The organism is Clostridium kluyveri DSM 555 (assembly GCF_000016505.1).
Classification (GTDB): Bacteria; Bacillota; Clostridia; order Clostridiales; family Clostridiaceae; genus Clostridium_B; species Clostridium_B kluyveri.
Map to the genome: position 1 here is coordinate 3,225,613 of NC_009706.1, position 739,006 is coordinate 3,964,618.

General features: G+C 32.6%; 740 protein-coding genes, 26 tRNA genes, 6 rRNA genes, 1 other RNA gene, 12 pseudogenes, 1 CRISPR repeat array, 10 riboswitches and 11 other annotated features (1 of these 807 cut by a window edge). Of the genes and pseudogenes, 167 read left to right on the top strand and 618 right to left on the bottom strand.

Annotated features, from left to right (window positions below):
- The 19 genes from CKL_RS15390 to CKL_RS15480 all read right to left on the bottom strand — a co-directional run.
- On the bottom strand, positions 1–261 hold the 5' end (the start) of the coding sequence (locus CKL_RS15390; RefSeq protein WP_242649432.1) for an acyltransferase. It extends 714 nt beyond the left edge of the window; the window shows 261 of its 975 coding nt (coding positions 1–261); its start codon is at positions 259–261; the stop codon falls past the left edge of the window.
- 49 nt (positions 262–310) lie between these two features.
- Positions 311–1,861 carry a murein biosynthesis integral membrane protein MurJ gene (murJ, locus tag CKL_RS15395; protein ID WP_012103506.1) on the bottom strand — a complete coding sequence of 517 codons (1,551 nt, stop codon included), beginning with the start codon at positions 1,859–1,861 and terminating at the stop codon, positions 311–313.
- 14 nt (positions 1,862–1,875) lie between these two features.
- Entirely contained in the window at positions 1,876–2,988 is a 1,113-nt protein-coding gene (locus CKL_RS15400) for a glycosyltransferase family 4 protein (protein WP_012103507.1), read from the bottom strand.
- A gap of 8 nt (positions 2,989–2,996) precedes the next feature.
- The gene (locus CKL_RS15405; RefSeq protein ID WP_242649433.1) at positions 2,997–4,256 is read right to left on the bottom strand and encodes an O-antigen ligase family protein; all 1,260 of its coding nucleotides are present in this window, start codon (positions 4,254–4,256) and stop codon (positions 2,997–2,999) included.
- 42 nt (positions 4,257–4,298) lie between these two features.
- Positions 4,299–5,351, bottom strand: a complete 1,053-nt coding sequence (gene wecB, locus CKL_RS15410) for a non-hydrolyzing UDP-N-acetylglucosamine 2-epimerase (protein WP_012103509.1) — start codon at positions 5,349–5,351, stop codon at positions 4,299–4,301.
- A 20-nt stretch (positions 5,352–5,371) separates the two neighbouring features.
- Positions 5,372–6,121 carry an N-acetyltransferase gene (locus tag CKL_RS15415; RefSeq protein ID WP_012103510.1) on the bottom strand — a complete coding sequence of 250 codons (750 nt, stop codon included), beginning with the start codon at positions 6,119–6,121 and terminating at the stop codon, positions 5,372–5,374.
- 52 nt (positions 6,122–6,173) lie between these two features.
- Positions 6,174–7,274: a Gfo/Idh/MocA family protein gene (locus CKL_RS15420; protein WP_012103511.1), complete on the bottom strand. Its 1,101-nt coding sequence runs from the start codon at positions 7,272–7,274 to the stop codon at positions 6,174–6,176.
- Between the two features lie 52 nt (positions 7,275–7,326).
- Positions 7,327–8,643, bottom strand: a complete 1,317-nt coding sequence (locus CKL_RS15425; protein WP_012103512.1) for a nucleotide sugar dehydrogenase — start codon at positions 8,641–8,643, stop codon at positions 7,327–7,329.
- A 41-nt stretch (positions 8,644–8,684) separates the two neighbouring features.
- Complete coding sequence (locus CKL_RS15430; protein WP_012620875.1) at positions 8,685–9,923, bottom strand: sugar ABC transporter substrate-binding protein; 1,239 nt, start codon at positions 9,921–9,923, stop codon at positions 8,685–8,687.
- On the bottom strand, positions 9,916–11,469 hold the full coding sequence (murJ, locus tag CKL_RS15435) for a murein biosynthesis integral membrane protein MurJ (protein ID WP_012103514.1): 1,554 nt from the start codon (positions 11,467–11,469) through the stop codon (positions 9,916–9,918). The genes CKL_RS15430 and murJ (CKL_RS15435) overlap by 8 nt, the downstream gene beginning before the upstream one ends.
- Before the next feature lie 154 nt (positions 11,470–11,623).
- Positions 11,624–12,610, bottom strand: coding sequence for an acyltransferase family protein (locus CKL_RS15440; protein WP_012103515.1), 987 nt, complete (start codon positions 12,608–12,610; stop codon positions 11,624–11,626).
- Positions 12,611–12,667: 57 nt separating this feature from the next.
- Entirely contained in the window at positions 12,668–13,957 is a 1,290-nt protein-coding gene (locus CKL_RS15445) for an O-antigen polymerase (RefSeq protein ID WP_012103516.1), read from the bottom strand.
- A gap of 36 nt (positions 13,958–13,993) precedes the next feature.
- The gene (locus CKL_RS15450) at positions 13,994–14,989 is read right to left on the bottom strand and encodes a glycosyltransferase family 2 protein (protein WP_012103517.1); all 996 of its coding nucleotides are present in this window, start codon (positions 14,987–14,989) and stop codon (positions 13,994–13,996) included.
- Positions 14,990–15,056: 67 nt separating this feature from the next.
- Entirely contained in the window at positions 15,057–16,178 is a 1,122-nt protein-coding gene (locus tag CKL_RS15455) for a glycosyltransferase (protein ID WP_012103518.1), read from the bottom strand.
- Positions 16,179–16,183: 5 nt separating this feature from the next.
- The gene (locus CKL_RS15460; protein ID WP_012103519.1) at positions 16,184–17,365 is read right to left on the bottom strand and encodes a glycosyltransferase; all 1,182 of its coding nucleotides are present in this window, start codon (positions 17,363–17,365) and stop codon (positions 16,184–16,186) included.
- A gap of 19 nt (positions 17,366–17,384) precedes the next feature.
- On the bottom strand, positions 17,385–19,223 hold the full coding sequence (locus CKL_RS15465) for a polysaccharide biosynthesis protein (protein ID WP_012103520.1): 1,839 nt from the start codon (positions 19,221–19,223) through the stop codon (positions 17,385–17,387).
- A gap of 178 nt (positions 19,224–19,401) precedes the next feature.
- The gene (gene galU, locus CKL_RS15470) at positions 19,402–20,328 is read right to left on the bottom strand and encodes a UTP--glucose-1-phosphate uridylyltransferase GalU (protein WP_012103522.1); all 927 of its coding nucleotides are present in this window, start codon (positions 20,326–20,328) and stop codon (positions 19,402–19,404) included.
- A gap of 24 nt (positions 20,329–20,352) precedes the next feature.
- Positions 20,353–21,438 carry a tetratricopeptide repeat protein gene (locus CKL_RS15475; protein ID WP_012103523.1) on the bottom strand — a complete coding sequence of 362 codons (1,086 nt, stop codon included), beginning with the start codon at positions 21,436–21,438 and terminating at the stop codon, positions 20,353–20,355.
- 27 nt (positions 21,439–21,465) lie between these two features.
- Complete coding sequence (locus CKL_RS15480; protein WP_012103525.1) at positions 21,466–23,193, bottom strand: phospho-sugar mutase; 1,728 nt, start codon at positions 23,191–23,193, stop codon at positions 21,466–21,468.
- Positions 23,194–23,464: 271 nt separating this feature from the next.
- Here CKL_RS15480 and CKL_RS15485 point away from each other — a divergent pair, with 271 nt between their 5' ends.
- Positions 23,465–24,925 carry an aminotransferase class I/II-fold pyridoxal phosphate-dependent enzyme gene (locus tag CKL_RS15485; protein ID WP_012103526.1) on the top strand — a complete coding sequence of 487 codons (1,461 nt, stop codon included), beginning with the start codon at positions 23,465–23,467 and terminating at the stop codon, positions 24,923–24,925.
- Between the two features lie 173 nt (positions 24,926–25,098).
- On the opposite strand, the gene CKL_RS15490 is transcribed toward CKL_RS15485, so the two are convergent.
- Genes CKL_RS15490 through CKL_RS15500 form a run of 3 tightly spaced genes read right to left on the bottom strand, consistent with a single transcriptional unit; the run spans position 25,099 to position 30,334 of the window.
- Entirely contained in the window at positions 25,099–25,560 is a 462-nt protein-coding gene (locus CKL_RS15490; protein WP_012103527.1) for a 2-thiouracil desulfurase family protein, read from the bottom strand.
- 19 nt (positions 25,561–25,579) lie between these two features.
- On the bottom strand, positions 25,580–27,940 hold the full coding sequence (locus tag CKL_RS15495; protein ID WP_012103528.1) for an endonuclease MutS2: 2,361 nt from the start codon (positions 27,938–27,940) through the stop codon (positions 25,580–25,582).
- Between the two features lie 36 nt (positions 27,941–27,976).
- Entirely contained in the window at positions 27,977–30,334 is a 2,358-nt protein-coding gene (locus CKL_RS15500; protein ID WP_012103529.1) for a U32 family peptidase, read from the bottom strand.
- A gap of 355 nt (positions 30,335–30,689) precedes the next feature.
- Between CKL_RS15500 and CKL_RS15505 the strand changes: the two genes are divergently transcribed.
- Positions 30,690–31,487: a CsxC family protein gene (locus tag CKL_RS15505; RefSeq protein WP_012103530.1), complete on the top strand. Its 798-nt coding sequence runs from the start codon at positions 30,690–30,692 to the stop codon at positions 31,485–31,487.
- 316 nt (positions 31,488–31,803) lie between these two features.
- Complete coding sequence (locus tag CKL_RS15510) at positions 31,804–32,652, top strand: hypothetical protein (RefSeq protein ID WP_012103531.1); 849 nt, start codon at positions 31,804–31,806, stop codon at positions 32,650–32,652.
- Positions 32,653–32,872: 220 nt separating this feature from the next.
- On the opposite strand, the gene CKL_RS15515 is transcribed toward CKL_RS15510, so the two are convergent.
- Positions 32,873–34,342: a hypothetical protein gene (locus CKL_RS15515; RefSeq protein ID WP_012103532.1), complete on the bottom strand. Its 1,470-nt coding sequence runs from the start codon at positions 34,340–34,342 to the stop codon at positions 32,873–32,875.
- A 146-nt stretch (positions 34,343–34,488) separates the two neighbouring features.
- Here CKL_RS15515 and CKL_RS15520 point away from each other — a divergent pair, with 146 nt between their 5' ends.
- Both CKL_RS15520 and CKL_RS15525 read left to right on the top strand, forming a co-directional pair.
- Positions 34,489–35,265 (top strand): hypothetical protein, encoded by a 777-nt coding sequence (locus CKL_RS15520; RefSeq protein ID WP_012103533.1) that lies wholly within the window; start codon positions 34,489–34,491, stop codon positions 35,263–35,265.
- Between the two features lie 140 nt (positions 35,266–35,405).
- Positions 35,406–35,957, top strand: coding sequence for a DUF4489 domain-containing protein (locus tag CKL_RS15525; protein ID WP_012103534.1), 552 nt, complete (start codon positions 35,406–35,408; stop codon positions 35,955–35,957).
- Positions 35,958–36,007: 50 nt separating this feature from the next.
- Here CKL_RS15525 and CKL_RS15530 read toward each other — a convergent pair whose 3' ends face one another.
- The 8 genes from CKL_RS15530 to ytxC form a co-directional block, all read right to left on the bottom strand.
- Entirely contained in the window at positions 36,008–36,610 is a 603-nt protein-coding gene (locus CKL_RS15530) for a cell division protein ZapA (protein ID WP_012103535.1), read from the bottom strand.
- A gap of 195 nt (positions 36,611–36,805) precedes the next feature.
- Positions 36,806–39,184: a phenylalanine--tRNA ligase subunit beta gene (gene pheT, locus CKL_RS15535; protein ID WP_012103536.1), complete on the bottom strand. Its 2,379-nt coding sequence runs from the start codon at positions 39,182–39,184 to the stop codon at positions 36,806–36,808.
- Positions 39,185–39,236: 52 nt separating this feature from the next.
- Entirely contained in the window at positions 39,237–40,256 is a 1,020-nt protein-coding gene (pheS, locus tag CKL_RS15540) for a phenylalanine--tRNA ligase subunit alpha (RefSeq protein WP_012103537.1), read from the bottom strand.
- A 59-nt stretch (positions 40,257–40,315) separates the two neighbouring features.
- Positions 40,316–40,569 (bottom strand) — a binding site (T-box leader).
- Positions 40,570–40,618: 49 nt separating this feature from the next.
- Entirely contained in the window at positions 40,619–41,419 is an 801-nt protein-coding gene (locus CKL_RS15545; RefSeq protein ID WP_012103538.1) for a TrmH family RNA methyltransferase, read from the bottom strand.
- A gap of 136 nt (positions 41,420–41,555) precedes the next feature.
- Positions 41,556–41,915, bottom strand: a complete 360-nt coding sequence (rplT, locus tag CKL_RS15550) for a 50S ribosomal protein L20 (protein ID WP_012103539.1) — start codon at positions 41,913–41,915, stop codon at positions 41,556–41,558.
- A gap of 29 nt (positions 41,916–41,944) precedes the next feature.
- Positions 41,945–42,142: a 50S ribosomal protein L35 gene (gene rpmI, locus CKL_RS15555; RefSeq protein WP_012103540.1), complete on the bottom strand. Its 198-nt coding sequence runs from the start codon at positions 42,140–42,142 to the stop codon at positions 41,945–41,947.
- Between the two features lie 53 nt (positions 42,143–42,195).
- Positions 42,196–42,331: a sequence feature (ribosomal protein L20 leader region), on the bottom strand.
- A gap of 66 nt (positions 42,332–42,397) precedes the next feature.
- Positions 42,398–44,311 carry a threonine--tRNA ligase gene (thrS, locus tag CKL_RS15560; protein WP_012103541.1) on the bottom strand — a complete coding sequence of 638 codons (1,914 nt, stop codon included), beginning with the start codon at positions 44,309–44,311 and terminating at the stop codon, positions 42,398–42,400.
- 293 nt (positions 44,312–44,604) lie between these two features.
- Positions 44,605–44,842, bottom strand: a binding site (T-box leader).
- 67 nt (positions 44,843–44,909) lie between these two features.
- Positions 44,910–45,809, bottom strand: coding sequence for a putative sporulation protein YtxC (gene ytxC / locus CKL_RS15565; protein ID WP_012103542.1), 900 nt, complete (start codon positions 45,807–45,809; stop codon positions 44,910–44,912).
- 258 nt (positions 45,810–46,067) lie between these two features.
- Between ytxC and CKL_RS15570 the strand changes: the two genes are divergently transcribed.
- The 5 genes from CKL_RS15570 (at position 46,068) to CKL_RS15590 (ending at position 46,464) form a co-directional block, all read left to right on the top strand.
- A tRNA-Val gene (locus CKL_RS15570) sits at positions 46,068–46,143 on the top strand.
- Between the two features lie 4 nt (positions 46,144–46,147).
- Positions 46,148–46,224 (top strand) — tRNA-Asp (locus tag CKL_RS15575).
- 3 nt (positions 46,225–46,227) lie between these two features.
- A tRNA-Phe gene (locus CKL_RS15580) sits at positions 46,228–46,303 on the top strand.
- 5 nt (positions 46,304–46,308) lie between these two features.
- Positions 46,309–46,383 (top strand) — tRNA-Gly (locus tag CKL_RS15585).
- A gap of 7 nt (positions 46,384–46,390) precedes the next feature.
- Positions 46,391–46,464: transfer RNA gene (locus CKL_RS15590), tRNA-Cys, on the top strand.
- A gap of 424 nt (positions 46,465–46,888) precedes the next feature.
- Here CKL_RS15590 and CKL_RS15595 read toward each other — a convergent pair.
- Complete coding sequence (locus tag CKL_RS15595; protein WP_012103543.1) at positions 46,889–49,126, bottom strand: MASE3 domain-containing protein; 2,238 nt, start codon at positions 49,124–49,126, stop codon at positions 46,889–46,891.
- A gap of 479 nt (positions 49,127–49,605) precedes the next feature.
- On the opposite strand from CKL_RS15595, the gene CKL_RS15600 reads away from it, so the two are divergent.
- Positions 49,606–50,766, top strand: a complete 1,161-nt coding sequence (locus CKL_RS15600) for a pyridoxal phosphate-dependent aminotransferase (RefSeq protein WP_012103544.1) — start codon at positions 49,606–49,608, stop codon at positions 50,764–50,766.
- 80 nt (positions 50,767–50,846) lie between these two features.
- Here CKL_RS15600 and dapB read toward each other — a convergent pair whose 3' ends face one another.
- The 3 genes from dapB to CKL_RS15615 form a co-directional block, all read right to left on the bottom strand.
- Positions 50,847–51,599 (bottom strand): 4-hydroxy-tetrahydrodipicolinate reductase, encoded by a 753-nt coding sequence (gene dapB, locus CKL_RS15605; protein WP_012103545.1) that lies wholly within the window; start codon positions 51,597–51,599, stop codon positions 50,847–50,849.
- 144 nt (positions 51,600–51,743) lie between these two features.
- Complete coding sequence (gene dapA / locus CKL_RS15610; RefSeq protein ID WP_012103546.1) at positions 51,744–52,625, bottom strand: 4-hydroxy-tetrahydrodipicolinate synthase; 882 nt, start codon at positions 52,623–52,625, stop codon at positions 51,744–51,746.
- A 55-nt stretch (positions 52,626–52,680) separates the two neighbouring features.
- Entirely contained in the window at positions 52,681–53,667 is a 987-nt protein-coding gene (locus tag CKL_RS15615; protein WP_012103547.1) for an aspartate-semialdehyde dehydrogenase, read from the bottom strand.
- Positions 53,668–53,971: 304 nt separating this feature from the next.
- Here CKL_RS15615 and CKL_RS15620 point away from each other — a divergent pair, with 304 nt between their 5' ends.
- From CKL_RS15620 to dapD, 4 genes are all read left to right on the top strand, one after another.
- Entirely contained in the window at positions 53,972–54,241 is a 270-nt protein-coding gene (locus CKL_RS15620; protein WP_012103548.1) for an alpha/beta-type small acid-soluble spore protein, read from the top strand.
- 136 nt (positions 54,242–54,377) lie between these two features.
- Positions 54,378–55,121 carry a class I SAM-dependent DNA methyltransferase gene (locus tag CKL_RS15625; protein ID WP_012103549.1) on the top strand — a complete coding sequence of 248 codons (744 nt, stop codon included), beginning with the start codon at positions 54,378–54,380 and terminating at the stop codon, positions 55,119–55,121.
- A 91-nt stretch (positions 55,122–55,212) separates the two neighbouring features.
- On the top strand, positions 55,213–56,100 hold the full coding sequence (hslO, locus tag CKL_RS15630) for an Hsp33 family molecular chaperone HslO (protein ID WP_041701000.1): 888 nt from the start codon (positions 55,213–55,215) through the stop codon (positions 56,098–56,100).
- 117 nt (positions 56,101–56,217) lie between these two features.
- Positions 56,218–56,934: a 2,3,4,5-tetrahydropyridine-2,6-dicarboxylate N-acetyltransferase gene (gene dapD, locus CKL_RS15635; RefSeq protein WP_012103551.1), complete on the top strand. Its 717-nt coding sequence runs from the start codon at positions 56,218–56,220 to the stop codon at positions 56,932–56,934.
- Between the two features lie 53 nt (positions 56,935–56,987).
- Here the strand turns inward: dapD and CKL_RS15640 are convergent, their stop codons facing one another.
- The 3 genes from CKL_RS15640 to pdaB form a co-directional block, all read right to left on the bottom strand.
- Complete coding sequence (locus tag CKL_RS15640; RefSeq protein ID WP_012103552.1) at positions 56,988–57,731, bottom strand: single-stranded DNA-binding protein; 744 nt, start codon at positions 57,729–57,731, stop codon at positions 56,988–56,990.
- 97 nt (positions 57,732–57,828) lie between these two features.
- Complete coding sequence (locus tag CKL_RS15645; protein WP_012103553.1) at positions 57,829–58,317, bottom strand: hypothetical protein; 489 nt, start codon at positions 58,315–58,317, stop codon at positions 57,829–57,831.
- Between the two features lie 206 nt (positions 58,318–58,523).
- Complete coding sequence (gene pdaB, locus CKL_RS15650; protein ID WP_012103554.1) at positions 58,524–59,276, bottom strand: polysaccharide deacetylase family sporulation protein PdaB; 753 nt, start codon at positions 59,274–59,276, stop codon at positions 58,524–58,526.
- Between the two features lie 170 nt (positions 59,277–59,446).
- Here pdaB and CKL_RS15655 point away from each other — a divergent pair, with 170 nt between their 5' ends.
- Positions 59,447–59,971, top strand: coding sequence for a DUF4364 family protein (locus CKL_RS15655; protein WP_012103555.1), 525 nt, complete (start codon positions 59,447–59,449; stop codon positions 59,969–59,971).
- Positions 59,972–59,976: 5 nt separating this feature from the next.
- On the opposite strand, the gene CKL_RS15660 is transcribed toward CKL_RS15655, so the two are convergent.
- Positions 59,977–60,870: a YncE family protein gene (locus CKL_RS15660; RefSeq protein WP_423200906.1), complete on the bottom strand. Its 894-nt coding sequence runs from the start codon at positions 60,868–60,870 to the stop codon at positions 59,977–59,979.
- Between the two features lie 165 nt (positions 60,871–61,035).
- On the opposite strand from CKL_RS15660, the gene CKL_RS15665 reads away from it, so the two are divergent.
- Positions 61,036–61,284: a TIGR03905 family TSCPD domain-containing protein gene (locus CKL_RS15665; RefSeq protein WP_012103557.1), complete on the top strand. Its 249-nt coding sequence runs from the start codon at positions 61,036–61,038 to the stop codon at positions 61,282–61,284.
- Positions 61,285–61,371: 87 nt separating this feature from the next.
- Here CKL_RS15665 and CKL_RS15670 read toward each other — a convergent pair whose 3' ends face one another.
- From CKL_RS15670 to CKL_RS20975, 4 genes are all read right to left on the bottom strand, one after another.
- Entirely contained in the window at positions 61,372–62,724 is a 1,353-nt protein-coding gene (locus CKL_RS15670) for a bifunctional folylpolyglutamate synthase/dihydrofolate synthase (protein WP_012103558.1), read from the bottom strand.
- 18 nt (positions 62,725–62,742) lie between these two features.
- A complete protein-coding gene (locus CKL_RS15675) occupies positions 62,743–65,391 on the bottom strand; it encodes a valine--tRNA ligase (RefSeq protein ID WP_012103559.1) in 2,649 nt (882 codons plus the stop codon).
- A gap of 52 nt (positions 65,392–65,443) precedes the next feature.
- Positions 65,444–65,658 (bottom strand) — a binding site (T-box leader).
- Between the two features lie 59 nt (positions 65,659–65,717).
- A complete protein-coding gene (locus CKL_RS15680) occupies positions 65,718–66,500 on the bottom strand; it encodes an ABC transporter substrate-binding protein (protein ID WP_012103560.1) in 783 nt (260 codons plus the stop codon).
- A 46-nt stretch (positions 66,501–66,546) separates the two neighbouring features.
- Entirely contained in the window at positions 66,547–66,690 is a 144-nt protein-coding gene (locus CKL_RS20975) for a hypothetical protein (protein ID WP_155814039.1), read from the bottom strand.
- Positions 66,691–67,007: 317 nt separating this feature from the next.
- Between CKL_RS20975 and CKL_RS21860 the strand changes: the two genes are divergently transcribed.
- The 3 genes from CKL_RS21860 to CKL_RS20980 all read left to right on the top strand — a co-directional run bounded on the left by CKL_RS21860 (position 67,008) and on the right by CKL_RS20980 (position 67,967).
- On the top strand, positions 67,008–67,193 hold the full coding sequence (locus tag CKL_RS21860; protein WP_423200921.1) for a helix-turn-helix domain-containing protein: 186 nt from the start codon (positions 67,008–67,010) through the stop codon (positions 67,191–67,193).
- Between the two features lie 210 nt (positions 67,194–67,403).
- Positions 67,404–67,760 carry a helix-turn-helix domain-containing protein gene (locus tag CKL_RS15690; protein ID WP_012103562.1) on the top strand — a complete coding sequence of 119 codons (357 nt, stop codon included), beginning with the start codon at positions 67,404–67,406 and terminating at the stop codon, positions 67,758–67,760.
- A gap of 54 nt (positions 67,761–67,814) precedes the next feature.
- The gene (locus CKL_RS20980) at positions 67,815–67,967 is read left to right on the top strand and encodes a hypothetical protein (RefSeq protein ID WP_012103563.1); all 153 of its coding nucleotides are present in this window, start codon (positions 67,815–67,817) and stop codon (positions 67,965–67,967) included.
- Positions 67,968–67,988: 21 nt separating this feature from the next.
- On the opposite strand, the gene CKL_RS15695 is transcribed toward CKL_RS20980, so the two are convergent.
- Positions 67,989–68,384 (bottom strand): hypothetical protein, encoded by a 396-nt coding sequence (locus CKL_RS15695; protein ID WP_012103564.1) that lies wholly within the window; start codon positions 68,382–68,384, stop codon positions 67,989–67,991.
- 178 nt (positions 68,385–68,562) lie between these two features.
- Between CKL_RS15695 and CKL_RS20985 the strand changes: the two genes are divergently transcribed.
- Entirely contained in the window at positions 68,563–68,727 is a 165-nt protein-coding gene (locus CKL_RS20985; RefSeq protein ID WP_187147904.1) for a hypothetical protein, read from the top strand.
- Positions 68,728–69,447: 720 nt separating this feature from the next.
- Here the strand turns inward: CKL_RS20985 and CKL_RS15705 are convergent.
- The 10 genes from CKL_RS15705 to CKL_RS15750 form a co-directional block, all read right to left on the bottom strand.
- Positions 69,448–70,632: a poly(ADP-ribose) polymerase family protein gene (locus CKL_RS15705; protein ID WP_012103566.1), complete on the bottom strand. Its 1,185-nt coding sequence runs from the start codon at positions 70,630–70,632 to the stop codon at positions 69,448–69,450.
- A gap of 544 nt (positions 70,633–71,176) precedes the next feature.
- The gene (locus tag CKL_RS15710; protein ID WP_012102314.1) at positions 71,177–71,761 is read right to left on the bottom strand and encodes a DUF2335 domain-containing protein; all 585 of its coding nucleotides are present in this window, start codon (positions 71,759–71,761) and stop codon (positions 71,177–71,179) included.
- Positions 71,716–71,922, bottom strand: a complete 207-nt coding sequence (locus CKL_RS15715; protein WP_012103567.1) for a hypothetical protein — start codon at positions 71,920–71,922, stop codon at positions 71,716–71,718. The genes CKL_RS15710 and CKL_RS15715 overlap by 46 nt, the downstream gene beginning before the upstream one ends.
- Before the next feature lie 102 nt (positions 71,923–72,024).
- On the bottom strand, positions 72,025–72,444 hold the full coding sequence (locus tag CKL_RS15720; RefSeq protein ID WP_012103568.1) for a hypothetical protein: 420 nt from the start codon (positions 72,442–72,444) through the stop codon (positions 72,025–72,027).
- Positions 72,445–72,464: 20 nt separating this feature from the next.
- Entirely contained in the window at positions 72,465–72,839 is a 375-nt protein-coding gene (locus CKL_RS15725; protein ID WP_012103569.1) for an Acb2/Tad1 domain-containing protein, read from the bottom strand.
- Positions 72,840–72,955: 116 nt separating this feature from the next.
- Positions 72,956–73,189, bottom strand: a complete 234-nt coding sequence (locus tag CKL_RS15730) for a hypothetical protein (RefSeq protein WP_012102220.1) — start codon at positions 73,187–73,189, stop codon at positions 72,956–72,958.
- A gap of 122 nt (positions 73,190–73,311) precedes the next feature.
- Positions 73,312–74,964, bottom strand: a complete 1,653-nt coding sequence (locus CKL_RS15735; protein WP_012103570.1) for a recombinase family protein — start codon at positions 74,962–74,964, stop codon at positions 73,312–73,314.
- A 57-nt stretch (positions 74,965–75,021) separates the two neighbouring features.
- The gene (locus CKL_RS15740; protein ID WP_012103571.1) at positions 75,022–75,225 is read right to left on the bottom strand and encodes a transposon-encoded TnpW family protein; all 204 of its coding nucleotides are present in this window, start codon (positions 75,223–75,225) and stop codon (positions 75,022–75,024) included.
- A 75-nt stretch (positions 75,226–75,300) separates the two neighbouring features.
- Positions 75,301–76,200 carry a phage major capsid protein gene (locus CKL_RS15745; protein WP_012103572.1) on the bottom strand — a complete coding sequence of 300 codons (900 nt, stop codon included), beginning with the start codon at positions 76,198–76,200 and terminating at the stop codon, positions 75,301–75,303.
- A gap of 273 nt (positions 76,201–76,473) precedes the next feature.
- Positions 76,474–78,783 (bottom strand): phage/plasmid primase, P4 family, encoded by a 2,310-nt coding sequence (locus tag CKL_RS15750; RefSeq protein ID WP_012103574.1) that lies wholly within the window; start codon positions 78,781–78,783, stop codon positions 76,474–76,476.
- Between the two features lie 640 nt (positions 78,784–79,423).
- On the opposite strand from CKL_RS15750, the gene CKL_RS15755 reads away from it, so the two are divergent.
- Genes CKL_RS15755 through CKL_RS15770 form a run of 4 tightly spaced genes read left to right on the top strand, consistent with a single transcriptional unit; the run spans position 79,424 to position 86,243 of the window.
- A complete protein-coding gene (locus CKL_RS15755; RefSeq protein ID WP_012103576.1) occupies positions 79,424–79,663 on the top strand; it encodes a helix-turn-helix domain-containing protein in 240 nt (79 codons plus the stop codon).
- On the top strand, positions 79,656–81,626 hold the full coding sequence (locus CKL_RS15760) for a site-specific DNA-methyltransferase (protein WP_012103577.1): 1,971 nt from the start codon (positions 79,656–79,658) through the stop codon (positions 81,624–81,626). Before CKL_RS15755 ends, CKL_RS15760 begins: the two co-directional genes overlap by 8 nt.
- 14 nt (positions 81,627–81,640) lie before the next feature.
- Positions 81,641–84,601, top strand: a complete 2,961-nt coding sequence (locus CKL_RS15765) for a type III restriction-modification system endonuclease (RefSeq protein WP_012103578.1) — start codon at positions 81,641–81,643, stop codon at positions 84,599–84,601.
- Between the two features lie 22 nt (positions 84,602–84,623).
- Positions 84,624–86,243, top strand: a complete 1,620-nt coding sequence (locus CKL_RS15770; protein WP_012103579.1) for an ATP-dependent nuclease — start codon at positions 84,624–84,626, stop codon at positions 86,241–86,243.
- Between the two features lie 124 nt (positions 86,244–86,367).
- Here the strand turns inward: CKL_RS15770 and CKL_RS15775 are convergent, their stop codons facing one another.
- The 13 genes from CKL_RS15775 to CKL_RS15830 all read right to left on the bottom strand — a co-directional run bounded on the left by CKL_RS15775 (position 86,368) and on the right by CKL_RS15830 (position 96,415).
- Positions 86,368–86,619: a hypothetical protein gene (locus CKL_RS15775; RefSeq protein WP_012103580.1), complete on the bottom strand. Its 252-nt coding sequence runs from the start codon at positions 86,617–86,619 to the stop codon at positions 86,368–86,370.
- Positions 86,620–86,704: 85 nt separating this feature from the next.
- Entirely contained in the window at positions 86,705–87,625 is a 921-nt protein-coding gene (locus tag CKL_RS15780) for a glycoside hydrolase family 25 protein (protein ID WP_012103581.1), read from the bottom strand.
- Positions 87,626–87,637: 12 nt separating this feature from the next.
- A complete protein-coding gene (locus tag CKL_RS15785; protein ID WP_011930397.1) occupies positions 87,638–88,030 on the bottom strand; it encodes a phage holin family protein in 393 nt (130 codons plus the stop codon).
- 256 nt (positions 88,031–88,286) lie between these two features.
- Positions 88,287–88,427 (bottom strand): XkdX family protein, encoded by a 141-nt coding sequence (locus CKL_RS20045; RefSeq protein ID WP_081428000.1) that lies wholly within the window; start codon positions 88,425–88,427, stop codon positions 88,287–88,289.
- 15 nt (positions 88,428–88,442) lie between these two features.
- Complete coding sequence (locus CKL_RS15790; RefSeq protein ID WP_012103582.1) at positions 88,443–88,787, bottom strand: hypothetical protein; 345 nt, start codon at positions 88,785–88,787, stop codon at positions 88,443–88,445.
- Positions 88,788–88,802: 15 nt separating this feature from the next.
- Positions 88,803–90,488: a hypothetical protein gene (locus tag CKL_RS15795; RefSeq protein ID WP_012103583.1), complete on the bottom strand. Its 1,686-nt coding sequence runs from the start codon at positions 90,486–90,488 to the stop codon at positions 88,803–88,805.
- An 11-nt stretch (positions 90,489–90,499) separates the two neighbouring features.
- Positions 90,500–91,120 (bottom strand): YmfQ family protein, encoded by a 621-nt coding sequence (locus CKL_RS15800; RefSeq protein WP_012103584.1) that lies wholly within the window; start codon positions 91,118–91,120, stop codon positions 90,500–90,502.
- A 3-nt stretch (positions 91,121–91,123) separates the two neighbouring features.
- Complete coding sequence (locus CKL_RS15805) at positions 91,124–92,764, bottom strand: hypothetical protein (protein ID WP_012103585.1); 1,641 nt, start codon at positions 92,762–92,764, stop codon at positions 91,124–91,126.
- Between the two features lie 3 nt (positions 92,765–92,767).
- Positions 92,768–93,895: a baseplate J/gp47 family protein gene (locus CKL_RS15810; protein ID WP_012103586.1), complete on the bottom strand. Its 1,128-nt coding sequence runs from the start codon at positions 93,893–93,895 to the stop codon at positions 92,768–92,770.
- A gap of 4 nt (positions 93,896–93,899) precedes the next feature.
- A complete protein-coding gene (locus CKL_RS15815; RefSeq protein WP_012103587.1) occupies positions 93,900–94,358 on the bottom strand; it encodes a DUF2634 domain-containing protein in 459 nt (152 codons plus the stop codon).
- Positions 94,359–94,688: a hypothetical protein gene (locus CKL_RS15820; protein WP_012103588.1), complete on the bottom strand. Its 330-nt coding sequence runs from the start codon at positions 94,686–94,688 to the stop codon at positions 94,359–94,361.
- The gene (locus CKL_RS15825) at positions 94,663–95,649 is read right to left on the bottom strand and encodes an XkdQ/YqbQ family protein (protein WP_012103589.1); all 987 of its coding nucleotides are present in this window, start codon (positions 95,647–95,649) and stop codon (positions 94,663–94,665) included. Before CKL_RS15825 ends, CKL_RS15820 begins: the two co-directional genes overlap by 26 nt.
- A 10-nt stretch (positions 95,650–95,659) precedes the next feature.
- Positions 95,660–96,415, bottom strand: coding sequence for an SH3 domain-containing protein (locus CKL_RS15830; protein ID WP_012103590.1), 756 nt, complete (start codon positions 96,413–96,415; stop codon positions 95,660–95,662).
- 81 nt (positions 96,416–96,496) lie between these two features.
- On the opposite strand from CKL_RS15830, the gene CKL_RS15835 reads away from it, so the two are divergent.
- The gene (locus tag CKL_RS15835; protein ID WP_041700796.1) at positions 96,497–96,721 is read left to right on the top strand and encodes a hypothetical protein; all 225 of its coding nucleotides are present in this window, start codon (positions 96,497–96,499) and stop codon (positions 96,719–96,721) included.
- On the opposite strand, the gene CKL_RS15840 is transcribed toward CKL_RS15835, so the two are convergent.
- The 30 genes from CKL_RS15840 to CKL_RS20995 all read right to left on the bottom strand — a co-directional run bounded on the left by CKL_RS15840 (position 96,691) and on the right by CKL_RS20995 (position 118,380).
- Positions 96,691–97,185 (bottom strand): hypothetical protein, encoded by a 495-nt coding sequence (locus CKL_RS15840; protein WP_242652498.1) that lies wholly within the window; start codon positions 97,183–97,185, stop codon positions 96,691–96,693. The two genes, CKL_RS15835 and CKL_RS15840, sit on opposite strands and share 31 nt — an antisense overlap.
- Positions 97,186–97,215: 30 nt before the next feature.
- Entirely contained in the window at positions 97,216–101,043 is a 3,828-nt protein-coding gene (locus CKL_RS15845) for a phage tail tape measure protein (RefSeq protein ID WP_012103592.1), read from the bottom strand.
- 6 nt (positions 101,044–101,049) lie between these two features.
- Entirely contained in the window at positions 101,050–101,217 is a 168-nt protein-coding gene (locus CKL_RS20990) for a hypothetical protein (protein ID WP_155814040.1), read from the bottom strand.
- A 2-nt stretch (positions 101,218–101,219) separates the two neighbouring features.
- Positions 101,220–101,657, bottom strand: coding sequence for a phage tail assembly chaperone (locus CKL_RS15850; protein ID WP_012103593.1), 438 nt, complete (start codon positions 101,655–101,657; stop codon positions 101,220–101,222).
- A gap of 158 nt (positions 101,658–101,815) precedes the next feature.
- Positions 101,816–101,995 carry a hypothetical protein gene (locus tag CKL_RS15855; protein ID WP_012103594.1) on the bottom strand — a complete coding sequence of 60 codons (180 nt, stop codon included), beginning with the start codon at positions 101,993–101,995 and terminating at the stop codon, positions 101,816–101,818.
- Complete coding sequence (locus tag CKL_RS15860) at positions 101,995–102,801, bottom strand: ORF6N domain-containing protein (protein WP_012103595.1); 807 nt, start codon at positions 102,799–102,801, stop codon at positions 101,995–101,997. Before CKL_RS15860 ends, CKL_RS15855 begins: the two co-directional genes overlap by 1 nt.
- A gap of 576 nt (positions 102,802–103,377) precedes the next feature.
- Complete coding sequence (locus CKL_RS15865) at positions 103,378–104,214, bottom strand: hypothetical protein (RefSeq protein WP_012103597.1); 837 nt, start codon at positions 104,212–104,214, stop codon at positions 103,378–103,380.
- Between the two features lie 74 nt (positions 104,215–104,288).
- Entirely contained in the window at positions 104,289–104,699 is a 411-nt protein-coding gene (locus CKL_RS15870) for a phage tail tube protein (protein ID WP_012103598.1), read from the bottom strand.
- 10 nt (positions 104,700–104,709) lie between these two features.
- The gene (locus CKL_RS15875; RefSeq protein ID WP_012103599.1) at positions 104,710–106,137 is read right to left on the bottom strand and encodes a phage tail sheath family protein; all 1,428 of its coding nucleotides are present in this window, start codon (positions 106,135–106,137) and stop codon (positions 104,710–104,712) included.
- A 1-nt stretch (position 106,138) separates the two neighbouring features.
- The gene (locus CKL_RS15880; protein WP_012103600.1) at positions 106,139–106,450 is read right to left on the bottom strand and encodes a YqzN/YkzM domain-containing protein; all 312 of its coding nucleotides are present in this window, start codon (positions 106,448–106,450) and stop codon (positions 106,139–106,141) included.
- Positions 106,451–106,476: 26 nt separating this feature from the next.
- A complete protein-coding gene (locus CKL_RS15885) occupies positions 106,477–107,292 on the bottom strand; it encodes a hypothetical protein (protein ID WP_012103601.1) in 816 nt (271 codons plus the stop codon).
- A complete protein-coding gene (locus tag CKL_RS15890; RefSeq protein ID WP_012103602.1) occupies positions 107,277–107,519 on the bottom strand; it encodes a hypothetical protein in 243 nt (80 codons plus the stop codon). The genes CKL_RS15885 and CKL_RS15890 overlap by 16 nt, the downstream gene beginning before the upstream one ends.
- Positions 107,520–107,539: 20 nt before the next feature.
- The gene (locus tag CKL_RS15895; RefSeq protein ID WP_012103603.1) at positions 107,540–107,965 is read right to left on the bottom strand and encodes a hypothetical protein; all 426 of its coding nucleotides are present in this window, start codon (positions 107,963–107,965) and stop codon (positions 107,540–107,542) included.
- Between the two features lie 13 nt (positions 107,966–107,978).
- Entirely contained in the window at positions 107,979–108,371 is a 393-nt protein-coding gene (locus tag CKL_RS15900) for a hypothetical protein (protein WP_012103604.1), read from the bottom strand.
- A complete protein-coding gene (locus CKL_RS15905) occupies positions 108,371–108,691 on the bottom strand; it encodes a hypothetical protein (RefSeq protein WP_012103605.1) in 321 nt (106 codons plus the stop codon). Before CKL_RS15905 ends, CKL_RS15900 begins: the two co-directional genes overlap by 1 nt.
- A gap of 2 nt (positions 108,692–108,693) precedes the next feature.
- Complete coding sequence (locus CKL_RS15910; protein WP_012103606.1) at positions 108,694–108,927, bottom strand: DUF7210 family protein; 234 nt, start codon at positions 108,925–108,927, stop codon at positions 108,694–108,696.
- Between the two features lie 59 nt (positions 108,928–108,986).
- Positions 108,987–110,036: a major capsid protein gene (locus CKL_RS15915; RefSeq protein WP_012103607.1), complete on the bottom strand. Its 1,050-nt coding sequence runs from the start codon at positions 110,034–110,036 to the stop codon at positions 108,987–108,989.
- Between the two features lie 17 nt (positions 110,037–110,053).
- Positions 110,054–110,446 (bottom strand): hypothetical protein, encoded by a 393-nt coding sequence (locus CKL_RS15920; protein ID WP_012103608.1) that lies wholly within the window; start codon positions 110,444–110,446, stop codon positions 110,054–110,056.
- A 22-nt stretch (positions 110,447–110,468) separates the two neighbouring features.
- Positions 110,469–111,074, bottom strand: coding sequence for a phage scaffolding protein (locus CKL_RS15925; RefSeq protein ID WP_012103609.1), 606 nt, complete (start codon positions 111,072–111,074; stop codon positions 110,469–110,471).
- A gap of 49 nt (positions 111,075–111,123) precedes the next feature.
- Positions 111,124–111,303 carry a hypothetical protein gene (locus CKL_RS15930; protein ID WP_012103610.1) on the bottom strand — a complete coding sequence of 60 codons (180 nt, stop codon included), beginning with the start codon at positions 111,301–111,303 and terminating at the stop codon, positions 111,124–111,126.
- A gap of 58 nt (positions 111,304–111,361) precedes the next feature.
- Positions 111,362–111,628, bottom strand: a complete 267-nt coding sequence (locus CKL_RS15935) for a hypothetical protein (RefSeq protein WP_012103611.1) — start codon at positions 111,626–111,628, stop codon at positions 111,362–111,364.
- 9 nt (positions 111,629–111,637) lie between these two features.
- Positions 111,638–112,054 (bottom strand): hypothetical protein, encoded by a 417-nt coding sequence (locus CKL_RS15940; RefSeq protein ID WP_012103612.1) that lies wholly within the window; start codon positions 112,052–112,054, stop codon positions 111,638–111,640.
- A gap of 76 nt (positions 112,055–112,130) precedes the next feature.
- Positions 112,131–112,340: a hypothetical protein gene (locus tag CKL_RS15945; RefSeq protein WP_012103613.1), complete on the bottom strand. Its 210-nt coding sequence runs from the start codon at positions 112,338–112,340 to the stop codon at positions 112,131–112,133.
- A gap of 64 nt (positions 112,341–112,404) precedes the next feature.
- Positions 112,405–112,707, bottom strand: a complete 303-nt coding sequence (locus CKL_RS15950; RefSeq protein ID WP_012103614.1) for a hypothetical protein — start codon at positions 112,705–112,707, stop codon at positions 112,405–112,407.
- Complete coding sequence (locus CKL_RS15955) at positions 112,697–114,112, bottom strand: hypothetical protein (protein ID WP_012103615.1); 1,416 nt, start codon at positions 114,110–114,112, stop codon at positions 112,697–112,699. The genes CKL_RS15950 and CKL_RS15955 overlap by 11 nt, the downstream gene beginning before the upstream one ends.
- A 2-nt stretch (positions 114,113–114,114) precedes the next feature.
- Positions 114,115–115,638, bottom strand: coding sequence for a phage portal protein (locus tag CKL_RS15960; protein WP_012103616.1), 1,524 nt, complete (start codon positions 115,636–115,638; stop codon positions 114,115–114,117).
- Positions 115,638–116,990: a PBSX family phage terminase large subunit gene (locus tag CKL_RS15965; protein ID WP_012103617.1), complete on the bottom strand. Its 1,353-nt coding sequence runs from the start codon at positions 116,988–116,990 to the stop codon at positions 115,638–115,640. The genes CKL_RS15960 and CKL_RS15965 overlap by 1 nt, the downstream gene beginning before the upstream one ends.
- Positions 116,990–117,844 (bottom strand): DUF1804 family protein, encoded by an 855-nt coding sequence (locus CKL_RS15970; protein WP_012103618.1) that lies wholly within the window; start codon positions 117,842–117,844, stop codon positions 116,990–116,992. Before CKL_RS15970 ends, CKL_RS15965 begins: the two co-directional genes overlap by 1 nt.
- A gap of 42 nt (positions 117,845–117,886) precedes the next feature.
- Positions 117,887–118,012, bottom strand: a complete 126-nt coding sequence (locus CKL_RS21645; RefSeq protein ID WP_278184174.1) for a hypothetical protein — start codon at positions 118,010–118,012, stop codon at positions 117,887–117,889.
- A 206-nt stretch (positions 118,013–118,218) separates the two neighbouring features.
- Entirely contained in the window at positions 118,219–118,380 is a 162-nt protein-coding gene (locus CKL_RS20995) for a hypothetical protein (protein ID WP_172634774.1), read from the bottom strand.
- Positions 118,381–118,500: 120 nt separating this feature from the next.
- On the opposite strand from CKL_RS20995, the gene CKL_RS15980 reads away from it, so the two are divergent.
- Complete coding sequence (locus tag CKL_RS15980; protein WP_012103621.1) at positions 118,501–118,692, top strand: type II toxin-antitoxin system HicA family toxin; 192 nt, start codon at positions 118,501–118,503, stop codon at positions 118,690–118,692.
- Positions 118,693–118,746: 54 nt separating this feature from the next.
- Complete coding sequence (locus CKL_RS15985; RefSeq protein WP_012103622.1) at positions 118,747–119,151, top strand: type II toxin-antitoxin system HicB family antitoxin; 405 nt, start codon at positions 118,747–118,749, stop codon at positions 119,149–119,151.
- 677 nt (positions 119,152–119,828) lie between these two features.
- On the opposite strand, the gene CKL_RS15990 is transcribed toward CKL_RS15985, so the two are convergent.
- The 29 genes from CKL_RS15990 to CKL_RS16105 form a co-directional block, all read right to left on the bottom strand.
- Positions 119,829–120,125, bottom strand: coding sequence for a hypothetical protein (locus CKL_RS15990; protein ID WP_041700857.1), 297 nt, complete (start codon positions 120,123–120,125; stop codon positions 119,829–119,831).
- Positions 120,126–120,231: 106 nt separating this feature from the next.
- Positions 120,232–120,678: a helix-turn-helix transcriptional regulator gene (locus CKL_RS15995; RefSeq protein ID WP_012620539.1), complete on the bottom strand. Its 447-nt coding sequence runs from the start codon at positions 120,676–120,678 to the stop codon at positions 120,232–120,234.
- Between the two features lie 130 nt (positions 120,679–120,808).
- Positions 120,809–121,264 carry a hypothetical protein gene (locus CKL_RS16000; RefSeq protein WP_012103624.1) on the bottom strand — a complete coding sequence of 152 codons (456 nt, stop codon included), beginning with the start codon at positions 121,262–121,264 and terminating at the stop codon, positions 120,809–120,811.
- A gap of 100 nt (positions 121,265–121,364) precedes the next feature.
- Positions 121,365–121,547 (bottom strand): DUF6877 family protein, encoded by a 183-nt coding sequence (locus CKL_RS16005; RefSeq protein ID WP_012103625.1) that lies wholly within the window; start codon positions 121,545–121,547, stop codon positions 121,365–121,367.
- Positions 121,544–122,023, bottom strand: coding sequence for a hypothetical protein (locus CKL_RS16010; protein ID WP_012103626.1), 480 nt, complete (start codon positions 122,021–122,023; stop codon positions 121,544–121,546). The genes CKL_RS16005 and CKL_RS16010 overlap by 4 nt, the downstream gene beginning before the upstream one ends.
- A 268-nt stretch (positions 122,024–122,291) precedes the next feature.
- Entirely contained in the window at positions 122,292–122,510 is a 219-nt protein-coding gene (locus tag CKL_RS16015; RefSeq protein ID WP_012103627.1) for a double zinc ribbon domain-containing protein, read from the bottom strand.
- Positions 122,507–123,382: a DNA cytosine methyltransferase gene (locus CKL_RS16020; protein ID WP_041701003.1), complete on the bottom strand. Its 876-nt coding sequence runs from the start codon at positions 123,380–123,382 to the stop codon at positions 122,507–122,509. The genes CKL_RS16015 and CKL_RS16020 overlap by 4 nt, the downstream gene beginning before the upstream one ends.
- Before the next feature lie 78 nt (positions 123,383–123,460).
- Positions 123,461–123,781, bottom strand: coding sequence for a hypothetical protein (locus tag CKL_RS16025; RefSeq protein ID WP_012103629.1), 321 nt, complete (start codon positions 123,779–123,781; stop codon positions 123,461–123,463).
- 5 nt (positions 123,782–123,786) lie between these two features.
- A complete protein-coding gene (locus tag CKL_RS16030; RefSeq protein WP_012103630.1) occupies positions 123,787–124,620 on the bottom strand; it encodes a DNA adenine methylase in 834 nt (277 codons plus the stop codon).
- Between the two features lie 65 nt (positions 124,621–124,685).
- Positions 124,686–124,853 (bottom strand): hypothetical protein, encoded by a 168-nt coding sequence (locus CKL_RS21000; protein WP_172634775.1) that lies wholly within the window; start codon positions 124,851–124,853, stop codon positions 124,686–124,688.
- A 3-nt stretch (positions 124,854–124,856) separates the two neighbouring features.
- Positions 124,857–126,191 (bottom strand): replicative DNA helicase, encoded by a 1,335-nt coding sequence (gene dnaB / locus CKL_RS16035; protein ID WP_242649492.1) that lies wholly within the window; start codon positions 126,189–126,191, stop codon positions 124,857–124,859.
- Between the two features lie 12 nt (positions 126,192–126,203).
- Positions 126,204–127,142, bottom strand: a complete 939-nt coding sequence (locus CKL_RS16040; RefSeq protein WP_012103631.1) for a phage replisome organizer N-terminal domain-containing protein — start codon at positions 127,140–127,142, stop codon at positions 126,204–126,206.
- A gap of 115 nt (positions 127,143–127,257) precedes the next feature.
- The gene (locus CKL_RS16045) at positions 127,258–128,130 is read right to left on the bottom strand and encodes an exodeoxyribonuclease X C-terminal domain-containing protein (RefSeq protein ID WP_012103632.1); all 873 of its coding nucleotides are present in this window, start codon (positions 128,128–128,130) and stop codon (positions 127,258–127,260) included.
- A 15-nt stretch (positions 128,131–128,145) separates the two neighbouring features.
- The gene (locus CKL_RS16050; RefSeq protein WP_012103633.1) at positions 128,146–128,634 is read right to left on the bottom strand and encodes a siphovirus Gp157 family protein; all 489 of its coding nucleotides are present in this window, start codon (positions 128,632–128,634) and stop codon (positions 128,146–128,148) included.
- Between the two features lie 3 nt (positions 128,635–128,637).
- Positions 128,638–128,880, bottom strand: a complete 243-nt coding sequence (locus CKL_RS16055) for a hypothetical protein (RefSeq protein ID WP_012103634.1) — start codon at positions 128,878–128,880, stop codon at positions 128,638–128,640.
- Between the two features lie 190 nt (positions 128,881–129,070).
- On the bottom strand, positions 129,071–129,370 hold the full coding sequence (locus CKL_RS16060; protein WP_012103635.1) for a hypothetical protein: 300 nt from the start codon (positions 129,368–129,370) through the stop codon (positions 129,071–129,073).
- Positions 129,371–129,373: 3 nt separating this feature from the next.
- Positions 129,374–129,514 (bottom strand): hypothetical protein, encoded by a 141-nt coding sequence (locus CKL_RS21005; RefSeq protein WP_012103636.1) that lies wholly within the window; start codon positions 129,512–129,514, stop codon positions 129,374–129,376.
- A 1-nt stretch (position 129,515) separates the two neighbouring features.
- Complete coding sequence (locus CKL_RS16065) at positions 129,516–129,935, bottom strand: YopX family protein (RefSeq protein WP_012103637.1); 420 nt, start codon at positions 129,933–129,935, stop codon at positions 129,516–129,518.
- Between the two features lie 12 nt (positions 129,936–129,947).
- Complete coding sequence (locus CKL_RS21010) at positions 129,948–130,097, bottom strand: hypothetical protein (RefSeq protein WP_012103638.1); 150 nt, start codon at positions 130,095–130,097, stop codon at positions 129,948–129,950.
- 15 nt (positions 130,098–130,112) lie between these two features.
- Positions 130,113–130,433 (bottom strand): hypothetical protein, encoded by a 321-nt coding sequence (locus tag CKL_RS16070; protein ID WP_012103639.1) that lies wholly within the window; start codon positions 130,431–130,433, stop codon positions 130,113–130,115.
- A 12-nt stretch (positions 130,434–130,445) separates the two neighbouring features.
- On the bottom strand, positions 130,446–130,610 hold the full coding sequence (locus CKL_RS21015) for a hypothetical protein (protein ID WP_012102296.1): 165 nt from the start codon (positions 130,608–130,610) through the stop codon (positions 130,446–130,448).
- On the bottom strand, positions 130,573–130,758 hold the full coding sequence (locus CKL_RS16075; protein ID WP_012103640.1) for an aspartyl-phosphate phosphatase Spo0E family protein: 186 nt from the start codon (positions 130,756–130,758) through the stop codon (positions 130,573–130,575). The genes CKL_RS21015 and CKL_RS16075 overlap by 38 nt, the downstream gene beginning before the upstream one ends.
- Positions 130,755–130,952 (bottom strand): hypothetical protein, encoded by a 198-nt coding sequence (locus tag CKL_RS16080; protein ID WP_012103641.1) that lies wholly within the window; start codon positions 130,950–130,952, stop codon positions 130,755–130,757. The genes CKL_RS16075 and CKL_RS16080 overlap by 4 nt, the downstream gene beginning before the upstream one ends.
- Before the next feature lie 30 nt (positions 130,953–130,982).
- Positions 130,983–131,195, bottom strand: coding sequence for a hypothetical protein (locus tag CKL_RS16085; protein WP_012103642.1), 213 nt, complete (start codon positions 131,193–131,195; stop codon positions 130,983–130,985).
- Positions 131,188–131,406: a hypothetical protein gene (locus CKL_RS16090; protein ID WP_012103643.1), complete on the bottom strand. Its 219-nt coding sequence runs from the start codon at positions 131,404–131,406 to the stop codon at positions 131,188–131,190. The genes CKL_RS16085 and CKL_RS16090 overlap by 8 nt, the downstream gene beginning before the upstream one ends.
- Positions 131,407–132,174, bottom strand: a complete 768-nt coding sequence (locus CKL_RS16095; RefSeq protein ID WP_012103644.1) for an ORF6C domain-containing protein — start codon at positions 132,172–132,174, stop codon at positions 131,407–131,409. It lies immediately after the preceding gene.
- 21 nt (positions 132,175–132,195) lie between these two features.
- A complete protein-coding gene (locus CKL_RS16100) occupies positions 132,196–132,669 on the bottom strand; it encodes a hypothetical protein (RefSeq protein WP_012103645.1) in 474 nt (157 codons plus the stop codon).
- A 185-nt stretch (positions 132,670–132,854) separates the two neighbouring features.
- The gene (locus CKL_RS20480) at positions 132,855–133,037 is read right to left on the bottom strand and encodes a hypothetical protein (protein WP_148204860.1); all 183 of its coding nucleotides are present in this window, start codon (positions 133,035–133,037) and stop codon (positions 132,855–132,857) included.
- A gap of 49 nt (positions 133,038–133,086) precedes the next feature.
- Complete coding sequence (locus CKL_RS16105) at positions 133,087–133,329, bottom strand: helix-turn-helix domain-containing protein (RefSeq protein WP_012103647.1); 243 nt, start codon at positions 133,327–133,329, stop codon at positions 133,087–133,089.
- Positions 133,330–133,478: 149 nt separating this feature from the next.
- Here CKL_RS16105 and CKL_RS16110 point away from each other — a divergent pair, with 149 nt between their 5' ends.
- Entirely contained in the window at positions 133,479–133,793 is a 315-nt protein-coding gene (locus CKL_RS16110) for a helix-turn-helix domain-containing protein (RefSeq protein WP_012103648.1), read from the top strand.
- 20 nt (positions 133,794–133,813) lie between these two features.
- Complete coding sequence (locus CKL_RS16115; RefSeq protein ID WP_012103649.1) at positions 133,814–134,113, top strand: hypothetical protein; 300 nt, start codon at positions 133,814–133,816, stop codon at positions 134,111–134,113.
- A gap of 65 nt (positions 134,114–134,178) precedes the next feature.
- On the opposite strand, the gene CKL_RS16120 is transcribed toward CKL_RS16115, so the two are convergent.
- Positions 134,179–134,430: a helix-turn-helix transcriptional regulator gene (locus CKL_RS16120; protein WP_012103650.1), complete on the bottom strand. Its 252-nt coding sequence runs from the start codon at positions 134,428–134,430 to the stop codon at positions 134,179–134,181.
- Between the two features lie 157 nt (positions 134,431–134,587).
- Here CKL_RS16120 and CKL_RS16125 point away from each other — a divergent pair, with 157 nt between their 5' ends.
- The 5 genes from CKL_RS16125 (at position 134,588) to CKL_RS16140 (ending at position 139,086) form a co-directional block, all read left to right on the top strand.
- Entirely contained in the window at positions 134,588–135,190 is a 603-nt protein-coding gene (locus CKL_RS16125; protein ID WP_012103651.1) for a helix-turn-helix domain-containing protein, read from the top strand.
- 171 nt (positions 135,191–135,361) lie between these two features.
- A complete protein-coding gene (locus CKL_RS20050) occupies positions 135,362–135,505 on the top strand; it encodes a cyclic lactone autoinducer peptide (RefSeq protein ID WP_081428001.1) in 144 nt (47 codons plus the stop codon).
- Between the two features lie 176 nt (positions 135,506–135,681).
- Positions 135,682–136,941 carry a sensor histidine kinase gene (locus CKL_RS16130; RefSeq protein ID WP_012103652.1) on the top strand — a complete coding sequence of 420 codons (1,260 nt, stop codon included), beginning with the start codon at positions 135,682–135,684 and terminating at the stop codon, positions 136,939–136,941.
- A gap of 150 nt (positions 136,942–137,091) precedes the next feature.
- Entirely contained in the window at positions 137,092–137,277 is a 186-nt protein-coding gene (locus CKL_RS16135) for a hypothetical protein (protein WP_012102358.1), read from the top strand.
- A 168-nt stretch (positions 137,278–137,445) separates the two neighbouring features.
- Complete coding sequence (locus tag CKL_RS16140) at positions 137,446–139,086, top strand: recombinase family protein (RefSeq protein WP_012103654.1); 1,641 nt, start codon at positions 137,446–137,448, stop codon at positions 139,084–139,086.
- Here the strand turns inward: CKL_RS16140 and CKL_RS16145 are convergent.
- Positions 139,033–139,350, bottom strand: coding sequence for an ABC transporter substrate-binding protein (locus tag CKL_RS16145; protein WP_041700859.1), 318 nt, complete (start codon positions 139,348–139,350; stop codon positions 139,033–139,035). The two genes, CKL_RS16140 and CKL_RS16145, sit on opposite strands and share 54 nt — an antisense overlap.
- A 175-nt stretch (positions 139,351–139,525) precedes the next feature.
- On the opposite strand from CKL_RS16145, the gene CKL_RS16150 reads away from it, so the two are divergent.
- Positions 139,526–140,872, top strand: coding sequence for an oxygen-binding di-iron domain-containing protein (locus CKL_RS16150; RefSeq protein ID WP_012103655.1), 1,347 nt, complete (start codon positions 139,526–139,528; stop codon positions 140,870–140,872).
- Between the two features lie 51 nt (positions 140,873–140,923).
- Here CKL_RS16150 and CKL_RS16155 read toward each other — a convergent pair whose 3' ends face one another.
- Together CKL_RS16155 and CKL_RS16160 are read right to left on the bottom strand one after the other, a co-directional pair.
- Entirely contained in the window at positions 140,924–141,832 is a 909-nt protein-coding gene (locus CKL_RS16155; RefSeq protein WP_012103656.1) for an MBL fold metallo-hydrolase, read from the bottom strand.
- 128 nt (positions 141,833–141,960) lie between these two features.
- Positions 141,961–146,256 carry a 2-hydroxyacyl-CoA dehydratase gene (locus CKL_RS16160; protein ID WP_012103657.1) on the bottom strand — a complete coding sequence of 1,432 codons (4,296 nt, stop codon included), beginning with the start codon at positions 146,254–146,256 and terminating at the stop codon, positions 141,961–141,963.
- Between the two features lie 427 nt (positions 146,257–146,683).
- Between CKL_RS16160 and CKL_RS16165 the strand changes: the two genes are divergently transcribed.
- From CKL_RS16165 to CKL_RS16175, 3 genes are all read left to right on the top strand, one after another.
- Complete coding sequence (locus tag CKL_RS16165) at positions 146,684–147,442, top strand: ABC transporter ATP-binding protein (RefSeq protein WP_012103658.1); 759 nt, start codon at positions 146,684–146,686, stop codon at positions 147,440–147,442.
- Positions 147,442–148,245, top strand: a complete 804-nt coding sequence (locus CKL_RS16170; protein ID WP_012103659.1) for an ABC transporter permease — start codon at positions 147,442–147,444, stop codon at positions 148,243–148,245. The genes CKL_RS16165 and CKL_RS16170 overlap by 1 nt, the downstream gene beginning before the upstream one ends.
- A 195-nt stretch (positions 148,246–148,440) precedes the next feature.
- On the top strand, positions 148,441–148,800 hold the full coding sequence (locus tag CKL_RS16175; protein ID WP_012103660.1) for a tetratricopeptide repeat protein: 360 nt from the start codon (positions 148,441–148,443) through the stop codon (positions 148,798–148,800).
- A 30-nt stretch (positions 148,801–148,830) separates the two neighbouring features.
- Here CKL_RS16175 and CKL_RS16180 read toward each other — a convergent pair whose 3' ends face one another.
- Positions 148,831–150,006: a transglutaminase domain-containing protein gene (locus CKL_RS16180; protein WP_012103661.1), complete on the bottom strand. Its 1,176-nt coding sequence runs from the start codon at positions 150,004–150,006 to the stop codon at positions 148,831–148,833.
- 260 nt (positions 150,007–150,266) lie between these two features.
- Between CKL_RS16180 and CKL_RS16185 the strand changes: the two genes are divergently transcribed.
- Positions 150,267–151,445 carry an IS110 family RNA-guided transposase gene (locus CKL_RS16185; protein WP_012103314.1) on the top strand — a complete coding sequence of 393 codons (1,179 nt, stop codon included), beginning with the start codon at positions 150,267–150,269 and terminating at the stop codon, positions 151,443–151,445.
- A 221-nt stretch (positions 151,446–151,666) separates the two neighbouring features.
- Here the strand turns inward: CKL_RS16185 and recX are convergent, their stop codons facing one another.
- Together recX and CKL_RS16195 are read right to left on the bottom strand one after the other, a co-directional pair.
- Entirely contained in the window at positions 151,667–152,491 is an 825-nt protein-coding gene (gene recX / locus CKL_RS16190) for a recombination regulator RecX (protein WP_012103662.1), read from the bottom strand.
- 24 nt (positions 152,492–152,515) lie between these two features.
- Positions 152,516–153,745, bottom strand: a complete 1,230-nt coding sequence (locus tag CKL_RS16195) for a M16 family metallopeptidase (RefSeq protein ID WP_012103663.1) — start codon at positions 153,743–153,745, stop codon at positions 152,516–152,518.
- A gap of 161 nt (positions 153,746–153,906) precedes the next feature.
- On the opposite strand from CKL_RS16195, the gene CKL_RS16200 reads away from it, so the two are divergent.
- Positions 153,907–155,481 carry a DEAD/DEAH box helicase gene (locus CKL_RS16200; RefSeq protein WP_012103664.1) on the top strand — a complete coding sequence of 525 codons (1,575 nt, stop codon included), beginning with the start codon at positions 153,907–153,909 and terminating at the stop codon, positions 155,479–155,481.
- Positions 155,482–155,600: 119 nt separating this feature from the next.
- Here CKL_RS16200 and CKL_RS16205 read toward each other — a convergent pair whose 3' ends face one another.
- The 4 genes from CKL_RS16205 to greA all read right to left on the bottom strand — a co-directional run bounded on the left by CKL_RS16205 (position 155,601) and on the right by greA (position 159,178).
- A complete protein-coding gene (locus CKL_RS16205; protein WP_012103665.1) occupies positions 155,601–157,187 on the bottom strand; it encodes a glycoside hydrolase family 57 protein in 1,587 nt (528 codons plus the stop codon).
- A gap of 111 nt (positions 157,188–157,298) precedes the next feature.
- Positions 157,299–157,751 carry a DUF4912 domain-containing protein gene (locus CKL_RS16210; RefSeq protein ID WP_423200907.1) on the bottom strand — a complete coding sequence of 151 codons (453 nt, stop codon included), beginning with the start codon at positions 157,749–157,751 and terminating at the stop codon, positions 157,299–157,301.
- A gap of 136 nt (positions 157,752–157,887) precedes the next feature.
- The gene (locus CKL_RS16215; protein ID WP_012103667.1) at positions 157,888–158,364 is read right to left on the bottom strand and encodes a YbaK/EbsC family protein; all 477 of its coding nucleotides are present in this window, start codon (positions 158,362–158,364) and stop codon (positions 157,888–157,890) included.
- A gap of 109 nt (positions 158,365–158,473) precedes the next feature.
- Positions 158,474–158,570, bottom strand: a riboswitch (SAM riboswitch).
- A gap of 143 nt (positions 158,571–158,713) precedes the next feature.
- On the bottom strand, positions 158,714–159,178 hold the full coding sequence (greA, locus tag CKL_RS16220; protein ID WP_012103668.1) for a transcription elongation factor GreA: 465 nt from the start codon (positions 159,176–159,178) through the stop codon (positions 158,714–158,716).
- A gap of 421 nt (positions 159,179–159,599) precedes the next feature.
- Here greA and CKL_RS16225 point away from each other — a divergent pair, with 421 nt between their 5' ends.
- Positions 159,600–160,244 carry an undecaprenyl diphosphate synthase family protein gene (locus CKL_RS16225; RefSeq protein WP_012103669.1) on the top strand — a complete coding sequence of 215 codons (645 nt, stop codon included), beginning with the start codon at positions 159,600–159,602 and terminating at the stop codon, positions 160,242–160,244.
- A 121-nt stretch (positions 160,245–160,365) separates the two neighbouring features.
- Positions 160,366–160,527: a CDIF630_02480 family spore surface protein gene (locus tag CKL_RS20055; protein WP_070104655.1), complete on the top strand. Its 162-nt coding sequence runs from the start codon at positions 160,366–160,368 to the stop codon at positions 160,525–160,527.
- Positions 160,528–160,563: 36 nt separating this feature from the next.
- Here the strand turns inward: CKL_RS20055 and nifJ are convergent, their stop codons facing one another.
- Entirely contained in the window at positions 160,564–164,082 is a 3,519-nt protein-coding gene (nifJ, locus tag CKL_RS16230; protein WP_012103670.1) for a pyruvate:ferredoxin (flavodoxin) oxidoreductase, read from the bottom strand.
- 304 nt (positions 164,083–164,386) lie between these two features.
- Here nifJ and CKL_RS16235 point away from each other — a divergent pair, with 304 nt between their 5' ends.
- Positions 164,387–165,310 (top strand): cation diffusion facilitator family transporter, encoded by a 924-nt coding sequence (locus tag CKL_RS16235; protein ID WP_012103671.1) that lies wholly within the window; start codon positions 164,387–164,389, stop codon positions 165,308–165,310.
- Between the two features lie 209 nt (positions 165,311–165,519).
- Here the strand turns inward: CKL_RS16235 and CKL_RS16240 are convergent, their stop codons facing one another.
- The 3 genes from CKL_RS16240 to cobS form a co-directional block, all read right to left on the bottom strand.
- On the bottom strand, positions 165,520–165,717 hold the full coding sequence (locus tag CKL_RS16240) for a DUF1858 domain-containing protein (RefSeq protein ID WP_012103672.1): 198 nt from the start codon (positions 165,715–165,717) through the stop codon (positions 165,520–165,522).
- Positions 165,718–165,846: 129 nt separating this feature from the next.
- Positions 165,847–166,899, bottom strand: coding sequence for an FAD:protein FMN transferase (locus CKL_RS16245; RefSeq protein WP_012103673.1), 1,053 nt, complete (start codon positions 166,897–166,899; stop codon positions 165,847–165,849).
- Positions 166,900–166,942: 43 nt separating this feature from the next.
- Positions 166,943–167,701, bottom strand: coding sequence for an adenosylcobinamide-GDP ribazoletransferase (gene cobS / locus CKL_RS16250; protein ID WP_012103674.1), 759 nt, complete (start codon positions 167,699–167,701; stop codon positions 166,943–166,945).
- 211 nt (positions 167,702–167,912) lie between these two features.
- On the opposite strand from cobS, the gene perR reads away from it, so the two are divergent.
- Positions 167,913–168,335, top strand: a complete 423-nt coding sequence (gene perR / locus CKL_RS16255; RefSeq protein ID WP_012103675.1) for a transcriptional regulator PerR — start codon at positions 167,913–167,915, stop codon at positions 168,333–168,335.
- Positions 168,336–168,470: 135 nt separating this feature from the next.
- On the opposite strand, the gene CKL_RS16260 is transcribed toward perR, so the two are convergent.
- Positions 168,471–169,697: an ABC transporter substrate-binding protein gene (locus CKL_RS16260; RefSeq protein WP_012103676.1), complete on the bottom strand. Its 1,227-nt coding sequence runs from the start codon at positions 169,695–169,697 to the stop codon at positions 168,471–168,473.
- Between the two features lie 125 nt (positions 169,698–169,822).
- Between CKL_RS16260 and CKL_RS16265 the strand changes: the two genes are divergently transcribed.
- A complete protein-coding gene (locus CKL_RS16265) occupies positions 169,823–170,761 on the top strand; it encodes an FG-GAP repeat domain-containing protein (protein ID WP_012103677.1) in 939 nt (312 codons plus the stop codon).
- A 145-nt stretch (positions 170,762–170,906) separates the two neighbouring features.
- On the opposite strand, the gene CKL_RS16270 is transcribed toward CKL_RS16265, so the two are convergent.
- Complete coding sequence (locus CKL_RS16270; RefSeq protein WP_012103678.1) at positions 170,907–171,869, bottom strand: helix-turn-helix transcriptional regulator; 963 nt, start codon at positions 171,867–171,869, stop codon at positions 170,907–170,909.
- A gap of 261 nt (positions 171,870–172,130) precedes the next feature.
- Between CKL_RS16270 and CKL_RS16275 the strand changes: the two genes are divergently transcribed.
- Positions 172,131–172,511 (top strand): hypothetical protein, encoded by a 381-nt coding sequence (locus CKL_RS16275; RefSeq protein WP_012103679.1) that lies wholly within the window; start codon positions 172,131–172,133, stop codon positions 172,509–172,511.
- 100 nt (positions 172,512–172,611) lie between these two features.
- Here the strand turns inward: CKL_RS16275 and CKL_RS16280 are convergent, their stop codons facing one another.
- The 15 genes from CKL_RS16280 to pyrB all read right to left on the bottom strand — a co-directional run bounded on the left by CKL_RS16280 (position 172,612) and on the right by pyrB (position 188,213).
- Positions 172,612–173,313 carry a CPBP family intramembrane glutamic endopeptidase gene (locus CKL_RS16280; RefSeq protein ID WP_242649434.1) on the bottom strand — a complete coding sequence of 234 codons (702 nt, stop codon included), beginning with the start codon at positions 173,311–173,313 and terminating at the stop codon, positions 172,612–172,614.
- 77 nt (positions 173,314–173,390) lie between these two features.
- Positions 173,391–173,984: a ribosome biogenesis GTP-binding protein YihA/YsxC gene (gene yihA / locus CKL_RS16285; RefSeq protein WP_012103681.1), complete on the bottom strand. Its 594-nt coding sequence runs from the start codon at positions 173,982–173,984 to the stop codon at positions 173,391–173,393.
- Positions 173,985–173,996: 12 nt separating this feature from the next.
- Complete coding sequence (gene lon / locus CKL_RS16290; protein WP_012103682.1) at positions 173,997–176,321, bottom strand: endopeptidase La; 2,325 nt, start codon at positions 176,319–176,321, stop codon at positions 173,997–173,999.
- A gap of 115 nt (positions 176,322–176,436) precedes the next feature.
- Positions 176,437–177,729: an ATP-dependent Clp protease ATP-binding subunit ClpX gene (clpX, locus tag CKL_RS16295; RefSeq protein WP_012103683.1), complete on the bottom strand. Its 1,293-nt coding sequence runs from the start codon at positions 177,727–177,729 to the stop codon at positions 176,437–176,439.
- A 19-nt stretch (positions 177,730–177,748) separates the two neighbouring features.
- A complete protein-coding gene (gene clpP / locus CKL_RS16300) occupies positions 177,749–178,333 on the bottom strand; it encodes an ATP-dependent Clp endopeptidase proteolytic subunit ClpP (RefSeq protein ID WP_012103684.1) in 585 nt (194 codons plus the stop codon).
- A gap of 147 nt (positions 178,334–178,480) precedes the next feature.
- Positions 178,481–179,773: a trigger factor gene (tig, locus tag CKL_RS16305; RefSeq protein ID WP_012103685.1), complete on the bottom strand. Its 1,293-nt coding sequence runs from the start codon at positions 179,771–179,773 to the stop codon at positions 178,481–178,483.
- 429 nt (positions 179,774–180,202) lie between these two features.
- Positions 180,203–180,991: a sugar phosphate isomerase/epimerase family protein gene (locus CKL_RS16310; RefSeq protein ID WP_012103686.1), complete on the bottom strand. Its 789-nt coding sequence runs from the start codon at positions 180,989–180,991 to the stop codon at positions 180,203–180,205.
- 70 nt (positions 180,992–181,061) lie between these two features.
- A complete protein-coding gene (locus tag CKL_RS16315; RefSeq protein ID WP_012103687.1) occupies positions 181,062–181,850 on the bottom strand; it encodes a hypothetical protein in 789 nt (262 codons plus the stop codon).
- A gap of 563 nt (positions 181,851–182,413) precedes the next feature.
- Positions 182,414–182,986 carry an orotate phosphoribosyltransferase gene (gene pyrE / locus CKL_RS16320; RefSeq protein ID WP_012103688.1) on the bottom strand — a complete coding sequence of 191 codons (573 nt, stop codon included), beginning with the start codon at positions 182,984–182,986 and terminating at the stop codon, positions 182,414–182,416.
- Positions 182,987–182,996: 10 nt separating this feature from the next.
- Complete coding sequence (locus CKL_RS16325; RefSeq protein WP_012103689.1) at positions 182,997–183,887, bottom strand: dihydroorotate dehydrogenase; 891 nt, start codon at positions 183,885–183,887, stop codon at positions 182,997–182,999.
- A gap of 35 nt (positions 183,888–183,922) precedes the next feature.
- The gene (locus CKL_RS16330) at positions 183,923–184,699 is read right to left on the bottom strand and encodes a dihydroorotate dehydrogenase electron transfer subunit (protein WP_012103690.1); all 777 of its coding nucleotides are present in this window, start codon (positions 184,697–184,699) and stop codon (positions 183,923–183,925) included.
- Between the two features lie 34 nt (positions 184,700–184,733).
- Positions 184,734–185,609, bottom strand: coding sequence for an orotidine-5'-phosphate decarboxylase (gene pyrF / locus CKL_RS16335; RefSeq protein ID WP_012103691.1), 876 nt, complete (start codon positions 185,607–185,609; stop codon positions 184,734–184,736).
- 25 nt (positions 185,610–185,634) lie between these two features.
- Positions 185,635–186,816 (bottom strand): dihydroorotase, encoded by a 1,182-nt coding sequence (locus CKL_RS16340; protein WP_012103692.1) that lies wholly within the window; start codon positions 186,814–186,816, stop codon positions 185,635–185,637.
- Positions 186,817–186,847: 31 nt separating this feature from the next.
- Positions 186,848–187,279 (bottom strand): aspartate carbamoyltransferase regulatory subunit, encoded by a 432-nt coding sequence (locus CKL_RS16345; RefSeq protein WP_012103693.1) that lies wholly within the window; start codon positions 187,277–187,279, stop codon positions 186,848–186,850.
- Between the two features lie 13 nt (positions 187,280–187,292).
- Positions 187,293–188,213, bottom strand: coding sequence for an aspartate carbamoyltransferase (gene pyrB, locus CKL_RS16350; RefSeq protein ID WP_012103694.1), 921 nt, complete (start codon positions 188,211–188,213; stop codon positions 187,293–187,295).
- A gap of 284 nt (positions 188,214–188,497) precedes the next feature.
- Between pyrB and mntR the strand changes: the two genes are divergently transcribed.
- Positions 188,498–188,986: a transcriptional regulator MntR gene (mntR, locus tag CKL_RS16355; RefSeq protein WP_012103695.1), complete on the top strand. Its 489-nt coding sequence runs from the start codon at positions 188,498–188,500 to the stop codon at positions 188,984–188,986.
- Between the two features lie 156 nt (positions 188,987–189,142).
- Positions 189,143–190,024, top strand: coding sequence for a UTP--glucose-1-phosphate uridylyltransferase GalU (galU, locus tag CKL_RS16360; RefSeq protein WP_012103696.1), 882 nt, complete (start codon positions 189,143–189,145; stop codon positions 190,022–190,024).
- A 31-nt stretch (positions 190,025–190,055) separates the two neighbouring features.
- On the opposite strand, the gene CKL_RS16365 is transcribed toward galU (CKL_RS16360), so the two are convergent.
- Both CKL_RS16365 and CKL_RS16370 read right to left on the bottom strand, forming a co-directional pair.
- Positions 190,056–190,238, bottom strand: a complete 183-nt coding sequence (locus CKL_RS16365; RefSeq protein ID WP_012103697.1) for an aspartyl-phosphate phosphatase Spo0E family protein — start codon at positions 190,236–190,238, stop codon at positions 190,056–190,058.
- A gap of 184 nt (positions 190,239–190,422) precedes the next feature.
- On the bottom strand, positions 190,423–190,782 hold the full coding sequence (locus CKL_RS16370; RefSeq protein WP_012103698.1) for a DUF4064 domain-containing protein: 360 nt from the start codon (positions 190,780–190,782) through the stop codon (positions 190,423–190,425).
- Positions 190,783–191,018: 236 nt separating this feature from the next.
- On the opposite strand from CKL_RS16370, the gene CKL_RS16375 reads away from it, so the two are divergent.
- Positions 191,019–191,645, top strand: coding sequence for a flavodoxin family protein (locus tag CKL_RS16375; RefSeq protein ID WP_012103699.1), 627 nt, complete (start codon positions 191,019–191,021; stop codon positions 191,643–191,645).
- A 116-nt stretch (positions 191,646–191,761) separates the two neighbouring features.
- Here the strand turns inward: CKL_RS16375 and CKL_RS16380 are convergent, their stop codons facing one another.
- The 7 genes from CKL_RS16380 to CKL_RS16405 form a co-directional block, all read right to left on the bottom strand.
- Positions 191,762–192,328 (bottom strand): accessory gene regulator ArgB-like protein, encoded by a 567-nt coding sequence (locus tag CKL_RS16380; protein WP_012103700.1) that lies wholly within the window; start codon positions 192,326–192,328, stop codon positions 191,762–191,764.
- 4 nt (positions 192,329–192,332) lie between these two features.
- Entirely contained in the window at positions 192,333–193,649 is a 1,317-nt protein-coding gene (locus CKL_RS16385; RefSeq protein ID WP_012103701.1) for a sensor histidine kinase, read from the bottom strand.
- A gap of 68 nt (positions 193,650–193,717) precedes the next feature.
- Positions 193,718–193,861, bottom strand: a complete 144-nt coding sequence (locus CKL_RS20060) for a cyclic lactone autoinducer peptide (protein WP_012103702.1) — start codon at positions 193,859–193,861, stop codon at positions 193,718–193,720.
- A 214-nt stretch (positions 193,862–194,075) separates the two neighbouring features.
- A complete protein-coding gene (locus CKL_RS16390) occupies positions 194,076–194,444 on the bottom strand; it encodes a hypothetical protein (protein ID WP_012103703.1) in 369 nt (122 codons plus the stop codon).
- 102 nt (positions 194,445–194,546) lie between these two features.
- Complete coding sequence (locus CKL_RS16395; RefSeq protein WP_012103704.1) at positions 194,547–194,915, bottom strand: P-II family nitrogen regulator; 369 nt, start codon at positions 194,913–194,915, stop codon at positions 194,547–194,549.
- A gap of 251 nt (positions 194,916–195,166) precedes the next feature.
- The gene (locus CKL_RS16400) at positions 195,167–196,396 is read right to left on the bottom strand and encodes an ammonium transporter (RefSeq protein ID WP_012103705.1); all 1,230 of its coding nucleotides are present in this window, start codon (positions 196,394–196,396) and stop codon (positions 195,167–195,169) included.
- A 299-nt stretch (positions 196,397–196,695) separates the two neighbouring features.
- Positions 196,696–197,943: an APC family permease gene (locus tag CKL_RS16405; RefSeq protein ID WP_012103706.1), complete on the bottom strand. Its 1,248-nt coding sequence runs from the start codon at positions 197,941–197,943 to the stop codon at positions 196,696–196,698.
- Between the two features lie 128 nt (positions 197,944–198,071).
- On the opposite strand from CKL_RS16405, the gene CKL_RS16410 reads away from it, so the two are divergent.
- Entirely contained in the window at positions 198,072–198,968 is an 897-nt protein-coding gene (locus CKL_RS16410) for a LysR family transcriptional regulator (RefSeq protein ID WP_012103707.1), read from the top strand.
- 53 nt (positions 198,969–199,021) lie between these two features.
- Here CKL_RS16410 and smpB read toward each other — a convergent pair whose 3' ends face one another.
- The 13 genes from smpB to CKL_RS16475 form a co-directional block, all read right to left on the bottom strand.
- Positions 199,022–199,495 carry an SsrA-binding protein SmpB gene (smpB, locus tag CKL_RS16415; RefSeq protein ID WP_012103708.1) on the bottom strand — a complete coding sequence of 158 codons (474 nt, stop codon included), beginning with the start codon at positions 199,493–199,495 and terminating at the stop codon, positions 199,022–199,024.
- A 46-nt stretch (positions 199,496–199,541) separates the two neighbouring features.
- The gene (rnr, locus tag CKL_RS16420; protein ID WP_012103709.1) at positions 199,542–201,671 is read right to left on the bottom strand and encodes a ribonuclease R; all 2,130 of its coding nucleotides are present in this window, start codon (positions 201,669–201,671) and stop codon (positions 199,542–199,544) included.
- 250 nt (positions 201,672–201,921) lie between these two features.
- Entirely contained in the window at positions 201,922–202,155 is a 234-nt protein-coding gene (gene secG / locus CKL_RS16425; RefSeq protein ID WP_012103710.1) for a preprotein translocase subunit SecG, read from the bottom strand.
- A 199-nt stretch (positions 202,156–202,354) separates the two neighbouring features.
- Entirely contained in the window at positions 202,355–203,647 is a 1,293-nt protein-coding gene (gene eno, locus CKL_RS16430; protein ID WP_012103711.1) for a phosphopyruvate hydratase, read from the bottom strand.
- A gap of 99 nt (positions 203,648–203,746) precedes the next feature.
- Positions 203,747–205,276: a 2,3-bisphosphoglycerate-independent phosphoglycerate mutase gene (gene gpmI / locus CKL_RS16435; protein WP_012103712.1), complete on the bottom strand. Its 1,530-nt coding sequence runs from the start codon at positions 205,274–205,276 to the stop codon at positions 203,747–203,749.
- Between the two features lie 18 nt (positions 205,277–205,294).
- Positions 205,295–206,041 carry a triose-phosphate isomerase gene (tpiA, locus tag CKL_RS16440; RefSeq protein ID WP_012103713.1) on the bottom strand — a complete coding sequence of 249 codons (747 nt, stop codon included), beginning with the start codon at positions 206,039–206,041 and terminating at the stop codon, positions 205,295–205,297.
- Between the two features lie 21 nt (positions 206,042–206,062).
- Positions 206,063–207,259, bottom strand: coding sequence for a phosphoglycerate kinase (locus CKL_RS16445; protein WP_012103714.1), 1,197 nt, complete (start codon positions 207,257–207,259; stop codon positions 206,063–206,065).
- A gap of 120 nt (positions 207,260–207,379) precedes the next feature.
- Positions 207,380–208,387, bottom strand: coding sequence for a type I glyceraldehyde-3-phosphate dehydrogenase (gap, locus tag CKL_RS16450; protein ID WP_012103715.1), 1,008 nt, complete (start codon positions 208,385–208,387; stop codon positions 207,380–207,382).
- A gap of 180 nt (positions 208,388–208,567) precedes the next feature.
- Positions 208,568–209,407 (bottom strand): DegV family protein, encoded by an 840-nt coding sequence (locus CKL_RS16455; RefSeq protein WP_012103716.1) that lies wholly within the window; start codon positions 209,405–209,407, stop codon positions 208,568–208,570.
- A 54-nt stretch (positions 209,408–209,461) separates the two neighbouring features.
- A complete protein-coding gene (locus tag CKL_RS16460) occupies positions 209,462–209,929 on the bottom strand; it encodes a tRNA (cytidine(34)-2'-O)-methyltransferase (RefSeq protein ID WP_012103717.1) in 468 nt (155 codons plus the stop codon).
- Positions 209,930–210,045: 116 nt separating this feature from the next.
- Positions 210,046–211,074: a spore photoproduct lyase gene (gene splB, locus CKL_RS16465; RefSeq protein ID WP_012620926.1), complete on the bottom strand. Its 1,029-nt coding sequence runs from the start codon at positions 211,072–211,074 to the stop codon at positions 210,046–210,048.
- 218 nt (positions 211,075–211,292) lie between these two features.
- Positions 211,293–212,021: an N-acetylmuramoyl-L-alanine amidase family protein gene (locus tag CKL_RS16470; protein WP_012103719.1), complete on the bottom strand. Its 729-nt coding sequence runs from the start codon at positions 212,019–212,021 to the stop codon at positions 211,293–211,295.
- A 148-nt stretch (positions 212,022–212,169) separates the two neighbouring features.
- A complete protein-coding gene (locus CKL_RS16475; protein WP_041700860.1) occupies positions 212,170–212,433 on the bottom strand; it encodes a BMC domain-containing protein in 264 nt (87 codons plus the stop codon).
- A 200-nt stretch (positions 212,434–212,633) separates the two neighbouring features.
- Here CKL_RS16475 and CKL_RS16480 point away from each other — a divergent pair, with 200 nt between their 5' ends.
- Positions 212,634–213,215, top strand: coding sequence for a 5' nucleotidase, NT5C type (locus CKL_RS16480; RefSeq protein ID WP_012103721.1), 582 nt, complete (start codon positions 212,634–212,636; stop codon positions 213,213–213,215).
- 22 nt (positions 213,216–213,237) lie between these two features.
- Here the strand turns inward: CKL_RS16480 and CKL_RS16485 are convergent, their stop codons facing one another.
- From CKL_RS16485 to CKL_RS21020, 7 genes are all read right to left on the bottom strand, one after another.
- Positions 213,238–214,125: a DMT family transporter gene (locus CKL_RS16485; protein WP_012103722.1), complete on the bottom strand. Its 888-nt coding sequence runs from the start codon at positions 214,123–214,125 to the stop codon at positions 213,238–213,240.
- Between the two features lie 352 nt (positions 214,126–214,477).
- Complete coding sequence (locus CKL_RS16490; protein WP_012103723.1) at positions 214,478–214,876, bottom strand: hypothetical protein; 399 nt, start codon at positions 214,874–214,876, stop codon at positions 214,478–214,480.
- A gap of 252 nt (positions 214,877–215,128) precedes the next feature.
- Positions 215,129–217,621, bottom strand: a complete 2,493-nt coding sequence (locus CKL_RS16495) for an ABC transporter permease (RefSeq protein ID WP_012103724.1) — start codon at positions 217,619–217,621, stop codon at positions 215,129–215,131.
- A gap of 12 nt (positions 217,622–217,633) precedes the next feature.
- Positions 217,634–218,299 carry an ABC transporter ATP-binding protein gene (locus CKL_RS16500; RefSeq protein ID WP_012103725.1) on the bottom strand — a complete coding sequence of 222 codons (666 nt, stop codon included), beginning with the start codon at positions 218,297–218,299 and terminating at the stop codon, positions 217,634–217,636.
- Between the two features lie 145 nt (positions 218,300–218,444).
- Positions 218,445–219,485 carry a sensor histidine kinase gene (locus CKL_RS16505; RefSeq protein WP_012103726.1) on the bottom strand — a complete coding sequence of 347 codons (1,041 nt, stop codon included), beginning with the start codon at positions 219,483–219,485 and terminating at the stop codon, positions 218,445–218,447.
- A complete protein-coding gene (locus CKL_RS16510) occupies positions 219,479–220,159 on the bottom strand; it encodes a response regulator transcription factor (RefSeq protein WP_012103727.1) in 681 nt (226 codons plus the stop codon). Before CKL_RS16510 ends, CKL_RS16505 begins: the two co-directional genes overlap by 7 nt.
- A 146-nt stretch (positions 220,160–220,305) precedes the next feature.
- Positions 220,306–220,446, bottom strand: a complete 141-nt coding sequence (locus tag CKL_RS21020; protein ID WP_155814042.1) for a hypothetical protein — start codon at positions 220,444–220,446, stop codon at positions 220,306–220,308.
- A 257-nt stretch (positions 220,447–220,703) separates the two neighbouring features.
- Here CKL_RS21020 and CKL_RS16515 point away from each other — a divergent pair, with 257 nt between their 5' ends.
- Positions 220,704–221,882 carry an IS110 family RNA-guided transposase gene (locus CKL_RS16515; RefSeq protein ID WP_012103314.1) on the top strand — a complete coding sequence of 393 codons (1,179 nt, stop codon included), beginning with the start codon at positions 220,704–220,706 and terminating at the stop codon, positions 221,880–221,882.
- Between the two features lie 168 nt (positions 221,883–222,050).
- On the opposite strand, the gene CKL_RS20485 is transcribed toward CKL_RS16515, so the two are convergent.
- Positions 222,051–222,236 (bottom strand): hypothetical protein, encoded by a 186-nt coding sequence (locus CKL_RS20485; protein WP_148204861.1) that lies wholly within the window; start codon positions 222,234–222,236, stop codon positions 222,051–222,053.
- 118 nt (positions 222,237–222,354) lie between these two features.
- Between CKL_RS20485 and CKL_RS16520 the strand changes: the two genes are divergently transcribed.
- The 4 genes from CKL_RS16520 (at position 222,355) to CKL_RS16535 (ending at position 225,028) form a co-directional block, all read left to right on the top strand.
- Complete coding sequence (locus tag CKL_RS16520) at positions 222,355–222,849, top strand: DUF2975 domain-containing protein (protein WP_012103729.1); 495 nt, start codon at positions 222,355–222,357, stop codon at positions 222,847–222,849.
- Between the two features lie 19 nt (positions 222,850–222,868).
- A complete protein-coding gene (locus tag CKL_RS16525) occupies positions 222,869–223,075 on the top strand; it encodes a helix-turn-helix domain-containing protein (protein WP_012103730.1) in 207 nt (68 codons plus the stop codon).
- 14 nt (positions 223,076–223,089) lie between these two features.
- A complete protein-coding gene (locus tag CKL_RS16530) occupies positions 223,090–224,571 on the top strand; it encodes a DUF4153 domain-containing protein (RefSeq protein ID WP_012103731.1) in 1,482 nt (493 codons plus the stop codon).
- Between the two features lie 184 nt (positions 224,572–224,755).
- Positions 224,756–225,028: a DUF1294 domain-containing protein gene (locus CKL_RS16535; protein WP_012103732.1), complete on the top strand. Its 273-nt coding sequence runs from the start codon at positions 224,756–224,758 to the stop codon at positions 225,026–225,028.
- A gap of 7 nt (positions 225,029–225,035) precedes the next feature.
- On the opposite strand, the gene CKL_RS16540 is transcribed toward CKL_RS16535, so the two are convergent.
- Complete coding sequence (locus CKL_RS16540; RefSeq protein ID WP_012103733.1) at positions 225,036–225,479, bottom strand: MarR family winged helix-turn-helix transcriptional regulator; 444 nt, start codon at positions 225,477–225,479, stop codon at positions 225,036–225,038.
- 225 nt (positions 225,480–225,704) lie between these two features.
- Between CKL_RS16540 and CKL_RS16545 the strand changes: the two genes are divergently transcribed.
- Positions 225,705–226,973: a multidrug effflux MFS transporter gene (locus CKL_RS16545; RefSeq protein WP_012103734.1), complete on the top strand. Its 1,269-nt coding sequence runs from the start codon at positions 225,705–225,707 to the stop codon at positions 226,971–226,973.
- A 164-nt stretch (positions 226,974–227,137) separates the two neighbouring features.
- Positions 227,138–227,713, top strand: a complete 576-nt coding sequence (locus CKL_RS16550; protein ID WP_012103735.1) for a phosphatase PAP2 family protein — start codon at positions 227,138–227,140, stop codon at positions 227,711–227,713.
- Positions 227,714–227,802: 89 nt separating this feature from the next.
- On the opposite strand, the gene CKL_RS16555 is transcribed toward CKL_RS16550, so the two are convergent.
- The 6 genes from CKL_RS16555 to CKL_RS16580 all read right to left on the bottom strand — a co-directional run bounded on the left by CKL_RS16555 (position 227,803) and on the right by CKL_RS16580 (position 233,035).
- Positions 227,803–229,167 carry an APC family permease gene (locus tag CKL_RS16555; RefSeq protein WP_012103736.1) on the bottom strand — a complete coding sequence of 455 codons (1,365 nt, stop codon included), beginning with the start codon at positions 229,165–229,167 and terminating at the stop codon, positions 227,803–227,805.
- 512 nt (positions 229,168–229,679) lie between these two features.
- Entirely contained in the window at positions 229,680–230,255 is a 576-nt protein-coding gene (locus CKL_RS16560) for an IS3 family transposase (protein WP_081428002.1), read from the bottom strand.
- Positions 230,242–231,198 (bottom strand): hypothetical protein, encoded by a 957-nt coding sequence (locus tag CKL_RS16565; RefSeq protein WP_012103738.1) that lies wholly within the window; start codon positions 231,196–231,198, stop codon positions 230,242–230,244. Before CKL_RS16565 ends, CKL_RS16560 begins: the two co-directional genes overlap by 14 nt.
- A 213-nt stretch (positions 231,199–231,411) precedes the next feature.
- Positions 231,412–231,606, bottom strand: a complete 195-nt coding sequence (locus tag CKL_RS16570; RefSeq protein WP_041700861.1) for a hypothetical protein — start codon at positions 231,604–231,606, stop codon at positions 231,412–231,414.
- Between the two features lie 77 nt (positions 231,607–231,683).
- Positions 231,684–231,770 (bottom strand) — tRNA-Leu (locus CKL_RS16575).
- A 107-nt stretch (positions 231,771–231,877) separates the two neighbouring features.
- Positions 231,878–233,035, bottom strand: a complete 1,158-nt coding sequence (locus CKL_RS16580; protein WP_012103739.1) for a VanW family protein — start codon at positions 233,033–233,035, stop codon at positions 231,878–231,880.
- 181 nt (positions 233,036–233,216) lie between these two features.
- Between CKL_RS16580 and CKL_RS16585 the strand changes: the two genes are divergently transcribed.
- The gene (locus CKL_RS16585; RefSeq protein ID WP_012103740.1) at positions 233,217–234,449 is read left to right on the top strand and encodes a competence/damage-inducible protein A; all 1,233 of its coding nucleotides are present in this window, start codon (positions 233,217–233,219) and stop codon (positions 234,447–234,449) included.
- A gap of 47 nt (positions 234,450–234,496) precedes the next feature.
- On the opposite strand, the gene nth is transcribed toward CKL_RS16585, so the two are convergent.
- The 5 genes from nth to CKL_RS16610 all read right to left on the bottom strand — a co-directional run bounded on the left by nth (position 234,497) and on the right by CKL_RS16610 (position 238,995).
- Positions 234,497–235,156, bottom strand: coding sequence for an endonuclease III (gene nth, locus CKL_RS16590; protein WP_012103741.1), 660 nt, complete (start codon positions 235,154–235,156; stop codon positions 234,497–234,499).
- A complete protein-coding gene (locus tag CKL_RS16595) occupies positions 235,153–235,872 on the bottom strand; it encodes a lysophospholipid acyltransferase family protein (RefSeq protein WP_012103742.1) in 720 nt (239 codons plus the stop codon). Before CKL_RS16595 ends, nth begins: the two co-directional genes overlap by 4 nt.
- A gap of 171 nt (positions 235,873–236,043) precedes the next feature.
- Positions 236,044–236,637 carry a serine O-acetyltransferase EpsC gene (epsC, locus tag CKL_RS16600; protein ID WP_012620934.1) on the bottom strand — a complete coding sequence of 198 codons (594 nt, stop codon included), beginning with the start codon at positions 236,635–236,637 and terminating at the stop codon, positions 236,044–236,046.
- Positions 236,638–236,692: 55 nt separating this feature from the next.
- Entirely contained in the window at positions 236,693–237,604 is a 912-nt protein-coding gene (cysK, locus tag CKL_RS16605; protein ID WP_012103744.1) for a cysteine synthase A, read from the bottom strand.
- 94 nt (positions 237,605–237,698) lie between these two features.
- Positions 237,699–237,933 (bottom strand) — a binding site (T-box leader).
- Positions 237,934–238,167: 234 nt separating this feature from the next.
- Positions 238,168–238,995, bottom strand: coding sequence for a YihY/virulence factor BrkB family protein (locus tag CKL_RS16610; protein WP_012103745.1), 828 nt, complete (start codon positions 238,993–238,995; stop codon positions 238,168–238,170).
- 209 nt (positions 238,996–239,204) lie between these two features.
- On the opposite strand from CKL_RS16610, the gene CKL_RS16615 reads away from it, so the two are divergent.
- Positions 239,205–240,569, top strand: a complete 1,365-nt coding sequence (locus tag CKL_RS16615; RefSeq protein ID WP_012103746.1) for an Ig-like domain-containing protein — start codon at positions 239,205–239,207, stop codon at positions 240,567–240,569.
- Between the two features lie 289 nt (positions 240,570–240,858).
- Here the strand turns inward: CKL_RS16615 and CKL_RS16620 are convergent, their stop codons facing one another.
- From CKL_RS16620 to CKL_RS16640, 5 genes are all read right to left on the bottom strand, one after another.
- On the bottom strand, positions 240,859–241,329 hold the full coding sequence (locus tag CKL_RS16620; RefSeq protein ID WP_012103747.1) for a EutP/PduV family microcompartment system protein: 471 nt from the start codon (positions 241,327–241,329) through the stop codon (positions 240,859–240,861).
- 10 nt (positions 241,330–241,339) lie between these two features.
- Positions 241,340–241,717: a BMC domain-containing protein gene (locus tag CKL_RS16625; protein WP_012103748.1), complete on the bottom strand. Its 378-nt coding sequence runs from the start codon at positions 241,715–241,717 to the stop codon at positions 241,340–241,342.
- A 350-nt stretch (positions 241,718–242,067) separates the two neighbouring features.
- Positions 242,068–242,616 (bottom strand): NADH peroxidase, encoded by a 549-nt coding sequence (locus tag CKL_RS16630; protein WP_012103749.1) that lies wholly within the window; start codon positions 242,614–242,616, stop codon positions 242,068–242,070.
- 103 nt (positions 242,617–242,719) lie between these two features.
- Entirely contained in the window at positions 242,720–243,706 is a 987-nt protein-coding gene (locus tag CKL_RS16635) for a type I phosphomannose isomerase catalytic subunit (protein ID WP_012103750.1), read from the bottom strand.
- Between the two features lie 190 nt (positions 243,707–243,896).
- The gene (locus tag CKL_RS16640) at positions 243,897–244,343 is read right to left on the bottom strand and encodes a EutP/PduV family microcompartment system protein (protein ID WP_012103751.1); all 447 of its coding nucleotides are present in this window, start codon (positions 244,341–244,343) and stop codon (positions 243,897–243,899) included.
- A 336-nt stretch (positions 244,344–244,679) separates the two neighbouring features.
- Here CKL_RS16640 and CKL_RS16645 point away from each other — a divergent pair, with 336 nt between their 5' ends.
- Positions 244,680–245,114: a hypothetical protein gene (locus CKL_RS16645; protein WP_012103752.1), complete on the top strand. Its 435-nt coding sequence runs from the start codon at positions 244,680–244,682 to the stop codon at positions 245,112–245,114.
- 145 nt (positions 245,115–245,259) lie between these two features.
- Here CKL_RS16645 and CKL_RS16650 read toward each other — a convergent pair whose 3' ends face one another.
- From CKL_RS16650 to CKL_RS16660, 3 genes are all read right to left on the bottom strand, one after another.
- The gene (locus CKL_RS16650; RefSeq protein WP_012620935.1) at positions 245,260–245,997 is read right to left on the bottom strand and encodes a YczE/YyaS/YitT family protein; all 738 of its coding nucleotides are present in this window, start codon (positions 245,995–245,997) and stop codon (positions 245,260–245,262) included.
- A gap of 117 nt (positions 245,998–246,114) precedes the next feature.
- Positions 246,115–246,777 (bottom strand): TMEM165/GDT1 family protein, encoded by a 663-nt coding sequence (locus CKL_RS16655; protein ID WP_012103754.1) that lies wholly within the window; start codon positions 246,775–246,777, stop codon positions 246,115–246,117.
- Between the two features lie 315 nt (positions 246,778–247,092).
- Positions 247,093–248,001 carry a DMT family transporter gene (locus CKL_RS16660; protein ID WP_012103755.1) on the bottom strand — a complete coding sequence of 303 codons (909 nt, stop codon included), beginning with the start codon at positions 247,999–248,001 and terminating at the stop codon, positions 247,093–247,095.
- 353 nt (positions 248,002–248,354) lie between these two features.
- Between CKL_RS16660 and CKL_RS16665 the strand changes: the two genes are divergently transcribed.
- The gene (locus CKL_RS16665; protein WP_012103756.1) at positions 248,355–249,527 is read left to right on the top strand and encodes an iron-containing alcohol dehydrogenase; all 1,173 of its coding nucleotides are present in this window, start codon (positions 248,355–248,357) and stop codon (positions 249,525–249,527) included.
- Between the two features lie 79 nt (positions 249,528–249,606).
- Here CKL_RS16665 and CKL_RS16670 read toward each other — a convergent pair whose 3' ends face one another.
- From CKL_RS16670 to CKL_RS16685, 4 genes are read right to left on the bottom strand one after another with little or no spacing between them, the layout of a single operon-like run.
- Positions 249,607–250,440: an energy-coupling factor ABC transporter ATP-binding protein gene (locus CKL_RS16670; RefSeq protein ID WP_012103757.1), complete on the bottom strand. Its 834-nt coding sequence runs from the start codon at positions 250,438–250,440 to the stop codon at positions 249,607–249,609.
- Positions 250,437–251,225, bottom strand: coding sequence for a cobalt ECF transporter T component CbiQ (cbiQ, locus tag CKL_RS16675; RefSeq protein ID WP_012103758.1), 789 nt, complete (start codon positions 251,223–251,225; stop codon positions 250,437–250,439). The genes CKL_RS16670 and cbiQ overlap by 4 nt, the downstream gene beginning before the upstream one ends.
- The gene (locus CKL_RS16680) at positions 251,222–251,539 is read right to left on the bottom strand and encodes an energy-coupling factor ABC transporter substrate-binding protein (RefSeq protein ID WP_012103759.1); all 318 of its coding nucleotides are present in this window, start codon (positions 251,537–251,539) and stop codon (positions 251,222–251,224) included. Before CKL_RS16680 ends, cbiQ begins: the two co-directional genes overlap by 4 nt.
- A 4-nt stretch (positions 251,540–251,543) precedes the next feature.
- A complete protein-coding gene (locus CKL_RS16685; protein ID WP_012103760.1) occupies positions 251,544–252,284 on the bottom strand; it encodes an energy-coupling factor ABC transporter permease in 741 nt (246 codons plus the stop codon).
- Between the two features lie 157 nt (positions 252,285–252,441).
- Positions 252,442–252,628: riboswitch (cobalamin riboswitch) on the bottom strand.
- 381 nt (positions 252,629–253,009) lie between these two features.
- On the opposite strand from CKL_RS16685, the gene CKL_RS16690 reads away from it, so the two are divergent.
- Complete coding sequence (locus tag CKL_RS16690; protein ID WP_012103761.1) at positions 253,010–254,227, top strand: EAL and HDOD domain-containing protein; 1,218 nt, start codon at positions 253,010–253,012, stop codon at positions 254,225–254,227.
- Between the two features lie 195 nt (positions 254,228–254,422).
- Positions 254,423–255,466, top strand: coding sequence for a PocR ligand-binding domain-containing protein (locus CKL_RS16695; protein ID WP_012103762.1), 1,044 nt, complete (start codon positions 254,423–254,425; stop codon positions 255,464–255,466).
- A 126-nt stretch (positions 255,467–255,592) separates the two neighbouring features.
- Here CKL_RS16695 and CKL_RS21750 read toward each other — a convergent pair whose 3' ends face one another.
- From CKL_RS21750 to CKL_RS16735, 9 genes are all read right to left on the bottom strand, one after another.
- Positions 255,593–255,682, bottom strand: coding sequence for a hypothetical protein (locus CKL_RS21750; RefSeq protein ID WP_341271427.1), 90 nt, complete (start codon positions 255,680–255,682; stop codon positions 255,593–255,595).
- Positions 255,683–255,867: 185 nt separating this feature from the next.
- Positions 255,868–256,461, bottom strand: coding sequence for a superoxide dismutase (locus CKL_RS16700; RefSeq protein WP_012103763.1), 594 nt, complete (start codon positions 256,459–256,461; stop codon positions 255,868–255,870).
- A gap of 252 nt (positions 256,462–256,713) precedes the next feature.
- Positions 256,714–256,911, bottom strand: coding sequence for an alpha/beta-type small acid-soluble spore protein (locus CKL_RS16705; protein WP_012103764.1), 198 nt, complete (start codon positions 256,909–256,911; stop codon positions 256,714–256,716).
- Positions 256,912–257,068: 157 nt separating this feature from the next.
- Positions 257,069–257,524, bottom strand: a complete 456-nt coding sequence (locus tag CKL_RS16710; RefSeq protein ID WP_012103765.1) for a Fur family transcriptional regulator — start codon at positions 257,522–257,524, stop codon at positions 257,069–257,071.
- Positions 257,525–257,651: 127 nt separating this feature from the next.
- Positions 257,652–259,361 (bottom strand): methyl-accepting chemotaxis protein, encoded by a 1,710-nt coding sequence (locus CKL_RS16715; protein WP_012103766.1) that lies wholly within the window; start codon positions 259,359–259,361, stop codon positions 257,652–257,654.
- Positions 259,362–259,641: 280 nt separating this feature from the next.
- Positions 259,642–260,787: an iron-containing alcohol dehydrogenase gene (locus CKL_RS16720; protein WP_012103767.1), complete on the bottom strand. Its 1,146-nt coding sequence runs from the start codon at positions 260,785–260,787 to the stop codon at positions 259,642–259,644.
- A gap of 20 nt (positions 260,788–260,807) precedes the next feature.
- Entirely contained in the window at positions 260,808–262,775 is a 1,968-nt protein-coding gene (locus tag CKL_RS16725) for an oxidoreductase (RefSeq protein ID WP_012103768.1), read from the bottom strand.
- A gap of 366 nt (positions 262,776–263,141) precedes the next feature.
- Positions 263,142–265,121, bottom strand: a complete 1,980-nt coding sequence (locus tag CKL_RS16730; protein WP_012103769.1) for a sigma-54-dependent Fis family transcriptional regulator — start codon at positions 265,119–265,121, stop codon at positions 263,142–263,144.
- 173 nt (positions 265,122–265,294) lie between these two features.
- On the bottom strand, positions 265,295–266,497 hold the full coding sequence (locus CKL_RS16735) for a DNA polymerase IV (RefSeq protein ID WP_012103770.1): 1,203 nt from the start codon (positions 266,495–266,497) through the stop codon (positions 265,295–265,297).
- Between the two features lie 413 nt (positions 266,498–266,910).
- On the opposite strand from CKL_RS16735, the gene CKL_RS21025 reads away from it, so the two are divergent.
- The 7 genes from CKL_RS21025 to CKL_RS16765 all read left to right on the top strand — a co-directional run bounded on the left by CKL_RS21025 (position 266,911) and on the right by CKL_RS16765 (position 273,654).
- Positions 266,911–267,087, top strand: a complete 177-nt coding sequence (locus CKL_RS21025; protein WP_012103771.1) for a hypothetical protein — start codon at positions 266,911–266,913, stop codon at positions 267,085–267,087.
- A gap of 285 nt (positions 267,088–267,372) precedes the next feature.
- A complete protein-coding gene (locus CKL_RS16740) occupies positions 267,373–268,224 on the top strand; it encodes a HAMP domain-containing protein (RefSeq protein ID WP_012103772.1) in 852 nt (283 codons plus the stop codon).
- Positions 268,225–268,418: 194 nt separating this feature from the next.
- Entirely contained in the window at positions 268,419–269,120 is a 702-nt protein-coding gene (locus CKL_RS16745; RefSeq protein ID WP_012103773.1) for a methyl-accepting chemotaxis protein, read from the top strand.
- 2,030 nt (positions 269,121–271,150) lie between these two features.
- Positions 271,151–271,846: a flavodoxin family protein gene (locus tag CKL_RS16750; RefSeq protein WP_012103774.1), complete on the top strand. Its 696-nt coding sequence runs from the start codon at positions 271,151–271,153 to the stop codon at positions 271,844–271,846.
- Between the two features lie 184 nt (positions 271,847–272,030).
- Positions 272,031–272,234 (top strand): hypothetical protein, encoded by a 204-nt coding sequence (locus tag CKL_RS16755; RefSeq protein ID WP_049759135.1) that lies wholly within the window; start codon positions 272,031–272,033, stop codon positions 272,232–272,234.
- Positions 272,204–273,076 carry an IS3 family transposase gene (locus CKL_RS16760; RefSeq protein ID WP_242649506.1) on the top strand — a complete coding sequence of 291 codons (873 nt, stop codon included), beginning with the start codon at positions 272,204–272,206 and terminating at the stop codon, positions 273,074–273,076. Before CKL_RS16755 ends, CKL_RS16760 begins: the two co-directional genes overlap by 31 nt.
- A 191-nt stretch (positions 273,077–273,267) precedes the next feature.
- Positions 273,268–273,654, top strand: coding sequence for a hypothetical protein (locus CKL_RS16765; protein WP_012103777.1), 387 nt, complete (start codon positions 273,268–273,270; stop codon positions 273,652–273,654).
- A gap of 102 nt (positions 273,655–273,756) precedes the next feature.
- Here the strand turns inward: CKL_RS16765 and CKL_RS16770 are convergent, their stop codons facing one another.
- The 4 genes from CKL_RS16770 to CKL_RS16785 form a co-directional block, all read right to left on the bottom strand.
- Positions 273,757–273,954, bottom strand: coding sequence for an alpha/beta-type small acid-soluble spore protein (locus CKL_RS16770; RefSeq protein WP_012103778.1), 198 nt, complete (start codon positions 273,952–273,954; stop codon positions 273,757–273,759).
- Positions 273,955–274,242: 288 nt separating this feature from the next.
- Positions 274,243–274,437, bottom strand: a complete 195-nt coding sequence (locus tag CKL_RS16775) for a hypothetical protein (protein WP_012103779.1) — start codon at positions 274,435–274,437, stop codon at positions 274,243–274,245.
- A 408-nt stretch (positions 274,438–274,845) separates the two neighbouring features.
- On the bottom strand, positions 274,846–275,202 hold the full coding sequence (locus CKL_RS16780) for a hypothetical protein (protein WP_012103780.1): 357 nt from the start codon (positions 275,200–275,202) through the stop codon (positions 274,846–274,848).
- A 321-nt stretch (positions 275,203–275,523) separates the two neighbouring features.
- Entirely contained in the window at positions 275,524–275,805 is a 282-nt protein-coding gene (locus CKL_RS16785; protein WP_012103781.1) for a hypothetical protein, read from the bottom strand.
- Positions 275,806–276,059: 254 nt separating this feature from the next.
- Between CKL_RS16785 and CKL_RS21650 the strand changes: the two genes are divergently transcribed.
- Positions 276,060–276,185 (top strand): hypothetical protein, encoded by a 126-nt coding sequence (locus CKL_RS21650; protein ID WP_278184429.1) that lies wholly within the window; start codon positions 276,060–276,062, stop codon positions 276,183–276,185.
- An 87-nt stretch (positions 276,186–276,272) separates the two neighbouring features.
- Here CKL_RS21650 and CKL_RS16790 read toward each other — a convergent pair.
- The 15 genes from CKL_RS16790 to CKL_RS16860 form a co-directional block, all read right to left on the bottom strand.
- Positions 276,273–276,349: transfer RNA gene (locus tag CKL_RS16790), tRNA-Arg, on the bottom strand.
- Between the two features lie 27 nt (positions 276,350–276,376).
- Positions 276,377–276,450, bottom strand: a tRNA-Gly gene (locus CKL_RS16795).
- Positions 276,451–276,468: 18 nt separating this feature from the next.
- Positions 276,469–276,543 (bottom strand) — tRNA-Gly (locus tag CKL_RS16800).
- 69 nt (positions 276,544–276,612) lie between these two features.
- Positions 276,613–276,696: transfer RNA gene (locus tag CKL_RS16805), tRNA-Leu, on the bottom strand.
- Between the two features lie 40 nt (positions 276,697–276,736).
- Positions 276,737–276,812 (bottom strand) — tRNA-Lys (locus CKL_RS16810).
- A gap of 2 nt (positions 276,813–276,814) precedes the next feature.
- A tRNA-Gln gene (locus CKL_RS16815) sits at positions 276,815–276,889 on the bottom strand.
- Between the two features lie 6 nt (positions 276,890–276,895).
- Positions 276,896–276,971: transfer RNA gene (locus CKL_RS16820), tRNA-His, on the bottom strand.
- A gap of 10 nt (positions 276,972–276,981) precedes the next feature.
- Positions 276,982–277,057, bottom strand: a tRNA-Lys gene (locus tag CKL_RS16825).
- Between the two features lie 7 nt (positions 277,058–277,064).
- Positions 277,065–277,141, bottom strand: a tRNA-Arg gene (locus CKL_RS16830).
- Positions 277,142–277,146: 5 nt separating this feature from the next.
- A tRNA-Gly gene (locus tag CKL_RS16835) sits at positions 277,147–277,220 on the bottom strand.
- 51 nt (positions 277,221–277,271) lie between these two features.
- Positions 277,272–277,347, bottom strand: a tRNA-Pro gene (locus CKL_RS16840).
- A gap of 127 nt (positions 277,348–277,474) precedes the next feature.
- Positions 277,475–277,945, bottom strand: a complete 471-nt coding sequence (locus CKL_RS16845; RefSeq protein WP_012103783.1) for a metallophosphoesterase — start codon at positions 277,943–277,945, stop codon at positions 277,475–277,477.
- A gap of 2 nt (positions 277,946–277,947) precedes the next feature.
- Entirely contained in the window at positions 277,948–278,556 is a 609-nt protein-coding gene (locus tag CKL_RS16850; RefSeq protein WP_012103785.1) for an XTP/dITP diphosphatase, read from the bottom strand.
- A complete protein-coding gene (gene rph / locus CKL_RS16855) occupies positions 278,556–279,302 on the bottom strand; it encodes a ribonuclease PH (RefSeq protein WP_012103786.1) in 747 nt (248 codons plus the stop codon). The genes CKL_RS16850 and rph overlap by 1 nt, the downstream gene beginning before the upstream one ends.
- 45 nt (positions 279,303–279,347) lie before the next feature.
- Entirely contained in the window at positions 279,348–280,337 is a 990-nt protein-coding gene (locus CKL_RS16860) for an AIR synthase family protein (protein ID WP_012103787.1), read from the bottom strand.
- A 93-nt stretch (positions 280,338–280,430) separates the two neighbouring features.
- Here CKL_RS16860 and CKL_RS16865 point away from each other — a divergent pair, with 93 nt between their 5' ends.
- Positions 280,431–281,840 carry a hypothetical protein gene (locus CKL_RS16865; RefSeq protein ID WP_012103788.1) on the top strand — a complete coding sequence of 470 codons (1,410 nt, stop codon included), beginning with the start codon at positions 280,431–280,433 and terminating at the stop codon, positions 281,838–281,840.
- Positions 281,841–282,003: 163 nt separating this feature from the next.
- Positions 282,004–282,162: a hypothetical protein gene (locus tag CKL_RS16870; RefSeq protein ID WP_012103789.1), complete on the top strand. Its 159-nt coding sequence runs from the start codon at positions 282,004–282,006 to the stop codon at positions 282,160–282,162.
- A 298-nt stretch (positions 282,163–282,460) separates the two neighbouring features.
- On the opposite strand, the gene CKL_RS16875 is transcribed toward CKL_RS16870, so the two are convergent.
- The gene (locus CKL_RS16875; RefSeq protein ID WP_012103790.1) at positions 282,461–284,077 is read right to left on the bottom strand and encodes a peptide ABC transporter substrate-binding protein; all 1,617 of its coding nucleotides are present in this window, start codon (positions 284,075–284,077) and stop codon (positions 282,461–282,463) included.
- Positions 284,078–284,233: 156 nt separating this feature from the next.
- On the opposite strand from CKL_RS16875, the gene CKL_RS16880 reads away from it, so the two are divergent.
- Complete coding sequence (locus tag CKL_RS16880) at positions 284,234–284,473, top strand: hypothetical protein (protein ID WP_012620943.1); 240 nt, start codon at positions 284,234–284,236, stop codon at positions 284,471–284,473.
- Between the two features lie 154 nt (positions 284,474–284,627).
- Here CKL_RS16880 and gatB read toward each other — a convergent pair whose 3' ends face one another.
- The 19 genes from gatB to CKL_RS16975 all read right to left on the bottom strand — a co-directional run bounded on the left by gatB (position 284,628) and on the right by CKL_RS16975 (position 305,872).
- Positions 284,628–286,058: an Asp-tRNA(Asn)/Glu-tRNA(Gln) amidotransferase subunit GatB gene (gatB, locus tag CKL_RS16885; RefSeq protein WP_012103792.1), complete on the bottom strand. Its 1,431-nt coding sequence runs from the start codon at positions 286,056–286,058 to the stop codon at positions 284,628–284,630.
- Positions 286,048–287,523, bottom strand: a complete 1,476-nt coding sequence (gatA, locus tag CKL_RS16890) for an Asp-tRNA(Asn)/Glu-tRNA(Gln) amidotransferase subunit GatA (protein ID WP_012103793.1) — start codon at positions 287,521–287,523, stop codon at positions 286,048–286,050. Before gatA ends, gatB begins: the two co-directional genes overlap by 11 nt.
- A gap of 63 nt (positions 287,524–287,586) precedes the next feature.
- Complete coding sequence (gene gatC, locus CKL_RS16895; protein WP_012103794.1) at positions 287,587–287,874, bottom strand: Asp-tRNA(Asn)/Glu-tRNA(Gln) amidotransferase subunit GatC; 288 nt, start codon at positions 287,872–287,874, stop codon at positions 287,587–287,589.
- A gap of 249 nt (positions 287,875–288,123) precedes the next feature.
- Entirely contained in the window at positions 288,124–288,393 is a 270-nt protein-coding gene (locus tag CKL_RS16900) for a hypothetical protein (RefSeq protein ID WP_012103795.1), read from the bottom strand.
- Positions 288,394–288,720: 327 nt separating this feature from the next.
- Positions 288,721–289,929 carry a patatin-like phospholipase family protein gene (locus CKL_RS16905; RefSeq protein WP_012103796.1) on the bottom strand — a complete coding sequence of 403 codons (1,209 nt, stop codon included), beginning with the start codon at positions 289,927–289,929 and terminating at the stop codon, positions 288,721–288,723.
- A 111-nt stretch (positions 289,930–290,040) separates the two neighbouring features.
- Positions 290,041–291,429: a radical SAM protein gene (locus CKL_RS16910; protein WP_012103797.1), complete on the bottom strand. Its 1,389-nt coding sequence runs from the start codon at positions 291,427–291,429 to the stop codon at positions 290,041–290,043.
- Positions 291,430–291,492: 63 nt separating this feature from the next.
- The gene (locus tag CKL_RS16915) at positions 291,493–292,386 is read right to left on the bottom strand and encodes a YidC/Oxa1 family membrane protein insertase (RefSeq protein ID WP_012103798.1); all 894 of its coding nucleotides are present in this window, start codon (positions 292,384–292,386) and stop codon (positions 291,493–291,495) included.
- A gap of 41 nt (positions 292,387–292,427) precedes the next feature.
- A complete protein-coding gene (locus tag CKL_RS16920; protein ID WP_012103799.1) occupies positions 292,428–292,961 on the bottom strand; it encodes an HD domain-containing protein in 534 nt (177 codons plus the stop codon).
- Entirely contained in the window at positions 292,912–293,634 is a 723-nt protein-coding gene (locus tag CKL_RS16925) for a putative ABC transporter permease (protein WP_012103800.1), read from the bottom strand. The genes CKL_RS16920 and CKL_RS16925 overlap by 50 nt, the downstream gene beginning before the upstream one ends.
- A gap of 31 nt (positions 293,635–293,665) precedes the next feature.
- A complete protein-coding gene (locus tag CKL_RS16930) occupies positions 293,666–295,354 on the bottom strand; it encodes an ABC1 kinase family protein (protein WP_012103801.1) in 1,689 nt (562 codons plus the stop codon).
- 113 nt (positions 295,355–295,467) lie between these two features.
- Complete coding sequence (locus CKL_RS16935; RefSeq protein WP_012103802.1) at positions 295,468–295,806, bottom strand: phasin family protein; 339 nt, start codon at positions 295,804–295,806, stop codon at positions 295,468–295,470.
- 229 nt (positions 295,807–296,035) lie between these two features.
- A complete protein-coding gene (locus CKL_RS16940) occupies positions 296,036–296,614 on the bottom strand; it encodes a TetR/AcrR family transcriptional regulator (protein ID WP_012103803.1) in 579 nt (192 codons plus the stop codon).
- A 218-nt stretch (positions 296,615–296,832) separates the two neighbouring features.
- Positions 296,833–298,824 (bottom strand): NAD-dependent DNA ligase LigA, encoded by a 1,992-nt coding sequence (gene ligA / locus CKL_RS16945; RefSeq protein ID WP_012103804.1) that lies wholly within the window; start codon positions 298,822–298,824, stop codon positions 296,833–296,835.
- Entirely contained in the window at positions 298,824–299,006 is a 183-nt protein-coding gene (locus CKL_RS16950) for a DNA ligase LigA-related protein (RefSeq protein WP_012103805.1), read from the bottom strand. The genes ligA and CKL_RS16950 overlap by 1 nt, the downstream gene beginning before the upstream one ends.
- Before the next feature lie 71 nt (positions 299,007–299,077).
- On the bottom strand, positions 299,078–301,315 hold the full coding sequence (pcrA, locus tag CKL_RS16955) for a DNA helicase PcrA (protein ID WP_012103806.1): 2,238 nt from the start codon (positions 301,313–301,315) through the stop codon (positions 299,078–299,080).
- A gap of 186 nt (positions 301,316–301,501) precedes the next feature.
- Entirely contained in the window at positions 301,502–301,804 is a 303-nt protein-coding gene (locus CKL_RS16960) for a YerC/YecD family TrpR-related protein (RefSeq protein WP_012103807.1), read from the bottom strand.
- Between the two features lie 384 nt (positions 301,805–302,188).
- Complete coding sequence (locus CKL_RS16965) at positions 302,189–302,905, bottom strand: pseudouridine synthase (RefSeq protein ID WP_012103808.1); 717 nt, start codon at positions 302,903–302,905, stop codon at positions 302,189–302,191.
- A gap of 203 nt (positions 302,906–303,108) precedes the next feature.
- Positions 303,109–303,795, bottom strand: a complete 687-nt coding sequence (locus tag CKL_RS16970) for a lytic transglycosylase domain-containing protein (protein ID WP_012103809.1) — start codon at positions 303,793–303,795, stop codon at positions 303,109–303,111.
- A 70-nt stretch (positions 303,796–303,865) separates the two neighbouring features.
- The gene (locus tag CKL_RS16975) at positions 303,866–305,872 is read right to left on the bottom strand and encodes a triple tyrosine motif-containing protein (protein WP_012103810.1); all 2,007 of its coding nucleotides are present in this window, start codon (positions 305,870–305,872) and stop codon (positions 303,866–303,868) included.
- A 137-nt stretch (positions 305,873–306,009) separates the two neighbouring features.
- On the opposite strand from CKL_RS16975, the gene pulA reads away from it, so the two are divergent.
- The gene (pulA, locus tag CKL_RS16980) at positions 306,010–308,124 is read left to right on the top strand and encodes a type I pullulanase (protein ID WP_012103811.1); all 2,115 of its coding nucleotides are present in this window, start codon (positions 306,010–306,012) and stop codon (positions 308,122–308,124) included.
- Positions 308,125–308,131: 7 nt separating this feature from the next.
- Here pulA and CKL_RS16985 read toward each other — a convergent pair whose 3' ends face one another.
- Positions 308,132–308,590: a YaiI/YqxD family protein gene (locus CKL_RS16985; protein WP_012103812.1), complete on the bottom strand. Its 459-nt coding sequence runs from the start codon at positions 308,588–308,590 to the stop codon at positions 308,132–308,134.
- Positions 308,591–308,927: 337 nt separating this feature from the next.
- Complete coding sequence (locus CKL_RS16990) at positions 308,928–310,277, bottom strand: glucose-6-phosphate isomerase (RefSeq protein ID WP_012103813.1); 1,350 nt, start codon at positions 310,275–310,277, stop codon at positions 308,928–308,930.
- A gap of 482 nt (positions 310,278–310,759) precedes the next feature.
- Here CKL_RS16990 and CKL_RS16995 point away from each other — a divergent pair, with 482 nt between their 5' ends.
- Positions 310,760–311,365 carry a MerR family transcriptional regulator gene (locus CKL_RS16995; protein WP_012103814.1) on the top strand — a complete coding sequence of 202 codons (606 nt, stop codon included), beginning with the start codon at positions 310,760–310,762 and terminating at the stop codon, positions 311,363–311,365.
- 114 nt (positions 311,366–311,479) lie between these two features.
- Here the strand turns inward: CKL_RS16995 and glgD are convergent, their stop codons facing one another.
- From glgD to CKL_RS17035, 8 genes are all read right to left on the bottom strand, one after another.
- Positions 311,480–312,592, bottom strand: a complete 1,113-nt coding sequence (glgD, locus tag CKL_RS17000; protein WP_012103815.1) for a glucose-1-phosphate adenylyltransferase subunit GlgD — start codon at positions 312,590–312,592, stop codon at positions 311,480–311,482.
- 49 nt (positions 312,593–312,641) lie between these two features.
- On the bottom strand, positions 312,642–313,793 hold the full coding sequence (locus CKL_RS17005; RefSeq protein WP_012103816.1) for a glucose-1-phosphate adenylyltransferase: 1,152 nt from the start codon (positions 313,791–313,793) through the stop codon (positions 312,642–312,644).
- A 40-nt stretch (positions 313,794–313,833) separates the two neighbouring features.
- Positions 313,834–315,624 (bottom strand): glycoside hydrolase family 13 protein, encoded by a 1,791-nt coding sequence (locus CKL_RS17010; protein WP_012103817.1) that lies wholly within the window; start codon positions 315,622–315,624, stop codon positions 313,834–313,836.
- A 57-nt stretch (positions 315,625–315,681) separates the two neighbouring features.
- A complete protein-coding gene (locus CKL_RS17015) occupies positions 315,682–318,120 on the bottom strand; it encodes a glycogen/starch/alpha-glucan phosphorylase (protein ID WP_012103818.1) in 2,439 nt (812 codons plus the stop codon).
- A gap of 34 nt (positions 318,121–318,154) precedes the next feature.
- A complete protein-coding gene (gene glgA / locus CKL_RS17020) occupies positions 318,155–319,582 on the bottom strand; it encodes a glycogen synthase GlgA (RefSeq protein WP_012103819.1) in 1,428 nt (475 codons plus the stop codon).
- A gap of 53 nt (positions 319,583–319,635) precedes the next feature.
- On the bottom strand, positions 319,636–321,624 hold the full coding sequence (gene glgB / locus CKL_RS17025; protein ID WP_012620949.1) for a 1,4-alpha-glucan branching protein GlgB: 1,989 nt from the start codon (positions 321,622–321,624) through the stop codon (positions 319,636–319,638).
- 330 nt (positions 321,625–321,954) lie between these two features.
- The gene (locus CKL_RS17030; RefSeq protein WP_012103821.1) at positions 321,955–322,596 is read right to left on the bottom strand and encodes a YidC/Oxa1 family membrane protein insertase; all 642 of its coding nucleotides are present in this window, start codon (positions 322,594–322,596) and stop codon (positions 321,955–321,957) included.
- A gap of 42 nt (positions 322,597–322,638) precedes the next feature.
- A complete protein-coding gene (locus CKL_RS17035) occupies positions 322,639–322,875 on the bottom strand; it encodes a hypothetical protein (protein ID WP_012103822.1) in 237 nt (78 codons plus the stop codon).
- A gap of 186 nt (positions 322,876–323,061) precedes the next feature.
- Between CKL_RS17035 and CKL_RS17040 the strand changes: the two genes are divergently transcribed.
- Positions 323,062–323,424 carry a BlaI/MecI/CopY family transcriptional regulator gene (locus tag CKL_RS17040; protein WP_012103823.1) on the top strand — a complete coding sequence of 121 codons (363 nt, stop codon included), beginning with the start codon at positions 323,062–323,064 and terminating at the stop codon, positions 323,422–323,424.
- A 2-nt stretch (positions 323,425–323,426) separates the two neighbouring features.
- On the top strand, positions 323,427–325,517 hold the full coding sequence (locus CKL_RS17045; protein WP_012103824.1) for a DUF5301 domain-containing protein: 2,091 nt from the start codon (positions 323,427–323,429) through the stop codon (positions 325,515–325,517).
- A gap of 58 nt (positions 325,518–325,575) precedes the next feature.
- Here CKL_RS17045 and CKL_RS17050 read toward each other — a convergent pair whose 3' ends face one another.
- Positions 325,576–326,937 (bottom strand): MATE family efflux transporter, encoded by a 1,362-nt coding sequence (locus tag CKL_RS17050; protein ID WP_012103825.1) that lies wholly within the window; start codon positions 326,935–326,937, stop codon positions 325,576–325,578.
- A 107-nt stretch (positions 326,938–327,044) separates the two neighbouring features.
- Positions 327,045–327,482, bottom strand: a complete 438-nt coding sequence (locus CKL_RS17055) for a MarR family winged helix-turn-helix transcriptional regulator (protein ID WP_012103826.1) — start codon at positions 327,480–327,482, stop codon at positions 327,045–327,047.
- Positions 327,483–327,735: 253 nt separating this feature from the next.
- On the opposite strand from CKL_RS17055, the gene CKL_RS17060 reads away from it, so the two are divergent.
- The 3 genes from CKL_RS17060 (at position 327,736) to CKL_RS17070 (ending at position 329,841) form a co-directional block, all read left to right on the top strand.
- The gene (locus CKL_RS17060; RefSeq protein ID WP_012103827.1) at positions 327,736–328,446 is read left to right on the top strand and encodes a lanthionine synthetase C family protein; all 711 of its coding nucleotides are present in this window, start codon (positions 327,736–327,738) and stop codon (positions 328,444–328,446) included.
- Positions 328,447–328,564: 118 nt separating this feature from the next.
- Positions 328,565–329,095 carry a CPBP family glutamic-type intramembrane protease gene (locus CKL_RS17065; RefSeq protein ID WP_012103828.1) on the top strand — a complete coding sequence of 177 codons (531 nt, stop codon included), beginning with the start codon at positions 328,565–328,567 and terminating at the stop codon, positions 329,093–329,095.
- 215 nt (positions 329,096–329,310) lie between these two features.
- Entirely contained in the window at positions 329,311–329,841 is a 531-nt protein-coding gene (locus CKL_RS17070) for a CPBP family glutamic-type intramembrane protease (protein WP_012103829.1), read from the top strand.
- 416 nt (positions 329,842–330,257) lie between these two features.
- Here the strand turns inward: CKL_RS17070 and CKL_RS17075 are convergent, their stop codons facing one another.
- Entirely contained in the window at positions 330,258–331,238 is a 981-nt protein-coding gene (locus CKL_RS17075) for an MFS transporter (protein ID WP_012620953.1), read from the bottom strand.
- 21 nt (positions 331,239–331,259) lie between these two features.
- Between CKL_RS17075 and CKL_RS17080 the strand changes: the two genes are divergently transcribed.
- Genes CKL_RS17080 through CKL_RS17095 form a run of 4 tightly spaced genes read left to right on the top strand, consistent with a single transcriptional unit; the run spans position 331,260 to position 335,014 of the window.
- The gene (locus CKL_RS17080) at positions 331,260–331,937 is read left to right on the top strand and encodes a TetR/AcrR family transcriptional regulator (RefSeq protein ID WP_012103831.1); all 678 of its coding nucleotides are present in this window, start codon (positions 331,260–331,262) and stop codon (positions 331,935–331,937) included.
- A gap of 18 nt (positions 331,938–331,955) precedes the next feature.
- A complete protein-coding gene (locus tag CKL_RS17085) occupies positions 331,956–333,074 on the top strand; it encodes an HlyD family secretion protein (RefSeq protein WP_012103832.1) in 1,119 nt (372 codons plus the stop codon).
- Positions 333,075–333,086: 12 nt separating this feature from the next.
- Complete coding sequence (locus CKL_RS17090) at positions 333,087–333,884, top strand: ABC transporter ATP-binding protein (RefSeq protein ID WP_012103833.1); 798 nt, start codon at positions 333,087–333,089, stop codon at positions 333,882–333,884.
- On the top strand, positions 333,881–335,014 hold the full coding sequence (locus CKL_RS17095; RefSeq protein WP_012103834.1) for an ABC transporter permease: 1,134 nt from the start codon (positions 333,881–333,883) through the stop codon (positions 335,012–335,014). The genes CKL_RS17090 and CKL_RS17095 overlap by 4 nt, the downstream gene beginning before the upstream one ends.
- A 142-nt stretch (positions 335,015–335,156) precedes the next feature.
- On the opposite strand, the gene CKL_RS17100 is transcribed toward CKL_RS17095, so the two are convergent.
- From CKL_RS17100 to CKL_RS17140, 9 genes are all read right to left on the bottom strand, one after another.
- Complete coding sequence (locus tag CKL_RS17100) at positions 335,157–336,143, bottom strand: ketoacyl-ACP synthase III (protein ID WP_012103835.1); 987 nt, start codon at positions 336,141–336,143, stop codon at positions 335,157–335,159.
- 69 nt (positions 336,144–336,212) lie between these two features.
- Positions 336,213–336,545: a hypothetical protein gene (locus tag CKL_RS17105; RefSeq protein ID WP_012103836.1), complete on the bottom strand. Its 333-nt coding sequence runs from the start codon at positions 336,543–336,545 to the stop codon at positions 336,213–336,215.
- A 151-nt stretch (positions 336,546–336,696) separates the two neighbouring features.
- Positions 336,697–336,786: riboswitch (cyclic di-GMP riboswitch) on the bottom strand.
- 110 nt (positions 336,787–336,896) lie between these two features.
- Positions 336,897–338,303 carry an FAD-binding oxidoreductase gene (locus CKL_RS17110; RefSeq protein ID WP_012103837.1) on the bottom strand — a complete coding sequence of 469 codons (1,407 nt, stop codon included), beginning with the start codon at positions 338,301–338,303 and terminating at the stop codon, positions 336,897–336,899.
- A 23-nt stretch (positions 338,304–338,326) separates the two neighbouring features.
- The gene (locus CKL_RS17115) at positions 338,327–339,325 is read right to left on the bottom strand and encodes an electron transfer flavoprotein subunit alpha/FixB family protein (protein WP_012103838.1); all 999 of its coding nucleotides are present in this window, start codon (positions 339,323–339,325) and stop codon (positions 338,327–338,329) included.
- Between the two features lie 2 nt (positions 339,326–339,327).
- Positions 339,328–340,155 carry an electron transfer flavoprotein subunit beta/FixA family protein gene (locus tag CKL_RS17120; RefSeq protein WP_242652501.1) on the bottom strand — a complete coding sequence of 276 codons (828 nt, stop codon included), beginning with the start codon at positions 340,153–340,155 and terminating at the stop codon, positions 339,328–339,330.
- A 31-nt stretch (positions 340,156–340,186) separates the two neighbouring features.
- Positions 340,187–340,387 (bottom strand) — a binding site (T-box leader).
- A 49-nt stretch (positions 340,388–340,436) separates the two neighbouring features.
- On the bottom strand, positions 340,437–341,723 hold the full coding sequence (locus CKL_RS17125) for a hemolysin family protein (RefSeq protein WP_012103840.1): 1,287 nt from the start codon (positions 341,721–341,723) through the stop codon (positions 340,437–340,439).
- 180 nt (positions 341,724–341,903) lie between these two features.
- A complete protein-coding gene (locus tag CKL_RS17130; protein ID WP_012103841.1) occupies positions 341,904–342,785 on the bottom strand; it encodes an ABC transporter permease subunit in 882 nt (293 codons plus the stop codon).
- A 9-nt stretch (positions 342,786–342,794) separates the two neighbouring features.
- Positions 342,795–343,082, bottom strand: coding sequence for a hypothetical protein (locus CKL_RS17135; protein ID WP_012103842.1), 288 nt, complete (start codon positions 343,080–343,082; stop codon positions 342,795–342,797).
- On the bottom strand, positions 343,063–343,782 hold the full coding sequence (locus CKL_RS17140) for an ABC transporter ATP-binding protein (protein ID WP_242649507.1): 720 nt from the start codon (positions 343,780–343,782) through the stop codon (positions 343,063–343,065). Before CKL_RS17140 ends, CKL_RS17135 begins: the two co-directional genes overlap by 20 nt.
- Positions 343,783–343,957: 175 nt before the next feature.
- On the opposite strand from CKL_RS17140, the gene CKL_RS17145 reads away from it, so the two are divergent.
- Positions 343,958–344,581 (top strand): response regulator transcription factor, encoded by a 624-nt coding sequence (locus CKL_RS17145; protein WP_012103844.1) that lies wholly within the window; start codon positions 343,958–343,960, stop codon positions 344,579–344,581.
- A gap of 161 nt (positions 344,582–344,742) precedes the next feature.
- Here the strand turns inward: CKL_RS17145 and CKL_RS17150 are convergent, their stop codons facing one another.
- Positions 344,743–345,399, bottom strand: a complete 657-nt coding sequence (locus tag CKL_RS17150; protein ID WP_012103845.1) for a Crp/Fnr family transcriptional regulator — start codon at positions 345,397–345,399, stop codon at positions 344,743–344,745.
- A gap of 136 nt (positions 345,400–345,535) precedes the next feature.
- On the opposite strand from CKL_RS17150, the gene CKL_RS17155 reads away from it, so the two are divergent.
- The gene (locus tag CKL_RS17155) at positions 345,536–346,207 is read left to right on the top strand and encodes a lactate utilization protein (protein WP_012103846.1); all 672 of its coding nucleotides are present in this window, start codon (positions 345,536–345,538) and stop codon (positions 346,205–346,207) included.
- A gap of 249 nt (positions 346,208–346,456) precedes the next feature.
- Here the strand turns inward: CKL_RS17155 and CKL_RS17160 are convergent, their stop codons facing one another.
- Together CKL_RS17160 and CKL_RS17165 are read right to left on the bottom strand one after the other, a co-directional pair.
- Positions 346,457–346,873, bottom strand: a complete 417-nt coding sequence (locus tag CKL_RS17160) for a YjdF family protein (RefSeq protein WP_012103847.1) — start codon at positions 346,871–346,873, stop codon at positions 346,457–346,459.
- Positions 346,874–347,043: 170 nt separating this feature from the next.
- Entirely contained in the window at positions 347,044–348,405 is a 1,362-nt protein-coding gene (locus CKL_RS17165) for an amino acid permease (protein ID WP_012103848.1), read from the bottom strand.
- 292 nt (positions 348,406–348,697) lie between these two features.
- Positions 348,698–348,784: riboswitch (glycine riboswitch) on the bottom strand.
- A gap of 516 nt (positions 348,785–349,300) precedes the next feature.
- On the opposite strand from CKL_RS17165, the gene tyrS reads away from it, so the two are divergent.
- Positions 349,301–350,509 carry a tyrosine--tRNA ligase gene (gene tyrS / locus CKL_RS17170; RefSeq protein ID WP_012103849.1) on the top strand — a complete coding sequence of 403 codons (1,209 nt, stop codon included), beginning with the start codon at positions 349,301–349,303 and terminating at the stop codon, positions 350,507–350,509.
- Positions 350,510–350,799: 290 nt separating this feature from the next.
- Here the strand turns inward: tyrS and CKL_RS21415 are convergent, their stop codons facing one another.
- Positions 350,800–350,943, bottom strand: a complete 144-nt coding sequence (locus CKL_RS21415; RefSeq protein ID WP_242652503.1) for a hypothetical protein — start codon at positions 350,941–350,943, stop codon at positions 350,800–350,802.
- A gap of 231 nt (positions 350,944–351,174) precedes the next feature.
- Here CKL_RS21415 and CKL_RS17175 point away from each other — a divergent pair, with 231 nt between their 5' ends.
- Complete coding sequence (locus tag CKL_RS17175; RefSeq protein WP_012103850.1) at positions 351,175–351,537, top strand: TSUP family transporter; 363 nt, start codon at positions 351,175–351,177, stop codon at positions 351,535–351,537.
- 271 nt (positions 351,538–351,808) lie between these two features.
- Here the strand turns inward: CKL_RS17175 and CKL_RS17180 are convergent, their stop codons facing one another.
- The 4 genes and pseudogenes from CKL_RS17180 to CKL_RS20075 all read right to left on the bottom strand — a co-directional run.
- On the bottom strand, positions 351,809–352,003 hold the full coding sequence (locus tag CKL_RS17180) for an alpha/beta-type small acid-soluble spore protein (protein WP_012103851.1): 195 nt from the start codon (positions 352,001–352,003) through the stop codon (positions 351,809–351,811).
- A gap of 122 nt (positions 352,004–352,125) precedes the next feature.
- The gene (locus CKL_RS17185; protein ID WP_012103852.1) at positions 352,126–352,494 is read right to left on the bottom strand and encodes a hypothetical protein; all 369 of its coding nucleotides are present in this window, start codon (positions 352,492–352,494) and stop codon (positions 352,126–352,128) included.
- A 534-nt stretch (positions 352,495–353,028) separates the two neighbouring features.
- A CRISPR array of direct repeats spans positions 353,029–354,244; the repeat unit is 30 nt; unit sequence ATTTAAATACAAATCTTGTTAAGTTTCAAC.
- 965 nt (positions 354,245–355,209) lie between these two features.
- Positions 355,210–355,530: a hypothetical protein gene (locus tag CKL_RS20070; protein ID WP_012103853.1), complete on the bottom strand. Its 321-nt coding sequence runs from the start codon at positions 355,528–355,530 to the stop codon at positions 355,210–355,212.
- A 160-nt stretch (positions 355,531–355,690) separates the two neighbouring features.
- A pseudogene (locus CKL_RS20075) lies at positions 355,691–355,993 on the bottom strand (PEP-utilizing enzyme); the annotation flags it as partial.
- 346 nt (positions 355,994–356,339) lie between these two features.
- On the opposite strand from CKL_RS20075, the pseudogene CKL_RS17195 reads away from it, so the two are divergent.
- Positions 356,340–356,780: pseudogene (locus CKL_RS17195) on the top strand (recombinase family protein); the annotation flags it as partial.
- A 289-nt stretch (positions 356,781–357,069) separates the two neighbouring features.
- On the opposite strand, the pseudogene CKL_RS20085 reads toward CKL_RS17195, so the two are convergent.
- The 20 genes and pseudogenes from CKL_RS20085 to CKL_RS21655 all read right to left on the bottom strand — a co-directional run.
- Positions 357,070–357,171: pseudogene (locus tag CKL_RS20085) on the bottom strand (8-oxo-dGTP diphosphatase MutT); the annotation flags it as partial.
- A gap of 358 nt (positions 357,172–357,529) precedes the next feature.
- On the bottom strand, positions 357,530–358,300 hold the full coding sequence (locus CKL_RS17200; RefSeq protein WP_012103855.1) for an ABC transporter permease: 771 nt from the start codon (positions 358,298–358,300) through the stop codon (positions 357,530–357,532).
- Complete coding sequence (locus CKL_RS17205; protein WP_012103856.1) at positions 358,301–359,059, bottom strand: ABC transporter ATP-binding protein; 759 nt, start codon at positions 359,057–359,059, stop codon at positions 358,301–358,303.
- Between the two features lie 18 nt (positions 359,060–359,077).
- Positions 359,078–359,425 (bottom strand): annotated as a pseudogene (locus CKL_RS17210) (DUF1048 domain-containing protein); the annotation flags it as partial.
- Positions 359,426–359,434: 9 nt separating this feature from the next.
- Positions 359,435–359,782: a DUF1048 domain-containing protein gene (locus tag CKL_RS17215; RefSeq protein ID WP_012103858.1), complete on the bottom strand. Its 348-nt coding sequence runs from the start codon at positions 359,780–359,782 to the stop codon at positions 359,435–359,437.
- Positions 359,782–360,087: pseudogene (locus CKL_RS20090) on the bottom strand (PadR family transcriptional regulator). The gene CKL_RS17215 and the pseudogene CKL_RS20090 overlap by 1 nt, the downstream one beginning before the upstream one ends.
- A gap of 149 nt (positions 360,088–360,236) precedes the next feature.
- On the bottom strand, positions 360,237–360,380 hold the full coding sequence (locus tag CKL_RS21030) for a hypothetical protein (RefSeq protein ID WP_155814044.1): 144 nt from the start codon (positions 360,378–360,380) through the stop codon (positions 360,237–360,239).
- Positions 360,381–360,392: 12 nt separating this feature from the next.
- Positions 360,393–360,710, bottom strand: a pseudogene (locus CKL_RS20095) (ATP-binding cassette domain-containing protein); the annotation flags it as partial.
- A complete protein-coding gene (locus CKL_RS17225) occupies positions 360,707–361,060 on the bottom strand; it encodes a DUF1048 domain-containing protein (RefSeq protein WP_012103861.1) in 354 nt (117 codons plus the stop codon). The gene CKL_RS17225 and the pseudogene CKL_RS20095, both read right to left, overlap by 4 nt.
- Before the next feature lie 2 nt (positions 361,061–361,062).
- A complete protein-coding gene (locus tag CKL_RS17230; RefSeq protein ID WP_012103862.1) occupies positions 361,063–361,389 on the bottom strand; it encodes a PadR family transcriptional regulator in 327 nt (108 codons plus the stop codon).
- Between the two features lie 280 nt (positions 361,390–361,669).
- Positions 361,670–363,766: an ABC transporter permease gene (locus CKL_RS17235; RefSeq protein WP_012103863.1), complete on the bottom strand. Its 2,097-nt coding sequence runs from the start codon at positions 363,764–363,766 to the stop codon at positions 361,670–361,672.
- Complete coding sequence (locus CKL_RS17240; protein WP_012620961.1) at positions 363,763–364,524, bottom strand: ABC transporter ATP-binding protein; 762 nt, start codon at positions 364,522–364,524, stop codon at positions 363,763–363,765. Before CKL_RS17240 ends, CKL_RS17235 begins: the two co-directional genes overlap by 4 nt.
- 53 nt (positions 364,525–364,577) lie before the next feature.
- A complete protein-coding gene (locus CKL_RS17245) occupies positions 364,578–365,588 on the bottom strand; it encodes a sensor histidine kinase (protein ID WP_012103865.1) in 1,011 nt (336 codons plus the stop codon).
- Positions 365,554–366,240, bottom strand: coding sequence for a response regulator transcription factor (locus tag CKL_RS17250; protein ID WP_012103866.1), 687 nt, complete (start codon positions 366,238–366,240; stop codon positions 365,554–365,556). The genes CKL_RS17245 and CKL_RS17250 overlap by 35 nt, the downstream gene beginning before the upstream one ends.
- 383 nt (positions 366,241–366,623) lie before the next feature.
- Positions 366,624–367,025, bottom strand: a pseudogene (locus CKL_RS17260) (radical SAM protein); the annotation flags it as partial.
- A gap of 413 nt (positions 367,026–367,438) precedes the next feature.
- Positions 367,439–367,765 (bottom strand): annotated as a pseudogene (locus CKL_RS20100) (DUF4085 family protein); the annotation flags it as partial.
- Positions 367,766–367,792: 27 nt separating this feature from the next.
- Positions 367,793–368,086, bottom strand: a complete 294-nt coding sequence (locus CKL_RS17270; RefSeq protein WP_012103870.1) for a hypothetical protein — start codon at positions 368,084–368,086, stop codon at positions 367,793–367,795.
- Positions 368,087–368,161: 75 nt separating this feature from the next.
- Positions 368,162–368,335 (bottom strand): hypothetical protein, encoded by a 174-nt coding sequence (locus CKL_RS21035; protein ID WP_155814045.1) that lies wholly within the window; start codon positions 368,333–368,335, stop codon positions 368,162–368,164.
- A gap of 232 nt (positions 368,336–368,567) precedes the next feature.
- The gene (locus CKL_RS17275; RefSeq protein ID WP_012103871.1) at positions 368,568–368,747 is read right to left on the bottom strand and encodes a hypothetical protein; all 180 of its coding nucleotides are present in this window, start codon (positions 368,745–368,747) and stop codon (positions 368,568–368,570) included.
- Positions 368,748–369,113: 366 nt separating this feature from the next.
- On the bottom strand, positions 369,114–369,242 hold the full coding sequence (locus CKL_RS21655) for a hypothetical protein (protein ID WP_278184430.1): 129 nt from the start codon (positions 369,240–369,242) through the stop codon (positions 369,114–369,116).
- A 244-nt stretch (positions 369,243–369,486) separates the two neighbouring features.
- On the opposite strand from CKL_RS21655, the pseudogene CKL_RS21865 reads away from it, so the two are divergent.
- Positions 369,487–369,953: pseudogene (locus CKL_RS21865) on the top strand (IS3 family transposase); the annotation flags it as partial.
- Positions 369,954–370,536: 583 nt separating this feature from the next.
- Here CKL_RS21865 and CKL_RS17285 read toward each other — a convergent pair.
- From CKL_RS17285 to CKL_RS17490, 42 genes and pseudogenes are all read right to left on the bottom strand, one after another.
- The gene (locus CKL_RS17285; RefSeq protein ID WP_012103873.1) at positions 370,537–372,339 is read right to left on the bottom strand and encodes an ABC transporter permease; all 1,803 of its coding nucleotides are present in this window, start codon (positions 372,337–372,339) and stop codon (positions 370,537–370,539) included.
- Positions 372,336–373,019 (bottom strand): ABC transporter ATP-binding protein, encoded by a 684-nt coding sequence (locus CKL_RS17290; RefSeq protein WP_012103874.1) that lies wholly within the window; start codon positions 373,017–373,019, stop codon positions 372,336–372,338. Before CKL_RS17290 ends, CKL_RS17285 begins: the two co-directional genes overlap by 4 nt.
- Positions 373,020–373,091: 72 nt before the next feature.
- Positions 373,092–374,129 (bottom strand): sensor histidine kinase, encoded by a 1,038-nt coding sequence (locus tag CKL_RS17295; RefSeq protein WP_012103875.1) that lies wholly within the window; start codon positions 374,127–374,129, stop codon positions 373,092–373,094.
- The gene (locus CKL_RS17300) at positions 374,126–374,824 is read right to left on the bottom strand and encodes a response regulator transcription factor (protein WP_012103876.1); all 699 of its coding nucleotides are present in this window, start codon (positions 374,822–374,824) and stop codon (positions 374,126–374,128) included. Before CKL_RS17300 ends, CKL_RS17295 begins: the two co-directional genes overlap by 4 nt.
- On the bottom strand, positions 374,821–375,015 hold the full coding sequence (locus CKL_RS17305) for a helix-turn-helix domain-containing protein (protein ID WP_012103877.1): 195 nt from the start codon (positions 375,013–375,015) through the stop codon (positions 374,821–374,823). Before CKL_RS17305 ends, CKL_RS17300 begins: the two co-directional genes overlap by 4 nt.
- 182 nt (positions 375,016–375,197) lie before the next feature.
- A pseudogene (locus tag CKL_RS17310) lies at positions 375,198–375,434 on the bottom strand (transposase); the annotation flags it as partial.
- A gap of 359 nt (positions 375,435–375,793) precedes the next feature.
- Complete coding sequence (rlmD, locus tag CKL_RS17315; protein WP_012103879.1) at positions 375,794–377,203, bottom strand: 23S rRNA (uracil(1939)-C(5))-methyltransferase RlmD; 1,410 nt, start codon at positions 377,201–377,203, stop codon at positions 375,794–375,796.
- Positions 377,204–377,345: 142 nt separating this feature from the next.
- Positions 377,346–379,103: a pyruvate kinase gene (gene pyk / locus CKL_RS17320; protein ID WP_012103880.1), complete on the bottom strand. Its 1,758-nt coding sequence runs from the start codon at positions 379,101–379,103 to the stop codon at positions 377,346–377,348.
- Between the two features lie 54 nt (positions 379,104–379,157).
- Positions 379,158–380,114 carry a 6-phosphofructokinase gene (gene pfkA / locus CKL_RS17325; RefSeq protein WP_012103881.1) on the bottom strand — a complete coding sequence of 319 codons (957 nt, stop codon included), beginning with the start codon at positions 380,112–380,114 and terminating at the stop codon, positions 379,158–379,160.
- A gap of 202 nt (positions 380,115–380,316) precedes the next feature.
- Positions 380,317–383,793, bottom strand: coding sequence for a DNA polymerase III subunit alpha (locus CKL_RS17330; protein WP_012103882.1), 3,477 nt, complete (start codon positions 383,791–383,793; stop codon positions 380,317–380,319).
- Positions 383,794–383,919: 126 nt separating this feature from the next.
- Positions 383,920–385,224: a DRTGG domain-containing protein gene (locus tag CKL_RS17335; RefSeq protein WP_012103884.1), complete on the bottom strand. Its 1,305-nt coding sequence runs from the start codon at positions 385,222–385,224 to the stop codon at positions 383,920–383,922.
- Positions 385,225–385,235: 11 nt separating this feature from the next.
- Entirely contained in the window at positions 385,236–386,186 is a 951-nt protein-coding gene (whiA, locus tag CKL_RS17340) for a DNA-binding protein WhiA (protein ID WP_012103885.1), read from the bottom strand.
- 13 nt (positions 386,187–386,199) lie between these two features.
- Positions 386,200–387,528, bottom strand: a complete 1,329-nt coding sequence (locus CKL_RS17345) for a gluconeogenesis factor YvcK family protein (protein WP_012103886.1) — start codon at positions 387,526–387,528, stop codon at positions 386,200–386,202.
- Positions 387,525–388,406, bottom strand: coding sequence for an RNase adapter RapZ (gene rapZ / locus CKL_RS17350; RefSeq protein WP_012103887.1), 882 nt, complete (start codon positions 388,404–388,406; stop codon positions 387,525–387,527). The genes CKL_RS17345 and rapZ overlap by 4 nt, the downstream gene beginning before the upstream one ends.
- A 169-nt stretch (positions 388,407–388,575) precedes the next feature.
- Positions 388,576–389,490, bottom strand: coding sequence for a UDP-N-acetylmuramate dehydrogenase (murB, locus tag CKL_RS17355; protein WP_012103888.1), 915 nt, complete (start codon positions 389,488–389,490; stop codon positions 388,576–388,578).
- A gap of 210 nt (positions 389,491–389,700) precedes the next feature.
- Complete coding sequence (gene uvrC, locus CKL_RS17360) at positions 389,701–391,569, bottom strand: excinuclease ABC subunit UvrC (RefSeq protein ID WP_012103889.1); 1,869 nt, start codon at positions 391,567–391,569, stop codon at positions 389,701–389,703.
- Between the two features lie 17 nt (positions 391,570–391,586).
- Positions 391,587–392,192 carry a metal-dependent hydrolase gene (locus tag CKL_RS17365; RefSeq protein ID WP_012103890.1) on the bottom strand — a complete coding sequence of 202 codons (606 nt, stop codon included), beginning with the start codon at positions 392,190–392,192 and terminating at the stop codon, positions 391,587–391,589.
- 133 nt (positions 392,193–392,325) lie between these two features.
- Positions 392,326–393,753 (bottom strand): peptidoglycan D,D-transpeptidase FtsI family protein, encoded by a 1,428-nt coding sequence (locus CKL_RS17370; RefSeq protein ID WP_012103891.1) that lies wholly within the window; start codon positions 393,751–393,753, stop codon positions 392,326–392,328.
- A gap of 4 nt (positions 393,754–393,757) precedes the next feature.
- Positions 393,758–394,972, bottom strand: a complete 1,215-nt coding sequence (locus CKL_RS17375; RefSeq protein ID WP_012103892.1) for an FtsW/RodA/SpoVE family cell cycle protein — start codon at positions 394,970–394,972, stop codon at positions 393,758–393,760.
- Between the two features lie 59 nt (positions 394,973–395,031).
- Entirely contained in the window at positions 395,032–395,472 is a 441-nt protein-coding gene (locus tag CKL_RS17380; RefSeq protein WP_012103893.1) for an FHA domain-containing protein, read from the bottom strand.
- Positions 395,473–395,541: 69 nt separating this feature from the next.
- On the bottom strand, positions 395,542–398,364 hold the full coding sequence (gene uvrA, locus CKL_RS17385; protein WP_012103894.1) for an excinuclease ABC subunit UvrA: 2,823 nt from the start codon (positions 398,362–398,364) through the stop codon (positions 395,542–395,544).
- A 25-nt stretch (positions 398,365–398,389) separates the two neighbouring features.
- Positions 398,390–400,384: an excinuclease ABC subunit UvrB gene (gene uvrB / locus CKL_RS17390; RefSeq protein ID WP_012103895.1), complete on the bottom strand. Its 1,995-nt coding sequence runs from the start codon at positions 400,382–400,384 to the stop codon at positions 398,390–398,392.
- Between the two features lie 3 nt (positions 400,385–400,387).
- Positions 400,388–401,677, bottom strand: a complete 1,290-nt coding sequence (locus CKL_RS17395) for a PDZ domain-containing protein (RefSeq protein WP_012103896.1) — start codon at positions 401,675–401,677, stop codon at positions 400,388–400,390.
- A 175-nt stretch (positions 401,678–401,852) separates the two neighbouring features.
- A complete protein-coding gene (locus tag CKL_RS17400; RefSeq protein ID WP_012103897.1) occupies positions 401,853–403,028 on the bottom strand; it encodes a S41 family peptidase in 1,176 nt (391 codons plus the stop codon).
- Between the two features lie 200 nt (positions 403,029–403,228).
- Positions 403,229–404,119: a permease-like cell division protein FtsX gene (gene ftsX / locus CKL_RS17405; RefSeq protein WP_012103898.1), complete on the bottom strand. Its 891-nt coding sequence runs from the start codon at positions 404,117–404,119 to the stop codon at positions 403,229–403,231.
- Positions 404,109–404,795 carry a cell division ATP-binding protein FtsE gene (gene ftsE, locus CKL_RS17410; protein WP_012103899.1) on the bottom strand — a complete coding sequence of 229 codons (687 nt, stop codon included), beginning with the start codon at positions 404,793–404,795 and terminating at the stop codon, positions 404,109–404,111. Before ftsE ends, ftsX begins: the two co-directional genes overlap by 11 nt.
- A gap of 200 nt (positions 404,796–404,995) precedes the next feature.
- The gene (locus tag CKL_RS17415) at positions 404,996–405,937 is read right to left on the bottom strand and encodes a transketolase family protein (protein ID WP_012103900.1); all 942 of its coding nucleotides are present in this window, start codon (positions 405,935–405,937) and stop codon (positions 404,996–404,998) included.
- Positions 405,937–406,761, bottom strand: coding sequence for a transketolase (locus CKL_RS17420; RefSeq protein ID WP_012103901.1), 825 nt, complete (start codon positions 406,759–406,761; stop codon positions 405,937–405,939). Before CKL_RS17420 ends, CKL_RS17415 begins: the two co-directional genes overlap by 1 nt.
- A 176-nt stretch (positions 406,762–406,937) precedes the next feature.
- A complete protein-coding gene (locus CKL_RS17425; protein ID WP_012103902.1) occupies positions 406,938–407,288 on the bottom strand; it encodes a type II toxin-antitoxin system PemK/MazF family toxin in 351 nt (116 codons plus the stop codon).
- Positions 407,248–407,568, bottom strand: a complete 321-nt coding sequence (locus CKL_RS17430) for a CopG family ribbon-helix-helix protein (protein WP_041701016.1) — start codon at positions 407,566–407,568, stop codon at positions 407,248–407,250. Before CKL_RS17430 ends, CKL_RS17425 begins: the two co-directional genes overlap by 41 nt.
- Before the next feature lie 554 nt (positions 407,569–408,122).
- Entirely contained in the window at positions 408,123–409,298 is a 1,176-nt protein-coding gene (gene alr, locus CKL_RS17435) for an alanine racemase (RefSeq protein ID WP_012103904.1), read from the bottom strand.
- Positions 409,299–409,449: 151 nt separating this feature from the next.
- Positions 409,450–410,055 carry a germination lipoprotein GerS-related protein gene (locus CKL_RS17440; RefSeq protein WP_012103905.1) on the bottom strand — a complete coding sequence of 202 codons (606 nt, stop codon included), beginning with the start codon at positions 410,053–410,055 and terminating at the stop codon, positions 409,450–409,452.
- A 91-nt stretch (positions 410,056–410,146) separates the two neighbouring features.
- Positions 410,147–411,646, bottom strand: coding sequence for a bifunctional ADP-dependent NAD(P)H-hydrate dehydratase/NAD(P)H-hydrate epimerase (locus CKL_RS17445; protein ID WP_012103906.1), 1,500 nt, complete (start codon positions 411,644–411,646; stop codon positions 410,147–410,149).
- The gene (gene acpS, locus CKL_RS17450; protein WP_012103907.1) at positions 411,618–412,022 is read right to left on the bottom strand and encodes a holo-ACP synthase; all 405 of its coding nucleotides are present in this window, start codon (positions 412,020–412,022) and stop codon (positions 411,618–411,620) included. Before acpS ends, CKL_RS17445 begins: the two co-directional genes overlap by 29 nt.
- A 167-nt stretch (positions 412,023–412,189) precedes the next feature.
- The gene (locus CKL_RS17455) at positions 412,190–412,540 is read right to left on the bottom strand and encodes a DUF6514 family protein (RefSeq protein ID WP_012103908.1); all 351 of its coding nucleotides are present in this window, start codon (positions 412,538–412,540) and stop codon (positions 412,190–412,192) included.
- A 278-nt stretch (positions 412,541–412,818) separates the two neighbouring features.
- Positions 412,819–413,298 carry a PTS sugar transporter subunit IIA gene (locus CKL_RS17460; RefSeq protein ID WP_012103909.1) on the bottom strand — a complete coding sequence of 160 codons (480 nt, stop codon included), beginning with the start codon at positions 413,296–413,298 and terminating at the stop codon, positions 412,819–412,821.
- 104 nt (positions 413,299–413,402) lie between these two features.
- A complete protein-coding gene (sleB, locus tag CKL_RS17465; RefSeq protein ID WP_012103910.1) occupies positions 413,403–414,095 on the bottom strand; it encodes a spore cortex-lytic enzyme in 693 nt (230 codons plus the stop codon).
- Between the two features lie 144 nt (positions 414,096–414,239).
- Positions 414,240–415,502 carry a magnesium transporter gene (locus tag CKL_RS17470; protein ID WP_012103911.1) on the bottom strand — a complete coding sequence of 421 codons (1,263 nt, stop codon included), beginning with the start codon at positions 415,500–415,502 and terminating at the stop codon, positions 414,240–414,242.
- Positions 415,503–415,717: 215 nt separating this feature from the next.
- A riboswitch (M-box (ykoK) riboswitch) is annotated at positions 415,718–415,887 on the bottom strand.
- 168 nt (positions 415,888–416,055) lie between these two features.
- The gene (locus tag CKL_RS17475; protein WP_012103912.1) at positions 416,056–416,706 is read right to left on the bottom strand and encodes a hypothetical protein; all 651 of its coding nucleotides are present in this window, start codon (positions 416,704–416,706) and stop codon (positions 416,056–416,058) included.
- Positions 416,707–416,795: 89 nt separating this feature from the next.
- Positions 416,796–417,686: a YegS/Rv2252/BmrU family lipid kinase gene (locus tag CKL_RS17480; protein WP_012103913.1), complete on the bottom strand. Its 891-nt coding sequence runs from the start codon at positions 417,684–417,686 to the stop codon at positions 416,796–416,798.
- Between the two features lie 213 nt (positions 417,687–417,899).
- Positions 417,900–418,325, bottom strand: coding sequence for a CBS domain-containing protein (locus CKL_RS17485; protein ID WP_012103914.1), 426 nt, complete (start codon positions 418,323–418,325; stop codon positions 417,900–417,902).
- Positions 418,326–418,386: 61 nt separating this feature from the next.
- Positions 418,387–419,055, bottom strand: a complete 669-nt coding sequence (locus CKL_RS17490; protein WP_012103915.1) for a TVP38/TMEM64 family protein — start codon at positions 419,053–419,055, stop codon at positions 418,387–418,389.
- A gap of 209 nt (positions 419,056–419,264) precedes the next feature.
- Between CKL_RS17490 and pssA the strand changes: the two genes are divergently transcribed.
- Complete coding sequence (pssA, locus tag CKL_RS17495) at positions 419,265–419,786, top strand: CDP-diacylglycerol--serine O-phosphatidyltransferase (RefSeq protein ID WP_012103916.1); 522 nt, start codon at positions 419,265–419,267, stop codon at positions 419,784–419,786.
- Between the two features lie 63 nt (positions 419,787–419,849).
- On the opposite strand, the gene CKL_RS17500 is transcribed toward pssA, so the two are convergent.
- The 3 genes from CKL_RS17500 to CKL_RS17510 form a co-directional block, all read right to left on the bottom strand.
- Positions 419,850–420,227: a hypothetical protein gene (locus tag CKL_RS17500; RefSeq protein WP_012103917.1), complete on the bottom strand. Its 378-nt coding sequence runs from the start codon at positions 420,225–420,227 to the stop codon at positions 419,850–419,852.
- Positions 420,228–420,458: 231 nt separating this feature from the next.
- Positions 420,459–421,772 (bottom strand): acetyl-CoA hydrolase/transferase family protein, encoded by a 1,314-nt coding sequence (locus CKL_RS17505; RefSeq protein ID WP_012103918.1) that lies wholly within the window; start codon positions 421,770–421,772, stop codon positions 420,459–420,461.
- 351 nt (positions 421,773–422,123) lie between these two features.
- Positions 422,124–423,770, bottom strand: a complete 1,647-nt coding sequence (locus CKL_RS17510; protein ID WP_172634802.1) for a nucleoside kinase — start codon at positions 423,768–423,770, stop codon at positions 422,124–422,126.
- 195 nt (positions 423,771–423,965) lie between these two features.
- Between CKL_RS17510 and CKL_RS17515 the strand changes: the two genes are divergently transcribed.
- From CKL_RS17515 to leuS, 9 genes are all read left to right on the top strand, one after another.
- The gene (locus tag CKL_RS17515; RefSeq protein ID WP_012103920.1) at positions 423,966–424,646 is read left to right on the top strand and encodes a DUF421 domain-containing protein; all 681 of its coding nucleotides are present in this window, start codon (positions 423,966–423,968) and stop codon (positions 424,644–424,646) included.
- An 11-nt stretch (positions 424,647–424,657) separates the two neighbouring features.
- Positions 424,658–425,038 (top strand): DUF4363 family protein, encoded by a 381-nt coding sequence (locus tag CKL_RS17520; RefSeq protein ID WP_012103921.1) that lies wholly within the window; start codon positions 424,658–424,660, stop codon positions 425,036–425,038.
- Positions 425,039–425,425: 387 nt separating this feature from the next.
- Complete coding sequence (gene fba, locus CKL_RS17525; protein WP_012103922.1) at positions 425,426–426,367, top strand: class II fructose-1,6-bisphosphate aldolase; 942 nt, start codon at positions 425,426–425,428, stop codon at positions 426,365–426,367.
- Between the two features lie 216 nt (positions 426,368–426,583).
- Positions 426,584–427,123 (top strand): class IV adenylate cyclase, encoded by a 540-nt coding sequence (locus CKL_RS17530; RefSeq protein WP_012103923.1) that lies wholly within the window; start codon positions 426,584–426,586, stop codon positions 427,121–427,123.
- A gap of 9 nt (positions 427,124–427,132) precedes the next feature.
- Complete coding sequence (locus tag CKL_RS17535) at positions 427,133–428,014, top strand: DUF5685 family protein (protein WP_012103924.1); 882 nt, start codon at positions 427,133–427,135, stop codon at positions 428,012–428,014.
- Entirely contained in the window at positions 427,998–428,585 is a 588-nt protein-coding gene (locus CKL_RS17540) for a J domain-containing protein (RefSeq protein ID WP_012103925.1), read from the top strand. Before CKL_RS17535 ends, CKL_RS17540 begins: the two co-directional genes overlap by 17 nt.
- Positions 428,586–428,611: 26 nt before the next feature.
- Positions 428,612–429,130, top strand: a complete 519-nt coding sequence (locus tag CKL_RS17545; RefSeq protein ID WP_012103926.1) for a hypothetical protein — start codon at positions 428,612–428,614, stop codon at positions 429,128–429,130.
- A gap of 79 nt (positions 429,131–429,209) precedes the next feature.
- A tRNA-Gln gene (locus tag CKL_RS17550) sits at positions 429,210–429,284 on the top strand.
- 119 nt (positions 429,285–429,403) lie between these two features.
- Positions 429,404–429,613 (top strand) — a binding site (T-box leader).
- A gap of 162 nt (positions 429,614–429,775) precedes the next feature.
- Positions 429,776–432,211 carry a leucine--tRNA ligase gene (gene leuS, locus CKL_RS17555; protein WP_012103927.1) on the top strand — a complete coding sequence of 812 codons (2,436 nt, stop codon included), beginning with the start codon at positions 429,776–429,778 and terminating at the stop codon, positions 432,209–432,211.
- A 31-nt stretch (positions 432,212–432,242) separates the two neighbouring features.
- Here the strand turns inward: leuS and yjbM are convergent, their stop codons facing one another.
- Positions 432,243–433,034: a GTP diphosphokinase gene (yjbM, locus tag CKL_RS17560; RefSeq protein ID WP_012103928.1), complete on the bottom strand. Its 792-nt coding sequence runs from the start codon at positions 433,032–433,034 to the stop codon at positions 432,243–432,245.
- 119 nt (positions 433,035–433,153) lie between these two features.
- Between yjbM and CKL_RS17565 the strand changes: the two genes are divergently transcribed.
- Positions 433,154–433,966, top strand: a complete 813-nt coding sequence (locus CKL_RS17565) for a DUF2225 domain-containing protein (RefSeq protein ID WP_012103929.1) — start codon at positions 433,154–433,156, stop codon at positions 433,964–433,966.
- Between the two features lie 80 nt (positions 433,967–434,046).
- On the opposite strand, the gene CKL_RS17570 is transcribed toward CKL_RS17565, so the two are convergent.
- From CKL_RS17570 to CKL_RS17630, 13 genes are all read right to left on the bottom strand, one after another.
- Complete coding sequence (locus tag CKL_RS17570; protein ID WP_012103930.1) at positions 434,047–434,733, bottom strand: metallophosphoesterase; 687 nt, start codon at positions 434,731–434,733, stop codon at positions 434,047–434,049.
- A gap of 4 nt (positions 434,734–434,737) precedes the next feature.
- Entirely contained in the window at positions 434,738–435,004 is a 267-nt protein-coding gene (locus tag CKL_RS17575; protein ID WP_012103931.1) for an EscU/YscU/HrcU family type III secretion system export apparatus switch protein, read from the bottom strand.
- A gap of 43 nt (positions 435,005–435,047) precedes the next feature.
- Entirely contained in the window at positions 435,048–436,727 is a 1,680-nt protein-coding gene (locus tag CKL_RS17580) for a hypothetical protein (protein ID WP_012620986.1), read from the bottom strand.
- A 123-nt stretch (positions 436,728–436,850) separates the two neighbouring features.
- Positions 436,851–437,477 carry an ECF transporter S component gene (locus CKL_RS17585; protein ID WP_012103933.1) on the bottom strand — a complete coding sequence of 209 codons (627 nt, stop codon included), beginning with the start codon at positions 437,475–437,477 and terminating at the stop codon, positions 436,851–436,853.
- Positions 437,478–437,716: 239 nt separating this feature from the next.
- Positions 437,717–437,835, bottom strand: a riboswitch (FMN riboswitch).
- A gap of 123 nt (positions 437,836–437,958) precedes the next feature.
- On the bottom strand, positions 437,959–440,112 hold the full coding sequence (locus CKL_RS17590) for a Tex family protein (protein ID WP_012103934.1): 2,154 nt from the start codon (positions 440,110–440,112) through the stop codon (positions 437,959–437,961).
- A gap of 411 nt (positions 440,113–440,523) precedes the next feature.
- Positions 440,524–441,708 (bottom strand): ABC transporter permease, encoded by a 1,185-nt coding sequence (locus CKL_RS17595; RefSeq protein ID WP_012103935.1) that lies wholly within the window; start codon positions 441,706–441,708, stop codon positions 440,524–440,526.
- Positions 441,705–442,394 carry an ABC transporter ATP-binding protein gene (locus CKL_RS17600; protein ID WP_012103936.1) on the bottom strand — a complete coding sequence of 230 codons (690 nt, stop codon included), beginning with the start codon at positions 442,392–442,394 and terminating at the stop codon, positions 441,705–441,707. The genes CKL_RS17595 and CKL_RS17600 overlap by 4 nt, the downstream gene beginning before the upstream one ends.
- Positions 442,369–443,430 carry an efflux RND transporter periplasmic adaptor subunit gene (locus CKL_RS17605; RefSeq protein WP_012103937.1) on the bottom strand — a complete coding sequence of 354 codons (1,062 nt, stop codon included), beginning with the start codon at positions 443,428–443,430 and terminating at the stop codon, positions 442,369–442,371. Before CKL_RS17605 ends, CKL_RS17600 begins: the two co-directional genes overlap by 26 nt.
- A 57-nt stretch (positions 443,431–443,487) precedes the next feature.
- Positions 443,488–444,165: a Yip1 family protein gene (locus CKL_RS17610; protein ID WP_012103938.1), complete on the bottom strand. Its 678-nt coding sequence runs from the start codon at positions 444,163–444,165 to the stop codon at positions 443,488–443,490.
- Positions 444,166–444,305: 140 nt separating this feature from the next.
- Positions 444,306–445,416 (bottom strand): peptide chain release factor 2 gene (gene prfB, locus CKL_RS17615; protein ID WP_148204862.1). Its coding sequence is split into 2 segments (ribosomal slippage): positions 444,306–445,337 and positions 445,339–445,416, totalling 1,110 coding nucleotides; the frame shifts between segments, so codons are not numbered across the junction.
- A gap of 17 nt (positions 445,417–445,433) precedes the next feature.
- Positions 445,434–447,938, bottom strand: a complete 2,505-nt coding sequence (secA, locus tag CKL_RS17620; protein ID WP_012103940.1) for a preprotein translocase subunit SecA — start codon at positions 447,936–447,938, stop codon at positions 445,434–445,436.
- A gap of 163 nt (positions 447,939–448,101) precedes the next feature.
- Positions 448,102–448,629, bottom strand: a complete 528-nt coding sequence (gene hpf, locus CKL_RS17625; protein ID WP_012103941.1) for a ribosome hibernation-promoting factor, HPF/YfiA family — start codon at positions 448,627–448,629, stop codon at positions 448,102–448,104.
- A gap of 414 nt (positions 448,630–449,043) precedes the next feature.
- Entirely contained in the window at positions 449,044–450,078 is a 1,035-nt protein-coding gene (locus CKL_RS17630) for a branched-chain amino acid aminotransferase (protein WP_012103942.1), read from the bottom strand.
- A gap of 315 nt (positions 450,079–450,393) precedes the next feature.
- Here CKL_RS17630 and CKL_RS17635 point away from each other — a divergent pair, with 315 nt between their 5' ends.
- Together CKL_RS17635 and CKL_RS17640 are read left to right on the top strand one after the other, a co-directional pair.
- Positions 450,394–450,993, top strand: a complete 600-nt coding sequence (locus tag CKL_RS17635) for a tyrosine-type recombinase/integrase (RefSeq protein ID WP_012103943.1) — start codon at positions 450,394–450,396, stop codon at positions 450,991–450,993.
- Between the two features lie 253 nt (positions 450,994–451,246).
- The gene (locus CKL_RS17640; protein ID WP_012620990.1) at positions 451,247–452,353 is read left to right on the top strand and encodes an acyltransferase family protein; all 1,107 of its coding nucleotides are present in this window, start codon (positions 451,247–451,249) and stop codon (positions 452,351–452,353) included.
- Between the two features lie 156 nt (positions 452,354–452,509).
- On the opposite strand, the gene CKL_RS17645 is transcribed toward CKL_RS17640, so the two are convergent.
- Positions 452,510–452,704, bottom strand: coding sequence for a hypothetical protein (locus tag CKL_RS17645; RefSeq protein ID WP_012103945.1), 195 nt, complete (start codon positions 452,702–452,704; stop codon positions 452,510–452,512).
- A gap of 162 nt (positions 452,705–452,866) precedes the next feature.
- The gene (locus CKL_RS17650) at positions 452,867–453,064 is read right to left on the bottom strand and encodes an alpha/beta-type small acid-soluble spore protein (protein ID WP_012103946.1); all 198 of its coding nucleotides are present in this window, start codon (positions 453,062–453,064) and stop codon (positions 452,867–452,869) included.
- Between the two features lie 247 nt (positions 453,065–453,311).
- On the opposite strand from CKL_RS17650, the gene glf reads away from it, so the two are divergent.
- Entirely contained in the window at positions 453,312–454,433 is a 1,122-nt protein-coding gene (gene glf, locus CKL_RS17655; RefSeq protein WP_012103947.1) for a UDP-galactopyranose mutase, read from the top strand.
- Between the two features lie 79 nt (positions 454,434–454,512).
- Here the strand turns inward: glf and CKL_RS17660 are convergent, their stop codons facing one another.
- From CKL_RS17660 to CKL_RS17675, 4 genes are all read right to left on the bottom strand, one after another.
- The gene (locus CKL_RS17660) at positions 454,513–455,529 is read right to left on the bottom strand and encodes a glycosyltransferase (RefSeq protein ID WP_012103948.1); all 1,017 of its coding nucleotides are present in this window, start codon (positions 455,527–455,529) and stop codon (positions 454,513–454,515) included.
- A complete protein-coding gene (locus tag CKL_RS17665) occupies positions 455,530–456,189 on the bottom strand; it encodes a phosphatase PAP2 family protein (RefSeq protein WP_012103949.1) in 660 nt (219 codons plus the stop codon).
- A 493-nt stretch (positions 456,190–456,682) separates the two neighbouring features.
- On the bottom strand, positions 456,683–457,033 hold the full coding sequence (locus tag CKL_RS17670; RefSeq protein ID WP_012103950.1) for a GIY-YIG nuclease family protein: 351 nt from the start codon (positions 457,031–457,033) through the stop codon (positions 456,683–456,685).
- A gap of 60 nt (positions 457,034–457,093) precedes the next feature.
- Positions 457,094–457,324, bottom strand: a complete 231-nt coding sequence (locus CKL_RS17675; RefSeq protein ID WP_012103951.1) for a helix-turn-helix domain-containing protein — start codon at positions 457,322–457,324, stop codon at positions 457,094–457,096.
- Between the two features lie 146 nt (positions 457,325–457,470).
- Here CKL_RS17675 and CKL_RS20110 point away from each other — a divergent pair, with 146 nt between their 5' ends.
- The 4 genes from CKL_RS20110 (at position 457,471) to CKL_RS21435 (ending at position 459,340) form a co-directional block, all read left to right on the top strand.
- Entirely contained in the window at positions 457,471–457,596 is a 126-nt protein-coding gene (locus CKL_RS20110) for a Spo0E family sporulation regulatory protein-aspartic acid phosphatase (protein WP_197530246.1), read from the top strand.
- Positions 457,597–458,293: 697 nt separating this feature from the next.
- Entirely contained in the window at positions 458,294–458,401 is a 108-nt protein-coding gene (locus CKL_RS21755; RefSeq protein WP_341271444.1) for a helix-turn-helix domain-containing protein, read from the top strand.
- A gap of 351 nt (positions 458,402–458,752) precedes the next feature.
- Entirely contained in the window at positions 458,753–458,908 is a 156-nt protein-coding gene (locus CKL_RS21430) for a hypothetical protein (RefSeq protein WP_242649438.1), read from the top strand.
- A 30-nt stretch (positions 458,909–458,938) separates the two neighbouring features.
- Positions 458,939–459,340, top strand: coding sequence for a transposase (locus CKL_RS21435; RefSeq protein WP_012103953.1), 402 nt, complete (start codon positions 458,939–458,941; stop codon positions 459,338–459,340).
- Between the two features lie 416 nt (positions 459,341–459,756).
- On the opposite strand, the gene CKL_RS17690 is transcribed toward CKL_RS21435, so the two are convergent.
- The 5 genes from CKL_RS17690 to CKL_RS17710 form a co-directional block, all read right to left on the bottom strand.
- Positions 459,757–460,404 carry a 4Fe-4S binding protein gene (locus CKL_RS17690; protein ID WP_041700866.1) on the bottom strand — a complete coding sequence of 216 codons (648 nt, stop codon included), beginning with the start codon at positions 460,402–460,404 and terminating at the stop codon, positions 459,757–459,759.
- 234 nt (positions 460,405–460,638) lie between these two features.
- Positions 460,639–461,607, bottom strand: coding sequence for a permease (locus CKL_RS17695; RefSeq protein WP_012103955.1), 969 nt, complete (start codon positions 461,605–461,607; stop codon positions 460,639–460,641).
- Positions 461,608–461,722: 115 nt separating this feature from the next.
- Positions 461,723–461,962, bottom strand: coding sequence for a thioredoxin family protein (locus CKL_RS17700; RefSeq protein WP_012103956.1), 240 nt, complete (start codon positions 461,960–461,962; stop codon positions 461,723–461,725).
- A gap of 38 nt (positions 461,963–462,000) precedes the next feature.
- Positions 462,001–462,294: an ArsR/SmtB family transcription factor gene (locus tag CKL_RS17705; RefSeq protein ID WP_012103957.1), complete on the bottom strand. Its 294-nt coding sequence runs from the start codon at positions 462,292–462,294 to the stop codon at positions 462,001–462,003.
- Between the two features lie 176 nt (positions 462,295–462,470).
- Positions 462,471–462,914 carry a hypothetical protein gene (locus tag CKL_RS17710; protein ID WP_012103958.1) on the bottom strand — a complete coding sequence of 148 codons (444 nt, stop codon included), beginning with the start codon at positions 462,912–462,914 and terminating at the stop codon, positions 462,471–462,473.
- A gap of 196 nt (positions 462,915–463,110) precedes the next feature.
- Between CKL_RS17710 and CKL_RS17715 the strand changes: the two genes are divergently transcribed.
- Genes CKL_RS17715 through CKL_RS21040 form a run of 5 tightly spaced genes read left to right on the top strand, consistent with a single transcriptional unit; the run spans position 463,111 to position 466,146 of the window.
- A complete protein-coding gene (locus CKL_RS17715) occupies positions 463,111–463,803 on the top strand; it encodes a response regulator transcription factor (RefSeq protein ID WP_012103959.1) in 693 nt (230 codons plus the stop codon).
- The gene (locus CKL_RS17720; protein ID WP_012103960.1) at positions 463,796–464,659 is read left to right on the top strand and encodes a HAMP domain-containing protein; all 864 of its coding nucleotides are present in this window, start codon (positions 463,796–463,798) and stop codon (positions 464,657–464,659) included. Before CKL_RS17715 ends, CKL_RS17720 begins: the two co-directional genes overlap by 8 nt.
- 50 nt (positions 464,660–464,709) lie before the next feature.
- Positions 464,710–465,582, top strand: coding sequence for a sensor histidine kinase (locus CKL_RS17725; protein ID WP_012103962.1), 873 nt, complete (start codon positions 464,710–464,712; stop codon positions 465,580–465,582).
- 5 nt (positions 465,583–465,587) lie between these two features.
- On the top strand, positions 465,588–466,010 hold the full coding sequence (locus CKL_RS17730) for an SHOCT domain-containing protein (protein ID WP_012103963.1): 423 nt from the start codon (positions 465,588–465,590) through the stop codon (positions 466,008–466,010).
- A complete protein-coding gene (locus CKL_RS21040) occupies positions 466,000–466,146 on the top strand; it encodes a hypothetical protein (protein WP_155814046.1) in 147 nt (48 codons plus the stop codon). Before CKL_RS17730 ends, CKL_RS21040 begins: the two co-directional genes overlap by 11 nt.
- A gap of 133 nt (positions 466,147–466,279) precedes the next feature.
- On the opposite strand, the gene CKL_RS17735 is transcribed toward CKL_RS21040, so the two are convergent.
- From CKL_RS17735 to CKL_RS17785, 11 genes are all read right to left on the bottom strand, one after another.
- Positions 466,280–467,158, bottom strand: a complete 879-nt coding sequence (locus tag CKL_RS17735) for an MBL fold metallo-hydrolase (RefSeq protein WP_012103964.1) — start codon at positions 467,156–467,158, stop codon at positions 466,280–466,282.
- A 119-nt stretch (positions 467,159–467,277) separates the two neighbouring features.
- The gene (gene modD, locus CKL_RS17740) at positions 467,278–468,120 is read right to left on the bottom strand and encodes a ModD protein (RefSeq protein WP_012103965.1); all 843 of its coding nucleotides are present in this window, start codon (positions 468,118–468,120) and stop codon (positions 467,278–467,280) included.
- Positions 468,121–468,266: 146 nt separating this feature from the next.
- Positions 468,267–468,656: an iron-sulfur cluster assembly scaffold protein gene (locus CKL_RS17745; RefSeq protein WP_012103966.1), complete on the bottom strand. Its 390-nt coding sequence runs from the start codon at positions 468,654–468,656 to the stop codon at positions 468,267–468,269.
- A 19-nt stretch (positions 468,657–468,675) separates the two neighbouring features.
- On the bottom strand, positions 468,676–469,134 hold the full coding sequence (locus CKL_RS17750; protein WP_012103967.1) for a DUF134 domain-containing protein: 459 nt from the start codon (positions 469,132–469,134) through the stop codon (positions 468,676–468,678).
- On the bottom strand, positions 469,104–469,577 hold the full coding sequence (locus CKL_RS17755) for a Fur family transcriptional regulator (RefSeq protein ID WP_012103968.1): 474 nt from the start codon (positions 469,575–469,577) through the stop codon (positions 469,104–469,106). Before CKL_RS17755 ends, CKL_RS17750 begins: the two co-directional genes overlap by 31 nt.
- A gap of 16 nt (positions 469,578–469,593) precedes the next feature.
- Positions 469,594–469,950, bottom strand: a complete 357-nt coding sequence (locus CKL_RS17760; RefSeq protein WP_012103969.1) for a NifB/NifX family molybdenum-iron cluster-binding protein — start codon at positions 469,948–469,950, stop codon at positions 469,594–469,596.
- 46 nt (positions 469,951–469,996) lie between these two features.
- A complete protein-coding gene (locus CKL_RS17765) occupies positions 469,997–470,356 on the bottom strand; it encodes a C-GCAxxG-C-C family (seleno)protein (RefSeq protein WP_012103970.1) in 360 nt (119 codons plus the stop codon).
- 46 nt (positions 470,357–470,402) lie between these two features.
- Positions 470,403–471,251, bottom strand: a complete 849-nt coding sequence (locus CKL_RS17770; protein WP_012103971.1) for an ATP-binding protein — start codon at positions 471,249–471,251, stop codon at positions 470,403–470,405.
- Positions 471,242–472,072, bottom strand: coding sequence for an ATP-binding protein (locus CKL_RS17775; RefSeq protein ID WP_012103972.1), 831 nt, complete (start codon positions 472,070–472,072; stop codon positions 471,242–471,244). Before CKL_RS17775 ends, CKL_RS17770 begins: the two co-directional genes overlap by 10 nt.
- A gap of 25 nt (positions 472,073–472,097) precedes the next feature.
- Complete coding sequence (locus tag CKL_RS17780) at positions 472,098–472,457, bottom strand: NifB/NifX family molybdenum-iron cluster-binding protein (protein WP_012103973.1); 360 nt, start codon at positions 472,455–472,457, stop codon at positions 472,098–472,100.
- On the bottom strand, positions 472,454–473,290 hold the full coding sequence (locus CKL_RS17785) for an Mrp/NBP35 family ATP-binding protein (RefSeq protein WP_012103974.1): 837 nt from the start codon (positions 473,288–473,290) through the stop codon (positions 472,454–472,456). Before CKL_RS17785 ends, CKL_RS17780 begins: the two co-directional genes overlap by 4 nt.
- 507 nt (positions 473,291–473,797) lie before the next feature.
- Between CKL_RS17785 and CKL_RS17790 the strand changes: the two genes are divergently transcribed.
- On the top strand, positions 473,798–474,145 hold the full coding sequence (locus CKL_RS17790) for a sulfite exporter TauE/SafE family protein (RefSeq protein ID WP_012620996.1): 348 nt from the start codon (positions 473,798–473,800) through the stop codon (positions 474,143–474,145).
- 397 nt (positions 474,146–474,542) lie between these two features.
- Positions 474,543–474,680, top strand: a complete 138-nt coding sequence (locus CKL_RS21045) for a hypothetical protein (RefSeq protein ID WP_012103977.1) — start codon at positions 474,543–474,545, stop codon at positions 474,678–474,680.
- A gap of 164 nt (positions 474,681–474,844) precedes the next feature.
- Here the strand turns inward: CKL_RS21045 and CKL_RS17800 are convergent, their stop codons facing one another.
- The 6 genes from CKL_RS17800 to CKL_RS20120 form a co-directional block, all read right to left on the bottom strand.
- Positions 474,845–475,618: a DMT family transporter gene (locus tag CKL_RS17800; RefSeq protein WP_012103978.1), complete on the bottom strand. Its 774-nt coding sequence runs from the start codon at positions 475,616–475,618 to the stop codon at positions 474,845–474,847.
- Positions 475,578–475,784: a hypothetical protein gene (locus tag CKL_RS21050; protein ID WP_012103979.1), complete on the bottom strand. Its 207-nt coding sequence runs from the start codon at positions 475,782–475,784 to the stop codon at positions 475,578–475,580. The genes CKL_RS17800 and CKL_RS21050 overlap by 41 nt, the downstream gene beginning before the upstream one ends.
- Before the next feature lie 74 nt (positions 475,785–475,858).
- Entirely contained in the window at positions 475,859–476,767 is a 909-nt protein-coding gene (locus CKL_RS17805) for a LysR family transcriptional regulator (RefSeq protein ID WP_012103980.1), read from the bottom strand.
- 1,475 nt (positions 476,768–478,242) lie between these two features.
- Positions 478,243–478,818: a hypothetical protein gene (locus CKL_RS17810; protein WP_012620997.1), complete on the bottom strand. Its 576-nt coding sequence runs from the start codon at positions 478,816–478,818 to the stop codon at positions 478,243–478,245.
- An 8-nt stretch (positions 478,819–478,826) separates the two neighbouring features.
- Positions 478,827–479,699, bottom strand: coding sequence for a transcriptional regulator (locus CKL_RS17815; protein ID WP_012103982.1), 873 nt, complete (start codon positions 479,697–479,699; stop codon positions 478,827–478,829).
- A 425-nt stretch (positions 479,700–480,124) separates the two neighbouring features.
- Positions 480,125–480,301 (bottom strand): Spo0E family sporulation regulatory protein-aspartic acid phosphatase, encoded by a 177-nt coding sequence (locus CKL_RS20120; protein ID WP_012103983.1) that lies wholly within the window; start codon positions 480,299–480,301, stop codon positions 480,125–480,127.
- 104 nt (positions 480,302–480,405) lie between these two features.
- Between CKL_RS20120 and CKL_RS17820 the strand changes: the two genes are divergently transcribed.
- Entirely contained in the window at positions 480,406–480,651 is a 246-nt protein-coding gene (locus CKL_RS17820; protein ID WP_012103984.1) for a helix-turn-helix domain-containing protein, read from the top strand.
- A 494-nt stretch (positions 480,652–481,145) separates the two neighbouring features.
- Here CKL_RS17820 and CKL_RS17825 read toward each other — a convergent pair whose 3' ends face one another.
- From CKL_RS17825 to recD2, 7 genes are all read right to left on the bottom strand, one after another.
- Positions 481,146–481,610: a GNAT family N-acetyltransferase gene (locus tag CKL_RS17825; RefSeq protein ID WP_012103986.1), complete on the bottom strand. Its 465-nt coding sequence runs from the start codon at positions 481,608–481,610 to the stop codon at positions 481,146–481,148.
- A 109-nt stretch (positions 481,611–481,719) separates the two neighbouring features.
- Positions 481,720–482,166 (bottom strand): YbaK/EbsC family protein, encoded by a 447-nt coding sequence (locus CKL_RS17830; RefSeq protein ID WP_012103987.1) that lies wholly within the window; start codon positions 482,164–482,166, stop codon positions 481,720–481,722.
- Positions 482,167–482,370: 204 nt separating this feature from the next.
- Positions 482,371–483,060, bottom strand: a complete 690-nt coding sequence (locus tag CKL_RS17835) for a hypothetical protein (RefSeq protein ID WP_012103988.1) — start codon at positions 483,058–483,060, stop codon at positions 482,371–482,373.
- Positions 483,061–483,076: 16 nt separating this feature from the next.
- Positions 483,077–483,238, bottom strand: a complete 162-nt coding sequence (locus CKL_RS20125; RefSeq protein ID WP_012103989.1) for a tautomerase family protein — start codon at positions 483,236–483,238, stop codon at positions 483,077–483,079.
- A gap of 912 nt (positions 483,239–484,150) precedes the next feature.
- Positions 484,151–484,831, bottom strand: coding sequence for a ComF family protein (locus tag CKL_RS17845; protein WP_012103991.1), 681 nt, complete (start codon positions 484,829–484,831; stop codon positions 484,151–484,153).
- Positions 484,804–485,832: a hypothetical protein gene (locus CKL_RS17850; protein ID WP_012103992.1), complete on the bottom strand. Its 1,029-nt coding sequence runs from the start codon at positions 485,830–485,832 to the stop codon at positions 484,804–484,806. Before CKL_RS17850 ends, CKL_RS17845 begins: the two co-directional genes overlap by 28 nt.
- Positions 485,801–488,053 carry an SF1B family DNA helicase RecD2 gene (recD2, locus tag CKL_RS17855; protein ID WP_012103993.1) on the bottom strand — a complete coding sequence of 751 codons (2,253 nt, stop codon included), beginning with the start codon at positions 488,051–488,053 and terminating at the stop codon, positions 485,801–485,803. Before recD2 ends, CKL_RS17850 begins: the two co-directional genes overlap by 32 nt.
- Before the next feature lie 472 nt (positions 488,054–488,525).
- Between recD2 and CKL_RS17860 the strand changes: the two genes are divergently transcribed.
- The 3 genes from CKL_RS17860 to CKL_RS17870 are packed head-to-tail and all read left to right on the top strand — an operon-like array spanning position 488,526 to position 492,307.
- On the top strand, positions 488,526–489,839 hold the full coding sequence (locus CKL_RS17860) for a nitrogenase component 1 (RefSeq protein WP_012103994.1): 1,314 nt from the start codon (positions 488,526–488,528) through the stop codon (positions 489,837–489,839).
- Positions 489,840–489,845: 6 nt separating this feature from the next.
- A complete protein-coding gene (locus CKL_RS17865; protein ID WP_012103995.1) occupies positions 489,846–491,162 on the top strand; it encodes a nitrogenase component 1 in 1,317 nt (438 codons plus the stop codon).
- A 41-nt stretch (positions 491,163–491,203) separates the two neighbouring features.
- On the top strand, positions 491,204–492,307 hold the full coding sequence (locus CKL_RS17870) for an ABC transporter substrate-binding protein (RefSeq protein ID WP_012103996.1): 1,104 nt from the start codon (positions 491,204–491,206) through the stop codon (positions 492,305–492,307).
- 75 nt (positions 492,308–492,382) lie between these two features.
- Here the strand turns inward: CKL_RS17870 and metK are convergent, their stop codons facing one another.
- From metK to CKL_RS17900, 6 genes are all read right to left on the bottom strand, one after another.
- Positions 492,383–493,558 carry a methionine adenosyltransferase gene (gene metK / locus CKL_RS17875; protein ID WP_012103997.1) on the bottom strand — a complete coding sequence of 392 codons (1,176 nt, stop codon included), beginning with the start codon at positions 493,556–493,558 and terminating at the stop codon, positions 492,383–492,385.
- A gap of 68 nt (positions 493,559–493,626) precedes the next feature.
- A riboswitch (SAM riboswitch) is annotated at positions 493,627–493,732 on the bottom strand.
- Positions 493,733–493,807: 75 nt separating this feature from the next.
- Positions 493,808–493,892 (bottom strand) — tRNA-Tyr (locus tag CKL_RS17880).
- Positions 493,893–493,897: 5 nt separating this feature from the next.
- Positions 493,898–493,973 (bottom strand) — tRNA-Thr (locus CKL_RS17885).
- Positions 493,974–493,993: 20 nt separating this feature from the next.
- Positions 493,994–494,069, bottom strand: a tRNA-Val gene (locus tag CKL_RS17890).
- 9 nt (positions 494,070–494,078) lie between these two features.
- A tRNA-Tyr gene (locus tag CKL_RS17895) sits at positions 494,079–494,163 on the bottom strand.
- A 5-nt stretch (positions 494,164–494,168) separates the two neighbouring features.
- Positions 494,169–494,244: transfer RNA gene (locus tag CKL_RS17900), tRNA-Thr, on the bottom strand.
- A 409-nt stretch (positions 494,245–494,653) separates the two neighbouring features.
- On the opposite strand from CKL_RS17900, the gene yyaC (CKL_RS17905) reads away from it, so the two are divergent.
- Entirely contained in the window at positions 494,654–495,193 is a 540-nt protein-coding gene (gene yyaC / locus CKL_RS17905) for a spore protease YyaC (RefSeq protein ID WP_012103998.1), read from the top strand.
- Positions 495,194–495,292: 99 nt separating this feature from the next.
- Here the strand turns inward: yyaC (CKL_RS17905) and mreB are convergent, their stop codons facing one another.
- The 30 genes from mreB to CKL_RS18055 all read right to left on the bottom strand — a co-directional run bounded on the left by mreB (position 495,293) and on the right by CKL_RS18055 (position 524,796).
- Complete coding sequence (mreB, locus tag CKL_RS17910) at positions 495,293–496,324, bottom strand: rod shape-determining protein (protein WP_012103999.1); 1,032 nt, start codon at positions 496,322–496,324, stop codon at positions 495,293–495,295.
- A gap of 97 nt (positions 496,325–496,421) precedes the next feature.
- Positions 496,422–496,676, bottom strand: a complete 255-nt coding sequence (spoIIID, locus tag CKL_RS17915) for a sporulation transcriptional regulator SpoIIID (protein WP_012104000.1) — start codon at positions 496,674–496,676, stop codon at positions 496,422–496,424.
- A 344-nt stretch (positions 496,677–497,020) separates the two neighbouring features.
- Entirely contained in the window at positions 497,021–497,752 is a 732-nt protein-coding gene (locus CKL_RS17920; protein ID WP_012104001.1) for a M23 family metallopeptidase, read from the bottom strand.
- Between the two features lie 146 nt (positions 497,753–497,898).
- A complete protein-coding gene (gene spoIID / locus CKL_RS17925) occupies positions 497,899–498,939 on the bottom strand; it encodes a stage II sporulation protein D (RefSeq protein WP_012104002.1) in 1,041 nt (346 codons plus the stop codon).
- Between the two features lie 136 nt (positions 498,940–499,075).
- Positions 499,076–500,335: a UDP-N-acetylglucosamine 1-carboxyvinyltransferase gene (murA, locus tag CKL_RS17930; RefSeq protein WP_012104003.1), complete on the bottom strand. Its 1,260-nt coding sequence runs from the start codon at positions 500,333–500,335 to the stop codon at positions 499,076–499,078.
- A 392-nt stretch (positions 500,336–500,727) separates the two neighbouring features.
- Entirely contained in the window at positions 500,728–501,465 is a 738-nt protein-coding gene (locus CKL_RS17935) for a hypothetical protein (protein ID WP_012104004.1), read from the bottom strand.
- Between the two features lie 309 nt (positions 501,466–501,774).
- Positions 501,775–502,173 carry a F0F1 ATP synthase subunit epsilon gene (locus tag CKL_RS17940; RefSeq protein WP_012104005.1) on the bottom strand — a complete coding sequence of 133 codons (399 nt, stop codon included), beginning with the start codon at positions 502,171–502,173 and terminating at the stop codon, positions 501,775–501,777.
- 50 nt (positions 502,174–502,223) lie between these two features.
- On the bottom strand, positions 502,224–503,618 hold the full coding sequence (gene atpD, locus CKL_RS17945; RefSeq protein ID WP_012104006.1) for a F0F1 ATP synthase subunit beta: 1,395 nt from the start codon (positions 503,616–503,618) through the stop codon (positions 502,224–502,226).
- Positions 503,619–503,630: 12 nt separating this feature from the next.
- Positions 503,631–504,482, bottom strand: coding sequence for an ATP synthase F1 subunit gamma (gene atpG / locus CKL_RS17950; RefSeq protein ID WP_012104007.1), 852 nt, complete (start codon positions 504,480–504,482; stop codon positions 503,631–503,633).
- Positions 504,483–504,508: 26 nt separating this feature from the next.
- Positions 504,509–506,023 carry a F0F1 ATP synthase subunit alpha gene (gene atpA / locus CKL_RS17955; RefSeq protein WP_012104008.1) on the bottom strand — a complete coding sequence of 505 codons (1,515 nt, stop codon included), beginning with the start codon at positions 506,021–506,023 and terminating at the stop codon, positions 504,509–504,511.
- Between the two features lie 4 nt (positions 506,024–506,027).
- Positions 506,028–506,573 (bottom strand): F0F1 ATP synthase subunit delta, encoded by a 546-nt coding sequence (locus tag CKL_RS17960; protein WP_012104009.1) that lies wholly within the window; start codon positions 506,571–506,573, stop codon positions 506,028–506,030.
- A 4-nt stretch (positions 506,574–506,577) separates the two neighbouring features.
- Positions 506,578–507,057 (bottom strand): F0F1 ATP synthase subunit B, encoded by a 480-nt coding sequence (locus CKL_RS17965; RefSeq protein ID WP_012104010.1) that lies wholly within the window; start codon positions 507,055–507,057, stop codon positions 506,578–506,580.
- 61 nt (positions 507,058–507,118) lie between these two features.
- The gene (gene atpE / locus CKL_RS17970) at positions 507,119–507,364 is read right to left on the bottom strand and encodes an ATP synthase F0 subunit C (RefSeq protein ID WP_012104011.1); all 246 of its coding nucleotides are present in this window, start codon (positions 507,362–507,364) and stop codon (positions 507,119–507,121) included.
- A gap of 49 nt (positions 507,365–507,413) precedes the next feature.
- Positions 507,414–508,097, bottom strand: a complete 684-nt coding sequence (locus tag CKL_RS17975) for a F0F1 ATP synthase subunit A (RefSeq protein ID WP_012104012.1) — start codon at positions 508,095–508,097, stop codon at positions 507,414–507,416.
- A 33-nt stretch (positions 508,098–508,130) separates the two neighbouring features.
- The gene (locus CKL_RS17980) at positions 508,131–508,499 is read right to left on the bottom strand and encodes an ATP synthase subunit I (protein ID WP_012104013.1); all 369 of its coding nucleotides are present in this window, start codon (positions 508,497–508,499) and stop codon (positions 508,131–508,133) included.
- Positions 508,500–508,911: 412 nt separating this feature from the next.
- A complete protein-coding gene (locus tag CKL_RS17985; RefSeq protein WP_012104014.1) occupies positions 508,912–510,093 on the bottom strand; it encodes an acetyl-CoA C-acetyltransferase in 1,182 nt (393 codons plus the stop codon).
- Positions 510,094–510,973: 880 nt separating this feature from the next.
- Complete coding sequence (locus CKL_RS17990) at positions 510,974–512,149, bottom strand: acetyl-CoA C-acetyltransferase (protein ID WP_012104015.1); 1,176 nt, start codon at positions 512,147–512,149, stop codon at positions 510,974–510,976.
- A gap of 796 nt (positions 512,150–512,945) precedes the next feature.
- Positions 512,946–514,121, bottom strand: coding sequence for an acetyl-CoA C-acetyltransferase (locus CKL_RS17995; protein WP_012104016.1), 1,176 nt, complete (start codon positions 514,119–514,121; stop codon positions 512,946–512,948).
- Between the two features lie 182 nt (positions 514,122–514,303).
- Entirely contained in the window at positions 514,304–515,452 is a 1,149-nt protein-coding gene (gene wecB, locus CKL_RS18000) for a non-hydrolyzing UDP-N-acetylglucosamine 2-epimerase (protein ID WP_012104017.1), read from the bottom strand.
- Between the two features lie 52 nt (positions 515,453–515,504).
- The gene (locus tag CKL_RS18005; protein WP_012104018.1) at positions 515,505–516,533 is read right to left on the bottom strand and encodes an MraY family glycosyltransferase; all 1,029 of its coding nucleotides are present in this window, start codon (positions 516,531–516,533) and stop codon (positions 515,505–515,507) included.
- 312 nt (positions 516,534–516,845) lie between these two features.
- Positions 516,846–517,262, bottom strand: coding sequence for a deoxycytidylate deaminase (locus CKL_RS18010; RefSeq protein WP_041700868.1), 417 nt, complete (start codon positions 517,260–517,262; stop codon positions 516,846–516,848).
- Positions 517,263–517,461: 199 nt separating this feature from the next.
- On the bottom strand, positions 517,462–518,091 hold the full coding sequence (gene upp, locus CKL_RS18015; RefSeq protein WP_012104020.1) for a uracil phosphoribosyltransferase: 630 nt from the start codon (positions 518,089–518,091) through the stop codon (positions 517,462–517,464).
- A 75-nt stretch (positions 518,092–518,166) separates the two neighbouring features.
- Positions 518,167–518,616: a ribose 5-phosphate isomerase B gene (gene rpiB, locus CKL_RS18020; protein WP_012104021.1), complete on the bottom strand. Its 450-nt coding sequence runs from the start codon at positions 518,614–518,616 to the stop codon at positions 518,167–518,169.
- 97 nt (positions 518,617–518,713) lie between these two features.
- Complete coding sequence (locus CKL_RS18025) at positions 518,714–519,172, bottom strand: low molecular weight protein arginine phosphatase (protein ID WP_012104023.1); 459 nt, start codon at positions 519,170–519,172, stop codon at positions 518,714–518,716.
- 21 nt (positions 519,173–519,193) lie between these two features.
- Positions 519,194–520,246 carry an L-threonylcarbamoyladenylate synthase gene (locus CKL_RS18030; protein ID WP_012104024.1) on the bottom strand — a complete coding sequence of 351 codons (1,053 nt, stop codon included), beginning with the start codon at positions 520,244–520,246 and terminating at the stop codon, positions 519,194–519,196.
- A gap of 66 nt (positions 520,247–520,312) precedes the next feature.
- Positions 520,313–521,023 (bottom strand): ZIP family metal transporter, encoded by a 711-nt coding sequence (locus CKL_RS18035; RefSeq protein WP_242652505.1) that lies wholly within the window; start codon positions 521,021–521,023, stop codon positions 520,313–520,315.
- 84 nt (positions 521,024–521,107) lie between these two features.
- A complete protein-coding gene (locus tag CKL_RS18040; RefSeq protein WP_012104026.1) occupies positions 521,108–521,743 on the bottom strand; it encodes a hypothetical protein in 636 nt (211 codons plus the stop codon).
- Positions 521,744–521,803: 60 nt separating this feature from the next.
- A complete protein-coding gene (gene prfA / locus CKL_RS18045; protein WP_012104027.1) occupies positions 521,804–522,877 on the bottom strand; it encodes a peptide chain release factor 1 in 1,074 nt (357 codons plus the stop codon).
- Between the two features lie 117 nt (positions 522,878–522,994).
- Entirely contained in the window at positions 522,995–523,861 is an 867-nt protein-coding gene (prmC, locus tag CKL_RS18050; RefSeq protein WP_012104028.1) for a peptide chain release factor N(5)-glutamine methyltransferase, read from the bottom strand.
- Positions 523,861–524,796: a DUF1385 domain-containing protein gene (locus CKL_RS18055; protein ID WP_041701022.1), complete on the bottom strand. Its 936-nt coding sequence runs from the start codon at positions 524,794–524,796 to the stop codon at positions 523,861–523,863. The genes prmC and CKL_RS18055 overlap by 1 nt, the downstream gene beginning before the upstream one ends.
- A 266-nt stretch (positions 524,797–525,062) precedes the next feature.
- On the opposite strand from CKL_RS18055, the gene CKL_RS18060 reads away from it, so the two are divergent.
- On the top strand, positions 525,063–525,413 hold the full coding sequence (locus CKL_RS18060; protein ID WP_012104030.1) for a hypothetical protein: 351 nt from the start codon (positions 525,063–525,065) through the stop codon (positions 525,411–525,413).
- A gap of 126 nt (positions 525,414–525,539) precedes the next feature.
- Complete coding sequence (rpmE, locus tag CKL_RS18065; protein WP_012104031.1) at positions 525,540–525,752, top strand: 50S ribosomal protein L31; 213 nt, start codon at positions 525,540–525,542, stop codon at positions 525,750–525,752.
- Between the two features lie 55 nt (positions 525,753–525,807).
- Here rpmE and rho read toward each other — a convergent pair whose 3' ends face one another.
- The 6 genes from rho to ypeB all read right to left on the bottom strand — a co-directional run bounded on the left by rho (position 525,808) and on the right by ypeB (position 532,550).
- Positions 525,808–527,238, bottom strand: a complete 1,431-nt coding sequence (rho, locus tag CKL_RS18070; RefSeq protein ID WP_423200922.1) for a transcription termination factor Rho — start codon at positions 527,236–527,238, stop codon at positions 525,808–525,810.
- A 219-nt stretch (positions 527,239–527,457) separates the two neighbouring features.
- Positions 527,458–527,802: a hypothetical protein gene (locus CKL_RS18075; RefSeq protein WP_012104033.1), complete on the bottom strand. Its 345-nt coding sequence runs from the start codon at positions 527,800–527,802 to the stop codon at positions 527,458–527,460.
- Positions 527,803–528,086: 284 nt separating this feature from the next.
- Complete coding sequence (locus CKL_RS18080; protein ID WP_012104034.1) at positions 528,087–529,700, bottom strand: CTP synthase; 1,614 nt, start codon at positions 529,698–529,700, stop codon at positions 528,087–528,089.
- A 255-nt stretch (positions 529,701–529,955) separates the two neighbouring features.
- Positions 529,956–530,264, bottom strand: coding sequence for a hypothetical protein (locus CKL_RS18085; RefSeq protein WP_012104035.1), 309 nt, complete (start codon positions 530,262–530,264; stop codon positions 529,956–529,958).
- A gap of 219 nt (positions 530,265–530,483) precedes the next feature.
- A complete protein-coding gene (locus tag CKL_RS18090) occupies positions 530,484–530,897 on the bottom strand; it encodes a YwiB family protein (RefSeq protein ID WP_012104036.1) in 414 nt (137 codons plus the stop codon).
- 282 nt (positions 530,898–531,179) lie between these two features.
- A complete protein-coding gene (gene ypeB / locus CKL_RS18095; protein WP_012104037.1) occupies positions 531,180–532,550 on the bottom strand; it encodes a germination protein YpeB in 1,371 nt (456 codons plus the stop codon).
- Positions 532,551–532,826: 276 nt separating this feature from the next.
- Between ypeB and CKL_RS18100 the strand changes: the two genes are divergently transcribed.
- Positions 532,827–534,035: an MGDG synthase family glycosyltransferase gene (locus tag CKL_RS18100; protein WP_012104038.1), complete on the top strand. Its 1,209-nt coding sequence runs from the start codon at positions 532,827–532,829 to the stop codon at positions 534,033–534,035.
- A gap of 180 nt (positions 534,036–534,215) precedes the next feature.
- Here CKL_RS18100 and spoIIR read toward each other — a convergent pair whose 3' ends face one another.
- From spoIIR to CKL_RS18155, 11 genes are all read right to left on the bottom strand, one after another.
- Positions 534,216–534,851 (bottom strand): stage II sporulation protein R, encoded by a 636-nt coding sequence (spoIIR, locus tag CKL_RS18105; protein WP_012104039.1) that lies wholly within the window; start codon positions 534,849–534,851, stop codon positions 534,216–534,218.
- Positions 534,852–534,927: 76 nt separating this feature from the next.
- Positions 534,928–537,171 carry a Ger(x)C family spore germination protein gene (locus CKL_RS18110; RefSeq protein WP_012104040.1) on the bottom strand — a complete coding sequence of 748 codons (2,244 nt, stop codon included), beginning with the start codon at positions 537,169–537,171 and terminating at the stop codon, positions 534,928–534,930.
- A 52-nt stretch (positions 537,172–537,223) separates the two neighbouring features.
- Positions 537,224–538,681, bottom strand: a complete 1,458-nt coding sequence (locus CKL_RS18115; protein WP_012104041.1) for a spore germination protein — start codon at positions 538,679–538,681, stop codon at positions 537,224–537,226.
- 15 nt (positions 538,682–538,696) lie between these two features.
- Positions 538,697–538,891: a CLC_0170 family protein gene (locus CKL_RS21760; protein ID WP_012104042.1), complete on the bottom strand. Its 195-nt coding sequence runs from the start codon at positions 538,889–538,891 to the stop codon at positions 538,697–538,699.
- A 144-nt stretch (positions 538,892–539,035) separates the two neighbouring features.
- Positions 539,036–539,878: a 4-(cytidine 5'-diphospho)-2-C-methyl-D-erythritol kinase gene (gene ispE / locus CKL_RS18125; RefSeq protein WP_012104043.1), complete on the bottom strand. Its 843-nt coding sequence runs from the start codon at positions 539,876–539,878 to the stop codon at positions 539,036–539,038.
- Positions 539,879–540,000: 122 nt separating this feature from the next.
- Positions 540,001–542,625, bottom strand: a complete 2,625-nt coding sequence (gene cphA / locus CKL_RS18130) for a cyanophycin synthetase (RefSeq protein ID WP_012104044.1) — start codon at positions 542,623–542,625, stop codon at positions 540,001–540,003.
- A 287-nt stretch (positions 542,626–542,912) separates the two neighbouring features.
- Positions 542,913–543,713 (bottom strand): cyanophycinase, encoded by an 801-nt coding sequence (locus CKL_RS18135; RefSeq protein WP_012621020.1) that lies wholly within the window; start codon positions 543,711–543,713, stop codon positions 542,913–542,915.
- 227 nt (positions 543,714–543,940) lie between these two features.
- A complete protein-coding gene (locus tag CKL_RS18140) occupies positions 543,941–545,494 on the bottom strand; it encodes a DUF3794 and LysM peptidoglycan-binding domain-containing protein (protein WP_012104046.1) in 1,554 nt (517 codons plus the stop codon).
- Positions 545,495–545,983: 489 nt separating this feature from the next.
- Entirely contained in the window at positions 545,984–546,220 is a 237-nt protein-coding gene (locus CKL_RS18145; RefSeq protein WP_012104047.1) for a Veg family protein, read from the bottom strand.
- Positions 546,221–546,424: 204 nt separating this feature from the next.
- Positions 546,425–547,312 carry a sporulation peptidase YabG gene (gene yabG, locus CKL_RS18150; RefSeq protein WP_012104048.1) on the bottom strand — a complete coding sequence of 296 codons (888 nt, stop codon included), beginning with the start codon at positions 547,310–547,312 and terminating at the stop codon, positions 546,425–546,427.
- Between the two features lie 124 nt (positions 547,313–547,436).
- The gene (locus CKL_RS18155) at positions 547,437–548,444 is read right to left on the bottom strand and encodes a CotS family spore coat protein (RefSeq protein ID WP_012104049.1); all 1,008 of its coding nucleotides are present in this window, start codon (positions 548,442–548,444) and stop codon (positions 547,437–547,439) included.
- A gap of 113 nt (positions 548,445–548,557) precedes the next feature.
- Here CKL_RS18155 and CKL_RS18160 point away from each other — a divergent pair, with 113 nt between their 5' ends.
- The 6 genes from CKL_RS18160 to CKL_RS18185 all read left to right on the top strand — a co-directional run bounded on the left by CKL_RS18160 (position 548,558) and on the right by CKL_RS18185 (position 557,548).
- Positions 548,558–549,685 carry a glycosyltransferase family 4 protein gene (locus tag CKL_RS18160; RefSeq protein WP_012104050.1) on the top strand — a complete coding sequence of 376 codons (1,128 nt, stop codon included), beginning with the start codon at positions 548,558–548,560 and terminating at the stop codon, positions 549,683–549,685.
- A 288-nt stretch (positions 549,686–549,973) separates the two neighbouring features.
- Positions 549,974–550,342, top strand: coding sequence for an ArsR/SmtB family transcription factor (locus tag CKL_RS18165; RefSeq protein WP_012104051.1), 369 nt, complete (start codon positions 549,974–549,976; stop codon positions 550,340–550,342).
- Positions 550,343–550,371: 29 nt separating this feature from the next.
- Positions 550,372–551,415 (top strand): helix-turn-helix transcriptional regulator, encoded by a 1,044-nt coding sequence (locus tag CKL_RS18170; protein WP_012104052.1) that lies wholly within the window; start codon positions 550,372–550,374, stop codon positions 551,413–551,415.
- A gap of 305 nt (positions 551,416–551,720) precedes the next feature.
- Positions 551,721–553,514, top strand: a complete 1,794-nt coding sequence (locus tag CKL_RS18175; protein WP_012104053.1) for an ABC transporter ATP-binding protein — start codon at positions 551,721–551,723, stop codon at positions 553,512–553,514.
- On the top strand, positions 553,511–555,253 hold the full coding sequence (locus CKL_RS18180) for an ABC transporter ATP-binding protein (RefSeq protein ID WP_012104054.1): 1,743 nt from the start codon (positions 553,511–553,513) through the stop codon (positions 555,251–555,253). Before CKL_RS18175 ends, CKL_RS18180 begins: the two co-directional genes overlap by 4 nt.
- A 135-nt stretch (positions 555,254–555,388) precedes the next feature.
- The gene (locus CKL_RS18185) at positions 555,389–557,548 is read left to right on the top strand and encodes a cell wall-binding repeat-containing protein (RefSeq protein WP_012104055.1); all 2,160 of its coding nucleotides are present in this window, start codon (positions 555,389–555,391) and stop codon (positions 557,546–557,548) included.
- 98 nt (positions 557,549–557,646) lie between these two features.
- Here CKL_RS18185 and CKL_RS18190 read toward each other — a convergent pair whose 3' ends face one another.
- From CKL_RS18190 to CKL_RS18205, 4 genes are read right to left on the bottom strand one after another with little or no spacing between them, the layout of a single operon-like run.
- A complete protein-coding gene (locus tag CKL_RS18190) occupies positions 557,647–558,669 on the bottom strand; it encodes a CotS family spore coat protein (protein ID WP_012104056.1) in 1,023 nt (340 codons plus the stop codon).
- A gap of 26 nt (positions 558,670–558,695) precedes the next feature.
- On the bottom strand, positions 558,696–559,457 hold the full coding sequence (locus CKL_RS18195; RefSeq protein ID WP_012104057.1) for a spore coat protein: 762 nt from the start codon (positions 559,455–559,457) through the stop codon (positions 558,696–558,698).
- A gap of 34 nt (positions 559,458–559,491) precedes the next feature.
- The gene (locus CKL_RS18200; protein ID WP_012104058.1) at positions 559,492–559,689 is read right to left on the bottom strand and encodes a hypothetical protein; all 198 of its coding nucleotides are present in this window, start codon (positions 559,687–559,689) and stop codon (positions 559,492–559,494) included.
- A gap of 22 nt (positions 559,690–559,711) precedes the next feature.
- Positions 559,712–560,719: a CotS family spore coat protein gene (locus CKL_RS18205; RefSeq protein ID WP_012104059.1), complete on the bottom strand. Its 1,008-nt coding sequence runs from the start codon at positions 560,717–560,719 to the stop codon at positions 559,712–559,714.
- A gap of 182 nt (positions 560,720–560,901) precedes the next feature.
- On the opposite strand from CKL_RS18205, the gene CKL_RS18210 reads away from it, so the two are divergent.
- On the top strand, positions 560,902–562,020 hold the full coding sequence (locus CKL_RS18210) for a glycosyltransferase family 4 protein (RefSeq protein ID WP_012104060.1): 1,119 nt from the start codon (positions 560,902–560,904) through the stop codon (positions 562,018–562,020).
- Between the two features lie 237 nt (positions 562,021–562,257).
- Here CKL_RS18210 and CKL_RS18215 read toward each other — a convergent pair whose 3' ends face one another.
- Positions 562,258–563,523, bottom strand: coding sequence for an ABC transporter substrate-binding protein (locus CKL_RS18215; RefSeq protein ID WP_012104061.1), 1,266 nt, complete (start codon positions 563,521–563,523; stop codon positions 562,258–562,260).
- A gap of 103 nt (positions 563,524–563,626) precedes the next feature.
- Positions 563,627–565,009, bottom strand: a complete 1,383-nt coding sequence (locus CKL_RS18220) for a radical SAM/SPASM domain-containing protein (protein WP_012104062.1) — start codon at positions 565,007–565,009, stop codon at positions 563,627–563,629.
- A gap of 208 nt (positions 565,010–565,217) precedes the next feature.
- On the opposite strand from CKL_RS18220, the gene CKL_RS18225 reads away from it, so the two are divergent.
- On the top strand, positions 565,218–565,829 hold the full coding sequence (locus tag CKL_RS18225) for a DNA-3-methyladenine glycosylase (protein ID WP_041700869.1): 612 nt from the start codon (positions 565,218–565,220) through the stop codon (positions 565,827–565,829).
- Between the two features lie 21 nt (positions 565,830–565,850).
- Positions 565,851–566,126 (top strand): GIY-YIG nuclease family protein, encoded by a 276-nt coding sequence (locus CKL_RS18230; RefSeq protein WP_012104064.1) that lies wholly within the window; start codon positions 565,851–565,853, stop codon positions 566,124–566,126.
- A gap of 41 nt (positions 566,127–566,167) precedes the next feature.
- Here CKL_RS18230 and CKL_RS18235 read toward each other — a convergent pair whose 3' ends face one another.
- Both CKL_RS18235 and CKL_RS18240 read right to left on the bottom strand, forming a co-directional pair.
- On the bottom strand, positions 566,168–567,235 hold the full coding sequence (locus CKL_RS18235; RefSeq protein ID WP_012104065.1) for a mannose-1-phosphate guanylyltransferase: 1,068 nt from the start codon (positions 567,233–567,235) through the stop codon (positions 566,168–566,170).
- A gap of 203 nt (positions 567,236–567,438) precedes the next feature.
- Positions 567,439–571,497 (bottom strand): AAA domain-containing protein, encoded by a 4,059-nt coding sequence (locus CKL_RS18240; RefSeq protein WP_012104066.1) that lies wholly within the window; start codon positions 571,495–571,497, stop codon positions 567,439–567,441.
- Positions 571,498–571,778: 281 nt separating this feature from the next.
- Between CKL_RS18240 and CKL_RS18245 the strand changes: the two genes are divergently transcribed.
- On the top strand, positions 571,779–572,393 hold the full coding sequence (locus tag CKL_RS18245) for a TetR/AcrR family transcriptional regulator (protein WP_012104067.1): 615 nt from the start codon (positions 571,779–571,781) through the stop codon (positions 572,391–572,393).
- Positions 572,390–575,014, top strand: a complete 2,625-nt coding sequence (gene ppsA, locus CKL_RS18250; protein ID WP_012104068.1) for a phosphoenolpyruvate synthase — start codon at positions 572,390–572,392, stop codon at positions 575,012–575,014. Before CKL_RS18245 ends, ppsA begins: the two co-directional genes overlap by 4 nt.
- 176 nt (positions 575,015–575,190) lie before the next feature.
- Here ppsA and CKL_RS18255 read toward each other — a convergent pair whose 3' ends face one another.
- From CKL_RS18255 to CKL_RS18270, 4 genes are all read right to left on the bottom strand, one after another.
- Positions 575,191–575,799: a DedA family protein gene (locus tag CKL_RS18255; protein ID WP_012104069.1), complete on the bottom strand. Its 609-nt coding sequence runs from the start codon at positions 575,797–575,799 to the stop codon at positions 575,191–575,193.
- A gap of 138 nt (positions 575,800–575,937) precedes the next feature.
- Positions 575,938–576,936: a LacI family DNA-binding transcriptional regulator gene (locus CKL_RS18260; RefSeq protein ID WP_012104070.1), complete on the bottom strand. Its 999-nt coding sequence runs from the start codon at positions 576,934–576,936 to the stop codon at positions 575,938–575,940.
- Between the two features lie 66 nt (positions 576,937–577,002).
- A complete protein-coding gene (gene ileS / locus CKL_RS18265) occupies positions 577,003–580,107 on the bottom strand; it encodes an isoleucine--tRNA ligase (protein WP_012104071.1) in 3,105 nt (1,034 codons plus the stop codon).
- Positions 580,108–580,254: 147 nt separating this feature from the next.
- Positions 580,255–580,478 (bottom strand) — a binding site (T-box leader).
- Between the two features lie 83 nt (positions 580,479–580,561).
- A complete protein-coding gene (locus tag CKL_RS18270) occupies positions 580,562–582,361 on the bottom strand; it encodes an N-acetylmuramoyl-L-alanine amidase (protein WP_012104072.1) in 1,800 nt (599 codons plus the stop codon).
- 226 nt (positions 582,362–582,587) lie between these two features.
- On the opposite strand from CKL_RS18270, the gene CKL_RS18275 reads away from it, so the two are divergent.
- Positions 582,588–583,220, top strand: a complete 633-nt coding sequence (locus CKL_RS18275) for an MBL fold metallo-hydrolase (RefSeq protein ID WP_012104073.1) — start codon at positions 582,588–582,590, stop codon at positions 583,218–583,220.
- Positions 583,221–583,286: 66 nt separating this feature from the next.
- Here the strand turns inward: CKL_RS18275 and CKL_RS18280 are convergent, their stop codons facing one another.
- The 3 genes from CKL_RS18280 to CKL_RS18290 form a co-directional block, all read right to left on the bottom strand.
- Entirely contained in the window at positions 583,287–583,652 is a 366-nt protein-coding gene (locus CKL_RS18280; RefSeq protein WP_012104074.1) for an ArsR/SmtB family transcription factor, read from the bottom strand.
- Between the two features lie 34 nt (positions 583,653–583,686).
- Positions 583,687–584,211 carry an anaerobic ribonucleoside-triphosphate reductase activating protein gene (nrdG, locus tag CKL_RS18285; protein WP_012104075.1) on the bottom strand — a complete coding sequence of 175 codons (525 nt, stop codon included), beginning with the start codon at positions 584,209–584,211 and terminating at the stop codon, positions 583,687–583,689.
- Between the two features lie 152 nt (positions 584,212–584,363).
- Positions 584,364–586,469 (bottom strand): anaerobic ribonucleoside triphosphate reductase, encoded by a 2,106-nt coding sequence (locus CKL_RS18290; RefSeq protein WP_012104076.1) that lies wholly within the window; start codon positions 586,467–586,469, stop codon positions 584,364–584,366.
- A gap of 264 nt (positions 586,470–586,733) precedes the next feature.
- Between CKL_RS18290 and CKL_RS18295 the strand changes: the two genes are divergently transcribed.
- Positions 586,734–586,925, top strand: coding sequence for a hypothetical protein (locus CKL_RS18295; RefSeq protein ID WP_041700871.1), 192 nt, complete (start codon positions 586,734–586,736; stop codon positions 586,923–586,925).
- 105 nt (positions 586,926–587,030) lie between these two features.
- Here the strand turns inward: CKL_RS18295 and CKL_RS18300 are convergent, their stop codons facing one another.
- From CKL_RS18300 to CKL_RS18355, 12 genes are all read right to left on the bottom strand, one after another.
- A complete protein-coding gene (locus CKL_RS18300; protein ID WP_012104077.1) occupies positions 587,031–587,219 on the bottom strand; it encodes a ferredoxin in 189 nt (62 codons plus the stop codon).
- Between the two features lie 160 nt (positions 587,220–587,379).
- Positions 587,380–588,219, bottom strand: a complete 840-nt coding sequence (locus tag CKL_RS18305) for a YhfM domain-containing protein (protein ID WP_012104078.1) — start codon at positions 588,217–588,219, stop codon at positions 587,380–587,382.
- A gap of 293 nt (positions 588,220–588,512) precedes the next feature.
- The gene (locus CKL_RS18310) at positions 588,513–589,037 is read right to left on the bottom strand and encodes a hypothetical protein (protein ID WP_242652507.1); all 525 of its coding nucleotides are present in this window, start codon (positions 589,035–589,037) and stop codon (positions 588,513–588,515) included.
- A gap of 76 nt (positions 589,038–589,113) precedes the next feature.
- Entirely contained in the window at positions 589,114–590,421 is a 1,308-nt protein-coding gene (locus CKL_RS18315) for a DUF7922 domain-containing protein (RefSeq protein WP_012104080.1), read from the bottom strand.
- A gap of 91 nt (positions 590,422–590,512) precedes the next feature.
- Positions 590,513–591,358: a 16S rRNA (adenine(1518)-N(6)/adenine(1519)-N(6))-dimethyltransferase RsmA gene (rsmA, locus tag CKL_RS18320; RefSeq protein ID WP_012104081.1), complete on the bottom strand. Its 846-nt coding sequence runs from the start codon at positions 591,356–591,358 to the stop codon at positions 590,513–590,515.
- On the bottom strand, positions 591,351–591,911 hold the full coding sequence (gene rnmV / locus CKL_RS18325) for a ribonuclease M5 (RefSeq protein WP_012104082.1): 561 nt from the start codon (positions 591,909–591,911) through the stop codon (positions 591,351–591,353). The genes rsmA and rnmV overlap by 8 nt, the downstream gene beginning before the upstream one ends.
- Before the next feature lie 58 nt (positions 591,912–591,969).
- Positions 591,970–593,025: a 3D domain-containing protein gene (locus CKL_RS18330; protein ID WP_041700872.1), complete on the bottom strand. Its 1,056-nt coding sequence runs from the start codon at positions 593,023–593,025 to the stop codon at positions 591,970–591,972.
- Positions 593,026–593,391: 366 nt separating this feature from the next.
- Positions 593,392–594,159: a TatD family hydrolase gene (locus CKL_RS18335; RefSeq protein WP_012104084.1), complete on the bottom strand. Its 768-nt coding sequence runs from the start codon at positions 594,157–594,159 to the stop codon at positions 593,392–593,394.
- A 141-nt stretch (positions 594,160–594,300) separates the two neighbouring features.
- Entirely contained in the window at positions 594,301–596,265 is a 1,965-nt protein-coding gene (metG, locus tag CKL_RS18340) for a methionine--tRNA ligase (RefSeq protein WP_278184209.1), read from the bottom strand.
- A gap of 38 nt (positions 596,266–596,303) precedes the next feature.
- Positions 596,304–596,550 (bottom strand) — a binding site (T-box leader).
- 22 nt (positions 596,551–596,572) lie between these two features.
- Positions 596,573–597,151, bottom strand: coding sequence for a uracil-DNA glycosylase (locus tag CKL_RS18345; RefSeq protein ID WP_012104086.1), 579 nt, complete (start codon positions 597,149–597,151; stop codon positions 596,573–596,575).
- An 88-nt stretch (positions 597,152–597,239) separates the two neighbouring features.
- The gene (locus CKL_RS18350; RefSeq protein ID WP_012104087.1) at positions 597,240–597,758 is read right to left on the bottom strand and encodes a spore maturation protein; all 519 of its coding nucleotides are present in this window, start codon (positions 597,756–597,758) and stop codon (positions 597,240–597,242) included.
- Positions 597,759–597,778: 20 nt separating this feature from the next.
- Positions 597,779–598,354 carry a nucleoside recognition domain-containing protein gene (locus CKL_RS18355; RefSeq protein WP_012104088.1) on the bottom strand — a complete coding sequence of 192 codons (576 nt, stop codon included), beginning with the start codon at positions 598,352–598,354 and terminating at the stop codon, positions 597,779–597,781.
- 284 nt (positions 598,355–598,638) lie between these two features.
- Between CKL_RS18355 and CKL_RS18360 the strand changes: the two genes are divergently transcribed.
- Positions 598,639–598,881, top strand: coding sequence for a hypothetical protein (locus CKL_RS18360; RefSeq protein WP_012104089.1), 243 nt, complete (start codon positions 598,639–598,641; stop codon positions 598,879–598,881).
- Between the two features lie 77 nt (positions 598,882–598,958).
- Here the strand turns inward: CKL_RS18360 and CKL_RS18365 are convergent, their stop codons facing one another.
- Together CKL_RS18365 and CKL_RS18370 are read right to left on the bottom strand one after the other, a co-directional pair.
- Positions 598,959–600,452, bottom strand: coding sequence for an N-acetylglucosaminidase (locus CKL_RS18365; protein WP_012104090.1), 1,494 nt, complete (start codon positions 600,450–600,452; stop codon positions 598,959–598,961).
- A 35-nt stretch (positions 600,453–600,487) separates the two neighbouring features.
- Positions 600,488–601,315: a polysaccharide deacetylase family protein gene (locus CKL_RS18370; RefSeq protein WP_012104091.1), complete on the bottom strand. Its 828-nt coding sequence runs from the start codon at positions 601,313–601,315 to the stop codon at positions 600,488–600,490.
- Between the two features lie 650 nt (positions 601,316–601,965).
- Here CKL_RS18370 and CKL_RS21055 point away from each other — a divergent pair.
- Together CKL_RS21055 and ispF are read left to right on the top strand one after the other, a co-directional pair.
- Positions 601,966–602,127 carry a hypothetical protein gene (locus CKL_RS21055; protein ID WP_012104092.1) on the top strand — a complete coding sequence of 54 codons (162 nt, stop codon included), beginning with the start codon at positions 601,966–601,968 and terminating at the stop codon, positions 602,125–602,127.
- A 63-nt stretch (positions 602,128–602,190) separates the two neighbouring features.
- Complete coding sequence (gene ispF, locus CKL_RS18375) at positions 602,191–602,685, top strand: 2-C-methyl-D-erythritol 2,4-cyclodiphosphate synthase (RefSeq protein WP_012104093.1); 495 nt, start codon at positions 602,191–602,193, stop codon at positions 602,683–602,685.
- 81 nt (positions 602,686–602,766) lie between these two features.
- On the opposite strand, the gene CKL_RS18380 is transcribed toward ispF, so the two are convergent.
- Together CKL_RS18380 and CKL_RS21060 are read right to left on the bottom strand one after the other, a co-directional pair.
- On the bottom strand, positions 602,767–603,363 hold the full coding sequence (locus CKL_RS18380; RefSeq protein WP_012104094.1) for a DUF1836 domain-containing protein: 597 nt from the start codon (positions 603,361–603,363) through the stop codon (positions 602,767–602,769).
- Between the two features lie 292 nt (positions 603,364–603,655).
- The gene (locus CKL_RS21060; RefSeq protein WP_041700873.1) at positions 603,656–604,177 is read right to left on the bottom strand and encodes a hypothetical protein; all 522 of its coding nucleotides are present in this window, start codon (positions 604,175–604,177) and stop codon (positions 603,656–603,658) included.
- A gap of 168 nt (positions 604,178–604,345) precedes the next feature.
- Between CKL_RS21060 and CKL_RS18390 the strand changes: the two genes are divergently transcribed.
- On the top strand, positions 604,346–604,996 hold the full coding sequence (locus tag CKL_RS18390; RefSeq protein ID WP_012104096.1) for a PspA/IM30 family protein: 651 nt from the start codon (positions 604,346–604,348) through the stop codon (positions 604,994–604,996).
- An 8-nt stretch (positions 604,997–605,004) separates the two neighbouring features.
- Positions 605,005–605,658 (top strand): hypothetical protein, encoded by a 654-nt coding sequence (locus tag CKL_RS18395; protein WP_012104097.1) that lies wholly within the window; start codon positions 605,005–605,007, stop codon positions 605,656–605,658.
- Between the two features lie 650 nt (positions 605,659–606,308).
- Here CKL_RS18395 and CKL_RS18400 read toward each other — a convergent pair.
- Positions 606,309–606,956: pseudogene (locus tag CKL_RS18400) on the bottom strand (transposase); the annotation flags it as partial.
- 483 nt (positions 606,957–607,439) lie between these two features.
- Here CKL_RS18400 and CKL_RS18405 point away from each other — a divergent pair.
- From CKL_RS18405 to rbr, 3 genes are all read left to right on the top strand, one after another.
- A complete protein-coding gene (locus CKL_RS18405) occupies positions 607,440–607,580 on the top strand; it encodes a zinc ribbon-containing protein (protein WP_012104099.1) in 141 nt (46 codons plus the stop codon).
- 73 nt (positions 607,581–607,653) lie between these two features.
- Positions 607,654–608,028 (top strand): desulfoferrodoxin, encoded by a 375-nt coding sequence (locus tag CKL_RS18410; RefSeq protein ID WP_012104100.1) that lies wholly within the window; start codon positions 607,654–607,656, stop codon positions 608,026–608,028.
- A 21-nt stretch (positions 608,029–608,049) separates the two neighbouring features.
- Positions 608,050–608,634 (top strand): rubrerythrin, encoded by a 585-nt coding sequence (gene rbr, locus CKL_RS18415; RefSeq protein ID WP_012104101.1) that lies wholly within the window; start codon positions 608,050–608,052, stop codon positions 608,632–608,634.
- A 110-nt stretch (positions 608,635–608,744) separates the two neighbouring features.
- Here rbr and CKL_RS18420 read toward each other — a convergent pair whose 3' ends face one another.
- Positions 608,745–610,145 carry a tRNA nucleotidyltransferase/poly(A) polymerase-related protein gene (locus CKL_RS18420; protein WP_242649439.1) on the bottom strand — a complete coding sequence of 467 codons (1,401 nt, stop codon included), beginning with the start codon at positions 610,143–610,145 and terminating at the stop codon, positions 608,745–608,747.
- Positions 610,146–610,528: 383 nt separating this feature from the next.
- On the opposite strand from CKL_RS18420, the gene CKL_RS18425 reads away from it, so the two are divergent.
- The gene (locus CKL_RS18425) at positions 610,529–610,774 is read left to right on the top strand and encodes an AbrB/MazE/SpoVT family DNA-binding domain-containing protein (protein WP_012104103.1); all 246 of its coding nucleotides are present in this window, start codon (positions 610,529–610,531) and stop codon (positions 610,772–610,774) included.
- 164 nt (positions 610,775–610,938) lie between these two features.
- On the opposite strand, the gene CKL_RS18430 is transcribed toward CKL_RS18425, so the two are convergent.
- From CKL_RS18430 to CKL_RS18490, 13 genes are all read right to left on the bottom strand, one after another.
- Complete coding sequence (locus CKL_RS18430; RefSeq protein WP_012104104.1) at positions 610,939–612,027, bottom strand: C40 family peptidase; 1,089 nt, start codon at positions 612,025–612,027, stop codon at positions 610,939–610,941.
- 348 nt (positions 612,028–612,375) lie between these two features.
- Positions 612,376–613,215 carry a 16S rRNA (cytidine(1402)-2'-O)-methyltransferase gene (gene rsmI / locus CKL_RS18435; protein WP_012104105.1) on the bottom strand — a complete coding sequence of 280 codons (840 nt, stop codon included), beginning with the start codon at positions 613,213–613,215 and terminating at the stop codon, positions 612,376–612,378.
- 15 nt (positions 613,216–613,230) lie between these two features.
- Complete coding sequence (locus CKL_RS18440) at positions 613,231–613,971, bottom strand: tRNA1(Val) (adenine(37)-N6)-methyltransferase (protein WP_012104106.1); 741 nt, start codon at positions 613,969–613,971, stop codon at positions 613,231–613,233.
- A 128-nt stretch (positions 613,972–614,099) separates the two neighbouring features.
- A complete protein-coding gene (locus CKL_RS18445) occupies positions 614,100–614,864 on the bottom strand; it encodes an OmpA/MotB family protein (RefSeq protein ID WP_012104107.1) in 765 nt (254 codons plus the stop codon).
- Positions 614,861–615,655 (bottom strand): flagellar motor protein, encoded by a 795-nt coding sequence (locus tag CKL_RS18450; RefSeq protein WP_012104108.1) that lies wholly within the window; start codon positions 615,653–615,655, stop codon positions 614,861–614,863. Before CKL_RS18450 ends, CKL_RS18445 begins: the two co-directional genes overlap by 4 nt.
- 258 nt (positions 615,656–615,913) lie before the next feature.
- Complete coding sequence (locus CKL_RS18455) at positions 615,914–616,087, bottom strand: DUF362 domain-containing protein (protein ID WP_012104109.1); 174 nt, start codon at positions 616,085–616,087, stop codon at positions 615,914–615,916.
- An 89-nt stretch (positions 616,088–616,176) separates the two neighbouring features.
- Positions 616,177–616,380 carry a heavy-metal-associated domain-containing protein gene (locus CKL_RS18460; RefSeq protein ID WP_012104110.1) on the bottom strand — a complete coding sequence of 68 codons (204 nt, stop codon included), beginning with the start codon at positions 616,378–616,380 and terminating at the stop codon, positions 616,177–616,179.
- A gap of 11 nt (positions 616,381–616,391) precedes the next feature.
- Positions 616,392–617,297, bottom strand: coding sequence for a PSP1 domain-containing protein (locus CKL_RS18465; RefSeq protein ID WP_012104111.1), 906 nt, complete (start codon positions 617,295–617,297; stop codon positions 616,392–616,394).
- 7 nt (positions 617,298–617,304) lie between these two features.
- Positions 617,305–618,249: a DNA polymerase III subunit delta' gene (locus CKL_RS18470; protein WP_012104112.1), complete on the bottom strand. Its 945-nt coding sequence runs from the start codon at positions 618,247–618,249 to the stop codon at positions 617,305–617,307.
- 15 nt (positions 618,250–618,264) lie between these two features.
- Positions 618,265–618,594 carry a cyclic-di-AMP receptor gene (locus tag CKL_RS18475; RefSeq protein ID WP_012104113.1) on the bottom strand — a complete coding sequence of 110 codons (330 nt, stop codon included), beginning with the start codon at positions 618,592–618,594 and terminating at the stop codon, positions 618,265–618,267.
- Positions 618,595–618,720: 126 nt separating this feature from the next.
- The gene (locus CKL_RS18480; RefSeq protein WP_012104114.1) at positions 618,721–619,407 is read right to left on the bottom strand and encodes a dTMP kinase; all 687 of its coding nucleotides are present in this window, start codon (positions 619,405–619,407) and stop codon (positions 618,721–618,723) included.
- Between the two features lie 19 nt (positions 619,408–619,426).
- Positions 619,427–620,866, bottom strand: a complete 1,440-nt coding sequence (locus CKL_RS18485; protein WP_012104115.1) for an aminotransferase class I/II-fold pyridoxal phosphate-dependent enzyme — start codon at positions 620,864–620,866, stop codon at positions 619,427–619,429.
- Positions 620,845–621,057: a sigma factor G inhibitor Gin gene (locus tag CKL_RS18490; RefSeq protein ID WP_012104116.1), complete on the bottom strand. Its 213-nt coding sequence runs from the start codon at positions 621,055–621,057 to the stop codon at positions 620,845–620,847. The genes CKL_RS18485 and CKL_RS18490 overlap by 22 nt, the downstream gene beginning before the upstream one ends.
- Before the next feature lie 312 nt (positions 621,058–621,369).
- Between CKL_RS18490 and CKL_RS18495 the strand changes: the two genes are divergently transcribed.
- The 4 genes from CKL_RS18495 (at position 621,370) to CKL_RS18510 (ending at position 625,106) form a co-directional block, all read left to right on the top strand.
- Positions 621,370–622,311, top strand: coding sequence for a magnesium transporter CorA family protein (locus CKL_RS18495; protein WP_012104117.1), 942 nt, complete (start codon positions 621,370–621,372; stop codon positions 622,309–622,311).
- Positions 622,312–622,329: 18 nt separating this feature from the next.
- Positions 622,330–623,244 (top strand): S66 peptidase family protein, encoded by a 915-nt coding sequence (locus CKL_RS18500; RefSeq protein WP_012104118.1) that lies wholly within the window; start codon positions 622,330–622,332, stop codon positions 623,242–623,244.
- A gap of 162 nt (positions 623,245–623,406) precedes the next feature.
- A complete protein-coding gene (locus tag CKL_RS18505) occupies positions 623,407–624,150 on the top strand; it encodes a peptidylprolyl isomerase (protein WP_012104119.1) in 744 nt (247 codons plus the stop codon).
- Between the two features lie 230 nt (positions 624,151–624,380).
- A complete protein-coding gene (locus tag CKL_RS18510) occupies positions 624,381–625,106 on the top strand; it encodes an NAD-dependent protein deacylase (protein ID WP_012104120.1) in 726 nt (241 codons plus the stop codon).
- Positions 625,107–625,176: 70 nt separating this feature from the next.
- Here CKL_RS18510 and rrf (CKL_RS18515) read toward each other — a convergent pair.
- The 4 genes from rrf (CKL_RS18515) to CKL_RS18530 form a co-directional block, all read right to left on the bottom strand.
- Positions 625,177–625,293 (bottom strand): 5S ribosomal RNA (gene rrf, locus CKL_RS18515).
- Positions 625,294–625,349: 56 nt separating this feature from the next.
- Positions 625,350–628,246, bottom strand: a 23S ribosomal RNA gene (locus tag CKL_RS18520).
- Positions 628,247–628,801: 555 nt separating this feature from the next.
- Positions 628,802–630,312: ribosomal RNA gene (locus CKL_RS18525) — 16S ribosomal RNA — on the bottom strand.
- Together the 16S, 23S and 5S rRNA genes form the textbook arrangement of a ribosomal RNA operon.
- 787 nt (positions 630,313–631,099) lie before the next feature.
- On the bottom strand, positions 631,100–632,248 hold the full coding sequence (locus CKL_RS18530) for a pyridoxal-phosphate-dependent aminotransferase family protein (RefSeq protein WP_012104121.1): 1,149 nt from the start codon (positions 632,246–632,248) through the stop codon (positions 631,100–631,102).
- A 156-nt stretch (positions 632,249–632,404) separates the two neighbouring features.
- Here CKL_RS18530 and CKL_RS18535 point away from each other — a divergent pair, with 156 nt between their 5' ends.
- Entirely contained in the window at positions 632,405–633,001 is a 597-nt protein-coding gene (locus CKL_RS18535) for a uracil-DNA glycosylase (protein ID WP_012104122.1), read from the top strand.
- Here CKL_RS18535 and CKL_RS18540 read toward each other — a convergent pair.
- The 25 genes from CKL_RS18540 to CKL_RS21870 form a co-directional block, all read right to left on the bottom strand.
- On the bottom strand, positions 632,998–633,435 hold the full coding sequence (locus CKL_RS18540) for a VanZ family protein (protein ID WP_012104123.1): 438 nt from the start codon (positions 633,433–633,435) through the stop codon (positions 632,998–633,000). The two genes, CKL_RS18535 and CKL_RS18540, sit on opposite strands and share 4 nt — an antisense overlap.
- 11 nt (positions 633,436–633,446) lie before the next feature.
- Positions 633,447–634,400 carry a hydrolase gene (locus CKL_RS18545; RefSeq protein ID WP_012104124.1) on the bottom strand — a complete coding sequence of 318 codons (954 nt, stop codon included), beginning with the start codon at positions 634,398–634,400 and terminating at the stop codon, positions 633,447–633,449.
- A gap of 22 nt (positions 634,401–634,422) precedes the next feature.
- On the bottom strand, positions 634,423–635,442 hold the full coding sequence (locus CKL_RS18550) for a M42 family metallopeptidase (protein WP_012104125.1): 1,020 nt from the start codon (positions 635,440–635,442) through the stop codon (positions 634,423–634,425).
- Positions 635,433–636,464 carry a zinc-binding metallopeptidase family protein gene (locus CKL_RS18555; RefSeq protein WP_012104126.1) on the bottom strand — a complete coding sequence of 344 codons (1,032 nt, stop codon included), beginning with the start codon at positions 636,462–636,464 and terminating at the stop codon, positions 635,433–635,435. The genes CKL_RS18550 and CKL_RS18555 overlap by 10 nt, the downstream gene beginning before the upstream one ends.
- 193 nt (positions 636,465–636,657) lie before the next feature.
- Positions 636,658–636,733 (bottom strand) — tRNA-Lys (locus CKL_RS18560).
- A gap of 7 nt (positions 636,734–636,740) precedes the next feature.
- Positions 636,741–636,857: ribosomal RNA gene (gene rrf, locus CKL_RS18565) — 5S ribosomal RNA — on the bottom strand.
- 56 nt (positions 636,858–636,913) lie between these two features.
- Positions 636,914–639,810 (bottom strand): 23S ribosomal RNA (locus CKL_RS18570).
- Between the two features lie 555 nt (positions 639,811–640,365).
- A 16S ribosomal RNA gene (locus CKL_RS18575) occupies positions 640,366–641,876 on the bottom strand.
- A gap of 727 nt (positions 641,877–642,603) precedes the next feature.
- Complete coding sequence (locus tag CKL_RS18580) at positions 642,604–643,851, bottom strand: DUF1015 domain-containing protein (protein WP_012104128.1); 1,248 nt, start codon at positions 643,849–643,851, stop codon at positions 642,604–642,606.
- A 22-nt stretch (positions 643,852–643,873) separates the two neighbouring features.
- On the bottom strand, positions 643,874–644,806 hold the full coding sequence (locus tag CKL_RS18585) for a D-2-hydroxyacid dehydrogenase (protein WP_012104129.1): 933 nt from the start codon (positions 644,804–644,806) through the stop codon (positions 643,874–643,876).
- Positions 644,807–644,825: 19 nt separating this feature from the next.
- Positions 644,826–645,896 carry a pyridoxal-phosphate-dependent aminotransferase family protein gene (locus tag CKL_RS18590; protein ID WP_012104130.1) on the bottom strand — a complete coding sequence of 357 codons (1,071 nt, stop codon included), beginning with the start codon at positions 645,894–645,896 and terminating at the stop codon, positions 644,826–644,828.
- A 96-nt stretch (positions 645,897–645,992) separates the two neighbouring features.
- Positions 645,993–646,194: a binding site (T-box leader), on the bottom strand.
- A 34-nt stretch (positions 646,195–646,228) separates the two neighbouring features.
- Positions 646,229–646,427: a binding site (T-box leader), on the bottom strand.
- A 344-nt stretch (positions 646,428–646,771) separates the two neighbouring features.
- Complete coding sequence (locus CKL_RS18600; RefSeq protein WP_012104132.1) at positions 646,772–647,554, bottom strand: EFR1 family ferrodoxin; 783 nt, start codon at positions 647,552–647,554, stop codon at positions 646,772–646,774.
- 100 nt (positions 647,555–647,654) lie between these two features.
- Positions 647,655–648,338 (bottom strand): beta/alpha barrel domain-containing protein, encoded by a 684-nt coding sequence (locus CKL_RS18605; RefSeq protein WP_012104133.1) that lies wholly within the window; start codon positions 648,336–648,338, stop codon positions 647,655–647,657.
- 56 nt (positions 648,339–648,394) lie between these two features.
- Entirely contained in the window at positions 648,395–648,913 is a 519-nt protein-coding gene (locus CKL_RS18610; protein WP_012104134.1) for an NAD(+) diphosphatase, read from the bottom strand.
- Between the two features lie 143 nt (positions 648,914–649,056).
- Positions 649,057–649,749: a DNA/RNA nuclease SfsA gene (gene sfsA / locus CKL_RS18615; protein WP_012104135.1), complete on the bottom strand. Its 693-nt coding sequence runs from the start codon at positions 649,747–649,749 to the stop codon at positions 649,057–649,059.
- Positions 649,750–650,034: 285 nt separating this feature from the next.
- Positions 650,035–650,292 carry a pro-sigmaK processing inhibitor BofA family protein gene (locus CKL_RS18620; RefSeq protein ID WP_012104136.1) on the bottom strand — a complete coding sequence of 86 codons (258 nt, stop codon included), beginning with the start codon at positions 650,290–650,292 and terminating at the stop codon, positions 650,035–650,037.
- A 129-nt stretch (positions 650,293–650,421) separates the two neighbouring features.
- Positions 650,422–650,709 (bottom strand): DUF2508 family protein, encoded by a 288-nt coding sequence (locus CKL_RS18625; RefSeq protein WP_012104137.1) that lies wholly within the window; start codon positions 650,707–650,709, stop codon positions 650,422–650,424.
- Between the two features lie 75 nt (positions 650,710–650,784).
- On the bottom strand, positions 650,785–651,381 hold the full coding sequence (gene recR, locus CKL_RS18630; protein ID WP_012104138.1) for a recombination mediator RecR: 597 nt from the start codon (positions 651,379–651,381) through the stop codon (positions 650,785–650,787).
- A gap of 49 nt (positions 651,382–651,430) precedes the next feature.
- Positions 651,431–651,775: a YbaB/EbfC family nucleoid-associated protein gene (locus CKL_RS18635; protein WP_012104139.1), complete on the bottom strand. Its 345-nt coding sequence runs from the start codon at positions 651,773–651,775 to the stop codon at positions 651,431–651,433.
- A gap of 80 nt (positions 651,776–651,855) precedes the next feature.
- Complete coding sequence (dnaX, locus tag CKL_RS18640) at positions 651,856–653,517, bottom strand: DNA polymerase III subunit gamma/tau (protein WP_012104140.1); 1,662 nt, start codon at positions 653,515–653,517, stop codon at positions 651,856–651,858.
- 99 nt (positions 653,518–653,616) lie between these two features.
- An RNA gene (ffs, locus tag CKL_RS20140) (signal recognition particle sRNA large type) lies at positions 653,617–653,882 on the bottom strand.
- Positions 653,883–653,893: 11 nt separating this feature from the next.
- Positions 653,894–653,983: transfer RNA gene (locus CKL_RS18645), tRNA-Ser, on the bottom strand.
- Between the two features lie 218 nt (positions 653,984–654,201).
- The gene (gene hydG / locus CKL_RS18650; RefSeq protein ID WP_012104141.1) at positions 654,202–655,629 is read right to left on the bottom strand and encodes a [FeFe] hydrogenase H-cluster radical SAM maturase HydG; all 1,428 of its coding nucleotides are present in this window, start codon (positions 655,627–655,629) and stop codon (positions 654,202–654,204) included.
- A 496-nt stretch (positions 655,630–656,125) separates the two neighbouring features.
- A complete protein-coding gene (locus tag CKL_RS18655; RefSeq protein WP_012104142.1) occupies positions 656,126–656,740 on the bottom strand; it encodes a class I SAM-dependent methyltransferase in 615 nt (204 codons plus the stop codon).
- A gap of 495 nt (positions 656,741–657,235) precedes the next feature.
- Positions 657,236–657,388 (bottom strand): DUF4368 domain-containing protein, encoded by a 153-nt coding sequence (locus CKL_RS21870; protein ID WP_081428007.1) that lies wholly within the window; start codon positions 657,386–657,388, stop codon positions 657,236–657,238.
- Between the two features lie 323 nt (positions 657,389–657,711).
- Between CKL_RS21870 and CKL_RS21140 the strand changes: the two genes are divergently transcribed.
- From CKL_RS21140 to CKL_RS18665, 3 genes are read left to right on the top strand one after another with little or no spacing between them, the layout of a single operon-like run.
- Positions 657,712–658,296 (top strand): recombinase family protein, encoded by a 585-nt coding sequence (locus CKL_RS21140; protein WP_081428008.1) that lies wholly within the window; start codon positions 657,712–657,714, stop codon positions 658,294–658,296.
- Positions 658,271–658,735 carry a recombinase family protein gene (locus tag CKL_RS21145; protein ID WP_081428196.1) on the top strand — a complete coding sequence of 155 codons (465 nt, stop codon included), beginning with the start codon at positions 658,271–658,273 and terminating at the stop codon, positions 658,733–658,735. The genes CKL_RS21140 and CKL_RS21145 overlap by 26 nt, the downstream gene beginning before the upstream one ends.
- Positions 658,728–659,183 carry a hypothetical protein gene (locus CKL_RS18665; protein ID WP_012104145.1) on the top strand — a complete coding sequence of 152 codons (456 nt, stop codon included), beginning with the start codon at positions 658,728–658,730 and terminating at the stop codon, positions 659,181–659,183. The genes CKL_RS21145 and CKL_RS18665 overlap by 8 nt, the downstream gene beginning before the upstream one ends.
- Positions 659,184–659,392: 209 nt before the next feature.
- Here the strand turns inward: CKL_RS18665 and CKL_RS18670 are convergent, their stop codons facing one another.
- Entirely contained in the window at positions 659,393–660,523 is a 1,131-nt protein-coding gene (locus CKL_RS18670) for an AAA family ATPase (protein WP_012104147.1), read from the bottom strand.
- Positions 660,520–661,266, bottom strand: a complete 747-nt coding sequence (locus CKL_RS18675) for a DUF6414 family protein (protein WP_012104148.1) — start codon at positions 661,264–661,266, stop codon at positions 660,520–660,522. Before CKL_RS18675 ends, CKL_RS18670 begins: the two co-directional genes overlap by 4 nt.
- Positions 661,267–661,575: 309 nt before the next feature.
- Between CKL_RS18675 and CKL_RS18680 the strand changes: the two genes are divergently transcribed.
- Positions 661,576–662,814: an IS110 family RNA-guided transposase gene (locus tag CKL_RS18680; protein WP_012104149.1), complete on the top strand. Its 1,239-nt coding sequence runs from the start codon at positions 661,576–661,578 to the stop codon at positions 662,812–662,814.
- Between the two features lie 73 nt (positions 662,815–662,887).
- Here the strand turns inward: CKL_RS18680 and CKL_RS18685 are convergent, their stop codons facing one another.
- The 20 genes from CKL_RS18685 to CKL_RS18775 all read right to left on the bottom strand — a co-directional run bounded on the left by CKL_RS18685 (position 662,888) and on the right by CKL_RS18775 (position 677,921).
- Complete coding sequence (locus CKL_RS18685) at positions 662,888–664,315, bottom strand: FRG domain-containing protein (protein WP_012104150.1); 1,428 nt, start codon at positions 664,313–664,315, stop codon at positions 662,888–662,890.
- Between the two features lie 18 nt (positions 664,316–664,333).
- Positions 664,334–664,516, bottom strand: coding sequence for a MerR family transcriptional regulator (locus CKL_RS18690; protein ID WP_012104151.1), 183 nt, complete (start codon positions 664,514–664,516; stop codon positions 664,334–664,336).
- Between the two features lie 183 nt (positions 664,517–664,699).
- Positions 664,700–666,349, bottom strand: coding sequence for a recombinase family protein (locus CKL_RS18695; protein ID WP_012104152.1), 1,650 nt, complete (start codon positions 666,347–666,349; stop codon positions 664,700–664,702).
- Between the two features lie 4 nt (positions 666,350–666,353).
- Entirely contained in the window at positions 666,354–667,205 is an 852-nt protein-coding gene (locus CKL_RS18700) for a recombinase family protein (RefSeq protein WP_012104153.1), read from the bottom strand.
- Positions 667,202–668,776 (bottom strand): recombinase family protein, encoded by a 1,575-nt coding sequence (locus tag CKL_RS18705; RefSeq protein WP_012104154.1) that lies wholly within the window; start codon positions 668,774–668,776, stop codon positions 667,202–667,204. The genes CKL_RS18700 and CKL_RS18705 overlap by 4 nt, the downstream gene beginning before the upstream one ends.
- The gene (locus CKL_RS21065; protein WP_155814047.1) at positions 668,746–668,910 is read right to left on the bottom strand and encodes a hypothetical protein; all 165 of its coding nucleotides are present in this window, start codon (positions 668,908–668,910) and stop codon (positions 668,746–668,748) included. Before CKL_RS21065 ends, CKL_RS18705 begins: the two co-directional genes overlap by 31 nt.
- A gap of 91 nt (positions 668,911–669,001) precedes the next feature.
- The gene (locus CKL_RS21070; protein ID WP_172634777.1) at positions 669,002–669,157 is read right to left on the bottom strand and encodes an SHOCT domain-containing protein; all 156 of its coding nucleotides are present in this window, start codon (positions 669,155–669,157) and stop codon (positions 669,002–669,004) included.
- An 11-nt stretch (positions 669,158–669,168) separates the two neighbouring features.
- A complete protein-coding gene (locus tag CKL_RS18710) occupies positions 669,169–669,540 on the bottom strand; it encodes a recombinase family protein (RefSeq protein WP_012104155.1) in 372 nt (123 codons plus the stop codon).
- A 16-nt stretch (positions 669,541–669,556) separates the two neighbouring features.
- Positions 669,557–669,937, bottom strand: a complete 381-nt coding sequence (locus CKL_RS18715) for a type II toxin-antitoxin system PemK/MazF family toxin (protein ID WP_012104156.1) — start codon at positions 669,935–669,937, stop codon at positions 669,557–669,559.
- 639 nt (positions 669,938–670,576) lie between these two features.
- Positions 670,577–670,990, bottom strand: a complete 414-nt coding sequence (locus CKL_RS18725) for a sigma-70 family RNA polymerase sigma factor (RefSeq protein WP_012104157.1) — start codon at positions 670,988–670,990, stop codon at positions 670,577–670,579.
- Positions 670,991–671,472: 482 nt separating this feature from the next.
- Positions 671,473–671,559: riboswitch (cyclic di-GMP riboswitch) on the bottom strand.
- Positions 671,529–671,942, bottom strand: a complete 414-nt coding sequence (locus tag CKL_RS20510) for a GntR family transcriptional regulator (protein WP_012104158.1) — start codon at positions 671,940–671,942, stop codon at positions 671,529–671,531. It overlaps the preceding riboswitch by 31 nt.
- Positions 671,926–672,546 carry a P-loop NTPase family protein gene (locus tag CKL_RS18735; protein WP_242649440.1) on the bottom strand — a complete coding sequence of 207 codons (621 nt, stop codon included), beginning with the start codon at positions 672,544–672,546 and terminating at the stop codon, positions 671,926–671,928. Before CKL_RS18735 ends, CKL_RS20510 begins: the two co-directional genes overlap by 17 nt.
- 131 nt (positions 672,547–672,677) lie before the next feature.
- The gene (locus tag CKL_RS18740) at positions 672,678–672,941 is read right to left on the bottom strand and encodes a hypothetical protein (RefSeq protein ID WP_012104160.1); all 264 of its coding nucleotides are present in this window, start codon (positions 672,939–672,941) and stop codon (positions 672,678–672,680) included.
- A 16-nt stretch (positions 672,942–672,957) separates the two neighbouring features.
- A complete protein-coding gene (locus tag CKL_RS18745; RefSeq protein WP_012104161.1) occupies positions 672,958–673,419 on the bottom strand; it encodes a hypothetical protein in 462 nt (153 codons plus the stop codon).
- Positions 673,416–674,240 carry an ABC transporter permease gene (locus CKL_RS18750; protein WP_012104162.1) on the bottom strand — a complete coding sequence of 275 codons (825 nt, stop codon included), beginning with the start codon at positions 674,238–674,240 and terminating at the stop codon, positions 673,416–673,418. Before CKL_RS18750 ends, CKL_RS18745 begins: the two co-directional genes overlap by 4 nt.
- A 15-nt stretch (positions 674,241–674,255) precedes the next feature.
- Positions 674,256–675,050, bottom strand: coding sequence for an ABC transporter permease (locus CKL_RS18755; protein WP_012104163.1), 795 nt, complete (start codon positions 675,048–675,050; stop codon positions 674,256–674,258).
- The gene (locus CKL_RS18760; protein ID WP_012104164.1) at positions 675,034–675,969 is read right to left on the bottom strand and encodes an ABC transporter ATP-binding protein; all 936 of its coding nucleotides are present in this window, start codon (positions 675,967–675,969) and stop codon (positions 675,034–675,036) included. Before CKL_RS18760 ends, CKL_RS18755 begins: the two co-directional genes overlap by 17 nt.
- 127 nt (positions 675,970–676,096) lie before the next feature.
- Complete coding sequence (locus CKL_RS18765; RefSeq protein WP_012104165.1) at positions 676,097–677,020, bottom strand: sensor histidine kinase; 924 nt, start codon at positions 677,018–677,020, stop codon at positions 676,097–676,099.
- A 3-nt stretch (positions 677,021–677,023) separates the two neighbouring features.
- Positions 677,024–677,719 carry a response regulator transcription factor gene (locus tag CKL_RS18770; protein WP_012104166.1) on the bottom strand — a complete coding sequence of 232 codons (696 nt, stop codon included), beginning with the start codon at positions 677,717–677,719 and terminating at the stop codon, positions 677,024–677,026.
- Between the two features lie 22 nt (positions 677,720–677,741).
- A complete protein-coding gene (locus tag CKL_RS18775; protein ID WP_012104167.1) occupies positions 677,742–677,921 on the bottom strand; it encodes an excisionase family DNA-binding protein in 180 nt (59 codons plus the stop codon).
- Positions 677,922–678,169: 248 nt separating this feature from the next.
- Positions 678,170–678,250, top strand: a riboswitch (ZMP/ZTP riboswitch).
- 66 nt (positions 678,251–678,316) lie between these two features.
- Positions 678,317–678,432: riboswitch (THF riboswitch) on the top strand.
- A 147-nt stretch (positions 678,433–678,579) separates the two neighbouring features.
- Here CKL_RS18775 and CKL_RS18780 point away from each other — a divergent pair.
- The 4 genes from CKL_RS18780 to CKL_RS18795 all read left to right on the top strand — a co-directional run bounded on the left by CKL_RS18780 (position 678,580) and on the right by CKL_RS18795 (position 681,538).
- Complete coding sequence (locus tag CKL_RS18780; protein WP_012104168.1) at positions 678,580–679,482, top strand: ECF transporter S component; 903 nt, start codon at positions 678,580–678,582, stop codon at positions 679,480–679,482.
- A 34-nt stretch (positions 679,483–679,516) separates the two neighbouring features.
- The gene (locus tag CKL_RS18785) at positions 679,517–680,323 is read left to right on the top strand and encodes an N-formylglutamate amidohydrolase (protein ID WP_012104169.1); all 807 of its coding nucleotides are present in this window, start codon (positions 679,517–679,519) and stop codon (positions 680,321–680,323) included.
- Positions 680,324–680,414: 91 nt separating this feature from the next.
- Positions 680,415–681,050 (top strand): class I SAM-dependent methyltransferase, encoded by a 636-nt coding sequence (locus tag CKL_RS18790; RefSeq protein ID WP_012104170.1) that lies wholly within the window; start codon positions 680,415–680,417, stop codon positions 681,048–681,050.
- A 164-nt stretch (positions 681,051–681,214) separates the two neighbouring features.
- The gene (locus CKL_RS18795; protein WP_012104171.1) at positions 681,215–681,538 is read left to right on the top strand and encodes a helix-turn-helix domain-containing protein; all 324 of its coding nucleotides are present in this window, start codon (positions 681,215–681,217) and stop codon (positions 681,536–681,538) included.
- A gap of 178 nt (positions 681,539–681,716) precedes the next feature.
- On the opposite strand, the gene CKL_RS18800 is transcribed toward CKL_RS18795, so the two are convergent.
- Positions 681,717–681,971 (bottom strand): helix-turn-helix domain-containing protein, encoded by a 255-nt coding sequence (locus tag CKL_RS18800; RefSeq protein WP_012104172.1) that lies wholly within the window; start codon positions 681,969–681,971, stop codon positions 681,717–681,719.
- Between the two features lie 14 nt (positions 681,972–681,985).
- Entirely contained in the window at positions 681,986–683,788 is a 1,803-nt protein-coding gene (locus tag CKL_RS18805; protein ID WP_012104173.1) for a VirD4-like conjugal transfer protein, CD1115 family, read from the bottom strand.
- Between the two features lie 147 nt (positions 683,789–683,935).
- Here CKL_RS18805 and CKL_RS18810 point away from each other — a divergent pair, with 147 nt between their 5' ends.
- Complete coding sequence (locus CKL_RS18810) at positions 683,936–684,475, top strand: DUF1697 domain-containing protein (protein ID WP_012104174.1); 540 nt, start codon at positions 683,936–683,938, stop codon at positions 684,473–684,475.
- Between the two features lie 86 nt (positions 684,476–684,561).
- On the opposite strand, the gene CKL_RS18815 is transcribed toward CKL_RS18810, so the two are convergent.
- From CKL_RS18815 to CKL_RS20170, 14 genes are all read right to left on the bottom strand, one after another.
- Positions 684,562–685,494, bottom strand: coding sequence for a DUF3991 and toprim domain-containing protein (locus tag CKL_RS18815; protein ID WP_012104175.1), 933 nt, complete (start codon positions 685,492–685,494; stop codon positions 684,562–684,564).
- A 15-nt stretch (positions 685,495–685,509) separates the two neighbouring features.
- Entirely contained in the window at positions 685,510–688,308 is a 2,799-nt protein-coding gene (mobP3, locus tag CKL_RS18820) for a MobP3 family relaxase (RefSeq protein ID WP_012104176.1), read from the bottom strand.
- A gap of 95 nt (positions 688,309–688,403) precedes the next feature.
- The gene (locus CKL_RS18825; RefSeq protein ID WP_012104177.1) at positions 688,404–689,288 is read right to left on the bottom strand and encodes a MerR family transcriptional regulator; all 885 of its coding nucleotides are present in this window, start codon (positions 689,286–689,288) and stop codon (positions 688,404–688,406) included.
- Between the two features lie 261 nt (positions 689,289–689,549).
- A complete protein-coding gene (locus tag CKL_RS18830; RefSeq protein ID WP_012104179.1) occupies positions 689,550–689,840 on the bottom strand; it encodes a hypothetical protein in 291 nt (96 codons plus the stop codon).
- Positions 689,841–689,918: 78 nt separating this feature from the next.
- On the bottom strand, positions 689,919–690,248 hold the full coding sequence (locus tag CKL_RS18835; RefSeq protein WP_012104180.1) for a GNAT family N-acetyltransferase: 330 nt from the start codon (positions 690,246–690,248) through the stop codon (positions 689,919–689,921).
- Between the two features lie 122 nt (positions 690,249–690,370).
- On the bottom strand, positions 690,371–690,814 hold the full coding sequence (locus CKL_RS18840; protein ID WP_172634779.1) for a GNAT family N-acetyltransferase: 444 nt from the start codon (positions 690,812–690,814) through the stop codon (positions 690,371–690,373).
- A gap of 154 nt (positions 690,815–690,968) precedes the next feature.
- Complete coding sequence (locus CKL_RS18845) at positions 690,969–691,256, bottom strand: hypothetical protein (RefSeq protein ID WP_012104183.1); 288 nt, start codon at positions 691,254–691,256, stop codon at positions 690,969–690,971.
- A gap of 104 nt (positions 691,257–691,360) precedes the next feature.
- A complete protein-coding gene (locus CKL_RS18850; protein WP_172634804.1) occupies positions 691,361–691,774 on the bottom strand; it encodes a ribbon-helix-helix domain-containing protein in 414 nt (137 codons plus the stop codon).
- Positions 691,775–692,141: 367 nt separating this feature from the next.
- Entirely contained in the window at positions 692,142–692,420 is a 279-nt protein-coding gene (locus CKL_RS18855; RefSeq protein WP_041700875.1) for a DUF6103 family protein, read from the bottom strand.
- Between the two features lie 16 nt (positions 692,421–692,436).
- Complete coding sequence (locus CKL_RS18860; protein ID WP_012104186.1) at positions 692,437–693,063, bottom strand: DUF6329 domain-containing protein; 627 nt, start codon at positions 693,061–693,063, stop codon at positions 692,437–692,439.
- A 15-nt stretch (positions 693,064–693,078) separates the two neighbouring features.
- A complete protein-coding gene (locus CKL_RS18865) occupies positions 693,079–694,170 on the bottom strand; it encodes a M23 family metallopeptidase (RefSeq protein WP_012104187.1) in 1,092 nt (363 codons plus the stop codon).
- 6 nt (positions 694,171–694,176) lie between these two features.
- Positions 694,177–694,680 (bottom strand): gamma-glutamylcyclotransferase family protein, encoded by a 504-nt coding sequence (locus CKL_RS18870; protein ID WP_012104188.1) that lies wholly within the window; start codon positions 694,678–694,680, stop codon positions 694,177–694,179.
- 10 nt (positions 694,681–694,690) lie between these two features.
- On the bottom strand, positions 694,691–695,734 hold the full coding sequence (locus CKL_RS18875; RefSeq protein WP_012104189.1) for an amidoligase family protein: 1,044 nt from the start codon (positions 695,732–695,734) through the stop codon (positions 694,691–694,693).
- 18 nt (positions 695,735–695,752) lie between these two features.
- Positions 695,753–697,582, bottom strand: coding sequence for a VirB4 family type IV secretion system protein (locus CKL_RS20170; protein ID WP_012104190.1), 1,830 nt, complete (start codon positions 697,580–697,582; stop codon positions 695,753–695,755).
- Positions 697,583–697,731: 149 nt separating this feature from the next.
- Between CKL_RS20170 and CKL_RS18895 the strand changes: the two genes are divergently transcribed.
- On the top strand, positions 697,732–698,151 hold the full coding sequence (locus CKL_RS18895; RefSeq protein WP_172634805.1) for a nuclear transport factor 2 family protein: 420 nt from the start codon (positions 697,732–697,734) through the stop codon (positions 698,149–698,151).
- Positions 698,152–698,231: 80 nt separating this feature from the next.
- On the opposite strand, the gene CKL_RS18900 is transcribed toward CKL_RS18895, so the two are convergent.
- The 4 genes from CKL_RS18900 to CKL_RS18915 are packed head-to-tail and all read right to left on the bottom strand — an operon-like array spanning position 698,232 to position 700,562.
- Complete coding sequence (locus tag CKL_RS18900) at positions 698,232–698,822, bottom strand: hypothetical protein (RefSeq protein ID WP_012104192.1); 591 nt, start codon at positions 698,820–698,822, stop codon at positions 698,232–698,234.
- Positions 698,809–699,084 (bottom strand): hypothetical protein, encoded by a 276-nt coding sequence (locus tag CKL_RS18905; RefSeq protein WP_012104193.1) that lies wholly within the window; start codon positions 699,082–699,084, stop codon positions 698,809–698,811. The genes CKL_RS18900 and CKL_RS18905 overlap by 14 nt, the downstream gene beginning before the upstream one ends.
- Positions 699,085–699,096: 12 nt before the next feature.
- Positions 699,097–699,663: a DUF7768 domain-containing protein gene (locus CKL_RS18910; protein WP_012104194.1), complete on the bottom strand. Its 567-nt coding sequence runs from the start codon at positions 699,661–699,663 to the stop codon at positions 699,097–699,099.
- The gene (locus CKL_RS18915; protein WP_041700880.1) at positions 699,660–700,562 is read right to left on the bottom strand and encodes a conjugal transfer protein TrbL family protein; all 903 of its coding nucleotides are present in this window, start codon (positions 700,560–700,562) and stop codon (positions 699,660–699,662) included. Before CKL_RS18915 ends, CKL_RS18910 begins: the two co-directional genes overlap by 4 nt.
- A gap of 147 nt (positions 700,563–700,709) precedes the next feature.
- Between CKL_RS18915 and CKL_RS21075 the strand changes: the two genes are divergently transcribed.
- Positions 700,710–700,880: a hypothetical protein gene (locus CKL_RS21075; protein WP_172634780.1), complete on the top strand. Its 171-nt coding sequence runs from the start codon at positions 700,710–700,712 to the stop codon at positions 700,878–700,880.
- 17 nt (positions 700,881–700,897) lie between these two features.
- On the opposite strand, the gene CKL_RS18920 is transcribed toward CKL_RS21075, so the two are convergent.
- The 21 genes from CKL_RS18920 to CKL_RS19025 form a co-directional block, all read right to left on the bottom strand.
- Positions 700,898–701,236 (bottom strand): DUF3852 domain-containing protein, encoded by a 339-nt coding sequence (locus CKL_RS18920; protein ID WP_012104196.1) that lies wholly within the window; start codon positions 701,234–701,236, stop codon positions 700,898–700,900.
- Positions 701,237–701,318: 82 nt separating this feature from the next.
- Entirely contained in the window at positions 701,319–703,049 is a 1,731-nt protein-coding gene (locus CKL_RS18925; RefSeq protein ID WP_172634781.1) for a DUF8193 domain-containing protein, read from the bottom strand.
- 64 nt (positions 703,050–703,113) lie between these two features.
- Positions 703,114–703,629 carry a DUF6550 family protein gene (locus CKL_RS18930; protein WP_012104198.1) on the bottom strand — a complete coding sequence of 172 codons (516 nt, stop codon included), beginning with the start codon at positions 703,627–703,629 and terminating at the stop codon, positions 703,114–703,116.
- A gap of 101 nt (positions 703,630–703,730) precedes the next feature.
- Positions 703,731–704,291, bottom strand: a complete 561-nt coding sequence (locus CKL_RS18935) for a hypothetical protein (RefSeq protein ID WP_041700881.1) — start codon at positions 704,289–704,291, stop codon at positions 703,731–703,733.
- On the bottom strand, positions 704,288–704,683 hold the full coding sequence (locus CKL_RS18940; protein WP_041700882.1) for a DUF4320 family protein: 396 nt from the start codon (positions 704,681–704,683) through the stop codon (positions 704,288–704,290). The genes CKL_RS18935 and CKL_RS18940 overlap by 4 nt, the downstream gene beginning before the upstream one ends.
- Before the next feature lie 12 nt (positions 704,684–704,695).
- Positions 704,696–705,565 (bottom strand): hypothetical protein, encoded by an 870-nt coding sequence (locus CKL_RS18945; RefSeq protein ID WP_012104200.1) that lies wholly within the window; start codon positions 705,563–705,565, stop codon positions 704,696–704,698.
- Positions 705,566–705,711: 146 nt separating this feature from the next.
- On the bottom strand, positions 705,712–706,641 hold the full coding sequence (locus CKL_RS20175; RefSeq protein ID WP_012104201.1) for a type II secretion system F family protein: 930 nt from the start codon (positions 706,639–706,641) through the stop codon (positions 705,712–705,714).
- A complete protein-coding gene (locus tag CKL_RS20180) occupies positions 706,638–707,990 on the bottom strand; it encodes a CpaF/VirB11 family protein (RefSeq protein WP_012104202.1) in 1,353 nt (450 codons plus the stop codon). Before CKL_RS20180 ends, CKL_RS20175 begins: the two co-directional genes overlap by 4 nt.
- A complete protein-coding gene (locus tag CKL_RS18965) occupies positions 707,987–708,802 on the bottom strand; it encodes a CpaE/TadZ family protein (protein WP_012104203.1) in 816 nt (271 codons plus the stop codon). The genes CKL_RS20180 and CKL_RS18965 overlap by 4 nt, the downstream gene beginning before the upstream one ends.
- On the bottom strand, positions 708,803–709,633 hold the full coding sequence (gene cpaB / locus CKL_RS18970) for a Flp pilus assembly protein CpaB (RefSeq protein WP_012104204.1): 831 nt from the start codon (positions 709,631–709,633) through the stop codon (positions 708,803–708,805).
- A 15-nt stretch (positions 709,634–709,648) separates the two neighbouring features.
- Entirely contained in the window at positions 709,649–710,068 is a 420-nt protein-coding gene (locus CKL_RS18975) for a prepilin peptidase (RefSeq protein WP_012104205.1), read from the bottom strand.
- Positions 710,058–710,264: a DUF6133 family protein gene (locus tag CKL_RS18980; protein ID WP_423200923.1), complete on the bottom strand. Its 207-nt coding sequence runs from the start codon at positions 710,262–710,264 to the stop codon at positions 710,058–710,060. Before CKL_RS18980 ends, CKL_RS18975 begins: the two co-directional genes overlap by 11 nt.
- Positions 710,265–710,310: 46 nt before the next feature.
- On the bottom strand, positions 710,311–710,673 hold the full coding sequence (locus CKL_RS18985) for a SpoVG family protein (RefSeq protein WP_172634782.1): 363 nt from the start codon (positions 710,671–710,673) through the stop codon (positions 710,311–710,313).
- Positions 710,674–710,696: 23 nt separating this feature from the next.
- Complete coding sequence (locus CKL_RS18990; RefSeq protein WP_012104207.1) at positions 710,697–711,245, bottom strand: YodL domain-containing protein; 549 nt, start codon at positions 711,243–711,245, stop codon at positions 710,697–710,699.
- Positions 711,246–711,258: 13 nt separating this feature from the next.
- The gene (locus CKL_RS18995; protein WP_012104208.1) at positions 711,259–711,816 is read right to left on the bottom strand and encodes a hypothetical protein; all 558 of its coding nucleotides are present in this window, start codon (positions 711,814–711,816) and stop codon (positions 711,259–711,261) included.
- Positions 711,817–711,819: 3 nt separating this feature from the next.
- Positions 711,820–712,104 (bottom strand): division/cell wall cluster transcriptional repressor MraZ, encoded by a 285-nt coding sequence (locus tag CKL_RS19000; RefSeq protein WP_012104209.1) that lies wholly within the window; start codon positions 712,102–712,104, stop codon positions 711,820–711,822.
- Complete coding sequence (locus CKL_RS19005; protein ID WP_012104210.1) at positions 712,094–712,525, bottom strand: hypothetical protein; 432 nt, start codon at positions 712,523–712,525, stop codon at positions 712,094–712,096. The genes CKL_RS19000 and CKL_RS19005 overlap by 11 nt, the downstream gene beginning before the upstream one ends.
- Before the next feature lie 22 nt (positions 712,526–712,547).
- Positions 712,548–713,504, bottom strand: coding sequence for a DNA adenine methylase (locus CKL_RS19010; RefSeq protein ID WP_049759149.1), 957 nt, complete (start codon positions 713,502–713,504; stop codon positions 712,548–712,550).
- Between the two features lie 42 nt (positions 713,505–713,546).
- Positions 713,547–714,137 carry a DUF1281 family ferredoxin-like fold protein gene (locus CKL_RS19015; RefSeq protein WP_012104212.1) on the bottom strand — a complete coding sequence of 197 codons (591 nt, stop codon included), beginning with the start codon at positions 714,135–714,137 and terminating at the stop codon, positions 713,547–713,549.
- The gene (locus tag CKL_RS19020; RefSeq protein WP_012104213.1) at positions 714,137–714,655 is read right to left on the bottom strand and encodes a hypothetical protein; all 519 of its coding nucleotides are present in this window, start codon (positions 714,653–714,655) and stop codon (positions 714,137–714,139) included. The genes CKL_RS19015 and CKL_RS19020 overlap by 1 nt, the downstream gene beginning before the upstream one ends.
- A 280-nt stretch (positions 714,656–714,935) precedes the next feature.
- Positions 714,936–715,011: transfer RNA gene (locus CKL_RS19025), tRNA-Thr, on the bottom strand.
- Positions 715,012–715,402: 391 nt separating this feature from the next.
- Between CKL_RS19025 and hsp18 the strand changes: the two genes are divergently transcribed.
- Positions 715,403–715,849, top strand: a complete 447-nt coding sequence (gene hsp18, locus CKL_RS19030) for a heat shock protein Hsp18 (RefSeq protein WP_012104214.1) — start codon at positions 715,403–715,405, stop codon at positions 715,847–715,849.
- Positions 715,850–715,918: 69 nt separating this feature from the next.
- On the opposite strand, the gene CKL_RS19035 is transcribed toward hsp18, so the two are convergent.
- The 11 genes from CKL_RS19035 to CKL_RS19085 form a co-directional block, all read right to left on the bottom strand.
- A complete protein-coding gene (locus CKL_RS19035; RefSeq protein WP_012104215.1) occupies positions 715,919–717,253 on the bottom strand; it encodes a replicative DNA helicase in 1,335 nt (444 codons plus the stop codon).
- A gap of 49 nt (positions 717,254–717,302) precedes the next feature.
- Positions 717,303–719,162: a Lon family ATP-dependent protease gene (gene lonC / locus CKL_RS19040; protein ID WP_172634806.1), complete on the bottom strand. Its 1,860-nt coding sequence runs from the start codon at positions 719,160–719,162 to the stop codon at positions 717,303–717,305.
- Between the two features lie 48 nt (positions 719,163–719,210).
- A complete protein-coding gene (rplI, locus tag CKL_RS19045; protein ID WP_012104217.1) occupies positions 719,211–719,654 on the bottom strand; it encodes a 50S ribosomal protein L9 in 444 nt (147 codons plus the stop codon).
- Positions 719,654–721,639 (bottom strand): DHH family phosphoesterase, encoded by a 1,986-nt coding sequence (locus CKL_RS19050; protein ID WP_012104218.1) that lies wholly within the window; start codon positions 721,637–721,639, stop codon positions 719,654–719,656. The genes rplI and CKL_RS19050 overlap by 1 nt, the downstream gene beginning before the upstream one ends.
- Before the next feature lie 18 nt (positions 721,640–721,657).
- Complete coding sequence (locus tag CKL_RS19055) at positions 721,658–722,644, bottom strand: YybS family protein (protein ID WP_012104219.1); 987 nt, start codon at positions 722,642–722,644, stop codon at positions 721,658–721,660.
- Positions 722,645–722,655: 11 nt separating this feature from the next.
- Complete coding sequence (locus CKL_RS19060) at positions 722,656–722,973, bottom strand: MazG-like family protein (RefSeq protein ID WP_012104220.1); 318 nt, start codon at positions 722,971–722,973, stop codon at positions 722,656–722,658.
- 143 nt (positions 722,974–723,116) lie between these two features.
- A complete protein-coding gene (gene rpsR, locus CKL_RS19065) occupies positions 723,117–723,371 on the bottom strand; it encodes a 30S ribosomal protein S18 (RefSeq protein WP_012104221.1) in 255 nt (84 codons plus the stop codon).
- Between the two features lie 21 nt (positions 723,372–723,392).
- On the bottom strand, positions 723,393–723,833 hold the full coding sequence (locus tag CKL_RS19070; protein WP_012104222.1) for a single-stranded DNA-binding protein: 441 nt from the start codon (positions 723,831–723,833) through the stop codon (positions 723,393–723,395).
- A gap of 12 nt (positions 723,834–723,845) precedes the next feature.
- Positions 723,846–724,133, bottom strand: a complete 288-nt coding sequence (gene rpsF, locus CKL_RS19075) for a 30S ribosomal protein S6 (RefSeq protein WP_012104223.1) — start codon at positions 724,131–724,133, stop codon at positions 723,846–723,848.
- Between the two features lie 130 nt (positions 724,134–724,263).
- Positions 724,264–724,473, bottom strand: coding sequence for a DUF951 domain-containing protein (locus CKL_RS19080; RefSeq protein ID WP_012104224.1), 210 nt, complete (start codon positions 724,471–724,473; stop codon positions 724,264–724,266).
- A gap of 4 nt (positions 724,474–724,477) precedes the next feature.
- Complete coding sequence (locus tag CKL_RS19085; protein WP_012104225.1) at positions 724,478–725,332, bottom strand: mechanosensitive ion channel family protein; 855 nt, start codon at positions 725,330–725,332, stop codon at positions 724,478–724,480.
- Positions 725,333–725,706: 374 nt separating this feature from the next.
- Between CKL_RS19085 and ytvI the strand changes: the two genes are divergently transcribed.
- Positions 725,707–726,762 carry a sporulation integral membrane protein YtvI gene (ytvI, locus tag CKL_RS19090; RefSeq protein ID WP_012104226.1) on the top strand — a complete coding sequence of 352 codons (1,056 nt, stop codon included), beginning with the start codon at positions 725,707–725,709 and terminating at the stop codon, positions 726,760–726,762.
- Positions 726,763–726,838: 76 nt separating this feature from the next.
- Positions 726,839–727,426 (top strand): spore protease YyaC, encoded by a 588-nt coding sequence (gene yyaC, locus CKL_RS19095; protein ID WP_012104227.1) that lies wholly within the window; start codon positions 726,839–726,841, stop codon positions 727,424–727,426.
- Positions 727,427–727,610: 184 nt separating this feature from the next.
- On the opposite strand, the gene CKL_RS19100 is transcribed toward yyaC (CKL_RS19095), so the two are convergent.
- The 12 genes and pseudogenes from CKL_RS19100 to rpmH form a co-directional block, all read right to left on the bottom strand.
- Complete coding sequence (locus tag CKL_RS19100; RefSeq protein ID WP_012104228.1) at positions 727,611–728,114, bottom strand: DUF4446 family protein; 504 nt, start codon at positions 728,112–728,114, stop codon at positions 727,611–727,613.
- A 121-nt stretch (positions 728,115–728,235) separates the two neighbouring features.
- A complete protein-coding gene (locus tag CKL_RS19105) occupies positions 728,236–729,096 on the bottom strand; it encodes a ParB/RepB/Spo0J family partition protein (RefSeq protein WP_012104229.1) in 861 nt (286 codons plus the stop codon).
- A 7-nt stretch (positions 729,097–729,103) separates the two neighbouring features.
- Positions 729,104–729,829, bottom strand: a pseudogene (locus CKL_RS19110) (ParA family protein); the annotation flags it as partial.
- 154 nt (positions 729,830–729,983) lie between these two features.
- Positions 729,984–731,372: a reverse transcriptase/maturase family protein gene (locus CKL_RS19115; protein WP_012104231.1), complete on the bottom strand. Its 1,389-nt coding sequence runs from the start codon at positions 731,370–731,372 to the stop codon at positions 729,984–729,986.
- Positions 731,373–732,249: 877 nt separating this feature from the next.
- The gene (gene rsmG, locus CKL_RS19120) at positions 732,250–732,963 is read right to left on the bottom strand and encodes a 16S rRNA (guanine(527)-N(7))-methyltransferase RsmG (RefSeq protein ID WP_012104232.1); all 714 of its coding nucleotides are present in this window, start codon (positions 732,961–732,963) and stop codon (positions 732,250–732,252) included.
- Positions 732,964–732,987: 24 nt separating this feature from the next.
- A complete protein-coding gene (mnmG, locus tag CKL_RS19125; RefSeq protein ID WP_012104233.1) occupies positions 732,988–734,874 on the bottom strand; it encodes a tRNA uridine-5-carboxymethylaminomethyl(34) synthesis enzyme MnmG in 1,887 nt (628 codons plus the stop codon).
- 10 nt (positions 734,875–734,884) lie between these two features.
- Complete coding sequence (mnmE, locus tag CKL_RS19130) at positions 734,885–736,264, bottom strand: tRNA uridine-5-carboxymethylaminomethyl(34) synthesis GTPase MnmE (protein WP_012104234.1); 1,380 nt, start codon at positions 736,262–736,264, stop codon at positions 734,885–734,887.
- Positions 736,265–736,334: 70 nt separating this feature from the next.
- Complete coding sequence (jag, locus tag CKL_RS19135) at positions 736,335–736,961, bottom strand: RNA-binding cell elongation regulator Jag/EloR (protein WP_012104235.1); 627 nt, start codon at positions 736,959–736,961, stop codon at positions 736,335–736,337.
- A 16-nt stretch (positions 736,962–736,977) separates the two neighbouring features.
- Positions 736,978–737,643: a membrane protein insertase YidC gene (locus CKL_RS19140; RefSeq protein WP_012104236.1), complete on the bottom strand. Its 666-nt coding sequence runs from the start codon at positions 737,641–737,643 to the stop codon at positions 736,978–736,980.
- Positions 737,644–737,663: 20 nt separating this feature from the next.
- Positions 737,664–737,873 (bottom strand): membrane protein insertion efficiency factor YidD, encoded by a 210-nt coding sequence (gene yidD / locus CKL_RS19145; protein ID WP_012104237.1) that lies wholly within the window; start codon positions 737,871–737,873, stop codon positions 737,664–737,666.
- Positions 737,870–738,208 carry a ribonuclease P protein component gene (gene rnpA, locus CKL_RS19150; RefSeq protein WP_012104238.1) on the bottom strand — a complete coding sequence of 113 codons (339 nt, stop codon included), beginning with the start codon at positions 738,206–738,208 and terminating at the stop codon, positions 737,870–737,872. The genes yidD and rnpA overlap by 4 nt, the downstream gene beginning before the upstream one ends.
- A 50-nt stretch (positions 738,209–738,258) precedes the next feature.
- The gene (gene rpmH / locus CKL_RS19155; RefSeq protein ID WP_012104240.1) at positions 738,259–738,393 is read right to left on the bottom strand and encodes a 50S ribosomal protein L34; all 135 of its coding nucleotides are present in this window, start codon (positions 738,391–738,393) and stop codon (positions 738,259–738,261) included.
- Between the last annotated feature and the right edge of the window lie 613 nt (positions 738,394–739,006).

Below are 739,006 nucleotides of genomic sequence, written 5' to 3' on the forward strand. Positions count from 1 at the left end.
AATACACCACAATACATACTGGGGTACAATTTTCAAAAATCTTTTAACTATGAATTCCGAATAGCTGGAATCCTTTTTATAATTTATAGTCAATCCCATTCCTGAAACAACTATAAAGGCAGGAACAGAAAATCTTGAGAGCTGATTTAAAAAAAATGTTATATCATAAGTAGTAGAATAGGGCCTGCATCTGTAAAGCACAGTAGCAGAAACATGTAATACTATTACTGCCACTATAGAAGCTGCCCTGATTACATCCATTTCCAAAACACGTTTTTTGATAATCCCCACCGCCTTCTTTACATAATAATTATTTTGAAATTTTCATCTTAAGTTCATCAACTAAATATGTAAATCCTTCAACCTTGAAAAAATATAAACATATAAAATAAATTACAATCCCAAATATAAAACACATCCCTATGGAAATTAGATTTCCTATTATAATAGAAGAAATTATACTCCTGCATATATTGTTTATAATATATATGGTTATACCCATTACAATTGATGAGAGAGTTATCTTGGAAAAACCAACAAATATTCTGCCAAGTTCTATGCCTTTCAATTTTTTATTTAAATTCCACATCATAAGCAAAGTAGTTATAGTGGCAGATATAGATGTAGCTAGTGCCAGTCCTGATACTCCCATATATTTTATTATAAAAAAATTTATAATTATATTTAAAACTATTCCTATAAAACTATTTATCATGGGAGTTTTTACATCTTTAATAGAATAAAAGGCCTTATTGAAAATATCCCTTAATCCATAAGCTACCATGGCAGGGCAATAAAAAAGCAGTGTACTGGAAGTTAAATTAGCAGCCTGCAAAGTAAAAGCCCCCCTTTTGAAAATTATATCTATAAGGGGATGTCTCAATATCCCTATGGCAACTGCCGCAGGTACCATTATTATCATTATAGCATTTATAGAAGTTGCAAGAGCTTTTTTATATTCTGCAGTATTGTTTTTAGCTGCCAATTCAGATAGAGTCGGATATACTATCATAGCTATTCCAATGGCAAAAACCTCATAGGCCAAAGTATTAACTTTGTTTGCATAATCTAAGATTGTAACGGCTCCAAAATATATATTGGTTGCAAAAGATCTATTTACAAACACATTTAGTTGAATCAATGAAGTACTTACAATCACAGGTATCATCATCTTAAACATCTGAACTGCATATTTATCTTTAAAATCCAGCATAAATTTGTAACCATAGCCTAACTTTCTATACCTTGGTATATTTATTGCAAATTGAATGAAAAATCCCATCACTGTTGCTATTGCAAAGCCCTTCATTCCATATTTAGAGGTTAAAAATATAAGATATATTATATATACCAAATTAGACATCAGTGCCATAGCTGCAGGTTCATAAAAATTTTTATGGGATTGAAGTACTCCCGTAACCACACTTTGAAGAGTTACAAATATCAAAGATATGAGTAATATCCTGACTATTTCAACGGATTCATTAAATATTAAATTACTTGATGTAAATCCATGAGCAAAAATATATATTATTTGTTTGGAAAATACTATAAGCAGCACAGTTAGGATTATAGTAAAAAGAGAAGATATGTTTATTATATTATTTACAAAATTGTTTCTTTCTTTTTTGTTACCTTTTTGCATATGTTCCCAATGGAGTGGTATGAAAGTAGTGGTAAGTCCATAGCTTACCGTAGTGAGTAAATACACTATCCCAAGGGCAAAATTATATATATCTGTAGTATAGGTTGCCCCAAACTTTGCAGCTATAAGGGCATCTCTTATTAGTGCTAAAATTTTTCCTATGATTATCAAAAGCATAACTACAGCGGAACCTTTTATTACTTTTTTTCCTGTCATTATTTTCACTCCAACTATCTTTCTGAAAGTATTGTATTATATGCTTCTAGGTATTGCCTGCAAAAATTATCTATGGAAAACCTATCTATGATATTATTGTATAAATTTTGCCCCATAAGAGCAATTTGGTCTCTTTTATCATAAGCTGATTCCATTTTTTCATATATATCTTCTATAGATGAGGGTTTTACTAAATAAATTAAATCTCTGCCTACCATTTCTCCTATGCTTCCTACATCTGGAGCTATAAAAAATTTTTTTACTGCGGCACTTTCAAGTAAAACCATAGGAGGGGCTCCCCCTTCACTGAAAGAAGTTAAAACTCCTACTTCTCCTGCATTTATAAAATCTATACCATTTTCTTTATATCCTGTGAGTATTACTTTATGCTGTAAATTTAACTGCAGTATTTCTTTTTTCAATTTCTCCTCCATAGAACCATTTCCAACTATAACAAGCTTTACATTTTCTCTGCGTTCTTCAAGCAGACTAAAAGCCTTTATAAGAGATAATTGGTTTTTTACAGGATGCATCCTGGCTACATTTACATATACAAAATCATTTTCTGAAATTCCATATTTTCTTCTTATATTTTCCCTTGAACAGCTTATATTTATATGGTTAAAATCCATTCCATTACTTACTATGAATTTTTTCCCTATAAAATTATTTTTCTGAAGTAAATTTTTAAGGTAACTGGAAACACATATATAGTTTTTAAAACTTTTTAATCCTATGAAACTTAAAGGGGTGAAAAATAAATGCTTCATTTTATTATTCAAAAAGTCTTTTCTATAATCACTGTGTAGTGTGGCAACTGTAGGTATTTTTACGTTATTTTTCAAAAAATAATGTAGGAAGAAAGGCTTTGCCCCGTGAAAATTTACAATATGGATATCATTTTGTACTATATAATCCATTATATCTTTTCCATGGGTTGGATTTTTTTCAAACTTTACTGTATCTATTTTTAAGCTTTTACTTCTTTTATAAAGTTCTCCTCCTCCCAAAGTTCCAATAATACAATGAAACATGTCCTTTGAGTAAAGGGCCAAATTCAATACATGCATTCCTCCCCCACCAGTATCATTTGAAGATATAATCTGTAGTACTCTAATATTTTCCACCCCCACTATTAAAATAGCTTTACAAAAATACTACTGTTCTTTTCTCTGTACATCATTCCCTGGGATACAGCTAATAATATCCAAAAATATGTAGTAGTTTTAGGTACAAAAAACAAGTTGTCAAATAAATTCATAACATAAAATGCTATCATGGAAGCCAGAAATCCTGTATAAAAATACTTATAGAAATTACTTTTTACAGTATTTATAAATATCTTAACCTGAATTAAAGAGGAAACAAGTACTGCCGCAAAGGATATGCCTCCTATAATTCCAAGTTCACTTTCAATTTTCAAGTAAGAATTATGACACGGATATCTGCTGTATCCATAAAATTTATATTGTGGGTATATTTCCACATATTTATCATATAGGCTTACATAGTTTCCATTCCCCACTCCAAATATAGGATGATCCACTATCATCTTTTTTGCAATACTCCAAAGATATATTCTGGATTGATTCTGCACAGGATCACTTATAGCAAAAATTCTATCCTTTATGCCTGGAACAAACAATGCTATAATTCCTACTACAAAAAGAGGTATAATTAATTTGAAACTATATAAAACAATCAATACTACCATTCCCACTACTATTCCAATAATAGCATTTCTTGAACCTGTAAATGCTATGTTAAAAAGCATTAGAATTGTCAATAAAATGTATAACAGCTTTTTTATTCTCTCCTTTTCATATATACTCAGCATAACTAAAGGAAAGATAGCCAATATTAAAAAAGCTGCCAAATTATTTGGATTATCCATAGTGGCCATTATTTTAAATCTGGCATAGCCATAATTTTCGAATTTTCCACTCAATCCAAATCCTGTAAAATGCTGATAAATACCATACAAACATAATACAGCACTTGTAACTATATAAGAACCCAGTATTCCATTTAAAAATTCCTTTTTATTATATTCATATTTAATTATAAAAAACAATATTATATAGGATATAAATCTAAAACTTTCACTTAAAGCTATCGTTTTTTCACCTGCATAGCTTATAGAAACAATCATCATAATAGCCAGTATACTCATAAATATAGTCAAATAACTGGTGAAAAAATCCTTCATACCAGAAAAAAATCTTTTTCTGCATTCTTTAGAAACTATAAATTTCACTATATAAACAAGTATAATTAAAGCAAGTATACAATCTGCAGGAGGAATATGAACTCTCATTATAGATACTTTACTACTGCTTAATAAAGGTAATAATATTACATAGGCACACATAAATAAATACAATAATCTATCCAAAAACAAAATCTCACCTCTTCCTTAAAATATCTTCTGTAAGAATCATTTGTTTAGTACTTCGAGTATTTTAATGGCAGCATCTCCTTTTCCAAATATATTTTTTTGGGTTTTATCTGGTATAAAATTCATTATGCCATCTAATATTTTATTTTTATCTGTGCCTACTACTATGTTCCATCCATTCTCTACAGTTTCCACCCATTCTGTCTCATCTCTCATAGTTATGCATGGCTTTTTCATAAAGAAAGCCTCTTTTTGAACTCCTCCGCTGTCTGTAACTATCTTTTGTGAATTCATTTCCAGGTTTATCATTTCCAAATAACCTATAGGTTCTATAACTTTTATATTATCATTAAATTTCAATCCATAATCTGTCATGTATTTTTTGGTTCTAGGGTGAAGAGGCAGAACTACGGGTTTGCCACATTCATTTAAAGCTTCTACTATATTTTTCAGCCTCTCTATATAATTTGTATTCTCTGCTCTGTGTATAGTGGTAAGTATATACTCCTTGTCTTGTAAAGCAAGCTCTTTAATGATCTCATTTTTATTTTCTGCCAGTTTTTTAAAATTTAAAATTGCATCAAACATTACGTCCCCTACATTATATATGCCTTCTTTAATACCCTCTCTTTTTAAATTTTCAACAGCAGAATCTGTAGGAACAAATAAAATATTAGACAACCTATCTGTAATTACCCTGTTTTGTTCCTCAGGCATTTTCCTGTTAAAGCTTCTAAGACCGGCCTCCACATGGGCTAGGGGAATTAAAAGCTTACTTGCACAGAGAGCACCTGCTAAAGTTGAATTAGTATCTCCATAAACAAGTACAAAATCCGGTTTTTCCTTTATATATATCTCTTCCAGCTTTATAAGCATGGTTCCCGTTTGTTTTCCATGATTTCCCGATCCCACTTCCAAGTTATAATCTGGTCTTGGTATATTTAGTTCTTCAAAAAATACCTGGGACATATTTTCATCATAATGCTGCCCTGTATGAACCAATATTTCTTTATGGCACTTTCTTATTACATTAGATACTGCAGAGGCTTTAATAAATTGAGGTCTAGCCCCTACAACCGTTAATATTTTCATTTATTTCCTCCCTATTAAATTCACTGCTGATTTTTAAGAAGTTGATCTTCTGGAACCTTTTTTAATTTTCTAGCTGGATTCCCTGCAACTATATTTTCGCTTTTTACATTTTTTGTAACTACGCTTCCTGCTGCCACAAATCCATCTTCTTCTATAATTTTTCCTGGAAGAATAGTAGCCTGCGCTCCTATTCTTCCGCCTCTTTTAACGGTAACTCCTTTAAAATGCTTATATCTCTCCTTAGATCTGGCAGCAAAATTATCATTTGAAGTTACAACTCCCGGGGCAATAAACACATTATCTTCAATTTGTGAATAGGCGGTGATATATACGTTAGTTTCAATCTTACAACTAGAACCTATTTTACAGAAATTCTCAACAGCTGCTCCTCTGCCTATTATTGTTTTACTACCTACTGTAACATTTTCCCTAACTGTAGCTAAATCTGCAATTAGTGTATGCTGTCCTATGCTGCATCCACAATATATTATAACTCCTGCACCTATTAAACAGCTGTCATCTACCACAGCAGGTGGAAACTTATCTTCATCTTTAAATATACTGTTTATGCTTCTCATAGGCTGTTTTCCAATTACAGTGTTGTCATCTATTCTTACATTTTTTCCAATTTCACTTCCTCTATGTATTATCACATTATGACCTATGATACAGTTATCTCCTATAACCACTTCATCTTCAATAACTGAAAATTTTCCTATAGTTACATTACGTCCAATTTGGGAAGTATTAGATATATAATTTTCACACATGGGTTCTACCCTCCTAAATTACTGCATACTTTAAAAGTATCTAAAATATACTTTACTTATTCTTAATTGAAACCATATCCATAGTAGAAAAATCTTCCACAGGAAATTTTACAGGCATTCCTGCAGCTCTTGATTTATATGCAGCCAAAATTATATCCAATGCTTTTTTACCCTGCTTTCCATCTACAAGAGGATTTCCATTAAGGTTTACAGCATCTATCATATCTTTGAAAAGTGGTATATGTCCAAATCCATAAACAGTATCTGGATCACCCTGCTGAGATTTTAATATTTCATCATCTATATCCTTATGATCTTCAAATTTCCAGGTTTCAATTTTATTTACCGCAAGGCCACCTATGCACACTGTACCCTTTTCTCCAAATATACTTAGAGTTTCTTCTAAATTTCTTGGATAAACACAAGCACTTCCTTCAACTATTCCTATGGCTCCATTTTTAAATCTTATTATAACAGCCCCGAAATCTTCTCCTTCTATATCTCTTAAAAAAGTATCACACTGGGAATATACCGTATCCACTTCTCCACCCATCATCCATTGAAGCAGATCAATATTATGTATACATTGATTCATAAGAGTTCCCCCGTCAAGCTTCCAGGTGCCTCTCCATGGTGCCTGTTTATAATAATCCATATTCCTATTCCATAGTATTCTGGCAGTTCCGTTTATTAGCTTTCCAAATCTATTACCTTCAATTGCCTCTCTAAGCTGTCTAATTGGCTTATTAAATCTATTTTGATGACTTACGCACAGCTTAACATTGTTTCTTTCACTGCAATTTATCATTTTCTCTGCATCTTTCGAAGAAAGTGCCATAGGTTTTTCGCATATAACATGTTTCTTATTATCCATACAATATGTGGCTATTTCAAAATGATATCCACTTTCAGTGGCTATAGTCACCACATCTATATCTTCTAATTGCAGCATCTCCTTATAATCTGTATAAAGAGCCACTTTTTCGTCCTTTTTCAATTTTTCTACGTATTCACTTTTTAACTTTTCAGTTTTTTCTTCTACTATATCACACAAGGCTACTAAAACAGCTTCTTCATAATTAGCCCTTAAAGCCTCCACATGTTTATAGGAAATTCTGCCGCAGCCTATGATAGCAAACTTTAATTTTTTCATTAAAAACACCTCTTAAAAATAATTAATTAGTATATTGAATTATAACTATTAACTATAGCTTATGTATTTTATTCCTGTTGTTTTTTACATCTTTAGTGGCATTTCTTGTATCATAAACTATTTTAGCTCTCTCTGCTATACCTTCATAATCATAACAGCTGTGATCTGTGGTTATAATTACTATATCTGATCCATCTATTACTTCTTCCCAATCTACTGTATGGTATAACTTGCCTTTGTGTTTAAACTCAGAAATATAAGGATCATTTATGATAACCTCTGCTCCATTTTTCTCCAGATGATCTATTACTTTAAGGGACGGTGATTCTCTTAAATCGTCTATATCCTTTTTATAGGACATTCCCATAATAAGTACCTTTGCACCATTCATTGCTTTCTTATGGTCATTTAAAAGCTTCATGGCATTATCCACAACAAATTCCGGCATTAGGTCATTTATCTCCCCAGAGGTTTCTATCAACTTGGTATGATAATCATATTCTTTAGCTTTCCAGGATAAATATGATGGATCAAGAGGTATACAATGCCCTCCAAGACCTGGCCCCGGATAAAACGGCATAAATCCATAGGGTTTAGTTTTAGCTGCATCTATAACTTCCCATACATCTATGCCCATTCTCTTACATAGTATTGCCATTTCATTGGCAAGACCTATATTGATATTCCTAAATACATTTTCAAGTATCTTCTCCATTTCTGCTACAGCTGGCGAAGATACAGTATATATTTCACTTTCCAATATATTTCTATATAAAGTTGCTGCCACTTCCGTGCACTCTTTAGTACATCCTCCTACCACCTTTGGAGTATTCTTAGTCTTAAATTTCTTATTGCCGGGATCTACTCTTTCCGGTGAAAAAGCTAGAAAAAAATCCTCTCCACATTTTAATCCACCTTCTTCAAGTATGGGTTTTAACACTTCTTCTGTAGTACCGGGATAGGTGGTACTCTCAAGAACTACAAGCATTCCCCTATGCAAATACCTTGCAATGCTTTTTCCAGAATTCACTACATAAGATATATCTGGCTGTTTATATTTATCCAAAGGGGTTGGAACACACACAGAGACCACATCCACATCTTCTACAAAACTAAAATCTGTAGTGGCTTTAAGAGAACCTGACTCAACCAATTTTTCAAGATCTGAATCTACTATATCTCCAATATAATTGTGTCCTTCATTTACAAGCTTTACTTTCTTACTCTGAACATCAAAGCCAATAACTTTATATCCAGCTTTGGCCTTCTCCACCGCCAGTGGAAGCCCTACATAACCTAACCCCACTACCCCTAATTTAGCTTTTTTATCTTCTATCTTTTTTACCAGTTCTTTTTTTAACCGTGACATTACCCTAACCTCCTCATTTAAGCTAGTTCATGAATCTTTTCTTACTTTTGTTTTTCTTTCACAATAAAGTCCAGTATATTTTGTTCTATTTTTTTACCGCATTCCTCTGGAGTTATTTTACCTGCAGTTAGCTCCATCATTATCTTATTGGCATCCTGAAGTGCCTGAATTTCAGATACATTAGGCAGTACTTCCCCATATTGTGACTGCTCTATAAAGGTTTTTAACTTTTCACTATCTTTAACTTCTTTTATATTATAATCTATTTTAAAAGGAGGAATTCTGCCTGTTATATCAAATAATTTTCCCTTGGAATTATTAATAAGATAGTTTACAAGCTCCCAATCTTTTTCTTTATAGTTTGACTTTGAACTTACATAGACCACCTGTGATGTAATAAAAGACATCATCTGTTTTCCATTATATTTTGGAAAGGCTGCCACCCCATAGTTCAGTCCTGATTTATTTAACTCTTCCAAATCCCAGGAACCACTTATATAAAAGCTGGTCTCTCCATTTTTGAAACTATTTCTGGCAGTTATGCTTTCTATATTTTCAGGCATTAATTTATATTTTCGAACCATATCTCTAATCATGGTATATCCCTTAATTGCCCCTTCATTATTTAGTCCTATATCTTTTACATTGTAACTTCCATTTTGTTTTTTAAATATGTATGCCCCATTGGCCTGTAATATAGGAAAGCTTAAATAAAAGTTATTTATATCATATTGGAATCCCAGTTTCTCCCCTTGGGAAATCAATTCCTCTAAAGTTTCAGGCACCTTCTTAACCTTGTTTTTATTATAATAAAGTCCATAGGTTTCTATAGATATAGGTATTCCATACATTTTATTTCCAAAGGTAACAGTCTCAAGGGAGGAAGATACATACTTGTTCTTATCTATTAAATTGTCAGGAACCTGGGCTAATAACTTTTCACTATTTAGTTTTTCCATTCTATCATGGGATACACCGAACTCTATATCTGGCTCTATGCCACGCTTTGCCGCTTCTATATAAGCTCTGTTATCTCCTTTATCAGAATGAATTTTAACCTTATAACCAGAAGTTTCAGACCATTTGTCTGCCAAAATTCTAAGTTCTGCTATTTCAGCATCTGTGAGATGTGACCAGATAACTATTTCTTTTTTGTCCCCCTGGGTATTGGTACATCCCCCTAGGAAAAGTATACATATTAATAAAGTACAGAGATATTTGCAAAATCTTCTCATAGGAACTTTCTTCTCCTTTTCACTTACATTTTGTATGTTAAACACATTTTGTTCTTTTAAATTTTCTCTTAATTAAGTCTATTATAGTGTTAAGTTCATTTACCTTTAAAAGCAGCAGCATCGCTGCATATACTAAAACACCAACTACAATTGAAATCAATATTATTATCATTTGACCTTTAAATCCTATCAAAAGTTGTGTTAAATAATCATTTATAAAAAATATAACTACACCCATGGTTAATCCTGAAGTCAATATTTTAATTCCACATTTAAGCATATTAACACCATTAATATTTCCAATTTTCTTTCTTAAATCCTTCACAAGAAGTACACAGCTTACAAGAGCAGAAATTGTAGTGGCTAATGTGAGTCCCCCTATTCCCATCTTTTTAACCAGTACTATACTCATGATTATATTTACCCCTACACCTATAGCTCCATTTATCATAGGAGTAGTAGTATCCTGAATAGCGTAAAAAGATCTATTAAATATATCTCTTATGCCCCAAAATACCAAACCGGATATTAGAAAAAAAAGGGCTTCTGCAGTCATGTTAACTGCCTTTTCATCAAAAGCACCGTGCATAAAAAGTACGCTTATTATAGGAATTCTAAGTATCAAAAGCCCTATTATGGCTGGAATCACTATAATATTGATATTATTTACTGCACTACTTACATGCTCTTTAAATTCATCATATTTTTTCAGATTTCCACTTCTAGATAGAGAAGGAAATATTACTGTAACTATGGCAGATGCAAAAGTAAAATACACAAGCATATTCAATTTATTGGCATAATCCAGGGCTACTATACTTCCCACTGCAAGACCGGAAGCCATTCTCTTTTGAACTACTTCATTTACCTGATTAACTCCCGTTCCTATAATGACCGGTGCAATAAGCATAAGCATTTTTTTTATCTTTGTATCTTTAAAATCTATTTTAAAACTATATTTATATTTATTTCTTATAAGCCAGGGAATTTGTATTACTATCTGAAGTCCATTTCCAAGCATTGTAGCTGCAGTAAGTCCTACAATTCCATGGTGATTTCCAATTAATATGTAAGTTATTATAGGTATATTCATCACTATGCCAACCAGTGCCGGTGCCACAAAATCATCTAGTGTTTGAAGCACTGCAGTATAGCCGCTGTTTAAACTCAAAAACAATATATTTATCATACTTATTTTTGTTAAGAATATAACTAAAGAATATCTTTCTCCTGTAAAGCCCGGTGCAATAACAGCTACTATTTCTTTGGTAAATATCCACCCCAGCACACATAGAACAATTGAGATCAGCATGAGAATATTCATTATTGAATTAGCAAATTTGAACATTCCCTCCTTGCCCTCTCTATTATAACTTTCACTAAGTAGAGGAATAAAAGTAGTAGTAATGGCAAGCCCAAATAAATTAAACAGAAGATTTGGTATTGTAAGTGACATAAAATATGCATCTGAACTATTAGATGCACCAAAGGCACTGGCAATAAGTACATCTCTCACAAACCCCATTACTCTGCTTGCCATTGAAATCACCATTACTACTCCAGCAGCTTTAACAAGTTTATCTTTTTTCATGTTTTCCTCCAAATAATCTTTCAGCAACAATTTAATAGTATTTTTATATATTTAAAAACAATAGATTCTATCTTTAAGTATTTTATCACTAATTAATTTCATATACAATGAGTTAATAATTCTAGTATTTAGCCAACAATTGATAACTCATTTTTCATTTATGTCCTAAAAATATTTTGCTAAGCAGCTGATTTTTATTGAAAATATACATAGACACCATTATAGGCAAAAATCCTGCCAGTAACATTATGAGAATTACTATATTGTAATTAAAGCCCATCACTTGATAAGTTACTACTCTAACTCCTGTTTGAAAAAACCAGGATAATAGATAAATATCATAACTATATTTTCCTATATTTTTAAATAACCTTCCTACAGAACCATTCACTATTAAATTTGACAGCATTAAAAATATACTGCTTCCCAAAAGAGAAGTAATCAGATTATGATAAGGATACATTACCTTTGTAGGCTGGAAGGAATTTAAATTTAAGATTACAATGACTATGGAAAATGCTGCAATTATTATCTGTTTGTTCTTAATATTTGACCATGTTTTATATGTACTATGCAAGTAAATTCCAAAGAAGAAATAAAATAAATAGTGGACTATCCCATAAACATACATAAATCCTATTTGTCTTGTAAATAGTAAATTTAATATTAAAGTTACTAAAAGAGCTATGTTTAAAGGAAGTTTTTTAAATAGTGGTGCTACTGCAAATATAAAAAACAAAGTGTATATAAACCAAAAATATTGTATAGGAATATCTAAAGGATAAAATATTATATTCATTATTAAATCATTTAATTTTATAGGCCTTACAGCATAGTTATTCATATACAGCTTTATAGGTACTGCAATTAAAGATACGGAAATATAGGGAATCATAAGTCTTTTAAATTTGCCATAAACAAATCTGCCATAACTTTTTAAAGTACTTATTTCATATATCTTATAGGCAAAAAAACCTGATATAACAAAAAACAAGGGCATGTGGAATGAATATATAAGTCTATATATGTAAGCATAGAAAACACTTCCATTAAATTGTGCATCGGGAAAAGAATGTCCAAGAACCACTAAAAATATACCTATTCCCCTGGCTATATCCATATCTTTATAATATTTTTTCATAATAAATTACCACCCTCTATTACAATTCACAATTCACGGTTCACAATCGAAGAGCAATTATATTTTTTCGGGCATCAGGTATGCCAGAAGTAATCCAAGTCCCAGTCCATTGGTAAGCAGAGTAGTCAATATAGGTCCATTAAATAATGCCATTACACCTCCAAAGAGCAGTGCAGATACTAAAAATATATTTTTATTTTCTACAGACTTTATGACTATCATTATAAAATACAAAAGTACGGCAAATAGAATTACTCCTATAATACCAAAATTCATATATGCATCTCCATACCAGGTTACATTTAATCTCATATCAGATCTTCCATAATATACTGTTCCCATATAAAAATTAGGATCCATATTGTATATATTTTTGAAGAAGTGTCCAAATATACTGTGCGATAATAACATCTTAGGATACATCCAGAAAAAATCATAATACTCCAGGGCTATTAATGGAGGAAATAAAAATATTCTTATAATTATGAGAAGATATATGGATAATTTTTTAAAATAAAATGCAACAAGACCTACTACTATAGATAAAAGCATCATTTTTTCTATAAAGCTTCTCTTTATTCCTCCTTTTAAAATCACAGCAAAAAATGGAGCCAAAAGTAAAACAGCAAACTGACTCTTATAGGCTGCATATCCATATAGAACCAATTGAAGTATAAATGGTATAAATATAAGCTTATATTTTTTCTTATATATTAAAAATGTAAGTATAAAAGGATTTATTACATTGCCAAGCCATTGTATAAAATAATCGTCAAATCTTCCTGCTGTGTCTCTATAATTTAATCTTACACCATATACATCTTTAAAAGCTTCTATTATGTTAGTAGGAAGCCCTAAGGTATACACCAGATATGAATATCCAATTACCATGAAAGCTATGATACCTATCCAGAATACTTTAGGGGTGATTTTAATTTGTGGAATTTTAAAATCCGGTTTACTTACGAGTAATATACCTATTACAGCAATAAAGGTTATTAGATATATATATATTTCTGAATTTTTACTCTCTGCCAGTCCACTCATAATATATACTATTAAAAGAGGTATTATATTTAAAGTTAAAAATAAAAACCAGTATAGACTTGACAGTTTATCAATTTTTGAAGGTACTAAAAATATTAAGGTGTAAACTATAATTACAAATAAAGGTGCCATAACAAATACTCTTTTTAAAATACCTGCATTTATTATGAAATTAAAGGATTTATAATATGTAATGGATCCAATGTATCCTATTGTTAATCCGGCTATCATAACTATGTATAAAATGAATGAGGTTATCTTACTGTTTTCATTTCCTCTATTACAGATTTTATGTATCATTTTGGAATATCCTTCCTTTCACTGGTTATTTGTTTTCTAATATGCTTTTTTTAAGCCAGTAAAAAAGCCAACTACAGTCCCTAAGCCATACATAATGTGAAGTAAAAAAAATAGTATAAACATTAAAGGTATATATTCCACCCCGTTTTTTACACCTATTTTTATACATTCTACCATATCTACAATAAAATAGCTTCCTAAAGCCGCAATCTCTATTATTTTACTTGCCAAAAAAAGTTTATAGCTTAATCCAAATATTATTATAGTGAGAAAAAATATTAAGGGTACAAGATGTCTCATTCTCACTATATCTCTGTTATTAATAAGGGATTCACCTATTGCCCTGCCATTGCCATAATTTTGAGATAATATCTTCTTTATACTGCTTCTAGGTTTATAGTAGGCTATTATATTTTTATTTTGATATATTTTATATCCTCTTTTTAATATTCTATTGTTTAAATCGTTATCTTCACTTCTTGTAAAATTTTCATTATAAAAACCAATTTCATCAAATATCCACCTGTAGAAAGCTCCATTCCAAACTGTATCTACAAAGCCATCATAATCCTTCTGTCTAAATTTGGCTACACCTATCCCAAATTTGCTTTCATGAAGAAAAACAATACAGTTTTCCACATAGGATTTTGAAGTAAGCAAATAAGTAGGTCCTCCCACATTTACCACACTATCCTCTTTAAATTTATTTAATGTATTTACACATTCCCTTACATAATTTTTATCATATAATGCATGGGCATCGACTCTAACCACTATATCTCCTTTTGACATTTTTATTCCCTTGTTTAAAGCCGCAGATTGAATTTTCTTTTCATTATCTATTAAAGCTATTTTTTCATTTTCAAAACTTTTCAATATATCTCTTGTAGAGTCCGTGGACATACCATCTATTACTAATATTTCAATAATATTTTCATAAGTTTGATCAATTATAGATTTTAAACATTTCTCTATATAAAGTTCTTCATTATACACAGGAATTATTATTGAAACCGTATGTTCTTTATACATATGAATCTCCTTTAATCAATTTTCTGTTTCAAAGCCGAAAATAATCACTGCAATTGTGCACTGTGAATCATGAATTGCAAATTGTATATATAGCATTTAATTTTGATTCATTGCTTTCCCAGAAATAATTATTTTTTGCCTTTCTCATATTTTCTATTATACTATTTTTTTCCGCCGGATCTTTTAGAAGTTTCTCTATAATATGTTCTATTTCTTCTTTAAGATTTTTTCCTTCTATTCCATAGCCAAAATTATTTTTCCAAACCTCATGCCCAAACTCCGTAACTTTATTGGCAATAATAGGTGTCTCTGTTATTATGCTTTCATAAAACTTATTGGGCATTGATATGGTAGCCGTATCTCCTGGATAAAAGGCATAAGTTATATCTATATTTTTATACAGTTCTTCAAGTTCACTTATATTGTAAGCACCTTTTATTTCTACATTTGAAAATTTTTTAGAATACCCTGCAAGTTGTTCTGCATATATCCCCCACCCGCAAATTATCACCTTTACAGCTTTATCATATTTCTGAGCCGCATCAATTAGTGCCTTTATCTCATCATAATATCTAACAGAACCTATAAATCCAATCCTAAGTAGATTATCTGAAGTTTTTTCTATATGATTAAATAAACTTTTATAAGGTGCATTATTTACTATGTAAATATTTTTACTTATCTTTTTATAAGCTTCCTTCATCTTAGGAGTAACTACTATATGGGTATCCGCCTTTTTTACCATGTGTCTTTCCAGTAAAATAATAAAATGGTATATAATTTTATTTAGAAGTCCCTTTCTGTTGTAAAAATACATGTAAAACAAATCATGTTCATCATATGTAAGCTTTAATTTAAGCCTTTTATTTATATTATAGCCTATAAAAAGTCCGTCAAAATCATGACAGTGCAGCGCCTGAAAATCTTTATCTTTTAAATACTTGTATACATCCTCTTTGAAATTTAAAAATTTAAAAATTTGCTTATATCCTGTACCATATTCTGCATTTCCAAAAAATCTTACTATATGTATTCCATCTAAATCCTCTTCCGGTTTATCTATGTAAGTTCCCTCTCTATCCCAGCATAAAATAGTTATTTTGTGGCCAAGTTTTCTCAGTGACTTTGCCTCTTTATATACTCTAGGATCCGGATCAAATCCATTGGTCAATATCATTGCAATATTCACTTTCTTCACCTCATAATTTCATTGTATATATCAATAGTTTTTTGTGCATTTCTAAGCCAGGTAAATTCTTTTAATACAGTATTTTTACCATTTTGTCCTATAATTCTGGCTTCAGACTTATGACTTAATATATAATCTATGGTAAAAACCAAATCTTCCACCTGATGGGGTTCAACTAAAAATCCATTCTTTTTATCTTCAATAACATCTTCTATCCCCTGACCCCTGACCCCTATAACCGGTATTCCACTATTCATAGCTTCTATATATACTATTCCAAATCCTTCTTGCCAGCTGGGAAGTGAAAAAACATCACATTTTGAAGACATATATTTTATTACCTTAGAATGAGGCAATCTACCTAAAAAAACCACATTTCTATTTAGATTCAGATCATTTACCAGTTTTCTTAAATTTCTATTTTCTTCTCCATCCCCAATTATATAATATACTAAATCTGGATATGTTTTTATAAGTTCCGATACTGCTTTTATATTTAAATCTATACCTTTGGTTTTTATTAAGGCAGACACACTTAGCATTATGTGACTTCCTTTTAATTTAACTTGTTCATTTATTACATATTCCTCAGGGTTTATCCCATTATTTATAACTACGGTTTTATTTAAAATATGCTTTTCTGTTATAACATTTTTTAATTTATTACTGACAGTTATTATTTTGTCTGCATCTTTTAAAACTTTAAATACACTTTTTCTACACATACTATTCTTTTTTATTGTATACTGAAAATCCTGACCATGAATGGTTACCACAAAGGGTACATTGTATTTTTTACTTAAAAAAATACTGGCAAAACCCACGGGTATAGCAGTATGTGCATGTATGACATTGAACTTAAATCTATTATATAATTCATTTATAGTTCTTTTTATGCCAAGATACATAAAAATTCCAGAATATTGCAAAAACACTCCCCGTGGGAACTCTATGTATCTCGGATAAAAAACTTCCACCCCATCAAGAAATATTTTAGCGGGAATATCAATATAAGCTTTATATTTTTTTATTATACCTAAAAAAGATGGTACGTAGGGTACCGGACATATTACCTTAACTTTACAGCCCTCATTTATAAGCTTCTGCACCTGTTTATGGACAAAAATACCCAAAACACTATTTGAAGGTGAGGGATACATATGGGAAATAATTAGTATATTCTTCATGGGCTTATTCATCCTTTTGTTATTTTTTTCTCTTATAAGTAGGAACTTTTTTTTCTATAAGCTGAATTATCTGCTCTTTATCCTGATCTAACACTTCTTTAAATTCACCAATAGATTTTTCTATAAAATTCATATCTATCTTAGCAGGTTTTTCTATAAATATTTTATCATGCTCTGTAGAAGTCAATGCTACTTCATTCATAAGTAATTCTTCATACAGCTTCTCCCCCGGTCTCAGACCTGTATATTCTATTTTTATGTCCATATCCGGTTCATATCCTGACAAAGTTATAAGATCTCTAGCTAAGTCCACTATTTTTACAGGTTTTCCCATATCAAGTACAAAAATTTCTCCTCCGGCAGCTATAGCACCTGCCTGAATTACCAATTGAGCCGCTTCTGGAATTGTCATAAAAAATCTATTTATTTCAGGATGAGTTACTGTAACAGGTCCTCCATGGGCTATTTGCCTTTTAAATAATGGGATTACAGAACCATTACTCCCCAGTACATTCCCAAATCTCACAGCCACATATTCAGTTTTACTGACTTCATTAAAAGCCTGCACCATTATTTCACAAAACCTTTTTGTAGCCCCCATAACATTAGTAGGATTCACTGCTTTATCCGTACTTATCTGTACAAATTTCTCTACTTTAAATTCATCACAGCATTTTAAAACCTCATAAGTCCCAATTATATTGTTCTTTACTGCTTCTTGAGGATTACCTTCCATAAGAGGAACATGCTTATGAGCGGCTGCATGAAAAACCACCTGGGGGGTATATTTCCTAAATACATCTTTTAATCTGCCGCCGTCTCTTATAGATGCGATAATTATTTTCTTATTTAAATCAATATAATTATAGTTTAATTCCATCTCAAGATCATATACATTATTTTCATATATATCTAATATAAGTAATTGTTTCGGCTGAAATTTGGCTATCTGTCTGCACAATTCAGATCCTATAGAGCCGCCTCCCCCTGTAACCATTATAATTTTATTTTTTATATATTTGCTTATATTCTGAGTATTTAATTTAACCTCTTCTCTTCCAAGCAAATCTTCTATATTTACATCTCTAAGTTTTGTAATATTTATATTTCCATCTATCATTTCATATATACCCGGTAAGGTTTTTAGCTTGCACTTTGTATTTTTACATATGTTTATGATTTCTCTTTTTGTATGGAGTTCAGCAGAAGGCATTGCAATTATTATCTCTTCTATTTGCCTATTTTTACATACTTCTATTATTTCATTTCTTCCCCCTAAAACTTCTATACCCTTTATAAGTTTTCCCCTTTTAGATTTGTCATCATCTATGAGACCTATTATATTATAATTGAAATTTGTATGTTTTTTTATTTCTTTTATAAGCATGGCAGCGGCATCTCCTGCTCCAATTATGAGGAGATTTTTATGCCTTCTTTTTGTACAATTTTCTTCCTTTTTATCTCCAGAAAGTCTATATGTAAATCTTATTCCGCCCAATGCCAATACAGACAGTATCCAGAGAATTATATGTACTGTATAGGGAAATCTATAATACCTATTTTCCAGAATCTTATAATTCACGAAGTAACTGTAAATTATGAAAATAATGTTAGATAGAGATACAGAATACACTATAGAAATTAACTCTTCCACAGATGCATATTTCCATATATTGTTATATAGATTAAAAAATTTATTGCAAATCAAGGTCACTATGACCACAGGAACAACAGACAATTTAAAAAATATCATATATTCCGATGGTACATTAAATTCAAACCTAAGTAACAAAGCAAAATATAAAGAAGCTATGAGAAAAAATATGTCATACACTATAAGTTTTTTGTCTTTCTGCATTTAAACACTTCCTAAATTTATTGATTATATAAACTCTCCTTATCTATTTTACATCATAAAGAAAATTAATCAACATATTTTTGCCATCCAGTAATTATACCTATAAGCTTAACATTGCCATAATCATTTTTGCTGTAATTTAACATATAGTTAAATTACAGCAAAATCAAATGTTACCTTATTGCAGTTGTTTCTCTTTTACCTTATCGGTTACTTCATCCTTAACTTCTTTAAATACAGTCTGTTCTTTCAACCCTAAAAGATATTTCATAAAAGGTTTTTTTAGTTCTTCTTTCTTTAATGCAAATTCCACTGTGGCCTGAAGAAATCCAAGCTTATCACCCACATCATATCTTCTTCCTTGAAAAGTATAAGCGTACATAGCTTCATTTTTGGCCAGAGTTCTAAGGGCATCTGTAAGCTGTATTTCTCCTCCTTTTCCTGGAGTAGTATTTTGTAGTATTTCAAATATAGAAGGAGTTATTATATATCTTCCTAGTATAGCCATATTTGAAGGAGCTTCTTTTACTTTGGGTTTTTCTATTAAATCTTTAACCTTATATACATTATTTTCTATGTACATACCTTTCACTATGCCATATTTGTATACTTCTTCTTTAGGTACTTCCTGTACTCCTATAATTGAAGTTTTATATTCATTATAACAATCTATAAGCTGCTTTAGACAAGGGATTTCATTATCTACCACATCATCTCCAAGCATTACCGCAAAGGGTTGATTTCCTACGAAAGTTCTGGCACAGCCTATGGCGTGGCCAAGACCTTTGGGTTCTTTTTGTCTTATATAGTAAATATCTGATATGCTGGATATATCTCTTACTATTTTTAGAAGATCTTCTTTCCCTTTTTTTTCTAGTTCCCTTTCTAATTCTATAGATTTATCAAAATGATCTTCTATAGCCCTTTTATTTCTTCCTGTTATTATCAATATTTCTTCTATTCCAGAGGCTACAGCTTCTTCTATAATATATTGTATAGTGGGCTTATCTACTATGGGAAGCATTTCTTTAGGTTGGGCTTTAGTAGCAGGTAAAAACCGTGTGCCAAGTCCTGCAGCAGGTATTATAGCCTTTTTTACATTCATAATAAATCTCCTTTCAATTAATCTTTAATTTCTATCTACCGTTTTATTGATTATGCCCTCTAATTCCACTACCACCTGATCTTTTGGTTCTAGTTTCTTTGCAATTTCCAGATGAATTTTAGCATCTTTTAGATTTCCTGAATTTAAATAACATAATATGAGATTTGTACATATCTCCACTGATCTAGTGGCTTCAAAAGCCTTTCTTAAATAAGCTATAGCCCCTTCATAATTTCCTAAAGATGCATAATTTATTCCCATTTCATTTACCACTTCCACTAAACTGCTGTCTATATTTAAAGCTTCATTCAAATAATAAATTGCTTTTTCGTGATTATTAACCATCCTGTATCCCACAGCTATATAGTAATAAATAGAAGCATTGTTACCTAAAACATCTATGAGGGGAATTAAATACTTTAAAGCCTCCAGAGGATTACTTTCTAAAAGTTCCTTTCCTCTATCATAATTTACACAAGACTTTAGCCACTGCTTCATATCTGTTACCTCCAGGGTTTCTTCTCCACCTTTTACTATGTAGTTATTTATACAAAACAGTGCTCTTTCATAGTCCCTTTCTTCTTTCTTTATAATTGCCTCATATAAATAAGGCAGAGCATAATTATCTTTAAGTTTAGCCTTTTGTAATATATTTAATTCCTCTTCTTTAAATATAATATTTTTTTTCCTAATTTCATCTGCCATAATTATAAGTTTATCATATATCTCTAAAGTATCTTCTATCTGTGATAAACCCTTCAAAATTATATAGGCTTCTTCATAATTTTTGCTTTTAACATTTTTTCCAATTATACTTTTTATAAACTTATTATTATTTTTATCCTTAAAAATTATCTTTTTATAATATTTGTTGAATCTAAACTGCTCATCTGCTCCCAGCACATAAAACATGCCTTCTATAAAATATGTCATGGGTATTTTATCCAGATTATCCTGTAGTTTAATGCTGTCTACTATATATTTGGAATTTATAGGTATATATATATCTTCTTTTAATAAAACATTAAATATCTTTCTAATATTTTCTTTTTTTATTTCTAAAAATAATAATTTAGACAATTTCTCTGCAAAATAAGATTTTATATTCATAAGTTCTGCCACCTGCACATTTTATTATTAACACTTTGCATCCTTGATTATAGTCATTACATTTTGTTTTAATATTTCCATTTTTTCTTCAGAATCTTTAAAACTATTTCCTATTACTGAAAAATAAAGTTTTATCTTCGGTTCTGTTCCTGAAGGTCTTACTACAAACCAACTCTTATCTTCCATAACAAATTTAAGCACATTTGACTTTGGAAGCTGTATTACATTTTCAGTTATATTTACAAGATCTTTTTCAATACTTAATTTATAGTCTAGTTTTTTGACTATTTTTACTCCTCCCAGCGTTCTTTTCATAGAATGTCTCAAATATTCAAGTATTGTGTCCATTTCTTCACAGCCTTCTTTCCCTTTAAGTTCTATAGAAATTATATTTTCCTTATAAAATCCATATTTGTTGTAAAGATTAATTAAGGCCTCGTAGATATTTATTCCTTTCATTTTATAATATAAAGCCATTTCACATATTAAAGTAGACGCAATCACAGCATCTTTATCCCTTACAAAATCTCCTGCTAAATAACCATAACTTTCTTCAAATCCAAATATAAACTTCTTATCTTGCCACTGTTCAAATTCCTTTATTTTTTCCCCTATATATTTAAATCCCGTCAATACATCTATAAGTCCTACATTATAATCTTTTGCTATATCTCTTACCATTTCCGTGGTTACTATTGTCTTTATTATAACACCATTTTCAGGTAATCTATTTAACTCTTTAAGTGAGGATAAAATATATTCTGTCAAAAGAATTCCCACCTGATTTCCGGTGAGTGTTCTATAATTATTGTCATCATATTTTACTATGATTCCTATCCTGTCACAATCAGGGTCTGTTCCAAATATTATATCTGGTTTTAATTCTTTGGCAAGCTCTAAAGCCAATTGAAATACCTTGGGATCTTCTGGATTAGGACATACTGCTGTAGGAAAATTTCCATCTGGATATTCCTGTTCTTTTACTATAAATACATTTTCATATCCCAGTTCTTTTAGAGCTCTCCTTACGGGTATATTCCCAGTTCCATGAAGAGGTGTGTATATTACATTTAAATTTTTTCCACAGGAGGATACCATATCTTTTCTTATAACCATCTGTTTTACTTTTTCTATATAAGGCTTATCTATATCTTCTCCTATTATGTTCAAAATTTTTCTATTCTCTGCTTCTTTTATATCCATACGCTTTATTTCAGAAAAATCATTCACATTGTTTATATAGCTAAGTATTTTATTTGCAATTTTATCTGTTACCTGTCCCCCATCTTCTCCATAAACCTTATATCCGTTATAATTTTTAGGATTATGGGATGCGGTTATAACAATACCTGCTTTGCATTTAAGCTCTCTTACCGCATAAGAAAGCATTGGAGTAGGATGAAGTGTACCAAAAAGATTTACTATTATACCATTTGCACATAAATTGCTTGCAGCCGCTTTTGCAAATTCTTCAGACATTATTCTACAATCATAGGCTATAGCTACAGAGATATTACTGCCATATGCCTCTATAAGGTATCTTGACAAGCCCTCAGTGGTTTTTCCAATAGTATGTATGTTCAATCTATTAGTTCCAACGCCTATTATTCCCCTAAGACCTCCCGTACCAAATTCCAAATCTTTATAAAATCTATCTTCTATTTCCTTTTCATCCTTTATATTTTTTAATTCTAATTTTTCCTCATCATCTAAATAAGATGAATTTAACCAGAATTCATACTTTTCTCTATACATATTTTTACCTCCTACATGCAATATTTAGCATTTACTATTATACTATAAATTTTATAATCAAAAATACCTATAATATTATATTTTACTTTATGTACATAATTTATAAATATGTTATTAATACATTCTATTATTTATGTAAAAATTAGCTGCATATTATTGAATTTATAGATCAATTAACATATAATGATATTAGTTTTTATTAAACGTGTAGCCAACCCTTTAATTTTTAAAGTTAAAGGGATATTTTTATGAAAGAAGGTGCTTTATCAAGGTGTATAGATTAGATCAAAGTGAAACTCCACTATTTGATGCATTAATGGAATATGTAAACAGGGACACCATACCTTTTCATGTGCCAGGACATAAAAAAGGTGTGGGAATGGATAATGAATTTAAACAATTTATAGGAGAAAACCCCTTTAAAATTGACGTTACTGTATTTAAACTAGTGGATAGCCTTCACCATCCTACAGGTCCAATAAAAAGAGCTCAGCAATTGGCTGCAGATGCCTACGGTTCTGATGCTGCTTTTTTTTCCATTCACGGTACATCAGGAGCTATACAGTCAATGATTATGTCCGTAGTAAATTCCGGTGACAAATTAATAATTCCAAGAAATGTGCATAAATCTGTTACTGCAGGAATTATACTAAGCGGTGCAATACCTGTATATATGCAGCCGGCCCTGAATAAAAGGGTAGGAATTGCACAAGGTGTTACTCCCGAAACTGTAGAGGATACTCTAAAGAAGCATCCTGATGCCAAAGCTGTCTTAATAATAAATCCTACCTACTATGGAGTAGCTACAGATATAAAAAAAATTTCAGATATTGTGCACAGTTATGATATTCCTTTAATTGTAGATGAAGCTCACGGACCACACCTTGGTTTTAATGATAATCTGCCCATGTCTGCTATAGAAGCCGGTGCCGATATGTGTGCCCAGAGTACTCATAAAATAATCGGTGCCTTAACCCAATGCTCCCTACTTCATGTCTGTTCAGAGCGAATTGACATAAATAGAGTGCATCAGGTCTTATCTCTACTGCAGACAACTTCTCCCTCTTATATTTTAATGGCTTCACTTGATTGTGCCCGAAGACAAATAGCCCTCTGGGGCAAAGAACTTTTGGATAAATCCATTGAACTTGCAAATTATGTACGATATGAAATAAATAATATTAAAGGATTTTACTGTTTTGGAGAAGAAATAGTAGGAAATGAGGGTGTCACAGCCCTTGATCCTACTAAAATAACTATAAACTGTAGAGAACTTGGAATCACAGGATATGACTTAGATATGATCTTATCCAATAAATATCATATTCAAATGGAGCTTTCAGATTTATATAATGTTTTAGCAGTAGGTTCTTTTGGAGATACCAAAGAAGCCATGGACACCCTTTTGCATGCATTAAAAGAAATAAGTACGGAATATTATGTTAAGGAAAATAAAAAATCCGATTTTTTAGATATTCCTGATATACCAAAACAAATAAAAATTCCAAGAGATGCATTTAATTCTCCTAAAAAACCACTTCTCCTAAAAAACAGCATAGGAATGATAAGTGGGGAGTTCTTAATGGCATATCCTCCCGGAATACCAATACTTTGTCCTGGAGAAGAGATAACAAAAGAAATTGTAGATTATGTACAAAAACTAAAGAACACTGGATTATATGTTCAAGGCACTGAGGACCCTGAAGTAGAATATATAAAAGTAGTATTATAAATCAACACTTACTAGAAAGTTAAAGCTTCTTCAAAGTGGGGTGTTGTAAGCATTGCTGCATCCCCTTTATAAGTTCTTCCTCTAAAGGATAACGTATTCTAAGTGCTAAACACACTAAGAATACTGTTAATAAGGTTCAGATGGAGAAAGTACTACTTATGAGTAAACTCCATCTAAACCTTAGAACCACTTGATATATCTTCTTCTGTATATATCTTTACTCCGTTTTTAATAAGCAGTTCTGTTGTAACTCCATTTCCTTTTATAATATTTCTCTTAAAACTACCATCATAGATTTTATTATAGCCACAGGAAGGACTTTTAGATTTTAATATGGCCTTTCTTATATTGAATGCTTTAGCTAGATTTAAAGTTTCATAGGCACCTCTCAAAAAATTATCTGTAACATTTTTTCCATCTGAAGTTATTACAATAGCTTTTCTATCCAACACGTCGCCTCCTGTACCTCCACATATTTCACAGGGTTTTCTTGGAGTGGTAAGTCCCCCCAGCTGTTCTGGACATATAGGTATCATTTTCTCTTTCCTTATAAGTTTTAATACCCCCTGAGAAAGATTATTTTCTCCATTATATTTAGTATTAATTCCACACAAACATGCACTAACCAATATCATTTTTTCCTCCTAGTCAACTCTATTTCAATTCTACTATTGTAACTCCAGTGCCACCTTCACCATACTCACCAATTCTATAGTTTTTTACATGGGAATGAGATTTTAACATATTTGTTATAGAACTTCTTAATATCCCCGTACCTTTTCCATGTATTATAGTTACTTCTTTAAGTCCTGCTACATATGCATCATCTAAATACTTATCTGTAATATAAGCTGCCTCTATAGAATCCATTCCCCTTAAATCCACTGACGTAGCAACACTTCTTAAATTTAAATTAGCTTCTCTTTTCAATTTTTTATCTGTGTTTTTGGTGCTTCCCTTAGGTGCCCTTAATTCTTTTAAATTGACACTTATTTTCATAATACCTGCCTGAACTTGTACTTCTCCTTTATTATCGGGCTTTGATAATACCAACACCTTTTGATTCAGTGATGGAATAAATACTTCTTCGCCTTCTTTCACAGATTTAAGCCGCTGACCATCTTCACTTTTAGCTTTATATAAATTTTCTTCAACATTTTCCAGCTTATCTTTAAGCATTTTTCTACGTTCTTCTAATTCATGTTTTACAGAAGAACTATATCCCATCTTTTCTAATTCCCTTATGTCCTTCAGAATTCTATCTGCCTCTTCTTTGGATTCTCTTATTATTTCTCTGGCTTTTCTATGGGCTTCTGTAATGGATTTATCCCTTACCTCTTGCAATCTAATAGCTTTCTGTTCATATTTTTCTTTTATTTTAGCTGCTTCTCTTTTTAAAATCTCTGCTTCTCTAAAATAATTTTCAGCCTTTATCCTTTTTTCCTGAAGACTTTGAATCAAATCTTCAAACTTTAAAGCTTCACTGGCTATATTCTCTCTTGCAGCTTTTATTATAAATTCAGGCAATCCAAGTCTTTTTGATATTTCAAAGGCATTTGATTTTCCAGGTATCCCTATCATAAGTTTATATGTAGGTTTTAAAGTATCCACATCAAATTCTACTGAAGCATTTTCTACTCCATTACTTTTTAAGGCATAAGCTTTCAATTCACTGTAATGAGTTGTAGCAACTATCATAGAACCTCTATCTTTCAAATTTTCCAGTATGGATACCGCAAGTGCCGCTCCTTCTGTAGGGTCGGTACCAGCCCCCAATTCATCAAATAATATTAAAGACTTTTCATCAGAATTATTTATTATATTAATTATGTTGGTCATATGAGAAGAAAAAGTAGATAAGTTCTGCTCTATACTCTGTTCATCCCCAATATCTGCAAATATCTCTGTAAAAAATCCTACAGTTGAATTTTCCCTGGCAGGTATCATAAGCCCACTTAGAGCCATAATGTGTAAAAGTCCCATAGTTTTAAGGGCTACAGTTTTTCCTCCAGTATTGGGGCCTGTTATAACAAGACAAGTAAAATCCTTACCCATATATACATCCATAGGTACTACTGTTTTTCTATCTATAAGAGGATGTCTTCCCTCTACTATATCTATTATACAATTATCATTCACTATAGGGATGTTACCATTTAATTCACTTCCAAATTTAGCTTTAGCAAATATAAAATCCAACTCCCATATTATATCTGCATTGTTTTTAATCACAACTATATTGTCATGTATTTCCTTGGATAGTTCATATAATATTCTATCTATCTCAGCTTTCTCTTTTAACTTCAATTCTTTTATTTCATTATTTAAATTCACAAGAGCCATAGGTTCTATATACAGCGTTGAACCACTGGAACTTTGATCGTGAACAAGCCCCGGTACTAAAGCCTTATTTTCTGCCCTTACCGGCAGTACATATCTATCTCCTCTTATAGTATACAAATTATCCTGTAAATAAGAAGAATAATTCCTTATAAGTGAGTTTACCTTATCTCTTACAGAAGCATTTTTATCCCTAATGCTCTTTCTGATGTTATACAGAAGAGAACTAGCCCTGTCTGATATTTCATCTTCACTTTCTATGGAGATAAAAATTTTATCTTCTAAACCCTTTAATAAAACAATGCCCTGACAAATATCTTCTATAATTCTGAAACCTTCACCTTCCCCCTTTGCCTTTATATATTTTTCAAATCTCCTGGAAGCTTTTAAAATAGCTCCTATTCTAAAAATTTGTGCTGGCATAAGTATAGAACCTTTTTGTGCCATTTTTACACCCTGTCTCACATCGTAAACTCCATCAAAGGGAGGATTTCCCCTGGATATAATGAGTTTTAATGCCTCTTCAGTCTCTTCCAAATGTTCTCTTACATCATGTATATTATCATAGGGCTTTAAATTATCCACCAAATCCTTAGCTGCATTAGTATTTGTATACTTCTTTAATTCATCTTTTACTTTATAAAATTCTAAAATCCTTAGTGATTTTTCATTCATTTAAATTTATCCTTCCTTTCAAGGCTAAAGTTATATCTATTCTACTCCATTTCTATAATGTGATCTTGTAAATTTACTAAAATCGCCTTTAAACTGTTCTTCTTTAAAATATTTTAGTATTTCCTTTGTCCTTTTATAATTTTCGTCAATAAAATCGACTCTAAAAGAATTGATACCCATATTTCTTAAATCTTTTATATTTGAAATTAAATTAACAGGTACTGTATTGTATATGTAACTTCTGCAGAATTTATCTGTTTTTACTGTAAATCCTTTTTTCTTCCTGTCTACAAGTAAGAAGTCTCCTTCTTCACAGACTTTATTACAATTTTTACAACTAGATTTGCCTCCAAAAATACTTCCTATAGCGCAGTATTCACTAACCATAGCCTCTATTTTTCCATATACTAGTATCTGGCTTCTAAAATTACTATTTGAAATAAATTTTTTTATCTCATTTCTATTTAATTCCACACTCAAGCAATTTCCATTGGTAAACGTGTTATAAACCTCCAAAGCATAATTATTTGTTATATTCAATTTATAATCGCCAAAAATCTGTATTTTATTAGAAAATTTACTTATTATACCTAGATTCCCTGTAACTATTCCCCGTATTCTACTTAAATTTTTATTTATAAATTCTTCTATATAATCAAATTCCATTCTTATTATATTAGGTATTTTAATATATATTTTATCAACTTTAATACTTCCTAAATTAATGTCTTCATTTCTTTGAAATGGATTTATGCATATATGATTAAACTCCATTTCAAGGGCGGCTTCTAGCTGCTCACTGCTATTTACAACTACCATTTTTTCAGGAAGACAAATTTCATTAAATTTTCTTTTTAAAAATATACTATTTAAGCCATTATTTTTTCTATCTATACTTAATATATATTTTTCAATCTGATTTAAAAGTTTTCTTCTAATTTGATTTATATCCGATATAGGTAAAAACCCTTCCTCAAAACTTTCAAATTCTATATTATCAAATTGAAATATGTTATCTCCTGTTTTATTTATACTTTTACATATTCTATCTTTACTCAGAGGTTGTTTTAGTGCTTCTAAAACCTTTTCTCCCTCTACTTTAAAATCTTTGCCCTTAAAATTAGTACAGAGTACAATAGGTTTTCCCTTCTGAAATTCTACTTTCAAATTCAGACCAAATTTTTTCCCATAGGGATTATTATATATATTTTGTAATTGTGTTAGCTGTTCAAAATCGGAAGTTTTATATATTATACTTCCACTATTATATTTAGCCGGTATAATTTTTACCCTTTCCCCTTTATAAGCTCTATTTACTTCCTGCTCATGTTTAATTATCTTGGAAACAGTAAAACCTTCATTTCCAGCTCTCACTCCATCATTTAAAGATATATCTTCACATAAAAAAATAGTTTTATCATTTTCTGCCCTTCCTATTTTAATTCCAGTATTTTTAGGAAAGGAATATGCCATCATGTCTTTTCCCGTATTCCCATATAGATAAGCCTTGGAAAAACCTTCTCTATTGAATAATTGTAAAAGTTTTTTTTGTGTATCCCTGTTTATACATATATCATTACGCAGGGAAGAAAAATTATCATAAAAATTTTCAATTGCATTTTTATATTCTGTCACAACTCCAGCTACATATTCAGGCCTTTTCATTCTTCCTTCAATTTTTAAGGAGGATGCACCACTTTCTATTATTTCATGCATATCTTCAATAGTACACATATCCTTGGGACTTAAAAGATATCCACTTTTTTCAGTACTTTCTTTTTTATTTACTATTTTATAGGGAAGTCTACAGGGTTGGGCACACCTTCCTCTATTTCCGCTTCTTCCACCAATAACACTACTCATAAGACACTGTCCTGAATAACATACACAAAGGGCACCGTGTATAAATATTTCCGTCTCTATTCCAAGTTCTTTAGATATATGTCTTATCTCCTTTAAAGAGAGTTCTCTTGAAAGCACTATTCTCTTAAATCCCATATTACTTAAAAAAAGTGCAGCCTCTCCATTATGTACTGTCATCTGAGTAGAAGCATGGATTTCAAAGTCCGGTATATTCTCCTTCAGTATATGAAAAAAGCCAATATCCTGTATTATAAGAGCATCTACTCCTATATCATATAAAAATTTTGCATACTCACAAGCTTTGTTCAATTCTTCTTCTTTCATTATGGTGTTCATGGTTACATAGATTTTTACATTATATAGATGACAATATTTCACTGCACCTCTCATAGAATCATCATCAAAATTATGAGCATAAGCCCTGGCAGAAAATCTATCTCCCCCTAAATAAACTGCATTTGCTCCTGCTTGAACCGCAGCATATAAGCTTTCTATATTTCCCGCAGGAGCTAACAACTCTATTTTTTTCATAAATCTATCTCCCTATATATTAATTCATAATTCACGATTTACAGTTCACAATTTATGATTGTGGTAATTATTATATTCTTTAAAGAAGCTGAAGCACTAGCTAATTGCGGCTTCAGATCAGGTAATTCCTAGATCCAAGTGGAGTTTACTCATAAAGTCGGATAAATTCTTATTTATAGTACCACAAAATAATGGCATCACACAATAAACTTACATACTGAATCAGATAAATATGACATCCTCTAAATATAATTTGTGGATTTTATGTGTACATTTTTTTTATTTTAGAATAGTATGTACTAGGATATAAAACAACATTATTATCCTTAACTTTTTTAAAAAAGGAGATAATAAAATGGAAAACACTAACTTTTCTTGTGATTCTACCTGTAATGCTAGAATTATAAATGCAGATACACTTGTGCCTGCTACTAATTATCCATGGCCACAAGGAGAATACAAAGTTCCAAAAGTTCTTGCAGAACTTGTGATTCAAATAGATTCAGAGTCAAAAATAAGACTAAATGAGCCTTCTTATGAAATAAAGAGAATAGAAAAGCAGATATTCTTAACTCAATGCAGATATATTGCACCAACTAATAAAGTATTTATCGAAGGTTATATAAGAAAAAATATAGAATATGCTGTAAGAGAATGTACTACTGAATCAGGAATAGGGGGAAGTATTAAAGATACTACTGTTCACGTTCCATTCAAAGCTTATACTGAAGTGAAATTTGAAAATTTCCCAAAGGTTTCTCCAAACCTTCCTCCTAGAGTAGCTAGGTATTTTGATAATAAAAGAAAAGGAAAAAATATAAGAGAAGCAGATAGATCCAATATTGAAATTTTTAATGAACCTATTTTTTGTGAACTAGAATGGTCTGCAGTTTTTGATGCAGATATTGATGACAGAGGTATTCCAATTGAAGGATTTATCAATGAAGAGGAATTTGAAGAATTTACTGACAAATCAGTTGTATATTTATGCTTGAAACTATTACAGAAACAACAAGTTTCATACTTGGATGGTTCTAACAACTGTGCTAGAAATACTTCCAAGCAGGGTGTTAAAAGACAAGTTAGAAAATCATACCCTACATTGGATTCAGACTGGAATTTTCCAATTGATGAATTAAAGCAAAAAAAATAATGTTTATAAAAATAGGGGCTAGTTTTTAAAACTAGCTCTTATTGAAGTTAACAAAATATACTATTAATGCATATTATAATATTAAGGTGATTCTTACTTCTAAATCACTTGATAATTACATACACAAAGGATAGTGATGTGGGTAATATATTAAAAAATAAAATTCAAGGCTAATTATTTTTCGAATAAATTCTATTTAATAGGGAAGTAAATACCTTATTGTTGAATCATTATTTATTATAAAAAAATCACACCTATGATTTTTAAGCATAATATATAATGTAAATATTGTATACTTCTTAAAAGGAGGAAAACTATGTCAATAAACTTTAATAATTTCACACCACGTCCTGGACTTGTAAATAAGCAAGGCTGCCTGCCGGACCCATCAGAATTAGTTTGTATTGAGGTGCCTAAAGTTTTTGACCAGTGTTTAATTAAAAGATGCCTTTTTTATAATGAAGGTCCTGATACAGACACCTCAGACTGTGAATTAAGGAGTAATCCCTTAGATGAACCAAAAATATTTGCAGGCTGCAGAGATTTCAAAATTACATTAAAATCCGTAGAACAAATCCCTATTATAGGGAAAACTGGATTTAAAAAAATAATTATTTGTTACGTTATATCCTTTTATGCAGACTATATTGACTGTAATGCAGTAAACAGATGCGAGCTTTTCGAAATTAATAGAAAAGATATAATTGGAAGCTTCTACTGTCCTGACTCATTGTCTAAAGCATCTAACAGCTCTGTTAATTCCAATAACTTAAATGACTGTGATACAAACATCATAAAACTTGAAATGGTAGCAGAAGCACTTCAGGGAGTATTAACTGAATGCAATGACAGAAAATATCTAGATATCACCTTAGGTTATTATATTATAGTTAAGTGTCAAATAGTAGTACAGCTGTTAATACCTGCTTATAGTTACTGTCCAGTGCCTAAGGAGCCATGTGCACCTGAACCTGAAGAAAATTTATGTGATAAATTTATTAAAGCCCCAGTACCTAAATTTTATCCAGATCAAAACTTAAAACCATTATTTCCTGACAGAGCTCCAGGCTCAGGAATAGACGAAGAGGAAGAGGAATATGAAGATGAATACCCAGAGGAATATGAAGATGAATATCTAGAAGATAATGGAGAAGAATATAAATGAATTACTCTTAAAGATAAAATGATTCCTGTATCTTTGCCCACATATTTCCATAATTACACAATCTCTAAAAATATGTAGACTTAAAAGTAAAAGCCCTATATACAATATGTATTTATAAATTATCAAGTATACTTGTAGACATATAAACCAAAACCCTCTATACCAAAGTTATTACCTAATCCTATAAATATGACATAATCTAAAGAAGGAGCACATTAAATTACTCCTTCTTTCTAAATAATTTTGTCACTAAGGATTGACTTCTCTCAAAATCCAATTCTTCTTTAAGTCTAGCATTCTCTTCTATTAAAGAATCTATTTTTTCCTTAAGAAGTTTATTATCTTTACTTTTTTTATTTAGATCATTTTTAATATTATTATTAAACATTCTCTGCTTTTCCAATTCATTTTTTGTTTCATCCAATTCCTTTTGAACATTTTGTTTAACTTCCATAAAAAAATTACAATGTTCCTTCAATTTCTTTTTTTCTTCAAGTATTCTATTGATTTTATCTTCATATTCCTGTACAATAAATTTTTTCTTTTTCATATTAACACTAAATGAATCAATTTTTTCTTTAAGAAGACTATTTTCATAACATATTCTTTTAAACTTATCTTTTATTTCTTCAATACCTTTATCTTCAGCCCCAACACTAGAGTCACTTGATAATTTTTCTTCTTCTACTGCGGATATATAATTTTCAACTAACTCTTCAAAGGTAAAAACACATAAATCTATATCTTCTGTACCATAAACTATATGTGATCCACTTGTATTTCCCATATTTAAAAAATTATATGACTTAATGGGTTCTCTTAAATTTTTATTAAATTTAACTGGAACTTCCCATTTGCCAAACTTATATTCAGAACAAAAAATACGACCTCCTTCATGCCAGCAAGTAAACATCTTCTCATCTATATAAAACATAATCGGTTCAACAGGTTCTATACTGCCCTTGTAAATTTGATATTTTTTCATACTGACATTTTCTTCAATACGGACATGTTCCAGAGAATATATGGCTCCCTCTTTAATTTTATTAACTATATTATAAGCATAATTTGTATTTAATACTTTAAATATTATATTATCACATTGAACTCCATAGAGCCTTTTAGCTTCAGTCCAAGAATGTTTGTAAGTACAATAATTTAAGGATAATTCATCACCTCTATTTGAAATAAAAAACACATCGATGTAACTTTTTTTATTTAATTGTATTTCATAATATCTATTAACTTTATCTGATAAAACTATATATTGAATAGTATACAGTTTTATTTTCTTGCCATCCCAAAGACAGTGCTTTAAAATTCCCCGTTTACTTCCATCTACTGCAGCCAATAAATAAAATAAATGCATTTTGCCTTGTAAAATCACAGCTTTCAAATCCTGCACTTGAAAATTATCTTTTCTTATGCTATAAACTCTTTCTCCAATCCACTTTTCCTCTTTTCTCCTGCAGTATTTTACTTCATTTCTTTTATTGACATATAATATATGAATTAATTCATCTTCTACACATATTGCGAATTCAATTATTCCTGTATCAATAACTTTTTCTTCAGTCCATTTTTCTTTTTCATACATTATTTTATACATTAATTCACCATTACTATTCAAATAGAATTTCCATACTTCCTTCTTATTATTTATAAATATCCATGGGTATTTATTTATCATAATATTTTTCACCTCCCCCTATTTATATTTTATAAAATCTTTATAAAATGTATTACTAAAATCACAACTATAAATAATGAAGCATACTATATCAGTGTAGGATTGCATATTTTTTTGAAAATAAATATTTAAAAGGAGGAGAATTTATGTCCATCAACTTTAATAAATTTGTACCGCGTCCTGGTCTTGTAAACAAACAAGGACGTTTACCTGATCCTTCTGAGTTGGTTTGTATTGAGGTACCTAAAGTATTTGATCAATGCCTAATTAAAAGATGTCTTGTATATAATGAAGGACCTGATACAAATAAAACAGATTGTGAATTGAGAAGTAATGCTCTTGCTGATCCTAAGAGATATCTTGGAAGTAGAGATTTTAATATAAAGTTAATTTCTGTAGATAGGATTCCAATTAAAAGGAATGAAGGTTTCAAAAAAGTTATTATTTCTTATGTTATTTCTTTCTACGCGGATTACATTGATTGTAATAATGTAAATAAAACCGAATTTTATGAAATCAATAGAACAGATGTAATTGGAAAGTTTTACTGTCCAGATTCAATAGCCGAGACTTCCGGTAACTTTACACCTGCTGCTTACCCTAAAGATATGGATTCAAATATTATCAAACTGGAAATGGTTGCAGATGCTTTGGATGGTGAATTAGTAGAAGATTCTTCAGGAAATTTTGTTTTGGATATTACCTTAGGGTACTACATTATTGTAAAGTGTGAACTTATTGTGCAATTGCTCATTCCAGCTTACAGCTACTGTCCAATTCCAGATGAGCCATGTGAAGAATCCGAAGAAAATCCATGCGAAATATTCGAAAGGACTCCTGTTCCTAAATTTTATCCTGATCAAAACTTAGAACCATTATTCCCTTACTATGATAGCGATGAGGATTCCACTGAAATACTTTAAGTTTTTTTATATGTGATCACCTTTTTTTCTGGAAATCATATATTATAGTAGAGACTAATGACAAAATTATCAATATATACTCGTAAGCCATTTTTGCTCTAATATATTTTAACTTTAATATAAAAAGGAGGATTTCTTTTATGAACTCTATGTCAAGATATTATGATTGTGATCCTTGTAACAGAGGTCAATATGACCCTTGTGGCAAAGGTCAATATGATCCTTGCAATAAAAAACAAGAACATGAGTGTCAAACTATTGTAAAATGCGGTTGTCCTAATTCAATTACACTACCTGCAGCTACTGTCCTGGGTACTACTTTTACCCTTGCTACACTAACATTAAATACCTGCAAGTTAAAAGATCCTTGCATCAAGCTTGAATTTGCAAGTAATCTTGTAGCAGCTGTTGCTTTTACCGGTTCTTTAAACATTCAAGTATTTAAACAGTGCGGTAATCAAATTACACCTACCCCTGTAGGACCTGCATTTGCATTTAACTTAGTAGCATTGCTAACTAGCCAGACATTCTCATTTTTCGTATGTGACTGCAATGATACCTGCTGCAATGATTGCTGCTGTACCTATACTGTAGTTGCCACTGTTACCAGCGCAGTTACCGTTGGTACCCTTGCTATCAACAATGCAACTCTAGGAGCAGTAGCTACATGTGGATCCAGTTCATGCTGTTAATTTGTGCATATTAAATTATTATAACTCAAGGTAACGAGCCTTGAGTTTTTTTATTTTACTCCATCATTATTTAAAAGAGGGTTTTTCTGTTTTTTTTCCTTTACCAGACTTATTTCATTTTCTATTAATTTATGTTGAAGATCTATTACCTTATATTTTTCCGATTGTACTTGAAATTTCAATTCTTTGTTTTGTGACATAAGTTTTCTATTTTCATTGATATATTTTTGAGTTGATTCTTTCGCAACCTTCAGTTCTTCCTGCAATTTGTTAATCTGACGTTCTTTCTTATTTATGCTCTTGCTGTCACTACTATTTTCAAGTTTAATTTTAAACTCCATGTTAATTTCCTCTAAAGAACTAAGCTCTTCTTTTAAAAAATCAATCTGTTCCCTGTTGGATTTCTCAATTTCCCTCATTTTATCCAATTCTTTCAACAACTCATGATTGATCTTTTGCGTTTTTAACATATCATCTGCTACGTTAATTGCAGATAAAACAGCAGCTGAGGAAGTGCTTAACTTACTATTATTTCTCAATACATCCTTTATTTTTTTGTCTACATAACTGGCAACCTTATGTAAATATTCCTCTTGTTCGTCTCCCTTTAAATTATATTCAATTCCATTTATAAAAACTGTCACTACATTCATTTAAACACCCTCTCAGATCATGATGTTTTCTAAACCCATAGGGATATTTTATCATAAATCCATTACATATTAAATATATTATTTAAAAATTCCATATATTTCTATATAGATTATACCATAATATACAATAAAAAGCATGTTTTAAGGCCTAGAAAAAGAAAAATATTAATTTCAATCTAAGCCATAAAAATCACCTTATCTAAGCTGTGCTCCCAGTTTGTATTCTAGGGCTTTCAATATTTTATCGTGGACTTTGTTAACTTCAGCATCAGTAAGTGTTTTATTTGAAAGTCTATAAGATATGGAGTAGGCTATGCTCTTTTTACCCGCCTCTATTTGTTTTCCTTTATAAATATCAAAGAATTTTATTTTTTCTACCATATTTCCGCCTTGTTTTTTTATAATATCCTCTATATCCTGTACCAATATATCATCATCTACCAACACTGCCAAATCCCTGGTAACCGATGGAAATTTAGGAAGAGGAGTGTATTTATTATAGGAATTGGCATACCTATATAGTATATCTAAATTAAGTTCTGCTATGTAACATCTTTCTTCAACCTCATAATTTTCACAGACCTTGGGATGTATTTCTCCTAATATTCCCACTAAGTCTTTTTTTATATAGAGCAGTGCAGTTCTTCCCGGATGAAAACTTGGATTTTCACTCTCTCTTTGAAAAGAAAATCTCTCTATTTTTAAAATTTCCAGTATATTTTCTACAGCCCCTTTTAAATTAAAATAATCTGAACTGCCATACATGCCTATGGTTATGATATTCTTTTCCTTAGGAAGTTTATCCGTATCTTCATGAGGAATATATACTTTTCCTATTTCAAATAATCTTACCATTTCATTTTTTCTAGAGTAATTTCTGCTCAGACATTCCATCATTGAAGATAATGTGGTAGTCCTCATTATACTATAATCTTCTCCCAGAGGATTTTTTATAATTACTGCATTTCTAAGAGAACTATCTTCTGTTAAAAGTATTTTATCAAATACTTTTCTACTAATGAAAGAATAGTTTATAGATTGACTGAATCCACTTGAAATCATTGTTTCTATCACTTTATCATCTAATTTTTGTTTTTCATTTTTTCCTCCTTTTGTACTTGCACTTTTTATTATAGTGGAAGGTATATTGTCATAGCCATATATTCTTGCTATTTCCTCCGCCACATCTTCTTTTATATTTATATCTCCACGAAAAGTTGGAACCTCTATTTTTAAAGTATCCTCATCTATTTCTGTCCTCAATGCCAGCCTATTTAAATATTCCACCATATTTTCCTTCGGTATGTTGGTTCCAAGGAATTTGTTTATCCAATTACAATCAACCTCTAAACTATGAGGATAAACTTTTTCATTATATACATCTATGGTACCTTCCATTACCCTTCCGCAGCCAAGCATTTCTATTAAATAGCAGGCTCTATCCATAGCCATTTCAGCCAAATTAGGATCCAAATCTTTTTCAAACCTGGAGGAAGCTTCTGTTCTAAGGGCTAATTTTTGAGAAGAAATTCTTATGTTAGTTCCGTTAAAATTAGCACACTCAAAAACAACTGAAGAAGTATCCTCTCTGATTTCAGAATTAAGTCCTCCCATTATTCCTGCAATTCCTATAGTTCTATTCCCATCTTTTATAGTAAGTATGTCTTTATCCAATATTCTCTCTTCACTATCAAGCGTAATAAATTTTTCTCCTTCTCCTGCCCTTTCAACCACTATACTTCCTGAAGTTATTTCCCTTATATCATAGGCATGCATAGGTATGCCCATTTCCAACATCACAAAGTTTGTTATATCTACTATGTTATTTATAGGTCTTACTCCTGCCTCTAGTAGTCTTTCTTCCATCCATGAAGGAGAAGGCTTTATTTTTACATCTTCTATTCCTCTTGCTATATATCTTCTACAAAGTCCATCTTTTATTTCAACTTTTAATTTGTCTTGTATATTTCCATCAGAAGAAGAGCTATATTTAAATTCAGGCAATCTATAGGTTTCATTTAAAGTTGCCGCAGTTTCCCTGACTATTCCCAAAATACTTAAGCAATCGGGCCTATTGGAAGTTATTTCAAGATCCAATATGGAACTTGTCATGTTTAATACCTCTTTTATGTCTTTTCCAATAGGAGTATCCCCCGGTAAAATCATAAGTCCCTCAATCTGTTTATCTCCTGCTATTCCAAGCTCCTCCTCAGAACAGAACATACCGTTTGATACAAGTCCTCTAAGCTTTCCCTTTTTTATTTTTACTCCTCCATAAATGATGGAATCATGTAATGCTACGGGAATTACATCTTTTTCTTTCATATTCTTAGCCGCCGTTATAATTTGCAGTGGCTCTTCCTTTCCTACATCCACCTGACATACAAACAAATTATCTGCTCCGGGGTGATTTTCTATTTTTATTAATTTACCTGTAACTACATTTTTTATGTCTTCTCCTGTTGTAACTACCTCTTCTACCTTTGAACCGCTTAAAGTCAGTCTATCCCCCAACTCCTTACCTGTAATATTTATATCTACATAATCTTTTAACCATGTTACTGGAACTTTCATAATAAAAATCTCCTCTCTAAAGTATAATTACTCCTTACTATTAATCTACATGTTAAAATTGATTTAGAAACCTCATATCACTTTCATACATATTTCTTATATCATCTATTCCATACTTCAACATAACCATTCTATCTACCCCCATACCAAAGGCAAATCCACTATATACTTCAGGATCTATGTTACAATTTCTTAAAACCTGAGGATGAACCATACCACAACCCAAAAGCTCTATCCACCCTTCTCCCTTACATACTCTGCAACCTTCTCCATTACATACAAAGCAGGTAGCGTCCATTTCTGCAGAGGGTTCTGTAAAAGGAAAATGATGTGGTCTGAACTTTGTTTTCATTTCATCTCCAAACATTTTTCTGGCAAATAGTTCAAGGGTACCTTTTAAATCTGCAAAAGTTATACCTTTGTCAACTACAAGTCCCTCCATCTGATAAAATATGGGAGAATGAGTGGCATCTACCGAATCCGAACGGTAAACCTTCCCTGGAGATATCATTTTTATTGGTGGTTTTTGTTTTTCCATAGTTCTTATCTGTGTAGGAGAAGTTTGAGTTCTTAAAACTAAATTATCATTTATATAGAAAGTGTCCTGCTCTCCTCTGGCTGGATGATTCTTAGGTATATTAAGAGCCTCAAAATTATAATAGTCCAGCTCTACTTCAGGCCCTTCTTCTATGGTAAATCCCATGGAAACAAATATTTCCTTCATATCCTCAAGAACTTGTTCTAAAGGATGACGTCTTCCTATATTCTGCTTTATTCCCGGCATAGTAATATCAATAGTTTCACCTTTAACTCTTGATTCTCTTTCACTAGATTTTATTCTTTGGGAAGCTTCCTCTATTGCATTTTCAAGAGCAGTTCTAATATCATTAGCAAGTTTTCCTATAATTGGTCTTTCCTCTTTGGAAAGTTCTTTCATGCCTCTCAATATATGAGTCAGTTCACCTTTTTTACCTAAATATTTGATTCTTATACTTTCTATATCTAAATCTTTTCTCTTATCTTGTAATTCTTTAAATGCATTTTCCTTTATCTGTTCTAATTTTTTTCTCATCTTAAATACTCCTCCTTCTAAAAATAATAACAAATTTAAAAATAAAAAAAGCCCCTCCCCTAAGGGACGAACTAATCCGCGTTACCACCCAAATTGACATTAAAAATAATATCCTCTTTGTATATTTATCGGTATTTCCCGCTTAGCTGCTACTTGATATCTTTAGCTTATTATTGATTGAAAGATACTTTAATTTCACAGCAAGTACTCCAGAGCGAACTTCAATATACTTCCATTTTAAAAAAGCTCTCAGCCATAACTTTTTCTCTCTAAAAAACTTTCGTATATCTACTCTCTCTTTCACAGTATTCTAAAATATGATATTTAATTTCTACTTATACCTTTAAATTTTACATACACATTTACATATTGTCAACATGTGAATTCAACTTTTGCCTAACTACTTCAAACATCATTATGGAAGCTGCCACAGCTGCATTTAAGGATTCAGCATTCCCAGGCATGGGAATGTTCACTTCTATATCTGAAATTTTCTTCACATCTTGTAAAAGTCCATTACCTTCATTTCCTATTGCAATTATAATTTTCCCCCTTAAGTCCATATCATAAAAATTAATATCTGAATCAAGAGAACTGGATATTAACTTAAAACCCATTTGCCTTAAAGTGCTTACCTTCTCAAGATTTTCATCCTGAATTATAGGTATATAAAATATAGATCCCATGGTGGCCCTCAGGGTTTTTTCATTATATACATCTACTGTTCCTTTAGTAGTTATAATACCCAGCGCTCCTGAAGCGTGGGCACTTCTTATTATAGTCCCCATATTTCCTGGATCTTGTATTCTATCTGCCAAAATATAAAATCCCTGCTCATCTTTAATATTTAACTCTTTGTTTTTTACCACGGCGATTATTCCCTGGGGATTTTCTGTACAACTTATGCTTCTCAGTATCTCATCTGTAACAAAATATATAGGACATTTCACTTTATTATTTCTTTCCAGAAAAAATCTTTCTTCTCTATTTGTAAAATACTCACTTAAAAATATTTGAGATATATAAAATTCAGAATTAATAGCTTCCTTTACAAACCTAAAACCTTCTATTATGAATTCTTTCCTTCGAATTCTATATTTTTTTTCTTTTAATTTTTTGGCTTCTTTTATATGCAAATTATCCTTACTTCTAATTATATCCATATGACCCTCTCCATATTATTAAATAACCCTTAAATTCAGTTGAATTTGCTATAGAGACATATTCTCCATATAAGACTTGTGGGATAAAAATAAGTGCAGCAAAACCTTGCTCCACTTATTTTACGTGATTCTAAATTTATACATTTAACTGTGCTTTGGCTACTTGAACTAATTCAGTAAATGTTTTAGGATCATTTATAGCTATTTCTGAAAGCATTTTTCTATTTATATTAATACCTGCAGTTTTTATTCCGTTCATAAATTTAGAATAAGACAACCCATTTATTCTAGCTGCAGCATTTATTCTTACTATCCAAAGTTTTCTAAAATCCCTTTTCTTTAGCTTTCTTCCCACATAAGCATTTCTTAAAGCCCTTATAACACTTTCGTTAGCAGTTTTAAATAATTTACTCTTACCGCCATAATAGCCCTTTGCAAGTTTTAATATTTTTCTATGATGTTTACGGGCATTTACCGCCCTTTTTACTCTTGCCATAATAAAAACCTCCTTTTAGAATTATTCAGTTACACATAAGGTAATAGTTTTTTCATTACTTTCTCCTGAGTCTCTGAAACATATGCTGTTTTTCTAAGATTTCTTTTAGTCTTTCTACTCTTCTTTGTCAATATATGACTTTTAAAAGCTTGTGCTCTCTTTAATTTACCTGTTCCCGTAAGTTTAAATCTTTTAGCCACACTTTTTTTAGTCTTCATTTTTGGCATAATAAATTCCTCCTCTCAATGATGCTTTTCCTACTTATAAATAAACTTATTGTTACACATAAAAAAAGCGGCCTAAAGCCGCTCTTAAATACATCCCATAGCAAAGAATCTTTATAATAAAAAATTCTTATAAACACAACCTTACTAGCTTTGCTGTAAGGTGAGAAACGGCTGTTTCTTCTTAACGTTTTACATTATACTATTTTTATCGACTGCAGTCAATGTATAATTTTTGGCATTTTCTAAAAAATCCAATTATACATGACTTATTTTTTTATCTATTTCTTCTTTAAGCTTTAATATAAAATCTTCCAAGGACATAGCTCCTATATCCCCTTCTTTTCTACTTCTTACAGATATATTTTTATCTTTCATTTCCTTATCCCCTAAAATAATCATGTAAGGAACCTTATGCATCTGTGCTTCTCTTATTTTATATCCTATTTTTTCATTTCTAATATCACATTCCACTCGTATATTATTTTCTTTCAACGTCTTAGCTACTTCTGCCACATAATCTGCCTGGGCATCGGTAATATTCATAACCTGAACCTGCACAGGAGCAATCCATGCAGGGAATGCTCCTGCATAATGTTCTATGAGAATACCTATAAATCTTTCTATAGATCCAAATACTACCCTGTGTATCATAACAGGCCTGTGCTTTTCCCCATCTGCCCCTATATAATTTAGATCAAATTTTTCAGGCATCTGAAAATCCAACTGCACAGTTCCACACTGCCAGGTTCTTCCTATGCAATCCTTTAAGTGAAAATCTATTTTAGGACCATAAAAAGCTCCATCTCCCTCATTAATCTTATAGTCAAGTCCTACCATTTTCAATGCATTTTTCAATCCCTCTGTTGCAGCTTCCCAATCTTCATCACTTCCCATAGAATCCTCAGGCCTTGTGGAAAGTTCAACAAAATACTCAAAACCAAATATTTTATAAAAATTATCTATAAGATCTATTACCTTTATTATTTCATCTGCAATATCATCCTTAGTAACAAATATATGAGCATCATCCTGAGTAAAACATCGTACTCTCATAAGACCATGTAGTGCACCGGATTTCTCATGTCTGTGAACTACACCCATTTCAGCATATCTTTTAGGAAGATCCCTATAGGATCTTATATCATTTTTGTACACAAGTATTGACCCTGGACAATTCATAGGTTTTATAGCATAATTTCCATCATCTATTTTAGTAAAATACATATTTTCCTTATAATGATCCCAGTGTCCTGATCTATGCCATAATTCCTCATTTAATATGATGGGAGTCATTATTTCGCTGTAATCTGCCTTGTAGTGCATTTCTCTCCAAAAATTTTGCAGGGTATTTCTAATTACCATTCCCTTTGGATGAAAGAACGGAAATCCTGGTCCTTCTTCATGTATACTGAATAAATCCAATTCTTTGCCTAATTTTCTATGATCCCTTTTTTTCGCCTCTTCCATTAATTTAAGATAATCCTGAAGATCACTTTTCTTTTCAAATACAGTACCATATATTCTTTGAAGCATTTTATTATTTTCATTTCCCCTCCAGTAAGCCCCTGCTATAGAAAGGAGCTTTACAGCTTTAGCTCTTCCTGTAGAAGGTACATGAGGACCTGCACAGAGATCTACAAAATCACCCTGTTTATAGAAAGATATTATTGAATCCTCTGGTAAATCTTTTATTAATTCCACTTTGTAGGGTTCATTCTTCTCTTCCATAAACTTTATAGCTTCTTCTCTTGGAAGTTCAAATCTTTCCAATTTTATATTTTCCTTAATTATTTCATTCATTTTACCTTCGATTTTTTCAAGCAATTCAGGAGTAAAGGAAAATTCAGCATCCACATCGTAATAAAATCCTGAATCTATGGCTGGTCCTATAGCAAGCTTAACTTCTGGATATAATCTCTTTATGGCTTGGGCAAGTATATGAGAAGCTGTATGTCTCAATATCTTCTTTCCTTCCTCATCCTCAAAGGTTAAGATTTCAACTTTACAATCTTTATTAATTTTATAATTGAGTTCTACAACTTTACCATCTACTACAGCTCCCAATGCCTTTTTGGATAAAGAAATACTTAGTTTTGCTGCAATATCAATTACTTTTAGTCCTTTTTCCACTTCTATTTCTTTACCATTTTTTAAACTTATTTTTATCACACTTATTCCTCCTTCAAACAGCCCTTTTGTATTTTAACTTTTGAATAAATTATTATATCAAGTGATTCTTAGGTTTAGGTGGAGTTTGCTTGTAAGGAATGCCTTTCTCCATCTGAACTTTATTAACAGTATTCTTAGTGTTTTTAGAACTTAGAATACGTTATCCTTTAGGGGAAGAACTTATCCAGGGGCGTAGCAGTGCTTATCCCCCACTTTAAAGAAGATGGGGGTGTTAGCTAATTGCAGCCTTCGGATAAATAAAATTGAGCAAATAAAAAAACTCTTCCCTAAAACAATGGGACGAGTTTTACCGTGGTTCCACCCAAATTAATAGCACCACACTTTATATAAAGTATATCTTAAATGCTACCATCTCTATATCCTTAACGCAGGCTAACGGAAATACTTACTAAATTTCAGTATACAACTCCAAGGTGGTCTTTAATAAATTTTACTTGAAGGATATTTCAGCTTACAATCCTTCTCTCTTAAAGCAAATAATCTATCTACTTTCCTCTTCATAGTCTTTATTTCTATTTTCAATCATTATATTATTCTAAAATTATTATGTCAATATAAAAATAGAAGTTTTTATATTCTATACCCTGTTTAAATTATTTTTTATAAGCCTGCAAGTTTTGCAATCATCACAAAATTTAACCCTATGTGTAAAAACATTTTTTATAGTATCTATTAATTCTTTGTTCTTACAATTATGGGCACAATGTATTACTATATTTTCAGGTGAATTCGTTATAAGTGCACTTATTAGAATATCATCTAAATCGGTATTGTCATTATATTTTAATTCCGTTAAGTCTTTAAAAAAACTATCTGTTATATCCTCTTCCTGCTCATTATTTATAATGTATTTTCCATCATTTGAGATAATTATATTCAAATAGTTCATTTTGCTTTCCTGAATTTCTACAAAATATTTTAAAAGCTTTATAAACTCATTATATTCTTTTTCGGCCATGTATTTTTCTACTACCCGATCAATAATTGTTTCTAAATCCTCTAGAAGTTCTTTCATTCTAAAGGTTATAAATCCCTCTATATTTATTTCCCTATTTTCATTTATACATCCGCATATTTTATCTATTATATCATTTTTTTTATTTATATAATAAATAGAATCTTCATCTTTGATTTCCATTTCTCCCCTCAATACTTTTAAACCCTCTTTTTTAATTCCTTCTAATTCTTCATATCTCAAAAAAAAGTATGCGTCAGATAAAAAGGCTGCCATATCCTTTTTACAAAATTCATCTATTATTATGTTATATATAATAGTGGCAGCATGTATATCAAATATATTGTTAAGTTTATTGTTAATTTCTCTATCACAAAATATTTTAAGGAAGTGAGTATTACACTCAATACTTTCATATATTCCAATAAGTATATCTTTGTGTTTAAAATATTCTTTTATCTCTCTTATTCCCTGCATTATACGATCTCTTTCTTTGTTATATACTATGGTTAACAACAGCATTTATTCACACTCCCTTCCAAAGTAGTATATGTCTAAACAAAATCTCTATTCAATTTTCTGCTGTCAAATATCGACAGTAATAATTTTTAAGATTAAATCATATTATATTAAGAGATTGCCTAACTTTCATAGATGAAATTCATCCAATTTTTTAATATAACTTCTGATTTTAGTAATATATTAAAAAATTATAATAAAGTATTGACAATATGTAGATGTGAATATATAATATTATTTGTCACGTAACAAAAGTTTTACGGGCGCATAGCTCAGCTGGGAGAGCATCTGCCTTACAAGCAGAGGGTCACAGGTTCGAGCCCTGTTGTGCCCACCATTACGGCCCAGTGGCTCAGCTGGTTAGAGTGCCGGCCTGTCACGCCGGAGGTCGAGGGTTCAAGTCCCTTCTGGGTCGCCATTTGGCCAGATAGCTCAGTCGGTAGAGCAGAGGACTGAAAATCCTCGTGTCCCTGGTTCGATTCCTGGTCTGGCCACCAGTTTTGCGGGAGTGGCTCAGTGGTAGAGCGTCACCTTGCCAAGGTGAACGTCGCGGGTTCAAATCCCGTCTTCCGCTCCAACAATATGGCGCTATAGCCAAGTGGTAAGGCAGAGGTCTGCAAAACCTTTATCCCCAGTTCAAATCTGGGTGGCGCCTCCAATTATATAACAATGGTTTAAAAAGCAGCCTATATAATAACTTCTTACAAGTTAGTCATATAGGCTGCTTTTATTTGGTTCTAAAACCTTTAATTTTCCTCATCATTTACTACTTCAATAATTGTGTTATTTCCAATTATATAATCACTTTTTATATTATGCACATGGCAATTTTCCTTTATTGTATTTTTTATATGTTTTTCTCCACTTCATGGTCTCATAATATCTCGTATTTTCATTTTTATCTTCCTTTCACTTGATAAGCACAATTTTTGCCTCATTATTGCATTATTGAAATAATATTTTCCTTAATTTTCTCCATTGATGTTACTCTATAAAAATTTTCTTGTTATAAATAAAGACTTCCTATGATTCTTATTTTATCATAGAAAACCTTAGGTTTTTTATTTAAGTAATCTCTTTACTCACACTAATTCTTCTTCCTCATCCTCAAACATACAAGGTAAAATTATAGTAAAAGTTGTCCCAACATTTAATTCACTTTTTATCTCAATCCTTCCTTTATGTTCACTGATTATTTGAAAACAAGAACTCAGCCCTAAGCCAGTTCCATTCTTTTTGGTAGTGAAAAACGGAGTTCCAAGCTTAGAAATAATTTCTTTGGGTATACCTGCTCCATTGTCAGTTATTCCTACATATATTTCATTAGTGAACTCATCGATATCAGTTTGAATCTTTAAAACTGGCTGTTCTACATTCTCCATTGCTTCAATTGCATTTTTACATATATTTAAAATTACTTGCCTAATTCTCACTTGGTCACACATTAAATACCGTTCATCATGATTAAATTTAAATTCAATATTTATTCCTTTTATCAATGATGAGGTCTGAAGCAAATTCTTAACTGAACTCAGCAAATCATATACTGACACTTCCTCAACAGCAATATTGGCTGGTTTTGCTAAAGTTAAAAAATCGCTCATAATTCTATTGATCTCATCAGTATCCATTTTGATTCTTTTAGCACATTCATTTATTTTCACATCATCTGAGTAAAGCTCAATTAACTGACAAGAACCATTTATTGTAGTTAAAAAATTTCTCGTATCATGAACTATACTGGCCCCCATTTGCCCCAACAATGCCAGTTTTTCTTGATTTATTAATCTCTCTTGATTATTCTTCAGTTCAGTAACATCCTGCATTACAGATATTATTCCAATCTTCTTATTTTCAACATTATATATAGGCGATACCTGTCCAGTTATCTTCCTTTTGATACCTTTTATTGAAACTAATGAGGCCTCATAGTATTCATTATACAAATTGCCCCCAAAAAATTTATTTACTATTTCTTCATTATCAAAATTTATCATTTTATTTATCTTAACAAGAGAACTCCCTATAATATCATCCTTATCTAAGTCTATTAGATTTTGAAATGATACATTACAAGCAGTTATAGTACCGTGATTATTTAGTATCATTGCTGGATATAACATAGAATTTAAAATAGTCTCCGTTTGCAAATTTAAATTTTCAATAGCTTGCTCACAGGCAGCTTCTTTTGATATAAACATAACACCATTTTCTATCTTGTGAATATTAACAAGGAGTTTAACTGAATTGCCCTCTAGTGTTTTATATGTTCTAACAATATTATCCATACTTATACCTTTTTCTATTAAACTAATCGGAAACTCATTCTCATCTTCTCTATCAATTTTTTCAATTTTATTTAAAAATTCAGTCATGGTTAACCCTGCTATATCAGCTGACTTACACTGAAGTAACTCTTCAAATTTCTTGTTTGCAAAAGTTATCCTTAGATCCTCATCATATGTATGGATTGCCAGTGGAATGGCATTTAGTATATCTCTTAATTGTTTGTTCATTTCATCCAGCTTTAAGTAGGGATAATCCATCTCTGTTTTTACTATACCTTTAAATAGACATATATAATATGTTACCTTTAAAACATGTCCATAAGCCATCACAAAGTCTGTGAACGTTTTATACGTGGTAAAGCAAATTTCAGCAGATATAAATAACAGAATTGTAATGGCAATGTATTTGTATGTAAATGTATCCTTATTACTCATTTTGCCTTTTAAATTCCATGCTGCAGCAATTAATATAAATATTATACAGTATTCAAATAATATTTTAATATTAGTTACCCCATTTGAAGTATATAGTATTGGAAAAAGATTTTTATGAAAAAATATGATATATGATATACCAATGGAATAAATAAGTGAACCAGATAGTCCTATCCATTTGTTTATTTTTATTTTAGATAAATTAGTGGTAATAATTAAAAGTAAAATTGCTTCGGTAATTCTGCTAACAATCCAAAACCTAAGTGATAAATCAAAGTAATTCTTTGGTAAAAATCCTAAAGCGTTAAAATAGAAAGTGTGCAAAACATCAAAAATTGCTATTGCTAGGAAACCCAATGCTATAATTTGATTTTTAACAGAATTGCTATAGTATCTACACCATACTACCAGAAATAAATTAGCCGCTATAATTATACACACTAGTTCCATAGATGAATGAAAAATCCCATTATATTGTTGCCACGTTGGAAACACAAGATGTGTAACTACATTAGAAAAAAGCAAAATAGTAATTGATTGGATTAAAACAACAGAAAACTGTTTCTCTTTTAGTTTTTCTAACATTATTCTAATCATCGTTATTTATCTCCCATCCTATAACATTGTCTTACATAATTATACCACCATATGAACATTGTGGGAATATGTATACAATTTAGGATAACAACTTGGAATATGTTACTTGTTTACTCCTATTTTTAACTATGTTATAATTTTAACATGATACTATACTACAAAATGGCTGAAAATAAATATTATCAACCTTTTTAGCAAGATATACAACTTATAGAACCTTTATCTCCAGTTCAAATCTGGATAAGATCTCCTTTAATGAGCAAGATTCTAAAATGATTTTTAGAATCTTGCTTATTATTTCGCTGCCATGTAAATTTAAGAATCACTTCACTCTTCAAAACAAATATTTGAGAATAAACAATCCGTAAAATATGCCATAAATTATAAATTACTAGTTTATTTTATGGAACTTAAAATATATAATATAAACTAGTAATAATCAGTAAATTAATTTAATTATATAGATTGGACGTGAGAAATTGAATACCCTTTTAAAAAATTCCATATCAGAAAATGTTAAAAATATAGAAATATCAGGCATTAGAAAATTTTATAATAAAGTTGCCCTTTACCCAGGGGCCATATCTTTAACTTTAGGCCAACCTGATTTTAATGTACCTGAAAAAATTAAGATTGCCATGATAAAAGCTATTGAACAAAATAAAACCACATACACACAAAATGCAGGAATATTGGAACTTAGAAGAGAAATATCCAATTATCTTGAAAATTTAAACATATTTTATGATCCAGAAGAAATATGCATCACTGTAGGTGGCAGTGAAGCACTTATGGATACCTTTACTGCTCTTATAAATCCCGGAGACAAGGTATTGATACCCACACCTGCCTATCCTGCTTATGAAAGCTGTGTAAGTATTTTAGGAGGTACTGTAATAAATCATAACTTAAAAGAAGACTTTTCCATAAATTTTGATGAACTAAAAAAAATACTAGAAAATGAAAAACCTAAAATGATAGTTTTATCTTATCCTTCTAATCCTACTGGTGCTGTACTGTCTGAAGAAGATAATAAAAAACTTTTTAATTTATTATGTAAACATGATATCATTGTTGTAAGTGATGAAATGTATGCCTGCCTGTGTTTTAAAGAAAATTATTATTCCATTGCTCAATATGAAAAGATACGAAATAAAGTTATATTAATAGGCGGGTTTTCTAAAATGTTTTCCATGACGGGACTTAGAGTAGGATATGTATGTGCCCACCCATCAATTATGGATGAGATAATGAAAGTACATCAATATAATGTGTCCTGTGCTCCTTCTGTGGCCCAATGGGGTGCCTATGAGGGACTTGTAAACTGTATGGAAGATGTAATCTACATGAAAGATCAATTCATAAAAAGAAGGGATTATGTTTATACCAAATTAAAATCCCTAGGTTTTGATACAAATTTACCTGAAGGGGCTTTCTACATATTCCCCTCTATAAAGACCTTTTCTATGCGCAGTGAAGAATTTTGTGAAAAACTTTTAAAGGAGGCCGGTGTTGCCATTGTTCCTGGCTCTGCTTTTGGCTCAGGTGGAGAAGGACATGTTAGAATATCCTATGCATACAGCATGAATAAACTCAAGTTATGTATGGAAAAGCTAGACAACTGGATAAACTCTTTTTAATGGTTAAGAGTTAAGAGCAGTGAGTTAAGAATTGCGGAAGAAAATCATCCACAACTCTTAACTATTAACTTTAAATCTTATTATTTACCACCAATTACATCGTCCATTGAATAGAAACCCTTTTCTCTATTAAACATAAACTCACATGCTTTCAGGGCCCCTACTGCAAAAACTTCCCTAGAAATAGCAGTATGCTTGATTTCTATGGTTTCTCCCTGTCCTGCAAATATAACATCATGTTCTCCTACTATGCTTCCTCCTCTTATAGCATGTATACCTATCTCATTATGGGTTCTCTTCTTAATACCCTCTCTTCCATTTACAAAATCTAATTTTTCCTCAATAGAATCTTTTATGGTATTTCCAAGAAGCAGTGCAGTTCCGCTTGGAGAATCCACTTTTTGATTATGGTGTTTTTCTATTATCTCTATATCAAAATTTTTATATAAAACTGCACTCATGTTTTTTAATATCTTATTTACCATATTTACACCTATGGACATATTAGCTGACCTGAACATAGGAATGTATTTGGAAGCTTCATTAATTTTTTCAAGCTGTTCTTCACTATATCCTGTAGTGCACAGTATAACTCCTATATTCTTTTCTTTAGCATATTTTAAAATGGAATCCAAAGCCTCAGGCCTTGAAAAGTCCAATATCACATCTCCTTCTATATTACACTTAGTTATATCTGAAAATACAGGAAATTTAGATTTCACACAGTTTTTATCCACTCCAGCTACTATAGCTAAGCTAGAATAGCTTTCAGCTAAATTAGTTACTACTTTTCCCATTTTGCCATTGCATCCACTTAATATAATTCTAATCATTTATAAACTCCCCTTAAAAATTATTTGATACACTTTAAATTTAATAATTTCATAACTTCAACGTGAAAGAAATCAATCTTTCACGTTAAAATTTAAAAAATAATCTTCCGTTTTTATAATAATCTAAATAAATAAAATTTTATTTTATTTTAAAAGACCATAATTTTTAAGTTCTGTTTTTAAAACTTCTAAATTTGCCTGTGACATATCACAGAGTGGAAGTCTGAGTTTTCCTGCATTCATTCCTAAAATATTCATGGCAGTTTTTACAGGTATAGGATTTGTTTCTATAAACATGGCTTTATTCAATGCAAAAGAATCCAATTGTATTTTCAATGCTTCCTCTGTCTTGCCTTCTAAAAATAATTTGCACATATTATGCATATCCTTTGGAATAATATTTGCAAGTACCGATATAACACCTATTCCTCCTACCGAAAGTATAGGAATTACTTGATCGTCATTTCCAGAATATATATCAATCCTATCCCTGCATAAGGCTTTCATCTGGGCAATCTGACTTATATCTCCGCTGGCCTCTTTAATAGCAGCAATATTTTCTATCTCACATAATTCTTTAAGGGTCTTAGGCTGTACATTCATGCCTGTTCTTCCCGGAACATTGTATACTACTATAGGAACCTTTACTCCAGAAGCCACTGCTTTAAAATGTTCTATCAATCCTTTTTGAGTAGTTTTGTTATAGTATGGAGTAATTACCAACAGTCCATCTACTCCTACACTTTCTGCCCATTTACTCATATCTACAGATGATTGAGTGCAATTATTACCTGTTCCTGCAATAACTGGTATTCGGTTTTTCACTACGTCTACAGTGAGTTTTATAGCATCTTTCCTCTCCTGTTCTGTCATTGTGGAAGCTTCTCCAGTAGTCCCACAAATTATTATAGCATCTGTCCCTGATTCAATATGCCACTCTAATAATTCTTCAAGTTTTTTTAAGTCCACACCCTTATCATTAAATGGAGTAACTATGGCAACTCCTGAACCCTTGAATAAACTCATAAAAACACCTCATTTTTTTATTTTAAAATATTTATAAAAATATTTATTTCTTATATTATTTAATTAAACATTCTGCTATTTGAACCGCATTAGTAGCAGCGCCTTTTCTTATATTATCTGCTACAACCCATAAATTTAATCCAGAATCCAAACTAAAGTCTCTTCTTATTCTTCCTACGTACACTTCATTATTACCCGCTGCATCTATAGGCATTGGGTACTCACCATTTTGCACGTCATCCTTTAATACAATTCCTTTACATTCTTTATATAAGTTGAATATATCTTCTAATTCAAAATCTTTTTTAAGTTCTATATTTATACTCTCACTGTGTCCGTACACTACTGGAACTCTAACTGTAGTAGCAGTGATCTTTAGAGTATCATCATGTAATATTTTTTTAGTTTCATTTATCATTTTCATTTCTTCTTTTGTATAACCATTTTCTAAAAAAGTATCTATGTGCGGAATTACATTACCTGCTATAGGAAAAGGAAACTTTTTAGGTGGATTCCCTTTGTATCCTTCTATTAAATCATTATATCCTCCTACTCCGGCACCAGATACAGCCTGATATGTAGAGTATATAATCCTTTTTATACCATATTTATCATAAAGGGGTTTAATTGGCACTAAAGCTTGTATTGTAGAACAATTAGGATTTGCGATTATTCCCTTATTCCATTTTATATCTTCTGGATTTACTTCTGGAACAACTAAAGGTATATCCTTATCCATTCTCCATGCACTACTATTATCTACAACCACTGCTCCATACTTTGAGAACACGGGAGCAAATTCAAGACTTGTACTTCCACCTGCGGAAAAAAGAGCAATATCTATTTTTTTGTTTTTAATATTATCTTCTTTCAATTCCTCTACCACATAATCTTTACCGCTAAACTTCAATACTTTCCCATCAGATTTAGCTGATGCATATAAATATAAATTTTTTACAGGGAAATTTCGCTCTTCCAGCACTTCAAGAAACTTTCTTCCCACCATTCCAGTACATCCAACTACCGCTAAATTGCAACTCATGTTAATTCCTCCTAAAAACTTTATATGATGTTATTACCATTAAAATAAATTTTAAATATTTATATCTTATATAACATTTTACACTAAACTCTTGAAATATGTTAATAAAAATAAATATTATTTAGAATAAAAAATAACACATATTCAATATAATTTCTATAATATATGTCATATAATATTCATATGTGTTTATCTATTGAAAGAAAATAATCTAAAATCTTTCATAAAGCTCTCTAGCTCTTATGTATAAATCTCACTTTTGAGGTAAAAATAATTTATAGTAAAAGTGGGGGAGGATATAAAAATGGCAAAAACACCGCTTAAAAAAATTATAAAAGCTAAACTAAAATCACATAAAGAACTTAGTGAAATAGAAAAATTAAGGGAACAATTAAAATACGAAATAGCAGAAGAATTGGGATTAAAAGAAAAAATCGATACCTATGGATGGAGTGGTTTAACTTCGGAAGAAACAGGAAGAATTGGCGGTATAATGACAAAGAAGAAAAAAGAACTTAATATCCCAAAGAATGAAGTTCTGCTAAATGGCAAAGATAACTTTAAAGATTTATAGTAAAAAATATTACCTTGTATTAAAATATATACTATAATAATATTCATATGTGAAAATTAATTCATTAAAATTTTTATATAAAACACCTTAAAGAAAGGAGTAAAACCTCATCTTACAGGTTTACCATAAGACATAGATGAAATGTTACGAAAAATTTGCCCATATATATGATGATCTAATAAATACTGATATAGATTATAATGTATGGTATGAGAAAATTATAAATTTATGTAAAGAATTAAATATACCCCGAAGAGATTACCTTGATTTAGCCTGTGGAACAGGTAATTTGACAGAAAAATTAGCCCCGCATTTTCAAACTGCCTGGGGCGTAGATTTATCCTACGAAATGCTTACAGAGGCAGATAAAAAACTAAGAAGCAAAGGATTAAAAGTAAATTTGATACGCCAGGATATAAGTGGACTTAACCTAAATAAAAAATTTGCTCTTATAACCTGTTGCCTTGACTCTACAAATTATATACTAGATGAATTAAATCTTAAAAATTACTTTAAAAGTGTATTCAATCATCTAGATTCCAATGGAATGTTCATATTTGATGTAAATTCCCATTATAAAATTACCAATATATTAGGAAATAACACCTATACTTATGATAGTGAAGAGATAACTTATATATGGGAAAATTTTTTAGAAAATGAAATTGTGGACATGTATCTTACTTTTTTTATAAAGGATAAAGAACTATATAGACGATTTGACGAGCACCATAGAGAAAGGGCCTATACCTGTGATTATATCGAAAAAATTCTCACAGATTGTAATTTACATATTATAACTAAACTGGATAATTACCAGGATAAACCCCCTGCCCCTACTTCTTTAAGAATAGTCTATGCAGTAAAAAAGAACATATAGCTGTACTTTTAATCATAAGGAGGTGAAAAGTGGCAATCTCTCCTTCTCACAGAAGAAGGGGCATATTTGCCACGAATTGATGAGATATAAAATACAAGATAAGCTGATACGAGCTACAGCTAAGGACGATAATATTAGAATAATAGCAGCTTCAACTACAAACTTAGTAAATGAAGCTGTTAGAATTCACAACTGTGCTCCTACCGCAGCTGCTGCTTTTGGAAGAATGCTTACCGCAGGCAGTATCATGGGTGCAATGCTAAAGTCTCCCCGAGATAGTTTAACCGTAAAAATATCAGGAAATGGCATAGCTGGAGGCATACTTGTAACTTCCTATGCTGATGCCCATGTAAAAGGATATATTAGAAATCCTTCTGCAGATTTACCTTCAAATGATAAGGGTAAACTGGATGTAGGAGGAATTATAGGTATAGATGGAAATCTCACTGTAATACGAGACATGGGACTGAAAGAACCTTATTCCAGTCAAGTTCCCATACAAACTGGAGAAATAGGAGATGACCTGGCCTACTACTTTACGGTTTCAGAACAAACTCCTTCTGCAGTAGCTCTTGGAGTCTTAGTGGATACAGATTTAACTATCAAGGGTTCAGGAGGTTTTATAATTCAGATGATGCCAGGTGCTGATAATCTATTATCGGATTTGGTGACTTATAGATTACAGGAACTGCCTTCCATATCCCATATGATAGGAGACGGACTAACTATAATTGAAATATTAAACACTGTATTTAAAGATATGGATTTAAGAATATTAGATACACTAAATCCCATCTATAAATGTGATTGTTCCAGAGAGAGGGTGGAAAAAGCACTTATAAGTATAGGTATACAGGATTTAGAAGAAATTTATAAAGATAAAAAGTCTGAAGAATTAAAGTGCAACTTTTGTAATAAATCCTATAAATTTACCAATCAGGAGATAGGAAGCCTCCTTAAAAGTTTGAAAAAAATCTAATCCACTACATTTTTATGGATTAAAAAATATTTATATGTTATAATTTGCTTAAAAAACTGAAAATGCATTAATTCCTATGAAAATTTGATAGATTAAAAATGAAAGGATGATTAATTCATGGAAACAAAATACGATCTTACAGATCCTTACCAGATAGCTAAATACATAAAAGAAGCAAAAAAGTCTACTCCCCTTAAGGTTTACCTCCAAGGCAGCATATCAAGTTGTAATCTAAAAAACATAGAATGTTATGGCAGTAATAATTTTTATGTTCTTTTTGGAGAAAGTGCAGACATATGTAAATTTCTAGATGAAAATAAAAATAAGATTGAACAATTTAGAATAGAACAGGATAGAAGAAATTCTGCTATTCCTCTTATAGATTTAATAAACATAGATGCCAGAATAGAACCTGGTGCTATAATACGGGATAAAGTAAAAATAGGTAAAAATGCCGTTATTATGATGGGAGCGGTAATAAACATAGGTGCAGAAATAGGGGAAGGTACCATGATAGATATGAATGCCGTTGTAGGTGCCAGAGGAAAATTGGGCAAAAATGTTCATCTAGGTGCAGGTGCTGTGGTGGCAGGAGTTCTTGAACCACCTAGCAAGTCACCTTGTGAAATAGGTGATGATGTACTTATAGGCGCTAATTCCGTTATTCTAGAGGGAGTTAAGGTTGGAAAAGGCTCCGTGATTGCCGCAGGCTCAATAGTAATAGAAGATGTACCAGAAGGAGTTGTAGCCGGAGGTACTCCTGCAAGAATACTAAAATCTGTGGATGATATGACAAAGGATAAGACTAAAATTTTAGCGGACTTAAGAAAATAAATATTTAAACAGGGATGAAGTTTTCATCCCTTGAACCATCTTTCAAGTAAATTTTAACATATGCGTTTATCTTCTATATTTTCACTTAAACATTCTTCCCCTTCCCCGTTTTTTTCATAATTTTCTTCATCTTCATGAGAAAAACTCGTTCTTTCTTCCACAGTTTCATGATCTTTATCCTTGTTTACTTTTTCCATCTTGGATATAGAAACTTCATAGGCTATTTTTCTTATAGTTTCTGTATCGGATATCTTTTTCTGATATTCCCTACTCTGCAATCTTCCCCATATTCTTATATTATCACTAACCTTTAAAGATTTACAAAACCTAGAATTTCTTCCCCATGCAATAGTAGGTATGTAATCAGATTTATTATAGGCTCTATTTACAGCTAATAACATATCTGAAATTTCCCTACCAAAAGGAGTTGTCCTATAAACCGGCTCTTTGCATATAAATCCATCAAGAAAAATTTGATTTGGGTTTTTACTTCTTTCAACGCATAACTCTATATTTCTGGCGAATACAGTTAATATTAATCTATTTCCCCCATCTACAAATTTATTGTAGGATCTCAATTGTCCCTCTACTATAATTTCTGTGCCTATCTTTATATCCATTCCTCCTATAAGCCTTTCTGAAATAGTGATAAATAATATATCCTTACTTTCACTTAGCCTTGGAACTTCAATATTAAAAGTATAGAAACCTTCTCCATACATTTCATGACTAAATTGCAGCTCCGAAATCACCTTGCCTTCAAGATAAATCTTATTATTTAACATTAAATTGTCCATCATAAACCCCTCTTTCCCTTAGTTTTAAATATATCATTACCATATAAGTATTCATTAAAAAACAAAAATATACTTTAAATACTTAAAATATTTAAATTTAAACATTAAGTATTCTATTTTTAAATAAAGAATTATTACAGGAGCTTTCCATAAGACCCATAGTTATAGCTATCATAGAGGCATAAAGTTCTTCTATGTCCTTCAAAGCAATATTTACTGGAATTTCCTGCGCCTCCACAACTTTTCCTCTGCACATAATATCTCTTTGAAGACAGTACACAAAACCACTATTGTAATTCAAACTGGATATAGTGACTGTATTTTTACTTCCCAATCCGTAAGTTATAATATATCCACATATATCTACATTGCTTTTTTGTCCATTTATCAAATCCATATTTACAAAACAATATTCGCTATTTAAAATCTTAAATTCTTCATCTATGGAATTTAAAATTACATACTCTACTTTTTTGGTATCGCCATCATTTATAAAAATATTATAGCTTACACTGATCTTATCAAATAGGTTCATTAAATGAGTTGTGAATTTACAGCTGCTCCCTATAATTTTTACAGATTTCATATTTATTGCCTCCTGTCAAAATATATACTGGTTTAAAATTATTTTAAACAGGATATACTTTTTTATACTCAAGCATGGAAAAATACATGCCTTAGAAAACATTAGAAACCTGTTTTACTTAATGTTTTATATTCATTGATTTTCCTCATTGCCATTATAATACATATTTATTCTATTTTTCAATAACAGTTATAATATAAATTGAACTAATCACTTATTTGTTTTCCTTCATTATCCAATGTATAATTACTTTTATAAATTAAATCTCCCACTTTAACAAATTTATATCCCTCTGCACTCAACTTTTTTATTATCTTAGGTAAATTTTCAGGGGTATACTTAGCTGTATTATGAAATAACATTATAGAACCAGGTTTTATGTTCTTGATTACTCTATTATATTCAATATCTGCCCCCTGTTCTTTCCAATCTATGCTGTCTACATCCCATTGAATACAATAATATCCTGACTTTTCCACAGTATTTATAACTCTGTCATTATATGCCCCTTCAGGACACCTGAATAATTTTGTTCCAGAAGCTGTAATATTTCTTATTTTGGCTTCATTTATGTTTATATCTTCTATGATTTTTTCCTGTGATATTTTGGTCATATTGGGATGCCTGTCAGAATGATTACCTATTTCATGTCCTCTTTCATATATCTGCTTTAATTTATCAGGATTTCTATCTATCCAGTCACCTACTATAAAAAATGTAGCTTTAATATTATATTTATCCAATACATTCAGTATCTCTCCAATATACTCATCTCCTAAACTCACATCAAAAGTTATGGCAACCTTTTTTTCTTTTGTATCAACACAGTAAATGGGAATCCTTCTATTTGTATTTATAAAGGTTCCCTTATATCTATAATTTGTAAATACAGATATTAAAGTAGCTACAAGCAGCAATAGAGTTATCATAAATATTTTTTTTATTAATCTTACCTTCAATTTTTTCCTCCCATATATATTTATTTTCATAACTTTATATAGTATTCTACCTTAACAAATATTACAGGAATATAAAAATTTATTGTTAAACATATTAATTATGTTGAAATACTTTATGTTATAATATATATAATTATAGTATTTCGAATTTATATGGAGAGGATTTTATAATGTTTGAAGATACTTTGGAACTTGCAGAAAATAAATTATTATTACTTTATATATTTAAAAAAATCAAATTCCCTATTTCAGATAATGCCATAACTGAAATTATACTAGAGAATGATTTTATAAATTATTTTACTATGAAACAATATTTAAATGAACTTTTGTCTTCTAATTTTATCACTCAGATAGATAAAGCTAATAATCATAATCTAATAATTACCGAGAAGGGGTTAAAAGTATTATGCTTATTTAAAAATAGAATTTCAAAAGACAAACTAGATATCATAGACCATTATTTAGAAAAACAAAGCAAAAACATAAAAGAACACCTTTCAATAAATACTCATGTTTTAAAAGACAAAAATAATTTTATTGTAGATTTAAAGATATCAGAGAATGATTCTATATTAATGGAAATAAAATTAAATGTAGATTCTGATAAAAAGGCAAAAAAATTGTGTAAAAAATGGGAAAAAAATTTTTCAGAACTTTATCAGAAAATTGTGGAATCTCTCATGGAAAATTAAAAACTTCAATTTATAATCATACCTGTAGGTTCCCCTCCTATAGGTATATATTTTTTACTTTCATTTTTTATATTTAATTTTATAAGTAAATTATTATAGTTATCACCTATATATAAATTATCTTTATACTTTATTACATTTCTTGGCATACCCCCTACAATTATTCTCTTTTTTTCTTTATAATTATTTATATCTAGAATACTTATGGTTCCATCACCAAAATTAGCTACGAAACCATATCTGCTATTACAATATATATCCATAGGAGAATTTCCTACAATAATTCTATTTATGATTTTATAGTTTTTCAAAGACAAAATAGCTATACTTCCCTTAAATTCCGATCCTATATTACTCTCACATATTAATACATGTTTTCCATCTACCGTAAATACAGCTTTAGTGGGATAGCAGCCCACTCTTACATTTTTTACATATTCTCTATTTTCACAATCTATTAAAGTTATACTGTCATCTTTCATGTTGGCTATTAATAATAATTTTCTTTCCTTATTTAGGCATATACTATAGGGAAGATTTCCACAGGGTATGCGTTCAACTACTCTCTTCAATTTTAAATCAAATATTAATACACTATTTAAATCTCCACATATTATATAAACATTATTGCCATAAACCACTGCATCATTGCAGCATTCTCCTATATAATAACTTTCTTCTTGAACTTCATTTTTCTTATCTATTATAGTTATGGCATTATTATATCTATTGGCAGTTATAATCTTATCATTACCCACACATATGCCTTGAGGTCCAACTCTATAAATTATATCATCAGACTTTAAATGTATTTTCTTTTCTTCATGAAAATCATCCAAGTTAACCTTTGATACAAGATCAGAAGAAGTGCTACATACATAAAGATAGTCCAATACCATCACCCCCTACAAATATAATATGAGTATGTATCAAAATGGGTAATAACAATACCAAATTATTTTCTTGTATAAGTGATTTATATTCTATATAATTATTTTATAAAATGATTCTTAGGTTCAAACTTGAGATAAAATAAATTTATTTTTATAGAATAAGGTGATGAAATGTATAGTTATATAACAAAAGGAGTATGTTCAAGACAAATAAATTTTGATATATCTGACAATAAGATTAAAAATGTAAATTTTATAGGAGGATGTAATGGCAACCTTCAGGGGATATCCCGATTAGTGGAGGGAATGGATTTAAATGAAGCCATAAAAAAACTGCAGGGTATTTCCTGCAATGGAAAAGGTACCTCCTGTCCTGATCAACTGGCAACTGCTCTCAAAGAATTTGCTGCAAAGAATTAAAACATAAAGAACATATTTTTAAAGGTAAAATATGTTCTTTATCGGAACGCTGGAATTAACTAATACCACCAGTTGGAAATAACTACTTTAATTATCTGATACATCACCATGTCTTTTTATAATCTTCCTCATATCTCCTACCATATACAGCGAACCACACACTAAAATTAAGTCCTCTTTACTACAATAAGAAAGTGCTTTTCTATATGCTTTTTCATAATCATTAAAATCTTCACAATTAGAGTTATACTTTCCTATTATAGTTTTCAGTCTACCTGCTATTTGCCCTCTTTTATCTTTGGGGGTAACTGCCATAACCCTTTTTGCGAGAGGCACAATGGTCTTTACCATCTTCTCTACTTCTTTATCTGCCAGTATACCAAGTATTAAAATCATATCATTATATTGAAAATACCTACATATATTTTCTTTAAGCATTGAAATTCCCTGTATATTATGAGCTCCATCTATCACTACCAATGGATTTCTGCCCATGACTTCAAGCCTTCCCTTCCAGCTTACATTACCTAACGCTCTTGATATTACAGACTTATCCACCAAAATATCATATCTGGATAATTGTTCTAAAGTAAATAAAGCTGCGGCACAATTTAAAAGCTGATGTTTACCCAAAAGAGATAGTTTAATGTCATAATCGGCTTCTTTGGTAGCTATTTTTACCTGCTGTACATATTCTCTGCTTCCGCTGTCAATCTTATTTCCACCTATAAGATTAGAAGAATTTACAGGAACCTTTAGAAGTTCACTGCCCTTTTCCTCACATACTTTTTCTATGACCTTCTCAACGGATTCCGACTGAGGATAAAGTATTACGGGAATACCTTTTTTGATTATTCCTGCCTTTTCATAGGCTATTTTCTCTAAAGTATCACCCAATATGTTCATGTGATCATAACTTATGGAGGCAATTACACTTGCCATAACTCCCCCTTCACACTCTTTGGCAAAGGAAACCATGACATTGGTAGAATCAAATCTTCCTCCAAGTCCTACTTCAATTACCGCTATTTCTACTTTTTTTTCCCAGAAATAATAGAACATAGCACAGGTGATTACTTCAAACTCCGTTGGATTATCATAGCCCAGTTGTAAAACTTTATCTACCGCCTTCGATACCTTAGTAACTACTCTGCTTAAATCATCATGGGATATATTTTTCCCATTTATTTGAATTCTCTCTTCAAATTTCTCTAAATAAGGAGAAGTATACATGCCCACTTTAAATCCGGCCTCCATTAATACCCTACTTATCATCACAGTAATAGAACCTTTTCCATTAGTTCCTGCAACATGTACAGCTTTTATTTTTTTATGTGGATTCCCTAAAAGCTCTAATATTTTTTCCGTTCTTTCAAGACCTAAGTTCACTCCAAATTTAGCAATATTGTTTATATACTGCAATGTATCCTTATAATTCATAATGCCTCATCCCATATTTTATTTTAGACTTTCCAATCTCTCAATTACAGTTTCAAGCATTTCTCTATACTTATCCCCTTTTTCTCTCTCTCCATCCACAACAGACTTTGGCGCTTTTGAGAGGAATTTCTCATTTGAAAGTTTACTATCTACTCTTTTTATTTCCTTTTCTAATTTCTCTTTTTCCTTACTGAGTCTTTCAATTTCCTTGTCTTTATCTACAATCTCCAGAAGAGGAATAAATAATTCAGCTCCTGTAGTTACTGCAGATACCGCATTTTCTGAAACCTTACTCTTATCATCTAAAAATTCAATTTCACTGGCAGAAGCCAACTTCTTAAAATATTCTTCCCCATTTTTAAAAGTATCCAATGCATTTTTCTCCGTTATATATATTAATAATTTTGCCTTTTTTGAAAATGGTACATTCATTTCTGCCCTTACATTTCTGATTGCTTTAATGGCCTCTATAATATATTCCATATCTTTTTCTACTTTTGAATCCTTAAACTTTTCATTATATTCTGGCCAGGATGAAACAGTTATGGATTCACAATCCGTATAAAGATGAGAGTATATTTCCTCCGTTATAAATGGCATTATAGGATGGAACAGTTGAAGCGAAGTAACAAGTACATTGTTCAACACATTGTATGCAACTCCCTTCTCTTTTTCACTTCCACCGTACATAACTGGCTTTACAAGTTCTATATACCAGTCACAGAATTCACCCCAGATGAAATCGTACATTTTTTGCGCGGCTATTCCAAGTTCAAACTTCTCTATATTATCCGTTACTTCCTTTGCCAAAGTATTTAACCTTGAAAGTATCCATTTATCTGCATCACTATACTCCCTGCATGCTTTGTACTTATCCATTATATTTTCATCTAAATTCATAAGTACAAATCTTGAAGCATTCCATATTTTATTGGCAAAATTTCTAGCAGACTCTACCCTTTCTGGATAATATCTTATATCATTTCCCGGTGCATTTCCTGTAATAAGTGCAAATCTAAGTGCATCTGCCCCATATTCACCTATTACTTCTATTGGATCAACACCATTTCCAAGGGATTTAGACATTTTTCTTCCTTCTGAATCTCTCACAATTCCATGTATCAATACATTTTCAAAAGGAATATCATCCATACAATATAATCCAGAAAATATCATACGTGCTACCCAGAAAAATATTATATCGTACCCTGTAACTAAGGTATTATTAGGATAAAAGCACTTTAAATCCTCTGTATTTTCAGGCCAGCCCAATGTGGAAAAAGGCCATAGGGCAGAACTAAACCAGGTATCCAGTACATCTTTATCCTGCTCTATATTGCTAGAATTACACTTGCTGCACTTTGAAGGATCCCTATCACTTACTATAACTTCTCCACAGTCTTTGCAATACCACACTGGAATTCTATGTCCCCACCACAGCTGTCTGGATATACACCAATCTTGAATATTTTCCATCCAGTTAAAATAAGTTTTTTCAAATCTTTCCGGTATAAATTTAACTTTTTTATTTTTTACTACATCTACAGCGGGCTTTGCAAGGGACTCCATCTTTACAAACCACTGCTTTGAGAGCATAGGTTCAATAGTAGTCTCACATCTGTCATGACAACCTACGTTATGTACATGTTCCTTTACTTTTACCAAAAATCCCTGCTCTTCTAAATCCTTTACCAATAATTTTCTAGCTTCATATCTGTCAAGTCCATCATATTTGGTTCCTGGAAGTTTTACAGTCCCATTTTCATTTAATACTATGATTTCAGGTAAATTATGTCTTTTACCTACATAATAGTCATTAGGGTCATGAGCTGGAGTTATTTTTACTGCTCCTGTACCAAATTCCATATCTACGTAGTCATCAGAAACTATTGGTATCTCCCTATTTAAGATTGGAAGCAGTGCAGTTTTTCCTATCAGATGTTTATATCTCTCATCCTCAGGGTTCACTGCAATAGCTGTATCTCCAAACATAGTCTCCGGTCTTGTAGTTGCTATTTCCAGATACTCATCACTGTCAATTACTTTATATTTTATATGCCAAAAATGGCCCTGCTGCTCACCGTACTCAATTTCCGCATCGGATATGGCAGTATGGCACTTAGGACACCAGTTTATTATTCTATTTCCCTGATATATAAATCCTTCTTCATATAATTTTACAAAAAACTTTCTAACGGCCTTATTCAGCCCCTCATCCATAGTGAATCTTTCCCGTGTGAAATCCACAGAACAGCCTAATTTTTTTATCTGCTCCCTTATCCTGGCCCTATATTCATCAGTCCATTCCCAGGTTCTCTTAAGAAAAGCCTCTCTTCCTATCTCCTTCTTTACAACTCCATCTTTTAAAAGTTCCTTTTCTACTTTAACTTCTGTGGCTATACTGGCATGATCTTCTCCCGGCACCCATAATGTATTGTACCCTTGCATCCTCTTGGTTCTTATTATTATATCTTGAATGGTATCATCCAGTGCATGACCTAAATGCAGCTTTCCTGTGATATTTGGAGGGGGGATCACTATAGTATAGGACTTTTTTGTGTGATCTGCTTTAGGTGTAAAATAGCCTTTTTCCTGCCAAATATTATAAAGCCTTTCTTCAAATGCTTTTGGATTATAAGTAGTTGCCATTTCTTTTTTTTCTGACATTAAAATTCCTCCTCTTACAAATATAATTTCATTATAAAAAGCCTCCATCCCAATAAAGGACGGAGGCCCGCGTTACCACCTTTTTTCCTGTAAAATCACAGACTCTTAAAAAAATAACGATTAAGAAACCGTCTTTACCTACTGAATATTTCAGTAAAGAAACTCTAAAGCTACCTTGGAGATAACTTATATAGAAAACCTCTCAACTAATAAGTTTTCCTCTCTTTATACTCTATTACCTCTACTCCTCTTTTTCACAGTGATTACACTTAATTTAATTTTATATATTTTTATTATAACCTTAATTTTTAGGCTGTCAAGAAATTTTATTTAATAGCTTCTTTTGCAAAAGAATTATTGACTATCTTATTAAAAGGGGGCCTTTCAGGTATTAAATCAGCTTTATAGGACTGTATTATATCCATAAGCCTGTTTAAATCTTCTTCTTGTATAACAGGTGTATCTGCATAGGCATCTATATCTCTATAATTTTTCACTACAGACTTTAATATGTCTTCACTAGTTCCAGGGAAAAATGATTTGATAGATTGGGCTACTTCCTCATCGCTGTGTTCTTTAACCCACATTTGGCCTTCATAAATAGCCTTAGTAAACCTTTGTATAATTTCAGGATTCTTTGATATATAGGATTTTGTAGCAAAATAACAGGTATATGGAATGTTACCTGCAGATTTACCTATTGAGGCTGCTATATAACCATTTTTATCTTTTTGGAGCATACTGGCTGTTGGTTCAAAAAGAGCCACATAATCTCCCGTACTAGCTTTAAATGCACCGGCTGTAGCAGTATAGGCTAGATTTGTTATTATATTTACATCTCTGCCAGGTTGTATGCCGTGATTTTTAAGTACATATTCCAGTGTCATCTCTGGAACTCCCCCAGGTCTCCCTCCAATTATAGTTTTTCCTTTTACAGATTCCCACTTAAAATCTTCTTCTTTATTTCTTCCCACCAAGAAAGAACCATCTGTAGAAGTTAATTGTGCAAAAATCACAGGAAAATCCTCTCGTTTCTGATTATATATATATATGGTTTGTTCAGGACCACAAAATCCTATATCGCAGCTTCCGCTAAGTACCTGCTGCATAGTTTTATCTGCTACCCAAACAAAAACACAAATTATAAGTAACCCCCTAATTGGGGCTGTCCTTCGAATTTAAATCCAATATAAAATCATATATCTTCTGTAGAAAAGTATCTTTATTATACTCTATAGAAAGTTCAAGCTCTAGTTTTTCTGCTTCAAATTGAATTTGCTGTAAAGAAAGTAAGTTCATTTAAAATCCCCCTCTAACTACATCTCTTTTACAGAACATCTGTTCTAATCAACTACTATAATAATACCATAAAATTACTAACATATCCACATCATTCTAGTGCATTCTTTTTTCCTAATATTTTATTTAACATCTAAGAATCCCCCCTATCCTTGATATTTAAACGGTGCACCTTTTATTGCCTATAATGATACCACAAATAATATTCCTGGGCGGAATATCATATTGCAAAATTAGACATTCCATTATTTTCTTGTATAAAATACAAATATTGTGTCGTAAAATGTAGGTTGAGGTGGTTTTTCTTGTTTAAAAATATGCGAAAAAAATTAGGATTTACGCAAAATCAAATGGCTAGAAAGCTTGGTATAAGCCAAGGCACATTAAGTAAGTTAGAAAACAATTCTGTTTATAAAATCAATATTATAAAGATTGCCTTTATAAGGAAGGTGTGCGATATTTTTTTTGTTATGCCCCATAATATTATTTCTATATTTTTATGATGGGCAACCCTATTGTCCTTTTTATTCCTTGGAAAATAAATGTACATATTGCAACTATAAGAATTGTTATAAAACAAAAAAATAACTTTACTATTTTATGTCGTTATACGGACATTTATTTTATATATAGTCTATATAACGACATTTCATTGATATACGCTCATTTTATGGTAGGATATCCCTGATATATGTTTAGATGGGAGAATTTACATGGGATTAAAAAAGTCTTTTGGAGATAAAATCTATGATTTGCGCATGGGGCTTGAGTTAACTCAAGAAGAATTTATCGCTCGACTTAGGCCACCGTTTTCCAGAACAACTTTAAGTTACATAGAAAATGGTATATCTATGCCTAGCGCGGAGTTTATAAAAGCTATATGTGAAGCATATAATGTATCTGCCGATTGGCTTTTAGATATAAATGATACAATAGCATTAACGATAAAAGAAAAACAACTTCTGGACAAATATAATAAATTGTGTGAAAAGAACAAGCAACTTGTTTTCAACTTATTGGATGCCCTTAATTATAAAATTGATAAAGATGAACAGAAAGGCTCTAGCTAAAATAAAGCTAGAGTTTTATTATTCCATTCTATAAATACGGATTGAGTGTTGTTTATGAATGAAAAAACTACTATATATTTAGAACCTGATTTAAAAAAGGCTGTTAGAATAGAACTTGTCAGAGATGGAGAAAATCAAAGTTTGAGCAATTTAATAAATCAGTTATTATACAAATGGCTGTCTGAAAAAGAAAAAGAGGGGCACTAAGCTCCTTCTTTAATATCCTATTTATCTTACACGTATGAACTTTTTAAGGCTGGTAAATAATTTACTATCTAATTTTATTATCTTCTCAATTAGCTCATCCCCTGTGTCTGTTATTTGATAGATAGTAACTTCTCTAATACTATCTTTTGAAAATGCGGTTATCACCACATTTCCATCAGATGTAATAGAAAATTCTGCATGTATTTTTAAATCTGGATTTATAATATTCTCAAGTCTTTTCTTTAATTTTTCTTTGGAATTTTTTATTGCATTAATATTTTCTTTAGACCATCCTGTAAAATGACTTTTAACACTACCCTTATATCCTTTTATATCCATAATTTCACTGCAATCATTACAAGGATATTCACCCCCATCTATATCCTTGAATATACACTCTTTACATCTTATAGCCATGACTCTATCCCCTCCCCGAAGTATTACTAAGGTAAATTCTAGCATAGGAGTTGTAGAAATTACAGATATTATAGGGAATTGGTTTGGTTTACACATTGTGGAGGTATTTGGTTTAGGTGGGTTTTACAAGGCTTCTAGAAAAGGTATAATGGAATAAAAGGGGGATGGTTATATGGTAATGTCTAATAGGGAATTATTTGCTTTAATGTACAATAAAGTATTTGAAATTGCTAATAACTATAAGTCTGATTGTATATATGATGAGAAAGTTAAGGAAGAGGTGGCAAGACACTTCGGTAAAGAAAAAACTGATTGGTTCTATCATACGTGGAAGAAGATTTGAGGGCTTGAGGCTCTCTTTTTTTATGATTAAGCCCTCCAGCTGATTAGGCGGAGGGCTTTTGTTTGTTACCAGTTTTGGTTTGATTATCATTTCTATATGGAAAAGACGGTACTAATGGCACCAATGGAAAATTAAAATACAACTCTTGTTAAGGTTCAACAAACAACCAAAATTATGTATTAGTACATGCAGGTAATTTAAATACATCTCATATTAAGGTTCATATTATAATCATAATATCACAAAAGCTTTAGGAAATAAATATAAAATGTTTAAAATTGGGTATAATGGTTAATGTCATAAGAATACTTTAAAATCACTCATTATTGTTCTAATTGGTGAAAGCCCTGGGGTTTGGTCCTGGGGCTTTTGTGGACTCTTTTTGAATTATACTTAAAGATTTTAATGTAAATCCATGCTTTATTTAGTATATTTGTACTTATATATAAAATTAATGCATTGATTTTTTTGATTATTGATAATATACTTAGAATAAGGAGGACGTTAAAATGAAAAAATATATAAGAAAAATATATATAATATTTTCATATATAATTACATTTTTAATGCTTTTATCCTTAAGTACTTTTCTTATAGTTCACTTATTAAAAATTTTTTTTAATAAGTTTTATATTATGTTTTATGGATATATCAACATGTTTTTATTGGCTTCTAATATTTTGTTAGCAATATATATTACTACAAAATATTACGTTCCTTCTACTTATCATGTTTTTCATGACGATATTTATTAAAATCAATAACATTATTAACATCATCTTTATTCACTTCTAGATTAGAGGATGCTATATTTATTTCTTTACATAATTCTAGCAATTTAATCTTTTCTTGTTTAAGTTTTAAATCTTCTTCCTCAATTTGTTTTTCTTTTAGTTCTTTATTTAAATATTCATTTTTCATTTTAATCCTATGTTCTTTATACTTTATAAATAAATCCATAGCATTAGGAAGTTGTATGGGCCCAATTTTACCTCCTCCTATGGCTATCCAAACACATATAATACCAAACAACACTTTTGTGGAACTTATTACGTTTATTACATTATTACAATTATTTTGTATTTGTTGCACTATAAAAACAACGTCTCCCGGTGAATTTAAATTCATCTTTGTGGAAACATTTATACTATTATCCATGCTATAAAAAAACTGTGAAATATTATACATGAATTTTGAAAAATCAATAGCTCCTATCTCTTTTTCCTTTTCGATATTAAACACTATATTAATTTTATTATTTCTATAATATATATTATATATAGAACTTAATATAAAATCTGAATAATCATTTATATCGCTTAACCCATGATATGATGCTAATGCTTTATACAAATTAATGTTGATTCTTTCGCTATCTATAGTCTTTAAAATAGTTATTTTTCTACGCTTTTTATATGGACAAATTTCTTCTATTCCATAACTTTCTTTAGAATCTATTCTATTTATTATTTCTAATTCTTTCTCATAGGTACAATTAATATCTTCATAGTATTCTCCTACCCTGGCGAAACAAATTGAATTATTCCCATGACTTGGTATCATAACTATATCTCCATCTTTCATTTCATAGAAAAATCGAACACATTTATTGAAATTTTTAATGGCCTGTTTAGTTTTTATAGTTATAGGATATTTTCTTTCTATATACTTTTTTATTTCTAATTTTTTCTGCTTTAATTCCTTTTTATTCTCTTCATTTACTACGTTCAAAATTTTATCTTTTGTAATAGCATTCCAACCTAATGCTATAAACTTTTCTCGAATAAATTCATCATAAAAAAATCCCTTTTTGGTTCTTACCATCCAAAAGTTAACACTACTGTCTATAACTTTTATATTCAAGCATTTAATCAAGTCAAGTAAGTTATTTTGCTCTATATCCATAAGTTATTCTCCCCATCACACTAGCATTCCAAAGAATATATGGTATAATAGAGGTATATTCAATGAAATACGTTTTGTTTTAAGAAACCATTAAGATTGGTAGTCGTCATGGTTTCTTTTTTATTGTATAGCTTTTTACCAAAAAGGACAAGTCTTGACAATAAAAATAAACCCTGCCAGAAAATCCAGCAGGTTTGGAAAATGTATTTGGAGTGTTGATTTAAAAAAATTAAACTTATTTTAGGTTGTGAAAAATTAATTAAGGGGGTTAGCCTTATAAGTATATGATATATGATTTTACAAGGCGTGTAAATGGTTTCAAGGCATAAAGCTTTCTTTTGTTTTGAATTTATTGAATTTGGATATAATAATTAATGCTTACAAAACTACTATGTTATCTCTTTAATATCGTTTCAATATGTTTTAATCTATAAAAGCCCTGGAGTTCACCAGGGCTTTTGCTATGTAAAACAAAGATAACCTTAAAAATAATTTTGAACATATACTACCACTCATTAATTAGTTTAATATACATTTACTTTAATCATTTATTTTTGTTATGTTCGATATCCGCATTATCATCTACTTCAACATCTTTATCATATTTTTCATTTTTCATTTTTGTATTTCTAAGAAAGGTCGTTACAATAGTTGCTATTCCCATTCCTCCAAATATAGTTCCCGATATAGAGTAACCCTTTACTATGCATACCCCTCCAACAACAATCACAGTAATTGACACAATAAGTGCAGATATTATTCCTACGATACTATTCCTCGAACTTGAATCTAAAAACTTTTCCTCTAAACTATGTCTATGGTTCATTTGTTTTTCCGCCATACATATTATTCTATCAGCTGCACCAGGACATACTTTTTCGTATTTCTCAAAAATTTCTGGAGGCGGAAGGGGGCCTGTAAAAATTGATCCTCTAAATACTTTTCTTTTTAAAGTTCTGTTTTCTTTTTTTAAGTCTTCTTTGTTTAGTATTTCAGAAGCTTCTACTTTTTCTTGTGGAATCCCTTCCGCTTCTTTAGGTAAAATCTCTTCTCCATTTTCTTCTTTTGAAGTTTCTTCTGGCTTTATTTCACCATCTTGTAGTCCTCCTGATATCTTTTTATTGCCCACTTTAAATCTCCTCCAACTTTATCCCAGTCATTTTTCATCTTATCAATATCTGACGTGCTAATTCCTATTAATGGCTGCTTGTCCCAATATGCTTTCTTTAATTCATTTAAATTTACAATTGTCTTTTTATTTAATTTTAGCTTTTGGTAAATTAATTTCATACAATCATCCCTCCCACTAATATATAATACTATGTAAATATATAATAACATTTTGCTATAAAAAAGTACACCCTAGGCCAAATTAATGACCTAGGGTTAAAATTATTGAGCTGGTTGTACTGGAACTGTTGCACCATCTGTATTTTCTGCAGTCCCTTCCTTCACCTGAATAGGTGTCAATATCCCTTCCCCTATCTTGATAACCCCATTACATACCTCTTTATTTATAGCATCCAATTCATTCTGTGTAAGCCCTGGTATTATCTGCAGTAATCTCTTTTCCATTTCTGCTCTCTTGGCATCTCCGGCTTTGGCCAAAGATTTAAATTCATCTTCCAACACATAATACAGCCCCTTTGCAACACTAAGAGCACGATTGTAATTATCTGCTCCTTTTTTTGCCGCAAGAGCCTGTTTCTGCACCTCTACTGCATCTGCGACCTTCTTTAACACAAAAGTACCTATAATCCCAACCACTCCTATAATAAACTGTACTCCCATGCTTAATATTTGTTCTTTCATTTGTATTACCTCCTAAAATTTTATTTTTCATTTTTCCCAAGCACATTTCTCTCAATTCTATCCTCAACACGTCTGTTCATCCACATAAGAGCTTCTTCGATATGCGTTAAAGCACATGCATTTTCTCTGCTTGAAAATGATCCACTCTGGAAACTCTTTAATCTATCTCTTACTATTTCAAGTAAATCCGTATCAATTACACCCGGGGTAGACCCTTCCTCTTTCCTCGGCCCCTTCTGGAACTGTATTTCTGTAGCAACTAACGGTTCTTGAGTTTTAAAATCCAATTCATTACTCATCACTAAATAATTATGGTGTGCTCCACCTGGTCCTACTTCATCCTTTGAAAACACCTGATTTAAATTTTCTCTTTTTTGTATTGTTGATAATTTCATTTTCTCATTCCTCCATAATTTTTATAATTTGATAATTTAAAAAATGGCTATTTTACTAGCCTTACATAAGAAAATTCTCACTCCATCAGAGAAAAGATAGAATGAGAATTTAAATACTACCCTAGATAAACTTTATTGTCCTTTTCTCTGATGTCACAGAGTCTTAAAATAATAGGCATACAATTGCCCCCAATCAGAACTTTTTTATTTGGATCTAGCGTTTTCAGGTAATCAACTAGCTTTCCAATAGTATCTAACTCTTTTAAGTTTTCCTGCAATTCTTCTACATCTTTTTTTACATCTTCTGCATTACCTTCTTTTACATCCTTTAAAAACTTTTCATAATCCATTTTACATTCCTCCATAATCTTTATAATTTAAAAAGGAGCCTTTTAGGAGCGGTCAGATAGGGATTATTAATTCCTGAAAAATTCGGCATAGTCGTTGATATTCGGCTATGCCGTTTTTTCGTTTAGTTTGGTAAGTCGATAGCGCCAATGCAGTTATAGAAAATTTGAATCCGCTGGGTTCTGCGGCCATCTACTTTTTCAGCCTTAAATACAATAATTTTGTCAATGAACTCTCGGATAATCTCTGCATCCAATTCTGTAATTTCTGTGTACTTTTTAACTAGTGCTAAAAAGCGGTCGGTATTGAGGGACTGTTCATTTGCTGTATCAATGGTATGTTTTAATTCAGTTATCTTTTCTTCCAGAGCCTTCTGCTCGGCTTCATATTCAGCTGACATCTTGTAAAAACGCTCTTCGGGAATTTTGCCCATCACATTATCCTCATATAGCTTTCGAATGATTTTGTCTATGTCAGCAATGCGAGTCTGTGCTTGTTCATACTCCTTTTGACTTTGGCGGAGTTCTTTGGCAAGTTCCTTTTCTGAATTATTCATAACTATACGGATGAATTCCTGTTCATGGTCTTTGGCAAAGGAGGTTACACGTCTTAAGTCTTCTAGCAAAAGCTGTTCCACTACAACATTACGTATCTGATGTGAACTGCACATACCCTTTTTCTTGCGGTAAGTAGCACAAACGAAATATTCCTTATCGTGTGTCCATCCCTTGCCTCTAACCTGATACAGCTTTGCCCCACAGTCGGCACAAAACATCATGCCAGAAAGCATTCCCATTTCACCTAATCGTGATGGTCTTCGCTTGCCATCTCTGATTTTCTGCACTGTTTCCCAAGTGCCCTCATCGATAATTGCTTCATGGGTATTTTTGAAAACCAGCCATTCTTCTGGATTGTTCATTATCTTGACTTTGCTCTTGTAGGACTTTTTAGAAGTCTTGAAATTCACTGTGTGACCTAGATATTCCATTTTAGCCAGAATATCTGCTACGGTACGAGCCGACCAAGCATATGGGTTTTCAGGCGGTCTTGCTGGAGTGTTAATACCCATTTTGCGAAGATGCACCGTAGGTGTATCAATGCATCGCTTTTCAAGTTGCTTTGCTATCTGCGTAGGTCCAAAGCCAGCCATGCACAGTCGGAAAATATCTCTGACCACCTCGGCGGCTTTCTCATCTATAATCCAGTGCAACTTATCCTCAGGGTCTTTAATATAACCGTAAGGCGGATTGGTGCAGAGTGGCTTACCGGACTGTCCCTTGGATTTGAACACAGCACGGATTTTCTTGCTAGTATCCTTAGCGTACCATTCATTAATAATGTTAAGAAACGGTGTAAAGTCACTGTCTGCTTGGTTTGCACTATCAATACCGTTGTTAATAGCAATGAATCGTACATCTGCTTCAGGAAACATAATCTCGGTATAATATCCTACTTTAAGGTAATCCCTGCCGAATCGGGACATATCCTTGATGATAATCGTTCCAATTCTACCGGACTCTACATCTGCAATCATGCGGTTAAAGTCTGGTCTATCAAAAGTTGTACCGCTGACCCCATCATCCACATAAAATTCGATGTTACGAAAACCGTTGTCCTCAGCATATTTTTTTAGAATTGCCTTCTGGTTTACTATACTGTTGCTGTCTCCTGCAAGCTCATCATCACGGGAAAGCCTGCAGTAAAGAGCAGTAATTTTCGCTTCTTCAAATGCTAATGTTGATTTACGTATAGTGCTAAATGTTGACTGTCTATTCATTTTTCTCCTCCATTTCCGACAGTCTTCAAGCGGTTTAGCACTATGTATATTACCGTACTACCTTGAAGAAGTCGAGTTGATTTCCGTGGGTTTATTTGAACTATTTGATAACTTTGAAAGGCTTTTTGCGTTGACCGTAATCAGTCGTTTCAGCTTGGAATATGCACTTTCCTTTGCTGAATCACTTACTCGTGATTCCACCACATAGACCGTACCTCCGATATCGGATTTGGTTGTGCGGCTGTTACTTTGATTCTCCATATCGTGACCTCCTGTCCGATGTTTTGAAGGGACTGGCACTGAGCCGAATTGATTACCCAGTGCCTAATCCATTATTTAAGCTTTTATTTGTAATATTTTCAGAGCATCCGGTTGAATTAGCTTGCCATCCAATCTCTCGTAAGCAGAAAATCCAATTTGCCCCTGCAATGCATATAACTCACTTAATTTTTTTATCGTTATTGGTTGACGTTCAATCAGCCAGTAGTATGATAAATCTCCAAATACAATGCTTTTCGCTCCTGCTGATACTGTAGGCATATATGGAGAGGTAACTACAGGCTTTCCGAAGATGGTGTTGTCTGAAGAATTCCACAGATAACTGCCGCTTGTATCCTTAAGGGTTCTAAGAAGCATGGCTGTATTATCGTGCATAATAAACACAGCGTTATTGCGATATTCATCTTTTAATGAAAAATACAGAGAGATAATCTCATCAAAAGAGATGGTACTATTGTCTGCTGTAGTTACATCTGCGTCTGCCGTAAGTATACCTGTTGGCTGAGTTGTGCCATTTCCATTAAGCAATGCATTTTCCTCAGCCTTGCCAAAACGCTTCGCAAAATCACCCATCAGATATTTTTCAAGATTAAAGTTCATATCGGTGACGAATGAGCGGTTTAGCTTGACAAGAGATGCCAGCTTGTATGATTTCACCAGAAACTGTGTAAATGTATCGGCACTTTCGGGGATTGGATCTCCGTCTTCAACCCAATCTGCTGTCCCTGTTGAGGATACCGCTTGAATTTTACCTTCTGCAGAAGATAGATTGATAACAGTAGCAAATCTGCGGAGTATATTCTCCTTTGCCAAAGCAGTGTTAAAGCCTTCTCGGAACTCGTCTGGTGCGACATAGGCTCCTGCATTATCAAAACCCTCTCTTAGATTTTGATTATTTTCTTCTTTTCCTTTCATAACATTCCAAAACGCTCTATTATAAGTTGTTGATGTTGCCATAATCGTTTACCTCCTAAATTAAAATTGATTGTGGGGTATATACCCCGTTTGAAACCGCGTTTTTTTACGCGTTGCCCCACGCCCGTTGTCCAGATGAAAAAGTGTGGAGATTTGACCTCCCCTAGGGGCAGGTATTAACACATGGAGTTGTATCCATTGTTTTCACTGGTTTTAAGCTTTGTAGCAAGATGTAGCAGGTAAAAACTAAACTCTCTATACGAGAGCGATTTTTTATATAACCTGTTTTTCTTGCTACAAGCTGCTACACTGTGTTTAAATAAGAAAAAATTCTTCTTCTGTCAGCTTATATCCGATAAGCATTGTGGTCATCCCACCACCAGAACGTGGTCGTTTCCGTTCTACACGGGCGATAGCTGTTAATGCTTGTTTGAAGTTTCTTGCATTCTCCGAATAACATCCATTGGCACTGCACCAACGCTGATACCGGGCATACACTTCGGATGTCCGCACCTCACTATTAGGACTTTCCTCCAAGGCATCCTCGAAAAATAATGCTATTTTGTCGCTGTCACGTTTATAAGCCTCCGTTGCTGTCTTAACGGAATCAGGTAAAGTCAAGCCTTCTTTCTTTAACAGCTGATAGCCTTCAATTAGCCAGTTGAGGATAGCACTTTGATTCTTTGGTTTGGCGAATTCACGTTTTAAGTTTTTATCCTGCTCGCTTTCATCAAAGTGTCGTTCAAAAGGGATGATTACCACTCTGCCACTGGAAAACAGTGTCATATCCGTAATAACGGGCAGATAATTGGTGTTGATATACAGCTTAAACTTTGGCGAAAAATCAAAGGAATTCTCATGTAGAAACCTTGCGTTAATGGTGTCACCACCCGTCATGCTTTTTACCTGTGCAGCATTTAGGACAAGTCCTCTGCTAGGTTCGGAGATATTCACAAAGCGTACTCCTGCAAGCCGGGCAATATCTTCACTTGGACTTGAACTGTTATTGTTCTTTTTCAGACTGATAGTCTCCGGCCTTGCGGTACAGCCATAACTGCCTAATACCTTAAGAATGCTCTCACATAGCGTACCTTTACCGTTTCGAGTTGTAGCACCATAGAGAACAAACAGGCATTCATACCGAGTGTCTCCGCTGATACTGTAACCAAAGGCCTTTTGGAGGAATTTTGCCTTTTCCTCATCTCCGCTCATAATCTCATAAATAAATCTATCCCATCGCTCACTTTTTGCTTCTGGATCATATTTAACGCCAGATATCTTTGTAAGTCTGTCCTCGCTGTTGTGGGGATGAAAATCCATGGATGTTAAAAACAATGTTCCATTGGCACAGTTGAGTACCTGCGGGTCTTGGTCGAATTCAGCCATTGATATGGGATATACACTCTGTGCATCTTTAAGTACCGTTTCTCGGTATCTTCTTGACTGCCACTTTCGGCAATAGTCAATGTATGCCTTTCTTTGATGTTCATCTTGAATAGTCAAAGCATAGGTTAGCAGTTGATTAGCCAATGATTTACACATTTCCATCACTTTGAGATTACCAATATCGGGAGTCCATATGCCGTTTTCATAGCAAAACCACATCTTCCTTTCGGGAACATAGCGGGCAAAAGATTTATAATAATCAGCAAACAGCCTGCTTGCCCCAATATCTGTCCAAGGGTAACGCTCATTGTTTTCAGTCTTTAAATTAGCAAGGGAATATTCCCCCTGTAAAAAATCTTCTGTGGCTGAGGAACGCTTGCCGCCCGGTTTGTATACCTCAGTGACACTTGCGATAGCTTTTTGTATGGTTATCATTCCATAAGTACTGCCGGACTGCGGTCTATTCCATTTATCCCGCATTAGTCCACTTTTCCGAAAAAGTCTGTCCATCTGTCCAATATCCCTGCCACACCAAAATGCCAGCATACCACAAAGTGCCAAATCAGCTTCACTGGCAGAAGCATAGCCTGATGTATCACCCTGCCACAATGCTTTGAACCTTTCTCCGTTTACTGATTTAAAAGCCTTCTCAATAACAGACTTGTCAGACAGATAGGATTGGCTTTCTATATCTACTAGTTGCTTCACAGGGGTAGGACGCAGCATATACTTGTCTAGTATCATCTGTAGTTCATTCGATTTCTCCGGTATATCACCATTTGCATACACATTGCCTGTTACGGTAACAAAGCGGTTTGTTGCTCCAGCCACATAGACCTCAACTCCCAGCTTTCTGTTGTTGATATAATATTTTGTTTTGTCAAAGTCATAGCCAGTGGCCTTAAAGAAAATATGCAACCCTTTCCCAGATGGACTGTGTTCCATATAGCAACCACTAAAAGCCTCTACAACACTTTGGGCAATAGGTTTAAGCTTACCGCTGCTATCAAAGCAATCATCTAAGTCGATAACACATATGTCATTACCCACCAAAAATCCGATACCATCATAATCACTTATAGCAGCTACCGCCGAACTAAAATCTTTAAATGTACCACGTTGATTTGGTTTTGCCCTTTTTCTCGTTACTGGGTTATAGGGAACTTTGGTTTTTCTACCACTTCGCTCTTCATATTTCCAACAGCAAAACTGTGGCTTAATTTTGAGTATCTGTGGCAAGTTATCATATTGTGGTTTCAGTTATTTCACCTCCTTGCCTGTTAAAAATGACCCGAAACGCTACTGTTCCAGAGGGTTTGCCTTGTTTGACACAACCTCGTTATCTTTCAAGGAATACGCTCGGAATTATCGTCATGGCATATTCACCTTGAAGTATCTCTTGCATTTCGGGGTATTCAGTTGTCAAGGAGCAGTGAGAGAAAAACTATGCTTTCATTGGGGGATTATTTTTCCTCTCACCTTATAGCCACGGTAGGGCACATTAGTTGAGGATTTTCTAAAAATAATTTTCTTCCTCATCTATAAGCGAAGAATTCTATTGATTCGAACCCCTTAAAATAAAAAAACAGCCTGTCTTTTTTCTAAGGTAAAGACGACTGTAATGATTGTGTTTTTGCTCAAATTTGAGCGAAAGTGGTATTGAATTTAAGAAGTCTGAATGTTTTAACTTTGCCTTTGGTTTTACAAATAGACTTACAGACATTTTTGTCTAAAAGCTTTAATTCGAACATCTTAAGATAAATGCGTAAATAGAAAATTGTGATTGAAATAGACGAAAAATAATGTGAGATTAAAAATTTATACTGTTTATAGCGTGTTTTTGTGATATAATTATTAATATTTGTAGGAGGTGCAAAAAATGGCAATACATTATAACAAGCTATGGAAGCTGCTAATTGATAAGAATATGAAAAAGAAAGATTTGCAACGCCTTTCCGGTGTTAGCTCGGCAACTATCACAAAGCTTGGCAGAAACGAAAATGTAAATACAGAAATACTTCAAAAAATATGCACAGCTTTAGAATGTGATATTTGTGATATTTTAGAGTTTGTACCTGATAAAATTGAGAAAGGCAAGGTGAATGATAACAATGATTAAGGATATTATGAATGCCAATGATAGTGCAACACCGAACAGTCGAGAAATGGCTGTATTAAAAGAAAATTTCCCCTCATGTTTTAGGGCAGATGGATCCTTTGATATTGAGCGGTTTAAGGAATTTTTAAGTGATAAGATTGCTGTAACGGGAGAGGGTTATGAACTTAAGTTTTTGGGTAAAAACTATGCCCGATTGCTGGCTTCAATTGATACTACAACAGTTGTTGTGCCAGACGAGGAACATAACTCAAAACCTGAAAATATGAACAGTGAAAATATCTACATAAGTGGCGACAACCTTGATGGATTAAAGCATCTCTTGAAGTCCTATTCAGGTCAAGTTAAATGTATTTATATTGATCCTCCTTATAACACTGGAACAGATGGATTTGTGTATAATGACCAGTTCAATTTTACTGTGGAAGAGCTTTCGGAAAAACTAAGTATTAGCGAAGAACAGGCACAACGCATTTTAGACTTAACAAAGAGAGGTTCGGCATCGCATTCAGCATGGTTGATGTTTATGTACTCACGCCTCTTACTTGCTAGGGATTTACTTACAGATGATGGCGTAATCTTCATTAGTATTGATGATAATGAATGCCATAATTTAAAATTATTATGTGATGATGTTTTTGGCGAAGAAAATTTTATTGCTGAGTTTCCTAGAATAACTAAGCGTGGTGGAAAATCATCAGAAATAATTGCTAAAAATCATGATTATGTTCTTATGTATTCAAAAACGAATGCACCACTTCTGTTTCCAATAGCCCATAATGACAGTGCCTTTAAACACAAAGATGAGTTTTTTGAGGAACGAGGTTACTACAAATTAAATCAAACTCTTGACTATGATAGTTTACAATATAGTAAGAGTTTAGATTATCCAATTGAGATAGATGGAGAAGTATTTTATCCTGGTTCATCATTAGAATTATATAATGAACGACAATCTGGAATTCATGACACAGCTGACTGGGCGTGGCGCTGGAGTAAAGCAAAGTTTGAATTTGGATACAAAAATGGATTTATTGTTGTAAAGCGCAGTAAAAATGGTAGTAGGCTTTATACCAAAACTTATCAAAAAGCTACTATTGAAGAAAATGATGACGGATACTACATCGAATATGGTGATCGTACTAAGTGTTTATCGACCTTAGAGACGACAGATAATATGTATTCCAATGATAATGCAACAAAAGATGTTGCTTTAACTATTGGGAAAAAAATATTTAATCATACAAAGCCATTAGCACTAATGACTTTACTAGCAAAGCTTAGTACTCAGGATTCCGATATTATTTTGGATTTCTTTTCAGGTTCAGCCGCAACTGCAGAAGCTATTATGAAATTGAATTGCGATGAAAACACTCGAAGAAAATATATCATGGTGCAACTTCCTGAAAAATGTAAAGAAACAAGTTCAGCCTATAAAAATGGTTATAGGACTATATGCGATATTGGTATTGATCGCATAAAAAAAGCCGCTACTTTACTAAAGGAAGAATATCCAGATACAACAGTTGACCTAGGCTTTAAGCACTATACATTGGTTGAGCCTGAGCAAAACACTCTAGACAAACTTGAAAAGTTTGACCCTAACGAGAATAAATTATTTGCTAATAAAGACATTCTTAGTGATTTTGGAAAACCTACCGTCCTTGCAACGTGGCTTGTTAGAGATGGATATGGACTTACAGCAGATGCTGAGGAGTTAAATTTTGCTGGATACAATGGCTATTATATAGGAAAACATCTTTACCTAATTGACCCGGAATTGTCTAATAAGGCGATTGAAGCCATTGTAGTAAAATATGAAACTGACGGTAGCTTTAATCCTGAGAACGTGGTGTTATTTGGTTATAGTTTTACATGGACGGAAATGGAAGCTTTAAAAATTAATTTGAAACGGTTGAAGGATACAGAGAAAAACTTGCGTATCAACTTCGATATCCGTTATTGATTGGAGGGTATGTTATGGAACTTATCCTACAACGAGGATTACCACACCAACAAAAAGCTGTAGATGCAGTAAGTGCTGCTTTGAATGGGGTACAGATAGCTTCTCCTGTACAATTTTATGAAAATCCAAGTATTTCTCTTTCTGACCCTAAACTAGCTGCAAATATTAGAGAAATTCAAAAAAATATACCTGCAGAATATCGAAGCAGTATGCCTATTAGTGACTGCTTGAATATTGATATTAAAATGGAAACTGGTACAGGAAAGACTTACGTTTATACTCATACTATATATGAGCTTCATAAACGTTACGGACTTAATAAGTTTATTATCGCTGTACCTTCACTTGCGATTAAAGCAGGAACCGCACAGTTTTTGCGTGATGAATATGTAAAGCGACATTTTTCCGATGTTTGTGGTTATGGTACAGAAATTGAGGTTGGAGTACTAGAAACACCAAAAAACAAGAAAAAGGGGCGCTCCTATTTCCCGAGTGTTGTGAGCGACTTTGTAAAAGGTTCTTGCCAGAACACGAAGAAGATTTATGTATTATTAGTTAATATGCAACTACTTGTTGTCCGATCAAATGGTATGCTTAGCCGTGACGACTATGATTATGGAGTAGAAGGTTTTTATAGACCACTTGATGCTATTCGTGCAACAAACCCTGTTGTTATTATTGATGAGCCACACAGATTTTCTCGTGACCAGAAGGCATTTAAGGTTATCGTTGATGAAATAAAACCACAGTGTATTATACGCTTTGGTGCTACCTTCCCTGAAACTACAAGTGGACGTGGAAAAAACAAAATAACCGTAAAAGACTACCAAAACCTGCTCTATGATTTAAATGCCTGTGAATCTTTTAATCAAAATTTGATAAAGGGAGTAACGAAGGAGCATTTTGAACCGGTATCCAAGCGTGAAGAAAAGGTGAAAATCACTTCCATCACAAGCAAGGATTCTGTTACCTTTCAGTATAAAAAGCGTGATGAATCGACTAAAACATTTACTCTTAAAACTGGAGATTCACTATCTATCATTAATGAAGCTTTTGAGGGAATTACGGTTCATGCTATTGGTAAATCAACAGTTGAGTTTTCTAATGGTATTCAAAAGTCAACTGGTGAGGAATTGGATGTGGATATCTATATGACCTCTTATCAAGAGCAGATGATGCGTCTTGCCCTTGAGCGTCATTTTGAAACAGAAAAAACAAACTTCTGTGGTCGCAATTTCAAGATCAAGACATTGGCATTATTTTTTATCGATGATATATCATCATATCGACCAAACGAGGAAGGTAAAACCCCTTATCTATTGCAAGCTTTTGAGAGATTGCTTAAGGAACGGATAGAATCGGTGCTATCTACCCTCAGTGAGCATGATACAGAATATCGGGCATATCTGGAAGCAAGTCTTGCAGATATTTCTGCTTGCCATGCAGGCTATTTTTCACAGGACAATAGCGATTCGGATGAAGATATAGCAAAAGAAGTAGAAACCATCCTTCATGGAAAAAAACATCTTCTCTCTTTCAAGAATAAAGACGGTAGCTATAACACTTTACGTTTTCTATTTTCAAAATGGACACTTAAAGAGGGCTGGGATAACCCTAATGTATTTACGATAGCTAAACTTCGTTCTAGCGGAAGTGAAAATAGTAAACTGCAAGAGGTTGGACGAGGTTTACGTCTACCTGTAGATGAGAATGGTAATAGAATCTCCAATGAAGAATTCCAGCTTAATTATATTGTTGACTTCACAGAGGCAGACTTTGCTAAACGATTAATAGACCAAATAAACGGAGAAATTCCACAAGCTTCTTCTATTAGCGAAGAAAGATTGGAACAAGTGGCCAAGAAGCTTGGCATGACTTCAGATGAACTTTTTGATGCACTATATGATAAACATTACATAGACAGGCGATTAAATATAAAACCCGATACAAGGGACGCTTTCTTTGCAGAATACCCGGACTTTGCTACAGGATTGTCTTCAGGTAAGGTAAAAGACCGAAATGTAGCAAAACCAAGACCTGTAAAAATCCGCAAAGCTGTTTACAGTGAAATACGCGAATTATGGGAAGCAATCAATCAACGATACCTACTTTTCTATGATGATGATCTGGATGCTGATATGGCTAAAGTTGTTTTATCTTTGCTGGAAAAACCCGGTGTTTTTACAGACATTGTCATGACTAGCTCCAGAGATATCGTTAAGAGCGATGGCTCACAGATGATGATTGTTTCAGATACAGGCGCTCAATATATAGTATCCAAACCTATTCCCTACAATGAATTTCTTAAGAGGATCACAAATGCTACAAACATTCCAATTAAAATATTGCATGAAGCATTGTGTGAGTATGTTAAGAGGAATGGAACTATTAATCCAGAACATATTAATGAAAATTCTGTCAGCATGTTTATCCAACAATTTCATGACTGGAGAAGCAATAATTTGCAAGGTCGATTCCATTATGCAAAAAGCAATACACCTGTTGGTGCAACAGCACTCACCTATTCAGACGGTTCTCCACGTGAAGATATCGCACAGGGACGTATCGGCACAAAGATAGCTCCGGGAACACCAAGCGAGAAGTATTTATATGATGCTTTCGCTTATGACTCACCGTTGGAACAAAAAAATATTATGTCGGACATCGAAGAAGTCATTGTATATGGAAAAATTCCACGTAGCAGCATTGCCATACCAACTATTACCGGTGGAATGTACAGTCCAGACTTCATGTATGTTGTAAGAAAGGCTTCCGGTGAGAAAGAGCTTAACATTGTAGTCGAAACAAAAGACGTAGAAAATAAATCCGACTTACGTGGTACAGAAAAAGCAAAAATTGATTGTGCTCGTGTTTTCTTTGATATGCTCTCGAAAGATGGGTACACTGTTTATTTCCGTGATCAGTTAAACAACAAACAGATGGCTCAGATTATTAAAGAAGTATTGGCAGAGTAATTTAATTTAGGGGGATGAAAGGTTGAGGTTAGAAGCAATTGTAATTAAACATTATCGATCGATAGAAAGAGTGGCTCTTAAACTTCCTCCAAATAAGCCACTTGTCCTATTCGGACCGAATAACGCAGGAAAATCTAATATATTATCAGCTATAAATAGAATACTTGGTGAAAGATATCCAACTTATATTGAGATGTTGGAAAGTGATTACTTTAAACGTAATCAAAATGAATATCCTACCGCACATATTACCGCTAAATTTACTAAGCCTTTATATTATGATAATAAAGGAAATGGATATGACGTTATAGCTGTAAGTTATGGTTATAATGGACAGGCTAATAATAATCTTTTGCACGATGGCAGTGGAAATAAAATATATCCCACAAACGAACAGCGTTCTGCCTGTCAGTCCTATTTGATTGATGCTGAAAGAAATATCCAGAGTGCTTTTAATTATAGTAGTAGCTACTCTCTGTTAAGTAAGTTTTCAAAGAAGATACATGAAGCCTTAAGTACAGAGCATAAAGATGAATTATCACAAGCCTTTAATCAAATTACAGCATCCTTTGAACAGACTGATGAATTCTCTGGTTTTTTTAATCGATTTTCTGAAGCTCTAAAGGGGGCGGTAAAAGGATTTGTTCATTCATTGGCTGTGGATTTTTCAGCCTATGATCCAAACAATTATGCAAAGTCACTTCGGATCTATGCAAAAGAGGGAGATAATATTCGTGGATTTGAAGAATTCGGCACTGGTGAACAGCAAGTCTTATTAATGGCTTTTGTTAAAGCATATATGGAAGTATTCACTGGTGAAAACTTTGTGTTGATTATTGAAGAACCAGAAGCCCATCTCCATCCCTTAGCTCAAAGATGGTTAAAGGAATATGTTGTAGATATGTGTTCATGTGGCATTCAAGTAATCATTTCAACACATTCCGCAGAATTCATAGATGCAGAATACTTAGATGGACTTGTACGAGTACATAAAGAAGGTGGAGTTACTAAAGCAATACAACTATCCGCTCAACAACTTTGCGATTTTTGTATAGGGTCAGGTGTTCCAGAGAATTGTGTGTCACCAGAAAACATAATTGATTTTTACTCAACAAAACTATTTTCAGACCAGTTAAAAGGAATGTTTGCAGAAACAATCATATTAGTGGAGGGAGCTACTGAATATTTTGCTCTGCCAGTATATTTAAAACGTAGTGGGTATTCTTTAGCTGAACATGGAACCGAAATTGTTAATTGTCGTGGTAAGGAGGCAATCCCTTTGTACTGGAGGTTATTTAAAGCATACGGTTACAATTGTTATGCCATATTTGATTGTGACAGGAATGCATCAAAGACTAGGGATGTGTTTAATGGCATCTTTTGCGAAGAAGAATGGGATACAGAAACTGAAAATTGTATTGTTAGAGCCGATTATGCATACTTCGGTAAAGACTTTGAATCCTATTTGCGTACAGCAATAGATGACTATACTTCAATGGAACAAACCATTTCTGAAAAATATCATATTTCTTCAAAACCAGGAAAAGCTAAAGCTATAGCACAACATATAGAGGAAATTCCTCATTTTATTAAGGATATTGCAGATAAACTATTAATTATAGAACTTTTGGGACAAAATTAGCTGAATGTAAAAAAAGACCACACAGGAGTAAAAAACTCTTATGTGGTCTTTTTTGCCCCGCTTGAAGCTGTTCATTTAAGTTTTTCTTCAATCCCTAAGTGAACGCTCCATTAAGCTCCCTTTTTTATTCATCTACTTTCTCATAGGTCTTTTCAAATATATTAGGCTTACATGGATAGAATTCTCCATTTATGCCCTTTATAATATAATCGCCTATACTAGCTTTCATTCTTCCTTCTAGCGTATTAATATATAAAACACCTTTTTTATATTGATATCCCCTGCCATTTCCTATAAACTCATCAATAGAATTTATATTATGCCCATTATATTTTTTAGCTTCAATTACAACAGGTTTCTTTCTATACTTAGCCATTGTTTATCATTCCTTTATCACTTTCTTATCTAATAAATATGCAGATTTTTATTTATAGGCAATAAAATATAAAAATTATTTTAAATTAGTTATTCAAAAATATATTCCAGGTTTCTATTTTCAAAACTCCATCCGTAGGTCTTTCCCAGTTCTTCTGGAGTTCGGTTACAGCTTGGAAAGTTGGTTCGTCATACAACATTTGGGTGTAGGAATTTTCCTTTAAATATTCATATTGTTCTAGTTTCTGTTGAATCCATAGGACTACATGAGACTTGTGGCCTTTTACAATGATATCCTGAATTCCTTTTAATGCTGCCATAGTAGCCGGACCTGCTATTCCATCTATAACTAACCCTGCATTATAATCAATGTTCAAGTTATATTGGAGTGCTTTAATTTGCTCTACAAGTGGGTTTGGTTTTACTGGTTCACCTGTAGAAATGCTATTATAAAATGCTTCAGACATATAGTTTAAATCCAGGTACCCACTTATTCCTGGTATCTGCCCTTTTTCTGTATACTGCCACATTGCATAATCAGGCCATAATACAGTACTTGGACTGCTTACTCCATAATGAGCTACCCATAGAGGATACTTTGTTATACTGCTGTTTAAATATGCCTTTATATAACTTGGATTACAATAAATAAGTGCAGGTGCTATAGAAGATACTATTTCTAGGAAAGCCAAACACGCTTCTGTCATGTCCCCGGAACACTGCTGCTCAAAGTCCAATATTACAAAGTCTGGCTTGACTCCTGCTGCAATCTGTTTAAAAAAGTTTGCCTCCTGAATAGCCTTTGCTATGGTTGTAAATCTGGCAAAATGATAAGCCCCGGTTATAAATCCCAGGGCTTTAGCTTTAGCAATATTGGCATTATAAAATTTATCTATAAAGGTACTTCCCTCTGTGGCCTTGGCTATTAAAAAGTTGTGGCCAGCATTTTTAATTTTGTTTATATCTATAGAACCATTTAAATTACTTATATCTACTCCTTTAATCATACGATTTTCCTCCTATTTATTTTTTAATTGTTCTAAAGCTTCTACTATTTTTTTCGGGAGTGGAAGTCCACTCTTCCCGCAATTTTCAAAGATAGAGATTCCTTCGTTTGCAATGTAATAGTAGCAAACCACTGTTCTAAATATCCATGTACCCTCATTTAAGAGCCTGTCAAGTAAAGTACCTACAGCTAGAACCACAAAAATTTCAGATTTTCTTAATATACCTTTAAAGCCTGTTTGAGAATTTACCTTGCCTGTTATATAGGCACTAAATACTCCGGTACCATAATCTAAAACCATAAAAGCAGCTAACACATATAGGCAAATGTCCCAACCTCCAAAAATAAACGTCATAATTCCCCCAAAGGTACTTATAGATAGGTTAAAAACTCTTTGATGATCCACTTTAAACCTCCTATCTAGTTATTTTTAAGCATTAAAAAAAGCCTTAGACCTTCTAAAACTCCTTATATTCTCTTTATTGGTTCAGCATCATCATTCATTTGGGTTGCTTCTCCAGTTCCCCAGTTCGCTGTAACTTTAACCTCAACTGCTCCTGTTTCAATTATGTTTGCCTTTTTTCCCATGTTCTCACTCCTTTCTATAAGTATTTCAAGGTAAAATAAAAAAGCTATCTCTAGCTCCTATTTTGCCTTGTGGTTTATTCTGTATAATCCTGGCCGGTTATGGTTTTAAATTCATCTGTAGTTATAATACTTTTACTTGTTGCCTGTTTTACCATATCTAAATTTACCCAACTATTCTTATAAACCATGCTCCAAAAATTAAAATATTTACTCATTTATATCATCCTTTCTTATCCTAATTGCATTTGTGCAATTGTTTGACTTAGTGTTTCGACCTGGCTTGCCAGATCTGCATTTTGGAGAGTTAAATTTGCTACGGTTTGGGCTAAAACTTCATTTTGACTAGGCTGTTGATTTATATTCTGTATATTTTGAGTCTCTATTTTATATTGTTCTTCTGTAATTTCTTCTACATCTATTAGTAATGATGTTAATTCCTCATTTGTTGCACATACAGAGTATGTTATAAATAAATTGCACCTTTGACTTCCGGCTATAAATTTATCTATATCTAACCCTTTATAATCTGGTTGATTAAATTGATTCCAAAAATTATTTATTTTTATATATTTCATTTACTTCTCACCTTCCTAAATTAATGCATTTAATAGCACGCCATATACTTTATTTTCTTTACTATCGGTTTTAGTGAGGGTTCGTGTAGTAACAGTACCTACAGTGGAAATCGTAGATATAGAAGTATTTTCACCATTATCAAATAGTAATATTGCTCCACCTTTACAAGGTATTAATAAATTAGCACTATAACCAGTGCTAATATTAGGAACTGTAACGCTATAAAGTAATGTTCCACTTAAATTATAAATATCGCAAGTAGCAGGGTGGATAAAGAAAATTAAACTATGATATTCATTTATACATCCCAAAAGTCCTGTTCCATAATAAGTAGTCGATATTGTTGTTATAACCGTTCCTGATTTATTGGTTATTTCTATAGTTTTAGCAGGATATGTTTGTCTCATAATATAGTTTTTAGATGCATGAAAGAACATGCCATTGCCACCTATAGTAAGTGTTTTTGTAACAGTTCCACTTGAATTAAGCAGTATAGCTGTTCCATCATTGCCTGTTCCTTGCATAAACCACATACCTTCTCCTTCTACAAAACCAATAGGAGTTAATTTATTATAAGAAGATCCTGAAGGTATATTTAACAAATAATTGAATATATCTTGTTTTTCTTTTAATGCTCCTATTATACCAAATTCACTAATTCCTTCTTTAATATTCTCAGGTTTCAAATTTGGCTCACCTTTAACTTTACCACTACCATTATGATATCCTGCCGAAATAATTTGATCGGCTGTTCCTGGTGTAAGTGTCACTGCCCCTCTATTCGGCATGGTCCCGGTCTGTCCTGCAATAGTTGTTCCAGATAAAACATTGGCTACAGGAACCGTAACTGCACTTACTTTTCCACTACCATTATGATATCCTGCAGGTATAGTTTGTGCTGAACCGGAAGGTGTTATAGTTACAGCTCCTTTATTTGGCATAGTTCCTGTTCTAAGTTGTCCATCTGAATTGCTGAACTTTATTCCACTAAGTACCTGACTTTCCACAGCATTTCCTTGTCCTCTGGCTATCGCATTTATAGCAGCTATAATATCATCCCATGTGGCATCACTGCCTAAACTGCCTCCTTTACTGTTAACGGCACTAATCGCATCAGCTTTTACGTTAGTGCCAGACTGAAAAACCTCGTTTATCATCTTAATAATATCAGTTTTCTCTGTAGTTGCAGGTGTACCATTTGCTGTATGATTATTTACCGTTGTTGAATTTCCTCCGTTTGCAGGTAATGAACTTGGGAAATCGGTTATCTGTGATTTTGTATGAGTATGAGCCTTTGGTGCCTGTGCATTTACCCCACTTGCATCTAAAGTTGCTACTCCACTGGCAGTCCCCATCTCTGTTCTTTTTACCTGTGCATCATTTGTTACATTTCCCAATCCTACATCACTCTTTGTCGTTCCATGAGGATTGGTACCACTTCCAGGGTGAGTGTAAACTGTTTTTTCTGTTCCATTTATTTTTATGTTTCCATTAGTACTAGACTGCTCTACTTTATTTGCTCCTGCACTTATGCCATCAAGTTTTACTTTATCCTCTTTTGCCATTCTTCCGTCTTGTGTAGAAGATGCTTTTTTTACTATTTCAGTATCTGCTATATCCGCATTATAGTTTAAATCGTCTATATTTACTACGTCCGTACCTTCAGGCTTTTTAAATCCTAAATTCGCTGTTGTCTTCATTTAGTTCCCTCCTATCCATCATAAACTTTTAGATCATTCCATGTCTTAGGTTTGGCCTGATTCCACGTAAGGTTTTTGTCCTTTAAGAAATTCCAAACTGTATAAGTATATTTGAGATAATAGCCTAAATGAGCAGGCTTGATATCTTCAAGCATCTGTTTAAAATCTTCAAGATTCTTAGGTATCCCTTTAATCCCTATAAATTGAACTGTAAAGCTGTAGTCCTCTGGATGCATTATTACATCACACTCGCCGCCACTGAAAGCTTCTGCGGTGTTTTTTATCATCTGTCTTGTAGTAGTGCCTGAACCTCTTAGTTTTGCTTTTATGACTGCTCTTCTGTCTTCATAAGATTTATTCAGGTCAGTGGGAATGCTAAATATACTCTCCCAAAATACAAGTCCCCAGGTTGCAGTATCTATAAAACACTGGTTTAGAATATCTTCTTCCTGCCAGGCAGAAAGTCCAAGTTCATAACTTGATACATCACCCCAGGACTTAAATTCTGGAATCTCCTTTAGATGAGGAGGCAGCCTGTATAATAAATCAGGCTTGTAAGATTTAATTTCTTCATCAGATATCTGTTGTTCTTGTGAATATCCGGTTGTCCCATATTTTTCAGTACCATACATTCACTACACCCCCTTGAGGTCGTTCCATGTACAACCTTTAGGAACTACATCTTTTTGTAATGCAATTTTATCGTTGTTATATAATAAGTTAGGCAGTTTGTTTATTGTGGTATCAAAATTCAATGAGTTATCTACTTCTTCATTAAGGGGTACATTATTTTGGGTATCATAATAATCTAGTCCAAATATGTTAAAAGTTGAAGAACCATTAAATTCTACCTGGTTAGATTCAGCGTTTGAAAACTTAAATTCTATTCCGCCATATACATTTCCGTTATAGGTAAAAGTGCAGGGACGTATTAAATCAGGACTTCTCCCTAGTCCTAAACCAAAATAATGCATAGTAGAAGAATTATATAGTTTCTCGGCTCCTACATATAAAGAGGTTAATTCTGTAATACCATTACCTCTTTTAAAGCTGATAATACCTGTACTGTATGAATTTAATCTAGGATTTGTATTAGTAAGTTCGCATAGAGCGATAACAGATCGTCTATAACTGGTTTTTTGCAATTGCCCCGTTAAAATAACTCTTTTTGTAAAATCATTTACACTTTTACCCCCAACTGTATTACTGTCCTCTGCCTTATCCACAATGCCATTGCCATTAGTATCATATACACTTTTTAACATATCTCCGTATCCTGCATTAGATATTTCATCTTTGGTAGCAAATTTATTGTTACTTTCAGTTTCAGTATAATATCTATCATCATGGGTATGCCCTACATCTGACTTATCACTTACAGTATTCCAGGCATTTATTAAAGCTTGAGTTATAGTCTGTAATAATTCCAAATTATTATGAACATGTTTTTTGCTGTTTGCATCATTCCAGTTAGTTTTTTCAGTATCTGTACTCCATCTATGGGTACCATCTTCTGTTATCATGCTTCCCGGGTGAGTAGTGGGATGAACATATTTATTTGCATTGTCCTCAATACCTGCAAGCTTATCCTTTTCTTCGCTTGTGTAGTCCTCTGCAGAAAGCTGTTTTCCATCTACCTTGTCTACTTTTTTAGAAAGTGCAGTTGTAATTGTGGCAGCAAAATCAGGATCGTTATTCAGAGAATCTGCAATTTCCTTCAAGGTATCCAGCGCTTCGGGGGCTGCATCCACCACCATTTGGATCCTCTGGTCTGTCTCAGTCTTGGTATAAGTTTCAGATTTCAGGTATCTCTTGTTAAGTTCGGTATCAACATAAGTCTTTTCAGCTTTGTTATTCTCAACAGTTGAAATCCTATTTTCGGCATCAGTAACCCTATTGTCATTGGAAGATTTATACCTGTCAACTTCCTTTTGAGTATTTACAATGCTGTCCTGAACCTTGTTTATATCCTCTGCCTCAACCGTATCACCCTGTGTCTGATAGGATATATAAACAGGTGATACACTTGAGAATATCTTAATTGTCTTTTTCCAAGGTGTAAGGCTTGGAGTTGACACTATAACATTTTCTATCTTGGTTCCTGTTAATTTACTTCCGGTATACACATTAATAGAAGGCAAACTTACATTGTCATGCTGGAGTTCACCTTCATATACACCATCTGTAACTTGTATTTCTTCCTCAATTACATAGGTGTTATTATCAAGTTTATTTAATTTCTCTGTAAATTTATCTATACTTTCTGGATATGCCATTTATCACACCCCTAAACTTATAGTCCCTACCACTGGTATCTCTTCATCTGCTAAAGCTATATTAGAAGTTCCATTGTTTAAAGTTAAACTGTCACTATCATAATCAACTATTCCATCTGTGCTTAATAGAATACCTCCGACTTTTGCATAACTTATATAGGTAGAATTAAAGGCCAGGTCACTAAGATATTTCTGTATGGCTTCATTAAAATTATCCTGCACCTGCTGCAAAGTATATCCATTTGCAAGAACTACTGTGGCTGTTATATTCATTGCTTTTTCTACTGCAGATACCACCGTACAAACTGCACCTATAGGAGCCTGGCCTTCTCCCTTTCCTTCTGGTTCCGGATCTATATAGTCTTTTACTTTCTGTACTAACTCACTATCTGCTGCCTTTTTATTACTATTTATAATTGTAACTTTTACTGTACCATTTCCATTCCAAAGTGGAGTTACTTTTGCATCTCCTACCCCTGTTACTTCTTTTGCCCAATTCTTATACTGTGCTTTATTTCCACTTGTCTCCGGTTTCTGCAATTTTTCCAAGATCCTCCTTTTATAATCATCATTACTTTCAACATCAGTACCACTTGTGAAATCATGGTCATTAACTATACTTTGTACTCCATTTATAGGAGTTGTAAGTATAGTTATGGTGTTTGCCTTTACATTTCCTACAATTCCTGCTTGAGTACATTGAACTTGAACTTCTGCTATTCCGGTATCATCTATGGTTTTAGTTTCAATAAATTCAAACTCAATACTCCGGTTATCTTCTGTTGAAACTGTACTGGCTATTTTACCACTTTGAATGACTGTACCAGATACTCCCTTGATTTTTATTGTATCCTTCGTTTTGGTAGCATCTTTTCTTATGACTCCTATAGCAGCACCTACAAGGTCTAAATATCCATCATAGCTAGTTCCCAAATACACTAACTTTATAAAAGCCATCATAAGCTGCCTGTGTTTGTATTCTTCCTCTGCCACCGGCCTTGTAATGCTCCAGAAAAAATCTCCTTCCATTGTACTTACATCAGAAGGAGCTTTAGAGAGCATTCTTGCATGTATAGTATCTGTATCTTCCTTTAAAAAATCAGGTACTGCAGGCATTGTAACATCTGCCATATTATCACCCCACATTCACAGAATTGTTTAATCCAACTTCATTACCATCCACTGTAACTACTGTGTATTCATAATACAATTCCCCGTTATTCTGCCACGTAAAAGTAAAGTTTATAACATCTTTAGTTCTTGGATGCACCATTAAAGCCTCCACTGTCATTCTTTTTACTTCAAGCTCTATGGCATCCCTTGAGTACTGTCTATCTTGTAAATCAGAGAATTCCTGGCCAAATAAGTTGCTATATATATACTTATACCTATCTGTTAAAAGTGCCATCTGGCACCACTGCGAATAAGCTTCCAGATCATCACACTTTTTTACAGTACCATCAGGATTTTTCACAAACTCACCCTTGTTAAAGTCAAATTTATAAGAGCCTTTATACTCAATACCATTATTAGTGTTAGTTGTACTACTTCCAGTATCATCCGTATAATAACTATCAGGGAATAGATTAGGCATTTATCTCACCCTCCCTATAACTATAAATTCATTTCCTACCTGGGCAACCAATACCCTGTCACCACTTTTCAGAGGTTTCAATCCATCTGGTGTTACTACTTTATGTGAATGACTATCTTCCCCTGCACTATTAGTATTAGTGAAATAATCCTTATCCATGGTCAAATAGTCCAGCATCTTATAATCAGTTATTTCATGCTTAAAATTATCTAATTGCAACCCTGTTTCTGTTATGCTTCCAAACTCAACACCAATTCCAGATACAGCACTATTTATAGAACCATTAGTTTTATCTTCCATCACTCTAACTAGTTCCTGTATCTCCCGCATAAAATTTCCTCCTTATATAATCCATTGTTCCAACAGTCAGTTCCATTTTTCCACTGCTTCCAAGGGTATGTGTAACACTTGCCACATATAGTTCAACACCATCAAGGCTTACCTTATCCCCTGCCCTTATAGTATTTATATCAACACCACAGCTTATATTTATATAGTCTTCACCAGTACTAAATATAGAATCTGCTTTTTTCTTTGCTGCATCTGCATTTGTCACTTTATCATCCTGGACTATCTTTCTCAAAGTTCCATATCCCCTGGTTTCTTTTTCATAGATACCAATAACAGGACTTAAACTTTCATCTGATTGAGTCCCAAGAACTTTTACCTGGGTTACAGCACCCTCAAGAGAACTGTATTCCTCTATTTCCTCTGCTATAGATTCTAATTTCCATACGGTAGTATTTGTACCTATCTCCACTAGGTCCAATTTATCTTCCTGCATTCTGACCTTGTAGAGTTTACCGCCTTTTTGGGCTGTCTCCTTCAGGTCTTTGAATATCATATCTAATATGGTGTCGCCGCCTCTATATATGTTTTTGGCAAGACCTATACCTGTATCTGCAAAGTTCCCTATAGGTATATTCCAGTCATTGGCATACTTTGTTATCCTCTGGGTAGCAGTCTGTCCTTCTGGATGTAAATATTCATCTTCTGAATTTTCAAGATAGACTGTTCTCTCCTTACACTCAAGATTGAGGTAATGCTCTTTCCTGTTTCGCTCCCTTTCCCATACAACACCTTTAAACACCTTTACATCACTGGTTCCATTAAAGGGAGTGTCCCATATTTCAATGCCATTACCTTTAACAAACTGGATACTTTGAAGTTGTTCAGTTTCAAGGAGCTTGACTGTGGCCACATATGCTATAGAATCTATGCTTTCCTGCAGAGTAATGCCTTCATTTAAATTGCCAATTTTATAATTATCCTTTGCAATTATACTTATCAATCATAAACACCTACCTAACATAATCAGTATTAATCCAACCGCCATGGTTTGACCAGTATATATCTGCCCAATTACCCTGTATGCTTCCAATCTTATAGCACTCATCTTTTTTTACTGTTCCCCTTATTCCATAGCTTTCACCAGGTCCATCACGTACATTTAAAACATCTGCGGTAACTATTATCCATTCTCCTTCTCTGTGTGAATACTTTGCACCACTACTTTCTGTAGTTTGTCTATTATCTTGAAGAGTGGAATCAACCTGACTTATTTTAAGATCCCTATGTGTCCTGAATGTAAATGTGAAATACCTGTTATTATTAAGTCCTTCTGGTCTTATCTCCTCATTCATGACAGCTAGATTCACAAGACTGTTAAAGCCTATTACAGTTATGATAAGCCTCAAAGGTTCTTCTTGATCCTTCCACTTTTCAAGTTTTTCAACGGTTTCTTTGGAATCCGGTATATCTGTATACCTGCAATAAGGTTCATAGACATCTGGAATTAAGGTTTCCATACTTATTTCCTTTATTTTAGTACCCTTGTCACTTATATCTATTTCTCCTATGTCTACAATATCCGCAGTATTGTATTTCTTCTCCCTGTTTATCGTAAGACTTAGAGGATTCACTGGAAAGTGGAAAGTTTCACTATCCTTTGTATTTGTCAGGTATACATCAAAGTTGCTGTTGGCAACCCTGTCAAGTGCATTTAGTACAGATTTAGATGCATCCTGTATAACATCAACTATATTGCTAAAGTCCAAAAAATCACTCCCTTGTCCCATTATTTTCCAAAGGTTTTGATATTATTTTGTAGAATTATCACCTAAAAGGAGGTGATGAACATGCAAATAACATTAACCTATAATTTTAGTTCTGAGTGTCCTTATTTAAATGAACCCCATTGTATATCCATTGACTATATAAAATTTGATATGACTGGCACTGGAATGCCCGGATATAAAAAAGGTTCTTATTTCTGCAATAAAGTAAAAAACTGTCCATATCCTTCAAAAGATAGATGGGGACGCTGTCCTGTTTACTTAGATGCTCCTTGTCCACCTGAGTAAGATGTATCAATTAAATTAGACAGTTTATAAAATGCCGGCCATGGATTGAGGGTTTGCTTGTTTTCGCTGCAATAGTGGCCGCATCCAACACATGCATCAGGTACATTCTTTTTCTTATCCCAGCAAGTAAAAATAAACATTTTTAAGTGACGATAAATACATTCAAGCTCGCCTTTATTGAGTTGTTCCTGTTGCTCCAGTTTTGTATTCATAACTCGTGCCCAAATAAGATAATCCAGACCTGTTATATGAACTAATTTATACATTACATCTGAATAAATAAAATCACTTTTAAAGCAATCTCTAACAAACTTGCATGTATTACATGGATTATAATCTTCAAGTTTATTTTCCACTCGATCTATATACATTTGTAAATGACTTGCTAAACAGAATATTTCATGTTCAGTAAATTGGAACTGCTTCTGAGCTGGTACTTCAGAAGCAGTCGTTTCTTTATTCACATCTTGTAATTTTTCATTACTCATCTATCCTCACCTCTTCAAATTTTGTAACGTCTTTCTAAATTCTGTAGCAAATTTCTTTGTGGCTTGTATTACTATGGTGTCAATGTCCTGGTCATTACCTACATTTACATTAATATCACCGAAACTTAGTCCTCCAACTGCAGCAACTTGAACTTTCTGTTGAGGTTTAATAAGTTGATATTGTACCTTACTCGGTTGGCTGGCCATTTTTTGATTAACTTGCCTTGAAACTTCTTTTTTCATATCCTGCACCGACTGCATATGATTGAGTATTTTAGTTCCTCTTGACATATAGGCTAGTGGATCACCGTTATAATTTCCTAGAACCGGTACAGATTTATTTTGTGAAAGTTCCCATCCCCTTTCATCTACAGTTGAAAAACCTCCCGAAAAATAACTAGTACCATTAGCTTTTTGATCTGGATTCTCACCAGAACCAATAATCTTTTGAAAAATACTTACTGTTGCTGTCCACACTTTACTTCCCAATGATCTTAAACTACCCAGCAAACCGTCAACAGGGGCTTTTGCTTCAGTGGCATTTGTACTTACAGTTACATTTTTAGAAGGTGGAATATTTTGAACTGCATTTCCTACTTCTGTTATACTTGTAATCTGCCCTTCTGCATTTGAAGTAATCTGAACAGGGGTTCCATTTAAATTTAATATTCCTGTTCTAGTTCCATCAGCTGCAACGCTTACATTTTGTAGTTGACCTATTGCTTGACCTGAAAAACTAACGACCTTATTGCTTACTAAATCATACGAAGCCTGCATATCAGTTAAATATTTTATAGCACCTCCTACCGTACTCTGATGAACGTTCCCTAATTCTTTAACTTTCGATTTAATATCAGTAGTATAAGCACCAATTTCTTGTGTAGTAACATTCCATGCCCCCACAATATCTCCACTACTTTTCTCTACCGAAACATACATAGCATTCATTTCACCTGTGGCTGAATTTCTGATACCGTAAAATCCACTTTTAGTGATATTCTTCAACTCTGAATATTTGTTTTTCATTTTGTCAAGGCTATTCTGTGCTGTTATATCACCGCCCGACAACATATCACCATCATATTCGTTGATTTGACCTTTTGCTTTTGGATAATATTTGTATACAGTTTCTATATCTGATTTCCAGCCTTCATCTATCTTTTGTAAAGTATTGTCTCTTGCAGTAGTAGTTTCCTTTAATCCAGACTCTAATTTGGTTTTAGTTTCTGATGATATTTTTGGGCTACTTAATAAATATTTGGTTGTCGCTATAGTTTTATCGTAATTAGCCTCTACTTCTTCTCTCTGCGACTGGTATTCTTTTGCCCTATCCTGAAGCAGTTGACTTGCATCTTTAATTCCTGCTACTGTACCAGCAGTACTTTCAGCCTTATCTTTGACCTTGCTTGTAAATTTACTACTAGCATAAGCTCGTTCTCCAGCACTTTCAGCATTAGCATATTCCAATTGAAGTGCTTTTAATTCTGCTAATTTATCTTTTATTTGTTTTATATCAGAATCTAATATTGCACCATGATCCTTTATTGCCTTATCACCAATACTGTAAATTTCATCTCTGATGGCAAGTTCTTTATTAACACCTTCTTGAAAATAACTACTTAAATAATCCATAACGTTTTGTTCTGCATCACTTGTTACGCCATCAAGACTAAAAGTTTTCTGGAACTCACTCTGAATTTCAGACTGCTTTTGTCTTATAGCTTCAATGGCCTCATTGGTAAACTTATCTACCCATCCTTTGAGCTGTGTGTTATCTGCATCATCTATTGAACCATCACGAACTAATCTTTGTATATTCATTTCTATTTCCAATAAACTCTTGGATGCATCTCGTGCAGCAGCTTTAAAGCTATCGGATACACCACTTCCAAAATCATCATAAACAAGTCCCAATTGGGTCATTTCCTTTTTGGATTTATAAATAGAACCATTTAATTTATTCATTATTTTTTCAGTTGTACTTAATTCCTCTGTGGTAGTAGAAAGACTTTTCTTCATCAAATTAGCATTAGCTGTTATTGCAGTTCCAGCTACCACAGCAGTTCCGGCTATAGCAAGTCCCACAGGATTCAATATTAAAGGTAATAATCTGCCTACAACGCCTATACTCCTAAGCCCCCCGGCTACTTTAACAGTTTCCTCTGCTACTTTGCCGCCTTTTAGCACACTTGCCAATCCTTTAATTCCTGTAATAGTATTTCCTATTTTTCCTACTGCTGAAAATCCTGCAAAAGCTGCACTTAATCCCACTACAGTTGCAGCTAAAGTTTTTATAGTAGTGGTATTCTTGCTTATATAATCAACAAATTTTACTACACTATCAGTTATCTCTGGCATCTTACCTGTAAGCCAGGTTACGAACTCTTTAGCATAGGGTGCCAGTCTTTCACCCAATTCAATCTGTGCGGTTTCCACTGCCCCTGTAAGTTGTTCCCATTGTCCTGCTAAATTATCAAGCTTTGTTTCTGCCATTTTATCAGCAGAACCTTTGGCATCTTTAAGCTTCTGACTTAAACTACTTAAACTTTCTCCGCCTTGATTCATTAATGCAAGTATACCTGACATGCTTTCCGTACCAAATATTGTACTTATAGCATCTGCCCTTTGCTGACTTGTTAATTTACCAAGAGAGGTATTTAAATTGTCTACAACCCCACTTAAAGGTTTCATATTCCCCTGGGCATCAAATGCATTAATACCATACTCTTTCATTACGTCTGCTGCTTGCTCTGTGGGACTTGCAAGCCTTGCCATTGCCTGTCTGAGTATGGTACCCGCCTGACTGCCTTTTATATTTTGATTACTTAATAGTCCAGCAGCTGCAGCAGTATCTTCTAAACTTATTCCCAAAGATGCACTTACCGGTGCAACATATTTCATTGTCTCGCCAAGATCTGTTACATCACTATTTGTGGCACTTGCACTCAATGCCAGTACATCTGCCACATGTGCTGAATCACTTGCATTTAAACTAAACGATCTTAAAGTACCACTTGCTATATCTGTTGCAGATGCTAAATCTAAGCTCCCGGCACTTGCCAAACTTAACAACCCTGGTAATGCAGTTATGGTTTCTTGAACACTAAAGCCTGCCTGACCCAAAAGCTCCTCTGCTTCAGTTACTTGTACGGCCGACCAAGCAGTTGAAGCCCCTAAACTTTTGGCAGTATCACCTAACTGTTTCATCTGTTTATCTGTGGCCTCTGTAACTGCCTTTACATTAGATAAACCCTGCTCATACTGTGAAAAAGTTTTTATGCTAGTCCCAAGACCAATTCCACCTGTGGCTAATACTCCGGCTATTCCTACAGATATTATCTTTTTGGCACCGGTTTTAATCCATCCATTTATTTTACTTTCCACATTATTAATGGTTTTGGTAGCTTCATCTTGTGCTTTTATTTTGACAGTTGCCTTTTTATTATCTAACTTTTCAGCCTTAGTTTCAGTTTCCTCAATTATTTTACTTGCCTTATTATCTGCATCTATTTTAGGCTTAACACTTTTACTATTTAATTTTTCTGCTTTGTTTTCTATCTTATCTATAACTTTGCTAGCCCCATCCTCTGCCTTTACTTTGGCTTGAGCAGTGGTAGCATTTAATTTATCTGTCCTAGATTTTATTTTATCAATAGTTGTTGATGCATCATCCTTCAATTTAGCACTGGGGCTGGCTTTTATCTTATCCAGAGCCTTCAACTTATTTTTTGTTTGTTCTGCCATTTTTTCCATAGCAGAAAGCTTCCCCTGGGTTTCAGAATCTCCACTAACCCCTATTGCGATATCAATTCTATAAATCTCTTTATTGGCCATTAATATTCACTTCCTGACCTCTTCAATAGCTTTATTATGCTGTTCCACTTCATAATTAGAAAAGGCAAGAATCAATTTCCTTGCCATATCATTTCTTTCTACTCCATAAAAAGAGTCGGGAGGTATATTATGCATTGCAAATAGATTATATAATGCAGTAATTTTCCCTCCCAACTCTATGAGTTTTTTATATCTTCCATCTCTTCTAATTCATTATTAAATCCACTTAATTCTAATATTTTATCTGTCAATGCGGATATTTCTCCAGCCAGAAGCTTTTTTCTAATGAACTGTTTTCCATCACTTGCCTTAGCTGAATCAAGTAATTTAGAATCATTCCAATTAAAATTAGTAGTGGCAGCAACAATTAAACCTGCATCAAATTCATTTCCATCAAGTTTATCCTCTGATTTACCACCTCTGGATTTTCTGTTATAAGTACATTCCTTTCTAATTTTACTTATTTCTTTTTCGCTTAATCCTTTTAGCGTTAAAGGAATCCCCATTCTTTCTATAAAAACTGTAGCAGTTGGAACTTCATAAGTCCCCATAAGTTTAGCTAAAATATCCTCTTCTTTCATAGATAATATCTGTTCATCTGTCATTTTTTTCATTTTAAATTCCTCCTAAATAATTTATTTTTATCTCTGATATTTCAAAACACTATAATTTGGCACTCACCCCCTTTCAGGCACAATAAAAGCACCTGCCATTACAGCAAGTGCTTGTCTAATATTCTAAATTGGTTCTATATTTTCTTTTAAAGCTTTATTTATATTCCAAACAAATCAGATATAAAAGTATACATTTCTGATACAAAAAGCTCTTTGTTACAATCTGTAATGTGTTCTAAGTCTATTTTCTCTGCTAGGTTTTTTGATTTTAATGTTATTCTATCCAGATAATCTCCTGTAAATCCCACAAACTGCTCCCTAACTTCTACTGCTGTCATTATATCACTTCCTTTAAGGGAGCCAATATGTTTACCAATTCTATAAAAGTATCTTCGTAATATAATGGCTGACTTTGACTAGCACTGCCCTTTGTACTTACTTCATTCTTGCCATACTTTAAACCTTTGTCCATTATATGATTATAGCTTTTAAATTTCCTCTTACCTGTAGACGGTCTGGTTCTTTTCTCTAAGAATCCATGTTCTATCATAAGAGTATTGAATTGCCTTACATTCATAGGAACATTAAATTTTTGCAATAATGCTGTAGCAGAAAATCCAACCTTATCATCCACATAATCGGGAAGATATGCGGTGCTTAAACCTTGTGAATTGTTAAAATCCTTCAACATTCTTACTGTAGATGCTTTGCTAGGTTTTAATAAATCTACTGCAAGTTTTAAGCCTTGTTGTTCTAACTGTAGGTTTTCTAACTTGTTATCAAAGTTTTGAATTTGTATTTTACTTTCCTTAACCCTAAAATAAGTTTCTTCTAAATGGTCAAATTGCTCCCATGCTTTGTCATTATCAAGTATTTTGCAATGTCTATCAGCCCCACGTTCTGTCCATAAATATAACTTATTTACATTGGATTTCACAATCCTTCTAATTGAAGGTTCGCTTTTGAAAGCTTTTAATTTCTCTCCTTCTAACTTAAAATAATGTTTACCTTCTATAAATCTATTACTATTCCTAGAAAAGTTTTGATTTATTATATCTGTAGAAGTTTCATAAACTTGTGCAAGCTGTTTAGTCGTTAAAATTCTTTCATTATTATAAGTTACTGGAACTAATTCATTGCTCATATCATATACACCCTTTCAAATTTTGATTTCTTGAAAGAGACTATTCCCTATGATATAATATTTCACAGAGAGCAGTCTCTGCGTAAAACGCTCGTGTATTCTTTGGTCGGAAGAACGGGCGTTTTTTACTTTGAGTTTTTTTCATTAAATCGCAAGTCATTCTTTACTAATTTAATAATATAGTCTTGTATCGTAATTTGTTCTTTTACTGTTTTTAATTTCATGGCTGTATGCAATTCATCTGAAAATCTTATAGTAACACCTTTCGTAGATACCACCTCCTAACATTTATAGCATACAATCAAACTATCAAAATGTCAAGGAGGGGTATTAGAAAATTATTCTAAGTTATTAAGGAGGATTAGCTTTTAAATTTCCCAATCCTCTTTTAATTTATTAATTAACTGCATCATTTCATTATTACCTTCGTCCATATCAGGGTGAAATTTTAACGCAAGAACTTTATATATAGTTTTAAGCTTTATTTTTTCCTCTTCTGTGTAGTTACTATGTTTATTTTCAAAGTAACTACTGCTATTGTCCCTATTGCTATTATTATTTTATTTTTCAGAAAAGTTAATCAACTAGAACTATAGTAGGGTTATCTGAAAGTGTAATGCTTGTTCCTCTATCTTCTTTTATTTCTTTAATATACCCTTTAACAGTAACTTTAGCCCCTTTTATCCACGTTTTGTAATTAATTTTATCTTTAGGATATATCATTGTTACAATTACATCCGTATTGTTAATTTTTATTGCAATCGCCTCAATATTACTTTCTCTATATAGCTTAAGTAATTCTTCATCATTAGATTGATCTATTCCCATGTCAGTTGCAATAGTTCCAGTAAACTCTAGTAGCTTTCCTATATATTTATCGGGTGTAGCATACATCAATTCTAATTCTTTATCAGAATAATTACAGTCGATTTTGTTCGATTTACTAATTGACCGATTGTCCTTTGTGGATGATTTTTCTTTACTAAAACCTAATCGTTCTAATTCATTATTTAATTGTGCTACATTTTCATTTGACTTCTTAGAAAATTCAGAAAATGTATATATATCTCCATCTTTAAAAGCATTTAATGATTTCTTATGATTTTCAACTGCACTAATAGAATTATCCATTATAGATTTCAAGCTTTCATCAGATATATTCCCTGAAGAATTTTCTTCATGTAATTCTTCAAGTATTTTATCACATTCCTTAATTTCTTCGTCAATTACATTTTCATTATTAATATCATATAGTTGTCGCAAATCATCCATTCTTTTTACAATATTAGCTATTTGATGTGCTTCATTTTCTCTTTTAACATATTTATATGCTTTATAAAACATTGTTGCAAACACTACGACAATTATTAAAACAACTCCAATTCCTATTTTTAAAATCTTCTTTTTCTGCACTTCCCATCTCCCCTTATTAACAAAATATTAATAAAATTATAGCATATTTTGCTAATAAGGGGAATTTATATACATTAATCTGCCTCAATAGCATCCGTTAATTCATAACCTTCAAATGTAAAAGGACTTTCTTCCATTACTAAATCCCCAACCTTTAAATCAATAAGGTTAACTTCATCAGCCATACAGTTCAACAATCTTATGCTCTCATATCCATACGATTCTGGATCTTCAAGTCCTACGATAAGTTCAAATCGCTTAAAATCTCTCTTTATCATATCTGACGTTACATGATATCCAGTAAAGCTACCAGTACCTTTTTTAGTACCTCTCTTATACCTAGTCCACTCATCTCCAACTACATTTATTTCTTTTTTATCAAGTGCGACTTTTGCAGTACACTCACTTACATTTGTCTGTTCAACCCCATCCATAAGTATTTTTCCATATCTACTGTGAATAGTTCTGCTTGAATCTAAAGGCATATTATCCCTCCTATCTTATATATCCTGTACCATAAATTCTTTTCATCACATTTATATATTTAGCATCCCACATCCAGAAGAACTCATCATTTTTAGCATTCGCTTGAAGTTCTTCATCTATTTCCACAGTAAAATTACTATCTATTAGACCAGAATCATTCAAAGTTTCAAAGTACTGTTTCAAAGATGCCAATACAGCAACCTGTCCTGTTCTATCATTGCCTATCTTTCCTATATATTTCTGATTACCTGTAGAGCTAGTATCTTCATCTACTGCATCTATAAATTTAATAGCTCGTAAATATCCTAAAGTTTCACTTTGGTCTGTTCCATAAGACTTTAAGGTATTTACATCATCTTCTACTACAACTTCGCCATTATCGTATCTTAGAATCATAGTACCTGCCTGTAATGAACTTTTAATTTCCTCATCAGTTAAGTTTTTAGTCACATTATTAAATATGGTTTTAGCATTACACAAGCTTTCTTTAAGACTTTGACCTTCTCCAAGTGCTGCTATATAACATGCTGTTTCTGCCGGAGTATATGTTATTCCATCCAATACTCCTCCAACTGCACCAATATAACAGAATCCCTCATAATTGAAACTTCGTGATTTAGCATTAGCCTCATTTATTGTCTCATCTAACCCACCACCGGCATATGCTCTTATTTTCTTTCCATTCTTCCTGTTTTTCTCAACCCATGATTTAACACTTGTTTGAAGGGCTGAATCTATTATTCCATCCAATACAAATCCATTAAATTTTACACCTTCAAATGCTGCCATAGCGTCAATATATTTATCATTTGTTATTGCTGCTGCACCATCATTGCCACCTGTTAATGGCTGATTTAATATACTTGCCAAAGTACCGTTGCCATCTGCAATTTTTTCAGCATTAATCCACAGATTCTCTTCATTGCTATTTATTGATTCAACCATTTCCTGTATTGTTCCAGAAAGTGCTGTAAAAGAATATATTTGAGTCGCCTCATCATAGAGGATTATATCTTTCTTAGATGAATCTACAATATTATCTCTCACAGTAACGTTGAATTTTCTTGTAGTAGGATATTTCGTATTGATTTTTAATACATCTCCAGAAGGTTCAGCTGTATCTTTTAATGTTATTGTAGATACCTTTTCATTTCCATCCGCAAGTCTATACAAAAGAAGTTCTTTAGGCTGCCCTAATAATACCAACCTTCCAAGTCTGTATGCAGTATAGCTGACATCATCCCCGAAACTTGTAATTAATTCTTTTTCAGATGTTATTGATATTACCGTTCCAACTGGTCCCCAATTGGCTTTTACAGGCATTGCAATAATACCCCTTTTGCCTTGCTGTATACGTGATAAAGCTATAGCTTTAAACCTATTATAAAATCCCGGTCTTATTGGTTTATCTGTCTCGCTCCAATATCCAGATGCCATACTATTCTACCTTCTTTCCTAAGAATTTTTTAATTCTTTCTTTAAGCTCTGTTTTAGTCATCTTTGTTTTTTCACAATTAAATAAAGCACCTGAGATTACTTCTTTCCTGTAACCAAGTGCCTTACAATTATTTATAAAATCTTGTATGTCATATGCTTCTTCTTTTAACGCCAATTTTTCCTCTTGATTAGCCTTAACTTCTTCTACTTCTATAACTGTAGTTTCCTCCAAACCTTCCCTAGTAGATAAATTCTCTGGTTCCATCTTTTCATCAGTCGGAATGTATTCTTTTTGTATTGTATTATCTTCCAAATCTATCCCTCCTTAATTAACCTACTTTATTTTCTCCTTCCATAAATTTTATTTATAGTTGGTGTATTTTTCTCTATCATCTTCCTCCTAAAAAAAGTAACAGTTAGCTGGCCTACACCTAACATATCTGCTTCCCTATCTTCACTAATACTTTCTACAGTAAGGTATCGCCTATCTAACAAATCCAAAGGTATTTTAAAATCATCAATAAGATTATGTTCTATATCATCTAATAATTTATTAACTTGATTTTTATTATTACTGACAATGTGGCATACAAGAGTTTTAGTCTCTTTTACAAGAGCGTAATTTTCTCTTTCCTTCTTTTGATTCTTTACCCTCCATAAAATAGAAGGCACTTGAAAATTCTTTTTCCAATTATTAAGATATACTGTATAGTCTGTAATAGTTTTTGTATAGTCATATAATGCATCAAGCCATGTATCGGTATTGACTTCATCCTCCTCATGTAGAGCTATGACATTAAACCGAAGTCCTCTTGCTATGGCCTGCCATTCCACATCTGCAACATCCTGTCCTATGGTACCATTAAAAATACAGGTAAAAGTTTCATTTGCTTTTGTATCTTCTATTACCTGCATATTAAGAGCCTTGATTACTTTGTCCCCCAGTGAATCCAGATTTTTAAAGGTAGTTCTTTTCTCATATATCCATATTTCTATAGTTCTTTTAAATCCAACTACCTCTCCACTGTCGGTATCATTACCCTGGAGAACTACTGCATAAGGTTTCGGGGTATCTCTTGTGGGAATATTAGGTTCACAACATTTTTTAAGCTCTGGAATACTGTCAGTAAGTTTTTTTCTTATTCCGTCACGCATTGTTTTTCTACCTTTGCATTAGCTTTTATTTTTAAATGTTCTGCGTAGAATTCAACTTTCACCACAGGTATATTTCGTGCGTCCATTGAAAAATCAACGCTTTTTACTTTTTTTGAATGATCAATTCCATCTATAATTATTTTCCCTAATAATTTATCAATGTCATATTCTATTTCTATATCAGCTAATTTTAATTCTTCTTCATTTTTAATCTGATTTTCACTCATATTATCAATCCTCCCATAATTTATTCACTCCAATATTCAATTATTTTATTTGCTATATTGTCCTTATTATTTTTAAGTGTATCTTTTATAATAGGCATAGGTTTTATTCCTTTTACCAACTTGGCAAAATGTCTGTTTCCATCTTCATCAACCCAACTTAATATTTTCTTATTTACAGGTACTATAGGCTTTCCTGCGGGTCCGTATATTCCAGTACCTTCTTCCAGCCATTCTCCATATTCTTCACTTGGAATCAAAGACAAAGTATATTTTCGTCCTGAACCTTCTACACTGCCTTTTATACCCCTTCTTGCATCTCCACTTCTGTCTTTCCAGTAGGCGTTGGACTTGACCTCATTAACCAGCATGGGTTTTATTTTATTGTCAAGCAGCCCATACATTCCATTTAGTTTATTTTCTATGAAATCATTAACTTTAAATCCCATATAACCACACCTTTTAATCTATACGTTCCAAATCACACTCATAGCCACAGATTATATCACTGATTATTATAGGATATGCAGCCTTTACATTGAATTTATCGCCATTACTTGTAAATTCAATAGATTGTTTAGGCGTAACATCCAATTCTGCATCCTTGTCAGCAATCATTTTGTATCTGCTTATATAAGAAGTTCCCTGAGTTCCTGAATTTATATTGATGTTTACCGAATTACTATTTGTCCCAATATAAATTAATACCGTTATAGTTTTCTTAACTGGTTCATTGTCTACAAATGCACCATCAACCTCTTCGTTAATAGTCTTAGTATAAGTTATAATAGTTGGGTTCACTGATATGGCCTTATTGATTGCATTTATAATCTTATTTGGATTTATTTTCGGCATTATGCACCATCACTTCTTCTCATGGAAGTTTTATAGCCTCTTACTACGGTTGGATTTAATGCAGCCTGTTCTGATAAATAATCAGCCTGATATATGGAAGCTAGGTTATTCCAATAGTCGGGATCCGCATTTTCTATTGTTACAGGTCCCACCACTATTTTACTCTCCATATTTGCTTTCATTAAACAACCTCTCCAGCTGGCTTTAAGGACATTATTGTCATTTACTTCAAGTAAATTTTGCAGTTCTTCATCTGTAAATACTGGATACTGACTCTCATTAAGATTTACCTTCAATATCTCTAAAGGTGTAAATGTCATAACTATACACCTGCCTGACTTCCTGCCTTTTCCCCTTCTCCATTAGGTGGAGTAGCCGGAGGAGTTTCAGCTTCTTTTGGGATTTCTATATCTGCATATTTACTTAATTCTTCTACATCTGATTCCTTTACTTCAAATTCCTGATCTTCCTTCAAATGTTCCCCACCATATTTAATGAACTGTCTTGCTTTTGCCTTAAATGTTCTTTCTGTTGTATTTGCATCTTTCTTAGCCATTTTTAAACCATCCTTTCTTAAATAAAAATTAAAGAGCAGCTCTTTTTGAACTACTCCAATTAATATACTGTTGCAAAGAATACTTCATCTGCCCTGTCAAAGCTAACTATAGGCATTACAGATACCTTGGTGTCCACAGTTACCGGGTCTTCTTTAACCATTGTAGTAACTGCAATTCCTGTATCAACTATATAAGTATCAAGTTTGCTTGATCCACTTTGCTTGTCAAATTCCTCTGGTGTTGTACCGTAGACAGTATTTCCAAGAGTTGTACCACTCATGAGGGTAATTTTACCGTCTGTATAGTATGGGATTGCCTCCGCCCCTTCTTCTGGAATGTAGGTAGTGTCTTCCAAGAAAATCACTGTCAATCCCAGTCTCTCTTTAGCAAAATTAATATAATCTTGCTGAGATAAAATCAAAGAAGTATTTAAGTTGCTATTCTTAATATGATTAGTAATTACATTATTAACCAAAAATGTACTATCAAATGTCTTTTCGGTTAACAAAAGTACTGTTGGTTTTGCATAATGATCATCCGTTATGGCCTTTTGAAATCTTCTCACATCTCCTACTATATCAGCATCAGGATTTGTCCATTTATCATCAGCAGTTAATACTTCTCTATGATTTTCAGGAACTCCATAGTCAACTACAATATCACCATTTTTAGAGATAAAATTCAATACCCCATTTTGAATCACGCTGGCTCTCATTTTCTTGGCATTTATGTTTGCTCCATCTACTAAGTTAGCATAGTTTTCAAATACCTGGTCTAACAAAGCATTTACAAAGTTTTCGTTATTGGCACCAATTGCATTTTGTAAGTCTCTTCTTGTTGTCTCGTCAATTCCCATACCCTCTTTAAAGAAAGGTATTTCTCTTGACTTTACTGTCAAGTCTGCACTTAATGCCCTCATTTTTGTAGCAGCATCAAAAGTACTCATCCTTAAAGCAACTGCTTTTTTCTTAGCACCTTTGGCCATCTCAAGTTTAGTTCCAGTAACTTTCTTTGCCGGAAACAATACTTTATCAACTGTAGCTTCTGCAGGCAGTTCTTTAACATAAAGGGCAATGTTTTTTGAGTTTATATAATCACTTAAGTTCATGTCCTAAATTCCTCCTTCTATTCTCCAAAGATAATTAGTTTTAATGCAGCTTTTTCTACAGCCTTAATGGCATCATCTGCATTAAATTTAACTGCTGATTCATATAGAGCTCCATGCACAAATATCGGTACTACTTCTGTAGCATCATCTGCGTTTGCTGTAGGTGACATAGAGCCTTTAAAGCTGACATCCTGATACACCACTCCCCATGCATCTGTAGTTGTGGTAGTTGAAGTTACCGGCTTTCCATCTTCAGTTATTAGAGTTCCAGCTAATAGTACCTCATTGGAATCTAATAATGTTTTCACATCACCTTTTCTTATTTTTAATGGAAGCGATATAAAATGATCCCCTGCAATTAATCTTAACTTGTTTTGTTTTGCACCTAATGTATAACTTGATTGCCTCATTATATTTCACATCTCCTTTTTATTATTTAGCAAAATCTTGTAATCCCTTTGCCTTTAAAATCTCTGCTTTTCTTTTGCCCAACTCTGTTGCAAAATTGGTTACATCACCTGGTTTCGAATCTCCACCTCCAGTGTCAAAAGAACTGGTACCATTAATTTGTTTCTCAAATAAATACTCATGGGACTTCTGAAGTGGTTCTATCTGTTCCTTAATGCCTATGATGTTATCTCCATCAACCTTAAGCTTGTCTTTATCAATAAGTGCCATAACTAACTTCTTATCTTTAACGCTATAGGTATCCAAGCTTTTCTCCAAAGCATTATTAAAAATTGTATCTGCCAGTTGTTTCTCAAGGGTTTCCTTCTGAGTTTTATTAATAGCTTCCAATTCAGTAACCTTGGCTTCTAACCCATCAACATTTTTGTACTGTTCCTTTAGGTCTGAAATTTGCTTATCTCTCTCTCCTACCTGTTTCTTATATTCTTTAGCCTGACTATCCACTTGGTCAAACTTAGATTTTGGCACATAGTCAGTACTATCTACCAAATCTATGTCTTTGTATTTTTTCTGGAGATCTTCTGGTATTTGTGTAAATGAATCTCCTAATATTTCACTTAATTTTGGCATTATTTTAATCCTCCTTGTTTTTCTCTATTAAATGAGTAACTTTACCCATTTAAACTTTCCACTTAATTTTTAGTAAATCAAATTTTAATTTATATAGTCCAGCAACTATATTTAAATATTCAATTGGCTTTATGTCCTCATTATCCAGATATTCATCTGCCAACGATTTTAAATATGCCAGGTTTTCTATTTGTTGATCTAACTCGGTATTTATTTTATCTTTGTCCATTAGTTCCACTCCTTACTGTTTGCAAAATAAAAAAGCCTTGATTAAGACTCATGTTTTCTCAATTTTGGTTTTCAAATAATTCTACAAGATCTCTTCCATCCATTATCAATGAAGTATACAAATAAAAAGCACCTATGAATATATGAAGTATAGGTACTGCTCCCATAAGTATGAATCTAATGATATTATATTTCCACTCTTTATTAGATTCATTATTTTTAGTATTGTTCTTTACAATTTTATCTTCAATAATTAAACACCTTACAACTGTTAATATCATGCTCAAGTAACAAATTAACGCTATAATTACATATATCTTAAACACTTATCTCACCTACTTTTTAATATCTTGTAGTGTCTTTCTAAACTCTGTAACAAATTTATTAGTAGCTTTATCGACTAAATCATCTACTGCTATATCATCATCTATTTTTATACCAATACCTATAGTATTCTGAATTGACTTTTCATTGAATACATTTGGGTTATCTTTAATGAAGGCATAAATTCCTGCTTCTAAATCATAAATCTGCTTATGTTCTAAATTAATCATGTATACATCATTTAATTGTTCTATTATCTCATGTATAAAAGTAGATTCTTTTACAGGCCGAGGTAAAGATTTTTCCAATGTAATTGTTAAATCATTATTGCAACTTTCTCCTTGATTTCTCCTGTCACGACATAAATTTTCTATTTCTAAAACCTCGTATATAAATCCTCCAATTTTAACTTTACCAGGTATATTCAAAAACAATCCCTCCTTATTTTAAACATAATAAAAAGCCTTATTTCTAAGACTTAAATCCTACTTGTTTATTTTCACCTCACTTACTAATGAATATAGCTTCAATTCTATTCAGATTTAAAAACACAGCTCCTTCATTATCTCTAAATGAATGGATTCTATCTCTATTGAATATCCTTATTTTATTCCTAGTATATAAAAAATCACATTCCAGTGTTCTCAAAGTACTCTCATTAGCAATTCCTCGTATGGTTTCACCACTTTTTAACCAAATTATATAATTTTTCATTTTCATCCTCCCTTAATTTTAAGCACAATAAAAGCACCTACTATTTTCACTTAGTAAGTGCTTTTTAAATCGTAACAATTACTTCTGTATTAAATTCTTTTTCCAATTGTTTTAACCTACTTAGAAATTCGTCTTTATAAAAATATATGTTATAGTAATAATAGCCAATATAATCATCTGTATCTTCTTCATTAAGAAGTCCAGTATACTCGAAAACAATGGATTGCTTATCTCTTTTTAACCAGTCATTGACTTCATTAACTATTAACACATCTTTAGTCTCAACTTTTAATATTTTTACTGCTGCTCTTATCAATTCATCATCTGCTAATTTTCTTTTACTAAAAAGTTCTCTACTATCCATCATTCCCTTCACCTGCCTTCAAAATGTTTGATATTTTTTGGATTATTTCTTCTGTGGTCCCCATTCTCATTAAAAATTCTCTAAGTCTCGGGTTTTTACTTTCAGTTTTCATCTTAATTAATATTTTATATTCATTCCTGTCTAATGTTATGAAACCATCACCACTTATAGGATAAAATCTATCACCATGATAGCCATATACTCTTCCGTTAACTTCAAAGGTATCATTTACTTTATTATACAGTCCTTTCTTTATATCTTCAATATCTTTATTGTAATCAACATATGGAAGTATTATTGTGGTCTTATCCTTTGGATTAGAATTTCTACCTATTGATTGAAGTCTGTGTCTCTTAGCCAGTGGAGGTTTATAATTTTGTATTTTCTCCAGTTCGTCAGAATCAACAGTGGACTTTCCTTCCCTAACTTCTATATCAATTGTTCCGGTATCAGTATTATAATTACTCTTGGTTTGAATACCAGGATACTTTTTACTATCAACCCATTCATCTATATTAGATTTAATTTCAGGACTAACTTTATCTTTACTCCAGTCTTTCATAGTTTCAATACATTTGTCTATTTCCTCAATAACTTCCGTCATATAACATAAACAATTTGGGTGCTGTAGTGGTAGATTCTCAGGTTTAAATACTTTGCCATCATAAAAGTCACATATATCGGTTTTTCCATGCATACGTAAAAAATGACTGGCACTCAAATTCCACTTAAGCCCCTTGCAGAATGGATTCTTTATTGCATTTTGTATTAATGTCTCTGTTTGTGCATGTGTAATTGAGGTTCTGGCCAACCTTTGAGCCTGGTAAGATATTTTATTTGTTATTCCAGCTTTAAAACTTTTAGCTGTAATCCTATTTTTAGGATTAACATATTTATCTAACTCTGCAGCAAGCTCCTTAACATTTGCACCTTTGGCTATATTGGCCTTTATAATCATGTCAACCTTACTGCCATTGTCACCAGTTATATTCCATAATCTTCTACTTAATGTCTTACCATCTTTATAATAATTTCCTGCTATAAGCTGCCTTACAGTATCACTTGACACCTTGGTTATAGTCCTCTTTAAAGCTTTATTTGTGGCTTCATCAGGTGAAATCATATCTACAAAGCTAAGCTGTACGCCTTTTTGTATGTCAGAACTTTTTCGGATATTATTTTCAATTGTTTTACTGAGCTTATAATAAAGCTCTGCCCTGTACTCATTAATTATTTTATATTGTTCTGTTTTATGATTTCTAGTCCTGGAATCTGGCATGCTTAAGATTTCATCTATAAGTTTATCCCCTGCATTTTTATAAATATTAAAAAGTTCTTTTTCCTGCTGAAAATTCAGGGCAATAAATTCTTTTCTTGCATGGAGAACTCTTTTTTCATATTCATTCATAACTATTCACCAGTGTTTAAATTATTATCAACATTATTATTCAATTCATTATTCAATCCTTCAGTAAATGAATCCTCTGCATTACTCAACTGTGTTTTCTCCTCAAGTATCTCACTAAAAGCTTTTTCATCATCTTCCTCGTCACTGAATTCCTTAATATATGATTTCCTCGACCTTACGTCAGCTTCAACCTCTGAAATGGCAGTCTTTTTCTTTTCATCATCATCAGAAGGGAGAGGGTAATTATGCTTGAAGATGGTTGTATACTTTATACTCAACCATTCAAAGTTAAATATGCCCTTATAACATACTGGAGCTACTTCAATAATAAAATTGATTAATGCTAATAAGGGCCTTTCCCAGTCATTCCATTTTTCCTCACACCTAGCTATCAAATCATTGTAAAGATAAATCATAGCCTTAGCAGAGGGAATATTGTTTAAATCCGATAATTTAGGCATATCCAGTGCAAAATTCATATCCCTTTCTGTCCTGTCCAGGTAAGCTTCTATTGCATCAGAATTTCCTATATTGTATTCCATTCTTTGAACTGCAGCTTGTTTTCCACTTTCTAAGAGTTCATCTCTGGTTTTTACTGCATGGAGTGCATTAGGAGCTATAGTAAATTTATTTACATCATCTTCATCACCATCAATCACAACCTCCGAACCAAATAGTTGAAACCTCAATGCATCTGCAAAATCAGATATTCTCCTATTATATTGGTTCTGGGCATCTTCTAGTTCAGTAACATCACTTTCACCAAAGGAATCATTGAGTTCTCCACCATTTTTAATAAGCCAACAGGGTATAGCAGTAAATCCAGTGTCAATATCTATTGTAAGTCCTTCCTGCAGGTCTGTATTTTTATAGGTTTCTTTCTTATACCACGCCTGCCTTTCTTTTGAATTTTCATTGACTTTATAGTAATAAGTATGAAGGTAGTAAATCTTATCTGCATCAGCTTCCCTGTATACATTAAGTTCATCCTCTTCAAAGAACACAACCTTTAATAAAACTCCATTCTTTTCTTTATAATAAAAATTTTCTATAGTTTCATACTTAAGTACTAAAGGTTGTCCAGGGTTGGCTTCTGCTCTAAGCAGTACCCTCTTTTTTACGGTAGATTCTAAAAAAGCCTTTCTTGTATTATTCCAAAAATTATTACTTTCAAAAATATCCTCTACAAATTTTCTTAAATCCTCACACTTATCCTTGTCTTTAAAGTCATCTGGTTTAAATATTAGGGTAGGCTCCTTCCCAAACATCCACCTTGCCTGTTTTTTAAGAAGAGGCTTAACCTTATTTCTTATATCTTGAGTAGGTTTATAATCGCAATTATCATCTGTCGGCCAGTTCTGACCATATAATATAGGATCATTCTTAGCTCTCTCAAAATCTATAGATTTTCCTTTATAAAAGATATAATCTCTTCTTACTTTCCTTCTCTCTTCTATTTCATTGTCGGGCAGATTTAGCAAAGTATCTCTTATTGTCCTTGCTTGTCTTTCTTCGCTGCTTTCCACTAAAATACCGAACCTCCTTTCCTATTGTAAGGGTCTGTGGATGTATTTTTAATAACACCTTTTCCTTTTTCATAAACACTATTTGCATATTTTTGTTCTTTAATATCAGCAACCTCATATCCATCAAGGCCATACCAAATAGCACTAAAAGTATGAGGATCTATGTTAAATTCATCTTCTATAATTTCACCATTTTTATCTACTGCATAAGTCAAATCCTTTAATTCATCTACGGTATTAATACAATCCTCTGAACATATAATTTTCTTGAATCTTTTAACCTTCTTGGTATTCTGCAGCCTTGACCCTGGAAACTTTTTAGCTCTTCTAATGTTGAACCCTTGTTGATTGAAATACTTGATTGTTTTAGGTTCTGCACCATCAGCACGAATAAGTTCTTGAGTACTTTTAAATTCAGCTATTTCAATGGCAGTTCTATCGTCTGTCATTTGATTTTTGTAATATTCCCAATAGATATAAAGTATCTTTTCTTTATCATCTACAGCTAGCCTTAATAGAGCATTATAAGAATCTTCAAAACCAAAGTCGAACCCAACTCTTTTAATCGGATTCTTTATATTCCCTATAGCTTGAAGCACCTCATAGTGTGGCCTAGCTTCAAACTGAGGGAGTACCCTCCTACCATTTATACCGAATCTGCCTTTTCTGGCTATCCTATATAAATCAATATCATAAGTTTTTAATTCTTCTAACTGCTCTATATAACTTTTGGGCAAAAATAAATTATCATCTGCCAGTGAGTGATGATAATAAGTGTTATTTCTTACAACTATTCTTTTTTTGTAAAGCTCCTCATCATCAAGTATGAATGTTTTTTTCTTTTCATTTTTAAAGAAGTGCTTGTATGTCCAGTTATCCTTACTTACAGGATTAGTTGAAAGTATCATATGCAATGATAAGCTTGGATGTCTTAAACGTCCTAAAAGTTCTTTGAATCCTTCATATTTCACCTCTGAACATTCCTCAATCCATACTATAGAAACATTGTTTATAGACTTTAGCTTTGAAGGTTTATCCATACCTTTAAATATTATTTTGGAGCCATTAGGAAACCTAACCTGCATTGGTGAAGCTGTAAATTTAATTCTAGTGTCAAGTCCCATGTCTATTACTATTTCCTCTAAAAGTGAATAGCAGCTATCCCTTATAGTATCAAATACTTCTCTAACTACTAAGGCAGTTCTTTTTTCCTGTAATAATTTAAGGATTAGCTTTAAGGCCACATGATAACTCTTGGAACTTCCATACCCTCCAACTAAAAAGTAGAATTTATGGTCCCAATCAAAAATAAAATCTTCAAAACTGGGATTTACCTCTTTTTCTATAAGCATTATTCATCACTTTTTCTTTTTATCATTATTTCTATAGGTTTGTTATCGTCAGGACTTTTAACCTTCTCAATCTCAGCTCTAAGTTTTTCCATCCTCAACCTCTGTTCTTCAGTAGCCATATCCATATGCTTTGACAGCCAGTCAAGGGCTTTCATGGCATCATGGAGTTTTATACTTACGCCATCCTTGCCCTGCTTAACTTCACTTATTAAGGAGCCATCTACCTCACTGGATTCTTTGAAATCAACATAACTGTATTGATATTCTATTTTATTGCCTTCATTATCCAATAGAGGCTCTCCTGTTTTTTTATCTCTTATAGTCATAGTTTTTTGTCCAAATGAAACATAGTCGGTCATATTACTAAAAGCTATATCCATATACTTCTGGAATATATCATCTGGACTTAGCATTGCTCTGTTAAGTTTGCCTTGTTTTAACTTTTGTATTTCTTCTTTTATACAAGCATTTACAAGCAATCGAGGTCCATTGGTATTAGCTGTTATATAATCACATCCATATGCTTTCTGATAGGCTTTAGTGGCATTAAATCGCTTGGAATAATAAATACAAAAAAGCCTTTGTTTATCAGTAAGTTCAGGATTATTTAATACCTCCTCAACTTCCTCAAACATAGGCTCAACTTTCTTCTCTGCAACTTCTTTTTTGGTTGCAACCTTTTTATTTTGGTTTTTTGTTTTGGTTGCAACCTTTTTCCATGGTTGCCCATTATCTTTATCTCTTTTAGCCCAACTTTTTATGGTTCCCTGGCTTATATTAAATTTATCTGCCAGCTGCTTAAAAGTATGCTTTCCAGTTTCATACTCTTTTCTTACGACTTCCTTATCTGCCATCTCTACATTGTCACCACCTGCCTATTCGTTTTGTTTTGGGGATTATTTAATGTGTTGGCCTAACCACATACCAAATTTAGCAATACATGATACCGTTATAATTATTATACCTATAAAAAACTTCCCATCCGGAAATGGAAAATAACTACCTTCTAGTTTACTGTTCATTATCAATATACCTCCTATAATTAATAACCCTAAAAATATTATAGTTGACAAAGCAATATGCATCACAAATACTCCTCTCCATCTTTCAATTCTTCCAAAATTTCTCTAAGCAAATCATTGTTTTCATTTTTTATCTTTAAACATTAATTTTTGTACAATTAGCGTTGTTACAATGCTAATAAAAATAACTTGCAATATCTCCATTCTCACCTCACCCTCCTAACAGCACCCTTAACTCTCCTGTAACACTCATGCCGCATCAATTTTTCAATATCAGAAAAGGAGAGGTATTCACCTCTCTCTGGTTTATCTTTATTTAGTTTTTTATCCTGATTAAGCTTTTCTTTTAAGATTTCTCTTATCTTCATACCTCTCACTTCCTTTGACCTGTAAACTAAATTTTTATTCCATTTTTTCAATTATTTATATCTTTTCCCTTGACACGTCTAATAAGACGTGTTATACTATAATTGTAGGGAGGGAAATAAATGAAATCTTACTCATCAAGGGAAGTAATCAAGATACTTGAATCACATGGATGGTATTTAAAAAGAGTTGTTGGCGACCATCACCAATATACAGACGGTCACAAACTAGCAACAGTAAGGCATCCAGTTAAAGACTTAGGAATTAAAAACATAAAGAGTATTGAAAAGCAAACAGGGATTAAATTTTCTTAATCCCTCCCTTTTCCCTTGAAAGTTTAATATATAAAATTTCCATAGGAGGTTGCCATGAAAAAAGATATTTATATTTATCCATCTATAATAACTCAATACAAAGATAATGTAGGTATTACATTTCCTGATTTACCAGGTTGTGTATCTAATGCACGTACTATAGATGAAGCTATCAAAAATGCTAAAGAAGTTTTAGCTCTGCACTTATTCGGTATGGAGGAAGATGATATAGAAATCCCTTCTCCTTCACCAATCAATAAAATTAAGCTTGATAAGAATGAAATACTTTTATTGGTTGATGTTTATATGCCACTATATCGTGAAGCCATACAAAATACTTCTGTTAAAACAACTGTTACTATGCCACAATGGTTAAAATCTTTAGCTGAAAAGAATAATATTAACTTCTCTCAAGTCATACAGACTGCAATTAAAGAGAAACTTAATATTAATAGTTGAATTTAAGAGATGTGTAAAAACCTACGCATCTCTTTTCAATAAATCAAAAGTAAGCACCCAGGTGACGAGTACTTACTTCTGATAATATTGTTAATCATTATCCAAAAGGAGATTAATTTAACATATAAACTTCTGTCAGTTGCATTTGAGTTTAACGTGCCCCGCAACTATAAGGCACTGGCTTAAACGCGCATAAGTGGGAACTTAATTCATAAGCCATTCACAATACTTATTATACATAGTATTTGTTACAATCCAATGTCCTATGTAATAACTATTTGTAAATAATACAAAAATAAGCACCCTAAATAACGAGTGCCTACTTTTATAATATTATTTTTTAAGGATGCGATTTTGATATATCAACTCGTGGCAGTTGCATTTTGGTTTTAAGTGCCCTGCAACCACAGACACTATTTTAAATTTACATTTGGGGCATTGCTCACAATCTATTTAATACTAAAGTTTATTTACTAAAGACACTTATAATTATAGGTAGTATTTGTTACAACTTAATGGCATAATGATTAACTATTTGTGAACAGGTTTTATTATTCTATGAAAATAAGCACCAGTTTCCTAGTGCCTACCTCTGACATACACATATATAGTTTTATTTTATTTGCGGTTTCCCGCATTGGTAGCTATACTTTAGGCTATAGCCAAACCTGTATAATTTAAGAAAGAACAATTCTATACTTCGTGCCATCGTTAAAATTAAGAATTAGTTCTTTATTGCCGGAACTAACCTTTAAAACATCCTCCTCTGATATCGCAACCATGGGAGCAATAGATTCCACCCCAACATCACGCCCACACTCGAAAAGTGTAATCGTTGATTCTGCTACACCTTTACTTTTGGGTTTTCCCCAATCTTCTTCCTTGAAATCTTCTATGCAGAATACTCTCTCTATTTTATTATTATCTATGATATTACATGCTTTCTCAAAAGAAATGTCCATATTTTCCCCCATACATCCTCTTTAATATTATCCTAATATATAGTACTATTTCCTTTGAGTAAAAGCAAGGCCCCATTTAACCCTGGAGCCAGAGGTTTATTTTAAGAGGGTATTAAAATTAAAATTTAACTTTATTTTCATTTGCCAATCTTCTCGGAGTGTCCCATGTAACTACAGGAGCAACCTCTTTATTTATTACTATATCCCCGTCAGGATTCGTTTTATATATAGACCTATTCTTTTTTACAAACGCACTATCACCTATATATTTATTTGCTTCATAGTTAACTGCCTTTACCACCTCTCGTCTACATGTTAAGGCAACCCTATGTTCACATTTTAAATTACTAAAATTTCTTTGGATGCATTTTTCTACAGTATCTTTTTTAATATTTAATTTTCTAGCAATCTCAGGGGCTGTTAACCCATCTAAATACAAAATCTTAACTTCTTCTTTATTTAACACAGCTCTCAAATCATCAGCTCCTAAAAAAGAATATAGTTCACCCAAACCATAAAAGTGGACATGTTTTATTTTTACCAAATTGAATTCTTTGAATTTCATTTATATTATATACTATTTCTTAATGTATTTTGTCCCAACTTTGTCCTATTTTTGTCTCAAATTTGTCTCATTTTTGTCCTATTTTTGTCTCAAGATTTTTTAAGATTAAAAAAGGCAACAGCATTATTTTTCAGCTATTACCATACACCCCTTCCCACTTAACAATATCCTCCAGTATATCTTCTCGCCACCTGTAGGCAGTACTTCTTACGCCACCATACATTTCATTTGCTATCCATCCAACACCCTTATTTAGCTTATATTTGTAAGTAATAAATTGCATAATTTCTTCTGATAGTGGAGGGACTGTCAGGACTTTCTTCAACAGAGCTGTATTTCTTTTTAACTGCCTTATCCTGGACATATTCTTACGGAATTTTCTATTTACATATTTTAGTTCACTCTTAAGCTCCTTAATTTCTTTTGCATCTTCCTTTTCACTCGAGTGCTTTATATCCCACTGGATACTTTCCTCCTGATCCTGCAGGTCTTTACATTCCAATTCCAAAGCTTCCATCTCTTTCAAATCCCTAAAATAGCCATACAGCTTACCTTCTGTTCTTTTAAATGTTTCTTTGTCCAACATACAGTTCCCTCCCATGTACTTATTTAATTATGTCTAATTTCTAACCCCTCACTTACCCACAACCATTGATTTTTTAGCATTATATTTACTTCTCATGCCATCACCTTCTATTCACCAGATTTTCCGCATATCTAAGCTGCTGCTTAATGTATGGATCATCAATGCTACTTCCTTCTCCACTCATCCAATCGGTAATTCTTTTATTTATATCCTCTATAGCTTGAATTGGCAACTTGTTTAAATTTCTATTCAAATCTTCCATGGATTTAATTTCTATCCTCACATAACCACTTCCTTAAGCTCCATAAATTCCTGAATTTCTGCAATTATATCTTTTAAATCTTCTATTTTTACATCTATACTTTTGGACTGTGGCGTATACAAAGTAACATATTTGCCTTCTATAGAAAAACTTAACTTTTCGCCTTCCAATCTAACTATTTTCAATCTTTTCTTAGAATCTTTCGCCGGTCCTTCGCAGTCCTTCGCCGATTTATCAGCTGGCTTCGCTGGCTTATTATTCACAGCAGCAGTCTCTTTTTCAAACTTAGTATTTTCACACAACTCATTTGTTTCATCCTTGCCAAAAATATTTTCCACTGCTTCTTCCACATCTTTTTCCTCTTCCCACTTGGAATAATAATTCTCTGCTGTCAACCTAGTTATTCCAAATTTACTAACTGCACCTTTTAATAAATCTTCTTTCCCTTGTTCCTTGTTACTGCTAAAATATTCAAAGCACTTTTCTTTATAGCTCATTAATATTCACTCCTTTTTATTTAACAATGCAATATTCACCGCATATCAAACATCTTTTAATAATTCCACCCGACCTAGTTTTGCCAACACTTTTCCAGTAATGATTGCACATCTTAGGACTTTTCTTTTTCATCTTTCTCACCTACTACACTAATATTCTAAAACTCTAATACAGTCCTTTTAAACCTATCCTAATTTCAAGACGATTAATTATACTACTTGTCCCCTTCTCTTTGGAATTTTCTATGCCTATGGCTTGAATTGGCTGTTATTTATACAATCCTTTAGGACTAAACTTATTTACATTGCATTCATCACAACTTTGAGCAGTACTTTTAATGATTTTCTTACTACTCCTCCAGCAGTGCAGACATTTATTTTTAATTAACTTCTTTCCACATTTTGCACAAAAGTTGCATGGCATTTTATTTTTATGGCCACAATGAGGGCATTCAAACATTGTGGAATATTTGGATTTATAAATCATGTTTCACCACACCTTTCTATATCTGCAATAGCTTTCAGTATGGGATATACCTGCTGTGGTACTACTGCGTTACCTAAGGCTATACTTCTGTCCACCCTATCGGAAATCCCATCATCCACTCCAAGAACTGGGGATTCGGATATCTCCCAATAAGTTCTGGATGTTTCTCTCCTATGCTTCCTGGAAGTACCTTGCCATGAGTTCCGTTCCTCTCTGACGGTGTCAACGCCCGAATAGGCTTGAAGTTTTGGGATGCTGTAGGAGTCGCATAAAAGTGTCTTACAAAATCCCTCAAATTGTTTCTTGCTGTTCTTCCTGCTTTCCTTGATGCTTCTGGAGTTCTTCCCCCTTTGTTGTCTGCTGCTGTCGGAGTAGGCAACAATGAATATCCTTTCCCTTTTGTGCGGAGCTCCAACTCTGTTTGCTCCATAGCAGCACCATCCGACACTGTACCCCATCTTGGCCAGGTCCCTGAGAATTCCTCCAAAGAACCGTCCATTTTCACTTGATAATATCCCTGGTACATTTTCACCCAAAAACCATCTTGGCTTAAGAATGCGAATTCTCTCTGCTGTTTCCGGCCACAAGTCACGTTCATCATTAGACGCCTTACGTTCTCCTGCAACGCTGTGAGGCTGGCATGGAAATCCTGCCGATAAAACTGTGACTTCTTGAATTCCTCTTTCTCTAACAGATTCAACTGTAATACTTCTAACATCTTTCCACCTCTCTACATCCGGCCAATGTTTTTCAAGTACCCTTGTGGGGTAATCTGCAAACTCACACTGTCCTACTGTTTTGAATCCTGCCCATTCAGCAGCAAGATCAATTCCTCCTATTCCGGTAAACAAACTGAAATGTGTTAAATCCATATCTACACCCCCACAACCTGCAAAACTCATCATACCTAAAACTTTCCCTTAGTTCGTTTTCATGCTTCTTCCATTTAACTAGCACAAGGTAATCTGTCCCGTCGGCCACAACCCCTTTATGACTTTATATTTTCCACGACTGCGTTGCACCTTTAGAGTTATTTTCTCCCCTAGACTAAAATCCTTCTTCATCCTGCGAATACTTTCCGTACGGTAAAATGAATCTTTGGGAAGCGTAGGTAATTTACGCTGGATGGGCAAGCCCAGTTCGCCCCCTATCACACTCACAAGAGAAGTACTGCACCCTAATTTCTTCGCCATATACTTTTTAGGCATGATTTCCCAGTTGTCTCTTACAAAGTTCAGGTTTTCTTTTGTTCTTTTGAACGCAACTGCCATTTTTATCACCCCTCACACATTTTTAACTGCTCATTCACCCTCGGTCTATAATTCATCAAAATCAATTCTGTTCTCACAGGGCATTTATCTCCGTCAGCCCTATTTTTTATTTGGCTGGCCGTATGATATTCGTTTCGGTACCACCCCGAATACAAATTATCTATAAGTGGATCCGGATAATAACAAACCATAGCTTTGCCTTTTATCCCTTCAAGCACTTTCCTGAGCCTTATATGGTCCTTCTCTTGAAATCCTCCAAAGTACATGTCCTCATGCCCAAAATACGGTGGGTCTAAAAAAAATAGTGTATCTCTGGAATCATAAAACTTTATTACTTCTTCAAAGTCCCGACAAAGTATATTCCAGTTCTTTATTAATTCAGCCATCTTTGGGATTAACTCTGTAGCTGACATCAACTGTTTAGCTTTATTTGTTGTCTTTGAAAGACTCATTCCACTCTTGTATTTGCGTCCTCCTCCGCCGAAGCAAACCCTCATGAGGTAATAAAACCTGACTGCCGATTGGAGCTTATCCTCCGGCCATGGTTCCCATTTCCATTTCTCATACAGACTTTCCGAAAACGGAAGGGAGCTGCACTCTTTATAAAGGCTTTCTGGATTACCTTTTAGCATCATCATGTAATTTATCAATCTGTCGTTTATGTCATTCACTACTGTCATATTCGCAGGATTTACCGTTTCTTTGTAAAAAGTAACTGCTCCGGATCCAAAGAAAACATCCGCAAATATTTTATGTCTAGGCATAAGCTCCAGGTACCGTTCTTCCTTTCCATGCTTGCCACCAATCCACTTTATGTTGGTTAAATTCTTAAGTTTCACTATCCACCATCCTCACTTTCTAACAAATTCTCGCATCCTGTAATTATGCTCGGCGCCTTTAAAAACTATCTCATTGTTCTCTCTTTTTCCTCACGCATTATTAAACGCTTGTATAATATAAACTCTATTAAGCCTTCCCTAAGTTCTTCTACTGGAGCCCTTTCTATGTCTTTCACGCTTATTTCATTGCTTCCACCCTTCAGGTAATTATAAATCTGCCACCTATTTACCATTTACTATTCCCCTCTTCCAAATATTTCAGGGTTATAACTCCCCTCATGAACATAGTCCAGTTCTCTAATCCTCTGGGTATTGCCATCCCAATACAATTTAACAGTTCCTGTCTTTCCATCCCTGCTCTTAGTTACAATAGCTTCCATGATATTTTTTTCCTCTGTTTCTGCGTTATAGTATTCATCCCTGTACAGCATAATAACTATATCTGCATCCTGTTCTATTGACCCTGATTCTCTTAGATCCGAAAGCATAGGTCTATGGTCCGATCTGGCCTCCGGTGCACGAGATAACTGGCATAAAACTACAATTGGTATTTTTAGTTCTTTAGCCAGATTCTTTAGTGCATCTGATATCCTGCTTAATTCCTGATTCCTGTTTTCACCCTGTCCCTGTATTTTCCCAATGTAGTCTATTACGATTAAATCCAGGTCATATTGCAGCTTGGCTTTTCGGGATTTGGAACGTATTTCATTTACCGTCTGGCCACCTTTATCGTCAAAGTATAATTTCTGCTGGCATATGAAATTGGCAGCACTAGCAAGTTTATTCCACTCAGGTGAAGTCAATTCTCCGGTCTTTATTCTCTCAAGTGGTATTTTTGTTAAACTTGAAAACAACCTGTTCATCAGCTTTTCTTTGGTCATTTCAAGACTAAATACCAACACTGACTTACCCTGTTTTGCCACGTTTTCAGATATTTCAAGCATCATGGCACTTTTACCCATGCTGGGTCTTGCCGCAAGTATCACGTAGTCCCCTGGTTCCAGTCCTCCAGTCATGTTATCTATGGACTTTATGCCAGTTGCCAGGCCTGCCAATCCTCCGCCCTTATTGTAATTTTCTTCTATTTTTTCATAGGCATTCATAGCAACTGTCTTGGCCGTGACTATCTCTGAATCCTTATAGCTGTTTATATCCAGAATCTTACTTTCTGCTTTATTTAAAATATCATCCACACTAGAGTTATTGCAGGCATCCAGCATCATTTCATTGGCTATTTTTATTATTTTTCTTTTATTGCTTTTGTCTTTTACTATCAAGGCGTACTCTTTTACGTTTGAAGTCGGAGTGTAGGCTCCCATAAGCTGTGACAGGTAAGTAATTCCCCCGATTTCTTTCAGCCCGTCTTTCAGCTGCTCACTCACTGTTAACAGGTCCATAGCTGCATTTTTTTCATGCAAATTCACTAGAGCTTTAAATATCACCTTGTGATTTTCTCTGTAAAAATCTTCAGGCGTAATTAATTCCAGAGCTATGTCCATGGCCTGATTATTGTTTAGTATAGTGCCTATAACTCCCCTTTCGGCCTCAATACTACTTGGCAAAGCTGTCACGTTATTCAATTTCTAACCTCCCCTGCACTTAGGACATTCCACCCATTCATTGTTTTGTCTCACCACTCCTTTACCTCCACAAACAGGGCAACACCCTTGATTTACAACCTTGTAAGATGGCGGTTTAGGAGCATTCTTTTCTTTCTTGGAAGTTCCACATTCCTCACTTTTTCCTTCCACAAGCCAATTTTTTAAAATTTTCTCCATGTAGCTTAAAATAAATTTATTTTTGTTCTTGACCATAATCTGCATTGCTTCTTTGCACCAGTCATAGCCATAAGTGTTTATAAATATCTTTAAAGCTGCCAAGTGTGCAGTTATATTTTCACCTGGTTTCAGAACTTCCCAATATTTACAAAGTTCTAAAGCGTTATTATCGAGAGAGAGATCTTTTTTCTCTCTTCTCTCTCTCTTATTATCTAGATCTAGATCTTCTTCTCTCTCTCTCTCTCTTATAGCGTGACTGTCACGTGACATTTCGTGACTATCTTGTGACATCACAATTTCCTCTCCTTCTGTCACGTTTTCTTCACTGTTTTTTGGCTCTTCCAGTAACTCCTGCTGTTTTTCTTTTTCCCTTTGCCTTCGTTTTCTAAGTCTATTTCCTTCTCTGATTTTATCCATACTTTCCACATTTTGATGTTTGTCCCAATTAGTTATTTTTAAATCGTTGTTTTCGGACCTTTGAATCATTCCGAATTTTTTCAAAGTATCCAAGGCAAGTCTTACAGTATTAAGAGGTCTATTAAAGATTGCCGATAACATCTCATCAGTGTAGGGTATATCCTCTGTAAGGAATATATACCCTCCTGCATTTGTCTTGCCTGCCTGTACTAAAAGACGCATCCAAATGTAAAATATAGTGTCACGTTCAGGCATTGCATCTATTAATTTAATTTTTTCATCATCAAACATTGTTGTTGTTATCTTGATCCACTTAATTTCTGCCATAATCTCACCTTTTCTACTAAAATAAATTTATCTCTAACCCTATTGGACATATTGGAATTTTAAGCAGTCTGCCAGATCGGTACCGGCAGTCCTGCTTTGCAATCCCTAAAGTATTCTAAACTTCCATATCTTCAGCAAATGGTGTGCCTTCATATATATCCTTATTATCTGATTCAACAAAATCATCATTCTTGTTGTCTTCATCCTTTGTGTTCAAAAGCATTGAGCATGCTTTTCTCATAGCAGGATCTTTTCCATTTTGAGCTAACCATTTTATATAATCTGGTGCAATCTTCATTATCTGGCCTAAAGTCTTACCTTTGTGTTTTCCGAATCTAACCTGAATATTAACTACTTCATCGGCTTTCATATTTTCAATATTTTCTCTTTCCTGGAACTGAGCCATATCTTCAATATCTTGAGTGAATATTTCCGAAAGACTTGCAACGGTCAAAGTTGCATCTACCTGAGCTCTTTTCTTTGCCATCTTTAAAATGGTATTTGCCTGACTGCATATATCGTCATTTTCAACTTTATATTTCGTATGTCCGTAGTTATCCACTTTACTTTTAACCGCATCTTTATCTATTCCCATAGGTAAATCATCTTCCTTTACCCATCTCCACCTATATTTATCTTCCTTGGAATTACAGCTCCCGACTCCCTCAGTTATTTTCTGACCATTTTTTCTTAAGATGCACTTTATGGTATATGCAAATATTCCTTTATCATAATCCTCTATTTTTTCAATTATGTTATATTCACTCGTCAATCCCATAAGCATAAGTATTTTTTCTGCACCTGGTTTGAGGAGGGTGGGTTTTGTAACCCCTCCTATCTCCCCATAGTCATGTCCGTTCTTTAATGTTTTTTGTATTATTGATTGGAACTGTGCTATCTTTCCTAGCGTATTCCTTACTTCCCCAATTTCCATGCTGTCCAGTAGATTTAAAGCATGGTCCTGTCTTACCATCATTGTACTTTCCATAATAAAATCTCCCTTCTATCTAATTCTTAAACTTGTACCCTGCTTTATCTCTACACCATCTATCTTTATATCCTGCTTAAGAGCTTCTAATATAGCCTTTTTATCGAGCTTATAAGGTTGAGGTACTTTATATTGTTCTGGAACAACATCTTCATTTATTACATTCACACTAGGAGCATTTTTTTGAATCGCCAATGTAAACAATATGCCTTTTATCTTCTTCTTGCCTGTTGACTGCATTTGCTCATAAATATAGGTTTTTAAACCTTTCACTCTGTTTTCTACAACTCTTTTCCTCTCCTGAAGCCTTTCAATCTCCTTTTTAATTCCGTCCGCATCTGAATTCATGGAACTTATAACCTTGGCCACATTTTCTGCTTTGGTATCAAATTCCTCCCCTATATTATCAAGAGCTTTTTTTATTTCCTCATTGGGCAGCTCTGGATTATCCAAGAGCACCTGAATATTTTTATATCTTTCACTTATCTCATATAGCTTTGACATTATCTATTTAACCTCCATTTCCTTTAAAAAATTATCTATAAGTCTGTTTTGAATTTCTGCTACATCTCTAAAACCTTTGTAATATCCTCTTTTATAGTCATCATCATTCTTACTGACATCTTCTGCATAGGATTTAATATGAATACTATTGTCGTTCCTGATACTCTTTAAAAATCCTATAAGCATATATTTGTCGGTGGCATCTTTATCATAAATTTCTAATTCTTCAGGATACAATTTCTCCAATTTCTACCCCTCCACAACTATTTACTTTTTCTATAGAAGCAATAAATCCTACTCACATAAATTACACTGCTACATAATATATAAAGAAATCGCTTATCATGCTCTCCTCTAATATTTGATTTTTCCCCCATTCTGCGATAGAATGGGGATAAGTTTAATTACTTTTGGACCCTCTGCAAAGGGTTCGTTTTTATTTTTGTGGCATTTCAAGTACTGGTTTATAGGTGATTTGTCTATTGCCTTGAAAACTTGCTGATATAAATGGTTTAGTATCTTTTCCTTCTGTACAATGTAAAATTTGATTCTGTATATCATCTAATATTTCGATAGCCCTTTCTTTAGATTCATATTCCCCTAGAATGTCATAGTCATCTGATACATCACCCATGTATAAGACCTGATTAATAATTCTAAACTTGCCTTGGTTTTTACATATATTAAGTCTTTTAGGTTCTACCAAACTCATTCTATCCTGTGCTCTTATCCACATCTCCTATCCCTCCACAAATATTTTTACTTCCTCAACTGTCAGTGCATCAATATCTTTAAAAGTCTCCCCAGATGCCGGATCATAAAGTTCTCCGTTATTATCCAGTTTACACTCTCTAAGTTTCTTTACTGTAAGTGCATCCATGTTATTCACCTTCTTTCAAAAGCTCTGGATTAGAATAAATGTTGCCTATAACTTCAAATGTTGTATTTGTGAAACCATTAAGTTTTATAAAATCCCTATGATATCCCCAAATAACTCCAAAACAACATTCTTGATATTCTACCACTTCATTTCCACTTGCAATAATATCTCCTTTTATATGCCAGTTTTCAATTTCAATATGAAGAATATCTCCTTCATAAATCTCTACACCATTCTTATCCTTTAATCCTGTATATTGCATTAATTTATAATCTGCTCCACCATTCCATTCACAATCATCTATCTTTTCATAAAAGCATATTGAATCGTCGCCATTATCCTTATCAAATTTCAATTCTTCCCAATTAATAATTCTTCTTGCCTGTTCATCCCATGCACGAAACTTAATTTCTCTTCGCATCTGCTATGCCTCCTAACTCTTCTTAATCTCTAACTGCTTGTACACATCCTCCTGACACTTAACCTTTTCCACGCAAATTTCCGCAAGTTGAATACCTTCTCTTAAAAGCTCCCTAAGCCTCTTGTTTCCCCTCTGCAGCTTTACAAACTCCTTATCTCGCATTTAATCCCCTTCTTTCTAATCCATCATGTCAAAATGCAATACATGATATCCTTTTTCACTTAAAGCTTTTGAAAATTCATCCCTTATTCTAGTTCTGTTATTTGCTTGTCCACCGCCAGTATTGATCATGTATCCTTCACCAATCCATTTAGTTTTACTTCTACAATAAAGGCCTGCTTTCTCTATAGCTTCGAGTACTTTTCTTTCCTGCCATCTCTTTAATATCAAAAATGTACTATCAAAATTGCAGGTACCGCCATCATCATTTGTTCTAACTTCTAACGCCTTTGAATAAGCTTCTTTCAAATCCTCTGTTAACTGTTCGTATCTGTTCATTCTTCTCTCCTTTCAAATAACATTTGCCAAGAATATAATTACAGGTATTAGAACAACTATAGTTAATTGATTCTCTGTGTCATCTTCTCTTTTAAATCTGATTGTGTGATATATAGCTAGTGCAATAACTGCCATAAGGCTATAAACTCCTAATACTTGAACTCCTAGCTGTGTCATACTTTCCCTTCTCCCCCTCCATCATTTTTCTCATTTCTGCATTTACAAGCTCGTCCATTTCTTGACTAGCCTCTAAAGTTCTAATATCTGATAAGTCATATAAATCCATACATTCATGTAACTTATCTCTAGCAGCTTCTATGGTCATGACTGCACCTGCTTTCCAAACGCTATACCCCATCTAGGAGCTTTATGTCTTTTAATCTCAACTCCATTTTCAATCAGGATATTTTTTAAAGTTGTTGGAGCACAGTCTACACTTAAAGCTGCCCTATTTAAAGATCCATATTTGTTGTATAGTTCAATGGCTCTATTTACATCTATTGCCTTTGCTCTACGCATCTACTCTGTTCCTCCTCTCTTTTTCCCTATCTAATACCACTCACAATCCTTAGTAATGTGCAACCATACACCATCATTCAATGTAACTTTCAGATGCTTTTCATTCATCCTAGATATCTTTACCGGTTTATGCTTATCTGGGAATTCCCATGCATTATAAAACTTTTCACAGAACTTTTTGAAAAGCTCCTTGTCAGCATTACTTAATTTGTTAAATCCTTTTACTTCGGTAGCATTAAACATTTACTTTCCTCCTTTTCCTCCTGTATGGTCGTTCCATACTCTCCAATTCCTCGGAATATTCATCTAAAGGTAAACTTTCTAAAGAATTGGTGTAGTAATCAATGTTTTCATGAGGGTAATATAGTTCTTGAATAATAGTTTGAGCCAACTCTCTACGTGTTACCTGTGCTCCTGAAAATACACCTATTTTAATTTTTACTGAGTTGGTCATTTATATTGCCTTCTCACCCAGAGTTGCTCGATTAGCTTCCTGAACTTCCCTGAGCAAAGCTCCTTGTAATGTAATGGCATTTATATATTTCAATGCTGAGCTATAATCTTTCCTTAAAATATTGTGATATACTGTAACATTTAAATAATCTTTTAAGGTTCTCCAGATATAGCTGTAAACTTTTTTCCTTATAGATGTATTCATATAAGCACTGCTTTCATCTCCATAGCATAAAGCTTTAACTCTCTTGTTAACTAATTTTTGAATTGTTTTAGCCTGTCCATCACTTATATTCATTGTCAAAGCCAAACTCTCAACTTTAATATCAAGTTCATTAATTTTTTCTTCATGTTGTTCTATAACCTGATACTGGAGCCTTAATTGTTCCATTGGTGAAAGCTGCTTTTGTTCCTTACCTCTAAAATAACTATTTACTAATTCCCTTTGAACCTTCCATGCTAAATCATCTGTAAAAGACTTTACTAACATAAGATATCCACTTTCTGTTATTAGAGTTAATCCTCTGTTTGGAATTTCTAAAGTACGAATTTCGTCCTTTTCAGATGTGGTTACTATAAAGTAATCTACCCCATTTATAAATCTCTCTGTTTTCCTATCATCCTCATATTTATTTTCATTGAAGTTTCTTTTAGCAGTACCTTCAATTCTTTCATGCAGCATATCAATATCTTTAAAAGTTACTACTCTTTGTCCTTTAAATTCTTTAACTGATAAATCCTTATTTTGGATTTTTACTAAATTACTCAATATTTGTTCTCTCCTTTCTACTTATTTCAGATTCTTCTTTGCCCAAAGTTCTAAGGACTGTACCTTTTCAGAAAACTCTATCAAACCTTTAACTATATTTATAAAATCCTGTTTTTCATTTTTATCAACAGCTCCATCCTGCAAAATTTCCATTAGCCTCTCTACAAAAGTTTCTGGATTTTTTGATAAAACCGATAGTTGAATTGCAAGACAAGATATTTCTTTAAGTTCTACATTAGGAGCGATACACTTTCCTATAGGACACTCATTATTGCAGTAATGGTACATAAGTTCTGGAGCATTATAGGTATCTGCCATTCTTACAACCATGTCTACTGGTATCTGTTTACACAAATCATTTTCATAATTTGCCATTGAACGATCGCTTACTCCAAACATTTTTCCTGCACCCTCTCTACTTTTAAGCCTGTCATTATATTCTGCTGCTCTTAATCGTGCTCTCATATAGACATTGTTAGTGTTTTCCATTTTCATATATCTCACCTCTTTTCTCTAATGAAAATTCATATTGTTGTGAAGAAGATACCGTCAAGTTACACACTATAGATGCTTCTCTTATGGTAAAATTTTAGTAGCAAAAACTTTGAAAATTTCATAGCATATATTGAGGATGTGTTTGCTTTTGATTGAAAGTGAAATTTTAAAATAGGCATTTCGGCCTATAATCTTTTGCTTTCAATTCTTTGCATTAACACATCTAGTCCTCTGGCTCCTGAACCTTCCTCTTTAAATAATTTTTCAAGGACTATTAATGTTGCTCTTGCTTGACTTTCGTGAAGTTGTCGCATTGCTTCTGGATCATCCAATGGCCAATTAGCTATAACTTTTATTGCCATGCCCATACCCCTTTTACTTACTTTTTACTATAGTATTCAGATTGAAGCTGTATTGCTACACAACCTCCTTTGTTCCTTCTGAATTTATATTAAAAGACTTTATTTCTGTATCTTTTATTAGTTCAGATGGTGTTGTATTTAATGCTTCCGCAATCTTATATAATGTCGGCATTGATGGATTAGCTTTATTGTTTTCAATTTTTGATATAGTAGCAAGTTCAACCCCTACTTTTTCAGCTAATGAAGTTGCTGTCATGCCAAGGCTTTTGCGGTATTCTCTAATTTTGGTTCCAAGCATTTTGATTGCCTCCTTCCAATCTATAGTTATATTATATTAGATTTAATCTAATATATCAATAAAAAAATTAGAAATAATCTAATATTTTTATAAAGTTTTATTTATGTTATGATCATATATATTGAATTAAATCTAAGGTGGTATACATTATGATTGATATAGGTAACAGAGTTATCAAATTACGAAAATTACATAAAATATCTCAAAATAAATTAGCTATTAGTTTAAATGTAGCTGCTGCCACAATAAATAAAATTGAAAAAGGTACTGCAAAACCATCAATTGATTTACTAATAAAAATATGTGAGTTTTTCTCTATAACTCTTTCTGAATTCTTTAACAATGGCAACAATTCAGAACCTGTTATACTTAATCCTCAGCTTAAAGAACTATTGGATAATGCTAAAGATTTAACCCCCGAACAGCTTGAATTACTTTCAAAATTCATAAAATCTATAAAATAAACTGAAAGGATATGATATAAATGTCTTCTGCCGAAAAACTATTGCAACAAATACTTGATTCTCAAAATAAAACTAATGAACGTCTTGATAAACTTGAAGCTCAAACATCTGAAAACACCCAAATACTTAAAGCTCTTGAACATAAAGTTGACATTGTAAAAGCCGAGCAAGAAAACATGAAGCATAATTTAGCCAATATTTCCGGCGACATACAATCAATAAAAAAAGATGTTAATATACTATCAAAAGATGTAGCTTTCATTGAAACTGCAACTGGTAAAAACATAATGGATATAGCCTACCTTAAATCTGCCAAATAGATCGAGCTATATCTTTAATATTCAGATCGAAGTTAAGTGGTTACTGCTTGTTCTAATTTTGCTAATTACACTACTTCTTTTTGTTTTTCAGCCTGTATTGGTTTATTTATACACTTTTCGTGTAGTTGGCTTTTAAAAAAAATTTCATCTACATTTACATTAAACTTTTTTTTCACCTTTTTAATAAAATTGAAGCTTGGATTTCTCTCCCCTGATTCAATTTTAATGTAAAAAGATGATGATATTCCTAGAGCTAATGCCATATCTTTCTGGCTCATATTTAAAGATTCTCTGAATTCTATTAAGTTTGAATTCATAATAAATATAAACCTCCTTTCGTTTAATACACGTTATGTGTTGTTTGTATTTTTATATTATCACACGATATGTGTTGAGTCAATATTTTTTACACTTTTTGTGTGAAATATTTTAAATAACACAATATGTGTTAAAATATAATTATGAGGTGATTATATGTTTGGAGAAAAATTAAAAAAACTAAGAATGGATAAGAACATGACCCAACAGGAGCTTGCAAAAATTTTAAAAATTTCTTCAAGCACTATTGGGATGTATGAACAGAATCGAAGATCGCCAGATATAGAAACACTGAAATTAATAGCTGACTATTTTCAATGCTCTACTGATTATTTACTAGGAAAAAATGATATTGAAAATATGAATCGCTTATCTTTACTAAGAAAAAGCCATAATATGAGTCAAGCTGAATTGGCTGAAAAACTTGGTGTAACTCAACAAACCATAAGTAAATATGAAAATGGTAGTCGTGAACCTGATACAGAAACATTAAAATTACTATCATCTATATTTAATGTTTCTATAGACTACTTATTGGGTGCAACAAATATACGAAATCATGATACTACATATATAACACCCAAAGAACATGAAGATATAGAAGAAGTTGTGGAAGAACTAAGAGAACGATTACTAAATACAGAAAATTTTAAGATAGAAGGTGAGCCTACCACCAAAGAAGATATTGAAACAATTTTAGATTCTGTTAAAGTAGGTATAGAAATGGCTAAGATTAAAAAACGTAGAAATCAAGAATAAATAAAAATTCTCATTCTAAAATAGTTTGAGAATTTTTTTTATAGAATTTTCCGGGTCTTTCAGGAAATAAAGTTTAATTTTATTAACTTTTATTTTTTGTAAAATATAGCAGGAAAATCGAATATATTGTAGAACTTATACATTAAAACGTTTTAAGGAGGTATATGGAAAATGAAATCTTTAAAAGAAAAGCTATTAAAGAAAAGTATGAAAATGGTGGGTTCATTATCTTTGTTTTTTGCAGCAATGGTTCTAGTTTCAACATCTCTAATAGGTGGTCACCAACCAAAGTGTCCTGATGATTTGTTAAAGTAGTATTTACTTGAATTCTTTATAAATGTTGTAGTTAAAAATTTCATAGAAAACACAAAAACAGTGATTTTTAGTCTACAACATTTATAAAAAATTAATTTTAGGAACAAGGGAGGTATTATATGTCCATTATAATAAGAGAAATAGTATAAGATACTATAGAAGCATTACTTCTTTTAATGGTTTTTGAATCATTATATAATGAAAAAAAATTCATACTACAGAATAAAATTAAAACAGTCTTATTTTTTATATTATATATTTCTGTAACTTCTTGGTGTTCATTCCATATTCTAATACCCTATCATACACTGTTACTTGTAGCACTTAACATTTTATTGCTTGCCTGTATTACAAAAATAAAAATTTTTCATTCTATGGTTATAGTTTCTTTATTTGTTACAATAATTTTGATTACAGAAACTTTTATTCAGCTTATTGAAATGCTTATATTTAACATAAATTTAAATCAAATCTTTTTGAATTCCAAGTATTTTAATATTTTTATAATAGTATCTAAAATATCGCAAATACTTATTGCGGTATTAACCTTTAAGTTTAACTCATATTTTACTAAACTTAAATTATTTGAAAAAGAAGGATCTATCTTCGCTAATTTAATAATAGAATTAGGTGTGTTTACTCTTTTTATAGTTTGTATTAACTATGGTATTTTTCATATAAAAAATGTTCAAACCTATAACATTATTATTTTTATTATTTACTTTATATTTTTGATAGCAAAATTCAGAAGCTTAAAAGAAAAGCAACTAGCTGTAAATATAAATATCAATTATAAAATTCAAGAACAGCAAATTAAAAATATGGAGGAAATAATAAGTATAATCAGACAAGAAAAGCACGATTTTGCCAATCATATAAATGTTATACAAGGGCTATGTTTATTAAACAAGCCTGATACTGTCGAAAAAATAGATAGTTATGTACGAAAAATTTCAGGCACAATACATGCCTCTTTTAGGTATTTGAACACAGGGAATGATTACATAGACGGTATGTTATCCATAAAAAACAACTATGCAGTAAAAAACAATATTAATTTTGAAGTTATAATTGATGAACCTTTCAGCTCAATAAAAATTAGAGAAGATGAATTAATAAGTATTATGAGCAATCTTATAGACAATGCATTTGAAGCATTCACTAAATCAGATGTGAGAAATAAGGAAATATCCATTACCACCTTTAAGGAAGACAGAAACTTTTGTATCGAGATAGCTGATAATGGAGATGTTATCCCTGGAAATATAATAGAAAAAATTTTCAATAGAGGTTTTTCTACAAAAGTTAAACAAAATGATCTTCATGGATTCGGACTGTATATTACTAAACAATTAGTTGAGAAAAATAATGGGACTATATCTGTAGAAAGTATTACAGAAAAAACTAAATTTTTGATAAAGTTTAGAATGGATTAAATAGATAAAGCTCTTACATAGAAAAGTAACTAAAATATGGTATAATATTAATTAAGAGAATAAAAATGTTTTTTAGTTGGCCATCTCCCAGTGTTTTATCTCTCACAAAAGAGGTCGTTGCGGTTAATAGACAACAGAGGAGGTGGCAGTGTGGGTGGATATATTGTTATTGCAGCTATGGTATGCGTTACCATAATTGGCATAGTAGGTATTTTTGCTATGCTTGCATACTTAAAAGAAAAAGCTATTCTTAAATATAAGAACAGCTCTAAAGTTGGCGATAATGAAATTTCAATTACCGTTGACGATAACAAAGATAAAAACTCAAAAAACTAAAATGCACCCTGCGAATAAGTGCATTTTAGTTAATAATTAAAAACCTTATAAAACATAAACCGTAACGGCTTCTTTTAAATATATTATACCACAATTAGATTAATTTTAAACTTATTTAATTATAAAAATAATCTATCGGATTTTATTGCTAAAATGAGGTGTATTTTTATGATAGCAGCCATATACTCTCGTAAATCCAAATTCTCTGAAAAAGGAGAATCCGTTGAAAATCAAATTGAAATGTGCAAAGAGTATCTTAGAAGAAACTACAGCAAAGTTGAAGATATAAGAATATATGAAGATGAAGGATTCAGTGGAGGAAATATAAATAGACCCGAATTTAAAAAACTTTTAATTGATGCTAAAAAAAATAAATTCAATGTTCTCATATGCTACAGGCTTGATAGAATCTCCCGTAATGTCGCTGACTTTTCCAATACCATTGAGGAACTTCAGAAGCACAATATAGACTTTGTGAGCATAAAGGAACAGTTTGACACTAGTTCTCCAATGGGACGTGCCATGATGAATATAGCTGCCGTATTCGCTCAGTTGGAAAGGGAGACCATAGCAGAACGTATAAAGGACAACATGCTTGAGCTTGCAAAAACCGGTCGGTGGCTTGGAGGCACTCCTCCATTAGGCTATAAATCGGAGGCAGTAGAATACTCTAATCAATATGGTAAAGATAAAAAAATGTTCAAGTTGAGCATAGTTCCTGAAGAAATAGAAACGGTAAAATTAATCTATAAATTATACTTAGAGAAAAGGGGTTTTGCGTCAGTAGCTACCCATATGTGTAAGAATAAATACAAGGGTAAAAATGGCGGGGAATTTTCAAGAGCTACAGTAGAACAAATTATAATCAATCCAGTATACTGTATAAGTGATGAAAATATATTTAAATGGTTTAAGGAACAGGATACTACGACATATGGTGTTCCAGACGGAATGCATGGACTAATGGTATATAATAAAAGAAAAGAAAGTGGTAAAAAACCAAATTCCATAGACCAATGGATCGTTTCAATAGGCAGGCATGAAGGAATTATACCCTCTGATATGTGGATAAAATGCCAAGATATATTAAGAGAAAACAAGGCAAAAACCTCTCCTCGTTCTGGGACAGGCAACAAATTTCTTCTATCCGGTATGGTAGTATGCGGTGAATGTGGTTCTGGAATGGCTTCATGGTCCCATTATAATCAAAAAAGAAACTTTATGGAGAGATATTACAGGTGCAACCTTAAGAACAGAGCCAGCAACAGATGCAGTAATAAAATGCTTAACGCATATAAGGCGGAGGAATATATAGAAAATTACCTGCTTGGATTAGATATAGGAAGCTTAATCTCAACGTATAACGAAAAAGATAAACCTAAAGCAGATAAAGATTCTATAGTAAAAAAGCTTTCCAAATTAAAAAAACAGGTTGATGATAATAACAAAATAATTAAAGGTTTGGTAAGAAAACTAGCCTTAGAAGAAAACATTGAATTAATCCAAACATTAAAAGAAGAAATAGGCGATACAAAAATAGAAAACAATGAGTTGCAAAAGCAAATAACAGAACTAACAAATTCTATAGAAGATTATGAAGTCAAAGAGGACTTTGTAAAAATGATAGAGGAGGCTTTAGTGAACTTTAAGAAGTTCTATAAATTAGTAGATGTAGACAGCAAAAGAATATTAATAAAATCTTTAGTTAAAAACATTATATGGCATGGGGAAAATGAAACCTTAGAAATAAATCCATTAATAAGTAATAAATCGACCCCTCAGGGTATTGTAAGAAGGCGTAACTACTAGTGTTGTGCCTTCTTGTGTTTTTGTAGTGGTTGCATCTGCGCCCTGTCCTGTTGTAAGTTCTATATCTATACCTTGTTCTTTAAAAAACCCCTGATTTATTGCCACATACATAGGTGCATAAAAGGTAGATCTGGCTACCTCATTCAATTTTATAGTAACTGTGGAATTACTATTTTCTTTACTTTGACTGCACCCAGTAAAAGCAGCCGTTATAAATATAAGACACAATAAAATAGAACCAAGATACAGTTTTTTCTTTATCATATATCCTCCAACACAATTTTAATATTAATTCATAATATGTAGGTTATTATAATTATGTTAAAATAATTTTTTACAAGCAATTATTGTATTTTAGTTGATTTTAACAAAAATATGTACTATAATAGGATTATACAAATAATAATTATTTATTAATAATAAATAGGGGGTAAATAGTATGAATGCTTTAGAAATTAAAAAAGATATTTATTGGGTGGGAGCATTAGATCCAGATCTCCGAATATTTGATATAATAATGAACACTCCTTATGGAACTACTTATAATTCTTATGTTATAAAAGGAAGCGAAAAAACTGCTGTATTTGAAACTGCCAAAGAAAGATTTTTTGATGAATTTCTAGAAAGATTGAACTCTGCAAATGTAGATATAAAAAATATAGATTACATAGTAGTAGATCACACAGAACCGGATCATTCAGGCTCTATAGCAAAATTACTAGATCTTTCACCTAACGCAAAACTTGTAGGTTCTGCTGCTGCTATTAGATTTATGAAAGCCATATCAAATAAAAAATTTGATTCCATTGTGGTAAAAGATGGAGATACTTTGGACCTTGGAAATAAAACCCTGCAGTTTATTTCTGCACCATTTCTTCACTGGCCTGACTCCATATATACTTATGTTCCAGAAGATAATATATTAATTACCTGTGATTCTTTTGGAGCACACTATTGTAGTTCAAAGGTATTTAACGATTTAAATACGGATGAAACAGGTTATATGGATGCTTTAAAGTATTATTTTGATGGCATAATGGGTCCTTTTAAACCCTATGTACTTGAAGCAATTGATAAAATTAAAGATTTAAAGATTGATATCATATGTCCGGGTCATGGTCCTGTTTTAAGAAAAGATCCTTTAAGAATAGTAAATTTATATAAGCAGTGGAGTACACCTGCAAAGCCAGGTAGTAAAAAATATATAGTAATACCTTATGTATCTGCTTATGGATACACTGAATCTCTGGCAAACAGAATAATTGAAGGAATAAGGGCTTATGGAGATTTTGAAATAAAATCTTATAATGTAATTTATAGTGATATGAATGAAATACTTGAAAATATTGGAAAAGCAAATGGAATACTCTTTGGTTCTCCAACTATTAACGGGGATGCTTTAAAGCCAATCCTTGACATATTGATTTCTTTAAACCCTATAGTACATGGCGGTAAAGTAGCTGCTGCCTTTGGCTCTTATGGCTGGAGCGGTGAAGCTGTAAAAAATATTGAAGCCAGGTTACAGCAGTTAAAGATGAATTTATTAACTCCTGGACTTAGAATAAACTTCAAACCATCTGAAGATGAGTTAAATTCTGCTTATGAATTTGGAAAAAGTTTTGCTGAAAAAGTTTCTAAAAATTCAAGTGAAGTATCGGAGACTCCACCAGCCAAATCTACAAAGAAATGGAAATGTACTGTCTGCGGTTTCGTAGCTGAAGGTGATACTCCTCCTGCAAACTGCCCTGTATGTCATGTGGATGCAAGTAAATTTGTGGAAGTATAATATATATCAATTAAGAACTGTATGTGTGTACAGTTCTTAATTGATTAAACACTATGGAACTTTAGAATATTTCAAAAATCCATCCTTTATTTCCATTTTTACCATTCTTATTTCACAAAAATATTCAATATAAAGCCTCAGTACCTTATCTACCATTATATATTTAAGAGTATTATTGACACAAATATTAAAGCTCTCTATGGCATTTTTAATGATATGTTCCATTGTCATGGTACCCTCTATAATATTATATAGCCTTGCTGCTATATTTCTATATAAATTTATATTATCCTCTATAAGTTTTGTAATGTCTTGATAAATACCTTTATGTGCTACTATGTATTTTTCACATTTCAAATTATAAAGACTTGCCTTGCTTTTTAAGTCTTCACTCAAATTATATGTATAGGGCATTTTAGCATTTTTAATAACTTCATGACTTATTAGAGCATCACCTAAATATGCCACATTATCAGGGGTCACAATACATATATGACCAGGACTATGTCCTGCTGTATGAATAATTCCAAATTTGATACCACATAACTCTACACAATGCTGCTCTTCTCCGATTATAATATCTGTTTCACAAACCATATATTCCAAATGATCTCTAATATCATATGTAGTATAGGTATTATATTGGTTATTATAATAAAATTTTAGATTACTTTCCGAATTACAGATAAAGGCTTCACACTCTGACATGGCAATAATACAATCATATTTTTTTTTAAGATACATATTATTTCCTGCATGATCTGCATGAGCATGGCTGCATATTATTCCCACAGGTTGAAGGTCATTTGAGTCCAGAACATTCTGTATTTTTTCCCTATCTATCTTATTAAACCCTGAATCCAACATAATAATTCTTTTATTGTCAATTTTATAAAAGGGTATGTTAGTTTTCCCCATATCAATATAAAATGTATTTCCCTTTATTTTTTTTAGTAACATATAACATATTTAGCAACCTATTTCAAATGCAAAGTTACTAAATCCTCCCCTCCCTTCATTGGATTATATGAAGAGTGAAGAAAAATTTTTCTTCACTCTTATCATTAAAAGCTACACATTCAAATATATTATTTATTAGTATTTTCTGCAAGCACTGCTTTTGGAACAATTTTTTCTTTGCAACTTTCTAATTCAACTTCATTTTCTATGGATTTAAAAGCCACGGATAACATAAGTTTTAATCTATTTAACTGGTTCACTTCACTTGCTCCCGGATCATAGTCTATTGCTGCAATATTACTGCCTGGATATATTCTTTTCAGTTCTTTTATCATACCTTTGCCCGTTACATGATTAGGTAGACACGCAAAAGGCTGCATACATACAATATTTTTAGTGCCACTTTTTATAAGCTCTATCATTTCTGCAGTTAAGAACCATCCTTCTCCAGTCTGGTTTCCAATAGACAATATTCTTGAGGCATCCTCTGCCAACTTCCTAATATCAGAAGTTTCACTAAACCGCTGGCTATTTTTTAATGCAGCTTTCATATGTCTTCTAAAATATTCAATAAACTTTATAGCACCATCTTTTATAATTTTATTAAAGTAACTTCCAGACAGATACTTATATTTAAATCCGGCATCGTAGGCACAGTACAAGAAAAAATCCATTAAATCAGGAACTACCACTTCTACTCCTTCACTTTCTAAAATATCCACAATATTATTATTGGCCGTAGGATGAAATTTCACCAATATTTCTCCTACTACCCCTACCCGTGGCTTAACTATAGATTTTATTTCTAAATTGTCAAAATCCTCCACTATATTATAAATATTTTCTTTAAATTCCCTGTGATTTCCATTTACTACATTCTTTTTACATTCTTTTACCCATTCTTCATATAAGAGATTTGCAGAACCTTTTATTTTTTCATAAGGCCTTACTCTATATAAAACTCTCATAAAAAGATCTCCATATAGAAGTGCCATCATGGATTTATTCACAAGTCCCGCAGTAATTTTAAACCCGGGATTTTTCTCTAAGCCAGCCACATTTAAAGATATAACTGGTATTTTCTCCATGCCTGCTTCCTTTAAAGCTTTCCTCAAAAATCCTATATAATTTGTAGCTCTGCATCCTCCCCCCGTTTGAGACATTATAACAGACGTATTTTCCATGTCATATTTACCTGATTTTAAAGCTTCTATCAACTGTCCTGTTACTATTATGGAAGGATAACATGCATCATTATTTACGTACCTTAGGCCTTCCTCTACAGCTTTTTTATCTACAGAAGGTAATATCTCCAAATTATAACCAGACTCTTTAAATGCCTCCTGTAAAAATTGAAAATGTATTGGTGACATCTGAGGACATAATATGGTATGAGTTTTTTTCATTTCTTTTGTAAAAACTACCTTTTTATAGTCCTCCTGAACCTTATGAGGCTTAAAGGCATACTTCTCTCTTTCTTCAATAGCAGCCTTTAGAGAACGTATTCTTATTTTAACCGCCCCTAAATTACTTCCCTCGTCAATTTTTAATACTGTATATATTTTTTCATATTTATTAAGTATTTCTTGAACCTGATCTGTAGTGACTGCGTCTAAACCACATCCAAAAGAATTCAACTGTATCAATTCTAAATTTTCCTGAGTTGCCACAAAACTTGCTGCAGCATAAAGCCTGGAATGATACACCCATTGATCCACTACCCTAAGTGGCCTATCTACCACTCCTAAATGAGCCACAGAGTCTTCTGTCAATACTGCCATATCATAGGAAGTTATTATATTTGATATTCCATGGTTTATTTCAGGATCCACATGGTAGGGTCTTCCTGCAAGCACTATACCCTTTTTCCCCGTATCTTTAAGATACTTTATTGTCTCTTCTCCTTTTGTTCTTATGTCCTCTTTCATCTTTTTCTGTTCTTCAAAAGCTTTTTCCAGGGCACTTGATATTTCTTTCCTAGATATATTAAATTCTTGTAATTCATCTCTAAGTCTTTTTGCAAGTCTTGTCTTATTATCCAGAGGCAAGAAAGGATTCTTAAAATTGATATTTTTCTCTCTTATTACATCCATGTTATTTTTTATAACCTCAGGATAAGAAGTTACCATAGGACAATTATAATTATTATCTGCTCCCTGCTGTTCTTTTTGCTCATAAGGTATACAAGGATAAAATATAAAATCTATCTTCCTGTCTACCAAATCCATTATATGTCCATGAACTATTTTTGCAGGATAACAAGCTGACTCAGAAGGTATTGTTTCTATGCCCATTTCATAAATATGTTTTGAAGAACGGGAAGACAATTCCACCCTGAAACCAAGCTCTGTAAAGAAGGTAAACCAAAATGGATAATTCTCATATAAATTTAAAACCCTAGGTATACCCACTTGTCCTCTTTTAGCTTCACTTTTTTTAATAGGAACATAGTCAAATGCCCTATGATACCTGTAATCAAAAAGATTTGGCGCCTTTAAGATATTATTCTCTAAGCCAGCACCTCTTTCGCATCTGTTTCCTGATATAAATTCCTTTCCATCTGAAAACTTATTTATAGTAAGAAGACAATTATTTGAACATTTACCACACCTTCTCATATTTACTTCTGTAGTAAAATTATTTAATTCTTTTTCATTTAACAAAGTACTTGTATGAACTCCATCATACCTTTCTTTTGCAATGAGTGCAGCTCCAAAGGCTCCCATAAGACCTGCTATGTCAGGTCTCACTGCTTCCCTCTCAGATATTATTTCAAAAGCCCTCAATATGGCATCATTATAGAAAGTTCCCCCTTGAACTATTATTTTTTCTCCTAAATTCTTAGGATTTGTTATTTTTATCACTTTAAATAAAGCATTTTTTATAACTGAATAGGAAAGTCCTGCGGATATATCTCCTACAGAAGCTCCTTCCTTCTGTGCTTGTTTAACTCTGGAATTCATGAACACAGTACATCTAGAACCTAAATCTACTGGTTTTTTAGAATCTTGTGCAGAAACTGCAAAATCCTTCACATTCATATTCAATGATTTAGCAAAAGTTTCTATAAAGGATCCACATCCCGATGAGCAAGCTTCATTTAACATTATACTATCGATTATTCCATTTTTGACTTTAAGACATTTCATATCCTGTCCACCAATATCCAATATAAATTCCACTCCAGGCTGAAAGAATTCTGCGGCCTTATAATGAGCAACAGTTTCCACCTCTCCTATATCTATAGATAGTGCAGCTTTGGTAAGGCTTTCCCCATAGCCTGTAACTGCAGAATTTACTATATTGGCACCTTTAGGCAACTTTTTATATAAATCTTTTAATATATTCAGGGCAGATTTTAATGGATTTCCATTATTACTTCCATAAAAAGAATATAATAAATTGCCCATTTCATCTATAAGAGATGCTTTAGTAGTGGTAGATCCCACATCTATTCCTAAATAACAATCTCCTCTGAAACTTTCTAAATCTTTTCTTTTTATTTTACTTTTGTCATGCCTTGCCTTAAACTGGCTAAATTCTTCTTTATCTTTAAAAAGAGGCCTTAGTATCTGAATTTCATCTTTTAAGGATTTATTTAAATCCGGTAATCTATCTATTAAATTCTTAAAAGAAATAATTTCTTCATTCTTTGAAGATAGGGCAGCTCCCATTGCCACAAAAATCTGAGAATTTTTAGGAAAAATCACCTCACTTTCACTGAGCTTTAAAGTTTCTATAAATCTCTTTCTAAGCTCCGATAGAAAATATAAAGGTCCTCCCAAAAAAGCAACATTTCCTTTTATAGATTTACCACAAGCAAGTCCACTTATAGTCTGATTTACTACAGATTGAAATATAGATACTGCAATGTCTTCTTTTTTTGCTCCTTCATTTAAAAGAGGTTGAATATCGGTTTTGGCAAATACTCCACATCTGGCAGCTATAGGATAAATAACTTTATACTCCTTAGCCAATTCATTTAACCCTTTTGCATCTGTTTCAAGAAGAGATGCCATCTGATCGATAAATGCTCCTGTACCACCTGCACAAGTCCCATTCATTCTCTGATCAATTCCTCCGTCAAAAAAAGTTATCTTGGCATCTTCACCTCCAAGTTCTATAGCTACATCAGTATCCGGAATAAATTTTTCTATGGTATTAGTACATGCTACTACTTCCTGAATAAATGGTATATCAAGCCACTTGGATACAGATAATCCTCCAGAACCCGTAACCATGACAGTTATATTAGCATCTTTTAACTTTTCATAGGCATCTTTGATAACCTTAGCTATAGTACTTTTTATATCAGAAAAGTGTCTTTGATATTTACTATAGATTATACTGTCCTTTATATCTGAAACAACTATCTTTACCGTAGTGGAGCCTACATCTAAACCTACACGAAATAAATTTTTCATACTTAATCACCTTTTAAAATTAATAATTTAAACTGAATTTATAATCTTTAAAATACCAGGTATTTAAAAATACCTTAATTTGGAATAACCTATTCTTGGATGTTAATATTCTCATTATGTACTATATAGTCCTAATGAAAAAAAATAACCCTATTCTTGTATACGGTTAAATTATCAATACTAATACTCTGATTTATGTAATAAAAAATACTTTCATTTATATTATAACATATGTGCGTATATGTGCAATTCCAATATATCCTAATGATCATATTTGAGATAACGCTGTAAAGTTCATAATATGCCAGAAGACCTTTAACACTATATTATATCTATTCATATACTGAATTATATATTAATTTTTAACTAAACTTAAAATTATAAACTCTATAAGCTGTAATTACAGCTGATGTAAGGAGATGATATTTTGGACAAATTAACCCTTAACAATATCTATATGAACTATCATTCATTGAAAAATTCAACTAAAGCATTAGAAGATATAAGCTTTACTATAGAAAAAGGAGAATTTTTAAGTATAGTAGGCCCCTCCGGATGTGGTAAAACTACACTTTTAAATATAATAGCCGGTCTTATAAAACCCTCTTCTGGAGAAATATATATAGACAATGAAAAAATAACTTCATTTTCTCATAAAATGGGCTATATGTTTCAAAAAGACCAATTATTTGAATGGCTAAATATTTGGAATAATATATTGATTGGTATTAAAATACAGCGTAAATCCATAAATGCCTATAAGACTAAATTAGAAACTTTATTGAAAAACTATGGATTGTGGGATTTTAGATATCATTATCCTCAGGAATTATCCGGAGGTATGAGGCAGAAAGTAGCTCTAATAAGAACCCTTGCCCTTGACCCTGAAGTATTGCTTCTTGATGAGCCTTTTTCTTCTTTAGATTATCAAACTCGATTAAATATAAGTGATGAAATATTTAAAATAATAAAGAATGAAGGTAAAACTGCCATAATGGTAACTCATGATATCTCAGAGGCTGTATCCATGTCAAACAGAATTATAGTCTTATCTAAAAGACCGGCTAGAATAAAAAAAATATTCAATATAGTCTTTAAAGAACACCATGATTCTCCTTTAAAATCCAGAGAAGATCCAGAATTTAGAATTTACTTTAACCACATATGGAAGGAGTTGAACTATTAATGGTGGACGACAGACAAGAACATGAACTCTATATAAAAAACATAAATAGAAGAAAGAAAAAAATTACACTATGCCGAATAATAATTTTAATAGCTTTTTTTGTTTTATGGGAAATTGCAGGAGATTTGGGATGGATAGATCCTTTTTTAACCAGCACTCCCTCTAGAATGTACAAAAATCTTATAGCCCTTTATCTTGAAGGAACTTTATTTACACATATTGGAATTACCTGTTTTGAAACAATATTAGGCTTTTTATTAAGTACCGCTCTTGGAACTTTAATTGCTATAATTCTTTGGTGGTCTGAATTTATTTCAGATATATTGGATCCATATATAGTAGTATTAAATGCTCTTCCAAAAGTTGCTCTGGCTCCTATAATAATATTTTGGGTAGGTAACGGAATTTCTGCTATTATTTTAGTTACAGTATTAATTTCCATAATTGTAACTATATTAACCGTATTAAATGGTTTTAAAGAAGTAGATAAGGACAAAATCACCCTTCTTAAAACTTTTGGTTCTTCAAAACTTCAGATCTTAACCAATCTTATAATACCTTCTTCAGTTCCTACTCTAATCTCCTCATTAAAAATAAATGTAGGACTCTCCTGGGTAGGAGTAATAATGGGAGAATTTCTGGTGGCAAAGGAAGGTTTGGGGTTCTTAATAATATATGGTGGACAAATATCTCAACTGGATACAGTCATGGTCAGCATAATTATACTTTCAATATTAGCTTATGCCATGTATGCATCTATATCCTTTGCTGAAAAAAAACTTAGAAAATTAATATTTCATTAGTGCAAAATTGAAGTTTTAAAGAGAGCCCATAACTCTCTTTAAAACTTATATACCCCATAATTTTTTTACTTTCCTCCATACTGCGAACTTCATAAAATCATTGGTATATTTTTTTAAAAAATGGATATAAATTTACTAAAGGACTATATAATTCCATATGAGACTTTTATTTCATTAAACTTAAGGAGGATTAAAATGAATTACTTTCAAAAGGCCAATGAATATTATAATACCAAAAACTATAAAAAAGCTATTGACCTGTATGAAAAGGCCATACAGATAAAGGATAATGAAGCATCTTCTCTATATAACTCTGCAGTATGTTTTATAAAATTAAAAAAATATGAAAAAGCTATAGAACTGTTAAATTCCGCTATAAAATTAAGGAAAGAGAGCAAATATTTTTTTAATCTGGGATACTGTTATGTAATGTTACATAATACCAAAAAAGCCCTTATATACTTTAATAACGCCTGGTGTCTCAATAATGATGATACAGATTGTGAAAAAGCCATAAATACCATATTAAAAAATTACATAACAAAAACCAAATGAAACTAACTTATAATAAAAGAGTGGTTTGATCTACCACTCTCCTGCTATTTGCGAATCTCTATGATCAAGTTGAAATCTTTTGCTATTAAAGTAATCTCCTCCCTTATAAAAAGTTGTATCTACATTTATCCATTGATTACCTTCTGGAATATAAACCTGATTCCAAGCATGGCTCACCCAATTTATGCCATTAAATCCTTCCCCCGTTATAAGCCTCACTTTCATATTATTAGCTCTTGCCATAGCTACATAAAGACAAGCATAGTCAAAACAAATTCCCTTTTTAGAAGAAAAAGTAGGAATTGCCCCAGATTGTACATCAAAATCATTACTTAATACTTTAGTTGCTTTTTCATGATCATAACTTATATTGGTACCTATCCAATTATAAAGTATTTCTGACCTTTCAGTAGTATTGCTTCCTTCTGTACCAAGGGCTTTAGCAAAAGTATTAATTTCCTGATTAGATTTTATGCCTTCTTCTATGGTAACGCCATTATAGTATATAATACTACCTTCGTCATTTTTAAATCTACTTAAATCATTTACATTCTGTGTATCTTTTGAATTCGATTGTTTTATTACTATTTTAAAAGAATTGTTAATTATATTAGGCAGCTGCTTTGCAATATTAGAGTTAGTCACCGGGATTATTATTTCCCTGCATATAGAGTTGTAGGGTCTTGAACTTTCTAGGTATGTATTTAATTTGGAATTTATATTAAACATAGAAATTATATTTAATATAAAGGAAATTAAAAGTACATAACATATTGATCGAGGTAATTGAAAAATCATCCCCAGTATCCTTTTAAAAATATTACTTTTGAATTTCAAAAATCCGTCTATACTATCAATCAAAGGATATAGGGTTAAATAATTCATTAAATTTAATAGAAGTTTTATAATTCTGTAAACTATAAATATAAATACAGGAATTACAATTGCATATACCAAAAAACTATTATTCTCAAAATAGTTTCCAATATATTCAGGCAAAATATTGTATAAGTTATAGCTGTGCTGTATAAATATCTTTCGCCAGAAATATATTCCGGTTATCAAAGCTATTATAAAAGAAATATTTCTATTTACATCGTCTATATCCAATTTTAAATCCTTAGAAGAAAACTTAAATAAAAAACCTTTTATAAGAGGATATAAAAATACCAATCCTATCAATATAGTTACGGGACTCGTGTTCAATAAAATCACCTTGTATAATGAACATATAGTAAAAATTCATTATACTTTTCCTTTCTTAGAGATTTTTACTATAATTATCATAAGACGCTGTGGATTAGTTTTATCACCTATAGCTGGACTATTTTAATTGAGGATCTAACCACTGTCTTATGCTTATCTGTTAATTAGTTAGATAACGCATGACGTTTTATATATAGCAAGGATACATTTGCATGAGATTTGTGGAACATAGCGTATAATACTATAAAGGAGTTGTTCTTATGATTTATATTGGTATAGATATAGCAAAAAACAAACATGATTGCTGTATTATAGATTCAGATGGTGTTGTTTATAATGATTCTTTACGTATATCCAATTCCCGTCAAGGCTTTGAATTACTTTATTCTTCAATACTTTCCATTCTGCCTGACAAGGATATTTCCAACGTAAAAATAGGACTTGAATCAACAGGTCATTACAGCACCAATCTCCAAAACTTTTTGTATGCTAAAGGCTTCAAGCTCTCCATTCTCAACCCTTTAGCTACAAATCTCTTCCGTAAAGCCCAGTCTCTTAGAAAAACTAAGACTGATAAAACGGATGCATTGGTTATTGCTAAAATGCTCTTTTCTGATGATACAAAATCCTATTCTCCTGTATCATACCAGATTCAAGAGCTAAAGTCATTAACCAGGCATAGATATCGCTTAATTGGATATAGGTCTAAGTTGAAAACATCTGTCAATAGATTGGTAGATATTATGTTCCCCGAGCTGCCCGATCTTTTTTGGTCAATTCATCAATCTTCTTCCTATGCCCTTTTATCCATACTTCCAAGCCCAAAAGATATAGCTGCCTGCCACCTGACCAAGCTAACAAACATACTAAATACAGCTTCCAAGGGCAAGTATGGAAAAGATAAAGCTATTTCTCTAAAGGAGTCTGCTGCAAATTCTATTGGCACTAACTCAAGGTCTCTAAGTTTTGAACTCAAGCAAACCATTAGGTTAATACAGTCAGTACAACACGAGATTGATTCCTTAGAGCTTCTCATAAAAGAAATCGTTGTTGAGATCAATTCCCCACTTATTAGTATTCCAGGAATTTCATATACCCTGGCTGCTATAATATTGGCAGAAATCGGCGATGTTAAAAGATTCACCACTCCCTGTAAACTCCTGGCCTTTGCCGGATTAGATCCCTCCACCTATCAATCTGGAAAGTACACTGCATCCCATACACCCATGGTCAAACGGGGTTCTGCCTACCTTAGATGGGCCATACTTATGGCTGGGAGAACTGTTTCAATGAGAGATGCCACTTTCTCTGCATATTTGTCGAAGAAACGCTCTGAAGGCAAGCACTATTATGTTGCCATGAGCCATGTTGCTAAAAAATTGATACGTATAATATTTCATCTTCTAAAGACCAATGCAACTTTTGCTCCACAAATATAAACTTATCCATAAAAATTAATATTTTTCAAAAAGCAATTTTCCATTGCTCTTTTTGTCATGCTTTCTTTTTTCAATTAAATAACTATAAAAATCTTTTGATTTTTAACTTGACTTCATATAGTTAGTCTCTAAACATCAAAAATTTCAAATTCACACTAAATTCCTATACATAAAAATTAAGTTATTTTTGTAAGATTGCAAAAGACCTAATTTACTAAATTCTATATTAATTCTTTTAAAACGCTTCTTATATTTTCCCATAAATATCCTCTTCTTAAAAGATATGTCCCTAATTTTTTATATATTTTCATTGGGTCATCTTCAGATTTTATTATTATATCATATCTTTTCTTTGCAATATTATATAATTCATCTCTATTGTCTTCTTGAATATTATTTTTTTCCTCGCTGCAATTATGCTCTTTTATAATTTTTTTTAGTATATACCTTGCCAGATCAAAGTCATATCCATTTTTTACCATATAATTACCCAGTTTATTATATACCTTATTTATATTATTTTCACTTTTAATAATAAGATAATATTTCCTCTTTGCCATGTCAAAGGCAATTTTTTCTTCTAAAGAATTATCTATACTGCATAATTTTTCATCTATAATACTTTCTTTTATCCCTTTTTCAATTAAAGAATATTTAATTTTATTTCTTCCCTGAGAATGAATCTTCTGATTTACATACATTTCTGCAAATTTATTATCATCTATAAAATTATATTCTTTTAAAAATCTTATACACTCTTTAACTACACCCTCATCAAAATTTTTAATTAATTTATCATACATTTGCTTTTCTGTTTTATATGACTTTTCTATTATATAAAGGGCACTACGCTTACACCTTATGTAATTATCCTTATAAATTATATCTTTTAAATAATCTACGTCCAGCATTTTACCTTTACATATGTTATGTTTATAAACAAGTTCTGCACTACAGGAAAAAGCAAACTCTTCATTTAAATATATATTAACCCTTTTATTGTTTCTCTTTTGTATCTCAACTTTAGTCACTACATATTCATTCAAAAAAGAATACCTCCTTATAGTAAACTACCCTCTCTTAAGAATGTGGATGGTAGGATTATTAAATACAATTTTAGCTACTTCATATATATCTTCTTTTTTTATAGTTTCAATCTTTTCTATATCATTAATAAGTTTGTATATATCTTCTCCCTTTATGGATTGATGTAAAACATAATTTCCCATGTCCGTGGGATCTTCAAGAGTAAAAACTACCGCCGTTTTTAATACTTTTTTCATTAAACCAACCATATCATCCTTAAAAATTATATCTCCATTTTTAACCTTATCAATACAATCTTCAATAACGTCAACAGCAGTTTTTAAATTTTCCTCTCCTACAGAGGTATACACATACAAGGTTTTTACACCCTCATCCAAATCCAAATCTGTATAAACATCATAAGCAAGTCCTCTTTCTTCTCTTAATTTTGTAAACAATATAGAATTATTACTACCCCCAAATTTATGATTTAATATTCTAAGAGCCAACTCCTGCTTTTCACTTAACCCGTTAAATGTAAAGAGATACAAAATGGTACTTTGCTCTATATCCTTTTTAGAAGAAATTTTTTTGCGAGGTGTATTATATTCAAATATTATATTATTATGTTTAACCTCTTTACTTTTCCATTTATTAAAATACTTATAGATTAACTGATAGACTTTTTCATGTCCATAAGATGAAACTATTGATATATAACAATTGTTAGGTACATAATATTTACTATAGAATTCAACTAAATCTTCTCTTGTAAACTTGCTTATATCTTTCTCATTTCCAGCCACATTGTATCTAAGTGCACTTTTCTTAAAAGCTATTTTATTTATTCTATCGAAACTATAATCTTCTATATCATCTTTACTACTTCTTATCTCTGATAATATAACTTCCCTTTCCTTTTCAATTTCTTCTTGGGGAAATGTAGAATTCATGAGCATATCAGAAATAATATCTACAGACTTTTCTAATTCTTCCCTTAGGGATGTGGCACTATACACCGTGGAAGTATTATCTGTATAAGCATTATATTCTCCCCCTAGGGTTTCCAAATCTATATTCAATTTCTTATTGTTCCTAGACACAGTACCCTTGAAAAGCATATGTTCTATAAAATGAGATATACCTCTTTCATTGTTACTTTCATACAGAGCCCCTATATTAACTGCTGCATGAAAAGCCGCTAGCTTAGTATCTTTTTTTATTGTAATGAGTTTTATTCCATTTGGTAAAACTCTTTGTCTAGCATCAAACATATTAATTCTCCTTTTAAGATATAAAGTTTTAGTACATTCTATTATAAATTATATCGCTACAGATAAAAAGTATTTAAAAATTAAATTAAAATTTGATAATATGTATATACTATGATATGATAAACTTTGCTTTGTAATATAAAAAAGAAAGAGGAATATTAATGAAAAATATTAGTTTTAACGATTTAAATTTACATCCTAAGGTTTTTGAGGCCATAGATAATATGGGATTTGAAGAACCATCACAAATTCAAGCAGAATCTATTCCTGTAATATTGGAAGGAAATGATATTATAGGTCAAGCACAAACAGGTACTGGGAAAACTTTAGCTTTTGGAGCACCAATGTTAAGCAAAATAACTCCTAAAAACAAACATATTTCTGCCCTTATACTCACTCCTACAAGAGAACTAGCTATTCAAGTCAATGATGAATTATCTAGAATCGCTAAATTTATGAAAATATTATTACTCCCTATATACGGTGGTCAACCCATAGAAAGACAAATAAAATCCTTAAAAAGAGGTATAAACATAGTAGTAGGTACCCCTGGAAGAATACTAGATCACCTTCACAGAAAAACCCTTGATTTAAGTAACATAGAATTTTTAACAATAGATGAAGCAGATGAAATGCTGGATATGGGATTTATAGAAGATATAGAAGAAATAATAAAAGCCTCAAACCCAAACAGACAGACTCTACTCTTTTCCGCCACTATGCCAGATCAAGTTAAAAGATTAGCTTCCAAGTATATGAGTTCAAATACAAAATATATAACAATAGCTAAAAATACACTAACTGTAGAGAAAACAAAACAATATTACTATGAAATAAAACACAAGGACAGATTTGAATCTTTGTGTAGAATTTTAGACGTAGATGAACCTTCAAGTGCTATAATATTTTGTAAAACCAAACGTGGTGTGGATGAATTAGTGGAAAGTATGCAGGCCAGAGGATATAACGTAGAAGGCATGCACGGCGACATGGGGCAAAATCAGAGACTAAATACTCTCAGAAAATTCAAAGAAGGTTCTTTGGACTTTTTAGTAGCTACAGATGTGGCTGCAAGAGGTATAGATGTAGAAAATGTTTCCCATGTTATAAATTACGATCTTCCACAAGATACGGAATCCTATGTACATAGAATAGGTAGAACAGGAAGAGCCAATAAAGAAGGTATTGCTTATTCTCTGGTAACCCCTAGAGAGTATATATTATTAAAGCAGATAGAAAAGTTCACTAAAAGTAAAATAAAAAGAAAAGACATACCTACTATAGATGAAATATTTGAAGCCAAATATAAAAACATAGAAGAAAAAATCAAAAAAGTTATATCAGAAAACAATTATAAAAACTTTATTCCTATAGCTACAGAACTAGATGAAGAGTATAACCTGGTAGATGTAGCGGCCTCTCTCATGAAAATAATTTTTGACAAGGAGTTAAGTTTTGATTATAAAGAAAATTCCATAGGTATAGAAGATAATAATGTAAGATTATTCTTCTCCATAGGAAGAATGGATAATATAACTCCGAGAAAATTGATAAAATTTATAAATGAAACTTCTTCAGTAGAAGCATATGAAATAGGTGATATAGATATATTAAACAAATTTACTTTTATAAATGTTCCTGAAAGGGTGGCATCTATTATATTAAAGAAATCCAATGGTAAAAAACTTCAAAGCAGAAGAGTTTCTGTAGAACTTGCAAAAAGCAAGAAAAATTAATATATATGCATAATTCGCCTACTTTTAGGGACATAATAGTGCCTTTAAGTATATAAAGTAATTAACTAAGCCCTATGTACCAAAATTTAATTTTAAAGGTTTTAGGGCTTTTGTAATGCTTATTTGGATTCCTGGTAAATTTTATAATCAATACTTTCAAAAATGTTGTCTAATGCTTCTAACTGTGACAAATACTTTAAATCAATTGCATTTTTAGTTATACTATCATAAAGCTTATTGAATCTATCTACATGATTATTTATTCTTTTAACGGCATATTCTACAGCAGTATTATTTTTTATAATAAAAGGCCAATCTGAGGATTCTGCAAGCATTAATTCACGAGCTGCCTGATTCAAAGCCCTCCTTTGTAAGTCTGTAGAATTTGTATAGGTATTAGAAAGTCTCACCATCTGTTCCCCGCATTTATGTATTTCTCTATATATCCACTGATTATGTGGATTTATCCACACGGAAAAGTCTCCATTTTCTCCCCAACTAGAAGGACAGGGACTTGAACATTGAACTATAGGATATTTTTTTAAATAGTCCATGGGAGAAATTAATTTGTAATTACAATTATTTTGCATGGTTTTTCTTATGAATTCATCTATAAAATCAGGTCCTTCAAACCACCAATGTCCAAATAGTTCTGTATCATAAGGACATACTATTATAGGAGGCTGATCCATATGTTCACTAAGTTTATCGATTTGTTCCACCCTGCATTTAAAAAAATGTTCTCCATGCTCTTTTATCTTTTCTAAAGCTCTTTTCCTATTGTAATATTCCTTGTTATCTGTATTACCAGTTATTCTGTAGTATTTTATTCCAGTGTCAATTCTAATCTTATTCTCATTTATATAAGGTTCTATATACTCTAAAGGGAGTTCATATCCTATATCCCTATAAAATTCCCTATAATTAAAATCTCCGGGATAACCCATAAAGTCACTCCACACCTGATAAGATGATTCCACATCCCTTCCAAATACAGAAATTCCATTTGGAAGGGCAATAGGTGCATAAACGCCATATCTGGACTTAGGAGAGGCATTTACAAGTGCTTTATTCTCTGCTATAAAATATTTAATTCCAAATTCCTTAAGTACATAATCCAATGAATAGGTATAGGCGCATTCAGGAAGCCATATTCCATCTGGAACATGACCCATGTGCTCCAGATAACATTGAACCCCCACCCCTATTTGTGCCTTAACCGATTCTGGATTTATGGCAAGCAAAGGTAAAAGTCCATGGGTAGCAGAGCTGGCTAACACTTCTAAGTACCCCAGTCTATGAAACTTTCTAAAGGCATTCATTATATTGTAATCATAATTTTTGTAAACACCTAATATTTTACAAAATCTTTCATTATAAAACTTGGCAAGTACAGCAAGTTCTTTATTATATTTTGTTCTCTTTATCTCCTTTTCAGAGAGCTCTATAGATTTTTTTAAATACTGTAAATATCTTTTATTTAAATATTCATCTTCTAACATAGTCATTAAAGTAGGTGTTATAGACATAGTTATCTTAAAATCTACATGATCTTTTATAAGCTTATCATATATACTTATAAGTGGTATATAACATTCACTGATACCTTCAAATAACCATCTTTCCTCTAGTGGATCTTTTAAATCTGGATGTCTTATAAAAGGCATATGACTGTGAAGTATAATTGAAATATATCCTTTAGTCATTTTAGCCCTCCTCTAGAAGAAGTTAAACTATATTTATTCTCTAACTCTTCCATATATTTATCTATAAATTTATTGTATCCACCTTCATCCTTGAATATTAATTCTGGATATTTAATTTTTTTTTCCTCTCGTAAAGTTATTAGAAAACTCTTTCTTTAGATTGGATATATCAGTTTGAGAAACATCCAGAAAATAAAGAGAATTATCTAAAGACTTGCTGTTCCTTGGAGTTGTTACTGTATTTGAAACTGCAAATTCAACAAATTTGTTACCTGATATAATTCTGCCCAGCTTTACAAAAAGATCCATATCATCCTTTTCAATATCTATATACCAGCTATCTGCAAAGGGGTCTACCAATATTGTCTTTATATTCTTACCTATTCCATTTTCTACAGAATAAACCTTTATAACTGGTTTTGAGTTTATCCATAGTGCTTCTCCATATCTATCTTCAAATTCTTTTACTGTCATAGATGATACATTATAATAACAAAATATTCTATGAGAATTTTGAACCATAAGCACTAAAGAAGTTTTTTCATCACCTCTCAATGAATTCACTCCCTTCATTAATAATAATTACATTATACCTATAAATTCCAAATATGTCACTTATAAATTAAAATATATGTCCTAAAATTTTATAATTCTTTTAACATTCATATGAAAAAAGCATGTTACAAGCAAATTCCTGGATCTAAGAATCCCTTGCTTCATCTTCACATACATCAATCCATTGTCCATCTACTAGTTCTTTAATTTGTTGTGGATTTATCTTAAGAGCAAATTCCTTTGAGCCAGCTGCAGGATATACATATGGAAAATTCTCTACAGAAATATCTATGTAAACTTTTAAAGATTTCTTTAAGCCAAAAGGACATAGTCCCCCTACAGGGTGACCTGTATTCTCTAAAACTTCATCATGATTTAACATTTTAGCTTTAGTTTTAAAAATCTTTTTAAATTTTTTATTGCTAACTCTTAAATCTCCTCTCATAACTATAAGTATATCTTCATCCTTAATCTTAAAGGCCAAGGTTTTTGCTATATATTTGGGGTCTGTATGTATAGTCTCCGCTGCCTGCTGTACAGTGGCGCCACTGTCTGGAAGCTTAAATACAGGATTCTCCAAATTTCTATTTAAAAAGTAGTTAACGACATTTTCTACACTCATCTTTAATTCCTCCAATTTTATTAAAATTTCTTATTATAAGCTTTAAAAATTAAAATTTTAAAAGCCCCCTGCAGATAAGCTACAAGAGGTTTTACATACTTCTTCATTTTTCTTATCTCTCAGGTAATACCTGCTGGAATTAGCACCTTAAATATTCAGGTTGCCGGACATCATAGGGCCAGTCCCTCCGTCTCTCAAAATAAGAATTTTACTATTTAATTTCATACATGATAACAAAACAACAAATATTTGTCAACATCAATGCTGCTAATTCGCACAAAAAAGGAGCTCTATATAAACTCCCACAACTTATGTAGTAATAAAAATATTCCGCTATTAAATATATTCATTATAATAACTTTTCTACCTCTACGTCATAGTTTCCATCAGGTGATATAACTGTTGCCTTATCTCCCACCTTTAATCTAAAAAGAGCTTTTCCCAAAGGGGATTCTATACTTATCCTCATATTTTTAACATCTGATTCCACAGAACTTACCAGTGTTACTTCTTCAACTTCGTCTACATCATAAAATTTTACTAAAGCAGTCCTATTTATATCAAACACATCTGTTTCCAATGAGCTCTCTATTATTACAGCATTTTTAAGTTGATATTCAAGTTCTTGTATTCTAGTTTCAGTCATAGATTGATCCTCTTTAGCTGCACTGTAATCAGCATTTTCACTAAGGTCTCCCTGTGCCCTAGCAGCTTTTAATGCAGCTTTTATTTCTACTCTTTTCACCGTTTTTAAATACTCTAATTCTTCTTCCAGTTTTTTCTTACCAGCTTCCGTCAAAATTACATCTTGCATAAAACTCACCTACATTCCAAATTTTATAAGTTTCTATTCTATAAATCATGAAACTTCTACAAACTTAAAAACCTTTATACAGTTATTTACTTTACTATTTTATTATAAGATATATAAAAATAAATAACAAGTGAAAGGCAAATAAAGTAGGAATAGTTTAATTCCTGCTTTACCTTACAATTATGGATTATTTTAATATGCTCTTTAAATTTTACTCTGCAGTAGAGATAGGCTTAATTGAAAATTTATCTAAAATAATTTCATTTTATCAACCTACATGCTTATAGTGGGTAACCTATATTGTAGAATAGAATTAAAATTATATCTTTTTAGAATAATCTACTAATGTATTGGCAATAATTTAAAGTATTATTTTAAAGATATACTTTATGCATCTTTAAATAAAAAGGAGGATTAAAAAATGTCAATGCCAGCTCACATAGGCATAATTCCAGATGGAAATAGAAGATGGGCACTGAAAAATGGTATGGCAAAGGAAAATGGTTATAATTTTGGTTTAAAACCTGGTATAGAGTTATTTAAATTATGTGAAAAATTAGGCATAAAAGAATTAACTTATTATGGGTTTACTACAGATAATACGAAACGTCCTGCCCCTCAAACCAAAGCATTTACTAGGGCCTGTATAGAAGCTGTAAAAATTTTATCTAAAGAAAATGCTTCTCTTTTAGTAGTAGGCAATTCAGATTCTCCTATGTTCCCTAAATCACTTCTTCCTTATACAGTCAGAAAAAAGTTTGGAACAGGAGGAATAAAAATTAATTTTTTAGTAAACTATGGTTGGGAATGGGATTTAAGTAGTGTAAAAAATCTTGGAACTACAAACAGAACTTCCATAATGTGTAATCTTAATTCCAGTGATATAACTAGAATAGATTTAATTATACGCTGGGGAGGACGAAGAAGACTCAGCGGATTTCTTCCTGTTCAATCAGTATACTCAGATTTTTATATGATAGAGGACTACTGGCCAGATTTTAAACCTGAACATTTAATGCAAGCTCTTAAATGGTATAGGCATCAGGATATAACTTTGGGAGGATAGATATCCGAAAAGATCAATTTTTAAGAAGGCGGGGATATTGGCTGATTCTATCATTTGAATAAATTTTTCCACTTATATGTTATGATTTTTTGAAGATACTATATATGAGGTGATAAAAATCATGCCAAAGAATAAAGAAAAAATTAAGCAGCCAATTGTAGAAAATCACCAAACAGCCTCCTGGGCAAATATATATAAAACCAAGCCAACTTCAGAAGTACCCCTACCAAATAAAGTAGAAGTTGAAAATGCTAAAGAATGGGTAGACAGTAATGAAAAATAGATTAAAGGCCGTATTAAAGCGGCCTTTAATCTATTTTTACATTTCAGATAATTTTTTATATATTCCATATCTATCTGCAGCATTTCTTTCTGCAAGGCTGAAAAGACCTTCCGCCCTTTCTGGAAAAATATTTTTCAATGAAGAAAATCTCACTTCTCCATCTATATATTCTTTGAAAGAAGCTTTTGGTTCTTTAGAATCTAAAACAAAAGGATTTTTACCTTCCATTTTTAGAGCAGGGTTAAATCTATATAAGTGCCAGTATCCACACTCCACTGCTTTTTTCTCTTCAGCCATGCTAGTTCCCATCCCTGTCTTTATACCATGATTTATACATGGTGAATAAGCTATTATAAGAGATGGTCCTTTATAATTTTCAGCTTCTACTATTGTCTTTATAGTATGATTCATATTAGCGCCCATGGAAATCTGAGCTACATATACATATCCATAACTCATTGCCATAAGTCCTAAATCTTTCTTTTTGGTCACTTTACCTGAAGCTGCAAATTTTGCTACAGCACCAGTCTGAGTTGCTTTAGAAGACTGACCTCCTGTATTTGAATAAACCTCCGTATCCATTACAAATAAATTCACATCTTCTCCTGAAGCCAATACATGATCTACACCCCCAAATCCAATATCATAAGCCCATCCATCTCCTCCCACTATCCAATGGGACTTTTTAGCCAAATAATCCTTCTTGTCAATTATTTCTTTTAATATAGGATCTTTTGAATGATCATAATTTTCAATGGCCTTTACTACTTTATCTGAAGCTATTTTGGATAAGCCACCCTCTTCCATGGTACTTACCCATTCATTAAAGGCCCCTTTTATATCATCATATTTACAATCTCTTAAGTAAGAAGTCATGAGAAACTTCAGTCTCTCCCTCATTTGTTTTACTGCCAAAAACATACCATAGCCATATTCTGCATTATCTTCAAACAGTGAATTTCCCCAGGAAGGTCCCTTTCCCTTTGAATTTTTAGTGTAAGCTATAGAAGGTGTACTAGCTCCCCATATGGAAGAACAGCCTGTAGCATTTGCAATCATCATTCTTTCACCGAACAACTGTGTAAGTAGTTTTATATAAGGAGTTTCTCCGCACCCAGGGCAAGCTCCATTAAATTCTAGAAGAGGTTTTATAAATTGGCTGCCCTTTAATGTATTTCTACTTATTAAATCTTCCTTTGGAGTTATTTTTAATGCATAGTCCCAATTCTCTGATTCAACGTCGACTTTCTCCTCTAAAGGCTTCATAACAAGTGCTTTTCCAGGTGCAGGACATATATCCGCACAATTTCCACATCCTGTACAATCCATAGGACTTACCTGTATTTTAAAATTCAATCCATCCAATCCGCTGCCCAGAGCTTTTTTGCTTTGGAATCCCTGTGGTGAATTTTTTACTTCTTCTTCATTTAAAAGAAAAGATCTTATGGTGGCATGAGGGCAAACCATTGCACACTGATTACACTGGATGCACTTATCAATTTGCCATTCTGGTATCATTACAGCTATACCTCTTTTTTCATAGGCCGTTGTTCCAAGAGGATATACTCCATCTGCTCTATCTAAAAATGCACTTACAGGTAAATCGTCTCCTTCATTCCTTGCCATTGGTTTTTGAATATCTTTAATAAAATCTGGAGCATCACAGGTTTCACTTTCATAATCCCTTGCATTTATCCAATCTACAGGTACAGCTACCTTTTTCAGAGCTTCTATGGCCCTATCCACGGCCATTTTATTCATTTCTACTATATTTTTACCTTTTCTTCCATAGGTCTTTTCCACAGATTCTTTCAAATACTTGAGGGCCTCATCTATAGGTATTACCTTAGCCAATTTGAAAAAAGCCGCCTGCATTACCATATTTATTCTTCCTCCAAGACCGATTTCCCTTGCAATTTTAACAGCATCTATAATATAGAATTCTATGTTGTTTTGAAAAATATATTTTTTCATATATGCCGGAAGTTTTTCTTCCAATTCTCTTTCCTCCCAAGGACAATTAAGCACAAAAGTGCCATTCTTTTTCAATCCTTTTAATATATTATAATTATATATAAAAGATTTATTATGGCATGCTACGTAGTCTGCGCTGTGCACAAGATAAGGAGATTTTATAAATTTTTTACCAAACCTCAAATGGGACACAGTAGTTCCTCCAGATTTTTTACTGTCATAAGAAAAATAAGCCTGAACATAAAGATCCGTATTATCTCCTATTATTTTTATAGCAGATTTATTGGCTCCTACAGTACCATCTGAACCTAGCCCCCAGAATTTACAGCTTATAGTTCCCTCTGGAGTGGTCTCTACTACCTTCTTCTCTTCCAGGGAAGTGTGGGTTACATCATCTATTATTCCAATAGTAAATCTATTTTTAGGTTCATTACTTACCATATTTTCAAATACGGCTAATATTTGAGAAGGGGTGGTATCTTTAGAGCCAAGTCCATATCTTCCACCTAATATAAAAGGTCTGTTATCTCTTTCATAAAATACTTTGCATACATCTAAATATAAAGGTTCGCCAATGGATCCTGGTTCCTTCGTCCTGTCCAGCACTGAAATAACTTTAACACTTGAAGGCAGTACCTTTAAAAAATGAACTGGTGAAAAAGGTCTGTAAAGATGCACTTTTATACACCCTACTTTCTTACCCTTTCCCATCAAATAATCTATAGTTTCTTCTATAGTATCACATACAGAACCCATAGCTATAATTATATGTTCAGCCTCCTCGTGTCCGTAATATTCAAAGGGTTTATAATTTTTCCCTGTTATTTTATTTATATCCTCCATATATCTTTCTACAATTTCAGGTACTTTATCATAAAACTTGTTTGAGACCTCTCTGCTTTGAAAATATATATCTGGATTTTGAGCTGTACCTCTTACTGTAGGATGCTCTGGATTTAAGGACCTATCTCTAAACTCCTGTATGGCATCATAATCTACCAGAGGCCTGATATCTTCATAATCTATAACTTTTATTTTTTGATACTCATGAGAAGTTCTAAATCCATCAAAAAAATGCAAAAACGGTACTTTGGATTTTATAGCACTTAGATGGGCCACAAAAGCTAAATCCATGGCCTCCTGAACGTTAGAAGATGCCAGGAGTGCAAATCCAGTCTGTCTGCAGGCCATAACATCCTGATGATCCCCAAAGATTGAAAGTGCATGAGCTGCAACTGCACGGGCACTTACATGAAATACTGCAGGCAGATGCTCTCCTGTCATTTTATACATATTGGGAATCATAAGTAAAAGTCCTTGTGAAGCTGTATATGTAGTAGTTAATGCACCTGCTATTAAAGAGCCATGTACTGCTCCCGCAGCTCCTGCCTCTGATTGCATTTCAGCTACTTTTACAGTCTGACCAAAAATATTCTTTTTTCCATGAGCCGCCCATTCATCTACCCCTTCAGCCATAGGCGTAGATGGTGTAATTGGATATATGGCAGCCACATCTGTAAAGGCATAAGAAGCATACGCTGCTGCTTCATTTCCATCCATAGTCTTGGTAATTTTATGCATAATTTATTACCCTCCTTTAGTATATATTCTTTTATCTATTATTTGAAATATAGAGATTCTCATGCATATAAACTATAAAAACATTTTATTTTCAAATAACTTAATCAAAACCAACTATTTCACATATACTATATACGTAGCTAATTTTTCTTATTGGGAGGCAGCATTTAAACTAATTTTAATTATCAATTGATAAAACATATCGCAGTGCTTATCTATTGACTTATTGGTGTTTTTGCTCTATTATAATAGGTATCTACATTTATCATTTGATAATTGTTGAACTTAAAAGGAGATGTTTTAAGTGAAAGAAAAGGTAAAAGTGGCTAAGCTTTCTATTTTATCTAATACCGGATTAATCGGCATTAAACTGGCAGCAGGATTGTCCACTGGCTCAGTTAGCATTATATCAGAAGCCATACACTCTACTATGGATCTAGCTGCATCCATAATAACATTTTTTTCTGTGAAAATATCATCTAAACCTGCAGATAAGCAGCATCCTTACGGACACGGTAAATTTGAGAATGTATCTGGTGTATTAGAGGCAGTATTGATCTTCATAGCATCCTTATGGATAATAATAGAGTCTGCCAAAAAATTAATAAATGGTCAGGAAGTTACTTCATCAAATATAGGTTTTATAGTTATGTTCTTATCTGCAGGCGTAAACTACCTGGTATCTAAAAAACTATATGACACATCAAAAAAAGTGGATTCCATAGCCCTGGAGGCAGATGCTCTTCACCTTAAGACTGATGTATATACTTCTTTGGGAGTAGGCGCTGGTTTATTTCTTATATGGATTACAGATCTCCATTTTTTAGATCCTATAATAGCCATATTTGTAGCTTTATTTATTTTAAAAGAAGCTTTCACTTTGTTGAAAGTTGCATTTGCCCCCTTGGTGGATGTAAAATTATGTGACAAGGAAATTGAACTCATAACTTCAATTTTAAATAGATACAACTTTAGATACTGTGACTTTCATAAGTTAAGGACTAGAAAATCAGGAGATAAGCGATATGTAGATCTTCATCTGGTATTTCCACAAGATATGTCTGTAAAAAATGCCCATGACATTTGTGATAAAATAGAAACAGAGATAGAACATTCTCTTAAAAATACAGAATGTATGATTCACTTAGAATCTTGTGATAACAATTGCAGGAACTGTCCCTTTCATACTGAATATACCTCAGCCAATACTTCAAGAGATGGGCATTGATGCACCCTTATCAAGTGATTCTTAGGTTCAGGTAGAGTTTGCTTATGAGAACTGCTTTTCTCCAGCTGAACTTTAGAAGAACTTATCCAGACGCATAGCAGTGCTTATCCCTCACTTTGATAGAAGATGGGGGTGTTAGCAGTGGTAGCGATCGGATAAAAATATAAAACAGATAGGAATTAATATCCTATCTGCTTTTAATGTCTTGTTTAGTTTTTATCTTCACTTAATGCTTTAATTAATCTATCAAGGTCTATTCCATGCACCAAGGAAGCTTCTCTTAATGTCTCAGATTGTGCAGAAGGGCATCCTACGCACCCCATTCCAAAATTCATAAGTTTCTGAGCATTTGCAGGATTCATTCTTATTACTTCTCCTACAGTAGTATCCTTATTAATTTTATCCATAATATTAACCTCTCTTTAATAGTTTTTTACTAAGTATATAGTTGTCTTTTTAATTATAATTATTATCTATTTTAATACTAAAATCACATCATATCAAGATTAAAATAATTTTTCTAATGAAAAAGATTATTATTTGCCATCCATCAATGTAAAACTGGAATTATCAACATGAAAATTGCTCTTTAATCCTTCTGTAATATATACTTCTTTATTCTTAGTTACAAATATGGCATCCAATCCCTTTATTGTTTTTACATACTTCATTCCTTTATCTACCCCCAAATAAAATATGTTTTTGGTCATAGCATCTGCATCTATGGAAACATTAGTAACTAAAGTAACGCTGGCCAGATTGTTATTCATAGGATACCCTGTAAATGGGTTTAATATGTGATGATATTTTTTACCGTTTTTTTCTAAATACCTTTCATATATACCCGAAGTAACTATAGTTTTATTAGTAACTTCTATAGTTCCCATTTCTTCTCCAGTGTCTTCAAAAGGATTCTGTATTCCTATCTTCCAGGGATTGCCATTCACATTATTATTTATGACAATTACATTTCCCCCTAAATTTATAATAGCATGTTTAACTCCTTCTTCTTTTAATATTCTGGCAGCTTCATCTGCTGAATATCCTTTAGCTATTCCCCCTAAATCTAAAGACATGCCTGGTCTAGCCAGCATTACTTTATGGCTTTTTTCATCTAATATAAGCTCCTTATAGTTTACTAATGCTTTTTTTTCATTAATTTCCTGCTGAGAGGGAACTTTGGCATGCTCTGTACCTATTCCCCAAAGTTTTACCAGAGGCCCAATAGTTATGTCAAAAGCTCCTGATGATTTCTCTGAATAGTACTTCCCTTTTTCTAGAACATAAAAAGTATCCTCTGATACTTTAACAAAATTTTTCCCTGCTGAATCTGCTACTGCATCTAATTCCGTACCAGATTTATTCACACTCATCTTATTCTCAATTTCTTTAATTCTATTAAAAGCTTTATCTATAACTGTATCCTTTTTATCATCATAGACAGTTATAGTACATATAGTACCCAACATGTATTCGGTTTTTGAAATAGGATCCACAGAAGAATAATTATTTACACATGAGCATAAAAAAATTACACAGACCACTATAATTGCAGTAAGAGCCATATATTTATTTCTTTTATAGGTCATCTTTATTTATCTCCCTTTAATTATCATTTAATGAATTCATAATCTACTTTGTAATTATAACACATAACATAACCATAGTAAGTATTTCTACTATTTCATTATTTGCTCCCAGTAAGTCTCCAGTGAGTCCTCCTGCTTTTCTATTACAGAATACATTAAACAAAAATGACATAAATAGCCCTGCAAATATTAATATAATCACATATATAAAATTCATATTCATTAAAAAAAACAAAGTAATTACCGTTATAAAAGCAGCCCAGAAAAGTTGCCACTTACCTATATTCTCTACGAATAAATTTCCAGAACCGGTGCTTTTAGCTGGTTTTCCTATAAAGGCTATAAAGACTATTGAAAATCTGGACATAACAGGTGCAATTATTATTATCAAAGAAAAGGAGGGTACTATAGAACAAAAAAAACTATATTTTAAAAGTATATCTATTATGATAGCCAAACAAGCATAGGTTCCTATTCTACTATCTTTCATAATTTCTATTATTTTGCCCTTCTCCTTAAAAGAAAAAAAACCATCACACATATCCCCCAGGCCATCTACATGCAGTGCACCCGTGAGTACTATACCCGCTAAAATTACAATAACAATAGAAACATTCAGTGAAAATATAATTATACACAATTTATATATAATCCACTGTATTCCCCCAACTATTACTCCTACAAGGGGCATAAAGCTAGCTCCCCTCCTGAAATTTTCTCTACGACAAAGCAAATTTCTATTAACTGGAATTCTAGTTAATAGTTGAAGTATTAAAAAGAAATCATTTAAAAGTTCTTTCATAATAATTTACCTTTCCATAATTAATCAAATACTGATATTATTTATTATATTATAACAATGTAGTATATACAAATTTACATATGCTTAAAATATTTGTGACAAATTATATGATAATTTTACAATTTTGAAAATCATTACTTATGGATTATTTTTGACAAACAATAATTTTTATTATATAATTATAATTAATATCAGAATGAAGGTGGTGCATATGAATAACTTAACTTCTATATTTAAAGAAAAAAAATTGAAACTTACTCCTCAGAGAATTGCAGTATATAAGTACCTACAATCTACCAAGGAACATCCTTCTGCTGAAACTATATATAAGACCCTGCAAGTAGATTATCCTACTATGAGCCTGGCAACTATATATAAAGCGTTAAAAACATTAGTTGAAGTAAATTTAATCCAGGAAATCAATGTAGGTGAAGGGAACTTCAGATATGATGGAAATACTTCCCCTCACTCGCATATACAGTGCTTACACTGCGGAAAAGTCAATGATGTAGAAGGAGTTTGCTTTACAAGCTTAAATGACAAAATTAAGGACTGTGTTGATTATGAGGTAATAAGCAACCAAGTTTATTTTTATGGAATATGTAAAGATTGCCTCAAAAATAAAACCCATTAATAAGTTGGTTGAGATTGCTAAAGGCAGTTACTGTTTTAAACGAATACAAGTAACTGCCTACCTTTATTTTAGAACTCTATTTCAATCCCCCTCTTAAAGTGGAGATAATAATTGTTCTGCCTTTTTTCATAACTTCTAATAAGATTCATCCACTACCTCATTCCATTCATTATCAGTATATTTTCCTGAAAGCATACTATCTATTTTAGAAGATATATTATTTGTGAAATTTTCCGGTATATTATATATAAAACTAATATTATCTTCTGTACTATTTTGTAAATGCCCTATTACAGTCTTTTTAATTCCTTCCTTAGAAGTATTGGCATTTTTATTAGCTGTTACAAATCCTTTTTTAGATAACTTTTTTTGCACATCATCACTAAATATATACTTTACAAATTCATCTGTTATATCTCTATTTTCACTATTCATAGGAATACTTATTATAGCATCTGACATAACGGGAACTTTTAATCTATTCTTGCCTTCTAAATCATAAGACTTCAAACATTCTATATTGGAATTGTCAAACTTATTTGCATAATAAGAAGAAGTAATAAGCATAGGAATATTATTTCTGTTAATTTTTTCTATGGTACTCTCATTTCCTATTTCAAAAGTATCTTTATTTACGTATCCACCTTTTACTAAATTCTCTAAAATATCAAAACTCTTCTGAACCTGATTTAATTGTTTATATTCCGAAGCACTACTATCATATATATTTTCAAGCTTTCTCATTGGAATCATGTTATTCAATATTATAGAAAATATGATATTATTTATATCCATTCCTTCATTTAATACCACAGGTACTCTCTGGGATGAAGAATTAAGAACTTTTAAAATCCCCTCCACCTCACTTATTGTACTTGGTACCTTTAAATTTAATTTATTAAGTGCTTCTTTATTAAATATTATTTCTATTGTATAGGGAATCATAGAAATTCCATAATATCTATCATTAAATCGACCATAGGATTTTGCCACAGTATAATACCTACCACTTAAATTATTTTCTTCATATAAATCCCGCATATCAGCTAAAAGGCTTTTTCTAACTAGTTTCAACATATCATTTCTAGAAGTAAATACAACATCTATATCTTTACTTTCATTTATATCCTCTTCTATTTTACTGCCTATGGCATTATTTATATTAAGTTGAACTTTAGGATTTTCCTTCTTATATTCATCTGTTAAGAATTTTATTATATTTAAGGATTCCTTATCTTTTACACCTATATATAAATTTATCTGCTTATTTTTTAAAGATTCTTCTTTTCTACCACAGGCATATAAATTAAATGCACATATTATAATTAATAGAATTGCTATACTCTTACTCTTATAAACCATATCTTCCCTCATCTCACTTTTTAATAAGATACAGATCAAATTAAACATTAATATTCTACAAATTTATTTTATACATAATAATTAAATATATAATACATTCATATAATTAAATGGAGGTGAAATTCATGAAATTCAGGGTACTATTTCTAAAAAAGACACATATATATCTTGTAATATTAATATTGTTACTTATAATATTATTTATACTTTTTATAACATCCAAAGCCTCTCCTACATCCAACACTATTTCCAATAATAAAAATATAAAGGCTGATTTTAATGGAGACGGAAAGGAAGATATATTGTCTGTTACCCGAGTAGATGACAATTACTTAATGGAAGTAACAATTAACAATAAAACCTTTAGTTTTAAAACAGATGAAAATTCTCCTATAATTGAAACTTATTCTCCCTATTGGCCCATAAGAGTTACTCTTATGGACATATCCAGAAATAAGGTTCCAGAAATATTTATACAAGGTTCCAAAAACAACAAGCCACTGCAGCGTGTTTTTGTATTCCATAATAATAACTTTGACAATATTCTTTCTAATTCTAATGACATATTGGGATTTATAGATTGTAAAAATAATAAAACCCCAAAAGTTATATCCGGTAAAATTCAAGGAAATAACATAGCCTTTTCAAATTATATTTTTTTAAATTATAAATTTACAAATTATAGTTATGATACCAACAAAACATTTATAGGCAAAGATACTATATATGCATTCATAAAACTTATTGAAGGTCTTCCAGAAAGCGAGTATTATAAGCCAAATAGTATATTTTCATCCGATATATCTAAAGAGGACATGTCTTTAATAGGAAGGCTTTCTGGAGAAGATAATTCCTATGTATTTCAAGACGCTTTATTTAAGGAAAATAAATGTGATAATAAAGGGGACATATCAGAAATCTGTTGGACACTAAATTTCAGGGGTATATCCAATGCAGATAATAGTATAGTAAAGAATTACACATTGGATTTAATACTAACCCCAGATAAAAATAGCAAAGATAATTATTACTTTAAAATTGCTTCCATATGCAAACAAAGGTAAAAAATAAAAGGGACCGTTTAACGCGGTCCCAAGGGGGATGGGGGGTTATTACATCAAATAAAACTTGTTATCTGATGTAAAGGAGAATTATATCTCCAATTACATTTATTATAATATCCAAATAGGAATAAAGTATTCACATAAATTAAAAATTATAATATTTTTTATACAATTCTTCTACTTCTAATTTAATATTTTCTCTTAGTACCTTAGGCTCAATTACCTCTGCATTTTTTCCGAAACCCAGTATCCACTGTTTTACATCTTTAATATCATCTACGTATAAGCTAAAGAGTATACTTCCTCCCTGTAATTCATCTATAATCTGATTTGCATGCCATTTGGTATGTTGAATAAAACTGGCTATTTCCTTATCAAATCTTATTACTATTTTTATTTTATCTCCAACAAATAATCCCCAATGATTATCTAAATAATCTTTTAAAGAAAAAGTACGCGGCCTCATATAAATATTATTGCTTACTTTCAAACTTTTTATCCTATTCAGTTGAAAATTCTCCACATTATCCTTCATATGGCAATATCCTATTATATGCCAGGCACCTTCTTTAAATATTAAATCATAAGGATCCACTTTTCTCATAGTCAGGTCATTTTTATTTATAGAAAAATAATTTATATTTAAACTTCGTCCCCTACTCATAGAAAAATTGATTTCATATATCTTATGCTCTAAATTTTCCACATTACCTATGGAATCTATGGAAAAGCCTCCTGTATTATCTATTCTATCTAAATTCATATTTTTATTTATATGTAAACTCTTTATTTTGTGAACGGCACTTTTTAAATCCTTTTCATATATAAACCCTATTTTCTCGGTAAAGGTTTGAGAAGCCATAAGTAGAGCTTTAAGTTCTTCCTCGTTTAAATCTGCAGATTTCATATAAAAACTCTTATCTATGTAAAATCCTCCATACCTCCCTTTCCTGGTATGAACCGGTATATTAGCTTTATTCAAACTATTTATATATCTATATATAGTTTTCTTATCCACCTTTAACATTTCAGATAATTCTGAGGCTGTAGTTAATTCTTTATACTGTAATATTATTATCATTTCTAATAAGTTAGAAATTTTAGACATGCATTTTACCTCCAGTGTAAATATCATAATACCTAATATATATCGTCATTTTCTATATTTTTTTTAGTGTATTTTTATATAAAATTAAAATTTGTATTATTTAAAACAATTTATTTAGATATCTATAATTTTAGTACATACCTTACTTTCTGTATCAAATTTTCCGCTTAGGAATAGTATATAGTATAATTAAGTCTACATTGTCTAATATCTTCTTAATAAATTTTATTAAATTTCTACTTAGAATAAGGGGTGAATGTAATGTCAAAACACCGTCGCAAAAATTATGATACAGGCTTTAATTTAGGTGATATTTTAAGAAATATAGATATTACTCAACTTATGTCCATATTATCCGTTTTAGGCGGGGGTAACAATAATTTATCTAAAGATAAATTGAGTTCAATGCTGAATAATTTGGATCTAGGAGATATATCTAATGCAGCTAGTAAATCTGGATTTAACGAATCTAATATAAAGTCTCAACTTGCTGCACTTGAAAATAGATTATCTAAAATAGAAAATGGAAGTTCTACAAAAGAACAATTGCTAAATACGATAAAAGAACTCCAGAACTCTCCTAACGCAGCAAAAATGTTAAATGATCTTATGAATTCCAACTTTAAAAATTCTGATCAATAAATTTTTAATTAAAGGTAAATTAAAAATGAATTAAATAAAAAATACTATCAAGATTAATTAATAAGTCCTGATAGTATTTTTATTCTAACAATAGTGTAAATTACATAAATTTTAGTTTTTCTGTCAAAAGTGCCGCTATGGTTATAGAATTAAATACAAAGTGATTAAATACTGCGTACCAGTATCCTTTTTTATTCATTAAATAACAATTATACAAACCAACCCACAGTATTACTGCAAATGCATTTAAACTGAAGTGAATTAACGCAAATATGGCACTGCTTAAAAATGCAGCCAAATACACTCCCATTCTCCCAGAAAATATCTTTTTAAACAAAAACCATCGAAATACGAATTCTTCAAGTACAGGTGCGAAAATTATAACTATAGGTATCATTATTAAAAATTTTTTCAGCGGCATATTTACCATATTAGTTACTATTTCCTGATGCTTTAACTCAACTTTAAAATTAGAAAGTATAATAGTTTGAACTGTAGATACACCAATACTTACTATATAAAATATAATTGTCAAATTTAATGCCTTAATAAATTTGAAATTTTTTATATCAAATTCATTAAATTCACCAGTATATTTTATATACCTTATATTTAAAAGTACAAATATGAAAGGAATAAAATTTTCCACAAATATGGAACTAACTATATATAATATTCCAATTAATGCAAGAAGTAAATTACTTCTCCTTCTTTCCCTCCAAAACTTTGCAAATATCAGAAGTGGCGGTATATATACAATTATAAATACAAGGATATTCTTTATAATCTCTAATCCAAACATGGTTATTTCTCCTTGTGCTATTATTTTAGGCATTTAATAATACCTTGATAACCCATACTTAAATTCATATTAAATATTTAGGAATAAAAATCTATTACAGATTCCAATACTTTCAAGAACTCTTCCTTTCCCTGTTTATTAAGGGATGAAAAAGTTAAAATTTCATCTCCAGTTTCCGGTTTTAAAGTATCCTTTATAATCTTTAAATTTTTGAATAACTGGCTCTTGGATACTTTATCAACCTTAGTAGCAACAATAATGGTATTATAGTTATAATACTTTAACCACTTATACATAGTTATGTCATCATTTGTTGGTTTATGCCTACAATCTAAAAGTAGTATTACTCTTTTTAATTCTTCCCTGCCTCTAAGATAATCCTCTACTACTTTACCCCAACTCTTTTTCTCTGTTTTAGAAATTTTAGCATATCCATATCCGGGTAAATCTACAAAATAAAATTCATTATTTATTAAAAAGAAGTTAATCAATCTGGTTTTACCTGGTGTACCACTTACTTTAACCAATTTTTTCCTATTTGTGAGGGCATTTATAAGAGAAGATTTCCCTACATTTGACCTTCCCACAAATGCTATTTCTATCCTTTTATCTTTAGGATATTGGGATGGATGCACTGCAGAAATTATAAACTCTGCTTGTTTTATTTCCATGAATACTCCCACCTAACTATAATTTGAAATTGAATTTTCTAGTACTACATCTATGTTGTCCGCAAGGATATAATTTAATTTATTCTTAACTGTATTTGGTATTTTCAATAGATGTTTTTCATTATCTTTGGGTATTATAACCGTATCTATACCTGCCCTATATGCAGCAAGACTTTTTTCTTTAAGTCCCCCTATAGGAAGTACCCTTCCTGTCAATGTTATTTCTCCTGTCATAGCTACATTGTGCTTAACTTTCTTTTTGCTCAGGGCAGATATCATTGCCGTTACCATGGCTACTCCTGCAGAAGGTCCATCTTTTGGTACTGCTCCCTCTGGTACATGTATGTGTAAATCATATTTTTTATAAAAGTCACTCTCCACCCCATATTTATCAGCATTTGCTCTTATATAGCTATATCCCGCTTTAGCAGACTCCTTCATTACAGCCCCAAGCTGACCTGTCAATTCCAACTTTCCATTTCCTGACATAGCTGTTGCTTCTATAGGCAGTGTGTCTCCCCCATATCCTGTCCATGCCATTCCCATTACCACACCAATTTTATCCTCTTTGTCAATTTTATCATATGTATATATTTCAGCTCCAAAATAAGACTTTATTTTAGTCAAAGTAATATTAACTTTTTTCTTATCCTTTTCCATCATCTCAGCTACTGCCTTTCTTATAACAGAGGCAATCCTTCTCTCAAGACTTCTAACTCCAGATTCTCTGGTATAATTATCTATCAGCTTATATATAGATGAATCCGATATTATAATTTCATTATTCTTTATACCATTTTCCTCCAATTGTTTAGGTATTAAATATTCCCTACATATATGAAATTTTTCCTCGCTGGTATATCCAGATACCTCTATAACTTCCATTCTGTCAAAAAGTGGCCTAGGTATGTTACCTATGCTATTTGCTGTAGTTATAAACATAACATTTGACAAGTCAAAATCCAGTTCCATATAATGGTCCCTAAAGGAATTATTTTGTTCACTGTCCAATACTTCTAAAAGTGCATCTGCAGGATCTCCTCTAAAATCATTGCTCATTTTATCTATTTCATCCAGTAAAAACAGAGGATTTTTAGATTTTGCCTGTTTCATACCATATATTATTCTTCCTGGAATAGCTCCCACATAAGTCTTTCTATGCCCCCTTATCTCGGCTTCATCTCTTACTCCTCCAAGAGACATTCTAACAAAATTTCTATTTAAAGCATGTGCTATAGATTTAGCTATGGACGTTTTACCTACTCCCGGAGGCCCCATAAGACAAAGTATAGGCCCTTTAAGAGATTTACTCATCTTTTTAACCGATAAATATTCAATTATCCTATCTTTTACATCCTTTAGACCATAATGCTCTTTTTCAAGTATCTCCCTAGCAGACTTTATATCTAAATTATCTTTAGTCTGAGTGTTCCATGGAAGTTCTAATATCCAATCCAAGTATGTCCTTATCACCCCTCCCTCTGCGGAATATGACCCTGTATTTTTTAATCTGTCCAATTCATAAAGTGCTTTATCTTTAACTGCTTTAGGAAGTTTAGCCTTACTTATCTTATTTTTATATCTTTTCATTTCTTTTTTATTGTCATCATCTTCCCCTAACTCTTCCTGTATTGCCTTTAACTGCTCTCTTAAGTAATAATCTTTTTGCACCTTATCTATTTTATTTTTTACTTTAACTCCTATTTTTCTTTCCAATTTCAAAATTTCTATTTCATTTGCCAGCACTGCAAGTACTTTTTGAAGCCTTTCTTCTATTTCATAACATTCAAGGAGCTCCTGTTTCTTTTCTTGTTTTAACATTAAGTAAGAACTAATAGTATCTGCCAATCTTCCATGATTATCTATCTCATCTAATGTTATTATAGTTTCTGCAGGTATATTACCTGATAACTTTACATATTCATTAAAATTCTTTTTTATAGCACGTACAAGTGCTTCACAGTCTTTATTTTCATCATAGTTTTCTTCATCTTCTAAAACTTCAACTTTAACCTTGAAAAAAGGTTCTTCACTAATATATTCCTTAAGTAAGGCTCTGGTTTCACCTTCCACCAATACTCTTACTGTATCACCTGGAAGTTTTAATATTTGCTTTATATTGCAAATAGTACCTGTCTTAAAGATATCCTCCCTACCTGGTTCCTCGGTCTTTGCCTGCCTCTGTGCAGTCAAAAACACTTTCTGTTCTTCAAGCATGGCTTTTTCTAAAGCAAGTATTGATTTTTCCCTACCTACGTCAAAATGCAAAACCATATATGGAAATATAGTAATACCTCTTAATGGGATCAGAGGAAGTTCTCTAAAGTCTCTATCCATATCTCTCTCTCCTTTAATATTTTCTTAGATAATTTAACAATACAAAGAGAATTTACTTATAAGCAGCAACTTATTTAAAAAAGAGTACCGACACCAGTACTCTTTTTAAATAAGATTATGCAGTTTCAGGACCCTTTCGTGTTCTTGATTTTTTCAATTTAATAGGAGTCCTTTTCCCATTTTCAGCCTCTATAAGTTCTGGCATCTTTGTACTCACCGCATCCTTATTAATTATAACTTTAGCTATCTCTTCTTTTGAAGGGATATCAAACATTACATCCTTCATAGTTTCCTCTATAATAGCCCTGAGGCCCCTAGCACCAGTATTTCTCTTTAAAGCTTCATCTGCTATTGCTTCTAAGGCCTCATCTTTAAATTCAAGTTCTACATCGTCTAGTTCAAAAAGTTTTTTATATTGTTTAACAAGTGCATTTTTAGGCTCTTTTAATATACTTATTAATGCTGCCCTGTCTAGTGCCTCTAAAGTAACTATAATAGGAATTCTTCCTACAAATTCTGGTATAAGTCCGAATTTTAACAGATCTCCCGGCATTATTTGCTTTAAAAGTTTTCCTATATCTTTATCCTTTTTAGATTGTATTTCTGCTCCAAATCCTAAAGTACTAACCCTGGTTCTGCGTTCTATTATACTGTCTATACCGTCAAAAGCTCCTCCACAAATAAATAATATATTAGTGGTATTTATTTGAATAAACTCCTGATGAGGATGTTTTCTCCCTCCCTGTGGAGGAACTGAAGCCACTGTACCCTCCAATATTTTCAAAAGTGCCTGCTGTACCCCTTCTCCTGATACATCTCTGGTTATAGATGGATTCTCTGATTTTCTTGCTATCTTATCTATTTCATCTATATAAACTATTCCATGTTCTGCTCTTTCTATATCATAATCTGCATTTTGTATTAATTTAAGCAGTATATTCTCTACATCTTCACCTACATAACCAGCCTCTGTCAGAGTAGTAGCATCTGCAATTGCAAAAGGCACATTTAGAAATCTTGCCAGAGTCTGAGCTAAAAGAGTTTTTCCGGAACCTGTGGGTCCCAGTAAAAGTATGTTGCTTTTTTGCAGTTCTACATCATCATTTGAATTGTTATTGGAATTTATTCTTTTATAATGATTATATACTGCTACTGAAAGTGATTTTTTTGAATCTTCCTGACCTATTACATACTGATCAAGATAGTTCTTTATCTCCACAGGTTTGGGAATAGAAGTCATATCTATCTGAATATCTTCTTCAAACTCATCACTTATTATTTCAGAGCAAAGTTCTATACATTCATCACAAATATATACTCCCGGACCTGCAATTAATCTTCTTACCTGATCCTGCGTCTTACCGCAGAACGAACATTTAAGCTGTTTCTTATCATCATTTTTGGCCATTTTCACACCTCACTAAAGGTTATTTCTTTTTTGTAAAAACCTCATCTATCAATCCATATTCCTTAGCTTCTTCTGCCGTCATAAAATTGTCTCTTTCTGTATCTTTTTCAACTTTTTCAATTGATTGACCTGTTCTTTCACTTATTATAGCATTTAATTTCTTCTTTATTCTAAGTATCCTATCCGCATGAATTCCAATATCAGTTGCCTGACCCTGAAATCCTCCAAGAGGCTGATGTATCATTATTTCAGAGTTTGGAAGGGCAAATCTCTTACCTTTTTCGCCAGCTGCAAGTAAAAATGCACCCATAGAAGCTGCCATTCCTATACATATAGTGGATACGTCTGATTTTATATATTGCATTGTATCATAAATTGCCATGCCTGCTGTTATTGAACCTCCTGGACTATTTATGTAAAAGTATATATCTTTATCAGGATTCTCTGCTTCTAAAAACAACAGCTGTGCTACTATGAGACTTGCAGTAACATCATTTACCTCCTCACTTAACATTACTATTCTATCTTTTAAAAGTCTAGAATAAATATCATAAGATCTTTCCCCTCTGTTAGTCTGTTCTACAACTACTGGTACTAAACTCATAAAACTTTCCTCCTTTTACATAATAATTTTTATAGAACCTTGCAAAATTTCAGTAATTAAAGCTTTAATACTATGGTGCAATTATCTATATATTTGAAATTAATTGCCAGAAAGCCTTCTGACAATTAATCTTTATACTTTATAATATTATGCTATTATTTTGCTGCTGTCTACTAGCATTTTCATCACTTTTTCATTAACTATCTGCATTTTCAAATATTCTTTCTGTCCATCTAAAATTATTTTTGCCATTTTTTCTACATCATCGCTGCCATACTGCTTAGCTATTTCAGTAGCCTTTTCCTTAATTTCCTCATCACTTGCTTCTACTTTTTCTACCTTTGCTATTTCTGTAATTACAAGATCTGCCTTTACCTTTTTCTCTGAGGTTTCTCTCATGTACTCCCTAACTTTTTGTTCGTCATTATTAGTATACTTATAATATGTTTCAAGATCTAGTCCTTGATATTTTAACCTAGTTTCTAAATCTCTAATCATATTATCAACTTCTTTTTCCACCATTACTTCAGGAATATTTATTTCTGTATTTGAACAAACTGCTTCTAAAACTGCTTCTTCAAATTCTCTTTCCTCTCTCAGCTTGTTTGCTTCTTGTTTCTTATTTCTTATATCTTCTTTAACCTCATCCAATGTATCGAATTCTGATACCTCTTTTGCAAATTCATCGTCCAATTCAGGAATTTCTTTAACTTTTATTTCCTTGACTGTTACCTTAAATACAGCTTCTTTTCCATTCAAATCATCTATTCCATACTCTTCAGGAAATTTTACATTAACCTCCTTTGAGTCACCTGCATTTAATCCTATTAATTGTTCTTCAAAATTATCTATAAAAGTGCCAGAACCAATTTCCAACTGATAATCCTGTCCTTCTCCACCTTCAAATTCCTTGCCATCTACAAAGCCTTTGAAATCTATTATAGCTATATTCCCATTTTCTATACTTCCATTTTCTTTTGTTTCTATTCTGGCATCCTTTTGCTGCATGTTTTTTAATTCCTGCTCTATGTCTTCTTCCTTAACGTCATATGTATTCTTCTTTACTTCAACGCCTTTATATTCTCCCAATTTAACCTCTGGGAATACAGTCACTTCTGCTGTATATATAAATTCTTTTCCCTCCCCAATTTGAACTACCTCAATTTTAGGGTAGTCTACTGGATTTACGTTGTTTTCTTTTAAGGCATCTGGATATGTACTTTCACAACAAAAACTCATTGCATCTTCGTAAAATACGCCTTCACCATAATATTTTTTTATTATATTCATAGGCGCTTTACCTTTTCTAAAGCCTGGTATATTAAATTTCTTTGCATTTTTAGCAAAGGCTTTTTTCATAGATTCATTAAATTTGTCTGCTTCTACAGTTATCTCTAATTTTACAACATTCTCTTCTATTTTTTCCATTTTAACATTCATTATAAAATTCCTCCTACTAACTAGTTACTCTACACTCTTATATTCAACTATGCCATTATACCATATATTTATAAACATTCCTATATACCTAGTATATTACTTATCTTACGGTTTATTTGATATCAAGTGATTCTTAAGTTCAATTGAAATTTGCTATAGAAAGACGCTTCTCTCCACCTGAATTTTAGAAGAACTTATCCAGGTACATTAGCCATTTTTATCTTCCAATTTGAAGAAGATGGCAATATTAGCTAATTACCGCCTTCGGATAAACACTTAATTTATATATAATTACAGTCTAAGACTCTTTTAACAATATATTCTGTGAACAATGCTAGCCACAAATTTAAATTACATATTTCTGACATAATACTAAAAAACAGTAGTATTATAATTATATATCAAAAAACACAACTTTTATAGTTTTTTTTAATATGTAAAGCAACTTTTAATATAATCTCCGGCAATACTTAATTCCTCATAGTCTTTATAATTATCTCTATATACTTCAATTATTCCTATCTTATTATACCCCATTTCCTTTAATTTACAAAATATTTTTTTAAAGTTTACATCTCCCTTTCCAGGAAGCAAACAAGAATTTTCACGGTTTCTATCATTTATATGTAGATTTTCTATGGAATTTTTCATAACTCCTATGTATTCTTCAGGTGTCCTCCCTGCTCTATATGCCTGCTTTATGTCCAAGGTAAAGTATATTGAGTTTTCATACCTTTCCTTCAGCATATATAAAAAATCAATATTACCCGACATGCACCAAAATACATTTTCCTGACAAAGCTTTATGCCCTGTTCTTCTGATATATATAATAACTTATTATATATATCAAATACAAATTCTTTTGAAACTTCATTTAACCTTTTATTTCTCATTCCATGAAAAGTGTAGCAATCAGCTCCTACAATTTTGGCGAATTTACATATTTTTTGAAACTGCAAGAAGGAATCATCTCTTCTTCTCTTATATTTATCAAATAAATAGGGTTCAAAAGAAGAAGAAAACCCATGTACAGAATTGATCTTAAAATTATTCTCCAGACTTTGTTCTAAAATTATATTTGCAAAATCTTCTTCATATTCACTAATACTATTTAAAAATACTTCCCCAGAATCAAATCCCAGATTCTTCATTAAAGCTATACTGTTCTCTGTATTTACATATGGATAAAAACTGGCGGAAGACAATCCTACATTCATAATTCCTCCAAAAATATTATCTGCTTTAAAATACTCATCTATTAAAATTTAAGTCAAAGTAAAGTACCTTCTACTGACTTACAGAACCAGATGCTGTCATATAAAAAGTGGTTCCGTCTGCAATCACCGTAAGTCCTTTTTCTGTGAGTTCCCCTAATTGTATATTTTCCCCCTGTACACTTTGCACCATGACATGACTTTTATCTTGAATATTTTCTATCCAAACATACTTGGCGGTTTTCCCAATCCAAGGTAACTGGCTTATGTATGCAATATTGCCATCATCCAAAAACTTTGGAGAAGAACACCATATATAGGATGGATTACTTGCTATTTGAGAACTCTTCTGTATAACCTCTCCTGAAGTGGAAACATACTGTTGATTTGTTATATCCTGCTTGTTACCCTCTATATCAATCAATAGTATACTCTGAGCTGCATTATCAAATAAAATCACATTCTTGTGTGATGGATTAATATCATAAGCCACATCGCCAGACGCTGCAGCAACGCTTTTAAATACTTTATTACTACTATCCCCCTCATAAGTTAATGTGATATCTCTGCCATCACTTAATTGTATTTTATAGGAATTTTCTTTTTTTGTGTCTTTTTCCTTAGTTTCAGCTTTATTACTGGATTGAGATGCATTTTTATTGTTATCCGTAGTCTGTTTATCTACAGCTGAATTATTAACCTTTGCATTCTTTGTATTTACCACATCTTTAAATGCTCCTCTTATATAAATTACACATAAAGTTATAACTAGTAAACATGCTACAACCAATATAATTACATTTCTTCTGCGTTGTCTCATTTTTTTTCCATAATCTTTACTAAAAATACTTGGTTTACCCACTAAAAAACTCCTCCTATACTCCGTATTAATGGAAACAGAAATCAAAAATATATAATATCAAGCTCATATTCCCAAAGAAATTATTGAAATTCTCCATGTATATAATAACATACTATGTTAAAAATTATTACTTATTATACCTCAAAAGTGAGATAAATAGTAATAATTTTTTATGAACCTATTAAAATTGCCAAACCCAAAATTTTCACAGTACAAATATAATACTTTAAAAGGCAAACTTAAGTTTCTGCACCAAAAATTAAATTCATTTCTAAAATTCAATTAATTATAATATAAAATATTTTAAATTTTACAAATAATCAATTTACTATAAAGAAATGAATTCAATATCAAGTGATTCTTAGGTTCAGGTGGAGTTTGCTTGTAAGGTATAGCTTTCTCCATCTAAACTTTAGAAGAACTTATCCAGGGGCGTAGCAGTGCTTATCCCCCACTTTAAAGAAGATGGGGGTATTAGCAATGGTAGCCTTCGGATAAATTTTTTATAAACTTATTTTTAAATCATGCTTAACTGCATATTGTGAATTGTGCATTGTGAATTGTTACTTAAACACCCTGCTTCCCGGCTTTACATATTCTAGTCCTTCTCTGCACATAGGACAATCTTTTTTATCATAAGTATTTATATTCAATTTTGCTGCACTATAAATAGGATAAGGTATATTAACATCTCTTGATCTCCTATCTATTATACAACATATACCTATAACTTCCCCACCCAATCCTTCTATTACTTTGGCAACTTCTAAAGAAGATTTCCCTGTGGTTACCACATCCTCCGATATTATTATTTTCTCCCCTTTATTTATTTCAAATCCTCTTTTTACAATCATGTTTCCATCCTGTCTTTCTGCAAATATGCCAGGTTTTCCTGTTTGTCTTGCAAGTTCATAAGAAACCAAAATCCCTCCCATGGCAGGACCTACTATTTTGTCAAAATCTACATTTTTCAATTTATCCACAATAACTCTTATTACCTTCTCTGCCCTAGAGGGATATTGTAAAAGTTTTGCACACTGACAATATTTATCACTATGTTTTCCCGAAGAAAGCAAAAAATGTCCTTCTAAAAGTGCATCTACTTCTTTTAACTCCTTTATAACTAAATTATCCATAATCCACCCCTTATATTATTCCTCTTATTTCATCCAAACTTTTAATTTTCTCTTTTTCCATATATTCTTCTATACCTTTTATTATGTCCAAACAAATATCAGGTTTTATAAAATTGGCTGTTCCAACCTGTATTGCACTAGCTCCTGCCATTATAAATTCTAGGGCATCCTGCCAGCTGCATATTCCGCCTATTCCCACTACAGGAATATCCACGACTTTTGAAACTTCATATACCATTCTGAGAGCTATAGGCTTTATTGCAGGTCCTGAAAGTCCTGCGGTTATATTGTCAAATACAGCTTTCCTATTTTCTATATCCACAGCCATAGCTTTAAATGTATTTACAAGAGAAAGTGCGTCTGCCCCTGCCTGACAGCATGTATAGGCCATATCTACAATATCCTCTGCATTAGGAGAAAGTTTTACCATAAGAGGTTTTCTGCATACTCTCTTTACAGAATCCACAACTTTACCAGCCACTTCAGACTTTATTCCAAAAGCCATACCTCCACTTTTTACATTAGGACAAGATATATTAAGCTCTATAATATCCACTATAGAGTCATTTAATTTTTCTACTCCCTTTATGTATTCCTCCTCAGTGTTTCCCCCTAAATTAGCTATAGTAACTGTATTGAATTTTTTCATGGCTTGAAGTTCCACTTTTATAAAATGTTCTACTCCAGGATTTTGAAGCCCTACACTATTTAACATACCTGACCTGGTTTCAAGGCTCCTTATGCCAAGGTTACCTTCTTTTCTCTCCAATGTAAGCCCTTTAGAACATATGCCTCCCAATTTTGACACATCATAAATTTCATTGTACTCTGTTCCAAAGGCAAAAGTTCCAGAAGCGGCAATTACAGGGTTTTTAAACTTTACACCACATATATCTATCAATATAATTAATCTTCCCTTCCTTTAAATATGCCTTATTATATTACCACATCAGTTCCTAAAAAAATCGGTCCATCTTTACATACTCTTTTATTTCCACCAATGGTATTACAGGTACATACCAGACAAGCCCCAATTCCACAAGCCATGCGGTTTTCCATAGACACATATAGGGTTATCTGTTTTTCTCTGCACATATTTATTATCTGTTTCATCATTATCTGTGGCCCACAGCATAATACCACATCATATTTTTCCGGTTCAAAAATATCTGTTATGTATCCCTTTTTACCCTCTACTCCTGTTTCCGTGGAAACATAAACATTGTCCACCAGAGGCTTAAATTTCTCCATACAATATGTATTATCTTTAAACCCGGCATATAAATCCAATTTATAATCCTTATACGAAAGCTTATCTTTTTTAATTGTCTCCCTTATATTTTCTACTGCATAAAACATAGGTGCAATCCCTATTCCTCCTGCTATCACAGCAGTATTTTTTCTTATTATATCTTCTATACAAAAGCCATTTCCAAGAGGTCCTAAAATTTTAATTTCATCTCCTGATTTTAAACTGCCGAGCTTTTTAGTTCCTCTGCCCGCTACATGATATAGAAAAATTATTCTTTTTCTATCCAGATAGTGTATACTTATAGGTCTCCAAAGTACAGGCTCCATATCCCAACATCTCAGCATGTAAAACTGTCCAGGTATTCCCTTGAAATTACCTTGTATTTCAAGTTCATATAAATTTTCAGCTATTTTCCTATTTTCAAATACTTCTTCAACAGTATAATCCAATTCACTTTTCAATGTAATTTTTTCTCCATTCTAAAATATTCTAACTTTAAGAATTCTTATTCTGTGATATTTTTAAAATATCATCTCTTATTTTAACACACTCCTGCCTTGCACACTCTCCATACTTTTTAAATCCATCCTCTTCCTTCTTATAAGCAAGTAGTATGCCCCTTGAAGAGTTTACCACTCCTCCATTTCCTCTTTTAAGATAGGCCGAGATATCCTCTGCAGTACCTCCCTGTGCTCCATATCCAGGTATTAAGAAAAATATATTTTTCAATTTTTTTCTAAGCTTTATACCCTCTTCCTGGTGAGTACAACCCATTACTCCTCCAAGAGAACTATAACCGCAATTTCCCATATATTTCTCTCCAAGGGAACTCACTTTTTTTCCTACAATATTATATAATTTTGTATTTTTTCTTGTGCTTATATATTGGAGATCCTTGGCTCCTTTGTTGGAAGTCCTTATCAATATGAATAATCCTTTGTTATTATTTTTTACATAAGGCAAATAAGGCTCTATAGTATCAAATCCCATGTATGGATTCAATGTTACAAAATCGCTTTCAAATTCCCCCTCAAAATGGGCTTTTGCGTACATCTCAGCTGTTTTTGCTATATCTCCCCTTTTAATATCTGCAATGGAAAGAGCCTTTTTATCCTTTATATATTTTAAAGTTTTACTGTAAGCTCTAAGTCCCTCAATGCCAAGGGCTTCATAATATGCAATCTGAACTTTATAGCAGGCAGCTGCATCCAAAGTACTATCTATTATTGTTCTGTTAAATTCAAATATACAATCTTCTACATTTTCATGACTCTCTCTCATACTTTCAGGTATGTAAGAAAGTGCCGTATCCAAACCTACACATACATTTCCCTTTTTATTTACAGTTTCATACAGCTCATCTATAATCATAAACTTCAACTCCAATCAGACGGACTTATTTTTCAAATACAACCTTTCCCGCCTTTATTGTTTTAACTATATCACCAAACACCATATATCCTTCAAAAGGAGTATTTTTGCCCTTAGATAAAAATTCCTCTCTTTGTATTTTATATTCCTTATTTAAATCAAGTAAAACTAAATCCCCTTCATAACCAGGAGTTATCCTGCCTTTTTTTATACCTAATATATCAGAAGGATTTTTAGACATCAACCCTGAAAGTTTGTTTAAAGTTATATGTCCACCTTTCACAAGATTTGTATAGCATAAACTAAATGCAGTTTCTATTCCAGATATACCTGGTGCCCCCTGCATTTTATCTTCACTGGTATGAGGAGCATGATCCGTACTTATGGTATCCACCCATCCATCCTTAATTGATTTTATTAAAAAATCCCTATCCTCTTTTGTTCTAATGGGTGGGTTTACCCTATAGTCATTTTCATAAAGTACTATATGATGTGGTGCGACTTCACAGGTTATATTCGCCCCTTTAATTTTGCCTTCCATTATATACTCCATGGATTCTTTTGTACTTACATGTGCTATATGCACGGCACACCCTGTGAATTCAGACAGGGTAATATTTCTCCAAGTCATTATATTTTCAGCCAATCTCATATCTATATTTGAAAGGGAGTGATCCTCTGAATGACACATAACTATCCTCCTTGACTTTTTGGCCTTTACCATAGCTTCAAGCATAACACTGCTGTCCGTGACATCTTTTCCATCTTCAGATATTATTTTCACCCTGTCATCCAATTTATCCAAATGACTTGTATCTTTTCCTTCAAAATTGTCAGTTATGGACACACACTGATGTACATCTAAAATTCCCACCTGCTTTGCTCTGTTTAAAACATAGTTTACAGTATCCATACTGCTGCATACGGGGTCCGTATTTGCCATAAGATTAACCATGGTATATCCACCCTTAGCTGCAGCCCTGCTTCCACTTTCTATATCCTCTTTTCTAGTAAAACCAGGTTCTCTAAAATGTACATGGAGATCCACAAAAGAGGGCATGACGACTAGTCCTTCTCCATCTATTTTAAGGCATTTTTCATTTAAGTTTACTCCTATTTTATTTATAATTCCATCATTTATATAAATATCTCCTGTAAAGTTCTGATAATAATCAACTATTCTAGCCTTTTTTATTAGAAGTTCCATATTTCAATCCTCTCCTAATCTCTAAAACATTTTATAATGATAAATTCTCATATATCTGGTCACAGTACTCGCATCTATATTCCCCTGTATTCTCATCTACTAATTTGAAAATGTGAGGTATGTTTTTTTCTACAGAAGTAACACACCTTGGATTTTTACAGGCTATAATATTTTCCACTCTATCTGGCAGTTTTAGCTTTATCTTTTTATATATGGTTTCATCTTTTATAATATCAATTGTTATATTAGGGTCTATAAATCCAAGTACAGCCAAATCCAATTCTATATTATTTTCTATTTTGATTATATCTTTCTTCTTCAGTTTTTTACTTTCTGCATTCATTATGAGGGCCACAGAATAATCAGCCTTATCCAAATCCAGATACTTGTATATTTTCATTCCATATCCTGCTTTTATATGATCAATTACAATTCCATTTTTTATACTATTAATTGTAAGCATTATATAATCCCTCCTATTGAATTCCCAGTAACTTTATCATTAAAGCCATTCTTACATACATACCGTATTTAGCCTGTTTAAAGTAATAAGCTCTAGGATCCTTGTCTATTTCATAGGAAATTTCATTAACCCTAGGCAGGGGATGAAGAACTATCATATCTTTTGCCGCCCTGGATATTTTTCCTTTATCAAGTATATAACTGTCCTTGAGTCTTATATAGTCCTCTTCATTGAAAAATCTTTCTCTCTGCACCCTGGTCATATATAATATATCTAAAGATTCTATGGAATCTTCCAGATTTTTAGTTTCTTCATATTTAACATTTTTACTGTTTAATTCTTTTTTCAAATAATTAGGAATCTTTAATTCTTCTGGAGATATTAGTGTAAAACTATTGTTTTCATACCTAGACATGGCTTTGATAAGTGAATGCACTGTTCTTCCAAATTTTAAATCACCACAACAGCCTATTTTTAGATTAGATAATCTTCCTTTTATGGACTTAACGGTTAAAAGATCTGTAAGAGTTTGGGTAGGATGCTGGTGTCCCCCATCTCCTGCATTTATAACAGGTATATTAGAATACATGGCTGCAATCTTTGGAGCTCCTTCTTTAGGATGCCTCATGGCAGCTATATCTGCATAACAGCTAATTACTCTTATGGTATCTGCTATACTCTCACCTTTTGAGGCTGAACTTGACCCTGGTTCTGAAAATCCCATCACTTTTCCACCCAGCCTCAACATGGCAGATTCAAAACTTAGCCTGGTTCTAGTACTTGGTTCATAAAATAAGGTAGCCAGAAGCTTTCCCTCACAAATATGTGAAAATTCTTTTTCTCTTGAGATTATTTCATTGGAAAGTTTAAATATTTCCTCTAATTCCTCTATTGAGAAATCCATTGCGTCAATTAAATGTCTTCCTTTTAACATTTCATTCCTCCTTGTCAGCATCTCTGTGCTAAATTTAAAGGCTTAAAAAAATGCCTCCCTGTTTGGAAGGCATTATTATACCATAAATATAATAACATCATAATTTTTACCATGCCTTCCTAGCTTCACGGAACTAGTCTTAAAGGTTCAGTACTAAATTTTATCTTGCCCATATTATCATAAATTGAATTTAAAGTCAATACCCACATTAAAAGTAATTATACGTAACTACTTAACATATACCTTTAAAAGAACACCAAGTTTATATTTAGGAAGTGTTGTTTATGGATAACAATCAATCCTTCCATACTGTCAGGGGATATGAAATTTTGGAAAAAGAAAAAAATAGTTTGACTCACAGTATGGAAGATTATCTGGAAATGATCTACAGATGCTATATAGAGGAAGGTTATGCCCGCATAAACAGCTTGTCAGAATTATTAAATGTAAAAGCTTCCTCTGCAACTAAAATGGTTCAAAAATTAACTAAATTGGGATTTGTGAATTATGAAAAGTACGGAATTATACAACTTACAGAGAAAGGAATAGCCGTAGGTGTATTTCTTTTAAATCGTCACATTATAATTGAACAATTTTTAAACATAATAGGAGTTCAAAAAGATATATTGATAAATGTAGAACTTATGGAACATAATATAACTTCAAATGCATTAACAAGAATTGAAACGCTAAATAATTTTTTTAAAAACAATCCAGATATACTAAAAAAATTTACTCAATACCAGAAATCAACTTTGCCAGAGAAAACATAAGAAATAACTATTATAATCACATAGATTTCACACAAATTTTTGATATTTATGCAACAAAGGGCAGGTATAATTTTATATAACATTAAAGAGAGAATTCAAGAATGGATTAATATTCTCCATACTAAATAATTCAATTAGAAAAGGTGGTAAGCTATTATGAGTATAAAAAAAGCAGTAATTCCCGCTGCTGGTTTAGGAACAAGATTTTTGCCTGCTACAAAAGCACAACCTAAAGAAATGTTACCAATAGTAGATAAGCCTACAATTCAATATGTGGTAGAAGAGGCCGTTAACTCTGGTATTGAAGAAATATTGATAATCTTAGGTAAGAATAAAAAATCTATTGAAGATCATTTTGATAAATCCGTAGAACTTGAGGATGAATTAAAAAGCAGCCATAAAGATGGTTTGCTCGAATTGATTCAAAATATAAGTAATATGGTAAATATATATTATGTACGTCAAAAAGAACCAAAAGGATTGGGTCATGCCATAAGCCTTGCAAAGGCCTTTGTAGGTAATGAAGCTTTTGCTGTTATATTGGGAGATGATATAGTAGATAGTGAAGTGCCCTGCTTGAAGCAGCTAATTAACTGCTATAACAAGTATAATACTTCAATTATAGGAGTACAGCCTGTTAACAGAAAAGATGTATCCAAATATGGAATTATTGACGGTATACAAATAGATGATAAAGTTCATAAGATAAAAAATATGGTAGAAAAGCCTGGAAAAGAAGAAGCTCCATCCAATATTGCCATACTGGGGAGATATATAATAACACCAGAAATATTTGATATACTGGAGAGAACTAAACCTGGAAAGGGTAATGAAATTCAACTTACAGATGCATTAAAAGAATTATTAAAGCAGGAGGCAATATACTCTTATTGTTTTGAAGGTAAGCGATATGATATAGGTGACAAGCTAGGATTCATTGAGGCTAATATAGAATATGCCTTAAAACGTACAGATTTAAGAGAAAATCTTATTTCTTATATTTCAGACATCAATAAAAAATTAGAACTAAATTTTTAAACTACGAGAGAGGCCAAAGCCTCTCTTTTTCTTAGTCTTTTACATTTTGCATTTTTTGCTCAATCATCTTGTTATACTCATTTAAAATCAAATCTAATTTTTGACTTTCTCTGACTATATCTGGATCAAGCAAATTTTTCTTGTTCTCAATGGCTTCTACTAATTCGACTCTTAATGCTTCTATTTCCCTTAATATGTCTTCAATTTTGACCATAAAAAAACACCTCCTTCCAAAATCAGTATAAACTATGATAAAAAGAATGCGTTTTTTTATTTATATTAAATTATATTAACATAAAATACAAAAAATAGGTTTCAATCCCTACTTAAATGCAAAAAAAATAAAAACCTTGACTTAAAGATCAAGTCAAGGTTTACATATGTGTTAAAGAATACTATTATACAGCTGCTTTAGGTTTACTTTCATCTTTTTTCTTAATAATACTCATTAAGCCGGGAATTATTAAAAGTATGCCTGATGGAATATAAAAATAAGTTATACATACAAGGCCTCCTAAAGCTGCAATAATCATAAATATTCCCCCAAGTTTTGTTTTATTCTTCACTATTAAGGCACCAATGATACCTAGTATGGATAAAATTATTGCCCCTATTCCAAAATTATTTACTGTGACTGCCCTATCAACATGAAATACAGATGCCAGCCCTCCAATGTTCATTGAATAAATACCTGCTATAATTCCTAAAATACCTCCAATAAGTCCCAGAACTAATTCCACTGTCTTTTTGTTTTCCATAACAACTCTCCTTTATATATTTATTTTATTACATTATATCAAATAATTTACTGTTTGTCTATTTTATCCACAAAAACATATATATTCTAAATAAAATAATACTATCCTAGTATCCTGACTCTCTTAATACATAGAATTTACTTTAAAAACACTGTAAAAAGAATTTTTGTCATTTAACCACATTACTAAATTATATGGTAATATTATTAATAATAAATTAAAATGAGGTGTTAATTATGAAAGTATTACTTATCAATGGAAGTCCAAAAGCCAGAGGATGTACTTATACTGCTTTGTGCGAAATAGCAAAAGAACTGGAAAAAGAAAAGATTGAAGCAGAAATTTTCCACATAGGAAATAAACCTATTATAGGTTGTACAGCCTGTAACAATTGCTTTAAAACTAAATCCGGTAAGTGCGTATTTGATGATGATACTGTAAATGTAGCCTTAGAAAAGGCTGAAGAAGCAGATGGCTTTATATTTGGTTCTCCTGTACATTATGCATCTGCATCTGGTCTTATAACATCTTTCCTCGACAGATTTTTCTATGCAGGGGATTGTTTTCAATATAAGCCGGGAGCTGCAATTGTGAGCTGCAGAAGGGGAGGTGCAACAGCTGCCTTTGAACAGTTGAATAAATATTTTACCATTTCAAATATGCCTGTGGTATCCTCTCAATATTGGAACATGGTTCATGGAAATACTCCAGAAGAGGTAAAACAGGATTTGGAAGGAATGCAGACAATGAGAACACTCGGCAAAAATATGGCCTGGCTTTTAAAATGTATCCAGGCAGGAAAAAAGGCGGGAATTTTATTACCTGAAAAAGAACCGATGGCAGTTACTAATTTTATAAGATAATCGCATACCAAATATTTCACATAATACCTGGCTGACAAAACTATTTAATAAGCAAAACTTATGATGGCGAAAAATTGTCCCTTGTGTTATGTGATATAACCATATACTCATTTATATTAAGATATTTTTAAATCTATTATCTTACCCAGCACCATAAGTGCTACTGAAAAAGTAATGGAAATTACAGCAGTATTTAAAAATGCCTGAGGCAAAAAATAACAGAATACACTTAAACAAAAAGTAATAACCATAGAAATATGTTTTACTTTTCTCCTCCACTGCTCACTTTTTATCCTCTTATTAACGTTATCTACAGGAGCAAAAATCCATACAAATATAAAGGATATGATGAGCAAAGCTATTAAAATAATATTGTTGATTAAAATATATTTACCCATAAAAATTATAGCTGTAAATGTGATAAAAGTAATAAAAAAACATCCCCAGTAGGTTTTGGCATGGTATCCTCCTGTAAACAATCTAATAGGACAAAAAAATACGAGAATAACCAAATAGTATTTATAAAGAGAAAACATCCAGAATATTATAAAATAGGGAATAATTTTTGTTATCTCATCAAGAATGCACTCTAGTCCATAGGCTATTTTTTTCAATTCCAAATCTGAAAACTGGGGGTTAGTTTCAGAAATTTTGCTTACCACACAGCTTATAAGTCTATTCATTTAGTCAATCCTCCATTTTAAATTTCACTGTAAATTTGGTTCTTTTGGGAGTACTCTCTAAAAGTATACTGCCATTATTTTTTTCAACCAACTGTTTGATAATGTATAATCCAAAACCATGTCCATCTTTTTGTTCTTTTTTTGTAGAAAAACCCTTTTCAAAAATCTTTGTCTTTATACCTTCTGGAATTTCATCTCCATTATCAGCTATTTCAATACAAAAATTCATACCTTCCTTAAAAGTGATAATGGATATTTCTTTATTTTCCACATCCGATTTATTAAAGGCTTCAAAGGCATTATCTACAAGATTGCTTATAATACTTATTAATTCGTCCTCTCTAATTTTTATTAGACTAAAAGGTTCATCAATTATAACTTTAAAATCAATATTGTTTTTCATAGCATAGTTATTTTTTATGGATAACATGCCATCTATGTAATCGTTCCCCGTATCTAGATATCTAAAAGAAGAATGTATTGTACCTGATATTTTCTTCACATAATTGTTTATTCTTTCCACGGTATTTGGTTTGTTTAACAAGCATAGTCCCTGTATAACATTAATGTGGTTGGCAAAATCATGTTTTTCCTGCCTTATTATGCTTATTATTTCCTCCATATTCTTGATTTGCTGTTTTTGTACTTTGTAAGTGTTATTTATATTTACAAGCATTTCTTTTTCTCTTAAGCTTCTAAATTTTACCATTAAAAATGTGAAGTATAGTATAAATATAAAAATATTATAGATTTGAATACTTTTTATATTAAAAATACTAAAATTAGCACAAAACATGAAGATGCTAAAGACTCCCAATTCAATTATTAAATTAGCAAAAATTCTTCCCTCTTTTTCAAATAATTTAAGTTTAACAAAATAGGAATTAAACTTAAAAATCAATATTACACTAATTATTTGTAATGTTTTAGCAGATATTATAACTATCCAAAAATATCGAGAACTCAAAAAAATTTTATCTAAATTTATATTAAACACAAACATTTCAATAACTTCAACAAAATTTTCTGTAATAAACACAATTGTAAAAAATAAGCAAATCACTATTGAAGAATTAAATATTTTTGTTCCTATAATCCACGTCATTAATAAAATACTACTAATGAAAACAACTGGTGTATGAGAAGCCATAGACATATTAAATGTACTCCAATAGGTTACACAAATATAAAATACAGAAAATAATACTGTTCTAATTTTATTTTTTATTATAAATCTTTTGTCATTATATAATGCTTGAAAAATTCCCAAAATGATCATAGCCTCTATAAGATCTAATACTATTTCTCTTATACTCTCCATAGTTGTCCTCCTTTGTTTCTGGAGATTCTTACAAAATATGTTTTATAAAAATCTCCCTAATTTTTTTATTATCTTAAAAGTTCTCTAGGACACTTAGGCTGATGTGTTCCTCCTCCTGATGTCACCACTACAACTACTGCCGACAAAAATAAAGACACATTTCCTAGCACTTTCAAACCATTTCTCAATAATTTCCCTTTTAAAGATTTCATTTTTATATTCCTCCTTAACCAATTTGTAATTTAATCAATTTTAAGCAGTTTATTGTATACATTCTACAATATTTTATTTTTTCCTCCTTAATTATTAAAAAAAAATTAAAATTATTCAAATTAAATAAATAATGCCAAATTCTGTTCATTTATTGAATATACTGGTTTATATTTAAATAATTCATTATGTTGATACTGTATAATTAAACATATGTTATGCAAATTTATTTTTTTTAGCTAAAATTCTCCATTTTTGTCCATTATAAAATGTAACTTCTCCTTCCATTAAATCTTCCTTTGGAATCTCAATCCATCCATTGCCATTTACCATTTTAACTTTATCCATTCCAAGCCATCTAAACATGAACTTTTTATTAATACCCTGCTCTATAATTTCCCCTGTCAAATCCCCGGTAATGGCTCCAAATTGAAACTGTCCTCTTCCACCCTCATTAATTTTTATAAAAGATTGCATTTCCACATTTATGAAATCGCCGCTAATTATTTTTATTTCATAAATATCCCACAGCCCTTTAAATTCCATGTATTCATCTCCTTTTATTATCTCTCTAAATAACTTCAAGAAAAGGAGATACCTTCATTAAAGTATCCCCTTTTTATATACTATAAAAATAACTTCATTCCTTAATGTGACCCTATGGCAAATGGTGTCTAAACTATTTTTCTAAGACCTAGTATTATATTGCAGAGCCGCTCTACCTTCATCTCCAGTACTTATGCGTATAACATTTTCTACATTATAAATAAATATTTTTCCGTCTCCCATTTCTCCTGTGTGAAGAACTTTTCTGGCAGTTTCAACAACAAGTTCCACAGGCACTTCACAAACCACAACTTCTACCTTTACTTTCGGAAGTAGATTAATATCCATGGTCAATCCTCTATAATACTCTTTATGACCTTTCTGTATTCCACATCCTAAAACATTTGTAACAGTCATACCTGCAATACCAATTTCATTCAATGCCTCTTTCAATTCATCTAACCTAGCTTTAGAAGTAATAATATCTATTTTTGTAAGTTTGTCAGCCATTGTTTTACCTCCCTTTTAAATATATATTTCAGTTTTTTATAATTTAAAATAATAGTATATAAGTAACATATGCCACATTTAAGAATATAGTCCTTTATAATTATAATCAAGTGAGCAATATTCTAAAAATTATCAATATTCTTAACTTTAATGTGAACATTAGCTGAAGATATATATTTATATTCTATATATAGATTTTATACTATTTTATAAAAGCTTTTCAACCATATTTGCACATTTAAATTATTTTTTTATACGCCAAGTCCGCCATAGGCCTCTTCTCCATGCTCTGTTACATCAAGACCCGTCTGTTCATTTTTATCAGTGGCTCTCATGGCACTTAAAGCATTAATTATTTTAATTACTATAAATGTGCCTACAGCTGAATATGCAATACTCGATAAAATAGCTATAAGCTGAATCCCTATCAATCTTGGATTTCCATGTATCAATCCATTGGCACCCGCTGGATTTATGGATTTCCATGCAAATATTCCTGTGGCTATTCCGCCCCATATTCCCCCTATGCCATGGCATCCAAATACATCCAGTGCATCATCATATCCAAGTTTAGACTTGACAAATGTAATAGCTACATAGCATACAGTTCCTGCCACTAGCCCAATAACTACTGAAGCCATAGGACTTACAAAACCCGCTGCCGGAGTTATGGCTACAAGACCTGCCACTATACCGCTGACAACACCAAGAGAGGTTACTTTTCTTCTATATATGTACTCGCAAATACTCCAACTTACAACAGAAGTTGCAGCAGAGGTATTGGTAGTTATAAAAGCATTTAGCGCTACACCGTTTACAGCCAGTGCACTTCCTGCATTAAATCCATACCACCCAAACCAAAGTAATCCAGCTCCTAAACAGGTTAATGGAAGACTGCTGGGTTTACCTACATTCTTCCTTTTTCCAAGCATCAATGCTGCAATAAGCCCTGATATACCTGAACTTATTTCCACCACATTTCCCCCTGCAAAATCCAAAGCTCCAAGATTTCTAAGCCAACCTCCCGCTCCCCATACCCAATGAGCAATAGGATCATAAACTAGTGTTGTCCAAAGAAAAAGGAATAAAATCCAGTGAATAAATTTCATTCTCTCTGCAATAGAACCTGAAATAACAGCTGAAGTTATTATTGCAAACATAAGCTGAAACATCATAAATGCCTGCTGTGGAATTGTACTTGAATAATCTGCATTTGGTGCAATTCCAACTCCTTTCAAACCTGCAAAATTGAAACCTCCTATTAATCCACCAATATCTGTTCCAAAACACAATGTATATCCTATAAATATCCATTGAACGGATATTACTGCCAGAGCTGAATAACTATGAAGAGTACTGTTTAACGTATTCTTCCCCCTAACCATACCTCCATAAAACAAGGCTAGTCCCGGAGTCATAATCATTACCAGAACTGTACTCATAATTACAAATACAGTATCTGCTGCATTCACTCCACTCATAAAAATACCTCCTAAAAATAAATAAAAAATAAAGTATTATATTAAATAGTTTTTAAAGGCCTTTTAAAAAACTATTTATATAATACTAATTTTTGTACAAATTATCTATAGTTATATTGAAATTTTTATTGATTCATTAATTATTTTTTGCTTTTATTGATAATTGCAAAATTATATGCATATATAATTTTAAAAAGAAATCTAATATTCAATATTTCTCAATTTTATGCCTATAATTTTATTATTTTTTAATTCTATAAGTGCAATTTTTTCAATTACATCAGTAATATCTAAAATTTTTACAATACAGTTTTTTCAGAAATATTAATTACACTTGATTTTTTATTATTATATAAGGATAAGAGAATAACTATCACTAAAAGTAAAATACTCCACAAATTTGATTTAAATAAAAGTAAAGTAAAAGCTATGATAAGTATGCCAATTGCAATTCTTATTTTTGTGCTATGAAGTAATCGAAATCCAGCAACTAATCCAATTATTGCATTACATAGAAAAAATACATTTGCGCAGGTTACAACACTATCAAGACTTAAAATTCCCATACCTGTGAGAAGCATCACTAAGGAATGTATAATGACAAAAGTTATAACGGCATTAACTGGACTTTGATTTCTATTTAGGTATGAAAGATATCCTGGCAATCTATTTTGTGCTGCACGAAGGGCACTCATTCGTGAAACTGCCCCAACTACCATAAGGTATGTACACATACAAAGACCTATTGCAATAATTCCTATTATCGGTAAAGCAAATATACCAAATAAAGGAGTCATAATTGCTATAATATCATGTTTACCTCCTAGTACACTTTGTATGGAAAGTGCTGCGGCTAAATACAAAACTGCAATAATCACAAGACTTATTGTCATAGCTTTCATAAGAGTTTTTTTAGGATTTTCTATATCTTCAATATAGTTACCAATGACCTCCCACCCCACTATTGCCCAAAATAAAATTAGCAGTGTATATCCAAATTTAGATAGAGAAAATGCTGTATTAGGCAATCCTATGTGGGAATTAAAAATCAAAGCATAGATACTTCCACACAATAATAATACTGCTGTAAATGCAGTTAACATGAAAGTTACCCTTCCTAGAGTTTTGACACCTGAAATAATTATACAGACACAAATAATTTCTATTCCAAAGGCTATGATTTCAATCTTTACATTTGAAAAAACACCAAAGTTTTTCAAGAAACCTGCTGCAGTGATTAAAACCGCTACAGGACCAAAACAAACGGCAGCTGTGAGAAAATTTTCAGTAAGTTCACGCCAAAAAACTCCGAGGGTATTACCCACTGCAATTGCAATTCCTTCATTCCCTGGACTTTTTAAGCTTAAAAATACAAAAACATAAGCAAATACAATTCCCAGTGCCATTATTACAATCCATGCCAATATAGCCCATTGACCAATGACCTCATAAGCTATTGGAGGCAATAATACTATTCCTGATCCTAAAACAGGTCCAACTATAAGGCCACAAAGTGTAACAACTCCAATATTTCTATTTTTATCCATACTCTCCCCACTTTTCCTGAAAATAACTTGAATTTTTATCAATATTATATTAACATAGAATCAATTATTAATAAAATTGAATTATTTGAAACTATAATTCAATTTTATTGAAGTTAGGAGAAAATACCATGGAACTTAGAAATCTAATAACATTTTGTAAAATCACCCATTTGAAAAGCTATTCTAAAGCCGCAAAAGAACTTGGATATGCTCAATCTACAATTACAACCCAAATTCAACTTCTAGAACAAGAACTTAATATAAAGCTATTTGAAAGAATCGGACGAAGTATAAAGTTGACTTCTAAAGGTCTAATCTTTCTTAAATATGCGCAAAATATAGTGAATCTTGCACATGAAGCTAAAGAAGCAATAAATGACACAGATATTCCTACTGGAACTTTAAGAATTGGTACCGTTGAATCTCTTTGCACGATGAAACTTCCTGAGCTTCTCAGAAATTACCACAAAAAATATCCCGATGTGGAAATTATAATTAAATTAGGTATATGCTCCGATTTAAGAGATATGCTTAAAAATAATATAGTGGATTTAATATTTATATTAGATGATCCAGTTATGGATTCAGATTTAATATCATGCATGTCCTATAATGAACCTATGGCAGTTCTGGCTTCACCATTAAATAAATTAGCATATAAAAATAATCTAACCATAGAAGATATTAAAGATGAGCCATTAATTCTTACAGAAAGTGGCTGCAGCTATAGAAATGCCTTTGAAAAAATATTTCATGAATCGGGTCTAAGTCCACATTTATCACTGGAGGTAGGAAATGTTGAGGCTATCAAGAATTTTACTATGAGTAACCTTGGAATTACTTTATTGCCTGTGATGACTGTAAAAAAAGAACTGGCTAAAAAGAATTTAATATTATTGGATTTAGAAGGATGTGAATTTAATATGATGACACAGATGCTCTATCATAAGAATAAATGGATAACAGCGGCAATGAAAACTTTTATACAAATGGCCTCCACTATGCCTGTCACCCCAACTTCTTGAAAGTGAGGTAACACCGCTGTATCCTTTTACGAACTTCTTTAATTTTTATATGACTACCTAAATCTCTCTTTCATTTGTCTCTCTATATCTCTTTTAGCAGCTTTCTCCAGCATGGAATCCCTTTTATCATAGTTTTTCTTTCCTTTGGCTACTGCTAGATTTACTTTCACCCTGCCATTTTTAAGATAAAGAGATAATGGCACAATAGTATATCCCTGCTGTGCAGTATATCCAAGCAGTCTTGCTATTTCCTTCTTATGGAGAAGTAACTTTCTGTCCCTTAGAGGATCTCTATTAAATATATTTCCTTTTTCATAGGGACTTATATGCATATTACGTATAAAAATTTCTCCATTTATTATTTCACCATAGCTATCTTTTAAATTGGATTTTCCCGCCCTTATAGATTTAACCTCGGTTCCAACCAATTGTATTCCCGCTTCCATTGATTCTTCAATGAAATAATCATGTCTTGCCTTTCTATTTTCCGCAAGAGTTTTATTATTGGATTTATTTTTAGCCGACATGGTTTTATCCCCCCCTTACAACTTTCATGGACTATTTTAAACAAGTCTATTCCTCTTTATCATCTTTTTCTTTTACTACTTCAAAATATATCTCATGAGCAGCCAGGTCAACCTTTGATACATAAATTCTAACTTCATCACCTAATTTGTAGATATTTTTGGTTCTTTCGCCTATAAGACTTAAGTGTTTTTCATCATATACATAATAATCATCTTCCAAAGTACTTATGTGAACTAATCCTTCTATAGTATTTGGAATTTCTACAAACATTCCAAAATTAGTAACCGAAGATATTATACCATTAAATTCTTCCCCTATTCTTGTACTCATATATTCCGCCTTTTTCAAGTCATCTACTTCTCTTTCTGCTTCCTGAGCCAATCTTTCCATATCAGAAGATTGCCTAGCTGCATAATCCACTTCCTTTACCAATCTTTTTATCCTATTATCAGTTAACTGACCATTTATAAATTCTTTAATTATTCTATGGATAATAAGATCAGGATACCTTCTTATGGGAGATGTAAAATGGCAATAATACTTGGCTGCCAATCCAAAGTGTCCTATACATTCAGGAGAATATCTGGCCTGCTTCATAGAACGAAGCATTAACGTACTTACAACAGTTTCCTCCTTTTTTCCCTTTACCTTATCTATTATATCCTGAAGTGTTTTTGGATGAACATCTTTTCCCCATCTCACCACATATCCTAGATTATGAATAAATTCATTAAAATGCATCAATTTTTCTTCATCAGGATTTTCATGTACTCTAAATACAAAAGGTAGAGTAGTCCAGAACATATGCTCTGCTATGGTTTCATTGCACACCAGCATAAATTCCTCTATTATCCTATTTGATATTCCCCTTTCATAGGGTTCAATCTTTATAGGCACACCCAATTCGTTAAGAGTTATCTTACATTCCTCAAAGTCAAAATCTATAGCCCCCCGCATCATTCTTTTTTTATTTAAAATTCTGCAAAGTTCCTCCATAAGCTTAAATGTATCCACAAGATTACCGTACTTTTCTATGGTTTCCGTATCCCCTTTAAGTATCTTTGTAACATCTGTGTAAGTCATTCTTTCATTGCTTCTTATTACACTTTCTACAATATTATGTTCTATAACTTTTCCATTTCCATCTATTTTCATAAAACAACTTAGGGTTAGTCTATCTATATTGGGATTCAAGCTGCAAATTCCATTAGATAACTTTTTAGGAAGCATGGGTATAACCCTGTCTATGAGATATACTGATGTTCCCCTTTTTAATGCTTCTTTATCCAGCGGATTTTTTTCTTTTACATAATAAGATACATCTGCTATATGTACTCCTAAATAGTAGCTTCCATCAGGAAGTTTTTCCAGGGACACCGCATCGTCTAAATCCTTGGCATCTTCTCCATCTATTGTGACAGTGAGAATATTCCTTAAATCCATTCTTCTTTCATACTCTTTATCCGGTATTTTTTCCGGTATATTCTCCGCATAGGATTCAACCTTCTGTGGAAATTCCTCGGGAAGATTATTCTTTTTTATTATAGTCAATATATCTATGCCCTTTTCTCCTTTTTTGCCCAGTATATCAACTATTTTACCTTCCGGATTTCTCCTCTTGTCAGGCCACTGAGTGATTTCTGCAATTACAATATCACCTGTCTCAGCTTCCTTTTTACAGTTTTTAGGTATGAATATATCCTGATATATGCGTTTTTCTTCCGGTACAACAAATCCAAAATTTCTGCTGTTTTCAAAGGTCCCTATAACTTTACTGTTTGCTCTTTCAAGTACCCTTATTATTTCTCCTTCACATTTCTTTTCCGTATTTGCTTGTTTGGTTATTTTTACTACTACCCTATCCCCGTTCATGGCTCCATTTAATGCTGAGGATGGGACAAATATATCCTTTCCCTCATCATAAGGTATTACAAAACCATATCCTTTCTGATGTCCTTGAAATTTTCCAGTTACGAGACCCATTCTATCCGGTATTCCATACCTATTAGTACGGGTCTTAACTATGGCACCTTCTCTTTCTATCTCATCTACTATTTTTTTAAAATTTTTCACATCTGCTTTTTTTACAGAAAACACTCTTTCCAATTCTTTTATATTCATAGGCTTATAAGCCTGTTCTTTCATAAAATCTACAATAGCTTCTTTTATATTCATTTTTTCACCACCTTCTATATATATTGATATTAGTAATAAAACAATATTCCATATTATAAAAACATTTTTACTTTAAATAAATACCTTTACTTACTTCCTGTATTTTATATATCCTAATGATATATTATGTCCATGTTATAAGTCAATATATTCCCTCAATTGTAAAATATTTTATAAAATATTTCTCACCGCATATTAAAAAAATAAATAGAGTATAAATCTACTCTATTTATGTAAACCATTATTCAAATTATTTTATCATAGTCTGTACTATACATATAGCTGCAAATAATATAGCTAACACAACAGTTATTCTGGATAACATTGCTTCTGAAGTTCTGGATTTATTTTTTGAATAAAAACTTTCAGAAGGCCCTCCTGATATAAATCCACTTAAACCATTGGTCTTTCCTGGCTGCATCAATATAACACATATAAGCATAACTCCTATTACAAGTTGTGCAATTATTAAAAAAATATGCATGGATTCCACCTCCTGCCATTACATAGGAAATAATTAACTTAAAACAAATTTACACACGCATTGAACATATTCTCATTACATTCCTTTTTAGCTATCTTATTGTAGCATATATATATTGGAATTGCAATTTTTAAAGGCCTTCAAAAACAGGCCTTTAAAAATCATGATTGTAAATGGTAAATTTCTATTGTTTCAAAGATTACTTGATATTGTAGAAGGTATTTAATCCTCTATACTCAGCCGTTTCACCAAGTTCCTCTTCTATTCTTAAAAGTTGATTATATTTTGCCACTCTCTCACTTCTAGCCGGAGCACCAGTTTTTATCTGTCCTGCATTTACTGCTACAACCAAATCAGCTATAGTGGTATCTTCCGTCTCTCCAGATCTATGGGACACTACTGCAGTATATCCGGCTCTTTCCGCCATTTCTATAGCATTTAATGTTTCTGTAAGAGTTCCTATCTGATTTAATTTTATAAGTATGGAATTTGCCACTTTTTTATCTATGCCTTTTTTTAATCTTTCCGTGTTGGTAACAAACAAGTCATCTCCTACAAGCTGCACCTTATCTCCCAGCTTTTCAGTGAGTATGCTCCATCCTTCCCAATCCTCTTCTGCCATGGCATCCTCTATAGAAATTATAGGATATTTATTCACAAGAGTCACATAGTAATCTACCATTTCTTCTGAACTTAAAACTTTTCCTTCACTCTTCAAATTATATTTTCCATCTTCATATATTTCCGTAGAAGCAGGATCTAAAGCTATAAATATATCTTTTCCAGGAACATATCCAGCTTTTTCTACAGCTTCAACTATTATTTGTATTGCCTCTTCATTGGAATTTAAATTTGGAGCAAAACCGCCTTCATCACCTACACCTGTATCCTGTCCTTTAGATTTTAAAAGTGATTTTAATGTATGGTAAACTTCCGAGCTCATTCTAAGTGCTTCTGTAAAGCTTGGAGCTCCCACAGGCATTATCATAAATTCCTGAAGATCTACATTATTATCTGCATGTTTTCCTCCATTTACTATGTTCATCATAGGAACAGGCAGAACTTTGGCATTTACCCCACCTATATATTGGTATAAGCTGAGCCCCAGATATTTAGCTGCAGCTCTTGCACAAGCAAGAGATACCCCTAAAGTGGCATTAGCCCCCAATTTGCCTTTATTGTGAGTACCATCAAGTTCCAACATGGTTTTATCTATCAATACCTGATCAAATACATTCATTCCGATAAGTTCTTCTGCAATATAATTATTTACATTTTCTACAGCCTTTAAAACGCCCTTTCCCATATATTTTTCCTTGTCTTCATCTCTTAGCTCCACAGCTTCAAATGCACCGGTAGATGCACCAGAAGGCACTGCTGCCCTTCCTTCTGTACCATCTTCTAGTATTACTTCCACCTCCACAGTTGGATTTGCCCTGGAATCAAGAATTTGTCTTGCTGTTACATCTACTATCTCTACATAATTTCTCATGAATATTCACCGCCACATAGACTTATGACGACTTTTTTCAACTCCTCTCAATACTTTATTTTGATAATGTTCCTAGAAATTAATCAATGCAAAATTTTACTATTTAATAAGACTTTTTCCTGTCATTTCTTTAGGTTTTTCAAGTCCCATAACCTGGAGTATAGTGGGAGAAATATCTGCTAATATGCCATCTTTTCTTAATTCAGTGGAATTTTTTGATACGTACAAAAATGGCACTGAATTCGTAGTATGAGCTGTCATAGGATTTCCTGTAGAATAATCTACCATCTGCTCGGAATTTCCATGGTCTGCAGTTATAAATACTGTACCATTTTTTTCTAATATCTTGCTTACAATCCTGCCTAAGCACTCATCCACCACTTCTATTGCCTTTTTAGCAGCCTGAAATATTCCTGTATGCCCTACCATATCCGGATTTGCAAAATTTAATATTATCATATCATATTTATCCTGATCTAATCTATCTAAAACAGTAGAGGTTACCTCTCTTGCACTCATTTCAGGCTTTAAATCGTAAGTTGCCACCTTTGGAGATGGAATAAGCTCCCTGTCTTCATTTCTATTTGGTGCCTCAACTCCTCCATTGAAGAAAAAAGTTACATGGGCATATTTTTCTGTTTCTGCTATTCTCAATTGACTTTTCTCCATCTTACTTACATATTCTCCTAAAGTATTTTTGTACACTTCATTGTTAAAGGCAACATATACATTTTCAAGGGTTGCGTCATATTCAGTCATGGTTACAAACTTCAAATCAAGCTTCTCCCTTTTAAAACCTTTGAATATATTATCATTTAAAGCCCTTGTAAGCTGCCTTGCCCTATCTGGTCTGAAATTAAAAAATATTACAGAATCTCCGTTCTTTATGGTTGTCACAGGCTTATTGTCTTCTTCAATTACTGTTGGAACTATGAACTCATCCGTTTTTCCATTGTCATAAGAATTTGTCACTGCCTCGGAAGCACTGGCTGCCTTATTCCCCCTGCCATAAACCAAAGCATTATATGCAAGTTCCACTCTCTCCCATCTTTTATCTCTATCCATGGCATAATATCTTCCCGACACCGTTGCTATTTTTCCTATTCCAATTTTTTGTATGTATTTTTCCATATCATCTATATACATATAGGCAGAGCTTGGAGGAACATCTCTCCCATCCGTAAAGGCATGGATATACACCCTGCTTGCTCCTTTTTGTTTAGCCAACTGCAAAAGTCCCTTTAAGTGATTCGTATGAGAGTGTACTCCCCCAGGAGATACAAGTCCTAAAAGGTGCAGATCCGAATTATTTTTAACAGCATTATCTACAGCACTATTTAAAACTTCATTTTTAAAAAATTGTCCCTCATTTATAGACTTTGTAATTCTAGTGAGGGCTTGATACACTATTCTCCCTGCCCCTATATTTAAATGTCCAACCTCTGAATTACCCATTTGACCTTCTGGTAATCCTACACTCAGACCACTAGCTCCAAGTTCAGTATGGGGATACTTTTTAAAATATTTATCTAAGTTAGGTTTATACGCTGCCTTCACAGCATTTCCATTATCTATTTTTGAAATTCCAAAACCATCTAGTATCATAAGCATTACTGGCTTTTTTCCCATGTCTTCCTCCAAAAAAATTTAATAATTTACTATAGCCGCAAAATCTTGTGGCTTTAAGCTGGCTCCTCCAACTAATGCTCCATCTATATGCGGTTGTTCCATCTGGGCTTTAATTGTAGCAGGTTTTACAGAGCCTCCATATTGAATTCTTACTACTTCTGCTGCATTTTCTCCATACATTTTTGAAACTACACCTCTTATATGAGCTATTGTATCATTTGCCTGTTTATCTGTGGCAGTTTTACCTGTTCCTATAGCCCATATGGGTTCATAAGCTATAACAATCTTTTCCACCTGTTCCTTTCTGAGATCCTTAAGTGCCAGTTTTATCTGCCTGCCCAGTACTTCTTCTGTTATACCATTTTCTCTCTCCAAAAGACTTTCCCCGCAGCAAACTATAGGGATTATATCATGCTCAAAGGCTTTTTTTATCTTTTTATTTATTGTCTCATCTTTTTCGTTAAAATACTGTCTTCTTTCACTGTGTCCGATTATAACATAATCTACTTTAAGGGACTTTAACATCCCTGGAGAAATTTCCCCTGTGTAGGCACCACTTTCTTCATAATGCATATTCTGTGCTCCAACTTTTATATTGGTTCCACCTACCGATTTAACCACTGCATCAAGACAAACATAAGGCGGACATAAAACTACATCACACTTTGCACCCCTTACAAGAGGCTTCAATTCTTCAACCAGTTCCAAAGCATCCTCTAGATTTTTATTCATTTTCCAATTTCCCGCTATTATTGCTTTTCTCATAAATAATTCCCCCTATTAAAGTTATTTATTATTTAAAGCAGATATCCCCGGTAACTCTTCCCCTCCTAAAAATTCAAGAGAAGCTCCTCCACCTGTGGATATATGAGTCATTTTATCTCCAAAACCCAGCTGATTTATAGCTGCTGCACTATCTCCTCCCCCTATGATAGTAATGGCACCTGATTCAGCCATAGCTTTAGCCACTGCAAAAGTTCCCTTTGCAAAATTCTTAAATTCAAACACTCCCATGGGACCATTCCAAATTATAGTTTTGGAATCCTTTATGGCATCTGCATATACTTTGGCCGTTTTAGGTCCAATATCCATACCCATATAACCATCCTTTATATTTTTGTCATCCTCTAATATAGGCTCTGCACTTTCATCAAATTTATCCGTAACTACTCTATCTATAGGCAGCAATAACTTTATACCCTTTTCTTTTGCCTTATCTATCATTTCTTTTGCATATTCTATTTTATCTTCTTCCACTACGGAGGTTCCTATGGTGTACCCTTGTGCTCTTGCAAAAGTATAACTCATTCCTCCTCCAATTATTAAAGTGTCTACCTTTTCCAATAAATTATTTATTACATTTATCTTATCGGAAACCTTTACTCCACCAAGTATGGCTGTAAAAGGTCTGGATGGATTTTCTATGGCATTTCCTAAAAATTCAAGTTCTTTTTGTATTAAATACCCGCATACAGCTGTAGGCAGAAATTTAGTGACTCCTACAGTGGAACAATGTGCTCTATGAGCGGTACCAAAAGCATCATTCACAAAAATTTCTCCAAGGGATGCCAGTTCTTTTGAAAAGTTATCCTGATTTTTAGTTTCCTCTATCCTATATCTTGTATTCTGAAGCAGTATTACATCTCCATCTTTCATATTTTTGACTGCAGCTTTTGCATTTTCTCCTACCACATTATCATCTGCTGCAAATACTACTTCTTTTTTTAAAAGTTCTGAAAGCCTTTTTGCAACAGGAAGTAGTGACATTTCTGGCTTTACTTCCCCTTTTGGTTTTCCAAGATGTGAACAGAGTATAACTTTAGCATTGTTCTCCATTAAATACTTTATAGTAGGAAGAGAGCCTATAAGTCTATTCTCATCTGTAATCTTCCCTTCTTGTAGAGGCACATTAAAATCACATCTCACGAGCACCCTTTTTCCTTTCACGTCTACATCTTCAATTGTCTTTTTATTAAAAACCATCTATCTTTTCATCTCCTTTATAAACACTCTATTTAATATTATACAACTGATTTAGAAAATATTATAGTAAAAAATCCCTGTCTTATAGCAAAAACTACAAAATCAGGAACCTTGTACTGCCTATAGTCTATCAGCAATATATTTAGTTAAATCCGCGAGTCTGTTGGAGTATCCGAACTCATTGTCATACCAGGCGATGACCTTTATCATATTTCCTCCTATAGCCATGGTTGAAAGGGCATCTATTATACAGGATCTATCATCTCCCCTGTAATCTATGGACACCAAAGGTTCTTCACTATATCCAAGTATCCCCTTCATATCAGTTTCTGCAGACTTTTTAAATGCTTTATTTACCTCATCTGCCGTAATATCTTTTGAAAGCTCTGCAACTAGATCCGTACAAGACACCGTAGGAGTGGGGACTCTTAGGGAAAATCCGTTTAATTTTCCTTTTAACTCTGGAAGTACCAATGCAACAGCTCTTGCAGCTCCCGTAGTAGTCGGTACCATGGACTCTATTGCAGCTCTAGCTCTCCTCATGTCCTTATGTGGAGCATCAAGCAACCTCTGATCTCCTGTATAAGAATGAACCGTAGTAATCAATCCTTTTACTATGCCAAATTCTCTATGAAGCACTTTGGCAAAAGGTGCAAGACAATTTGTGGTACAAGACGCATTTGAAATTATATTGTGCTTAGAAGAATCATAACTTTCTTCATTAACTCCCATGACTATGGTAATGTCCTCATTTTTAGCCGGAGCGGATATTAAGATTTTTTTTACCTGCCCCCCCATATGTGCACTGGCCTTTGTGGCATCTGTGAATAATCCTGTACACTCTATAACTATTTCTACACCCAAAGAACTCCAATCTATATTTTTAGGATCTCTTTCTGCAAATATTTTTACCTTTTTTCCATTTACAATTATTGAATCTTCCTTTACTTCCAAGCTTCCCTGAAATTTTCCATACAATGAATCATATTTTAACAAATGAGCCAGGGTATTTGCATCAGTCAAATCGTTAATACCCACAACTTCCAGATTATCACCATAATTTTTTATCAATGCCTTAAATACATTTCTTCCTATCCTGCCAAAACCATTAATACCAACTTTAGTCACTTCCAATTCCCTCCTAATATTAAAATATCTATCCTATTACTGCCGCTACTAATTTATATTTTATCGCAGTTCATATAAAAATATTCATAAATATAAAGCATATAAGAAAATACCTGGTAAAAATATCTGGTATTTTCTTATATGCTTAAAATTAAGTGTTTCTTATATGCAAATTCCATCCTAATAATTTTCTATAAAAAATAATCCGCAAGCTCTAGAACCCGAATGTACTCCTACTGTGCAGCCCACTTCACATTCTATAAACTCTATTTTCTTTTCCTCTAAATTCTTCCTAAGTACGTCCAATATATCCGATTCTCCTACATGAAGCAATATAGATACTTCCCCTTCTTTTATCCCCTTTTTATCAATATAATCCACCATATTTCTGAGAGTTCTTTTACTTCCCCTTACCTTATCAATTACTGTCATTTCACCATTTTCTACTGCCACTATTATTTTTATCCCCAGGATGTTCCCTATAACGCCAGCCGTTTTAGAAAGACGCCCTCCCTTCACAAGGTTGTCTAAACTATTAAAAGCAAGTGTACTCTTTATATGAGGGGAAATTTCTTTTATTTTATCCTCTATCTCTTTTATCTTAAGACCTTCTTCCTTTAATTTCGCAGCCTTAATAACCTGAAGTCCCAATCCTGAAGTTACATTCATGCCATCTATTACAATTATATCCTCTGTTTGAAGCATTTCTTTTGCAATACATGCCGATTGATATGTACCACTCATTTTGGATGAAAGATGAATAGACACTATTTTATATCCTTGTTTTATATAGGAATCATAACATTCTAAGAATATTTGGGGATTTACCTGTGTGGTAGATGGGAATACATCACTTTTATCCATTTTATGCAAAAGAGTATGAATATCTATATCAATTCCATCTTTATAAGAGTCTTTTCCAAAATTAATAAGAAGAGGCAGTACCTCTATATTATATTTTTTCAATATACTGTCTGGCAAATCTGCAGTACTGTCTGTTATTATTTTTATTTTCTCCATTTTAAGATAGCTCCTCCCTTAGGTATGTAAATATACATATCAAGCCGGAATTTCTTATTTCATATTTGGAAAGTCCAGCTGTCTCAAGGCTTCATAAACAACTATTGCTACAGCATTGGATAAGTTCAAAGAACGGGTAGTTGTTTTTATCATAGGTAACCTTATATTTTTCTCCGGATTACTATCTCTTATTTTATCAGGTAATCCACAGCTTTCTTTTCCAAAAACTATAAAATCTTCATCTTTAAATTTTGCATGTTGATAAAAATTTTTTCCATGGGTAGTAGAGAAATAGAAAGTACCATTTTTATATCTTTCTCTAAGTTCCTCATAACAATCATATAAAGTTAAATCCAAGTATTTCCAATAATCAAGGCCTGCTCTTCTTAAATGCTTTTCATCTAAACTAAAACCTAAAGGCTTTATAAGATGAAGTCTTGAACCTGTAAGCACACAAGTCCTGGCAATATTACCGGTATTTTGAGGTATTTCAGGTTCAAACAGAACTATATTCAAGCTCAATATCATTTCCTCCTCTAAACATATCTGTACGACAAAAAAATTGACTCATTAGTTCAAAAGTCCTAATAAATATATTACTCCATAATAATACTACAGTAAAGGGCAGGTGCTATAAATTATATAATATAATTTATAGCACCTGCTCCAAAATTTATTCCTATATTTTTTTCAAAAAACTCTTTCATATCCTCTAATTCCTCTCGTTTATATATGTATTTCCCATAACCAAATTGACCATATTTAAATTTTCTCCCTTCCTCCTCCATAGGAAGACTGGTGCTGGAATATACTTTTAAAATATTTTCTTTGGCTCTTTTAGTGAATCTATGAGATATTACCTCAAAAGAAATTTCCTCTCCTTGAAAAATATTATTTATCTTTTCTAGAAGAACCTTATACTCTTCTTTCCAATTGGAGTATAAAAAAACAGGAGCAATTATGAACCCAAGTTTATACCCAGCTTTTATCACTTTAAAAGCTGCTCTTAATCTTTCTTCCACCTTTGGAGTTCTATGCTCAAACTGAGTTATTATTTTATCTGTATTGATACTGAACCTGATGGTGGTTTTACCATTATGCTCTAAATTAAGCAGACTATTTATATCTGTAAATTTTGTAACAAATCTAAAATAAGAATTATCCCTTGAGCCAAAAAATTCTATAGCCTTCTTTAAAGCTCCTGTATAAAATTCTACAGGAATAGGATCTGAAGTTGCAGCTCCTTCAAATATAGTACTATTCGGGTATCTTTCTATCTCATATTTCTCAGCTTTATTTAATATTTCATCCAAATTAACATATACTTTCATATAAGGTCTTTTACCCATCTGAGTGTTTAAATAACAATATTCACACATTCCCATACACCCACTACATAAGGGAAGTTGATAATGGGCAGAAGGCCTGCAGGATTGAAAACTGGAACTCTTTCTTATACCCACTACTAAAGTATTTTTGCCTTGAAGATACATTTCTTCTGGATTTTTACCAGGTATTCCAACTATTCTTCCACTTTTAGAATACAGTATCTCCACATTATTTTTATGCTTAAAGTAATCTAAAATATTATTCCCCAAATTATATTCTAAAGCTTTTTCTTCAAATACCACTCTCTTTGGCACGAACACACAAATCACCTCATACATTCATTAAAATTTGTTCTCTTTTCAATAAACCATTATCAACAAAATAATTTAATAACTGAACTTTCCTACTGATAGTATGAGTTTTTTGCCTTTAAACAATACCGACTTGTGCATTTTTATACAAAGCCTAAAATTAGCTGATACTCTTATCTCCTTCAAAATAGGATATAACCTTTATAAGTTCTTTTCTTTTAAAAAACTTTAAATGGAAAATTATTTTACTTCTCACTTTCATCCAAATAATTAATTATTCCATTTGAAATATTCTCCGCCAATTTTTTTAATACTTTTTCATTGGATAATCTCTTTCTATCTTCTTCATTAGTTATGAATCCGCACTCTACCAATACCCCGGGTATCTTGCTATATCTTAATACCGCCAGATTCTGCCTCCTTATACCCCTACTTTCCCATCCATCATTTTTAACACACTCTTTTTCTATGGAATTAGCCAGTTTTACTCTTTCCTCTTTCTGGTATCCATTTAAATCATAATATAAAGTAGTTATTCCTTTAAAATCTTTGTCATTTAAAGAATTCACATGTATGGAAACAAAAGCATCTGCATAAGAGGAATTCACTATATCTCCTATCTCATCAAGTGCTAATAGCTTGTCCTCTTCTCGTGTAAGAAATACCACATTTCCCTTACCATTTAAATAGGTCTTAGCATACTTTGCTATCTTTAGAGTTATATTCTTCTCTTCCATATTTCCATAGCTAGTACCTTTATCTATGCCTCCGTGTCCTGGATCAAGAACTATGTAGTATTTTTTTGATGAAACATCCTTACCAGTAGGTTTATTTACTATATTTTCCAAAGGAGCTGCAGTTATATTAATTGAATTTTTTCCATTGAGCAGGCTAATATTTTTGGCAAAAATCAACATAACCAGAGTGAAAAAAACACAAGAAAACATGACTTTTTTCTTGCTATTAAATAACATACTATCACTACTCTCTTTTTCATTTTTGTATTTTATAGTAAGTATACCATTTATTTACTTAAATTTCCATATGAATTTAAGTTTTATTTAGTTAAATTCAGGGTGGAGAAAAATATTTCTCATATCAAACTCCACCTCAATCTAAGAATCACTTAATTTTATCCACATCTATCTTAGGTGCGGGAATTACATGTACAGCTAATAACTGTCCTACTCTCTTGGCAGCTTCCGCGCCTGCCTGGGTAGCTACCTTTACTGCTCCCACATCTCCTTTTATCTTTACTGTTATAAGTCCTGCACTTACTTTTTCATATCCTAGTAATTTGACATCACCATTTTTCAACATCTCATCTGCTGCTTCCATAGCTCCTATTAAACCTTTTGCCTCCACCATTCCCAAAGCTTCTCCCATCGCTACCATCTCCTTTTCCTTTCCATTATAATATACATTATTTCTTCTCCTCTTCATATTTAATATCTAACTTTTATATTCTATAGCACTACTTGATTTAATATTACAATTCCATCATACTTTCAGTAAATTATATTTTATCTGATTTTAATATGTTATTAACATTTATATACTAATATAATTATGAAGGAGTTGATAAGATGAAATGCTTCAATATATGTATAGATATTGACGGAACAATCACAGACCCCTACTGTTGGTTGGATATGGCCAACAAATACTTTAAAAAAAATATATCAATTGAGGAAATCACCCAGTACAGGGTAGATGAAGTTATGGGAGTAACCAGAAGTGAATATGTGGATTTTTATAATAAAAACAAATTTGAACTCCACAGCGGAAAAGAACCTATAAGAAAAGATGTAAAAAAAACTATTCAGAAGCTTATAAAGACAAATAACATTTACTTTGTAACTGCCAGGGAAAAAGATCTTGAAATTCTCACTTATCACTATTTAAACAAACACAACATACCCTATGACGGAGTCTTTATGCTCGGTACTTCCTACAAGGTGGATACTGCCATAGACTTAAAATGTGATGTATTTATAGAAGATTGTTATGAAAATGCTCTGCAGTTATCCACGAGTGGATTTAAAACATTATTAATAGATACTAACTATAACCGCTTTCCATTAAATGAGAAAATCACAAGAGTATTTAACTGGACTGACATATACAATATTTTAGAAAAAATGCTATTACAGAAAAAAGTCATATAATAGCATTTTTAAAAACAAAACCTTATTGTGCTTCATCCTTTGAAGCTATAAACACCGCAATTATTATTAATATTCCACCTATAAAAAAACCGGTGTTCAATTGCTCTCCAAGACAAAGCCAGCCTAAGATGGAACCTGTGACAGGCTGAAAAAACAAAAATAAGGATCCCATTCCTGCATCCATTAATTCAATACCTTTATTCCAGAGAAAAAATGCTGCTGCAGTAGATATAACTCCAAGATACAATATTCCAAGCAAAAACTGCCTGTTATATAATATAAAAGAAATATTTTCATGCTGCAAAAGCATTAATGGAGTAGTAAATATTAACGCGAACAACATTGCATAGGTGGTTATAATTAAAGAATCAAAACGCTTTGATGCCACCTTAACGTAAACAGATAAAAGTGCCCAGGTTACAGCTGCCCCAACCAACACTATATTGCCTAAAAAATGCTTTAAAAACATTGTATCAAGGCCTATAACTATAACAACACCTAATGTAGCCAGTACTAGGGAGATCATTTTCTTTCTGGTAAAGGCCTCCTTCAATATAAATCTGGCAAACAAAACAACAAAAACCGGTGTAGATGCTGTAATTAAAGCCCCTGTATGTGCATCGGACAGTTGTGTTCCTAAAAACTGCATAAATATGGATATAAAATATCCTATAAAACCTATCCAGGCTATGAGGAGCCAGTCCCCTTTTTTTATAACCACTTTACGCCTTTTTTTATGTTGAAAAGCCCTAAGTATCACAAATAGCACTACGAAGGCAATAGCATACCTAACCCAAAGTAGTGTAATAGGAGATACAAATTCTAAAATATATTTACTAAGTACATACATTGATCCCCATATAGAAGCTGCAAGAAATAAACATAAAGATCCAATCAATTTTTCCTTCATTTTAAATATCCTCCGTCTTTTCATTTAATGGTATTTAATATCTAAAATGAGGTGCCCCGTCGTAATAACTGTCCATCCTCATCCCAGATTAAGAATAGACGGATGGTTGATCATTTTCAAACAAATTTAAATAATACATATTAAAAGCCCCCTTGAAATCAGATTGTTAAATCATTAGATTTTTAATTATATTTTTATTATTTATATAATAATATTGCCTTAAACAAATAAAAGTCAAGCCTTTTAGAAATTTTCTTCGGATAAAAAAAGAACTTATATTTCTATAAGCTCTCTATATGATAAATTATAAGTTTTTAGGCGTATAATAAAGTATGGGCATTTAATCTATGCTTTAAATTCTTCTTATGTCAATGCCTTTTTTAAATCCTTTTTTTACATTAAGATAAATAATGGTTATTCCATCCTGTGCTCTGTAGTCTATACTTTCAATTCTATCTCTCATTTTTAAACCTATAGGTAAATTGCAACTAACAGAATAATCATGAGCATCTACAACACTCTTGCCACTTACTTGTACATAATCATTCTTTAAGACAACGTTAACATCTTCAGGTCTTATTCCTACAGTTCTGCAAACAGCTTTATAACCATTTGGGGCTTCTTCCCAACGACTAGGAAAGATATCTTTATTTTTGCAATCATCCATCAAATTGTGCGGCTTATCGAACCATTTCCCTAAAATTTCATCTACTGTATCAAAATCCTTGTACCTTGTTAAAGAATTACCCATAAAAATTCCCTCCTCATTAAAATTTATCCTTGATAAATTATTTCTTTTATATTTTTTAATATTCTTACTTTTGGCAGTTCGTGAGTTTGTTAAATTATTATCATTGTTTAATTTAATTATACTACTATAATATGCATATGTCTATATAATTTATAATTTTTTTATAAATTTTCGTTAAAAAATACACATATTTTAATGCAATAATTTCTTCATCAAAACATGTGTATTTAATAAATGCTGCAAGATCCATCATTACTCTATTTCTCTAAGCCTCTCTACAACACTGGATCTGGTAGATACCCTATATTGAATTTCAGGAGTAATAACACATATAAAAAATATTATTATAATGCTGCACAACAACTGTAGATAGGGATACGAGAAAACTGCATAATCTGCCTGCTGCTGAAATAATTTAAATAAGCCAAAGGTAATAGCACTTCCAAATATCCCAACTGAAACTGTGGTGATACCCGCATATACTATTCCTTCAAACCTCAACATTTTTCTCATCTGTTTTTTAGTCATACCCATGCTTTCCATTATGGCAAATTCATGCCTGCGCACCATAATACCAGTTGACATAACATTGACAAAATTAAGCACTCCAATAAGTGCCAGTATTAAAGCTACTCCCCCTCCTAAAATATACATGGTTATCTTAGCATCATGCATCATTTCCTGCTGCTCTATTTTAGAAATACGGGTAATTTCATGGTCATTATCTGTAAGAGACTTTATTTTCTCCAGAGCCTGTTTTTCAAGATTCTCCTCCACATCAATGTTTACTTTATATACAAAAGGATTATCTACTAATTTTTCAAGAGCTTTATTTGACATATAAATATTAGGAGCCATTCCTCCCCCTGCATACTGAAACCCCCAAGGGATAAATCCTCCCAAGGGTATTTTTAAACTGGTCTTTGTAGATTCAATAGTAACATCCATTTTATCCACATTTGAATAATTTTCCGGATTATCTGTTCCAATCAGTGCCAATTCTCCTTTTTCAAATGCTTCAACATCTATAGGCTTTTTTCTGCTTTTATTAAATTCTTCAATATAACTGCTGTCAATTCCTATGATATATCCAAAAAATGCCTGTTGTATATTCTTTTCTGTCATACTCTCTTTAATATTAAACCTCTTCATGAACCATTTTACATGTTTTTCAAACTGCTCTGGACTATATTTCATATGCATTCCTTCAAGAGAGGTGGTATGCAAAGCAGTTATTCCCTCTATGGATTTGATTTTTTTCAGGAAATCTTCATTGAATTTTTGCTTCTTTTCACCAGTAGTACCAATACTTAAGGTATTATTTTCAAGAGTAAAATCATTTTCCACATAAGATGCAATAAAATTATCCATATTCATGCTGGAGATCAAACATGTAACTGTCATGAAAGTAGTGATGCCTAAAAATAGTGATATAAACACTATAAGAGCACGCTTTCTACTACGAAAGATATTACGCCATGCCATTTTGTATAATTTCCCTCCATTTACAGAACGCTTTATCCTTCCCTTTAAATTTATCCCGGTATAGTTCATAGATTCAATGGGAGTTATTTTTCCTGCTACTTTTGCAGGCTTATATGCTCCAATCAGTGTAGTAATCAGTGCAAAAAATGCTCCTCCTATAAAAATTAAAGGATTAAAAGATATTTCAACTCCTGTATCCAAATTAACTGTACTTAAGGCCATGGGAACTGCCAGAAAAGATAGAATAGCTCCAAATATAAGTCCTAAAGGAATTCCTACTGCAGATAATCTAAATGCCTGACCTTTTACTATATTGCTTAATTGTCTAGGGGTAGTGCCAATGGTTTTTAGAAGTCCATAAAATCTGGTGTCCTTTGAAATTGAGATATAGAGCACATTGTAAATAAGCAAATAACCAGTAAACATAATAAAACATATAATAATTCCAAATGCAAGTAAAGTGTAAGGTAAATCCTCATTATTTGTTTCATCATATATAGGTGAGGTCTTAATTTTTTGATTTCCAGTAATAGATAAATCTTTAGCCAGCTGTTTATTGTATTTATTAATATTTTTACTGTCTTTATAAATTACAGATGCAGCACCATTTTTTTTAACTGACATTCCACTTTTTTCTGCAAATTCCTTAGATACAAGCATTACATCCGTATTTCCTGAACGAATATTTACATAGTCTTTAAAGTACCCGGACAATACAAAAATCTGACTTTTCAATTTGTTATTACCTTCAGTTTCTATGAAAAAATCAAGTGGAATCTTCATTCCTACTGCAGGATTTTTAACACCCATATTTTCAAGCATCCACAGTGGAACCATGATTTCATTGTACTTTTTAGGATAATTTCCTACCACATTGGTATTTGTAGGGACTCTAAACTGTTCCCACTCAGTTTTGTCATACCAGTATAGGCTGACAGACATATTTTTCATTTTAGAGGTATTTTTCACTCCTGCCACATAGCTCTGAAGTCCTACAATTTTTACATAGTCTAAAGATTTTAATTTTTTGATCTGGTCATTAGTGACCCTTGTGACTGCAGCATGGGCTTTAGTACCTATAAGCCGTACCTGTTGAATCTTATAGGATTTTAAAAAACTCATGCCTATACTAAATACAAAAGTAATCAAAAGTGCAGTAAGGGTAATTGCAGCAATTACATAGATATTTCGGGACTTATTTGTGTGCACCATTCTTTTGATAAGTTTTTTTACCACTGCATTGTTATTATTTTGAAACAAATTCTCCCCTCCCTACCCTACAATTCTGCCATCTTCAATATGAATAATTTTATCTGACAGCTGTGCTATTTCTTCATTATGGGTAATCATTACTATGGTTTGATGAAATTCCATGCTTGTGGCTTTTAAGAGTCCAATTACATCCTGACTTGTTTTGCTGTCTAAATTTCCTGTAGGTTCGTCTGCCAGTATGATAGCAGGCTTTGCAGCCAATGCCCTTGCAATAGCTACCCGCTGCTGCTGTCCACCGGACAGATTGTTTGGCAGTACACTAAGTTTCTCCTCCAGTTTTAACATCTTCACAATTTTATCCACAAAATTTTCATCCACTTTGTTGCCATCGAGCTCAATGGGAAGAACAATATTTTCATAAACATTCAATATAGGCACCAGATTATAATTTTGAAAGACAAATCCAATATTTCTGCGCCTAAAGACAGTAAGTGATTCATCATCCATAAGAGATAACTCTTTTCCATCTACTATTACACTTCCGGAAGTAGGCTTATCCAGTCCTCCAAGCATATGCAACAATGTGGATTTTCCACTGCCGGAGGTGCCTACAATAGCAACAAACTGGCCATCTTCTACAGTTATGCTCACTCCATCTAAAGCTTTTACAATAGTATCTCCCGAGCCATAATATTTTTTCAGTTCATTTGTTTTTAATATATTCATATTTCCTCCTTCCAAAATACAATTAAGTTCAATATTTTTAGCAGTATTATACTTATATATTACAGTGGGAATATCTCATAAATCTCTCAATTTTAAAATAAAATATCACAGTATTGAGATATTTGTAAAAAGAAAAAAGCAGCTCTTAAAGCTGCCCTTCATTAGGAAGAAATACAGAAAAAGTTGAACCTTTTCCTACATCAGAATTCACCTTGATATATCCTCTCTGTTGTGAAATAATCTGGCGGGAAAGGTAAAGCCCTATACCAACTCCATATATATGGTGGACTTCCTCTTCACGGTAAAACCTCTTAAATATATGAGTTATATGCTGCTTCTCAATGCCTTTTCCTGTATCACTAATATCAATTTTTGTATACATCTCCCACTGAGTTACTTCAACAGAAATTTTCCCTCCTTTTTCTGTATACTTTACTGCATTGTCTAAAATATTAAAGAGAGCTTCAGCTGTCCACTTTCTATCATGAAATACTTTAATATGAGGATTACATTTTACTGTTACTTCAATATTTTTCTTTTCTGCTGGAAGAACAATACTGCTTAAAGCCAGAGCCATGGTATCATACAAAGGCATACATTTAATATAAAGCGTGATAGCTCCCGTTTCCAATCTAGACATTTTCACTAAAGACTGCATTAAAAAATCCAACTTATTAATTTGGGTTTCCATAACCAACAAAAATTTCCTTTGCTTCTCAGCGGGAAGCTGTGACTGAAGCAAGGTGGAATTATACATTTTAAGGTTTGACACAGGAGTTTTTACCTGATGTGAAATATCTGAAACCATTTCCTGTATGGCTTGTTTTTCATTTTTATTCCTACTGCTGTTTTCCCTCATAATCTTATAAAGGCGTCTCAACTTTATATGAATTTTAGCAATTAAATCTTCAGATTCCATATGGAAGGCAATTTCGTCTTTTCCATTCATTATATCCTCAATACACTGACTTATTGAATCAGAAAAATCAACTACTTTTTTTCTCACAAGTAAAATAAATATAAAAGCCAATGTAACAAAGGCTATGATAAATAAAAATGCAATAGCCCTTGTAATCCAGTTCTGAAAATAGAAAAATACAGCTGTAATAAAACATATTCCCAGTATAAAAAATGAAATGCCAATTCCCCTATAGATATTACCTATAGACACTTTCTCTTTCACCATTTTTCGTTTATCCACATATACCCCATGCCATAAACTGTTTTTATGTATTTTCTATTTTCACTTTCAATTTTCCCTCGTAGGCGATTAATATTAACAGTAAGGGCATGCTCATCAACAAAATTTCCATGACAGTCCCATAACTTTTCAAGCAGTGCCTGCCTTGTAAGTACCTTATTAGGATTTTCCGTAAATATCTTCAACATCTTATATTCCGTAGGAGTCAATGTAATCTGTTCTCCTTCCAGGGTTGCTGTAAATCTATTAAAATCCACAATAAAACTGCCCTGTGTATAGATATTTTCTCCCCATTGTTTATCACACCTCCTTAAAATGGCTCCTACTTTTTTTCTGAAGATATTGATATTAAAAGGCTTTGTAATATAATCCTCAGCACCTAGTTCGAAACCCTTCATAACATCTTCTTCCATATCACAGGCAGTTAAAAATATTACAGGAACATCTCTCCGAGATTTTATTTTTTTGCAAAAATCAAAGCCACTTCCTTCAGGTAAATTTATATCTAATACAATTAGATCAAAATCCATATCTCTTATATTCTCCTCTGCAGAGGGCATATTATATGCAGGAATGGCTTCATAGTTATCTAATTGAAGGTTATAACACAGCCCGGAATTTAGCATAATATCATCTTCAACAACAAGGATTCGCTTCACTAAAATCACTCCTCCTGGATAAATCTTTTAAACACATAGTACCCTTAATTAATTTTACTGTCAAACCACAAAAAATATATGTGTAAAAATATAGATAAATTATTAATAAATTTACTCTATAGATAAAGAAAGAACCTCATATTACATTAAGGCTCTCTTCTTACTGATTTATATTTTGATTTATCTCTATCTTCTGCATCTATATACTGAAAATCTCCATTTGAGTTTTTCTTTATGCCTAACTTTTCATATTGTTTATTTTTTACTTTACGCTTATTAACCATCATTATCACCTTGTATAATGAACATATAGTAAAAATTCATTATACTTTTCCTTTCTTAGAGATTTTTACTATAATTATCATAAGACGCTGTGGATTAGTTTTATCACCTATAGCTGGACTATTTTAATTGAGGATCTAACCACTGTCTTATGCTTATCTGTTAATTAGTTAGATAACGCATGACGTTTTATATATAGCAAGGATACATTTGCATGAGATTTGTGGAACATAGCGTATAATACTATAAAGGAGTTGTTCTTATGATTTATATTGGTATAGATATAGCAAAAAACAAACATGATTGCTGTATTATAGATTCAGATGGTGTTGTTTATAATGATTCTTTACGTATATCCAATTCCCGTCAAGGCTTTGAATTACTTTATTCTTCAATACTTTCCATTCTGCCTGACAAGGATATTTCCAACGTAAAAATAGGACTTGAATCAACAGGTCATTACAGCACCAATCTCCAAAACTTTTTGTATGCTAAAGGCTTCAAGCTCTCCATTCTCAACCCTTTAGCTACAAATCTCTTCCGTAAAGCCCAGTCTCTTAGAAAAACTAAGACTGATAAAACGGATGCATTGGTTATTGCTAAAATGCTCTTTTCTGATGATACAAAATCCTATTCTCCTGTATCATACCAGATTCAAGAGCTAAAGTCATTAACCAGGCATAGATATCGCTTAATTGGATATAGGTCTAAGTTGAAAACATCTGTCAATAGATTGGTAGATATTATGTTCCCCGAGCTGCCCGATCTTTTTTGGTCAATTCATCAATCTTCTTCCTATGCCCTTTTATCCATACTTCCAAGCCCAAAAGATATAGCTGCCTGCCACCTGACCAAGCTAACAAACATACTAAATACAGCTTCCAAGGGCAAGTATGGAAAAGATAAAGCTATTTCTCTAAAGGAGTCTGCTGCAAATTCTATTGGCACTAACTCAAGGTCTCTAAGTTTTGAACTCAAGCAAACCATTAGGTTAATACAGTCAGTACAACACGAGATTGATTCCTTAGAGCTTCTCATAAAAGAAATCGTTGTTGAGATCAATTCCCCACTTATTAGTATTCCAGGAATTTCATATACCCTGGCTGCTATAATATTGGCAGAAATCGGCGATGTTAAAAGATTCACCACTCCCTGTAAACTCCTGGCCTTTGCCGGATTAGATCCCTCCACCTATCAATCTGGAAAGTACACTGCATCCCATACACCCATGGTCAAACGGGGTTCTGCCTACCTTAGATGGGCCATACTTATGGCTGGGAGAACTGTTTCAATGAGAGATGCCACTTTCTCTGCATATTTGTCGAAGAAACGCTCTGAAGGCAAGCACTATTATGTTGCCATGAGCCATGTTGCTAAAAAATTGATACGTATAATATTTCATCTTCTAAAGACCAATGCAACTTTTGCTCCACAAATATAAACTTATCCATAAAAATTAATATTTTTCAAAAAGCAATTTTCCATTGCTCTTTTTGTCATGCTTTCTTTTTTCAATTAAATAACTATAAAAATCTTTTGATTTTTAACTTGACTTCATATAGTTAGTCTCTAAATTAGTATGTATACTAATTTATTGTTTTATACTCCTTTAGTTACCTTTTCTCCACTGATAAGAGGTATACCCATACATTGAATGTCCTCTTTTTGATGTTTCTATTGCAGTTGTCAGACCGCAAATATATTCTACATTAAAAGAAGTTTCTATGTCATGATTCAATGCTAAAAGCTTTTTGAACCCCAAGTCTAACACAGTTTCTCTAATATAAAAAGTCAATGAGGTTTTCTTTGTAAATTTCAATAATTATTTATTGAAAAACAATAAATAATTATTGAAATCATTGAGAGGATGTAGTATGATGAAATTACAAAATTGTAAATGGAGGCAGTGATTTATGAACGAGAACAAATATAATTCTATGGCCAGATTTTTGATAATTGTATTAAATGTACTTATTGTCTTTGGGATATTAACCTTTATAAGTTTAATTATAAGTACATTAACTTCAGTGGATACTGGAGCAGCAAATAGGAAATATATCGTAAACTGTATATTATTTTTCATTGGAACTTCTTCTTTGGTATTTATTCTTTACTGTCTTAGAAAGATTTTAAAATCTGTTATAAAGGCAGGCCCCTTTAATATGAGTATTGTGAAAAGTCTAAAGAATATAGCTTTAAGCTGCTTTACTATAACTATATGCTATTTAATAAATTTCTTTTATAATAATCAACTTAAAAACTTCAGATTAATAGAAATAAATCCGAAGGGCATACACACAGATACGGAGTTCTTGATATTCTTCTTTGCAGGGTGCTTTGTTTTGATACTGGCTCAAATATACAAACAGGCCGTAGAAGTAAAAGAAGAAAATGATTTCACGATTTAGACACTGAAGGAGGCTTATTATGGCTATAATTGTAAACCTTGACGTAATGATGGCAAAGCGGAAAATCTCTCTTAATGAACTGGCTGAAAAGGTTGGAATAACAAATGCCAATTTATCCATATTAAAAACTGGAAAGGCCAAGGCTGTGAGGTTTTCTACCCTGGAGGCTATATGCAGGGAACTTAAATGTCAGCCGGGAGATATTTTAGAGTTTAGAGAGGAATAAAAGGAGGAGGCAAAATGGAAGTTAATAAAACTTTAGAAACTAGAACTAAGGATGGGCTATACTGTATACTATTTTCACTGCTGCTTGGAATTATATTTGACAGATTATTTTTCGACAAGGCCCCTGGCATATCCTACTCCATATTCATAGGACTGTGTATTGGATTTTTCCTATGGTCCATAAGAGATAGGATAAGAATGGAAAAAAGCTTTGGCTGGTTTTTACTTATACCAATAGCCCTGCTATCCCTCAGCTTTGCAGTTCATACAGAGAACATATTTTATTTATTAAATTTTTTAGCAGTTCCAATTCTTATGATTGCAAGCTCCATTTTAATAGTGAATTCAAGCCTTAAATGGGATAAATCCAGCTTTATATCTGAAATGTTAAGAAAAGGAATAGCAAATGTGCTTAATAATATCACTAAACCTTTTAGAATTTTAAAGGCTTCAATAAAAATAGAAAGAACTGTTCAAATGGAGGAAGGAAAAAAGCAGATATTAATTGGCATACTTGTTTCCTTGCCTTTGCTTGCGATCTTAATAATACTTTTAAGCTCTGCAGATATGATTTTTGGTTACTACCTTGCTAATCTGACAAAGATTTTTAATAATATAAATATAGAAGAGTTTGTACCACATACCATAATCACTTTAGTTATATCCTTCTATTTATTTGGTTATGTTTGGGGCTTTAAAAGTGAGGAAAAAACAATTGGAAAAGTCTTGGATGCCCCTGCTGTGAGCTGGGAGACCGTTACAATAATAACTGTATTGGCTGCTTTAAATATACTGTATCTGATTTTTACAATAATTCAATTTTCTTATCTTTATGGTGGAAATAATATAGCACTGCCAGCTGATTTTACCTATGCGGAATATGCTAGAAAAGGCTTCTTTGAGCTGACCGCAGCTACCTTCATCAATTTTATAATAGTGTTAAGCTGCTTGAAGTATATAAAAAAAGATAATAAGAGACTTTTAAAGATAGCAAATCTTCTTTTAACTGTGCTTGTGGCATTTACCTTAAATATGCTTTTTTCTGCTAATTTTAAGCTTACTTTGTATGAAGCTGCCTTTGGATATACTTTTTTAAGGGTATCAGTGCATTTATTTATGCTGCTGCTTTTCATACTTTATCTAGTTGTGGCTGCTGGCATTTGGTACAGAAAAATCCCTATAGTGAAAAGCATAATTGTGATAACAATAATTATGTATACAATAATAAACTATCTTAATATAGATGGGTTTATAGCCAGAAAAAATATAGAGCGATATAATGAAACTGGCAAGCTAGATGCTTATTATTTGACGACCTTGTCTTTTGAAGCCGTTCCTTACTTGATTAAACTGAGGGATAAGAGCGACAGCCATGTAAAAATGGTGATTGATAAAAATTTGAAATATAGAAAAGAAGTGCTTGATAAGCAAAATTCATGGACTGAATTTAATTTCAGCAAAAACAGAACTAGAAAATTATTAAACCAGGGTAGCTAAAGCCCTGGTTTTTTTATATATTATGGATGGAAAACATTAACTTCACACTTTCTGATTCATTTTACTATTATATCTCATTCTTGACTCCCCTATGAGCACTTGATAAAATAATGTCATAACTTAAAAAATAGATTATATACTATTTACAAGTATAATCTATTAGAAAAAAGAGGACTTTCAACCTATGAAAATATTTTTATATTATATTCTACTTGTAAATATATACGGTTTTATATTAATGTATATTGATAAAAACAAATCTAAAAAAGGCAAATGGAGAATATCTGAAAACAAGCTCTTTATTACAGCTATTTTATTTGGAAGCTTGGGCATATTTTTAGGTATGTATACTTTAAGACACAAAACCAAGCATCCAAAGTTTGTCATAGGCATTCCTGCTATTATTATATTACAGTTATTTATATATTTTAAATTTCTAAACAATCTGCTGCCATAAATAATTACTAGAAAATCTTATTTATTACTGTATAAAGCTGATTTAGGGCCTTATCTAAGAGAAACAGATCTTCTTTATCAAGGCCTTCTATCTTTGTTTTAATGCTGCTGATTATATCTTTTTGCAGATTATCAAGAAGCTCAATACCAGAGGAAGTGATTTTTATCTTTACTATTCTTCTGTCTTTACAATCCTGTTCCCTACAGACCCAGTTACTGGCAATAAGCTTATCAATAATAGGTGTTAACTGGGGTTTTGCAATTTTAATTTCCTCCGCAAGTTCTGTCATTGTAAATGAATGTTTTTCAGATAAAATAGACATGACATGAATTGCTAGAGGACTTACTAAATGTCGTGCTTGCTGTTCAAAGGGTCTTATAAGTTTTCTGTCAAGGGTAGGCAATAAAGTAGATAAATTTTTTGCCACCTGATTTATATTAACTTTTTTCATTTAAATAGCCTCCTAAATATCTATAATCATTGACAATTCCTATATAAGTCAGTATAATAAAATAGTTAATATCTATTAAATATATATATATATTAATAATTTATAAACTATAAATAATTAATACACCAACTAGTATATCACAGACCCTTTTCAATATCTATAAAGGGTCTGAAGTGTATTTATACACATTTAAATGTTATTTAAAATATTATCAGGAGGGAAAAAATGAGTGAAAAAGGGTATGAAAATACAAACCAGACAAATAATCAAAAGTATTTAGGAAAAAAAGGTCTTATTGCCTTTATAGCATTAATGAATATGTTTATTCCTCTCTCTACGGATTTATATCTGCCTGCTTTACCTAAAATGAGTTCATATTTTGGAAGCAGTATTTCGGTAACTAATTTGACACTAACTGCTTTTTTCTTCTTTTATGCACTGGGCATTTTAATCTGGGGTCCTATAAGTAATAAGTATGGTCGCAAGCCCGTTCTTATAGTGGGAAGTATTATATACATTATAAGCAGCAGTTTTTGTGCCCTATCTTCAAATGTTTATTTTCTTATTTTTTCGAGAATTGCACAAGGCATAGGAGCAGGAGGCATAACTTCAGTTTCTATTGCCATAATTAAAGACTATTTTTCAGGAAAAGAGCGAGAATCCATTCTGGCAATAGTACAATCACTATCAGGTATAGCACCTATGGTGGCGCCAATTATAGGTGCCTGGATTTTAAAGATTTCTACCTGGAGGGGTTCCTTCTGGATTCTAACTATAATTAGTATTTTAAATTTATTACTGACTTTTTTATATGAAGAAACTCTGAAAGACAATGAAAGATACAGGGGAACATTGGCAAAATCCATAAAGCGTTTATTAGTAGTAGGAAAAAATAAAGGGTTTTTAATCCCGGCCATTATATTCTCACTAAGTGCACTGCCATTTATGGGGTATATAGCTATTTCATCTTATATTTATGTTGATTATTTTGGTCTCAGCGAACAAGTTTACAGCTATTTTTTTGCAGCTAATGCATTAATATCCATTGCAGGTCCAATTATATATGTAAAATATTTAAGTACCATTGATAAAAAAATTTTTGCTTCAGGCTGTTTTGGATTAAGTGTTCTAAGCGGTATTTTAATAATAACTGTAGGAAAACTATCCCCTGTATTTTTCCTTCTATCTTTTATGATTATATCTTTAATAGGTACTGCTATTCGTCCCTTCAGTACCAACATTTTATTGGAACAGCAGAATGGAGATACAGGATCTGCCTCTTCACTAATCAACACTTTGTTTACTGTACTTGGCAGTGTAGGAATGTTATTAGCTTCTATTCCCTATAAAAATATAGTTGTGGGATTAGGAGGTTTGGTTACATTATTTTCAGCCACAGCACTCATAGGCTGGTATGGATTTATAAAATCAAACGTTCCTTGTATAGGGTTAAAACAGCCAAATTATGAATTAAACAAAGATACTGTGAATTAAATTTTTATACTATGAAAAACTGGGAATTAGATTAAATTCTATTCCCAGTTTAATTTTTTACATAATTATAAAAGCTTCTTAATCCAATTCTAATGTTTAAATGTCCAATATATGATAGGATAATAATGAGAATTTAATTAACTTTTACAAAGGGGTATCTTTCTATGGGTTTCAACATATTAAAAGCAATATATACATTTGATAATTATATTTTATTTCTTATAAAAAAATATACGCAGAATAAATATTTAGGTGCTGTAATGCGTGTGATAACTACTGCAGGCAATTTAGGTACAATTTGGATAATAATGGCCCTTTTATTGATAATAAATAGACCTTACAGGGAAATTGGGATTTTAGTACTATTAACTCTAATTGCAAGTACTATCTTAGGAGAAGGGATTATAAAAAATATAGTAAAACGAAACAGACCCTTTTACAGGAGACCTAATTTAAACTTGCTCATAACAAAACCTAAATCTTATTCTTTTCCTTCAGGACACACTTTATCATCTTTTGCTGCAGCACATACCCTGTCTGCATATTTTCTGCAGTATAAATTTATATTTATTGCAATAGCACTTTTGATAGCCTTGTCAAGAGTATATCTATATGTTCATTATCCTACAGACATTATATCAGGAACCATACTTGGTATACTATGCTCTAAATTAGTACTTATTGTTTTTAAAAAAGAATATATTGCAGACATTATAGGTATCTGCCAGAGTATATTTTAAAGATAGCAGAGGGTAAATATTGAAAATCAAATTTTTACTCCCTGCTATTTTAAAATCCCTATATATTGATCTACCAAATTTAAATCCTGCTATGCCAATTCATTTTTAGATCTTTTTTCTAAAAAAACACTTCCTATAATCATGATAACTGCAAAAATAATAAGATAATATACCACAGACATGCCATGGGCCAGATAAGCTGCAACAACCATAAATACACAGCCTATAATAGAAAGTGTAGGCATTATAAACCGCTTAAATGTACTTAAATCTCTTTCTTTCTTCATTAGCATAATAAAGATTGGAATGTATGCCGCATAAAGAGTTATTATAGGTAGTTCCGATGTATCAAAACAAAATACTCCAAACCAGGGTGAAGTAAGATTTGCTCCATAAAAGTAAAGCAGCCAAAATCCACAGAGGAGTAATCCAAAAACAGAGGAGTTAGTTGGCATATCAGTAATTGAATCCACCTGTTTAAAAATATCAGGCCTTGGACCTGCGTTTCTAATAGCCAGTGAATACAATCCCCTGCTGCACCCCAGCATAAGCCCATTTAACGTGCCAAGACAGGATATAATAACAAATACAAAAACTAAAGCTCCCCCTGCTGAACCAAAAATATTCTGAAAAGCTAGTTTTGCACCTGCTTCACCACTTTTCATCAGTGTTTCTGTAGTAACCACACCCGCAAGTCCTATATAATAGAAGATATACACCGCCACCACTATAAAGGCTCCTATCATAAGTGCCTTTGGCAAATTTTTTTTAGAATCTTTAATCTCCGAATTTATTGAAGTGGCAATAATCCATCCTTCGTAGGCAAAAGCAACTGCCACCACAGAAGCAAATAAGCCTCCTCCTACACTGATACTGGAATCCACTGTATGAGAAAAATTATTTATGGTCATACCATTTGATAATCCAATTATAGTACCTATCACCGCCATCAGTAAAAGAGGTATAAGTTTAATAACCGTAGTAGCCACCTGAAATTTTCCCGCAACAACAGGAGAAAGTGAATTTATTGCAAAACTGGCAACAAGATAAAAACATGCAATAGTCATGCAGGCTCCTCCCGTGATATCCCATCCAATAAGTACACAGGTATATCGTGCAGATACCCAAGCCAATACAGATGTAATAGTGGGCTGATAGATAACTGCTATAAACCATCCTACATAATATCCATATTTTTTACCTACGGACACTTCAGCATAATCCACTATACCGTTAACCTTTTCATATTTTGTAGCCATTGTAGCAAAAGAATAGGAACATATAATCATAATTAGACCTACAATACCCCATGCAGCAATTCCAAGGGGCATATTTCCTCCGGTAGCTTTAAGTACAGCCTCTGCCTTAAAAAAAACTCCACTTCCTATAACGATACCTACCACCATGGCAACCGCTGTAAATAGCCCATATTTCTTTTTCAATCCCATTTCCATTTTTTCAACCTCCTTTATAACTTTCTTTTGATTGTTATCAATAATTCACCACCTATAAAGGGAGAATTTGTGGTTCTACTTCTGCCTTAAAAGTGATAATATCCATACTGTCAATGAATAAATATCCATTAAAATTGAAGCTCAAGTTTAGCTTTGTTATACTTGTCCCCAAAATATCCTTAGCTTAATGAGCATTTCAGACAAAAAATAGAATACCTTTACATTATTTCGACAAAAATTAGTATATCATTTCTTTGTTGAGTTTACAACCAAAAACCATATTGTGACTATTTTTACCTACATAAACTTAAAGGTAAATAAAATAAGGTTCAGATAGAGTATGACAAACTCCACCTGAACCCTAAAATCATTTGATTCCAGCACCATCCAAATAACTTTTATCTAACAAGTCACTTACCTTTACATCTTTTCTAACTGTATTCTTTTCTAACTGTATTCTTTTTGGTACTATGTCAAGAAAAAGTACAAATTAAAATGAGAAAATTCCAATTTTAACTTGCCGTGGACATACTGATCCTTTTGAATTTTTCATATGCTTTTTCAAATTCATTTGGTGACATATAATTACAATGACTATGAATTCTTATGGTATTATAAAATGTTCCAATGTACTCAAATACAAGAATATAAGCATGACGGTAATTCTTAATTCTAAAACGATTTATCCATTCACGTTTAATAATTGCATGGAAAGATTCAATACAGGCATTATCCCATGGATAAGCTTTCTTTGAATAACTAAGTACCATTTTCGAAGTAGCCTTTTTATATTCTTTTGACACATACTGACTGCCCCTGTCACTATGTATAATAACAGGACTAACAAGTTCTCTATGTTTCTTAGCTTTATTAATTGTATCAATGACGCAAGAGACATTTAAAGTTTCTGAAAGAGTCCATGCTATAATTTTTCGAGAGTATAAATCCATGATGCTTGTAAGGTATACAAAGCCCTCATTAGTCCACAGATATGTAATATCTGTACACCATGCTGCATTTGGTGCAGTGGGATTAAATTGTTTGTTTAAGATATTTTCAAGTTTACTGCTGAAATCAGAATCCCTTATCGTTAGATCTTTGTTTTACATATTCATTTAATGTATTTTCATTATATTCTGAAACTGTCGAATATTTACCATTCGTAGAATCAGCATACATTTGAATCATCTGTTCAGTTTTATATCTATCTGCTCCAGTTAAATTAGTTGCTCCATTTAATAGATTAGATGGTATAACTCCACCTAAAGAAATATCACCCTTTTTAGGTGCCAAATCAGTATCTACATACTTATATCCATCCGTTCCTAATATAGCTTTTGCATTTTCTAAATCCACTCCAGTACCATATACAGTTTTTACATCATTAGACGTAGTTATCTTGGTCGCATCTAAAGTTCCAGATTCATTTAATAAATTTTGAACTTCTTTTAACTGATCTATTAATTCCGTCTTTATTTTATTTCCTATAGCTGTTAAACCTTCACCAAATCTATCTTCAAAATTAAGTAATGCTGTCTCTAAATCTATTTTATTTCCTTCAGAATCTACTAAATAACCATTTATTAATGCCTGTGAAGCTTGTTTATTTATTACTTCATCTGTGTTGGATGCATCTATAGATTCATTATAAGATTCTACCAACTTTTCATAATCAGATTTAGCTTTATTTAGGGCATCTTTTCTAGCTTCTATATTCTGGTTTTGAGTACCTTCCCTTAATTTTTTATTTGCTTCATCTAATTCTTTTTGTATTTCTGCTTTTTTTGCTTTTGCTTCATCATCAACCCTTAAATCTAAAGCATTTAATTGTTTCTGTAATTCAACAACGTTTGAAATATTCTCCTGATTAGTTTCATTATTCTGTAATTTCTTTTGTGCTTCATCTAATTTTTCAATTTCATCATCTATAGCATCAGTAAATAATTTTTTATTCTTTTCTAATTCTTCCTTATATATCTCATTATTCTTTTGAATAACCTGCTTTATTTTATCCGTTATTGTATTTGCCAATTCAGAAATTGAATTTTTAGTATCAACTACATTTTTTTCTAACTCACTTAAAGTTGTTTTTAATTCATCTAAATTACTATTTAATTCTTTAATTTTTTCACTAGATGTAGTATCACCAGAAGTAATAGAGAATCACTCTTATACCTCTTAGAACAGAGTTTATAGTTACATCATTCTCTTTTGTCCTTGTTTGTAAAAATATCACAAAATTATTCACAGTTTTTTAGTGATATCTTTAATAGGTGTTTTACGATCACAAAATTTATACCAAATATTAACTATATCATTATAATATTTTAAAGTAGTTGGTCTTAGATTTCTTACTTTACAATAAAGAATAAATTCCTCAGAACCTTTTTCAAAAGTTTTATCAACACAATTATTTTTCAAATCAATTTTATTTCGCATATTTTCACCTTTTTACTTTTAAATTTACAAATATACAAAATAAAAACCTCGTGAAGTGTTGAATTCACAAAGTTTTATGGTGCGGATAACAGGACTTGAACCTGCATGAAGTTACCCTCACTAGAACCTGAATCTAGCGCGTCTGCCAATTCCGCCATATCCGCAAAATACTTGATTATTATATCATACTTTTCTAATTAAGTTAATATATAAAATTTTATTTTTATCAAAATATATAAATCCATTTGTCAATCTACGTAAAACTTTTTATCTAATTGACTACAGCAGAATTTGAATATAAATTAAATACCACACTTCCTCCTGATGTATATCCCTCTATATATATAGGATATTTAAAATCATTTCTAAATTTATAGTCTATATTTCCATAATCTACAGTAGCATCCATACCTTCTTGCACATAATGTACCGGAAGAGTGTGGTGAGATCTCTCAACAGATGGCAGGCCTGCTTTATTCACTGCATTGTAAAGAGTGGTAGATACCTGACATATTCCCCCTCCCAATCCATCCTCCAGCTTATCTCCAATAATAACAGGAGCTGCTTGATACCCTTTGGCTGCAGTTCTCTCTCCTACAACTCCATTAAAACTAAAGGTATCACCAGGCATTACTATATATCCATTTATGCTTCCTGTAGCAAGCTTTATGTTATTTGCCCTCTGAGATGAAGATATACTCCCATAGTTTGTACTAAAACTGGATATTAATGTATCTACAACTTTTAATTCTTCTGCCTTTATTGCAGCTTCTACAGACTGAAGTTCTGCCTTTATACTTAAATCTTTACCTACACTGCCATCTATTTTAGAAGCTAACTCTTTTTTTAGTGCATTTTTATTTAATTTAACTCCACTTTGTTCAGATATTACTGTAAAACCCAATCCTTCCATTTTCAAAGATGCATTTATAGGATCTAAATTAACCTGTTTTTCAATATCATCTATAAATGTTTCTACAGTTTTTTCATCATAAGTAAATTTTAATGTGTAATTTACAGCCTTAGGGGAATTTAGAATTTTATATTTTTTAAATATGTTACTATCCTTTCCGTAGGAATAGGCCTGATTTACCACTTCGCTCACATTATACTTAGGACTGAGATTTGAATAAGACAGTTCATACTCCTTATCTCCTGCAGTTACAATAATTTTCTTGTTTTTTATTTCATCTGAATAGGCGGCTTTTACCATACTTTCAGCTTCTGTCTTGGTTTTTCCAGAAAGATCTATATTGTTTATAGACACTTTAGGATAAATTAAATTATCCCAGTATTTTATGTCATTATAATGATACACTATAAATCCACAACTTATACTTATAAAGACGGCTAAAGCACATACAATTGCTACTGATAACCTTTTTCTTAATAATCGTTTTGATTCCTGCGATTTATCTCTTCTACTCATTTTGACCACCTCTTTATTTCTACATAATTATTATACTATACAGTTATAACTTTGGGTATGTAAAAAATATTATTTAAATTATATTGTTCCCTAAAAATAAACATAATTTTATGATATTATAAAATCATAATAATTCAATAAAAAATCATTCAAATACTTAAAATACGGAGGTAGTTAAGCCATGAAATCTGAAATATTATGTGTAGGTACCGAAATCTTATTAGGAGATATAGTAAATACTAACTCTCAATTCATTTCTAAAGAACTGGCAAATTTAGGCATAGAAGTATACCATCAATCTGTAGTAGGCGATAATCCCCAAAGGCTTTTAGATGAACTGAAGCTTGGATTTGAAAGATCTGACATTATAATTACCACAGGAGGACTTGGCCCTACCCAGGACGATTTAACTAAAGAAACCGGTGCTAAATTTTTTAACAGAGAACTTGTACTAGACAAAAAGTCTTTGAAGGAACTAAAAGAACACTTTAATAGAATGGGAAAGTCCTATTCAGACGGAAATAATATAAAGCAGGCTTATTTTCCAAAAGGTTCTACAATATTTCCCAATCCTTACGGCACAGCTCCGGGATGTGCTATTGAAGATAAAGGTAAGATTTTAATAGTTCTCCCAGGTCCCCCAAGAGAAACAAAACCCATGTTTAAAAACTACGTAATACCACTTCTCAAAAAATATAGTAATGGTATAATAAAATCCAAAACACTTAGAATATATGGACTTGGAGAAAGTGCCATGGCAGAAAGAGTATCACCTTTTATAGAAAACAGCACAAATCCTACTGTAGCCCCCTACGCTAAAGAAGAGGACATAATACTTAGAATTACTGCAAGGGCAGCAGAGGAAAAGGAAGCTTTAAGTCTCATAGAACCTGTAGAAATTGAACTTAGGAAAATTCTTGGAGTCAACGTATATGGAGAAGATGATGTAAAAATGGAAGAAGTGCTAGGCAGACTACTTATAGATAAGGGATATACACTGTCTTGTGCAGAATCCTGTACCGGTGGATTAATTGCCTCAAAACTTATAAACTATCCTGGTATATCCAAAGCATTTAAGGAAGGAGTGGTAGCTTATAGTAATGAGGCTAAAATTAAGAGACTTGGGGTAAAAAAAGATACCCTAGACAAATATGGTGCTGTAAGCCCTGAAGTTGCAAAAGAAATGGCTATCGGCATAGCTGAAACTTCCAATACGGACATAGGCATATCTACTACAGGAATTGCAGGCCCTGATGGTGGAACCCCCGAAAAGCCTATAGGTCTTGTGTACCTGGGTCTTTACAACAGAGGTGAAATCAAGGTAAAAGAACTCCGCCATGCGGGAACAAGAGACATGATAAGAAAAAGAGCTACCATGAATGCTCTTGACTGGATAAGACGACAAATACTATAGATATATTTCAGATTTTAGGCATCTGAAAATAAATAATAGAAACCCGATTATTTATTTTTAGATACCTTTTCATATTTCTCAGGATAATTAAAATATTGGCACCAGGGTACTAAAGGACAGTTTTCACAGTCTGGCTTTCTAGACTTACATATAAGCCGTCCATGCCATATCAGGTAGTGGTGGGTATCACTCCACATGGATTCAGGTATATTTTTCATAAGTTCTTTTTCCACCTTGTCTGGTGTATTACCTATTGCAATACCAAGCCTGTTAGATACTCTAAAAACATGGGTATCCACAGCAATGGCCGGTATGCCAAAGGCATTTGATAAAACTACATTTGCAGTTTTTCTTCCCACTCCTGATAATTTAGTCAGCTCTTCCATGGTTTTTGGAACTTCACCTTTGTGACTCTCCAAAATTACTCTGCTGGCTTCTAATATATGTTTGCTCTTACTTCTAAAAAAACCACAACTTTTTATTTTTTCTCCCAATTCTTCCTCAGTTAGAGAAAGCATCTTTTCAGGAGTGTTATATTCCTTATAAAGTTCACGTGTAACCTTATTTACCCTAACATCTGTACATTGAGCTGATAATATGGTTGATACCAAAAGTTCATAGGGAGAGCCAAAATTCAATGCACATTTTGCCTGGGGATATGTCTCACTTAATGTTTTTAGTATATTATCTATATTTTCTCTATTCAAATTTTATCACCTTCATCCAAACTATAAACTCCTCTATATTTTTCAGGCAGTAATTCAGATATTTTAAACATAAAAAAATCTGCCGTCCTATCCTCATAATCATGTTTATTTTCGCCTTTTTCCCTAATGGGAATATCCACTTGTGATCCTATATTTACATAAACCTGTGCATTATGAAAATCTTCTAATGCCATATCTTTGCCGCTTATAGGTAAAAGCTTTTCAGTACCGTAAATGCCAATAGGTACAATTGAAGCTTTAGTCAATTTTTGTATTAAAACCACACCCTTTCTAGCCCTTCCCATAGCTCCTGTTCTGCTTCTCGTCCCTTCTGGAAATATAAGTATGCTTTCTCCTGCTTTTAAAGTCTTTACAATTTTAGATATAGCCTCCTTATCTGCACTGTTAGGTTTTATGGTTATAGTTTTGGTCATACTCATCCCCAATTGAGTCAAAGGATTTTGGTTAAGTTTTGCTCCTGCTACAAAAGTTAAATTTTCCGATTTAAGTACACTACTTAATACAAGTGCATCTGAATTACTGAGATGATTACAAATAAATATTGCAGGTTTTTCCACCTTGTTTAAATTCTCAATACCTTTTACCTTTATATCTGCATATTTTTCTAAATAACCAAATAATATTTTGTTTGAAATATAACTTACATATTTTTTAGGAAGATATCCTATCAATTTAGCTACCCATGGAGAAATCATATATAAAGTCACCTTTCCTTTCACATTACCTTATGTTTTAAAATTAAATGCTGCTATAATAGATTATAATTTTAAAAGCTGGAAAAGTCTATCATTATAATAATTTTTAAAAATTAAGAAAAGACAATAATGCCATTGTCTTTTCTGTATCTATGGAATTATAATTAAAAATTATATAACCATTTCATTATATATCTTTCTTCTTTTACCTGCATAGTCTTTTATTTCTATAACCTGGGCGATGGGCTTATATATAGTTCTTGTTGGTACTCCTACTGCTGTAGAATTTGAAGGTACATCTTTCAATACAACTGCATTCGCACCTATTTTCACATTATCTCCCACAACTATTGGCCCAAGCAATTTAGCTCCACTGCCTATAAATACATTGTTTCCAACAGTAGGATGCCTTTTACCTGTATCCTTACCAGTTCCTCCCAACGTCACCCCATGATATAGAGTCACATTATCCCCTACTTCCGCAGTTTCACCTATTACAACTCCCATTCCATGATCTATAAATAATCCTTTACCTATTTGGGCTCCCGGATGTATTTCTATACCAGTTAAAGCTCTAGCCGCCTGTGATATAAAACGTGCAATAAAAAAACATTTCTTCTTGTAAAAAAAGTGAGCTATTCTATACCATATCAATGCGTGTATAAAAGGATACAGTAAAAATACTTCCAATGGATTTCTAGCAGCGGGATCATTTTTCATGGCATTTTTAATATCGTAAGCCAATAATTTAAATGGATTCTTCATCACTATCTCCCCTCTTAAGTTTTTTAGATTAAATCCTTTTTTACCCTGTTGTAAGCTAATCATATAGTCCCATAGACAAATATTTTTCTCCTCCGTCTGGTGCTACTGTTACCACTTTTTTACCCTTTCCAAGCTCTTCAGCCACTTGTATTGCTGCAGCTATATTTGCGCCTGAAGATATTCCAACTAATATTCCTTCTTCTTTTCCCATAAGCCTAGCATATTTAAAGGCTGTCTCATCTGTTATGGTAATTATTTTATCTACCAACTCTGGTATATATATATCCGGTACAAATCCTGCACCTATGCCTTGTATTTTATGTGCTCCAGTTTGACCTCCCGATAAAACTGGTGAAGATGCTGGCTCTACTGCAATAATTTTTACATTTTTATCGCGTCCCTTTAAATTTTCTCCTACCCCTGCAAGTGTTCCAGCTGTGCCAACCCCTGCTACAAATGCATCTACATGCTGTAAATCCTCTAATATTTCTTCTGCAGTGGTTTCATAATGTTTTTTAGGATTTGCTTTATTTATAAACTGCTGTGGTATATAATATCCTCTTTTATTTTTAGCAATTTCATAAGCTTTTTCTATAGCACCCTTCATACCTTTAGTACCATCTGTTAAAACCAATTCTGCTCCATAGGCCTTTATCATATTTCTTCTCTCTACACTCATGGTCTCAGGCATAACGATTATAACTTTATAGCCTTTCAATTTTCCTATCATGGCAAGGGCTATCCCTGTATTACCACTGGTAGGCTCAACTATGGTTCCTCCTTTTTCTATAAGGCCATCTTTTTCTGCTTTTTCAATCATTCCAAGGGCAGCTCTATCTTTAATACTTCCACCTGGATTATATTTTTCAAGCTTAACGTATATTTCAGCTGAATCTTTATTTTTAAAATTATCTAATTTAAATAAAGGTGTAGCTCCTATCATATCTATGGCATTATTAAATATCATTTCTTATTCCTCCTAATAATTCTTAATAATTTCATATTCTAGTAAAATATTTTAAATTTCAACGTAAAAAAAACTCCCTCTCTATACTTTACTTTATAGAGACGAAGTACTACTCCGTGGTTCCACTCTTTTTAGATCTTTTGACCTCACTCATCAAACACAACACTATGTTCTATCACTATAACGGGTGAACCCGATACAACCTACTATCAGTTCGGCCAATAACTCCAAAGAGCACTTCATTTAAATTCCATTTAGAAGCCTTTCAGCCTACAGCTTCCTCTCTGTGAAACTTTATTTAAACTACTTTTCTTTTTCAAAGTATTTCTGACTATTTTACTATAATTTATATATTTATATTATACAACTACCTAAGTTTTTGTCAACGTTTTTTTATATTTTATTGTAAAATTTAAAAATATATTTCATAATATATCCTGTTTCAAACCTATGGATAAAATCAAGCCATTTTATCCAAGCACTGGGATTAGCTAATACTCATATCTTATCCAAAGTATGGGATAGTACATTTGCCATAAACAAATTCCACCTGAACCTTTGAATCACTTGCTTTTATGTATGAATAATACAGAATTGATTTCTCCTCCCAAAATAGTTATGACAGATAGTATAAAAAGCCATGTCATAAGCATTATAGCTGCCCCTATACTTCCATATATTATAGAATAACTAGCAAAATTATTTACATAAAATGCAAAACCCATAGATGCTATTACAATACCAACAGTAGAAAAAAACGCTCCAGGCATTACTTCCCTCCATCTAAGCTTTACATTAGGAGTATAACGATATACTGCTGAAAAAATAAATATAGTTGAAAAAAGAATCATTAAATACCTGAATATATTCCACATAAAATTAAATTCTTTAGAAAATCCTAAATTAAATGCTAGGAAACTACCTATAATTTGCCCAAATACCAGCAGCAATATAGTAATTATTATTATAACCGTTATTCCCAGCGTACATACCATGGATATGGCATAAATTTTTAGTACAGATCGGCTTTCTTTTTTATTATAGGCCTTATTAAGCCCCTTTATCACTGAATGAAATCCTCCTGATGAAGACCATATGGTAAGAGCTAAACTACTAAATAATAATTTTATATCTCTCGTATCAGTTATTCTTATTATGGTAGTTTTTATCAACTGTAATATATTTTCAGGCAATATATAACTTAGACTACTGAGTATATTACTACTGCTTATATCACTATACCCTATGATACTTATAATAAATATTAAAAAGGGGAAAAAAGAAAATATTAAGCTATAAGCCAATTGGGAGGCTAGTGCCAATACATCATCCTCTATAAATCTAAAGATAAAGGCCCTTAGTCCATTAAATGATAATGAATTTTTTTTCACATATACACCTCCACCAATTTATCAGATTTACTTGGTTCAAATTTAAGATTTGATATTTTAAAATTATATTTATATTATATTATATTATCATTATATTATTATAATTTTTTATTTTAGTATGTTAAATTATAAATAAATGTATTGAATATGCTTTTTAAAACAATTAAACTTAACTATGGAGATATTTTTATAAAGAAAGGAGGGTAAAAGTGAAAAAATTTATCAAAAGTTTTGTAATATTGTGTATAGTTTATGTAATTACTCAGGGTTTTTGTCATAAAATTGTACTTGCATCAGATAACGAAAACGACCCTTCCTCAATTACTTACAGTATTCCTAATGAAACCACTTTGGAACAAGATAAAAATTTGGATGATTTATCGGAAAATAGCGCTGTAGATACTCAGAATCAAAATAATATTGATTTAAATAAAGAGAATTCAACCCAGGATACTAAATCCAAAACCGACACATATTATGATGAAGATTCATCAACCAGTGATACATATAGCGAAAGTATTGCCAAAAAAACTACTACATTAGATAATGAAAACGAAGATGTACAGTATAATACATTGGTTAAATACGATGTGTCTTTAACCAAAAAATGGAAGATAATGTTTAATCAGCCAGTGGATCTGAACTCTTTAGAAAAGAACATAAAATTAGTTGATAAAAATAATACAGAAGTTCCTATAACTTTATCCCTAGAAGATAATGGCACATCCGTTATTGTAACTCCCCAAAATACCTATGATGCCGAATCAGAATATATACTGACTGTGGGAAAAGATATAGTATCCATGTATAATAAAAAACTTAAAAATCCAACTACAGTAGAATTCAAAACATCCCCTGCCATAGCATCTATTGATGACATAAATGTAACTATAGATCAGGAAGCTTGCTATAGCCTTCCAACAGAAGTAGAAGCTAAACTATCAAATAATTCAACTACTTCCGTAGGTGTATGCTGGGATAAATCTGTAGATAGGACAAGTATTCCCGGCAATTATACTTACACAGGTACAGTAGAGGGCTATGACAAATCAGTAACTCTAAATTTAACCATAAAGCCCTTTGAGCCTGTAGAATCTATTTCAAATGAATATAGAACCCAATCTACAATTGGGACAAACCTCTATAATTATTTTATGAACTATGATAATAGACAATCTGTTTTAAACAGAGCTATTGAACTTCACAGCGGAATCACCAGTAATAACTGTGTATATTTTGCTAGTGAAGGACTCCGCAGGGCAGGATTAACTGATCTTCCAAATTACGTGGCAAATACTGTTACACTCACATCCCAACTGGAGAGCAGAGGATGGAATAGTTCTACAGATTTCTCCATACTTCTGCCTGGAGATATATGTTTTACAACTTCCTATGGAAGTGGTCCAACTCATGCCTATACATTTATGGGATGGGTTAGTGAAGGTAGTTATGACTACGCTTATGTCTGTGATAATCAGGGTTATGATTATGGATATAATGACTACCACATAAGAAATGTAAGTATTGCTACACCAACTAAAGACGCTACATGGTATTTTATGTACACGGTTTAAAACATAAGAAGAACTTAAATAATTGGATTTTCATACTGCTGACAGTTACATTTGTCAGCGGTTTTTGTTCTTTACAAAATAAATTAGCCCATATGTCTTTTAAAACACATGGGCTTGTAATCAATCATTAAAAACCTATTATTTCAATATAAAATCAAATGACACTAAAACTTTTTCAAAAGAGATAATTGCACTACGTCCATGAATAAAACAATTGTGATTTAAGCTGTAGACGTTGTCATTAAAGCATAAATTCGGCACTTTAACTACCATCACACAGCATCCACTATCAGTTACTCAATGTACCATTATCATCCCAACACACATTATCTCCATCTTCTCTAAGGTGATTTAAAACCTTGCCTATTCCCTCTCTAGTATAGGAACTTACTCGGAAAATTGTTTTACAGCCTGCAAGCTTCAACCAATATTCAGCTTGGTTAGCATTAGCATCAGACCTGTCTATCTGTGTTACTATACCTACAACCTCTCTGTTTACACAAGGTGCAATATTAGGTGGAAATATAGAATAAGGTTCTATGGCACTAAGTAAAAGCCCTACTACATCTGCCTCATAGGAATATATAGCAAGTGCACTTCCCAGGGACCTATTTTCTGCATATTCCCCTGGAGTATCAATAACTGCATCATAGTGATTGATATACTGAGTCTTATGATAAACTATATCCTGTCCTCTTAATGCCTGAGTCAAAGTAGTTTTTCCACATCCACTTCTACCAAATAATATTATTTTCCTCATACAATCTCACCTACGTTCTTGTTATTTCACATACTGTAAAAAAAAGCTTGTCCCTGCAATAATTTGCAACTGCTTTCATAGCAGACTCAACTTCTGCAACTCCTCCTGTTATAATAAGCGTTCCACTGAATCTATCTACAAAGCCAATGTCTATGTTAGCTGCTTTAGAAGCAATGTCTCCTGTAATGATTGCAGTTTCGCTGGGGCTCATACATACAATTCCAATAGCTGCCTTGCCATAATCAATGGTAGGATTTAATCCTAGTTTTTTATATATAATATCATCAGGACTGGCAATTATGTGTGCAATTGTGATTTGCTTACCTGGAACAGTTTCCTGAATAATTCTCACTTTACCTTCTTGTGCCAGTATATTTTGTAAATCCATGTCACAATCTCCTTTTCGACTTTTTCGATATTAGTTAAGTTAATAATACGCCACTAATGCGTATTTGTCAACTACGGAGAGGAAGTTATACCAGGATAAATAGGTGAAAATTTATAGCTCTATAAACAAAATTAGGTTTCATAAAATTTCTATATATTTTAATTTACCTATAAAATTTTATATATCAATATCCTTATAATAGTATTTAGAAAAATATACTATATATAAGGGAAAATACATATTCCATGCCACATAGTGAAAGAACCTGGATACCCAAGTTCTTTTACCATATTTTTAAGAGGAGTAACTTTGTTATGTTACTTTAGTATTTATCAATAATTTGTTAATGACTATTTAAAATATCTATTTAACAATCCCTGGAATGCACTTCCGTGTCTTGCTTCATCTTTACACATTTCATGCACTGTATCATGAATTGCATCATAGTTTAATTGTTTAGCAAGAGTTGCTAAATCCTTTTTCCCCTTACAGGCTCCTTCTTCTGCATCTACTCTCATCTGTAAATTTTTCTTTGTATCTGCCACTACAACTTCTCCTAGTAATTCAGCAAATTTAGCAGCATGTTCTGCTTCTTCAAAAGCTATTCTCTTATATGCTTCTGCAACTTCTGGATATCCTTCTCTATCTGCCTGACGGCTCATAGCTAAATACATTCCAACCTCTGAACATTCTCCTGTAAAGTTAGCTCTTAATTCTTCTACTACTTTTGGATCCACATCTTTTGCAACACCTATTACATGCTCATCTGCCCAACTGATTGCTCCAGCTTCTTTCTTTTCCATGAACTTTTCTGCTGGTGCACCACAAACAGGACATTTTGCTGGAGGTGTATCCCCCTCATGAACATAACCACATACTGTACAAACAAATTTTTTCATTATAAATTCCTCCCTATATATATTTATATTATATAATTATTTTTATAAGTTTCTCTTAACAATTATTATTATATAATATATATTATTATATTGCAAGAGGTTTTTAAAATTTTTTTATTTCTTTTAATATTTCTTTTTCTACTTTGTTGCAATCAGGTACATAGCTTTTTAATATATCCATATCTCCTCTTAATATATATCTCCCCAAAAACGCGGGAACAAGCACACTGTCTCCTGTAAATACAGGAAGCACTCCTCCTTTATATATTAAGTTTCCATAACCCCGAACACATGTAAATATATAAAATCTCTCCTCATCACTTTCCTCTGCCACCTCTGTATGAATATTATATAATTCTAAGGAAAATTCCCTACAAAGACATAAATAAGTTTTTTCACAGCCTTTTCTTTTCAGCGTAACCCCCATGCTTTTTTCTCCTTTTAAGTTAAAGTCTATTACATGTAGAGCTTTTTCGATATGGAGCTCCCTTTCTCTTCCATAATCATAAATTCTATAGGTTATATCACTATTTTGCTGAATTTCTGCTACAATTACTCCTGCCCCTATAGCATGAACAAGTCCACTTTTTATAAAATATACATCTCCTCTATTTACAAGCACCTTATTTAAATGTTTTTCTAGAATTCCCCGTGTAATGGCACCTTTAAGTTCATCTCCATTTGTTATATTTTTAGTACCTAGTATCAAGCTGGCTCCTTCAGCTGCCTCCATTACATACCAGACTTCCGATTTTCCCCAATCCTTTTCCACATTATTGGCGTATATATTATCAGGATGAACTTGTATAGAAAGTTTATCTCTGGCATTAATGAGTTTTACTAGAAGTGGAAATCTATCCAATTTAATTTTTCTTCCTAAAAACCTCTCTCCTCCCTTTAAAATAAGCTCATCAAACCTAGCACCCTTTAACTTTCCATTTGCTACTATTCCCATACCATTTTTGTGACATGCTATATCCCAGCTTTCCCCTATTTTTCCCTCCGGCAGATTACTTCTAAAGAGTTCCAGATCTCTTCCTCCCCAAATTTTACTGTAATATAAGTTTTCGAACTTAATTGGATATAACATAATTCATCTCCTTATATTTAAGATTTAATGATTATGTTATATACTTATAAAAGCTAAAACATTATTATTACATAATATAAAATTAGATAATATCATATACCAAAAAATAAAAAAACCTTCTGACAGTTAACTTGCCAGGAGATCTCTTATAATGAAATTTTCTTAAAACAATAATTTCAAAATACCCCAATTAATTTTTAATATATTTTTTTATTTCTTCAAAACCAACTTTGCTTAAACTACTAACTTTAAATATAGTCTCTGCTCCTGCCATGCTTAACATTTCTTCTACCATTTTAACACTATCCATATCCTCACAAAGATCCATCTTAGTTATTATACCTATAACAGGTTTAGCAAATATGCCGGCAAAGCTTGGAGGAAATACACTTTCCATACTTGTACAATCCTGACAAATAGCCATAATATCACAATCCGCTGAAATAATTGTAAGTGATCCATACCACTTGTTTTCTATATATTGTCCCGGTGTATCTATAAATGTACCATTTATAATATCTGTAGTTTGAGTACTTCTATAGCTCATTTCTTCAATACTTACATCCTGTCCACTTATAGCCTTACATAAAGTGGTTTTTCCCGAGCCTGTTTTCCCTATTACCATTACAATTTTCATGATAACTCCCCTATTGGCTATATTTAGTAAAATATTCCAAATATCTTATTCAATATCCTCTTTAATAAGTCATCTTATCTAAACTACCCCATTTTCAATTTTATGCTTGAAATAAATATTTGTCAATACTAACGTTTCAAGTTTATCCAAAGGCTGTAATTTAACTCTCCTCTATTCCAAAGCGGAACATAATAACTGCTGCTCACTTAGATAAGTTTTTCTAAAGCTCAGATGGGAAAATCATTATTTACTCAAAGCTTATTTTACATAACTTGTAACTATATACTTCATAAATACATATAATTTAATTAACAGTAAAAAATAGGAGTTGTATATATGTACGATTATGACTACTTGAGATTTGAAGACGACCCCATGTACGATGAAGTTAACTATGAAGATACTACTTATGATGACATACCCCAAATGTTAGATCCCGTAAATCAATTTTATTGCCCTTATCTTCAGTTTTATGCATTTCACCCACCTATGTATATGCCTAATATGCCTAGGCAGCAAAGTCCTCACAGACTTCCACCAGGACCTCCTCCAGCTCATACTCCTTCGAAAAAAAATGCCAGTACAACAAAGTCATCCTTAAGACCATGCTTATTTAAATATACTCACATATGGCCAAAAAGAGGTAACCCATTTTGGGCATGGATTACCCATGTAGACAGAAACAGTATTTCTGGTTATAGGTGGTACAGAAATAGATGGACCTATTTTGGTATGAGCATAAGACAAATAGAAGGTTTTATATGTCAATAATCATTCAGGGACGCTTCAGTCCCTGTTAATTTCCCTGCTTATACGAAGTCTGCCGCTGCTAATACCCAAATACCCCAGTATTAACAATGCTATGCCCCTGGATAAGTCCTTCTACGGTTCAAATGGAGAAAAGTAAAAACTCCATCTAAACCTCTGAATCCCTTGATTTTAAATAAGTTTTACTATTTTCTTCCGATAAACACTCCTTTTTCGGGCAAAAATCTCTGTACAAATCCATCAAACTTACGTGTTTTACACTTTCAGAACTATATCTTCCTATTTTAAATGCCAATTGTATAGAAAATCCCAAGGTTAATGCAATTATAAGAGTTCCTATGCCAACAGGTCCTCCTAAAAAATACCCTACAATCAATACACTTCCTTCTATAAACGTTCTTATCATCCATACAGGCTTATCTGTTTTTTTCACTAGGCCCTCCATTAAACTGTCTCTGGGGCCTGCACCTAGATTGACTTTTAAGTAAAAATATGTTGCCCACCCTATTACCAAGACACCTATACCCAGCATAAGTATTCGTGCTATCAATGCATCTGCTGTCTTTATAATATTAAATTTTTCAATTATATCAATAAAAAATCCTATAAATATCATATTAAATACACTGGCCAATCCCAAAGGTACACCCATAAAGTAGCATATCGCCAATATTAAAATTCCTACTAACTGTGATACCTGCCCTAATGTAAAGATACTATGTTTTACTATACCTACATGTAATACATCCCAGGGACCCATTCCTAAATTACAGTGCAAAGTCAATAATATTCCTATAGAATATAGAATCAGCCCAAAGAATAAAGAAGGCATTTTTTTTATGAGCTGAATCATTATGTATTTTTTGTTTTCCCTAGTATTATTCATTTTAAGTTCTCCTACTAATATATTAATATATGCTGCATTTTATGTTAACATCTTAATTTAATAATTTCAATAAATTCATTATTAAATATATAACTTGTACACTAAATATTTTATTGATTACGAACTTTTATTGCTATATGAAAATTTCACACCTAATAAATATATAAATATACTAAGTACTATTATGTACATTATAATATATATTGGATGAAGCATCCATGAAGAACTGGTATTATAAATAGAAAAAGTTCCAAAAAATATGAATATACCTCCTGCTGCCCACTTTATATATTTATCTGGAATATGCTTATATATCCAGGCTCCACCTATAATCCCTATACCATCTGCAATAATCATTCCCAGTGTTGTCCCTATAAATGTTAATATAGGCTCATTTCCTTTTGCAGATATGGTTATTGTCATAAGTTGAGTTTTATCTCCCATTTCTGCTAAAAAGAAAGCTATAATAACTGTAACAATCGGTCCAAATCTGCTCCTATTACTATTTTCTCCATCAATCTTATCTCCCCTTAAAGTCCAGAGGCCAAAAATCAAAAAAGATATTGCAGCTGCTATATTTACTATTTTCATAGATATGAGAGAACTCAAATAACTTCCTACTGCCACTGCTAGTCCATGGTTAAAAATAGTAGCTATAAGTACTCCTGATAACACCTCCTTTATTTTGTACTTACTTGCCATGGCCATAGCAAGCAACTGAGTTTTATCTCCCATTTCTGCAATAACCACAAGTAACAGTGCTTGTATAAATGTATCCATTAAATCTACCTCCTAAAATATAAAAGAGACTTTTAGCACAATGAAATTTATTATATTTAAAATTTTTCAACATAAATCATTTATGCTGAAAAATTTTAAATACATAAGTAACATTGTGTTAAAAGTCTCACTTGACTGATATCAGCCATGATAAAGCCAGACCAAAAATAAAGGTCAGTATGTTGACTTTATCTCCACCATAGGGTAGTTACTCCCCTTTAACATCTGAATTTATAATATTTTCTTTAATGATTTTATCATAGTTTTTAAACTTAGTAAAATATATTTTAGATATTGATTTTTAAGGAATTTTTCCTATGTTTTTTCACCAGATAAAATAACCACTGTTGTTATAATACATATTGCTCCTATCCATTCCATTATTCCAAAGCTTATATGGAGCCACAACACAGATAAAAACACTGAGGATAAAGGTTCAACACAGGCCAACACATTTGTCTCTGAAGGTTTTATATGATTTGTGCTTTCCATATAACACCAAAAAGGAATTAACGTTCCAAATATCACCACAAAAATAACTCCAGATATGGAAGCTCCAGACCATTGTCCTGTAAAATCCCAGGGGTGATAAAATAAACTAAATGTTAGTCCTCCAATAAGCATACCCCATCCAACTACAACAACAGAATCCCATTTACTCAAAAGAGAACAAGGTTGTAATGTATAAAAAGCTAATGCGAAAGCAGAACTAAGACCCCAAAATAACCCCAGTTTAGAAATAGACAAGGCATGAACATTTCCATGGGTAATTATAAAAAAAGTACCTACTATAGCTAAAATAATAGCCACTGCTTGTCTCAAACCTGGAATCTTTTTTAAAAATACAGCTAGATAACAAGTAATTATAACCATTGATAAGTACTGAAGTATAGTTGCTGTAGCAGCATTTGAATATTTAATAGCAGCAAAATATGTATATTGTACTCCTAGCATACCTATGATACTAAATAAGATAAGGTTGAATCTGTGATGTCTATATTTCCATATGTCCCATATATCTTTCTTTAATTTGAAAAAAGCATAGCATAATAAAATTACTCCTGATAATAATAATCTAATTACCACAAGCCATTCTGGAGTAAATTTTTTTTGGAATAGATACTGGGCAACGGTACCCGATACTCCCCACAGCACAGCTGCAAATATTACAAGTACTATTCCTTTTGTTCGCGATTGAACCTTTACTGCACCCTCAACAAGCATATATCCTTACCTACTTTCTTTATAACAATTATCCTTTATATCCAATCTTATATTATTGGATAATCCTGGATAAAAAACAACTAAATTGGCTTCTTTTTCAGAAAAAAGCAGCAGCCACGCATATCCCATTGGTATTATATCATAATTAAATCACACATGGTGGTTATTTATATAAAATTCCCCTTCAACTGTAGCCCATTTATGCTACTAATAAGATTATACCTATAATTACCAAGTTTTGGTTTTTGATTCACAGGTTAGTTTTTCCACATATATAATTTATATTTTATACATAAGTGCAATTGCAAACAGAAAAAATAATCATATATATTTAGAATTTGGAGGGATTTATATTGGAAAATACACATGATTTTCATTCACCCGCAACAAATCTCATTGGGATTGGAGCCATTAAAGATTTACCATTAGAATTGATGCCTTATAAATTGAGCAAGGCTTTAATTGTTACGGACAAGAATATAATAAAACTTGGTTATGTTGAAACAGTAGAAAAAATATTAAAAAGTTTATTTATCTCTTACGATATATTTGATGGTATTTTGCATCCAGATTGTACTATTTCATTTGTGGAAGATGCCCTTACCTATTTTAAAAAGAGATTGAATATATTAAAACGAAGCTACCATATTATAATATCCATAGGAGGTGGAACTAACCATGATTGTGCAAAGGCTGTAGCTATTATAGCAACAAATGGTGGCTCCATAGAGGATTACGAAGGATATGAAAAAATGAAAAATCCTGCTCTGCCAGTAATATCAATAAACACCACCTCTGGTTCAGGATCTGAAATATCCAATTTTGCAATTATAGAGGATGAAAGTAGAAAGGTAAAAATGACTATAGGAGATTCTAAAATGATGCCTATTATATCTGTAAATGATCCTATGTTTATGCAAACTATGCCTCCAGATGTGACTGCAAGCTCAGGTATTGACGTCCTAACTCATTCAATAGAAGGATTTGTATCTACTGAGGCTTCACCCATTACAGATAGCCTGGCATTGAAATCTATTAAATTAGTTTTTAAGTATTTAAAAAGAGCCTACGAAAATGGAAATGATCTAGAAGCTAGAGAACAAATGATGTTTGCTAGTGTCATGGCGGGAATGGTTTTTAATAATGCAGGACTTGGATATGTTCATTCCATGTCCCATCAATTAGGAGCACTTTATAATGAAATTCACGGAACTTGTAATGGAATTTTGCTGCCTCATGTATTTGAATTTAATTCTCCATCAATACCTGATGAAAGAATCTTTAATATCAATGAGATTATAGGGTTAGAAGCAGAAACAAAAAAAGATGCAGTTAACAATATTAAGCATAGTATTCAAAATCTCTGTGAAGATATTAAGCTTCCAGATCACCTAAGCTCTATTGGATTTAATGAAAATGATTTAGAATTCATGTCCAAAAATGCCCTAAAAGATATATGTTCCATTACAAATCCAAGAAAAGGAACTCTTACAGATATAATGGATATTTTTAAGGCTGCTATTTAAAACTAATAAAAAGCTCAAACATAGATACCCTATAAGAAAAAGGGCGTTTTTAGCCCTAATTCTTTTACCTTAATTCAAATCATTTCCTTAAAATTTTAAAAAGTTCCTCTTTATTTTTAGGTATACTATTATTCCACGATATTTTTTTACTCTCATTTAAAGCCTCAAAAACTTCCAAAATAAGAGGCTTTTGGAGGTAACATTCTTCTATCAATTTATTGTCTGAAAAAATCTCATAAGGTGTCCCCTCTTTAGCTATTTCTCCATTTTTCATAACAAAAATATAATCTGACCAAGAATATGCCAATTCCACATCATGAGTTGACAATATAACAGTAATACCCTTTTCATTAATATCATTGAATATGTTAATAATCTGTCTGGCATGCTTAGGATCAAGACTTGAAGTAGGTTCATCAAAAACTATTATTTCCGGATTCATAACAAGTATATCTGCAATTGAAACTCTCTTTTTCTGTCCATAACTCAAAAAATGTACAGCTTTTTCCCTGTAGTCATACATGCCTATATTTTTCAAGGCAGTTTCCACTCTTGTTCTCACTTCAATTTCATCAAGCTTTAAATTCATAGCTCCAAAAGAAACCTCTTGATATACACTTGCTGAGAACAATTGATTTTCTGGATCTTGAAAAACAATTCCAATATTTTTTCTCAATTGTAATAAAGATTTTTGATTATATTTTACTTCATTTCCTTTATATATCAAATTGCCTTTGGTAGGTCTTAAGACTCCATTGAAATTCAAAAATAGTGTAGACTTTCCAGAGCCATTGACACCAATAAAAGATATTTTTTTCCCCTTTTCTATTTTTAGATTTATATTATTCAAAGCTTTAGTACCATCTGGATACTGAAAACTTAAATTCTTCGTTTCCAGTATATATTCACTCATATAATCCCTCCAAAAATATCTTTATTAAAACTTATACATATGGCTATAATTTCTATAATAATCATTATTAACATATTCTTATATGAAATTTTATAACTATTTTCTATTAAATTTATCTCCCCGTCATAACATCTTGATTCCATTGCAGTATAAATATCCTGTGAACGTTTATAAGAACTTATAAATAAACAACTAATCAATTTTCCAAGAGAATTATAGCTGGCCTTTATTGTTGAATACCCCAGTCTTGAATTTTGTGAAATGAAAATCATATTGGCTGTATCTAGCAATACAAAAATAAATCTATATATAAGTCCCATTAATTCAACAAATAATTTAGGTACCTTTAGTCGTCTAAGTACCATCAACACTTCAAAAATAGGAGTTGACAGGGCAAGAAAATATAAGCATGAAACCGCAGCAAGAGCCTTAAAAAATATTTTTGAAGACATTTCAACACTTTCTCTTGTACATCCGAGCTTAATATTTAATATGGTAAAACTAAATAATACATCTTTGCTACTTCCAACTACATTTATGGCAATGGTAACAACCCCAATAATCAGAAAAACCATAGGAATCAACATTAATTCCATATATGATCTAATCGGTATTTTTCCCTTAAAAATAGCTACAACGCCCATAAATACTGTAATTATCACTGAATACACTATATTATTTAATAATACACATAATACCATAGTGAAAATACTAAATATAAACTTTTCCATGGGGTTACTACTTCTTAATTGAGATGTATAGGCTAGCTTGTCTATGGAAATCATAATTTGTCTTTTTCCACTCTCTTAGACTTGCCTTTTGAATATCCCAGATAATAACACACTACTCCTGAACCAATAGCCGCCTGCAATGCAAATAAAAGGCTTTCTATTTCACCACTTGGAGGCTCCCACACTGAAGAAAACCAAGGCTTGTAGCTTTTATCAATTTGAGTGATTGCCTTTTCTGCTTTATCATCTGAACCTGCAAATTCAGCATTTTTCATAAATACTAACGGGATAACTGCTATTAATATCACAAGAAAAGCCAATAATAAATTTTTCTTAAATATATTATTAGTTTTATTTTCTACACTCATTTTATTATACCTCCTCTGATATAACTTTTAGCTGTACAAGTTCTTCCTTATTATAATTATTTAAAATGTTAAAAACTATAACAGTTAATATTCCTTCACTTATTGCAAGGGGAATTTGAGTTACAGCAAATATGCCCATGAACTTAGTCATAGAAACCAATACTCCTCCCGTTGCATCAGGAAATGCCAGCGCAAGCTGAATTGAGGTTGTAACATAAGTCATTAAATCTCCCAGCATGGCAGCTACAAACACAGCTACTGAGGATGATACATTCATTTTTTTCAGTAACTTATACAAAAAATAAGATACCAATGGTCCAACCACAGCCATGGAAAAAGTATTAGCTCCAAGGGTAGTCAATCCTCCATGTGCAAGAAGCAGTGCTTGAAATATAAGAACTATAACACCCAAAACACTCATAACTGCAGGCCCAAAAAGTATAGCTCCAAGTCCTACCCCTGTTGGATGAGAACAACTTCCTGTAACTGATGGAATTTTCAGTGCAGACAAAACAAATGCAAACGCACCTGCCATAGCTATTAACATTTTTATTTTAGGATTCACTCTTATCTTTTGTTTTATAGAAAATAATCCTACCACAACAAAAGGTATGCATATAACACCCCATGCTACACACCACTTTGCAGGAAGAAAGCCTTCCATAATGTGCATGGCATACACACTTTCAGGTATAAATAGTAATGCAAGAAAAATTCCCAATGAAATTTGATACTTTTTTGACATAGATGAAATCCTCCTAATTCTAGAATTTAATATTATTGCACAAAATAAATAATCCTTCTAACAAAAGCATTAAAAGGACAAGACAAAAACTATATTCATTCATAAGGAACTTAATAAGTACATCGCATTTTTTGACACCCCCTATCACTCGTAGAGACCATAGTCAAAAATATAGGCAGGTCTTCTGACTCAAGAATCATCACTTAAATACCCCTTCCCTGTTTCCAAGTGGTTTCTAATGTATTTAAATTCATCTAATACAGCTACGGGATAGTCCAGGAATTTCACCTGATTCCCTTTTAATTAATCAATTAATTGATTAAACCTATATTTTATTATTAAATTTTACTATTATTGTATATACTACACTATAAGCATATCATTATTAGTCCGTAAAATCAACGAATATAATTATACACAAAATACTCCATAAAAAATTTTTAGTGGATATTTAGATAAAATAATACATATTAATAATACAAAACAAATATTTTGTTCTATTTTATTATAATACATTTTGTAAAAACATGCAAACATTACATAAAATATTTGTAATATTAAACCTATATGTAGATTTTTTATATTAATATAACATAGTCATTGTATAAATATCATCATTAAGTTTAATTATATTAAAGATATATTGCCATAATAATACAAAATATTTGTTTTGTTCTAATAAAATATGATAATAGTTAAAACATAAATTTTATTATGGAGGTTTTATGAATATATTTATAGCTAGACAACCTATCTTGGATAAATACAATAGAATTTATGGATATGAACTTTTATTTAGAAATGACATAAAAAAAAATAAATATGGTGAAAATGATGGGGATAAGGCCACTATGGAAATTATAATAAATAGTTTCTTCTATATGGATATAAATAAAATAGCTCAAAATAAGATGGCTTTCATCAATTTTACTGAGAATATTTTAACTTCACAAATATTTCAAATAATTTCACCTAAAACTATTGTAATTGAAATTTTGGAAAATATAAAACCATCCAATAAAATAATAAATGCATGCAAAATTTTAAAACAATATGGTTTTACATTGGCTTTAGACGACTTTAGCTTTAGTTATGAATATGAACAACTTATTAAATTAGTAGACATAATAAAGGTAGATTTTAATATAACTAAGGGTTATGAACGAAAAAATATAGTTAAATTAATTAATACTATAAAGCCTAAAAATATAAAATTTCTTGCAGAAAAAATTGAAACAATTGATGACTTTAATGAAGCTATAGAATACGGCTATACATATTTTCAAGGATATTATTTCAGCAAACCCATAATTATATCAGGTAAAAAAATACCTGAAAATGAACTTATATATGTAAAGATATTGAATGAAGTAAATTCAGAGGAAATCTCTATAACTAATATTGAAAGCTTAATTAAAAATGATGTTTCACTTTCATATAACTTATTAAAGATAATAAACTCAGCTAAGTTCTGCTTAAAAACTAGAATAGAATCAGTTAAGCAGGCCCTTATTTATTTTGGTGAAGACAGAATAAAAAAATGGATAAATCTAACCTGCTTAAAATTAATTTCTCATGATAAACCTGAAATATTCATGATCAATACGCTAGTTAGAGCCCATTTTGCTGAATTAATATTTATTAAATTGGGATTAGCAAAAGACTCCTTCAATGCATTTTTAGCAGGAATGCTATCCTTAATAGATATAATACTTGAAAGACCTTTAAAGGAAATATTAGAAGAATTGAACATATCAGATGAAGTTAAAGGTGCCTTACTGGGAGAAAAAAATAATTATTATAAAATATTAAAACTAATTATTGCATACGAAAATGAACAATGGGATAAGGTAAGATTGCTAAACTTATATTTTGGACTAAATGATACAGATTTAATAAATGCCTATTTTGAATCCATATATCAGGTAAATTTATATTTATAATTTATCTTATCCCTTTATTCTTTTTAGTTAACTACAAAAATCATATAAGAACTTATCCAAGGGCATAGAACAACAGTACCTATTCCCCACCTTTGAAAAATCGGGAGTACTAGCTAATTGCAATCTTCAGATAAAAAATTGCATCATTAGTTTACTTCTAATTATATTTAAATTCATTGGAGGTATTATAAAAACATGGCTAAAAATACTAGCAGCAATCATATTCATGATGATATAAGTTCACTTAAAATAGAGGATGTCATAGATATCAACCTACTTCAAAAATTTCAGGATAACTTTGCAGAAAGCCTGAATATTGCCAGTGTAACTGTAGATATGGACGGAAACCCTGTAACAAATCCAAGTTCTTACACAAATTTTTGTTTAAACCTTACTCAGTCTACTGACATTGGTAACAAACGGTGTGCTGAATCTCATAGAAAGGGAGGTATAGAAGCGGCAAAAATGGGAAAACCTTATGTCTATACTTGCCATGCAGGATTAATAGATTTTGCTGTTCCTATATTAATCGAGGGTATACAGATAGGTTCTATTTTAGGAGGTCAGATTTTGACTTCTCCTCCAAAAGAATCAATATATAAAAATACTGCAAAAGAAATAGGAGTTGATGAAACCAGGTATTTACAAGCTGTGAATGAAGTAAATATTATTACTGAAAAAAATATACAGGCAGCTGCAGAGGTACTATATGTTATTTCAAATGCACTATCTAAAATTGGTTATCAGGAGTTAAGACTTAAAAATACCTCTGAAATACTTTTTGACAATTTAAATCAGGTTTCTGCAATTATGGAAGAGTTATCTGCATCTTCAATCAATGTTACAGATAATCAACATGTATTAAATAAAGAAATTATTAATATTAAAGATATATCCTCGGAAATAAACTCTATATTGGATGGAATAAAATCCATAGCTGATCAGACTAAAATGCTTGGATTAAATGCTGCAATAGAAGCAGCAAGAGCAGGTGATTCTGGAAGAGGTTTTGGAGTAGTTGCCACAGAAATAAGAAAGTTATCTCAAAATTCAAAAGATACAGCTATAAAAATATCAGAACTTACTAAAAAGATTCAAGACTCTGTAGAAAAAACCGTAGAATCATCAAATTCTACCTTACATACTACACAGCAGCAGACCTCCGCTATCCAGGAAACCAATGCAAATCTACAGGAGATTACATCCATTGCAGATCACTTGAATAAATTAACATCTTAATCCATAAAAACCTTTGAGTACTCAAAGCAGAGAAACTCCCTTTGAACTATATAAAATAGCACCAAAATCTTCTTATTATTATAAAAATAGCTTTAAAAAAGGAGCTCTGCTTTGAGCTCCTATAATTCAATCTTCTATGTCAACTTCAAGTATTTCACCATTATTAGCATTTATCTTAACTTCATATATTAAGCCACTATCAGATTTAATACCCATTTCATAAGTTAAAAACTGCACTTTATTATATTCATAAACGGATGTTGATGTATTTTAATATTCATATACCCCATACAAGATAACCTGCAAATATTTAATTTACACCAACGTGACTACATCTAAAATACTTTTGCATTATAATTTCCACCTCTAAAATTTAGTTTTCAACATATTTTTCTAGACTTTTATTTAACTTCTGATAATTTCTTATTTACATCTTCCCAATTAATTAAATTCCACCAATTGTTAACGAAATCTGCTCTCTTATTTTGATACTTCAAATAATATGCATGCTCCCATACATCAACTACAAGTATAGGTGTACTGCCCCATTGAGTTAAATTTTGATGTTTTTCAATTTGTAATATTTCTAGTTTATTAAATATATTATTCCATACAAGAGCACACCATCCTGAACCTTCTACTGCAATAGCTGCCTTTGTAAATTGATCTTTAAATGCTTCAAAACTTCCAAAAAATTCATTGATTTTTTCAGATACTTCACCTGAAGGAGCGCCTCCACCATTTGGCTTCATATTTTCCCAAAAAATTTTATGTAGTATGTGACCACTGCCGTGAAAAGCCAATTCTTTTTCCCAATGCTTAACAAGTGAGTAATCTCCACTTTCTCTTGCTTCTTTAAGCTTAGTCTCAGCTGTATTCAGACCATCTACATATCCTTTATGATGTATATCATGATGTAACTTCACAGTCTGCTCATCGTAATATGGTTCCAATGCATTATAATCATAAGGTAGTTCTGGTAAAACGTGACTCATTTCAATTTCCCCTTTCTATGTTAAAGTATTATTTTATAATAATATTTTATACCAACTAAAGATTATTGTCAACGCTATATACATAATTAGCCAAAACAAATATATAAAATTCATATGTTCCTAATTTAAAATACTTTTAAAATTTAATGAATATATATCAAAACTCCAGCTTAAAATCTAAGCTGGAGTTTCTATTATCAATAATAGTTTTTATGATCTTCCAAATAAAATATGAATCTTAAAGATCTCATATTATTTTAAACCCTGTTCATAAGCTTCAACCATTTTCTTAACCATATTTCCACCTATGGAGCCCGCTTCTCTTGAAGTAAGATCTCCATTGTAACCATTCTTTAAATTTACTCCTACTTCCTTGGCTGATTCCATTTTAAACTGATTTAAAGCTTCTCTTGCTTCTGGTACTACTAATTTATTACTGTTATATGCCACAACAAACACTCCTTTTTATAGTAATATTTACTGCTTACATTTAAAGTTTGTACATTTCTACAAAAAATACTCTAGGTAATTGGATGAATATTTGGAACAGTCAGGATTACGTACCATATTGCAAGATTGATGGACATGCATATTGTTTACCGAACCTCTATTTATCTTCTAATTGTCCTCTACATTTTTTACATTTCCCATAGAATTTGAAGCACCGATTCTTTACATGAAAATCATGTTTACTACAAATTTCATTTTCTAGATCTTCTAACAAATTGCTATGAAGATCTATCACACTTCCACATTGAGAGCATATTAAGTGATGATGTACTCGGTCTTCATGACTACATATTTCATATCTCGTATAACCCTCACTTAAATCTACTTTTCTAATTGCCTGTATTCTCTCTAACATTACCAGAGTTCTATAAACTGTAGATTGAGCTATATTCAATCCTTTTTCCCTTAGAAATTCATATATATCATCACTACTTAAATGCAATTGCCAGTGTTGTAATATAACCTCCATAACTTGTTGACGCTGTTCTGTATACTTATATCCATAACCGCGGAATTTTTCTTTTAAATTTATATGTTGAACTTCATCTTTCATAAAAGCAACTCTCCTAAAAAAACACAATCGATATTGCATATCATTATCAATTATACTTTAAGACTTTACATAAGTCAACATTCTATACTTTAAAATGCTTCTTATAGAAATAATTTTATATATTATATCAAATCTTAAATTTATTTACTTTTAACAAGGTATTTTCTAGAACTTCAGTTAACAGTTCAGCACTAGTGGCTACACCATTAGAAGAAGTGCTCATTTCATCACTGGAAATTGCTATTTGTTCTGCAAAAATTCTATTTTCTTCAGATATATCAAAAGCATTTTTTACCTTCTCTGTTATATTTCCTTTTTCTTTATCTATACTCGTTATTAACTTATTTATGTTGTCTATAAGAGGTATAATTTTGTCTACAGTTCCAATTATGCCTTTAAAAGAACTCATAGAATTTTCAACTATGTTTTCCTGATCCTTGAAAGCTTCACTAACCTTAGATGTACTATTTGTTACTTTTTTTGTTTCGCTTGATATAATACTTAATATATCTGTTATATCACTAGAAGAATTTTTACTTTGCTCTGCAAGTTTTCCTATTTCTTCTGCTACTACAGCAAAACCTTTACCCGCTTCACCCACTCTTGATGCTTCTATAGCTGCATTTAATGAAAGTAAGTTTGTCTGATCTGCTATGTCATTTATAATATTGATAATTTTATTTACACTATTTATACTATTTTCTAATTCGTTCGTAGAAGAAACCACACTTTCAAAATCCTTCTGAATTTCACTCAATGAATTTAGAAGTCTACTAAGTTCTAAATTACTATCACTTGACATAACATTTACACTATTTGATTCATCCGCAACTTCCTTTACTGCAGAGACTATAGTATCTATTGAATTACCAAATTCGCCTACGTAATTTTTAATTTCCATTAATTCATAAGCTTGTTTTTGAGATCCTTTTGAAACTTGTTGTATATCTTCTCTTACTTGGGAAGCTAAGGAAGACATTTCTTCTGATGCTGATGCCAGAGATACCGTTTCTTTATTAATCTGAAGAGTATTATTTTTTACATCTCTTATCATATAAGTTATAGATTCTAATGTAATGGCTAATTCTCTTTTCATCTCTCCAAATTCATTATTAGAATTTTTATCTATATGTATAGTAAAATCTCCATCTTCCAATCTCTTTAATATACTAGAAAAATTAATTATGGATCTTTTAATAAATATTTTTGTAAATATTGAAATAAAAATAATTGCTGACATACTGACTATAGTCACAACCATGAGAATTAGAATAGAACTATTAAAATGTTTATTTGAAGAGATATATGTATTTTTTACCGTTTTTAAGATTTCATCATTTAACTGGGTCAATGTACTTGACATACTAGCTCCAATTTTTCCATATTCATCTGTAAATTTAGTATCTAAAATTTCTCCCCTGCTTCTCCTATCTATTATTTGCTGACCGCCTTCTATATACTCATTATAATTTTCTTTAGCTTTATTAAGTAAATTTTTCTCCTTTTCAGAAAGTTTTATACTAGATAAATCATTTATAGTATTTTGTATTTCTTTGTCTTTACTATTAAATAGATCTACATTATTTTGATCGTAGGGCCTGTCTATAATTTTAGTTAAGGCATTTCTAAGTTGTCCTAATTCTCCATTTATATAACCTGCTCCTTTTACCTTATATAACTGATTATTATATAGATTTTCTATATCGCTATTTAAGTTATGCATGTTAAAATAAGCTATAAAACCTATAAACAGATTTGTCAATAATGCTATTATACTTAACAAAGTAAACATATGAATTATTTTTAAGTTGTTTTCATTGAATTTTAGAAATTTCATATTTATATACTCTCCTTATGATAAATTAAAATCTTCTAGGAATACTTCCCGTATTAACCTTTATCGACTAAAATAGAAATAATCCGACAAAAACTTACTTTATACTATATAATAACACTATAGATTGTGCCCATGCAAGACTTCCATGCACAGTTAACTTATAAATAACTTAAATAAATTTTCTCTAATAATTTTGATACTTTAGTACTTAAAAATTAAAACTCCAACTTAAAATCCAAGCTGGAGTCTTAATTATTAATAATGTTTTCAAAACTTATATTTACTTATAATTGTCAAATATATTGGCAAGTATTTTTTCCGCCTCTTTTTCTGTGATTGGTTCTGGAGCAAATCCAATAGTTACATCATTTATTACCATATTTGCGATGCCTACCAGTTCACCTTTTTTAATTCCTAGTTCCTCTATAGATTTAACTCCAACTTTTTTGGAAAATTCCCTTATCCTAGAAGCTACTTTTTCTCCTATTTCTTCATCTGTTTCTCCACCTGAAAACTTCAATCCCATAGCTTCTCCTACTATTTTAACTCTATCTGATTCAAACTTTGAAGCATATTTCATTACTTCCGGTTCTGCTAACGCACAAGCAACTCCATGTACTACATGAAATTTTGCACCAATAGAATGGGCAATAGAATGTCCCAAGTGAACCAAAGCATCGTTAAAAGCAATTCCCGCAAAATTGCTTGCTATAAGAAGATCGCTCCTTGCATCTAAATCATTGCCATCTTCCACACAGACAAGTAGACTTTTTACAATTTTTTTAATTGCAGCAATAGCCAAAACATCTGAATGAGGATTTGTTTCTTTTGCAGTAAGTGCTTCCACTGCATGAGAAAATACATCCATTCCAGTTGCCATAGTATATTCCCTTGGCACTGTAAGTGTAAGCTCTGGATCTAAAATTGCAAGGGTTTGTGTTGCAATAACAGAATTCTTATTATTGTTTTCCGTATCTGTAATAACACCTATAGATGTATTTTCACTTCCTGTACCAGCAGTGGTTACTACCATTACAAGAGGAAGTCCCTTATTATAAAATGGATTACCATAATATTTTGAAACAGGAAGCTCATTATTAAACAGTACGTTAATTCCTTTAGCTGCATCCATGGAACTTCCACCGCCTACAGCTATAATACCATCTATCTGTTCGTCCTTAGCCAATTGTCCTCCTTCATTAACTATATAGTCCGGTGGATCTTCTATTATCTTATCGTATACAATATATTCAATATTTGAAGCCTTGAGAATTTTCTTTATTTTATCCAAAATGCCTGCCTTAGAAACTCCTTCATCTGTCACAACCATAACTTTTTTACACCCGAGTTCACTAATTTCTTCTCCTAAACTATTTACTGCTCCTACCCCATAAATTACTGGATTTGTTATTGAATATTTACCCATTTATATTTCCTCCCTAATTTTTATAGATTATACGCTGCTAAAAATCCAGTTTCTACAGCTTTTCTAATTCTTCCAGGTTTTTTTGAATCCCCCAGAAGCTCCACAATTTCAAAGTTTGTGCTCAATTCATCTTTTAAATAAGTATTAGATTGTGTTCCCAGAGAAATTACTATATAATCAAAGTCATATTTTTTAATTGAACCTTCATTTATAACTTCAAATTCTGCAGTATTTTCAAAAATTCTTGATAACTTATGATTTGTGTATTGTTTTGTATTGAATTTCATAAGTTTTTCTTGAATATCTATAAGATTCTGAAAAAATAGCCCTGGTCCAATATCCTCTGCCATTTCAAATATTGTTATTTCATTTCCCATAGAAGCTAACAGATGTGCTGTCTCTAATCCTGTCATTCCTGAGCCAACCACACTTACTTTCTTATTATAGATTTTTACACTACCTGTTAATATTTCTGTGGTGGAAAATACATTTTTACCATCAATGCCTTTGATGGATTTTGGCATTATTGGATTAGAACCTTCTGCTATAAATACTGCGTATGGATTCAACTCTTTTATTTCATCTATTGTTGGTTTTTTATTTAATCTTATTTCTATAGCTAACTCATTGCACTGATCTTTATAATAATCTATAAGCCACGTAATTTTATCTTTTTCAGGGGGTTTATTGGCATACTCCAATTGCCCTCCAATTTGACTTTTCTGTTCAAACAGGACTGGTCTAAATTTTCTAAGAGCAAGCACCCTGGCAGCTTCAAGCCCTGAAGGTCCTGCGCCTATAATAACAACAGTTCTTCCATCTCCATCTTCTTTGAAATCTGAATATTTAAGTTCTTCCCCCGCCTGTACGTTAACAGCACAATGCATAGGTACTCCTGTTATGTCTGCTGACATAAGTGATTCCATACAAGTCAGACATGATATGCATTTTCTTATTTTATCCGTATTACCTTGTCTTGTTTTATTAGCCCATTCAGGGTCTGCCACATGCTGCCTTGCAGATCCTACAAAATCACATATACCTTCTGCAATCATATTATCCGCATAGGCTGGATCCCTTATAACTGCTGTAGAAAATACGGGGATATTCACTTCTTCTTTTACTGATGCAGCCAGGTTTTTCTTCCACCCTTGTTCAAAGGAAGATGGCTCCCATGCTGTATTCATAGTTTCATATATACCAGCACTGACATCAATGGCATCTATTCCTAATTTTTCTAGATATTTAACGATTTCAACCCCATCTTTCAATTCTATTCCTTTTTCTTCAATATTGGCAAACCTTAAGAACTCATCCACAGATAAACGAACGATTAAAGGATATTCCTTTCCGCATTTTTCTCTTATCCCCAGTATTATTTCTTCAAGAAATCTAATTCTATTTTCAAAACTTCCTCCATACTTGTCACTTCTCTTATTTGTATACGGACTTAAAAACTGATTTATTAGATACCCATGAGCAGCATGAAGTTCGACACCATCAATTCCAGCTTTTTTTGCTCTTACTGCAGCATTTATAAAATCCTGTACTAATTCTTCCGCTTCTTCCGTGGTCATAGCTCTTACCGGCTGATGAGCACATTTACATTCAATAGCACTTGGTGCCAACATAGGTTTATTACCATTTACTGCTGAAATTCCCTGTCTTCCCGGATGATAGATTTCTACAAAAATCTTTGAATCATACTTATGAATTTCTTCCACTAATTTTTTATATCCAGGTATGTGCATATCTTTTGAAAGAAATAAATTATGACTATTTGCTCTGCCATTTTCACCATTTACACTCACAACTTCGGTAATTATAAGGCCTACTCCACCCTTTGCCCTCTCTCCATAAAAAGCAATATCTTTTTCGGACACGGTTCCATCTTCATTGGCATAAAAATTCCCCATAGGCTCCATGACAATTCTATTTTTTATTTCTAGAGAACCGATTTTCCCTATTTTAAATAAATTTTCATACATGACAATTTCCTCCTCGTTAGATATTTATCTTATATGCTATATGTTAAAGCAAAATATATGCCAATAAATATTAACTTACATTTACAAAATATATAATATAACTTATTATTTGGATGTATATAATAAAAAAACTTGTGATTTTAAACACAAGTTTTCCATTAATTATTAATATTTTATTTTTTATTGGTTAATATGTATCATTACAAAATACATTTAATTAATATAATACATTTAGTTGTATTATATTAATACAACTTTTAATATATATTGGCATGATGTATTAATATGATACATTTTTCATATTAAGTTATTTTTAGATTAATGTGAAACTCACCTATAAGCACTGATTTTCTCCATATAAACTAACTAAATTTTTATTTTGTATTTATCAATTTTTCTATATAATGTAGCTCTAGTTATACCAAGTGATTTTGCTGATTTTGAGATATTATTATTACACCTTTTTAAAGTTTGTTCTATATTAATCATCTCTGTACTATCTAAAGATTTTAAATACATGCCATCATTTTCTGGCTTAGTATTACCTTCTACTTTAATACACTTTAATATTTTAGCTGGAAGATCTTCTACACCTATGCAGGAGTCTTCTAAATTATTTAATATTGATATGACCATATTTTCTAATTCTCTCACGTTACCAGGCCATTTATATTCACATAAGGCCCGTATAAATTCATCAGTGACTTTTATATTTTTATATTCACAAACATCAGATGCATATTTATCCAAAAACTTATAAAATAACTCTTCTACATCTTTTCCCCTTTCTCTTAAAGGGGGAACATCAATATTAATACCAGATATTCTATAATATAAATCTTCTCTGAAATTACCTTTCTCTACCTCTAATAACAAATCTTTATTAGTTGCTGTAATAATACGCACATCTAATTCTATGATTTCATTACTGCCCAGAGGAGTAACTGTCTTTTCCTGGAGCACCCTCAATAAATTTGCCTGTAATTCCATAGGCATGTCTCCTATTTCATCAAGAAAAAGAGTACCTTTTTGAGCCAATTGAAACTTACCAGGCTGTCCTTCTTTTTTTGCTCCAGTAAAAGCACCTTTTTCATAACCAAAAAGCTCACTTTGAATAAGCTCTCTTGGCAGTGCACCACAATTAACTGCTATAAATGGACCATTACATCGTTTTCCATAATTATGAATTGCCTGTGCAAAAAGTTCTTTTCCAGTGCCACTTTCCCCATTAATGAAAACTACCATATCATTATAAGCAGCTCTCTTAGCCTTTTTAATTTCTTTATCCATTTTACTACAATTATATTTTATATCTTCAAAGCTATATTTAGCCTTATGATGATTTCCACTGTTTTTTACAGGTTGTTCAATAATACCCACATAACCCAGATGATACTTATCTGATGACAAAATTTTACTCAATTTAAGATATGTTTTATTTCTATTTCTATCCTCAAGTATAATGTTTTTTACATTACTTCCTACATCCATTTTGTCGTTTTTAATATACTTCTTGTCAAATACTTCGGAAAGATGTCTGCCTATACTTTCCTTTGTGGATACGCCCAACATTTCAACTGCATTTTCATTGATATGATTGATACACCCATTATTATCCAAAAACAGTAATGCTCGAGGATTTTTTTTCATAGATTCTTTTAAAAACCAATAATTTTGATTATATATATCATTGGCATCATACAATTTAAATTTCATTTCAATTAATCTTGCAGTAGAAGCTATTAAGCTGATTAGCAGAGGTGTATGCTTGCTTGTATCCATGTTAGATACATTAATTACTGCTATCATATTACCCTCTTTATTAAAAATAGGAACTGATGAACAGCACCAATTATGCATATTGGCCTTATAATGTTCATAATAAGTAACCTGAGCAACTCGCTTTTCAACAGAACATATGCTGGCAGCATTCGTACCAATATACTTTTCTTCAAATGAGGCTCCTTTTACCGCATTGATCTTTTCAGCAATAGACATCATTTTTTTGTTGCCACCCATATCAATGTTTATACCATCTTCATTTCCCAACATAGCAATAAACCCCAGGGGTTTTATAACTTCATATAAATTTTTCATAAATGGTTCTGCAATCTTAAAAAGCAAATTATTTTTTTCCTGTTCCAACATATCCCTCAAGTCATAAATTATATTACCACTATTCCTTTTCAAAGGATCAACTTGAGAATTTATACATCGTTCCCAGGAAGCAGCAATGTCATTTCTCAATACATCTCTATCAACTATCTTATTTTCTACTAGATTAAACCATACCTTTTCATTCTTATATAATGTATTGTTATCAAATGAAGTAATATAATTATCCATAAGGAATTCTCCTTTCATGAAATAATTTTTCTACCACAATAAAAAATTCACAATGCCATAGTTTTCTCAAAGTATAACATTGCAAATTTTTTATGTCAATTATATGATTTATATATTCACAAAGCAAATTTTTATACTTTGAAAATACTTATTTATATTTTACTTAATTAAAATTAATTCTTACTTTTTTTTATCAATGATCCTGACTTAATTATGGAATCACCATATTTTTTACGTATGCTATCAATAGCAGCCTCTATTTTGTCTATCTTGCGTACACTGCTTTTTTCATTATCAATTTCCAGCATATTAAACATAGATATCTGTTCATCTTCATTATATTTTGAAAATCCACTAAGGCTTATACCCAGTAGCCGTACCGGTAGTCGTTCATTCCAGTTTTTCTCCAGCATTTCAATTCCTGCAGAATAAATTTCTTTTACCAGATAAGTTTCCGTTATAGTTCTTTGCCTGGTAATGGATTGAAAATTGGAATATTTAATATTAATTTGTACTGTATGCCCTTTTTTATTATATTTACGAGCAGTCATTCCAACTTTATCTGAAAGTTCCATAAGAATAACTTTTGCACTTTCTATATCTGAAATATCATGAGCCAATGTGATTGATTTGCCAATAGACTTTACATCCTTATGTGAATGAGGTGTTACTGGTGAAACATCAATTCCATTGGCAAATTGATGAATCTCAGCCCCTACTTTACCTAATTTTTTTATAAGATATCTTCTGTCAAAGTTGGCAAGTTCTCCAATAGTTTTAATTTTCATTTCTCGGAGCTTTCGTGCAGTTTGCTTCCCTATACCATTCATAAATTCAACTGGCAGCGGCCATAATTTAAGTTCAATATCCTTTTTCCAAAGTTTCGTAATCCCCAGAGGTTTTTTCATTTGAGAGGCCATCTTTGCCAGGAATTTATTTTCAGATATGCCTATAGAACAATCCAATCCCAGCTCACTATTAATATGTTTCATAATACATTCTGCTGTTTGATAGGATCTTCCAAAGATTCTTTCACAGCCCGTCATATCAAGCCATGCTTCATCAATACTATTTTTTTCAATAACAGGAGTGTATTTAGAAAGTATTCCCATAACTTCTTTGGACTTCTGCTTATAAAAACAATGATCAGGAGGAATAATTATTATATTAGGACAAAGTTTTAATACTTTATGTAAAACCATAGTTGTTTTAACTCCAAACTTTCGTGCTTCATAATTTGCAGTTAGAATAATACCTGACCGATTCTTGGGATCCCCTGCTACAGCAGCAGGTTTGCCAATAATTTCAGGATGTCTTGTTGATTCACAACTTATAAAAAAAGCATTCATATCTACAAGAAAAATTACCCTATGCACAGTTACACCTACTTATTTTAAAATTAATTTTTATATGGTTATTCTAAATCATTGTAATTATCCTAATTTGTCACCCTTTTCAACAGTCTGCTTATGTAACAACATTCTAATTACAATTTTAATAGTTTAGCACACATTTTTCAATATAGTTACTTCCTTACTTACAAGCTATAAATTTACGGTTCATTCAAATGACTTTAACTTTTGAGAAATATTTATAAACAATTTAAAGAATATTCACAAAATAACGATAATTTCATATTATATTATATGAAGAATTTAGTAAACTACTTTAAGTTCTTACTAAAATACGAAAATACGAACACCAGTGTAAACGTATGCTTAAATACTGAAATTGCTAAAGCGAGACTTTTATCTAGATATGAAATCATCATAAAGGGGGCTATATATTTATGACAAACTTAGATCCTCTGGAAGAAAAATCAACAGAAAATAATCATAGCATAGTACAACCAACTGAAGAGTTAGATAAAATTACTGACCCTGTACCAGAAGATGACATATCACCTATAGTATTAGTTTTATGTACAGCTATTCCTATGATTATATTAATTATATTATTTCTATAGAACCTTAGCAGGTTCTTTTTTCATGGATTCCAGACTGTCATTTGTTTTCGCCGCAAATAGCAGAACCTTAAAATACATTTTCTAGTATTCTATCTATTTTCATAGTGACCACACGCCTTTTCATTTACTAGACCTATTTAAAATAAATATATACTTATTTTACAATATAAAATTTTGTGACATAACTATTGGAATATGCAATGATAACGTTACAAATCTGTATTATTATAATATAATGGGTAAGGAAATAAAGCATTAATTATTTTTAGACAGGAGTAGATTAAGATGAAAGACAGTAAAAAAATAAGCGTAAGACTATATGCATTAATAGGATTTATTATAGCATTTACACTGATTATCAGCAGTTTGTCATGGATTACCTTTAAAAACTTTAATGAAAGACATAAAAATAGGTTACAAGTAACTGCTGAATATATCAATATGGTTGATATAGCAAGACAGGCTCAAGTTGATTTCAAAAAACAGGTACAAGAATGGAAAGATATCTTACTAAGAGGTTACGACCCTGAATCTTTCAAGAAGTATTACTCTCAGTTTTCACAGGAAAATGATAATGTTCAGTCACAGCTATTAAAACTTAAAGAAGATATGACAAAACAAGGTATGGATACTTCTTCAGTTAGTACATTATTAAACAATCATAAAGAACTCTATGATAAATATAATAAGGCAATTCAAAGCTATGACCAAAATAGTATAGAAAGCTACCGGATAGTAGATGGATTGGTAAAAGGTATTGATAGAAAATCTACTGATGATATGGATTTATTAGTAAAACAAATACAAGATAAATCAAAGCTGGAAACGGAAAAAATGATGAAACAGTCTGATACTGATACAAGTAACTTTAGTAGAAATTTGATTTCTATTTCAATTCTTGGCATCATTTTAATTATTTTCTTTACTATTTTGATTATTTTTACATATAAAGATATTACAAAGTTTATAGAACAATTTAAGATATTAATGGAACAAGCAGAAAATGGAGACCTTACCATTAGGGGTGAAATATATAAAAAAGATGAATTAGATCAACTTACTGAAAGGTTTAATAGATTTATTGACAGAATTAGAAACTTGATTCATAAAGCTAAAGAGACAAGTATACAAGTATAATTGTAGCATCTTCCTCTGACGTAATAACGAAAAGCACAGATGATGTTAGCAAAACAGCTATAGAAATTTCAGACAATATTACCAACTTAGCTGAAAGTGTCTCAAAACAAACTGACTTAGCTGAACAAAGCAATAAATCTGTCAATGGTGTCGTAGAAGGGTTAAATCGTATAACTGAAAATACAATATGTATTATGGAACTTGTAAATAATGCAATAGAAACTGTAACCAATGGGACTGCAAATTTGAAACATCAAAGTGATAGAATGTCCAATACTGAAAAAGCATCACAAAATGTAACAGATGTAATCTCTGGCCTATCTGCAAAATCAAGTGAAATTGGAACGGTTGTGGAATTCATTAATAATATTGCAGAGGAGATAAATCTATTATCTTTAAATGCCTCCATAGAGGCGGTCAGGGCTGGTGAAGCTGGTAGGGGCTTTACTGTAGTAGCCAATGAAGTAAAAAATTTGGCAGAACTCTCAAAAGAGTCTGCACAAAAAATAAATAATTTAATATCAGAAGTACAAACAGATATTAAAAAAGCTGTTGATGAAGCAATTAATACAAAGGTTTCAATAGAAGAACAGGCAATTTCACTTAAACTTACAGAGGATTCGTTTAACCTCATAGAACACTCTGTTTTTGAAATGACTAATAAAATAAAAGAAATGACCAATGAAACAAGAGAAATTAATGCAAATGCAACATTCGTGGAGAAGTCTGTAAAAAATATAGTAACATTAATAGTACAAAATGCCGCTCATACGCAAGAAGTTGCTTCTGCAACTGAAGAACAGACAGCTTCTGTTGAAGAGGTGGCATCCTCTATTAATCATCTTGCGGAGATGTCAAATAGTTTACATAAGTCACTAAATAAATTTAAAGTATGATTAATAATTGTGTAATCTTGTTTGGGGCACAACATTTAGATAAGTTGAAGCAGGTGTATATGCATAAAAAGAGAGGTATTCGCCTCTCCCCTATTTATCTCTATTTAGTTTTTCTTTCATAATTTTCCTTATCTTCATACCTCTTACTTCCCTATTAATCCACAAGTTATCAACAACTTATCCACAGGTTATTCACATTATCCACAATACTCCATTAATTGAACCTTCAAAATGAAAATGAGCACCTAATAATGATAAGTGCTTATTTTCAATATTCTTTTATTTTAAGGGTGCAGTAATTTATATAAACCTATGATGGTTGCATTTAAACTTATAGTGTCCTGCAACCACAGACACTGGTCTAAATATTTTCAATGCTTTGGATATTATATACTTTACTATGTATTATATTTGCTAATTGTTATGATATCATTATGCGTATGTTAAAAGATATAAAAATAAGCACCTAAATGACGGTGCCTATTTTTAATAACATTATTTTAAAGGAGTCTAAACTTATACTATCCTGTGGCAGTTGCATTTGAGTTTTAAGTGCCCTGCAACTACAGACACCAGTTTATATTTACGCTTAAGGGGGCATACTTTATAAACTACTTATTCAACATTGGTACTTGTCCACTGAATGTACTTATGATTATAAGTAGTATTTGTTACAACTTAATGGCATAATGATTAACTATTTGTGAACAAAAAGAAGCTGTTTAAAATTAATATATACTTATTTTAAAATCATTGATTTTTTTCAATCCATAAATCATAAACAAAACTCCTAAAAAACTAATATAATTGCATAAATAAATATGCCAATATGACATCTCAAAAAAATTTTACACCAGAAATCCTATCATTATTACTTTATTCGCTTTAATCAATACGATTCTTTATATTTGAAGTTATTCATAGCCCTATACTCAATGTCCCCAGCCTTAGTCCCTGTGACATTAAGCATTTCCTCTACTTTTTCCTAAGACATACATTTATTATTATCGTATCTATAAGTAAAATATTGTTCTTATTATATAATTATGTTAAGCCAGCGGTGTAGAATTCGATTAGTTTACATATGGGCAACTGATATCGCTATCCCTTTAAGAAGGGAGATGATACAATACGCACTATTAAAGTCAATACATAATGCCAAAATAGATAAAGTACAGATTGTGTACTGTTATAAATTCAATATTTAAGGCATACTTCCGCTACTAAGTTATTTGAATTAGGATAAGAACCAAAGACAGTTCAGTAACCACTCGGCCATAGTAATATATCTACCACCCTAAATATATACTCATGTATTAGGAAGGTATGAAGAAAAAATCAGCATCAAAATTAGATGATTCACATGAAAATATGAAGATAAAATAATACTCCTTTTCTTTTATAAAAATCTATAAGGGTAAAAAGAGGGGTAAATTTTTATTTAGGGTAAAATAAAAAACACCGAAATTCAGTGTTATCAATACTTTATGGCGCACCCAGCAAGGCTCGAACCTGCAGCCTCTGGATTCGTATTTTTAATAACTATAATTTTATATATTTATTCACATCTCTCGATAATACTTAATTTAACACATTTATTTTACTATAAAGTATGATAAATATTGATACGTATATATACCTAGTGTGTTAAAAATGTGCTAAATAAAATTAGTACTATTCATAGATAACTCAACGGTTTTTAAGACATTTCTCTTGTTAATTTTAACTTAGAGTTTTTAATTAAACTTCCCTTATATTTTACAATATTTATGCATATATTTCTTTTCCGTTACATGATAGGATATTTTTAAGGAAAAATATAAATGCTAGTTTAATCACTATCGTACGTCTTATAAATATGAAGAGAGGAATATTAAACTCCCCTCTTTAACTATATTTTTCAATTTGCATCATAGTTGTAAATCAATGCGACTTATGAAAGATATAAAATAACTGAATAAATAGTAATTTTATATACAGGTTATTTTTATAACAGGAAAATAAATTATATTTTAAGGAAGTTGAATAATATGAAGATTACTGTGATAAATGGAACCGAAATAAAAGGTTGTACCTACCATATAAAAGAAAGTTTTTTAGAGATTTTGCGTGATGGAAATGAAATAACAGAATTTTATTTACCAAAAGATTTGCCTCATTTTTGTTGTGGATGTAAAAAATGTTTTTTTAAAAGTGAACAATTTTGCCCTCACGTAGAGTATGTTATGCCTATATGGAGTTCTATTTTGAATGCTGATTTGCTTATATTTGCATCTCCTGTTTATGCACTAAGAACTACTGCACAGATGAAAACTTTGCTTGATCATTTGTGTGTACATTGGATAGTACATAGGCCCGATGAAAGAATGTTTAATAAAAGAGCTGTAATTTTGACAAATGCTATCGGTGTATTTAACGGTGAAGCACAAAAAGACATTGCAACAAGTCTATCTTGGCTCGGTATCTCTGACATTAAAAAGTTGGGCATAGGATTGCTTGAAGGTGTTATTTGGAATGAGCTATCCGATAAGCGTAAAAATATTATTATCAGAAAAACTAAAAAGATTGCCGAAAAATATAAAGAAACACGTACAGCACATAAGGGAATAAAAGTAAGCATGAAGTTCATCATAAGTAAAATGATGCATCAGGCTGTTGCAAAAAAAGAAAAAACATTATCGGTTGATAACCAGTATTGGGTTGATAAGGGCTGGATAAAGGTATAAATGATCGTTTTTATATTGATTATAACCAAATCTTTGCTCGTAAAATTTCAATTTGTAGAGTTGAGGTAACATAATTTTAGCTTCAGTTCTATCGTATCTCTCATTAATAAGCAAGTGGGTAAATGATTACGGAATAGCTGGTTCTGATGCCTTGAAACCCAAAATGAAAGGGCGGCGACCACAAGTGGCACAACCGAAAGATATTAGTTCTGATAAGAGTAGAAAAATAAATACAGATGCAGAATACCTTAAACAACTTGAAGAAGAAAATCTTAAACTACGAATCGAGAATGCCTATTTAAAAGAACCGAGGAGGCTGCGTTTAGAGGGAATACCTCAGAACAAAAAGCGAGAATCATCCACAGCCTCCGAGGAGAATTCAAATTAAAAGATATTCTCGCAATTACATGTTATCCGAAAGCCACATATATGTACTGGCAACAAAGATTTAATCGTAAAAATCCAGATGAGGAACTAGAACAGTTAATTCTTCAGATTCGTAAAGAACATAAAGATTTTGGATATAGACGAATTTATGGTAAATTGCAGAAACAAGGGATAGCTGTGAATCACAAGAAAGTACAACGGATTGTTCAGAAATTGGGAGTTCAGGTAACTTCATTTACCCGAAAGAGCAGAAAATATAGCTCATATAAAGGTAAGGTGGGTAAGGTCACACCAAACAGGCTTCGTCGTCGATTTGGCACGAGTATTCCATATCAAAAGATCACTACAGATACTTCTGAATTTAAGTATTACGAGGTTGATGAAAAAGGAAGAATGGCAATAAAGAAACTTTATCTTGACCCATTTATGGACTTGTATAATCGAGAGATCATAAGTTATGGAATTTCACAGAATCCTTCCGCAGTAAATATAATGAATGCTTTAAATAAAGCCATAGAAATAACTGCTGACTGCAAGTATCGCAGAACCTTTCATTCTGACCAAGGTTGGACTTATCAGATGAAGGCATATGCACACGCTTTAGAAGCAAACAGAATATATCAAAGTATGTCACGTAAAGGGAATTGCCATGACAATTCAGTAATGGAAAACTTCTTTGGGATTATGAAACAAGAAATGTATTATGGTGTTGTTTATTATAGTTACGATGAGTTGAAATCTGCTATTGAAGAATATATACGATATTATAATGAACGAAGAATTAAGCAATCATTAAACTGGATGAGTCCTGTAGAATATAGGATCTGGCTTAATATTGCATAAACAAATTGCGTACCAGTAAAAACTGATACGCAATAAAGTCTAACTTTAAGGGGTCACCTCAGTAGCCTAGGGCTTTTTAGTAATTATTTCACTAATTCTTATTACCAAACTTTATTAATAATCAATTCCCAAAAATATTATACTAACATAACATAAATATTGAAATAATAAATATAAGGAGAAAATGAACATTGAAAAATTATTATTGTCCTTTTGATTACTATGACGACTACTATGATGATTATGGTAACTATTTTAGAAAATCAAATGTTAGTCCTGAAGCAGTACAAAAGCATATTGGCCGAATTGTACTTATCCGCCTTAAATGGCATGGCACAATCACAGCTTGTATAGATAGTCATGACGGGCTTACAGGTGTAGTAACTTTAACTGTATTCACACACTTTGGTCAGGCACAACTTCGTATTCACTATAGCGCAATATTAGGTATCACTCCTATTCACGTAAGCCCTAATCAGGGTAAAATGCCATCTAATGAAAATCCGTCTCATGGTGTTCAGCCCAATGAAAACCTCACTCATAGTGGATGGCAGGGTTCAAATAAAGACTTGAAGTAGTTATTTCAATTCCTTCTTTTACTTGAACGTGTAATTTATTAAACATCAAAATTTAAAAAGCCTAGTAGGATCTTTTTCCCACTAGGCTCTTATTATCATACTTTATCTTAAACCCTGCTCATAAGCTTCAACCATTTTCTTAACCATGTTTCCACCTATAGAGCCGGCTTCTCTTGAAGTAAGATCTCCATTATATCCATTTTGTAGATTTACTCCTACCTCTCTAGCTGATTCCATCTTAAATCTATTTAAAGCTTCTCTAGCCTGTGGAACTACCAAATTATTACTGCTACGTGTCATAATCAACACTCCTTTACATAGTAATCTTTACTTCTTATACTTAAAGTTTGTACATTTCTATAAAAAAATACTCTAGGTAATTGAATGATCTTTTAACAATATTTATTAAAATAAATTAAGCAATAACAATTAAACTAATAAAAAATATCATAAATAAGTATATTTTTTACTTCAATTATAATATAATAATAAGGTATGTAGGTGAGTGATTACAGAGAAACTGTAAATTTATAAAATCATGTTATACGAGAAAGAACCTATATATGAACAAGTGACTTCTCCCAAAAGTTACTTGTTATTTTCTTTCTTTAGTTTATCTATTTTAACTTTAATACCCGTCAAAATATTATTTTTCGAAATACTGTTCTTACTTTCAAAAAACATTTTAAGTTTATCTTGTTTATAGCAGAAAACTGAAATAATACATAAACTCAATATCTCTGTAATTGAAAGCACTACAATGCACAAAAAGAAAAAGTTCATTCACATTACCCCCTTTCATTGTGCCAACTTATTATCCCTGTAATCACTCATACAGTAATGATAAAAAGGGGGAATTCTATATAACATGAATCATTACTATTAAATACATTATAGCATAATAATGGTAATATCTTAAAGATAATAAATTTATGTATTTTTTATATTTGTATAAACAAATTTTTAATTGCCTCTCTAAAATTATTTAACATAATTATTTCAACAAACAAAACAATATATTACAAATATTCTATTAATTAACATCACCTTTCAATTTTCTCAATCCTTTTATACAGTCTTTATAAAGTATACCCTTAAGCTTTTTATGTAAAATAGAAATTCCAATTTAAAATTAACTTATAGTTTCTAAAAATATTTTTGATAAATTGGATAAAATAAACGACTCCAAAATTAACAATTTATAATACCAATATTATCAGTAATAAAAGCCTCAGCCGGATTTGCAAGATTGTAATTTACCCGCACCGTACTTCCTTCTGATATTTCTGGTATAACAGGATACTTTTTTTGGCCTACCGGAATAATACCCCACCTTATTATTTTGCTTTTCAGCTTTAAGCTTTCACTTATTTGGTAAGTAACAGAATCAACTATATAGCAAACGGTTATTATTGTAGAAAAGTCCAGTCCTTTATTTTTAACTTTCGTAACAATGCCATTCGTCACCTGAGTGCATAATGCTCTCTTTTTTTCCTCATAATATTCAATCCACCTTTTAAAATTCCCAATCGACTTCACCCATTTCATAGAAATTTCAATCTATGTTCAATCCCTTATTTTTCGAAAATATAGTATTATATCCTAATAAAGAATACTTAAGGATATTAACCTTATAAAAATAAAATATACTATTTTATAATATATGTAAATAAATTTAAGATATAGTTCTCTTTTGTTTTAAATATAGTAAGTTGAGTATAATGCTTAATACCATAAAGATACTTTAAAGTCACTTATTGTTGTTCTAATTGGTGAAAGCCCTAGGATTACCCCTGGGGCTTTCTAAATCCTTAATTTGACATAATACTATATTTCCAAGTATTATGCTATTTGTAACAACAATATATTCTACATCTGGTTAAACAACTTATCAAATAGTATTTTATTTCTCTTCTGTGGATCTTGAATTAGTTTGTTATAAGGGATGATTTCCATATATGCTTTATATGAATCTATATATTTATAATACCCCATACTATCTGGAGTTTTCTTCAAATCTTCAAGTTTTGCATATCTTCTCATTTTGCTGTCAATGTTACATAAAATATAGCAAAAAAATCTAACGTTTTCGGTATCGCTTAAGAATTCTCCATCTTTACTTTTAATTTTCCCCTCTATAATATCATTCATATATTCCTTAACTTGCCTAATTGGATTCTCTTCATCAGTATAGTTTTCTCTTCCAGGTCTTTTAAATTCAATTATAGTTATATTTCTATATGGTTGCGTATTCTCGTCTGTAAAAGCAAATGACCCTACTCCAATTTGATAGACACTAAGAATCCCTATATAATAAAAATAAGAACCTTCTAGAAACTATAAAGATAATTCATAACAAGAGTCATAGAATCACCTGATGCAAAAGTGAAAGAGGGGGTGTGATTTTGAAAAGTAAATCCTTAATAATTAGATTCATATATAATAACGACAATTATAACGATTATATTAACTATATACTTTTTATAGGTGACATTCAGAACAATAAATTAATACCTGATAATCTCATATAGGGTATTTATCTTTCTTTATTATTATGTTACTGGTTGTGTTATTTTGCATTAAAAAAGACCCTTACATATAAGCAAAAGCCTTGATATTGGCGCACCCAGCAGGGCTCGAACCTGCGGCCTCTGGATTCGAAGTCCATCACTCTATCCAACTGAGCTATGGGTGCTTATTAATTTTATTCTAAAAATACAAATGGAGCGGGTGAAGGGAATCGAACCCTCATAACTAGCTTGGAAGGCTAGCACTCTACCATTGAGTTACACCCGCATAGAATTCTTCTTTATTTGGAGCGGAAGACGGGATTCGAACCCGCGACGTTCACCTTGGCAAGGTGACGCTCTACCACTGAGCCACTCCCGCAATATATATAAACGTATACTTTCCACACTATCTTAACCAGCTATAATAAAAACACATTATTGATAAAATTGGTGCAGGTGAAGGGAGTCGAACCCCCACGCCATAGGCGCTAGATCCTAAGTCTAGTGCGTCTGCCAATTCCGCCACACCTGCATTTAAAACAAACATAGGTCAAATACTTTAAGATACCAACTGGTGGCTTACCGGGGAATCGAACCCCGGACACCATGATTAAAAGTCATGTGCTCTACCAACTGAGCTAGTAAACCATTGGCTGGGATGGCAGGATTTGAACCTACGAATGGTGGAGTCAAAGTCCACTGCCTTACCACTTGGCTACATCCCATTAAACTGGGGTGAGCGATGGGACTCGAACCCACGACAACCAGAACCACAATCTGGCGCTCTACCAACTGAACTACGCTCACCGTATTATTTTGGTACGCCATCGGGGGCTCGAACCCCGGGCAACCTGATTAAGAGTCAGATGCTCTACCAACTGAGCTAATGGCGCATATCTATGGTGCGTCTTAAGGGATTCGAACCCCTGGCCCACGGCTTAGAAGGCCGTTGCTCTATCCAACTGAGCTAAAGACGCACGCCTGGAGCGGGTGAAGGGAATCGAACCCTCATAACTAGCTTGGAAGGCTAGCACTCTGCCATTGAGTTACACCCGCACAAATCGCTTCATAAGCAAACTAAATCTGGACAGTTTACTTAGAATCAAATGGTCGGGGTGACAGGGATTGAACCTGCGACCTCATGGTCCCAAACCACGCGCGCTCCCATCTGCGCCACACCCCGACGTTAAAAGTACTAAAAGTATTAATACCTTAAACTAAAAATTACCTACAACTCTTGACGACATTAATTATTCTACACGATATATATTAATTCGTCAATACCTATTTTCTAGTTTTTTTATTTTTCTTTAAATTCCTTTAATATCTGGACTTACAATTCCTTTCTGCATATCTATAGTTACAACACTATTGAACCCATCCCTAGGTACAGAGGGACTTCCTGGATTAATAAACCATATTCCCTCTTCATAAACTATTTGTGATATATGAGTATGTCCAAATAAAACTATATCAGCTTTCCGTTCCAAGGCTCTGCATTTTAGCCTAGATAAACTATATTTAACATCATATCTATGTCCGTGAGTTATAAAGAACCTTTTGCCACTTATGATTTCTAATCTCTCAACAGGAGCATCTACATTAAAATCACAGTTACCACTTACATTAATAATAGAGCCTGTATAAATCTTTTTTATTTCATTAACATCCTGAACATTATCTCCTAAATGAATAATTAGTTCTGTGTTATACAGTACATCCACAACTTTATTTATGAACTTTTTATACCTATGAGTATCACTTACTACCCCTATATGCAAACTTATACCTCCTTCATAAGGTACCTCATTTCCTTTTCCAACTCTTTTAACGCCATAGCTCTATGACTTATACAATTTTTAAGTATAGAATCCATTTCCCCAAAGGTCATGTTATATTCCGGTATATAAAATAATGGATCATATCCAAATCTATTGGTTCCTCTTTCTTCTTCACATATTATACCCGCTATTTCTCCCTGGACCTCTAGAGCTTTACTGTCATTTATTATTAATGTAATTGCACATACAAATTTAGCCTTTCTATCCTCATAGCCTTTATATTCCAAAAGTTTTAAAAGTTTTTCATTATTTTTTTTATCATTTCCATGTTCCCCTGCAAATCTTGCAGAATATACCCCCGGCTTTCCATCTAGCCCCCTTACCACAAGACCTGAATCATCTGCCAGTACCATACACTTAATTTTCAGCAAGTCATATATAGTTTTAGCTTTTTTATAAGCATTTTCTTGAAATGTAGTTCCATCCTCTACAATATCAATATCTATGTTAGCCTCTTTCATAGATATAACTTCTATTGGATATTTAGAAAGTATTTGTTTTATTTCCTTTATCTTATTAACATTATTGCTTGCTACTATTAATTTTTTCATTACTCCCCACCTGTTCCTATCCATAGAGAATCCATTTTTAAACTATCCTTTTGTGCACTAATCATACTTTTTATTCCTTTTTCTGCTAAAGCTAAAAGTTCTTTTAAATCTTCCCTGGTAAAAGGATTTTGTTCTCCTGTGCCTTGTATTTCAACAAATTCTCCTGAATCTGTCATCACTACATTCATGTCTACTTTAGCCCTAGAATCTTCCAAATAACATAAATCCAACATTCTTGTATCATTTACTATTCCCACACTTACAGCGCTTACAAAATCTCTTATAGGATATATAGTAAAAGGATTTTGTTTGTGAAGTTTATTCACAGCATCAACCAAAGCTACAAAAGCACCGGATATAGATGCAGTTCTGGTACCTCCATCTGCCTGGATCACATCACAATCAACCCATATAGTTTTTTCTCCTATGGCCCTTAAATCTACCACGGACCTAAGAGCCCTGCCTATTATTCTTTGAATCTCCATAGTTCTCCCGTCAATTCTACCTCTATTTATATCTCTAGCCTTTCTTACTTGGGTAGCTCTAGGAATCATATTATACTCACAGGTAATCCAACCTTCTCCTCTCCCTTTTAAAAAAGGCGGTACTTTATCCTCTATAGAAGCGGTACATATTACCTTTGTATCTCCATTTTCTATTAATACAGAGCCCTCTGCATATTTTGTATAATTTCTGGTTATCTTTACAGGTCTAATTTGGTTACATTTTCTACCATCGACTCTCATATTCTACCTCCACAATTAAAACTATATTCTTCAATTATACCCTAATTATTTTAATTTTTCTTCTAATATAAATAATTCATCTCTTCCAGGAGCATCTATTTCCTCTTCCTCGCCATTGCAAATTAGCTTATATCCACCTTTAGTAATTTCTCCCACAACACAAGCTTTAATACCTTCATTCTCCAACATGCGAACTAATTCTTCACCTTTTGGAGTTGTAATAAGCATACTTCCCGATGAAATTAACTTTAAGGGATCTATTAAATAATGACCGCATATTTTTTCTGTTATCTTAGTTATTGGTAACTTATCTTTGTAAACTTTAAAACCAACTCTACTGGCCTCGGCAATTTCCCATAGAGCCCCTAGTATTCCTCCTTCTGTTATATCATGCATAGAATTAACTCCAAATCCTCCTGATAATATTCCCTCTTTAACCACACTTATTTGTTTTATATAATTCTTAGCTTCATTTATCTCTTCTTTAGTAAGTAAACCAATCAATTTATCTTCATAGTCATTCACTATAATACTAGTACCTTCCAAGCATAAACATTTCGTTGCCACTATATCATCTTTTTCTTTTGCTCCTGACGTAGATACTGCTTTTCCCTTATCACCTTTTCCTATGGCAGTACAGGATATTACTATTTTATTCACTGCACTGGTTACTTCAGTATGTCCTCCTAAAATTTCCACATTTAACTTCTTAGCTTCGTCACTAATTTCTCCCATAAGTCTATTTATATCCTCTAAAGAAGCTCCTTCAGGCAAAAGTATTGTAACCAAAAGGCCTACCGGCTCAATCCCACAAGATGCTATATCATTACAGTTTATATGTACTGCAAGTCTTCCACTATTTATATTGGCTCCAGTAATAGGATCCGTGGAAACAACACACTCTTTATCCCCAAAATTTATTACACTGCAATCCTCTCCTATTCCACTTCTTACTCTAACATCATTTCTTTCAACAGATCTATTTTTATCTATTATACTTTTTAAATCTTTCCAGTCTAGCTTTCCAGCTTTCATAAAATTTCTTCCTTTCTAAAATAAATAAGAACTATTTTTCATCCTACTTCATATTATTTATATAAGGATTAATTTATGGTAGGTGTAAATATTTTGAAATATATAGGACCTTTTTTGAGAATTAATAAGATAAACCCCTATAATATTAAACATCAATTATTTTATTTCTCAAAAGAATCTTTAAAAGAAATTGTATTACATTCAAAGTGTGGAATTTTTACCCCAATCAAAGAACTAAACACAAAAAATATATCTAACTTTGATATTACCACATTTAAAGATGTTTCTCCACTTCTATGTATATATAGAAAAGCAAATCCTATCCTTATAAACATGGATAACAAACTTTGTTGGAATGAGGATAAATTTAAAAAAGAAATAAACATAGATAGCAATGCATTTATGACCTTGTGCTTGCTGGAACTTTCAGACTACTATACCTCTTTTTATAACATAGATAAGAATAAATACAATTTAAAACCACTTTACAATTTAATATGTAAAAATCAACTGGAATTTTATGCTTTACATTTTAGAAACGTACAAGGTATTTTTATTGACAAAAAACATGAAAGCAATTCTGCTCCTGAGGATTTAAAATTCATAGAAAAAAACAAAAAATTCAAATTCTCATCTCAAGCTCTTTTGATGGCTGCTTATTACAAATGCAGTCTCCTTCTTGAAAATGAAGAAAAAGAAGAATTTAAAAACTTTTCTTTTGACATTTTAAATATGCTTATTAATTCAAAAGAAGAACTATACGATTTATCTTTTGAAGAACTTACAAAATTATGCTTTGGTTTAAATATATTTTATAATTATTCAAAAGACAATCAATGTAAAGACTTAATATTAGACATATCCGAACTTTTATTTGAAAAGTATTATAAAGAAAACTCCCAATCCAGTATATTAAAAAACATAGATGTGGAAAATGATGCATTAAACTATATAAACTATACTTTAATATATAGAAACACAAATATTATGAAATCCAAAGATAATGCAAAATTTATATCTGAAAGACTTTTAAAACTCTATGATGCAGAGAAAGGATTGTTTATAAAAAATACATCCAAAAAAAATATAGAATTTACATCTCTTGAAATTATGCTTTATCTTATGGTTTTTATGATAGATACAGCTTTATATAGAGATGAAAATAAAAATAATTTAGTAGTGCTAGATATTTTTAAACGTCAACTAATCGATTCAGGTATAATTTTAAGTTGGCCTGAAACCCCTAATTTAAATGATGTAGAAAGATATAGGAGTTTTTCCCTTAAATCAGAAGATTTATTGGAAGAACAAAATTTCAGACCATCTTCGATTCCTTCGCCAGAATCCTGCGAAGTAGCCCCTGTTTTTGCTAAATATGTAACTTACAGTAGAAAAAAAGAAAATTTTAAATCTATAAAGGCTTCTTTCGATACCTATAAAAATATGTTCATATTTTTCCTTGTAATACATTTTTTTAAGCCAGAATCGCCTTTAAATGTATAGATTAAATATATTTTTAGAAATAAATTTTATAATTTTAGGACATAATAATATAACCTAAAGTACAAGCACCTTAAGTATATAAGAATAATCAACAAAAAACCATTTTTAAAATATTTTATAATCCCTTAAATTCATCCAGCTTCTATAAGGAGGGTGATACCTAATGATGGATATTAATTGTTCTGAAAATTGTGTTCATGAAAAAAACGGAAAATGTACTTTAAACTACGTTACTCCTATTACGAGCCTTTCCTCTTTAGAAACGAACTGCATATATTTTACTCCTAAAAAGAAATCCAATAATGAATCTACTCATCTTTAAAATATGGGGGATAAGTTATTTAAAATTGATCTACATTTCTAATTTGACATAAGATCTCATCAAGTGATTCTTGGGTTCAGATGGAGTTTGATATAGGGAAATACTTATCTCCATCTGAACCTTATTAACAGTATTCTTAGTGTCTTTAGCACTTAGAATACGTTATCCTTTAGGGGAAGAACTTACCCAGATGCGTTAGAAATGCTTATCTCCCACTTTGAAGAAGGTAGGAATATTAGGGCTGGCAGCATTCAGATAAATATAAAATAAGATCCTTTTTAAAAATACTTTACATAATTTAATTTTTCCACAAATAAGCCTTATCCAATTTTATATTGCCCATTTTATTAGTATATACATCTTTTACATAATTTCTTGTAACAATAACCGTTTTATTAAAATATATAGGTACTATTGGCATATCTTCGAGCAATAAGTTTTCCATGTCTTTAAACATTTCCACCTTTTTATTTACATCTTTTTCAAAAACTGTACCAGTGAACTTATTATCAAATTCTATATTACTATATCCATATAAATTATATGTAGAAGAAGATTGCCATATTTGAAAAAAGGGTAGAGGATAATTATAATATCCTTCATAATATATTTCTGCCATATCGTAATTGCCATTTTTTATTTCATTATTAAACGAGTTTAAATCATATCCTACACATTTCACATTTATTTTTATATACTTTTTTAGATTTTTTGCTATCTCATCACATACCTTTTTATTTTCAACTGAATTTACATATATAAGTTTTAAAGATTTCTTTTCGTCATTATAATCTAAATTTTTCATAACCTCTAAAGCTGCCTCTTCATTGGCACTTTCTGAGAAAAAAGATTTATTTATGAAATTACTCTCTAATCCATTGTCCACACAACCAGGTATATATGAATTTGCCAGTGTTACCGTATCTTTCAATATATTTTTAACTATGTTATTCCTATCAATAGAAAGGGATACTGCCTTTCTAAAATTAACATTACTTACAATACCCTTCCCTTTTAAATTAAAAACTATTCCCGTACCCTTTAATTCAGTGTCAGTTATATATTTGTCTTTTTTCTCAATGTTTTCAATTTCTCCTAAAGGAGGGTCTGTAAATATATTTATCCTGTAATTGTCAAATCCCGCCAGTGCACTTTCACTGGTTTTTAAAGAAGTTACTACTATGGTATTACTTTTTACTTTACTGGCATTCCAATACTTAGAATTTTTCTTTAAAGTTATTTCCTGCTCATCGGACACATTAGATATAGTAAAACTCCCTGAATACAATATGGAATTATAATATTTTTTCCAATTTATAATCTTGTAATCAATAATTCTAAGTGAATATATAGGTTGAGCAAGTATATTCAAAAAATAATTACAAGGATAATTTAACCTTATAGATAAAGTATCTTTATCTATAGCAGTAACAGCTACATTTTTAAAATCACATTTACCCTTTCTATAATCTTCCGCACCAAAAATGCAATCTAATTGAGCCCCATATATATTTTTTACATTTACACTTAATATATGAGAGAAGAAATCCACAAAATTATATGAAGTTATATCAGTTCCATTACTCCATTTTGCATTTTTTCTTATTTTAAAAGTGTAGCTGGTTCCTTCATCGCTTACACTCCAGCTTTCTGCCAGAGACGGAATTATCTTTCCATTAGCATCACTACTTACCAAACCTTCAAATGCATTGGCAAGTATATCCTTTTGCCGTACATTATCTGAATCCAACATTATTAAATCATCCGGTAATTCTCCTAAATTATATACTAAACTATTTTTATAGCTGTTAGTCTGAATTTCCTTAGTTTTTTTCTCCAGTGCCCCTCCGCTTAAAGTTATAGAAATCACACCAATCACTGATACAATTATTATCACGTAAATAAGTTTTTTCATAATTTTCTCCTCATCTTATCTATGGGATACTAATTAAATTATTGTCACTTAACCATAAAAATAAACAAATTGTATTATAATATTTTTAATATCTTTTTTTTATGATATAATGTTCACGTATATTTAAGCGGCGATATTGTCCTTAAAATTAATATTATGGAGGAATATAAAATGATACTTGCTATAGAGATATTTGGTATTTTAACTATGTGCACTATAATATTCGTGTTAATTTGGGGACTTATAATAATTAAACAGACACTATCTCAAATAAAGTATAAAAATTATCTTTTGGAAAAAATAACTCAATATATGCATATGCTTATAAAGAAAGATATTAACATAATAGAGCAAGAAGAAGAAATAAGAGACCTTAAAGAATCAAGTGATTCTTAGGTTCAGATGGAGTTTGCTATAGAGAAATGCTTATCTCCATCTGAACCTTAGAAAAGCTTATCCAGGCGCGTAGCAGTGCTTATCTACCACTTTGAAGAAGATGGGAGTATTAGCTAATTCCAGCGTTCGGATAAGTCTCTTATTCTTATGAAATTTAATATTTACCTATTTCTTCTTCCACTAATTTATTTACAAGCATAGGATTGGCATTACCCTTGGTCTTTTTCATGACCATACCTATCATAAATTTCACTGCTTTTTTCTTGCCCTTTTTATAATCTTCAATGGACTTTGGGTTTTCTTCCATAACCTCTTTTACAACTTTTAAAATTTTCTCTTTACTGCTATTTTGAACAAATCCCTTTTCGTGTATTATTTGTCTGGGACTTTTGCCTTTATAAAACATTTCCTCAATGACCTTCTTACCTATATTATTGGAAATAACACCGCAATTTATAAATTCAATCAACTCCGCTAAATCTCTTTCTGTAAAATTTAAGTTATTTAAAGGAATTCCTGTTTCCTTCGCAAGCCTTGATATATCCCCTGTAATCCAGTTGGAAACGGACTTTGGATCTCCACTTAATTTAGCTGCATTTTCAAAAAAATCTCCTATTTCCATATTTAAAATTAAAATTTCTATTTCCTTTCTAGAAATTTTAAATTCTTCAACAAATCTGTCTATCTTTTTATCCGGAAGTTCTGGAATAGTTTTTCTTATGTTATCTATATAATTATCTGAAATGTTTATGGCCGTCAAATCCCCTTCCGGAAAATACCTATAGTCATTAGCATATTCTTTGCTTCTCATAACTTCAGTTACATTTTTGGCATCATTCCATCTTCTAGTTTCCTGCCTTACCTTTTCTCCTGATTCTATTAAATCACTTTGTCTTTTATACTCATACTGGATGGCCTTCTCAAGCGCCTTGAAAGAATTCATATTCTTTATTTCAGTTTTTACTCCCAATTTCAGATTATGCTTGGGTCTTATGGATATATTGCAATCACATCTGAGGGAACCCTGTTCCATCTTACAATCTGATACTCCTATAAATTTAAGTATATTTCTTAAATCTTCAAGATATGAAACTGCCTCCTTTGAAGTCCTAATATCTGGTTTTGACACTATCTCTATAAGGGGTATTCCCGCTCTGTTATAATCGATCAATGTACCTTCATCTGTATGTATAAGTTTTCCTGCGTCCTCTTCCATGTGTATTCTTTCAATACCTATTCTCTTCTTTTCACCCAAGTGATTTCTTATCTCAATAAAACCTTCCCTGCAAATAGGTATTTCCTGCTGAGTTATCTGATAATTTTTAGGGCAATCGGCATAGAAATAATTTTTTCTATCCATTCTACTCTTATTATTTATAGAACAATTAAGAGCAAGTCCTGCTTTTATAGCATATTCCACTACTTTTTTGTTTAGCCTTGGAAGGGAGCCTGGGAGCCCAAGGCATACAGGACAAACATGTTTATTGGGTTCACTTCCAAATGCAGTGCTGCATCCACAATATATTTTAGTCTCTGTTAAAAGTTCTACATGGACTTCAAGACCAATAACAGCTTCAAATTCCATAGTTTCTATCCTCCTTTTGTATATCTGGAGTAATACTATGCCATTTAGTGGATTGTTCAAAACTATAGGCTACATTAAAAAGTATGTTCTCCCTAAAATAACCAGACATAATCTGAAGTCCTACTGGAAGACCATCTACCATGCCACAGGGAATAGATATAGCAGGTATACCTGTTATATTGGCCGGTACAGTATAAATATCCGACAAATACATTGCCATCACATCTTCTTTTTTTTCATCTATTTTAAAAGCTGTAGTGGGACACGTGGGAGAGATAATTGCATGAAATTCCTTCATTATATCTTCAAATTGATTTCTTATAAGTTTTCTAACCTTTAGAGCTTTTTTATAATAATCATCATAATATCCTTCAGAAAGTACATAAGTTCCAAGAACTATTCTTCTTTTTACTTCACTGCCCAATCCTTCGCTTCTGGATTTAAAATATATGTCCACTGCATCTTTAAAGTTTTTCGATCTATAACCATATCTTATTCCATCAAATCTGGCAAGATTAGAAGAAGCCTCAGCACTTGCAATTATATAATAAGCTGCCAGTGCATATTCTGATAATGGAATTGAACATTCTTTAATCTGTGCTCCATTTTCTTTAAGTACCAAAATTGCTTCTTCTACAGATTTCCTAACCTTATCATTCAATCCTTCTCCAAAATATTCTTTAGGTATCCCTATCCTCATTCCCTTAATATCTTTGCTCAAGCTTTTACTGTATTTGGGTACTTCCATATCTGCTGTAGTAAAATCCCTTTTATCCATTCCAGATATACACTCAGTTAAAAGTGCACAATCTTCTACATCTGCTGCTATAGTTCCTATTTGATCTAGGGTGGAACCAAATGCAACCGCCCCATATCTTGAAATTCTACCATAGGTTGGTTTTAAACCCACTACTCCGCAAAAAGATGCAGGCTGTCTTATAGAACCTCCTGTATCGGTACCAATGGATAGTGCAGCTTCTCCTGCTGCCACTGAGATTGCAGAACCTCCTGAAGACCCTCCTGGCACCCTATTCAGATCCCACGGATTCCTAGAGAGTTTTATAGAACTATTTTCCGTAGAAGAACCCATGGCAAATTCATCCATATTAGTTTTACCTATAATTATTCCCTGATGAAACTTTATTTTTTCTACGACATGTGCATCATAAGGTGATATATATCCTGTTAACATTCTAGAAGCACAGGTATTTTGCATATTTTCTACACTTATATTATCTTTCACAGAAATAGGTATACCAAAAAGCTTTCCTAAAATTTCACCTCTGCTTATTTTTTTATCTAATTCCTTTGCCTTTTGCAATAAACCTTCTGATGCTACATATAAATAAGCTCCTAACTTACCATCTACTTCATCTACTCTATCTAGATAGGTCCTTGCAATTTCTTCTACACTTATTTCTCTATTTTTTATCATATCTTTTAATTTATGTGCAGTTATTGTCATATAATTCAATCACCCCTATCTCATATCAAGTGATTCTTAGATTCAACATATCTTATTTTGGAATTATTTTACCACCTTAGGCACTACTATATATTCCTGAAAGTTACCAGGAGAATTATCTAGTACCCACTGTATATCCAAAGAAGATTCTAAAATATCTTCCCTGAATTTATTTTCCATATAATAAGGATTTACAATTATATTCTCTTCTTCTGTATAAAGCTCATCCAACTTTTCCATATACTCTAATATTTTATTTAAATCTTTTACAAGTTTTACTTTTTCTTTTTCCTCAAATTCCAATCTGGCCAGATTTGATACATACTCCACATCTTTTATTGTAATGGTCATAAAATCCTCCTTTCACATCAAGTGATTCTTAGGTCAGATGAAGTTTGCATATAAGGAATGCTCTTCTCCATCTGAATCTTATTAACAGTATTTTTAGTGTCTTTAGCACTTAGAATACGTTATCCTTTAAAGGAAGAACTCATCCATAGGTCAGCGTACTTATCATCACTTTCGAGAAGCTAGGATATTAGCTAATTCCAGCCTTCGGATAAAAAATGAGACAATCTTTCTTTAGATTGTCTCTTAGTTTTAGTAAACTTTCATATACATAAAAAACATAGTTACACAAGCTATTAATACACATGTCAAGGGATATATTACATTTTTAAAACTTGTTCTAGAAACTATCATGTTTATAGCCCATATTATCATTGTAGTAAATATACTCCATTGCAGTGTATAATAGTCGCTAAAATATTTTACATAAGTAAACTGATATGTAGTAAGGAGCGTTAATATTAGTGCAAGAATAGTAAATATAACCCCTATCCATCCTAATAAATTTATTGTATTTTTCATATCTCTCCTCCAAAGTCTTATACCAAAGTTTAACTGTAAATTAAAAATTAAACTATTTTTATAATAATCCTTTTTTATTGTTTTGTAAATATTTATATATAGTTTTAAAAATTTATTATTAATATTAATTACTAATTTTGTATGCCTGAAAATTATTTGATTAAATCTTTTACAATAGTATTCCCAAAATCTTTTAAATAATTAAATTATCATATTTATTATTTGCAATAAATATATTAAAAAATTGTTTTGACAAAAAAGCGCACTTTATTAAAAACTTTGACATGGAATCTTCTCATATTTTGGTCTATAAATCAAAATTTTAACTTATTCAAAAACCCCCAATAATTCATTTCCTATTTGTTCTAATATAATTTCCTTAGGATATGTTGTTGATGTTAGTTTTATCTTTTTTATAATATCTAAAGTTAATTTATTTGAATCGCTTACTTTCTGTAAGTTAACATTTTTAATAACTTTTATGAAATCATCCAAAGTATAAACTTTATATCTTTCTATTTGTCTTTTTTCTGCCATATATTCTAAAATTCCTATTACAATATCTTCATAGCTAGCTAAAGCCTGGATATTGATAATTTTAGATATATCTGGAAGTATTCTTTCAAATAATAGTTTCAATGGATCCATTGAAGGCAATTTCATAATTATACTTAAATTATCTATCGTATTCTTAGACATAGATGATAATTTGTAAAAGAATGTTTTTTCAGTATATATAGATTCAATATAATATTTCCTTCCTTTAAGTTTTTTAATAAAGCGCATAGCATCACAGTATCCCATTTTTAAATTCGTTTGAATAAGATCATTATCAAAATTTAAAACTCTGCCTAAACTTTCAGAAGGAATAATATTCACTATTTTTACATTTTTATTTTTAACTTTTTGTACAGGACCTATACCCAAAGTTCTTATAGCTATTATTTCTGTATACTTTTTTTTTACAAGAAGATTAATAGGACAGTTATCATAAAAACCGCCATCTATATAATATCTATCATCCAAAGGTTCTATTCTAAATATAGGAAAATTGGCGCTTGCCATCAAATAATTTATCATCTTGCCGTTTGGTATATCCTCTTTGTAAAGATTTAATGGTTTAAAATCTGATATAGAAACTGTAACCATTCCAAAATCAATTTTTGATTTTCTTAATTTATCTTCATCAATAATATTATTTAATATTTCTCTCATTTTTTTTGTATCGATACCTCTATTTTCTATTATATTTTTCATTGCTGATAATATATAGATTAAGGTTTCTTTATCTATATTTCTATTCATGAATTTTTGCATATGAATCTTTTCCAGATTAAATATTGTAGATATATCTATTTTAGTCCACCAATTATATCCCTTTTCAAAATCACCTTGAGCAATAACTGCACCATTAATTGCTCCAATTGACGTACCTACTATACCATGAAATTTGTATCCCTCTTCAATAAATGCCTTTGTGGCTCCCATATGAAAAGCCCCTTTTGCACCTCCACCTTCTAAAGCTAATCCAATCATTATAACAGCATCCTTCCCATGAAATAATTTAAAAATAAGAGGACAAATTAATTATTTATAATAATATTAGTATTTGAATATTGTAACATTATTATGTGATAAAAATATCATCTAACCCTTTGACATGCGGTAATTACCAGTATTATCAAAATCTTCTGCAAATGCTTGTTCTGCAGCAGGTTTAAATTCTTCCGCCAATTTATCCAACTTATTCATAAAATTTTCATCTGTAACCATTAATTCTGCGCTGGAATGAGTAGCATACGCTCCCGTTTCTTTTACAATATTTCTAATTTCCTGGGGATTATCAATCATAGGACATGGCATTAACAAATTTTTATTGTATGGCTGCCTACTTCTTAAGAGCCTAAAATATGGTGATTTGAAAGCTTCAATTAAAGGTTTATCTTTTACGTTTGTTGTTGCAAAATGAGAAAAAATACAAGGTTCCACATCTTGTTTTGAATTAATATGACAATAGTATTTACCCGAGATACAGCCTCCAACATAAGGAGCATCATTAAAAAAATCAATTGTAAATATTTTCTTTGTAGATCTAATTTTTCTGTTTTTCCTTCCAAGATATATTCTTTCTTTTGGAGAAAGCATATAATCCATTGTTTCTATTGGATTATCTCCAACAGGCATAAATATGAAATACCAAAGCATTCTAGCTCCCTTTTTAATCAACATTTCTATAAACTCATCTGAAGTAACAACGTCTAGATTGGTATTAGATACTGCTGTTGAAGCACCAAAGGGCATTCCTCTTTCTTTTAATAACTCCATTGCTTTTATGACTGAATTAAAAACTCCACTCCCTCTTCTTTTATCTGTTTCTTTCTCCCATCCTTCAATCGAAAACATCGGCATTACATTGCCTAAATCAACTAGTTTATCAGCTAATTTTTCATCAAACAATGTACCATTGGTAAAAGGCATAAAATACATGTCATTATATTTCTTATAAATATCCAACATATATTTATTAATGAATGTTTCTCCCCCTAAAACAACTATATAGTATATTCCCATATCTTTGGCCTCTCTTATGAGCCTATCTATATCTTTATTAGGAATATCGTCTTTCTTAGAATAATTTGCAGCATAACATCCAGTACATCTCAGATTACATCTCATTGATGGACTGATAAGTAAGGCAAATGGAATTTTTGTATCATTTTCTTCACCAACCTTTTTTCTTCTTGATTTTCCATACCATACTCCATTGCTCCAAAAATTAGAGTAAATTTTTTTCAAGCAGTTTTTGTCTGTATTTTTTAGTATGTCTTCAACATATTCCCTTGTTGATGGATTTTCATTATAGTATTTTTCAATTTTTGTAATTATGTTTTTTGTATCATCATTTTTAATTGCTTTTTTCATAATGCCAAATAATTTGTTAACATTTTTTTCTGGATCTTTATTTATCAAATGAAATATAGAATTAGTAACTATTTCCTTTGTATTTTTTTCTAAATTATTAAATTTATGTTTCATAAATATCTTCCTTTCCTCAATAGCTTATATTAATCTTCAATTAAACTAACTGAAACATTAAAATCAATTTGACCGTAATCTTTTTTTACCCTTTTTATTATTATTTAAAGATTTTTTTATTACAAACTTATTCATAAACATTTGTTGAAATATCTGATATATATTCCCTGTTATCCAATAGATTCCCATGCCAGCTGGTAAAGTAAAAGCCATAAATCCTGTTACTACTGACGCAATCAAATTCATATTTCCCTGCATAGAATCTGCAATCTGCTTATCACTTGTTTGTGAAACTGTTTGATTTGTTGAATACTTCGTTGATATATAGGTAGTAGCTGCAGCTAAAAGTGGAATTAGTAAAATAAGCAAGTTATTAGTGTCTATATGATTAAAATGCAAGTTTGGCACCGAACCTAAATTCATCCCTAAAAAATTCATATTTAGTAAATCATCTTTTTCTAGCATTCCTTTAACATCTGATAACTTATCAAGGTGTTTGCTAAAATAATTTATTATACTTAAATCATGCATATTAGTTATTCTATCTGAACCTTGTGGAATCATTTCAAACAATTGCTGAATGGCCGCCGGAGATTTACCAGTCATGTATTTTAAAGGTTGTGACACAACATAATATAGAGAAAAAAGTATTGGCATTTGAAATAATAAAGGCAAACATCCACTTGCAGGATTTACATTATTTTCTTTATATAGTTTCATTATTTCTTGATTTAGTTTTTCCTTATTATTTTTATGTTTTTTTTGAATTTCCTGCACCTTATATTGAATGTTACTAATTCCTGATGCTGCATGATACTGTTTAATATATAATGGTAGTAATAAAGTTTTAATAATAACTGTTAGCTCAATAATAGCAACTCCGTAATTATTAAATGCTATGTGTTCATATATAAATTTTAAAAGGTGTCCTATAGGGAACGCTATAAAATCAATCATTGTTATAAGTTCCTTCCTTAAACTTTTGTAATAAACTTACTTTATGGATTATCCGAGTCAATTAAGCACTCTTTTATACAGCTCAATTTTTCTCTATGTTTTGACCCAATCAATTCCATAAATGCACAATATTTGTCTACAAAAGATACTATGAAAGCTTCTTTATATTTTGGTAATTCCAAGGTTAAAGGCCACATATGTTTTTCTATAATATCATTTTCAATATCATTTAAAATAAAATATTTATTTGAATTTTTCAGTGCTGTAGCTGGATGGGTAAACCCATGCATTCCATTTTGCGGTTTTGAAATATGCCAATCATATAGAAAGAAATCATGAAGCAGTCCACCTCTTGCGGCTGCCATATAGTCAAACCCTAAAAATTTACAAATTATATAACTGTAATATGATACATTAACACAATGTGAAAGACATGATATGTCACCATGTTGTATGAACTTTTCCATTGAACGTACAACAGGGGTATTTACTAAATCAATAACAACTTCCTTGTATTCGTTATAACTACTGTAGTCTATTTTTAAGTTCCATTTTGATTTTATCAATTCTATCATTTAAAATACTCCTAATATCACGATTTATTATGCCGGCATTTAAAATCATTAATCGAGGATATGCTCTAAATATTCTTTGATATTTTAATATTTTTTGATAATATTTATTTATAGTAAAATTGGAATAATTGAAAATAACTTTTTTCAAGTCTAATGCATCAATTATTGACTTAATTGTATCCATTATAAAATACGAAATTAAAATTAAAGAATAATATAATTTTATCTGAACTGGAATATTAATAACTTCCTGTAAAATTAAAGGATGTATTACCTGTATCAATATAAATCCAAGTAATCCCCAAAGAAGTGAATATTTCAAACAAATATAGCCATGGAGATTTGCAAAGTTATCACTGTAATCCCACCATTTACAATTAAAAATCAATTCCAGAACAAATCCAGTTAAATATTCCAATGCAGAAACCAGAATAATTGAAAGTAAAATACTTACAAATGTGGATAAATAGTAATTTTTCATGTTCATAGTTATTAATGAAGAGAATTTAATAATTAATATGGCTGCGAATCCATATATTGGACAAAAACAAGCTGTCAGAAAACCTCTGTTAATAAGCTTTCTCTCCTTTATACTCACAAAAGCCGTTTCAAGAACCCATCCCAAAAAAGAATAAATTACAAAATATAAAAACAAATTAGTGAATTCTATCATAAAAATGAAACCTCCTTCTATTCTATTTTTACTATTTAAATCCATTTGACCTAAACATAGATATGATCAGTCCTAAAATGATAATTCCTGCAATGATTAGTCCAATTTTAAGTACCATAATATTTAAAATATACATTTCAGCTCCGTTTTTTGAACTTAATCCTGAACCAATGATAATCCCTGCAATAATTATACTTACTGAAAGTAATACAATACTGAAAGAAATTCTATTAATATTCCTGTCAAACTTTTTTTGAATATTATCAATATTTTTCACTTCAAATTTGGGAATAAAATCGTCTTCCTCCATTTTACTTAGAAAATCTAATACAACCAATGGTAATTCTACTAATACCTCCTTGTAATCCAGAAGACTTTTACCTATATCACAGCTGATCTGCTTTGCAAAAAAGGATTGTTTAATCATTTTCTTTGCTATTGGTTTAGCTATAACAAAACCATTCAAATCAGGTGCTAGTCTTTTTAATAAATCCTGAAGTAATATGAATGTCTTGGAAATTGATACAAATTCATGAGGTAATTTAATATCATTTAAGAATGCAATACTAAAAATATCATGAAAAATTTCACTAATTTTTATATCATTCCAAGACAATGTCATATATTTATCAATTATTTCTCCTAGCTCTATTTCAAATTTTTTAAAATTCTGTCTGCTTCTAACTGTACCCATATCAATAAATGATTTAATAATCTTTCTTTTATCTTTCAGGGCAATACCCACAAAGAAATCGGCCATTATCCTTTTTCTCTCTTCTCCCAGTCTACATACAATGCCAAAATCTAAAAATACTATCCTTCCATCTGATAAAACAAGAAGATTTCCCGGGTGGGGATCTCCATGGAAAAATCCATCCCGGAATATCTGATTACATATTGATTCAGAAATCTTTTTAGCTAACATTTTTTTATCTAGCCCAGCTTTATCTAACTCATCAAATTTGTCTATTTTTATACCGTCAACGTATTCCATCGTAAGTACACGCTTTGATGTATAAATCCACTTAATTTCTGGAGCCTTTATACTTTTATCTTGTTTACAATTATTTCTAAATATTTCAGTATTTTCACCCTCTTTTATAAAATCAAGTTCACCTTTAATGTTATTCTCAAATTCAAGGGCCATACTTTTAAAGTCATATAATTTACCATACTTTGTATAGTGATTAATGAAATTAGATATATCTTTTAAAATTTTCAAATCAAGAGAAATATCCTTCTCTATCTTAGGCCGTTGAATCTTAACAGCTACGTCTTTTCCGGAGTTTAATCTGGCACGATGCACTTGAGATATAGATGCAGCAGCTAAAGGATTTTTATCAAATTCTTTATATATATTTTCAATCTTTTCATTAAATTCTGTTTCAATCATTAGTTTTACATCTGAAAAAGAAAAAGGCTTCACAGAATCTTGAAGTTTTTTAAGTTCTTCGATAATATCCTTTGGAAAAATGTCTTCTCTGGTACTTAGAAACTGTCCTAATTTTATAAATACAGGTCCAAGTTCTTCAAATGCTAACCTTAGTCTTTCACCTCTAGAAAATTTAATATTGACCATTTTATCATTTGAAGCGGTTTTTTTTATATTTAGATGCTTTAATATTCCAATTTTTTCCATAATTAATCCAAAACCATATTTCAGAAGAATGTTTACAATTTGTTTATACCTTTTAACAGCTTTATTAGAGTTTATTTTCATATAATATCAATCCCAAATCATATAGCATAATTGTCTTTGTTAAATAAACTTTTTAAAATTGTGTTTCTAAATCAAACGTCCGTATTAATAATTTTAAATGGAAAATTGGATCATTATTCAACTTTATTCTCATCCATTGCCTTAAGATCATTAAATGCTATTTTTAGTTGTTCTTTTATAATATCCTTTATTTCATCTTTTGAAACTATGTCTTCTTTTCTGGCAATATTCATACTGTTTAACACTTCAGCAACTTCATCTTTAACAATACTTTTTATCTGAGCCCTTTGTTCCTCACCTTTTTTTACCAAATCATAGGTAAATTGATGTGCATCTTTTTTTGCTATTTCTCCTTTGTTAACAAGCTTATCAACCATTTCTTCGATTTTTTCTCTTGAATATATAAGCGTACCTATTCCTAAATCAATTGATTTTTCAAATATATTGGCCATAAATGCCTCCTTTTAGTATTTTACTAAAATCTACGTATTAAAAACTCATTTATTTTTTGAATTTATAAATTGCTTATTTTGCCTTACTATTCTATTCCAAAATTAATTCGGACGATTGATTTAAAAGAATTCTATCACACCATCTTTACTTTGTCAACACTGTTGATACTGACTAAAAAAGTATTTCAATTTAACATTAAATTTTACTAAACCGATTTATATAAATTTTTTATTCAAAGATTATTTTTATTGCATTTAATGATTCATCCATACTTTCTTCTGGATTAAGAACACTTTGAATGGCAGTGCCAATTAATGTTCCTAAAATCATTTTAGACAAGGCCTCTAAAGAATATCTTTTTTTATTATTTTCTCCAAAATAGTCCCTTACAATATATTTCTCAATCATATCCGATAAATTTATATACAAATTTTTAACTAATGTTATAAATGTTGAAGACCATAAAGCCATACCAGTTATATCATAAAGCACTTTAAATAGCTCTGGTTGCTCGGCTAATATCTTGCGAAAATAATTAATTATGTTTGTAAGCTTCTCTACAGCAGTATTACCTTTTATTAATTCTTGTTCTATTTCAGTTAAATATTTTTTAGATAAAACCTTAATTATTTCTGTAAATAATCCCTCTTTATTCTTATAATAGTAATTTAACTGACTCAAAACTACTCCTGCCTCGTCTGCTATATCTCTTAAAGATACATTTGCATAACCCTTTAAAGCTATACAGTTAAATGCTGCATTAAGTATCCTTTGTGATTGACTTACATTTTCCACTTCATTTGTCATTCTTATATCCCCCCACTTTATATTAGTTTATTAAACATATTATAAACTATGTTTGATTGATAAATCAATTTCTTCAAATATTATGTTTCACAATCTTTTATTTTCTAATTTAATTTCATATATTAATTCATAAGGAAATAGATTTGGGGAAAAGGTCAAACATCTTGACCTTTTGTTTAAAAGCCTATCTGGCATCCAAGTTGAAACCCATATTGAATTTATTTAATCATATCCTTTAAGTCTTCTTCTGTAATTATGGATATTCCTAATTGTTGCGCCTTTGTTAGCTTGCTTCCAGCTTCTTCTCCTGCCAAAACAAAGGATGTCCTTTTTGAAACACTTCCAGATACCTTGCCACCAAATGATTGTATTATTTCAGCAGCTTCGTCCCTCTTCATAGTTGGTAATGTTCCCGTTATTACAAATGTTTTACCTAAAAATCTATTATCTATCTTTTTTTGTAATGTCTTAGATATAGTATTTACACCTGCCTCTTTCAGCTTTTTAATAAGTTCAATGTAGGCATTACTATTAAAAAATTCAAGTATATCAGGTACTGTTGTTGGCCCAAAATCCTCCAGTTCGATTAATTGTTCATATGCTGCACCAGCAAGCTCATCCATACTTTTGAAATTGCCAGCTAATATTTTTGCCGATTGCTTACCTACATTCCTTATACCAAGACCTGTAATTAATCTGTCAATATCATTATCTTTAGATAACTCTATTGCATTTAAAAGATTATTAACTGATTTTTCTTTTCCTATTATACCCTTTTCTATTAATGCATCTTTATAATTCTTAAGGATATATATATCTGAAATTTTCTTTATATAACCATCTTTCATCAAGGCTTCTACTGTATTTTGACCAAATCCAACTATATTCATTGCATCCTTGGATACAAAATATCCTATCTTCCTAAATGATTGCGCTTCACAATCTGGATTACTACATCGTGTATCAACGCCATCTGGTTCCCTTATTGTCTTTGAATTACATACAGGACACACATCAGGTATTATGTATTTTTTAGCCCAATCGGGTCTTTTTTCAGGAATACTTCTTATTATTTCAGGTATAATATCTCCAGCTTTTTGAATTATTACAGTATCTCCAATCCTAATATCCTTTGAATCTATGAAATCTTGATTATGTAATGTAGCCTTTGATATTGTGGTATTAGCTAATATAACAGGCCTTAATAGTGCAAGTGGATTCAGCCTTCCTGTACGGCTTACTTGAACTATTATATCCTCAATGACAGTTTCCTTTTGTTCTGGAGGATATTTAAATGCCACTGTCCATTTAGGAACCTTGCTTGTCATTCCCAAAGATATTCTGTCATTTAAATTGTCTACCTTTACTACGGCTCCGTCAATAGAGTACCCTAAATCCCATCTACTTTCTTCAATATCTAAAATAGCGTTCCAAACCTCATCTGCAGTTTCACATATTTTAAAATTTGGACTAACATCAAACCCTTGGTTAGATAACCACTCTAAGGTTTCTGAATGTGTCTCAAATTTCTTTCCCTCTGAAATCTCCAGATTAAAAATAAATATATCTAAATTTCTGTCCTTCACAATACTGGTATCTAACTGCCTGATAGTTCCAGCAGCTAAATTTCTCGGATTTTTAAATATCTTCCCCCCTATTTCTTCCTGTTTCTCATTAACTTTTATGAAATTTTCATTAGTCATATATATCTCGCCGCGAATTTCTAAATAGTTCAACTTGCTTGGAATATGTTTTGGTATAGATTTTACTTGTAGAATATTTTCAAACACAGATTCCCCAATTGAGCCATCGCCCCTTGTTATAGCTTCCTTAAGTTCTCCATTATAATATCTCAATACAACTGTTAATCCATCAATTTTTTTCTCTACAACAAATTTAGGGTATGTAACTTCTGATGTTATCTTTTCAACAAAACTATATACTTCTTCTTTTGAAAATACATCTTGCAAACTTACTACAGGAATATCATGTTTAACTTTTCTTAACTCCCTTTTTACTGTACCGCCAACCTTCTGAGTTGGTGAACTCTGAATTTTATACTCTGGATGACTATTTTCTAAATTTCTTAATTCAACGTATAATTTATCATATTCATAATCAGTTATTTCTGGATCATCCTGATTGTAGTATTTGTCGTTATGATATTCTATTATTTTTCTAAGCTCATCTATTCTCTTCTTAATATCCACTAAATACTACCCCCTACTTTTTGTGTAGGTGAATCTTTACGTGCATATTCTGGATACTCTTTTTCGAGTTTTCTTAGTTTAAGAGATAGCTTGTCATATTCATGGTCTGTAATTTCTGATTCATCCTTATTGTAATATTCTATTAGTTTGCTCAATCCTTCCACTTTATTTTTAATATCCACAAATGCTCTCCCTTCTCAGCTTGATCATCCTTTAAAGGAACTAAATTAAAGTTCTATACATTCTGTATATTTTATACCGCCTCCAGTGGAACTACACCGTACATTAAATTTTTTATTCCCATATTGTCAAAAACTATGGTAAGCTTTATATCCTCATCCTTCTTGGATATACTCACAATAGTACCTACTCCAAATTTTTTGTGTTTTACTTTTATTCCTTCTTTTATATTTTCTGGTTTTAAATAATTACCTTGAGGAATATTATCTACAGATAAACTTTCTCTTTTAGGAGGTATATTATTTAAGATTCCTTTTTTCCCATATGAAAATATATTTTTACTTAAAGATCTATTTACAAAATTATTAATATCTGATTTTCTGAAATTATCATATTCTTTTAATTCATCAGATATTTCATCTATAAAGTCAGACTGTTTATAAGATACCATCTTGCCAAATACTCTTCTTGTATCAGCAAATGTCATATAAACATTTTCTTTTGCCCTTGTTATCCCCACATAACAAAGTCTTCTTGACTCTTCCATCTCCTTAGGATTATCTAAGGACTGTATTCCTGGAAATATTCCATTTTCCATTCCAACCATGAAGACTACAGGAAATTCCAAACCTTTTGCACTATGTACTGTCATAAGTACCACTGAATCTGCATTATTATCAAAATTATCTATATCGGAAACCAGTGTTACCTTTTCTAAAAATGCAGAAAGAGACGTATCTTCCGAAGTAACTTCAAATTCCACAGCTGCAGATACCAATTCTTTAAGATTTTCTATCCTACTTATACTGTCTGGCTCTTTTGAGTGTTTCAATTCTTCCAAATACCCTGTAGTATTCAATATCTCTTTTATTAGTTCAGATACAGAAATTTTATCCCTGCTTTTTATAAAACTATTTATAAGACTCACAAATTTTTTTATGGAATTAATACTTCTTTGTGTCAAATTCATGCTTTTATCAATATCTAAAAGGGCATTGTATATTGATTCATCCATAGAATCTGCAAAGCTTTGTATTTTTTGTATTGTAGCCTCTCCGATATTTCTCTTAGGTACATTTATTATTCTTCTCAAACTTACATTATCTAAAGGATTATTTATAAACTTCAAATAAGCCAAAATATCTTTTATTTCTTTTCTGTCATAAAATTTCAATCCTCCAATAATTCTATAAGGTATATTAGATTTCATAAAAACATCTTCAAATATACGGGATTGAACATTTTTTCTATAAAGCACTGCAAAATCCCTATAATGTTTATCTTTATCTATATTTAAAATTTCCTTAATCCGGGATGCTATATATCTCCCTTCATCTATATCTGTGGTAGCTCTATATAATTTTATTTTATCCCCACTGTCATTTGCAGTTTTAAGTACTTTCTGCTTTCTATGAAAATTATTACTTATCACATCATTAGCGGCCTTTAATATATTGGCTTTTGATCTATAGTTTTGTTCCAACTTTATAACCTTGGAATTTATATAATCATTCTCAAAATTTAAAATATTTTCTACATCCGCACCTCTCCATGCATAAATACACTGATCGTCATCCCCTACTACGCATATATTTTTCTCTACCTGGGCTAATAATCTTATAAACTCATATTGTGACTTATTGGTGTCTTGATATTCATCTACCATTATATATTTAAATTTTCTCTGATAAAATTCAAGTACATCTGGATGTTCTTTAAAAAGCTGTACCGTTTTAAATATAAGATCGTCAAAATCTAAAGCATTGTTTTCTTTAAGCTTCTTTTGATACATTACATATACATCTGCTATTTTATTCATTCTAAAATTGCCTTCATTTTCCTTTTTGAACCTATCTTGTGATATAAGATTATCCTTTTGCCTACTAATCCTATTTATTATTTCCTTATCAGTTATACTATCATCCATATTTAATTCCTTCATACACTGCTTTATGAGTACTTTTTGATCATAGCTGTCATATATGGCGAAATTCCTATTGTATCCAAGCTTATCTATTTCTCTTCTCAATATTCTCACACAGCTTGAATGAAATGTGGATACCCACATGCTGTCCACTTCATCCCCTACCAGTTTTCTTATTCTATCTTTCATTTCTCCCGCAGCCTTATTTGTAAAAGTTATGGCCAATATTTTAGAGGGATATATATTTAAATCTTTAATCATATGAGCTATTCTATAAGTTAAAACTCTAGTCTTGCCAGAACCTGCTCCAGCTAAAATCAATAATGGACCTTCTACAGTTGTCACCGCTTCATATTGCTCTTTATTTAAAAGATTCTTTAAATCCATAAAAACCCACTCCTGTTTTATATACACTTTTATTATTAAAATTTTTTCACGTTCCGTTTATAGTATGTAAAAATCAATCATACAAGTGAAATTATATTTAATATTATATCATTTTAATGATTATTTAATCATATAATTAAACTTTGGTCATAAAAAATGTGCTGACATTTATCAACACATTTAAAATTAAATATTACTATTTAATCTCTCCAATACAATTCTATATCCGTCACTTCCATAATTTAAGCATCTATTTACTCTACTTATAGTGGCAGTACTTGCACCAGTTGCAGATGCGATATCTAAATATGTTTTTTTGTTCTTCAACATCTTGGCTACCTGAAGTCTTTGTTCTAATGCTTTTATTTCATTTATAGTACATATGTCATCGAAAAATCTATAACACTCTTCCTTTGTTTTTAGAGACAATACTGCCTCACACAGATAATCCATTGCCTTACTTTTTAACTTAGATTCATAATCTCCCATGAACGCCACTCCTTATTCATGTACATTTTTTCTTTAATTTTATCATGTATTAAAACATTAATCTATAAAATCATAAATAATTTTGTGATATATCCTCATATATACAGATTTCCTACTTAAAAGAATATATTCTGATCATATATTACATTAAATTTATTCTTTCATTAGTATAAAAATTAAAAAATAAAAAACAGCCCATTTGGGGTATAGGCTGTTTAGTAATAAATAAAAAGGGGGCTATTATTCCTTTATATTTATTTCTATATTTTAATTATAATAAAGCAAAGCAAAAATATCAAGCCTATACACTTATAATTTACTAATTTTACATATAATGCATGATATTTAACTTGCAGCACATATTATAATATGATTTTAATACATTCATATATTCTTTAACAGTTCAATCTCTTCCCCATATAACTCTCTGTATTCCCCTTCCTGAAGATTATCATCCAAACTTAAGGGTCCAAATTTTATTCTCTCTAGGTAAATTACATTTTTTCCCAAAGAATTAAACATTCTTTTAATCTGATGGAATTTTCCCTCTTGAACAGTTACCTCTACCCTGGCACCATTTTCATCAGATTCTATAATTTTTAGTTCTGCCGGCATACAAGTATATTCATCTTTTAATACTATACCCATTTTAAATTTTCTAATGTCGTCCATATCTACTTTCTTATCTATTTCTGCATAGTAAACTTTATCTACATGATTTTTGGGAGATATCAATCTGTGATTTAACTCTCCATCATTGGTAATAAGAAGTAATCCCTTAGTATCCTTATCCAGTCTTCCTACAGGGAAAGGTTTAAATGCCTGATATTTAGGTTCTAAAATATCTATAACAGTTTCCTGATAATTGTCAAATGTTGCACATACTACTCCTTCAGGTTTATTCATCAGTATATATATGTTCTTTTTATATTCCACAACAGTTTCCTCTACCTCTATTTTGCACTCATCGGGATCTATCTTCATAGAGTTATCTTTTACCACTAAACCATCTATTTTTACTGCTCCACTTTTAACTATAGCTTTTACTTCTTTTCTAGTCCCATATCCCAAATTTGCTAATACCTTGTCTAATCTATCCACAAAATCCTCTCCTTTTCATCTGAACACTAAAAACAGCTAATACTCCCATCCTCTTCAAAATGGGAGATAAACACTGCTGCGCACCTGGATAAGTTCCTTCCTAAAGGATAACAACGTATTCTAAGTGCTAAAGGCACTAAGAATGCTGTTAATAAGGTTCAGATGAATAAAATTGGTATCTTAGAAGTAGACCTCACCTAAATCTAGGAATTACTTGATTTTCCATAGTAATTCATAACTTTTTGCACATAATTTCTAGTCTCATAAGATAAATTTGAAATATCCGAACTATTTTTTACCCCTTTATATTGCAAGGTTCCAGGCCCAGCATTATAGGCAGCCAGGGCCAGTTCTTTAGAATTTCCATACATATTCAACATATTCCTTAAATACTCAGTGCCCGCATCCACATTTTGATCTACATTATAAGCATCTGTCACTCCTAATTCACTGGCCGTTCCCGGCATAAGCTGCATAAGCCCCATAGCTCCCGCAGAAGAAGTAGCTGTTGGATTAAAATCAGATTCTTGTTTTATAACTGCCATTATCAAATCCTTATCCACACCATACTTTTTAGATGCCTTTTCCACTGCTTCATCTATATCTGAAACACCACTTTTCAAATAATCTTTTACACTATTATAAGCAATATTCAGCCGCTGTCCTCCCCCATATCCTAGTTTGCTTAAATCTTCCTCTCCTAATGCAGCAAGCTTAGATATATCTATATTTCCATTACTATCAGATGCCGCCTTTAACAGACTTTCCATCATAATCTGAAAGGAATCCGAATCTCCAAAGGCCTGCTCAAATATCTGGGTCATCATCTGAAACTGTAATACCTTCTGTAAAGTTTTATCCTGATTATTATTTGTAACATTTATACTCATTTTCTCACCTACCCAAAAATACACTATGACTTTTATCGTACAGAAATATCTATACTTGAGCAAGTTAACTTTACTGTGCCTTAAATAAAAATATATTATAATCTTCATAGAAGTCTTTATTATACTGACTTTTACACAAAACCAACACTTTATATTCATCTTTATGGAAAGGGATAAAAGTATAATAATTTTTTTTACTATAGCCTTGAACTAAATTCCAATCTCCCTTTTCCATTATATAGAACTCATATACTACATCTTTTCCCCCTTCACTATGAACAGTAAAAATAACTGGTTCATTGCAAAAGAAATTTGCATTATCACAGGTGATTCTGGTATTTGTCACAGGTAATGCTTCGTTGATTTCAATAGCTACTTCCCTCTTACAATCAAATTTTTTACTGCTTTTAATATTTCTTGCTAAAATCTCCACCTTATAAATGCCACTATATTTAGGTACAAAAGCATAGGATTTCCCTGTAACAAACTCTGTTTCTTCCACTTTACGGTTATTTATACTCAATATATATTTCATAATGACATTTTTAGTATCTTGAGTTATACAGTTTATAACAACTCTTTCACCTACTAGATGATACTCTCTCACAGGGTAAAGTATGTAATCAATAACTGCCGGCATATAGTCAAATACATCTATTTTTACTATGGAATGACAATCGTATTCTCTATCAGAATATTTATCCCTTACCCTAACTTCTAATTCATAATTCCCATTCTCTTCTGGAATAAATCTCATAAAACTGTTTTTATTATATTTCATTGTTTTTATTTCTGTCCCATTCCTTTTTATAATAAAAGAATATCTTAGTTCCACTCCTCCTGAAGCATTTACTTTTACGTTGATATTTTGATTTTTTAGTATACCCTTATTTTTATCTAATATAACACTCTGGATCTTAACAGGTTCCCTACTTTTCTCATCTATAATATAATCTAAATGTTCTATGGCTTCATAATCTCCTGAAAAAGATTTATCTTTAACCATCAAAGTTATGGTATAATTTCCCGCCATTTTACTCTCCCATACATAGCTATTACAAATAGTATACCCTGAATCCTCTCTACTATAGCTTCCCTGAATTATATATCTATACAAAAGCTCCCTTCCCCCTATGGTATCCGCCATCAAAGTAACTTTTGTTCCACATAACTGAGGATAGTTAATATCTGTGGTAAAATTTTTTATATAAATTTGGCTATATTTTTTTACACTAAAATTCAACACTGCTCTATCGTCAAATTTATTAATAGAATACATATCCTTAGCCATACATAAAAGCTTATAATCTCCGCTTTTAGCTTCAACATAACTAACTATTTTCTGAGTAGAATAGTTCTGTACACATTCTACTTCTCTATTAGAATTAACTTTAAAAAATTTATAAAGAATAGTTCTATCCTTATCATGCTCAGAATTCACTTGAAAAACCAACTCGGAATTTTCTAAAAGTTCTGAAGTTAAACATTTAAAATCTGTTATTTTTACTTCTTTCAACGGTATCACCTGAAACCCTACATTTTTAAAATCATCAAAATCGTTCTTTGAATCAATATTTTTACACTCTACTAATATCTCACCTTTTCCTTCAGTTTTCACTACCCAGGAAAGCATGTTATCTACTGAATAGTCTTTTATCATTTCCCATTGATTATCTATTTTTATCCAATATCTAAACATAAGTGGGAATTTAATAGTATCTACTGTTATGGTTAATTTATCACCTAATACCAATTTATCTTTATCTATATAAATATTACTTATCAATTTTTCTTCCACTTTTCCTATTACATAATCCATTCTAGATACATAATCAAAACTTTTACTGCTATCTGGTTTCTTAGCTTGTACCATCAATACATACTTTCCATCCTGCATTGGAGCCCACTCAATTTCTTCTTTCTCCGTAAAATCTTTTATAGTGTTCCATATCCCATTATATCCTACCATATACTTATATAAAAGTTTTTCTTTTAAATTATTATTTATATTTATAATAATTTTTGTCTTCTTTTCCTGTGGACTTTTCACATCACAGCTCATAGCCAGTTCATTCATTTACATCATCCCCCATGTAAAAATCTTATAAATACTATATTCCTTAAAATATATTATACTATAATACCATATTTTGTAATAGTATTTTTTGTATATTTATATTATATTTTACTATACTAATAAGTAGGTGAATATATATGAAAATAATAAATGTTTACACTGACTCTTTTAACAAAGTAACTTTAATATCAGATGAAATATCTCAATTTAAATCCTATAAGTTAAATGTAGAAAATGGCAGAGAAAAAATATCTGTAATTAGTTATTCCATAGTTGACAATACTATAATTTTGAATTTAAGCAGAGAGCTAAATATAAAATACTATTGTTTCATAGAATATGAGAATGTACTTTATAAAGTATGGTACTATCCTTTGTATTCCACAGAAGAATTCAATAAAAAATTTTTTCACAATACCTCCTTAGGTGCCATATATACCAAAGAAAAGACTACCTTTAAACTCTGGTCGCCTCCAGCCTCTTCTGTAAAGCTTGCAATATATGAAAAAATTTCTCCTGACAGCTTCAATATTAAATATATGATAGATATGAAAGAATATAGAGGACTTTGGTATACTTCCATAAAAGGAGATTTGCATGAAACCTACTATAACTATCATGTAACCCTATATAATAATTCAAATATAGTAGTGGACCCTTATGCTGTCTCAGTAAATATAAATGGCTTAATAGGAGTTGTATTAGATTTAAAAGGAACAGATCCCCCTATGTGGCATGATGATACTTATATTGATGTTAAAAAATATACTGATTCCATAATATATGAAGTCAGCCTAAGAGATTTATCTTCCCATGCCAGCAGCGGAGTTTCAAACAGTAAAAAATTTTTATCCTTGACAGAAAAAAACACAAAATCTCCACAGGGCCTTAGTACCTGTTTAGATCATATACTGGAACTTGGTATTACCCACCTTCAGTTAATGCCTATATTCGATTTTAGTTATGAAAGTGTGGATGAAAGATACAGTGATAAAGATTATAATTGGGGATATGATCCCCAAAATTACAATGTTCCTGAAGGGAGCTATGCTTCAGATGCCTACCAGCCTCTGTGCAGAATAATAGAACTTAAAAAAATGATTTACTGCCTTCATAAAAACAATATAGGAATAAATATGGATGTAGTTTATAATCATGTATATCATGGTTGGGCAGATAATTTCCAAAATATATTCCCTGACTACTATTTTAGATTTTCACAGAAAAAGATACCTTGCTCTGGGAGTGGATGCGGAAATGATCTGGCTTCTGAGCATTTAATGGTAAGAAAATTCATAACAGACTCTGTAACATTTTGGGCCAGGGAATATCATATAGATGGATTCAGATTTGATCTTATGGGACTTATAGACATAGATACCATGAAATTAATAGAAAATAAACTTCATAAGATAAATAGATCTGTAATGATCTATGGTGAAGGTTGGACCCTAAATACCTCCCTTGCAGAGCAAAATAAGTCTACTTTTAATAATGCAAAATCTTTAGACAACATAGCCTTCTTCAACGATAGAATAAGAGACTGCTTAAAAGGTAATGTATTTGATTTGAAGGACAGAGGTTTTATAATGGGAGATGCCTCTAAAGGTAAGATATTGAGAGAATGTATAATGTCACAATATATTTCTCCTGAACAATCTGTAAATTACTCAAGCTGTCATGACAACCATACTTTATGGGATAGAATAAGTTTGAGCTGTACCCATGAAACCATAGAAGAAAAAAAGAAAATGGTAAAATTATGTTCAACTATAATTTTAACTTGTCCTGGTATCCCCTTTATATACTCTGGAGAAGAATTTTGCAGAAGCAAACAAGGAGAACATAACAGCTTCAACAGTCCAGATTATATAAATTGCATTGAATGGAATAAAAAGTATGAGTTTATGGATGTGTTTAATCACTACAAAAAATTAATTCATATAAGAAAGTCTCACTCTCTATTTAGACTTTATTCCAGAGACACCTTACTAAATAATTTAATTTTTATAGAAAATATACCAGAAGACATTCTTGCTTTCACAATAAAAGATTATACTGGCAGAGACAACTGGAAACATGCTCTTATAGCAGTAAATGTAGGAAGAAAAGACAGACATATAGACATTCCTAACATGAAATGGAAAGTGGCGTTAGACAGTAACAACATTAAAATTGAAAATATTATTTTAAAAAAACCGTTCATATTACAAAGTCTATCTTCCTATATATTGTACACAGAAGAGGATTAACAAAATACTACCAATCCTCTCCTTTGTATACTTTACCATTTAAAATTAACTGAAATAAATTCTCTCTAAGTCTCTTATCATCTTCCTTTGTCCTCTTTTTGGGATTTGAAGTCCTTCCCCCTGTTCTCCTAACTTTTGAAGATATATACCTTTCAAATAGAAGTTTATCCATGTTACCCTCATGATATATATAACCTTTAGGATTTATAGCATAGGCTTTTTTCCCTAATACCATAGCAGCAACACCATAATCCTGACTCACCACTATATCTCCACTTCTAACTTTGTTTACAATAACCATATCCACACTCTGAAAACCACTGTCAACAGTAACTACAGTACTATAATTACTTTTTAAGATATGATTTGTATCACAATATATTATAACTTCTATGTCATTTTCTCTTGCTATATTCTCTATTATATATTTTCCTGGACAAGCATCCCCATCTATTAATATTCTCATTTTAATCCCATAATGTAAAATCTCATGTTAAATATTAAAATTTTACTTATTTATTCCTCCACTCATTAATTAATCTTCTTACTTGTAATCTTTTGTAAATATTCTATTTAAATTATACACTACTATAATAAAATTATCATCTGTCAGTTTTTAGTGAACAGCTTATGGAGTAATTGAGAGGTTCGGATGGAGTTCACCTATGAAAAATGCTTATCTCATACTTTAAATAATATGGTATTATTAGATAATTTTAGACTTAGGATAAAATAAAACTCCACAATAGACATGCTATCATAGAGTTTTACTGTATTATATCCAAACTATATTTGGGCAAATTTTATATTTTTTGCTTTAATTTTAAACTCATATCATACTCAGGGTTTTTAAGTAGTGCAAACATATTATTTTTATAGGCTTCAACTCCAGGTTGATCAAAAGGATTTATTCCCATTAAATATCCACTCATTGCACAAGCTTTTTCAAAGAAATATACCATATGTCCAAAGTAATAGGGTGTTAACTCAGGTACATTTAAAATCATTACAGGAACCTTCCCATCACTGTGGGCCAGCACTGTTCCCCTTAAAATCTGATGGTTTACAAAACTTATTGATTTATCTGCAATGAAATTTAATCCATCTAAATTATCCTTATCCTCTCCTATAATTATATCCTTTGGAGACTTTTCTACATTTATAAAAGTTTCAAATAATATTCTAAGTCCCTGTTGTATATACTGTCCCATAGAGTGCAAATCTGTTGAAAAATCTCCGCAGGCAGGAAATATACCTTTATTTTCTTTTCCTTCACTTTCTCCAAAAAGTTGTTTCCACCATTCTCCAAAATAATGAAGACATGGCTCGAAATTCACCATCATTTCAGTAGTTTTTCTTCTTTTAAACAGTATATTTCTAACTGATGCATATCTATAAGCAGCATTTTTATCTAAATCTTCACTACTATAAGCTTCTCTAGCATCCGCTGCCCCCTTCATAACATCTTCTATATTAATTCCCGCCACTGCCATTGGAAGTAATCCTACCGCAGTTAACACAGAATACCTTCCTCCTATATTATCTGGGATAACATAGGTTTCATATCCCTCTATATCTGCCAAGGCCTTCAAAGCCCCTCTTTTCTTGTCTGTAGTAACATATATCCTATGTCCTGCTTCTTCTTTTCCATATTTTTTTTCTAGCAAACCTTTTAACAATCTAAATGCAACAGCAGGTTCCGTAGTGGTTCCTGATTTGGAAATAACATTCAAAGATATATCCATACCTTCTACAGCCTGGAGCAAGTCCTTCATATAAGCCGCACTCATATTATTTCCTGCATAAAGTATTATAGGAGCTTTTCTTTTATCTTTAGGCAGTATATTATTGAATGTATTTGAAAACATTTCAATAGCAGCCCTAGCCCCTAAATAAGACCCTCCTATACCTATAACTATAAATACATCTGAAGTATTCCTAATCTTTCTAGCCGCTATTTTTATCCTATTAAATTCTTCTTTGTCATAACTCGCCGGTAGGTTAACCCATCCCAGGAAATTATCCCCTTTACCTGTTCCATTTTCTAACATATGGTGGGCACTAGATACAAAAGGCTGCAGACTATCCATATCACTTTTGCTCACATAAGAATAAACTTTACTTAAATCCAAACTTATACCTTTTTCTAACATGACTTTACTTGCACCTCCAACACTTTATTTATATTAAAATTACATTAATTTCCATTACATTCCATATAAGAAGTCTAACAATTTTTATGCCAAGTTTACATTTCTAAAATCCTAAGCTTTTTAAAATAAGTGACAAGCGCTGATGTGATCTCCCCAATAAATTAATCTAGCCTTCGGATAAATATCATCTATTAAACAAATTTAAAAAATCACTTCATTGATATTTTAGTTATATTATTTATATATTCATTTTATTCTTCACATTTTCCTATTAATTTTATTCATTATTACTGCCCATATCAATTTAACAGTAATAACTTCTATAAGCTAAAAATATATATTATCCACAATTATATGACTTATTTGTTGTCCAAATATCAAAAATTTATGTGAAATTTATGTGATTATGACTACTTATATATTATAAATTATATTGATATTTTTTCCAATTAATTGTATAATATTTCAAGGAGGTGCTAACTATGGAAAATAATGCAATTAACATAAGTGATTTTAAAAATGTTACCTATAAAATTAGAGAAGTTGCCAAAATGTTAAATACCAATACTCAAACAATCAAGAATTACTGTTCAACTTTTAGAACTATCCTAAATAGAAGCAATATTTCCGGTAGAAAGGGAGATTTTACTGGAGATGATATCAACAAGTTAAAGATGATTCAATATTTATCAAAACAAAAACATTATAAACCTCAACAAATTATAGATTACTTTTCATATAACGATTCTCTGGGAAGTAAAAAGGAATTAGAATTCATAGCAGAAACAATATATACTTTAATTAAACCTGAAATAGAAAATACTATTAAAGATTCTATTGATACTACTATACAGGAACATAGTACCAATATAAGAAACGATATTAAAATTAATGGTAAAGAGATAACTGGACGTATAAATAAGGTATTAAGTAGTAATAACTCTTTAATCAGCTCTATGACAGAAACCAAAAATTTAATTAAAAGTATCGAAGATAATCAAAATCAATACCTGAGCAGAATAGAACGGAGAAAGCATAAGAATAAATGGTATAATAATTTATTTAAAATATCCAACAAAAATAAATAATAATATCCCCTCCAAGAAGATATATTAGAGTCAAAAAACAGTACAGGCTTTAAAACTATACTGTTTTTTGATTTTTAATCCAATTTGCCAAAGTTATAGAACCCATAGGCAGACTTAATATATCCTTTCGTAATTTTGCATTACAATTGGTGCATCCTTATCTCCTTTTAATTCTTTATCTGTTTTTATATGAACATTTTTATCTAAAATTGTATATTCTAATTTTACATTGTTATCTACTATACAATTTTGAAGAACTATACAGTTTTTAAGGATTGAACCTTTTGATATAGTTACTCTTCTGAATATTATGCTGTTTTCTATAGTTCCATATATAGAACACCCATCTCCTATTATAGAATTAATAACGTTACTGGACTGAAAATACCTGCATGGCATGTCATCATTTGTTTTAGTATATATAGGTTTATACTTTGAAAATAGTTCACCCATTATCTTATGATCTAAAAGTTCCATGCTTGTCCTGTAATATGATTTAATAGAATTTACACAACTTAAATATCCCTTGAATTCAAATACTCCTACATTCAGATATTTTAGGCATTTATATATGTTATGTTTTACCTTTCTATAATTTCCTGTTGATATGCATTCATTAACTATATTCATAAACATTTTCTTTTTAAGCATATATATTTCCATACTTATATTAGCTTTCTCATTTATTCCTATATTCCTTCCTACACTTATAACTCTTCCTTCATGGTTTATATTTAATGTGTCACAGTGGATAAATCTTGAATCTGCATCTTCAACTTTTTTATATATTATTGTAATATCATTTTTAGATTTTATATGAAACTCCATGGCTTCTTTTAAATCAATATTACAAATCATATAAGAAGACGCCATAACTACGTATTCTTCTCTACTTCTTTTAAAATAAAGTATATTTTTAGAAAAATTTTGTACATCATCTAAATTTAAATTTTTCTCCGTATAATTAAATACCCTAAGCCCTTTTATTTTTCTATTTAAATCCCAGGGACGACCATTACTTAAATGATCTATTAAAGATCTTGATTCCATTTTTGTAAATATTCCTATATTTTCTATTCCACTGTTAGTCATATTAGACAATATAAAATCAATGATTCTGTATCTACCTGCAATAGGTATGGCTGCTAAAGTTCTATTCTTGGAAAGTTCTTTTATATTATCGTCATTTTCATCTAAATTTATAATACCCATAAAATTTTCATTCATAATATCTACCCACCCAATAAATATTTTTTAAATTTTAAGTAAAAGATATCTATGAACTTACAAGTAAGGATTCTGCTTTTATATCTTTATTTGATCCTATCACTGTAATTTCTCTTCCATCACCTATAATGCTGTTCTTTCTGACAACTACATTGCTGCCTACCAATGCTTTATTAATTATTACATTATCTCCTATTTTACTGTATGGCATTATAACTGAATCTATTATTTTTGAATTTTTCCCTATGATACTTCCTGAAGATATGATAGAATTTTTTACCTCTCCATATATTTCACATCCATTCACTGCAATGGATGATTTAATATTAGCCTTTGGTCCAATGTACTGTGCTGGTTCCACATGGTTTACGGAATATATTCTCCAGTTTAGATCTCCTAAATTAAGTTCATTATCCTCTTTTAAAAGATCCATATTTGCTTCCCATAGACTTTGTATGGTACCTACATCCTTCCAGTATCCCCTAAAAGGATAAGCATACATTTTTATTCCGCTATTTAGCATATTAGGTATAATGTTTTTTCCAAAATCATTAGAAGAATTTTTATCACTTTGATCCGCTTTTAAAAATCTTTTTAGTAATGTCCATTTAAATATATAAACACCCATGGACGCCTTTGTACTTTTAGCTTTCATTGGTTTCTCCTGGAATTCATATATTTCCATATCAGATTTGGTATTTACTATTCCAAATCTATAAGTTTCTTCTATGGGGACTTCAATAACTGCAATGGTTACATCAGCTTTTTTTTCTTTATGGAATTTAAGCATATTAGCATAGTTCATTTTATAAATATGATCTCCTGAGAGGATAATAACATATTCTGGATTATAATTATCCACAAAAGATATATTCTGATATATAGCATCTGCTGTTCCTTTATACCAATTACCACCACTTTCTTCCTGATAAGGGGGCAATACATATACTCCTCCGTCTCTTCTATCTAAATCCCAGGGGGTGCCTATCCCTATATGAGAATTTAATTCTAATGGTTTATACTGTGTTAATACCCCTACTGTATAAATTCCTGAATTAGAACAATTACTTAAAACAAAATCTATTATTCTGTATTTTCCTCCGAATGGCACTGCAGGCTTTGCTAATTTTTTAGTCAATATACCAAGCCTTGACCCTTGTCCCCCTGCGAGTATCATTGATATCATTTCTTTTCTATCCATAACATCATTCTCCATTCTTAATTAAAAGTAATTTTGTACTCTATAACTCTATCTGGTTGGATAAAATTTTTATTTCTAATGCTGATATCTCTTGGTCTATTTCATCAGCTATTATGTGAAAAGATTTATGCTCACTTCTATTTATTACAATTAAAATATTCTCCTTATTAATTGTTCTCTTATAACACAATACATCTTTATCTATATGATAAAATTCTATGCCTCCTTTTTTTAATGAATCATATCTATTTCTAAGTGCTGTGATATGTCTATAAAAATCCAGTATCACTTTATTTTCGTTTCCCCAGGGGTAGGTCTTTCTGTTTAAAGGGTCTTTTCCTCCTAAGACTCCTGCTTCATCGCCATAGTATATAAGCGGAACCCCAGGCATAGTCATTTGAATTGTAACAGCCATTTTTAAAAATTGTATTTTATTTTCTCCTTTTTTGTCTAATACAGTGAGAATTCTTTCAGTATCATGAGTTCCAAGTATATTTAAATTAGAGAAAAATATTTCCGGTGGATAATTCTCATATAGACTTAAAATTTTTCTTTCAAATGTATATGAATCTATATCCTCTGTTAAAAATTCTATTACAGCATTTCTAAAAGGATAATTAGTTACAGAATCGAGTTCTCTGCCTAAAACATATCTTCTTCTATTTGAGTAACTAATTTTATTTGATGCATCTTCCCAAACCTCACCTATAAGTATAGATTCATTATTAATACTCTTTATTTTATTTCGTATTTTTTCTATAAAATCATCAGGAAGCTCGTCTGCTACATCAAGTCTCCAGCCGTATGCACCAAGTTTCATCCACTTTTCCAATACTGAATTTTTTCCCTCTATAATAAAATTCACATAATCGGGATTCATTTCATTTATAGAAGGCATACTGTCTATCCCCCACCAACTGTCATATTTATCTGGATGTTCTATAAATGTATACCAGTTATAATATGGAGAATCTTTGGATTGATATGCACCTTCCGAATCATAATTTCCATACTTATTAAAATAAACACTATCATCTCCAGTATGGTTAAATACTCCATCTAAAATAATTTTTATATCTAATTTATCTGCCTCTTCACATAATTTTTTAAATATTTTTTCATCCCCATACATGCTGTCTATAGATTTGTAATCCCCCGTATCATATTTATGATTACTTATAGATTTAAATATAGGATTAAGATATATTGCACTAATCCCTAAACTCTTTATATAACAGAGTTTTTCAATTACCCCTTTTAAATTCCCTCCAAAAAAGTCCCATCTTATTACTTTACCCTGGTTATCCCTTATATACATGGGTTCATCCTGCCAATTTCCGTATATAAAACTATTATGTTTGGGATTAGTTATTTCTCCATTGCTATTGCCATTTTTAAATCTATCCACAAATATTTGGTATATCATACCTTGCTTGAACCATTTTGGCACCTTTAAAGGCTCATATACAGTTATCTGATAAGGTATAGGCATGCTGTTATATATCTGTCCTTGTCCACCTAACCCGTCAGAATTGTTTCCGTAGTGAACATACCCTCCATCCTCAGTTTTTATTCTAAAAAAATAATTGATAAGTCCCACATAATCTTTATCTAAATATATATAATGGTAATACACATATTTATTATAATTTTCAATTCTAACACTCATCTTTACTATTTTTTCCGTATAATCAAAATAGATGATATTTAAATATATTTCCAAAAATCTATCCGTAACTGCACAAATATATACTTTTTTCCCTTTGGGCACTGCACCAAACGGATTTCTATAATAAATATCTCTTGAATCATGTTTTATATGAAAATTCATGCTTTACCCCTTTTCACCCAGACTTTACTTTTCTAAACTCCTTTATTCAAAGTACCTTTATTCTAAATTCTTATATAGGCATTTAGAACCCCATATACCTGTAGCATATTCTTTTATAGTTCTGTCACTGGAAAATATTCCAGAATGGGCTATATTTATGGCACACATTTTTTGCCATTTTGACTTATCCTTATACAATTCATCTACTTTTTTCTGCGCTTCCAAATAAGAATAAAAATCTTTTATTACAAAAAATTCGTCATTATAAGTAACTAAATTATCGTATATACTCTTAAATCTATTTTTGTCTTTAGAATATGTGCCATCTATTAGAGAATCAATAACTCTCTTTAATCTTGTATCACCAGATATAATCTGCTGCGAATTATATCCACCATTTTTATAATAATTCAATACTTCATTTTCTGTAATCCCAAATATCACTATATTATCATTTCCAACCTCATCTCTTATTTCCACATTGGCGCCATCTAAAGTAGCTATTGTAACTGCTCCATTCATCATAAACTTCATATTGCTAGTCCCCGAAGCTTCCTTGGTTGTGGTGGAAATTTGTTCACTTAAATCCGCTGCGGGTATTATAGCTTCTGCAAGAGACACCCTGTAATTTTCCATAAATACAACTTTAATTTTTTTATTTACTCTATCATCTCTATTTATTTTATCAGCCAATACATTTATTAATGTAATCATATCCTTTGCCATATAATATCCAGGTGCCGACTTACCTGCAAATATAAATGTCCTTGGTATTATATCTAAACTTGGATTTTCCACAAGTTCATCATATAAATCCATTATTCTAAGACAATTCAAGGTCTGTCTTTTATAGGCGTGAATTCTTTTTATTTGGACATCAAACATAGAGTTTATATCTACTTCTATTCCATTAGTTCTATATATAAGATCTGCTAATTTCCTTTTATTTTCAAACTTTATTTTTTCAAGCTGAGCTTGTACATTCTTATCTTCTGCAAACTTTTCAAAATTTATCATGTCTGTAGGGTGAGCTATAAAGCTATCTCCTATTGTGCTTTTTAAAAGAAGTGCTAATTTAGGATTTGAACTTATAAGCCACCTTCTATGACTTATACCATTGGTTTTATTGTTGAATCTATTTGGATAATAATAATAGAAATCTGCCATATTCTGCTTCTTGAGTATTTCAGTATGGAGCTTTGCCACACCATTTACACTGTGACTTCCCACTATAGCAAGATGGGCCATATTTATATAGCCATCATTTATTATGGACATTCTTTTTATTTTATCCCACTGATTGTAGTATTTATTTTGTAGTTCTTCACAAAATCTTTTATCTATTTCCTCTACTATCATAAATATCCGGGGCAGTAAAGTTTTAAACATATCTACAGGCCACCTCTCAAGTGCCTCTGCCATTATAGTATGATTGGTATATGATATAATATTATTAGTCATTCTCCATGCGTTATCCCAGCCAATGTCTTCCTCATCTATAAATATTCTCATAAGTTCTGGTATAGCCAGAGTTGGGTGGGTATCATTTATGTGTATTGCTATTTTTTCATCTAATTCATTTATATTGACTTGTGAACTTTTAAAATGATATATAATACTTTGAATACCCGCAGATACAAAAAAGTACTGCTGTTTCAATCTTAAAAGTTTGCCTTCATAAAAACTATCATCAGGATATAATATTTTGGATATAGCCTCCACAGAATCCTTATATTCCATGGCCTTTCTAAAATCTCCCCTATTAAATAATGAAAAATCAAACTCATTGGACAAAGGCTCTGCACTCCACAATCTCAATGTATTTACTACATTGTTTTTATATCCTACTATTGGTATATCGTAAGGTACTGCCAAGACCTCCTCATAGTTTATATGATTAAACCTTAAATATCCATATATATAATCTACTTTTACTTCTCCTCCAAATTTGACTACTCTTGCCTTGTCGGATTTTTTTATCTCCCATACATTACCATTCTTAAGCCAATTATCCGGTACCTCCACCTGAGAATCATTTATAATCTTCTGGTTGAAAAAACCATATTTATATCTTATTCCACACCCATGTCCTGGTATACTTAAGGATGCCATAGAATCTAAAAAACAAGCAGCCAGTCTTCCAAGTCCTCCATTTCCAAGTCCCTGATCCTCTTCAAGCTCTTCCAATTTATTTAAATTTATTCCCATTCCATCTAAGGCCTCTTTACATATGTTCCTTATTCCTAAATTTAATAGAGTATTTCCAAGGAGTCTTCCAAGTAAAAACTCCATAGAAAAATAATACACTTGCTTTTTGCCATTTTGGTTATATTTTTTATTGGTATCTATCCACATTTTAGCTACATAATCTCTTACAAGACTTCCCAGAGCCTCATATTTGTTATAATCAGTTCCCTCCTCAATATCCTTGCCATGGATAGCTATAAACTTTTCTCTATAGTCCTTTTTAAAAGTTTCCTTATTTATATGCAGCATAGAATTCCCCCTAGCTAAACTAATTTACAGATATTTATAACAAACTTTCATACAATGATTTATAAGGCTTTGCAGAATTATCCCAGCTATTATTACTCTCCATAGCATGAGTTACTATATTATTCCATATATCCTTTTCCTCGAAATAATCTACTGCATCATTTATAATACGTAAAAGATCATCCCCATCAAAATTTGCAAAACTAAATCCATTACCTTCCCCTGTATATTTGTTATAAGGAATGATTGTATCTTTAAGACCTCCTGTTTCCCTAACTATAGGAATAGTCCCATATCTAAGGGCTATTAATTGGCCTAACCCACAAGGTTCAAATAGAGAGGGCATTAAAAACATATCTGATGCAGCATAAATTTTATGTGCCAATACATCATCAAAATATATATTTGTGGATACATTTCTTGGATACTTTGAACTAAGATACCTAAAATATTCCTCATATTCATTATATCCTGTTCCAAGCACTATAAGCTGAACATGTTTTGACACAAGCCTTTCTCCTATAGTTTTTATAATGTCCATTCCTTTTTGAGGTGTAAATCTTGATATTATAGCCAAAACAGGTACATTTTCATTTATATCCAGATTAAGATCATTTTGAATTTTTAATTTATTTATCATTTTATTTCTTAAATTATTTTTATTATAGTTTCTAAATATCATATTATCTTTTTCAGGGTTATAAATATCATAATCTATTCCATTTACTATTCCCCAAAGATCACTGCTTCTACTTCTCAGAAGACCATCAAGATTTTCTCCATATTCTGGACTCTGTATTTCAAAAGCGTAGGAACGACTTACTGTAGATATCTTATCACTATAATTTATACCGCTCTTCATAAAACTTACAGCTCCGTTTAATTCTACACTTCCATTTTCATACAGACTCCCGTCAAGATTAAATAATTCCCCTAAAATATTTTTATCAAAGTTTCCTTGAAAGAGAAGATTATGTATACTGAATACAAATTTAACTCCTCTATAGAAACTGCTCTGTTTATATTGAATTTTATATAGTACAGGAATCATTCCCGTATGCCAATCATTACAATGTATTATGTCTGGCTTATAGTTAATTTGCCATAACATGTCAAGCACAGCTCTATCGAAAAAGGCAAATCTTTCACCATCGTCATAATAACCATATAATTCATCCCTGAAAAAATAATATTCATTGTCTATCAGGTAATAAATCACCCCCATATATTCACATTGAAATATTCCACAGTATTTATTCCTCCAACCTACGGGTACATAAAAATACTTAATAAAATTGAATTCACTTGCTAAATGGGATTTTATTGCACTGTATTTTGGTATAACTACTCTTACATCAACCCCTATTTTTTTTAAATATCGGGGGAGTGTGCCTATTACATCTGCAAGTCCTCCTGTTTTAACAAAGGGATGTGATTCAGAAGCAGCAAATAGCACTTTCATATAAATTCCTCCTTAATTTAATTTTTATCAAGTTTTTATTTTTTCAATGGTTATTATTTTTGTTTTTTTAATGACATTTTATCTTTACTTTCATCTTTGGAACTTATAATCAACTTTTGTTCTATAGTATTAGGATATATTTTTTTGGGTTTTAATATAATAGCAGCCATAGGAGGTATTTTAACAGTTAGACAAAATTTTTGATTATGATATTCTTTATTTTTAGAATACACTATGTCATTAGCTATTTCTCCAGACCCTCCAAATTCTTTTTCATCTGTATTAAATACTTCCTGGTATTCTCCGAAATATGGAACTCCTATATTGTAATTAGAATAAACTTCTAATTTAAAATTGCAGATTATTATTAAAATATTATTCTCCTGGCTGGACTTTCTCATAAACACTAATATACTTTGATTTGAATTATCTGCATCTATCCATTCAAATCCCTTCTCAATATGGTCAAGTTCCCATAATGGCTTTTCACTTATATAAAATTTATTTATTTTTTCAAAGAAACCTAGAGTTTTCTTATGCATAGGAAACTTGTCTATAAGCTCCCAATCCAATTGACCTGAACTCCTCCATTCTGAAAACTGTGCAAACTCCGTTCCCATAAATATATGTTTTTTACCAGGATGAGTATACATATAGGTAATAAACACTCTAAGCCCTGCAAATTTATCAAAATAATCTCCCCACATTTTATCTACAAGAGAACATTTACCATGGACCACTTCGTCATGAGATATAGGAAGAATAAAATTTTCAGAATAATTATACATAATTGAAAAAGTAAGTAATCTATGATTATATGTTCTCTCTTTAGGACTCATTTTAATATATTTTAATACATCATTCATCCAACCCATGTTCCATTTAAAATTAAATCCTAATCCTCCACAATATGAAGGTGCTGTGACCATTGGCCATGCAGTAGATTCTTCTGCAATCATAATTAAATTTGGAAATTCCTTAAAAAGTGCAGTATTTAATTCCCTATAAAATTTAACGGCACTTAAATTTTCATTTCCGCCATATTCATTGGCTGTCCATTGACCTGGACCCTTATCATAATCTAGATAAAGTGTATTTGCAACGGCATCCACCCTAAGTCCATCTATGTGAAATTCTCTTAACCAAAATAAGGCATTTGATATTAAAAAACTCTTAATTTCTGGTTTCCCCAAATCAAAATTTCCCGCTCCCCAAGATTTATTTTCAGATTGCTTTTCATCTTCATATTCATAAGTTGGTGTACCGTCAAACTTATATAATCCATGTTCATCTTTACAAAAGTGGCCTGGTACCCAATCCAATATCACTCCAATATCCTCTATATGGCACATATTTATAAAGTATTTAAAGTCCTCGATGCTGCCATACCTGCTAGTTACAGAATAATATCCCGTAATTTGATATCCCCAAGAGTCATCTAATGGATGTTCCATTATAGGAAGTATTTCCACATAATTATAATTCATAGTCTTTAAATATTTTACAAGTTGTTTTGCTATATCTCTATAATTCAAAAAGTTGCCGTTTTCATCCTTTTTCCACGAACCAAGATGTACTTCATATATATTTATAGGACTTTTATATACATTTTGTGTTTTCCTTTTGGATATCCATTTACTATCTTCCCACTTGAAAGTTTTCTTTCCAATTATTTTAGATGCATTTCTCGGTCGTTTTTCAGAATATCTAGCATAAGGATCTGATTTCAAAACAGATTTGCCATTTTTATCTATAATTTCATATTTGTATATAGATTCCTTTTTTACCCCTATAATGAAGCCGCTCCACAAATCTTTTCCCCATATTCTTTCCAAGTTATCCCCATCTCTAGGATTCCAATTATTAAAATCTCCTAGTACTCTTACTGCAACAGCCTTAGGTGCCCATACAGTGAACCTAGTTCCAAATTTACCTCTTTCCTTAGTAAAATGTGATCCCATAAATTTATAACTATTATAACTTTCTCCTTTGTAGAAAAGATTTATATCCTTATTAGGCACTCTTAATATCACCTCCCACATATAATCAGTATCTGTACAAAAGTAAAATTTATGTTCTTAATCTCATAACAATATATGATTTTCAAGGTTCGCTTAACAACCTTCCATTTAATTACAAATAACTGGCTAATTATGTTCTTTTTCAAAATTTTTCAGCTTTCTAATATATTATAATTATTTCTACACTCCGCCTGTATTTACCTCCTAAATAAATAATTATCTGAAATTTAATAATTCCATATAAAAAATGCCTTCTTTAGATAAACAGTTCTGTCATTTTAACTGTCTGCTCCAAAGAAAGCATGGATAATTAGTGGAAATTAACTCTTCCTTAATATTGTAAAGAACTTTTTAATTCAAACATCTATTTTTCATATATAATCTATATATTACTTCTTCAAATAATGAAAATACTCCTGTAGTAATCAAGTAAATTCCTATAGTTATTGGTGCTTTAAATGTTATTAACATGCTTATAATACTTGTAACAACAAGATTTATTTTCTGTACCTGTACTTCTTTAACTATTTTTAAAAATGGTATATATGATATAAAATTTGGACTTAAAGAAACTAAAGTATAAATAATTGGAATAATAAAATAATTATCTGGCATCTTCATATTTACTATCCAAGGAACAATAACAGTTCCAATCTGTGCCGGCATTTTATTGAAAACAATAAACAATGAAGATATTACAGGTAACTGCAGTAAAGTAACAAGACATCCAAACATGTTTTTAGTATTTTGCTTATAATATTTTTCCATTTCCCTTTGAAGCTTATCTTTATTATGTTTATATTTTATTCTAAGCTCCTCCATCTTTTTAGATAAAACCTGCTGATGATGAATACTTTTTCTCTGTTTCAGAGACATCGGCAGCAAAATAGTTCTCACTATCAGAGTAAGCAAAATTATACTTATACCGTAATCTCCTGTTATACTAAATAAATAACCTAATACAGTATTTAGTACATTTAAAATAATGTTCATATAAATCCTCTCCTTATTCAATATTTAGATTTACTTTAAACATCATCTTATTTTAAAATATACAAAATACCACCATATTCTATATTTTTCATAGACCAAATAGTCTTTAGGATACAATTTTTTCATATACTGCAGTACTTGTATCAAAATACATTTTCCATATTCATCATAAAAATAACTTATAGTCTGTCTATAGATGGTGCTAACATAAAGCAGTATACTTAAAGCACACAAGAAAACTATAATAATTTGCATTATTAATAGAGTATCTATTTTCATTTAACTACCTCTTAACACAGATCCCTTCATTATTTGCATATCGTATGGAATACCATCATTTTAACACAAGTACATTTTCATTTACAGATTATTTTATCAAAATTTTTCAACTTGACATGTATAGTCTATAATGATAGACTAAAAATACAATCAGTCTATTATTATAGACCCACAAGGAGAGATAATATGAAACAACTAAAACTCTGTGAAAGTGAATATCATCTTGCAAGTATTGTCTGGGAAAATGAACCTCTTGGCTCTGGAGAACTTGTAAAGCTTTGTCAAAAAGTTCTAGGATGGAAAAAATCCACCACATATACCGTTTTAAAAAAATTATGCCAGAGGGAAATATTAAAAAATGAGAATACAACAGTAACTTCCCTCATAAAACGAGAACAAGTACAGAAATTTAAAAGTGAGGAATTTATAAACAGCACCTTCAATGGCTCCCTACCTAAATTTATAACAGCATTTATGAATAATAAAAAATTAAGCACAAAAGAAGCGGAAGAACTTAAAAATCTTATTGATAGCTATAAGGAGAAATAAAAATGAACCTTTTCTTACAAAATTTATTTATTGATATATTAAATATGAGCCTTACGGCAAGCTATGTGATTTTATTTGTTCTAGCTTGCAGACTGCTTTTAAAAAAAGCTCCTAAAATTTTTTCCTACAGCTTATGGTCTGTTGTACTATTTAGACTTATCTGTCCATTTTCTTTTTCCTCTGCTTTCAGCTTTTTAAAAATACCTAGCTCATACTCAAACAAAATTGAATACATACCCTCCAGTGTAAAACTAATATCACAACCTGAAGTCAACACTGGAATAAATGATGTTAACTCATCTATAAATACTTCACTGCTGGGTTTAACAACTCACGCTGGTAATAACTCAATATATGGCATTTTATCTACAATTTGGGTTTTGGGATTCATTTCACTGATAGTTTACAGCATCCTATCCTATTTAATCTTAAAACATAAAGTTTGTACTTCTGTAATTGTAAAAGATAATATTTTTCAGTGTGAAAATATCTCTTCTCCCTTTGTACTAGGATTTGTAAGACCTAAAATTTATCTTCCCATAGGCCTTGAAAAAACAGAACAGAATTACATTTTAAAGCATGAGCAAGTCCATGTAAAACGATTTGATTATCTTATAAAACCCATTGCATTTTTGGCTTTATGCCTCCACTGGTTCAATCCTCTTGTATGGATTAGTTTCATGCTTATGAACAAGGATATGGAAATGTCCTGTGATGAAAGAGTATTGAAAGAATTTGGAACACACATAAAAAAGGACTACAGTACCTCTTTATTATTACTTTCAGTAAACAAAAATACCATAAAGGGGAACCCTCTAGCCTTTGGGGAAAATAATACAAAGACAAGAATTAAAAATATACTTAATTATAAAAAACCTGTTTTTTGGGTAATGGCATCCTCTATAATAGCTGTTATATTTATTAGCATTGGACTTATTACTAACCCCTTAGGTTCCTTAAAACCAGAAGAAAACGACTTTACAGAAAAAATATACAAATATAGAACTCCCTATGTAGGGGATAACAGCAAGGTACTTAATATAATAAATTCTCTTCCTGTACCAGAAACCCTACATCATAGAAAGATACAACTTTTTACTGATAAAAAACCCTATGGAATTCAAATAACTTATGAAACCACCAATGATGTTAAAGAATCCTTCTTAAGAAAAGAAAATCAACTGATTTTTGATGAAAATGCCGCCATAATATTTTCTCTGGTAGGTAATGCCGACTACATTGATTTTGTGCTAAAAACAGAAGGTCAATTTGATAGAACAATTAAAATAGACAGGACCTGGTTAAACAATTCTCTGGACAAAAATTTATGGCAAAGTTCCATTAGTTTTCAAGGATTTAATACAATATATAAAGAAATTATGACTAAATTTGTAACCACTTACTCCCTTCCTATATTATTTGAAGAAGGTAAAAAAACTAATATTCAAAGTGTAAATGATGTACCTTTAGCAGCTAATTACGATAAGATAAAAAATAATAATAAAACCTATTATATATATGAAAAGAATAGAAAATATTATATAGAAAGCCCCTATGAGTTTATCCATGAAATCACAAAAGAAACCTATGAAAAGCTTCACACACTGATTGTATCCGAAAATTACTATGAAAATATAAAAGATCAACTATCATTGGATTCAAAAAAATATTTTTTACAAAATACCATTGACAATTCCTGTATTTTAGACGGGGATGGCTTAATAAACAAAGGTTGTGAATTGGCAAACAAATTTATATCTGACACTGAGAAAGGGAAAAAATCCTCCATCAAGATTATTCACCAAATGCCAGATAGTTATTCGAAAGGGATTCTTGATATAACAGAGGTAATGTATGACGGGAAAAACTATTATGGGGTTAAATATATTCCAACAGCTTATTATTCAGGAACTCCTGGTTTTTATTATAAATTTAGATTTAAATATATTAAAACCTTTGATATATCAACATACAGATTTGTGTATTTATTAGAAGATAACAAAGTAAACTCTAATGATATAGATAAAAGCATGCTGTCTAAAGACCATAAAGACTGGGTAGACTATCATTTTCTCTATTCTATTGAAAAATAAACCACAATTATTTTGCCCCATATCTTACATCTTATAAATATCAACCTCAATTAAGATTTTAAAAGGCTTCCTTCACTTTTAAATCTTTAATTTTACTATTAAAATGAATATAAAATATGCCTCCTATTACGCAGGTAATTATTTCTGTAACAGTCATGGACCATATAACTCCATGCAGGCCAAATAAATTATGGAGTACTATTATAACCGGAATATAAAGAATACCCTGTGTAACGGACATAATAGTGGTTGGTATCCCCTGGCCTGAGGCCTGGAAAATGCCTGTAAACAGTCCAGTAAATCCATTAAATAGGGCAGATATGAACATAGCTGTCATAATATATGTTCCAATACTAATCACTGAAGAATCATTGGAAAACAACTGGATAATTGGCATTGTAAAAATATACACCACCCCGATAAAAATTATGGACAATACAGCGATACATAAAGCTGATTGTCTTATTCCATTTTTTAATCTTTCAAAGTTCCTATTGGAAAAATTATATGCAATGAGGGGTATAATTCCTAGGTATAACCCCATTGAAAGAAATTCTGGAACCTGTACAATCCTTAGAGCTATACCAAAACCAGCTACTACATTATCTCCATATGCAATTGAAAAATTATTTAAAAGAAGAGTTGTGATAATAAGAAATACAGTCATTAATAATTCAGAAACCCCAATTTTATATATTTCCATTTTATCTTGAAAAGAGATTTTGAAACAATGGATAAATCCTTTTAAATGTTCACTTTTTATCTCCAAGTAATAAATATAATAAATAGATGACCCTAAATTGGCCAAAATCATTGCAAGTGCCGCACCTACAACATTCATATTCAGTAATAGTATAAACAAAGGATCAAAAATAAAATTTAGTATTGTACTTATAATCATGCCATACATGGATTCCTTCGAAGCCCCTTCAGCTCGTACTATTTGCTGCAAAGCAAAATTTAATACAGTAGCAAATCCACCAAAGAACATAGTTAAAGAGTAACTTTTTGTGTAAGCAATAGTAGACGTATCTGCTCCTAAAATTTTAACAAGAGGATTAATTATAAATAAAGCAATAATGGCAATGCAAGTTGATGCTATTATACTGCTGTAGAAAATATATCCAGCTATATGTTTTGCTTTTTCTATTTCCTTTTTTGCAACAAGTCTGGTAACAAATGTCCCCCCTCCTACTCCAAACATATTTCCAAAAGCCATTAATATAGTAAAAATCGGCAGTCCCAAAGTAACAGCTGTAAGCATTTCCGTATTGTGCATTAATCCGATAAAAAAAGCATTGATTATATTATATATTGTACCCACAGACATTCCAATCATCATAGGAATTGACAGATGTGCAATTGACTTTAAAATTGGGGCACTTTCCAGGTAATATTGATTCGTTAAATTATTTTCCATTTTTTACACCCCTTTATCCAAAATATCATTAGACTTGATATTATTATATATCTAATAATTAAAATTCTAACTATATAGGTATAAACTACTGTAGATTTTTATAAGCATTATAAATTTTTATTTACCTTTATCAGTAAAGACAGCAGACATTCTTTTTCACCATCGGTTAAATTCTCAGTAATACTTTTTTCAACTTGAAAGAATATCCTGTTAAATTCTTCTATTAGCTCTGCACCTTTTTGAAGTACATAAATATTTTTCTGTCTTTCATCATCTTTAGGAATACTCCTTTGAATATACCCTTTTCTCTCCAATCCTTGAAGCATACTGGTAATACTTGCCCCTCTGCGCTGAAAAACATCTGCCAGGTCCTTTTGAATTATCCCCTCATCCTGATGCTCATATATATAACTTATCATACGCCCCTGCTGGGAGTTCAACCCCAACTTGTTTATATTTTCATCAGATTTGAATTTTATTTTTAAAGCAATTCTTCTTATCAAATCCGAATAAGGACTTTCAAATGAAAATCTAGGCTTATTCATACTCATGCCTCCTACAGCTTACCTAATTAGAACTCTAACTATATTAAATTATATTAGTTAGAGTTCTAATTGTCAATAATTATTTTCATGGTTCAGAAGTTTAACATATAGGGGAAAGAACTTATCTAGGGGCGTTAGATCTGCTTATTCTACACTTTGAAGAAGATGGGTGTGTGAAAAATGGCAGCCTTCAGATAAAAAATTAAAAATCAAAAGAGGTTTTTTTGTTTTTTTTGTTGAATATTAACACATTATGAAAATATGCGTAGGAAGTCACATTATTAATTTAGGATTATCTCACGGAATAACAGGACCCTTAGCTGCTTTAACAATCGCATTAAAAGAAGGTATTGAAATAAAGGGACAATATGAAAGCATAAAGAAAATATTGAAAAATCTAAAAATGTTTAGTTTTATGGATGATAAGAAGAATATATACTGGTTAGGGCGAGTTAGATTTGAAGAATATATAGGATTAGAACAAAGTAATAATTATAAGAGTAGAGCAAGTTGGTGTTACGGTGCACCCGGAATAGCAAGAGTAATATATTTGGCAGGCGAAACTATTAATGACAAAGATAGTACTCTAATTGCCATAAAATCCCTGGAGGCAATTTGTAAAATGGATGAAAATGAATGGAAATTAGAGAGTCCTACTTTTTGTCATGGTTATTCTGGTTTATTAGCAATTATTCAAGCAATGTATATAGATACAAATAATAATATATTTGATAACACAAGAAAAAAGATACTAGATAAAATTATAAGTTTGTATAATAAAAATGCCCTCTTAGGATTTTATAATATTGATGTTGACGAAAAAAATTATCTTAAGAAAGAGTACCAATTAGTAAAATCTAATAATATATTTTTATTATCAGGTTCTATTGGAGTTATACTAACTCTATTATCACTTATAAAACCAATAAAAACAAATTGGATGAGGCATTTTTTAATAAGATAACAACTTGGTAATTTAGTTAAAATATTAGGAGCGAACAGAAATGCTGATCCTTGTAATATATAAAAATCAAGTTCTTTGAGTTTTCAAGAGGATTCTCATCACAGATAGGGGATGTTTTGTGATAAAAAAATTGCATAATTACTTAATAAATATATCTATGTTTAAATTTATTTTAATTACTTCAATAGTGCCCTGCTTTATATCATACATTATTCTTTTCTTAATAAAAAACTTTATAAGACAACTTCCTAATGATATTATTGAAATTAACAATTTATTAATAACAAATGTACCATTTGCTATTAATGGTATTTTGTTTGCGCCATTAATTGAAACATTAATATTTCAGGTTATAATAATAGGTATATTTTTATATTATTCATATTCTAAAACCATACAAATAATTGCAGTAATTGTATCCTCAATATGCTTTGCAATCCCTCACTTTTTTAATACCAATGATGTGATCTGGGGATTACTTTGGGCAGTACAAGCTGGAGTTAAAGGATTGATTTTTGGATATGCATTTATTGTATATTTTTTCAAATCAAAAAGAATTGATATAGCTGGTTTTGTAGTATTTTCAGAACATTCAATTAATAATTTGTTAGGTATAGTAATAACTCTTATATTTTACAAATTACTTTAATATAGGATGACCTAAAGTAGACCCCTTTGTCAAAACAAATTTTTAACATACTTATGTTAGGCTATGATTAAAATATATTTCAGCAAATTCAAAATTATAATTTTTCTTCATAATTCTTGGGTCCATTATAAGAGCCCACTTTAGGTTTCAACAATATAAAAATCAAGTCCTTTGATTTTTCAAGAGGATTCTCATGACAGATGGGGGGATGTTTTGTGATAAAAAAATTGCATAATTACTTAACAAATATATCTATGCTTAAATTTATTTTAATTACTTCAATAGTACCATATTTTATATCGTATATTGCTTTTTTCCTAATAGAATACTTTGTAAAACCGCTTCCTAATGATATTATTAAAATTAATAATTTACTAATAACAAATATATCATCTACTATTAACGGTATCTTATTTGCGCCACTGGGTGAAACATTAATATGTCAGGTTATAATAATAGGTATATTCTTATATTATTCATATTCTAAAACCATACAAATAATTGCAGTAATTGTATCCTCAATATGTTTTGGAATCCCTCACTTTTTTAATACCAACGATGTGATCTGGGGATCATTTTGGGCAATACAGGCTGGAGTTAAAGGACTGATTTGGGGATATGCATTCATTGTATATTTTTTTAAATCAAAAAGAATTGATGTAGCCGGTTTTGTAGTATTTTCAGAACATTCAATTAACAATTTGTTAGGTATAGTAATAACTTTTATAATTTATAAATTACTTTAATATGGGGTAATATCAGCAGCTTTATCATATACTGAAGAGCATACATATACTCTATAAAGAAATTGAGAGTCTAATTTGTCATTTAATTTCAAAGCAGGTTCTTATATTTTAAAAGGATTATTTATAAGCTTTGCTCTATTTTCAACATCAGAATGCTTTTCTTCAACTCCAAGTTGAGGTGCTGTATCATATCAAAATAAAGAATAGCAATATTCTGAGCAATAAGGCATATGACACAAAGGAAATACGAAATATATCTCATCTAAAGAGGTCCTACACAATTCCTATAACCTATGCAAAAATTAGAATTTATGATCCTTATGCCATATATCAATAATCCTTTATAGATCAGCAGACTTCCCTCTTAAAAATTTTTTGAATGCTAAACTTTCGTTTATGGTTTCAACAATATAAAGCTAAACAAACGCTTTCAACTTTCTATATGCAGCCTTATATACCCAAAAAGCATTTGTCAAAAGTAAACTTCCTGTAACAATAAATACACTGCGAATTCCAAACATTGCTGCTATCTGACCACCCAGTATTGAACCACTAAAAGTGCCAAGATACTGTGCAGATATACTAAATCCAAATATTCTTCCTATCAAATGCTCCGGGCTAACCTTTCTAACTATTACATTAACTGACGGAGTTAACCCTGCAGTTGCTAGTCCTAAAATAAATCTAAGCAGCATAAGCTGCCATGGATTTTTTACAAAAGCTTGAGGTATAGATACAATTCCTGCTGCAATAAGTGCCATAAGAATAACTTTTCTAGCTCCAATTCTATCTGAAAGTTTTCCAAGTTTAGGTGCAGCTATTATGCTGGCTAATCCTGATGCTGAAAATGTAAGCCCTGAAATTAGTGCAACATGTAACGAAGAATGGGCTAGTTCAGTAACATATACCGTTACAATAGGTTCTATAGAATAAAAAGCAAGTTGTAAAATAAAAGATGTTACAAACATAATTACTATCAAATTATGATTTGGTATTACATTCCACACTTCTTTAATGTTAAGTACCCTTTTTTTTGAAGGTACAAAATTCTCTTTAACAAATATAGCTGTAGTTATAAATACAATCATCATAAGAGTTCCAGTTACAAAAAATACACTTTGCAGTTCCAGAATCTCTTCTAGATATCCTCCAATGGTAGGTCCTATAAGTGACCCCGATATAGAAGCTGTGGAAAGTGTTCCAAGGGCAAATCCCACATGTTTCCTTTCAGTCTGGGTAGCAATTAATGTAATACAAGCTGTACTATACCCTGTAATAACCCCCTGAAGCAGCCTTAACACTATAGGTTGATACACATTATGTGAAAATCCCATGCAAAATATTACAATTGACAACAATATTAAAAAGTAGTACATTGTAAGTGAGTACTTACTCATTTATTTACACGGAGGTATAATATGAATTTCTCAGATGAAAATTATGAAAAACTTTTTGAAAATTTTTTAAATGATAATAATTTGAGTGATAAAGAGTTCACAGAAAGACAATGGCAAATTCTCAATGCTGCTATTAAAGTATTTTCTCAAAATGGCTATGGAAACAGCAGAACCAGTGAGATTGCAAAAGAGGCATCTGTAGCTGAAGGAACAATATTTAGATATTACAAGACAAAAAAAGATCTGCTTATGGGACTTATAATTCCCTTTGCCACAAAATTCATGAAACCACTTGTGCTGGAATCTGCAATAAAAATAATGGAAAGCAGTGAGGATAAACCCATAGATGAAGTTTTAAAAGAACTTATGGCAGATAGAATAAAACTTGTTAAAAAAAATCTTCCACTTATTAAAACTGTTCTAGTGGAGGCATCCTATCATCCGGAACTTTTAACTGTACTTAAAGAACAAATAATATCTAAAGCTTTTCCTGTAACTGAAAAATTTATAAATGAGCATATGGATAAAAATGAATTGCGTAATATTGAACCCTACTCTATATTGAGAAGCACAGTAAGCATTATAGGAGGTTACATATTTTTAAGCAGTATTTTTCCTGAATATTTTGCAGGAGAAGGAGACAAGAAAGAAATCGGTAAATTAACGGATATTTTACTCAATGGTATTAGACAAAAATAAAAAAGAGGAGGAAGATCCATGAAAAATAAACTAAAAAATATGAAACCAGTTATTATTTTTACTGTAATTTTAATAGGTCTATCTATATTTTTTGTTATTAAAAATACTATGGATAAAAGCTCCAATGAATTTCAGTTTTCAGGTACTGTAGAAGCAGATGAATTAAATGCCAGCAGTGAACTATCAGGAAAAATAAAGGATATCAAAGTGGAAGAAGGTACTAAAGTTAAATCCGGAGATATAATAGCAGTACTGGATTCAGATGAAAATACAATTAATGTGAATCAGGCTAATATTTCACTTCAAAACGCAGAAAATGAACTGGGGAAAATCAATGACGGCACCAGAATTGAAGAGATAAATGCACAAAAAGAACTGGTAAAACAAAGTGAATCTCTGGTAACACAAGGGGAAGCTGCCCTTGAAACTTCCCAGAATAATCTTAATAGCGCCCAAACTAATTATGATTATAAGAAAAAAATATATGATGACCATTTAACTCTTAATGAAAAAGGATATGAATCCAATGAAAATTTAGATAAATACAAAAATGATTTGGATAATGCCCAAACAGCCCTAAATAATACAAAAAGTGCCCTATCGTCTGCAAATGCCCAGCTTGAAAGCTATAAAGCCCAACTGGCAGCTGCTACTGATAAACTTGATCTTTTAGTTAATAGTGCTACAGCCAGAGATGAAGCCACAGCCAAGTATGGCATTGATCAAGCCCAGCAGAATATAGCACTATCTAAAATTGCTCTGGAAAAAAGTAATATAAAAGCTTCATCAGATGGAATTGTGGAAACAGTTAATTTTAAAAAAGGAGAATATGTATCTTTAGGTTCCCCAATCATTACCCTTCTTGACAGCAATAATATGTATATAAAAATATATGTTCCTGAAAAAATACTTCCATATGTAAAACTTAACAAAGAAGTTACTATGAAAAGTGACTTTATAAAAGATAAAGTTATAAAGGGAAAAGTATGCTATATATCCAAAGAAGCAGAATTTACACCTATGAATATCGTAACCAAAGAAGATAGAATGAAACTTGTATATGAAGTAAAAATAAAAATATCAGATAATCTTGAGACTGTGAAATCAGGCATGCTTTTAGATGTTACTCTGAAATAAAGGAGAATTACTATGGATTATGCAATTTCTATCAGCAATCTTACAAAAAAATTTGGAAATTTTACAGCTGTGGATAATCTGTCTTTTTCTATTCCAAAGGGAAAAATATTTGGTCTTTTAGGGCCAAATGGTTCTGGAAAATCCACAACTATAAGGATGATATGCGGGGTTTTAAAACCTACTTCAGGGGAAGGTTCAGTTTTAGGATATGATCTTATTAAAGATTCTGAAAAGATAAAACAAAATATAGGATATATGTCTCAAAAGTTCAGCCTTTATGAAGATCTTACTGTAGAGGAAAACTTAGATTTTTATGGGAATATATATATGATCCCCAGAGAAAAACTCGATATAAGAAAAAAAGAACTTATCCACATGGCAAATCTCACAGGAAAAGAAAAAAATCTGGCAAAAACACTCTCCGGGGGATGGAAACAGAGACTGGCACTTGGATGCTCTTTAATACATAATCCAAGCCTCCTGATTTTAGATGAACCTACTGCAGGAGTGGACCCGGTTTCAAGAAGAGAATTCTGGTATACAATAAGTAATCTGGTATCAGATGGAATCACCGTACTAGTAACTACCCATTACATGGATGAAGCCTCTATTTGCGATATAATAGGTTTTATATTTAACAGCAGACTTATAACCATAGATACCCCTGAAAATTTATACAAAAAAAATAATATAGAAAACTTAGAGGATATATTTATTAAATACGTTAAAGAACTTTCAAATAGAGAAATAGTGTCCTCCTTTACCCAATTGAAACAAATAAAAAATGAAAAAGGAGGGCATAAAAATTGAAACTCAAAAGACTAATCACAGTTACAAAAAAGGAATTTATCCATATAAAAAGAGATAAGCCAAGCCTTATTATAGCTCTTATAATGCCAATAATGATGCTGCTTTTATTTGGATTTGCAGCAAATACAGATGTAAATAATGTAAATCTCATAATATATGACGGCAGCAAAACTTTAGAAAGCAGGCAACTTGTAAATGCATTTATAAATTCATACTATTTCAAGCTCTATGGTTCCGCAGATTCATACAATGAGGTGGAAAAATATATTGACATGGGAAAAGTAAAAGTAGGAATTGTAATACCCCCTGACTATTCCAAGAAATTAAATAGAAATGAAACAGCCAGTGTTCAAGTGTTGGTAGATGGCTCTGACCCCACTATAGCAAGAACTGCCATGTCATATTCCATACTTATAGGAAATAACTATTCCACTAAAATGAAGAAAGTAGAGTTTAAAAAATCTGCAAGTAATATACCAACAAGCGCAGGAATAAATATAAGACCTCTACTACTTTATAACCCTACCCTGGAAAGCAGTAAATTCAATGTACCTGGTGTTATGGGACTAATTCTTCAAAACATTACTGTTATATTAACTTCCTTTGCAATGGTACGTGAACGGGAAAAAGGTACTATTGAACAGCTTATTATGACACCTATTACTCCCTTTGAACTCATAATGGGGAAATTGGTGCCATACACAATAATTGGCTTTTTAAATATGGTGACTGTATTGATTTTAGGTAATTTACTGTTTGGCATAGTCATAAAAGGAAGTGTGACACTATTTATGATACTTGGAACCTTATTTTTAATATGTTCTCTAGCCATAGGTATGTTTATTTCCACTGTTGCCAAAACTCAACTACAGGCAATGCAGGCTTCTTTGGCACTTTTACTTCCCAGCGTACTGCTGTCAGGGTTTATGTTTCCAAGAGAAGCTATGCCCAAGATAATCTATCTCATAAGCTGTGTTCTGCCACTAACTTATTTTCTTCAAATTTTAAGGGCTATAATAGTAAAAGGAGTAAATTTGTCATATATTATAGGTCCCATATTATCTTTAAGTCTGTTAATCATTATCATTATAGGTTTAACAGTGATTAAATTCAATAAGACATTGGAATAATATTACATCATTTTTATATTCTTCAAAGTTATGATACTCATATTGCTGCATTCCTTTAAAATTGTTCTAAGATTCAGATAAAAACCATTCTCTATAGCAAACTTACCTGAATCCTAGAAGAATTTAATAAATTTATATATTTTTAATATTTGTAAAGCATAACTATACTTTGAGAACCGCTGCCAATAGTCCAGAACACTACATAATCTCCTCTTTTAACCTTTCCTTGTTCTATAGCTTCATATAATGCTATAAAGGGACTGCTTGTACTAGTATATCCATATCTGTCCCCTACATAGACACTCTTGTCTTCATCTATATTCATAAGCTCTCTTATATGTTCTATATTTGAAAATGCAAACTGTGAAAAACAAAACATACTGATATCTTCTTGAGTTAATCCTTTTTTCTTTAACATTCTAGTCATAATTTCAGCTGCAGGGTAAACGCAAGCTCCTCCATCAAAGGGAAGCCATTTGAAAGAAAACTCATCTACATTTTTTGATTTAAAAAAACTGGAAAATCCATTCCGTGGACACATAATATTTTCACTTTCTTCTGTATTTATATAATACTCCTCATCAAGTATTCCACAATTCTCATTTACTTTTTCTAGAACTATCGCACAAGCAGCATGTCCATAATTGCCATAACAAAGTTCATTATTAGGATCAATCAAGGAATGCATATCATCACAACCCACAATCAAGGCCTTTTTTGCTCTATTTGAGGATATTAAATAATTTGATGCAAGCTCTAGGGCAACCGTCATACCAGCACAATTGGCATTCATATCAAAACACATTACATTTCTTCCTGCATTTAACTCTTTATGTAATAAAATTGACATTGAAGGTGCAATATATTCCGATAATATAGAAGAACATATTATCATATCTATGTCATTACCGGTCAAGTCCGCCTTCACTAGTACAGATTTGGATACTTTTAAAGCTGAAGATAAGGTTGTTTCATCATCATCAAACATAAATCTTTTATCTCTACCCATTATATCCTCTAACAAATGATTTACATGCTTACCTTGCTTCTCAAAGTGCTTTAAATAAAAGTCATTTGAAACAACTTTAGAACCATGACAGATATCAATACAACTCAATTTTACACCCATATTAGCCCTCCTTAAATAACAAAAATATATAAGTTTATAAAATTCACCCTGTATTTTCTCTACACATTATTACATTATTTTTGCATCAAGTCCTGCATTTCTAGCTATTCTTGTGAACTGCATCTTTAGAGTTGCATTATTGCCCGCATTTATAATAACTTTGTTGAAATTTAAATCCTTATACATTTTAAAGCAGCCTTCCAGCATTGGCACCATATCTCGGGTAGAAACCTTTAATTCTTTGCAATCAAAAGATAATGTATACTCCGAAGGTTGTATAGCAGATGCTGTTTTTTGGAATTCCTCTATGAAGCTTTTAGCATCTTTCTCTTCATACATACCCCATACTTTTACACCCAATTCTTTTTTTCCCTTGTCCAAATTAATTTCATGTTTTTTCATAATTTAATACACCTGTCCTTTCATTTATTTAAATCTATTATTATAATATATTAATAATAATTATCATCCTGAACAAAAATTAAAAGGTGCCTATATATCATAGGCACCAAAAAAAGTATAAATACACATATTAAAGTCTTATAATTATAATTTTGGCAACCTGGCAATCATAGAAAAATAACTTTTCTTTAGACCCATAGCTTTGCGACCTTATTTTTCAATAAGTGTGCTATTATCAATATATATTCATAATTTTACATGTAATTTTTAGAATTTTCAAGAATAATATCTAAACTTTACCTTAATTTTTTATTTTTTAAAAGATTATTCATTATTTAATTAAACTTTTCTTCAATCTACCATATCTCCTTGATTTAAAATGCCATTTGGATCAAATACTTTCTTAATTCCTTCCATAATTTCAATTTCCCTTTTACTGAATTGAAGAGGCATATGTTTTTTTCTCAGTTTTCCAGTTCCATGTTCTGCAGTTATCGTTCCTCCATATTTTATAGCAGTTTTATATATGGCTTCTTTAAGCTCTTCATAATTAGCAGGTAGTTTCCCATTATCACCCATAATAAAATTGTGAATATTTCCATCTCCTATATGTCCGAGAGAAACAATTTTATTGTCATATTCTTTAGTCAACCTCTTTACATCATCAAAAAAATCAGGTACAGAGGAAGGTGGTACAGCTACATCCATAATATCCGCTATATTATTTTTGTAAGGACCATATGCATTACTTCTTATCTCCAAGAGATGCCTTTGTTCTTTTTCAGTTTCTGCTATAATGCTGTCTACAGAATTGTGTCTCTCACATATTTCTACTAATTTTTCACTATTTGAATATAGATCCTCTTCGCTGGCATAGTCAAGTATAAACATCAAGTCCACGGATCCTTTAACTGCAGGCCACTTAGTTCCAAGCTGCTTGGCTGATTCTTCACATATAACCCTATCCATATACTCAATGGCAAGAGGTGTAATTCCCTCCTGTAGTATTTCAGGTACTGCATCACAAGCTTCTCTCTGGCTATTGAATGAAACCAGTAATGTTCCATTATATTTACTTGCAGCATATAATCTCAATGTAACTTTTGTAATAACTCCAAGGGTTCCTTCTCCGCCTATCATAAGTTGAAGCAGATCATAACCCATATTATTCTTTAATAACTTTCCACCCAGTGTAACGATTTCTCCTGTAGCAAGAACCACTTCCAATGCCTTAACATGATTTCTCATAATTCCATGTTTTACTGCCCTGGTACCTCCAGCATTTGCTGCCACCATCCCTCCAACTTGTGCTCCTTCATCTCCCGGATGAACTGGAAAAAACAGCTTACCATTTTTGCTTAATACTTCTAATAATTGTGCTAGTGTTGCTCCAGCTTCCATGGTAATCATAATATTCTTTTCATCAAATTCCACAACTTTGTTTAATCTTTCTATGGATAAAATAATACTTGGCTGTGTGGGTATGGCTCCTGCAACTACTCCTGTTCCACCCCCTCTAACTACTACAGGCAACAATTCCTTGTTTGCATATTTTAATATTTTTGATATTTCCTCTGGGGACGCCGGTTTTACCACCACACAATCTTTACATGCTTCAGGACGAAGTAAAGATTCAGTTTCATCATAAAGATACCTCTGCATCTTAGATAAATCACTTGTAACCCAATCTTCTCCTACAATTGCTTTTAAATTTTCAACTACCTTCTCGGGTGAATTTTTAATTAAATCTGTATTCATTTTTATCCCTTCTTCTTTATTATTTAACAATTTATAGTTTCTAAACTGCTTTCTTTTATCTTAGTTATCAAATCAGGTATTACCTTATACATATCATCAACTATTCCGTAGTCTGCTATATTAAATATAGGAGCTGAAGGATCTGTATTGATTGCAACAATAAACCCCGATTCTTTCATTCCTGCAAGGTGCTGCGGTGCTCCTGAAATTCCACAAGCTATATATAATTTAGGTTTTACCCTGTTGCCGCTGTATCCTACTTGAAAGTCCTTGGATATAAACCCTTCTTCAACTATTTCCCTGCTGGCTCCAACTACACCTCCCAGCAAATCCGCTAACTCCTTTAACATAGCCATATCTTCTGCCTTTTTCAATCCTTTACCCGCTGCCACTACTACATTTGCATCAGATATATTAATTTCCTGGGATCTAAGTTGTGTTATCACTTTTACCAGTTCATTTTCGAGTCTTAAAGCCTCTACCTTTAAAATATCTCCCTGCCTTTTAGCATCTCTTGTGCCCTCGTCAAATTCTTTATATCTCACTGTAGCCATCTGGGGATATGTGTATGTTTTTATATGAGCCAGTATATTTTCGCTAAAAGCCGGTCTTATCTGAACCAATTTTCTATCTTCATCGATTTCAAGACCTGTACAATCTGCTGTAAGTCCCGTATTTAAGGACGCTGCCAGCCTAGGTGCCAATGATCTTCCCAGGGTAGTGGCACCAATCAAAAAAATTTCAGGTTTGATATCTTTAATTAAATTCTTCAGGTTAATTGTATAGGTTACTTCTTCTGGTAGATTAAACATATCATCCTGTATATAAAATACCTTATCTGCTCCCCTATATATAAGTTCTTCGGCCTCTATACCATCTGCTCCTAACACAACACTGTACACCGGAGCATTTAATTTATCAGAAAGCTGCCTTGCTTTTCCCAGAAGTTCATAACTGACTTTATGAATTTGTCCATTTTTTTGTTCTGCAAATACCAATATACCACTATATTCCTTACCCACTACTACACCTCCAAAACCTTAATCTTTTTAAATATATTAATTAATTCATTCTCTGCCTCAACAGTATCTGACTCCCTATAAATTTTTCCCTGTCTTTTTTCTATTTGGGGAATTTCTATTTTCTTTACTTTTGTAGGTGAACCCTTAAAGCCAACATTATCCTCATTCAAAAATTCTTCTAAATCCTCAAGCTTTAATATCTTAATCTCTGCTTTTCTGGCTTTCATCTTATTTTTAAAAGAAGGCAATCTTGGATGATTGATATCCTTTGTAACTGTAATAAGACATGGAAATTTTATACTTTTTAAATAAGTTCCTTCCCAGATTTCAGAATGTACCTCCATGCTGTCCTTATTCATTTCTGTAATTTTACTTACATAACTTGCATGAGGTATATTTAAAAATTCTGCAACTTCGGGACCAACCTGTCCTGTATCTCCATCTACAGTCTTTTCTCCAGCGATTACCAGATCATAGGCTCCCAACTTTTTAATGGCACTGGCAAGTATTTTAGAAGTCGCCTTTGTATCTGAACCTCCAAATTTTCTATCACTTACAAGCACTCCTTCATGAGCACCCCTTGCAATACATTCTTTTAACGCACTTTCTGTATTTGGAGGCCCCATACTTACAGCAGTAACTCTGGCATCGATATTTTCAGCTATTTGAACTGCTGTTTCCAGTGCATTTAAATCAAAAGGATTGATTTCTGCACTGGCAGATGTTCTATCTACTACTCCCTTTTCTCTGTCAAATTTTACTTTTTCCATATCCGGAACTTGTTTAACTAAAACTATAATATCCATTAAAGCTTCTTTCCTTTCTCTCAAACAAATGGCAAATAAAAAGACAGACCTATTTCGCTGGGGCGAAATGTCTGCCGCGGTACCACCCATTTTTTTACTTGATTTAAATAACGATTTACATAACCGGATCAGCTTACTTGAATTTCAGCCTACAGCTTCAAGATGATTTTCGAAATGCGTATTTATGGGTTCACATCTTTATCCCACTCTCTTTGAAATACTTGACATATCTACTTTATCTTATCATCGCCTTTATCTATTTGAAAAACAGTCTACTATAAATTTAATCTTATGTCAATAAAAATTTATTTGAGTTTTTCAATTAAAATCTTGCCTATCCTCTTCTTATTACACTTTAACACAGTGAATTCATAATTTTCATAGTTAACCTTATCATTGACCTTTGGATATGAATTTAACTTGGAATAAATCCATCCCCCCAAGGTGTCAACATTTTCAGACTTGATATCAATTTGAAGAAGATCATTTACATCTTCAAGAATAAGTTTTCCATCTACAACATACTTGTTGTCTTCAGTTTTATTGATTTCTGTTCCTTCTTCATCAAATTCATCTTGAATCTCACCTACAATTTCCTCCAGGATATCTTCAATTGTAACTAGCCCAAGTGTTCCTCCATATTCATCAATAATTATGGCTATCTGGGATTTTTCTTTTTTAAACACCTTCAGCAGATCGCTTATAGGCATCCACTTTGGAATAAATTTAACCTTCCGAATAATATCTTTTATATTTTTATCTCCCTGAATCTGCTGTTTATACAGATCTTTAATATGTATAAATCCAATAACATTATCCTTGTTATATGTACAAATAGGATACCTAGTGTGCTGTCTATCCATCACAACTTTTATAATATCTTCTAGGGAATCCTCTGAAAAAATACAGGTCATGTCAGTACGCGGTACCATAATATCTTTTACAGTCTTCTCGGAAAAATCAAATATATTATCCACAAAGGTTAATTCTGTCTTATCTATCAATCCACTTTTATAACTTTCTTCAAGTAATAGTTTTATTTCATCGTCAGTGTAGGCTGTCTCATGCTCATCCCACTGTGAAATTCCAAATATCTTCAGCACTAAATCAGTACTGTGATTAAAGGCCCACATTATAGGATAGGTTGCCTTGTAAAATATAATAAGAGGCAGGGATGTATACATGGCTATTTTTTCTGTATTTATAATAGCTAGTGATTTAGGAGTCAATTCACCAAGTACTATATGAAAAGCAGTTATAATTGAAAAACCAATAACAAGAGAAATAGAATGCACTACCCCTTCTGAAAAATGAAATAAATTAAATAAAGGCATAAGTACATTGGCAACTGCGGGCTCTCCTACCCACCCTAACCCTAAAGAGGCTAAAGTTATTCCCAATTGGCATGCAGACAAATATGAATTTAAATCTTTAATGACTTTTAAAGTAAATTTTGCATTTCTGCTTCCTTCAGCCACCAGGGTTTCTATTCTGGATTTTCTGACTTTTACTACTGCAAATTCCGCAGCAACAAAAAAAGCATTCATGAATATGAGTAAAAACACAATAATCATATTTATTAAAAAAACCATATAAATATAACTCCCTTTCTAAAGTAACCCAAGTAGATAGTCTATGACCAATACTATCATATTTTTGTTTCTTTAACAATATAAAACAAATGAAAGGTACTTTGTGTTTTATATAAATTAAGATATATTTTCCTGCTTTCCCACTTCATATTGATTTATTCATCTTATCATAAAAAAGTTTTAAATATACTCTTCTCTTTTTTCAGCTGCAATTATGCTCCATGCTAAAAAGAATATAGTCCATGCAATCATTATCAAACTGGCAGATAAGGTATTTATGTAGTATGCACCTGTATCTTGTACAATTTGCCTTGTTATTATAGTTCTGGGGCTGCCAAGCGCTATAAAAAATGCTGGCTTAATATATGACATATCAGATAATGCAGAGATATTTGAAAATATTATGTAAACTACTCCAAATAGTATAGCTATAGATGCTGCTGCTGCATTACTTTTAATTATGGTAGATACTAAAATACAAAAACTTGTAGCTGCAATTATAAAAATTATCTGTAAAATCATAAATTCAATTAAAAATTTATAAAGAGGTATAATGCCTGATGTACCTGGAATGACAGATATAAATTTATGTAAATCCACATTTTGTATACTGCTGTGTTTAAAGGCGGGTCCTATGGGAACTGGATACTTGAAGCTGTCAAAGCCATATACAAATTCTCCAAATAAAAAGATTAGAAGATTAAAAATAGCTACAAGTGCGGAAGTTGAAATAGTACAAGCTAAAAATTTTCCAAGTATAAGTTTTGACTTTGTAATAGGTCTTAAAAGCAGAAGCTTTAACGTAGGAGGTGTATATTCACTGGAAACGCTATCTATTGACATAAAAACTACTGCTAAAAATATGACTATCATACCATATTCCAAAATCATAATGTAATTACTAAATAATATATATCCTGTGGCCTCAAGTTCACTAATTGGCTTTATATTATTATCTAATAGATATTTTTTATAGGCAATTTCTTCTTTTCTCTGCTCTTTTATGACAGCTTCCATTTTACTGTCATCAACACTTTCCATAAGTTTTACATCTTTTTTCAAAGTATCTTTTCAGGCCAGAGGATGGCTTTTTTCAAATTCATAGTCTTTTATCATATTGTCAATGCCATCTATATGTTCCTGAATTTCAGCAATCTTTGCCTTATCTTTTACTGATTTTTTTTGCTCCTTATAGTATTGTTGTACATTCTTTGCTTTTTCAAGTCCCCTTTCTCCATTTCCATTATTTACAATCAATACTGAAAATGCCGCTGTAATCAACAATATAATAGCACATATTAAAAATTTTTTTCTGTAAAATATTTTAATAATTTCATTTTTAATTATTGCAGAAATCATCTTTTTCTCCCCCCACAACTTCCACATATCTTTTTTCAAGATTTCCCTTCATATTATTTATCTCTTCTATTCCCTTAATCTCACCTTCATTTAAAAAGGCCACCCTATCACACATGGATTCCATTTCACCAAGTATATGGGATGATATAAATATAGTAACTTTCTTCTCCCTGGAATATTTTTTAAATATATTCCTAAAATGAATCATTCCACTTGGATCAAGCCCATTGGTAGGTTCATCTAATATCCACACCCTTTTATTTCCCATGAGAACCTGTGCAACCCCAAGTCTCTGTTTCATTCCGAGGGAATACTTTTTGAATTTATCATCTATCCTGTCCCCCAGCCCCACTAACTTTACGGCCTCCTCTATGTCTGATTGAGCAATATTTCTATCCATCCTTGCCAGCTGCTTTAAATTTTCAATTCCAGTTAAATAGGGATACATATCCGGTGTCTCCACCACAGCCGCTATATTACTTATAAAGCTTATCCTATTATTTTTAATACTTTTTCCATATACATAAATTTCGCCTCTGGTAGGTTTTAAAAATCCCACAATCATCTTTATAGTTGTGGTCTTTCCTGCCCCATTTAGTCCTAAAAATCCGAAGATCTCACCTTCATTTACAGTTAAATTCAAATTTTTTACAATTTCTCTTTTTCCTATACTCTTTGACACATTTTCCAATTTTAGCACTTCCAAAAAGTTCACATCCTTATTTATATAATTACTTCATTATAATGTATTCATATTACAGAACCGGTATATTTTTTATTACAAAATTGATGCTACTTATTAAGATTTTATTACAATTACCCAAAAGAGGGAAAAAAGTGTATATAATATGATGTAGATACAATAGAATTTCCACATGGACAAAAATGTAGTTTTAATTGTAGATGATGATGAAAATATACGTGAACTTCTGACCATAATGCTAAAAAATCAAAATATAGATTATCTCTGTGCAAAAGATGGAGTAGAGGCACTTGAAATTTTAAAAACCAATAAAATAGATCTGATACTTTTAGATATTATGATGCCGAGAATGGATGGCATGATGGCATGTATGAAAATAAGAGAAGACTTGAATCTGCCTATAATAATACTATCTGCAAAAATTGATGATGCAGATAAGATAATGGGACTTACCATTGGGGCAGATGACTATATTTCAAAACCTTTTAACCCAATGTTGTTAATTGCAAAGGTAAAATCCCATTTAAGGAGATATAAGGACTTCAATTTAAATTTTCATGGCAATTCAAATTTCATTAAAATACAGGACATGCTTATAGATACAGATAAACATATTGTGAAAATAGATAATAATGAAATAAATTTGACTCCACATGAATTTGAGATTTTAGCTTTTCTTGCAAAGAACAAAAACAATGTATTGAGTATAAAACAAATATATGAAAATGTATGGAAGGAACCTTATATGGAACTTAACAGAACCGTTACAGTACATATAAGGAGAAAGTATAGTTGAAAGGCATGGTGGAAACATATGTGCAAATTGTGAAAAAGATATGATTACTTTTACAATATCAATACCTCTAAACTAAACCGTAAAAATAATTATGTTTATTCATTTAGGAAATCTAAAAATATTTATTCTTAGCTGCCATATACCGATTATGTGAATGAATACTACAATAGTTCAAACTTATTTTTATAAAAATCAATCAGTCCATCTCGTTTCATTTGTGCAAGTTCCCTAGACAGAGCACTGCGATCTACATTCAAGTAACCAGCCATAGCTTCTCTATTAAATGGGATTCTAACAATCCGTGCTTTGGATTCATGGCAAACCTTAGTTAAGTAAGTTAAAACTTTATCGCGAATGGTTGGCATAATTAGACAATCGTTACGATCATGTAACTCCAATGCCCTTTCCGCAATACTGTCAAAAAAGTTGAGGAGCAATTGCTCATGAGCTATACAAAGTTTTTTGCAACGACTCAACACATTTCTGACAGGAATAAAAAGCACAGCAAGGGACTCCAGTGCCTGTACCGACATAGGACACTTCCGTTTACCACTGGCAGCTGTTAAGATGGCAGTATAACCACCTGGATAATGTAGTGAAACAATAATTTGTTTACCTGTGATACTCAATTTAGTGCTTCGGGCACTACCCTTCAGTATAATGCCAATATCATTAACAGAGTCCCCTTCGCAGACAACCATTTCACCTTTTTCATATTCTTTGCGCATCGCAGATAAACATATGAGCATTTTTTCAATATCATTCGGTTCAATACCGGAAAACAAATGTGATTGCACCAAAATATCTAAATCATCCATAAGAACACCTCATTTTCCGTTGCATGTGCAACATACTTTCTATTTGTATAATACTATACTTATAAAAAACAGGGAAGTATATAATAAGAAATACTCCTATAAAAACATTTTTATCAACCAAAATGGAGGAACAAATATGGAAGAAAAAAATAGTGCTATAAAAACAAGAAATGAACTTCTAGCCACTAAACTAATTAAAAATCTACAAAGCAGGAAATTTGAGGCATATTACTGTGATAATGCCATAGATGCTGCCGAAAAAGCATTATCACTTATACCGGAATCTTCATCCGTATCATGGGGAGGGTCGGTTACACTTGAAGAGATTGGGCTGATTGAGCGAATATATCAAGGCAATTTTATTATAATTGATCGTGACAAAGCCCAAACAATGGATGAACGATATGATTTAATGCGCCAATCATTGTTGTGTGATACCTATTTAACAAGTTTCAATGCAATTAGTGAAGACGGTGTATTAATCAATATAGACAGTGTGGGTAATCGAGTGGCAGCGATTACTTTTGGTCCCAAAAATGTCATAGCTGTCATTGGAATGAATAAGGTTTGCAAAACTGTTGAGGATGCAGTAGCAAGGGCTAGAACATATGCAGCTCCTATCAATGCACAACGCTGTTCATCAAATCCATTTCTACATCCTCCAAAAAAGACACCTTGTGTTATAAATGGAGCTTGTGGAAATTGTAAGGCAGAGGATTGTATTTGCTCTTACGTTATTGAAACGAGAATGTGCAAAACTCCTGGAAGAATAAAAATTATTCTTGTTGGTGAATCTCTGGGATTTTAAATTTGGGATATCCAAATAAGCTGTTGAGATTAGCTAACGTAAATTACCACCTTGATTATGATTACTAAAATATGTAGATTTTTTTAAACCTATTTTTATTAGACACCTTTAGGGGGATTCCCCAAAGGTGCACTTTAAGTCTTATTAAATTCGCATATGCTTTATTGCTTTTAGAAAAATGCCAGTTGTTTAAGGATAACCTATTACTGATATTCAAGTTTTTTATTATCTTAATATAAAAATTATAGATTAATGTCCTTTATGTTTTTCTTTCTTTTTGCGTTGGTATAATTGAAATTTCCATTCTTTTTCTTTATGGCTTTTTTCTTTCAAATCTTTTCTTTTTTCTGATTTGTTTCGTTCATATTGTAATTTCATAGCAAGTTGTGCTTTTGTTCCTATACCATTAGTTCTTGTTTGTTTTTTGATTTCTCTTTGAACTCTTTTAGGATTTACCTTTTTGTACTTTAATTCACTTGTTGATAAAGAATTACTAAATTTCAAATCACAAAAGTGCTTTAATATAAAATCATATATCTCATAATCTTTTGGTTCAGAACCAAATACAACTTTTGAAACTTCATATTTATTGAAGTATATCCTCTCAAAAACACCTACCCAGAATATATCTTCAAAAAATACAGTAAACTTAATACTTACTTTCATTTCAATTTTCCTCCTGTAAAATAAAATTTGACATAGAGAAGGGACGACCCCAGGAGGGAAGGTTACTTCCATCTATAAGAATATAGACAGGTTTGGACTACCAACCAAAACTGTGTTTTTATCTCTAATTTATTAATAATATCCATAAATATTATACCATAAATTACTATTTACTTTTCTTTTTTAACTCTTGATTTAAGTATTTTATAAATTATACCAAGCATTATAAACCACACAGGTGTTACAAATAGAGCCACACGAGTTTCCTTATTAAGCGCCAAAACAGCTAAGACAAAAACAATAAATGCCAAAACTATGTAATTAGTAATTGGATAAAGCGGCATTTTAAATTTGCTTTTTGAAGCAAGTTTAGGATTAGTTTTACGATATTTTAAATGACAGACCACCATAATTCCCCAAATGAAGATGAAACAAAATGTTGATATACTTGTAATAAGCACAAATACTCCTTCTGGCATAATATAGCTTAAAATAACTGAAATTAAAATAACAGCTGCTGAAAACATCAAAGCATTAGAAGGTACTTTATTAGAAGTTAACCTTTTCATTGAATTAGGGGCATTATTTTCTTTAGCAAGAGAATAGACCATACGGCTTGTACTAAATATTCCGCTATTGCAAGCAGATGCCGCTGACGTTAACACAACAAAATTTACAATACTTGCTGCTGCTGCGATTCCCACTGCTGCAAATACCTGTACAAATGGACTTTTATCTGCATTAATTGAATTCCAAGGGTATATACTCATAATAACAGTAAGTGCTCCAATGTAAAAAATAATAATTCTAATTGGAATATTGTTAATAGCCTTTGGAATGACATACTCTGGATTTTCAGTTTCACCCGCTGTCAAGCCAACCAATTCAATTCCTGTAAAAGCAAATACGACCATTTGAAAGGAAAGAATAAAACCACTTGTCCCATTTGGAAACCATCCTCCGTGATTCCAAAGATTCGTAAAGCTAGATGCGCCAACATTTGTAGAAAATCCTTTAATAATCATAAATGTACCAATTATAATTAGTGCTAAAATTGCAACAATTTTAATTAAAGCAAACCAGAATTCCATTTCCCCGAACAACTTTACTGTAGTGAGGTTCATAATTAATAAAATTATAAGAACTACAAGACTCGGAACCCATTGAGCTATATTAGGCAGCCAATATTGTATATAAAGTCCTGATGCAGTTAAATCAGCCATAGCAAGTGAGATCCAACAAAACCAATAAGTCCATCCAGTAATAAATGCTGCTCCATTTCCCATATACTCCTGTACAAAGTCTACAAAAGAATGATAGTTTAAATTAGAGAGCAATAATTCCCCAAGAGCACGCATGATAAGAAAACAAACTACCCCTGTTATGGTATATGCAAATAAAATAGATGGCCCTGCCAAATGAATTGATCTGCCTGAACCAAGGAATAATCCGGTACCAATTGCACCTCCAATTGCAAGTAGTTGAACATGCCGATTTTTTAATCCTCGTGATAAGTTTTCATTTTCTGACATATATATTCCGCCTTTCTAATACTGCTGTTTTAAAATTCATTTTAAAATATTATTGATACGAGCACTGTCATAAGAAATCATTACAAAATATGATATCACTAATACAGTACTTAATGTGATTAAACTAATAATGTTCCTTTGTGAATTGCTCCATTTTATCCCTCCATTTTAGCAAAAGGCATCTCCCAAAGATGCCTTTTGCTATGTAAATATTTTTTGATTAGAGATACAAATGGGAATAGATAAGCTTTGAATGAAGTAATCAATTATGTATTACCATTATAAGACATGCTACCTTTTCCCTGTCCTTTTACCTGAGAGTTTCGCCCTTCGACTTTCTCCTTCGGTGCTCATTAAGAGTCTCTCCAAGGATTCATCCAATAGCGGTCATCTCTAAATTAAATAGGTACCTGAAAGATTTACTTCTTCGGTGAATGGCTATTGCCATAACTCTCCCACTATTTTCATCTGAAATATTCAATTTACCGTTATATATTAATATATTTTTAATAAAATTGCAATGATTTCTTCATTTTTGAGTGTATATAGCCTCCTCATCTCTAAAACCTTGAATGTAAAAAAAGCCTATATCGTTAGATAAGGGCTTTTAGTCCTTAGATTACAACCGTACACCAAAATTTAAAGACAATATTACCATGATTTGTAAGTTTAAATAACATAAGCGAATCTGGCATTATTATTTTAATTACTAATATAAAAAAAGGAATTAGGCATAAAGTAGTAGTGCCGGTAATTGTAGACCACATTTGTGATGTGATTTCACTATTTTCTTTCAAAAATCGTGCGTTGAAAATTGCATACCATGTCCAAAGACATAATGCAGATTAACCGCCTCGCTTTAGAATGAATATTTAATATTCAAGGAGAGATGAAAATGAAAACTGTCGAGGAACAACTGCGTATTATAGCAAAGGGCGTTAGCATACTGGTAGATGAGGATGAACTACGAAACAAGCTGACGGAATTCATTCAAAACAATCGGCCCCTGATTATCAAATTGGGACTGGATCCAAGTGCGCCGGATATCCACCTAGGGCATGCCGTTGTACTGCGAAAAATCAAGCAGATGCAGGACTTAGGGCATGAAGCGGTGATTATCATCGGTGATTTCACCGGAAAAATCGGTGACCCATCAGGCAAATCAAAGGGCCGTAATGCTTTGACCGACGAGCAGGTAAGGGAAAATGCCCGGACGTATTTCGAACAGATATTCAAGGTGCTGGACAAGAAAAAAACAACGGTTCGTTACAACAGCGAATGGTTGAGCAAGCTGAATTTTGAGGACGTTCTCAGGCTGGCTGCCACGACTACAGTGGCCAGAATGATGGAACGGGACGATTTTCAAAATCGGTTTACCAACAACATCCCCATCGGAATCCATGAGTTCTTTTACCCGTTGATGCAGGCTTACGATTCCATCGAGCTGAACGCAGATATTGAGCTGGGGGGGACAGATCAGACATTCAATATCCTAATGGGCCGAACCTTACAGAAAACTATGGGACAGTCCCAGCAGGTCGCCATGTTTATGCCGTTGCTGGAGGGATTGGACGGCGTAGAGAAAATGAGCAAGAGCCTTGAAAATTATATCGGTGTATATGAATCTGCCAAAGTGATGTTTAAAAAGGTCATGGAGGTTCCCGACGAGCTGATTTTGAAATACTTTGAGTTGGCGACAGATGAGCATCCAGACCGTATAGAAGCTATCAGGCAGGAGCTGGTACAGGGTAAAAACCCCCGGGATATCAAATATGCCTTGGCTGAAATCATTACCAGCCTGTACCATACGGAGCAGGAAGTTATAGAGGCAAAGGAATACTATGATAAGGCCTTCATCAAAAAAGCGATTCCTGATCAAATACCGGAGCTTGCAGTAAAAGCACAAAGCCATTTAGTTGAAATCATCCCCCTGCTTGTGGAGAATGGATTCATAAAGAGCAATAGCGAGTTTCGAAGGCTGGTTCAGCAAAATGGCGTACAGCTCAATCAGCATAAGCTGAAACATATTGACTCCATCCTGTTGTATGGTGACGTATTAAAAATCGGTAAAAAGCGCTTTGTAAAGATTATTTGGGAAGGGTAGTATCAAAAGGAGAAGCAGGAATTGCTTCTCCCTAGAACATAAACAAATAGCAGAATTTATTTTATTTAATTTACACTAAACTCCTAATATATTTTCAATTACCTTAGCTATCCCTTATAAGTTTATTCCATCTTTATTCTATGTATATATAGACTATTACCTATTGAAGATTCACGAAATAAAGCATTCTTATATCTAAGTTCATCGGTGAATATCCTGTTTGATTTTATACTCAAGTTCTCTCAAACTAAAAATACTATTTTTTACTCCATATATCATGCAACTATCTGCTAGTCAGAATATTTTTTTGGTCTGCCTTTAGTTTTAGATCTTTCAATTTCAAACTTAGAAAATGCAATTTCAACTGCTTTATAAATTTTATAATAAGTATTTTCGCTGTCAATATTTAATGTTATAATCATAACTGAAGTCATTCTTTACTGATATTTTTCTATTTTTTAGCGAAAACATTATATCATAAAGTGATGACTTATTTAATTTTATAATTACTGTTATTCAACAAGCTAAATTATTATATAAATGGCTGTCAGAGAAAGAAAGAAGAGAATATTAAATTCTCCTTTTTACTGCATTTTTCTTAACTTGCGTTATAAGTGTAAGTTATTATGTAGTAACTTTTTCAGTAATAATTAAAGGAGGAACTTATGTTAGACGTGATGATTTTTATTACAATAGGTATTGCTGCGGGTATCCTAAGTGGATTATTTGGTGTTGGCGGTGGAATAATTATAATTCCGGCCTTAATGTTTTTCAAGGGATTTTCTCAATTAAAAGCTCAAGGAACTTCTCTGATTGCTATGCTTCCCCCTGTTGGCATACTTGCATTTATTGAGTACTATAAAAAAGGGAACACTGATTTAGTGGGCGGTATAATTATTTGTAGTGCAATGTTATTAAGTGCTAAATTCGGTGGTCAATTAGCAAATATGCTTCCTATGAATGTGATGAAAAGGGCTTTTGGAATATTTGTTATTTTAGTTGGGATAAAAACTTTTTTCGGGAAATGATTAATATAAATATTGTTTAAATTAATACATAATTTCCTTTGGATTTCCTAATACAGTTAAAGCAGATTGGAAATATTGGGCATTAGTACAACCAGAAAAGACTATTGGACAAATGAATTTGAAAAAAAGGACAAGTTTTGTTACTGGTGGAGGAATTGTAGTTAAAGTGTTTAGTGATCCTAATGAACCAATGAAGTGGTTAGAAAATCAATAAGTTATATTTACGGACTAAAGCCTGCACCTTGAGAGGTACAGGCTTATCATCACTTTATTATTTTAAGTCTTCTTCATAGGCTTTAATCATTTTCTTAACCATATTTCCACCTACTGCTCCAGCTTCTCTGGCAGTTAAATCTCCATTGTAGCCATCTTTTAAATTTACTCCAACCTCTCTGGCTGACTCCATCTTAAACCTATTCAAGGCTTCTCTGGCTTCTGGGACTACTAACTTATTGTTACGTGTCATAATAAACACCTCTCTAAATAGTAATCTTTGATGCTACATTTAAAGTTTGTGCATTTCTATGAAAAATACTCTAGGTAATTTGATGGAAATTTGGAAAACAACTATAGAAAACAAGTTCAAACTTATAAAATTGCAGGCGATTTTAATAAGCTTTCATAAGATTTTATTGGAGTGATCTTACTGAATATATCATTTTTCACTACCCGTTTTGCCTGTAATTCAGCAATAATGCTTTTAGGTGCAATATTATAACGTTCCTTAAAAGGTGTTTTAACGAGCAATTCTATGGTACTCTTTATATTATCAGTGGAATCTTGCGTGGAAACTTTAAGTTCCCGTGTATCAACCACCAAATTGTATTTAGATGTATCAAAAGTTTTTAGCTCCCTTAATAATTCTGATAAAAATTCCTCACCTTCTTTTTTTGATAATAATCCCTTGAAAGTTATTAAAAATATGTTTTTCTCTGGTTTGATTTCTAATTTATACATGCAAATTCCTCCCATTGAAACTCTCTATATTTATTTTAAATTTCTAATTATACTTATATACACTACAAACTATTCTATATTTGAATATCTCTATATCTCACTTAACCTAATCTCTAAAAAAATTATAAGTATTAATTGTAGTTACATTATGTAATAACAATGTGAACTTTATGTGATTTATAATTAGGGATTGTTTACATTTTAAAAAATATCATATTAGAAAAAAGAGTAACTCTATGAGTCAATTTCATATTTTTGATAAAGAATTATTTAGCAGATATATGATACAGCATTTCAAGAGATGAAGAAAAATTATAGATAGCTTGAAATTTATGTGGAATTATTAGCCAATTTAGGAAAGTAAAATTATACTGGTTTCTAGATATGTGGAAAGAATTTGAAAACGTAAAGCTCTCTTTTTTACGATTAAATCCTCGTTAATTTTAATATGGAAGGTTTTTAGGTTAGTAACCATTTTGAGGGTGACTATAGCTTTCTTATATATATTGGAATAAAATCAAATATTTGTATAACATTTTAATACAGCCCTTATTAAGGTTCAACAGATGTTAAATTCGAATATGAAACTTTTGTAGAAGAATTTAAATACAAATCTTATTAAGGTTCAACGCAAAACTAAGAAGGTACAGTATGGAAAATGAAATATTTAAATACAAATCTTGTTAAGGTTCAACTGCTACCAAAGATGAAATATCTAATGCTGGTTATGGATTTAAATACAAATCTTGTTAAGGTTCAACGGATGTTGACATAAAAAACCTTCAAACTTCTACAGGGATTTAAATACAAATCTTGTTAAGGTTCAACTGGAGACTTGATGTGTTCAATTCTCATGGAAAGATATAATTTAAATACAAATCTTGTTAAGGTTCAACTAGACTTATTTATACCTAAAGACATTGCTAAATCACATTTAAATACAAATCTTGTTAAGGTTCAACAGAAATTGGCTTAATACTATAGATTATAAAGTATAATTTAAATACAAATCTTGTTAAGGTTCAACAAGAATACTGATACTTCTGCTAATCAATTTTACATCTAATTTAAATACAAATCTTGTTAAGGTTCAACTAAAAAGCTTTTTTACTTTACCAATAACTTTAGGTAATTTAAATACAAATCTTGTTAAGTTTCAACATAGATGATTTTATTAATTCTCAAGGTTTTATTTAATTTAAATACAAATCTTGTTAAGTTTCAACAATGCAACAACATCTGTAATGGTCTTTCTTTGCCATATTTAAATACAAATCTTGTTAAGTTTCAACGGTAATTCAGTTTCTACAACTCCACATTCTTTTATAATTTAAATACAAATCTTGTTAAGTTTCAACTTAAAGTTAAGCACAAGAGAACTTGCAAAAAAAGCATTTAAATACAAATCTTGTTAAGTTTCAACGTGCATCAAACTTATTATCAGGTATCCATAGGTCAATTTAAATACAAATCTTGTTAAGTTTCAACATGGCTTTCCATGGGACTCCAAACAGTTTTGCTGTTATTTAAATACAAATCTTGTTAAGTTTCAACAAGCCTACAAGAAAAGAAAGACGATACCCCACAAGAATTTAAATACAAATCTTGTTAAGTTTCAACTTTGGAAATTATATAATTTAGGGAGGAAATTAAAATTTAAATACAAATCTTGTTAAGTTTCAACATGAAAATGCTCATAAGATTAGTTGTACCAACAGTTATTTAAATACAAATCTTGTTAAGTTTCAACTAATGTAAAATAGCCATTTCTTATTTTCATTATATCTCTTTAAGTATTGAAAATAAAGGATTTTATAAAAATTTTTCCAGGCAATTTTATTTTCTGTATTTATAAGAATAAAATCGCCTTGGAAGCATTGTATATCAACAGTTTATATAAGATTTTTACTTGTCTAAGGTTGGAAAAATACTAACGGGGATTTTAAAAATAAATATAAAATGCGATAAATTGAACATAATGGTTAATGTCTATAAGAATACTTATATTGGTTCCTTAATATCATCTCAATTTTAATAATAGATAACTATGCTATTAATGGGTACAACCCTGTAACATTTCCTGCTCTAAATGAATATAATTCATTCAATTATGTCGACTTACTAAAAACAATTCCAGATCAATCAAACGGTAAATAGAAAAATTACTGCTATTATTTCAATGGGCTTTGAGGGAATTAATTTGGAATTAAAACATTCGTAATATGTAATATATGGTTATAGTGAAAACACCTGGGACTACTAGTAGTAACTCATAGTAAATCTGTCAATATGCCTGTGGTTCCAGGGTTAAATGGGGCTACAACATAGGAAACCGTAAATGAAATAAAACTATACGTGTATATGTTAAAGATAGACACTGTTTGAGCAGTGTCCATTTTTATTTTGTTCACAAATAGTTAATCATTATGCCATTAAGTTGTAACAAATACTACTTATAATTATAAGTACATTCAGTGGACAAGTACCAATGTTGAATAAGTAGTTTATAAAGTATGCCCCCTTAAGCGTAAATATAAACTGGTGTCTGTAGTTGCAGGGCACTTAAAACTCAAATGCAACTGCCACAGGATAGTATAAGTTTAGACTCCTTTAAAAATAATATTGCATAAAAATAAGCACTCGTCATTTAGGGTGCTTATTTTACATAATGGCTAGATCAGCTATATTTATGAAGTTGTGAAGCATTCTCCATTATTAATACCAATACCAGTCGTCATAGTCATAGAATAATGGAAAAAGAGGAAATTCACATATATCCCGTCTACATCTGCGCCTATGTCTACGTCTTCTACGTCTTCTTCTACGTCTTCTATGCCCTCTATGTCTATATTCAGGATTGAAGTCATAATCAAAATTCTCATCAAAGTCTTCATCATAAGGATCTACATACGTATATTCATTTTGAATTGGTCTATTATAAGGCATTAAGCAATATGGGCAATACATAGGAGCTTCAAAGTCATAAGAATTTTCAACCTTTTCATTTGAGTTGTCATTAGAAGCATTGATACTCATAGGTACCTCCGTAAATTTGTTTACAATGCCATACTATGAGTAAAATATCAAATCCGTGAATAAGAGTTAAGAATCATTAGAAGGCGTACAAATATTAAAGTTAGAGCATATATAAGTATAACTAAGCTTCAAATGGTTACTTGCTAAGAGTACATCTGTTTAATATATCTCCATCTTCTAGATCAGCATCTTCTATGTTTAAGATGACACGTGCTCTTCTTCCCTCTATGACTCCAGAAGAAACAGGTAGACCCACAATAGCACCCGCTGGGAGATTTTCTCGTTTATACTCACCTGCAATGATTTCACCATCAGTCGTGATAACACGTGGGAGAGTTAGTTTTTTATATAATTTGTACTCGTCTTGACATTTGCCGATGATCTGATAATCCAGTTTATTTGTGCATACGACTTCGCGAAGTTCTTCAAAAGTGAGATAGTATATATCTTCTTTTTCATTTATAGATTTGAGTGCAATGTCAGCACTGGTTCACTTGTTGCTAATATCACTTTAGCATGTGTTTTATTGATTGTTGGTGTACTTGTATATAAAGAAAAGTATTTCATCAGACTTTAGGAATGGTTTTGTGTACTATTGATCTCTTGCTAGTAACCAAATAACCTGTACCAGTAAATACCTATTCATTCAACAAATTGTTAGGTATTTACTGGTATGTTTTTCCTAATGGGAATTATAATAAGTCTAATAGCACCAATCTATTTATTTTTCTGTTGCGAATTTGTTAAATTATTACTTTTATTGACAATATTATGTCTATTGTTCAACTTAGTTTTTATCATATTAACCTCTAAATAATATACTAGATAAATTAAGAAAAAGTGATGTTATATTAGTAACTGATCTCACCAGATTAAGCAGGAGCACAAAGGATTTATTTAGTTTAGTAGATCATATTGAAAAAAAGGGTGCTAATATTAAAAGTTTGAAGGAAAGTTGGCTGGATACTACAACCCCTCAAGGAAAATTAATGTTTACTTTTATGGCTGGAATAAGTCAATTTGAAAGAGATCTAATAAGTCAAAGGACAAAAGAAGGTCTTGCTGCAGCAAGAGCACGTGGTAGAAAAGGTGGCAGAAAACCAAAGCTTGACGATAACAAAAAGAAAGCAATATATGAATTATATCAGCAGAAAAAAACAACAGTAAAAAATCTGTGCAGTATGTTTAATATAAGCAAACCTACTCTATACAAGGTTATAGGAGAAATCAGTAAAAGCCAGGTATTATAGTGATATTTTAAAGTTATAGCTAATACGTAGTTGTAATTTTTAGCGAATTAAAAAGGAGAAATAATTTATATGGTAAAAGTAAATTTTTATAAATTGAATACAATACTATGAAATAAATGAAATTAAATTATTCGATAATATACCAAATGATTTAACTTATCCTTCCATCCAACCATTTTTACATTATAAAGTAATAGAATTTCTTAAAAAAGTATAGTTATAGGTTAATTCACAAGCTTGTTACAGTGTTCATCATCAAAAAAGCAGTACTGCCTTTTTATTTGCATTCTGGAAATTCCCACATATTTTTAAACTCACCATAACCACGACACGTGGTAAATATTTCATTACCGTGCTTTATAATTGCAGCTACTACTTCTACTGTTTTCATTTATATAATCACCTCATATCATATGATAATTATACTATAATTTGACATACAAATACAGTTTGTACCTTTGACGTTAAAAATACTTCTAAATTATTAATTACAGAACTATTATATTCTCTTTATTTTGCTTTCTTCAGTTGCATCTGTGAAATCATCCTTTAGTTTTTCAGAAATATCTGAGACTGCAACTGACTTTCATAGTATATTCAACATAACCATGTTCTCCTTTTTTATAAGTTTTTTATTGATTCAACTTATATTTTAGAACTTGGCTATGTTTTTTCTATACTCTTTTATCGGTAATTTAACCCTTGGTCAACATGCCCTTTTCACTGTCCAGAGGTCAGGCCCGCAAACATTAAGCTGCTTTCCGTTTGTATACGCGTATCGCAAATAGATATGCGACGATCAGTATCCCTAAGCACCATGCAAGCGCAACCCAAATATCATTTCCGACAGGTTGCCCCGCCAGGAGCGCGCGGATAGCTTCCACTATTGAAGTCACTGGCTGGTTTTCGGCAAAAGCACGGACGACTGACGGCATCGATTCGGTGGGTACAAACGCCGAACTGATAAATGGAAGGAAGATAAGCGGGTAGGAAAAAGCACCTGCACCGTCCACTGATTTTGCTGACAGTCCAGCAATCACCGCAATCCATGTCAAGGCCAGCGTAAACAGCATGAGTATACCGGCCACGGCAAGCCATGACAATACTCCTGCCGACGAGCGGAAACCCATAATGAGCGCTACGAGAATGATTACGACAACCGAAATCGCATTGGATACCAGTGAGGTCAGCACATGCCCCCACAGCGTGGCGGAACGCGCGATCGGCATAGAGTGGAACCGTTCGAAGATGCCTCTTTGCATATCCATAAACAAACGGTAAGCCGTATAGGCGATACCGCTTGCAATAGCAATCAACAGGACGCCGGGCAGCAGGTAATTCACATAGTTATCCGTGCCGGTTTGAATCGCACCGCCAAACACATAGACGAACAGCAGCATAAATGCAATCGGCATGATGGTGACTGTGATGATGGTGTCCATGCTTCGGGTAACATGGCGCATGGAACGTCCAAGCATGACGCCCATATCGCTGAAAAAGTGTTTCTTTACGGTTTCCATTTATTTTTCCTCCTTCTTGCCGATGATTGCGAGGAATATCTCCTCCAATGTCGGTTGCTTTTCTACATATTCCACTTTTGCGGGCGGGAACAGTCTTTTCAGTTCATCAAGGGTGCCATTCGCGATAATTTTCCCTTCATGCAGAATGGCGATTCGGTCCGCAAGCTGCTCGGCCTCCTCCAGATACTGCGTGGTCAGGAACACCGTGGTGCCGCCCTCGGCAAGCTCCTTGACCGTCTTCCAAACCTTGATACGTGCCTCGGGGTCAAGGCCGGTGGTCGGCTCGTCGAGGAAAATGAGCTGCGGATTTCCGATCAGGCTCATGGCGATGTCAAGCCTGCGGTGCATACCGCCCGAATAGGTGGAAACCCTGCGGTCGCCGGCGTCGATCAGGCCGAAGCGTTTGAGCAAATCGTCCGCAATCTGACGTGGATTTGCAAGGTGCCGCAGCTTGGCGATCATGATGAGATTTTCCCGCCCGGTCAATATCTCGTCCACGGCGGCAAATTGCCCTGTCAGACTGATGGACTGGCGCACATAGTCGGGCCTCGCCGCAACGTCGAATCCATTGACGGTAGCAGCTCCACTATCCTGTTTAAGCAGCGTGGTGAGAATTTTGACAATCGTAGTCTTGCCCGCACCATTGGAGCCCAGCAGGGCGAAAATACTGCCTTTTTCCACCTCAAAATCCACGCCCTTTAGAACATGAAATTTCTTGTAGGACTTTTGCAGCCCTTTCACTTGGATTGCTTTTTCCATCCCGATATCCCCCTTTTACTTTGTTTTATCCGTAACCTTTTTCACGGCCTTATTAACTTCTTGGTCAACAGATTCTTGATAGATGTCAGCGTAAGTTTTTGAACCTTTGATTAGATCGTCGCAGAAAGCCGCTACGTCACTGCCCGTCACTTCGAGCACACTTTTCCCCAAGGCCGCGCCCTCTTCAAAAAGATCGATAATCCCCGAGAGCAAACCCGTCCCGTCGGTTAGTTCAACAGGACCGACCTTAAAGATATATTTTTGAATCTCTTTATAAACAATCTGATAATCTTGCGGGAGTGCTTTGACACGCACCATGTGCGCTCGCCACTCTTTTTTGCCTTCGATGATATCTTGTATGCTCATTTTATCCTCCTATTTACCTAATTTTTTAGCGACATTATTGTTGAGTTGTTCGCGCCACTTGTCGCGAAAAGACTTTGCCCCTTCTTCACCGGCCAGCGCTGAACAGAAGCCTTTGATATCGTCACCCAAAGCCTCTTGGACACTCTGACCATCCGCCGCTGCTTCTTCGAGTAGGCCAAGCACACCGTCAAGAATTGGCATAAGGTTGCGACCGGTGAAATCTGAGTGCGGTAAAAGATTGGCAAAAATTTTTCCCCATGCCACTTGATAATCAGCAGGCAGCTTTTTGGCTCGCGATTCAAAAATTTTTAATTCTTTAGTCATGTCGCTGCCTGTGATCTTTTCCCAAAGATTCATTATTTTCTCTCCTTTAACTCGTTAATTTTTGACGCGATAAACTCCCATTTTCCCCAGAACCTCCGCAATTCCTCGCGCCCCGTATCGTTGAGCGCGAAAAACTTTCGCGGCGATCCCACGTCGGAGGGCTTCTTGGTAATTTATACCAGATTGCTTTTTTCAAGCCGTATCAGGATAGTGTATACCGTTCCATCCACAACGTCTGTGAAGCCGAGGGCATTCAGCCGCCGCATGATTTCGTAACCGTAGGTTTCTTTGCGACTTATAATTTCAAGGACGCAGCCCCCCAGCACGCCTTTGAGCATTTCCGTTAGGTCTTTTCAACACAATTACCCCTTGCTATTCTGTATGACTTATATTAAGTATCACTTACTACTGCTATATAGTATCACATAATAGTTGGTCTGTCAATAGCGGCTATTATGATAATGAATTTCAACTAAAACGCAAGATGCTATCCGGCAAGCAGGTCAACTGTGACCACAATTGCATATTTTTTTGTAGCCCCTATAATTTTGCTTTTCTTATTTTTAGAACAATCCGCTCCTGATATTATCATCCATGTATATGCTATACTTAAGCATGAATATATGATCAAATATTATAATTACTTTATTGCTATTGCCATTTTAAGATTTTCACGACCGGTCAGAACTTTGTCCACTACGGTAAACTGCCTGGTAAGACTAATGCTCTCGCGGACTTTTTCCGGTTGCCGAAAGACATCAAAGCCGCATACGCTTGCACTACCGCTATTTGCTCTGAGGATTGTAGAAGTATTTTGACAATCGTCGTTTTCCCCGCGCCATTCGAGCCAAGCAATGCGAAAACCTCACCACGTTGCACATCGAAAGTCGACGCCTTTCAGGACTTCTGTTTTTTTATAGGATTTTTTCAATCCCTTTATGGTTATGGCAAAATCAGTCATTTGGAATCATTCCCTTTTCCGAATTTTTTTATTATGTCGTGGTTAAGCTTCTCGCGCCAGTTTTCCGTATACGTTTTGGCATTGAGCAGAAGTTCGTCGCAGAATGCCGCCACGTCCTCGCCCGTGATTTCCAAAACTTGTCTGCCTTCCACCACGCCAGCTTCGAACAAATCTATCAATTCATATTGAATCTTCAACATATCATAGCCGTCTCCTGCAGCAAAATTCCACATGTATCTTTGAATTTTTTCAAATACGAACTGATAGTCTTCAGGTAGTGCTTTTACCCTTGCCATCTGTTGCTTATACTCTTTTTTATCCCCGACCACTTTTTTGAAAAACTCCAGCATAGTTACTGTCCCTCCTTTAATTGGTTGATTTTCGACGCAACAAATTCCCATTTTTCCCAGAACCTCCGCAGTTCCTCACGCCCCGCGTCGTTGAGCGTGAAAAACTTTCGCGGCGGTCCCATGTCAGAGGGCTTCTTGGTGATCTCCACCAACTTGTTTTTTTCAAGCCGTATCAGGATGGTGTACACCGTTCCCACCACAACATCTGTGAAACCGAGAGCGTTCAGCCGCCGCGTGATTTCGTAGCCGTAGGTTTCTTTGCGGCTTATAATTTCAAGGACGCAGCCTTCAAGCACGCCTTTGAGCATTTCCGTTAGGTTTTCCAGCATAATCACCCCTTGCTATTATGTATGACTCATATTAAGTATTGCTTACTACCGCTATATAGTACCACGTAATAGTTGGCTTGTCAATAGCGGTTGCTCTGATAATGAATTTCAACTTAAATGCAAGATGCTAACCGGCAAGCAGGTCAACTGTGACCACAGTTGACCTGCTTATAGATTTTACCATTCTTATAAATATATGTTTTAACCATTCTTCTTGTGCCGCTTCAAAATTGTTGAGATTTTTATAAGAAAATACTTTATTATAAAGAGAAATTTCTTATCAAACTTCAACACCTCTAAAAAATCCTTTTCTAAGGGTCAGGTAAAGAAGCACATCCAAAATCGCCACTACCCCTATTATTATCAATATGAAACTCATCATATAATCCACATAAGGGCTAAACACAAGTTCCGCATGCATGTATACCGTTCCTAGAATGGCACCTATGATAAGAGGGGTAAAAAAAAGGATTGCTAAATGCGTTGTCAGGTATCTCCTGCACTCTTTGCTGTTTAGCCCTATTCTTTTTAGCATTACAATCTGTTCTTTTTCTTCATCAATATCGGTGACAATTTTGTAATACAATACAATGCCTGATGACAGTAAGAATAAAAATCCTATGAAGCTAAACGCAAAGAACGTAAACCCACCAATACCAAACGCCATATCAAAGCGTTCTTGCTTGTAAATTGGCCGCAAATTGGTTATGTCGTCCTTTGCACCGAATACTAAGCTGGAGCTTTTCCATAAGTTTTCATCGGCACCATTTATCTTGCGCAGCCCGTCAAGTATGGCATTAAAAACCTTTTTGCCATCGCCTGATTTTAAATTAAACAAATAGGCGGTTTCTGTCTTGGCTTTAAGCTCTGAATACACCTTGTCGTCAACTACATCTGCCAAAACACCTGCATACTCGATATTTCCATAGGAATCAATGAAAGGAGCATACATACTTTTTGTTTTTTCTCCGCTATATACTAAATGCTTTGTATTTCCCAATTTGCGGACAAAAGTATCCATATCCGTAGAATTTCCACCAAATGCTTCTGCATGGGTTACACCTTCCCGCCAGGGCTCAATTGTGATAACCGTATCAAAGTCAATGGGTTCTTGTGCTTTTGCACTGGAATTATAGACAAGCAGTAATTCGTCAGGCTTAACATCAATATGTAGCCCCATATGCCTGTTAAACTCGCTTTCGCTGATGAACATACTATCCTTATAGTTTTCTAAATAATAATTGACAAACCCTTCCTTGGTATTCCTGTAGTTTTGGCAGCTTGCAAATTTCAAAGTGGAGAAAGTATCTAAAACACCGTCTGCACCCCCCACAAGCTCCTTAATCTCATCTGGGCTTATATTATTTATATTGCCGCTTGTTTCTATCATAAAATCGTAGGGAACAAATTCCTCAATGGTTTTATTATTATAGGTATAGATTGATATGCCCATACCCATAAAATAGATGGCCACAAAAATTAATAGCGAAACGATATACAATGTTACTTTATAGGAAAAAAATCGGTGACTGAGGCTTCCAAAAGTCAAAATGTTTCTGTTATAAAATGCAGGAAATTGCTTACTAAAATATCTCACGATATCAATACCAAAAGCTATGACAAAATACAGTGATACTATGACAACTGCGAATGTTAAGAGTGGGATCAGTACAGGACAATTGGTTGTAATGCCCCTTGCCCACTCACTTCTAGCTAAAAACTCATGTAGAAAAAAGGTGGAAAAAACACATGCAGCGGTGGCAACTGCACCAACAACCGGACGTGACTTGGAAACACCTTTAGTGCTGGAGGACTTCATCATCTGTACTATAGAGAGTCTGCGAATAAAGATGTTGGTAAAAAGCATGTTAAGAAAGAAGACAAGGATAAAGACACCAAAGCTCAGCAAAAAGGTTCTGTAGTCGATATAGTAAATATCGTTATAGCTAAACCCGGTGAAGCCTAATATTCTGCCAAGTATCATATAAAACAATTTTGACAGCAAAAGCCCGGAAAGCATGCCAAAAACCATAGACCCGGCAACAATGGCAAGGCTCTCTATGTGAATCATTCTAATTAAATCTCTGTCAGTCATGCCTAAAGTGAGATACAGTGCAAATTCCCGACTTCTTGATTTCACAAAATATATACCTGTGTACGCTACAAAAACGATGGAAAACAAAAGGATGGCATACGCCGCCGCTTGAATATACGCAGACGCTGCCCGAAAAGAGCCATTCCGGGCTAAAATTTCATTAAACAACAGACTGCCGTACAAAAATAAAACCGCAACAACAAAGCTGTTTACGAAAAGATAGGAGAGAAAATGTCCAAAATTATATTTTAGGTTTTTGCCCACAATATGCCAAAATGTCATTCCTTATCGCCTCCCACTATGCTCAAGGTCTCCAGTATTTTATCAAAGAAAGCCTTTCTATCACCCGAGCTTTGTATTTGCACGTTGATTTTACCGTCTTTGATAAAGATAATCTTTTGGCAGTAGGATGCGGCAAAGGCATCGTGGGTAACCATCAATATGGTACAGTGTTTTTGGGTATTCATACGTGTCATCATTTCCATGATATTGGCCGACGATTTCGAGTCAAGATTACCGGTTGGTTCGTCAGCAAAGCACACCGCCGGATCGGTGGAAAGTGCCCTTGCAGCCGCAGCGCGCTGTTTTTCACCGCCGGAGGCATGGTATTGATATTTTTCGGCAAGGTCGCTTATGCCGAAGAAGCTCATCAGTTCATTCACGCGGTCTTCAATTTTTTGCGGCGGTACTTTATCCAAAATAAGCGGCAAAGCAATATTTTCTTTCAGGGTCAGGCTTTCAAGAAGATTGAAGTCCTGAAAGACATATCCGATTCTTTGCCGGCGAAGCAGCGCCAACTCATCTTTTTTAAGCCTGTCAATGGGCTTGCCGTCTATAATTACTTTGCCTGATGTTGCAGTATCAATGCCGGACAATATATTGAGAAGCGTTGTTTTTCCGCTGCCGCTTGGTCCCATAATCCCGATAAACTCGCCCTTAGAAACGGTGAGATTCACATCTTGTAAAGCCTGAACCTCCTTGGCTCCCTTAAATGAGCGATATACTTTTGTTAGATTTTCTACCTTGATGATGTCATCCATAAATTCATCTCCTTGCATTAATGTAATTATAGTATAGTGAAAAAGGCCCATGGTTAAAATCGACTTAGCTTACAATAACCTTGCAATTTTGAAAGAAAAGATAGTCTAACACTTGTTCCTTCACCTACGGCGGATGTCAGAGTTACCTGAATATCAAGTTGCTTTGCAATATGTTTAACCATAAAAAGACCTATTCCTGTGGCAGCTTTATGGTTTCGCCCGTTTTTGCCCGTAAAGAACAAATCGAAAACTCTTGGAACATCTTCAGCTTCGATACCTATGCCCTCATCACGTATTGTAAGTACAGTGTGTTTTTCACCTGGATTTATTTCCATATAAATATTTTTACCTGAAGTACTGTATTTAATTGCATTTGAAATGATTTGTTCTAATATATAAGCACACCACTTTTTATCAGTATAGACATAGGTAGCTTCACCATAAAGTTTAGGAAACACGCCTGCATATATAAAGTCACGCTTCTTTTCATTGATAACCATATTAACCAATCCGTGAAGATCAACACGCTCCGGCACATAATCATTTGAAAACTCATCAAGCCGCAGAATGTTCAGAGCTTGCTCCAAATTTCTTTTCAGCTTTTCATTTTCCAGTGAAATATCGCCAAGTGCGTCTGAAGATGGATTGGCACAAGCAAGTTCAATAACGGCCAAAGAGGATTTCATATTATGGATAAAACTAGAAAACATGGAATTGCGCCCTGCCAACTTATCATTCATGGTGGTGATTTTTCCATTGTAATTCTTATGTATTTCCTCTATAATCTCAAAAACGTAGGTCTCTTTACAAGTTTCGGGATTGGATTTGTAGCCTTTGCTGTGCTTTGCACTGTCCAAGCTGGTTAAAAAGCCGTGCATACTCACAGCTTTAACAATCAGATAAACAATTAAAATCGTCAGGCTAATCAAAGTGGGATAGGCTATAACAGTTTGAGTGAAAGTTAGATTAAAAATCAAAAGCATTATAGCAGTGTTGGCCAGATAGAAAACAATAGCTTTCCTTTCACTATCAATTGTTTTGCACAGAAGTCGGATCAAATACATAGCCAACACCTCTTTTCGTGCTGATACAATTTTGAAGGCCAAGCTCCATGAGCTTCTTTTTCACGCGGGTAATATTTACAGTTAAGGTATTATCATCAACAAAGCTCACATCATCCCAAAGCTCTTCCAAAAGCTGTTCACGGCTCACGATTTGCCCTGCATTTTTCATCAAAAGTCGAAGAACACGATATTCATTTTTTGAAAGCTCCGTCCCTACCTCCTTATACGATATACGCATAGTATCTTCGTTCAAGCAGAGCGTGCCGATAGAAACACCGCCTTTTTGGTACTCTGCCTTCCTGCGCAACATAGCGTTTATTTTGGCAAGCAATACACCAATGGAAAAAGGTTTTGTAATATAGTCGTCTGCTCCGTTTTCAATGCCTCGTATTTGGTCGCTGTCCTCACTTCGAGCAGAAATAATTATGACAGGGATTGAATATTGTTTCCTAATCAGTTTTAGGTAGTAGAATCCATCAAACTTAGGTAATGTAACATCTAAGAGAATGAGCTTGGGTGATACTGCGCTAATTGTTTTATAAAGCGTATCGTAGTCATTTAGTACATGTACTTCAAAACCATAAGCGTTCAGGTATTCCCGAATATATTTTTGTAAACTTTCGTTATCCTCAATCAGTAGGATAGTACTCATATGCCGTCGCCGTCCTTTGTCTTATTCTTTTTGTAACGTCCATCAACAGGCTTTTCCGCATCAACCGGAACAATCGGTTGCCTTTTTTAATGGTGCCCTTTATTCGTCTGGCCGCACAACAATATGTTACTATCCCACCAGTAATGGTCCACTTTTCTCTCGCTTCTTTTACAGTCAAATATTCCATAAATATTATCACCTCGCTAAAATTCTATGTGTATTATATTTGAAAAACTTGAGATATGCAAATAAATCAGAATATTAAGGTGCATAGTAATCTTTTATCTGAATTAGTGCTTCTATTTTGATAACAACATTTGGTGTCTGACCTCTCATAAGAGTGTTTCTAACTTTTTTAAGGGAAAACAAAATGACAGGACCCTCTAAGAAATCATCTCTCCTGGCTTATAACCGTCAGGCAATTCTTCTTCACTTAAAAATTTGAAATTATCATCACGTAGTATTGGTAAAAACACTTCGTATGGAATCCGTGAAAACTCGCAGGCGTAATTACTGGCTCCGAACCACTTACCCTCCTTGCTGCTCAAATTTAAATCTCTGGCAAATTTTGTATGGTTTGAGCAATCATGAACTACTAAATCCCACTTTTCTTCATCGGCTATTTTAATGAATTTCAGAGTTAATTCCCTACTCCAAATTGGAGATATGTAGCCATGTCTGGAAATATACATGTTTTCTCCATAATAATTGTCTATGTTATTCTCATTTAAATGTAATTCTGCACAATTGATAAAATCAACCTTTGTCTCTATGATATGGGTTTTTAGTCATATATTATTGTTAAAGTAATCTATTTTTTAAAGGCACTTTGTAACCTTGCAAAAACACCTAAAATTATTACAGCTATGATATCTACGATAGCAATTATAGGCATTGTTATCGCCATAATTAATGAATCTAATTTTAAATAAGCAGCCAAAAATAAATAATATTTAAACCAATAACTATGTTATTGGATATAGTTTGCCTTTTTCTGGATAAACTATCATTACGAATAGTAAATTTATTAATTTTATACTTACTATATTTATTTACTATTAGCTTTATTAGAATAAATATAATTATAAAATTAATTATAAATAATAAAACTGTAAGCATATTATCACACACTTATTCCAAGTTACACGTATTTAATGACTCTAATAAATTCTTCAATAGAGTTTGCCATATAATTAAACTAATATTTCTTACTCTTAACTAATACACCATCTGCTGTAATTTTCATTTCATTAAATGTAGAAGAATCCTCTGCATCAGATAGATGTATCTCACTATAAATCCACCAACTACCTATAAAATCATCAGACATCTCTATTAACTTTACACCATTAAATATCAATGTATATAATCCTTCGTCCATAAAGCCTTCACTACACTGGAGGTCAATTTCTAATATATTAACCACAAAATTTTTAGCCGCTAATAACTTTGTATCATGAAAATTGTATTGCTTATTTAATTCAATAACATTTTTAAGTAAAAATTTTTCTATAAATTTATAATGTTCTTCATATTGACGGAATGTTTCTTCCTAGGTATTTTTTACACTTAATTTCCACTTATCTATTTCACTTAAAAGATTACGAGAAGATATTTTGGATGGTATTATACTTTCATCATTGGCAGCACTTTTTAGTGAATCTGGTAAATATTCTAGCATTAGTGGTTTATAGTGTATAAAATTTAATTTTTCTACTGCATCATAATCCTTACCTATAGATTTAAAATTTTCTTTAGCTCTATTTAAACTTTGTTCATCTTCATGATAAGAAAGGTATCCACTAATTCCTAACATTCTAATTTTATCAACCGTAAAAAACTTCATCTGCTTATCCCCTCTCATATATCTAACTTTATGAAGCCGTTAAAAATAATTATACTGACACCTTTTTATACAATATTATAAGATATAAATAAACATTTCCCTGTATATAATCGCCATCTGTGTATTTATAATATCTCCATATTCTACAACTAACCCCTGTAATTCTTCATCAGCCTTATTTATAAATTTATCCTGTCTCTCCAGCAATGCCATTTCTAATTTCTGATAGTTATCATCTTTCTTATCCAAACCAAGTGAAATATTACTAAGCCTTTTATCAATAAAAAATCAGTAAACTCTTGAAATTCTTCCAGCATATCCATACCTCCAATTCTTATGTTTGTGGTATGTTAACTCTTAATTGATATGCTTTCAAGTTATATTTCTAAATGTAAATATGATAAACGACACATATGGTATCAATATTTAAAGTTTACGAATTGTCTATAATAAAAACACTTACATACTCAAATTATTAGCATCAATTATCTTCTTTATTTTCTAACTTGTCTAAAATAACATCTATCTTTTCATTCATTTCTTTATTTTTATTAATAAAATTTTTAAATCCTCGCATTGATTTATATACGACTATTATAATTGAAAATAATACAATAAAATTAATAATTGTAACAACAATAGTTACATAGTCAATCTCCATATAACTCCCTCTTTTCTGATATTAAATATTGTTATAATAATCCTACTTTTCGCTTCCAGCTCACAGACCCACATAAAGTCTATACTGGCAAGATGAAAGTTAAACGGACAAGCTGTAAAGCCTTTAGATAAGCTAATTTCCATTTTGGGAAGCGAAAAATAGGAATACTATTTCTACAATTCACTCATAGCTAATTCTAGTATATCATGAAATTTGAGGGAATTTAAATCACTCGAAAAATTTTTAAACTAATTCCTCTTCTACACAGTATTATAATTGACCCTTATCTCCTTTAATCTTAAAACATCTGTACTTACTATGAAAACTACAATTCCACTACCTGCATTATCTAAGCTTATTACTGCATTAACTATATCTATATATTTCGGTAAATAAAATATCTTCTTTCATTTTCACAATTACAGGCATTGTCTTAATTGTTTGAGTCACTACAGATGCTGGTATTTCAGCTAGTAGTGACCATATTTTTAACACTGGTGAGGAGGCTATAAGTCCTGTCCTTTCTTTATGGTAATTGTCATCACCATAGCTTTGAAATCTATCTGCGGTCAGTGGAAGTTATGAAACTTTAACATAACTTAAAGACACTGTGTCCCAATGTCTAATATCATTTCCATCTGCCATGAGGTATTTAATATTTGGCTATATAGAAGCCTTCCTGAACAATATATGCCTTTCCTTACTCCTGAGTTTGTTCCCGTATTAAGTATCAGCTCAATATATAGGTACTGATGAAGGATGGCTTTATATAGCCACTGTCGTGGATTTGTTTAATAAGGAAGTGGATGATGGATTCCACTATGACTAGAAAACTCGTTATAGATGCATTTAATGCTGCTGTAGATAAAGAAAATCCGGAGGATGGGCTAATCTTTCATTCAGATAGAGGTGTACAGTATACTTCTCGTATGACTATCAGAATTTATTAAGAGAAAAAGGCTTTCTCCAAAGTATGAGTGCCAAAGGCTGTTGTTATGACAATGTTTGTGCTGAGACGTTTTTTGCATCGTTAAAAAAGATAAGCTATATGGACGAAGATTTAAAACCAGAGATTAAGCTAGAATGGTTATTGTTAAATATATAGAGCTATTCTATAATGTAAAGAGGTTACATTCAACCTTGGGATATAATTCACCAAAAGAATATAAAAAGGATTATTACCTTAAATTAAAATTAGCCGCTTAATCAGTCGTATATTGGGTAGGGCGACTATCTGCTATAACTTACTAATATCTGAATCAATTACAATATAAGACATAGAAATATTTAATCTTAAAATATTAAGAAAGCGAAAGAAAGTCGTACATTTCATGTGTCTATTTTATTCAGAACACTCCAGGAGCACAGCTTGCTTAACTCAAACCTTGAATGAAAGGACAGCCCGCATGAGCTTTGACCGTAAGCAGTCGCGTGCGTCGTTTTGGGTGTTACCAATCGTTTCAATCATAGGCGCGTTCCTCCAAATAGCGTTTTAATAGCTCAAAAGAGCTTGTCCGTCTGTACTGTACGGTGCTGCGCGGAATTGCCACTGGGTACGAACAGGTTCATTCATGGTATTCACCTCCTTGATACCGCTGTGTCCGTGTAAGTTGTCATAGATTTTTGTAAACGTAAAGAAACGTCGGCTCTGAAAATCAAAGCCACCGTTTCTTTGGCTCATGAAGATATGTCTGCTGTACGACGGCTTTTTTTCTTTTGCCGTCGTCCGGCAGATAGTAGAGTATTCAGTCTGGTTTAATCTTTTTTTCTGTTCTCATAAATAGCACCCTTACAGTTCATTGATTACATCAGTTACTGCCATATTCCTAATCCGTTTTGACGGAGCATAAACCGCAGCGCTGGCCGTAATCGCAACAACCAAAAGCACAATAATTATAGGCATAATAGGAATACTCCAAGTAGCGTAGCTAAAATGAGCAGTAATAAGATTGTCGTATAGGAACTTGCTAATAAACAGACCAACTACAACTCCGACAATACAACCGGATATAGAATAGGTAAACGCTTCGGCGGCTATCATTTTGGTAATCTGATGTTCGTCCATACCGACCGCACGCATGGCTCCATATTGCTTTATTCTTGCGGATACACTCATGGAAATACTGTTCATAATATTTAATACAGTAACCAAGGTGATAATTGCTAAAAATCCATATACAAACAACATAAAAGCCATATATGTGCTTGTAGTCCGTTGGTCGCGTCGGTCGCTAAACTTGTACTTTTCGCCTACTACATTACGGATGGCTTCAACATTTCCGTCCGTCGCGTCTTTTGTTGTCTGTATTAGAATAAGTGAATAGTCAGTTACTCCGGTAAGGCGAGTAAAAGTTTCCCCAGAAGTAATGAGTATTATTTTCCCACTTGGAGTGCCATCATCGCTAAAAGGGTCACATTTTAACAGCCCTGCTATTTCCAGTTCCTTATTGTCTACTTGTATTTTATCGCCCATCTCTAAAGGACTGTCCTTATCCCAGATTGTAAGTACGTAATTACTGTCCCCATACACTTTTGAAATATCGCTGCCTTTTCTAAGTTGCTTATCTTTTGTAAGACAGTCCAAATCATAATCACCATAGGAAATTATATCAATCGTGTTTGTTTGAGAATTTACTTCTGCCGGAACATCAAAACGGCTTCTTCGGCCAAAAACATGTTTTACGCCTGACATACCACTTATTTTATCAAGCAGTACACTGTCTATCGAATTTGAACTGTCATTACTCGAAATATTGATGTCAGAAGTATTCGACGATTGGGGTATAAGGTAGCCGATAAACTCTATTAAGACTGAAAAGCTCAAAAACAGGATAATGCTAAGAGCAAATGAGCTTGTCATAAGTATTAAGTTTTTCTTTCCCGATACTGCATGATGAATACCGAGGGCAGTTTCAATTTTTAAAAAACGTGTATTTAACGCATGGGTTGTATTTTTTGTGTTTTCCGAATTGCCCGATACTGCTGTTATAGGCGATACCTTTGCAGCTCGTTTTGCCGGAGACCTAGCGGCAATGAGTACTGTAACAACTCCCACAATTATTCCGCTGATAATGCCGGTTGGACTGACTCCCCAAAGGGTTATATCGGAGAACTCTCCACCGACAAGAAACCGTAACGCAGCACATAATCCCCATGTGACTACAATCCCAAGTATCACACCTATTGGAACCGCAGTTTTGCACCAATTGAGGGCTTCCAGTTTGACAAAACGGATAATCTGTTGTCTGCTCATTCCAATGCAACGCATCATTCCGAAAAACTTTGTCCTTTGGGCAACATTACTATTTATACTGCTTGAAATCATCAGTACCCCTGCAATCAGTATAAGCACAAACAGTACAGCCGCTGTAGAGTATAGAGTTTGCGCCGCTACACTTCTACCAAGTTCTTGTAGTGCCTGACTGCCATGCTTATTCAGTAATCTTGTTGCCTCCATTCTAACACCCATATCTGCCATACTAAAAACAGCAGTTACCAAAAATACGGCAAATATAATACACAGAAGCGTCATGTAGTTCTGCCGTCTGTGTACTTTTGCAGAAATCGGAATTAGGCTAAGATAGCTTTTCATTCGCGGCACCTCCCTAAATCGGTCAGTATGCCATCGGACACTTGCAGTATCCGGTCTGCGGTCTGTGCGATACTTCGGCTATGGGTAATCATAACAATGGTCTGCTGATACTTTCTTGCAGCTTCTTTTAGCAAAGTAATCACTTCACTGCTGTTTTGCGTGTCCAGATTACCCGTCGGCTCGTCGGCAAGGATAAGCGACGGTTGCGTAATTAGTGCACGTCCTATTGCTACACGCTGTTGCTGTCCACCTGATAATTGACTGGGTAAATGATGGCGGCGTTCTTTCAAATTAAGCACCGTAAGTAGTTCCTCAAGATACTTTTTATCGGGCTTTTGATAATCAAGCAGTACGGGAAATATGATGTTTTGCTCAACATTCAATTCTGGAATCAGATTAAAACTCTGAAAAATAAATCCAATATTTCTGCGCCGAAAAATTGTCAAGCTGCTATCCTTCATGGAAAAAATATCTTTACCATCGATAAATACCTTGCCGGAAGTAGGCGTATCAAGCGCACCTACCATATTCAGAAGTGTACTCTTGCCGGAGCCGGATTCTCCAACTATTGTGACAAATTCACCTTTCGGAACGGAAAAGCTGATATCTTTTAATGCATGTACGGCAGCTTCACCGCTGCCATAGGTTTTAGAAATTGATTTAACTTCCAATAAATTCATAGGTTATCCACCTCTTTCTGCCTTGATATTGAAAGATTATCATGTCAATCTTACTGTTATATGACACTTGCCCTACAATTTTGTAGGAATTAAAAAATTGATTGTAAAAATAGTGCCAATTCCCAATTCGCTATCAACCTCGATTGTTCCACTGTGTGCTTCAACAATAGCTTTCGCAAGCGGTAACCCAAGTCCGATACCTTGCGTGTCTTTAGAAAAACGACTGCGATAAAATCTTTTGAAAATATGGTGTAAATCCTCTGGGTGAATACCGCCTCCGTTGTCTTTTATTATGACTTGAATAACAGACGCAAATTGTTTCCATTCAATATGAATAGTATTTCCTTTTTGCGTATGGTCAAAAGCGTTTTTAACAATATTACTGATTGCTTCAATCAGCCAATTACGGTCACATAATAAAGTAACGTCATCATCGCCAGACAGATATATTTCCTTTTCCTCCTGCTTGGCACGAAATAGAAAGTGCCTTTCTATACTACTCATCATTTCAGATACATTTTCTACAGCTTTCTCAATCATGACTGTTCCGGCATCAAGTTTTGTAATTTTCAAGAGGTTTTGCACCAGTGTTTCTATTCTGTCAAGCTCCTGCTCTGAAAGAACAGTAAACTCCTTGATTGTAGGTAAACTCTTTGCTTCTTCTTGCATAATGCCATTATAGATATTAAGGGCAGCAAGCGGAGTTTTTAACTGGTGGGAAATATCGGAAATGGTATCTTTTAAAAATTTTTTTGCTTTCCCTTCATTTTCAGCGTGGGCATTCAAAATAGAAACTAAGGAATTTACTTCATGAAATAGTCTGTATAGCTCGCCTTCATCATCACATTCAATACGTGCATTTTGATTTCCAGAAATATATTCTTTGATTTGCGTTACCGCATTTTCCATGATTATATTTTGTTCCTTGAAATACCTATAACCTATTGCCAATATAGAAATACTCATGCACAAGGAACATACCAATATACACAATGCTACATTTTCAAATTTCAAACCTATGAAAGCAGCAGAAATCAAGGTAAATGCTACTATAAGCAGCAATACCAAACGAAAAAATTCTTTGATTTTCCTGTTTACCAGTATTTTCATCGTACACCCCAATTATCAGTATTCCATTTATACCCCATACGCCGAACCGTCACTATTTTTTGAGGTTTGCCCGGATCGTCCTCGATTTTTGTACGCAATCTGCGTATATATACGGTAAGAGTATTGTTATCTATATAGTTTTCGTTACAATCCCATAGTTTGCTTAAAATCTGTTCTGACGAAAGAACAATATCAGGATTTTCCATAAACAGGCATAACAATTTATACTCACTTGCTGTTAAGTCAAGTTGTTCTCCATTTTTATAAACTTCTCCTTTTAACAATTGTACTTTTATGTCATTAGAATTTAATTCGGTATCTGCTTGATTAAAATTGTCACTTCTACGAAGCAAAGCATTTATTCTCGACATAAACACTGCCAGTTTGAACGGCTTTGTTATGTAATCGTCGCCGCCAATATCAAGCCCCATTATGATATTCGTTTCTTCATCAGCAGCAGTAAGAAACATAATTGGTACCTTTGATGTTTTACGAATTTTTTTGCATAAATCATAGCCGGAACCATCGGGAAGCGACACGTCCAGAATCACCAAATCATATTTCCCATTTGTCCATAGTGATTCTGCTTCAAGACTTGTACGGGCAACGTCTATTTCATATCCTTGCTTTTTCATAGCAAAAGATAAACCACTAATTAAACTGAAATCATCTTCAACAAAGAAAATACGTTTCATTTATTTTCACCGTCCTTTATTTTTCTGCGGGTATGTCGTCCATCAACGGGCTTTTCCGCGTCCTTTGGTATCAGCCACATACGGCTGAAATGGGTAACGCCTGGTATTCTATTTTCCTCACAGAGTTTTTGTACTCGTCGTTCTGAAATACCCCACATTTTAGCTACTTCCGGGGCAGATATATAATCCATACGCTGCCGTCCTTTCGCCATTTTTATCTATTAATTATATACGGCCTGCCGAATAATATCAATAAGCAAACATAGGAAGCGGGTACTCACTTCCGTATTTTGCCCTGCAAAATGCTTGTTGGGAAGTGTCCCAACCCCTCTAACGGAAAGGAGCGCAAAGCATGAACGGGCGAAAAAGAACTAGTCTGTCTCATGGAAGGTATTCTGAAGATATACTGGATGAGTACTATCTTTATCAGAACCACAGGATCAATACTGGGTCTTCCAAAATTAGAATATAGTTCTGCTACTTCATCATATATATAATCAAAATTTATGGCTTTATCTATTTTCCTCAGCAAATGATCTTTAGGTACTAGATCTTCAAGGCTGTTTAATTCAACTTGTGTCCTTATCTCTTTTCCTCGTTTTGCTAACATTTTTTCATCACCATTTATTATTTTACAATAAAAATAAATGAGTGTTGACACTTTGAATCTTTCACTCTTTCGAGTGGAAGATTTATTTTTTACTAAAAAGCTGCCCCATTAAATTTTTTAGTGCGACAGCCCCTTTTCTCATACAAAAAATAGACGCTCATCTCTGAATGTCTAAATAGAAAAAAGGGTACTGCTTCCACAATACCCTTTAATCATACAATATTAATTTCTTGTGTTCCCACACCCTACATCTATTACTACTTTTACGGTAACATGGTCTTTGATGTATTTATTCCTGCACATTTCGCCCTCGCTAGTAAACACGATATGCTTCGCAAAGTGCCTAAATTCAAGGATTTCTACAAGTTCTCTCTTTGTAGCGAAACTATTGTCTCCACATGACTCGTTTGCGGAAACATATCCACAGGCTGTACCTTTTCAACCCTATACCCAAAATCTCTTAAAATAGCTAAATCTCTTGCAAGAGTTGCAGGATCACAGGATACATACACTATTGTCCTTGGCCTCATATCCGCAATTGAGTGAAGAAGTGCTTCCTCACATCCTTTCCTAGGAGGATCTACCACTACCACATCTGCTCTTACTCCCTTTTTTATAAGTTCTGGTATTACCTTTTCTGATTTTCCGGTTATAAATTCCACATTATCTATACCATTCTCCGCGGCATTCATATTGGCATTTTCTATGGCCTGGGGAATTATTTCTACTCCATAAACTTTTTTAGCTTTCTGTGACAAAAATAGAGATATAGTTCCAGTTCCACAATATGCGTCAAATATAACTTCATTTCCGGTTAAACCAGCATACTCCAATACCTTGTTGTAAAGTACCTCTGTCTGCACAGGATTTACTTGAAAAAATGACAATGGGGATATGCTAAATTTAAATTTTCCAATATAATCATTTATGGTGTCTCGTCCCCAAAGAATTATACACTCTTTTCCCATTATTACATTAGTTCTATCCCTGTTTATATTTTGTACTATGCTTTTTATGACAGGTACATTTCTAGTTATTATTTCTATAAATTCTTTCTTATAAGGTAAATGAGACACAGCTGTTACTATTACCACCATAATTTCAGCTGTAGTAAAAGCTTCTCTTATCATTATATGTCTTATAATTCCCTTACCATTTTTTTCATTATAGGGCTCAATATTATATTTTTCAATCCACTGTCTAATTAGTTTAACTATTTTGTCGGAAGTTTCGCTTTGGATAAAACAACTGGTCATATTGATTATCTCATGACTTTTCTTTGCATAAAATCCTATATTTATGCCATTCTTTGAGCTGCCTACCGGCAATTGTACCTTATTTCTGTACCTATAAGGATTTTCCATACCTATGGTATGATATAACTTTGTCACAGAACCATGTTGATGAATACTTTGTTCTCCTGAAATCACTTGAAGCTTACCTATTCTCTCCAAACAATCCTTAACTCTGTTTTCTTTAAAGGATAGTTGTCCATCATAGGACAAGTGCTGAAGCTGACACCCGCCGCATCTTTTATATATGCTGCAGGTAGGAGTTATCCTGTACTTAGAAGCTTCAATTACTTCCATTAATTTGGCAAAAGCAAAATTTTTATTTACTTTTACAGCTTTTACTCTGACTTTTTCCCCTTGGATGGCTCCCGGTACAAAAATTGTAAAGCCCTCTATTTTTCCTACTCCCTCTCCTTGATACCCCATTCCATCTATATTTAAAACATATTCTTTATTCTTATCTATTTTATTTGCCATAAATTCACCTACTAAAAAAAATTGCACCTGTAAAGGTGCTTAAATATGGAATCAGTTGTCTCTTAATTTCCCATCATATAATTTTAACCATATATTTCTGTAATATACAATAAATTTATGTAAATTTTTAATGAACATTCTTTTACATTATATTGGCTCTGCCATTATACACTATTCCTCTTATAATATCCATAGTTATAAATGTACCTGTTTTCAATATTTCAGTGGCTCCTCCAGCTCCACAGATAATAGGTATTTCCCTTGTAAGGCATTCAATAGCAAGATGGGATGTTAATCCTCCATTTTCCGCTACAATTCCTGAAACTCTATCCAATACATCCATATATTCTATATCTAGATCTTTAACTACTAAAATATCCCCATCTTCTATTATCTCCCGGGCATCCTTAGGATTATAAACTATTTTTGCATTTCCATAACCGGGTCTAACTCCTGCCCCTCTCCCCTGAACTAATATATCTCCAACTATATGAACCTTTAACATATTAGTAGTGCCAGAATAACTAACCGGTATGCCTGCTGCTATAATTACCAGATCTCCTTTTTTAACATAGCCACTTTTTAATGCTATCTTAACTGAATCTTCTATTAATTCATCCGTAGAATCCACCCTTTTAGTAAGTATGGGAAATACCCCCCAATTTAATGCAAGCCTTCTTGCCACTTTACCACTTGGAGTTACAGCTATAATATGACATTGTGGTCTATACTTTGAAACCATTCTAGCTGTGTGTCCACTCTGTGTAGCAGTTATTATAGCAGAAGCTTTTAATTCTGAAGCAGTGCTGCAGGTAGCAAGACTTATGGCATTTGGTACATTTTGTATATGAACTTCCCTTCTTTTTTTTAATAAGGAATCGTAGTCGATTTTTTCTTCTGCTGCCTGGGCTATTCTTGACATAGTCCGTGCTGCTTCTACAGGATATTTTCCATTGGCAGTTTCACCACTTAACATTATGGCATCTGTTCCATCAAATATGGCATTGGCTATATCTGATGCTTCAGCCCTGGTAGGTCTTGGATTCCTTATCATAGAATCAAGCATCTGAGTTGCAGTTATAACAGGTTTACCTGCTTTATTACACTTTTGTATTATAGTTTTTTGTATTAAAGGTACTTGTTCTATGAGAATTTCCACTCCCATATCTCCTCTTGCCACCATTATTCCATCAGAAAACTTTATTATTTCATCTATATTGTCAACCCCTTCTTGATTTTCAATCTTAGAGAATATCTGTATATCTTGTCCTCCATTTGCCTCCAGTACCTTTCTTATGGTAAGTATATCAGCAGCTTTTCTTATAAAAGAAGCAGCTACCATATCTACGCCAATCTTGCATCCAAATATCAAATCCCCTTTATCCTTTTCTGTTAATGCTGGCAGCGAAGTAGAAACTCCTGGTACATTTACCCCTTTATGATTACTGATTGTTCCATTATTTTTAACTATGCAGTATATTTTATTATTTTCAATATCATCCACTTCCAAAGCAACTAATCCATCATCAATTAATATACTGTCTCCTTTTTTCAAGTCACTGCTTAACCCGTCATAGGTTATGGAGCATCTAGTATTATCCCCTATGATATTATCTCTACAGTAGATAGTAAATTTATCTCCCTCTTTTAACTGAGCTTTATCATTTTCAAAATTTCCCGTTCTTATTTCAGGCCCTTTAGTATCCAGCATAATTGCTATAGGTTTACTGTACTTTTCTCTGAGTTTCTTCACTGTATTTATTCTCTTTTCATGACTTGGATAGTCTCCATGAGAAAAATTATGTCTAGTTACATTCATGCCAGCTTCAATAAGTTTTGACAAAACTTCTTCTGAATCACTTGTGGGTCCAATTGTAAAAATCATTTTAGTTTTTTGCATAATTCCCATACTCTCCTTATACAAAATTTATTTTTTGTCACTATCATGATGCCATCATGCTAATGCTTCTGCTATTTCATATAGTTTCTCATCAAATTTTCTTGGCGTATTTAAGGCCTCATCTATGTTTAAATCAATAATCTTTTCCTCTTTAATACCAATAACTCGTGAAGTTTTTCCCTCTTCCAATAGCTCAACTGCTCTATATCCAAACCTTGAAGCCAATATTCTATCCCTGCAAGTAGGACTGCCTCCTCGCTGAATATGTCCTAATTTTGTAGCTCTAGCTTCTATTCCAGTAACATACTGTATCTTTTTCGCTAAAGCCTCACCCCCTCCTATACCTTCTGCTAACACTATCAAATTATGCACTTTGCCATTTAGCTTTGCCTCCAATACATTTTTACACAATTCTTCTTCTTCATATCCTTTTTCCGGTATAATTATATTTTCAGCCCCACCGGCAAGTCCTGCATAAAGAGCTATATCTCCACAGTTTCTTCCCATAACTTCTACAATACTTACCCTTTGATGGGCTGTAGAAGTATCTCTTAACTTATTAATTGCATCTAAAACTGTATTTGTTGCCGTATCAAATCCTATGGTAAAGTCCGTATACGCTAGGTCATTATCTATAGTTCCAGGTATGCCAATGGTAGCTATGCCTAATTTGGATAATTCCTGAGCTCCCTTGAAGGAGCCATCTCCACCTATTACTATCAATCCGTCTACTTGAAACTTTTCCAGTATACCTACAGCTATTTTTTTACCTTTATCTGTTTTAAACTCTTCCGATCTGGCAGTCTTTAATATAGTACCTCCCCGCTGTATAATATCTGCCACACTTTCTCTTTCCATAGGTACTACTTCTCCATTCATGAGTCCCCTATATCCTCTTTCTATCCCCAGTATATTGAAATTCTTATCCAAGGCAGTCCTTACCACTGCTCTTATGGCAGCATTCATACCTGGTGCATCTCCCCCACTAGTTAACACAGCTATTTTTTTCATACACAAACCTCCCATAATTACAGGGAACCAAATATCCCCGCCAACTTAAAGCAAATTTCTATCTAACCTGTTAATTTTATTTATACCACACTTATGTATTTTTTACCATAAAATAATCAGCTCTATTCAATTTACACTTATACAGTAAAAAAGTTTTCTTTAATATTTTGTTTACTTTACAATAAAATATACAAATTTCATCTTATATAATTTTTACATTGCTATCTCCAAATCTTTTTTTCAATATACCCATAAGATCTGGATCGGATTTTACCCACAGATCTCTATCCAATCTGAATTTTTTTCTCTCCTTTTGCGTACATAAATACACCGGAACACTTCCACTAAAATTTATAAGTAAAGGTTTCACTTCTTTCAATGTATTTCTTATATCCTGCTGTTCTTTAATTAATATATAAAGTTTTTCCGTATCTATTCTCATAAGAGGTTCTATAATTTCACAAATCAATTTAGGCTGTTCCTCTTCTCTAATGCTTATTCTGCCCTTTACTAAAACCATGGAATCATCATAAATTAGACTTTTAAATCTCTGAAAATTTTTAGAGAATATTATTATTTCCATGATCCCATATAAATCTTCTAATCTGGCAAAAGCCATCATGTCATTATTCTTGGTAATCTTTCTAGATACCTGTGATAATATTCCTCCAATTATAACCTTATCCCCATCTCTTACTCTTGATTCTTCTATGAAACTTTCTTCTAATGTCTCCCGGGTTATTATGTCTGATATTTTAGTATCTGTCTGCAATTTTAAAGTTTTCTCATACTCATCTAAAGGATGACCTGAAAGATACAAACCCGTCATTTCCTTTTCCATGGACAGCATATCTCTTTTCATAAATTCTTTTATAGAAGGGTATTGTATTTCTATACTGCTGTCTTCTATCTGAGAAAAAAGACTTATCTGTCCTTTTATATTTTTTTTCCTTGAATTTATGACACTGTCAATTATTTTTTCATATACTAAACTCAATTGTGAACGATATTTTCCAAAGCAATCAAAAGCTCCTGCCTTAATTAAGCTTTCCACCACTCTTTTATTTATTGATTGTATCTCTATATTACTACAAAAATCCACTAAATCTTTAAATTTACCATGTTTTAATCTAGATTTAACTATACTGTCTATTATATTTTCTCCAACATTTTTTACAGCAGACAATCCAAATCTTATTCTGCCATCTTCTACTGTAAATTTTGCATAACTTTCATTAATACTAGGAGGTAGTACTTCTATTCCAATGCCTTTTGCAAATCTTATATAATACGCCACCTTTTCACTATCGCCTTTTACACTGTTTAGCATTGCCGCTGTAAATTCTGTAGGATAATAATGCATTAGATATGCTGTCTGGAATGCCACTACAGCATAAGCAGCAGCATGTGATTTGTTAAATGCATAGGATGCAAAATCTATCATGGAATCAAATATATCATTGGCAGCCTTTTCAGATATGCCGTTTCTTATACATCCAGGTACTTCTACTTTTCCATTTTCATCTACTATTCCATATATAAAGTTACGCCTTTCCTCTTCCATAACATGGTGCTTTTTCTTAGACATTGCACGCCTTACCAGATCACTTCTTCCCATGGAGTAACCTGCCAGATCTCTTACAATCTGCATTACCTGTTCTTGATACACCATGCACCCATAAGTAACAGATAGTATATGTTCAAGCTGGGGGGTTACATAATTAATTTCATGAACACTATTTTTATTTTTAATATATTTTGGTATTTCAGCTATAGGTCCCGGTCTATAAAGGCTGATTCCGGCTATTATATCCTCCAGAGAATCTGGTTTCAATTCTTTCATGAAAGAGGTCATTCCCGGAGATTCAAGTTGAAAAACTCCTACAGTTTTTCCCTGTCCTATCATATCATACACTGCTTTATCATCATAATCTATGTTATCTAAATCAATGCTTTTTCCCTTATTTTCTTTAATCATGGTTAGAGCATCCCTTAAAACTGTCAAGGTTCTAAGTCCTAAAAAGTCCATTTTTAAGAGACCAAGTTCCTCTAATGTATTCATAGTGAATTGAGTTACTATATTACCTTCATTTTTCTGGAGGGGTACATAATTTACTAAAGGTTTTGAAGCTATAACCACTCCTGCCGCATGGGTAGACGTATGTCTTGGAAGTCCTTCAAGCGCTCTTGCTACATCTATTAACTCTTTAGTTCTAAGCTCCTCTTCATAGGCTCCTTTAAGTTCAGGATTAATTTCAAGGGCCTTATCTATAGTTATATTTAAGATTGTAGGAATCATTTTAGCTATTCTATCTACTTCTCCATAAGGGTAATTCATTGCCCTTCCCACATCTCTTATACATGCTCTGGCGGCCATGGTTCCAAAAGTTACAATTTGTGATACATTGTTTTTACCGTACTTTCCCACTACATAATCTATGACTTCCCCTCTTCTCTCATAACAAAAGTCACTATCAATATCCGGCATGGATATTCTCTCTGGATTCAAGAAACGTTCAAATATGAGGTTATATTTTATGGGATCTACTTTAGTAATTCCAAGGGTATATGCAACTATTGAGCCAGCTCCGCTGCCCCTGCCCGGTCCTGTCATAATTCCATTTTGCACGGCAAAACTTATAAAATCCCAAACTATTAAAAAATAATCTACATATCCCATTTTCTTTATTATATCTAACTCATATTCCAGTCTATTTATTAAATTGTCATCTATATTCTTATATCTTTTTTTAAGCCCCTTATAACACAGTTCTTTCATATACTCATAAGGGTCTATACCTTCTTTAAGAGGAAATTTAGGTAGTTTTGAATTGTGAAACTCATAGTCAAAACTGCACTGGTCTGCTATTTTAACTGTATTTTCCAGAGCCTCTGGCACATGAGAAAACATTTCATACATTTGTTCTGGAGATTTTAAATAAAATTCATCTGAAGGATATCTCATCCTCTGTTCTTCGTCCACAGTTTTCCCTGTCTGTATACAAAGCAAAACATCATGAGACCTATAATCCTCTTTTCTTATATAGTGTACATCATTTGTTGCAACTAAAGGAATATTAAGTTCTTTTGACATGGATATCAGTTCCTGGTTTATTTTCAGTTGTTCTTCTATACCATGATATTGAAGTTCAAGGTAAAATCCTTCTTTAAATATCTTTTGGTAAAAAAGAGCTATTTCCTTAGCTGTCTTTATATTATCTTTCAGTATATTCGCCTGTACTTCACCACTCATGCAGGCACTTAATGCTATTAACCCTTCACTATGTTCCCTTAGATAGTCATGGTCTACTCTTGGTTTATAATAAAATCCTTCAATAGAAGCTGTAGAAACTATTTTCATCAAATTTTTATATCCTTCTTTATTTTTTACCAAGAGTACTAAGTGATAGTTCCCATTTTCCCCATTATTTTGTTTTACATACATAGACTTTTGGGATACATATATTTCACACCCTATTATAGGTTTAATTCCCTGTGCTTTAGCTTCTTTATAGAACTCCACACAACCATACATACTCCCATGATCTGTTATAGCAATGCTGTCCATCTCTAATTCCTTAGCTCTGGCTATAAGTTCTGAAATTTTGGCTGAAGAATCTAAGAGAGAGTATTCTGTATGCTGGTGCAGGCTTACCCATTTATATTTTTTATCACCCATTTAAAACATTCTTCCTCCTTCTTTATAAAATCATTTGTGAATTATGACATTTTCCCTACAGTCTTCAGATAAAAAATAACCGGCCATCACGCCAGTCTACCTCACATCAAAGCTTTATAAAATATATTATTTTCTTATTATCCTTGCAGACAAAATAGATTTTCCGGCTATATTCTTATTATTAAACATATTTACCTCTACCTTGCAGTGATTTATTCCAAGGTCTATTACATCAATATATATTTCAATCTGATTATCTATTTGTACAGGTTTTATAAAATATGTGCTTATACTGTCCACTACCAGCATATTGGCATTACTTTTCTGTCTTAAAGTCACAATGGCCATAGTAGACAAAATCATATTTAAAGAACTCCATGAAGCTGTCCCTATATCATTTAACATCTCTGGAGTTATCTTTCCTATAAAACAAAACTTGTTATCCCTTACCTGCCACTGAAATTTCTTCAATATCAGATCTTCTAATGTCTCTCCTACTTGAGGCTGTCTTGCCATATAATGAAGTGCTTTTATTATATCTCTTTTAGTTATAATTCCTATGAGTTTTTTATGATTTACCACTGGAAATACTTCCAGTCCTTTTAAATCCATCATATGGGCTGCATAAGCCACTGTAGTTTTGGGTTTTACTACAATAGGATCTTTATTCATTATCTTACTTAAAGGTTCATTATCTGAATTACAATTTGACAGATCCTCTGAAGATACAATTCCTACTACTCTTTTTTTGTTGTCTATCACAGGATATATTTTATAATTAACTTTTTCCATGACTTTTTTCCATACATGCACCGTATCTGTATCCTTAAGATAACAAGGATCATTTTGCATTATATCTTCCACAAGAACTATTTCTTTTTTTATCAAATTTTCTGAAAGTGCTCTATTTATCATACTTGCCACTGTAAAGGTATCATAATTTGCAGATATTATTGGAAGACATTTCCTATTTGCCAATTCCTTTATTTCACTGCTGCATTTAAAGCCTCCTGTTATAAGAACTCCTGCCCCATTTAAAAGAGCAAGTTTTTGAACGTCCTCTCTGTTACCTGTTATAACCAGACAGTCTTTTTCTATATACTGCTTCATAGTGTCTATGGTCATGGCTCCTATTATAAAGTTATGTAATATCTTATATATCCCCTCTTTTCCCCCAAGCAAATTTCCATCCATAATATTTATAACATCCCCATAAGTTAATTTTTCTATATTTTTCTTTTCAACCTTTTCTATCCTTACGGTTCCTACTCTAGGAATGGTAGTAACTATGCCAAGATCAGCAGAATGTTTTATGGCTCTATATACAGTCCCATGACTAACACCCAATTCACTGGCTACACTCCTAACTGAAATTCTAGTCCCAGCCTTTAATGAAAGTATATATTTCATTAGCTTTTCATGTTTTGACATTCAACAAGTTCCTACCTTTCTTTTCTTAGTTCCTCCGCTATTTTTTCAATTCTTCTCAATCTATGATTTACCCCTGATTTACCTACTTTTGGGGTCAGCATTTCACCTAACTCCTTTAGGGATTCATCTGGATATTTTAATCTTAACTGTGCAATTTCTTTTAAATTAGTAGGAAGTCTATTTAACCCTATTTCTCGTTGTATAAGTTTTATACTTTCAGATTGTCTTACAGATGCATTTACAGTTTTACTTAAATTTGCAGTTTCACAATTTACAAGCCTATTAACATTATTTCTCATTTCCTTTATTATTCTTATGTTCTCCAATTCAAGAAGAGAAGAATGAGCCCCTATTATATTTAATAGATCTACTATTTGTTCTCCCTCTTTAATGTAAATTATAAAACTATTTTTTCTCTGTATTACTTTAGAATTTAACCCATATCCATTTATAAGTCTACTCAATTCTTTAGCATATTCATTGTTATGGGTAACAAATTCAAGATGATAGGTTTTTTCCGGGTTGCTGATACTACCTCCTCCTAAAAAAGCCCCTTTAATATAGGCTCTTTTAAGCTGTTCACTTTCCATGATATTTTTAGGTATACTGTAATCTAAAGAGAAAACTCCCTCTTCTTCTTTTAAAATCCCCACTTTTTTAAGTAATGATTTTACATCCATATTTTCCGTCATCATTATCATATAAACATTATTTTTCTTAAAGGAATTGTTCTTTTTAACAAGTATTTTGGTATGTATGTTAAATTTATCCTTTAATATTCTAAATATAAGTCTAGCGGTAGCAGCATTTTCAGTAATTATTTTAAAATTAAACTGTTTATTTGCTCCTAAAAGCAAGGTTCCGCTCACTTTCATTATTGCAGATAATTCTGCCACCGCTTCTTTTTCACTAATAATTTTATATCTACAAATTTCATTTTTTACTCTCAATGAAAATGACATATCTCTCTCCCACTTACTTTTTATTTTCTTTTAACCTCTCTGACAAATAGAAATATTCTATTCTCTTCTTTCTATCATATAAAAGCTTTTTATCCATAATAGTTTCTATTAATATGGATGCTAATTTTTCAGAGTTATGCCTTATTAAGCCATTTTTAATACTTATAAAATCTCCTTCAATAACTTTTACGCCTAAAGAAGATACCTTATCATCATTTATCTTTACCAAATGGGATTCTTCTTCTTTGTATTTCCCTTCTAATTCTACATCTATTTTTCCCACATTGACGATAACATAATCCATTATATCATTTCCTACATGCTTAAAAATAGTACTTATATGATCCTCCACGGAAAATCCATCTGTTTCTCCCGGCTGGGTCATTATATTTGAAACATACAGCCTTATAGCCGGGGTTTTTCTTACTGCATTTGCTATATCTTTTACCAAAAGATTCGGAATTACACTGGTATAAAGACTTCCTGGTCCCAATATTATGGCATCTGCTTCTAATATGGCATCCACTGCTTCCCTTAAAGCCCTAGCATTTTCAGGTTCTATGAATATTTTATCTATACAGGTATTTTGAACAGTAGCCTGATAGGGAATATTGGATTCTCCAGATACTACAGTGCCATTCTTTAATCTTGCCTTTAAGACCAAATTATCTAAGGTAACTGGCATTACCCTTCCTGTTACCGCAAGCACAGAACTCATTTTATGAACAGCCTCTTCAAAGTTTCCTGATATGCCATCCATAGCTGCTAGAAATAAATTGCCAAAACTCTGATTCTTCAGCCTTCCATCTTTAAATCTATATTGTAAAAGTTCTTCCATAAGAGGCTCCGTATCTGCAAGGGCCATTATACAGTTTCTTATATCTCCAGGGGGAAGCATTCCAAGATCCTCTCTAAGATCTCCAGAACCCCCTCCATCATCTGCCACGGTAACTATAGCTGTTATATTTGAAGTATAATACTTAAGACCTCTAAGCATAGTAGAAAGGCCAGTGCCTCCCCCTATAGCAACAATTTTAGGCCCCTTGACTAATAAACGTTTCTCATATATTAAGTTTTCTAACTTCTTAGAATCTAAAGATACACTCAAATATCCCTTATTTATAAGGGCTATTATAGATCTCATTCCCTGAGTTACAGAAATATATACTACAAAAATTCCTGATACCATCAAGAATATATAAAAAGATATATAATAAAAACTATAGAATCTTCTATTTATAAACTCAATTACCCCAAATATTATAAAAAGTACTCCCATAGCCCCCAGCATAACCCATCTTTTAACCTTAATGCCAGGTCTAAACCAATCTATAATCTTCATAGCTTTTTACCACCTTTAATATCTTCTTCTATATCCCTGTGGTCTATATTCACTCTATGGCCATTATCTTTTAATCTGTTATAAATCGTATTTGCAATAGTCACAGAACGGTGTCTCCCCCCTGTACATCCTATAGATACAATAAGCTGTCTTTTACCTTCCTTCAAATAATTTGGTATTAGAAATTCAAGCATATCCTCCAATTTATCTATAAACTTAACAGTTTCCTTAAAGTCCATTATATAGTCAACTACGATTTTATCTCTGCCGGAATGATTTTTAAGTTCAGGAATATAGAAAGGATTAGGTAAAAATCTCACATCAAATACCAAATCCGAATCAACAGGTATACCATATTTAAATCCAAAAGAAAGCACAGTAACTATCAATTGAGTCTCCATTTGGCCTTCTTCGGAATATATCCTCGTTATCTCTTCTCTGAGTTCTCTTGTTGCCAGTTTAGATGTATCTATTATGTTATCTGATCTATCTTTTATTTCTCTAAGTCTACTTCTTTCCATAAGTATTCCATTTAAGATTCTGCCATCAGGTGCCAGAGGGTGTTTTCTTCTAGATTCCTTAAATCTTTTAATCAGTACTTCATCTGAAGCATCTAAAAATAATATTTCATATTTATATCCTTGTTTTTGTAGATAATTTAAGCTTTCAAATATATCATCAAAAAACTGTCCTCCCCTTATATCTATAACAAGAGCTATCTTGTCAATTTTTCCATCAGTTTGATAACAGGCCTCTGCAAATTTAGGTATTAGTGTAGGGGGTAAATTATCTACACAAAAAAATCCTAAATCTTCTAAATTTCTTATAGCTTGAGTTTTCCCTGCTCCAGACAATCCTGTTACTATAACAAATCTCACAGTTACATCCCTCCATGAGCAATATTTTATTTAGTCATATCAAATTCACAATTATAGTACGTATTTATTTCTTAATTATAACATACCAATCTACTACAATAAATATAACTAAAAAGGAGAATCCAGTGCAATATACACTAATCCTCCAGCTTTAATGTCTTACCTCTACCTAGTCTTCCCCTATAATTCTAACTTCAGTATATAAATCTATATCAAAGTTTTGCCTTACCCTATCCTGTACAATAGATATTAAAGTCAAAATATCTTTTGCAGTAGCATTTCCTTTGTTTATTATAAAACCTGAGTGTTTTTCAGATACCTGTGCATCTCCTACACTTTCTCCTTTTAAGCCACTGTCTTCTATGAGCTTTGCAGCAAAATGTCCCTGGGGTCTTTTAAAGGTGCTTCCTGCTGAAGCATACTCCAAAGGTTGTTTTTCATTTCTTCTTCTGCTTAAGTCTTCTATACGATTCATTATATTTTCTTTATTGCCTTTTTCCAGATTAAATGTAACTTCCAAAATGGTATATCCATTTTTTAATATAGAACTCATTCTATACCCAAGTTCCATTTCTTCTCTATTAAGTACTATAATTTCTCCACTATTACATATAACTTTAGCACTTTCTATTACATTTGAAATTTCTCCATTATAGGCGCCTGCGTTCATAGTAACTGCACCACCCACACTTCCTGGTATTCCACAGGCAAACTCAAATCCTGTTAAACAGTTTTCTAATGCTGTGGTTGAAATATCCTTTAATGATACACCACTTTCTGTAATGATTTTATTTCCTTTAACCTGAATTTTGTTTAACTTTACGAGCTTGATCATTACTCCCCTTATACCACCATCTTTTACCAGTAAATTAGAGCCATTTCCCATTATATAATAAGGTATATTTTCTTTTTTACATAATTTCACCACATCTACTACCTGGTTGAAATGTTTAGGGGTAAGTAATATATCTACAGGTCCTCCTACTTTAAATGAAGTATGTTCTTTCATAGGCTCATCTATTTTTATGTCCTCTATATCCAATATCTCTCTTAACTTTATAGCAAAATCTTCAAACTTATTCATCGTAAATATTCTCCTCGAAAATTAAAATTATGTACTATACTCAGTATAATGTATGTATAATTCTTAATCAATATTTAGATATACTCCTCCTAAAATCAGCAATACAATAACTGCTGCATTATTTAATCTACAATTTTCATATTTATTTAATACAGTTAATTATAATATATTATATTATAAAAATATATTGCCATATAAAACTAAATTTATTTAGCTTTTATATCCTCTAAAATAAGAAATTATGCTTTCTGCCGTACGCATATCTATAGAGGGGGTACTTATAAGCTCCTCCATACTTGCTTTTTTTATATTTTCTACACTTAAAAATCTCTTTAAAAGCTCTTTTCTTCTTTTAACCCCTACATTGGGTATATCCTCTAATACAGAATGAAGTACCCTCTTACTTCTAAGACTTCTATGATAAGTCACAGCAAATCTGTGAACTTCATCCTGTATTCGGGTAATGAGTTTAATTATATTAGAGTTCCTATTTAATGGCATTTCTTCGTTTCTATAAATAAGTCCTCTAGTTCTATGCTTGTCGTCCTTTACCATGCCACATACAGTTATATCTATGTTAAATTCTTTTAATACTTCAAGAGCTGCACTTACTTGAATTTTTCCTCCATCCATAAGAATCAAATCAGGAAAAAAGCTAAATTTTCCTGCACTAAACTCTAATTTTCTTTCTTTTATTCTCTTTATTTCTTCCATGCCATTTTGGAACCTTCTTCTTAGGATCTCTTTCATGCTTTCATAATCATTGGCTCCCTTTACCTCATTGATTTTGAATCTCCTATAATCGTTATGCTTTGGCCTTCCATTTTCAAAGACCACCATGGTACCTACAGAATCTACCCCCTGAATATTAGATACATCATAGGCTTCTATCCTATGCGGTATATCATCCAGATTAAGTATTTCCATAAGTTCTTCCAGGGATGTTTCATACATTTTTTTATCTTGAATGAATTTCAATTTAAAGTTTTGTAAAGTGGTCCTGGCATTTTTTTCTACTAAATTTAAAATTGCCTTTTTATCACCTTTTTGGGGTATTTTAATATATACCTTAGAATCCTTTTTAATACTAAGCCAATCTTCCAATAATTGAACATCATAAATTTCCGGTACATATATGGTTTTTGCTATATATGCTGTACCTCCATAAAATTCCTTGATAAAGTTTGCTACTATTTCCCCCTTAGGAAGATCCTGTGTATCCTCTATAATGAAATGTTCCCTTCCTATTATTTTTCCCGTCCTTGAGAAAAACACTTGAATACAGCTATCTTTTTCATCAGAGTGTATATTTATAAAATCTTCATCTTCAAAACCGCCAGTGGTTATTTTTTGTTTTTCAATAATCTTTTCTAATGCAAAAATCTTGTCTCTCAGTTCCGCTGCCTTCTCAAATTCCATATTTTCAGATAAAGTATCCATATCTTCTTTTAGTTTTCTAATTATATCTTTGTTCTTTCCTGATAAAAAATCCATAACTCCAGATATAATTTTCCCATATTCTTCTTTGCTGATATGGCCAGTACAAGGTGCCTTGCACAATCCTATATGATAATTTAGACAAGGCCTAACTTTTACATTTCCTTTTTTTATGTTAAGCTTGCAGTCCCTTATAGGAAATATTTTCTTTATAACCTCCATGGTTTCATAAACTGCCCCCGTACTTATATAGGGTCCAAAATATTTTGCCCCGTCTTTTATCTTATTTCTGGCACATATTATCCTTGGAAAATCTTCATTTAAAGTTATCTTTATAAGTGGATATATTTTATCATCTTTTAACAATATATTGTACCTAGGTCTGTATTTTTTTATTAAATTACACTCTAATACAAGAGCTTCCATCTCAGAATCTGTAACTATATACTCAAACTCTGAAATATGTTTAACCATTGTTCTTACTTTTTCAGAATGATTTTTAGACTTCTGAAAATATTGTCTAACCCTATTTTTTAAAATCTTTGCCTTTCCTACATATATTACTTCTCCTAAAGAATTTTTCATTAAATATACTCCAGGTTTATCCGGCAATATTTTTAACTGCTGCTCAAAATCAAACACTAAATTCACTCCTAAGATTATTTATATATAACTGGAAGTTTATATATAGTAAATAAAAGCCCGAATATCATTAAAAGTTCTTCTATAGTACAGCCAATTTTAGAATTAGTCTTGTAAGTTAAAGGCATCTTGACTTTTTTATTTTTAAAAGGATAAAATAATGGTACTCCTCTATCTGTAATCATATCACATAATAGGTGCATTCCATAACCTATAATAAAATAATATACTAAATAATGTAAATTATACATATTCCCTAAATATCCTATAATAAAGGAAAACATTATCATGCCCGTTAAACTATGAGTTAATCCATTTCTGTGAGTAGATAAAGCTATTATAAAAAATGATATGCCAACAGCCTTAATTACAGGTTCCCCTTTATATAAATAATCGTACCAAAGCAATATTGTTCCTAAACAACTATAAAAAACAATTTTAGTAAGCTTATTTCTAAAAGGAAGTATATATTTATTTATTATACTTTTTGGATGATCTATATCTGGGAGTATGGATGCAAATATCACTACAAGTATACCAATATAGTTAAACTTTCCGGGAAGCATATCATAAGCAGATAAAAAAGTAACTACTCCAACACCTGCATGAGTTTTACCTTTCATATTTTCTCCTTTAAAAACAATTATAATATCAAATTTCCATTTAACGACTTTTTAAATACCTATATTATAACATTAAATTTAGAGAAACTTTATCTTTTACTATGAAATTTCCCGATAAAAATTTAAATTTTAACTATTTTCGAAGTGCAATCCTTATCACCTCTGATGCTATGAAAGCAGCTAGTTTTCCTCCTTGTCCTCCATTCTCTACAATTACCGCCACTGCTACCTGTGGATCCTCATAGGGTGCAAATCCTATAAACCAGGCATGGGGAGCGGAATTTCTCCCTTGTGATTCATTATCTGCTGTTCCAGTCTTTCCTGCCACTTCCACACCTTCTACAGAAGCATTAGTTCCCGTTCCTGATTCTACTACAGATCTCATTAAATCCTTCATTGTAGAAGCTACATCTGAAGAAATTATCTGACCTACTTGTTCCGGTTGTATATTCTTTACTTCTTCTCCCTGACTATTTGTCACATCACTTACCAGATGAGGTTTCATCAAGACTCCGCCATTCGCTATAACACTTGTAACCACTGCCATTTGAAGAGGACTTGCCAAATCGCTGCTCTGTCCTATGGCACTCTGGGCTATACTTCCTTTTTCATAAGATTTTAATTCAGGAAATTTACTAGGTTCTACTGGTATACCATCTGCAGGAATTTCCTTATTAAAGAAAAATTTTTCTGCAGTTTGTTTTAATTTTTCATTCCCAAGTTCAAGACCTAGAGAGCCAAAATATACATTACTAGAATGAGTATAGGCATCTTTAAAATTAATACTCCCTAAAACTTCTCCTTGAAAATTATGAAGAGTATAATCTCCTCCTATATATAACTCTCCGGTATCCTGAAAATATCTTCCCTGAATTCCACTTATATTCTCTAAGGCACTTATGGCAGTTATGGTTTTAAAAGTAGATCCTGGTGGATAAAGTCCTGCTGTAGCCCTATTTATGAGAGGTCTATTTTCGTCTTTATTCAACTGCTCCCAAGTAGTTCCTAAATCATTTGGATCAAAAGATGGTTTTGATACCATAGCTATTACTTCTCCAGTTTTAGGATTTAGTGCTACTACAGCGCCCTTGTTGTCTCCCAATAAATCATAAGCTGCTTTCTGTGTCTCTAGATCCAAAGTTGTTTTTAAATTATTACCAACTTTTTTTTGAGTTTTTCCTTTATTCTCAATAAGGCTTTTTATACTATCCTTAATATTTGTAGACATTAATTCCTCATCATACTTTCTTTCAAGTCCTGTAATTCCATACTTGATGTCTACATAGCCTAGTGCATGGGCAAACATTGCACCTCCGGTGTATTCTCTTTTTTGATTTTCTTGATCTATAGGTTCACTTTTAGTAAGAGCATTCCCATTCCTATCATATATAGTTCCTCTAAGCACTTCATTCCTCTTTATCCACAATCTTCTGTTATAAGCATTATTCACTATATTAGGTCCAATAGCCATCTCAAAATAAGTCATATAAGAAATGAGTGCTATGAAACATATTAAAAAAACCATCATTACCTTTTTTATATTATTCAATATGTCATTCATCTTACTACCTACCTTCTTCCGATATCTTCTGTATTATGCCTAAAGAAAAAAATGTTATAAGCATTGAACTACCTCCCCTACTCACCAGTGGAAGAGTTATACCTGTAAGAGGAATTGCATTCATAACTCCTCCCACTATAACTAAAACCTGAGATGCTATCATTGCACTATAACCTACCGCAAGAAGTCTGGAAAACTCATCATTGCCATATACTGCAGCCCTCATGCACCTATAAAATAATAAAAAATACAATATTATTATAGAAAAACCTATTAATATTCCTAATTCCTCACAGAGCACCGCAAATATAAAATCCGTAGTATTAATAGGGACATATTCTGGATGTCCAAGCCCTAAGCCTGTACCTGTAAGACCTCCAGAGGCTATAGAAAACATAGATTGTACAATTTGATAACTTTCATTGGTGGCATAGGGCCAGGGATCCTTCCATATCATAATTCTAGTTCTAACATGATTAAATAGCTTATAACTGAGGAAAGCTCCTCCAGATGAAAGTAAAAAACAAATTAGTACATACCTGAATTTAGAAGTAGCTATATAAAGCATGGTTACAGCTATTCCAAAAAATATAAGGGCAGAACCCAAATCCTTCTGAAGTACCATAAAAGCCAAAGATATCATTACTACTATACCTGGTACTATTAGATTTTTAAAATTTTTATAGTTTTTTAAATCTGATGCCAAATATGCCACTAAAAACAGTTTTGCAAATTCCGAAGGCTGAAATTGAATTCCCGCTAAACTCACCCAGTTTTTAGCACCATTTATTTCATTTCCTGTAGCACTACCCACAACTGTACCCATTCCCATAAATATCAATGTGCATATTAAATATATGTATTTATACTTGCTAAATCTGCTGGTATCCGGCATTAAAACTACAATAAGTATAAAGCCTGTTACCCCGATTGCAAACCATATTATCTGTTTAATGGCAACTGTCATATCTATTCTATACAACATCACCATACCTATAACTGATAATATGCTTGAAAAAATAAATATGTATTTATCTCCATCAGAAAAAAACTTTCTTATTACAAAATAAGAATATCCTATTAATAAGCAGACCACAACTGCCATTACCATGGCTCCTTTATCGAAAGGCTGCTTTATTATTGCTAAGTTCAAGAAACAGATAAAACATAACAAATATGTATATCTTAGTAGTTTCTTCTCGTCTCTAGTAGTATCCAATATATCCACCACCTATAAATATTATAGTAAAATTTCTATTTCAACAGTGTTTAATCAAACTATCCTATAACTTTAAAAGCTGTATTTCCAATTTTAATTTCATCACCAGGAGCTAGATAATGCTTTCCTCTTAATTTTTTGCCATTCAAAAGAGTTCCATTGGTACTTCCAAGATCTTCTAATACGCAATCTTTCGCATTTTTTATATAAATTCTGGCATGGTGACCTGATGTATACGGATCTTCCAATATAAGCTGATTATCATTTTTCCTTCCTATAGTCACTTCTCTTCTTACAGGAATTACAGCACCTCTTCTAAGATTTGAGTTTTTACCTGGATTAACTACTTCAAGTCCAAAGGATTTTCTAACTAGTTTTCTATTTCTCTTACCTCCATTTTTTATATCTTTATACATTATTCTTAATGCCCAAAATATTATAATATAAACTATACCTATAATCACGATTTTAAAAATCATACTTAATTTACTTAGATCCATTTAAAAATATCCTCCCTTAACACCTGTAAAGACTAGCATCATCAGTACAGCAGCTAGTCTTTACGTAAATTATAACATCTTTTTTAGATATTGTCCTGTATAGGAGTCTTTATTTTCAGCTACCTGCTGCGGGGTACCTGTACAGAGAATAGTTCCACCCTTATCTCCTCCTTCAGGTCCAAGATCAATGATGTAATCTGCACACTTTATAACATCTAAATTATGCTCTATGACAACTACTGTATTTCCTGCATTTACAATTCTCTGAAGTATATTTATAAGTTTACTTACATCATCTATATGAAGTCCTGTAGTAGGTTCATCCAATATATATATGGTTTTTCCCGTACTTCTCTTAGATAGTTCATAAGCTAATTTAATTCTCTGAGCTTCCCCTCCAGATAACTGTGTTGATGGTTGACCTAATTTAATGTATCCAAGCCCTACATCCATTAAAGTCTGTAATTTATTTTTTATTCTCGGTATATTTTCAAAAAACTTCAGCGATTCTTCTACAGTCATATTAAGTATCTGATCGATATTTTTATCCTTATATTTAACTTCTAGTGTTTCTCTATTATATCTTTTACCTTTACATACTTCACAGGGAACATATACATCTGACAAAAACTGCATTTCTATTTTTATTATTCCATCGCCACTGCAAGCTTCACATCTTCCCCCTTTTACATTAAAACTAAATCGCCCTGGTTTATATCCTCTCATTTTAGCCTCATTAGTATTCGAAAACACCTGTCTTATTATATCAAATACCCCTGTATAAGTTGCAGGATTTGACCTTGGAGTTCTTCCTATGGGACTTTGATCTATATTTATTACCTTATCTATATTTTCCATCCCTAAAATATCTTCATGCTTTCCAGGATTATGCCTTGAATTGTTTAATTTTTTATGTAGTGCCTTATATAATACTTCATTTACTAAAGTACTCTTTCCAGAACCAGATACTCCAGTAACACAATTAAATACCCCAAGCGGAAATTCCACACTTACATTTTTCAAATTATTTTCTCTGGCTCCTATTACCTTTATAAATTTACCATTTCCTTCTCTCCTGTACTCTGGTGCCTCTATTTTTTTCTTACCGCTTAAGTACTGACCTGTTATAGAAGCATCACATTCTATAATATCTAAAACACTTCCACAAGCAACAACTTCCCCTCCATGTTCCCCTGCTCCTGGTCCTATATCTACTATGAAATCCGATTCTCTTATAGTATCTTCATCATGTTCTACAACTATAACTGTATTTCCAAGGTCTCTTAAATGTTTCAAAGTGGAAATTAGTCTGTCATTATCTCTCTGATGAAGTCCTATACTTGGCTCATCTAGTATATAGAGCACTCCTACCAAACTAGATCCTATTTGTGTAGCAAGTCTTATTCTCTGAGCTTCTCCACCTGATAAAGTTCCTGCTGTTCTAGATAAAGTTAAATAATCCAGTCCCACATCTATTAAAAATTCCAGCCTAGAATTTATTTCTTTCAATATCTGCTCACTTATAATAGTATCTTTCTCAGATAATTTTATTTCTTTAAAAAATCTTAACTCATCTTTTATAGACATACTGCATAATTCAAAGATATTCTTTTCTCCTACTGTAATTGCAAGGACTTCAGGTTTCAGCCTTGCTCCTTTACATTTGGGACATGGATTATGGCTCATATAATTTTCTATTTCTCTTTTTATATAATCTGAATTTGTTTCCATATACCTTCTCTTTAAATTATTTACTATTCCTTCAAAAGAATGATTAAACTCTACCACTCTGTTTTCTTTCTTATATTTGACTCTTATCTTCTCTCCCTTTAACCCATGAAGTAATATATCTAAAATATTAGAATCCAATTTTTCCACAGGAGTATCTAACTTAAAATTATATTTACCAGATAAAGCTTTCAATATACTAAAAGTCCAGGAGTCTTCTTTTAGACTTCCTTCTCCCCAGCACATTACGGCTCCCTCTAATATACTCTTCTTCCTATTAGGTATTATGAGATTATCATCTATTTCAAGTAATGTGCCAAGTCCATCACAGGTATCACACTTGCCAAAAGGAGCATTGAAGGAAAAAGTTCTTGGAGTAATTTCTCCCAGGCTTATTCCACAATCTGGGCATGCAAATTTATCACTAAATAAAATATCTTCCCCTGCAATGATATTTATAATAACTGTTCCCTCCGACAGTTTCAGTGCCATCTCTATAGAATCTGCCAGTCTGCTTCTTATTTCTTCTTTTATTACAATCCTATCTACTATTACTTCAATAACATGCTTTTTGTTTTTTTCAAGCTTTACTTCTTCATCTTGAAGGTCTACTATATTTCCATCAATTCTGGCCCTTACAAATCCACTTCTAATTATGTTCTCCAGAATTTTTACATGCTCTCCTTTACGCCCTCTTACCATAGGAGAAAGAACTTGTATCTTAGTTCCCACGTCCATAGCCATAACCCTGTCTACCATTTGATCTATGGTCTGCTGTGTTATTTTCCTACCGCATTTGGGGCAGTGTGGCACTCCTATACGAGCATACAATAATCTTAAATAATCATATATTTCAGTAACGGTTCCTACAGTAGAACGAGGATTTCTACTGGTTGTCTTCTGATCTATAGATATGGCTGGTGACAATCCTTGTATATATTCAACTTCTGGTTTATTCATTTGTCCTAAAAATTGCCTCGCATATGCAGATAAAGATTCCACATATCTTCTCTGCCCTTCTGCATATAATGTATCAAAAGCTAAAGAAGACTTTCCCGAACCTGAAAGTCCAGTGAACACTATGAATTTATCTCTAGGTAATGTCAAATCTACATTTTTTAAATTGTGAACTTTAGCACCTTTTATCACTATGCTATTTTTCATTAATTTTACTCCTTAGATAATTTAGTTATTTATAGATATTTTGTTTTTTCTGTTTTTTTAACTTTGCAATCTTATCTCTTAATTTAGCTGCTTCCTCAAACCTCAATTCCTTAGCCGCTGCAGCCATTTGCTTTTCATACTCTTTAATAAGTTCCTCCACTTTTTTATGGTCTGCCTTTACAGCTTCTTCTAAAGTATTATATGTCTCTTCTTCTTCTAAAATCATAGTAGACTCTATTATTTCTCTAATGGCCTTATTAATAGTTCTAGGCTTTATGCCGTTCTTTTTATTATACTCTATTTGTATCTGTCTTCTTCTTTTAGTTTCACTTATAGCTTTATCCATAGAATTTGTAATGGTATCTGCATACATTATAACCTTACTTTCAGAATTTCTCGCTGCTCTTCCTATGGTCTGTATAAGAGATTTCTCTGACCTTAAAAATCCTTCCTTATCCGCATCTAAAATTGCAACTAGTGCAACTTCCGGTATATCAAGTCCTTCCCGCAGTAAGTTAATTCCTACTAATACATCAAATTCTCCTTTTCTCAAATCCCTTATTATTTTCATTCTATCTATAGTAGTTATACTGGAATGGAGATATCTGGTCTTTACATCCATATCTTTAAAATACTCTGTTAAATCTTCTGCCATTTTCTTAGTAAGAGTAGTAACAAGCACTCTATATCCTCTATGTATAGTTTCTTGTATATTATTATAGAGATCATCAATTTGACCTTTAATGGGTTTTACTAAAATTTCAGGATCCAATAATCCTGTAGGTCTTAATATTTGTTCCGCTATATTTTCAGAATTGTTCAATTCATATTCTGCAGGAGTTGCACTTACAAACACTACTTGATTTAATTTTTTCTCAAATTCCTGAAATTTTAAAGGCCTATTGTCAAAAGCAGAAGGCAATCTAAAACCATACTCTACTAAAGATTCCTTTCTAGACCTATCTCCTGCATACATAGCTTTTACTTGAGGAAGGGTAACATGACTTTCATCTATGAATAATAGAAAATCTTTTGGGAAATAGTCTATGAGAGTTTGAGGAGGACTTCCTTTTGATCTTCCATCTAATATTCTGGAATAATTCTCAATACCACTGCAATAGCCTATTTCCCTCATCATCTCTATATCAAAATTAGTTCTCTGTTTTAACCTCTGGGCTTCCAGTAATTTATCTTCAGCTATAAGTTTTTTAAGTGTTTCCTCTAATTCTGCCTCTATTTTTCCTATGGATATCTCCAATTTTTCTCGTGAAGTGGCAAAGTGGGATGCAGGGAATATGGAAACATGTTTTCTTATTCCAAGGGTTGATCCTGTTAACACATCAAATTCCCGTATTTTATCAATTTCGTCTCCAAAGAACTCTACACGTATACCACGTTCTGCAGAAGAAGCAGGAAATATATCTACAGTATCTCCTTTTACCCTGAAAGTACCTCTTATAAAGTTTAAATCATTTCTCTCATATTGTATCTCTACTAATTTTTTAAGTACTTCATCTCTATTCTTTATCATTCCCTGTCTTAAAGATAAAGTCAATTTTTTATACTCCTCTGGATTTCCTAACCCGTAGATACAGGATACAGAGGCAACTACTATTACATCCCTTCTTTCCAGCAGTGCAGAAGTAGCAGAATGCCTTAATTTGTCAATTTCATCATTTATAGATGCATCTTTTTCTATATAAGTATCTGTTTGAGCTATATATGCTTCTGGTTGATAGTAATCATAATAAGATACAAAATACTCCACACAATTCTCTGGAAAAAACTCTTTAAATTCTGAACAAAGCTGTGCCGCCAGAGTTTTATTATGAGCAAGTACCAGTGTGGGTTTTTGCACTTTTTCTATTATATTTGCCATAGTAAATGTTTTGCCAGAGCCAGTAACTCCAAGCAATGTTTGAAATTTATCTCCTTTAAAAATACGGCTGGATATACTTTCTATGGCCTGTGGTTGATCTCCCGTAGGGCTAAATTGAGAATGCACTTTAAATTTTCCCATTTATTAATCATCCTTATCCTTGTTTTTTATTTTATTTAATATTTCTGAAAACCTATTTTTATCTAGCTTTACTACCATGCTATTTTTAGGAATATTCCTAGGAACAAAAACTATTCCAAGTCTTTTGTTTTTATTCATTCTATTGTAACTAACTTGTTCAAAATTTCCAGCTACCCTTTTTACTTTAAACCATATAAAATTTGAACATTCTTTTATTATCTCCATTATTCTGTCTTCACTTTCGATTTTCTCACTATTTATTTCCACTAACAGATCTCCACTTTTAATTCCCATTTCATTAGCAGGAGAGTTAGGTGCTACAGCTAATACCATAATCCCTTCATTGCTGCTTATATATTTAGGTTTACCTTTCATTTCAAGATTTCTCTGAAGCAGCATAATTCCTTCATGGGCCAACGGTGCAAATACCAATGCCAAAAATTTAAGCCATATATTGAAAACAGCAGCCTGTGCTATTCCAAATAAAGCTAAACTATACAAAATTATAAGTCCTCCTGACATAGCTGTTTTTTGTTTAACATCCCGGGTAAATGTTACACTATTATATCCCATTACTGCATAGAATGGTATTAACACCATAACTGCATTTTGTAAAATACTATGTGGTATAGAATTATTTATTAAGGGCCACCAATCCTGAACAGATATCTGTGAAAAGCTGCCTATCATAGACTTTGGATGAAGCATAAAAATTATAGCCATAGGAATAGCCCAATACCTCTGAAGTGCAAATCCGCCTATTATATTCCCATCCTTGCTGGTAAAAACAGGAATAGCCCCCCTTTTGCCATCTATAATGATTAAGATTCCCTCTACTAAATGTAATATAGCTACCATACTCATAAGTGAAACCACATCTATTTTTAAGAAATTCAAACTAGCTATATTAAGCTCCTGTGACAACACACTCAATATAATACTTATGAATCCCAATATTGCACCTGAATAAGAAAAACATATAAATCTAGGATTAAAAAACATAAAAATTATTGATGCTAAAAATATCAAATCTATAGCTGAATTTTCATCAAAAATCACCCCAAGATAAGACATAATAACACTTACAAGAATTCCACCGAAAATTCCTATTACAATTTGGGATATTGTGAGTTCAAAAGGAGAATTAATTTTTTCTCCAATTATCATTTGCTGCATTATGACTGTCTGTTTATTTTTTCTATACAATGTAAATGCTAATATAGCCAAAAGAAGCACCAAATATGGTTCTGTAAGTGCAAAAGCTACAGATTTTAATGTGTACAGTAGTATCATTAAAATTAATTCCCCTCTCCATAAACAAAATTCTTAAATTTAAAATTCTCTAATATTTTAAAATCTTTCTAGTTTTAAACCCATGAGTACAATAGTTAAATAAATTAAATTAGACAGAGTTTGTCTGCCTAACTTAAAAATCCCAAACATATTTACAATTAAATCCAAAATCCAATTATTTTACTTTATTTTTTGCTATTTCATAGGCCTTATTAAACTGTGGATCTTTATTCCTATCATAACTGGACTCTTTAAGCTCATCTGGATATTCCACTTCTACATCAGGATTTATTCCTTTTTTATTTATATCACTGCCACTTGGGGTATAGTACTTTGATATAGTAACTTTGAGTGCAGTGCTATCTCCAGTATCCAATATAGTCTGAACTACCCCTTTCCCATAAGTCTTTTTTCCAACTATAGTAGCAAGCTTATAGTCTTTTAATGCCCCTGAAAATATTTCTGAAGCACTAGCTGTATTTTCATTGGTAAGTATGGTCACAGGTAGATTATTAAAATCTCCTCCCTTTGACTTATATTCCTTTTTATTTTTATATTTATCTATAGTTGAAACTATCACCTTATCCTTTGGAACAAAATTAGAAACCATATCCACACACTGATCTAGCATACCTCCTGGATCATCTCTTAAATCCACAATTAGAGATTTCATTCCCTGGGAACTTAATTTCTTTAATTCATTTTTAAAACTTTCTGCTGTATTCTCATCAAACATATCTATTTGGATATAGGCCACATTATCTTTTAGCATTTCACCTTTTACAGTATTAATATCTATTTTTTTTCTTTTAACCTTTACATCAAAACTGCCTTTACTTTCTCTATATAATGCAAGGGTAACTTCTGTATTCTCTTTTCCTTTTATAAGAGATACGGCCTTATCTAAATTTTTCCCAGTTACAGTAGTACCATCCACTTTTTGTATTATATCACCAGAAGTTATTCCTTGTTGTTTTGCAGGAGAATTATCAAACACATCCACTACAACAATATTATTTTCTTTCGTCATAACCTGGATTCCAATTCCATAATAATTCCCCTCAGTTTGAGCACTAAAACTTTCAAACTCCTTCTTATTCATAAATACAGTATATGGATCATTTAAAGATTCTGTCATACCTTTAATAGCTCCTTCAACTAATACGCTGTCATCTATAGAACCATAGTAATATTTATATAATTGATTTCTCACTTCAAACAACTTTTCAAATTTACCCACTGCATTTCCCTGAGCGTTTTTTATAAAACTAACTGTACCAAACATGGTAAGAACATTTGTTATAATTACAATAACCACAGTATATGCTATCCATTTCCTTTTAATCCTCAATCTATTAACACCTCGTTTTCTGAAACATTCACTATATATAGTATTTATGTAAATCTTAAATAATTATAACACTAAAAAAAATAAATTTGCACCACTATTATTAATACTTCGTCAATAGAATATATAAAATCAGCATGCAGAAATTAAAATATTCTACATGCTCCACTTATGTATTTACCATAGATAAATTTTTTTAAAAACTAAACTGCAAGAAATTTTCTGATAGATAGTACACTGCCTACCGCACCTATAATTATACCTGCCAGGGCAAATACACCCAAAATATTGGTAATTATATATTGCGGATTAACCATTTGAATCATTATAAAAACATTAGCTGCTTTATTATATACTATCTTATATAAATAATATAATATTATGTTTGAAACCAACGCTCCTATCAAGCCTATTATAATACCTTCTATAATAAAAGGCCATCTTATAAACCAGTCTGTGGCTCCAATATACTTCATTATTCCTATTTCTTTTCTCCTGGAATATAATGTTATTCTTATAGTATTTCCTATTAAGAATAAACAAACTCCAATCAGTATTATAAGTATAATGCTTCCTGCCCATTTTATAGTTCTGCTTATAGCTATAATCTTATCTACAATACCCCTTCCATCTTGAATACTCTCTATACCAGGCATATCCTCTATATTTTCAACTACTGTAGAAACAAATTCAGGCTCTTTAACCTTAATTATAAACGCACTAGGAATAGGGTTGTCCTTGTCTAACCCTTCTACAAGAGACTTATTTTGTTCTCCTAACTGGCTTTTAAATTTATTCAATGCTTCAGATTTTGTCTCATAAGTCAACTTGACTACACCATCTATAGAATTGACCTTTTTTTCAATATTCGATCTTTGAGATTTAGTTATATTGTCTTCAAGATAAACCTTTACCTCTACTTTGGATTGAACTTCCATTATACCCTGCTTGATATTAAGCATTGCAAGTATAGCTATACCAAATATAAACAACGTAGCTGCTACTGTGGCCGCTGCTGCTATGCTTATAGTCTTATTTCTATTTAAACTTCTAAAAGCATCTTTTATAAAAAAACTTATGGTACTAATCCTCATAATCGTATGCACCCCTTTGCTCATCTCTTACAATTATACCATTTTCTATTTCTATAACTCTTTTCCTCATGGAATTAACTATACTACTTGCATGGGTTGCCATTAATACTGTAGTTCCTGCATGATTTATATCATTTATGGTATCCATTATATCCATGGAAGTATCCGGATCTAAATTTCCCGTGGGTTCATCTGCTATTAATATAGAAGGGTTGTTTACTATAGCCCTTGCCAAAGAAACTCTTTGCTGTTCACCACCAGAGAGTTCATGAGGAAATGATTTATACTTGCTGGATAACCCCACTAAAGACAATACTACAGGTACTTTTTTTCTTATTTCCTTTAAAGGAGCTTCTATAACCCTCATTGCAAAAGCTACATTTTCATACACATTGAGTGTAGGTATTAACCTAAAGTCTTGAAAAACTACTCCTAACTTTCTTCTATAAAAAGGTATTTGCCTTCTCTTTAAACTTGTGACATTTATATTATTAACTATAATATCACCAGTTGTAGGTTGAATTTCTTTCAAAAGTGCCTTTACGAAAGTAGTTTTTCCCGCTCCGCTGGAGCCTACCAAAAAAACAAATTCACCTTTTTCTATTTCTAAATTTATATTAGACAATGCAAATATGTTATTATTATAAACCATACTTACGTTTTTAAACTCTATCATGTAAACCTCCTCATACTTAATACATTTTCAAAAATTGTCACATTATAAAGTTTATTATATCATAAAGGCTGAAAAACCAAAATTGTAAAATTATTAACATTAAATAAACTATTAAAATGAAATTTACATTATATTTTGCTTTAAGATACTCAATTAAAAAACGATGTTATAAAATTATATAGCATCGTTTTTATAATAATTTATTTTAATGTCAATCCCTTTTTCACTGCTTTAACTATATCTTCTGCCGTTAATCCATAAGCCTTCAAAAGCTCAGCAGGCTTACCACTTTCCCCAAAAGTATCTTTTATTCCCACTCTTACCACAGGGGTAGGTAAATTTTCACTTAAAACTTCACACACTGCAGAACCAAGTCCTCCAATGATGCTGTGCTCTTCTGCAGTTATAACAACGCCTGTTCCTCTGGCTTCCTTTATTATCTCATCTTTGTCTATAGGTTTTATTGTATGTATATTTAAAACTGATACCTTTATACCTTCCTCAGCCAATATATTATAAGCCTCCAGTGCTGCATCTACCATTATACCGGTAGCTATAATCACTGCATCCTTACCTTCCCGCAGTTTTACTGATTTTCCAATTTCAAATTTGTAATCTTTATTATCATTTATAACAGGCACTCCGGATCTTCCAAGCCTTACATAACAGGGACCCTTTTTCTCCACTATAGCTTTAATAGTCTCTTCTGTTTCTACCGCATCACTTGGACATATAACTGTCATGTTAGGTATACTCCTCATAAGGGATATATCCTCCACAGACTGGTGAGATGCTCCATCTTCGCCTACAGTAATTCCTGCATGAGTAGCACATATTTTAACATTTAAATTAGGATAACATATTGAATTTCTTACTTGTTCAAAAGCCCTTCCCGTAGCAAATATAGCAAAGGTACTTACAAAAGGTATTTTATCACAGGTAGAAATTCCTGCTGCTACTGCCATCATATTAGATTCAGCTATACCCATATCCATAAATCTTTCAGGATATGCTTTCCCAAAATTACATGTTTTAGTGGATTTGGAGAGATCTGCATCAAAAACCACTATTTTTTCATTTTTTTCTCCTAATTCTAATAATATTTTTCCATAAGCTTCTCTAGTTGCTATTTTATTTGACATTACTCTTCACCTCCTATTTCACTTAAAGCTTTCTCACATTGTTCTATATTAGGTGCTGTCCCATGCCATCCCACCTGATTTTCCATAAAAGAAACCCCTTTGCCCTTGATAGTACTACAAATTATTACAGTAGGTCTATCTTTAACTGATTTGGCTTCTTCAACTGCATCTATCAGTTCTTTCAAGTTGTGACCATCTGCTTCTATAACATTCCACTTAAATGCTTTAAATTTATCTGAAATAGGATATGCAGACATGACTTCCTCACAAGGTCCATCTATCTGAAGCCCATTAGCATCTACAAAAGCAATTAGATTATCTAATTTATAATGTGCTGCAGCCATAGCAGCTTCCCATACTTCTCCTTCTTCAAGCTCTCCATCTCCAAGTATGGCATACACTCTATAATCCTTATTGTCAATTTTGCCGCCTAATGCCATTCCCACTGCTGCAGATACCCCTTGACCTAAAGAGCCTGTGGACATGTCTATCCCAGGTACATCATTCATGTTAGGATGACCTTGAAGCATAGAACCTAACTTTCTAAGGGATTGAAGTTCATCCGCATTAAAATATCCCCTTTCAGCGAGGGTACTGTAAAGTGCAGGAGCAGCATGGCCTTTTGACAGTACAAATCTATCCCTATTTAAATCCCTAAAATTCTGTGGATTGATATTCATTTCATAAAAATACAAAACAGTCAAAATTTCCACTATGGACAAAGAACCTCCTGGATGTCCTGATCCAGCTTTAGTTAGCATTTTTATTATATTTTTTCTTATAGACACTGCAATCTTCTCAAGTTTTTCTATATTTTTTTCCACAAACTTAACCTCCTAATAAGCTAAAAACTTTTTATAGTTATTTTAACATAAAATTTTATTTTTATATACAAAAACCACACAAAACTTTACCCCTGTGGTTTAACACAGGGGTTTATATCGGTAAAGTTATTTATAAAATTAAAATTATTGGCACACAATTAATTATATATGAATATTTATTGAAGTCCAACACTTACTAAAAGTGCTCCATCTACTTTTTCCATGTCAACATCTGTCATATGGCCAATCTTTTCCTTCAATCTTCTTTTGTCTAAAGTTCTTATTTGTTCAAGCAATACTACTGAATCTTTGTTAAGTCCATAGGCTTCTGATGATATTTCTACATGTGTTGGAAGTTTTGCCTTATTTATCTGAGAGGTAATCGCTGCAACAATTACTGTAGGACTGTATTTATTGCCTACATCATTTTGTATTATTATAACAGGCCTTACCCCTCCCTGTTCAGATCCAACCACTGGACTTAGATCAGCATAAAATATATCTCCTCTTTTCACTATTGTTGTCATCTTGCAAATCACTCTCCGAAAGCTTCGCTTCATATTCTTTAAATTCTTTCATGTCACTTGCAAAGCCCATTTCTGCGAATTCAAGATTAAGCTGCGCCATTTCCCTATACCCTTTTTCCATTTCTGATATTTTATTTAACCTTTTTTTCTCACTAATATATAATATGATAACTTCCCTAATAAATTCACTTCTTTTTTTGCAATCTTCTTTGAGTGCCTTGTTGAATTCATTATATAGTGTTTCTGAGAGGTTTATTACTAATCTTTTTGAAGTTGACATATACAAATTAATACCTCCTATTACCCTAAGCGAAAGATATATACAAACCAATTATATTACCAAATCTATAATTGTGTCAAAGAAATTATCTATAATTTCATCATTTTTCTACTTGTAATTTTTTACATAGGGCTTTTTATCTTCATAAATATTTAATATAATCCTTTATACGTCTCTATTTAAGCATATTATAATTTATTATGTAAAATTTTAGATATTAATTTATGTATATATGTATTTACTTTCAAATTATAAAAATACACATCTTCCTAGTATAAAATAAAGTGTAATAAAACTTATACTACATAAAAATTTGTATTTATATATTCCAGATAAATTTTTTATTCTACTAATTAATTATTATATTATATATTATACCAACTTTCAAATTTATATTCACAACTCTACAATATACACTTCAAGCTACTTTAATTCTGCTAAAGGAAATGATACAGTTTCTTGACACGTAAAACGTAATTATTTCAATAATTATATTTCACAAAACAATTGTTTTAAAGACTATATGCAAGTATTATTATCTTCAGTGACATAACCTAAGAATCACTTGATATTACATAATTTTTAATCTTAACTACCTCCCCTCCCTTTATATATAACTTTGGAACTCTTCTACCTATCATGCAAAGCACTTCATAACTTATGGTTCCAGTGATTTCAGCTATATCATCTGCATTAAATTTTAATCCATCTTTTTCACCTATAAGTACAACTTCATCTCCTATATTAACCTCACCTACATCCGTTACATCTACCATGCATTGATCCATGCATATATTCCCCACTACTGGAGCAAATTTTCCATTGATTATGACCTTTGCTTTGCCAAATAACCTTCTAGTGTATCCATCTGCATACCCTAAAGGTAATGTAGCTATTACACTTTTTCTATTACATTTAAACTTTCTTCCATATCCAATATAACTTCCTGATTCTAGTACTTTTACATAAACTACATTAGCTTTTAAAGTCATTATGGGTTTTATACTCAAATTATTCTTGTCTACTTCCGTAGATGGATAATACCCATACATTATTATGCCAGGTCTAACTAAATCACAGTAAGTATCAGGCAATTCCATTATAGCTGCACTATTTGATATAGTTCTCATGTTTATTTTCACATTTTTCTTTACTAATTCCTCATATAATAATTTATACTTTTTAAATTGTTCACAGCTATATGCCTTATCTGTTTCATCTGCTGTAGAAAAATGTGAAAATAAACTCTGTATTTCTATATTGGGCAATTTACTTATTTTACCTATTTCTTCTACACTGTTTGGGTCTATGGAAAATCCTATTCTACCCATTCCCGTATCTAGTGCAATATGTACTTTTATTTTTTTATCCTTACTTTCAGCTAATTTAGATAACTTACTAGCATAACTATAAGAAGGTACTATAGGTTCTATATCATAATTCATTATTTCATCTAAAAATGCATGTGGTATTATACCAAGAACCATTATAGGAACTTTAATTTTATTTTTTCTAAGCTCTATTGCCTCATCTAAAATCGCTACAGCAAGTCTACTTACTCCATTTTCTAGTAACACTTTTGCAATTTCTACAGCTCCATGACCATAGGCATCAGCCTTAATAACACCTATTAATTCCTTATTTCCTATTTTAGATTTTATTTGACCTATATTATATACAAGGTTATCTAAGTTAATCTCTTCCCATACAGGTCTATACTTTTGAAACATAATATACCATCCCATCCCATCCATTATAATTTTATTTAGTAGATTAATAAGAAACAGCTTTTATTAAAAAATAAAAACATACTAAAATTATATACCTTTTTTATTATGAATGTGAATATATTATGGGAATTAAAAAATGCCTAAATAAAAACTAATTTATATTGAACACATCTTCTCCCAATTCTGGATTAGCTTTAAAATCAGTATAATGTACTTTTATTCTCTCCTTTCCATCAGAATCATATATTATCAAATATGTGGGAGTATTGTGTTTTACATTTACATATAATTCTGCCTTATTTATATTTTTATTATTTCCTGGTATATCCAAATGTATAACTTGATACTGCTGATTACTTATATTTTGAAATGAATTTTCAATTTTTTCATTAGTATAGAGCAATGATATATATTGATCTATAAAGCAAAATTTGAACAGGCTATCAAAATTTTTATTATAATTATATATGTTTCCGCTTCCAATACGTTTTGCAACTATCTTATTTTGTTTATAAAAAATTATTTCATCTTTTCCAAGATCCAATCTATCACCATATTTAACATGATAAAACTGTTTTCCACTATAATTTATTTCTTCTTTAGAATTTTTTATGGACATATTTACATTACAGCTATAACTGTTTAAATCCTTTAAATAATATATTATTTCTTCTGTATTTCTGGTATTTTTATTACAAGATGAAAAAAATATAATTAAAGCAAAAGACATAATTCCTAGGACTAGCTTTTTTCTCACTTTGCACCTCCACATTTCACAGTTTTTCACTACTAATCTATTCTATTATGTCTCCCTATATTACTTTTTTCATATAATGCTTTAGTTTAAATTAGTCTATTAATTCCTTTATAGAAAACGGCAATTCTTCTAAAATATGACTTGCATTTACACAAAACATACTTTGGGATAATTTGTCTCCACAATATCCATGTACAAATGCTGCAGCACATACTGCTTGAAAAAGACTATACCTTTGAGCTATAAAAGAAGCTATTATTCCTGTTAAACAGTCTCCCATACCTCCCGAAGCCATTGATGAATTTCCTGTAGAATTCACAGCTACCACATTCCCATCTGTAACAACTGTATTGTATCCTTTTAAAAGTAATATTACATTTTTTTCTTTCGCAAACTTTTTTGCCACCTCAATTCTATTTTCTTTTATATATTCAATATCTAAGCCAGTAATTCTGGACATTTCTCCCAGGTGAGGAGTTAAGATTACAGAACATTTTTTGCTTTCTAAAATATGGAGATTTCCGCTTAAAACATTAATTCCATCTGCATCTATTATTACGGTTTTTGTAAAATTTTTTATAATTTTTTCTAATAGATTTAATGTATCCTTATTCGTTCCCATACCAGGACCTATTGCAATAACATCACTTTTTTCTATAGTTTTTTCTAAGCTTGTGGTTTCACTCAAATCCACAGTCATGCCTTCCATAAGTTTTGAGCTAAGTATTGATCTAATATCTTCATAACAGCCTAATGTAACAAGTCCTGCTCCACTTTTTATAGCCCCTTCTGTACATATATAGGCAGCACCCGTAAATCCCATAGAACCCGCTATGATAAATACTCTTCCGTAATCTCCTTTATGGGCAAATTTATTTCTTTCTTTTAAAATTTTCTTAATAAAATCTCTATCAATAATAAAATAATTCAGACTAAATTTTTCAACAACTGCTTTAGGGATTCCTATATCCTCAACTAATATTTTCCCGGTAAATTCATGACTTCCATATGTTAGAAATCCTTTTTTATATAATTGAAAAGTTACAGTTACATCAGCTCTTACACAATTTCCCAAAACTTTTCCCGTGTCTCCATTAAGTCCTGAAGGAATATCTATAGAAATTATATATTTGCTATTTTCATTTATCAAAGATATAACAGAACTTTGTATTCCTACTATTTCTCTGGAAATTCCTGTTCCAAACAATGCATCAATTGTAACATCACTTTTTTGTATACATTTTTTAAGAGTATCAATTTCTTCCTGAGAATTCAATTTATATATGTTCAATCCCAGGTTCTTTAAAATAGTATAATTAACTTTACAGTCTTCACTCATGCCCTCTTCTTTCCCTACTAAAAACACTTGTACTTTTTTATTTAAACTGTAAAGATGCCTTGCTACAGCAAATCCATCTCCGCCATTATTACCCCGGGTACATATTACACAGAAAGAATTGCAATTTGTTAAATCTATATTTTTAATTACCTTAATTGCTGCATTTTCCATCAAAACAATACCAGGTATTTTAAATTGATTTATAGCATAATTATCTATATCTCTAGATATCCTTACAGTCGCTATCTTCAATTTTATCAACCTCCATTATGGCATAAGCTATAGCATTATCTACTCCATGAGATATGCTTAAATGGATTTTATAATTTCCATACTTATTTGCCATTAATTTAGCTTTTCCTTTCAACACTACCGTTGGCCTTCCAGAAGCAGTTCTGTCTATTTCTATATCTTTAAAGTCAAAGCCCCTAAATCCACTACCCAATGATTTTACAACAGCTTCCTTTGCTGCAAATCTACCTGCAACAAATTCAGGTCTTAGATTTCTATTTTTAAGATATTCTATTTCATTTTTGCTAAAAATCCTATCTATAAAAGTATTATGTTTTTCAATAGCCTCTTTAATTCTCCTAATTTCAACTATATCTACTCCAACACCAAATATCAAATACAATACACCCCCAGAGCAATTTTAAAATTATACTATTATATCTTATATTACATTTATTTATCGATACAGTAAATACTAAATTAGGTTCAATTGAAACTAAATTATATCAAAATTTCATGTTTTTACATAATTAAAAAAGAGGATTTCTCCTCTTTTTATTAAATTTAATATGCTGCTATATATTTTACTTCTCTTTCAAAATCTAAGATATATCTATCTACATAATCACCTGCTATATCAATTAAATGTAATGGTGATACCTTATTCTCATATAATAATCTTATTAGATTATGTACTTTATGCCTGTATGGACTTATATGTTCTATGCAATCTCTCTGTACATTCACTAATTCTTCATTTAATATATCCTGTCTCTCTACCTCTATGCCATAGGACTGAACTTCTATTGACTCTTTTTCATAAGTGATAACTGTCTTTCCCTTAAGTAATCTATAAAAATATACATATTTTGTATTTTCTACTACCTCAGTGGAAATAAAATTCTCTACTACCATAAACCAATACCTCCCCATAATTATTTACAGCAATGATATTATTAAAATTATATTAACATATACTATAAAAAAAATGTGTCAGTTCATAGATTAATACAATTATAAATTATCCCTTATATATGACAATAAAAATCTTGTACCTACGGTTATATAAGAATATATATACTTATATACAACTTATTAACAATTTTTATTAAACAATATTGTCGAAAATTTAATTATTTTGACTTTCTATTTTTTATAAATTTAAAGCAATATTATTATTAGACTGACTACTTTTACTTTAACTTATACATAATTAACTGATTTTTTCCAGCCTTAACCATTTTACCTTCATTATATTTTATATCCTTAATGATTTCTGAATTTGTTATAATGATTGAGGTTATAAGAGAATATCCCTTTTCTTCTATAAATTTTCTATCTAATTTTATTATAGGATCTCCCACTTTTACACACGTACCTTCTTCTACTAGCCTTTCTAACCCTTCTCCATTTAATTCCACAGTATCAACACCCACATGTACTAATATTTCAGTTCCATTTTTTAAAACCATTCCAAAGGCATGATCTGTCTTAAGTATAAGAATTACAGTTCCATCTGCAGGAGCCAAAACTATATCCCCAGTAGTATCAATTGCAACACCATCCCCCGCCATTTTTCCTGAAAATATTTGATCTGGCACTTGTGATAAATCTATTATTTTTCCATCAATTGGGGCAGTTAATTCAAAATTTTTCTTTAGAAAATGAAACATGCTTTAATCACTCCCAATATATTATTTTTACAATTTCATAATTTTATTATACTCAATTATAATACATATTAATATACCGTGAGGATTAAAATTAAAATATATTTTTATCTACAGAATCTATGTTTACCTATAATTTTAATAAGAGGTCTTGACCATATCCATGAACTAGTAGCAGTGGAAGGATTAAAATAATATATTGCTCCCTCTGAAGGATCCCATCCATTTAAAGCGTCTCTGGCAGCATTTATGGAATTTTGCTCCATATTAGCATGTACCTGGCCATCCACCACAGCAGTAAATGCTCCCGGTTGATAGATTACTCCTGCCAAGGTAGATGGAAATCTAGGATCTCTAGTTCTATTTAAAATTACGGCTCCAACCGCAACTTGCCCCTCATAAGGTTCTCCTCTAGCCTCACCATTTATCAATCGTGCCAGCAGCATTACATCCTGATTATTACTTCCGGATGATCCACCACTTACATTTATAGCTAATGCCGACAAAGTAGCATCTCCTACTACTCCATCCACATTTAATCCATTTTTAGATTGAAAATACCTCACAGCAGTATAAGTTTGATATCCATATATTCCATCTACGCTTCCATTATAATATCCCCAATCTCTAAGCTTTGTCTGTATTTTTATAACTACGTCTCCCCTTGAACCATAATAATAAGCTATGGCTTTTACTGCATTTCCATAGGGGAGTAAAAACAAAGAAGTAGATATATATGTAAATATTATAATGAATACTAATATTAATTGTATTTTAAACCTCATAATTTTCTTGCCCATACAACCATCTCTCCTTTTGAAATTTTATTATGTAAGTTTAGTTTGCTCACATGTATAGTAAAAAATACATAAAAAAATACTATTAATTTCACTATTCTAGTGATCATTAATAGTATTTTTTAAAAATTTGAATAATAATATTGATTACCCTACCTTTCTCAACCTCTTCTTCCAATTAGGTATTAGTATATCCTCTACTATATCATTCATTATTACTATGCCACAGAGCTTTCCCTCATCATCTAATACTGGTAATGAAAAAAGATTATATTTTGAGCAAATTTCTATCGCCTTATCTATATTTTCATTATGATTTATGGCAGATACACTACATTCCATTATATCCTTCAAGCTATCTTCAAAGTTTGATAATATCAAATCCTTAAGTGATACCACCCCTTGAAGTTTTTGTTTATCATCAATAATGTATATATAGTATGATACCTCATCTTCCGGTTTAATTTCCTTCAAAAGTTCAATGGTTTCCTTAACTGTTATATTTATATTAAAAGAAATGAAATCTTTGTTCATTATACTTCCCACAGTCTCTTTTTTATAACCCATAAGTTCCTTTACTTCTTCTGAGTCTTCTTTTTTCATATTGATAAGTATCTTTTCAACAGTTTCCTCATCAGCTTCCTCTAAGATGTCTGCTATTTCATCATTGGGCATATTATACAGTACTTCATCCCTTTTAGATTGACTTAAATTTTCAAGAATATCTACTTGTATTTCAGGAGCTATTTCTTCTAAAGTATCTGCAGCTAAATTTTCATCTAAGCTTTCAAAAACTCTTTTCCTGTAGTTTATATCCATATCTTCTAATATATCTGCCAAATCTGCCGGATGAAGTTTAGATAATTTCTTATAAGGTATACACAACTTAAGATTATTATCTATAACCTCTAAAGACTCCACATTATTCCATATTATTAAGCTGTCTTCAGGTTTTTTACCAAATAAGTCATAACACTTTTTTACAAGCTTCTCAATGCCAAATCTTCTGCCTAAAGCTAAAACTCCCGTATCCACAGCTACAACTCTATACTCTCCTGCTATTTCTGTAATTCTGATATCATTTACCTTTACAAGTTTTTTGCCATTAATATCTACTATCTGTTTATCCAGTAAGTGCTTTGACAAAAGGTAAGAATACTTCTGAAGTATTATTTCTCTTATTCCTTCTCCTTTTATTATTACCTTGTCATTATCTTCATAAAAATTTATATTCTTACACTCACAATTATATACTTCTGACTTTTTTTTTATCTTATAACCTATAGCCCTTGGTATTCCATCGTCAACGGATACATAGATATCACATAGCCTTCCTACATATTCATTAAATTCGTCATAGATCTTCCTGTAGAGAATCTTACTCAAAAAGAAGCTAGATAATTTTTTCATAAATATTCCTCCTCCAATATACAGAGAAATATTTCATATAAATTAACATAACTACTTATTTAAAATAATTCTCTATATATTTTTAAATTTTTGTTTTAAGATACACCGACCTCCATAAGGTCCGTTTTCCATTTAACACACCACCTAAATTAAAAAATTTAAATATATGCAAATAAAATAAATTAAAAAAAGCCCTAGAGGGCCTTATTAAACTAAAACTTTTAAATCGTCTGAGTTTTAGCACTATATAGCTTTAGACTAAATTTTGTCCAGCTACATTAAGTAAAACCTTAATTCGGTAATACCTGTTGACCCATTGGCATCTCTCGATGTTTCCGGGCAGTAGCATATATCTATATAGGAGCCTCACCTAACATAACAAAAATATATAATTTTATTCTATACTATAATTATATTACAAATTCATTGAAATGCAACAGTAAATATAAAATTTATTTATATTTACCTATTACAGAAATTTATTTTAAATTTACTCATTATAATGGCATATATCATAATATAACTTCAATTATCTTAAAAAACAAATATTAATTTAATTAAGTATTGCATTCTTCTTAACTTTATTCAATGCATAAATTAATGCTAGAATCCAAAATATATCTCCAACTATATTTTCTGCTAAAATTCTTACGCCTACAATCCATAATATAGATTCTATTACAGTTACAGAAGCTGCTGTCAATACCAAATATATGCCTAATCCACTGCTGTTTTTCTTATTAACAAACCCTATAACAAAGAATATTATTAAAGTATTAAATACTATGTATGTCCAATATATATATATATGCTGTGAAAAAACTAACGTGTATACAGATTCTTCTACACTCTGTAATACAGTATTACAATTATACATAATAAAAGCATACATCAAAGTCAAAACTATGGATATTATAAATATATAATAAAATTTAATATTATTTTTTCTTATAAAAATATATAATATAGTGAACGCCATTATAGGAATTGCAATCAAATTTAAAAAAAAAGGAATTTTAAGCACATATAAATATTCCATATTGGTAGCAAAAAGCATAATGAATATTGAAATATATCTAAATATCATAGCTGTAATAACAATAAAACTTATTGCTTTTATTTTATAAGGCAAGAACTTAATCCAGGTCAATCCCTGAATTAGCAATAAAAATATAATAGGTAATAGAAAAATATAAATTGCCATGGGTCCTCCTTGTTCTTAGTAGTATCCTAAATTATATTTATTATTATTACCCTATTCATATTACTATTTTAAGTAAAAACTTATTCAAATTATAATTTCTCCTGTATTCCCAAAACTTCTAATCCACCTTTTATACACTCTACCATAAGTGGAAAATCCGGTCCCCTTTCTCCATCTATATCCGTTACTATACCTTCATCACAATATATTTCTATTTTATTTGACTTAAAATATAAAAGACCTGATGTATTTTCCAGATGATCTCCTCTCAACATTTTTATAAAGAGGGCAATAGTATCTTTTATCATTCCTGCCTTTATTATAATTATGTCTAAAAGTCCATCATCTATTTCAGCTTTATATGCAAATTTAAGATTACCTGCTGTCTGACCATTAAATATGAGCATCAGATACATATTCCCATCAAAAACCGCATTCTCAGATTTTACTCTTACTTTCAATTTTCTAAGATTAGTAAGCTGTTCTAATCCCTTTACGTAATAGGCCAGCTTTCCAATTGTATTTTTTAAATTTACATCTGTTTTTTGAGATACATCTGTAAACAAACCTGTACTAGCTACATTTATAAAATACTTATCATTTACTTTTCCTAAATCCAACTTTTTAGGAATGCTATTTACTATTTGTTCACAGGCCTCTTCAATATTTTCTGACATACCTATAAATTTAGCAAAATCATTAGCGGTGCCCACAGGAAGTATAGCTATAGGTATATTTATATTTAATCTTTTCATGTGGTTTACAGCGGTATCTACTGTTCCATCTCCTCCAGCCACCAATATATATTTATAGCTTTTATCTATGTCTTTAAAAGCTTCTTTCATATCAAATTCAAAACTAACTCTAAAAGGTATTATTTGATATCCATATTTTTGATGTATTCTAATAACGTTTTCTATATTATATACTATAGTTTTTTCGCCAGAATACGGATTATAAATAAATTTTACTTTATTCATATTGAACTCTCCTAAATGATCAAGTTTCTAACTAAATTTCAAAATTATAATTATTATTTCTAGAACTCTAGTCTAAATATTAAAATTTAGGCTCTATAACTAAAATAAAACTTTATTGTTAAATATATGACGTAACATAATTATATCACCATGAATAATAAATCCACAAGATTAGTTGTAATTCTTGTGGATTTATTTACAAATTGTTAATCTCTAAAATTGTGAATTATCTGGCTGAGATATACTGCTTAAAGCATCTCCAGCCTGACTATTAGATTTAGGATTTACTGCCAGATCACCTAGAGATACTATACCAACCACATTATTATTTTCTACTACCGGAACCCTTCTTATCTGCCTTTCACTCATTATCCTAGAAACATCTTTAACATCCATATCTGGGGATGCTGTTACTGGATTTGACGACATAATATCCCTTACTGTTTTAGAATTAGAAGCTTTATTTCCCATGGCTCTTATAGATATATCTCTATCTGTTAAAATTCCTATAATTTTTCCTTGTTGACATACTGGCAGAGAACCTATATTGTTCTCCATCATAACTTGTGCTGCCTTGTCTATAGTATCATCAGGATTTAAACTAGCTACCGACTTAGTCATTACATTTTCAACCTTCATTATAACACCTCTTTAAATTTTGGATTTCAAAAATTATTATTTCCTAATTTAAAGAGCTATATTACTTATAAATACTGGTACTTTTATGCTTTTTGTATATGTAAATTGAGCTGAAAGCTATAATAAACAAAATTATTACAGGTATTATAAATTTAAGGGAAAAAGGACTTTCCAGATGTTTTCCCATTAAAGAATAAGCTATAATTTCCGGGAAAACTCCTATTAAAGTTCCTAAAATAAAATCTTTATATTTAATTTTTGTAAGTCCTGCACTATAACTTAAAGGATCATATGGAAATATAAAACACAGTCTCATCATAGTCATAATTTTAAAACCATATTTCTCTATATTTTTATTTAACTTTAAAGCCTTTCCTTTCAAATACTTGTCTACAAATGAACGTCCTAGAAACCTAGCTAAAAAGAAAGCTATTGTGGCAGAACCAAAACACCCAATCATACTCAATAACACGGCTACATAATAATTAAAAATATTCCCTGCAATAATGGACATTAAAGATGCAGGTATTACAAATACTACAGGCCTTAACATATAAATCAAAAGAAAAATTAAAACCGAGAGCCTTCCATAACTTTGTATATAAATTTTAATATTTTCTATATTTACACAATGCAAATGCTTTTTATATTTGAATATCACAACTGTAATTAATATAATTAACAAAATATTTACTGTATATTTTAAAATACTTTTTTTATTATATATCATAAATTTTTAACTATCCTTCTAACAAAAATTAATCTTAATGGAACTGCATTATTTTTGTAAATAATGTCAATATGTATGTATATAAATATACTATATATTATATTTTACTTAACTAATTTATTAAAATGGGTTATAATTAGCTTATGTAATTATATACTTTTTACTCATTTAAAACAATAAAATATTTTTTATTTTAAGGAGTGATTACAATGGCTAAAATAGCCAAAAGTTCTGTGCCTAATGTATTCACATTTACTAATCTTAGTTGTGGTGTAATGTCTTTAATGATGTCTTTTGAAGAAAATTATATATGGGCTGGTGTATTTATATTACTTGCATGTTTAGCCGATAGATACGATGGACGAATTGCCCGATTTTTGAAGGTTTCTAGTAATTTAGGTAAAGAATTAGATTCTCTTGCGGATCTGGTTTCATTCGGTGTGGCCCCTTCAGTACTGGTTTTTAATATTTACAATTTTTCACAATTGGGACTAATAGGGTATTTATTAGTGCTATTGTTACCAATATCTGGTGCTTATAGATTGGCAAGATTTAATGTTACTGATTTTGATGGGGAATTTTTAGGTATTCCTATAACTTTTACAGGTATGTTTATATCCCTCTATTGTCTACTTACTTTAAATCACCCTCTCCCTTCTGAAATTACAATTTTACTTATTGTAGCACTTTCTTACCTTATGATATCCAATTATAAATTTAAAAAAGTTTAATATCATAAAAAGATATATACCTTATATTATTCTATATAAAAGATTAGGCGAAACACTCTATGCCTAATCTTCCTTTATATCATCACCATCGTCACTATCTTCCAAATCATCTAAGCTATTCAAAAACAGCTCCTCATTTATTTCAGTTTCTATGTACTCAACCATCATCTTTCCCTTCATAATTTCATCTCTCATTTTACAATACTCCACATATCCTCCTGTAGATTTTTCCAATGTATTTAACACTTTATCAATTATATCACCCACCTTATTTGCTCTATGCAGTGCATCTTTAATATCTTTTTTATGAGATACCGCCATAGAATTCATCTCTCCAGCACCTCCTATAAGCAGTCTATAGTTATTTGATAATTTAGATAATAAATCTGTCAGATTATTTATATCACAATAATACTCCTCCATTAATTTTCTATGAGACACATTTATCACCCTATCTTAAATTTATCATATAATAATTTATCCAAGCATTGTAATTAACTTATATTTTCTAATGTATATCATCTATATTACTATATTACTATTTAATAAAAATCATGCTAACAAAGGGAGAAATTTTCAATACTATATAACAAAATAAAAAACACATTAAACTATTAAATATAAAATTCCATAATTTAATGTGTTTTATAATAATATTATTTTTAATAAATCTTAAAGCTTACAACTGAATCTTTTTTCAAATTGAGCTGTTAATTCTTCCCTAAATTTAGGATGTGCAATTTTTATAAGCTCCTTAGCTCTTTCTCTTATGGATTTGCCCTTGAGAAGTGCAATACCATATTCTGTAACAACATATTGAACATCATATCTTGAAGTAGTAACCCCCGCTCCTTCAGTTAAAATAGGAACTATTCTTGAAATTTTGCCGCCAGCTGCAGTAGATGGTATAGCAAGAATTGATTTTCCTCCATCAGCCATGCTAGCTCCTCTCATGTAATCAACTTGTCCACCTACACCGCTTATTTGTTTAAATCCTACACTTTCAGCACACACTTGTCCTGTGAAATCCACTTCTACACAGGAGTTTATACATACCATCTTAGAATTTTGCATAATAACCTTAGGATCATTTACATAATCTACAGGGTATCCTTCTACCATAGGATTATCATTTATGAAATCATATAATTTCTTAGTTCCCATTAAGAATGTAATAATTATTTTTCCTGGATGAAGGGACTTTTTCTTATTTGTAATTACCCCTGCTTCAACTAATTCAACAACACCATCGGATATCATTTCTGAATGTATACCCAAATCCTTTTTATCCTTCAAGAATAAAAGTACTGCATCTGGAATAGCTCCTATTCCAAGCTGAAGTGTAGAACCATCTTCTACAAGAGATGCACAGTATTTTCCTATTGTCTTCTCTACTTCTCCTATTTTAGGAGGAGTCAATTCTAGAATTGGACGTGAACTTTCTACTATGTAATCCATATCAGAAATGTGTATAAAATTGTCTCCTAAAACTCTTGGCATCTGATCGTTTACTTCTGCAATTATAAGCTTTGCAGACTGTACCATTGCCTGTGAATAATCGGTTGATACTCCAAAGCTACAGTATCCATGGCTATCAGGCTTACTTACTTGAATAAAAGCTACATCTGCATTTATATACTTTTGTTTTAATAATTTTGGTATTTCATAAAAAAAGCATGGAGTATAATCTGTTCTATTACAATTAACTGCTTCCTTTGTACCTCCACTTACAAAGAAAGTATTTCCATGAATATACTTTTCTGATTCCGGATCAGTATATATATCATTTTTATAATTAAGTATAAGATTGTGTATCTTTACACTCTTATACTTTTCCTTATTTGCAGCCAAGGCATCTAAAAGTGTAAGAGATGCTCCACAAGCATTGCCTAAAATTATGCTATCTCCACAGCTTACTTTAGATACAGCTTCGTCTGCACTAACAATTTTACTTTTATAAAGATCCTGCCAATTTTTAAAAACCATTCTAAAAACCACCTTTCAAAATTTTTATTAATTAATTTTTAAATAAAAACACCTTCCTCATTTTATGGGCAGGTGAGAACATGGATATAATTACTTGTTAAAATAATAACAACACCTTGCAAAAAAATACCTGTTGAATTTTATAAAAATACATCATAAAGTGCCTATTATCTTATCATGAGTATAATATACATATTCTTAAAAGTCAATATATTTTTTATTTACTTAATTTATGACATATTGCAACCCACACAACTGTAAAAATGCATTTATTTCATAATTTAATTCTACAAAGTACTTATTTAAATTATACCACAATATGGACTAATTGTTACTATAAATTATACATTATTAACTATAAAAACAACTACCTCCTATAAATTCTCTTAAAATAGAATTGTCAGGAACAAATTTTAAATCTACAGATTTAAAAAAGTGCAAAAAACTTTTAAGTCTTAATGCCTCATAATATACAGGGCTGGAACTTTTTATTTTTGTTAATTCTTTCAATGCATAATTTTTCAATACACAGAGTTCATACACTAGCGTGGAATTAAACATAATATCCGCATTTTCCTGAAATACAAATATATTTTTTTCTTCTCCTCTTTTTATAGAGGACCACATTTTCAAAGTATCTTCTCCACTAAATGATCTATAAAAAGAATCCCTTACTATTCTTCTTATTATCCTCACGTCCGTAGTAGCTATTCTATTGTGATTGTCCACATTCAATTGTGTAAGAGCGCTTATATATATTTTAAACTTATTTTTTGCAGCTATTGAAGAAGTTAATATTTCATTCAGCCCATGTATTCCTTCAATTACAATCACGCCATTTTGTGGAAGTACTATTTGTTTTCCATTCCATACCCTTTTACCTTCTTTAAAATCAAAGGAGGGAATTTCAATTTCCTTACCCTTCATAAGAAATTCCAAGTGTTCATTAAAGAGTTTCAAGTCCAGAGCATATATGGATTCAAAATCATAATTACCATTTTCATCTTTAGGAGTATACTTTCTGTCTACAAAATAGTCATCCAAAGAAATTGGAACCGGTTTAATTCCATTTACTCTCAGCTGTATAGAAAGTCTTTTTGCAAAGGTAGTTTTCCCAGAGGAGCTTGGACCTGCAATTAATACAACCTTTATTTCACTTCTATCACATATCATATCTGCTATATATGCAATTTTTTTCTCATGGAGTGCTTCAGCTACCCTTATCATATCTATAATTTCATTGCTTTCTACTTTATCATTTAGAGAACCTACATTCCCTACATCTAGTATATTATCCCACTGCTTGGTTTCATAAAATATATTACTCAATTTTTTATATTCCAAAAATTCAGGCAGATTATAGGGATCTGACTCCACAGGATATCTAAGTATAAATCCTGGCTCATAATACATAATATCATATAGTTTTAATACACCTGTAGAAAATGCCATGGAACCATAAAAATAATCGTACCTTCCATCCAATTCATATAATTTTACTTTTTCTGCATTTATATGCTTTAAAAGCGTTATTTTATCTTCCATATGGTAACTTCTGAAAATTTCTATGGCTTCCTCTTTTTTCATCTCCACTTTTTTTATATACATATCTTTTTTTATTATTTCATCCATTTTATCCTTTATAAGTTTTATATCTTCCCTGGAAAGTGGTGTATTTTTATGAATCTCTCCAAATATGCCCTTACTTAGTGAATGCTCTATAACTACCCTAGCTTCCGGAAATAAATCGTATACAGCTTTAATAAGCACAAACTGAAGTGTCCTTATATAGGTCTTGTTACCCAATGGATCCTTTATATCCACAGTTTCAAATATCCCAGATTCCTGCAAGGAATTAGTAAATTCATAATACTTTCCATTTACTTTAGCTAATACTATAGGTATATGACAGATATCATAATTATCTTTAAATATTTTATATAGACTAGTTCCAAATGGAACTGATATATCTTTACCATTCAATTTTAATTTCAACATATCATTCTGTTCCCTGTGTAAAAAGGGTTTGATACATTTATCTTTTAATTGAATATCTTTATTACCCATATAAACTTCAACTCCTTAGTAATATATTATACTTCATATTTAATTATAATTGTGTTAATTTTACTTATAATTTTCTATATTAAATGTAAAAATATAATTAACTATAAATTTTAGAAGGTGATTTTTATGTTTACAATACTTTTTAGAACTATTGTCTTGTATTTACTGGTGGTTATATCCATGCGTCTCATGGGTAAAAAACAAATAGGTGAAATGGAACCTTTTGAACTGGCTATAGCAATAATGATATCAGAATTGGCCTCTCTTCCAATGCAAGATACCAGAGTTTCCATAATCCACGGAGTAATACCCATAATAACGCTTTTAATGATGCAGACTTTAATGGGCTTATGTCAGTTAAAAAGTGAAAAAATGAGATTACTTTTTAATGGAAGGCCCAGTATATTAATTGAAAAGGGAGAGTTAAATTTAAAAGAATTAAAAAATGAAAAATTTAATATGAATGATTTGATAGAAGAGCTTAGAATGCAAGGATATTATAATTTAGCTGATGTGGAATATGCCATACTTGAAACCAGCGGACAACTCTCAGTTATACCTAAAACAGAATCTGCTCCTGTAACTCGGGCAGATTTAAAGATAAAATCTACCCAGGATACCTTACCTATAACTTTGGTATTAGACGGAAAAGTAAATTCGAAAAACTTGATCAAAGCGGAAAAGACTGAGGATTGGCTATATAATATGCTGAAAAAAAATAGTATATCTTCTACAAAAGATATACTAATAGCTATTCTAGATGCAAAGGGAAAATTTTATTATCAATTAAAAGAAAAAAGTAACTAGGATGTGATTAAATGAAAAGCACAATAGTATCTTTCTCTATATTTATTTTAATGTTGTTTTCTATAATATTCTCCATAAAATATTTAAATACCGTCTGTATGAAATTACAAAATTTGAATACTAAAATAGAACAAACTCTTCAATCAAATAACTGGGAAGAATCCTATAGAAATTCTGAACATTTTATGTCAGAATGGAAAAAGTATTCATCTAAATTATCCATATTTTCAAACTATAATGAAATAGAGGATATCAATAATGAATTGTGGAAACTTATTCACCATATAACATACAAAAATAAGGAAGAGGCTTTAATCTCTGTAGATATAATAAAAAATTCAATTTACAGTATACTTCATATGCAGCAATTAAATATAGAGAATTTATTCTAGTAAATATATAATATTGATATTGTAGTAAAAATAAATTATTTATGATATACTATAATTGTATATGTTATATATTTATAGTATATTGTTTAATATATAGCATATACTTAATATCATGATAACCATAAATATCAAATTAAAAAAATTTTAAAGATTAGATTATGGAAAATACTAAATATTAATGTATAATGGAAATTAGTTGTTAACAGTATTAGCATTTAAAATAACATTAAGAATATATATTTTAAAAAAGGCATCTTGAAACAAATAAATAGTTGATATGAGAATCTATTTTACACAATAATGTTTAAAAATAGACTTATTATCTTGCAATTATTATTTACTCTCAGATACCTAAAATATTTTATTATTGAAAGGGTGGAATAAGAAATGGCATTAGTTACTACTAAAAAAATGTTTGAAAAGGCTTACAAAGGACATTACTCAATAGGTGCATTTAACATCAACAATATGGAAATAATTCAAGGGGTGGTAAATGGGGCTAAAGCTAAAAATTCTGCTGTTATCCTGCAATGTTCAGCAAGTGCAATGAAATATGCAGGACCAAAATATTTAAAGGCTATGGTAGATGCTGCTGTAGAGGATACTGGAATAGATATTGCCCTCCATTTAGATCATGGTCCAGATTTTGAAGCTGTAAAATTGTGTATAGAAACAGGCTTTACCTCTGTTATGTTTGATGGTTCACATTTAGATTATGAAGACAACGTATCTCAAACCAAACAAGTAGTAGAATATTCTCATTCTCACGGGGTAGTAGTAGAAGCAGAACTTGGTGTACTTGCAGGAATTGAAGATGAAGTATCTGCTTCAGATCATATATATACAGATCCAGAACAAGCTGTAGACTTTGTAAATAGAACAGGTGTAGATTCTCTAGCTATAGCCATAGGAACATCCCATGGAGCTTTTAAGTTTCCTCCAAACTTCAAACCTAAATTAAGATTTGATATATTAGAAAAAATACAGGAAAACCTTCCAAACTTTCCTATAGTTCTCCATGGAGCTTCAGCTGTAGATCCTAAAGCTGTGGAAACTTGTAATAAATATGGTGGAAACATAGCTGATGCCAAAGGAATCCCTATAGATATGCTTAGAAAAGCTTCCAGTATGGCTGTATGTAAAATAAATATGGATACAGACCTTAGGTTGAGCATGACTGCTGCTATAAGGAAAACTTTTGGAGATAGTCCAAAGGTTTTCGATCCAAGAAAGTATTTAGGTGCCGGAAGAGATGCTATTCAAAAAGTTGTTGAAGATAAAATAGACAATGTTTTAGGCTCATCCAATTCCTTAGAAGAACTTATCTAGGCACGTTAGCCACGCTTATCCCCCCACTTTGAAGAAGATGGGAATATTAGCTGATTGCCGCGTTTGGATAAAAATTATATTATGGAACTTTCCTAAATTGAGGAAAGTTCTTTATTTTTATTCGAACACTATCATTTTATTTTATTAAATTAATTATGCTAACTCACTTTTATGGTATAATGCAAAATAAGTAGTTTTGTAAATGGAGTGAATTTTATGAAGGAGTATGAAACACGAATAATACAAATAGACCCTGAGGATATACGAAATAAATTAAAAGCAGTTAATGCTTTAAAGGTTAAAATGGAGAATCAGATAAATGAAATATATGATTTTGAAAATGGGTTTTTAATAAAGAATAAAGGATATGCTAGAATAAGAGTTATAGAAGATTTAATACATAATTCTACTCATTGTTATATGACTACTAAAATACTTTTGAGCCAGGGAAAATATAAAGTAATGGAAGAAAATGAAACAGAAATATTGAATAGGGAAGCAGGAAAAAATATTTTTCAAACACTGGGATTAAAATTATTGCAATCTATAAAAAAATACAGAGAAAGTTACAAATACAAACATAGTTTAATTGAAATAGATATAAATGAAAAATCTTTTTGTCCATTTCCCTATTTAGAGATAGAATCAACAAATGACCAGGAACTCTATGAAATAGTAAATTTACTTGGCTATTCTTTAGGGGACACCACCTCTGAAACCATATATGAAATATTGGGCAGAAATAAAAAAAGATAGGAAAATTATATGTTTGGTTATGTAACCCCATGCAAAATGGAACTTAAAATGAAAGATTATGAAAAATTCAAAGCCTATTATTGTGGGCTATGTATATCCATAAAAAACAATATAGGAAATATACCTAGGGTTTCTTTGAACTATGATATGACTTTTTTAGCTCTACTTTTAGATTCATTAGAATGTGACAATCAAGTTTATATGAAAAAACGCTGTTTATTCCATCCTGCAAATAAAAAAATTATTCTAAAAGATAACGCTCCTTTAAAATATGCAGCTTTTTGTAATATATCTCTAAGCTATTTTAAAGTTCTAGATGATGTTTATGATGAGAATTCTTTAAAGGGCAGAATAATGTATTTATGCTTAAAAAGGTATTTAAGTAATATGCCTGACAACTTTAAAAGTATTTTTGAAAATATAAAAAATAAACTTGAAAACTTATATACACTAGAAAAAAGTTCCCAAAGTATGTCCATAGATGCTTTATCCCATCCTTTTGGAGACCTTACAGGATTTATACTAAAATCTTATAACAATTATAATGCTTCCGTTGGAGACTTGTATTTACTTGGATATAATCTAGGAAAATGGATATATATTATAGATGCATTTGATGATTTAAAAAAGGATATGCAGAAAAATAAATTTAATGCCATAAATGTCTGCTTTAATGATAAAGATCTTTGTTATGAAAATTTTATAATAGAAATAATGCCTAGAATAGATTTTATTTTAGGAACTTGTGCAGCACAATGCACAAATATTTTTAACAGGCTTCCCATAAAAAAAAATAAAGAATTAATTTATAATATACTACAATATGGACTTTTAGATAAAATGGATAGAGTATTTAAAAGGGGTGTTTACAAAAATGAAAAATCCATATGAAATACTAGAAATAAATGAAAATGCTTCACAAGAGGAAATAAAAAAAGCCTATAGAACTCTTGCAAAAAGATATCATCCTGATCAATATGGCAATAATCCACTTAAAGATTTAGCAGAAGATAAAATGAGAGAAATAAATGAGGCTTACGATTATTTAATGAAGAACCCATCAAAAGGTACATATGATAGCAGGAGTGATAATGCTTACAGCGGCTCTAACTCTTCGATTTATCAATCTGTAGAAAATGATATTTATAATGGTAATATTAGAAATGCGGAATCAGTACTTATGGGAATCAAGACAAGAGATGCTCAGTGGCATTATCTTATGGGAATTTTAAATATGAGAAGAGCCTGGTATAATGATGCTTATAATAATTTGACTACGGCTTGTAGTCTTGATCCCAACAACTTTAAATATCAAAATGCGCTCAACAAGCTCAGAGGAATGAATAATTCCTATAGACAGCCTTATTACGATACTAGAAGAAGAGATGATATATGCAATATTTGTGCTACCTTATATTGTCTTGACTGTCTTTGTGATTGTGGTGATTGCGGGGGCTGTTAATATTTAAAGAAAGGATGGATTTTAGTATGGCTAAAATTTCTAGTAATTCCTCTTATATTGCCAAGGGAGGCCTATTGACTGCCATAGGCGTTATTTTAGTGTACTTAAGTGGGATAGTTCCTTTAAATAAAACTTATTTACTGAGCCTGTCTTCACTTGTTATCCCCTTAGCTGTAATAATTACAAATGAAAAAATTGCCTTTACAATTTATATTTCAACTGCCTTATTATCTCTCTTAATATGTGGATTAAAGGGAACAGTATTATCCTATGTGGTATTTTTCGGTCTTTATGGACTTATTAAATACTATATAGAAAAAATAAGAAAACTACCTATTGAAATCATATTAAAACTATTATTTTTTAATTTATGTTTATTAATACTATTCTTGTTATATAGTTTGTTTTTTCCTGAACTTTTAAAAATAAAATTTAATTTATATTTAATTATAGTAGGAATACAAATAGTATTTTTAATATACGATTATTTATTAACATTGTTTATAAATTACACTAATAAATATATACTAAAAGCCCTAAAATAAATTGTACTTTATTAAAATGAAACTATTGACATATAAATTTAGGATGATATAATATTTAGTGTTGAGATTCACATAATATTGCCCATTCGCCAAATGGTAAGGCACCTGTCTCTGGAACAGGCATCTGTTGGTTCGAATCCAGCATGGGCAGCCAAAGAGAACTCTTGTTTTACGGGTTCTCTTTTAAAATAATTTTAAAATTATAATTTACTTTATTTAAGGGTAGCTCTTGACAAAAAGTCAATTACTATTATAAAATGTAAAATAATTCAATACTTAGCTTTGAAGAAGGAATAGTAGTATTTATATCACCAAAGAGAACTGTTGCAGGGTGAAAAACAGCGTGAATAGAATATGAACTCACCTTAAGAGCTTTATCTGAAAAAATCAGATACGGTAAAAACCGTTATTTATTTTGAGTGAAATCAATTTTATTGATTTAATTAGAGTGGTACCGCGGAAAGTAGTCTTTTCGTCTCTTACAATACTAAGAGATGAAAAGCTTTTTTTATATTCTAAAACTATACTGAAATAAAAAAATGTGGAAGTCTAAATTAAAATTATTTAAAACTTACTGTTTCTTATCTGATTTAATTTATCAGATCTCTTTAATCTATAAAAACATAAGTAAAAGGAGAAGATATTATGTACAGTACTAAAACAGATAAAAAATGGCAACAAAAATGGGATCAAACAAATATTTATACATTTGACGAAAAAAAATCAAGCAAAAAATTATATACTCTAGAGATGTTCTCTTATCCTTCCGGCAGTAATTTACATGCAGGTCACTGGTTTAACTATGCACCTGTAGATTCTTGGGCCAGAATGAAAAGAATGCAAGGATATAATGTATTCCAGCCCATGGGATTTGATGCTTTCGGTCTTCCTGCTGAAAACTATGCCATAAAGACTGGAATTCATCCAAAAGATTCTACTGAAAAGAATATTGATACCATGGAAAAACAGCTTAAATCCATGGGAGCTATGTTCAATTGGGAGAATGAGGTAGTTACCTGCCGCCCTGATTACTATAAATGGAATCAATGGCTATTTCTCCAATTATATAAACACGACTTGGCCTATAGGAAAAATGCCCCTGTAAATTGGTGTCCCAGCTGTAATACAGTACTTGCCAATGAACAAGTAAAAGAAGGTGAATGTGAACGCTGTGGTACGGAAGTTACAAAAAAGGATCTAACACAATGGTTTTTTAAAATAACAGATTACACTGAAGAATTGCTTAAAGACCTTGATAATATAGATTGGCCGGAAAAGACAAAAGCTATGCAAAGACACTGGATGGGTAAATCCACAGGTACAGATGTAACTTTTAAAGTAGCGGATTCTGATATAAAATTCAATGTATTTACCACTCGAGTGGATACATTGTTTGGTGTTACCTATGTAGTCATATCCCCTGAAAATGATTTAGTGGATAGTGTCACTAAAGAAGAATATAAAGAAGAAATTGAAAAATATAGAGAAGCTGCTAAAAAGCAGACCGACATTGAAAGACAATCAATTACCAGAGAAAAAACAGGTGTATCTACGGGTTCCTACGCTATAAATCCTATAAACGGAAGAAAAGTACCTATATGGATAGGAGATTATGTATTAAACACCTACGGTACAGGTGCTGTAATGGCAGTTCCTGCTCATGACGAAAGGGATTTTGAATTTGCCACAAAATACAAATTACCTATTGAAAGAGTTATAGAAGGAGGTTCTTCCTTACCTTATGTAGAATACGGAAAGATGATAAATAGTGATAAATTCAATGGATTATATACTCCAGAAGGTAAAGAAGCTGTGACCAAGGAACTAGAAAACATTGGATTAGGTTCTGGAAAAACAAATTATAGATTAAGAGACTGGCTTGTATCAAGACAAAGATACTGGGGAACACCTATACCTATAATATACTGTAAAAAATGCGGTACAGTCCCAGTACCAGAAAGTGATTTACCAGTTGAACTTCCTTATAATGTACAATTTTCTCCTGATGGAAAATCTCCCCTTCTAAAATCAGAAGAGTTTATGAATACTACGTGCCCTATTTGCGGTGAACCTGCCAAAAGAGAGGCTGATACATTAGATACATTTGTGTGTTCCTCCTGGTATTACTTAAGATATGCCGATAATAAGAATACAGAAAAAGCCTTTGACAAGGATAAGATAAATAAACTACTTCCTGTAGATATGTATGTAGGTGGTCCTGAACACGCATGTATGCACCTTTTGTATGCTAGATTTATCACTAAAGCACTTAGAGACATGGGTTTTTTAAATTTCGATGAACCTTTTCTATCTTTAAGACATCAAGGACTGATACTTGGACCTGATGGTCAAAAAATGAGCAAGTCCAAAGGCAATACCATATCTCCAGATGACTGCATACAAAAATATGGTTCAGATGTATTTAGAATGTACTTAATGTTCGGATTTGACTATGCCGAGGGTGGTGCCTGGAACGATGACGGTATTAAATCCATGAGTAAATTTGTAGATAGAATTGAAAGAATTGTAGGAAATATAAAAGAACTTATAAATAGTGGTAAGAACTTTAAAAATTCAATGGATGCTGCAGAAAAAGAATTAAATTACTCAAGAAATTATTCAATAAAATCCGTATCAGAAGATGCAGGAAAATTTCAATTCAACACAGCTATTGCTAGAATTATGGAATTTACAAATTCACTTTATAAATATATTCAGGAGGATACTAAAAATATATCCCTTTTAAAAGATACTATACTTGATTTTATAAAGATAATAGCTCCTTTTGCACCTCACTTTGCAGAGGAACAATGGGAGGTATTAGGACAAAAATATTCTATATTTAATGAGAAATGGCCTGAATTTGACCCTAAGGCTTTAGTAAAAGAAGAAGTAGAAATAGCCATTCAAATAAACGGTAAAATTAAGGCTAAAATAAATATACCTACAAATTTAAGTGATGAACAAATAAAAGAGTTATCCATATCCAATGATAATATTAAACCTTTATTAGAGGGAAAAAATATAAAGAAAGTTATAGTAGTAAAAGGAAGACTTGTAAATATAGTAGTTAAACCTTAACCACCAGTTCACTGGTGGTTTTCTTATTAATCTATTGTTTATAAATTTTAAGTAACTTTTCTGTAGCTCTTAACAAATTCACTAACTCAAATACTTCTCCCTCTTCAATTAATTTATTTAACTGTCCCTGATACCTTGTTGCTTCAACTAGCTTACCCATGGATGACAATGTCAATATATTATTCATTATATCAGAGACTAGATTGGATTTCACTTCAAATAATTTTTGGGCATCCTTTATCTCGTCTTTGATTTGAAGCATTTGCTCATCCAGCTGAAATGCAGCATCCGCGGCATTTTTAAGTTTTAATTTAATATGATCGGGAATGTCCTGCTTATATTTATAATTTAAGGAATGTTCTATAGTAGCCCAAAAATTCATGGCAAGTGTTCTTATCTGAAATTCTGCCAGTATTTCCATTTCTCCCTCTGCCATATTAACGGGATACTTAATTATTACATGATAACTTCTATAACCGCTTTCTTTTACATTATCTATATAATCTTTTTCATACATTATATTCATATCTTTTCTATTTCTTACTATCTTAACTACTTTATCTATGTCATCTACAAACTGACACATAATCCTTATACCTGCTATATCTTCTATTTCATATCTTATTCTATCAAGTGGTATATTGAACTTATTAGCTTTCTCTAATATACTCGATATCTCTTTTACCCTGCCTGTAACAAATTCTATTGGCGAATATTCATTCCTTCTTCTATATTCTTTTCGTATGCTTCTAAATTTCACTTTTAATTCTTCTACAGCTTGGTCATATGGTATTAAAAATGTTTTCCATTCCCCTATAGCCATATAAATCACCTCCAACAGAAAAGTATATAATAACATTATATCAAATATACCAAAAATATATGATTTTAATCCCCATGTTTGATATAATAATTATACTAATTAGTGGAGGTGATACAGACATGCTTGATAACACATTTTCAACTTCAGACACTTCAGAGAACAAGAATCAACTATATGATGAAGATAAGCAAAAGTTAATGCTTTATAATAAAAAGATAACTTGTCCTGTTTGTAGTACGGTATTTAATGCTAGAGCTATAAAAAAATCCTCATATAGAATATTAAAAAAAGATTCTGATTTTTTCATAAGATATTCAATTATAAATCCGTATTTTTATGATGTATGGGTATGTAATAGATGTGGCTATGCATCTATAAAAAACGACTTTGAACGTTTAAGTGATTTCGATGCAAACATAATAAGGATTGAAATTTCACCTAAATGGCACAGTAAAAATTACCCTGAAGTATATAATTTAAATTTAGCAATACAAAGATACAAACTATCCCTATTAAATTATGATATTATTAAAGCCAGATCCAGCAAAAAAGCAAATAATCTTATAAAACTGGCCTGGATGTTCCGCTTAAAAGAAGATAAAAAAAGTGAACTGGAGTATTTAAACTATGCCCTTGAAAACTTCAAAAACGCCTACTATAATGAGAATTTTCCCATATCTGGTATGGATATATTTACTACCATGTACCTCATAGGAGAACTCTGCAGACGTACCGGTAAAGAAGAGGAATCTTTAATATGGTTTGGACAAGTAATAACAGCTCCTACAGCACCACAAAAAATTAAAAATATGGCCCGAGATCAAAAGGATTTAATAAAACTCAATATAAAAGACACAAAATCTCAAGATAATTTAGGAGATGATTTAAAAGACAATAAAAAACAAAGTATTTTTTCTAAATTTCACAAATAACATTTAAATCTTACAGGTTAAATGCAAATTAAATTTGTTTTAAAAACATTTTAAGCTTGCAATATAGCCTGTAATTTACTTCATAGTACCCTTATTGGATTAAAATTTATATAATCCGCAGAAGTCAATATATACTCCACTCCATTTATAACTCCAGTTATGGATTTTGAAAGAGATTCTCCATGAAGGTGTCCATATATAACTTTTTCCACACCATACTTTTCAAACATACATTTAAAATCAGAATGCATAAACTTTTCTCCTATAGGGGGATAATGAATCATAGCTATAAATTTACTATATCCAGCTTTCACTGCGGAATTCAAAGAATTTTTCATTCTCAAAAGTTCTCTATTATATATTTTGTTATCATGAGTTGAAAAATTTTCACTTCCTGGACAAATCCATCCCCTAGTGCCACATATGGCATAATCTTCATACACAAAGAAATTATTTTGTATGAAATTCATATCTTTATACAAATTGTTTAATTTGGTAATACTGCTCCACCAATAATCATGATTTCCTTTTACTAGAATCTTTCTTCCAGTCAGATTATGAATCCACTCTAAATCACCAAATCCTGATTTTATATTCATAGACCAGGATATATCTCCAGCTACAAGTATTGTATCCTCCCCACTTATATTATCAATCCAATTTTTTTTTATTTTTACATCATGTTCTATCCAATTATATCCAAAAATACCCATGGGTTTATTTCCAGTTATATCTAAATGCAAGTCTGATATTGCAAATAGCGCCACATAATCACCCTCTATTTATATTTTCATCTATATCTATTACATAAGCTATTACTTTTGCCACTACATCATACAATTCAACAGGTATACTATCTCCTACATCTACATTACTTAGAAGATTAGTAAGTTCCCTGTCGTAAACTATAGGTACATTGCTCTCCCTTGCTTTATTCAATATGTTGTCTGCTATTTGTCCAATACCTGCTGCAGTAACCATAGGTGCTTCATATGTTGGCTCATACTTTAAAGCTACTGCTTTTTTCCTGTTTTTCATAACATTCTCCCTATTTATTTCTCAGATATTTTTGTCTCTTTCATCATGCCCTGGTATTTAACATTCCTATATCATTATCATCAAAAAATTCTCTACAAGTAGATATGGTCATCTCTTCTTTTTTTTCGTGAAATTCAATATCTATATTATACCCTATGTTTGATAAACTCTCTAGTATTGTTTCATATCCCTGTTTCATTAAGCTTACCCACTCCTTATTGCATTTAATATCTATATTCATATTGATATTATTCACCGTTAGATATGCATCCACTATTCCCATATTTTCAGTACTTATAGATGTTATTATCTTCACATTAGTTGCATCTATTTTTTTCCCTTTTTTTCTATCATCTTTAATCATAAGCTTGCACTGATAATCCATATCATTTAAATTTATAGGCAAATCCATATAATAATAAGAATTAGATATGGTGTTAAATAACTTAAAATCATTTACGCTGCTATTTAATTGAGAAATTATATTTTTAGAAAATTTATTTTCACTATCATTATTTTGTTCTAAAAATGTTCTTATTATATCTTTCATTTCATCTGTTTTCATATTTATCTGCTCTTTTATATGATTTACCATTTCATCCATATTACCTGCAATCACATTTAAATCTTTAGAAGTTCGAGACGTTGTTCCTTTTCCCTTCTCAAAATAGTTAAGTATATTATCTAATTTCCCTTTAATCACCTCTTCCTGTATATCTTTAGGACTAATATTTTTATTTATATCTAACGATTGGTTATTTTTAGTCTGTGATTTATCTTCACCATTGATACTTTTTATCTCCTCTGAGAATTCACTTGGTTTATCTATATTTTCTCTCATTATACTAGATTTTAAATCTGTATTTGTTTTTTCTCCATTTACATAAGTAACTTTTCCATCTGTATTTAAATTACCTACTATATTGTCTTGCTGTTTTTTATATATACCAGATTCTTTTGCATTTTCAGTATTTTCTATGCTCTTATAAGTTAATTCATCAGCTTTTAAAATACCCCCTAAATATTTTACTTCATTATATATAGTACCTTCATGTTTAAACACTTTATTAAAGCTTTTTATATTATCTTCATTTAATTCTATATTGTTTTCTAGTAGAATAAATAAATCTTCTTTACTTATATTTTTTAGTTCGCTAAAAAAATTTTTAAGGGTATCTTTTATAAAGTTTCCTTTTTGGCTGCCAGGATCTACATTTTTACTAAGCAAATAATTTTTTATGAATGTATCTTCCTCTGCAGAGTTTTCTTTTATTTTATTTATAAAATCTATAGTGGTTTTTATATTAGAAATATTCTCCTTGGTAAGCGGTATTCCACTTTTTACCATTTTCTCTATGATATCATAATCCTCACTGTTTAAGTTAAGGGAATTTTCTTTAATAAAAAGTCTTATGGAATCTTTACTTTGATTTTGCCCTTTTTCTTCTGCCGTGACAATTTTTAGTTTTAATTTATCATTTTCAAATCCTTCTACCTGAAGCCTTATAAGCTTATTTTCTACGATACTTTCAGGATTATCTATTTGGGCTGAAAATTTCCACCCATCTAAGAGTTTCAAAAGTATTTCTCCTGTATATTTATTTAAATTTAATACTCTAGCAGAAAATTTTTCTCCTATTTCAAAAGACAACTTTGCAGATATTTGTTTACTATTCATGTTATATACACTATTTACATTCCATATTCCCGCCAACTTAATCACCCTTTATAATTTATTAAAAATATCTCTTAATTGAAATTATCGTATACAATTACTGTTTTATAAAGTGAAAATACAATAAAAAAATCTGGAGACATGTCCCAGATTTTTAGTTACTATTTTATGCTAAATTTTTACTTTTTCAGAGTTCTTTATTTTATTATGTTCCTGCTTTAACAGAGGTGAAACACTCTTGTAAAGAACTAGTGTTAAAATGGTAAGAGCTATACCTTTTAACAAGTTAAATGGAACAATAGCCAGTAATACAAATGTATTCAAATCCGTTATGCTGCTATTTATTTTCGCTGCCATATCCACCATTGCACTTATAGGAAAATTAAGTGCTCTTTCATAAAGTGGAAGCAATATGAAATAATTCAAAAGTCCCGCTGCTATTGACATTGCGATAGTGGCTGCCCCTAAACTTATCACTGCCACCTTTCTGGTCTTATGCCTGTTATATATATACCCCGCTGTAAAAACTAAAACAGAACCTACTGCAAAGTTTGCAAGTTCTCCTACAAATGCAGTTTTTCCATTGAATATTCCATGAAGTACATTTTTCAAAAACTCTATGGCAATTCCAGCTCCAGGTCCTAATGCAAAAGTTCCAATTAAAGCCGGCAAATCGCTTATATCCATTTTTAAAAATGTCGGAAATATAGGAATTGCAACTTCTATGAACATAAATAAAAATCCTATTACACCTAACAATGATACCTTCACTAATCTGTTTAATTTACTACTGTTCATTTTAAATACCCTCCTAAAATATTAAGTATAATCTCCTAGGTGAATAATCAAGTGATTCTTAGGTTCAGATGGAGTTTGCTCATGAGTAATACTTTTTCTCCATCTGAAGCTTAGAAGAACTTATCCAGGGGCGTAACAATGCTTATCCCTCACTTTGAAGAAGATGGGGTGTTAGCAATGATAGCCTTCGGATAAAATAAAAAAACCCGGCAAAAACACCAGGGCTAATAAACATATTATTCTATCTTCTCCCATCCAGACTTTACTGTCGGCTTCAGAATTTCACTGAATCATGCTGAACACGCAGCTCGCGGGCTATACCGCCGGTGGGGAATTTCACCCCGCCCTGAAGATTATATTTTAATTTTTATAGGTTCATTATAATACTTTTAACGACAAAATTCAATACATTGTTAAAATAATTTTTATTCATTAATAAATATTTATTGCTAATTATGCTAATTTCATATTCATTTTTCTGCTATTTCATGCTAAGTGCAATTCTTTTTCTTTTTTCATCTACTTCAAGTACAGTTACATTTACAATATCTCCTACCTTAACCACATCTAGTGGATGTTTTACAAATTTATCAGACAACTGGCTTATATGCACTAAACCATCCTGATGAACACCTATATCTACAAAAGCACCAAAGTCTGCTACATTCCTAACTGTACCTGTAAGTGTCATTCCCGGCTTGAGTTGATTCATATCAACTATTCCCGTTTTCAATATAGGCTTTGGCAGCTCTTCTCTTGGATCTCTTCCTGGTTTTTTTATTTCTTTCATTATATCCTTTAAGGTAGGAATTCCTATATTAAGTCCTTTTAACACATTATCTATGCCAATCTTTTCAACCCTGTTTTCTATATCTACAAGGCCATTATTTTTTAAGTCTTCATCACTATACCCAAGGGTCTTCAAAAGTTTTTTGGCATCACTATAGGACTCCGGATGCACCGAGGTATTATCAAGTGGTTCATTACTTTCCATAACCCTTAAAAATCCTGCACATTGTTCAAAAGCTTTTGCTCCCAGTCTTTTAACCTTCAAAAGCTCTTTTCTATTTTTAAACTTACCATTTTCTTCTCTATAAGCTACAATATTTGCGGCTATAGATGAATTTATTCCAGATATATAAGATAGTAAAGAAGCCGTTGCCATATTCAAATCTACTCCTACACTATTTACACAATCTTCTACAATACCCTCTAGAGACTCATCTAATTTTTTTGGGGAAACATCATGTTGATATTGACCTACCCCTATGGATTTAGGATCTATTTTCACAAGTTCCGCCAGAGGATCCTGAAGTCTTCTTCCTATGGATATAGCTCCTCTTAGTGATACATTTATATCGGGATATTCTTTTGCAGCCAGTTCCGAAGCAGAATATACAGAAGCTCCGGCTTCTGATACCATTACATAATAAACATCCTTATTTTTTTCCTTTTTTACTTCTTTTATAAGTCTGCCAATTACTTCTTCTGATTCTCTACTTGCTGTACCATTTCCAAGAGATATCACACTAACATCATATCTATACACTAAATTCTTTAATATCTTCAGAGAACCTTCTACATCATTTTGAGGCGCCGTAGCATAAACTGTAGCAGTATCTAAAAGTTTTCCCGTATCATCTAAAACTGCTATTTTACATCCCGTTCTAAATCCAGGATCATATCCAATCACATTTTTTCCTTTTATAGGTGGCTGCATTAGAAGAGCCTTTAGATTGGCCTTGAATATCTTTATGGCACCTTCTTCCCCCATATCTGTGAGTTCAGATCTTATTTCCCTTTCAATAGAAGGATATATAAGTCTTTTTAAAGAATCCTCTACACTTCTTTCTATGTAACTATCAGTTACTTTATTTCCCTTTAGGCACTCTCCTTTTAAGTATTCTTTTATCTTATTCATATCACAGGTTATCTTTACAGACAAAATTTTTTCTTTTTCTCCTCTATTTATAGCAAGTATTCTGTGAGGAGGGATAGATTTTATCGCCTCATGATAATCATAATACATTTCATAGGGAGTTGGTTCCTTATTTTCTCCTTTTGTTTCAATGCTTCCGTTATCTTGAACAAATTTCCTTATCCACTTTCTATATTTGGCCTCGTCAGATATAATCTCGCTTATTATATCCATAGCTCCTGAAAGAGCATCTTCTATAGAATTTACTTCCTTTTCTTCATTTACAAATTTTTTTGTATATTCTTCTATATTATCTTTAAAATTGCCATTTAATATTATCTTTGAAAGTGGTTCTAATCCTCTTTCCTTTGCAATAATAGCTCTTGTTCTCTTCTTTGGTTTATATGGTCTATATATATCTTCAACTTCTGTTAGGGTAATGCAACTTTCTACAGATTTTTTTAATTCCTCTGTAAGCTTACCCTGTTCTTCTATTATTCTTATTACGTCCTCTTTTCTAGCTTTAAGATTTCTAAGATATACAAGTCTTTCTGCCAGTTTTCTTAAAGTGACGTCACTCATACTTCCCGTTAATTCTTTTCTATACCTGGCTATAAAGGGAACTGTATTGCCAGAGTCTAATAATTCTATTACATTATTTATATATTTTTCATTTACGTCTAACTCTCTAACTAGTATGTCTATTATATCGTTCATTTTAACCTCCCGATGAATCCTATTGATTATGTTTAATTTACTTAAATATGTAAATAATTAATTTTTCAGTTAATTTAAAGTAAAAGCTTTATAAATTTATGTTAAACTAGCTAAAAACATATTACAACAGTTGAATGGACTTTGGCAAATTAATATATTCAAGAATCATTAATTTGAAGTAAAAAATATAAACTACTGGGCCTTATAAGAATATAAACGAGATTATCTTTATAATGTTCGAATACTACTCTGCCTCCCAAATTCCCTGTTGCATAAATTTTGACGCTTTCTCCTGAGCCTTTTTTACGATATTATGATTATATCCTAAAATACCTAGAAGTTTTATGGCATTCTGCGTTGTGGTCCTGCCATTTTATTTTTTCTCCTTATCATGATTTTAAGGTCTAAATATTACTTATAAATAGCCTTAATAGGATCTAAATTTGCTGCCCTATATGCAGGAATTATTCCAAAAATTATTCCCACAGTAATAGATGTAATAGACGCTCCTATTAATATTCCTATAGTTACAACAGGTTTAAACGGCAAAAAGGCTCCTGAAATCAAAGATATCAGATATCCCATAACTATTCCAACAATTCCACCTATACCTGTAATAAATATTGATTCTATCAAGAACTGTAGTAAAATTGTGCTTGGTTTTGCACCTATGGCTCTTCTAATACCTATTTCACGACGGCGTTCTGTTACAGATACATACATTATATTCATTACTCCAATTCCACCTACAAACAGAGATATTCCTGATACAACAGCTATAAAAATAGTTATACCGCTTATTATCTTTTCAAAAGCTTTAGAGACAGCTTTAGGATCCCCTTTGGTATAGCTTCCTTTTACATCAGGGTGAAGAACATTTAGTTCTTTTTTTACTTCTTTGAATACGGAGTCAGAATCAAATCCCTGCTTAATTTTAACATCAATTGAAGAAATAGATACATCATCTTCTAAAAGCTTCTTGGCAAACTTAGGCACATAATCATATTGCATAGACAATAAACCTGAACTCCCATTTTCAATTCCAACAACTTCAAAAAACTCATCCTTTATTTTAATTCCCTTTCCAATTCCCTTATTTATCTCTTCCCCAAATAACTCTTTGGCGTGATCTTTTGAAAGCACCACCACATAATGTTTAAAATCATTATCTTCCTGGGTTATACCTCTTCCTGCCACGATATTTGAACTCTTATCATAATTGTTTATCATAAGATAAGACTGTTTATCAAAAAAAGTTGCATTTTCAATAACTCCTACCAGACCTTCCAGTCCGCTGCTGCTCTTAGCAACACTTTCTACACCATCAACATTTTTAAGAGATTGAAAATCCTTATGTTCAAATGGTGTATCTACAGTTGTAGAATTTAAATCTGAAGGTTCAAAATTAACGGTAATGGTATTCGCTCCCACATCACTAGTGGATTCATTCACCTGTGCTTTTAACCCCTCTCCAATAGAAAGAATAATAACCACAGAACTTATTCCAATAATTATTCCTATCATAGTTAAAAAAACTCTAAGCTTATGTGTACGTAAACTTAAAACTGCACTATGTATAAGTTCCCACAAATTCATATATTATCCTCCTCAGAAAAAATGCCGTCTTTGAGAAAAACACAATGAGTAGCGTATTTTTTAAGATCACTATCATGAGTTACCATTATAATAGTTTTATTTTGTTTATTAAGTTTAACCAATATATCAATAATTTTCAGGCCGGTTTTCCAGTCCAGTGCACCTGTAGGCTCATCTGCCAAAATAACATCAGGCTCATTAACAAGCGCTCTTGCAATTGAAATACGCTGTTGTTGCCCCCCAGATAACTCATTTGGATAACTTTTAAATTTTTCCTCAAGTTCAACATCTTGAAGACTTTTTTTTACCATGTCAATTCTTTGCTCGCTGCTATATCCCCCATGATACAATAGTGGAAGTTCAATGTTTTGAGCTACTGTTAAAGATTCAATTAAATAAAACTGTTGAAATATAAAACCAATATGATTATTTCTAAAAGAACAACGCTGGTTTTCTGTCATTTTTGTAACATCCTGACCATTAAATACATAACTTCCCTCATTGAAATTATCAAGAAGTCCCAGAATATTCAACAAAGTGGTCTTTCCACTGCCTGACTTGCCCATTACAACCACAAATGAGCCTTGCTCCACCTTAAAATCAAGATTTTTTAAAACAAGATAGCGATTTTTATCCTGCTCATACCATTTACATAAGTCTTTAACTTCCAGAAGATGCTTTGTCAATGCTGTCCCCTTCTTTCATTTCACTAGATGGATTTTTAATAATTTTATCATTAAAGTCTAAACCGCTTTTCACTTTAACATATGTATTATTATATTTTTCAACCCTTACACGCACTCTTCTTAATTTTTTATTTTTTATAAGCCATACTGATTTATGTCCATTATCATTAAAAACTGAGGATACTGGAATTTTAGGCAGTTCACTTTCATCCACTGCAGTTCCCTGAATATGAAAACCTGCATATATGCCCTGTTGATTGTTTATATCAATATATACAGGATAATAAGACACACTGCTTCCTGTAGTTTGTGTTAAGTTTGAGGCTGAAGCGCCTTGAATAGCCTGTGCCTGTGATGGTTCAGTGCTAATGGAACTAATAGTGCCCTTAAATTCTTCACTTGTACCATACACAGTAATCTTTATTTTTTGATTTTCTTTAAGCTTTAACACATCTTTTTCACTAACACTAGCTACTACCTGCATTTTAGGGTCAATCAATGTCAAAATAATTTTATTAGTACTCTCTTCATTATCTGATGTTATTGAAACAATACCATCAAAAGGAGCTGAAATTGTGGTATATCGTTTATCTTTAATATTGTTTAACTGCTGTTTTAAACTTGTTTTCTGACTATTGATTTCAGAAATTTGAGCACTATTTTGTACATTTGCCATGGATTTTGCTTGAGTTTCAATACTGTTAAGCTGCTGGGTGAGAGTGTCATACTGCTCTATCATCTGGTCATTCTTATAAGTAAATAAAGTTTGTCCTTTTTCTACCTGTTCTTTATCTTCTACACTTATTTTATCAACGGTTCCCTTAGTTGTATCTTCAGTAAAATTTAATTTCCTGGAATATTGAACCTCTCCGTCTAAAAATATATTCTGCTGTGCTGGAATAGTATATATATCAAATAATGAATCACTTTTATGTGCATTTCGTTTATTATAATTTAAAAAAAGTGTTACAACAAATAATATAATAATTACGCCAACAGCAGAACCAATAATTAATATTTTTTTTCTATCTTTCATAAGTCCATCCCTTTCTCTGCATTCAAATCATCAAAATTGCCGTATATTAAAATTATTTTAGAGCTTTAAATAAGAGTGTAAAGATATAATCATGACAAGTACACAGGAAATTGCAACAATAGCAAAACTTTTCTTTTTCGAAATCTTTCCAACTATGGATATACCTATAGTCAATAATACTATCTGCCATACATTGAATATATCAAAGTTATCTAAAAATCCATTTAGTAATGTAGGTTTAGTTAATGCTCTCACCCCTAATGGATTACTTGTGATGGCCATATACAACCATTTTATAATTTTACCAATAGTTATAGACAACATACTTAAACAGTATACAGATACAATCTGCTTGTATTTTATTTTAGAGCCAAAAACTCTAGCCAACCCCATGTAAACTAATGATGCTAAATATATACCTATTATAGTAGTTATTATAATAGTCACAGTCTGTATAGGTATTGATGTTGCATATTCCATAGATTTTTCTATAAGTGCTTGAGATGTACCAGCCGCTGCTTCTTTAAACTTATCCGTAATTGATTTTTTTAAAATATCTATAGAAGTAGTCATTTGCATGATTCCGTAAATTATATTGATTAAAATAATTAAAAGCATAGTCCATAAATACTTAGGTTTTTCTATAAATTCACTAAAAATAATGCCTGGTTTCTTGAAAAAACAAACAATCTTTTTGTCAATACTCAAACTTTCTTCATTTTCTTTAATATCCATAAAAGTCCCTCCTAATTTCATTTTTTAAATTACATATTCTACATAATGGTATACAATCCCTCCTCAATTCTATAAAATACTTAAAAAAACGGTCAAAATACATCATAAAAAAAATTATGGGCGCATCATGCACCCATTTATCATTTACCACTTTGTTGTTTTAAATAACCTTTTATAAAATTATCTATATCACCATCCATTACAGAAGATACATTACTGCTTTCTACACCGGTCCTATGATCTTTCACCAAATTATACGGATGGAATACATAAGATCGTATCTGACTTCCCCATCCCATATCCTTAAGCTCTCCCGTAAGATCCTCTATTCTATCCTTGTGTGCTCTTTCTTTCAGTTCTACTAATTTGGCCTTTAAAATTTTTAATGCTTGTTCTTTATTATAATGCTGGCTTCTTTCATTTTGACACTGTACAACTATTCCAGTAGGTATATGAGTTATCCTCACAGCAGATTCAGTTTTATTTACATGCTGTCCCCCTGCTCCTCCTGCTCTAAATGTATCCACTTTCAGATCTTCAGATCTTATTTCTATATCCTGATCACCTGTCAGTTCAGGCAGAACCTCCACAGATGCAAAGGAAGTCTGTCTTTTCCCATTGGCATTAAAGGGAGATATTCTGACTAAACGATGAATACCCTTTTCACTTTTTAAATATCCATAGGCAAATTCTCCAATAATGCTGAGGGATACACTCTTTATGCCGGCATCTTCTGCCTCAAGCATATCTATGATATTTACCTTATATCCCATTTTTTCTGCCCATCTTATGTACATTCTAAGAAGCATTTCAGTCCAATCCTGAGCATCTGTGCCACCTACTCCTACATGTAGATTTAATATGGCATTATTTTTGTCATATTCTCCACATAAAAGTATTTCTGTTCTAAATATTTCAACTTGGAATTCTATATCTTTTATATCCTTCATAACTTCTTGAAAGGACATACTGTCTTCTTCTTCCTTTATAATTTCCAATAAAATTCTAGCATCTTCTATATTATGTGACAATAAATCATATCTATTTAGCCTACCCTCTAAATTTTTTTCTTCACTGGCTATTTTCTGGGCGTTATCTATATCATTCCAAAAATTTGGTTCTTGCATTTTTGCCTGCAGTTCTTCTATCTTATTTTTTAAATTATCTAAGTCAAAGAGACTCCCTTATTTCTTTTATAGTTTGTTCTAATTCATTTAGTTTATCAATTGTTTCTTCCAATTGAAGTAACATCTAATCACCTTCCAATTTTAAACAGTTCTTCCACAGCAATTTTTATACTTTTTACCACTGCCGCACGGACAAAGATCATTTCTTCCTACGGTCTTCTCTCTTTTTACAGGAGTTTTCTTTATAGAATCTGATTCCTGATTTGTTATAACATTTTTTACTACTCTCTCCCTTTCTGGAGCTCTTTCAATTTGCACATGCATTAGATATTTTACTGTATCCAATTTGATATTATAGATCATTTCCTCAAACATTTCACTGCCTTCAAATTGATATGCCTGTGCTGGTTCCTGCTGCCTGTAAGCCCTAAGCCCAATAGCCCTTTTTAGATGTTCCATGTCATCTATATGATCCATCCATCTTGTATCAACAACTCTAAGTAGTATAACTCTTTCTATTTCCCTCATTTGTTCTGAAGTAAATTCTATTTCTTTTTGTTCATAGATTTTTTGGGCTATATCTATAAACTTATCTTTAATAGCTTCATTAGAAAGATTTATAATATCTTCTTTTTTAACAGAATCTTTAGGTACATATACATCTTCCATATATTCAATTAATTTTACTATTTCATCTTCAAATTCCTCTTCTATTCCTGATATATGGGAATCTACAATGGAGTTTATTAAACTCTTTATCATATCCTGCACATCATTTTTCAAATCTTCCCCTTCAAGGACTTGAGATCTCTGCTTATATATAATTTCTCTTTGTTTATTTATTACATCATCATATTGAAGTAAAGTTTTTCTTATATCAAAATTATTTCCTTCCACTTTTTTCTGTGCATTTTCTATGGCATTTGAAACCATTTTACTTTCTATAGCCTCGTCATCTTTAAGTCCTAGCTTTTCAACTATACCCTGAAGCCTATCTGAACCAAATATTCTCATAAGATCATCTTCAAGAGATACATAAAATCTTGACATTCCAGGGTCTCCCTGACGTCCAGAACGTCCTCTCAATTGATTGTCAATTCTTCTTGATTCATGTCTTTCAGTTCCTATTATTTTTAGTCCACCTAATGCAACTACTCCTTTTCCAAGCTTTATATCTGTACCACGACCTGCCATATTGGTAGCTATGGTAACTGTTCCTTTTTGACCTGCATAGGAAATTATATCTGCCTCTTTTTCATGGAACTTGGCATTTAAAACCTGATGAGGCACTCCTTTTCTCTTTAACATATCTGAAAGCAATTCAGATTTTTCTATACTTACCGTACCCACAAGTGCTGGCTGCCCCTTCTTATAGGTTTCATATATTTCATCTGCTATGGCTTTGAACTTACCTTTTGCACTTTTATATACTACATCTGGAAAATCCTCTCTGGCTATAGGTTTATGAGTAGGTACAACTATTACATCCAACCCATATATATGTCTGAACTCATTTTCTTCCGTTTGTGCAGTACCTGTCATACCAGACAACTTATTAAATATTCTAAAGTAATTCTGGTAAGTGATGGTAGCTAGTGTTTTAGATTCCCTTTCTACCTTAACTCCTTCTTTTGCCTCTATGGCTTGATGAAGTCCGTCACTATACCTTCTGCCTTCCATCATCCTGCCTGTAAATTCATCTACTATAAGCACTTCTCCGTTTTTTACCATGTAGTCTTTGTCTCTTTTCATTATATAGTTTGCCTTTAAAGCTTGCACTACATAGTGTTGTATTTCCATATTTTCCGGATCAGCATAATTTTCAAGACTAAAAAAAGTTTCTGCTTTCTTTATCCCTGTGTCATTAAGCATTACTGCATTTGCTTTTTCATCTACTTTATAATCCTCTTTTTCCAGAGATTTTGCAAATCCGTTGGCAATATTATAAAATTCTGTTGATTTTTCCCCTTCTCCAGAAATGATAAGAGGTGTTCTTGCTTCATCAATCAAAATGGAGTCCACTTCATCCACTATAGCAAAATTTAGTTTTCTTTGAACTCTTTCTTCCTTGTAGATAACCATATTATCTCTTAAATAATCAAATCCAAATTCACTATTGGTTCCATAGGTTATATCACAATTATAGGCTTCCTGTCTCTGTGATTGACTCATGTCATGTAAAATAACTCCTACTTTAAGTCCTAATGCTTCATATATGGGTGCCATAGTATCTCTGTCTCTTTTTGCAAGGTAATCATTTACCGTAACTATATGAACTCCCTTACCTGTGAGAGCATTCAAATATGCTGGCGCAGTAGCAACAAGAGTTTTACCTTCACCGGTTTTCATTTCTGCTATTCTTCCCTGATGAATAACTATTCCACCTATAAGCTGTTCTCTATACTGCTTTAGTCCTACAGTTCTAAACCCCACTTCCCTGACAACCGCAAAAGCTTCAGGCAATATTGAATCTAATGATTCTCCTTTATCCAGACGTTCTTTGAATTCATCTGTTTTATTTCTTAGCTGTTCATTGCTTAATGCCTGAACCTTTGAATCTAAAGCATCTATTTTATCAACTATAGGCATAATTCTCTTTACTTCTCTTTGGCTATATGAGCCAAATATTTTTTGAAAAAGTTTCATTCTCTTCATCCTCACCCGTTAAATTTTATAAAAAAGTACATCTTTTAGATTATATCACCTAATTATGCGCTATTCAACTTAAACACTAATTTGAGATTTAGCAATTACTGTATATATTAAATTATAAAGAGAGGAAGCTCTGCTTCCTCCCTGTAGTTGACCTTTAAAATTCAGGTTCTATCAATCCATAATTTCCATCTCGTCTTTTATATATCACATTTACATCTCCTTGCTCAGCATCTCGATATACAAAAAAGCTGTGACCCAAAAGTTCCATCTGAAGAACTGCTTCTTCTGATGACATAGGCTTCACTGCAAACCTCTTAGTTTTTACTATTTTATGTTCCTGGTTGTCAGTTTCCTTCTCATCTGGTATAAATTGAAATCTTAAAGATTCTGAATTATTTCTCTTTAAAAGTTTCGTCTTTTGTTTTCTTATCTGTCCTTCTAATTTGTCTAAAACCAAATCAATTGAAGCATACATATCATCATTTTCTTCTTCTCCTCTTAGTATAACCCCTCCAAAAGGAATTGTAACTTCTATTCTCTGCCTGTTTTTTTGTACACTTAATGTAACATGAGCTTCTACATCAGGGTTGAAATACTTATCAATTTTAGATAACTTTTTCCTCACTGCATTTTTTAATGCATCTGTCAGTACTATGTTCTTTCCATTCACAGTTATTTTCATATTTCCAGCCCCTTCCTTATGATTATCCTTAGCATATATTTATGTAAAGGATATATTTTATAAAATTATTATTGATTATTAACTATATTTTAATACTGTTGCCCATAAATTACAATAGAGTTTAATGGTAAATTAACAAAAATTCAGTTTTATTGATATCCTAAAAATCACTAAATAAAAAATAAGTACTGGCTTTATACCAGTGCTTATTTTAAAAATACCAAAATAATTTTTATCCGAATGCGGCAATTAGCTAATACTCCCATCTTTTTCAAAGGGAGATAAGCACTACTAAGCATCTAGATAAGTTCTTCCCCTAAAGGATAACGTATTCTAAGTGCTAAAGACACTAAGAATACTGTTAATAATGTTCAGATGGAAAAAAATATTCCTCATGAGCAACTGCACCTGAATCTAAGAATCACTTGATATCTCTATGATCCACCCTTGTGGAGCCTTTACATCTCCAAATTGAATACCATAGAGTGTATCATAAAGTTTTTTAGTTACAGGACCTACTTCTGTTTCACTGTAAAATACATGAAGTTTATCTTTATACTCTATACCCCCAATAGGAGTTATTACAGCTGCTGTACCACATGCTCCGGCTTCAGCAAACTCATATATCTTATCTATGTAAACATCTCTTTCCTCAACCTGCATACCTAAATATTCCTTAGCTATATATAATAAAGAATATTTTGTAATACTAGGCAATATAGATGGTGACTTTGGTGTTACAAATTTATTATCTTTGGTAATTCCAAAAAAATTTGCTGCTCCTACTTCTTCTATTTTAGTATGAGTAGCAGGATCAAGGTATATACAATCTGCGAAACCTCTCTTAGCAGAATTTTCATGAGGAAGTAAGCTTGCAGCATAATTTCCTCCAACCTTTGCTGCTCCTGTACCATAAGGTGCTGCTCTATCATAATCTGAAATCATAAAGTTAACAGGTGTAACTCCTCCTTTAAAATAAGGTCCTACTGGGCAACAGAATACACAAAATATATACTCTTCTGCTGGTTTAACTCCAATATTATCTCCCACTCCTATTATAAATGGTCTAATGTAAAGAGTAGCTCCTGTACCGTGAGGCGCAACATATTCTTCATTAGCTTTTGCAACCTGAACACATGCACTAATAAATTTTTCTTCTGGTATTTCAGGCATTAATAAACGTCTACAGCTATTGTTTAGCCGCTTTGCATTTTGATCAGGTCTAAATAATTGTATTTTCCCATCTTTTCTACGATAACATTTCAATCCCTCAAAACATTGTTGTCCATAATGAAGCGCTGGTGAACCTTCACTTATAGTAAGCATATTGTCTTCTACTAGTTTTCCATCATCCCAGCTACCATCTTTCCAAACAGAAATATATCTGAAATCTGTTTTAATATAATCAAATCCCAGCTCATTCCAGTCAATATTTATATTCTTACCCATATTATGTTAATCCTCCTTTAGATTTAAGATAATATTTTATACTGATATTTTAAAAAATATCCCTGTATTATTTATTAAAGTTTTTTACTTAATTATAGTACTTTAATAAATAAAAGTACACAGAACAACCTATTTATAGTATTAAATTATACTCCAATAATATATAAAATTTAATTGTTTTTTGACATTCCACTAAAATTATTATATATTAATTTACATAGAGTTATATGGTACTTTGAATATTTTATGAAATATATTATGACAAAATTGTACAAAATAATTATTTTGTACAATAAATAGTTGAGGAGAATAATTATGTCAAGAAATAATGAAACTAAAATTAAATATTTAACACAGCAAGAAGCATATTCTCTTTTCAAAACAATTGAAAACACTTATACTTCTCATTCTCTCAGGGACTTAGTGATTTTTAGAATAGCTTATAGGTGCGGTTTAAGGGTTTCGGAAATTGCTTTATTAAAAATGCAAGATTACAATGCTTCAAAAGGTGAACTTTACTGCAGACGACTTAAAGGCAGCAACAACAACACCTTAAGATTAGATTCTAAAACCAAATATATTTTAGATAAATATATTGTTGAGAATAACATAACTTCAACCTCTCAGGTATTATTTTCAAGTCAAAAAAATAATCCAATTTCAAGACAGACTCTGGATTATCTTATGAAGAAATATTGTTCCATGGCTGGTATTGAAGACAAATCCAAACATCATTTTCATGCTTTAAAGCACACAACCGCTGTTCACCTTGCTGAATCTGATATGGATATAAAGGAATTACAGTGGTGGTTGGGTCATAAATCTGTTTCTAATACAGAAATATACTTTCAATTTACAACTAAGCAGCAGGATAGGATGTATGCAAAATTAGATGAAAAGAGTGAAATGGTATAATTTTATTAATTACTTTACTCTCTTTGTACAAATATAATAATACCTCATGAAATGTAGGGTTTTCTATTAAGATATAGAAATCCTACACTAATTAATGTTCGTTAACATTATTAACTAAATTTTCAAAAAATACAAATTTAATTAATTAATATAACACCATATTGTAACAGTGTAAACATAGAATAATAAATATCAAGTGATTCAGAGGTTCAGATGGAGTTTGCTTACGAAAAATGTTTTCTTCACCTGAATCTTGGAAGAACTTATTCAAGCACAAGCAGTGCTTATCCCGCACTTTGAAGAAGTTGGGGGGTTAGCTAATTCCAGCGTTTGGATAAAATATTACATAAATATGGGGTTTAATATGAATTTAAAAAATTGTAGAGAAAATTATTTTGATAATTTAAAATTATTATTAATTACTCTGGTAGTAATTGGACATACCATAGAACCACTAATAAATTCACATCCAAACATTAAATTATTATATGTAGTTATATACTCTTTCCATATGCCTTTATTTGTTTTTATTTCAGGATATTTTTCAAAGGATATTAACAACGAAGAAAAATTATTTTCTAAAATCACCAATATTTTTGTACCTTATGTTATTTTTCAATTATTATATTCTCTATTTAATATTTACGTTTTAAAAGCAGAAAATTTTAAAATCACTTTAGTTTATCCTTATTGGATTACATGGTATCTTCTTTCTCTATTTATATGGAATCTTATATTACCTTATTTTTGTAAGGTTAAATATTCTATTATAATTTCACTTCTTATTTCTATATTATGTGGATATGATACTAACATTGGATATTATCTAAGTTTATCAAGAACTATAACATTTTTCCCTTATTTCTTAATGGGATACTTTACTGAAAAACATCATATAACTATCATTAGACAGTATATTGCAAAAAAATATGCAGTTTTAACTTTACTGGCTATTTTCCCACTGTTATATTTAATAAATAATAAAATTAATTATAAATGGTTCTATGGAAGTCTCTCCTATTCACAATTAAATAGCTCTGTATATCCAAATTATATTATTGATATAACTTTATATATATTAGCTATAATTATATCCATTTGTATATTAACGCTAGTTCCAAATAAAAAATTCTTTTTTACTCATTTAGGTTCTAGAAGTATGACCGTATATGTATTTCACGGCTTTATTATAAAATTATTGCTTAAATATAACTTTTTTGATTACATAGAATCTTTCAGGACAGAGATATTTATTATTATACTTTCATTTCTTATTGTTATAATTCTCTCTTCCAAGTATATCAATAAGATTGCCAAAGTAATAATTTATCCAAAAATATTAAAGCAAGCCACAAGATAGTATTAAGTAACTTATACGCCTAATTAAATAATTAAGTGTATAAGTTACTACAGCAGTTTTTTAAAATACCACTATTATCATACTTGTAGATTAATTTACTAGCTCACAATTTTAAGAATATTTTCAATTCTAAATATATGAGTAGGGATTTTTGATTTATCTTCGATTTTGCAATAAATCCACCGTTCCCAAAACAATATGAGCCAACCCAAATCCCAAAGCAGCTGTTTCTATCATAGGAACAATATCATTTTTATGCATTCTTCTATTTTTCAAATCCGATGCTCTTAATGCAACTGAACCTGCAGTAACTGCAGTACCTAACGCCGTTGTAATTAATCCATTTCTCATATTATCATCACCTATATTATTTTTTGTGTACATCTGTTCTTATTTTAACCAATTATTAAATTTGTACTTAGATAATACAAATTTAAATCTTAAACATTCTAATCCGTTGTAAATTTGAAATAAAGCCCGTATTCCTATTAAGGTACAGGCTTTTATTAAATATTACTTTAAACCTTGTTCGTAAGCTTCAACCATTTTTTTAACCATATTTCCACCTATAGAACCAGCTTCCCTGGAAGTAAGATCTCCATTATAGCCATTTTTTAAATTTACTCCCACTTCTCTAGCTGATTCCATTTTAAATTGATTTAAAGCTTCTCTAGCTTCTGGTACTACTAATTTATTACTGTTATATGCCATAATAAACACTCCTTTTATAGTGATTTTTACTGCTTATACTTAAAGTTTGTACATTTCTATAAAAAATACTCTAGGCAATTGAATGGATATTTAGATATATGTGTAAATATGTTATGCATAGTCATTAAGAACTTTTGAAAAATTTAATTATAAAAAATAAAGTGAAAAGTTCTTTATAAAAAAAGATAGCCATTGCACTAAAAATATAGTATCCTTTTAGTTGTCAAATCAAAAAGGAGGATTGGCAATGTATGACTATTTAATTGTTGGATCTGGTTTATTTGGATCAATATTTGCATATGAGGCTAATAAAAGAGGTAAAAAATGTCTCGTGATAGATAAACGTTCTCATATTGGGGGTAATATATATACAGTACAAATAGAGGGAATTCAAGTACATCAGTATGGTGCACATATTTTCCACACAAATAGCAGGAAAGTGTGGGAATACATGAATCAGTTTGCTGAATTTAACAGATACACCAACTCCCCTATTGCTAGATATAAGTCTGAACTCTATAACATGCCCTTTAATATGAATACATTTAATAAAATTTGGGGAGTAATTACCCCATCAGAGGCAAAAGCTAAAATTCAACAACAAATCAAGGAAGCTGGTATTATTGAACCGAAAAACCTTGAAGAACAGGCAATAAGTTTGGTTGGTAGAGATATCTACGAGAAATTAGTGAAAGGCTATACAGAGAAACAATGGGGACGCAGGGCAACAGAATTGCCAAATTTTATTATAAAAAGGCTGCCAGTCCGTTTTACCTACGATAACAACTATTTTAATGATAGATATCAGGGAATACCCATTGGAGGTTATACACAGATCATTGAAAAAATGCTGGAAGGCATCCAGATTCGCCTTGAAACTGATTTTTTTACACAACGTGATAAACTGACATCTCTTGCAGATAAAATTGTTTTCACCGGAATGATTGATGAATATTACAACCATTGTTATGGAAAGCTTGAATATCGTTCTCTTCGTTTTGAAACAGAAATTTTAGATTGTGAGAATTATCAAGGTAATGCAGTTGTTAACTTTACAGAATATGATGTTCCATATACCCGAATAATCGAACACAAGCATTTTGAATTTGGTTGTCAAAGTGGAAATTCTAATCCTAAGACAGTAATCACAAGGGAATATCCCACCATATGGCATCATGGTGATGCTCCGTATTACCCAATGAATGATGATAGAAATAACAAATTATACGCAAAGTACAAAGCATTGGCAACTGCAGAAAATAAAATTATATTTGGAGGACGTCTTGGGATGTATAAATATTTTGATATGCAAAATATTGTAGCAGAGGCTTTGATGTGCGTAAAAAATGAAATGTCTAAAAATATATAGTAAGATGCATTGAAAGTTTAACCATAAAACCTTCGATGCATCTCCACAAACAATACTTATTAACAATATAAAGTCCCTATTAGTTAAATCCAAATATCCTTCTTGATAATGAATAAGCTAATAATATAATATTCTTTCCTACTAAGCCTTTAATCTGCACAAATAATCCCAAAAAGGATTTATTTATTTCTCTATACAAATCCCTATTTTTAGAATTTAGATAATACCAAAGTTCCTTTTTTTTATTTAAACTTTTTTCTGTATTATCTTTTAATAATAACACTGTACTAACTGTCATCATCATTACTAAATACTTAATCATATATTTGCGTAACTTTTTACATTCTATAATCATTGGATTATAACAGTCAATAATTATTTTTGTTACCTTAATCTGTTGATCAATACGCTTAATCATTATTTTTTCATTAACTGATTGATCTTCTCTTCCAATAAAATATCTGTAAAGATCTACATTTATATAATACATTGTTTTTACATAAGGCAGTGGTTTATATACAAAAATATTGTCCACATAAAATGTATGTTTTGGAAGCTGTAAATTACATTTTTTAAGAATCTCTGTAAGATAAATAACTGAGTGCATTAATATATTTTGACTGTTTTTAAGATGTCCTAAGTCATCCCATGTAAATATTTTTTCTTCCGGCATTGCACCTTTATAATTAATACTTTTTGATTTATGCATATTTATATTCTCATACACATAATTTACAATAAGCATGTCCAATGTTTTGGAATTATTAATCATATTTTTTAATATATCAAGTACTTTTTTTAAGCTATTTTTATCAAACCAATCATCACTATCTAAAACTTTAAAATATATGCCCTTTGAATATTTAAGCCCTGTGTTTATTGCATCACCATGACCACCATTCTCTTTATGTATTGTATGTATTATGTTAGGATATTTCTTCTCATATTCATCAGCAATTATTGAAGTATTATCACTAGAGCCATCATCTACAATCAAAATTTCCAAATTCTCGTCTCCAATTAGCAACGATTCTATTGCTCTATCCATATAAGCTGCTGAATTGTAACAGGGTATTACTACAGTAAGAACTTTCATTTATACCTCCTGATTAATAAGCTTAAATGTTTTATAAAGTTGTAAATGTAAAGATAGCCTCCATGTTAATTCAGCCAACATAACTCCCCCTAAAACATCAATTATAACATGCTGTTTTGTTGTTAATGTTGAAATACATATCATTATAGCCATAAATAAAGAAAAACATCGATACCAAGCAGGAATAACCTTACAATTTCTTAACCCAACAAAACAATACCAACTAACCAGACAATGAATTGACGGGAAAAGATTATCTGCTGCATCTATACTATATAAAAATTTAAGCATGTCCGAAAAAATATCCGGCGTGATAATATTAGGTCTTATATTAGTTGTAGGAAAATTTATATATATAATGCCACATATTAATTTTCCTAATAAATCTGCCGTTAAAAAACGATAGCAGTGTTCTTTATTTATGTTACTAATTAATATATAATTAACAATCCAAAAAAGATAACCTCCAAAGTAAATCAATACAAATATTGGAATCACTGGAATTCTGTCATCACAGTATGAGGTTAAATTATGAAAAACTCTATGTTTATAAAACAATCGCGCTCCTAAATATATAGCAAAATTAAAAAATACACATACAATTAAAGGTTTAATAGAATACTTTGGTATATAGTTATATATTCGTTTTATTATTTTCATCTTTTTCCCCTAAGTTATTTTAAGTATAATATTTTAAGTGATATCAAGTCAATATATTAGTGTTGTTTTATAAAAAATTCTGCCTATCATTACTTATCTTTGACTAAATAAATGTTAAAATGCTTTTCCCGCTCTTATATATTATGAATTTATAACATATTACAACTATTTATAATATATGAATTTGATGCGAATTTTTTATTATTTTTCTTATGTCTTCCATTCTCATCACTTTACTTTTCCATTCAAATACATGCCCACAAAAAGAAATGGTCTCGCACCCATCTCTTTCTATTCCAAAATAAACTTTTGTTTTTCAATTTGACAGCCCACTTAACCCCAGGCTAGAAGTGCATCTTAAGGGGGAATTTGTATAAATTATTATCGTTACCCTCTTATATTGTAATTATAACTATTATGGTGCATGTTAGCAATATTTTAGTTCTGCTTTAATTGCTAAATGATTTTTCACATGAAAATATACTTTATAAAATTAATCATATAGTTTTAAATTTTCACCTTGACTACTAATCCACAATTGTAAAAGTTCCTCTAAGTCATCTTTATCTTGTTTATTTGTGGCATCCTCATCTATTTTAAGCTTTTCTACAACATCAAATTTAAACGGCTCTTGTCCATAAATATTCCAATCCTTTTGAAGCTGTTTTGACTTAAATCTTCCAAGTTCTAATTGAAATTTAATTCCTTCAAAAGGTTTATATAAATTATTAGATATATCTACAAAACAATATCCTGTAATTGTATTATATATTCTAATTATACCCATCTCTATTTCTCTTTGCTTATACTCTTTAATAATTTGTTTTTTACTCGTACCATCCATTATGTTTACCTTACAATTCTTATAATATTATTACTTACATCTAAAAATCCATGTATAATTTTAATTATCATTCATCATCATTTCGATTTCTCTTACAAAAGCACTTGTCTTTATATTTAAGTTTTCACAAATTTTAAAAATAACATTCAAAGTTGGCTTCCTCTTTTCTCTTTCCAGTAAGCTTATGTAAGTTCTGTCAAGTTCACATCTATAAGCCAGTTCTTCCTGTGACAATCCACATTTCAATCTATTGTTTTTTAAAATTATAGCAAGAGCTTTTTCTAACGTCATAAATTTCACCTCTTGCATATAATTTTCAAAGAATTTTTATAAACATTCTACGGACTATAGTCTTCAAAGAAGATATTTATGTTATAATTAAATGAAGACTTAAAGAACTAAATGTAGTACAAATTAGTATACAAATGGGAGGTAATATGCTTAAAGAAAAGATGGAGGAATTAAGAGAGAAACTATATTTTCTAATTACAGAAAAGGCTGAGTATAGTCAAATATTAAAGGTAAGTCAGAAATTAGATAATTGCATATATGTACACAAATGAGTATGGAAGATCCTATTTTTTCCCATACAAAAAATTGAATCATAATGGACAAGAAAAAGGGATTTAAACTATTGAAAGCTGTTGCCTATTGATATTACTGGATTTAAGCAATATTAAAAACAAAATTACTACAGTTAATACTACATCACCAATAACCTTTAATGCATATTATTGTTGAATGGTTATCTTTTTCTTTAATCTTCCCTTAAACAAGCTATTTTTTGAACGTAGTAAAAAATACTAACTTGTTTAAGGTTTTCTTACAATTGAAAAAATCCGTTTATACACTTCCTAGGTTTTTGGGGAGAGTACTTATTTAAATTAAAAGTGCTGGCCAATCTTCTTGTCTGAACGAGGGCAGAGTTAAATCTTGGCCAGTGTCTCATAAATTCAAACTTATTCATTTTTGTACTATGACTTGAGATATTTCATAATTGTATCGTAATATATTGTTTTAAGCCTATTATAATAAAAATATCTACTTTTCTGTTAAAATCTTAATAACCGTTTCAGTTACTTTATTCATTTTTTCGCCAGCTGTAAATTTTTTATTAATTAACTACATGCTGAAAATAAAGACAAAAATTTAATTGGTAGCAGAGTAAAATATGGAAGACTTAAAAATAAACCTAAAGTAACTCAAAATGATTTACTTGCCAGACTTGCCGTAAGATACATAGAATTTGAAAAAACAACAATATCCAAAATTGAATCTAAAACAAGACCAGTTACAGATAAAGAACTTGTTGCTATTGCCGATGCATTAAATGTAAGTATATTATGGCTTCTTGGAAAAGAGTACTAATATTATCTTTTTAATGTATTTCATATATATTCTCTATCTTAAACATAACTAACTTTATTTATAATTAAAATTTAACAGCAAAATAAATCAATAAGTGTTACAATTTTACCTAATCAAATCAGTCCAGACTTATAGTAAAATTATAGGATTTATATTAGATAATACTATTAAAGTAAGTACAATACAATGGTATTATCTAAAAGGGATAATACCACATAGCCATCAAGCTAATAATAAATATAAAAAACTCTTGCTCATTTACGAAAAATAGTATAATAACAAGACTTTTAGGTAGTATAAAGCATATAGATTCAAATATACTTACTTATGTGGGATTCTCATTTTAAAAGAATGAGAATAGCAGATTCTACAGCGTTTCAAGTTCCGGAAATATATAAAAGTATATATCCAGGTTCTGGAGGAAGTTCACAGCCTTCCGCCATAAAAATACAGCTTGAATATGAATTAAAGTCGGGAAACTTTATGCACATAGATGTAGGTCCATGAAGTGGAAATGATAATACTTTTGGAAGCAAAATGAAGGATACATTTACAGCAGGAGACCTTTCATTAAGGGATTTAGGGTATTTTAATTTCAAGGATTTTGAGGATATGGAGAATAAAAAATCTTTCTATGTTTCAAGGCTTAAACCTAATATAGCTGTTTATATAAAAAATGAGAATGTAGAGTATCTAAAAAATGGACAGCCAAGGAAATCAACTATTTATAAAAGGGTGTTTCTAAAAGGTGTCGCAAATAAAATACAGGAAGGTGAAATTAAAGAAATATCAGACGCATTTGTTGGAAGAACTGAAAAGAGTAAAGTAAGGCTGGTAGTCTGTAAACTTACTAAAGATCAATTTGAGCAAAGGAGGAAAAAATCTTTAAAAATGCTAAAAAGAAAGGTATTAAAAAAAGTGATACTACAATCAGTTTAATGGGAATAACAGCATGTTATTTGCAACAGGAAGATTATGCTTTGAATTTGTAGTCACTTTATATTTCCTTGACACTTTAGAGCATATACCATGTGCCTTTATCAATCTCGCTACACGCCCTTTACTAGCTTTTTGATCATCAGGTAGCTTTTTATTATAGCCCCATCATATGTAAATCCTTGTTTATGATATTCTGATGCCTTTGTCATATTAACAGCTCCTTTTTATATTATTATTATTTTTCAATAATCTCATATATCGTTATATTCTTATATCAAGATATAACGATATATGTGTCAATAGTTTTTTTTATTTTGCATTAAAATATTAAATCCCTCATATTTATCCTTTTTGCTAAAATACAACTTTTTCATTATACTTTAAATATTAATCTATAACGTTCAGTTATAATCCTATTATAAATTGATTTTATCATATCCTATTGCTTTTTTAGGACATATTATAACACACTTGCCACACTGTATACAATCAGGATGACTTAATAAATCATTTTTGTACTCATAAGGAACTATTCCCAATGAACACTTTTTCTCACATAATTTACAGGATACACAGTTGGATGATACTTGTAATACTTTTTTATTTTTTCTAAGCTTTGATATAAAAGATGATATAGTTCCCATAGGACAAAAATGACACCAAGTTCTATGGTTATAAACTAAAGATAAAAATATTCCTATTATAGTAGTTACAACAATTATCCTATAAAAAACCACACCAATACTATAAAGATTCCCCCAATTTCTCTTAACTCCCAGTATAAACATTGACAGCATGAATATTATTAGTAGGATTCTAAAATAATTAGATTTTAAAAATTTAGGCACTTTTCTTTTGCCACTAAATTTAGAAACTACATTATCATAAAAGTTTCCTCGTGGGCACAGATTTCCACACCAAAATCTCCCCCTAAATATAGATACAATTATAGGAGCTACCATACAAACAATTGCTACTATTGCAAATCTCAAATCAATGAAACCTAATAATATAAAAGCTATTAGTAATATAAAAGAATACTTTTTCCAAAAATTTAGAAACATATACAATAAACTCCCCTCAAATTAATTATTTAATATTTGAATTACTTAATATGATTATATCACAATATCTTAATATTACAATATATAAATATATATTGTAGCATATGCTTATTATTTATATTTACTCGCAGTAAAATTATTTACGATTGTACCTTTAAAGACCAAGAAAAAAATCAAACTGCAATATTGTTTTATGTTGCTAAGGCTACGTATAAGATAGCCCTGGTAAAACTACTACCCTATTACAAAATCAAACAAATAACCAATAAATACTATTCCTAATGCTACTACTCCAAAGAATACTGCCAATAATTTAGGTTTTAATACTTTTCTTAAAAGAATTGCTTCTGGCAAACTAAGTGCTGTTACAGCCATCATAAATGCAAGAGATGTTCCCATTGCAACTCCAGCTCTTGTAAGCTCACTAACTAATGGGATTACTCCAGCCGCATTGGAATATAATGGGACTCCAATTATTACAGCTACAAATACTGCAAATGGGTTACTCTTTCCAGCGTATTTTGCCAGCGCTCCTGCTGGAATCCATCCATGTATAAAACCACCTATAGCAATACCAATTATTACATACAGCCATATTTTCTTAATTAAATCTTTTGTAAAGTTCCATGAGTCTACTAATCTTTCTTTTGTAGTAGGATTAGGTATTTCTACATCAGAATTCATTTGCATTTCATAAACGTAGCTTTCCACTTGCTTTTCCATTTTTAATTTTCCAATTATAATACCACTTACTATGGCAATTATCTCACCAGAAACTACATAAATCAGAGCTATTTTTATTCCAAATAAACCATAAAGAAGTCCTAACGCAACTTCATTCACCATTGGGGCAGCTATTAAGAAAGAAAAGGTAACTCTAAGTGGTACCCCTGCTTCAACAAAACCAATAAACAGTGGAACTGCAGAGCATGAACAGAATGGAGTTACTATTCCAAGCATAGCAGCCAATACATGACCTATAATTGTACTCCTTTTACTTTTAGCGAGTATTTTTCTCGTCTTTTCTGGTGGAAAAAAACTCCTTATAAAAGTGATTACATAGATTATAATTAGTAATAAAATAAATATCTTTATAGTATCAAATACAAAGAAATTAAAAGCACTACCAAGCTTGCTATCTTTGGCAATTCTAAATACATTATAAATAAGCCAATCAGCAAAAATTTGTACAGGTGTAAACATATTACTCATCCCTTCGATTTATAACTTTATAATTAAATACTTATATATCATTCTAAAATAATGGACTCTACTCTTATTAATATAGAGTTAAGTCCTCTTTTAATATAGTTTGACCTTATTTTTCATCATTAATATACTTCTTAATTTCATCAACATTACAAATCTTACCGAACATTTTAACTTTTTCATTAATAACTATAGCAGGTGTTCTCATAATTCCATATTTCATAATATCTTTAATGTCCTCTACTTTTGTAATTTTAGCTTCTACATCAAGTTCTTTAACAGCTTCCTTTGCATTTGCTTCAAGCTTCTTGCAATTTGAACATCCTGTTCCTAAAATCTTTATTTCCACAACTTAATCCTCCTTGTATAATTTATTTATAATATATCTTATTTAGAGTTATTAAAGTAACTCATAACAAATTTATCTACACTATCAATGATATTTTTTATTTCTTCATTACTAATCCTATAATGAATGTTCATACCAATCTTTTCAGATGATAATATGCCAGCCTGCTTAAGTATTTTTAAATGCTGCGATAAATTGGCTTGACTAAATTCTATATCTTCATTTAATTTACATACACACTTGGGTCCATCATATAAAAACTTAACTATTTTATACCTTATAGGATGTCCTAATGCTTTAAAAATTCTAACACTTATTTCTTCTTTATTCATAATTATCCTCCATAAAATATAACTATATAATTAAATTCTTATATAATTAGTATACTACTTAATAATTTGTTTTGTCAATATCATAAATAATTTTAAATTAATATCTAAATTAAATATATGAAAAAGTCCGTAAGAATATCTTTTCCTACGGACTTCTAATTTAAATATCTAATGTTTTATCTCAAAGCAGAACAATTTGCCCTACCAATGCCGTGCATATGACTAATATTACCACTGCAGTTATTTATATTATTCTTTATGTTTTCTTTTAAAGAATCCACCTGCCCTTTTGTAATTGTTCCATTAGATACTGCTTCATCAATAGCTTTTGATTTTTCTTCAATTAATGCTTTTTTAAATTCATCAATAGTCATGCCTTTATCTTTTGCTAAATCATACATTGTCTTTCCTGAACTTAAGCCATCATTTATTTCTTTATCTGTTATTCCAAGTTTATTCTTTAATACAGAAGAAACATAATCATAACCTCTCTTGGAAGTTATTCTTCCAAGCCCTAACCCCTGATCCGTATGATTAGTTGTTGTTTCTGCATAAACTGTTGCACTTGCTCCAGCTACCAAAGTCACTGCTAGTGCTACTAATAATTTTTTTACTTTCATTCTTATTCCTCCTCAAATTTAATTTATATATATTTATCCATAATACGATAATAAAGGAACTTAAATATAAAAAAGTGTCCTAATTGTGAAATTACTTTAAATAAATTTACATTTAAACAGTACACAATTATTTCACAATTTAAATGTATGGCAATGCTATAATCTAAACAACATAAGAAATGTGAGGTGATAGAGAATGACTAAAAATATTTTGATTGCTGATGATAACATTGAAATCATTAAAATTTTAAGACCTTATATAAGAAAAGAAGGTTTTACTGTAATTTCTGCTCTTAATGGTAAAGAAGCACTGGATAAATTTGAGCAATACAATCCTCAAATTATTTTATTAGATATTATGATGCCAATATTCGATGGAATGGAGGTATGCAAGTTAATACGACTTAAATCTAATACTCCAATAATCATGATAACAGCAAGGAGTGAAGATTCTGATAAAATTTGGGGATTGAACTCCGGCGCTGACGATTATATTGTAAAACCTTTTAGTCCTGGCGAAGTAGTGGCAAGAATAAAAGCTGTATTTAGACGAATTACGGCACATAAAAATAATGAGCCTTCAATAATAAAATACCAACATCTTGAATTAGATATTGATAACTATTCAGTTAAACTGGATGGTGTAAGTGTAAACCTCACAAAAAAAGAAATTGAAGTTCTATGGGTACTTTCAACTTATCCTAACAAGATAGTTTCAAGAGATACTTTACTTGACGAGATATGGGGAATAGATTATTTTGGAGATCCAAGAACAGTAGATACTCATATAAAGAGGATAAGGGCAAAACTTCAACTGAGTGAACAGTATAACAGGGATATTAAAACTATTTGGGGCATGGGATATAAATTTGAGGTGAAAGATGTTTAAAAAAAATATTACTTTTAAACTTACCATAGGTTTTTTAGCAGTTATTATTATTTCAACACTTTTAATAGGTATTATTGCATTGAGTATATTTAAAAATAATATATATGAAGTTAAAAGAAATAATATGAAAAAACATTCCATAGAAATTTCAAGGACCCTTAAACCTTATATGCCTAAGGATATTAAAAGAAAAGAATTTACTGACATTATAAACTTAATAGATTCAATTGATAACGCCAAAATTTGGATACTCAATTCAAATGGAGATATTATAACTACATCAAACAGTAATAATTCTAACCTTATTTATATCAATAATGCTGACATAAATAAGTTATATGGTCCAATTATTAAAAAAGTATTGACTGGTTCTGATGAATATGGTGAAATATACAATCCTTATTATGGTGAATATATGATGACTACAGCAATTCCAATAAAAAATAACAATAATAATATAATAGGTGCAGTAATTCTTCATTCACCTTTATCTGATCTTTCAAACTCTATGAATAAGTTTTTTATCTATTTAATTTTTGCTCTTTTAGGTGAAATATTTCTTTCTGGATTCATAGGATATTATTTTTCTAAAAATATTACTAAGCCAATAAAAATAATAAATTCGTCTGCACTTAAACTTGCAAGAGGCCATTATGGAATAAAAACAAATATATATCAGAAAGATGAAATTGGTGAGCTATCAAATTCCTTTGATTTATTATCCTTAAAACTTAAATATACAATAGGTAAACTTTTTGAAGAAAAGACTAAGTTAAGTAATGTACTGACAAGTATGAATGAAGGCATTTTAGCAATGGATAAAAACTTTAATATTATAAATATCAATCTGCTTTAAATCTACTATCACCCAAAGATACTAAATCAAGAACAAACATTAGCTCAACATTGTCAAAATTAAATATATTTGAAGATTTTAATTTTAGCATAATTAACAATACAAAAAAAAATTTGTCAAGAGAGTATCTAAATAAAATATTAAATTTTTCTATATCTCCTATAAAAAATAATTCAAATGAAGTCATAGGTGGTGTAATTCTCATTCAGGATATAAGTGAAAAAGAAAAACTTGAGCAAATGCGTAAGGATTTTATTTCAAATGTTTCTCATGAGTTCAGAACTCCATTGACAGTTATAAAAGGTAATTTAGAATCAATTATAGATGGCATAACAAAACCAAAATATATAAAGAATACTTGCATTACACTTTTAAAAGAAACCAATCGCCTTGAAAGAATGGTTAAAGACCTGCTCAATTTAAGTAAATTAGAATCTGGTAAATTGGATATTAATTTCAGTGAGCTAAATGTCAATATGGTAATAAATGATACTTTGAGAAATCTTAGCCTATTAATAAATGCTAAAAGCATAAATTTACAACTATCTCTAGAGGATAACTTACCGTCTTTATTTAGTGATTACGATAAACTAAAGCAGCTGCTTATAATATTTTTAGACAATGGAATTAAGTTCTCACAAAATAAAGGCTGCTTAAATATACAAACATATGCTCATGGCAATAATATTTTTATAGTTATTGAAGACAATGGAATTGGCATACCTGAAGATCAAATTCAATACTTAGGAGAAAAGTTCTTCAAGGTCGATAAATCAAGAGCTTCAAATACTAAAAGTACTGAACTTGGTCTTTCAATAGCAAAAAAATTAGTAAAAGTTTTAAATGGCTCTTTTTCTGTAGAAAGTAAGCTTAAAAAAGGAACAAAAATAACTATTTCATTTCCAATAAAAAGAGAGAGGTAAAAATTATGATGAAACATGGATACCATATGGGATTAGGTTTTTACGGTTCTTACATTTTAATATTTTTCTTATTAATTATTTTAGTTTTAATATTTTTAGCATTAAAAAGTAAGCCTTCTTTAAGTCCTTTTACAATAAAATTACTTGATATCCTTAAAACTAAATATGCTTCTGGTATGATTACTGCTGACGAATTTATAGAAAGAAAATCTATTATAGAAGATATTAAATATTTAAATTCCTATACTCCTATACTTCTTGAAAGATATGCTGAATGTTTAATAACTACAAAAGAATTCTTAAATATTAAAAATGAAATTGAAAGTAATAATTACGATGCTTCTATATGTGAAGAACTTGCAAAAGGACATATTTCATATGATGAATTTAAATCAAAAATCTTTGGAGGAAAAACAAATGAAAAATGATAAGATTTTAAGGACACCACGCTATGTTTTACTTTTAGTGTTTTTAATGCTAATTACAGTTAAAGCTTATCTTCATAAGTTACTTGGAGATGGCGAAGCTCCTTCTATACATGCATTGTGTCCCTTTATGGACTGATTTCAAAAATAAGTCCTTCAAAAATAAAAGGTTCAGATGGAGAAAAGCATTTCTCGTAAGCAAACTCCACCTGAGCCTTAGAATCACTTGATACTAGAAGCACGACTTCCATTATATGCATTGGCTTTATAGTTTAACAAACTATCGAAGAACCAGTGGAATTCACAAAAAATTTTTCACAAGAGATTTTTAACTGAGAAGTCGCAATATGCCCAGTACAGTGAGAAGCCCCTATTATTTTTATGTCCATTTTTTTCAATTCAACTATAGTTTTTTTAATTCTATCCATGGAAGCCTCCATTAGATGGGTTCCTCCAATTACTCCAAATACATTTTTACCTGATTTAATTTCAATGGATTTTATTATATTTAATACTCCTGGATGAGAGCATCCTAAAATTATCAAAAGTCCTTTTGGTGTATCTATTCCGATAGATATTTCATCTTTAAAAGTGTCAATTTCAAAACTTTCTCCTGCTTTTATTTTCATACTAGGGTTTAGCTTTTCAAAATCATAATATAATTTAAAGTTTGTAAATATATATACACCTTCTACTATTTCTGTCTGATCTAAGGTTATGTAGTCTACCTTAAATGAGTTTTGTTCTAAAAATTTTTCATCAAAATTTACTCCTATATAACTAAAGTCTTCCATATCTTTAATGCTTTGCGGATTCTTAAAGATTTCAGAGTTATTTTTCTTAGCATGATAATATTTTTTTCCGTTTGAGAAAAAATATTGACTTAATAATAATTTGGGCCTTATAGTAAAATTTTCAACAAAACTTTTTAACCCATTACCATGATCATAGTGTGCATGGCTTATTACAATATAGTTTGTTTTATTTAAATCTATACCCAAGTTTTTTGCGTTTTTTATAAAATTTTCACTTTGGCCCGTATCAAATAATATATTAAATTTTGAGGATTGTATAAAAAAAGAAAGACCGTGTTCGCATATTAAGTTTTTATTATCTCTCAGGGAATTTTCTATTAAAGTAATTATTTTCACAATATCGCCCCTTTATATTTGAAATATTCTTAACTTAAAGTCTATAAATTAAAGTATCACCATAAATAGGAAAGTCTTTTATAACGACTAAGTTAATACAAGATCCTAGGGAAAAGACATTAAAGTGGTATTATATTACATCCAATATCTATAGGTTGTGCATGATATATTGAAGTAGTCACAATGGCATTAACTCCAGTTTTGGCATATTCTATAATGTTATTTTCATTAATACCTCCAGAAGCTAGTATAATGATAGAAGGGTTAATATTTCTAATGATACTCACATTTTTCTCCAATTTATCATAGGGAATTTTATCGAACTGGATACCATCAACACCACTTTTGCTAAGCTCAATAGCTTGTTCTAAATTGTCTATTTCTACTATTACCTTTTTTTCGCAAGCTCTAGATTTAACATTTTTTATTATTTCATTTAGTTTATCAATACCACCTAAAAAATTTAAATGCTGCTTAAAAATCAATATGGTTTCTGATAATCCTAGTCTATGAGGTAATCCGCCTCCTGCAATAACTGCTTTTATAGCTAATTCTTTTGTTCCTGGAATCACCTTTCTTGTAGCAATAATGTGTATATTTGGATTTATAGTAGAAATTTTATCTATTAATTTTTTTGTTTTTGTAGCAATTCCTGAACTATAATCAAGAAGGTTTTGAGAGACTTTCCATGCCATATGTAAATCTTCAGCCTTCCCTATTCCTTCAAGGAAAATCTCGTTTTTCTTTATTATACTACCAGAAACACATGTTTTGATTAAATCTATATTCAACCTGTTAAAGATTTTCGTAACTTCTTCTGTACCACAAAGTACAGCGTCTTCCCTTGAAAAAAACTGTATGGAACCTTTTTGATCACCAATTCCTAGAATTAAAGTTGTTAAATCAATGTAAGGTACATCTTCTCTAATAAATTTATCGATAAGTTCATCTGAAATATACATTTATAACACCTTCTCTGAAATCATTTTTTATATATTTAGATATGAAAATCAATTATAAAGCCATCATATAAACTAGATTATTTTTGCGCTATTAAGCCATAAATTATCAAGTTTATGTTCGTTCTTAATATCAAATTTATGAATCATTATTTATTTTCAACTGCCGAAACAAGATAATTTTCAATAGCACTTCTCAACGCCTTAACTCCAAGATTTGAGCAATGTTTCTTATTTTCAGGTAATCCGCCAAGAGCATCTATTATATCATTTTCACTAATAGATAATGCCTCCTTTAAAGTTTTCTTTTTTGCTAGTTCTGTGGTCATACTACTTGTAGCTACTGATGCAGGGCATCCATAAACTAAAAAACTAATATCCTCTATTAGATCATCCTTTACCTTAATATATATATTCAAAGAATCTCCACAAGCCGGATCTCCAGCTTTTCCTTCACCATTGGAGTCATTTAGTATACCTACATTTTTAGGACACATAAAATGCTCAATAACAATATCCGTATATTCATTTGTAAACATATATTCACTTAAATTTATTCTACAAAGTATTATCTTCCATGTTGTCACCTGTACACCACTTTGCGCAAAAATCTGCTTTCTTACTGCATATAACTCTTTGAGAGCCACAAACGGGACAAATAAACCTGTCCCGTTCATAGTTCATTTCATATATGCTGCCACAATCAAAACATTTAAATTTGCATAGAGTGGTTGTATAATTGCCTCCACTTATTCTTATAGCATTTCCCTGCGTCAAAGCTATAGCTATCTTTTTTCTTGCACTATCAATGATATTTTGAAAAGTTTGTCTTGATACCTGCATTCTTTCAGCACATTCTTCTTGGTTTAATTCCTCAATATCTTTTAATCTCATGGCTTCAAGTTCTTCTACCTTTAAAACTGTTTCATCAATTTTACATTTAGCTTTTCCCCAGGGCACAAAATAAGTATCTTTGGGGAAAAATTCTACTTTTCTAAACTTTGTTGGTCTTGGCATATTTTATCCCCCTTGCATTTACTGCATACTCCACTTAGCATGATGTTTACATCATTTACCTCTAAATTATTTTCTTCTTCAACTTTTTTATTTAGCTTTATATATTCTATAATTAAATCTATATTATCTATATCTATTATACTATTACATTTAGTACATTTAAAATGAACATGTAGAAGTTTTCCACTAAAAATTTTCATTTCATAGTAATTTATATCATTAATGTTTATCTTTTTCACTATATTTAAATCATCAAATATTTTCAAACTTCTGTATACTGTTGCAAGACCAATATTTGTGTGTTTTATTCTTTCATAAATTTGATTTACGGATAAATGGGTATTGGCATTTATCATTTCCAAAAGCACTATTCTCTTTTGCGTTGTGAACTTATATCCTTTTTTTTTAATTAATTTCTCATATAAGGAAAGATCTCTATTCATTGAGTTTCCTTAAATATTACTCATTACAGTGGCCCTCATGGGCATGTTCACTACATACACTGCCTGTAGATTTAAGTTCACCTTTTATAAACTTGTCTATAGCCTTGCTGCATAACCCTTCAGCTCCTACAACAATCTCTATTCCACTTTCATTGAAAAGCTCTTGTGCTGCCGCACCCATTCCACCTGATATTATTACATTTACACCAAGTTCCTTTAAAAATACTGGCAGGTACCCTGGTTTATGTCCTGGATTCGGTATAAATTCCTCACTTTTTACTTTTTCACTTTCTACCTGGTAAATTGTAAATCCCTCACAGTGTCCAAAATGTCCACTTACATATTTTCCTTCACTTGCAACTGCTATTTTCATAATTATATCCTCCTAGATAATATATTTTTATAATATTTTTGTAAAATTAATCGATATATTCCTTTAAAACACTATGGGTATACTCAATTATTTCAGCACAGGATACACCTTTTTTCTTTAATTCTGCACATTGAAATGTTCCATATTTTTCTCTTATTTTTCCCATGATTTTTTTTGTATAATCTCTTGCTTGATTGGGTTCCACTGCTTCTTTTCTTCCTTTTATTGCACCTAAAGCCATAAGTGCTCCCGTTATTGCTCCACAACTACTTCCTACAGTCATTCCTCTTCCAAAAGGACTGGCTATTGATACTGGAATATTTAAGTTTTTTTCTTGATTTACTGCCTTTATCATAGATTCTGCACAGTTGTATCCTTCTTTATAAAATTCTACTGCATTTTTCACTTGCATCTTCCTCCTATTCTTATCCATTCTAGTATTTTAAGTTTTCTTAGTAAATAAGTTCTTTTATATCATCCCACATTTTTTTAATAGCACTACCTGCTATACTATCTTTATAGTATATAATAGGCGTCATTTCATTTATAGATTTTATTACAGTATCATCGTAAGGAATTTTTCCTACTAAAGCTAATTCTTTTTCTATTACGAACCTCTCTATTTCTTCAGCCATATCTTCATTTATATCATATTTATTTATACAGACCATAATAAGCAGTCCAAAGCTCATACATAATGCTGTTACTCTCATCAAATCTTCAAGTCCGGATTTTGTGGGCTCAGTAACAATTAAAACTGCATCACTACCAGTTACAGATGAAATAACAGGACACCCTATGCCTGGTGAAGCATCAATAATTGTTAATGTATTTTTTCCAGTAAACCTTTTTCCATTATTTCTAAGAAAGGTAACTAATTTACCTGAACCATCACTTCCTATGTTCATTTGTGCCCTGGAAATTATACCTTTATCCGTCCTTGTAATAAAAACCTCAGCTGACTTATCCTCCACCAGCTTAATTGCTTTTTCGGGACATGTTAAAGTACATGCGCCACAACCTTCACAGAGAAAAGCATCCACTACACAGTCTTTTATGGCATTAAATTTACATGTAACTTCACATTTTCCACATTTGTTGCAAAAATATTTGTTTATAACTGCTTTTTTACCGCCATAAAAACCTTTTTTTTCTATATCTACGCCTTTATAAAAAAGATATAAATTAGGGGCATCTACATCACAATCTATTCTAACCACATCTTTGGTAAGTTCCGACAGTGCTGTTGCAATTGTAGTCTTTCCGGTGCCTCCTTTTCCACTTAATATTACTAGTTCCACTTTAGCACCTCCAATACACTTTCTGCCATGTGATCAAATAATTTTTTATATTTAGCGTTATTATATAAAATATCTCCCTTAGAATAGATTTCAGCTATATTCTTACTATAAACAATGCTGCCTATTAAAGGTATATTTTCTTCTTTACAATACTTTCTTATTATATTGTCTTCACCATTATCCTTATTTATAATTATTCCAAAAGGAATATTAAATATTTTAACCAGTTCTACTGCCATTTTAAGATCATGAAATCCAAATTCAGTTGGTTCTGTAACAAGCATTGCACCTTTTGCATACTTTATAGTATTTACTACATTACAGGATGTACCCGGGCTGCAGTCAATTATATTTACTCCTTCTGGCACATTTTCTAAAAGCTGCTTTATTACAGGTACTGCCATAGGTTCTCCTACATTGAGTACTCCCCTTAGACATTTTATATTTTTTGCATAACCTTTTTCTATTTTCCCCGTCTCTCTATGCCTATAACTCAATGCATTCTGCTTACATATAATTTTACAGGCACCACAACCATGACATAGCTTTTGAAATAATATAATATCACCTTTAACCTTTGCAAGGGCATTGAATTCACAGACTTCTACACATAAGCCACAGGAAATACATTTTTCATCATCTATAAATGGGTATTCTACCTTAACCTGTTCTGTCTTTTCAATATGCGGTTTCAAAAATAAGAATCCATTTGGTTCTTCTACATCACAATCCACATAATTAGCCTTTAATGCAAGGGCAATATTTGTAGACACAGTAGTTTTACCCGTACCTCCTTTTCCACTTAATACTGCTATATTCAAGTTACTTCCTCCTTAAAATCCTATTTTAAATTCCATGATGCGCCGGTCCTGACTGTGTTAACTCTTTAAGTTCACCTTTTTCAAATTTTTCTAAAACAGAACTCACAGTAATGCTTTCACACTTATAAACTTTAATTCCTGATTTGTTAATGATTTTAAAGGCATTAGGCCCTAAATTTCCAGTAATTATAACGTCTACATTTTCATCAAGTACTTGTTGTGCCGCTGCAATACCAGCACCTCCTCCTGAAAATTGACCTTTATTTTCCAATACCTTAATTTCTTCCCCTTCAGTATCATGAATTTGAAAATACTTACATCTTCCAAATCTCACATCCAACAAACTATCTATTTCTACACCATGTGCTGAAATTGCTATTTTCATTTTCCTTCCTCCAAACTATTAATAATATTAGTAACAATAGGATTAAAAATCTTTTTAAGGCTTTCATCTATACCTTTACCTTCTTGTTCTGATAAACTACTTATACTGCTTAACATGGGAAGTTCCCCTAAAAGTTTTAAATCCATATCCTTTAAAAATTTCCCCGTACCTTCTGCGTTAAAAAGTTTTATCTTTTTTCCGCAGTGGGGACAGGCTATATAACTCATATTTTCAATAACTCCCAAAATATTGATATTCATAGCTTTCGCCATATTCACAGCCTTTGAAACTATCATAGAAACTAACTCCTGCGGTATAGATACCATGACTAAACCACTTATAGGAATAGACTGCATTACTGTAAGTGCAACATCTGCTGTTCCTGGTGGCATGTCAATTACCAGATAATCAAGTTCTCCCCATATTACATCTGTCCAAAATTGTTTTACTGCTCCAGATATTAGCGGTCCCCTCCATATAACCGGTTGGTTTTCATCTTGTAAAAGCAAATTCAATGATATCGTTTTTATTCCACTTTGTGTTTCTACAGGTAATATAAATTCTTCATTGGTTTCTGCTTTCTTCCCTCTTAGACCCATTAAATTAGGAATACTTGGTCCTGTTACATCTGCATCCAAAATTCCTACACTATATCCCATGTCTTTCAAGTGTCTGGCTATAAGAACAGAAATTGATGATTTTCCCACTCCCCCTTTGCCACTCATAACGCCAATAATTTTTTTCACCTTATTATAGGGATTGTTTTTAACCATACAACTTTCCTTATCCTTGCTGCATCCATCATTTGATGGACATGAATTACATTCCGACATTAAATCATCTCCATATACATATTGGCATTTGCCACTTTTATAATATCACTATTTATTGTTATTGTCAAATGCCAATAAATCATACATAAAAAACAGTAATATACTTATGTTTGATATATATGAAAAATGGGCTATGAATGGGCATCAACTTTGACAAATACAGTTGTTCCTATAACAACATTGTCTGTTATGAGTGAAACTTACTATAGTTAAAACAATATATTAAGGTAAATTAAATCTAAAATTTATGCAATAACTTAAGGAGTACACTATCATTTCTCCTGTAAGTGTGTCGTTAATTAAAATAAGATATATTTATATAATCCTATTCTATGCACGTACATTAGCAAGTCATAAATATAAAAAAAATTGAATTAAGTAGAGATTATGCCCAGCATTATTAGAACGCTATTCTAAAAAATAAGGAAGTAAAAATAATAATTAGTACTATTTTATTTATTATTATAGGTGTTATAGCAGGTATTTTAAGTGGATTATTTGGTATAAGTGGTGGAGCCTGCATTGATTTATTTATGCAGGTTTAGTCAGTTAAAGGCTCAAGGAACATCCCTTGCTATCTTATTACCACCAGCAGGAATCCTTGCATTTATAGATTACTATAAAAGAGATCAGGTTAATCTTCAGGCAGGAATCTTAATATGCATGTTCTTAATTATAGGTTCAGTTTTTGGAGCTAAAATATCCCATATTATATCGATAAATATATTAAGGAAATTATTTGGGATTTTAATGATTTTAATATCTATTAAATTAATTCTTGAAAATAACAGGATAGATTTACTCCGAAATATTTCCATTTACACAATAAGCTTACATGAGCTTTTATTGCCTTAACACAGATTCATCAATTATTTTCTATGATTGTTTTTGTATGATTTTTTATCATAGGTGCTTTTACAAATTGTTTACGTATAACCCTTAATTGATTTTACTAGATCCCCCTTTAAAATGGAACAGATAATTATAAGCTTTAATGTTAAAACTTCTACAGAATCATTCTGACGCATTTCGTTCGTTAGATATACAGTAAGTTCATGATTCCAAGTACAAAATGCCCTAAATGGCACTTCTATGACTCTTGAATTTTTGATATATTCATTCATCTGCTGCAGTAACATTTCATTTGTCTCATTAATATTATAAAAGTACATGACAAAAGATGATATGGAACAAATGATAATAAGTTAGATAACTAAAAATATATATTTAAGATAACAAGGGGGGGATCTTTATGTCAAGATGTGGTTGTAATGTTGGATATGGTGGATTTGGACGAGGAAAAGAAGTGCTAGTTATAATAATACTTTTATTATTATGTTGCGGATGCGAAAATGAAGTATATAGAGAATACGATCCATGTGATTGTTAAAATAGATTATTAGAGGGAAATAAAATCCTCAGTTTCCCTCTAAGTGTTGACAAAATCCACACTCACAGACTGTAGGATACCTATTATTTTTATGTGTATTAATAATAGGTAAGACTCTCCGTTCTACGTTTTGAAGATTATATCCCGAATATAAAGATTTTGTTTCATCTCTTATTTAGTATTCCTCGTTGGTAATTAGTTTTAAGAGATACTTTTTTATCTATATCAGAAATAATAATCCCAGCTAATACAAATATTGCTCCAAAATAACCTTGAATTTTTAAGATCTCATCAAGAAAAGCAAAGCCAAATATGGCTGAAAAAACGGGTTCAAGGGAAAATAGAATACCCGTGCGTTCAGGAGTTGTATATTTTTGAGCAACTGGTTGTAATACAAAACCAAAAGCACTACATATCACACTTAGAGATAATACAGCAATCCATTCAACAGAATTGTTTGGCAATCTTGGTTGCTCAAATATAAAGGAAAATAGCAATCCAAATATTCCTGCGAATTCTAATTGTAAGACCCCTAACGCTAATGGATCAACCATTTTGGAAAAGTGGCTTGTAAGTAGAATTTGACCTGCATAAATAAAGGCAGCCAATACACAAAGCAAAGATTTTGTATCAAGTTGAAATGTGCTATCTATCGTAAGTAGAGCAATTCCAACTATCGTTAAAATCACACCAGCCGTTATAGGTAACGTAGGTCTTTTTCGATGAATAATAATTTGGAGCAGTGGTACAAAAACGACAGTTGTTCCTGCTAGAAAACCTGCGCTTGATGCGGAAGTTGTTTTTAATCCAAACATAAGTGTTGAAAGTACGCAGAACAATGCCAATCCTAATATCGTCCCGTATAGTAATGTCTTTTTATCTATATTACATAACTTTTTATAGAAAATTGGGGCGGTTAATAGGAAAGGCAATTCCAAAACGCAGAGCTACTAAATTAAAAACATCAATACTGTCTAATCCCATTTTCATAAATAGATAAGATGATCCCCATGCCATCGTAATTAAGGCTATAATCAAATCGGCTTTTTTTTGTGAAATAATAATCACCCCTTCTGCATATATAATACCGTGAAGTCTTGACATAGAAAAACACAAAAAAACTATGGTTCGAAATAGGTTAAAGCTATTTCAGACCATAGTATAGAATAAACCGTTTACTATATAAGTTCTTCTGCAATTCTTTTTAATGCCAATAAATAAAGTTCACCTAATCGCGTTGGTATATAGCCCTTGTGAGTAATGACTCCAACGTGGATTTTTTCATCAACCTCTAACGGAATTGCAATAATATCGTCTCCATGCAAATATGATGGAAATACGCCCGTAGAAATAGTATACGCATTTATACCAATTAAAAGATTAACTACCGCCGCACGCTCACTCACTTTTATTGTTTTTTTATGGTTTAGAGTGCTTAGGATTTCTTCTGAAAAATAAAAAGAGTTATGCTTTCCTTGTTCATACTCCAAGTAAGGTAAATCCTCTAAATCATCAGGAGTAATGCTGGAACGGTTCGCTAAAGGATTTTCTTTGCAAATAAAAATGTGAGGAGTTGCTACAAACAATTCAGAAAAAATTAGATTACTTTCATTTAAATATTTACGAATAATGTGCTCATTAAAACTGCTTAGATAGAGTATACCTAATTCACTCTGCAAATTTTTGACATCTTCAATAATATTATAGGTTTTTGTCTCACGAAAAGTAAAGTCATATTCATCACCACCAAACTCTTTAATTAAATCCACAAAAGCATTAGCTGCAAAAGTATAATGATGTGTTGAAACTGAAAAACGTTGCTTTAAAGGTGTTGCATTGATATATCTATCTTCAACCAACATTACCTGTTGTAATATTTGGCGGGCGTAACCCAAGAAGTCCGCACCTTCATTTGAAACAATGATTCCTCTGTTAGTGCGAACAAAAATTGTTGTTTTTATTTCTGCTTCTAATTCTTTTATAGAAGCAGACAGGCTCGGTTGCGAAATAAACAATTTTTTTGCCGCCACGGTAATGGAACCTTTGTCCGCAACTTCAACGATATATTTTAACTGTTGTAAAGTCAAAGCTATTTCCTCCTGTGCTCATATATTCATTTATCCTTTCCTTAATAAAATGAAAGCATTAAAATTAACATTTCTCGTAAATTTAATTGTCCATATTTTGTTTGTTCAAATATTTGGTTATCTGTAAAGTTTAATGTTTTTCCATTAGATAATATTAATAAAAAAGCACTAAAAAGTTGTTATTAAAAATTCGTTTTCTAATCTTTAACTTTTAGCCTTATTGTATGTATTATTAATTATATCAAATAAATCATTTATTGAGACGTAAACCTAAAAATGAATACTAGTGTTTTATAACCCAATATAAATTTTTAATTACATAATTTCACATTTATAACACAAATTTAGGATACTGTATCCTAAATTATACTTCTTTTACTCTATACATATTAATACATTTATCTATTCATATTCCAACTTCTTTATCAGCTCTATTTTCATTTAAACTGTCAGCATTTAAAATATCAACATTTTCTTTAGTTAATTTTATTTAAGGATAGACTCTTAATATACTTTGCTAATTCTTTAGTCAATAACCCATAATTTAAAATCTCGTTTATTATATAAATAATTGGATGTCATACATCCGATATTTTAAATTCATCAAATAAAGTATATTTACTTTATAAATCACATTAAATACTACCCAAGAATATATTCATTTTTATCTAATTCAGGAATATTTTAACCATTATTTAAATTTTGAATCTAATATATTTTTGATTTCTACTTGTTGGGTATGATCTCATCTTGTTATACTGTACTTTATTTTCACTAAAATTATTTTTTTCAAACTATTATCAAATAAACTTATTTGACTTATGTCATTAACGCTGTGATTTAAAACATAATATATTCCACTTCCTATGCTTTGAGATTTTTATAATATCTTTTCTAATAAGATCCTTTAAGTCAATGAGTGCTCTATCTCTATTCACATTATTAAGCTTTTGATAATCTCCGTTAGTTATTTTTCCATTTTTTCTTATAAATACAAGACCTATAGCTTCTTTCTCTTACAGAAAAGGCTGAGTATAATCAAATATTAAAGGTAAGTCAGGAATTAGATAATTGCATAAATGAGTTTACCCATAGAATGCCATATGATATAAATAGTAAAATTATAAAAAAGTTTCACAAAAATAAACCAAACAAATAAAAAATTCTAACTTATTAATATTTATTATCATTCTCTCACTTAGTTTTAACTATACTATCAAAATGTAAGACTTATTATTGTTTACCTTTATTAAATTCACTTTTATCTTGGATTGTCATCATATTCTTATTGTTTCTTTAGTAATATAATTATGATTTCATTATATAAAATAAATTATTGTCTTTCTGCAACAATCCATTTTATATTCTATATTTCTTAACCTATTGTAGAATCTAATATATATTAAATTTTAATTTCAAAAAACATTCTTTTTCTTTCCTTTTCTTTTCTCTCACAGTTAGTTGAAAAAGAAATTTTATACTAATATCCACTTTGAGGCTTTTGTGCTATTACTTTTATTTTTTATACTTTTATCCTTATGTGACATCTCATTTAATATCTTGCTTATCTTTCTATATTTTTGTTCATCAGTTAATATATCCGGAAGTTTGCCCATTAATAAATCATCTATTTCTTTTCTTGATGCACTTTTATATTCATTTAAATAATTAATTACCAAGTCTTTATAGTAACCATTATCAAATCCTCTATTCCTTATATACTGAGCTTTTTGTTCCATAACAGATGCTATTTTAGATGTAACATAGACATTAGGGTACTTACCTTCTATTAATTTCATTTTTCTTAATATATTTCTTTCATTCTGGCTTAATAGTTCCTTTTTCTGAACTTTATCTAACGCAATTGCCAACTTTAGTTCTAAATTTGTATTATTTATTAATAGTTTTGTATAATTTTCATCAATTACTTTTCCACTAATCTTAACCGAAACTCTATTCTCTACTTTCAAATCGTAATCAGGTAGTGGAAAATACCTTTGTATTTGCATAATAAACATCTTCTTGATGCCACTTCCTATAGTGTCTATCATATTTAAGCTTACATAGTATTAGCTAAAAACTGATTTCTATAAAATTCTTCTGGTGAATCCTTTTCTATGACATTTTCAATTGTTTTCGGAATAAAGCTCCCTAAGTTAGAAAAAATTAGTTCATCAGGTTTTTCAACTACATTTATTTTTCCGCCTAAATTATAATCTTGATGAGCTATGCAGTTATGAAGAACTTCTCTTATTACAAATGGTTCATATTGAGTTATTTCTGTAGGAAATAATGTATTTTCCTTTAAATACCTATATTTTAAATTTCTTATTTTTTCAAACACTCTATCAACAGAAATTATAAAATGTGGGCCAAAATGCTCATAATCTTTTTCTATGTTTCTTTCGTCTTTTAATATCCATGATATTTTAGCAACAGCAGGACTTAAATAATGTTCTGATTCTTCTTTTCCTAATAGAAGAATTGCTGTTTTTGTCATTTTCCCATTTACTGTCAGCTTAGCTTTGTTTAGAAATACCTCATCATTCCAACTATCACATTCTTGTTCCAACTTAGGATTTTTTATTTTATATTGTTCTCTTGCTTTCAATATTGCATTTTTATCCAAATCATTAATTGTTGCATCTTCACAAATAAGCGAAGACCAATCCGTCACCCTATTTTGATTTCTTATAAATTCAAGTTCTTGAATATTTAAAGCTCCAAGAGATTCTCCGTCTCTTTCATAATAATGTCCTTTCCATGCATATCGCTTATTTTTTAAATTTGCTTCATTACTTAGCGCGGAAAAATATTTTCCTAGCTCTTCAAAGCTAAAATCATTTTTTGCTTCTTTAAATTCCACACATTCATTTTCAACAGGTAAATTTATCAATTCCTTAAATAAATTATAAATATCACTATTTACCAAGAATTACTCCTCCCTTAATTATTTACTCTGATAAAATTCTTAATGTATTGTACTTAATCCTATTAATATTCATTATATATTTTTAACGCAATAATATAGACAAGCTTGTCTATATACAATTATTTATACTATTTAGTATGACAATCCACTAACGATACTAAATTACAATATCGTTTATTATATGTGAATATATAACCTTACTATAAATACCTTAATCAAAATATTCTGACATTCTTCTCAATTCTATTTCATTTTTCTATTAATGCCTTAAGATACCTTTGTGTTAAACAACGTATATCTTTTAATTTCAAAAAATTAGCTATTTCCCTCTTACTTTTAGGATCATTGCAAATTTCTAATATTTTATTCCTCATATCTTTCTTCTTATCTCGTTGGTTTATCTTGTTGATAGTGAACAATATTCTCTATTTGTCTAGAATTTTCTTCTTCATATAATCAGCAATCAATTTGTCTAATTTCCAACTTAGATTTAATGTATCCATATTTATTGTCTCTTTATTTAAAATGTCCTGTAACAATTTATTATTCAAAGTTTCTCTGACTTCTTCTATTTGGCGCTTCATTTTTATATTCTTATCCATATAACCCCCTATACAATTAACAAACTTGCTCCACAAGCAAATTATATCATTATTTCTCACATATAATCAATGTGAATAAAGGATTATTTTGGGGGATTATCTTGATGAGACATGCTGAAAATAAAGACAAAAATTTAATTGGTGACAGAGTAAAATATGCAAGACTTAAAAATAAACCTAAAGTAACTCAAAATGATTTACTTGCCAGACTTGCCGTAAGAGGCATAGAACTTGAAAAAACAACAATATCCAAAATTGAATCTAAAACAAGACCTGTTACAGATAAGGAACTTGTTGCTATTGCCGATGCGTTAAATGTAAGTATATTATGGCTTCTTGGAAAAGACTAACACTGTTCTCTTTTTAATGTACTCCACAATATCCTCTATCTTAAACATAATAGGCTTCATTCATAATTAAAATTTAATCGCAAAATAAATGAATAAATATTAAAATTTACCTAATCAAATCAGTCGAGGCTTATGATAAAGCTATGGAATTTATATCAAATAATGCTATCCTTTTCTTTAAATTTAAATAGAATTATCTTATCTTTAATACTCTTTTTATTCTTAAAACATTTGTATGTTACATTACTTATTCCAGTAATTAATTTTATACCGTTTTCTTTATCAAGAATTAAATCACCTTCCTTAATCCTCTTACTTCTTTTCCAAAGATATAATTATTTTTTTATTTCTATATTGATTACCTATACAACTTACATATTCACTTCCTTGTTATTAATATCTAAAATTCTAATATAAACAACTATAGAAGTCATAATAACTATATCTATAAAATTTTATATTTAAATTAATCATTATAATAAATTATACATGTTCTAAATTGTTGAGTTTATCTCTTTTTTAAATAATACTATTTTGACAGAAACATCCATATATTCTTTTACGATAGTATATCCCATTTTCTTATAAAAATAATGATTTCTCTTCTTATCCGCAGGTGTCTCTAAAGTCCAGTCAGTTGCATTGGGAAATTGACTTTCTATAAACTTAATAGCTTCTTGTCCAATTCCCTTATCCTCATAGTTTGGTATCACACAGATACCTCCAAGAAAGTACGTGCCATCATTATTATCTCTAATAATAATATCGCCTACTATTTGATTATTATAAATTATTTTATATATTATTTTGTTTAGGACAATATTAGCCATACTTTCTTTAGAATGGTTATATCCAGGACATTCTCCATATTTGATAAAATCGGCATAGAAACTCTGATTTTGTACATCAATTAATTTATCAACATCATCAATTGTTGCTTTCGTAAATTCAATTTTCATCGTACAAATTCCTTTCACTCAATGTGAATTTTCTTCATAATATTTACACTTGTGACACAAGTATAAGAAAAGATTACGAAATTACCTTAATTTTAAATTTAGGAAATTTTTAATCCAATGTTCCAATAACATTATTTAATTTCAATAAAGCATCTGGCTCAACTTTTAAAGTAGTATTTTCTTCACCTAATCCACCATATACAAAAGAAACCTTAAGAAGTCTCTTATCAATTATATATGGCAATGAAATTCCGAACATCGGAACATTCCCAACTGAAAATCCCGTTATCAATTTAACTTCCTCTTTAGTGGCTAATCTAACATTTTTACAGTTTAGCAAACATTTTATTTCCTTGAAATTTACATGACCTCTTCCACCTGATATAACTATTACATAAAACCCTTTATTTGTATATATTATTAATGTTGGTGCTATTTGAGCAATATCAATTTTAAAATAGTCAGCACCTTCTTTTGCTGTATAAATGGGCTTATCATTATGAATTAATTCAAATGAAAAACCATTCCCTTTTAAAATATCTTTTATGTTTTTCATTAAATTTACCTCCTAGTAGTACATATTTCAAAAAAATTCGCTATCCTTTATAACCTTTTTAATTAGAATTTTATTGGAAATTTTATAAATTCCTATACATAAAAAAAATATATTATAAACTTGCTATCTGAACTGTTATAGCAATCACTTTCAGAGGTTTATCTGCTTCATTCCATATAGATTAAATCGATGAACTAAGTACTATTATTGAACCCTGATTACTAACATTTCGTTTCCACCTTTCACAAATTCATAATTTACTTTTACTGTTTTAATTTCATATTTAGAAAAGCATCCATCCTCTATTAATTTGTCAACAAACAGAGATTTTTCACATTTTAAATTGACTATTGGAAATACTCTTATTTCCTTCGATGTTATCCTTACTAATTCCTCAATAACCCTTTTATGGAACTCATAATCTAAATGCTCATCATACATAAACAGAAAGTGTGATACAAGAGCTATATTAAACTGTTTATCTTTAAAATAGCTTTTGGGGTACTCGGTAGTAACATATTCCGCCTTTGAATTTTGTTTAAAATCCCAAATAAATGCTTCATATGCTTTTTTACGGTGTTCTTTTAAATGTTTAATGCTTTTAAAATACTTCCACTTATACAAATCCTTAATCTCTTCCATTTTTGTCATTGTTATTTCTAAATCTTTTGTGCACTTTTCTTCTATATCCTTAACCGAAAAAGAATAAATTCTATCAGAAGCAGTAACATCATATCCTAAAGTTCTAGCTTCTGCACAAAAAGAACTGACACCTGAAGCTACATCCAATATTCTCTCATTTTTACTTATATTATGAATATCAAACATCCTATAATATTCACTAAAAGTTCTGCCTATTAGAACGATATTCTTTAAATCCAATTTTTTCTCCATACCATCCACTCCAAAACTATATTTTGATATTATAATCTAAACTTAATTCATTTCCTGGTAATCCTCTTATTCCCCAATTATGGCTAGGAGTTTCAAAAATTGTTATTTCAATATCATTAGGCATAATATTTAGTTCTTCTTGATAACAATAATTACTTTTAAACCATAAGTTTAACATGAACATCATCCTTTCCATAAATAGTTTTATAAACAAAAAAGCCACTTTATCCCCATATGGGACAAAGTGACTGCTATGCCACCCATATTTATTTTTTATACTAATATGAAAACAGCAGTTAAAAGTTCTATAAAATAAAAAACACTTCACCCCTTAAGGGCAAAATGAATATTCTGCTATACCACCTTAATATAAAATCAGCTTTTTCAGGTACGGAAATTACTCGATACCCTGTCCTTTTAACGGTGGACTATCCGTTTACTGCTACTGCTATTTCACATCACATCTCGGAGACCCATTCAATACAGACTACAGCATTTGGCTCTCACTATCCCAAATTCGCTTTAGCTAAATTTCCATATCTACTACTTCTCTTCACTGACTTTTACTCTTATTTTTTACATCATATACCTGCTTGACCAAAAAGTCAATATGTTAGTAAATTTTAATTTTATCAAATGAATTATACTTATTCCTTAAATCACATTGTTTATTTTACCACATAAAAACACTGAAAAATTCAACTATAAATAATTTTGCGCCATATCATAATTACAGTCATAACCTTATTGGACCAGAAATACTACCCAAAAACATAGTTATTTTTTCTAGGGTGGGAATAAGTCGGGAATATTTAAAATCAAATTAGTATAGCAGCCTTAAAAAAGGCTGCTGTGCTGCACAAATAGTGCTATCGCTAAGTTAGTTGACCTGGTCTTTGCCCCCACACTCGCCTGCTGGAACGTTCACTACCCGGAATTACCCTCTCACTATTAATTCTCTCGTAATTTTACGGCAGGACTTACTTCTAAGCCGCACCATGCTCATTAAATATTTTATTTAACTTACGTGGATCGTTTTGCCTGCGACTGGCCTCGATTTTCAACCACAAACCTAACTCAACTAATAAAATTATACCTTACTTTTAGCTCCAGTCAATATATTAATTTTCCCCACTTTAGCTTTAATAAGTTCACTACAACAATAAAAAGCCGTAGCACCAGTAGTTAACACATCGTCTATTATTAAAATGTTTTTATTTTCTATAGAATGTTCATTATTAATCTTAAAACTTCCTTGAATATTATCCCATCTATTCATTTTGCTCAATCCAATTTGATCTTTGGTATCTTTTATTTTATCTAGGCAGGATACAACAGGTTTATCCACATATTTCCCCAGCAATCTTGCCAAATATTCACTTTGATTGTACCCTCTTTTTTTAATACTTTTCTTTGTCATAGGTACATAAGTTATAATATCAAACTCAATTTTATTATTAAATATTGTATCTTTCATGTATCCTGCTATAACTTCTCCTGCCCTAAAGGAATTCTTATATTTTAATTTTAAAATAAGTTCCATCATACTCCCCGAATAATAGGCACTGCTATAACATCTACACTGTTTATTATGAACTTTTATATCAAAGCTATCTTTACAAATTTTTATATTACTTTTACAAGTGGTACATATGATTTTATCCTTATATAGTTCTTCTCTGCATAATATACACTTTTCATCTCCACAATACACTAAATCCAGTACACACTCTAATAAAAATCTTAAACTTTTAACAAACCCATTTTCCATGCTTTCCTATTAAAATTTCTAGTTATATTTTTAGTTTCTTCTATATGTATACTTTCTAAATTAGCTAATAATATAACCTCTTCTTTTAAGCTATTTTCACCTCTTCCTGTATCTCTTCCCCTGCACAAATAGACAAATCTTTTATAATCAAACTGTGGATTATCCGCAAAATATACCATTATATCGCATTTTTTTACACTGCATATATTTCTATGAAAAGAATTAGTTATTAATATGTCATTTACTCCATGTAAAAATTCTTTAATCAACATTTCATTAGATTTTCCATCAAAAAAAGTTATAATATTTTTACTAAAGTTTTTACAATATTTATAAACATATAGGTATACATTTTGTAGTTTTTGTTCATCAGGAACATATATTATAGTTTTTTTTCCTATATCCATAGACCATCTTAAATATTCGTATACAACAAATGGTATATCCTCATTCATATCAAGCCTTGTAGATATCACCCTTGGTTCTACTATTTGTATTCCTTTTCTAACGGGCATAAATATTTCTCTGGAATGTTTGAATATATTCTGTATAGAACATATAATAACTTTACTATCTTTACAGCTTAATTTATCGATCAAATCGAATATTTCATATTTATTGTATTTGGAAAAACTATTTATGTCATCATATATAATCAATTTAAACTTTTCCTTTAATCTTATGGCATTTTCAAAATTGCATATTTTCAGTTTACACTCTATAAAATTTTCTGAATTCTCCACATAGGCATAATCTACAATTCTTTCATGCTTTTCTATATTCTTTATTATATTAATATTACCCAATTCCTCATTAGTTATATAAATTACATTCTTGTTTTCAGTTACATAATGTTGAATAATCTGAATAAAACTCTTAGTTGAATTATACGGAACAGAAATAACACTTAAAAAAGACTCTTTGGTAAAACTCCACTTTAATATCTCTTCACTTATTTCTTTTTTTCTATCAGCGAAACTCATTTTGTTCCAAAGTAACATCCACTTCACTCTCCATTATATCCATTATTCTATATTTTAATAAGGAATACCTCTCAAAACTTTTATTATTACTTATCATAAAGGTTAAAGCTCTTAAATCTCCTACAAGTACCACCATCTCTTTTGCCCTAGTTATAGCTGTATATAGTAAATTCCTATTCATAAGTAAAACCGGCCCCATAAACATAGGAACAATAATAACTGGAAATTCACTCCCCTGGCTTTTATGTATAGTTATTCCATAAGCTAAATCTAATTCATCTAAACATATACTGTCATATACAACTCTTTTCTCTTCGTCAAATATAACAGTTACTGTATCCTTCTCTTCATCAATATCTTCAATATATCCAAAATCTCCATTAAAAATGCCCATACCTTTTTCCTCTTTTTCTCCTGAAATTACTGTCCACTTTAAAGTATAGTTATTTTTAATTTGCATTACCTTATCTCCAACTCTAAAAATCATATCTCTAAAATACTTTTCTTTTTTATTATTACTTTTAGGATTTAAAGCTTCCTGAAGTTTTCTATTTAAATTTGATACTCCTAAAATTCCTTTTCTCATGGGAGATAGTATTTGAATGTGTTTCATTTTATCCCAATGTCCATTAAATGCAGGTAATCTTTTATTTGCTAATTCTACTAGAAGATTTAATATATTGGAGAATTCCAAGGCTTTTATAAAATAAAAATCTTTAAGTTTTTTATTTAGGATCGGCATTTCTCCTAAATTTATTTTATGGGCATTTACTATAATCATGCTCTCTCTTGACTGTCTAAATATTTCTTTTAATCTGACTACCTTAATGCACCGGCTATCTATCAGATCTCTAAGTACATTTCCAGGTCCTACAGAAGGAAGCTGCTCTGAATCTCCTACTATTATAAGTCTAGTTTTTAATGAAATAGCTTTTAATAAATTATTCATCATTACTATATCTATCATAGAGGCTTCATCTATAATTACCACATCACATTGAAGGGGAGATTCTTCTCCACGAGAAAAAAATAATGCTTCATCATCACTTTCTACACCTATTTCAAGTAATCTATGTATAGTTTTCGCCTCTCTTTTAGTTGCCTCTGACATTCTCTTTGCAGCCCTTCCAGTAGGTGCCGCCATAAGGACTTTCAAGTTTGATTTTTCAAATAACTGAATCATACAATTAATAATAGTAGTCTTTCCTGTTCCAGGCCCTCCTGTTATTATTTCTACACTATTTTCTACTGATCCTTTAATTGCTTCTTTTTGTGAAAAAGCAAATTTTATGTTATTGGCCTTTTCAAAATTTTTAATTTCCTCATATATATTTAAATCTATATCTTTACACTTATTAAAAGCTAATGTCAATATCTTCTTAGTTACACTTAATTCGCAATAATAATATGTCATGGAGAATACACAAATCTTATCTCCGTATTTTTCTACCTTTATTTTTCCATTTAAGGAGCTTTCATATATATTTTTCTCCAGTTCCTTTTGACTCACTCCAAGTATACTCATTCCATTTCTTATCAATACGTCTATGGGCACATAAGTATTTCCTCTGCTGCAAAATTTATTTATTAAATATTTTATACCACTTTGTACTCTAAAGGGAGAATCCTTTTCTATGCCAAGACCTCTTGCTATTTTATCTGCTATTTTGAATCCTATTCCTGATATTTCTTCTGTAAGAATATAGGGATTTTCTTTTACTATATTTATTGAGTTAACTCCCAACTTTTTGTATATTTTTACACATTGATTAGGGGTTACTCCATAAGTTTGCATAAATATCATTATATTTCTTATTTCATATTGCTTACAATAAGATTTTTCTATTAAGGATATCTTTTTTGATCCTATGCCCTCTATTTCTTTTAACCTTTCTATATTGTTATCTAATATATGGAGTGTATCTTTCCCAAACTTTTCTACTATCTTTTTTGCAGTAACTGGTCCTATGCCTGATATAATACCTGAAGACAGATACTTTTCTATGCCAACTAAGGTATCTGGAATTATCTCTTTAAACAGTTTAACTTTAAATTGATGGCCAAATTCAGGATGAACTACCCACTCTCCTGAAACCTCCAAATTTTGTCCTTCTATTATATAAGGTATACATCCAACTATAGTTATTGTATCTTCTTTCTCTTTTATCTTAGCCACTGTGTACCCATTATCCTTATTTTGAAATATTATATCTTCTACAACTCCCTGTAATTCCTGCATATAACTCACCTTAATACAAAATTATTTATAAAATTTAAAAACATAATAACACTATTCACCATTATTATACACTTACACGTTATAAAAATATATATAAATGTGTTCATGCAGCATTTAATCCTATAGTACTTTACGGGCAATAATCTAATCCTTTAAAACAAAATTCAGAAAAATCGTATCTAAAATATCATATTAAAAAACAAAGTTCACTATGAATAATAAATTATCAAAAAAATATTGAAAAAATTATTGAAATATAATTTTTCTTATATTATAATAAACACAAAATTATACGAAATATAATAAAATTGTATTAAACATGATAAAACATTGCAATAATTATACTAATAACTTATACCTAATTGCTATATATTATCAAATTGCTATTTGAAATATATATTTTAAGATCTTAAAGGGGACGATATCTACGTATAAAGAAAATTTTGAACATAATACACATGACCTAACTTTTATGCAATGTGCAGAATGTCAGTCACCTATTATTTCAAGTATTCTTTCTACAATAAAAGATAGTGTAGTAATTATTCACTCGCCTTTGGGATGTGCATCGTCATTTGTGGATTTTAATCTTAAATTTAAAATGGGATTAAAAAAACGCGGCTTACCTATTAAAAATGCAAAATTAATTAGCAGCAATATCACAGAGATGGATGTAATTCTGGGAATTGACGAAAAACTGCAGAAGGCAATAAACAAAGCAATAAAAACTTTAAATCCCAAAGTTATTTTTATTACCGCCAGTTGTGGTTCAGGAACAACGGCACTAGATATACAAAATGTTATTGATTCTATCCAGGATAATTATTTAATTCCTTTAATCACAGTCACCTGCGAACTTTACAATTCTAAAACATGGGGTTCTGGATTTAACTCCAAAAAAGCTGGGGGCTTCAATAAACTTATAAAAGGTATCCATAAAGAGGAAAAATTTTATAATGTTATTAATTTTAGTGGTAATGATGATATAAAAGAAATACTTAATAAAATACCTGTTAAGTGGAATCATATATCTTGCTATACAGATTATGAGTGTTTAGAAAAAATGGGAAGTGCACAGGGTACTCTATTAATTTCTGCTGACCGTTTCAGCAAATATATTGCAAATTGGCTAAAAGAAGAATTTGATATCCCATATATTAATAAAATTTTACCTTATGGCATAGAGCCTACAAAAATGTTTTTCCACCAAATTAATAGTTGGTTTGGAGAAGAAATTTCATGTGATGAGATAGTTTCATGTGAAGAAAAAAAATACTTAAACATGTTAAATGAGATTGAAAACAAACTTCATAATATACGATGTTTGCCAATAATAATGGGACATGGATATGAAAAAAATATATTGATTATGTTGAAGGAATTAAACATAGAAATTATAGATTATGATAGTGATTATGAAATGCTTTTTGATAATAGTACTATACCATTTTTCAAAAAGGACATGAATGGAAGTCTCTATGGCCTAGATGGCGTAAAGCTTTCATTTAATCAGGCCTATGTATTAATCAATTCTATTAGCCATATAAATCCAGATTTATTAATTGTAAAACATTATAGTTTAAGATCCTGGGGTGCTAGAATGGGCATATCAACATTATGGATTGAAAATGAGTTGGAGTTTTATGGCTACAAAGGAATGTTAAAATTTGCACAAAAATTATTAGACTTAATCAATAACAGAAATTTTGTAGAAAATATTAAGAAACACGCAACATTGCCGTATCAAAAATGCTGGATGAAAGAAAATCTATTAAAAAAGGTGTAGGAAATTATGAATAATGTCATATTACAACCTAGGAATTTTTGTGAACTTGGTGCGCTACATAGTGTATTAGGTATTAATAAAGCAATCCCTATTGTACATTCTGGTTCTGGCTGTTGTTTGAGATTATATCAGGGAATAAGCTTTTGTAATGGCTACCAAGGCATGATGTACGGAGGAGGAAGTTTTGTTCCCAATGATAACATCCATAGAGAAGACTTTATATATGGAGGAGAAAATCGGATAAGAAAATTAATCCAAAGTACTATAAGCATTGTAGAAGCTGATTTATATGTGGTACTTACAGGATGTAATGTACAGTTAGCGGGAGATAATACAAAAGCTGTAGTTAATGAATTCAAATTAAAAGGAGTACCTATAGTATATGTGGACACTGCAGGCTTTAAAGGAAGTGCTTACTCTGGACATGAGCTAGTAATAAATTCTATTATAGAACAATTTGTTATAAAAAAATTAACTGTTAAGAAAAGACAAATAAATCTTTGGACATCTCCCCCTTATTTAGATCCTTTTTGGAGTGGAAATATAGAAACTTTAAAAAACATGTTAGAGCAGATTGGTTTTTCTATAAATGTATTATTTGGCCTTTCTTCAAGTGTAAACTGTTGGAGTGAAATTCCTTCTGCTGAGTTCAATATATTGATATCTGCCTGGACAGGATTAAAAACAATGGAACTTTTGAAGAAGCACTTTGGAACACCTTATTTTCATTATCCAATATTTCCGATAGGAGCACACGAATGTAGTGAATTTTTAAGAGAAGTTGCAAATTTTTGTAAATTAGATATGAATTTGGTGAACCAGTTTATAGAAAAAAAGGAGTCAATGTTTTATTACTATATGGAAAGATTAACTGAAATGTTAACTTGTTATGACAGTACCTTCCCACAACGTTTCTTTACTATTGGAGAGTCTACATATGTATCTGGAATTACCAGATTTTTAGTAAAAGAATTGAGTATGATACCAGGATGCCAATATATAGTAGATAATCCCCCTTATAAATACAGAAATGAGATAGAAAACAGTTGCAAAAGTTTACCTAGTGAAATATCTTTACCAGTTACCTTTATAAATGATGGAGAAGAAATTATTAAAAGTATTAAGGAAAAAACTGAAGATTTAATTCCTTTAATTATAGGCAGCAGCTGGGATTCAATAATTGCTTCTAAGCTGAAAGGATATTTTATTTCTATGAGTCCTCCTATTTCAGATAGGTTGATACTCAATAAAAGTTATGTTGGATATGAAGGAGGACTAGCTTTTATAGAAGATATTTTTTCCTGCATATTAAGAGGATTATAAATCAAAAAAATATTACAATAAAATAATAAAGGAGAGCTAATATGAAAAAAACAAATTCAAAAATTCTAATTTTATTTACAGTAATTACAGTTATGCTCATGTCAATTATTAGTACAGGCTGTGGAAATGAAAAAAATAGTACATCCACCAAACAAGAAAATTCAACATCCTCAACCAGAAAAATAGTTGATGGTACTGGTAAAACAGTCACAATACCCTATGAGGTTACTAGAATAGCTGCATCTGGAGCTTTAAATCAGATAGTTTTAATACTTGGTGGAGCAGATAAATTGGTGGCAACGGCCCAAGTGGTTCAAACAGGTTTTTTTCCTAAAGTTTATCCTAGAATAACAGAAATTCCCGCTGCCTACACAGGTTCAGGCCCTGGAACTTTAAACATGGAGACTTTACTTAAAGCAAATCCACAAGTAGTTTTTGGTACATTTACTCAAACTGAACAAGAAAGACTACAAAAAGCTAACATAGCTTTTCTAGGACTAAAATTAGAAACTCCTGAAGATATAAAAAATACTATTACTATGGTTGGAAAAGTACTTGGAGAAAGCGGTGAAGAGAAAGCTAAAAAATTTAATGAATACTATGATAATAATATAAAATATGTTAGTGAAAAAACTAAGTCTAGTGAAAAAGTTAAAGTATTTGTTGCCAGCGGTACCCCAAAAGGGTCACTTACCACAAATGGTCCTAATGATATAAATACTTCCTACATAGAAGCTGCTGGAGGTATAAATATAGCCGCAGAAAATATTTCTAAAGAATCTAGTACTAGCAATGAAGGTACTAGTGTTGATTTTGAGTTTCTATACAAAAATCAGCCAGATGTGATTATAGCCACAAGTAAAAACACTTATGATTATATCATGGACACAAGCAGTTCAAATCAGTGGCAATCTCTAACAGCTGTAAAAAATAAACAAGTTTATCTTAATCCTAAAGGAGTATATTTATGGTCTGTAAGAAGTGCAGAAGGTGCATTACAACCCTTATGGCTAGCCAAAAATCTCCATCCTGACTTATTTAATGATTTAGATATTAAACAAAAAGTAAAAGAATTTTACAAAAATTATTATTATTATGATCTATCAGATAACAACCTAGAGGATATATTAAATCCAAAAAAATAAATATGCATTATAGATACCTATTCAAAATAATTAAAATAAAAAACTCTGTACTATAATTATACAGAGTTTTTATTGTTAAAGATAATTCTTTATATCATTAACCTTATTTAATTTTTCCCAAGGTAAGTCTATATCAGTTCTTCCAAAGTGTCCATAAGCTGCGGCCTGTCTGTATATAGGTCTTCTTAGCTCTAATTCTCTTATTATTACTGCTGGCCTTAAATCAAACACCTTATTTACTATATCAACTATCTTCTTCTCAGATATCTTTTCAGTGCCAAAGGTATCCACATTTATTGAAACAGGTTCTGCTACGCCTATAGCATAAGCAATCTGTATTTCCAACTTATCAGCAACTCCTGCAGCAACTAAATTTTTAGCTACCCATCTAGCAGCATAAGCAGCAGATCTATCAACCTTAGTAGGATCCTTTCCGGAAAATGCTCCTCCACCGTGTCTTCCGTAACCACCATAGGTATCAACTATTATTTTTCTTCCTGTAAGCCCAGAGTCTCCTTGCGGACCTCCAACTACAAATCTTCCTGTTGGATTTATAAAATATTTAGTATTAGAGTCTAAAAATTCCGGTGGAACAACAGGTTCTATAACATTTTTTATTATATCTCTTTCAATTTGTTCTTTGGTGACAAATTCGTCATGTTGGGTAGACACCACTATTGTGTCTACTCTAACTGGCTTATTCTCCTCATATTCTATAGTAACCTGTGTCTTTCCATCAGGTCTTAAATAATCCAATGTACCTTCTTTTCTAACTTGTGATAATCTCTTTGAAAGCTTATGAGCCAAGTTTATGGGCATAGGCATATACTCTGGAGTTTCATTTGTTGCAAATCCGAACATCATACCCTGATCTCCAGCCCCTATAGCATCCACCTTTTCCATCTTGCCTACTTTAGCTTCTAAAGATTCATTAACTCCCATAGCTATATCTAAGGATTGTTCATCAATTGAACTAAGTACTGCACAAGTGTCACAATCAAATCCATATTTAGCCCTAGTATATCCTATTTCCCTTATGGTTTTTCTAACTATTTTAGGGATATCAATATAACAATTAGTAGATATTTCCCCCATAACCAAAACCATACCTGTAGTAGTTGCAGTCTCACATGCCACTCTCCCCTGAGGATCCTGTTCCAAAATAGCATCTAAGATAGCATCTGAAATTTGATCGCACATTTTATCAGGATGTCCTTCCGTAACTGATTCAGATGTAAACAGCTTTCTCATTCTTAATACCTCCCTCTATAAAATAAAAAAACCACTTCAATAAGAAGAGGTTAAATAAATTAACTACTCTCTTATCTTGCAGCCTTTAAAACTGCTGGAATTGGCACCTTAATGATTAAAGCACTGGTTGCCGGGCTTCACAGGGCCTTTTCCCTCCACCTCTCTTGATAAGAGCTTCATATAATAAATTTTATTAGTTATGAAAACAACAAATTAAGTAAAATAAAAAACACCCAAAAGTGCCTTTTATGGTGGAGGAAGATGGATTCGAACCATCGAAGTCACTGACAACAGATTTACAGTCTGCCCCCTTTGGCCACTCGGGAATTCCTCCGCATTTGGTGCTGGCAGTAGGCTTCGAACCCACGACCTACTGATTACAAGTCAGTTGCTCTACCTGCTGAGCTATGCCAGCTTATTTTATTATTAGATAAATGGTGGGCACAACAGGGATCGAACCTGTGACCCCCTGCTTGTAAGGCAGATGCTCTCCCAGCTGAGCTATGCGCCCCAATTTTTATGGTGGAGGAAGATGGATTCGAACCATCGAAGTCACTGACAACAGATTTACAGTCTGCCCCCTTTGGCCACTCGGGAATTCCTCCATATTTGGTGCTGGCAGTAGGCTTCGAACCCACGACCTACTGATTACAAGTCAGTTGCTCTACCTGCTGAGCTATGCCAGCTTATTCTTTAACTATGTATTTTATAGAATACAAACACACATGCCTAACGTAGATTAGTATACATTCTCATTCATTTATTTTCAAACCTACTATACCCGTATAATATAATATTAAAGGTTTATTGCTCCATATTTCTTTAGATTTCTTTGAAAATCATATGTATATGGTTGAAATTTAATATTTTACCGCTTCTCATCATATACATTATATATAATGTTCTCTATGAAATTATTTATAGATTCAGGTGGAAGTTTGTTCATAAATAATGCTTGCCTCCATCTGAACCTTAAAAGAACTTATCCATGATACAGCAGTGCTATCCCCCCATTTTAAAGAAACCGGGCATTAGCTGACTGCTCCCTTTGGATAAAAACATTTATAGAGTTATACATAAAGGAAGGTGAATATATTGAATAGAGTAAAAGTCAATTATAAAAATCCTTTGTCCTATCATGAACTTGCCTATTTTCTAAAGAATTATATTGATAAAGATAGTGTTATTGTATGTATTGGTACCGATAGATATATAGGAGACTGTTTAGGTCCTTTAGTAGGCACTCTACTAAAGTGCAAACACTTTCCTCTGCCTACTTATGGTACAATTTCAGATCCTATACATGCTTTAAACATAGAAGATAAATTAAAACAAATAAAATTACTTCATCCCTATAGTACTATTATAGGGATAGATGCTTGTTTAGGAAACTTAGAAGCCATAGGGGAAATTCAAGTAAGGGATTTCCCTGTACATCCCGGTAAAGGCGTAGGAAAATCTCTTCCAAATGTAGGGGATCTCTCAATAATAGGCATAGTTGATTCAAATGAAAATGAAAATCTTTTTAATAATTCTAATAATATACGTCTCAATTTAATTTTAAATATGGCTGAAGTAATACTTTATTCATTAATTCATTCATATTATTTATATTATAACAATATATTATCTTAAGCCTATGCGATAAAAAACTAACTTAAATAAACTTAATCTACAATATAATAAGTTAGAATTTACCTTTTTAATATCTTAAAAATATATTTTTGTATATAGTTAATCTATTAATGTTATATCATCACCGGTAAAAAAAACTTCCATCTTATCTAAATATTCAAGAACTTTGCCTGTACCTAAAGCCACACAGGATATAGGGTCTTCAGCCACATAAACGGGTACTTTTGTAACTTCCCTTATTAAATCACTTAGTCCATTTAGTAATGCTCCTCCACCAGTCATAAAAATACCTTTTTCAGCTATATCTGCTGCTAATTCTGGTGGAGTCTTTTCTAATACTGCATGAGTTGTATCAGCTATGGAATTTACAATTTCCTTTAAAGCTATTCTCATTTCCTCTGAAGATACTGTTATGTTTTTAGGAAGTCCTGTAATCAAATCTCTCCCTCTTATTTCCATAGTCACTTCCTCTTCCCTGTCAAAGGCAGAACCTATATTTATTTTTAAATCTTCTGAAGTTCTTTCCCCAATCATCAATTTATGTTCTTTTCTGATATATTTCATTATAGCCTCATCAAATTTATCTCCTGCTATTTTTATAGAAGACCTTACAACTATTCCTCCTAGAGAAATCACTGCTACATCCGTAGTTCCTCCACCTATATCTATTACCATATTACCACTAGCTTTAGTTATATCAATTCCTGCTCCTATAGCTGCAGCTAAAGGTTCTTCAATCAAGAATACCTTTTTTGCACCTGCATTTTTAGCCGCATCAATTACAGCTCTCTTTTCGACTTCAGTAGATTCACAAGGGACACATACTACTATTCTAGGTGCCGACATTCTTTTTTTCCCACAAGCCTTACTTATAAAATATTTTAACATCTTTTCTGTTACATCATAATCAGATATAACTCCTTCCCTCAGCGGACGAATAGCCACAATATTTCCTGGTGTCCTCCCTATCATCTGCCATGCTTCTTCTCCCACAGCAAGTACTTTATTTTTAATCTTATCTATAGCAACAACTGAAGGTTCTTTTAAAATTACCCCTTTCCCTTTAATATAAACAAGTACTGTAGCTGTTCCCAAATCTATACCCATATCAGTTCCTATATTAAAAAACATTCCTTTTTCACTCCTAATCTTACTAGCTTTTCACAATAAAAATATAAAATTGTCATATTTATTATCATATCATATTCTAATTGTAATGGGAATGTTTTTACCCTTCAATAGCCTTATATTTCATCTTCGTAGCTTTTCCACCTCTTATATGCCTTTCTGCCTTATTATAATCCAATATATTCTTAGCTTCCTGGGCAATTTGCGGATTTATCTTTGGTAACCTTTCCGTCATATCCTTGTGTATGGTACTTTTACTTACTCCAAAAACCTTAGCGGTTTTTCTGATAGTAGCTTTAGAACCTATTATATATTTGGCAACTTCTAAAACCCTTTCTTCAATGTAATCTTTCAAATTTATTCAACTCCTTTATACACTTCACCATAATAAATCAAGTAATTTCTAAGTTCAGGTAAAGTTTGCTATAGACAAATGCTTTTCTCCATTTGAACTTTAGAAGAACTTATCCAGGTGCGTAGCAGCGATTATCCCCTTTGAAAAGGCTGGGGATATTAGCCAATTGTTTGGATAAAAACCTTCTAAAATATATTTATAAACACTTTTTATCTATATAATCTATGCTCTCATAATTTTTTACAGTTGCTCGTCCCCTTATATTTATAAATATGCTCATTAACATTTTTAAATTCATGATGTGTTGGCCATTTCTCCATAAAATGGTGGGAAATGGCCTAATACTAGTATTTTATATATTTAGCGGGATCTACAAACTCACTGCCTTTTAAAATTGCAAAATGCAGATGATCTCCATATTTTTCATAGGCTGCTCTCAATGTACTTCTTCCTACTATTCCTATAGCAGTTCCCTTTTTCAATGTTTGCCCTACACTAACTTCAACATTATCATCTAGGTTAGAATACACAGTCTTTAACCCATTTTGATGATCTATAATAACTTCCACTCCATCTTGGGTTGCTTTATTCACTTCTTCTACTTTTCCATCCATAGCCGCAAATACAGGTTTTCCCAACTTTGTTTGTATATCGTACCCTAAATTTGGTCTATAGGTACCTGTAGAATCCCAATATACAGGATCCGCAGAATATGCTCTTGCAATATTTCCTTCCACTGGCTTTTGAAAAGAAGTACTAATTGAACTAGATACACTTTTTGAAGTTTCTTCGGATTGATTAGTATTTGTTTTTTCGCTAGTATTTGTTTTTTCACTCTTTTTTACCTGGAGAGCATTATCATAACTGGAAGAAGGCTTTTCATCTGTTTGGGCTGTTTCTTTGGTCTGCTTTTGTTGTAAACTTACACTTTTTTGCAACTCGGCACTTTGATTCTTATTATTTCTAGCAGTTATTATTGCAACTGTTGCCACAACACAAAGACAAATGAATAGGATTATATAAAAACCCTCCTTCTTTAAAAAGTTAAATGCTCTACTAAAAATTTTTCTGTCCATATGAACACCTCCTTTTTGTAGTTTGTCCAGACAATAACAAAAAATACATATTTTATAATTTTTTTCTTCATAATTTTTGTAAAAATAATAAAGAGACAAAATGAGATCTCATTTTGTCTCTTTATTATTTACTCCTTAGATAAACTTTATTTATTATAAAATACTTCTAAATTTTGAAGTTCCGTTTTATTGTAATAATGAGCTAATATCTCTTTGAAAGTCTTACCCTGCTTAGCCATAGCATTTGCTCCCCACTGACTCATTCCTACTCTATGACCATATCCGATACACTCAATAATGATATTATCTTTAAAATATATATTAAAATCTGAAGAATTTAATGACATAATAGTTCTAAATTTTGCTCCTGATATAGTAACTGACCCTAATTTAATTTCTTTGACAGACCCTCCTTCATTTCTAGATTCTATAGACACTTGATTAGATAAATTTTTTATAGACAATCCTGAATTGGGGTATTGAGAATTTATTTTATCTACAAAGTTAGTATAGGATAACTTTACAGAAGTCCTATACTTAGATGCACCTTCTTCTCCAGGACTCTCTACACTCTTTAAATATTCTTCTCCCTTTCCAAATACATCCACTGCATTTTCCGTTCTTCCCCCACTTACCGCAAAATAATATGGCTCCATAACTAATTCATTTTTATAAGTTAACACCTGGCCTGAAGTATCTTTTACTGCACTTACTATCTTATTCCAATACTCCTCTCTCTCAGACTCAGGCCAATTCTTCATTCTTTCATCTTTATTTGTGAATACTTGACACTTAACTGTATCGCATACATCCGCCCCTGTATTACTCTTGTATTTTTTTCCGCCATATATCTCCATATGGGCTGCTCCAAAAGTTCTAGCTGCTACAGCTTGAGCCTTAATTGCTTCTTCCGAAAATTCTGCTGGCATTTCGGCCGCTACAACTCCTACTATATATTCTTCCAAATTCATCTTTTTTATTTTATTTTCTTCAGTTATATACACTTTTATATACTGTGGACTATAATTATAACTTTTACTTATGGATTTCATTAAAAATTCAGGTACGACGATGTATTGGCTAATTTTTATACCGTTTATACCCAATGAAAGTAATATTATAAATGCTGTGCTCATGAATATTAAAATAACAAGTTTCTTGAAAAAATTTATAACGTATCTTCTCATTTTGTTCTCCCACATTATGACTTAATATATTTTTATTACATCATAATTTAAATTATTCCACTGGAGACTCTTTAAATATTAAAAAAGAAGAAAATTTTCGTTATTTTTTCTCCTTTTTCTATCAACAATATAAAAATTATTCATTTACTCTTTCAATATCAGCTCCTAATAATTTTAATTTTTTTTCAATATCTACATACCCTCTATCTATATGATATATATCTATAACTTCTGTTTTCCCTTCTGCCGCTAATCCGCAAAGTATGAGTGCTGCACCAGCTCTAAGATCTGTAGCTTTTACTTCTGCTCCTGTAAGCTTATCAACTCCTTCTATAACTGCACTTCTTCCATCTATCTTTATATTTGCTCCCATTCTTTTCATTTCCATTACATGCATAAATCTATTTTCAAAAATGGTTTCTGTTACAATACTTGTACCTTTAACTGTACTTAATAAACCAGTTACCTGTGATTGCATATCTGTAGGAAATCCTGGATAAGGCATAGTCTTAATATCTATAGGATTTAATTCTCTATTTCCATCTACAATTAAACTATTTCCCTCGCATCTTATATATACCCCGGCTTCTGTAAGTTTAGCAATTATAGGCTTTAGATACTCTTCATTTATGCCATTTATTCTAATCTTGCTTTTGGTTATAGCAGCAGCTACCATAAATGTTCCTGATTCTATCCTGTCACATATGGGACTATGACTACTTCCTTTTAAATTTTTTACTCCTTTTATGTGAATAGCTCTAGACCCTGCACCAGTAATATTTGCACCCATACTATTCAAAAAGTCTGCCAGATCTTTTATTTCCGGTTCTTCCGCTGCATTTTCTATTATAGTCTCCCCTTCAGCGGTTACTGCTGCCATCATTATATTTTCTGTGGCCCCTACTGATGGAAAATCCAAATATATTTTATTTCCTATTAATTTTTTAGCTTTTGCTTCCACAAATCCATGCTCTACATTTACCTTTGCACCAAGAGCAGCAAACCCTTTTAAATGTAAGTCTATTGGTCTAGTTCCAATATTACACCCTCCAGGAAGACATAATTTAAATCCTCCGAATCTGGATATCATAGGTCCCATTATTAAAAATGATGCCCTCATTTTTTTCACTAGTTCACTACAGGGATCACAATAACTTATATTAGAAGTATCTATAATAATCTTATTTAATTTTTTATCTATAGTTACATCTGCAGATATACTTTTTAATATATTACTTATCACAAAAACATCTTCCAACATGGGAACATTATCTATAATGCACTTATCTCCACTTAAAATGGAAGCTGCTATAATAGGCAACACTGAATTTTTAGCAGCACTGATATTAACTTCTCCATGGAGGTTACTTCCCCCTTTAATTACTATCTTACTCATAGTGTTCCTCCATTCTATAATTGCTGATATGTTAATTAATTTTTACCAATTCAATGACTATTCCTTGACTATAAACAATGTTTATTTTTACGTTAAATAGACTCACTTATCCAAATGCGTAGCAGTGCTTATCTCCCACTTTAAAGAAGATGGGGAGTGGTTAGCTAATTACTACATTCGGATAAAAGTACCTCACAAGTCAAAGATGGTAAACTCATTTCACTTAGAATTAAGGAAATAAAATCCTCTGATAGTTTTCTATCACATGGGATTCTATTAACAAAATATTATGTAAAATATCTCATTCAACCGACAATTATTTTTGAACACATAATAGTATGAAAAAGACAGTACATGCCTAAAATCTTATTATAATTCAATAATATATATTATTAATATGCTGCCATTATCTGTGGAGTTCCCATAATTATATAAATATCCATATCATATTTCATAACTGCATAATTGAAATCTATTAAATCTCCATTGCTTTGTATACTTTCATATCTATGGGTATATGCAGTATTAGTATATCCTTCTTGTAAAGTTACAGTTTTAATATTACATGCATGCCGATACTTTAGAATTTCTTTTATCTGATTATTTAAGGTTTCAACCTTTCCATTCTCAACCTTTGCCTTAACATACTGGAAATATCTATACTTTTTTACTTCCTTTGGGATACATTTATCTAAATTGCTTTTTATATTCTTTAATTCATATAAATTACTTTTTTGTATGATGTTAACCGTTACAATATTATAGTCTTCATATTTCACACTCTGTATATATCCTTCAACATAGTCATTATTAAAATCCAAAGAATACATTTGATCATTTTCACATACATTCTTATTTAATTTGTAATATTCATTTAATTTCATAAATATCTTGTTTGCTGTTTTTTCCCCACAACTGGTAGTAGTAAAAACTAACATACCTCCACATTCTGTGGGATAGCCGTGAGTTCTATCCAATATATCTTTAAATAAATCCACTTTTTCTAAAGTGGTGCTGTCTTCTCTTTTAAATATCTGCTTACTATAATAGCCGTTTGCTGATGCTCCTAAATAACATTGAAAAGATATTAAATATATTATCAAAAAAAATATTATTGCTAGTTTCTTCATAATAATGTGATTCTGCAAGTGCTATGCAGAACTTTTCACCTCCTTACCTTTACCTTAAAAATTATGGACAACTTTTCTATTACTATTCGCAAAAATTTTTATTTTATATTATTTTTACTAAAATTAGCAATGACAGGTTAATTTTTGTTTTCAAAAAATAAAAATTCCATAAGGAGGGTCTTATATTAATATATAAATTTATATAATAGAATGTGCATATTTAAACTAAAAAAACACCATTAAGTTTATCACCTGTTATGGTGTTCTTAATAGTGTTTTTATTTTAGCTAAATAAGCTAATTTACTGAATTATTTTAGTAGATTAATTCTAGCTAAGGCCCTATTTAACGCTAGCTGTGCTCTCTTTACATCTATTCCATCTTTATGGGCCAATCTTTGTTCCGCTCTTTTTTTGGCCTCTTCTGCTCTTTTTAAATCTATTTCTCCTGGCCATTCACAAACATCACATAAGATTTTTAATTCATTATTCTTTATTTCTAATATTCCATTTGAGGTAAATGCCTTTAATTCCTTGCCGCTTTTTTCTACTATACGAGTATCTGTGGATTTTAAAGTAGTAATTAAAGGCATATGTCCCGGAAGAATAGTTATATTACCTTGAATGCTATCTGTTATTACTTCTAATACCTCTCCTTTATAAAATTCTCTATCAGGAGTAAGGATAGTTAATTTCAGAACTTCTGCCATATTAATTCTCCTTTTTAAAGTACCTACACTTTATCCTTTTCAACACACATTTAACTTTTCACCATATTTTTAGCAGATTCAATAACTTCATCTATACTTCCCTTAAACAGGAAAGCTGTCTCTGGTAAATCATCGTACTTACCTTCAAGTATTTCTTTAAAACCTCTTATAGTTTCTTTTATAGGTACATATTTTCCTTCATATCCTGTAAACTGTTCTGCCACAGAAAATGGCTGTGACAAAAACCTCTGTATTCTTCTTGCTCTTATAACCACCAATCTATCTTCTTCTGAAAGTTCGTCTACGCCTAAAATTGCTATAATATCTTGAAGTTCACTATATCTTTCAAGTATATGTTTAACATCTGAAGCTACTTTATAATGTTCCTCCCCTACAACTCTAGGATCGAGTATCCTTGATGTTGAAGCTAGCGGATCAACTGCAGGATAAATACCAATTTCTGATATAGACCTTGAAAGCACCGTAGTGGCATCAAGATGTGTGAAAGTTGTGGCTGGTGCCGGATCTGTTAAATCATCTGCCGGAACATATACTGCCTGAACAGAGGTAATGGATCCATGTTTTGTAGAAGTTATTCTTTCTTGAAGAGAACCCATTTCTGTGGCAAGTGTGGGTTGATATCCAACAGCACTAGGTATTCTTCCAAGTAATGCCGAAACTTCCGAACCTGCTTGAGTAAACCTGAATATGTTATCTATAAATAAAAGTACATCCTGTCCTTCATCTCTAAAATGTTCCGCCATAGTAAGCCCTGTAAGTGCAACTCTCATTCTTGCACCTGGTGGTTCATTCATTTGCCCAAATACCAAGGCAGTTTTATTTATAACTCCTGATTCCTGCATTTCATAGTATAAGTCATTACCTTCTCTAGTTCTTTCTCCTACACCCGTAAAGACAGATAATCCACCATGTTCTTTTGCAATATTATTTATAAGTTCTTGTATAATAACTGTCTTACCTACACCTGCTCCACCAAACAATCCTATTTTACCACCTTTTTGATATGGTGCAATAAGATCAATAACTTTGATACCTGTTTCAAACATTTCAGGTTTAACAGATTGATCCTCAAAACTTGGTGCCGGTCTATGAATAGGAGAATATTCATCTGCTTCTACTTCTCCATTTTCATCAATAGGCTGCCCTAGCATATTAAAAAGTCTCCCTAAAACCGGTTTTCCAACAGGCACAGATATAGGTGCTCCAATATCTAAAGCATCCATGCCTCTCATCAACCCATCTGTACTCTCCATAGATATAGTTCTTACTATATCATCACCTAAGTGCTGTGCTACTTCCGTAATAATTTTTGCATTTCCCGATTCTATACTTATGGCATTATATATATCTGGAAGGTTTTCTTCATCAAATTTTATATCCACTACAGGTCCTATAACCTGAACGACTTTGCCTATATTAGACATGAACATCCCTCCTTACTTTAGAGCTTCTGCTCCTCCAACTATTTCGGTTATTTCCTGCGTTATAGCAGTTTGTCTTTCTCTATTATATTGAAGATTTAGTTCATCTAATAAATCATTTGCATTTTTAGTAGCTCCATCCATCGCCGTCATTCTGGAAGATTGTTCACTAACTTTTGAGTTTATAATACAATTAAGTAATTTTTGTCTTAGATGAAGTTCCACTATATCTTCTATCATTTCATCCGCAGATGGTTCAAATTTCACGATAAAATTTCTTTTTTCCACTTTTTTAACCTCTAAGGGAAGTAATTTTTCAACAATCACATTTTGTTTAATAGTTGAAATAAACTTAGTAAATACTATATTGATTTCTCCAATCTCACCATTTCTATAAAGCTCCAATGCTTTATATACTACATCTTCTGTTTCTTTTATTGTAGGAACATCCGGAATGTCTATGTATTCTGATTCTATATTATAATTGAGTCTTCTAAAATACATTTTCCCTTTTTGTCCCATGGTTATTAAGAGGAAATCTTCCTTCTCTTTTGACCTTATGGAATTTAACTCATTTACCACATTAGCATTAAATCCTCCACACAATCCTGTATCAGAATTCAAAGCTATATATAATTTTTTATTGCTTTTATTACCCTTTATATAAATATTATTTTGTTCAGCTTCCATTGCTAATTCATTTACAATAGAACTAAAAAGCTCGCAATATTTATTATTTGCCTCAAGTTTTTTTCTTACTTTTCTAAGTTTAGAGGTGGCGATAAGTCCCATGGCCTTGGTTATTTTTTGAGTGCTGGTTATTGATTTTATTCTTCTTTTGATTGTAACAAGTCCTGCTCCTGCCATATTTCACCTCCCTGAGATAAATATACCTATCCCTCTATTAAAAATATTTTTTTGAATTCTTCTATAGCATTTCTAAGTTTATCACTTAATTCATCAGATATAACTTGTTTTTCCTTTATTTCATCTCCTATTTCTCTATGATGGGTATCCATATAATCAAGAAATTCTTCTTCAAATTCTGATATTCTTTCTACCGGTATATCCATTATGTAATTTCTGCTGGCTGCAAACAATATCATTACTTGTTTTTCCACAGCCATTGGTTTATATTGAGGCTGCTTTAATATTTCTGTTAATCTCTTACCTTTTTCAAGAGTTCTCTTTGATTCTTTATCCAAATCGGAGCCAAATTGTGCAAAAGATGCAAGTTCCCTATATTGTGCCAAATCTATTCTAAGAGTACCTGCTACTTGCTTCATAGCTTTAATTTGTGCATTACCTCCAACTCTAGATACAGATATACCCGCATTTATAGCAGGCCTTTGACCGGAATAAAAAAGTTCTGTTTCTAAAAATATCTGTCCATCCGTTATAGAAATAACATTAGTTGGTATATATGCGGTAACATCTCCTGCCAGTGTTTCTATTATAGGCAGTGCTGTAAGTGATCCTCCTCCCAACTTATCTGAAAGTTTGGCAGCTCTTTCTAGGAGCCTTGAATGGAGATAGAAAACATCTCCCGGATATGCTTCCCTTCTCGGTGGTCTTCGAAGTAACAAAGACATAGCCCTATATGCCACTGCATGCTTAGATAAATCATCGTATACTATAAGCACATCTTTTCCTTTATTCATAAAATATTCTCCCATGGAGCAGCCTGCATAAGGAGCAATATATTGAAGCGGTGCTGATTCAGAAGCAGCTGCAGATACCACTATAGTATAATCCATGGCATTTGTCTCTATCAAATTATTCACTATATGTGCTACTGTAGATTGTTTTTGTCCTATAGCTACATAAATGCATATTACATCTTTTCCTTTTTGATTTATTATGGTATCCATGGCAATAGCAGTTTTACCAGTCTGCCTATCTCCTATTATAAGTTCTCTTTGTCCTCTGCCAATTGGTATCATAGCATCTATAGCCTTTATTCCTGTCTGCAAAGGTTGCTTAACTGCCTGCCTGGTTATAACCCCCGGTGCCACAAGCTCTACAGCTCTAGTTTCAGTAGTACTAATAGCGCCCTTGCCATCAATAGGATGTCCTAATGAATTTACAACTCTTCCTATAATATTTTCTCCTACAGGTACTTCTACAACTTTACCTGTTCTCTTTACTGTATTCCCTTCCTTTATTCCCTCCTGAGAACCTAAAAGAACACAGCCTACATTATCTTGTTCAAGATTTAGAGCCATAGCATAAACATCATTAGGAAACTCTAAAAGTTCTCCTGCCATACATCCATTAAGACCATAAACTCTAGCAATACCATCACCAATTTGAATTATTGTACCTGAATCAACTGTCTCTATTTTCTTTTCATATTTTTCTATTTGACTTTTTATAATTGAAGTTATTTCTTCAGGTTTTACGTTCATAGGCTCACCTCTGTTCTCCTTTAAGCATTATTTTTTTCATTTCAGAAAGCTTTGATTTTACAGTTCCGTCAATAACCATATTATTTACTTCAACATAAACTCCACCTATTATTTCAGGATCTAATTCTTCTTTAATCAAAACTTCTTTATTAAACTTTCTCCTTAATTTTTCAGTTAGAGTTTCCCTTTCATCATCTTCTAAAGGAATAACAGTTTTTACTGTAGCAATAACTGTATTATGATTTTCAAGATATATCTTTCCCATTTCTTTAAGCTTACTATACAATTGATTAATTCTTCCTTTATCAATAAGTATTAGTAAAAACGAAAGTATATCTTCACTTATTTTACCTTTAAAAACATTTATAAATGTTTTTTTCTTTTCAGCAGTACTAATTTCAGGATGCTCTATAAATTCTAAAAATTGAGTATCATTATTTATTATATCTGTAACATCCTTTAATTCCTCTAAATATTCTTCAACTTTTCCCTTTTCCTCTGCAATTTTATAAAGTGCAAGAGCGTATCTTCTATCTAAATATTCATACATCTTTTTAGATACCTACCTTAGCTATAAAGTCCTTAATAAGTTTTCTATGTTGTTCTTCATCAATAGATCCTTCTAAGGCTTTCGATGACACTAAAATAGCTAAATCTACCACTTGATTTTTTATGTCATCCTGGGCTTTTTCTCTTTCTCTATCTGCTTCATTCTTCGCCCTGTCTAGTATTAACTGTGCTTCCCTGCGTGCTTCATTTAATACATTTTCTGAAATTTGTTCTGCCTTATTTTTATAACCCTCAACAATATTTTTACCTTCTTCTCTTGAGCCTTTCAATAATGCCTCATGTTTGGTAACCAACTCTTTGGACTTTTTTTCATTTTCATAGGCATTTTTAATCTTTGAATTAATTTCCTGTTGTCTACTGGTAAGTACATTATCAACTGGTTTAAAGAAGAAATGCCTTAAGATAATGTATAATACAACAAAATTTATTATTGTTATAACAACTGTAACCCAATTAACTTGCATGTTAAACTTCAATCCTCCCCTCTAAAATGTATGTCTAAATTTGGTGAGGTATATAATAAAATCAAACTTTAAATGCTAAAATAAGAGCTATCAATAGGGAATAAATAGCTGTTACTTCTGACAAGGCTGCACTTACAAAGAACATACTTAATATTTTACCACTTGCCTCTGGCTGTCTTGAAACACCTTCAACTGCCTTTCCCGTAGCGATACCAATTCCAATACCTCCACCTAAGCATCCTATAGCTGCTAATCCTGCTCCTATAGCTGCCATGCCTGATATAAATGATTGTGAATCCAAATTCATAATAAAAATCCTCCTTCAAAATAAATTAAATATTAAAAAATTAAATATATTAGTGTTCAGCAACAATTCTTATATTCATTACTGTTAACATAACAAATACTATCATCTGTATTGAGCCATCAAATAAATCAAAGAAAGCATGTAAAGGAATGGGGATTAAAAACTGTGAGAACCATGCGATATTTCCTAATCCTTCATATACTATTCCAATAATTACAGCTCCCGCAGTTAAATTTCCAAACAGTCGGAGACTTAAAGACACTGGAAGAACTAATCTCTCTACAATATTAAGGGGCAATAACATTACAACTGGTTTAGTATAACCTATAAAATAATTTTTCAATCCAGTTTTTTTAATGGCATTAAATTGAACCAATACAAAAGTTATAAGTGCTAAGCCTAATGTAACACTCAGATCTTCCGTAGGAGCTTTTAATCCTATAATTACTGGTGCAATATTCATTACCAATATATATATTGCAAGAGTTCCTATATACGGCACAAATGATATGTACTCTTTTCCCATATTATTTTTAACTAGATTTTGTACTGCCTCAACAATCATCTCAACAACATTCTGTCTTCCATCGGGCAGTCTTTGCATATTTCGTGTAAAAAACTTTGCTAAGACAGCTAAAATTAAAATAATACCCCATTGTACCACAACACTAGAAGTTATAGGAATATCAAATGATCCCAAATGTATTGAAAACAATGGCGAAAAGTGTTCCACTTCATCACATCCCTTCTATAATTATTTATACGTTTATGTTTTGTTATTTTCAAAAGCTAAATATATATATATGCCTAATAGATTACAAGTGTAGCCAAACAGATATGCTATTGCATTATATTTGTTGTATCTAAAAGTAATATACCCTATTCCTGTAGCAATCATAATTCTAATAATAAAACCTATAAGATATAAAAATGCCGATGAATTTTTAAATTTATGTAGCATTGACCTACCTAGTATATTGTTAACAAAAAAATTAAACATAGCTATAGACATTCCAAGTAGAATAAATAATCCATATCTCTTGAAAAACAACTGTGATAAACCCGCTAACAATATACCTATTAGTACATTAATTAAAAATACCATCTTTGTATTTCCTAAACTATCTCTATTCATCAATTCCTCCTTTTACGAATAAGTACATATTAAAAATTAGATTACTGTTTTTAAACATATTTTATCATAATATAGAAAATTTCAAAAGCTTATTACATACTTTTACTAAGGTATGTAATAAATTTATAATACTATTTAATCCTTTACAGCTAATATAATACACAGCTTTTGTCAGCATACAACTTTAATTATATACCCTAAAAATATAATCTAAAAGCTTGATTTTTCTCTAAATTGTTTATTTTTCTTTAATCTAAGTAAATTAATGCTATATTTTGCAGTAATTACTCATTAAATCTGTATATTTAAAATTTTATATGATAATAAATATTTAATGACACGTAAAAATAAAGAAAGCATTAAATCAATACTTTCTTTATTTTCTCTCTTAAATATTTAAAATATGTTTAAATTATCTTTCAACTACTACAGCGGTTCCTTGTCCTCCACCTATGCAAAGTGTTGCAAGACCTTTCTTTGCATCTCTCTTTTGCATTTCGTGAAGTAGTGTAACAAGTATTCTTGCACCAGAGCAGCCAACTGGATGTCCAAGAGCTATTGCTCCTCCATTTACATTTACTTTGCTCATATCAAATTCTAAATCTCTTGCTACTGCTATACTTTGAGCTGCAAATGCTTCATTTGCTTCTATTAAATCAAAGTCCTTTATTGTTAAATTAGTTTTCGCAAGCACTTTTTTTGTTGCATAATATGGTCCATATCCCATGATAGCTGGATCTAATCCTGCGCTTGCAAAATCAACATATTTTGCCATTGGTTTAACTCCAAGTTCCTTTGCTTTATCTGCACTCATTAAGATTAATGCTGCTGATGAATCATTTATTCCTGAAGAATTACCTGCTGTAACTGTTCCTGTTCCATCTCTCTTAAATGCAGGTTTCAATTTTGCTAATGTTTCTATAGTTGTACCAAATCTTGGATCTTCATCAGTATCAAAAACTACCTCTTTCTTTTTCATTTTTACAGTTACTGGAACTATTTCATCTTTGAACTTTCCTGCTTTTATAGCTGCTTCTGCCTTCTGTTGGGATGCTAATGCAAATTTATCTTGATCTTCTCTTGTTATTCCCCATTTTTCTGCTATATTTTCAGCTGTGATTCCCATGTGATAGTTGTTGAATGAATCTATAAGTCCATCATGTAACATAGCATCATATATTTTTGCTTCTCCCATTCTATATCCAAATCTAGCTTTTGGAATTAAATATGGAGATGCAGACATGTTTTCTGATCCACCAACTACAATTGTATCAGCATCTCCGTTGCTGATAAGACTAGCTGCTAAACTTACTGTTCTAAGTCCTGAACCACAAAGCTTATTCACTGTGAAAGCTGGTACTTCTACTGGAAGACCTGCATATACAGCTGATTGTCTTGCTAAACTTTGTCCAACACCTGCTTGTATTACATTTCCAAATATAACTTCATCTACTTGTTCTGGTTTGATACCTGCTCTTTTTACTGCTTCTTTTATAACTATAGCTCCTAAATCTACAGCAGAAACATCTTTTAAAGTTCCCCCAAAACTTCCTATCGCTGTTCTTACAGCACTTACAATAACTACTTCTCTCATAACAAATCCTCCTATAATTTATTTTTTATGATATTTTACATTCAGATTATTGTAAAATTACAATTATGTTAAATTTCATAATTTTAACTAATTATCATTACAATTTTTACAAAAATGTCGCATTTATCTTAAGAAAACTTTTACAAATCCTGAAATCTCCCATACGAATTTCACAATTATCTAAACCTATTTAAAATATTGATTATTTCAAATAAGCAATTTAATTCACACAATTATATTATACTAGTTAATTGATATTTAATCAATATTTCTTGTTAAAAAAAACACAAAGTCATATAAACAGAAGTATATATGAATATTTCCGTTTATATTTGACTTATTCATTTATATTTTGATATTTTAACTGTAAATGCCATAATATACGATATTTTATAAAATAATAGAGATTTTATATTACTTATATTAACTTTTATGAATATTATTACACTTATCTGCACAGCCTATTTTATTAAAAAAGCATTCTAACTAGATGACGTTCTTTATAGAGGTATCAATCACATTTTCATGGATTTTGACTATTAGACTTGGGAGGAATTGTGTACGATACCCCCTTTGGATGAAATATATTTCCGTATTTCCTTTATGCCGTACACCTTATCTCCCAAAATTTTGAATCCATTGTTTATCTGACATTTCATATCGTTTTCATGCCATAATATCAATCTCCAGTTTTTTTCTTAATTCTGCCAAGAATCTGGTTTTTATCAAATTTTAAGTTTTCAGACATGCTCTAGTTAAAAACAAAATTAAAATTATTATGTAAATAAAACTTACTCTAATAAAAAAACAAAGCAAGTAATCATTACGATACTTACTTTGTTCTTTATTTTAGACTACAAATATAATCCATTATATAAAATTATCTTTCAACTATTAGTGCAGTTCCCATTCCTCCCCCTATACATAATGTTGCAAGTCCCTTTTTCGCATCTCTTCTCTGCATTTCATAAAGTAATGTAACGAGTATTCTTGCACCAGAGCAGCCAACTGGATGTCCAAGAGCTATTGCTCCTCCATTTACATTTACTTTGCTCATATCAAATTCTAAATCTTTTGCTACTGCTAAACTTTGTGAAGCGAATGCTTCATTTGCTTCTATTAAGTCTAAATCTGCAATTGACAAGTTAGCTTTTTCAAGTGCCAACTTTGTTGCATAGAAAGGTCCGTATCCCATTATGGTTGGGTCTAATCCTTTACTTCCATAGGAAACAATCTTTGCAAGAGGCTTAATTCCAAGTTCTTTTGCCTTATCTGCACTCATTACAACTAAAGCTGCTGCTGCATCATTTATTCCCGAAGCATTACCTGCTGTAACTGTTCCATCTTTTTTGAATGATGGTTTCAATTTTGCTAATGCTTCTATAGTTGTCCCAAATCTAGGGAATTCATCAGTATCAAAAATTATTTCTTTCTTTTTCTGCTTAACGGTTACTGGAACTATTTCATCTTTAAATTTTCCTGCCTTTATGGCTGCTTCTGCCTTCTGTTGGGATGCTAATGCAAATTCATCCTGCATATCTCTTGTTATTCCCCATTTTTCTGCTATGTTTTCAGCTGTAATTCCCATGTGGTAATTGTTAAATGCTTCCCAAAGTCCATCTTTTATCATGGCATCAACTAATTTTCCCTCTCCCATTCTATGTCCCCATCTGGCCTTTGGAAGTAGATATGGTGCAGCGGACATGTTTTCTGTTCCACCAACTACAACAATATCATCATCTCCAATTTTTATGAGCTGAGCTGCCAAACTTACTGATCTAAGTCCTGAACCGCAAACCTTATTTAGTGTAAACGCTGGTACTTCTACAGGAATGCCTGCTTTTACAGCAGCTTGCCTCGCTGGACTTTGTCCAAGACCTGCCTGTATTACATTTCCAAATATAACTTCATCTACTTGTTCTGGTTTTATACCTGCTCTTTTTACAGCCTCTTTTATAACTATTGCCCCCAAATCTACAGCAGAAATATCTTTTAAAGTTCCACCAAAACTCCCTATAGCTGTTCTTACTGCACTTACAATAACTGCATCTTTCATAAAATGAACCCTCCTAAAATAAATTTATTTAAACTTAAATCTTTAGTAAAGTTATAAATCACTTAAATTTCAAGTGTTTTGAATCTTAGTGCTCATATTCTTAAATATAAACTATATTAGTTCATTAAAAAATTTTTATAAATGATGAAATTGTATGATGTTACTTCACAATTATTTAAGTTTATACCTTAAACATCATTATTCAAAATAATTTAATTAATTCGTACAATTCTAATATATTAATTATACTAATTAATTAATTTTTTATCAATATGCATTGTTAAAAAAAAAACAAAGTTTAGCAAACATATATATTTATGGACAGCTTTTACACTGTTTTTTAAGCTATTTAATCATATATAAACATATTGACTTAAAATAAGCAAATATGCTTTATTTTAAAACATTTCAAACTAAAAAATCAAATAAATTTACATTTAAGTGTTTGATTCCCAAAAATAAACATAGAAAAATATAGCTTGAATAAAGCGTTAATTAATTATTTGAAATCAAAAAAATAGTAGAAGGATCCCATTTCAATAAAGATAGATTTTTTGCCATTAATTCTATTGACGAACATCCACGATCAAAATATAACAATAGAATTTGTATTCGTCAGTATCTTTTCTTATAGTATTAACATTTTTCTTTGCTAGCTCACTTTCACTTGTTTTAATAGAATCTATTTGCAAATATAAAAAGAAATGATTAAATACAACAAAAATAAAAGACTGCCGACAAATTTTGCCGACAGTCTAAATCATCTATTTTACATGTTTAAAGTAACATTTTTTATTTATCTCTCTACTATTAAAGCAGTTCCCATTCCACCGCCTATACATAATGTTGCAAGACCTTTTTTTGCATCTCTTCTCTGCATTTCATGAAGTAATGTAACAAGTATTCTTGCTCCTGATGCTCCAACTGGATGTCCAAGAGCTATTGCTCCTCCATTTACATTTACTTTGCTCATATCAAATTCTAAATCTTTTGCTACTGCCAAACTCTGTGAAGCGAATGCTTCATTTGCTTCTATTAAGTCTAAATCTGCAACTGACAAGTTAGCTTTTTCAAGTGCTGCTTTTGTTGCATGGAAAGGACCATATCCCATTATTGTCGGATCTAATCCTGCACTTCCATAGGAAACAATCTTTGCAAGTGGTTTAATTCCAAGTTCTTTTGCCTTATCTGCACTCATCACAACTAAAGCTGCTGCTGCATCATTTATTCCTGAAGCATTACCTGCTGTAACTGTTCCATCTTTTTTGAATGCTGGTCTCAATTTTGCCAGTGTTTCAACAGTTGTTCCTGGTTTTATATACTCATCAGTATCAAAAACTACTTCTTTCTTTTTTATCTTAACAGTTACTGGAACTATTTCATCTTTGAATTTACCTGCTTTTTGAGCTGCTTCTGCTTTTTGCTGGGACGCTGCTGAAAATTCATCCTGCTCTTCTCTTGTTAAACCCCATTTTTCTGCTATGTTTTCAGCTGTAATTCCCATGTGATAATTGTTGAATGCCTCCCAAAGTCCGTCTTTTATCATAGCATCAACTATTTTTCCTTCTCCCATTCTATGTCCCCATCTAGCTTTTGGGAGTACATATGGAGCAGCAGACATGTTTTCCATTCCACCAACTACGACAATATCAGCATCTCCAGCTTTTATAACCTGAGCTGCCAAACTTACTGATCTAAGTCCTGAACCACAAACCTTATTTAATGTGAATGCTGGAACTTCTACAGGAATACCTGCTTTTACAGCTGCCTGTCTCGCTGGACTCTGACCAAGACCTGCCTGTATTACGTTTCCAAATATAACTTCATCTATTTGTTCTGGCTTAACATTTGCTCTTTTTACTGCTTCTTTTATAACTACAGCTCCTAATTCCACTGCTGGAACATCTTTCAAAGTTCCACCGAAACTTCCTATAGCTGTTCTCACTGCACTTACAATAACTACTTCTCTCATAGTAAATCCTCCTAAAAGTTTATTTTATTTTTAACCAAAATTTAACCTATCCGATGTTTAATATCCTGATGACAAGCTAATTATACTAAGTAATCATAACGTTGTCAATGTTGTTGTTAAAAAAAACACAAAGGTTTTTTACACTTCTATAATTAACTTACTAGCCTAAAAACATAGTATACTCAAATAAACTCTTCATATTCCCCTTTTTCTATATTAAAGTACTGCAAGATAGCTGCAGCTATTCTCCCTGATGCCTTGCCATCCCCATAAGGATTTACGGCTCTACTCATCACATCATATTTACTGGAATCTGATATAAGTTCACTTGCCAATCTTACTATATCTTCTTTGTTTATTCCAACTAATTTTACTGTACCCGCTTTTATCGCTTCTGGTCTTTCAGTTACATTCCTAAGCACCAATACAGGTTTTCCAAGATGTGGAGCTTCTTCTTGAAGTCCCCCTGAATCAGTCATAACCATATAACATCTATCCATCAAATTATGAGTTTCTTTAGTATCTAAAGGATTTAAGAGATGAACTCTATTAATATTTCCAAGTATTTTATATACTATATCTTTCACTTTAGGATTTAAATGTACAAGGTATATTACTTCTACTTCTTTATTTTCTTCTACTATTTTTTTTAATGCATTACAAATATTTTCAATGCCTTCTCCCCAATTTTCCCTCCTATGAGCAGTTACCATTATTACTTTACTTTTATGATAATCTATATCATTTAATTCATTATTATTAAACACATAGTCTTTATCCACAGTAAATTTCATTGAATCTATTACTGTATTGCCGGTAACAAATATTTCATTCATAGGTACTCCTTCCCTAAGGAGGTTCTCTCTGGAGCCAGATGTTGGTGCAAAATGAAGATCGGCTATAGCTCCCGTAAGTTTTCTATTCATTTCCTCTGGGAAAGGAAAATATTTATCATAAGTTCTAAGACCTGCTTCCACATGACCTACTCTTATCTTTTTATAAAAAGCTGCTAGTGCTCCTGCAAATGTAGTAGTAGTATCTCCATGAACAAGCACTAAGTCTGGATTTTCTCTATCAAATACTTCTTCAAGTCCTTGAAGTACCCTGCTGGTTATACCTGTCAATGTTTGATTGCTTTTCATTATATTTAAATCAAAGTCAGGTATAATATTAAAAAGTTTTAGAACTTGATCCAGCATTTCTCTATGTTGCGCTGTAACACATATCTTATTTTCTATATTACGTCTTTTTTCAAACTCTTTAATTAACGGAGCCATTTTTATTGCTTCAGGCCTTGTTCCAAAGATTGTGATAATTTTAAGTTTATTCATATTAAAACCTCCATTTTTAGGTATCTAACGCAACTGAAAAATGAAAGATACCTTAATCTCTATGTTCAAAAAACCCCGCCCTCCAAGCTATAAAAACTAAAACCATCATAATTATCGCCAGAAGAAAATAAGATAGTTGTGCATTTATCTCCATAGCTATTATAGAAAAACTGCCTAGCACTGCACTTATAGCATACATTGTTCCAACAGCTTGTTTCTGACTAAATCCCATGTCAAGAAGTCTATGGTGAAGATGTCCTCTATCAGCTTGCATAATAGGTTTACCATTTATCTTTCTTCTTATCACAGCAAAAAGAGTATCGTATATTGGTATTCCAAGTGCAAGAATAGGAACTGCTATAGAAAATGCTGCAGCAGATTTTATAGCTCCTTCAATGGATATAGATGCAAGTAAAAATCCAAGTAGTTGTGCTCCTGTATCTCCCATAAATATAGAAGCAGGATTAAAATTATAGGGTAAAAATCCAAGTATAGACCCACACAGTATAATGGCAAGCACTGCAGCTTCATATCTATTATTTAATAATGCTATAATCAAAATAGTCAAAGAAGATATCAACCCAATACCTGATGCCAAACCATCTAAACCATCTATCAAATTTAAGGCATTGGTAATACCCACTACCCAAATTATAGTTAATGGGATAGACATTACTCCCACATTGGTAAATTGATACAAGCTGCTAAAAGGATTAGTAATTAACACTATTTTTACTCCATAAATAATTAAAATTATAGAAGCTGCAACTTGAAATATTAATTTATATCTGGGCTTTATATCAAATTTATCATCTAAGAATCCGCCTATTACTATTATTGTAGCCCCTAATACGAGTCCCATCTCCGCCCTTGTAAGATTTCCTCTTTTAAGCACCAATGTAATTATAAAGGAAAAATATATGGATAATCCCCCCAAGAGAGGCATTGGTTTATTATGTATCCTTCTATCCCCCTCTGGCACATCTATAATCTGTAACTTTAAAGCAATCTTTTTAACAATTGGCGTAAATATAACTGAAAGCACTGTTGATACTATTGCAAATAGGTATAAACTATTCATATTAACCTTCCTTAATCATATCTTCTGTTTATCCCAAGGCTGTTATCGTTAATCCCCTATTCCTGAAAATTGGAAATTAGCGCTTTATGCCCCTTTATGATTTATCTGAACACTACCAGTGCTAAGATAAGCACTTCTACGCGCCTAGATAAGTTCTTCTAAGGTTCAGATGAAGATAAGTATTTCTGTATTTCTCTATGGCAAACTCCACCTAAACCCAAGGATCACTTGATTTTTAAGATTCAGAAGAATAAAAGTATTTATTATAATCAATTTCATATGAATCTAAAAATATTTCATCCAGATATTATATTATTTTACTCTTTTTATACATATTAATTCAATTTCAGGTACTTTTTTAAACCAATTAATTTCTGGTATATAATCTTCACAATATATAACCCTTTTAACTCCACAGTTAATTATTAATTTTTGGCATTCCGGACAAGGCATATGGGTTACATATAGTGTAGAGTTTTCCCTATCATCTGGTGATACTTCAAGCAAACAATTCACTTCTGCATGAATGGTTCTTATACAATGATTATCTTTCATATAACATCCTGCTTCATCACAATGTTCTAATCCCCTAGGACTACCATTATATCCCGTACCTTTTATTCTTCTATTCTTTACAAGAACTGCCCCTACATGCAATCTAGGGCACGTACTTCTCTCTGCAACTTGAAAAGCAATATCTATAAAATAATTATCCCAATCTTTCCTCATAGTTAGCAATTGTCTCCTTAATATATACTAATACATTATATATTATAAACTATTAGATAATGTTTTGGAACAATTCCTTTCCTGTTATAGGTCATATATTAAAATTTTGCTACTTTAAAAATGAATTATCATAAAATACTTTAAGAAAAGCCCATTAAGTTATAAATTGGGCTTTTCTTACTAAAAATTAAAATAATTTTTACTTTGTTCCATATAACCTATCACCAGCATCTCCAAGGCCTGGAACTATATATCCATTTTTATTTAACTCTTTATCTATGGCTGCCGTATAAATATCAACATCTGGATGTGCTTCTGTAACTGATTTTATACCGTCTTCTGCGGCTATCAAACACATGAGCCTTATATTCTTAGCACCTTTTTGTTTTAACATAGTTATAGCATCTATAGCTGAACCTCCTGTAGCAAGCATAGGATCTGTAACAATCACTTCTCTTTCCCCTATGTCTTGGGGTAATTTACAAAAATATTCCACAGGCTTTAATGTAGTTTCATCCCTATAGAGTCCTATATGCCCTACTTTTGCTGCAGGTATAAGTTTTAGCATTCCTCCCACCATTCCGAGACCTGCCCTTAATATAGGCACTACTGCCACCTTTTTCCCTGAAAGCATCTTACAAGTTGTATTACATATAGGGGTTTCTATTTCTACTTCTTCTGTTTGAAGATTTCTAGTTACCTCATAAGCCATAAGCATAGCTACTTCTTCTACAAGTTCTCTAAAATCTTTAGAACCTGTTCGCTTATCTCTTATCAAAGCTAATTTATGTAATATAAGTGGATGTGTTATTTGTGTTACTTTACTCATTAAATATATCCTCCAATTCCATTAAGGTATTCCTTAATAATTTGCAGTAAATAATTATAACTAATCAGTCGTATATTATCTGCTGTATTTTTTCTCTATTTCTCCTATTTTATCTATTCTTTTCTGATGTCTACCTCCTTGAAACTCAGTAAATAAAAAATTATCTACTATATCAAGGGCAAGTCCTACACCTACTACTCTTTGACCTATAGCTAGTATGTTAGCATTATTATGCTCTCTACAGGCGTGGGCACTGAAAGTGTCCCCACAAAGTGCAGCTCTCACTCCTGGTATCTTATTTGCAGCTATACTTATTCCTATGCCGGTCCCACACACCAATATTCCAAAATCATAATTTTTACTTACAACCTGCTCTCCAACTTTTAATGCATAATCTGGATAATCACAGGATTCTTCTGAGAAAGTCCCAAAATCTTCAAGCTCTAAGCCTTTATTTTTTAAATGTTCTATTATTTCTTTCTTCAAAGGGAAACCCGCATGGTCACTACCTAAAGCAATTTTCATAAAAAATACCTCCAAAAATATATAATATATTATTTAAAATTATATTGCAAATAATTTAATAAAAACATAACCTCGCAAAAAAAGAAGATAACAACATCTAATTAATGCTCATATCTTCCTTTAATTTCTTTATTAGCAATGAAATACTATTTTCCAGTTCAGCATAGACAATTCTATATTTATATATATCCTGTCCAAAAGGATCTTTTATATCTCCCTTTAATGAAACAAATTCATTTAAAGTATATATTTTATTTTTGAAATCCGTAAAATTTTGTATTAATATATCTCTCATATAAGCAGTCATAGTCAAAATAATTTTTGAATCTTTTATCATGGAATTACTCAACTGCAGGGCTTTCCTACTGCTTATATCTACATCAATATTTTCTTTTAAAACTACTACTGAATTTTTAGAAGCAATACTATTTGGTACTACTGACAATCCTGCAGAAATAGCTTTTATGTCTTTTATATCAGATTTAGAATTAAATATAGCTTCTGCCATACAGCTCCTACAAGTATTCCCAGTGCAGACAAATAATATATTTTCCATCTGCTGACCTCCTCTAAAAAATTATACTTTTATAATATCAAAACCAGCAGATTTATTCAATCTGTTCATTATTGCTAATCCTATGCCTTTTTCCTCAAAAGCCTCCGATATTATAATATCAACTTTACTATCATCAAAACTCCTAAGTGTTTCAAATAAATTTTTAGACACACTTAACATATTATGCCTACTTCCCACAGATATTACTAATGCATTTTTATAAAATTCTCTTGTCTCGTCTGTAGCAATTATTCCTACAGCTTTATTTTCACTTATATAATTCTCTACCATTTCATTAATTTTTGCAATAGTTTTATTTAAATTTCCTTTAACTATTTTTACCGGAGCATTAGGGGCATAATGCCTATACTTCATTCCTGGAGACTTAGGCCTATTATTTCCCTCAGCTTTTTTCATTATAGCCGGATCAATATAAACTTCTTTTTCTATTTCCCTCAACATCTCAAGAGTTATACCGCCAGGCCTTAATATACAACTAGGACTTACAGTACAATCTATAACTGTAGATTCTACTCCAACATCACACATGCTTCCTCCTAATATAAGATCTACTTTACCATTTAAATCTTCTATACACCTGTCTACATCCGTAGGACTTGGTTTCCCTGATACATTTGCAGAAGGTGCTGCAATGGGAACCTTTGCCGCTTTTATAAGTTCTCTGGCTATAACATTAGATGGCATCCTAATTCCCACACTATCAAGAGATGCACTTGTAATATCTGGAACAATAGATGATTTGGGAAGAATTACAGTCATAGGACCAGGCCAAAAATTCTGTATAAACTTAAGAGCCACAGGTGATATATCTATAGCCAACGGTTTCATATCTTCTATTTCAGCTATATGTACAATTAAGGGATTGTCCTGAGGCCTACCTTTAGCTTTAAATATTTTCTCTACCGCTTCAGGATCAAGCGCATTTGCCCCAAGCCCATATACAGTTTCAGTAGGGAAAGCCACTAATCCTCCATTTCTTATTATTTCTCCTGCTTCTTTAATAATTTCTATATCTAAATTACCTTCATCTAAAATTTTTACTTTTGTATTCATAAAACAATATCCCTTCTTTAAATTAAAACAAATTTTTAATATGCTCTTTTATTACATTTTATAGATTTATAATATCTGTACTATTACAAGTCCTAAAATAATGCCACTTAAAGTTCCAAGTGTACTTGTTATACCTTCCCAAAGTTTTGAAGATTCCGGTATCATCTCTCCACATATAACATACAGCATTATTCCAGAGGCTATAGAAAGACACATGCCTAATACATTAGGAGATATATTTGCTATATAAGCACCTGTAAAGGTTCCTATGGCAGTAGGAAAAGCTGTAATAAAGGCATAAAAAAGTATCTTTGAATTTTTCACTTTAGAAGCCACAAGGGGTGCCGCTACCGCAATACCTTCTGGTATATCATGAATTGTAATTATAATACTCATTTTTATTCCAAGTGTACTACCTGCTGCAAACCCACATCCCACTATTATTCCTTCCGGGAAATTATGAAGCATGAGTCCTAAAGAAGCCATAAATGCTGCCCTAATGTGCCGGTTAGAATTGTTTATATTTATTTTATCATCAACTATAGCAATAATTATAACTCCTAAAATCACAAATAATATAGTATACAAAAAACTCCACTTGCTAGTGGCCTCTGGGATCAGATCAAATACTACCACCGATAACATTACTCCCCCTGCAAAACCAATTATAAACCCCAGTAACTTATTAGACGGTTTTTTCACTGCTGCTCCTAATGAAGCACCTATCATAGTTCCTAAAAGAGATACTATGCTTCCTATTATTACTATATAGAACATATCTATATGCAAAATAAACTCACCTTTATCTATTATTTATATTTCATATCTATTGTAATAATCTATAATATATGAATTATATTTTCAAGTAGTTATATTTTTCTTATATAGATTGTAATTTTCCGAATTCTCCCTATAGTATTTTATTTTTTCTATAGTTTCTTTAGTAAAATAGGCATAAACACAACTTTTATAGACAGTATCCAAAAAAAGATATTTACTTAATCCTCCATTTTTTACTATAGTATAATAAAATCTTGCATTGGGACGTAAAATTTTAAGCTTATTGTACTGATGAGCTAAATAAGGGCGTTTTTTCAAAAAATCCCTGTTTACAGGAATGATTCTATTATTTCTAGATTTAACCGTAGATAAAAAGATAATTCTAAAGTCCACTGCTTTATCATTTTTTACTACATAATTTTCCACATGTACTAATACAATCTTATCACATATTATGTTTAATTTAACATTTCTCACTCCCATATTTATTTTTATCCTATATCCATCATACTCAAATTTTAAAAACTCATTATTAATTGTAATAATAATTGTTAAAAAAATTAGGCTCTCTAAAACTATAAGATAAAACATATAAAACACATGAAATTTTCTGTTTAAAATAAAAACTATTGGTAAGAGAAAAAAAATAAAAACCATTGACAGCATAAATATCTTATAAGATTTTTTTTGCTTTCTAATGGCTTTATCTATATTCATACTTTCCCGTTAGTGCAATTTAACGGTTTCCATCTCCTCTCTGAATTCTCCTAATAATTCTTATCTGCTGCCTATGGATTTCATCTTCTGGGCTTGATCTTCTGTTATTAATGCATCTATTATTTCATCTATATCTCCATTTAAAAATGAATCAAGTTTATATAAAGTCATTCCTATTCTATGATCTGTAACTCTTCCCTGTGGATAATTATAAGTTCTTATTCGCTCACTTCTATCCCCTGTACCCACCTGATTTTTTCTATCTTCTGCAATACTTGCATTTCTTTCTTCCTGAGCTTTTTCATAAAGCCTTGATTTAAGTACTTTCATAGCCTTCTCTTTATTTTTAAGCTGAGATTTTTCATCCTGACAGGATACCACAAGGCCTGTCGGTAAATGTGTAATTCTCACTGCTGAATCAGTAGTGTTGACACACTGTCCCCCATGACCTGATGCCCTAAATACATCTATCCTTATATCATTTTGATTAACTACTATATCTACATCATCAACTTCTGGCAGTACAGCTACAGTAGCCGTTGATGTATGAATCCTTCCACTGGATTCTGTATCTGGAACTCTCTGCACTCTGTGAGTGCCACTTTCATATTTCAACCTGCTATAGGCATCCTTACCTTTTACCATAAATACAATTTCTTTAAATCCCCCTATATCAGTGGCGCTTAAACTTATAGTTTCTACTTTCCATCCTTTAATTTCTGCATACCTTGTATACATTCTGGTAAGATTTGCTGCAAATAAAGCTGCTTCTTCACCTCCTGCACCGCCTCTTATCTCTACAAATACATTTTTGTCATCATTCGGATCTTTAGGAAGAAGTAATATTTTAAGCTCATCTTCTCTTTTTTCTATAATATCCCCAAGCCTTTTTATTTCTTCCTGTTCCATCTCCCTCATATCTTTATCTGTTTCTTCCCTCAGCATTTCTTTATTGTCTTCCAAATCCTGCAGTGCTTCTTTATATTCTCTATATTTCATAACTATTTCTTCTAATTCTGCATGTTCCTTACATAATTTCTGCCACTTTTTTTGATCTGCTATGATTGTAGGATCACTTATTTTAATAGACAGTTCTTCATATTTATTTTCTATGAAATTAAGCCTTTCTAACATAATTTTATCACTCCGTATAAGTATTTTCACAACTAATTATTATATCATATCATTTCTACTCATCACAATAAATGTTATAATCTTAAAAAATAATATCTATTGCATAACATTTAAATGTTATGCAATCACTGCTTTAATGACTCTATCTTTTCCTGCCAAATCTTTTATACAGGTTGTATTTTTAAATCCATATTTCATTAGTATACTTGTAACATCTTTTTTCTGATCATATCCTATCTCAAACATAAGCATACCATTTTTAGTTAAAACTTTTAAGCTCTGTTTAACTATTTTCCTATAAAACTCTAATCCATCTTCTCCTCCACTTAAAGCTTCATGAGGTTCATAGTTCTTTACATCCTCCATTAAAGTATCTATAACACTTTCTTTTATATAAGGAGGGTTACATACAATCATATTAAATTTTATTTTGTTTAAAATAAAATACTCCATTAAATCACTTTTAACAATACTTATTCTTTTATTTAAGCTGTAGTACCTTCTTACATTTTGCTCTGCCACCTCACAGGCTGTATCTGATATATCACAACATACCACATTTATATGTTCCACAAACTTAGCCAGCGATATCCCAATGGCTCCTGTGCCGCAGCACAAATCGCATATATTATAAAACTCATTATTATCTATTTCTTCTAAAGCATTTTCCACTAAAGTTTCAGTATCTGGCCGCGGTATTAATACTCCAGGTTTTACTATAAAATCCATTCCCATGAATTCACATTGTCCTAATATATATTTTACAGGCATTTTTTCTTCTCTTAATTTTAAATAGTAATAATATTTTTCGGCTTCTTCTCTAGTAACTTTATGATCTGCATTTATAACTATAAATAGTCTATCCTTATTTATAGCCTTCCCTAATAAAAGCTGAGAATCTAAAATATAACTGCTGATTTTTTTATCTTTTAAAACTTTATAGCCATATTTCAAAAGTGTATTAACATCATAAAATTTAACCATTATAATAATTCTCTACTTTCCTCTTGTTCTTTATCTATTCCCTCTGCACTCTTTAACGCTCTAATTGCTACTTCCAATTGTTTATAATCTGGTTCTCTCGTAGTAATTTTCTGAAGCATAAGTCCAGGATAAGATATAATTTGGGATAAAAAATTATTATTTTTTCCTACCCATTTTATAAGTTCATAGGTAACTCCAGAAACTACAGGTAATAAAATTATTCTGTATAAAATTCTCTCCCAGATGTTTCCCCATCCTGTTAATGAAAAGAGTATTATACTTATTATCATAACCAAAAACAAAAAATTAGTGCCGCATCTTGGGTGGAGTCTAGTAAACTCCTGTGCATTCTCCGGTGTAAGTTCCCTTAAATTTTCATAGCAGAAAATAGTTTTATGTTCTGCACCGTGATACTGAAACACCCTTTTTATATCCTCCATATTCCCTATTAAAAGCAAGTATATAAGAAAAACAATTACCCTGATTATTCCCTCAATTATATTAAGAACAATACTATCATATACTGAAAATTTTTTAAATATATTTGCCACAAATGTAGGAAATATAAAAAATAAAGCCGTGGCAATAACCAAAGATATAAATAAAGTTATTACCATAATTATACTTTCAGTTTTTTCTTTAAATATATTTTGAAACCACCTGTGAAATTTAGATGGCTCCTCATACTCTTCAAAAAAAGAAGCAGAATAATTTAATGAACGTATACCTATAACTAGAGATTCTATCAAGGATACAAATCCTCTTATAATAGGTAATCCTAAAAAAATACTTCTTTTACTGTAGGGTATACTATCTTCTACGTTAACAATAATCTCACCATTTGACTTTCTTATAGCTGTAGCTATACCGTGTACACCCCTCATCATAACCCCTTCTATTATTGCCTGTCCTCCAACGGATGTATTTTTCACTATTGACATCCCTCCTTTTAAAAGCTTTTTAAATTATTAAATATATTTTATCAAAGTCATAACATATATAAAAGTATGCATTTTGGTATTACTCTTCTTAAAAAAGTTAAAAACCCTAAAACATATATGATATTTTTTTAAAAAAACTATATATAATATATTAAATTATCAAAACAATCGCCGATATATAAAAGCACTTTTAGAATACTTTACTTTTTATTATAGCAAAAAGGAGGACTCATTATGAAAAGTATTAAAAGCAAATAGAAATGGCACAAAAAAATGTTATTGATTCTAATAAAATTAATGCTGAAGTCAATGAAAATACGGAACAATCCAATAAATTATTCTTAATGATTGAAAACTCTATAAATGATATGCTAACAAATGTAGATATATTGACTGAAAAGATTAATCAAGTAGAACTAAATAAAAATTCCGTTATACAAGCCATAAGAAATATATCTGACATTTCACAGGAATCTTCTGCTGGAAGTCAGCAATTGGCCGCTTCAGTGGAAGAACAGAATAACTCCATAGAAGCTATAAATGAAAATATGCAGGAACTTAAAAATATCTATGTTGAATTAAATAATATAATAAACAGATTTAATTTATAACTTGAATATAGTTTTTTAATACTAACAGTGTTATAGAAAAGCAAAATTTGACTTAATCTCACCTCTATGTTATAATACAGAAGTTAAAATTTAAAGTTCTCTTTAAACTTGAAAGAGGTGAATATTATGAAAAAAGGCATACATCCAGAATACTATCATGATTCGGTAGTCAAGTGTGCATGTGGAAACACTTTTACAACTGGTTCAACACAAAAAGAATTAAAAGTGGAAATATGCTCTAAGTGCCATCCTTTCTTTACCGGTAAACAAAAATTAGTAGATGCCGGTGGAAGAGTTGATAGATTCTTGAAGAAATTCAATTTAAAAAATGAAGAATAAAGTTTCTCACTTTACTTATAAACCTGTCTTTTTTTAAGACAGGTTTTTATCTCAATTATTTATTTGCATATTTTCCTATATCCATTTTATTGGCAATGTTAATAAGCTGCATATTATTCTTAGTTTTTGACATTAAACTTATCAACTGTTCTAAAATATTTTGATTATTATTTTCATCATATAATACTTTTCTTATATTAAAAGCAGTCTCTTTTTCTGCTCTGTTTTCAAAGAGCAAATCATCTCTTCTTGTACCTGATTTATATACATTTATAGCAGGGAATATTCTTCTTTCCTGAAGTTTCCTGTCCAGGTGAACTTCCATATTACCAGTTCCTTTAAATTCCTCAAATATCATATCATCCATCCTGCTTCCAGTTTCAATAAGAGCAGTGGCAAGTATGGTAAGGCTTCCTCCTTCTTCTATATTTCTTGCTGCACCAAAAAATTTTTTAGGCATTACAAGTGCTCCAGGATCCAATCCTCCTGAAAGAGTTCTCCCTGTGGGAGTTATAGTTAAATTATAAGCTCGTGAAAGCCTGGTAATACTATCTAAAAGTATTACTACATCCTGTCCTTGTTCTACCATTCGCTTTGTTCTCTCAAGTACCATATAAGCAACTTTAGTATGATGTTCTGGTTCTTCATCAAAAGTTGAATAAATCACTTCTCCGTTTATAGATCTTTGCATATCTGTGACTTCTTCCGGTCTTTCATCTATAAGTACAACTATAAGTTTTATTTCTGGATGATTTTTTGAAATACTTTGGGCTATTTTTTTTAGAAGAGTAGTTTTACCTGCTTTAGGAGGGGCAACTATAATTCCTCTCTGACCTTTTCCTATAGGCGAGATTATGTCCATAAGTCTAGTAGATAAATCTGAACTATTAGTTTCTAGCCTTAGTCTTTGATTGGGATATATGGGAGTAAGGGTTTCAAAAGGTTTTCTTCCAACTGCTCTTTCTGGATTTTCTCCATTTACTTTCTCAACATACAATAGTGCCTTAAATTTTTCTCCTTCTTTTGGAGTTCTGACCTTTCCACAGACTTCATCTCCAGTTTTTAAGTTAAATCTTCTTATTTGAGAAGGAGATACATATATATCATCAGGACCTGTTAAATAATTTTTTCCTCTTAAAAATCCATAATTATTATTTTCAATTATCTCAAGTACTCCCCTTGCACTATCTGATTCATTTATCATCTCTTTAAGTTTTTCTTTTTTTTCACCACAATTTATTTTTGATTCTTCTATCTTTGGTTCCTGAAGCTTCACTTCATCCAATTTTGAAGTGTGTTCTACTTCCCTGCACTTTCCTACTGATTCATTCTTAGGACTTATTTTCTCTCTAAGAATAACTCCATCTTTTTTTATGTGTGCTGGAGAAACTTTTTTTATTTCTTCAATTAATTCAACTTTTTTATATCTCGATATATTCTTTATTTGCAAAGCCTTGGCAACTTCTCTCAACTCAGTAACTGTCATGTCATTTATATCTTTATCCTTCAAAAGGTAACACCTCACAATTATTTAAATTCAAATCATACTATAGTTTAATTAGGGAATACTAAAAATAAATATTGAATATATATATGAATATATTTTATCAACTAAAAAGATTTTATAAAGAAAGGATACTTTTAACATACATTATACCCTTTTTTCATAGTTTAATCCATATTTTTTGTATAAATAATAAAAAAATTATATCATTGCATATATTCTGGTGTTAACTTTATTGTGTTTTAGAATTTCATTTTCTATGATTTTACAGTTACCTATGTATAATATAGGTAATCCTAACATATCACATCCTCCAATTATCATATCTTTTCTAATAAGTTCACCTATACTGTATTTATAATAATGTGTATTTTCACAAAATATACATTTTATTTTTAAAGACAATATTTTATTATTTAAAAAGCTCACATTTAGGGAAGTAGAATTTTCATTAATTTTATTTAGATTAAATGCAGAAAAATTTTTAAGAATATAATTTCCTTCTAAGGTTTTTATGGCAATACCCATATTTGTTTCAAATATCATAAAACTCACCTCCTAAATTGTATCTTGAACTTTTTATCAAGTAATTCTAAGGTTCAGGTGGAGTTTGCTGTAGAGAAATGCTTATCTCCATCTGAACCTTAGAAGAACTTATCTAAACAACTATTTATATATTTAATTTCTATAAATATCATCAAAATCCTTCATAAAATTCTCTATAATAACCTATAATTATATTATTTTCTTTCGACAAAAATTTATTATGTTTACCACACCATAATACCTAGAAATTAACAACTGGTTAAATATATTAAATAGCTAGTTGTTTAATCGAACTTATGCTTACTATTCAAAGATGCTTTTATAAAATCTCTAAATAAAGGGTGGGGTCTATTAGGTCTTGATTTAAGTTCCGGATGAAATTGTACACCTATAAACCATGGATGCTCCTTTATTTCTATAATTTCTACTAGTTTTGAATCAGGACTTGTTCCTGAAAGTACTAAGCCACTTTCTATTAATTCATCCCTATAAATATTATTAAATTCATACCTATGCCTATGTCTTTCATATATGACATCTTCCCCATAAGCTTTAAAAGAAATACTATTTTTCAAAAGTTTGCAAGGATATTTCCCAAGTCTCATAGTGCCTCCCTTTTCATCTATGTCTTTCTGATCTGGCATTAAATCTATAACAGGATATTTGGTTTCAGGGTTTATCTCTGAACTATGAGCTCCTTCGTATTTAAGTACACTTCTAGCAAATTCTATTAAAGCACATTGCATTCCAAGACATATACCGAAAAAAGGGATTTTATTTTTTCTAGCCCAACCTGCTGCTAGTATTTTTCCCTCTATTCCTCTATCACCAAAACCTCCTGGAATCAATATTCCATCTATATCCTTTAAATACTCTTCTATATTGTCCTTTGTGATATCCTCAGAATTCAGCCATTTTATATTTACATTTGCATCATTAGCATATCCCCCATGACTTAATGCCTCCACTACAGATATGTATGCATCATGAAGTTCTACATACTTTCCTACTAAAGCTATATTAACATTTTTAGATAATTTTTTTATTTTGTCTACCATAATAATCCATTCGGTATTATCTGTCTCATTACATTGCAACTTCAATTTTTTACATACTAAGTTATCCAGACCTTCTCTATGAAGCATTAGTGGCACTTCGTATAAATTTTCTGCATCTAAGTTTTGTATCACCGAATCTCTTTCTACATTACAAAATAACCCTATTTTTTCTTTTAAATCATTGGAAATTAATTTCTCTGAACGGCACACTATTATATCCGGCTGTATACCTATACTTCTCAATTCTTTAACTGAATGTTGAGTAGGCTTGGTTTTCAATTCTCCTGATTTTTTTAAATAAGGTACTAATGTAACATGTATAAAACATACATTTTCAACACCAACATCATATTTTATCTGTCTTATAGCTTCTAAAAAAGGCAGTGATTCTATATCTCCTACAGTACCTCCAATCTCAGTTATAACTACATCTATATTTTTTCCTTCTGCAACTTTATATACTCTTGATTTTATCTCATTTGTTATATGAGGAATTACTTGAACCGTACTCCCTAAATAATCTCCTTTTCTCTCTTTTGATATCACTGACCAGTATATTTTTCCTGTGGTAATATTATTGTTTCTACTTAAACTTTCATCTATAAATCTTTCATAATGGCCTAAATCTAAGTCTGTCTCTGCTCCGTCATCTGTGACAAAAACCTCTCCATGTTGATATGGACTCATAGTCCCTGGATCTATATTTATATATGGATCAAATTTCTGAATTGAAACTTTAAGTCCTCTATTTTTTAATAATCTTCCTAATGAAGCAGCCGTTATTCCCTTTCCTAATGAAGATACTACTCCTCCTGTTACAAATATATATTTTGTATTCATAAAAATTCCTGCTTTTAAAAGCAGCGTCACCCCCTACACTTTTATCATAATAAAATTCATTATTTTATAAACTTTTAATTACATAGTCTAAAATAAAATTCTGAAAACTATTGACAAAATATTTAATTAGTCTTATAATTAAAAGTACCCTTATAATACGAATAGTATGTTTTTATGAAAAACATACTTAATATAATATCATATTTTTTCTTTATATTCTAGTTCTTTTATTTTCTTATTAGAAAATTATTTGTTTTATTTTGCTTTATTCAGTATTTCTTCTGCTTCAAAGTACATTTCTCTTATGTGTTTATTTAATAACAATTTCTCTTCTGCTTTTTTTATATTATTCTTTATGTTATTCTTATTTAATAGAGGAAAGTCTTTTTGAATCAATTCTAAATCACAGCATTTGTATTTTTTAATAAGCAAAAAATATAAGTGTTTACAGGATCTATCCTTTAATATTTGAAGTAAATCCTGTTTATGCAAACCCTTATATTCACATAATATATCAATTATTTTACAATATACCTTTTCTTTATCTGTGAAATATCTTTTCATATATGCTCTCCTTTTAATTTTATCCCAAGATTGCCATTGCCAATACTTTTGCCTTTTTTGATGAAGAATAATCACTACATTATCTCCGAATAAGTTTTTGTTATGCCCATTCACAGAAAAGCATTACTTATGGCAAACTTTATCTGAGTATAAAACTCATCTAATATTTAATTAATTACCATATATTAATATTTTTAATCACAAATAAACACAGGAAATTTAATCCTGTGTTTTTATATTTATCTTCAATTGTGTATTTTGGGGAGCTTGTCCGGCAGCACTCATACTATAGTTGACAAATACATCCCCTCCTGCCTCATTTACATTTATATTTAATTTACTAGTTTCTATTTTTAATTCTACAGTACCGTAAGGTGTCTTATAAATTGAAACACTCCCTTTATCTTTGTTAAAATCCATTTTAGTACTGGTACTTCCCATTCTTATAAGAGAAAATTTATTATCTTTTATTCTCAGTGTAGTAGTAGTTCCCTCCATACCGGAAAGCTCAGTTTCCTCATAAACAGCATAATAAGAATCATCTTTTCTGTAAAAATTGCCTGGAGTAACAACTTCTATAATTTCATTATCAACTTGCTTACTAGATACAGATATAATAGCCTTTTTTTTCATGATATACTTATACTTTACTAAGATATAAATATTACACTGTATACTTAAAATTACATATAGAATTGATTCTTAGTAAATCTATAAGATTTTTCACCTTCCTTTCTTAACATTTTCGCACCCTCCAATTTATCGTTTCTTTTTTCATTCCAGTACTATGTTAATATCTATTAGTATAGTATTTTAATTATACCAAAGTAATTTTCATATTTAAATGCATTATCAATTGATTCTTATATTAAAATACATTTAAAAAATCACACCCACAGGAGTGTGATTTAATATTTATATGGTAAGCTGACCATTTGGGGTATTTATTATTTGAATTATTCTTTCTTCATATCCAGTTTCCGTATTTATATAAACTTTGAAATCATCATCATTATAGTTACCGGAAAACTCATAACATAATACTTCTTTATTAGTATCTGTAGGAATTATGGTAATCCTTTGGTTTGATATATTTAACCTGCTTCCAACTTTTTCTCTAGCTTTTTCATAACTTATTTTAGGATTGGATATTTTCCTGATATCTTCATGGGCTACTAAATATTTCTCTGATTCCACCCCTATGATTTCTCCATTATCTAAAGCTACTTTTAACTTTATTTGATCTGGATACATAACAATTCCATTCTGACTATATACATAATTTATAACTGCTACATTGCCATATTTTAAAGAATATGTGGAGATCATATTCTGATACCCTAAGTCATTTAAATATTTCAAGCCAATGTCCACCGCTTTTGCTACATTTATTGAACTATTATTTATACTTCTATCATTTATTAAGTAAAATATTTTTCCTCCATTTTTACTTATTTCACAAACTACCCTATCCTCTTTCCTGGTTCTACCTTTAAGTGCCGCTGTAAATCTATAGGTCTTTATATCGGTCTTTCCACTAACCTCTGATACTTCTAGATTTTCTATTTTATTTTTTCCTATAACTCCTCTGGCTATTTTCTCTGCATCACTCTTTGATACTTCCTTTTGTGAGTTAACTTTAGGTGTTATTTCAAGTACATTATCTGAAAATGGCCCATCATAAATTAACGCAGGATATTGAACTATTTGCTTTTGTATTCCTTCAAATTGCTGAGATATAGATGTTGTATTGCTTTTAGCAAGAACTCCAGTAATCTTCTTTCTTATTTCTCCCCACCCTACTTTTCCTTGATTTATGTTATCCGATACAGATTTCAATTGATTTTCTAAAGTAACAGATTCCTTTTTTAATTCCTCTATATTTTTATAATCTTCATCAGTTAGCTGATTACCTTCTGTAGAGGATTTAGCTAGACTATAGCAGAAATCTCCAGTTTGAGTCAAAAATTTACTAGTATCTGATATTGTTGGCTGTGATACCGGCAGTGAATGCAGTTTATCACTTGCTACAGCAGAATGCCTAAATATTTCCTCAAAAACGGCTATTTTCTGTTCTCTTGAACCAACTATAGCTGCTTTAGTTAGATTTACCCTTATATTTTCAACTGCATCTATTAATTCATACATACTTTTACCATATTCACCTTGTAAATAATTTCTATAATCATTCCTCTCAAGAGTCATTAAAACTGCAAAGGTACTTGAAAATACTACAATAAGTGTTACTAGGGCAGTATATATTATTCTCTTTTTAGTGGTCCTCATGAATTTACACCTCTTCCTTACAAGTATTTTTATAGTAATTATAATAAGAACACTTTTAATATATGTATCATTAGTGTATATACTATATTATCTGCATTTATCTAATTGTTATGTATTATTTGATTAATATATATGTAAACGCTAATACTACTATTATATTTAACTTTTACTAGTATTCTTTATTATTAATTTTTTCTTAAATGTTTGTTAAACTAGTTTATTATTTTTACTGCATTCTATATAATAAAATTACACATTGAATCAGAAGGTGATTAAATGAAGGTTTTAATTCTTTCAATTTCTGCTGGTGGTGGTCATGGCACCGCTGCAGAAGCCCTAAAAGATCACATAGTTTTAAGAGCACCACAATCAGAAATACAGATTATTGATACTCTTAAATATATAAATCCTATAATAGATAAGGTAGTGATAGGAGGATATTTGAAATCTTTAAAGGTATATCCTTACCTATATGGAAAATTATATACATATTCGGAATATGACTATAAAATTACAAATGTTATAAGTTCAAGACTTATTGAAGCTATGACTTGTAAATTACTTCCGCTTATTAATGATTTTAATCCGGATATATTAATATCCACTCATTCGTTTTCTGCTGAAATGTTGTCAGTGCTAAAATCAAAATATAATATGACCATACCTTGTATGTGTATAATTACTGATTATTATCCTCACAATTCCTGGCTTCACCCTTATTTAGATGCCTATGTAGTTTCTAACAAAGATATGATTGACAAAATGATATCTAAGGGCATCTCAGAGAATACCATTTACAATTTAGGTATACCTGTTAAACCTGAATTTAGCATAAATTATTGCAGAGAAGATATTTTAAAAAGCTTACGGCTGTCTCCTTCTAAATTCACCATATTAATCATGGGTGGAAGTTTAGGTATGGGAAAAATATTAAACATATATAAACAGTTGGATAAAGTTAATGCGGATATTCAAATAATAATAATAACAGGTAAAAATAAAAAACTTTACTCAGAACTTTTAAAAATTGGAGAAAGTTCTCTAAAAAACACAATAATTATAGGTTTTACTCAACATGTAAACAAATATATGCAAGCTAGTGATCTTCTTTTGACTAAGCCAGGAGGACTTACTATTACCGAAGCTTTAATATGTAAAATACCAATAGGTCTTCTTTCTCCTATACCTGGTCAAGAGGAAAAAAATGCAGAATTTTTACTAAAACATAATCTTGCTATAGATTTAACTGACATAGAAAAATTCAAGGAAAATATAGAAAAGCTGTTAAATTCCAGAGATATCCTAAACATTATGACTGAAAACTGCTATAAATTTTCTAAACCTTATGCTAGTGATGACATATTTAATTTGATTAATAGACTTGTACAAAAAAAATTAATTGAACCTTATTTTTCAAAACCAAAAAAGTCAATGTTAAAGGTGACATTGGAGCATTTTCTAAATGCTCAGAAAAATATTTTCTGAGAGTTATCTTAAAATTATCTTACAGTATACAATGTTTTATTAAGAAGTATGCTGTATAAACTTTCATTTAAATTAATGCCACATTTTAAGTTTAGAATTAAGAGTAAATATTTAAAACAAGGTAAAATAAATTATAACTCTTAATTCTATAATTCAATTTTTATACTATATAGCATATTTTTATATTCCCATACCTTTTAATAATTCTAATATTTTAAATTTAACTTTTATATTATTTTTATTATTTATATTTAATGCGTTATTATTAACCATTTTATATTCTTCTGGTGTTAAAACTTTTTTCATTTCATCTGATACTTTTTTATAAGATACTTGTCCTTTTGTAATATCTACAAAACACAGAGGAGGGAACATTACACACCACCAGTTCTGACCTTTTCCATTACCTATAATTATTCTATAAGCTTCATAGGTGCCTTGTGGGAGAGTTATATTACCATAACTCTTTATAGGAAAATTAACCTGGGATAAACTACCTTTAACTTGATAATCATAACCCTGTTCTTTTATTACATTACTTGCTATATCCAATATTATTTTATTATTCTCTTTTATAACTCTCCTTGAATCATCTATATTTTTACAATTCTTTAATTTAGGTATCATATATTTTAATACCTCATCTCTAACTTTTAATTTAAGATTTTGATCATATTCTGAATCACTATTTGCTATAACGTGAAATCTTATGATTTTAGAGGCTACATCACCCTGTATATTATTACTCTTTACTTTAACTAAATAAGAACATATAATACATATGCTTATAATAAATACTAATACAAATTTTTTCATAGACTATACCCCCATTTTCTAATCTTGTAACGTATTAGTAATTATTACCATTTACTTCTTTTATATTCATTCTATTTTATTTTACTACGCCAATTCTTCTTATTTTCGTATCTACATTCACATTTACAACTGCATTTTTATATACTTCTTCCCAGTTACCCTTTATTTGTTTCCATATATAAGGATGATATTTCTCAATATATTCTCTAAATCCTATAGGGTCAATCTCTAAATCCCTTTGGGTGAATTTTATTACTTGTTCACATTCTTTAGATATAACCTCATTAAAATTTTTCTCAATATAGTTTAATTTATCTACAGATAAAATATTATTGTTGGTATAGTAGTTTTTTATCTGTCCCTCTATATCTAAATATATATAAAATGATAATTTCCCTTTGTTTTGGTACATTCTCATTTTTCTCATTATATTATCCATTGTTATATCCACAGGATGATTATCTACATATATCATCTTTTTCCCGCCTTTTAAATTACCTCTTAATAATTCTATATCAGCGGTTTCTACTTCATTTAAACTCCCTTTTTGTTTGAAATCTTTAATTGCAGTTGTTCCTGCAATCTTTATATTTTTATTATCATTATCCATAACAATTCTAGGTAATATACTATTTCCATTTTCACTCATTTGGATTAAAAAATCATTTAAGGTAACAGGTACAATCTCACTACTTTTAGCATCATTTTCTATTAAACCTAGTATATAACTCTCAACACTATTTTCTACTGAAGTCTTGAATTTTACATACTTTTGTGAACTTCCTTGTGATGTAACTATATACATATTTCTATTTAAAGAAGGTTCTCTCTGAAGATAATCAACTACTTCTTTTACCACATCAGGATACATCATCAAATTTTGTCCTAGTACTAGCAACTTTGTGTGACTAAATCTTACAGACCTACTGCTTTTAAGCATAGCACTACTTATCGCATCCTGTATTGAGTATGAATCCACATCTATATATTTATCTCCAGATATGCCGCCTTTATCTGGGCCTAATTTGCTTAAGTCCGGAGTTCCAAAAGTTACATGAAGCTTTTTTAATTCCATATCTGTTGGTTTAACATTTTTAGACTTCTTTCTCTTTCCTATATCCTCCCCTGCATCTATTCCTACTACAGAAACTAAATCAGTGTTTTCTATTTCAACTTTATCCCAACATCCAGTTAAAAGTACACAAATCAGAAGTAGAGAGATTACTTTTCCACTATGAAATCCTTTTTTAAATTTTCCTGCCAAAAGTATAATTATAGGAAGTATGACTGAACTGTATAAAAATAATATAGGTATAAATCTATCCCCTACATTATATACTTCTGCTATATTTTGAGGATATAAGGACATTATATATATCACAGGAGCTATTATGGCAGATGAAAGTTTTATATCATCTAATTTAAATATATCCTTTATTATATCAGAAGATAAATAATACACATTAGAAAAGGTAGTAAAATAAAATATAATCCAAATAGCCATTATTGCGCCTTCCCATCTTTCTATGAAAGCTCCTTGTATATTTATAGAATTTATCATAGTTATAGTAGGCCACAATAATATTTCAGTTTGTTCTTTAGAGAAAATAGCTAAAGAAAAAATGACGATTATAACATAAAATAAAGTTATGAATACAATACTCTTTAAAACTGTCTTAGTTATATTTGATTTATTTTTTACAAAAGGTCCTATTAAATATATTATTTCTATACCTGCAAAGCTGTATATGGAACTTTTTAATGCATCTAGATGATTGTAAATGCTGCTATTGAATACAGGCAGAATATTAGTAAAATCCGTTTTATTCAAAGCACATAATAAAACTAATATTACAGGTATAAACATTACCCAAAAACAGACTTCATTAAATTTTATCAAAGTTCCCAATTCATTTCTTACAAGATAAATTCCTGCAAATATAGTTATGATTATTAAAAATTCTGTAGGAGTTTTTTCAAGCAAATACATCTTTATAACTTCCACAAATATTCTCATGCCTAAAGATATAGAGAATATACTATATACAACAAAAATAAGAGCTAAAATACCCCCTAATATTTTTCCAAAGTTTTGTTCAAGTATAATGTTAAACTTATTGTATTCATTGGTTTTTATACTTTTATAGCAAATATAAAATATAAAATAAATTATTATTCCACTTATTATAGCTACAATCCACCCATCAGTACCCACTTTGCTTGCCAATTGTCTTGGGTAGGAGAATATTCCCACACCCACAATAGTTGCTATAATGGTACTAAATAATCCAAATTCCTTTATAAAATTCTCATGCTGCATCTAATATATCCCCCTCCTTTTTTAAATTTAAAACCTACGTGATTAAAATTTTTTATCTTTGTCTTACTTTATCTTGAGTGTTCATATACTTAGGTCTTCTTTTTAAAAAATTAATAGGTACTCTTATATACATGTCTTTAAAATCATTGGTGTTTTCATTTACCATTGGAGATAAATAGGATACCCCAAAACTTTTAAGTCTAATTAGATGTATTAAAGTGAATATAAGTCCAATCATAATTCCATAGAACCCTGCTATTGCCGCAAAGATTATAAGTAGGAATCTAATCATCCTAAATGCTGAAGTCATTTCATAATTAGGGGTAGTAAAACTAGTTATAGCTGTAATAGAAACTATAATTATCATTATAGGACTTACTATTCCTGCTTGAACTGCTGCCTGGCCTATAATTAGCCCTCCTACTATACCTGTAGTAGCACCTATAGCTTTGGGTAATCTAGCTATAGATTCTAATAATAATGCCAAACTTACTTCCATAATTATAGCTTCAATAAATGCAGGGAATGGAACTCCTTCTCTAGAAGCTGCAATAAAATATGCTAATTTAGTGGGTATTATTCCTGTATGGAAGGAAGTAACTGCTACATAAAGAGAAGGCATTATAAGTGAAATTATAATAGATATAAATCGTATTATCCTTATAGTTGATCCATATATCCATCTCTGATAATAATCATCTGGTGACTGAAATAAATTTGCCATTGTAGTAGGTACTATAACAGCAAAGGGGGAGTTATCTACTAATACTGCAATTCTTCCCTCATATAATGCAGAAGATACTACATCAGGTCTTTCAGTACTTTGAATCTGAGGGAAAAAGGACCATTTATTATCTTCTATAAGCTGCTCTATATATCCACTATCTAAAATTGCATCTATATTTATATTGTCTAATCTTTTTATAAGCTCTTCCAATACCTTAGTATCCACTATATCGTTTATATACATCACCACTAAATCAGTCTTAGATCTTACTCCCAAAGGCTTAGATACAATCTTAAGTCTAGTATCTCTTATTCTTCTTCTTATTAATGCTGTATTAAATCTAATAGTTTCTGTAAATCCATCTCTAGACCCTCTTAAAACGGTCTCTCCTGAAGGTTCCGATACCCCTCTTGCAGGCCACAATCTTGTTGAGAGTATATAAAAGCTCTTCAATCCCTCAAGTACCATCAGAGTATCACCTGATAGTATTAGATCTATTCCTTTTTTGAAATCTTCTAATTCTTTTACATCAGATATAGTTATTAACTTATCTTTTATACCCTCTGCATGTTGCACATATCGGGCTCTAGTCATTAGTCCCCTTAATAAATCACTTAAAAGTATTTTATCTGCCATTCCATCTATATATACCAGAGCACATTTAACATCCCCTATATAAAATTCTCTGAAAACTATATCTGAATTGTCTTTAAATAATTCTTTTAAGTAGCTTATATTTTTATCCACCTGGGGATATATAGAACTTATTACTTCTTCTTTCATGGTAGTCACTTCCTTTTAAAAAGAATATATAGAAAAAATATACATTGCAGTTGAAAATACTATAAAAAATATTCCAATTAGCTTAGATTTTAAAGCTGTTTTTCTTAATTTATCTCTTTTAAACTTTTTAGGATCAATAAATGTTAAAAAAATTCCTTGGACTATCATAAGTATAAAAAAATATTTATTAAACAAGTGAATCAGTTTCACACTTTTTCCTTCTTTCCTTCATTATCTCAGACATTATTTCAAAATAATCTTAAATTATTCTTTACCTATTAAGGGCTATTTATACATAAAAAACTGCTGACAATATAATGTGCCAGCAGTGAATTAATTCATATTATTAAATATTTATACAGTTCTTGTAATAAACACTTCTTTATATTTAGTTTTCATTTTATCATAACATATTTGTGCTTTTAACATATCATCAAAAAAAGCAAATATACTTGGACCACTTCCACTCATCAAAGCACCTAATGCACCAAAATCAATTAACTCATTTTTTATTTTTCTTAATAAAGGGTGTTTTTTTAAAGTTACATTTTCCAATACATTTTTCATATTTTTACTCACTTTCAACAGCGAACCTGAATTTATGGCATTTATTAATATATCCGTATTGGGATGAATCTTTATTTTACTTATATCCAAACTTTTATATACCTCTGCAGTACTTACGCCAAAAAATGGTTTAACTAATACTAAAATATGATTTTTAAAAGAAGAAATAGATGTAACTTTTTCTCCTATACCCTGGCATAGAGCAGTTCCCCCTATCATACAATAAGGTACATCTGCCCCAATGCTTGTTCCTAATTTAATTAAATCTTTATATTCTAATTCAGGTATGTATATATCTCTCATAACTTTTAATACTGCAGCTGCATCTGAACTTCCTCCCGCAAGTCCAGCTGCTACAGGTATATTTTTAATTATATCTATACTTACTCCACTTTTTATGCCATAGTTGCTTGCAAATAATTCTACTGCCTTATATACTAAATTTCTTTTATCACATGGAATATATGACTTATTACATTTTATTTCTATTCCTTTTTCAATAGGAGTTATATTTAAAAGATCATATAAATCTATAGTTTGCATTATCATCTTTAAAAGATGATATCCATCTTCTCTTTTTCCTATTACATCTAATGAAAGGTTTATTTTGGCATAGGCTTTTATTAACATAACACATTATTACTCCTTCCAAGTCATTTCACCATAATATATAAATTAAACAAGTTCTAAAATAGTATAATACTATTTTGAAATTAAAGCTATACTTTTATTTATGAAGTATAGCTTTTCTCCTATATCATGGCAATGGAATTTAACTTTTTATTTATTTCATCCAATTTATTGTCTAATAGTTTTACCAAAGATTCCATTTCCTCAAAAAATATTATTATAAAATCCCCTTCTTTAGCAGTATTTATTGCCTTTTCCAGAGCCATTTTTTCATTTAATATGGTCTCCACTTTTTTTGTGCTAAAACCTGTTTTTATTATACCTTTCTTTAATATAGAAGCTATGGTTCCTGATTTTCTACCCCTTTTGTCTTTATCTTCTTTAATATATATGTAATCAAAGCTTTCTCCTGCAATTCTTCCAATTTTTTCAACACTTTCATCATTTCTGTCCCCTGGTACTCCAATTATTCCAATCAACCTTTTATAATTAAAATTTTTAGCCGCATTTATTACTGACTTATATCCTTCTACATTATGGCCATAATCTAAAACTACTTTTACTCCATTTAAATCATATATATTAAACCTTCCAGGATTAAAAGAAACATCACAATAAAAACTTTTCAATCCTTCTTTTATAACAGAATAATTTATATTAAGTCCAATTGCAGCTGCACAAGCAGCCATGGCATTCTCTATATTGTAAACTAATTTTCCACCTAATGATATCTTTATGTCCTCTACGGATATAATAGGTATAATTTCATTTTTTTTCTCTAAATACATAATAGATTCATCCATATATACACCATATCCCCCCATATCTATATTACCCCTAAGAATTAAATTATTCTTATCTTTTGAAAACATTATAATATTACTTTTCATTCTATTAATTATATTTTTACTTACTAAATCATCTGCATTTAAAACTACATATCCCTTTTTCCTTACAGCCTCTCCAACCAGAGCTTTTACATATGCTAAATCCTCTAGGCTATCTATTCCATTCATACCTAGGTGATCTTCTGTTATATTAGTTATTACTGCCACGTCTGCCAAATCATAAGCAAGCCCTTTTTTTATTATACCGCCTCTTGCAGTTTCTAGTACTGCCGCTTCTACTTCTTCATTTTCTAAAACAGTTTTAGCACTTAAGTATCCTGTAGTATCTCCCCTACATATACACTTATTATCTATATATATTCCTCCTGTAGTAGTCATGCCTACTTTATATCCCGCCTTACTTAAAATATGTGCAATAAGCCTAGTGGTAGTAGTCTTGCCATTGGTTCCTGTAACTGAAACTAAAGGTATAGATTTAGATTTAGGGAACAACATATCTAGTATGGCTCCTGCTACATTTCTACTCTTACCTTTTCCCGGATAATGATGCATTCTAATACCTGGTGCTGCATTTACTTCTATTATGGCTCCACCACTTTCAAATAAAGGCTTGCCAATATCACTACAACAAATATCTATGCCACATATATCTAATCCAATAGTATTTGCTGCCCTTTCACAAATATCTATATTTTCTTTACATATTAAATCTGTACAATCTATCGATTTCCCTCCTGTAGATAAATTTCCATTTTCCCTTAGTGTAAGCCGCTTATCCTTTGGAAGAATACTATTTAAAGTATAGTTATTTTTATTTATATAAGCTTTTAATTCCTCATCTATTTTTATTCTAGTTAAAGGCTTCTCATGCCCCTCTCCTCTCATAGTATCTTTATTTATATCTTCTATCAATTCCATTACAGTTTTTACTCCATCTCCCATAACATATGGAGGTATCCTCTCAGATACAGCTACCACATTGCCATCAACCACACACACTCTGAAATCCTTACCATATACGTTCTTTTCCATCATTATATCTCTAAAATTTTTAGATAATATATTATAAGCCTCCATGGCTTGTTTTTCATTTTGTATGTTTACAAATACTCCCCTACCTTGATTCCCACAACAAGGTTTTAACACTATAGGATACCCTATTTCCTTGGCTGTTATAAACAATTCCAATGGATTTTTTATTCTTCCCCCTTCAGCTACAGGTAAACATTGATTTTTAAGCATTTCTTTAGTCAACATCTTATCACAGGATATATCTACACCTACAGCTTTTGTATTACAAGATATGGTAGCTTCTATAATTTTACTATACTTGCCGTATCCTAATCGAAACATACTTTCATTTCCTATTCTAGTTATAGGTATTCCTCTTTTTTTAGCTTCTAATAGTATACATAATGTGCTAGAACCTATTTTTTCATATTTTAATATTTCTCCCAAGTAACACATAGCCTCATTAAAATTATAATCTGTTCCTTTTATAAAAGAATTTATTAAATTAACAGCTATTTTTCCAATCTCCACTGCTGTATTTTTATATAGATATTCATATATTATATAATACTTATCTCCTCTTATCTCTCTTGATTTGCCATATGATACATCAATACCTAAGTTATTTTCCACAGCAATTATGATGTGCTCACAGACATGAGCTAAATAGGTTCCCTCCATTAATCTCTTTTTAAAACCCTGTCTTTCATTTATACCGCATCTATGTTTCTCCAATTCTGGTATGGTCTCTAATAATTTTTCATTGAATTCTGGTATTTTATTAGTTGGAGTTTCACTATATCCCTCCAAATCTACAGACATTTTTATGCACTTTTTATGAGCAAATATATTTCTTCCCTCAAAAATTATAAAATCATCTATTCTCATTTTTGCGTATATTGCCCGTTACGTAAACAATTCAATTTTTAAATTTTTATAAAAACCCTGTTTACTTCCCCATTCACAGTATCCGATTTAGCACAATAGCTCCCTCGTTTGGTCTGATACTCCAAGGGCTTAAAATCCCGTTTAATTTACGGTATATCAGCATTAATTCATATGCTTACTGATTTAACGGTTTTTTTAGACTCCTCCCTTATATCTATTTGACCTCTTATCAATATATATTTTTTGAACTTTATCAATAACATAACTTATGTCAATTCATAAAAATATTATGAAGGTAATTTAGTTGTAAAATTAAATCTATTTCCCTGTTTAAGCACATGTACTTTTACATTAAATATGGACAATATATCATCTGGATATTGTTCTGATACATTGCTGTAAGTTATATCAGAGCCATCTATCACATATACTGCTCCAGAACCCATTACCACAAATTGCCCATTATCTTTAACTATAATAGCTGTATCCTCATCTATTCCAATACCCAAACTTTGAGGATTTTCCGCTATCCCCACTAAAAGTCTTCCTATTCTCCCTCTTTGCGCAAAGTGCTGATCAATAATTACTCCTTTTATAAATCCTAATCCGGGAGCCATCTTTAAAGTACATTTTTTCGGTGATTCATCATTAGGTCCCGTTATTATCATAGTATCACTCATAATAGAAGCTCCTGCAGAAGTTCCAACAAAAGTACATCCATTTTCATATAGTTCTTGAATTTTTGAATATAATGGTGTTCCACCTATAAGACTTGTTATTCTGAGCTGATCTCCTCCTGTAAAGAATATTAATGAAGCATTTTCTATTGTCTTTATGCTGTTCGCAGCAAAAGCACCTTTTCTATCTACTATATTTAATATTCTCACATTTTTTATACCTAGTTGTGTAAATATTTTATAATATTCATTTCCCAACTCCTCAGGTACTTCAGAGGCAATAGTAGCAATTACAAGTATATCTCTGTCTTTTGCCAATTTATTACAAACCTCTTTTAATATTTTTTTATCACCAGTTTTATCTTCTGCTCCTCCTATTATTATTAAATTTCCTTCCAATTTTTCTTCCAAAGTTATACACCTTCTTTTGTGGATATTTTATATTTTTTCCACATTCTTAATTATTATGCGCAGGATATATGAAAATAAAACCTCATTAACTCATCTTTAATTATTCTAACCATATATCAAGTGATTCAGAGGTTTGGGTGGAGTTTGCTTATTTAGATAAAATAAAAACTTCAGCAGATCACTACTGAAGCATAATTTTCTCAAAATATAAATTAAAACTTTTTTAATTATATTATAGCCCTTCCAGGTATAATAAGTTTTCCTCCTACTTTTATAATATCTGGATCCTCTATATTATTTAATTTTATTAAATTTTCTATAGTGGTGTAGTACTTCTTCGCTATTTTCCACAGAGTATCATCCTGTTGAATTACATATATAGTCAAACTAGACTTTTTAGTAGGAAATTCTCCCTCAATGGCCTCTATATCTACTAAAAATTCTTTTCTGGTAACATAATTTACTCTTGCATAAACTTCAACTACTGCCTTTATAGCTATGGTATCTATTTCTATACTTGCTTCTATACTTTCTAAAGATATTTTCGATATACACTGCATATCGATTTTACTGTCAGGTATATCTACACTACAACTAAAAGGTATTTCATCGCAAATCTTATTTACCTGGTTATCCGAATCTTTATACAATACTTTTACGTTTAAAACTCCTTCAACAATGACTTTATCCTCTACTATTTTTTTATCGGTGATACATACATCTCCATAACACATAAGTATTTCCACAGGATTAGACTTACCTTCTAATTCTATATTGGATTTAATTATACTAGGAACAGTATTCTGTCCATGAACTACATTCAATCCATAATCTTTTCTGTCCATTTGCATAAGATTAGATGGAGAATAGGCATCCTCTATTATATCAATATCTTCTTTATACATAACCTTGGTATTAGCTGTTATAAGAGCTTCTACTTCAATAGTTCTATTCTCTCCCAAATCATCTTCCCTGATATCCCGTTCCACTTCACTTATATTAAAGTCAGTATAGCTTTCCATAGAAGGAAGTGCTCCCTCTAGCGGAAGTTCCTTATTTACAAGCACATCTCTTTCTACACATACAATATCTTTAGTATCTTTTCCTCTATAAAGAAATCTTATAAGTACATAAGCTTCTATAGCTATTCTATCTTCTAGTATTGTTATATTTTTTTTATGCACATTTACATCATATTGCAATATACTTCCTACCTGAGGTTTATCCATAGGTATTGGTATCTCAGTCTTTGCTACTAAATCCCCTGAAACCGTGCCTACTATTTTATCTATAGTAGCAGGATTTTTTAACATCTGTACATTTTCAGAACCTGTAATATCTTTTATAACTTCAAAATTATATTTTTTATATACTTCTGCCTTTAATTTTATGATTCCTTCGATAGATACTTTTCTTTCATTTACAGCTGTACAATTCATATGCTCCACATAACAATTAGAATCACAGGACATCATATGCTCTGCTCCTGGCATTTCTACATAGTTAGAAAAATTTCCAGTATAAATCACACTATAAATACCCATATCCTCATCTTCTTTAGCACGATAGAGTATGGTATATTCAACTTTACCCTCCAAAAATATTTTATCTTCCATTACTTCCTTATTAGTTATAACAGGTCTTGCTTCAAGAATTAAGATATCTGTTACATCCGGGTGAGTATCTGGTATTACATATTCTTCTTTTATAATAGTATCAGAGAAATTTTCAGCCAGCATCTGTTCACATTCTATATTTTCCTTAACAAAGTCTATATCCATATTTATCTACCTCCCCATAAGGCCTACTACTTATATATATAAATTGAAAGCAGAAAATATGCTAACATTATAAATAATTTTATGCCCTCCATTAATATTGACATTTATAAAGTTTTGACGTAATATTAAATTGGTTGTTAACCATATAACCTCTCATAAATTCTCAATACCCTTTTATACCATAGAAGAAAGATGGAAGCTTGCCATCTTTCTTCTTACCCTATATATATTTATATTTTAACTTGAAAATTCATAAACAAAAGTAGTACCCAGAACAACCGGTGCTCTACATACTACTTCTAAATTAAACTATAAAATTTTAAATACCACACACAAATGATGACTATGTCATAGTTTTGCATTGGTAAACTTTATATCTAAAGATTTAATTAAACTAAATGATTATCATTGGGATAAAAAGAATAGCAGTTTCACTAAATTGATTTAACAAATATTGTGAAATAAACTGGCACTAAGTCAAATACCACTTTATACTGAGAAAACCAATTGAACTGTTTTAGTTAAAACATCCGAATAACTATATGTCACTTTCCTTTGGGTGTCATTCTCTAACCTAATTACAAATATGCTAGGATAAGCTTTTTCTATTATTCCTTTATTTATAAAAACTTTTCTCCTACCCCCATTTGCTTTTAAGGTTACTTTATCTCCTACATGATTTTCTATATTCTCTCTTATAGAAGCTAATACGTTCGAACCATCCATTCCAAACACCCTCTTTCTACAACTTATATTATACACTTTAAATGTGTTTATGTCAACTAAACACTTTAGTATATCCTTAATAAATTACTTTGTCAATATTAAATCTTTGTTAACAGACTTAACTTGCCTTTATTTATACTATTAAATATGATTATTTCTTTAAGTGTCTCATCTATATAATAATATTTACAATTTTTATAATTTTTATACATATGGTGATTTTGGAAATCCCTCTCTATATTTCCCTCTTGTCTGTAGTCCCCCTATGCCATTGGTTCTTGTTATAGTATTTTGCAGGGCTTCTTGAATTGACACAACCTTTTCTATATTAGTATAAGCTATTTTTTCACACAAAAACACTGGATCTAAACAATGTATGAGTACTCTACTAGGTGAACTTGCAAAATTTGCACCTGAATCTAAAATTTTTTCATAGCAGGATTGACAAGCTCCTGCAAATATCACTAAATCATCGTAATTAGATTTATAATTTCTAAGTTCTGATACTGTTTGAACGAAATATTTAGAATTTTTATAATTATTTAAATCCATATAATCCTGGGTATCTTTCACTATAGCATCATGTCCTGTAATCACAATTATATCTGGTTTAACTTCTTTTACTAATTCTATAACTTTTGTAGGCTGTTCTTTTTCCACTATATTTTTGCCAACTACATCTAGTAAAAGCTGCTTATATACTTTAATACATACATCTAAATATTCTGCATCTCCATCTATGTGAAGAATCCTCCCGGGTCTTCCAAAAGCCAATTCATTTTTAGAGCTATGGGATGCAAATTTTGTTACATTATATTCTTGCCTAGAATTACCCCTATATCTAAATCCACCTCTATTCATTAAAATATTCTTAATTGATTCATTTACTTGTTTATTAAATACTTTTTCCTCTTCTGTAAGGGTATTTTCAGGGATAACTTCTAAGTCATCTTCTTTGGAATCTGCAATTATTCTTAAATTTATCCCTTTTAAACTATATATAACACCCTCTTTAGTATGTTTTGAATCTATTATTTTAAAAGTTATATCTTTATTATAGGATTTTCTTACTACTACATCACCTATTTTCATATTATATACATCCCCATATATAAAAAGTCATGATATATATTATGATTATATGTCATTTTAAGTGCAAGAAATAAGGTCTATACTGGATTAATTTAAAACCCAGATATAGACCTTATTTTTTAATTCAGATATTTTTTTCACTATAGATTTCTTTAAATTTTTCAATAAAGTCAATATATTTCTCCTGTTCAGCTATTAATTCTTCCAATTTTTTATTGAAAGTATTTGTTGGCCAGTTGACCTCATTATAATAATATCTATTTGCTAGTCTCCAGAAACGTTGAGGAAATAGTAAGAAAGCATATATAACCTTATATTCCTCTTCTTTAATCGGACTAACTTCATTATATGAATCAATAATAAGCCGTGCATTTTCTATATTCCAATTAGATCTTTTTAAAACTTTAATCATAAAAGAGGAAATATCATAAGAACGTAGTTCCCTCTTACAATAATCAAAATCTATTACATTGAATGTGTCATCTTCATCTACTACTATATTATGGTAGGTAAAATCATGATGGCAAAATCCTTTTTCTCCTTCGGTAATGCTGCATAATTCATCATATTTAGAATCTTGTAATACTTCGATAGCCTTTTTACCAAAGTCTTTATAAAATTTAACTGCTTTCATGTAATTTAAATCAAAATTTCCCTTATTATTTTTTTTTCTTCCCATATCTTTCATCTTATCTAGAGCCTTAACTCTTTTTTCCATAAGGTGATGCCATCTTCCAAGATCAGTTTTTAATTTACTATTCTCAGGTGGTTCATATCCTTTAGAGGCTATGTGCATATTTGCCAAACACTTAGCAGCATTTATAACATCTTCCCTATTCTTAAAATCACACTCTCTTCCTTTAATCCATTCTGATAGCGTATATATATCTTCATTAATGATTGCATATGGATTTCCTTCTATATTAATAGAGTATTTATCCACATGTGGAAATCCATTTTTTATAAGATGTTCTTTTGCTCCATAAACAAATAAAAGTTTTTGAGTTCCATAATTTATCTTTTTAAGACATTTCATTCCTTTATCTGTTTTTAATAAATATACTCCTCTACTTGGTTTTATATTTTCAATTTTTACATTAAATTGTCTTTCTATTTCAAATTCTCGCATCATACTAATCACCCCTATATATTTATATGAACGCCTAAATTAATTTAGAAGAACATTAACATTTTTAACTTCAAATTAATATAATGAAATATATTAATTTAGAGAGGGACAATTTTATGAGAATAGGCATTGATGGACGTGCCGCTAAATGGTATAGGGGTACTGGCATAGGAACTTATACTTATCAATTAATAAAATGTTTAAATAATATTGATAGTATAAATAATTATTTACTTTTCATGCCTGAAAGCTTTAAAAATGATATATACCTTAAAAAAAATTTCAAATTAGATAATGCCCCGCAAAGTGATAAAATTAATTTCTGGGAAGAGATTAATATACCTAATATAATAAAAAATAATAAAATAGATCTATATCACGTGCCTCAAAACGGAGTTGGACTTCCTATTAATAAAAATTGTAGGTTTATAATAACGCTTCATGATGTGATCCCTTATAGAATGCCTGAAACTGTAAGTAACCGATATCTTAAAATTTTCTCAGAATATATACCTAAAATAGTACCTCTATGTGATGGCATTATTACAGTTTCCAATTTTTCTAAAAAAGATATAGTTAAATCTTTTAACTATCCTGAAAATAAAATATATGTTACTCATTTAGCTAGTGAAGATATCTACAAACCTATGGATAAAAGAATAAGTAGATATGTAGCTAGAAAATACTATTCTATAACTGAAGATTATATACTTTATGTGGGTGGGTTTAGTCCGCGCAAAAATATATTAGGACTTATTGATAGCTTTAGTAAACTTATAACCTCATATAAAAAACCTTTGTTTTTAGTAATAGCTGGTAAAAAAGGTGAATCTTACGCCATTTATAAAGAACGTACTGAAAAACTAAATATATCTGATAAAGTTTTATTTCCTGGTTTTATTTCTATAGAACATCTTCCTTATATATATAATGCAGCTGAACTATTTGTATATCCTTCCTTTTATGAAGGATTTGGACTCCCACCTATAGAAGCAATGGCCTGTGGAATACCTGTAATAACTTCAAACACTACATCTCTCCCTGAAGTGGTCGGTAAAGGTGCCCTGCTTATAAATCCCTTAAATAAAACTAATTTATGTGAAGCTATGTTAGAAGTACTTTCAGATAATAATCTTAAGAATAAATTGATATCTTATGGTATTAAAAGATCTTCCGAACTAAATTGGAAGAAAACTATTAAAAATACTATAAACATATATAACAAAATTATGAATATGAAATAATATTCTTTGTGTTGCTTTTAAAAACCTATATTCCATATAGTATTACAAAATTTTAAAAACCGCTTACAATATGTTTTTGCGGTTTTTATTGTTGCTTTCTATCTCTAATTTTATTAATTATAGTTCAGGGTTCTGTAGATCAGATATATCTGATTAAAAAAAGAAAGTTTGATTAAAAGTAGGGCGCAGCCAAAATAAACCAAACACTATATATTGACATATGCCAACTAATAAGATATAATACATAAATAGATATTTATATATTTATGTATTATGGGAGTATACTTTATGATGAATAATAATACAATGCTGAAAACTATGAATAATCATAGTTTTGTAGATATAAAAAAACACATGGTAGACGACAAATCTATTTATGATATGGCAGAAGTTTTTAAGGCACTCAATGATCCTACAAGATTAAAAATAATTAACATACTGATTGTTTCTGAATTGTGCGTAAATGATATAGCCAACTTGCTTGAAATAAGCCAACCAGCCATCTCCCACCACTTAAAAGAACTTCGCCAATTAAAACTGATCAAGTATCATAAAAAAGGAAGATCAGTATTCTATTCCCTAGACGACGAACATATTCATCCATTATTTCAACAATGTCTGGAACATGTGAATGAAAATACCAAATCCTATTGCTAGTTTGTCAAGATATGAGCGGGGTAAAATCAATGTCAAAAAATAAAAGAGCTGTGAAAGAACTTAATATACTAATGAAACATCATAATGAATATGACTTATTACCTGCCAATCATCTTATTTGTGATGCTTTCTCAAAAATTTCTCAAATTGCCTCACAGAAATATATATTCTCAATTCCTGAGGAAATTGGCCATGGTTGTTTCAGACAAATCAGTACCCGACAAAATATCATTATTTCTGAATTTCAAATGTGCTATAAATACAATATGGATGTTATGGGAATAAACGATAATTCAAATGTTGACATATGCTTTTGTCTAGAAGAAGGAATTGCGTGGAAATCACAAGCTGGACACAGACAATTTAAAATCAATAAAGGAGAATCTTTTATATCTAGTAACCGATATGGGATTGAACAAACTTGTTATTATAAAGATTGTAATTTCAATTTTATCGGTATTAAAATTCCAATTAATCGTTTTCGAAAAATCATAATGGGGTACAAAAATTTAACAGATGAAATTGCAATTGAAGAATCGGTGGGTCGCTTTTCAAAATATGTCATCCCCCCTTCCATTCGTATTATTCTCCATCAATTGCTGAATTGTCCTTATGAAAGTGCTATATTAGATATGTACATCGAAGGAAAATTGTTAGAACTGCTGTCTGTCTATTTCAGTGAGGTAATCTTACAAATGAATCAGAAATCAGACCGCACATTTGAACTCTCTCGTACAGATAGAGAAAGTCTTATGGAAGCAAAAGAAATTTTACATAAAAGCATTTCTAATCCACCATCCTGTGCCAGTTTAGCTCAAATGGTTTATTTGAGTGAATCAAAGCTTGCTAAAGGTTTTAAAGCTCTCTTCGGAATGCCTGTACATACGTATGTAATTGATAAAAGGTTAGAAACCGCCCTAATCCTTTTTGAAAAAGGAGAAACTCGTGTAAGCAATGTTGCAAACATGGTTGGCTATGGAAATATCAGTCATTTCGCGGCAGCCTTTAAAAAAAAATATGGCATAAATCCCGGAGAATATGTAAAAAATCTTATTAAGCAATATAATAAATAAATTCTCTTGCCTATGATGCTGCCAGAGTACCTTGGCGGCATTTTTTTATCTAAAACTACTATTTGCTAACACCTGCATCTCTTTCAAAGTGGTAGATAAACACTGGCTATACCTTTGAATAAGTCATTCCTTATGATTAAACTCCACCTGAACTTAAAAATTACTTGATACCCCAAAAAAACAAACCTTACAGTTTTTGAGTGATGAAATACAGTTTTTAAGTAGAGTTAGGCAGACCCAACCTGTAAAATACAGTTAGGCATGAATCTCATGTTGCTTACTTTTAATCTCAAGGAGGGTTTTTCATGAAGAAAAAAACAGGTGTTTCCCGTCTTTTAGAAATTGCGGGAGAGAAAAGAGGCCTTCTTACCTGGTCCGCCATACTGTCCTCCATAAGTGCTTTGTGTATGCTTATTCCTTATCTTTCGATTTATTTCATTTTAAAGGAACTACTACAAAACGCTGCTACTCCTTATCTGATTGATAAGATAGAGGTAATACATTGGGGCTTTATTGCCCTTTTGGGGCTATTAGGAGGACTAATTATGATGTACGCAGGTGGAATGTGCTCGCATATTGCGGCATACCGAATCCTTTACGGCCTACGTATAAAACTGTCAGATCATATTGGCAATCTTTCTCTTGGTTACTTAAACCAAAACTCCACAGGAAAAATTAAAAAGAATCTAGAATTAAATGTAGAAAAAATCGAATCTTTCATTGCCCACCAATTACCTGACATGGTTAATGTAGTGGTTACAATCATTATCATGTTCATTGCAATGTTTTCCCTTAACATTGTACTTGCACTTTGCTGCCTTATTCCTATTGTTACTGGTTTCTTTGCACAAGCATCTATGATGATGGGTAATAAGTCTAAAGAAAGCTTGAAAGGATATTATGACGCTTTAGAAAGAATTAATTCTTCTGCAGTTCAATATGTTCGCGGTATGCCTGCTGTAAAAGTATTTGGACAAACTGTGCATTCTTTCAGAAAGTTCTATCAGGACATGATTGACTATCGAAATTTCTGTATCAAATTTGGAGAACAGTTTAGAACTGGATATATTCTCTTTAAGGTTCTACTGGGGTCATTTATAACTTTTATTCTTCCTATTGGAGTTTTCTTGCTCACTAGAGACCCACAGAACATAGCCCTTGCAGTCACCCTGCTATTTTTCTTAATTATGGTACCGGGTATAGCAGCACCCATGTATAAGGCAAATAATCTTGCAGCCACTATGCAGGAAATATGTGAAGGTACATCAAGGATTGATGCTATTTTAAATGAAAAGTCTGTCCCCGAACCCGAAAATCCTTTGATTCCCACTTTCTATGAAGTGGAGTTTGACAAAGTTTCCTTTTCTTATAAAGCCGAATCCAATCAGGCTCTCTCTAACATCAGCCTTACAGCACCCCAGGGTAAGATCACTGCACTGGTAGGTCCATCTGGTTCCGGAAAATCAACCATTGCACAACTCATACCTCGTTTTTGGGATGTGCAAGAAGGCGAAATTCGAATCGGTGGAGTAGATGTATGCAGTATTCCAACAGAGAGCTTAATGAATATAGTATCTTTCGTATTTCAGGATTCATTTCTTTTTTATGATACTCTGTATGAAAATATCCGAGTTGGAAAACTAGATGCCACAGAGGAAGAAGTGTATGCAGCGGCAAAAGCCGCCCAATGTCATGAATTTATTGAAAGGCTGCCTAAAGGATATAGCACGTTGATTGGCGAAGGTGGAACCTATCTGTCTGGAGGCGAAAAACAAAGGATTTCTGTTGCACGGGCAATTCTGAAAAACGCTCCCATCCTTGTACTGGATGAAGCTACTGCCTTTGCTGACCCTGAGAATGAATATCAGATGCAGCTTGCTTTAAAAGAACTTATACGAGATAAGACGGTAATCGTTATTGCACATCGACTTTCTTCTATTTGTGCAGCAGAACAGATTTTAGTTCTGCAAAAAGGTGAAATCATCCAGCGTGGAACCCATGATAAATTGATATTAATAGAAGGCTTATATCAAAAAATGTGGCAGGCGTATATTACAGCTGCCACATGGAATGTCGGGAAGGGAGAGAATGTTCTATGAAAATATTTTACAATATCACTGCTGGCAATCCTTCTAAACTGATAAAGCCGATTGTTTGGACAATTATATCCAATATCATCAATATTCTTCCCTTTGCACTGGTGATTATAGCAATCCAGATTATCTATTCTTATTATGCAGCACTGGATGCCACTCTGAATATTTCTGCATTATGGGGTATTTGCATAACTTTAGCAGTCTCGATTCTAGTTATGTTTTTGGGAGAGATTCCCTCATACAAAACAACATACATGAGAGCTTATAGTGTTGCCGCTGATGGCCGTGCCAATTTGGCAGAGCATTTACGCAAGTTACCTCTCGGATATTTAACAAGTCGTAATCCAGGAGATCTTGGCAACATGATAATGGAGGATTTCGGGCTAATTGAGCACTCCATTGCCCATATTGTACCACAAATGGTTGGAGCATTGATCATGCCTATTATAGCATTTTTAGGTCTATGCTTTCTGGATATACGCATGGCACTTTCCATGTTTATATCCATGCCTTTTGCAATTTTACTGTTGTATGTGACTTCCAAGCTTCAAAAAAAGTTGGGAACAAGCCACATGATGGCCAAAATTGATGTGGCCAAACGACTTCAGGAATATTTAGACGGGATGCGTATTATTAAAGCTTATAATCTAAAAGGGCAAAAGTTCAACAGACTACACCATGCTTTAAAAAATTTTATGAGAGAAAGTATTCGTTTAGAAGGAATATTAGGACCTATTATACTGACAGCTATCGCATTTATAAAAGCGGGACTAGCTATCATTGTCCTTGTAGGAGTCCATCTGCTGTTAAATGGAGAAATAGATATTGTTACCTTTTCCACATTTTTGGTCATAGGTACTCGTATCTTTGATCCCTTGACTGCAGCTCTTATCAACTATGCTGAATTTAGTTATAACCAACAGGCTGGAGCACGGATTGTTCATTTGTTGCAACAACCTATCATGTCCGGTACAAAAAAGCCTAATGATACCCATGCAATCACTTTTGAAAATGTTACTTTCAGCTATAATGAAATACCCGTAATCCAAGATATTTCCTTCCATATGGCCGAAGGTACAATGACTGCCATTGTTGGCCCATCTGGAAGTGGAAAGAGTACAATTCTTCAGTTAATTGCTCGTTTCTATGACCCACAAAAAGGACGTATTCTTTTTGGCGGCATAGATGAGAAAGAATTAGAACCAGAAGCTCTTTTGCAAAAAATATCTATAGTATTTCAAGATGTATACCTGTTTCAGGATACCATTGAAAACAATATACGCTATGGCCGTAAAGAAGCCACTAAAGAAGAAGTGATTGAGGCAGCCAAAAAAGCCTGCTGCCATGATTTTATCAAAGTGCTTCCTGAAGGATACGACACCATAGTAGGTGAAGGTGGAAACACTCTGTCTGGAGGAGAAAAGCAGCGTATTTCTATTGCACGTGCAATTCTGAAAAAAGCTCCTGTAGTCTTGCTCGATGAAGCTACAGCTTCACTAGATCCTGAAAATGAAGTATATGTACAAAAGGCAATCAACACCCTAGTTGAGGGAAGAACCGTTATTGTCATTGCACATCGTCTGAAAACTATTGTATCCGCGGATAACATTATTGTTTTGGAAAATGGACGGATTGTAGAACAAGGCAAGCATGATGCACTACTTGCTGGACAAGGACTTTATACACATCTATGGTGGCTTCAACAAAAAACAAGCGGCTGGAATATGTCTGTAAATGAATAAGCAGGGGATGATTTCTATTTGGCATAATTAAAAATCAAACAGTTGCATAGGATAAGAATCTTCCCTTTTGCAAAGACAAAAGAAAATTTTATATTAATAAATTACATTCAAATAAAATATTAAGGGGGAATCTATTTGAGATTAAGGAAGATCTTAGGATTAATAGTAGGTGCGGTAATGTTATTTTCAACCACTGTTTTTGCAGAGTCTTCATATTCTTTGGACCAAAAAAGGATTTTTGGAAAAGACAGATATGAAACTTCATCACTTATAAGCAAAAATGGTTGGGAAAGTGCTTCTGGTGTAGTAATATGTAATGGAGAAAATTTTCCAGATGCACTTTGCGCTGCACCTCTTGCAAAAAAGTATAATGCACCAATTTTACTTGTCAGCAAATCGGGCTTGAGTGAAAGTACAGAGGAAGAATTATCCAGGCTAAATCCTGATAAACTGATAATTATAGGTGGAAATGGAGTCATACCTGACAAGGTAATATCTGAAATAAAAACTGCAGCACCTAAGGCTAGCGATGTAACAAGGCTAGGAGGAACTACAAGATACGACACTTCAAAAATGATTGCGGATAAAGTTGGAAAAAATTCTTCAATAGTATTGGTTTCAGGAAAGGCTTCATCAGATGCACTTTCCATAAGTTATATAGCTGCCAATAAGGGCATGCCTATTTTATTAGCGGACAGAAAAGAAGATGTGTTGGAGTATTCAAAAGATAACAGTGTAGAAAAGGCCTACATAATAGGGGGAGAATCCCTGGTATCAAAGGACATAGAAAGCATATTTAAAAATACTGAAAGAATATACGGAAAGGACAGATATGAAAGCAGCCAAAAAATACTTGACAAATTTAAAGACGATATAAATTTTGGCAGTATATATCCGGTATCTGCCCAGTATAACGGAGTAGATCAATTTGCAGATGCATTATCTGTTTCATCTCTGGCCTCTAAAGATTGTAATCCTATAATATTGGTAAGTGGTACCATGAATAAGGATACAGTTAGTATAATAAAGTCCAAAGTTGATAAAGACAGCAAGGTAATAGCAATAGGCGGAACTTCACTTGTATCTGAAAATATAGTAACCAGTGTAGTTAATGTAAATTCTTCTAGTGAGAATGATAAGCCAAATAAACCTAGTGGCGGTGGTGGAGGTGGAGGATCTTCTAACAGTAATCCTTTTGCAGGAGAAAATGGTACTGTATCTTCTCCATATAAAGTTGCTACTGCTGTACAGCTTAATAAAGTACGAAGTTATTTAAACAAAAACTTCATTCTTACAGCAGACATTGATTTATCAAGCTATGCAAATTGGGAACCTATTGGTGCTTTTAAACCTCTATCCGATAAACCAGAGGATGCAGAGACACCAGATCCTAAAGTGGCATTTAGTGGTACCTTTAACGGCAATGGTCATACCATTTCCAGTGTAAAAATTGATCGTCCTGAAAGCTTTGCAACAGGCTTGTTTGGCTGCACTGTTGGAACTGAAGAAAAAACCGGGTCTATTTACAACTTAACAGTGGAAAATGTAAATGTGACCGGATTCTATCTGGTGGGCGGCGTAATTGGCCTTCAACATGGAGGCTGCTCTGTGGAAAATATAACTTTAACTGGCAATAATAAAATTCAGGGTCTACAGGGTATCGGCGGTATTGTAGGTACCAGCTTTGAAGATGTAAAAAGCTGCACTGCTGTGGCAGATATTATAGTTTTAGGTGATGATGGTGCTTGTGCAGGAGTTTTAGTGGGTGGTACAGACTGCAGCTCATTAATTGATTGCACAGTGACAGGTGGCTCAGTTACCACAGAAGGCAATAATTGTTGGGGTCTAGGAGGATTGTCTGGTGCAGTATATTCAGCAGTCCAGGTAACAAACTGTCATGTCAACAACGTGACCATTACAGTTCCAGGCGACAATGATAGTTTTGTAGGTGGACTTGTTGGATTTACAGGAACCTATGGCCAGGATACACCTACTTCAGTAACAAACTGCTCATCCAATACTACCATTAACGTATCGGACAGCACAACCTGCGTTGGTGGACTAGTAGGTGGCAGTAAAGAGAGTTCCACCGGGCCAATTCCTTCTTCTTTTGCAATTAAGGATTGTACCACTACAGGAACTATTGCCGGAGGTTTTGAATCAGTAGGAAGCATAACAGGTTACGCCTATAATTCTACAGTAGAAGATTGTACCAGTACCATGACATGGAATAGTGGCATTCTTGAACAGATTGGAATTTGGGAAGTGATACAACCAGAGGATCAGGCTGCATAAACAGAATCTAAATCAATAAAAAATATACCCATTAAAATAAGTTTTACACTTATTTGCATGGGTGTATTTTTTATTTTACCAATACTACGATCTCCTATTTAATTTAAAATTTTATTTTTGAATTCCTCCAAAAATTCTTCTCTATCTTCTTTATATCTGATTTTTCTTTTTAATCTGTCTAAAAATATTTCTTCTCTCCAATCTTTTCGCTTAGTATAATAGTCTCTGGATATAGTATAAAAATCGTTAGGGAAATTTAACATAGCATATAATACTTCTAATTCCCTATTGCTCAATGTGTTCTTATTACAATAATTATCTATTATCAGCTTTGCCTTTTCTATATCGAAAGCAAAATTTTTAACGACTTTATTTATAAAATTACATAAATCATGTACTTTGAGATCTATAATAGCATAATCAAAATCTACAAAATAAGCTTCATTATTATTTATTAATATGTTATGGTAAGCCAAATCATGATGACATACTACTATTTTGTCCTCCTCACTACATAACTTATAATAATAAGATTCTTCAAGCATACTTTCACTTTTTTTTATTTGTTCTATATAATAGCTAGAATTTTTTATAAATATTTCATCAAATTCCGTTTTCTTTTCATGTATATTAGCTATATTTTGGAAAAATTCTATTTCTTGAATTCTTCGATTAAAAATATCAATAAGTTTTCCATTATTATACTTATTTTTTATATTTGTTTTGAAGCCTTCAGATGCAAGATGAAATTCTCCAAGTCCCTCAGCTGCAATACTCAAATCTATAGGATTACTAAAATTACATTCTCTCCCATAAACTACATCCATTATACAATACATGTCTCCGTTCCATATAGTATATATATCTCCTTCTTTATTTTCTACGAAGTTAACTACTCTTGGAAATTTGCTTCTTACATAAGTTAAAAGTTCATTTATAAAATTCAACTCATCTAAAGTATACTCTAATTTCTTAAATATTTTCTTGCCCTTATCTGAAGAAACCATATACACTTTTCTAATAGGTATGACATCATATACTTTTAAATCAAATCTATCAAAAAGTTCTACACATAGATCGTATCCAGTTAAATATTTTTTTTCACTATATCTATCTATCAATCTAAAAGCCTCCTATTAACTATTATTTAAATTAAACTTTCTCCATCCTCATTGATGGATTTATCTAATCTAAGTAAATATTCATCTTCTGTCCAGTTTTTCGTATTATATCTATATCTATTGCAGCATTTCATGAATTGATAAGGATAAGATATTATAGATAATATAAATTGCAAGCTATTATCATCTAAAGATTCCTCAATACAAAAACTTTTTATAAGTTCACTAAAATTTATATCTATACCTTTTCTTTTTATCTTGTTCAGAAAATACACTAAATCCATTTCAACCATATTATAGCAGCAATTTTTTATATTTATTACTTGTATATCTTTTGCTTTCCTTAAATTATCAAAGTAAATATCTGTCAGACACATTTCCACCCTACTCATACTTCTAAGTATCAAATCTATATAATTGTTTTTGTATACATTTTCCATACACCTCTCTGCCCTAATTAAATACCCTTCTCCCACTTCATTTAGTTTTTCTTCAAAATTACTTTTGTTTTTATAACTGGATATCTGTTCTAAATACTTTTTTAATTTCCTTATATATATCTTATACCGTTCTACTACTCTTCCTATATTGTTATCTAGACGCTTGTTCATAACTCCTGTATAACCTAAAGTTCTCTTATGAAATTCACTTATTATAGATATTTGCTCCTTTATTCTATTTAAAGTTAAGGATTCTTGTTTTAAATCCCTATTGAATTGCTTTACCACATATATTCCTTTTGATTTTAAATATTCTATAAAACACAGTTCAACATTGTCACCATACACCTTTAAACCACCTCACCCTTATAATGTCACTATTTCATCTGTGTTTCTTATTCATTTCCTTTAACATATGTCTTCTCTTTTTTTCAAGTTTCATGACTTCTTTTTTTCTTTTATTAATTTTTTCTAAATGTTTAACAGTTTTCTTAAGACTTTCTACTTTATTATCATAATAGCCTAAATCTTTATTTTCAGTTTCTTCTTCATTTTTACGACGAGATTTTTTATGTGACATAAGTGATTCCCCCTTAAACCTTTTAATTGTATTTCCAATTTCTAAATTCATCTATGAACTCTAATTTTTCTTCTTTATCCTTAAATATCTTCTTTAATTTTTTCATAAAAAAATCTTTTCCCCAAGGCTGCTCTTCCATGTAATACTGTATTCCAAGCTGCCAAAAATCTTGAGGGAATTCTATAAAAGCAGCCATAATAGGTATATCTTCTTCTTTTACATCATTTATGGAACTATAGGTGTCAATAATGAAAATTGCATTATTCATATTCCATTTTCCATTTTTCATTCTCCTCAAGAGCAAACTTGATAGATCATGCAGATGAGTATCTAATATACAATAATCAAAATCTATTATATTAACTTCTCCTTTAGCATCTATTAAAATATTGTGATTTGCATAATCATGGTGACAGAATCCCATATTTTTTATTTCTTTTTTCATATTCTCCATATAGTTGCTTTTTTTTAAATGATCTATGGATTTTTCTGCTAATTCGATTTCTCTATCAATATGGTTTAAATATAATGTATCAAATTCTGATTTGGATTCTTTTTCCAGTATTATTTTTCTAAAGTTTATCATTTCCTCTTGACGATGCTTAAAGGTATCTATCCATTTAAACCATCCTATTCTTGGATTCATATCTTTGGTAACCTGAAAATTATAACTCTTTTTGTGTAATTCTCCTAGTTTGGAGGTGGCTACTAAAATATCTAAAGGATTATCATAATTACACTCTCTACAGATAATCCATTCACACAAATAGGCATAAGAATTTTCCATTTTTATATAATCTTTTTCATCTTTAGTCTTAATTATTTTAGGTATACTTCTGAATCTTTTATTTTGGAGATGCTTTATAGCAGAAATTATAAATAAGAAATGCCCATAATCATAATTTATTACCTTTAAACAGTATTCATTACAGTTGGTATGGATTCTATATATACTTTTTATTTTTTCTATAAACTCAATATGGAGATCGTAAGCATCTTCAACATACTCTCGAACTTTTAATATATCCAAAAGCTTTTCCTCCAAAAATTATTATATATGTAGTATATGACTAATCGTATATGTATGTGATAAAAGAAGTTTACTTGAATCTTAATCTGAAAGTTATGGTCACCTTTTTATAGTAATGTTAATAATATGTAATATAATGATCTCAATTACTTTAAAGTTACTGGAATGTGGAGGTATGAATAATGAAAATTGCCATAGACGCAAGGGGAGCTAACTGGTATAATGGTACCGGTATAGGAACTTATACCAGTAAAATATTAAAATATATAATAAAAAATCACAAAGAAAATTTTTATCACATATACTGGTCAGGTAGTAATTATAATAAATTACAGCAAGAAAATACTAAGATAATAATGGCCTCTAAAAGGCAGCATAGGTTTTTTGAGCAATACTACTTTCCAGTAAATTTAAGAAAAGAAAACGTAGATATATACCATATTCCTCAAAACGGTATTGGCATATCCGAAAATATAGGATGCAAAAAAGTAGTCACCATCCATGACTTGATACCTTATATACTTCCTGAAACAGTGGGAAAAGGATATTTATCAAAATTTTTGAAGGAAATGCCTAAAATTATCAATTCAGTTGATGGGATAATAACTGTTTCTAATTGTTCAAAAAAAGATATTTTAAAATTTTTTCCTATAAATGAAGATAAAATATTTGTAACTCCTTTAGCTGCAGATAAAAAATACAAACCCCTAGATAAAGATAAGTGTAAATATAAAATACACCTTAATTATAACATAGAGAATCCATTTATCCTCTATATAGGAGGTTTTAGCCCAAGAAAGAATGTATACTCATTAATTACTGCCTTTTCTAAAATTCATAAAAAACTAGATAGAAATTATGATTTAGTAATTGTAGGCTCCAATAAAGATGATTCTGATATATTAAAGAATCTAAGTATAGATTTGAACATAGATAAAAATATTAAATTTACAGGATTCATAGAAGAAAAAATGATGCCTATTTTTTACAATGCCTGTGATATATTCATATATCCATCTTTATATGAAGGTTTTGGACTTCCTCCCCTAGAAGCTATGAGCTGCGGTACTCCTGTAATAGCTTCCAATATTTCATCTATTCCAGAAGTAGTAGGAGATGGTGGAATTCTTATAAATCCCTTTGATATGGAAAACTTTATGTATTCCATAGAAGCTTTGATTAATGACATTAATATAAGAAAAGATTTAACCTCAAAGGCCTTAAGACAAGCAGATAAATTTTCTTGGGAAAAAACTTCTGAAGAAACCATTGAGGTTTACAAAAAAGTTTTAAACAGGTAAAAAACTTATCTAAAATCTATAACTAACTAATATAAGCAAAAACCTTTTAACTATTTACGCTCCTAGTTAAAAGGCTTTGCTTATATGTTAAAATTCCCTATATGATTAATCCCTATATACATTATAGCTTAAATTTAAAATTTTGTAAACGTTTTATGATATTTATTTTAAAATAATTTTATCCAGAGGATGTCATCCACTCTGCTAACACATCTTCTATTCCCTTTTGAATAAGTTTTATTTATGCTTTAAAGAATTCTCTATATTCTCAACTATAGTTTTAAAATCCTGAATTTTTATGTTATAACTAGTTAGGGTATTCTCTGTTATTTCCCTTACTTTTGGAAAGTCTTTAGTATAATTTATACTAAGAGATCCTGTTTCTATGACGGCAAATAAATTCCATACCTCACTATTAAAATAGGAAACATTTTTATTAAAATCTACAAAGTTATATACATTCATATTTACTGGAAATCTACCATAATAGTTTAACAAATCCATTTGCAGTTTATCATCCATAAGCGTAAATTTTACAAATTCCTGCATTAGATTAGCTGATGATGTGCTTTTGTTTATAAGCAAATTTACTCCTCCTAGAGACACATCCCTATTTCCACCGGATTCAAAAGCTGGTAATTTCATTATTGCCCACTTGCCTGAACCCTCGGAATATTTCATTAAATCTGTGATGCAAACAGGATTTCCTATAAATGACACTATTTCATTTGCTTGTGCTTTAGCTATAAGTTCACTTTCAGAATTAAAATCTTTAATTAACCCTTCTTTATATAAAATGTTAGGTATCTCTACTAATCTATTCCAATTTGAAGATTGAAAATCTAATTCTCCTTTTTTATTAAAATAGCTAGTCCCTAATTGATTGGCAAGTAATAAATATATATCACTAGTATCATCTAAAGTATTAGCTACAAATACTTTTCCTGTATTTTTATTTATTTTTCTACCTGCCTCTATATAATCACTCCAGGTTTTTATAGCTTCTGCATCTATCCCTTGACTTAAAAATATATCTTTTCTATATATCAGAACTCTAGGATAAGTATCCCAAGGAACTGCATACACTTTTCCTTTTATACTATTGTTATTAATTTTATTACTTAAAAGTGTACTCTTATAGGGATTAATCAGATTTGTAACTTCTAAAAATTTGCCCGAATTTTCAGAGAGCACATATTTTACATAACTATCATCTACAGTTATTATATCTGCATCATATTGAGAATTATTTAGTATAGATTTAACATTATTATCCACATCTTTTAATACTTTAATATCTACGTTAACCTTCTCATGTAACAACTTAAATCTATCTGCAGCTAATTTCAACTGCGGCCTATGAATTTCATCAGTAATAATCTCAATCTTTCCTTTTAATATTTCTTTATTTGTTTCTCCATTTTTTCTTTGACTATAAAAAAATGCTAATATTATAATAATTACCAGTATTAAAAACAATACTATTTTTCTATATATTTTCATAAGAGTTCTCCTATTACTTGTAACTTAATATATATGTTTTATACTAACAAATATAATTTTATCTTTCAATACGTTATTTGGAATATATACCTAAATATAATATTTAACCTTTAGACATATCATAATTACCTTTGGATTTAAAACTCTCTTCCCATGCTTTTTGTGCATAAGGCTTAAATTCCTGCGATATTTTATCAAGTTTTTTTTGAAATTCTAAATCTTGAAGCATCATCTCTGCTCCTTCATCTGTGGGCCTTGCCCCTGTTTTTTCTGCAATACTTCTAATTTCATCTGTATTATCAATCATCATGCAAGGCAATAACAAATTAGAATTATAAGGCTGTCTATGCCTAATTTCTCTAAAAAAGTTTGAATTAAACACATCCTCAAGTTTTTTTCCTTTTAAATTGTCCACTGAAAAATGAGCAAATATACAAGGCTCTACATCTTCTTTAGAATTTATATGGCAATAATACTTTCCTGCAATACACCCTCCTACATATGGTGCATCGTTAAAAAAGTCTATAACAAAATACGGCTTTGTGTTTCTCATTTCTCTTATTCTCTCGCCTAGATATATTCTTTGCTCTGGAGTAAGCATTAAATTTACATCAGGCTCTTTACCCACTGGCATAAATATAAAATACCATCCCATCTTTGCTCCTTTTTCTATAAGCATATCTATAAACTCATCTGATGTAACCTTATTTATATTATATCTACTAACAGCAGTAGATATCCCAAATAAAACTCCTCTATCTTTTAAGAGCTTCATAGCATTCATAACTAAATTAAATACACCTTTTCCTCTCCTCCTATCAGTTTCCTCTTCAAACCCTTCAACAGAAAACATAGGAAGAACATTTCCAAGTTCTTTTATTTTATCTGCTAACTTCTCATTAAAAAGTGTACCATTTGAAAAGGGTACAAACATACAGTCACTATATTTTTTATATATGTTCATCATATAATCATTTATAAAAGGTTCTCCTCCAAGGATTACAAAAAAATAGATTCCAAGATCTCTAGCTTCTTTGATAATTCTATCTACTTCTTTTTCTGGAATATCATCATTCTTACTGTAACTTGCAGCATAACATCCCCTGCATTTCAAATTACACCTCATAGATGGACTTATAAGAATAGTAAAAGGTATTTTTACATTTCTTTCATTTAAAATTTTTTTTCTTTTTGGCATTCCATACCATACTGCATTTCCAAAAAAATTTGCAAAAAATTTGTTTTTACATTTTCTGTTTGAATCTTTAATAATATTTATGACAAGTTCATGAACTTTAGGATTAGTTTTATATAATTTTTCTACCTCCTCAATTTTAGTTAAATTGTCTTCATCTTTTCTTATGGCTTTTTTTATAAGAGCAAATAGTCTGTAAATATTTTCTTCAGGATTTTTATTAAGCAATTCTATACCAGTTTTAACCAAAGCATCTTTAACCGTTTTTTCCAGGATTTCAGTGGTTTTCATATGCTATTCCTCCCAATTATTTTGTAAAACTATTTCCATTTAGTATTTCTCTGCTATTTGATATATATTCAATAAATTAATTTTTATTCTATAAAATGGTTATTAATCTGCACATTAACAACATGCTCAGTTATTCCTGAAGTTTGACAAAATATCTTATTCATATATAATTATTATTAAGTTTAAATATTAAAGGATTGTGTTATTGTTGAAAAGATTACAGCGAAACTTTTACAGTAAAGATACTTTATCAATTGCCAAAAATCTTTTGGGAAAAATATTGGTTCATGAAATAAATGGTAAGAAATTATCCGGCAGAATAGTTGAAACAGAAGCTTATAAGGGAATTATGGATAAAGCTGCTCATTCTTACATGAATAAGAGAACAAAAAGGACAGAAGTAATGTATGGTCCCTGTGGATTTTCATATGTATTTATGATATATGGTATGTATCATTGTTTTAATGTTGTAACTGAAGATGAAGATATCCCAGAAGCAGTACTTGTAAGAGCCATAGAACCTGTTCATCATATAGACGATATATCTCTTAACAGATATAAAAAGAAATTCGCCCATTTAAATAAGAACGAAATAAAAAACTTGACCAACGGTCCGGGCAAATTATGCAAGGCATTACTCATAGATAAGAATCAAAATCAAAAAGATCTTTGCAATAGTAATCTCTACATTGAAGATGATAATTTTAAAGACTTCAAAATAAAAAGTGCAAAAAGAATAGGTGTGGACTATGCAGGAGATGCAGCAGATTACCTCTGGAGATTTTATATAGAAAATAACTTTTACGTATCTGTAAAATGAATTTGAGAAAGTGGATTATATATGGATTACGTTTATATAGTAAAATGTAGTGATAAAACATTATATACAGGCTATACTAATAATTTAGAAAAAAGGGTACAAGCTCATAACAACAAAAAAGGAGCCAAATACACTAAGGGCAGGCTCCCTGTACAACTTATATATTTTGAGAAATACAACTCCAAAAAAGAAGCTCTACATAGAGAATACATTATAAAAAAAATGACCAGAAAGAATAAATTGGATTTAATTAAATCATTTAAAAAAGATAATAAGAGTATGCTTACATTTGTATAAACATATTTATTGATAAAATTTGGAATATATATCTCAATTTTTTATAAGTACTTTTTTAGATTATTTTTCTTTTTTAAAATATCCACTAGATATTTTATTTCTTGATCTTTATTTTTATCCATAATTAAAAGTACATCCTTGCAATCTACTACTATTAAATCTTTTACTCCAAATACTATAATAAGCTTATCTTCCCCGTACACAGTACAACTCTCACTAGCTTCCAATACTGCATTACCCTTTACATTATTACCATCAAAGTCTTTCAGAAATCTTCCTAAAGCATTAAAAGTTCCTATATCATCCCATAAGAACTCACATTTAATTACATAAGCCTTTCTAGTTTTTTGCATTACTCCAAAATCTACAGATATTCCGTCTATGGAATTATATTGTTCTTTTATTATTTTTTCTTCTTGTTCTGTGTCCAAATTTTTATATATTGAAAGCATACACTTATACATTTTAGGGAGATATTTTTGCATTTCTCTCAAGAATACATCTGCTCTCCACACAAATATACCACTATTCCATAGATAAGTGCCTTTAAATATCAAGTCTTTGGCAACTTCTAAATTAGGCTTTTCTAGAAATCTTTCTACTTTAAAAGTAGCAATCCTAGCATTTATTCTTTCTCCCATATTTATATAGCCATACCCCGTTTCAGGTCTTGAAGGTTTAATTCCCATAGTTACAAGACCTTTTCTTCTTTCTGCTATTTCTACGGCTTGAAAAATAGTATCTATAAATAATTTCTCATTTTCTATATAATGATCCGATGGTAAAATTATCATAGTAGCAGAAGGATCTTTTTTTAACAATTTTACTGCCGAAAATCCTATACATGTAGCAGTCTCCTTATTCTCTGGTTCTGCAAATATATTTCCTTCGTTTATATCCGGAAGTTCTTCTTGAACTTTATCTATATATTCTTTATTAGTAATTACATATATATTTTCTTCATTGACCAAAGGCTTAATTCTATCTACCGTATTTCTTAAAAAACTTTTATTATTTATAATTTTTAGAAATTGTTTAGGATTTTTAGCCCTTGATAATGGAAATAATCTTGTTCCTTTACCACCCGCAAGAATTAGCGCATATAACAATAACTTCACTCCAAAAATGCTTGCTATGCTTTATAATATGTATAGGTTATTGTAAGTGTGAAATGTAATATAGTGTTTAAATGCTAAAAGTATATAAAATAGAAAAAAGCATTTCAAAATCACTTTTGAAACACTTTTCACCTTATAATTAGCTTTATACTTATTTTAATAATACAATACAAAACCATAATCTTTAAAAATAACTACACTACTCTGAGATTTTTGGCATCAATTTCTTCTATTTTATACTGTTCTATTCCTATATCTCTTAATTTTTCCCATAATTTATTCATAACCCTTTCTGGGTCATAATAAAACTCACTTCCTCTTATCCTATAAAATATCCAACCCACCCTTTCTAAATCTAATTGTCTCTCTACATTTTCTTTCCAATTATACTTCTCTGAATACATATCCCCATCACATATAATAGCTACCCTATTTCTAGATCCTTCTACTATAAAATCCACTTTATATTTACCTATTTTTACCTCTGGAATTACATTATACCCCTTATTTTTTATAATATTATAGATATCCTTTTGGAACCTAGACTGGAATATATAGTCTACATTCTTATCATTCACATAATATTTATCATAATTTAAACAATAGTTTAAAAGACAATAACGTGCACACTCTACATTTAAATCTTCTAATTCTATAGAATAAAATAGCCACATTTGATTTCTGGCTCTGCTAGCTGCTACATTAAATCTTCTAATATCATTTTCTCTCATAAGAGGAGCAAATTTCACATCATTTGAAATTACCATAGACAAGAACATTATATCCCTTTCATCTCCTTGAAAAGAATAGGCATCCCCACATATGAGCCTTCTTTTTATCATTTCTTCTGCACCTATCTTTTCCCTAAGCATACCTTCTATTAAATGTCCTTGAGCTTCTCCAAGTAAAGATATAACCCCCATAGTCATATTAGAATATTTTATGTCATTACAACAAGCTACAACCTTCTCTACCAGACATTTTGCTTCTTTTACATTAATAGGCTTAGCAGGATCTCTCATTCCATCTTTAACTTTAATGGTATTTATAGGAGGATAAAATTTCTCATATGCTTTAGGATATCTCAAAGGTATTATCTCTCCCGAATAGCTTAAATCATTGCTAAAATTTATTATTTCAGGAATACACCTAAAATGCTCTTTTAACATTAATCTACTTGGAAATACCCTAAGAGCTGTATCATAAAGACTCGTTTGAAGATCAAACCATTCTTTTTGAGGTATATCTTTTAGATATTTATCTATCAAATTATATATGTTACTTTGGTCAATTCCAACGGTTTCTGGACTTATTTGTTTGTCATCTCCTACTATTACTGCCCTTTTAGCCCTCATGAGTGCACATAATGAAAATATATCACTTTGACTGCTTTCATCAAATATTATTACATCAAACATATTTTTAGATAACTTTATATTTTCAATGATTCTATTTAGAGGCATAATCCATACTGGAATTACTTCTTTACACTTCTCCATTTCATTTTGAGCTATTTTCCTGTATTCAGGTACCATTTTACCTCTACCCTTGCCAATTCTCTTTACTGCCTGAAGCCATGAGAATAAACTTCTTTTTTGATTTTCAGTAGTTTGACGTATTTCATTATACCAAGTTTTTTTCGAAACTATATCCTTTATTATTATCTTTTCTTTATTTTTTTCCTCTTCTATACTTTCTTCTAAAGCTTCTGGACTTAAACTATACATATCATTTAAAAAATTGTTCCATTGAGTCCATCTCCATGCTTGTTCCCAATTCTTAAATTTTTCTCCTGACAAATTCCAATTTTCCATTATATTTTCAGCAGTATTAGGACATACTTTACTGATTCTACCTAATAATTCATCTATTTTAGAAGATTTATTCTTTATAGCACTCATTTCCTTCAATCTTCCCAATGTTTGTTTAATTTTATCCGTATTCAACTCTTCTATAGCCTTATGAAGACCTTTCAGCCTTTCTGAATTACTTATTGTTTTTTTGAAAACTTCTATATATGCTTTAGCTTGATTATATTTATTTATATTTTTTATAGCTTTTACACATTTAATTAAATATTCATAAGTTTCTTTTTTATACCAATTGATATATGGAGGAACCGATATTCTTCCAAAACTTTCCATAATGCGCTTTTTATATTTTGTATTCCAATTTACAATTTCATTCAAATATTCTAAATTCTTTTCAATGGAAATAAGATCAGTTTCTTTTAGGTTAGTACTTATTATTTTTCCACCATAATCTTTTATAGTGTTATTCCAAATAACTTTTAATTCTTTGAATATTTGTTCCTGCTGTGTATAAAGCTTAACTGTCATAGCTTGATTCATAGTCTTTAAAGGCTTACCATCTACTTTACAATTATCTAATATATAATTATATTCTGAATGAAGCATAATGAAAAATTTACTTATTTTTCCACTATCATTTAAAGAATTATACAATGCATTAAACTTGTCTATGAACTTGTCCATATTAATATCTTTAGGAATTTCCACCTTATGATTTCTCAGTTGATTCCTGATCCTGCCAAGCATTAATATATAGTTATTACTTTTATATAATAAATCCTTAAGTGTTTCTCTTGTTATATTGCTGCTGTAATAATTATACATCATGTTTCCCCACATGCCCTCTTCAAAATATGAAATTCTATTTTTACACTCCTCAATTAACTTTAATAGTTTATCGTAATCACATCTATCGTTATAAGGTATGTGCCATCCTTCTACTGTTTTAACGCATTTTTCATATTCCATAGCCAATTGCTTGTATTCTTCTACTCTTTCACAAAACTCCTCCTCATCAGGTAGCCTGGTTACTATATTCTTTATACTATCGAAACGACATTTTTCAGTCTTATCCAATTCTCTTAACAAATAAATTAATAGTTCAAACTCTTTTTCTGAAATAGGTATATTTTCATTAATATCCACTTTGTCATCTATCCAACTATACTTGTCCTTATTATCTTTCACCCATTTTGCCATATACATAGTATTATAATTTTTTCCCTTATAATTCACACTATAGTTTTCTAACTTCTCTACCTGTTTAAGCTTTTCGTACAAAATCTGCTGATTCTTTCTGCAATGATTCAACTTTCGTTCTAATAGTTTGATATCATCATACATCACTTCAGGATCCTCTGATAAATTATCTGCTATTTTCCTTACAGATTCATTGAGATCATTTAAAGAGTTAGCATCATTCCCCAATATGCTTATACATAATGGCTTTATTTCATCCGGTATTTTCTCTGTTAATACCTTAAGCGCTCTGCTTGTCTGACTTGTTACCAATACCCTTTTCCCATAGGCAAGAAGATGACATATTAAATTTATTATAGTATGACTTTTGCCAGTACCTGGAGGACCTTGTACAACTATCCCATAATTTTCAGATATACGTTTTATTATTTCTTTTTGATCTGAGTTTGCTGGCAATGGAAAAAGTAAATCTTGTCCCACATTTCTCCATTGATTTATATCTTCTTCACTATAATCTATATCTTTTTCATCTACTAAAGCTTTAATAGTCTCAGGTATTTTATATCCGCTATCTATTCCTTTTATTATATTATTAATTTCCACTTCCCATAACTTCATACTATTTTTTCTTGCTAAAATAACAGAAGTGTTATAGATAACCGGAAATTCTTCAAAATTAATTTTTTTCCTTAAAAATTTACTTTTATTAACCACTCCCCTAGTATCTATATTAGAAAGTAACTCTAAGAATATATCCTCAATTTCTATCATGTTCCTAGGATCTAAATTACTCTCGTTTACTTTATCCTCCAACTTAAAAATATTAGCTACATCACATTGTTTTAAATCTTCAAATAGAAAAGTTTCCAAAGCCGTTTTGCCAGAAGGAATTAGCATAAAACTTCCTTTTACCTTATTAAACTCTATTTTCATCCTAGTTGTTAAAATTGGATAAATAATTTTATCGTTTTCTAGCTTCCATACTATTAATCCGTGCCCGAAAACTATCTCAAAATTCTCTCCATTTTTTTCATTTTCTTGATATAAGTTAAAAAATTCTCTGTATAGCTTATTATTATCCTTATTTACTTCTACCCAAGATTCACTGTTAGGTGTGTGGCAAAATTCTTCTTCCCAGTATAACTTATCACAATCATAAATATTTTTTACGCATTTTTGATTCAGTTCCTTTAAATTTAACAAGTAATAAAATATCCTTTTTACCTTATCCCTATAATTCATAATTCCCCTCCTATAATGGCAACCAATAATTATATTTACTTTTATGTTAAATTATACCATCAATTAGAAAAAATTTCAAAAATTTCGTTAAACAAAATTCAGATATCTGCGACAATATTTTTTTATAATGTCTAAATATAGAAAAAGAATTAGGATATTTATTAAATAGAACATAATGATTAAAATTATTAGTAAAAGTTCTATTGACCAAATCAATTTATAGTAATATACTTATATCATTATAAACCGATTCGGTTGATAGATTTTGAGAGGTGACTTTTGTGAAAAATTTTTTAAATTTGCCTGTAAAAAAACAAAAGACAATTATAGATGCTGCACTTAGATCTTTTGCTGCCAATGGTTATAAGAAAACCTCCGTAAGCGATATTGCCACTGCTGCGAGAATTTCAAAAGCAATGGTATTCCATTACTTCGGTACAAAAAAATCCTTATATCTTTATTTAATTGAGCTATGCGGCAATATTATTACGAAGGAAGTTAATGAAAAATTTGATTATACCATTACTGATTTCTTTGAAAGAATTAAACTTTCATCTAATATTGAAATTGCGATTATGAGAAAACATAATGCAATTCCGGCCTTTTTAACAAGTATGTATTTTGAAAATGATGAGGAAGTAAAAGAAGACATAAGAAGCATTTTAGCGAAAGGAGAAGGTTTCAGAAACAAAATTGCTTTTGATGGTATGGACTGTTCAAAATTTAAAGAAGGTATTGATCCAAAGCTGGTTATGAAAATGCTTCTCTGGCTTACTGATGGGTATATGAATCAATTATCAAGTAAGATAGAGATTGATTATGAAGGCTTTTTCAAAGAATTTGAGGAATGCATGGATTTACTTAGAAACAATTTTTATAAGGAGGAATATGTATGAGTTCATATGTGTTAGCTTTTCAAGAAATTGATAAATCAAAGCTTCCGGTAGTAGGAGGCAAAGGTGCCAATCTTGGGGAATTGTCCAGAATTAAGGAAATATCCGTTCCAGATGGTTTTTGCATAACTACTGAAGCATATAAAAGAATCGTTGACAGCAATCCCGAATTTAATGTATTAATTGATAAATTATCCCTTTTAAAGGTAGATGACAGAGGAAAAATCGGCCAGCTCAGCAAAAAAATTCGCGGAGTTATAGAAGGTATGGACATTTCAAAGGATATTGTAAAAGAGATATCACAATATGTTTTAAAGCTTGGGGAGAAAAATGCCTATGCCATACGTTCAAGTGCCACAGCAGAGGATTTGCCTCTAGCTTCCTTTGCAGGTCAGCAGGATACCTATCTGAATATTATGGGCAAAGATAACATACTGAAATATATCAAAAAGTGCTGGGCATCACTTTACACGGACAGAGCAGTAATCTATCGTATACAAAATGATTTTGACCACCGCAAAATCTATCTATCTGTAGTAATACAGAAGATGGTTTTTCCACAGACTTCAGGAATAATGTTTACTGCAGATCCTGTTACCTCCAACAGAAAGGTTGTATCCATCGATGCAAGTTTTGGGCTTGGGGAAGCCCTTGTATCCGGCATAGTAAATCCAGATATCTATAAAGTGCGACAAGGCAGGATACTAGATAAAAAGATATCCACCAAGAAATTAGCCATATATGCACTAAAGACAGGCGGCACAAAGGAGCAAGAGATTGAAACTGCACAGCAAAATAATCAAACACTTTCAAATGATCAGATTTTACAACTAGAGAGTATGGGTAGAAAGATTGAGGCATACTTTGGATGTCCACAAGATATAGAATGGTGCTTTTATGAAGATAAATTCTATATTGTTCAAAGTCGTCCTATCACTACATTATATCCTATACCTCCAGAAACTAAGGATGGGAAGAATCATGTATATATCTCATTTGGACACCGTCAGATGATGACCGAAGCCATGAGGCCACTAGGAATGTCTCTTTTCCAGACTTTATTCAAACAAATGATCAGCGGTGTCATGAGTGAGATGGGTGGAAGACTTTATATAGATGTATCCCGTGAGATTTCTTCACCCTTTGGCAGGATGACATTTATAAAAGGTCTTGATACGGTGGATGTTCTAATGAAGAGTGCTATTATTAACCTGACGAAACGAAAGGATTTTATGAAAACTCTGTATAAGGGAAAGACAGTCATGCCTTCAAAATCAATGTGGCTGAAATGGTTAAACCTTACCATAAAAGACTATAGGGCAAACGACCCAGCTATAGTGGAAAGACTAATGAATAATAATAAGGATCTGATGCTAGAACTGGAGCAAAATATTACTAAAGTTTCAGGAGATAAACTGTTTGATTTTATTCTAAAGAGTATGAAGCAAATAATGGATACTATTTTTGAAAGCTATGGAGTTGTTTTTGCGGGGACCTATGCCTCTTATTGGATAAACAAGAATATTCAAAAATGGCTTGGTAAAAAAAATGTAGCTTATATCCTTGCTCAATCTGTATCTAATAATGTTACATCTGAAATGGGGCTTGAGCTTTTAGATGTAGCAGATGTTGCCAGGCAGTATCCGCAAGTAATTGAATATTTTCAGCAGCCGAAGGAAGCTACTTTTTTTGAAGATTTAGGTAAACTGGAAGGTGGCGTAGCTGTTACTAATTCAATTAAAGCATATCTCAAGAAATATGGTATGCGTTGTTCAGCGGAAATTGATATAACAAGAGCCCGATGGAATGAAAGGCCAACCATACTTGTTCCTGCTATTCTAAGTAATATCAATGCTTTTGGACCAAATGCACACAGTACTAAGTTTGAACAGGGAATAAAGGAAGCAAAGCAGAATGAGCAGGAAATTCTAAGTAGACTTGAGAAATTGCCCGGCGGAAAAAGAAAAGCCAAGAAGGCAAAGAAAGCAATCAGTGTTTTACGGAACTATGCCGGTTACCGCGAATTCAACAAATATGTCCTCATATGGTTTGATTGGATTATCAAACAGGCATTGGTAAAAGAAGCTGATATTTTAGTTTATAATGGCATAATAGGTCATAGAGAAGATATATATTACCTGACTTTCGATGAACTTAGAAATGTCGTTAAAACAAATAGACTGGATTACAATATCATAACTAAGAGAAAAGAAGAATATGAAATCTTTGAAAAGCTTACACCTCCTCGTGTGATAACATCTGAAGGAGAAATTATATCTGGTAGATATGATACCCACAGCATACCTCAGGGAGCATTAGCAGGAGTGCCCGTTTCCTCAGGTGTTGTTGAGGGGCGTGCAAGGGTTGTTTTAAAAATAGAGGATGCCAATATAGAAGAAGGAGATATTTTAGTCACAACATTCACTGATCCTAGTTGGACTCCGTTATTTGTATCGATTAAGGGCTTAGTTACCGAAGTAGGCGGAATGATGACCCATGGGGCCGTTGTTGCAAGGGAATATGGCCTACCTGCAGTGGTAAGCGTTGAGAATGCTACAAAATTAATTAAAGATGGACAGAGAATAAGGATAAATGGAAAAGAAGGGTACGTAGAAATACTGTGATGAACAAGTCAAAAAGATGCAATGCTAAAGGAGGACGACCTTATAGAAAGAGATAAGAAAGCCTTGAATACAAATTTCATGCCTTATTCATATGTTACCTTGAAAGACCAGCAAATTAATTTGCTGGTCTTTCAAGGTATATTAATATTTTTAAATCAAATGACATTTATACATGCCTATGAATTTTCTGTCTGTACCTTTTTAGATATCAACTTATAAAGAATAAATGCAATTATTAAAATTACTAAAGCTATATCTGCAAAATGGAACCATTCACGTATAATAGTCCAATTTTCTCCCATTTTATAACCAGCATATCCTAAAAGTACACTCCATATAGCGGATCCTAATAAGGTATATATGGTAAATTTTTTAACATCCATTTTACTTATGCCTGCCGGAAGAGAAATAAATGTTCTGATTATAGGTAAGAGCCTAGAATAAAATACTATTTTTTCTCCATATTTATTAAAATAATAATCACTTTTTTCAATATGGGATTTAGATAATCTAAGCTTATCAGCATATTTTTCAACTAAGGGTCTTCCACCTATTTTACCAATATAATATGCCCCTATAGAGCCTGCTGTTCCTCCAAGCGTTCCAAAAATTATAACAAGGGTTAAATTTAATCTTCCTGTAAAGCTTAAATATCCCCCAAAAGGCAATATAGCTTCACTTGGGATAGGTATGCAAGCACTCTCCAAGGCCATAGCTATGAATGTACCTGCATAACCTGTTTTGTCCAGGACAAAAATAACTACATCAATTATTCTTTCTATCATCATACGTTCCTTTCCCACGAAAAATATGTATTTTATTTATACTCTATTATATATTATATCCCGGAATTTTTGTATTAATTTTCTATAAACAGTGTTAATAATAAGCTTATCAGAACCAACTACACTTAATTCTGTATATTATTTTTTACAAGAGTCTCTTTCAATTAGTTGATGAGGTAATACATAATTTGTATTATCCATTTTCTGATTGTTTATTAATTTTATAAGCATTCTCATACCTACAGAGCCCATATCATAAATAGGTTGAGCTACAGTAGTCAATTTAGGATAAAATATAGATGCTGAATATATATTGTCAAATCCCATGACATCTACATCTTCAGGTACTTTGATTCCTCTATCTCTTAGCGCATTTATAGCTCCCATGGCAATTTCATCACTACTGCAAAATATGGCATCTACATCTACCCTATCTAATATTTTATTTATACCCTCATACCCATCTTTTGCTTTTAGGTTACTAAAGTAAGTTCTGTTCTTATCAACTTGTAAATTATTCTCCTCAAGGGCTTTTTTATATCCTTTATACCTTACTGCACTTGCATTAGCCATGTCTTCACTAGCGCCTATATAGGCTATTTTTCTGTTCCCCTTATTTATTAAATAAGTCACTCCATCATATGCTGCCTTTTCATTATCAATAGTTACACTAGGAATATCCTCTTTGTCATTTGTGGTTTCTACTAATACCATTGGAATCTGAAGTTGTTTTATAAGATTTAGCATATCTTCTTCCAAAGAATTACTCATATATAAAACTCCATCGGACATTTTTTCCTTTAAAACTTTTAAATATTCCGTTTCCTTTTCCATATCCAAATCAGTATTACACAGCATTATATTATAATCATATATATTTGCTACATCCTCAGCTCCTCTTACAATCTCAGGATAAAATTGATTGGATATATCAGGAATTATTATTCCTATAGTTCTCGTTTTTTGGGTTTTAAGACTTCTTGCTACTATATTAGGTCTATATCCTAGTTTTTTAATAGCTGCTAAAACCTTCTTTTTAGTTTCTTCATTTACAACATCTACATCATTGAGTACTCTAGAAACTGTAGCTATAGAAACCCCTGCCTCCTTAGCAACGTCTTTAATTGATGTGGCCATTTTATCACCTACCGATTTATTTTTTATAATTATACTTACAAAATTACTTTATTACAAGGTAATTTATTATTTTAATACCTCTACTGCAATATTAAATTTTTCTCCATTAATATTACAACCACTGTATTCCCTATTTTCATTATAAGCAACTTCTACTGCAAGAGTTTCTTTTTTAATTTGAGCTTCAAATTTTTTAACTACTTCTTCAAGTTTTTCATTATCTGAAACATATAACTTTATTTTATCTGCAACTTCAAATCCACTTTCTTTTCTCATATTTTGTATTTTACTTAATATTTCCCTTAAATTTCCTTCTTCTTTAAGTTCTTCTGTAATTGTAGTTTCTAGAACTATTCCTGTACTCCCTTCTCCAGCAAAAGCAAAGCCTTCTAATCCTTCCATAGTAATAAGTAAATTTTCTGAGTTCAATTCTATTTCAGTTTCATCTATTTTTATTTTTACCACTTCATTATTATTTATTTTACCCGCTAAATCCATTTGATTCATAGAAGATATACTTTGTTTTATTTTAGGTATCATCCTTCCATATTTCTTTCCCAATACAGGAAGATTAGGCTTTATATTAAAATTAACATATTTCGATAAATCCGCATTAAAAACTATATTTTTAATATTTAACTCACTTTTTATTATGTCACCATAGTATCCAGGAAGTGTTTTTACACTTATGAGCATTTCAGATAGAGGCTGCCTGTTTTTTATATTAGCTGCATTTCTAGCACTTCTTCCTAATTTTACTATTTTATAGCACTCTTCCATATTTTTTTCTAAATCACTATCTACCAGATTTAAATCATACTCCGGCCATTTACATAAATGTATGCTTTCTGGTACATTCTTGTTTAAGCTTAAAACCAGGTTTTGATAAATTTCTTCCGTCATAAATGGTACAAAAGGCGCTGCAATCAAACATAATTTATTCAATACATTATATAAAGTTACATAAGCTCCTACTTTATCTTCTGCCAATTCTTCATTCCAGAATCTGGTTCTATTTCTTCTTACATACCAATTTGAAAGTTCATCCACAAAATTTCCGATACTTTCTGCAGCCTGTGTAATTCTATAGTTATCCAAGTTCCCTTCTGTGATTTTTATTAGTGAATTCAACCTTGAAATAACCCATTTATCCATTACATTTTCACTTACAAAATGTGAATATTCTAAAGGATTGAATTTATCTAAATCTGCATAGAGCACATAAAAGGAATATACATTCCAAAGTGTACCTAAAAACTTTCTCTGACTATCTTGAACTGCTTCTTCATAGAATCTGGATGGAAGCCATGGTGCACTTTCTGTATAAAAATACCATCTGGTAGCATCTGCTCCTTCATTTTCCAGTACTACTTCAGGACTCAATACATTTCCCTTGTGCTTTGACATCTTAAGACCATGTTTATCCAATACGTGTCCTAAAACCAGACAATTTTCAAAGGAACTTTTGTCAAATAACACTGTGGATATGGCCATAAGAGTGTAAAACCATCCTCTGGTCTGATCTACAGCTTCAGATATAAACTGAGCCGGAAAATTCTTTTCAAAAAGCTCTCTATTTTCAAATGGGTAATGATGTTGTGCAAAAGGCATAGAACCTGAATCAAACCAACAATCAATTACTTCTGGTACCCTTTCCATTTCTTTGTGGCATTTATCACATTTTAACTTAACTCCATCTATATATGGTTTATGAAGTTCTATATCATCTGGTACATTAATTCCCTTCTCCCTTAATTCTTTAATACTTCCTATACATTCTCTATGACCGCACTCACATTCCCATATAGGCAGTGGTGTACCCCAGTATCTTTCTCTGCTGAGTCCCCAGTCTATTACCCCTTCAACAAATTTCCCAAACCTTCCCGTTCTTATATTGTCAGGATACCAATTTGTATCATTGGTATTTCTAATAAGTTTATCCCTCATAGCTGACATTCTAATGAACCAGGTATCTCTTGGATAGTATAGAAGTGTAGTATCACATCTCCAGCAAAATGGATAGGAGTGAGTAAATTTCTCTGCCTTATACAATATGTCCTTCTCTTTTAAGTATGCTATTATTTTGGGATCTGCATCTTTTACAAAAAGTCCCTTCCATGGGGTAACTTCATCTTTAAATTTCCCTTGTGTTGTTACAGAATTTATCATAGGTATATTGTGCTTTATGCATGTAATACTATCATCTTCACCGAATGCCGGCGCAGTATGTACAATTCCAGTACCGTCTGTCAAGGTTACATAATCACCGTGAACAACATAATGGGCTTTCCCCTCAAAAGGTGTAAAATTAAACATAGGTTCATACTCTATTCCCAGCATTTCTTCACCTTTAAATTTCTTTACAACTTCATATTCCCCTTCTAACTTTTCAAGAAGTCCTTCTGCTAATATCAAGTGTTCCCCATCATTGATTACTTCTACATAATCATAACTTTTATTTATTGTCAAAGCCATATTATTAGGTAATGTCCATGGGGTTGTAGTCCATGCAAGAATATATTTATCTTCATTCTTAATTTTAAATTTAACATATACAGATGTTTCTTTTACATCCTTATATCCTTGTGAAACTTCATGTGAGGAAAGGGCAGTGCCGCATCTAGGACAATAAGGTACTATTTTATGTCCCTTATACAAAAGATTTTTATCCCATATTTGTTTCAAAGCCCACCATTCAGATTCTATATAATGGTTGTCATAAGTTACATAAGGGTCATCCATATCTACCCAGAAACCTATTCTGTCAGACATCTTTCTCCATTGACTTACATAAGTAAAAACACTATCTTTACACTTTTTTATAAAATCCTCTACTCCGTATTTTTCGATTTGTGGTTTTCCTGATATTCCAAGACTTTTTTCAACTTCCAGCTCAACAGGAAGACCGTGGGTATCCCATCCTGCTTTTCTTAGAACCTTATATCCTTTCATAACCTTATATCTAGGTATAAGATCTTTTATAACTCTGGTTAGAACGTGTCCTATGTGAGGTTTTCCATTGGCAGTTGGAGGCCCGTCATAAAAAGTAAAATATTCTCCATCCTTGTTAGAATTAAAGCTTTTCTCCACTACTTTTCTATCCTGCCACAATTTTAAAATATCTTTTTCCATCTGTACAAAACTTTTATTATTATCAATCTTTTTATACATAAATTGAGCTCCTTTCATCTTCAATGTTAATTTTTTACTATTTGTTTTGTTTTATACATGACTTGAAATGCATACAATTATATTCATATTTAAAGCATTGTTATTTAAATTAATTTTTAGATTATTTACAATAAAAAAACTTCATCCAAATAGGACGAAGTTAAATTCGCTATACCACCTATGATAATCCTGGAACACTAACATGGTATTCTATAACGCAGAATTACGTAAAAATTTACTCAGATAGTTAAATACTTTTCAATTTTCAAACTCCCAGGTGATTTTCTCTAAGTTACCCTACGGATTCTCACCACTGGCCGCTCTCTGTAAATGATATAAACCCAAATACTTTTCCTGTTCAAAGTTTTTAAAATGTTTACTATTGAATTTTTCTCTATTATATTATATGAAAATTTTATTGTCAATTTATTTACAAGAAAATTTTCAAACTCAATTAGTATCCAAGGGCTTTCAGTATTCCATCAGCTATAGCTTGTGCAAATTTTGCCCTGTATTCATCACTGCTCAATTTTGCAGCATCCTCAGGATTTGTTACAAAACCTAATTCCGTCAATACTGCCGGTGCAACTGTATTTTGCGCAATATAAAGCCAGCTTCCATCTTTTAAGCCTCTATTATAAGTTCCTACTTCTTCTACAATGCTGTTTTGTATATATGTTGCTAACTTTCTACCCTCTTCATTTCCTGTGTAATATAAAGTCTCCGTACCATTAGCTGAAGGAACATTAAAAGAATTAGTATGGATACATACAAAATATTTAGCATTGGCGTTATTTGATATGTCACAACGCTTTTGAAGACTTTCTGTAACACTCATTGGAGTAGACCTCATATCTGTTGTCCTTGTATATACTACATTTATTCCATGTTCTTCAAGTATTTTACCTGTTTTTAAACCTACTGCCAGTGTAATATCATCTTCTTGAAGTCCATTTATCCCCGTAGCGCCCACGTCACTTCCCATTCCATGGCCTGGATCTATGACTATTATGGGAGCTGTACTTGAAGGAGGCGTTTGCTGAGCCTTTGCAACTATAGTTAAAGTAAGAGTTACTTGTTTTTCATATCCTGCTGCAATACCTTTATATGTAAATGTACCAGTTTTAGATGAATCCACTTTCTCTGAATCCCATATGACGCCTACTTTTTGGGTAGTTCCATCGCTCATAGTAGCTTGTACACTAATTGGAAGAGAGTACTCATCCCCCTCAGTTATCTGATTGGCTAGATCTGATATGGAACTTACCATTAGTTCTTTATTTTCATTTAAGGAACTTAAGGATTCCAAAACTCCCTTTGCAATAGCAGCTGCACTTTTATTTTGATAATCATCACTTCCAAGCAAACTGCTTTCCTGAGAATTAGTCATAAACCCCAATTCTACCATAACAGCTGGTGACAAGGTCCCCCTGAGTATTTTATGCTGAGGCTGTCCCTCTTTAACACCCCTATCCATACGTCCAGTATAGCTTACCATTTGATTTTGTATTTTGTTGGCAATATTTTCAGCTTCATCACTATACCCTGCATAATAAGTTTCTATACCATTTACTGCTGAATTTTCAGTATAAGAATTACAATGTATGGTAACAAACATATCTGACTTTGCATTATTTGCTATATCAAAACGAGATTTTAAATCTGAACTACTATCCCAAGAAATATTATCATCTTTTCTAGTGTACACTACATTTATTCCATTTTGCTCTAATATATTTCCTACTTTTAATGCTACAGATAGATTCACATCTTTCTCATTTAAACCTGATCCACTAATATTTCCTTTATCATTTCCTCCATGACCTGCATCAATAGTAACTGTATATTTTGAATTAGAAGTTGGATTTGATTTTATACTAAATTGCATTTTAGATTCACCATAGCTTTTACCACTTATAGATTTCAACCCACTTTTTACAATTAGATTATAAGTTTTATCATAGATATACTGAGTTTTAGGTGCAACTACCAAATCACTTCCATTATCCTGTAATTGCACAGATATTGGAACAGAATTCCCATCACTATCTACAACTACTATATTTGAATCATTTACTGTACTCTCATCTAACTGCATATTGAACTTTATTTTCCATGACTTATCAATTTCTACATCTTTTCCTATGACTGCTCCATTATATGCAGAAGCATGAACCATACTGATTCTTACAAAAGTCACAAACATAAATATAAAACTTAAAAGCATAATCTTATAAACTTTTGTATCTTTCAAAAAATCACCTCCTTAACCATAGACTTCTAGATAATAAGATCTTAAAGTTTGCATCTATAAAATTTTCCATGTAACATATACTATTATAATATAAAAAAGGTTAATTTTATAGATTTTTATAAATAAAGTTAACCTCATTTAAATATCAACTTTAATATAATTTATTTTTTACATCAATTGTCACAATTCAACTTTAAAAAATAAATAAAAGAAAGGAAAAGATTTTATGGAAATACAATGGATAGCTCATTCCTGTTTTTTATTAAAAGATTCAAAAGGAAAAAAACTTTTAACAGATCCCTTCGATGAAACTGTTGGATATAATACTTTTCAAGGGGATGTAGATATAGTCACCACAAGTCACACTCACTTTGATCACTGCTATACTGAAAAAATAAAATATAAACATCTTATAAACACTGTAGGCTCCTATAATTTATTTGAAATAAACATTGAAGGTATACCTTCTTATCATGACAAAGTACAAGGTGCTAAAAGAGGAAAAAATATAATATTTATTATAGAAATGGATAGGTATAGAATATGCCACTTAGGAGATATAGGCTATGTATTGACTGAAAATGAATTAAAAAAATTAGGTAATATTGATATACTTTTAATTCCCATAGGAGGTAACTTTACTATAGACGGCAGGGAAGCTGCTAAATTAGCTAAAGCTATCAACAGCCACATAGTAATTCCCATGCATTATAAAACCTCTTGTTTAACCTTCGAGCTGGAAGGATTAGATCAATTCCTCAAATATATGAAAAATGGAAAGAGAGTTAAAAGTAATACATTAAATATAGAAAATAAATTATCCAATTATAATGTGGTTACTATACTTAATTTTACATAAAATAAAAAATACATCTCCCTTTTAAATGAAAAAATTTCTAAAAATTATTTTAAATCTTTAGAAATTTTAATTGTGTTCCACATGTTCTAGTCCTGCGTTAAATAATCTATCTATATGCTCATCATCTAAAGAATAATAAACGGATTTTCCTTCTCTTCTAAACTTAACTAACCTTGCAGCCTTTAGAATCCTTAATTGATGTGATATAGCAGACTGGCTCATTTGAACTACTTCTGATATATCACATACACATAGTTCTTTTTTAGATAAAGAATATATTATTTTAATTCTCGTATAATCACCCAATATTTTAAAAAGCTCTGATAACTTCATAAAAGTTTTTTCACTTAACATATTTTCTTTCACATATTCTATATTTTGTTTATTAATTTTAGTACAAGAGCAAACTTCAATCTTCAAATCATCTTTCAAGAATACCACCTCACTATGAGATATTATATTATATTTATCTATAATCTTTCAACTTAAAGTTCTTAATTATGGTATCACCATACTGTAAACTTTTTTTAACATCAACAATTCTTTGATTTCTAGAACCCTTAAATTTCAATCTATTGTCTCTTTTATCTTCTTCAAATTTTCCATCTACCAATACATCTATATTTCTCAATAACTCTTGCCAGGACTGGTTATCCTTATTGTCTAATATATATTCAAATGTATATCCTGTATAACACCATATATTTAGATCTAATTCTTTAATTTTACGGGCCATATATGCAAAAGCTTCTGCCTGTTCAAAAGGATCACCTCCTGAAAAGGTAACTCCCTTTACAAGAGGATTAGTCTTCACATCATGGATTAAAACATTTATATCTTTTAATTCTCCTCCATTAAAGCAATGGGTGGATGGATTAAAACATCCTTTGCAGTTATGTCTGCATCCTTGTGCAAAAAATACTCTCCTCATGCCAGGTCCATTTACAAGACTTTCATAGGCAATACCTGCTAGTCTAACCTTATTATTCACTATTATTCCACTTCCCTTATTAAAATATATAAAGTAAATAATAAATTAATATTATCTGACCTATTTTACCTAATGATTTTTACATAAAATTTTATGTATATGTAAAAACATTATGTAAAATAGACAAATTTAACTTTTACAAACATATTGGTTTAATAATATACTATTTTATTACTACCTTGTGCTATTCTGTCCTTTCTTTCTGCAGTTTTTCCTGCCCCAAATCTTTCATCCAAGGATAAGTATCCTGTTACCCTCGATATGCCTTGTATGCTGCCACTACCACAATGAGGACACTTATTCTCTCCATGTAAATAAGAACCACATTCCCTACAATACCTTATATGAAAATTTATTCCTATATAGGATATATTTGTATTATCATAGGCATAATTGATTATATCCCTAATAATTTCTTCCGATGGATAATCATCTATTTCTATATAACTTATATGTCCACCATTACAAATTTTGTGATAAGGAGCTTCAATATCTATTTTATCTTTTATAGATATTGGAAATCCTACAGGTATATGATAAGAATTAGTATAATAGTCTTTATCCGTTATACCATGTATTTCTCCAAATATCTTTTTATCCTGTAATATAAACTTCCCACTTAGACCCTCTGCAGGTGTAGCATAACAACTCCAATTCAGATGAGTCTGTTCTATAAATTTATCTGTATATTTTCTGATATAAGAAATTATTTTCACTCCAAGTTCCCTTGAATTTTCATCCTCACCATGATGTTTTCCCGTTAGCGCAATTAATGTCTCCGCAAGTCCAATGAAGCCTATGGCCCAGGTACCCTGCTTTAATATAGGCTCTATAGAATCATCTAATTTTAAATTTTCAGAGCCTTTCATAAGACATTGACCTGCTACAAAAGGTAAATCTTTAACTTTTAACCTTTTTAAAATACCATACCTATGCATTAGAGATTCTTTAGCTAAATTTAATCTATTGTCTAATAGTTCAAAAAATTTATCTATATTCTTCTTAGCTAAAATTCCTAGCCTAGGTAAATTAATTGTCACCGGCGCTATATTTCCTCTTCCTTTTGTCCCTGGTTCTCCATTCACATTTGAACACACATAAGTTCTGCATCCCATAGTAGCTGGTATTACGCCTTTATCATAATACGCTTTATTAAAATCAGCATCTAAATTCATAAAAGTAGGATTCATTCTCTTTGAAGCTACTCTACATGCAATTTTAAATAGATAATAATAAGGATCATCTTGTTCTTTGTTCACTCCTTTTTTAACTCTGAATATTATGTTGGGAAATATAGGCTGTTCTCCCTTTCCCAGCCCCTTTTCATATTCAGTTAAAAATACCTCGCATACTAAAGCCGCATCTTTGGATTTGGGTATTCCTAAATTTATTGAGCTAAAAGGTACCTGTGAGCCTGCCCTTGAATGCATAGTATTTAAATTGTAAATTATCCCCTGCATTGCCTGCTCTACATTTTTTCTTAACCGTTTTTCCGAAATATCTTTTATCCTATGCTCTTCTACTCCTACTTCCTTAAGATACTGTATTATTTCCCTTCTCGTAGGTTCTACAAAAACAGCCATATCATTATCAAAATCAGGATGAGACTGTCCGCCAAACATGTCATTTTGAGATGATTGCAATAATATACAGGAAAGTTCTGCCGCAGATTCTATTCTCCTTGGAGTTCTAATATTCCCATATCCCGTATTAAACCCATATAAGAGCATTTCTTTAGTTGGTATATGAAGACAATTGATAGTTAAATTATAACTATCTAAGTCGTGATAATATATATCTCCATTTTCATGGGCTTTTGCTAAATATTTCGGCATAGTCCCCAGATTATGCCATTTATTTGATTCACTAGCTATTCTAAGTAGTTTAGAACTAAAATTATTTCCTACATTAGCATTGTCTCTATCCGTTTCTACGCCTATCTTATCAATAACCTTCATAAGATCTGATTTTATATCTCTTATTTTAGTTCTTTCACTTCTATAATTTGAATATACCAATCCTATTTTTCTATGACCATTTTTTAAAAGAATTTTTTCAACTATATTTTGTATTTCTTCAACCTCTATTTCTTTTACATTAAGCTCTTCTATTTCTTTTATAACTTTTTGAGTTAAGTCTATAAAGTCACTCTCTTTTAATTCATAGCCAATTTCTTCTGATGCACTTTTTATGGCATTAGTTATTTTTATAGAATTAAATTCTACTTTTCTACCATCCCTTTTCACAACATGTAGCATACATCATGCCTCCTAACTACTATATATTGTGTATATGTATTATTCATTATACTATGTAAAATTTAAAATATCAATTTTGCAATCTAGCTTTATCACAATTTAACAAACTCTCTAAGTCATATTTCTTCCATTTCTTTTAATTATTATCCCTAAATGGTACTTGATATTTTATTATGTATTATATAGTAAAATATGAATAATAATTAAATACATAGTTAACACTAAATAAAGTATGTAAATTAAATTTTGAGGAGGAAATATTTTATGATTGGAGAAATAATTGATATGAATGTTTCTCATGCTCTTATAAGTTTTCAAGATGGAACTACTAAAGATGTAAATATTACTCATCTACCTTCAAATTCAAAAATAGGTGATAGAGTAAATATAAATCCTAATTCTTCACCTACTTTAAATGATAAACTAAATGATATATACCCTATGAATATATTTTAAAAACACAAAAACAATAAAAAACTGTGTATAAACCCTCTTAAAAAATATTAATTTAAATACTTCATGATAAATTTATACACAGTCTGTTATTTAATTTTACAATATCTATTCTACTGTAATAGCAGAAACAGGACAGCCTTCTGCAGCTTCTTTAGCAGAATCTTGAGAAGCTTTTGGTACTTCATTTACCGCAGCTACTGCTTTCCCGTCATCATCCATATCAAACACATCTGGACATACCTCTGGACATAATCCACAACTTATACAGGTGGCTTTATCGACTAATGCTTTCATAATATTATCCCCATATTAATTATATTATAATTAATATATAATGGGATTTTCACCCCTTTCATCTATAATCATGAAATTATAAAACATACTTTCTACATCCAAGAAAGCTTATTTTAGTATTCTCAAAAATATGATTTATTATAGATGAATTAAAATTATTTTAAAATCCTTCTAATTTGTCTTCAGATATAGTAACATTCCATCTTCCATTTTCATAAACGTCCTTTATATAATAGATCTTCTCACTTTTCTTTTTTACATCCCAAAATTTAATAGTAGCTTTATACAATGTAGTCTTATACCCTTCCGTTTTTACTGTAACCCATACATCATACTTTTCCTTATCATTATTTCCAATATTAGCATTCTTAAATTTATCAGTAAGCTCAGATTTAAATTCCTCTAAGTCTGTAGACAATATGAATCTTGCTGCATCTATATCTTCATTGAAACTTATTCCAATTTTTTTATCCTTATCCTTAAAATATTTATTTAATGTTTCTATTATGGAACCATAATATACTTCTGTAAAGTTGCTTGGAGGCGTTCTTATATTCCAAAAACTATTTATTATATTATTATCTATCCTCTTTGGTACTATGTATATTTGCTTTCCATTATAGAGATTTCCTGCTTCGTCCTTATCAAGTCCTGCTATATACGAAAATTTATGAATCTTATTATTTGTCTCCATTATTTCCAGTGTATAATCTGGCTGCAGAGAAGATTTTTTAGGCACCTTTTTAGCCGAAGCCAAAGTATCATATAAATCCTCAATAGTATCTTGATCAGTAACTACAAATTTAAATCCTTGATCTCTGGTACTTTGAATAGTTATTTCTTTCACCTTGCCTTGCTTTATATACTCAAAATCAGAATTTTTTAGTCCAGCTTTGACCTTTAACTGATCTAATTTACTACATCCGCATAATAAAAATATTCCTGTTAAAACAATTAGTATAAAAAATATATTGATTCTTTTTTTTACAACCCCATCCATTACCTTCACCTACTGTTAACAATATTGTAAATCCACCATAAAGTGATTCTTAGCTTCAGTTGGAGTTTGCTATAGAGAAATACTTATCTCCATCTGAACCTTAGAAGAACTTATCCAGGCGCATAATAGTGCTTATCTCCCTTTAAAGAAGATGGGAGTATTAGCTAATTTCAGCATTTGGATAAATTAATTTTTAATTTATATTAAAAATCTCTAAATAATTATATCATATTTAAATATAAAAAATCCCCTTCCATAATGACAAACTGAAAGGGAACAAATTATACATATCTCTATTTATACTCTAATGTTTTAACAATAGTCTCAAATATAGTTGGCATATTTTCTTTAAAGTCTGACTCATTTACAAAAAAAGAAAATCTACAAAATTGAGTTCCTTTTTTCAAAAAATATTCTATACCTTTATAACTATCTCCCACTTCCTTTGTAATGGTATATTCAATTAAGTACCCGCTGCCCCCATTAATTTCAATCTCACTTATGTGATAATTCTTATATAAATTCTGCTTTTGAGATATAATTTTACTATTTTCTAAAAATGATTTTAAACTTCCATCCAAATTCCATACTTCAACAAATCCTCTTATTTTATTATCTTCACTTTTAAAATCACTATGATATAATATTTCATTTCCAGACATATCTTGATTCTCAGAAGACCACTTAGAAGGTAGTTTATATCTTAATTTACTTTGCATTCCTTCATATTGAGTTAAATATTTTATATTATTTTGCATAAGAGCTGTAAATTTCAACTTCATATCGAAATTTTTTTCAAGTCCTAAGAGTACTATCATAAGGCCTATTATAATTATGGTGACTCCCAGTTTTCTCTTATTTATTACTATTGATTTAATAATAGGTGTCATAACTTCACTTTTTTACTGGTATAACTATGGTGTTTGTTTTAAAATCATAGAACATCAACCAGTACCCCATTTTATCTTTACTTTCCTTAGGTATCCATGTAACAAATCCTGATTTACCTCCATAAGGTTGATCCTTTTTACTATTAGTGCCTGGTATACCATATATCAAATATTTTACTTTATTATTCTTATCAAATTTATATCCCGTTAAATAATGAAAATGTTTCTTTATATAAGGATAATATCCTATCATAGGATAGTAAACTAGGGCATATCTACTATAATTATCCATATTGTACATGTCTTCTATAGAATTTGCAGGTACCTTATACCATTTACATCTTTTTAATTCTTTGTTTAAACTCTTTATTTCTTTAAAACCATGAACAAGTTTATTAAAAAAATTCCCTTGTGAATTTCTTGGGTAACTTCTATTCATACCTCTATCTTCACATTTATTATCATTTGTTTTTGATTTTTCATAGTGACTTCCTGCAAAATTATCTATATATAGAGAGTCCTCTTCTTTGAACTCCTCTTTTAAAGTTACGTTTTCTTCCTGAAGATCTTCTCTGATTTTTGATTCAAACATATCCTCTGACACTGGTTCTTCTTTTTCATCTGTAACAGTCTCTTTACCTTTTTGATTATCTTCCTCATCCTGTTCATTTTGAATTTTCTCTAAAAGTTGCTTGTCTTCTTCATTATCTTTTTCAACTTCAGCTTTTTCTCTATCCCTTTTAGCTTTTTCTATACTTTCTTCATATTTATCAAATATACTTTTTTCTTTCTCTTCTACCTCTTCTACTGTTTCTTCCACTACTTTATTTTCATTTGTTTTATTTTCATCTTCTTCTATATAATCCTTTGTTTTATCCTCTTTATCTTCTATTAATTCAAAAGACCTCCAATTTGGTATTTCAGTACTCGAGAACCCACTCATCACAGGTATTATATTGTTATCTAATATTCTGACTATAGCGGCTCCCGACACTTTATCCATGGCTATTCCACTTCCCGCTACATCATTTATTGGATATTCATAAAATGTATCTGCTCTTCCATAATCATCTATGTTCATTTCACCAATTTTAATTATATTTTTTATACCTTTTTTATTACATATTAGCATCATATAATAAGGAGTTTTTTCCTTTTTCAAATTTTGTACGTAATAAGATATTTTACATTTATCATTTTTTGTTTCCAATTTTGCATATCCTGAAGCAATCTTGTCAGAAGCTAAAGAGTACCCTTTTTCATCTTCTTGTAATATTATAAAGTATCTACTATAACTCTTTTTTTGTGCCAACTTCTATACCTCCATATATTATCTTCATTATAATATATGAGACAACTCTCAAAAAGTGAACAAATAGTTTTGTCCTCAATTATAAAACACATTATAACCCATGTATTAATTCATATATACAATCTGATAATAAGCCAAATTCCTCTATAGAAAGAGTTTCTCCTCTCCTCTTGGGATCTATTCTCGATTTATCAAATGCTTTTTCTATGTATTCTCTAGATAACTTTAGTGCTTTTAAAGCATTCCATAAAGTTTTTCTTCTCATATTAAAAGAACATCTTATTATCCTAAAAAATAAATCTTCACTTTTAATCTTAACTCTGGGATTATTTAACTTAGTTAACTTTATAACTATAGACTCAACTTTAGGCGATGGAATGAAAGCATAGGGACTAACTTTTCTAAGTACTTCTACATCGCAATAATATTGAACCAATAAAGAAAGTGCCCCATATCGCTTACAATTAGGTTCCGATATCATTCTTTCACCTACTTCTTTTTGAATCATTATAGTTAAAGTTTTAAAATTATATTTATTATTTAGAATTTTCGAAATAATAGGAGTAGTAATGTAATATGGAAGATTAGCTACAATTTTTATACTTGACTCATCTTTTATTATCTCATTAAAATTTGTCTTTAGTACATCTTTATGTATTAATTCAAAATTGGGATAATGCTTTAACTCTTCCTTTAGTATTGCAATTAAATCTGAATCCAGTTCTATGGCACAAACTTTCTTAGCCCTTTTTAAAAGTTCCTTTGTTAGTGTTCCCACTCCTGGTCCTATTTCTATAACAAAATCATTTTTATTTATATCTGTGCCTTCTAATATATCCTGCAATACTGAATTATCTATCAAAAAATTTTGTCCTAAGTTTTTTGAAAATCTAAAATTATATTTTTCCACTATTTCTTTAGTAGATAAATTATTCATCTTTCTTCTCCTTCATTAGATTACTTATTTTATCTATTGCTCTGTGAAACTCTTCCCTGGATATACCATAATTATTTAGTCTCTTTAGAAATTGAGATGCATTACAATATCCTATACCTAATTCTCTGCCAAGCATATCTCTTTTTATCTTAGATTTTACACACCCTGTAAGTTCAAAAAATACCATATCTTCTACTTTAAATTCTTTTCTTTCTTCTTTTAATTCACATTTAGCACTTTTCAAAGCATTTATTATAGTTTCAGGTAATGCATTTTCAACACCAATATTTCCATTTTTTATCCCATCTTCTTGAGATATATAGGCATGTTTTATCCCTTTAACTCTTTTAGATATAATTTTCCTTATTTTTTCTCCTGCAAAGTCAGGATCTGTCATAACTATTACACCTTGTCTATTTTGAGCCTCTTTTATCTTATCAATAACTTTTTTATTTATTCCAAAGCCACCTACAGCTATTAATTCTGCATCTACGGCTCTTTTAACTGCGGATATATCGTCCTTTCCTTCAACAATTATTACTTCCTTAATCATATTTTCCCCCATTAACATTTAATTTTTTCATCAAAAGAAAAAATAGGAGCACGTGCCCCTAATCCATAACATAAACATTAATCCATCGCACACCCCAGTTATTTGCTTCAGAAGCAGAATTAAAAAACAAATCTACCCTATTACCTTTAATGGCACCTCCTGTATCTTCAGCTATGGCATATCCATATCCTTCTATATAAAGTTTGGTACCAAGTGGTATAACTCTAGGATCAACTGCTACAGAGCTGTAGCTTCCACTATTTCTCCTAGCCACAGTTCCTGAAGCTGTTATACCAAAGTCTGGATGCCCAGGCCCCTTGCCTGTACTTTCATAATCTGCAGTATATGCAGTTGCTTTCATCTGCAAGAATTTGGCATAACTAAGGTTTCCTCCTCTAGAAAAGGTATAATCACTATTTAATGTTCCTACTGCTATTATTTTCTGTACTGGTTCTTTCTTTACGATTTCACTTATAACTTTTCTAGAGACTTCTTTACCATCCTCATATACTATTCTGGTAATAGTTTGTTTCTCTCCATTTTGCCCCTCTTGTAAAACTTTTTTAGCTCCGCTTTCAACTTCACCATCATTTTTTATAACTATATCATAGTTTATATTTGTAATCTCTTTTATGTCTTTAGTTTTTACCCTAGTCACTACTACTTTTAATCCTTTTTTAATTGCATAATTTCTAGATGGATATACTTTATCAAGATTTGAAAGTTGAATTTTTTCTGCTTGCAACATATTTTCCACATTATGTTCAGCAGACTTTATATCTAATTTTTTACCATCCACTTTTACTTCAATTAATACTGCCCTTGTAATTAATAATTTACCTTTATCTTTAACTCTACTATCTAGACTAGGTTTTACTTTATCCTTTGATCCCAATTTAATTCCATTATTATCCAAAACATCTTTGTAAGTACCACCAAAGGTAGTAACTTTCTTGTCACTGCCATCTATTGAGATAGTTATAGTTTTTATCATATTAAATATTGTTAAACTTATAACTACTAAACTTATTGTTAAACCTATAACTATAATAGATTCTATCTTAGGACCATCGGAAAAATATTTATTTAAGTAAGTTTTAAACCTTTCCACCATAAAAATACCTCCTCTGGGCAAGAGCGACATACCTCATTATAAACGGATCTTAAATTTATGTCAAATATCGCCCAGGATAAACTGTAAAAAAATTCTAAATGCAGCTTTGTGCATAAACTATAAATAAAAAATATTTATTTATGATACCAGTATTATTAGTTAATAAAGTATAAATTTATACCTGAATTTAGGTAAATATATAATTTATGCTTAATTACAAAACTAAATTATATTTTTAAATTACAATTTATGTTATTTTTAGGTGGTATTATTGTGATTTTATTACATCTTATGCTATAAATATATTTTAAATTACTTATGAGATAACTAATGGATATAATTATAGTATATTCATATTTATAAATATTATGTTAGATTAAGAAGATGTTTAATATTGGCAATTGTTATTTTACTTACTTCCTCTTTTGTAATCCCTTTTATCTCAGCTATTTTTGATATGATAAACTCTATATATTCTGATCTATTTCTCTTTCCCCTGAAAGGTACCGGAGCCATATAAGGACAATCAGTTTCTACCAAGATTCTATCCATAGGTATTTCTCTTGCTACATCTAGTGATTTTTTTGCGTTTTTAAAAGTTATTACTCCTGTAAATCCTATATAATAACCAAGCTTTATACATTCTTTTGCATACTCTACACTTCCTGAAAAACAGTGTATTTCTCCAATAACGCCCTTAAATTGTTTTATTATATCTAAAATATCTTTATGTGCTTCTCTATCGTGTATAATTACAGGAAGGTTTAGTTCCCTCGCTAATTCCATTTGTCTTATAAATACAGATTTTTGTACTTCTTTAGGTGGATTTTCTTTATAATAATAATCAAGTCCTATTTCTCCAATAGCCTTTACTTTTTCGTTTTGAGACATAATTTTTAACTCATCTTCCGTGCTGCTGTCAAATTTATCTGCATATTCCGGGTGTATGCCTACCGCTGCATAAAATATATCATGTTTATTTGCCAATTTAACAGAAGTTCTAGCACCTTCTATGGAAGAACCGCAATTTAATACCCCTATTATATTATTTTTTTTCAATTCATTTATCAATATATTCCTATCATTGTCAAATTGTTCATCATCATAATGTGCATGAGCATCGAATATATTCAACTTCGTATTTCCTCCTTATCTTTTTTAAAATCAAATTCTTCCTAAATTCAGATGGAGGAAATCATCCACCACCTAAATCTAAAAATCACTTAATTGGACTTAGAAATCCTATGTTTACATCAGAAATTACTTAAATATATTTTATTTTACTATACTCCCAGTAGGAAGCCCTTCTTGAATAGATACCGTAAATAATTTACTGTCATCATTTGAAGCTGCACATAATATCATTCCTTCTGAGAGCTCTCCTTTTAATCTTACTGGCTTTAAATTTGCTACAACCACTACATACTTTCCTAAAAGTTCTTCTGGCTTGTAATATTTAGATATACCTGATACTACCTGCCTTTTTTCCTGACCTAATTCAAGCTGCAGTTTAAGTAACTTTTTAGAGCCTTTTATGGCCTCACATTCCAATACTCTTGCAACTCTAAGATCTACTTTTTCAAAGTCATCTATAGATATCTCTTCTTTTATAGGTTCTACTTTAAAGTTCTTCAGGGCACTTTTTTCTTCTTTTAGACTATTTAACTCTTCTATCTTCTTATCCACATCTATTCTAGGGAATAATATATCTCCTTTATTTACTTTAGTTCCTGACCTAGTTCCATCAAAAGAAGCTATGCTGTCCCATGATGTAACCTCTACATTAAGCTGTTTATAGATTTTTTCACTGGTTTCAGGAAGAAATGCCGAAAGACATACAGATATTATTCTTAATGATTCTGATAGATTATAAAGTACCGTTCCCAATCTATCCTTTTTACTTTCATCTTTGGCTAATATCCATGGAGTAGTCTCATCTATATACTTATTGGTTCTTGATACAAGTTCCCATATGCTATCTAAGGCCTCTGGTATTCTTAAATGGTTCATATGTTTTTCTATTTTTATAGGTATATCTAAAGCTAAACCTATAAGTTCATCATCTATATCTTCTTTTTCTTTTGGCGCTGGCATAATGCCATCAAAATATTTTTCTATCATAGTACAAGTTCTTGATAATAAATTTCCTAAATCATTAGCTAAATCCGAATTAATTTTCTTTATAAATATCTCATTATTAAATAACCCATCAGCACCAAAAGGAATTTCCCTAAGTAGATAATATCTAACTGCATCTGTTCCAAAATGATTTACTAAAACTACAGGATCTACTACATTTCCTTTAGATTTTGACATTTTTCCTCCATCTACTAGAAGCCAACCGTGTCCAAATACTTTTTCGGGGATTTCTTCCCCTAAAGCCATAAGCATTATAGGCCAGTAAATCGTATGAAACCTCAATATATCTTTACCTACTAAATGTACATTTGCCGGCCAGTATTTTTTATATAACTTGTCATCTTCACTGCCATAACCTAGTGCTGTTATATAATTTGCAAGTGCATCTATCCATACGTATATTACATGCTTGTTATCAAAAGTCACAGGTATTCCCCAGTCAAAAGAAGTTCTTGAAACACAAAGATCCTGAAGCCCTGGTTTCAAAAAATTATTTAACATTTCATTTTTTCGAGACTCAGGTTGTATAAAATCAGGATGAGTTTCAATATGTTTTATAAGAGCAGGTGCATATTTTGACATTTTAAAGAAATAAGCTTCCTCTTTAGCTTTTTCAACCGTTCTACCACAATCAGGACATTTTCCATCTATCAATTGAGTTTCAGTCCAAAATGACTCACAGGGTGTGCAATACCACCCTTCGTAATTTCCCTTGTATATATCTCCTTGATCATATAATTTTTTAAATATTTTCTGAACTGCTGCTATATGATATTTTTCTGTAGTTCTTATAAATTTATCATAATTTATATTCATTATTTTCCATAAATCTTTAATCCCTGCTACTATTTCATCTACATACTCTTTAGGAGGAACTCCTTTAGCCTCTGCCAATCTTTGAATCTTTTGTCCATGTTCATCTGTACCCGTTAAAAGCATTACATCATAACCTGTAATTCTTTTAAATCTAGCAAGAGCATCTGCTGCAACGGTAGTATATGTATTACCTATATGAAGATTTGCCGATGGATAATAAATAGGCGTAGTAATGTAATATGTTCCTTTGGTCATGTTTATATCTCTCCTTCTCTTGTAATTTATATTAAAAATAAAAAACCTCTATATGAAAACTTTTTTCATATAGAGGCATAAAATACGCTTTACCACTCTATTTCATCTTTATCTCACAATAAAGACCTCTATAAGTAACTAACATTACTTTTCAATATAACGGTTGCTGCCGTACCATCCTAATTACTAATTCTACTATTTCAAATGGTATACTCCAGAGCCATATTCATAAATCATTTTGTTTCCGACTTTCACCAAATTGTCGGCTCTCTTTGAACAAAACCAATTTATTACTCTTTCCTTCATAGTATTTAACATTATAATATGTCATATACTTTTATGTGTCAATATTTTTTATTTCAAAAATTTCTTCATATTTTCTTCTTATATTTTTTAAGTCTTGCCAAAATAAAGGTTTTTTATTCTCATCTCTCAATATAGCAGAAGGATGAAAGGTAGCAGTTATATAAAATCCTTTTCTTTCAACCCATTTTCCTCTATCTCGTGTAATTCTCCAATCTTTACCCAATATACAGCCCATTGCAGTAGCTCCAAGACAAACTATTATTTTAGGTTTTATAAGTGCTACCTGATTTCTTAAATAAGGAAGACATGCTTTTTCCTCATCTTCATAAGGAGTTCTATTATTTTTAGGCCTACATTTGCAAATATTACATATATAATAATCCTTTTTCCTGTACAAATCCAGTGATTCAAGGGCCTTAGTCAAAAGTTTTCCTGCCTTTCCCACAAAAGGTAATCCAATTCTATCCTCATCTGCTCCGGGCGCTTCTCCTATAAACACTAAATCTGCTTTAGGATTTCCATCTCCAAAAACCATATTTATTCTACTATCACCTAAACCACATTTATTACAATTTATACATTGTTCATATAACTCTCTCCACTTTAACAACTTTAATCTCACCTCAAAGTACCATTATAAGTTATATTATACAACTAAAAACTTAAAATAAATACATCCTTTTTATATAAATATCTCATTAAAACATAATTTTAACTACTGTTACCGCCATTATTACTGATACCAAATCTGCCATTATGGCTGCCCAAAGAGCATGTCTTATTTTTTTTATGCCTACTGCTCCAAAATAAACTGTTAATGTATAAAATATAGTTTCTGTTGAACCCATAATTACAGAAGCTACTCTTCCTATATAACTATCAGTCCCAAAATTACTTAATATTTCACTAAATACACCAAGAGCGCCACTTCCAGATAAGGGTTTTATAAATACAAGAGGTACCACTTCTGCTGGAACACCTATAAAATTTACTATTGGTTTTATAAACCCTATAAAATAATCTAAAGCTTTAGATTCTCTAAATACCCCCACGGCTAACAACATGGCAAGCAAATATGGAAATATCTTAATACATATAAAAATGCCCTCTTTAGCCCCTTCTACAAAACAATCATATACTTTAACTTTTTTTATTATGCCATAAGTAACTATAGAAACTATAATTATAGGAATTATACTCTTTATTATGTAATTCAAAATTTTCCTCCTTTCATTTATCAAAAATATTTATCCATTATTTTACAGCATATTACTCCAACTATTGCCGCTATAGTAGTGGTAATCACAGCCGGTATTATTGTTTCTGCAGGATTTTTCGAACCCATGGCGGCTCTAATGGAAATAACTGTGGTAGGTAGAAATTGTATACATGCTGCATTTAATACCAGAAAAAGCACCATATCATCACTGGCTTCTTCTTTTTCATTATTTAAACGACTTAATTCTTTCATGGCTTTTATTCCAAAAGGAGTGGCTGCATTTGATAGCCCCATCATATTAGCAGTGATATTCATAACTATTGCTCCCATGGCTTTTTCATCTTTAGCAGCTTTTTTAAACAATAGTTTTAATATTGGTTTCATAAGCTTGGCTATTTTATATGTAAGCCCACTCTTTTCTGCTATTTTCATTATTCCACACCACAAACACATTATTCCCACAAGATTTATTATAAGCTTCACTGTTGAATCTGAAGAAGCTATAATAGATTTAGATATTTCCGCGCCTCTGCCACAGACAATTCCAAATATTATTCCAAAAGCCAAAATAAAAAACCATATAATATTAATCATAATTAACTCACTTTCTATCCTTAAAATTGTTATAAAAAATTATTTTACTTTTACATAGTTAATATATGATAGTTGCTATACATAAAATTCCTATTTAAAATATGTAAAATTTATATTGAAAATATTTTTTAAGAGTGTTAGTATTTTTGATATGATGTTTTTATCCAAATGCAGCAATCAGCTAATGCGCACTTGGATAAGTTCTTCTAAGATTCAGGTGAAAGCAGCATTTCTTATAATCAAACTTCACCTGAACCTAAGAATCACTTGATGGGAGGTCAAAAATGACATTTAAAGATATAATGAAATACATAGAAAGTGAATATTCAATTATAAATTATACTCCTTGTAAAGTATGCGGTGGCAATTATATAGTAAAATATTCAAATGAAATTTTAATTGATGATATTCCTTATGATATATGTCACTGTGTATGTTCAAGCTGCGGTTATGAAAAGATTTTTCAATTTTGTGCACCCTTTGTAAAAGAAACTCTCCCTGTGAATATAAGAGCTATATTAAATTAAAAACTTTAGTCTTAGAATAAATAAAAAATCACTATGAAACTTAATTATCTCATAGTGATTTTTATATTATTAAAATTTTATTTTAATTTAGGTATTTCAAATTTTAATGCAGTATTAGAATTTGAAGATATAGCCTTTATTCCATTTACTATATTTGGAATTTGTTTATATGCCCAAGCTATGTCTGTAGCATATTGATGCTCCCCTGGATCCTCAGGATTCCATCTCATCTTATAGAGTGTATCTTGATTTTTTTCAGGGTTATTTATATATTGGGATGCTATCCAGGCTGCTCCCCCTGAGAGAGCTTCTTCTGGAGTAAACCATCCTTCGGCATATGCTTTTTCAGTACCGTTAATTAGTGGGTTATCATCAGTAGCTCCTATACCGAAAAAGTTATATACTGGTTCTCCATATACATAATTATCACTATCATCAACAGCTCCTCCTGTAGCCAATTTTGAAGTTCCATATCCCGTCTCAAGCATTGCATGAGATACTAGATAGGCTACACTTATATTATTTTCTTTGGCTGCATCTAAAAATGCTTGTCCCATTCCTTCGAAAATTCCTTTCCCTTTTAAGTAACTATTTAAATCATCTACTGTAATTCCCTCTGAATATGTAAGTTTTAAAAATTGATATTTTCCATAGCCATCTAGAAAGTTATCTGGATTGACATAATACTTTATTTGATTTTTAGTTGCAGCATTATCCATTACATTAGTCTCCACAAAAACTGGCTTACAATACGAATTAAACTGTTTCTGTACCATATCATCTAAAGTTATACCGTATTCTACGTATTCATTATTATCATTATTAACACTACCAACACACCTAAAGTAATTTACTATATAGTTATCATAATCTGTATTTACATCCTTATGAGCTCCTGTTACTCCCTGTCTTTTTACATATATAATCACTTTATACTTTTCTCCATTAGTTCCTGAACTCAATGTACTCAATGCTGTTAATTTACCATCTACTGCAGTAGTATATCCTTTAGTAAGTTCTGTATATATTCCACTTTCCCCAGATTGTTTATTTACAAAAACCCTGTATTGAACATTTGATGTATCAGAGCTTACTAAAAATCCCTGATATTGAGACGATAGTAAAGGTGTATATTCAAATTTACTGGAAGTTATTTTAGGAAGTCCTGAATAACTTGTACCATCTGAATACTCATTTATTGTTGTAAATTCCAAACTTGCTGGACTGGATAGACTTTTGCCCGAAATTGATTGAAGTCCTGTTCCTATAACTAAATTATATGTCTCACCAGGATTATATCCTGATACTCTAGGACTTATTATTATAGTACTTAAATCACTTCCTTGAGTTATTACCACAGGTACCTCAACATTGTTTTTATCCATAACCTTTATATTAGTATTATTTACGGTAGTTGATTTCAATTCAATGTTAAATTTAACAGTCCACTCTTTATTAGTATTAATATCTACCCTAGGTTCCGTCAAAGAAGAATTTGCATATACCTTGAATTGAGAAAATGTTATAAAAAATAACACAACTAAAATAAAAGCTTTTACTCTCTTTTTCAAAACTACACCTCCTAAAATATAATTAAAAATTTTACTTAGTTTGAAACTTCATAATGACTATTTGTTAGCCTTCTTTTAAATTCATCCATGTTGTGATTATTACTCACATACACTCTATTTAGAGTATATAATCCCTGATCTTTATTGGACCATCCTCCTATGGTAGTAAAGGCCATGTTATATCCTGCTGATTTTACAGCTTTCAAAGTATTCTCATTCCATTTTCCATAGGGATATGCAATATATTTTACTTCTTTACCTAAAATCCTTTCTAAAAATTCTTTTGAATCTTTAAGAGTCTTTATTTGAGCATCATAATCCAAACTATTTAAATTATCGTGATTTACGGTATGACTTTCAATACCTATATTACAGCTGGACATTTCTTTTAATTCATTAGAAGTCAAAAAATCCTTTTCTTTGTCTATAGTACTTGTAATTACAAATATAGTAGCTCTAAAACCAAATTCCTTTAATATAGGAAAAGCATTTTCATAATTATCCTTATAACCATCATCAAAAGTTATAATTACAGATTTATTAGGTACTGGATTATTGTTCACTAAAAAATTATAAAATTCATCTAAACTAAGTGTAGTGTACTTATTATCCTTTAAGTATTGCATTTGCTGTCTAAATTTTTCTTTTGGAATTCTAAGCTCATTTCCCTTTTCATAATCTATAGAATGATAATATAATACAGGAATAGATTGTGAATTGTATATTAAATTACCTTCTATAGATTGATTGTCTTTATCTACAACTTGATTAGTATATTGTTTTTCCTTATGACTTTCAATCTGGTTAGAATTTAAGTTTTCAGTTACATCACTTTTTTTTTTCCACCTGTAATAAAAATGCAATTTTATAAATCACAAATATTCCAGACAAAATAAATAATATTATCATTAATTTAATTAAAATTTTCCCAATATTATTTTTCATTTTTTCACTTCCCTGTTAAAATATACTTAATATTTTATAAATTATACACATTATCCACAAACAGCTGTGGACAACTTCTTATTTTTATAATTACCATAACTTTTAAAATTTTATATACATATACACTATTGCTATAAAATCTTTATTTAATGTAGATTATACTAAAAAATTATTAATTTGTCTAAATTTAATTAAGTATACATAAAATACAGAGAGGAGAATATTTATTAACAGTCTCCACCTAAATATGAAAATATACTACTATTTTAAATAAATATATATTTATTTAAAATAGTAGTAACTAAATCACACCTATTACCATATAATATTAATACCCACACAGTTACAAAGCTCATATATTAGAACTAACATTTCCTCGTACAAAAAATATACCTTTTTATCTCAAAAAATTAAGAGGAATACCTTTCCTCTTAATTTCTTTAATTTACTAACTTTAAATAGGTTTTTTTAAAAATAATTTTTATATTTCTTATAATTTTATTAACATTTGTTTGAATTTATGCTATTATTTAAATAAGTAAATATTTTATGAAAGGTGGGGTTATTTATGAAAGATAACGTTACCAAAGTAGATTTTTCAAAAAATAAAAGAACTGAAAAAAGGACATTACTTATTTCAATAAAAAGATTTTTTATAGGTCTTTTCGGTTCTAAAAATACCAATAAAGAAGATAATAAAATAATTCCATATTCTCGTTATATATCCTAGGTGCTGATGACGCACCTTTTTTATTTCATATATATAAAATATACTAAGAATGGAGGATTTACTATGAGAGTAGGACTTGGCTATGACGTACATAAATTAGGTTATAATACGCCACTTATATTAGGTGGTGTAAACATCCCTTTTAACAAAGGATTGATTGGACATTCTGATGCGGATGTACTTGTTCATGCAATAATGGATGCCTTATTAGGGGCTTTATCTCTAGGAGATATAGGAAAACATTTTCCCCCTAGCGATATGAAATACAAAAATATATCTAGTCTCAAATTATTAAACTACGTATCAAATCTAATAAAAAGCAAAGGATATTCTATAGGCAATATAGATTCCACTATAATAGCTGAAGAACCCAAGTTATTTCCTTATATACCTGACATGAGATTAAATATAGCTAAAATCTTAAAAGTAAATACATCTATAATAAGCGTAAAAGCTACTACCGAAGAAGGTTTAGGATTTACAGGTAAAAAAGAAGGAATAGCTGCTCAAAGTATATGCTTATTATATAATAATTTAAAGCACTCTATAGATCTCTAATTTATTCTAACTTTACATATTGTTAAAAAACTTCCTTAATTATAAACTCTAATAAAAGCTACAAGGAAGTTTTTAACAATTTTATTTCTCTTCATAATTATTTACTATATTTTGAACTAACTTTTTAATTGCACTTGCCTGACAAATTAAAGACATAACCATGAAAAAAACCATTATTTTTTCTTCTTCATGAATTTTTAAATTCATACTTTTTACTATACTCTGAAATTTATTTTCATTAAAATATTCCTTTTCTATTAAGTTCTCAAAGCTATCTTGCTGCAAATCAGAAAATATTTTATATGCATTTTCCCATGATATTATATCATCTTCTCCATTATTTATTTCATTAAATGCTAACCTAAATACTTTTTTTATCTCCTCCGTAGTCAATATAGGCCTCATATAACTTAATAAAATGAGCTGAACTAAATGAACTTTGGTATAACCTCTTTTTTTTCCGTCCTCTGGTTTAGATATAACTTCATTTTTTATATAATTTTGCACTATATTATTAGTATATTTTTCTCCTTTAAATTTATCATTTAAATAATCTGTTACCTGAGATAAAAATAGATCATATCTTGGTAAGTCTTCATAGGGTACTATATTATTATCTGATATATTTTTAGCAATCTTATTTATATATTCTATTTCAAACTTATGTTCATTCAACATTAACATCCTCCAAACCAATGTATTTCTACAAAAAATTCAAAACATCAAACCATATATATATTATATTGTATACACATGTTGTTTACAAATCAAACATTCTATAAAAATCTAAGATTTTATTAGAATATCTTAGATATATGGTATTATTATACCTTAAATAAGTTAATATTATACTTGTTATATGTTATTATATACTGTATAATAAATTATGTACAGTGTTGAGCATATTATGTTACTATTATAGTGGAAAACATATATTGTTTTAGGTATCTATTCAGTAATCAAGGAATAGCTAAGGATACCTAAAGAGGGAGGTGTGTAAAATCAAATTAAATAAAAAATATTTTATCATATCCCTGTTACTTACTTTTTTATTTTTATGGGTACATGCTATTACTCCACAATTAATTACTTTAAAAACAACTACAGATTCCATTACTGTACATGCTAAAAGTTCAAAATCTGGGGTCTCAAAATCTAGAAGTACTTCAAAATCTTCTGGAAATAGTTTTAAATCTGGCAGCTTTTCTTCACCTAAATCTAACAATAGCAGTAGCTCTAAAAGCACTACTAATTCTAGTTCTAAAAGTAGTTCTAGTGGAGATTTTAAATCCGGTAGTTTTTCTTCGCCTAAATCCAGTAATAGTTCTAATACTAATAATAGCTCTAATTCCAGCAATAGTTCTAGTGGAGACTTTAAATCTGGTAGTTTTTCTAAAACTTCAGATGGTTCTAATACATCTACTAATACTAATTCACAATCTAGTAAAGGATATACCAATGAAAAAAAACGTTCTATTTTGCCGATACCCATCCCTATATTTTGGGGAAATAACCACTATACAGGTAACAGCAGCAGTCTTTTAGGCAGTTTCTTCTGGGGTTTTGTTAAATTTATAATATTTATTATTATATTAATATTTATCATCAATATAATAAAAAAATACAAGAGAAATAAAAAATAAATTTTAGGAGGATTTTTATGGGAGTATTAAAAAGAATATCTAATATTTTTAGGGCAAAGGTAAATAACACTTTAGATGGGATAGAAAATCCTATTGAATTATTAGATCAAAAACTCAAAGATATGGAGGACAGTTTAAATAAAGCTAAACTGTCTTCTGCCCAAATACTAGGTAATGTACATGAAATTAGGAAGAAAATGGAGGATTCAAAAAGAATATCTTTAGAATTTGATGAAAAAGTTAAACTTGCCTTGAGTAAAAATAATGAAGAATTAGCTAAAAAAGCTCTGGAGCGAAAATTAGAGGCTGATAAAACTTATACCTCTTTGGAATCAAGTTATAAAGATGCCTGTGAAAAAGCTGAAGCAATAAAATCTAAGTTAAAAGAATTGGAAGAAGAAATTAGAAAAACTAGAACATATAGAGATGAAGCTGCTGCAAGATTCAACAATGCTGAGGCCTCTAAAAAAGTAAATGAAATATTAGCCAATGTAGAAACAGGTGGAAACAAAATAAATATAGATGACATTGAAAGAAAAATTCAGAATAAGGAAGCTTTAGCTGAAGGACTTGGCGATTTAAGGCAGGAAGACTCCTTGGAAAAAGAATTTGAAAAATTAGACGAAATCAATATAGATGAAGAATTAAAAAAATACAAGCAAAATTAGGTGATACCATGGGAAAGACAGATCAGTTTATAAAAACAGAAAAGGATAAATACGGAAAAATATTTGTAGATATAAACTATGCGATAAGTTCTGTTTCTCCTTTTTTGGACAAGGATGATTTAAATATAAGAAAATATGCAGCTAAAATATCAATCTTAAAAAAATATATAGATTTAATTGAAGAAGCAGAAAGGGAATTTAAAAATACGAACTTTTTAAATAAATTAAAAAGTACTAAGTATATATCTCCAATAAAAGACTATAAAAATGATAATTATGAATCTCTATTGCAACTTGAAAAATGTTCTACTTGTGAATGCTTAAACTGCACGGCACCCTGTAATTTCGATAGTTGCCTTGGATGTAAATCCGCTTCTAAAATTGTACATTGTGATAGAAAAAGAATAAATGCTTCAAAATATGATGCTTTCTTTGTAAACTTAATTAATAATACTACTGGTAAAAATGATAGATATGTCGTACTTTCAACTCTTCAAGATGTACAATTAAATAAAAGATATATAATTATCGAAAATATTGCCTTAAAAGAAAAATTCATATTATATTATTATCCTGGAATTTCTGAGGATAGTTATGGGGAAATATCAAATAGCCAAGAATTTGACTTTATAGTTTCAACTTTTCAATCCATAGAAGAATAAATATCACTAATTTAAAATATTTGTCCACAGAAAACATAAAGTTATCAACAATTTCTGTGGATAACTTATACATACTACATCAAAATTAAAAGAATACTTATTTATATTGTAAATAAGTATTCAGACTGCTGACAAACATATTTTGTCAATACTCTGAAACCCATATGTTTTAAAAACATATGGGTTTATTTTTTAGTATAACTCATAAAACATAGACTTCCAACAACTTCACACTTTTATAGAATATTAGAAGCATTAATATTAAACTTAAATAAATGTCCAATTAACTTTAATTATATAATAAATAAAAACTTTCTTAAAATCAAGTAATATATAGACTATATAATTAATTTTAAATTATTATCATTTAAAATTAATTATTAAAAAATTATAATAACTATTGAATATTACATTTTTTTAGAGTATAATTAAATAAATGATGGGGGTTATTTACGGCACATACCCGTATAAAAAATTTTAACTACCTATTATCATAAATATTAGATTAAATAGATCAATTTATTTTATTTAGAGCAATTTGGTAATATGTCAAGAAGAAAATGAAAAGAAAATAAAATAATTTTAAGCAAAAAGGGTAACTTTAACAAGCATATGTTAGGGCGGGAACATATGTTCGAAATAAATTATATTTATTTATCTACCCTATTTGAAGAGTAGAGTTGATTTTTAGCCAGCAATCCAAAAATCAAACGAATCAATTTACGAGAAGTTAGTGCGAGTGCTCGTTTATGCTGATGTGTAGTTACTTCAGCAAATTTCTTCTTATAGAACTCTTGATATTCAGGAATATGCCGTACGACACTTCCAGCAGCTTCTATCAGATAATAACGCAAATAACGGTTACCTGCCTTGTTCATTGGTGTATTTTCAGCTTTGAAACCGCCAGATTGATTTTCTTTCCATACGATGCCAGCGTATTTAGCAATGGCATTATTATTAGGGAATGCATGAACACTACCTAATGAAGAAGCAGTAGCACCATATTTATCAGAAAAAGGATGCTGAATACCTTGTAACAAAGCAAATTCACTAAATTTGAGAAATACATTGGATAACATGTAAGTCTTTTCTCTGGTTAAGCAATCAACAATATGAAGCCTGTGTCTTGTAAGTCTTTGTAGAGCAAGATATTGAGAGCCGCGCCAGGGATCAGTATGAATTCTGCCAACTCTTGCAAAATCGGCAATAACAAAAGAGTCGATGCGGTCATTTTTATCAAGAGAATTGAAGGAATCTTTGTAGTTAGCAACTTCCTTAGGGTTTAAGCAGTAAACATATAGAGTTGATAAGTAATCTAATTTCTTCATGAAATCACCACCTTTCAAAAGTAATGAGGAAATTAGAAAGGAATTATCCTAATCCAAAGTACTGACTGCAACCTCGCGTAATTAGCATTCATCCAGACGCAAGACCTTGCTGGTGGCTACGAAAGGAGATGCAACATTTGTGTAAGCACAATATGATACTTTGGTCAGGCTGCAAGCTTTACGGGCAATAACACAATGTGTTTTGCAGGAGTGATCAGCAGTAACCTTCGCTAAAGTTCCATTATGATTATTTTAGCATTAGGAAATCCGTTAATAAATAATAGGTTAAAACAGTATAGATTTGGAAAGTACAAGAATCAGCAATATTGAATTGGGAGAATTCCCACTAGAAAAATTGAGGTGCTTTCTTAATCTATACAAGATATAAAAAATAAATAAGTCTATAGCAGTTATTTAACTTACTATAAACTTATTATACGAGGAGTGATAATTATGAAATATACTATAGGCAATAAGCCAGGTAAAGGTGACTACAAATGTACTACATGTGGTGAAATAGTAGTTCTTGAAAAGGATACAGATTTTTTACATCGTTGCCCTAGATGCCATCGTATAGAATTTGAAAAAATTTAATATTACCAAATGATTCTTAGATTAATGTAAAAAAATTTTTTAAATTATGAATATTAATTAAGGAGGAATAATTATGATAGAAATTAAGCAAGTATATAAATGTGAAGTCTGTGGAAACATAGTGGAGGTTCTTTATAATGGAGGAGGTACTTTGGCTTGCTGTGGCCAACCAATGAAGCTTATTGAAGAAAATAATGTAGATGCAGCTTCTGAAAAGCATGTACCCGTAATTGAAGAAATAGATGGAGGCGTAGTAGTTAAAGTTGGATCAGTTGAACATCCAATGCTGCCAGAACATTATATTCAATGGATTGAGGTTCATACTGAAAATAAAATTTATAGAAAGTATTTGAAACCGGGAGAAAAACCGGAAGCTACATTTGAATTAGATGAAAAATTAGTAATGGTACGAGAATATTGTAATTTACATGGACTCTGGAAAAAATAATAAAAATAGGAGGTAATTTTTATGGCATCTTTAAAAGGTACAAAAACTGCTGAAAATTTAATGAAGGCTTTTGCCGGAGAATCTCAAGCAAGAAATAGATACACTTATTATTCATCTACTGCTAAAAAGGAAGGTTATGTTCAAATTTCTAACATATTTTTAGAAACTGCTGAAAATGAGAAAGAACATGCTAAAAGATTTTTTAAGTTTTTAAATGAAGATTTATTAGGAGAATCTGTAGAAATAAATGCTTCTTACCCGGTTGCTCTAGGGGATACCAAAACAATTCTTAAAGCGGCTGCAAAAGGCGAGAATGAAGAATGGTCAAAACTCTATCCAGAATTTGCTGACATAGCTGATAAAGAAGGTTTTTCTAATATAGCAGAGGTTTTTAGAAAAATAGCTGAAGTTGAAAAACATCATGAAGAAAGATATTTAGCTTTACTTAAAAACATAGAAAACAATACCGTATTTAAAAAGCAAAAAGTACACAAATGGAAATGTATTAACTGCGGATATATTTATGAAGGAGTATTTGCTCCTGAAGTTTGTCCTTCCTGTGCACATCCTCAATCATATTTTGAAATATTTATAGAAAACTATTAGTAACTTCAAAAGGAGCGTTGAAACCTACTTTAAAAAGTGGGTTTCAACGCTCCTTTTGAAATCAATCTAAATACTTATTTATATCGTAAATGAGTATTCTTTTAATTAAGTTAAATATAAATTTTAGAAGTCTGTGATTTTAAATAATTTAATGCATCTTCTCTAGTAATTATTTCTCCTAAATATCTAAGTCTATGAATACTTTCAATTGCAGTTTTTACCTGAGGTCCCGATTTAACCAATACTTCAACAACCTCTTCTCCACTTAGAATTTTATTATCTCGTATATTACAATATAATTTATATTCTTTTAACATCTGCTCAATAAATTCTTTAAACCCTAAGTTTTTATCTTTTATCTCCAATAACATTTTGGTAGCACAATTATCACAAAATGCAGTAATAATTATTTCTACTACATATCCATCATATTTATTAAAAAATTTATAAAAAGCTTTTTTTCTATTCACGGTTTTATTAGTAAAAATGTTTAATGGATACATGTGCCCTTCTACTATATTTTCTATATATTTTACTGCCTTTTTAGATAACTTCATGTAATTGCAGAAATCTCTACATATGGCTGCCCCTTTTATTTCATGCTTGTGAAAACTTACTTTATTTCCTACTTTTTTATATACTTCATATTTACCTATATCGTGTAAAAAGCATGCTAAAGCTGCATATTCTTTTAATGTAAATTCACCCATTTTAGTATCCAACTTACTAATATCTAAATTTTGAAGATTTATACTGCCATTTAAAATATCCTTAAATACTCCATAAGTTAAATTCAAGTGGGTAAATACATCTTCCACATGATATTTACATTTTCCTATAGTTTTAGATTCTTCTATATAGGGAACTATATTCTTTAATATTCCGTAATTATCAAGGATTTCAAAAGCTCTTCCATATTTATCGTTTTCTATTATAAGCATAAACTCATTAAAAACTCTTTCTTTAGGCAAATCCATTATTTTATCTTTAAATTTTTCAATATTATTCTCAGTCTCTAAATTAAAATGCATTCCCAGAGTTATACAAAATCTGATACCTCTTAATATCCTACAGGGATCCTCTTCTAAGCTCCTATCAGTAACATTTTTTAATATCCTACTTTGAATAGCTTTTCTTCCGTAAAAAGGATCTATTATTTTATTATCACTAAATCTTAGCGCTAAAGCATTAATAGTAAAATCCCTATTTTCTAAATCTTCTTCAATGGAATTTCCTTTCATAAGGGATACGTCTATTTTATTTTTATCTTTTATACATCTATATATAGATACACTTTCTTTTATAGGGAAAAATTTATATCCTTTATTTTGAAGCTTACTTATAAATTCATGAATATCCCCATTAAACACAAAATCTGCATCTTTAGGCTGAGAGGCTATATTCATCAATTTATTTCTTATATATCCTCCTACTAAATATAATTCTCCTTCTACTTCATTAATTGTATCTTTTGCATCATAAATAAATTTTTTTATATAATTCAAATTCATCACCTACTTCCCTATTTATTTTATCATACAAGAATACTGAATTTCTACAGATAAAATTTCCTTATTTTAAAATTAGTATATCTAAAATAATTTATTTTAGATTTCGACATATAATATGAATTATCCATTTAGTTACTTTTTTCTCATATATATTTCAAAAATCATCTAATTTTTTCTTTTATTTTATTATTAATCCTAAAATTAAATCATTATAAAATTGTAATTATTATTGACTTTTGTATATTCTGGTAGTATATTAACTTTAGATGGAATTTGATAAGAAATTTGTAAATATATTATGAAAATGTGTTGACTTTTAATGTAATTTTTGCTATTATTTAATTGTATCTATGTCGAATTATGGAATCAAAGGGGGAAAACAAATGAAATCGACAGGTGTTGTAAGAAGAGTAGACGAGCTAGGAAGAATTGTTATTCCTATAGAATTAAGAAGAACTCTAGACATCGCTGAGAAGGATGCCTTAGAAATATATGTGGATGGCGAACAAATCATATTGAAGAAATATGAACCTGCATGTATTTTCTGTGGGGATGCACGAGATGTAGTAAACTACAGAGGCAAAAATATTTGCAAAAGCTGTCTAAATGAATTAAAAGAAGGAAGATAACAATCACATAAAAAACTGACATCGAAATTTAGATGTCAGTTTTTTATTTCTCTTTAATGGCTAGTATTTATAAAACATCACAGCTAAACTCCTTATGGTACAAAATAAAGCTAACTATGTATATATGCTTCTATTCTGACTATATATTCTATGTGTATGTTATATTATTTAACTCGTCTTCCCCCACTAAAATCAGATCTAGCATCCAAAGATGATATCTTCACTACATCTCCTGTCTTAGGTGCATGAATATATGCTCCATCACCCACATATATTCCAACATGGTGTGCAGGGTAACCAAAAAATACCAAATCTCCCGGCTCAAGCTCACCCCTGGATACAGCGGTGCCTGTATTTTGCTGATCTTGTGAAACTCTTGGAAGACTAACTCCAAAATGTGCATATACATACTGAACTAAACCTGAACAATCAAAACCTGAAGGAGACGTTCCTCCCCATACATATGGAACCCCTAAAAAATTAGAAGCATATGCAACCACTGCACTAGAAGATACTAATTGTTCTCCTCCTCTTGAAACACTTATACTGGAACTTCCATCTGAATTTGTGATTCTTGGAGCGGAATTTCTCATCTGCTGTACATTATTTGATGCCGTAGCTATTAATTGTGAAGTACTAGTATCTACCGCTTCAAGAGCTTCTTCTTTTTTATTTAAATCCGCTATTAAATTAGTTTGAGTTTCTTTGTCATTACTAAGCTTGTCCAGTTTTTGTTCATTTTCAGTCTTCAATGCCAAAAGTCTATTATTCTCACTATCTAATTTTTGCTTGTCCTTATCTAATTGTTCCTTTTTATCTGTTAAACTGCCTATAACTTGTTTATCAAAACCCATTATCTTTTTTATATTATCTATTCTGGATATAAAATCATTTAAATTATCTGCATCAAGTATAACACCAAGGTAACTATCCATGCCATTTATGTACATGACCTTTACTCTCTTGTTAAATAACTCCTGCTGACTTTCTATATTTTTCTCCGTAGCTGCTATAGTCTCCTGAGTCTTTTTTATATTATCTGAAACTTTAGCAATATCCTTTTTATTTTCATCAACCTTCTGTATGACTTGTACTATTTCATTGTCTAATTTTTCAACTTTAATTTCTAACTGTTGTTTTTCCTGTTTAATTTCAGCTAGTGAATTTGAACTGCTAGGTGCCGCTAGTACATTTCCAGTTATTGATAATGACATTGCTAGGGCAATTACAACAGATAATGTTCTTTTATTCAATATTTCATACCTCCTTGTAAAATATTTAACAAATTTCTCTCCTAATATACATAAGCAGAGTACATGTTTTACTCTAAATTATGGGTTTAGAGTCTCCTTTAAACAAAACTTAAAACCATACCTAATTGATATTAAGTATAGTTTTAAATTTAACATGTGTATATTATATCATTAAATTGGAATACTTCTCAACGCTTATATTAAATTTTCTTAATAAAAATTAAATTTTTACTGCAAATCCATAATTTTTATTGGTAAACTCATTATTTTTTATTATACTTTTTAATAAAATAATATTTTATCTGGTTATTATTTTTATTATTTCATTTTAATTTCATATTTTTGCTATTATAAATTAATAGAATATTTATAAATTTGAGATTTACAAATATTTCTATCCCTGGCTACTTTTTTCACAGCTTCTTTTTTATTCAAACCCTTTTCAATATACATTCTTATGTGATCCTCTATGGATAAATCCTCCCATTTTTCCATTTGTTCTTTTAAAAGTTCTCTTTTATCCCTACCTTCTATTACAAGAACAAATTCTCCTTTTATGCTGCTTTCTGAATAATATTTTATAGACTCTTCTATAGTAAATCTTAATATTTGTTCATAAACTTTAGTAAGCTCTCTACATATAGCTATACGCCTGTTACCTAAAATATCTTTCAAGATCTCTAAAGTATTTATTAGCCTATGTGGAGATTCATACATTATAAGAGTTTCGATTCTGTCTTTTACACTCTGTAAAAAAGTTCTTTTGTCTTTATTTTCTCGAGGTAAAAATCCCATAAATACAAATTGAGAAGTATCCATCCCCGAATAGACTAAGGCTGTAGTTACAGCAGTAGCACCAGGTAGTACTTCAAAATCTATCCCTTCTTCTATACATTTACGTACAATGATGTTTCCCGGATCTGATATTCCCGGGGTACCTGCATCACTTACCAATGCTATATTTTTTCCATCTTTTAGTTTTTGTATTAACAATTCACTCTTATCATTTTCATTATATTTATGATAACTCATAAGAGGTCTTTTTATATTAAAATGATTCAATAATTTTAAACTCTGTCTGGTGTCTTCTGCTGCTATCAAATCTACATTTTTAAGTGTATCTAAAGCCCTTAAAGTAATATCTTTTAAATTTCCTATAGGAGTTGCTACTAAAAAAAGCTTACCCATATTTAATCTCTCCTCTTATCTTCCATATATTTCATCAATTTCTTTACTATAACTTCCATCTAACTCACGTATATATACAGGCACGCCCCATTTTAAAAATCGTCCTCCATTATTTTGTCCTTCTATAAGCAGCATGTTAGGAGCTTTATTTACACTGGGTTGAACCATTCTTATGAATTTAGGTTCTATCCCATGCTGTCTCATAGTACAAATGATATCTGCCATTCTATCCGGTCTATGTATCATGTAAAATTTACCATTATCTCTTAATACAGTTTTAGCTGCCCTTATAACATCTTCTAATTCACAACATATTTCATGTCTAGCAATAGCATTTTTTTCTTTTGAATTTATTATTCCAGAGCCTTTCAATTTATAAGGTGGATTAACTGTAACTACATCTGCTTTAGGTATACTCTTTAAATAATTTAAATCTTTTAAATCTCTATTAACAAACTCTATGATATTTTCCATATTATTAAACTTCACAGTTCTTATGGACATCTCTACCATATCTTTTTGTATTTCTATGCCTATTATTTTACCTGCCTGTGTTTTTCCGGATAATATAAATGGAACTATTCCCGTGCCACTGCATAAGTCAATTACCCTTGCTCCCCTTTTTACTCTAGCAAAATTAGCAAGCAGTACTGCATCCACCCCAAACCTAAAAGCATCTTTTTTTTGTATAATACATAATCCTTTCAATTGTAAATCATCTAAAGTTTCATTATCTTTTAATAAATTATTATTCACATAAATACCTCATTTTTGAATTGATATTTTTAATTATGATTTAAATACTCTTCATTGTCAAATACTCATAAATTTACATATAAAAATTCCAGGAGTATAATCCCGGAATTTTTGAGTGCTATACTATTCTATTTATTAGTGGAATTACTATTAATACCATTTTCCTCAACTGCATTAAATTTGCTATTTAATATAACTATATCAACTCTTCTATTCTTAGCTTTGCCTTCATCTGTGGAATTATCTCCCACAGGTCTATATTCCCCATAGCCAATTGCAGATAATTTTTCTGGTTCAATTCCAGCACTTTTTATAAGAAACTCAGTAACATTAGATGCCCTGTCACAGGATAACTTCCAATTAGAAGAATATTGATTATTACTAATAGGAATGTTATCTGTATGTCCTTCTATCCTCATATAATTTCCAAGCTGATTTAAAATTTTACCTATTTCTACAAGTTTTTGCTGAAACTCCGGTTTTATATCGGCTTTTCCTGTATCAAACAACAAACTATCGTTCATACTTACAATAAGTCCTCTTTCATTTATGCTGGTAGATACACTTCCACTCATTTCACTATTTTGCAGATATTTATCCACTTCTGATTTCAGTTCAGATAATTTCTTTTCCTGATCATCTGTATCAGTTTGCTGTGTTTCTTCAGGATCTACAGTTTCTTTTATACTTGAAGTATCATCACTTCCTATTACACTTTTTCCTCCACCCATAGACATCTTTAAAGATTCTGCTACCTGCTTATATTTAGATGCACTTATATTGCTCATAGAATACATTACAACAAAAAATATCATAAGTAAAGTTATTAAATCGGAATAAGTAAGCAGCCATCTTTCTGTATTTTCTTCCGCATGCTTTTTTTTCTTTTTCATAATTGCTGTTTACCATCCATTTCTTCAAATCTAACTAATTCTTCTTTATTTAAAAAGCTCTTCAATTTCTCTGCTATGGTATTCGGATTTATTCCTTCTTGTATGTATAATATTCCTTCAACTATCAAAGTTTTCTCTTTTACTTCTTTATCATCGAGAACATTTAATCTATTAGCTATAGGAAGCCATATAAGATTAGCTGCACCAATACCATATAATGTTGCTAAAAATGCTACTGCTATCTTAGGTCCTAATGTAGACGGATCTTCTAAATTACCCAAAACATGAACTAGTCCCATAACTGTACCTACTATACCCATAGTAGGAGAATATCCACCCGCACTTTGAAATACAGCTGCTCCCTGTCTATGTCTTTCTGAGGTAGATTCTAATTCTAACTCCAATATGCTCCTAACTGCTTGAGGATCTACTCCATCTACCACAAGCTGTAATCCTTTTTTTATGAAAGGATCTAGATTAGGATCACTAGATATTTCTCCTTCTAAACTTAAAAGCCCATTTTTCCTGGTTCTATAAGATACATCTTTAAAATAGGATATTAAAGAAGGCAACTCCGTTTTTGGAGGACTTATCATAACTTTAACCATTTTTGGAATTCTTTTTAGTAGATCTAAAGGAAAAGACACCCCTACAGCCCCAATTGTTCCACCAAATACTATCATAGCTGCCGTAGGCCCCAAAAGAGCTGAAAGATGTCCCCCATCTAGTATGAATCCCCCACCTAGGGCTAATAGTCCAAAAATCAAGAATAAAATAACAGATATATCCATATTATACCTCCATTTAATGCATTTTGCTACTAAAACTCTTATTTGAATCCTTTCACCTATATTTTATTAATCGGTTAAAATGACCTACTCTTTATACAATGTTTTATGTATTTATAAATATAAGAATATAGAGCTTTATCCAAATATATAAACGCTACCTAAGCCTAAGAATTACTTGTTCTTGATATAAAAAACTTGTCCCAAAATTAAAAAGACTACCCTAGGCAGCCTTTTTAAAAGTAATTCTAATCATTTACACTAGTCCGCTTGAACTAGTGCTCCTACAGGACAGACACTAGCACAGCTTCCACAATCTATACATGTACCATCATCTATTAAAAATTGAGTATCTCCTTGACTTATGCATTCAACTGGACATTCTGAAGCACATGCTCCACAATTCATACATGCATCTGTAATTTTATATGCCATTATACTACACCTCCTTAGATTTTAAGAATCAATATGTTTTTATATCCTATAACATTTTATCATATTTATTATAATTTTTAAAGATAATTTTAGAACACCGCATAACCCACATCTTCAAGACATTGTATTATTTTATCTTCTGTTATGAAGTAATCATCATATACTATACTTACCTCACATTTTTGTGTATTTATCTGACATGCTATTACTCCTTCATTATTAGAAATAACTTTTCTTATATTATTTACATCTCTATTATTACGTATATTAGGAATTTTAAATACAGATTTCATACACTAACCTCCTAGTCCTCATTAAATAAGTGTTTAATTATATCCTCATCTTCAGCTTCTATATCAATCTTTATTTCATCCTCATTTATATTTCCTTCAAATCCCCCAGATATCATGTGAACATCATGTATAGATATATCCTTTATAACATCTTCTCCATCCTTAACTCTTATTTTTACTTTAATCATCTCTTTTACCACAGAATTACTTGTAACTTCCCCCTGTCCATATGATGTATCCACAATGGAACCTACCTTAGGTAATTTCTTTCTTATTCTCTCGTAAGTATCCTGTTCATAATTTAAACAGCACATAAGCCTTCCACACATGCCTGATATTTTTGTAGGATTTAAGGACAAATTTTGTTCTTTAGCCATTTTTATAGAAACAGGCACAAAATCTCCTAAAAAAGTAGAACAGCACATGGTTCTGCCACAAGGTCCAAGACCTCCCACCATTTTAGCCTCATCTCTTACTCCTATTTGTCTAAGTTCTATTCGGGTTCTGAATATTGAAGCAAGATCTTTTACCAATTCTCTAAAATCTACTCTTCCATCTGCAGTAAAATAAAATATAACTTTATTATTATCAAAAGTATATTCTACATCTATAAGTTTCATTTTCAAATCATGCTGTTGTATTTTTTCAATACATACTTTAAATGCTTCACTTTCTTTTTCCTTATTTTCATTATGTTTTTTTATATCTTCTTCTGTAGCCACCCTCAATACATTTTTAAGTGGTGAAACTATATTACTTTCACTTATAGCCTTAGGAGCTATAACACATTTGCCAAATTCTACACCTCTAGCCGTTTCCACTATTATGTTGTCATATTTTTTTATATTTAAATTATCCGGTGAAAAATAATATATTTTCCCAGCCTTTTTAAATCGCACTCCTACAACTGTTACCATGTTTTATTTATACCTCCTGCATTTTCATCAGCATAGAATCAAAAACCAAAGTTGGATTTACATTTTTATCTATTTTTTCCCTAATACTTCCTATAATATCAATAATAGCATTTAATTTATTGAATGAAAACATTTCTCCTATAGCTTTTAGCTCTTGAAACTTATCCCTATTTATAATCAAATCACTATTACCTGTTTCCTTATATATGAGAACATCACGTATATAAGACAACATACAGGTAAGTATCTCTTCCCAGTTATCTTTTTCTTTAAATAAGTAATTAGGAAATTCTAAAGTAATATTTATATCTTCGTCATATAATTTCCTAAATATTTTTATAGTTATATTCCTTATTTCTTTTAAAACTGAACTTGAAATAAATTTTTCTGCTCTTCCAGGTATACCATCACTAAAAGCCATAATAGAATTTAATTCTTGTTCATACAATCCAGGGAATTTATTATTCAAAAATTTTTTCATATCTTTTGAATTTAGCCTATTAAGTTTATATATCTGACATCTGGATTTTACTGTATCTAAAATTCCATCCAGCTTCTCACACAATAGTATAATAAAACTTCCTTTTGGTGGTTCTTCTATAGTTTTCAATACTGCATTCTGAGCAGTTTCCGTAATTTTATCAGAATTATATAGTATTATTACTTTTTTGTCACCTTCATATGGTTTTTTATTAATCTCCTCTATTATATATTTTATTTCTTCTATACCAATAGATTTTTTATTTTTAAATAACTTAAGTTCTATTATATCTACATATCGTTTAATTTCATTTTTACCTAGTATTTTTATGGCTAATTCTTCAGCAAACAAACTCTTTCCAAGTCCATCTTCTCCTACAAAAATACTGGCATGAGAAAGTCTATTCAGCTTTATAGAATTTTCTATCTGAGATTTTATCATATCATGACCTATTATCCTATAAAAACTCACTCTTAAATTTACCTCCTAGATTTTAATAAACTTATCCACATCTATTACAAATATATTTGCTCCTCCAACTTCTATTTCCATGGAATAAGGCATATATATCCCTGTAGCACTTGCAACTGAAGAAGGAGCAGTTATAACTTGTTTTCTAGTTTTACATACCTGTTCAATATAAGCTACCACTTTATCTACGCCATCTTCTTCTACCCCTATCATTAAAGTTGTATTGCCTGCTTTTAAAAATCCTCCTGTAGTAGCAAGTTTAGTCACTTTAAATTCATGTTCCGTTAAAACTTTTAATAAATCTGCTGCATCATCATCTTGAACAATAGCTATGATTAATTTCACAAGACATCCCTCCTTCTAATTTTATATAAAAATCATCTGAATTTTTAAAATTAACTTATAATAATTATAGCATAAGTACTTACCTTAATTATATAATCTTATATTAGACCATTTAACATAGGTATATTACATCAATATATATTTTACTAAACTATATATATTTTTATGAATTTCATTTACTGTGTTTATTCTATCATTTTCTATACAAGAAATTTTATTCCACCCATATTTATCTGCTACATATACTGCATTATTATATGAATTAATTAAATATTCATAATTACTCTCATGTATATCTTTTTTGGCGTTACCTGTAAATTTATTATTCCTCTCAATCATGAGATTTTTACTATACTCAGGAGGCATATCTAAGAATATTACACAATCAGGTACTGGCAGCTTAAATATATTGAATTCAAAATCCCACAGCCATTTTAAAAATTTATCTTTTTCTTCTATATTATCAATTTTGGAAGCCTGATGTACCATATTGGATGTAGTATACCTATCTGATAGAACTATGCCTCCACCTTCATAGAATTTTTTCCACTGTGTTTTATAAGAAGCAAACCTATCTACCCCATAAAAGGTAGATGCAACATAGGCACTTACATCTTCAGGATTTTCTCCAAAATCTCCATTTAAGTACATTTTTACCAGAGCAGATGATTCACTATTGTAATTAGGATATTCTACTTTTTTCACATTGTATTTTTCATCTAAAAGTCTATTATAAAGTTTTCTGGTCTGTGTAGCTTTGCCACTGCCATCACATCCTTCTATAACTATAAGTTTCCCTTTTAATGATTCCATTTAAACTTCCCCCATTAATTTATTTTACAACTGAAATCTTATTATCTTTTATGCCTACTATATCCAATCCAGATTTCACATAGTACTTTATAATTTTTAAAATATTTCTATCTATTATCTCCCCCATCAATAATAAAGGTACTCCTGGAGGATAGGGTGTTACATTAACTGCTGCTATTCTTCCCAATGAACTTTCTACATTTATTATCTCCTTTTCTGAATTTATAACTTCATAAGGCAATACTTCCATTTTAGGTACTTCATACTCCATCATATCTATTTTTTTATATATAAAGTTTTTTAAATTACAATTTTTTAATGCTCTATACAATATTTCAAATTCTTCTTTTTTATTAAAAGGAGAAAAAATTAATATTACATTAAAGTTATCACTCATCTCAGCTTGAATTTTTGATTTTCTTAAATAGTCCAATAGTAAATTTGCACTATTGCCTTTTTTTAAGTTTATAATATATCTGGTGGAATCCATATTCCACACATTTGACGGTAAATTTTCATCATATACTAATATATCCTTTTTTTCAATTATATTAAATCCTTTTATAAGATTTATTTTATCCCTGTAATATTGGCTTATTTCAATAAGTTTTTCATAATCCCTATATCCATATTTCTCAAGATAAAACCTGGCATAATCCATAGAACAAAGTGCTATATAAGAAGGACTTGTACTTAAAAATACTTTAGAATAAAAATCAACTTTATCTAAATCCTCTTTATTATTAATATGTAAATAAGCGGTTTGAGTGAGACTTGGCAGTGTCTTATGTGCACTTGTAACTACCATGTCCGCTCCCATCTTAACTGCACTCTTAGGTAAACTTTTATGAACCCCAAAATGAGCGCCATGAGCACAATCAACTAAAATTTTCATATTATATTCTCTAGCTTTTTCTATTATAAATTCTAAATTACTGCATATGCCATAATAATTAGGATATGTAATAATTATTCCTTTTGCATCTTTATTTTCATCTAAGACTTTTAAAAAATGCTCCAAATTTATACAAACAGGAGCATTTAATCTTGTACTTATAATATTTTTTAAATATACGGGATTTAACTTTCTCATAATTATCCCATTAAATATAGAACTATGACAATTTCTTTCTACCAAAACTTTATCTCCCTCATTAAAACTGCTAAATAGCATTATCATGTTTCCTGAGGTGCTGCCATTAACCAGGAAATAAGATTTTTTACTTCCATAAAAATCTCTAAGACGCTCACTAGCATCTAATATTATACTTTTGGGATTATGAAGATTGTCTACCCCATCTACTTCTGTAATATCAAACTTTAAAATATTATCTATAAAATTCCTTCCTATTGAAGTATTAAAAAATCCCCTGCCATTTTTATGTCCAGGCATACAAAATGATATATTATTTTCTTCGATGTATTTTAAAACTCCTTCTAAAAGCGGTAATTCTGACAATGGATTATCTCTCCTTTTATAATAAAACGTACTATAGTTTTTTTTATTCTCTGTTTATAATACTCATAAAAATCCACATTATTTTCTAACTTTAATAATCTCTTTTCACAATTTATACATATTCCTCTACCATATATTATTATACCATTACTTAAAGGCTTTCCACATATTATACAATACTTTTTTTTCATTCATATCCTCCTAGCAAGTCCTAATTATGAATTAATAAATTAATTTTATCATTTAGATTCTCGCCTTTTAATGTATATAATATTCAATTGAATTTTATTTTATTTTTTTATCCTAATATTATATAATATTCAATTTATCCTTAAATTTATTTTGTCCACATAAATAAATTTAAATTTTAATATATTATTATTATGTAGATATTAATAATATCATATTCAAAAGTATACTTCATAAGCTATAATGTAAATAGCCATCAACGATCACTTAGCTAAAGATAATAATTATACCATATTTACTTAGGAGGACATTATATGATATCAATTTATAAAACTATAGATACATCAAACAAGTTGCAATCTTTAGACACTATAGAACATGGCTGTTGGATTAATATTATAGCACCTTCTGATGAAGATTTACTTTTAATATCAAAAAAAACTGGTGTTTCACTAGATTTTTTAAGAGCTGCCCTTGATGAAGAAGAAACATCTCGTATAGATACAGAAGATAATAATTTACTTGTAATAGTTGATATTCCTTTTACTGAAATGGAGGTCAATTCTTTAACTTATGACTCCTACCCTCTGGCAATAATTCATACGGAATTTATTTTAATAACTGTTTGTTTGAAAAACAGTAAAATTCTTACAGACTTTATAGCCGGTAAAGTAAAATCGTTTTACACCTTTAAACGCTCTAGATTCATATTACAAATACTTTATAGGATAGCAAGTTATTATCTACTTTATTTAAGACAAATAGATAAAAAAAGTGTGATGATTGAACAGAGACTTCACAAATCTATGAAAAACAAAGAATTTATTCAACTTTTATCTTTAGAAAAATCCCTAGTTTATTTTTCTACATCTTTAAAGGCAAATGAAATAACTCTAGAAAAAATGTTAAAATTAGAGCTTTTACAAAAATATCCTGAAGATCAGGATATCTTAGAAGATGTTATTATCGAAAATAAACAGGCTATAGAAATGACCAATATTTATAGCAATATTCTAGCGGGAACTATGGATGCATTTGCTTCAGTCGTATCTAATAATTTGAATATAGTTATGAAACTTTTAGCATCTGTAACCATAGTTATGTCTATACCAAATATAATATTTGGTTCTTTTGGTATGAATGTATCCGGCATACCTTTTGGAAAATATACAAATGCTTTTTGGATTATATATGGAATTACAGCTTTAATTTGTGTTATATCTATAATATTCCTGAAGAAAAAGGATTTATTTTAATTTTGGAAGGTGATAGTTTTGTTAGGCAAAAAGTTAGAAAAAGGAGATACGATAGGAATCGTATCCCCTTCAAGCAGTGAGGAGCCCAAAAAAATAGAAGAAAGCATTAAGTTTTTACAAAACTTAGGGTTTAACGTTAAAAGTGGAAAACATATTTACGATAGATGGGGCTATCTAGCCGGTAAGGACAAAGATAGAGTACAAGATCTCATGGATATGTTCTTAGACAAAGAAGTAAATACAATACTGTGTATAAGAGGTGGATATGGTGCTATGAGACTTCTTCCTCTTATAGACTTTGATATTATAGAAAAAAACCCAAAAATATTTGCTGGATTCAGTGATATAACTACTTTACTAAATAATATATATCAAGAATGTAATTTAATTACCTTTCACTCTCCTATGTGCAATTCTCAATTTGATTCCTCTACATTAAAAAGCTTTTTAGATACACTGATGTTTGGATATAATCTTTTTACTATAGAAAATACTGATAATATACCTACAGATTATTTTAATGGTGAATATGTTAAAGGAGAACTTGTAGGAGGTAATCTATCTTTAATATGCAGTACACTTGGCACACCTTATGCTATAAATACCAAAGACAAAATACTATTTATGGAAGAGGTAGAAGAAGAACCTTATAAGATTGATAGAATGCTTACACATTTGTCTCTAAGTGGCATTCTTCAACAGTGCAGAGGTTTCATTATAGGTCAATTTAAAGGCTGTGAATTTTCTAAGTATAAAGAGAGCTTAACTTTATCTGAAATATTTGAAGATAGAATATTAAGTCTTAGGAAACCAACTTTAACCAATTTTCAATCCGGCCATTCATATCCTAAAATAACTATCCCGATTGGTGCAGAAGTAGAAATAGATTTAAAAAATGGCAAAATACACTTATCCGAACCCGTGGTGAGATAAAGTAATTTTTAGACTTAAGTAAAGTATACCATAAAAAGTACTTTCTTCCATCTAAATCTTAAATAGTTGAATATTTTACTACCTTTTATTTTGTATAGAAAAACTATGCAAAGTATGTAATAATTAATTATGAGTTATAAATTATATTTAAGGAGAAAATGTATGCAAAATAATGTATTGGCAATTGTTAATAATGTGGAAATAACCGAAAATGACTTCAAAAACGTGGTAAAGAGATTTCCCGCAGAAAGGCAGCAATACTTTAATACAGATGAAGGTAAAAAACAGTTATTAGATGAAATTATATCTTTTGAACTTTTTTATAATTATGGTAAGGAAATTGAATTAGAAAAAGATAGAGATTATTTAGTTAAGTTAGAAACAACTAAAAAGGAATTATTAATTCAAGAGACAATATCTAAAATTATGGAAAATATTAAAGTTACTGATAAAGAGGTAGAAGATTATTATACCAACAACAAATCTATGTATAAAAAACCTGAAAATATAACTGCAAGACATATATTAGTGGATTCTTTTGAAAAAGCTGCTCAAATATCCAATGAGATAAAAAAAGGTCTGTCTTTTGAGGATGCAGCAAAAAAATACTCCTCATGTCCCTCTAAAGCTCAAGGTGGTAACTTAGGTAACTTTACTAGAGGACAGATGGTACCTGAATTTGAAACAGCAGCTTTTCAATTGGAAATAGGTATATTAAGCAAACCTGTAAAAACCCAATTCGGATATCACCTTATAAAAGTAGAGAAAAAAGAAAAAGATTCTATAAAGGGTTTTGACAAAGTAAAAAATGCTATAAAGAATGGGCTACTACAGGAAAAAAGAACTCTTGAATATTCAAAATGCATTAATAACTTAAAAGATAAATACCCAATTGAGATCAAGTGATTCAGAGGTTCAGGTGGAAGTCTGCTATAAATAAATGCTTATCTTCATCTGAACCTTATTAACAGTATTCTTAGTGTCTTTAGCACCTAGAATACGTTATCCTTATCCTTTAGGGGAAGAACTTATCCAGGTGTCGCGGCGGTGCTTATCTACTTTGAATAAGTCTGGGGATATTAGCTAATTATAGCGTTTGGATAAAATAATATTTAATATAAATTAGGGGTGATTTTATGAGTTACGAAAAGTTAAAATCAGTTGTAGACTCAAGTGAAAATATTGTATTTTTAGGAGGTGCTGGAGTTTCTACTGAATCAAATATACCTGATTTTAGATCTGAAGCAGGTATATATAAGACTAAAAATAATTTTTCATATCCTCCTGAAGTAATGCTAAGTCATACATTCTTTATGTCTCATACCGAAGACTTCTTTGACTTCTACAGAAAAAAAATGATATATAAAGATGCAAAGCCCAATGATACGCATTACGCTTTAGCAGAATTAGAAAAAAGGGGAAAGCTAAAGGCTATAATAACTCAAAATATCGATGGACTTCATCAAATGGCAGGATCACATAATGTGTTAGAATTACACGGTTCAATTCACAGAAATTACTGTACTAGATGTAATAAATTCTTTGATTTGGATTATGTAATAAAAAGCACTAATCTTATTCCAAAATGTGATAAGTGCAATGGATTAGTTAAACCAGATGTAGTTTTATATGAAGAAAGCTTGGATATGGATGTATTAAATAACTCTGTGGAATATATACGTAAAGCAGATATTTTAATTGTAGGAGGTACATCTCTGGTAGTATATCCTGCAGCAGGACTGGTTGATTATTTTAATGGCAGTAATTTAGTTCTTATAAATAAATCTACTACTCCTTATGATAATAAAGCTAATATAGTTATACATGACAGCATAGGAAAAGTTTTAAAAAGTATACTTTAAAGTATACTTTTTAAAATGCTTGTTTCAGCGATAAAAATAGAATGTCAATAAGACATTCTATTTAAAACATATCCGGCAGCGACCTGCTCTCCCACAGGGCCTCCCCTGCAGTACCATGGGCACTGTGGAACTTAACCTTCCTGTTCGAAATGGTAAGGGGTGTTGCCTCCACGTTATTGCCACCAGATTTATATTATTCTTTTCAGGAGTTTTATCCCCTCAAAATTGCACAGTAAATATTATTTGGTCAAGCCCTCGACCTATTAGTATCAGTCAGCTTAACATGTTGCCATGCTTACACCCCTGACCTATCTCCTCCTCTTCTCGGAGGGGTCTTACTGGCTTTCGCCATGGGAAATCTTGTCTTGGGGTGGGCTTCACACTTAGATGCTTTCAGCGTTTATCCCTTCCCGACTTAGCTACCCAGCTGTGCTCCTGGCGGAACAACTGGTTCACCAGCGGTCAGTCCATCCCGGTCCTCTCGTACTAGGGACAGCTCCCCTCAAATTTCCTACGCCCGCGACGGATAGGGACCGAACTGTCTCACGACGTTCTGAACCCAGCTCGCGTGCCGCTTTAATGGGCGAACAGCCCAACCCTTGGGACCTACTCCAGCCCCAGGATGCGACGAGCCGACATCGAGGTGCCAAACCTCCCCGTCGATGTGAACTCTTGGGGGAGATCAGCCTGTTATCCCCGAGGTAGCTTTTATCCGTTGAGCGATGGCCCTCCCACGAGGTACCACCGGATCACTAAGCCCGACTTTCGTCCCTGCTCCACCTGTGTGTGTCACAGTCAAGCTCCCTTCTGCCTTTGCACTCTACGAAGAATTTCCAACCCTTCTGAGGGAACCTTTGTACGCCTCCGTTACTCTTTTGGAGGCGACCGCCCCAGTCAAACTGCCCGCCTATCATTGTCCCGTGTCCAGTTTCATGCACTCCGGTTAGAATTCCAGTACTGCCAGGGTGGTATCCCAACGTTGACTCCAGAAATGCTGGCGCACTTCCTTCTCTGCCTCCCACCTATCCTGTACAGGCAATACCAAAATTCAGTGATAAACTGCAGTAAAGCTCTACGGGGTCTTTCCGTCCAATCGCGGGTAGCAAGCATCTTCACTTGCACTTCAATTTCGCCGGATTTGTTGTTGAGACAGTGCCCAAATCATTACGCCATTCGTGCGGGTCGGAACTTACCCGACAAGGAATTTCGCTACCTTAGGACCGTTATAGTTACGGCCGCCGTTTACTGGGGCTTAAGTTCTTGCCTTCGCTTGCGCTAAGCAGTCCCCTTAACCTTCCAGCACCGGGCAGGCGTCAGCCCCTATACTTCAGCTTTCGCTTTAGCAGAGACCTGTGTTTTTGATAAACAGTTGCTTGGGCCTTTTCTCTGCGGCCTCTTTCGAGGCACTCCTTTTCCCTAAGTTACGGAGTCAATTTGCCGAGTTCCTTAACAACAATTCTTCCGATGGTCTTAGGATTCTCTCCTCACCTACCTGTGTCGGTTTGCGGTACGGGCACATCCCTGCTCCATAGAGACTTTTCTTGGCAGTGTGAAATCAGATACTCGTCCTTGCGGACTCCCCTTCAAAGCCCAGGATTATCGGACATACGGCTTTTCCTTTATGTCCTCCCTCACTCCTTGGACACACATCCATTCGTGTGCACATCCTATCCTTCTGCGTCATCCCTTCTGTTCTTTTTCGCAAAAATGTGGTACCGGAATCTCAACCGGTTGTCCATCGCCTACGCCTTTCGGCCTCGGCTTAGGTCCCGACTTACCCTGGGCGGACGAACCTTCCCCAGGAAACCTTAGGTTTTCGACCAATAAGATTCTCACTTATTTCTCGCTACTTATGCCAGCATTCTCTCTCCTGCACTGTCCACCATTCCTTCCGGTATGGCTTCTCCCTGTGCAGCATGCTCCCCTACCGCCCTTTCAGGCCCATAGCTTCGGTGGTAAGTTTTAGCCCCGGACATCTTCGGCGCATGACCTCTTGACTAGTGAGCTATTACGCACTCTTTAAATGTATGGCTGCTTCTAAGCCAACATCCTAGTTGTCTTCGAAATCACACATCCTTTTCCACTTAACTTACACTTCGGGACCTTAGCTGTTGGTCTGGGCTTTTTCCCTTTTGACTACGGATCTTATCATTCGCAGTCTGACTGCCGGGATTCAAGTATATGGCATTCGGAGTTTGATAAGGTTCGGTAACTGTTGTCAGCCCCTACCCCAGTCAGTGCTCTACCTCCATTACTCACTCCCGACGCTAGCCCTAAAGCTATTTCGGGGAGAACCAGCTATCTCCGAGTTCGATTGGAATTTCTCCGCTATCCACAGCTCATCCCATGGTTTTTCAACACCAACGTGGTTCGGTCCTCCACGAAATTTTACTTCCGCTTCAACCTGGCCATGGATAGGTCACCCGGTTTCGGGTCTACGGCATACAACTCCCCGCCCTTTTCAGACTCGGTTTCCCTTCGGCTCCGTACCTTAAGTACTTAACCTTGCTGCATACCGTAACTCGCTGGCTCGTTCTACAAAAAGCACGCCGTCGTACTTTAACGTACTTCGACTGTTTGTGGACACACGGTTTCAGGTTCTATTTCACTCCCCTCCCGGGGTTCTTTTCACCTTTCCCTCACGGTACTCCTCCTCTATCGGTCACCAGGTAGTATTTAGCCTTGGGAGGTGGTCCTCCCTGCTTCCCACAAGGTTTCTCGTGTCTCGTGGTACTCCGGTACAGGTTATTTTGCTTCTGCTTTTCACTTACAGGGCTTTTACCTTCTGCGGCTCAACTTTCCAGTTGAATTCACTTAAGCTTCCACATTTTTTATCACCTGACCTCTACCCCGGAAACAAGTTTCCGGTTTGGGCTCTTTCCCTTTCGCTCGCCGCTACTTAGAAAATCGATTTTTCTTTCTCTTCCTCCGGGTACTTAGATGTTTCAGTTCCCCGGGTTTTCCCCTGCATACCTATATATTCAGCATGCAGTACCTATTGTTTTATAGGTGGGTTTCCCCATTCGGACATCTCTGGTTCTCTGGCTATTTGCGCCTACCCAGAGCTTTTCGCAGCTTATCACGTCCTTCTTCGGCTCCTGGTGCCAAGGCATCCTCCATGCGCCCTTTGTAGCTTGACCTGATAATTTAGTCCAAATCTTCGATTTGGTGCCTAAATTGCACTCCTCAGCCTTAGCTGAGTGAGTTTCATTAAAAAATTACTGCTAACTTCCCACAGCTTCGTCAAGCCTTTCCCTGCGGTGCTCATTTACACAAGTAAACTCTGCTCCTCACTCAAGTCTTTCCTCGCTCTGCTCGTTATCACTAATTTTCTTTGTCCTACGTAAATATAATTAAAACTTTATTCTCAATTATATTAATATAGGAACTACATCTTATTAAAATAAGCATAAACTCATTTATACTTATCCACTACAAAGGTTATTTCTAACCTTAGCTTTACTTCTTTTATTTACTGTGCAATTTTCAAAGGACAATTTTATTTCAATTTACTATTCACAGTGCACAATTTATTATTACAGTCTGCACTGCTCAATTGAAATAGGAATCTAACTGTCAATCCTTTATCGTCAAATGACTATGATCCCTCAAAATTAAACAGAATAAAGGGCAACTTATTTATCTCAAATTCCAGCTTTTAAGGCAGGTTTTTTCCCAGCCTTTCGACTCCTTAGAAAGGAGGTGATCCAGCCGCAGGTTCTCCTACGGCTACCTTGTTACGACTTCACCCCAATCACTAACCCCACCTTCGGCCGCGTCCTCCTTGGTTAGACTACGGACTTCGGGTGTTGCCAGCTCTCATGGTGTGACGGGCGGTGTGTACAAGACCCGGGAACGTATTCACCGCGACATGCTGATTCGCGATTACTAGCAACTCCAACTTCATGCAGGCGGGTTTCAGCCTACAATCCGAACTGGGGGCAGTTTTTGAGATTTGCTCCTCCTCGCGGTATTGCTTCTCTCTGTTCTGCCCATTGTAGCACGTGTGTTGCCCTGGACATAAGGGGCATGATGATTTGACGTCATCCCCACCTTCCTCCACGTTAACCGCGGCAGTCTCGTTAGGGTGCCCACCTTTACGTGCTGGCAACTAACGACAGGGGTTGCGCTCGTTGCAGGACTTAACCTAACATCTCACGACACGAGCTGACGACAACCATGCACCACCTGTCTCCCTGCCCCGTAGGGCTTCCTCCATTACGAGTCATTCAGGGGATGTCAAGTCCAGGTAAGGTTCTTCGCGTTGCTTCGAATTAAACCACATGCTCCGCTGCTTGTGCGGGTCCCCGTCAATTCCTTTGAGTTTTAATCTTGCGATCGTACTTCCCAGGCGGAGTACTTATTGTGTTTACTGCGGCACAGGGGGGGTCGATACCCCCTACACCTAGTACTCATCGTTTACGGCGTGGACTACCAGGGTATCTAATCCTGTTTGCTACCCACGCTTTCGTGCCTCAGCGTCAGTTACAGTCCAGAGAACCGCCTTCGCCACTGGTGTTCTTCCTAATCTCTACGCATTTCACCGCTACACTAGGAATTCCGTTCTCCTCTCCTGCACTCTAGATATCCAGTTTGAAATGCACTGCCCGGGTTAAGCCCGGGTCTTTCACATCTCACTTAAATATCCGCCTGCACACCCTTTACGCCCAGTAATTCCGGACAACGCTCGCCACCTACGTATTACCGCGGCTGCTGGCACGTAGTTAGCCGTGGCTTCCTCTTCCGGTACCGTCATTATCGTCCCGGATGACAGAGCTTTACGATCCGAAAACCTTCTTCACTCACGCGGCGTTGCTGCATCAGGGTTTCCCCCATTGTGCAATATTCCCCACTGCTGCCTCCCGTAGGAGTCTGGACCGTATCTCAGTTCCAATGTGGCCGTTCACCCTCTCAGGTCGGCTACGCATCGTCGCCTTGGGGGGCTTTTATCCCTCCAACTAGCTAATGCGACGCGGGCCCATCTCAAAGCGGATTGCTCCTTTAAGGCATTTATCATGCGATTTTTACCTTCTATGCGGTATTAATCTCCCTTTCGGGAGGCTATCCCCCTCTTTGAGGCAGGTTACCCACGTGTTACTCACCCGTCCGCCGCTATTCCACCCCCGAAGGGGCTTCCTCGCTCGACTTGCATGTGTTAGGCACGCCGCCAGCGTTCGTCCTGAGCCAGGATCAAACTCTTATTTTAAAAGTTTTATTTGACTCTGTTGAAAATTACTATTAGCTTCGCCCAGCTTCGTTAAATGCCTCATTCCGGTGCTCAATTACATAAGTAAGTTCCGCTCCTCATTCAGCCTTTTCCTCGCTGTACTCGCTACTAGCAATTTTAGTATATCTCTTTCAGCAGAATACTGCTTGAATATACTACATTACGAAATTACTCTCTTTACTGCTCTCGCAGCTCAAAAGAATTGCTGGTTTATTCTTAATAAATAAGTTTACCTATCTTCTTTATTCTGTTTAATTTTCAAGGATCATATTTCATCTTTGCTGCCATCTGTTTTCTCAGACAGCTTTTATAGTATATCATCTCATTTTCCCTTTGTCAACACTTTTTTTAGCATTTCAAAGACTAAAATTTTGAAGGTACACATGCTGCTAAAATTACTATTCTGTATTTTGCAGCAACATGTGATATTTTATCATACTTTATTCTAATGTCTCTATAAGATATACCAACTACATAAAAATATCTCTTATATACAACATATAATTCTTATTTTCTATAATATACTTATATTGATACGCTAGGTTATGTTTATTTATTTAAAAGCTACTATATTTTTGAATTTTATCCTAACACCACCATTACTAGTACTCTTACCTTCTTCAAAGTAGGAGACAATCATTGCTACATGCCTGAATAAGTTTTTCCCCTAAAGAATAACGTATTCTAAGTGCTAAAGACACTAAGAATACTGTTAATAAGGCCCATATGTAGAAAAGCATTTCTCATAGGCAAACTCCATCTAAACCTAAAAATCACTTGTTCTACACTGTTTTAAAAAAAATTGAGGCATATCACATTTACATTGAAATCCCATATGCTTTAAAGCTTCCTGAAGAGCATAAAGACTATAACTTATTAAATCTTTTCTGGCATTTTCTCCCATATGGCCTATTCTTATAACCTTATTTTTCAAATATCCAAAAGAACCTGCTATCATAATATTAAAATTAATTAACATGAATTCTCTGAGCTGCTTTTCTTCTATACCCTTTGGAACCTCAATAACAGTAACTGTATTGGAATAACCTTTTTCCACATATAGATTAAGACCTGCTTCTATAATAGTCTTTCTTAAGCTTTCAGCAATTATTCTATGTCTTTCCAAAATATTTTTATCTTCTAGAATATTATCTAAAGCTACTTTAAGTCCAATTATATTACTTATTGGAGGGGTATATGGAAACCATTTATTTTCATAGTATTTTTCCCAAATTAGTAAATTACAATAAAAAGACCTTATGGGCTCTTTTCTAATTTTCATAGCTAACAAGGCTTCTTCACTCATACTAATCAGAGTAAGCCCCGGAGGAGCTGAAATACATTTTTGCGAACCACCTATAACTATATCTATATCCCAATTATCAACTTCTAATTTTTCTCCTCCCATTGCGGAAACACTATCTACTAAAGTCAATACACCTCTTTTTTTAAGCAAAGGACATATTTTTGACACATCATTCAATACTCCTGAAGGAGTATCACAATGTACAATGGTTGCATATTTGAAATTACTATCTTTATCTAAAAATTTTGCTAATTCTATTATATCTATTTCTCGCCTCCTATTTCCTTTAAAAAATTCCACTTTCCCACCATATAATTTTACTAAATCAGCAAATCCTTCTCCAAATACGCCATTGTCAATTACAAGAACCCTATCTCCTTCTTCTGTAAGAGAAGCACAGGCTGCTTCTAATCCTAACATTCCCTCTCCACCTAATATTATAGTCTGATTTTTAGTTTTTAATAATCGACCTATGTCTTCACAGGCATTCCTATAAAAATCATAAAATTTTACATCCAAATCCGGATTAGTAGTCCTCATACTCATTGCAAGCCTAACATTTTCTCTAATTTCTGTAGGCCCTGGAGTCAGTACATATGGAATGTTCAAGAAAATCACCTCTTTAAAATAATTTTAGTAGTATTATAATACTATTGTTTTTTTTAATAAAATGTACGGATACAATTTATTAAAAATTAATTTTATATTTGACACTTATGTTAAAATATAAAAAAGATTATTTTAATTAAAGAAAGGAATTCTTTTATGAAAGCTGAAGAAAAAATTAGAGAGAAAATCAGAGAGATATGTGAAAATTATAAGGATGCACCTACGGAAGGATACATTTCTGGCAGTGGACCTATTCCCTGTCTTATACTATTCATTGGAGAAGCTCCAGGAAAAACAGAAATAATACAAGGAAAACCTTTTGTTGGTATGGCAGGAAAAACTTTTGAGAATTATTTGAATTCTATAGGATTAAAAAGAGAAGAAGTACGAATCACAAACACTTGCTTTTTTAGACCAATTAAAATTAAAATATCAAAAGATGGTAAAGAAACTATAAGCAACAGAACTCCTAAAATACCAGAAATTAAATTATTCAAAGAAATATTAAATGAAGAAATTAATCTTGTAAATCCTAAAATAATTATTACATTAGGGAATATACCTTTAAAAAGTTTTACTGAATTTGACTCCATAGGAAAATGTCATGGTACTATCTATTTTAATGAGAATCTAAGGAAACCCGTATTTCCTATGTATCATCCTTCTGCTTTGACCTACAATAGAAATAAAAATTTTCAATCTATATATGAGGAGGACTGGGAAAAATTAAAAGGAGCTCTAAATACCCTTTAGTTCTCCTTTTCATAAAAAATTTTTTTATTAATAAAATAGCTTACTAATAGTCCCATACTACCTCCTACTGTGTCTATAAATATATCTTTTATTCTGGCTGTTCTTCCAGGTATAAATATTTGATGAATCTCATCCGTACATGCATATACAACTACTATAACAATGGAAATTATAAATACTTTTTTTATTTCAAACTTACCTTTTATAATATTAAACAATAGTATAGCTAGTATAAAATACTCAAGAAAATGTGAGGCCTTTCTAACCATAAAATTAGATAAATTTCCAAAGAAAGCATTTAAGTCCAAACCTAAAGTTTGAATTAGGTATATAAAAAGTCTACTCTTTTCATTTGACATAGTAGATGATTCATTCGAAAAAATAAATATTACTACCATCCATAGTACAACTAAAATCCATTTGATTTTCTTCATATTAACTTTTCTTATATCAGCTCCTTAAAATTTTCTAATTCATTTAATACCTTTATAGTATTTTCTATATCATAAATAGATATCATCTCTGAAGTAGAATATTTATATCTACATGGTACTGCAATCTCGCCAGTTCTTATGCCTATCCGCTCTTTATGTACAAGTCCTCCTTGGGATTTACCTGTGCTTATACTGTACTGAAATTTTACATCCGCTCTTTCAGCAGCATTTTCTAATATATCCTTTATATCTTTATGCATTATCAAAGAACTATCCATGATTTTTAATACGGGTCCATCACCTATATCTATTTTTGTTTCCTCTTTATTTTTTGTGTTTTCAACGCCTACTATTATACAATAGTCAGGATTTATAGTATTTGCAGCTATTCTTGCACCTATTCCTCCAATTTCTCCTTGAGAAGCAAATACAAAATTAAATTCAGTATTATTTATTTTAATATTTTCTAAAAGCTTCAAAAGTATATAACATCCCACCTTATTATGAAGCAAGGGACTTATTATATTATTATTTCCCACTTTTAAATAAGGTCCCACAAGTGATGCCATGTCTCCTTCTTTTATCTTTTTTAATGTATCTTCCCTGTTACTTGTACCTATATCCACAAAGACACCTTTTGAAGATGTCCATACTTTACCCAGTGTGCCATTATGAAATCTTATAAAGCTATGTGATATATCCTGAGTATTAAACTCTCCTATACTATTTACTTTTATCATTCCATCTTCTTCTATATCATTAACTATAAATCCCACTGAATCCATATTAGAACATATCATAACTTTACTTTTACCAGTTCCCACTTTCACTAATATATTACCTATATTATCTTCATGTATATCATGATCGGATTCCTTTAAACTCTCTTTTATCACTTGTCTAATTTCATCTTCTTTTCCACTAATCCCAAAAGAATTAATTAATTTTAACAAAAGCTTATCCATAATTTTCACCCCTTATACCATTCTAAATATTTATACTACAGTCCTCTAAATAGCTTTTTAATAAAAATAAAGTATTATCATAATCAGCTAAACTGCATATAGAAATATTAAAATTCATGTATCTACATGGTAATAATATCGATGCAGTTTTACAATTATTAACAGTAAGATAAGCTGCTTTAAGTTCTCCTTCTCCATGAGTATCTCCAATTTTTTGATATGGTATTCCTATGTCATCTGCTTTATTCCGGATAGATTCTACAATACCTCTATCGAATATACACTGTCCACCTTTAAAAGGTATAACAGGACCTTCTCTTAATTTACTTGTCCTGAAATAACTGGGAATTTCCATATAATCTATACTATTTATGGTATCTAAAATTATGACTAAATCTGGATCAATATTGTAAGCAACCGCATGAATTCCTCTTTGGTCTATATTTCCCTGAACATTAAATACACCATATAAGTTGCAATTTAAGTCTTCCTTCAATAACTCTATAAGTATAGAACATCCTACTCTATTATCTAGAGCTTTTCCTTTTAAAAGGTTATCTCCAAAATGAGAAAATTTATTATTAAATACTACAAAATCCCCTAATGATATAATCCTTCTACATTCCTCTTGGGAAAAAGCGCCTATATCTATACACATATTTTCATAGGATATATTTTCATCTCTTTCTTTTTTACTCTGAATATGTATTGGCTTCATTCCAATAACTCCTGGTATTTTTTTATCTCCAATTAAAACAGCCTTAGCAGGAAGTGAATTTTTATCTATATCCCCTAATGTGGAAAATTTTAGTGTTCCATCTTTATTATAAGCTGTTATTATGAGACCTGATTCATCTATGTGAGAAATCACCATTATTTTAGATGAAGAATCATTTTGTCTATCCTTATGCACTATAATATTTCCCATTCTATCTATAAGTATATTGTCAGTAAAAGTACTTAATTCATCTCTTATTACATTCCTAATGTGTTCCTCATATCCCGAAGGTCCTGTAGAATTACAGAGTTTTTCTAAAAACAAAATAATCCCTCCAATTCACTCTCTTTTAAATCCTGAATAAGTCTTGCCAACAATCTTCCTGTATTTCTTATATCTTCTATGTTAACTACCTCCACTGACGTATGCATATACTTTATAGGGATAGATACAAGAATTGTAGCTATTCCTCCTACTGAAGTTTGAATATCCCAAGCATCCGTTCCTGTATTTCCCGGTTCTACTTCAACCTGATAAGGGATATTATACTTATCTGCTGTTTCTATTAATCTATTTCTGATTTTAGCATGTATGTTAGGTCCTATGCATATAACCGGTCCTTTTCCAAGCTTATTTTCTCTATTGTTATCTCCTAATATTCCACTATCAAAGGTTACATCAAGTGCTATACCTATATCGGGCTTAATATCATAACTTACCATTTTTGCTCCTCTATGACCCACTTCTTCCTGGCATGAGCATACAAAATATATATCCAAATCAGAATTTACATTTTTAAGTTCTTCTGCACAAACGTACATAGCAAAAATACTAGCTCTATTATCTATAGATTTACAGCTTACATTATTATTCAAAAGATATATCATCTTTCTGTCTAATGTGATATAATCTCCTAATTTAACTATACCGCTTAACTTCTCTTTATTAAATCCAGTTTCTATATATAAATTTTTCATGGAAACTTTACTTTTATCTTTATCATTGTAATTATATTTTAATGCTACAATTCCAGATATATCTTCTTTTCCATGAATGATGACTTCCTGAGACACAAGACTTTTGGCATCTACTCCAAAGCCTTCAAATTTTATAAATCCATCTTCTGAGATTTCTTTTACCATTAAAAAAACTTCATCCACATGAGACATTATCATTAATTTATTAGAAGTTATACCTTTCTTGTGTATATACATGTTATTTAATTTAGTTATAGTTGTATCTCCAAATTCCTTAAAATTGTCCTTTATAATAGAATACAACCAATCTTCCCTTCCACTTGGTGCATGAGCTTCACATATTATTCTAAAAAAGTCTAAACCTTTCATATTTGCCTCCAATCAAATATATTAGTAATGTAATTGTACTTCAGCTAATCGTTATGGATTACTTTAATTATAACATAATTATAATGAAAATTTTTCAATTATCGGAATATAATAATTTATTGTGAATCTAATTAAATACAATATTTTTTTCTAAAAAATAATAAGGAAGCATATCAATAATATGCTTCCTTATTGGTGGCTCACCGGGGAATCGAACCCCGGACAACATGATTAAAAGTCATGTGCTCTACCAACTGAGCTAGTGAACCAAAACATATCCGGCAGCGACCTGCTCTCCCACAGGGCCTCCCCTGCAGTACCATGGGCACTGTGGAACTTAACCTTCCTGTTCGAAATGGTAAGGGGTGTTGCCTCCACATTATTGCCACCAGATTTATATTATTCTTTTCAGGAGTTTTATCCCCTCAAAATTGCACAGTAAATATTATTTGGTCAAGCCCTCGACCTATTAGTATCAGTCAGCTTAACATGTTGCCATGCTTACACCCCTGACCTATCTCCTCCTCTTCTCGGAGGGGTCTTACTGGCTTTCGCCATGGGAAATCTTGTCTTGGGGTGGGCTTCACACTTAGATGCTTTCAGCGTTTATCCCTTCCCGACTTAGCTACCCAGCTGTGCTCCTGGCGGAACAACTGGTTCACCAGCGGTCAGTCCATCCCGGTCCTCTCGTACTAGGGACAGCTCCCCTCAAATTTCCTACGCCCGCGACGGATAGGGACCGAACTGTCTCACGACGTTCTGAACCCAGCTCGCGTGCCGCTTTAATGGGCGAACAGCCCAACCCTTGGGACCTACTCCAGCCCCAGGATGCGACGAGCCGACATCGAGGTGCCAAACCTCCCCGTCGATGTGAACTCTTGGGGGAGATCAGCCTGTTATCCCCGAGGTAGCTTTTATCCGTTGAGCGATGGCCCTCCCACGAGGTACCACCGGATCACTAAGCCCGACTTTCGTCCCTGCTCCACCTGTGTGTGTCACAGTCAAGCTCCCTTCTGCCTTTGCACTCTACGAAGAATTTCCAACCCTTCTGAGGGAACCTTTGTACGCCTCCGTTACTCTTTTGGAGGCGACCGCCCCAGTCAAACTGCCCGCCTATCATTGTCCCGTGTCCAGTTTCATGCACTCCGGTTAGAATTCCAGTACTGCCAGGGTGGTATCCCAACGTTGACTCCAGAAATGCTGGCGCACTTCCTTCTCTGCCTCCCACCTATCCTGTACAGGCAATACCAAAATTCAGTGATAAACTGCAGTAAAGCTCTACGGGGTCTTTCCGTCCAATCGCGGGTAGCAAGCATCTTCACTTGCACTTCAATTTCGCCGGATTTGTTGTTGAGACAGTGCCCAAATCATTACGCCATTCGTGCGGGTCGGAACTTACCCGACAAGGAATTTCGCTACCTTAGGACCGTTATAGTTACGGCCGCCGTTTACTGGGGCTTAAGTTCTTGCCTTCGCTTGCGCTAAGCAGTCCCCTTAACCTTCCAGCACCGGGCAGGCGTCAGCCCCTATACTTCAGCTTTCGCTTTAGCAGAGACCTGTGTTTTTGATAAACAGTTGCTTGGGCCTTTTCTCTGCGGCCTCTTTCGAGGCACTCCTTTTCCCTAAGTTACGGAGTCAATTTGCCGAGTTCCTTAACAACAATTCTTCCGATGGTCTTAGGATTCTCTCCTCACCTACCTGTGTCGGTTTGCGGTACGGGCACATCCCTGCTCCATAGAGACTTTTCTTGGCAGTGTGAAATCAGATACTCGTCCTTGCGGACTCCCCTTCAAAGCCCAGGATTATCGGACATACGGCTTTTCCTTTATGTCCTCCCTCACTCCTTGGACACACATCCATTCGTGTGCACATCCTATCCTTCTGCGTCATCCCTTCTGTTCTTTTTCGCAAAAATGTGGTACCGGAATCTCAACCGGTTGTCCATCGCCTACGCCTTTCGGCCTCGGCTTAGGTCCCGACTTACCCTGGGCGGACGAACCTTCCCCAGGAAACCTTAGGTTTTCGACCAATAAGATTCTCACTTATTTCTCGCTACTTATGCCAGCATTCTCTCTCCTGCACTGTCCACCATTCCTTCCGGTATGGCTTCTCCCTGTGCAGCATGCTCCCCTACCGCCCTTTCAGGCCCATAGCTTCGGTGGTAAGTTTTAGCCCCGGACATCTTCGGCGCATGACCTCTTGACTAGTGAGCTATTACGCACTCTTTAAATGTATGGCTGCTTCTAAGCCAACATCCTAGTTGTCTTCGAAATCACACATCCTTTTCCACTTAACTTACACTTCGGGACCTTAGCTGTTGGTCTGGGCTTTTTCCCTTTTGACTACGGATCTTATCATTCGCAGTCTGACTGCCGGGATTCAAGTATATGGCATTCGGAGTTTGATAAGGTTCGGTAACTGTTGTCAGCCCCTACCCCAGTCAGTGCTCTACCTCCATTACTCACTCCCGACGCTAGCCCTAAAGCTATTTCGGGGAGAACCAGCTATCTCCGAGTTCGATTGGAATTTCTCCGCTATCCACAGCTCATCCCATGGTTTTTCAACACCAACGTGGTTCGGTCCTCCACGAAATTTTACTTCCGCTTCAACCTGGCCATGGATAGGTCACCCGGTTTCGGGTCTACGGCATACAACTCCCCGCCCTTTTCAGACTCGGTTTCCCTTCGGCTCCGTACCTTAAGTACTTAACCTTGCTGCATACCGTAACTCGCTGGCTCGTTCTACAAAAAGCACGCCGTCGTACTTTAACGTACTTCGACTGTTTGTGGACACACGGTTTCAGGTTCTATTTCACTCCCCTCCCGGGGTTCTTTTCACCTTTCCCTCACGGTACTCCTCCTCTATCGGTCACCAGGTAGTATTTAGCCTTGGGAGGTGGTCCTCCCTGCTTCCCACAAGGTTTCTCGTGTCTCGTGGTACTCCGGTACAGGTTATTTTGCTTCTGCTTTTCACTTACAGGGCTTTTACCTTCTGCGGCTCAACTTTCCAGTTGAATTCACTTAAGCTTCCACATTTTTTATCACCTGACCTCTACCCCGGAAACAAGTTTCCGGTTTGGGCTCTTTCCCTTTCGCTCGCCGCTACTTAGAAAATCGATTTTTCTTTCTCTTCCTCCGGGTACTTAGATGTTTCAGTTCCCCGGGTTTTCCCCTGCATACCTATATATTCAGCATGCAGTACCTATTGTTTTATAGGTGGGTTTCCCCATTCGGACATCTCTGGTTCTCTGGCTATTTGCGCCTACCCAGAGCTTTTCGCAGCTTATCACGTCCTTCTTCGGCTCCTGGTGCCAAGGCATCCTCCATGCGCCCTTTGTAGCTTGACCTGATAATTTAGTCCAAATCTTCGATTTGGTGCCTAAATTGCACTCCTCAGCCTTAGCTGAGTGAGTTTCATTAAAAAATTACTGCTAACTTCCCACAGCTTCGTCAAGCCTTTCCCTGCGGTGCTCATTTACACAAGTAAACTCTGCTCCTCACTCAAGTCTTTCCTCGCTCTGCTCGTTATCACTAATTTTCTTTGTCCTACGTAAATATAATTAAAACTTTATTCTCAATTATATTAATATAGGAACTACATCTTATTAAAATAAGCATAAACTCATTTATACTTATCCACTACAAAGGTTATTTCTAACCTTAGCTTTACTTCTTTTATTTACTGTGCAATTTTCAAAGGACAATTTTATTTCAATTTACTATTCACAGTGCACAATTTATTATTACAGTCTGCACTGCTCAATTGAAATAGGAATCTAACTGTCAATCCTTTATCGTCAAATGACTATGATCCCTCAAAATTAAACAGAATAAAGGGCAACTTATTTATCTCAAATTCCAGCTTTTAAGGCAGGTTTTTTCCCAGCCTTTCGACTCCTTAGAAAGGAGGTGATCCAGCCGCAGGTTCTCCTACGGCTACCTTGTTACGACTTCACCCCAATCACTAACCCCACCTTCGGCCGCGTCCTCCTTGGTTAGACTACGGACTTCGGGTGTTGCCAGCTCTCATGGTGTGACGGGCGGTGTGTACAAGACCCGGGAACGTATTCACCGCGACATGCTGATTCGCGATTACTAGCAACTCCAACTTCATGCAGGCGGGTTTCAGCCTACAATCCGAACTGGGGGCAGTTTTTGAGATTTGCTCCTCCTCGCGGTATTGCTTCTCTCTGTTCTGCCCATTGTAGCACGTGTGTTGCCCTGGACATAAGGGGCATGATGATTTGACGTCATCCCCACCTTCCTCCACGTTAACCGCGGCAGTCTCGTTAGGGTGCCCACCTTTACGTGCTGGCAACTAACGACAGGGGTTGCGCTCGTTGCAGGACTTAACCTAACATCTCACGACACGAGCTGACGACAACCATGCACCACCTGTCTCCCTGCCCCGTAGGGCTTCCTCCATTACGAGTCATTCAGGGGATGTCAAGTCCAGGTAAGGTTCTTCGCGTTGCTTCGAATTAAACCACATGCTCCGCTGCTTGTGCGGGTCCCCGTCAATTCCTTTGAGTTTTAATCTTGCGATCGTACTTCCCAGGCGGAGTACTTATTGTGTTTACTGCGGCACAGGGGGGGTCGATACCCCCTACACCTAGTACTCATCGTTTACGGCGTGGACTACCAGGGTATCTAATCCTGTTTGCTACCCACGCTTTCGTGCCTCAGCGTCAGTTACAGTCCAGAGAACCGCCTTCGCCACTGGTGTTCTTCCTAATCTCTACGCATTTCACCGCTACACTAGGAATTCCGTTCTCCTCTCCTGCACTCTAGATATCCAGTTTGAAATGCACTGCCCGGGTTAAGCCCGGGTCTTTCACATCTCACTTAAATATCCGCCTGCACACCCTTTACGCCCAGTAATTCCGGACAACGCTCGCCACCTACGTATTACCGCGGCTGCTGGCACGTAGTTAGCCGTGGCTTCCTCTTCCGGTACCGTCATTATCGTCCCGGATGACAGAGCTTTACGATCCGAAAACCTTCTTCACTCACGCGGCGTTGCTGCATCAGGGTTTCCCCCATTGTGCAATATTCCCCACTGCTGCCTCCCGTAGGAGTCTGGACCGTATCTCAGTTCCAATGTGGCCGTTCACCCTCTCAGGTCGGCTACGCATCGTCGCCTTGGGGGGCTTTTATCCCTCCAACTAGCTAATGCGACGCGGGCCCATCTCAAAGCGGATTGCTCCTTTAAGGCATTTATCATGCGATTTTTACCTTCTATGCGGTATTAATCTCCCTTTCGGGAGGCTATCCCCCTCTTTGAGGCAGGTTACCCACGTGTTACTCACCCGTCCGCCGCTATTCCACCCCCGAAGGGGCTTCCTCGCTCGACTTGCATGTGTTAGGCACGCCGCCAGCGTTCGTCCTGAGCCAGGATCAAACTCTTATTTTAAAAGTTTTATTTGACTCTGTTGAAAATTACTATTAGCTTCGCCCAGCTTCGTTAAATGCCTCATTCCGGTGCTCAATTACATAAGTAAGTTCCGCTCCTCATTCAGCCTTTTCCTCGCTGTACTCGCTACTAGCAATTTTAGTATATCTCTTTCAGCAGAATACTGCTTGAATATACTACATTACGAAATTACTCTCTTTACTGCTCTCGCAGCTCAAAAGAATTGCTGGTTTATTCTTAATAAATAAGTTTACCTATCTTCTTTATTCTGTTTAATTTTCAAGGATCATATTTCATCTTTGCTGCCATCTGTTTTCTCAGACAGCTTTTATAGTATATCATCTCATTTTCCCTTTGTCAACACTTTTTTTAGCATTTTTTATACTAAGTAAATCCGTTGAATTTACTTACTTTCAGGTACTATCGACATGACGAAGGTTATTATATCACAGCCTTACATATTAAAAATTATTTTTATGGTAAAATTATAAGATTATCTTATTATATCTTGTATATCCTATTGATTTCTACATCTTTTATATAAAGATACACAAGGACATGTTTATTAAAAAACTACTACTTAAAGTCTCCATATAATACTTAAAAATTTACTAGCTTACATAGATATACTACAAAAAACACTAAAAGATATAAAAATTTACCTAGAAATAAATTTATATATCTTTACATATATACTTTCAGTACAATAACTAATTTAATTAAGTAATTATTTTAACTTATGAATGAACAGTCCACTCCTGAGTTTTGGCTCAAACCAAGTAGATTTAGGCGGCATTACTTCTCCAGCATCTGCAATATTCATTAAATCTTCCAATGTAGTAGGATACATTGAAAATGCAACGCCTGTACTTTTCTCATCTATTCTATGCTCTAATTCCTTAAGACCTCTTATCCCACCTACAAAATCAATTCTATTATCTGTACGAGGATCCTTTATTCCCAAAATTGGATCTAATAAATTATTTTGAAGAATAGATACATCTAATCTTTCAACGGGATCAAGGGGATCGTAAGTTCCTTCTTTAGCCGTAAGTATATACCATTTGCCATTTAAATACATTCCATAATTATGTTTAGAAGAAGGTTTATATGGTCCTTGACCCTCACATATATCTATATTAAACTTCTCTAAAACTTTATTCATATACTCTTCATTAGAAAGACCATTTAAATCCTTGACAATTCTATTGTAATCTATAATATTTAAATGTGAGTGTGGAAAAATTACCGATAGAAAAAAATTAAATTCCTCACTTCCTGAATAATTCGGATTTTCTTCTCTTCTTCTAAGTCCCACTTTTACTGCTGAAGCCGCCCTATGATGACCATCTGCTATATATAAACTATCTACATCTTTAAATAAATCACAAATATTATTTATTGTTTCCCCATCATCCACAACCCATACAGTATTTTTAACTCCATCCTCTGCCGTAAAATCATAAACAGGCTCTTTTTGTATCCAACTACTTATCACATTATCAATTTTATCATTATATTTATAAGTTAAAAATATAGGTCCTGTATTTGCATCACAAAAATCTACATGATTTATTCTATCTTGTTCCTTATCTTTTCTCGTATGCTCATGTTTTTTTATTTTATTATTAATATAGTCATCTATAGATGTACATGCTACTATACCAATCTGGCTTTTTCCATTCATAATTAACCTATAAATATATAGATTTTCTTTTTCATCTTGTATTAATACCTTACTATCTATCATACTTTGTAAATTTTCATTAGCTTTTATATAAACTTCCCTATCATATAAGTTTATATTTTCATCCAAATCAATTTCCGATTTATCTACATGTAAAAAAGAATATTTATTACCTTTTGCAATTTCTTTTGCCTCTTTGCTATTCATAACATCATAGGGAAGTTCAGCAACCTTTTGAACTATATCCGCTCTGGGTCTTAGTGCTTTAAATGCCTTTAAAGTTATCATTTCTTTCTCCTTTTATAGTATATTAACATACATTAATTAAATTTTTATCAAGATAATATTGTTCTACTATATTTACTATTTCCATGCCTATTCTCTTTTGAGCTTCACAAGTTGATGCTCCTATGTGAGGTGTTGCTGATACTCTATCATTATTTAGAAGCTCCTCACAAGGGCTAGGTTCATTTTTAAATACATCTATTCCAGCCCCCGCAACTTTACCACAATCCAATGCATTTATCAAGGCCTTTTCATCTATTATTCCGCCTCTTGCACAATTTATTATATATACTCCATCTTTCATAATATTAAATTCTTCTTCTCCTATTAAAGCTTTCTGATCTTTACTAAACGGAATGTGGAATGTTATATAATCTGCTCTTTTCAATAAATCCTTAAATTCACAAAATTCATAATTATTATATCCCTTTGCCATTCCAAGTTTATCTGTATATATTATTTTCATCCCTAATGCATTTGCTCTTTTGGCAACTTCTTTTGCAATCCTTCCAAAACCTACAATTCCCAAGGTTTTACCATATAATTCTACTCCTTTATATTGGCTTTTATGCCATTCATTATTTCTCATAGTCACATTAGAAATATTTACATATCTTGATATAGCAAACATATGAGCAAGTGTTAACTCTGCCACTGAAGCAGCACTGGCATTTGGAGTATTCTTAACAACTATTCCATTTTGAAGTGCATAATCTACATCGATGTTATCTACTCCTACTCCTCCTCTTATTATAAGTTTTAATTTTCCGTCTTTAGCTGCATCTATAAGTGGTTTTCTTATTTTAGTAGCAGATCTCACTATTATAACATCAAACTCTTTTATTTTATTTTTTAATTCTTCTTCATCAAAATGTTTATCTATAACTTCATACCCATCTTCCACAAGTTTATTTAAAGCTTCTTTATCCATTCCATCACTAACTAATATTTTTATCATGATTAAAACCTCCCAAAATCTATAATTTTAATATATAATTAATATTTTCTAAAAGTTCCTTTATATCTGAAATATGACAATCAGCCATATGAGCTATTCTAAATGTCTTTTCTTTTAATTTTCCATAACCATTGGAAATCTGAAATCCTCTTTCACCTAATTCTTTATTCAGGTCTCCTACACTTATATTTCTAACATTTTCAATATTGGTAAGTGTATTTGAAAGATACCTTTCATCAGCAAACAATTTAAAATATTCTCTAGCCCAATCTCTAACATATTCAGCCATTTCTAAATGTCTTTTATATCTATTTTCCAACCCTTCTTCTAGTATTTTATCCAACTGATAATCCATGGCAAACATATGCGAAATAGATGGTGTTGAAGGATACTGATAATTTTTTTTCTGTATATAATCATAAAGTGAAAGCAAATCTAAATAATACCCTCTAAATTCTACTTTTTTTGCTCTCTCTACTGCTTTCTCGGAAAAAGAACAAGCTGCTATCCCTGGAGGAAGTCCTAAAGCTTTCTGACTGGATGTCAAACATATATCTACACCAAGTTCATCTACTTCTATTTTAGTACCTCCCATAGAACTAACTGTATCTAAACACCATACAACCTCTGGATATTTCTTTACAACTTCAGATATTTCCTCTACAGGATTCATTACACCAGTTGAAGTTTCATTATGAGTTATGCAAATCACATCATATTTATTGGAATCTAATGCTTCACGAATCTTTTCTACATCTAAAGCCTTTCCCCATTCCACTTCATATAAATCTGCTAGTACATTGTTATTCTTAGCCATTTCATACCATCTTTTTCCAAAAGCACCTATTGAAAAAACTGCTGCTCTCTTTGCTGTACAGGTTCTTACAGCACCTTCCATCAGTCCACTTCCTGAACTGGTAGACAATAGTATCTCTTCTTTTGTATTAAATAAAATTCTTAATTTATCACTAATTTTCTTTTGCAATGCTGAAGCTTCTTTAGTTCTATGCCCTATCATGGGTTGAGACATTTTTTCTAGCACATCTTCTTTTACTTCTACAGGTCCTGGAATAAATAATTTTTTATGCATACTTGTACCTCCAAAATTTACGTAATTACTTAAATGAACACTATAATTAATATATAAAAATCAATATAAGTATAAAACAAAAGAGCCAATCATCCCTTTAGGGACGATTGACTCGCGTTGCCACCCTTATTAATTATACCTTTTATGTATAATTCTCTCAACTCAAATAACGGTTTTCCGTATTATTCATCATAATAATCCTCCAAGGCGGATTCACAAAAGTATGGGTACCAGTTTACACCAACCACTGACTCTCTTTTACCTGAACTCATGTTACTATTCTCTTCATAAGACAATATTTAATTTTAATATAAAAAAACCAATCAAACCCTCTTAGGGACGATTGGCTCGCGTTACCACCCTCATTGATTATATAAAAATATAATCCACTCATTAAAATAACGGATTTTCCGTACTACTCATCGCAGTAAATCTCCAAGATGGATTCACAAAAGTGTGGGTATCAACTTCCACCAGCCGCTGACTCTCTTTTACCTAAACTTATGTTACTATTCTCTTCATAGAATGATATTCAACTCATTAAGTTTTAAGATTTGTTATCTATTATATGTTGTATTTTTATATATGTCAATACTTATTTTAAAAATAAATTATACTTTTTATTTTTAAACATTTTTTAATTAATACTTATCATCTTTCCAATCTTATTAAATAAATTTTTTGTGCATGTATTGTTAGAAAAGTTTATACAATTACTACAATCATTGGAAATATAACTGGTTTGTAAATCTGACATATAGCTTTTAGCTCTATATTCTTTACAATTCTCTGCAATGATCATTTTATTTTGCAATGAAAACATTCAATTCACTCCCCAAAATATTATAACTTTAGTATTGTCTAAATTTTAAATTTTATTTATTCAAATTCAATACTTTAATTATATTTTTTTGAGTTTGATCTATTTTTTTATTTTTATATCTTATAGCATTTATAGGGCATATATGTATACATCTAAGACATAGGATACATTTACTATGAAAAATTGCACGTCCTCCCTCAAATGTTATATTTCCTTGTGGACAATTTCTTAAACACAATCCACACTTGTTACACTCTTTTGTAGCATATATGTTCTTAGATAATTTAGGAATCATATTTTTAAACACACAATACGTTATTTTATCTAGCTGAAACTTAACAAAAAAAGTATTTTCTCTAATAGTTTTATTTTTTATGAAATTTTCTATTGTATTTTTAGTTTTTTTATCAGCCTTAATTAATAAATTTTCTATTTCATTTTTCGTAGGTTTTTTACCTATAGAAAAATAATAGTTATTCGGCATTTTCACACTAATCTGTGCTGAAATAATATATCCCTTTTTCTTTAAACACTTTGCCATAAAACAACATGCAGAAGAAGATTCGGCTGCTTGTGTACAATATATTATAGCTCTTTTACTTTTCTTTAAAGAATCAAGCTTATTTAAAAAATCTCTTACAACTTTAGGCGGAAACTCTACATGGACTGGTGAACCTATAATTATAAAATCACATTTTTTAACTTCTCTATCTTCTATATATTGAATATCTATTAAATCTACATCTATATTATAAAGTTCAAAATTCTCTTTAAATCTATCTGCCACCCATTTAGTATTTCCGGTACCACTAAAATAATATAAAATGCCTCTCATGCCACAATAACCTTAACTTTTACATTTACTAAACTTACAAAACATAAAAGAAATTATTCCTCTCTAAATATAATATATTCTTAAATTATAATCAAATTTTTTATTTCCTATTTCCCTCGGCATATATTTGTCTGTTTTTAACCATAATCTTGCTTAGAATTTCTGCTGATGTAGGTGGAGTAAATGCTATTGCATTAGCTCCTGCTAAAATGGTTTCTTTTATAGTTTCTTCTGTTGGACCACCTGTAGCTATTATAGGAAAACTAGGATATTCATCTCTAATTTTTTTTACTATTTTAGGAGTTTCTTTAGCGCCTGATACATTTATTATAGTAACTCCAGCTTCCACTCTTTCTTTTACATTCTCATACTCTGATACTATTGTTACTATTATAGGTATATCTATGGTATCTCTTACCTGTCTTATAACCTCATTTGGAGTAGGGCTATTTAAAACAACTCCCATAGCCCCTTTAAATTCTGCATCTAAAGCTAAGTTTGTAACTCTTCTTCCTGCCACAGCTCTCCCACCAACTCCACAGAATACAGGTATATCGGCAGATAAAAGAATCGCTTGAGTTATAAGAGGCTGAGGTGTAAATGGATATACTGCAATAACTGCATCTGCATTACTATTTTTTATAACTGCTACATCTGTAGTAAATAAAAAAGATTTTAACCTTTTACCAAATATTCTTATACCACTTGCTTCTCTAATAACCTCAGGTACTTTAATCATATGTCTTATAGGGATCCCTTTTATTTCAGGTATATATTTAGCCATATTTCCTCCCCCTTTTTGTTCTTCAAACTATTAGCCTATTGCAGTATTAAAAATGCCTATTTTATAAATTCTTCAGTATATTCTATTTCTTCTAAAACTTTTCTTATTATTCTTTTTCCAACTTCATTATCTTTCATTTCATTTAAGACATCTTTTATATGAATCCAATGAGCTTCCTCCACTTCAGCAGATTTTTTTATATATCCACTGCCATAGTTAGCCATAAACATAAGCATTAATAATTCTTTCTTATTGTTAACTACATATTCACTTCCTAAATATTTCAAATCTTTTATTTTAATACCAGCTTCCTCATATACTTCTCTATGAACAGTTTGTTCTACATTTTCGCCATTTGTAACGTAACCTGATAATAAAACTCTGCAATTTTTAAATATATAACTCTGTTTTAACAATAATATATAATTTCCCTTTATAACCGCCACCATTACACAGGGTCTTGGAGTATCAAAATACATTATCTTGTCCTCTGGACAGTACGGCACTCCCCCTTCGTCCCAGCTGTATTTTTCTTCTAATTTTCTTCCACATATCGGACAATATATAAATTTCATAAACACGCTGCTATAAAAGCAGCTGCACCCCCTTTGATTTCAATAAAATTTTTATGTGTCATATTTTAAACATTAATATATTAATATTATAAACTACATATACAAAATTAAAAAATAAATTTAATATCTATATATGCAATTTATTATAATTGCACCTTTATTTCATCTCTTAAAATTATAAAATTTTCACCTACATCACAATCATAGGCAACTACCTGAACATAATTTTCCTTTGCATGTCTCAAAGCCTCTCCAAATTTTTTATCCATTTCATCATGAGGTCTAAAATATTTAACATCTTTCATTTGAATCAAGAACAACACTGCTGCATCCATTCCAGATTTTTTTACTTCTATTAATTCTAACAAATGCTTTCTTCCTCTTTCTGTGGGTGCATCTGGGAACATAGCTACTCCTTCTTTTTCTAAGGTAACCCCCTTTACCTCAACATAACATTTTAAATTTTCATCTCCCGAAAGTTTAAAATCAAATCTGCTATTTCCAAAAGTCTTTTCTCTCTCTATTTTATTATATTTGGTAAAGTAACTTATCTTTCTATTTTCTAATGCCTCCTCCACAACTTTATTTGGAATCTGTGAATCTATATTTATTAATTTATTTTCTTTATATCCAGCTATCAAATCATATTTAGTCTTCCTATTGATGCCATTTTCTTCTCTTAATAATATCGTAGTTTCTGGAAGAAGTATTTCCCTACATCTTCCTGTGTTAGGAACATGAACCATTACCTCTGAACCATTTAACTTTACATAAGCTTGAAATCTATTAGGTCTTCTAATAAATTCAGCCTTTACTATATTTTTATGAAATATCAACCTACCAACTCCAGTAAAACTAAATTTATTTATATATTTAGATCATACCAGATTCTTATATACAACATGTAATTTATTTTTGTTATATTTTTATGAATAAGTTTTTATCAGAAGGCTGCAATTAGCTAACACCCACATCTTCTTCAAAGTGGAGGACAAGCACAGATAAGGTTCAGATAACGATGTGTATTCCTTACAAGCAAACTCCACTACCTTAGAATCACTTGATAATAAAAAAACTTCATCTAGAAAGTAAAAAGATGAAGATTTTATACACTAAAATTTTTAAAAAAACAATTTAAATATTATAAGAAATATTACCCCTGGTATCCCAAGAAAACCTGCAATAAGTGCAGTAATGGCATTAATTCCTATACTAAATCCAAAGTAGCTTCCTATTAAATTTACAATTACTAAAAGCACCACGCCAAGTACTGCATTTATAATGAGCTTAAATAATATTTTTATAGGCCATGAAAATACTTTTACAATAACGTATAATCCCACTATAGCAATTAAAAAATATCCTATATATTCAACCATAATACTTATTCCCCCCATATAACCCATTATCAGTATAATTATCTGCTTAATTATAAATTACCACTTAATTTATATTCTAACAGTAAAAAAATATTAATACAAAAGAAATAAGTCTAAATTTTTTATTTTTTAAGATAACTTTCTATTATTATCTAAGTTTTTAGATATATTTTTATATTTTAATTTTATTTTATTCTTTTTCATTTCATTTAATAGATACATATATTTTGCTTTTGCTGCTTCTTCCATATATATAGCATAATCTACCAGATGAGGATCTTTTACAGTATCAAAATATATTCTACACCTCTCTAATTCTTGCCTGGCCATTTCTATATCCTTTAACAATTTTTTCTGCTTCGGTGTATATTTTGAACCTTTTCTTAGTAAATACTGAACTACACTATATCTATTCATAGAACATAAAACCTCCTAAAGTTTATATATTATTCTAATAATTAACATAAATTATATATAATATACAAATTTTACTTATATTTCTGTTCTACCTTCCAGTGCCTTCAATAGTGTAACCTCATCTGCATATTCTAAATTTCCTCCTACTGGAATGCCATGAGCTATTCTGGTAACTTTTACTCCAAGGTGTTTCAGTATTTTAGATATATACATAGCTGTAGCCTCTCCCTCTACATTGGGATTAGTAGCTACTATAACCTCATTCACATCACCATTTATTCTTCTTATAAGTTCTCTAAGTTTTATATCTTCAGGTCCTCTTCCTGCCATAGGTGATATATTACCATGTAATACATGGTAAACTCCATTATATTCTTTTATTCTCTCCATAGACATTATATCTTTAGGTTCTTCAATTACACAAATTATACTTTTATCTCTATTAGGATTTGAACATATGGCACAGGGATCAGAATCTGTAAAATTTCCACAAATAGAACAATACTTTATAGTACCTCTTGCCTTAACTAAAGCTTTAGCAAATTCTCTTACCTCATCTGCAGGTAAATTTAATACATGTAATGTAAGTCTTTGGGCTGTTTTACGTCCTATTCCTGGAAGTTTTGCAAACTCTTCTATTAACTTTTCGATAGCAACAGGATAAAAATCCATAGGATCACCTCAATTATAAAGCCCCATCTTAAAAGATGGGGTTGTAAATTTAAAACATTCCTGGAATATTAAGTCCACCAGTTAGCTTCTTCATTTCAGAAGCAGTTTGATCTTCCGCACTTTTCAATGCCTGGTTACATGCAGTTAATACCAGATCCTCAAGCATTTCCACATCTTCTGGATCAACAACCTCTGGTTTTATCTTTATACTTACTATTTGCTTCTTTCCATTTACTACTACTGTTATAGCTTCTCCACCGGCAGTAGCAGAAAACTCTTTATTTTCAAGCTCCGATTGCATATCCTCCATTTGTTTTTGAAACTTTTGAGCCTGTTTCATTAAATTATTCATATTTCCCCCGCCACCAAAGTTAGGGAATCCTCCTCTTGCCATAGCATATTTCCTCCTCAATTAAGTAATATCCATTTAATTATATCATATTTTTATGAAATCCTGTTTGCATTTCACATATACTATTCGTCAAGTATTTCTACTATATCTTCTCCAAAAGTATCTTTTAAAAGTTGTTCTCTTGATGGACTATTACCTTGTATATCATTTTCTATAGAATATCTAACTGTAACTTTTTCTTTTAGTATTTCTGAAAATATCTGTTCTACTATCTTTATATTTTCTTGTTTTTCTAGTCTTTGTTTATGAAAGGCATAATTCTTATCATACTCTATAGTTATTACTCCCTTTTCACAATTTACTATTTTACCTGTAGTAAGTGCTGCAAATAATACCATGTAATGTCTACTCTTAAATAATTCAAGTATATCTTTCCATCTTTTTTTTACTATGTCTAATGTAATTTTTGAATACATATTCTCTTCTATTATAGATTGTGTTCCCTTACTTATCAAATTTTTTTCTCTATTATCATGATGGTTGACTTCCCCAATTATATTATCTTTCTTAATTACATCCCTAGATATTCCTAATTCTTTAGAAGGTATTTTCTCATGAAAAATTTTCATTCCCCCTTGTTTAAAAGCTTCTTCCAATTTATTTAACCTAGAAAGCATTATCTCTTTGGATGTATCGTACTCTATCTTGCACATTTTTATTACTGCAAGCTCTAGATAAATTCTACTCTGCTTAACCCATTTAGATTGCTCCTCGGCATCCTGAAATATATTTATATGTCTCATTATTTCTTCTACACGTATTTTCTGTGCCTGCTTTTTCAAAAGTTCTATATTTTCCTCTGATATATCTAAAATCTCTTCTGGATTATTGGATACCTTTACCATCAGCAAATTTCTCAAATGTACTATCATTTCCTTAATAAAATTATATATATCTTTTCCACTTAAAACTATATCATCAATTACCTTCATAGATAACTCAACATTTTTTTCTATTATACTATCTGTAAGGTGAAATAAATTTTCATTTGTAACTAACCCCAACATATCAACAATACTATTATATTCAACTTTTCCACTTCCCATAGATATGGCTTGATCTAATACACTTAGTGCATCTCTCATAGCACCATCACATATCCTAGATATTAAATTTAAGCTTCTATCATCTGCAAATATTCCCTCTTCATTAACTATAGCTCTAAGTCTATTAAATATCTCTGAACTTTTTATCCTTCTAAAATCAAATTTTTGACACCTGGAAAGTATGGTTACGGGAAGCTTTTGTGGATCTGTAGTAGCAAGTATGAAAATTACATTTAAAGGGGGTTCTTCTAAAGTTTTTAAGAATGCATTTACAGCTTCCTGGGTAAGCATATGTACTTCGTCCATTATATATACCTTATACTTACCTTCCTGTGGTGGATATTTTACATTTTCTATTACATCTTTTATGTCTTCAAGCTTTCTTTTAGATGCTGTATCCATTTCAATTACATCCATTGAAATGCCTTGATTTATCTTTTTGCACATTTCACATTCATTACAAGGCTCTCCCTGCTGAATATCTAAACAATTTACCGCTTTTGCTAGTATTTTTGCCATTGAAGTTTTTCCCGTACCTCTAGTTCCGCAAAATAAATAAGCATGGGCTACTCTATTATTCAGTATTTGATTTTTTAATGTAACAGTTATATGATTCTGACCTACTACATCTGAAAAATTTTTAGGTCTCCATTCTCTATATAGAGTAGTATAAGACATATCGTCACCTTCTTAATATATATTTATAAATTTGAAAATATATAATTTTATATAATAAAAAAGACACCTCATGGTATCTTTAAATGCAAATTATTAAAGTCGTGCACCTTGCTTCGTCTAATAAAACACAAGCGTTACCCATATAGTTAACTCAAACCAGGTTTATCCACGGCACACAAAAATATTCACTTACCGCTGCTTCCTTCCGGACCTGACGGGGTTCATGAGTTCTTGTTGCGTGGGACCAAGCTCTCAACGCCACTTTTATGGGGCAGGCCTCACATTTTAAAGTCTAAGCCAGGAATTCAACCCTGCTATAGCGGATTGCAGGTTACAGGGCACCGCTAACTCCCCATCTAGCACGACAAAGTTAAAATGGCGGAGAGAGGGGGATTCGAACCCCCGGTAGAGTTTCCCCTACACACGCTTTCCAGGCGTGCTCCTTCAACCACTCGGACATCTCTCCACAAAGTTTACTCATGAAAATAAATTAGGTATTTAATTTAAAATTAAATACTTCAACAGAACAATCAATATTATACTATTAAAATTATATAATTTCAATAGTGTAATTAAGATTTATTTTTATAAATTTAACATACATATTGTAAAAATAAAAACTGAGATATCTCTTAGGATTTCCCAGTCTTTAATTTACCATTGTTGAAAATATATTTAGTCATTTTAGAACCTTAAATCTCTTTCCCCATTTCTAATACGATTAAGATAATTCACAGCTTTTTCACGCTGATTTTTATTTGGAACATTTTTAATTTCATTATCAATCATTTTTTGGCCTATGTCTTTTAATTCATCATCTGCATAATCTTTTAAGTACTCCTCAAAAGTTAATAGTGCATTTGGCAGACAATAATTGCCTATATTGCCAGACTTGGCCAAAGGCATAAACCTGTCTCCCGTTCTGCCTGCACGATAACAGGCTGTACAATAGCTTGGCACATATCCATCCTTTACAAGTCCTTTAATCACATCAATAGGTTTTCTATGATCTGCCAAATTAAACTGCGGCTTTTCTTCAATTCCATGCTCATCTATAGTTTTTCTTTTAGCATATCCTCCCACCCCTACACAAGAGCCTGCACTCATCTGGGAAATACCAACCTCTAAAAGCTCCTTACGGAACTCAATACTTTCTCTGGTAGAAAGAATCATTCCTGTATAAGGAACTGCAAGTCGAATAGTTGCAACCACTTTTTTAAAATCTTTATCCTTAACTAAATAAGGAAAATTACTATAATCCACACCTTCTGCTGGTAAAAGTCTAGGGAAGGAAATTGTATGTGGCCCAACTCCATGAACTGCTTCTAGATGTTCAGCATGCATTAAAAGAGCTACTGTTTCATAGTGATAATCATATAGGCCATATAGAGGGCCAATTCCTACATCGTCAATGCCGCCGCCTCCCATTGCCCTATCCATAGCTTCTGTGTGCCATTCATAATTATGCTTTGGTCCAAAATGCATATCAAGGTAGGTAGGTTTGTGGTATGTTTCTTGAAATAAAATATATGTTCCTATTCCTACGTCTTTTAATTTTTTATAATTTTCTTCAGTTGTAGCAGCGATATCTACATTTACTCTCCTAATAGCACCATTTTCGAATTTTTCATTATAAATGGTCTTTATACACTCTAAAATATATTCGATTGGACATTTTTCATCATCCTCACCTGCCTCAAGAAGGAGTCTTTTATGTCCCATAGCTTCCAATGCCTTAACCTCTTCCCTCAGTTCATCCTGTGAAAGCTGATGTCTGCCAATTTTATTTGCACACCTATATCCACAATATTTACAGTTATTCACACAATAACTTGATAGATAAAGTGGTGCAAACAATACAATTCTCCTACCATAAATCTTTTCCTTTACTTCTTTCGCAATCTTGTACATTTTTTCAAGAGTTTCCTCATCATCAATCTCTAGCAAAACAGCTGCTTCTCTATGGGTAAGTCCTCTATACTCTTTTGCTTTAGATAAAATCCTATTAATTTCATTTTTGTCTTTAACAAGTTTTTGGGCCTCATTAATTGATTGTAAAACCTCTCCATCCTCGATGAATTCATTACAATCCATTGATTTTACATTATACATATTTTTACCCCTTTCTAAAATAATTTTAAAAAATATCCCCTTAAATATTTATAATCTCCACCGTCATTCAATTATATTAAAATAAAAACTCCCTTTCCGAAACTCATTCAGAAAGGGAGCAAATTAGCAAAAATAAAAATTAACCATGCCAAATGCACGCCTTTCCGCTGGAAACACCTTACGGTCAGGTAAATCAACAAGCCTTGTATCCCCAAGTAAATTTAATACAAGCAGATACAATGCATACTAGAAAATAATACTTCTCTTATTTTAGTTTTAACATACATATTTGGCTTTGTCAAACATGTATTAGATAACTACAATAAGTAATATAATAGAGGGTATCAAGACGTCAATAAGTTAGTGTATTCTAACTTATTGACATTATATAAGTTCACTGAGACATTATAAATTATCTCTTTATTTAATTAAAAATATTCTATACTATACCATAATTTCAAAATATATTACAAGAAAATTTTACCATAGTCTATAATTATGATTTTTGGGCTATTATACACATCCCTTTACCATTTTTAATAATATCTTTTTTTAAATTTACAAACCCTATACGCTGCAGTAATGGATAAAGTGTATCAGCACTATAGACATGCATACCATTAATTCGTTGGGACCATTGATCATTTTCAGAATCTGAAATTTCATTACAAATCATAAAATATCCACCAGATTTTAAAACTCGATAAACCTGTTTAAATGCTTCTTCAAGATTTGGCCAAAAATAGATAGTTTCAAAAGCAGTAGCAAAGTCAAATATGTTATCTCCATAAGGAAGCTTGGACACATCGCCAAGTTTCACTTCACACCTGCCTTCTTCAATATAACGCCGATTTTTCTTTTGACTGTGCTTCACAGAAACTGGTGAATAGTCAATCCCACATACTTTTCCCTTGGGACAACGTTTTAGAAATAATAAAAGATTTGCTCCACCACCACAGCCAATATCTAACACATTTGCATCTAAACCAGGTGAGATATGTGAATGTCCCCATTTTGAAAGAGACTTATGACCAATATTCATCATATTGACCATTAAACTGCCGCCGTAACCTATAGGTTTCCTCGTGTTTTGGAAAAATTTATTAAACATTATTTTATTCCTCACTTTCTGTATATTACCTACCTCAAAATATTACATTACAAAATATAGTTAAAATATGAGTGATTTTTAACTTCAAATGGCATTTGATTATGAGAAATGTCTTTCTCTCTGAGTCTTAAAAGAACTTATAAAGGTGTACACAGCAGTACTTATCCTACCTTGAAAAAAATAAGAGTATTAGTGATAATGTGGGTCGGGTAAAATATTCCTTCCCACTAGTCAATGGTAAACATAAGAAAATATGTAACAAACATTTCATTTTATTTGAAAAATAAACTTTTCTATAAATAATTATATTAGGAGAATAATATTCTGTAAATGTAAAATTCAATTTCAATTCATCTAAAATTATATTATTCATACTAAAGCTTCCTTTCTATGCTTGTTTTCTCAAAATTAATTATAAAAAGTCTCTAGTATGAATAAAAGGCCTTTCAGCTAGGTAATTGCTGGTGGCCTTTCCTCTTTCCTGCCTAAAAATATTTATTTACTCATTTTGTAGATATACCTCACAAATTTATAATAGATATCCACCCATTGGCTCTTATGGCCATCTTCGTACACCGCAATCCGTTCAATCAGCGCATTGAAAACACGTTTTATTACCTCAAGCTGTAGCGCAGCGAAATATATCATGTTAAAATATCTGTGAATCCGAGCCTTTTAGCGAAGGTTGTCCTTCATTTATTGGGTATTGATATCAAACTTCTTTATCGCCGTAGGCCTTGCCCATGATTCTACTACAAGATGAATCCGCGAGTATCCATATAAGCCTGTAAGAAAGGAGTGGTTTTATAAGAAAAAAGCTAGAAGCAGGAAAAATTACTCATTGGCAAAAATCCCCCAAAACTGAAAGTAAGCGTCAGAAAAAGAAAGAGCGTATCCAACAAGCTTTCTCCAACGCTGTAAATGTTGAAGTCATTCCGGCTAAAAAGCCTGATCCAGCAGATGATGGTACTATATTACATGTTGCCGCCTATTGCCGTGTCAGCACTTATGAAGAGGCTCAAGCCGGGAGTTTTGAGTTACAGGTACAACATTATCAGGAGATGATTGAGAAAAACCCCAAATGGGCACTAGCAGGAATATACGCTGACGAGGGTGTTTCTGCCACTTCCATGCATAGGCGTGTTGATTTTTTACGCATGATTAAGGATTGCCGTTCTGGGAAAATTGATTTGATTATTACCAAAAGCGTGAGCCGTTTTGCACGAAACACACGTGACTGTCTTGACGTGGTAAGACAGCTCAAAATGCTCAATCCGCCTGTGAGTGTCTTTTTTGAAGCAGAAAATCTCAATACAATTGAAAGTAAAAATGAGTTCACCCTTGGAGTTATGAGCCTAGTAGCACAAGGCGAGAGCGAGCAGAAAAGCGCCGCTATCACATGGTCAATCATTGAACGCTTTAAGAAAGGTATTCCTATTATTTCTACGCATAATCTCCTCGGTTTTGATAAAGACCATCTTGGTCAGATTGTGATCGTGGAGGAAGAAGCAAACATTGTTCGTTATATTTATGACAGCTTATATGTACGGTTCTAACACTCGCGAAATCGCACAATCCCTCACCGATGCCCGTGTTCCTACTGTGCTGGGAAGGCCTATGTGGAAAAGCAGTAGCATTCTCCGCATTTTGCGGAACGAAAAATATTGCGGCGATGTTTTAATGCAAAAGACATTTACCGTGGATTGCTTTACCCATAAGAAGATGAAGAATACAGGACAACGACCTCAATATCTTTTGAAGGGCGGTATTCCAGCCATTATACCAAAAGACAGGTGGCTGGCAGTGCAGAGATTACTCAAAAAGCGCCGTTTCTCTAAGAAGTTGGCCGAAAAACCGAATATTGGGGTCTTCATCAGCCGTGTGAAAACTGGCGCTTTGCGAGGGTTTGTTTATATTAATCCGAACTGGAGCAAAAAAGAAGTTGCTCAGGTACTTAAAAAATTGACACAAGAAAGGAATAATAAAAATGTTTGATAAGATGAATTTTGAAGACTTTTCCTTTGAGGTTATTGATGTTTCCGTCACTGGTACTCCTGATGTGCATATCACGCAAAACGGCATTACTTTTACCCGCAAGTGTATTGAAGATATGGGATATCCACAGTACATAACACCTATGATTGATGTGAAGAATAAAGCATTTGCTATTAAAGCCTGCAAGGCAGACAACGAACATGCCGTACGTTTTTCCAAACCTAAGGGAGAACAAAAGGGTGCGGTTGTTACATCTTTTAGTACTATTCGTCGGATGATTCGTGGTGTGATGGGTGAGCAATGGAAGAGGAAAAACCGCTATTATATTACCGGGATTTGGTATGCCGAGGTCAAAGCTATGGTATTCCACCTAAACACGGCCAAGGAACTTCCACCATTTTTGAAGCCGGGCTCTAATGTGCCCTCAACTGGAAATGTAAATAAATAGTTATGAATTAAGGAATGTGGTGAACGCAATATGCGTTTGCCACCCTTTCCTCCAGCGGCAGGAAATTTCACTAAATTTATATATGATACAATATGGAAAATACAGCAAATAACTAAAAAAATAAAGCTGAAAAGATTAGACTTTCAGCTTTATTTTCATACTATAAGATTGTGTCATTAGGTCAAAATAGATGCACTAATAAAGGGGCATTACTTTTTTGAGTTATTCAATATAAATCTATTAACCAATTCCATATCGATAAATTCCTGCACTATTTTATCGACTTGTCTTACATTGGTAAATCTGGAGGCATTACTATACATAATATTTTTAATTCTCTTGATATTAACGATTTTCCTTTCCTTGAGATCAATGGTTTTCATTTTGTTTGACACACATATGTCAATAATTTTCTTTATTGATTCTAAAGATAAGGTATCAAACTTTATAAATCGATCAAACCGATAAAAGATTGGATCGCCCAAATGCTTTCTAATTTCCTCCTCATTTTGGTAATTAGATGTACATATGACTATTGAATTAAATAATTCGACATGATAATTTTTATCTTCAAAAACACCCTCATCAAACAGCTGATAAAAAGCACTATGAAACACAGGTGCCGGTTTATCAAACTCATCAAGCAAAATTACATTTGATTCCCTTTCTAACAAATCTTTAGCAAAACATGGTTGTGAATGATTCCCTCCAAATAAATAACCGCTAAACTCTCCACTATGAAACATTGAAAATTGTTTTCTGAATAGTTTTTCACCCAGTGTTTTGCTAATGAATTTTGCCGTTTCTGTTTTGCCTACCCCCGAAGGGCCATAAAACATCAAGACCATAGGTTTTCTATTAGATTTATTTAGCAAAGGGTATAATGAAACAAGAATACGTTCTTTAGCTTTCTCTTGTCCAACAATATATTCAGAAAAAGAATTGTTTATTTTTAAGAAAGCTGATTTAGTCAATGTTTTATAATTATATTTTTTTACTTCAACTATTTTGGGGAAAGTCTGTTCAAATTGTTGCCGTATTTGAATGGGCGGATTTTGAAGAAATAGATTATCAATATCATATCCGCTTAATATGCTGATAAAGCTTTGAACGGCCCCCTCGGTAATTCCAGCATATGATTCTGAATAAGCAACTAAATTATCAATATGAGTTTTAATTTTCTCCGCTTCATATTCTTGTCCTTGGTTTTGTTGCTTAATGATGATCTCTTTCCTTTTTGCATCATCATTGGTTATAAATTCTGATAATGAAGTGTTGTCATTTGGTATTAGTTTTTCATACCCTTTTTTAGGACCATAAAAAACAGTAATTTTCTTCATATATCTACTCCAGCAAGAATTACGTCGAATACATCCAAGGCATTGCCGTTACTTTGATCTTCAATAATATCAAAAGCAGAACTTATTGATTTCTGCTCAAAATTAAACTCCTTACTAATATCCAACATCTCTTCCTCAGATTTTCCGACCTTGACTGCATAATAATTTAAATCCATTTTAGATAAATCAGCTATACTATAATTATTTCTGAAAGATACAATGTTGAAACGGAATATGTACTTTTTCAGCATCCCACCTACGGTATTCTCGGCAATTAATTCATAATATCCTTTGCCGCTGGTAAAAGCCTCATCTAACTTAGAAATATCGAAAACAAAACCCTCATCGGTAGTGAAGTCGGATTTTGTAATTTTTAAAAAGGGTGTAAACATTTTAAAAAATGCGATAGAGTTTTTATAAGCTCTTACTTTATAATCATTAAATACACATATTCTTTCGTCATTTTGAGCTCTATTCAAAAAGTCTGTTAAAACAGTATTTGATAGTGTAGTTTTTACTAAGGACGACCCGCTTAATGAAAAGTCTGCACTTGCACTTGTTTCAGCACTGCCACCTAAAAAAGGAAGCCAGCTTAGCTTAGCAAACAAATTAGCAGAAGTCTTACTTGCTAACTCTTTATTTTTTTCTTCAATTTTATTTTTAGTTTGTATTTTTTCTCCACCATCATATATGTTTAGATAATCTGTTGCTGACAAGTCATCAAAATATACAACTTTAATCATGTTTATGACCATTCCTTTCCGCTGCGCTACAAGGCACAAACGAGGTATGAAACCCATTGCGACTAACGCAGCAATCGAAAATTTTGTTAAAATATGCTTGAGGAGCAGGCACACTACAGAGCACGTGGAGGTGAGTGGGCACAGCTTGTCGGCTGACCGTATGTTTATGTGTGCCGGACGTTCTTTCAAGCACAAATGAGTGGGGCTTTGTACCCCGTAAACTTATCTTTGGAGAGACAGACTACTCGTTTTTCAGTGAGCGTCCAGTCCCTGCCTGTTCCCTCAAATACTTTTTCAGAGGGATGTGTTATGCTTAAAATCGCTTACCCTGTTTGCTGTGGGATGGATGTACACAAATCCTTTCTGGTTGCCTGCATCGCATCGACCAACGAGAAAGGCATCACTACTTACAAAAGCAAACGGTTTTCCACATTTACCGGGGATTTGCGCCGCTGCGCGGTCTGGCTTTTCGAGAACAACTGCAAGGATGTTTGTATGGAATCCACCGGGAAGTATTGGATTCCTATTTACAACATTCTGGAACCGACCTGCAAAATTGTTCTTGCCCATCCGAAGTACGTTAAGGCAATCAGGGGCAAGAAAACGGACAAAAAGGATGCAAAATGGATTGCCGATATCTTTAAGCACGACCTTGTCACAGGAAGCTTTATTCCGCCCGCCGATATCCGTCAGCTTCGGGACTTGGTACGCTACCGTTGGAAGCTGACCAACTTCACCACTGGAGAAAAGAATCGGGCACAGAACTGCCTAACCGTCTCCAACATCAAACTGGATGATGTTTTTTCCGACGTGTTCGGAAAAGCCGCTTCCGCTATTACCGGAAGACTGCTTGAAAACAACAAGCCGTTTGATGTGACACCCTATCTTACAAAAGGCATCAAGGCTTCGGCTGAGGACATACAAAGTGCCGTGGACGGAGAGATGTGTGATGAACAGGCTGAAAAGCTCCGCATCATCCGTTCCCACATGGATAGTCTTGAACTGTGCAAGCTGAATCTGGAATCTCTGATTCTTTCTGTCGCAGAGAAATATCTGCCCCAACTAAACCTCGTTTCGACGGTTCCGGGTATCCAATCCTTTTCCGCAATTGCGGTTATTTCGGAAATTGGCGTGGATATGTCCGTGTTTCCAACCTCGAAGCACCTCTGTTCCTGGGCTGGACTTACTCCGCAGAACAATGAGAGCGCCGGAAAGAAAAAGACCACCCGTATTAATCGCGCCGGAGCCTACATCAAGCCGCTTCTGGTTCAGTGTGCTAATGCTGTTGTTACCAGTAAAAAGCACCCTGAAATCCGCAATCGTTATCTCGCGCTCAAAAAGCGACGGGGACACAAAAAGGCCATTATCGCTATTGCAAGGATGCTGCTGACTGCCATCTACAACATTCTCAAGAAGAATGAGCCTTACAATCCGGAGCTTTACCGTAAATCTGACCTTCCGCCTGCACATCGTGAGGTCTCTGTGGCAGAAGCCGTTTTTATTCTGCAAAGGCAGGGCTATATTGTGTCTCCTGCCCCAGCTCCCTAATTGACATTACTGCTTTTTTGACTGCCTGTGGGCGGTCTAACTTGTTGTACCCTTTTGGGGGATAGTGCTCAAATTACAATGTTTCAAACTTTACCTCCATCTTTTCCAAACGTTCTTTGGATTTCTTACAATCTTTTACAAGAACTTCCACCCAGTACTTAAGAAATTGTTCTTTCTCCCCTCTGGAAGTATATAACAACATTTCATCAATAAGGCGTTCTACATCTTTGATATATGCATAAGCAGCATTTGAAAATTTCTCAATGTCACAGTTACCTTTTGGAATATCGTCAGATCTAAAAGATGCCATTTTAACTTGCTTTTTATACGATTGTATTTTATTTATTAAGTCCTCTATCGAATATATATTATTAGAAACAAAATGCGATATATCATCGAATGCGGGATCAATCAAATGAATTAAATCGCTGAATTTCCTGATTATCTCCTGTTCAGAGGCCTGTTCATTTATATAGCTGAATCTTCTGGTAAAATAATCTTTAGTCCATTTAATTGTGTAAGGACAATCTTGACGCCATTCTGTTCTACAAATAAAGTTGCCTTCAGTCAGATCATTTTCATCAAGATAAATGTATAACCATATACGAGCATTAGCACCATATGCAAGAAATAGATTTTTATAAATTTCAGCAATTCTTTTAATCAATTCTTCTTTGTCAAAGTTAATACTACTAATTTGATAATTGGCAAGAATCTTTCTAAACTCATATTTATCATGAATATCAAACTTAGTTTTAGTTAATGAAAAATTTTTGGTTGTATTTGTGCTTTCAAAAACTTGATATAAAACATCGTGTATAAAACCGAGTTTCCTTAATCTGTCGCTTATTTCACGTTTAATATCACGGGGAATAATAATTTTTTCATCTATATAAGCGTCAAGACCTTTTTTGCCAATAGGACTAATTACATCATTACTGCAATCAAATCCAAATAATATTCCTGTACCTCCTTGAAGAATAGCTCTTTGGTTCGTATAAGAAAAATGATAGTCATATTGTATTATATAATTCGAAGATAAGATTTCTTGAATCTGATTCTTTGAGAATATATCATCCTCTAATGCGTCAATGGTTGGGTAATTTTTTAGAAGAACTTTTGAAAACAACACAACCTCTTTGCTGCTAAATGGAATAGCAAGCTCTTTATTAAAAACATATACAACGCCATCGGAGTTACTCTGAGAATTATCTTCTATAGTAAAAAACAATGAACTCAGTGGACTAATACTTAAATCACAGATTCTCGTTGGAAACCCATAGTGCTGAAGTTTAAATATTGAAGAAAAAACATCCAATTTGGATAGTTTCATCTCTTCCTGAATTTTTTCACATTCCAACGGTAGACAGTCTTTTTTTCTAAACAAAGATGGAGCTATTTCCCATTGGCAATTTGCTTGTCCTCTAAAATAGTAATTGTTTTTATAGTTTTCTGTGTAAGTAACATAATCATCAAAAGAACTAATAACAGTTGTTTTCATTGAATAACTCCTCGGTATTTATCTTTCAGCTTTTTGTATTCTGCGCCGCCCATCCTTGGGCTTCACCGCATCCTTAGGTATAGCCCAAGTAACCCCAAACCGAACAGCACCAGATATTTTGCCCTGTGCGCAAAGCACCTGTACCCGGCGTGGAGTGATCTCCCATTTTTCCGCTGCTTCTTTTGCTGTCATATAGTCCATTAAAACGTTCCTTTGCCGAATAAATATTGTATATATTATATATCGCAGCGGCGAATAAAGCAATCAGATTCGTGTAAATTATGGAAATATTCACAGTATTATGGTGAAACAGATTGAAAAACAGCAGAAATTCTGCCCAAAGAGAAAAGCCGCCAGCATTTGTGGCGACTTCACCTGCTATTTTTATTCACCCGGCAGCTCCTGTTCCATCTCCATGTTGTTATCAAAAGTAATCCGGATTCGATCTGTGGATAAAACCACCACCTTGGTGATAATCCCCTTAACTACATCATCACGATATTCCTTTACACTAAGGTCAATGTGTTCCAGCGTGTAAAGCAGCTCATGGATTCGAGCTTGTGTGTTTTGGGCGAGCATGGTCTGCTCTTGATGCTCCCCAAGCTGCCCCTGCAGTCCCTTTATCTCCGCAGCTATTTCCTCAAACTCGGCATCGAAGTAATCCGCACCGGCACTAGATTTGGAGCTGAGTTCCACTAAATCCATCATGACGCTCTGTAGCTCAGCGATACGGTTCTTGACAGCAGCTTCATTGAAACTGTCATCATCCTGCGTACCGATGGCCAGCCGCAGGCCTGCCTTGAGGGTTTCAATGACATCTGCCTTATCCTCATCCAGCCGATTCAGGGCTGTGACAATGGCTTGGTGCAACCGGCTTTCCTCAATGGTGGGCGATTCCTTGCAGTATTTCGTACCGTATTCCAAGCGGTTGATGCAGCGCCAGACCACCTTTTTCTTGCCGTTCCTTGCCCAAGTAACCCGGCGATATTGCGTCCCGCAGTCACCACAGCAGAGAAGCTCAGTCAGCGCATATTTGCTGCTGTATTTCCCTTTTTCAGTTTTCACCGCTTTCTTGGCCACTTTTCTCTTACCAGCTCTCCGGGCGATTTCCTCCTGTACGAGGTTGAATAAATCCTTTGATATAATCGGCTCATGGTTTCCGGTTACATAATATTGCGGGATTTCGCCGTTGTTTTTCCGGGTTTCCTTGGTCAGGCAGTCCGCCACATAGGTTTTCTGCAGTAGGGCATCTCCAATGTAACGCTCGTTGCGGAGCATATATTGCAGTACGCCAACTGACCATTCTTGCTTGCCGGTGGGCGAGAGAATGTTATCTGCCTCCAGCGATTCCTTTATTGTTCGGACGCTGGCACCGGAATAATAGCTCCGGAAAATCCGTTTGACAATTTCCGCTTCATCCGGCACGATCTTTGGCTGACCGTCCTCACCTTTTTCGTAACCCAGCAGGCGGGAATATTGAAAGGGCACCTTTCCGCTTTTAAAGCTCTGGCGTTTACCCCATGTGACGTTGCGGCTGATGGATTCGCTCTCAGCCTGCGCAAAGCCGCTGAGGAAGCACAGCGCCATTTCACTGGCCATCTCCATCGTGTTGATGCCCTCTTTTTCAAATATAATGGGGATGCCCTTTGCTTTGAGCTTTCGGATATACCCGATGGCATCCAGCGTGTTTCTGGAAAACCGGGAAACGGATTTGGTCAGCACCATGTCAACTTTGCCTTTTTCACACAATACCATGAGCTTGAGAAATTCGGTACGCTTTTTGGCGCTGGTTCCGGTGATGCCCTCGTCGGCAAAAATACCGGCAAGCTCCCAATCCTTATTTTTGCTGATTTTATCTGTATAATAAGCGATCTGAGCAGCGTAGCTGGACTGTTGTTCTTCCTGTTCGGTACTGACCCGGCAGTAGGCCGCCACACGGAGCTTTCTCTTTCTGGCATTGGGCTTGGTTAAAAGAATATTAGCGGGGATTATATCGACCCTTTTCTGTAGGGGTGTTAAAGTCTGCGTTTGCATGGCGTTACTCCTTTCCAATCAGTTTTCCGTTTATCATCCGCAGCCACAGGCTGCCGTCCGAATCAATGACCACTTGCTTGACGGTATCCTCAAACAGCCGCACTGAAAAAGCATCCAGCGGCTGTTCTTGTTCAAATATCGCCAGTAACCGGCGTGTTAAGTATTCCGGCTCTGAATCTGCACAGGCCTCATATTTTGCGGCGGCACAGCCGAATATCAGCAGCTTGATGTAGTCGCTGTCCACCTCGCTTTTTTCAAGCTCCCGGTTGATTTGGTTTTCTGTCCGGACAACATCGAGGGAATAGTTCTCCCTATGCGGTGATGGAAGCTCCAGCAAGCTCGGCTCGCTGATGATTGTATTCAAAGTTGCGGTTACGCTCTCCAGCAGGGCTTGGTCGGTGATGCGCTTTGGTGTGATGCGCCCTTCGGCGGAGCAGCACCACGCTTCATACTTTTTATTTCTGCCATCCCTTGCATACTTGGCTCCACAAGCCCCACAAATCGCCTTACTGCGGATACTGTCCAGTTCCTCGGATAAAGGCTCTCCTTGGCGTTTCTGCCCGATTAGGTCGGCTACAGCTCCGAACGTGTCGGCAGGGAGTATCGGAGGGAAGTCATCGCCGCCGCAGTAGCGGGAATTCTCCAGCATCCGCTTTACCATGTGCTTGTTCCAGTCAGTGCGGTTCTCCATATAGGGGATGCCTTTGATGGTGAGGCTTTCGGCAATCCGGCGGTAGGACATTCCGGCTTGGTAATCCTCAAAAACCTGCCGCACCACAGCGACTTCCGCTTCATGGATGCACAGCGCACCATTTTGGATGTGGTAACCAAAAGGAAGGTATCGGTTTTTCTTCATCGTCCGAACACCTCCCCCGGCAGCTGCTCAGTAAATTCGAAGCCTCCGATTAGGCAGAATTTCAGTTTATCCTGCTCGGTGACAACAATCCGATTGACGATGCTGTGGAACAGGGTTTCGTCAAAGCCAGTCAGGTACGGCGCTCCCTGTTCCACCAGCTCAATCAGCAGCCTGCAATCGGAAATTAGCTCATCGTCCGCATCGCTTTCCAGAAGTCTGCGGCGGTTTCGCTTCAAAAGGTCGAGCTGTTGGTTGATTTCATTATTTTTCTGCATAAAAATAGCAGAGTCCATGTAACCTTTCGTCCTGAGACGATTCAGTACCAGACTCTGCTTGGTAAGTTCCGCTATTTCTTTATTGATGCTTCCGACTTTCACATCGCTCATGGTGATTTTGGATTTGAGATCCATCAGTTCCATTAAAGCTGAGGAGAGAATATAGCGGCTATTCTGTTTCAGCTTGTTAACCATTCGGATAAATGCCTGTATGATGGCATCCTCCCGGATTTGGCGAATTTCGCACAGCTCCTTGCTGCGGAAGTGCTTGTGGCAGACCCAATAGGTTTTGCCGTTGGTCACCCTGCGGGAGAAGTTCGTACCGCATTTGCCACACTTGATTTTTCCGGAGAAAGCATACTGTCTGCCACGACCCTTGCTTGGGCAGAGGGCGTTACGGGCTTTCATCAGCTGCTGCGCCTGCTCAAACTCCGACCGGCTGATAATCGGTTCATGAGAACCGGTAATGTAATAGCGGTCACGCTCGCCCTTGTTGCGCTTGGTTTGAAAAGGCATGGTGTTGGTGGTGTAGGATTTCTGCAGCAGGGCATCACCGATGTAACGCTCACTTTTCAGGATATAGCTGACAGCGGTATAAAGCCAGTTGACTTCTCCACTTTTGCAGGGGATACCCTCGGCATTCAGCTCATCTGCAATCTGCTCCATGCTCTTGCCTGAGAGGTAGCTCCCGAATATCCGGCTCACTATCGGCGCTTCCTTGGGATTGGAAATTAGCGTATTGTCTAAAAAATTGTATCCGTAGGGAGCGCAGCAGCAAGTGAAACTGCCGTTTTGCATCCTCCGTGCGTAGCTCCAGCGCATATTGTTGGAGATGGAGGTGGATTCCTCCTGAGCGATGGAGCTAAAGGCTCCGATGATCATCTCATCGTGCATATCTGCTGTTTTGAGGCCATCTTCCTCAAATTCCACCTCTATGCCGAGGGCTTTCAGCTCCCGGACGGTGGAGAGGCAGTCGTGAATGTTCCTCGCAAACCGGGAAACGGACTTTACAAGGATGCGGTCGATTTTGCCTTTCCTGCAGTCGGAAAGCATCCGCTGGAATTCCTCCCGCTTGTCCGACCGGGTTCCGGTGATGCCCTCATCGGCGTAAATGTCCACCAGCTCCCATTCGTCATTTCCGGCAATCATGGAGGTGTAATGCTCCATCTGCACAGAAAAGGAATTCAGCTGATCTGCCGAATCGCTGCTGACTCTGGCGTAGGCGCAGACACGCAGCTTGGGCGGTGCATAGCGGTAAAGGGAATTTACCGGTTCAATAACCTGTACCTGCGGCATGGCGGCACCTCCTGTTCTTTCAGGGCTTGCTGCAGCCGTTTGGCCTGCTCTTTTTCTGAGCTTTCAGATGTTAACTGTGCCTCTGTTGCCACACGGCAGTAAACGGCAACCCTGATTCTTTTTTCTTTTTGCATCGTGAGTTCTCCTTTCGTGTAGGTTCAATACCTTTTAGGTATTAGCACATACACTACCACAGAGATGCACGGAAAGCTATCACTATTTCCACTAAATAATCCGGAGCCTCGGCTTGTACTTTTCGACCACAAACTCATCTGCAATCTGAAATTCTCCAAGGCTGATTTTACCCTGCTCCAGAAGATAGGTGAGAAAATTATGTGCCATTAAATAACGGACTTCGTTTACCGGTTCTGTTTTTGTCATAGCGTTTCCTCCTATCGCAATTGAAACAGCGGTATTGCAAAATCGGACAGCTTGATTTCACCCTCCATCGGGGAGTAAATGCTGATGCCGCAGTCGCTGATTGTTTGAATAAAGTTTATTGTCTTTGATATATCCCGCCCGATCCGGCTCACCGAATCTACCAGCAGAATATGAAAACTCCCGGCTTTTGCCGCTTCCAGAACAGACTGCAGGCCGGGACGGTCAAAATGCAGGCCGCTGCCCAAATCCTGCGAGGAGCCGACAACGGTGAAGCCCATCTGTGCGGCATAGGTTTCCAGTCTTTCATATTGCCCTTTCAAAGCACCGTGGGTATCTTCCGGCGCATCAATGCGGCAGTAAATCCATGCGGATTTCTTATCCATAGAAAAATTCCTCCTTTCACAAGCTCAGGCTCATTTGCGGTTCCGGCAACAGGACATCCAGACCAAAGCTCACGGCTAAGGCTTCATTTATCTGCTGCATCTGCAAATCGCTCAAATGGCCTATGTACTCACGCAGGCGGGAACGGTCAATGGTTCGCACCTGCTCCAGCAGCACAAGGGAATTTTGCCGCAGACCGTACTGCTGGCTGCACAGCCGGATATGGGTCGGCAGATGACTTTTTTCTGTGCGGCTGGTGATGGCGGCTACGATAACGGTAGGGCTGTAGCGGTTTCCGATGTCGTTTTGGATAATCAGCACCGGTCGGATGCCGCCCTGCTCACAACCTACAACCGGCGTTAAATCGGCGTAGAACATATCACCTTTGTAAATACGCATTTCGCATTCCTCCTTTTTGTGAAATCAATGTTATACCACAAAGATAAGGACAGCCGCCGATTGTGACTGGGTTTACCCGCGGGGCGGCTGTCCTCATAGTTTCTGATATAACAAAACTCTTGTTCTTCGTTTTCTGCTGCTTCTATTCGACACTACTTCCCGAAGCAGAACACCACAGGCAGAATGCCTGCGGTTAAGGACGATTCCGTCCTTTGGGCAGCCAGCTTAAACCAGCCAGTGGTTAACGTCACGCAAGCGTGGCATATGGCTGTCATGGGACTCTCACCCCCGCCGGGTTCTCCGGCGGCTGCACCCATTGCGATGTCTGTGGCTATGCAGAAGTATCATTGTAGGCTGTTCGGGTCATGGCGGGGCAATCCACCACGGATTGCTTCTCGGACGGACATTTCTCGCTTGGCACCTTTGATGCTATCGGTTTGACGGATAGCTCTGGCCTATCCGCAGGTGGTCTTGGCGTGTCCTCCAAAGCCGCTTTCCCCTCATCGGAGCTGAACAGCTAACGTATTTAAGCTGCTGGATATGACCGAATGGCTCGGTGTTTTTCAAGGAACACGAGAGAGATAAAAATCCCCCTCACTTCTATAAAGGAAAAAGTGAGGGGGGCGATGCGCCAAAAGACTAAATTTCCATCAAATTTTTTAGCTTGGATAAAACCTTTGAGAGCCTGCGATTGACCGTAGATTGGTTAATACCAATGCTTTTGGCAACTTGTGACTCACTTCTCTCATTGAAGAATATTTCGTCAATGAGAGAGCGTTCATCCTCCGGCAAGATGTCAAGAGCAGCCCACAGTGACTCCAGCTGCTCCTGATGTATGAGCTTGTCCACTATGTCCGGCTGAACACGGACTATGAGGTAATCAATGTTAACACCATCCTCATGGAACCGCTCCAGCGACAGCTCATTCTGGCGAATCAGCTTGTTCTGATAGCGCTCCGCTTCACGCTCTTTATGATAGGCACGGTAGACGGCTTCGCTGACCTCCACACGCTGCCTTTTTACAATAATGGTATATTTTTTATTCTCTGACATATGTTTGTCCTCCTGATTTTCAAAATTTTGTTGAAAACGAAGGACAAGAAGGCGGTGATCTACAACGAGGAATATCTCCTAAAAACGCAAAAAGAGCGCACCAGCGGACATAGTCGTCCGTTGATACACTCTTGTAGATATGTTCGTATTTAACACGTTCTGTTAGTTCGTGTTTGTGACCGCTCTGCGCCCATGCGCAGCATAGCCTTTTTTTGACAAGTTACCGATTATAGCTGTATGTAGGAGATAGATGTCCGCTTCATCACGCCCGACCGCTGCTGAGCAGTGGTCGCCTTAAGTTCAAGGCATATTGAATACACATTGAAAACCCTCCAAACTGGTGAGCTTGGAGGGTTACGATATGCTTATTCAGGCATTAAGATAGACCCGCCAAACTCACGTTTTTTTTGTTGGCGGGTAGCGCCTTTCATTTATTATGAAAAAAACCTGCCGCAAAAGGGCAGGTTTCATACGCAATCCTTTACGGCAGCCAGACTGTCATAATGCTCTCGCACTTTAGACCCTCGGCTTTGCGTCCTTACCTTTCGGCAAGTTTGCCCTTTGTCGGAATTCTATTTTCAAAACCATAATCAGAGTTGTCATTGGAATATTGAAATACCACTTCAATGATCTGCTGCCTGTCATATCCAAGTGCTTTCATTGCATGCAGGAACTGCTTGGTTGTATACTGAACCAGTTCCTGACGCCGGTACATGATTTTTTCCTGATCCTTAATCACCGAGTAACCTTTTCCTGTTTCCTTCCCCACCAAACCTTCATGAACCAAAGAAATCATGGCGCGCTGTACGGTATTTGTGTTGACCTGTGCTTCGGACGCTATTTTTCTAAACGAAGGAATTGGCATACCCGGTGCCAATTCACCGGATAAAATCAATTTTTGAAAGTGATTATGTAATTGAAGATAGATGGGAATTTTACTGTCGAAATTCATTATGCTGCCCATCCTCTTCCAGCTTCATTTGACCGGTATCCAGATTTATAACCTGATCAGTAAGTCCGCGCATACGCTCTGCGGAGGACGCGGTTAGAAGCACGGCTATGTATGCGTTAACCTCAATGAGCATTCTCTTTATGATTTTTTGATCATACGCTGAAGCATCTGTAAACATATCCTCCAGAACCAATAAATCAGGAGCTTTCAGGATTTCTCGTATCACCAGCAGTCTGCGGATCTCGCCTGATGTCAGTTCGCTGCATAGCATGTTCTCCTTACCATCCAGCCCGGCAATCAACAGCATACCGGTTAGCATATTGTCAGTTTCGTGCTTTGCATTTGCTTTCTGTAAGACCTGTAAGGGGGTCTGCTCCAGTGGGACTGTGTCCGACAGCAGCACATATCCCATAGACCCGTCGATTTGAAACTTCCCTATGTAATTGGCATCTTTGCCGATCAAAATCCGTATTAGCGCGTGGGTTCCGGCTCCTGTACAGGCTATGATTTTCCCGTAGTGCAGATTAAAGCTGATATCATGAAAGATTGTTTCCCCGGCCTCTATTTTCGTGAGACCGGTACAGTGCAGTACATCACGGTTCATATTACAATGTTCATGCTCCTTTCCTGAAAAATTAATATGCCCAAGGACTACTGTATACAGCAATGATTTGCTGACTGCAAATATACACGCTCAGTTTCATAGATAATCCCGTGTTATTTTTTCTGACAATCTTAGATAAGACGCGGAATCACGACAAAAGCCAGAATACCCACAAGGTACACCGCGTTCAGGCCAAGAGCAATTTTGGTATAAATATCTCTCAAATGCTTTTTGGCAAACAGAAACAGTGAATAAATAAAGCTGAGCGCGATGAAGATGAAGTAACCGATCACGATACCTGTCGCGTTCGGGTCGGACGGCTTCCACACAAAGAGGATCGTAATGGGGACAAAGATCGTTATAAAGGCAATGATACTTAGAATTTTATTTTTCATGGTTTTTTAACTCCTTTTATTTGATTTCCAGTTCTACAGAGCCGGTGAAGCCATCGCCCTCAACGGCAATATAGTTGCTGGCAGATGGCAGCTCAATTGTTTCAGAATAATCGCCGCTGCTTTCGATCAGCACCTGAGGGTCATCCGTCCCTGACTTAAAAACAACCTTTGCAGTCCCATCCGTGATGTTGAGTGTGCAGGTGACTTTGATTTCATTTCCGTCGTTTCGTTCCAGCGCCGTTCCGCCAAAGAGGGTTTCCGTTCCCGTGAAGCTGTCATAATCAGCGGAATAGTTTCCGACATAGCTGTCGGAGCCGAAGCTGCGCTTTCCCTGCAATTTGCTGTCTTTCGTCAGGTTATCGTCCCCGGCCTCCTGCAAAGCCTCGTTATAATGATTGACAATTTCATCTTTTGTGCAGCCTGTCAGTACGAAAACGAAGCAGCACGCGATCATTAAGAAGAGAATGTATTTTTTCACTTATAAGCCTCCTGTCGGTTTTGCCTGCCGTGACCGCCTTTCTTTAAGGAAGCGGCTGCAGCTGCATCTTTGCTCGGAATATGGATGATGATTCCTGTCAGTATTATCATTGCTAAGATTACGCAGATGCCAATAAAAGTGTTCTGCGTGGAAGCATAGCTGCCTGCGGTATCGGACACAAAACCTTCGCCGCCAAACCCCACGATACTGAGCCCGGCTGACAACGGCCACAGGTTGCGGATCACGGGATTCTTAAAGTAAATCGTAATGTATCCGAGAAGGAACGCAACCACGGCTCCGCCCCGGAAAGCGTCCTGTCTGCGCCCACAAAGGGCGATCAGAGGGAATTCTCCAATACAGGTAAAGAGGGCCATACCGATAATCTGGATGCTTCCCGATACAATGACGGAGAGCGACATGTTTTCCGGGCAGCAGATCAGTCCGACGATACTTGTAATGAATGCATTATAAAGGCCGAGCAGCAACGCAACCACACCGAGGGCGGTCAGCTTGCCAGCCATAAGGCGCGGGAAGCTGACGGGAACGGTCAGCAGATTCTTGAGGGTGTCATCCGTGTATTCCCGGTTGATCATATAGCCGCCGATCAGGGCGAGAATCATAGGGAAAAAGATTGTCATGTTGTTCCAGATGGTGCTGTTAAGTAAATCAGGAAATGTATAGTTCAAAACGGTCTTGGCGTCGTCCGACATCATGTTCTGCATCGCAATTGAAATGATAGGAGAACAGGTTACACCGATGATGCCGACGAGGATGATGCTGTACCGTTTCAGTTTTTGAAATTCTGTGCGAATCAAATTCATCGTCACGCCTCCTTTCTATAGTTCGCGCTGGTTGTAAATTCGTATCATCAGCGCGGTAAACACAACCGCCATCACCACAAGGATTATAAGGCAGACGGGGGTGGAAACGAAGTAGGGCCGCATGGTTTCATAAAATTCCGATGCTGAACCTTTCCCCGGATCGTAAAACTGATAGATCCAGCGGTTGATCAGCGGGATGGGCAGCACAGTCCCGATATTCACGCCGACAGGTGTCAGCATGCCTGCGTCCGTAAAGTGGACGACGTAGTTGACAATCGTATAAAACAGGGTGATGACAATGGAAATCAGGTTGTTCTTATTGAACCACACCACTAACACCACGCATGGGAGAGCTGCTGTCAGGAGCATAATCCCAAGCAAAATGCTGAGAAAAAATTTCTGCCCCATATTGATAAGAGCCATGCCCAGCAGCTTTGCGCACACTGCACTGGCTAGAAATCCGCCGAGGGAATAGGCCACGGCGACAATCGCCATGACGCTGATTTTCGCCAGCACAAGCCTTTCTCTTGAGACCGGGATCGTCGCAAGGTTTTTTAACGTGTCGCTGTCCTGCTCCGTAAAAAACAGCGAAGTAGAGATTACCACCAAAATGGGAAGCAGCAGAAGGAAATCTCCGTAGTCAACAATTCCCGAAAATAGATTGTCAAAATCCGGCTGCGTTGGGGTGTTCCAGTACAGCGCTGTCATCACAATCGGAAAAATGAATGCCGCCAGTGTCGCCAGCAGAAACATGGGACGCCGTTTGAACTTTTGAAATTCACAGAGGATCAGGTTATGCAATGCCCTCACCCCCGGTCACGCGCTTGAAGTAGTCCTCCAGCGTATCCTCGCAAGTATGGGCTTCCGCGACCTCCAATCCACTCTCAATAAAAGCGCGGGTGAGCGCCGTCACCGGCAAATTCGTATCGTACAGGCGCAGACTGCGGTCATTTTCCACCGTAAAGTTATTCGTCCCAAAGCTTCGCTCCATGATTCTGGACGCCTGTGCCGTGTCGGAGACGATGAAATGAACATACTTACTGTTTTTTTCTTCTAATTCAGAAAGACTTTCTTCCTCCAGCAGAGCCCCATGGTCGATGATGCCGATATCGTCCGCCAGCAGGGATATTTCCGAAAGAATGTGGCTGGAAATCAAAATGGTTTTTCCTCTCGCGTCGCACAGCTCCCGGATGAACGAACGGACTTCCGCAATGCCGATGGGGTCAAGCCCGTTGATCGGCTCGTCCAGAATCAGCAGTTCCGGGTCGTGCATGATGGCAAGCGCGATGGCCAGACGCTGCTTCATACCGAGTGAGTATTGTGAAAACAGTTTTTTATCGCCGTACGGCAGCCCGACAACTTCCAATGCGCTGGAAACAGCGTTGCGCTTGGAAACACCCCGGAGTCGGGCAAAGATATTCAGGTTTTCCGTGCCGGTCAGATTTGGGTAAAAGCCCGGCGACTCAATGAGGTTGCCGACACGTGGCAGGATTTTTTTCTCATTTCCACGAATGCTTTTACCGAAAATTTTCACCTCTCCCGAGGTCGGCTGCGTCAGGCCTAGCAGCATTTTCATCGTCGTGGTTTTTCCGGCACCGTTTCGTCCGAGCAACCCATAAATACGACCCTTTTTTACATGAATACTCAGGTTGGCAACGCTTTTCTGCGCGCCATTCTGCGCGCCATATTGTTTGGTAAGATTTTTTGTTTCAATGATTATATCACTCAATCTCAGAACCTCCTTTTCTTACTGAAACCAGTGTAACACGCCAAGCTTGCATTAACCTTGCATTAACCTTGCATTAACCTTGCAATTTTGGCAGAAAAAAAATCCCTGCCCACAGACAGGGATTCACTCAATTTTTTACTGAGAAGCCAACGATAAACGCTGTATATCGGTTTGGTTCACTTTGGGCGGTAATCTTACCGTCCATTTTTTCGACCATCTGCCGGACAATGGACAGTCCCAATCCGCTTCCCTTATCAGAGCGGCCTTTATCACATTTGTATAACCGCTCAAAGATGTGCGGCAGATCCGCTTTCTCGATGCCGATCCCGTTGTCTGTGATACGGATTTCAATTTTATTTCCTTCTTGTGTCATTTCGATTTTTATCTGTGTGGCCCGGCTATGGTTAATGACGTTTTGCACCAGATTGTTGATAATACGGGCATATCCGTCCAAATCCACCTTTGCAAACAGCGGCCTTTCCGGAATATTAATTTCGTAGTCTAGATGATTTTCTTCAAATATGGGAATCCAGTCTTTCAGAACATTTCGGGTTAGCTCCGCAAGCTCCACCCGCTCTATGGATAAGGCGAATTCGCTGGAATTGAGCTTGAACCAGTCGAAAAGGACATCGATATAATCCTTCAGGTCGTGGGCTTTGTGTCTGGCGATTTCCAGATAATCCTCGCGCTCTTTTCCTGTGACAACGCCTCTATGCGACGCATCCAGATAGCCGATCAATGTAGTGAGCGGTGTCCGCACGTCATGGGAGAGGCTAGTCATGAGTTGACGATTGGTTTCGTCCGCTGTCCTGAGTCCGGAGAGCTGTTCCTCGTAACGGGTAACAATTTCATTCATTTTGTAGGAAAGGTCTGCGGTCAACTCATTGTCCACGGCAAGAATTCTGCGATTTCCGTTTCCGGCTTCAATGTCATTCAGAGCATCTGTCATGTCCTGAAGCTGCCGCTTGACACCAAGGAGTTTTCCCATACAAATCATACCGAACAGAAGAGCAAGGAAGAAGAGTATGCCTAATGTCACATCGAGAATCACGGCTTACACCTCCTTGTTGAAGCGGTAGCCGATTCCTTTTACCGTCTGGATGTAATAGGGAGCGCCGGAATCAGGTTCGATTTTTTTGCGGAGCCTGCTGATAATCGCCATAATATTGCTGTCATCATAAACGTATGCTTCACCCCAAACTTCCTCGTAAATCTGCTGTTTTGTCAAAATCTTCCCCTGATTTTTCGCGCAGAACAGCAGCAGGTCAAATTCTTTCGGCGGCAATTCAAACGTCCCGTTCTGAGTGGTTACGCTCCGGCTGTCCAAGTCTATGGTCAGCCCCTGATAAGTCAGCGGCTGTGAATGATCTCCAGTCGTATTGAACCGCGTATAACGGCGGATTAAGGAAACCACACGGGCAATCAGTTCATCCATATCAAAGGGTTTTGTCAGATAATCATCCGCACCCGAGCGCAGTCCGCGAACCTTTGATGTGCTGTCATTTTTGGAGGTCAGCATTAGTATGGGAACACTGCTTGTCTGCCGTATTTTCTCCATAGTCTGAAAGCCGTCCATTCCCGGCATCATCACATCCAAAAGAATAAGCTGGTAATCATTCTTCTGGAGCATGGCGAGCCCATCCGCACCGGAATAGCAATGGTCTGCGTCTATACTTTCAACCGCCACGCTCTGCCTGATCAAAGCACACAGCTCTTTATCATCATCAATCACTAAGATTTTATAGCTCATTTTCAATCCTCCTTCGATTCATTTACTTTTTTTCTTCTTTCTTCCTCGCATCAGCTGGTTTCTCCGCATCCTTTGGAATTGCCCATGCGCGACCGAAACGAACCGCTCCGGCTATTCTGTTTTCCTCGCAGAGTTTCTGTATTCTTCTCTTTGAGATACCCCATTGATCAGCGGCCTGCTGTACGGATATATAATCAAGCATTTGTATTCCTCCAACTTGTGTCTTTCTCTCAGTATATACGCAATCGCGAATGAAAGCAACAACCGCCTTGCAAAGCCAGTCCTCTCACTTTAATTAAGAGAGGGAGCTGGCTGTGCGCTAATACGATAAATTTTTTGCTTGGAAAGAATTTTTGAAAGCCTACGAGCTCACGCTCTATCATGCAGCGAGTCCAATGAATTTCTATTTGTGCCTTGAAGTTGACAATACTAATGAGCAGTGGTAATATAAATGTGTTGTATGACTGACGGAAGTGGATTCAACCACAGGGAGTACAGCGTTTTGGAAAGCCGACCGTCTGGGCATGATGCTTGGATTGGTGGGTCTTTTTTATTTTCTGAATGCACTTAATACCATTCAGAGAACATTTGAATCAGAGCAGAGTAGAACGTTGTGCGTAAATCATTGATTTGCAGTGCCTTCTGAACGGGGAGTTGTCAGAGGGACGAAAAGCCTTTTAGGGCTTACGGTACAAGGTTCGCATCCCGCTGCTGCATAAGGAGAAGCGGTGTAATGATTGTGCCTCTTGTTGTGTAGCTGTGCTGCATGACAGGAGGTGTATTTGATGGTTATAACTTAGAAATTCAATTTAACAATAAACTTTCTATGTCACGTTCTATTTAAGAAGGGAGAAGTTAAATTGAAGAATACAACTTTATATGTGCGCCGCATCACAATCTCTGCGGTATTTCTCAGTATTTCACTTGTTTTAAAAACAACATTTTCTTTCTACATACCCGTGTTTGGTCAAAATGGAATGAGTGTTGGCATCTCCGGCATTTTCTCCATTATGCCATCCCTGTTATTCGGGCCAGTATATGGCGCGGTTGTGTCCGGGCTTTCTGACTTTTTGGGTTACCTTTTAAAGCCTGTTGGAACCTATATACCTCTTATGACGCTGGTCGTAGCTGCCGGTGGATTTATCCGGGGCGCATTATGGTCTGTCCTGTGCAACAAAGACAACAAGAAAATGAGAATGATAGTTGCAATTTTTTCCGTACTCATGTTATTAGCAGGGATTTGTAATATTGCGTTTCTGGCTGCCGATGGCGTTAATCGTGAATTCTACAATCATGTACAAAAAGAAAACGTCAATACGGACAACATGCACCTTATCAGTAAAATGCTGATTGAAAGAACCATTGGTACAAAAGATCCATCGGGAAATCTGGCAACATATATTTCTTGGGTCACAACCGCAATGATTGGATGCGCAACTCTCGGCATCCTGTTGTTAGCCGCTGATCTCTTCCTGTCGAAAAAGATTTTTCATGACACAAGCAGGGAGCAGATCCCCCAACTTCTTATCGCTATGATTGGTTCCGGTTTGATTGTCACCACTCTTAACACAGTCGTATTGCGTGAAACAATTTTTACCGCATGGAAGGTACTGCCGTTTGCAGTCATATGGATTCCCAGAGTAATTGAAGAAATCCTTGGCAATACAGTCAAGGCATATTTTGTGGTCATTCTGATGGGCATTTGCAGAAAACAGAATACCCTGCAAGAGATAATGAATGGGTCATCCGTTAAGTTCAAATAGAAATCAAAGACTCGTAAGATTGGAGCGGAGCATTTTGGAACACTATACGGTTTTAAATGAAAACGTACACCAGTTTCCGGTGGTGATTGATTTACCCCACAGCGGCACCTTTGTCCCCGAAGACATTCGCAGCAGCTTCCTTAAAGGCGTCTGTCTGTCAAACACAGATTGGTTCTTGCCGGAGCTATACGACTTTCTTCCTGCAATGGGCTGCACCACGATCATCAACCACCTAAGCCGTTATGTGGTAGATATGAACCGGCCGGTCAATAGTGCAAAACATGGGGATTACCGCAAAACCGTAGTCTATCAGGAAAATACTCAAGGCAGCCGTTTGTATTCTTCACCGCTGAATGAGAATGAAATTAACCGTCGGGTAGGCCTGTATTATGACCCTTATCATCAGGCGCTTGAAAAACTTTTGCGTGAAAAATTAAAGGTGTATCCGTCGGTTCTCCTTTTGGACTTGCACAGTTTCTTCCTTGACTTTGGCGATGGCGGCAGCCAAGATATTTATTTATCCAACCGACGCGGCGTTACATCCTCTGAGCAGACGTTGTATGGACTGCACGAAAATCTTACAGCACAAGGCTACAGTGTTATAGATAATGCAAACTTGGGAGGACATATTATTAATCATTACCGTGAGCTTTTTGGCGAGCGGATTGAGGGTGTGATGATGGAACTGCGGTATACAAAATATATCGCAGACCGCTACTTTGGAGAAGAAGAGCTAACGGATAGAAACGAAATGCTTTTTCAATCTGCAAAGCAAAAGCTAAAGGAAGCGTTTATGCGACTGCCTTATTTTCAGGGGGTAAATACAAAACAGGCGAAATAGCAACGCGTATTTTACGGTATATGACTACAATGGAAATAATTTCTACGTATCCCGATATAATTAATAAAATCACAAAAGGAGGAATAATCCGATGGAACAAAAAGATTACTGGAACAGTGTATCGGAGACAAAACAGTTTACAACGCCATTTCAGGCAAATGAATTCGCCAATTATCTCGATCTCAATGCCGTCATTCTTGATGTTGGGTGCGGCTATGGCCGTACATTAAACGAATTGCATCATCTTGGGTACAGGCATCTGATTGGCATGGATTTTTCGCAGGGAATGATCGAACGGGGAAAACAGCAGGCTCCTTATCTTGACCTCCGTTTGAAAAAAGATGCAGGGATTGATTTGCCGGATCATAGTATAGACGCAGTGATACTCTTTGCCGTCCTGACTTGTATCAAAAGCAATGAAGAACAGCAGGCTCTGATTTCCGAAATAAATCGTGTATTAAAACCTGACGGAATTCTCTACATCAATGATTTCCTTATCAATTCAGATGAACGAAATCAAGCCCGCTATCAAAGCTTTGAAGAAAAGTATGGCATCTATGGTGTCTTTGAATTGCCGGAAGGCGCCGTTCTTCGCCATCACTCAGAGAAATGGTTGAAGGAGCTTATGGCTGATTTTAGCACATTGAAATATGAACGCCTGACATTTACGACTATGAACGGGCATAAATCGAATGGATTTTATTTCATAGGAAGGAAACTTTCCTAAGTCTATCGTTTATTCTTAAGTTACCTTCAAAAAACAACCAGTATATCTTGCTTTTCATCAATGACCTAGGTTATTATTGTTTTTTGTTCTCCCTAACAGTCATCACTGGTTCGTTCTCAATCCTAAGCCCATACTGTAAAATTGGGTGAGGAGGTGAACTTACAGTGGAGGAATTGCTGAACTCATTTGGTCAGACCATAAAGGAAGCCCGGATTGCCGCAGGCATGACACAGGATGCCCTTGCGGAACAGGTCGGAGTCACGCCAAGATACATAATGGCCATTGAAAATGAAAACAAACACCCAAGAATGCCGGTACTACTTAAGATTATCCGCGCCTTGAAAATATCAGCCGATACGATCTTTTACCCAGAAATTCAACATTCAGACAGAGAAAAAGAACAGCTCATGCATATGATTCAGCTGTGCGGCAAAAAGGAAATCAAAATAGCCGCCGCAACCATCAAGGCGCTATTGGATGCCAGATAAGCAGAATCCATCTTCTTTCTTCGGAGGTGGATTTTCTTCATGTTAAAGTAATTATTGTTGTTTCTCTGTGTTTAAAGAAATCCTTAGAGTGACAAGTTCACTGCATAGGCCATGATGACACATACCATATGCCGCCGACAGGACGCACTGCTCCCTTGGCGGTAGGGTATGTGTTTTCTCATTTCACCGTAAACAGCAGACTACTCTTGCCGCCGTTTTCCCGCCAGCGCTGTTCCTTTTGAAGATAGCCGGTCTTTTCGAGGTCGGCGATGGCTCGCTGTACCGTGCGGCGGGAGAGCTTCAAGTCCTTAGCAATAGTACCGATTGCAGGATAACAGGTTCCGTCCCTGTTCGCCCGGTCTTTCAGATACCGGTAAACCGCCACGGCACGGTGTGGGACATTTTCAGCATAGAGTGAGGAAAGATAGTTCAAATCACGAACACCCCCTAATCGGTACGTAGAGGCATGGTGGGAAGCTCCGACTCATGCTCCTGCACTGGAGTATGCAGCATACCTCCGTTGCGGTCATCACCGGGAGGCTCCGGAAATTCAGCAAAGTCATCTTCCTCATAAGCACAGCCTCGCTGGAGGATTTCCTGCTCCAGCTCAAAGCGGTCGGCATAGTGAACCTTTCGGGCGGCACGTTCCTCCCCCTCAAAGGGCTTTTCGAATCGGATGCCCCATTTCAGGAACAACGGCAGCTTGGTACGCATGGGACAGCAGCCGGTCTTGGCCAAAATAAAGTTCCCCTTGGGCAGAGTTTTCAGCTCATCCGGTGTCATCAGCGGGCGCTGGATCATCTGCAGGCTCTGGCTGGGATCGTTCTTTCCTCTGCTGATGGAACCGGACATGACGGTTTTATTCCCCAACGCCCTTGAGAGGATATCTGCGCTTTCCGAGTTGGGTGCAAAGCCTCCAAATAAAATGTCCTGACAGTTATCAATGATAATTGCGGAACCCTCCTTGCCGTAGTTTTTCTCAAGCTGAGCGAAGGATTGAATGATGGGTACCATGCTGATGCGGCGGGAACGGCCTGCGGAGAACATCATCTCCATTGACTGGATCTTAGGGATGGTTCCGATCTCATCGGCAAAGATCATGACCCGGTTGGGAAGCTTGCCACCGTATTCATCGGCCACGGTCAGCATCTCCCGGTAGAGCTGTTGCAGGAACAACGACACCATAAAGTATTTCGTGTTATCTTCCTCCGGCAACACAATAAAGATGGCACACTTCTCCTTGCAGAAGGTTTCCGTGTCCAGCGAGCTGTCGAAGCACAGAATCTGCTCCATCTCGGAATCCAGAAAGGCATTGAGGCGTGACATAGCCGTAGACAGCACGGAGGCCATTGCTTGGTCTGCGGTGTTGAGGGCGGCTCCCGCAAACCATCTTGCCTTATGGTCAGTCGGTAACTTATCCATAAGCAGCTGGAACTGACTTTTATTCTTCACCGGGGAGGGAGCCAGCAAATCCTGTATCATTTTGAACACCGATATGATGTGCCGCTTCTCCGGAGGACAGTATTCTGCAATCAGCAGAATCACGGATGTCAATAATCCCTCGGCGGCATCGTAGAAAAAGGCGTTCTGCCCATAGCTTGCCGAATCCTCGCCGCTGCTGGAGATGATGGTCTTGGCAGTGATTTTGGCATACTTCTCCGCTTTAGCTTTCAGCGCGAGATTCTCCGGATTTTCCATGTAGGCATCCATATAACGGTTCACCAGCTGCAGGATGTTATCCCCATCCGAGCGTGTGGGGTTACGCAGATCCAGCACAGATATTTTGTAGCCATAATAATCCTTTGCGATGCCTGCGTAGTTTCGGAACAAATCCCCCTTGGTATCGGTGCAGAGGAAACTCATGCCAGAGGCGCAGGCGTATTCGATGTTGGGGTATAGAAAGTTTGCGGTTTTACCTACACCGGCAGCACCGATCATGAGGCAGTGAATATCGCCGTCATCAATAAGGGCGGTGGTAGAGCCTGCCTTTTGCTTACTCCCTACCACAAGCCCCTGCAAGGTGGGCAGATTCTGCCCACGCCGCCATTTTTCCGGCTCGTAGGTTACATGTGTGTATGTCCGTCTGATTTCGCTTTCTGTGGCAAAACGGGCGGTACCGTGCTGACCGTCACCGACCGTTTTAGATTTAATGCCGCTAAGGGTATAATAGTGTGCTAAAAGAGAAAGACCGCCGATGACAAAAAACATCACGGCGGCCACTGCAATTAGAATAGTTACTTGGGATAACATAGGGAACTCCTTTCTTTTATTTGAATTGAACTTGTAGTATAATGACTGTAAATATTGGCCTTAGAAATATAAGGCTCGGCAATTGTTAATCAAGTTTAAGATAGTAGACGAATTATTAAATCAGAATTCTAAGAGGTGAAATTGTATATGAAAAGATACATTGCATTATTAAGAGGTATCAATGTAAGCGGCAAAAATAAGATAGCAATGTCTGAACTAAAAACAGGTTTTGTAGAAATGGGCTATACAGAAGTTTTTACACACCTCAATAGCGGCAACGTTATCTTTTCAAGTGATATAGATGATACGGCTATTCTTGTAAATACAATAAAAATGATGATAAAAAACAAGTTTGAGTTAGATATACCAGTTTTTATTATTTTACAGGAAGAATTGGAAGATATATTAAATAATGCGCCCGATTGGTGGGGCGATGATAACAAGGACATATATGATAACCTTATTTTTATGTTTCCTCCCTTATCTTATAACGAGTTTTATAATAAGGTTGGAAGTCCTAAAGAGGAGTATGAGAAAGTATACAATTATAAAAATGCTGTTTTCTGGTCTTTTAACCGAAAAGATTATCAAAAGACAAATTGGTGGTCAAAGACTGCCAGTTCAAATATAAGGGACAAGATTACAATCCGAACAGCAAATACAGCAAGAAAAATAGTTGGAATATAGTCTGCAAACTCCAGTTAATCCGCTTTAGTAACATTTGGTTAATAAGCAAACTGAGCATGACGGTTACTCATCAGCTGTCATGCTTTTTATGTCATTACCATAGATGGTGCGGCTTGCTCCTGCGAGTATAATGCTTTCAAATCTTCATTCCAGTCCTTGCGTGCGGAAACATCATACACCACATCTTCAAATCTCTGCTGCCGTAATGTTTCATGAATGCGGCTGGCGGCTTTATGACCAGCTTTATCATTGTCCAGACAAAGTGTCACTCGTTGAAGCTGAGGGTACAGTTCCAATAGTTTTAGCACCGGCTGTTCCGACACACCGTTCAGCGCCACATAACTGGCGTTTTTCCAATTCTGTGGATGCAAACTGATGTAGGACAGCAGATCAATAGGTGCTTCAAACACAAACAGGTTGTTGGGGCTTGGATTCTTGGAAACGTAATGAAAGCTGTAGGCCGGATGGCTGCCCTCTACATTGATGCGAAAAGCACTGCCGGTTGCCGTACTTTTCTTATGGGCATGGCGGGCAACGCATTTTTCATCGAAGCCAACAAACACAGCGTTGTGGTATTCTGCATCCTCAAACAGCAGCTTCTCTCTGGCAAACTCCGACACCACCTCTCGGCTGATACAGCGCTGTTTAATGAGATAAGCAAACACCCGGCGCATATCCGTGTGCGCTGGCGGCAGAGCGAATGGCTTTCGCTGCTCCGGTTCACTGAATTTGCTGTGCTGCCGGTATTCTACGCCTTGCTCACCACCCAGCAGGAGGCTAACCGCCTCCGGGAAAGACAGATTATAGAGCCGTTTCACAAGATCAATAGCATAACTGCCCTCCTCAGAAGCGTGATCGTACCAGCGGTTGCCCCGAACGGTGATGCTGTGATCGCTGGCCAGCCGCTTATCCCTCCCTGATGGCAGGAGCTTTTCTCCTTGCCGCTGGAGGAAGTCCACCAAGTCTACGGAGTTGGCTCGTTCCTTTTGTTCGTCTGTAAAATGGATGTAGTCTGACATGAGTAAAACCTCCCATCATAAATGAATTTGCGGCGCATAGTCATCCCGCTTGTGACCCTGCGCCTGCTTTTTCTCCTGCAGCTTCCGTCTGCGCTTGCAGTCGATTTGACCGGCAGCGATTCCTGCGGTTCTGCGGTAATCCTCCCGGAACAAATTCTCCAGCCGGTGCATAAGCCGGGTGGCTGCCAGTAGCACCGAGGGATTGCGATAGCTGCCTATGTTATCAATAAAGTACTGCGCATAGACATTGCCCTGCGTCGCAGCCAGTCCCAGCCAGTAAAGGCTCTTTTCCTTGTCACGGGGAACATCGCCGTCATAAAAATACAGCTTACCAAGAGCATACTGTGCATATTGGTTTCCCTGATTGGCAGAAGCGGTCAGCCAACGGATAGCGGCTTCCACATTCTTTGGGACATCTTCCCCTTGGAGATAGAGCTTGCCGAGCTGATAGGCGGCAAACTCATTTTTCTTCTCTGCGGATAAGGTAAACAGCCGGATCGCCTCACCGACATTCTTGGGAATGCCGTCACCGGAAAGATACAGCTTCGCCAAGGCATACTGGGCATAGGCATTGCCGAGATCGGAGGAAAGTGTAAGCCACTTGACCGCTTCCGGAACATTCTTCGGGATATCCTCACTGGAAAGATAGAGCCTGCCGAGCTGGTAAGCGGCATACTCGTTTTTCTGCTCGGCGGCAGCTTTAAACATAGCTACCGTCTTTTGAATATCTTTCTCCACATGAGTGCTATCCCGGTACAGCTTTCCGAGGGCATACTGCGCTCCGGCGTTTCCGGCCTCCGCTGCTTTAGTCATCCAAGCTACCGCCTGCGTAGGGTTTCCGATACTGGTTTCCAGACACACCTTACCCAGCAGATATTGAGCATTCACATTTCCAAGCTGCGCCGATTGCTCCAGATAGGAAACCGCCGCCTGCACATCCTTTTCTGTGCCGGTTCCGGTATAGAGCATCTGACCGAGGCGGTATTGCAGCTTATCATCATGGCTGTCCTTTTCCAGGCGATAAAATCCGGGAAAGGCGGCTTTGAAATGCTGATCGGAAGCAGCGGTATTCACCGGCGTACCGACACCGTCACGATACATTTTGGCAAGCTCATAATCCGCATAGGGGTTTCCTTGATTGGCAGACAAGGTATAGAGCCGGAGCGCCTGCGCATAATTCTGCGAAACACCCTGACCACGGTAGCAAAGGCTACCAAGGGAATATTGGGCGTACTTGTGGTTCTTGTCCACCGCCTGCTGAAACCATGAAGCTGCCTGCCCGTAGTCTTGCTCTGTACCAAGACTGGCGGCGTACATCTTTCCGATGCGGTATTCCAGATAGGGCTTTGCTTTTTCTTCTTCTGCGGATAAAAAAGCCGCCAGCGCTTTTTCATACCATGTGTGTGCAGCCTGTAAGTCAATTTCACGACCTAATCCATCGGCGAACATCCTGCCGAGATCATGCATGGCAAGGGCATTGCCAGATTCCGCTTCCAGCAGAAACAGATGATATGCCTTATCAAAATCCTGCAGCATATCCTCGCTGCCGTAGAGATATTTTCTTGCCAGCTTATATTGCTGGCTCCACTCAGCGCGAAAGACTACATCAGCTGGCTCCATGAAGGCTTCCTCCGTCTCACCATCCGCAGACTCCGGCAGCTCCGGTTCCGTTGCGGCTTCATCCTCAAATGAAACATGGTGACTGCTTAAGCGTAACGCTTCGGCAATCACCATGTTTTTGATACTTTTAAATTGTTTTTGCTGCGAGAGCGGAGGAAGAGGCGGCAGCTTGTTGGTGTAAGTTTTAAGGATTTCATTCTGCCAATCATTCCATGCCCGGTAGATCCTGTCGATGCGTTCCTCCTTGGCAAGCTCATCTACGATGCGGTCAATGATGGCTTTCACATCAGCCTTGAGGTATCCAAACACCTTTTTGCCTCTTGTGTTTTGAAGCCGTTTCGATAACAATAGCAGATTCGCTTCGATAGATTTGTTTTCACAGACACGATCCTGTACTTGTGAAAGCAGCTCGGCCATTACCTCGGCGGCACCCTGCTTGAGCTGGCTGCGGGCTTCGTTCTGATGCTCGTAAATGTGAGCGAAGTCCAGACGAAAAATATCGTGCACCAGCTCCGAGCGCATGGCTTCGATGGCAGGCTCAGTGAGAAAGCCGTCATTATCCTTGGCTGAGTAAACCATGAGATGTACATGGGGATGATGGCTTTCATTATGAAAGGCAGCATACCAGCGGAGGTTCTCACTGTCGATTTTCATATGCTTGCAGAGCATGGCTTTTTTGCTGCGCAGCAAATCCTGCCACTGCCTGCCGCTGTCGTACCCGAGCCTTGCGGCATCCTCCCGGCGCAGGCTGATAACATGTGTCCAGACAGCGCCCTTGTGGTTGCACACGTCCTCTTGCACCTGCGCCAGCACCACCGGCACGCCTGCATCGGTAAACAAACCATGCTCACCGATGCGCTCCACACGGGGGCGGCCTGCGATGTACTCCACATAGTTTTCACGCTTGCCGATGAGGTTCAGGTTCTGTTCCAATGCCAGGGAGATAAACTCGGTAGCGTTGCCGATGGTAGGGCTTTCACAGTAGTCGGCATACTCCAGCATATCTTTGGCAGAGAGAATATTCCGGATGATCTGTTGGATCAGCTGCTGCTGTTTTACCGTAGCCGAAAGCAACAGCTTGCTCTCATCAATTTTTTCCACACCCTCACGGGTTCCGATGTACTTCACATAGTTTTCAAGCTGGGCTGGCGGGGCATCCCGCATATATTGCGAGGTAAAGATGATTTTCGGCATGGCAGCCTCCTTTCTGCGTTTTTGGGCAAAAGAAAAGAGCGATCAACTTTATGATCGCCCTAAAGAATAAATCATAAATCGTATATTAATTTAATTCACATATCCTTTGCTTTTGGAAACTTTTTCAGCATAATGTCATTTGCTGCTTCAACCTTTTTCAAATATTCAGCATAAGCGGGACTGAGTATTTTCATGTTGGCTATTAAAACCTCTTGATAGCCGCTTTCTTTTTGAAAATCCAACATGTACCTTTGAATTTTGCCTGCATCGGAATTCTGATACTCATCAGAGCTTTTAAATTCAATATACCGTTCAATTTCTTCCCGGTTGCGTTCCAAGTAACAGTCTGTATCAGCAAGCATTTTATGCATTTTTCCGTTTATTTCTTCTTCCATCTTTAGCGCATCAATTTTTTCACTTGCATTGAAAAGCAATTCCAAAAATTCAGAAAGCTCTGAAGGCAAATACACATCCACATGATCAAGGTACTGCACGATAGCATCATAAGCTTTTCGTTGTTTCTCAGTTTCAATTGTCCCGTTCAGGAATCTGCCAAAATGCATTGATACATAAAGGCCATAGTTTCCGGGAAAAGCAAAAACCAAGTTCTCTTTTACGGTGTATAAGTCCGCATCATGCGTTTGCAGATAGTCAAATTCACGATTCACATCGTAATTGGCAATCAGACTGTCCATACACTTTTGTATATCATTCAAACGTTGCATCCGTAATTCCGTGATATATTTGCACTTGGCTAAAGCCGCCGGTTTATTTGAGCTAATTAGTATCTCTGCAATATCGGCAATGCTGATACCACATTTTCTAAGCACAGATATCTCTTTCAGTGCAGATATATCGGAATCGCTGTAATTCCTGTATCCGTTTTCGAGTATCTGCGGATGTATCAGATTTTTAGACTCGTAATATTCTATTGCCTTTTTTGTTAGCCTGCATTTCTCACAAACTTCTTTTATCAGCATAAATTTTCCTCCTAACACGATTCTTATTGCTCTCAAAATTATCTTAAGCCAACCCCCAAGGGGATAGTCAAGTACTTCTTATATTTGTTTGGCGATCACATTAATAAAACAGTATTATCAGATTTGAGTAAAAGAAAAGAGCGACAACGGGTCGCTCATTGGAATTATCCTTTTGCCCTTGAATACGTTCATTAAGAACCGTTCATATGCCAAAATGTATTAAGTATTTATCATTTTTTATTGCTTCCTGTATTTTATCAATCAATAAAATAAGCTGATGTGATTGAAGTTGGCGGTTTGCTTTGGTAATAACATCACAGAAGGATTTAAGAGAATATGGAGGGTAATTCCGCTTTCTTCAAGCCCGCATATTGGCTGAGTGGAAATGCAAGCAAAGGATTTGATTTGCTCTATTTCTTCCCGATAGACGCCGAAGACCTCATCCATCACATCCAGGTCCACAGAAATACAGTTATATTTTTCAGGCTCATACTCCTGATACCATATGTTTTCTTCAAACTGATCAAGGATTCCAAAATCATGATTTGCCAAAATACCACCTCCAATGAGAGTTTCTTATACTCTCCTAACAAGTCGAGGTTTAGATTTCGCCTTTACGTATAACTTTCCTCATACCTGAACCACAATTCTCATGAGGGATTTTCTTGAACCCCATTTTTTTAAAAACGATTCTTTTCCTTTATCCGCAATTAATTGAATGCTGGCACGTCCACAAAGCGGCGTTTGGATATCCACATAGTCTAGTATTCTTTTGATCAGTTCACTGCCAATTCCTTTTGACTGGTACTCAGGCATTACTACTATATCCACAATTGTGTAATATAAGCCATCTCCAATTAATCTACCCATACCAACAACAGTTTTATTATCAATCGCAACTATATCATATAGACTTCTTTTAAGTGCTGATATAGTTTGTTTTTTGAGAAATTGTTCCAATCTACACTTTTTCTTAATCTATAGTAATCATCGTACTGTAATATATTTTCTTTATAAATCATCTTTTCCCCTTCGTTTTTATTATATCATCTTTGCTAAACAAAATTTACTATATCTTTGAATTATGTGAAAAGCCCCTGACGCTGCATAATATATCGAGAGCCTTTAATTGTTTCTGTTATCTCAAAACCTAACCTTTGATATAAAGCAATGGCTCTTTTGTTGCTTGCAAAAACATAAAGGAAAATGGGAAGGTTCGTTTCAGAAATACACTTTTTCAATATTTCTGTTCCTATGCCCATATTTCGATATTGAGGGAAAACATACAAATCATCAATTTCCATTTTTCCATCTGTATGATGGAAATAGTAATATCCCACTTTTTTCCCGTTAAATATAACGTATATATACTCTTGTATATGCGTTTCAATCTTATTCCGTACCCATAACAAAACTTTTTGATAATCAATAATTTCTATGTTTTCATACTCGTCAATTAGTGCTTTATTAAGTTTGAATATAGGTTCAATATCCATATTTCTAGCTGGTTTGTACTTTAGCTCCATTATATAAATTACCCCTGTTAAATTCTTATTTATCCGCAAACAACATTGCGTTTGTTTAGAAATATTATATCATCCTACTCTAAAGAAATCATTAAGAAATTATGCATATGAAAAACGGCCCCTACTCCCGCAGAGGCCGCTTACCTATGTTTCGTTACAGCGCACCAAGTTTTTTGAGTAGCTCCACACAGTCCTTTGCGCCCTGCACATAGAGGTGCTGGCATTCGTGATCCGCAATCAGATTTGTTTTCTCAAAATAATCGGTGAGAAATTTCTGCTGATCCTCCGGCAGTGATTTCAAAATCTCACGAGCCTGTGCGCTGAGAGACTTTACCTCGGCATAAAGCTGCAGCTCATTGTCATCCAGAACTTCCTTGCGCTTTTCTATTGAAGCTTCCGTCAGTTCCCGGACTGCCATTTCAAAGATTTCACTCTTCTCCATCGCATTTTCATCTCCTTTCCCAGCACTACAATGCTGTACACCAACATATAAAAGGATATGCTTTCATAGTCCATATCCAAAAGAAACAAATTTATCTTACAATTTTAGGTTCGCCGCTTTTGGTAGTTATATGCATCTTCAAAATCAATCGCACCGTTGATCCGTTTTACTTCCTCCACACATTTTAAGTGTAGGCTTTGCAGTGCCTGATCGTCAACCGCATGGGTATACGCCACCACATGAGAGAGCTTGGAAAGCTCGGTGGCTATTTTAAAATCCATTCTGGCCAGACGGTTTTCCGTATCCCGGATAGTGCTGACGAGAACGGAGGATAAGCTCTGCAACAGATAATTTTCAATTTTCTGTGAGATAAGATACCCGCAGTAAAACCTCAGCGCCTCGGTGACAAATTCATTGCGAGATTTCACATTGGCCTGCTCCAGCAGCTCATCGCACCGCTCCAGTACTTCCTTTTCGATATAAAAGCCGGTGCGGACTTTCTCCGGTTCCTTTGCCATACTGCCTCCTTTTTCTGTGATTCCTGCCCCGGTATGCAAAACAAGCCCCGCAAATGCTCGGATTTCCTTGCCCTTTTCTGAAACCAGCATAATAAATGAGGGCTTCGGGCAGAAAGTTATGTCACTTCATAATCCCCGAACGGCTTTGCCGGTCGGTGTTTTTCGGGTTTAGGCTGCCAAAGCAGCATAAACCCTTTAACCTGCACCACTTTCGACCCTACCGGAACGCCCTGATTTTGAGGTTTTACCGCCTCGACCGGGGGTTTCTCGAATGCTCTGCACACGGGCGCAACGTGGGTGGCTTCTCCTGACAGGTATCAGGATGCCACCTTGTCTGCAAAAAGGCCATACAGGGCAACACAGCCGCTCACACGCCCGGACAGTGTTGCTTGTCTGCCATACCGTTATCAGAACCGCCTGCCGCAGCAGGGCGAACCGGCCTTTGGGGTTTCTGTTTGGCTGAAGCTTCACGGGAGAGCTTATCGTCAATATACTCACGGGTAGCCTGCGGAACGTGCTTTTCATAGAGCTTCTGGACGGTATCCTCCAGCTCCGTCTGCAAATCCGTGTCTTTTTTACCCATGTGATAGGTCAGGGCATCCAGCTTTTCGCTGTCAAAGTTGACGGCCAAGGTTACTTTTTTCATTGTAGTTTCCTCCGTTTCATAATTTCATTTGGGGTGATTGAGAGGGCGCATCGTCCTCTTGAGTGACCCATTTTTCATAATCCGACACCGGGCAGTACCCGGCAAGCATGGCTGAGAATTCCTCCAAGCGGGAGGGCTTCACCTTATCCAGCTCCATCTGCAAACCGTAGTAACCGGTGTAAACCTTGACTACCTCGGCATCCAAAACATCAGTCCAAGCCTCTTTCCCGGCATCGGTCAGGGTGTGTTCATCCAATTCCACGATGGTGGCAGGCTGCACCTCCACATCCTTGTGGAGCAGATGGAGATTCTCCCAGCGGGTGCGGAGCAAATCTTTCAGCCTACTGACCGGGGCGATCAGCCCAGAAATATTGGGAACATAGGAGGCATACCGGCAGTAGCCGTAGTCCTCCGATTCCACCAGCAGTCCGTCAGTTCTGCCATCGCCGGTCAGCAGCAGGCAGTGGTACACACCACTACTGTCGCAGTACATCTGCTCTATATTATCCTGAATAAAGTCATAATCCCGCTGGGGACTTTTCAGGACATCCTCAAAAACTTTTGCGGGAAGCCGTAGAATTTTCGACACCTCAAAGTCCTGCGGATTAAAATCCGAGGGCTTTCTTTCAAAGATTGCTTTCATATCATGCCGCCTCCTTTACGGCAAAAACTGTCTTGGATTCACTTTTTTACCGCCTATGCGCACCTCCAGATGAAGATGGTTTCCGGTGCTTCGCCCGGTACTGCCTACGGCGGCAATCACATCGCCCTGCTGTACCGTCTGCCCGGAACGCACATATACCTTGGAGCAGTGACCATATAAAGTGACCATGCCATCTCCGTGATCGATGACCACATGGTAGCCATAGCCGCTGCTGCCGGAGTTCTTCACATAGCTGACCACACCGGTACGGGCTGCCTGTATGGGCGTACCTTTGGGTGCGCCAAGATCAATTCCGGAGTGACCCTCACCGCCACCGCCGCCGAAAGGATTCGGCCTCCAGCCGAATTCCGAAGTGACCATACTACGCCAATTGGCTCCAAGGGGGCTGGCAAAATTACCACCACCGGTGTAAATCTCGCCGTCAAACACACTGCCAGACCATTCATCCTCGCCGATGCTTCTATTTCTCGGCAGGCCGTGTCCATAAAGCACACGGCTGTAAATCTGAGCGGCATTTACCTTGTTTTTCTCTGTAACGGTTCTGCCGAGGGTGCTTTCAAGGTTTCCGTATATCTCATTCAAACCGGTAATGGGAACAGCCACCGTATAGGTTTCCTCCGTTTCGTTGCCGTCCTCATCGGTGACGGTGCGCTCCTCGTACCGGACGAAACAATCTACAAAGGCTCGGTAATCGGAAGCGTTCATCCGCAGATTTTCAGCGCCGAAATACAGAGAATAAAAAATGGACTTTATGCGGGTGCTGTCGATGCTGCCGCTTTCGATCATGGGCGTAATCTCAGACACAGCTTCATCCAAATCAGAGAAGCTGCCCTGCATATCCTCGATGTACTGCCGGTACTCAGCTGGCACCTGCGAGGATATACTCCTGCCGTGAAAGGTGAGATCTACAGCGGAATTGTTATGTTCTGCGGTACCGGACAGCAGGCTCATAATCATAACGATGATTAAAATAAACGGGGTGAGAATGGCGGCAATTACCATGCCCACCGCTTTCCATGTCCGTTTGTCAGTGACTGCGGCGATTGCCGCTTTCACCGCAAGGGTAATGGTTGCCGGGTCTGCCATCGGTGATCACCACCATTTCTGTTCCCAAAGGTTGAACTGCGCATCCTCCGCAGCCTGCTGCTCCTGCGCCAGTCGGATGGATTTCTCCACCGCCTGATCCAAAAAATCCGTATCAAAGCCTGCGGTTTCATAGCCTTCGGCGATGGTGTGCAGATAAAAATCCGAAGGTGCGCCTAACTCTCTGCCGTCATTCATGATGTAGACCATCGCATTCACCGGCTTTCCGTTCAGTTCCACCTCCAGCATTTCCTTGCGGTAAAAGTTCGGGTATCCCTCATAACGGTCGAGGGAAAGTTCATCCTGCGACCTGATTTTCCATAAAAGAACAGGCACGGAGTTGCCCTCCAGCGGCTCAATGGTGGCGACAGCACCACGGCTGCCGCCACGGAACAGCAGCTCATATCCTTTAACCTCGCTAGCTCCCACCACCTTGGCGGTAGGACAGCGGAATGCCATCTGCGGCAGATTCAGATTGCTGCCGTAGGCAATATATAAGCGATTTTTTGTCATGGTTTCCTCCTTACATTCGCATAATAAAAGCCGGGGCATCTTCTGCCTCGGCTTCGGTTGGTTCTGGAGTGGATGGCTGTGCTTCTTCGGAGGCCTGCCGTGTCTGCTCCAGTTCTTTTTCTTTTTTCTGCCGCATCCTTTCCTTTTGTTTTTCTGCCTGCGCCGGATCACGCCAAGCAATGCAGCCGTCCAGATTTTTCAGCAGATGCTCACGGGCGGTCTTGAATTCATCGCCAATCAGTCCCAAGCGCAGCAGCCAAGTACGAAAGGTGTACTTTTCGTTGGTGGTCTGTGTCTTGGTTCGGCTGGCGCAGCGCTGATTGAGCGCCTGTGCGGAAATGGCCATGCACAGTTGAATGTAGGCTTTGATTTTTCCGGCATGGGTGGTTCCGTTGAACAAACGGAACTCCACCGTACCTTTCTGGAACACAGAATGAAGATTCAAACAGTGGTACCGGCTGTCATCGTAATGGATGTTGCTGCGGCTTTCGCCGTTGTACCAAATGCGACCGACCTGATCCAGTGTCCGGGGCTTTCTGCGGTTCAGTTCCTCCAGAAACCGATTATCCACCGGTTTGCACCAGCGGTGCTGTCTGGCCACCGACACTTGAAGCGCCTTGTAGATCAAATCCTCCTTGGATGCCATGATATTGGTAATATTCCGCAGGGTATTAGCATCAAAGGGAGAGGCATCCACGTGAACATGGATGCCGCAGGAACTGTTGGCGATGGCACCGGCCTCCCGGAGCTTTCGCACCAACTCCTGTACCTTTTCGATGTCCTCCCAGCGGCAGATGGGGCTGACCATCTCCGTTTTGTATTCTGCCGAAGCAGATACGGTCTGCCTGCCGGATTTCCTCTCCGGTGTAATGCTGGCATCGCTCATGAATTTCCACTTGCGGCCTTGGGAGTCGATAGCGGAATAGGTGTCGTAATAGGTACCGTCATACACAGCCGATGTGCCGAAGTAGGCGGCGGCAATATCGGAGGCAGCCTTGCGGGTGACGCCGGTCAGCTCTACCTCAATGCCAAATCGCTGGGATTTCATGTCCATTTTTTCTCTCACCTCCCATTAACGGCCACCCGCCTTTCCAAACAGCTTTGCTTTATGCTCCGGAGCATTGACCATCAGGTTGTAGCGCTCATTACCGCATTTGTAGAGGCACACGCCACGCTGCGGATAGCGAATCAGATTGTATTCGCTCTGCTCCAGCTGGAGGGTGTCGATATAGAACTTGGCATCAATATTCCCGGCGTTGAACAGGAACTGATGGGTCGGGATGCTGAACAGGGGCTTGGTATATTCCCGGATGCCCTCGATGTTGAAGTCCTCCAGATTCTGCGAGGCGATGATTACCGACGAATCCTTTTTACGCACACGCTTGGAAAAGTTGCGGACGTACTCAACGGCGGTGAGATTGGTGAGGAACAGGTAGAATTCATCGATGCTGGCGGCGGTGTTTCCGTTGGTCAGAAGCTCGTTGCTCATGTAGGATAAAATGTTGAACAGCAGGGCGTTTTTCAGGCTTTTGCTTGCCTGTAATAATCCTTTCACCCCAAAGGTCACAAAGCTGGAATCGGTGATATTGGTATGTCCGTCAAAGAATTTCGACTCCGCACCCTTGCAGATGGAGTGCAGTCCCAGCAGGATATTCTGTAAAAGCTCTGCGGTGTAAAGCTGGCGGCTGTTCTCGTCAAAGGCTTTGTATTCTTCTTCAATCAGCGCATACAGATCCGACAGGATGGGATAGTCCTTGGCAGTCAGCCGGTCGAACTTGGTACTGTCGCTGATGCCGAACTTTGCGTACAGCTTCTGCAGCATGATTTCGATGGTGTCGATCTCCCGGTCAGTAAAGTCCTTATAAGTTCTGAAAAAGTCCTTGAGAAAGGAAATATGCTGACTGAGCTTGCTGCTGATGCGGAAGGTCTGCGGGGCATCCTTATCCTCCGGGCTGCCGTTTTCATCCCATGTTTTCGGCTCCAACACATTGATGATGAATTCGCCAGACATGAGGTCAATGAAGCAGCCACCGAGGTTGTTGGTCAGATCCTCGTACTCCATTTCAGGATCGAGTGCGGTTATATTCATGCCTGATTCCCGCAGATTGCACAGGATGAGCTTGAGAAGATACGACTTTCCCTGACCGGAATTGCCGAGAATCAGGATGTTTGCATTGGTCTTGTCATCGGCTCGCTTGTTGAAATCCACCAGCACATTGCTGCCGAACTTATCCCTCCCCACATAAAAGCCGTTTGCATCTGTTTTACCTGAGTAATTAAAGGGATAGAGGTTCGCCACACTGGAGGCCGGGAGAACACGCTCGAACTGATAACGAAACACATTAAAACCGCTGGGCATCACGCATTGGAAGCCCTGCTGCTGGCGGAGCATCAGTCTGTCTACATTGAGCTTAGAGCGGATCAGCTCGGTCATGACTTCTGTCTGCAACAGCTTTAGTTGATCCAGATCATGTGCGGACAGCTCGATGTACACAGCCGAGTGGATGAAGGGTTCCCGATTCCGATGCGCCTGCGCCACGATGGTGGCTACATCCTGCAGATTGCTTTCAGCCATGACGGTCTGCTGCAGATCGTTGGTGTTGGATTTACTCAGCCGGTTTTTATTGGCGGCGTTGCTGATGATTTTCTTTTCCTCCACCGGCGTGACATGGCGGGTATAGATACGCAGGGTCACGCCATCCTTTTCTCCCAAGTGGCGGAGAATGGCCTGTTCCTCAGTGGCGGTGGGGTACTCCCGCAGCGCCCAAACGCAACGGTAAGTGTTCCCGCAGATGAAGTGGTCGGTGTTGAATTTGACCACCGAGGGGGCAACCATATCCAGAAATTCTTGGATTCTGGCATCCTCCTGTGGCGGTGATTGGGGCTTTCTTTTTCTTGCCATTGGCGTTTCTTCCTTTCTGTATTTTGATTTTGGATATAGGAAAAGCCGCCACGTTTGTGACGGCTCCAAGTAAAATGGTTCACTTTGATAGAGAAGTGAGGTATAATTACTGTACACGACAGATACGAGGAGGCTGAAAAATGATTCCTATACAAAGTAGAGAAAAAACTATCAGACTTTGGTTTGATATGTGGCTGCAAAAACAAGATTTAGGGATTGCAGATATTTTTTCATATGATGCAATTTATATTGAAAGTTGGGGACCAAAATATAAAGGTAGTGAACTAATCAAACATTGGTTTACAGAATGGAATAACCGTGGAAGCGTACTTGCGTGGAATGTAAAGCAATTTTTCCATAAAGAAGACCAAACGTTAGTTGAATGGTATTTTAAAAACACTATGGTGGATGGCAGAATAGAAGAATTTGACGGTATTTCCCTTATCCAGTGGACACAGGATGAAAAAATATGCTTTTTAAAAGAATTTGGATGTAACATAAATAACTATAATCCCTATCAAAATAGCCTAACACCACAATTTAAAGATCAAAACGCAATATGGTTTTAACTTTTGTAGCGCTTATATAACAAGCAAGATAGGGAGTTAAAAACGGGAAGTCAAGAACACCCTCTTGACTTCCCATTTTTCTATTCGTTCCAAATAACCCATCTCTCGCCATCGAAATCCTCGAATTTTTCGGTCGTGACATTCTGCTCAAAATAAACCGCAAGGATGCGCTTGATATCCTCCTTGTCCGCTCGCTTGACGGAGAAGCCCTGTTCTTTCAGGGACTTCTCAACGCGAGACAGGTATGGGAACACCTCTTTTTCTTTTTCATTCCACAGGCGGATCATGATTAAAAATTCCCTTGCGGTGGCCATCTGCACCTGTATCCGATCAAGAAAGGACAGGTCTTTTTCAAGGAGCTTTCGTACCACGGGATTCTGCTCCTGCTCCATGCGGCTGCGGAGAAACCGCTTATTGTCCTCGAAGTTTTCCCGGCTGTTTAAGCACAAAATCTCTATTTCGGCGATTCCTTTAAGAACAGTCATCAGAGCATAAATGCGGGTGCTGATGCTGGCCTCCGACAGCACCGATATGTTGCTGGGCTTGATAATGAAATACACAAGCTCTCCATGCCCATAGGTCTGCAGGCTGTACTCGGTGATTTCCTTGGTACCGATGAGCTGCCGGGTGGAGGCTCGTTTTTTTGCATCTGCCTTATCATTCCTGCGCATTTGGCGTATACCTCCATTCATAGAATTGCTGCTTGGTTATAAAAAAGGCACAGGCATACCGGAGAAAATCCAGAATGCTTGTGTCCTCAAATCGGATGGTGAGAAAAGCGTAGACAGCAGTCAGCACAATGGGCGGCACAAATCCCAGCTGGGAAACCGCAAGCACAGAGATGAGCAGCGCCACGCCGATGATACCGATATCCCGTAGCTGCCACAGCCACAAAGTCGCCTTTGCTCTTAAGTGATCGGGGTAAATATACATAGGTCGCCCCCTTTACATCCGCATGGAAAAACCGGAGCCTTGATTCAGCTCCGGTTCCATTTCTTTCGCAGCATAATGCACATTGGGGGAATAACAGGATTCGTTCAGCTGCTTGGCATAGCTTTCGGCCTGTTCCATCGTGTCAAACTCAATGGGCTTGCCGTCATGCTTGCACCAACTTTGGGCGGCTCCGCATACCGAACCGGTGCTGCGCATCGCCCACACGCCATATTTCTTTTCCATAGCAAAACCTCCTTGGATTTGTTCTGCGGATATCTCCCGGACAGGGATACCCAGCTTTTGTGCTTCTTTCAGCTCCATCGCCATGCCGGTGGAAATCCGGTTGCCGCAGAGCCACAGCTCATCGCAGGCCTCCAGCACACGATGCCCCATGCGAAGACCGGCTTCTCTCTGGACGGGATCATGGTCATCCAGAAACTGCGGGTACAGAAGATGGACAGCTACCGGCGTACAATTCTGCTCCATTGCATAGCGGCAGGCCGCCTTTGCGAATTCTACATTCTTCCGTATCTCACCGGCGTATGGCGAACAGATGTAGACCAGCTTATTCTCACTCATTTCGCCACCGCCTGTACTACTGTTCTCGTCATGTTCACCGCAGTCTGAGCCGCATATATGGTACTCATGAGGTTGGATTTGGTGCTGGTATCCAGTCCGAACTGTCCGGCAATGCGGGGAATTTCACCGGCTGCCAGCATCAAACCAAGCCCCAGCAGGGCATGGTCTTTGACCACCATCAGTCCGGAAATCAGCACCGTTGCCTGCAGGAATGCCGTAAGGCACAGACCGATCACCTGCTTGCACCATGAAACGAAGCCGTCAATATACCCACGGGGAACACTGAACATATACAAGCTCCCCACTGCAATCTGGATGAGGAGGATGCCGCCCCTCTTGAGGTTGGCAAAGAACACCTTAATGACCGCATATCCCATCAGGATCAATATAAAGATCATCATGATAGGGCTGGTGATCGTATTTAGACCGCCGAACACATTGCTGGTCATGGCCTGCTCCAGATTTCCCGCATTCTGTAACGATGCGATGATGCCTTGGGCTACCGTGCCGAAGTCTGTACCTAACCCTGTAATCCCTGCGGTAAAGCTGCCCTGCAAAGACACCGACAGCTTATACAGCTCCACCGGCACCGTAGTGAACAGCCCCACAGCCATGAAGCCCTTGATAGCGTTGAGGGCGGTATCCTTGATGCTGCCTCTGCCGGACTGGTACTCAATTCCGCATTCAAAGGCTGCCACCACAAGGCCGACACCGTATAGCGCCCATGCCAGATAGGAAAAGAACAGCACGATGGACTGTACCCAACTCATTTCAAACAGGTCGGCTCCCATATTTCCCATCTGCATAAAAAAGTTGCCGAGGAAGCCCACGATCTGACCGTAGATCCAATCCACAATCTGACCGAGAACAGTGTCGGCGACAAAATCCCATATGAACATTTGAATTTCACCTCTTTCATAACCTCCGAAGTCTCCCAAGCACTGGCTGGTTTTTGTCCTCTGATTTATGACTTGACAATTAGTCCTTTCAGAGCTTTAATACCACACAACGGAGGCCGCCGGAATAATTTCAAAGGAGGTACTTGTGTGGCAGATTACAAAAAACTCTATTATAAAATGTTCAACGCAGTAACCGATGCCGAGAAGCTCGTTTCTCAGGTCGCTTGTATGATGCGCACCGTCCAGCAGGAGTGCGAAGAAACATATATGGATGCAGACGATACGCCGCTGCGCCTGACAGATAAGCCAGAGGAGTAACCCTCCGTTTTTCTCCGCTACATCCCCAACACCTGCCAGATATATAAGGGAGCCGTCAGCGTGAACACAAGGCAGGCAAACAGGATTGCCGGAGCCGCCCATTCCATCTGGCCATGTTTGCGATATTCAAAATAACATGTGCCTAACTTAGCGAAGAAAAACACGGCCAGAATCAGATCGATGGCGGGGAACACCACCTTGTTAACCACGGTTTTGATCTGCTGGGCGGCCGTTGTCCACGTTCCCTCAATGGCTCCGGCTACATCCCCGGTTCCCGCTGCATAGGCCGTTGTACTGAACATCAGGCACAGCAGTAAGCTTACGCACAGGAGCATCGCAATTCGTTTTGATTTCATGGGTTTTCCACCTTTCTTTATAGGGTTGAGAATAGCAAGGCCGCAGCTTTTGATTCGCTGCGGCCTTGTTCTTTCTCTGTTTTTAATGGGGTTTCTGCGGCGCAATGTGCCAGTCGCTCCACAAATTATCCCGGATGGTGACGTTGTCCGTAAGGTTCACGGAAAGCATTCCGGTGGGTGTCCAGCTGTCTATCAGCCATGTGTACGGAGTATAGCTTCCGTCAGGGAACCAGATGGGTGAAAAATGCGTCCTGCGGTTATAGGTGCTGTAGGAGTTTTTCTGAAATTCAAACCGGGCACTGTAGCCTGAACTCATACGCTCCAGCAGCCGCCAGTAGGTTTGATACCCGAATTCCGGGAAATAGGTCACCGCAGTCTGCGCCCCGGTTACCGCCGAGGATTGATTGGTGCTAACTCTGGCGGAAACCGTCTGATTTATGCCATAGCCCGACTTCATGGCTTTTCCGCTGGCGGTGGGGCTTTTGTTATCGGGCTGGATTGTCATGCTTGCTGAAAGGCTGGCCTGATACCGGTCGAGGTCAAACTCCCACCATCCCTCGTCTACCCATTTCCCTCTATCAACCCAATGGCCATTTTCGCTGCTTCCAACCCATACCCACTTGCTGTGCCAGACCCAATGCTCCTGCCACCAAGGACGCCACACTGTCCAGTTGGCAGAGGTCTGCTGCGGATTGTTGGGAACAGCGGACTTTCTAAAGCTGTCATTGCGGTCATCCGCCACAGGATTGGGCGGCGGATTCTTATCAAGGTCAACAATATTTACATTAATTGTTGCCTTGCTGGAACTGCCGCCTCCAGACACAGTAACCGTGATGGTCATCTGCTGTGGGGTGCTTGGCGTTGTCCAGCGTATCCACGCCAGCTGGCTGTCGCCGTCCGGATAGTAGATGTTGCTGACCCGGTAGCTTCTGCCATTCACATAAAACGTAGCGGACACCGGATGCTCCGGATCGCTCTGACCGCCACTAACTGTAATCGCTGTGATAACTTCGGTGTTGACCCGGTATTCGTAATCATACACGGAAACATTTGGCGGCTCTGCAGGCATATCTTTAAACCGCACGATACCAAGACCGAGGGCAGCCTTAATATCCGCATTGGAAGCAGCCTTGCTTCGGCTGCCTGACCACGCTGGATAGCCGAGATCCGCCACCTCCAAGAACATGGCCAGCGGCAGATTTTTATGGGACAGAGATACCATCCTCCTTCGCAGGAGACCGCCAACCTGTTCGTCATACATAGCCGCTTCTGTGGCTGTGGTGGCAATCATCACACCCTCGAATTTATAATAGGCGATTGGCTCCAGAAGTAACTTGTATTCGCCGCCGATTAACACATCAAAATCCATTCCAGTGAGACCGGCAATGCTTCGAATTACCTGTTCGTCTGTAAAATAACTTTTGATGGCTTCAATGTTGTTGCTTCCGTTGGTACTGATGACGTGAGGAACAGATTGTGTTGGTTTAATTGCAACATAACCACCCTTGACTGGTGATAGTGACCTGCCACCGTTATATTGCAGCTTGCTGACTTTTCCGAAGTTATAAATGGAGGAATTTGGAGGGCGATTTGTTAAGTCAATCGGTGTTGTAACCATTGCATGGTCACTTGCCCGAACCACCGTCACCCGCACACCCTCATTGCCCGGAGTCCACGAGTTGGTGCTGGTGCCATCGCCCATGTTGCTACCGCCTCCATCCATGTTTCCATCACCAACAGCATAAACAGGAATTGGCGAAAGCAGGTAGAAAATCAAAGATACCGATAGTAGAGCATAAAATAATCGTTTCATTTTTCCTCCTTTCCGCAACAAAAAAGCACGGCATAAACCGTACTTTCGATGCGAATATTTTATTTTAATCCATATCACCGATCTTGTTGCCGTTTTCGTACATATCATCGGCACTTATTACCTGATTGGTCCCGCCGTCCGGCACATTGTCAAAACCCGGCAGCCCACCATCATTTTGCGGTTTGCTTTCCGCAGCCGATTTCTTCTCCATATCCTCCGGCTTGTATTCCGGCGGCTTGGACGGGTTCGTGGTATCCGCATCCTTGGGAAGCTCAGGCTTTGCGGGAGCTTCCGGCTTTACCGGATCAGGCTGGAGCTTCTGCTCCGGCAGATCGGTTTGCGGTGGCAACGTTTCCGATGATTCCGGTTCCGGTGTGGTCTGCGGAGAAACAACCACCTCTTTTTCCTCTGTGTTATGTTGTATCTCAGAATCCACATCCGAAGAACCGGATGGCTCTTGTGACGAAGCATCCGGCTTGACGGGTTCCTTGGCAAACTGCATCCCGATGGCAACCACCAGCGCAAGGCCGATTATCGAAGCGCCCGTAATGGCGAGCCTCCGTTTCGTTTTATTACCCATATAGAAAACCTCCTTTGAAGAAGTGTAAAATGTTACCTTTTGTATTTCTCACCATACTACAATTTTTTTCGGAAGTCCAGACAATTTCCCGAGCACTCATGTCAAACGTCACTTTCACCGAATACTTCAGTGTATCCCGCCTGAACCTTGAGCTTGATCTTCATGGGAGCCAGCTCCTTGCCGCCGAAATAGACCGGCACCTCCAGCCAGATCACCGCATCCGCTTCGAATCGCTGTGCATTTTGTGGAGAAGAAGGAGCCAGCGGCGCATTTCGGATGGTAACATCCAAGCCGGAGAGTTTGTACTCCAAAGCATCCCCGGTATATTTTACATGGTAACCGCCGACATTTTTTGTACCGAGGACACCGTCCATGTAACCGTAAATATCACCGGTCTTTACGCTGTAGGAAAAGGAGGAGCCGTTCGGCTGGTAGCCGCCGCTGTAGCCCTCCCGGACACCGTGATACACATCGGCATAGTTGTCGTTGACTGTTACAATAATGGCATCCTCCAAGGCTTCTTTCACACCGGTGGCAATGATATTCAGCCGAAAAAACTCCATCACGCCGCACAGGATAATCACAAGTGCCAGCGTAATGGCTACCACCAAAGGGAAGCCATTCCCAGCCTTATCCCTGAGAATGTGTCTTAGTTTGGTCATTTGTGGTACACCTCGCTTTTCCCGGAGGCCTCCGAGCGCAGGGTGATAGGGAACGAGCCAAATCCGCCGAACAGCCCGATGTTCTTCTCTAAAGTCAAGGTCACGGTGATTTCCTGATTCAGCTGGATATTCCCGGTCTTTGACCATGAAATCCGAGGACTCAACCCGGTCTGCTCGGTAAGAACCGCAGCACGGCGGCTGGTTTCACTGCCCACCCTGCCGCTGATTTCTGCTTCCCGGCACAGCTCGGTGGCATAGGTATCCAGCTGGTTCTTTGCGATAAACACCGGCAGCACCTGCACAGCCAGCGCAATCACCAGCATGGCGCAGAGGACAAGGACACATACATCAATGTAGCCCTCGCCATGTTTGGATTTTAAGATTTTCTTCATGCTCACCCCTCCCTAAAACATCCCGCCAAGGGACTTGATGATCTCATAGGCAATAATGACCAGATAGGTAAAGAGGAAGCACATCAGCATGAGAAAGGAAAACACACGGATTTTCGGCGGTATTTTCTGTGCCTCGCTCTTGAGTCGCTGCAGTTCCAACTGCTTGAAATCATGCGTCAGCATCTGAAAATACACCGTGCTGTCATCGCCACGCAGCACACCGATGAGACCACGCACCACATCGGACAGCATGGGCGAATTAAGCCTTGCCTCAAATCGGGTAAGGGCGGCCTCGTAGCTGGAGGAGCGCATATCCGCTGCCAGCATGGTTAGCTCACCGGCAAAGGCTTCCCCGGCATTTTTCTTGTAGTTCTCCACGATGGCCAGCACATCACGGGAGGCTTTCAGCTCCTGTTCGATGTTGGCAACAAAACGGGGCAGCTCCTTTTCCACGGAAGCCCGCTTTGCGGATAGCCTTTCATCTGCCTTTTTGGTTTCCTTGAAATACACCATGACCGCAAGGAACACCACCACCGGTACCAGCAAAGGGAACACAAATCCCGCTGGAACTGTCAGCAGCAGAATCACGCCGGATTTCACCAGCGCATAAGCCTGATAGACCTCCGGCTCCATGTTCATGCCGGTGGCTTTCAGCACATTTTTCAGCCGGTGCCTGCGGTATTCATCCATGCGGATCACCTTGGAGAGCTTCACCGCCCACGTCATGAGGTAGGTTTCCAAGCTCCTTGCCGCTTTTTTCTCTGCCCTTGTGGTGTTCAGCATGGCTTTGGCGGTGCTGAGATACGGCAGGCGCAGCACATCCAAAAGAAGAAAGAACAGCCCCGCCGCTAAGGTGATTCCGAATAAAAACAGTAATCCCATTCTCGTCACCTCCTATGGCACACGCAATTTCTGCGGAAATTGCAAGGTTCGCTACGCTCACGGTGTGCCTCCAAAGGGGGAACTATCCCCCTTTGGGGAACCCCCAGCTCTCCGAGGGGATTAAAAAATAATTTCATCATGATAGTTCACCTCCGATATTCAATTGGTTTTGTCAGTTTAAGGACACAAGCCGTAGAAACAAAGATAAGGGCGGCGCTGATGGCCAGAATGATTTGCCCCAGCGGAGTATGCATCAGCGTATCGTACCAGCTCTTGTTCAGGAGATACATCAGCGGGATGTTGCCGATGACGAAAATAACCATGATAATAAATTCCTTACGGGGTTCAAAGACGAGGTATTCCAGCTCGCCGTTGACGATCCGCATATCACTGAGCTTGCTGACGATAGGAGTCAGGGTAACTTTCAGGCTGCGGTCATGCTGGCAGTCGCACAGGGCATCGCACCATTCCCGGAACACCTCGTTGTCGATTTTGGTGCGCAGCACCTTGATAGCCTCCAGCACATCGGGATCAATGAGCTTGACCCGCAGGACAAAATCCTTGAACACCTGATGCACCGGCGGGTTCAGATAGTGGAGATTTTCCTCTACAGCCGTGAGAATATTTTCACTTCTCAGATAGGCTGTGGTGACGATGGAGAGCGCCGTTTCCAGCTCGGCGGCGATGTCCTTTTTGAAATGGCTGGCGGTGAGCTGCACATACCAAAAGGGCAGCATCATAAAGCCTGCTGCCATCACCGGAGCCAAAAAGAAATTGCCCAGCACAATGGCGATGGAGGCACCGATGGCGAACAACAGCAGCGAGCAGGCGCAAACCAGAGAAAAGCGATTGCTTCTGCCGGTCATGGCCAGCACCTCCTGTGCCATCTGGATTTGCCGTTTCAGAAATCCCGGCTTTTGGCGGCGCTGTGCCGCCTTGATTTCATCCTTGATAGAGGATTTCTCTCTTGTAAGAAAAGAGAATAATCCATCGGTGAACTCCATCGGTTTTAAACCGATAAGCAGAAAAAAGCCTGTAATCATACCGATACAGGCGAGTAATTGAATGGTTGTCATACGGATATTTGCCCTCCTTTCCTGATGGCATTGATGCGCTCCTGCGGCATACCGTTCTCCAGCAGCCGCTTGCACAGGCTGTCGGAGATGGGATTAACCCGCACATGGTGTCCGGTAATAAAAAACTGGTTGTCCTCATAGCGGTTTTCGGTGATTTCATACCGAAACAGGGTGCGGTAATTGCGGCTGTTATCCGGCAAAATTTCACACTCCATGATTTCCATGAGCCTCCGCTGCTTGTTTTCCAGCTGCTTGCAGAACACGACAATGGGATAGGCCTCCGTCACATAGCCTATGAGGGTTTCGTCCGACATATCAACGGCTCGCTTGCACAGGGAAACCATGCGGCGGTAGGTGGATTCGCAGGAGTTGGAGTGAATGGTGGTGACCACCGCCACACCGGTTCTGGCTACCTCCTGTGCGGCGTTGGCCTCCGCACCACGCATTTCGCCGACCACAATAATATCGGGGTTGAAACGCAGGGAGATGTCCACAAGGTCGATCTGCTCAATGCGGTACAGCTCGTTTTCGCTGTTGCGGGTGAGGGTATGCACCACGGAATTGGTGACCCTGCCGTCCTTTTCCCGAATGAGAGAAAGCTCGCGGCTACCGTTTTCAATGGTGAAAATGCGCTTGTTATCAGGGATGGTGGTGAGCAGCCAGCCTGCCACCGTAGTTTTACCACTGCTGGTGGCTCCGGCAATGCACACCGAAATGCCGTAGCGGATGAATTCTGAGAGCAAATCCAGCATTTCAGCAGTTGCCGTGTCTCCTTCTATAAAATCCTCCTTTTCCATGTGATTGGGATTGACGATACGAATGGAGGCAGCAGCACCGATATTGGCATCCACAATGGGGCTTTTCATGACGGCAATCCGGATGTTTTCCGCAAGAGTGCCGACCACCAGCGGGGATTGGTCATCCAGAATCGTGCCGGACACATGAAGCATCCGGCGCAGCACGTTGATGCAGTGTTCGGGGCTGTCAAAGTGTTCCGTGAGCTTTTCGCAGCGCCCACCGGCATACTGGATTTCGATATCTCGCCAGCTGTTGATGTCAATTTCTTCAATTCCATCCGCAAAGATGTACTTGGTGAGAAAGGAATACTCGGCCATTTCCGTATACAGGGCATCCACCAGCTGCTGCTGTGTCATGCCTTTGACCGCCACACGGCTGTCCTGCACAAACTTGGCGATGTACCGCTTGATGTTGGCTTTGGCTTCGGCGGCGTTACCGTCTGACAGCAACTCACTGTGCTGACCGGCGATATATTCCTGCACCTGTTGAAGAACATTGTGAAAATCCCCGGTTTCCTGCTCCGGAGTAAAAAACAGATTATGCCTGCTCATATGCCGAACACCTCCTCCGAAATTTTCTGTATCTCTTTCCGGAAGCCCCGGCTGACCTTCAGGGATAAATCGGCGAACAGGTTCCCGGCCAACACCTGAGCCTCCAGCTCCGGGGAGTGAGGAAGGGTAAACACAGCGCTGCCCAGCACCTGCTCCATGTTCTGGCTGGCTTCGTTGGATTTTACGTTGCTGACCACCTTGTACAGCTTGTCAAAGTCAAAGCCTGCCATCCGCAGATATTCCTGCTGGCTGGACAGGTAGCTCACCGATTTCAGGTCGCAGCCTATGAGCCGCAGCACCGCATCGGCCTCCAGAATGGCGATGGTGGACAGCTCGTCAAAATAGATGGAGCTGCCACAGTCAATGATGATATGACTGTCCATATCACGCAGCACTTCGATCAGCTCCCGGAGCAGCTTTTCATTCACCGGAGGATAGCAGTTTTCGTTTTCTCCCTTTTGCAGGCCGATGACCGCCAGATGGCTTATGCGCTTATGGGTATTGCAATTGTTTTTCACCAGTGATTCTGTGATGGAATTGGCGGCCAAAATACTTCCCAGCGAATGATTGCCCTCCAGCTCACCGGGCGGACAGATACAGGGAAGCATGGGCGTGGTGCAGTCGCATAAAAGCAGTACCACGTTCTTTTTTCTGTCTGCCAGATATTTCGCCAGCTTGACCGCTACTGTGGTCTTGCCGCAGCCGGGGCTGCCCCAAACCGCCAGCACCTGTGCGCCTTTATCAGACTCCGTATCCAATATCTCCGCATCGTTTTTGCGGCTGAACAGACCGCCTTTTTTGAAGTTCAGCATTTACTCAGCCCCGCTTTCTGCCGGTATGTCCGCAGGCGCTTCCGGCTGGCTGTTATCCTCTCTTTCCTGAGATTCCGTTTTCTCCGGATACAGCTCGGAAAGTACAGATTCCTGCGTTTCGGTAAACTTTGCCGCATTCTCCTTGCTGCCACGGTAAACGAGGGACACATGAAGGGTACCGTCCGCTTCCAGCTCGGCAAGGATTTTACTCTGCTCCGGAGTGACCAACAGCGTAATGGTAGCAGGCAGTTCTTTCTCTGTATCCTCCTGTTTCGAAGATGGATTGGGTTCATTGTTACGCTGGTCGGCATCGTATCCGCTGTCTGCGGTGACGGCAATGACCTCTACATACTGCAGCTCCGGCGGGATGACCGTCACACCCTGTTTCTTGTAATCCGGGGCAACGATAGACACGATATCCCCGGAAATCAGCTTGCCGGACAGCCCTGCGGCGAAGCTCTTGACCGATACGGAGATGGCCTGTTTTTTTCCGGTCAGGTTGTAGAGATAGGCGTTCTCAGCGGCAGGGGTATCGGCGATTTTGGAGGCGATGATGTAATCTCCCGGCACCAAATCGGCGGAGGCAAATTTGCCGATGACCGTATCCGTATGCCTGACCACATCCTCCGGCAGATTGTAGCCGCCTACCTCCACGGTCTGCACCATGTCCTTAGTAATGGCCTCCCCGATTTTGATGGGCTTTGTCACCCGCACAATCTCGGTTTTCTGGCTGATGCTTTGGTTAAACAGCGGCGTGACCGCAAAGCAGATGAGTAAAGACAGCACGATGCAGACCACGCCGATGACCGTTCTATTTTTGAAAAAGCTCATAGCTTAGTTCCTCCTTTAAATGAAATAGGCGAGCAGACAGCCCGCCGATAAAAAAGGCGCAAGGGGGAAGGCTTTTTTCGCCTCCCGCCTTTGCGCTCTGCAAACAATCCGATATATGACCACATAGATTAACAGCAGGACGAGTCCGGCCATTGCCGCAAGCAGTCCTTTCGGCAGCCCCAGCACTAAGCCGCAGGCTGCCATTAGCTTGATGTCGCCGCCGCCCATGCCGCCGAAGAACACAGCAGCCAGCAGAAACGGCAGGGCGATGAGGATTCCCGGCAGCTTTTCCGGTGCAAAGCCCGGTATGGACAGGACTGCGATTACAGCACAGATCCAGTTTGGAACAATGCGTTTTGTCAAGTCCGTTACCGATGCCGCACACAGCAGGGCAATAAAAAAGTCCGCCTGCACAGCGGCCAGCTTATCCGGCATAGTTGAACATATCCTTGATGCGCTGTACGAGAGTGGGCAGTACGGTTTTGTCGAAGAGCATATACAGACCGGCCAGCACCAAAGCGCCGATGACCACTGCCATTAAAATTTTGATGGCGGTATCCACGAAGCCCTCGGCGTGGTTGTTGGTGAGCGCCATTCTTGCTTTGATTGCCAGCATATTTGCTTTGTTCATGATTCTTTTCATAGTGTTTTACCTCCAAATTTTTATTATTGCGTTTTTACATACCGCCCATCTGCATGGGCGGCTGAGACTGTTCTGGTGCGGCTTCCTGCGGCTGCGCCGGGGCTTGTTTCATGGCTACGGCCTGCTGGTAGCTTTCCGGCACCGCCTTATGGAGCTGCTCCCGGAACTCTTTGGTTACCGGAAAGCAGATTTCTTTGTAGCCGTTTTCTGTCTTACGGCTTGGAATGGAAACAAAGAGACCGTCACGGCCTCCCTCCACCACCTTGATGCCCCGGATACCGAGGCATCCGTCCACCGTTGCTGAAGCGTAGGCACGGATGCCGCCGCTGCCTCCGGGCGGGTACATGGAATTGATTTTCACTTCTACATCAGGCGTGATTTCTTTCTCCTTTCGCATTTTGGCAATAAAAAAACAGCCCTTTAGAGTTGCATGGTTTGTGTCTGTTCCGGTGGGGTGAAGCCGATTTCCTGAAATCCGAAACGGTCGCAGTAATAAAAGCTGCTGCCGTTTTCATCGTACAGCTCCAGCACATCCGACATGGATAGGGAATGCCCCGCATAGCCGGGAGGATGGGCTGTGTTGAATTTGGTGTACAGCGCCTCCAGATCGTTGGTTTCCACCTCGCCGTCATAGACTGTTTGGTAATCGGACATTTGCGGTTCTCCGAATGATTTGCCGAAATCTTCAAGGCTGATGAAGCGCATCCGGATATCCGATTCGGGCTTTAACTGCCACACACGGCAGCTTTTCAGCAGGGTGAGTTCTTGGGCATCTCTCTGACCGTTCACAAGGCGGTCGTATATGCCGTTCGTCCATTTCACCTCGCCGATATCTTTTTGGCGGCTGAGAAAGGCTTTCAGTTCGTCCGACTCGAAGAGAGGATCAACCACCGCTTTGCCGCCGCTGACATAACCGGCAGAGTTGCCGTAGTACAGAATGATATCTTTTTCCATCCGGATATTTCGCATGAGCTTACCTCCTTTACGTCATAGTCATGCCTCCGTTCCGCGGATTGCGAAAGGCTTCCATTGCTTCCTCCGTGGGATGGAGGAGCCTGCCGTTTTCCATTTCCAGCACACAGAAGTCATCCCGGTCGCAGAGCATGATGCGGTGCTGGTAGGGCTTCTGCATCTCCACATAATTAAGCGCCTCCTGCTCCGTGCAGAGCCACACACCGGAGGCATATCGGCCATCGGGGAGAAAGCTGTAGCCGCTGTATTTCGGCTCGTGATTCTTTAAATCCAGCGCTCCCACCGGTCTGATTTGGGAGAGCTGCAGTTTGGCGCTGTCCGGCAGAAGCTCCGGCTTGAGGATGCCGATGACTTCGCTACGATTTTTCAGGGCAAACTCCCCGGTGCGCAGGGATACCAAAAAGACAGCGCAGCCGCTTGGATTGGCACCGGCTCCGTTTCCGCAGAGGCAGAAATACAGCTGCCTTTCAGGGGTGTCCTGACTGATTACGACAACTTTCCCCTGAATACTGCAGCCTAAGCCAGTTGCCGAACAGTCTTTAGCGGTATAGAGCGTGTTTCGTTCCATCTGTCAGCCCTCCTTTTTCTGCTGCAGCAGGGCAGTTAGGTCGGAAATAAGGGAGAGCCTTGTATCATCCGGCATGGTCTTGAATGCCGCACGGACATAAGCCTCCACCGCCTCCGGGGACTGGTCGCCGATTTCGATGATGTCCACCTTTTGCACACTGACCGTACCGTTGGAGATACCAAGGCGAACGATATTGCCGTAATCCATACCACTGGCGGTGCGCAGCTCCTTGGGAATCAGCACCCGGCCTTTTCCGTCCATGAGCTTGTAGATAGGCTTATTTTTCATCCTCCACACCTCCCTCCAGCACACAGCGGATGGTGTCGTGACTGATACCAAGGCTGTTGAACAGCTCCATCAGCTGGGGCGGCAGCTGCTTTAGGGGATCGGCGCTGCCGATGATGATAGCGCCGTCCTCGCAGCGGATATCCAGATCGTCATCCAGCGGAATCCCTGCCGCCTCCAAAAGCGCATGAGGCACCGACAGCTCTGCGGATTCCGGCGCTTCCACCGGCTCGTTCACATGGTCGATGCCGTCCTTGGTGAGAAAAAACTCGCCGTAACTGTTGATTTGTTTCACCGGGTGATGGGACAAATACGCCAGATGCACAGTATCTCCGGCGGTGACGCACATAGTGTCCAATACACCGGGCGGCAGGGTGATGCTGCCGTCCTCGGCAACCCTGCCCTTGGTTTCAATGATTTTCATAACTCAGCCTCCTTTAGATTTTTTATTCAATCCTGTATTCCGGGGGATTGTCCTCATCCATGCAGATTCCATAATCAAATAAGTTTAACTGACATGAGGAATTTTCCCGCTCCTTGGGATCGTAGTTGGTAATGATGACTTCCGAGTACTCGCAGCCTCCCTCATACCGCTGTGCCAGATTGTTCAGGCGGGTGACCGGGGTGATGGTGTAATCCTGATACAGCTCCCGGATGAATTCACAGTCGTTATAGCTGACCATCCATTTGCCCTTGCAGCCTGCCAGTGCATTCCGGAGCCGCTGATGGTCGGTTTTGAGAAACTCCACCGCATAGTGACCCTCGGTCATGTAATACGGCGGATCGCAATAAAAAAAGGCATCGTCCCGGTCATATTGCCGGATCAATGCCTCGAAATCCTTGTTTTCTACCACGGTATCGGCAAGCCGCCTCGATGCCTGCCATATCACGGCAAACACCTTTCGGATGTCAAAGGGCTGGCAGCCGTAAGAGGTGCATCCGCTGCCGTAGCTGTAGCGGATGAGCTTGAAAAAGGCCGCCGCTCGCCACACATCGCTTGGCTCCGCCTGCTCCAACATAATTGCCCTCAATTCCTCAAACTCAGGCGGCGGGAGGTTCTGCTGCGCCAGTTCCAGTTCTTCCTGCAAATATTCGTCATTAAATTCGTCCTTTTCAAAGAAGCGTCGCAGCACATTAAACTCATGCCGGGAGTTGAGGGGTAGGAAGCCCAGCTGCTTCAAAAATGCTAGAGTTCTGTTTTTTACGCAGTAGAACAGATTTGTCAGATTGCCGTTAAAATCGTTGTAGACCTCCATTCCTTTGCAGTCTGGCGGTCTGCCAAACAACACCCAACCCCCGCCGCCAAAGACTTCAATGTATCTGCCGAAGTCCTTGGGGAAGAGCCTATAAATGATATTGCGGAGGGCTTTCTTGCCGCCCACCCAGCTGATAAAGCTATTGATATTCCATCACCTCCCTCTGAAAAGAAAAAGAGCCGATGCTCACTACATTTTCAGTGACATCGACTCATCTGGATTATGATATTCGTATTCGCTGGTTTTCTCATTGTACAGGTAGCCCTCATCGGTCAAATCCACCTCGTGAACCTCAGCCGCAAGCTCCAACGCTTCTTTGGAGCCGCCCGGAGGAATGTCACAGAACATTTCTTCACCGTTTTCATATTCCTTTTTTCCTGTGTTATATCCGAAGTCCTCGTCAGCCCATTTGTGTTCAACGGATAGGTCAGGATATTTTGCCGCCAGTGCAGCAATGACATTTTCCGGACGGCTCCATGCGGTCTGGAACTCGATATGCTCACCGTCAAAGTCCTGCGGGGTATATGCACCACTGTAGCCGTAGCTGTTCCACTTGGTTCCCCAATTGGAAATCGACCAGTCGTACCAGTTTTCTTTGCCGTATTTCTCACGCTCGGCCATACCGAGATTTCCACGGAAGATATGCTCAGGCATAGGGATGACCTTGTTGAAGTCAATACTGCCGAGGCCGATCTTATCATCCTTGATGGCCTCGAACATGGCGCTGACCTTTTCCGGATCGCCGGATACTCTTAAAATATTGGTTACATGATTTGGCATTACCTCATTCCTCCCATCGTCATGCCGAAGCCAAAGGATTGGCTTCCTTTCAGCTCGTCCTCCGGCTTAATAAAGAAGCGGTCGCTGCTATCCCAAAAGCTAAGATACAGCTCACCGTCCTCCACCTTGATTTCCCTTTGCTCCAGCCCCTCACCCCAGCCGTCACTAAATTGAGAAGAGAGCCATTCGGTAAACTCCGCAAGCTCAGAGAGAGAAAGCGTACCGTGAGTTTGTACTTCGGTTACACCCCACAGCTCGCCGTTCCATTCCTCTACGGAGGGATTAATGCCGTGTATCTTTTGGCTGAAATCGTCATTAAGGTAAACGGCGAGACCACGCTCACCTTCGCTGGGGAGTTTTTCTTTTTCGATGAGTGCAAGGATTTCATCCTCATATTCCAAAACCTCACCGGCAGTTAAATCCTCCCAATAATCATCAAGATCGCCCCATTCGTTCTTTCGATAGATATGAGGGAAGAGGGGGCTGAATAACCGCAGTGTCTGCAGCTCATTTTTCATGGTGCATCCATCCTTTCATTTTGATTTAGAGCAATAAAAAAAGCGGCTGTGTTTTTCAGTTACGAAGAACACAGCCGCCTCAAAATTGCCCCATAGGGAATTGGCTTTATTTAATTGTAACCGGACTGATTCCGGTCAAAACAAGAAATACCCCGCTTTCTTATTAAAAAGCAGGGTGCATCTATGAAAAACGAGGGTCTTGAATTTTTCATTCAAAACCCTCGTCAGGCCGCATAAACACTGGCATTTTCAGCCCTGTATCTATTTTGACCTAATCTTCTGGTGCTGGTGAAGGGAATCGAACCCGCGGCCTACGCATTACGAGTGCGTTGCTCTACCATCTGAGCTACACCAGCATGTAAAAAACAATTTTAACTTTTATATTATTTGTAACTAAAAATAATTCAAAACCTACTGATTTTATATATTTCATTACGAATTAATTGCTCTACCACCTGAGCTATAGGAGCAAAACATACAATACTATTTTAATACAAATTTTCTTTATAATCAAATATAAAAATTTTTTTATATTTGATCTACTTAACCAGTAAAAATCATTAAAATTTTTAGTTTACTTTTAAATATATTGTTTATACTAAATTATATACTCTTTAATAGTAATTTCTAATTCTTAGTAGAAAAATCTATACTTTTTAGACTTTGACTTTCTTTGACTTTTAGTATACTATATAAATGTAACAAAAATTAATAAATAATAAAATCATATACAAGGAGGTATGTATTATGTTCGATATGGTTCCATTTAGAAGAAATAATTCTATAAGAAGAGGTGATGATGCTGAGAACTTCTTCAATTCTTTCTTTAACAATGATTTTTTAACGCCATTTAACATGAACTTATTTAATAATGGATTTAAAGTTGATCTTAAAGAAACTGATACTTCCTATTTGATTGAAGCAGATCTTCCAGGTATGAAAAAGGATGCTATAGATTTGAGTTTTGATAATAATTATCTAACAATATCTGCTAAACGAGATGACACAATAGAAGATAACAAAGAAAATTTCATAAGAAGAGAAAGAAGATATGGTGAATTTAAGAGAAGCTTTTATATTGACAATGTAGATGAAAAAAATATTACTGCTTCTTTTAAAGAAGGAGTTTTAAAAATTGAACTTCCAAAGTTAGAAAAAGGAAAGGGACCTACTAATAAAATAGAAATACACTAATTTGCGCCTTCCTCTATAAACTCATAATAAAATATAAGGAACTATATTTTCGATATAGTTCCTTATATTTTATTCTTGATGTATTACATCCAGATTTCCAAATTTACTAAATTGTCCCATCCAAGCTAATTTTATGGTACCAGTAGGGCCATTTCTTTGTTTTGCAATAATGCATTCTGCCACATTTTTTTCTTCTGTTTCTTTATTATAATATTCATCTCTATATAAAAACATAACTATGTCAGCATCCTGTTCTATAGAACCTGATTCCCTTAAATCTGAAAGCATAGGTCTGTGATCCGATCTGGCCTCTGGAGCACGGGATAATTGTGAAAGTGCTATAACAGGGCACTGCATCTCTTTTGCAAGTGATTTTATAAATCTAGATATCTCCGATACCTCCTGTTGTCTACTTTCCGAATTTCTTCCACCGCTCATAAGTTGTAGATAATCTATAATTATAATATCTATACCATGCTCTATTTTTAATCTTCTACATTTGGATCTCATTTCCATAATGGATATTCCTGCAGTATCATCTATAAATATTTTTGCTTCAGCCAAAGGTCCTGAAGCTCTAGCAATGTTTTCCCAATCCTTATCCTCTAAATTTCCAGTTCTAAGTTTTAGCATATCTATATGTGCTTCAGAACATAATAATTTATATGCTAATTGTTCCTTTGACATTTCAAGAGAAAATACAGCCACTTTCTTACCCTCTCTTAAAGCTGCATATTCTGCTATATTCAATGCAAAAGTCGTTTTACCCATAGAGGGCCTGGCAGCTACCAAAACCATATCACCCTTTTGAAATCCTGAAGTTTTAGCATCTAATTCCCTGAACCCGGAAGCTACCCCTGTAGTCTGCCCTTTATTGTTGAACAATCTTTCTATTTCTAAAAATCCTCTTTCAAGTACAACATTCATAGGCTCAAAATCAGATACCTTTCTATTATTGGACAAATCAAATATAGATTTTTCGGCCATATCAATAGTTTTCTCTACATTATTTTGATTATTATAACTTTCCTCTATTATCTTTGTAGAAGCTTTAATAAGTTTTCTAAGGGTAGATTTATCTTTTATAATCTTTATATAAGATTGCAAATTAACAGTTGATACTATAGAACCACTTAACTCACTTATATATGTTATTCCCCCCGCAGCTTCCAATTTAGATTTAGATTTCAAACTTTCAGTCAATGTTATTATATCTACAGCTATATCCCTCTTATATAAATCTAGAATAGCTTCAAATATAACCTTGTGTGATTCTCTATAAAAATCATCAACTTTTAAGATTTCCATAGATTCAACTATGGAAGACTTGTCAATAAGCATTGAACCAATTACACTTTGCTCAGCTTCCAAATTATGAGGTATACTTCCTAAAGGTGCATCCATGGATATCCTCACTCCTTAAACTTATATACAATTACTTCTATATTATTTACTAAAATACTATTTTCATTAATTCTTCAATATTAGATACTGGTTCAACTTTTATATCCTTAATATCCGTAGGTACCTCTTTCAGGTTTTCTATAGGTATAACCATCGTTTTTATTCCATTCCTTTTAGCACCGTAGGTTTTCTCGAAAATTCCACCTACAGGCTTTATATTACCTCTTAAAGATATTTCTCCTGTAATAGCAATATCCTGCTTTAAAGGCTTATTTAAAAGAGAACTTATTATGCAAACTGTAATAGCAGCTCCTGCAGAAGGTCCATCAATTCTTCCTCCTCCTATTATATTTACATGAATATCATAATCACTTATATCCTTATCCGTTATTTTTCTTATTACTGAAGCAGCGTTAAATACTGAATCCTTTGCCATACTTCCTGCTGTATCATTAAATCTTACAACTCCTCTTCCTTTTTCCTTGGCTTTAAATGCCACTGATTCTATTTCTATAGTAGAACCTATGTATCCACTTACCCCTAATCCATAAATATGGCCTACCTCATATTCTGATTTTAAAGACACCTCTTCAAAAGATTTAAACCTACCTATGGATATAATCTTTTTTAAATCTTCTACTGTAATCTTAATTTTGTCATTTAAATCTTTAACACCGCTATTATAAAGTACATATCCATACACATCTGATAATATATTAATAGCCTTTCTTCCTTCAATAGTATACTTACTTATAAGTTCAGATACTCCACTTTCCATTTCTATATTTAACTTTAGTGCTGCATTTTCAACTATACTCTGTATATCTTTTATAGAAAGAGGCTCAAAATAGACTTCTGTACATCTTGACCTAAGAGCTGGGTTTATTTCTCCTGGTTCCCTAGTAGTAGCCCCTATTAGTAAAAAATCTGCCGGAGCTCCTTTGTCAAATAAATATTTTATATATTTTGGAATACTCTCATCATCAGGATCATAATATGAAGATGAAAATTCAACTCTCTTATCCTCTAATACTTTTAATAATTTATTTTGAAGCATTTCATCTAGCTCACCGATTTCATCAATAAAAAGTACCCCTCCATGTGCTTCTGTAACAAGCCCAAGCTTTGGTTCTGGTATACCTCCTTCTGCCAGATCCCTTCTTGTACCTTGATATATAGGATCATGTACAGAACCTAAGAGAGGATTTGTGATTTCTCTAGGATCCCATCTTAAGGTAGTACCATCAACTTCTACAAATTTAGCATCTTTATTAAAAGGAGTAAATTTTAATTTTTTTGCCTCTTCAAGAGCAATTCTGGCAGCAGTAGTCTTACCTACCCCAGGAGGTCCATATAAAATTATATGCTGTGGATAGGGTGATGCTATTTTAGAAAGTATAGATTCCACAGCTCTCCTTTGACCTATAATTTCATCAAAAGTTTCTGGTCTTAAAAGTCTTTGTATATTTTTACTAAGATTTTTAGAATCTAATACTTCAAGTTTTGCATACTTTTTTAAAGTTTTAGCATTCTCTGGTCCTCTTTGCTTCTTTATAATACTTAATCTTACCTCGTCCATGTACTTGTCCTGACGTTCTGTAACATTCTTTTCTACTTCTCTTTCAATTTTAGTTCTTACATACCTCTCTGCTAAAGTCTCCGCAAGCCAATTATTGGTATCCTCTAAAGCATTATATATATTAGACTGATTTGGTATAATACTTAATCCTTTTCCATCACTTACTATTTTATTTAAAGCATATATTCTCTTGAATACATCCTCACTGTTTATGTAATCTTGAAGATTATACTTTTCCACCTTGTCATTTATAGTGGCTTCATCCATAACTTTCTTTAATAAATCATATAATACTTTAACTTGAATATCTATTGGTATGGAATTATTCATTTCTTTATCCAAACCATCAATAAATTGTAACTTCACGAGTTTTCCTCCTTATTTTTCTGCAATAATTACTTTTATTTTTGTAGATATTTCAGGATATAATTTAACTTCCACATCATAAGTACCAAGCTGTCTTATATTATTAATTACTATCTTTTTCTTATCTATATTTATTTTAAATTTTTTATTTAGTTCATCTGAAATATCCTTTCCGGTTATAGAACCGAATATTCTTCCATTTTCTCCTGATTTAACAGTTAAATTTATTTCCTTTCCCTTTAATTCTGCTGCAAGCTTTTGTGCTGCTTCAATTTCTGCAAGCTTCTGTTTTCTTTCAGCTTCCTTTTTATTGTTCCATATATGAAGATTAGTTTTATTTGCCTCCTCTGCAAATCCTTTTGGTATTAAATAATTTCTGGCATATCCATCTGAAGCATTTATAACTTCACCTTTTTTCCCTAGAGTTTTTACGTCTTTTAATAATATAACTTTCATTATTTTTCACTCTCCTTAACATATTTCTTTATGGCATCTTTTAATTTTAATAAGGCTTCATCTATAGTTACATATTCTAATTTTGCTCCTGCCATAGTAATATGTCCTCCTCCGCCTAATGTTTCAAGTATAACTTGCACATTTATATCTCCTAGGGATCTTCCGCTAATGAATATTTCATCTTTTATTTTAACAAAAACAAAAGACGCTTGAATACCTGTAATATTTAGCAATTCATCTGCTGCTTGAGCTGCTAATAGTATACTTTCTATTTGCTTGGGACATACTGCTATGGCAATATTATTATATATATTAGCTGACCTTATAATTTCAGCCCTTTTCAAATAAGTTTTTAAATCATAAGAAAAAAATTTTTTTATTTCTATAGTATCTGCACCGAGTCTCCTTAAAAATGAAGCAGCTTCAAAAGTTCTTACCCCAGTTTTAAAATAGAAATTTTTAGTATCTACACATATCCCTGCAAGAAGAGCTTCTGCTTCTATAGTTTTTATATCAGGCTTTTCTACCATATATGGCAGCATTTCCGTAACTAATTCAGAAGTAGATGATGCATAAGGTTCAATATAACTTAAAAGTGACCCTTTAATAAAATCTGTAGTTCTTCTATGATGGTCAATTATAACCATCCTACTAAATTTATTCACTAAATCCATACTTTCTACATAGCCTTCACTGTGAACATCTACAATTATAAGAAGACTGTTTTCATCCATCTTATCTTCACAATCCCTACTATGTATAAATACATCCTTATATTCTTTTTCTTCTTTTATTTTAGCCAGTATAAGCTTTGTACTTTCATTTGGATTATTTAATACAATGTAACACATCTTCCCTAGTAGGCCTACTACACTGTGTATTCCTACTGCAGCACCCAAACAATCTATATCTGGCTTGATATGTCCCATTATAAATATACTGCTGCTATCATTTATTATATCTACAAGTGCTTGAGCTACCACCCTTGCCTTTACTTTAGTTCTTTTTTCAACTTCTTTAGCTTTTCCACCATAAAATAGTAACTTATCTCCATTTTTTACAACCGCTTGATCTCCACCTCTACCTAATGCCAATTCTTTAGCTGATACTGCATATTTTTCATTTTCTAAAGGAGTGGCTCCTCCTCTACCTATACCTATACTTAAAGTTACTGCGAGCTTGTTTCCCATGTTTATTTCTCTTACAGTATCTAATATTTCAAATTTTTTTTCCATTTCTTTTTCTATATACTTATTCTGTATACAAAATATATATTTATTAGATTCATACTTTCTAATCATTGCATTTAAACCCTGTGCATAAATATTTATAGTTCTTTCTATCTCTGCTATTATAAGTGGTCTATCATCTTCATCCATAGCCTTAACTACATCATCAAAATTATCTACTTCCATAAGCATTATAGTATCTTTATTTGCATTTATCGAATTTACCATATCATAGGATTGGCTCACATCATAAAGATATAATATAACAATCTTATCCTTAGATTTTTCAGAAGTACCTACTATATTTGTATATATATCATAATATTTATCCTTGATTTTTATATATTTAAATACACTTTCCTTGCCATTTACCGCCTGTTTAATATTAAAATCTCTTGCAATGTTTTTAATATTTTGACCTAATATATCTTTTCCTTTTAATATAGAGGAAAAGTTTTGATTATACCAAAGTACATCTCCAGTTACCTTTATTATAACAAGGGGAAATGGGAATTTAACAAGTGTACTTGTAGTAGCTATATCAAGTTTGGAGGAGAAATCTTCTATAAATTTTTTCCATTCACTTTTCCTGAATTTTGTATTTTTTATATTATAGATTACAAGCAGCACGTACAAAGCAATAGTTATGCTACCAATTATTATATGTCCATACAGCATTAATAATAAAATCAGCACTGCAATTATTATCATATATACTTTATTACTAGTTATAAAATAATTATAATTATCTTGCATTAAATAAAACCCCCGGTACTATTTTTTTAACTTTCTATAAGGGTCGAGTTTTCTAAAATCAAATATCATATCTATAAATCCTATAATAGTATAAAATAAAGATAATCTTGACATGGCTGTAAATATTATTATTAAGGCAGCAATCTTTTTAGACATTTTGTATTTATCTATTAAATAATATGTAATCAATGCTATCCCATCTAATAAAAGTACGAATTGGAGTATAGTCCCTGATGAATTAGCCAAATATTCTCCTATAACTATATTTTTTCTATCGAGCAGCATTCCTATAACAAGAATTAAACCAACCAATGTACCTATTCTGGTATTCATATACCATTGACCAATCGGTTTAATTTCTTTAACTTCATATCTTAATTTTTTAAGTATAACTAACGTTACCATATAATTTAAATAGGATAAAATAAATGCTAAAATTACAACCATAGCTGGAATAAGTTTCATAATATATTCCGGTGTAAATACCCTAAATATTTCTTCAATTACAGCAGCTTCACTGCTTGACATTCCAGTTCTTTTATACATATCTTTGCTTAATTCCATTGACTGCTTTAAACCTGCCAACATTTCATTAACAAATCCATATATTCCACCTTTATTTATGAGCATAGTATAAATAAACAAATAAAATATTATTCCTAAAGCAAAAGATATAGCTACAAAGATAATTGTATTTCCAAACTCTTTTTTATTTTTTATACAATATCCTAAAGTCATTCCTGTAAGCCCTATTAATAATATTGAAGCTAATGCACTTATAGGATTATAAAGCATTGCTATAAATATACCACTAGCTGCTACAGAAATCAAAGTAACCTTATAGTTTTGCCTTATGTATAGTATTGTTATAGGAATAGGTATTATAAAATTAATAACTATAGATAATATAGGTATATATATATTTATAAGAACTATTATTACTGTAAATGCCGTTATAATACCTGCTTCTGCTAAAGCCTTTACATTATACGTTTTACCTTGCATATCTACCTCCATTAATTTCTGTCTTTAAGATAATTATATAATTTGGTCAAATCTTTCCCATCTTTTTCTATTTTATCTTCTTCAATTATACCAATTTTTAACTTTCTTTTTATAGTTTCATCTACAGCTGTATGAGAGTATCCCAATCTTTCTGCAAGCAAGTATAATATTATTATTGCTCCAGAAATACAATCTAATATGGCTTGTTGTGCTACATTACTTCCTTTTGTAAGTAATTTAAAAAAATCTCCTATTATACATAGAAGATCCGCCTTTAAATCCTCTATCATTTTAACATTATACATTATGTTAAAATTTTGTTTTTTCATACAGTTCTCCTCCTATTCTTTAATTATATTTTAGTTTCTTTTATATTTTTGTGCAATAAATAGAAGTAATAGATTTAAACTTAATTGTATAATTTCAGATTAGGTTTAAAAAAAGTGAAGAATACAAATTCTTCACTTTTTAACTACTCTGTTGTAAATGGTAATAAAGCTATGTTTCTAGCCCTCTTAATCGCTCTAGTCAATTCTCTTTGATGCTTTGCACAGTTTCCGGAAATTCTTCTTGGAAGAATTTTTCCTCTCTCTGTAACATATTTTCTTAATTTATTTATATCTTTATAGTCTATAAACTCAGACTTATCCATACAAAAAGCACAAACTTTTCTCTTGGCTCTTCTTAATTTTCCGGAATTTCTTCTTCCGCCTTCTCTATTTGCCATACTGCTTCTCCCTCCTTACTCTTAAAATGGGATATCTCCCTCATCAACTGGAGTAATATCTTCTCCGTAGATATCTTCATTAAAATTTGAGTTTTTACCAAAATCTTCAGATAAAACTTCAGTGTTATTGTCTCTTACAGACTTCTGTCCCCATTCAAGAAATTGGACTTCTTCTGCAATAACTTCAGTAACATATTTTCTAATACCGTCTCTAGATTCATAGCTTCTAGTTTGGATTCTTCCACTAATGCCTATAAGCTTTCCTTTACTCATATAATTAGCAGTAGATTCAGCTTGTTTTCCCCAGACAACAATGGGAATAAAATCTGCCTCTCTCTGTCCATCTCTAGTAAATCTTCTATCAACAGCTATAGTAAAGGTAGTAACTGCTTTTCCCATTCCTGGTGTAAACCTTAATTCCGGATCTTTAGTTAATCTTCCAATTAAAACAACTTTATTCAATTAAAACACCACCTATTTTTCATCCTTTACTATTATATGTCTAACAACTGTATCTGTAATTCTAAATACTCTATCTAACTCTTTTGGTAAAGTAGGATCAGCATTAAAAGTTATCAGTGTATAATATCCTTCGTTAACTTTTTTTATTTCATAGGCAAGCTTTCTCTTACCCCAAATATCAACGTTTTCTATTACACCTCCACCATTTTCTATTACACCTTTAAATTTTTCTACATTAGCTTTATAACCTTCCTCATCTAATGATGGGTGTAATATAAATATAGTTTCGTATTTACCCATTGAATTCCACCTCCTCCCCTCGGACTAATGGCTGTGATTTTCACAGCAGGGACTACGTTTTCTTATTTTACTACTTTTTCTATATAAAATCAATTAATTTTTTTACACAGCTAAAATTTACAATATATGATCATACTTCCTGTATATCAGGTGAGTTTTGCTTTATAATCTTTTTCACATTTTTTTCAAATTTACTTCTTGGAAGCATTACTATCCTGCTGCAACCACAACATTTTATTTTTATATCAGCACCAAGTCTTATCACTTCCCATTCATTACTGCCACAAGGATGCCCTTTTTTCATCTGCACTATATCACCAATATAAAAAATTTTTTTCATATATTTATTCCTCCTTTAAAATTTTTACTGATGAATAAGGAATTTTAATATTTTCTTGTTTTAATACTTCCCATATTTGTTTTCTAAGTTTCATTTCCATGTCCCATTGTGTCATTGTCTTTGTCTTACCGGCTATTCTAATAGTTACCCTATCATCTTTAATACTTGTTATCCCCTGAACAGTCGGTCCTTCTACAATAACAGAATTTTCATTCTTAAACCTCTCACATAATTCCGACATTATACTCATAACTCTATTTATATTTTCATCATAGGCAATATCTGTATCTATAATAATCCTAGCATTCCCTTTTGAGTGATTGGTAATTTTAGTTATAAGGCTATTTGGTATTATATGTAAATCGCCATTAAAATCCCTTATTTTAGTAATTCTTAATTCTATACTTTCTACAATACCACCTTTGTCATCTATATTTATATAATCTCCCACTGCAAATTGATCCTCAAATAATATAAAAAAGCCATTTATTATATCTTTTATAATACTCTGTGCTCCAAGTCCAAATGCCACTCCACCTATACCTGCAAAAGTCAGACCGGTTATACCTATTTTAGGCGATATTATGGCAATTATACTAAATATGCCAAAGAAATATACTGCATATTTTAATACACTTCTTAAAATAGCTCCTATGGTTTTAGCTTTTTTATCATCTAATGAAATTTTAAAATTCTTCTGTTTTGAAACATATTTATTTATTATTTTATTTCCAATTTTAACGACAAGATACATAATAATTAATATAATTATTATTTTAAGGACTGTCTCTCCAAAATTATATATACTTTCTTTAGGTATTTTCAATTTTTTATATATTTCAATTAAGTTTTCTTTCATATTTCCCCCCATTTTAAAAATTATAAATAAATATAAATTATTTATAATTCATATTATTCCTTAGTTCATGCTAAAACATAGTAAATTAATTAAATACTTCTTATCTTTCATTAATTATGTAAAATTTTACTATTATAAGTATATACAAGGCTATTATATTATTTTATAATTATTATACATAGATTATTTTAACATATAGATTTTATTTAAAATTCATATGTCAAAAAATTTTAATCCACGATATAATTATATAACAAATATGTTTTGTTTTTAATAATATATCTATGATTATTATGTAAATTAAAAATATATATTAGAATTATTATTAATAATCAAAATAATAGTAAAAATTTTATAGGAGTTGATATATACTCATGAATGATTTGATAAATAAAATTGATAAAATTAGTATATTTTTTATAGTCTACACTATACTCTTTTTAACATTTTTTAATACTCTTGACTACACTTTACCTTTCGTCCTAGCTTTTTTATGTGCATTATTACTTAGAAAGCCTACAATTTTTATTTCAAAAAAACTAAAAATTAAAAGCGGAATCGCTTCTCTAATTACAACTTTGGTATTCTTTACAATAATAATAACTTTATTGGTTTTAGGAATAACTACCATAAGTCAAGAAGCTATACAACTTGGAAAAAACACCCAAGCATATATTTCTAAGAATTCAACTGATATATATAACTCATTTTATAAATTGCAAAAGTATTATAACGATTTGGATCCTTATATAATAAACACTTTAGAAAAAAACTTTACAAATTTTGTTACTAAGACCTCAAATATAGTGGTGGGTTTTTCTGGCAAACTAGTATCTTATATAATAAATCTAATAGCTACAATACCTTACATATTGATGGTGGTGCTTTTTACTTTATTAACTACATATTTTTTTACAAAGGATATGAGTTCATCTAAGATAAACATGCAAAATTTAATACCAAACAACAAAACAGATAAATTATTAAAAATATATTCTGAAACAAAAAAAATGTTAGGTAATTATTTACTTTCCTACATGATTATAATCTTATTTACATTTTTAGAAACAATAATAGTATTTTTAATTTTCAAAGTTAAATATGCTGTAATACTTAGTGTAATATGTGCTATAGCAGATTTACTTCCTATTCTAGGAATTGGAGCTATATATATACCTATAGCTTTTATCTACTTAATAGTATTTAAAAATTATGTTACATTTATAGGACTACTTATATGTTATATATTAGTTTCTATAATAAGACAAATTATTGAGCCTAAAATAGTTTCATCTTCTCTTGGAATACATCCTGTAGCAGTTCTTGCAGCATTATTTATAGGATTAAAATCAAATGGCATATCTGGAATGATATTTTGTATATTTTTAGTAGTATTTTTTAATATATTTAGAAAACTGGATATGTTCTAAATTTTATAACAAAATATATAAATTTATAGTATAAAAAACCTCTATATGGTAAAGATTCTAATATAGGAGGTTTTTTATGATTAAGAAATTAATAATAGATCCCACAGCTAAAAATTCAATATGTACTTTAAGAGACACTATTAGTAATGAAATATTTCCTATAGTCAAATCTAAAAGAACTATAGTAATACTATGTATAGGAACAGACAGATCCACTGGAGATAGTTTAGGACCTATAGTAGGAGATAAATTAAAATTTCTAGTAAGAAATAGAGTTGCATTATATGGAAATTTACAATATCCAGTACATGCTAAAAATATTTCCGATATAATAACTGAAATAAATTCTAAATATAATAATCCCTTTACAATAGCAATTGATGCTTGCTTAGGTAATATTCAAAATGTAGGTAAAATAATACTAGAGTCCAAACCTCTTCATCCTGGTTCCGCTATGAATAAATCACTTCCTCAAGTAGGTGATTTAAGTATAACAGGTATTGTAAATATGTGTGGTGCAATGGAATTTATGGTTTTACAAAACACCCGATTATTTACTGTTATGCAATTAGCTGATACAATTTCTAAAGGTTTATATCACTCTATATTAAAAACTATAGGTGGAAAAAGTAATACTAGTTTTCTCCAAAATGCAGAGGCTTGATATATAAAATATCTAATACTAATTTATTTTTTTAATAAAAAACATTTCATTAATTACAATATCTTTGAAAGTTCCATATATCATTCATTCATAAAATCAGATGATTATAATAACCTTTTAATACAAACACAAAAAACTCCTTAAATTTATAAGTATTTCAAAGGAGTTTTTTATTGAACAAAAACTATATTCTTTTATTTATGCAATCTTCTAAAACTTGTTGTTCCTCTTGCGATAAACCATATCTTGATAGACCACTATCTATAGGTTTAGCATAAGTAGTGCTTTCATCTCTTCCATATATTCCTGTAATTATTACACCATCATTTTTTTCATCCAATAATGCTATTGAAAAACTCAGATCACTTCCTACGTCTTCAAAGGCTCTATATCTTATAACAGATATTTTTTGGATACAACAACTTACTTTAGAATTTAATTCCTTATAGAGATTTCTAATATCTTCATATTGATTTTTTACATTATCTATACTATCTAGATATCCAATAATAAATTCTTCTAAATTTTTATTATTAGAGCCTCTCATAAATTTTCTATATCTTTTTTCCAATCTATTTAAAGACTTCAAAATTACTAAATTCATAATAAATAATATTATTATAATTATAATTAATCCAATTATAATGTATATGTGTAATCCATTCATTAGGTTAATAATATTTTGCATATTTTTCTCCTTTCATAGAGATTAAAATGAATAATACTTTCTTTATTTAATAACATACCCATTATATATATGAAAAGAATTTTTGTTTAAAAATGTTTCATGTGAAACATTTTTAAACAAATTAGATTTTTAATATATCCAATATTCTCTGCAAATCCTCCTGAGAATAATATTCTATTTCTATTTTACCTTTATTTTTTTTATCCATTAATAAAACTTTTGTACCAAATAGGTTTTCTAATTTGTCTTTTATATCTAAATAATAAACATTTTGTTCTTTAGTCTCATTTTGCTGTGGTTTTTTATGTGAATTAACATTTTTAATAAGTTTTTCTACATCTCTAACAGTAAGATTTTTATTTATAATAGTTTGAGCTAGCTCATATTGTAAATCATTACTTTCTAAACCTAATAGGGCTCTTCCATGTCCTTCAGTAATAACTCCATCTATAAGATAATTTTGAACTCTATCATCTAAATTTAAAAGTCTCATACAGTTAGTAATCTTAGTCCTAGATTTCCCAATTTTATTACTTAACTCTTCTTGAGTTAAATTTAACTCAGTAACCAACTTTTTATAGGCTAGAGCTTCTTCTATCGGATTTAGATCCTGTCTTTGTATATTTTCTATTAGAGAAACTTCTAAGATTTCATTATCTGATAAATTCATTATAATTACAGGTATCTCTTTTATATTAGCTAATTTAGCAGCTCTCCATCTTCTCTCTCCTACAATTATGCTGTATGTATTATCTTCAATTTCATTAACTACAAGAGGTTGTATTATGCCATACTCTTTTATTGATTGAGAAAGTTCTAATATCTTGTCCTTGTCAAACTTTTTTCTAGGCTGACTTTTATTTGCGACTATAAAATCAATATTAATATATTTAATATCCTTTTGATTTTCTTCTCCAATGTCTAAAGCATTTTCAGGTATTAGTGCTCTAAGCCCTTTCCCCAATCCATATTTTTTATTCAAATCACATTCACTCCTTTTGCTTATGTAAAAATTCTTTAGTCAATCCCTCATAAGCTTCCGCACCTTTACACTTATCATCATAAAGCACTATAGGTAGTCCAAAACTAGGAGCTTCCGCCAGCCTTATATTTCTAGGTATAGTAGTATCATAAACTTTATCTTTAAAATACTTTTTCACCTCTAAAACAACTTGATTTGATAAATTAGTTCTGGTATCACACATACTCATAATTACTCCCTCAATTTTCAAATTCGTATTCAATGACTCCTTAACTAATTTAACTGTATTTATCAATTGTCCAACACCTTCTAAAGCATAAAACTCACATTGAATTGGAATAAGCACACTATCTGATGCAGTAAGTGCATTTATGATCAATAGTCCTAAAGATGGTGGACAATCTATAAATATAAAATCAAAATCCTGTTTCAAGTTCTTTAACTTGCTTTTCAATATTTTTTCTCTGTTTTTCTTACTTATTAATTCTATTTCACATCCAGCTAATTCCATTATTGAAGGAATTATATAGAAATTATCTATAAGCTCACAGGGCACTATTGCCTCATTTATGTTAACCCTTGATGTCAAAACATCATATATAGAAATTTCTATATTTCTCTTATCAAAACCTAATCCACTGGTAGTATTACCTTGAGGATCAATATCTATATTTAATATTTTATATCCTTGCATAGCTAAGTATGCACTTAAATTAATACAAGTAGTAGTTTTGTAGGGTAGGAACCCAACGTCTTACTATAACTGAATTACAGCAGATTTTTGTGAACCCCCCTCCGAACCGAACGTACACCTTTCAATGTATTCGGCTCTCCAGTTATTTATATTAAAAGATAAATCTATGTCAAGTTCTCCTTGCTATATTAATCTACTTCCAAATTATATCATTTACATTGGCAAGAGGTTTACTTTTCCTCTTTAAGGACTCATTACAATAAATTATAGTTTTTATACCGTTTTTTGTCATATGGTTAATTCCCACAACTTTTTTTAATACATTTTTATCTTTTCCCTTAAATACTATACCATATCTATTTATTACCTGTTTAACTGATATTTGTTCTTTTCTTGCCAGCGTCTTTACCAAACTTAAATAATGATAAAATTTAAATTTTCTAACTTTTGCATTCACATCTGAGGCTAAACAGTAATAATTATATAAATCTATGATCTCTCTATTATAGAGAGAAATTATTTTAAATACGGATAAGTTAATTCTAGAATTATTATGTATTGGCTTTCCATTTAAAATAAAAGGTTTAATTCTTTTTCTTATCACTTCAGCAGGTATTAATAATTGTATTATTTCATTATCCATTTTTTCTTTAGATTTATCAGTTTTATTATCTTTAAAATTATGCTTTAATTTAGTTATTTCATAGCCTAAGAATTTCACTCTCTGTTTATTTAAATCAATGATAAAAATTTCTTCTTCGGTAGTTTCTATATTTAATTTGTCTTTTAAAAAAACTTTTATCTTTTCTATCATATATTCAGCTAAATCTTTAGTTCCAGAAATAAAAATAATAAAATTATCTAAATACCGTGTATATTTTACTTGTCCAAATTCTTTATTTATATATTTATCAAACTTATCTAAATATATATTAATTAATATGTTAGCCAAACTTTCTCTCTGCGATATCCCTGACCATGTATCACAATTTTTTTTTTCTTTTGTATATCCTGCCGCAAGAAACTTACGGATAAGATTTATAAAACGTCCGTCAGATATTTTTTCACATAATGACTTTATAACAAAATCATAATTTATATTATAAAAACAACTTTCTATATTACCCTTAACAGCCCATCTAGCACCACTACAAGTAGTTTTTATCTTATAAAGAGCAGTATGACAATTTTTATTTGGAATAAATGCATGAGAATTAACGCTAAAATTAACATTGTATATAGATTGAAGAATTTCCACAATTATTTGCTGTATTAAATTATCATATAAACCTTTTATTTGAGAATGTTTTTTGTTCTGCTTATCTGATTTTTCCAATGACTCTGGACAATAACTTTCATTCTTTAATTTTTCAATTATTTTGTGAACGCCTTCATTATTAAAACTATGTACTTTTTCTGTAACAACATTGCCTATATTTTCACCTGCAGAATAAACCTGAGAATATGCCCTAAAATAGAAGTCTATATTAAATAAATATCTATATATTCTTTGGAATTTATAATTTGGATTATTATTAGATTTATCTTTTAATATTGCCAATATTAATTCAGCTTTTTGCATTTCGCATACCTCCTTAATTAGACAATAAAAATAACCTTCCTTCCTTCGCCATGTAATAGGCTTTCCCTATCCCGGACTACTATGAAGGTTCCGTAGTCATAATGGATATTTAAAATTTTTCAATTCACAGTAATTAAAATATTCCACCTTAGACTATCTCCGTTTAGATTAATAAAAGCGATAATATGACTTAGGTCTTCTGTTCGTTTCTCGTACACCCCATAATAAGATGTTGGGAATATCTACAACGTTAATAAAACACAGGTAAAATTTTATTTTTAAATATTCCGTTTACGTATTCAAATGGTTTTCGTAAACCTCGGCAGTTAGAGCTAAGAAACTAGAATTCAAGCAATCCAGCCTTGACCTTATCATATCCTAACCTTGCATATCAGTATCTCAACCATCTTTAGAAACTATATGCTTTAATAGACATGCTATTGTTCCCTTGGTGTTTCCATCCTTAGGTAAGTCTATTGGTTAACAAGGTATCGTTGTAACCTTGGCTGTATTTAATCAGCATTCTTTTATAACCCATTACGGACGCACACCTACGCCGCCTTTTTGATTAAATATGGATATTATTTTCATTTAAGTTCCCCCTTTCTAGGTTTTCTATTTTCTTATTTTTAATTATATATTTTTATTTACAATAATAAAAGAGTTTTTGCTATAAATTCTTTTATTTATAGCAAAGTACATATAAAATTTATAATTTTATCCATCAATTTAAAATGTACACTATCAAGTTGAAAATACAAAAAATTAAAGTAAAATGTTTCACGTGAAACATTTTACTTTTTAAGAATTATAATTATCAACTAATATTATCCAGTTCTTTATTAATAAGTTCTCCTAAAGATTTTTTAAAATTTAGTTACCTTAATGGATTCTTAGATACAATACCTGCTTTCCTTGGATACTTATCAGAAGTATGTGTTATCTTTTTTATTACTACTAAATTATGATTGAACTCATCATCTTCAACTTTTATTATATCTTCAATTTTACCACCTAAAATATTAATTGCATTCTTGCTTTCTGTAATCTCATCTTCAACAGAAGGCCCTTTCATTGCTATAAAATATCCTCCTACTTTTATATAAGGAATACAAAATTCACTTAAAACTGTTAAATTAGCCACAGCCCTTGATACTACAACATCATTATTTTCCCTATACTCTATTTTTCTCGCACAATCTTCTGCTCTTCCATGTATACATGTTACATCATTTAATTTTATACTTAAGACCACTTGGTTTAAAAATTTTATTCTTTTATTCAAAGAATCCAAAAGTATAAGTTTTACCTCTGGTTTAATTATTTTTATAGGTATGCCTGGAAATCCTGCGCCAGTTCCTACGTCAATGATACTTTTAGCATCTTTTAAAGGCAAAAATTTAAATACTCTGATACTATCTATAAAATGCTTCTTAATTATATCTTTATCATCTACTATAGCAGTGAGGTTCATCTTATCATTCCATAATTTAAGTATATCCTTATATTTAATAAACTTATTATACTTTTCTTGATTAAAATTCAGTCCTAAATCTTTACATACAGTGTCCATGATCTCAAAATAATCCATAATATTTTCTCCAAAATTGTTATTTTATAAAAGTTTTTCTCTATGTTTTTTCTCCAGATAAACTAATAAAACAGAAATATCTGCTGGTGAAACTCCTGAAATTCTAGAAGCTTGACCTATACTTATAGGTCGTATTTTCTTTAACTTCTGATTTGCTTCTATTCTTAATCCCTTAATTTCATCATAGTCTATATTTTCAGGTATAAACTTATTTTCAAATTTTTTAAACTGTTGAACTTGCTCTAGCTGCTTTTTTATATATCCTTCATATTTTGAAATGATATTTACTTCTTCTTGAACATCTTCATTTAATTCAGGTCTATCCATATCAAGCAGCTGAAGCTTAAAATAATCAAGTTCTGGTCTTTTTATCAATTCATATAAACTTATACTTTTTTTCAATTCAGATGAACCCAATGAATTTAAAAATTCAATTACTTCTTTCTTAGGTGTTATATAAAGATTCTTTATTCTTTTTATTTCAGTTTCTATACTATTTTTTCTTTCTAGGTATTTATCATATCTTTCTTTAGTAACTAACCCTATTTTATATCCCATTTCTGTAAGTCTCAAATCTGCATTATCTTGTCTAAGTATAAGCCTGTACTCAGAACGGGATGTCATCATTCTATAAGGCTCTTCTGTTCCCTTTGTAACTAAGTCATCTATTAAGACTCCTATATAAGCATCAGATCTTTTTAAGATAAAAGGTTCTTTTCCTTTAACTTTAAGGGCGGCATTAATACCTGCAATTATGCCCTGTGATGCTGCTTCTTCGTATCCAGAGCTTCCATTTAACTGACCTGCCCCAAATAACCCTTCAACTTTTTTAAATTCTAATGTAGGTCTTAATTGCAGTGGATTTATACAATCGTATTCAATAGCATATCCTGTCCTTAAAAATTCTACATTTTCAAGCCCTATTATAGTTCTATACATAGCAATCTGAACATCTTCAGGCATTGATGTAGATGCACCATCTACATATAACTCATTTGTATCTTCGCCTTCAGGTTCAATAAATATTTGATGATTTTCCTTATTTGGAAACCTAACTATTTTATCTTCAATAGAAGGACAATATCTTGGCCCTACTGACTTAATGGACCCATTAAAAAGGGGAGATCTATTTATATTTTCTCTTATAACTTTTGTGGTATTTTCTGTAGTATATGTTAAATAACAAGATACTTGTTTTCTATCTAAATTCTCGCTCATAAAAGAAAAAGGAACTATTCTCTTATCACCTGGTTGTTCTATCATTTTAGAAAAATCCACGCTGCGTCTATTTACTCTGGCTGGTGTACCTGTCTTAAATCTTCTAATTTCTATACCTAAATCCAATAAGCTCTGTGAAAGATCATTAGCTGGCATAAATCCATTTGGACCTGAACTGTAGCTTACATCGCCTATAATTACCTTACCTTTTAAATAAGTTCCTGTAGATAGAACGATAGTTTTTGTTTCAAAATACGCCCCATTCTTGGTTATAACACCACAAACTTTACCTTCATTGTCAATTCTTATACCTACCACTTCTAATTGTTTTAAATCTAAATTATGCTGTCTCTCAAGTACACTTTTCATTCTTCCTGAGTAATTTCTCTTATCTGCTTGTGCCCTTAATGAATGCACAGCAGGTCCTTTAGAAGTATTAAGCATTCTTGACTGTATAAAAGTAGCATCAATATTTACACCCATTTCTCCACCCAAAGCATCTATTTCTCTTACTAAATGTCCCTTAGCAGTTCCCCCTATATTAGGATTACATGGCATAAATCCTATACTATCTAAATTCATTGTGCACATTAAAGTTCTACAACCCATTCTAGCTGCAGCAAGTCCTGCCTCACATCCAGCATGACCTGCACCTATAACTATTACATCATATCTTTCTGAAAAATACTCCAACTCTAATTACCTACTTTCCTAAACAAAATTGTGAAAATATTTTATCTATTATATCCTCTTCTAAAGTATCACCAGTTATTTTTCCTAAATTAATCCACGCATTTTTTATATCTATAGACACTAAGTCTATAGATAAAGTACTTTTTAATGTTTGCAGGGCTTCAATACAACTTTCCTTAGCTCTAATTAGTCCTTCTTTATGTCTAGTATTAGTTATAAACAAATCTTCTGACTTAATTTCTCCTTTAAAGAATAACTCTTTAATACAATTCTTGATTTTATCCAAACCTTCTCCATTTTTAATAGAGGTTTTTATTATAAATCTTGAATTTAAATTACAAATATCATTTAAATCTATTTTATCACCTATATCAGTTTTATTTAATAAAATAATGTATTTTCTATGATTTACATAATTTATTATTTCTTTATCTTCTTCATCTAACTCTTTACTTGAATCCAACATTAATATAACTAAATCCGATTCATCTATTTTTTCTTTAGACTTTTCAACACCTATCTTTTCTACTATATCATCAGTTTTTCTTATACCAGCTGTATCAACTATTTTTATAGGAATTCCTCCTATATTCATATACTCTTCTATAACATCTCTAGTTGTACCAGGTATATCTGTAACTATAGCTTTATTTTCTTCAATTAAAGAATTCAATAAAGATGATTTTCCCACATTAGGTTTTCCTACAATTACTACACTCAATCCTTCTCTAACTATTTTTCCTTCTTCTGCATTACTTAATATATAATTTATTTCATCTAATATTTTATTTATCTTTAAGTAAATCTGATCTGAAGTCATCTCTTCCAGATCTTCTTCTGGATAGTTGACAGTAGCTTCTATATGTGCAATTATCTCTAAAAGTTCTTCTCTTAATAAATTAATTTCTTTAGAAATTTTGCCTTGTGATTGCTGTACAGCCGATTTCACTGAAATATGGCTTTTTGCCCTAATTATATCAATTACTGCTTCTGCCTGACTTAAATCAATCCTTCCATTTAAAAATGCCCTTTTTGTAAATTCGCCAGGTTCAGCAAGTCTAGCACCTGCTTTAATAACTTCTTCCATTACCTTTCTTGTGGCTAATACTCCACCATGACAGTTTATTTCTACTATGTCTTCAGCAGTATAGCTTTTAGGACCTTTCATAAAGCTTACAAGCACTTCATCTAATATTTCACCAGTATCTTTCTCTATTATAAAACCATATCTCATGGAATAAGGTTTTATATCTAATAAGTCTCTATGATTTTTTCCTCTAAATATACTATTAGCTATGCTGAGAGAATTTTCTCCTGAAATTCTTATAATAGATATACCACCTTCTCCTAAAACGGTAGCAATAGCTGTTATTGTATCAAATTCTAACATAATTTTAGTTTCCTCCAAATAAAATTATATAACTTTTATAGATTTAAAAAAAGAAAGCCTTTAGGCTTTCTTAGAATTTCTTAAAATCTACTACAACTCTTCTAAAAGGTTCTTGACCCTCACTATAGGTATTTACATAAAAATCATTTTGAAGTGAAGAATGAATTATTCTTCTTTCATAGGGATTCATTGGTTCTAATTTTACAGTTCTACCTGTCCTTTTAACTTTTTCAGCAACTCTTCTTGCAAGTCTTTTTAAGGTCTCTTCTCTTTTCAATCTATAATTTTCTGTGTCTAAAATAACTCTTTTATATTCCATATCATGATTTTTATTTACTACAAGACTTATAAGATATTGAATGGCATCTAATGTTTCTCCCCTATAACCAATAAGTATTCCCATATCAGAACCAGTTAAATATATTTTTATAACATCATTATTCTCTTTAATTTGTATTTCAGCTTCTACTTTCATACACTGCAGAATATTTTTTAAAAATATATTTGCCTCTTTTATGTAGTCTCTTTTTACCTTAACTTTTATTTTAGCGGGCCTAACCCCTATAAAGTTCAAAAAACCTTTGTTGCCTGGATCTAATATTTCAACTTCAACTTTATCTCTTTCAACTCTTAATTCCAGTAATGCATTTTTAATTGCTTCTTCAACAGTTTTTCCGGTAACCTCTATAATTTTCATAATACGCAGCCACCCCCTAAGCTTTACTAGGACTAGTGTTCTTCTTGCTTCCAATCCTCTTTATAACTAAAGTTTGTGCTATTTGAATCAAATTACTAACAACCCAATACAATACCAATGCAGATTTGAATCCCAAGCTCATAAATACCATAAACCCAGACATTCCTATATTCATAGTTTGTGTCTGTTTGGCCTGTTCACTATTATTTGAAGACATCATAAAATATGTAGATAAATAAGTAGTTATTCCAGATAAAATAGCAAGGAATATATCTCTTTTAGCTAAATCACTTATCCATAAAAAACTAACACCATTTATTCCAGATAAATTATTAAAAACATAGTAGAGGGCAATTAAAATAGGCCATTGAATAAGAAGTGGTAAACATCCGCTGAAAGGACTAGCACCTTTTTCCTTATATAATTTCATCATTTCCTGTTGAGCTCTTTGTGGATCTTTTTTATATTTTTCCTGCAACTTTTTAACTTCTGGCTGAATTTCATTCATTATAAGTGAAGACTTCAACTGTTTTACACCTAATGGAAGTATTATAATTCTAATTATTAAAGTCATTAAAATTATTGCTATACCATAAGATATATTTTGATTAGGTATAAGTGAAGTCACGTTACGATGTAAAAACTCAAAAAACTGAACAAAAGCATTATTTAGATATTGCAAAACTTTACTCCTCCTGAAATTTATTTAACTGGGTCATATCCACCCTTACAAAATGGATTGCACCTCAATATTCTCTTTATAGACATAAATCCACCTTTTATAATACCATGTTTTTGTAAAGCTTCCAATACATATTGTGAACAAGTAGGATAAAATCTGCAACAAGGTACCTTTAAAGGGGAAATGTATTTCCTATATACTTTGATTAAAAAAATTAAAAACTTTTTCACTTATACAAACCTGCTTTTTTAATTAAATTTTTCACAGAATTATTTATCTCCACATAACTTTTTCCGTTAGATGCTTTTCTAGCTATAAATACTAAATCGTATCCATTTTCAACTTTCATATAGTCGCTATTTAGTCTAAAACTTTCTTTAATTAATCTTTTAATTCTATTTCTAACAACACTTTTACCTACTTTTTTACTTACCGATACACCTAATCTATTTACATTCTTTCTATTCATATATACATATAATACTAACAAATTATTAGAAAAAGATTTTCCCCTTTTATATACAGCCCTAAATTCTGCATTTTTTTTTATCCTATAAACATCCATCTGTCTTTGCTCCTTTTTTCTGCTTGCAGAAAAAGGCCACAAAAGCGGCCTTATGCTGTTAATCTTTTTCTACCTTTTTGTCTTCTTCTCTTAATAACATTTCTTCCTGACAGAGTTCTCATTCTCTTTCTAAAGCCATGCTCTCTTTTTCTTTGCTTCTTTTTTGGCTGATAAGTCATCCACATAATCCACACAACTCCTTTCTTCAAGTTTAATAACATTTATTTAACATTATAAAATTCAATAAGCATAATTACTTCCGAAACTGAATATTAAAAACAAAAACCTAGCTTTTTAAATACATTTACAGTAAAAATACTAAATCCATCCTAAAGTTTCACTATTAAATTATATATTCACTAAGTTACAATGTCAATACAAATTAAAAAGTATAGAATTCAATAGAAAAGTTCACATATCAACATTTTTATTTATTTTTGTGGATAACTTATTGAATAGGTAGTTATGTTTTGATATTATATTATAGGGACTTGTGGATAAATTTATAATTTATATCACTTATCCACACTTGTGGATAAGTATGTGTATAACTTTATAATTTATGTGTATAACATATTTCTATATATGCATTATTGCCCAATTTATCTATTATTATTCACTGTTGATAATGTTGATATATATTTTGTTAATAATGTGGATAACTTTTTTTATCTAAAAATATCCACATTATTATACACATGTGAATATTTTTATCCACATGTGTCAAAAAAATATAATATACTTATAATTTTCTGTGGATATATTGTGAATTATTTTTCTAAGACTGGAGGATACAAA

Coding starts and splice junctions, on each gene's coding strand:
- CKL_RS18695 (WP_012104152.1), bottom strand. CDS start 666,349: ATGCAAACGCAGACTTTAACACCCCTACAGAAAAGGGTCGATATAATC.
- galU (WP_012103522.1), bottom strand. CDS start 20,328: ATGAATGTAAAAAAGGCTATAATACCTGCTGCAGGACTTGGCACACGG.
- mreB (WP_012103999.1), bottom strand. CDS start 496,324: ATGTTTTTTAATATAGGAACTGATATGGGTATAGATTTGGGAACAGCT.
- CKL_RS17750 (WP_012103967.1), bottom strand. CDS start 469,134: ATGCCAAGACCAACAAAGTTTAGAAAAGTAGAATTTTTCCCCAAAGAT.
- CKL_RS18115 (WP_012104041.1), bottom strand. CDS start 538,681: ATGAAAGAAGAAGTAATAAGTTCTATATATCCCCAGGTGGATAAAAAT.
- CKL_RS16645 (WP_012103752.1), top strand. CDS start 244,680: ATGTACGATTATGACTACTTGAGATTTGAAGACGACCCCATGTACGAT.
- CKL_RS16125 (WP_012103651.1), top strand. CDS start 134,588: ATGTTTGGAGAAAAATTAAAAAAACTAAGAATGGATAAGAACATGACC.
- CKL_RS18240 (WP_012104066.1), bottom strand. CDS start 571,497: ATGAATTATAGGGATAAGGTAAAAAGGATATTTTATTACTTGTTAAAT.
- CKL_RS16345 (WP_012103693.1), bottom strand. CDS start 187,279: ATGCTTACAATTAATAGTATAAAAAATGGAATTGTAATTGATCATATA.
- galU (WP_012103696.1), top strand. CDS start 189,143: ATGAGTATAAAAAAAGCAGTAATTCCCGCTGCTGGTTTAGGAACAAGA.
- CKL_RS15740 (WP_012103571.1), bottom strand. CDS start 75,225: ATGGAGAATCAAAGTAACAGCCGCACAACCAAATCCGATATCGGAGGT.
- ispE (WP_012104043.1), bottom strand. CDS start 539,878: ATGTTAATAAAAGCCTATGCCAAAATAAACCTTTCATTAGATGTAATA.
- CKL_RS17675 (WP_012103951.1), bottom strand. CDS start 457,324: ATGACGTTAGAAAAAGCTCTTGCTATAATTTTAAAAAACAATAGATTG.
- CKL_RS17810 (WP_012620997.1), bottom strand. CDS start 478,818: ATGATAGACACTATAGGAAGTGGCATCAAGAAGATGTTTATTATGCAA.
- CKL_RS17645 (WP_012103945.1), bottom strand. CDS start 452,704: ATGAGAAATGGATTAATTACAACGGCGTTAGGTACTGCAGTTACTGCA.
- CKL_RS17835 (WP_012103988.1), bottom strand. CDS start 483,060: ATGGAGAAAAAATTGGATTTAAAGAATATCGTTCTAATAGGCAGAACT.
- rplI (WP_012104217.1), bottom strand. CDS start 719,654: ATGAAAGTTATATTATTAAAAGACGTAAAAACTCTAGGGAAAAAAGGT.
- CKL_RS15860 (WP_012103595.1), bottom strand. CDS start 102,801: ATGAGCAATGAATTAGTTCCAGTAACTTATAATAATGAAAGAATTTTA.
- CKL_RS16915 (WP_012103798.1), bottom strand. CDS start 292,386: ATGATTGATTTTATAGCGTTCCCTATAGGACACCTTTTAAAATTTATA.
- CKL_RS16720 (WP_012103767.1), bottom strand. CDS start 260,787: ATGGGTAAATATTCAATAACAAATCCAGTAATTTATGGGGTAGGAGCA.
- CKL_RS17185 (WP_012103852.1), bottom strand. CDS start 352,494: ATGTATAAATTAGAAATCAAACCAGAGAAAAACATATTTTTAATAACT.
- CKL_RS16205 (WP_012103665.1), bottom strand. CDS start 157,187: ATGACTAAAGGATATATTTCAATTATACTTCACAGTCATATGCCTTTT.
- CKL_RS15805 (WP_012103585.1), bottom strand. CDS start 92,764: ATGGCATATCCAGAAAGTATAGATAAATTTACAGAGAAATTAAATAAA.
- CKL_RS16155 (WP_012103656.1), bottom strand. CDS start 141,832: ATGTTACTAAAAAAAATAAAGGGAAATACATTTTATATTGATATGGGG.
- CKL_RS18310 (WP_242652507.1), bottom strand. CDS start 589,037: ATGATAGTACTCTTAGGACTTGAAAAAAATTTCGATATGAAGTTGAAA.
- CKL_RS17295 (WP_012103875.1), bottom strand. CDS start 374,129: ATGAAAATACTGGTAAACAGGAAAATCAAAGAATTTTTTCGTTTGGTA.
- CKL_RS20110 (WP_197530246.1), top strand. CDS start 457,471: ATGCTTAAAGAAAAGATGGAGGAATTAAGAGAGAAACTATATTTTCTA.
- CKL_RS18980 (WP_423200923.1), bottom strand. CDS start 710,264: ATGAACAAAGCAAATATGCTGGCAATCAAAGCAAGAATGGCGCTCACC.
- glgD (WP_012103815.1), bottom strand. CDS start 312,592: ATGAATGAAAATTTTATGGGTATTATAAATTTAGATGAAAATGACGAT.
- pfkA (WP_012103881.1), bottom strand. CDS start 380,114: ATGAAAAAAATAGCTGTGTTAACTAGTGGGGGAGATGCACCAGGTATG.
- alr (WP_012103904.1), bottom strand. CDS start 409,298: ATGTTTCAAAAGTATAGACCTGTATGGGAAGAGATTAACTTAGATAAC.
- CKL_RS15925 (WP_012103609.1), bottom strand. CDS start 111,074: ATGCCAAAATTAAGTGAAATATTAGGAGATTCATTTACACAAATACCA.
- CKL_RS18985 (WP_172634782.1), bottom strand. CDS start 710,673: ATGCGAAAGGAGAAAGAAATCACGCCTGATGTAGAAGTGAAAATCAAT.
- CKL_RS19015 (WP_012104212.1), bottom strand. CDS start 714,137: ATGCCAAATCATGTAACCAATATTTTAAGAGTATCCGGCGATCCGGAA.
- CKL_RS18905 (WP_012104193.1), bottom strand. CDS start 699,084: ATGTATATTTACCCCGATCACTTAAGAGCAAAGGCGACTTTGTGGCTG.
- CKL_RS18450 (WP_012104108.1), bottom strand. CDS start 615,655: ATGGATATATCTGTTATTTTATTCTTGATTTTTGGACTATTAGCCCTA.
- CKL_RS17630 (WP_012103942.1), bottom strand. CDS start 450,078: ATGGGTAAGAATATAAATATTGACTGGAATGAGCTGGGATTTGATTAT.
- CKL_RS15905 (WP_012103605.1), bottom strand. CDS start 108,691: ATGACATTTACACCTTTAGAGATATTGAAGGTAAATCTTAATGAGAGT.
- CKL_RS16075 (WP_012103640.1), bottom strand. CDS start 130,758: ATGACCATAGAAGCTGCTAGAGATAAGTTACATGAATGTATGGATTTA.
- CKL_RS18300 (WP_012104077.1), bottom strand. CDS start 587,219: ATGAAAGCATTAGTCGATAAAGCCACCTGTATAAGTTGTGGATTATGT.
- glf (WP_012103947.1), top strand. CDS start 453,312: ATGTATGACTATTTAATTGTTGGATCTGGTTTATTTGGATCAATATTT.
- CKL_RS16660 (WP_012103755.1), bottom strand. CDS start 248,001: ATGCTTGTTGAGGGTGCAGTAAAGGTTCAATCGCGAACAAAAGGAATA.
- CKL_RS16340 (WP_012103692.1), bottom strand. CDS start 186,816: ATGGAACTTCTAATAAAAAAGGCTAGAATAGTTGATTATTATCAGAAC.
- atpG (WP_012104007.1), bottom strand. CDS start 504,482: ATGGCAGGAGCAGGACTTGTTACAATCAAAAGAAGAATAAAATCAATA.
- CKL_RS18605 (WP_012104133.1), bottom strand. CDS start 648,338: ATGGCTAAATATATACCTGAAATAAAAGGGATCCCTATAAGACATATG.
- CKL_RS16365 (WP_012103697.1), bottom strand. CDS start 190,238: ATGGTCAAAATTGAAGACATATTAAGGGAAATAGAAGCATTAAGAGTC.
- nifJ (WP_012103670.1), bottom strand. CDS start 164,082: ATGCATAAAATTACCAAGACTATGGATGGAAATGAAGCAGCAGCGTAT.
- CKL_RS18535 (WP_012104122.1), top strand. CDS start 632,405: ATGAAAGCTGAAGAAAAAATTAGAGAGAAAATCAGAGAGATATGTGAA.
- upp (WP_012104020.1), bottom strand. CDS start 518,091: ATGAGTAAAGTAACACAAATAACACATCCACTTATATTACATAAATTA.
- dapD (WP_012103551.1), top strand. CDS start 56,218: ATGGAAACAAAATACGATCTTACAGATCCTTACCAGATAGCTAAATAC.
- CKL_RS15995 (WP_012620539.1), bottom strand. CDS start 120,678: ATGAAATTCAAAGAATTCAATTTGGTAAAAATAAAACATGTCCACTTT.
- CKL_RS16530 (WP_012103731.1), top strand. CDS start 223,090: ATGGAAGTTAATAAAACTTTAGAAACTAGAACTAAGGATGGGCTATAC.
- CKL_RS17285 (WP_012103873.1), bottom strand. CDS start 372,339: ATGAAAAGCTATCTTAGCCTAATTCCGATTTCTGCAAAAGTACACAGA.
- CKL_RS18110 (WP_012104040.1), bottom strand. CDS start 537,171: ATGCAGCATGAGAATTTTATAAAGGAATTTGGATTATTTAGTACCATT.
- CKL_RS20070 (WP_012103853.1), bottom strand. CDS start 355,530: ATGAGTATCAATGCTTCTAATGACAACTCAAATGAAAAGGTTGAAAAT.
- CKL_RS16175 (WP_012103660.1), top strand. CDS start 148,441: ATGAATTACTTTCAAAAGGCCAATGAATATTATAATACCAAAAACTAT.
- CKL_RS20985 (WP_187147904.1), top strand. CDS start 68,563: ATGTCTAATAGGGAATTATTTGCTTTAATGTACAATAAAGTATTTGAA.
- CKL_RS16595 (WP_012103742.1), bottom strand. CDS start 235,872: ATGATTTCTCCATGGGTAGCTAAATTGATAGGATATCTTCCTAAAAAA.
- CKL_RS18900 (WP_012104192.1), bottom strand. CDS start 698,822: ATGCGCAGGAATGATAAGGCAGATGCAAAAAAACGAGCCTCCACCCGG.
- CKL_RS21010 (WP_012103638.1), bottom strand. CDS start 130,097: ATGCGAGATAAGGAGTTTGTAAAGCTGCAGAGGGGAAACAAGAGGCTT.
- wecB (WP_012103509.1), bottom strand. CDS start 5,351: ATGAAAATATTAACGGTTGTAGGGGCTAGACCTCAATTTATTAAAGCC.
- CKL_RS18855 (WP_041700875.1), bottom strand. CDS start 692,420: ATGAAAAAAGTAACCTTGGCCGTCAACTTTGACAGCGAAAAGCTGGAT.
- CKL_RS21430 (WP_242649438.1), top strand. CDS start 458,753: ATGAGAATAGCAGATTCTACAGCGTTTCAAGTTCCGGAAATATATAAA.
- cysK (WP_012103744.1), bottom strand. CDS start 237,604: ATGATATTTAATAATGCCATAGATATGATAGGAGCTACACCTTTATTT.
- pssA (WP_012103916.1), top strand. CDS start 419,265: ATGGCTAAAATAGCCAAAAGTTCTGTGCCTAATGTATTCACATTTACT.
- CKL_RS15670 (WP_012103558.1), bottom strand. CDS start 62,724: ATGAATTATAAGGATACATTGCAGTATATAAACAATATTGCTAAATTT.
- fba (WP_012103922.1), top strand. CDS start 425,426: ATGGCATTAGTTACTACTAAAAAAATGTTTGAAAAGGCTTACAAAGGA.
- CKL_RS15945 (WP_012103613.1), bottom strand. CDS start 112,340: ATGAAAAATTATATAATTTGGTTAAAAAGTGGTGAAACCATACGAGGA.
- CKL_RS17705 (WP_012103957.1), bottom strand. CDS start 462,294: ATGAATAAAGAAGAAATAAGTGTTAGAATTTTTAAAGCATTAGGACAT.
- CKL_RS21045 (WP_012103977.1), top strand. CDS start 474,543: ATGTCAAGATGTGGTTGTAATGTTGGATATGGTGGATTTGGACGAGGA.
- CKL_RS18930 (WP_012104198.1), bottom strand. CDS start 703,629: ATGGGTAATAAAACGAAACGGAGGCTCGCCATTACGGGCGCTTCGATA.
- CKL_RS16280 (WP_242649434.1), bottom strand. CDS start 173,313: ATGTTTGGATTAGAGATTATAAAGAATATCCTTGTATTTATAATTGTA.
- CKL_RS17080 (WP_012103831.1), top strand. CDS start 331,260: ATGAATTTCTCAGATGAAAATTATGAAAAACTTTTTGAAAATTTTTTA.
- eno (WP_012103711.1), bottom strand. CDS start 203,647: ATGAGAAATTATGTAGAGATAGTAGATGTAACAGCAAGACAAATTCTT.
- CKL_RS20180 (WP_012104202.1), bottom strand. CDS start 707,990: ATGAGCAGGCATAATCTGTTTTTTACTCCGGAGCAGGAAACCGGGGAT.
- CKL_RS16240 (WP_012103672.1), bottom strand. CDS start 165,717: ATGGATAAAATTAATAAGGATACTACTGTAGGAGAAGTAATAAGAATG.
- CKL_RS16015 (WP_012103627.1), bottom strand. CDS start 122,510: ATGATTTATAAATCCAAATATTCCACAATGTTTGAATGCCCTCATTGT.
- CKL_RS18395 (WP_012104097.1), top strand. CDS start 605,005: ATGGGAAAGACAGATCAGTTTATAAAAACAGAAAAGGATAAATACGGA.
- sleB (WP_012103910.1), bottom strand. CDS start 414,095: ATGGGCAAGAAAATTATGAGGTTTAAAATACAATTAATATTAGTATTC.
- secA (WP_012103940.1), bottom strand. CDS start 447,938: ATGAAACTTTTTCAAAAAATATTTGGCTCATATAGCCAAAGAGAAGTA.
- CKL_RS15965 (WP_012103617.1), bottom strand. CDS start 116,990: ATGCTTATAGAAAAAGAGGTAAATCCCAGTTTTGAAGATTTTATTTTT.
- CKL_RS16540 (WP_012103733.1), bottom strand. CDS start 225,479: ATGAAAAAAGTTAATATAAATCAGGTGGCAAAAAATTTATCTACTTTA.
- CKL_RS16090 (WP_012103643.1), bottom strand. CDS start 131,406: ATGACCAACTCAGTAAAAATTAAAATAGGTGTATTTTCAGGAGCACAG.
- CKL_RS15680 (WP_012103560.1), bottom strand. CDS start 66,500: ATGCAGCAGGTACTTAGCGGAAGCTGCGATATAGGATTTTGTGGTCCT.
- rpiB (WP_012104021.1), bottom strand. CDS start 518,616: ATGAAAATTGCTTTAGGTAGTGACCATGCGGGTTTCCCTTTGAAGAAA.
- CKL_RS18445 (WP_012104107.1), bottom strand. CDS start 614,864: ATGAAAAAGAAAAAAAAGCATGCGGAAGAAAATACAGAAAGATGGCTG.
- CKL_RS18425 (WP_012104103.1), top strand. CDS start 610,529: ATGAAATCGACAGGTGTTGTAAGAAGAGTAGACGAGCTAGGAAGAATT.
- CKL_RS18490 (WP_012104116.1), bottom strand. CDS start 621,057: ATGAAAAAAAAGTATTGTATAATATGTGGAAAGCCTTTAAGTAATGGT.
- CKL_RS18715 (WP_012104156.1), bottom strand. CDS start 669,937: ATGCGTATTTACAAAGGTGATATGTTCTACGCCGATTTAACGCCGGTT.
- CKL_RS16485 (WP_012103722.1), bottom strand. CDS start 214,125: ATGAAGGAAAAATTGATTGGATCTTTATGTTTATTTCTTGCAGCTTCT.
- atpA (WP_012104008.1), bottom strand. CDS start 506,023: ATGAACGTAAAACCTGAAGAAATAACTTCAATTATAAAAAGTCAAATA.
- CKL_RS16380 (WP_012103700.1), bottom strand. CDS start 192,328: ATGAATAGACTTATAAGCTGTGTGGTAAGCAAAATTTCTGAAACTAAC.
- CKL_RS21070 (WP_172634777.1), bottom strand. CDS start 669,157: ATGACAAAAACAGAACCGGTAAACGAAGTCCGTTATTTAATGGCACAT.
- pcrA (WP_012103806.1), bottom strand. CDS start 301,315: ATGGATTTAAAGAATCTTTTAAATAAAGAGCAATATGAAGCGGTGACA.
- CKL_RS16785 (WP_012103781.1), bottom strand. CDS start 275,805: ATGAATGATATTATAGAGGGGAAAATTAAAAGTAAAGATGGAGAATTC.
- CKL_RS15870 (WP_012103598.1), bottom strand. CDS start 104,699: ATGCCTTTAGATTCAAGCAGAACTATTCACAGTAGATATGGAAAAATA.
- gpmI (WP_012103712.1), bottom strand. CDS start 205,276: ATGGGAAAAAAGCCAGTAATGCTTATGATACTAGATGGTTTTGGAATT.
- CKL_RS15985 (WP_012103622.1), top strand. CDS start 118,747: ATGAAAAAAGATATTTATATTTATCCATCTATAATAACTCAATACAAA.
- CKL_RS18915 (WP_041700880.1), bottom strand. CDS start 700,562: ATGTTCATATGGGATTTTGTCGCCGACACTGTTCTCGGTCAGATTGTG.
- CKL_RS16930 (WP_012103801.1), bottom strand. CDS start 295,354: ATGAAAATAAACTCTAATAAAGCTGTTAAAAGGTATAAACAAATTGTA.
- CKL_RS15520 (WP_012103533.1), top strand. CDS start 34,489: ATGTCCATCAACTTTAATAAATTTGTACCGCGTCCTGGTCTTGTAAAC.
- CKL_RS17545 (WP_012103926.1), top strand. CDS start 428,612: ATGGCTAAAATTTCTAGTAATTCCTCTTATATTGCCAAGGGAGGCCTA.
- CKL_RS17225 (WP_012103861.1), bottom strand. CDS start 361,060: ATGCTGGAGTTTTTCAAAAAAGTGGTCGGGGATAAAAAAGAGTATAAG.
- CKL_RS15955 (WP_012103615.1), bottom strand. CDS start 114,112: ATGAATGAATATGAAAAAAGAGTTCTCCATGCAAGAAAAGAATTTATT.
- CKL_RS18295 (WP_041700871.1), top strand. CDS start 586,734: ATGATTGGAGAAATAATTGATATGAATGTTTCTCATGCTCTTATAAGT.
- CKL_RS18790 (WP_012104170.1), top strand. CDS start 680,415: ATGGAACAAAAAGATTACTGGAACAGTGTATCGGAGACAAAACAGTTT.
- CKL_RS17425 (WP_012103902.1), bottom strand. CDS start 407,288: ATGACAACAATAGTGAAAAGAGGAGATATATTTTATGCTGATCTAAGT.
- CKL_RS15820 (WP_012103588.1), bottom strand. CDS start 94,688: ATGCGGGAGATACAGGAACTAGTTAGAGTGATGGAAGATAAAACTAAT.
- CKL_RS16925 (WP_012103800.1), bottom strand. CDS start 293,634: ATGATAGAATTCACTAATTTGTTTTTATATTTTGTAATTTATTCTTTT.
- dapB (WP_012103545.1), bottom strand. CDS start 51,599: ATGATTAGAATTATATTAAGTGGATGCAATGGCAAAATGGGAAAAGTA.
- CKL_RS17470 (WP_012103911.1), bottom strand. CDS start 415,502: ATGAAAAAATTATCTAGCTTCTTTTTGAGTAAGATTCTCTACAGGAAG.
- CKL_RS17330 (WP_012103882.1), bottom strand. CDS start 383,793: ATGGGTGATAAAAAATATAAATGGGTAAGCCTGCACCAGCATACAGAA.
- cobS (WP_012103674.1), bottom strand. CDS start 167,701: ATGAAAGAACTTTTAAATGATTTCTTTTTAATACTTCAACTATTAACT.
- rplT (WP_012103539.1), bottom strand. CDS start 41,915: ATGGCAAGAGTAAAAAGGGCGGTAAATGCCCGTAAACATCATAGAAAA.
- CKL_RS15765 (WP_012103578.1), top strand. CDS start 81,641: ATGGAACTTATCCTACAACGAGGATTACCACACCAACAAAAAGCTGTA.
- CKL_RS15595 (WP_012103543.1), bottom strand. CDS start 49,126: ATGATTAGAATAATGTTAGAAAAACTAAAAGAGAAACAGTTTTCTGTT.
- CKL_RS17760 (WP_012103969.1), bottom strand. CDS start 469,950: ATGAAAATAGCAGTTGCAAGTGAAGGAAAATATGTAAGTGGACATTTT.
- rho (WP_423200922.1), bottom strand. CDS start 527,238: ATGACAGTTACTGAGTTGAGAGAAGTTGCCAAGGCTTTGCAAATAAAG.
- CKL_RS17490 (WP_012103915.1), bottom strand. CDS start 419,055: ATGATATATAATAAAAAAAGTATTTTAAAATATACAGTAAATATTTTG.
- CKL_RS15660 (WP_423200906.1), bottom strand. CDS start 60,870: ATGGTATTGGACTATCTTTATGTATGTAGCACTTCTTCTGATCTTGTA.
- CKL_RS16740 (WP_012103772.1), top strand. CDS start 267,373: ATGAAAGACAGTAAAAAAATAAGCGTAAGACTATATGCATTAATAGGA.
- CKL_RS16920 (WP_012103799.1), bottom strand. CDS start 292,961: ATGATAGAATTGATAAAATCAAAATGGAACTTAAAAATAGACTACAGT.
- CKL_RS16870 (WP_012103789.1), top strand. CDS start 282,004: ATGATGGATATTAATTGTTCTGAAAATTGTGTTCATGAAAAAAACGGA.
- CKL_RS16130 (WP_012103652.1), top strand. CDS start 135,682: ATGGTTTTTGAATCATTATATAATGAAAAAAAATTCATACTACAGAAT.
- CKL_RS17175 (WP_012103850.1), top strand. CDS start 351,175: ATGTTAGACGTGATGATTTTTATTACAATAGGTATTGCTGCGGGTATC.
- hpf (WP_012103941.1), bottom strand. CDS start 448,629: ATGAAAATAACTGTGAATGGAAAGAACATAGTACTGACAGATGCATTA.
- CKL_RS17745 (WP_012103966.1), bottom strand. CDS start 468,656: ATGTTTACAAATGAATATACGGATATTGTTATTGAGCATTTTATGTGT.
- CKL_RS18040 (WP_012104026.1), bottom strand. CDS start 521,743: ATGAATATAGATAAAGCCATTAGAAAGCAAAAAAAATCTTATAAGATA.
- rnpA (WP_012104238.1), bottom strand. CDS start 738,208: ATGGATGTTTATAGGATAAAAAAAAATGCAGAATTTAGGGCTGTATAT.
- prmC (WP_012104028.1), bottom strand. CDS start 523,861: ATGGTTAAATTTTATGATGTTAATACACTTTTGAAATATGGCTATAAA.
- CKL_RS16410 (WP_012103707.1), top strand. CDS start 198,072: ATGGAACTTAGAAATCTAATAACATTTTGTAAAATCACCCATTTGAAA.
- CKL_RS17275 (WP_012103871.1), bottom strand. CDS start 368,747: ATGGAGATTGACTATGTAACTATTGTTGTTACAATTATTAATTTTATT.
- CKL_RS17160 (WP_012103847.1), bottom strand. CDS start 346,873: ATGAAAGTAAGTATTAAGTTTACTGTATTTTTTGAAGATATATTCTGG.
- CKL_RS16215 (WP_012103667.1), bottom strand. CDS start 158,364: ATGAGTGTAGAAAATGTCGTTAACTACTTTTTAAATAGAAATTTGGAG.
- CKL_RS18145 (WP_012104047.1), bottom strand. CDS start 546,220: ATGGATGGTTCGAACGTATTAGCTTCTATAAGAGAGAATATAGAAAAT.
- CKL_RS17995 (WP_012104016.1), bottom strand. CDS start 514,121: ATGAGAGAAGTAGTTATTGTAAGTGCAGTGAGAACAGCTATAGGAAGT.
- CKL_RS18480 (WP_012104114.1), bottom strand. CDS start 619,407: ATGGAATCATTAAAAGGGAAACTTATAGTTATAGAAGGATGTGATGGC.
- CKL_RS18860 (WP_012104186.1), bottom strand. CDS start 693,063: ATGAAAGCAATCTTTGAAAGAAAGCCCTCGGATTTTAATCCGCAGGAC.
- CKL_RS17480 (WP_012103913.1), bottom strand. CDS start 417,686: ATGAATAAAGTAAAATTTATTTATAATCCGTATTCTGGCGAAAAAACT.
- CKL_RS21065 (WP_155814047.1), bottom strand. CDS start 668,910: ATGCAAAAAGAAAAAAGAATCAGGGTTGCCGTTTACTGCCGTGTGGCA.
- CKL_RS17595 (WP_012103935.1), bottom strand. CDS start 441,708: ATGAATTTGTGGGAACTTATACATAGTGCAGTTTTAAGTTTACGTACA.
- modD (WP_012103965.1), bottom strand. CDS start 468,120: ATGTATATTTCAGATGAACTTATCGATAAATTTATTAGAGAAGATGTA.
- CKL_RS18215 (WP_012104061.1), bottom strand. CDS start 563,523: ATGAAAATATATAGAAAAATAGTATTGTTTTTAATACTGGTAATTATT.
- CKL_RS16545 (WP_012103734.1), top strand. CDS start 225,705: ATGAGTGAAAAAGGGTATGAAAATACAAACCAGACAAATAATCAAAAG.
- CKL_RS15920 (WP_012103608.1), bottom strand. CDS start 110,446: ATGAGGCAATCAAGTTATACATTAGGTGCAAAACAAAACAAGTTAAGA.
- CKL_RS15915 (WP_012103607.1), bottom strand. CDS start 110,036: ATGAACTTAAGTGATTATATAAACTCAAAAAACATTGCCCTTTATGTT.
- CKL_RS18200 (WP_012104058.1), bottom strand. CDS start 559,689: ATGTCACATAAAAAATCTCGTCGTAAAAATGAAGAAGAAACTGAAAAT.
- CKL_RS17820 (WP_012103984.1), top strand. CDS start 480,406: ATGAGACATGCTGAAAATAAAGACAAAAATTTAATTGGTGACAGAGTA.
- CKL_RS17035 (WP_012103822.1), bottom strand. CDS start 322,875: ATGAAAATAGATACTCTATTAATAATGCAAATTATTATAGTTTTCTTG.
- CKL_RS17845 (WP_012103991.1), bottom strand. CDS start 484,831: ATGGAAAATGGGTTTGTTAAAAGTTTAAGATTTTTATTAGAGTGTGTA.
- CKL_RS16010 (WP_012103626.1), bottom strand. CDS start 122,023: ATGAGCTATAAAGAAAAGTGCTTTGAATATTTTAGCAGTAACAAGGAA.
- whiA (WP_012103885.1), bottom strand. CDS start 386,186: ATGTCATTTTCATTGAGAGTAAAAAATGAAATTTGTAGATATAAAATT.
- CKL_RS16375 (WP_012103699.1), top strand. CDS start 191,019: ATGAAAGTATTACTTATCAATGGAAGTCCAAAAGCCAGAGGATGTACT.
- CKL_RS18925 (WP_172634781.1), bottom strand. CDS start 703,049: ATGAAACGATTATTTTATGCTCTACTATCGGTATCTTTGATTTTCTAC.
- pyrF (WP_012103691.1), bottom strand. CDS start 185,609: ATGATTATAGATGAGCTGTATGAAACTGTAAATAAAAAGGGAAATGTA.
- CKL_RS15620 (WP_012103548.1), top strand. CDS start 53,972: ATGGCAAAAACACCGCTTAAAAAAATTATAAAAGCTAAACTAAAATCA.
- CKL_RS21145 (WP_081428196.1), top strand. CDS start 658,271: ATGACAGCTTATATGTACGGTTCTAACACTCGCGAAATCGCACAATCC.
- CKL_RS16260 (WP_012103676.1), bottom strand. CDS start 169,697: ATGGTTTATAAGAGTAAGAGTATAGCAATTCTATTAATTATAATATGT.
- CKL_RS18290 (WP_012104076.1), bottom strand. CDS start 586,469: ATGCTACATGTTGTGAAAAGGGATGGTAGAAAAGTAGAATTTAATTCT.
- CKL_RS16185 (WP_012103314.1), top strand. CDS start 150,267: ATGATTTATATTGGTATAGATATAGCAAAAAACAAACATGATTGCTGT.
- CKL_RS17335 (WP_012103884.1), bottom strand. CDS start 385,224: ATGTCAAAACATGAAAAGCTAATGAAATATATACTTTCATTAAAGGCT.
- CKL_RS18545 (WP_012104124.1), bottom strand. CDS start 634,400: ATGGATAAGCTTTTGTTAAAATTAATTAATTCTTTTGGGATTAGTGGA.
- CKL_RS16775 (WP_012103779.1), bottom strand. CDS start 274,437: ATGAACTTTTTCTTTTTGTGCATTGTAGTGCTTTCAATTACAGAGATA.
- yjbM (WP_012103928.1), bottom strand. CDS start 433,034: ATGGCTATAGGGGAATGGAAAACATTTTTAATACCATATGACCAAGCT.
- CKL_RS16455 (WP_012103716.1), bottom strand. CDS start 209,407: ATGGAGAAAATAAAAATAATAACAGACAGTACTGCAGATTTGCCAGAC.
- CKL_RS17660 (WP_012103948.1), bottom strand. CDS start 455,529: ATGAAAGTTCTTACTGTAGTAATACCCTGTTACAATTCAGCAGCTTAT.
- ppsA (WP_012104068.1), top strand. CDS start 572,390: ATGAGTTCATATGTGTTAGCTTTTCAAGAAATTGATAAATCAAAGCTT.
- CKL_RS18160 (WP_012104050.1), top strand. CDS start 548,558: ATGAGAATAGGCATTGATGGACGTGCCGCTAAATGGTATAGGGGTACT.
- CKL_RS18465 (WP_012104111.1), bottom strand. CDS start 617,297: ATGGTAACAGTTGTAGGAGTGCGATTTAAAAAGGCTGGGAAAATATAT.
- cbiQ (WP_012103758.1), bottom strand. CDS start 251,225: ATGATTTCCATAGACAAGCTAGCCTATACATCTCAATTAAGAAGTAGT.
- CKL_RS19085 (WP_012104225.1), bottom strand. CDS start 725,332: ATGAAAGAAAACTTAATTGAAATATATAAAAAATTGAAAATACCTAAA.
- CKL_RS18410 (WP_012104100.1), top strand. CDS start 607,654: ATGATAGAAATTAAGCAAGTATATAAATGTGAAGTCTGTGGAAACATA.
- CKL_RS16585 (WP_012103740.1), top strand. CDS start 233,217: ATGAAATCTGAAATATTATGTGTAGGTACCGAAATCTTATTAGGAGAT.
- CKL_RS18355 (WP_012104088.1), bottom strand. CDS start 598,354: ATGATTAATATTATATGGTTTTTTATTTTGGCTTTTGGAATAATATTT.
- CKL_RS17715 (WP_012103959.1), top strand. CDS start 463,111: ATGACTAAAAATATTTTGATTGCTGATGATAACATTGAAATCATTAAA.
- CKL_RS17730 (WP_012103963.1), top strand. CDS start 465,588: ATGATGAAACATGGATACCATATGGGATTAGGTTTTTACGGTTCTTAC.
- CKL_RS18655 (WP_012104142.1), bottom strand. CDS start 656,740: ATGTTTAATAAATTTTTCCAAAACACGAGGAAACCTATAGGTTACGGC.
- CKL_RS17395 (WP_012103896.1), bottom strand. CDS start 401,677: ATGATACTACTGTACACATTAAAATCTGTAGCTTTTGCACTTACAGAA.
- CKL_RS16550 (WP_012103735.1), top strand. CDS start 227,138: ATGGGTTTCAACATATTAAAAGCAATATATACATTTGATAATTATATT.
- CKL_RS15850 (WP_012103593.1), bottom strand. CDS start 101,657: ATGAAAAAAATGACAGATGAACAGATATTATCTATGAAAGAAGAGGAT.
- CKL_RS17365 (WP_012103890.1), bottom strand. CDS start 392,192: ATGAAAGGTAAAACTCATGCAGGTGTTGGAGTAGTTACTTTTTTATCT.
- rsmA (WP_012104081.1), bottom strand. CDS start 591,358: ATGAATAATTTATCTACTAAAGAAATAGTGGAAAAATATAATTTTAGA.
- CKL_RS18935 (WP_041700881.1), bottom strand. CDS start 704,291: ATGACCAAACTAAGACACATTCTCAGGGATAAGGCTGGGAATGGCTTC.
- CKL_RS15755 (WP_012103576.1), top strand. CDS start 79,424: ATGGCAATACATTATAACAAGCTATGGAAGCTGCTAATTGATAAGAAT.
- CKL_RS15810 (WP_012103586.1), bottom strand. CDS start 93,895: ATGGCAGATGTTACAATGCCTGCAGTACCTGATTTTTTAAAGGAAGAT.
- CKL_RS16730 (WP_012103769.1), bottom strand. CDS start 265,121: ATGGATAATTATATTACTTCATTTGATAACAATACATTATATAAGAAT.
- CKL_RS16200 (WP_012103664.1), top strand. CDS start 153,907: ATGAAAAATATTAGTTTTAACGATTTAAATTTACATCCTAAGGTTTTT.
- CKL_RS17200 (WP_012103855.1), bottom strand. CDS start 358,300: ATGGAAACCGTAAAGAAACACTTTTTCAGCGATATGGGCGTCATGCTT.
- atpD (WP_012104006.1), bottom strand. CDS start 503,618: ATGTCTAATATAGGCAAAGTCGTTCAGGTTATAGGACCTGTAGTGGAT.
- CKL_RS18330 (WP_041700872.1), bottom strand. CDS start 593,025: ATGGTGGAAAGGTTTAAAACTTACTTAAATAAATATTTTTCCGATGGT.
- CKL_RS16065 (WP_012103637.1), bottom strand. CDS start 129,935: ATGCGAAGAGAAATTAAGTTTCGTGCATGGGATGAACAGGCAAGAAGA.
- CKL_RS16405 (WP_012103706.1), bottom strand. CDS start 197,943: ATGGATAAAAATAGAAATATTGGAGTTGTTACACTTTGTGGCCTTATA.
- CKL_RS16880 (WP_012620943.1), top strand. CDS start 284,234: ATGGAGGAATATAAAATGATACTTGCTATAGAGATATTTGGTATTTTA.
- CKL_RS17780 (WP_012103973.1), bottom strand. CDS start 472,457: ATGAAAATAGCAATTTCAGCACATGGTGTAGAAATAGATAGTTTGTTG.
- CKL_RS16940 (WP_012103803.1), bottom strand. CDS start 296,614: ATGACAAATGAAGTGGAAAATGTAAGTCAATCACAAAGGATACTTAAT.
- CKL_RS18725 (WP_012104157.1), bottom strand. CDS start 670,990: ATGTCAGAGAATAAAAAATATACCATTATTGTAAAAAGGCAGCGTGTG.
- murJ (WP_012103514.1), bottom strand. CDS start 11,469: ATGAAAAAAGATAAACTTGTTAAAGCTGCTGGAGTAGTAATGGTGATT.
- CKL_RS16700 (WP_012103763.1), bottom strand. CDS start 256,461: ATGAGTCACGTTTTACCAGAACTACCTTATGATTATAATGCATTGGAA.
- CKL_RS15875 (WP_012103599.1), bottom strand. CDS start 106,137: ATGGCATCTGGATATTGGAGCGAGACAGATAAACCAATAAGACCGGGA.
- CKL_RS20510 (WP_012104158.1), bottom strand. CDS start 671,942: ATGAATTTCGACAGTAAAATTCCCATCTATCTTCAATTACATAATCAC.
- CKL_RS19000 (WP_012104209.1), bottom strand. CDS start 712,104: ATGAAAAATAAGCCTATCTACAAGCTCATGGACGGAAAAGGCCGGGTG.
- CKL_RS16750 (WP_012103774.1), top strand. CDS start 271,151: ATGAAGATTACTGTGATAAATGGAACCGAAATAAAAGGTTGTACCTAC.
- CKL_RS15475 (WP_012103523.1), bottom strand. CDS start 21,438: ATGAATATAAAATCTTATTTTGCAGAGAAATTGTCTAAATTATTATTT.
- CKL_RS17305 (WP_012103877.1), bottom strand. CDS start 375,015: ATGGATTATATATCTGCCCCGGAAGTAGCTAAAATGTGGGGTATTTCA.
- prfA (WP_012104027.1), bottom strand. CDS start 522,877: ATGTTAGAAAGGCTTAATTTCATAGAAAATAAATATGAAGAACTGTCT.
- CKL_RS17610 (WP_012103938.1), bottom strand. CDS start 444,165: ATGGATATTAAAGAAAATGAAGAAAGTTTGAGTATTGACAAAAAGATT.
- glgB (WP_012620949.1), bottom strand. CDS start 321,624: ATGTGGGAGGTGATATTAAGAGTGCCTAATAAGGATATAAATCTTTTC.
- CKL_RS18510 (WP_012104120.1), top strand. CDS start 624,381: ATGAGTTACGAAAAGTTAAAATCAGTTGTAGACTCAAGTGAAAATATT.
- CKL_RS15510 (WP_012103531.1), top strand. CDS start 31,804: ATGTCAATAAACTTTAATAATTTCACACCACGTCCTGGACTTGTAAAT.
- mobP3 (WP_012104176.1), bottom strand. CDS start 688,308: ATGCCGAAAATCATCTTTACCTCGCAATATATGCGGGATGCCCCGCCA.
- CKL_RS21020 (WP_155814042.1), bottom strand. CDS start 220,446: ATGATGGTTAATAAGCGTAAAGTAAAAAATAAACAATATGAAAAGTTA.
- CKL_RS15690 (WP_012103562.1), top strand. CDS start 67,404: ATGGGATTAAAAAAGTCTTTTGGAGATAAAATCTATGATTTGCGCATG.
- CKL_RS17870 (WP_012103996.1), top strand. CDS start 491,204: ATGAAAAAAACAAATTCAAAAATTCTAATTTTATTTACAGTAATTACA.
- CKL_RS18360 (WP_012104089.1), top strand. CDS start 598,639: ATGACATTTAAAGATATAATGAAATACATAGAAAGTGAATATTCAATT.
- CKL_RS16985 (WP_012103812.1), bottom strand. CDS start 308,590: ATGAGAATATTAATAGATGGGGATGCTTGTCCAGGAAAATATATAATA.
- CKL_RS15795 (WP_012103583.1), bottom strand. CDS start 90,488: ATGAAGACAACAGCGAATTTAGGATTTAAAAAGCCTGAAGGTACGGAC.
- uvrA (WP_012103894.1), bottom strand. CDS start 398,364: ATGAAAAATAGCATAGTGATAAAAGGTGCTAAAGTTCACAATTTAAAA.
- CKL_RS20045 (WP_081428000.1), bottom strand. CDS start 88,427: ATGAGTAAATATTTTAATTTTTGGAGCATGGTTTATAAGAATAGTTGG.
- CKL_RS15735 (WP_012103570.1), bottom strand. CDS start 74,964: ATGAATAGACAGTCAACATTTAGCACTATACGTAAATCAACATTAGCA.
- CKL_RS17110 (WP_012103837.1), bottom strand. CDS start 338,303: ATGAATACAGATTTAATTAAAAATTCACCCGAGAAGGTAGTTGAAAAT.
- CKL_RS17690 (WP_041700866.1), bottom strand. CDS start 460,404: ATGTTTCTAAATTTTTGGAAAAAGTATTCTTTTATATTACTAATAGCT.
- CKL_RS16105 (WP_012103647.1), bottom strand. CDS start 133,329: ATGCTTGGAACCAAAATTAGAGAATACCGCAAAAGCCTTGGCATGACA.
- CKL_RS17155 (WP_012103846.1), top strand. CDS start 345,536: ATGGAAGAAAAAAATAGTGCTATAAAAACAAGAAATGAACTTCTAGCC.
- CKL_RS16225 (WP_012103669.1), top strand. CDS start 159,600: ATGTCAATGCCAGCTCACATAGGCATAATTCCAGATGGAAATAGAAGA.
- CKL_RS18805 (WP_012104173.1), bottom strand. CDS start 683,788: ATGTTATCCCAAGTAACTATTCTAATTGCAGTGGCCGCCGTGATGTTT.
- CKL_RS16140 (WP_012103654.1), top strand. CDS start 137,446: ATGATAGCAGCCATATACTCTCGTAAATCCAAATTCTCTGAAAAAGGA.
- CKL_RS15815 (WP_012103587.1), bottom strand. CDS start 94,358: ATGCCTAATCTATTCCCTGATAGTTATTATACGGATGATACTGGAAGT.
- CKL_RS15445 (WP_012103516.1), bottom strand. CDS start 13,957: ATGATACATAAAATCTGTAATAGAGGAAATGAAAACAGTAAGATAACC.
- CKL_RS19020 (WP_012104213.1), bottom strand. CDS start 714,655: ATGAAAAATGAGCTGCAGACACTGCGGTTATTCAGCCCCCTCTTCCCT.
- CKL_RS21870 (WP_081428007.1), bottom strand. CDS start 657,388: ATGATATATTTCGCTGCGCTACAGCTTGAGGTAATAAAACGTGTTTTC.
- CKL_RS18975 (WP_012104205.1), bottom strand. CDS start 710,068: ATGCCGGATAAGCTGGCCGCTGTGCAGGCGGACTTTTTTATTGCCCTG.
- ytvI (WP_012104226.1), top strand. CDS start 725,707: ATGAATGATTTGATAAATAAAATTGATAAAATTAGTATATTTTTTATA.
- CKL_RS16630 (WP_012103749.1), bottom strand. CDS start 242,616: ATGAAAAAATTTGTTTGTACAGTATGTGGTTATGTTCATGAGGGGGAT.
- CKL_RS18405 (WP_012104099.1), top strand. CDS start 607,440: ATGAAATATACTATAGGCAATAAGCCAGGTAAAGGTGACTACAAATGT.
- ileS (WP_012104071.1), bottom strand. CDS start 580,107: ATGTATAAAAAGATTGATAATAATAAAAGTTTTGTACAGATGGAAAAA.
- pulA (WP_012103811.1), top strand. CDS start 306,010: ATGAAAATAATAAATGTTTACACTGACTCTTTTAACAAAGTAACTTTA.
- CKL_RS17345 (WP_012103886.1), bottom strand. CDS start 387,528: ATGAAGATTATAGATTGGTTTAGACCTGGCATTAAGGTTAAAAGATGG.
- CKL_RS17575 (WP_012103931.1), bottom strand. CDS start 435,004: ATGAAAAACAGGAAAAAAGCAGTAGCTTTAAAGTATGAGCCAACATAT.
- CKL_RS17825 (WP_012103986.1), bottom strand. CDS start 481,610: ATGAAAATTGAATTTACGAAAGCAACAATTGATGATGTTGATAAATTA.
- hsp18 (WP_012104214.1), top strand. CDS start 715,403: ATGTTCGATATGGTTCCATTTAGAAGAAATAATTCTATAAGAAGAGGT.
- clpX (WP_012103683.1), bottom strand. CDS start 177,729: ATGGCCAAAAATGATGATAAGAAACAGCTTAAATGTTCGTTCTGCGGT.
- CKL_RS16000 (WP_012103624.1), bottom strand. CDS start 121,264: ATGTTGGACAAAGAAACATTTAAAAGAACAGAAGGTAAGCTGTATGGC.
- CKL_RS15625 (WP_012103549.1), top strand. CDS start 54,378: ATGAAATGTTACGAAAAATTTGCCCATATATATGATGATCTAATAAAT.
- CKL_RS18155 (WP_012104049.1), bottom strand. CDS start 548,444: ATGATGCGAGAATTTGAAATAGAAAGACAATTTAATGTAAAAATTGAA.
- CKL_RS15505 (WP_012103530.1), top strand. CDS start 30,690: ATGGAAAACACTAACTTTTCTTGTGATTCTACCTGTAATGCTAGAATT.
- CKL_RS18090 (WP_012104036.1), bottom strand. CDS start 530,897: ATGAAAAAAAAGGCTATTATATCTGTATCTAGTAAGCAAGTTGATAAT.
- CKL_RS15645 (WP_012103553.1), bottom strand. CDS start 58,317: ATGAAATCTGTAAAAATTATAGGGAGCAGCTGTAAATTCACAACTCAT.
- CKL_RS18165 (WP_012104051.1), top strand. CDS start 549,974: ATGATGAATAATAATACAATGCTGAAAACTATGAATAATCATAGTTTT.
- rpsF (WP_012104223.1), bottom strand. CDS start 724,133: ATGGGTAAATACGAAACTATATTTATATTACACCCATCATTAGATGAG.
- CKL_RS17535 (WP_012103924.1), top strand. CDS start 427,133: ATGTTTGGTTATGTAACCCCATGCAAAATGGAACTTAAAATGAAAGAT.
- CKL_RS20170 (WP_012104190.1), bottom strand. CDS start 697,582: ATGGCAAGAAAAAGAAAGCCCCAATCACCGCCACAGGAGGATGCCAGA.
- CKL_RS18965 (WP_012104203.1), bottom strand. CDS start 708,802: ATGCTGAACTTCAAAAAAGGCGGTCTGTTCAGCCGCAAAAACGATGCG.
- CKL_RS16505 (WP_012103726.1), bottom strand. CDS start 219,485: ATGGTGAAAGAGAAAGTGTCTATAGGTAATATCTATAGGGGAATTGGC.
- CKL_RS18620 (WP_012104136.1), bottom strand. CDS start 650,292: ATGGTTGAATATATAGGATATTTTTTAATTGCTATAGTGGGATTATAC.
- murB (WP_012103888.1), bottom strand. CDS start 389,490: ATGAATAAGTTTGAAGATTTTGCTATAAAGTTAAGAGAGATATTGGAT.
- CKL_RS15970 (WP_012103618.1), bottom strand. CDS start 117,844: ATGGCAGATAAGGAAGTCGTAAGAAAAGAGTATGAAACTGGAAAGCAT.
- wecB (WP_012104017.1), bottom strand. CDS start 515,452: ATGAATAAACTTAAAATTATCACAATCTTTGGAACAAGGCCTGAAGCA.
- CKL_RS15720 (WP_012103568.1), bottom strand. CDS start 72,444: ATGAAAGAACAAATATTAAGCATGGGAGTACAGTTTATTATAGGAGTG.
- CKL_RS18825 (WP_012104177.1), bottom strand. CDS start 689,288: ATGCTGATAAAAGAAGTTTGTGAGAAATGCAGGCTAACAAAAAAGGCA.
- pyrB (WP_012103694.1), bottom strand. CDS start 188,213: ATGTTAAAAGGAAGACATTTAATTGACGCAATGGATTTCTCAATAGAG.
- CKL_RS18675 (WP_012104148.1), bottom strand. CDS start 661,266: ATGATTAAAGTTGTATATTTTGATGACTTGTCAGCAACAGATTATCTA.
- CKL_RS18255 (WP_012104069.1), bottom strand. CDS start 575,799: ATGATAGAAAGAATAATTGATGTAGTTATTTTTGTCCTGGACAAAACA.
- lonC (WP_172634806.1), bottom strand. CDS start 719,162: ATGAATAATTCCATACCAATAGATATTCAAGTTAAAGTATTATATGAT.
- CKL_RS15800 (WP_012103584.1), bottom strand. CDS start 91,120: ATGTATGGTACTGAAAAATATGGGACAACCGGATATTCACAAGAACAA.
- CKL_RS17075 (WP_012620953.1), bottom strand. CDS start 331,238: ATGAGTAAGTACTCACTTACAATGTACTACTTTTTAATATTGTTGTCA.
- CKL_RS17710 (WP_012103958.1), bottom strand. CDS start 462,914: ATGAAAGTAAAAAAATTATTAGTAGCACTAGCAGTGACTTTGGTAGCT.
- CKL_RS20120 (WP_012103983.1), bottom strand. CDS start 480,301: ATGGATAAGAATATAAAAATGAAGCGCCAAATAGAAGAAGTCAGAGAA.
- CKL_RS20055 (WP_070104655.1), top strand. CDS start 160,366: ATGCCAAAGAATAAAGAAAAAATTAAGCAGCCAATTGTAGAAAATCAC.
- dapA (WP_012103546.1), bottom strand. CDS start 52,625: ATGAGTTTATTCAAGGGTTCAGGAGTTGCCATAGTTACTCCATTTAAT.
- CKL_RS17125 (WP_012103840.1), bottom strand. CDS start 341,723: ATGGTTTTTTTAATAAATATGATTATTGTGTTTTTACTCATATTCATG.
- CKL_RS18175 (WP_012104053.1), top strand. CDS start 551,721: ATGAAGAAAAAAACAGGTGTTTCCCGTCTTTTAGAAATTGCGGGAGAG.
- CKL_RS16060 (WP_012103635.1), bottom strand. CDS start 129,370: ATGTGGATAAGAGCACAGGATAGAATGAGTTTGGTAGAACCTAAAAGA.
- CKL_RS15990 (WP_041700857.1), bottom strand. CDS start 120,125: ATGGGGGAAAATATGGACATTTCTTTTGAGAAAGCATGTAATATCATA.
- CKL_RS17530 (WP_012103923.1), top strand. CDS start 426,584: ATGAAGGAGTATGAAACACGAATAATACAAATAGACCCTGAGGATATA.
- rpmI (WP_012103540.1), bottom strand. CDS start 42,142: ATGCCAAAAATGAAGACTAAAAAAAGTGTGGCTAAAAGATTTAAACTT.
- CKL_RS18670 (WP_012104147.1), bottom strand. CDS start 660,523: ATGAAGAAAATTACTGTTTTTTATGGTCCTAAAAAAGGGTATGAAAAA.
- pyrE (WP_012103688.1), bottom strand. CDS start 182,986: ATGGATAATTTAGTTATAAAGGAGTTAAAAGAAGTAGATGCACTTTTA.
- CKL_RS17165 (WP_012103848.1), bottom strand. CDS start 348,405: ATGTCAGAAAATGAAAACTTATCACGAGGATTAAAAAATCGGCATGTT.
- CKL_RS17460 (WP_012103909.1), bottom strand. CDS start 413,298: ATGTTTCATTTTCTAAAGAAAAATTTTGAATTAACTGCCCCAATTGAT.
- CKL_RS17605 (WP_012103937.1), bottom strand. CDS start 443,430: ATGAAAGATAGAAAAAAAATATTAATTATTGGTTCTGCTGTTGGCGTA.
- CKL_RS17475 (WP_012103912.1), bottom strand. CDS start 416,706: ATGGCAATTTATATTTTTCTATTACCTATTATATTTTTATTGCTAATT.
- CKL_RS18680 (WP_012104149.1), top strand. CDS start 661,576: ATGCTTAAAATCGCTTACCCTGTTTGCTGTGGGATGGATGTACACAAA.
- CKL_RS17215 (WP_012103858.1), bottom strand. CDS start 359,782: ATGAATCTTTGGGAAAAGATCACAGGCAGCGACATGACTAAAGAATTA.
- CKL_RS16145 (WP_041700859.1), bottom strand. CDS start 139,350: ATGATAAAGAAAAAACTGTATCTTGGTTCTATTTTATTGTGTCTTATA.
- CKL_RS18080 (WP_012104034.1), bottom strand. CDS start 529,700: ATGAATACAAAATATATATTTGTAACAGGAGGAGTAGTATCTTCATTA.
- rlmD (WP_012103879.1), bottom strand. CDS start 377,203: ATGGCAAATAAAATAGATAAGAATAAAGAATATGTTTTAAATATAGAT.
- CKL_RS17665 (WP_012103949.1), bottom strand. CDS start 456,189: ATGAAAATAATAAAACGAATATATAACTATATACCAAAGTATTCTATT.
- CKL_RS16490 (WP_012103723.1), bottom strand. CDS start 214,876: ATGGGTAATTCTTTAACAAGGTACAAGGATTTTGATACAGTAGATGAA.
- CKL_RS16520 (WP_012103729.1), top strand. CDS start 222,355: ATGAACGAGAACAAATATAATTCTATGGCCAGATTTTTGATAATTGTA.
- CKL_RS15900 (WP_012103604.1), bottom strand. CDS start 108,371: ATGCCGAAAATAAATCCAAATAAGATTATAAATGCAATCAATAAGGCC.
- CKL_RS16245 (WP_012103673.1), bottom strand. CDS start 166,899: ATGACCTATAAAAGAAATAAATATATGGCTCTTACTGCAATTATAGTG.
- CKL_RS15715 (WP_012103567.1), bottom strand. CDS start 71,922: ATGAAATTAATTTACCAAAAGCTAAAATTAAATAAAAAGACAATTGTA.
- dnaX (WP_012104140.1), bottom strand. CDS start 653,517: ATGTCTTATACTACTCTATATAGAGAATGGAGACCTAAAAATTTTTCA.
- CKL_RS17670 (WP_012103950.1), bottom strand. CDS start 457,033: ATGGATGGTACGAGTAAAAAACAAATTATTAAAGAGTATAAGCAAAGA.
- CKL_RS16960 (WP_012103807.1), bottom strand. CDS start 301,804: ATGGGAGATTATGAATCTAAGTTAAAAAGTAAGGCAATGGATTATCTG.
- CKL_RS15930 (WP_012103610.1), bottom strand. CDS start 111,303: ATGGACAAAGATAAAATAAATACCGAGTTAGATCAACAAATAGAAAAC.
- CKL_RS20060 (WP_012103702.1), bottom strand. CDS start 193,861: ATGAAATCTTTAAAAGGGAAATTATTGAGAAATGGTTTGAAAGTGCTA.
- pheT (WP_012103536.1), bottom strand. CDS start 39,184: ATGAAAGTTCCAGTAACATGGTTAAAAGATTATGTAGATATAAATATT.
- CKL_RS18705 (WP_012104154.1), bottom strand. CDS start 668,776: ATGCCGCAGGTACAGGTTATTGAACCGGTAAATTCCCTTTACCGCTAT.
- yihA (WP_012103681.1), bottom strand. CDS start 173,984: ATGGAAATAAAACAAGCAGAGTTTATAATTTCTGCAGTGCATCCATCC.
- CKL_RS19100 (WP_012104228.1), bottom strand. CDS start 728,114: ATGCAAAATATTATTAACCTAATGAATGGATTACACATATACATTATA.
- CKL_RS21005 (WP_012103636.1), bottom strand. CDS start 129,514: ATGGATGCACTTACAGTAAAGAAACTTAGAGAGTGTAAACTGGATAAT.
- CKL_RS18505 (WP_012104119.1), top strand. CDS start 623,407: ATGCAAAATAATGTATTGGCAATTGTTAATAATGTGGAAATAACCGAA.
- CKL_RS17565 (WP_012103929.1), top strand. CDS start 433,154: ATGCTTGATAACACATTTTCAACTTCAGACACTTCAGAGAACAAGAAT.
- CKL_RS21415 (WP_242652503.1), bottom strand. CDS start 350,943: ATGACTTCAGTTATGATTATAACATTAAATATTGACAGCGAAAATACT.
- CKL_RS16500 (WP_012103725.1), bottom strand. CDS start 218,299: ATGAATATATTAAAAACAAATGAACTGAAAAAATATTATGGCTCGGGA.
- CKL_RS15980 (WP_012103621.1), top strand. CDS start 118,501: ATGAAATCTTACTCATCAAGGGAAGTAATCAAGATACTTGAATCACAT.
- CKL_RS15530 (WP_012103535.1), bottom strand. CDS start 36,610: ATGAATGTAGTGACAGTTTTTATAAATGGAATTGAATATAATTTAAAG.
- CKL_RS16935 (WP_012103802.1), bottom strand. CDS start 295,806: ATGGCCAATATATTTGAAAAATCAATTGATTTAGGAATAGGTACGCTT.
- CKL_RS17830 (WP_012103987.1), bottom strand. CDS start 482,166: ATGAAAAACATAAAAGATATTTTAAAAGGGAATGGTTTTTCATTTGAA.
- CKL_RS16990 (WP_012103813.1), bottom strand. CDS start 310,277: ATGTTAGAAAAAGGTATAAGTTTGGATTTAAGTAAAGTTTATTCTTAT.
- CKL_RS17180 (WP_012103851.1), bottom strand. CDS start 352,003: ATGACACGTAACAATAAGTTAGTAGTCCCAGAAGCCAGAGAAGCCTTG.
- CKL_RS17635 (WP_012103943.1), top strand. CDS start 450,394: ATGTCAAGAAATAATGAAACTAAAATTAAATATTTAACACAGCAAGAA.
- mnmE (WP_012104234.1), bottom strand. CDS start 736,264: ATGTTAGAATTTGATACAATAACAGCTATTGCTACCGTTTTAGGAGAA.
- CKL_RS16970 (WP_012103809.1), bottom strand. CDS start 303,795: ATGAGTATAAATGTTACAAATAATAATCAGGATAAAACTTTACAGAAG.
- CKL_RS16395 (WP_012103704.1), bottom strand. CDS start 194,915: ATGGCTGACAAACTTACAAAAATAGATATTATTACTTCTAAAGCTAGG.
- CKL_RS17415 (WP_012103900.1), bottom strand. CDS start 405,937: ATGTCAAATAAAATAGCAACTAGAGAAGCTTATGGAAAAATATTATTA.
- leuS (WP_012103927.1), top strand. CDS start 429,776: ATGTACAGTACTAAAACAGATAAAAAATGGCAACAAAAATGGGATCAA.
- CKL_RS18740 (WP_012104160.1), bottom strand. CDS start 672,941: ATGAAAAATAAAATTCTAAGTATCATTGCCTTTATAACGATCTTTGTC.
- CKL_RS21435 (WP_012103953.1), top strand. CDS start 458,939: ATGAAGGATACATTTACAGCAGGAGACCTTTCATTAAGGGATTTAGGG.
- CKL_RS16995 (WP_012103814.1), top strand. CDS start 310,760: ATGGAAAATAATGCAATTAACATAAGTGATTTTAAAAATGTTACCTAT.
- CKL_RS19035 (WP_012104215.1), bottom strand. CDS start 717,253: ATGGATGCACCTTTAGGAAGTATACCTCATAATTTGGAAGCTGAGCAA.
- CKL_RS18260 (WP_012104070.1), bottom strand. CDS start 576,936: ATGGCCACATCAATTAAAGACGTTGCTAAGGAGGCAGGGGTTTCTATA.
- CKL_RS18810 (WP_012104174.1), top strand. CDS start 683,936: ATGAAAAGATACATTGCATTATTAAGAGGTATCAATGTAAGCGGCAAA.
- CKL_RS16265 (WP_012103677.1), top strand. CDS start 169,823: ATGAAATTCAGGGTACTATTTCTAAAAAAGACACATATATATCTTGTA.
- CKL_RS20125 (WP_012103989.1), bottom strand. CDS start 483,238: ATGTTAAACTTATGGTTTAAAAGTAATTATTGTTATCAAGAAGAACTA.
- CKL_RS20975 (WP_155814039.1), bottom strand. CDS start 66,690: ATGAACTTACTTTCTTTACAGCAAATTCAATTTGAAGCAGAAAAACTA.
- CKL_RS16780 (WP_012103780.1), bottom strand. CDS start 275,202: ATGAAATGGGTGAAGTCGATTGGGAATTTTAAAAGGTGGATTGAATAT.
- recR (WP_012104138.1), bottom strand. CDS start 651,381: ATGGATTTTTATCCTGTTGCTATCGAAAAGTTAATAGAAGAGTTTGCA.
- CKL_RS15910 (WP_012103606.1), bottom strand. CDS start 108,927: ATGGCTAAGAAAGATGCAAATACAACAGAAAGAACATTTAAGGCAAAA.
- CKL_RS16150 (WP_012103655.1), top strand. CDS start 139,526: ATGAATGCTTTAGAAATTAAAAAAGATATTTATTGGGTGGGAGCATTA.
- CKL_RS17105 (WP_012103836.1), bottom strand. CDS start 336,545: ATGAAAAAACATGAAATTAATTTGGACAAGGGAAAAAAAGAATTGGGT.
- CKL_RS18995 (WP_012104208.1), bottom strand. CDS start 711,816: ATGGAACGAAACACGCTCTATACCGCTAAAGACTGTTCGGCAACTGGC.
- glgA (WP_012103819.1), bottom strand. CDS start 319,582: ATGAAAGTGCTATTTGCTGCTTCTGAATCACATCCCTTTGTTAAAACA.
- CKL_RS17205 (WP_012103856.1), bottom strand. CDS start 359,059: ATGGAAAAAGCAATCCAAGTGAAAGGGCTGCAAAAGTCCTACAAGAAA.
- CKL_RS16625 (WP_012103748.1), bottom strand. CDS start 241,717: ATGGATTTACAAAATATACTGGCACAAGAAGGTAAAGTGAGAATTATT.
- CKL_RS16470 (WP_012103719.1), bottom strand. CDS start 212,021: ATGTTATTTAATAGCAAGAAAAAAGTCATGTTTTCTTGTGTTTTTTTC.
- greA (WP_012103668.1), bottom strand. CDS start 159,178: ATGCAAGATGTAATTTTGACGGAAGCTGGTAAGAAAAAACTGGAAGAA.
- CKL_RS18140 (WP_012104046.1), bottom strand. CDS start 545,494: ATGGATATAGACTTTGTTAAGGAAAATATAGAATGTGAACAGATGCTG.
- CKL_RS18610 (WP_012104134.1), bottom strand. CDS start 648,913: ATGAAATTTATATATTGTCCGATATGTGGAAGAAAATTAGAAGAAAAA.
- CKL_RS16620 (WP_012103747.1), bottom strand. CDS start 241,329: ATGAGGAAAATAATATTATTTGGTAGAAGTGGATGTGGAAAAACTACT.
- pheS (WP_012103537.1), bottom strand. CDS start 40,256: ATGAGAAAAAAATTAGAACAGATAAAGGAAAATGCATTTAAAGAATTA.
- CKL_RS17245 (WP_012103865.1), bottom strand. CDS start 365,588: ATGTATTTGATCCGACTTCTGTGCAAAACAATTGATAGTGAAAGGAAA.
- CKL_RS15545 (WP_012103538.1), bottom strand. CDS start 41,419: ATGGATATAATTAGAAGTAAGGATAATTTGCATATAAAAGAAGCCAAA.
- CKL_RS17960 (WP_012104009.1), bottom strand. CDS start 506,573: ATGTATGAATATTTAGATAGAAGATACGCTCTTGCACTTTATAAAATT.
- CKL_RS17485 (WP_012103914.1), bottom strand. CDS start 418,325: ATGAAGGTTGAAAATGTAATGACTAAGTCGGTAGCTAGTTTAAATCCT.
- CKL_RS18940 (WP_041700882.1), bottom strand. CDS start 704,683: ATGAAGAAAATCTTAAAATCCAAACATGGCGAGGGCTACATTGATGTA.
- CKL_RS15460 (WP_012103519.1), bottom strand. CDS start 17,365: ATGAAGAATATACTAATTATTTCCCATATGTATCCCTCACCTTCAAAT.
- CKL_RS18460 (WP_012104110.1), bottom strand. CDS start 616,380: ATGAAATCTGTATTTAAAATTCCTAATATACGTAATAATAGAGATGTA.
- CKL_RS20050 (WP_081428001.1), top strand. CDS start 135,362: ATGAAATCTTTAAAAGAAAAGCTATTAAAGAAAAGTATGAAAATGGTG.
- CKL_RS16400 (WP_012103705.1), bottom strand. CDS start 196,396: ATGAGTGGAGTGAATGCAGCAGATACTGTATTTGTAATTATGAGTACA.
- mntR (WP_012103695.1), top strand. CDS start 188,498: ATGGATAACAATCAATCCTTCCATACTGTCAGGGGATATGAAATTTTG.
- CKL_RS16905 (WP_012103796.1), bottom strand. CDS start 289,929: ATGATTGGATTAGCTTTAGAAGGTGGAGGTGCAAAAGGGGCTTTTCAT.
- ytxC (WP_012103542.1), bottom strand. CDS start 45,809: ATGCTGTTGTTAACCATAGTATATAACAAAGAAAGAGATCGTATAATG.
- CKL_RS16385 (WP_012103701.1), bottom strand. CDS start 193,649: ATGGAGAGTATAAGAGAAATAGTATTAGATCTTATAGAGGCTATGATC.
- spoIID (WP_012104002.1), bottom strand. CDS start 498,939: ATGAGAAGATACGTTATAAATTTTTTCAAGAAACTTGTTATTTTAATA.
- CKL_RS17865 (WP_012103995.1), top strand. CDS start 489,846: ATGAATAATGTCATATTACAACCTAGGAATTTTTGTGAACTTGGTGCG.
- gatA (WP_012103793.1), bottom strand. CDS start 287,523: ATGACAATAACTGCACATAAATTAAAAGATATGATAAAAAATAGAGAA.
- CKL_RS18100 (WP_012104038.1), top strand. CDS start 532,827: ATGAAGGTTTTAATTCTTTCAATTTCTGCTGGTGGTGGTCATGGCACC.
- CKL_RS18455 (WP_012104109.1), bottom strand. CDS start 616,087: ATGGCATATAAAATTACAGATGCATGTATGAATTGTGGAGCATGTGCT.
- CKL_RS17990 (WP_012104015.1), bottom strand. CDS start 512,149: ATGAAAGATGCAGTTATTGTAAGTGCAGTAAGAACAGCTATAGGGAGT.
- clpP (WP_012103684.1), bottom strand. CDS start 178,333: ATGAGTTTAGTACCAGTAGTTGTAGAACAGACTAACAGAGGGGAAAGA.
- CKL_RS16110 (WP_012103648.1), top strand. CDS start 133,479: ATGATTGATATAGGTAACAGAGTTATCAAATTACGAAAATTACATAAA.
- CKL_RS18210 (WP_012104060.1), top strand. CDS start 560,902: ATGAAAATTGCCATAGACGCAAGGGGAGCTAACTGGTATAATGGTACC.
- rpsR (WP_012104221.1), bottom strand. CDS start 723,371: ATGGCAAATAGAGAAGGCGGAAGAAGAAATTCCGGAAAATTAAGAAGA.
- CKL_RS15615 (WP_012103547.1), bottom strand. CDS start 53,667: ATGAGTTGCAATTTAGCGGTAGTTGGATGTACTGGAATGGTGGGAAGA.
- secG (WP_012103710.1), bottom strand. CDS start 202,155: ATGCATATTTTTTTAATAATTGCACAACTTGTAATAGGAGTTATGCTT.
- CKL_RS18555 (WP_012104126.1), bottom strand. CDS start 636,464: ATGAAAGGTTTAGACTTTTTTAGAATAATATGTGAAGCTCATGCACCA.
- CKL_RS16580 (WP_012103739.1), bottom strand. CDS start 233,035: ATGAGTAGAAGAGATAAATCGCAGGAATCAAAACGATTATTAAGAAAA.
- rsmG (WP_012104232.1), bottom strand. CDS start 732,963: ATGGATTATTTTGAGATCATGGACACTGTATGTAAAGATTTAGGACTG.
- CKL_RS21750 (WP_341271427.1), bottom strand. CDS start 255,682: ATGGGTATTAAATCTGATAGTGGCTTAATATATGAAGTTAAGATAAAT.
- ftsE (WP_012103899.1), bottom strand. CDS start 404,795: ATGATAGAGTTTAAAAACGTAAGTATGGTTTATAATAATAACATATTT.
- CKL_RS16710 (WP_012103765.1), bottom strand. CDS start 257,524: ATGAAAGATGAAGTTCAACATATAAATTTAAAAGAAAAATTCCGCGGT.
- CKL_RS18750 (WP_012104162.1), bottom strand. CDS start 674,240: ATGAATTTGATTCGCACAGAATTTCAAAAACTGAAACGGTACAGCATC.
- CKL_RS21050 (WP_012103979.1), bottom strand. CDS start 475,784: ATGTCAAGACTTCACGGTATTATATATGCAGAAGGGGTGATTATTATT.
- CKL_RS18230 (WP_012104064.1), top strand. CDS start 565,851: ATGGATTACGTTTATATAGTAAAATGTAGTGATAAAACATTATATACA.
- CKL_RS16680 (WP_012103759.1), bottom strand. CDS start 251,539: ATGAGTGTAGAAAATAAAACTAATAATATATTTAAGAAAAATTTATTA.
- CKL_RS17510 (WP_172634802.1), bottom strand. CDS start 423,770: ATGTTGAAATTAAAATTGAATGGTAAAGATATATCAGTTCCATTTGGA.
- CKL_RS15895 (WP_012103603.1), bottom strand. CDS start 107,965: ATGGGATTTAAAGTTAATGATTTCATAGAAAATAAACTAAATGGAATG.
- CKL_RS17520 (WP_012103921.1), top strand. CDS start 424,658: ATGAAAAGCACAATAGTATCTTTCTCTATATTTATTTTAATGTTGTTT.
- CKL_RS16670 (WP_012103757.1), bottom strand. CDS start 250,440: ATGAGTGAATATATACTGGAAACGAAGAATTTAAGTTTTCAGTATCCA.
- CKL_RS15845 (WP_012103592.1), bottom strand. CDS start 101,043: ATGGCCAATAAAGAGATTTATAGAATTGATATCGCAATAGGGGTTAGT.
- CKL_RS17985 (WP_012104014.1), bottom strand. CDS start 510,093: ATGAGAGAAGTAGTTATTGTAAGTGCTGTAAGAACAGCGATAGGAAGT.
- CKL_RS15855 (WP_012103594.1), bottom strand. CDS start 101,995: ATGACAGCAGTAGAAGTTAGGGAGCAGTTTGTGGGATTTACAGGAGAT.
- rnmV (WP_012104082.1), bottom strand. CDS start 591,911: ATGATTAAGGAAGTAATAATTGTTGAAGGAAAGGACGATATATCCGCA.
- CKL_RS17050 (WP_012103825.1), bottom strand. CDS start 326,937: ATGGAAAATAATTTAACGAATCAATATTACCTGGAAAGTGCCCCAATT.
- CKL_RS16535 (WP_012103732.1), top strand. CDS start 224,756: ATGAAAATATTTTTATATTATATTCTACTTGTAAATATATACGGTTTT.
- murA (WP_012104003.1), bottom strand. CDS start 500,335: ATGAGTAAGATAGTAATTAAAGGGGGAAGTAACCTCCATGGAGAAGTT.
- gatC (WP_012103794.1), bottom strand. CDS start 287,874: ATGACCATTACAATAAAAGATGTGGAGTATGTATCAAATCTGGCCAGA.
- CKL_RS17850 (WP_012103992.1), bottom strand. CDS start 485,832: ATGTTACTTTGGAACAAAATGAGTTTCGCTGATAGAAAAAAAGAAATA.
- CKL_RS16860 (WP_012103787.1), bottom strand. CDS start 280,337: ATGAAAGCTGGAAAGCTAGACTGGAAAGATTTAAAAAGTATAATAGAT.
- tyrS (WP_012103849.1), top strand. CDS start 349,301: ATGAAAACTGTCGAGGAACAACTGCGTATTATAGCAAAGGGCGTTAGC.
- CKL_RS17235 (WP_012103863.1), bottom strand. CDS start 363,766: ATGACATTTTGGCATATTGTGGGCAAAAACCTAAAATATAATTTTGGA.
- atpE (WP_012104011.1), bottom strand. CDS start 507,364: ATGAATTTGGATTCACAATCATTTATATCAGGCATGGCAGCTATAGGA.
- CKL_RS18420 (WP_242649439.1), bottom strand. CDS start 610,145: ATGAATTTGAATTATATAAAAAAATTTATTTATGATGCAAAAGATACA.
- CKL_RS17380 (WP_012103893.1), bottom strand. CDS start 395,472: ATGGATCTAAGTAAATTAAGTATGATTTTTAAAATCGTGATTATAGGT.
- CKL_RS15730 (WP_012102220.1), bottom strand. CDS start 73,189: ATGGATTATGAAAAGTTTTTAAAGGATGTAAAAGAAGGTAATGCAGAA.
- rpmE (WP_012104031.1), top strand. CDS start 525,540: ATGAAAAAAGGCATACATCCAGAATACTATCATGATTCGGTAGTCAAG.
- CKL_RS17785 (WP_012103974.1), bottom strand. CDS start 473,290: ATGTCGGAATGTAATTCATGTCCATCAAATGATGGATGCAGCAAGGAT.
- CKL_RS15525 (WP_012103534.1), top strand. CDS start 35,406: ATGAACTCTATGTCAAGATATTATGATTGTGATCCTTGTAACAGAGGT.
- CKL_RS16270 (WP_012103678.1), bottom strand. CDS start 171,869: ATGTCTAAAATTTCTAACTTATTAGAAATGATAATAATATTACAGTAT.
- lon (WP_012103682.1), bottom strand. CDS start 176,321: ATGGATAGAGACTTTAGAGAACTTCCTCTGATCCCATTAAGAGGTATT.
- CKL_RS18735 (WP_242649440.1), bottom strand. CDS start 672,546: ATGAACCGTGATGTACTGCACTGTACCGGTCTCACGAAAATAGAGGCC.
- CKL_RS16685 (WP_012103760.1), bottom strand. CDS start 252,284: ATGTCAAAAAAGTATCAAATTTCATTGGGAATTTTTCTTGCATTACTA.
- CKL_RS17980 (WP_012104013.1), bottom strand. CDS start 508,499: ATGAATAGAGATAGTTTAGGAAATACAAAGATGGTATTTTTAATTAAT.
- rnr (WP_012103709.1), bottom strand. CDS start 201,671: ATGAATATAAAAGAAGCTATTGTAGATTTTATGAAAGAACAGGCTTAT.
- CKL_RS15500 (WP_012103529.1), bottom strand. CDS start 30,334: ATGAAAAAAATAGAGTTGTTAGCTCCTGCGGGAAATATAGAAAGCTTA.
- CKL_RS18085 (WP_012104035.1), bottom strand. CDS start 530,264: ATGAAAAGATATTTCACAGATAAAGAAAAGGTATATTGTAAAATAATT.
- rpmH (WP_012104240.1), bottom strand. CDS start 738,393: ATGTGGATGACTTATCAGCCAAAAAAGAAGCAAAGAAAAAGAGAGCAT.
- CKL_RS17030 (WP_012103821.1), bottom strand. CDS start 322,596: ATGAACATTATTTTAAATGTACTAAATACTGTATTAGGTTATTTATTT.
- CKL_RS19050 (WP_012104218.1), bottom strand. CDS start 721,639: ATGCAAGATAATTATAATTATTTTATAACTAGTAATAAAGTATATATG.
- CKL_RS15495 (WP_012103528.1), bottom strand. CDS start 27,940: ATGAATGAAAAATCACTAAGGATTTTAGAATTTTATAAAGTAAAAGAT.
- CKL_RS17695 (WP_012103955.1), bottom strand. CDS start 461,607: ATGTTTACACCTGTACAAATTTTTGCTGATTGGCTTATTTATAATGTA.
- CKL_RS15425 (WP_012103512.1), bottom strand. CDS start 8,643: ATGTCACGGTTAAAAAAAGAACTGGTAAAAAAGATAGAAGATAAAAAA.
- CKL_RS19060 (WP_012104220.1), bottom strand. CDS start 722,973: ATGAAAAAACAAAATTTTAACATAATGTATAATGTTAAAATGATAGAG.
- CKL_RS18380 (WP_012104094.1), bottom strand. CDS start 603,363: ATGTTGAATGAACATAAGTTTGAAATAGAATATATAAATAAGATTGCT.
- CKL_RS16025 (WP_012103629.1), bottom strand. CDS start 123,781: ATGGCAGTTGCGTTCAAAAGAACAAAAGAAAACCTGAACTTTGTAAGA.
- CKL_RS15450 (WP_012103517.1), bottom strand. CDS start 14,989: ATGTATAAAGAACATACGGTTTCAATAATAATTCCTGTGTATAATGAA.
- CKL_RS18585 (WP_012104129.1), bottom strand. CDS start 644,806: ATGATAAAAATATTAGTTAGTGATGGAATGGATAAAGAAGCTTTAAAT.
- yabG (WP_012104048.1), bottom strand. CDS start 547,312: ATGAAAATAGGTGATGTAGTAGTAAGAAAATCCTATAATAAAGATATA.
- CKL_RS15420 (WP_012103511.1), bottom strand. CDS start 7,274: ATGAAAAAATTAAAGTTTGCTATCATAGGCTGCGGCAGAATTTCCTAT.
- CKL_RS16570 (WP_041700861.1), bottom strand. CDS start 231,606: ATGCGAAATAAAATTGATTTGAAAAATAATTGTGTTGATAAAACTTTT.
- CKL_RS16650 (WP_012620935.1), bottom strand. CDS start 245,997: ATGAATAATACTAGGGAAAACAAAAAATACATAATGATTCAGCTCATA.
- hydG (WP_012104141.1), bottom strand. CDS start 655,629: ATGTATAATGTAAAATCAATGGATTGTAATGAATTCATCGAGGATGGA.
- CKL_RS17230 (WP_012103862.1), bottom strand. CDS start 361,389: ATGCTGGAAAACCTAACGGAAATGCTCAAAGGCGTGCTTGAAGGCTGC.
- CKL_RS15890 (WP_012103602.1), bottom strand. CDS start 107,519: ATGAGTGAAAATCAGATTAAAAATGAAGAAGAATTAAAATTAGCTGAT.
- CKL_RS16370 (WP_012103698.1), bottom strand. CDS start 190,782: ATGGAAAACAAAAAGACAGTGGAATTAGTTCTGGGACTTATTGGAGGT.
- CKL_RS15465 (WP_012103520.1), bottom strand. CDS start 19,223: ATGCAGAAAGACAAAAAACTTATAGTGTATGACATATTTTTTCTCATA.
- CKL_RS17860 (WP_012103994.1), top strand. CDS start 488,526: ATGCAATGTGCAGAATGTCAGTCACCTATTATTTCAAGTATTCTTTCT.
- CKL_RS17150 (WP_012103845.1), bottom strand. CDS start 345,399: ATGGATGATTTAGATATTTTGGTGCAATCACATTTGTTTTCCGGTATT.
- uvrB (WP_012103895.1), bottom strand. CDS start 400,384: ATGGGAAAATTTAAAGTGCATTCTCAATTTAGCCCTACGGGAGATCAA.
- CKL_RS18990 (WP_012104207.1), bottom strand. CDS start 711,245: ATGCGAAATATCCGGATGGAAAAAGATATCATTCTGTACTACGGCAAC.
- CKL_RS17090 (WP_012103833.1), top strand. CDS start 333,087: ATGGATTATGCAATTTCTATCAGCAATCTTACAAAAAAATTTGGAAAT.
- CKL_RS16445 (WP_012103714.1), bottom strand. CDS start 207,259: ATGGTTTTTAATAAAAAGACAATTGAAGATGTAGACGTGAAAGGAAAA.
- yyaC (WP_012104227.1), top strand. CDS start 726,839: ATGATTAAGAAATTAATAATAGATCCCACAGCTAAAAATTCAATATGT.
- CKL_RS16695 (WP_012103762.1), top strand. CDS start 254,423: ATGGCTAAAAATACTAGCAGCAATCATATTCATGATGATATAAGTTCA.
- CKL_RS17240 (WP_012620961.1), bottom strand. CDS start 364,524: ATGGATGACATCATCAAGGTAGAAAATCTAACAAAAGTATATCGCTCA.
- CKL_RS17430 (WP_041701016.1), bottom strand. CDS start 407,568: ATGTCAACTTCAAAAAGATTAGTAATAAACCTCTCAGAAACACTATAT.
- CKL_RS17755 (WP_012103968.1), bottom strand. CDS start 469,577: ATGAATAGAGATCTTTCCTTATATGAGAAATTAATTAAAAAAAAAGGA.
- CKL_RS21055 (WP_012104092.1), top strand. CDS start 601,966: ATGAAAGATAACGTTACCAAAGTAGATTTTTCAAAAAATAAAAGAACT.
- CKL_RS18840 (WP_172634779.1), bottom strand. CDS start 690,814: ATGGAGCTAAAGTACAAACCAGCTAGAAATATGGATATTGAACCTATA.
- CKL_RS16900 (WP_012103795.1), bottom strand. CDS start 288,393: ATGAAAAATACAATAAATTTATTAGGATGGATAGGGGTTATATTTACT.
- CKL_RS15490 (WP_012103527.1), bottom strand. CDS start 25,560: ATGATATTGGTTAGTGCATGTTTGTGTGGAATTAATACTAAATATAAT.
- CKL_RS16475 (WP_041700860.1), bottom strand. CDS start 212,433: ATGGGAGAAGCTTTGGGAATGGTGGAGGCAAAAGGTTTAATAGGAGCT.
- CKL_RS16745 (WP_012103773.1), top strand. CDS start 268,419: ATGGAACTTGTAAATAATGCAATAGAAACTGTAACCAATGGGACTGCA.
- CKL_RS18035 (WP_242652505.1), bottom strand. CDS start 521,023: ATGTTCTATATAGTAATAATAGGAAGCATAGTATCTCTTTTAGGAACT.
- ftsX (WP_012103898.1), bottom strand. CDS start 404,119: ATGAGGATTAGTACCATAAGTTTTTTTATAAAAGATGCTTTTAGAAGT.
- CKL_RS16160 (WP_012103657.1), bottom strand. CDS start 146,256: ATGAAAAATTTATTTCGTGTAGGTTTAGATGTAGGCTCCACTACGGTA.
- pyk (WP_012103880.1), bottom strand. CDS start 379,103: ATGCAAAAAACTAAAATGATTTTTACAATTGGACCCACAAGTGATTCA.
- CKL_RS18845 (WP_012104183.1), bottom strand. CDS start 691,256: ATGGAGAAGAGTGAAATCTTTGAAATGGCAGTCCGGGAACTGACGGAA.
- CKL_RS15760 (WP_012103577.1), top strand. CDS start 79,656: ATGATTAAGGATATTATGAATGCCAATGATAGTGCAACACCGAACAGT.
- CKL_RS18005 (WP_012104018.1), bottom strand. CDS start 516,533: ATGAATAGTTTATACCTATTTGCAATAGTATCAACAGTGCTTTCAGTT.
- CKL_RS20980 (WP_012103563.1), top strand. CDS start 67,815: ATGAATGAAAAAACTACTATATATTTAGAACCTGATTTAAAAAAGGCT.
- CKL_RS21025 (WP_012103771.1), top strand. CDS start 266,911: ATGACAAACTTAGATCCTCTGGAAGAAAAATCAACAGAAAATAATCAT.
- CKL_RS15655 (WP_012103555.1), top strand. CDS start 59,447: ATGTTTGAAGATACTTTGGAACTTGCAGAAAATAAATTATTATTACTT.
- CKL_RS21645 (WP_278184174.1), bottom strand. CDS start 118,012: ATGAACAGTAAACTAGAAGGTAGTTATTTTCCATTTCCGGATGGGAAG.
- CKL_RS16045 (WP_012103632.1), bottom strand. CDS start 128,130: ATGGAAAGTACAATGATGGTAAGACAGGACCATGCTTTAAATCTACTG.
- CKL_RS16525 (WP_012103730.1), top strand. CDS start 222,869: ATGGCTATAATTGTAAACCTTGACGTAATGATGGCAAAGCGGAAAATC.
- CKL_RS18865 (WP_012104187.1), bottom strand. CDS start 694,170: ATGGCAGACCCGGCAACCATTACCCTTGCGGTGAAAGCGGCAATCGCC.
- CKL_RS17100 (WP_012103835.1), bottom strand. CDS start 336,143: ATGGGTGTAAAATTGAGTTGTATTGATATCTGTCATGGTTCTAAAGTT.
- CKL_RS18625 (WP_012104137.1), bottom strand. CDS start 650,709: ATGAATAGATATAGTGTAGTTCAGTATTTACTAAGAAAAGGTTCAAAA.
- tig (WP_012103685.1), bottom strand. CDS start 179,773: ATGAATGTTAAAATGGAAAAAATAGAAGAGAATGTTGTAAAATTAGAG.
- CKL_RS16515 (WP_012103314.1), top strand. CDS start 220,704: ATGATTTATATTGGTATAGATATAGCAAAAAACAAACATGATTGCTGT.
- CKL_RS18710 (WP_012104155.1), bottom strand. CDS start 669,540: ATGGATAAGAAATCCGCATGGATTTACTGCCGCATTGATGCGCCGGAA.
- CKL_RS16115 (WP_012103649.1), top strand. CDS start 133,814: ATGTCTTCTGCCGAAAAACTATTGCAACAAATACTTGATTCTCAAAAT.
- perR (WP_012103675.1), top strand. CDS start 167,913: ATGAATAACTTAACTTCTATATTTAAAGAAAAAAAATTGAAACTTACT.
- smpB (WP_012103708.1), bottom strand. CDS start 199,495: ATGTCGGCTAAAAATAAATCCAATAATAAAACTCTTGCGGAAAATAGA.
- CKL_RS17045 (WP_012103824.1), top strand. CDS start 323,427: ATGAACCTTTTCTTACAAAATTTATTTATTGATATATTAAATATGAGC.
- CKL_RS16850 (WP_012103785.1), bottom strand. CDS start 278,556: ATGAAAAAATTAATAGTAGCAAGCAATAATGTTAATAAGATAAAGGAA.
- CKL_RS18815 (WP_012104175.1), bottom strand. CDS start 685,494: ATGTCAGACTACATCCATTTTACAGACGAACAAAAGGAACGAGCCAAC.
- CKL_RS16640 (WP_012103751.1), bottom strand. CDS start 244,343: ATGAAAATTGTAATGGTAATAGGGAAAACAGGCTCGGGAAAAACCACT.
- CKL_RS16100 (WP_012103645.1), bottom strand. CDS start 132,669: ATGAAAATGGAAAACACTAACAATGTCTATATGAGAGCACGATTAAGA.
- CKL_RS18540 (WP_012104123.1), bottom strand. CDS start 633,435: ATGAAGAAAATCAAATGGATTTTAGTTGTACTATGGATGGTAGTAATA.
- CKL_RS18920 (WP_012104196.1), bottom strand. CDS start 701,236: ATGAAATCAAAACGAATTGCGATGCTCCTGTGCGTAAGCTTACTGCTG.
- CKL_RS17650 (WP_012103946.1), bottom strand. CDS start 453,064: ATGGCATATAACAGTAATAAATTAGTAGTACCAGAAGCTAGAGAAGCT.
- CKL_RS15835 (WP_041700796.1), top strand. CDS start 96,497: ATGCAAATAACATTAACCTATAATTTTAGTTCTGAGTGTCCTTATTTA.
- CKL_RS18180 (WP_012104054.1), top strand. CDS start 553,511: ATGAAAATATTTTACAATATCACTGCTGGCAATCCTTCTAAACTGATA.
- CKL_RS16725 (WP_012103768.1), bottom strand. CDS start 262,775: ATGTATGAAAATTTATTTAAAATAGGGAAAATCGGTTCTCTAGAAATA.
- CKL_RS16195 (WP_012103663.1), bottom strand. CDS start 153,745: ATGTTTGATGCTAGACAAAGAGTTTTACCAAATGGAATAAAACTCATT.
- CKL_RS15705 (WP_012103566.1), bottom strand. CDS start 70,632: ATGGATATAGAGCAAAATAACTTACTTGACTTGATTAAATGCTTGAAT.
- CKL_RS18010 (WP_041700868.1), bottom strand. CDS start 517,262: ATGAGGAAAGATTGGGATAATTATTTTATAGATATTGCTTTTCAAGTT.
- jag (WP_012104235.1), bottom strand. CDS start 736,961: ATGAAAATTATAGAGGTTACCGGAAAAACTGTTGAAGAAGCAATTAAA.
- CKL_RS21040 (WP_155814046.1), top strand. CDS start 466,000: ATGAAAAATGATAAGATTTTAAGGACACCACGCTATGTTTTACTTTTA.
- CKL_RS16690 (WP_012103761.1), top strand. CDS start 253,010: ATGAATATATTTATAGCTAGACAACCTATCTTGGATAAATACAATAGA.
- metK (WP_012103997.1), bottom strand. CDS start 493,558: ATGAGAAAGCTGTTTACATCTGAATCAGTTACGGAAGGACATCCTGAT.
- CKL_RS18870 (WP_012104188.1), bottom strand. CDS start 694,680: ATGACAAAAAATCGCTTATATATTGCCTACGGCAGCAATCTGAATCTG.
- CKL_RS18945 (WP_012104200.1), bottom strand. CDS start 705,565: ATGGGATTACTGTTTTTATTCGGAATCACCTTAGCGGCGGGGCTGTTC.
- CKL_RS18275 (WP_012104073.1), top strand. CDS start 582,588: ATGGAAATACAATGGATAGCTCATTCCTGTTTTTTATTAAAAGATTCA.
- CKL_RS16480 (WP_012103721.1), top strand. CDS start 212,634: ATGAAATGCTTCAATATATGTATAGATATTGACGGAACAATCACAGAC.
- CKL_RS17290 (WP_012103874.1), bottom strand. CDS start 373,019: ATGAATTTATTGGAAGTTAAATCAATTTCTAAAACCTATGGCAGCGGT.
- rbr (WP_012104101.1), top strand. CDS start 608,050: ATGGCATCTTTAAAAGGTACAAAAACTGCTGAAAATTTAATGAAGGCT.
- CKL_RS15675 (WP_012103559.1), bottom strand. CDS start 65,391: ATGTCAGAAAAAAAAGAAATGGCAACTACTTATAATCCAAAAGCATTT.
- CKL_RS17145 (WP_012103844.1), top strand. CDS start 343,958: ATGGACAAAAATGTAGTTTTAATTGTAGATGATGATGAAAATATACGT.
- CKL_RS16120 (WP_012103650.1), bottom strand. CDS start 134,430: ATGAATTCAAACTTAATAGAATTCAGAGAATCTTTAAATATGAGCCAG.
- CKL_RS21000 (WP_172634775.1), bottom strand. CDS start 124,853: ATGGTAAATAGGTGGCAGATTTATAATTACCTGAAGGGTGGAAGCAAT.
- CKL_RS18685 (WP_012104150.1), bottom strand. CDS start 664,315: ATGAAAACAACTGTTATTAGTTCTTTTGATGATTATGTTACTTACACA.
- CKL_RS16770 (WP_012103778.1), bottom strand. CDS start 273,954: ATGACACGTAGCAGTAATAATTTGGTAGTTCCACAGGCTAGAGAAGCT.
- CKL_RS21060 (WP_041700873.1), bottom strand. CDS start 604,177: ATGGGTATCGGCAAAATAGAACGTTTTTTTTCATTGGTATATCCTTTA.
- CKL_RS15725 (WP_012103569.1), bottom strand. CDS start 72,839: ATGAAATTATCAACAATACAAAAAAGAGAAAATTTAAATCAGGTGTTT.
- CKL_RS19005 (WP_012104210.1), bottom strand. CDS start 712,525: ATGAAAATCATTGAAACCAAGGGCAGGGTTGCCGAGGACGGCAGCATC.
- CKL_RS15885 (WP_012103601.1), bottom strand. CDS start 107,292: ATGCGTGACGGAATAAGAAAAAAACTTACTGACAGTATTCCAGAGCTT.
- CKL_RS18590 (WP_012104130.1), bottom strand. CDS start 645,896: ATGCATAAAAAATTATTTATTCCAGGACCTGTAGAAGTAAAAGAAGAT.
- CKL_RS15745 (WP_012103572.1), bottom strand. CDS start 76,200: ATGGCAACATCAACAACTTATAATAGAGCGTTTTGGAATGTTATGAAA.
- CKL_RS17370 (WP_012103891.1), bottom strand. CDS start 393,753: ATGAATGACATATTGAATAATATAAAAAAGGTAATGATGGTTTTTTTA.
- CKL_RS15950 (WP_012103614.1), bottom strand. CDS start 112,707: ATGATGGATAGTAGAGAACTTTTTAGTAAAAGAAAATTAGCAGATGAT.
- CKL_RS18060 (WP_012104030.1), top strand. CDS start 525,063: ATGGCACAAAAAAATGTTATTGATTCTAATAAAATTAATGCTGAAGTC.
- CKL_RS18770 (WP_012104166.1), bottom strand. CDS start 677,719: ATGAGCTATAAAATCTTAGTGATTGATGATGATAAAGAGCTGTGTGCT.
- CKL_RS16910 (WP_012103797.1), bottom strand. CDS start 291,429: ATGAAACATAAATTTAATAATTTAGAAAAAAATACAAAGGAAATAGTT.
- CKL_RS17935 (WP_012104004.1), bottom strand. CDS start 501,465: ATGAAGAAACTAGCAATAATATTTTTTTTGATAATATATTTAATATCT.
- CKL_RS15665 (WP_012103557.1), top strand. CDS start 61,036: ATGTATAGTTATATAACAAAAGGAGTATGTTCAAGACAAATAAATTTT.
- CKL_RS17540 (WP_012103925.1), top strand. CDS start 427,998: ATGAAAAATCCATATGAAATACTAGAAATAAATGAAAATGCTTCACAA.
- CKL_RS18875 (WP_012104189.1), bottom strand. CDS start 695,734: ATGGACATGAAATCCCAGCGATTTGGCATTGAGGTAGAGCTGACCGGC.
- CKL_RS16875 (WP_012103790.1), bottom strand. CDS start 284,077: ATGAAAAAACTTATTTACGTGATAATAATTGTATCAGTGATTGGTGTG.
- CKL_RS18850 (WP_172634804.1), bottom strand. CDS start 691,774: ATGGCAAAGGAACCGGAGAAAGTCCGCACCGGCTTTTATATCGAAAAG.
- CKL_RS15790 (WP_012103582.1), bottom strand. CDS start 88,787: ATGAAATATATAAAAATAAATAATTTTTGGAATCAATTTAATCAACCA.
- recD2 (WP_012103993.1), bottom strand. CDS start 488,053: ATGCAGGAATTACAGGGAGTTGTAGAAGATATAATATTTCAAAATAAG.
- cphA (WP_012104044.1), bottom strand. CDS start 542,625: ATGAGAATAGATGATTTTATAATTTTTGAGGGAAGAAATATATTTGCT.
- CKL_RS18390 (WP_012104096.1), top strand. CDS start 604,346: ATGGGAGTATTAAAAAGAATATCTAATATTTTTAGGGCAAAGGTAAAT.
- CKL_RS18665 (WP_012104145.1), top strand. CDS start 658,728: ATGTTTGATAAGATGAATTTTGAAGACTTTTCCTTTGAGGTTATTGAT.
- CKL_RS15775 (WP_012103580.1), bottom strand. CDS start 86,619: ATGGCTAAGTATAGAAAGAAACCTGTTGTAATTGAAGCTAAAAAATAT.
- CKL_RS17720 (WP_012103960.1), top strand. CDS start 463,796: ATGTTTAAAAAAAATATTACTTTTAAACTTACCATAGGTTTTTTAGCA.
- CKL_RS18495 (WP_012104117.1), top strand. CDS start 621,370: ATGATATCAATTTATAAAACTATAGATACATCAAACAAGTTGCAATCT.
- rsmI (WP_012104105.1), bottom strand. CDS start 613,215: ATGGGTAAGCTTTTTTTAGTAGCAACTCCTATAGGAAATTTAAAAGAT.
- CKL_RS15780 (WP_012103581.1), bottom strand. CDS start 87,625: ATGATTAAAGGAGTAGATATAAGTAATTTAAATGGTTCTATAGATATA.
- CKL_RS17455 (WP_012103908.1), bottom strand. CDS start 412,540: ATGGTAGTAGAGAATTTTATTTCCACTGAGGTAGTAGAAAATACAAAA.
- CKL_RS18635 (WP_012104139.1), bottom strand. CDS start 651,775: ATGGCAAGAGGAGGATTCCCTAACTTTGGTGGCGGGGGAAATATGAAT.
- splB (WP_012620926.1), bottom strand. CDS start 211,074: ATGTATGAGGTGATTTGTGTGTTCGTGCCAAAGAGAGTGGTATTTGAA.
- CKL_RS17515 (WP_012103920.1), top strand. CDS start 423,966: ATGTTTACAATACTTTTTAGAACTATTGTCTTGTATTTACTGGTGGTT.
- CKL_RS15480 (WP_012103525.1), bottom strand. CDS start 23,193: ATGTATAGAGAAAAGTATGAATTCTGGTTAAATTCATCTTATTTAGAT.
- CKL_RS17300 (WP_012103876.1), bottom strand. CDS start 374,824: ATGAAACGTATTTTCTTTGTTGAAGATGATTTCAGTTTAATTAGTGGT.
- CKL_RS16050 (WP_012103633.1), bottom strand. CDS start 128,634: ATGTCAAAGCTATATGAGATAAGTGAAAGATATAAAAATATTCAGGTG.
- CKL_RS17040 (WP_012103823.1), top strand. CDS start 323,062: ATGAAACAACTAAAACTCTGTGAAAGTGAATATCATCTTGCAAGTATT.
- CKL_RS17015 (WP_012103818.1), bottom strand. CDS start 318,120: ATGCTGCATATAAATAAGGAAACTTTTAAAAAGGACTATAGAGAAAAG.
- spoIIR (WP_012104039.1), bottom strand. CDS start 534,851: ATGAAAAAATTTGTATTAGTATTTATTATAAGCATATGTATTATATGT.
- CKL_RS17920 (WP_012104001.1), bottom strand. CDS start 497,752: ATGGACAGAAAAATTTTTAGTAGAGCATTTAACTTTTTAAAGAAGGAG.
- murJ (WP_012103506.1), bottom strand. CDS start 1,861: ATGACAGGAAAAAAAGTAATAAAAGGTTCCGCTGTAGTTATGCTTTTG.
- CKL_RS18075 (WP_012104033.1), bottom strand. CDS start 527,802: ATGATATTTGAAACAAATATGGGTATTGCCATAAAAACCTTAGAAGGA.
- CKL_RS16020 (WP_041701003.1), bottom strand. CDS start 123,382: ATGGATTTAACACATTTCAGTTTGTTTACCGGAATAGGAGGAATTGAT.
- CKL_RS16635 (WP_012103750.1), bottom strand. CDS start 243,706: ATGTTATATCCAATTAAGTTCGAAAACTTATATTACAGTAAAATTTGG.
- CKL_RS17010 (WP_012103817.1), bottom strand. CDS start 315,624: ATGAATTTTCATATAAAACATGATTCAAGAGATATTTATTATAGAAAT.
- rph (WP_012103786.1), bottom strand. CDS start 279,302: ATGAGAGTCGATGGTAGAAAATGTAACCAAATTAGACCTGTAAAGATA.
- CKL_RS18030 (WP_012104024.1), bottom strand. CDS start 520,246: ATGAATACAAAAGTAAAAATTTTAGATGAAGGTAATTTAGATATAGAA.
- CKL_RS16070 (WP_012103639.1), bottom strand. CDS start 130,433: ATGAACAGATACGAACAGTTAACAGAGGATTTGAAAGAAGCTTATTCA.
- CKL_RS17590 (WP_012103934.1), bottom strand. CDS start 440,112: ATGAACGATATAATAGACATACTAGTTAGAGAGTTAGACGTAAATGAA.
- CKL_RS16555 (WP_012103736.1), bottom strand. CDS start 229,167: ATGGAAATGGGATTGAAAAAGAAATATGGGCTATTTACAGCGGTTGCC.
- CKL_RS17055 (WP_012103826.1), bottom strand. CDS start 327,482: ATGAATAAGCCTAGATTTTCATTTGAAAGTCCTTATTCGGATTTGATA.
- CKL_RS18600 (WP_012104132.1), bottom strand. CDS start 647,554: ATGAGAGGCATTTTATATTATTTTAGTGGTACCGGAAATACTAAATGG.
- CKL_RS17005 (WP_012103816.1), bottom strand. CDS start 313,793: ATGGATAGAAAAGAAATGATATCAATGATACTCGCAGGGGGACAAGGG.
- CKL_RS16655 (WP_012103754.1), bottom strand. CDS start 246,777: ATGGATACATTTATACAAGCACTGTTACTTGTGGTTATTGCAGAAATG.
- CKL_RS18910 (WP_012104194.1), bottom strand. CDS start 699,663: ATGAGTGAGAATAAGCTGGTCTACATCTGTTCGCCATACGCCGGTGAG.
- CKL_RS18170 (WP_012104052.1), top strand. CDS start 550,372: ATGTCAAAAAATAAAAGAGCTGTGAAAGAACTTAATATACTAATGAAA.
- CKL_RS21015 (WP_012102296.1), bottom strand. CDS start 130,610: ATGACACAGCTAGGAGTTCAAGTATTAGGAGTTTATAGCCTTATGGCA.
- CKL_RS17060 (WP_012103827.1), top strand. CDS start 327,736: ATGAAAATATGCGTAGGAAGTCACATTATTAATTTAGGATTATCTCAC.
- ypeB (WP_012104037.1), bottom strand. CDS start 532,550: ATGAGGACCACTAAAAAGAGAATAATATATACTGCCCTAGTAACACTT.
- CKL_RS16310 (WP_012103686.1), bottom strand. CDS start 180,991: ATGAATGTAGGATTGTCTTCCGCCAGTTTTTATCCATATGTAAATACA.
- CKL_RS17135 (WP_012103842.1), bottom strand. CDS start 343,082: ATGATTTCTGCAATAATTAAAAATGAAATTATTAAAATATTTTACAGA.
- CKL_RS16085 (WP_012103642.1), bottom strand. CDS start 131,195: ATGTTTAATGCTACCGAAGTAAAAGGATTTAACAAATTAAGTAATGCT.
- CKL_RS17250 (WP_012103866.1), bottom strand. CDS start 366,240: ATGAGTACTATCCTACTGATTGAGGATAACGAAAGTTTACAAAAATAT.
- CKL_RS18220 (WP_012104062.1), bottom strand. CDS start 565,009: ATGAAAACCACTGAAATCCTGGAAAAAACGGTTAAAGATGCTTTGGTT.
- CKL_RS20480 (WP_148204860.1), bottom strand. CDS start 133,037: ATGGGCATGGCAATAAAAGTTATAGCTAATTGGCCATTGGATGATCCA.
- CKL_RS15695 (WP_012103564.1), bottom strand. CDS start 68,384: ATGGCTATAAGATGTAAAGAGTGTATATTCAAGGATATAGATGGGGGT.
- tpiA (WP_012103713.1), bottom strand. CDS start 206,041: ATGAGAAAAGCAATAATAGCGGGAAATTGGAAAATGAATAAAAATCTA.
- ispF (WP_012104093.1), top strand. CDS start 602,191: ATGAGAGTAGGACTTGGCTATGACGTACATAAATTAGGTTATAATACG.
- CKL_RS17270 (WP_012103870.1), bottom strand. CDS start 368,086: ATGAAGTTTTTTACGGTTGATAAAATTAGAATGTTAGGAATTAGTGGA.
- CKL_RS15440 (WP_012103515.1), bottom strand. CDS start 12,610: ATGAAAAAATATTATAAAGATATGGATATAGCCAGGGGAATAGGTATA.
- CKL_RS18025 (WP_012104023.1), bottom strand. CDS start 519,172: ATGGAAAATATATTATTTGTCTGCACTGGGAATACTTGTAGGAGCTGT.
- CKL_RS20995 (WP_172634774.1), bottom strand. CDS start 118,380: ATGAAGATAAGAGAAATCTTAAAAGAAAAGCTTAATCAGGATAAAAAA.
- CKL_RS18775 (WP_012104167.1), bottom strand. CDS start 677,921: ATGCTTGATTATATATCCGTACAGCAGGCCGCTGATCAATGGGGTATC.
- CKL_RS17505 (WP_012103918.1), bottom strand. CDS start 421,772: ATGGTTTTTAAAAATTGGCAGGATCTTTATAAAAGTAAAATTGTTAGT.
- CKL_RS16275 (WP_012103679.1), top strand. CDS start 172,131: ATGTCAAAACACCGTCGCAAAAATTATGATACAGGCTTTAATTTAGGT.
- CKL_RS17965 (WP_012104010.1), bottom strand. CDS start 507,057: ATGCAAGTTAATTGGGTTACAGTTGTTATAACAATAATAAATTTTGTT.
- CKL_RS18305 (WP_012104078.1), bottom strand. CDS start 588,219: ATGGATGGGGTTGTAAAAAAAAGAATCAATATATTTTTTATACTAATT.
- CKL_RS21860 (WP_423200921.1), top strand. CDS start 67,008: ATGCGAAAAAAATTAGGATTTACGCAAAATCAAATGGCTAGAAAGCTT.
- CKL_RS17585 (WP_012103933.1), bottom strand. CDS start 437,477: ATGAACAGTAGTAAATTAAACAGATTAGTGAAGGTATCATTGTTAGGT.
- gatB (WP_012103792.1), bottom strand. CDS start 286,058: ATGGAATTTGAAGCTGTTATTGGTCTTGAAGTCCATGTAGAACTTTTA.
- CKL_RS17085 (WP_012103832.1), top strand. CDS start 331,956: ATGAAAAATAAACTAAAAAATATGAAACCAGTTATTATTTTTACTGTA.
- CKL_RS16170 (WP_012103659.1), top strand. CDS start 147,442: ATGGTGGACGACAGACAAGAACATGAACTCTATATAAAAAACATAAAT.
- CKL_RS15415 (WP_012103510.1), bottom strand. CDS start 6,121: ATGTGTGAAAATTATATATCTAATACTTCCCAAATTGGACGTAATGTA.
- CKL_RS19080 (WP_012104224.1), bottom strand. CDS start 724,473: ATGAAAAAAATTTTTTATATTGGTGATATAGTGCAGATGAAAAAAGGG.
- epsC (WP_012620934.1), bottom strand. CDS start 236,637: ATGAAGAATCCATTTAAATTATTGGCTTACGATATTAAAAATGCCATG.
- CKL_RS15640 (WP_012103552.1), bottom strand. CDS start 57,731: ATGGACAATTTAATGTTAAATAATAAGATTTATCTTGAAGGCAAGGTG.
- CKL_RS19055 (WP_012104219.1), bottom strand. CDS start 722,644: ATGCAAGGTAAAACGTATAATGTAAAGGCTTTAGCAGAAGCAGGTATT.
- CKL_RS16040 (WP_012103631.1), bottom strand. CDS start 127,142: ATGGCAGAAATTAAGTGGATCAAGATAACAACAACAATGTTTGATGAT.
- CKL_RS15515 (WP_012103532.1), bottom strand. CDS start 34,342: ATGATAAATAAATACCCATGGATATTTATAAATAATAAGAAGGAAGTA.
- CKL_RS16080 (WP_012103641.1), bottom strand. CDS start 130,952: ATGCGTAGAGCAAAGGCAATAGATGTAAATAGAGCCATTGAACTATAC.
- CKL_RS16715 (WP_012103766.1), bottom strand. CDS start 259,361: ATGAAATTTCTAAAATTCAATGAAAACAACTTAAAAATAATTCATATG.
- CKL_RS17940 (WP_012104005.1), bottom strand. CDS start 502,173: ATGGCAGAAGTTCTGAAATTAACTATCCTTACTCCTGATAGAGAATTT.
- cpaB (WP_012104204.1), bottom strand. CDS start 709,633: ATGAGCTTTTTCAAAAATAGAACGGTCATCGGCGTGGTCTGCATCGTG.
- CKL_RS16975 (WP_012103810.1), bottom strand. CDS start 305,872: ATGAATGAACTGGCTATGAGCTGTGATGTGAAAAGTCCACAGGAAAAG.
- CKL_RS18580 (WP_012104128.1), bottom strand. CDS start 643,851: ATGATAACTTTAAAGGCATTTAAAGCACTAAGACCCAGAGCGGATATA.
- CKL_RS20175 (WP_012104201.1), bottom strand. CDS start 706,641: ATGACAACCATTCAATTACTCGCCTGTATCGGTATGATTACAGGCTTT.
- CKL_RS18700 (WP_012104153.1), bottom strand. CDS start 667,205: ATGAAGAAAAACCGATACCTTCCTTTTGGTTACCACATCCAAAATGGT.
- CKL_RS18690 (WP_012104151.1), bottom strand. CDS start 664,516: ATGGACTATATGACAGCAAAAGAAGCAGCGGAAAAATGGGAGATCACT.
- CKL_RS19115 (WP_012104231.1), bottom strand. CDS start 731,372: ATGCAAAAAGCTGAATTAATATTGGCAATATTAAAAGATAAATCTAAT.